Origin of the sequence: Pseudomonas sp. UC 17F4, from assembly GCF_900101695.1 — a bacterium.
GTDB lineage: Bacteria > Pseudomonadota > Gammaproteobacteria > Pseudomonadales > Pseudomonadaceae > Aquipseudomonas.
In genome coordinates this window covers 4618234-5536666 of sequence record NZ_FNKV01000001.1, presented here as the reverse complement: position 1 = coordinate 5536666, position 918433 = coordinate 4618234, and the positions used below count along the sequence as shown (strand labels likewise).

The 918433-nt window shown below is 62.5% G+C and carries 827 protein-coding genes, 14 tRNA genes, 1 other RNA gene, 8 pseudogenes and 2 riboswitches (2 of these 852 running past the window's edge); of the genes and pseudogenes, 505 read left to right on the top strand and 345 right to left on the bottom strand.

Going from position 1 to position 918433, the window contains the following annotated elements:
• Window positions 1–642, bottom strand: the start of a protein-coding gene (locus tag BLR26_RS25225) for a leucyl aminopeptidase (protein WP_045196387.1). The gene continues 852 nt to the left of window position 1, outside the view; 642 of the gene's 1494 nt are visible here — the first part of the coding sequence; the start codon lies at window positions 640–642; its stop codon lies beyond the left edge, outside the window.
• A 280-nt stretch (window positions 643–922) separates the two neighbouring features.
• Between BLR26_RS25225 and lptF the strand changes: the two genes are divergently transcribed.
• Both lptF and lptG read left to right on the top strand, forming a co-directional pair.
• Complete coding sequence (lptF, locus tag BLR26_RS25220) at window positions 923–2038, top strand: LPS export ABC transporter permease LptF (protein ID WP_045196390.1); 1116 nt, start codon at window positions 923–925, stop codon at window positions 2036–2038.
• Window positions 2031–3092 (top strand): LPS export ABC transporter permease LptG, encoded by a 1062-nt coding sequence (lptG, locus tag BLR26_RS25215; protein WP_045196392.1) that lies wholly within the window; start codon window positions 2031–2033, stop codon window positions 3090–3092. Before lptF ends, lptG begins: the two co-directional genes overlap by 8 nt.
• Before the next feature lie 52 nt (window positions 3093–3144).
• Here lptG and BLR26_RS25210 read toward each other — a convergent pair whose 3' ends face one another.
• From BLR26_RS25210 to arcD (BLR26_RS25155), 12 genes are all read right to left on the bottom strand, one after another.
• The gene (locus tag BLR26_RS25210; protein ID WP_093387135.1) at window positions 3145–3633 is read right to left on the bottom strand and encodes an RDD family protein; all 489 of its coding nucleotides are present in this window, start codon (window positions 3631–3633) and stop codon (window positions 3145–3147) included.
• Between the two features lie 97 nt (window positions 3634–3730).
• Window positions 3731–3943 carry a cold-shock protein gene (locus BLR26_RS25205; RefSeq protein ID WP_007931076.1) on the bottom strand — a complete coding sequence of 71 codons (213 nt, stop codon included), beginning with the start codon at window positions 3941–3943 and terminating at the stop codon, window positions 3731–3733.
• A 348-nt stretch (window positions 3944–4291) separates the two neighbouring features.
• Window positions 4292–5416, bottom strand: coding sequence for a glycine cleavage system aminomethyltransferase GcvT (gcvT, locus tag BLR26_RS25200; RefSeq protein ID WP_093387130.1), 1125 nt, complete (start codon window positions 5414–5416; stop codon window positions 4292–4294).
• A 28-nt stretch (window positions 5417–5444) separates the two neighbouring features.
• Entirely contained in the window at window positions 5445–6821 is a 1377-nt protein-coding gene (locus BLR26_RS25195; protein WP_093387125.1) for an L-serine ammonia-lyase, read from the bottom strand.
• Window positions 6822–6921: 100 nt separating this feature from the next.
• Window positions 6922–9777: an aminomethyl-transferring glycine dehydrogenase gene (gene gcvP, locus BLR26_RS25190; RefSeq protein ID WP_093387121.1), complete on the bottom strand. Its 2856-nt coding sequence runs from the start codon at window positions 9775–9777 to the stop codon at window positions 6922–6924.
• 9 nt (window positions 9778–9786) lie between these two features.
• Window positions 9787–10170: a glycine cleavage system protein GcvH gene (gcvH, locus tag BLR26_RS25185; RefSeq protein ID WP_045196405.1), complete on the bottom strand. Its 384-nt coding sequence runs from the start codon at window positions 10168–10170 to the stop codon at window positions 9787–9789.
• A 274-nt stretch (window positions 10171–10444) separates the two neighbouring features.
• Complete coding sequence (locus BLR26_RS25180) at window positions 10445–11953, bottom strand: sigma-54-dependent transcriptional regulator (RefSeq protein WP_093387118.1); 1509 nt, start codon at window positions 11951–11953, stop codon at window positions 10445–10447.
• Between the two features lie 145 nt (window positions 11954–12098).
• On the bottom strand, window positions 12099–12464 hold the full coding sequence (locus tag BLR26_RS25175; protein WP_093387698.1) for a DUF5064 family protein: 366 nt from the start codon (window positions 12462–12464) through the stop codon (window positions 12099–12101).
• A 54-nt stretch (window positions 12465–12518) separates the two neighbouring features.
• On the bottom strand, window positions 12519–13448 hold the full coding sequence (arcC, locus tag BLR26_RS25170) for a carbamate kinase (protein WP_093387115.1): 930 nt from the start codon (window positions 13446–13448) through the stop codon (window positions 12519–12521).
• A 131-nt stretch (window positions 13449–13579) separates the two neighbouring features.
• Entirely contained in the window at window positions 13580–14590 is a 1011-nt protein-coding gene (locus BLR26_RS25165; protein ID WP_045196413.1) for an ornithine carbamoyltransferase, read from the bottom strand.
• 78 nt (window positions 14591–14668) lie between these two features.
• Window positions 14669–15925, bottom strand: coding sequence for an arginine deiminase (gene arcA, locus BLR26_RS25160; protein WP_045196415.1), 1257 nt, complete (start codon window positions 15923–15925; stop codon window positions 14669–14671).
• Window positions 15926–15958: 33 nt separating this feature from the next.
• Window positions 15959–17386: an arginine-ornithine antiporter gene (arcD, locus tag BLR26_RS25155; protein WP_045196417.1), complete on the bottom strand. Its 1428-nt coding sequence runs from the start codon at window positions 17384–17386 to the stop codon at window positions 15959–15961.
• Window positions 17387–17828: 442 nt separating this feature from the next.
• Between arcD (BLR26_RS25155) and arcD (BLR26_RS25150) the strand changes: the two genes are divergently transcribed.
• Entirely contained in the window at window positions 17829–19256 is a 1428-nt protein-coding gene (gene arcD / locus BLR26_RS25150) for an arginine-ornithine antiporter (RefSeq protein ID WP_045196419.1), read from the top strand.
• Window positions 19257–19271: 15 nt separating this feature from the next.
• Here arcD (BLR26_RS25150) and BLR26_RS25145 read toward each other — a convergent pair whose 3' ends face one another.
• The 9 genes and pseudogenes from BLR26_RS25145 to gap form a co-directional block, all read right to left on the bottom strand.
• Window positions 19272–20630: a CoA transferase gene (locus tag BLR26_RS25145; RefSeq protein ID WP_093387112.1), complete on the bottom strand. Its 1359-nt coding sequence runs from the start codon at window positions 20628–20630 to the stop codon at window positions 19272–19274.
• A 49-nt stretch (window positions 20631–20679) separates the two neighbouring features.
• Window positions 20680–21435, bottom strand: coding sequence for a methyl-accepting chemotaxis protein (locus BLR26_RS27820; RefSeq protein WP_371128687.1), 756 nt, complete (start codon window positions 21433–21435; stop codon window positions 20680–20682).
• 102 nt (window positions 21436–21537) lie between these two features.
• Window positions 21538–22608, bottom strand: a pseudogene (locus tag BLR26_RS27815) (HAMP domain-containing protein); the annotation flags it as partial.
• Between the two features lie 298 nt (window positions 22609–22906).
• Window positions 22907–23332 (bottom strand): YbaN family protein, encoded by a 426-nt coding sequence (locus BLR26_RS25135; RefSeq protein ID WP_045196600.1) that lies wholly within the window; start codon window positions 23330–23332, stop codon window positions 22907–22909.
• 60 nt (window positions 23333–23392) lie between these two features.
• On the bottom strand, window positions 23393–24007 hold the full coding sequence (locus BLR26_RS25130) for a biliverdin-producing heme oxygenase (RefSeq protein WP_093387105.1): 615 nt from the start codon (window positions 24005–24007) through the stop codon (window positions 23393–23395).
• Window positions 24008–24141: 134 nt separating this feature from the next.
• The gene (locus tag BLR26_RS25125; protein ID WP_093387100.1) at window positions 24142–26736 is read right to left on the bottom strand and encodes a TonB-dependent receptor; all 2595 of its coding nucleotides are present in this window, start codon (window positions 26734–26736) and stop codon (window positions 24142–24144) included.
• A gap of 119 nt (window positions 26737–26855) precedes the next feature.
• On the bottom strand, window positions 26856–27818 hold the full coding sequence (locus BLR26_RS25120; protein ID WP_093387096.1) for a FecR family protein: 963 nt from the start codon (window positions 27816–27818) through the stop codon (window positions 26856–26858).
• Between the two features lie 93 nt (window positions 27819–27911).
• Window positions 27912–28424, bottom strand: a complete 513-nt coding sequence (locus tag BLR26_RS25115) for an RNA polymerase sigma factor (protein WP_093387092.1) — start codon at window positions 28422–28424, stop codon at window positions 27912–27914.
• Between the two features lie 84 nt (window positions 28425–28508).
• Window positions 28509–29510 carry a type I glyceraldehyde-3-phosphate dehydrogenase gene (gap, locus tag BLR26_RS25110; RefSeq protein WP_093387086.1) on the bottom strand — a complete coding sequence of 334 codons (1002 nt, stop codon included), beginning with the start codon at window positions 29508–29510 and terminating at the stop codon, window positions 28509–28511.
• 269 nt (window positions 29511–29779) lie between these two features.
• Between gap and edd the strand changes: the two genes are divergently transcribed.
• The 10 genes from edd (at window position 29780) to BLR26_RS25060 (ending at window position 41533) form a co-directional block, all read left to right on the top strand.
• Complete coding sequence (gene edd, locus BLR26_RS25105) at window positions 29780–31606, top strand: phosphogluconate dehydratase (protein ID WP_093387081.1); 1827 nt, start codon at window positions 29780–29782, stop codon at window positions 31604–31606.
• The gene (locus BLR26_RS25100) at window positions 31603–32556 is read left to right on the top strand and encodes a glucokinase (RefSeq protein ID WP_093387076.1); all 954 of its coding nucleotides are present in this window, start codon (window positions 31603–31605) and stop codon (window positions 32554–32556) included. Before edd ends, BLR26_RS25100 begins: the two co-directional genes overlap by 4 nt.
• 40 nt (window positions 32557–32596) lie before the next feature.
• Window positions 32597–33295, top strand: a complete 699-nt coding sequence (locus tag BLR26_RS25095) for a response regulator (RefSeq protein WP_093387695.1) — start codon at window positions 32597–32599, stop codon at window positions 33293–33295.
• A gap of 43 nt (window positions 33296–33338) precedes the next feature.
• A complete protein-coding gene (locus tag BLR26_RS25090; protein ID WP_305367324.1) occupies window positions 33339–34733 on the top strand; it encodes an ATP-binding protein in 1395 nt (464 codons plus the stop codon).
• Window positions 34734–34878: 145 nt separating this feature from the next.
• The gene (locus BLR26_RS25085) at window positions 34879–36138 is read left to right on the top strand and encodes an ABC transporter substrate-binding protein (RefSeq protein WP_093387067.1); all 1260 of its coding nucleotides are present in this window, start codon (window positions 34879–34881) and stop codon (window positions 36136–36138) included.
• Window positions 36139–36227: 89 nt separating this feature from the next.
• Window positions 36228–37136 carry a carbohydrate ABC transporter permease gene (locus BLR26_RS25080; RefSeq protein ID WP_045196443.1) on the top strand — a complete coding sequence of 303 codons (909 nt, stop codon included), beginning with the start codon at window positions 36228–36230 and terminating at the stop codon, window positions 37134–37136.
• Window positions 37129–37974: a carbohydrate ABC transporter permease gene (locus tag BLR26_RS25075; protein ID WP_093387062.1), complete on the top strand. Its 846-nt coding sequence runs from the start codon at window positions 37129–37131 to the stop codon at window positions 37972–37974. The genes BLR26_RS25080 and BLR26_RS25075 overlap by 8 nt, the downstream gene beginning before the upstream one ends.
• A 5-nt stretch (window positions 37975–37979) precedes the next feature.
• Complete coding sequence (locus tag BLR26_RS25070; RefSeq protein WP_093387058.1) at window positions 37980–39134, top strand: ABC transporter ATP-binding protein; 1155 nt, start codon at window positions 37980–37982, stop codon at window positions 39132–39134.
• A gap of 54 nt (window positions 39135–39188) precedes the next feature.
• Window positions 39189–40535 (top strand): carbohydrate porin, encoded by a 1347-nt coding sequence (locus BLR26_RS25065; RefSeq protein WP_093387055.1) that lies wholly within the window; start codon window positions 39189–39191, stop codon window positions 40533–40535.
• 143 nt (window positions 40536–40678) lie between these two features.
• On the top strand, window positions 40679–41533 hold the full coding sequence (locus BLR26_RS25060) for a D-hexose-6-phosphate mutarotase (RefSeq protein ID WP_045196451.1): 855 nt from the start codon (window positions 40679–40681) through the stop codon (window positions 41531–41533).
• Here BLR26_RS25060 and hexR read toward each other — a convergent pair.
• Window positions 41526–42386, bottom strand: a complete 861-nt coding sequence (gene hexR, locus BLR26_RS25055) for a DNA-binding transcriptional regulator HexR (protein ID WP_176794343.1) — start codon at window positions 42384–42386, stop codon at window positions 41526–41528. The two genes, BLR26_RS25060 and hexR, sit on opposite strands and share 8 nt — an antisense overlap.
• A gap of 213 nt (window positions 42387–42599) precedes the next feature.
• Here hexR and zwf point away from each other — a divergent pair, with 213 nt between their 5' ends.
• From zwf to BLR26_RS25030, 5 genes are all read left to right on the top strand, one after another.
• Complete coding sequence (zwf, locus tag BLR26_RS25050; protein WP_093387051.1) at window positions 42600–44069, top strand: glucose-6-phosphate dehydrogenase; 1470 nt, start codon at window positions 42600–42602, stop codon at window positions 44067–44069.
• A complete protein-coding gene (pgl, locus tag BLR26_RS25045) occupies window positions 44056–44769 on the top strand; it encodes a 6-phosphogluconolactonase (RefSeq protein ID WP_093387046.1) in 714 nt (237 codons plus the stop codon). The genes zwf and pgl overlap by 14 nt, the downstream gene beginning before the upstream one ends.
• Before the next feature lie 17 nt (window positions 44770–44786).
• On the top strand, window positions 44787–45461 hold the full coding sequence (locus tag BLR26_RS25040; RefSeq protein ID WP_093387041.1) for a bifunctional 4-hydroxy-2-oxoglutarate aldolase/2-dehydro-3-deoxy-phosphogluconate aldolase: 675 nt from the start codon (window positions 44787–44789) through the stop codon (window positions 45459–45461).
• A 173-nt stretch (window positions 45462–45634) separates the two neighbouring features.
• On the top strand, window positions 45635–46366 hold the full coding sequence (locus BLR26_RS25035; RefSeq protein ID WP_093387036.1) for a monalysin family beta-barrel pore-forming toxin: 732 nt from the start codon (window positions 45635–45637) through the stop codon (window positions 46364–46366).
• A gap of 56 nt (window positions 46367–46422) precedes the next feature.
• Window positions 46423–47133 carry a monalysin family beta-barrel pore-forming toxin gene (locus BLR26_RS25030; RefSeq protein WP_093387031.1) on the top strand — a complete coding sequence of 237 codons (711 nt, stop codon included), beginning with the start codon at window positions 46423–46425 and terminating at the stop codon, window positions 47131–47133.
• Window positions 47134–47199: 66 nt separating this feature from the next.
• On the opposite strand, the gene BLR26_RS25025 is transcribed toward BLR26_RS25030, so the two are convergent.
• The 7 genes and pseudogenes from BLR26_RS25025 to BLR26_RS24995 all read right to left on the bottom strand — a co-directional run bounded on the left by BLR26_RS25025 (window position 47200) and on the right by BLR26_RS24995 (window position 56482).
• On the bottom strand, window positions 47200–48558 hold the full coding sequence (locus BLR26_RS25025; protein WP_093387026.1) for a coiled-coil domain-containing protein: 1359 nt from the start codon (window positions 48556–48558) through the stop codon (window positions 47200–47202).
• Between the two features lie 4 nt (window positions 48559–48562).
• Complete coding sequence (locus BLR26_RS25020; RefSeq protein WP_093387021.1) at window positions 48563–50002, bottom strand: DUF6384 family protein; 1440 nt, start codon at window positions 50000–50002, stop codon at window positions 48563–48565.
• On the bottom strand, window positions 50002–51141 hold the full coding sequence (locus tag BLR26_RS25015; protein ID WP_045196463.1) for a hypothetical protein: 1140 nt from the start codon (window positions 51139–51141) through the stop codon (window positions 50002–50004). Before BLR26_RS25015 ends, BLR26_RS25020 begins: the two co-directional genes overlap by 1 nt.
• A 158-nt stretch (window positions 51142–51299) precedes the next feature.
• Window positions 51300–52973, bottom strand: a complete 1674-nt coding sequence (gene leuA, locus BLR26_RS25010; protein WP_093387016.1) for a 2-isopropylmalate synthase — start codon at window positions 52971–52973, stop codon at window positions 51300–51302.
• A 311-nt stretch (window positions 52974–53284) separates the two neighbouring features.
• The gene (locus tag BLR26_RS25005) at window positions 53285–54109 is read right to left on the bottom strand and encodes a M23 family metallopeptidase (RefSeq protein WP_093387011.1); all 825 of its coding nucleotides are present in this window, start codon (window positions 54107–54109) and stop codon (window positions 53285–53287) included.
• Window positions 54110–54112: 3 nt separating this feature from the next.
• Complete coding sequence (gene xseA, locus BLR26_RS25000; RefSeq protein ID WP_093387692.1) at window positions 54113–55492, bottom strand: exodeoxyribonuclease VII large subunit; 1380 nt, start codon at window positions 55490–55492, stop codon at window positions 54113–54115.
• A 105-nt stretch (window positions 55493–55597) separates the two neighbouring features.
• A pseudogene (locus tag BLR26_RS24995) lies at window positions 55598–56482 on the bottom strand (LysR family transcriptional regulator).
• 101 nt (window positions 56483–56583) lie between these two features.
• On the opposite strand from BLR26_RS24995, the gene BLR26_RS24990 reads away from it, so the two are divergent.
• The 4 genes from BLR26_RS24990 to guaA all read left to right on the top strand — a co-directional run bounded on the left by BLR26_RS24990 (window position 56584) and on the right by guaA (window position 61201).
• The gene (locus tag BLR26_RS24990) at window positions 56584–57366 is read left to right on the top strand and encodes a sulfite exporter TauE/SafE family protein (protein WP_371128659.1); all 783 of its coding nucleotides are present in this window, start codon (window positions 56584–56586) and stop codon (window positions 57364–57366) included.
• A gap of 18 nt (window positions 57367–57384) precedes the next feature.
• A complete protein-coding gene (locus BLR26_RS24985) occupies window positions 57385–57942 on the top strand; it encodes a sugar ABC transporter ATPase (RefSeq protein WP_093387006.1) in 558 nt (185 codons plus the stop codon).
• Between the two features lie 85 nt (window positions 57943–58027).
• Window positions 58028–59497 (top strand): IMP dehydrogenase, encoded by a 1470-nt coding sequence (gene guaB, locus BLR26_RS24980; RefSeq protein WP_045196472.1) that lies wholly within the window; start codon window positions 58028–58030, stop codon window positions 59495–59497.
• Between the two features lie 126 nt (window positions 59498–59623).
• Window positions 59624–61201, top strand: a complete 1578-nt coding sequence (guaA, locus tag BLR26_RS24975) for a glutamine-hydrolyzing GMP synthase (RefSeq protein ID WP_045196475.1) — start codon at window positions 59624–59626, stop codon at window positions 61199–61201.
• A 65-nt stretch (window positions 61202–61266) separates the two neighbouring features.
• Here guaA and BLR26_RS24970 read toward each other — a convergent pair whose 3' ends face one another.
• Window positions 61267–64194, bottom strand: coding sequence for a membrane-targeted effector domain-containing toxin (locus tag BLR26_RS24970; RefSeq protein WP_176794298.1), 2928 nt, complete (start codon window positions 64192–64194; stop codon window positions 61267–61269).
• Window positions 64195–64404: 210 nt separating this feature from the next.
• Here BLR26_RS24970 and BLR26_RS24965 point away from each other — a divergent pair, with 210 nt between their 5' ends.
• The 4 genes from BLR26_RS24965 (at window position 64405) to tadA (ending at window position 69010) form a co-directional block, all read left to right on the top strand.
• On the top strand, window positions 64405–66063 hold the full coding sequence (locus tag BLR26_RS24965) for a dermonecrotic toxin domain-containing protein (protein ID WP_093386996.1): 1659 nt from the start codon (window positions 64405–64407) through the stop codon (window positions 66061–66063).
• A gap of 97 nt (window positions 66064–66160) precedes the next feature.
• Window positions 66161–67021, top strand: coding sequence for a membrane-targeted effector domain-containing toxin (locus tag BLR26_RS24960; protein WP_143013310.1), 861 nt, complete (start codon window positions 66161–66163; stop codon window positions 67019–67021).
• Between the two features lie 130 nt (window positions 67022–67151).
• Window positions 67152–68528: a multicopper oxidase family protein gene (locus tag BLR26_RS24955; protein ID WP_093386984.1), complete on the top strand. Its 1377-nt coding sequence runs from the start codon at window positions 67152–67154 to the stop codon at window positions 68526–68528.
• Window positions 68528–69010, top strand: coding sequence for a tRNA adenosine(34) deaminase TadA (gene tadA, locus BLR26_RS24950; RefSeq protein WP_093386979.1), 483 nt, complete (start codon window positions 68528–68530; stop codon window positions 69008–69010). Before BLR26_RS24955 ends, tadA begins: the two co-directional genes overlap by 1 nt.
• 24 nt (window positions 69011–69034) lie before the next feature.
• Here tadA and mltF read toward each other — a convergent pair whose 3' ends face one another.
• The gene (gene mltF, locus BLR26_RS24945) at window positions 69035–70495 is read right to left on the bottom strand and encodes a membrane-bound lytic murein transglycosylase MltF (RefSeq protein ID WP_045196482.1); all 1461 of its coding nucleotides are present in this window, start codon (window positions 70493–70495) and stop codon (window positions 69035–69037) included.
• A 246-nt stretch (window positions 70496–70741) separates the two neighbouring features.
• On the opposite strand from mltF, the gene purL reads away from it, so the two are divergent.
• Window positions 70742–74641 (top strand): phosphoribosylformylglycinamidine synthase, encoded by a 3900-nt coding sequence (gene purL, locus BLR26_RS24940; protein ID WP_093386975.1) that lies wholly within the window; start codon window positions 70742–70744, stop codon window positions 74639–74641.
• A 3-nt stretch (window positions 74642–74644) separates the two neighbouring features.
• Window positions 74645–74956 (top strand): YqfO family protein, encoded by a 312-nt coding sequence (locus tag BLR26_RS24935; RefSeq protein ID WP_093386966.1) that lies wholly within the window; start codon window positions 74645–74647, stop codon window positions 74954–74956.
• Window positions 74957–75047: 91 nt separating this feature from the next.
• Here the strand turns inward: BLR26_RS24935 and nagE are convergent, their stop codons facing one another.
• From nagE to tatA, 9 genes are all read right to left on the bottom strand, one after another.
• Window positions 75048–76715, bottom strand: a complete 1668-nt coding sequence (gene nagE / locus BLR26_RS24930) for an N-acetylglucosamine-specific PTS transporter subunit IIBC (RefSeq protein ID WP_093386962.1) — start codon at window positions 76713–76715, stop codon at window positions 75048–75050.
• 12 nt (window positions 76716–76727) lie between these two features.
• A complete protein-coding gene (gene ptsP, locus BLR26_RS24925; RefSeq protein WP_093386957.1) occupies window positions 76728–79268 on the bottom strand; it encodes a phosphoenolpyruvate--protein phosphotransferase in 2541 nt (846 codons plus the stop codon).
• A gap of 19 nt (window positions 79269–79287) precedes the next feature.
• Window positions 79288–80310: an SIS domain-containing protein gene (locus BLR26_RS24920; RefSeq protein ID WP_093386953.1), complete on the bottom strand. Its 1023-nt coding sequence runs from the start codon at window positions 80308–80310 to the stop codon at window positions 79288–79290.
• Window positions 80300–81397: an N-acetylglucosamine-6-phosphate deacetylase gene (nagA, locus tag BLR26_RS24915; protein ID WP_093386948.1), complete on the bottom strand. Its 1098-nt coding sequence runs from the start codon at window positions 81395–81397 to the stop codon at window positions 80300–80302. The genes BLR26_RS24920 and nagA overlap by 11 nt, the downstream gene beginning before the upstream one ends.
• A 10-nt stretch (window positions 81398–81407) precedes the next feature.
• Entirely contained in the window at window positions 81408–82139 is a 732-nt protein-coding gene (locus tag BLR26_RS24910) for a GntR family transcriptional regulator (protein WP_093386943.1), read from the bottom strand.
• A gap of 80 nt (window positions 82140–82219) precedes the next feature.
• The gene (locus BLR26_RS24905; protein WP_093386939.1) at window positions 82220–83731 is read right to left on the bottom strand and encodes a Fic family protein; all 1512 of its coding nucleotides are present in this window, start codon (window positions 83729–83731) and stop codon (window positions 82220–82222) included.
• A 92-nt stretch (window positions 83732–83823) separates the two neighbouring features.
• The gene (gene tatC / locus BLR26_RS24900; protein WP_093386934.1) at window positions 83824–84603 is read right to left on the bottom strand and encodes a twin-arginine translocase subunit TatC; all 780 of its coding nucleotides are present in this window, start codon (window positions 84601–84603) and stop codon (window positions 83824–83826) included.
• Window positions 84603–84881, bottom strand: a complete 279-nt coding sequence (gene tatB, locus BLR26_RS24895) for a Sec-independent protein translocase protein TatB (RefSeq protein ID WP_045196499.1) — start codon at window positions 84879–84881, stop codon at window positions 84603–84605. The genes tatC and tatB overlap by 1 nt, the downstream gene beginning before the upstream one ends.
• The gene (gene tatA / locus BLR26_RS24890; protein WP_093386930.1) at window positions 84881–85105 is read right to left on the bottom strand and encodes a twin-arginine translocase TatA/TatE family subunit; all 225 of its coding nucleotides are present in this window, start codon (window positions 85103–85105) and stop codon (window positions 84881–84883) included. The genes tatB and tatA overlap by 1 nt, the downstream gene beginning before the upstream one ends.
• 143 nt (window positions 85106–85248) lie before the next feature.
• On the opposite strand from tatA, the gene gspK reads away from it, so the two are divergent.
• A complete protein-coding gene (gene gspK, locus BLR26_RS24885; protein WP_045196503.1) occupies window positions 85249–86214 on the top strand; it encodes a type II secretion system minor pseudopilin GspK in 966 nt (321 codons plus the stop codon).
• Window positions 86215–86238: 24 nt separating this feature from the next.
• Here the strand turns inward: gspK and BLR26_RS24880 are convergent, their stop codons facing one another.
• The gene (locus tag BLR26_RS24880; protein ID WP_093386927.1) at window positions 86239–88287 is read right to left on the bottom strand and encodes a PhoX family protein; all 2049 of its coding nucleotides are present in this window, start codon (window positions 88285–88287) and stop codon (window positions 86239–86241) included.
• 237 nt (window positions 88288–88524) lie between these two features.
• On the opposite strand from BLR26_RS24880, the gene BLR26_RS24875 reads away from it, so the two are divergent.
• From BLR26_RS24875 to gspN, 12 genes are read left to right on the top strand one after another with little or no spacing between them, the layout of a single operon-like run.
• Complete coding sequence (locus BLR26_RS24875) at window positions 88525–90156, top strand: bifunctional UDP-sugar hydrolase/5'-nucleotidase (RefSeq protein ID WP_093386922.1); 1632 nt, start codon at window positions 88525–88527, stop codon at window positions 90154–90156.
• Window positions 90153–90578 carry a pilus assembly protein PilZ gene (locus BLR26_RS24870; RefSeq protein ID WP_093386916.1) on the top strand — a complete coding sequence of 142 codons (426 nt, stop codon included), beginning with the start codon at window positions 90153–90155 and terminating at the stop codon, window positions 90576–90578. Before BLR26_RS24875 ends, BLR26_RS24870 begins: the two co-directional genes overlap by 4 nt.
• A gap of 3 nt (window positions 90579–90581) precedes the next feature.
• Window positions 90582–92534 (top strand): type II secretion system secretin GspD, encoded by a 1953-nt coding sequence (gspD, locus tag BLR26_RS24865; protein WP_093387682.1) that lies wholly within the window; start codon window positions 90582–90584, stop codon window positions 92532–92534.
• A gap of 5 nt (window positions 92535–92539) precedes the next feature.
• Window positions 92540–93988, top strand: coding sequence for a GspE/PulE family protein (locus BLR26_RS24860; protein ID WP_093387686.1), 1449 nt, complete (start codon window positions 92540–92542; stop codon window positions 93986–93988).
• A gap of 3 nt (window positions 93989–93991) precedes the next feature.
• The gene (gene gspF, locus BLR26_RS24855) at window positions 93992–95194 is read left to right on the top strand and encodes a type II secretion system inner membrane protein GspF (RefSeq protein ID WP_093386911.1); all 1203 of its coding nucleotides are present in this window, start codon (window positions 93992–93994) and stop codon (window positions 95192–95194) included.
• Between the two features lie 14 nt (window positions 95195–95208).
• Window positions 95209–95643 carry a type II secretion system major pseudopilin GspG gene (gspG, locus tag BLR26_RS24850; protein ID WP_093386906.1) on the top strand — a complete coding sequence of 145 codons (435 nt, stop codon included), beginning with the start codon at window positions 95209–95211 and terminating at the stop codon, window positions 95641–95643.
• 2 nt (window positions 95644–95645) lie between these two features.
• Window positions 95646–96080, top strand: coding sequence for a prepilin-type N-terminal cleavage/methylation domain-containing protein (locus BLR26_RS24845; protein WP_093386901.1), 435 nt, complete (start codon window positions 95646–95648; stop codon window positions 96078–96080).
• The gene (locus BLR26_RS24840; RefSeq protein ID WP_045196520.1) at window positions 96077–96445 is read left to right on the top strand and encodes a type II secretion system protein GspI; all 369 of its coding nucleotides are present in this window, start codon (window positions 96077–96079) and stop codon (window positions 96443–96445) included. The genes BLR26_RS24845 and BLR26_RS24840 overlap by 4 nt, the downstream gene beginning before the upstream one ends.
• On the top strand, window positions 96442–97029 hold the full coding sequence (locus BLR26_RS24835; protein ID WP_093386896.1) for a prepilin-type N-terminal cleavage/methylation domain-containing protein: 588 nt from the start codon (window positions 96442–96444) through the stop codon (window positions 97027–97029). Before BLR26_RS24840 ends, BLR26_RS24835 begins: the two co-directional genes overlap by 4 nt.
• Window positions 97029–98138 (top strand): type II secretion system protein GspL, encoded by a 1110-nt coding sequence (locus tag BLR26_RS24830; RefSeq protein ID WP_093386891.1) that lies wholly within the window; start codon window positions 97029–97031, stop codon window positions 98136–98138. Before BLR26_RS24835 ends, BLR26_RS24830 begins: the two co-directional genes overlap by 1 nt.
• Window positions 98135–98521 carry a type II secretion system protein GspM gene (gene gspM, locus BLR26_RS24825; protein ID WP_093386886.1) on the top strand — a complete coding sequence of 129 codons (387 nt, stop codon included), beginning with the start codon at window positions 98135–98137 and terminating at the stop codon, window positions 98519–98521. Before BLR26_RS24830 ends, gspM begins: the two co-directional genes overlap by 4 nt.
• Window positions 98518–99165, top strand: a complete 648-nt coding sequence (gspN, locus tag BLR26_RS24820) for a type II secretion system protein N (protein WP_093386881.1) — start codon at window positions 98518–98520, stop codon at window positions 99163–99165. The genes gspM and gspN overlap by 4 nt, the downstream gene beginning before the upstream one ends.
• Window positions 99166–99178: 13 nt before the next feature.
• Here the strand turns inward: gspN and BLR26_RS24815 are convergent, their stop codons facing one another.
• The 4 genes from BLR26_RS24815 to BLR26_RS24800 all read right to left on the bottom strand — a co-directional run bounded on the left by BLR26_RS24815 (window position 99179) and on the right by BLR26_RS24800 (window position 106662).
• Window positions 99179–103651: a hemagglutinin repeat-containing protein gene (locus tag BLR26_RS24815; protein WP_093386876.1), complete on the bottom strand. Its 4473-nt coding sequence runs from the start codon at window positions 103649–103651 to the stop codon at window positions 99179–99181.
• A gap of 28 nt (window positions 103652–103679) precedes the next feature.
• Window positions 103680–105377, bottom strand: a complete 1698-nt coding sequence (locus BLR26_RS24810) for a ShlB/FhaC/HecB family hemolysin secretion/activation protein (protein WP_093386871.1) — start codon at window positions 105375–105377, stop codon at window positions 103680–103682.
• 151 nt (window positions 105378–105528) lie between these two features.
• A complete protein-coding gene (locus BLR26_RS24805) occupies window positions 105529–106086 on the bottom strand; it encodes a L,D-transpeptidase family protein (RefSeq protein WP_045196533.1) in 558 nt (185 codons plus the stop codon).
• A gap of 21 nt (window positions 106087–106107) precedes the next feature.
• Window positions 106108–106662 (bottom strand): NUDIX hydrolase, encoded by a 555-nt coding sequence (locus tag BLR26_RS24800; RefSeq protein WP_093386867.1) that lies wholly within the window; start codon window positions 106660–106662, stop codon window positions 106108–106110.
• 134 nt (window positions 106663–106796) lie between these two features.
• On the opposite strand from BLR26_RS24800, the gene BLR26_RS24795 reads away from it, so the two are divergent.
• The 5 genes from BLR26_RS24795 to purT all read left to right on the top strand — a co-directional run bounded on the left by BLR26_RS24795 (window position 106797) and on the right by purT (window position 109968).
• A complete protein-coding gene (locus BLR26_RS24795) occupies window positions 106797–107396 on the top strand; it encodes a CoA pyrophosphatase (RefSeq protein ID WP_010220257.1) in 600 nt (199 codons plus the stop codon).
• Window positions 107397–107439: 43 nt separating this feature from the next.
• Window positions 107440–107964 (top strand): gamma carbonic anhydrase family protein, encoded by a 525-nt coding sequence (locus BLR26_RS24790; RefSeq protein ID WP_045196537.1) that lies wholly within the window; start codon window positions 107440–107442, stop codon window positions 107962–107964.
• Entirely contained in the window at window positions 107964–108167 is a 204-nt protein-coding gene (locus tag BLR26_RS24785; protein ID WP_045196539.1) for a DUF1289 domain-containing protein, read from the top strand. The genes BLR26_RS24790 and BLR26_RS24785 overlap by 1 nt, the downstream gene beginning before the upstream one ends.
• 63 nt (window positions 108168–108230) lie before the next feature.
• The gene (locus BLR26_RS24780) at window positions 108231–108698 is read left to right on the top strand and encodes a 7-cyano-7-deazaguanine/7-aminomethyl-7-deazaguanine transporter (protein ID WP_093386864.1); all 468 of its coding nucleotides are present in this window, start codon (window positions 108231–108233) and stop codon (window positions 108696–108698) included.
• 88 nt (window positions 108699–108786) lie between these two features.
• Complete coding sequence (gene purT, locus BLR26_RS24775; RefSeq protein ID WP_093386859.1) at window positions 108787–109968, top strand: formate-dependent phosphoribosylglycinamide formyltransferase; 1182 nt, start codon at window positions 108787–108789, stop codon at window positions 109966–109968.
• 59 nt (window positions 109969–110027) lie between these two features.
• Here the strand turns inward: purT and BLR26_RS24770 are convergent, their stop codons facing one another.
• From BLR26_RS24770 to BLR26_RS24760, 3 genes are all read right to left on the bottom strand, one after another.
• Window positions 110028–111332 (bottom strand): MFS transporter, encoded by a 1305-nt coding sequence (locus tag BLR26_RS24770; protein WP_093386854.1) that lies wholly within the window; start codon window positions 111330–111332, stop codon window positions 110028–110030.
• A gap of 267 nt (window positions 111333–111599) precedes the next feature.
• Complete coding sequence (locus BLR26_RS24765; RefSeq protein WP_093386849.1) at window positions 111600–112814, bottom strand: transporter associated domain-containing protein; 1215 nt, start codon at window positions 112812–112814, stop codon at window positions 111600–111602.
• Window positions 112815–112827: 13 nt separating this feature from the next.
• Window positions 112828–113640 (bottom strand): cytochrome C assembly family protein, encoded by an 813-nt coding sequence (locus BLR26_RS24760; RefSeq protein WP_045196549.1) that lies wholly within the window; start codon window positions 113638–113640, stop codon window positions 112828–112830.
• A gap of 196 nt (window positions 113641–113836) precedes the next feature.
• Between BLR26_RS24760 and ffh the strand changes: the two genes are divergently transcribed.
• The 6 genes from ffh (at window position 113837) to BLR26_RS24730 (ending at window position 117898) form a co-directional block, all read left to right on the top strand.
• The gene (gene ffh / locus BLR26_RS24755) at window positions 113837–115213 is read left to right on the top strand and encodes a signal recognition particle protein (protein WP_038996825.1); all 1377 of its coding nucleotides are present in this window, start codon (window positions 113837–113839) and stop codon (window positions 115211–115213) included.
• 238 nt (window positions 115214–115451) lie between these two features.
• Complete coding sequence (rpsP, locus tag BLR26_RS24750) at window positions 115452–115703, top strand: 30S ribosomal protein S16 (RefSeq protein WP_028942918.1); 252 nt, start codon at window positions 115452–115454, stop codon at window positions 115701–115703.
• A 5-nt stretch (window positions 115704–115708) separates the two neighbouring features.
• Window positions 115709–116245, top strand: a complete 537-nt coding sequence (gene rimM, locus BLR26_RS24745; RefSeq protein WP_093386845.1) for a ribosome maturation factor RimM — start codon at window positions 115709–115711, stop codon at window positions 116243–116245.
• A 3-nt stretch (window positions 116246–116248) separates the two neighbouring features.
• Window positions 116249–117001: a tRNA (guanosine(37)-N1)-methyltransferase TrmD gene (trmD, locus tag BLR26_RS24740; protein ID WP_045196554.1), complete on the top strand. Its 753-nt coding sequence runs from the start codon at window positions 116249–116251 to the stop codon at window positions 116999–117001.
• A 43-nt stretch (window positions 117002–117044) separates the two neighbouring features.
• Complete coding sequence (gene rplS, locus BLR26_RS24735) at window positions 117045–117395, top strand: 50S ribosomal protein L19 (RefSeq protein WP_038996821.1); 351 nt, start codon at window positions 117045–117047, stop codon at window positions 117393–117395.
• A gap of 95 nt (window positions 117396–117490) precedes the next feature.
• The gene (locus tag BLR26_RS24730) at window positions 117491–117898 is read left to right on the top strand and encodes an acyl-CoA thioesterase (RefSeq protein WP_045196557.1); all 408 of its coding nucleotides are present in this window, start codon (window positions 117491–117493) and stop codon (window positions 117896–117898) included.
• 74 nt (window positions 117899–117972) lie between these two features.
• Here the strand turns inward: BLR26_RS24730 and BLR26_RS24725 are convergent, their stop codons facing one another.
• Window positions 117973–119769 carry a cation:proton antiporter gene (locus BLR26_RS24725; protein WP_093386840.1) on the bottom strand — a complete coding sequence of 599 codons (1797 nt, stop codon included), beginning with the start codon at window positions 119767–119769 and terminating at the stop codon, window positions 117973–117975.
• A 76-nt stretch (window positions 119770–119845) separates the two neighbouring features.
• Between BLR26_RS24725 and xerD the strand changes: the two genes are divergently transcribed.
• The 6 genes from xerD to BLR26_RS24695 all read left to right on the top strand — a co-directional run bounded on the left by xerD (window position 119846) and on the right by BLR26_RS24695 (window position 129511).
• Window positions 119846–120742: a site-specific tyrosine recombinase XerD gene (gene xerD / locus BLR26_RS24720; RefSeq protein WP_093386835.1), complete on the top strand. Its 897-nt coding sequence runs from the start codon at window positions 119846–119848 to the stop codon at window positions 120740–120742.
• Between the two features lie 150 nt (window positions 120743–120892).
• A complete protein-coding gene (dsbC, locus tag BLR26_RS24715) occupies window positions 120893–121621 on the top strand; it encodes a bifunctional protein-disulfide isomerase/oxidoreductase DsbC (protein WP_045193700.1) in 729 nt (242 codons plus the stop codon).
• A 79-nt stretch (window positions 121622–121700) separates the two neighbouring features.
• Window positions 121701–123005 (top strand): homoserine dehydrogenase, encoded by a 1305-nt coding sequence (locus tag BLR26_RS24710; RefSeq protein WP_093386830.1) that lies wholly within the window; start codon window positions 121701–121703, stop codon window positions 123003–123005.
• 105 nt (window positions 123006–123110) lie between these two features.
• Window positions 123111–124520 carry a threonine synthase gene (gene thrC, locus BLR26_RS24705; RefSeq protein ID WP_093386825.1) on the top strand — a complete coding sequence of 470 codons (1410 nt, stop codon included), beginning with the start codon at window positions 123111–123113 and terminating at the stop codon, window positions 124518–124520.
• A gap of 89 nt (window positions 124521–124609) precedes the next feature.
• A complete protein-coding gene (locus tag BLR26_RS24700) occupies window positions 124610–128206 on the top strand; it encodes a transporter substrate-binding domain-containing protein (RefSeq protein WP_371128658.1) in 3597 nt (1198 codons plus the stop codon).
• An 84-nt stretch (window positions 128207–128290) separates the two neighbouring features.
• Window positions 128291–129511, top strand: coding sequence for an EAL domain-containing response regulator (locus BLR26_RS24695; protein WP_093386814.1), 1221 nt, complete (start codon window positions 128291–128293; stop codon window positions 129509–129511).
• Window positions 129512–129518: 7 nt separating this feature from the next.
• On the opposite strand, the gene BLR26_RS24690 is transcribed toward BLR26_RS24695, so the two are convergent.
• Complete coding sequence (locus tag BLR26_RS24690; protein WP_045193697.1) at window positions 129519–130181, bottom strand: response regulator; 663 nt, start codon at window positions 130179–130181, stop codon at window positions 129519–129521.
• Between the two features lie 138 nt (window positions 130182–130319).
• On the opposite strand from BLR26_RS24690, the gene BLR26_RS24685 reads away from it, so the two are divergent.
• Window positions 130320–130616 carry a DUF3509 domain-containing protein gene (locus tag BLR26_RS24685; protein WP_093386810.1) on the top strand — a complete coding sequence of 99 codons (297 nt, stop codon included), beginning with the start codon at window positions 130320–130322 and terminating at the stop codon, window positions 130614–130616.
• A 159-nt stretch (window positions 130617–130775) separates the two neighbouring features.
• On the opposite strand, the gene BLR26_RS24680 is transcribed toward BLR26_RS24685, so the two are convergent.
• Both BLR26_RS24680 and BLR26_RS24675 read right to left on the bottom strand, forming a co-directional pair.
• Window positions 130776–131663: a TIGR02285 family protein gene (locus tag BLR26_RS24680; protein WP_093386805.1), complete on the bottom strand. Its 888-nt coding sequence runs from the start codon at window positions 131661–131663 to the stop codon at window positions 130776–130778.
• A 44-nt stretch (window positions 131664–131707) separates the two neighbouring features.
• The gene (locus BLR26_RS24675; protein WP_093386800.1) at window positions 131708–132907 is read right to left on the bottom strand and encodes a CaiB/BaiF CoA transferase family protein; all 1200 of its coding nucleotides are present in this window, start codon (window positions 132905–132907) and stop codon (window positions 131708–131710) included.
• Between the two features lie 130 nt (window positions 132908–133037).
• Here BLR26_RS24675 and BLR26_RS24670 point away from each other — a divergent pair, with 130 nt between their 5' ends.
• The 3 genes from BLR26_RS24670 (at window position 133038) to BLR26_RS24660 (ending at window position 136565) form a co-directional block, all read left to right on the top strand.
• Window positions 133038–133577, top strand: a complete 540-nt coding sequence (locus tag BLR26_RS24670) for a YaeQ family protein (RefSeq protein WP_045193694.1) — start codon at window positions 133038–133040, stop codon at window positions 133575–133577.
• 54 nt (window positions 133578–133631) lie between these two features.
• Complete coding sequence (gene recJ, locus BLR26_RS24665; protein ID WP_093386795.1) at window positions 133632–135341, top strand: single-stranded-DNA-specific exonuclease RecJ; 1710 nt, start codon at window positions 133632–133634, stop codon at window positions 135339–135341.
• Window positions 135342–135458: 117 nt separating this feature from the next.
• Complete coding sequence (locus BLR26_RS24660; protein WP_045193692.1) at window positions 135459–136565, top strand: NADH:flavin oxidoreductase/NADH oxidase; 1107 nt, start codon at window positions 135459–135461, stop codon at window positions 136563–136565.
• A gap of 85 nt (window positions 136566–136650) precedes the next feature.
• On the opposite strand, the gene BLR26_RS24655 is transcribed toward BLR26_RS24660, so the two are convergent.
• The 8 genes from BLR26_RS24655 to ydcS all read right to left on the bottom strand — a co-directional run bounded on the left by BLR26_RS24655 (window position 136651) and on the right by ydcS (window position 144639).
• On the bottom strand, window positions 136651–136983 hold the full coding sequence (locus BLR26_RS24655) for a type II toxin-antitoxin system HicB family antitoxin (protein ID WP_093386790.1): 333 nt from the start codon (window positions 136981–136983) through the stop codon (window positions 136651–136653).
• Window positions 136980–137234 carry a type II toxin-antitoxin system HicA family toxin gene (locus BLR26_RS24650; protein ID WP_093386785.1) on the bottom strand — a complete coding sequence of 85 codons (255 nt, stop codon included), beginning with the start codon at window positions 137232–137234 and terminating at the stop codon, window positions 136980–136982. Before BLR26_RS24650 ends, BLR26_RS24655 begins: the two co-directional genes overlap by 4 nt.
• 85 nt (window positions 137235–137319) lie before the next feature.
• Entirely contained in the window at window positions 137320–139182 is a 1863-nt protein-coding gene (locus BLR26_RS24645) for an NAD(P)-binding protein (protein WP_093386780.1), read from the bottom strand.
• A gap of 13 nt (window positions 139183–139195) precedes the next feature.
• Window positions 139196–140620, bottom strand: a complete 1425-nt coding sequence (locus BLR26_RS24640) for a gamma-aminobutyraldehyde dehydrogenase (protein WP_045193689.1) — start codon at window positions 140618–140620, stop codon at window positions 139196–139198.
• 18 nt (window positions 140621–140638) lie between these two features.
• Window positions 140639–141445 carry an ABC transporter permease gene (locus BLR26_RS24635; RefSeq protein WP_093386775.1) on the bottom strand — a complete coding sequence of 269 codons (807 nt, stop codon included), beginning with the start codon at window positions 141443–141445 and terminating at the stop codon, window positions 140639–140641.
• Window positions 141435–142373 (bottom strand): ABC transporter permease, encoded by a 939-nt coding sequence (locus BLR26_RS24630; RefSeq protein WP_093386770.1) that lies wholly within the window; start codon window positions 142371–142373, stop codon window positions 141435–141437. Before BLR26_RS24630 ends, BLR26_RS24635 begins: the two co-directional genes overlap by 11 nt.
• 1 nt (window position 142374) lies before the next feature.
• Complete coding sequence (locus tag BLR26_RS24625) at window positions 142375–143415, bottom strand: ABC transporter ATP-binding protein (RefSeq protein WP_093386765.1); 1041 nt, start codon at window positions 143413–143415, stop codon at window positions 142375–142377.
• A gap of 72 nt (window positions 143416–143487) precedes the next feature.
• Window positions 143488–144639, bottom strand: a complete 1152-nt coding sequence (ydcS, locus tag BLR26_RS24620) for a putative ABC transporter substrate-binding protein YdcS (protein ID WP_045193682.1) — start codon at window positions 144637–144639, stop codon at window positions 143488–143490.
• A gap of 152 nt (window positions 144640–144791) precedes the next feature.
• On the opposite strand from ydcS, the gene BLR26_RS24615 reads away from it, so the two are divergent.
• The 15 genes from BLR26_RS24615 to BLR26_RS24550 all read left to right on the top strand — a co-directional run bounded on the left by BLR26_RS24615 (window position 144792) and on the right by BLR26_RS24550 (window position 160830).
• Complete coding sequence (locus tag BLR26_RS24615; RefSeq protein WP_093386762.1) at window positions 144792–145511, top strand: tellurite resistance TerB family protein; 720 nt, start codon at window positions 144792–144794, stop codon at window positions 145509–145511.
• A 130-nt stretch (window positions 145512–145641) separates the two neighbouring features.
• A complete protein-coding gene (locus tag BLR26_RS24610) occupies window positions 145642–147264 on the top strand; it encodes a methyl-accepting chemotaxis protein (RefSeq protein WP_093386756.1) in 1623 nt (540 codons plus the stop codon).
• Between the two features lie 7 nt (window positions 147265–147271).
• Window positions 147272–147802, top strand: coding sequence for a chemotaxis protein CheW (locus BLR26_RS24605; protein WP_045193678.1), 531 nt, complete (start codon window positions 147272–147274; stop codon window positions 147800–147802).
• On the top strand, window positions 147799–149073 hold the full coding sequence (locus BLR26_RS24600; RefSeq protein ID WP_093386751.1) for a CheR family methyltransferase: 1275 nt from the start codon (window positions 147799–147801) through the stop codon (window positions 149071–149073). The genes BLR26_RS24605 and BLR26_RS24600 overlap by 4 nt, the downstream gene beginning before the upstream one ends.
• The gene (locus BLR26_RS24595) at window positions 149070–149735 is read left to right on the top strand and encodes a chemotaxis protein CheW (RefSeq protein ID WP_045193675.1); all 666 of its coding nucleotides are present in this window, start codon (window positions 149070–149072) and stop codon (window positions 149733–149735) included. The genes BLR26_RS24600 and BLR26_RS24595 overlap by 4 nt, the downstream gene beginning before the upstream one ends.
• The gene (locus tag BLR26_RS24590; protein WP_093386745.1) at window positions 149732–152017 is read left to right on the top strand and encodes a hybrid sensor histidine kinase/response regulator; all 2286 of its coding nucleotides are present in this window, start codon (window positions 149732–149734) and stop codon (window positions 152015–152017) included. Before BLR26_RS24595 ends, BLR26_RS24590 begins: the two co-directional genes overlap by 4 nt.
• Complete coding sequence (locus BLR26_RS24585) at window positions 152014–153027, top strand: chemotaxis response regulator protein-glutamate methylesterase (RefSeq protein ID WP_045193672.1); 1014 nt, start codon at window positions 152014–152016, stop codon at window positions 153025–153027. The genes BLR26_RS24590 and BLR26_RS24585 overlap by 4 nt, the downstream gene beginning before the upstream one ends.
• A gap of 51 nt (window positions 153028–153078) precedes the next feature.
• Complete coding sequence (locus tag BLR26_RS24580) at window positions 153079–154083, top strand: response regulator (protein WP_045193671.1); 1005 nt, start codon at window positions 153079–153081, stop codon at window positions 154081–154083.
• A gap of 153 nt (window positions 154084–154236) precedes the next feature.
• Window positions 154237–155332 (top strand): peptide chain release factor 2 gene (prfB, locus tag BLR26_RS27250; RefSeq protein ID WP_143013309.1). Its coding sequence is split into 2 segments (ribosomal slippage): window positions 154237–154308 and window positions 154310–155332, totalling 1095 coding nucleotides; the frame shifts between segments, so codons are not numbered across the junction.
• A 93-nt stretch (window positions 155333–155425) separates the two neighbouring features.
• Window positions 155426–156928, top strand: a complete 1503-nt coding sequence (gene lysS, locus BLR26_RS24575) for a lysine--tRNA ligase (RefSeq protein WP_093386740.1) — start codon at window positions 155426–155428, stop codon at window positions 156926–156928.
• Between the two features lie 100 nt (window positions 156929–157028).
• The gene (locus BLR26_RS24570; RefSeq protein ID WP_093386736.1) at window positions 157029–157733 is read left to right on the top strand and encodes a TetR/AcrR family transcriptional regulator; all 705 of its coding nucleotides are present in this window, start codon (window positions 157029–157031) and stop codon (window positions 157731–157733) included.
• A gap of 28 nt (window positions 157734–157761) precedes the next feature.
• The gene (locus BLR26_RS24565; RefSeq protein ID WP_045193668.1) at window positions 157762–158307 is read left to right on the top strand and encodes a hypothetical protein; all 546 of its coding nucleotides are present in this window, start codon (window positions 157762–157764) and stop codon (window positions 158305–158307) included.
• A gap of 24 nt (window positions 158308–158331) precedes the next feature.
• Window positions 158332–159609: a flavohemoglobin expression-modulating QEGLA motif protein gene (locus tag BLR26_RS24560; protein ID WP_045193667.1), complete on the top strand. Its 1278-nt coding sequence runs from the start codon at window positions 158332–158334 to the stop codon at window positions 159607–159609.
• On the top strand, window positions 159581–160504 hold the full coding sequence (locus tag BLR26_RS24555; RefSeq protein WP_093386731.1) for an alpha/beta hydrolase: 924 nt from the start codon (window positions 159581–159583) through the stop codon (window positions 160502–160504). Before BLR26_RS24560 ends, BLR26_RS24555 begins: the two co-directional genes overlap by 29 nt.
• Window positions 160501–160830 (top strand): PA3694 family proteiin, encoded by a 330-nt coding sequence (locus BLR26_RS24550; RefSeq protein ID WP_093386728.1) that lies wholly within the window; start codon window positions 160501–160503, stop codon window positions 160828–160830. Before BLR26_RS24555 ends, BLR26_RS24550 begins: the two co-directional genes overlap by 4 nt.
• 107 nt (window positions 160831–160937) lie before the next feature.
• On the opposite strand, the gene BLR26_RS24545 is transcribed toward BLR26_RS24550, so the two are convergent.
• The 3 genes from BLR26_RS24545 to BLR26_RS24535 all read right to left on the bottom strand — a co-directional run bounded on the left by BLR26_RS24545 (window position 160938) and on the right by BLR26_RS24535 (window position 162809).
• Entirely contained in the window at window positions 160938–161726 is a 789-nt protein-coding gene (locus tag BLR26_RS24545; protein ID WP_045193663.1) for a lipotoxin F family OmpA-related lipoprotein LptF, read from the bottom strand.
• A gap of 50 nt (window positions 161727–161776) precedes the next feature.
• Window positions 161777–162190 (bottom strand): DUF4398 domain-containing protein, encoded by a 414-nt coding sequence (locus BLR26_RS24540; RefSeq protein ID WP_045193662.1) that lies wholly within the window; start codon window positions 162188–162190, stop codon window positions 161777–161779.
• Window positions 162191–162464: 274 nt separating this feature from the next.
• Window positions 162465–162809 (bottom strand): pilin assembly protein, encoded by a 345-nt coding sequence (locus BLR26_RS24535; RefSeq protein WP_093386725.1) that lies wholly within the window; start codon window positions 162807–162809, stop codon window positions 162465–162467.
• 157 nt (window positions 162810–162966) lie between these two features.
• On the opposite strand from BLR26_RS24535, the gene ppc reads away from it, so the two are divergent.
• From ppc to BLR26_RS24495, 8 genes are all read left to right on the top strand, one after another.
• Window positions 162967–165594, top strand: a complete 2628-nt coding sequence (ppc, locus tag BLR26_RS24530; RefSeq protein WP_093386722.1) for a phosphoenolpyruvate carboxylase — start codon at window positions 162967–162969, stop codon at window positions 165592–165594.
• Between the two features lie 43 nt (window positions 165595–165637).
• Entirely contained in the window at window positions 165638–165841 is a 204-nt protein-coding gene (locus BLR26_RS24525) for a hypothetical protein (protein ID WP_093386719.1), read from the top strand.
• Window positions 165842–165851: 10 nt separating this feature from the next.
• Complete coding sequence (gene adk, locus BLR26_RS24520; RefSeq protein WP_045193658.1) at window positions 165852–166502, top strand: adenylate kinase; 651 nt, start codon at window positions 165852–165854, stop codon at window positions 166500–166502.
• 87 nt (window positions 166503–166589) lie between these two features.
• Window positions 166590–167264 (top strand): tRNA (adenosine(37)-N6)-threonylcarbamoyltransferase complex dimerization subunit type 1 TsaB, encoded by a 675-nt coding sequence (gene tsaB, locus BLR26_RS24515; protein ID WP_045193657.1) that lies wholly within the window; start codon window positions 166590–166592, stop codon window positions 167262–167264.
• Window positions 167265–167393: 129 nt separating this feature from the next.
• Window positions 167394–167690 (top strand): hypothetical protein, encoded by a 297-nt coding sequence (locus BLR26_RS24510; RefSeq protein ID WP_045193656.1) that lies wholly within the window; start codon window positions 167394–167396, stop codon window positions 167688–167690.
• Window positions 167691–167693: 3 nt separating this feature from the next.
• Window positions 167694–168563 carry a DUF72 domain-containing protein gene (locus tag BLR26_RS24505; protein WP_045193655.1) on the top strand — a complete coding sequence of 290 codons (870 nt, stop codon included), beginning with the start codon at window positions 167694–167696 and terminating at the stop codon, window positions 168561–168563.
• 33 nt (window positions 168564–168596) lie between these two features.
• The gene (locus BLR26_RS24500) at window positions 168597–169427 is read left to right on the top strand and encodes an isocitrate lyase/PEP mutase family protein (protein ID WP_093386716.1); all 831 of its coding nucleotides are present in this window, start codon (window positions 168597–168599) and stop codon (window positions 169425–169427) included.
• 6 nt (window positions 169428–169433) lie between these two features.
• Entirely contained in the window at window positions 169434–170129 is a 696-nt protein-coding gene (locus BLR26_RS24495) for an extensin-like domain-containing protein (RefSeq protein ID WP_093386713.1), read from the top strand.
• Between the two features lie 3 nt (window positions 170130–170132).
• On the opposite strand, the gene BLR26_RS24490 is transcribed toward BLR26_RS24495, so the two are convergent.
• Window positions 170133–170753: an energy transducer TonB gene (locus tag BLR26_RS24490; RefSeq protein ID WP_093386710.1), complete on the bottom strand. Its 621-nt coding sequence runs from the start codon at window positions 170751–170753 to the stop codon at window positions 170133–170135.
• 95 nt (window positions 170754–170848) lie between these two features.
• Between BLR26_RS24490 and BLR26_RS24485 the strand changes: the two genes are divergently transcribed.
• Window positions 170849–171631, top strand: coding sequence for a class I SAM-dependent methyltransferase (locus BLR26_RS24485; RefSeq protein WP_045193652.1), 783 nt, complete (start codon window positions 170849–170851; stop codon window positions 171629–171631).
• Here the strand turns inward: BLR26_RS24485 and BLR26_RS24480 are convergent.
• The gene (locus BLR26_RS24480) at window positions 171628–172260 is read right to left on the bottom strand and encodes a TetR/AcrR family transcriptional regulator (RefSeq protein WP_045193651.1); all 633 of its coding nucleotides are present in this window, start codon (window positions 172258–172260) and stop codon (window positions 171628–171630) included. The two genes, BLR26_RS24485 and BLR26_RS24480, sit on opposite strands and share 4 nt — an antisense overlap.
• 195 nt (window positions 172261–172455) lie before the next feature.
• Here BLR26_RS24480 and BLR26_RS24475 point away from each other — a divergent pair, with 195 nt between their 5' ends.
• A complete protein-coding gene (locus BLR26_RS24475; RefSeq protein WP_045193650.1) occupies window positions 172456–173556 on the top strand; it encodes an efflux RND transporter periplasmic adaptor subunit in 1101 nt (366 codons plus the stop codon).
• A 6-nt stretch (window positions 173557–173562) separates the two neighbouring features.
• Entirely contained in the window at window positions 173563–176631 is a 3069-nt protein-coding gene (locus tag BLR26_RS24470; RefSeq protein WP_093386707.1) for an efflux RND transporter permease subunit, read from the top strand.
• 76 nt (window positions 176632–176707) lie between these two features.
• Here BLR26_RS24470 and BLR26_RS24465 read toward each other — a convergent pair whose 3' ends face one another.
• The 3 genes from BLR26_RS24465 to plsB all read right to left on the bottom strand — a co-directional run bounded on the left by BLR26_RS24465 (window position 176708) and on the right by plsB (window position 180400).
• Window positions 176708–177397 carry a DUF4197 domain-containing protein gene (locus BLR26_RS24465; protein WP_045193648.1) on the bottom strand — a complete coding sequence of 230 codons (690 nt, stop codon included), beginning with the start codon at window positions 177395–177397 and terminating at the stop codon, window positions 176708–176710.
• Window positions 177398–177430: 33 nt separating this feature from the next.
• Entirely contained in the window at window positions 177431–177829 is a 399-nt protein-coding gene (locus BLR26_RS24460; protein ID WP_038996762.1) for a YbaY family lipoprotein, read from the bottom strand.
• Window positions 177830–177913: 84 nt separating this feature from the next.
• On the bottom strand, window positions 177914–180400 hold the full coding sequence (gene plsB / locus BLR26_RS24455; RefSeq protein WP_045193647.1) for a glycerol-3-phosphate 1-O-acyltransferase PlsB: 2487 nt from the start codon (window positions 180398–180400) through the stop codon (window positions 177914–177916).
• Window positions 180401–180622: 222 nt separating this feature from the next.
• On the opposite strand from plsB, the gene BLR26_RS24450 reads away from it, so the two are divergent.
• Window positions 180623–180832, top strand: a complete 210-nt coding sequence (locus BLR26_RS24450; protein WP_038996759.1) for a cold-shock protein — start codon at window positions 180623–180625, stop codon at window positions 180830–180832.
• A gap of 87 nt (window positions 180833–180919) precedes the next feature.
• Here the strand turns inward: BLR26_RS24450 and BLR26_RS24445 are convergent, their stop codons facing one another.
• The 4 genes from BLR26_RS24445 to BLR26_RS24430 form a co-directional block, all read right to left on the bottom strand.
• The gene (locus tag BLR26_RS24445) at window positions 180920–181297 is read right to left on the bottom strand and encodes a hypothetical protein (protein WP_093386702.1); all 378 of its coding nucleotides are present in this window, start codon (window positions 181295–181297) and stop codon (window positions 180920–180922) included.
• 17 nt (window positions 181298–181314) lie between these two features.
• Window positions 181315–182127 carry a putative RNA methyltransferase gene (locus BLR26_RS24440; protein ID WP_093386699.1) on the bottom strand — a complete coding sequence of 271 codons (813 nt, stop codon included), beginning with the start codon at window positions 182125–182127 and terminating at the stop codon, window positions 181315–181317.
• On the bottom strand, window positions 182127–183278 hold the full coding sequence (dapE, locus tag BLR26_RS24435) for a succinyl-diaminopimelate desuccinylase (RefSeq protein WP_010224867.1): 1152 nt from the start codon (window positions 183276–183278) through the stop codon (window positions 182127–182129). The genes BLR26_RS24440 and dapE overlap by 1 nt, the downstream gene beginning before the upstream one ends.
• Before the next feature lie 108 nt (window positions 183279–183386).
• A complete protein-coding gene (locus BLR26_RS24430; protein ID WP_093386695.1) occupies window positions 183387–185978 on the bottom strand; it encodes a glycosyltransferase in 2592 nt (863 codons plus the stop codon).
• Window positions 185979–186267: 289 nt separating this feature from the next.
• Between BLR26_RS24430 and tcdA the strand changes: the two genes are divergently transcribed.
• On the top strand, window positions 186268–187089 hold the full coding sequence (gene tcdA, locus BLR26_RS24425; protein ID WP_045193641.1) for a tRNA cyclic N6-threonylcarbamoyladenosine(37) synthase TcdA: 822 nt from the start codon (window positions 186268–186270) through the stop codon (window positions 187087–187089).
• Here the strand turns inward: tcdA and BLR26_RS24420 are convergent.
• From BLR26_RS24420 to BLR26_RS24405, 4 genes are read right to left on the bottom strand one after another with little or no spacing between them, the layout of a single operon-like run.
• Entirely contained in the window at window positions 187068–187478 is a 411-nt protein-coding gene (locus BLR26_RS24420) for a SufE family protein (RefSeq protein ID WP_093386692.1), read from the bottom strand. The two genes, tcdA and BLR26_RS24420, sit on opposite strands and share 22 nt — an antisense overlap.
• Window positions 187475–188686: a cysteine desulfurase gene (locus BLR26_RS24415; RefSeq protein WP_093386689.1), complete on the bottom strand. Its 1212-nt coding sequence runs from the start codon at window positions 188684–188686 to the stop codon at window positions 187475–187477. The genes BLR26_RS24420 and BLR26_RS24415 overlap by 4 nt, the downstream gene beginning before the upstream one ends.
• Window positions 188687–188740: 54 nt before the next feature.
• The gene (gene dapD / locus BLR26_RS24410) at window positions 188741–189775 is read right to left on the bottom strand and encodes a 2,3,4,5-tetrahydropyridine-2,6-dicarboxylate N-succinyltransferase (protein WP_045193637.1); all 1035 of its coding nucleotides are present in this window, start codon (window positions 189773–189775) and stop codon (window positions 188741–188743) included.
• Window positions 189776–189817: 42 nt separating this feature from the next.
• Window positions 189818–190180 carry an ArsC family reductase gene (locus BLR26_RS24405; protein ID WP_093386686.1) on the bottom strand — a complete coding sequence of 121 codons (363 nt, stop codon included), beginning with the start codon at window positions 190178–190180 and terminating at the stop codon, window positions 189818–189820.
• Between the two features lie 230 nt (window positions 190181–190410).
• Here BLR26_RS24405 and BLR26_RS24400 point away from each other — a divergent pair, with 230 nt between their 5' ends.
• Window positions 190411–192057, top strand: coding sequence for a Na+/H+ antiporter (locus BLR26_RS24400; protein WP_093386683.1), 1647 nt, complete (start codon window positions 190411–190413; stop codon window positions 192055–192057).
• On the opposite strand, the gene BLR26_RS24395 is transcribed toward BLR26_RS24400, so the two are convergent.
• The 4 genes from BLR26_RS24395 to map all read right to left on the bottom strand — a co-directional run bounded on the left by BLR26_RS24395 (window position 192050) and on the right by map (window position 197650).
• The gene (locus tag BLR26_RS24395) at window positions 192050–192802 is read right to left on the bottom strand and encodes a M12 family metallopeptidase (protein WP_045193633.1); all 753 of its coding nucleotides are present in this window, start codon (window positions 192800–192802) and stop codon (window positions 192050–192052) included. The genes BLR26_RS24400 and BLR26_RS24395 overlap by 8 nt on opposite strands.
• 127 nt (window positions 192803–192929) lie before the next feature.
• Window positions 192930–194123, bottom strand: coding sequence for a succinyldiaminopimelate transaminase (dapC, locus tag BLR26_RS24390; protein ID WP_093386680.1), 1194 nt, complete (start codon window positions 194121–194123; stop codon window positions 192930–192932).
• Between the two features lie 23 nt (window positions 194124–194146).
• Window positions 194147–196846 (bottom strand): [protein-PII] uridylyltransferase, encoded by a 2700-nt coding sequence (locus BLR26_RS24385; protein WP_093386677.1) that lies wholly within the window; start codon window positions 196844–196846, stop codon window positions 194147–194149.
• A gap of 21 nt (window positions 196847–196867) precedes the next feature.
• On the bottom strand, window positions 196868–197650 hold the full coding sequence (gene map, locus BLR26_RS24380; RefSeq protein WP_093386675.1) for a type I methionyl aminopeptidase: 783 nt from the start codon (window positions 197648–197650) through the stop codon (window positions 196868–196870).
• 344 nt (window positions 197651–197994) lie between these two features.
• On the opposite strand from map, the gene rpsB reads away from it, so the two are divergent.
• From rpsB to ispD, 23 genes are all read left to right on the top strand, one after another.
• Window positions 197995–198735, top strand: coding sequence for a 30S ribosomal protein S2 (gene rpsB / locus BLR26_RS24375; RefSeq protein ID WP_045193628.1), 741 nt, complete (start codon window positions 197995–197997; stop codon window positions 198733–198735).
• 192 nt (window positions 198736–198927) lie between these two features.
• Complete coding sequence (tsf, locus tag BLR26_RS24370; RefSeq protein WP_045193627.1) at window positions 198928–199791, top strand: translation elongation factor Ts; 864 nt, start codon at window positions 198928–198930, stop codon at window positions 199789–199791.
• Between the two features lie 182 nt (window positions 199792–199973).
• Window positions 199974–200717 (top strand): UMP kinase, encoded by a 744-nt coding sequence (gene pyrH / locus BLR26_RS24365; RefSeq protein WP_010224848.1) that lies wholly within the window; start codon window positions 199974–199976, stop codon window positions 200715–200717.
• The gene (frr, locus tag BLR26_RS24360) at window positions 200714–201271 is read left to right on the top strand and encodes a ribosome recycling factor (protein ID WP_045193626.1); all 558 of its coding nucleotides are present in this window, start codon (window positions 200714–200716) and stop codon (window positions 201269–201271) included. The genes pyrH and frr overlap by 4 nt, the downstream gene beginning before the upstream one ends.
• Before the next feature lie 18 nt (window positions 201272–201289).
• A complete protein-coding gene (gene uppS, locus BLR26_RS24355) occupies window positions 201290–202045 on the top strand; it encodes a polyprenyl diphosphate synthase (protein WP_010224846.1) in 756 nt (251 codons plus the stop codon).
• On the top strand, window positions 202045–202860 hold the full coding sequence (locus tag BLR26_RS24350) for a phosphatidate cytidylyltransferase (RefSeq protein WP_045193625.1): 816 nt from the start codon (window positions 202045–202047) through the stop codon (window positions 202858–202860). The genes uppS and BLR26_RS24350 overlap by 1 nt, the downstream gene beginning before the upstream one ends.
• Entirely contained in the window at window positions 202857–204047 is a 1191-nt protein-coding gene (gene ispC, locus BLR26_RS24345) for a 1-deoxy-D-xylulose-5-phosphate reductoisomerase (RefSeq protein ID WP_093386673.1), read from the top strand. The genes BLR26_RS24350 and ispC overlap by 4 nt, the downstream gene beginning before the upstream one ends.
• 57 nt (window positions 204048–204104) lie before the next feature.
• Window positions 204105–205457 carry an RIP metalloprotease RseP gene (rseP, locus tag BLR26_RS24340; protein WP_045193622.1) on the top strand — a complete coding sequence of 451 codons (1353 nt, stop codon included), beginning with the start codon at window positions 204105–204107 and terminating at the stop codon, window positions 205455–205457.
• Window positions 205458–205531: 74 nt separating this feature from the next.
• The gene (gene bamA / locus BLR26_RS24335) at window positions 205532–207892 is read left to right on the top strand and encodes an outer membrane protein assembly factor BamA (protein ID WP_045193621.1); all 2361 of its coding nucleotides are present in this window, start codon (window positions 205532–205534) and stop codon (window positions 207890–207892) included.
• 44 nt (window positions 207893–207936) lie between these two features.
• The gene (locus tag BLR26_RS24330; RefSeq protein WP_038996736.1) at window positions 207937–208440 is read left to right on the top strand and encodes an OmpH/Skp family outer membrane protein; all 504 of its coding nucleotides are present in this window, start codon (window positions 207937–207939) and stop codon (window positions 208438–208440) included.
• Window positions 208441–208442: 2 nt separating this feature from the next.
• Window positions 208443–209498 carry a UDP-3-O-(3-hydroxymyristoyl)glucosamine N-acyltransferase gene (gene lpxD, locus BLR26_RS24325; RefSeq protein ID WP_045193620.1) on the top strand — a complete coding sequence of 352 codons (1056 nt, stop codon included), beginning with the start codon at window positions 208443–208445 and terminating at the stop codon, window positions 209496–209498.
• 110 nt (window positions 209499–209608) lie between these two features.
• Window positions 209609–210049, top strand: coding sequence for a 3-hydroxyacyl-ACP dehydratase FabZ (gene fabZ, locus BLR26_RS24320; RefSeq protein WP_010224833.1), 441 nt, complete (start codon window positions 209609–209611; stop codon window positions 210047–210049).
• The gene (lpxA, locus tag BLR26_RS24315) at window positions 210046–210822 is read left to right on the top strand and encodes an acyl-ACP--UDP-N-acetylglucosamine O-acyltransferase (protein WP_045193619.1); all 777 of its coding nucleotides are present in this window, start codon (window positions 210046–210048) and stop codon (window positions 210820–210822) included. Before fabZ ends, lpxA begins: the two co-directional genes overlap by 4 nt.
• Before the next feature lies 1 nt (window position 210823).
• A complete protein-coding gene (lpxB, locus tag BLR26_RS24310; protein WP_093386671.1) occupies window positions 210824–211951 on the top strand; it encodes a lipid-A-disaccharide synthase in 1128 nt (375 codons plus the stop codon).
• Window positions 211952–212581: a ribonuclease HII gene (gene rnhB, locus BLR26_RS24305; RefSeq protein ID WP_093386668.1), complete on the top strand. Its 630-nt coding sequence runs from the start codon at window positions 211952–211954 to the stop codon at window positions 212579–212581.
• 108 nt (window positions 212582–212689) lie between these two features.
• Entirely contained in the window at window positions 212690–216211 is a 3522-nt protein-coding gene (gene dnaE, locus BLR26_RS24300; protein ID WP_045193616.1) for a DNA polymerase III subunit alpha, read from the top strand.
• Window positions 216212–216309: 98 nt separating this feature from the next.
• Complete coding sequence (locus BLR26_RS24295) at window positions 216310–217257, top strand: acetyl-CoA carboxylase carboxyltransferase subunit alpha (RefSeq protein ID WP_045193615.1); 948 nt, start codon at window positions 216310–216312, stop codon at window positions 217255–217257.
• Between the two features lie 106 nt (window positions 217258–217363).
• Window positions 217364–218659: a tRNA lysidine(34) synthetase TilS gene (gene tilS / locus BLR26_RS24290; RefSeq protein ID WP_093386665.1), complete on the top strand. Its 1296-nt coding sequence runs from the start codon at window positions 217364–217366 to the stop codon at window positions 218657–218659.
• A gap of 271 nt (window positions 218660–218930) precedes the next feature.
• Window positions 218931–220559, top strand: coding sequence for a CTP synthase (locus BLR26_RS24285; RefSeq protein WP_038996727.1), 1629 nt, complete (start codon window positions 218931–218933; stop codon window positions 220557–220559).
• Window positions 220560–220562: 3 nt separating this feature from the next.
• Complete coding sequence (kdsA, locus tag BLR26_RS24280) at window positions 220563–221408, top strand: 3-deoxy-8-phosphooctulonate synthase (protein WP_045193613.1); 846 nt, start codon at window positions 220563–220565, stop codon at window positions 221406–221408.
• A 153-nt stretch (window positions 221409–221561) separates the two neighbouring features.
• Window positions 221562–222851 carry a phosphopyruvate hydratase gene (gene eno, locus BLR26_RS24275; protein WP_045193612.1) on the top strand — a complete coding sequence of 430 codons (1290 nt, stop codon included), beginning with the start codon at window positions 221562–221564 and terminating at the stop codon, window positions 222849–222851.
• 161 nt (window positions 222852–223012) lie between these two features.
• Entirely contained in the window at window positions 223013–223291 is a 279-nt protein-coding gene (ftsB, locus tag BLR26_RS24270; RefSeq protein WP_038996723.1) for a cell division protein FtsB, read from the top strand.
• Window positions 223288–223995 (top strand): 2-C-methyl-D-erythritol 4-phosphate cytidylyltransferase, encoded by a 708-nt coding sequence (gene ispD / locus BLR26_RS24265; protein WP_093386661.1) that lies wholly within the window; start codon window positions 223288–223290, stop codon window positions 223993–223995. Before ftsB ends, ispD begins: the two co-directional genes overlap by 4 nt.
• Before the next feature lie 60 nt (window positions 223996–224055).
• Here ispD and BLR26_RS24260 read toward each other — a convergent pair whose 3' ends face one another.
• Window positions 224056–224952, bottom strand: a complete 897-nt coding sequence (locus BLR26_RS24260; protein WP_093386657.1) for a LysR substrate-binding domain-containing protein — start codon at window positions 224950–224952, stop codon at window positions 224056–224058.
• Window positions 224953–225058: 106 nt separating this feature from the next.
• Here BLR26_RS24260 and BLR26_RS24255 point away from each other — a divergent pair, with 106 nt between their 5' ends.
• The 8 genes from BLR26_RS24255 (at window position 225059) to rpoS (ending at window position 232241) form a co-directional block, all read left to right on the top strand.
• On the top strand, window positions 225059–226171 hold the full coding sequence (locus BLR26_RS24255; RefSeq protein WP_045193608.1) for an S-(hydroxymethyl)glutathione dehydrogenase/class III alcohol dehydrogenase: 1113 nt from the start codon (window positions 225059–225061) through the stop codon (window positions 226169–226171).
• A gap of 8 nt (window positions 226172–226179) precedes the next feature.
• Complete coding sequence (fghA, locus tag BLR26_RS24250) at window positions 226180–227034, top strand: S-formylglutathione hydrolase (protein ID WP_093386654.1); 855 nt, start codon at window positions 226180–226182, stop codon at window positions 227032–227034.
• A 71-nt stretch (window positions 227035–227105) separates the two neighbouring features.
• Window positions 227106–227579, top strand: a complete 474-nt coding sequence (gene ispF, locus BLR26_RS24245; protein ID WP_045193605.1) for a 2-C-methyl-D-erythritol 2,4-cyclodiphosphate synthase — start codon at window positions 227106–227108, stop codon at window positions 227577–227579.
• On the top strand, window positions 227579–228637 hold the full coding sequence (gene truD, locus BLR26_RS24240; RefSeq protein WP_093387676.1) for a tRNA pseudouridine(13) synthase TruD: 1059 nt from the start codon (window positions 227579–227581) through the stop codon (window positions 228635–228637). The genes ispF and truD overlap by 1 nt, the downstream gene beginning before the upstream one ends.
• A complete protein-coding gene (surE, locus tag BLR26_RS24235) occupies window positions 228625–229374 on the top strand; it encodes a 5'/3'-nucleotidase SurE (RefSeq protein ID WP_093386651.1) in 750 nt (249 codons plus the stop codon). Before truD ends, surE begins: the two co-directional genes overlap by 13 nt.
• Window positions 229374–230051 carry a protein-L-isoaspartate(D-aspartate) O-methyltransferase gene (locus BLR26_RS24230; protein WP_045193603.1) on the top strand — a complete coding sequence of 226 codons (678 nt, stop codon included), beginning with the start codon at window positions 229374–229376 and terminating at the stop codon, window positions 230049–230051. The genes surE and BLR26_RS24230 overlap by 1 nt, the downstream gene beginning before the upstream one ends.
• A gap of 179 nt (window positions 230052–230230) precedes the next feature.
• A complete protein-coding gene (locus tag BLR26_RS24225; protein WP_093386648.1) occupies window positions 230231–231130 on the top strand; it encodes a peptidoglycan DD-metalloendopeptidase family protein in 900 nt (299 codons plus the stop codon).
• A 106-nt stretch (window positions 231131–231236) separates the two neighbouring features.
• Window positions 231237–232241 (top strand): RNA polymerase sigma factor RpoS, encoded by a 1005-nt coding sequence (gene rpoS / locus BLR26_RS24220; RefSeq protein WP_093386643.1) that lies wholly within the window; start codon window positions 231237–231239, stop codon window positions 232239–232241.
• Window positions 232242–232774: 533 nt separating this feature from the next.
• On the opposite strand, the gene fdxA is transcribed toward rpoS, so the two are convergent.
• Together fdxA and mutS are read right to left on the bottom strand one after the other, a co-directional pair.
• A complete protein-coding gene (gene fdxA / locus BLR26_RS24215; RefSeq protein ID WP_010224804.1) occupies window positions 232775–233098 on the bottom strand; it encodes a ferredoxin FdxA in 324 nt (107 codons plus the stop codon).
• A gap of 140 nt (window positions 233099–233238) precedes the next feature.
• On the bottom strand, window positions 233239–235806 hold the full coding sequence (gene mutS / locus BLR26_RS24210) for a DNA mismatch repair protein MutS (protein WP_176794341.1): 2568 nt from the start codon (window positions 235804–235806) through the stop codon (window positions 233239–233241).
• A 257-nt stretch (window positions 235807–236063) separates the two neighbouring features.
• Here mutS and BLR26_RS27245 point away from each other — a divergent pair, with 257 nt between their 5' ends.
• From BLR26_RS27245 to recX, 32 genes are all read left to right on the top strand, one after another.
• Entirely contained in the window at window positions 236064–236819 is a 756-nt protein-coding gene (locus tag BLR26_RS27245; protein ID WP_143013308.1) for a hypothetical protein, read from the top strand.
• Window positions 236816–237487 carry a hypothetical protein gene (locus BLR26_RS24205; RefSeq protein ID WP_143013307.1) on the top strand — a complete coding sequence of 224 codons (672 nt, stop codon included), beginning with the start codon at window positions 236816–236818 and terminating at the stop codon, window positions 237485–237487. Before BLR26_RS27245 ends, BLR26_RS24205 begins: the two co-directional genes overlap by 4 nt.
• 93 nt (window positions 237488–237580) lie before the next feature.
• The gene (locus tag BLR26_RS24200) at window positions 237581–238324 is read left to right on the top strand and encodes a LexA family transcriptional regulator (protein WP_093386635.1); all 744 of its coding nucleotides are present in this window, start codon (window positions 237581–237583) and stop codon (window positions 238322–238324) included.
• A 468-nt stretch (window positions 238325–238792) separates the two neighbouring features.
• A complete protein-coding gene (locus tag BLR26_RS24195; RefSeq protein ID WP_093386630.1) occupies window positions 238793–239146 on the top strand; it encodes a phage holin family protein in 354 nt (117 codons plus the stop codon).
• A 4-nt stretch (window positions 239147–239150) separates the two neighbouring features.
• A complete protein-coding gene (locus BLR26_RS27385; RefSeq protein ID WP_176794294.1) occupies window positions 239151–239729 on the top strand; it encodes a 2OG-Fe(II) oxygenase in 579 nt (192 codons plus the stop codon).
• Window positions 239730–239741: 12 nt separating this feature from the next.
• Window positions 239742–240578, top strand: a complete 837-nt coding sequence (locus BLR26_RS24185) for a hypothetical protein (RefSeq protein ID WP_176794293.1) — start codon at window positions 239742–239744, stop codon at window positions 240576–240578.
• Between the two features lie 55 nt (window positions 240579–240633).
• Window positions 240634–241188 carry a hypothetical protein gene (locus BLR26_RS24180; protein ID WP_093386625.1) on the top strand — a complete coding sequence of 185 codons (555 nt, stop codon included), beginning with the start codon at window positions 240634–240636 and terminating at the stop codon, window positions 241186–241188.
• 129 nt (window positions 241189–241317) lie between these two features.
• The gene (locus tag BLR26_RS24175; protein WP_093386620.1) at window positions 241318–241836 is read left to right on the top strand and encodes a hypothetical protein; all 519 of its coding nucleotides are present in this window, start codon (window positions 241318–241320) and stop codon (window positions 241834–241836) included.
• Entirely contained in the window at window positions 241833–242393 is a 561-nt protein-coding gene (locus tag BLR26_RS24170) for a phage baseplate assembly protein V (protein WP_093386615.1), read from the top strand. Before BLR26_RS24175 ends, BLR26_RS24170 begins: the two co-directional genes overlap by 4 nt.
• A 47-nt stretch (window positions 242394–242440) precedes the next feature.
• Complete coding sequence (locus tag BLR26_RS24165) at window positions 242441–242767, top strand: GPW/gp25 family protein (protein WP_093386612.1); 327 nt, start codon at window positions 242441–242443, stop codon at window positions 242765–242767.
• The gene (locus BLR26_RS24160) at window positions 242764–243744 is read left to right on the top strand and encodes a baseplate assembly protein (RefSeq protein WP_093386607.1); all 981 of its coding nucleotides are present in this window, start codon (window positions 242764–242766) and stop codon (window positions 243742–243744) included. The genes BLR26_RS24165 and BLR26_RS24160 overlap by 4 nt, the downstream gene beginning before the upstream one ends.
• Window positions 243741–244373: a phage tail protein I gene (locus BLR26_RS24155; protein WP_093386602.1), complete on the top strand. Its 633-nt coding sequence runs from the start codon at window positions 243741–243743 to the stop codon at window positions 244371–244373. Before BLR26_RS24160 ends, BLR26_RS24155 begins: the two co-directional genes overlap by 4 nt.
• A complete protein-coding gene (locus tag BLR26_RS24150) occupies window positions 244370–245056 on the top strand; it encodes a phage tail-collar fiber domain-containing protein (protein WP_045193590.1) in 687 nt (228 codons plus the stop codon). The genes BLR26_RS24155 and BLR26_RS24150 overlap by 4 nt, the downstream gene beginning before the upstream one ends.
• A 5-nt stretch (window positions 245057–245061) precedes the next feature.
• Window positions 245062–245796 carry a hypothetical protein gene (locus BLR26_RS24145; RefSeq protein WP_045193589.1) on the top strand — a complete coding sequence of 245 codons (735 nt, stop codon included), beginning with the start codon at window positions 245062–245064 and terminating at the stop codon, window positions 245794–245796.
• A 7-nt stretch (window positions 245797–245803) separates the two neighbouring features.
• Window positions 245804–246265, top strand: a complete 462-nt coding sequence (locus BLR26_RS24140; RefSeq protein ID WP_093386597.1) for a hypothetical protein — start codon at window positions 245804–245806, stop codon at window positions 246263–246265.
• A 73-nt stretch (window positions 246266–246338) separates the two neighbouring features.
• The gene (locus tag BLR26_RS24135; RefSeq protein WP_045193587.1) at window positions 246339–247220 is read left to right on the top strand and encodes a baseplate assembly protein; all 882 of its coding nucleotides are present in this window, start codon (window positions 246339–246341) and stop codon (window positions 247218–247220) included.
• Between the two features lies 1 nt (window position 247221).
• Complete coding sequence (locus BLR26_RS24130) at window positions 247222–247827, top strand: phage tail protein I (RefSeq protein WP_093386592.1); 606 nt, start codon at window positions 247222–247224, stop codon at window positions 247825–247827.
• A complete protein-coding gene (locus BLR26_RS27580) occupies window positions 247824–249527 on the top strand; it encodes a phage tail-collar fiber domain-containing protein (RefSeq protein WP_256326762.1) in 1704 nt (567 codons plus the stop codon). Before BLR26_RS24130 ends, BLR26_RS27580 begins: the two co-directional genes overlap by 4 nt.
• A 160-nt stretch (window positions 249528–249687) precedes the next feature.
• Window positions 249688–250854 (top strand): phage tail sheath subtilisin-like domain-containing protein, encoded by a 1167-nt coding sequence (locus BLR26_RS24120; RefSeq protein ID WP_093386587.1) that lies wholly within the window; start codon window positions 249688–249690, stop codon window positions 250852–250854.
• Window positions 250855–250866: 12 nt separating this feature from the next.
• Window positions 250867–251376: a phage major tail tube protein gene (locus tag BLR26_RS24115; protein ID WP_045193582.1), complete on the top strand. Its 510-nt coding sequence runs from the start codon at window positions 250867–250869 to the stop codon at window positions 251374–251376.
• A gap of 9 nt (window positions 251377–251385) precedes the next feature.
• Entirely contained in the window at window positions 251386–251688 is a 303-nt protein-coding gene (locus BLR26_RS24110; protein WP_045193580.1) for a phage tail assembly protein, read from the top strand.
• A 140-nt stretch (window positions 251689–251828) separates the two neighbouring features.
• Entirely contained in the window at window positions 251829–254399 is a 2571-nt protein-coding gene (locus tag BLR26_RS24105) for a phage tail tape measure protein (protein WP_093386581.1), read from the top strand.
• Window positions 254400–254408: 9 nt separating this feature from the next.
• The gene (locus BLR26_RS24100) at window positions 254409–255254 is read left to right on the top strand and encodes a phage tail protein (RefSeq protein ID WP_093386576.1); all 846 of its coding nucleotides are present in this window, start codon (window positions 254409–254411) and stop codon (window positions 255252–255254) included.
• The gene (locus BLR26_RS24095; protein WP_093386571.1) at window positions 255229–255435 is read left to right on the top strand and encodes a tail protein X; all 207 of its coding nucleotides are present in this window, start codon (window positions 255229–255231) and stop codon (window positions 255433–255435) included. Before BLR26_RS24100 ends, BLR26_RS24095 begins: the two co-directional genes overlap by 26 nt.
• A gap of 68 nt (window positions 255436–255503) precedes the next feature.
• The gene (locus tag BLR26_RS24090) at window positions 255504–256556 is read left to right on the top strand and encodes a phage late control D family protein (RefSeq protein ID WP_093386566.1); all 1053 of its coding nucleotides are present in this window, start codon (window positions 255504–255506) and stop codon (window positions 256554–256556) included.
• Between the two features lie 23 nt (window positions 256557–256579).
• Complete coding sequence (locus tag BLR26_RS24085; protein ID WP_045193573.1) at window positions 256580–257125, top strand: glycoside hydrolase family 19 protein; 546 nt, start codon at window positions 256580–256582, stop codon at window positions 257123–257125.
• Window positions 257122–257622 carry a lysis system i-spanin subunit Rz gene (locus BLR26_RS24080; protein ID WP_093386562.1) on the top strand — a complete coding sequence of 167 codons (501 nt, stop codon included), beginning with the start codon at window positions 257122–257124 and terminating at the stop codon, window positions 257620–257622. The genes BLR26_RS24085 and BLR26_RS24080 overlap by 4 nt, the downstream gene beginning before the upstream one ends.
• 43 nt (window positions 257623–257665) lie before the next feature.
• Window positions 257666–258967, top strand: coding sequence for a colicin-like pore-forming protein (locus tag BLR26_RS24075; RefSeq protein WP_045193571.1), 1302 nt, complete (start codon window positions 257666–257668; stop codon window positions 258965–258967).
• 27 nt (window positions 258968–258994) lie between these two features.
• On the top strand, window positions 258995–259567 hold the full coding sequence (locus BLR26_RS24070; protein ID WP_093386557.1) for a hypothetical protein: 573 nt from the start codon (window positions 258995–258997) through the stop codon (window positions 259565–259567).
• Between the two features lie 14 nt (window positions 259568–259581).
• A complete protein-coding gene (locus BLR26_RS24065) occupies window positions 259582–260064 on the top strand; it encodes a CinA family protein (RefSeq protein ID WP_093386552.1) in 483 nt (160 codons plus the stop codon).
• A 103-nt stretch (window positions 260065–260167) separates the two neighbouring features.
• Window positions 260168–261235 carry a recombinase RecA gene (gene recA, locus BLR26_RS24060; protein ID WP_093386547.1) on the top strand — a complete coding sequence of 356 codons (1068 nt, stop codon included), beginning with the start codon at window positions 260168–260170 and terminating at the stop codon, window positions 261233–261235.
• An 8-nt stretch (window positions 261236–261243) separates the two neighbouring features.
• A complete protein-coding gene (gene recX / locus BLR26_RS24055; RefSeq protein ID WP_093386543.1) occupies window positions 261244–261711 on the top strand; it encodes a recombination regulator RecX in 468 nt (155 codons plus the stop codon).
• Between the two features lie 4 nt (window positions 261712–261715).
• Here recX and BLR26_RS24050 read toward each other — a convergent pair whose 3' ends face one another.
• On the bottom strand, window positions 261716–262834 hold the full coding sequence (locus tag BLR26_RS24050; protein ID WP_045193566.1) for an LOG family protein: 1119 nt from the start codon (window positions 262832–262834) through the stop codon (window positions 261716–261718).
• 394 nt (window positions 262835–263228) lie between these two features.
• Between BLR26_RS24050 and BLR26_RS24045 the strand changes: the two genes are divergently transcribed.
• Entirely contained in the window at window positions 263229–263429 is a 201-nt protein-coding gene (locus BLR26_RS24045) for a hypothetical protein (protein WP_093386538.1), read from the top strand.
• A gap of 5 nt (window positions 263430–263434) precedes the next feature.
• Here the strand turns inward: BLR26_RS24045 and BLR26_RS24040 are convergent, their stop codons facing one another.
• A complete protein-coding gene (locus BLR26_RS24040; protein WP_045193564.1) occupies window positions 263435–263851 on the bottom strand; it encodes a quorum-sensing-regulated virulence factor family protein in 417 nt (138 codons plus the stop codon).
• 235 nt (window positions 263852–264086) lie between these two features.
• On the opposite strand from BLR26_RS24040, the gene BLR26_RS24035 reads away from it, so the two are divergent.
• From BLR26_RS24035 to BLR26_RS24025, 3 genes are all read left to right on the top strand, one after another.
• Window positions 264087–264797 carry a tRNA-uridine aminocarboxypropyltransferase gene (locus tag BLR26_RS24035; protein ID WP_045193563.1) on the top strand — a complete coding sequence of 237 codons (711 nt, stop codon included), beginning with the start codon at window positions 264087–264089 and terminating at the stop codon, window positions 264795–264797.
• A gap of 261 nt (window positions 264798–265058) precedes the next feature.
• On the top strand, window positions 265059–265709 hold the full coding sequence (gene erdR / locus BLR26_RS24030; protein ID WP_093386534.1) for a response regulator transcription factor ErdR: 651 nt from the start codon (window positions 265059–265061) through the stop codon (window positions 265707–265709).
• Between the two features lie 75 nt (window positions 265710–265784).
• Window positions 265785–266150, top strand: a complete 366-nt coding sequence (locus BLR26_RS24025; protein WP_038996675.1) for a diacylglycerol kinase — start codon at window positions 265785–265787, stop codon at window positions 266148–266150.
• Here BLR26_RS24025 and BLR26_RS24020 read toward each other — a convergent pair.
• The gene (locus BLR26_RS24020) at window positions 266147–267073 is read right to left on the bottom strand and encodes a LysR family transcriptional regulator (RefSeq protein ID WP_045193561.1); all 927 of its coding nucleotides are present in this window, start codon (window positions 267071–267073) and stop codon (window positions 266147–266149) included. The two genes, BLR26_RS24025 and BLR26_RS24020, sit on opposite strands and share 4 nt — an antisense overlap.
• Before the next feature lie 119 nt (window positions 267074–267192).
• On the opposite strand from BLR26_RS24020, the gene fpr reads away from it, so the two are divergent.
• Entirely contained in the window at window positions 267193–267972 is a 780-nt protein-coding gene (gene fpr, locus BLR26_RS24015) for a ferredoxin-NADP reductase (RefSeq protein WP_003222277.1), read from the top strand.
• A 222-nt stretch (window positions 267973–268194) separates the two neighbouring features.
• Here fpr and tsaA read toward each other — a convergent pair whose 3' ends face one another.
• The 5 genes from tsaA to rimO form a co-directional block, all read right to left on the bottom strand.
• A complete protein-coding gene (tsaA, locus tag BLR26_RS24010; protein ID WP_093386529.1) occupies window positions 268195–268890 on the bottom strand; it encodes a tRNA (N6-threonylcarbamoyladenosine(37)-N6)-methyltransferase TrmO in 696 nt (231 codons plus the stop codon).
• A gap of 7 nt (window positions 268891–268897) precedes the next feature.
• Window positions 268898–269359 carry a YehS family protein gene (locus BLR26_RS24005; RefSeq protein WP_045193558.1) on the bottom strand — a complete coding sequence of 154 codons (462 nt, stop codon included), beginning with the start codon at window positions 269357–269359 and terminating at the stop codon, window positions 268898–268900.
• A 49-nt stretch (window positions 269360–269408) separates the two neighbouring features.
• Window positions 269409–270119 carry an rRNA pseudouridine synthase gene (locus BLR26_RS24000; RefSeq protein ID WP_093386526.1) on the bottom strand — a complete coding sequence of 237 codons (711 nt, stop codon included), beginning with the start codon at window positions 270117–270119 and terminating at the stop codon, window positions 269409–269411.
• Window positions 270120–270249: 130 nt separating this feature from the next.
• On the bottom strand, window positions 270250–270720 hold the full coding sequence (locus BLR26_RS23995) for a GNAT family N-acetyltransferase (protein ID WP_093386521.1): 471 nt from the start codon (window positions 270718–270720) through the stop codon (window positions 270250–270252).
• Between the two features lie 91 nt (window positions 270721–270811).
• Window positions 270812–272149 carry a 30S ribosomal protein S12 methylthiotransferase RimO gene (rimO, locus tag BLR26_RS23990; protein ID WP_045193555.1) on the bottom strand — a complete coding sequence of 446 codons (1338 nt, stop codon included), beginning with the start codon at window positions 272147–272149 and terminating at the stop codon, window positions 270812–270814.
• 201 nt (window positions 272150–272350) lie between these two features.
• On the opposite strand from rimO, the gene BLR26_RS23985 reads away from it, so the two are divergent.
• Complete coding sequence (locus tag BLR26_RS23985) at window positions 272351–274249, top strand: potassium transporter Kup (RefSeq protein ID WP_045193554.1); 1899 nt, start codon at window positions 272351–272353, stop codon at window positions 274247–274249.
• Window positions 274250–274446: 197 nt separating this feature from the next.
• On the opposite strand, the gene BLR26_RS23980 is transcribed toward BLR26_RS23985, so the two are convergent.
• From BLR26_RS23980 to BLR26_RS23965, 4 genes are all read right to left on the bottom strand, one after another.
• Window positions 274447–275742, bottom strand: coding sequence for a virulence factor family protein (locus BLR26_RS23980; protein ID WP_093386516.1), 1296 nt, complete (start codon window positions 275740–275742; stop codon window positions 274447–274449).
• Entirely contained in the window at window positions 275742–278384 is a 2643-nt protein-coding gene (gene mprF / locus BLR26_RS23975) for a bifunctional lysylphosphatidylglycerol flippase/synthetase MprF (protein ID WP_093386512.1), read from the bottom strand. The genes BLR26_RS23980 and mprF overlap by 1 nt, the downstream gene beginning before the upstream one ends.
• A 224-nt stretch (window positions 278385–278608) precedes the next feature.
• A tRNA-Met gene (locus tag BLR26_RS23970) sits at window positions 278609–278685 on the bottom strand.
• A gap of 131 nt (window positions 278686–278816) precedes the next feature.
• Window positions 278817–278893 (bottom strand) — tRNA-Met (locus BLR26_RS23965).
• Window positions 278894–279111: 218 nt separating this feature from the next.
• Between BLR26_RS23965 and dinB the strand changes: the two genes are divergently transcribed.
• On the top strand, window positions 279112–280176 hold the full coding sequence (gene dinB / locus BLR26_RS23960; RefSeq protein WP_093386508.1) for a DNA polymerase IV: 1065 nt from the start codon (window positions 279112–279114) through the stop codon (window positions 280174–280176).
• 45 nt (window positions 280177–280221) lie between these two features.
• On the opposite strand, the gene BLR26_RS23955 is transcribed toward dinB, so the two are convergent.
• The 3 genes from BLR26_RS23955 to BLR26_RS23945 all read right to left on the bottom strand — a co-directional run bounded on the left by BLR26_RS23955 (window position 280222) and on the right by BLR26_RS23945 (window position 284384).
• Window positions 280222–281175 (bottom strand): lipoprotein, encoded by a 954-nt coding sequence (locus BLR26_RS23955; RefSeq protein WP_045193550.1) that lies wholly within the window; start codon window positions 281173–281175, stop codon window positions 280222–280224.
• Window positions 281176–281193: 18 nt separating this feature from the next.
• On the bottom strand, window positions 281194–282909 hold the full coding sequence (locus tag BLR26_RS23950) for a proline--tRNA ligase (RefSeq protein WP_093386503.1): 1716 nt from the start codon (window positions 282907–282909) through the stop codon (window positions 281194–281196).
• A 170-nt stretch (window positions 282910–283079) separates the two neighbouring features.
• Window positions 283080–284384, bottom strand: coding sequence for an OprD family porin (locus tag BLR26_RS23945; RefSeq protein ID WP_045193547.1), 1305 nt, complete (start codon window positions 284382–284384; stop codon window positions 283080–283082).
• 809 nt (window positions 284385–285193) lie between these two features.
• Between BLR26_RS23945 and BLR26_RS23940 the strand changes: the two genes are divergently transcribed.
• Together BLR26_RS23940 and BLR26_RS23935 are read left to right on the top strand one after the other, a co-directional pair.
• On the top strand, window positions 285194–285619 hold the full coding sequence (locus BLR26_RS23940; protein ID WP_093386498.1) for an HIT domain-containing protein: 426 nt from the start codon (window positions 285194–285196) through the stop codon (window positions 285617–285619).
• A 3-nt stretch (window positions 285620–285622) separates the two neighbouring features.
• Window positions 285623–285829: a SlyX family protein gene (locus BLR26_RS23935; protein ID WP_093386494.1), complete on the top strand. Its 207-nt coding sequence runs from the start codon at window positions 285623–285625 to the stop codon at window positions 285827–285829.
• A 63-nt stretch (window positions 285830–285892) separates the two neighbouring features.
• Here BLR26_RS23935 and BLR26_RS27595 read toward each other — a convergent pair whose 3' ends face one another.
• Entirely contained in the window at window positions 285893–286480 is a 588-nt protein-coding gene (locus BLR26_RS27595; RefSeq protein WP_045193545.1) for a cold-shock protein, read from the bottom strand.
• 297 nt (window positions 286481–286777) lie between these two features.
• On the opposite strand from BLR26_RS27595, the gene BLR26_RS23925 reads away from it, so the two are divergent.
• From BLR26_RS23925 to BLR26_RS23840, 18 genes are all read left to right on the top strand, one after another.
• Window positions 286778–287251 (top strand): Dps family protein, encoded by a 474-nt coding sequence (locus BLR26_RS23925; protein WP_045193544.1) that lies wholly within the window; start codon window positions 286778–286780, stop codon window positions 287249–287251.
• 242 nt (window positions 287252–287493) lie between these two features.
• Window positions 287494–287823, top strand: coding sequence for a ribbon-helix-helix domain-containing protein (locus tag BLR26_RS23920; protein WP_045193543.1), 330 nt, complete (start codon window positions 287494–287496; stop codon window positions 287821–287823).
• 93 nt (window positions 287824–287916) lie between these two features.
• A complete protein-coding gene (locus BLR26_RS23915; protein WP_045193542.1) occupies window positions 287917–288138 on the top strand; it encodes an FmdB family zinc ribbon protein in 222 nt (73 codons plus the stop codon).
• Between the two features lie 93 nt (window positions 288139–288231).
• A complete protein-coding gene (gene aspS / locus BLR26_RS23910; RefSeq protein WP_045193709.1) occupies window positions 288232–290007 on the top strand; it encodes an aspartate--tRNA ligase in 1776 nt (591 codons plus the stop codon).
• 121 nt (window positions 290008–290128) lie between these two features.
• Complete coding sequence (locus BLR26_RS23905) at window positions 290129–290875, top strand: YebC/PmpR family DNA-binding transcriptional regulator (RefSeq protein WP_093386489.1); 747 nt, start codon at window positions 290129–290131, stop codon at window positions 290873–290875.
• 170 nt (window positions 290876–291045) lie between these two features.
• Window positions 291046–291570 carry a crossover junction endodeoxyribonuclease RuvC gene (gene ruvC, locus BLR26_RS23900; RefSeq protein ID WP_093386484.1) on the top strand — a complete coding sequence of 175 codons (525 nt, stop codon included), beginning with the start codon at window positions 291046–291048 and terminating at the stop codon, window positions 291568–291570.
• 108 nt (window positions 291571–291678) lie between these two features.
• The gene (gene ruvA, locus BLR26_RS23895) at window positions 291679–292287 is read left to right on the top strand and encodes a Holliday junction branch migration protein RuvA (protein ID WP_010223195.1); all 609 of its coding nucleotides are present in this window, start codon (window positions 291679–291681) and stop codon (window positions 292285–292287) included.
• Window positions 292288–293343, top strand: coding sequence for a Holliday junction branch migration DNA helicase RuvB (gene ruvB / locus BLR26_RS23890; RefSeq protein ID WP_045193539.1), 1056 nt, complete (start codon window positions 292288–292290; stop codon window positions 293341–293343).
• Between the two features lie 125 nt (window positions 293344–293468).
• Window positions 293469–293924, top strand: coding sequence for a tol-pal system-associated acyl-CoA thioesterase (gene ybgC, locus BLR26_RS23885; RefSeq protein ID WP_045193538.1), 456 nt, complete (start codon window positions 293469–293471; stop codon window positions 293922–293924).
• Between the two features lie 2 nt (window positions 293925–293926).
• On the top strand, window positions 293927–294622 hold the full coding sequence (gene tolQ, locus BLR26_RS23880; protein WP_010223192.1) for a protein TolQ: 696 nt from the start codon (window positions 293927–293929) through the stop codon (window positions 294620–294622).
• Window positions 294623–294636: 14 nt separating this feature from the next.
• A complete protein-coding gene (tolR, locus tag BLR26_RS23875) occupies window positions 294637–295089 on the top strand; it encodes a protein TolR (protein WP_045193537.1) in 453 nt (150 codons plus the stop codon).
• Entirely contained in the window at window positions 295089–296165 is a 1077-nt protein-coding gene (tolA, locus tag BLR26_RS23870) for a cell envelope integrity protein TolA (protein WP_093386479.1), read from the top strand. The genes tolR and tolA overlap by 1 nt, the downstream gene beginning before the upstream one ends.
• Window positions 296162–297463 (top strand): Tol-Pal system beta propeller repeat protein TolB, encoded by a 1302-nt coding sequence (tolB, locus tag BLR26_RS23865; protein ID WP_045193535.1) that lies wholly within the window; start codon window positions 296162–296164, stop codon window positions 297461–297463. The genes tolA and tolB overlap by 4 nt, the downstream gene beginning before the upstream one ends.
• A 52-nt stretch (window positions 297464–297515) precedes the next feature.
• Entirely contained in the window at window positions 297516–298013 is a 498-nt protein-coding gene (gene pal, locus BLR26_RS23860; protein WP_010223188.1) for a peptidoglycan-associated lipoprotein Pal, read from the top strand.
• A gap of 6 nt (window positions 298014–298019) precedes the next feature.
• Complete coding sequence (gene ybgF / locus BLR26_RS23855; protein ID WP_093386475.1) at window positions 298020–298847, top strand: tol-pal system protein YbgF; 828 nt, start codon at window positions 298020–298022, stop codon at window positions 298845–298847.
• Between the two features lie 158 nt (window positions 298848–299005).
• Window positions 299006–299653, top strand: coding sequence for a 7-carboxy-7-deazaguanine synthase QueE (gene queE, locus BLR26_RS23850; RefSeq protein ID WP_093386470.1), 648 nt, complete (start codon window positions 299006–299008; stop codon window positions 299651–299653).
• A 13-nt stretch (window positions 299654–299666) separates the two neighbouring features.
• Entirely contained in the window at window positions 299667–300341 is a 675-nt protein-coding gene (queC, locus tag BLR26_RS23845; protein ID WP_045193531.1) for a 7-cyano-7-deazaguanine synthase QueC, read from the top strand.
• A 61-nt stretch (window positions 300342–300402) separates the two neighbouring features.
• Window positions 300403–300478, top strand: a tRNA-Lys gene (locus tag BLR26_RS23840).
• Window positions 300479–300538: 60 nt separating this feature from the next.
• On the opposite strand, the gene BLR26_RS23835 is transcribed toward BLR26_RS23840, so the two are convergent.
• Complete coding sequence (locus tag BLR26_RS23835) at window positions 300539–302710, bottom strand: TonB-dependent receptor (protein ID WP_371128657.1); 2172 nt, start codon at window positions 302708–302710, stop codon at window positions 300539–300541.
• Window positions 302711–302979: 269 nt separating this feature from the next.
• Here BLR26_RS23835 and BLR26_RS23830 point away from each other — a divergent pair, with 269 nt between their 5' ends.
• Complete coding sequence (locus BLR26_RS23830) at window positions 302980–303864, top strand: glycosyltransferase family 2 protein (protein ID WP_093386460.1); 885 nt, start codon at window positions 302980–302982, stop codon at window positions 303862–303864.
• 17 nt (window positions 303865–303881) lie between these two features.
• A complete protein-coding gene (locus BLR26_RS23825; RefSeq protein ID WP_045193528.1) occupies window positions 303882–304502 on the top strand; it encodes a CatB-related O-acetyltransferase in 621 nt (206 codons plus the stop codon).
• A gap of 3 nt (window positions 304503–304505) precedes the next feature.
• Here the strand turns inward: BLR26_RS23825 and BLR26_RS23820 are convergent, their stop codons facing one another.
• Window positions 304506–305759: an ankyrin repeat domain-containing protein gene (locus tag BLR26_RS23820; protein ID WP_093386455.1), complete on the bottom strand. Its 1254-nt coding sequence runs from the start codon at window positions 305757–305759 to the stop codon at window positions 304506–304508.
• Window positions 305760–305907: 148 nt separating this feature from the next.
• Here BLR26_RS23820 and BLR26_RS23815 point away from each other — a divergent pair, with 148 nt between their 5' ends.
• Window positions 305908–306366 (top strand): hypothetical protein, encoded by a 459-nt coding sequence (locus BLR26_RS23815; RefSeq protein ID WP_093386449.1) that lies wholly within the window; start codon window positions 305908–305910, stop codon window positions 306364–306366.
• On the opposite strand, the gene BLR26_RS23810 is transcribed toward BLR26_RS23815, so the two are convergent.
• Window positions 306308–307258 carry a DMT family transporter gene (locus BLR26_RS23810; protein WP_093386444.1) on the bottom strand — a complete coding sequence of 317 codons (951 nt, stop codon included), beginning with the start codon at window positions 307256–307258 and terminating at the stop codon, window positions 306308–306310. The two genes, BLR26_RS23815 and BLR26_RS23810, sit on opposite strands and share 59 nt — an antisense overlap.
• Before the next feature lie 91 nt (window positions 307259–307349).
• Here BLR26_RS23810 and BLR26_RS23805 point away from each other — a divergent pair, with 91 nt between their 5' ends.
• Together BLR26_RS23805 and BLR26_RS23800 are read left to right on the top strand one after the other, a co-directional pair.
• A complete protein-coding gene (locus BLR26_RS23805) occupies window positions 307350–308231 on the top strand; it encodes a LysR family transcriptional regulator (RefSeq protein WP_093386439.1) in 882 nt (293 codons plus the stop codon).
• A gap of 48 nt (window positions 308232–308279) precedes the next feature.
• Window positions 308280–308969: a peptidoglycan DD-metalloendopeptidase family protein gene (locus BLR26_RS23800; RefSeq protein WP_093386435.1), complete on the top strand. Its 690-nt coding sequence runs from the start codon at window positions 308280–308282 to the stop codon at window positions 308967–308969.
• Between the two features lie 6 nt (window positions 308970–308975).
• On the opposite strand, the gene BLR26_RS23795 is transcribed toward BLR26_RS23800, so the two are convergent.
• Window positions 308976–309623: a TetR/AcrR family transcriptional regulator gene (locus tag BLR26_RS23795; RefSeq protein ID WP_093386431.1), complete on the bottom strand. Its 648-nt coding sequence runs from the start codon at window positions 309621–309623 to the stop codon at window positions 308976–308978.
• Window positions 309624–309724: 101 nt separating this feature from the next.
• Here BLR26_RS23795 and BLR26_RS23790 point away from each other — a divergent pair, with 101 nt between their 5' ends.
• Window positions 309725–310150 carry a hypothetical protein gene (locus BLR26_RS23790; RefSeq protein ID WP_176794292.1) on the top strand — a complete coding sequence of 142 codons (426 nt, stop codon included), beginning with the start codon at window positions 309725–309727 and terminating at the stop codon, window positions 310148–310150.
• Here BLR26_RS23790 and BLR26_RS23785 read toward each other — a convergent pair whose 3' ends face one another.
• The 16 genes from BLR26_RS23785 to BLR26_RS23710 all read right to left on the bottom strand — a co-directional run bounded on the left by BLR26_RS23785 (window position 310151) and on the right by BLR26_RS23710 (window position 330387).
• Window positions 310151–312487 carry a tetratricopeptide repeat protein gene (locus tag BLR26_RS23785; protein WP_093386421.1) on the bottom strand — a complete coding sequence of 779 codons (2337 nt, stop codon included), beginning with the start codon at window positions 312485–312487 and terminating at the stop codon, window positions 310151–310153. It abuts the gene before it with no gap.
• 47 nt (window positions 312488–312534) lie between these two features.
• Entirely contained in the window at window positions 312535–315057 is a 2523-nt protein-coding gene (locus BLR26_RS23780; RefSeq protein WP_093386416.1) for a fused MFS/spermidine synthase, read from the bottom strand.
• A 155-nt stretch (window positions 315058–315212) separates the two neighbouring features.
• Window positions 315213–316802, bottom strand: a complete 1590-nt coding sequence (locus tag BLR26_RS23775) for an arylsulfatase (RefSeq protein ID WP_093386412.1) — start codon at window positions 316800–316802, stop codon at window positions 315213–315215.
• Between the two features lie 91 nt (window positions 316803–316893).
• Window positions 316894–317898 carry an HAD family hydrolase gene (locus tag BLR26_RS23770; protein WP_093386407.1) on the bottom strand — a complete coding sequence of 335 codons (1005 nt, stop codon included), beginning with the start codon at window positions 317896–317898 and terminating at the stop codon, window positions 316894–316896.
• On the bottom strand, window positions 317895–319190 hold the full coding sequence (locus tag BLR26_RS23765; protein WP_093386401.1) for a BatD family protein: 1296 nt from the start codon (window positions 319188–319190) through the stop codon (window positions 317895–317897). Before BLR26_RS23765 ends, BLR26_RS23770 begins: the two co-directional genes overlap by 4 nt.
• The gene (locus BLR26_RS23760) at window positions 319187–320764 is read right to left on the bottom strand and encodes a VWA domain-containing protein (RefSeq protein ID WP_093386396.1); all 1578 of its coding nucleotides are present in this window, start codon (window positions 320762–320764) and stop codon (window positions 319187–319189) included. The genes BLR26_RS23765 and BLR26_RS23760 overlap by 4 nt, the downstream gene beginning before the upstream one ends.
• Entirely contained in the window at window positions 320754–321758 is a 1005-nt protein-coding gene (locus BLR26_RS23755; protein WP_093386391.1) for a vWA domain-containing protein, read from the bottom strand. Before BLR26_RS23755 ends, BLR26_RS23760 begins: the two co-directional genes overlap by 11 nt.
• The gene (locus BLR26_RS23750; RefSeq protein WP_093386386.1) at window positions 321745–322236 is read right to left on the bottom strand and encodes a DUF4381 domain-containing protein; all 492 of its coding nucleotides are present in this window, start codon (window positions 322234–322236) and stop codon (window positions 321745–321747) included. Before BLR26_RS23750 ends, BLR26_RS23755 begins: the two co-directional genes overlap by 14 nt.
• Window positions 322233–323183 (bottom strand): DUF58 domain-containing protein, encoded by a 951-nt coding sequence (locus tag BLR26_RS23745; RefSeq protein WP_093386381.1) that lies wholly within the window; start codon window positions 323181–323183, stop codon window positions 322233–322235. The genes BLR26_RS23750 and BLR26_RS23745 overlap by 4 nt, the downstream gene beginning before the upstream one ends.
• Before the next feature lie 10 nt (window positions 323184–323193).
• On the bottom strand, window positions 323194–324171 hold the full coding sequence (locus tag BLR26_RS23740) for an AAA family ATPase (protein ID WP_093386377.1): 978 nt from the start codon (window positions 324169–324171) through the stop codon (window positions 323194–323196).
• Between the two features lie 22 nt (window positions 324172–324193).
• The gene (locus BLR26_RS23735) at window positions 324194–325099 is read right to left on the bottom strand and encodes a transporter (RefSeq protein WP_093386372.1); all 906 of its coding nucleotides are present in this window, start codon (window positions 325097–325099) and stop codon (window positions 324194–324196) included.
• 123 nt (window positions 325100–325222) lie between these two features.
• Window positions 325223–326011, bottom strand: a complete 789-nt coding sequence (locus BLR26_RS23730; protein ID WP_256326761.1) for a hypothetical protein — start codon at window positions 326009–326011, stop codon at window positions 325223–325225.
• A 58-nt stretch (window positions 326012–326069) separates the two neighbouring features.
• Window positions 326070–326480, bottom strand: coding sequence for a hypothetical protein (locus BLR26_RS23725; RefSeq protein WP_093386367.1), 411 nt, complete (start codon window positions 326478–326480; stop codon window positions 326070–326072).
• 114 nt (window positions 326481–326594) lie between these two features.
• Entirely contained in the window at window positions 326595–327893 is a 1299-nt protein-coding gene (locus BLR26_RS23720; RefSeq protein ID WP_093386362.1) for an NAD(P)/FAD-dependent oxidoreductase, read from the bottom strand.
• Window positions 327890–328978, bottom strand: coding sequence for a polyamine ABC transporter substrate-binding protein (locus BLR26_RS23715; protein WP_045193519.1), 1089 nt, complete (start codon window positions 328976–328978; stop codon window positions 327890–327892). The genes BLR26_RS23720 and BLR26_RS23715 overlap by 4 nt, the downstream gene beginning before the upstream one ends.
• A gap of 50 nt (window positions 328979–329028) precedes the next feature.
• Entirely contained in the window at window positions 329029–330387 is a 1359-nt protein-coding gene (locus tag BLR26_RS23710; protein WP_045193707.1) for a glutamine synthetase family protein, read from the bottom strand.
• A gap of 174 nt (window positions 330388–330561) precedes the next feature.
• Here BLR26_RS23710 and BLR26_RS23705 point away from each other — a divergent pair, with 174 nt between their 5' ends.
• From BLR26_RS23705 to nadA, 4 genes are all read left to right on the top strand, one after another.
• The gene (locus BLR26_RS23705; protein ID WP_045193518.1) at window positions 330562–331476 is read left to right on the top strand and encodes a helix-turn-helix domain-containing protein; all 915 of its coding nucleotides are present in this window, start codon (window positions 330562–330564) and stop codon (window positions 331474–331476) included.
• A gap of 53 nt (window positions 331477–331529) precedes the next feature.
• Window positions 331530–332399 carry an isocitrate lyase/PEP mutase family protein gene (locus tag BLR26_RS23700; RefSeq protein ID WP_093386357.1) on the top strand — a complete coding sequence of 290 codons (870 nt, stop codon included), beginning with the start codon at window positions 331530–331532 and terminating at the stop codon, window positions 332397–332399.
• 54 nt (window positions 332400–332453) lie between these two features.
• The gene (locus BLR26_RS23695) at window positions 332454–333950 is read left to right on the top strand and encodes a YdgA family protein (RefSeq protein ID WP_176794291.1); all 1497 of its coding nucleotides are present in this window, start codon (window positions 332454–332456) and stop codon (window positions 333948–333950) included.
• Window positions 333951–334176: 226 nt separating this feature from the next.
• Window positions 334177–335235, top strand: a complete 1059-nt coding sequence (gene nadA, locus BLR26_RS23690; protein ID WP_093386347.1) for a quinolinate synthase NadA — start codon at window positions 334177–334179, stop codon at window positions 335233–335235.
• Between the two features lie 58 nt (window positions 335236–335293).
• On the opposite strand, the gene BLR26_RS23685 is transcribed toward nadA, so the two are convergent.
• Window positions 335294–336727 (bottom strand): M48 family metalloprotease, encoded by a 1434-nt coding sequence (locus BLR26_RS23685; protein WP_093386343.1) that lies wholly within the window; start codon window positions 336725–336727, stop codon window positions 335294–335296.
• A 124-nt stretch (window positions 336728–336851) separates the two neighbouring features.
• On the opposite strand from BLR26_RS23685, the gene BLR26_RS23680 reads away from it, so the two are divergent.
• Window positions 336852–337091, top strand: a complete 240-nt coding sequence (locus BLR26_RS23680; RefSeq protein ID WP_045193512.1) for a sulfurtransferase TusA family protein — start codon at window positions 336852–336854, stop codon at window positions 337089–337091.
• Window positions 337092–337115: 24 nt separating this feature from the next.
• The gene (locus tag BLR26_RS23675; RefSeq protein WP_093386339.1) at window positions 337116–338186 is read left to right on the top strand and encodes an AI-2E family transporter; all 1071 of its coding nucleotides are present in this window, start codon (window positions 337116–337118) and stop codon (window positions 338184–338186) included.
• Window positions 338187–338222: 36 nt separating this feature from the next.
• Here the strand turns inward: BLR26_RS23675 and BLR26_RS23670 are convergent, their stop codons facing one another.
• Both BLR26_RS23670 and BLR26_RS23665 read right to left on the bottom strand, forming a co-directional pair.
• Window positions 338223–338696, bottom strand: coding sequence for a peroxiredoxin (locus tag BLR26_RS23670; RefSeq protein WP_093386334.1), 474 nt, complete (start codon window positions 338694–338696; stop codon window positions 338223–338225).
• Window positions 338697–338707: 11 nt separating this feature from the next.
• The gene (locus tag BLR26_RS23665) at window positions 338708–339268 is read right to left on the bottom strand and encodes a glycine cleavage system transcriptional repressor (protein ID WP_038996628.1); all 561 of its coding nucleotides are present in this window, start codon (window positions 339266–339268) and stop codon (window positions 338708–338710) included.
• A 260-nt stretch (window positions 339269–339528) separates the two neighbouring features.
• Between BLR26_RS23665 and dapA the strand changes: the two genes are divergently transcribed.
• The 6 genes from dapA (at window position 339529) to BLR26_RS23635 (ending at window position 343919) form a co-directional block, all read left to right on the top strand.
• A complete protein-coding gene (gene dapA / locus BLR26_RS23660; RefSeq protein WP_093386329.1) occupies window positions 339529–340407 on the top strand; it encodes a 4-hydroxy-tetrahydrodipicolinate synthase in 879 nt (292 codons plus the stop codon).
• A 17-nt stretch (window positions 340408–340424) separates the two neighbouring features.
• Window positions 340425–341537 (top strand): outer membrane protein assembly factor BamC, encoded by a 1113-nt coding sequence (bamC, locus tag BLR26_RS23655; RefSeq protein WP_093386324.1) that lies wholly within the window; start codon window positions 340425–340427, stop codon window positions 341535–341537.
• Complete coding sequence (locus BLR26_RS23650; protein ID WP_093386320.1) at window positions 341538–342296, top strand: MBL fold metallo-hydrolase; 759 nt, start codon at window positions 341538–341540, stop codon at window positions 342294–342296. It abuts the gene before it with no gap.
• Window positions 342297–342323: 27 nt separating this feature from the next.
• The gene (gene purC, locus BLR26_RS23645) at window positions 342324–343034 is read left to right on the top strand and encodes a phosphoribosylaminoimidazolesuccinocarboxamide synthase (protein ID WP_093386315.1); all 711 of its coding nucleotides are present in this window, start codon (window positions 342324–342326) and stop codon (window positions 343032–343034) included.
• A gap of 93 nt (window positions 343035–343127) precedes the next feature.
• Window positions 343128–343217 (top strand) — tRNA-Ser (locus BLR26_RS23640).
• 132 nt (window positions 343218–343349) lie between these two features.
• A complete protein-coding gene (locus BLR26_RS23635) occupies window positions 343350–343919 on the top strand; it encodes a DJ-1/PfpI family protein (RefSeq protein ID WP_093386310.1) in 570 nt (189 codons plus the stop codon).
• A gap of 18 nt (window positions 343920–343937) precedes the next feature.
• Here BLR26_RS23635 and BLR26_RS23630 read toward each other — a convergent pair whose 3' ends face one another.
• From BLR26_RS23630 to BLR26_RS23600, 7 genes are all read right to left on the bottom strand, one after another.
• Window positions 343938–346502, bottom strand: coding sequence for a fimbria/pilus outer membrane usher protein (locus tag BLR26_RS23630; RefSeq protein ID WP_371128656.1), 2565 nt, complete (start codon window positions 346500–346502; stop codon window positions 343938–343940).
• A gap of 84 nt (window positions 346503–346586) precedes the next feature.
• A complete protein-coding gene (locus tag BLR26_RS23625) occupies window positions 346587–347330 on the bottom strand; it encodes a fimbrial biogenesis chaperone (RefSeq protein WP_093386305.1) in 744 nt (247 codons plus the stop codon).
• 87 nt (window positions 347331–347417) lie between these two features.
• Window positions 347418–348014: a fimbrial protein gene (locus BLR26_RS23620; protein WP_093387664.1), complete on the bottom strand. Its 597-nt coding sequence runs from the start codon at window positions 348012–348014 to the stop codon at window positions 347418–347420.
• A 170-nt stretch (window positions 348015–348184) separates the two neighbouring features.
• Entirely contained in the window at window positions 348185–348832 is a 648-nt protein-coding gene (locus BLR26_RS23615) for a response regulator (RefSeq protein ID WP_093386301.1), read from the bottom strand.
• A 71-nt stretch (window positions 348833–348903) separates the two neighbouring features.
• Window positions 348904–352134: a hybrid sensor histidine kinase/response regulator gene (locus tag BLR26_RS23610; protein WP_093386296.1), complete on the bottom strand. Its 3231-nt coding sequence runs from the start codon at window positions 352132–352134 to the stop codon at window positions 348904–348906.
• An 80-nt stretch (window positions 352135–352214) separates the two neighbouring features.
• Window positions 352215–353408: a response regulator cyclic di-GMP phosphodiesterase PvrR gene (locus BLR26_RS23605; RefSeq protein WP_045193498.1), complete on the bottom strand. Its 1194-nt coding sequence runs from the start codon at window positions 353406–353408 to the stop codon at window positions 352215–352217.
• Window positions 353395–356223 carry an ATP-binding protein gene (locus BLR26_RS23600; RefSeq protein ID WP_093386291.1) on the bottom strand — a complete coding sequence of 943 codons (2829 nt, stop codon included), beginning with the start codon at window positions 356221–356223 and terminating at the stop codon, window positions 353395–353397. The genes BLR26_RS23605 and BLR26_RS23600 overlap by 14 nt, the downstream gene beginning before the upstream one ends.
• Window positions 356224–356433: 210 nt before the next feature.
• On the opposite strand from BLR26_RS23600, the gene BLR26_RS23595 reads away from it, so the two are divergent.
• From BLR26_RS23595 to BLR26_RS23570, 6 genes are all read left to right on the top strand, one after another.
• Window positions 356434–356811 (top strand): type 2 periplasmic-binding domain-containing protein, encoded by a 378-nt coding sequence (locus tag BLR26_RS23595; protein WP_093386285.1) that lies wholly within the window; start codon window positions 356434–356436, stop codon window positions 356809–356811.
• Between the two features lie 198 nt (window positions 356812–357009).
• Window positions 357010–357333: a chemotaxis protein CheY gene (locus BLR26_RS23590; RefSeq protein WP_230090928.1), complete on the top strand. Its 324-nt coding sequence runs from the start codon at window positions 357010–357012 to the stop codon at window positions 357331–357333.
• A 198-nt stretch (window positions 357334–357531) separates the two neighbouring features.
• Window positions 357532–359859, top strand: coding sequence for a hypothetical protein (locus BLR26_RS23585; protein ID WP_093386280.1), 2328 nt, complete (start codon window positions 357532–357534; stop codon window positions 359857–359859).
• A complete protein-coding gene (locus BLR26_RS23580; RefSeq protein ID WP_093386275.1) occupies window positions 359850–361064 on the top strand; it encodes a hypothetical protein in 1215 nt (404 codons plus the stop codon). The genes BLR26_RS23585 and BLR26_RS23580 overlap by 10 nt, the downstream gene beginning before the upstream one ends.
• A gap of 10 nt (window positions 361065–361074) precedes the next feature.
• Window positions 361075–361728, top strand: coding sequence for a DUF1266 domain-containing protein (locus tag BLR26_RS23575; protein WP_093386271.1), 654 nt, complete (start codon window positions 361075–361077; stop codon window positions 361726–361728).
• Between the two features lie 41 nt (window positions 361729–361769).
• Window positions 361770–362666: a LysR substrate-binding domain-containing protein gene (locus BLR26_RS23570; RefSeq protein ID WP_093386266.1), complete on the top strand. Its 897-nt coding sequence runs from the start codon at window positions 361770–361772 to the stop codon at window positions 362664–362666.
• Here the strand turns inward: BLR26_RS23570 and BLR26_RS23565 are convergent, their stop codons facing one another.
• Window positions 362667–364064 carry an amino acid permease gene (locus tag BLR26_RS23565; RefSeq protein ID WP_093386261.1) on the bottom strand — a complete coding sequence of 466 codons (1398 nt, stop codon included), beginning with the start codon at window positions 364062–364064 and terminating at the stop codon, window positions 362667–362669.
• A 203-nt stretch (window positions 364065–364267) separates the two neighbouring features.
• On the opposite strand from BLR26_RS23565, the gene BLR26_RS23560 reads away from it, so the two are divergent.
• The gene (locus BLR26_RS23560) at window positions 364268–365071 is read left to right on the top strand and encodes a phytanoyl-CoA dioxygenase family protein (RefSeq protein ID WP_093386256.1); all 804 of its coding nucleotides are present in this window, start codon (window positions 364268–364270) and stop codon (window positions 365069–365071) included.
• Window positions 365072–365163: 92 nt separating this feature from the next.
• Here the strand turns inward: BLR26_RS23560 and BLR26_RS23555 are convergent, their stop codons facing one another.
• Window positions 365164–365388, bottom strand: a complete 225-nt coding sequence (locus BLR26_RS23555) for an HP1242/YdcH family protein (RefSeq protein WP_093386251.1) — start codon at window positions 365386–365388, stop codon at window positions 365164–365166.
• 120 nt (window positions 365389–365508) lie between these two features.
• Here BLR26_RS23555 and BLR26_RS23550 point away from each other — a divergent pair, with 120 nt between their 5' ends.
• From BLR26_RS23550 to BLR26_RS23530, 5 genes are all read left to right on the top strand, one after another.
• Complete coding sequence (locus BLR26_RS23550; protein ID WP_093386246.1) at window positions 365509–365874, top strand: 5-carboxymethyl-2-hydroxymuconate Delta-isomerase; 366 nt, start codon at window positions 365509–365511, stop codon at window positions 365872–365874.
• A 169-nt stretch (window positions 365875–366043) separates the two neighbouring features.
• Entirely contained in the window at window positions 366044–367678 is a 1635-nt protein-coding gene (locus BLR26_RS23545) for a phosphoethanolamine transferase (RefSeq protein ID WP_093386241.1), read from the top strand.
• 99 nt (window positions 367679–367777) lie between these two features.
• On the top strand, window positions 367778–368911 hold the full coding sequence (rnd, locus tag BLR26_RS23540) for a ribonuclease D (protein WP_093386236.1): 1134 nt from the start codon (window positions 367778–367780) through the stop codon (window positions 368909–368911).
• Window positions 368908–369201 carry a YcgL domain-containing protein gene (locus BLR26_RS23535; RefSeq protein ID WP_045193483.1) on the top strand — a complete coding sequence of 98 codons (294 nt, stop codon included), beginning with the start codon at window positions 368908–368910 and terminating at the stop codon, window positions 369199–369201. Before rnd ends, BLR26_RS23535 begins: the two co-directional genes overlap by 4 nt.
• A 64-nt stretch (window positions 369202–369265) precedes the next feature.
• Entirely contained in the window at window positions 369266–370198 is a 933-nt protein-coding gene (locus tag BLR26_RS23530) for a D-2-hydroxyacid dehydrogenase (RefSeq protein ID WP_045193705.1), read from the top strand.
• 27 nt (window positions 370199–370225) lie between these two features.
• Here the strand turns inward: BLR26_RS23530 and BLR26_RS23525 are convergent, their stop codons facing one another.
• The gene (locus BLR26_RS23525; RefSeq protein WP_093386230.1) at window positions 370226–370819 is read right to left on the bottom strand and encodes a nitroreductase family protein; all 594 of its coding nucleotides are present in this window, start codon (window positions 370817–370819) and stop codon (window positions 370226–370228) included.
• Window positions 370820–370966: 147 nt separating this feature from the next.
• On the opposite strand from BLR26_RS23525, the gene BLR26_RS23520 reads away from it, so the two are divergent.
• Both BLR26_RS23520 and BLR26_RS23515 read left to right on the top strand, forming a co-directional pair.
• Complete coding sequence (locus tag BLR26_RS23520) at window positions 370967–371416, top strand: YcgN family cysteine cluster protein (RefSeq protein WP_045193480.1); 450 nt, start codon at window positions 370967–370969, stop codon at window positions 371414–371416.
• A 58-nt stretch (window positions 371417–371474) separates the two neighbouring features.
• Window positions 371475–372689, top strand: coding sequence for a hypothetical protein (locus BLR26_RS23515; protein ID WP_093387661.1), 1215 nt, complete (start codon window positions 371475–371477; stop codon window positions 372687–372689).
• Here the strand turns inward: BLR26_RS23515 and BLR26_RS23510 are convergent.
• The 3 genes from BLR26_RS23510 to BLR26_RS23500 all read right to left on the bottom strand — a co-directional run bounded on the left by BLR26_RS23510 (window position 372686) and on the right by BLR26_RS23500 (window position 374021).
• The gene (locus BLR26_RS23510) at window positions 372686–373051 is read right to left on the bottom strand and encodes a YgaP family membrane protein (RefSeq protein ID WP_093386224.1); all 366 of its coding nucleotides are present in this window, start codon (window positions 373049–373051) and stop codon (window positions 372686–372688) included. The two genes, BLR26_RS23515 and BLR26_RS23510, sit on opposite strands and share 4 nt — an antisense overlap.
• Before the next feature lie 66 nt (window positions 373052–373117).
• Window positions 373118–373588 carry an RNA methyltransferase gene (locus BLR26_RS23505; RefSeq protein WP_093386219.1) on the bottom strand — a complete coding sequence of 157 codons (471 nt, stop codon included), beginning with the start codon at window positions 373586–373588 and terminating at the stop codon, window positions 373118–373120.
• Window positions 373589–373649: 61 nt separating this feature from the next.
• On the bottom strand, window positions 373650–374021 hold the full coding sequence (locus tag BLR26_RS23500) for a YajD family HNH nuclease (RefSeq protein WP_038996595.1): 372 nt from the start codon (window positions 374019–374021) through the stop codon (window positions 373650–373652).
• A 126-nt stretch (window positions 374022–374147) separates the two neighbouring features.
• On the opposite strand from BLR26_RS23500, the gene BLR26_RS23495 reads away from it, so the two are divergent.
• Window positions 374148–374420, top strand: a complete 273-nt coding sequence (locus BLR26_RS23495; RefSeq protein ID WP_093386214.1) for a hypothetical protein — start codon at window positions 374148–374150, stop codon at window positions 374418–374420.
• On the opposite strand, the gene BLR26_RS23490 is transcribed toward BLR26_RS23495, so the two are convergent.
• Together BLR26_RS23490 and BLR26_RS23485 are read right to left on the bottom strand one after the other, a co-directional pair.
• On the bottom strand, window positions 374417–374890 hold the full coding sequence (locus BLR26_RS23490) for a cyclic nucleotide-binding domain-containing protein (RefSeq protein WP_093386209.1): 474 nt from the start codon (window positions 374888–374890) through the stop codon (window positions 374417–374419). The two genes, BLR26_RS23495 and BLR26_RS23490, sit on opposite strands and share 4 nt — an antisense overlap.
• 95 nt (window positions 374891–374985) lie before the next feature.
• Window positions 374986–377037, bottom strand: coding sequence for a S9 family peptidase (locus BLR26_RS23485; protein WP_093386205.1), 2052 nt, complete (start codon window positions 377035–377037; stop codon window positions 374986–374988).
• Between the two features lie 84 nt (window positions 377038–377121).
• On the opposite strand from BLR26_RS23485, the gene BLR26_RS23480 reads away from it, so the two are divergent.
• The 3 genes from BLR26_RS23480 to BLR26_RS23470 are packed head-to-tail and all read left to right on the top strand — an operon-like array spanning window position 377122 to window position 378945.
• Window positions 377122–377613: an MFS transporter gene (locus BLR26_RS23480; protein WP_093386201.1), complete on the top strand. Its 492-nt coding sequence runs from the start codon at window positions 377122–377124 to the stop codon at window positions 377611–377613.
• Between the two features lie 22 nt (window positions 377614–377635).
• On the top strand, window positions 377636–378412 hold the full coding sequence (locus tag BLR26_RS23475; RefSeq protein WP_045193474.1) for a class II glutamine amidotransferase: 777 nt from the start codon (window positions 377636–377638) through the stop codon (window positions 378410–378412).
• A gap of 11 nt (window positions 378413–378423) precedes the next feature.
• Window positions 378424–378945, top strand: a complete 522-nt coding sequence (locus BLR26_RS23470) for a DUF2937 family protein (protein ID WP_093386196.1) — start codon at window positions 378424–378426, stop codon at window positions 378943–378945.
• On the opposite strand, the gene BLR26_RS23465 is transcribed toward BLR26_RS23470, so the two are convergent.
• The gene (locus BLR26_RS23465; RefSeq protein ID WP_045193472.1) at window positions 378942–379853 is read right to left on the bottom strand and encodes a LysR family transcriptional regulator; all 912 of its coding nucleotides are present in this window, start codon (window positions 379851–379853) and stop codon (window positions 378942–378944) included. The two genes, BLR26_RS23470 and BLR26_RS23465, sit on opposite strands and share 4 nt — an antisense overlap.
• Window positions 379854–379995: 142 nt before the next feature.
• Between BLR26_RS23465 and BLR26_RS23460 the strand changes: the two genes are divergently transcribed.
• Genes BLR26_RS23460 through BLR26_RS23445 form a run of 4 tightly spaced genes read left to right on the top strand, consistent with a single transcriptional unit; the run spans window position 379996 to window position 383678 of the window.
• Window positions 379996–381282, top strand: a complete 1287-nt coding sequence (locus BLR26_RS23460) for an MFS transporter (protein WP_045193471.1) — start codon at window positions 379996–379998, stop codon at window positions 381280–381282.
• 25 nt (window positions 381283–381307) lie between these two features.
• Window positions 381308–382060: a 5-oxoprolinase subunit PxpA gene (locus tag BLR26_RS23455; protein WP_093386191.1), complete on the top strand. Its 753-nt coding sequence runs from the start codon at window positions 381308–381310 to the stop codon at window positions 382058–382060.
• Entirely contained in the window at window positions 382057–382761 is a 705-nt protein-coding gene (gene pxpB / locus BLR26_RS23450) for a 5-oxoprolinase subunit PxpB (RefSeq protein WP_093386187.1), read from the top strand. The genes BLR26_RS23455 and pxpB overlap by 4 nt, the downstream gene beginning before the upstream one ends.
• On the top strand, window positions 382758–383678 hold the full coding sequence (locus BLR26_RS23445) for a 5-oxoprolinase subunit C family protein (protein ID WP_093386183.1): 921 nt from the start codon (window positions 382758–382760) through the stop codon (window positions 383676–383678). Before pxpB ends, BLR26_RS23445 begins: the two co-directional genes overlap by 4 nt.
• Window positions 383679–383743: 65 nt before the next feature.
• Here the strand turns inward: BLR26_RS23445 and BLR26_RS23440 are convergent, their stop codons facing one another.
• The 3 genes from BLR26_RS23440 to BLR26_RS23430 form a co-directional block, all read right to left on the bottom strand.
• Window positions 383744–384922: a vWA domain-containing protein gene (locus BLR26_RS23440; protein WP_045193466.1), complete on the bottom strand. Its 1179-nt coding sequence runs from the start codon at window positions 384920–384922 to the stop codon at window positions 383744–383746.
• Window positions 384923–384938: 16 nt separating this feature from the next.
• Complete coding sequence (locus tag BLR26_RS23435) at window positions 384939–385784, bottom strand: AAA family ATPase (RefSeq protein ID WP_093386178.1); 846 nt, start codon at window positions 385782–385784, stop codon at window positions 384939–384941.
• A 138-nt stretch (window positions 385785–385922) separates the two neighbouring features.
• Window positions 385923–386996 carry a DUF748 domain-containing protein gene (locus BLR26_RS23430; protein WP_093386173.1) on the bottom strand — a complete coding sequence of 358 codons (1074 nt, stop codon included), beginning with the start codon at window positions 386994–386996 and terminating at the stop codon, window positions 385923–385925.
• A 131-nt stretch (window positions 386997–387127) separates the two neighbouring features.
• Between BLR26_RS23430 and cysK the strand changes: the two genes are divergently transcribed.
• The 4 genes from cysK (at window position 387128) to BLR26_RS23415 (ending at window position 390487) form a co-directional block, all read left to right on the top strand.
• The gene (gene cysK / locus BLR26_RS23425; RefSeq protein ID WP_045193464.1) at window positions 387128–388102 is read left to right on the top strand and encodes a cysteine synthase A; all 975 of its coding nucleotides are present in this window, start codon (window positions 387128–387130) and stop codon (window positions 388100–388102) included.
• A gap of 161 nt (window positions 388103–388263) precedes the next feature.
• Complete coding sequence (locus BLR26_RS23420; protein ID WP_093386168.1) at window positions 388264–389199, top strand: aspartyl/asparaginyl beta-hydroxylase domain-containing protein; 936 nt, start codon at window positions 388264–388266, stop codon at window positions 389197–389199.
• A gap of 128 nt (window positions 389200–389327) precedes the next feature.
• Window positions 389328–389489 (top strand): hypothetical protein, encoded by a 162-nt coding sequence (locus BLR26_RS27375; RefSeq protein ID WP_176794290.1) that lies wholly within the window; start codon window positions 389328–389330, stop codon window positions 389487–389489.
• Window positions 389490–389596: 107 nt separating this feature from the next.
• Window positions 389597–390487, top strand: a complete 891-nt coding sequence (locus BLR26_RS23415; protein WP_093386164.1) for a DMT family transporter — start codon at window positions 389597–389599, stop codon at window positions 390485–390487.
• 39 nt (window positions 390488–390526) lie between these two features.
• On the opposite strand, the gene BLR26_RS23410 is transcribed toward BLR26_RS23415, so the two are convergent.
• The 20 genes from BLR26_RS23410 to BLR26_RS23315 all read right to left on the bottom strand — a co-directional run bounded on the left by BLR26_RS23410 (window position 390527) and on the right by BLR26_RS23315 (window position 409035).
• Window positions 390527–391756 (bottom strand): primase/helicase family protein, encoded by a 1230-nt coding sequence (locus BLR26_RS23410; protein WP_093386159.1) that lies wholly within the window; start codon window positions 391754–391756, stop codon window positions 390527–390529.
• A 445-nt stretch (window positions 391757–392201) separates the two neighbouring features.
• A complete protein-coding gene (locus BLR26_RS23405) occupies window positions 392202–393161 on the bottom strand; it encodes a PDR/VanB family oxidoreductase (protein ID WP_093386155.1) in 960 nt (319 codons plus the stop codon).
• 3 nt (window positions 393162–393164) lie between these two features.
• Window positions 393165–393602: a Rid family hydrolase gene (locus BLR26_RS23400; protein WP_045193459.1), complete on the bottom strand. Its 438-nt coding sequence runs from the start codon at window positions 393600–393602 to the stop codon at window positions 393165–393167.
• On the bottom strand, window positions 393602–394633 hold the full coding sequence (locus BLR26_RS23395; protein WP_093386150.1) for an aromatic ring-hydroxylating oxygenase subunit alpha: 1032 nt from the start codon (window positions 394631–394633) through the stop codon (window positions 393602–393604). The genes BLR26_RS23400 and BLR26_RS23395 overlap by 1 nt, the downstream gene beginning before the upstream one ends.
• Before the next feature lie 20 nt (window positions 394634–394653).
• Window positions 394654–394881 carry a recombinase-like helix-turn-helix domain-containing protein gene (locus BLR26_RS23390; protein WP_045193456.1) on the bottom strand — a complete coding sequence of 76 codons (228 nt, stop codon included), beginning with the start codon at window positions 394879–394881 and terminating at the stop codon, window positions 394654–394656.
• Between the two features lies 1 nt (window position 394882).
• Window positions 394883–395200 carry a hypothetical protein gene (locus BLR26_RS23385; RefSeq protein ID WP_093386146.1) on the bottom strand — a complete coding sequence of 106 codons (318 nt, stop codon included), beginning with the start codon at window positions 395198–395200 and terminating at the stop codon, window positions 394883–394885.
• A 9-nt stretch (window positions 395201–395209) separates the two neighbouring features.
• The gene (locus BLR26_RS23380) at window positions 395210–396352 is read right to left on the bottom strand and encodes an FAD-dependent monooxygenase (protein ID WP_093386142.1); all 1143 of its coding nucleotides are present in this window, start codon (window positions 396350–396352) and stop codon (window positions 395210–395212) included.
• Between the two features lie 13 nt (window positions 396353–396365).
• The gene (locus tag BLR26_RS23375; RefSeq protein WP_045193452.1) at window positions 396366–397331 is read right to left on the bottom strand and encodes a VOC family protein; all 966 of its coding nucleotides are present in this window, start codon (window positions 397329–397331) and stop codon (window positions 396366–396368) included.
• Window positions 397328–398818: an aldehyde dehydrogenase gene (locus BLR26_RS23370; RefSeq protein WP_093386136.1), complete on the bottom strand. Its 1491-nt coding sequence runs from the start codon at window positions 398816–398818 to the stop codon at window positions 397328–397330. The genes BLR26_RS23375 and BLR26_RS23370 overlap by 4 nt, the downstream gene beginning before the upstream one ends.
• A gap of 10 nt (window positions 398819–398828) precedes the next feature.
• Window positions 398829–399632, bottom strand: coding sequence for an aspartate dehydrogenase (locus tag BLR26_RS23365; RefSeq protein WP_045193450.1), 804 nt, complete (start codon window positions 399630–399632; stop codon window positions 398829–398831).
• A 10-nt stretch (window positions 399633–399642) separates the two neighbouring features.
• Entirely contained in the window at window positions 399643–401325 is a 1683-nt protein-coding gene (locus BLR26_RS23360) for a thiamine pyrophosphate-binding protein (RefSeq protein ID WP_093386131.1), read from the bottom strand.
• Window positions 401318–402118 carry an SDR family oxidoreductase gene (locus BLR26_RS23355; protein WP_093386124.1) on the bottom strand — a complete coding sequence of 267 codons (801 nt, stop codon included), beginning with the start codon at window positions 402116–402118 and terminating at the stop codon, window positions 401318–401320. The genes BLR26_RS23360 and BLR26_RS23355 overlap by 8 nt, the downstream gene beginning before the upstream one ends.
• 1 nt (window position 402119) lies before the next feature.
• The gene (locus BLR26_RS23350) at window positions 402120–402947 is read right to left on the bottom strand and encodes an IclR family transcriptional regulator (RefSeq protein ID WP_045193445.1); all 828 of its coding nucleotides are present in this window, start codon (window positions 402945–402947) and stop codon (window positions 402120–402122) included.
• Window positions 402944–403813: an alpha/beta fold hydrolase gene (locus tag BLR26_RS23345; RefSeq protein ID WP_045193444.1), complete on the bottom strand. Its 870-nt coding sequence runs from the start codon at window positions 403811–403813 to the stop codon at window positions 402944–402946. The genes BLR26_RS23350 and BLR26_RS23345 overlap by 4 nt, the downstream gene beginning before the upstream one ends.
• A 4-nt stretch (window positions 403814–403817) precedes the next feature.
• Window positions 403818–404357: a cupin domain-containing protein gene (locus BLR26_RS23340; protein WP_093386119.1), complete on the bottom strand. Its 540-nt coding sequence runs from the start codon at window positions 404355–404357 to the stop codon at window positions 403818–403820.
• Between the two features lie 14 nt (window positions 404358–404371).
• Window positions 404372–405136 (bottom strand): SDR family oxidoreductase, encoded by a 765-nt coding sequence (locus BLR26_RS23335; protein WP_093387658.1) that lies wholly within the window; start codon window positions 405134–405136, stop codon window positions 404372–404374.
• Window positions 405136–405912: an ABC transporter permease gene (locus tag BLR26_RS23330; protein WP_045193442.1), complete on the bottom strand. Its 777-nt coding sequence runs from the start codon at window positions 405910–405912 to the stop codon at window positions 405136–405138. Before BLR26_RS23330 ends, BLR26_RS23335 begins: the two co-directional genes overlap by 1 nt.
• A gap of 29 nt (window positions 405913–405941) precedes the next feature.
• On the bottom strand, window positions 405942–406940 hold the full coding sequence (locus BLR26_RS23325; protein ID WP_093386114.1) for an ABC transporter substrate-binding protein: 999 nt from the start codon (window positions 406938–406940) through the stop codon (window positions 405942–405944).
• 39 nt (window positions 406941–406979) lie between these two features.
• A complete protein-coding gene (locus BLR26_RS23320) occupies window positions 406980–407816 on the bottom strand; it encodes an ABC transporter ATP-binding protein (protein ID WP_045193440.1) in 837 nt (278 codons plus the stop codon).
• 334 nt (window positions 407817–408150) lie between these two features.
• Entirely contained in the window at window positions 408151–409035 is an 885-nt protein-coding gene (locus BLR26_RS23315; RefSeq protein ID WP_093386111.1) for a DMT family transporter, read from the bottom strand.
• A gap of 186 nt (window positions 409036–409221) precedes the next feature.
• On the opposite strand from BLR26_RS23315, the gene aceK reads away from it, so the two are divergent.
• Window positions 409222–410943, top strand: a complete 1722-nt coding sequence (gene aceK / locus BLR26_RS23310) for a bifunctional isocitrate dehydrogenase kinase/phosphatase (protein WP_093386107.1) — start codon at window positions 409222–409224, stop codon at window positions 410941–410943.
• A 167-nt stretch (window positions 410944–411110) separates the two neighbouring features.
• On the opposite strand, the gene BLR26_RS23305 is transcribed toward aceK, so the two are convergent.
• A complete protein-coding gene (locus tag BLR26_RS23305) occupies window positions 411111–411980 on the bottom strand; it encodes a DUF6279 family lipoprotein (RefSeq protein ID WP_093386102.1) in 870 nt (289 codons plus the stop codon).
• Between the two features lie 145 nt (window positions 411981–412125).
• Here BLR26_RS23305 and BLR26_RS23300 point away from each other — a divergent pair, with 145 nt between their 5' ends.
• Entirely contained in the window at window positions 412126–412962 is an 837-nt protein-coding gene (locus tag BLR26_RS23300; RefSeq protein WP_045193436.1) for a CvfB family protein, read from the top strand.
• Here BLR26_RS23300 and BLR26_RS23295 read toward each other — a convergent pair whose 3' ends face one another.
• Window positions 412963–413343 (bottom strand): hypothetical protein, encoded by a 381-nt coding sequence (locus BLR26_RS23295; RefSeq protein WP_038996550.1) that lies wholly within the window; start codon window positions 413341–413343, stop codon window positions 412963–412965. It abuts the gene before it with no gap.
• A gap of 206 nt (window positions 413344–413549) precedes the next feature.
• Between BLR26_RS23295 and BLR26_RS23290 the strand changes: the two genes are divergently transcribed.
• The 3 genes from BLR26_RS23290 (at window position 413550) to def (ending at window position 415411) form a co-directional block, all read left to right on the top strand.
• A complete protein-coding gene (locus tag BLR26_RS23290) occupies window positions 413550–413729 on the top strand; it encodes a CsbD family protein (protein WP_045193435.1) in 180 nt (59 codons plus the stop codon).
• Between the two features lie 166 nt (window positions 413730–413895).
• Window positions 413896–414882: a YihY/virulence factor BrkB family protein gene (locus BLR26_RS23285; protein WP_093386097.1), complete on the top strand. Its 987-nt coding sequence runs from the start codon at window positions 413896–413898 to the stop codon at window positions 414880–414882.
• Window positions 414872–415411, top strand: coding sequence for a peptide deformylase (def, locus tag BLR26_RS23280; protein WP_093386093.1), 540 nt, complete (start codon window positions 414872–414874; stop codon window positions 415409–415411). Before BLR26_RS23285 ends, def begins: the two co-directional genes overlap by 11 nt.
• Here def and BLR26_RS23275 read toward each other — a convergent pair.
• Entirely contained in the window at window positions 415363–415734 is a 372-nt protein-coding gene (locus tag BLR26_RS23275; RefSeq protein WP_093386089.1) for a GNAT family N-acetyltransferase, read from the bottom strand. The two genes, def and BLR26_RS23275, sit on opposite strands and share 49 nt — an antisense overlap.
• 366 nt (window positions 415735–416100) lie before the next feature.
• On the opposite strand from BLR26_RS23275, the gene BLR26_RS23270 reads away from it, so the two are divergent.
• Both BLR26_RS23270 and BLR26_RS23265 read left to right on the top strand, forming a co-directional pair.
• Window positions 416101–416358: a DUF2790 domain-containing protein gene (locus BLR26_RS23270; protein ID WP_045193430.1), complete on the top strand. Its 258-nt coding sequence runs from the start codon at window positions 416101–416103 to the stop codon at window positions 416356–416358.
• A gap of 99 nt (window positions 416359–416457) precedes the next feature.
• The gene (locus BLR26_RS23265; RefSeq protein WP_093386084.1) at window positions 416458–417087 is read left to right on the top strand and encodes a lytic polysaccharide monooxygenase auxiliary activity family 9 protein; all 630 of its coding nucleotides are present in this window, start codon (window positions 416458–416460) and stop codon (window positions 417085–417087) included.
• Between the two features lie 6 nt (window positions 417088–417093).
• On the opposite strand, the gene ada is transcribed toward BLR26_RS23265, so the two are convergent.
• From ada to BLR26_RS23250, 3 genes are all read right to left on the bottom strand, one after another.
• Window positions 417094–418155, bottom strand: coding sequence for a bifunctional DNA-binding transcriptional regulator/O6-methylguanine-DNA methyltransferase Ada (gene ada, locus BLR26_RS23260; RefSeq protein WP_093386079.1), 1062 nt, complete (start codon window positions 418153–418155; stop codon window positions 417094–417096).
• A gap of 76 nt (window positions 418156–418231) precedes the next feature.
• Window positions 418232–418861: a DNA-3-methyladenine glycosylase family protein gene (locus tag BLR26_RS23255; protein ID WP_093386074.1), complete on the bottom strand. Its 630-nt coding sequence runs from the start codon at window positions 418859–418861 to the stop codon at window positions 418232–418234.
• A complete protein-coding gene (locus tag BLR26_RS23250) occupies window positions 418861–420204 on the bottom strand; it encodes an aminotransferase-like domain-containing protein (protein WP_093386069.1) in 1344 nt (447 codons plus the stop codon). Before BLR26_RS23250 ends, BLR26_RS23255 begins: the two co-directional genes overlap by 1 nt.
• A gap of 87 nt (window positions 420205–420291) precedes the next feature.
• On the opposite strand from BLR26_RS23250, the gene BLR26_RS23245 reads away from it, so the two are divergent.
• From BLR26_RS23245 to BLR26_RS23220, 6 genes are all read left to right on the top strand, one after another.
• Window positions 420292–421248: a threonine dehydratase gene (locus tag BLR26_RS23245; protein WP_093386064.1), complete on the top strand. Its 957-nt coding sequence runs from the start codon at window positions 420292–420294 to the stop codon at window positions 421246–421248.
• A 122-nt stretch (window positions 421249–421370) separates the two neighbouring features.
• Entirely contained in the window at window positions 421371–422030 is a 660-nt protein-coding gene (locus BLR26_RS23240) for a LysE family translocator (protein WP_045193424.1), read from the top strand.
• Between the two features lie 314 nt (window positions 422031–422344).
• Window positions 422345–422779 carry a YybH family protein gene (locus BLR26_RS23235; RefSeq protein WP_093386060.1) on the top strand — a complete coding sequence of 145 codons (435 nt, stop codon included), beginning with the start codon at window positions 422345–422347 and terminating at the stop codon, window positions 422777–422779.
• Window positions 422780–422865: 86 nt separating this feature from the next.
• Window positions 422866–423210, top strand: a complete 345-nt coding sequence (locus BLR26_RS23230) for a YciI family protein (protein WP_093386056.1) — start codon at window positions 422866–422868, stop codon at window positions 423208–423210.
• Window positions 423211–423229: 19 nt separating this feature from the next.
• Window positions 423230–423721, top strand: coding sequence for an SRPBCC family protein (locus BLR26_RS23225; protein ID WP_045193421.1), 492 nt, complete (start codon window positions 423230–423232; stop codon window positions 423719–423721).
• On the top strand, window positions 423721–424956 hold the full coding sequence (locus BLR26_RS23220) for an RNA polymerase sigma factor (RefSeq protein ID WP_093386051.1): 1236 nt from the start codon (window positions 423721–423723) through the stop codon (window positions 424954–424956). Before BLR26_RS23225 ends, BLR26_RS23220 begins: the two co-directional genes overlap by 1 nt.
• Before the next feature lie 3 nt (window positions 424957–424959).
• Here BLR26_RS23220 and BLR26_RS23215 read toward each other — a convergent pair whose 3' ends face one another.
• Both BLR26_RS23215 and BLR26_RS23210 read right to left on the bottom strand, forming a co-directional pair.
• The gene (locus BLR26_RS23215; RefSeq protein ID WP_045187560.1) at window positions 424960–425430 is read right to left on the bottom strand and encodes a MaoC family dehydratase; all 471 of its coding nucleotides are present in this window, start codon (window positions 425428–425430) and stop codon (window positions 424960–424962) included.
• A 34-nt stretch (window positions 425431–425464) separates the two neighbouring features.
• Complete coding sequence (locus BLR26_RS23210; RefSeq protein ID WP_093386047.1) at window positions 425465–426409, bottom strand: alpha/beta hydrolase; 945 nt, start codon at window positions 426407–426409, stop codon at window positions 425465–425467.
• 209 nt (window positions 426410–426618) lie between these two features.
• Between BLR26_RS23210 and fadD2 the strand changes: the two genes are divergently transcribed.
• Both fadD2 and fadD1 read left to right on the top strand, forming a co-directional pair.
• Window positions 426619–428307 (top strand): long-chain-fatty-acid--CoA ligase FadD2, encoded by a 1689-nt coding sequence (gene fadD2 / locus BLR26_RS23205; RefSeq protein WP_045193417.1) that lies wholly within the window; start codon window positions 426619–426621, stop codon window positions 428305–428307.
• A 324-nt stretch (window positions 428308–428631) separates the two neighbouring features.
• Window positions 428632–430329, top strand: a complete 1698-nt coding sequence (gene fadD1, locus BLR26_RS23200; protein ID WP_093386044.1) for a long-chain-fatty-acid--CoA ligase FadD1 — start codon at window positions 428632–428634, stop codon at window positions 430327–430329.
• Window positions 430330–430413: 84 nt separating this feature from the next.
• On the opposite strand, the gene BLR26_RS23195 is transcribed toward fadD1, so the two are convergent.
• On the bottom strand, window positions 430414–431721 hold the full coding sequence (locus BLR26_RS23195; protein ID WP_045193415.1) for an NAD(P)/FAD-dependent oxidoreductase: 1308 nt from the start codon (window positions 431719–431721) through the stop codon (window positions 430414–430416).
• A gap of 29 nt (window positions 431722–431750) precedes the next feature.
• Window positions 431751–433115, bottom strand: a complete 1365-nt coding sequence (locus BLR26_RS23190; RefSeq protein ID WP_093386039.1) for a glutamine synthetase family protein — start codon at window positions 433113–433115, stop codon at window positions 431751–431753.
• Window positions 433116–433562: 447 nt separating this feature from the next.
• Here BLR26_RS23190 and hrpA point away from each other — a divergent pair, with 447 nt between their 5' ends.
• The 6 genes from hrpA (at window position 433563) to BLR26_RS23160 (ending at window position 442463) form a co-directional block, all read left to right on the top strand.
• Entirely contained in the window at window positions 433563–437468 is a 3906-nt protein-coding gene (gene hrpA / locus BLR26_RS23185) for an ATP-dependent RNA helicase HrpA (protein WP_093386034.1), read from the top strand.
• 205 nt (window positions 437469–437673) lie between these two features.
• Entirely contained in the window at window positions 437674–438795 is a 1122-nt protein-coding gene (locus BLR26_RS23180; RefSeq protein ID WP_093386029.1) for a beta-ketoacyl-ACP synthase III, read from the top strand.
• A gap of 111 nt (window positions 438796–438906) precedes the next feature.
• Window positions 438907–439518 (top strand): RNA polymerase sigma factor, encoded by a 612-nt coding sequence (locus tag BLR26_RS23175; protein WP_045193411.1) that lies wholly within the window; start codon window positions 438907–438909, stop codon window positions 439516–439518.
• Complete coding sequence (locus BLR26_RS23170) at window positions 439512–439742, top strand: anti-sigma factor family protein (RefSeq protein WP_093386024.1); 231 nt, start codon at window positions 439512–439514, stop codon at window positions 439740–439742. The genes BLR26_RS23175 and BLR26_RS23170 overlap by 7 nt, the downstream gene beginning before the upstream one ends.
• A gap of 198 nt (window positions 439743–439940) precedes the next feature.
• Window positions 439941–441254 carry an OprO/OprP family phosphate-selective porin gene (locus BLR26_RS23165; protein ID WP_045193409.1) on the top strand — a complete coding sequence of 438 codons (1314 nt, stop codon included), beginning with the start codon at window positions 439941–439943 and terminating at the stop codon, window positions 441252–441254.
• A gap of 84 nt (window positions 441255–441338) precedes the next feature.
• Window positions 441339–442463: a GNAT family N-acetyltransferase gene (locus BLR26_RS23160; protein ID WP_093386020.1), complete on the top strand. Its 1125-nt coding sequence runs from the start codon at window positions 441339–441341 to the stop codon at window positions 442461–442463.
• Between the two features lie 32 nt (window positions 442464–442495).
• Here BLR26_RS23160 and BLR26_RS23155 read toward each other — a convergent pair whose 3' ends face one another.
• The 4 genes from BLR26_RS23155 to BLR26_RS23140 all read right to left on the bottom strand — a co-directional run bounded on the left by BLR26_RS23155 (window position 442496) and on the right by BLR26_RS23140 (window position 446694).
• Window positions 442496–444328 (bottom strand): ABC transporter ATP-binding protein, encoded by a 1833-nt coding sequence (locus BLR26_RS23155; RefSeq protein ID WP_093386015.1) that lies wholly within the window; start codon window positions 444326–444328, stop codon window positions 442496–442498.
• 64 nt (window positions 444329–444392) lie between these two features.
• Window positions 444393–444950: a peptidylprolyl isomerase gene (locus tag BLR26_RS23150; protein WP_093386010.1), complete on the bottom strand. Its 558-nt coding sequence runs from the start codon at window positions 444948–444950 to the stop codon at window positions 444393–444395.
• Window positions 444944–445756 (bottom strand): alpha/beta fold hydrolase, encoded by an 813-nt coding sequence (locus BLR26_RS23145; protein WP_093386004.1) that lies wholly within the window; start codon window positions 445754–445756, stop codon window positions 444944–444946. Before BLR26_RS23145 ends, BLR26_RS23150 begins: the two co-directional genes overlap by 7 nt.
• Window positions 445757–445770: 14 nt before the next feature.
• Entirely contained in the window at window positions 445771–446694 is a 924-nt protein-coding gene (locus tag BLR26_RS23140; protein ID WP_045193404.1) for a PA3225 family LysR-type transcriptional regulator, read from the bottom strand.
• A gap of 49 nt (window positions 446695–446743) precedes the next feature.
• Here BLR26_RS23140 and BLR26_RS23135 point away from each other — a divergent pair, with 49 nt between their 5' ends.
• From BLR26_RS23135 to BLR26_RS23125, 3 genes are all read left to right on the top strand, one after another.
• A complete protein-coding gene (locus BLR26_RS23135) occupies window positions 446744–447058 on the top strand; it encodes a 3-phosphoglycerate kinase (protein WP_093385999.1) in 315 nt (104 codons plus the stop codon).
• A 109-nt stretch (window positions 447059–447167) separates the two neighbouring features.
• Window positions 447168–447767 (top strand): FMN-dependent NADH-azoreductase, encoded by a 600-nt coding sequence (locus tag BLR26_RS23130; protein ID WP_093385994.1) that lies wholly within the window; start codon window positions 447168–447170, stop codon window positions 447765–447767.
• A 178-nt stretch (window positions 447768–447945) separates the two neighbouring features.
• Entirely contained in the window at window positions 447946–448824 is an 879-nt protein-coding gene (locus BLR26_RS23125) for a carboxylate/amino acid/amine transporter (protein ID WP_045193401.1), read from the top strand.
• On the opposite strand, the pseudogene BLR26_RS23120 reads toward BLR26_RS23125, so the two are convergent.
• The 3 genes and pseudogenes from BLR26_RS23120 to BLR26_RS23110 all read right to left on the bottom strand — a co-directional run.
• Window positions 448765–449373, bottom strand: a pseudogene (locus BLR26_RS23120) (mechanosensitive ion channel family protein); the annotation flags it as partial. The gene BLR26_RS23125 and the pseudogene BLR26_RS23120 overlap by 60 nt on opposite strands.
• A gap of 211 nt (window positions 449374–449584) precedes the next feature.
• Complete coding sequence (locus tag BLR26_RS23115; protein WP_093385986.1) at window positions 449585–450877, bottom strand: restriction endonuclease; 1293 nt, start codon at window positions 450875–450877, stop codon at window positions 449585–449587.
• 168 nt (window positions 450878–451045) lie between these two features.
• Window positions 451046–451504: a helix-turn-helix domain-containing protein gene (locus BLR26_RS23110; protein WP_093385981.1), complete on the bottom strand. Its 459-nt coding sequence runs from the start codon at window positions 451502–451504 to the stop codon at window positions 451046–451048.
• Between the two features lie 324 nt (window positions 451505–451828).
• Here BLR26_RS23110 and BLR26_RS23105 point away from each other — a divergent pair, with 324 nt between their 5' ends.
• The 5 genes from BLR26_RS23105 to BLR26_RS23080 all read left to right on the top strand — a co-directional run bounded on the left by BLR26_RS23105 (window position 451829) and on the right by BLR26_RS23080 (window position 455749).
• Complete coding sequence (locus BLR26_RS23105; RefSeq protein WP_093385977.1) at window positions 451829–452320, top strand: hypothetical protein; 492 nt, start codon at window positions 451829–451831, stop codon at window positions 452318–452320.
• A gap of 118 nt (window positions 452321–452438) precedes the next feature.
• Entirely contained in the window at window positions 452439–453167 is a 729-nt protein-coding gene (locus tag BLR26_RS23100; RefSeq protein WP_093385974.1) for a metallophosphoesterase, read from the top strand.
• Between the two features lie 26 nt (window positions 453168–453193).
• On the top strand, window positions 453194–453571 hold the full coding sequence (locus BLR26_RS23095) for a hypothetical protein (RefSeq protein WP_256326760.1): 378 nt from the start codon (window positions 453194–453196) through the stop codon (window positions 453569–453571).
• Between the two features lie 364 nt (window positions 453572–453935).
• A complete protein-coding gene (locus BLR26_RS27575; RefSeq protein WP_256326759.1) occupies window positions 453936–454376 on the top strand; it encodes a hypothetical protein in 441 nt (146 codons plus the stop codon).
• A gap of 341 nt (window positions 454377–454717) precedes the next feature.
• Complete coding sequence (locus BLR26_RS23080; protein ID WP_093385962.1) at window positions 454718–455749, top strand: hypothetical protein; 1032 nt, start codon at window positions 454718–454720, stop codon at window positions 455747–455749.
• Window positions 455750–455892: 143 nt separating this feature from the next.
• Here BLR26_RS23080 and BLR26_RS27570 read toward each other — a convergent pair whose 3' ends face one another.
• Entirely contained in the window at window positions 455893–456933 is a 1041-nt protein-coding gene (locus BLR26_RS27570; RefSeq protein WP_017133138.1) for a hypothetical protein, read from the bottom strand.
• A gap of 615 nt (window positions 456934–457548) precedes the next feature.
• Here BLR26_RS27570 and istA point away from each other — a divergent pair.
• Window positions 457549–459099, top strand: coding sequence for an IS21 family transposase (istA, locus tag BLR26_RS23065; RefSeq protein ID WP_017133136.1), 1551 nt, complete (start codon window positions 457549–457551; stop codon window positions 459097–459099).
• Complete coding sequence (gene istB, locus BLR26_RS23060) at window positions 459096–459842, top strand: IS21-like element helper ATPase IstB (RefSeq protein ID WP_093385958.1); 747 nt, start codon at window positions 459096–459098, stop codon at window positions 459840–459842. Before istA ends, istB begins: the two co-directional genes overlap by 4 nt.
• Window positions 459843–460013: 171 nt before the next feature.
• Here the strand turns inward: istB and BLR26_RS27230 are convergent, their stop codons facing one another.
• The 6 genes from BLR26_RS27230 to BLR26_RS23035 form a co-directional block, all read right to left on the bottom strand.
• Window positions 460014–460223 (bottom strand): hypothetical protein, encoded by a 210-nt coding sequence (locus tag BLR26_RS27230; RefSeq protein ID WP_143013305.1) that lies wholly within the window; start codon window positions 460221–460223, stop codon window positions 460014–460016.
• 200 nt (window positions 460224–460423) lie between these two features.
• Window positions 460424–460933, bottom strand: a complete 510-nt coding sequence (locus BLR26_RS23055; RefSeq protein WP_093385953.1) for a flavin reductase family protein — start codon at window positions 460931–460933, stop codon at window positions 460424–460426.
• Between the two features lie 3 nt (window positions 460934–460936).
• On the bottom strand, window positions 460937–461971 hold the full coding sequence (locus BLR26_RS23050; protein WP_093385948.1) for a methionine synthase: 1035 nt from the start codon (window positions 461969–461971) through the stop codon (window positions 460937–460939).
• A 27-nt stretch (window positions 461972–461998) separates the two neighbouring features.
• Window positions 461999–462982, bottom strand: coding sequence for a DUF1852 domain-containing protein (locus tag BLR26_RS23045; RefSeq protein WP_017133129.1), 984 nt, complete (start codon window positions 462980–462982; stop codon window positions 461999–462001).
• Window positions 462983–463471: 489 nt separating this feature from the next.
• Complete coding sequence (locus BLR26_RS23040; RefSeq protein WP_093385943.1) at window positions 463472–464935, bottom strand: methylenetetrahydrofolate reductase C-terminal domain-containing protein; 1464 nt, start codon at window positions 464933–464935, stop codon at window positions 463472–463474.
• A 112-nt stretch (window positions 464936–465047) separates the two neighbouring features.
• Window positions 465048–465722 carry an epoxyqueuosine reductase QueH gene (locus BLR26_RS23035; RefSeq protein WP_026013301.1) on the bottom strand — a complete coding sequence of 225 codons (675 nt, stop codon included), beginning with the start codon at window positions 465720–465722 and terminating at the stop codon, window positions 465048–465050.
• A gap of 182 nt (window positions 465723–465904) precedes the next feature.
• Between BLR26_RS23035 and BLR26_RS23030 the strand changes: the two genes are divergently transcribed.
• Window positions 465905–466825, top strand: a complete 921-nt coding sequence (locus BLR26_RS23030; protein ID WP_026013300.1) for a LysR substrate-binding domain-containing protein — start codon at window positions 465905–465907, stop codon at window positions 466823–466825.
• Window positions 466826–467054: 229 nt separating this feature from the next.
• Here BLR26_RS23030 and BLR26_RS27565 read toward each other — a convergent pair.
• Window positions 467055–467242, bottom strand: a pseudogene (locus tag BLR26_RS27565) (hypothetical protein).
• A gap of 311 nt (window positions 467243–467553) precedes the next feature.
• Between BLR26_RS27565 and BLR26_RS23020 the strand changes: the two are divergent.
• The 6 genes from BLR26_RS23020 to BLR26_RS22995 all read left to right on the top strand — a co-directional run bounded on the left by BLR26_RS23020 (window position 467554) and on the right by BLR26_RS22995 (window position 475901).
• On the top strand, window positions 467554–468777 hold the full coding sequence (locus tag BLR26_RS23020; protein ID WP_256326758.1) for a hypothetical protein: 1224 nt from the start codon (window positions 467554–467556) through the stop codon (window positions 468775–468777).
• The gene (locus BLR26_RS23015; RefSeq protein WP_093385933.1) at window positions 468774–469235 is read left to right on the top strand and encodes a three component ABC system middle component; all 462 of its coding nucleotides are present in this window, start codon (window positions 468774–468776) and stop codon (window positions 469233–469235) included. The genes BLR26_RS23020 and BLR26_RS23015 overlap by 4 nt, the downstream gene beginning before the upstream one ends.
• Window positions 469232–471238, top strand: a complete 2007-nt coding sequence (locus BLR26_RS23010; protein ID WP_093385928.1) for a DUF3732 domain-containing protein — start codon at window positions 469232–469234, stop codon at window positions 471236–471238. Before BLR26_RS23015 ends, BLR26_RS23010 begins: the two co-directional genes overlap by 4 nt.
• Window positions 471239–471452: 214 nt before the next feature.
• The gene (locus BLR26_RS23005) at window positions 471453–473315 is read left to right on the top strand and encodes a serine/threonine protein kinase (protein ID WP_093385924.1); all 1863 of its coding nucleotides are present in this window, start codon (window positions 471453–471455) and stop codon (window positions 473313–473315) included.
• Between the two features lie 404 nt (window positions 473316–473719).
• Window positions 473720–474598 (top strand): DNA-processing protein DprA, encoded by an 879-nt coding sequence (locus BLR26_RS23000; protein ID WP_093385920.1) that lies wholly within the window; start codon window positions 473720–473722, stop codon window positions 474596–474598.
• On the top strand, window positions 474579–475901 hold the full coding sequence (locus tag BLR26_RS22995) for an HAD family hydrolase (RefSeq protein WP_143013304.1): 1323 nt from the start codon (window positions 474579–474581) through the stop codon (window positions 475899–475901). The genes BLR26_RS23000 and BLR26_RS22995 overlap by 20 nt, the downstream gene beginning before the upstream one ends.
• Window positions 475902–476013: 112 nt before the next feature.
• Here BLR26_RS22995 and BLR26_RS22990 read toward each other — a convergent pair whose 3' ends face one another.
• Together BLR26_RS22990 and BLR26_RS22985 are read right to left on the bottom strand one after the other, a co-directional pair.
• Complete coding sequence (locus BLR26_RS22990) at window positions 476014–476883, bottom strand: ImmA/IrrE family metallo-endopeptidase (protein ID WP_093385911.1); 870 nt, start codon at window positions 476881–476883, stop codon at window positions 476014–476016.
• Between the two features lie 11 nt (window positions 476884–476894).
• The gene (locus tag BLR26_RS22985) at window positions 476895–477269 is read right to left on the bottom strand and encodes a helix-turn-helix domain-containing protein (RefSeq protein ID WP_093385908.1); all 375 of its coding nucleotides are present in this window, start codon (window positions 477267–477269) and stop codon (window positions 476895–476897) included.
• A 212-nt stretch (window positions 477270–477481) separates the two neighbouring features.
• Here BLR26_RS22985 and BLR26_RS22980 point away from each other — a divergent pair, with 212 nt between their 5' ends.
• From BLR26_RS22980 to BLR26_RS22965, 5 genes are all read left to right on the top strand, one after another.
• Entirely contained in the window at window positions 477482–478231 is a 750-nt protein-coding gene (locus tag BLR26_RS22980) for a multiubiquitin domain-containing protein (protein ID WP_093385905.1), read from the top strand.
• Window positions 478167–479393: a ThiF family adenylyltransferase gene (locus tag BLR26_RS22975; RefSeq protein ID WP_371128655.1), complete on the top strand. Its 1227-nt coding sequence runs from the start codon at window positions 478167–478169 to the stop codon at window positions 479391–479393. Before BLR26_RS22980 ends, BLR26_RS22975 begins: the two co-directional genes overlap by 65 nt.
• Window positions 479390–479830 (top strand): ubiquitination-like system serine protease family protein, encoded by a 441-nt coding sequence (locus BLR26_RS22970; protein WP_256326757.1) that lies wholly within the window; start codon window positions 479390–479392, stop codon window positions 479828–479830. Before BLR26_RS22975 ends, BLR26_RS22970 begins: the two co-directional genes overlap by 4 nt.
• A 576-nt stretch (window positions 479831–480406) precedes the next feature.
• Entirely contained in the window at window positions 480407–480574 is a 168-nt protein-coding gene (locus BLR26_RS27370; RefSeq protein ID WP_176794289.1) for a hypothetical protein, read from the top strand.
• A gap of 55 nt (window positions 480575–480629) precedes the next feature.
• The gene (locus tag BLR26_RS22965) at window positions 480630–482771 is read left to right on the top strand and encodes a cysteine peptidase family C39 domain-containing protein (RefSeq protein WP_093385897.1); all 2142 of its coding nucleotides are present in this window, start codon (window positions 480630–480632) and stop codon (window positions 482769–482771) included.
• Between the two features lie 196 nt (window positions 482772–482967).
• Here the strand turns inward: BLR26_RS22965 and BLR26_RS22960 are convergent, their stop codons facing one another.
• Window positions 482968–483222, bottom strand: a complete 255-nt coding sequence (locus tag BLR26_RS22960) for a hypothetical protein (protein ID WP_143013303.1) — start codon at window positions 483220–483222, stop codon at window positions 482968–482970.
• A 425-nt stretch (window positions 483223–483647) separates the two neighbouring features.
• Between BLR26_RS22960 and BLR26_RS22955 the strand changes: the two genes are divergently transcribed.
• Window positions 483648–484712 (top strand): hypothetical protein, encoded by a 1065-nt coding sequence (locus BLR26_RS22955; RefSeq protein WP_256326756.1) that lies wholly within the window; start codon window positions 483648–483650, stop codon window positions 484710–484712.
• A gap of 386 nt (window positions 484713–485098) precedes the next feature.
• Here BLR26_RS22955 and BLR26_RS22950 read toward each other — a convergent pair.
• Together BLR26_RS22950 and BLR26_RS22945 are read right to left on the bottom strand one after the other, a co-directional pair.
• A protein-coding gene (locus tag BLR26_RS22950) for an IS3 family transposase (RefSeq protein ID WP_093385890.1) occupies window positions 485099–486261 on the bottom strand; the annotation gives its coding sequence in 2 pieces (ribosomal slippage) (window positions 485099–486009 and window positions 486009–486261; 1164 coding nt in all).
• 228 nt (window positions 486262–486489) lie between these two features.
• Window positions 486490–487194, bottom strand: a pseudogene (locus BLR26_RS22945) (mechanosensitive ion channel domain-containing protein); the annotation flags it as partial.
• Window positions 487195–487338: 144 nt separating this feature from the next.
• On the opposite strand from BLR26_RS22945, the gene BLR26_RS22940 reads away from it, so the two are divergent.
• Window positions 487339–488664 carry a DEAD/DEAH box helicase gene (locus BLR26_RS22940; protein ID WP_045193399.1) on the top strand — a complete coding sequence of 442 codons (1326 nt, stop codon included), beginning with the start codon at window positions 487339–487341 and terminating at the stop codon, window positions 488662–488664.
• 96 nt (window positions 488665–488760) lie between these two features.
• On the opposite strand, the gene BLR26_RS22935 is transcribed toward BLR26_RS22940, so the two are convergent.
• Window positions 488761–489030: a hypothetical protein gene (locus BLR26_RS22935; protein ID WP_093385885.1), complete on the bottom strand. Its 270-nt coding sequence runs from the start codon at window positions 489028–489030 to the stop codon at window positions 488761–488763.
• 126 nt (window positions 489031–489156) lie between these two features.
• Between BLR26_RS22935 and BLR26_RS22930 the strand changes: the two genes are divergently transcribed.
• Window positions 489157–489549, top strand: coding sequence for a transcriptional regulator (locus BLR26_RS22930; RefSeq protein WP_093385881.1), 393 nt, complete (start codon window positions 489157–489159; stop codon window positions 489547–489549).
• A gap of 109 nt (window positions 489550–489658) precedes the next feature.
• Entirely contained in the window at window positions 489659–490585 is a 927-nt protein-coding gene (locus tag BLR26_RS22925) for a DMT family transporter (protein WP_045193396.1), read from the top strand.
• On the opposite strand, the gene BLR26_RS22920 is transcribed toward BLR26_RS22925, so the two are convergent.
• On the bottom strand, window positions 490536–491717 hold the full coding sequence (locus BLR26_RS22920; protein ID WP_093385876.1) for a YbfB/YjiJ family MFS transporter: 1182 nt from the start codon (window positions 491715–491717) through the stop codon (window positions 490536–490538). The genes BLR26_RS22925 and BLR26_RS22920 overlap by 50 nt on opposite strands.
• 106 nt (window positions 491718–491823) lie before the next feature.
• Here BLR26_RS22920 and BLR26_RS22915 point away from each other — a divergent pair, with 106 nt between their 5' ends.
• Together BLR26_RS22915 and BLR26_RS27560 are read left to right on the top strand one after the other, a co-directional pair.
• Entirely contained in the window at window positions 491824–492717 is an 894-nt protein-coding gene (locus BLR26_RS22915) for a putrescine utilization regulator PtrR (protein WP_045193394.1), read from the top strand.
• 124 nt (window positions 492718–492841) lie between these two features.
• Entirely contained in the window at window positions 492842–492967 is a 126-nt protein-coding gene (locus BLR26_RS27560; protein WP_010223057.1) for a PA1414 family protein, read from the top strand.
• 54 nt (window positions 492968–493021) lie between these two features.
• On the opposite strand, the gene BLR26_RS22910 is transcribed toward BLR26_RS27560, so the two are convergent.
• Together BLR26_RS22910 and speB are read right to left on the bottom strand one after the other, a co-directional pair.
• Window positions 493022–494401, bottom strand: a complete 1380-nt coding sequence (locus BLR26_RS22910; protein ID WP_093385872.1) for a sodium:solute symporter family protein — start codon at window positions 494399–494401, stop codon at window positions 493022–493024.
• Window positions 494402–494546: 145 nt separating this feature from the next.
• A complete protein-coding gene (speB, locus tag BLR26_RS22905; protein WP_045193392.1) occupies window positions 494547–495497 on the bottom strand; it encodes an agmatinase in 951 nt (316 codons plus the stop codon).
• A gap of 222 nt (window positions 495498–495719) precedes the next feature.
• Here speB and BLR26_RS22900 point away from each other — a divergent pair, with 222 nt between their 5' ends.
• The 4 genes and pseudogenes from BLR26_RS22900 to BLR26_RS22890 all read left to right on the top strand — a co-directional run bounded on the left by BLR26_RS22900 (window position 495720) and on the right by BLR26_RS22890 (window position 498992).
• A complete protein-coding gene (locus BLR26_RS22900; RefSeq protein ID WP_045193391.1) occupies window positions 495720–496613 on the top strand; it encodes a LysR family transcriptional regulator in 894 nt (297 codons plus the stop codon).
• A 135-nt stretch (window positions 496614–496748) separates the two neighbouring features.
• A pseudogene (locus tag BLR26_RS27810) lies at window positions 496749–497060 on the top strand (PAS domain-containing protein); the annotation flags it as partial.
• 279 nt (window positions 497061–497339) lie between these two features.
• Window positions 497340–498314 (top strand): annotated as a pseudogene (locus tag BLR26_RS27805) (methyl-accepting chemotaxis protein); the annotation flags it as partial.
• A gap of 78 nt (window positions 498315–498392) precedes the next feature.
• Window positions 498393–498992 (top strand): tRNA-uridine aminocarboxypropyltransferase, encoded by a 600-nt coding sequence (locus BLR26_RS22890; protein ID WP_093385868.1) that lies wholly within the window; start codon window positions 498393–498395, stop codon window positions 498990–498992.
• 15 nt (window positions 498993–499007) lie between these two features.
• On the opposite strand, the gene BLR26_RS22885 is transcribed toward BLR26_RS22890, so the two are convergent.
• From BLR26_RS22885 to BLR26_RS22875, 3 genes are read right to left on the bottom strand one after another with little or no spacing between them, the layout of a single operon-like run.
• The gene (locus BLR26_RS22885) at window positions 499008–500363 is read right to left on the bottom strand and encodes an HlyD family type I secretion periplasmic adaptor subunit (protein WP_093385864.1); all 1356 of its coding nucleotides are present in this window, start codon (window positions 500361–500363) and stop codon (window positions 499008–499010) included.
• Window positions 500364–500373: 10 nt separating this feature from the next.
• Window positions 500374–502521 carry a type I secretion system permease/ATPase gene (locus BLR26_RS22880; protein ID WP_371128686.1) on the bottom strand — a complete coding sequence of 716 codons (2148 nt, stop codon included), beginning with the start codon at window positions 502519–502521 and terminating at the stop codon, window positions 500374–500376.
• 40 nt (window positions 502522–502561) lie between these two features.
• Window positions 502562–503935: a TolC family outer membrane protein gene (locus BLR26_RS22875; protein WP_045193386.1), complete on the bottom strand. Its 1374-nt coding sequence runs from the start codon at window positions 503933–503935 to the stop codon at window positions 502562–502564.
• A 520-nt stretch (window positions 503936–504455) separates the two neighbouring features.
• On the opposite strand from BLR26_RS22875, the gene BLR26_RS22870 reads away from it, so the two are divergent.
• Window positions 504456–513797: a retention module-containing protein gene (locus tag BLR26_RS22870; RefSeq protein ID WP_093385859.1), complete on the top strand. Its 9342-nt coding sequence runs from the start codon at window positions 504456–504458 to the stop codon at window positions 513795–513797.
• Between the two features lie 16 nt (window positions 513798–513813).
• On the opposite strand, the gene BLR26_RS22865 is transcribed toward BLR26_RS22870, so the two are convergent.
• Window positions 513814–514179 carry a YbaN family protein gene (locus BLR26_RS22865; RefSeq protein ID WP_045200076.1) on the bottom strand — a complete coding sequence of 122 codons (366 nt, stop codon included), beginning with the start codon at window positions 514177–514179 and terminating at the stop codon, window positions 513814–513816.
• A 10-nt stretch (window positions 514180–514189) separates the two neighbouring features.
• Window positions 514190–514777 carry a UPF0149 family protein gene (locus BLR26_RS22860; protein ID WP_045200079.1) on the bottom strand — a complete coding sequence of 196 codons (588 nt, stop codon included), beginning with the start codon at window positions 514775–514777 and terminating at the stop codon, window positions 514190–514192.
• A 245-nt stretch (window positions 514778–515022) separates the two neighbouring features.
• Here BLR26_RS22860 and recQ point away from each other — a divergent pair, with 245 nt between their 5' ends.
• Both recQ and BLR26_RS22850 read left to right on the top strand, forming a co-directional pair.
• Window positions 515023–517161, top strand: a complete 2139-nt coding sequence (gene recQ / locus BLR26_RS22855) for a DNA helicase RecQ (RefSeq protein ID WP_045200081.1) — start codon at window positions 515023–515025, stop codon at window positions 517159–517161.
• 118 nt (window positions 517162–517279) lie between these two features.
• Window positions 517280–517714 carry a MarR family transcriptional regulator gene (locus tag BLR26_RS22850; RefSeq protein ID WP_045200083.1) on the top strand — a complete coding sequence of 145 codons (435 nt, stop codon included), beginning with the start codon at window positions 517280–517282 and terminating at the stop codon, window positions 517712–517714.
• 6 nt (window positions 517715–517720) lie between these two features.
• Here the strand turns inward: BLR26_RS22850 and BLR26_RS22845 are convergent, their stop codons facing one another.
• Window positions 517721–519910 (bottom strand): patatin-like phospholipase family protein, encoded by a 2190-nt coding sequence (locus BLR26_RS22845; RefSeq protein ID WP_093385855.1) that lies wholly within the window; start codon window positions 519908–519910, stop codon window positions 517721–517723.
• Window positions 519911–519980: 70 nt separating this feature from the next.
• Between BLR26_RS22845 and BLR26_RS22840 the strand changes: the two genes are divergently transcribed.
• Window positions 519981–520265, top strand: coding sequence for an Rdx family protein (locus BLR26_RS22840; protein WP_045200087.1), 285 nt, complete (start codon window positions 519981–519983; stop codon window positions 520263–520265).
• A 3-nt stretch (window positions 520266–520268) separates the two neighbouring features.
• Here BLR26_RS22840 and BLR26_RS22835 read toward each other — a convergent pair whose 3' ends face one another.
• Together BLR26_RS22835 and BLR26_RS22830 are read right to left on the bottom strand one after the other, a co-directional pair.
• The gene (locus tag BLR26_RS22835) at window positions 520269–521153 is read right to left on the bottom strand and encodes a DMT family transporter (RefSeq protein ID WP_093385851.1); all 885 of its coding nucleotides are present in this window, start codon (window positions 521151–521153) and stop codon (window positions 520269–520271) included.
• A 78-nt stretch (window positions 521154–521231) separates the two neighbouring features.
• Entirely contained in the window at window positions 521232–521996 is a 765-nt protein-coding gene (locus BLR26_RS22830) for an AraC family transcriptional regulator (RefSeq protein ID WP_093385847.1), read from the bottom strand.
• Window positions 521997–522131: 135 nt separating this feature from the next.
• Between BLR26_RS22830 and BLR26_RS22825 the strand changes: the two genes are divergently transcribed.
• Window positions 522132–522971 (top strand): UDP-2,3-diacylglucosamine diphosphatase, encoded by an 840-nt coding sequence (locus BLR26_RS22825; protein ID WP_093385843.1) that lies wholly within the window; start codon window positions 522132–522134, stop codon window positions 522969–522971.
• On the opposite strand, the gene BLR26_RS22820 is transcribed toward BLR26_RS22825, so the two are convergent.
• On the bottom strand, window positions 522945–523538 hold the full coding sequence (locus BLR26_RS22820; RefSeq protein WP_093385838.1) for an HD domain-containing protein: 594 nt from the start codon (window positions 523536–523538) through the stop codon (window positions 522945–522947). The genes BLR26_RS22825 and BLR26_RS22820 overlap by 27 nt on opposite strands.
• A 96-nt stretch (window positions 523539–523634) precedes the next feature.
• The gene (locus tag BLR26_RS22815) at window positions 523635–523946 is read right to left on the bottom strand and encodes an Mpo1-like protein (RefSeq protein ID WP_093385834.1); all 312 of its coding nucleotides are present in this window, start codon (window positions 523944–523946) and stop codon (window positions 523635–523637) included.
• 161 nt (window positions 523947–524107) lie between these two features.
• Here BLR26_RS22815 and BLR26_RS22810 point away from each other — a divergent pair, with 161 nt between their 5' ends.
• Window positions 524108–525187 carry an AraC family transcriptional regulator gene (locus BLR26_RS22810; RefSeq protein ID WP_045200099.1) on the top strand — a complete coding sequence of 360 codons (1080 nt, stop codon included), beginning with the start codon at window positions 524108–524110 and terminating at the stop codon, window positions 525185–525187.
• On the opposite strand, the gene BLR26_RS22805 is transcribed toward BLR26_RS22810, so the two are convergent.
• Window positions 525144–526598: a TrkH family potassium uptake protein gene (locus BLR26_RS22805; RefSeq protein WP_093385829.1), complete on the bottom strand. Its 1455-nt coding sequence runs from the start codon at window positions 526596–526598 to the stop codon at window positions 525144–525146. The genes BLR26_RS22810 and BLR26_RS22805 overlap by 44 nt on opposite strands.
• A 100-nt stretch (window positions 526599–526698) precedes the next feature.
• Between BLR26_RS22805 and BLR26_RS22800 the strand changes: the two genes are divergently transcribed.
• Window positions 526699–527253 (top strand): nitroreductase family protein, encoded by a 555-nt coding sequence (locus BLR26_RS22800; protein WP_093385824.1) that lies wholly within the window; start codon window positions 526699–526701, stop codon window positions 527251–527253.
• 86 nt (window positions 527254–527339) lie between these two features.
• Here BLR26_RS22800 and BLR26_RS22795 read toward each other — a convergent pair whose 3' ends face one another.
• From BLR26_RS22795 to BLR26_RS22770, 6 genes are all read right to left on the bottom strand, one after another.
• On the bottom strand, window positions 527340–528674 hold the full coding sequence (locus tag BLR26_RS22795; protein ID WP_045200105.1) for a sensor histidine kinase: 1335 nt from the start codon (window positions 528672–528674) through the stop codon (window positions 527340–527342).
• 63 nt (window positions 528675–528737) lie between these two features.
• Complete coding sequence (locus BLR26_RS22790; protein WP_045200107.1) at window positions 528738–529154, bottom strand: Spy/CpxP family protein refolding chaperone; 417 nt, start codon at window positions 529152–529154, stop codon at window positions 528738–528740.
• A 119-nt stretch (window positions 529155–529273) separates the two neighbouring features.
• Window positions 529274–529951 (bottom strand): response regulator transcription factor, encoded by a 678-nt coding sequence (locus BLR26_RS22785; protein WP_045200109.1) that lies wholly within the window; start codon window positions 529949–529951, stop codon window positions 529274–529276.
• Window positions 529952–529958: 7 nt separating this feature from the next.
• A complete protein-coding gene (locus BLR26_RS22780; protein WP_045200111.1) occupies window positions 529959–530363 on the bottom strand; it encodes an SH3 domain-containing protein in 405 nt (134 codons plus the stop codon).
• Between the two features lie 121 nt (window positions 530364–530484).
• Window positions 530485–530784, bottom strand: coding sequence for a YciI family protein (locus tag BLR26_RS22775; RefSeq protein WP_093385819.1), 300 nt, complete (start codon window positions 530782–530784; stop codon window positions 530485–530487).
• Window position 530785: 1 nt separating this feature from the next.
• Window positions 530786–531394 carry a septation protein A gene (locus BLR26_RS22770; RefSeq protein ID WP_218124492.1) on the bottom strand — a complete coding sequence of 203 codons (609 nt, stop codon included), beginning with the start codon at window positions 531392–531394 and terminating at the stop codon, window positions 530786–530788.
• A gap of 66 nt (window positions 531395–531460) precedes the next feature.
• Here BLR26_RS22770 and BLR26_RS22765 point away from each other — a divergent pair, with 66 nt between their 5' ends.
• The 6 genes and pseudogenes from BLR26_RS22765 (at window position 531461) to BLR26_RS22740 (ending at window position 537919) form a co-directional block, all read left to right on the top strand.
• On the top strand, window positions 531461–532324 hold the full coding sequence (locus BLR26_RS22765) for a PHP domain-containing protein (RefSeq protein WP_045200118.1): 864 nt from the start codon (window positions 531461–531463) through the stop codon (window positions 532322–532324).
• Between the two features lie 13 nt (window positions 532325–532337).
• Window positions 532338–532967 (top strand): L-threonylcarbamoyladenylate synthase, encoded by a 630-nt coding sequence (locus BLR26_RS22760; protein ID WP_045200120.1) that lies wholly within the window; start codon window positions 532338–532340, stop codon window positions 532965–532967.
• A gap of 128 nt (window positions 532968–533095) precedes the next feature.
• The gene (locus tag BLR26_RS22755) at window positions 533096–533794 is read left to right on the top strand and encodes a segregation and condensation protein A (protein WP_176794340.1); all 699 of its coding nucleotides are present in this window, start codon (window positions 533096–533098) and stop codon (window positions 533792–533794) included.
• Window positions 533795–533809: 15 nt separating this feature from the next.
• Window positions 533810–534568 (top strand): annotated as a pseudogene (gene scpB / locus BLR26_RS22750) (SMC-Scp complex subunit ScpB); the annotation flags it as partial.
• Between the two features lie 171 nt (window positions 534569–534739).
• Entirely contained in the window at window positions 534740–535870 is a 1131-nt protein-coding gene (gene rluB, locus BLR26_RS22745) for a 23S rRNA pseudouridine(2605) synthase RluB (protein ID WP_093385800.1), read from the top strand.
• A 627-nt stretch (window positions 535871–536497) separates the two neighbouring features.
• Complete coding sequence (locus BLR26_RS22740; RefSeq protein WP_045200547.1) at window positions 536498–537919, top strand: amino acid permease; 1422 nt, start codon at window positions 536498–536500, stop codon at window positions 537917–537919.
• A gap of 45 nt (window positions 537920–537964) precedes the next feature.
• On the opposite strand, the gene BLR26_RS22735 is transcribed toward BLR26_RS22740, so the two are convergent.
• The 6 genes from BLR26_RS22735 to BLR26_RS22710 all read right to left on the bottom strand — a co-directional run bounded on the left by BLR26_RS22735 (window position 537965) and on the right by BLR26_RS22710 (window position 544636).
• Window positions 537965–539092, bottom strand: coding sequence for a DUF1120 domain-containing protein (locus BLR26_RS22735; RefSeq protein WP_176794288.1), 1128 nt, complete (start codon window positions 539090–539092; stop codon window positions 537965–537967).
• An 87-nt stretch (window positions 539093–539179) separates the two neighbouring features.
• A complete protein-coding gene (locus BLR26_RS22730; RefSeq protein WP_093385790.1) occupies window positions 539180–541642 on the bottom strand; it encodes a fimbria/pilus outer membrane usher protein in 2463 nt (820 codons plus the stop codon).
• Window positions 541639–542355, bottom strand: a complete 717-nt coding sequence (locus BLR26_RS22725) for a fimbria/pilus chaperone family protein (protein ID WP_093385785.1) — start codon at window positions 542353–542355, stop codon at window positions 541639–541641. The genes BLR26_RS22730 and BLR26_RS22725 overlap by 4 nt, the downstream gene beginning before the upstream one ends.
• A gap of 138 nt (window positions 542356–542493) precedes the next feature.
• Entirely contained in the window at window positions 542494–543135 is a 642-nt protein-coding gene (locus BLR26_RS22720; protein WP_256326755.1) for a DUF1120 domain-containing protein, read from the bottom strand.
• Window positions 543136–543179: 44 nt separating this feature from the next.
• A complete protein-coding gene (locus BLR26_RS22715; RefSeq protein ID WP_093385780.1) occupies window positions 543180–543818 on the bottom strand; it encodes a DUF1120 domain-containing protein in 639 nt (212 codons plus the stop codon).
• A gap of 164 nt (window positions 543819–543982) precedes the next feature.
• The gene (locus BLR26_RS22710) at window positions 543983–544636 is read right to left on the bottom strand and encodes a DUF1120 domain-containing protein (RefSeq protein ID WP_093385776.1); all 654 of its coding nucleotides are present in this window, start codon (window positions 544634–544636) and stop codon (window positions 543983–543985) included.
• 313 nt (window positions 544637–544949) lie between these two features.
• On the opposite strand from BLR26_RS22710, the gene BLR26_RS22705 reads away from it, so the two are divergent.
• The 3 genes from BLR26_RS22705 (at window position 544950) to arfB (ending at window position 546062) form a co-directional block, all read left to right on the top strand.
• Window positions 544950–545315, top strand: coding sequence for a helix-turn-helix domain-containing protein (locus BLR26_RS22705; RefSeq protein ID WP_249744369.1), 366 nt, complete (start codon window positions 544950–544952; stop codon window positions 545313–545315).
• Between the two features lie 104 nt (window positions 545316–545419).
• Entirely contained in the window at window positions 545420–545626 is a 207-nt protein-coding gene (locus BLR26_RS22700) for a hypothetical protein (protein WP_093385766.1), read from the top strand.
• Window positions 545627–545648: 22 nt separating this feature from the next.
• Entirely contained in the window at window positions 545649–546062 is a 414-nt protein-coding gene (gene arfB, locus BLR26_RS22695; protein WP_093385761.1) for an alternative ribosome rescue aminoacyl-tRNA hydrolase ArfB, read from the top strand.
• Window positions 546063–546064: 2 nt separating this feature from the next.
• On the opposite strand, the gene BLR26_RS22690 is transcribed toward arfB, so the two are convergent.
• The 5 genes from BLR26_RS22690 to phhA all read right to left on the bottom strand — a co-directional run bounded on the left by BLR26_RS22690 (window position 546065) and on the right by phhA (window position 550071).
• On the bottom strand, window positions 546065–547255 hold the full coding sequence (locus BLR26_RS22690; protein ID WP_093385756.1) for an MFS transporter: 1191 nt from the start codon (window positions 547253–547255) through the stop codon (window positions 546065–546067).
• Between the two features lie 101 nt (window positions 547256–547356).
• Entirely contained in the window at window positions 547357–547485 is a 129-nt protein-coding gene (locus tag BLR26_RS27555) for a hypothetical protein (RefSeq protein WP_256326754.1), read from the bottom strand.
• A gap of 205 nt (window positions 547486–547690) precedes the next feature.
• Window positions 547691–548884, bottom strand: a complete 1194-nt coding sequence (locus BLR26_RS22685) for an amino acid aminotransferase (protein ID WP_093385751.1) — start codon at window positions 548882–548884, stop codon at window positions 547691–547693.
• A complete protein-coding gene (locus BLR26_RS22680) occupies window positions 548884–549240 on the bottom strand; it encodes a 4a-hydroxytetrahydrobiopterin dehydratase (RefSeq protein ID WP_036994257.1) in 357 nt (118 codons plus the stop codon). The genes BLR26_RS22685 and BLR26_RS22680 overlap by 1 nt, the downstream gene beginning before the upstream one ends.
• A gap of 42 nt (window positions 549241–549282) precedes the next feature.
• The gene (gene phhA / locus BLR26_RS22675; protein WP_045200144.1) at window positions 549283–550071 is read right to left on the bottom strand and encodes a phenylalanine 4-monooxygenase; all 789 of its coding nucleotides are present in this window, start codon (window positions 550069–550071) and stop codon (window positions 549283–549285) included.
• Window positions 550072–550351: 280 nt separating this feature from the next.
• Between phhA and BLR26_RS22670 the strand changes: the two genes are divergently transcribed.
• The gene (locus tag BLR26_RS22670; protein WP_093385747.1) at window positions 550352–551908 is read left to right on the top strand and encodes a sigma-54-dependent transcriptional regulator; all 1557 of its coding nucleotides are present in this window, start codon (window positions 550352–550354) and stop codon (window positions 551906–551908) included.
• A 125-nt stretch (window positions 551909–552033) separates the two neighbouring features.
• Here BLR26_RS22670 and BLR26_RS22665 read toward each other — a convergent pair whose 3' ends face one another.
• Window positions 552034–552294 carry a DUF2790 domain-containing protein gene (locus BLR26_RS22665; protein ID WP_045200148.1) on the bottom strand — a complete coding sequence of 87 codons (261 nt, stop codon included), beginning with the start codon at window positions 552292–552294 and terminating at the stop codon, window positions 552034–552036.
• A gap of 404 nt (window positions 552295–552698) precedes the next feature.
• Here BLR26_RS22665 and acs point away from each other — a divergent pair, with 404 nt between their 5' ends.
• The 13 genes from acs to astE all read left to right on the top strand — a co-directional run bounded on the left by acs (window position 552699) and on the right by astE (window position 567227).
• Complete coding sequence (acs, locus tag BLR26_RS22660; RefSeq protein ID WP_045200150.1) at window positions 552699–554660, top strand: acetate--CoA ligase; 1962 nt, start codon at window positions 552699–552701, stop codon at window positions 554658–554660.
• Between the two features lie 515 nt (window positions 554661–555175).
• Window positions 555176–555961: an ABC transporter substrate-binding protein gene (locus tag BLR26_RS22655; RefSeq protein ID WP_045200152.1), complete on the top strand. Its 786-nt coding sequence runs from the start codon at window positions 555176–555178 to the stop codon at window positions 555959–555961.
• A 90-nt stretch (window positions 555962–556051) separates the two neighbouring features.
• Window positions 556052–556741, top strand: a complete 690-nt coding sequence (locus BLR26_RS22650; protein ID WP_045200553.1) for an ABC transporter permease — start codon at window positions 556052–556054, stop codon at window positions 556739–556741.
• Window positions 556738–557436 carry an ABC transporter permease gene (locus BLR26_RS22645; RefSeq protein WP_045200154.1) on the top strand — a complete coding sequence of 233 codons (699 nt, stop codon included), beginning with the start codon at window positions 556738–556740 and terminating at the stop codon, window positions 557434–557436. The genes BLR26_RS22650 and BLR26_RS22645 overlap by 4 nt, the downstream gene beginning before the upstream one ends.
• A 67-nt stretch (window positions 557437–557503) precedes the next feature.
• Complete coding sequence (locus BLR26_RS22640; RefSeq protein ID WP_045200156.1) at window positions 557504–558268, top strand: ABC transporter ATP-binding protein; 765 nt, start codon at window positions 557504–557506, stop codon at window positions 558266–558268.
• Between the two features lie 98 nt (window positions 558269–558366).
• Window positions 558367–559347 (top strand): transcriptional regulator ArgR, encoded by a 981-nt coding sequence (gene argR, locus BLR26_RS22635; protein ID WP_010226652.1) that lies wholly within the window; start codon window positions 558367–558369, stop codon window positions 559345–559347.
• Between the two features lie 247 nt (window positions 559348–559594).
• The gene (locus BLR26_RS22630) at window positions 559595–560815 is read left to right on the top strand and encodes an aspartate aminotransferase family protein (RefSeq protein WP_093385742.1); all 1221 of its coding nucleotides are present in this window, start codon (window positions 559595–559597) and stop codon (window positions 560813–560815) included.
• Window positions 560816–560947: 132 nt separating this feature from the next.
• Complete coding sequence (aruF, locus tag BLR26_RS22625; RefSeq protein WP_045200162.1) at window positions 560948–561967, top strand: arginine/ornithine succinyltransferase subunit alpha; 1020 nt, start codon at window positions 560948–560950, stop codon at window positions 561965–561967.
• Between the two features lie 74 nt (window positions 561968–562041).
• Entirely contained in the window at window positions 562042–563067 is a 1026-nt protein-coding gene (astA, locus tag BLR26_RS22620) for an arginine N-succinyltransferase (protein ID WP_093385737.1), read from the top strand.
• On the top strand, window positions 563064–564530 hold the full coding sequence (gene astD, locus BLR26_RS22615; protein ID WP_176794339.1) for a succinylglutamate-semialdehyde dehydrogenase: 1467 nt from the start codon (window positions 563064–563066) through the stop codon (window positions 564528–564530). Before astA ends, astD begins: the two co-directional genes overlap by 4 nt.
• A gap of 24 nt (window positions 564531–564554) precedes the next feature.
• Complete coding sequence (gene astB, locus BLR26_RS22610) at window positions 564555–565904, top strand: N-succinylarginine dihydrolase (RefSeq protein WP_093385733.1); 1350 nt, start codon at window positions 564555–564557, stop codon at window positions 565902–565904.
• A 14-nt stretch (window positions 565905–565918) separates the two neighbouring features.
• On the top strand, window positions 565919–566209 hold the full coding sequence (locus BLR26_RS22605; RefSeq protein WP_093385728.1) for a topoisomerase II: 291 nt from the start codon (window positions 565919–565921) through the stop codon (window positions 566207–566209).
• Window positions 566210–566219: 10 nt separating this feature from the next.
• A complete protein-coding gene (gene astE / locus BLR26_RS22600; protein ID WP_045200172.1) occupies window positions 566220–567227 on the top strand; it encodes a succinylglutamate desuccinylase in 1008 nt (335 codons plus the stop codon).
• A gap of 17 nt (window positions 567228–567244) precedes the next feature.
• Here astE and BLR26_RS22595 read toward each other — a convergent pair whose 3' ends face one another.
• Both BLR26_RS22595 and BLR26_RS22590 read right to left on the bottom strand, forming a co-directional pair.
• Window positions 567245–568435, bottom strand: a complete 1191-nt coding sequence (locus BLR26_RS22595; RefSeq protein WP_093385723.1) for a M91 family zinc metallopeptidase — start codon at window positions 568433–568435, stop codon at window positions 567245–567247.
• A 174-nt stretch (window positions 568436–568609) separates the two neighbouring features.
• Window positions 568610–569116: a 6,7-dimethyl-8-ribityllumazine synthase gene (locus BLR26_RS22590; protein WP_045200175.1), complete on the bottom strand. Its 507-nt coding sequence runs from the start codon at window positions 569114–569116 to the stop codon at window positions 568610–568612.
• Window positions 569117–569208: 92 nt separating this feature from the next.
• A riboswitch (FMN riboswitch) is annotated at window positions 569209–569360 on the bottom strand.
• A 351-nt stretch (window positions 569361–569711) separates the two neighbouring features.
• Between BLR26_RS22590 and alaS the strand changes: the two genes are divergently transcribed.
• The 8 genes from alaS to mgtE all read left to right on the top strand — a co-directional run bounded on the left by alaS (window position 569712) and on the right by mgtE (window position 576510).
• Complete coding sequence (alaS, locus tag BLR26_RS22585) at window positions 569712–572327, top strand: alanine--tRNA ligase (protein ID WP_093385718.1); 2616 nt, start codon at window positions 569712–569714, stop codon at window positions 572325–572327.
• Window positions 572328–572415: 88 nt separating this feature from the next.
• A complete protein-coding gene (locus tag BLR26_RS22580) occupies window positions 572416–573651 on the top strand; it encodes an aspartate kinase (protein WP_010226665.1) in 1236 nt (411 codons plus the stop codon).
• Window positions 573652–573836: 185 nt separating this feature from the next.
• Entirely contained in the window at window positions 573837–574025 is a 189-nt protein-coding gene (csrA, locus tag BLR26_RS22575) for a carbon storage regulator CsrA (RefSeq protein ID WP_010226667.1), read from the top strand.
• Window positions 574026–574097: 72 nt separating this feature from the next.
• Window positions 574098–574188: transfer RNA gene (locus BLR26_RS22570), tRNA-Ser, on the top strand.
• A 108-nt stretch (window positions 574189–574296) separates the two neighbouring features.
• Window positions 574297–574373, top strand: a tRNA-Arg gene (locus BLR26_RS22565).
• Between the two features lie 77 nt (window positions 574374–574450).
• Window positions 574451–574527 (top strand) — tRNA-Arg (locus tag BLR26_RS22560).
• 76 nt (window positions 574528–574603) lie between these two features.
• Window positions 574604–574680, top strand: a tRNA-Arg gene (locus BLR26_RS22555).
• 387 nt (window positions 574681–575067) lie between these two features.
• Window positions 575068–576510 carry a magnesium transporter gene (gene mgtE, locus BLR26_RS22550; protein ID WP_045200179.1) on the top strand — a complete coding sequence of 481 codons (1443 nt, stop codon included), beginning with the start codon at window positions 575068–575070 and terminating at the stop codon, window positions 576508–576510.
• A 53-nt stretch (window positions 576511–576563) separates the two neighbouring features.
• Here the strand turns inward: mgtE and BLR26_RS22545 are convergent, their stop codons facing one another.
• On the bottom strand, window positions 576564–577871 hold the full coding sequence (locus BLR26_RS22545; RefSeq protein ID WP_093385713.1) for an NtaA/DmoA family FMN-dependent monooxygenase: 1308 nt from the start codon (window positions 577869–577871) through the stop codon (window positions 576564–576566).
• Window positions 577872–577904: 33 nt separating this feature from the next.
• A complete protein-coding gene (locus tag BLR26_RS22540; protein WP_093385709.1) occupies window positions 577905–579992 on the bottom strand; it encodes a TonB-dependent receptor in 2088 nt (695 codons plus the stop codon).
• Window positions 579993–580174: 182 nt separating this feature from the next.
• Here BLR26_RS22540 and BLR26_RS22535 point away from each other — a divergent pair, with 182 nt between their 5' ends.
• On the top strand, window positions 580175–580966 hold the full coding sequence (locus BLR26_RS22535; protein ID WP_093387648.1) for an IclR family transcriptional regulator: 792 nt from the start codon (window positions 580175–580177) through the stop codon (window positions 580964–580966).
• On the opposite strand, the gene BLR26_RS22530 is transcribed toward BLR26_RS22535, so the two are convergent.
• Complete coding sequence (locus BLR26_RS22530) at window positions 580954–581748, bottom strand: ABC transporter ATP-binding protein (RefSeq protein WP_045200183.1); 795 nt, start codon at window positions 581746–581748, stop codon at window positions 580954–580956. The genes BLR26_RS22535 and BLR26_RS22530 overlap by 13 nt on opposite strands.
• A gap of 157 nt (window positions 581749–581905) precedes the next feature.
• On the opposite strand from BLR26_RS22530, the gene fepB reads away from it, so the two are divergent.
• Genes fepB through BLR26_RS22515 form a run of 3 tightly spaced genes read left to right on the top strand, consistent with a single transcriptional unit; the run spans window position 581906 to window position 584901 of the window.
• Window positions 581906–582832, top strand: a complete 927-nt coding sequence (fepB, locus tag BLR26_RS22525; protein ID WP_045200185.1) for a Fe2+-enterobactin ABC transporter substrate-binding protein — start codon at window positions 581906–581908, stop codon at window positions 582830–582832.
• 3 nt (window positions 582833–582835) lie between these two features.
• Entirely contained in the window at window positions 582836–583876 is a 1041-nt protein-coding gene (locus tag BLR26_RS22520) for a FecCD family ABC transporter permease (RefSeq protein WP_249744367.1), read from the top strand.
• Complete coding sequence (locus tag BLR26_RS22515) at window positions 583873–584901, top strand: FecCD family ABC transporter permease (RefSeq protein WP_093385704.1); 1029 nt, start codon at window positions 583873–583875, stop codon at window positions 584899–584901. Before BLR26_RS22520 ends, BLR26_RS22515 begins: the two co-directional genes overlap by 4 nt.
• A gap of 59 nt (window positions 584902–584960) precedes the next feature.
• Here the strand turns inward: BLR26_RS22515 and BLR26_RS22510 are convergent, their stop codons facing one another.
• A complete protein-coding gene (locus BLR26_RS22510; protein WP_010226671.1) occupies window positions 584961–585287 on the bottom strand; it encodes an Arc family DNA-binding protein in 327 nt (108 codons plus the stop codon).
• 114 nt (window positions 585288–585401) lie between these two features.
• Between BLR26_RS22510 and BLR26_RS22505 the strand changes: the two genes are divergently transcribed.
• Window positions 585402–585593, top strand: a complete 192-nt coding sequence (locus tag BLR26_RS22505) for a hypothetical protein (protein WP_082075482.1) — start codon at window positions 585402–585404, stop codon at window positions 585591–585593.
• A 36-nt stretch (window positions 585594–585629) separates the two neighbouring features.
• Window positions 585630–586226, top strand: coding sequence for a phosphonate metabolism protein/1,5-bisphosphokinase (PRPP-forming) PhnN (gene phnN / locus BLR26_RS22500; RefSeq protein WP_093385699.1), 597 nt, complete (start codon window positions 585630–585632; stop codon window positions 586224–586226).
• Between the two features lie 3 nt (window positions 586227–586229).
• Here phnN and BLR26_RS22495 read toward each other — a convergent pair whose 3' ends face one another.
• Entirely contained in the window at window positions 586230–586427 is a 198-nt protein-coding gene (locus BLR26_RS22495; protein ID WP_093385694.1) for a hypothetical protein, read from the bottom strand.
• A gap of 293 nt (window positions 586428–586720) precedes the next feature.
• Between BLR26_RS22495 and BLR26_RS22490 the strand changes: the two genes are divergently transcribed.
• Window positions 586721–586797 (top strand) — tRNA-Arg (locus tag BLR26_RS22490).
• A gap of 91 nt (window positions 586798–586888) precedes the next feature.
• Window positions 586889–587266 (top strand): cytochrome c, encoded by a 378-nt coding sequence (locus BLR26_RS22485; protein WP_093385689.1) that lies wholly within the window; start codon window positions 586889–586891, stop codon window positions 587264–587266.
• Window positions 587267–587306: 40 nt separating this feature from the next.
• On the opposite strand, the gene BLR26_RS22480 is transcribed toward BLR26_RS22485, so the two are convergent.
• Window positions 587307–588329, bottom strand: a complete 1023-nt coding sequence (locus BLR26_RS22480) for an LLM class oxidoreductase (RefSeq protein ID WP_093385685.1) — start codon at window positions 588327–588329, stop codon at window positions 587307–587309.
• A 21-nt stretch (window positions 588330–588350) separates the two neighbouring features.
• On the bottom strand, window positions 588351–588977 hold the full coding sequence (locus tag BLR26_RS22475) for a glutathione S-transferase family protein (protein ID WP_093385680.1): 627 nt from the start codon (window positions 588975–588977) through the stop codon (window positions 588351–588353).
• A 117-nt stretch (window positions 588978–589094) separates the two neighbouring features.
• On the opposite strand from BLR26_RS22475, the gene BLR26_RS22470 reads away from it, so the two are divergent.
• Window positions 589095–589985, top strand: coding sequence for a LysR substrate-binding domain-containing protein (locus BLR26_RS22470; protein ID WP_093385675.1), 891 nt, complete (start codon window positions 589095–589097; stop codon window positions 589983–589985).
• On the opposite strand, the gene BLR26_RS22465 is transcribed toward BLR26_RS22470, so the two are convergent.
• Window positions 589937–590530 carry a hypothetical protein gene (locus BLR26_RS22465; protein WP_176794287.1) on the bottom strand — a complete coding sequence of 198 codons (594 nt, stop codon included), beginning with the start codon at window positions 590528–590530 and terminating at the stop codon, window positions 589937–589939. The two genes, BLR26_RS22470 and BLR26_RS22465, sit on opposite strands and share 49 nt — an antisense overlap.
• A gap of 237 nt (window positions 590531–590767) precedes the next feature.
• Here BLR26_RS22465 and BLR26_RS22460 point away from each other — a divergent pair, with 237 nt between their 5' ends.
• On the top strand, window positions 590768–591781 hold the full coding sequence (locus BLR26_RS22460; RefSeq protein ID WP_045200204.1) for a sensor domain-containing diguanylate cyclase: 1014 nt from the start codon (window positions 590768–590770) through the stop codon (window positions 591779–591781).
• A gap of 55 nt (window positions 591782–591836) precedes the next feature.
• Here the strand turns inward: BLR26_RS22460 and lpdA (BLR26_RS22455) are convergent, their stop codons facing one another.
• Genes lpdA (BLR26_RS22455) through BLR26_RS22440 form a run of 4 tightly spaced genes read right to left on the bottom strand, consistent with a single transcriptional unit; the run spans window position 591837 to window position 596789 of the window.
• On the bottom strand, window positions 591837–593222 hold the full coding sequence (lpdA, locus tag BLR26_RS22455; protein ID WP_093385671.1) for a dihydrolipoyl dehydrogenase: 1386 nt from the start codon (window positions 593220–593222) through the stop codon (window positions 591837–591839).
• Window positions 593223–593224: 2 nt separating this feature from the next.
• On the bottom strand, window positions 593225–594496 hold the full coding sequence (locus BLR26_RS22450) for a dihydrolipoamide acetyltransferase family protein (protein ID WP_093385667.1): 1272 nt from the start codon (window positions 594494–594496) through the stop codon (window positions 593225–593227).
• Window positions 594497–595555 (bottom strand): alpha-ketoacid dehydrogenase subunit beta, encoded by a 1059-nt coding sequence (locus tag BLR26_RS22445; protein WP_045200208.1) that lies wholly within the window; start codon window positions 595553–595555, stop codon window positions 594497–594499.
• A gap of 1 nt (window position 595556) precedes the next feature.
• Complete coding sequence (locus tag BLR26_RS22440) at window positions 595557–596789, bottom strand: 3-methyl-2-oxobutanoate dehydrogenase (2-methylpropanoyl-transferring) subunit alpha (RefSeq protein WP_045200210.1); 1233 nt, start codon at window positions 596787–596789, stop codon at window positions 595557–595559.
• A gap of 201 nt (window positions 596790–596990) precedes the next feature.
• Between BLR26_RS22440 and bkdR the strand changes: the two genes are divergently transcribed.
• The 3 genes from bkdR to BLR26_RS22425 all read left to right on the top strand — a co-directional run bounded on the left by bkdR (window position 596991) and on the right by BLR26_RS22425 (window position 600443).
• The gene (gene bkdR, locus BLR26_RS22435; RefSeq protein ID WP_045189126.1) at window positions 596991–597476 is read left to right on the top strand and encodes a Bkd operon transcriptional regulator BkdR; all 486 of its coding nucleotides are present in this window, start codon (window positions 596991–596993) and stop codon (window positions 597474–597476) included.
• Between the two features lie 217 nt (window positions 597477–597693).
• On the top strand, window positions 597694–598935 hold the full coding sequence (locus BLR26_RS22430; RefSeq protein WP_176794338.1) for a glutamine synthetase family protein: 1242 nt from the start codon (window positions 597694–597696) through the stop codon (window positions 598933–598935).
• Window positions 598936–599105: 170 nt separating this feature from the next.
• Complete coding sequence (locus BLR26_RS22425; RefSeq protein ID WP_093387644.1) at window positions 599106–600443, top strand: MFS transporter; 1338 nt, start codon at window positions 599106–599108, stop codon at window positions 600441–600443.
• A 45-nt stretch (window positions 600444–600488) separates the two neighbouring features.
• Here BLR26_RS22425 and BLR26_RS22420 read toward each other — a convergent pair whose 3' ends face one another.
• The 4 genes from BLR26_RS22420 to flgA all read right to left on the bottom strand — a co-directional run bounded on the left by BLR26_RS22420 (window position 600489) and on the right by flgA (window position 603063).
• Window positions 600489–601232 carry a flagellar brake protein gene (locus BLR26_RS22420; RefSeq protein WP_093385662.1) on the bottom strand — a complete coding sequence of 248 codons (744 nt, stop codon included), beginning with the start codon at window positions 601230–601232 and terminating at the stop codon, window positions 600489–600491.
• An 80-nt stretch (window positions 601233–601312) separates the two neighbouring features.
• Window positions 601313–601780, bottom strand: coding sequence for a flagella synthesis protein FlgN (locus tag BLR26_RS22415; protein ID WP_045200219.1), 468 nt, complete (start codon window positions 601778–601780; stop codon window positions 601313–601315).
• A 45-nt stretch (window positions 601781–601825) separates the two neighbouring features.
• Window positions 601826–602143, bottom strand: coding sequence for a flagellar biosynthesis anti-sigma factor FlgM (gene flgM / locus BLR26_RS22410; protein ID WP_045200221.1), 318 nt, complete (start codon window positions 602141–602143; stop codon window positions 601826–601828).
• A 167-nt stretch (window positions 602144–602310) separates the two neighbouring features.
• Entirely contained in the window at window positions 602311–603063 is a 753-nt protein-coding gene (flgA, locus tag BLR26_RS22405) for a flagellar basal body P-ring formation chaperone FlgA (protein ID WP_045200223.1), read from the bottom strand.
• A 69-nt stretch (window positions 603064–603132) separates the two neighbouring features.
• On the opposite strand from flgA, the gene BLR26_RS22400 reads away from it, so the two are divergent.
• The 58 genes from BLR26_RS22400 to BLR26_RS22115 all read left to right on the top strand — a co-directional run bounded on the left by BLR26_RS22400 (window position 603133) and on the right by BLR26_RS22115 (window position 666240).
• Window positions 603133–604062, top strand: coding sequence for a chemotaxis protein CheV (locus BLR26_RS22400; RefSeq protein ID WP_010224956.1), 930 nt, complete (start codon window positions 603133–603135; stop codon window positions 604060–604062).
• 52 nt (window positions 604063–604114) lie between these two features.
• On the top strand, window positions 604115–604942 hold the full coding sequence (gene cheR, locus BLR26_RS22395) for a protein-glutamate O-methyltransferase CheR (RefSeq protein WP_093385658.1): 828 nt from the start codon (window positions 604115–604117) through the stop codon (window positions 604940–604942).
• A gap of 220 nt (window positions 604943–605162) precedes the next feature.
• Complete coding sequence (flgB, locus tag BLR26_RS22390) at window positions 605163–605570, top strand: flagellar basal body rod protein FlgB (protein WP_038996408.1); 408 nt, start codon at window positions 605163–605165, stop codon at window positions 605568–605570.
• A 3-nt stretch (window positions 605571–605573) separates the two neighbouring features.
• Window positions 605574–606017 (top strand): flagellar basal body rod protein FlgC, encoded by a 444-nt coding sequence (gene flgC, locus BLR26_RS22385; protein ID WP_093385653.1) that lies wholly within the window; start codon window positions 605574–605576, stop codon window positions 606015–606017.
• A gap of 15 nt (window positions 606018–606032) precedes the next feature.
• Window positions 606033–606776 carry a flagellar hook assembly protein FlgD gene (gene flgD / locus BLR26_RS22380; RefSeq protein ID WP_045200232.1) on the top strand — a complete coding sequence of 248 codons (744 nt, stop codon included), beginning with the start codon at window positions 606033–606035 and terminating at the stop codon, window positions 606774–606776.
• A 30-nt stretch (window positions 606777–606806) separates the two neighbouring features.
• Window positions 606807–608132, top strand: coding sequence for a flagellar hook protein FlgE (gene flgE / locus BLR26_RS22375; RefSeq protein WP_093385648.1), 1326 nt, complete (start codon window positions 606807–606809; stop codon window positions 608130–608132).
• Between the two features lie 72 nt (window positions 608133–608204).
• Window positions 608205–608393 carry a hypothetical protein gene (locus BLR26_RS22370; protein ID WP_093385643.1) on the top strand — a complete coding sequence of 63 codons (189 nt, stop codon included), beginning with the start codon at window positions 608205–608207 and terminating at the stop codon, window positions 608391–608393.
• A 189-nt stretch (window positions 608394–608582) separates the two neighbouring features.
• The gene (locus tag BLR26_RS22365) at window positions 608583–609323 is read left to right on the top strand and encodes a flagellar basal body rod protein FlgF (protein WP_045200237.1); all 741 of its coding nucleotides are present in this window, start codon (window positions 608583–608585) and stop codon (window positions 609321–609323) included.
• A gap of 45 nt (window positions 609324–609368) precedes the next feature.
• Complete coding sequence (gene flgG, locus BLR26_RS22360) at window positions 609369–610154, top strand: flagellar basal-body rod protein FlgG (RefSeq protein WP_045200246.1); 786 nt, start codon at window positions 609369–609371, stop codon at window positions 610152–610154.
• Between the two features lie 54 nt (window positions 610155–610208).
• Window positions 610209–610904: a flagellar basal body L-ring protein FlgH gene (flgH, locus tag BLR26_RS22355; RefSeq protein WP_045200248.1), complete on the top strand. Its 696-nt coding sequence runs from the start codon at window positions 610209–610211 to the stop codon at window positions 610902–610904.
• Between the two features lie 12 nt (window positions 610905–610916).
• Complete coding sequence (locus BLR26_RS22350) at window positions 610917–612026, top strand: flagellar basal body P-ring protein FlgI (protein ID WP_010224970.1); 1110 nt, start codon at window positions 610917–610919, stop codon at window positions 612024–612026.
• Window positions 612027–612037: 11 nt separating this feature from the next.
• Window positions 612038–613237, top strand: a complete 1200-nt coding sequence (gene flgJ / locus BLR26_RS22345) for a flagellar assembly peptidoglycan hydrolase FlgJ (RefSeq protein ID WP_045200250.1) — start codon at window positions 612038–612040, stop codon at window positions 613235–613237.
• Between the two features lie 10 nt (window positions 613238–613247).
• Window positions 613248–615296 (top strand): flagellar hook-associated protein FlgK, encoded by a 2049-nt coding sequence (gene flgK, locus BLR26_RS22340; protein ID WP_045200252.1) that lies wholly within the window; start codon window positions 613248–613250, stop codon window positions 615294–615296.
• Between the two features lie 13 nt (window positions 615297–615309).
• Complete coding sequence (locus BLR26_RS22335; protein WP_093385639.1) at window positions 615310–616884, top strand: flagellar hook-associated protein 3; 1575 nt, start codon at window positions 615310–615312, stop codon at window positions 616882–616884.
• A 72-nt stretch (window positions 616885–616956) separates the two neighbouring features.
• A complete protein-coding gene (locus BLR26_RS22330) occupies window positions 616957–620523 on the top strand; it encodes a glycosyltransferase (protein ID WP_093385636.1) in 3567 nt (1188 codons plus the stop codon).
• A 57-nt stretch (window positions 620524–620580) separates the two neighbouring features.
• A complete protein-coding gene (locus BLR26_RS22325; protein WP_093385632.1) occupies window positions 620581–623376 on the top strand; it encodes a glycosyltransferase in 2796 nt (931 codons plus the stop codon).
• Window positions 623377–623587: 211 nt separating this feature from the next.
• On the top strand, window positions 623588–627172 hold the full coding sequence (locus BLR26_RS22320; RefSeq protein WP_093385628.1) for a glycosyltransferase: 3585 nt from the start codon (window positions 623588–623590) through the stop codon (window positions 627170–627172).
• A 329-nt stretch (window positions 627173–627501) separates the two neighbouring features.
• The gene (locus BLR26_RS22315) at window positions 627502–628431 is read left to right on the top strand and encodes a ketoacyl-ACP synthase III (RefSeq protein WP_093385623.1); all 930 of its coding nucleotides are present in this window, start codon (window positions 627502–627504) and stop codon (window positions 628429–628431) included.
• A gap of 256 nt (window positions 628432–628687) precedes the next feature.
• The gene (locus tag BLR26_RS22310) at window positions 628688–629536 is read left to right on the top strand and encodes a flagellin domain-containing protein (RefSeq protein ID WP_045200267.1); all 849 of its coding nucleotides are present in this window, start codon (window positions 628688–628690) and stop codon (window positions 629534–629536) included.
• A 71-nt stretch (window positions 629537–629607) separates the two neighbouring features.
• On the top strand, window positions 629608–629973 hold the full coding sequence (locus BLR26_RS22305; RefSeq protein ID WP_093385619.1) for a flagellar protein FlaG: 366 nt from the start codon (window positions 629608–629610) through the stop codon (window positions 629971–629973).
• Between the two features lie 71 nt (window positions 629974–630044).
• Window positions 630045–631445, top strand: coding sequence for a flagellar filament capping protein FliD (gene fliD, locus BLR26_RS22300; protein WP_093385614.1), 1401 nt, complete (start codon window positions 630045–630047; stop codon window positions 631443–631445).
• Window positions 631446–631578: 133 nt separating this feature from the next.
• The gene (gene fliS, locus BLR26_RS22295; RefSeq protein WP_045200275.1) at window positions 631579–631974 is read left to right on the top strand and encodes a flagellar export chaperone FliS; all 396 of its coding nucleotides are present in this window, start codon (window positions 631579–631581) and stop codon (window positions 631972–631974) included.
• A gap of 9 nt (window positions 631975–631983) precedes the next feature.
• Complete coding sequence (locus tag BLR26_RS22290; RefSeq protein ID WP_045200277.1) at window positions 631984–632280, top strand: flagellar protein FliT; 297 nt, start codon at window positions 631984–631986, stop codon at window positions 632278–632280.
• Window positions 632281–632450: 170 nt separating this feature from the next.
• Complete coding sequence (gene fleQ, locus BLR26_RS22285) at window positions 632451–633926, top strand: transcriptional regulator FleQ (RefSeq protein WP_038996385.1); 1476 nt, start codon at window positions 632451–632453, stop codon at window positions 633924–633926.
• 204 nt (window positions 633927–634130) lie between these two features.
• Window positions 634131–635342, top strand: a complete 1212-nt coding sequence (locus BLR26_RS22280) for a sensor histidine kinase (RefSeq protein WP_045200279.1) — start codon at window positions 634131–634133, stop codon at window positions 635340–635342.
• Window positions 635342–636721 (top strand): sigma-54-dependent transcriptional regulator, encoded by a 1380-nt coding sequence (locus BLR26_RS22275; RefSeq protein ID WP_045200281.1) that lies wholly within the window; start codon window positions 635342–635344, stop codon window positions 636719–636721. Before BLR26_RS22280 ends, BLR26_RS22275 begins: the two co-directional genes overlap by 1 nt.
• Window positions 636722–636841: 120 nt before the next feature.
• Complete coding sequence (fliE, locus tag BLR26_RS22270; protein ID WP_045200283.1) at window positions 636842–637168, top strand: flagellar hook-basal body complex protein FliE; 327 nt, start codon at window positions 636842–636844, stop codon at window positions 637166–637168.
• A 15-nt stretch (window positions 637169–637183) separates the two neighbouring features.
• Window positions 637184–638965, top strand: coding sequence for a flagellar basal-body MS-ring/collar protein FliF (fliF, locus tag BLR26_RS22265; RefSeq protein ID WP_045200285.1), 1782 nt, complete (start codon window positions 637184–637186; stop codon window positions 638963–638965).
• Window positions 638958–639977 carry a flagellar motor switch protein FliG gene (gene fliG, locus BLR26_RS22260; protein WP_045189054.1) on the top strand — a complete coding sequence of 340 codons (1020 nt, stop codon included), beginning with the start codon at window positions 638958–638960 and terminating at the stop codon, window positions 639975–639977. Before fliF ends, fliG begins: the two co-directional genes overlap by 8 nt.
• A gap of 84 nt (window positions 639978–640061) precedes the next feature.
• Window positions 640062–640823: a flagellar assembly protein FliH gene (gene fliH, locus BLR26_RS22255; RefSeq protein ID WP_093385609.1), complete on the top strand. Its 762-nt coding sequence runs from the start codon at window positions 640062–640064 to the stop codon at window positions 640821–640823.
• Entirely contained in the window at window positions 640813–642177 is a 1365-nt protein-coding gene (gene fliI / locus BLR26_RS22250) for a flagellar protein export ATPase FliI (protein ID WP_093385605.1), read from the top strand. Before fliH ends, fliI begins: the two co-directional genes overlap by 11 nt.
• 6 nt (window positions 642178–642183) lie before the next feature.
• On the top strand, window positions 642184–642636 hold the full coding sequence (gene fliJ, locus BLR26_RS22245; protein ID WP_045200290.1) for a flagellar export protein FliJ: 453 nt from the start codon (window positions 642184–642186) through the stop codon (window positions 642634–642636).
• A 93-nt stretch (window positions 642637–642729) separates the two neighbouring features.
• Entirely contained in the window at window positions 642730–643035 is a 306-nt protein-coding gene (locus BLR26_RS22240) for an STAS domain-containing protein (RefSeq protein WP_045200292.1), read from the top strand.
• Complete coding sequence (locus BLR26_RS22235; RefSeq protein ID WP_093385602.1) at window positions 643032–644747, top strand: ATP-binding SpoIIE family protein phosphatase; 1716 nt, start codon at window positions 643032–643034, stop codon at window positions 644745–644747. The genes BLR26_RS22240 and BLR26_RS22235 overlap by 4 nt, the downstream gene beginning before the upstream one ends.
• A gap of 25 nt (window positions 644748–644772) precedes the next feature.
• Window positions 644773–645120: an Hpt domain-containing protein gene (locus BLR26_RS22230; RefSeq protein ID WP_045200296.1), complete on the top strand. Its 348-nt coding sequence runs from the start codon at window positions 644773–644775 to the stop codon at window positions 645118–645120.
• Between the two features lie 79 nt (window positions 645121–645199).
• Window positions 645200–646495, top strand: a complete 1296-nt coding sequence (locus BLR26_RS22225; protein ID WP_093385598.1) for a flagellar hook-length control protein FliK — start codon at window positions 645200–645202, stop codon at window positions 646493–646495.
• A gap of 107 nt (window positions 646496–646602) precedes the next feature.
• Complete coding sequence (gene fliL / locus BLR26_RS22220) at window positions 646603–647097, top strand: flagellar basal body-associated protein FliL (RefSeq protein ID WP_045200300.1); 495 nt, start codon at window positions 646603–646605, stop codon at window positions 647095–647097.
• A 9-nt stretch (window positions 647098–647106) separates the two neighbouring features.
• Window positions 647107–648075, top strand: coding sequence for a flagellar motor switch protein FliM (gene fliM / locus BLR26_RS22215; protein WP_045200301.1), 969 nt, complete (start codon window positions 647107–647109; stop codon window positions 648073–648075).
• A gap of 46 nt (window positions 648076–648121) precedes the next feature.
• Window positions 648122–648592, top strand: coding sequence for a flagellar motor switch protein FliN (gene fliN / locus BLR26_RS22210; RefSeq protein ID WP_093385593.1), 471 nt, complete (start codon window positions 648122–648124; stop codon window positions 648590–648592).
• On the top strand, window positions 648593–649045 hold the full coding sequence (gene fliO, locus BLR26_RS22205) for a flagellar biosynthetic protein FliO (RefSeq protein ID WP_082075484.1): 453 nt from the start codon (window positions 648593–648595) through the stop codon (window positions 649043–649045).
• Window positions 649045–649797, top strand: coding sequence for a flagellar type III secretion system pore protein FliP (fliP, locus tag BLR26_RS22200; protein ID WP_038996372.1), 753 nt, complete (start codon window positions 649045–649047; stop codon window positions 649795–649797). The genes fliO and fliP overlap by 1 nt, the downstream gene beginning before the upstream one ends.
• Before the next feature lie 21 nt (window positions 649798–649818).
• Complete coding sequence (gene fliQ / locus BLR26_RS22195) at window positions 649819–650088, top strand: flagellar biosynthesis protein FliQ (protein WP_038996371.1); 270 nt, start codon at window positions 649819–649821, stop codon at window positions 650086–650088.
• Between the two features lie 7 nt (window positions 650089–650095).
• Window positions 650096–650872 (top strand): flagellar biosynthetic protein FliR, encoded by a 777-nt coding sequence (gene fliR / locus BLR26_RS22190; RefSeq protein ID WP_045200306.1) that lies wholly within the window; start codon window positions 650096–650098, stop codon window positions 650870–650872.
• 2 nt (window positions 650873–650874) lie between these two features.
• On the top strand, window positions 650875–652011 hold the full coding sequence (flhB, locus tag BLR26_RS22185) for a flagellar biosynthesis protein FlhB (RefSeq protein ID WP_093385588.1): 1137 nt from the start codon (window positions 650875–650877) through the stop codon (window positions 652009–652011).
• A gap of 132 nt (window positions 652012–652143) precedes the next feature.
• A complete protein-coding gene (gene flhA / locus BLR26_RS22180; RefSeq protein WP_045200310.1) occupies window positions 652144–654273 on the top strand; it encodes a flagellar biosynthesis protein FlhA in 2130 nt (709 codons plus the stop codon).
• Between the two features lie 11 nt (window positions 654274–654284).
• A complete protein-coding gene (flhF, locus tag BLR26_RS22175) occupies window positions 654285–655595 on the top strand; it encodes a flagellar biosynthesis GTPase FlhF (protein ID WP_093385583.1) in 1311 nt (436 codons plus the stop codon).
• Between the two features lie 120 nt (window positions 655596–655715).
• Window positions 655716–656549: a flagellar synthesis regulator FleN gene (gene fleN, locus BLR26_RS22170; protein ID WP_016393812.1), complete on the top strand. Its 834-nt coding sequence runs from the start codon at window positions 655716–655718 to the stop codon at window positions 656547–656549.
• Window positions 656546–657286, top strand: a complete 741-nt coding sequence (fliA, locus tag BLR26_RS22165) for an RNA polymerase sigma factor FliA (RefSeq protein ID WP_010225024.1) — start codon at window positions 656546–656548, stop codon at window positions 657284–657286. Before fleN ends, fliA begins: the two co-directional genes overlap by 4 nt.
• Window positions 657287–657389: 103 nt before the next feature.
• The gene (locus BLR26_RS22160) at window positions 657390–657764 is read left to right on the top strand and encodes a chemotaxis response regulator CheY (RefSeq protein ID WP_036990294.1); all 375 of its coding nucleotides are present in this window, start codon (window positions 657390–657392) and stop codon (window positions 657762–657764) included.
• A gap of 19 nt (window positions 657765–657783) precedes the next feature.
• Window positions 657784–658572, top strand: coding sequence for a protein phosphatase CheZ (locus BLR26_RS22155; RefSeq protein ID WP_045200319.1), 789 nt, complete (start codon window positions 657784–657786; stop codon window positions 658570–658572).
• A 12-nt stretch (window positions 658573–658584) separates the two neighbouring features.
• Window positions 658585–660816, top strand: coding sequence for a chemotaxis protein CheA (locus BLR26_RS22150; RefSeq protein ID WP_093385579.1), 2232 nt, complete (start codon window positions 658585–658587; stop codon window positions 660814–660816).
• Between the two features lie 45 nt (window positions 660817–660861).
• Window positions 660862–661980 (top strand): protein-glutamate methylesterase/protein-glutamine glutaminase, encoded by a 1119-nt coding sequence (locus BLR26_RS22145; RefSeq protein ID WP_045200324.1) that lies wholly within the window; start codon window positions 660862–660864, stop codon window positions 661978–661980.
• Window positions 661980–662720 carry a flagellar motor protein gene (locus tag BLR26_RS22140; RefSeq protein WP_045200326.1) on the top strand — a complete coding sequence of 247 codons (741 nt, stop codon included), beginning with the start codon at window positions 661980–661982 and terminating at the stop codon, window positions 662718–662720. Before BLR26_RS22145 ends, BLR26_RS22140 begins: the two co-directional genes overlap by 1 nt.
• A 3-nt stretch (window positions 662721–662723) precedes the next feature.
• Window positions 662724–663611: a flagellar motor protein MotD gene (motD, locus tag BLR26_RS22135; protein ID WP_045200328.1), complete on the top strand. Its 888-nt coding sequence runs from the start codon at window positions 662724–662726 to the stop codon at window positions 663609–663611.
• Window positions 663612–663656: 45 nt separating this feature from the next.
• Entirely contained in the window at window positions 663657–664445 is a 789-nt protein-coding gene (locus BLR26_RS22130; protein ID WP_045200330.1) for a ParA family protein, read from the top strand.
• Entirely contained in the window at window positions 664445–665302 is an 858-nt protein-coding gene (locus tag BLR26_RS22125) for a CheW domain-containing protein (protein WP_045200332.1), read from the top strand. Before BLR26_RS22130 ends, BLR26_RS22125 begins: the two co-directional genes overlap by 1 nt.
• A gap of 64 nt (window positions 665303–665366) precedes the next feature.
• Window positions 665367–665846 carry a chemotaxis protein CheW gene (locus BLR26_RS22120; RefSeq protein ID WP_010225041.1) on the top strand — a complete coding sequence of 160 codons (480 nt, stop codon included), beginning with the start codon at window positions 665367–665369 and terminating at the stop codon, window positions 665844–665846.
• 1 nt (window position 665847) lies between these two features.
• On the top strand, window positions 665848–666240 hold the full coding sequence (locus BLR26_RS22115) for a DUF2802 domain-containing protein (protein ID WP_038996358.1): 393 nt from the start codon (window positions 665848–665850) through the stop codon (window positions 666238–666240).
• Between the two features lie 75 nt (window positions 666241–666315).
• Here the strand turns inward: BLR26_RS22115 and BLR26_RS22110 are convergent, their stop codons facing one another.
• Together BLR26_RS22110 and BLR26_RS22105 are read right to left on the bottom strand one after the other, a co-directional pair.
• Complete coding sequence (locus tag BLR26_RS22110; RefSeq protein ID WP_045200334.1) at window positions 666316–666648, bottom strand: EscU/YscU/HrcU family type III secretion system export apparatus switch protein; 333 nt, start codon at window positions 666646–666648, stop codon at window positions 666316–666318.
• Window positions 666645–668213: a flagellar hook-length control protein FliK gene (locus tag BLR26_RS22105; protein WP_045200336.1), complete on the bottom strand. Its 1569-nt coding sequence runs from the start codon at window positions 668211–668213 to the stop codon at window positions 666645–666647. The genes BLR26_RS22110 and BLR26_RS22105 overlap by 4 nt, the downstream gene beginning before the upstream one ends.
• Before the next feature lie 163 nt (window positions 668214–668376).
• Between BLR26_RS22105 and ccmA the strand changes: the two genes are divergently transcribed.
• The 12 genes from ccmA to BLR26_RS22045 are packed head-to-tail and all read left to right on the top strand — an operon-like array spanning window position 668377 to window position 677166.
• The gene (ccmA, locus tag BLR26_RS22100; RefSeq protein ID WP_045200338.1) at window positions 668377–669009 is read left to right on the top strand and encodes a cytochrome c biogenesis heme-transporting ATPase CcmA; all 633 of its coding nucleotides are present in this window, start codon (window positions 668377–668379) and stop codon (window positions 669007–669009) included.
• On the top strand, window positions 669006–669674 hold the full coding sequence (gene ccmB / locus BLR26_RS22095) for a heme exporter protein CcmB (RefSeq protein ID WP_026001415.1): 669 nt from the start codon (window positions 669006–669008) through the stop codon (window positions 669672–669674). Before ccmA ends, ccmB begins: the two co-directional genes overlap by 4 nt.
• Window positions 669675–669717: 43 nt before the next feature.
• Window positions 669718–670494, top strand: coding sequence for a heme ABC transporter permease (locus tag BLR26_RS22090; protein WP_093385574.1), 777 nt, complete (start codon window positions 669718–669720; stop codon window positions 670492–670494).
• Complete coding sequence (gene ccmD, locus BLR26_RS22085) at window positions 670491–670667, top strand: heme exporter protein CcmD (RefSeq protein WP_038996352.1); 177 nt, start codon at window positions 670491–670493, stop codon at window positions 670665–670667. The genes BLR26_RS22090 and ccmD overlap by 4 nt, the downstream gene beginning before the upstream one ends.
• Window positions 670664–671119 (top strand): cytochrome c maturation protein CcmE, encoded by a 456-nt coding sequence (ccmE, locus tag BLR26_RS22080; RefSeq protein WP_045200340.1) that lies wholly within the window; start codon window positions 670664–670666, stop codon window positions 671117–671119. The genes ccmD and ccmE overlap by 4 nt, the downstream gene beginning before the upstream one ends.
• An 11-nt stretch (window positions 671120–671130) precedes the next feature.
• Window positions 671131–673104: a heme lyase CcmF/NrfE family subunit gene (locus BLR26_RS22075; RefSeq protein ID WP_176794336.1), complete on the top strand. Its 1974-nt coding sequence runs from the start codon at window positions 671131–671133 to the stop codon at window positions 673102–673104.
• Window positions 673101–673634, top strand: a complete 534-nt coding sequence (locus BLR26_RS22070) for a DsbE family thiol:disulfide interchange protein (RefSeq protein ID WP_045200344.1) — start codon at window positions 673101–673103, stop codon at window positions 673632–673634. The genes BLR26_RS22075 and BLR26_RS22070 overlap by 4 nt, the downstream gene beginning before the upstream one ends.
• Window positions 673631–674107 carry a cytochrome c-type biogenesis protein gene (locus BLR26_RS22065; protein ID WP_045200346.1) on the top strand — a complete coding sequence of 159 codons (477 nt, stop codon included), beginning with the start codon at window positions 673631–673633 and terminating at the stop codon, window positions 674105–674107. Before BLR26_RS22070 ends, BLR26_RS22065 begins: the two co-directional genes overlap by 4 nt.
• The gene (gene ccmI / locus BLR26_RS22060; RefSeq protein WP_045200348.1) at window positions 674100–675302 is read left to right on the top strand and encodes a c-type cytochrome biogenesis protein CcmI; all 1203 of its coding nucleotides are present in this window, start codon (window positions 674100–674102) and stop codon (window positions 675300–675302) included. The genes BLR26_RS22065 and ccmI overlap by 8 nt, the downstream gene beginning before the upstream one ends.
• A 10-nt stretch (window positions 675303–675312) precedes the next feature.
• Window positions 675313–675726 carry a lipoprotein gene (locus tag BLR26_RS22055; RefSeq protein WP_045200350.1) on the top strand — a complete coding sequence of 138 codons (414 nt, stop codon included), beginning with the start codon at window positions 675313–675315 and terminating at the stop codon, window positions 675724–675726.
• A 47-nt stretch (window positions 675727–675773) separates the two neighbouring features.
• Window positions 675774–676712, top strand: a complete 939-nt coding sequence (locus tag BLR26_RS22050) for a 2-hydroxyacid dehydrogenase (RefSeq protein WP_045200352.1) — start codon at window positions 675774–675776, stop codon at window positions 676710–676712.
• 46 nt (window positions 676713–676758) lie between these two features.
• Window positions 676759–677166, top strand: a complete 408-nt coding sequence (locus BLR26_RS22045) for a GFA family protein (RefSeq protein WP_093385570.1) — start codon at window positions 676759–676761, stop codon at window positions 677164–677166.
• Here the strand turns inward: BLR26_RS22045 and BLR26_RS22040 are convergent.
• On the bottom strand, window positions 677159–678052 hold the full coding sequence (locus BLR26_RS22040; protein ID WP_093385566.1) for a LysR substrate-binding domain-containing protein: 894 nt from the start codon (window positions 678050–678052) through the stop codon (window positions 677159–677161). The genes BLR26_RS22045 and BLR26_RS22040 overlap by 8 nt on opposite strands.
• 153 nt (window positions 678053–678205) lie before the next feature.
• On the opposite strand from BLR26_RS22040, the gene BLR26_RS22035 reads away from it, so the two are divergent.
• The 3 genes from BLR26_RS22035 to BLR26_RS22025 all read left to right on the top strand — a co-directional run bounded on the left by BLR26_RS22035 (window position 678206) and on the right by BLR26_RS22025 (window position 680433).
• A complete protein-coding gene (locus BLR26_RS22035) occupies window positions 678206–679144 on the top strand; it encodes a DMT family transporter (protein WP_093385562.1) in 939 nt (312 codons plus the stop codon).
• A 79-nt stretch (window positions 679145–679223) separates the two neighbouring features.
• On the top strand, window positions 679224–679562 hold the full coding sequence (locus tag BLR26_RS22030; protein WP_045200360.1) for an FKBP-type peptidyl-prolyl cis-trans isomerase: 339 nt from the start codon (window positions 679224–679226) through the stop codon (window positions 679560–679562).
• Between the two features lie 208 nt (window positions 679563–679770).
• Entirely contained in the window at window positions 679771–680433 is a 663-nt protein-coding gene (locus tag BLR26_RS22025) for a hypothetical protein (protein WP_045200362.1), read from the top strand.
• Window positions 680434–680436: 3 nt separating this feature from the next.
• Here BLR26_RS22025 and BLR26_RS22020 read toward each other — a convergent pair whose 3' ends face one another.
• From BLR26_RS22020 to BLR26_RS22010, 3 genes are read right to left on the bottom strand one after another with little or no spacing between them, the layout of a single operon-like run.
• The gene (locus tag BLR26_RS22020) at window positions 680437–681123 is read right to left on the bottom strand and encodes a hypothetical protein (RefSeq protein WP_093385558.1); all 687 of its coding nucleotides are present in this window, start codon (window positions 681121–681123) and stop codon (window positions 680437–680439) included.
• Entirely contained in the window at window positions 681120–681869 is a 750-nt protein-coding gene (locus tag BLR26_RS22015; protein ID WP_093385553.1) for a hypothetical protein, read from the bottom strand. Before BLR26_RS22015 ends, BLR26_RS22020 begins: the two co-directional genes overlap by 4 nt.
• Before the next feature lie 44 nt (window positions 681870–681913).
• Window positions 681914–682837 carry a LysR family transcriptional regulator gene (locus BLR26_RS22010; protein WP_093387641.1) on the bottom strand — a complete coding sequence of 308 codons (924 nt, stop codon included), beginning with the start codon at window positions 682835–682837 and terminating at the stop codon, window positions 681914–681916.
• A 105-nt stretch (window positions 682838–682942) separates the two neighbouring features.
• Here BLR26_RS22010 and BLR26_RS22005 point away from each other — a divergent pair, with 105 nt between their 5' ends.
• Together BLR26_RS22005 and BLR26_RS22000 are read left to right on the top strand one after the other, a co-directional pair.
• On the top strand, window positions 682943–684184 hold the full coding sequence (locus BLR26_RS22005; protein ID WP_093385550.1) for a D-amino acid dehydrogenase: 1242 nt from the start codon (window positions 682943–682945) through the stop codon (window positions 684182–684184).
• Window positions 684185–684219: 35 nt separating this feature from the next.
• Window positions 684220–685131, top strand: a complete 912-nt coding sequence (locus BLR26_RS22000; RefSeq protein WP_176794286.1) for a transporter substrate-binding domain-containing protein — start codon at window positions 684220–684222, stop codon at window positions 685129–685131.
• A 14-nt stretch (window positions 685132–685145) separates the two neighbouring features.
• Here the strand turns inward: BLR26_RS22000 and BLR26_RS21995 are convergent, their stop codons facing one another.
• The gene (locus BLR26_RS21995; protein WP_045200368.1) at window positions 685146–685583 is read right to left on the bottom strand and encodes an Lrp/AsnC family transcriptional regulator; all 438 of its coding nucleotides are present in this window, start codon (window positions 685581–685583) and stop codon (window positions 685146–685148) included.
• Window positions 685584–685714: 131 nt separating this feature from the next.
• Between BLR26_RS21995 and BLR26_RS21990 the strand changes: the two genes are divergently transcribed.
• Window positions 685715–686620, top strand: coding sequence for a DMT family transporter (locus tag BLR26_RS21990; protein ID WP_093385546.1), 906 nt, complete (start codon window positions 685715–685717; stop codon window positions 686618–686620).
• On the opposite strand, the gene BLR26_RS21985 is transcribed toward BLR26_RS21990, so the two are convergent.
• Window positions 686607–687299, bottom strand: coding sequence for an alpha/beta hydrolase (locus tag BLR26_RS21985; protein WP_093385540.1), 693 nt, complete (start codon window positions 687297–687299; stop codon window positions 686607–686609). The genes BLR26_RS21990 and BLR26_RS21985 overlap by 14 nt on opposite strands.
• Window positions 687300–687368: 69 nt before the next feature.
• Here BLR26_RS21985 and BLR26_RS21980 point away from each other — a divergent pair, with 69 nt between their 5' ends.
• Both BLR26_RS21980 and BLR26_RS21975 read left to right on the top strand, forming a co-directional pair.
• The gene (locus tag BLR26_RS21980) at window positions 687369–688097 is read left to right on the top strand and encodes a class I SAM-dependent methyltransferase (RefSeq protein ID WP_093385535.1); all 729 of its coding nucleotides are present in this window, start codon (window positions 687369–687371) and stop codon (window positions 688095–688097) included.
• A gap of 64 nt (window positions 688098–688161) precedes the next feature.
• On the top strand, window positions 688162–689091 hold the full coding sequence (locus BLR26_RS21975; RefSeq protein WP_045200376.1) for a class I SAM-dependent methyltransferase: 930 nt from the start codon (window positions 688162–688164) through the stop codon (window positions 689089–689091).
• Between the two features lie 61 nt (window positions 689092–689152).
• On the opposite strand, the gene BLR26_RS21970 is transcribed toward BLR26_RS21975, so the two are convergent.
• The 12 genes from BLR26_RS21970 to gcl form a co-directional block, all read right to left on the bottom strand.
• Entirely contained in the window at window positions 689153–690616 is a 1464-nt protein-coding gene (locus BLR26_RS21970; RefSeq protein WP_093385530.1) for a PepSY domain-containing protein, read from the bottom strand.
• Between the two features lie 10 nt (window positions 690617–690626).
• Window positions 690627–692795, bottom strand: a complete 2169-nt coding sequence (locus tag BLR26_RS21965) for a TonB-dependent receptor (protein WP_093385525.1) — start codon at window positions 692793–692795, stop codon at window positions 690627–690629.
• Window positions 692796–692896: 101 nt separating this feature from the next.
• The gene (locus BLR26_RS21960) at window positions 692897–693283 is read right to left on the bottom strand and encodes a DUF2946 domain-containing protein (RefSeq protein ID WP_093385520.1); all 387 of its coding nucleotides are present in this window, start codon (window positions 693281–693283) and stop codon (window positions 692897–692899) included.
• A gap of 41 nt (window positions 693284–693324) precedes the next feature.
• Window positions 693325–695352: a mechanosensitive ion channel family protein gene (locus BLR26_RS21955; protein WP_093385517.1), complete on the bottom strand. Its 2028-nt coding sequence runs from the start codon at window positions 695350–695352 to the stop codon at window positions 693325–693327.
• A 137-nt stretch (window positions 695353–695489) separates the two neighbouring features.
• Window positions 695490–696491 (bottom strand): sulfate ABC transporter substrate-binding protein, encoded by a 1002-nt coding sequence (locus BLR26_RS21950; RefSeq protein ID WP_093385514.1) that lies wholly within the window; start codon window positions 696489–696491, stop codon window positions 695490–695492.
• 93 nt (window positions 696492–696584) lie between these two features.
• Window positions 696585–697409, bottom strand: a complete 825-nt coding sequence (locus tag BLR26_RS21945) for an ion transporter (RefSeq protein WP_045200389.1) — start codon at window positions 697407–697409, stop codon at window positions 696585–696587.
• 44 nt (window positions 697410–697453) lie between these two features.
• Window positions 697454–698338: an urea transporter gene (locus BLR26_RS21940; RefSeq protein ID WP_093385510.1), complete on the bottom strand. Its 885-nt coding sequence runs from the start codon at window positions 698336–698338 to the stop codon at window positions 697454–697456.
• Between the two features lie 122 nt (window positions 698339–698460).
• Window positions 698461–699876 carry a pyruvate kinase gene (gene pyk, locus BLR26_RS21935; protein ID WP_045200392.1) on the bottom strand — a complete coding sequence of 472 codons (1416 nt, stop codon included), beginning with the start codon at window positions 699874–699876 and terminating at the stop codon, window positions 698461–698463.
• Between the two features lies 1 nt (window position 699877).
• The gene (locus BLR26_RS21930) at window positions 699878–701146 is read right to left on the bottom strand and encodes a glycerate kinase type-2 family protein (RefSeq protein ID WP_093385506.1); all 1269 of its coding nucleotides are present in this window, start codon (window positions 701144–701146) and stop codon (window positions 699878–699880) included.
• A gap of 172 nt (window positions 701147–701318) precedes the next feature.
• Window positions 701319–702212, bottom strand: coding sequence for a 2-hydroxy-3-oxopropionate reductase (locus tag BLR26_RS21925; protein ID WP_045200397.1), 894 nt, complete (start codon window positions 702210–702212; stop codon window positions 701319–701321).
• A 117-nt stretch (window positions 702213–702329) separates the two neighbouring features.
• A complete protein-coding gene (gene hyi, locus BLR26_RS21920) occupies window positions 702330–703112 on the bottom strand; it encodes a hydroxypyruvate isomerase (RefSeq protein WP_093385501.1) in 783 nt (260 codons plus the stop codon).
• A gap of 57 nt (window positions 703113–703169) precedes the next feature.
• Window positions 703170–704945 (bottom strand): glyoxylate carboligase, encoded by a 1776-nt coding sequence (gcl, locus tag BLR26_RS21915; RefSeq protein WP_045200404.1) that lies wholly within the window; start codon window positions 704943–704945, stop codon window positions 703170–703172.
• 256 nt (window positions 704946–705201) lie between these two features.
• On the opposite strand from gcl, the gene BLR26_RS21910 reads away from it, so the two are divergent.
• The gene (locus tag BLR26_RS21910; protein ID WP_045200407.1) at window positions 705202–705642 is read left to right on the top strand and encodes a GlcG/HbpS family heme-binding protein; all 441 of its coding nucleotides are present in this window, start codon (window positions 705202–705204) and stop codon (window positions 705640–705642) included.
• Between the two features lie 96 nt (window positions 705643–705738).
• Here BLR26_RS21910 and BLR26_RS21905 read toward each other — a convergent pair whose 3' ends face one another.
• Window positions 705739–706347: a TetR/AcrR family transcriptional regulator gene (locus BLR26_RS21905; RefSeq protein ID WP_010225109.1), complete on the bottom strand. Its 609-nt coding sequence runs from the start codon at window positions 706345–706347 to the stop codon at window positions 705739–705741.
• 147 nt (window positions 706348–706494) lie between these two features.
• Here BLR26_RS21905 and BLR26_RS21900 point away from each other — a divergent pair, with 147 nt between their 5' ends.
• Window positions 706495–707403 (top strand): DUF808 domain-containing protein, encoded by a 909-nt coding sequence (locus BLR26_RS21900; protein ID WP_045200409.1) that lies wholly within the window; start codon window positions 706495–706497, stop codon window positions 707401–707403.
• 15 nt (window positions 707404–707418) lie between these two features.
• Here the strand turns inward: BLR26_RS21900 and BLR26_RS21895 are convergent, their stop codons facing one another.
• Entirely contained in the window at window positions 707419–709365 is a 1947-nt protein-coding gene (locus BLR26_RS21895) for an LTA synthase family protein (protein WP_093385496.1), read from the bottom strand.
• Window positions 709366–709551: 186 nt separating this feature from the next.
• Here BLR26_RS21895 and BLR26_RS21890 point away from each other — a divergent pair, with 186 nt between their 5' ends.
• Complete coding sequence (locus BLR26_RS21890; RefSeq protein WP_093385491.1) at window positions 709552–709869, top strand: hypothetical protein; 318 nt, start codon at window positions 709552–709554, stop codon at window positions 709867–709869.
• A 104-nt stretch (window positions 709870–709973) separates the two neighbouring features.
• On the opposite strand, the gene BLR26_RS21885 is transcribed toward BLR26_RS21890, so the two are convergent.
• From BLR26_RS21885 to puuE, 7 genes are all read right to left on the bottom strand, one after another.
• A complete protein-coding gene (locus tag BLR26_RS21885; RefSeq protein ID WP_045200414.1) occupies window positions 709974–710762 on the bottom strand; it encodes an outer membrane protein OmpK in 789 nt (262 codons plus the stop codon).
• Between the two features lie 361 nt (window positions 710763–711123).
• Window positions 711124–711909, bottom strand: a complete 786-nt coding sequence (locus tag BLR26_RS21880) for an outer membrane protein OmpK (protein ID WP_045200416.1) — start codon at window positions 711907–711909, stop codon at window positions 711124–711126.
• 133 nt (window positions 711910–712042) lie between these two features.
• On the bottom strand, window positions 712043–713398 hold the full coding sequence (locus tag BLR26_RS21875) for a nucleobase:cation symporter-2 family protein (RefSeq protein ID WP_045200418.1): 1356 nt from the start codon (window positions 713396–713398) through the stop codon (window positions 712043–712045).
• 133 nt (window positions 713399–713531) lie between these two features.
• The gene (locus tag BLR26_RS21870; RefSeq protein WP_045200420.1) at window positions 713532–714857 is read right to left on the bottom strand and encodes a urate hydroxylase PuuD; all 1326 of its coding nucleotides are present in this window, start codon (window positions 714855–714857) and stop codon (window positions 713532–713534) included.
• Between the two features lie 50 nt (window positions 714858–714907).
• Window positions 714908–715411 carry an ureidoglycolate lyase gene (locus tag BLR26_RS21865; protein ID WP_045200421.1) on the bottom strand — a complete coding sequence of 168 codons (504 nt, stop codon included), beginning with the start codon at window positions 715409–715411 and terminating at the stop codon, window positions 714908–714910.
• Between the two features lie 104 nt (window positions 715412–715515).
• Complete coding sequence (gene uraD, locus BLR26_RS21860) at window positions 715516–716031, bottom strand: 2-oxo-4-hydroxy-4-carboxy-5-ureidoimidazoline decarboxylase (protein WP_045200422.1); 516 nt, start codon at window positions 716029–716031, stop codon at window positions 715516–715518.
• Window positions 716031–716957, bottom strand: coding sequence for an allantoinase PuuE (puuE, locus tag BLR26_RS21855; RefSeq protein WP_045200424.1), 927 nt, complete (start codon window positions 716955–716957; stop codon window positions 716031–716033). Before puuE ends, uraD begins: the two co-directional genes overlap by 1 nt.
• A 398-nt stretch (window positions 716958–717355) precedes the next feature.
• On the opposite strand from puuE, the gene uraH reads away from it, so the two are divergent.
• Window positions 717356–717709 (top strand): hydroxyisourate hydrolase, encoded by a 354-nt coding sequence (gene uraH / locus BLR26_RS21850; protein WP_010225132.1) that lies wholly within the window; start codon window positions 717356–717358, stop codon window positions 717707–717709.
• A 180-nt stretch (window positions 717710–717889) separates the two neighbouring features.
• On the opposite strand, the gene BLR26_RS21845 is transcribed toward uraH, so the two are convergent.
• On the bottom strand, window positions 717890–719239 hold the full coding sequence (locus BLR26_RS21845) for an NCS2 family permease (protein ID WP_045200426.1): 1350 nt from the start codon (window positions 719237–719239) through the stop codon (window positions 717890–717892).
• 359 nt (window positions 719240–719598) lie between these two features.
• Here BLR26_RS21845 and BLR26_RS21840 point away from each other — a divergent pair, with 359 nt between their 5' ends.
• Together BLR26_RS21840 and aqpZ are read left to right on the top strand one after the other, a co-directional pair.
• A complete protein-coding gene (locus tag BLR26_RS21840; RefSeq protein ID WP_036994364.1) occupies window positions 719599–720366 on the top strand; it encodes a GntR family transcriptional regulator in 768 nt (255 codons plus the stop codon).
• 169 nt (window positions 720367–720535) lie between these two features.
• Complete coding sequence (aqpZ, locus tag BLR26_RS21835; protein ID WP_371128685.1) at window positions 720536–721228, top strand: aquaporin Z; 693 nt, start codon at window positions 720536–720538, stop codon at window positions 721226–721228.
• On the opposite strand, the gene guaD is transcribed toward aqpZ, so the two are convergent.
• The 4 genes from guaD to xdhA all read right to left on the bottom strand — a co-directional run bounded on the left by guaD (window position 721225) and on the right by xdhA (window position 727329).
• The gene (guaD, locus tag BLR26_RS21830) at window positions 721225–722529 is read right to left on the bottom strand and encodes a guanine deaminase (RefSeq protein WP_045200430.1); all 1305 of its coding nucleotides are present in this window, start codon (window positions 722527–722529) and stop codon (window positions 721225–721227) included. The two genes, aqpZ and guaD, sit on opposite strands and share 4 nt — an antisense overlap.
• Before the next feature lie 10 nt (window positions 722530–722539).
• On the bottom strand, window positions 722540–723385 hold the full coding sequence (gene xdhC, locus BLR26_RS21825; RefSeq protein WP_045200432.1) for a xanthine dehydrogenase accessory protein XdhC: 846 nt from the start codon (window positions 723383–723385) through the stop codon (window positions 722540–722542).
• Window positions 723386–723485: 100 nt separating this feature from the next.
• Complete coding sequence (gene xdhB, locus BLR26_RS21820; RefSeq protein ID WP_093385481.1) at window positions 723486–725882, bottom strand: xanthine dehydrogenase molybdopterin binding subunit; 2397 nt, start codon at window positions 725880–725882, stop codon at window positions 723486–723488.
• Window positions 725875–727329 carry a xanthine dehydrogenase small subunit gene (xdhA, locus tag BLR26_RS21815; protein ID WP_093385476.1) on the bottom strand — a complete coding sequence of 485 codons (1455 nt, stop codon included), beginning with the start codon at window positions 727327–727329 and terminating at the stop codon, window positions 725875–725877. The genes xdhB and xdhA overlap by 8 nt, the downstream gene beginning before the upstream one ends.
• Window positions 727330–727601: 272 nt before the next feature.
• Between xdhA and BLR26_RS21810 the strand changes: the two genes are divergently transcribed.
• The 7 genes from BLR26_RS21810 (at window position 727602) to BLR26_RS21780 (ending at window position 741356) form a co-directional block, all read left to right on the top strand.
• Window positions 727602–728261, top strand: a complete 660-nt coding sequence (locus tag BLR26_RS21810; protein ID WP_045200438.1) for a GntR family transcriptional regulator — start codon at window positions 727602–727604, stop codon at window positions 728259–728261.
• Window positions 728262–728263: 2 nt separating this feature from the next.
• Window positions 728264–731752, top strand: coding sequence for a chromosome segregation protein SMC (gene smc, locus BLR26_RS21805; RefSeq protein ID WP_093385473.1), 3489 nt, complete (start codon window positions 728264–728266; stop codon window positions 731750–731752).
• 204 nt (window positions 731753–731956) lie between these two features.
• Window positions 731957–732826, top strand: coding sequence for a cell division protein ZipA (gene zipA, locus BLR26_RS21800; RefSeq protein WP_093385470.1), 870 nt, complete (start codon window positions 731957–731959; stop codon window positions 732824–732826).
• Between the two features lie 80 nt (window positions 732827–732906).
• Window positions 732907–735261, top strand: a complete 2355-nt coding sequence (gene ligA, locus BLR26_RS21795) for an NAD-dependent DNA ligase LigA (RefSeq protein ID WP_093385466.1) — start codon at window positions 732907–732909, stop codon at window positions 735259–735261.
• Between the two features lie 60 nt (window positions 735262–735321).
• Window positions 735322–736494: a zinc-binding metallopeptidase family protein gene (locus tag BLR26_RS21790; RefSeq protein WP_093385461.1), complete on the top strand. Its 1173-nt coding sequence runs from the start codon at window positions 735322–735324 to the stop codon at window positions 736492–736494.
• A 116-nt stretch (window positions 736495–736610) separates the two neighbouring features.
• An RNA gene (ffs, locus tag BLR26_RS21785) (signal recognition particle sRNA small type) lies at window positions 736611–736707 on the top strand.
• A gap of 362 nt (window positions 736708–737069) precedes the next feature.
• Window positions 737070–741356 carry a dermonecrotic toxin domain-containing protein gene (locus tag BLR26_RS21780; RefSeq protein WP_176794285.1) on the top strand — a complete coding sequence of 1429 codons (4287 nt, stop codon included), beginning with the start codon at window positions 737070–737072 and terminating at the stop codon, window positions 741354–741356.
• A gap of 4 nt (window positions 741357–741360) precedes the next feature.
• Here BLR26_RS21780 and BLR26_RS21775 read toward each other — a convergent pair whose 3' ends face one another.
• Window positions 741361–742134 (bottom strand): substrate-binding periplasmic protein, encoded by a 774-nt coding sequence (locus tag BLR26_RS21775; protein ID WP_093385454.1) that lies wholly within the window; start codon window positions 742132–742134, stop codon window positions 741361–741363.
• A 117-nt stretch (window positions 742135–742251) separates the two neighbouring features.
• Here BLR26_RS21775 and dnaX point away from each other — a divergent pair, with 117 nt between their 5' ends.
• On the top strand, window positions 742252–744249 hold the full coding sequence (dnaX, locus tag BLR26_RS21770) for a DNA polymerase III subunit gamma/tau (RefSeq protein ID WP_093385450.1): 1998 nt from the start codon (window positions 742252–742254) through the stop codon (window positions 744247–744249).
• 69 nt (window positions 744250–744318) lie between these two features.
• A complete protein-coding gene (locus tag BLR26_RS21765; protein WP_010226011.1) occupies window positions 744319–744645 on the top strand; it encodes a YbaB/EbfC family nucleoid-associated protein in 327 nt (108 codons plus the stop codon).
• Window positions 744646–744695: 50 nt separating this feature from the next.
• Here the strand turns inward: BLR26_RS21765 and BLR26_RS21760 are convergent, their stop codons facing one another.
• The 4 genes from BLR26_RS21760 to BLR26_RS21745 form a co-directional block, all read right to left on the bottom strand.
• The gene (locus BLR26_RS21760) at window positions 744696–745547 is read right to left on the bottom strand and encodes a fimbrial protein (RefSeq protein WP_176794284.1); all 852 of its coding nucleotides are present in this window, start codon (window positions 745545–745547) and stop codon (window positions 744696–744698) included.
• Between the two features lie 158 nt (window positions 745548–745705).
• Window positions 745706–748174, bottom strand: a complete 2469-nt coding sequence (locus BLR26_RS21755; protein ID WP_093385443.1) for a fimbria/pilus outer membrane usher protein — start codon at window positions 748172–748174, stop codon at window positions 745706–745708.
• A 185-nt stretch (window positions 748175–748359) separates the two neighbouring features.
• Window positions 748360–749106 carry a fimbria/pilus periplasmic chaperone gene (locus BLR26_RS21750; protein ID WP_176794283.1) on the bottom strand — a complete coding sequence of 249 codons (747 nt, stop codon included), beginning with the start codon at window positions 749104–749106 and terminating at the stop codon, window positions 748360–748362.
• 59 nt (window positions 749107–749165) lie between these two features.
• On the bottom strand, window positions 749166–749711 hold the full coding sequence (locus tag BLR26_RS21745; RefSeq protein WP_045200457.1) for a fimbrial protein: 546 nt from the start codon (window positions 749709–749711) through the stop codon (window positions 749166–749168).
• Window positions 749712–750076: 365 nt separating this feature from the next.
• Here BLR26_RS21745 and recR point away from each other — a divergent pair, with 365 nt between their 5' ends.
• Window positions 750077–750679 (top strand): recombination mediator RecR, encoded by a 603-nt coding sequence (gene recR, locus BLR26_RS21740; protein ID WP_045200459.1) that lies wholly within the window; start codon window positions 750077–750079, stop codon window positions 750677–750679.
• Window positions 750680–750757: 78 nt separating this feature from the next.
• Here the strand turns inward: recR and BLR26_RS21735 are convergent, their stop codons facing one another.
• The 16 genes from BLR26_RS21735 to ccoN (BLR26_RS21660) form a co-directional block, all read right to left on the bottom strand.
• Window positions 750758–751306, bottom strand: coding sequence for an adenine phosphoribosyltransferase (locus BLR26_RS21735; protein ID WP_045200461.1), 549 nt, complete (start codon window positions 751304–751306; stop codon window positions 750758–750760).
• A 53-nt stretch (window positions 751307–751359) separates the two neighbouring features.
• The gene (gene fnrA / locus BLR26_RS21730) at window positions 751360–752094 is read right to left on the bottom strand and encodes a Crp/Fnr family transcriptional regulator FnrA (RefSeq protein ID WP_093385435.1); all 735 of its coding nucleotides are present in this window, start codon (window positions 752092–752094) and stop codon (window positions 751360–751362) included.
• 118 nt (window positions 752095–752212) lie between these two features.
• Complete coding sequence (gene hemN, locus BLR26_RS21725; protein WP_093385431.1) at window positions 752213–753595, bottom strand: oxygen-independent coproporphyrinogen III oxidase; 1383 nt, start codon at window positions 753593–753595, stop codon at window positions 752213–752215.
• A gap of 83 nt (window positions 753596–753678) precedes the next feature.
• The gene (locus BLR26_RS21720; RefSeq protein ID WP_093385427.1) at window positions 753679–754362 is read right to left on the bottom strand and encodes a sulfite exporter TauE/SafE family protein; all 684 of its coding nucleotides are present in this window, start codon (window positions 754360–754362) and stop codon (window positions 753679–753681) included.
• Complete coding sequence (ccoS, locus tag BLR26_RS21715) at window positions 754355–754567, bottom strand: cbb3-type cytochrome oxidase assembly protein CcoS (RefSeq protein WP_093385423.1); 213 nt, start codon at window positions 754565–754567, stop codon at window positions 754355–754357. The genes BLR26_RS21720 and ccoS overlap by 8 nt, the downstream gene beginning before the upstream one ends.
• 12 nt (window positions 754568–754579) lie before the next feature.
• Window positions 754580–757033 carry a heavy metal translocating P-type ATPase gene (locus tag BLR26_RS21710; protein WP_093385420.1) on the bottom strand — a complete coding sequence of 818 codons (2454 nt, stop codon included), beginning with the start codon at window positions 757031–757033 and terminating at the stop codon, window positions 754580–754582.
• A 106-nt stretch (window positions 757034–757139) separates the two neighbouring features.
• Window positions 757140–757679, bottom strand: coding sequence for a FixH family protein (locus BLR26_RS21705; RefSeq protein WP_045200468.1), 540 nt, complete (start codon window positions 757677–757679; stop codon window positions 757140–757142).
• Between the two features lie 12 nt (window positions 757680–757691).
• On the bottom strand, window positions 757692–759107 hold the full coding sequence (gene ccoG / locus BLR26_RS21700; RefSeq protein ID WP_045200470.1) for a cytochrome c oxidase accessory protein CcoG: 1416 nt from the start codon (window positions 759105–759107) through the stop codon (window positions 757692–757694).
• Between the two features lie 251 nt (window positions 759108–759358).
• Complete coding sequence (ccoP, locus tag BLR26_RS21695; RefSeq protein WP_045200473.1) at window positions 759359–760339, bottom strand: cytochrome-c oxidase, cbb3-type subunit III; 981 nt, start codon at window positions 760337–760339, stop codon at window positions 759359–759361.
• Window positions 760336–760533 (bottom strand): CcoQ/FixQ family Cbb3-type cytochrome c oxidase assembly chaperone, encoded by a 198-nt coding sequence (locus tag BLR26_RS21690; protein ID WP_010225992.1) that lies wholly within the window; start codon window positions 760531–760533, stop codon window positions 760336–760338. Before BLR26_RS21690 ends, ccoP (BLR26_RS21695) begins: the two co-directional genes overlap by 4 nt.
• A gap of 5 nt (window positions 760534–760538) precedes the next feature.
• Window positions 760539–761147, bottom strand: a complete 609-nt coding sequence (ccoO, locus tag BLR26_RS21685; RefSeq protein ID WP_036994387.1) for a cytochrome-c oxidase, cbb3-type subunit II — start codon at window positions 761145–761147, stop codon at window positions 760539–760541.
• On the bottom strand, window positions 761147–762589 hold the full coding sequence (gene ccoN / locus BLR26_RS21680; protein WP_038993873.1) for a cytochrome-c oxidase, cbb3-type subunit I: 1443 nt from the start codon (window positions 762587–762589) through the stop codon (window positions 761147–761149). The genes ccoO (BLR26_RS21685) and ccoN (BLR26_RS21680) overlap by 1 nt, the downstream gene beginning before the upstream one ends.
• 487 nt (window positions 762590–763076) lie before the next feature.
• On the bottom strand, window positions 763077–764024 hold the full coding sequence (gene ccoP / locus BLR26_RS21675; protein ID WP_093385416.1) for a cytochrome-c oxidase, cbb3-type subunit III: 948 nt from the start codon (window positions 764022–764024) through the stop codon (window positions 763077–763079).
• Window positions 764021–764218 (bottom strand): cbb3-type cytochrome oxidase subunit 3, encoded by a 198-nt coding sequence (locus BLR26_RS21670; protein ID WP_010225988.1) that lies wholly within the window; start codon window positions 764216–764218, stop codon window positions 764021–764023. The genes ccoP (BLR26_RS21675) and BLR26_RS21670 overlap by 4 nt, the downstream gene beginning before the upstream one ends.
• A gap of 5 nt (window positions 764219–764223) precedes the next feature.
• A complete protein-coding gene (gene ccoO / locus BLR26_RS21665) occupies window positions 764224–764832 on the bottom strand; it encodes a cytochrome-c oxidase, cbb3-type subunit II (protein ID WP_038996265.1) in 609 nt (202 codons plus the stop codon).
• A 10-nt stretch (window positions 764833–764842) separates the two neighbouring features.
• Window positions 764843–766267, bottom strand: a complete 1425-nt coding sequence (ccoN, locus tag BLR26_RS21660) for a cytochrome-c oxidase, cbb3-type subunit I (protein WP_038996264.1) — start codon at window positions 766265–766267, stop codon at window positions 764843–764845.
• 49 nt (window positions 766268–766316) lie between these two features.
• On the opposite strand from ccoN (BLR26_RS21660), the gene BLR26_RS21655 reads away from it, so the two are divergent.
• On the top strand, window positions 766317–767006 hold the full coding sequence (locus BLR26_RS21655) for an alpha/beta family hydrolase (protein ID WP_093385412.1): 690 nt from the start codon (window positions 766317–766319) through the stop codon (window positions 767004–767006).
• A 78-nt stretch (window positions 767007–767084) separates the two neighbouring features.
• Here BLR26_RS21655 and BLR26_RS21650 read toward each other — a convergent pair whose 3' ends face one another.
• The gene (locus BLR26_RS21650) at window positions 767085–767369 is read right to left on the bottom strand and encodes a pyrimidine/purine nucleoside phosphorylase (protein ID WP_010225980.1); all 285 of its coding nucleotides are present in this window, start codon (window positions 767367–767369) and stop codon (window positions 767085–767087) included.
• Between the two features lie 70 nt (window positions 767370–767439).
• On the bottom strand, window positions 767440–767991 hold the full coding sequence (locus tag BLR26_RS21645) for a 3'-5' exonuclease (protein WP_045200482.1): 552 nt from the start codon (window positions 767989–767991) through the stop codon (window positions 767440–767442).
• 207 nt (window positions 767992–768198) lie between these two features.
• Here BLR26_RS21645 and BLR26_RS21640 point away from each other — a divergent pair, with 207 nt between their 5' ends.
• Entirely contained in the window at window positions 768199–768960 is a 762-nt protein-coding gene (locus BLR26_RS21640; RefSeq protein WP_045200574.1) for a substrate-binding periplasmic protein, read from the top strand.
• Between the two features lie 62 nt (window positions 768961–769022).
• Window positions 769023–770036, top strand: coding sequence for a GNAT family N-acetyltransferase (locus BLR26_RS21635; RefSeq protein ID WP_045200484.1), 1014 nt, complete (start codon window positions 769023–769025; stop codon window positions 770034–770036).
• Window positions 770037–770099: 63 nt separating this feature from the next.
• Here BLR26_RS21635 and BLR26_RS21630 read toward each other — a convergent pair whose 3' ends face one another.
• Window positions 770100–770630, bottom strand: a complete 531-nt coding sequence (locus BLR26_RS21630) for an RNA polymerase factor sigma-70 (RefSeq protein WP_093385407.1) — start codon at window positions 770628–770630, stop codon at window positions 770100–770102.
• 335 nt (window positions 770631–770965) lie between these two features.
• Here BLR26_RS21630 and BLR26_RS21625 point away from each other — a divergent pair, with 335 nt between their 5' ends.
• Window positions 770966–783928 carry a non-ribosomal peptide synthetase gene (locus BLR26_RS21625; protein ID WP_093385402.1) on the top strand — a complete coding sequence of 4321 codons (12963 nt, stop codon included), beginning with the start codon at window positions 770966–770968 and terminating at the stop codon, window positions 783926–783928.
• Between the two features lie 4 nt (window positions 783929–783932).
• On the opposite strand, the gene BLR26_RS21620 is transcribed toward BLR26_RS21625, so the two are convergent.
• The 4 genes from BLR26_RS21620 to dsbD all read right to left on the bottom strand — a co-directional run bounded on the left by BLR26_RS21620 (window position 783933) and on the right by dsbD (window position 787798).
• Complete coding sequence (locus BLR26_RS21620) at window positions 783933–784412, bottom strand: YkgB family protein (RefSeq protein WP_045200489.1); 480 nt, start codon at window positions 784410–784412, stop codon at window positions 783933–783935.
• A 76-nt stretch (window positions 784413–784488) separates the two neighbouring features.
• Window positions 784489–785253, bottom strand: coding sequence for a thiol:disulfide interchange protein DsbG (dsbG, locus tag BLR26_RS21615; RefSeq protein WP_045200491.1), 765 nt, complete (start codon window positions 785251–785253; stop codon window positions 784489–784491).
• Window positions 785238–786095, bottom strand: a complete 858-nt coding sequence (locus tag BLR26_RS21610) for a TlpA family protein disulfide reductase (protein ID WP_045200576.1) — start codon at window positions 786093–786095, stop codon at window positions 785238–785240. The genes dsbG and BLR26_RS21610 overlap by 16 nt, the downstream gene beginning before the upstream one ends.
• Window positions 786095–787798 carry a protein-disulfide reductase DsbD gene (gene dsbD / locus BLR26_RS21605; protein ID WP_093385397.1) on the bottom strand — a complete coding sequence of 568 codons (1704 nt, stop codon included), beginning with the start codon at window positions 787796–787798 and terminating at the stop codon, window positions 786095–786097. Before dsbD ends, BLR26_RS21610 begins: the two co-directional genes overlap by 1 nt.
• Window positions 787799–787972: 174 nt before the next feature.
• Here dsbD and BLR26_RS21600 point away from each other — a divergent pair, with 174 nt between their 5' ends.
• From BLR26_RS21600 to BLR26_RS21590, 3 genes are all read left to right on the top strand, one after another.
• Window positions 787973–788656 (top strand): response regulator, encoded by a 684-nt coding sequence (locus BLR26_RS21600; RefSeq protein ID WP_045200496.1) that lies wholly within the window; start codon window positions 787973–787975, stop codon window positions 788654–788656.
• Window positions 788653–789978 carry an ATP-binding protein gene (locus tag BLR26_RS21595; protein WP_093385393.1) on the top strand — a complete coding sequence of 442 codons (1326 nt, stop codon included), beginning with the start codon at window positions 788653–788655 and terminating at the stop codon, window positions 789976–789978. Before BLR26_RS21600 ends, BLR26_RS21595 begins: the two co-directional genes overlap by 4 nt.
• Before the next feature lie 158 nt (window positions 789979–790136).
• The gene (locus BLR26_RS21590; RefSeq protein ID WP_093385389.1) at window positions 790137–791549 is read left to right on the top strand and encodes an aspartate aminotransferase family protein; all 1413 of its coding nucleotides are present in this window, start codon (window positions 790137–790139) and stop codon (window positions 791547–791549) included.
• Between the two features lie 371 nt (window positions 791550–791920).
• Here the strand turns inward: BLR26_RS21590 and BLR26_RS27365 are convergent, their stop codons facing one another.
• Together BLR26_RS27365 and BLR26_RS21585 are read right to left on the bottom strand one after the other, a co-directional pair.
• Window positions 791921–792064, bottom strand: a complete 144-nt coding sequence (locus BLR26_RS27365; RefSeq protein WP_176794282.1) for a hypothetical protein — start codon at window positions 792062–792064, stop codon at window positions 791921–791923.
• A 332-nt stretch (window positions 792065–792396) separates the two neighbouring features.
• On the bottom strand, window positions 792397–793368 hold the full coding sequence (locus tag BLR26_RS21585) for a siderophore-interacting protein (RefSeq protein ID WP_093387635.1): 972 nt from the start codon (window positions 793366–793368) through the stop codon (window positions 792397–792399).
• A 145-nt stretch (window positions 793369–793513) separates the two neighbouring features.
• Here BLR26_RS21585 and BLR26_RS21580 point away from each other — a divergent pair, with 145 nt between their 5' ends.
• Window positions 793514–795136, top strand: a complete 1623-nt coding sequence (locus tag BLR26_RS21580) for a pyoverdine maturation tyrosinase PvdP (RefSeq protein ID WP_093385385.1) — start codon at window positions 793514–793516, stop codon at window positions 795134–795136.
• Between the two features lie 79 nt (window positions 795137–795215).
• Here BLR26_RS21580 and BLR26_RS21575 read toward each other — a convergent pair whose 3' ends face one another.
• From BLR26_RS21575 to BLR26_RS21565, 3 genes are read right to left on the bottom strand one after another with little or no spacing between them, the layout of a single operon-like run.
• Window positions 795216–796616: an efflux transporter outer membrane subunit gene (locus BLR26_RS21575; protein ID WP_093385380.1), complete on the bottom strand. Its 1401-nt coding sequence runs from the start codon at window positions 796614–796616 to the stop codon at window positions 795216–795218.
• Window positions 796617–796619: 3 nt separating this feature from the next.
• Window positions 796620–798587, bottom strand: coding sequence for a MacB family efflux pump subunit (locus BLR26_RS21570; protein WP_093385375.1), 1968 nt, complete (start codon window positions 798585–798587; stop codon window positions 796620–796622).
• The gene (locus tag BLR26_RS21565) at window positions 798588–799766 is read right to left on the bottom strand and encodes an efflux RND transporter periplasmic adaptor subunit (RefSeq protein ID WP_093385371.1); all 1179 of its coding nucleotides are present in this window, start codon (window positions 799764–799766) and stop codon (window positions 798588–798590) included.
• Between the two features lie 227 nt (window positions 799767–799993).
• On the opposite strand from BLR26_RS21565, the gene BLR26_RS21560 reads away from it, so the two are divergent.
• From BLR26_RS21560 to BLR26_RS21545, 4 genes are all read left to right on the top strand, one after another.
• A complete protein-coding gene (locus BLR26_RS21560) occupies window positions 799994–800473 on the top strand; it encodes a sigma-70 family RNA polymerase sigma factor (RefSeq protein WP_093387632.1) in 480 nt (159 codons plus the stop codon).
• Between the two features lie 181 nt (window positions 800474–800654).
• On the top strand, window positions 800655–801140 hold the full coding sequence (locus BLR26_RS21555) for a hypothetical protein (RefSeq protein WP_045200513.1): 486 nt from the start codon (window positions 800655–800657) through the stop codon (window positions 801138–801140).
• A gap of 96 nt (window positions 801141–801236) precedes the next feature.
• Window positions 801237–802547: an MFS transporter gene (locus BLR26_RS21550; protein WP_093385367.1), complete on the top strand. Its 1311-nt coding sequence runs from the start codon at window positions 801237–801239 to the stop codon at window positions 802545–802547.
• Between the two features lie 229 nt (window positions 802548–802776).
• On the top strand, window positions 802777–803178 hold the full coding sequence (locus tag BLR26_RS21545; protein WP_045200518.1) for a type II TA system antitoxin MqsA family protein: 402 nt from the start codon (window positions 802777–802779) through the stop codon (window positions 803176–803178).
• 61 nt (window positions 803179–803239) lie between these two features.
• Here the strand turns inward: BLR26_RS21545 and BLR26_RS21540 are convergent, their stop codons facing one another.
• A complete protein-coding gene (locus BLR26_RS21540; RefSeq protein ID WP_045200520.1) occupies window positions 803240–804904 on the bottom strand; it encodes an electron transfer flavoprotein-ubiquinone oxidoreductase in 1665 nt (554 codons plus the stop codon).
• 544 nt (window positions 804905–805448) lie between these two features.
• Between BLR26_RS21540 and BLR26_RS21535 the strand changes: the two genes are divergently transcribed.
• From BLR26_RS21535 to BLR26_RS21490, 11 genes are all read left to right on the top strand, one after another.
• Entirely contained in the window at window positions 805449–806198 is a 750-nt protein-coding gene (locus tag BLR26_RS21535) for an electron transfer flavoprotein subunit beta/FixA family protein (RefSeq protein ID WP_010224703.1), read from the top strand.
• On the top strand, window positions 806199–807128 hold the full coding sequence (locus tag BLR26_RS21530; protein ID WP_045200521.1) for an electron transfer flavoprotein subunit alpha/FixB family protein: 930 nt from the start codon (window positions 806199–806201) through the stop codon (window positions 807126–807128). It begins immediately after the preceding gene.
• Window positions 807129–807241: 113 nt separating this feature from the next.
• Window positions 807242–808066: a substrate-binding periplasmic protein gene (locus tag BLR26_RS21525; protein WP_093385362.1), complete on the top strand. Its 825-nt coding sequence runs from the start codon at window positions 807242–807244 to the stop codon at window positions 808064–808066.
• Between the two features lie 9 nt (window positions 808067–808075).
• Window positions 808076–808429, top strand: a complete 354-nt coding sequence (locus BLR26_RS21520; RefSeq protein ID WP_045200525.1) for a DUF4398 domain-containing protein — start codon at window positions 808076–808078, stop codon at window positions 808427–808429.
• A complete protein-coding gene (locus BLR26_RS21515; RefSeq protein ID WP_045200527.1) occupies window positions 808426–809235 on the top strand; it encodes an OmpA family protein in 810 nt (269 codons plus the stop codon). The genes BLR26_RS21520 and BLR26_RS21515 overlap by 4 nt, the downstream gene beginning before the upstream one ends.
• A gap of 381 nt (window positions 809236–809616) precedes the next feature.
• Window positions 809617–809784 (top strand): hypothetical protein, encoded by a 168-nt coding sequence (locus tag BLR26_RS27360; RefSeq protein ID WP_176794281.1) that lies wholly within the window; start codon window positions 809617–809619, stop codon window positions 809782–809784.
• 267 nt (window positions 809785–810051) lie between these two features.
• A complete protein-coding gene (locus BLR26_RS21510; protein ID WP_093385358.1) occupies window positions 810052–811176 on the top strand; it encodes an IS481 family transposase in 1125 nt (374 codons plus the stop codon).
• A gap of 299 nt (window positions 811177–811475) precedes the next feature.
• On the top strand, window positions 811476–812921 hold the full coding sequence (locus tag BLR26_RS21505; RefSeq protein WP_045200530.1) for an aminotransferase-like domain-containing protein: 1446 nt from the start codon (window positions 811476–811478) through the stop codon (window positions 812919–812921).
• Between the two features lie 217 nt (window positions 812922–813138).
• Window positions 813139–813456, top strand: coding sequence for a translation initiation factor 2 (locus BLR26_RS21500; protein ID WP_309475569.1), 318 nt, complete (start codon window positions 813139–813141; stop codon window positions 813454–813456).
• A gap of 127 nt (window positions 813457–813583) precedes the next feature.
• The gene (locus BLR26_RS21495) at window positions 813584–813838 is read left to right on the top strand and encodes a YkgJ family cysteine cluster protein (protein ID WP_045200534.1); all 255 of its coding nucleotides are present in this window, start codon (window positions 813584–813586) and stop codon (window positions 813836–813838) included.
• Window positions 813839–813870: 32 nt separating this feature from the next.
• Complete coding sequence (locus BLR26_RS21490; protein ID WP_093385349.1) at window positions 813871–814476, top strand: START domain-containing protein; 606 nt, start codon at window positions 813871–813873, stop codon at window positions 814474–814476.
• Between the two features lie 142 nt (window positions 814477–814618).
• On the opposite strand, the gene gltA is transcribed toward BLR26_RS21490, so the two are convergent.
• Window positions 814619–815908 (bottom strand): citrate synthase, encoded by a 1290-nt coding sequence (gene gltA, locus BLR26_RS21485; RefSeq protein ID WP_010224685.1) that lies wholly within the window; start codon window positions 815906–815908, stop codon window positions 814619–814621.
• Window positions 815909–816258: 350 nt separating this feature from the next.
• Between gltA and sdhC the strand changes: the two genes are divergently transcribed.
• The 11 genes from sdhC (at window position 816259) to BLR26_RS21430 (ending at window position 830206) form a co-directional block, all read left to right on the top strand.
• Window positions 816259–816645, top strand: coding sequence for a succinate dehydrogenase, cytochrome b556 subunit (gene sdhC, locus BLR26_RS21480; RefSeq protein WP_174242293.1), 387 nt, complete (start codon window positions 816259–816261; stop codon window positions 816643–816645).
• On the top strand, window positions 816639–817007 hold the full coding sequence (gene sdhD / locus BLR26_RS21475; RefSeq protein WP_028945358.1) for a succinate dehydrogenase, hydrophobic membrane anchor protein: 369 nt from the start codon (window positions 816639–816641) through the stop codon (window positions 817005–817007). Before sdhC ends, sdhD begins: the two co-directional genes overlap by 7 nt.
• Window positions 817008–817010: 3 nt before the next feature.
• Entirely contained in the window at window positions 817011–818783 is a 1773-nt protein-coding gene (gene sdhA, locus BLR26_RS21470; RefSeq protein ID WP_045200538.1) for a succinate dehydrogenase flavoprotein subunit, read from the top strand.
• Window positions 818784–818794: 11 nt separating this feature from the next.
• Window positions 818795–819499 (top strand): succinate dehydrogenase iron-sulfur subunit, encoded by a 705-nt coding sequence (locus tag BLR26_RS21465; RefSeq protein ID WP_010224678.1) that lies wholly within the window; start codon window positions 818795–818797, stop codon window positions 819497–819499.
• A 246-nt stretch (window positions 819500–819745) separates the two neighbouring features.
• Window positions 819746–822577: a 2-oxoglutarate dehydrogenase E1 component gene (locus tag BLR26_RS21460; protein ID WP_045200540.1), complete on the top strand. Its 2832-nt coding sequence runs from the start codon at window positions 819746–819748 to the stop codon at window positions 822575–822577.
• A gap of 42 nt (window positions 822578–822619) precedes the next feature.
• On the top strand, window positions 822620–823840 hold the full coding sequence (gene odhB, locus BLR26_RS21455) for a 2-oxoglutarate dehydrogenase complex dihydrolipoyllysine-residue succinyltransferase (protein WP_045200542.1): 1221 nt from the start codon (window positions 822620–822622) through the stop codon (window positions 823838–823840).
• Window positions 823841–823945: 105 nt separating this feature from the next.
• Window positions 823946–825382 (top strand): dihydrolipoyl dehydrogenase, encoded by a 1437-nt coding sequence (gene lpdA / locus BLR26_RS21450; RefSeq protein WP_038996215.1) that lies wholly within the window; start codon window positions 823946–823948, stop codon window positions 825380–825382.
• 175 nt (window positions 825383–825557) lie between these two features.
• Window positions 825558–826724 carry an ADP-forming succinate--CoA ligase subunit beta gene (gene sucC, locus BLR26_RS21445; RefSeq protein ID WP_010224674.1) on the top strand — a complete coding sequence of 389 codons (1167 nt, stop codon included), beginning with the start codon at window positions 825558–825560 and terminating at the stop codon, window positions 826722–826724.
• Window positions 826724–827608: a succinate--CoA ligase subunit alpha gene (sucD, locus tag BLR26_RS21440; protein ID WP_045200545.1), complete on the top strand. Its 885-nt coding sequence runs from the start codon at window positions 826724–826726 to the stop codon at window positions 827606–827608. The genes sucC and sucD overlap by 1 nt, the downstream gene beginning before the upstream one ends.
• A gap of 354 nt (window positions 827609–827962) precedes the next feature.
• Window positions 827963–829276, top strand: coding sequence for a branched-chain amino acid transport system II carrier protein (gene brnQ, locus BLR26_RS21435; RefSeq protein ID WP_045202210.1), 1314 nt, complete (start codon window positions 827963–827965; stop codon window positions 829274–829276).
• Between the two features lie 189 nt (window positions 829277–829465).
• A complete protein-coding gene (locus tag BLR26_RS21430) occupies window positions 829466–830206 on the top strand; it encodes a DUF599 domain-containing protein (RefSeq protein WP_045202208.1) in 741 nt (246 codons plus the stop codon).
• Window positions 830207–830292: 86 nt separating this feature from the next.
• Here BLR26_RS21430 and BLR26_RS21425 read toward each other — a convergent pair whose 3' ends face one another.
• Entirely contained in the window at window positions 830293–830568 is a 276-nt protein-coding gene (locus BLR26_RS21425) for a hypothetical protein (protein WP_045202206.1), read from the bottom strand.
• 152 nt (window positions 830569–830720) lie between these two features.
• Here BLR26_RS21425 and BLR26_RS21420 point away from each other — a divergent pair, with 152 nt between their 5' ends.
• From BLR26_RS21420 to BLR26_RS21405, 4 genes are all read left to right on the top strand, one after another.
• Window positions 830721–831197 carry a PaaI family thioesterase gene (locus BLR26_RS21420; protein WP_093385345.1) on the top strand — a complete coding sequence of 159 codons (477 nt, stop codon included), beginning with the start codon at window positions 830721–830723 and terminating at the stop codon, window positions 831195–831197.
• The gene (locus tag BLR26_RS21415; protein WP_045202202.1) at window positions 831194–831655 is read left to right on the top strand and encodes a PaaI family thioesterase; all 462 of its coding nucleotides are present in this window, start codon (window positions 831194–831196) and stop codon (window positions 831653–831655) included. Before BLR26_RS21420 ends, BLR26_RS21415 begins: the two co-directional genes overlap by 4 nt.
• A 94-nt stretch (window positions 831656–831749) precedes the next feature.
• Entirely contained in the window at window positions 831750–833654 is a 1905-nt protein-coding gene (gene htpG, locus BLR26_RS21410) for a molecular chaperone HtpG (RefSeq protein ID WP_093385340.1), read from the top strand.
• Window positions 833655–833710: 56 nt separating this feature from the next.
• The gene (locus BLR26_RS21405; protein WP_093385337.1) at window positions 833711–834436 is read left to right on the top strand and encodes a dienelactone hydrolase family protein; all 726 of its coding nucleotides are present in this window, start codon (window positions 833711–833713) and stop codon (window positions 834434–834436) included.
• An 84-nt stretch (window positions 834437–834520) separates the two neighbouring features.
• Here BLR26_RS21405 and BLR26_RS21400 read toward each other — a convergent pair whose 3' ends face one another.
• Window positions 834521–835381 carry a pirin family protein gene (locus tag BLR26_RS21400; protein WP_093385334.1) on the bottom strand — a complete coding sequence of 287 codons (861 nt, stop codon included), beginning with the start codon at window positions 835379–835381 and terminating at the stop codon, window positions 834521–834523.
• 104 nt (window positions 835382–835485) lie between these two features.
• Between BLR26_RS21400 and BLR26_RS21395 the strand changes: the two genes are divergently transcribed.
• The 3 genes from BLR26_RS21395 to BLR26_RS21385 all read left to right on the top strand — a co-directional run bounded on the left by BLR26_RS21395 (window position 835486) and on the right by BLR26_RS21385 (window position 838789).
• Window positions 835486–836493 (top strand): amidohydrolase family protein, encoded by a 1008-nt coding sequence (locus BLR26_RS21395; RefSeq protein WP_093385329.1) that lies wholly within the window; start codon window positions 835486–835488, stop codon window positions 836491–836493.
• Between the two features lie 66 nt (window positions 836494–836559).
• Window positions 836560–837024, top strand: a complete 465-nt coding sequence (locus tag BLR26_RS21390) for a DUF3859 domain-containing protein (RefSeq protein WP_045202191.1) — start codon at window positions 836560–836562, stop codon at window positions 837022–837024.
• Between the two features lie 139 nt (window positions 837025–837163).
• Window positions 837164–838789, top strand: coding sequence for a methyl-accepting chemotaxis protein (locus BLR26_RS21385; RefSeq protein WP_045202189.1), 1626 nt, complete (start codon window positions 837164–837166; stop codon window positions 838787–838789).
• Window positions 838790–838846: 57 nt separating this feature from the next.
• Here the strand turns inward: BLR26_RS21385 and fabB are convergent, their stop codons facing one another.
• From fabB to BLR26_RS21360, 5 genes are all read right to left on the bottom strand, one after another.
• Complete coding sequence (gene fabB, locus BLR26_RS21380; protein WP_045202187.1) at window positions 838847–840067, bottom strand: beta-ketoacyl-ACP synthase I; 1221 nt, start codon at window positions 840065–840067, stop codon at window positions 838847–838849.
• An 11-nt stretch (window positions 840068–840078) separates the two neighbouring features.
• A complete protein-coding gene (gene fabA, locus BLR26_RS21375; RefSeq protein ID WP_045202185.1) occupies window positions 840079–840594 on the bottom strand; it encodes a 3-hydroxyacyl-[acyl-carrier-protein] dehydratase FabA in 516 nt (171 codons plus the stop codon).
• A gap of 205 nt (window positions 840595–840799) precedes the next feature.
• Window positions 840800–842728 (bottom strand): ATP-binding protein, encoded by a 1929-nt coding sequence (locus BLR26_RS21370; protein ID WP_045202183.1) that lies wholly within the window; start codon window positions 842726–842728, stop codon window positions 840800–840802.
• On the bottom strand, window positions 842725–843618 hold the full coding sequence (locus BLR26_RS21365; RefSeq protein WP_093385325.1) for an ABC transporter substrate-binding protein: 894 nt from the start codon (window positions 843616–843618) through the stop codon (window positions 842725–842727). The genes BLR26_RS21370 and BLR26_RS21365 overlap by 4 nt, the downstream gene beginning before the upstream one ends.
• Window positions 843618–845729 (bottom strand): TonB-dependent receptor plug domain-containing protein, encoded by a 2112-nt coding sequence (locus tag BLR26_RS21360; RefSeq protein WP_093385320.1) that lies wholly within the window; start codon window positions 845727–845729, stop codon window positions 843618–843620. Before BLR26_RS21360 ends, BLR26_RS21365 begins: the two co-directional genes overlap by 1 nt.
• A gap of 171 nt (window positions 845730–845900) precedes the next feature.
• Between BLR26_RS21360 and BLR26_RS21355 the strand changes: the two genes are divergently transcribed.
• The 8 genes from BLR26_RS21355 (at window position 845901) to BLR26_RS21320 (ending at window position 851903) form a co-directional block, all read left to right on the top strand.
• A complete protein-coding gene (locus tag BLR26_RS21355; RefSeq protein ID WP_045202177.1) occupies window positions 845901–846926 on the top strand; it encodes an NAD(P)H-dependent glycerol-3-phosphate dehydrogenase in 1026 nt (341 codons plus the stop codon).
• 13 nt (window positions 846927–846939) lie between these two features.
• The gene (locus BLR26_RS21350; protein WP_045202175.1) at window positions 846940–847287 is read left to right on the top strand and encodes a DUF4389 domain-containing protein; all 348 of its coding nucleotides are present in this window, start codon (window positions 846940–846942) and stop codon (window positions 847285–847287) included.
• Entirely contained in the window at window positions 847284–847739 is a 456-nt protein-coding gene (sixA, locus tag BLR26_RS21345; RefSeq protein ID WP_045202173.1) for a phosphohistidine phosphatase SixA, read from the top strand. Before BLR26_RS21350 ends, sixA begins: the two co-directional genes overlap by 4 nt.
• Before the next feature lie 100 nt (window positions 847740–847839).
• A complete protein-coding gene (locus BLR26_RS21340) occupies window positions 847840–848187 on the top strand; it encodes a hypothetical protein (protein WP_045202171.1) in 348 nt (115 codons plus the stop codon).
• A gap of 92 nt (window positions 848188–848279) precedes the next feature.
• The gene (locus BLR26_RS21335) at window positions 848280–849074 is read left to right on the top strand and encodes an alpha/beta hydrolase (RefSeq protein ID WP_093385316.1); all 795 of its coding nucleotides are present in this window, start codon (window positions 848280–848282) and stop codon (window positions 849072–849074) included.
• Window positions 849071–849925, top strand: coding sequence for an alpha/beta hydrolase (locus tag BLR26_RS21330; protein WP_093385311.1), 855 nt, complete (start codon window positions 849071–849073; stop codon window positions 849923–849925). Before BLR26_RS21335 ends, BLR26_RS21330 begins: the two co-directional genes overlap by 4 nt.
• Window positions 849926–850070: 145 nt before the next feature.
• Window positions 850071–850838 (top strand): DUF4892 domain-containing protein, encoded by a 768-nt coding sequence (locus BLR26_RS21325; RefSeq protein ID WP_249744445.1) that lies wholly within the window; start codon window positions 850071–850073, stop codon window positions 850836–850838.
• Window positions 850839–850850: 12 nt separating this feature from the next.
• Window positions 850851–851903: an AI-2E family transporter gene (locus BLR26_RS21320; RefSeq protein ID WP_045202231.1), complete on the top strand. Its 1053-nt coding sequence runs from the start codon at window positions 850851–850853 to the stop codon at window positions 851901–851903.
• Between the two features lie 9 nt (window positions 851904–851912).
• Here BLR26_RS21320 and BLR26_RS21315 read toward each other — a convergent pair whose 3' ends face one another.
• The 10 genes from BLR26_RS21315 to BLR26_RS21270 all read right to left on the bottom strand — a co-directional run bounded on the left by BLR26_RS21315 (window position 851913) and on the right by BLR26_RS21270 (window position 861371).
• Window positions 851913–852407, bottom strand: a complete 495-nt coding sequence (locus BLR26_RS21315; protein ID WP_010224632.1) for an Lrp/AsnC family transcriptional regulator — start codon at window positions 852405–852407, stop codon at window positions 851913–851915.
• Window positions 852408–852419: 12 nt separating this feature from the next.
• Window positions 852420–853271 (bottom strand): ABC transporter ATP-binding protein, encoded by an 852-nt coding sequence (locus tag BLR26_RS21310; RefSeq protein WP_256326752.1) that lies wholly within the window; start codon window positions 853269–853271, stop codon window positions 852420–852422.
• Between the two features lie 3 nt (window positions 853272–853274).
• Window positions 853275–853988 (bottom strand): ABC transporter permease, encoded by a 714-nt coding sequence (locus BLR26_RS21305; protein ID WP_093385307.1) that lies wholly within the window; start codon window positions 853986–853988, stop codon window positions 853275–853277.
• Window positions 853985–854710: an ABC transporter permease gene (locus BLR26_RS21300; RefSeq protein ID WP_038996184.1), complete on the bottom strand. Its 726-nt coding sequence runs from the start codon at window positions 854708–854710 to the stop codon at window positions 853985–853987. The genes BLR26_RS21305 and BLR26_RS21300 overlap by 4 nt, the downstream gene beginning before the upstream one ends.
• A 75-nt stretch (window positions 854711–854785) precedes the next feature.
• Entirely contained in the window at window positions 854786–855565 is a 780-nt protein-coding gene (locus BLR26_RS21295; RefSeq protein WP_045202161.1) for an ABC transporter substrate-binding protein, read from the bottom strand.
• 248 nt (window positions 855566–855813) lie between these two features.
• The gene (locus tag BLR26_RS21290; protein ID WP_093385303.1) at window positions 855814–856860 is read right to left on the bottom strand and encodes an ornithine cyclodeaminase; all 1047 of its coding nucleotides are present in this window, start codon (window positions 856858–856860) and stop codon (window positions 855814–855816) included.
• 20 nt (window positions 856861–856880) lie between these two features.
• Window positions 856881–857798, bottom strand: coding sequence for a citrulline utilization hydrolase CtlX (gene ctlX, locus BLR26_RS21285; protein ID WP_093387627.1), 918 nt, complete (start codon window positions 857796–857798; stop codon window positions 856881–856883).
• 133 nt (window positions 857799–857931) lie between these two features.
• Entirely contained in the window at window positions 857932–858864 is a 933-nt protein-coding gene (locus tag BLR26_RS21280) for an ABC transporter substrate-binding protein (RefSeq protein WP_093385298.1), read from the bottom strand.
• Window positions 858861–859247 (bottom strand): (2Fe-2S) ferredoxin domain-containing protein, encoded by a 387-nt coding sequence (locus BLR26_RS21275; RefSeq protein ID WP_045202155.1) that lies wholly within the window; start codon window positions 859245–859247, stop codon window positions 858861–858863. The genes BLR26_RS21280 and BLR26_RS21275 overlap by 4 nt, the downstream gene beginning before the upstream one ends.
• A gap of 105 nt (window positions 859248–859352) precedes the next feature.
• A riboswitch (cobalamin riboswitch) is annotated at window positions 859353–859557 on the bottom strand.
• 5 nt (window positions 859558–859562) lie between these two features.
• A complete protein-coding gene (locus BLR26_RS21270; RefSeq protein WP_093385293.1) occupies window positions 859563–861371 on the bottom strand; it encodes a sigma-54-dependent Fis family transcriptional regulator in 1809 nt (602 codons plus the stop codon).
• A 244-nt stretch (window positions 861372–861615) separates the two neighbouring features.
• Here BLR26_RS21270 and BLR26_RS21265 point away from each other — a divergent pair, with 244 nt between their 5' ends.
• The 6 genes from BLR26_RS21265 to BLR26_RS21240 are packed head-to-tail and all read left to right on the top strand — an operon-like array spanning window position 861616 to window position 867550.
• Entirely contained in the window at window positions 861616–862710 is a 1095-nt protein-coding gene (locus BLR26_RS21265) for an ABC transporter ATP-binding protein (RefSeq protein ID WP_093385290.1), read from the top strand.
• A complete protein-coding gene (locus BLR26_RS21260) occupies window positions 862710–863807 on the top strand; it encodes an ABC transporter ATP-binding protein (RefSeq protein ID WP_093385287.1) in 1098 nt (365 codons plus the stop codon). The genes BLR26_RS21265 and BLR26_RS21260 overlap by 1 nt, the downstream gene beginning before the upstream one ends.
• Window positions 863804–864667, top strand: coding sequence for a carbohydrate ABC transporter permease (locus tag BLR26_RS21255; protein ID WP_045202147.1), 864 nt, complete (start codon window positions 863804–863806; stop codon window positions 864665–864667). Before BLR26_RS21260 ends, BLR26_RS21255 begins: the two co-directional genes overlap by 4 nt.
• Before the next feature lie 9 nt (window positions 864668–864676).
• The gene (locus BLR26_RS21250; protein ID WP_045202146.1) at window positions 864677–865477 is read left to right on the top strand and encodes a carbohydrate ABC transporter permease; all 801 of its coding nucleotides are present in this window, start codon (window positions 864677–864679) and stop codon (window positions 865475–865477) included.
• Window positions 865478–865487: 10 nt separating this feature from the next.
• Entirely contained in the window at window positions 865488–865760 is a 273-nt protein-coding gene (locus BLR26_RS21245) for a DUF2160 domain-containing protein (protein WP_045202145.1), read from the top strand.
• Window positions 865761–865810: 50 nt separating this feature from the next.
• A complete protein-coding gene (locus tag BLR26_RS21240) occupies window positions 865811–867550 on the top strand; it encodes an ABC transporter substrate-binding protein (RefSeq protein WP_093385284.1) in 1740 nt (579 codons plus the stop codon).
• A gap of 60 nt (window positions 867551–867610) precedes the next feature.
• Here the strand turns inward: BLR26_RS21240 and folD are convergent, their stop codons facing one another.
• Complete coding sequence (gene folD, locus BLR26_RS21235) at window positions 867611–868465, bottom strand: bifunctional methylenetetrahydrofolate dehydrogenase/methenyltetrahydrofolate cyclohydrolase FolD (protein WP_093385281.1); 855 nt, start codon at window positions 868463–868465, stop codon at window positions 867611–867613.
• 285 nt (window positions 868466–868750) lie between these two features.
• On the opposite strand from folD, the gene BLR26_RS21230 reads away from it, so the two are divergent.
• From BLR26_RS21230 to BLR26_RS21180, 11 genes are all read left to right on the top strand, one after another.
• A tRNA-Arg gene (locus tag BLR26_RS21230) sits at window positions 868751–868827 on the top strand.
• Window positions 868828–868868: 41 nt separating this feature from the next.
• Window positions 868869–868944: transfer RNA gene (locus tag BLR26_RS21225), tRNA-His, on the top strand.
• 53 nt (window positions 868945–868997) lie between these two features.
• Window positions 868998–869082, top strand: a tRNA-Leu gene (locus BLR26_RS21220).
• Window positions 869083–869165: 83 nt separating this feature from the next.
• Window positions 869166–869241 (top strand) — tRNA-His (locus BLR26_RS21215).
• A 53-nt stretch (window positions 869242–869294) separates the two neighbouring features.
• Window positions 869295–869379: transfer RNA gene (locus BLR26_RS21210), tRNA-Leu, on the top strand.
• 210 nt (window positions 869380–869589) lie between these two features.
• A complete protein-coding gene (locus BLR26_RS21205; RefSeq protein ID WP_093385278.1) occupies window positions 869590–872001 on the top strand; it encodes a TonB-dependent receptor in 2412 nt (803 codons plus the stop codon).
• A gap of 11 nt (window positions 872002–872012) precedes the next feature.
• Window positions 872013–872933 (top strand): ChaN family lipoprotein, encoded by a 921-nt coding sequence (locus BLR26_RS21200; protein WP_093385275.1) that lies wholly within the window; start codon window positions 872013–872015, stop codon window positions 872931–872933.
• 24 nt (window positions 872934–872957) lie between these two features.
• Window positions 872958–873875 (top strand): ChuX/HutX family heme-like substrate-binding protein, encoded by a 918-nt coding sequence (locus BLR26_RS21195; RefSeq protein ID WP_093385272.1) that lies wholly within the window; start codon window positions 872958–872960, stop codon window positions 873873–873875.
• Window positions 873872–874702: a heme/hemin ABC transporter substrate-binding protein gene (locus BLR26_RS21190; RefSeq protein WP_093385269.1), complete on the top strand. Its 831-nt coding sequence runs from the start codon at window positions 873872–873874 to the stop codon at window positions 874700–874702. The genes BLR26_RS21195 and BLR26_RS21190 overlap by 4 nt, the downstream gene beginning before the upstream one ends.
• Window positions 874699–875709 carry a FecCD family ABC transporter permease gene (locus BLR26_RS21185; RefSeq protein WP_093385266.1) on the top strand — a complete coding sequence of 337 codons (1011 nt, stop codon included), beginning with the start codon at window positions 874699–874701 and terminating at the stop codon, window positions 875707–875709. The genes BLR26_RS21190 and BLR26_RS21185 overlap by 4 nt, the downstream gene beginning before the upstream one ends.
• Before the next feature lies 1 nt (window position 875710).
• Window positions 875711–876478, top strand: a complete 768-nt coding sequence (locus tag BLR26_RS21180; protein WP_093385261.1) for an ATP-binding cassette domain-containing protein — start codon at window positions 875711–875713, stop codon at window positions 876476–876478.
• A gap of 7 nt (window positions 876479–876485) precedes the next feature.
• On the opposite strand, the gene BLR26_RS21175 is transcribed toward BLR26_RS21180, so the two are convergent.
• The 3 genes from BLR26_RS21175 to BLR26_RS21165 all read right to left on the bottom strand — a co-directional run bounded on the left by BLR26_RS21175 (window position 876486) and on the right by BLR26_RS21165 (window position 878443).
• A complete protein-coding gene (locus BLR26_RS21175; RefSeq protein ID WP_093385255.1) occupies window positions 876486–877445 on the bottom strand; it encodes a FecR domain-containing protein in 960 nt (319 codons plus the stop codon).
• Complete coding sequence (locus tag BLR26_RS21170) at window positions 877442–877957, bottom strand: sigma-70 family RNA polymerase sigma factor (RefSeq protein WP_093385250.1); 516 nt, start codon at window positions 877955–877957, stop codon at window positions 877442–877444. Before BLR26_RS21170 ends, BLR26_RS21175 begins: the two co-directional genes overlap by 4 nt.
• A 72-nt stretch (window positions 877958–878029) precedes the next feature.
• Window positions 878030–878443 carry a hypothetical protein gene (locus BLR26_RS21165; RefSeq protein WP_093385245.1) on the bottom strand — a complete coding sequence of 138 codons (414 nt, stop codon included), beginning with the start codon at window positions 878441–878443 and terminating at the stop codon, window positions 878030–878032.
• Window positions 878444–878705: 262 nt separating this feature from the next.
• Here BLR26_RS21165 and BLR26_RS21160 point away from each other — a divergent pair, with 262 nt between their 5' ends.
• From BLR26_RS21160 to BLR26_RS21130, 7 genes are all read left to right on the top strand, one after another.
• Window positions 878706–879005 carry a DUF6388 family protein gene (locus BLR26_RS21160; protein WP_093385240.1) on the top strand — a complete coding sequence of 100 codons (300 nt, stop codon included), beginning with the start codon at window positions 878706–878708 and terminating at the stop codon, window positions 879003–879005.
• A 271-nt stretch (window positions 879006–879276) separates the two neighbouring features.
• Entirely contained in the window at window positions 879277–880590 is a 1314-nt protein-coding gene (gene tig, locus BLR26_RS21155; protein ID WP_045202127.1) for a trigger factor, read from the top strand.
• A gap of 91 nt (window positions 880591–880681) precedes the next feature.
• Window positions 880682–881323 (top strand): ATP-dependent Clp endopeptidase proteolytic subunit ClpP, encoded by a 642-nt coding sequence (gene clpP / locus BLR26_RS21150; protein WP_010224369.1) that lies wholly within the window; start codon window positions 880682–880684, stop codon window positions 881321–881323.
• Between the two features lie 108 nt (window positions 881324–881431).
• Window positions 881432–882715, top strand: a complete 1284-nt coding sequence (gene clpX, locus BLR26_RS21145) for an ATP-dependent Clp protease ATP-binding subunit ClpX (RefSeq protein ID WP_010224368.1) — start codon at window positions 881432–881434, stop codon at window positions 882713–882715.
• A gap of 151 nt (window positions 882716–882866) precedes the next feature.
• Entirely contained in the window at window positions 882867–885263 is a 2397-nt protein-coding gene (gene lon, locus BLR26_RS21140; protein WP_045202125.1) for an endopeptidase La, read from the top strand.
• 148 nt (window positions 885264–885411) lie between these two features.
• The gene (locus BLR26_RS21135) at window positions 885412–885684 is read left to right on the top strand and encodes an HU family DNA-binding protein (protein WP_045202124.1); all 273 of its coding nucleotides are present in this window, start codon (window positions 885412–885414) and stop codon (window positions 885682–885684) included.
• 198 nt (window positions 885685–885882) lie between these two features.
• On the top strand, window positions 885883–887754 hold the full coding sequence (locus BLR26_RS21130) for a SurA N-terminal domain-containing protein (protein ID WP_045202122.1): 1872 nt from the start codon (window positions 885883–885885) through the stop codon (window positions 887752–887754).
• A 125-nt stretch (window positions 887755–887879) separates the two neighbouring features.
• On the opposite strand, the gene BLR26_RS21125 is transcribed toward BLR26_RS21130, so the two are convergent.
• From BLR26_RS21125 to gloB, 7 genes are all read right to left on the bottom strand, one after another.
• Window positions 887880–889490 carry an ABC transporter ATP-binding protein gene (locus BLR26_RS21125; RefSeq protein ID WP_093385235.1) on the bottom strand — a complete coding sequence of 537 codons (1611 nt, stop codon included), beginning with the start codon at window positions 889488–889490 and terminating at the stop codon, window positions 887880–887882.
• Window position 889491: 1 nt separating this feature from the next.
• Window positions 889492–890511 carry an ABC transporter permease gene (locus tag BLR26_RS21120; RefSeq protein WP_045202118.1) on the bottom strand — a complete coding sequence of 340 codons (1020 nt, stop codon included), beginning with the start codon at window positions 890509–890511 and terminating at the stop codon, window positions 889492–889494.
• Between the two features lies 1 nt (window position 890512).
• Window positions 890513–891586 carry a microcin C ABC transporter permease YejB gene (locus BLR26_RS21115; protein WP_045202116.1) on the bottom strand — a complete coding sequence of 358 codons (1074 nt, stop codon included), beginning with the start codon at window positions 891584–891586 and terminating at the stop codon, window positions 890513–890515.
• A gap of 1 nt (window position 891587) precedes the next feature.
• The gene (locus BLR26_RS21110; RefSeq protein WP_093385230.1) at window positions 891588–893441 is read right to left on the bottom strand and encodes an extracellular solute-binding protein; all 1854 of its coding nucleotides are present in this window, start codon (window positions 893439–893441) and stop codon (window positions 891588–891590) included.
• Window positions 893438–895267 carry an extracellular solute-binding protein gene (locus tag BLR26_RS21105; protein ID WP_093387624.1) on the bottom strand — a complete coding sequence of 610 codons (1830 nt, stop codon included), beginning with the start codon at window positions 895265–895267 and terminating at the stop codon, window positions 893438–893440. Before BLR26_RS21105 ends, BLR26_RS21110 begins: the two co-directional genes overlap by 4 nt.
• A gap of 126 nt (window positions 895268–895393) precedes the next feature.
• Complete coding sequence (locus tag BLR26_RS21100; RefSeq protein WP_093385225.1) at window positions 895394–896818, bottom strand: LysM peptidoglycan-binding domain-containing protein; 1425 nt, start codon at window positions 896816–896818, stop codon at window positions 895394–895396.
• A 99-nt stretch (window positions 896819–896917) separates the two neighbouring features.
• Window positions 896918–897697, bottom strand: coding sequence for a hydroxyacylglutathione hydrolase (gene gloB / locus BLR26_RS21095; protein ID WP_093385220.1), 780 nt, complete (start codon window positions 897695–897697; stop codon window positions 896918–896920).
• A gap of 79 nt (window positions 897698–897776) precedes the next feature.
• On the opposite strand from gloB, the gene BLR26_RS21090 reads away from it, so the two are divergent.
• The 4 genes from BLR26_RS21090 (at window position 897777) to BLR26_RS21075 (ending at window position 902202) form a co-directional block, all read left to right on the top strand.
• Window positions 897777–898535, top strand: coding sequence for a class I SAM-dependent methyltransferase (locus BLR26_RS21090; protein WP_093385215.1), 759 nt, complete (start codon window positions 897777–897779; stop codon window positions 898533–898535).
• Window positions 898536–898586: 51 nt separating this feature from the next.
• Window positions 898587–899033, top strand: a complete 447-nt coding sequence (rnhA, locus tag BLR26_RS21085) for a ribonuclease HI (RefSeq protein ID WP_045202106.1) — start codon at window positions 898587–898589, stop codon at window positions 899031–899033.
• 88 nt (window positions 899034–899121) lie between these two features.
• The gene (gene dnaQ / locus BLR26_RS21080; protein WP_256326779.1) at window positions 899122–899868 is read left to right on the top strand and encodes a DNA polymerase III subunit epsilon; all 747 of its coding nucleotides are present in this window, start codon (window positions 899122–899124) and stop codon (window positions 899866–899868) included.
• A 78-nt stretch (window positions 899869–899946) separates the two neighbouring features.
• Window positions 899947–902202, top strand: a complete 2256-nt coding sequence (locus tag BLR26_RS21075) for an Orn/Lys/Arg family decarboxylase (protein WP_093385210.1) — start codon at window positions 899947–899949, stop codon at window positions 902200–902202.
• 6 nt (window positions 902203–902208) lie between these two features.
• On the opposite strand, the gene BLR26_RS21070 is transcribed toward BLR26_RS21075, so the two are convergent.
• Entirely contained in the window at window positions 902209–902427 is a 219-nt protein-coding gene (locus tag BLR26_RS21070) for a hypothetical protein (RefSeq protein ID WP_038996154.1), read from the bottom strand.
• Between the two features lie 150 nt (window positions 902428–902577).
• Here BLR26_RS21070 and BLR26_RS21065 point away from each other — a divergent pair, with 150 nt between their 5' ends.
• On the top strand, window positions 902578–903132 hold the full coding sequence (locus BLR26_RS21065) for an NADPH-dependent FMN reductase (RefSeq protein WP_093385206.1): 555 nt from the start codon (window positions 902578–902580) through the stop codon (window positions 903130–903132).
• Between the two features lie 49 nt (window positions 903133–903181).
• On the opposite strand, the gene BLR26_RS21060 is transcribed toward BLR26_RS21065, so the two are convergent.
• The 4 genes from BLR26_RS21060 to BLR26_RS21040 all read right to left on the bottom strand — a co-directional run bounded on the left by BLR26_RS21060 (window position 903182) and on the right by BLR26_RS21040 (window position 911278).
• On the bottom strand, window positions 903182–908245 hold the full coding sequence (locus BLR26_RS21060) for an NEL-type E3 ubiquitin ligase domain-containing protein (RefSeq protein ID WP_093385202.1): 5064 nt from the start codon (window positions 908243–908245) through the stop codon (window positions 903182–903184).
• Window positions 908188–909051, bottom strand: a complete 864-nt coding sequence (locus BLR26_RS27220) for a dermonecrotic toxin domain-containing protein (RefSeq protein WP_143013301.1) — start codon at window positions 909049–909051, stop codon at window positions 908188–908190. Before BLR26_RS27220 ends, BLR26_RS21060 begins: the two co-directional genes overlap by 58 nt.
• Before the next feature lie 236 nt (window positions 909052–909287).
• The gene (phnX, locus tag BLR26_RS21045; protein WP_093385190.1) at window positions 909288–910115 is read right to left on the bottom strand and encodes a phosphonoacetaldehyde hydrolase; all 828 of its coding nucleotides are present in this window, start codon (window positions 910113–910115) and stop codon (window positions 909288–909290) included.
• Window positions 910116–910171: 56 nt separating this feature from the next.
• Complete coding sequence (locus BLR26_RS21040; RefSeq protein ID WP_093385185.1) at window positions 910172–911278, bottom strand: 2-aminoethylphosphonate--pyruvate transaminase; 1107 nt, start codon at window positions 911276–911278, stop codon at window positions 910172–910174.
• A gap of 112 nt (window positions 911279–911390) precedes the next feature.
• Between BLR26_RS21040 and BLR26_RS21035 the strand changes: the two genes are divergently transcribed.
• The 4 genes from BLR26_RS21035 to BLR26_RS21020 form a co-directional block, all read left to right on the top strand.
• Window positions 911391–912254, top strand: a complete 864-nt coding sequence (locus tag BLR26_RS21035; RefSeq protein WP_045202095.1) for a LysR substrate-binding domain-containing protein — start codon at window positions 911391–911393, stop codon at window positions 912252–912254.
• Between the two features lie 73 nt (window positions 912255–912327).
• Window positions 912328–913365, top strand: a complete 1038-nt coding sequence (locus BLR26_RS21030) for an AraC family transcriptional regulator (protein WP_093387621.1) — start codon at window positions 912328–912330, stop codon at window positions 913363–913365.
• 44 nt (window positions 913366–913409) lie between these two features.
• Window positions 913410–917789 carry an NEL-type E3 ubiquitin ligase domain-containing protein gene (locus tag BLR26_RS21025; RefSeq protein ID WP_143013300.1) on the top strand — a complete coding sequence of 1460 codons (4380 nt, stop codon included), beginning with the start codon at window positions 913410–913412 and terminating at the stop codon, window positions 917787–917789.
• A gap of 130 nt (window positions 917790–917919) precedes the next feature.
• Window positions 917920–918433: the 5' end (the start) of an AMP-binding protein gene (locus tag BLR26_RS21020; RefSeq protein WP_093385175.1), read on the top strand. 1139 nt of this gene lie beyond the right edge of the window; the window shows 514 of its 1653 coding nt (coding positions 1–514); it begins with the start codon at window positions 917920–917922; its stop codon lies beyond the right edge, outside the window.

Below are 918433 nucleotides of genomic sequence, written 5' to 3'. Positions count from 1 at the left end.
CTTGAATTCCTTGCCCAGGGCCTTGGCCTGTTCGGCCAGGTAGCTTGGGTGGCAGACGTTCGGTGGCAGGTTGCCCAGGTCGCGGGTGAAGCCCATGCCGTTGGCGATGGCAACGGCATGCTTGACCGCGCGCTCGACATCGCTGGCACCGGCCTTGGCGCTGAGCAGGGTGATTTTTTTCAGGGCGCGAGGTTCGGCTTTCTTGCTCTTGAACTGGTCGAACACGTACTGGCCATCGAGCAGGCTCTCGGCCAACAGGCGGGTCTTGCCATAGAAAGCATCGCGGCCGGCAACCTTGACGTCGTCCAGGGCCAGAGCTGCGTCGCTGCCGTTCAGCCCCTTGAGCACTGCCAGCACGGCGGCAACGACCTTGCGCCAGCTGCGATCACCCAGCTCGGCATCCTTGCCGGTACCCACCAGCAATACGCGCTCGGCCTTGAGGTTTGGCAGGCTGTGCAGCAGCAGGGTCTGGCCGACCTTGCCGGCCAGGTCGCCGCGCTTGAGCACGCTGGCCAGGGCACCGCCGGTGGCTTCGTCGATGGTTTTGGCGATGGCGCCGAGTTTGCCGCCTTCAGCCACTGGCAGGACCAGGGTGGCGGTTTTCAAGGATGCTGCGGCTACGCTTTTTACAACCAGTTCCATGTCAGGTTCCCCGAATGATCTGTCGATGCGCGTTGTCTATGCAGGCGCGGTCGTGGCCGCGTGGTCGCGTACCAGTGCTAAAGCCCCCAGTTTGAGCCTGCTTCGCCCGCCCTGACAACCCCGAGATGAAGCATTGTGCGGCGCCAAGTGACAGGCACGGCCAATCACAGGATAATGCGCCAACTTTTACCCGGGTTCGCTCTGGCGAGCGGGCTACTATCTTGGCTGTTATGGATTTCTTGTTCGGCTGTCCGAGCCTGACAACCCAGGAGTGTCTGGTTTGATCGTCTTTCGTTATCTGTCCCGCGAGGTCCTGGTGACCTTGAGTGCCGTCAGCGCTGTGCTGCTGGTCATCATCATGAGTGGGCGCTTCATCAAATACCTGGCCCAGGCGGCCCAGGGCGTGCTCGACCCGAGCGTGCTGTTCCTGATCATGGGCTACCGCCTGCCGGGCTTCCTGCAGTTGATCCTGCCTCTGGGGCTGTTCCTCGGTATCCTCCTGGCCTATGGCCGTTTGTACCTGGAAAGCGAGATGACCGTGCTTTCGGCCACCGGTATGAGCCAGCAGCGGTTGCTGGGCATGACCATGGCGCCGGCGGCACTGGTGGCCTTGCTGGTAGCCTGGCTGAGCCTGAGCCTGGCGCCCCAGGGCGTTACCCAGGTCGCACAGATCATCAACCAGCAGGACGCCCTGACCGAGTTCGACACCCTGGTGCCGGGCCGCTTCCAGACCCTGCGCGATGGTTCACGGGTTACCTATACCGAGCAACTGTCGGAAGATCGGGTCAACCTTGGCGGCGTGTTCATTTCCGAGAAGCGCTTCAACCAGGACAAGACCAAGGACCGCGGTCCGTCGGTACTGGTGGCGGAAAAAGGCCACCAGCAGGTCAACCCCGATGGCAACCGCTACCTGATCCTGGAAAACGGCTACCGCTATGACGGTAACCCTGGCCAGGCTGATTACCGCGCAATCAAGTACGACACCTACGGCGTGCTGTTGCCCAAGCCTGAAGTCAGTGAAGAGATCACCGAGCGTGAAGCCATCCCGACCTCGCAACTGATTGGCAGCAAGGGCCTGCGCGAGCGTGCCGAGCTGCAGTGGCGCCTGTCGCTGCCGTTGCTGGTGTTCATCGTCACCCTGCTGGCGGTGCCACTGTCGCGGGTCAACCCGCGCCAGGGCCGTTTCCTCAAACTGCTGCCGGCGATTCTTCTGTATATGGCGTACCTGACAATGCTGATTGCCGTGCGTGGCGCCCTGGAGAAAGGCAAGCTGCCGATCGGCCTGGGTATCTGGTGGGTCCATGGCCTGTTTCTGTTGATCGGCCTGGGGCTGATGTACTGGGAGCCGTTGCGCCTCAAGCGCGCCGCTCGCCGTGCGGAGGTGGCCCATGGTTAAGCTCGACAGTTACATCGGCAAAAGCGTGCTGATGGCGATCCTCGCCGTACTGGGCATCATTCTGGGCCTGGCTTCGCTGTTCGCCTTCATCGATGAAATGGGCGATATCACCGACACCTACACGCTGATGGACGCCGGCAATTTCGTCTTGCTCACCGCACCGCGGCGGCTCTACGACATGCTGCCGATGGCTGCCCTGATCGGCTGCCTGATCGGCCTGGGGAGCCTGGCCAGCAGCAGCGAGCTGACCATCATGCGCGCCGCCGGCGTGTCGATCGGGCGGATCGTCTGGGCGGTGATGAAGCCGATGCTGGTGCTGATGCTGGCCGGTATCCTGATTGGCGAGTACCTGGCCCCGGTCACCGAGAACAAGGCCCAGGCCGACCGTTCCCTGGCCCAGGGCGGTGGTGAGGCGCAGAGCTCCAAGCGCGGCATGTGGCACCGCCAGGGTGACGAGTTCGTGCACATCAACTCGGTGCAGCCCAATGGCTTGCTCTACGGCGTGACCCGCTATCGCTTCGACAACGAGCGGCACATGCAGACCTCGAGCTTTGCCCGCCGTGCCCAGTACAAGGAAGATCACTGGCTGCTCAGCGACGTGACCACCACCTATTTCCGCGGCGATCACACCGAAGTCATCAAAACGCCTGAAGAACGCTGGGACGTGTCGGTCACCCCGCAGTTGCTCAATACCGTAGTGGTCGCACCAGAATCACTGTCGATCACCGGTCTTTGGGATTACATCCACTACCTGTCCGACCAGGGCCTGAACAACGCCCGGTACTGGCTGGCATTCTGGACCAAGGTGCTGCAGCCGATGGTCACCGCGGCGCTGGTGCTGATGGCCATCTCCTTCATCTTCGGTCCGCTGCGCTCGGTGACCCTTGGTCAGCGGGTGTTCACCGGGGTGCTGGTGGGTTTTGTGTTCCGCATCGCCCAGGACCTGCTCGGGCCTTCCAGCCAGGTGTTCGGCTTCCCGCCGTTGCTGGCGGTGGTGCTGCCGGCGGCGATCTGTGCGGTGGCCGGGTTGTGGATGTTGCGGCGCGCCGGATAAATTGCCGCAGACAAGAAAAAGCCGACCTCAGGGTCGGCTTTTTTGTGCGCGGTTATTTTTTGCGCTTGGGAATTCGCACCAGTTGAGTGTCGGAGTAGATGTCGTGCCAGCTGCGCTTGCGCTTGTCGAACAACGCCCAGATAAAACCCAGGCCCAGGCACAACCACGAGCCGATCGATACGACAAAACGCAGCAGTGCCTGCCACAGGCTGATGGCGCTGCCGTCGGCATTTTGCACACGGATGCCCCATACCTGCATACCCAGGGTCTGGCCGCCGTGGGTCCAGAACTTGGCGAAAAAGCCGAACAGGGCGAACAGCAGGATGGTCGACAGCAACGGGTCGCCATCCAGGGCGCCGGCCTCGGTCAACTCGCGCATGCGCGCTTCCCCGATGAAAGCCATCTGGATCATCTTGTAGGCACCGGCGGTGACGATCAGCAACGCGGTGCACAGCAAAAAGTCATAGAACATGGCGGCCAGGCGGCGGCCAAGGTCGACAGGGGGAAATTCACCTTCGGGCTGTAACAGCTGCTTGGGCACTGGCGAGGCCCTCCTTGCGCAAAACGCCCATTCTACGGAATTGCGCGCACAAAAAAGCCCCTGCTGTTGCCAGCAGAGGCTTCTTTGTTGATGAAGATCAGCCTTCGGCTTGAACTTCGTCAGCCTGCATGCCTTTCTGGCCCTGCACGGCGATGAAGGTGACTTTCTGACCTTCTTTCAGGCTCTTGAAGCCGTTACCCTGAATAGCGCGGAAGTGTACGAACAGATCCGGACCGCTTTCTGGAGTGATGAAACCAAAACCTTTCTCGTCGTTAAACCACTTGACGGTACCGCTCTGACGTTGGGACATTGTCTTATTTCCTTTGAAACTTAGAATTAGTAACAGCTTCTTCCAAATGAAAGAGTACTGGGCTGGGTTGCAGGAAAGTAAGAGACGTCGAACGGGTGTAGCAAACATCAGAGCTACTGCCCAGGTCACGAACCATAGCGACCCATGCAAACACAGTGCACAGACAATACGCTAACTTTGAAGACAAAAACAAGCCCTGCAGACCGCCGCCGCTGTGCCTTTTAGCCGCCGTTCGGTCGATTTTTTCCGGCTCATTCCAAGCATTGTCGCAACGCTTTTCGAAAGTTATAAAAAGCGTTCGAATTCGAAAATCCGAACGCTTCATGACACGTTGTTTCAAGTATCGATTCAGCCGCGATAATAGCGTTGGGCAACGAAGGGCATCTTGCTCACTTTCATCGCCACGCGCTTGCCGCGCACGATCGCCCACACTGGGGTTTCCAGTGCGCTGTACGCGGCATCGAGGTACCCCATCGCCACCGGCGCATTCAATGTCGGGCCAAAGCCGCCACTGCAGATGCTGCCGATAACCGTGCCTGACTCGTCAACGATCTCGGCGCCTTCGCGCACCGGTGTGCGCTCCTGCGGCAACAGGCCCACGCGCTTGCGCGCAACCCCGCTTTGCTGCTGGGCGAAGATCGCCTCGGCACCGGGGAAGCCGCCGGCGCGCTGGCCATCGGCACGGCGCACCTTGGAGATGGCCCAGAGCAGGCTGGCTTCGATGGGCGTGGTCTGGGTGTTCATGTCGTGGCCATACAGGCACAGGCCGGCCTCCAGGCGCAGCGAGTCGCGTGCGCCCAGGCCGATAGCCTGGACTTCGGGTTCGGCCAGCAGGCGGCGCGCCAGCTCTTCGGCTTTCCCGGCCGGCACCGAAATCTCGAAACCGTCCTCACCGGTGTAGCCCGAGCGGCTGACAAAACAGTCTGCGCCCAGCAGTTGTACCGGCTGGAACTGCATGAAAGTCATCTTCGTCACGACGGGTGCCAGGCGCTCGAGCACCTTCACCGCCGCCGGCCCCTGCAGGGCCAGCAGGGCGCGCTCCTCGAACAGTGGCTGGATCTGGCACTGATCGCCGATATGTTTGCGCAAATGGGCCAGGTCTTGCTCTTTGCAGGCCGCGTTGACCACCAGGAACAGTTCGTCGTTGCCCAGGTTGGCGACCATCAGGTCATCGAGGATGCCGCCGTGTTCGTTGGTGAACATGGCATAGCGCTGCATGCCCACCGGCAGGTCGATGATGTCGACCGGCACCAGGGTTTCCAGGGCCTTGGCTGCAGCGGCGCCGCTCAGGCGGATCTGGCCCATGTGCGAAACGTCGAACAGGCCGGCCTGCTCGCGGCTGTGCAGGTGTTCTTTCATCACTCCCAGCGGGTACTGGACCGGCATGTCGTATCCGGCGAACGGCACCATGCGGGCGCCCAGTTCCAGGTGCAGGGCGTGCAGCGGGGTCTTGAGCAGTGTTTCGGTGGACATTGATGACTCCTTGGGGCTTGAGAGGGTGTCAGCATTCGATGATGTTGACGGCCAGACCGCCGCGGGCGGTCTCCTTGTATTTGCTTTTCATGTCGGCGCCGGTCTGGCGCATGGTGCGGATGACCTTATCCAGCGAGACGAAGTGCTGCCCGTCACCGCGCAGGGCCATGCGCACCGCGTTGATGGCCTTGACCGAACCCATGGCGTTACGCTCGATGCAGGGCACCTGGACTAGCCCGCCGATCGGGTCGCAGGTCAGGCCCAGGTTGTGTTCCATGCCGATTTCGGCGGCGTTCTCGACCTGCTGCACCGTGCCGCCCATCACCTCGCACAGGGCTCCGGCGGCCATCGAGCAGGCAACGCCGACTTCGCCCTGGCAGCCGACTTCGGCACCGGAGATCGAGGCGTTCTCTTTATAGAGGATGCCGATGGCGGCGGCGGTGAGCAGAAAACGCACCACGCCGTCGTCATTGGCGCCCGGGATAAAACGCATGTAGTAGTGCAACACTGCCGGGACGATGCCGGCGGCGCCATTGGTCGGCGCGGTGACCACGCGCCCGCCAAAGGCGTTTTCTTCGTTGACGGCCAGGGCGTAGAGGTTGACCCAGTCGAGCACCGACAGCGCGTCGCGCAGGCTCGCCTCCGGGTTGCTGCACAGCTGGCGGTACAGTGCGGCGGCGCGGCGTTTGACCTTGAGCCCGCCAGGCAAGATACCTTCGTTGCGACAACCGGCAGACACGCAGTCCTGCATGACCTGCCAGATGTGCAACAGGCCGCTGCGGGTGTCGCTTTCCGGGCGCCAGGCGGCTTCGTTGGCCAGCATGACCTGGCTGATCGACAGGTGCTGCGCGGTACAGTGGCCAAGCAGCTCCTTGGCGGTCTTGAGCGGGTAGGGCAGCACGGTGCTGTCTTCGACGATGCGATCGGCGCCGGCGGCGTCCTCGTCGACCACGAAACCACCGCCCACCGAGTAGTACTCGCGGCTGCGAATCTGCAAGCCGGCGGCGTCAAAGGCACGGAAGATCATGCCGTTGGGATGGAAGGCCAGGGGTTTGCGGATCATCGCCAGGTGCTGCTTTTCAACGAAGTCGATTGCATGCTCGCCGAGCAGGTTGAGCCGGCCGCTGCTGCGGATGGCCTGCAGGCGTGCGGGGATGCTTTCGGTGTCGACGCTGTCCGGGTGTTCGCCTTCAAGGCCGAGCAGCACGGCCTTGTCGCTGCCGTGGCCTTTGCCGGTGGCGCCGAGCGAGCCATAGAGCTCGGCCTTGACGCTGACTGTAGCGGCCAGCAGGCCGTCGCGACGCAGGCCTTCAGCAAAACGCGCAGCGGCGCGCATAGGGCCTACGGTATGGGAACTGGAGGGGCCGATGCCGATCTTGAACAGGTCGAAGACGCTTAGTGACATGGTCGTACCCTCGTTGTGATGAAGGCTATCGCGGGGCAAGCTCGCTCCCACAGGGAATGAGGTTCTCACTGTGGGAGCGGGCTTGCCCCGCGAAGAGGCCTCAGACGTCCTGATAGCTCTCGATCGACGGGCAGGCACACACCAGGTTGCGGTCGCCGAACACGTTGTCAACGCGGCCGACCGGTGGCCAGTACTTGCCTTCGACCAGCGAGGCCAGCGGATACACCGCCTGCTCGCGGCTGTACGGGTGGCTCCACTCACCGGCGATTTCGGCGGCAGTGTGCGGGGCGTTCTTCAGCGGGTTGTCGTCCTTGTCCAGGCTGCCGCTTTCGACCGCGCGAATCTCTTCGCGGATGCGGATCATCGCCTCGCAGAAGCGGTCCAGTTCTTCTTTAGACTCGCTTTCGGTCGGTTCGATCATCAGCGTGCCGGCCACCGGGAACGACATGGTCGGGGCGTGGAAGCCGAAGTCGATCAGGCGTTTTGCCACGTCATCGACGCTGATGCCGCTGCTGTCCTTGATCGGGCGCAGGTCGAGGATGCACTCGTGCGCCACCAGGCCATTGCTGCCGGTGTACAACACAGGATAGTGCTCTTCCAGGCGGCGGGCGATGTAGTTGGCGTTGAGGATGGCCATTTGCGAGGCACGCTTGAGCCCGGCGCCACCCATCATGCGGATGTACATCCAGGTGATCGGCAGGATGCTGGCGCTGCCGAACGGTGCGGCGCAAACCGCGCCCTGCTTGTTGTCCATGTGCGCATGGCCCGGCAGGAACGGCGCCAGGTGCGATTTGACGCCGATCGGGCCGACGCCCGGGCCGCCACCGCCGTGGGGGATGCAGAAGGTCTTGTGCAGGTTCAGGTGCGAAACGTCGCCGCCGAACTTGCCCGGGGCGCAGAGGCCGACCATGGCGTTCATGTTGGCGCCGTCGATGTACACCTGGCCGCCGTTGTCATGGATGATCGCGCAGATCTCGCCAATGGCTTCTTCGAACACGCCATGGGTCGAGGGGTAGGTGATCATCAGCGCGGCAAGGTGCTCGCGGTGTTCGATGGCCTTGGCGCGCAGGTCGTCGATGTCGACGTTGCCGCGGGCGTCACAGGCGGTGACCACCACGCGCATGCCGGCCATGTGCGCGGTAGCGGGGTTGGTGCCGTGGGCCGAGGACGGGATCAGGCAGATGTCGCGACGCGCTTCGCCGCGGCTCTGGTGATAGGCGCGAATCGCCAGCAGGCCGGCGTATTCGCCCTGGGAGCCGGCGTTGGGCTGCAGCGACACGGCGTCGTAGCCGGTGGCGGCGCAGAGCATGGCTTCCAGCTCGCTGGTCAGTTGCTGGTAACCCTGGCTCTGCGCGGCCGGGGCGAACGGGTGCAGGCTGCCGAACTCGGTCCAGGTCACCGGGATCATTTCGCTGGCGGCGTTGAGCTTCATGGTGCACGAGCCCAGCGGGATCATGGTGCGGTCCAGCGCCAGGTCCTTGTCAGCCAGGCGGCGCAAGTAGCGCATCAGCTCGGTTTCGCTGTGGTAACGGTTGAACACCGGGTGCTCGAGAATCGCCGACTGGCGCAGCAGCGTGCGTGGCAGTTGTGCCTGAACGCTGGCGGCGAGAGCGGCGAAGTCCGGGCTGGCCTTGCCAGCGGCGAACAGCTGCCACAGGGCTTCGACGTCGGCCTGGGTGCTGGTTTCATCCAGCGACAGGCCCAGGCGCTGGGCGTCGATCTGGCGCAGGTTCAGGCGTTGGCCGCGGGCCTGGTCGTGCAGAGCGGCGGTGCTGCTGCCGGTGGCCAGGGTCAGGGTGTCGAAGAAGTGTTCCACTTCGACCTGTACACCCAACTGTTGCAGGCCGGCCTTGAGGATCGCGGTCAGCGCGTGGGTACGCTCGGCGATCTGCTTCAGGCCCTGAGGGCCGTGGTACACGGCGTACATGCTGGCGATGTTGGCCAGCAGTACCTGGGCAGTGCAGATGTTGCTGGTGGCTTTCTCGCGGCGGATATGTTGCTCGCGGGTCTGCATGGCCAGGCGCAGTGCGGTCTTGCCGAAGCGGTCGATCGACACGCCGACCAGGCGGCCGGGCATGTCGCGCTTGAATGCATCGCGGGTCGAGAAGAAGGCGGCATGCGGGCCACCGAAGCCCAGCGGTACACCAAAGCGCTGGGCGCTGCCGATGGCCACGTCGGCGCCGAATTCGCCCGGCGGGGTCAGCAGGGTCAGGGCCAGCAGGTCGGCCGCCACGGCGACCAGGGCATTGGCCGCGTGGAAGCGCTCGACCAGCTCGCGGTAGTCGAAGACTTCACCACTGCTGGCCGGGTATTGCAGCAGGGCGCCGAAGAAGGCGCTGACATCGCTCAGCTCACGCTCGTCGCCGACGACAACCTCGATACCCAGCGGCTCGGCACGGGTGCGCAGCACGTCCAGGGTTTGCGGGTGGCAATGCACCGAGGCGAAGAAGGCGTGGCTGCCCTTGTTCTTGCTCAGGCGTTTGCAGAAGGTCATGGCTTCGGCAGCGGCAGTGGCTTCGTCGAGCAGGGAGGCGTTGGCGATCGGCAGGCCGGTGAGGTCGCTGATCAGGGTCTGGAAGTTCAGCAGCGCTTCCAGGCGGCCCTGGGAAATCTCTGGCTGGTAAGGGGTGTAGGCGGTGTACCAGGCCGGGTTTTCCAGCAGGTTGCGCAGGATCGGCGCCGGCGTGTGGCAGTTGTAGTAACCCTGGCCGATGAAACTCTTGAACAGCTGGTTGTTGCCGGCGATGGCCTTGAGCGAGGCCAGCGCCTGGGCTTCGCTTTGCCCGGCGCCCAGCTCAAGGACGCTGGTGCCCTTGATGCTGTCGGGGATGACCGCGGCGCTCATGGCCTCCAGCGAGTCAAAACCGAGGGTGGCGAGCATGTGCTGCTCGTCGTGCTGGCGCGGGCCGATGTGGCGGGCGATGAATTCGTTGGCAGTGCCGAGGTTGATGGTCATGGCGGTTCCTCAGGCGTCAGCGTTGGCTTTGATCAGGCGGTCGTAGGCGTCCTGGTCGAGCAGTTGCGCGACGGCGCCGGCGTCGGCCGGGATGAAACGGAAGAACCAGCCTTCACCCAGCGGGTCTTCGTTGACCCGTTCGGGGTTGCCTTCGAGCTGGTCGTTGACCGCTACCACTTCGCCGGTCAGCGGCATGTACACGCCGCTGGCAGCCTTGACCGATTCGACGGTCGAGGCTTCGGCGCCTTGCTCGTAGCGTTGCAGCTCTGGCAGTTGCACGTAGACCACATCGCCCAGGGCGTTCTGGGCGAAGGCGGTGATCCCGACGGTGACGCTGCCGTCAGCTTCGCTACGCAGCCATTCGTGATCTTCGGTAAAACGCAACTCGCTCATGGAAACTCCTCAAGGGCCGCAGGGGACGGCTGTGGGCATGGCTCAGGTGAGCCCAGGGATGGGTAATGCCATAGCAATATTGCGGCCATATCTAAAATATCGTTTTAAAACAAATAGTTAGATAATTTACGGGAAGAGAATACATAACCGGTGTAGCGAAATCGCTACACCTAGGGGTGAGAAAAAAAGCTCAAGTGGATCAGAACCTTGCACTGTGGCCCTGAAATTGTGCTGTATCGATATCGTTACGATGTAGTGATTTCGCTACAGTTGTTCAGGGCTTGGCCGGGATGCCGTACTTGCGCAGGCGATGGGCGATGGCGGTGTGCGAGGTTTGCAGGCGGCTGGCTAGCTGGCGGGTCGAGGGGTAGCTGCTGTAGAGCTTTTCCAGCAGGTTGCGCTCGAAGTCTTCCACGGCCTGTTCAAGGCTGTCGACTTCAGCGTCATGGCCGCGAGCCACCGAGGTGCCGGCAATGTCCAGGTCGCCGATGTCCACCAGGCTGCTTTCGCTGATGGCCGCGGCGCGGAAGATCACGTTCTGCAGCTGGCGCACGTTGCCCGGCCAGCGGTTGCCCAGTAGCGCCGGGTAAGTGGCCGGGGCCAGGCGGCACAGCGGGCGCTGGATCTGGGTGCAGGCCTGCTGCATGAAGTAGCGCGCCAGCAGGAGGATGTCCTGGCCACGTTCGCGCAACGGTGGCACCTGCAGGTTGAGCACGTTCAGGCGGTAGAACAGGTCTTCGCGAAAGGTGCCCTCGGCGACCATTTTTTCCAGGTCGCGGTGGGTGGCGCTGAGGATCCGTACATTGACCTTGACCTCGCGATCACCGCCGACCCGGCGAAAGCTGCCATCGTTGAGAAAACGCAGCAGCTTGGCCTGCAGGTACGGTGACATCTCGCCGATCTCGTCGAGGAATACCGTGCCCTGGTTGGCCAGTTCCATCAGCCCCGGCTTGCCGCCACGTTGCGCGCCGGTAAAGGCGCCGGGGGCGTAACCGAACAGCTCGCTTTCGGCCAGGTTCTCCGGCAGCGCCGCACAGTTGAGGGCCAGGAAGGGCGCACTGTGACGGCTGCTGATAGCGTGACAGGCGCGGGCCACCAGCTCCTTGCCGGTGCCGGTTTCACCGTTGATCAGCAGCGGCGCGTCCAGAGCTGCAACGCGTAGGGCGCGGGCCTTGAGGGTGCGGATCGGCGGGGAGTCGCCGAGCAGCGCATCGAAGCCCTCGGCGTGATCATGGTGCAGTGCCGACAGCCGTTCGCCAATGCGGTTGGGCTGGTACAGGGTCAGCAGGGCGCCGGCGTTGGTGATCGGCGTGGCGTCGAGCAGCAGGGTCTGGCCGTTGAGGGTCACTTCGCGCAGGGGCAGGTGAAAGCCCTGTTCGATCAGCGCTTCGAGCAAGCCCGGGTCGCCAAACAGGTCGGCCACCGAACGGTCGGACGGTTCCTGCCCGCACAACGCCACCAGCGCCGGGTTGGCCAGCAGCACGTGGCCGGCGCTGTCCAGGGCCAGCACCGGGTCGCTCATGGCCGCGAGCAGGGCATCGAGCTGCAGGTGACGGCGCTGGCCGGGGAGGATGTCGACCACTTGTACGGTTTGCACGCCCTGCACGTTGAACAGCGCGTCGTGCAGCTCTTCGAGCACGTGGGGGCTGAGGGTCGGGGCGTCGATGTAGACGTTCGGCGGCACCATCTCCACGGCGTCCAGGTTGAGGTTGCGGGCGCCGAGCAGGGCCAGCACTTCCTGGGTGATACCGACACGGTCGATGAAACTGACGTGGATGCGCATGGGGGAGGGGGTCAAGGCTGCCGAAGGCGGCCAGTATGCTGTTCAGCGCAATCGCGGGGCAAGTCGGTTCGCCGCACCGCCGCTCCTACCTGGGTGAGAGCGGCGGTGCGGCGAACCGACTTGCCCGGCGATGAGGACGGTAGGGCTATTCGAAGTGCTCGGGATTGACCGGGTCGCCCGACTTCACCTCCAGCTTCTCGCGAATGTCCTCGAACATCTGGTCGTAGATCTTGTGCCCTGAGCCCAGGCTCTCGAATTTCTTCGGCGACGGCATGTAGCTCTGCGCCTTGCGCGTGGCAACACTCAGGAAGCTTGGCAGTACCTCTTCCTTGCTCAGGAAGAACTTTTCCTCCACGGTCTTGCCTTCGATGCTCCCATGCATGTGGAAATCAATGCCGTGTTTGTTGGCTTCCCGGACTACTGCGTACTCGATATTCAGGTCGTAGCTGTGATCAGCCTTGTTCAGCGCAGTGCGCTCGATATGCACGTGACCGGGTTTGAACTGGGCCATGATGGAATCCTCCGCAAAGGTGAAAACGGCGGGCCCTGGGCCCGCCAACTGCATTCAACGGTAGCTGATTCCCGGCTTGGCGGTGGAAACCCGAGTACCGGCCGTACCCTTGACGATATCCTCGATGTCGGCCAGAGAACCGATGACCGCCACTTTGCCGGTGTGGCGGGCAAAGTCGCAAGCGGCCTGGACTTTCGGGCCCATGGAGCCTGCGGCAAAGCCGAGGCGTTCGAGCTCGTCAGGGTGCGCCTGGGCAATTGCCTTCTGGCTTGGCTTGCCATAGTCGATGAACGCCGCGTTGACGTCGGTGGCGATCACCAGCAGGTCGGCTTCGAGCTGTTCGGCCAGCAGCGCCGAGCACAGGTCTTTGTCGATCACCGCCTCGATGCCCTTGAGCTTGCGGTCGGCGTCATACATGGTCGGGATACCGCCACCGCCGGCGCAGATGACGATGCTGCTCTTTTCCAGCAGCCATTTGATCGGGCGGATCTCGAAGATGCGCTTGGGTTTCGGGCTGGCGACCACACGGCGGTATTTGTCGCCGTCGGCCTTGACCACCCAGCCTTTCTCTTTGGCCAGGCGCTCGGCGTCTTCTTTGCTGTAGACCGGGCCGATGAACTTGGTCGGGTCCTTGAAGGCCGGGTCGTTGGCGTCCACTTCGACCTGGGTCAGGAGGGTGGCGAACGGTACTTCGAAGTCCAGCAGGTTGCCCAGCTCCTGCTCGATGATGTAGCCGATCATGCCTTCGGTTTCGGCACCGAGCACGTCCAGCGGGTAGGCTTCATCAGGTTTGTAGGATTGCGCCTGCAACGACAGCAGGCCGACTTGCGGGCCATTGCCGTGGGCGATGACCAGCTCGTTGCCCGGATGGATCTTGGCGATCTGCTCGGCGGCAATGCGGATATTGGCGCGCTGATTGTCTGCAGTCATGGGTTCGCCACGGCGCAGCAGGGCGTTGCCGCCCAATGCAACAACGATACGCATGATGATGTCCTTCTAGGAAAGGGAGATGCCACCCTGTAGGAGCGGGCTTGCCCCGCGATGGCGGTGCATCTGCTGCACCGCGGTGACGCTGTCGCGGGGCAAGCCCGCTCCCACAGAGACTGGCAGCTGGATTACAGGTCAGCCAGGGTCGACACCAGGATCGCCTTGATGGTGTGCATGCGGTTTTCCGCTTGCTCGAAGGCGATGCAGGCTGGCGACTCGAACACGTCGTCGGTCACTTCAATGCCGTTGGCCAGGTTCGGGTACTGCTCGGCGATCTGTTTGCCGACCTTGGTGTCGGAGTTGTGGAACGCCGGCAGGCAGTGCATGAACTTGGTGCGCGGGTTGCCGGTGGCTTTCATCAGCTCGGCGTTGACCTGGTACGGCAGCAGTTGCTGGATGCGTTCGCCCCAGGCTTCAACCGGCTCGCCCATCGATACCCAGACGTCGGTGTGAATGAAGTCGACGCCCTTGACCGCAGCTTTCGGGTCTTCGGTCAGGGTGATGCGCGCGCCGCTTTCTTCCGCGTATTTCTTGCACCGGGCGACCAGGTCATCGTGCGGCCACAGGGCTTTCGGCGCGCAGATGCGCACGTCCATGCCAAGCTTGGAGCCGACCAGCAGCAGCGAGTTGCCCATGTTGTTGCGCGCATCGCCCAGGTAGGCGTAGCTGATCTCGTGGATCGGCTTGTCGGCGTGCTCACGCATGGTCAGCACGTCGGCGATCATCTGGGTCGGGTGGTATTCGTCGGTCAGGCCGTTGAACACCGGTACGCCGGCGAACTTCGCCAGTTCTTCGACGATTTCCTGCTTGAAGCCACGGTATTCGATGGCGTCATACATGCGCCCGAGTACCCGGGCGGTGTCCTTCATGCTTTCCTTGTGGCCGATCTGCGAGGAGTTCGGGTCGATGTAGGTGACGTTGGCGCCCTGGTCATAGGCAGCTACTTCGAATGCACAACGGGTGCGGGTCGAGGTCTTCTCGAAGATCAGCGCAATGTTGTTGCCTTTGAGGTGCTGCTGCTCGGTGCCGGTGTACTTGGCACGTTTAAGGTCGCGGGACAGGTCCAGCAGGTAGCGCAACTCGCGAGGGGTGTGGTGTTCCAGGCTCAGCAGGTTACGGTTGTGGATGTTGAACGCCATGATGTTTCTCCTGTTCTTGTGAACGGAAAGCGGTAATCGGCCCGCCTGCACCGGCAGGTGCAGGCGGTTGATGGTCGTCTAGTAGTCGATAGGGTCGCGCACGATCGGGCAGGTCATGCAGTGACCGCCGCCGCGGCCACGGCCCAGTTCGCCGGCGCTGATGGTGATGACTTCGACGCCTGCCTTGCGCAGCAGGGTGTTGGTGTAGGTGTTGCGGTCGTAGCCGATGACCACACCTGGTTCAACCGCCACCACGTTGTTGCCGTCGTCCCACTGCTCGCGTTCGGCGGCGAAGCTGTTGCCACCGGTCTCGACCACGCGCAGTTTCTTCAGGTTCAGCGATTCGGCGACCACGTCGAGGAACGTCTTGTTCTCGCGGCGCACGTCCAGGCCGTATGGCTTGCTGCTGTCCGGGCGAATGACGAACGGCACGATTTCCTTGACCACTTCCGGGAAGACCGTGACCAGGTCGCGGTCGCAGAAGCTGAACACGGTGTCCAGGTGCATCGCGGCACGGGATTTCGGCAGGCCGGCGACCACCACTTTTTCCACCGCGCCTTTGGCAAACAGCGATTGCGCCAGTTGGCCGATGGCCTGGCGCGAGGTGCGCTCGCCCATGCCGATCAGGACCACGCCATTGCCGATCGGCATGACGTCGCCGCCTTCGAGGGTGGCCTTGCCGTGGTCCTGGTCCGGATCGCCGTACCAGATTTCAAAGTCGGCCGCGGTGAACTCAGGGTGGAACTTGTAGATGGCGGTGGTCAGCAGGGTTTCCTGACGTCGCGCCGGCCAGTACATCGGGTTGAGGGTCACGCCGCCGTAGATCCAGCAGGTGGTGTCGCGGGTGAACTGGGTGTTGGGCAGTGGGTCGAGCAGGAAGCTTGAGTGGCCCAGGTAGTCGCGGTACATCTTGATCACGCCGGCGCCTTCACTTTCCGGCAGGTCTTCACCGGCCACGCCGCCGATCAGGAATTCAGCCAGTTTGCGCGGCTCCAGGCCTTCGAGCCAGCTGCGCACTTCGTTGGTCAGGCCGACACCGACGGTGTCCGGGGTGATCTTGCGGTCGAGGATCCATTTCAGCGCTTCGGGGTTCTGGATGGTCTCGGTCAGCAGGTTGTGCATTTCCAGCACTTCGATGCCGCGCTCACGCATTTTGGTGACGAAGTCGAAGTGGTCGCGTTTGGCCTGGTTGACCCAGATAACGTCATCGAACAGCAGTTCGTCGCAGTTGCTCGGGGTCAGGCGCTGGTGCGCCAGGCCAGGGGAGCAGACCATCACTTTGCGCAGTTTGCCGGCTTCGGAATGTACGCCGTACTTAACTTTATCCGTGGACATGGTTCATTTCCTCCAAGTTGCGAAAACGGGTGGTTACAGAGTCAGGAAGCCGTCGTACAGGCCATAGGCAGCCACCAGGGCACCAATGACTACGGCGGCGAAGATCAGCTTCTCCACGTTGGTAAAAATCGGTTGGCCGACCTCGCGCTTGGCCTTGGCGAACAGGATCACGCCAGGGGCATACAGCAGGGCCGAGAGCAGCAGGTATTTGACGCCGCCGGCATACAGCAGCCAGACCGCGTAGAGCAGGGCGATGGCGCCGATGACCAGGTCTTTCTTGCGTTCGGCCAGGGCCTGTTCGTAGGTTTCGCTGCGTACCGCGAGCAGGAAGGCATAGGCCGCCGACCACAGGTAAGGCACCAGGATCATCGAGGTGGCGAGGTAGATCAGCGACAGGTAGGTACTGGCCGAGAACAGGGTGATGACCAGGAAGATCTGCACCATGGCGTTGGTCAGCCACAGGGCGTTGGCCGGCACGTGGTTGGCGTTCTCGCGGCGCAGGAACTCCGGCATGGTGTGGTCTTTGGCGGCGGCGAACATGATCTCGGCGCACAGCAGTACCCACGACAGCAGAGCCCCGAGCAGCGAGATGATCAGGCCGACGCTGATCAGCACCGCACCCCAGTGGCCAACCACGTGCTCAAGCACGGCGGCCATCGACGGGTTCTGCAGCTTGGCCAGCTCCGGTTGGGTCATGATGCCCAGCGACAGCACGTTGACCAGCACCAGGAACAGCAGCACGGTGATGAAGCCGATGACCGTGGCCTTGCCGACGTCCGAGCGTTTTTCTGCCCGGGCCGAGAAGATGCTCGCGCCCTCGATGCCGATGAACACCCAGACGGTGACCAGCATCATGTTGCGCACCTGGTTCATCACGCTGCCCAGGTCCGGGTTCATCGAGCCCCAGATGTCAGCGGTGAAGATATCCAGCTTGAAGGCGAACAGGGCGATCAGCACGAACAGCGCCAGCGGCACGACCTTGGCTACGGTGGTGACCAGGTTGATGAAGGCCGCTTCCTTGATCCCGCGCAATACCAGAAAGTGCACGGCCCAGAGCAGCACCGAGGCGCCAATGACGGCTGCCGGAGTGTTGCCCTCGCCAAAGATCGGGAAGAAATAGCCGAGGGTGCTGAACAGCAACACGAAGTAACCGACGTTGCCCAGCCAGGCACTGATCCAGTAGCCCCAGGCTGAAGAAAAGCCCATGTAATCGCCGAAACCGGCCTTGGCGTAGGCGTATACCCCGCCGTCCAGGTCAGGCTTGCGATTGGCCAGGGTCTGGAACACGAAAGCCAGGGTCAGCATGCCGATGGCGGTGATGCCCCAACCGATCAGAACAGCGCCTACATCAGCACTTGCGGCCATGTTTTGCGGCAGCGAAAAGATCCCGCCGCCGATCATCGAGCCGACAACAAGTGCAACCAGCGCACCAAGTCGTAGTTTTCCGGGAGCGTCTGACATTGAATAACTCCGTACCAGGAGAAGAGATGACGCTAGAATAAATCCAGCGGCGAAGTCATTAGCTGATTCAGGTCAGTTCATGAGGACATTCCATTGCAGATCAATGACTGAAACAGCCTCCCGGAGTCTGCCGATCGCAGTACTGCAAGCCTTGTCAACTGGCACCTCCATGGCGTTTTAGAGCAATCGCTCTTGCGGGGCTGCGAGAATTGAAGCTAGTCCGTTTTGGGCGAATCGCAAATTTTCCCTGAGAATTTTTCTTATTAGCTTGAAGAAGCGCGAATTGTGCACAAAACTCACCATTTAGTTCGTCAGGCATAGACGCGCTAGTTATGAGCAGAAAGCGCTTAGTGGTTTAATATATATAGACGCTTAGAGTCAGATTATATTTAACTCAGGGTGTACCACTGGCGTTACAAACACGAGACAGAAGGGGATCTGCATGTCCGAACCTGGACAGAAATTACGCCTGGGGGCGTTGATCGCCTTGGTGGTCGGCTCGATGATCGGCGGCGGGATCTTTTCGCTGCCGCAAAACATGGCTGCGCGCGCCGACGTCGGCGCCGTACTGATCGGCTGGGGCATCACCGCGGTGGGCATGCTGGCCCTCGCCTTTGTGTTCCAGACCCTGGCCAACCGCAAGCCGGAACTCGACTCCGGCGTGTATGCCTATGCCAAGGCCGGGTTTGGCGAGTACATGGGCTTTTCTTCGGCTTGGGGCTACTGGATCAGCGCCTGGCTGGGCAACGTCGGCTACTTCGTGCTGTTGTTCAGCACCCTGGGCTTCTACTTCCCGGTGTTTGGCGAGGGCAACACGCCGATCGCCATCGCCTGTGCCTCGCTGCTGTTGTGGGCCGTACACTTTTTGGTGCTGCGCGGCATCAAGGAGGCGGCGTTCATCAACCAGGTGACCACCGTGGCCAAGATCGTGCCGTTGGTGATGTTCATCGTCATCGCCGCGGTGGCCTTTCGCGCCGACATTTTTACCCGGGACATCTGGGGCCTGAGCAACCCGAAATTCGGCGGCGTGCTCGACCAGGTGCGCAACATGATGCTGGTGACCGTGTTCGTGTTCATCGGCATTGAGGGCGCCAGCGTCTACTCCGGGCGGGCGGCGAAGCGCTCGGACGTCGGCAAGGCCACGGTGATCGGCTTTATCGGCGTACTGGCCTTGCTGGTGCTGGTCAACGTGCTGTCGCTGGGGGTGATGACCCAGCCAGAGCTGGCGGCCTTGCAGAACCCGTCGCTGGCGTCGGTGCTTGAGCATATCGTCGGGCCCTGGGGCGCCTTGCTGATCAGTATCGGCCTGGCGGTATCGCTGCTGGGGGCGCTGCTGTCATGGGCCTTGCTGTGCGCCGAGATCCTCTTCGCCACCGCCCGCGACCAGACCATGCCGCGCTTTCTGGCCAGGGAAAACGCCAACCACGTGCCGGCCAATGCGCTGTGGCTGACCAACGTGATGATTCAGCTGTTCCTGCTGATCACCCTGTTTTCCGCCGGGACCTACACCAGCCTGATCTACCTGGCCTCGTCGATGATCCTCGTGCCGTACCTGTGGTCGGCGGCCTACGCGGTGTTGCTGGCGGTGCGAGGCGAGTCGTATGAAGGCCACCCCGGCGCACGGCGCAAGGACCTGCTGATTGCCGGTATCGCGCTGATCTACGCGATCTGGCTGCTGTATGCCGGTGGGCTGAAGTACCTGCTGCTCTCGGCGCTGCTGTACGCGCCAGGGGTGATCCTGTTTGCCCGGGCCAAGCACGAGCAGGGCCAGGCGCTGTTTACCACCTGGGAGAAGCTGATCTTCGCCGCCGTGCTGGTGGGCGCGGGGTTGGCGGCCTATGGCTTGTACAGCGGGATGTTGAGCCTTTAATCAGTGCCGGCACATTCACCAACAGGCAGCAGCAGAACCCAGCTCACAAGCCCCCTGCTGCCAATCCAACGGTGCCCCTTCGACCAGCAGCGGCGCCTTCAGCCGCTGCGCCAGCCCCCAGGGCGTCTGCTCCAGCTGCGGGTTCAGATCCGCTGCCGTCTCAGCCTGTAACGGCAAATCCGCTGCCAGCGTCCCCTGATCGATCAACAGCTTTGCCGTGCGCGCCAGCGACAGGCGCAGGGTTGCCCCGCAACCGCTGCCCAGGCGTTCGCTGTAGGCCTTGATCGCCGCAGCCGCCATCAGGTACCCGGTGCCATGGTCCAATGCCTGCACCGGCAACGGCACGGGCTTGTCGGCCTGTTGCCAGCGCATGCCTTCACAAGCGATGCCGCAGCTCATCTGTACCAGGCTGTCGAAGCCCCGTCGCTGTTGCCAGGGGCCGCTCCAGCCGTAGGCGTTGAGGCTCACATCGATCAGCCCGGGGTTGAGCTGGCGGCGCTGTTCGCTGGCATACCCCAGTCGTTCGAGGGCATCGGCGCGGTAACCATGCAGGAGAATATCGGCTTCACTGAGCAGGCGTTCAAACACCCGTCGATCATCCCCATCGTGCAAGTCCAGGCGCGCACAACGTTTACCCAGGGTCACCTCGGCAACCACCGCCGGTTCCTCCCAGCCTGGCGGGTCGATCCGCAGCACCTGCGCGCCGAAGCCTGCCAGCAGGCGACTGGCTGTGGGGCCGGCGAGGATGCGGGTCAGGTCCAGTACCTTGACCCCGGCCAGAGGTCGGACGGCGTTACCGGTCCAGCGTCTTTTTGTAAAGGCCGGAGCCCGTTGGTGATGAATCAACGGCTCGGCATTCACTGCCAGGCCCTGAGGATGGGCCGACCATTCGGACCAGTTGCGCATTTGCGCGGCGCAACCGCCAGCGGTGACTATCGCGCTTTCCAGCTCACGTGCGCGCCAGCGCGCAACCAGCCCAGCCATGTGCGCGCGGTCAGCCGCACGGCCCACTACCTGCTGGGCGGCGGCGCGATGATGAGCTGCGTTGGTGTGCAGGCGAATCCAGCCATCCTCGGCGCGGTAGTCACCGGCAATCGGGTCCCACAAGGGCGGTGTGCTCCAGCCTTGCGGGCGCAGGCTGGTGGCGAACCAGAACGAGCTCAGGCGGCGGTCAACTTCAACGCCAGGCGGTTGCTCAAGCTGGCGCTGCAGCAGTTCGGCGATTGCCAGGCCACAGGCGGCAATGCTGCTGCTGGCAAGCTCGGTGACGGCGAAAGTCGAAGGCAGGGCGCCGTTGCCGCGAAAGCGCAGGCTATTGCGCAGTGCCGTTGGCAGCTGCAGTTCGGCGACAAGGGTGTCGAGTAGCGCGGTCATCAATGGCCCTCCAGCAGAAGGGCCATTGCAGACCATCAGCGGCGCCAGGTCAAACCCGGAACTGATCCATCAAGGCCATCTGCTGCGACGACAGGGTGTTGAGCTGGCTGCTCACCTGCGCAGATTCCGCGGCCTGGCCGGTCAGGGTTTCGGTTACCCCGCGGATCGCCGAGACGTTGCGGTTGACCTCTTCGGCCACCGCGCTCTGTTGCTCGGCGGCACTGGCGATCTGCAGGTTCATGTCGCTGATCACCGTGACCGCCTCGCTGATCTTGTCCAGCGCCTGCACCGCCTGGTGGATCTGCCCGGCGTTTTCCTGGGCCTTGCCGTGGCTTGAATGCATGGTCGCCACCACCTCGCGGGTGTTGCTCTGGATGCGCTCGATCACCTGGCGGATTTCTTCGACCGAGTCCTGGGTACGGCGCGCCAGGTTGCGTACTTCGTCGGCAACCACGGCAAAACCACGGCCGCTCTCACCGGCGCGGGCGGCTTCGATCGCGGCGTTGAGCGCCAGCAGGTTGGTCTGCTCGGCAATGCTGCGGATCACCTCCAATACCGAGCCGATCTGTTCGCTGTTCTGCGCCAGGGTTTCCACTTCGCCAACGGCTTTGCTGACCTGTTCGGCGAGCACGGTGATGTCGCGGGTGCTGCGCTCGATGATCGCCATGCCGTCCTTGGCCGAGCGGTCGGCACCGCGGGCGGCGTCGGCGGCACTGGCGGCGCTGTTGGCGACGTCGTGGGCGGTGGCGCTCATCTCATTGGAGGCGGTGGCCACCTGGTCGATCTCGCGAAACTGCACCTGCATGCCTTCGCTGGTGCGCTGGGCAATTGCCGAAGACTGGTCGGCAGTGGCCCGGGCCTGGGTGATGCTCTGTTTGATCTGGGCGATGGTCGGCTGCAGCTTGTCGAGAAAGCGGTTGAAGCCGCCGGTCAGCCGCCCCAGCTCGTCCTTGCGCGCATAGCGCAGGCGCTGGGTGAGGTCGCCGTCGCCGCTGGCGATGTCTTCGAGCATGCTCGCTACGCTGTTGAGCGGGCGGGTCACGCCGGTGGCGGTCAGCCACATCAGCAGCAGGCCGCCGAGGCCGGCCAGGGTGGCGAACAGCACCACTTTGAGGGTACCGCTGGTGCGGGCCTCTTCAAGGGTCGCCTGCAGGCTGATGGCATCGGCCAGCAGTACCTGCTTGGGCAGGTCGATAAGGATGCCCCAGGGTTTGCTGTCGGCAATCGGCTGCACCGGGTTGACGGCGCGAATGGTATCGCCTTGTTCAAGGATCAGTGGCTGGTTGCCGGCGAGCTTCTGCAGCGCCTGCTGGCCGTCCTGGTCGATGGCCTTGCCGACCTTGCCGGCATCATTGCTGTTGGCCGCCAGCAAGCCGCTGGGGGCGACGATCATCAGGTGGCCGGCGCCGTTGAACAGCTCCTGCTGGGCCTTGGCGGCAGCCGCCTGCAGGGCATCGAGAGAAATATCCACACCGGCCACGGCGATCACCTTGCCGTTGTGCAGCAGCGGCATAGTGATGCTGGTCATCAGCATCTGCTTGCCGCCGACGGTGTCGGAGTAGGGCTCGAGCAGGCAGGAGCGCGCGCTGTTGCGTGAGCAGGTGTACCAGACGTTGTAGGGCGTGCCGCTGAGATTGATCTCGGTCTTGTTCAGGTCGACATCGCTGATCACCGTGTTCAGCGCCTGACCCTGGGCGCGGCTCCAGTAGCTGGCAAAGCGCCCGCTCTCGTTGCTCAGGCGTTTGGCGTCGTTGGCAAAGGCACTGTCGCCGCCGTCCAGGCCGTCGGCCTCGAAGGCCAGCCACACGCCCAGCACGTCGGGGTTGCGCTTGAAGCTGGTGGCCAGGCTCTGGTTGATCGCTTCACGCAGGTCGCCAGCGCTCAGGCCGCGCTCGCGAGCCAGTTGCTGTAAGTCCTGGACCTGGTCGGCGAGGGCGGTGATGACGGTCTGGCTGTCGCTGAAAGTACGCCGCAGCATCTCGGCCTTTTCGCCGGCCCGGGCCTGCAGCAGGGCCTGGACATTGCGGGTGAGCATGGTGGTGCTGGCGTCGCCGACCAGCTCATCGCTCTGGTGCGATTGATACAGGTTGATACCGACGACGAGTGCGACCACGCCAAGCAGGCAGAGGCCGGAGAGCAGGACGATTTTCAGGCGGATCGAGAGCGTGTCGAACATGGACGTACTCGCTAAAAGGCAGGCCGGTAGAGGACCGAGCCACGGGCGGGCTCGATTCGCTACATCCTTTTAGCGATAACAGTTCATCGGCCTTATAGCCTTAGCCATGAGTGCTCGCCGATGAACGGTCGGCAAGGCTCAAGGGCGCGGTTTCTGGCCGCGACCAGATCCACAGGTTACCCAGGCTCATGCCGGCGATGGCGAGAAACACCGGCCAGCGGTGCTCGAGAAACACCAGCATCAGGCCAGCGCACAGCAGCATGCTGACAGTGGCGCTGACCTTGGCCCGGCGCTGGATTACCTTGCCGTTGCGCCAGTTGCTGAGGATCGGCCCGAACAGCCGGTGGTTTTCCAGCCAGGCGCTCAGGCGCGGCGAGCTGCGGGTGGCGGCCCAGGCGGCGAGGAGGATGAACTCGGTGGTGGGCAGGCCGGGAATCACGATCGCTACCAGGCCGATGCCCAGGCTTACGTAAGCCAGCAGGCCGAAGAGCAGGCGCGAGAGTTTTGAAGCGGCTGGGCGGGTCATGGGCTTGTCGGTGTGCACGGGCAAGGCCCGGTTACCACGAGGGTAACCGGGTACGGCGCATCAGGCCAGTTCGGCTTTAGGCGCAGTTGCGTAAGCGTGTTTTAGCAGCTCGGTGAAACGCTCAAAGGCGGCCACGGCGCCTTGCTCGGCCTTGGCTTCTTCTTCGGCGCTCAGTTCCAGGCCGTCGAGGATGCGTGTGAACTGCTTCCAGCCTTCAGCGCGGCCGCCGGCCGGCTCGCCCAGGTGACGGGCACCGAAGCTGTCCGACAGGCCCAGGCCGACGGCACGCTTGATCAGGAAGGCGGCGCCGAGCTTGGAGCCTTCGGAGACGAAGATCCAGCCCATGGCTTCACCCAGGCTGGGGTTTTGCAGGGCGCCGGCGAAGTCGGCGGGGATCTCGGTGTTCAGGTCAGCCAGGTCCAGGCCGGCCTGTTCGGCGCGGCAGCGTGCGGCGAGGTCAGGGACGATGGCGATCAGCGCCGGGTCGGTGTACAGCGCCTTGAGCTCGGACTGGAACAGGTACTGGGCAACCACGAAGCGGGCGAAGCTCTCGCGGGTTTCGAACGGCGCGTGGGATTTGACCAGGGCGTCCAGCTCGGTGTGCGGGGCGTGGGTCAGCTGGTTCAAGCGTTGCGAACGCAGGCTGGCGCGTTCGGCGGTGGTAGCGGCGGTCATGGTGATTCCTTGCGAAATGGGCGTGCCTGATGACTAGACGAATGAGAAGACGCGGGACAGTAAAAAAACCTCACCTGTGGGGGGGCTGCATTTGCAGCCCATCGCGGGTCTAGCCCGCTCCCACAGGTTCGCGGTCAGATGTCCCAGACCAGGTTGATGGCGAAATTACGGCCTGGCATGGTCAGGCGGTCGAGGTTGGCGGGGGCGGTCACCGCCGCTTCACCGAGGCCGTCGTAGCCGCGCACGTCATCCCACTGCCAGTACTTCTTGTCGGTCAGGTTGTAGAGGCCGGCGTTGACGGTGATGTCATCGCTGACCTTGTAGAACCCGGTCAAGTCGAGTACGCCGTAACCCGGGGTGCGGAACTGCTTGCTGGTGCCGTCGGGGGCGAAGAAGGTGGTGTCGTCGACGCGATCCTTGCGCTTGACCAGGGTCCAGCTCAGCAGCGCGCCGTATTGCTCTTGCTCGTAACCCAGGCCCATCACCGCGGTCAGCGGGTTGACGCTGTTGAGCGGCTGGCCGGTGTCGTCGTTGCGGCCATGGGCGTAGGCCAGCGAGCCCTGGGTGTAGAGGCCGTGCGGCGCACCGAAGGCGTCGAGGTTCAGGCGGCCCTTGAACTCGGCACCCTTGATGGTGGCGTGCTTGATGTTGTTGGCTTCGAAGGTCTGGCCGAGGTTGCTGCCCTGCACGGCGTCTTCGTTGATGAAGTCGCGGTACTTGTTGTAGAACACCGCGACATCGAAGTTACCCGCTTCGAAGTTACCGCGCAGGCCGGTCTCGTAGCTCTTGCTCTTTTCCGGTTCGAGGTTGGAGTTGCCGCGCACGCTGTAGCCCAGGCCCGGGTTTTCGAAGCGGCCATACAGCGCCTTGGCGGTCGGCGTGCGGAAGCCTTCGGCGTACTGGCCATACCAGGTGTAGTTGTCGTTGAAGGCGTAGGTCAGGCCGAACTTGGGCGAAACCCGATGCCATTTCTTCGCATCGTCATCAACCGGGTCGGTAGGGCTGGCGCCAACCCCACGCAGGAACTCGTCGGTCATGTGCGGCTTGAGTTCGGTGTAGTCGTAGCGCGCGCCCGGCAGGAAGGTCCACTGGTTCCAGCGGATTTCATCCTGGGCGAACAGGCTGTAGGTGTTGACGGTCGGGTCAGGGAAGTCGCTCACCAGTGCCTGGCTGTCACTGGCGCTGATCTGGCCGATGAAGCGGCAGGCGCCGCCGACGTTCAGGCAGGTGCCAGTGCCGCTGCGCGAGCCGGTGACCTTCTGGTGCTTGAGGGTGGTGCCGTAGGTCAGCAGGTGCTCGGTGGCGCCGATGCTGAAGGCCTTGTCCAGCTGGGCGTCGAACACCCACTGGCGGTCCTTGTAGGTGGTCTGGCGGTCACGGAACACCTGGCGGCCAGAGGCGAAGTAGAGCTCTTCGGTACGCTGGTCGGTCTTGCCGATCTGGTAGTTCAGGCTCCACTTCATGTTATCGGCCAGCACGCTACCGAGGGCGAATTCGTGGTTGATACCGAAGCGCTCGCGGGTCACGGTGTCGTTGCCGGTGCGGTCGCGGTACGAGTTCATCGCGCCGAAGCCAGGAATGAACGGCCCGCCCACGGCGCTTTTCTGTTTGAGGTCGCGGTCGTCCTTGTAGTTTTCATAGGTGAAGGCCAGGCGTGCGTCGTCGGCGTAGTTCCAGCCGGCCTTGGCGAGGATGTTGGTGGTGCGCACATCTTCCGGGTTGGCGGCGGTGCGCGCCAGGCCGGTGCCGCCGTGGCTGCTGTAGGACTCGGTTTCATGGCCGTTGCGCTGGCTCAGGTGCAGCAGGCCGTCGAACTCGCCCTGGCGGCCGGCAACGGTGGCTGAGTTCAGCCAGCTCTCATCTGCCGAGCTGTAGCCAGTCTTCAGGCGTGCGCCGACGTCCTGGCCGGGCTTGATGATGTCGTCGGGGTCGAGGGTGAAGTAGCTGACCGCGCCGCCAATGGCGTTGCTGCCGTACAGCACCGAGGCCGGGCCACGGAGGATCTCCACGCGCTTGACGATTTCAGGGTCGACGTAGTTGCGCTGGGTCTGGGCGTAGGGGCCGAAGAAGAAGCTGTCGGGGATCGACACGCCGTCGATCTGGGTCAGCACCCGCTCGCCGTCGATACCGCGGATGTTGTAGCCGTTCAGGCCGCTGCGCTGGCCGGTGCCGCTGACCGAAACGCCAGGCTCGTAACGCACCAGTTCCTTGATGTTGTTGACGTTCTGGCGGTCGAGTTGTTCGCGGGTCTGCACGCTGACGGTGCTCGGCACCTGGCTGACGTCCTGGGCGCTGCGGGTGGCGCTGACGGTGATCTGCTGCAGGGCGATGGCCTTGCCGGCGCTGCGTTCGATCACCACGTTGGCGCTGCTCAAGGTGCGGTAGCTCAGGCCGGTGCCGGCCAGCAGGCGCTGCAGGGCGGCCTCAGGCTTCAGTGAGCCATGCACGCCCGGCGAGGCGACGCCATCGGCCAGTTCGGCAGAGAAGCCCACTTGCCAGCCGGTGACCGAGGTAAAGGCATTGAGCGCTGACACCAGCGGCTGCTGGCCGATGGCGAAGCGGTAGTCGCCCATGCGCGGGGCACTGGCCTGGGCCGGCTCTGCGGCCAGCGCCGGCAGGCTGCAGGCGCCGCTGGCGAGCATGGCCAGGGTCAACAGGGAGAGCGTGCAACGCTGCAGGCCGGGGGTACGTGAAGTGGCTGAAGATCGACGAGTGAAACCAGTGGACATCGAAAGCGCTCCCTGTCGCGCAAATGTTATAGGTGCTGGCTGATTCAAAAATAAGAATCAGTTGCATTAGCTATAACGAGACGTAACAGCGTCAGGGATCGCGTAAAAAAACTTTTGCCTCAGTTGAGAATCACCAGCGCCGGGTACTCATGCAACTGCGCCGAGGTGATGTGGGCCAGGGCGCGCAGGGTTTCCAGCGGCTGGTCGAGGCGGTAGTTGCCGGTGACCGCGACGTTCGCCAGCTGTTCGTTGCCGTTGATGATCCACCCCGGGTAGTAGCGGCGCAATTCGGCCAGTACCTGGTTCAGCGGGCAGTTTTCGAACACCAGCCGGCCCTGGACCCAGGCCAGGTCTTTTTGCGCATCCAGACGCCCGCGCTGGCCAAAGCCATTGGGGCCGACGCTGATGCTGTCGCCCGCCGACAGGCGAATGCGCTGGTCGCTGCTGGCCTGCAGGTCGACATCGCCGCGTTGCACCCGCACCTGGGCTTCGCCGTTGAGGTAGCGCACGGCAAAGTCGGTGTCGCGCACACTGGCGCGCAACGGGCCGGCTTGCAGCTCCAGGGGCGGTTGGGCGCCAGCGGGAATCTCGAAATAGGCCTCGCCCTGCAGCAGCCGGGCAACCTGGCGGTTGTCGCGCAGGTCGCTGGCAAAGGCCGAATTGGTGTTGAGCAACACCTTGGAGCCGTCGTCCAGTTGCAAGCGCTGGCGTTCACCGACCACGGTCAGGTGATCGGCCTGCAGGCGCACCGGCAGGTTGCCGACGGTGAAAATCCCCACCAGCAGCACAGCGGCTGCGGCCAGGGGCTTGTAGTGCGGGCGGATGCGTGAGCGCAGGCTGCGACGCTGCACCTGGTGCAGTTGCCCGGCTGCCTGGCGCAAGGGCGCGCCGTTCCAGATGGCCTCGGCCTCGACATAGGCGCGGGCATTGGCCGGGTCAGCCTCGAGCCAGGCTTCGAAGGCCTGGGTGTCTTCGGCGCTGGCACATTGCAGGCGGATCAGCCAGTCCAGGGCCTGGTCCATGGCCTGGTCACTGGCAGCTTGGCCAGGCGGCGCGGGGCGAGGAGGGGGACTGTCGGTCACGGGTGGGTCCTTGGCGGGGCTGGCGCTTTTTGCGAATGATCCGGGGTATCCATGGGGATGGCAAGGTTTTAGCTGCGATCCACGACGGGCTGTTTACTTCAGCCGGTCCGCTACCCCTACACAGATGGCCATGATCAGTTTCAGTTCCTTCTGAACCGTGCTTGCCGACACTTTCAACTGTTCGGCGATTTCCAGGTAACTGGCGCCGTGCAGGCGGCTGAGGATGAAGATGCGTTGCTGGCGCTCGGTCAACTGGGCGAGGCTGACGCTCAGGCGCTTGAGCAGTTGTTCGGCGTGGGCGGCGTCTTCGGCGCTGCTGCTGGGCGCGGCGACGTTGTGCAGAATTTGCTCGGGCACGTCCTCGACCAGGTTGCGCGACTGCGCCCGGCGCGCGCGCAAGTGATCAAGGGCGAGGTTGCGCGCAGTCTGGAAAACGAAGGGTTCCAGGTGCTCGATGGGGCGTTCGCCAAGGGCACGGGTAACCCGCAGGTAAGTCTCCTGCAACAGGTCTTCGGCAGTGCTGGGGTTATCCACCATGCGCTGCAGGGTGCGCAGCAGGCTGACCCGCTGGGCGAGGAAAACGACGTTGAACTGGGACTGACTCACAGCGGTACCCGACCATGGCGTAGCGAATGATAATGCTTATCATCAACGCTTTGGTCAAGTACTGCCTCCTGCGAGGTTGTGATCCTAGCGGGCGTTGCACAGTGCCAGGCAGTTATCCAGCATGCGGTTGGAGAAGCCCCATTCGTTGTCGTACCAGGCCAGTACCTTGAGCATGCGCCCGTTGGCGCGGGTGTGGTTGGCGTCGAAAATCGACGACAGCGGGTTGTGGTTGAAGTCGCAGGACACCAGCGGCAGGCTGTTGTAGCCCAGTACCTTGGAGTGCCGGCTGGCCTCCTTGAACAGCGCGTTGACGGCCTCGGCCGTGGCCTCGTGCTCAAGATTGACGGTAAGGTCGACCAGCGACACGTTGATCACCGGCACCCGCACGGCCATGCCGGTGAGCTTGCCGGCCAGTTCCGGCAGCACCAGGCCCACGGCTTCGGCGGCGCCGGTCTTGCTCGGGATCATCGACTGGGTTGCCGCACGGGCGCGGTACGGGTCGCTGTGGTAAACGTCAGTGAGGCTCTGGTCGTTGGTATAGGCGTGGATGGTGGTCATCAGCCCCTGCTCGATGCCGAACTCGCGGTGCAGCACCTGGGCCAGCGGCGCCAGGCAGTTGGTGGTGCACGAAGCGCTGGAGATGATCTGGTGCGAAGGGCGCAGGATGTCATGGTTGACCCCGTACACCACGGTGGCATCCGCGCCCTTGGCCGGCGCCGAGATAATGACTTTGCCGGCCCCGGCAGTAAGATGGGCGGCGGCCTTGGCGCGTTCGGTGAATAACCCGGTGCATTCGAACACCACATCGATGGCCTCGGCTTTCCACGGCAGTTCCGCTGGGTTGCGGATGGCGCTGACGGCAATGCGGTCGCCGTTGACGGTAATACTCTCGTGATCGGATTCAACCGTGGCAGCAAAGCTGCCGTGGACGCTGTCGTATTTGAGCAGATGGGCATTGATCGCGCTGTCGCCCAGGTCGTTGATGGCGACGACCTGCAGGTCCTGACGGTAGCCTTGGGTATAGAGTGCGCGAAGGATGTTGCGGCCGATGCGGCCAAAGCCATTGATTGCGATACGAAGGGTCATGGAGCTACCTCTGGCAGACCGGGTGAAGCCCGTGGCAATTGAAGTTTTGCTTCACTGCATCTGATTTTGTTGTTGGAATTACAAGATTATTCGTAAAAAAATAGAAAACAAGCCTTTTTGCTGGCAATATTTTATTCAATCTACAACGAGCGATCGGCCAAGCCGTCCCTCCCGCAACGCATCGCCCCTGCCCTTGAGCCTAGGTCGCGATCGTTGATAAGGGAAACCGCCGCAGAGGTCGCAACCACCGATAGCCTGGAGTCCAGTACATGCATCCGCGCATTCTTGAGGTCACCCAACGGCTGATCGCCCGCAGTCGCCCCACCCGTGAACGCTACCTTGAGCTGATTCGCGGGGCCGCCAGCGACGGGCCGATGCGCGCCAAGCTGCAATGCGCCAACTTCGCTCACGGTGTCGCCGGTTGTGGCAGCCAGGACAAAGACAGCCTGCGGATGATGAACGCGGCCAACGTCGCCATCGTCTCCGCCTACAACGACATGCTCTCGGCGCACCAGCCCTACGAGCATTACCCCGAACAGATCAAGCAGGCGCTGCGCGAAATCGGCTCGGTCGGCCAGTTCGCCGGCGGCGTGCCGGCCATGTGCGACGGCGTCACCCAGGGTGAGCCGGGCATGGAGCTGGGCATCGCCAGCCGCGAAGTGATCGCCATGTCCACCGCCATCGCCCTGTCGCACAACATGTTCGACGCGGCGCTGATGCTCGGCATCTGCGACAAGATCGTCCCCGGCCTGCTGATGGGCGCGCTGCGCTTTGGCCACCTGCCGACCGTTTTCGTCCCCGGCGGGCCGATGCCGTCGGGCATCTCCAACAAGGAGAAAGCCGATGTGCGCCAGCGCTACGCCGAAGGCAAGGCCAGTCGCGAAGAGCTGCTGGAATCGGAGATGAAGTCCTACCACAGCCCCGGCACCTGCACCTTCTACGGCACCGCCAACACCAACCAGCTGTTGATGGAAGTGATGGGCCTGCACCTGCCGGGCGCCTCCTTCGTTAACCCCTACACGCCGCTGCGCGATGCCCTCACTGTCGAGGCTGCGCAGCAAGTCACGCGCATGACCAAGGCCAGTGGCAGCTTCATGCCGCTGGGCGAGATCGTCGACGAGCAATCCCTGGTCAACTCCATCGTGGCCCTGCACGCCACCGGCGGCTCGACCAACCACACCCTGCACATGCCGGCGATTGCCCAGGCCGCCGGCATCCAGTTGACCTGGCAGGACATGGCGCAGCTTTCGGAAGTGGTGCCGACCCTGTCCCACGTCTATCCGAACGGCAAGGCCGATATCAACCACTTCCAGGCTGCCGGTGGCATGGCCTTCCTGATTCGCGAACTGCTCGATGCCGGTTTGCTCCACGAAGACGTCAACACCGTCGCTGGCCACGGCCTGCGCCGCTACACCCGGGAGCCGTTCCTTGAGGCCGGCAAACTGGTCTGGCGCGAAGGCCCGCAGGCCAGCCTCGACGAGGCGATCCTGCGCCCCGTGGCGCGGGCGTTCTCGCCCGAAGGCGGTCTGCGGGTGATGGAAGGCAACCTCGGTCGCGGGGTGATGAAGGTGTCCGCCGTCGCCGCCGAGCACCAGGTGGTCGAAGCCCCGGCACTGGTGTTCCATGACCAGCAAGCACTGGCCGATGCCTTCCAGGCCGGCCAGCTTGAGCGTGACTTCGTCGCCGTGATGCGCTTCCAGGGCCCGCGCTGCAACGGCATGCCCGAGCTGCACAAGATGACCCCGTTCCTCGGCGTGCTGCAGGATCGTGGTTTCAAGGTCGCGCTGGTAACTGACGGGCGCATGTCCGGTGCTTCGGGGAAAATCCCCGCAGCCATTCACGTCTGCCCCGAAGCCTTCGACGGCGGCCCGCTGGCGCGCTTGCGTGACGGCGATATCGTCCGCGTCGATGGCGTCGCCGGCACCCTGACGGTGAAACTCAGTGCCGCAGAGCTGGCCGATCGTCAACTGCCCGCCGCGCCGACCGGCAACGACCTGGGTTGCGGCCGCGAGCTGTTCGGCTTCCTGCGTACCGCCCTGAGCCCGGCCGAGAAGGGCGCCAGCGCCTTCACCTCGGCGCTGGAGACACTCAAATGAAGCGTGCACTGGTCGGCGATATCGGCGGCACCAATGCACGCTTTGCTCTTTGGGAAGACAACCGCATGCATGCGGTGCAGGTCTTTGCCACGGCCGACTACACCAGCCCGGAACAGGCCATCGGCGCTTATCTGGCCGCCCAGGGCCTGGCCCGCGGCGAGCTGGGCGCAGTGTGCCTGGCGGTGGCCGGGCCGGTCGATGGCGACGAGTTTCGCTTTACCAACAACCACTGGCGCCTCAGCCGCGAGGCGTTCTGCAACACCTTGCAGGTCGAGCGCTTGCTGTTGATCAACGATTTCACTGCCATGGCCCTGGGCATGACCCGCCTGCAGGCGGGCGAGTACCGCAGTGTCTGCCAAGGCGCGCCGGATCCAGGCCGCCCGGCGCTGGTGATCGGCCCGGGCACCGGCCTTGGCGTCGGCACTTTGCTGAGCCTGGGTGACGAGCGCTGGATGGCGCTGCCGGGCGAGGGCGGGCATGTCGACCTGCCGGTGGGCAATGCCCGCGAAGCGCAGATACATCAGCAGATCGCCAACGAAATCGGCCATGTCAGCGCCGAGACCGTGCTCAGCGGCGGCGGCCTGTTGCGCTTGTACCAGGCCATCTGCGCCCTCGATGGCCAGCCTGCGCCATTGCAGAGCCCGGCGGCGATCACCGACGCGGCGCTGGCCGGCGAGCCGGTTGCCCTGGCGGTGATCGAGCAGTTCTGCCGGTTCCTTGGCCGGGTGGCGGGCAACAACGTGCTGACCCTTGGCGCGCGAGGCGGGGTGTTTATCGTCGGCGGCATCATTCCGCGCTTTGCCGAGCTGTTCCTGGCCAGCGGCTTTGCCGCCAGTTTTGCCGACAAGGGCTGCATGAGTGGCTACTTCAAGGATGTCCCGGTATGGTTGGTGACCGCCGAATTCTCCGGCTTGCTCGGGGCCGGCGTGGCGTTGCAACAAGCCGGTTGAGCTGTGGAGCAAGGAGTGATTCGTGAGCAAGTCGATACTGATGGTCGACGACGACCAGGACATCCGTGAACTGCTGCAGGCCTACCTGAGCCGCGCCGGTTTCAGCGTCCAGGCGGTGGCCGACGGCCGTGGCTTTCGCCAGGCCCTGGACGCCAGCGACTGTGACCTGGTGATCCTCGACGTGATGCTGCCCGACGAAGATGGCTTCAGCCTGTGTCGCTGGGTGCGCCAGCATCCGCGCCTGGCGCAGGTGCCGATCATCATGCTCACTGCCAGCTCCGACGAAGCCGACCGGGTTATCGGCCTGGAACTGGGCGCCGACGATTACCTGGGCAAACCCTTCAGCCCGCGTGAACTGCAGGCGCGGATCAAGGCGCTGCTGCGCCGTGCCGGCTTTGGCCAGGAGCGCTATGGCGGCGACGTGCTGGCCTTCGATGACTGGCGCCTGGATACCATCAGCCACCGGCTGTTCCACCGCGACGGTGAAGAGGTGATTCTGTCCGGCGCCGATTTTGCCTTGCTCAAGCTGTTCCTCGATCGCCCGCAACAGATCCTCGACCGCGACACCATTGGCAACGCCACCCGTGGCCGCGAGCCGATGCCGCTGGACCGCATCGTCGACATGGCGGTCAGCCGCCTGCGCCAGCGCCTGCGTGACACCGAAAAGCCGCCACGCTTGATTCGTACCGTGCGCGGCAGTGGTTACCTGCTGGCAGCCAGTGTTGCGCCTGCGCACTGACGGGCGCTGGCGCCTGCCGCTGCCGCGCTCGCTGCTGGGGCGCATGCTGCTGTTGACCTTGCTGGTAGTGCTGCTGGCGCAAGCGCTCTCGAGCCTGATCTGGTTGTCGCAACTGCGCGCCAGCCAGATGCAAGGCCTGGTTGCCAGCGCCCGTAGCCTGGCCCATTCGATGAGTGCCAGCGTCAGTTATTTTCGTTCGCTGCCGGTCGCGTACCGGCCGATGGTGCTCGACCAGTTGCGCAGCATGGGCGGCACCCGTTTCGTCGTGTCCCTCAACGATAAACCCCTGGACATGCAGGTACTGCCCGCCACGCCGCGCAAGGCCGCGGTGATCGATGCCGTCGGCGAGGTGCTGCACCAGCGCCTCGGCGCGCAGCTGGAAATTTCCATCCAGTTCGTCAGCCCGCAAGACCTGCGGATTTTCAACAGCGGCCTGAAACTCGATGAGCTGCCGCGTTCCTGGGCCCACTATGCGCTGACCCTGGAGCCGATCAACCCGCCGGTGCTGGTGACCCAGATCCACCTCGCCGAAGACGAATGGCTGTACATTGCCTCGCTGCTGCCCGAGCCCTATACCAGCCTCGAAGAGCAGGGTCTGCCCAGCCAGCAGCTGTGGTTCATCGTCCTCACCAGTTCGTTCCTGCTGCTGTTCATCGGCCTGCTGGTGCACTGGCAGAGTCGCCCGCTCAAGCGCCTGGCCCTGGCTGCGCGGGAGATGTCGCTGGGCGCTGATGTCGAGCCGGTAACCGAAGGTGGCGGCAGCGAAGTGGAGGAGGTGGGCCGCGCCTTCAACGCCATGCGCGAACGCATCAGCCGCTACCTGACCGAGCGCAGCCAGTTGTTCAGCGCCATCTCCCACGACCTGCGCACACCGATCACCCGTTTGCGCTTGCGGGTCGAGCTGCTCGATGACGAGCCGTTGCAGGCCAAGTTCGGCCGCGACCTCGATGAGCTGGAGATGCTGGTCAAGGGCGCGCTGCAGTGCGTGAAGGACACCGACATCCACGAGAACATCGAGCGAATCGACCTCAATCAGGTGCTCGAATGCCTGGTCGAGCCGTACCTGGGCAGTGGCCAGATCACCCTCGAAGGCCGGGCCCTGGCGCCGTATCCGGGCAAGCCGCTGGCGCTCAAACGCTGCATCGGCAACCTGATCGACAACGCCTTGAAGTACGGCGAGCGCGCCCACCTGCGCATCATCGACAGCGACAGCGGCTTCGTCCTGCAGGTCGATGACGAAGGCCCGGGCGTGCCCGAGCAGCGTCAGGAGCAGGTGTTCGAGCCGCACTTTCGCCTGGCCGGGCAGCAGCAGGGCTATGGCCTGGGCCTGGGTATTGCGCGCAACATCGCCCACAGCCACGGCGGCGAGGTGAGCCTGCGCAACCTGCGTGAAGGGGGCCTGCGGGTGACCTTGAGCCTGCCGCGCAGCAATGACTGACACCCTCATTCAGGCGAATGTCACCAACTGGTGACATTCGCGCATCCCTTCGTTACCTGCAGCCCCCGTGCCGCTGGTTAGACTCCGATGCAAGCGCAAGCACCACGACTTGCACCTGCATAACAACAAGAAAAGGTTTCTCTCGATGAATGCGATCAATCGCCTCGCCGCTGTCATTTCCCTCGCCTCCTTGTTGCCCCTCAGTGCAATTGCCGCCAACGGTACCGTTGAAGTCACTCACTGGTGGACTTCCGGTGGTGAAGCCGCAGCGGTGAAAACCCTCAAGGAACAAGTCGAGAAAGACGGCTTCACCTGGAAGGACAACGCCGTCGCCGGTGGCGGTGGCGCCGCGGCTATGACCGTATTGAAAAGCCGCGCCGTGGCCGGCAACCCGCCGGGCGCCGCCCAGATCAAGGGGCCGGACATCCAGGAATGGGGTGCGCTGGGCCTGCTCACAGAACTCGACGATGTCGCCAAGGCCAACAACTGGGATGCCCTGCTGCCGAAGAAAGTCGCGCAGATCATGCAGTACGACGGCCACTATGTGGCGGTGCCGGTGAACATTCACCGGGTCAACTGGCTGTGGATCAACCCGCAGGTGTTCGACAAGGCCGGGGCCAAGGTGCCGACTACCCTCGATGAGCTGTTCGTTGCCGCCGACAAGCTCAAGGCGGCCGGTTTCATCCCGCTGGCCCATGGCGGCCAGCCGTGGCAGGACAGCACGGTCTTCGAAGACCTGGTGCTGAGCATTCTCGGGCCCCAGGGTTATCACCAAGCCTTTGTCGAACTGGATGAAAGCACCCTGACCGGCGAGAAGATGGTCGAGGTATTCAAGACCCTGCAACGCCTGGGCACCTACATGGACCCCAACCGCGCCGGGCGTGACTGGAACATTGCCGCCGCCGAGGTCATCAACGGCAAGGCCGGCATGCAGATCATGGGCGACTGGGCCAAGAGCGAGTGGACCGCCGCCGGCAAGGTGGCGGGCAAGGACTACCAGTGCGTGGCCTTCCCCGGTACCCAGGGCAGCTTTGCCTACAACATCGACTCACTGGCGATGTTCAAGCTCAAGAACGAGGACGACATCAAGGCTCAGAACGACCTGGCCAAGGTCGCCCTGGAGCCGCAGTTCCAGACCGTGTTCAACCAGAACAAGGGCTCCCTGCCGGTACGCCAGGACATGGACATGAGCCAGTTCGACGCCTGTACGCAAAAGTCGGCGGTGGACTTCAAGGAAGCGGAAAAAGGCGACGGCCTGCAACCGAGCATGGCCCACAACATGGCGACTTCGCTGGCGGTGCAGGGGGCGATCTTCGATGTCGTCACCAACTTCTTCAACGACCCCAAAGCCGACCCGGCGACAGCGGTCAAGCAGCTGAGTTCGGCGATCAAGTCGGCCAAGTGATGGGCTGATGTGGGGGCGGCCTTTCGGGCCCTTCGCGGGGCAAGCCCGCTCCCACAATACCCGCGATTGCCTCCACACGAGATATCCTGATGAGCACTGTTGCCACACTCAACAAGGCCTCACCCCTGGACGCCCTGCAGCGCTGGTTACCGAAACTGGTGCTGGCGCCAAGCATGCTGATCGTCCTGGTGGGCTTTTACGGCTACATCCTCTGGACCTTCGTCCTGTCCTTCACCAACTCAAGCTTCATGCCCAGCTACAAATGGGTGGGCCTTGCGCAGTACGCACGGCTGATGGAGAACGACCGCTGGTGGGTGGCGAGCAAGAACCTGCTGCTGTTCGGCGGCATGTTCATCGCCATCAGCCTGGTGATCGGCGTGCTGCTGGCGGTGCTGCTCGACCAGCGCATCCGCCGCGAAGGCTTCATTCGCACCATTTACCTGTACCCCATGGCGCTGTCGATGATCGTCACCGGCACCGCCTGGAAGTGGCTGCTCAACCCCGGCCTGGGCCTGGACAAGATGCTTCGCGACTGGGGCTGGGAAGGCTTTCGCCTGGACTGGCTGGTGGACCCCGACCGGGTCGTCTACTGCCTGGTGATCGCCGCCGTGTGGCAGGCCTCGGGCTTTGTCATGGCGCTGTTCCTGGCCGGCCTGCGCGGCGTCGATCAGTCGATCATCCGCGCCGCGCAGGTCGATGGCGCCAGCCTGCCGAGCATCTACCTGCGTATCGTTTTACCGAGTTTGCGCCCGGTGTTTTTCAGCGCGCTGATGATCCTTGCGCACATCGCCATCAAGAGCTTCGACCTGGTCGCGGCGATGACCGCAGGCGGCCCGGGCTATGCCTCGGACCTGCCGGCGATGTTCATGTACTCCTTCACCTTCAGCCGCGGGCAGATGGGCATGGGCTCGGCCAGCGCGATCCTGATGCTCGGCGCGATCCTGTCGATCCTGGTGCCTTACCTGTATTCGGAACTGAGGAACAAGCGCCATGACTAGGTCCCTCGCTCCCCGCACGTTGAGCTTCAGCCGCCTGGCGATTTACTCGACCCTGATCCTGGCCTGCGCGCTGTACCTGATCCCGCTGGTCGTGATGCTGCTGACCAGCTTCAAGTCGCCGGAGGACATCCGTACCGGCAACCTGCTGAGCTGGCCCGAGGTAATCACCGGCATCGGCTGGATCAAGGCCTGGGACACGGTCGGCGGCTACTTCTGGAACTCGGTGAAGATCACCGTGCCGGCGGTGGTGATCTCGACCCTGCTCGGTGCGTTGAACGGTTACGTGCTGTCGATGTGGCGCTTCCGGGGCTCGCAGCTGTTCTTCGGATTGCTGTTGTTCGGCTGCTTCCTGCCGTTCCAGACCGTGCTGCTGCCGGCCTCGTTCACCCTCGGCAAGCTGGGCCTGGCCAGCACCACCAGCGGCCTGGTGCTGGTGCATATCGTCTACGGGCTGGCCTTTACCACGCTGTTTTTCCGCAACTACTACTGCAGCGTGCCGGAGGCGCTGGTGCGCGCGGCGCGGCTCGATGGCGCGGGGTTCTTCACCATCTTCGGGCGCATCCTGCTGCCGATGTCGGTGCCGATCATCATGGTCTGCCTGATCTGGCAGTTCACCCAGATCTGGAACGACTTTCTCTTCGGCGTGGTGTTCGCCAGTGGCGATGCGCAACCGATCACCGTGGCCCTGAACAACCTGGTCAACACCAGTACCGGGGTCAAGGAATACAACGTCGACATGGCGGCGGCGATGATCGCCGGGTTACCGACCCTGTTGGTCTATGTGCTGGCTGGCAAGTATTTCCTGCGCGGGCTCACGGCCGGCGCGGTCAAGGGGTAAACACAATGGCAACGCTTGAACTGCGCAACGTCAACAAGAGCTACGGCAGCGGCATGCCGGACACCCTGAAGAACATCGAGCTGTCGATCGACTCCGGCGAGTTCCTGATCCTGGTCGGGCCGTCCGGCTGCGGCAAGTCGACCCTGATGAACTGCATCGCCGGCCTTGAACAGATCAGCGGCGGGGCGATCCTGGTGGATGATGCCGACATCAGTGGCATGAGCCCCAAGGACCGCGACATCGCCATGGTGTTTCAGTCTTACGCGCTGTACCCGACCATGAACGTGCGCGACAACATCGCCTTCGGCCTGAAGATGCGCAAGATGCCCGCCGCCGCCATCGATGAAGAAGTGGCGCGGGTGGCTAAGCTGCTGCAGATCGAGCACCTGCTGACGCGCAAGCCTGGCCAGCTGTCCGGTGGCCAGCAGCAACGCGTGGCCATGGGCCGGGCGCTGGCGCGGCGGCCGAAGATCTACCTGTTCGACGAGCCGCTGTCCAACCTCGACGCCAAGCTGCGGGTGGAGATGCGCACCGAGATCAAGCTGATGCACCAGCGCCTGAAGACCACCACGGTGTACGTCACCCACGACCAGATCGAGGCCATGACCCTGGGCGACAAGGTGGCGGTGATGAAAGACGGGCTGATCCAGCAGTTCGGCACCCCACAGCAGATCTACAACGACCCGGCCAACCTGTTCGTCGCAAGCTTCATCGGCTCGCCACCGATGAATTTCATTCCCCTGCGCCTGCAGCGCAAGGACGGGCGCCTGCTGGCCCTGCTCGACAGTGGCCAGGCGCGTTGCGAGCTACCCTTGGGGTTCAATGTCGCGGGCCTGGAGGAGCGTGAAGTGATTCTCGGCATTCGTCCCGAACAGATCGCCCTCGCCCCGGCCCAGGCCAACGGCTTGCCGAGCATTCGTGCCGAAGTGCAGATCACCGAGCCCACCGGGCCGGACCTGCTGGTGTTCGTCACCCTCAACCAGACCAAAGTCTGCTGCCGCCTGGCCCCGGATGTGCCAACCCAGGTCGGCGACACCCTCAACCTGCAGTTCGACCCGGCGCGGGTGCTGCTGTTCGATGCCGCCACGGGTGAGCGCCTGGGTGTTGCCGCACCCGCGCAGACAAGTCAGGACAATGTCGCCCAATTCAAGGGCCGCTGAATTCGTTATAGAACGTAGAACCCCATCGAGAACAATAAAACGAGGAAACAAGGGATGGATCACTTCAAGCGTATCAAGCCGCTGGCGCCGCTGACCCTGCTGGCGGCCCTTGGCGTCAGTTGCGGGGCGCAGGCGGCCGGCGCCTTTGCCCCGGAGTCGAAATGGATGAGCGGCGACTGGGGCGGTACCCGCACCGAATTGCTGGAGAAGGGTTACGACTTCACCCTCGATTACGTCGGCGAGGTGGCCGGTAACCTCAATGGTGGCTACAACGACGACAAGACTGCCCGTTACAGCGACCAGTTCGCGCTCGGTGCGCATCTGGATCTGGAGAAGATCTTCGGCTGGCACGATGCCGAGTTCAAGCTGGCGATCACCGAGCGTAGCGGGCGCAACCTGTCCAACGACCGCATCAGCGACCCGCGCGCCGGCCAGTTCAGTTCGGTGCAGGAAGTCTGGGGCCGTGGCCAGACCTGGCGCCTGACGCAGATGTGGGTCAAACAGAAATATTTCGATGGCGCCCTGGATATCAAGGTCGGCCGTTTCGGTGAAGGCGAGGATTTCAACAGCTTCCCCTGCGACTTCCAGAACCTGGCGTTCTGCGGCTCGCAGGTGGGTAACTGGGTTGGCGGCATCTGGTACAACTGGCCGGTCAGCCAGTGGGCCATGCGGGTCAAGTACAACATCACCCCGGAGTTCTTCGCCCAGGTCGGCGTGTATGAGCAGAACCCCTCCAACCTTGAGACCGGCAATGGCTTCAAGCTCAGCGGCAGCGGCACCAAGGGCATGATCCTGCCGGTGGAGCTGGTCTGGTCGCCGCAGGTCAACGGCCTGCCGGGTGAGTACCGTCTGGGTTACTACTACAGCACGGCCAAGGCCGATGACGTCTATGAAGACCTCAATGGCCAGCCCCAGGCATTGACCGGCGCCGCCTTCAAGTCGCATTCGAGCAAGCATGGCTGGTGGGTGGTGGCCCAACAGCAGGTCACTACGCACAACGGTGATGCCAACCGCGGCCTGAGCCTGTTCGCCAACTTCACCGTGCACGACAAGGCCACCAACGTGGTCGACAACTATCAGCAGGTGGGCATGGTCTACAAGGGCGCCTTCGATGGCCGGCCCAAGGATGACATTGGCTTTGGCGTAGCGCGCATCCACGTCAACGATGACGTGCAGGACAGGGCAAAACTGCTCAACCAGCAGAGCGGTATCGCGGATTACAACGACGCCGATTTCGTGCCGATCCAGAAGACTGAGTACAACGCCGAACTGTACTACGGCTTCCACGTTACCAACTGGCTGACCGTGCGGCCGAACCTGCAGTACATCAAGAGCCCGGGCGGGGTGGATGAGGTGGATAACGCGCTGGTCGCCGGGTTGAAGATTCAGTCGTCGTTCTGAGGTGATATGTTGTAAATTTACGCATATTGCGACCGCTGTGCGGTCGATCGCTGGCAAGCCCGCTCCCACATGGATTGCGCAGAACCTGTGGGAGCGGGCTTGACCCGCGATGAGGCCCTCACTAACAACAAGAGTTCCCCGCCATGCCAGAGCACCCGCTACAACGCTTTTTCACCTCACAGAGGCCCAGGCCGACCTTTGAGTGGGAGCGTTACCAGCAGCGCGACGTGCTGATCATCGATCACCCGCAATGCCAGGCAGTATTCAGCCGTCAGGGCGCGCAGTTATTGCACTTCCAGCCCCAGGGCGAGCGCCCCTGGCTGTGGTGTGCGGCGCAGTGGCCGCAAGTCGGCGCCATCCGCGGCGGCGTGCCGGTGTGCTGGCCCTGGTACGGTCGCCATCCCAGCGAAGACATGTGGCCGGCCCACGGTTGGGCGCGCCTGCTCGACTGGAAGCTGATCGACAGCAGTGAAGACGCAGACGGCGTGACCCTCAAATGGCGCCTGCAGCTGTGCGACTGGCAGGTTGACCTGCTGGCCAAACTGGGCAAGCGCATGGAGCTGCAGCTCAGTACCGAACACCAGGACAGCCAGCCTTGTCAGTTGAGCCATGCTCTGCTGGCCTACTGGCGTATTAGTGACGTTTCCGAGATAGCGCTGTCTGGGCTAGAAAACATTGAGGGTTACGACCGTTTGAACCGTCAGGCCTGTCGGCAGAAGGGCGCCTTGAAGGTCCATGGCGGTTGCCAGCGGGTATTCCCCAATGCGGCGACCCTGCAGTTGCACGACCCAGCCTGGCAGCGCCAGTTGTGCATCGATACCGGTGACAGCGAGGACACCGTGGTCTGGCACCCCGGCAGCCGGCCGTTGATGGGCGTCAGTGGCAGCGAAACCCTGGGCTTCGTCTGTGTCGAGGCGGCCAGCGGCAGCAGTGACAGCCTGAGTCTGGCGCCGGGTGAGCAAGCACACCTGCGGCTGCAGGCGCACTTGCTCAGTTGAGTTCGTCGTCGATCGGGTAGCGGCTGGCGTTGAGACTTTCCTTGATCTTGCGCAGGTGCGGCTGGAAGTCGACGCCGCGGCGCAGGGTCATGCCGGTGGCCAGCACGTCGAGCACGGTCAGCTGGATGATCCGCGAAGTCATCGGCATATAGATGTCGGTGTCTTCGGGCAGCGGGATGTTCAGGCTCAGGCTGCTGGCCTTGGCCAGTGGCGAGTCGGCGGCGGTCAGGCCAAGTACCGAGGCGCCGTTTTCCCGGGCCAGGCGCGCGACTTCGACCAGCTCGCGGGTGCGTCCGGTGTAGGAGATGATCACGAACAGCTCGCCGGTGTGGGCCACCGAGGCCAGCATGCGTTGCATCAGCACATCGGCATGGGCTGACACTGCCAGGTTGAAACGGAAGAACTTGTGCTGGGCATCGAGTGCCACCGGCGCCGAGGCGCCAAGGCCGAAGAAGTGGATCTGCCGGGCCTGGATCAGCATGTCGACGGCGCGGCTGACCAGCTGTGGATCAAGTTGCTGGCAGGCACTGTCCAACGAGGCGATGGCGCTGCCGAAGATCTTTTGGGTGTAGGAGGCCGGATCATCATCGGCCTCTACCGCCCGGCTGACATAGGCGGCGCCACTGGCCAGGCTCTGCGCCAGTTGCAGCTTGAGCTCGGGGTAGCCGCTGACGCCGAACGAGCGGCAGAAGCGGTTGACCGTCGGCTCGCTGACCTTGGCGGCCTGGGCCAGGGCGGCAATGCTGAAGCGGGTGGCTTGCTGGGGGTTGAGCAGGATGACTTCGGCGACTTTGCGCTCAGCCTTGTTCAGCTCTTCGAGGCGGCCCTGGATCTGCTCCAGGAGGTTTCGCACGCGGTCCATGGGTGTTTTCCTTGGGTCGTTGAGACAGCCGGCTGGCGACAGCAGCGGGCTTTTGACACGGTGGCCTATCGTACTGATGGCATGGATGGCACACCACTTGAATCTGTCCATTGAGTAAAATGTTGTGGTTTTTACTACATTATTCCTTGAAAACTGCGATTGAAAACGGTATTTCTACGTCAACTTGATAAAAGAACCAACATCATGGCTTCGATCAGCGTTGAACCCTGCACCTTTGCCCTGTTTGGCGCCCTCGGCGACCTGGCCTTGCGTAAGCTGTTCCCGGCGCTCTACCAGCTCGACCGGGCCGGCCTGCTGCACGCCGATACCCGGGTGCTGGCCCTGGCTCGCGAGCCGGGCAGTGTCGCTGAGCACCTGGCGTCGATCGAGGCGCACCTGCAGGAGTTCGTGCCTGCCGGGCAGGTCGAGGGGCCGGTACTCCAGCGCTTTCTCGCCCGCCTTAGCTACCTGCACGTGGACTTTCTCAAAGCCGAGGACTACCAGGCGCTGGCTGAGCAGGTTGGCAGCGATAGCCAGCTGATTGCCTATTTCGCCACCCCGGCGGCGGTGTATGGCGGCATCTGCGAGAACCTCGATAAAGCCGGCCTCAGCGCCCGTACCCGGGTGGTGCTGGAAAAACCCATCGGCCATGACCTGGAGTCTTCACGGCGGGTCAACGACGCCGTGGCCCAGTACTTCCCGGAAAACCGCGTTTACCGCATCGACCATTACCTGGGCAAGGAGACGGTGCAGAACCTGATTGCCCTGCGTTTTGCCAACAGCCTGTTCGAAACCCAGTGGAACCAGAACTCGATCTCCCACGTGGAGATCACCGTTGCCGAAAAGGTCGGCATCGAAGGGCGCTGGGGCTATTTCGACAAGGCCGGGCAATTGCGCGACATGATCCAGAATCACCTGCTGCAGCTGCTTTGCCTGATTGCCATGGACCCGCCCAGTGACCTCTCTGCCGACAGCATCCGCGACGAGAAGGTCAAGGTGCTCAAAGCCCTGGCGCCGATCAAGGGCGAGGGCCTGAGCACCCAGGTGGTGCGTGGCCAGTACATTGCCGGCTACAGCGAAGGCAAGCCGGTGCCCGGCTACCTGGAAGAAGACAACGCCAACGCCCAGAGCGACACCGAAACCTTCGTCGCCCTGCGTGCCGATATCCGCAACTGGCGCTGGGCGGGGGTGCCCTTCTACTTGCGCACCGGCAAGCGCATGCCGCAAAAGCTGTCGCAGATCGTCATCCACTTCAAGGAAACCCCGCACTACATCTTCGCCCCGGAACAGCGTTTGCAGATCGGCAACAAGCTGATCATCCGCCTGCAGCCGGATGAAGGCATCTCGCTGCGGGTGATGACCAAGGAGCAGGGCCTGGACAAAGGCATGCAGCTGCGTAGCGGGCCCTTGCAGCTGAATTTTTCCGACACCTGGCGTAGCGCGCGGATCCCCGATGCCTACGAGCGGTTGTTGCTGGAAGTGATGCGCGGCAATCAGAACCTGTTTGTGCGCAAAGACGAAATCGAATACGCGTGGAAGTGGTGCGATCAGCTGATCGCCGGCTGGAAGCAGTCGGGCGACGCGCCCAAGCCCTATGCCGCCGGTTCCTGGGGGCCGATGAGCTCGATTGCACTGATTACCCGCGATGGGAGGTCCTGGTATGGCGATATCTGAACTGCAACTGCCGGCAAACGTCGCGGCACATGAATTCACTGCCCCTGCGCTGTTGGCCGAAGGCTTGGCCAAGGATGTGGCTGCTCGCCTGAATGCGACGATTGCCGACAAGGGCCAGGCTACCTTGGTCGTCTCCGGCGGCCGCAGCCCGGTGGCGTTCTTCGCCGCACTGCTCAAGCAGCCGCTGGACTGGTCGAAGGTACTGGTGACACTTGCCGATGAACGCTGGGTGCCAGTGGAGCATGCCGACAGCAATGCTGGCCTGCTCAAGCGCCACCTGTTGACCGGCCCTGCTGCCAAGGCGCATTTCCTCAATCTCTACAATGCTGCTGCGAACCTTGAAGCGGCCGCATTGGAAGCCGACCAGGCCCTGGCCGAGCTTGCGGGTATCGACGTATTGGTGCTGGGTATGGGCGACGATGGCCATACCGCCTCGCTGTTCCCCAACAGCCCGAACCTTGCCGAAGGTCTTGATCCGAACAGCGCCCGCCGTTGTCTGCCGATGCTGGCGCCGAGCGTGCCGCATCAACGCCTGAGCATGACCCGCGCGCTGCTGGCAAGCGCCGGTTTTACCGCCTTGTCGGTGCAAGGCCCGGGCAAACTCGCTACCCTGCGCGCCGCACTGACGGGCAGTGACCTGGCCGAGATGCCGATTCGTGCCTTCTTACAAGACCCTCTGGATATTTACTGGTGCCCATGAGCCAAGGATCCGCCGTTATGACCACGCATGAACTGAAACAGCCGGGAGCTTCCATGGCCGACAAGATTGCCCGGATCGATCAGATCTGCACCCAGGCGCGCATTCTGCCGGTGATCACCATCGCCCGCGAAGAAGACATCCTGCCCCTGGCCGACGCCCTGGCGGCCGGTGGTATCAAGACCCTGGAAGTGACCCTGCGCTCCTCCCATGGCCTCAAGGCCATCCAGGTCCTGCGCGAGCAGCGCCCGGAGTTGTGCATCGGTGCCGGCACAGTCCTGGACCGCACCATGTTTGCCGCCGTGCAAGCGGCCGGCGCGCAGTTCGTGGTCACCCCGGGCATCACCCAGGATTTGCTCGAGGCCGGCGTCGACAGCGACATCCCGCTGCTGCCAGGTATCAGCACGCCGTCGGAAATCATGATGGGCTACGCCCTCGGCTACCGGCGTTTCAAGCTGTTCCCGGCCGAAATCAGCGGCGGCGTGGCAGCGATCAAAGCCTATGGCGGCCCGTTCGGCGACGTGCGCTTCTGCCCCACCGGCGGGGTCAACCTGGGTAATGTGAAACAGTACATGGCCCTGGCCAATGTGATGTGCGTGGGTGGTACCTGGATGCTCGACAGCAGCTGGATCAACAACCGCGACTGGGCCCGTATTCAAGCCTGCAGCGCCGAGGCCCTGGCACTGCTGGACTGAAACCGAATTCGTTGTGTGCTACACGGCTTTGAGGTGCGCTTGGTCGGCGCACCTTTTTTTTTGCCGGTGATTTTTCGATGTTGCTGGCGTTGTAGGGAAGGGCGTCCGGCTGTCGTGATTGTCGACCGCGCCGTACGGTTAAGAGGCTACACGACTTTTAACTGAGGTGCGTTATGCAAGAAGAAGTACATGAAGCCATCGGCTTCCCGCTCAAGAGCGGGTCGTACGAAATTGAACGCTATCTGATTGGCGATCGAAATTTCAATCGAGGCTGCTGGGTGAGCGGGCAGTCAATCTACGGCGAAGTCAGCTTCAAAGGGCGTAAATGGCCGACCATCAGCCGGCCGGTTTTTGCCTATCTGAACTATGTTGATACGCGAGTGATACAGGCTACTGGCGATCAGAACATAGAAGTCAGCGCTGCTCAGGGGCATCACCTTTGGTTCTTCAAGGGCACGGCAAAAGACTGTTCTGTGGCGCCGGCGATTGATCAAGTCAATGCGTTTTCCAATCTTCAAACCGGGATGGATTCCGAGCAGGCCTGGGCACCTGCACGGCCGCAAAAACAATCGTTACTCGTCCCGGGTAGTGCGACCTACTTGGTTTATCAGGTAGCACTGGTCTATGCCCATCGCGTATTCGCTGCTGCTGACACTATCGGTGGCCTGTTCAGCTCCAATCATGCGTGCGTTGTGAGCACGGGTGGGAAAAACGACTTGATACTGCTTTCTTCGGTGGCAACCAGTCGGCTTTGTGCTCGCGAGCAGGTCCACGAGCCGGACCAGCCTCTATCCAGAGATGACCTATTCAAATTGATACTGCTCGACAAGTACTCCGCGGCTGTCAATGCCGGCGCCTGGAGTTTTGATATGGACGCCATTGACGATCCGCGAAAACGCTACTGAGCGTCAAGTGTGCTCGGACATTGCAGACACTACCCGTTACGACAAGGAATGCACCTATGACTCAGCAACCAGAAATACGCAACTTGCCCTTTAAAGAAGGCGCCTACGAAATTGATCGTTATTTATTTGCAAAAGGCGCACCCAGTTATGGCTGCTGGGTGAATGGCCTGACGGTGGAAGGTAATGTCAGTTACCTGGGGTCCACGTGGGTAGTTTTAACACGTCCTATCTTTGCTTATATGGATTACCTCAAGGCGCTGTCGAACCTAATCGATAAAGATCAGATCGTCAAAGAGACAATCAACCAGGGGTTGAGCAAAAGTTATGCGACCGCAGTCTCGAAAACCTATGGCGCCGGGGTAAAGCTGGGGGCGATCAAGTTGGGGGCTGAGATCACTGAGTCCAGCGTCTATGGTGAGACATTCTCAGAGTCCAGTTCTGTCGAGTGTTCATTGACTCTTCCCGCTCATTCGACGAACTACATGTATCAAGTCAATATGGTGTATGCACACAAGATGCTGGCTGGCGGTAAACTTAAACAGGCTGCGGACAATAATCTCGTCGATCTGGTCGTTGACGAGTTTCATCGCGTGACACGCGAGGACCTGATCTTTCTCACCTCGTTTGCCACCCAGAAAATTGTCCTGTTGCCCGACGACACTTCGATCAACCCCTACAGTTGGGAGCAGATCAAAAGGTCGGTTCTGTTTGAAGGCTACCAGCACTATAACGAAGAGCAGGGTGAAATCGGTTTCTGGGGCTTCTGACTACCTCAAAGATTGATGGCCAGCATGCCGGTCACGCCTGAAATACGGGCAAGACCGGCATAGCATTTAGAAGCTGTCGCTGGTGCTGAAGCTGCCACCACCGCTGCTGCTGGAGGTGGAGAAGTCACTGGCGCTTGAGCTCGAACTCGAACTCGAACTGCTGGAGCCGGAGCTCGACCAACTGAATGACGAAGAGCTGCTCGACGAAGAACTGCGCGGCACCAGGCGCCGACCACTTTGCAGCACGGTTTCCAGGGCGTGCAGGCTGAGGTCGCGGGTCATGTAATCGGTCAGCAGGCGCTCGATGCTCAAGGTCGTGTTGTAGGTGTAGTCGCTGTCCCGGTAATAGTCGGTGCGCAGCGCCCGCTCCAGTTCCTTGGCTCGCTCATAATTGTGCAGGGCGCGGTCATGCTGCTCGCGCAGCTTCGGCAAACGGTCCTGGACGTCACGCAGGCGCGGGTACAGTTCCTTGAGCTGGGCGGCGATCTTGTCGTCGTTGCTGTCCGGGGTCTTCTGTACTTCGACCAGCAGTTGCTCGATGGTTTGCGCCTGCAGGCGCTCGGTGATGTTCTGGCGGATGCGCAGGTAATGCGGGTCCTGCTTGCCGGCAAAATTGGCCAGTTTCAGGTGCTGCTCGTTGGCCCGGGCCTTGGCGGCGGCGATGTGCTTGTTCAGGGTGACGTCTTCGCGGCTCAGCGGGTCCATGCCAGCGGCTGTGCGCGCCAGGGCCAGGTGCTGGTCGACTGCCTCCTGCAACCCGGCTATCAGGCTCAGGCGCTCACCTTGCAGCTCTTCGTTGCGGGTCTGCATGGCCCGCAGGATCAGCTCGTTGTTGCGGTTGCCGACAAAGTTGACGCGCTTGGCCAGCGTGTTGTCGAGCCAGCGGTGCAGAAAATTGTAGCGGTACTGCTCAGCGCCGTAGTCGCGCTTGAGCAGGTGGTAGTAGATCGGGTTGGCGCTGTACGAAGGCAGCTTGTCGACGCACTCCTGGCGGATTTCCTGGTAGCCGGTATTGGCTTCAGTGTTGGCCTCTTGCGCGGCCAGCAACTGCTCGCCCAGCTCACACCAGGCAGGTTCGAGCGCCAGTTGCTGCTTGACCTGGCGGTCGATGCTTTCAATCTGGCTGCGCACCGCGTGCTGGGCGGCCAGCGACTCGGCGATATCGGTTTCGAGCCGGGCAAGTTCGGCGCGCAGTTGCGCTTCGGCGTCCTGGCGGGCTTGCAGTTGTTGCAGGGTGTCCTGATCGAGGGCCGGGCGATGTTCAAGCTTGAGCGTGGCGATGTTACTTAGACGGGTGAGGATGTCCTGCTCCAGGCGCGCTTCCTGGTCGCTCAGGGCCGACAGCAGTTGCTCGGCGCTGCGCAGCAAGGCCTCGCAACTGCGAGCGTTCTGCGCCACGTTGCCGGTGAGGGTAGAAGGGGTCATGTGTTCACCAGTCCATGATCATGTCAGGGTTGCCCGTGGTGCGCTGGTTGAAGCGCAGGGTCAGCGAGTTGGCAGCCTTGCTGCCCATCATGCGGTTATCGACATGGCCATCGTCGAGCTTGTCCGCTTTGACCTTGAGGTATTCGGCCTGGCTGACGCGCACGGCGAACAAACGAGTCCAGCGCTGCTTGCCGGTTTCGGCGCTGGTAACCGGCACCTCGACGCTGATGCCACCTGCGTCGGTAGCCTCGACCACCAGGAACCAGCTCTTGCCCTTGTCGGTGTCTTCGCCGCGGTTGCAGCCGGCGGGGTCGTAGCAACGTTCGACCCCGGACTTGATCCCGGTGCGGTCGACGATCTGCACAGTCAATGGCACGGCGGCAAAGTCGAGCATCTGCTTGAGGTGCTCGAGCTGATAACGGGCCTGGGGGACGTTCTGCTCATGCAGGGCATTGTTGGCTTGTGCCAGCAGCGCTTGCAGTTGCGCGCGGTCACCGGCGGCCAGCGGCATCGCTTGCAGGCGCTGCTGCAACTGATCGCGCAGGGTGCTCTGTTCGAGCCAGTAGGCGATGCGCTCGATCTCAAGATCCAGTTTGGCCACTTGCTGGCTGGCCGCTTTGAGCGTATCGCCATCGTTAACCTGCAGCAGTTGCCGGTCAGCCGATTCGGCAAGCGCCTTGAGCGTGGGGAACGGCTTCAGGCCTTCGAGGTAGGCTGGCATCGCCAGCAGCCTGGCGAGGTTATCGCGCTGCGGGTAGATACCCTCTACCGTGGTAAAGGCTGCGCGGGCCGAGGAAACGGCCTTGCGGGCCTGCTCGATCTGCGCCTCGTGCATCGTGACCAGGTTTTTGACATTGTCGCGGTTGGTCTTGTTGACGAACTGCGGCACATCGCTGGCAAAACTCTGGTCCAGCGGCGGCAAGGTTTGCCGGACCTGATCGAGGATGCGGCTGACAGCGGCATCGGGCTGGGCCTGCGCCTTTTGCTGCCACTGCCTGAGCTGCTCGTGCTTGAGCTGGATGTCAGCGCGCACGTCTTCATCATGGCGGCGCAGGTCGCGGGCGCTGTTTTCGATTTCGACGGTAATGCCGCTGTCGTGGGCAATGCGCGTGCACTGGGTGATCAGTGCCGCGGCGATGATCGCCAGGACCACCTTGAACAGTTGGCTGCGCGCCATCGACGCCTTGCTCAGCAGCTTTTGCCGCCAGCTCAGCGGTGGTGCCTCGAACATCAGGCGGCGGGCGAAGAAGTCACGCACGCCTTGTTCGATCAAGGCCTCATCGAAAGCGATGTTGTGGCTTTGGTAATAGGTCCGGATGCGCGCCGCAACTTCCGCGCGGCGCTTGGGCAGGTCCAGGTGTTCCTGGACCTGCATCTGCTGGTGGCGCAATTCGTCGACGAACGCCATCGCTCCGAGCTGTTCGGAGAGTGGAATACTGCTCATCAGGCCGCCTTGCTGAGCAGTGCGGCGAACTTACGCTTGGAGTCCTCGACCGCAGCGGCGATGTCGCGCGATGCGTTGCTCGACTCGGCCCGGTAGGTTTCGGTCAGGCTGTGCATGTCGTTCTGGAACGACAGCGTGGCATCGGCCAGGGCGCGAACCGAATCGACCTTGATGGTCGAGCCGTAGCTGGCCTTGACCGCAGCTTCAAGTTGCTGGTTGCCGGTAGTGCCCAGGGCTTCGAGGCCCTTGCTGATGCCATCGGTGGTGGCATTGAGGGTATGAGTGGCTTCGGCCAGGCCGCTGTTGGCGGTGAACGAGACCGCAAGGCCGGTGAGTACCACCTCGTTGGTCGAGAAGAACGAGACCATGCGTTGGTACTGGCGCTCCTTGATCACGTGCACCTGGTTGATGCGGGCGAAGACCATCTCGGCGGTGTTGTAGCCGACCTTGAGGTCGTCGGCGATGTCCTTGACGATCTGGTAGCGCTTGTCTTCATCCTGCAGGGCGCGCACGGCTTCATCGCGGCGCAGCTCAAGGGCGGAGCGCTGGGCAGGCTCGGCCGACTCGGCTGCGGCGACTTGCTGGTTGGCTTCGTTAAGCTCGACCGTGCGCTGCTCCAGGGCCTGGCCGGCAATCGCCAGCACTTGCTGGGCCTCGACCTCGGCGGCTTTCATGGCCATGCGAAAATCCAGGTAGGACTCGAGGATCACCGTCTCGCGGCTGATCTGGTCGTTGGCCGACTTGCACACTTGCAGGTAGTTGTCGCGAATGTCGTTGAAGCGGCTGGGGATCGAGCCACGGCGTACATTCATCCACGCCAGCTTGAGTTTTTCCATGCTGTCCAGGCGCCCGTCGTCCATCCAGCCGGCCATGGCGGCGGCGTCTTCGCGGATCGAGGTAAAACTCTGGGTGATGTCCATGAAGCGGGTGGAAATGTCCATGCCCTCGATCTGCTCGCGGACCATGCTGTTGAAGGCGGTGGCTTGCTGCAGCACGGCGGCGATCGAGGTGACCTTGCTGCTGTCGTATTGCGCCACACGGTCGAGCAGTACCAGTACCGGAGCGTCCTGGACCGGACGAACGAGGTTGATGCCGATGGTGCGCAGGCCGCTCAGTGCCCGCTCGAGGTAGTTGCTCATCGAGTGTCCTTTCATGATGTGCGCGCAGCGCAAGGTAAAGCGAGGAGGGGAGTATACCGGGGGTTGCCGGCAAGCTGACCGACGATTTTTATTGCACGCAAACGAAAGTGCCCGCCTCCGGAGGGAGGCGGGCACTCGGTTGCAGCTCAGTTCAGGGCTCAGGCCGCCTTGGCTGCCTGCTGGCTCAGCGAACGGTTCAGTGCACTGAACAGCGCCTTGAAGCTCGCGGTGGTGATGTTTTCATCGATACCCACGCCGTGCACCGGACGACCACCGGCCACGCGCAGTTCGATGTAGGCCGCGGCCTTGGCGTTGGTGCCGGCGCCGATGGCGTGCTCGTTGTAGTCCATGATCTCGACGGCGACCGGCAAGCCGGCCACCAGGGCTTCAAGGGCGCCGTTGCCCTTGCCGCGCCAGTGCAGGGTGGTTTCGCCTTCACCGGCAACTTCCACTTCCACCGCGCTGTGGCCGTTCTCTTCCTGCAGGCGATGGCTGACCAGCGCGTACGGCGCGTTGGCCTGCAGGTACTCGCGGTGCAACAGCGAGTGGATCTGCTGGGCGGTCATCTCCAGGCCCAGGCGGTCGGTTTCACCCTGAACCACCTGGCTGAACTCGATCTGCATGCGCCGTGGCAGGCTGATGCCGTATTCCTGTTCGAGCAGGTAGGTGATACCGCCTTTGCCCGACTGGCTGTTGACGCGAATTACTGCCTCGTAGCTGCGGCCGATGTCGGCCGGGTCGATCGGCAGGTACGGCACTTCCCACTTGGCATCGTCTTTCTGCTGGGTGAAGCCTTTGCGGATGGCGTCCTGGTGCGAGCCGGAGAATGCGGTGTGAACCAGGTCGCCGACATACGGATGACGCGGGTGCACCGGAATCTGGTTGCACTCCTCGACCACCTTGCGCACGCCGTCGATGTCGGAGAAATCCAGCTCGGGGTCGATGCCCTGGGTGTAGAGGTTCAATGCCAGGGTCACCAGGTCGACGTTGCCGGTACGCTCGCCGTTACCGAACAGGCAGCCCTCGACACGGTCGGCGCCGGCCATCAGGCCCAGCTCGGTGGCGGCCACGCCAGTACCACGGTCGTTGTGGGTGTGCAGGCTGATGATCACGCTGTCACGACGGTTGACGTTGCGGCCGAACCACTCGATCTGGTCGGCATAGATGTTCGGCGTCGAGACTTCGACGGTGGCCGGCAGGTTGAGGATGATCTTGTGTTCAGGCGTTGGGTTCCACACCTCGATCACTGCATCGCAGACTTCCTTGGCGAACTCGAGCTCGGTGGCGCTGAAGGTCTCCGGCGAGTACTGGAAGGTCCACTGGGTTTGTGGCTGCTGGGCGGCATATTTGACGAACAGCTTGGCCGCGTTCACGGCGATGTCCTTGACGCCTTGCTTGTCCTGGTTGAAGACGATGCGGCGGAACGACGGGCTGGTGGCGTTGTACAGGTGGACGATGGCCTTTTTCGCCCCGCGCAGCGATTCGAAGGTGCGCGCGATCAGGTCTTCACGGGCCTGGGTCAGCACCTGGATGGTGGTGTCGTCCGGGATGTGGCCATCTTCGATCAGGGTGCGAACGAAGTCGAAGTCGGTTTGCGAAGCGGACGGGAACGAGGCCTCGATTTCTTTTACGCCAACGCTGACCAGGGTCTTCCAGAAGCGCAGTTTCTTCGCCGCATCCATGGGCTCGATCAACGACTGGTTGCCATCGCGCAGGTCCGAGCTGCACCAGATCGGCGCCTGGGTGATGGTCTTCGAAGGCCAGGTGCGGTCCGCCAGGTTGACGGTCGCAAAGGCGCTGTATTTTTTCGAAGGGTCTTTGAGCATGGTCATGAAAGCAATCCTTGAATGTGCGGCCTTGAAAGGGGCCCGCCGAACGAAAACGAGATGAAAAGGCGAGGCGACGCGATTCAGCTTGGTAGTCGTGCACTGACCAGGCAGAGGCTGCGGTGTTGACGAAGCAGGATGAGGGTCTGAAAGGTTTTCATGGCTTCAACCCTAACCAGTGGGGTTAAAGATGGCAAGCCTTGCGAGAAAATTGAGAGAAATGCTTAAAAAACCAGTTTTGTCGAGATTTTATGGCGATTTACAAATAAAAAGACCGCGCCAGTTGCGCGGTCTTTTTGAATGGCGCAAGCCAGGCCTCAGGGCTGGAAGGCGCCGATGAAGATCGCCGGATCGACCCGCGCATCATTGAGGCTGACGTTCCAGTGCATATGCGGGCCGGTGGCGCGGCCGGTCGCGCCGACGCGGCCAACCACGGCGCCGCGGCTCAGTTGCTGGCCGGGTTTCACGTCGATCTTCGACATATGGCAGAACATGCTGATAAAGCCCTGGCCGTGGTCGACAAACACCGTGTTGCCGTTGAAGAAGTAATTGCCGATGAGGATTACCTTGCCGTTGGCCGGGGTCTTGATCGGCGTGCCGGCGGGTACGGCGAAATCCAGGCCGGCGTGCGGGTTGCGTTCTTCGCCATTGAAGAAGCGGCGCACGCCGAACTTGCTCGACAGCGGGCCGTTGACCGGCTTGTCGAGGATCAGGTTGCTCGGCAGGGTGGGGCTGAAGCTGCGGTAGGCCTTGATCTGCTCGGCCAGCTCGGCGTCGATGCGCTTGAGGTCGGCAGGGTCGGGGTTGACCTGGCGTTTGTTCTTCAAGGTGATGCGCTGTTCCGGGTACTTCTTGCTGCCCACGTTGAAGCTAAGGGTACGGCTGCCCTGGGTGAGCTGCGCGGTGCCGGGCTTTTGCGTCAGTGGCAGGCCGACGATAGCCAGCCAGGTGTCCTGTTCCCTGACCACCAGCACTGGCTTGCCATCAAAGCGCGCGCTGGGTGGCGTGGCGGCCGGGCCCAGGTCGACGACGGCGACGCCGCCGGGTACCGGCTTGTTCAGTTGGCGGGTGATGTAGCTGGCCTGGGCGCTGCTGGCGAACACCAGGCACAGCAGCAACAGCGGGGCAAATAGACGCGGCATGGTTCAGTCCAGTAAAGAGAGCGTGACCGGGGTCAGGTGGTTGTCTTCGACCCGCACCTGCAACTCGCCCTCGCCCAGGCGGGCGGTCAGGCGCTGGCCGTTGTGGGTCTGGGCGGCGTTGCGGATGGCCTGGCCGCGCTCGTCGAGCAAGATACTGTAGCCACGGCCCAGGGTCGCCAGCGGGCTGACCACGTGCAGGGTCTGGACCTGCGCCTGCAGACGCTGGCGACGGTCCTTGAGGGTCTCGCGCATGGCGCGCGGCAGGCGTTCGGCGAGGCTGTCCAGGCGCTGCTTGAGCAGGGTCAGGGTGCGCCCGGGATGTTGCGCGGCCAGGCGCGTGTCCAGGCGGGCGAGGCGCTCGCGGCGCTGGTTCAGGCGCTGCTCGAAGGCGCGGCGCAGGCGCATGTCCAGGTCGTCGAGGCGCTGGGCCTGCTGGCGCAGGCGCTCGCCCGGGTGGCGCAGGCGCCGGGTCAGGCTGTCCAGGCGCAGGCGGTCGTGCATCAAACGGCTCTGGATGCGTAGCAGCAGGCGGCGCTTGAGGCTGTCGATGCGCCGTTGCAGGTCGCTGCTGTCCGGGGCCAGCAGTTCGGCGGCGGCAGACGGCGTCGGGGCGCGCACGTCAGCGACGAAGTCACTGATCGAGACGTCGGTTTCATGGCCGACGGCGCTGACGATCGGCGTCTGGCAGGCGGCGATGGCGCGGGCCACGGCTTCTTCGTTGAAGCACCAGAGGTCTTCCAGCGAGCCGCCACCGCGGGCCAGGATCAGCGCGTCGAAGCCGCGACTGTCGGCCAGTTGCAGGGCGCGGACAATCTGGTTGATGGCTTCGCGGCCTTGCACGGCAGTGGGGATCAGGGTCAGCTCGACCTGCGGCGCACGGCGGCGGAACACGCTGATGATGTCGCGGATCACCGCGCCGGTGGGCGAGCTGACGATGCCAATGCGCTGCGGGTGAGCGGGCAGGGCGCGTTTGTTTTCGGCACTGAACAGGCCTTCGGCGCCGAGCTTTTCCTTCAGCGCTTCGAAGGCCAGGCGCAGGGCGCCGTCACCGGCCGGCTCGACAGTATCGAGGATCAGTTGATAGTCGCCACGGCCTTCGAACAGCGAGACCTTGCCGCGCACCTTGACCGCCAGACCATCGCGCAGGGCCTGGCGCACCCGCGCGGCGTTCTGGCGGAACAATGCGCAGCGCACCTGGGCACCGCTGTCCTTGAGGGTGAAGTAGACATGACCGGAGGCCGGGCGGGCGAGGTTGGAGATCTCGCCTTCGACCCAGATATTGCGGAACACGTCTTCCAGCAGCACCCGGGCGCGGCCGTTGAGTTGGCTGACGGTCAGGACTTCGCGGTCCAGGCCGAGTCTTTCGAAGGGGTCTTTGATCATGGGCTGCATCATAAAGGAATGTTGCACAGGTGTCGGCATGTAGGAGCGGGCTTGCCCCGCGATGCGATCTGGCTGACCGTACCTGATCGCGGGGCAAGCCCGCTCCTACCGGTCCTGCATGCAGTTCAAGAATCCTTGCACCAGCGCTCCGGCATCGCGCCGATACGCCAGCGCCACGGTGCTGTTGCAGTCTTCATCAGCCAGTGTCACGAACTTCACCGTCGCCGGCGCAAGGTCCTGCATGCAGCGCGGTAGCAACGCCACCCCGAACCCGGCCTGGATCAGCTGCAGTTATGTGGTTTTGCGCGACACCACCCGCGCAGCCCGGGGGAAGAAGCCTTCACGCGAACACAGCTGAGCAGACAGGTAGCTCAAGCCGCCACGCTGACGGTGAGGGATGGAGATAAAGGCTTCTTCATGCAACTGCGCCAGGTGCACGCTGCTTTCCCCGGCCAGCCGATGATCCTGAGCCACTGCCAGTAGCAAGGGTTCCTCGAACAGCGCCTGCACACATACGTCCTCGTGCTGACGCAGCACCGGCAGGCGCAGCAGGCCCACTTCCAGGCGACCTTCGGCCAGTTCCTCAAGCTGCGCCTCGGAGGACTGCTGGGCGATTTCCATGGACACCCCGGGGTTGTCATGCAGATAGCCACTGAGCCGCGCCAGCAACTGCCCGCTCAGCGGCACGGTGCTCGAGTGACTCAGGCGCAGGCTGCCGCGCACGCCCTGGCCGACCTCACGGGCCAGGCGCTGGGCTTTTTCCAGGTCCACCAGCAAGGTCCGCGCCCGCGGCAAAAAGGCCTGGCCCGCAGCGGTGAGGCGCGGCTGGCGGGCGGTGCGCTCGAACAGCAGGGTCTCGAGTTGCGACTCCAGCTCCTTCACTTGCCGGCTCAGCGCCGACTGGGCGATGAACAGCCGCTCGGCCGCAGCACTGAAGCTGCCGCTCTCGGCAATTTCGACGAAGTAACGCAACTGACGGGTAGAGATCATGCTGCTATGCCGTTTCAAGATGGCTTGTAAGGTAATTGCATATTAGTCGGCATGGCTTGCAGCTGGCTAAAGTTTCTACACCTCCACTGGTGAAGACCGTCATGCTTTCCACCCTGTTTGCCCAATTACCGTTTACCCCGCTCGACTGGTTGCCGATCCTGTTGGGTATTGGCGCCGCCTATGTCGTCTTCGGCATCGCCGGCTTCGGTACCGCGCTGGTGGCCGGCCCGGTGCTGATCAACTTCATGCCGCTGTCGCGGATCATTCCGTTGCTGGTGCTGCTGGATTTCGTCGCCGCCTTCGGCAACTGGTTGCCGGCGCGCAAAGACGTGGCGCGCCCGGAGCTGATGCGCCTGCTGCCATGCATGGCGCTGGGCTGCACCTTTGGCGTGGTGTTTCTGCTCAAGCTCAAGTCCGACGTGTTGCTGTTATTGATGGGGCTGTTTATCAGCGCTTATGCCCTCTACAGCTTGGCGGTGAAGGTCAGGCCGGCGCAGCTGTCGGCGGCCTGGTCGGTGCCGATGGGGACGGCGGGCGGCCTGTTCGGTGCCTTGTTCGGCAGCGGCGGCTTTCTCTATGCGCTCTACCTCAACGCCCGGTTGCCCTCCAAGGAGCAGGCGCGGGCCACCCAGAGCGCGCTGATCAGTTGCAGCACTGTGGTGCGTCTGAGCCTGTTCCTGATCGCTGGCGTATATGCCGACCTGCCGCTGTTGCTGCTGGCCTTGTGCCTGGCGCCGATGATGCTGGGCGGTGTGTACCTGGGCCGGCGCCTGACCCTGAACATGTCGCGTGAGACCTTCGTGCGCCTGGTCACCTGGCTGGTGCTGGCCAGCGGCATTGCCCTGATCGGCCGCTACCTGAGTGAGGTAAACTGGCATCTTTGAACCTGTTTGGCCGCTGTGATGACAAACCAGAGCATTATTGTCCCGAAGATTTCCACCGTCCCCGTCCATGAGGCCCGCGCCCGGGCGATCCTGCGCTGGCTGGTGCGCGAGAAAGTCATTGAGGAGCAACTGAGCACCTGCGGCAGCACCGGTAGCCGTATGGCCTACGCCATCGCCGAGGGCGCACGCAAAGTCGTCGAGCGGCCCGAACTGCTGCCGTTCGGCCAGCCGGTCAACGGCCTCGAGGTGATCACCAAACGCTGCATCTATACCCCCACCGATGGCTTTCTCGAAGAAGCCGGCTGCGCCGAGTGCCGCAAGGAAGTCGGCGTGGCGCTGTTCGAGAGCCTGGAAGACTGGATGCCCGGGCGCACGGAAAACTTCGTTTGCCCGCTGTGCGGCCATGAAGACGACATCAACGGCTTTCTGTTCCTGCAACCCTGTGCGTTTTCCAACCTCGGTTTCATCTTCAATAACTGGACTGCGGCGGGGTTCAGGCAGGATTTTCTGGATAACTTCGCCGATTGGCTGGACCAGCCGGTGGCCGTGGTGCAGGTAAGCCGCGAAGGTAACTGACCGAAGGCCCATCTTTGCATTGAGCGAAGGGCACTGGATGAGTATAATGGCGCGCTTCCATTTTTCCCGCCCGGGAGCCCCCGCGATGCTGCGTATCAGCCAAGAAGCCCTGACCTTCGACGACATTCTCCTAGTGCCTGGTTATTCAGAGGTGCTACCCAATGAAGTCAGTCTCAAGACCCGTTTGACCCGTGGCATCGAGCTGAATATTCCGTTGGTTTCCGCCGCCATGGATACCGTGACCGAAGCCCGCCTGGCCATTGCCATGGCCCAGGAAGGCGGCATCGGCATCATCCACAAGAACATGACCATCGAGCAGCAGGCTGCCGAAGTGCGCAAGGTCAAGAAGTTCGAGGCTGGCGTGGTCAAGGACCCGATCACCATCGAGGCTGACGCCACGGTCCGTGACCTGTTCGAACTGACCCGGCTGAACAACATCTCCGGCGTTCCGGTGCTGCACAATGGCGACCTGGTCGGCATCGTCACCTCCCGCGACGTGCGCTTCGAAAACCGCCTGGACGCCACCGTCCGTGAAGTGATGACGCCTAAAGAGCGCCTGGTCACGGTCAAGGAAGGCGCCGACAAGAACGAAGCCCGCGAGCTGCTGCACAAGCACCGCATCGAGCGCGTACTGATCGTCGACGACAAGTTCGCCCTCAAAGGCATGATGACCGTCAACGACATCGAAAAAGCCAAGGCCTACCCGCTGGCCAGCAAGGACGACCAGGGTCGTCTGCGTGTTGGTGCTGCGGTCGGTACCGGTAAAGACACCGGTGATCGCGTTTCCGCACTGGTTGCCGCCGGCGTTGACGTGGTGGTGGTCGACACCGCTCACGGTCACTCCAAGGGCGTGATCGATCGCGTTCGCTGGGTAAAAGAGAACTTCCCGCAGGTTCAGGTTATCGGTGGCAACATCGCCACCGGCGCTGCGGCCAAGGCCCTGGCCGAAGCCGGCGCTGACGCCGTCAAGGTCGGTATCGGCCCGGGCTCGATCTGCACCACCCGTATCGTCGCCGGTGTCGGCGTGCCGCAGATCAGCGCCATCGCCAATGTTGCCGCGGCCCTCGAAGGCACTGGCATCCCGCTGATCGCCGATGGCGGTATCCGCTTCTCCGGTGACCTGTCCAAGGCCATCGTAGCCGGTGCCTCGGCAGTGATGATGGGTTCGATGTTCGCCGGTACCGAAGAGGCTCCGGGCGAGATCGAGCTGTTCCAGGGCCGTTCCTACAAGGCTTACCGCGGCATGGGCTCGCTGGGCGCCATGTCCCAGGCCCAGGGTTCTTCCGACCGTTACTTCCAGGACTCCTCGGCCGGTGCCGAGAAGCTGGTTCCGGAAGGTATCGAAGGCCGTGTGCCCTACAAGGGCACCCTGACCGCGATCATCCACCAGCTGATGGGCGGCCTGCGTTCCTCGATGGGTTACACCGGCAGCGCCAACATCGAAGAAATGCGCACCAAGCCCGAATTCGTGCGCATCACCGGTGCCGGCATGGCCGAGTCCCACGTGCATGACGTACAGATCACCAAAGAAGCGCCAAACTATCGGGTCGGCTAACGCCTCCAGCGGCAAGTGACAAGCTTCTAGCTCCAAGCGGTAGTTGCTCTGCAGCGGCTACCGCGTAATTCCCGAACAACTTGCGGCTTGCAGCGTGAAGCTTGCAGCTGCATCAGAGATTGAGTCATGGCCCTCGACATTCACGCTCACCGCATCCTGATCCTCGACTTCGGTTCCCAGTACACCCAGCTGATCGCTCGCCGCGTGCGCGAAATCGGCGTGTACTGCGAACTGCACCCGTTCGACATGGACGATGAAGCGATTCGCGAATTCGCCCCGCGCGGCATCATCCTCGCCGGCGGCCCCGAGTCCGTGCACGAAGCCAACAGCCCACGCGCGCCACAGGCGGTCTGGGACCTGGGCGTACCGGTATTCGGTATCTGCTACGGCATGCAGACCATGGCCGAACAGCTGGGCGGCAAGGTTGAAGGTTCCGAGCTGCGTGAGTTCGGTTATGCCCGCGTCGACGTAGTCGGCAAGAGCCGCCTGCTCGACGGCATCGAAGACCACGTTGACGCCGATGGCGTGTTCGGTCTGGATGTGTGGATGAGCCACGGTGACAAGGTCACCCGCATCCCGGAAGAATTCCACATCCTGGCCAGCACCCCGAGCTGCCCGATCGCCGGCATGGCCGACGACACCCGTGGCTACTACGGCGTGCAGTTCCACCCGGAAGTGACCCATACCAAGCAGGGCGGTCGCATTCTCTCGCGCTTCATCCTCGACATCTGCGGTTGCGAAGCGCTGTGGACCCCGTCGCACATTGCTGAAGACGCCATTGCCCAGATCCGCGCCCAGGTCGGCAGCGACAACGTCCTGCTCGGCCTGTCCGGCGGCGTTGACTCCTCTGTGGTTGCAGCGCTGCTGCACAAGGCCATCGGCGACCAGCTGACCTGCGTATTCGTCGACAACGGCCTGCTGCGCCTGCACGAAGGCGAGCAAGTGATGGCCATGTTCGCCGAGAACATGGGCGTCAAGGTAATCCGCGCCAACGCCGAAGAGCAGTTCCTCGGCAATCTGGCCGGCGAAGCCGACCCCGAGAAGAAGCGCAAGATCATCGGCCGCACCTTCATCGACGTGTTCGATGCCGAGTCGAGCAAGCTGCACAACATCAAGTACCTGGCCCAGGGCACCATCTACCCGGACGTGATCGAGTCGGCTGGCGCCAAGAGCGGCAAGGCCCACGTGATCAAGTCGCACCACAACGTCGGTGGCCTGCCGGAAGAGATGAACCTCAAGCTGGTCGAACCGCTGCGCGAGCTGTTCAAGGACGAGGTTCGTCGCCTTGGCCTGGAGCTGGGCCTGCCGTACGACATGGTCTACCGTCACCCGTTCCCGGGCCCGGGCCTGGGTGTGCGCATCCTCGGTGAAGTGAAGAAGGAATACGCCGACCTGCTGCGTCGCGCCGACCATATCTTCATCGAAGAACTGCGCAAGGCCGACTGGTACCACAAGGTCAGCCAGGCCTTCGTGGTGTTCCAGCCGGTGAAATCGGTCGGTGTGGTTGGTGACGGCCGCCGTTACGCCTGGGTCGTGGCCCTGCGTGCGGTCGAGACCATCGACTTCATGACCGCGCGTTGGGCACACCTGCCTTACGAGTTGCTGGAAACTGTCAGCGGCCGGATCATCAACGAGATCGAAGGCATCTCCCGCGTCACCTACGACGTGTCGAGCAAGCCGCCAGCGACCATCGAGTGGGAATGATCCCGCTGCGTGAACCGCTGTAGCGCTTGAAGCAAACGCCCCGACTTGTCGGGGCGTTTGTTTTTTCAGGCTTGAGTCAGGCCCGTGAGTTTGAGCGCCGAGACCAGTTCGCGCAGGTCTTTGAAGCGATGGTTGTGGACGCGGGGCCAGGGCCGGTCGATTGAGACCTGGTCCTCGGTGATGTGGATGACGGTGCGCACGATTGAGCGGTCGTTGCTGCGATGAAACAGTAGAGTCTGATCACCCTGCTGCTCGATCAAGAACATGCCGACCCGCGGCAGGCGGGTTTCGTGCAGGGTTGTCAGATCGGCTGCCCACGACCCCGGAGTTACGATGCGCAGCACCAGGTCATTCTTGACGAAGCGTGGCGCCTGGCCTTTGGACAGGTCGCCAAACCTGCCTTCATCGACAAACAGGCCGACGGTGGTCCCTGCTTCGGCATCGGCTACCCGCAGGCCAATTGCCTGGTTCAACTCGCTGAGCCCTGGCACCTGCTCGAAGGTGTTGGCGTGGGACTCTCCTACCAGCGCAATCCAGCGCCCCGGGCTTTGCTGTTCTACAGCACTGATGATTGAAGTGGCATAGCGATTCATCATTTCGATGCGCAGGGTGCCCTCCGGGTCTGCCAGGCCCGTCTGACGGTAGCTGGCCATGCAGTCGATGGCCTGGATGCGCAGGTGGTTGCGCTGGGCGGCCTTGACCAGGTTGAGGAAAGTGAACTGGCCTGACGGGTCGGTTCCGAACCCGCTATCGAGGCTTTTCAAGTACTTGGTCAAGCCCGGGGGCATCTTCCCGGTGCGCATGAAAATGTCCAGGTCGGCCTGATGGAAGTCGGTCAGCAGATGTTCCATGTACAGCGTGCGGACTTTCTGCTTGGCTAGCACCTCCATGTTCTCGATCAGGAACTTCTTGCTCGCAATCGAGCTGTGACGCTCGCCAATCACCAAACCTTCGGCGCGCTGAAACACCTCCTGGAAAATCGATTTGGGCGTGGCGCTGGCCGCCAGCGTGGGAATCTCTACTCGGGGCTGCACCTGCACTGTACGAAAATACGAGCGGCTTTCCTCCGCTAATTGCGTGCGTATCCGGGTGAATGATTCGGCGGCAGCGTTGAGTTCGGGATCGTTCATGACGATATAGCCTTTGAGTAACTGATCGCCCGGGTTGTTGGCGGCGCTCTCCAGCTTCGCGCGTAACTCGACCGGTACTTCATAGGGCGATAGGGAAAGTACGACGGGTGTTTGCGCTGCCGCGCTGGACCCCCAGGGATGTTTGCTCCAGAACTTGCCACCCCCTTGCAGGCCGGGCTTGGGCAGCAGTTCCCACTGGCCATTGGCGTTGAGCCTCACGGGCTGGCTGCGGTAGAACGCGTACGGGTTCTGTTCATCGATGATCACCCAGGTTTTCATTTCGCCAACGTAGCGCACCGCATAAGGATCACCGTTGAGGGTGATGTAGGTCTGGCCATCGAGCAGATAGGTGCCGCGCAGGTTGCCTTCCAGTTGTGGGCGTTGCCCATCGACAATCACGTTGGCAATCGGCTGCTCCAGGGGCAGATCGATTATCTCTGGCAGGGGACGGGCTTCACTGGCGAAGGGCGGTCGAGGTGTGCGTATGCCGCTGGCGCTGCGTTCGGCTTCAAGTGGATCAACTACTTCAGCGACTTCGGCGGCTGCGCCGACGCCAAATACCAGGGTGGCGTCGAAGGCGGCACTGACAGCGCTGACGATGGCGCCAGTGACACCGGCCTTGCGTTCTGCGGTGGTGTCGCCGTTCACCGCCTGGTCGATGTTCAGTCCCAGGCTGGCCAGGTCCGCACCGACCACCGCCAATGCCACGGGCCAACACACTGCACCGATGACACCAAAGGTGTTGGTAAAGGCATTGAGGTAACCGATCCACATCTGTTTGCGCAGTTCGCTGTTCGAGCGCAGCGCCGTGTCGGCGTCGGCATACATGCGTTCGCGGGCCTGGTCGCGCAGGTAGCTGAACAGATCTCCGGCGATTGGCCGGTCGAGCTGATTGATCAACGAATGGTCAGCATGACCGTAACTGGATACCAGTAGCTCGATAAGGCTGTTCAGGCCGACGCCCGAGCCCCGTGGCGGGTGGACCGACAACGGGAAGTGCGATTCGAAGCGCGCCCGGCTGGCCAGGTCGGTACAGGCCTGTTGCAGCACCCAGATGTGCAGGTCGTTGTTGGTTTCGAAGCTGTGCAGGGCGGTTGTTTCTCCGGGCATATAGACAAACTGATGACCTTCAGGGGAGACAATGCGCACGATGTCGCTGGCCAGGTAGCCGCCTATGTCGAAGGTCCGAACACTCCAGCCCTGCGCCGCCTGCACCTGATCTGCCAGTTGCTTGCGGCTGATCGGGGCACGCAAGTCGCCTGCCACTGCCTTGAAGATCGCCTGGCAGTGCTGCGGGTACAGCACGCCGCTTTGATAGTCCTCATACGCCTTGGCGAGGAAGTTGACCTTGGCCATCAGGCGAAAATCTTCGGCATGGGCTTGCCAGAAGGCATCGAGCCGGTGGTTGAACAGCGTGCTGAAGTCGATCTGCCAGAACTCATTGAGCACATCCTGGCCCAGCATGCGAATTTCATTGGTTTCGTTGAAAACCGGGCTGTGTGGCCCGGCTTGGTAAAAGCCACCGTTCTGTCGCAGCAGATCGCTGTTGTCCTGGTCGTGACTGTTGAAACGGCGCATGACCAACTGTGGCAAGGTCATCGATTCAAGCGGTGGGCCGTAATGCTCCCAGCCGGTGAAGCTTCGTGTACTGCTTACCGCGCCAGCGAAGCGGTGCCAGTAAATGGTGTCTGGCTCTGGAGTCTGTCCGGTGTGCTTGAGCAGCAAGTTGCGGGCAACTTCACGGGCCATTTCCCACATGTCGGGGCATTGAGTCACCAGCGTGGAGGCGATGGTGTCGAGCGCTTGCTTCTGGCCTTGGCTGGAGGCCAGCGAATCGGAATGGACATTTAATTGATAGGGCATGTGCATCTCCTTGCAGATGAATGCCCATTGAGAAAGCCTGCGTCATACCTGCTGCCATAGGTATTTGTTGTTACAACGAAATGGATTTTTCTGACGTTACATCGAGCCGTTTCCCTGTCTAGCTGATGGCCGCCGGGAATACTTATGTAGTACCGCTGGCATCGACGCACGACCCAGGCTGAGGGTTTCTTGTGCAACGGAACTCATGTCATGGAACATTCGCAACCTGATGATCAGTCCACCCTGCAACTGGCGGCGGTTCGTGCGTCGCTGCGCCGGCTTGCCGAAACGGTGGTCAATGCCTTCCCGGACCTGCATGCCAGCGCCGGCGACGCAGCGGCGCAGCTGCTGGCCACACAAGCCAACCTGCACGCTGATCCGGACAGGATCTACTGGAACCGTTTCTCTCACGCTGCCAGCAACAGCCGCAGCTTTACAGGCTGGGAGCACTATGGAACACCTGATCAGTCCTTGACCTTGACCGAACTGGTCATGCGCCGCTTTCGCGTCAGTGACCAGGACAATGCCGACCTGCTGCTGTTGTACGGCGGTTTCTACACCGAGGGAGCAGAGGCGAGGCGCTTCGATGAAAGCAATGAAGTGCGACTGGACCCGCAAAAGGTCCTCAACGCCTTGTGGGAGATGGACTTTGGCGCCAGGTTCCAGCGCCAGCGAACGGCGTTCTGGGTCGAGCACGGTGCTGATGTGCGCGCGCTCAGTAAGCTCACTTACCTCGCGCAAGCGTTGCAGGCAGGCCTCGGCGGACAACTGAACGAGCAGCAGTTGCAACTGGTGTTCGACGCTGTCGGCTTTGACAGCAGCGTTGCTGCCCATCTGCAGCATTTTGAACACGTACAGCAACCTGCTGCCGGCATTCAGCTTGCGACCTTGAGCCTGGCCGGGCAGGCGTCGTCGGCGCTGGTGTGGTTGCAGGGGCCGGGGGCGCAGCATGTGCTCTATATGCCCGGTGCGGTGCCGTCGTTCCAGGCTTTCAGTAGCCAGCAGGAGTTGGCCGAATGGCTGTTTGGCTGGCTGCAGGTGGCCGTCAGCCGCGAGCAATTGTTGGCTTATTTCGCCAGTGATGCGCAGCAGGTGCAGAGGTTGCGTGAGCAACTCGCCTCTTGGGCGCAAGGCTCGGTCGAGGCTTTTGCCGCTCAGGTGCAGCGTGCGCCGATCAACGGCGAGGTCTTCACCTGGATGCGCGACAACGCCCGGCAGCACATGGAACTTGAAACCGATGCGGCCCTGCGTACCAATGCCGAACTGCGTGCGCAATTGTGGGTGGGTTACCTGGGCGTGGCCTCGCGCCTGCTGGGCGCCGTAGCGCCGGCGGGTTGGCCGTTGGCATTGCTGGCGGTGGCAACGGGCACTGCCAGTCTTGCCTTGAACGTCGAGCAGGCGGTCGATGGCGACAATCCCGAGGAGCGGCGGGCGGGTGTGCTTGGGGCGATTCTTGCCGGTGTCGAGGTCTTGCTCAACCTGCCATTCCTGCTGCCGCTGGGGCGTGGCGCGGCGCAAGCGCTGGGCCAGCTTGAAAGCAACCAGATCATTGACGTACCCGAGGCTTTCAGCGGCATCAAACAAGGTGTCAGTACCCTGGCTGATGGCGCCCAGTACATCGAGCTTGAGGGCGTGCCCTATCGGGTTCGATATGACCAGGCCTTGCGTACCTGGCTGATTGTTCCTGATGACAATCCCTTTGCGTTCAATGGGGTAGTGCCCGTGCGTCTGGACGAGCAGGGGCAGTGGGGCGTGCTCGAGGCTGCCTGCCTGCGCGCAGGTGGCCAGTGCCTGGGGGGGGCTGACGCCCGAGGCGCCGGCGGTGCCGGTAGATTACTCGCCCTTCGACGCTGCGCCTGGCAGCTATGAAGTCCCGGAACCGTCCCGGCCCGCTGTGCGGGAGCTCATCAGTGCAAACAATCGGCGGGCGATCGGCGGTGATTACTACGACCCCGCGTCGCCACTGATGGAGGTACGTGACAGCCTGCAGCAGATCCGGCAGCAATTGCGCACGGATGCCGAGCGGTTTTTCACCCGGCTGACCCTGCCCAGCTTCAAGATTCACCCGCCAGCGGCCTCTATCAGCCCGCAGCGGGCATTCATCGAGCTGTTCGACGAGCATGCCGGCGTGGTCATAGGCGAATCCCACGCTTCGATCGCCAGCAAACGCTGGCTGCTGGAAAACCTCACTCCGCTGTATGCCAAGGGCGTGCGCACGCTCTATCTTGAGCACCTGATCACCGACCTGCACCAGGCGGATCTCGACCTGTTCCATCGCAGCGGGCGCATGACTACGCAATTGCGGCGCTACCTGGACCGTCTGGATCTTGGCCATCGCACCGACAGCGCCGGCCGCTATAACTTCCTGGAGCTGGTGCGCAAAGCCCGGGGCAACCGAATCAGGGTGCGGGCCTTGGATTGCGTCGCCAGTTATCACCTGGAAGGCCTCGACCTGGAGCAGCCGGGCAATCCGCTGCGCCAGAAAGTCATGAACTACTATGCCAACCGGGTTATTGGCGCCACGCAAGGCGAGGCTGACGCCGGCAAATGGATCGCGCTGGTCGGCAACACCCATAGCAACCTGTACAAACGCGTGCCAGGCCTGGCCGAGCTGCAAGGGGTGCCGGGTTTGCGCCTGGTCGATGCCGGGCCGGGGCAGGCCAGCGGCATTACCCTGGATGCGGGAGAGTACTATCTGCCGAGCATGGGCAGGCCCGACGGTATCGTCCAGGGCGATCTACGCCTGGCACTGCAAACCCAGGATCAGCCCGTTGCCTTTCGCGACGCCATCACTGCGCCGCCAGGGGTTATAAGGCCGGGAACCTAGGCCCTGCGGCAACTCTTCACTTAATATTTCTCAATTGCAGGTGTATCGTATTCGCCCTTCATCGCCGGTACCTTGGCACTTTGCCACCAGGTGCCGGCATGTTGTTCCTGCGATGTGAGGTACCTGCTGCATGTCCTTTACCCGGCGACAAATTCTCGGTGGCCTGAGCGGCCTGGTGGCGATTGGCCTTGGCGCCGGTGGCGCATCGCGGTACTGGCTAGGAAGGACCGATCCGGATGCCGGGCATGACTACGAGCTGATTGCCGCGCCGCTGGATGTCGAGCTGGTCTCCGGCTTCAAGACCGAGGCCTGGGCCTTCGGCCCGTCGGCGCCGGGCACCGAGTTGCGGGTGCGCCAGGGCGAATGGCTGCGGGTGCGTTTCATCAACCACCTGCCAGTGGCCACCACCATCCACTGGCACGGCATCCGCCTGCCGCTGGAGATGGACGGGGTGCCTTACGTCTCGCAGTTGCCGGTATTGCCGGGCGAGTATTTCGATTACAAGTTCCGCGTGCCGGATGCTGGCAGCTTCTGGTATCACCCGCATGTGAACAGTTCCGAAGAGCTCGGCAAAGGCCTGGTCGGGCCGCTGATCGTCGAGGAGCGCGAGCCCACCGGCTTCCAGCACGAACGCACCCTGAGCCTGAAGAACTGGCACGTCGACGAGCAGGGCGCTTATCTGCCCTTCAGCATCCCCCGTGAAGCTGCCCGTGGCGGCACCGCCGGCCGGTTGATTACCATCAACGGCCAGGCCAACGCCGTGGTCGAGATGCCTGCCGGGCAGATCGTGCGGGTGCGTCTGCTCAACCTCGACAACACCCTGACGTATCGCATTAACCTCAAAGGCAACTTTGAGGCGCGGGTCTACGCCCTGGACGGCAACCCCATCGTTCCGCGCCCGCTGGGCAAAGACTACTGGCTGGGCCCGGGCATGCGTATCTGCCTGGCGATCAAGATGCCGCCAGCCGGTGAAGAACTGTCATTGCGCGATGGCCCGGTGCGCCTGGGCACCCTGCGTTCGGTAGCCAGCAGCGAAGCCCCGGGCGACTGGCCGCCGGCGCTGCCGGCCAACCCGATCGCCGAGCCGGACCTGGCCAACGCCGAAAAGCTCAACTTCAATTTCGAGTGGGTCGGCTCGGTTTCGGTAAATACCGACAACGGTAAGCCGCCGAGCCTCTGGCAGATCAACGGCAAGGCCTGGGACATCACCGACAAGACCTGCGCCGACCGGCCGATTGCTACGCTGCAAAAGGGCAAGAGCTACATCCTCGAGCTGAAGAACATGACCCAGTACCAGCACCCGATCCACCTGCACGGCATGAGTTTCAAGGTGATCAGCTCGAACAAGCGCAAGATCGAGCCGTATTTCACCGACACTTACCTGCTGGGCAAGAACGAGCGCGCGCGGGTGGCGCTGGTGGCGGATAACCCGGGTACCTGGATGTTTCACTGCCACGTGATCGATCATATGGAAACCGGCCTGATGGCCGCGATCGAGGTGGCCTGATGCGTCAGCCGCAGATCATCGATCGCAGCCGCGACCAGCAATTCATGCGCCTGGCGCTGGAGCTGGCGGCGCAAGGCGCGGCCATGGGCGAAGTGCCGGTGGGCGCGGTGCTGGTCCAGCACGGCCAGGTGATCGGCCGGGGCTTCAACTGCCCGATCAGCGGCAGCGACCCCAGTGCCCATGCCGAGATGGTCGCCATCCGCGCCGCCGCCCAGGCCGCGAGCAACTACCGGCTGCCCGGCAGCACCCTGTACGTGACCCTGGAGCCGTGCAGCATGTGCGCCGGGCTGATCGTGCATTCGCGGATCAACCGGGTGGTGTACGGTGCGCTGGAGCCCAAGGCCGGCGTGGTGCAGAGCCAGGGGCAGTTCTTTACCCAGGGCTTTCTCAACCACCGGGTGCTATTTGAGGGTGGGGTGCTGGCAGAGGAGTGCGGAGCGATTCTGTCCGAGTTCTTCAAGGCGCGACGGGCCAAGGCCTGAGGTGGCCTTGCCCCGCGAAACAGTTCAGAGTGGCGGGGTCTGCTCGGTCGGCTTGGTCTTGTTCACGCCGGGCACGTGCAGGTTGCTCTCGGCCACCTGGCTGCCTTCAAGCTGCGGCTGGGTCACCCAGGTGAGGATGTCGTAGTAGCGGCGGATGTTGGCGACGAAGTGCACCGGCTCGCCACCGCGGGCATAGCCGTAGCGGGTCTTGCTGTACCACTGCTTCTGCGACAGGCGCGGCAGCATCTTCTTCACGTCCAGCCACTTGTTGGGGTTCAGGCCTTCGCGCTTGGCCAGCTTGCGCGCATCGTCCAGGTGGCCGCTGCCGACGTTGTAGGCGGCCAGGGCGAACCAGGTGCGGTCCGGCTCCTCGATACTGTCGTCGAGCTCGGATTTGACGTACATGAAGTACTTGGCGCCGCCGCGGATGCTCTGCACCGGGTCCAGGCGGTTGGACACGCCCATGGCCTGGGCGGTGCGCTGGGTCAGCATCATCAGGCCGCGCACGCCGGTCTTGGAGGTGACCTCGGCCTGCCACATCGACTCCTGGTAGCCGATTGCGGCCAGCAGGCGCCAGTCGACCTGTTCCTTCTTGGCCGAGGCCTGGAAGGCCTTCTCGTAGCGCGGCAGGCGTTGCTGCAGGTGCTGGGCAAAGGTATAAGCGCCTACATAACCCAGTACATCGACGTGGCCGTAGTAGCGATCTTTCAGACGCTGCAAGGTGCCATTCTTCTGCACCTTGTCGAGAAATTCGTTGATCTCGTTGAGCAGGCTGTTGTCTTCGCCGGCTGCCACCGCCCAGCGCTGGTCACGGGCATCGCCGAGGTCGAAAGCCACCCGTACCTTGGGGAAGTAGACCTGGTTCATTGCCAGTTCATTGGAGTCGACCAGGGTCAGGTCGATCTGCCCCTCATCGACCATGCGCAGCAGGTCGACCACCTCAACTGCATCAGATTCTTCGTATTCGAGCGCCGGATACTGCTTTTTCAGCTCGGCCATCTGCTCGGCGTGGGTGCTGCCCTTGAGCACCATGATCTTCTTGCCGACCAGGTCCTTGGCGTCGGTGGGCCGTGGACGGCCGTTGCGGTAGATGATCTGCGGGGTGACTTCCAGATACGGGTGTGAAAAGCGCACCTGCGACTTGCGCTGTTCGCTGCTGACCAGGCCGGCCGCTGCGAGCACCGGGCCGGACGGCTGGCCGAGCTGGTTGAACAGGTCGTCGAGATTGTCGGCGGTCTCGATCTTCAGCTCTACGCCCAGATCGTCGGCGAAACGCTTGACCAGCTCGTACTCGAAGCCGGTTTCGCCGTTGCGGTCCTGGAAGTAGGTGGCCGGGCTGTTGCGGGTAATTACGCGCAGCACGCCGTCTTCCTTGACACGCTCGAGGGTGCTGGGTTTTTCAACACAGGCACCGAGCATCAGGAAGAGTCCGGTTGCGATGAGCCATCTGGCGCACCGCTGGCGCAAAGCGGTTTGGGCGAACATAGGTTGCAGTATACGCAAAGGACCGGCCGCGCCATATCTCGACAACGGTTTGCTTGTCTGCTAGCGATCTTTGCGTTAAAGGCAAAATGCAGGGCAAAGCCGGCGGTTTTTTTTGACCCCCGAGTCCGCTTTGCCGGGCCGACATGCGGAGGTGCTGCAATGCTGTGTTTCGGGTGCCGGAAGCGCCGGAATTAGGCTAGAATGCACGGCCTCTAAGCACACCCCCTTCCTGAGGCTGTCCCGACGATGTTGATCCTGCGCGGCGCTCCTGCCCTTTCTGCCTTTCGCCACGGTAAGTTAATCGAGCAACTGAGCCAGAAAGTCCCCGCTGTTAGTGGTTTGTATGCTGAATTCACGCATTTCGCCGAGGTTGACGGCGATCTGAGTGCCGACCAACAGCAAGTGCTCGCGCGCCTGCTCAAGTACGGCCCGAGCGTACCGGTCCAGGAGCCAAGCGGGCGCCTGTTCCTGGTGGTTCCGCGTTTCGGCACCATCTCGCCCTGGTCGAGCAAGGCCAGCGACATCGCTCACAACTGCGGCCTGGAAAACATCCAGCGCCTGGAACGGGGCATTGCCTACTACGTCAGCGGTGAGCTGAGCGACGCCGACGCCGCCATCGTTGCCGACATCCTCCACGACCGCATGACCCAGCTGGTGCTGGCCAAGCTTGAAGAGGCCGCCAGCCTGTTCAGCCACGCCCAGCCCAAGCCGCTGACTGCCGTCGACATTCTCGGCGGTGGCCGCGCCGCGCTGGAGAAAGCCAACGTCGAGCTGGGCCTGGCCCTGGCCGAAGACGAGATCGACTACCTGGTCACCAGCTTCCAGGGCCTCAAGCGCAACCCGCACGACATCGAGCTGATGATGTTCGCCCAGGCCAACTCCGAGCACTGCCGCCACAAGATCTTCAACGCCAGTTGGGATATCGACGGCCAGAGCCAGGAAAAAAGCCTGTTCGGCATGATCAAGAACACCTACCAGATGCACAACGAAGGCGTGCTGTCGGCTTACAAGGACAACGCCTCGGTGATCGTCGGTTCCGTCGCCGGGCGCTTCTTCCCGAACCCTGAGACCCGCCAGTACGGTGCGGTGCAGGAGCCGGTGCACATCCTGATGAAGGTCGAGACCCACAACCACCCGACCGCCATCTCGCCGTTCTCCGGCGCCTCCACCGGTTCCGGCGGCGAAATCCGTGACGAAGGCGCTACCGGCCGCGGTGCCAAGCCCAAGGCCGGCCTGACCGGTTTCACCGTTTCCAACCTGCGCATCCCGGGCTTTGAACAGCCATGGGAGCAGGCCTACGGCAAGCCGGACCGCATCGTCACCGCCCTCGACATCATGGTCGAAGGCCCGCTGGGTGGCGCCGCGTTCAACAACGAATTCGGCCGTCCGGCGCTGACTGGCTACTTCCGCACCTTCGAGCAGTCGATCAACACCCCGCACGGTGAAGAAGTACGCGGTTACCACAAGCCGATCATGCTGGCCGGTGGCCTTGGCAACATCCGCGAAGACCACGTGCAAAAGGGCGAGATCACCGTCGGCGCCAAGCTGATCGTGCTCGGCGGCCCGGCCATGCTCATCGGCCTGGGTGGCGGCGCGGCTTCGTCGGTCGATACCGGCGCCAGCTCCGCTGACCTCGATTTCGCCTCGGTGCAGCGCGAGAACCCGGAAATGGAACGCCGCTGCCAGGAGGTCATCGACCGTTGCTGGCAGCTGGGTGACAACAACCCGATCGCCTTCATCCACGACGTCGGCGCCGGCGGTATTTCCAACGCCTTCCCGGAACTGGTCAACGACGGTGGCCGCGGTGGCCGCTTCGAATTGCGCAACGTGCCCAACGACGAGCCGGGCATGGCCCCGCACGAGATCTGGAGCAACGAATCCCAGGAACGCTACGTGCTGGCGGTCAGCGCTGGCGACTTCGAGCGCTTCCAGGCCATCTGCGAGCGCGAGCGTTGCCCGTTCGCGGTGGTCGGCGAGGCCACTGCCGAGCCGCACCTGACCGTGACCGACAGCCACTTCGGCAACACCCCGGTCGACATGCCGCTCGACGTGCTGCTGGGCAAGCCGCCGCGCATGCACCGTTCGGTGACCCGCGAAGCGGAGCTGGGCGATGATTTCGACCCAAGCACCCTGGAACTGAACGACTCGGTCGAGCGCGTCCTGCGCCACCCGGCCGTGGCCAGCAAGAGCTTCCTGATCACCATCGGCGACCGCACCATCACCGGCCTGGTTGCCCGCGACCAGATGGTCGGCCCTTGGCAGGTACCGGTGGCCGACTGCGCCGTCACCGCCACCAGCTTCGACGTCTACAGCGGTGAAGCCATGGCCATGGGCGAGCGTACCCCGCTGGCCCTGCTCGACGCCCCGGCGTCCGGGCGCATGGCCATTGGCGAGACCCTGACCAACCTGGCTGCCGCGCACATCGGCAAGCTGTCCGACATCAAGCTGTCGGCCAACTGGATGTCGGCTGCCGGCCACCCGGGTGAAGATGCCCGCCTGTACGACACCGTCAAGGCTGTCGGCATGGAGCTGTGCCCGGAGCTGGGCCTGACCATTCCGGTGGGCAAGGACTCGATGTCGATGAAGACCAAGTGGAGCGAAGAGGGCGTTGACAAGAGCGTCACCTCGCCGATGTCGCTGATCGTCAGCGGCTTCGCCCCGGTGCTCGACGTACGCAAGACCCTGACCCCGCAACTGCGTATGGACAAGGGCGAGACCGACCTGATCCTGATCGACCTGGGCCGCGGCAAGAACCGCATGGGCGCCTCGATCCTGGCCCAGACCCACGGCAAGCTGGCCGCCGTAGCGCCGGACGTCGACGACGCCGAAGACCTCAAGGCCTTCTTCGCCGTGATCCAGGGCCTGAACGCCGACGGCCACCTGCTGGCCTACCACGACCGTTCCGACGGTGGCCTGCTGACTACCGTGCTGGAAATGGCCTTCGCCGGCCACTGCGGCCTGGACCTGGAACTGGACACCCTGACCAGCAAGCGCGAAAAAGTCGCCGCCATCCTCTTCAACGAAGAGCTGGGCGCGGTGATTCAGGTGCGTCAGGACGCTACTCCGGACGTGCTGGCGCAGTTCAGCGCAGCCGGCCTGGGTGAAGACTGCGTCGCGGTGATCGGCCAGCCGATCAACAACGGCGAAGTGCTGATCAAGCTGGCCGGTGAAGAACTGTTCAAGGGCGACCGCCGCCTGCTGCAGCGCCAGTGGGCCGAGACCAGCTATCAGATCCAGCGTCTGCGCGACAACGCCGACTGCGCCGACCAAGAGTTCGACGTGCTGCTGGAAGAAGACAATCCCGGCCTGAGCGTCAAGCTCGGCTTCGACGTCAACCAGGACATCGCCGCGCCGTACATCAAGAAGGGCGTGCGTCCGCAAGTGGCAGTGCTGCGCGAGCAGGGCGTCAACGGCCAGGTCGAAATGGCCGCAGCCTTCGACCGCGCCGGCTTCAACGCCATCGACGTGCACATGAGCGATATCCTTGCCGGTCGCGTCGACCTCAACGACTTCAAGGGCCTGGTGGCCTGCGGCGGTTTCTCCTACGGTGACGTGCTCGGCGCCGGTGAAGGCTGGGCCAAGTCGGCGCTGTTCAACGCCCGTGCCCGTGATGCCTTCCAGGGCTTCTTCGAGCGCAGCGACAGCTTCACCCTGGGCGTGTGCAACGGTTGCCAGATGATGTCCAACCTGCACGAGCTGATTCCGGGCAGCGAGTTCTGGCCGCACTTCGTGCGTAACCGCTCCGAGCAGTTCGAAGCCCGTGTGGCCATGGTCGAAGTGCAGAAGTCGAACTCGATCTTCCTCCAGGGCATGGCCGGTTCGCGCATGCCGATTGCCATCGCCCACGGTGAAGGCCATGCCGAGTTCGCCAGCGAAGAAGCCTTGCTCGAAGCCGACCTGTCCGGTTGCGTGGCCCTGCGCTTCGTCGACAACCACGGCAAGGTCACCGAAAGCTACCCGGCCAACCCGAACGGCTCGCCGCGCGGGATTACCGGCCTGACCAGCCGCGACGGTCGCGTCACCATCATGATGCCGCACCCTGAGCGGGTCTTCCGTGCCGTGCAGAACTCCTGGCGTCCGGATGACTGGAACGAAGACGCGGCGTGGATGCGCATGTTCCGCAACGCCCGGGCGTGGGTGAACTAAGGGGTGTACAAGCTCGCCTTCTTCGTCCCGCCAAGCCACGTGGAGGTGGTCAAGGCCGCTGTGTTCGCTGCCGGTGGCGGGCGCATCGGCAACTACGACTGCTGCGCCTGGCAGGTGTTGGGCCAGGGCCAGTTCCGTCCGCTGGACGGCAGTCAGCCGTTCCTCGGGCAGGCGGGCGTGGTCGAGCAGGTCGAAGAGTGGCGGGTTGAGCTGGTGGTGGCCGACGAGCTGATCGGCTCGGTGGTCGCTGCCCTCAAGCTCAGCCACCCTTATGAAACCCCGGCTTATGAGGTCTGGCAGCTAGCGGACTTCTAAGGATCTCATCGCGGGTCAAGTCGGGTCGCCGCACCGCCGCTCCCACAGTGGGAGCGGCGGTGCGACGCCTCGACTTGCCCCGCGATGCTTTTCAGCCCTGCAACGCCTGGCTCAAGGCAGCAGCACGCTTGCCCAGCAACAAATGCCAGGTCCCGTCCGCCAGCGGACTGACCCCTTGGCACCCCAGCGCCAACAGGCGCTCGCGCGTCACTTTGCGCGCATCCTTGAGCTCGACCCGCACTCGGGTCAGGGCCACGCAATCGACCTTCAACAAGTTGTCCTTGCCACCCAATGCACTGAGCCAGTCTTCAGCGGCCATGCTTTCGCTCGCCTCGGCTTTCACTTGCGGCTGTTCGACGACATTCGCCAGGGCATGGGGCAGCTGGTTGCGAATCTCGTCGGCAATGGTGTCGGCCAGCGGCCCGACCACCACCTGCAGGCTACCGCCGGAACCCGGACGTACCACGGCCATGGCCCCGAGGGTTTTCAGCATGCCATCGTGGGCCAGGCCGCGGTCATTGAGCAACAGGCGCAGGCGTGTGGTGCAGGCGTCTACCGAGAGCAGGTTGGCGGCACCGCCGAGAGCATCGATGTAGCGCTTGCCGCGTGGTGCGCTAGCGTCCTGGACTGGAGCTTCTTCGCTGGGCTGGTCTTCGCGGCCCGGGGTTTTCAGGTTGAAGCGGCGGATACAGAAGTCGAAAACGAAGTAGTACACCAGCGCATACAAAAGCCCGACCGGGAACACCATCCAGCCATTGGTCGAGCGGCCCCAGCCCAGGGCCATGTCGATGGCGCCACCGGAGAAGGTAAAGCCCAGGCGGATATTGAGCAGGTCGCACAGGGCCATGGCCAGTCCGGTGAGCACGGCATGGATCAGGAACAGCAGCGGCGCGAGGAACATGAAGGCGAACTCGATCGGCTCGGTAACGCCGGTCAGCGCCGAGGTCAGGGCCATCGACAGGAGGATACCGCCAATCAGTTTGCGCCGCCCCGGCAGGGCATGGCGGTACATGGCCAGGCAGGCGGCGGGCAGGCCGAAGATCATCATCGGGAACATCCCGGCGAGGAATTGGCCGGCCCGGGGATCGCCGGCGAAATAGCGGCTGATGTCGCCGGTTACCGTCAGGCCATTGGCACCTTCGAAACTGCCAAAGACGAACCACACCAGATTGTTGAGGATATGGTGCAGGCCGGTGACGATCAGCAGGCGGTTGAACACGCCGAAGAAGAACGCGCCGATGCTGCCGCTGTCGAGCAGCAGTTGGCCGAGGCTGTTGATGCCGTTCTGCAGGGGCGGCCAGATCAGGCCGAACAGCAAGCCCAGGCCCACCGCCGATAAACCGGTGGCAATCGGCACGAAACGCCGGCCACCGAAGAAGGCCAGGTACTCGGGTAGCTTGATGTCCTTGAAACGGTTGTACAGCGCACCGCCGAGCAGGCCGCACAGAATCCCGGCGAGCATGCCCATGTCGATGTGCGGGTCGATGACCTTGAGGGTCGAGACCAGCACCAGGTAACCAATGGCCCCGGCCAGGCCCGCGGTGCCGTTGTTGTCGCGGGCAAAGCCGACGGCAATGCCGATGGCGAAGATTAGCGCCAGGTTGGCGAAAATCGCGTTGCCGGCATCGTGGATCAGGGCGATGTCCAACAGGTCGGTGTCGCCCAGGCGCAGCAGCAGGCCGGCAATCGGCAGGATGGCGATGGGCAGCATGAGGGCGCGGCCGAGCCGTTGCAGGCCCTGGATGAAGTGCTGGTACATGGTGCGCTCCGGTTATTGTTCTGTGCTGAGTGGGGAGTGGCGGTGGTGTAGCGGGCGTGCGGCGAAATCGCGGCAGGCCTGGCGCACCGCGCGGGCGCTGGACAGGCCCAGCAGCTGCTGGCTGAAGGTGCGGCATTCACTGCTGTCGAGCTGGCGCACGCGCTCCTTGATCTCGCCGACCTGCGGGGCGCTGACCGACAGCTCGCTGACCCCGAGGCCGACCAGCACCGCGGTGGCCAGCGGCTCCGAGGCCAGCGCGCCGCACACCCCGACCCAGCGGCCATGGCGGGCAGCGCCCTGGCAGGTCAGGTCGATCAGGCGCAGCAGCGCCGGGTGCAGGGCGTCGACGCGGGCGGCCAGACCCGCGTGGTCACGGTCCATGGCCAGGGTGTACTGGGACAGGTCGTTGGTACCGATCGAGAAAAAATCGGCGTGTTCGGCCAGGCGCTCTGCGAGCAGGGCGGCGGCCGGAACTTCGATCATCACCCCGAGTTCGGCGCGCTGGTTGATGCCCAGTTCGCTGGCCAGGTGGTCCAGGCGCTGGCGGATTTCCAGCAGCTCATCGACCTCGCTGACCATCGGCAGCATGACCCGGCAGCGGCGCTGCGGGCTGACCTGCAGCAGGGCACGCAATTGCAGGTCGAGCAGCTCGGGGCGCACTTGGCCCAGGCGAATGCCGCGCAGGCCGAGTACCGGGTTGGCCTCGTGGGGCAGGGGCAGGTAGTCCAGTTGCTTGTCGCCGCCGACATCGATGGTACGGATGATCACCGGGCGATCGCCCATGGCGTCGACTACCGCCTGGTAGGCGCTGAGTTGCTCTTGTTCATCCGGGGCGGTGTGGCGGTCGACGAAGAGGAATTCGGTGCGCAACAGGCCGACGCCGTCGGCGCCAAGAGTCAGGGCCTGGGCAGCTTCGGCCGCCGAGGCGACATTGGCGGCAACTTCGATCAGGCGCCCGTCACGGGTCTGGGCGCTGCCCTGGGCGGCGGCTTGTTGCTGTTGGCGGCGTTGCTGCTGTTGCTGGCGAAGCTGCGCGACTTCGGCCAGGCGTTCGGCGTCTGGCGCGGTTTCCAGCCGGGCCTGCTCGCCGTCCACCACCAGCACCTGGCCGGCCTGCAGGTTCAACAGCTCCGGGCCCAGGGCAACCAGGCACGGCAGGCCGCGGGCGCGGGCGAGGATGGCAACGTGCGAAGTGGCGCCCCCGGCGACCATGCACAGCCCGGCTACCGCGTGCTTGTCGAGCAGCAGCAGGTCCGAGGGCGTCAGTTCATGGGCGGCGACAATCGCCGAGGGTGGCAACTCGAGTTCGCGGCTTTCGCCGAGCAGGGCGCGTAATACCCGTTGCTGCAAATCCTGCAGGTCGTTGGCGCGCTCGGCCAGCAGCGGCTTGTCGAGGGCGTTGAGGATCGCGCACTGGGCGTCGATGGCCTGGCTCCAGGCGTGGCTGGCGGCAATGCCCTGGTCGATGCGCTGACGTGCAGCGTCGATCAGTGACGGATCGTCGAGCAGTGCCAGGTGCGCTTCGAAAATGGCTGCAGCATCACCTTGTTGCAGCTGTTTCAAGTCGCCTTCAATGGCGGCTTTGACGCTGACCAGTGCGGCGTCCAGGGCCTGGTGCTGCGCAGCGGGCGTATGGCCGCCCGGGTCTGGCGGCAGGCGTATCCCGTCCAGACGCGCCAGCGGGCCACAGGCCAGGCCCGGCGATGCGCAGACACCGTTGAGGATGCCGGGCTGCAGGTTGGCGACGGGTGTGGCCTGAGCACTGATGGCAGGGGCGGCATGCTGTTCGCCGACGCTCGCGGTGGTGACTGCTGCCAATAGTGCCTGCAGCGCCTGCGCACTGTCGGCACCGCTGCAAACAATTTCAACTTCATCCTGCTCGCCGACACCCAGGCCCATGATCGCCACCAGGCTGTTGAGCGCGGCGACCTGGCCGTTGAAGTGCAGCTCGGCGCGGCTGCCAAAGCCCTGGGCAGTCTGGCGCAGCAGCGCCGCAGGGCGCGCGTGCAAGCCGCCGTGATGAGCGACTCTGGCGCTGCCGCGCACGGTTTCGCCGCTGCTGGCTGCTTTGCCTGCAGCGATGCTGGCATTGGGGATGACATCCAGCAGCGGCGCACCCAATGCCACCGAGCGAGTGGTGCGCGGCAGCAAGCGGTAGTCGCTGCTGTTGCTGAGGATCATCACCGTGATCAGGCTGGTGCAGTGTTGCGCCACCAGGTCGAGGTCAAAGCGGATCAGCGGCTGGCCACGTTCGACCCGTTCGCCGTTGGCCACCAGTGCTTCGAAGCCGCGGCCCTGCAGCTGCACGGTATCCAGGCCGATGTGCATGAGGACCTCGGCGCCGTTGTCGGCGCGCAGGGTCAGGGCGTGCAGGGTTTTCGCCAGGTGGATGACGGTGCCGGCGCAAGGCGCCTGCAGGCAGTCGTTGAGCGGGTCGATGGCGATGCCGTTGCCCAGGGTGCCGCCAGCGAACACCGGGTCGGGCACCTGGTCGAGCGGCAATAGCGGGCCTTCGAGAGGGGCATGGAGGGTGATGTTCTTGTTGTTGGGCATGCGCAAGGTCCTCGGTGCCTCAGTGAGTTCGGGTCACTTTGCTCAAGTGACGGGGCTGATCCGGGTCCATGCCACGCGCCTCGGCCAGGCCTGCGGCCATGACATAGAAGCTCTGGATCGCCAGCAGCGGATCGAGGCCCGGGTGGGCGGCGCAGCTTAAGGTCAGGTTGCGCTGGGGGATGTCCGCCGGCGCCGCCAGCAGCACTTTGGCGCCGCGCTGGCGCATGTCTTCGGCCAACTGCAACAGGCCGGCCTGCTCGACGCCACGAGGCGCCAATACCAGCAACGGGTAATGGGCATCGATCAGCGCCATCGGGCCATGACGCACCTCGGCGCTGCTGAAGGCTTCGGCCTGGATCGCCGAGGTTTCCTTGAACTTGAGCGCCGCTTCCTGGGCGATGGCAAAGCCGGCTCCACGGCCGATGACCATCAGCCGCTGGCAGTCGCGCAGTTGCTCGATGGCCAGGCTCCAGTCTTGTTCGGCGGCTTCACGCAGTTGCCCGGGTAGAGCCAGGCCGGCGTCGAGCAGCGCCGGGTCCTGCTGCCACTGGGCGACCAGGCGGGCGCTGGCGCTGAGGGTGGCGATAAAGCTCTTGGTCGCGGCAACGCTCAGCTCGGGGCCGGCGCACAGCGGCAGGTGGTACTGGCAGGCCTGCTCCAGTGGCGAGTCTTCGGCATTGACCAGCGCCAGGGTGGTGGCGCCGCGTTCGCGCAGGGTGCGCAGGCTGTCGACCAGGTCCGGGCTCTGGCCCGACTGGGAAAAGCCCAGGGCCACCTGGCCGCGCACCTGCAGGGGCGAGTTCTGCAGGGTCACCACCGACATCGGCAGCGAGGCCACCGGCAGGCCAAGCTGCTGCATGGCCAGGTAGGCAAAGTAGCTGGCGGCGTGGTCCGAGCTGCCGCGGGCGACCGTCAGGGCAACCTGCGGCGCGAGGCTGCGCAGCTGTTCGGCGACGCTGGCAATACGCGCGTCGCAGCGCTGCAACTGGGTCTGCACAACGTTGGCCGCGGCCAGGGCCTCGGCAAGCATCTTAGAGCTCAAGGTGTTCTCCTTCGACCATTACGCCGATCAGGTTGAGGTTGCGATCCAGGCTCACGGCGTCGGCCCAACTACCGGGCTGCAGGCGCCCGCGCTCTTGCAGGCCGAGGTAGTCGGCGGGGAACTGCGACAGGCGCTGGGAGGCTTCGGCCAGGGGCAGGCCGATCTTCACCAGGTTGCGCAGGGCCTGGTCCATGGTCAGGGTGCTGCCGGCGAGAGTGCCGTCGGCCAGGCGCACGCCGCCCAGGCATTTGGTCACGGTGTGGCTGCCAAGTTTGTACTCGCCATCGGGCATGCCCGCGGCGGCAGTGGAATCGGTCACGCAGTACAGGCAAGGAATCGAGCGCAGGGCCACGCGGATGGCGCCGGGGTGCACGTGCAGCAGGTCGGGAATCAGCTCGGCAAAGCGCGCATGGGCCAGGGCCGCGCCGACGATGCCCGGCTCGCGGTGGTGCAGCGGGCTCATGGCGTTGTACAGGTGGGTAAAGCTGGTGGCGCCGGCTTCCAGGGCTGCCACGCCTTCTTCGTAGCTGCCCAGGGTATGGCCGATCTGCAGGCGCACGCCGCGCTCGCTCAAGGTGCGGATCAACGGCAGGTGGCCGGCGACTTCCGGGGCGATGGTGATCACCTTGATCGGTGCCAGGGCCAGGTAGGCGTCGACCTCTTCGAGCAGCCCCAGGTGGGCGAAGTTCGGCTGCGCGCCGAGCTTGCCGGGGTTGATGTACGGGCCTTCCAGATGCACACCGAGCACCCGCGCGCCGCCGTTGCACGGTTGGCGAACGTACTCGCCGAGGGCGCCGAGCACCTGGGTCAGTTCTTCCTTCGGCGCGGTCATGGTGGTGGCCAGCAACGAGGTGGTGCCGAAGCGCACGTGGGTACGGGCAATGGTGGCGAACGCCTGGGCACCTTCCATGATGTCGCTGCCACCGCCGCCGTGTACATGCAGGTCGATGAAACCGGGCAGCAGGTAGGGCAGATCGTTGCCCTGCGGGTCGCAGGGCTGGCCGTCGATGGCGGCGACGCGGCCGTCACGCAGCAACAGGCGTCCGCGTACCCAGCCCGTCGGGGTGAGTATGTTGTGTTCGCTCATGGGGGCTCCGCTAGCGTCGCAGCTCGGCGACAAAGTCGTAGTAGTCGTCGCGACAGTAGGTGTCGGTCAGTTCGATGGGGGTGTTGTCGTCGAGGTAGCCGACCCGGGTCATCAGCAGCATGGCGGTGCCGGGCTCGATGCCGACCCGCGCCGCCAGTTCGGCGCTGGCATTGATCGCGCGAATATGTTGCAGGGCGCGCACCACCGGCTTGCCGATCTGGTCGAGGTACTGGTACAGCGAATCGCCGATAGCCTCGGGGTTGACCAGCAAGCGCGCGGGCAGGGTGCTGTACTCGACGGCCATGACGATGTCATCGGCCTTGCGCAGGCGCTTGAGGTGCACCACCTGTTCGTTGGGCGACAGGCCCAGGCGCACCAGCTCATCGGCAGACGGCGCATCGACGCTACGCTCCAGCCACTGCGAACTGGGCGTGAAGCCCTTCATACGGAGCATTTCGCTGAAGCTCGACAGCCGCGAGAGTGGTTGTTCCAGGCGCGGGGTAATGAAGGTGCCGGAGCCCTGGATACGGCGGATCAGGCCTTGTTCGAGCAGTACTTCCAGAGCCTTGCGTGCAGTCACCCGGGAGATATCCAGGGCTTCGCTGAGGCTGCGTTCCGACGGCAATGCCTGTTCGGCTTTCCATTGCCCGGCATGAATGGCCTGTTCCAGGTTGCGCGCCAACTGAAGGTACAAGGGAGTGGCCAGGGTGTCGTCGGGGCGCAGAGCGGTCAACGGAGGCATGGCGGTAGCTTCAGGTGGCGAGTGGTATTAAAAATTTAATACCACTTACATACCACGTCAATACCACTTGTCAGCCTGTTTCATTTTGCGTCGTCATCAATCGACTCAACCTCAGACTGTTGGTCAGCCAGGGCTTGTCGTGCCGCTTGTTCGATAAAATCGAATACGTGGGCGGGAACCGTGTATTGAAACTGCTTACGCCGGTGCCTGGACACGACACCACCATTGGTCAGGCACATCATGACCAGATTCGAAAGCTCGCTGCCGCGCACGTCAAATTGCTCGTCGACGGCTTTGTAAACGCTATCGAAACAGGCCAGGAAGGTCGTTTCTTCGCGCAGTTCCACTTCAAGCGCATGCTTGGCCATTTCCAGGGTGAAGGCCACGCAAGGCGTTGCATCCCAGTAACGGTAGACGGCCGCATCACCACGGAACTGGAAGTTCAACTGCCCGAAGTCAATCCACTGGACATCCCAAAAATCCCTCACGGGTCGGGAGAAGCTCTGCAGTGCTTGCAGGTATCCTCGCTCGTTCCGTTTCATGGCAACCGACACGGGAAGCAACAGGCCGTTGTCCAGCGCGCCGGCCCGGCACAATGTTTGATGGATCAGGAAGCGAGAAAGCCGACCGTTACCATCCATGAAGGGATGGAGCAGGACAAAGCCGAAGGAGATGATCCCGGCTGCCACCAGTGGATCGGTGCGGGCTGCATCTTCATTGGCAAAGTGCATCAATGATTCCATCAGCTCCCGGCAGAGCTCCGCTGGGGGAGGAACGTAGGTCACACCCGCAGCGCCTTGCAGGGCACCGGCAAGATGGTTCTGTTCATGCCTGAAGGCGCCAGCCATGTCATACGGGTTGCTGATCGTGGCGTTCTGCAAGGCGACCAGATAGTCCTCGGTTAGCGGCTGGCGTTCGTGGGCCTGGCGCAGCAACTGTATGAACTTGCGGGATTTGTCTTCACTGGGCGCTTCCCGTTCGATGGCGAAAGAGTCCTTGGTTTCGTGCAAGTACGCCCAGTTGATTGCGCGGTCCATCATGATGGGCGGCAGAGACTGCATGAATGCCCTGGCTCGTCCGGGAATGTCGTAGTCGAGCAGGGCTTTGATGTGCGGCGTACGTTCGACTGTGGCGCAGTAAGCCAGTGAACCGAGGCCATTGAACTCGACCCGCCACCTGGAGCTTCGCTCCCCAGGCTTGGTGATGTAGTGTTCAGGATCGAAAATGTCCACGAAAGGGCCACGGACCGGAGCTTGCTGCTTCAGCAACTCGCCAGAGAACGCCTCGCGTAAATAGCAGGCCTTACGGATGTATATCCCGTTGGGTGTTGAGCGCAGGGCATCTTCGAATGCTTCGGCGGGGATCTTCGGCAGCGCCTGGGCCAATAGCGCAAGGTTGATCCCTTCGTGCTTCAGGGCAAACAGCGCATGACCCAGCAAGTCGTTGGCCGCAGGCGCAATGGCGGCGGGTACGGCCAAGGTGGTACCGATTTGCTGGATACGCGTAACCGGCTGAACGACAGCCGGTAGCTGCAGCGGTACTACCGTCAGTTGAAGCTGCTGATGAAGATGGGCGTAGCCAACCGCTTGCATGCTGGAAATCCTGTTTTTCGGTTTCAAAGGCCAGGATTTTCTTCACTGGCCCATGAAAATCTTCAGATTTCTCGAGTATGCCGATTTTTTCTTTAGTTGCCAGGCTCATTTGAGGCCTGAAGGCTGACTGGCATTGTGCGCTGTTCTTTGCGCTCGACCGCAGCACAGGCCAGCAAACCGACCTCAAACAAGATCCACATCGGCACCGCCAGCAGGGTTTGCGAGAACACATCCGGCGGAGTCAGCAGCATGCCGACGACGAAGCAGCCGACGATCACGTAAGGGCGACTTTTGCGCAGGGTACCGACGTCGGTGACCCCGGCCCAGACGATGATGAAGGTCGCCACCGGGATTTCGAACGCCAGGCCGAAGGCCAGGAACAGGGCGAGGATGAAGTCCAGGTACAGGCCAATGTCGGTCATCATCGCCACGCCATCCGGGGTGACGCTGGCAAAGAAGCCGAACATCATCGGAAAGACCACGAAGAAGGCGAAGGCCATGCCCGAGTAGAACAGCACGATGCTCGACACCAGCAGCGGCAGGGCGATGCGCCGTTCCTGGCGGTACATCGCCGGGGCGATGAAGCTCCAGGCCTGGTGCAGCAGCACCGGCATGGCGACGAACAGTGCCGCCATCAGGGTCAGCTTGAACGGCGCGAGGAACGGCGAGGTGACGCTGGTGGCGATCATGCTCGCGCCTTCGGGCAGATAGCGGCGCAGCGGTTCCGAGACCTGGGTGTACAGGGTCTGGGCAAACGGCAACAGGCCGAGGAATACCACGGCGATGGCCAGCAGGCAGCGCACCAGGCGCCTGCGCAGTTCGCGCAGGTGAGCGGTGAGCGGCATGCCGGGGTCTTGGCTTGCTGTGTTCATCAGGGGTTTCCGCTGGTTGGGCTGTGGTCCGGCTGCAGGCTGACGCCGCGGCGCAGGTCCTGTTCAAGGCGCTGCAAGGGCAGGGCATCGAGTTCCTGGCTCAGGGCCTGGGTGTCCAGTTCGCGCTCGACCTGGGCCTTGATCGAGGCCATGGCGCGCTTGGCCTGGCCCAGGCCGCGGCCCAGGGTGCGCGCCGCCGCCGGCAGGCGCTCGGGGCCAAGCACCAGCAGGGCGACGATGGCCACCAGCAGCAGTTCGGTAAAACCGACTTCGAACATCAGCGCTGGTGTTCCGCTTGGTGCACGCTGTCGGCCTGCAGCGGCGCCTGGGGTTTGACCGGGCTTACGGCTTCGTCCGTGGCCGGGCCGTTGCCCATGGATTTGCGAAAGCCCTGGATCGCATCGCCGACATCCGCACCCAGGCCCTTGAGGCGCTTGGTGCCGAACAGCATGAACACGATCACCAAGACGATAAGCAACTGCCAGATCCCGATACCACCCATGAAAAATGCTCCAAGCTCATGAAAAAGAAGGCCTTATCCTGCCTGCGCTTTGTGACGCAAAAGTGACGTGCAGCTGTATTTGCCATGTACCTGCAACATCCGTTGTGTTGACTGACGGCTCATTGGCTAGGGATGTGCAGTTCATGGGTGCGAAGCGGCAACAAGGAGCGGCGCTGTTGATGGTGCTGGTGGTGCTGGCGATGCTCGCAGGCGGCCTGACCTGGCTGGTGCAGGACGGTCGCCAGCAGATCGACAGCGTGCGCCTGGTGCAGCAACGGGTGCAGGCCAGGGCCATGGAAACCGCCGGCCTGGCGTTTGCCGAGCAGGCCCTGAAAGACCCGGCCTGGCGCGCCAGCCCGCTGTTCTGGCAGGCGCTGCGCGGGCAGCCGCTGTCTTATGCCTTTGCCGGCGGCTCGGCGGCCTTGCGCATCCGCGACCTGCACAGCTGTTTCAACGTCAACGCGCTGATTGGCGAAGAGAGCGAACGGGCCGCACGGCAATTGCGCTACCTGCTGGGCGATGACATGGCCGCGCAACGCTTGACCGATGCCCTGGCCGACTGGATCGACAGCGACGGCCAGGCCCGGCTCAGCGGCGCCGACAGCGACCAGTACCTGCGCCAGTCACCTGCGCGCCTGGCGGCCAACCAGATGATGGTCGACATGAGTGAGCTGAACCTGCTGCTTGAGCCCGATGCCAGCCGCCAGCAACGCTATCCACAGTTGTGCGCGCTGCCGCAGACCAGCGGCTGGCGGCTGAATGCCAATGCCTTGAGCCTGGAGCAGTTGCCATTGCTTGAAGCGCTGTACGAAGGGGAGGTGTCACGTTCGCTGCTGACCCGGATCATCACCGGCCGGCCTGCTGGCGGTTATCACGATGCGGGTGCGTTGCGCCAGGCACTGGGGGCGATGGACGACGCAACATTCGCACGGTTGAGCGAAGGCTTGCTGCTCAACAGCGGTGACTTTGCCTTGCAGCTGGAATTCGAACAGGACGGGCAGAAGATGCGCAGCGAGTTTCAACTGCGCGCACGCGGGATCGTGCAGTGGCACGCGCTGGTGCCGGTCCAGCAGGTGCAGGTGATCAGCCGCTCGCCGCAACCCTGGTAAGGGCTGCGCCGAGCGAGGCTTGGGTTACACGCCGATTTCACCGCCATCGGCACGCTGGATCACCACGGTCGAGGCCCGTGGCCGCACCTTGGTGCCGGCCGCGGTAACGGCAGTGGCGACGTCGGTAGACGGCCAGTTGTCCGGGTGCTGGATGTTGACGAAGATCGACTTGTTGTCGGGGGTGAAGGCAATGCCGGTGACTTCGCAGCCGTTGGGGCCGACGAAGAAGCGGCGCAGGTCGACCTGGTTCTTGGCGTTGACCGGCACCTGCTTGCCCGCGGCATCGACCAGGTCGGTGGGGATCACCGCCAGCATCTGGTCGTTGGTGTAGTCGGTCAGGGTTTTTTCACCGTTGTCGGTCTGGAACCAGAGGATGCCGCGGCTATCGAAGCTCATGCCGTCGGGGCTGGCGAACTGGTTGAGTTCGGTCAGGCCCGAGCGGTTGATGTCGGCAGTGCCGGCGGCGTTGGCGCCAAACACGAAAATATCCCAGCTGAAGCTCAACTGATCGTCGCTGTCGTGCCAGCGGATGATATGGCCGTGGCGGTTCGGCCCGCGCGGGTTGGCGGCATCGACCTTGGCCGCGGTGCGTGCGCTGTTGTTGGTCAGGGTCAGGTACACGTCGCCATTGAGCGGGTTGACCGTGGTCCATTCCGGGCGGTCCATCGGTGTTGCGCCGAGGGCGTCGGCAGCGCCGCGGGTGTTGAGGATGATCCCCGGCAGGTCGCCGTAGATCGAGCCCAGGGTCTTGCCGCTGCTGGTCGGGGTGTTGACGTCGAGCAGCAGCCACACGCCCGAGCCGTCGGCATTGAAGCGGGCGACGTACAGCTTGCCCTGGTCCATGTACTTGTTGCCGGTGGCCAGGCGGTCGGCCGGGTTGGCATCGGCGGCTTCCCACAGCGCGCTGGAGACGAATTTGTACAGGTACTCGTTGTTGGAGTCGTCGCCCATGTACCAGACCAGCGGCTTGCCCACCACCGGCAGCCCCGGGCAGCAGCCCTCGTGGCGGAAGCGCCCGAGCGCGGTGCGTTTTACCGCAAGGGTATTGGCCGTGTACGGATCGATCTCGACGATGTAGCCGTAGGTGCTGGCTTCGTTGCGGAAGTCCTCGGTGGCGCTGGCGCCGCTCGGGGTGACGTTGAAGCGGCTGAATTCACCGTCCACTTCGCTTGGGTCACCGGCGACGCTTTCCCACTTGTAGTTACCGGCCTTGGTGCCGACGCCAATGCGCTTCTGGTCGGCCGGCAGGGTGGCGCTGGTGTTGACGAAAATCCCCGGCCAGTTCTCTTCGCAGGTCAGGTAGGTGCCCCACGGGGTGTAGCCGTTGCCGCAGTTGTTGTTGGTGCCGCGGGCCTGGGTGCCGTTTTTCGAGAAGCGCGTCTTGACGTGCTCGCTGCCGCGCAGGGGGCCTGCGATGTTCATCACCGTGGCGGTGGTGAAGCGGCGGTTGAGCGGGTCGTTGTCGACCACCTGCCAGCGGCCGCTGACTTTCTTCAGGCGGATCACCCCGGCGCCATGGGCGTTGATTTCCTTGCGCACTTCCTCGACCGGGCGCTTGCCGCTGCTGTCGCTGGTCGGGCCGTTGGGGTGCAGGGCGTCGGCGTCGATGTATTCGTGGTTGATCGCCAGCAGACCGTCTTCGGAGCTGCCGTTGATGGGGAAGAAGTGCATGCCGTCATGGTGCATGCCCACCGAGTTGGCCTGGTCGGCGGCGGTGTTGCTACCGTCGGCTTTCCACGGGTTGGCGCTGCTGTTCAGCGGCGTGCCCCAGGGCGCCAGGACGTAAGCAGTGTAGCCGGCGGCGACCACGCAGGCGTCGGTGCGCGAGCCTGGGATTGAAGTGAAGCCGAGCTTCAGTTTCGGCGGGGTTGGCGGCTCGACTACGGGTTCATCGTCATCCGAGTCGCTGCTGTCGAAGCAGCCCGTCAGGCCAGTCCCGGCAATCATCGCGATCGCGGCGCCCAGGCCACCGCGTACCACGCTGCGGCGGCTCAGGTAAGACTCCAGAACGCTGTCCATGGGCAGGTTGCCACTCTGGTTGCGGTTCAGGTTGTCGCCGGTGTCTCGACTCATCAGTTCAGTTCCTTTTGTTCAATGATGCGGCGTGAAAGAAACCGGGACTTTAGTGAGCAAGTGTGATGATTGATTGGCAGTTTTGTTAAAAGGCGTTGAAGGAAATAAATCGTTACCACCTGATTTGCCTGAGGTTTTGCCCTGGCTGTCGATTAACTGCCATCAAACTGTAATCCAGGCGCCCCAATATCCCGGCCCGACAACCAACAAGCGCGAAGGCGACGGGACAGGCTGAACATGCACAGACGGGAAGTGTTGAACTGGATCGGCGTTGGCGCTGCGGCGCCGCTGCTCACGGCCTGCGCGGGCCTGGGCGGGACGTCGGCCGGCAACGACGCGGCGCTCGATGTGCTGTATTTCGCTGACACCCTCGATGCCCGCCAGGCCGGTAAACCGGTGGTCCCGGCCACGCGCCTGGGGCCGGTCACCCACCTCGGCCAGGCGCCCTGGATGACCGGCGCCAGCGCCCGCCAGGCCCGCGCCGAACTCAACCCGCTGCTCGACGCCAGCCTCGCCGATGGTGTGCGCACCGGCGGCTACGCGGTGCTGGCGGCCTTGCTCGAGCAACTGCGCCAAGGCGCCGGGGCTGACAACTGCCTGACTCTGGAGAACGGTCAGGGCTGGAATGGCAGCGGCCTGGCCTACCTGACCCAGGGGGGTAGCGGTGTTGAAGGCAGCCAGTTGCTGGCCAGCGACGTGCGGGTCAGCAGCGATGAGCGGGTGCTGTGGCCGCAGCGTTGCACCGGCCTTTATCGGCAATATGGCAAGCCCGTGCTGGGCGCTGGCTTGGCTGCGGAGCAGGCCACCGCGCTGGGTGTTGCAGCCTTTACAGTGTTTCGTCGTGGTGGTGTGCGGGTCGCCGTGGTCGGCATCACCGACCCCTATGCCCAGGACCAGAAAGCCTCGCTCAAGCAGTGGTACCAGTCGCTGCTGCCGGCCTTCGAACAAGCCCGCGGGCAGGCAGACCTGGTGATCGCCCTGGCCGATGTCGGCACCGGCCCCGGCCTGTGGCTGGCCGAACGCCTGAGCGATGCCGACTTGCTGCTGTGCGCCCGTGGCCAGGACTTCTGGCCTGAGCCGGTGACCGTGCTGCAAGCCAGCGGCAAGCGCGTGCCGGTGCTGTTCGCTGGCAATCGTGCCAGTGGCGCCTTCCAGGTGCGCTGCCAGCGAAGCGCTGGGCAATGGCAATTCAGCGCGCATTTTCATCCGGCCTTCGAAAGCAGCCTTACCCCTGGCGCCCAGGCCCGCGCCGCGCAGATCCGTGGTGCGCTGGCGCAGCAACGCGCCGGTCACGCCGCCTGGCTCGATCAACCCCTGGCGCGCGCACCGCAGGCACTGTGGCGCCGTGATACCCGCGGTGGTAGTTGGGACCGCCTGCTGCACCTGGCCCTGGCCGCCGACAGCGGCTACCCGGTGTTGCTCCCGGGCCTGCGCTACGACAGCCCCCTGGCTGCCGGCCGGGCCATCACCCGCGAACACCTGATCAGCCTGACCGGCAGCTACCCGGCGCCGGTGGTCGAGGCGCCTGCGCGGCAAGTCGAGCAGGTGCTGGAAAACGCCGCCGAGCAGTTGTTCGGTGACCCGCTATTGCTCGACAACAGCCAGGACCTGCCGCGCTGGCTGGGCCAGCCCTGGCAGTTGAGCTACAGCCCGAGCGGCAAGCGCGTCTCGGGCTTCAGCGAAACCCAGGGGCAGTGCCGCACCTTCGGCCTGCAGTACGCCTCCAGCAGTGGCGAGCCGCTGTGGCAACGGGTCGAGGCCTGGCTGGCGCAGCAGCCAACCGACTGGCAATTGCCAGCGTTGCAATTGCCGCAGCTGCGCTATGTCCAGGGCCATCCCGGTTGGCATCCCCGTGAGTTGAGCGCGTGATCCGCGCCTCGCGCCTGTTCAGCGGCGCGCTGCTGACCCTGGCCGCCTGGCTTGCCGCCCAGTGTGTTTTGCAGCTCAGCCGCACGCCGCTGCCGGCGGTGGCCGATGTGCCGCAAGCAACGCCTTTACCGGGCCTGATGGTCGGCCATTGGCAGGCCCAGGCCGACAGCGGTGAGGTGCCGCTGACCCGTTTACCGCTGGAGTACCTGGGCGGCCTGCGGGCCGTGCCGCTCAGCGCCACGGTGGTGGTGCTGCGTTACGGCCAGGCTACGCGCAGCATGCGCCGTGGCCAGCGCCTGGCGCCGGGCATCGTGCTGGAGAGCATCGATGACCAGGGCCTGATTTTCGACAACCAGGGGCGGCGCGAACGCCTGCCCTGGCCGCCACGGCCTGCCGTGACCGGCTTTAAGCGCCAAGGATGAATGATGATCGCAAGACTCTGCCTGGCCAGCGTGCTGAGCCTGGGCCTCAACCTGGCCTGGGCCGAAGAGCCGGTGGCGCTGGATGACAACGAGACGCCGTTATACGAAGTCAATTTCGTCGACACCGAGCTCAGCGAGTTCATCGACAGCGTCTCGCAAATTACCGGCACCACCTTCATCGTCGATCCACGGGTCAAGGGCAAGGTCACCGTGCGCACGGTCGATCGCCATGACAGCGACGCGATCTACGACATCTTCCTGGCCCAGTTGCGCGCCCAGGGTTTCGCCGCCGTCGACCTACCCAACGGCAGCGTCAAGATCGTCCCCGACCAGGCCGCGCGGCTTGAGCCGGTACCGGTGGAGACGGCGGACAAACCGGCGCAAGGCAGCGACGGGGTCGCCACCCGTGTGTTCAATGTACGCAACGCCGCCAGCGAGCAATTGCTGGGCATCCTCAAGCCGCTGATCGATCCCCGGGTCGGGGTGATCACCCCGTACCCTGCGGCCAACCTGCTGGTGATCACCGACTGGCGCAGCAACCTGGAACGCATCGACAGCCTGCTGCTGCAGCTCGACCAGGTCAGTGACGAGCCGATGCAGGTGATGCCGCTGCAGCATGCCAGCGCCAACGACACCAGCAAGTTGATCAGCCAGTTGCTGGCCCGCGAGCAGGGCGCCGACAGCGCCCAGGTGGTGGCCGACCCGCGCAGCAATGCGTTGCTGGTGCGCGGCAGTGCCGACAGTCGTGAGCGGGTGCGCGCCTTGTTGGCGCAACTGGACCGCCCCGGCGATAACCTGCGCAGCTCCAACACCCAGGTGATCTACCTGCGCCACGCCAATGCCAGCGAAGTGGTCAAGGTGCTGCGCAGCCTCAGCCAGGACACCCTGCCAGCCGCCAACGGCGAGGGCGGCAAGGACGACAAGGCGCCGATGCCGGTAAGCAGCTCGGGGATTCGCCTGGAATATGAAGAAGGCACCAACGCCGTGGTCATGGTCGGCCCCGACAGCGAACTGGCGGCTTATCGCAACATCGTCGAGCAACTGGACGTGCGCCGCGCGCAGGTGGTGGTCGAGGCGATCATTGCCGAGGTCTCGGATTCACGCGCCGAAGAGCTGGGGGTGCAGTGGCTGTTCGCCGATGAGAAGTTCGGCGCCGGCACGGTCAACTTCGGCAGCAGCGGCCCGAGCATCGCCGCCATCGCCGGGGCTGCAGCGGGCAAGGACAACGCCGCGCTGGCCAAGCTGCTGTCAGGCACCAACGGCCTGACCGCAGGCTTTGGCAACTTCGGCGGCGGTTTCAACTTCGCCGTGCTGGTCAATGCGCTGAAGAGCAAAAGCGGCTTCAACCTGTTGTCGACGCCAACCCTGCTGACCCTGGACAACGCCGAAGCGTCGATCCTGGTCGGCCAGGAAGTGCCCTTCGTCACCGGCTCCGTGACCCAGGACAACACCAACCCGTACCAGACCATCGAGCGCAAGGAAGTCGGGGTCAAGCTGCGCATCAAGCCGCAGATCAACATCGACAACACCGTGCGCCTGGACATCGTCCAGGAGGTCTCCTCGATTGCCGACAACGCTTCGGCCAGCGATGTGATCACCAACAAGCGCGAGATCAAGACCAAGGTCATGGTCGAGGATAACGGCCTGGTGATCCTTGGCGGGCTGATCAGCGACGAGGTCACCTCGAGTAATCAGAAAGTGCCGTTGCTCGGTGATATTCCCTGGCTGGGGCGGCTGTTCAGTTCCTCCGGCCACCAGGGCGTGAAGCAGAACCTGATGGTGTTCATTCGCCCACGCATCCTGCGCGACGGCCCGAGCCTGGCCAGCCTGAGCACCGAGAAATACCGCAACCTGCAGCAGGACACTGCCCTGAAGCTGCCGGCCATCAGCGATGACGGCAAGCTGCTGCAAGCCTTTCCGGCCAGCCGTCAGCGCCTCGACGAGGGGGTCTGGTGATGGAGCTGTTGCCCTATCGCCTGGCCCGCCAGGCCGGCCTTGCCGTGGCGCCTTTGGCGACGGGCTGGAGCCTGTGGCTGCGCAGCGATGCCGACAGCGACCAGTTGCAGGAACTGCTGCGCGTGCAGGGTCAGCCGGATGAAGTCTGCCACCTCGACAGCGCCAGTTTCGACAGCCGCCTGGGGCAGTTGTACCAGGCCGGTGAAGGCGCCACCGCCGCGCTGATCGAGGGCATCGGTGAACAGGTCGACCTCGACGGCCTGATGAGCGAAATGCCGCGCATCGAAGACCTGCTCGAAAGCGACGACGAAGCGCCGGTGATTCGCCTGATCAACGGCCTGTTTGCCCAGGCCTTGCGCCTGCAGGCCTCGGACATTCATATCGAGACCTTCGAGCAGAGCCTGGTGGTACGTTTGCGCATCGACGGCCACTTGCGCGAAGTGCTGCGCCCGCCGCGCGCACTGTCGGCGATGCTGGTGTCGCGGATCAAGGTCATGGCCCGCCTGGACATCGCCGAGAAACGCCAGCCTCAGGATGGGCGCATCACCCTGCGCGCAGCCGGGCGCGAGGTGGACGTGCGGGTCTCGACCTTGCCCGGCATCCACGGCGAGCGGGTAGTGATGCGTGTGCTCGACAAGCAGGCCAGCCTGCTGGCGCTGGCCAACCTCGGCATGCCTACAGCGGTGGAACAGGGCCTGCGCGGCTGCCTGGCGCGGCCCAACGGTATCGTCCTGAGCACCGGGCCGACCGGTTCGGGCAAGACCACCACGCTGTACGCCAGCCTCAACAGCCTCAACGATGGCAGCCGCAACATCCTCACCGTCGAAGACCCGGTCGAATACGCCATCGCCGGCATCGGCCAGACCGCCATCAACCCCCGCGCCGGGCTGACCTTCGCCACCGGCCTGCGGGCGATCCTGCGCCAGGACCCGGACGTGATCATGCTCGGCGAAATCCGCGACCGCGAGACCGCGCAGATCGCCGTGCAGGCCAGTCTCACCGGCCACCTGGTGCTCTCGACCCTGCACACCAACAGCGCCGTGGGGGCGGTGACGCGCCTGCGTGACATGGGTATCGAGCCGTTCCTGATCGCCTCGTGCCTGCGTGGGGTCATGGCCCAGCGCTTGGTGCGGCGCCTGTGCAGCTGTGCGCGGCCGCAACCCTTGCAGGCGGCTGAGCGGCAGCTGTGGCCGGAGCTGGCGGAGCTGAGCGAGACCTTCCATGCCGTCGGTTGCGAGCAGTGCCAGGGCAGCGGCTATCGTGGCCGCCTCGGTCTGTACGAATTCATCGAGCTGGACGCCGGGCTGATCGCCCTGCTGTACGACGGCGCCAGTGAAGTGGCCATGCACGAGCATCAGGCCGGGCGCCGCCAGAGCCTTGCCGGCATGGCCAGCGAGTGCCTGCGCCGCGGCGATACCAGCCTCGCCGAAGTGCTGCGCGCGGTGCAGGGCTAACCCATGCCGACCTTTCGTTACCAAGCGGTCGACCTCAGCGGCCGGGCACGCAAGGCCAGCATCCAGGCCGACAGCGAGCGCCATGCCCGCCAGCTGTTGCGTGAGCAAGGGCTGTTCACCCGGCAGTTGCAACGCCACGATGCGGCCACTCAACAGCCGCGCCGCCAGCGGGTCAACCGCGCCCAGTTGTGCGAGCTGACCCGGCAACTGGCGACCCTCACCGGCGCCGGCATTCCCTTGGTGGATGCCCTGGCGACCCTGGAGCGGCAACTGGTGGAACCGGCCCTGCGCAACCTGCTGGTGGCGGTGCGCGGATCGCTCGCCGAAGGCCTGAGCCTGGCCCGCAGCCTGGCGCGCCAGGGCGGCCTGTTCTCCGGGTTGTACTGCGCACTGGTCGAGGCCGGCGAGCGTTCCGGGCGCCTGGCGCAAGTGCTGGAGCGTCTGGCCGAGCACCTCGAACAGGTTCAACGCCAGCAGCACAAGGCACGTACGGCGCTGATCTATCCCTGTGTGTTAATGGGGGTGTCGCTGGCGGTGGTGGTTGGCCTGATGACCTTCGTGGTGCCCAAGCTTACCGAGCAGTTCGCTCACTCCGGGCAGAGCCTGCCGTGGATCACTTCGCTGCTGATCGGTATCAGCGACCTGCTGGTGTTGCTCGGGCCCTGGTTGCTGCTCGGCGCTGTGTGGGCCTCGCTGCTCGGCGCCTGGCTGTTGCGCCGCCCGCACTGGCGTTTGCGCCGCGACGACCTGCTGCTGCGCCTGCCGCGGATCGGCAACTTGCTGGCGGTGCTGGAGAGCGCGCGGCTGTCGCGCAGCCTGGCGATTCTATGCGGCAGCGGCGTACCGCTGCTCGAAGCCCTGCAAGTGGCCACCGCCACGGTCAACAACCGGCGCATCCACCTGGCCCTGCAACGGGTCAGCAGCGATGTGCAGGGCGGGGTCAGCCTGCACCGGGCGCTGGATGCCAGTGGGCACTTCCCGCCGTTGCTGCTGAACATGGTCGCCAGTGGCGAAGCCAGCGGCACCTTGCCAGACATGCTCGAACGGGTCGCCGACAACCAGGAGCGTGGCTTCGCCCGCCAGGTCGACAGCGCCATGGCCTTGTTCGAGCCGCTGATGATCCTGGTGATGGGCGCGGTGGTGCTGTTCATCGTCCTCGCCGTGCTGTTGCCGATCATGCAGCTCAACCAGGGCCTGACACTTTGAAAAGGAGCAAGACCATGCACAGCCCACGCACGCGTCAACGCGGTTTTACCCTGATGGAAATCATGGTGGTGATCTTCATCATCGGCCTGTTGATTGCCGTGGTCGCTCCGAGCGTGCTCGGCAGCCAGGACAAGGCCATGAAGCAGAAGGTCATGGCCGACCTGTCGACCCTGGAGCAGGCGCTGGACATGTACCGTCTCGACAACCTGCGTTTCCCTTCGGCCGAGCAGGGCCTGGCGGCGCTGGTCAGCAAACCGACGGCAGAGCCGCTGCCGCGCGCCTGGCGCGCCGACGGTTACATCCGCCGCCTGCCGCAGGACCCCTGGGGCACTGCCTATCAGTACCGCGCCCCCGGCCAGCACGGGCGCATCGACATCTACTCGTTGGGCGCCGACGGCGTCGAGGGCGGCGAAGGTATCGATGCCGACCTGGGTAACTGGAACCTTTAAGGATGCGCAACGAGCGTGGTTTTACCCTGCTGGAGATGCTTGTGGTGCTGCTGATCGCCGGGCTGATGAGCACCTTGAGCATTGCCTGGCTCGACAGCGGCAAGGCGCCGGTGCAGCAGGCCCTTGAGCGCCTGGCCGGAGCCAGCCGCCAGCAGGCTGAGCTGGCGCTGCATGGGGGGGAGATTCGCGGCTTGCGCTGGAATGGCAGCCGCCCCGAATTTGTTCGCCGGGTCGCCGAGCGCTGGCAGGTCGAGCCCGTCGATTTCGCTGACTGGCCGGCAACGCTGCACGCCGACTGGCCTGCCAGCCGCGAGCCACGCCTGGTGTTCACGCCCTCCGGGCTTGCCCGCAGCGCCACCTTGAACTGGCATTGGCCCGAAGGCACCCAGCGTTGGCAATGGAGCAGCGCCGGCCAGTTGCACAGGGCGCCGCTGTGAAGCGCGCACAACGCGGCTTCACCCTGCTTGAGGTGACGGTGGCCCTGGGGATTGCCGCCGCCCTGGCAATCATGACCAGCCAGGTGTTGCGCCAGCGTCTGGCGGTGCAGCAGAGCGTGCAGCACCACCGCCTGGGGGTGTTCTGTGCGCGCGAGCTGCAGGCGCGGTTTGCCGTCGAGCGGTTCTGGCCGCTGCAAAGCAGCGCCGCCGGGCAATTGCAGCAAGGCGATGGCCAGTGTCACTGGCAACTGCAGTTGACCTCGACCGGCGTGCGCAACCTGCGCCGAGGGCAATTGCACCTGTTTGCCGACCGAGACGGGCGCGATCCGCTCGGCCAGTACCGTATCTTTCTGGTGCGCCCATGAAGCGCCGCCAGCAGGGCCTGACCTTGCTTGAACTGCTGGTGGCCCTGGCCCTGACCGCGGTGCTGGGGATCTTGCTGGCGGCGCTGGTCAATGCCTGGGCCGGTATGCGCGAGCGCTTGCAGCAACCTGCCCCGGGCTCGCCGGTGCTGGATTTCTGCCTGGCCCTGGAGCGGCGTTTCGACTCCACGGTGTTGCGCCAGCTCTATGAGCAACGTCTGCCCCTGGCGATCAACTGGCTCGACTGGCAACCCGCCACCCTGCAGTTGCAATGGGTGGCGCGCAGTGCCTGGCCGCAAGCCGAGGGCGGCTCGCGCCTGCAGCGTCAGCGCCTGAGCTACGACACTCGCGGGCAACGCCTGCTGCTGGAAACCTCGTCCGACCTGTATGCGGTGGGTAAGCCTCAATGGCGTCAACGTGAACAGCTCGATCAGGTCACGGCGCCAAGCTTTGCGTTTTTTCAATCGGGCCGCTGGCTGGCCTTTCCTTCTGCCGAGCGGTCCGCCCCGGATCGCGGTGTGCGCCTTGAGTTCAAGCGTGATGGAGCACCTTATGTCTGTACCTTCGCCCTGCCGGAGGCACCCTGATGAAATGGCTTGAACGCTGGCAAACGCCACGCGAAAGCAACTGGTTGCTACTGCGCCCTGGTGTGGGGCAAGCGCCCTGGAGCTGGTTACGCCTGGCCGACGGCAGGCGCGAAGCCGGCGAGGGAGAACCGCCCAGCCCGGACGGCGCGCGTGTGGCGCTGATTCTGCCCGGTAACCACTGCAGCCATAGCCAGCTTGCGGCGCCGCCGGGGCTCAAGCGTGATGAGTGGCCTTTGCTGCTTGAAGAGCGTTTGCTGCAACCGGCCGAATCGATCCGTTGTGGCTGTGTTTCACGTCAGGGCAATCAACTGGAGCTGGTCAGCGTCGATCAGGCTTTGCTCGAACAATGGTTGGGCCAGTGCGCCGACTGGGGCTTGAGCGTCGAGCGCTGCTGGGCCGAGTTTCAGTTGCTGGCAGACACTCCAGCGGGTACCGCCCTGTGCTGGCAGCGCAGCCCGGACCTGCTGTTGCTCAAGGGGGTAACCGAACTCTCACGCCAGCATTGGCTGGCCTGGCCGACGCTGCTTGGATCGAACTTGCCGGCTCCCTGGCCAAGCCTGCAACCCGAAATGTTTGAAGGGGCCTGGCCAGCGCGGTTGGCCGCGTTGGAGCCTTTGCCCAGCCTGTTTGCTCTGCACCCGGCGCGGCAGATGCGGCTGCGCGTTGCCATGGCCCCCGGGCAATGGCGCCTGATGGCCGCCTGCGCGCTGTTGGGGCTGGTCTGCAGCGGCCTGTGGCTGGTCCAGCAATGGCGCCAGAACGAGGTCTACAAGGCGCAAGTGGTGGCGGTCACCGGGCCGGTCACTTCATCTCGCCAGGCAGCCCAGCTCCTCAAGCGTCAGCGCCAGGCCGAGGCGGATCGCCACTTGCGCCTGCGTCAGATCGAGCAGTTGCAGATGGCGGTGCAGCAATGGTTGCAGGCACAACCCGGTTGGCATGTCAGCGCCAGTGGCTTTGACGGACAACGCTGGACCCTGCGCCTGCGTGGCGACCAGGCACCCGAGGCGGCAACCTGGCAGGCCATCGCCCGGCAGGTTGGCGTGGCGGTTGCAGCAAGCACGGGCGAAGGCCAACTGCAACTGGTGTTCGACCTGGGAGCTGTCTCATGAGTGCATGGCTGCAGCGCCGCTGGTTGATGCCGGCAGCCTGGGTGATGGTAGGCGTATTGCTTGTCACCTTGATCGTTCGTGAAGGCACGGCGCGCTTGCAGGACGCACGGCAGTGGCAAGCCCTGGCCCGCTCGGCGGCCAGCCTGCAAGTGCAGACGCGCTTCAGTGCCGAGCAACTGCAGCAATCGGCGCAGGCACACAGTATTGCCCTCAATGAAGTGCTGGGAGAAAACCACAGTTGGCAGATCAAGGGCCATGCCGCCGATGAGCAAGGTGTGCAGCGCTGGCTACTGGCTGTACAGCGCGAAGGCGTGCGCCCGCTGCGCTGGTCGCTGGAGCAGGGCGAGGCTGGAATGAGCTTCGAGCTGGAGTTGCAACAATGAAGCGCGCGGGCGGGTTCGCCCTGGTGTTCGTGTTGAGCCTGTTGGCTGCTTTGCCGGCGAACTGGCTGCTCGCGCCCGTTGCCGCCGAAGGCGTCTCCGGCAGCCTCTGGCAAGGCCAGGCGCAACGGCTGGGGCAGGTGGGGCCGGTCGCTTGGCACTGGCAGCCCTGGCGTCTGCAGGCCCAGGTCGAGCTTGGGTTCCAGGGGCAAAGCTGGCAGGTCCAGGTCGCTGGCTGGCCGTGGAACTGGCGGGCGGCAGTAGAGCCAATGCAGCCTACACTCACGACGCCTTCGTCCTATCGGCTGACGGGTGAGTGGAGCGGGCGGATCGACGTGCAGGGCAGCGGTCGACAGTGTCGAGGCAGCCAGGGCGAGATCAGTGTCGACGGTCTGGCCATGGACGCGCCCTGGTCGGTGCCCCTTGGGGCGGGCCAGGTGCGCATTGATTGCTCGGCAGGCATGCATCTGCTGGCGCGGTTGCAGTTGCAGGGGCAGCATCAGGCCGAGCTGGATGCCGACCTGCTCGCCCGGCGCGCGAAGCTGCAGGGCGAGATGACACCGGGTACCGCCCTGTACCCGGTGTTGCTGGCGGCCGGCTGGCTCAAGGCGGATGCAACCGGCATCAGCCGCACCCTCAAGTGGTGACCGGCAGGCGGCCTCAGCGCGGCTTGCTGCCCTCCGTTATGCTCGAGGCCAGAGTGGTGCTGCGATCATGCCCGCTGGTACGCAGGAAACCGAGGTCCAACGGCTTTTCTCCTGCGTTGCTGTTGGCGCCGGAGCCGTAGACATCAATCAGGCCGCTGACCAGGTCGACCGGTGCGTTCGAGGCGTTGATGCCCACCTGGCGATAGTAATCGCGCCCCTGCACGTTCTGCTCGGTGACGGCGGCACCGCCCAATTGCACCTTGCCCTTGTTCGCTTGCAGGCTGGCGCCGGAGAGGCGCACGGCGCCGCCGACCTCAAGGTCGATGCCGTCGCGGCCGTTGAGCACGCTCTGGCTGGCGACGGTGTCGCGCTGGGTGTGCTCGACCTTGAGGGTGAAGGTGGGTGAGGTCTTCGGGTCGACTTTCTGCAACGCGCCGCCGACCGGTTTACCGACCTTGTCAGCCAGCGGGCCGGCCACCGCGTTGGCGGCGTTGATATAGCCCTGTGGGTTCTTTTCCTGGCTCAAGCGCGCATCCACCTGCACGTTCAGCTGGTTGACCCGGTCCTGGCGGCTGGCGATGTGCAGGTCGCCGCCGACCTGGCCGTCGATGCGCCCGGCATCCAGGCGCACGCCTTCAAGGCGCGTGTCGCTCAGGCTGGTCAGGCTGATCTGGCCGGCGCGCCATTGGCTGTTGGCGAAGGTGATATTGTCTGCGTTGTCGATGTTCACCTGCCCGCGGGCATACAGCCCGCGTTTGGCCTCTTTCGCGGTCGCCCCTGGAGCGGCGTTAAGGCCGGCACCGGCGGTGATGTCGAGGTTGTTGCGCCGTTCGCTGCTGCCTGCGGCCTCGATCAGCACGCCGCCTTCGCTGGCGCTGATGGCGACCCGGTTTGCCGAGGCCTTGACGCCTTGCAGCGTCAGCGCATCGTCCTGACTGGCGGTGCTGCTCAACAGCAGTTGCTCCCTGGCAAACCAGTTGGCCCCGCTGGCCGTGGTACTGGCTTCATCGACCCGGCCCGTGCCGAAGTGGCCACCCAGGCCACCGCCTTTGCCATTGCTGGTGCTTTTACCGAGCAATTCCAGGCCGCCGCCGATGTTGCTGCCTTGAGCCTTGTGGGTATCAGTGGCAGCGCTGACTTTCAGCGCACCTGCGCTTTGCAGCTCGATATCGGCGACCTTGGCCGCGCTGCTGCCGATGCGCCCACCCACAAGCTCGAGGGCACCACCGGCCTGCAGTTGCACTTTGCCTTTGGCGTCTATCTCTACCACGCGGGCCTGGGTATCGAGACTGTCCAGTTTGCTCTGGTCAAGGTAGCCGCGAAACTCCAGGGCACTGCCCGCCGGTGCGTTGCCTGCCTTGAACCAGCCGTTGCCGTCGAGTTTGTTCAACTGTTGGCGCTGTTGATCGTTGGCCTGGGCAAGGCTCAGGTCACCCTTGGCCGTTATTTCAAGCGAGCCGTCGCCGGCATTGAAGCGCGTGCCTTCGTACAGGCCATCACTGCCCAGTTGCACCTGGATGCCGGTTTGCCCATAGAGGCTGCCAGGGCGTGCGGTTTGCGTGCTGTTGTCGGTCAGCAGCGAGCCACCCTTGCCGGAAAGACGCAGGTTGATATCGCTGCCGGTGCTGGTTTCGACGCGCACCGCAGCGTCCACATCCAGGCGCTCGACACCTGTGCTGGTGCTGTCCTGGGCGGCGACGAAGCGGTGGTTTTGCGCCTGGATCGACAAAGGCCCCTGGCTGGCCCGGTACTGGGTGCCGGCATCGTCGAGGCTGCCGGCCTTGAGGTTGATACGCTGGCCCGTGAGTTCGGTGACCTGCGCGGTGCTGCTGCGCGTGGTTTGCTCGCGATTGAGGTGTTTGAACTCAAGATCAGCGCCCAGCGTTGGCGGGGCCAGGGCGTCTTCGATTGATGCCTGCTGGAAGCGACTGGCTTCTTTACCGGTGACCAGGTTCTCCACCGGGCGGGTCAGGTCCTTGTACACCAGGCTGGCGCCGAGGCTGGCTTGCCAGTGGGTCTGGGTCTGTTTTGATTCGCGGGTATCGTCGACGGCGCGATTGTCCACGCTGCCGGCCTGCAGCTCCAGCGACCGGCCAGCTGTCAGGCGGGCAGCCTCGTTGACCAGCGTGTCGGCAGTCACGCGCAGATCGCCAGTGGCGCTCAGGCTGCTGCGTTGCGCCTGGCTTGCGCGTTCATCGACCTCCTGGCGCCTGTAGTAGCCTTCGAAGGCGCTGCCAACAGCATCGATGCCGCCACTGACCCGCAGGCCGCCGCCACTTTCGCCGGTGGTGGTCTGCTGCGACTGTAGCTCGCGAGCTACGCTTACGGTGACAGTGCGACCATCCAACTGAAGGTCACCGGCGAGCGCCTCAATGCTGGAGCCCGTGATGTCGATGGCTTTAGCACTTTCGAGTGCAACGCCTGCGCCCTTGAGCTCGCTGGCAACCTGCTTGAGGTGGGATGCCTGCGTGTCGGTGTTGACCACGGCGTAACCCACCGAAGCCGTGTACTGGTGCGAGTCGGGCTTGCCGTCGATGGCGTCCTGGGTCTGGCTGGCATTGGCAGTGAAGCCCTGTTGCCGGTTTTGTTCGCTGACGGTCTGCAGTTGTTCGGCACTGCGCACATCGATGGCGTTTTGCGCCTGCAGGTGCAATTGCTTGCCGGCCTGAAGCCTTGACCCGATCACCTGCAGGTCATCGGCGCTGGCCAGGCGCAGGTTGCTGGCAGAGGCCAGGTCGCTGCTCAGCACTTGCTGGCGGTGTTCCTGGCGCTGGCTTTTCTCGGCGATCAGGCCGAACAGTTTGCTGTCGCTCTCGCGTTGCTCGACGCTGGACGCATTGTGTGTCGCTTCGACCGACAGCCGGGCTTTTTCACTGAGCAACAGTGCATCGCCTTTGGCTTGCACCTTTGAGCCTTTGATTTGCACCTGGTCAGCCACCACGGTCAATGCACCTTCAGCCTGAAGGTTACTGGCACTACCCTGTTGGCCCTTGGCTTCGGTCTGGCCGTTCTTGCCGAAGAAGCTGCCGGAGACCAGGTCGCCACTGTAGTTGCGGGTGTTTTCGTCGTTGCTCAGTGCGATGCTGGCGACCTCCAGCTTGCCGGCCTTGAGGTTCATGTCGCCGGCGCTGCTCAGGGCGCTGCCCAGTATCTGCGTGTTGCCTTTGGACGCCAGGGAAACCTGCTGGCCGGACAGAACACTGGCCTTGACGCTTTCCTGGTAGCTGTTGCTGTCCTTGTCACCGCGCCACAGGTGTTTGCGGTGGCGGATTTTTTCATCGACCTGCAGGCTGTCGACGCCGGCGCTGATGGTCAGGTTCTGGCCCGCCTTGACCGACAGGTCGCCACCGGCCTCGACGCTGGCGGCGACCATGCGCAGGTCGCCGCCCGCCTGCAGGTTGATGTCCTGGCTGGCCTTGATCTGGCTGCCGACCTGTTGGCGCTCGGTGCGGGTGCTTTCGCGCTCGTAGGTTTCGGTGGTGATGAGACCCCACTTTTCTTTGCGGTTCTGCTGTTCGCGGCTGATGTTTTCCCGAGCCTGGGCATTGAGGGTGAGGTTCTTGCCGGCCTTGATGTTTACCTGTTGCGCCTGGGCGCGTACGGCGCTGATCTCCAGGGTGCCGGCAGCGTCTATGGCGATCCCGTCGCGGGCTTGCAACTGGCTGCTGGCCATGCGCACACCGGCGCCCGCCGCGGTGCTGAGGATACGGATGCGCCCGGCTTGCATGGCGCCAAACAGGCTGGCATCGATACTGCCAGCCGGCGCCGCCAGGTGCTCGATGACCTGGCCGTCGGTGGCGTCGATGCGGTTGCGCCCGACCACCAGGCTCAAGTCGTCGCGCGCCGCGAGCGCGCCGCGGCTGTCGATGCGTGGGGCGATCAGTTCGAGAGCTCCGTAGTGGTTGCTCTGGCCGACGCCGAGGACCTCCAGGGTGCCGCTGGCGGTACGGGTATCGAGGTACTTGAGGCGCTGGTCTTGCAGCTCGACCGTACCGACCAGAAAGCCTGCACGGGTGGTGTTGATGAAGCTGCCACCGTTGAGGGTGATGCCATTGGGGTTGGCCAGGATGTAGTCGGCCGGGCGACCGAAGATTTCCTGTGGGCCGGCAATGCGCGAGGCGTTGCGGCTGATCACTTCATTGAGAATGGTCGAGGCGGCCTGGCCCTGGAACTGCGGGTTGGCGGCCAGGGCGCCGGCCAGTTGCGATTGCCCGGCCTGCAGGGCGTTGTTCAACACCAACCCGGATTTGTTGACGTTGTAATCGAGAAACTGGTTGTGCGACAGGCCACTGGCGTTGGGCGCGACGATATCGATCACCGGCACGCCATGCCGATCGGTGATCAGCGGCGTACCGGCAACCCCGGCTGCCGCTTGCAGGCCGTTGGCGGCAAGGCCAATGCCCGGGCTCATCAGACTCAAGGCGATTATCCAGCGCAGGCGATTGAGCCTGCGCCGTTGTACAGCGGGGGAGGGCGTCTTGGGCATCACGGTCTTCTCTTTTTTGTTGTGGACTTCAGATGTTCAGTACCCACTCCAGCAGCCAGTAGCCGGGCTCCAGGTCCTGGCGGCGGGTGTTGCTGGCGTGCAGCGCGCGTTGGTAGTCAAGCTTGAGCAGGCTGTCGGGCAGGCTAAGTTCAAGGCCGGCATGGGCGCCGGCCAGGCGCTGTGCGGCGCGGCCGTGGTCGAATTTGCTCCAGCCCAGGTCCAGGCCCAGTTGCGGGCGAATCACTAGCCCGGCGGGCAGGTTCAGGGCCAACGGCTGGCTCAGGGTGTTGCGCCACGCGGCGCCGCTAGCACCAGCCGCCACCTGTTGGCGAAAGCCGCGCACGGCACTGTTGTCGCTGAGCAGCAATTGCTCGACTGCCGGCAGAGCGTCGGCGCTGTACTGCAGGTTCAGTTCGCTCTGCCAACGCCAGGGCCAGGCCGGGTCACGGCCCTGGCGCAGGTGCAGGGCGCTTGCGCGGTACTTGCGAAACTGCGGCTGCGGCGCGTTGCTGGCCAGCGGCGCAGTATCGGCGCCAAACCAGTCCAGGCCCTGGGCAATGCCCAGGTAGGCACTCCACAGGTTGGCGTCGAGCCACAGCAGGTTCAGGCCTGCTTCCAGGCTGGTAAGGGTCGGGCTTTGCACGTGCAGGCGTTGCCCGGCCAGGCGGTTGTCCAGGCGCTTCTGGTCCAGGCGCAGGCTGGCGCTGAGCAGCCCGTGCTGGTTGCGCCACAGGTTGCGTTCAAGGCTCAGGCCGTAGAACCCGCTCTGGCCACTGCTGCGCTCGCGCCGGCCCGGCAGTTGCGCCTGGTACTGCAGCTGGTTGAGGTTGAGCGCGTAGGTCCAGGGGCCGTAGGGAATGCTGTAGTACAGGCCGTAGCCGCGGCTGTAACTGGCGCCGGAACCGAGCGTCGAGGTAAGCGACAGCTGGCTGTAGTCATTGAGTTGCAACGGGCTGTCCAGGGTCAGGCTGGCGCCGACCCGCTCGCGCCCGGTCAGTTCGCTGCCGCGGTTGTCGAAGCTGCTGCCCAGGCGCCAGCGCGGGTTGATCTGCCGCGGCGTGATGAGGATGCGGGTGCCGCCTTGCAGCTCGCCGGGCAGCAGGTCGGCGCCCAGGTCGAAGGCCCGCAGCCGGTTCAGCTGGTCCATGCCCTGTTCCAGTTCGCTCAGGCGCAAGGGCTGGCCGAGCAGGGACGGGAATGCGCTGTGCAGTGACAGCGGCAAGTCGGGGTCGGCCAGCTCGATCGACTCGACAAAGCCCTCGACGACCTCGATGTCCAGAGTCGCGCCTGCTTGCGGCGGCTGGCTCAGGTAGGGGCGGCTGGTCAGGTAGCCGGCTTGCACATACTGCTCGGTGATGGTTTTGAGGATCAGGTTGATCCGTGCCACGTCCATGCATGGCGTCATCAGCGGTCGCACGCTGGCTGCCAGTTCTGCCGAGCCGATTTGCCGGTTGCCAGCCAGGCGCACGCCGTTCAGCGGCCAGCAGGGCGAGGCCTCGGTGGCGGCTGGTGCTTGGCTGGCCGGTTCGGCCAATTCATCGCTACGTTGCAGCTTGCGCAGGCGTTGACGTTGCTCGAGTTGTTCCAGTTGCAGACGCTGGTCGCGTAGCGGCTGAATGCCCAGGTGTTCATGAGCACTGGCGGGATGCACCATCAACAGCATTACAAAGAGGGCCGAAGGCCGGATGACAAGGCGTGCAGCGACAATGCTGAGTGAACTGGGCATGCAGTAGCGTCCAGGAGATATCCAGATGCGTGGATTTTATGGACGCTACTATTCGAATAGATGCGCTACCGAGCCGGTAGACGAGTAGGGCCGAAGCCTGAGTTGCGAGGGAAGCTTCCGACGTGCTTGTCGGAAGCGCCTTAAGGGGCGATCAGGGGCGGATCTCGATCATGGTGCCGTCCGGGACCATGTTCCACACTTCACGCATGTCGCGGTTGGTCATGGCGATGCAGCCTTCGGTCCAGTCGAGGGTGTGGAAGACTTCTTCCGGGTATTCCTCGCTCAGCGGCGTGCCGTGGATCATGATCATCCCGCCCGGCGGAACGCCTTCACGACGGGCGCGGGCGGCGTCGGTGATATTCGGGTAGGACACGTGCATGGCCAGGTTGTAGCGGTCGCTCTGCTTGCGCCAGTCGATCCAGTAGAAGCCTTCGGGGGTGCGCTTGTCGCCTTCGCGCAGCTTGGCGCCCTTGGGTTGCTTGCCCAGGGAGATGCGGTAGGTTTTCAGCGGCGTGCCGGCGCTGATCAGCTGTAAACGACGTTCGGACTTGATCACCAGGATCTTGTCGATCAGCGCAGGCTTGGGCGCTTGCGGTTGCAGTGGCGAAGGCGCGGTCTGGTCGACCGGCCGGGTGATGATGGTTTCGGTGAAACCCGCCTGGGACATCGAAGCCACACTGAGGCAGAAAAGGGCAAGCAACCAGCGCATGAAACGATATCCCTGAAAAAGCTAGGTGTTGGGTGACGAGACGAGCATGGGTGACAGGCATTCATTGCCGATCGGGAAGCGCTGCTCGATGCGGTCACGATAATAGCATTCTAGGGTACGACTGACGGTGCGGAAAGCCAGCTCGTCCCACGGGATTTCACTTTCGTCGAAAAGCCGCACTTCCAGGCTCTCGACGCCGACGGCAAAGTCCAGGTCGGCAAGCTCGGCGCGAAAGAACACGTGCACCTGGTTGATGTGCGGCAGGTCGAACAGTTGGTAGAGGCTCATGCCGCCTACGCGGGCGCAGGCTTCTTCATCGGTTTCCCGGCGCGCGGCCTGTTCGATGGTTTCGCCGTTCTCCATGAACCCGGCGGGCAAGGTCCAGTAGCCCCGGCGCGGTTCGATGGCGCGGCGGCACAACAGCACCCGGCTGCCCCAGGTCGGCAGCACCCCGGCGACAATGTTGGGGTTCTGGTAATGAATGGTCTGGCACTGATCGCAGACATAGCGCAGGCGGGTATCGCCCTCGGGAATACGCTGAATCACCTGATTGCCGCACGCACTGCAGAATTTCATGCTTTTATTCCTGTTAGGTGCGCCTATCTTGGCGCCACTGTCCCTGCGGCCGCAAGCCGGATCGTCGCCGGGACTTGGGCGGCCCGCGGCTTTGGTGCATCATGCACGACAGGCTTTGGAATCGAGAGAGAGCAATGCTGGACGAGCTACTTCGCCGCGTGAGCAGTCATACGCCGAGTACCCTGGAGACGGACCGACGTTTTCCCGAGGCCGCTGTGTTATTGCCCATCACCCGCAGCGAAGAGCCGGAGCTGGTGTTGACCCTGCGCGCCAAGGGCTTGTCGACCCACGGCGGCGAGGTGGCCTTCCCCGGTGGTCGCCGCGATCCGGAAGACCCCGACCTGATCTTCACCGCCCTGCGTGAAGCCGAAGAAGAAATCGGCCTGCCGCCGGGCCTGGTGGAGATCATCGGCCCGTTGAGCCCGCTGATCTCGCTGCATGGGCTGAAAGTGACGCCTTTCGTCGGCCTGATTCCGGATTTTGTCGAATACCAGGCCAACGACGCCGAGATCGCTGCGGTGTTCACCGTGCCGCTGGAGTTCTTTCGCCAGGACCCGCGTGACCATACCCACCGTATCGATTATCAGGGCCGCAGTTGGTACGTGCCCAGCTACCGCTATGGCGAGTACAAGATCTGGGGGCTGTCGGCGATCATGATCGTCGAGCTGGTCAACTTGCTTTACGATGCCAACATCAGCCTGCATCAGCCGCCTGAACGCTTTACCCCCATTTGAGCGGGACCACCCGCCAGCCACGCCGCACCGTGAGGATCCACGCATGAAATACCGTCTGGGCGACCTGCGGGTCGAAACCCATCCGCGCAGCTGGGTTGCGCCGACTGCCACGCTGATCGGCAAGGTACGCCTGCAGGCCGGCGCCAACGTCTGGTTCGGCGCGGTGTTGCGCGGCGATAACGAGCTGATCGACATTGGCGAGAACAGCAACGTCCAGGACGGCACGGTGATGCACACCGACATGGGCTCGCCGCTGACCCTGGGCAAGGGCGTGACCGTCGGCCACAACGCCATGCTTCACGGCTGCACGGTCGGCGACCACAGCCTGGTCGGCATCAACGCGGTGATCCTCAACGGTGCGCGGATCGGCAAGTACTGCATCATCGGCGCCAACGCGCTGATCCCCGAAGGCAAGGAAATACCTGACGGCTCGCTGGTGATGGGCTCGCCGGGCAAGGTGGTGCGCGAACTGACCGAGGCGCAAAAGAAGATGCTTGAAGCCAGTGCCGCCCACTACGTGCACAACGCCGAGCGTTATGCCCGCGACCTGGCCCCGCAGGAGGATTGATGAGCACGCCTGAACGCCCGGTGGCCTCGCCCTGTGTGCAGATCTGCGCGCTGGATGACGCCGATATCTGCACCGGCTGCCAACGCAGCGCCGCTGAAATCACCCGCTGGGGGCGGATGGACAACAGCGAGCGGCGCCAGGTGCTCAAGCTGTGCCACGAGCGCGCGGTCGCGGCCGGGCTGATCTTCAGCGTCGGCGCATGATCCGCCGCTTGGCCGCCGGCAAGCGCTGCAGTACCCTGTAGCGCTTACCCAGCGGTCGATCCCATGTTCTTTCTGATTGCCTATATCAGCAGCGTAGTGCTGATCAACTACGCCTTCTCCAGTGCCCCGCACCTGGACGTCATCTGGTCCGCCTGGGGCGGGCTGGTGTTCATCCTGCGCGACATGGTCCAGACCCGCTTCGGCCACGGCGCGCTGCTGGCCATGCTGGCGGCCCTGGTGCTGTCCTACATCACCTCGGAGCCGGCCATCGCCCTGGCCAGCGCCACTGCCTTCGCGGTGTCCGAGCTGATCGACTGGCTGGTGTTCACCATCACCAAGCGGCCGCTGCACGATCGCCTGTGGCTGAGTTCGGCGCTGAGCATCCCGATCGACACCTTTATCTTCTTCGGCATGATCGGCGCCCTGACCCCGGCCGTGGTCGGCACCGCCATGGCCTCGAAATTCGCCGGGGTTACCGTGGTCTGGCTGGCCATGGCCTGGCGCGCGCGCAAGCGGGTGGTCACCGGCTGAGCACGGTTCATGTAAAATGGCGCTCCTTTTCACCGGGTTGCACCGAGTACGGGGCGGCCCAGGATGTTCTTCCCTCTGAGGACCTGAAATGACCCGTATCGGAACCCCATTGTCGCCGACCGCGACCCGCGTACTGCTCTGTGGCTGCGGCGAGCTGGGCAAGGAAGTGGTGATCGAGCTGCAACGCCTGGGTGTTGAAGTGATTGCCGTGGACCGTTACGCCAATGCCCCGGCCATGCAGGTGGCCCATCGCAGCCACGTGATCAACATGCTCGACGGCGCCGCCCTGCGGGCAGTGATCGAGGCCGAGAAGCCGCACTACATCGTCCCGGAAATCGAAGCCATTGCCACCGCGACCCTGGTCGAGCTGGAAAACGAAGGTTTCACCGTGGTGCCGACCGCCCGCGCCGCGCAATTGACCATGAACCGCGAAGGCATCCGTCGCCTGGCCGCCGAAGAGCTCGACCTGCCGACCTCGCCGTACCATTTCGCCGACACCTTCGAGGAATACGCCAAGGCCGTCGACGACCTCGGCTTCCCGTGCGTGGTCAAGCCGGTGATGAGTTCGTCGGGCAAGGGCCAGAGCCTGCTGCGCAGCACTGACGACGTGCAAAAGGCCTGGGACTATGCCCAGGAAGGCGGGCGTGCCGGCAAGGGCCGGGTGATCATCGAAGGCTTTATTGATTTCGACTACGAAATCACCCTGCTGACCGTTCGTCATGTCGGCGGCACCACCTTCTGCGCGCCGGTCGGCCACCGTCAGGAGAAGGGCGATTACCAGGAGTCCTGGCAGCCGCAGGCGATGAGCCCGGTGGCCCTGGCTGAATCCGAGCGGGTGGCCAAAGCGGTGACCGAGGCGCTGGGCGGCCGCGGCCTGTTCGGTGTCGAGCTGTTCGTCAAAGGCGACCAGGTGTGGTTCAGCGAAGTCTCGCCACGCCCGCATGACACCGGCCTGGTGACCCTGATCTCCCAGGACCTGTCGCAGTTCGCCCTGCATGCGCGGGCGATCCTGGGCTTGCCGATCCCGCTGATCCGTCAGTTCGGCCCGTCGGCGTCGGCGGTGATCCTGGTGGAAGGCCAGTCGCAGCAGACCGCCTTCGCCAACCTCGGCGCTGCCCTGAGCGAGCCGGATACCGCCATTCGCCTGTTCGGCAAGCCTGAGGTCAACGGCCAGCGGCGTATGGGCGTATGCCTGGCTCGCGACGAGTCGATCGAAGCCGCCCGGGCCAAGGCCACCCGTGCTTCGCAGGCGGTCAAGGTAGAGTTCTAAGCAATCGCGGGGCAAGCCCGCTCCTACACCGGTAGGAGCGGGCTTGCCCCGCGATGATTCTACAGCTCCGAGTGGCGCGTCTCTTTCAGGCACAACACCGCAATCAGGCTCAGCACAGCTGCCGCCGAGACATAGCCGCCGACCCAGCTCAAACCGCCCATGGCCACCAGCTTCTGGGCAAAGAACGGTGCAGCCGAGGCGCCGACGATCCCGCCCAGGTTGTAGGCTGCCGACGCCCCGGTGTAACGCACGTGAGTGGGGAACAGCTCAGGCAGCAAGGCGCCCATCGGCGCAAAGGTCACGCCCATCAAAAACAGCTCGATGGCCAGGAACAATGCCACCCCCGTGGTCGAACCCGAGGTCAGCAGCGGCTCCATGGTAAAGCCCGAGGCAATGGCCAGCACAGCGCCGACAATCAGCACCGGCTTGCGCCCGTAACGGTCGCTGAGCCAGGCCGACAGTGGCGTGGCCAGGGCCATGAACAGCACCGCGAAGCACAGCAGGCCGAGGAAGGTCTCGCGACTGTAACCCAAGGTCGAGACGCCATAGCTGAGCGAGAACACCGTCGAGATGTAAAACAGCGCATAGCACACCACCATGGCCGCCGCGCCCAGCAGGGTGGGGGCCCAGTACTGGGCGAAGAGCTCGACCACCGGCATCTTCACCCGCTCGTGGCGAGCCACGGCCTTGGCGAAGACCGGGGTTTCTTCGAGCTTCAGGCGCACATACAGGCCGACCATCACCAGTACGGCGCTGAGCAGGAACGGAATGCGCCAGCCCCAACTGCGGAATTGCTCATCGGTCAGCAGCATGGCCAGGGTCAGGAACAGGCCGTTGGCCGCCAGAAAACCGATCGAAGGGCCTAGCTGCGGGAACATGCCGAACCAGGCGCGCTTGCCCTTGGGCGCGTTCTCGGTGGCCAGCAACGCCGCGCCGCCCCATTCACCGCCAAGTCCAAGACCCTGGCCGAAGCGCAACACGCAAAGCAGGATCGGCGCCCAGGCGCCAATGCTGTCGTAGCCAGGCAGCACGCCAATCAAGGTGGTACACACACCCATCAGCAGCAAGGATGCGACCAGGGTCGATTTACGGCCGATACGGTCGCCAAAGTGACCGAACAGCGCCGAACCCAGGGGCCGGGCCAGGAAGGCGATGCCGAAAGTAAGGAACGCCGAGAGCATCTGCGCGGTGCCGGAGGTCTGCGGGAAGAATACCGGGCCGATCACCAGCGCCGCCGCAGTGGCGTACACGTAGAAGTCGTAGAACTCGATGGCGGTGCCGATGAAGCTGGCGGTGGCAACCCGTGCCGGCGAGTTGCCGGGGCTGGCCTGGGCGGTTTCGGGGTAGGTGCTGCTGGTGGTCATGCGATTATCCCTGTCAGTCGAGAGCTCCATGGGCATCGCCGCCGGCCGGGTACGAACAGGCAGGCACGGGCGTGCGCCGAAGCGAATTGTTATGGTCGCGTGACGAAACATACGCCCGTTGGGGATGGGGGCGGGCGCGGGCAAGGCTCGGGGTGTGAACCAGTACCGCTGGTGCGCGCAATGTTCAGTCAGGCTGACTGGCCGTGTGACGCCGGTGCGGGTAGCGGGCGAGACGGCTGGGGCTGGGTAAGCGTGTGGCCAGTATAGCTAGCGCTTGAGCGTCCAGACCAGTATGCGGCTGGCACAATTGTCCTCGGTTTCGAGGATTTCCAGGCGATAACGGCCGATTTTCAGGCACACGGCGCTTGCCGGGATGCTTTCCAGGGCTTCGGTGACCAGGCCGTTGAGGGTCTTCGGCCCGTCGCTGGGCAGGTGCCAGCCCAGGGTGCGGTTGAGCTCGCGGATCGACACGTTGCCTTCGATGACAAAGCGCCCGTCGGCCTGGGGGTGGATATGCGGGTTGTCGAGGCTGTGTTCGTCTTCGAACTCGCCGACGATTTCTTCGAGGATGTCTTCCAGGGTAACGATGCCCAGTACTTCACCGTATTCGTCGACCACCACGCCCAGGCGCCGCTGCTGTTTGTGGAAATTCAGCAATTGCAGCTGCAACGGGGTGCTTTCCGGCACGAAATAGGGTTCGTAGCAGGCCGCCTGCAGGGTTTCGCGGGTCAGTTCGGCCTTGGGCAGCAGGTGGCTGATCAGCTTGGTATTGAGGATCGCCTCCACCTGGTTGATATCGCTGTGGTAGACCGGCAGGCGGGTGTGGCGGCTGATGATCAACTGCTCGATGATTGCCTCGATCGGCTCGTCGAGGTTGATGCCGTCGACATCGTTGCGCGGCACGAGGATGTCGTTGACGGTGATTTTGTCCAGCGCCAGCAGGCTTTCCGGCAGGTTCAGGCGCTGGTCGGCATCCGGCTCGTCGGCGGCGTAGCTGTCGCTGTCGTCGTTGTCGTGCAGCGCTACCGCATGGCTTTGCACCCGGAACGGGCGCAGCAGCACCCGCGCACAGCCATCGAGCAGCCAGGCTACCGGCTGCAGCAGTTTGAGCGGCACTTTGAGCAAGCTGTTGCCCAGGCCGATGAAAGCCTGCGGGTTGCGCCTGGCCAGCTGTCGCGGCAGGTATTCGGCAACGATCAAAAGCACGGCGGCGGCGCCCAGGCCGGCCAGCCAGAAACCGTGCTCGCCGCTGTAGCGCTGGCCCATCAGGCAGGCCAGGGCCAATACCAGCAGCTTGCCCAGGGTCGAGCACAGCACCAGGGCCTGAGGGGTTACGGCAAGTTCGGGGTGCTCGCCGGTCTGCGGGTTGCGCCGGCCACCGTTGAGTTGCTGCTGGGCGGCGTCCACCGCAGTGAACAGCGCCGACCACAGCAGTGCCAGTGCCAATACGCCGAGTAGCGGTCCTAACGGCAGAGCGTCCATTTACCTGTGCCCGTCAGATATGCAGGATGAATTCGCGTACCAGCTTGCTGCCGAAATAGGCCAGCATCAGCAGGCAGAAGCCGGCCAGGGTCCAGCGGATCGCCTTGTGCCCGCGCCAGCCGAGGCGGGTGCGGCCCCACAGCAATACGCTGAAGACGATCCAGGCCAGGCACGCCAGCAGGGTTTTATGCACCAGGTGCTGGGCGAACAGGTTGTCGAGGAACAGCCAGCCGGACAGCAGTGACAGCGACAGCAGGCCCCAGCCGGCCCAGAGGAAGCCGAACAGCAGGCTTTCCATAGTTTGCAGCGGCGGGAAGTTCTTGATCAGCCCGGAGGGGTGCTTGTGCTTGAGCTGGTGATCCTGCAACAGCAGCAGCAGGGACTGCACCACGGCGATGGTGAACATGCCATAGGCCAGGATCGACAGCAGGATATGCGCGAGGATGCCCGGCTCTTCGTTGATCAGCGGCACCGTGCCCGACGGCGCGAACTGGGCGATCAGCGCCGTGGCCATGCCCAGCGGGAACAGCAACAGCAGCAGGTTCTCCACCGGGATGCGCAGGCAGGCCAGCAGGGTCAGGGCGATCACCGCGGTGGCGATCAGGCTGGCGGCGCTAAAGAAGTCCAGGCTCAGGCCCAGGGGCGTGAGCAGTTGCCAGAACAGCGCAGTGCCCTGGGCAATGACCGCCAGCGCGCCAAGCAGGCCGAGCAGGCGTTTGTCGGCCTTGGTGCCCTGGGCCAGGCGTGAGCCTTGATAGAAGGTCGCGGCGGCATACAGGCAGGCGGCGATGAGATTGGGTAGCAAGCTGGGTGACAAGGGGAGCATAAGTCCTGTTAGGCAAGCCCGAAAGGGACTGAGTTTGGCATAGATCGCGCCCGCCTAGGAAGACTGCCAGCCGACGGCATGGTGTGCGCTGGGCCAAGTCTTCGTTATAATCGCCGGCCTGCCCCTGCCCAAGGCCGGCCGAATACGCCAGAGGCAGCTGATAAACCTCGGTTCTACAGAGCCCGAAAGGATCACCATGTTTGAAAACCTGACCGACCGTCTGTCACAGACGCTGCGCCATGTCACCGGCAAGGCCAAGCTGACCGAAGACAACATCAAAGACACCCTGCGTGAAGTGCGCATGGCGTTGCTCGAGGCTGACGTCGCCCTGCCGGTGGTCAAGGATTTCGTCAACAAGGTCAAGGAACGTGCGGTCGGCACCGAGGTGTCGCGCAGTCTGACCCCGGGCCAGGCGTTCGTGAAGATCGTCCAGGCCGAGCTTGAAGGCCTGATGGGCGCCGCCAACGAAGACCTGGCGCTCAACGCCGCACCGCCTGCGGTAGTGCTGATGGCCGGTCTGCAGGGCGCGGGCAAGACTACCACCGCCGGCAAGCTGGCGCGCTTCCTCAAAGAGCGCAAGAAAAAGACCGTGATGGTGGTCTCGGCCGACGTCTACCGTCCGGCGGCGATCAAGCAGCTGGAAACCCTGGCGGGCGACATCGGCGTGACCTTCTTCCCGTCGGATATCAGCCAGAAGCCGGTGGCCATCGCTGAGGCGGCGATCCGCGAAGCCAAGCTCAAGTTCATCGACGTGGTCATCGTCGACACCGCCGGCCGTCTGCACATCGACGCCGAAATGATGACCGAGATCAAGGATCTGCACGCTGCGGTCAAGCCGATCGAGACGCTGTTCGTGGTCGACGCCATGACCGGCCAGGACGCCGCCAATACGGCCAAGGCGTTCGGCGATGCGCTGCCGCTGACCGGGGTGATCCTCACCAAGGTCGACGGTGACGCCCGTGGCGGTGCCGCGCTGTCGGTGCGCGCCATTACCGGCAAGCCGATCAAGTTCATCGGTATGGGCGAGAAAAGCGACGCGCTCGAGCCGTTCCACCCCGACCGTATCGCTTCGCGCATCCTGGGCATGGGCGACGTGCTCAGCCTGATCGAGCAGGCCGAACAGACCCTCGACAAGGACAAGGCCGACAAACTGGCCAAGAAGCTGAAGAAGGGCAAGGGCTTCGACCTCGAAGACTTCCGCGACCAGCTGCAACAAATGAAGAACATGGGTGGCCTGGGCGGCCTGATGGACAAGCTGCCGAGCATCGGCGGCGTCAACCTGGCCCAGATGGGCAGCGCCCAGGGCGCCGCCGAGAAGCAGTTCAAGCAGATGGAAGCGATCATCAACTCGATGACCCCGGCCGAGCGCCGCGACCCTGAGCTGATCAGCGGTTCGCGCAAACGCCGTATCGCCCTTGGTTCCGGCACCCAGGTGCAGGACATCGGCCGTCTGATCAAGCAGCACAAGCAGATGCAGAAGATGATGAAGAAGTTTTCTGCCAAAGGCGGCATGGCCAAGATGATGCGCGGCCTGGGTGGCATGATGCCCGGCGGCGGCATGCCCAAACTGTAACCCTATTCGCATCGGCGGCCTGGAAACGGGCCGACGATCGGACTCCCGCCCCGGCGGGAACAACGCAGCCTTTATATAGAGGCTGTACGAAGCGCAGATCTGCAGGCTGTCCTTTTTACCTGGCGTAAAAAGGCATTTGCAAAAGTCCGTGTATTCCTTGAGAATATGCGGCCTTTCGGGCACCCGTGTGCCCGCTGTGCATTATGATTTGCAGCACCGACTACAGGAACGATGTTCAATGCTAACCATCCGTCTTGCCCGTGGTGGCTCTAAAAAGCGCCCATTCTACACCCTGACCGTGACCGACTCGCGTAACCCGGTTACCGGTTCGCACATCGAGCAGGTTGGTTTCTTCAACCCTATCGCTCGTGGCCAGGAAGTTCGCCTGTCCGTTAAACAAGACCGCGTTGCTCACTGGCTGAGCGTTGGCGCACAGCCATCCGAGCGCGTTGCAAAACTGCTGAAAGATGCTGCTAAGGCTGCTGCCTGAATAGTATGAGCGCGACGCCAGAAAAAGCTGATGACCTGATCGTCGTTGGCAAGATTTTTTCGGTTCACGGCGTTCGCGGCGAGGTAAAGGTCTTTTCCTTTACCGATCCGATTGAAAACCTGTTGGATTACCGTAACTGGACGCTTCGGCACGAAGGGAAGGTAAAACAGGTCGAGCTGGTCAGTGGCCGTTCCACTCAAAAGGACCTGGTCGCCAAGCTCAAAGGCCTCGACGATCGTGATGAAGCCCGTCTTCTGAGCGGTTATGAGATTTGTATCTCGCGTAGCCTTTTGCCCAACCTGTCTGCCGACGAGTACTACTGGTACCAGTTGGTGGGTCTGAAAGTCATCAATCAGGACGAACAGCTGTTCGGCACGATTGATCACCTGTTGGAGACCGGCGCGAACGATGTAATGGTGGTCAAGCCCTGCGCGGGCAGCCTGGATGATCGAGAACGCCTGTTGCCCTATACCGAGCAATGCGTGTTGAAGATCGACCTGGTTGCAGGCGAAATGAGGGTCGAATGGGACGCGGACTTCTAAGCAATGGCCAGCCTGCGCGTAGACGTCATCACGCTGTTCCCCGAGATGTTCTCGGCCATCAGTGAGTACGGCATTACCAGCCGCGCGGTGAAACAGGGGTTGTTGCAACTGACCTGCTGGAACCCGCGGGACTACACCACAGATCGTCACCATACGGTAGATGATCGGCCGTTTGGCGGTGGTCCGGGCATGGTGATGAAGATCAAGCCTCTGGAAGACGCCCTGGTGAATGCCAGGCAGGCAACCGGAGAGGCGGCAAAGGTGATTTACCTGAGCCCACAAGGCCGCAAGCTGACTCAGTCGGCGGTCAAAGACCTGGCGAAGCACGAATCGTTGATTCTGATAGCCGGTCGATATGAAGGCATCGACGAGCGCTTTATTGAAGCTCATGTCGATGAAGAGTGGTCGATTGGAGACTATGTCCTGTCTGGCGGCGAGCTGCCGGCGATGGTCCTGATCGATGCGGTTACACGACTGCTGCCTGGAGCTTTAGGGCATGCGGACTCGGCGCAGGAAGATTCCTTCACCGATGGTCTGCTTGATTGCCCGCACTACACCCGACCTGAGGTGTATGCGGATCAGCGTGTTCCCGACGTGTTGCTTAGTGGCAACCATGCACACATCCGGCGATGGCGTTTACAGCAGTCCCTTGGGCGGACCTATGAACGACGCGTCGATCTTCTGGAAAGTCGCTCACTTTCTGGAGAAGAGAAGAAGCTGCTGGCGGAATACCTCCGTGAGCGGGACGATAGTTAACGTATCGATGGTAAATCCAGCTGATTTACCTTAGGAGCACAGCATGACCAACAAAATCATTCTTGCACTCGAAGCAGAGCAGATGACCAAAGAGATCCCGACCTTTGCCCCGGGCGACACCATCGTCGTTCAGGTGAAAGTGAAGGAAGGCGATCGTTCGCGTCTGCAGGCTTTCGAAGGCGTTGTCATCGCCAAGCGTAACCGTGGTGTGAACAGTGCTTTCACTGTTCGCAAGATCTCCAACGGTGTTGGCGTTGAGCGTACTTTCCAGACCTACAGCCCGCAAATCGACAGCCTGGCCGTGAAACGTCGTGGTGACGTGCGTAAAGCCAAGCTGTACTACCTGCGCGACCTGTCCGGTAAAGCCGCTCGCATCAAGGAAAAACTGTCCTGAGGACAGCTTGACCGGTGGCTACGGCCACCATGCGAAAAAAGCAGCCTTCGGGCTGCTTTTTTGTTGTCTGAAATTTGTCGTCCAATGTGAAGCCCATGACCTCCAGAGAGCAGGAAATCGAGCGCCGCACCGAACTGTCGGTGACCCGCGTGACCAAGGCGGTATTCCCGTCCACCACCAACCACCACAACACCCTGTTCGGCGGCACCGCGCTGGCCTGGATGGACGAAGTCTCGTTCATTGCTGCCACGCGTTTCTGCCGCTTGCCGCTGGTAACGGTGTCGACCGACCGTATCGACTTCAAGCACCCGATTGCCGCCGGCTCCATCGTCGAGCTGGTCGGGCGGGTGGCGACAGTGGGTAACACCAGCCTCAAGGTCGAGGTTGAAGTGTTTGTCGAAAGCATGAGCTGCGACAGTCGCGAAAAGGCCATCCATGGCCTGTTCAGCTTTGTCGCCATCGATGAAGACAAGCGCCCGGTGCCGGTATTGCCCGGGTTCTGACCATCCTGTAGGAGCGGGCTTGCCCCGCGATAATGTGTAGACTTCACCGGCCTTATCGCGGGGCAAGCCCGCTCCTACTGCGGCTGAATCAACGCCACCAGTGTCCACCCAGGCCCGGGCTTGAGCAGGCTGTCGGGCCCGAACACATGCACCCAGCCACTGCCATCGCGGGCAAACAACGGGTTGGCCCGCTCGCCATGCAGCGCCTGGTAGTCCGCCCAGCCGAATGCCTCGGTCAGGTGCGTGCTGTACAGCTCGGCGCCATTGTTCAGTAATCCGGCCAACTGCCCGTAGGTCAGCGGCTGGCTTCCCAGTGTCTGCCCGCGGTGCTCATCGCTGGCGCGGTGCTTGTCGCTGCGCTTGGCCTCAAGGCCACTGGCCAGGACAAACAGCCGCTGCGGGCCAAAGTCGTGGCGAAAGCGCGTGCAGGCCAGGGTGTTGAGCTCACCTGCCGGTGACAACCCGAGCAAATGCCCCAGGCCTACCAGGTCCAGGTGGGCATCGGCATGCTGCGAGGCGGGGTGGCCGAAGTAGGTTGGCAAGCCATCCATGCGTGCCGCGCGGATGTTCTCCCAGCTGGAATCGGCCAGCAGCACCCGGCAATCGAGCTGTTGCAAAGCCTTGGCCACAGCGCGGGCCGGCGGGTTGGCGCCGACGATCAAAAAACCGCTGGGGGCAGGTTCGGCAACCTTGAGCAGGCGTGCCAAGGGCCGCGAAGTGGCGCTCTGCAGCACCACGGTGCCGATGATCACCGCGAAGGTCAATGGCACCAGCAGCAGTGCGCCTTCATGCCCGGCTTCATCCAGGCGGATGGCAAAGATCGCCGACACCGCGGCGGCAACGATGCCGCGCGGGGCGATCCAGGCCAGCAGGGCGCGTTCGCGCCAGTTCAATTGCGAGCCGAAGGTCGACAGCGCGACGTTAAGCGGCCGGGCCACGAACTGAATGATCAGCAGCAGGGCCAGCACCGCCGGGCCCAGGCCGATCAGGGCATTGAGGTCCAGGCGCGCGGCCAGGAGGATGAACAGCCCGGAGATCAGCAGCACGCTGAGGTTCTCCTTGAAGTGCAAAATCTGCCGGACATCCACGCCCTTCATGTTGGCCAGCCACATGCCCATGAGGGTGACCGCCAGCAGGCCCGACTCATGCATCACCTGGTTGGCACCAATGAAAATCCCCAGCACCGCCGCCAGCGACGCCAGGTTGTGCAAATACTCCGGCAGCCATTGGTGACGCATCACCTGGCCGAGCAGCCAGCCGCCGGCCACGCCGAACGCGCTGCCGCAGACAATCACCCCGGCAAAGGTCACCAGGCTGTGGCTCAGGCCGTCGCCGGCGGCGCTGGCGATGATGAAGCTGTAGACCACCACCGCCAGCAGCGCGCCGATCGGGTCGATAACGATGCCTTCCCAGCGCAGGATGTTGGCGATCGTTGCCTTGGGCCGTACCACCCGCAGCATCGGCACGATCACCGTCGGCCCGGTCACCAGGGTCAGGGTGCCGAACAAGGTTGCCAGCAGCCAGTCGAAGCCCAGCAGCCAGTGGGTGGCCAGGGTGATTACCAGCCAGGTCGACAGCGCGCCGAGGGTGACCATGCGCTGCACCACGCTGCCGATGTCTTTCCATTGCGACAGGTGCAGGGTCAGGCTGCCTTCGAACAGGATCAGCGCCACCGCCAGCGACACCAGCGGCATCAGCAATGGGCCGAACAGTTCCTGCGGGTCGAGCCAGCCGAGCAACGGGCCGGCGAGGATGCCGCTGAGCAGCAGGAAAAGGATCGCCGGCAGCTTCAGGCGCCAGGCCAGCCATTGGCAGCACAGCGCTGCCAGACCTATCCCGCCAAATGCCAGCAATATCTGTTGTTCGTTCATTCGGGCTCCCTATGCCGGCAGTGTTATGGAAGACTAGCGGCAATTCGTCGTTTTCGTCGCTTGCCGCAGAGTTGTCATGCCCGCTATTGAACATCCGCTTATCGATCAGTTCCTGGACGCCCTGTGGCTGGAGAAGGGCCTGGCCGACAACACCCGCGATTCCTACCGCAGCGACCTGGCGCTGTTCAACGGCTGGCTCACGGAGCAGGGCGTCGAGCTGCCCGATGCCGGGCGCGAACTGATCCTCGATCACCTGGCCTGGCGCCTGGAGCAGGGCTACAAGCCACGCTCGACCGCGCGTTTTCTCTCCGGGGTGCGAGGCTTCTATCGCTACCTGTTGCGGGAAAAACTGATCGGCATTGACCCGACCCTGCAGGTGGAAATGCCGCAACTGGGGCGGCCATTGCCCAAATCCCTGTCGGAAGCTGACGTCGAAGCCTTGCTGCAGGCACCGGACCTGAGCGAGCCGATCGGCCAGCGCGACCGCGCCATGCTTGAAGTGCTGTATGCCTGTGGCTTGCGTGTCACCGAACTGGTCAGCCTGACCCTCGATCAGGTCAACCTGCGCCAGGGCGTGCTGCGGGTGATGGGCAAGGGCAGTAAGGAGCGCCTGGTGCCCATGGGTGAAGAGGCGGTGGTGTGGATTGAGCGCTACCTGCGTGACGGCCGTAACGAACTGCTCGGCGGGCGTCCCAGCGATGTATTGTTCCCCAGCCTGCGCGGCGAGCAGATGACCCGTCAGACCTTCTGGCACCGCATCAAGCACCAGGCGCTGGTGGCCGGTATCGACAAGAGCCTGTCGCCGCACACCCTGCGCCATGCCTTCGCCACTCACCTGCTTAACCACGGCGCCGACTTGCGCGTGGTGCAGATGCTGCTCGGCCACAGCGACCTGTCGACCACCCAGATCTACACCCATGTGGCCCGCGCGCGGCTGCAGGAACTGCATGCCCGGCATCACCCGCGCGGCTGAGCGCTGATCGAACATTGCGTGCATCGCCCGCAGTCGGTCTGTGCTGGCATCTGTGGTAGGCTTGTGCGGTTTGCATCAAGGGCCGTGTAATCGCCGTGGTTTAAGCACGTGCGTCCAGCTTCCGGCCCCCGTCCGCCCTCAGGAGTTCCCATGCGCGTGACCCAGATTTTCGCCGCCGCCGCCCTGGCGCTGGTCAGCACCTTTGCCGCTGCCGCCGACAACGCCGAGCAGGCGATCCGCAAGACCCTGCAGTCCCTGGAACTGGGCGTGCCGGTCGATAGCGTTGCCAGCAGCCCGCTCAACGGCCTGTATGAAGTCAAGCTTGAAGGCGGCCGCGTGCTGTACGCCAGCGCGGATGGCCAGTTCGTCATGCAGGGCTACCTGTTCCAGATCCAGGACGGCAAGCCGGTCAACCTGACCGAGAAGACCGAACGGCAGGCCATCGCCAAGACCATCAATGCCATTCCAGCGGCCGAGATGGTGGTTTATCCTGCCAAGGGCGAAACCAAGTCGCACATCACCGTGTTTACCGACACCACCTGCCCGTACTGCCACAAGCTGCACGCCGAAGTGCCTGAGCTCAACCGTCGCGGTATCGAAGTGCGCTACGTCGCCTTCCCGCGTCAGGGCCTGGGTTCGCCGGGTGACGAGCAGTTGCAGGCGGTCTGGTGCTCGAGCGACCGCAAGGCGGCGCTGGACAAGATGATCGACGGCAAGGAAATCAAGGCCGCCAAGTGCGCCAACCCGGTCGGCAAGCAGTTCGCCCTGGGCCAGTCGATCGGCGTCAACGGCACGCCGGCCATCGTCCTGGAAAACGGCCAGGTGATTCCGGGCTACCAGCCGGCGCCGCAAGTGGCCAAGCTGGCCCTGGCCAAGTAATTCAATCGCAAGCCGTTGCCTTGGGGTGACGGCAGTTTCACGATCGGCTGCCAGCCGGTCGTTTCATGGGGAGTTCACAGTGAAACCGGTCAAAGTAGGCATCTGTGGGTTGGGGACCGTCGGTGGCGGTACCTTCAATGTACTTCAGCGTAACGCCGAGGAGATCGCCCGCCGTGCCGGGCGTGGTATTGAAGTGGCACAGATTGCCATGCGTTCGCCAAACCCGAATTGCCAGATTACCGGTACCCCCATTACCGCTGATGTGTTCGAGGTCGCAACGAACCCGGAAATCGACATTGTCATCGAGCTGATCGGCGGCTACACCATTGCCCGCGAGCTGGTGCTCAAGGCCATCGACAACGGCAAGCACGTGGTCACCGCCAACAAGGCGCTGATTGCCGTGCACGGCAACGAGATCTTCGCCAAGGCCCGTGAGAAGGGCGTTATCGTCGCCTTCGAAGCGGCTGTGGCCGGTGGCATCCCGGTGATCAAGGCGATCCGTGAAGGCCTGTCGGCCAACCGTATCAACTGGGTGGCCGGGATCATCAACGGTACCGGCAACTTCATCCTCACCGAAATGCGTGAAAAAGGCCGTGCGTTCCCCGACGTGCTGGCCGAAGCCCAGGCCCTGGGTTACGCCGAAGCCGACCCGACCTTCGACGTCGAAGGCATCGATGCCGCGCACAAGCTGACCATCCTGGCGTCCATCGCCTTTGGTATCCCGCTGCAGTTCGACAAGGCCTACACCGAAGGCATCACTCAGCTGACCACCGCTGACGTCAACTACGCCGAAGCGCTGGGTTATCGCATCAAGCACCTGGGCGTGGCCCGCAGCACTGCCAACGGTATCGAGCTGCGTGTGCACCCGACGCTGATCCCGGCCGACCGCCTGATCGCCAACGTCAACGGCGTGATGAACGCCGTGATGGTCAACGGTGATGCTGCCGGTTCGACCCTGTTCTACGGGGCTGGCGCCGGCATGGAGCCTACCGCTTCGTCGGTGATTGCCGACCTGGTCGATGTGGTTCGCGCCATGACTTCTGATCCGGAGAACCGCGTACCGCACCTGGCCTTCCAGCCTGACTCGCTGTCGGCCCACCCGATCCTGCCGATCGAAGCCTGCGAAAGCGCCTACTACCTGCGCATCCAGGCCAAGGATCACCCGGGCGTGCTGGCCCAGGTGGCGAGCATCCTTTCCGAGCGCGGCATCAATATCGAATCGATCATGCAGAAGGAAGTCGAGGAACAGGACGGCCTGGTGCCCATGATCCTGCTCACTCACCGAGTGATCGAGCAACGCATGAACGACGCCATCACCGCCCTGGAAGCCTTGCAGGATGTGGTCGGCAACGTCGTGCGTATCCGCGTCGAACAACTCAACTGACAACTGCGGCAAGCGGCAAGCGGCAGGCGGCAAGATCACAGCGGGACTGCGGTGACTTGCAGCTTGAAGCTTGAAGCTTGAAGCTCAAACCGAAGGTTTGCAAAAATGCGCTACATCAGTACCCGCGGCCAGGCACCGGCCCTGAACTTTGAAGACGTGCTGCTGGCCGGTCTTGCCAGCGACGGCGGCCTGTACGTGCCGGAAAACCTGCCGCGTTTCACCCAGGAAGAAATCGCTTCCTGGGCCGGCCTGCCCTACCACGAGCTGGCCTTCCGGGTGATGCGCCCGTTCGTCACCGGCAGCATCGCCGATGCCGATTTCAAGAAGATTCTCGAAGAAACCTACGGCGAGTTCGCCCATGCCGCGGTTGCACCGCTGCGTCAGCTGAACAGCAACGAATGGGTGCTGGAGCTGTTCCATGGCCCAACCCTGGCGTTCAAGGACTTCGCCCTGCAACTGCTCGGCCGCCTGCTTGATCATGTGCTGGCCAAGCGTGGCGAGCGCGTGGTGATCATCGGCGCCACCAGTGGTGATACCGGTTCCGCCGCCATCGAAGGCTGCCGCCGTTGCGACAACGTCGATATCTTCATCCTCCACCCGCACCAGCGCGTGTCGGAAGTTCAGCGCCGGCAGATGACCACCATCTTCGGCGAGAACATCCACAACATCGCCATCGAAGGCAACTTCGACGACTGCCAGGAAATGGTCAAGGCCAGTTTCGCTGACCAGGGCTTCCTCAAGGGCACCCGCCTGGTGGCAGTGAACTCGATCAACTGGGCGCGGATCATGGCCCAGATCGTTTACTACTTCCATTCAGCCCTGCAGTTGGGCGGCCCGGCGCGTTCAGTGGCGTTCTCGGTTCCGACCGGCAACTTCGGCGACATCTTCGCCGGCTACCTGGCGCGCAACATGGGCCTGCCGATCAGCCAGCTGATCGTCGCCACCAACCGCAACGACATCCTGCACCGCTTCATGAGTGGCAACCAGTACGTCAAGGAAACCTTGCACGCAACCCTGTCGCCGTCCATGGACATCATGGTTTCGTCGAACTTCGAACGCCTGCTGTTCGACCTGCACGGTCGCAATGGCGCGGCTATCGCCGGGCTGATGGACAACTTCAAGCAGGGCGGCGGTTTCAGCGTCGAACAGGATCGCTGGACCGAAGCGCGCAAGCTGTTCGATTCGTTGGCGGTCGATGATGCGCAAACCTGCGAAACCATCGCCGACGTCTTTGCCCAGACCGGTGAGGTGCTCGACCCGCACACCGCGATCGGCGTCAAGGCCGCACGCGAGTGCCGCCGCAGCCTGGACACGCCGATGGTGGTGCTGGGCACTGCGCACCCGGTCAAGTTCCCGGAAGCGGTGGAGAAGGCCGGTGTCGGCAAGGCTCTGGAACTGCCGGCGCACCTGACTGACCTGTTCGCCCGCGAAGAGAAGTGCACGGTACTGGCCAATGACCTGAAAGCCGTTCAGGCTTTCGTCAGCCAGCACGGTAATCGCGGCAAACCGCTCTGATCGACTGATCGGCACAACAAAGCCCGTCTCTGACGGGCTTTTTTATTTCTACACTGGCAATGGTTTGCAGCAACGGATCAAGGGTATCAATGAGCACCGGACATCGACGCACAACAGGGCTGTTGCTGGCCTGCCTGTTCTGGCTGGGTATCGGGCCCTGGGCCCAGGCCGCCCAGAGCCTGCCCTTTACCCTGGTACCGCCGTTCACCGAGCTTGGGCCGATGCCATTGACCGCGGCCCAGCAACAATGGCTGGGCCCGGCGCGGGTGTTGCGGGTCGGTATCTCGTTTGCCGACTACGAGCCGGTGGACATCACCATCGACCGCAACCGCTACCAGGGCATCAGCGCCGACTACCTGAGCCTGGTTGCCGAACGCCTGGGGGTGAAAACCCAGGTGCTGGCCTTCGCCAAGCGCGAGGAGGCGATCGAGGCCTTGCGCCATGGCGACATCGATGTCCTGACCAGCGCCAACGGCTTTGAACGCAGCGTGGCGGGCCTGGCGTTCTCCGACGATTACATTCCGGACCGCTCCATGGTCGTGGTGCGTGGCGGCGCGCCGGTGCCGCCAAAGTCGCTGGCGGGGAAGAAAGTGGTCCTGCTCGACGGTTATGCCGACACCCGGGTCATGCACCAGGTTTATCCCGACAGCCAGGTGCTGCTGGCGCCCAACCTCAGCAGTGCCCTGGAGGCGCTCAATCAGGGTGAAGTGGATGCGTTTGTCGGCAACGAGATCATCATCCGCGCCTTCAACGCGCTGCGTCCGTACCTGGGCCTGCAGGTGGTCGGCCCCAGCGCCTTGCCGCCGATTGGCTTCGCCTTTGCCGTGCGTGCCGAAGACCGGCTACTGCAGGAGATGTTCAACCAGGCGCTGGCCAGTATCGAGGAGTCGGTGCGCCGCGAAATTCTTGGCCGCTGGACCTCCGGCCTGGGCTCGGACGTGGCTCATCACCGGGTCGAGCTGAGCGTCGCCGAGCGCCGCTGGATCGCCAGCCATCCGCGGGTGACCGTGGTTGGTAGCCAGTATCCGCCTTACCTGTTCCGCACTCGCCAGGGCGCCTGGGTGGGGCTTAACAGCGATGTGCTGGCGACCATTGCGCAGATGACGGGCCTGCAGTTTGACTATGCGCCGTCCGAATCGATTGCCCAGAGCCTGGAGCTGCTCAGGAGCGGGCAGGCCGACTTGAGCACAACCCTCAGTGAAACCGCGGAGCGCCGCGAGTTTCTCGGGTTCACTCATTCCATTGGCGGGCAGAGCTGGGTGTTCATCGTTCGTGCGCCGCAACTGGGCCTGGCGTCGCTGGACGAACTGGCCGGGCAGACCCTGGCACTGCCGGCGCAGCATGCGCTGGAGAGCACCCTTCGCGAGGATCACCCGGGTATTCGCCTGTTGTTGGTGGACTCGCTGGAGCAAGCCCGGGAAAAGGTCCGCAACGGCGAAGCCCTGGCCACCATCGACAGCGAAATCGGCGCCTACAGCGTGATCGGCAACGACCCGGTGCTCAAGGTCGGGCGTGGAGTCGAGGGCAAGTGGGCACCGGACCGGTTCTCGGTACGGCGCAGCGCTCCGGAGCTGGAAAGCATCCTCAACAAGGCCCTGGAAGCCTTCCCGGTCGCCGAGTTGCGTGCCGTGCGCATGAAGTGGCTGGGCGCGCTGGCGCCGCCAGCGCCGGCCTGGCAGCGGATTGCGCCGTGGATCTACTGGACCGTGGCGGCGGCGGTACTGTTCGGGCTGGTGTCGCTGGTCTGGAGCAGTCGCTTGCGCGCGCAGATCAACCAGCGGCAGAAGGCCGAGCAAGCCCTCAACGACCAGTTGGCGTTCAAGCGCGCACTGCTCGACGGAATCCCCAACCCGATCTACGTGCGCGACCTGGAAGGGCGGCTGATCACCTGCAACAAAAGCTACGAACAGGCCTTCTCGATGCGCCTGGAAGATGTCAAGGGCCGGCGGCTGACAGACATCGATGTCATTCCCGAGGCGCTGGCCAGGCAACTGCATGCCGATTACCTGAGCCTGCTCGAAGATCCGCAACCGGTGTTCGCGGACCGCTGTATCGAGTTTGAGGGCCAGCGCACCGATGCCTACCAGTGGACCGTGCCGTTCTACAGTGCCGACGGGCAGCTGCAAGGCCTGCTGGGGGGCTGGATCGACATCACCGAGCGCAAGCAACTGGAGGTGGCGCTGGTCGAAGCCCGGCAGCAGGCCGAGCAGGCCAACCAGGCCAAAAGTACCTTTCTGGCGACCATGAGCCACGAGATTCGCACGCCCATGGCGGTGATCATCGGCCTGCTCGAACTTGAGCGGGAAACCACCCTGGGCCGCGGCGAGCAACCGTCCCGGCGGCTGGAAACCGCCCATCAATCAGCCCGTGAGCTGATTGCGCTGATCGGTGACAGCCTCGACCTTGCCCGGATCGAGGCCGGCAGCCTGCAGCTCGAACCCCAGGCCCGGGCACTGGCGCCGTTTCTCAAGGCTATCGTCGAGCAGTTCCAGGCCCAGGCCCTGGCTCAGGGCCTGGACTTGCGCCTGCAACTGGCCAGCGAAGCAGAAGGGGTGTACTGGTTCGACCCGCTGCGCTTGCGCCAGGTGCTGACCAACCTGCTGGGCAACGCCCTGAAATTCACTCACCTGGGCCTGGTAGAGCTGCAGGTCAGCCGCACTGGCTGCGACAGTTTGCAGGGCATTGGCTTGCGCCTGTGTGTGCGTGACACCGGCATCGGTATCAGCAAGCAACAGCAGAGCGCGCTGTTCCAGCCCTTCGCTCAGGCAGGCGCGGGTGCCGAATATGGCGGCTCGGGCCTGGGCCTGAGCATTTGCCGGCAGTTGGTCGAGTTGATGGGCGGCAACATTGCCCTGCGTAGCGTGCCGGGCAAAGGTACCGAGGTCAGTGTCGAGCTGACCCTCGAAGCGCTGGCTGCCGAGCCTGTAGCGCCAGCGCCGACGCGTGGGCTGGCGGGCGGGCCGGCGCGGCGGATTCTGGTGGTTGATGACCTTTCGGCCAGCCGCTTGGTGCTCAGCCAGCAACTGGAATTCCTTGGCCATGAGGTGCTGGCTGTGGAGAACGGCCAGAGTGCTTTGCAGGCCTGGCAGGACGGCGATTTCGACCTGGTGCTCAGCGATTGCAACATGCCGGTGATGAACGGTTATGCGCTGGCCCGTGGCATCCGCCGCCTGGAACGCGACAGCCAGCGCCCAGCGATCGCCATCGTTGGCTGCACCGCCAACGCTATGAAAGAGGAGCGCGCCCGCTGCCTGGAGGCCGGCATGGATGAATGTCTGGTCAAGCCGGTTGCGCTGGCCCAGCTTGTCGCGGTGATCGACAGGCTGGCCGCGCGGCCCAGCTTCAGGATGGATACCCTGCAGAAGATGACCCAGGCCAACAATGCGGTACTGCGGCGCATGCTTGAGGAGTTGCGCAAAAACCTGCGGGAAGAGTCCGCTTTGCTCGCCTCTGCCGTCCAGACCCAAGGCTGGGAAGCCATTGGCGTGGCATTGCACCGCCTCAAGGGCGTCGCCTGCCTGATTGATGCGCTGCCCCTGGCGCAGGCGTGCGCGCAACTGGAAAAGGCCAGCCAGGTGCGCTCGACGCAGGCTGCCGACCCGGGATGGGCAGCATTGCAGGCGGCAATCGACCAGTTGAATCAGGACATTGAACAAGAGCTGTGGAAAATGTCACCTCAACTTTAGGACATGTCCTATGGGCGTCCTAGGTCAATTTTCCTAGAGTTGCACAGTGCTGTCGTTCAGATCGGCTACTGCGGGGAAATTTTCATGCACTCACTTAAGGTTCTGATTCTCGAGGATCATCCTTTCCAACTGATGGCCTTGCATCAGATGCTCAATGCCAATGGCGTCTTCGATGTGCTGACGGCAGAGTCGGTCGACGGCGCACGGCAGACGCTGTCCCTGCGCGGGCGGGTCGATATCGCCATCTGCGACCTGCACATGGACGGCCAGGACGGCCTGGAGCTGATCCGTCACCTGGCTGACAGCGGCCTGGCGGCGGCCTTGATTATCCTCAGCAGCGCCGAACGTGGTGTGCTCGATAGCGTTGCCGACCTGGCGCGACAGTTGGGCTTGCGGGTGCTCGGCAGTCTGCAGAAGCCGGCTTGCAGCGTGTCGCTGCACAAGTTGCTGCGCCGCTACCTCGACGAGCCCGGCGATTCGCCCCAGGCGCTCGCCGCACCGGCCCATGCCGAGCTGTTGGCCATGTCGCCCGCCGAGTTGGCGCAGAGCCAGGCGCAGTGGCAGGCCCATTACCAGCCCAAGGTGGGTTTCGACGGTGCCCTGGTCGGGGTGGAGGCGCTGGTACGCTGGCAACACCCAAGCCTTGGCTTGCTTAGCCCGGCGCAGTTCTTCCCCTTGATTGAAGGCGCCGGGTTGCTGGAGGCACTCAGCTGGCACGTACTCGACCAGGCCCTGGCATTCAGTGCCCAGGCCAGGCTCGCCAGTGGCCAGCCATTACCCGTGGCGGTCAACATCGCCCCGCTGATGCTCACCCGCGATGATTTCGCCGCGCAGGTCGTCGCGGCCCTCAAGCGCCATGACGTGCCGGCCAGCGCCCTGACCCTGGAGGTCATCGAAACCCACAGCTGCCAGCTCGACAGCAACCAGCTCGAAGGGCTGTTGCACCTGCGCATCCAGGGCTGCCAACTGTCGATCGATGATTTCGGCATGGGCGTGTCCAATCTGCAGCGCCTGCTCGAACTGCCATTCAGCGAGTTGAAACTGCCCAGCGAGTTTGTCCGGGGCATGGCCGATGATGGCCGTAAGGCGGCGGTGGTGGCGGGGGCGCTGATCATGGCCCGGCGCATGGACCTGAACGTGGTGGTCGAGGGCGTCGAGACGGTAGATGACCTGATGGCGATCAAGGCCCTGGGCAGCCCGATCATGCAGGGCTATTTCATTGCCCGGCCGATGGCGGGGCCGGACCTGCGCCGGTGGATGCTCGAGCGTGAGCCGGCCGAGGCCAGGCTGCGGCGCAGGGCGTGAACAGCCTTCAGCCCAGGCCGTGCTCCTGCAAATAGAGGTACAGCGCGGCGTCATTGGCCAGGCCCAGCTTGCGCATGGCACTGACCTTCTGGCTGCTTACTGTCTGCTTGCTGCGGTTGAGCAGGGTGGCGATCTGGCCGACCGTGTGGCCGCCGGCGAGCAGGCGGGCGACTTCCAGCTCGCGCGGCGACAACGCCGTCTGGTCGCGGGCCAGGTCTTCACGCACGGCGCCGTCCTGTAACAGCAACTGCTGCACCGAATCGGCCAGGTAAATCTTGCCGCTGCGCAGGCGGGCGATGGCCTGGGGCAATTCGTCGGCCAGGCTGGCCTTGCTCAGCAGGCCATTGACGCCCAGGGCCAGCATGGCCCGGAACAGCCCGGCATTGTTGAGCATGGTCACCACCAGCAGCGGCAACTGCGGATGGTGCCGGCGCAGTTGTTCGAGCAGCTTCAAGCCATCGTTCTGCTGCTCCAGCGGCATCATGAAGTCGGTCACCAGCACGTCGCATTCCAGGCTTTGCAGCAGGGTCGTGAGCTCCAGCGGGCCGCCGGCTTCGCCCACTACGCGAATGCCCGGAAGCTGCTCGAGCACGGCGCGCAGGCCGATACGAAAGATCGGGTGGTCATCGGCCAGGATGATGCGCAGTTCACTGGGGGCAGGGGCTGTCACAGGCAGGCTCCGCTCAACGTGCTGGATTTCAATCTGTCATTTTTGCCGGGCATGCTGGGTAAAGGAAATCGCACTGAGAGAACTTTTCCGGCTGCCTCAGGGTCAGTGAAAGACCCCTTCTCGACAGGTAGGTGAACAATGAATGAGATGGAATGTATCAGATTGTTGCTTGGTCAAGCATTGGCACCGTACCGGGTCAGGCTGGTGCGCCTGAGCACCGGCTGTGATTTCGACCTGCGCCTGACCGACGAAACCAACCGCAGCGTGCTGCAGCGCACGGTCAAGCCCAGCCAGTTGCAGGACCAGCGCCTGCTGGTCGACCTGGTCGATGGCCTGCAGCGTGACCTGCTGATTGTAGAGGGCCGCCTGCAGCCTTGCGTCATCGCGGCGCAGCGCCATCTGCAGCAAGGCCGCTCGATCAGCGCCGGGGTGTGACGGAACCTTTGCCGGGCAAGGCAATCAGACCTAACAAGGACAGCTGATCGGGATTTTGCTCCGATGTCGTGAAGCTGTCGTGCGAAGCCCTATGGGCTTTTGTTTAGCCCCGGGCGGCCTCCCCACCGTTCGGGGTTTCTTTTTACCTGCGATCGGGCCTCAGGGGTGCTCGCCAAACAGGTGCAGGCTGTCGTGCAGGTACTGTTCGCGCATTTGCGGCGCCAGCCACTGGGCGTACAGGTCGGGCAAGGTGTCGTTGCGCAGCGGCAGTAGCAATTTGTTGATATGGCTGATGGCTTCGCGCCCCAGCGGCGTGTCGGAGCAGCCGACCCGCAGCAACTGGTACTGCTCGACTCCCTGGATCGGGTAGAAGGCATAGTCGTCGCTGGGCCAGCCTTGCTGTTGCAGCAGGTAGCGCACTTCCGGCCAGTAGCCGAGCACCAGTTGCAGGCGGTCATGCTGCTGCATTTGCAGCAGGCTGGTCACTGCGTCATTGCCGTAGTGGCGGCTGAGGGTAGTGTCGGGCAGGGTCTTGAGCAGTTCATCAACCGCCGGGCTGTAGCTGCGCTGGGCCACCACACCCAGCTTGAGCGCGGTACTGCCGAGCAGCGTCTGCAGGTCGACCTGCTGGTTGTGCAGGTAGGGGTCAAGCAGGTGCTGGTCCTTGCGCCGGACCACCAGGCCGCTGCTGAGCACGCCCAGGCTGGGGATCGAGAAATGCACATAGCGCGCTCGCTCCGGGGTCCACAGCAGGGTCGGGTCGCAGGTGAAGGTGGGCGCCTGGAGCATCTGGATGCCGCGGGCGCGGTTGACCCGGACGATGCTGTGATCGTATTCGGGCATCTGTTCGATCAGCAGCGGCAGCAAGCGGTCGATCACCCCCTGGCCCTTGCCGGTACCTTCGAAAATGGTCAGCGGCGGCAAGTCGCGCAACAACCAGAACAAACGCTCCTTGGCCGAGGCCGGAGCGGGCAGGCCCAGGCAAAGCAACAGACCTAGCAACAGCGGCAATCCACGACGCATGCTCGCTTGCCAGTGATGGGTCATGTCCAGGTCTCCACCGTTGCCACGCAACTTGAGTAGTGCCGTGTTCAGACTGCGCCTTGCGTGCGTAGCCGGGCAATCGCAGCTGTGTCATAACCCAGCCCGGCCAGTACCTGCTCGGTGTGGGCTCCAAGCTCCGGCCCGACCCATTCGCTGGAGCCGGGGGTGTCCGAGAGCTTGGGGACGATTCCCGGCATCTTGAACGGCGTGCCGTCGGGCAGCTTGGCTTGCAGGAACATCTCGCGGGCGAGAAACTGCGGGTCGCTGAACATATCTTCGGCACTGTAGATGCGGCTGGCCGGTACCTGGGCCTCATTGAGCACCTGCATCAGCGCATCCAGTGGCAAAGTCCGCGCCCAGCGGTCGATCACCCCGTACAACTCATCGCGGCGCAGGTCGCGGCCGTCATTGCTGGCGAGCGCCGGATCGTCGGCCAGGTCATTGCGGCCGATGGCCTGCATGAAGCGCTTGAAGATCGCATCGCCATTGGCGCCGATCTGCACGTGCTTGCCATCGGCGCTGGTGTGGATGGAGGAGGGGGTGATGCCGGGCATGATGTTGCCGGTACGCTCGCGGATAAAGCCGAACACGTCGAACTCCGGCACCATGCTTTCCATCATGGCGAAGATCGCTTCGTACAAGGCGACATCCACCACCTGGCCCTGGCCGCCGTTGACTTCGCGATGACGCAGGGCCATCAACGCCCCGATCACGCCCCACAAGGCCGCAATCGAGTCACCGATGGAGATGCCGGTACGCACCGGCGGGCGGTCCTCGAAACCGGTGATGTAGCGCAGCCCGCCCATGGATTCGCCGACGGCGCCGAACCCCGGCTGGTCTTTCATCGGCCCGGTCTGGCCGAAGCCGGACAGGCGCACCATCACCAGCTTCGGGTTGAGGGCGTGCAGCACGTCCCAGCCCAGGCCGAGTTTTTCCAGCACCCCGGGGCGGAAGTTCTCGATCAGGATGTCGGCTTCGGCCAGCAGCTTCTTGAGAATATCCAGCCCTTCGGCATGCTTGAGGTTGAGCGTGAGCGACTGCTTGTTGCGGGCCTGGACGAACCACCACAGCGACGTGCCTTCGTACAGCTTGCGCCACTTGCGCAGCGGGTCGCCGCCATCGGGCGACTCGACCTTGATTACCTCGGCGCCGAATTCGGCGCAGATGCGCGAAGCGAACGGGCCGGCAATCAGGGTGCCGAGTTCGATGACTTTGAGGCCGGCGAGAGGTTTGCTGGGCGTAGGCATGAGGCGTCCGTGGCAGCGGGTCAGGGCCCCCGTTTTTATCATAGCTGGGCGCGCCCAGATACTGCTGCGGCGCAAGGAACATGCGGATCGGTTAGACTGGGCGACTTTCCTTGCCGCAAGAAGCCCGTCCATGGCCCAGCCATCCACCACCTACAAGTTTGAACTGAACCTCACCGACCTTGACCGCGGTGTGTACGAAAGCGTCAAGCAGACCATCGCCCGTCACCCGTCGGAAACCGAAGAGCGCATGGCCGTGCGTCTGCTGGCCTACGCCCTGTGGTACAACGAGCAACTGTCTTTTGGCCGAGGTCTGTCGGACGTGGACGAAGCGGCGGTGTGGGAAAAAAGCCTGGACGACCGCATCCTGCACTGGATCGAAGTCGGCCAGCCCGATGCCGATCGTCTGACCTGGTGCTCGCGTCGCACCGAGCGCACCAGCCTGCTGGCCTATGGCAGCTTGCGCGTGTGGGAAACCAAGGTGCTGCCGGCGGTCAAGAACCTGAAAAACCTCAACATCGCCGCCGTGCCCCAGGAAGTACTGGAAACCCTGGCCAAGGACATGCCGCGGGCGATCAAGTGGGACGTGATGATCAGCGAAGGCACGGTGTTCGTCACCGACGATCGCGGCCAGCACGAAGTCCAGCTGCAATGGCTGATGGGCGAGCGCTGATCGCGCGTCCTTTCAAGCCGAACATCCCTGATTGACGAGAAGCCCCAACGCCCCATGCGTATCGATCCCCGCCCGTTGCCGTCCACGTTGCCCTTTCTCGGCGACCTGCCACCCTTGCTGACCCGCCTGTATGCCGCCCGTGGCGTGCAATCGGCAGCCGAGCTGGATAAGAGCCTGGCGCGCCTGCTGCCTTACCAGCAGCTCAAGGGCATCGAGGCGGCAGTCGACCTGCTGGTGACGGCACTGGCAGAACGCCAGCGCATCCTTATCGTCGGCGACTTCGATGCCGACGGCGCCACCGCCAGCACCGTCGGCCTGCTCGGCCTGCGTCTGCTGGGTGCTGCCCATGTTGATTACCTGGTGCCCAACCGCTTCGAGTACGGCTATGGCCTGACTCCGGAGATTGTCGAAGTGGCCTTGCAGCGCCAGCCGCAATTGCTGATCACCGTCGACAACGGCATTTCCAGCGTCGAAGGCGTGGCCGCCGCCAAAGCTGCGGGATTGAAGGTCCTGGTGACCGATCACCACCTGCCTGGCCATGAGCTGCCGGCGGCCGACGCCATCGTCAATCCCAACCAGCCGGGCTGCGAGTTCCCCAGCAAGGCGCTGGCCGGGGTCGGGGTGATTTTCTATGTGCTGATGGCCTTGCGCGCGCGGTTGCGCAGCCTCGGTCACTACGACAACGCGCCGCAACCGAACATTGGCGAGCTGCTTGATCTGGTGGCCCTGGGCAGCGTCGCTGACGTGGTGCCGCTGGATGCCAACAACCGCATCCTGGTGCACCAGGGCCTGGAACGCATCCGTGCCGGACGGGCGCGGCCGGGGCTCAAGGCCATTCTTGAAGTGGCCCGCCGCGATCATGCGCGTATCACCTCCACCGACCTTGGCTTTATTCTTGGCCCACGGCTCAATGCGGCCGGGCGCCTGGACGACATGAGCCTGGGCATCGAGTGCCTGCTCAGTGACGATGCCAACCTGGCCCGGGAAATGGCCGGCCAGCTCGACGAACTGAACCAGGACCGCAAATCCATCGAGCAGGGCATGCAGCGCGAAGCCCTGGCCCAGCTCAAGGACCTGCCGCTGGAATCGATGCCGTTCGGCCTGTGCCTGTTCGAGCCGGACTGGCACCAGGGCGTGATCGGCATCCTTGCCTCGCGCCTGAAAGAGCGTTACCACCGCCCGACCATCGCCTTTGCCGATGCCGGCGACGGCATGCTCAAGGGCTCGGCGCGCTCGGTGCCGGGCTTTCATATTCGCGATGCACTGGATGCCGTGGCGGCGCGCCATCCGCAGTTGATCAGCAAGTTCGGCGGCCACGCCATGGCCGCCGGCCTGTCGCTGCCGGCTGATAACTTTCCGGCCTTTGCCCAGGCCTTCGACGAAGAAACCCGTCGCCAGCTGCGTGAAGAAGACCTCACCGGCCGCTTGCTGTCGGACGGCACCCTGGCGGTCGAGGAGTTCCACCTGGAGCTGGCCCGGGCTTTGCGCAATGCCGGGCCGTGGGGCCAGCACTTCCCCGAGCCGCTGTTCCACGGGGTGTTCCAGCTGGTCGAGCAACGGATCGTCGGTGAGCGGCACCTGAAGGTGGTGCTCAAGAGCGAATGCGGTTCGCTCAAGCTCGATGGCATCGCCTTTGGCGTCGACCGGGAAGTCTGGCCCAACCCCACCGTGCGCTGGGTCGAGCTGGCCTACAAGCTCGACGTCAACGAGTTTCGCGGCCAGGAAAGCGTGCAACTGATGATTGCGCATATCGAGCCGCGCTGATCTCACGGGGCAAAGTGGTCTAGGCTTCGAATGATGGGTCGAAGAACCTGCGGGGAAGATTCTGTAGTCGGCCGGTCAACTACCTGGAGCCTTACCACTTGATTTGAGAGGTGCCCCATGAGCCTGCTGCTTGAGCCGTATACCCTGCGCCAGCTGATCCTGCCCAACCGCATTGCCGTCTCACCCATGTGCCAGTATTCCAGTGTCGACGGCCTGGCCAATGACTGGCACCTGGTGCACCTGGGCAGCCGCGCGGTGGGTGGTGCCGGGCTGATTTTCACCGAAGCCACTGCCGTGACTGCCGACGGGCGCATTACCGCGCAAGACCTGGGCTTGTGGGACGACGCGCAGATCCCAGGGCTGCAACGCATCACCCGTTTCATCACCGCCCAGGGCGCGGTGCCCGGCATTCAGCTGGCCCATGCCGGGCGCAAGGCCAGCACCCATCGGCCGTGGCTGGGCAAGCATGGCAGCGTCAAGGTCGACGATGGCGGCTGGGTGCCAGTGGGGCCCTCGAAAATTGCCTTCGACCCGGAGCACACCGCACCCAGCGAACTGAACGAAGCGCAGATCGGCGAGATCATCCAGGCCTTTGTCGCCGCTGCCCGGCGCGCCCTTGAGGCCGGTTTCAAGGTGGTCGAAGTGCATGCCGCCCATGGCTACCTGTTGCACCAGTTCCTGTCGCCATTGAGCAACCAGCGCCGCGACCAGTACGGCAGCTGCTTTGAAAACCGCATTCGCCTGACCCTGCAAGTGACCGAAGCGGTGCGCGAGGTGTGGCCGGCCGAGTTGCCGGTGTTCGTGCGGCTATCGGCCACTGATTGGGTCGAGGATGGCTGGAACCCGGATGAGACCGTGGAGCTGGCCAAGCGCCTGCGCAAACTGGGCGTGGACCTGATCGACGTGTCCTCTGGCGGCACCTCGGTAAAAGCCGAGATCCCGACCGGGCCGGGCTATCAGACTCAGTTCGCGGCCAAAGTGCGGGAAGAGGCGGGGATCGCCACCGGGACGGTGGGCATGATCACCGACCCGATGCAGGCTGAAACCATCTTGCGTACCGCGCAGGCCGATATCATCTTCCTCGCCCGCGAATTGCTGCGCGACCCGTACTGGCCGCTGCATGCCGACGACGACCTGGGCGGCAACAAGGCGGTGTGGCCGGCGCAGTATCAACGGGCTACCAGTCGCGACCAGCCGATACATGAGTCTGATTTACGCGATTGACTGAATGGCGAGCGCTTCGCGCTCGATCGCAGGCAAGCCAGCTCCCACAGGTTCGGCGTACATAAACCCTCTGTGGGAGCGGGCCTTAGGCATGTGCGGCCTGGCTCAACACATCGCTGACCCACTGGTTGATGCTCTTGTCTGCCAACTCAGCTTTTTGCGCGACGCTGGCATGCAGCGTCGGCTCAAGGCGCAAGCTCAATTTCCCCGAGTAAGCTTTCTGTGGTTCACGTCCCAGGCGCGCGCAGGTATCAAGGTAGTCATCCACGGCTTCTTCGAAGGCGCTGCGCAACTGCGGGACCGATTGCGCGTGAAAGCCGATCACATCGCGTATACCGGCGACATGGCCGATCAGCAATTGGTCTTCATCGCTGTATTCAATACGGGCGGCGTAGCCCTTGTAGTTCATGACATTCATGGGGTCACTCCTGCCTGTTCCAGAAAGTACCGCGCATCGCGGATCTGATAAGGCTTGGCATCTTTATCCGGATGAGGGCGATGGAACGTCGCGATCACACCATTGAGTTCAAAGCGCACGCGTGAACCTCTGCCTTCGATTACCCGGGCTCCCGCACCGACCAACAAAGATTCGATGCGAGCCCATTCCAGATTGCCGGGTATCGGTTTGCTGAAGATTGACTTCAGCGTACTGCGCTGATGATTATTCATGGTATCAGATTATGATACCGTCTGCGATGCAGCAATGGGATGTCCGTAGGGCGAAGCCTTTATGGATGAAGGAGGTTTCCTGGATTTAGCCCAGTTCCCCCACCGCACGCCACGCCTCATCAATCGCCGCATGGGCATAGGCGCTCCAGGCCGCGTCCGAGTTGGCGATGCTGACCTTGCCCACGGGCTGGCGCGCCAGCTCCATCCACTGCTCGATCTGCGCCGGGTCGTCGTAGAGGGTATTGGTGGAGCAGGCATAACCATGGGGCCAGCGGTTGACCGTGATCGCCAGGATGTCCTTGTTGTGGTCAAAGCCACCAGGACCCAGCATGCGTTGCAATTGCTCGCGCAGCTGGCTTTCCAGTACCTCGAATGAGGTGCCGTACAGGCGCCCGCGTCCGGCACGGGCCTGGTCGCGGCTGTTCATGCCGCTGTCGGGGCTGGTCGGGACAAACACCATGTGCAGGCCGATGGGCTGCGCCGGATCGCGTGGATGCTCGTAGCCGCCGAGGCTCACCGGGTAGTCGAGCTTGATCCGGCTGTAGGGCTGGGTGGCGGCGTAGATCTCGTGCACGCCAAGCTTCTGGAACGCTTGCCAGTTGCGCACGATGACCTTGGTGTACACCAGCGGGAACTTGACGTTCTGGCTCAGGGCGTGGGCCTGTTCGGCCGACAGGTCGCGCAGCAGGTAGGGGATCATCATGTTGTAGCAGGCCAGGACGCAGTGCTTGGCGCGCACCTTGGCCAGTTGCCCGGCGCGGCTGTAGCCGACATCGACCCCACCCACGACGTTGCGCACGCTCACCGCCGTGCTGTTCAGGCGCAGGCGCAGCGGTTGCCCGGCGCGGTCGAGCTGGCTGTAGTCGAAATTGGCGAGGACGATGTCTTCCATGCTCTGGCCCGGCGCCACCGATGGCACCAGGCTGCGGACCAGCAGGCGTGCCACTGACGCATTACCGTCGGGGAAGTGGTAGATGTAGGGCTCTTCCATCTCCGCCTTGGCTTCCTCGCTGAGCGGCGCCAGGTTCATCGCGGCAAAGCCCGGGAAGCCGACAGAGTAGGCGTCGGCAGCGGCGACGGCATCGATGCCCACGGCCATGAAGTCGTTGGTGCGGCCCTGGAAGTACTTGACCGCCCTGGCCGACAGGCCGACGTCCTTGAGCAGGAAGTCGCGGTAGCTGGTGCGCTCCAGATAGGCCGTCTTGTCCTCCAGCGACTTGCCGGCCAGGTAGTCGCGCGGCGCCTGGTGCAGGTCGATCAGCGCCTTGCGGTCGCTTGCGGGCAGGGGGAAGTCATTGATGAAATCGGCAATCGGGCGGGCGTTGAGCTGGCTCGGGGCGATGTCGTCGGCGACCATCGGCGTCGGGTCGCCAGTGACCAGCTTGTCTTCGCCGAAGGTTTCCTGGTCGAAGAACACCGCGCGCGACAGGCCCAGGTCGGGGTAGAAGCTGCGGTCAAAGGCGGTCTCGAAACGCTTGATATCGACGCCAAGCTTTTGCAGCAGGCCGTTGACCTCCTTGCTGTACAGATGGTTGGGCGACTGCAAGGCTTCACTGCCGCCATAACCGAGGATCATCCGCCCACCGGCGCTGAACTCGTTGCGCTTGGCGTGGCCGCCGAAATCGTCGTGGTTCTCGAGGATCAGGATCTTCGCGGCGGGATGTTTCTCGCGATAGAAGAACGCCGCCGCCAGGCCGCTGATGCCGCCGCCGACCACCACCAGGTCGTATTCCTCGCTGATCGGCAGGGCGTCGGTGGCGAAGGTCTTTTTCTCCCAGCCCATCTGGTGCGCAACTTCGAAGGCGCCGACATGGCTGCCACGCAAACCGGTCAAGGCCGGTGGGTAATAGCGCCCGCTGGGGGCCGCCTGAAGCAGTTGCAGCGGGGTCAGGCCCGCTGCGACGCCGATGGCGACTCCGTTGATGAAGTCGCGTCGGGTGATTTCCATGGGTGTCCTTACCTTAATGTTTGAACATCACATGCCGGACGCAGGTGTAGTCCTCCAGCCCGTACATGGACATATCCTTGCCATAGCCAGACAGTTTCTGACCGCCATGGGGCATTTCGCTGACCAGCATAAAGTGCGTGTTGACCCAGGTACAGCCGTACTGCAGGCGCGCCGAAACGCGATGGGCACGGCCGACGTCGGCGGTCCACAGCGACGACGCCAGGCCGTAGTCGGAATCGTTGGCCCAGGCCAGGGCCTGCGCTTCATCGTCGAAACGGGTTACCGAGACCACCGGCCCGAACACCTCGCGGCGGACGATCTCGTCATCCTGCTGGGCATCGGCCAGCACCGTAGGTTCGAAAAAGAAACCGTCACCGGCCACCGCCTTGCCACCGGTGACCAGGCGAATATGCGGCTGGGCAATCGCCCGTTCGACCATGGCCGCCACCCGGTCGCGGTGCTGGGCGGTGATCAGCGGGCCGAGCTCGGTGTCCGGGTCGTTCTGCAGGCCATGCTTGATGCTGGCCACGGCCTTGCCGAGCTTTTCGACGAATTGCTCGTAGATGCCGCTTTGGGCATAGATGCGGCAGGCGGCGGTGCAGTCCTGGCCGGCATTGTAGAAGCCGAAGGTGCGGATGCCGTCGACCGCGGCGTCGATATCGGCATCATCAAAAATGATCACCGGGGCCTTGCCGCCCAGTTCCATGTGCATGCGCTTCACGCTGTCGGCGGTGCTGGCGATGATGTTGGCGCCGGTTGGGATCGAGCCGGTCAGCGACACCATGCGCACTTTCGGGTGGGTCACCAGCGGCGTGCCGACGCTCGGCCCGCGACCGAAAAGAATGTTCAGCACGCCGGCCGGCAACAGCTCGCTGGCAAGTTCTGCCAGGCGCAGCGCAGTCAGCGGCGTTTGCTCCGACGGCTTGAGCACCACGGTGTTGCCGGCGGCCAGCGCCGGGGCGATCTTCCAGGCAACCATCATCAGCGGGTAGTTCCACGGCGCGATCGAGGCGACCACGCCCAGCGGGTCACGACGGGTCATCGAGGTATGCCCCGGCAGGTATTCACCGGCAGCCGAGCCGCCCAGACAGCGGCTGGCACCGGCAAAAAAGCGGAACACATCGGCGATCGCCGGGATCTCGTCATTGAGCGCAGCGGCATAGGGCTTGCCGCAGTTGTCCGACTCCAGGCGGGCCAGCTCTTCGCCGTGGGCCTCGATGGCGTCGGCAAGTTTGAGCAGCAACAGCGAACGCTCTTTGGGCGTGGTCTGCGACCAGCTGTCGAAGGCACGGTCGGCGGCGCGCACGGCAGCATCGACCTGGGCCTCGCTGGCCTCGTTGACTTCCACCAGCACGCTGCCCAGCGCCGGGTTGAGCACCGCGTAGCCTGCGCCTTCGCCGTCCACCAGTTGGCCGTTGATTAACAGTCGGGTTTGCATGGTCCAGTCCTCCAGGAGTTATTTGCCGCTGCCGGCTACGCTTTCGCCGCCGCGGGTCAGGTAATAGGCGCCGAGGATCGGCAGCATGGTCACCAGCATCACCAGCATGGCCACTACGTTGGTGACCGGCACATCGCGCGGCCGGCTTAACTGGTTGAGCAGCCAGATTGGCAGGGTGCGCTCGTGGCCTGCGGTGAAGGTGGTGACGATGATTTCATCGAACGACAAGGCAAAGGCCAGCATGCCGCCGGCCAGCAGTGCCGAGCCGAGGTTGGGCAAAACGATGTAGCGAAAGGTCTGCCAGCCGTCGGCGCCCAGGTCCATCGACGCCTCGATCAGGCTCTGCGAGGTGCGCCGCAGGCGGGCGATGACGTTGTTGTAGACGATCACCACGCAAAAGGTGGCGTGGCCGACGACGATGGTGAAAATGCCCGGCTCGATCCCCAGGGTCTTGAATGCCGAGAGCAGGGCGATGCCGGTGATGATCCCGGGCAGGGCGATGGGCAAAATCAGCATCAGCGAGATGCTCTCCTTGCCGAAAAAGCTGCGCCGGTACAGCGCCGCCGAGGCCAGGGTGCCGAGCACCAGGGCGATCAGCGTCGCCAGGCAGGCGACCTGCAGCGACAGTTTGATCGACTCCAGCACGTCCGGGCGCGCAAACGCCACGCTGAACCACTTCAGGGTCAAGCCCTGGGGCGGAAAGCTGAAGGCGGCGTCCTCGGTGTTGAAGGCATAGAGGACGATGATCAGGATCGGGAAGTGCAGGAACACCAGCCCGCCCCAGGCCGCCAGGCGCAGGCCGATCGAGGCGCGTTCAGAGTGCATCGAAGGCCCCCAGGCGTTTGACTATGGTCAGGTACACGGCAATCAGCACGATCGGCACCAGGGTAAAGGCGGCGGCCATGGGCATGTTGCCGATGGCGCCCTGCTGGGCATAGACCATGCTGCCAATGAAGTAGCCGGGCGGGCCGACCAGTTGCGGGACGATAAAGTCGCCCAGGGTCAGCGAGAAGGTGAAGATCGAGCCTGCGGCTATGCCAGGTACCGACAGCGGCAGGATTACCTGCATGAAGGTCTGCCGCGGCCGCGCGCCAAGGTCTGCCGAGGCTTGCAGCAGTGATGGCGGCAGGCGTTCCAGCGAAGCCTGGATCGGCAGGATCATGAACGGCAGCCAGATGTACACGAACACCAGGAAGCGCCCCAGGTGCGAGGTCGACAGGGTGCTGCCGCCGACCCCGGGAATACCGAGGATGAACTGCAGCACCGGCCCCAGGTTGAGTTGCTGGACGAACCACTGGGCCACGCCGCCCTTGGCCAGCAGCAGGGTCCAGGCGTAGGCCTTGACGATGTAGCTGGCCCACATCGGCATCATCACCGCGATATAAAAGAACGCTTTGGTCTTGCCGCTGGTGTAGCGGGCCATGTAGTAGGCGATGGGGAAGGCCAGCACGGCGCTAGCCAGCGACACGGCGATGGCCATGCCCAGGGTGCGCAGGATGATGTCGAAGTTCGATGGGTTGAACAGCGCAGCGAAGTTGCCCAGGGTCAGGTCAGGGGTGACCGCCATGGTGAAGTCGTCGAAGGTGTAGAAACCCTGCCACAGCAGGCTCAGCAGCGACCCCAGGTAGATCGCGCCAAACCACAGCAGCGGCGGCACCAGCAGCAGCGCCAGGTACAGGTTGGGGCGCCGATAGAGCAGGGTAGAGAAGCGCCGCATGACGCCCGGCGCGCTGTTTGCCAGAGCCTGGGTCATTTCAGTGGCCCTCGCCGGGCACGGTTTCCTGCAACGCCGTCATCGCCTCGCGGGCCCAGCGTGCCTGCAGGCGCTGGCCGGGCTGCCAGGGCGCGGCGTGTTCCTGCCACTGGTTGTTGGCCTGGCTGATGCTCAGCAACTGGCCGTTGTCCAGCTGCAGCTCGTAGCGGGTGGCGCTGCCCTGGTACTGGATATCGTGGAGCAGGCCGCTGACCTGGATTTCGTTGCTGGCCGCTGGCTGGTCGCCAAGGCGGATGTGTTCCGGGCGGATCGAGAACGGCAGCTGGCTGCCATTGAGCTGCTGCGCCAATGCGCCGCGCAGCACATTCGAGGTGCCGACGAACTCGGCGACGAAAGTGGTCGCCGGCTTCATGTACAGGTTGCGTGGAGTGTCGACCTGCTCGATGCGGCCGCGGTTGAACACCGCGACGCGGTCCGACATCGACAGCGCCTCGGTCTGGTCATGGGTGACAAAGATGAAGGTGATGCCCAATTGGCGCTGCAGCTTTTTCAGCTCGCCCTGCATTTGCTCGCGCAGTTTCAGGTCCAGCGCTCCCAGCGGTTCATCGAGCAGCAGCACCCGCGGGCGATTGACCAGCGCCCGCGCCAGGGCCACGCGCTGGCGCTGGCCGCCAGACAGTTGCACCGGCTTGCGCTGGCCATAGCCGCCCAGGGCAACCATGACCAGGGCCTCTTCGGCGCGGGCATGGCGTTCGGCCTTGGCCACGCCCTTGACCTTGAGGCCATAGGCGACGTTGTCGCGCACGTTCATGTGCGGGAACAGCGCGTAGTCCTGGAACACCGTGTTGACGTCGCGCTGGTAGGGCGGCAACCCCGCCGCCTCTTCACCGTGGATGCGGATCGACCCGGCACTGGGTTGCTCGAAGCCTGCAATCAGGCGCAGGCAGGTGGTCTTGCCCGACCCCGAGGGGCCGAGCATCGAGAAGAACTCACCGTCGTGGATGTCGATCGACACCTGGTCAACCGCCCTGACCTCGCCAAAGGTGCGCGAGACATTGGTGAACTGCACTGCAAGGGTCATGGTGCGAAGCTCCAGCAAGAGGGAGCAAGCCCGCGTCTTCAGGTGGGAACGGGCTTGCCCCGCGACAGGGCCCTAACGGCCGCCCATGATCGCAATATAGTCCTGGGTCCAGCGGCTATAGGGCACGAACTTGCCCCCTTCGGCCTGCGGGGTCTTCCAGAAGGCGATCTTGTCGAACTGGTCGAAACCATTGGTCTTGCAGCCCTCGGCGCCGAGCAGTTCGCTGCCGCTGCAGGCCGCCGGCACCGCGGGCAGCGAGCCGAACCAGGCCGCTACGTCGCCCTGGACCTTGGGCTGCAGCGACCAGTCCATCCACTTGTAGGCGCAGTTGGGGTGCTTGGCCTCGCTGTGCAGCATGGTGGTGTCGGCCCAGCCGGTGGCGCCTTCCTTGGGAATGGTCGAGGCCACCGGCTGTTTGTCGGCTTGCAGGCCGTTGACCATGTAGCCCCAGGAACTGGAGGCGACCACGCCCTCGTTCTTGACGTCACTCATCTGCACCGTGGCATCGTGCCAGTAACGGTGGATCAGCGGATGTTGCTGGCGCAGCAGGTCGAGCACCGCTTGGTACTGGGTTTCGTTCAGTTCATAGGGGTTGTGGATGCCCAGTTCAGGTTTGGCCGACTTCAGGTACAGCGCCGCATCGGCGATGTAGATCGGCCCGTCGTAGGCCTGCACCCGGCCCTTGTTGGGCTTGCCGTCGGGCAGCTCCTGCGGCTCGAAAACCACGCTCCAGCTGGTCGGCGCCTGCTTGAACACCTCGGTGTTGTACAGCAGCACGTTCGGACCCCATTGGTAGGGCGTGCCGTACACCTGTTGGTTGACCACGTACCAGGCGCCGTCCTTGAGCCGCGGGTCGAGGTTCTTCCAGTTGGGGATCAGCGCGGTGTTGATCGGCTGCACGCGCTTGCCGGCGATCAGGCGCAGCGAGGCGTCACCGGAGGCGGTGACCAGGTCGTAACCGCCCTTGGTCATCAGGCTGACCATCTCGTCGGAGGTGGCGGCGGTCTTGACGCTGACCTTGCAGCCGGTGTCCTTCTCGAAGCCGGTCACCCAGTCGTAGGCCTTGTCGCTTTCACCGCGCTCGATGTAACCCGGCCAGGCGACGATATCCAGCTGGCCTTCGCCGGCGCCCACGGCTTTCAGGGGTTCGGCGGCCTGCAGGCTGGCGCTGGCCAGCAGGGCGGTGCTCAGGGCGCAGAGCGTGGCGGTCTTGTGCACGAACATGGTGTTCCCTCTTGTTGGAATTATCTCGGGGCGGTGAAAGTGCAGGTATAGCTGGTTTAAGCGTAGGCAACATCTGGAAGCAAATGCATTCAGCTTCGCTTCAGCCTGCGGCAGTACTCTTTGGGCTTCTTTCCTCCCCATGGAGATGCCCCATGAACACCCGCGGCTTGCTTGATCAACTGCTCAAATCCGGCCAGGACCTGCTGCAGAACCAGGGCGGCAAAAGCCCTGCCGGCAAATCCGGCGGCCTTGGCGACCTGCTCGGCGGCAAGGGCGGTGGTGGCCTGGGCAGCCTGCTCTCCGGTGCCGGCGGCGGTGCTCTGGCGGCAGGGGCGATGGGCTTGCTGATGGGCAACAAAAAGGCTCGCAAGTACGGCGGCAAGGCCCTGACCTACGGCGGCCTGGCGGCCCTCGGGGTGATCGCCTACAAGGCCTACGGCAACTGGCAGGCCAAGCAGGGCACTGCGGTGCAGGGTGAGCCGCAAACCCTCGACCGCCTGCCGCCGGCCCAGGTCGAGCAGCACAGCCAGGCGATCCTCAAGGCGCTGGTGGCAGCGGCCAAGTCCGATGGCCATGTCGATGACCGCGAGCGGGCGCTGATCGAGGGCGAATTCGTCAAGCTGTCCAGCGACCAGGAACTGCAACACTGGCTGCACGCCGAGCTGAACAAACCGCTGGACCCGGCCGACGTCGCCCGCGCCGCCAGCACCCCGGAAATGGCCGCCGAAATGTACATCGCCAGTGTCATGCTGGTGGACGAGGAGCATTTCATGGAGCGTGCCTACCTGGACGAACTGGCGCGCCAGCTCAAGCTTGACCCGGCGCTCAAGAGCGAGCTGGAAAACCAGGTAAAACTTGCTGCCAGTCAATGAAACCGGGCTAATGGCCAGTATCTAGCCCGTTTGGCCCGATCCAGCCGTTAAGTCAGCCGCAAAAGCGCGCAGCCGCTGGGCTATACTCTGCCCATTTTTCCTGCTCGCGTAGAACACTTGAGGGCTGACTGTGAAAAACTGGACCTTGCGCCAACGGATCCTGGCGAGCTTCGCCGTGATTATCGCCATCATGTCGCTGATGGTGGTCGCTGCCTATTCGCGACTGGTGGCCATAGAGTCCGGCGAGGAAGCGGTGCGAACCGACAGCATCCCCGGGGTCTACTACAGCTCCATGATCCGCAGTGCCTGGGTCGACAGCTATGTACTGACCCAGCAGCTGGTGGGCCTGAGTGACCATCGCGAGCTCACCTCGGCCGACATGGAGCTGTACAAGGGCTTTGAAGAACGCCTCAAACAGCACATGGCCAGCTACCAGGCGACCATTCGCGAGAAGGACGACCAGGCCAGCTTCGACCAGTTCGGCCAGCTCGAAGCGGGCTACCTGAAAGCGGTGGATAGCGTCCTGGAGGCCTACCGCAAGAAGGATTACCCCGAAGCCCGGCGCCTGCTCGCCGAGGTGCTGACCCCGGCCTGGGTCGATGGCCGCAAGCACCTGAACGGGGTGATCGAGCGCAACCGTCATTCGGCCGAATCCGCCACCGACTCCATCGTCAGCGCCGTGGCCACGGCCAAGTTCAGCATGATCGTCTCGCTGTTGCTGGCGATTGTCGCGGCAACCATCTGCGGCCTGGTGCTGATGCGCGCCATCACCGCACCGATGCAGCGTATCGTCCATGCCCTGGACAAGCTCAGCGGCGGCGACCTCAGCGTGCGCCTGAACCTGGATCGCAAGGATGAGTTCGGCGCGGTGGAAACCGGCTTCAACGAAATGATGGGCGAACTGACCAACCTGGTGTCCCAGGCCCAGCGCTCCTCGGTGCAGGTCACCACTTCGGTGACCGAGATTGCCGCCACCTCCAAGCAGCAACAGGCCACCGCCACCGAGACCGCCGCCACCACCACCGAAATCGGCGCCACTTCGCGGGAAATCGCCGCGACTTCCCGCGACCTGGTGCGGACCATGACCGAAGTGACCTCGGCCGCCGACCAGGCCTCGATCCTGGCCGGCTCCGGCCAGCAGGGCCTGGCGCGCATGGAAGAGACCATGCACCAGGTGATGGGCGCGGCCGATCTGGTCAACAACAAGCTGGCGATCCTCAACGAGAAGGCCGGCAACATCAACCAGGTGGTGGTGACCATCGTCAAGGTCGCCGACCAGACCAACCTGCTGTCGCTCAACGCCGCCATCGAGGCGGAAAAAGCCGGTGAGTACGGCCGTGGTTTCGCCGTGGTCGCCACTGAAGTGCGGCGCCTGGCCGACCAGACTGCCGTGGCTACCTACGACATCGAGCAGATGGTTCGCGAGATCCAGTCGGCGGTGTCGGCCGGGGTCATGGGCATGGACAAGTTCTCCGAAGAAGTACGCCGCGGCATGTTCGAGGTGCAGCAGGTCGGCGAGCAACTGACCCAGATCATTCACCAGGTCCAGGCCCTGGCGCCGCGGGTGTTGATGGTCAACGAAGGCATGCAGGCCCAGGCCACCGGCGCCGAACAGATCAACCACGCCCTGGCGCAGTTGGGCGATGCCAGCAGCCAGACGGTCGAATCGTTGCGCCAGGCCAGCTTTGCCATTGACGAACTGAGCCAGGTGGCCACCGGCCTGCGTGGCGGCGTGTCGCGGTTCAAAGTCTGACCTGCCGATGAACGACCTTCAGCCTCGCCGCAACCAGGATGCGGCCTCCCACGGCACCCTGTACCTGGTGTTTCGCATCGGCGACCAGCGCTTTGCCCTGGACGCCCATGAGGTCGCCGAAGTGCTGCCGCGCCTGCCGCTCAAGCCCATTGCCCAGACCCCGGCCTGGGTGGCCGGGGTGCTGGCGCATCGTGGCGCGCTGGTACCGGTGATCGACGTCGGCGCCTTGAGCTTCGGTTTGCCGGCGCCGGTGCGCACCAGCACGCGCCTGGTCCTGGTGCACTACCGTGCCGACCCGTTGCGCCCGCACTTGCGGCTGGGGCTGATCCTCGAACAGGCCACCGATACCCTGCGTTGCGACCCCGCCGAGTTCCAGCCCTATGGCCTGGACAACCAGCAGGCGCCTTACCTGGGGCCGGTGCGCGAGGATGCCCACGGTTTGCTGCAGTGCATCGGTGTACAGGACCTGCTCAGCGCCGAGGTGCGCCAGCTGTTGTTCCCGCCTGAGCTGGCGGCGAGCGACGAGGGCCTGGCATGAGTGGCGAACAGCGCTTCTTTCGCTTTTTGCAGGATCGGATCGGCCTGGATGTCGCCTCGGTCGGCGCAGCGATGGTCGAGCGCGCCTTGCGTCAGCGCTGCGCCACCCTCGAAGCCCGCGACCTGGATGACTACTGGCTGCGCCTGCAGCAGTCGAGCCAGGAGCAGCAGGCGCTGATCGAGGCGGTGATCGTCCCGGAAACCTGGTTCTTCCGTTATCCGGAGTCGTTCAACGCCCTGGTGACCCTGGCGCGCAAGCGCCTGGCCGAGCTCGGTGGCATGCGCCCGCTGCGCATCCTCAGCCTGCCGTGCTCGACCGGCGAAGAGCCGTATTCGATTGCCATGGCCCTGCTCGACGGCGGCTTTGCCGGGCACAGCTTTCGCGTCGACGCTATGGACATCAGCCCTAATTCGATTGATCGCGCCGAACAGGCGCTGTACGGGCGCAACTCGTTCCGTGGCTCGCACCTAGACTTTCGCGAGCGGCACTTCAGCGACAGCGACGAAGGCCAGCGCCTCGACGAGCGGGTTCGCCAGCAGGTCAAGCTGCAGGTCGGCAATGTCCTGGATCCGGCGCTCAAGGCCCGGGAGGGCAGTTACGATTTCGTGTTCTGCCGCAACCTGCTGATCTACTTCGACGTCCCCACCCAGCAGCGGGTGTTCGAGGTGCTCAAAAGCCTGATCCATGAGCAAGGTGTGCTGTTCATCGGCCCGGCCGAAGGCAGCCTGCTGGCGCGCATGGGCATGCGCCCGGTGGGCATTGCCCAATCCTTTGCCTACGTACGCCAGGCTGAAATGCAGCCGGCGCCGCCGAGCAAGCCGTTGGCGATCCCTTTGCCGTTGACAGTGCCGGTGACGGCGGCCAGCGTGCCGCGCCCGGCGTCGGCGCCGCTGACAGTCCGCAAGCTCAAGCCGATTGCGCCGCCGCCGGCGAAGCCCGCCGCGCAGGATGCGGCCAGCCAATTGCTGGCGCAGATCGCCCAACTGGCCAATGCCGGCAGCAGCACCGAGGCCCAGGCCGCGTGTACCCGCTACTTGCAGCAGTATCCGCCCACTGCCCAGGTGTTCTACTGGCTGGGCTTGCTCAGTGATACCGCCGGCGACAGCGGCGAAGCCCTGAGCCATTACCGCAAGGCGCTGTACCTTGACCCCCAGCATCCGGAGGCACTGGTGCACCTGGCCGCGCTGCTGGCTTCGCAAGGTGATGTCGCAGGCGCCCGGCGCCTGCAGGAACGGGCCGCACGGCGCGCTGACCGGGAGTCTGAGCAATGATGGGTGACAACGACGTGCAACTGGTCGCCAGTGACGCCGCCAGCATCGACGATTGCTGGAACCGTATCGGCGTACACGGCGACAAGAGCTGCCCGCTGCTTGATGAACATATTCACTGCCGCAACTGCGACGTCTATGCCGCTGCAGCGACGCGCCTGCTGGACCGCTATTCGTTGTCTCAGGAAGCCCACGAGCAGAGCGAGGCGCCTGAGCAAGCCAGCAGTGGCCGCTCATTGCTGCTGTTTCGCCTGGGCGAGGAGTGGCTGGCGCTGGCCACCCGCTGCCTGGTCGAGGTTGCGCCGCTGCAGCAGGTGCATTCCCTGCCACACCAGCGCTCGCGGGTGCTGCATGGCGTGGCCAATGTACGTGGCGCGCTGGTGCCCTGCCTGTCGCTGGGCGACCTGCTCGGCCTTGAAACCCAGGGTTCGGCGCCAACCTCGGCGCGGATCATGCCGCGCATGCTGATCATCGCCGCTGCCGGCGGCTCGGTGGTGGTCCAGGTCGATGAAGTGGACGGCATCCATGCTCTGGACCCCGTCCGTCTGGGGGCCGAGCAGGGCGAAACGCGTTTTACCGCAGCGGTGCTGCAATGGCGCGGACGCAGTGTTCGCGTGCTGGATGAAGACCAAGTGCTGTCTGCCGTGAACCGGAGCCTGTCATGACCCCAGAGCAAATGCGCGACGCCTCGTTGCTCGAGCTGTTCAGCCTGGAGGCCGAAGCCCAGACCCAGGTGCTCAGTGCCGGGTTGCTGGCGCTGGAGCGCAACCCGACCCAGGCCGACCAGCTTGAAGCGTGCATGCGCGCAGCCCATTCGCTCAAGGGCGCGGCGCGGATTGTCGGCGTCGATGCCGGGGTCAGCGTCGCCCATGTCATGGAAGACTGCCTGGTCGGCGCCCAGGAAGGCCGCTTGCTGCTGCGCCCGGAGCATATCGATGCGCTGTTGCAGGGCACCGACCTGCTGATGCGCATCGCCACGCCGGGCGATGCCAGTATCGATGCCGCGGTGCAGACCTTTCTGGTGCAGATGGCCGCGTTGCTCGACCCTGGTGCACCAGCAGCGCCTGCGATCGCAGCGCCGCCATTGCCGGAACCCGAGCCCGAACCCGAACCACTGGCGGTCGAGCTGCCAAGCGTTGACCCCGAGCCCGAGGTTGAAGCCGCGCCGGTGCGCAGCGGCAAACGCACGACCGAGGGCGGTGAGCGGGTCTTGCGGGTCACGGCCGAGCGCCTGAACAGCCTGCTCGACCTGTCGAGCAAATCGCTGGTCGAAACCCAGCGGCTCAAGCCTTACCTGGCCACCCTGCAGCGCCTCAAGCGCATGCACGGGCAAAGCATCCGTGCCCTCGACGGCCTCAAGCAGCAACTGGAAAGCAGCGGCCAGAGCGCCGAAGTCCAGGACGCTTTGGCCCAGGCCCAGCGTCTGCTCGGTGAGACCCAGCAAATTCTGTTGCAGCAAGCCTCTGATCTCGATGAGTTCGGCTGGCAGGCCAGCCAGCGCGCGCAGCTGCTTTACGACACCGCACTGGCCTGTCGCATGCGTCCGTTTGCCGATGTGCTGACCGGGCAAAGCCGCATGGTCCGTGACCTTGGTCGTTCGCTGGGCAAGCAGGTGCGCCTGGACATCGACGGCGAGAAAACTCAGGTCGACCGCGACGTACTGGAAAAGCTCGAAGCGCCCTTGACCCACCTGCTGCGCAATGCCGTCGATCACGGTATCGAATCGCCCGAGCGGCGCCTGGTGGGCGGCAAGCCCCTGGAAGGGCAGATCCGCCTGCGTGCCTCGCACCAGGCCGGCCTGCTGGTGCTTGAGATCAGCGACGATGGCGGCGGCGTCGACTTGGCACACTTGCGCCAGAGCATCGTCGAGCGCCAGTTGTCACCGGCCGAAACCGTGGCGCAGATGAGCGAGGCCGAGCTGCTGACCTTCCTGTTTTTGCCCGGTTTCAGCCTGCGTGACCGGGTTACCGAGGTGTCCGGGCGCGGTGTCGGCCTGGACGCCGTGCAGCACATGGTTCGCCAGTTGCGCGGCTCGATCGAGCTGACCCAGACCAGCGGCCAGGGCAGTTGCTTTCACCTCGAAGTGCCGCTGACCCTGTCGGTGGTGCGCAGCCTGGTGGTCGAGGTTGGCGCCGAAGCCTATGCCTTCCCGCTGGCACATATCGAACGCACCCTGGAGCTGCCGGCCGAGGCCATCGTGCAGATCGAGGGCCGCCAGCATTTCTGGCATGAGGGCCGGCATATCGGCCTGGTCGCGGCCAGCCAGTTGCTCAACCGTCCGCCAAGCCAGGGCGAAGGGCAGAGCATCAAGGTGGTGGTGATTCGCGAGCGCGACATGCTCTACGGCGTGGCAGTCGAGCGCCTGATCGGCGAACGGGTGCTGGTGGTGATGCCGCTGGACGCGCGCCTGGGCAAGGTCCAGGATATTTCCGCCGGGGCTTTGCTCGACGACGGCGCGGTGGTGCTGATCATCGATGTCGAAGACCTGCTGCGTTCGGTGGAAAAACTCCTCAGCACCGGCCGCCTGGAGCGTATCGAGCGCGGCCAGCGCAGCGTGCGCGAGGCGGCGCGCAAGCGCGTGCTGGTGGTCGACGACTCGCTGACCGTGCGCGAACTGCAGCGCAAGCTGCTGAGCAACAAGGGCTATGAAGTGGCCGTTGCGGTCGACGGCATGGACGGCTGGAACGCCTTGCGCAGCGAAGACTTCGACCTGCTGATCACCGACATCGACATGCCGCGCATGGACGGTATCGAACTGGTCACGCTGCTGCGGCGCGACAGCCGCCTGCAATCGCTGCCGGTGATGGTGGTGTCGTACAAAGACCGCGAAGAAGATCGTCGCCGTGGACTGGACGCCGGGGCCGACTACTATTTGGCAAAGGCCAGTTTTCACGATGATGCCTTGCTCGACGCCGTCGTCGAGCTGATCGGGGGAGCGCAGGGATGAAAATCGCCATCGTCAACGACATGCCCATGGCCGTGGAGGCCTTGCGCCGGGCGTTGGCATTCGAACCGGCCCATCAGGTGATCTGGGTCGCCAGCAATGGCGCCGATGCGGTCAAGCTGTGTGCCGAGCAGTTACCGGACCTGATCCTCATGGATTTGATCATGCCGGTCATGGATGGCGTCGAGGCCACCCGGCGGATCATGGCCGAGACGCCGTGCGCCATCGTGATCGTCACCGTCGACCGCCAGCAGAACGTCCACCGGGTGTTCGAGGCCATGGGCCATGGCGCCCTCGACGTAGTCGATACTCCGGCCCTTGGCGCCGGCGATCCGCGTGAGGCGGCAGCGCCGCTGCTGCGCAAGATCCTCAATATCGGCTGGCTGATCGGCCAGCAGCGCAGCACCCCGACCCGGGCCATGGCCGCGCCGGTGCGAGAAGCCGCGCAGCGCCAGGGCCTGGTTGCCATTGGCTCTTCGGCGGGCGGTCCGGCGGCCCTGGAAGTGCTGCTCAAGGGCTTGCCGCGCAGTTTTCCGGCGGCCATCGTGCTGGTCCAGCACGTTGACCAGGTGTTCGCCGCCGGCATGGCCGAATGGCTCAGCAGCGCCTCGGGCCTGGCGGTGCGCCTGGCCAGCGAAGGCGAGCCGCCGCAACCGGGGCAGGTGCTGCTGGCCGGCACCAACCACCACATTCGCCTGCTCAAGAACGGCAACCTGGCCTATACCGCTGAGCCGGTAAACGAAATCTACCGGCCCTCGATCGACGTATTTTTTGAAAGCGTGGCCCGCTACTGGCGCGGCGACGCGGTCGGCGTACTGCTCACCGGCATGGGGCGCGATGGCGCCCAGGGCCTGAAGCTGATGCGCCAACAGGGCTTTCTGACCATCGCCCAGGATCAGCAGAGCAGCGCGGTGTACGGCATGCCCAAGGCAGCCGCCGCGATAGACGCCGCCGTCGAAATTCGCCCTCTGGAGCGAATCGCCGCGCGATTGATGGAAATTTTTCCAAAATGACGATATGTATTGAGCCACGCCGGCTGGCCGGCAGTGACCAGGTGACAGCGCATGAATGATTTACCGCTCGACGGTTTTCCGACCATGAATGAAAATTCGGCAATGGTCCTCTTGGTCGACGATCAGGCAATGATCGGCGAAGCGGTGCGGCGTGGCCTGGCTCACGAAGAGAACATCGATTTCCACTTCTGCGCCGACCCGCACCAGGCGGTGGCCCAGGCTGTGCGCATCAAGCCCACGGTGATTCTCCAGGACCTGATCATGCCCGGCCTCGACGGCCTGACCCTGGTGCGCGAATACCGCAACAACCCGGCCACCCAGGACATCCCGATCATCGTCCTGTCGACCAAGGAGGACCCGCTGGTCAAGAGCGCCGCCTTTGCCGCCGGGGCCAACGACTACCTGGTGAAGCTGCCGGACAACATCGAGCTGGTGGCGCGTATCCGCTACCACTCGCGCTCCTACCTGACCCTGCTGCAGCGCGACGAGGCCTACCGCGCCCTGCGCGTCAGCCAGCAGCAGTTGCTCGACACCAACCTGGTGCTGCAGCGGCTGATGAACTCCGACGGCCTCACGGGGCTTTCCAACCGTCGCCACTTCGACGAGTACCTGGAGCTGGAATGGCGCCGGGCCATGCGCGAACAGGCGCAGCTGTCGTTGCTGATGATCGATGTCGACTATTTCAAGTCGTTCAACGACACCTTCGGCCACTTGGCCGGTGACGAAGCGCTGCGCAAGGTCGCCGAAGCCATTCGCGCCTCCTGCGCCCGCCCCAGCGACCTGCCGGCCCGTTACGGTGGCGAGGAATTCGCCCTGGTGCTGCCCAACACCTCGCCGGGTGGCGCCCGCCTGGTGGCGGAAAAACTGCGCCAGACCGTGGCGGCGATGAACATCGCCCATACCATGCCCAATGCCGACTCGGTGCTCACCGTGAGTATCGGCCTGGCGACCCTTACCCCGGGCATCGGCAGCCATTGCCGGCAACTGATTTCGGCAGCGGACAAAGGCCTGTACCTGGCCAAGAACAACGGCCGTAACCAGGTCGGGGTGGATTGACGGTAGCTACAAGCGGCAAGCTTCAAGCGGCAAGAAAAAACCTGGCGCCGGGTTTTTCTCCGGCCTCTTGTCGCTTGTAGCTTGCCGCTTGAAGCTGTAACTCCGCTATACTCTCCGGCTTTTCTACAGAATACGCACGAGAGCTGCCCGCCCATGGAAATTCAACCGATCCTGAACACCATCAAGGACCTCACCGAGCGCTCCGAGTCCATTCGGGGGTATCTTTGACTACGATCAAAAGCATGACCGCCTGATCGAAGTCAACCGCGAGCTCGAAGACCCGAACGTCTGGAACAAGCCCGAGTACGCTCAGGCCCTGGGCCGCGAACGTGCCATGCTGGCGCAGGTCGTCGAGACCCTGGACAAGATGTCCGGTGGCCTGGCCGACTGCCAGGACCTGCTCGACATGGCCGTCGAGGAAAATGACGAAGGCGCCGCAAGCGACGTCGTGACCGAGCTGCAAGGTCTGGAAGAAAGCCTGGCACAGCTTGAGTTCCGTCGCATGTTCAGCGGCGAGATGGACATGAACAACGCCTACCTGGACATCCAGGCCGGCTCCGGTGGTACCGAAGCGCAGGACTGGGCCAACATCCTCCTGCGCATGTACCTGCGCTGGGCCGACAAGCGCGGTTTCGACGCCACCATCATCGAGCTTTCCGAGGGTGAAGTCGCCGGCATCAAGGGTGCCACCGTGCACATCAAGGGCGAGTACGCCTTCGGCTGGCTGCGTACCGAGATCGGCGTGCACCGCCTGGTGCGCAAGAGCCCGTTCGACTCCGGCGCCCGTCGCCACACCTCGTTCTCGGCGGTGTTCGTGTCGCCCGAGATCGACGACAAGGTCGAAATCGACATCAACCCGTCCGACCTGCGCGTCGACACCTACCGCTCCTCGGGCGCCGGTGGCCAGCACGTAAACACCACCGACTCGGCAGTACGTATCACCCACGTGCCGACCAACACCGTGGTGGCCTGCCAGAACGAACGCTCCCAGCACGCCAACAAGGACACCGCCATGAAAATGCTGCGGGCCAAGTTGTACGAGCTGGAAATGCAGAAGCGCAACGCCGCCTCGCAGGCATTGGAAGACAGCAAGTCGGACATCGGCTGGGGCCACCAGATCCGTTCGTACGTGCTGGATGACTCGCGTATCAAGGACCTGCGTACCGGCGTCGAGCGCAGCGACTGCCAGAAGGTGCTGGACGGCGACCTCGACCAGTACCTGGAAGCGAGCCTCAAGCAGGGGCTGTAAGCCGCACACCACCGCCGCGATGCCCGGCCGCCCGCCGGCATCGCGTGCCCTGCCCGAAAAGGGCAACGAATACCTGATGGAAAGAATGACGACATGAGCGACCTGAAGACCGAATCGCAAGACCTGCAACAGGATGAAAACAACCTGATCGCGCTGCGCAAGGAAAAACTTGCTGCCGAGCGCGCCAAGGGTAACGCCTTCCCCAACGACTTCCGCCGTGACAGCTACTGCAACGACCTGCAGAAACAGTATGTCGACAAGACCAAGGAAGAGCTGGAAGCTGCAGCGATTCCGGTCAAGGTTGCCGGGCGCATCATGCTCAACCGTGGCTCGTTCATGGTGATCCAGGACATGACCGGGCGCATCCAGGTCTACGTCAACCGCAAGACCCTGCCGGAAGAAACCCTGGCCGCGGTCAAGACCTGGGACCTGGGCGACATCATCGCCGCCGAAGGTACCCTGGCGCGCTCCGGCAAGGGCGACCTGTACGTCGAAATGACCAGCGTGCGACTGCTGACCAAGTCGCTGCGCCCGCTGCCGGACAAGCACCACGGCCTGACCGACACCGAGCAGCGCTACCGCCAGCGCTACGTCGACCTGATGGTCAACGATGAAACCCGCCACACCTTCCGCGTTCGCTCGCAGGTCATCGCCCACATCCGCAACTTCCTGATGGCCCGCGACTTCCTCGAAGTCGAGACGCCAATGCTGCAGACCATTCCTGGTGGCGCCGCAGCCAAGCCGTTCGAAACCCACCACAATGCCCTGGACATGCAGATGTTCCTGCGCATCGCCCCGGAGCTGTACCTCAAGCGCCTGGTGGTCGGTGGTTTCGAGAAGGTCTTCGAGATCAACCGCAACTTCCGTAACGAAGGCGTTTCGACCCGGCACAACCCCGAGTTCACCATGCTCGAGTTCTACCAGGCCCACGCCGACTACGAAGACAACATGGACCTCACCGAGGAGCTGTTCCGCGAACTGGCCCAGCTGGTTCTGGGCAGCACCGACGTGCCGTATGGCGACAAGGTGTTCCACTTCGGCGAGCCGTTCGTGCGCCTGTCGGTGTTCGACTCGATCCTCAAGTACAACCCCGAGATCAGCGCCGCCGACCTGCAGGACATCGACAAGGCCCGTGAGATCGCCAAGAAAGCCGGCGCCAAGGTGCTCGGCTTCGAAGGCCTGGGCAAGCTGCAGGTGATGATTTTCGAAGAGCTGGTCGAGCACAAGCTCGAGCAGCCGCACTTCATCACCCAGTACCCGTTCGAAGTCTCGCCGCTGGCCCGTCGCAACGACGACAACCCGAACGTCACCGACCGCTTCGAGCTGTTCATCGGTGGCCGTGAAATCGCCAACGCCTACTCCGAGCTCAACGATGCCGAAGACCAGGCCGAGCGTTTCATGGCCCAGGTGGCCGAGAAAGACGCCGGTGACGACGAAGCCATGCACTACGATGCCGACTTCGTCCGTGCCTTGGAATACGGCATGCCGCCAACCGCCGGTGAAGGCATCGGCATCGACCGTCTGGTGATGCTGCTGACCAACTCGCCATCGATTCGCGACGTCATCCTGTTCCCGCACATGCGCCCACAGGCCTGAGCGAACTGAACAAGCCGCCTTCCGGGGCGGCTTTTTCATGCCTGGAAGAAATTCATCGATCGGATCCAACGTTTGGGGTAGACCAGCAGTGACTCCTGCAATGACTCAACAAGGCGCCGCCTGCGTGGCTACAGCGGTGGCCGAAAGCGTGCAGTACCAGGGCCGCAAGGCCAGCCGCGAAGGCAGCGAGCAGCGCCGCCAGCAGATCCTCGACGCGGCCATGCGCATCGTCGTGCGTGACGGCGTGCGCGGCGTGCGCCACCGCGCGGTGGCAGCCGAGGCCGGCGTGCCGCTGTCGGCGACCACCTATTACTTCAAGGACATCGAAGACCTGCTCACCGACACCTTCGCCCAGTATGTCGAACGCAGCGCGGCCTACATGGCCAAGCTCTGGGAGAACACCGAGGTGGTGCTGCGCCAGTTGCTCTCCCAGGGCGATGGCAGCCCGCAGTGGCGGGCGCGCCTGGCCGATGAAGTAGCGAAGATGACCACCGACTATGTGCAGCGCCAATTGCATAACCGCCGCGACTTTCTGATGGCCGAGCAGGCCTTTCGCCAGGAGGCGCTGCTGTGCCCGCGCCTGGCCGAGCTGGTCAAGCTGCACGAGCAGATTCTGCTGCGCGGCGCCGTGCAGATGCTGCAGGTGGTAGGCTCACGTCAGCCACAACAGGATGCCCTGGTGTTGACGGCGATTATCGAGCAGATGGAATATCAGGGCCTGCTCGACGCTGAACAAGCCCAGGCTGAAGCGCCGATGCTCGCTATTCTTACCCGGTACCTGCATCTGGTCTTGGCGTCGGTGTAAGGCGCGAACCTATTTCAAGGAGAGGTTGATGAAAGCCAGAACCCTGCTGTTGGCATTGTCGTTCTTGCTGCTTGGCGGTTGTCTGGTCACCTTCAACGAGCCGATTCCGGGCAACAAACCTGCACCCAAGGCTCTGCTCGGCACCTGGACCAGCAAGGACGCCTGGGGCGAGCCGCTGACCCTGCAGATCAGCCGCAGCGGTGGCAACGCCTACAAGGCAGTGGCCATCGGCAAGAACAAGAAGCGCGACGAGTACGCCTTCACCGTGTCCCAGCACGGCAACCGCTGGTACCTCTCGGCCGGCGTGCCCAAGCGTCTGGGCGGCAACTTCCTGATTGGCGGTTTTGAAGTGCTCGATAACAAGGAACTGGTGGTCTACAACCTTGATGTCGAGCAGGTCAACCAGGCTGTGCAGAAGAAAGAACTCAGCGGCCGCAGCATCGAGGTGCCCGAAGAAAACGGCGAAGGGGTTCTAATCGACAGCCCGGCCGAGCGCGTCCTGGCTTACCTGGACGACCCGGCCAACTCCGACCTGTTCATCGAAGTGGCGCGCTTCAAGCGGGCAGGCAAGTAATCAGCGCAATTCAAGGAGTGTAGGGTGGACGAGTACCAGCAGACGATACGTGCCCTGTCTGATCGCATTGTCCTGGCGCAAACGCCCATTCGCGTGCTTGATGCGGTGAAGTGGGACGACAATATCCGCCAGGGTTTCCTCAAGGCCAAGGGCAAGGAGCTGCCAGCGGTAGACCGCGCCTACTACCAGGGCCGGCCGCTGTCGTTCGACTCGGCGGCAGTCAAGCTCGAGTTCCAGAACATCGAGCGCGACATCACCCGCCAGCTTGGCCAGTTCAACCCGGTCGGGCAGATCATGCGGCGCATGTGCAAGGAATACCGCATGGTGGTGCGCATGCTCGAAGCGCGCGGCACCGAGGATTTCGGCCTGATCTCCCAGGAACTGTACGGCGCCGCCTCCGATGCCTTCCATGCCGGTGACCCGACCCTGGCCGACCTCGGCCTGATGCTCTCGGACTACCTGAACAACATCGACGGCCGTGGCGACCTCAAGGACGAGCCGAAGAACCTCACCGCCAAGCAGGCTGTGGAGATGCTCCAGGGCCGCCTGAACAAGGTGTTCAACGAGGCCGAAGACACCATCCGCGTGTTCGAGTCCGACGGTATCGTCGCCGACGCCGCCGCTGGCGCCGACTACATCAAGATCCGCGCCGACGCCATGTTCAACAGCCGCGATGTGCGCGCGCTGGAGGTTCACGAAGGCCTGGTGCACGTCGGCACCACCCTCAACGGTCTCAACCAGCCGATCTGCACCTTCCTGGCCAAGGGCCCGCCCTCGTCGACCGTGACCCAGGAAGGCCTGGCGATCCTCATGGAAGTGATCGCCTTCGCCTCCTACCCCAGCCGTCTGCGCAAGCTGACCAACCGCACCCGCGCAATCCATATGGTCGAGGAGGGCGCCGACTTCATGCAGGTGTATGAGTTTTTCCGCGCCCAGGGTTTCGAGATGGCCGAAAGCTACGGCAACGCCAGCCGGGTGTTCCGCGGCTCGGTGCCCAATGGTTTGCCGTTTACCAAGGACTTGTCCTATCTCAAGGGCTTTATCATGGTTTACAACTATATTCAGTTGGCCGTGCGCAAGGGCAAGCTCGAACAGATCCCCTTGTTGTTCTGCGGCAAGACCACCCTTGAAGACATGCGCACCTTGCGCCAACTGGTCGATGAAGGCCTGGTGGAACCGCCCAAGTACCTGCCTGAGCAGTTTCGCGACCTCAACGCGCTGTCGGCCTGGATGTGTTTCTCCAACTTCCTCAACCACCTGAGCCTGGACCGGATTGAAGCCGATTACTCGAACATTCTCTGAAGCATGGCGCAGGCATCTGAGCCTGCTGCTGGTGCTGCTGAGTCTGGGCGGCTGCAGTTCGCTGTTGTTCTATCCCGAGCCTGGCCAGCCGTTCACCCCCGAGAAAGCCAAACTCGCGTACCGCGACGTGACCCTGACCGCCGCTGACGGCACCCGCCTGCATGGCTGGTGGCTGCCGGCCAAGGCCGGTGTCGAGGTCAAGGGCACGGTGCTGCACCTGCATGGCAATGGCGGCAACCTGGCCTGGCATCTGGGCGGCAGCTGGTGGTTGCCGGAGCAGGGTTATCAGGTGCTGTTGCTCGACTACCGCGGCTACGGCCTGTCGGAGGGCAAGCCCGGGCTGCCGGAGGTCTACCAGGACATCGCCGCGGCGCTGGCCTGGCTGGACCGGGCCCCCGAGGTGCAGGGCAAACCGCAGATCCTGCTGGGCCAGAGCCTGGGCGGCTCAATGGCTATCCATTACCTGGCCGAGCATCCGCGCCAGGCCGAGCGCTTCAAGGCCATGGTCTTCGATGGCGTACCGGCCAGCTACCGTCAGGTCGGGCGCTTTGCCCTGAGCAATTCGTGGTTGACCTGGCCGCTGCAGGTGCCTTTGTCGTGGCTGGTGCCCGATGGCGACAGTGCGATCCATTCGATCGCGCAGATCAAGACCCCGCCCAAGCTGTTCTTCCACAGCATCGACGACCCCATCGTGCCGCTGGTCAACGGCCTGCAGTTGTATCAGGCTGCGCCGCCCCCGAGGGTGTTGCAGCTGACCCGTGGCGGGCATGTGCAGACCTTTGCCGACAAGACCTGGCGCCAGGTCATGTTGCGCTTTCTGGACGACCCGAAGCATTTCAACGGGCTGCGGCGCCTGGCCGAAGTCCCCAACTACCCTGACGAGAAGTCGCAATGAGTGAAGAACGCAACGCCATCCCGCTGATCATTACCGGAGTCTGCAGCATCATCGGTACCGTCGCGGCCCTGTGGTACTACGGTTACCTGCATTTCGCCAAGCCCGAGGATGCCTTGCTGCTGTCCGACTTCACCATGCTCAAGACCATCCCTGGCGAGGACTACAAGATCTCCCTGCAGCCGGCCAGCCAGGTGGCGCAGTGCGTCGATGGCGTGCTGGTGTTGTTCGATACCGCGCAAAAAGGCCTGACGGGTGTGCTGGTCAACAACAAGAAGCAGGCGGTGCGTTGCCTGGGTCAGGAAACCCCGCAAGAAGTGAAAGAGTAATTGCGGGAGCGGCGGTGCGGCGATCCGACTTGACCCGCGATGAAGGCCCGCAAGCCAAACAAAAATCCCGCCAGACTCGGCGGGATTTTTTTACTGCACAGCTAGCTTCAGTTCAGCTGGCTGACCGAACGCGGCGCCACCGGCTGGTTGTCGTTGGAAATGGTCACTTCCACCCGACGGTTCTGCGCGCGACCCGAGTTGCTGGTGTTGTCGGCCACCGGATACTCCTTGCCGTAGCCCTGGGCGACGATGCGCGCCGGATCTACACCGGCACGTACCAGCGCCATGCGCACGGCCGCGGCGCGGCGCTCGGACAGCGACTGGTTGTAGTTGGCGCTGCCCTTGCTGTCGGTGTAGCCCTCGACGATCACCTTGCGGTCAGGGTTCTCCTGGAGGAACTGCGCCAGCTTGGTGATGTTCGGGTAGGCGCTGCTCTTGAGCGTGGCCTTGTCGAAGTCGAACAGCACGTCGCCGAAGGTCACCAGGGTGCCGCGGTCGGTCTGCTTGGCGTTGAGGCTGTCCTGCAGCTTCTTGATCTGCGCATCGCGGGCATCCAGGCGCGCCTGGGCACGCTGGGCGGCAGCGTTTTTCAGGTTGCCTTCGGCAGTGCGCAGGGCAATGGTCTGCTTGGCCACTTCAACCCGCTGGTTGGTCAGGTAGGCAAGCTGGTCGACTTTTTTCGAGTCTTCCTTGTCCATGTAGGCTTTGTCGGCCTTGTTCAGCCAGTCCTGGGCGTCCTTGGTTTCAAGGGCCGCGACCTTGGCGGCCTGCGGGTTGCTCTGCAGGGCCGAGAAGTTGGTCCGGGCCGATTCCAGGTTGGCGTTCGGCTGCGTCGAGCAGGCGGCCAGGCCAACGCTCAGGGCCAGAAGGGCGGGGATCATCACGTGTTTACGCATAATGGTTCATCCTTTGATCGATTACGAATGCACGGGTCGGTGGGCGGGCGTCATTCGACGCTGCGCATGCCTTCCTCACGCAGGTCCTGAACGCCCTGGCGGGCATCCTGTACGGCTTTCTCGGCCTTGGCGGCCTGGGCCTTGCGCTCGGCGACGCGGGCGTCCCACTCGGCCTGCTCGGCCAGGCGCTTGGCGTCGTCGTACTTCTTGTCGTGCATGGCGATTTCCGCCTGTTTGAGCTTGTCCTGCGCAGCCTTCATCTCGACGGCGGCAAACTCGGTACCGCCGGCGCTGACAGCGGAATTGACCGCCGATTGCGTGACAGCGTACTGCTCGGTAGGTGGGTTGCCGGCACAGCCGGCCAGGACCAGGCTGCTGCCCAGTGCCAGCGCGGCCAGCTTGAGCCCGCGCAGGTGAGTGGACGGGGTGTTTGCGGTGCGGGTCTTCATGGTGGTCAACTCCATTGGATCACTCCTGATGAACAACGAATTCCGTAACAGTCCATCGGCGCGACCCGTCAGCTACGGGACTGCTCTGACCCGGTTCTGAAAGGGTTTTGCCGTGATGGCTATTGGCTGTGACCGAAGCGTTTTTTGAATAGTTCAGAAAAAAGTGCCGCTTGTTCGCGGTTTTTTCTGACTGATCGGTCAGTGGGTTTTTCGTTGAACTTTCAGGCGTGCCGGCGGTACGCGAGCGCCTGCGCGGGCGCTCGCAGCGCGGATCAGGAGGCGGGGTGGATCAAGGCTTGCCGGCCTCTTTGGGGTTGCTCATCTCGTGCAGGTAGCGGCGTGAAAGGGCAAGAAACCGCGGGGTCGGACCGATGTCCTGGTACAGCGGGTCACCCTCTTCGTCGGTGGCAATCACCTGCGCGCCCTGAACATACGGAAAGCTCGCTTCCAGCTCTTCAAGCGCAGCCCCGAGCAGTTCGCCGAGCAGTTCTTCGGGTTGGCGCTTGGGGTACATCTCGGCCAGGGCCGCCAGGCGCGCCGCCGCTTCCATGTCCAGGTGCAGGACATGGCCGGTGGGGCTCAGCGAGCCTTTGGCGTGCTGTTCCCAATGCTGGGCAAGATCACGGATTTTCATGATGGTCTCCTGTATGCCTGTGTTGAGCGTAGTTCACCCAGTAGCTCAACCCTGTAGCTCAGCCATGTAGCCCAGCCGTGGCCCTGCCTTGAAGCCCGGGCGCTACTGGGGCACTCTGGACCCAGAGCGGTTTTCCCGAATGCCGGAGACATGGCTGATGACTGATATCGATGTGCGCTTGCGTGAAGATGTTCATTTGTTGGGCGAGTTGTTGGGCGATACCGTGCGCGAGCAGCACGGCGAAGCGTTTTTGCAGACCATCGAGGACATACGCCGCAGTGCCAAGGCCGACCGCAGCGGTAGCGCCGAGCAACTGAGCTCGACCCTCAATGACCTCGCCGAAGACCAGCTGTTGCCGGTGGCGCGGGCCTTCAACCAGTTTCTCAACCTGGCCAACATCGCCGAGCAGTATCAGCTGATCCGCCGCCGCGACGCCGGCCAGGCCGAACCTTTCGAAGCGCGGGTGCTGCCCGAACTGCTGGCGCGGCTCAAGGCCGCCGGCCACAGCGACGATGCCCTGGCCCGGCAACTGGGCAAGCTCAGCATCGAGCTGGTGCTTACCGCCCACCCGACCGAGGTGGCGCGGCGCACCTTGATCCAGAAGTACGACGCGATTGCCGCGCAACTGGCTGCCCAGGATCACCGCGACCTGACCCCCGCCGAACGCGAGCAGATCCGCGAACGCCTGCAACGGCTGATCGCCGAAGCCTGGCACACCGAAGAAATCCGCCGCACCCGGCCAACCCCGGTAGACGAAGCCAAATGGGGCTTTGCGGTGATCGAGCATTCGCTATGGCAAGCGGTGCCACACCACTTGCGCAAGGTCGACAAGGCCCTGCACCAGGCCACCGGCCTGCGCCTGCCGCTGGAGGCGGCGCCGATCCGCTTTGCCTCGTGGATGGGCGGCGACCGTGACGGCAACCCCAATGTCACTGCGCCGGTGACCCGTGAAGTGCTGTTGCTGGCGCGCTGGATGGCCGCTGACCTGTTTTTACGCGATATCGATGCCCTGGCCGCAGAGCTGTCGATGCAGCAGGCCAGCGAAGCGCTGAGGGCCAAGGTGGGCGAGTCGGCCGAGCCTTATCGCGCCGTGCTCAAGCAATTGCGTGAGCGCCTGCGGGTCACCCGCGCCTGGGCCCATGCCGCGCTGACCACGGCGCAAGCGCCGGCCGCTGAAGTGCTGCAGGACAACCGTGAACTGTTCGAGCCGCTGCAGCTGTGCTTCGAATCACTGCATGCTTGCGGCATGGGCGTGATTGCCGATGGCCCACTGCTCGACTGCCTGCGTCGGGCGGTGACCTTCGGCCTGTTTCTGGTGCGTCTGGACGTGCGCCAGGACGCCGCCCGGCACACCTCGGCGCTGAGTGAAATCACCGAATACCTGGGCCTTGGCCGCTACGCCGAGTGGGATGAAGACGCGCGTGTGGCCTTCCTGCAGCAGGAACTCAACAGCCGGCGGCCACTGCTGCCCAGCTACTTCAGGCCCCAGGCCGACACCGCCGAAGTGCTCGCCACCTGCCGCGAGATTGCCGCTGCACCGGCAGCTTCGCTGGGCTCCTATGTGATCTCCATGGCCGGCGCCGCTTCCGATGTGCTGGCGGTGCAGTTGCTGCTTAAAGAGGCCGGCGTGCTGCGGCCGATGCGCGTGGTGCCGTTGTTTGAAACCCTCGCTGACCTGGACAACGCCGGGCCGGTGATGGAGCGCCTGCTGGGCTTGCCGGGGTATCGCGCCGGCCTGCACGGCCCGCAGGAGGTGATGATCGGCTATTCCGATTCGGCCAAGGATGCCGGCACCACGGCCGCGGCCTGGGCCCAGTACCGCGCCCAGGAAACCCTGGTGCGCATCTGCCGCGAGCAGCAGGTCGAACTGCTGTTGTTCCACGGCCGTGGCGGTACCGTCGGGCGTGGCGGCGGCCCGGCCCACGCGGCGATCCTGTCGCAGCCGCCGGGTTCGGTGGCCGGGCGCTTCCGCACTACCGAGCAGGGCGAGATGATCCGCTTCAAATTCGGCTTGCCGGACATCGCCGAGCAGAACCTGAACCTCTACCTGGCGGCGGTGCTCGAAGCGACCCTGCTGCCACCGCCGCCGCCACAACCGGCCTGGCGCGCGCTGATGGACCAGTTAGCTGCCGACGGCGTCAAGGCCTATCGCGGCGTGGTGCGCGACAACCCCGAGTTCGTCGAGTACTTCCGCCAGTCCACCCCCGAACAGGAACTCGGCCGCCTGCCGCTGGGCAGCCGCCCGGCCAAGCGCCGCGCCGGTGGCATCGAAAGCCTGCGGGCGATCCCGTGGATTTTCGGCTGGACCCAGACCCGCCTGATGCTGCCGGCCTGGCTCGGCTGGGAAGCGGCATTGAACAACGCCCTGGCTCGCGGCCAGGGGCCGTTGCTGGCCGAGATGCGCGAGCAGTGGCCGTTTTTCCGCACACGTATCGACATGCTGGAGATGGTTCTGGCCAAGGCCGATGCCGATATCGCCCGCTCCTACGACGAACGTCTGGTGCAACCAGAACTGCGACCTTTGGGTGCACATTTGCGCGACCTATTGTCGCAGGCGTGCGAGGTGGTGTTGGGGCTGACCGGGCAGCCGGTGCTACTGGCGCACAGCCCCGAAACCCTGGAATTCATCCGCTTGCGCAACACCTATCTGGACCCGCTGCATCTATTGCAGGCTGAGCTGCTGGCGCGCTCGCGTGGGCGTGAAGCCGCTCTGGACAGCCCGTTGGAGCAGGCCTTGCTGGTCACCGTGGCCGGCATCGCGGCAGGTTTGCGCAATACCGGCTGAGTTGGCAAAACGCTTTGCCGAGGGTTTGCCCAGGAAGGGCAGAATGCTTGTAAAGCAACAGGTTGCGCTCGGCGCAACCTGTGCTGCAAGTGGCCACAGTGCGTGGGTTTTTCCGACTTTCGAGCGCTTGTGTGGCTTGCGGGCGCTGTGTATCTTGAGCAGCCTTTTGATCGAAATTACGATCATCACCCAAATTCCGGGATTGGCCCTGCGTGGCAAACCCACTGATTTGCTTACAAAAAAATGAGGAGCACAAGATGCGCGTAATTCTGCTGGGAGCTCCCGGGGCCGGTAAAGGTACTCAGGCAAAGTTCATCACCGAAAAGTTCGGCATTCCACAGATTTCCACTGGCGACATGCTGCGCGCCGCGGTCAAGGCCGGCACCCCGCTGGGCCTGGAAGCCAAGGCGATCATGGACGCTGGCAAGCTGGTCTCCGACGAGCTGATCATCAACCTGGTCAAGGACCGTATTGCCCAGCCTGACTGCGCCAACGGCTTCCTGTTCGACGGCTTCCCGCGCACCATTCCTCAGGCTGAAGCCCTGGTGACTGCTGGCGTCGAGCTGGATGCCGTGGTCGAAATCGCTGTCGAAGACGAAGAAATCGTTCAGCGTATCGCTGGCCGCCGTGTGCACGAAGGTTCGGGCCGCGTTTACCACGTTGTCTACAACCCGCCAAAGGTTGAAGGCAAGGACGACGAAACCGGCGAAGCGCTGGTGCAGCGCAAAGACGACACCGAAGAAACCGTGCGTCATCGCCTGTCGGTCTACCACGACCAGACCAAGCCGCTGGTAGACTTCTACCAGAAGCTGTCGGCTGCCAACGCTGGCAAGCCGAAGTACGCGCATATCGAAGGCGTGGGCTCGGTTGACGCGATCACCGCCAAGGTCCTGGCCGCACTGAGCTGATCGACGCTCGGTAGTGCAGACAACGGCCCGCTTGCGGGCCGTTGTTGTTTATAATGCTGCTCTTTTTTCTTGCCCCTGGAACCCCCGATGACCACCTTGCTGGCCCTCGACACCGCCACCGAAGCCTGCTCCGTTGCCTTGCTGCATGATGGCAAGGTTTCCAGCCACTATGAGGTGATCCCGCGCCTGCACGCGCAGAAGCTGCTGCCGATGATCCAGCAACTGCTGGCCGATGCCGGCGTCACCCTGCAACAGCTCGATGCCATCGCCTTCGGTCGTGGCCCGGGCGCCTTCACTGGCGTGCGCATTGCCATTGGCGTGGTCCAGGGCCTGGCCTTCGCCCTGGAGCGGCCGGTACTGCCGGTGTCCAACCTGGCCGTGCTGGCCCAGCGCGCGATGCGTGAGCAGGGCGTGCAGCAAGTGGCGGCGGCAATCGATGCGCGCATGGACGAGGTCTACTGGGGCTGCTATCGCAACGTTGACGGCGAAATGCGCCTGCAGGGCAAGGAGGCGGTGCTGCCACCGGAGCAGGTGGCCTTGCCCGAGGGTGCCAGCGGCGACTGGTTTGGCGCGGGCACTGGCTGGGGCTATGCCGAGCGCCTGGCGGTCAAGGCCTGCGGCCAGGACGCCAGCCTGCTGCCCCATGCCCAGGACCTGCTGAGCCTGGCGACCTTCGCCTGGCAGCGCGGCGAGGCGATTGCCGCCGACCTCGCGCAACCTGTGTACCTGCGCGACAAGGTGGCCACGCCGAAAGCGCGCTGAGTGCAGTTCGTCGGTTATTCCCAGGCAAAATAAAACCTTTTGCCCGATCTGTGGTCCAGTTATCAATCGGGCATTAGCGAAGGATCAGCGATGCTGCTAAATTGCCATCACTGCTCCTGAGTAATCGCCATGCGCATAGACGGTTTTTCTTCTCAGTCCTACCCCATCAAGCGAGCCCCGCGCAAAGCGCCGGTACGTACCGATGACGTGGACGACGAAGATCTGCCGGGCGAGTTCGAAGTACAGGCGCAAGCCAGCGCCAGCCACGGCCAGGCGCGCACTGGCGGCCTGCCTGCGCGGCCTCAGGACATGATCTTCCCGCGGGCGCGCAACAAGCGCACCGCCCATGCCCTGGCCAGCTACCTGACCACTGCCGGTTTCGTTGACTGGGAGATGGAAGTACTGGGGCTGGACCTGTACATTTGATGGATGAGTCTGTCCACGCTGCCCTATTTTGTCGGTTGTCCGTCCTGGAGTGAAAACGCCTGGCGCGAGTACCTGTACCCGGCCGAGGCTAAAACCAGCGACTTCCTCGGCCTGTATAGCCAGGTCTTCAATGCCGTAGAAGGCAACACCACCTTTTATGCCCGCCCGGCACCGGCGACCATCGAACGCTGGGCGCAGCTGATGCCGGCGCACTTTCGCTTCACCGCCAAGTTCCCCGGCGACATCAGCCACAGCGGTGACCTGCACGCTCAACTGGCCGCCGCCCAGTCCTTCATCGAGTTGCTCAAGCCCCTTGGCGCACGGGTTGCGCCGTACTGGCTGCAGTTGCCGGCAACCTTCGGCCCGGCGCGCCTGAGCGAGCTAGTGAGCTTTATCGACGAAGCTGGCGTACCCATCGCCGTGGAGGTGCGCAATGCGGCATTCTTCAGCAAGGGCGAGGAAGAGCGCCTGCTCAACCGCCTGCTGCTTGAGCGTGGTGTGGAGCGCATCTGTCTCGACCCTCGCGCGTTGTTCAGTTGTACTTCACAGACGCCCGAGGTGCTCCACGCCCAGTCGAAAAAGCCGCGCGTGCCGCCTCGCCCGACCGCCTTTACCCAGCACCCGCAGATCCGCTTCATCGGCCACCCGGAGCTGGCCGCCAACGAGCCGTTTCTGCTGCCGTGGCTGGACAAGGTCGCGGCCTGGATCGAGGAGGGGCGCAGCCCCTATGTTTTCCTGCATACTGCCGACAACCGCCTGGCCGCCGCCCTGGCCCGGCGTTTTCATCAAGGCCTGATGGAGCGCCTGCCGGGGCTTGCGGCCTTGCCTGAACTGGACCGCACGCCAGAAGCCGAACAACTCGGCCTGCTCTGAGCGCGTCCTGCCGCCTGCCCGGGAGCCGAGATCATGGATGTGCAAACCCTGCGTGCCGAAGCCTTCAAAGCCCTGCATGAGCGCGATGGCGCCTTTGTCATTCCCAACCCCTGGGATGCCGGCTCGGCCAAGCTGCTGGCCAGCCTCGGCTTCGAGGCGTTGGCCACCACCAGCGCCGGCCTGGCGTTCTCCCTGGGGCGGCCAGATGCCGAAGGGGCGATGAGCCTGGATGAAACCCTGGTCAATGCCCGCGCCATTGTCGATGCCACGGCGTTGCCGGTGGCCGCCGACCTTGAGAACGGTTTCAGCGACGACCCCAAGGGTTGCGCCGAGGCGATCCTGCAGGGCGCCGCCATTGGCCTGGTGGGCGGCTCGATCGAGGATGCCAGCGGCAATGGCGAAGAGCCAATCTACAGCTTCTATCACGCCGTGGAGCGGGTCGAGGCGGCCGTCACCGCCGCGCGCAGCCTGGACTTTCCGTTCATGCTCTGTGCCCGCGCGGAAAACCTGCTGCACGGGCGCATGGACCTGGACGACACCATTGCCCGCCTGCAGGCCTTCGCCGAAGCCGGCGCCGATGTGCTGTATGCGCCGGGCTTGCGTACGGCCGAGGAGATCCGCCGGGTGGTCCAGGCGGTGGCGCCGAAGCCGGTCAATGTGCTGATGGGCCTGAGCGGTGTGCGCTTGAGTTTTGCCGACGTTCAAGCGCTGGGGGTCAAGCGTATTAGCGTCGGCTCATCGCTGGCGCGGGCCGCCTATGGGGCGTTTTTCAACGCTGCGCAGCAGATTCATGATCAAGGCTGTTTTGACTACGCCGACCAGGCGCTGTCGTTCGACCAGCTCAATGCATTGTTCAGGCGCTGATCGACCATGCGCAAAGGATTGCTCGCGGTACTGTGTCTGATTCTGCTCGTTGCACTGGGCGCTGCCTGGCGCCTGGGCTGGCATCTGCCGGATGCCTGGAACCCCTGGGCGGTGCTGGATGTGCGCCAGCCGCCGAACCTGCTTACGCCGTATAAATTGGGCCGCCTTGAGGATGATCCGCAGCTGTGCGAGCAGGCCCTGGCCACCTCCAGCCTGCGCTACCGCAAGCAGGCCGACAGCCCCGCCAATGCGCCGTGCCCCCTGGAAAACGTGGTGCGCGTCGAAGGCTCGTCGGTGCGCCTGAGCAGCAGCTTTCTCGCCAGTTGCCCCTTGGCGGTGGCTTATGCGCTGTTCGAGCGCCACGCTCTGCAACCGGCGGCACAGCGCGCCTTTGCCCAGCCGGTGGTGCAGGTCGATCACCTGGGCAGCTTTGCCTGTCGCAACATGTACAACCGCAAGAATGGCCGCCTGAGCCAGCACGCCACGGCCAATGCCCTGGATATCGCCGGCTTTCGCCTGGCGGACGGGCAGCGTATCCAGTTGCTCAAGGACTGGCCGGGGGAGGGCGTCAAAGCGAAGTTTTTAAGGGATGTGCACGCCAGTGCCTGCGACAGTTTCAACACGGTGCTGGGGCCTGAGTACAACGCCGCACACCGCAATCACTTTCACCTGGACATGGGCTTCTGGCAGATCTGCCGCTAAGGCTCAGGCGGCGATGCGCACGTTGTTCAGCACCACCGGGCGAGCCCAGCGGTTGTCGAAGTCCAGCTGCGATTGCTGCACGGCCATGGTGGCGTCGTCGAAGGGCTCCGGCGCCTTGTCCAGCAGGTCCATCTCGAACTCGGCGATCGGCAGGTACAACGGTTTGGCCTGTGGTGCCGGGCCGGGTGCGGGCAGCGGGTGGCCCTGGCTCATGACTACCGGGCGTACCCAGGTGTTGCTGATATCCAGCTGGCGCTGTTGCTCGATGAGTTCGGCGGCGCTGAACGGCGGCGCGAGTTTTTCCAGCAGCTCCGGCTCAAGCTCGGCGATCGGCAGGAACAGCGGCTCTGGCGGGGCCAGTTCGGTGTCGTGCACATCGCACAGGCGCTGGTTGTGGATCTGCGCCAGCACCTGGCTGCCGCCCAGCGGCTCGCCGGTGACTTTGTCGAACTGCTCGGTGGCCACGGCCTTGGCCGCGTCCTCTTGGCCTTGCTGCTCAGCCAGGGCGCGGGCAAAAAAATCCTGCCACAGGTGGCTGACGCCGCCCAGTGCCTGGGTATTGTGCCGGCCATAGTCGCCGACGGGCGAGATATAACCTGAGTTGAGCTGAAGAATGTCGGTCATGGCAGTCGCAGAGGGTGCTGGTCTGGCAAAATAGCGAATACTTCGTATATCGGCCGCGGCCGACGATCATTTAATTTTTTTGAGTACAGGATTTGATGGTGGAGCAACTGGCTGACGGCGGCATCCGGGTCGAGGCATTGACGGCCGATTATCAGGCCCAGGCTGGCGAGTGGGCGCGGCGTCTGGGATTGCCGCTGAGCGATGACAATGCAGGCTTTGCCGTGCAGATCGGCGCCGATGGCCTGCAGATCCAGCAGCTCGGTGCGCAGGCGCCGGGGCCGGTGCGGGTGGATTTTGTCGAAGGCGCGGCGGCGCACCGGCGGGTGTTCGGCGGCGGCAGCGGGCAGATGATCGCCAAGGCCGTGGGCGTCGCCCAGGGCGTGCGCCCGCAGGTGCTCGATGCCACGGCGGGGCTGGGCAAGGACGCTTTCGTGCTGGCGAGCCTCGGTTGCCAGATGACCCTGATCGAGCGCCAGCCGCTGGTCGCGGCCTTGCTCGAAGACGGCCTGGCCCGCGCCCGCAGCGATGCCGAGGTGGGCCCGATCGTTGCGCGCATGCAACTGCTCACCGGCAATGCCATCGAGCGTATGCGCACCTGGCAGGGTGAGCCGCCGCAGGTGATCTACCTCGACCCGATGTTCCCTCATCGCGACAAGAGCGCCCTGGTAAAAAAGGAAATGCGCGTGTTCCGCCCGCTGGTTGGTGACGACCTCGACGCCCCGGCGCTGCTCGAAGCCGCCCTGGCCCTGGCCAGCCACCGGGTGGTGGTCAAGCGCCCGCGCAAGGCGCCGATCATCGACGGGCCCAAGCCCAGCCACTGCCTGGAAGGCAAATCCAGCCGCTACGACATCTATCCAAAAAAAGCCCTCAAGGCTTAAGGTCGGTAAGCGCGCATGAACAGCGCCACCACTTCTTGCACATGGGCCTCGGAGGCCTCGGCATCCAGCGCCGGGGCATAGCCGAGCAACAGGCGGAAGTTGGCCGCGCCCTTGAGCAGGCAGAAGAAGTGCTCGGCGGCGTTGGCCGGCAATTCAATGCGCAGCAGCCCGCGGGCATCCACCTGGCGCAGCAGCGCCTCCATCTCGTGCAGCACCCGCAACGGGCCGGCCTCGAAGAAGATCTGGCTGAGTTTCGGGTCCTGATTGCCCAGGGCCATGATCAGCCGGTGCAGCTTGACCGACAGGTCGCTGCTGATCAGCGCCTGAAAGCCGCGGCCGATCTTCAGCAGCACCTGTTCCAGCGGAACCCCTTCAGGAAGCTCGAAAATCAGCTCGGGCAACTGCGCCGTGCAGGTGGCGACCACTGCCGAAGAGAACAGCGTCTCCTTGTCGGTAAAGTGGCTGTAGACCGTGAGTTTTGACACACCTGCCGCTGTCGCGACCGCATCCATGCTGGTGTTGGCATAGCCAAGGGTTAGAAACAGCGCCTTGGCTGCCTCGAGAATGGCCTGGCGTTTTGCCAGGTCCTTGGGCCGGCCGGGGCCGGTAGCAGCGGTGACTTTGGGCATGAGTGAAAAGTTACATATTCCAGTAAGTGCACATGGTACATCGCGACCGGCATTTCGGCGGGCAAAAATCGACGCGCTGCTCCCGGCGTAAATATGGGATTTCTCGCGCAGGCCTGCTTCCCCGCTCCGGTTCCCTGATTTAATATACCCGCCAGTATAAATATTCAAAGCGCCATTCGCGAAAGGTCATCCATCATGTTGCGCCATGCCTTGCCCCTCGCTTTGCCCGTTGGTCTCGTGCTGTTGCTTGCTGCCTGCGGGCAGGAAAGCGCACCGCAGACTTCCCTTCGTCCGGCCATGGTGGTGCAGCCGCAGCCGGCCAGCGCCGCCGCCGACAGCTACCCCGGCGAGGTGCGTGCGCGCTTCGAGCCGGAGCTGGCGTTCCGCATCGGTGGCAAGGTCAGCAAGCGCCTGGTCGAGGAGGGGCAGCGGGTCAAGGCCGAACAGCCACTGGCCGAACTCGACCCCCAGGATGTGCGCCTGCAACTGGAAGCCAGCCGTGCCCAATTGGCCGCTGCCGAAGCCAACCTGAACCTGGTCAAGGCCGAGCGCGACCGCTACAAGACCCTGCTCGACCGGCAGATGGTCAGCCATTCGCAATACGACAACGCCGAAAACCTCTACCGTGCTGGCCTGGCCCGGCTCAAGCAAGTGCGCGCCGAGTTCGACGTCGCCGGCAACCAGGCAGAATATGCCGTACTGCGCGCGTCCCAGGACGGCGTGATCGCCAAGCGCCAGGTTGAGGTGGGCCAGGTGGTGGCTGCGGGGCAGACGGTGTTCACCCTGGCCGCCGATGGCGAGCGCGAAGTGCTGATCGGCCTGCCTGAGCAGAATTTTGGCCGCTTCAAGGTCGGCCAGACGGTGGCGGTGGAGCTCTGGTCGCAACCGGATCAACGCTTCAATGGCCGGATTCGCGAACTGTCGCCTTCGGCCGACCCGCGCTCGCGAACCTTCGCTGCGCGCATCGCCTTTACCGCCGGCAAGGTGCCGGCCGAGCTTGGGCAAAGCGCCCGGGTGTACATCCAGCACGCCGAGAACATTCCCCTGGCGGTGCCGCTCTCGGCGCTGACCGCAGAAAACGGCCAGACCTACGTCTGGCGTGTCGATGCCAACAACACCCTCAAGCGCGTACCGGTGCGGGTGGGTGCCTACGGTGAAAACAGCGTGCCAGTGCTCGAAGGCCTGAATGCCTCGGACTGGGTGGTGGCGGCCGGCGTGCATGTGCTCCAGGAAGGGCAGCAGGTTCGTCCGGTGGACCGGTCCAATCGTGTGGTGAATCTGGCGGCCAAGGAGTAAGTCCCGATGGGTTTCAACCTTTCCGCCTGGGCCCTGCGCAATCGGCAGATCGTGCTGTTCCTGATGATTTTGCTGGCTGTGGTCGGCGCGCTGTCCTACACCAAGCTGGGGCAGAGCGAAGACCCTCCGTTTACCTTCAAGGCCATGGTCATTCGCACCAACTGGCCAGGGGCCAGCGCCGAGGAAGTCTCACGCCAGGTCACCGAGCGTATCGAAAAGAAGCTGATGGAAACCGGCGAGTACGAGAAGATCGTCTCGTTCTCGCGGCCCGGTGAATCGCAGGTCACCTTTATGGCCCGCGACTCGATGCATTCGGCCGATATCCCCGAGCTTTGGTACCAGATCCGCAAGAAGGTTGCCGATATCCGCCACACCTTGCCGCAGGGTATCCAGGGGCCGTTCTTCAACGATGAGTTCGGCACCACCTTCGGCAATATCTACGCGCTGACCGGTGACGGCTTCGATTACGCCGTGCTCAAGGACTACGCCGACCGCGTGCAGATCCAGTTGCAGCGGGTCAAGGATGTCGGCAAGGTCGAGCTGCTTGGCCTGCAGGACGAGAAGATCTGGATCGAGCTGTCCAACCTCAAGCTGGCCACCCTCGGCCTGCCCCTGGCAGCGGTGCAACAGGCGCTGGAAGAACAGAACGCGGTGAGCACCGCAGGCTTCTTCGAGACGCCGAGCGAGCGCCTGCAACTGCGGGTCAGCGGGCGCTTTACCACGGTCGAGCAGATCCAGCAGTTCCCGATCCGGGTCGGTGACCGCACTTTCCGTATCGGCGATGTTGCCGAGGTGCGCCGGGGCTTCAACGATCCGCCCGCGCCGCGCATGCGCTTCATGGGCGAGGACGCCATCGGCCTGGCGGTGTCGATGAAGGCTGGCGGTGACATTCTGGTGCTGGGCAAGGCGCTGGAAACCGAGTTCGCCCGCATTGCCCACAACCTGCCGGCCGGCATGGAGCTGCGCAAGGTCTCCGACCAGCCAGCGGCGGTGAAGACCGGCGTCGGCGAGTTCGTTCAGGTGCTGGTTGAAGCGCTGGCCATTGTCTTGCTGGTGAGCTTCTTCTCGCTGGGCATGCGCACCGGCCTGGTGGTGGCCCTGGCCATTCCGCTGGTGCTGGCGATGACCTTTGCCGCCATGTACTACTTCGGCATCGGTTTGCACAAGATCTCCCTCGGCGCGTTGGTGCTGGCCCTGGGCTTGCTGGTGGATGATGCGATCATTGCCGTGGAGATGATGGCGATCAAGATGGAGCAGGGTTTCGACCGGTTCAAGGCCGCCAGCTACGCCTGGACCAGCACCGCCTTCCCGATGCTCACCGGCACCCTGATCACCGCCGCAGGCTTCTTGCCGATTGCCACCGCGCAATCCGGCACTGGTGAATACACCCGTTCGATCTTCCAGGTGGTGACCATCGCCTTGCTCGCCTCCTGGGTTGCCGCGGTGGTGTTCGTGCCGTACCTGGGTGAGCGCCTGTTGCCTGACCTGGCCAAGCTGCATGCGGCCAAGCACGGCACCGCCGAAGGCGGCCCTGACCCTTACGGCACGCCGTTCTACCAGCGCGTGCGGCGCCTGGTGGGCTGGTGCGTGGAGCGGCGCAAGACGGTGATCGTGGCGACCATCGCGCTGTTTGTCGGCAGCATCTTGCTGTTCCGTTTCGTGCCCCAGCAGTTCTTCCCGGCTTCCGGGCGCCTGGAACTGATGGTCGATCTGAAGCTGGCCGAAGGCGCCTCGCTGAGCAACACCGCCGATCAGGTCAAGCGCCTGGAAGCGCTGCTCAAGGAACGCGCCGGCATCGACAACTATGTGGCCTATGTCGGCACCGGCTCGCCGCGGTTCTACTTGCCACTCGACCAGCAACTGCCGGCGCCGAGTTTCGCCCAGTTCGTGGTGCTGGCGAAAACCATCGAGGAGCGCGAACAGCTGCGTAGCTGGCTGATCGCAACCCTCGACGAGCAGTTCCCCGACCTGCGTTCGCGGGTCACGCGCCTGGAAAACGGCCCGCCCGTGGGTTACCCGGTACAGTTCCGGGTCACTGGTGAGCACATCGAGCAGGTGCGTGCCCTGGCCCGCAAAGTGGCCGCCAAGGTGCGCGAGAACCCCCACGTGGTCAACGTTCACCTGGACTGGGAAGAGCCGAGCAAGGTGGTCTACCTGAACATCGACCAGGACCGCGCCCGCGCCCTGGGGGTGAGCACGGCGAACCTGGCGAAGTTCCTGCAAAGCTCGCTGACTGGTTCGGCTGTCAGCCAGTTCCGCGAGGACAACGAGCTGATCGAGATCCTCCTGCGCGGTACCCAGCAGGAGCGCAGCGAGCTTGCCAACCTGCCGAGCCTGGCGGTGCCTACCGACAATGGCCGCAGTGTGGCGCTGTCGCAGGTGGCAACCCTGGAATACGGCTTTGAAGAAGGTGTGATCTGGCACCGCAACCGCCTGCCCAACGTCACCGTGCGCGCCGACATCTATGGCAAGGAACAGCCGGTCACCCTGGTCAAGCAGATCCTGCCGACCCTGGACCCGATATGTGCCGAGCTGCCCGATGGCTACCTGCTGGACGTGGGTGGCACAGTGGAGGACTCCACTCGCGGGCAGAAATCGGTGAACGCCGGGGTGCCGTTGTTCATCGTCGTGGTCCTGACCCTGCTGATGCTGCAACTGCGCAGTTTCTCGCGCACGGTGATGGTGTTCCTCACCGCGCCCCTGGGGTTGATCGGCGTGACCCTGTTCTTGCTGGTGTTCCGCCAGCCGTTCGGTTTTGTCGCGATGCTCGGGACCATCGCCCTGTCGGGGATGATCATGCGCAACTCGGTGATCCTGGTCGATCAGATCGAGCAGGACATCGCTGCCGGGCTGGACCGCTGGCAGGCGATTATCGAGGCGACAGTAAGGCGCTTCCGGCCAATCGTACTGACCGCCCTGGCGGCGGTGCTGGCGATGATCCCGCTGTCACGCAGCGTGTTCTTCGGGCCGATGGCGGTGGCGATCATGGGTGGCTTGATCGTGGCGACGGCGTTGACGCTGTTGTTCCTGCCGGCGCTGTATGCGGCGTGGTTCAGGGTCAGAAAGAGCAGTTGAGAGCTACAAGCGGCAAGCTGCAAGAGGTGCTGTTCACACTGCTTGTGGCTTACCGCTTGAAGCTTGTAGCTGGCGCTTACAGCGCGCCAAACACCTTCTTGGCAATGCTGGTAGCTGCCGCCGCCGGGTTCTGGCGGATGGTTTCTTCCTGCTTGGCAATCATCTCGAACAGGCCGTTGAGCGCCTGCTCGGTCACGTAGCCTTCGACGTTGGCGTTCTTGGCATCGAGCACGCCCAGGGTCGCTGCTTGCCCGGCGAAGGTGTTGTACTGCTGGGCCAGGCCGACCTGGTCGGTGGCTTTCTTGACGATCGGCAGGAACTTGGCGCGGATCTGCTCGCGGCTGGTTTTGCTCAGGTATTGGGTAGCCGAGTCGTTGCCGCCGCTGAGGATGCCCTTGGCATCGTCCACGGTCATCTTCTTCACGGCATCCACCAGCAGCGCCTGGGCTTGCGGCACGGCGGCCTCGGCGGCCTTGTTCATGCTGGTTTCCAGCTGATCGACCTGGGCGCCCATGCCGAAGGCTTTCATCTTCTTGGCGACTTTGCCCAGGTTGCCGGGCAGTTCGATGCGCACATCCGGGTTATTGCTGAAGCCACCCGGGGTACCCAGTTGTTTCACCGCTACCTGGGCACCCTGGGTCAGGGCGTCTTTGAGGCCGGTGGAGGCATCTTTTTGCGAGAGGTCGCCGAGCGACAGCGCCAGGGCGCTGGCCGACAGCAACAGGCCGGCGCACAGGCCGGTGAAGGTTAGAGCGGGGCGGAACATGGCAGCATCCTTATACGAAGGAAAAACAATCAATCAACGAACGGCATCGACCTTGATGCGTACCGGCTGCGGGTCGTTGCCATCAAGTTGCACGCCATGGTGCTCGGTGTTGATGAACAGCAGCTTGCCGTCCAGTTCGATCCGCGCGCTCACTGCATAGCGGTGGCCGGGCTTGACCTGGGCCGGGTCGTAGCTCAGGTGAAAGGGCAGCGGCACATTGCCTTTGACCGGGCCGCTCTGGCTGGCCAGGGTAACGGCGGGGGCGTCCATCAGCGACACGTCCTGCAGGGCCACGCTCAGGGTGGCGGCGGGCGGCAGGGCGATGCGTTGCAGGTAGAAGACCTCGCCGTCGAGGCTGGCCTTGGGGGCTTCAGGGGTGCTGCTGCACGCGGCCAGCAGGCTGCCAAGAAGGATCAGGGACAGTTTTTTCATCAGTAGCTCCTTAGCGCCGGCGCCGCGGTTGCGGTCGCCAGGCGGTTCGATTCGTGTTGCTCCAAAGGCACTGGCCAGTATGGCCTATACCGCAGTTTCGGTGGCTTCTTCGCTGCGCTGCAGGGCGACCTGGCGAATCGACAGGCGCACCTCTGCCGACAGCACGCGCTTGGCCGCGCCCTCGGCCAGTTCGCTGAGTTTTTCGTGGTAGCCAAGTTTGCCGTTGCTGTCCGGGCGCAATACGCCTTGCTCGATCTGGGTCTGGATGAAGTGGCGGAACAGGGTTTTGTCGAAGAACTCCGGGGCGTTCAGGCCATGCAGAATCGACAGGCGCTGGGCCATGATCACGCACAGGTCTTCCAGCTCTTCGGCGCTCAGGGTGTGCTGGCCGCTGTTGAGCAGCAACGCGGTAGCCATGTAGAAGCGCTGCAGGGTCTGGGTGATGGCCCGGGCCAGTAACGTCAGCAGCACGAACTGCCGCGAACTCGGTGCCGGGCGCAGGTACACGCCGTTCTCGAAGCGCAGCAGGCCCTGTTCGACGAAGGCCTCCAGCCACTGGTCGACCACCGCGTCCAGCTCATCGAGCTCCCAGCGAATGAACAGCTCCGATTGCAGGTACGGGTACAAGGCCCGGGTGTACTGCAGGATCAGTTCGCGGCTCATCCGCGAGCTGCTCTGGAAGAAGCTCGCCAGCAAGGCTGGCAGGGCGAAGATGTGCAGCACGTTGTTGCGGTAGTAAGTCATCAGGACGGCGTTCTGCTCGTCCAGGTAGAGGATTTTGCCCAGCGCATCGCTTTGCTCGGCCAGCAGGTCCATGCCCTTGACGTGGCTGATCAGCGCCAGGCCATCGCCTTCGGGCAGGGTGGTGTGCGGCGAGTAGGGCACCTTGCGCAGCAGCGCCAGGTACAGGTCCAGCACCCGCGCCAGGGCGCGCTCGTCCAGGGCCAGGCGGCTGGTGGAGAGCAGCGCCAGGGCCACCAGGTTGACCGGGTTGATCGCCGCCGCCTCGTTCAGGTGCTGGGCGACTTTCTCGCCCAGGCGCGAGGTGGTTTCGTTGAGCCAGGCCGGGCGGAACTGCGGGCCGTGCTCCTGTTCGCGCCAGCCGGGTTGCTGCTGGTCGAGGAAGGCGCCGAGGCGGATCGGCTCGCCGAAGTTGACCGCCACCTGGCCGAAGCGCTGCTTGAGCGCGCCGATGACCTTGAAGATGTCGAAGATAGATTCTTTTTTCTTGCTCGCCCCGCGCAGCTCGCCCAGGTAGGTGCGGCCTTCGAGCACCCGTTCATAACCGATGTACACCGGCACGAAGACGATTGGCGTGCGCGAGGAGCGCAGGTAGCTGCGCAGGGTAATGGCGAGCATGCCGGTTTTCGGCTGGAGCATGCGCCCGGTGCGCGAGCGGCCGCCTTCGACGAAGTACTCGACCGGGAAGCCCTTGGTGAACAGGGTGTGCAGGTATTCGTTGAACACCGCGGTGTACAGCGGGTTGCCCTTGAACGTGCGGCGCATGAAGAACGCCCCGCCACGGCGCAGCAGGCCGCCGATCACCGGCATGTTGAGGTTGATGCCGGCGGCGATGTGCGGCGGGGTCAGGCCGTTGCGAAACAGCAGGTAGGACAGCAGCAGGTAGTCGATATGGCTGCGGTGGCACGGCACATAGATGACTTCGTGGCCCGGGGCGATGCCCTGCACCTGCTCGATGTGGTTGACCTTGATGCCGTCGTAGATCTTGTTCCAGAACCAGCTCAGCACCACTTCAAGGAAGCGGATGGCGGTGTAGGTGTAGTCCGAGGCGATCTCGTTGCCGTAGCGCAGGGCCTGGGCTTCGGCTTTGGCCAGCGGGATCTTCTCGCGTTCGGCTTCATCGGCGATAGCCTGGCGCACCAGCGGGTCGTGGACCAGGCCCTTGACCAGGTTGCGGCGGTGGGAGATGTCCGGGCCGATGACGGCGGTCTTGAGGTTGCGAAAGTGCACCCGCAGCAGGCGCTGGGCCATGCGCACGGTGCGCTCGTGGCCCTTGTTGTGCTGCACCAGCTCGCGCAGGTGGATCGGCGCCGAGAACTGCACGCGGGTCTTGCGCCCCAGGATCAGCACGGTGAGCAAGCGCCGCAGGCGCCCGGTAACCGCCCAGCTGTCGGCAAACAGCAGCTTCCACGGGCTGGATTCGCTGGCCGGCGACTGGCCCCAGAACACGCTGACCGGGATGATCTGCGCGTCTTCTTCGGCATGCTGGCTGATGGCGTTGACCAGCCGTGCCAGGGTCGGCGGGGCGCCGCGCTTGTCCTGGCGGCCGAGCCAGTCGGGCTCCGGGGTCAGGTAGAAGAACGCTGCCGGCTCGTGCAGGGTGCCGACGGCGACCGGCAGCACCGGGCGTGGCAGCCCGGCTTTGGTGCATTCGCGGTCGAGCACCGCAAGGTCGGTGAGCGACGGCGACTGCAGGGCGTAAAACACCGGCCGGCTGCGATCCAGGTTCAGGGTAAAGGATGACTGGTTGATGGTCTCGGAGCGAACCCACAGGTACAACAGGCGACGCAGGGCGCCGAAGATCAGGCGGCGCAAGGGGGAACGGGTCATACGGTGTGTGCTCTGGATGAGATTTTTGAGTATTTGCTCAGTCGACTAGTGTGCCGTATCTGCGCAAGTTCAGCAAAAAGCGCCCCGGTCATGAAAATTAATTTAAGTGTGTCATATACTCGGTCCGCCGCTTGCAAGAGATTTGTGCAAGCTGCGTCGGCAGGGGGCCGTGACCCCTCTGCATGCAAGGCGATTCCAAAATAAAAATCCGGAGTAGTGCAGATGTCGTCTCGTGAGACTGGAAGTGTAAAGTGGTTCAATGACGCAAAAGGTTACGGTTTCATTCAGCGTGAAGGTGGCGCGGACGTGTTCGTTCACTACCGTGCCATCCGCGGGGAGGGGCATCGCACCCTGCTCGAGGGGCAGCAGGTCGAATACAATCTGACTCAGGGCCAGAAAGGCTTGCAGGCAGAAGACGTAGTCGGTCTGTAAGCGCCGGGCCACAAGCCTCGAGCCTGGGCCCACCAGCGAAAAGGCCCGCCGCCGGACGACCGGGGCGGGCCTTTTCGAAGACAGTTTTCAGCTGGTCCGCCAGGTGATTTCCTCTTCACCGTCGGCACTGATGCGGATCCAGCGATCGGCATCTTCTTCACCTTCTTCCTCGACCCAACTGCCCGGTGCACAGCGCACTTCGACGTTCAGCGCGGCAAAGGCTGCGCGTGCGCAGGCAATGTCATCATCCCACGGGGTCTGGTCGCTCTCCAGGTAAAGACTGTTCCATTTGCCCACAGCCTTCGGTAACCAGGTAACTGGAATGTTACCGGCCCTGCACTTGTAGGTCTGGCCTTTCTGCTGCCAGTCGCTGCACGGGCCAAGCGCTTCGCTGAGCCAGGCAGCGATCTGCTTGTGGTCGACCTCGGCGTCTTTCAGGTAGATCTCGATATCGGGTTGGCGCATAGGGGCTCCGGGTGCGCTCAGTCTTGGCGCACAAAATAATCGTAACGCATCGATACCGTGACCTCGAAAGGCTCGGCCTGGTCGATGACGCGCGCGCGTTTCTCGGCGCTGGCACGCCAGCCATGAGGGGTCATGGCCAGCAGGTCGGCGCGGGCCTTGCCGTCGGCAAGGCTCAGGCGCAATTTCAGGGTTTCGCTATGGGCGTGATGCATGCCCTCGGGGACCAGCGCCAGGTGCTTGTCGTCGCTGTAGTCGCGTACTTCATCGTAGAGCTTGTGGCGCAGTTCGATCAGGTGCTCGTTGGTCGGGCCGACGCGCATCAGGCCGCCGCCGGGGCTCAGCAGGCGCAGGGCCTCTTGCCAGTCCAGCGGGCTGAAGACACTGGCGAGGAACTGGCAACTGCCATCGGCCAGCGGTACCCGGGCCATGCTTGCCACCAGCCAGGTCAGCGCCGGGTTGCGCTTGCAGGCGCGCTTGACCGCCTCGCGGGAGATGTCCAGGGCATAACCGTCCGCCTCGGGCAACGCCTGGGCGATTTGCGCGGTGTAGTAACCCTCGCCACAGCCGATGTCCAGCCAGCGCGCGGGTGCGCGTTCGGCGGCAAGCTCAGCCAGGCGGCGGGCCACCGGGGCGTAATGGCCGGCGTTGAGAAAGTCGCGGCGGGCCTCGACCATGGCCTGGTTGTCGCCCGGGTCACGGCTGTTCTTGTGCTGCACCGGCAACAGGTTCAGGTAACCCTGGCGGGCACGGTCGAAACGGTGGCCGGCCGGGCAGGCCACGCCATTGTCGAGGGTGCTCAGCGCGGCGCTGCAGATCGGGCAGGTGAGCATCAGGCAAGCAACCGGGTCAGGGTCTGGTAGTAGATCTCGGTCAGCACATCGAGGTCGCTGGCCAGGATCCGCTCGTTGACCTGGTGAATGGTGGCGTTGACCGGGCCCAGCTCGACCACCTGGGTGCCGAGGGTGGCGATGAAGCGCCCGTCGGAGGTGCCGCCGCTGGTCGATGCCTTGGTCTCACGGCCGGTGACCGCCTTGATGCTGGCCGACACTGCGTCGAGCAAATCGCCCGGCTCGGTCAGGAACGGCAGGCCCGACAGCGCCCAGTCCACGTGCCAGTCGAGCTGGTGCTTGTCGAGGATGGCGGCAACCCGCTGCTGCAGGCCTTCGACCGTCGACTCGGTAGAGAAGCGGAAGTTGAACAGCGCGGTCAGCTCGCCCGGTACCACGTTGGTGGCGCCGGTGCCGGAATTGAGGTTGGAGATCTGGAAGCTGGTCGGCGGGAAGAACGCATTGCCTTCGTCCCAGTGTTCGGCAGCCAGCTCTGCAAGTGCCGGAGCGGCCAGGTGGATCGGGTTCTTGGCCAGGTGCGGATAGGCCACGTGGCCCTGTACGCCGCGCACCGTGAGCTTGGCGCCGAGCGAGCCGCGACGGCCGTTCTTGACCACGTCACCGACCAGGCTGGTGCTCGACGGCTCGCCGACGATGCACCAGTCCAGGCGCTCGTTGCGCGCGGCCAGGCGCTCGACCACGGCCTTGGTGCCGTGGTGGGCCGGGCCTTCTTCATCACTGGTGATCAGGAAGGCGACCTTGCCGCGATGGTTGGGGTAGTCGGCGACGAAGCGCTCGGTGGCCACTACCATGGCGGCCAGGCTGCCTTTCATGTCAGCCGCGCCACGCCCGCAGAGCATGCCGTCGGCATCGATCAGGGCATCGAACGGATCGTTCTGCCAGGCCTGCACCGGGCCGGTCGGGACCACGTCGGTATGGCCGGCGAAGCACAGCACTGGGCCTTCCTGGGTGCCATGGGTGGCCCAGAAATTGTCGACGTCTTCGATGCGCATCGGCTCAAGCATGAAACCAGCATCGCCCAGGCGTTGCATCATCTGTTTCTGGCAGTCGAAGTCCAGCGGGGTAACCGACGGACGGCGAATCAGGTCGCAGGCCAGTTCAAGGGTAGGCGAGAGGTCGGCTGGGGCCGTCATGGGGAGCTCCGGGGCAAGGCAGGGCACGAATTCGAGGGGGGTTATCTTATAGCAATTCAGAGTCCTGTAGGAGCGGCGCACCGCCGCTCCTACAGGTTATCTCAAGGCTCAGGAAGCCTGGGCCGGCTGCGCGGCATCCACAGGCTTTGGCAGTGACGACAGCATGGCCATGATCAGCGCCGCCAGGTAGGGCAGCGACTGCACCAGCAGCATGGTCACCCAGAAGCGCATGTCGTTGCTCGGCAGGCCCTGGACCAGGTAGATCCCGGCCGCTGCGCCCCACAGCAGCAACATGATGAACAGCTCTTCACGGGCCTCTGACAGCGCCACCAGCAAGCCATGGCTGTCGGCGTTCTTCGGCGTGCGGAAGAACGGGATGCTGCTGGTGAAGAAGCCGTACAGCACTGCCTTGGCGATGGTGTGCGACAGCGCCAGGCCGGCCAGGGCCGCGGCGAAGGCGTCCTTGAGGTTCACGCCCACCGCGCGGCGGTAGAGGAACACGATCTTGCCGACCTTGAACACGAACAACGCCAGCGGCGGAATCGCGAAGATCAGCAGCGGCGGGTCGACCCGCTGCGGCACGATGATCATCGCCGCCGACCACAGCAGGGCGCCGACGGTGAAGAAGATGTTCATGCCATCGGCGATCCACGGCAGCCAGCCGGCGAGGAAGTGGTAGCGCTGGCCACGGGTCAGTTCCGAGTCCTTGCCGCGCAACAGGCTTGCGGCATGGCGCTTGATGATCTGGATGGCGCCATAGGCCCAGCGAAAGCGCTGCTTCTTGAAGTCGATGAAGGTGTCGGGCATCAGGCCTTTGCCATAGCTCTCGTGGGAATACGCCGCCGAGTAGCCTTTCTCGAACACCCGCAGGCCCAGTTCGGCGTCTTCGCAAATGCACCAGTCGGCCCAGCCCAGCTCTTCGAGTACCGAACGGCGGGTCATGGTCATGGTGCCGTGCTGGATGATTGCGTCACGGTCGTTGCGGGTGACCATGCCGATATGGAAGAAGCCTTTGTATTCGCTGTAGCAGAGCTTCTTGAAGGTGCTTTCGTTCTGGTCGCGGTAGTCCTGGGGCGATTGCACCACGGCGATCTTCGGATCGGCGAAGTGCGGCACCATGTGCTTGAGCCAGTTGCGGTCGACACAGTAGTCCGAGTCGATCACCGCGATCACTTCGGCGTCCTTGGCGGTATGCGGAATCAGGTAGTTCAGCGCGCCGCCCTTGAAGCCGGCCAGGGGCGCGACGTGGAAGAACTTGAAGCGCTCGCCGAGCATCTCGCAGTGCGCCTTGATCGGCTCCCAGACCGCCGGGTCCTTGGTGTTGTTGTCGATGATCAGGACTTCGTAGTCCGGGTAGTCCAGCGCGGCCAGGGCGTTGAGGGTCTGTTTGACCATCTCTGGCGGCTCGTTGTAGCACGGCACATGCACCGAGACTTTCGGTCGGTACGCGGCGTCGGCCTGCACCGGCAGGAACTCCCGGCGGCGCTTGTGAATCCACACCGCTTCGGCCAGTTCATGGGCCTCGGTGAGCAGCACGATAAACACGCCAAGGGCGCCGAGGGCGAGCAAAAAGCCCACGGTGAGGCTGAACCAGGTGCTGTATTGCTGGCTGTAATCGTAGCCGATCCACACCAGCACCGAACCGCAGAGGAAGGCGATGAAGGTCAGGAAGGTGCGCCCGCGCTGGCGCAGGGCCGAGCCGTCGATCAGCAGCAGGGTCAGCGAGAGCATCGCCAGCACCACCGAGCCGACCGCCAGCACACGCCATTGCGGAATGGCCACCACCGGGCCTTCGAAGTTGAATTTCTGCTGGCGGGCAGCGTTGAACACGCCCCAGTAGGCACCCACCGAGCCTTCGTCGCTGGCCTTCCACGGCTGGTCGTAGGCTTCGATGACAAAGTAGTTGTAGCCCTGGCGGTTGAGTTTGTTGACCAGGGTGCGCAGGTAGATGGCCTGGTCTGCCGGGGTGGCATCGGCACCGCCGCGCATGCGGCCGTTGCTCGGCCAACCGACTTCAGACAACAGCAGCGGTTTGCGTGGGAATTGCTGCTTCAGATCGCGGGCACGATCCAGTACGAACTGGCCGGCATCCTTCATCGGGATGAACTCCCAGTACGGCAGGATGTGCGCAGCTACCAGGTCGGCATGCTTGGCCAGCTCCGGGTGTTCTTTCCAGATGTGCCACTGTTCACTGGTGGTCACCGGGACTTTTACTGCCGCGCGCACGCGGTCCATGTACTGGATCAGTGCTTCGGGGGTGATTTCCTTGCGAAACAGCGCTTCGTTGCCGACCATCACCCGCACCACGCTGCGCGAGCTGTTGGCCAGTTCGATGGCTTTGTCGATTTCCCGTTCGTTGCGCTCAAGGTCCGGGCTGATCCACACCCCCAGGGTCACGCGCAGGCCGAACTCTTCGGCCAGGCGCGGAATCTCGGCCTGGGTACCTTCCACCGTATAGATGCGGATGCTGTCGGTCAGCTTGCTGAGCTGCTCGAGGTCCTGGCGCAGTTCGTCCTCGCTGGGGTACTGGCCCTTTTGCGGGCTTTCGCCCTGGCGGAACGGCGAATAGGAGAAACCGGAAATCTGCTCCGGCCAGTTGGGGGCGGAAACCGGGCGGTTGATCAGCGCCCAGAACCCGGTGAATAGCGCGGCGATAGCCATGACTATTACCAGGTTGATACCAAATTTACGCGATGACATAGATAGTTCGGGTTCCGAAAGGTGGAACGGGCGGGCGCCATGAGGCGCGAATCCTGCGTGCTTCCTGCTCAGATTGTGTAAGAACAGGTCGGTGGCAGAAGATTGGATTGGCTTCAGGAGCTGAAGTTCTTAGCCCGTACTTTTGTCGTCCAAGTCTTTGGATTGCATAGGGCATTAAAGCAGGATTACAACTGCCTTGACCAATGCATGACTCGGGTGGCGGCCACGGCAGGGTGTCATCGCACCCCAAGAGGCCTATAATACGCGCCGGTTTTTTCGGGGTTGGGCCATGAGTACAGAAGATCCACGCTTTGCCGGTGTCGCCCGGTTATACGGTGACAACGGCCTGCAGCGCCTGCGCGAGGCCCATGTGGCTATCGTCGGTATCGGCGGGGTCGGCTCCTGGGCGGCCGAAGCCATGGCCCGCAGCGGCGTGGGCGAAATATCGCTGTTCGACCTCGATGATGTCTGCGTCAGTAATACCAACCGCCAGCTGCATGCCCAGGAAGGCAATATCGGCCGGGCCAAGGCCGAGGTCATGGCCGAGCGCCTGCGGGCCATCAACCCGGCGTGCAAGGTGCATGCGGTGGTGGATTTCGTCACCAAGGAAACCCTGCCCGAGTACATCGGCGAACACATCGACTGTGTGATTGACTGCATCGACAGCGTCATGGCCAAGGCCGCGCTGATCGGCTGGTGCAAGCGCCACAAAGTCACCATCATCAGCACCGGAGGCGCCGGCGGGCAGATCGATCCAACCCAGATCCGCGTCGCCGACCTGAACAAGACCTTCAACGATCCGCTGGCCTCGCGGGTGCGTTCGACCTTGCGCCGCGACTATGGCTTTTCCCGCACGGTAACCCGCAACTACAGCGTGCCCTGTGTGTTTTCCACCGAACAGCTGCGCTACCCCAAGGGTGACGGCAGCGTCTGTCTGCAGAAGAGTTTTGTTGGCGAAGGGGTTAAGCTGGACTGCTCAGGCGGCTTCGGCGCGGTGATGATGGTCACCGCGACCTTCGGCATGGTCGCCGCCAGCAAAGCGGTGGAAAAGCTTGTGGCCGGCGCTCGGCGCCCGTCCGAGCGCCAGGCTCAGACACCTGCGGCAAGCTGAGCCATGCGTTGCAGCACGGCGTTCAGGCCGTTGCTGCGCGAGGGTGAGAGCTGGCGGCCCAGGCCTAGCTGGTTGAACCAGGCGGGCAGGTCCAGTTGCGCAAGCTCAGCGCTGGACAGGCCCTCGACCCGCACCAGCAGCAGCGCCAGCAAACCGCGGATGATCCGTGCATCGCTGGCGCCTTTGAAGCGCCACTGACCATCTTGCTGTGCCGCCACCAGCCAGACCTGGCTTTCGCAGCCATGGACTCGGTTCGCTTCGGACTTTTCTTCTTCGCTCAAGGGCACCAGGTGCTCGCCCCATTGCATCAGCAGGCGCGCGCGTTGTTCCCAGCCGGCTGCTTGTGAGAACGAGTCGAGGGCTTGCTGCGCAGCGACAGGCAGGCTCATCGCAGCAGCTCCAGGGCCTGATCCAGGGCGTCGAAGAAGCGTTGCAGGTCGTCGGAGTCGTTGTACAAGCCCAGCGATACGCGGATGGCACCGTCCAGGCCGAGGCTTTTCAGCAACGGCATGGCGCAGTGATGGCCGGCGCGTACGGCGATGCCCTGTTCGGTGAGCATGTGGGCCAGGTCAGCGTTGTGCACGCCCTCGACCACGAAACTGGCCAGGGCCACTTGCGGCTGACCGAGCAGGCGGATGCCTTCGCGGTCGTTGAGGCCACGCAGCAGGTGGCGGTGCAGGCCGGCTTCATGCTCGGCAACAGCATTGGCATCCAGGCCGGCCAGGTAATCGAGGCTGGCCCCGAGGCCGATGACGCTGGCAATCGGCGGCGTACCGGCTTCAAAACCCAGGGGCGCCGGGCGAAAGCTGGCGCTGTGGTAGTCGGCGACCTGGACCATCTCGCCGCCGAACTGCCAGTGTCGCAGGCGCGTCAGGGCTTCACTGCGGCCGTAGAGCACACCGACACCGTCCGGGCCATAGAGCTTGTGGCTGGAGAACACGTAGAAATCGCAGCCCAGCTGGCGAACGTCGTGACGGCCGTGGACCACGCCCTGGGCACCGTCGACCACGGTTAGCGCACCTTGGGCCTGGGCCTGGGCATGGGCCAGCAGGGGCTCCAGCGGCTGCCAGGCGCCGAGGACATTGGACAGCTGGCTGACCGCCAGCACCCGGGTACGCGGGCCAATCAGTTGCAGGGCAATGTTCAGATCGATCAGGCCGCGGTTGTCCAGTGGCAACACCACCAGCTTGAGCCCACGACGCTGGGCCAGCTGTTGCCAGGGCAGCAGGTTGGCATGGTGTTCGAGGGCGCTGATGGCAATTTCGTCACCGGCCTCGAACAGCGGCTCAAGCCCGTAGGCGAGCAGGTTCAGGGCCGAGGTGGCGCCGTGGGTGAAGACAATCTGCTGGCTGTCGGCGGCGTTCAGCCAGCCGGCGACCTTGTCGCGGCTGCGTTCGAAGGCCTGGGTAGCCAGGGCGCCGGGCAGGTGTTGGGCACGGTGCACATTGGCAGCACCATGGCCGTAATAGTGGCTCAGGGCATCGAGCAGGAGTTGCGGTTTTTGCGTGGTAGCGGCGCTGTCCAGGTAGGTCTGGTGCTGGCGTTGCAGGGCGTCGATGGCTGGGAAGTCAGCGCGCCAGGGGGAGGGCTGGAACATGATGATCGGACCTGAAAATCGGGCCTGGCGTTAGGCCAGACCCGATGGTACCACTTAGTTGTGGGCGTGCAGCGCTTCGTTCAGCTCGATGGCCGACTTGTGGGTCTTGCACTCCACTGCGCCGTTGAGCGAGTTGCGGCGGAACAGCAGGTCGGTTTGCCCAGCCAGGTCGCGAGCTTTGACCACCTTGACCAGCTGGTTGTTCTCGTCCAGCAGGTTCACCTTGGTGCCAGCGGTGATGTACAGGCCGGCTTCGACGGTGTTGCGATCGCCCAGTGGAATGCCGATACCGGCGTTGGCGCCGATCAGGCAGCCTTCGCCAACCTTGATGACGATGTTGCCGCCACCGGACAGGGTGCCCATGGTCGAGCAGCCGCCGCCCAGGTCCGAACCCTTGCCGACGAAGACGCCCGCGGAAACACGGCCTTCGATCATGCCCGGGCCTTCGGTGCCGGCGTTAAAGTTGACGAAGCCTTCGTGCATGATGGTGGTGCCTTCGCCGATGTAGGCACCCAGGCGCACACGGGCGCTGTCGGCGATACGCACGCCGGCAGGGACGACGTAGTCGGTCATTTTCGGGAACTTGTCTACCGAGAATACTTCCAGCAGCTCGCCCTTCAGGCGCGCTTCCAGTTGCTGCTCGGCAAGCTCGGCCAGGTCGACGGCGCCCTGGCTGGTCCAGGCAACGTTTGGCAGCAGCGGGAAGATCCCGGCCAGGTTCAGGCCATGTGGCTTGACCAGGCGGTGAGAGAGCAGGTGCAGCTTCAGGTAGGCTTCCGGGGTGGAAGTCAATGCGGCGTCTTCGGCCAGCAGGGTGACCACCAGCGGCTTGTTGCTTTCGGCCAGGCGGGTCAGCAGTGCGGCCTGGGCAGCATCGACACCCTTGAGGGCTTCGGCCAGCTGCGCGGCCTGGCTGGTGCTGAAGGCGATCGCCTGGTTGCCGCCTTCATAGCCCAGGACCGGGGCGATGGCCGCGACCAGCTCGGCAGCCGGGTTGATCAGCGGTTGGGCGTAGAAGACTTCCAGCCAGGCGCCTTGACGGTTCTGGGTGCCGACACCGAAGGCCAGGCTGAACAGGGTAGTGGACATGCAGTTACCTCTTGCGAAATTGAATGAAAGCTCGGCGCCGGGTTACTGAAGGGCGGCCGCGTACAAATCAGGCTTGAAGCCGACCAGGGTCCGCTTGCCGAGGTCGAGCACAGGGCGCTTGATCATCGACGGCTGGGCCAGCATCAGTTCGATGGCCTTGGCCTGGTCGAGATCGGCCTTCTGGGCGTCGTCGAGCTTGCGGAAGGTGGTGCCGGCGCGGTTGAGTACCGTTTGCCAGCCATGTTCATCGCACCAGCGCTCAAGGCTTGCACGGTCGATGCCCTGGGCCTTGTAGTCGTGGAAATCGTAGCCCAGGCCCTGCTCTTCGAGCCAGGTGCGGGCTTTCTTCATGGTGTCACAGGCCTTGATTCCATAAAGGTGCAATGGCGTGTCGCGTTTGGTCATGTCTTGCCCCCCTGGGAAAAAATGGTGAAGGATTATGCCATGGTCGGCGGCGTTGGGTTGGCGTTGCCATGGCTCTTTGTAGCATTGTGTTACAGGTTCTGGGCAGTTCTGCGACTTTTGTGCAGCGGTGCGCCGGCAGCCTAAGCGGCTAATATGTCGTTTCAATGGCAAAACCGTGCCCAGGCCCGCATAAGTTATTGAATGCGTTTGAATTGAACAGGACTTGCCGAATGCAATCAGCCTACACCGTTCTCATCCTGCTGATGCTGGTGAGTGTTTCCAAACTGGTCGGGCGGGTTATCCCGCTGCCGTTGCCACTGGTGCAGATCGGCGCTGGCGCCTTGCTGGCGTGGCCTACCCTGGGCCTGCACGTGGCCCTGGACCCAGAATTGTTTCTGTTCTTGTTTTTGCCGCCGCTGCTGTTTTCCGATGGCTGGCGGATGCCCAAGCGCGATCTGTGGAAGTTGCGCGGGCCAATCCTGACCCTGGCCGTTGGCCTGGTGCTGTTTACCGTGGTGGGTGCCGGTTATTTCATTCACTGGATTTTGCCGAGCATTCCCTTGCCGGTGGCCTTCGCCCTGGCTGCGGTTCTGTCGCCCACCGACGCCGTGGCGGTGTCGGCCATTTCCCAGGACCGGCTGCCGACGCCGTTGATGCACATGCTCCAGGGCGAGGCGCTGATGAACGACGCCTCGGGCCTGGTGACCTTCAAATTCGCCCTGGCCGCGGCAATCACCGGCGTGTTCTCGCTGGCCGAGGCCAGCCTGACCTTCGTGCTGGTGGCTGTCGGCGGCCTGGCCATCGGTGTGGCCCTGAGCTGGCTGGTCGGGCGCCTGCGTGCCTGGATGATCGCCCGTGGCTGGGATGACCCGGCCACCCACGTGGTGTTTATGTTGCTGCTGCCGTTTGCCGCCTACGTGCTGGCCGAGCGCCTGGGCGCCTCCGGCATTCTCTCGGCGGTAGCGGCTGGGATGATGCAAAGCTGGCTTGACCTGCTGCCCCGGCAGACCAGCACGCGCCTGCTCAACCGCAGCGTCTGGTCGCTGCTGGAGTTTGCCTTCAACGGTTTGATCTTCCTGTTGTTGGGCCTGCAGTTGCCCGACATCATCAAGGCGGTGACCAGCCACGAAGCCTCGCTGTGGCCGACCTTGCTGTGGCGCTGCCTGGATGTGGTGGCGATCTTCGCGGTACTGCTGGCCTTGCGCTTTATCTGGGTGCAGAGCATCTGGCGCCTGATCGGGGTGATCCGCCGCTGGCGTGGTAAAGAGGACCTGGTGCTGATGCCCAACGCGCGTTCCTGCTGGCTATTGACGGTCGGCGGTGTGCGCGGGGCGGTGACCCTGGCCGGTGTCATGTCGGTGCCGCTGCTGATCAGCGCCGGCAAGGACTTCCCCGAGCGCGACTTGCTGATTTTCATCGCCGCCGGGGTGATTCTGCTGTCGCTGGTGTCGGCCTGTATTGCCCTGCCGCTGTTGTTGCGCGGGGTGACCAAAAGCCCGGATGACGCCCTGCGTCAGGAAGCCCAGGAGGCCTGGCGCCGCACGGCCGAAGCGGCGATTCATGCCCTTGAGGCAGAGGACCTGAGTGAGGCCGGCAGCCCGCTGGACGCTTCGCAGGCGGCGCTGGCGGCCGAGCTCAAAGCGCGCTTGATGGCTGAATACCGGCATCAGCTTGATACCTTCAACGACAGCGCCGAAGCCCAGGCCCTGGCCGAACAGATGGACCAGCTGGAGCGGCGCTTGCGATTGCGGGCGCTGCGGGCCCAGCGCCTGGAGCTGTACAACCTGCACCGCCAGCACCAGATAGGTGATGATGTGGTGCGTCAGGTGCTGGGGGAGCTGGATATGAGTGAGGCGAATCTGGGGCAGGTCAGGTAGGTGTGTTGGCTAGGGGGTAGGCTCGGCGCATGAATGCCAGATCATATTCGCTCAACGTCTTGTTTGCCCCCACTTCCCAGTCACCCAGGGTCATCCACTGCGCAATTGGATAATGCATGATCGACTCGCGGTCGTAGGTTGTGAACAAGGTATTTGCTTCAGTTTGCTTCTCCAGAAACTGGCTGCGTACATCGGCCTCGCTCCATCCCCGCTGCTGGGTCATGACCTTCATGAGCTCGTCTTCATTCCAGGGAATGTCAGCTAACGGGTTTTGATGTTCGTGGGTGGCGCCAAAGACATGGCCGAACTCATGCAGGACGGTCGGCTCGAAGTATTCGCTGTCCGGCAGGACGTTCAGGGTCATTGTTTCGTTTGTTTTGATCAGCAGTGCATCAGTTCCCAGGGCAGACTCATTGTGCAGGGCCTTGGGGTCGAGCTTGATCCTGATATCGGCCTGCAGGTAGTTGTCGTGGTACAGGGCTATGCCGAGGTTGGCGCCTGACTGCGACACCCATTGGCTCCCTGTATTGAGAATTTTCAACTTCAGTTCGGTGCTGGGTGAGCCCAGAAACGAAAATTTCAGGGTGCGCCCTGGCTGCCAGAGACGGGTGGAACCATAAATCGCGCGTTTTTTGCGCGACCCTGAATGGCTGGGAGCATTGGCAGGGTTTTCCGCGATGGCTGCTTCGTAGGAAAGCTGCGGGTCGACGTTGTGGCGGTAACGGCAAAAGATCAAATCGCTCATGAGGGAGTCCTTCTCGTTCGTGAGCGTGAAGTGTCTCCAGTCAGGCGCCGGATCTAGTGGTAGATAAAGCTTTAGTTGTGGCTTTTTCAGGGCAGGCGGCACCGGCTGTTCCGATGCCGCCGATCCATCAGCGGGTGAGGAAGTCTCGAATCCGCCCGGCCGCCTCGACGCACTCGGCCAATGGCGCTACCAGCGCCATGCGCACGCGCCCGGCACCTGGGTTGACGCCATCCACTTCGCGCGACAGGTACGAACCCGGCACTACGGTCACGTGCTGGGCTTCGAACAGGTCACGGGTGAACGCTGCGTCGTCGCCTGGCACCTTGGCCCACAGGTAGAAGCCGCCGTCCGGGCGCTGCACATCCAGCACCGGGGCGAGGATTTCGAGCACTGCGTCGAACTTCTCGCGGTACAGGTCGCGGTTGGCCAGTACGTGTTGTTCGTCGTTCCAGGCGGCGATGCTCGCCAGTTGGGTTTGCACCGGCATGGCGCAGCCGTGGTAGGTGCGGTAGAGCAGGAACGGCTTGATGATCTCGGCATCACCTGCGACGAAGCCCGAACGCAGGCCCGGCAGGTTGGAGCGCTTGGACAGGCTGTGGAACACCACGCAACGCTTGAAGTCGCTGCGGTCAAGCTCGACGCAGGCGCTGAGCAGGCCTGGCGGCGGGCTTTGTTCGTCGAAGTACAGCTCGCTGTAGCACTCGTCGGCGGCAATCACGAAATCGTACTGGTCGGCCAGGGCGATCAGTTTTTTCAGGGTGTCCATCGGCACCAGGGCGCCGGTGGGGTTGCCCGGGGAGCAGAGGAAGAGGATCTGGCAGCGCTGCCAGGTCTCGGCCGACACCGCATCGAAGTCCGGGTTGAAACCGTTGCTGTCCAGGCATGGCAGGTAGTGCGGGGTGGCGCCGGCCAGCAAGGCTGCGCCTTCGTAGATCTGGTAGAACGGGTTGGGGCTGATCACCAGGCCGTCATCGGCGCGATTGACCACCGCCTGGGTGAAGGCGAACAGCGCTTCCCGGGTGCCATTGACCGGCAATACGTGTTTGTCGGCATCCAGCCAGCCGGCCGGTACGCCAAAGCGCTGTTCGCACCAGCGCACGATGGCCTGGCGCAGGGCGGGCAGGCCGGCGGTGGTGGGGTACACGGCCATTTGCTTGAGGCTGTCGGCCAGGGCCTGGGCGACGAACGCCGGCGACTCATGCTTCGGTTCACCGATCGACAGGGCAATGGCGCGTTTGTCCGCCGCAGGCGTCACGCTGCCGAGCAGCGCACGGAGTTTCTCGAACGGGTAGGGCTGAAGCTGGTTCAAAGCGTTGTTCATCGGCGCAAGGTCTCGTCAAACGGTCAAATGGTCAGGCGGGTCAAAGGCACCCCGGTCGCCTGGTCGACGCGCAGTTGCTCGACGATCGCATCCTGCAGGCGGCTGCACAGTTGCGGGTCGGACAGGGGCTGGTTGTCGGCGTCGGTAATGAAGAACACGTCTTCGACCCGTTCGCCGAGGGTGGCAATCTTGGCATTTTGCAGCGACAGGTCGAACTCCAGGAAGATCTTGCCGATCCGCGCCAGCAGGCCGGGGCGGTCGGGGGCGCTGAGTTCGAGGATGGTCACCGGGCGCTGGGCATCGTTGTGGATGGTCACCTGCGGGGCAAAGGTGAAGTGCTTGAGCTGGCGAGGTACCCGGCGCTGGATGATGGTCGGGTAGTCGTCGGGGTTACGCAGGGCGTCGGTCAGACCGTCGCGAATCTGTTTGACCCGTACGGGATTGTCGCCGATCGAGCCGCCATCGTTGTCGAGCACGATATAGGTGTCGAGGGTGAACTGGCTGCTCGAGGTAATGATGCGGGCGTCATGGATGTTCAGGTTGAGTTGGTCCATGGCCGCCACGGTCACGGCGAAAAAGTCGTGCTGGTCGGGGGCATAGATGAAGATCTGGGTACCGCCCTCGAACTCACGCTGGGTGGTTTCCTTGATCAGCACCAGCGGCCCGCCGTCGGCCGGCTGCTGGAGGATGGCATCGCTGTGCCAGGCGACGTCAGCGGCGGTATGGCGCAGGAAGTAGTCATCGCCCAGTTGCGACCACAGTTGCTCGACGTCGTCCGGGTCGGTGCCTTCGCGAATGAGGATGTCCAGCGCCGCGCTCTGGGTCTGGCGGATCTGCTCTTCGCGGTCCAGCGGGTTCTCCAGGCCGCGGCGCAGGGCGCGCTTGGTCTCGGTGTAGAGCTGGCGCAGCAGGCTGGCGCGCCAGGAGTTCCACAGGCTGGGGTTGGTGGCGTTGATGTCGGCCACGGTCAGCACGTAGAGGTAGTCCAGGCGGGTTTCATCGCCCACCAGCAGGGCAAAATCGTAGATCACCTGCGGGTCGGAGAGGTCCTTGCGCTGGGCGGTGGTGGACATCACCAGGTGATGCTGTACCAGCCAGACGATCAGGCGGCTGTCCCAGCTTGGCAACTGATGACGCGCGCAGAAGGCCTGGGCGTCTACCGCGCCGAGCTCGGAATGATCGCCCTGGCGGCCCTTGCCGATGTCGTGATAGAGCCCGGCGAGGTAAATCAGCTCCGGCTTGGGCAGGCGGCCCATGAGCTTGCTGGCCAGCGGGAATTTCTCCGAAACCGGGGTGTACTGCAGTTTGCGCAGGTGCTTGATCAGGTTCAGGGTGTGCGCATCGACCGTGTAGATGTGGAACAGGTCGTGCTGCATCTGCCCGACGATCAGACCGAACTCCGGCAAGTAACGCCCGAGAATGCCGTAGCGGTTCATCCGCCGCAGGTTGCGGTGGATGCCGATCTCGCACTTGAACAGCTCGATGAACAGGCTGGTATTGCGGATATCGTTACGAAACTCGTCGTCGATCAGGTGTCGGTGTTCGCGCAGCAGGCGGATGGTGTCGGCGCGCACGCCCTTGATTTCCGGGTGCTGGGCCATCAGCACGAAGATTTCCAGCATGGCGAACGGCGTGCGCTTGAACACGTTGGTGCGCACGGCCTCGATATAGCCGTCATGCAGCTGGAAGCGGGCATTGAGTGGCTGGGCGTTGCCACTGTCGTCGTCGAGGATGACCTCTTCGAAGTGCTGGATGATCAGGTCGCTGAGCTCGGCGATGCTCATCACCACCCGGTAATACTGCTGCATGAACTGCTCGATGGCACGCTTGGGGTTCTCGTCGCCAAACCCCAGCAGCGCGGCGATGCTGCGCTGGTGGTCGAACAGCAGGCGGTCTTCAGCGCGCCCGGCCAGCATGTGCAGGGCGTAACGCACTTTCCAGAGAAACTCCTGGGACGAGGCCAGCAGGTTGTTCTCGCTTTCCAGCAGGAAACCTTCGCCGGCCAGGGCGTGCAGGTTGAGGGTGCCGTACCGGCGGCGGGCGATCCACAGCACCGTCTGGATGTCGCGCAGCCCGCCCGGCGAGCCCTTGACGTTGGGCTCGAGGTTGTACTCGGTGTCGTTGTACTTGTGGTGCCGGGCCTTTTGCTCGGCCCGCTTGGCCAGGAAGAATTCCTTGCTTGGCCACATGTGCGCGGTGCTGGTCACTTCGAGCATGCGCTGGCGCAGGTGCTCGGGCCCAGCAATGGTGCGGCTTTCCATGAGGTTGGTGACAACCGTCAGGTCGGCACGGGCCTGTTCTGCGCATTCATCGACCGAGCGCACGCTCTGGCCCACTTCCAGGCCGATGTCCCATAGCAGGGTCAGAAAGCGTTCGATCGAGTCGCGAAAGACTTCATGATCGGCGCTGTCGAGCAGAATCAACAGGTCGATGTCGGAATAGGGGTGCAGCTCGCCGCGCCCATAACCGCCGGTGGCGATCAGGGCGATATCGGCATCTTCGCTCCAGGTAAACTGGTTCCACGCCTGTTGCAGGATATTGTCGACGAACCAGGCGCGGTCTTCGATCAGCCGGCGGATCTCGCGACCGCTGCGAAAACGGTTGTCGAGCACCTCGCCGGCCTGGCGGATGGCTTTCTTGAAGGCAGCGATGGGGCTTGCCTTGAGGGCCAGTTCCGCCTGGAACTGGCCGCGATCGAACAGCTCGGGATCCACCTGGGGCATCGAGAGGCTTTCCTGTAAGAATCAGGCCGATGTGCGAGGAATGGTGTCGTCTTTGCGCAGGGTGAAGATCTCGTAACCGGTCGCGGTCACCACCAGGGTGTGTTCCCATTGTGCCGAGAGCTTGCGGTCCTTGGTGATGGCGGTCCAGCCGTCGCCCAGCACCTTGGTGTCGGCCTTGCCCTGGTTGATCATCGGCTCGATGGTGAAAGTCATGCCTTCTTTCAGTTCCATGCCGGTGCCGGCGCGGCCGTAGTGCAGGATCTGCGGCTCTTCGTGGAACACCTTGCCGATGCCGTGGCCGCAGAATTCGCGGACCACCGAGAAACCGTTCTTTTCAGCGTGCTTCTGGATTACTTCGCCGATGTCGCCCAGGCGGCAGCCCGGCTTGACCAGCTCGATGGCCTTGTACATGCATTCCTGGGTGATCTGCGACAGGCGTTCGGCCCAGACGGGCACGTTGCCGACGTGGAACATGCGGCTGGTGTCGCCGTGGTAGCCGTCCTTGATCACCGTGACGTCGATGTTCAGGGTGTCGCCATCCTTGAGCGGCTTGTCACCGGGGATGCCGTGGCAGACCACGTGGTTGACCGAGGTGCAGATCGACTTGGGGAAGCCTTTGTAGTTGAGCGGCGCCGGGATAGCCTGCTGGACGTTGACGATGTAGTCGTGGCACAGGCGGTCGAGCTCCTCGGTGGTGACACCGGGCTTGACGTGCTCTTCGATCATCTCCAGGACTTCGGCGGCCAGGCGGCCGGCGATGCGCATCTTTTCGATGTCTTCGGCGGTTTTGATGGTAACGGTCATTACAGGCTCTCTACGGCGCAGCAAGGCGCGAATAATCTGGGGAAAGGCCGGATTCTAACAGAGCGAAGCCCGATTCAGGCGGCTATGGCGCTGATACAGCCTTTATATAGGGGCCATTCTGGCGCTAATGGGCGGTGTGTGCAAAAGCCGGTGACGTTCTATGGTAATTCGGGTTTCGCTCGGCGAGCTTGTGTGGTATAAAATGCGCCGCTTTCCGGAGATAGCTCCGGTAGCACTAAACCCACACACGTGTCGACACGATGACCTGGGTGCCTTTGATCTGCGGATCACGGGTTGGTCATTGGGATACGTGGAGGCCCAACCCGACTTATCAAGGAACTATCATGTCCCAAGTCAACATGCGCGATATGCTGAAGGCCGGTGTGCACTTCGGTCACCAAACCCGTTACTGGAACCCGAAAATGGGCAAGTACATTTTCGGCGCGCGCAACAAGATCCACATCATCAACCTTGAAAAAACCCTGCCAATGTTCAACGACGCACTGACTTTCGTCGAGCGTCTGGCCCAGGGCAAAAACAAGATTCTGTTCGTCGGCACCAAGCGTTCCGCTGGCAAGATCGTTGCTGAAGAAGCAGCACGTTGCGGTTCGCCGTACGTCGATCACCGCTGGTTGGGCGGCATGCTGACCAACTACAAGACCATCCGCGCTTCGATCAAGCGTCTGCGCGACCTGGAAACCCAGGCCGAAGACGGCACTTTCGCCAAGCTGACCAAGAAAGAAGCCCTGATGCGCTCCCGTGATCTGGAAAAACTGGATCGCAGCCTGGGCGGTATCAAGGATATGGGCGGCCTGCCTGATGCCCTGTTCGTGATCGACGTTGACCACGAGCGCATCGCTATCACCGAAGCCAACAAGCTGGGCATCCCGGTCATCGGCGTTGTCGATACCAACTCCAGCCCAGAAGGCGTTGACTACATCATCCCAGGTAACGATGACGCCATCCGCGCTATCCAGCTGTACATGGGTTCGATGGCTGACGCCGTGATCCGTGGCCGCAACAACGTTGCTGGCGGTACCGAAGTGTACGCCGAAGAAGCAGCAGCACCGGCTGCCGAAGCCTGAGTAACTGACGCTTAGCGTCTACTCGGCACGCGAAAAGGGGGCTTTGCCCCCTTTTTGCCACCTTGAAATCCTCCTGTCAGCATCGCCGTTGCAACCTTGTTACTGCATGAGTGCTGGCAAGTGGATTTACAGAATTGAACGCCCGTCAGTATCGGGTGGAATGGTTGAAAACCTATCCAAGAGGATTTTGAAATGGCAGAGATTACTGCAGCGCTGGTCAAAGAACTGCGCGAGCGTACCGGCGAAGGCATGATGGACTGCAAGAAGGCCCTGACCAAGGCCGGCGGCGACATCGAAAAAGCCATCGACGACATGCGTGCTTCGGGCGCCATCAAGGCCGCCAAAAAGGCTGGCAACGTTGCTGCTGAAGGCGCTATCGCCATCAAGGCCGACGACAAGTCCGCCGTCCTGCTGGAAGTGAACTCGCAGACCGACTTCCTGGCCCTGCAAGACGACTTCAAAAACTTCGTCGCTGAAAGCGTTGAACAGGCTTTCGCTGAAAAACTGACCGACGCCGCTCCGCTGATCGCTTCGCGTGAAGCCGCTCGTGAAGCGCTGGTTGCCAAGGTTGGTGAGAACGTCAACATCCGTCGCCTGGTGCGCGTTGAAGGTGACGTTGTCGGTACCTACCTGCACGGTAACAAGATCGGTGTTGCTGTTGTCCTGAAGGGCGGCGACGTCCAGCTGGCCAAAGAAATCGCCATGCACGTGGCTGCCAGCAACCCAGAGTTCCTCAACCCTTCGGAAGTCTCCGCTGAAGCAATCGAGCGCGAGAAGGCTGTATTCATGCAGCTGAACGAAGAGAAGATGAAGGGCAAGCCTGAGAACATCGTCGCCAACATGATCGACGGTCGCATCAAGAAGTTCCTGGCCGAAGCTTCGCTGGTCGAGCAAGCCTTCGTCATGAACCCGGAAGTCAAGGTCGGCGAGCTGGCCAAGAAAGCCGGTGCTGAAATCGTTTCGTTCACCTACTTCAAAGTAGGCGAAGGCATCGAGAAGCCGGTCGACAACTTCGCTGAAGAAGTTGCTGCCCAGCTGGCTGCTGCCAAGCAATAAGACAGATTCACCTCTGTCGCCCCGAAGAGGCTGCCCGCTCACGCGCGCAGCCTCTTTGTCAAAGCGGGAGCGGTTTACGAGACCGCCTTTCGCTGGCGCAGTAGCTGCGCCACGCTAGAGTTACGCGCAGGCTGAAAACAGCCCGCCAGATTTTTTTACAAACGCCGCAGGAGAGATTCGCAATGGCTCAGCAGGGCAGTGGTTATCAAGCTCGCTATAAACGCATTCTACTCAAGCTTAGCGGCGAGGCCCTGATGGGCTCGGAAGAGTTCGGGATCGACCCCAAGGTCCTGGATCGCATGGCGCTGGAAGTCGGCCAGCTGGTCGGCATCGGTGTTCAGGTAGGTTTGGTGATCGGTGGTGGCAACCTGTTCCGTGGTGCGGCGCTCAGTGCAGCCGGCATGGACCGCGTCACTGGCGACCACATGGGCATGCTGGCGACCGTGATGAATGGCCTGGCCATGCGCGATGCGCTTGAGCGCGCCAACATTACCGCGATTGTCATGTCGGCCATCTCCATGGTTGGCGTTACCGATCACTATGATCGTCGCAAAGCCATGCGCCACTTGAACTCCAAAGAAGTGGTCATCTTCGCTGCCGGTACCGGCAACCCGTTCTTCACCACCGACTCCGCCGCTTGCCTGCGCGCCATCGAAATCGATGCCGACGTGGTATTGAAGGCAACCAAGGTCGATGGTGTATACACTGCAGATCCATTCAAAGACCCGCATGCCGAGAAGTTCGATCATCTGACCTACGATGAAGTGCTGGATCGCAAGCTGGGCGTGATGGACCTGACGGCAATCTGCCTTTGCCGCGATCACAAGATGCCGCTGCGCGTCTTCAACATGAACAAGCCCGGCGCCCTGCTGAACATCGTGCATGGCGGCGCTGAAGGAACTCTGATCGAGGAAGTTCAAAAATGATCAACGAAATCAAGAAAGACGCTCAAGCGCGTATGCAGAAATCCCTGGAGTCTCTGGCTTATGCGTTTGGCCAGATTCGCACCGGCAAGGCACACCCAAGCATCCTGGCAAGCGTGATGGTGCCTTACTACGGTACCGACACCCCGATCAGCGGCGTCGCCAACGTCACAGTTAAAGATTCGCGCACCCTGCAGGTCGTGGCTTTCGAGCGCAACATGCTCGCTGCCGTTGACAAGGCCATCCAGAGCGCCGGTTTGAACCTCAACCCGACCAACCTGGGTGAGTTGCTGCTTATCACCATGCCAGCCCTGACTGAAGAAACCCGCAAGGGCTTCACCAAGCAGGCGCGCAGTGCGGCCGAAGACGCTCGCGTGGCTGTGCGCAACATTCGCCGCGATGCTCTGGGTGAACTGAAGAAGCTGGTCAAAGACAAGGAAATCAGCGAAGACGAAGAACGTCGCGCCATCGCTGATATCGACAAGCTGACGAAAGATACCGAGGCCCAGATCACCAAGGCCACCGAAGAGAAAGAAAAGGACCTGATGGCCGTTTAAGGGTCGGGACTTTTTTTAATGGAAAAGACCAAGCAAGGTGTGTCCCCATCGGTGCCGCGCCATGTCGCGATCATCATGGATGGGAATAATCGCTGGGCGAAGAAGCGCCTGTTGCCCGGTGTCGCCGGGCACAAGGCCGGTGTCGATGCGGTGCGCGCGGTCATCGAGGTGTGCGCCGAGGCCAAGGTCGAGGTGCTGACCCTGTTCGCCTTTTCCAGCGAGAACTGGCAGCGCCCGGCCGAAGAGGTCGGAGCGTTGATGGAGTTGTTCTTCTCGGCCTTGCGCCGGGAAGCCAAGCGCCTCAACGACAACAATATCAGCCTGCGCATCATCGGTGACCGCTCGCGCTTTCACCCTGAGCTGCAGGCTGCCATGCGTGAGGCCGAAGCGGCGACCGCCGGCGCCAATCGATTCATCCTGCAGATCGCCGCCAACTACGGTGGTCAGTGGGATATCGCCCAGGCCGCCCAGCGCCTGGCGCGGGAAGTCCAGGCCGGTCACCTGCGCCCGGACGACATCACCCCCGAGCTGCTGCAGACCTGCCTGGCGACAGGCGACCTGCCGCTGCCCGACCTGTGCATCCGTACCGGTGGTGAGCACCGCATCAGCAATTTCTTGCTGTGGCAGCTGGCCTACGCCGAGTTGTACTTTTCCGACCTGTTCTGGCCGGACTTCAAACACGAGGCCATGCGTACTGCGCTGGCCGATTTCGCTTCGCGCCAGCGCCGCTTCGGGAAAACCAGCGAGCAGGTCGAAGCTGGAGCCCGTGCTTAATGCTTAAACAACGCATCATTACTGCGCTGATCCTGTTGCCGATCGCCCTGTGTGGCTTCTTCCTGCTGAACGGCGGCGACTTTGCCCTGTTCATCGGCGTGGTGGTGACCCTTGGCGCCTGGGAATGGGCGCGCCTGGCCGGCCTGGTCGGCCAGGCCCTGCGGGTGGCGTACGCGGCTGTAGTTGCAGGGCTGCTGATGCTGCTCTACCTGATGCCGGAACTGGCGCCCTGGGTATTGGGCGCGTCGGTGTTGTGGTGGGGCCTGGCGACCTGGCTGGTATTGACCTACCCGCGCAGCAGCGAGCTGTGGGCCAGCGTGGCCTGCCGCCTGCTGATCGGTTTGCTTATCCTGCTGCCGGCCTGGCAAGGCCTGGTGTTGCTCAAGCAATGGCCGCTGGGCAACTGGCTGATCATGGCGGTCATGGTGCTGGTCTGGGGGGCGGATATCGGTGCGTATTTCTCCGGCCGTGCCTTCGGCAAGCGCAAGCTGGCTCCGCAGGTCAGCCCGGGCAAGAGCTGGGAAGGCGTCTATGGCGGCCTGGCCCTGAGCCTGGTGATTACCGCGGCGGTGGGTATCTACCGTGACTGGAGTATCGGCGAGCTGTTGCTGGGCTTGTTGGGCGCAGGCGTGGTGGTGCTGGTATCGGTGGTGGGTGACCTGACCGAAAGCATGTTCAAGCGCCGCTCCGGGATCAAGGACAGCAGCAACCTGCTGCCCGGTCACGGCGGCGTGCTGGACCGTATCGACAGCCTCACTGCGGCGATCCCGGTGTTTGCGGTGCTGCTCTGGGCAGCCAATTGGGGCGTGATGTGAGCGGCGTGCAGCGTATTACCGTACTGGGTGCGACCGGTTCCATTGGTCTTAGCACCCTCGATGTAATTGCCCGTCACCCGGATCGTTACCAGGTGTTTGCCCTGAGCGGCTATTCGCGCTTGCAGGAGTTGCTGGCACTGTGCCTGCGTCACACCCCGGTATTTGCCGTGGTGCCTTCGGCCGAGGCTGCACAGCAACTGCGTGAAGGTCTGGCAACTGCAGGTTCGAGCACCGAGGTGCTGGTCGGCGAGCAGGGCTTGTGCCAGGTGGCTGCGGCTGCCGAGGTCGATGCCGTGATGGCGGCGATTGTCGGCGCCGCCGGCCTGCGTCCGACCCTGGCGGCGGTCGAGGCGGGCAAGAAGGTGCTGCTGGCCAACAAGGAAGCGCTGGTGATGTCCGGCGCCTTGTTCATGCAGGCAGTGCGGCGCAGTGGCGCTGTACTGCTGCCGATCGACAGTGAGCACAACGCGATCTTCCAGTGCCTGCCGGGTGATTACTCCCGCGGCCTGGCCCAGGTAGGCGTACGCCGCATCCTGTTGACCGCCTCCGGCGGGCCGTTTCGTGAAACGCCGATGGCCGAGCTCATGGATGTCAGCCCCGAGCAGGCCTGTGCCCACCCGAACTGGTCGATGGGCCGCAAGATTTCCGTCGACTCGGCAAGCATGATGAACAAGGGCCTGGAGTTGATCGAGGCCTGCTGGCTGTTCGATGCCCGGCCCGGTCAGGTCGAGGTGGTGGTGCACCCGCAAAGTGTGATCCACTCGCTGGTCGATTATGTCGATGGGTCGGTGCTGGCCCAGCTGGGCAATCCGGACATGCGCACGCCGATCGCCAATGCCCTGGCCTGGCCGGAGCGGATCGATTCGGGGGTGGCGCCACTGGACCTGTTCGCGGTTGCCCGCCTGGACTTCAAGGCCCCGGACGAGCAGCGTTTCCCGTGCTTGCGCCTGGCCCGCGAGGCGGCGGAGGCAGGCAACAGTGCGCCGGCGATGCTCAACGCGGCCAATGAAGTGGCGGTGGAGGCATTTCTCCAGCGGCGCATCCGCTTCCCCGAGATCGCGAGTATGATCGAACAAGTGCTCGATCAGGAGCCGGTGGTTGCGGTCGAGTCGCTCGATGCGGTGTTTGCCGCCGATCAGCGCGCGCGGCAACTGGCCGGACAATGGTTGGCTCATCACGGCCGCTGAGGTCTGGCGCAGTAATGCGTCAGGCCCGGTGCCGCTGAACGTCATTCGGAGAGAGACATGAGTGCGCTCTACATGATTATCGGCACCCTGGTGGCATTGGGTGTGCTGGTCACCTTTCACGAATTTGGTCACTTCTGGGTGGCCCGGCGTTGCGGCGTCAAGGTTTTGCGTTTCTCCGTGGGTTTTGGCATGCCGCTGTTGCGCTGGCACGACCGTCATGGCACCGAGTTCGTGGTCGCGGCGATCCCGCTGGGCGGCTACGTGAAAATGCTCGATGAGCGCGAAGGCGAAGTGCCACGCGACCAGGTCGAGCAGTCGTTCAACCGCAAATCGGTGCGCCAGCGTATCGCAATTGTGGCGGCGGGCCCGGTGGCCAACTTTCTGTTGGCGATTTTCTTCTTCTGGATTCTGGCCATGGTCGGCACCCAGCAGGAGCGCCCGGTCATTGGTGCGGTCGAGGCCGGGAGTATTGCCGAGGTGGCCGGGCTCAAGGCAGGCCAGGAAATTGTTTCCATTGATGGCAAACCGACCAGTGGCTGGGCTGCGGTCAACCTGCAACTGATCCGTCGCCTGGGCGAGAGCGGCCAGTTGCACATCAGCGTGCGGGAAGAGGGTGCGAGCGTCGACAGCCCCCACGTGCTGACCCTGAACAACTGGCTCAAGGGCGCCGACGAGCCCGACCCGATCCGCTCCCTGGGCCTGCGCCTGTGGCGCCCGGCGTTGCCGCCGGTGCTGGCTGAACTCGACCCCAAGGGCCCGGCGCAGGCCGCCGGGCTTAAGACCGGCGACCGTCTGTTGGCCCTCGACGGCCAGGCGCTGAACGACTGGCAACAAGTGGTTGATACCGTGCGTGGCCGCGCTGGCAGCAAGATTGTCCTGCGTATCGAGCGTGACGGCGCGCCGCTTGAGCTGCCGGTAACCCTGGCCAGCCGTGGCGAAGGCCAATCGGCCACGGGGTACCTCGGGGCCGGGGTCAAGGCGGTGAAATGGCCGGATGCCATGCTTCGCGAGGTCAGCTATGGGCCGCTCGAGGCTGTGGGGGAGGGGCTTTCACGCACCTGGAACATGAGCGTACTGACCCTCGAATCGCTGAAGAAAATGCTGTTCGGCGAGCTCTCGGTAAAAAACTTGAGCGGACCGATAACCATTGCTAAAGTGGCGGGCGCTTCGGCCCAGTCCGGCGTTGGAGATTTCCTGAATTTCCTCGCCTACCTGAGCATTAGCCTGGGGGTTCTTAATTTGCTGCCCATTCCTGTACTGGATGGGGGGCATTTGCTGTTCTACCTGATCGAGTGGGCGCGTGGTCGTCCGCTCTCGGATCGGGTGCAAGGTTGGGGGATCCAGATCGGTATCAGTTTGGTAGTCGGGGTGATGTTGCTTGCCCTGATCAACGATTTGGGTCGACTGTAAAGCTTCGCTCAATTGCGAACCTGCCGCGTCCCGCGGCGGGTCGTTTATTGCCAGTTGGAATAAGAAAGGACTTCATGAAACGTCTGCTGCTAACTGCGGTTCTCGCCGTACTGATGATCGCTGAAGTTCACGCCGAGTCCTTCACCATCTCCGATATTCGTGTCAATGGTCTGCAGCGGGTTTCCGCGGGCAGCGTTTTTGGTGCCTTGCCATTGAACGTCGGCGATGAGGCCGATGACCGGCGCCTGGTGGAATCCACCCGGTCCCTGTTCAAGACCGGATTCTTCCAGGATATCCAACTGAGCCGGGACGGCAACGTCCTGATCATTACCGTGGTCGAGCGTCCTTCGGTGTCGAGCATCGAGATCGAAGGCAACAAGGCGATCAGCACTGAAGACCTGATGAAGGGTCTGAAGCAGTCCGGTCTGTCCGAAGGCGAGATCTTCCAGCGTGCCACCCTTGAAGGCGTGCGCAACGAACTGCAGCGCCAATACGTTGCCCAGGGCCGCTACTCGGCCGAGGTCGACACCGAAGTGGTGCCGCAGCCGCGTAACCGCGTGGGCCTGAAGATCAAGATCAACGAAGGCACCGTTGCTGCCATCCAGCACATCAACGTGGTCGGCAACACCGTCTTCGCTGATGAAGACCTGATCGGCCTGTTCGAGCTCAAGACCACCAACTGGCTGTCGTTCTTCAAGAACGATGACAAGTACGCCCGCGAAAAACTCTCCGGTGACCTGGAACGCCTGCGTTCCTACTACCTGGACCGCGGCTACATCAACATGGACATCGCTTCCACCCAGGTGTCGATCACCCCGGACAAGAAGCACGTCTACATCACCGTCAACGTCAACGAAGGCGAGAAGTACACCGTTCGTGACGTCAAGCTTTCCGGCGACCTCAAGGTGCCTGAAGACCAGGTCAAGTCGCTGCTGCTGGTACAGCCTGGCCAGGTATTCTCGCGCAAGGTGATGACCACCACCTCCGAGCTGATCACCCGTCGCCTGGGTAACGAGGGCTACACCTTCGCCAACGTCAACGGCGTGCCGCAGCCGCACGACGAAGACCACACCGTCGACATCATGTTTGTGGTCGACCCGGGCAAGCGTGCCTACGTCAACCGCATCAACTTCCGTGGCAACACCAAGTCCGAGGACGAAGTGCTGCGCCGTGAGATGCGCCAGATGGAAGGCGGCTGGGCGTCGACCTACCTGATCGACCAGTCCAAGACCCGTCTGGAGCGCCTGGGCTTCTTCAAGGAAGTCAACGTCGAGACCCCGGCCGTTCCGGGCACCGACGACCAGGTCGACGTCAACTACAGCGTTGAAGAGCAAGCCTCCGGTTCGATCACCGCCAGCGTCGGTTTCGCCCAGAGCGCAGGTCTGATCCTCGGTGGTTCGATCAGCCAGAACAACTTCCTCGGTACCGGTAACAAGGTTTCCCTGGGCCTGACCCGCAGTGAATACCAGAGCCGTTACAACTTCGGCTATGTCGACCCCTACTGGACTGCCGACGGCGTCAGCCTGGGCTACAACGCCTTCTATCGTACCACCGACTACGATGACCTCGACGTCGACGTGGCCAGCTATGCGGTCGACAGCCTGGGTGCCGGTGTCAGCGTCGGTTACCCGATCAGCGAAACCTCGCGCCTGACCTTCGGCCTGACCGTACAGCAGGACGAGATCAAGACCGGTAAGTACACTGTTGACGAGATCTTCAAGTTCGTTAACGAAGAAGGCGACAAGTACCTGAACTTCAAGGCCTCGGCCGGTTGGTCCGAGTCGACCCTGAACAAGGGCGTACTGGCTACTCGCGGTCACTCGCAAAGCCTGGTGCTGGAAGCCACTACCCCGGGTAGCGACCTGTCGTTCTTCAAGCTGGATTACCGTGGCCAGCTGTTCAAGCCGATCAATAATGACTACACCCTGCGCCTGCACACCGAACTGGGCTATGGTGACGGTTTCGGCGGTACCTCGGGCCTGCCGTTCTACGAGAACTACTACGCCGGTGGTTTCAACTCGGTTCGTGGCTTCAAGGACAGCAGTCTCGGTCCGCGCAGTACCCCGAGCCGTGGCGCGGATGTCACCGGTAACCAGGGCACCATCGCCGACCCGGATCAGGACCCGCTGCCATTTGGTGGTAACGTTCTCGTCCAGGGTGGTGTAGAGCTGCTGTTCCCGCTGCCGTTCGTCAAGGACCAACGCTCGCTGCGCACCTCGGTCTTCTGGGATGTGGGTAACGTTTTCGACACCAACTGCGGTTCCAAGCCGGACTGCGAAAAGGTCGGCCTGTCGGGCCTGGCCAGCTCCGTCGGCCTGGGCGTGACCTGGATTACCGCGCTCGGTCCGTTGAGCTTCAGCCTGGCAATGCCGGTGAAGAAGCCGGACGAAGCCGATACCCAGGTGTTCCAATTCTCTCTGGGCCAGACCTTCTAAGGTCTGCCCCTTGCTAACGACAACGGATTCTGTAGGAGTGCATCGTGCGTAAGTTGACTCAACTGGCAGTACTGGCTGCGACCCTGATCGCAACCCCGGCTTTCGCCGAAATGAAGGTTGCTGTGCTGAACTATCAAATGGCCCTGCTCGAATCGGACGCGGCGAAGAAGTACGCCGTCGATGCCGAGAAGAAATTCGGCCCGCAGCTGACCAAGCTGAAGAACCTGGAAAGCAGCGCCAAGGGCATTGCCGACCGCATCCGTGCCGGTGGCGACAAGATGGCCCAGCCAGAGCGCGAGCGCCTGGAGCTTGAATACAAGCAAAAGGCCCGTGACTTCCAGTTCCAGTCCAAGGAGCTGAACGAGTCCAAGGCCGTGGCCGACCGCGAAATGCTCAAGCAACTGAAGCCCAAGCTGGATGGTGCAGTTGAAGAAGTGATCAAGAAAGGCGGTTTCGACCTGGTTCTCGAGCGTGGCGCGGTCATTGATGTCAAACCTCAGTACGACATCACCCGCCAGGTCATCGAGCGCATGAACCAGTCCCGTTGATCATGACCGTGACCATGAAACTCGGTCAGCTGGCCGAGTTCCTCGGAGCCACCCTGAGTGGCCCCGAGGAGCTGGAAATCACTGGCCTGGCAACCCTTCAGGAAGCCGGGCCTGGGCAGTTGAGCTTCCTCGCCAACCCACAGTACCGCAAGTACCTGGGTGAAACCCAGGCGGCGGCGATCCTGCTCAAGCCGGCCGACGCCGAAGGTTTTGCCGGCAACGCCCTGATTGTTCCCGACCCGTACCTCGCCTACGCGCGCATCTCCCACCTGTTCGATCCAAAGCCCAGGGCTGTAGCGGGAATTCATCCCAGCGCCGTGGTTGCCGCCGATGCCCAGGTCGATGCCAGCGCCAGCATTGGTGCCTGCGCGGTGATCGAGAGCGGTGCGCAGATCGGCCCGGGTGTGACTATCGGTGCCCAGTGCTTCATCGGCGCGCGCTGCGTGATCGGTGAGGGCGGCTGGCTGGCCCCGCGGGTGACCCTGTACCACGACGTGCGTATCGGCAAGCGTGTGGTCATTCAGTCGGGCGCAGTGATCGGCGGCGAAGGCTTCGGCTTTGCCAACGAGAAAGGCGTGTGGCAGAAGATCGCCCAGATCGGCGGCGTGAGCATCGGCGATGATGTCGAGATCGGCGTCAACACTGCGGTCGACCGCGGCGCACTGGCCGACACCCGCATCGGTGACGGGGTCAAGCTCGACAACCAGATCCAGATCGCCCATAACGTGCAGATCGGCGATCATACGGCGATGGCGGCGTGTGTCGGGATTTCCGGCAGCACCAAGATCGGCAAGCATTGCACCATTGCCGGCGGTGTCGGCATGGTTGGTCACATCGATGTCTGCGACAACGTTTTCGTATCCGGGATGACCATGGTGACGCGCTCGATTACCGAGCCAGGCGCTTATTCTTCCGGTACGGCGATGCAGCCGCTGGCCGAGTGGCGCAAAAGCGCCGCGCGAATTCGCCAGCTGGATGAGATGTCAAAACGCCTTCAACAACTGGAAAAGCGTCTCGCCGCCGTGACCTCTGGCGATAAAGCTTCATCAGAAGGCTGATACCATTTCCTGATCAAGAGCGAACAGCCCTAGACTGACTCTTTGATTTGCTAAAGGAGCGCCGTGTGAAAACCGGCGCTCCCTATCTTTACTACAGGCTTCCCCCCGAAATGATGGACATCAACGAGATTCGCGAATACCTGCCTCACCGTTACCCGTTCCTGCTGGTGGACCGGGTGGTGGAACTGGACGTCGAGGCCCAGCGCATTCGTGCCTACAAGAATGTCAGCATCAACGAACCTTTCTTCAATGGTCACTTCCCGGCGCACCCGATCATGCCGGGCGTGCTGATCATCGAAGCCATGGCCCAGGCGGCCGGTATCCTCGGCTTCAAGATGCTCGACGTCAAACCTGCGGACGGTACCCTGTACTACTTCGTCGGTTCCGACAAGCTGCGCTTCCGTCAGCCGGTGCTGCCGGGTGATCAGCTGATCCTCGAGGCCAAGTTCATCAGCTGCAAGCGCCAGATCTGGAAGTTCGAGTGCCAGGCGTCGGTTGACGGCAAGCCGGTATGCTCGGCCGAGATCATCTGCGCGGAACGCAAACTATGAGTTTGATTGACCCTCGGGCAATCATCGATCCATCGGCGAAGCTCGCCGACGGTGTCGAGGTAGGCCCTTGGTCGATCATCGGTGCCGGGGTCGAGATCGGCGAGGGGACCGTGATCGGTCCGCACGTGATTCTCAAAGGGCCGACCCGCATCGGTCGGCACAACCGCATCTACCAGTTTTCTTCGGTAGGCGAAGATACCCCTGACCTCAAGTACAAGGGTGAAGCCACGCGCCTGGTGATCGGTGATCACAATGTGATCCGCGAAGGCGTGACCATCCACCGTGGCACCGTGCAAGACCGCTCGGAAACCACCCTGGGTGATCACAACCTGATCATGGCCTATGCCCACATCGGTCACGACAGCGTTATCGGCAACCACTGCATCCTGGTCAACAACACCGCGCTGGCTGGCCATGTGCACGTCGACGACTGGGCGATCCTTTCCGGGTTCACCCTGGTCCATCAGTTCTGCCACATCGGCGCCCATAGCTTTTCCGGCATGGGCACGGCGATTGGCAAGGACGTGCCGGCCTACGTCACGGTGTTCGGCAACCCGGCCGAAGCGCGCAGCATGAACTTCGAGGGCATGCGCCGTCGTGGTTTCAGCGAAGACGCCATTCACGCCCTGCGCCGCGCCTACAAGGTGGTCTACCGCCAGGGCCTGACCGTCGAGCAGGCGATTGCCGAGCTGGCCGAGCCGGCTACCCAGTTCCCTGAAGTCGACGTGTTCCTCAAGTCGATCCAGAACTCCACCCGCGGCATCACCCGCTGACATGGCCGAGCTTTGTGTAGCGCTGGTGGCAGGTGAGGCCAGCGGCGATATTCTCGGCGCCGGGTTGATGCGCGCGCTCAAGGCGCGTCATCCGCAGGTACGCTTCATTGGCGTGGGTGGGCCGTTGATGCAGGCTGAAGGCCTGACTTCGTACTTCCCCATGGAACGCCTGGCGGTGATGGGCCTGGTCGAGGTGCTAGGGCGCCTGCGCGAGCTGCTCAAGCGCCGCAAGGAGCTGATCCAGACCCTGATCGCCGAGCGCCCGGATGTGTTCATCGGCATCGATGCCCCGGATTTTACCCTCAACATCGAACTGAACCTGCGCAAGGCCGGGATCAAGACCGTGCATTACGTCAGCCCGTCGGTCTGGGCCTGGCGGCAGAAGCGCGTGCTGAAGATTCGCGAAGGTTGCGACCTGATGCTCACGCTGTTTCCGTTCGAAGCCAAATTCTATGAAGAGAAGGGCGTGCCGGTGCGCTTCGTCGGCCACCCGTTGGCCGACAGCATTCCGCTGGACGCCGATCGGGCTGGTGCCCGTGAACAGCTGGGCCTGGCCGACGGGCCGCTGGTTGCCCTGATGCCCGGCAGCCGTGGCGGTGAAGTAGGGCGCCTGGGGGCGCTGTTCCTTGATACCGCCCAGCGTTTGCGCGAGCTGGTGCCGGGGGTACGTTTTATATCCCCGTGTGCCAATGCCGAGCGCCGTGCCCAGCTTGAGCAGATGCTCCAGGGCCGCGACTTGCCGGTGACCCTGCTCGACGGTCGCTCGCACCAGGCCCTGGCCGCCTGCGACGCGGTGCTGATCGCCTCTGGCACCGCCACCCTTGAAGCGCTGCTGTTCAAGCGGCCGATGGTGGTTGCCTACCGCTTGGCGCCGCTGACCTACTGGATTTTGAAACGCCTGGTAAAAAGCCCCTACGTGTCGCTGCCCAACCTGCTGGCCCAGCGCATGCTGGTGCCCGAGTTGCTGCAGGAAGCTGCCACTGCTGAGGCCCTGGCCCAGACCCTGGCGCCACTGGTGCACGGCGGTGTGCAGCAGACCGAAGGCTTTGACCAGATTCACCGTACCCTGCGCCGCGATGCCTCGAACCAGGCAGCTGACGCGGTGCTGGCCCTGCTGGAAAACCGATAGATGCAAATGGGATTGGACTTCAACCTGGTCGAGGACCTGGTCGCCGGTGTCGACGAAGTGGGCCGTGGCCCGCTGTGCGGCGCAGTGGTGACGGCGGCGGTGATTCTCGACCCGCAGCGGCCGATTCTGGGGCTCAACGACTCGAAGAAGCTCACCGAAGCCAAGCGTGAAAAGCTTTTTGACGAAATTTGTGAGAAGGCCCTGAGCTTCTGCATCGCCCGCGCCGAGGTCGAGGAAATCGACCAACTCAACATCCTTCACGCCACCATGCTGGCCATGCAACGTGCCGTCGAAGGCCTGAGCGTCACCCCGAAACTGGCGCTGATCGACGGTAACCGCTGCCCGCAGCTGTCGGTACCGGCGGCGCCGGTGGTCAAGGGCGATAGCCAGGTGCCGGCGATTGCCGCGGCATCGATCCTGGCCAAGGTCACCCGTGACCGCGAGATGGCGGCGTTCGAGCTGATCTACCCCGGCTACGGCATTGGCGGGCACAAGGGCTACCCGACGCCGGTGCACCTCGAAGCCCTGGCGCGCCTGGGGCCGACGCCGATTCACCGGCGCTCGTTCGCACCGGTACGCGCCGCCTACGAAGCCCGCGACGCCATCAGCAGCGGATTTGCCGAGGTCTGACCGGGCGCGGCAGGCGTCAGTAGTCAGGATCGCCCCGCACTGGCTGTTGTTTTGATCAAGGCCCGGTACAATCCGGGCCTTGTTGTTTTGTGCTGCTATAGGATCATCATGTCGGCTTCTTTCGTTCATCTTCGCCTGCACACCGAATACTCGCTGGTCGATGGCCTGGTGCGGATCAAGCCGCTGGCCAAGGCATTGGCGGCGATGAACATGCCGGCGGTCGCGGTTACCGACCAGAGCAACATGTGCTCGTTGGTCAAGTTCTACAAGAACGCCATGGGCGCCGGGATCAAGCCGATCTGCGGCGCCGACCTGTGGCTGGCCAACAGCGACCCGGATGCGCCGCTGTCGCGCATCTGCCTGCTGGCCATGGATGCCAAGGGCTACCGCAACCTCACCGAGTTGATTTCCCGTGGCTGGGTCGATGGCCAGCGCAACGGCCTAGTGATCATTGAGCGCCAGTGGATCGCCGAAGCCAGCGAGGGCGTGATCGCCCTGTCCGCGGCCAAGGAAGGCGACATCGGCATGGCCTTGCTCAATGGCAACCCGGACGAAGCCGAAGCCTTGCTGCGCGACTGGATGCAGATGTTCCCGGAGCGCTTCTACGTCGAAGTGCAGCGCACCAACCGCGCCGGTGACGAAGAATACCTGCACGCCGCCGTGGCCCTGGCCGACAAGCTGGATGCGCCGCTGGTAGCCACCAACGATGTGCGCTTTATCAAGCAGTCCGACTACGACGCTCACGAAACCCGCGTGTGCATCGGTGAAGGCCGGGCGCTGGATGACCCGCGCCGTTCGCGCAATTACAGCGACCAGCAGTACCTGAAAAGCCCGGAAGAAATGGCCGAGCTGTTCAGCGACCTGCCCGAAGCGATTGCCAACACCGTCGAGATCGCCAAGCGCTGCAACATCCAGGTGCAGTTGGGTAAGCACTTTCTGCCGGACTTTCCGACGCCCAACGGCATGGGTATCGACGACTACCTGCGCCACGTTTCCCACGAGGGCCTGGAAGAGCGTCTGGCGGTGTTGTGGCCGAAAGAGACCACGCCGAATTACCAGGAAAAGCGCCAGGTCTATCTGGACCGGCTGAAGTTCGAGCTGGATATCATCATCCAGATGGGCTTCCCCGGTTACTTCCTGATCGTTATGGACTTCATCAAGTGGGCCAAGAACAACGGCGTGCCGGTTGGCCCGGGCCGGGGTTCGGGTGCCGGTTCGCTGGTTGCCTACGTACTGAAGATTACCGACCTCGACCCGCTGGCCTATGACCTGCTGTTCGAACGTTTCCTCAACCCGGAACGGGTATCGATGCCCGACTTCGACGTCGACTTCTGCATGGATGGCCGCGACCGGGTAATCGAATACGTGGCTGACGCCTACGGGCGCAATGCCGTGAGCCAGATCATCACCTTCGGCACCATGGCGGCCAAGGCGGTGGTGCGCGACGTGGCGCGGGTCCAGGGCAAGTCCTACGGCCTGGCTGACCGCCTGTCGAAGATGATCCCCTTCGAAGTCGGCATGACCCTGGAAAAAGCCTACGAGCAGGAAGAGATCCTGCGCGATTTCCTCAAGAGCGATGAAGACGCCAAGGAAATCTGGGACATGGCCCTCAAGCTCGAGGGCGTCTGCCGGGGTACCGGTAAACACGCCGGTGGCGTGGTTATCGCGCCGACCAAGCTTACCGATTTCTCGCCGATTGCCTGTGATGAAGAGGGCGGAGGCCTGGTCACCCAGTTCGACAAGGATGACGTCGAGGCCGCAGGCCTGGTGAAGTTCGACTTCCTCGGCCTGCGTACCCTGACGATCATCAAGTGGGCGATGGAAACCATCAACCGCGAACAGGCCAAGAAAGGCCTGGATGACCTGAACATCGACTTCATCCCGCTGGATGACAAGAAGACCTACGACCTGCTGCAAAAGGCCGAAACCACGGCGGTGTTCCAGCTTGAATCGCGGGGCATGAAGGAGCTGATCAAGAAGCTCAAGCCCGACTGCCTGGAAGACCTCATCGCACTGGTGGCGCTGTTCCGTCCCGGCCCGCTGCAATCGGGCATGGTTGACGACTTCATCAACCGCAAGCACGGTCGCGCGGAACTTGCCTACCCGCACTCCGATTACCAGTACGAAGGCCTGAAACCCGTTCTGGCACCGACCTACGGCATCATCCTGTACCAGGAACAGGTGATGCAGATTGCCCAGGTCATGGCCGGTTACACCCTCGGTGGTGCGGACATGCTGCGCCGGGCCATGGGTAAGAAAAAGCCCGAGGAAATGGCCAAGCAGCGCGGCGGTTTCATTGAAGGTTGCGCCAGCAACAACATTGATCCGGACCTCGCCGGCAACATCTTCGACCTGGTAGAGAAATTCGCCGGCTACGGCTTCAACAAATCCCACTCCGCCGCCTACGGCCTGGTCTCGTACCAGACTGCCTGGCTCAAGACCCACTACCCGGCGCCGTTCATGGCCGCGGTGCTGTCGGCGGATATGCACAACACCGACAAGGTCGTGACCTTGATCGAGGAAGTGCGCAGCATGAAGCTGCGCCTCGATGCGCCGGACGTGAACACCTCCGACTTCAAGTTCACGGTCAACGACGATGGCCGCATCGTCTATGGCCTGGGGGCGATCAAGGGCGTGGGCGAGGGGCCGGTCGAGGCCATCGTCGAAGCCCGCGCCGGCGGCCCGTTCAAGGACCTGTTCGACTTCTGCGAGCGGGTCGACCTCAAGCGCATCAACAAGCGCACCCTCGATGCCTTGATCCGCAGTGGCGCGCTGGACCGCCTGGGCCCGTACTTCCATGACGAGCTCAAGGCCTACCAGGCCAACATCGACCGCAACCGCGCAGTGCTGCTGGCGGCGATGGAAGAGGCGATCAAGGCGGCCGAGCAAACCGCGCGCACCGCCGACAGTGGCCACGCCGACCTGTTCGGCGGGCTGTTTGTCGAAGAGGATGCCGACGTTTATGCCAACCACCGCAAGGCCCGCGAGCTGACCCTCAAGGAGCGCCTGCGTGGTGAAAAAGACACCCTGGGTCTGTACCTGACCGGTCACCCGATCGACGAGTACGAAGGCGAGATCCGCCGTTTTGCCCGCCAGCGCATCATTGACCTCAAGCCTGCGCGCGACACCCAGACCGTCGCCGGGATGATCATTGCCCTGCGCGTGATGAAGAACAAGAAGGGTGACAAGATGGGCTTTGTCACCCTCGACGACCGCTCCGGGCGCATCGAGGCCTCGCTGTTTGCCGATGCCTTCATGGCCAACCAGGCGCTGCTGCAGACCGATGCTATGGTGGTGGTTGAAGGCGAGGTCAGCAACGATGACTTCTCCGGCGGCCTGCGCCTGCGGGTCAAGCGCGTGATGAGCATGGAAGATGCCCGCACCAACCTGGCCGAAAGCCTGCGCCTTAAAGTGCACGCCGATGCCCTCAAGGGCGACCGGCTGAACTGGCTGGGCGAGCTGTTCAAGCGCCATCGCGGCGCCTGCCCGATCACCATGGAATACACCGGCAGCGATGCCAAGGCCATGCTGCAGTTCGGCGAAAGCTGGCGCATCGACCCGGCCGATGGCTTGATTCAGGCCCTGCGTGACCAGTTCGGACGTGAGAACGTCTTTTTGCAATATCGATGAATTTTTAATCTCGACCTGAATGCGCCTGATCCCTTAAGGTAGGGCGCCAAACGGATCAACCGGCCGGCCGCCTGGCCGTAGACCCAAGACGGATGCCTATGAACCCGAATTTTCTGGATTTCGAACAGCCGATTGCTGACCTGCAAGCCAAGATCGAAGAGCTGCGCCTGGTTGGCAATGACAACTCGCTGAACATCGGCGATGAGATCGCCCGTCTGCAAGACAAGAGCAGCACCCTGACCGAAAGCATTTTCGGCAACCTGACCAGCTGGCAGATCGCCCGCCTGGCCCGTCACCCGCGCCGTCCGTACACCCTGGACTACATCGAGCACATCTTCACCGAGTTCGACGAGCTGCACGGTGACCGTCACTTCTCCGACGACGCCGCGATTGTCGGTGGTATCGCCCGCCTGGACGACAAGCCGGTGATGGTCATCGGTCATCAGAAAGGCCGTGAAGTGCGCGAAAAGGTTCGCCGCAACTTCGGCATGCCGCGCCCGGAAGGCTACCGCAAGGCTTGCCGCCTGATGGAAATGGCCGAGCGTTTCAAGATGCCGATCCTGACCTTCATCGACACCCCGGGCGCTTACCCTGGCATCGACGCCGAAGAGCGCAACCAGAGCGAAGCCATTGCCTGGAACCTGCGGGTCATGGCCCGCCTGAAAACCCCGATCATCGCCACTGTAATTGGTGAAGGTGGTTCCGGCGGTGCACTGGCCATCGGTGTCTGCGACCAGCTGAACATGCTGCAGTATTCTACCTACTCGGTGATCTCGCCGGAAGGTTGCGCCTCGATCCTGTGGAAGACCGCCGAAAAGGCCTCCGACGCAGCCGAAGCCATGGGCATCACCGCCGAGCGCCTGAAAGGCCTGGGCATCGTCGACAAGGTTATCGCCGAGCCCCTGGGCGGCGCGCACCGTGATCCGGCAAAAATGTCCGCCACCGTTCGCGGCGAGCTGATCGAGCAACTGGACATGCTCAAGAAGTTCGACAACGACGCGCTGCTCAAGCGCCGCTATGACCGTCTGATGAGCTACGGGCTCTGATCTGATAATCGCGGGTCAAGCCCGCTCCCACAGGGCTCTAGGCAAACTGTGGGAGCGGGCTTGACCCGCGATCGAGCGCAAAGCGCTCGCAACCGGGTCGACGCTGATGATTGATCTTCACACCAAGCTGTCCCCCTGGCTCACCGCCCCCTCCTGGTGCATCGCCCTCTCCGGCGGCCTGGATTCCAGTGTCCTCCTGCACCTGCTGGCAAGCCTGTCCCGCCAGCAGCCAATACCGCCCATCCGCGCGATTCACATCCACCACGGCCTGCAGGCTGCGGCCGACGCCTGGCCGGCGCATTGTCAGCGCCTGTGCGACGCCCTGGGCGTTGAACTGCATATCATTCGGGTCAAGGTCGCCCCTGGCGCCAGCATTGAGCAGGGCGCCCGTGACGCGCGTTACGCCGCCTTTACCGCTGCCTTGCATCCCGGCGAAATCCTGTTGACCGGCCAGCACCGCGAAGACCAGGCCGAAACCTTGCTGTTTCGCCTGTTGCGCGGCGCCGGCCTGCGCGGCCTGGGCGCCATGCCCGGGCAGCGGCCGCTAGGGCAGGGCATGTTGCTGCGGCCGTTGCTGGGTGTTTCGCGTAACGACCTGCAGGCGTACGCCAAGGCTCAGCAGTTGAGCTGGATCGAAGACCCGTCCAACACCGATACGCAATTCTCGCGCAACTACCTGCGCCACCAGGTGTTCCCGGCACTGCTGCAGCGCTGGCCGCAGGCCGCGCAAAACCTCGCGCGCAGCGCCGAGCACTTGAGTGAAGCCCAGGGCCTGCTCGATGAACTGGCGCAGGACGACCTGGTCCGGGCCGCGACCCCGGCAGCGTTCGACTGGCTTGGCCTGGACTCGCTCGACCTCGAGGTGCTGCGCGAGCTATCCCCGGCGCGCCAGCGCAACGCCCTGCAATATTGGCTGGCGCCGCGCACGCGCTTGCCCGACAGCCGCCACTGGGCAGGCTGGGAGGCCCTGCGCGATGCGGCATCCGACGGACGGCCACTGTGGCAACTGACCGACGGCCAATTGCACCGCGCCTCTGGCCGTATCTGGTGGCTGGCCGGTGACTGGTTGATGCCTGCAGGTGGCCGGCAGGTCTGGGCTGACCCGCACAAAGCGCTGACCTTGAGCCACAACGGCAGTGTCAGCCTCAGCGGCACGTTGCCGCAGGGCCCCTTGCACATTGCCTACCGCCAGGGCGGCGAAACCCTGGCAATTGCCGGCCGCGGCCAGCGCGACTTGAAGCGCCTGCTCAACGAGGCGCAACTGCCGTCATTCGCCCGTTCGCGCCTGCCGTTGCTGTATTGCGCCGGGCAATTGCTGGCGGTCGCCAACCTGCCGGGGCTGAGCCAGGGCGACTGGCAATTGCATTGGCATGCGCCGACGAGCGAGCAAGGTTTGAGATGAAAGGCACATTCGGGTAGACTACGCTCCCTTCTTGATACAGCTTCTGTGGCTTCCCCGAAATCACAGCAGTTGCCGATTACCAAGCAGTTTTTTGCTGGGCGATTCTAAAAATGTTTAGCGAGCTCCTAACCGGGTATCCAACCCCCGGTGTGACCAGACGCGGCAGTTTTTTAAGATGCACTGTGATTGACGCAGGTGATCGGGGGCTTCGGCCTTCCTTCGCTTTCCCCGGCGGCACTGACCGCTTTAACGCAGACTTCTAGGGTTTTTCATGACGCGCTACATATTCGTCACGGGCGGTGTTGTTTCTTCATTGGGGAAAGGCATTGCCTCGGCTTCATTGGCGGCCATCCTGGAGGCGCGGGGGCTCAAGGTCACCATGCTCAAGCTGGACCCGTACATCAACGTCGACCCGGGCACCATGAGCCCGTTCCAGCACGGTGAAGTGTTCGTCACCCATGACGGCGCCGAGACCGACCTGGACCTGGGCCACTACGAGCGGTTCATCCGCACGACCATGACCCAGAACAACAACTTCACCACCGGCCGTATCTACGAGCACGTGCTGCGCAAAGAGCGCCGTGGTGATTACCTGGGCGCGACCATCCAGGTCATTCCGCACATCACCGACGAGATCAAGCGCCGCATCATCAAGGGTGCCGGCGACGCCGACGTGGCCCTGGTGGAAATCGGCGGTACCGTGGGTGACATCGAGTCGCAACCGTTCCTCGAGGCTATCCGTCAGCTGCGCGTCGAAGTGGGCTCCAAGCGCGCCATGCTGATGCACCTGACCCTGGTGCCGTACATCGCCACCGCTGGCGAGACCAAGACCAAGCCAACCCAGCACTCGGTCAAGGAGCTGCGCTCCATCGGCCTGCAGCCAGACGTGCTGATCTGCCGCTCCGACCATCCGGTGGATGTCTCCTCGCGCCGCAAGATCGCCCTGTTCACCAACGTCGAAGAGCGTGCGGTGATTTCCCTGGAAGACGTCGACACCATCTACAAGATCCCGGCCGTACTGCACGCCCAGGGCCTGGATGACTTCGTCGTCGAGCGTTTCGGCCTGCAATGCAACGGTGCCGACCTGTCCGAGTGGGAAAAGGTCGTCGACGCCAAGCTCAACCCTGAGCACGAAGTCACCATCGCCATGGTCGGCAAGTACATGGAACTGCTGGACGCCTACAAGTCGCTGATCGAAGCGATGAGCCATGCCGGCATCCAGAACCGCACCAAGGTCAACCTGCGCTACATCGACTCCGAAGACATCGAGAACCAGGGCACCAGCCTGCTCGAAGGCGCCGATGCGATCCTGGTTCCAGGCGGTTTCGGCCTGCGTGGCGTCGAAGGCAAGATCACTGCCGTGCAATATGCTCGCGAGAATAAGGTCCCGTACCTGGGTATCTGCCTGGGCATGCAGGTGGCGGTCATCGAATTCGCCCGTAACGTCATGGGCTGGAAAGACGCCAACTCCACCGAGTTCGATCGCAACAGCGGTCACCCGGTCGTCGGCCTGATCACCGAGTGGGAAGATGCCACCGGCGCAGTCGAAACCCGTACCGAAGCCTCGGACCTGGGCGGCACCATGCGTCTGGGCGCCCAGGAATGCCAGCTGGCAAGCGGCTCCAAGGTTCACGACTGCTACGCCAAGGACGTGATCGTCGAGCGTCATCGTCATCGCTACGAAGTGAACAACAACCTGCTGCCACAACTGGTCGAAGCCGGCCTGAAAGTCTCCGGTCGTTCCGGTGACGGCGCGCTGGTCGAAGTGGTCGAGTCCCAGGATCATCCATGGTTCGTCGCTTGCCAGTTCCACCCGGAGTTCACCTCGACCCCGCGTGACGGCCATCCGCTGTTCAGCGGCTTCGTCAAGGCGGCACTGGCTCAAAAGAACAAGGCCTGATTCATGACCCAGAAGATCATTCGCGTCGGTAACATCGAGATCGCCAACGACAAGCCGTTCGTCCTGTTCGGCGGCATGAACGTGCTGGAATCCCGTGACCTGGCCATGAAGGTCTGTGAAGAGTACGTGCGGGTTACCGAGAAACTCGGTATCCCTTACGTGTTCAAGGCCAGCTTCGACAAGGCCAACCGTTCGTCGATCAACTCCTACCGTGGCCCTGGCCTGGAAGAGGGGATGAAGATCTTCGAAGAGATCAAGAAGACCTTCAACGTGCCGGTCATCACCGACGTGCACGAGCCAGAACAGGCTGCTGCGGTGGCCAAGGTCTGCGACATCATCCAGTTGCCGGCCTTCCTCTCGCGCCAGACCGACCTGGTGGTGGCCATGGCCAAGACCGGCGCGGTGATCAACATCAAGAAAGCCCAGTTCCTCGCACCCCAGGAAATGAAACACATCCTGACCAAGTGCGAAGAGGCCGGTAACGATCAGTTGATCCTCTGCGAGCGTGGTTCAAGCTTCGGTTACAACAACCTGGTGGTGGACATGCTCGGCTTCGGCATCATGAAGCAGTTCGAGTACCCGGTGTTCTTCGACGTCACCCACTCCCTGCAGATGCCGGGTGGTCGCGCCGATTCCGCCGGTGGTCGCCGCGCCCAGGTCACCGACCTGGCCAAGGCAGGCCTGAGCCAGGGCCTGGCTGGCCTGTTCCTCGAGGCGCATCCGGATCCGGACAACGCCAAGTGTGACGGTCCTTGCGCCCTGCGCCTGGACAAACTGGAGCCTTTCCTGGCCCAGCTCAAGCAACTTGATGACCTGGTGAAGAGTTTTCCGACGGTAGAAACCGCGTAATCCTCGATTCTCCGGTAAAGTACCCCCCGTTCAACCTCTGACCCTCGGGTCAGGGGTCTGCTTTCGCCGGGCCTGCCTGTTTCAAATTGCCCGGCGAGCGGCAAGATTTTTCTCAGCTGCGTTGTTTTCGTCAATTCTGGAGTGCTTACAACAATGGCAAAAATCGTCGACATCAAAGGTCGTGAAGTTCTCGATTCGCGTGGTAACCCTACCGTAGAAGCGGACGTGCTGCTCGACAACGGCATCATCGGCAGCGCCTGCGCGCCGTCCGGTGCTTCCACTGGCTCGCGCGAAGCGCTGGAGCTGCGTGATGGCGACAAGAGCCGTTACATGGGCAAGGGCGTACTCAAGGCAGTTGCCAACATCAACGGCCCGATCCGCGACCTGCTGCTGGGCAAGGACCCGGTTGACCAGAAAGCCCTCGACCGCGCCATGATCGAACTGGACGGTACCGAGAACAAGGCCAAGCTGGGCGCCAACGCCATCCTCGCCGTGTCCCTGGCTGCCGCCAAGGCCGCCGCCCAGGACCAGGACCTGCCGCTGTACGCGCACATCGCCAACCTCAACGGCACCCCAGGCCAGTACTCGATGCCGGTTCCGATGATGAACATCATCAACGGCGGCGAGCACGCCGACAACAACGTCGACATCCAGGAGTTCATGGTTCAGCCGGTTGGCGCCAAGACCTTCTCCGACGCGCTGCGCATGGGCACCGAGATTTTCCATCACCTCAAGGCTGTGCTGAAGGCCCGTGGCCTGAACACCGCTGTCGGTGACGAAGGTGGTTTCGCGCCTAACCTGGCATCCAACGAAGACGCGCTGTCGGCCATCGCCGAAGCCATCGCCAACGCCGGTTACAAGCTGGGCACCGACGTCACCCTGGCCCTGGACTGCGCGGCCAGCGAGTTCTACGAAGATGGCAAGTACAACCTGTCCGGCGAAGGCAAGTCGTTCGACGCCGAAGGTTTTGCCGACTACCTCAAAGGCTTGACCGAGCGCTTCCCGATCATCTCGATCGAAGACGGCCTGGACGAGTCCGACTGGGCTGGCTGGAAGATCCTCACCGACAAGATCGGCGCCAAGGTGCAACTGGTCGGTGACGACCTGTTCGTGACCAACACCAAGATCTTGAAAGAAGGCATCGACAAGAGCATCGCCAACTCGATCCTGATCAAGTTCAACCAGATCGGCTCGCTGACCGAAACCCTGGAAGCCATCCAGATGGCCAAGGCTGCCGGTTACACCGCGGTAATCTCGCACCGTTCGGGCGAAACCGAAGACTCGACCATTGCCGACCTGGCCGTGGGTACCGCTGCCGGCCAGATCAAGACCGGTTCGCTGTGCCGTTCCGACCGCGTCTCCAAGTACAACCAATTGCTGCGTATCGAAGAGCAACTGGGCAGCAAGGCTGTGTACCGTGGCCGTGCCGAGTTTCGCGGCTAAGCAAGAGATGGTAAAAAGACCGCAGCAAAGCGGCGCTGAACGGTCATACTGATCGTTCAGAAGCCCTTGCTGCAGGTGTCTGAACACAAAGCCTGGCTTCGGCCAGGCTTCGTGCCATCAGCGACCTGCAGATGTGGCGGTCTTTTCCACTGGATACCCTGATGCGCAGTCCTTATTGGTTGTTCCTCGTCTTGCTCCTGCTGCTCGGTGGCCTGCAGTATCGTCTGTGGGTGGGCAATGGCAGCCTGGCCCAGGTCACCGAACTCAAGCAACAGATCGCTGACCAGCACGCTGAAAACGAGCGTTTGCTGGAGCGTAACCGTGTGCTTGATGCCGAGGTACTGGAGTTGAAGAAAGGTATGGAAACCGTCGAAGAACGGGCTCGCCACGAACTGGGTATGGTCAAGGAGGGCGAAACCCTCTACCAGCTTGCCCAATGAACCCGACCTTGCCGGCCTTCTGGGCCGTGATTCCCGCCGCGGGTGTTGGTGCCCGCATGGCTGCCGACCGTCCCAAGCAGTACCTGCAGTTGGGCGGGCAGACCATTCTCGAGCATAGCCTCGACTGTTTTCTTGACCATCCCTGCGTCAAAGGGGTGGTGGTCAGCGTTGCCGCTGACGATCCCTACTGGCCCGGTTTGCGCTGCGCCAGCGATCCCCGTATCCAGCGTGCCGAAGGCGGTCAGGAACGTGCCGATTCGGTGCTCAACGCCTTGTTGCTGCTGCACGCCCAGGGTGCGGCGGACAGCGACTGGGTGCTGGTGCACGACGCCGCGCGGCCGAACCTGGCCCGCAGCGACCTCGACCGCTTGCTCGCAGAGCTTGCCGATGACCCGGTGGGTGGACTGCTGGCGGTACCGGCGCGCGATACCCTCAAGCGCGCCGATGCCCACGGCCGGGTCAGCAGCACAATCGACCGCAGTACCGTGTGGCAGGCCTACACGCCACAGATGTTCCGCCTCGGTGCCTTGCACCGGGCCCTGGCCGACAGCCTGGTGGCCGACGTGGCGATTACCGACGAGTCATCGGCCATCGAATGGGCCGGGCAGGCGCCGCGCCTGATCGAAGGGCGCAGCGACAACATCAAGGTCACCCGCCCCGAAGACCTCGAGTGGCTGCGCCAGCGCTGGGCCAAGCGCGGTTGAGCACTCTTCGCGGGGCAAGCCCGCTCCTACAGTAGGAGCGGCCTTGCCCCGCGATGCTTTTCAGGCACCTCGATACTCAGGCAACCCCGCCAACCCCTCACGCAAATAGTCCACCAGCTTGCGCACTTTCGGCGACAGATGCCGCTGATGCGGATACAGCGCCCACACCGCGGTATTGGGCGGTTGATGCGCTTCCAGCAGTGACACCAGCGCGCCGGTTTTGAGGTGTTCAAGCACGTAGTAGTCCGGCAACTGGCACAAGCCCATCCCTTGCAGCGCCGCGTCCAGCACTGCCTGGCCGCTGTTGCAGCGCCAGTTGCCCTGAACCCGCTGGCCGATCTCCCGCCCGTCCAGTTGCAGCGCCCAGTTGTCGGAGCTGCCGATCAGGCAGTTGTGCCGCGCCAGCTCCGACAGGCTGTGCGGGCGGCCGTAGCGTTCCAGATACGCAGGTGACGCGCACAGGTACATGCGCCGCGGCGCCAGGCGCGTGGCCACCAGCCGCGAGTCCTGCAAACGGCCCAGGCGAATGGCCAGGTCCATGCCCTCATGCACCAGGTCCAGCGGGCGGTTGCTCAGTTCGATGTCCACCCGTAGTTGCGGATAGGCGGCCATGAAGCGCGTCACCAGCGGCACGATGAAGCGCTCACCGTAGGCCACGGCGCAAGTCATGCGCAGCAGCCCTTTGGGCTCGCTGGTCAGGTCGCCCATGGCGCGCAGGGCTTCTTCGCGGCCGTCCTGCAGGCGTTGGCAATGCTGCAGGAAGGTCTGCCCGGCTTCGCTCAGGGTCACCCGCCGGGTGCTGCGGTACAGCAAGCGGGTTTGCAGGCGTTCTTCCAGGCGGGCGATCTGCCGGCTGACGTGGGACGACGACACCCCGAGGCGTTCGGCGGCGGCGGTGAACTGCCCGGCTTCGGCGACGGCCACGAATTCGTCGATACCCTCCCACAGATTGCTCATTTATTATCCCTGTACAGCAATAATGTTTTGTCTTTGCCTGGATTATTCATCAAATATCGATGAATTACACTGCAAGCCTGAACTGACCCCTTGCTGGAGAAGATTGATGATCAAGTCCCGTGCCGCCGTTGCCTTCGAGGCCAAGAAACCGCTGGAGATCGTCGAAGTCGACGTGGCCATGCCCAAGGCCGGCGAGGTGCTGCTGCGCGTGGTCGCCAGCGGCGTCTGCCATACCGATGCCTACACCCTGTCGGGCGCCGACCCGGAAGGCATCTTCCCGTCGATCCTCGGCCACGAGGGCGGCGCCATCGTCGAAGCCATCGGTGAGGGCGTGACCTCGGTTGCCGTTGGCGATCATGTGATCCCGCTGTACACCCCCGAGTGCGGCCAGTGCAAATTCTGCCGCTCCGGCAAGACCAACCTGTGCCAGGCCATCCGCGCCACCCAGGGCAAGGGCCTGATGCCCGACGGCAGCACGCGCTTCTCCTACAAGGGCCAGCAGTTGTTCCACTACATGGGCACCTCGACTTTTTCCGAGTACACCGTGCTGCCGGAAATCTCCGTGGCCAAGATCCAGAAAGAAGCCCCGCTGGAGAAGGTCTGCCTGCTCGGTTGCGGCGTAACCACCGGTATCGGCGCGGTGCTCAACACCGCCAAGGTCAAGCCGGGCGATACCGTGGCCATCTTCGGCCTGGGCGGCATTGGCCTGTCGGCGATCATCGGTGCGGTGAAGGCCAAGGCTTCGCGGATCATTGCCGTGGACATCAACCCGAGCAAGTTCGAGATCGCCAAACAGCTGGGTGCCACCGACTGCGTCAACCCGAAAGACTACGACCGTCCGATCCAGGAAGTGATCGTCGATCTCACCGATGGTGGCGTCGACTTCTCGTTCGAGTGCGTGGGTAACGTGCAACTGATGCGTGCGGCGCTGGAATGCTGTCACAAGGGCTGGGGCGAGTCGGTGATCATCGGCGTTGCCGGTGCCGGCCAGGAAATTTCCACCCGTCCGTTCCAGCTGGTGACTGGCCGGGTCTGGCGCGGTTCGGCCTTCGGTGGCGTGCGTGGCCGCAGCGAGCTGCCAAGCTACGTGGAAATGTCGGAAAAAGGCGAAATCCCGTTGGATACCTTCATCACCCACACCATGGGCCTGGAAGACATCAACAAGGCATTCGACCTGATGCACGAAGGCAAGAGCATTCGCAGCGTCATCCACTTCTGAGGTCTGCCATGAGCCTGGAAAACATCTCTTGCCAGAAGAGCTTCGGCGGCTGGCATAAACGCTACCGCCATCGCTCCCAGGTGCTCGGCTGCGACATGGTGTTTGCCGTGTACCTGCCGCCGCAGGCCGAGCAGGGCGGCAAGCTGCCGGTCCTGTACTGGTTGAGCGGCCTGACCTGCACCGACGAGAATTTCATGCAAAAGGCCGGTGCGCACAAGCTGGCTGCCGAGCTTGGCTTGATCATCGTCGCCCCCGACACCAGCCCGCGCGGGCCGCAGGTGCCGGCTGATCCTGATGGCGCCTGGGATTTTGGCCTGGGGGCCGGGTTCTACCTCAACGCCACCGAGCAGCCGTGGGCCCAGCACTACCGCATGCACGACTATGTGGTGGAGGAATTGCCGGCATTGGTCGAGGCGCATTTCCCGGCCTCAAGTCAGCGCGGTATCAGCGGTCATTCCATGGGCGGCCATGGCGCGCTGGTGTGCGCTTTGCGCAACCCGGGGCGTTACCGTTCGGTGTCGGCGTTCGCGCCGATCAGCAACCCGATGGATTGCCCGTGGGGGCAGAAGGCCTTCAGTCGCTACCTGGGTGAGGACCGGGCGCGCTGGCGCGAGTGGGATGCCAGCGTGTTGCTCGCCGAGGCTGGCGAGCGCTTGCCGCTGCTGGTCGACCAGGGCGATCGCGATGATTTTCTCGACAACCAGCTCAAGCCGCAGGTGCTCGAGCAGGCGGCCAGGGCGGCGGGTCATCCGCTGACCTTGCGCCTGCAACCGGGCTATGACCACAGCTACTACTTCATTGCCAGCTTCATCGATGACCACTTGCGGCATCATGCCGCAGCGCTGATAGGCCCGGGTAACTGATCCTACAAATCAAGCCCAAGCGCCGGCAAAGCAGGTAGAATCACGCCCTGACTCAATCAGGGCGTTTTTTTATGCGTATTGGCCACGGCTACGATGTGCACCGCTTCGCGGAAGGCGATTTCATCACCTTGGGTGGGGTGCGCATTGCGCACAAGTTCGGGCTGCTGGCCCATTCCGATGGCGACGTCGTCTTGCATGCCCTGAGCGATGCCCTGCTTGGCGCTGCGGCGCTGGGCGATATCGGCAAGCATTTCCCCGATACCGATCCGCAGTTCAAGGGCGCCGACAGTCGCGTGCTGCTGCGCCATGTGGTGCAGATCGTTCAGGCCAAGGGCTGGAAGGTCGGTAACATCGACGCCACCATCGTTGCCCAGGCACCGAAGATGGCCCCGCATATCGACACCATGCGCCAGTTGATCGCCCAGGACCTGCAGGTCGAGCTGGATCAGGTCAACGTCAAGGCCACCACCACCGAAAAGCTTGGTTTTACCGGGCGTGAGGAAGGCATCGCGGTTCACGCCGTTGCCCTGTTGCTGCCGGCATGATGAGCGAACTCGAACTGCTCGGCCCGCGTGCTGCGGGCCAAGCGCTGGGCAGCGCAATTCTCAAGGCCAGCGCCGAAGACTTCCAGGTCGATGAAGTACTCGACATTCCCCTCAGCGGCAGCGGTGAACACCTGTGGCTGTGGGTCGAAAAACGTGACCTCAACACCGAAGAGGCTGCCCGTCGCCTGGCCCGCGCCGCCGGCGTGCCGCTGCGCAGCATCAGCTACGCCGGCCTCAAGGACCGCCAGGCGCTGACCCGCCAGTGGTTCAGCCTGCACCTGCCGGGCAAGGCCGACCCGGACCTGAGCGCCGCCGAAAACCACACCTTGAGCATCCTCAAGCAGACCCGCCACTCACGCAAGCTGCAGCGCGGCGCGCATTCAGCCAACGGCTTCACCTTGCGCCTCACTGGCCTCAAGGCTGAACGTGCGGCGCTGGATGCACGGCTTGAGCAAATCCGTAGCCAGGGCGTGCCTAACTACTTTGGCACCCAGCGCTTTGGTCACGACGGCGGCAATGTCCACGACGCCCGTGAGTGGGCCAACCGCCAGGCCTTGCCTGAGCAGCGCAACGTTCGTTCGCGGCTGCTCTCCAGCGCCCGTAGCTACCTGTTCAACCAGGTGCTGGCCGCGCGTGTCGCCGACGGCAGTTGGCTGCAGGCACAGGTCGGTGACCTGCTGGCGTTTACCGACAGCCGCAGCTTTTTTCCGGCAGGCGAGGCGGAATGTTCCGACCCGCGCCTGGCAATTCTCGACCTGCACCCCACCGGCCCGCTATGGGGCGAGGGGCAGTCCGGCGCCAGCGGCGCGGCTGGTGAACTCGAGCAACGTATCGGTGAACAGCATGGCGCCTTGTGCCAATGGCTGGCGCGGGCGGGCATGAGTCACGAACGACGCATTCTGCGACTGCCCATTAGCGGGCTGACGTGGCATTATCCCGAGCCTGATATCCTGCAACTGGAATTCGTCCTTCCGGCCGGATGCTTCGCCACCGTGGTGGTGCGCGAGCTTGTTGATCTGGTGCCGGCAGGGCAGACGGACAGCCCATGCGTATTCTGATTTCGAACGACGACGGGGTTACCGCACCCGGTCTCGCCGCGCTGCATGCTGCGCTGGCGGATTATGCCGAATGTGTGGTGATCGCCCCGGACCAGGACAAAAGCGGCGCCAGCAGTTCGCTGACGCTCGACCGGCCGCTGTGCCCGCAAACCCTGGCCAATGGTTTTATCAGCCTCAACGGCACGCCGACCGATTGCGTCCACCTGGGCCTCAACGGCCTGCTGCCGACCCCTCCGGACATGGTGGTGTCGGGGATCAACCTGGGCGCCAACCTTGGCGATGATGTGCTGTATTCGGGCACCGTGGCTGCTGCGCTTGAGGGCCGTTTTCTCGGCGGTACCTCGTTTGCCTTCTCGTTGCTCTCGCGCCTGCCCGACAACCTGCCGACGGCTGCCTACTTCGCCCGCAAGCTGGTCGAGGCTCATGCCAGCCTCGAGCTGCCACCTCGTACGGTGCTCAACGTCAATATCCCCAACCTGCCGCTGGAACACATCCGCGGCATCCAGTTGACCCGCCTGGGCCATCGCGCCCGCGCTGCGGCACCGACCAAGGTGGTCAATCCGCGGGGCAAGGAAGGCTACTGGATCGCCGTGGCCGGCGATGCCGAGGATGGCGGCCCGGGGACCGATTTCCACGCGGTGATGCAGGGCTATGTCTCGATCACTCCGCTGCAGCTCGACCGGACCTTCAATGATGCCTTCGAGCGCCTCGACGGCTGGCTGGAGGGCTTACTCTGATGCGCGAACAGGATGATCTGATGCGCCACGGTATCGGTTTTACCTCTGAGCGAACCCGCGAACGGCTGATCAAGCGCCTGATCGAGGAAGGGGTCTCGAACCCCAAGGTGATCGAGGTACTGCGCCGCACGCCTCGACACCTGTTCGTCGATGAAGCCCTGGCCCACCGTGCCTACGAAGACACGGCGTTGCCAATCGGCAACAACCAGACCATCTCCCAGCCGTTCATGGTCGCGCACATGAGCGAGCTGTTGCTCGAAGCCGGCCCCCTGGACAAGGTGCTGGAGATCGGCACCGGTTCCGGCTACCAGACCGCAATTCTTGCGCAACTGGTCGAACGGGTGTTTTCCGTCGAGCGTATCAAGGTCCTGCAGGATCGCGCCAAGGAACGCCTGATCGAGCTGAACCTGCGCAACGTGGTGTTCCGTTGGGGCGATGGTTGCGAAGGCTGGCCGGCACTTGCGCCTTACAACGGCATCATCGTCACCGCGGTCGCGCCCGAGGTGCCTCAGGCCCTGCTCGACCAGCTCGCCCCGGGCGGGCGCATGGTCATACCGGTGGGGCCGGCCGGTGAAACCCAGCAGTTGATGCTGATCGTGCGCGAAGAACACGGCTTCTCGCGACGGGTGCTGGGCGCCGTGCGTTTTGTGCCGTTGCTCACCGGGCCACTGGCCTGACCGGGCTTTTTTTTCGCCCGGGCGAATTTCGGCGGCATTGCCCTGTCTATCTGGCGGGCTACCATAGTCTGTTACAGATCACGTTTAGCAATGGCCAGACGTCCGCATGGCGGCGCGCTCGGGTATAATTGCAACAATATTGCATTTTTTACATCGGTCACCATTAGAGGGAGCGGCGGGTGGGTCACACAAACATTCGGCAGCGCAAGGATCCATCGAGCTTCAAGCTTCTGCTGATTGCACTGGCCGTGGGTACGCTGGTGACGGGGTGCTCGAGCACGTCTTCCAACAGCGTCCGGGTGGTCGATCGCAACAACGCCGCGCCCAAACGCCCTGTGGTCACCACCGGTCAATACCTGGTGCGCCCCGGCGACACGCTGTTCTCCATCGCCTTTCGCTATGGCTGGGACTACAAGGCCCTGGCCGCGCGCAACGGTATCGCTGCGCCGTATACCATTCGTCCGGGCCAGGCGATCCGTTTCGATGGTCGCTCCAGTGGCCCGGCGCCAGTTGTCGGCACCACCGTGGTCACCAGCTCGCCATCTTCTTCAAGCAAGACCACCATCATCAAGCGTCCCCTGGACAGCTCCGGCAAACCAATAACGCCGCCGCCCACCACCACGCCTGCAAGCACGCCAAACACCGTGCCGGTTGCCCCGGTGGCGACTACCACAGCACCCGTGCAAGTGCCCCCCGCAGGGCGCTCCACGGCCGGCTGGGCCTGGCCGGCCAACGGCGTGCTGATTGGAAAATTTGCTTCAAACGGTAGTTTGAATAAAGGCATTGATATCGCCGGTGATTTGGGACAGCCTGTTTTTGCTGCATCTGATGGTTCAGTTGTCTACGCCGGGAGTGGCTTGCGGGGCTACGGCGAGTTGGTAATCATCAAGCACAACGATACCTACGTCAGTGCCTACGGCCACAACCGCAGGCTTTTGGTTCGGGAGGGACAGCAGGTCAAGGTAGGGCAGACAATTGCCGAAATGGGGTCCACGGGCACAGACCGGGTGAAGCTTCATTTTGAAATTCGCCGCCAGGGCAAACCTGTCGATCCGCTGCAATTCCTGCCACGTCGTTGATTGCTAGGCCCGGCCTGTTCCTCGCGTAGAGGGGACAGGCTCCAGCGCTGCCAGGGATAAAGGCGCCGCTCGAGTCTGAGTTCGAACTCAGCAAAGGACTATAACAATGGCTCTCAGTAAAGAAGTGCCGGAGTTTGACATCGACGATGAGGTTCTCCTGATGGAGACCGGCATTGTTTTGGAAACGGATGTGATGTCAGACGAACCTGCTGTACCTACGGTTCGGACCAAGGCTAAACAGAGCGCTACGCTCAAACAGCACAAGTACATCGACTACACTCGGGCACTTGATGCAACCCAGCTTTACCTCAATGAAATCGGCTTCTCGCCATTGCTCTCTCCGGAAGAAGTGCACTTTGCGCGCCTGTCGCAACGTGGTGATCCGGCCGGGCGCAAGCGCATGATCGAAAGCAACCTGCGCCTGGTGGTTAAAATCGCCCGGCGTTATGTCAACCGGGGGCTTTCGCTGCTCGACCTGATCGAAGAAGGCAACCTCGGCCTGATTCGGGCGGTCGAGAAATTCGACCCGGAACGCGGCTTCCGTTTTTCTACCTACGCCACCTGGTGGATTCGGCAGACCATCGAACGGGCGATCATGAACCAGACCCGTACCATCCGCTTGCCCATTCACGTGGTCAAGGAACTCAACGTCTACCTGCGCGCCGCCCGCGAACTGACCCAGAAGCTCGATCACGAACCGTCCCCGGAAGAGATCGCCACCCTGCTGGAAAAACCGGTCGGCGAGGTCAAGCGCATGCTTGGGCTCAACGAGCGGGTATCGTCGGTGGATGTGTCCCTGGGGCCGGATTCGGATAAAACCCTGCTCGATACCCTGACCGACGACCGTCCTACTGATCCGTGCGAGCTGCTTCAGGATGACGATCTGTCCCAGAGCATCGACCAGTGGCTCAGCGAGCTGACCGACAAGCAGCGCGAGGTAGTGATTCGCCGCTTCGGCCTGCGCGGTCATGAAAGCAGTACGCTGGAAGATGTCGGCCTGGAAATCGGCCTGACCCGGGAACGGGTGCGGCAGATCCAGGTAGAGGGCCTCAAGCGCCTGCGTGAGATCCTCGAAAAGAATGGCCTGTCCAGCGAGTCGCTGTTTCAGTAACGCCAGCGAAATCGTTGTGAAGAACGCCCCGACATGTCGGGGCGTTTTTGCATCTGCAGAACAGCGGTTTACCCGTGAACGGCTTCCCGATGGCGTTCTGGAAACATTCGGGTTTGGGCGCGATCCGACGGCGATGTTGGTACTGTTCTAGTTCATGTAAGCCATCGCTTACTCGTTGTGTAAGCCTTGACTGTACGCTGTAGTAAATCGTTGTCGTTTTCAGTGTGCGCTTTTGTTTAAGCTATTGATATATATAGATATTTTTGTTTGTGACAGTACGGTTACCGCAGCTTTTTGAGAGCTTTGTGCTGTTGTGGTAAATCTTGGAACCGCTAATATTTGTCCTGTGTCTACGGACTGACACAGGCTCTCAAGGATGAAGGCCAAGGACATCGCAGGATGCGATTCATCAGGATGATGAAAGGGAACAAAGGGACTACGGAAAAAATGTGGGCGGGTCAAACCGCCCCTTTTTTTTGCCCGCAACAAACATGAAAAAAGGCCCTCGAAGGGCCTTTTTTGTTGATCCGCGCTTAGCGCTCGAGATCGGCGATCTTGCCTGGCTTGCCATCCCACTCGGCGGCATCTGGCAACGAATCTTTCTTTTCGGTGATGTTCGGCCAGATTTCCGCCAGCTCGGCATTGAGCTCGATGAAGTTCTCCATGCCGGCAGGCACTTCGTCTTCCGAGAAAATGGCGACGGCGGGGCATTCAGGCTCGCACAGTGCACAGTCGATGCACTCGTCCGGGTGAATGACCAGGAAGTTCGGGCCTTCGTAGAAGCAGTCCACCGGACAGACTTCTACGCAGTCGGTGTACTTGCACTTGATGCAGTTGTCGGTGACGACGAAGGTCATTTCTAATTCTCTCCTCAGGCGACGGCAGCGGTGCCCCTCCAGACAGGGCCGCTCGGTTTGGTTGTTCGGCTGCAGGCCAGGCTAGTAACCTGCAGCGCCGCCAAACCGCGCGGGATTCTATCAGCTTGTGCGGGCGCGCGTTATAACAGAGTCTTCAGTGTATAGAGCATTTCGATAGCTTGACGCGGCGTCATATTGTCCAGGTCCAGCTTTCCGAGCTTCTCGATGGCCGGATGCGGCAGGCTGGCAAACAGGTCGCTCTGGTGCGGTACCGCAGGTGCACCTTGCTGCAAGACAGGTGTTTCGTGGGGCAGGCTGGCGGTTTCCAGTCGGCCCAGGTGTTCGCGAGCACGCTGAATCACCGGCGACGGCACGCCGGCCAGCTGCGCCACTGCCAGGCCGTAGCTCTGGCTGGCGGGGCCGGGCAGCACGTGGTGCAGGAACACGATGCGTTCGTTGTGCTCGGTAGCGTTCAGGTGCACGTTGGCCACCAGCGGTTCGCTCTCCGGCAGCACCGTCAGCTCGAAGTAGTGGGTGGCGAACAGCGTGTAGGCGCGCAGCTGCGCCAGGCGCTCGGCGGCGGCCCAGGCCAGCGACAGGCCGTCGAAGGTACTGGTGCCGCGGCCGACTTCGTCCATCAGCACCAGGCTGCGCTCGGTGGCGTTGTGCAGGATGTTGGCGGTTTCGCTCATCTCGACCATGAAGGTCGAACGGCCACCGGCCAGGTCGTCGCTGGAGCCGATACGGGTGAAGATGCGATCCACCAGTGAAAGCTCGCAGGCCGCAGCCGGGACGAAGCTACCAATGTGCGCCATCAGCACGATCAATGCGGTCTGGCGCATGTAGGTGGATTTACCGCCCATGTTCGGACCGGTGATCACCAGCATCCGGGTGTTGTCATCCAGGGCCAGGTCGTTGGCCACGAACGGCGTGGTCAGCACTTGCTCGACCACCGGGTGACGACCCTGGGTGATGCGCATGCACGGTTCGTCGACGAACTGCGGGCAGTTCAGGTCCAGGTTCAGTGCGCGCTCGGCCAGGTTGCTCAGCACATCCAGCTCGGCCAGGGCCGCAGCGGTGTCCTGCAACGGCGCCAGGTGGCCGATCAGGTTCTCCAGCAGGGCATCGTAGAGCATCTTCTCGCGCGCCAGGGCGCGGCTCTTGGCCGACAACGCCTTGTCTTCGAAGGTTTTCAGCTCCGGGGTGATGAAGCGCTCGGCGCCCTTGAGGGTCTGGCGGCGGATGTAGTCAGCCGGTGCCTGCTCAGCCTGCTTGCTTGGCAGCTCGATGAAGTAGCCATGCACACGGTTGTAGCCGACCTTGAGGTTGGCCAGGCCCGTGCGGGCTTTCTCGCGGGCTTCCAGATCAATAAGGAACTGCCCGGCGTTCTCGCTCATCGCCAGCAGCTCGTCCAGCTCGCTGTCGTAGCCGGTCTTGAGCACGCCGCCGTCGCGGATCACCGCTGGCGGGTTGTCGATGATGGCTTTTGCCAGCAGGTCGGCAAGCTCCGGGTAGGTCCCGGCAATGGCAGCCAGGCGCGCCAGGTGCGGCGCCTCAAGCTCGGCCATGGCGTTCTGCAGTTCCGGCAGGGCACCGAGGGCATCGCGCAGGCGTGCGAGGTCGCGTGGACGGGCGTTGCGCAGGCCGATACGGGCGAGGATACGCTCGATGTCGCCGATTTCCTTCAACTGCGGTTGCAGCTTCTCGAAGCGGTAACCGTCGAGCAGGCAGCGAATCGAGCCCTGACGTGCCTGCAGTACTTTCAGGTCGCGCAGCGGGCGGTTCAGCCAGCGGGTCAGCAGGCGGCTGCCCATGGCGGTCTGGCAGCGGTCGATCACCGATTGCAGGGTATTGTCGCGGCCACCGGCCAGGTTCACATCCAGCTCAAGGTTGCGCCGGCTGGCGCCGTCGAGCACCACGGTGTCGTCCAGGCGTTCATGCTTGAGGCTGCGCAGGTGCGGCAGGGCGGTGCGCTGGGTTTCCTTGGCGTAGCCGAGCAGGCAGCCGGCGGCGCCGATGGCCAGGGTCAGCTTCTCGCAGCCAAAGCCCTTGAGGTCCTGGGTCGCGAACTGCTGGCAAAGGCTTTTGCGTGCCGAATCGCGGTCAAAATCCCACGGCGCACGGCGACGTGAGCCACGGCGTTTTTCCGCCGGCAGGCCTTGGGGCCAGTCGTCGGGGATCAGCAGCTCGACCGGGTTGATGCGCTCAAGCTCGGCCAGCAGGTTTTCCCAGCCCTTGATCTCGAGCACGCTGAAGTTGCCGCTGGTGATGTCCAGCACAGCCAGGCCGAACAGGCGCTCGTCGCCCAGCACAGCGGCGATCAGGTTGTCGCGGCGCTCGTCGAGCAGCGCTTCGTCACTGACCGTGCCCGGGGTAATGATGCGCACCACCTGGCGCTCGACCGGGCCCTTGCTGGTGGCCGGATCGCCGATCTGTTCGCAGATCACCACCGACTCGCCCAGCTTGACCAGCTTGGCCAGGTAGCCCTCGGCCGCATGGAAGGGGATACCGCACATGGGGATTGACTGGCCCGCCGACTGCCCGCGGGCGGTCAGGGTGATGTCCAGGAGTTTGGCAGCCTTCTTCGCGTCTTCGTAGAAGATCTCGTAAAAGTCGCCCATGCGGTAGAACATCAGCTGGTCCGGGTGCTGGTTTTTCAGCTTCCAGTACTGCTGCATCATCGGGGTGTGTGCGGACAAATCAGAAATTGCTTTATTCATCAATTAGTTAGGGCTTTTTTAAGCTGGCGCTGGGGCAAAATTCGGGCATAGCTTCCAGTGCAATGCTTGGGGTGATCTCGATGACGGGTAGGGTACCACAGTCCAAGTGACCTCTAGGGGGGGCGGCTTGAAGGAGGGGCAGTCAGTGCAGCATCTGCTCGTTGCGCTACCAATCGGCCTTGCGCTGACTTTACGCTCTGAAGTTGATGGTATATTCCAGACCTTTTTCCAGGGGAGGGAATGTTGTGAAGCGTCGTCAGTTGTTGAGAATTTCGGCTTTTGGAGCTGCTGCCGCAGCGATTTCTGGACCTCTGATGACGTCAGCCGCAATCGCATCAGCCAAAGACCAGCACATGGTCTCGGTGGCGGAGTTTGGTATAGTTCCAGATGGGAAAACAAACTGGGAGAATACAAAAAACTGGTTACCCATGCTCCTCGCCTCTGTCGAGACAGGTGTCTACTGGCCTCCGGGGTACTATGCCACAGGTATAAATTTCAACCGTTCATTGAGCGGAGCAAGAATGCACTTCCAGCCTGGGGCTGTTCTGGGAGGCGTTGTTCACATGATAAGTGGACCTCAGCCTAGATCTTTTGAAATTACCAAGATACAACGCTCCGCTGGCGTAGTGACGGTAAATGTCAAGTCGGCACATAGCTTTCAGGTTGGCGATTCTATTCAGGTTCGGAACGTGTCGGGTGAGCGATCTGAGTTCAATGGCGATAGGTATCGAGTAACAGCGGCTGATGGTGTCGCTTTGCAGTATATCGAGTCTAAGCCAGATGATGTTGGAGCATTGCTGAGAGCCTCTGCAATCAATGAAACTCCACTGATGAATGTTCGTATTACCGGTGTATTAACGACCACCGATCGGCTGGGCACTATCAATTGCAAAAATTGCTATATCGAAAGTTGCTGGATCTTGAATGATCAGAGCGACACAGTGCTGTCCCAGGGGGGGGGAGCCGGGGCGCGCATATCTACGCAGGTACAGACGGCTTGAGGATTGATCGGCTTGTAATCGACTATGCCGGCGGACCCAATACTGCAGCGGCTTTTGCGATCGATGGTCATGGGTGGAATCCATCAAACTGCACGTTTGGATTTGTGCATATAAAGAATAGCGCTTTTCATGGGGCTTATATCACCGGTTTTGGCCACAGGATAGACAATTTGGTCATCGATGCTTTTGCGGCAGAAAACACGGTATGCCCGACGCTTCAAGACTCCAATGGGATTGAGCAGTCAAACGAGATCAAGGGGCTCTGGGTAAACAGGTGCTGGGACACCCACATCCGGCGCTTATCCATGAATCAGAAAAATGACGGAAAAACTCAGGCTCAGTGGCTGCATGCTTTAATCGAGGATACCGGAAACACGCTGTACGGGGTATCTGCTGGAGAAGTTGAGATCACCGAGTGGGTCGCTGATTCGGTCGGCAGTGGCGGAGTCCGGTTTGGTGATGCTGAGAAGTTTAAGTCGCTGTGGTGCAACTTTAAATCGAAGGTCATGCGGGTCAATACATCAAGTGCTTTCTCGGGAGGCGCGCCTGTCTTGGTAAATGCCACCTTGCAAGGGTCTCGTGTGGATGTTGAACAATTTGTTCTTAATGGTCGCGTTGTGCCGTCGACCAGTGGTGGGTTCACGACGGGGCCCCGGAAAACGTCGTAGCGCAACCGTCCGCGTAAGAAGCTTTCGTGGCTCAGGACGTTTATGCCCTCTCATGCATCAAGGCAATTGCATTCTTTGTTTAGCCCCGGCATTATGCATTTTATGCAAAAACGCAACGTAGCATCCGTCCTCAGAGCACTGCTCGATCGTCACGGTCTCTCCCCCACGGAGCTGCACCGTCGTACCGGCGTGCCGCAATCCACCCTGTCGCGCATTCTCAGCGAGAAGATCGTCGATCCCTCTGACAAACACGTGTCGAAGATCGCCGAGTACTTCGGCGTGAGCACCGACCAGTTGCGCGGCCGCGTCGAGCTCGGTGAAAGCCGCGAAGCCGTGCCTGGGCGCAGCCACGCTGAGTTGAACGACATCAGCCTGTGGGATGACGACACCCCCGTCGAGGACGACGAGGTGTCCATTCCATTTCTTCGCGAGGTCGAATTGGCAGCAGGATCAGGAAGATTCGTCATCGAAGAAAGCGAGAAGGCCAGCCTGCGCTTCGGCAAGCGCAGCCTGCGCCACAACGGTGTGCAGTTTGACCAGGCCAAGTGCGTGACGGTACGCGGCAACAGCATGTTGCCGGTCTTGCGTGACGGCGCCACCGTGGGCGTCAACGCCGGTAAAAGCGGCATCGGCGACATCGTCGACGGCGACCTGTATGCCATCAATCACAACGGCCAGCTGCGGGTCAAGCAGCTCTATCGCCTGCCTACCGGTATTCGCCTGCGTAGCTTCAACCGTGACGAACACCCGGATGAAGACTACAGCTTCCAGCAGATGCAGGAAGAGCAGATCAGTATCCTTGGACATGTGTTCTGGTGGGGCATGTACGCCCGCTGAGTAGTCCGTGTCCTCAGAAAACCCGCTTCGGCGGGTTTTTTTTCGCCGGCAGAAAAGTGGTCCAGCCCAGGTAGGGCAAGGCCTACATGCACAGGTGCATTTTCTCATGCATAAATATTTCCACAAATGCATTGACTGCATATGCATCAATGCATAATCTTTGTCTCAAGCCGGTCGACACCGGTAGTGACAAAGGCAGCGATGAACAGGCCTGAACTGTTCAGAGGGTTGGCAACTGGCCCGGGTGTGCAGCGTAAAGCACCACAAGCAGTTATCCGGCGGGCAGGTGGCCGCGGCCGGAGGAACAATTTGAAGCGGAGTCGCCCAGCGCACCAGTCGTGGCGGGCGGTTCGACAACGCATTACTGAAAAGCCTGGGGAGGCCGGGCTTTTTGGAATGCCGAGCGATCGGTTCTACAACAAACGCCGCCGGCAAGCTGCCGAGCGGAATTACCAAGGAGATAGGACAGTGACAAGCGAGCAACAGACGTTACTGGAAATGCCGATCTGGCTGGTGATCGTCCTGGCCTTGCTGGGCGGCCTTTCCGGAGAGATGTGGCGCGCGGACAAGGCCGGCGCCCGGGGCTGGGCGCTTTTTCGGCGCCTTTTATTGCGCTCGGGGGCCTGCATGGTCTGCGGTGTGTCCACCGTAATGCTGCTGTACGCCAGCGGCATGTCGATCTGGAGCGCCAGCGCTTTTGGTTGCCTTACCGCCATGGCCGGCGCCGATGTCGCCATCGGCCTTTATGAACGCTGGGCTGCTAAGCGTCTGGGGGTTGAGGCGCAATCGCCGAACATGGATAGCCCTGGCAACAAGGAGTGAGGTGATGAAGCAGGTTTTTACTGCTGCGGACATCTGCGTCATTGACGACGCTGTAACGATTGATGAGCAGCGCCAGATCAGCAACCAGCTAAATAGCGCGATCTGGCGATACGGCTGGCCAATCAACGATGCGCCGTTCGCCCGGCCATGCTGGCATGCCTTTATTGCAGGCCGACAGCGGGTCGAGCGGCATGACTCGGAACATGAGCTGGCCAGTCATCCGCAATGGGGCTTTCTTTCGGCATTCTGGAAGAAGGTGAAACACGCACATATGCCAGAAGCCACACTGCTTGGTGTGTATGCCAATGGCCAGACCTTTGGTCAGGACTCACCGATCCATCGCGACAACAAGGCCAGTGAAAAGGGCCTGACCGTAGTGATGTTCTGCAACGAGCATTGGGCGACGTCCTGGGGGGGCGAGTTGGTGTTCTACGACCACCAGAAGGAAAACGTCATCAAGGCAGTCTTACCCAAGCCTGGAAGGATTGTCATTTTCAACGGCCATGTGCCCCACAGCGCAAGATCGCCTTCGGTCAATTGTGATCGCTTACGGATGACATTGGCGTTCAAGACAATCGTGTAAGGAGTAACAATAATGACAGGAAAAGTTGAAATCATCGTCGGCCTGGTCGACAAGGCGGATAGAGGCGTCGCAGGCGTAAACGCCACCACGTCGCTGATCGATCAATACAACACCGATAAAAGCGGCTTTGCCCTGGTCAACCAGAACGCCCAGACCGGTGTCGCTGCGGTTGCTGCGGTAACATCCATTGTGCAACTGACAAAAGGCCTGGTGCCGTTCGTCAACCTTTCAACCAATGCACTTGCCGGGACGATGGTGTTCCTCAAGATTACTGCGCAGTACAAAGACAATCAGACCTTTGACACAGGTGATGTCGTAAGCCTTGTCGGTAATGTTGCGGGCGTCGCAGCAGGCTTTACCTTGCTGGTGGCGGGGCCTGCAGCAGCGGGCGTATTCGCGGCAGTGGGCGTAGTGGCAACCGTGTACGGAATTGCGTCTTCGAATACACTGAACAACCTGTTCAACTCCACGGTTCTGCCAATCTGGAACCAGTACTTCAAAGCCACCCCAGATGCGCTTTATCCGGAGCGCTGGATTGCACCTAACCTGACGTTGGTGTCGCTCGCAGACATTATTGCCCTGCATGGTAATCGTATTGCGGTAAGCCATTGGGACCCCGCCACCAATGCCGTAACAATCTCCAGTGTTTTGCGCGATGATGCTGAGACAGCGGGTGCCGGCCACGGAGGAGGTATTATTTATGGAGGTGGCGCTGTATCGCCTCCTGTGACTATTCCGATACCAGATTATCCGATTGGCACGATCGATATCTCCATCGAGTCCATAAACGGTGTGTCGACCCAGGATAACTACGGTTGTTGTTCGGGTAGCCAGGACGGCTACTACTGACTTGTGGTGTGCTAGTGTTGCCCCAAAAACGGCCCATTGTCCGCAAAGGAATCGCATGCCTTCGGTGTTCTCTCAGATCAGATCGTTGCCACCCAAGTCACAGATCAAGATTTACTGCGTGCTGGTAGTCGTCACGTCGTTGTTTGCAGTTTTATCCATGCGCAGCATTCAGGGCTATACCCAGCCAAATCCTCTTCAAATGCATGGCCTCGAAGGCCGGCTGACGGGGTGGTCCGAGGCGTGGAGCTATGATCAATCGCTGATGCGCATGGGGGTACGGTTCAGACTGCCGGGTGAACGCGAAGACCAGCGGCGAACTGTGTATGTGCCTAAAGATGTTTTGCAATCCTCGCAACTGTCTGAAAAGGCGAATGTATCGTTGCTGGTCGAGCGCATGCCCGAGGACGTGATTGTTCGTGAAATGCACTCGCTCGACGGTCAGTTGCTGTTTGATGACGGCCTGCTCAAGCATGTTGTCTTGGTTAGCGATGAGCGCGCGCAACGCGGGCTGGTAGTTTCTGTGCTGATGGCTGTGTTGAGTCTGCTGGCGGCTGGGGTGACCTGGTGGCGACACTTGAAAACCCCGTCGGATCACGCGACTACCCACTAGTCCCTTATCCAATGCACCTGCTTTCAACAGGTGCCTCGTGCCGCAGATAAAGGCACAACTCCCTCAAACCGACCCAGCGATGGCGCACGGATTTCGTGTGCCCGACGATATTGTTGTCGAGGAGCGCAGGTGAACGAACTAACAACGTTGCACGAGGCGATTACCGCGACTATCAAGGTCGCTATGCCTCAACTTGAAACCGTTGCAGCCTATACCGTAGCGGACCAGAACACGGCGCTTCCTGCGCTGTATCACGCGATAACCAGCTTTAAGCCCGCAGCAGATCCAGGTGATGGTCGCTGTTGCATCCAGGCAAGTTTCGAAGCACACATACTGGTTGAAGCCAGTGCTGCGTCGGCACCGCTGTTGGTGACTGCCTTGGCAACGCAATTGACCATTTTGTTGCGCCAGCAGTTCTGGCAGGTGGACTTTGTCGAAGCCGCCAAAAATGTCCAGGCTTCGGTGGTCCAACCGGCAGCGGGCTCCAATTCATCAATCAGTTGGCGAGTGCAATGGGAGCAGGCCCTGTACCTGGGCGCCGAGCAATGGCCATGGCCCGTTGAACCAGGCCCGCTGGCGTTTGCCTTCAGCCCCGACACCGGGCCGGGCTTCGAGGGCGATTACCAGTCGCCGGAGGACCTGCAATGAGCTATGCCAGCGCCATGCATGACCGCATGCTCGCCGGCCTGGTGATTCCTTGCCGGGTGGTCGCCGTTGACCTTGCCGCTGCCCGGGTTCGGGTGTCCGACGGCGCTGGCTGGACCAGCGCCTGGTTGCGCTGGCACAGCCAGGCCGCGGGCAAGGCCCGCCACTGGCGTGCGCCGAGCCTTAACGAGCAAGGGGTGCTGATCAGCCCGAGCGGAGAGCCGGCGCAAGGTACTTTTGTGCCTGGCCTGTATGGCAACGCCGGGGCACCAGCGGACAACCGCGAGCATGTCGAGGTCTGGCGTTTCGACGATGGTGGCTCACTGGTCTATGACTGGCAGGCCCGCAGCTACAGCATCGAACTGCCCAGCGGAACCGTCAGCATCAAGGTCGGCGGCAGCTCGGCTGTGGTCACCGACCAGGCCATCACCGCCAATGCCGCGAGCATCACCCTGACCGGCGAGGTGCAGATCAACGGACCCCTGCGGGTAACCGGCGACATCCTCGGCGGTGGCAAGATCATCGACACCGGCGGCAACACCGCCAATCACAAACACTAAAAAACCAGCCCGCCCACTGCGGGCTTTTTTACGTCTGGAGAACATCAATGATCGGCATGGATCGCCGGAGCGGCCAACCGTTGTCCGGCATTGCACATTTACGCCAGTCCATCGAAGACATCCTCACCACGCCACTGGGCAGCCGGCGCATGCGCCCGGAGTACGGCAGCAAGCTACGCCGCTTCGTCGATTTGCCGGTCAACGAAGGCTGGAAGAGCGCGGTGCAGGCGGAGGTGGCGCGGGCGCTAGGCCGTTGGGAGCCACGCCTGAAGCTTGAGCGGGTCAGGGTCACGGCGGTGGTGGGCGGGCAGATCACGCTGCAGTTGACCGGGGTCTACCTGGCGCAACCGACCAGCCTGGAGGTGGTCGCATGATCGACCTTTCCTTGCTGCCGGCACCGGATGTACTGGAAACCCTAGAATTCGAAACGCTGTATCAGCAGGTGCTGGAGGATTTTCGCCTGCAGATGGGCGATCAATGGAGTGCGCTGCTGGAGTCCGATCCGGTGGTCAAGCTGCTGGAAGTGGCGGCTTATCACAAGCTGCTCGGCCGGGCCCGGATCAATGATGCGGCCAAGGCCAGCCTGCTGGCCTATGCCAAGGGCGCGGACCTGGACCATCGCGCGGCCGACTATGGCGTGCAGCGCCTGGTGATTACCCCTGCCGATCCCGATGCCGTGCCCCCCGTGGTGGCGGTGCTGGAGGGCGATAGCGAGTTGCGCTACCGCACCCGCTTGTCGCTTGAGGCTTTGTCGGTAGCCGGCAGTCGCGGCGCCTATGAATTTCACGGGCTTAGCGCCTCAGCCAATGTCGCCAGCGTGTCGGTGGATTCGCCAACCTTCACGGGGCTGTCGATCAGTGCCGCGTTGCAAGCGCAACTGCCGGCCGGCGCCATTGTCCTGGTGTGTGACTACAACGCCGGGCTGGACAAGCCCTTGCCGGGCGATGTTTCGCTGGCTGTGCTACCTCGCATTGACAGCCCGGTGCCGGGTAACGAACTGGTTGGCGCCGTGGAGGCTGCGCTTTCAGCTGAGGACGTGCGCCCGCTAACCGACCGGCCGCGCGTGCAGCTTGGCCAGCCGACCGAGTTCAGCGTGGTCGCGGCTCTGGAGCTGGAAGCCGGGCCGGATCCGCTGGTGGTCCAAGCCCAGGTTCGGGCCGCGCTGGAAGGCACCATCGCCCAGGCCCGGCAACTGCAAGGGCTGTTGCCGATTTCAGCCATCTACGCCGCACTGCATACCGCAGGCGTTCGGCGAGTGCGAATTACCCAGCCGACTGCGGATGTCATCAGCGACAAACGTCACTATCCAAGTTGTCGCAGCATCACCTTGAGCACCGAGGTGGTCGCATGAGCCTGCTGCCACAGAACTCCACAGCGCTTGAGCAAGCCTTATCGGTAGCCTGCGACCTGAACATCGATGCGCAGATCATCCACGGTGTGGCCGACTCGGCCCGCTGCCCGCCGAACTTTCTACCCTGGCTTGCCTGGGCGCTGAAGGTCGACGGTTGGGAGGCGGCAGAATCCGAAACGCAGCAACGTGAGCTGATTCACGAGGCGATTCCGGTGCACAAGACCAAGGGCACGGTGGGCGCGGTGCGTCGGGTGCTCAAGGCGGTGCGGGTCAATTCGCAATTCAGGGAGTGGCAGCAGATTCCCGGCGCCGCGCCTTACACCTTCGAGCTGACCGCCTGGGCCAACGACAACCGCCCGGGCGAGGGCTCGATTCTTTCGCCACAGCTCTACGCCCGGCTGCGTGCCCTGGTCGATGCGGCGAAAAACGAGCGCAGCCATTACCAGTTTCGCCTGGGCGCCGGCTTTGACGGCGGCCTGCGCCTGGCCAACGCCGCCAACCTCTATGCCCTGGTTCGGCGATCAGCCGAGGCCACGGGCGTTCCGATCAATGCGCAACAGGGCCTGCAGGTCGCCAACGCGGCGCGGGCCCGCATCGTCGTGCGCGGCACGATGGAGGCAGTACTATGAGTACACCCTTGCAACCTGTCATTACCAAGGCCGGCCTGGCCGCGATCTGGCGGGCCGACAACAGCGGCCTGGCGGCCGAAATCAGCCATGTGGTGCTGGGCACGTCGGGCTACACACCGAATGCCGAGCAAAAAAGCCTAAAAGCGCAAACCGCCAAGTATCCAATTTCCGGTGGCGAGCGCCTGGGCAATAGCCAGCTGCACCTCACCGCGGTGGCGGATGGAGATCGCGCTTTCTGGGTGCGTGAAGTCGGCTTTCTGCTCAGCGACGGCACCTTGCTGGCGGTGTGGTCACACCCGACTGAAGCCCTGGCCTACAAGCCTGCAGGAACTGACCTGCTGCTCGCCTACGACCTGTCACTGGCGGCCTTGCCGGCCAACAGCGTGACCATCGTCAGCGGTGCGACCGGGCTCAACCTGACCTTGGCGGCGCCGCTGGCGGCCCAGGCCTCGGCGTTGATTGCTGAGCAACTGCGCGGCTTGCAACAGCAGGACCGGCTGGATGATCAGGCCACGCGCCAGCGGATCGCAGGTGAGCAGATTGCCAACCTGATTGAACGTATGAAAGCGGCGGAGCAACGCCAGAGCACAGACCGCGATGGCCTGTTGAGCGCCACAGTGAGCAATGCAGCGGCGGTCATCGCACTGCAAAAACTCGTTATTGAAAACATGCACGGAGCATAAGACCGATGAGTCTTGAGACTGATGTTGCCAATCTGGTGACGAAAACCACTGATTTGATCAGTTACTTTAATGGCAAGAAGGCGGGGATTGATGCGGCGGTGGCGGCGGCTGTTGCGGCGGTGCCGGCTATTGCAAGAACGTTCTATGTTGACGGCACAGCAGGCGATGACCTGGCCTTGGGTACTCAAGCTGCACCGATGAAGACTATCTCAGCAGCTCTTTCAGCAACGCCGGAAGGCGGTGGCTGCGTAATCATTCTACTTAAGGATTACGTACTGTCCTCTCCGTTGGTAGTTCGCAATCGTAGGGTCACTATTCGTGGAGATGTTGATAGTGAATTAAGCCGTAAGCTTATTCTAAATGAATACATAACCTCTAATGGCCAACGCTCAATGGGCGGGTTTCAGCAAGTGGGCTCGGTATCGCTTGAGTTGGCCTACCTCACAGTAAGCTTGCCTGCGGGCGAGTCCTCCAGTACTCCGATCAATGCGTACTACTCGCTTACCTATGCTGGGAGCTTGGGGCCGGCGACGCTGGCAATTCGTTTGTTCAACATTGCTTTTGAGCTGCGTGGCACATTCGTGGGGAAAATAGTGGGGCCAAATGCCAGTACGGTAGTGTTTTCGGTAGCCAACACAGTTATCCCTACGGCGCTTGAGGGCTCTATTCTCCCGGGCGTACCAGCGGGTACCCCGCCTGGAAACCTGAGTTACTTGCTTACCAATTTACTCAAACTCTGAGGCTGACATGCAAGATCATAATCTTAACATCACATTCAATAACAGTAACTATGTGGGATATTCATTTGCGAGTTTGCCTATTGGGGCTGCCCGTCTTGTCGCTGCGCAGCAGATCGATGAAGCTGCTGACAACGCACGTACAGCCGCAGTTGGCAGTTCGTTGCGTGTAATTGAATATCAACTGGCTGAGGTTGAGGCAAAAGTCTTTTCTACTGCGTCTTTTAAAGGTGATGTGCCGCCTGCCGTTCTGGCTTGGAGCGACGCTGCCAATCTGACTCCACAAGCTGCGGCCGAAAGCATCCTCGCCGAAGCCCATGCCTGGAAAACCGCCCTCTACGCCATCCGCGCCGCCCGCCTGAAGGGCAAACAGTCCGCGCTCAAGGCCGGCAGCCATGAAGAAGCCGAAGCCATTGCCGATCAGGCCATTGCTGCCATTCGCGCAAGTGTGGTCGACGTCGGTAACGTCTGACACTTTGCCGCATGCTTTGAGCGCCCCGAACTTCGGGGCGTTTTCGTTTCTGCAGCACGCCGGAGGTGACGGCATGAGTAGTGTGGATCTTTCGGCGCTGCCCGCGCCGCAGGTTCTGGAAGACCTCGATTTCGAGGCGCTGTTCCAGGCTGACCTGGCGACCTTCCGGTTGCACATGGGCGACAACTGGGACGCTACAGTCGAAAGCGACCCGGTGAACAAACTGCTGGAAGTCGGCGCCTATCGCAAGCTGCTCAACCGCGCACGGGTCAACGATGCCGCCAAGGCGCTGATGCTGGCCTATGCGCAGGGCGCCGACCTTGATCAACTGGCGGCCAATGTACAGCTGCAGCGCCTGGTGGTGCAGGCACCCGACGCCAGCAGCGTGCCGCCAACGCCGCAAGTGCTTGAAGAAGACGACGCCCTGCGCGAGCGGGTGCAGCTGGTCTATGAGGGGCTGACCACTGCGGGCCCGCGCAACAGTTACATCCTGCATGCCCGCAACGCTTCCGGGCTGGTGGTCGATGCCACTGCCCAAAGCCCGTTGCCGGCCCAGGTGGTGGTGACGGTGCTGGCGCTCGAAGGCGATGGCAGTGCCCCGGCTGCGCTGTTGGACACCGTGCGGCTCAAGCTCAATGACGATGACGTGCGCCCGGTGGGTGACCGCCTGACGGTTCAGGGCGCACAAATTCTGCGTTACCGCATCGATGCCGTGGTGCACATGAGCGGCAACGGCCCGGAGATCGAAGCAACGCTTGCCGAGTGCAAACGCCGCCTGCAAGCCTGGATCAACCCGCGTCGGCGTCTGGGTGTCGAAGTGGCCCGCTCGGGCGTGGACGCCCAGTTGCACATCAACGGCGTCAGCCGGGTCGACCTGAACGACTGGACCGACATCCGCCCGACCCAGGCGCAAGCGGCCTGGTGCGAAGGGATCACCGTGACGCGGGGGAGCTGACATGGACAGTCTGCTGCCGCTCAACAGCACCGATCTCGAACAGGCCATCGAGGCTGCCGGGTTTGAAACCACCGACGTCCCCCTGCGCACGCTGTACAACCCCGACACCTGCCCGGCGCACCTGCTGCATCAGCTGGCTTGGGCCTGGTCGGTGGACCGCTGGGATGAAACCTGGCCGGAGGCAATCAAGCGCTCGGTGATCCGCTCGGCGTTCTACGTGCATGCCCATAAAGGCACCATTGGTGCGTTGCGCCGGGTAGTGGAGCCGCTGGGTTACCTGATCGAAGTGCAGGAGTGGTGGCAGACGGTACCGCAAGGTGTGCCGGGCACTTTTGCGCTGCAGGTCGGGGTATTGGAGAACGGAATCTCCGAAGCAATGTACCTGGAACTGACCCGCCTGATCGATGACGCCAAGCCGGTCAGTCGCCATCTGACGGGGCTGGCAATCACGCTCGCCAGCAGTGGCTATCTGCGCCTGGGAATAAGCCTTTCTGAAGGCGATGAAATCGACATTTATCCGCCGACCTCTCACGACATTGAAGTCAGCGGCAGCTATGGCCTTGTGGGCCGTGAACAGCAAATTGAAACCCTGGACGTGTACTCATGACTGACCAGACAAGCCAGTTCTTCGCCATCCTCACGGCGGTGGGCGAGGCCAAGCAGGCCAACGCCAACGCCTTGGGCGTGCCGTGGAGCTTTTCCCAAATGGGCGTTGGCGATGCCAACCTGACCGACCCGATCCCGTCGAGGGATCAGAAAAAACTCATCAACGAACGCCGAAGGGCGCCGCTCAACCAGGTCAAGGTTGACCCGGACAACAACAGCATCATCATCGCCGAGCAAGTGATACCGCCGGATGTGGGGGGCTGGTGGATTCGGGAAATCGGCCTGTATGACGCCGATGGTGACCTGGTTGCGGTGGCCAACTGTGCACCAAGCTTCAAGCCATTGCTCAGTCAAGGAACTGGCAAGACGCAGGTTGTGCGGCTCAACATCGTTATCACTAGTGCGGCAAACGTCGAACTGAAGATCGATCCTTCAGTAGTGTTGGCAACTCGTGAGTATGTTGATGCATCCCTACTCAACGTATTGCCTCGAAATCGTCCGGCAGGTACCTATACCAAGGTACAGATCAATGAACGCGGAGTTGTAGTGGCGGGTTCGAATCCGAGTAATCTGGCAGGATTCGGTATCACCGACGCGATGGCCAAGGATGCCGGTGGCTTGATGGCTTACGCTCCAGTCGTCGACGGCAAGATTCATCTCCTGCCTGGCAGTCAGTTCTTTTCTGCTGTGCCCCAAACGGCTGACCGCCCCTCTGGCATTGATTACGGTACAGGGGTACATATCAAGTTTCCGGACGGATTGACCGGGTTCGATCTGCTTTCCGGTACCAGTACGGAATGGTACGGCGTTCGTCAGTTTTCGGGGGCGGGAGCAGGCGCCTGGCGTGTGCTCTGGCACAGCGCAAACTTTGACCCGAGCAGCAAAGCTGACAAGTCTGCGTTGGTCGTTCCTGTCGTATCGGTGAATGTTTCCAAATCGCTCACTGCAGCAGAGTTGGGCTTGGTGCTGGTGGATGCAACAGCGTCATCGGTGACCCTGACTTTGCCGGCCGCCAATGCAACGCTCGGGGTTCGGGATGTAATGGTTCGCCGCATGGATGGGGCGCAAACCACGCTGATGATCAGGGCTGCGGGCGCTGACAAGATCAAGTTTCACACCCATTTGCGTTCTGAGGGGTATCAGTTCTTCCCGTTATTGGGGGCTGGCGATTTCTGGCATCTACGCAGCGATGGTTCGGGCAATTGGTACCCCATCAGCCGACTCGACGACTCACCTCTTGGCCGAGTTTTTATCGAGACTACGATAGTGCAGGCTCCAGGGGGCTATGGTGCCCCGGATGGAACTCTCTACAGTCGAGGAAGCTGGCCTTGGTTATGGGACTTCGCGCAGCAATCCGGAATGTTGGTAGCCGATAGTGCTCGGGCCGGGATGGAAGGATGCTGGACCACTGGCGACGGTAGCACGACCTTCCGTTGCCCTGACGTACGTGGTGAGCATCCCCGCTTCCTCGACTCTGGCCGGGGCATTGATGAGGGGCGGATACCGGGGAGTTGGGTGTCCGACCAGGTCAAGGCGCATAGCCATTCCTACAATGTTGCCTCGGCTAACACCGGCAGTGGGGGCACGCAGAATCCGATTCCTACCGATACTCCTGGGACCACCAAGCAGACAAATATGGTTGGTGGCGAGGAGAACCGCGTACGCACCATTGCGTTCCCTGCACGTATGAAACTGATTTAAGGCAATCCAGCCATCACCTTCCGTATGAAGGATCGTGCTCACCTGGCTGGTCAGCTTAACTCACCCCAAAAGCCCCGCACCGCCGGGGTTTTTTCCTACCCGCAACAAACCCTCTGAAGGCCCCGCACCGCGGGGCCTTCGCATTTCTGGAGACTTACCCATGAGTGGATTCTTCCACGGCGTTACCGTAACCAACGTCGACACCGGCGCACGTTCCATCGCGCTGCCTTCTTCCTCGATCATCGGCCTGGTCGATACCTTCACCGAAGGCCCGACTGCAACCGCCAAGGCCAACGACCTGGTACTGATCACCAGCGAGCGTGAAGCCATTGCCGCCTTCGGCGCCGACTCGGCTATCACCCGCGCCTGCCAGGCGATCTACAGCCGCGCCAAGGCGGTGATCGTCGCCTGCGGTGTGGCCAAGCTCGAAGAAGAGGCTGCGCAGACTTCGGCGATCATCGGCGGCGTGCTGGCCGACGGCAAACGCACCGGCCTGCAAGCACTGCTGGACGGCAAGAGCCGGTTCAACGCCCAGCCCCGCCTGCTGGTGACGCCAAAGCACAGCTCGACCCTGGCGGTCGGTACCGCGCTGGTGGCCCTGGCCGACAAGCTGCGCGGCCTGGCCATTATCGATGGCCCGAACACCACCGATGAAGCAGCCATCGCCTACGCCGAGAACTTCGGCGCCAAGCGTGCCTACCTGGTCGACCCGGGCGTGCAGTACTGGGACACCGGCAAAAGCGCCACCCTCGATGCGCCGGCGTCGGCCTGGGTTGCTGGCCTGTTTGCCTGGACCGACAGCGAGTATGGCTTCTGGGCCTCGCCATCGAACAAGGAGTTCGTTGGCATCACCGGCACCAGCCGCTCGATCGAGTACCTGGATGGCGACGCCACCTGCCGCGCCAACCTGCTCAACAACGCCAACATCACCACCGTGATCCGCGATGACGGCTTCCGCCTGTGGGGCAACCGTACCTTGAGCAGCGACCCGAAGTGGGCCTTTGTCACCCGCGTGCGGACCATGGACATCGTCATGGACGCGATCCTCTATGGCCACAAGTGGGCGGTCGATCGCTCGATCACCGCGACCTACGTCAAGGACGTGACCGAAGGCCTGCAGGCGTTCATGCGTGATCTGAAAGCCCAGGGCGCAATCATCAATTTCGAAGTGTTCGCCGATCCCGAGCTGAACACTGCCAGCCAGCTGGAGCAGGGCAAGGTCTACTGGAACATCCGTTTCACCGATGTGCCGCCCGCCGAGAACCCGAATTTCCGTGTCGAGGTCACCAACCAGTGGTTGACCGAAGTCCTCGACCAAGCCGTTTAAGGAGCAATAACCATGGCAATGATTCCCGAAACCCTGGCAAACCTGAACCTGTTCGTCGATGGCGTCAGCTTTCAAGGCGACGTGCCCAGCCTGACCCTGCCCAAGCTCACCCTGAAGATGGAGGAGCACCGTGCCGGCGGCATGGACATGGCGATCGAAATCGACCAGGGCATGGAAAAACAGGAGGCCGGCTTCGTCACCACCGGCGTGCGCCGTGAGTCGCTGAAGTTCTTCGGCCTGGCCGACGGCTCGGCTTTCAACGGCACCTTCCGCGGTGCCTTCAAGGGCCTCAAGGGCAAGGTCACCCCGGTCATCGTCACCCTGCGCGGCGCGCTCAAAGAAGTCGACATGGGCGACTGGAAGCCGGGCGACAAGGCCGAGATCAAGCACAACGTGGCCGTGACCTACTACAAGCTCGAAGTCGACGGCCGCCTGGTCTACGAAATCGATCCGCTGGGCATGAAGCGCGTCATCAACGGCGTCGACCAGCTCGCCGCCCAACGTTCGGCCCTGGGCCTGTAAGGAGGCGACATGACCCAAACCGCGAAAATGCCGAGCTGGCTGAATGTCAGTGCCGAACGCGTCGTCGTTCAACTGAGCAAAGCCAGTGAGGCCAATGGCATGCAGGTCGACAGCCTGTCACTGCGTGCACCGACCGTGCGCGACATCCGCACCGCCCAGTCGGCGGCCAGTGGCGATGACGAGCAGCGCGAGCTGAACCTCTTTGCCTCGCTGGCCGAGGTCGGGGTCAAGGACCTCGAGGGCCTGTCGCTCAAGGACTATGGCCGCCTGCAGGCGGGCTATTTTCGTCTGGTGCAAGACGACGAGCTTTGATCCCGGGCTGCAGAAAGCGGCGGCAAAACGGCTCGCCAAAGAGCTGAATTTTAGCGCCGGCGAAATCATGACCATGTCGTTCAACGACATGGTCTGGTGGCTCACGGATTGAGCAGATAGCCCATGCAAAGGGGGATCAGATGGCGAGCAAACTGGCGTTTGAGCTGGTAATCGGTGCCGCCGTCAACCCGACGGTAGGTACCGTTTTAAACGCGGTCGAAGACCGTATCAAAGACCTTGAGCAACGCGGCCGCAACGCTTCGCTGCTCAAGGACTCTGTTGGCGAGGCCATAAAGCTGCGTCAGCAATGGAAGCAGGCCCACGACAGCGGTTCGGCGTCAGCTGCAGGATTGCTGCGCAAGCTGGAGCGAAACCTCGACAGCTTGCGCGCCCAGGGCGTACAAGTCGGCAAACTGGGCAAGGAGTACCAGCGGCTGGGGCGCACGGCCAAGAGCGCCGAGTTGCAAGCCAGGGGGCACCAACAATTGGCCGAGGGCAAGGAAAGCCTGAAGTCAAATGTTGACCGCGCCACCACTGTCGTTCGCGCGGTGGCGATACCGACCAAGATCAGCGCGGATTTTCAATCGATCGTGCGCGATATCGCGATCAAGGCCGGGGTGGCTGGCAAACCGCAGGAAGCGCAGTTGGCCCGCACCTTCATCCAGACTTCGCAAACCACTGGCATGGCCCGCAACGACGTTGCCAACCTGGTCAAAAGCCTGGTGGACAATGGCATGCAAGCGGACAAGGCGCAGGCCTATGCACCACTGGCGGCCAAGTTCGCTGTCGGTCAGGGCGTGAGTGGCGCGGATACGGCAGCGATTATCACTGCATTGCAAAACAACGCTCGGATCACCGACCCCAAGATTATGGAGCAGGCGCTGCAGGTCCTTGCGGTGCAAAGCAAGGCCGGCGGCTTTGAAGCCGCCGACATGGCCAAGTCCTTTGCACCTTTGCTGGGGCAAATGGGCACCTTGGGGAGTACCGGTCTGGCTGCCGTCAGCCAGGTGGGGGCGATGTTGCAGGTTCAACGCAGCGCGACCGGTAATTCGGATGACGCTGCAGGAAATCTCAATAGCTGGATGTCAGGCATCTACTCCCAGGACACGGTATCGGCCTACGCCGACGCCGGCATTGATTATCAGGGATCGATGAACACCAGGCTGCAGAAGGGCATGTCGGCGCTGGAGTCGAGCTTTGACCTGGCCCGGCGGTACCTCGAAAGGACCAACCCGGAAAAGGCCAGAAAGATGGCTGCGGCCACTGAACAGATCAGCAAGGAGGCTGATCCGCAGGCTGCCAGGACCCTGCTCAACGCCCTGGAGCAAAGTTTGCGTACCGGCGATTCCTTTGCCGATGCACAAACCAGTGCTGCGTTGATGGCCTTTACCCAGAACCAGGCATTGTACAAGCAGATACGTGATGCCAAGCCCAAGGAAGGCGAAGGGCTTGACCATGATCTGCAAATGCGTCGGCAAACCTCGACGGTGATCTGGAACGAAGCATTCGGCGCACTCGATGATTCGCTGCGCAGCATCGGCGATGCCATCCGGCCGCTCACCGATACGACGGCCAAGGTCATCACTTCCGTTGCCCAGGCCTTCACCACGCTGACAGACAAGTCGCAATCGCTGGTGCTGGGTATCGCCCTTGTCGGTGGCGCCGTGTCGGTACTGCTCACGGCCTTGAGCGCGGTCAAGATTGGCCGGGGCGCGCTGAACATCGGTCGTGGTGTACTCAACGCAGGTGGGGCAGGAGGCCGTCCGCTCGAGGGTGGCCAAGGCAAGGCATCGGGATTGATGAAGATCGGTCTCAAGGTGCTGGGCGTAGAGACGCCGAACAATGCCCAAGGCGTTTTGGTTGTCAACGAGCCGCTGAACGTGTTCGTGGTCAATGCCGGTGACTTTCTCGGTGGTTCAGGAGGGCAGGGAGGCCGTCGCGGTCGCCGTGCGCCGCGTGACCAGAAGCGATCTGGGAGGAGGACCGGAAACAGGGTCAGCCTTGCAGGGTATTCGGGGCCACCCGCGCCGATACCCCTCAAGGGTTTCACTTCTCGGGGCGGTACTGCGAGCATGCTCGGGGCGGTGAGCAAGGCCGCTCCCCTGGCCAGGCGCTTGCCGGGCGGGTCTGTTATCGACGCTGGCTTGAGGATTGTTGACACGTATCGCAATGCGCGCACGACTGCACAGAAGGCCAGGGGTTATGGCAGCGCTGCCGGCGGCTTTGGCGGTGCACTGGCCGGCGCCGCTGCGGGTGCAGCCCTGGGCTCGGTGGTACCTGTACTGGGGACTGCCGTGGGTGGGGCAATTGGCGCAATGCTCGGAGGTATGGGCGGCGAAGACCTCGGTGGCTGGCTGGGCAAGCGCCTGTTCGGCGCTGGCGAAAAGCCTGTTCAGGTAGCTGGGAGCGATGCCAAAGAGGCATCGGCTGTCACTGTACCGGGTGAGGTCGTGCGTTCGCTGGCGGAGCCGTCATCTGCTGCACAAACGCTGTCCAGCCTCGCCAGTTCTACTGTGCAGATTCCGGCGCCGGCACCGCAGATCAATCAGCAGTTCACCTTCTCGCCGAACATGCCGATCACCGTCCAGGGCGGATTGAGCGATCCCGCGCAGCTCGCCATGAACGTCGAGGCCATTGTCCGGCGGCAGTTTGATGAACTGATCCGTCAATCCACCAGTCGTCAGCTGTACGACGTTCCTCATGTTGCTTAAGGAGGTGCCATGACCTACATGGACCAGTTGCAATCCGGGCTCGGCGCCCTGGTGGCAGCGGGCGAAGCAGGGCGGCGCAGCGCGGACGGAATGCTGGCGCCGGTCAAGGAGGCCGCCGCCGAGTTCGTCGGTGCCGCCGCCGAGCTCGAGGCGCTGCCCTTTGTCGGGCCCACCATTGGTGCCAAGCTGCAGCGCAGCTTGCGCGCGATCAACAAGGCCCAGGCCACTGTCGACCAGGCGCTGGCAAAATACGACCGGGCCGTGGCGGTGGTGGCGCAGGTGCGTGACGGCGTCGCCACGGTGAAGACCCAGATTGGCCGGGTCAGCGCCGCGATCAACCGGGTGGCGGGCAAGATCAGCCCGTCACTGGCCAATATCCTGCCGACCAGCAGCTTCGCCCCCGAAGCGACGCCGGCGGCAGAGGCGGTCAAGCCGTTCCCGCATTTGCTGATTGTGCAACCACTCAAGCCCGAATCACCCGCTTACTACTTCAACCTCGACACCGCCGCGTTCGATGAACTGCGCAGGCAGACGAGCTTCCGTTGGGCCGGGCAGGAGCGTCTGACGCGCAGCACCGCCCAGCAGGCAGTGGGCCTGGGTGACGAGAAAATCAGCATCAAAGGGGCGATCTTCCCAGGCTTCAAGGGCGGGCTTGGCCAGTTGCAGGCGCTGCGCAGTATCGGCCGGCAATTGCAGCCGCTAACCCTCACCAGCGGTTACGGCGAGGTCCTGGGCACCTGGTGCCTGACCGGCGTCGATGAAGACCAGAGCAATCTGCTTGCTGGCGGCATTCCGCGAAAACAAGGTTTCTCACTGGAGTTTGTGAGCTATGGCGACGACCTGCAGAACCGCTGAAGGCGATGTGCTCGACACCTTGTGCCAGCACTACTACGGCCACCTGAACGGCACAGTCGAGGCCGTGCTGGGCGCCAACCAGGGCCTGGCCGAACAGCCCCAGCCATTTCGTGCCGGGGTACAGATCCTGCTGCCGGCGTTACCCGCGGCGAGCGACGCTACGGTGCAGCTGTGGGATTGACGCTCGTCGACAACCGTTCTCACCAGACCCCGCCGCGTGCGGGGTCATTCATTTCTGGAGCCTGAACCATGCAGCCAGTGTTTCGTCTTGTTGCCGATGGCAAGGACATCACCGAACTGATCAACGACCGCTTGCTGTCCTTGCGCACCTCGGACAAGCCCGGAATGGAATCCGACGAGTTCGAGCTGCGCATCGACGACCGCGATGGTGCGGTGACGTTGCCGGCACGGGGGGCGATGATCGAGGTGCACCTGGGTTATGCCGGCCAGGTATTGACGCGCCTGGGGCGCTACACCGTGGATGAAATCGAGCTGTCCGGCCCCCCTGACAGCATCATCATCCGCGGCAAGGCCAGCGACATGCGCGGTACCGGCAAAAGCATTCGCAGCGGTAGCTGGGAGGACGTGCCGCTGCAGCAGATCGTGCGTGACATTGCCGCGCGCAATGGCTGGCAGCCGGTTTGCCCGGTGAGCACGCGGCTGCCCAGGGTTGACCAGCTCAACGAGTCGGATTTCAACTTCATCACCCGCCTGGCCAGGCAATACGACTGCACGGCCAAGATCGGCGACGGCAAGTTGCTGGTGCTGTCGCGTCAGGCCGGCCACAGCGCCAGCGGGCAGGCCCTGGGCGTGGTGACCATCAACCGTCGCGATGTCAGTCGCTGGCAGATTCGCCTGGCGGACAAGGGCACGCACAAGGCTGTGCAAACCCGTCACCAGGATCCCAAAAGCGGCGAGCTGAAGACTGTCGAGCTGGCTAACGATGCCTCGCCCGCTGGGCTGCAGCCGGTGCACAGCGACCGTCATGTTTACCCCAACAAGGCTGCTGCCGAGCAGGCTGCCAAGGCACGCCTGGCAGCGTTCAACCGCAGCACTGCCAGTGTGCGCCTGGAAATGGCCGGGCGCACCGACCTGTTTGCCGAGCGCCTGATCCTCACCCAGGGTTTCAAGGACGGGCTGGATGGTGAGTACCTGATCGAGTCGGTCGAACACACCTTCAGCTCCAGTGGCTGGGCGACGTCGGTCGACTGCAACGGCGGCAACAAAGGCAAAGCCAAGGCCAGGGGCAAGCAGGCCAAAAGCCGGCCAGGGCTGCGCACGGTCCAGTTGCAGCCCCTTTGAACCCCAAGGATGAGGAACCCCATATGACCCTGGAGCAACTTGCTGCCGTGTTCCCCAACGCCCGCCTGAATGCGGGCGTTTTTCTACCTGCACTGAACCTGGCCATGGCCCGCTGGGACATCGACACCCCACGGCGCCAGGCGGCTTTTCTCGCCCAGGTCGGCCATGAGTCCGGCCAGTTGCGCTACGTCAAAGAGCTGGGCAACGACCGTTACCTGGCGCGCTACGACACCGGCACCCTGGCCCTGCGCCTGGGCAATAGTCCCGAGGCCGATGGCGACGGCCAGCTGTACTGCGGCCGCGGCCTGATCCAGGTCACCGGGCGCAACAATTACCGGGCCTGCAGCATGGCCCTGTTTGGCGATGAGCGTTTGCTCAAGCAACCGCAACTGCTCGAACAGCCACAATGGGCAGCCGAGTCGGCGGCCTGGTTCTGGCACTCGCGCGGCCTCAACCAGCTGGCTGACCGCGGCGAGTTCAACCGTATCACCCGGCATATCAATGGCGGGCTCAACGGCCTGGAAGATCGCCTGCGGCTCTGGGCGCGGGCCCGAGAGGTGCTGTGTTGAGCCGCCTGCAGCTTGGGGCGTGGCTGCTATTGACGCTGCTGGCCTGTGCGCTGAGTTGGCAAGTCCAGAGTTGGCGCATGGGCCGGCAGTTGGCGGAGCAAGCGGCGCAGCACGAGCGCGAGTGGCAAGCCCAGGCTGAATCCGCTGCCGCGCAACTGGTCGCCGAGCGCCTGCAACGCCAGGGGCTGGCGCAGCGCCTGGCGGTCAGCGAACAACACCATTATCAGGAGCTACTCGATGCTCAACAGACTCAGGCACGCCTGCGTGATCGCCTGGCTACTGCTGATGTGCGGCTGTCGGTCCTGGTCGAGCGCGACGCCTCCGGTTGCGCCGGCCTGCCTGCCGCCCCCGGCACCGGCAGCGTGGATCATGACCCCGTACGCGCCCGACTTGAGCCGGCGCATGCGCAACGAATTATCGCCATCACCGACGACGGTGACCGCGGACTGATCGCCTTGCGCGCGTGCCAGGCGTACGTGCGCGGGCTGGTGCGCTGAGCGCACATTTATTTAATTACGTTTTAACGAAAAGGACTTTGTAATGGGTGAAAAAAATATTGTTGTCGATCGTGGGATCCCACCCGGCAACAGCGATAGCGGTGCCGGTAGTGGTGGGATGCTCGGCGGCTTCTGGGGCAGTGGCAACATCAGCTCGGTGGTCGGTTCGGTGTCGGTATCGATCGATGGCGTCACCAGAACCGGCGGTCCGGCGTTCAGTGGCGCGATGGTGTTCAACTCCACCGTCGTCGAATCGGTGTTGTCCGGGAATGGCTGGCCCAGTATCGATGCCTACTACGATGTTGGCGTCGGGGTCTGGGGCATTCTTCCCTATCAGATCCTCGAGGTGCGCGACGAGATTCGCGGCAGCTTCGTGGTCAAGGAGAGGAACCTGCCGGCTACGCTCGACGCCGAGCAAAAAGCCGCTGAAGCCGCTGCTGGCAGTGACGCTGCCCTGAGCCAGGCGCAAAAACTCGAACGCTCCATCGGGGTGGTGAAGGCGATGATGGCCAAGCGCGATGAGCTGATCAAGTTCAACCGCCTGCGCCTGTCCACCTCGCCGGGCAGCGAGCTGCTCGAGCGCAACATCGACAGGATGGTCGCCGAGCTGAAAACCCTCGACGACGACCACATTCCGCCGGCCATCGACCAGGTAATGGACGTGCTCAGCGCAGGTCTGAGCCTGCATGTCGACCTCAGTGCCAATGCCATGCTGCAGGAAAAGCTCGACAAGCTGCAGGCGCAAGCGCGCGAGGCGGCGGAGCAGGAGGCTTACAAAAGTGCGTTGGCCTTTGCCAGTGATGTCGGCAAGGAGGTCTCCAGCCGCTTCGGCACACAGATGGGCAAGGCTGCGGAACAACTGAAGGAAGGCATTTCTGGCAAGACGGTGAAAAGTTACGACCAAGCCATGCAGGCGTTTGAAAAGCTCACGCGCAACCCGGGCTTCAAAATGAACCAGAAGGACACTGCTGCCATTGCCCAGGCCCTCAACGCCCTGGATGTGGCAACCTACGCCGACAACTTCCAGCGCCTGGGCAAAGCCTTTGGGGTTACCGGCAAGATGGTCCAGGCGACGACCCTGGCGCAGAAGGCGGCGAGCGGCTTCAGCAGCGGTGAATGGAAGCCGTTTTTGCTCGAGCTTGAAAGCATCGCCGTGGGCACACTGGTGGGCGCTGGCGCCGGTGCCCTGCTGGGGGCAGGCCTGGCACTGGTGCTGGCACCCGGTTTGGCCGCCGGTGCAGGTATCATTGCCACCGGAGTGATTCTGGCTGCGGTTTCGTCTTACATCGATGCGCAGGCCATGGAGTCGTTCAACCAGCTGGTGCTCGATACCGTAGCACCCTGACGAGCAAAACAGAGGGCGGGTGAAAGGATGAACGTGGCGAAAGGACGCGAGCAGCAGGGGGCTTACCTGCATATTCCCTACGTGCTCATTGCTGTCAGCCTGCTGCCGATCGTCCTGCTCGCCTGGCAGGTTCCTGCCCAGGCCCAGGAGGGGGGCTACTTTGAGCTCGAACGCTTTCTCGACGGTTGCCTGCTGGGCCGGGTGGGGGGCTGGTCGTCGCTGTTCCCGCTGACGGCCAAGGCCATCGGCAACTACATTGCCGTGGCTGCGCCGGTTTTCTCCGTGTGGATCACGGTCTGCATCATGAGACGATCGCGGCTGCAGCCCGAGGCCCCGCCCCGGGTTTCAATCGCAAAATATGCCTTGATCGCTTTGGGCTGTGTGCTGCTGGATGCTTTTCTGGTCTACCAGAACTATTTTACCTACACCGATTTTGCCACCCACTCGCGCAAATTTCGCTTTTTCGGGCAGAGCGTGGTGTTGTTTCCGTTTGTCGCGATGTTGTCACTGCTGGCGTTCTACGTGATGACATTTTTCAGTTACAACCTGCTGTTTCGCTTCCCCCGTGAAGTATTGGCGCGGCGCAAGCAACTGCACTGAACAAGGAGCTTGGCATGGACCCGATCACAGCACTGTCTGCCCGCCTGGGCGAGCACCTGCGCCGTTTCAACGCCCAGGTAAGCACTGCCGAGTCTTGCACCGGCGGCGGCATCGCCGAGGCCATAACGCGCATTCCCGGCAGCTCGGCCTGGTTCGAGGCCGGGTACGTGACCTACTCCAACTGCCAGAAGAGCCGCCAGCTGGCGGTGCCCGAGGGGTTGTTCGCGCAAGTCGGGGCGGTCAGCCAGGAAGTGGTCGAGGCCATGGTCCGTGGCGCCCAGGCGGCCAGCGGCGCGCGGTTTGCCGTGGCGGTCAGCGGCGTGGCCGGGCCCGACGGTGGCTCGCCGGCAAAACCGGTGGGTACCGTATGGCTAGCCTGGGCCGATGGCAGCCATGTCAGCAGCGAGCGCCGGCACTTCGATGGCGACCGGGATGCGGTGCGCCGACAAACGGTAATCGCCGCGCTAGAGGGCTTGTTACACCTTGGTGCAGAGTAAATCGCACATCGGGGGTAGGCGGGAACAAAACCCTGTGGAATAATACTGGCTACTTATACAGGTGTTCTGGCCGTCAGGCCCTATCGATTACGTGAGGACTTCAATGGACGACAACAAGAAGCGCGCCTTGGCTGCGGCCCTGGGGCAAATCGAGCGTCAATTCGGTAAAGGCGCGGTCATGCGCATGGGCGACCACGAGCGCCAGGCGATTCCGGCCATTTCCACCGGCTCCCTGGGCCTGGACATTGCCCTGGGCATTGGCGGTCTGCCAAAAGGTCGTATCGTCGAAATCTACGGCCCTGAGTCGTCGGGTAAAACCACCCTGACCCTGTCGGTGATTGCCCAGGCACAGAAAGCCGGCGCTACCTGTGCCTTCGTCGACGCCGAGCACGCCTTGGACCCGGAATACGCCGGCAAGCTGGGCGTCAATGTCGACGACCTGCTGGTCTCGCAGCCGGATACCGGTGAACAGGCCTTGGAAATCACCGACATGCTGGTGCGCTCCAACGCCGTTGACGTGATCATCGTCGACTCCGTGGCGGCGCTGGTACCCAAGGCCGAGATCGAAGGCGAAATGGGTGACATGCACGTGGGCCTGCAGGCTCGCCTGATGTCCCAGGCGCTGCGTAAAATCACCGGTAACATCAAGAACGCCAACTGCCTGGTGATCTTCATCAACCAGATCCGCATGAAGATCGGCGTGATGTTCGGCAGCCCGGAAACCACCACCGGTGGTAACGCGCTGAAGTTCTACGCTTCGGTCCGTCTCGACATCCGCCGTACCGGCGCGGTGAAGGAAGGCGACGAAGTCGTTGGTAGCGAAACCCGGGTCAAAATCGTCAAGAACAAGGTGGCGCCGCCATTCCGTCAGGCTGAATTCCAGATCCTCTACGGCAAGGGCATCTACCGCAACGGCGAGATCATAGACCTCGGCGTGCTGCACGGCTTCCTGGAAAAATCCGGTGCCTGGTACAGCTACCAGGGCAGCAAGATCGGTCAGGGCAAGGCCAACTCGGCCAAGTTCCTCCAGGAGAACCCGGAAATCGCCGCGACGCTCGAGAAGCAGATCCGCGACAAGCTGCTCAATGCCGGCGCCGTTGAAGCGGCTGGCAAGGCTGCAGCGGTTAACGCCGAGCCTGAAGACGAAACCGAAGCTGAAGCCGGCTACTGATCGCACCCATGTCCGCCGTACTCGATACCCCCGTCGCCGTAAGGCGGACAGCCATGGACCTGCTCGCACGTCGCGAGCACGGTCGAGTCGAGCTGACGCGCAAGTTGCGTCAGCGCGGCGCCCCCGCCGAATTGATTGACCAGGAACTCGACCGTTTGACGGAAGAGGGCCTGCTCAGCGAAGCCCGTTACCTGGAAAGTTTCATTAGCTACCGTTCACGCTCGGGCTACGGCCCTGCGCGTATTCGTGAGGAGCTGGGCCAGCGCGGGCTGCACCGCGGTGACATCGACCAGGCACTGCGTGAATGCGGGGTGGACTGGTCGGCGCTGTTGCAGGATGTCTGGCAGCGCAAGTTTGCCGGTCATTTGCCTATCGATCCGCGCAGCCGCGCCCAGCAAACCCGTTTTCTGGTTTACCGTGGTTTTTCCATGGAATCGGTCGGCCGCCTGTTGAGCGGCCGAGGGCTGGACGACTGACGGCTCAGGTGACTTTCAATGCTTCCCGTGCCCGCTGGGTAGTGTGCATGGGCTCTGGCTTGGCCCAGTTCTCCGACAGGTTGATGAAGTCGACCAACTCGCGCAGGCGCCCCTGATCGCGCCCGTTGAAGGCGAAGGCCAGGCGGGTCAAATGACTGAAGCGCGCCTCGTCATGCTGTTCGCCGCCATAGGCGTGCTGATGGAAATTGCCGCTCAGGCGCAAGTCCGCAAATCCCTCCTGCAAGTCAAACAGCGCGGCTTCACTAAGCGGATGCTGCATGCGAATCACAAACTGGTTCTTCAGCCAGCGGCTGGAGTGGTAGTTGCTATAGAACTGGTTGATTTCTTCCACTGCCTCGTCGGCGCTGTACACCAGGCGCAGCAGTTTCATGTCGCTGGGCAGGATGTAGCGGTTCTCTTCCAGTTGGCGAGTAATAAAGTTCAGCGCCTCCTGCCAGAAGCTGCCGCCGGGCGAGTCCAGTAGCACCACTGGCACCAGCGGGCTTTTGCCGGTCTGGATCAGGGTCAGTACTTCCAGTGCTTCATCCAGGGTGCCGAAGCCGCCCGGGCACAGCACCAGGGCATCGGCTTCCTTGACGAAGAACAGCTTGCGAATGAAGAAGAAGTGGAACGGCAGCAACTTGTCGGTGCCGTCCACCGTGGGGTTTGCGTGTTGCTCGAACGGCAGAGTGATGTTGAAGCCCAGGCTGTGTTCCACCCCGGCGCCTTCATGGGCGGCAGCCATGATCCCGCCACCGGCGCCGGTGATGACCATCAGGTCGGAACGGGCCAGAGTCGCCCCCAGTTCCCGGGCCAGGGCATACATCGGGTGTTCGATCGGCGTGCGGGCCGAGCCAAACACCGTAACCTTGCGTCGGCCTTTGTACTGTTCGAGGGTACGAAAGGCGTGATCGAGTTCGCGCAGGGCCTGCAGGGTAATCTTGGCGTTCCAGCGGTTGCGGTCGTCATGGGCCATGCGCAGGACGGTCAGCATCATGTCGCGGTACAGCGGCAGGTTGGGGCTGTTGGGCGCAACCAGGTTCAGTTGTTCTTCGATCTTGCTCAGGTCGATTCCATTGTTGCTGAAGTGACTCGATAGCAGTTCATTCGGTTGGTAAGGCATTCAAGCGTCTCCTTCTGCAGCAAAACCTCTGACCGGGCGGCAATGGGCTGCCCGGCCGCGACACTGCATGTGTCGCTGGCTGCCGTGGCTCGAGTGTGACCCCCGAGCATTGCAGTAGACCTGCAAGGTCTCAGTGCAGTGGTAATGGGTCCATACAACTTATTGTTCTTCATGGCTTCGGGTGCAGCGCAAGGCATCCATGGGCAACCCCCTTTGCTTGCCCAAAAATTACAGGGTGGTTGCTATCAATCTAGACCCTGGCGCGTGTTTATGCCGAATGATCCGCGCAGTATCGCGCCGCAGTGGAACCGCTCGTCAGCTGGGATCCAATCATTGTGAGGGTCTGGTTAACTGAAGCTCAGAGCGAGTCAGCGCGATGCAGGGAGGCTGCAGCATGCAACGGCTTAACCTTGAGCTCGACGAGCAGCTATTCCAGTTGCTTCAGAGCGCGGCGCAGGCCAACAACCTGAGCCTTGAACAGGAGTGCCTGCGACGGCTGGGGGGAGGGGAGCGGCACTCGCGGTACATCCAGGCCCTGGTGGCCGAACTGCGCGCCGATGAAAAACAGCGGCGCGACAGGGAGCGGGTTGCCTAAGGCCGTTACTTCTTGAGCTTCAGGCCGCAGCTGGCGGCGTTGAAGGCCTGTTCGCTGACCGGGCGGTTGGTCTTGTACTCGGTGAAGCGATAGGTCAGCACCGCGCCTTTTTCCATCAGCAGGCGATAACCGGTGTTCTTGCACACGCTGTCACCCAGTTGGCTGCGTACCCGGTTGGGGTCGGCCTGCATCTTTTGCGCATGGCTTGGCAGCACGCTCAGGTGGTTGATCAGTTGCTTGCCTTCGACGGTGTAGCCCTGGTCGAGGATGTCTTCGTTGATCGCCCGCGGCGTGCCGACGCTGCTTTGCGTGGCAACTTTTTGCAGCATCCGGCTCAGCTCGTACTCCTGCTTGGACGCGGCATTGGCCGCCAGGGGCAGGGCGAGCAACAGGCTCAGGGACGGGACGATGAAACGCAGCATGAATCTCTCCTGGTTCGGTAACTGGCAATTGGACCAACAACGGCGCACGGTGTTCCGTCACGGCGCAACGGCAAGGCCAGCGGGTAGCGACAGGTGGAAGATTATAAGGAGTCGCTGCTTTAGCTGCACGGCAAATCCAGTCTACCCGTAGGCAGGCTCTGATAAACTGCCCGGGATTTCCGTCTTGCCGAGTCCGTGCAGTGCCATCCCTTTATTGCCCACGTTGTGCCCAGTCATGAGCCATGCCGTATCGCGCCTGCGCGCCGAGCGCCTGGCGCGCAGTGTCAAACCCTTCGTTGCCCGTGGTTCGCGGGCGCCGCGCTGCCCGCAGTGCCGGGTGATCCCCAGTTATTGCCTGTGCGCCTGGCGCCCGCAAGTACCGGCTGATTCGGGCATCTGCCTGCTGATGCATGACACCGAGCCACTCAAGCCGACCAACACCGGCTGGCTGATCGCCGACCTGATCGCCGACACCTCGGCCTTTGGCTGGCAGCGTACGGCGGTCGACGAGACTTTGCTGGCCTTGCTCGAGCAGCCGCACTGGCAGCCGTATATTGTTTTCCCTGGCGAGTTCGTCGAGCCAGGGCGGGTGGTCAACGAGGTGCAGCGGGTACCGGGCAAGCGCCCGCTGTTCATCCTGCTGGACGCCACCTGGACCGAAGCGCGCAAGATGTTTCGCAAAAGCCCGTACTTGAACCGCTTCCCGGTCCTGAGCCTGCAGCCCGAGCAGATTTCGCGCTACCGCCTGCGTCGCTCCAAGCGCGACGATCACTTCTGCACCGCCGAAGTGGCCGCCATGTGCCTGGAGCTGGCCGGTGATCAACGTGCAGCCGAGGCACTGGATGCCTACCTGGACGTGTTCACCACCCATTACCTGAGTGCCAAGCATCAACTGCCACTGGATGAGCAGGACACCGTGCACCAGCGTTTGCATACCTTCCTATAGTACAAGGGGCAGGCGCGGCACTTTGCGGCATAATGGGCAGATTGGTGGCCAGGGTGGGCGAGCAGGGCGGGTATTGAGCTTGACCACCCGGTCCTGGCTCGGCATCCTTGGCGCCGATTCGAGCACGACGATGGCTTGAAACGCTGTTTTTCCTGGCCTCGATGTGCCGTTTGGGCAGACGGCGTTGCCGTCGCCTCGAGTTGCCCGCCAGGCGCCTATTCTTCCTTTCCTGCGCCTGCACAGAACAGGATCATTAGATCGATGGCCACATACGAAATCCTGATTGCCGATGACCACCCGCTATTTCGCAGCGCACTGCGCCAGGCCGTTACCCTGGGCCTGGGCCCGGATGTACGCCTGGTCGAGGTGGCAAGCATCGCCGAACTGGAAACCCGCCTGACCGAAAAAGCCGACTGGGACCTGGTGCTGCTGGACCTGAACATGCCGGGCGCCTACGGCTTCTCCGGGCTGGTGTTGCTGCGCGGGCAGTACCCGCAGATTCCGGTGGTGATGGTCTCGGCTCAGGAAGAAGCCGCGGTCGTGGTCAAGTCCCGCGAATTCGGCGCCAGTGGCTTCATTCCCAAATCAAGCCCGTTGGAAGTGATTCAGGACGCAGTGCAGAAGGTTCTCGATGGCGAGGTCTGGTGGCCGCCGCAGGCGTTCGAAAAAGTCGATGTGTCCGCTGAGGCCAAGGCCGCCAGTGAAGGGCTTGCCAGCCTGACGCCGCAACAGTTCCGGGTTTTGACCATGGTCTGCGAAGGGCTGCTGAACAAGCAGATTGCCTACGAACTGAGCGTGTCGGAAGCGACCATCAAGGCCCATGTGACGGCGATTTTCCGTAAGCTGGGCGTGCGGACCCGGACCCAGGCCGCTTTGTTGCTGCAACAACTGGAATCGGTTTCGGCCACTTAAGGCCATTGGCCTTCACGCTTTTTTGACTGTACCTACACTAGGCTGCAGCGTTTTCAGTGGATGAAGTGACCTTCTATGTCGTCGCCTTTCAAGGGCCAGACCGGCCTTAAACGTATTTTCAACGCCGCCGGCTATTCGTTCGATGGCCTGCGTGCTGCGTTCACCGGTGAGGCAGCGTTCCGTCAGCTGGTGCTGCTCAACGTTGTGTTGATTCCGGTGGCCTTCTGGCTGGATGTCAGCCGTGCCGAGCGGGCGATCCTGATCGCCGTGTGCTTGCTGGGGCTGATCGTCGAATTGCTCAATTCGGCGGTGGAGGCAGCGATCGACCGCATTTCCCTCGATCGCCACCCGCTGTCGAAGAACGCCAAGGACATGGGCAGTGCCGCCCAGTTCGTGGCCTTGAGCATGGTTGGCCTGACTTGGGCGGTGATTCTGCTTTAAGCGATGGTCGGCAGGACGATCTCGTCGCTGCGGCTGACGCCTGCGGTAAAGCTGCGGCACAGTTCGAGAAACTCGCGCATGGCAGAGGTCTGGTACTTCTGCTTGTGCCAGATGAAGAAGAACTGCCGGGCCAGGTCCAGTTCGGGGGTTTCCACCGGTACCAGGCTGCCGCGACGGAATGCGTCGCGCAGGGCCAGGCGCGAGATGCAGCCAATGCCCAGGCCCGACTCGACCGCGCGCTTGATCGCCTCGGTGTGTTCCAGCTCCAGGCGTATGTTGAGGCTGGAGCGGTGGTGACGCATGGCCTGATCGAAGGTCAGGCGGGTGCCCGAGCCCTGTTCACGCAGGATCCAGGCCTCATGGGTGAGTTCTTCCATGCTCGCCTGGCCGCGTTTGGCCAAGGGGTGCTGCGGCGCACAGAACACCACCAGCTCGTCCTCGACCCACGGCTGCACTTCCAGGTCCGGGTGGTTGCAGTCGCCTTCAATTAGACCCAGATCAATTTCGTAATGGGCAACCTGTTGCACGATATGCGCAGTGTTCTGTACATGCAGCTTCACCTGGCTCTCCGGGTGGATCTGCATGAAGCTGCCGATCAGCAGGGTGGCCAGGTAGTTGCCGATGGTCAGGGTCGCGCCCACCGCCAGCGAGCCGAAACCGGACTTGCCGTTGAGCAGGTCCTCGATTTCCTTGGCCTGGTCGAGCAGGGCCACCGCCTGGGGCAGCAGTTGATGGCCCAGGGCGTTGAGGCTCAGGCGTTTACCGGCGCGGTCGAACAGCTGGCAGCTGGACTGGCGCTCAAGTTCGGTGATCGATGTACTGGCGGCCGATTGCGATAACGCCAGTATTCCGGCGGCCCGCGAGACGCTTTGGTACTGGGCCACGGCAACGAACACCTGGAGCTGACGAAGGGTAAATCGCATATCTATATAACCGATAAGACATATCTTGATAATTCATTTAACAGATATTGTCGCTGGCACTAAACTATTGCGCAATCGCGCTCTCGCTTAGCGCCGCGTTTTTCTTCAGGAGCCCGTACATGAGCAACATGAACCACGAACGTGTCCTCAGTGTTCACCACTGGAACGACACCCTGTTCAGCTTCAAGTGCACCCGCGATCCGGGCCTGCGCTTCGAGAACGGTCAGTTCGTGATGATCGGCCTGCAACAGCCAAACGGCCGCCCGCTCATGCGCGCCTATTCGATTGCCAGCCCGAACTGGGAAGAGCATCTGGAGTTCTTCAGCATCAAGGTGCCGGACGGCCCGCTGACCTCCCAGTTGCAGCACCTGAAGGAAGGCGATGAAATCATCATCAGCAAGAAGCCTACCGGCACCCTGGTACTCGACGACCTGAACCCGGGCAAGCACCTGTACCTGCTCAGCACCGGCACTGGCCTGGCGCCGTTCATGAGCGTCATCCAGGACCCGGAAACCTACGAGCGCTTCGAAAAAGTCATCCTGGTCCACGGCGTGCGCTACGTCAACGAAGTCGCCTACCGCGAATTCATCACCGAGCACCTGCCGCAGAACGAGTTCTTCGGTGAAGCGCTGCGTGACAAGCTGATCTACTACCCGACCGTGACCCGCGAGCCATTCGAGAACCAGGGCCGCCTGACCGACCTGATGCGCAGCGGCAAGCTGTTCAGCGACATCGGCCTGCCGCCGATCAACCCGCAGGACGACCGCGCGATGATCTGCGGTAGCCCGAGCATGCTCGACGAGACCAGCGAAGTGCTCGACAGCTTCGGCCTGAAGATCTCGGCGCGTATGCGTGAGCCGGGTGATTACCTGATCGAGCGTGCATTCGTCGAGAAGTAAGACACTGAAAACAAAAAAGCAGGCTTCGGCCTGCTTTTTTTTGTGCCTGAAGTAGCGGGTCTGCATGCCGCGGATTTGTGGGAGCGGGCCTTGCCCCGCGATCGAGCGCGAAGCGGTCGCAATCCAGGCAATACCTGATGTGCTGGCTGTACTGGCCTCATCGCGGGTCAAGCCCGCTCCCACTGGCTCGCCAGCCAGGCCCATTGAAGAGCAGGACGGTACCTACAGGTCCATCACCACTTCCAGCACCCGGATCTGATCCGGTTGCGGGTAGTGCCAGCGCACCTGCACATCCCAGAACCTAACCCCGTACACGCGCTCGGGTGGTGGTACCTGGTAGGCCGGGCGCGGGTCCTGGGCCAGGCATTGTTCGATCAGCTCCACCAGCGGCTCGGCCAGGCGCAAGGCGTGCTCGCGGGCCTGGGGCAGGGCAGTATCGCTCCAGCTCACGGCAATCGGCGCAGGTGGCGCGTCAGCCATCTGGTTGGTCGCGTCGGCCACGGCATCGGCGTAGGGCACGTAAGGCTTGATATCCAATACCGGGGTGCCATCAAGCAGGTCGATGCCCGACAGCCACAAGCGGCCGGCTTCGACCTTCTCCAGCCTGACCACCGACTGACCGATGCCATTGGGCCGGTGGGTGGCACGGGTGGCAAACACCCCCATGGACTTGTTGCCCCCCAGCCGAGGCGGGCGCACCTTCAACCGCGGTTTGTCTTCCAGCGCCTGGTGGAACAGGAACAGCAGCCAGACATGGCTGACCTGCTCAAGGCCGGCAACGGCCTCGCCGTTGTCGTAGGGTGGCAGCAGCTCCAGCACGCCATGGGCGGCCGGCGCCAGTTGCGGCTGACGCGGAATGGCGAACTTTTCCTTGAAGCAGGAGCGCACGTGGCCGATGGGAGCAACGCTGTAGTTCATCGTCGGCTCAGCCACGAACCCGCAGGGTCAGGCCCTTGAGGAAGTTGCGCAGCAACTGGTCGCCGCACGGGCGGTAGTTGTTGTGCCCGACCTTGCGGAACAGGGCGCTGAGCTCTGGCTTGGACACCGGGAAGTCGGCGGCCTTGAGAATCGCGTGCAGGTCGTCCTCTTTAAGCTCGAAGGCCACGCGCAGCTTCTTCATGACGATGTTGTTGGTCACCGGCAGTTCGACCGGCAGCGGCGCACGGCTGTCGTCCTTGCCGCGCTTGAAGATCACCAGGCCATCGAGGAAATGGGCGATGACTTCATCGGGGCAGCGCACGAAGCCTTCCTCTTCTTCCTTCTTGAGGTAGGTGGCGATATCGGCGGTGGATACTTCGAAGCCGCTCAGCTTGATGATATCGGTGAGCTTGGCGTCGTTGACGTCCAGCAGGTAGCGCAGGCTGCGCAGTACATCGTTGTGAATCATGGGGACAATCCTGTTCAGGGGCGCCGCCTGGGTGGCGGCGCCGTGTTGCTTAGAATTTTTCGCTGGCTGCCAGGTAGCGCCACTGGCCCAGCGGCAGCTTGCTCATGGCGACGCCACCGAGGCGGATGCGGCGCATGCTCACCGGGGTGACGCCGACGCTGCGGCAGAGCAGGTCGATGAGCCCGGCAGGCGGGTTTTTCAGGACCATGCGCAGGCGCGTCTCGTTCTGCCAGCTGGCCTTGATCTTCGGCAGCTCGTTGCCTTTCCAGGTGAAGCCGCGGTTCAGCCGCTCCAGGCCGTGGGCGATCATTTCGCCAGTGACTTCGACGATGTATTCCTGCTCGAGCTTGGTCAGGTCGGCATCGAGCTTGCGGGTCACGCGCCAGTCCTGGGTGAACACTTGCAGGCCGCTGGCGCCTTCTTGCAGCGGCGCGGCGCAGCTCAGGCGGGCGAAGTGGCCCTTGAGCGGGCGACGGCTGTAGCTGTGCTCCGGCGAGAGGCTGTCGGCGCTGATGCTGGCGCAGGCGGCATCGACGTCGAGCCCGGCGGGCTGGTTGAGCAGCAGGGTGACCGGCTCCAGGGCTTCGGCCTTGGCGCCCTGGCGCAGTTCGACCTTGTGATCGGTGACTTTGAATTGCGGCTCGTCGATCACGGTGCCGTTCACCGTGACCCAGCCGCCCTCGATGTACAGCTCGGCCTCGCGCCGGGAGCAACCGACCAGTTCGATAAGGCGTTTGGAAAGGCGAATGGGTTCAGACATGACGACAGCCGTAGACACAGGGAAAGGTGCCTATTGTAACTGCCTGGACGGGCTTGGGGCCGGTAACATTCGTCGATCCGGCCATTAATCTGCGCTTTCGCGGCATTTCAGAGGGGGATTACACAAGCCTTCAGTCGGTGCGGACAGACTGCGTACGAATTAGCCTCATGTGAAGTAGGGGGTAGGGCTGGCCCATGCCGTCCGTTTCTGAGCGGCCGACCACTTCAAAGCCCTGGCGCAGGTAGAAGCCCAGGGCCTGGGCATTCTGTTCGTTGACGTCCAGTTGCTCGGCGTGCAGCTCGTCGATGGCCACCCGCAGCAGCCTTGCGCCCAGGCCCTGGCCGCGCGCCTCGGGGTCGATGAAGAGCATCTCCACCCGTCCGCCAGCGACCCCGGCAAAGCCGCGGATGCGCTGGCTGGCGTCCTTGCAGCAAATCAGCATTACCGCGTCCAGGTACTGGCTCAGTAGCAGCTCACGCAGCAGGCAGATGTAGCTGTCGGGGAGAAAGTCGTGGGTGGCGCGCACGGACGTTTCCCACACCCGCGCCAGCTCCGGGTAGTCGCGCAGGCTGGGTGTCTGCACGGTCATGTGCCTGCGCATTACGATGGTCTCCTCGTGGCGATTGAGGAAACGATAGTTGCAAAAAAAAGCCCCGCCATCGATGGCAGGGCATTTTTTTATTGGCGCCGGATCAGATCGGTTCGGCCCACATATCGTACTCGTCGGCGTCGGTCACCCGGCAGCGAACGGTGTCGCCCGGCTTGAAGCCGTGGTTGCCATCGATGAACACGTTGCCGTCGATTTCCGGAGCATCGAAGAAGCTGCGGCCGACCGAGCCTTCGTCTTCGACTTCATCGATCAGCACGTCGATTTCCTTGCCGATGCGCAGTTGCAGGCGGGCGGTGCTGATCGCCTGCTGGTGGGCCATGAAGCGATCCCAGCGCTCCTGCTTGATGTCGTCCGGCACTTCGTCCAGGCCCAGGTCGTTGGCCGGGGCGCCTTCGACCGGCGAATACTGGAAGCAGCCGACGCGATCGAGCTGGGCTTCGGTCAGCCAGTCGAGCAGGTACTGGAAGTCTTCTTCGGTTTCACCTGGGAAGCCGACGATGAAGGTCGAACGGATCACCAGTTGCGGGCACTGCTCGCGCCAGTTCTTGATGCGCGCCAGGGTGCGGTCTTCGAACGCCGGGCGTTTCATCGACTTGAGCACTTTCGGGCTGGCGTGCTGGAACGGGATGTCCAGGTACGGCAGGATCTTGCCGGCCGCCATCAGCGGGATCACGTCGTCGACGTTCGGGTACGGGTACACATAGTGCAGGCGCACCCAGGCGCCGAGGCTGCTCAGCGCTTCGCACAGCTCGAGCATGCGCGTCTTGACCGGGCGGCCGTTCCAGAAGTCAGTCTTGTACTTGACGTCGACGCCGTAGGCGCTGGTGTCCTGGGAGATCACCAGGATTTCCTTGACCCCGGCCTTGACCAGGCGCTCGGCCTCGCTCAGCACTTCGCCGACCGGGCGGCTGACCAGCTTGCCGCGCATCGACGGGATGATGCAGAAGCTGCAGCTGTGGTTGCAGCCTTCGGAAATCTTCAGGTAGGCGTAGTGGCGCGGGGTCAGCTTGACGCCCTGTGGCGGCACCAGGTCGATCAGCGGGTTATGGTCCTGGCGCGGCGGCACGACTTCGTGCACGGCATTGACCACCTGCTCGTACTGCTGCGGGCCGGTTACCGAGAGCACGCTGGGGTGCACGTCACGGATGCTGCCTTCCTCGACACCCATGCAGCCGGTGACGATGACCTTGCCGTTTTCCTTGATGGCTTCGCCAATCACTTCCAGGGACTCGGCCTTGGCGCTGTCGATGAAGCCGCAGGTGTTGACCACCACTACGTCGGCGTCCTCGTAGGTGGGCACGACTTCATAACCTTCCATGCGCAGCTGGGTCAGGATGCGCTCGGAATCGACCAGGGCCTTGGGGCAACCCAGGGAAACGAAGCCGACCTTGGGCGTGGTGGGCGTAGGAGTGGTGGACATGGCTAACCTCGGTATTGAAGGGCTTGCCTGGCCGGGCCGGCGGGCAAACCTGATGGGCGCTTTGGGCGCCTCTGATCAAAAAGTGCGCAATTCTAGCGAGCGCAAAGTCACTTGACCAGCAGAAATACGACGAACGCTCAGCTATGCTTCGCGGCAGTGTGCCTGTGTCTGGTGCAAGGGGCCTGGTGGCGGGAGTGATGGATGGTTCAGGCAAGTAGTCAGGCCGATTCCGGGCATTCGGTGGCAAAGCCGTTGAGCCTGCTGGTGGCAGCGGTCGGAGTGGTTTACGGCGATATTGGCACCAGCCCCTTGTATACCCTCAAGGAGGTGTTTTCGGGCGGTTACGGCGTACCGGTCAATCATGATGGGGTGCTGGGCATCCTCGGCCTGATTTTCTGGTCGCTGATCTGGGTGGTGACGATCAAGTACGTGGTGTTCATCCTGCGCGCCGACAACCAGGGCGAGGGCGGCATCATGGCTTTGACTGCGTTGGCCCGGCGCGCCTCGGCGCCGTACCCCAAGCTCAAGGCGCTGATGGTCGGCTGCGGCCTGATCGGCGCGGCGCTGTTCTACGGCGACAGCATGATCACCCCGGCGATTTCGGTATTGTCGGCGGTAGAGGGCCTGGAGCTGGCCTTCGACGGCATCGACCACTGGGTGATACCGGTGGCGTTGATCGTGCTGGTGGCGCTGTTCCTGATCCAGAAGCATGGCACGGCGCGCATTGGCATCCTCTTTGGTCCGGTGATGGTCACCTGGTTCGTGGTGCTCGGCGCTCTGGGCGTGCATGGCATCGCCCAGAGCCCGGAGGTGCTCAAGGCTTTCAACCCGGTGTGGGCCGTGCGCTTCTTTATTGTTCACCCGGGCATGGGCGTAGCGATTCTTGGCGCCGTGGTGCTGGCCCTGACCGGCGCTGAAGCACTGTATGCCGACATGGGCCACTTTGGCCGCAAACCCATTGCCCGCGCCTGGTTTGCCCTGGTGCTGCCGGCGCTGGTGCTCAACTATTTCGGCCAGGGCGCGCTGTTGCTGCAAAACCCGGAGGCAGCGCGCAACCCGTTCTATTTGCTGGCGCCGAACTGGGCGTTGATACCGTTGGTCGGTTTATCCACCCTGGCCACGGTGATTGCCTCCCAGGCGGTGATTTCCGGGGCCTTCTCCCTGACCCGCCAGGCCATCCAGCTTGGCTATGTGCCGCGTATGCAAATCCAGCACACCTCCAGTGACGAACAGGGGCAGATCTATATAGGTGCGGTGAACTGGTCGCTGATGGTCGGGGTGATCCTGCTGGTGCTGGGCTTCGAGTCTTCCGGGGCGCTGGCCTCGGCCTATGGCGTGGCAGTGACTGGCACCATGTTGATGACCACGCTGCTGGTGTCGACGGTGATGTTGTTGCTGTGGAAATGGCCGCCGCTGCTGGCGGTGCCGATTTTGCTGGGATTTCTCTTTGTCGATGGCCTGTTCTTTGCCGCCAACGTGCCGAAAATCGTTCAGGGCGGGGCTTTTCCGGTGCTGGCGGGGATTGTCCTGTTTGTCTTGATGACCACCTGGAAGCGCGGCAAGCAGATTCTGGTCGAGCGCCTGGACGAAGGCAGCCTGCCGTTGCCGCTGTTCATCAGCAGCATTCGCGTGCAGCCGCCGCATCGGGTCGAAGGCACGGCGGTGTTTCTCACCGCACGGGCGGATGCCGTGCCTCACGCGTTGTTGCATAACATGCTGCACAACCAGGTGCTGCACTCGCAGGTGGTGCTGTTGACCGTGGTCAGCGAGGACACCCCGCGGGTGCCGGCGCAGCAGCGCTTCGAGGTCGAGGCGTATGGCGAGGGTTTCTACCGGGTGCTGTTGCACTTTGGCTTCATGGATGAGCCGGATGTGCCGGCGGCATTGAAGCTCTGTCACCTGGAAGGGCTGGATTTCAGTCCGATGCGCACGACCTATTTCCTCAGCCGCGAAACGGTGATCCCGTCGCGGCTGGTGGGCATGTCGCGCTGGCGGGGGCTGCTGTTTGCCTTTTTGCTGAAGAATGCCAACGGCAACCTGAGGTTTTTCAACTTGCCGTTGAACCGGGTGATCGAACTTGGCACTCAGGTAGAGATATAGGGAGCTGCAAGCTACAAGCCTCAAGCTGCAAGCTAGAGCCGTGCGCGCTTGGCTCTAGCTTGCAGCTTGAGGCTTGCAGCTTGCAGCTTGCAGCTTGAGGCTTGCAGCTTGCAGCTTGCAGCTTGCAGCTTGCAGCTTGCAGCTTGCAGCTTGAGGCTTGAGGCTTGTAGCTTGCAGCTGCGCGCCGGAGGCGCGCTTCAATCCTGCTCGGCGACGCTGGTCTTGCCCTGGCGGTTCTCGATATCGCCGATCAGGCGCTTGGCCAGCGCCGGGTAGTTCTCGTCGAAGTGATGTCCGCCAGGCAGCTTCAGGCGCTCGCCGACTGCAGTATGGTCGGTACAGCCGCTCTCGTCGGCCTCTTCCTCGCCATACACGCAGACCACTTTGGACGCTGGCAGCCTGGCCATCTCCGGCCCGGTCGGTGCCTCTTTGCCAGCATTGCCCAACCAGCCCTCGACTTCGATCTCGAAGCTGCCGCTGCGGGCAAAGGCCAGCAGTATCACCGCATCGATGCGCTTCTGGTCTTCGGCCGGCAAGCGGTTGTAGATCGCCGGCAAGACGTCGGCGCCGAACGAGTAGCCGGTCAGCACGAAACGCTTGGTGCCCCATTTCTGCCGGTAGTGCTGCATCAGCTCGGAGAGGTCGATGGCGCTTTGTTCCGGGGTCTTGTGCTGCCAGTAGTAGCGCAGGGTGTCGATGCCCACCACCGGATAGCCGAGCTTGGCCATCTCGCCGGCGACGTCGCGGTCCAGGTCGCGCCAACCGCCATCGCCCGAGAGAAACAGGGTGACGGTGTCGGTGGTTTGCCCGGCAGGTACTTCGACCACCGGGATGCTCATGGCGTTGCCGTCCTCACCCACCAGTGCCTGGGTCAGTTGCGCCTTGAGTACCTGCGGCAGGTGGATGTCGTAGTCGCTGATGCTGGTTTCGGCATTGGCCTGGTCGCGCACGAAGGCGGCGCTGGCGTCATCCGGGTTGTCATTCCAGGCCACGCTCCAGTGGCCGTGGGCGGCGGACTTGGGCAGCGGCGTGGCGCAGCCGGGTTGTTCGAGGTTGAAGTCCACCGAGATGGCCAGGGCCTTGTCATCGCTCTGGCTGGCCAGCCAGCTCCAGGCCTGGGCTGCGCCCGGGCCGATACCGGCTACCAGGGTCGGCGCGCCCTTGAGTTGCTGCATGGCTTGCTGCAGCGCCTGTTGCTGCTTGTTGCAATCGGCTGGCGGCAGGACCACCTGGACCATCTGCGCCTCGCCGCTCTGGCTCAGGTCGAGCAGTTGCTTGTCGCTCAGGGCCTGGTCCGGGGGCACGGCGATGACCACGCGGGCCTTGGCCCGGGTGCCGGGGTTGACCCGGACCAGGCTGCTGCCATCGGCCAGGCTCAGGTGCTCAAGGGAGGCTTCGGGGGCCGGCCGGGTCCACAGCCAGAAGCCAAGGGCGGCAGCCAGCAAGGCCAGCAGCAGGGGAACCAGCAGGTACAGCCAGTAGCGTCGAATCATCAGCGTTTCACCAATCCAGTCAGGCCGCCCGCGATCAGGGCGGCGGTGTCGGCCAGTGCCACCAGCGGATCGAGTCCGGCCGGCACGGCCATGTAGCGAGGTTCCCAGTCCGGTTGGAACTTGTCCTTGAAGCGGCGCAGGCCCTGGAAGTTGTAGAGCTGCTCGCCGCGCTGGAACACCATCGAGCCCAGGCGCTGGGTCAGCGGTGCGCCGCGCCGTGGTTGCAGCCCGGAGAGTGGCACCATGCCCAGGCTGAAGCGCCCATAGCCGTGCTGCTTATAGTGTTGGATCAGGCCGATCATCATGAATTCCATGGTCAGCTTGGGCGCCTGCGGGTGGGCGCGCATCAGGTCGAGGCTGGCCAGCTCCAGGCTGCGGGTTTCCAGGAGGTTGGCAAAGGCGACCGGGCGCCCTTCGAAACGGATCAGGGCAATCCGGAAGTGCTGCAGGTACTCCGGGCTGAAACGGCCGAGGGAGAAGCCTTTCTCGCGCACGTTCTTGCCAGTGAGCCAGGCGTCGGAGATGGTCTTGAGTTCTTCCAGCGGAGCCTGCCCCGGCTCGTGCACTTCCAGGCTCAGGCCGTCGCGGCCGCCGCGGTTCCAGGTGTAGCGCAGGTCTTTCATCTCCTTGCCCTTGGCTTCTAGGTCAAAGCGCTTGAGGTCGACCCGGGCTTCTTCGCCCAGTTTGATCGCGGTCAGGCCGATGTCCATATAGAAGGGCAGGTTCTCGGCCCGAACCTGGTAGAACACCGGGCGGGCATGGTGTACATCGCACAGGTCGCGGAACTGCCAGATCATTTCGGCGCGCTCGTGGGCCGGGCCGATCGGGTCGTACAGCGCCACCAGGCTGCGGCCGCGACGTGCATACATAAGGAAGGCATCGTCGTTGGGGTGGAACAGCAAGGCTTTGTCGCCAGTCAGGGCCAGGCCGCCGTCGGGTTGGTCGGAGGCTTGCAGGATGGCGTTGGCGCGTTGCAGCTCGTCGGCGCTGGGCAGGTGAATAACCGGGCGCGCGGTGCGCAGCAGCCAGGTCAGGGCGACGATCACCAGCAGTACCGCGCTGCCCAGGGCCGAGCGCAAGCCGCGTGGGGCATCGGCGTCGAGGGTGAATTGCCACCACAGCTGATGGCTGTAGGGCACATCCTGATAGGCAAACAGCAGCAGCCACACCGAAGCGCCCAGTACACAGGCGCTGGCCGCCAGGTAAACCGGCGAGAACGGCAGTTCGAGCAAGCGGCTGGGGCGATAGAAGGAACGGCGGAACACCGCCAGCAGGCAGGCGGTGAAGGTCAGGATGCTGGCTTCTTCCCAGTCGAAACCTTTGAGCAGCGAGAGCAGGGCGCCGACCAGCAGCAGGACGGTGGTCAGGATCCAGGCAGCCGACAGGCGCCGGCGCAGGCCCTGGGCCAGCAGCAGGCAGAGGACGCCAATCAGGCTGGCGCCGAAGTGCGACGCGTCGATCAGCCGGTGCGGTACGAGGAAGCCCAGATGCTCCAAGCGCTCGTCGATTTCCGGGGTGGCGCCGGAAAACAGCAGCACCACGCCGGAGAGAAACACCAGCACCGCCAGCACCGGGGCTGCGAGCCCGGAAGCGGCCCTGATCGCTTGCTGGGCAAACAGCAGGCGCTTGGCTTCGCTGGCCAGCAGCAGGACGCAGGCCAGCAGCAGTGGCAGCACCACATAGATCAGGCGATAAAGCAGCAACGCGGCGGCCAGTGGCGCGGCGCCGAGCTTGTCGGCAAAGGCCGCCAGCAGGATCGCCTCGAACACCCCGACGCCACCAGGCACATGGCTGAGCACCCCGGCCGCCAGCGCCAGCAGGTAGACCAGCAAGAAGGCACCAAACGGCGGCGCCTCGGGCAGCAGCAGGTACAGCACGGTGGCGGCAGCGGCTACGTCCAGGGCAGTAATGAGCAGTTGCAGCAGGGTCAGGCGTGCGCCCGGCAAGCGCAGAGTACGCCGGCCTACTTGTACCAGCAGGTTGTCAGCCTGGGGTTGTTCGGGCAGGCGACGACGATAAAGGCCATAGACCAGTGCGCCGCTCAAGCTAAGTACCGCCAGGGCGACCGCTGCCAGCAACGCAGGCGCCAGGTGCAAGGCTGAAGCTGCAGCCGGCAAGTTGCTCAAGGTCGCCAGGGCGGCGAGCGGCGGCAACGCGCAGCCGAGGGAAAGGCTGGCAAACAGGGTCATGCGCGCCACTTCGGCGGCGCCGATGCCATGGCGCGCATACAGGCGATAGCGTACCGAGCCACCGGACAGCAGCGACAGGCCAATGGCATTGCCGATGGCAAAGGCGCTGAAGCCGCCCATTACCAGGGTGCGAGCCGGTAGCTGGACGCCGGCATAGCGGCTGGCCGACCACTCGTACCCCAGCAGGATGACGAAGCCGGCCACCGTCGCCAGCAGTGCGCCGGCCAATGCTGGCGGCGGCACGCTGAGCAGCGAATCATGCAGGGCATAGATGTCCAGCTCGCTGAGCAGGTGACGGCAGGCGATCAGGGCGACAGCGAACAGCAGCAAGGTCACGCCCAGGCCGATGGGCTGGCGGTACTTGCTCAGGCGTTCGAGCCAGCGCAGGCGTTGCTCGGCATTGGGTAATGCGGCGGTCACAGGGGCTTGTGTTTCAGGCGTCTGGGTGCGCATCAGCCACCTCGTGGCTTGCGCAGGGGAAGCAGGGTGTATCCGGTCAAAGTACCAATCCCTTTGGAAGCGTAATGTCCGATATGATCGGGCCGCTGAGCACCTTGAGGATAGTTAAAGAAGTTTCATATTGCCTGAGCGGCGAAGGGCGTTCAGGGGGCGGGCTGATTAGCTGGAAGGCAGACGCAAAAAAGGCCACTTTTTTCAAAGTGGCCTTTTCTGTTGTTTGGTTGCGGGAGCCGGATTTGAACCGACGACCTTCGGGTTATGAGCCCGACGAGCTACCAGACTGCTCCATCCCGCGTCTGTGGGGCGGATTCTACAGCGTTGAGCTTGGCTGTCAACGCTTAATTGTTGATTTACAATAAAAAATTACCCGGAGCTTTATTTCGGGCAAAGAAAAAGGCCACTCGTGAGAGTGGCCTTTCCTGAATCTGGTTGCGGGAGCCGGATTTGAACCGACGACCTTCGGGTTATGAGCCCGACGAGCTACCAGGCTGCTCCATCCCGCGCCTGTGAGATGAGATTCTACAGTTTTGCCCGGGGCTGTCAATAGCCTGTTTGCAGAAATCCTTTCTCCTTCAATCGCTTAGCGCCGCTGAAAAGGGCTGCAAGGCAGCAAGGGCGGGCCTTGCAGAGGTTCCGGGGGGGAATGAATTAGTTGTGATGCATGGGCCGCTAGCGGGTGAGATACTGCTTACATCACTTTAAACCTGTTCTTACGCTCCCTATGTCTCAACGCAAGATCATCCATATCGACTGCGATTGCTTCTACGCCGCCATCGAAATGCGCGACGACCCGCGTCTGGTCGGGCGGCCGCTGGCGGTGGGCGGTTCGGCGGAGCGGCGCGGGGTGATCGCTACCTGCAACTATGAGGCGCGGGCGTTCGGCGTGCGTTCGGCGATGTCCTCGCACCATGCCCTCAAGCTGTGCCCGGACCTGCTGATCGTCAAGCCGCGCATGGATGCCTATAAAGAAGCCTCGCGGGAAATTCACGGCATCTTTCGCGAATACACTGACCTGATCGAGCCCTTGTCGCTGGACGAGGCTTACCTGGATGTGTCGGACAGTTCCTGGTTTGCGGGCAGCGCTACACGGATTGCCGCCGATATTCGCCGCCGGGTTGCCCAACAGTTGCATATCACTGTGTCGGCTGGCGTGGCGCCGAACAAATTCCTGGCCAAGATCGCCAGCGACTGGCGCAAGCCCAATGGCCTGTTTGTGGTCACTCCGAATGAAGTCGAAGACTTCGTGGCTGCCTTGCCGGTGAGCAAGCTGCATGGCGTAGGCAAGGTCACCGCCGACAAGATGGGCCGCCTGGGCATCATCACCTGCCTGGAGTTGCGCGACTGGAGTCGCCTGGCCCTGGCCCGTGAATTCGGCAGTTTTGGTGAGCGGTTGTGGGGGCTGGCGCGGGGTATCGATGACCGTCCGGTGCAAAATGACAGCCGGCGTCAGTCGGTCAGTGTCGAAAACACCTACGACACCGATCTGCCTGACCTCGCCAGTTGCCTGGAAAAACTCCCGGAGCTGATGGAAACCCTGGCCGGGCGCATGGCCCGCATCGACGACAGTTATCGCCCGGGCAAGCCGTTCGTCAAAGTGAAGTTCCATGATTTCAGCCAGACCACCCTTGAGCAGTCAGGGGCGGGGCGTGACCTGGGCAGCTATCAACACTTGCTCAGCCAGGCCTTTGCCCGTGGCGGCAAGCCGGTGAGGCTGTTGGGGATTGGTGTGCGCTTGCAGGATTTGCGCGGTGCGCATGAACAGCTGGAGCTGTTCTCTCGGGAGTGAGGAGGGCAGCGCCAGCAGGCTGGCGCTCTCCGGGTACAGCGAAGGTCAGTGCGCGCCAGGGTCGGCAACCAGGCGGCCGGCGTCCTTGGTCAGTGACTTGAGGAATTCCTGTTGCAGCTCCGGATCGTTGCGGGTCAGCTCGATCAGGCTTTGCTCCAGTTCACTGGCTTCTTCTTCCAGGCCCAGCTCCGACAGGCGCTTGACCCGATGCACCCACTGGCTGACTTCGTCGTCTTCCAGGTCATCGAAAATCAGTTCGTGGGCTTCCACCAGTTTGCCGCGCAGGCCGGCGCTGATCAGCAGGCTGGCATCGCCACGCACGTTGTTGTCTTCATCGACCACCTGCAGGTGCAGGGTGCCGATGTGGGTCAGGTTCTGCTCGCTGAACGGGCTGTCGAGCAGGTTCAGGTGCAACACGCCATTGCGGTCGGTGGTCAGCTCATGGTCGATCTTGCCGGCCTTGACCGACACCGGCCGCTCGCTCCAGGGGACGCTGGTGTATTCCTGGCGCTTGTCCTTTTGCACTTCGGTGATGCCCGCCAGGTTCTGCTGGGCACGACCGTTGGACTGGGCGTTCATGAACGGGTTGAGGCCGTCGAAGCCATAGCTCAACCAGTCATGGGTCACGCTGTCGGGCAGGTTGCCCAGGGCAAAGACATTGACCACGTTGGCGCCGACACCGGCCACCACCGCCACCGCGCCCAGCGGAATCTCATAGACTTCGCGCCAGGGTTGGTAAGGCGTGTAGCGATCGTAGCGACGGGTAACCTCGAACTCGGTGACTTCGAAGTTCTTCTGTTCGTGGATGCGCACACGCCGTTGCGGCAGCTCGAGTACCTTGGGGTCTCCGACATCGATCTGCAGGCTGTGTTCGAGCAGCTTGCGCTCGATGCGCTCCTCGTGCTCGCTGCGCTGGGACATCTGGTTGGCGCAACCGCTGAGGAGCAGGGCGCCGCACAGTGCGGCGCCCCCCAGGTTGATGGTACTTCGCTTGAACATGATTACTCTTGCGTTGGCTTAGCGACGAATGCGGGCTTGCAGGAACGACAGCACCTCGGCCACTGGCAGCGGCTGTGCGTCACGCTCGGTGCGGTGCTTGTATTCCAGGTTGCCGTCGGCCAGGCCGCGGTCGCTGATGACGATGCGGTGCGGGATGCCGATCAGTTCCATGTCGGCGAACTTGATCCCCGGGCTGGTCTTCTTGTCGCGGTCGTCCAGCAGCACTTCGAAACCGGCAGCGGTCAGCTCGGCATACAGCTTGTCGGTGGCTTCGCGAACCTGTTCGGTCTCGTAGCGCAGCGGCACCAGGGCGATCTGGAAGGGTGCCAGGGTATCGCTCCAGATGATGCCGTTTTCGTCGTAGTTCTGCTCGATGGCCGCAGCCACCACACGCGATACGCCGATACCGTAGCAACCCATGCTCAGGGTTACCGGCTTGCCGTTCTCGCCCAGTACCTGGCACTTGAGTGCCTCGCTGTACTTGGTGCCGAGCTGGAAGATGTGCCCGACTTCGATGCCGCGCTTGATCACCAGGGTGCCCTTGCCATCCGGGCTTGGGTCGCCCTCGACGACGTTGCGCAGGTCGGCCACTTGCGGAACTGGCAGGTCGCGCTCCCAGTTGACGCCGAAGTAGTGTTTGTCGTCGATGTTGGCACCGATGCCGAAGTCGCTCATCAGCGCGACCGAGCGGTCGATGATGCATGGCAGCGGCAGGTTCAGCGGGCCGAGGGAACCGGCGCCGGCGCCAATGGCGTCGCGCAGCTCTTCGTCGCTGGCCATGACCAGCGGGCTGGCAACTTCTGCCAGGTTGGCAGCTTTGATTTCATTGAGGTCGTGGTCGCCACGGACGATCAGGGCAATCAGCTTGCCTTCTTCGGCGGCGTGGACGATCAGGGTCTTGACGGTCTTTTCGATCGCCAGGCCATAGTTGTCGACCAGCTGGGTGATGGTCTTGGCGTCCGGGGTGTCGACCAGGCGCAGCTCTTCGGTCGGCGCCGGGCGCACGGTTTCCCGTGGGATGGCTTCGGCCTTCTCGATGTTGGCGGCGTAGTCGGAGCTGTCGCTGAAGATCACATCGTCTTCACCGGACTCGGCCAGCACGTGGAATTCGTGGGAGTAGCTGCCACCGATCGAGCCGGTGTCAGCCTGCACTGGGCGGAAATCCAGGCCCAGGCGGGTAAAGATGTTGCTGTACGCCAGGTGCATGCGATCGTAGGTTTGCTGCAGGGAAGCCGGATCGGCATGGAAGGAGTAGGCGTCCTTCATGATGAACTCGCGACCACGCATCAGGCCGAAGCGCGGACGGATCTCGTCACGGAACTTGGTCTGGATCTGGTACATGTTCAGCGGCAGCTGTTTATAGCTGTTGAGCTCGTTGCGGGCGAGGTCGGTGATGACCTCTTCGTGGGTCGGGCCCACGCAGAACTCGCGACCGTGACGGTCTTTGAGGCGCAGCAGCTCCGGGCCGTACTGTTCCCAGCGGCCGGATTCCTGCCACAGCTCGGCAGGCTGGATGGCCGGCATCAGCACTTCAAGGGCGCCAGCGGCGTTCATTTCCTCGCGGACCACGGCTTCGACCTTGCGCATTACCCGCAGGCCCATCGGCAGCCAGGTATAAAGGCCGGATGCGAGCTTGCGGATCATGCCGGCACGCAGCATCAGCTGGTGGCTGATGACGACCGCGTCGGAAGGGGTTTCTTTTTGAGTAGCGAGCAAATATTGACTGGTGCGCATGGTAGGCCGTTGTCGGTTGCTTAAGACTTTAAATGACCCCGCATTGTACGGGGGCGATTCGGTGGCGTACAGGATGCCGGAGCACGAAGGCGTTGTCAGCCCGAATTCAGACAAGAAAAAGCCCGGCAGTGCCGGGCTCTTTCGTACTGGGGATACTGAAAGCCCGGGGCTTACAGGATGCTCAGCGGGTACTCGACGATCAGGCGCAGTTCGTCGATCGATGGCGAACCGTAGTAAACGCCGTCACCCGAACGGTAGGTGGCTTGACGTACACGCAGGCTCAGGTCTTTGGCCGGACCTTCCTGCAGAACGTACTTGGCCTCGATGTCGCGTTCCCATTCCTTGCCGTTGTCGGTGCCAGTGACGTTGGCACCGGTACCCTTGACATAACGGGTCATGAAGCTCAGGCCTGGAACGCCGTATTCGGCGAAGTTCAGGTCGTAACGTGCCTGGTAGGATTTCTCGTCTTCGGCGTTGAAGTCGGAACGAGCGATGGAGTTGGCCAGGAAAATGGTGCCGCCGCCGTCGATGCCGTAGGCATAGTCGCCGTCACCGGTAACCTTCTGGTAGGCCAGGGTGAAGGTGTGCGCGCCAATGTTGTAGGCGCCCGACAGGCTGAACGCACGGTTATCAAGTTTGTCACCATCGAAGGCGGTAACGTTGGCCTTGCCGTCGCTCTTGGTGTCATAGATGTTGAAGTCGAACACCAGGCCTTGGTTGTCGTTGATCGGCAGTGCCCAGTTGACGTTGGCGTAGTATTTACGCCAGTAGTCTTCGACCTTGGAGTAGTAGAGGCTGGTGCTCAGGGTGTCGGTGAAGGCATAGGTGCCGCCGAACACGTCAGCCTGGGTCAGACCAGGGTTCTTGATCCCGGTAGTGCGGTTCTTGCCACCGATGCTGTCGTGGTAGGACTGCGATTGAGCATTCAGGGCGGTGAAGTGGCCGGCATTCAGCTCAAGGCCTTTGATTTCCTTGCTGGTCACCAGGAAACCTTCGACGGTTTCGGGCAGCAGGCGGCTGTCGTCGGTTGCCAGAACCGGCAGGGCGGTGAACTGGGTGCCGTACTTCAGCACGGTGTCGGAGATGCGGAACTTGACCGCCGCGCCACCTTCGGAGAACGAGTCCTGCGAACGGCCATCTGCGCCCAGCGGGAACTGGCCGGTGCCGGCGCGACCTTTGCCGCTGTCCAGTTTCAGGCCGAGCATGCCGATGGCGTCGACACCGAAACCTACGGTGCCTTGGGTAAAGCCCGACTGGTAGGTGCCGAGGAAGCCCAGGCCGGTTTCTTCAACGCGGCTTTGGTCGCCGTTAGGCACGTTACGGAAGTCACGGCTAAAGTACAGCATGCGGGTTTTGACATTGAGTTTGCTGTCTTCAACAAAACCCTTGGACTCATCCTGAGAAGAGGCCACTGCCAATTGCGAGGTGCCGGCTGCAACAGCCAGGGCGATTATGCTCCACTTCATCACGCGCATCGTGATTTGCTCCTTTGGTTTTTAGGAAGAGTACTGCCGTCGCTGTTTGGTTTTTTTATACAGCGCGGCTCTTTCTTTTTGTGTCGGCGGAAATGTATATCACGCTGACCGGCGTTGGCGATATGCCTGTCGAGAACCTTTCGGTAACTTTACGGTCATGTCGCTAACAGTTATGTCCTTGTCGCAAACCACGCCCCGGGTTTCGCGGGCCGTACAACTCCAGCGCTGTTTCAAGCGGATTAAGGATAGGTAAAAACAATCTAGCCCCTGCCCCCCCGAAACTCCCTGGTTAACCCATGCAGCTGTTGTTATTTGTCGCCGCTCGCTGCATCAGTGCAGAGGGCGTGCCGACCGTGGCGGATGACAATGCAACAAGCGTGCACAAAATCGAACGGCTTCACGAAATTTTCACGCTTTCGCCCTCCTAAGGCCCTCAGGTGCCGGTAAACCGGGGGTCAAAGAACCTTTGGTTCGCGGCTGTCGATCGCAATGGAATAAGGGAAAAAGTTGCCCGTAAAGTCAAAGCGTTACCGTTGAAGGCTAAAGCTGAGTAGTTTGTGGATGTTCACTGGGCGAAACGCCGACGGACGGCTTCATTTTGGTGCGAAAAGTAGCGTTTCCTTGCCCGGGCAGCGTAACACCGACGTACGCCTAGGCCTTTTGGGTGAGGGGAAGGGGCTAAATCGGTGCATTGCTTCATTAATAAGGCAGCAGGCAATGCCCCGACGAGCGATCAGGAGTATCCTGCTGGCAGTGGCTCACGGAGGGTTGTGTGAGCAAGGTATTAAGCTGTTGTAGGAGATTTCGTAGTGTTTGTTCTGGATCAACGTCTTCAACAAGACACCTTTTGCCTGGGGGACTTTCCTCTTTGTCGTCTGTTGCTGAGTAGGGATGGCAACTATCCCTGGTTTATCCTGGTGCCGCGTCGGGCCGAAATCAGCGAATTGTTTCAACTTGATGACAGCGATCAGCAGCAACTCTGGAAAGAAACTAACGCCCTGGCCCAGATCCTCAAGGACGTCTTTGCCGCCGACAAAATGAACGTGGCAACCCTCGGCAATGTAGTTAGCCAGCTACATATGCATGTGATTGTTCGTCATCGTTCTGATCCGGCCTGGCCGGCACCTGTGTGGGGCAATAAACCTGCAATTGAATATGCGCCACAACAGATGGCTGAGATCCGTTTGCGTCTGGCCGAGGTATTGGTTGACGATTTTCAGTTCGCGGAGGCTTGAATCATGACCCTTGACGCGCGCGTGACCGAGTTGGAAAGCCGGCTGGCCTTTCAGGACGATACCCTGCTGGCCTTGAATGATGTGCTGGTCGAACAGCAGCGCGTCGTTGAGCGCCTGCAGTTGCAGATGGCAGCACTGCTCAAGCGCTATGAAGAGATGGTCGGCCAGTACGAGGCCAGTGAAGAAGAGGCACCGCCGCCGCATTACTGATTCGGGGGCGAAAAAAAACCGCGATGGGCAGTGATGCCGTCGCGGTTTTTTTGTTGCTGCTGATCAGCGCCGTGGGGCGGCGATCACGTCTTCGGCCTGCAGGCCCTTGTCGCGGTTCATCACCGAGAACTCCACGCGCTGGCCTTCGACCAGCACCCGGTGGCCTTCGCCGCGAATGGCGCGGAAGTGGACGAAGATGTCATCGCCCGAATCGCGGGAGATAAAGCCGAAACCCTTGGACGTGTTGAACCACTTCACCGTGCCGGTATCGCGATTGGACATGTCGTACTGGGTGTTCTGGCTACGGGCCACAGCGCTTTTGGCAAAACCGGCAATCAAGTGCAGGATGGTGGCCAGCAGGGCGCAAGCCAGGGCCGGCAGGTTGCCAAGCTCCGGACGGGCCAGCAAGGTCACGGTCTGCAGGATCACGGTAAGCACCAGCAAAGCACTGGCAGCGCGCTGCAGTTGCTGGCGCACGCCCCGGTAGTGCTGCGCGAGCACAGGAGCGATGAGCAGGTTAAGCAGGCCGAAAAGCGCCAGGTAAACCGCCTCCGGTTGCTGCAGGAAGGGTATGGCTTCGGTTCTGAGGCTGGGTATGAAGGACAGCAGCAAAGCTGCAACGCCCGTCAACAGGTGGACGATCTTGAACATGTTGGTTGGCTCACATTGATAAGGCGGATCACAGGAAGAGCTGGCTTCACGGCGCGCACGGGTAAAAAAGCGCAAAAACGTGAGAAGGCCAGCCTATGCGCCCGGGCAATGACAATCGGCGCGGGCGGCACGCTGCCTATTTAACAGCAAAGCCCCGGGCTTCTCAAATCAGCGGCCAACCGTGTGTCGCGCGGCCTGCAGCCTTGTGTCGCAGGCATGAGGCTGCAGGGGTGGAAAACTCTTGGTACAGTGGTTTGTACCCGCTTGATCAGCAAGCACTAAGGAAAGGGGAACTACATGGCAATCGATATCGGTATCAGCGAAGAAGATCGCAAGTCCATCGTCGATGGTTTGTCGCGCCTGTTGTCGGATACCTACGTACTTTATCTGAAGACCCACAACTTTCACTGGAACGTCACCGGTCCGGCGTTTCGTACCTTGCACCTGATGTTCGAAGAGCAGTACAACGAACTGGCCCTGGCGGTCGACTCGATCGCCGAGCGTATTCGCGCGCTGGGCTTCCCGGCACCCGGGGCGTACTCGATTTACGCGCGGCTTTCTTCTATTAAGGAAGAAGAGGGGGTGCCACCTGCTGACGAAATGATCAAACAACTGGTCGAAGGCCAGGAGGCGGTAACCCGCACGGCACGCAGCATTTTCCCGCTGCTCGACAAGGTCAGCGACGAGCCGACGGCCGACCTGCTGACCCAGCGCATGCAGGTGCATGAAAAAACCGCCTGGATGCTGCGCTCGCTACTTGAAGGCAAGTAACCGGCAGATTTAACGCTGTTATTCGAATGCCCGAACTTTTGTGCGAAGTTCGGGCATTTCAGTTAGTACGGAAGCACTTTCCGGTGTTTTAAAGTACCGGCTCCAGTGCCGAGTATTCCTACATTCAGAGTTAGGGTGTCTGCTGGCACCGCCACGTTACACAGCGCTTTATTAAGGGCATGTTCCCGCGTGCATAACGCACGCGGGTTTGTTTCCCGGTTAAACAGTGGCGTGGTACGACTATGTCGGCATGGATGAATCGCACGGGGCGCGTAGCCTGCGTGCCGCACAAGGATGGCGTCGACCCTTTCGAGGCCAATTTCAACATGGGCCTGGCCCAGCCGCTGTCGCGGTCGGTGCGCCTCAACGGCTTTGCCACCTGTCTGCGCCTGGAAGAGATCTACTGGACTATTCTTGAACGCATCGCCAAGGCCAATCAGTGCTCGGTCAATGCCGTGTTGTCTTACATCGACCGTGAGGTACACCTGCGTCATGGCGGGGTAAAAAATTTCAGCGGGCTGATCCGCGTGGTCTGCGTGGTCTATTTGCTCGGCTTGCCAGTGGCACGCTAGTCGGTTGCCGGGCTGCACAGCACTCCTTAACCATATATAATCCCGCGCTTTACTGCCCGAACCAGCCTGCGCTGTGGTTAACGAGACACGCCTATGCCCATGTACGACTATCAATGTGCTTCCTGCAACCACCAGTTGGAAGTCCTCCAGAAGCTCAGCGCCGCGCCGCTGACCGATTGCCCGGCGTGTGAGCAGCCAGCGCTGAAGAAGCTGATTTCGGCCCCGGGCTTCCGCCTGGGTGGTACCGGCTGGTACGAAACCGACTTCAAGACCGGTGCGAAAAAGAACCTGGCAGGCGGCGACAAGGCCGACTGAGTTGATTGCACCGGCAGGGTCTTGCACTATTAGCCCTTTGGGGCTGCAAGGCCTCCACTGAACATACGAATGACGAGAAGCGAAACCACCATCATGATGCGCAGCCATTATTGCGGCCAACTGAACGAGAGCCTGGAAGGTCAGGAAATTACCCTTTGCGGATGGGTCCATCGTCGCCGCGACCACGGCGGGGTGATTTTCCTCGATATCCGTGATCGCGAAGGCATGGCCCAGGTCGTTTTCGACCCGGATCGCGCAGAAAGCTTCGCCGCCGCCGACCGCGTGCGCAGCGAATACGTGGTGCAGATTACCGGCAAGGTGCGTCCGCGTCCGGCTGGCGCAGTCAACGCCAACATGGCCTCGGGTGCCATCGAAGTGTTGGGTTATGAGCTGACCGTGCTGAACGAAGCGGAAACCCCGCCGTTCCCGCTCAACGAATACTCCGACGTTGGCGAAGAAACCCGCTTGCGCTATCGCTTCATCGACCTGCGTCGTCCAGAGATGGCCGAGAAGCTGCGTCTGCGTTCGCGCATCACCACCAGCATCCGTCGCTTCCTCGACGAAAACGGCTTCCTCGACGTCGAAACGCCGATTCTCACCCGTGCCACCCCTGAGGGCGCGCGTGACTACCTGGTGCCGAGCCGTACCCACGCCGGCAGCTTCTTCGCCCTGCCGCAATCGCCCCAGCTGTTCAAGCAGCTGCTGATGGTTGCCGGTTTCGACCGCTACTACCAGATCGCCAAGTGCTTCCGCGACGAAGACCTGCGCGCCGACCGTCAGCCGGAATTCACCCAGATCGACATCGAGACCAGCTTCCTCGATGAGTCCGAGATCATGGGCCTGACCGAAAGCATGATCCGCAAGCTGTTCAAGGAAGTCCTGGACCTGGAATTCGGTGAATTCCCGCACATGACCTTCGAAGAAGCCATGCGCCGCTACGGTTCCGACAAGCCTGACCTGCGTAACCCGCTGGAACTGGTCGACGTTGCCGACCAGCTCAAGGACGTTGAATTCAAGGTGTTCAGCGGCCCGGCCAACGATCCGAAGAGCCGTGTTGCCGCCCTGCGCGTGCCAGGTGGCGCGAGCATGCCGCGCAGCCGCATCGACGAGTACACCAAGTTCGTCGGCATCTACGGTGCCAAGGGCCTGGCCTACATCAAGGTCAACGAGCGCGCCAAGGGCGTTGAAGGCCTGCAGTCGCCGATCGTCAAGAACATCCCTGAGGCCAACCTCAACGTGATCCTCGATCGCGTTGGTGCGGTCGATGGCGACATCGTGTTCTTCGGCGCCGACAAGGCCAAGATCGTCAGCGAGGCGCTGGGCGCCCTGCGTATCAAGGTCGGTAACGATTTCAACCTGCTCACCTGCGAGTGGGCCCCGATGTGGGTGGTTGACTTCCCGATGTTCGAAGAGAACGACGACGGCAGCTTCACCGCGCTGCACCACCCGTTCACCGCGCCAAAATGCAGCCCCGAAGAGCTCGAGGCCAACCCGGCCACCGCGCTGTCGCGTGCTTACGACATGGTCCTCAACGGTACCGAGCTGGGTGGCGGTTCGATCCGTATCCACCGCAAAGAGATGCAACAGGCGGTCTTCCGTCTGCTGGGTATCGAAGCGGCTGAGCAGGAAGAGAAGTTCGGTTTCCTGCTCGACGCCCTGAAGTTCGGCGCACCGCCGCACGGCGGCCTGGCCTTCGGCCTTGACCGTCTGGTGATGCTGATGACCGGCGCCCAGTCGATTCGCGAAGTCATTGCCTTCCCGAAAACCCAGAGCGCCGCGTGCGTCATGACCCAGGCCCCTGGCCTGGTCGATGCCAAGGCCCTGCGTGAGTTGCATATCCGTCTGCGCGAACAGCCCAAGGCTGAGTAAGCGGGCCCCGGGCGCATCCAGATGGATGCGCCTTTGCGTTAAGGCGCATGAATTTAAAGGTCTCGGCCGGGCGTGAGCGCGGCCGCGGCGTGGCATTGTTACAAAGGATTCGGAGTGCGTTATGGCAGGTCATTCCAAGTGGGCAAACATCAAGCACCGCAAAGAGCGCCAGGATGCCAAGCGAGGCAAGATCTTCACCAAGTGGATTCGTGAGCTGACCGTTGCCGCCAAGCAGGGCGGAGGCGATCCTGCCTCCAACCCGCGCTTGCGCCTGGCCCTGGACAAGGCGTTGGGGGCGAACATGAGCCGCGACATCATCGACCGGGCGGTTGCCCGCGGTGCTGGCACGGCCGAAGCCGACAACGTCGAAGAGCTCAGCTACGAAGGTTACGGCCCGGGCGGCGTGGCGATCATGGTCGAGGCCATGACCGACAACCGCAACCGTACCGCCGCCGCTGTGCGTCATGCCTTCAGCAAATGCGGCGGCAACCTGGGGACTGACGGCTCGGTGGCTTACCTGTTCGAGCGCAAGGGCCAGATCAGCTTCGCCGCCGGCGTCGACGAAGACGCGCTGATGGAAGCGGCGATGGAGGCCGATGCCGACGACGTGGTCAGCAACGAAGATGGCTCGTTCGAGGTCTTCACCTCGTTCAACAGCTTCTATGCCGTGCGCAACGCCCTGGAAGAGGCCGGTTTCAAGGCCGCTGACGCGGAAATCGTGATGCAGCCGACCACCAGCGCCGAACTCGACCTGGACGGCGCACAGAAGGTGCTCAAGCTGATCGACATGCTTGAAGACCTGGACGACGTACAGAACGTCTACTCCAATGCCGAAATTCCTGACGAAGTCATGGAACAGCTCGGCTAGTCTCAAGTTGTTCATTTAGGTGGGAGCGAGCTTGCCTCGCGATGCGATTGGGTGGTAGTGCGCAATCGCGGGGCAAGCCCGCTCCTACCGGCCCGAGGCCGGATCTGCCTGCAGTTGCATTGCACCTGCGAGCCGGTCCGGCTTCTGTTTTTACTATGGCGCAAAGACGTATGACTCTGATTCTTGGCATCGACCCCGGCTCGCGCATTACCGGCTATGGCGTGGTGCACCACAGCGGGCGGGGTTGCGAGTACGTGGCTTCGGGCTGCATTCGTACCGGCGCCGGCGAGCTGCCCGAGCGCCTGCAGATCGTCTTTCGCGGCGTGCGCGAAATCATCCGCCAGCACGGCCCGGTGACCATGGGCATCGAGCGGGTGTTCATGGCGCGTAACGCCGACTCGGCGCTCAAGCTCGGCCAGGCCCGCGGCGCGGCGATCGTCGCGGCTATCGAAGAAGGCCTGGAAATCGCCGAGTACAGCGCCACCCAGGTCAAGCAGGCGGTGGCCGGCACCGGTGGGGCCAACAAGGAGCAGGTGCAGATGATGGTCATGCACCTGCTGAAACTGACGCAAAAGCCGCAGATCGATGCCTCCGACGCCCTGGCCATCGCCTTGTGCCATGCCCATACCCGCTCAAGCCTGGTGCCCCACGGCCTGGGTACGGCGCGCAGTCGAAGCGGGCGCTTGCGGCTCTGATAGCATCATCTGCTGAAACAAATTTTGCCTGGGCAATGCCATCGGCCATTGCATTTGCTGTTAGGGTTGACCGGTCGCTTGCCGGTACCCATGAGGAAGGATCGGAACGTGATTGGACGTTTGCGCGGCACCCTGGCTGAAAAACAGCCGCCGCACCTGATTGTCGACGTCAACGGCCTGGGCTATGAGCTCGAAGTGCCGATGACCACCCTGTACCGCCTGCCCAAGGTTGGCGAAGTGGTGACCTTGCACACCCACCTGGTGGTGCGCGAAGACGCCCACCTGCTGTATGGCTTCCATGAAAAGCGCGAGCGCGAGCTGTTTCGCGAGCTGATCCGCCTTAATGGCGTGGGGCCCAAGCTGGCCCTGGCATTGATGTCGGGCCTGGAGGTCGACGAACTGGTACGCTGTGTCCAGGCCCAGGATGCTTCGGCCCTGGTCAAGGTGCCGGGGGTTGGTAAAAAGACCGCCGAACGCCTGCTGGTCGAACTCAAGGACCGCTTCAAGGCCTGGGAAACCTCCCCGGCCATGTTTGCCCTTGTGCCCAATGGTCCACTGCCGATTGCCAGCGTTTCCAGCGCCGAGGCCGATGCCGTCAGCGCGCTGATTTCCCTGGGCTACAAGCCCCAGGAAGCGAGCAAGGCGGTCGCCGCCGTGGATGCCAAGGGCCTGAGCAGCGAAGAGCTGATCCGTCGCAGCCTGAAGGGAATGATCTAAGTGATTGAAGCCGATCGACTGATAGCCGCCACCGGGCGCGACCGTGAAGAGGTCCAGGACCGGGCGATCCGCCCATTGCGCCTGGCCGAATACATCGGCCAGCCGGTGGTGCGTGAACAGATGGCGCTGTTCATCCAGGCCGCCCGCGGGCGCAACGAATCCCTCGACCACACCCTGATCTTCGGCCCGCCGGGCCTGGGCAAGACCACCCTGGCCAATATCATTGCCCAGGAAATGGGCGTGTCGATCAAAAGCACTTCCGGGCCGATCCTCGAGCGCCCGGGTGACCTGGCCGCGTTGCTGACCAACCTAGAGCCGCACGATGTGCTGTTCATCGACGAAATCCATCGCCTGTCGCCCATCGTCGAAGAAGTGCTGTACCCGGCCATGGAAGACTTCCAGCTCGACATCATGATCGGCGAGGGGCCGGCGGCGCGTTCGATCAAGCTCGACTTGCCGCCGTTCACCCTGGTCGGCGCCACCACCCGTGCCGGCATGCTGACCAACCCGCTGCGTGACCGCTTCGGCATCGTCCAGCGCCTTGAGTTCTACAACACCGAGGACCTGGCGACCATCGTCAGCCGTTCCGGTGGCATTCTCGGCCTGCCCATTGAAGACGAAGGTGCCTTCGAGATCGCCCGCCGCGCCCGTGGCACGCCACGGATTGCCAACCGCTTGCTGCGGCGGGTGCGCGACTACGCCGAAGTGCGCGGCAAGGGCCACATCACCAAGCCGGTGGCCGACATGGCGCTGAACCTGCTGGACGTCGACGAGCGCGGTTTCGATCATCAGGACCGGCGCTTGCTGCTGACCATGATCGAGAAGTTCGACGGCGGCCCGGTGGGGGTCGACAGCCTGGCCGCGGCCATCAGCGAAGAGCGTCACACCATCGAGGACGTGCTCGAGCCCTACCTGATCCAGCAGGGCTACATCATGCGCACGCCACGGGGCAGGGTGGTGACCCGGCATGCCTACCTGCATTTCGGCCTGAACATTCCCAACCGCCTGGGCGAATCGATCAGCGGCGAGGGTTTTTCCGCCCAGACCGATGAATGACAGATTTATCCAGCGTTTCTGTGGTCCTATCCGCGGGCATGCCTCAGTCGCGCTGGCAATACGACATAATCGATGAAAAACAGTTGCCGGGGCGGATTGGCAAGCTGAGGAGTTAGCACTAGAGTATGCGCGCGCAAAACGAGCTAGAGCCGTTCGCACATCGTTGTCGTGTCTATTACGAAGATACCGATGCCGGCGGCGTGGTGTATTACGTCAATTACCTGAAATTCATGGAACGTGCCCGCACCGAGCGGTTGCGTGACCTGGGCTTTGCCCAGTCGGCACTGGCGCAGGACAACCTGCTGTTCGTGGTCCATTCCAGCGAGGCGCGCTATCACGCGCCAGCGCGGCTGGACGACGAGTTGCGGGTTACCGCGCAAGTGCTTGAATTGAACCGCGCCAGCCTGCGCTTCGTGCAGCAGGTGTGGCGCGAAAAAGATGCAACGCTGCTCTGTGAGGGGCAGTTCCTGGTGGCCTGTGTGCGCGCCGATACTTTCAAACCCCGGGCCATCCCCCAAGCGCTGCGCGCGGCCTTTGCCGAGGCGGGCGATCCGGGTACTCATTCAAATGCAGGAGATTAAGCGTGGAAGCTAACGTCGTCGACCATACCTCCATGTGGAGCCTGGTCAGCAATGCCAGCATCGTGGTGCAGCTGGTCATGCTGATTCTGGTGGCCGCATCGGTAACGTCATGGATCATGATTTTCCAGCGCAGTACCATGCTGCGCGCCGGTCGTCGTGCGCTGGACAGCTTTGAAGAGCGCTTCTGGTCGGGTATCGACCTGTCCAAGCTGTATCGTCAGGCTGGCAGCAACCCGGACCCGGATTCGGGTGTAGAGCAGGTGTTCCGCGCCGGCTTCAAAGAGTTCTCGCGTCTGCGCCAACAGCCAGGCGTCGACCCGGACGCGGTCATGGAAGGCGTTGGCCGGGCCATGCGCGTAGCCATCTCCCGTGAGGAAGAGAAGCTCGAGCAGAGCCTGCCGTTCCTCGCCACCGTCGGTTCCACCAGCCCGTACATCGGCCTGTTCGGTACCGTCTGGGGCATCATGAACTCCTTCCGTGGCCTGGCCTCGGCGCAGCAAGCGACCCTGGCCACCGTGGCCCCGGGTATCGCCGAAGCCCTGATCGCCACCGCGATCGGCCTGTTCGCCGCGATCCCTGCGGTTATTGCCTACAACCGTTTCGCTGCCCGCAGTGAAGTCTTGATCGGCCGTTACTACACGTTCGCCGACGAGTTCCAGGCCATCCTGCACCGTAAAGTGCACACCAGCGAAGAGTGATCAGGTAAAAGCCCATGGCCCGAGTTCGCCACAAACGCAAGCCGGTCGCCGAAATGAACGTGGTGCCATACATCGACGTGATGCTGGTACTGCTGGTGATTTTCATGGTGACCGCACCGATGCTCAACCAGGGCGTGAAGGTCGACCTGCCCAAGGTTTCCAGTGAAGCCTTGCCGCAGGACAACAACACCCAGGTCCTGACCATTTCGATCAAGGCTGACAAGACCTACTACTGGAACCTTGGCAGCGAAGTCGACACCGACAAGCAGATGGACAAGGCCATGACCTTGCCGCAAATGACCGACGCCGTGACCAAGATCATCAGCGCCGGCCGTGACCAGGGCAAGCAGACCCAGGTCTTCATCCGTGGCGACAAGTCCGTCGACTACGGCGCGGTCATGGGTGCCATGGGCGGGTTGCAGAAGGCAGGTGTCGGTAACGTTGGCCTGATTACCGAGGCGCCCTGATGCAACAGCGAGAGCCATCCGCCTCGGAAAGCTATTTCTGGCCCAGTGTCTGGGCCATTGCGCTGCACGTTCTGGTGTTCGGCATGCTGTTCGTCAGCTTTGCCATGACCCCGGAGCTGCCGCCGGCCAAGCCTATTGTCCAGGCAACCCTGTACCAGCTCAAATCCAAGAGCCAGGCCACCACCCAGACCAATCAGAAGATTGCCGGTGAGGCCAAGAAGACTGCTTCGCGTCAAACCGAAGAAGAACAGATGGAACAGAAGAAGGTCGAGCAGCAGGCAGTGAAGGCTGCGGAACAAAAGAAAGAAGAAGCGGCTCAAAAGGCCGAAGAGGCGCGAGCCGAAGCTGAAGCGAAGAAAGCCGAACAGGCCGAGAAGGCCGAGGAAGCGAAGAAAACCGCCGAAGCCAAGAAAGCCGAAGAGGCGAAGAAGGCTGCCGAGAAGCAACAGGCTGACATCGCCAAGAAGAAGGCCGAAGAGGAAGCCAAGAAAAAGGCTGACGAAGAGGCCAAGAAGCAGGCGGCTGAAGAAGCCAAGAAAAAAGCAGCCGAGGACGCCAAGAAGAAGGCGGCCGAGGACGCCAAGAAAAAAGCAACGGCTGAAGAGGCGAAGAAGAAAGCCGCCGAAGACGCCAAGAAGAAAGCCGCAGCTGATGCGGCCAAGAAGAAGGCACAGGATGCAGCCCGCAAGGCGGCGGAAGACAAGAAAGCCCAGGCCCTGGCCGAGCTTCTGTCCGATACCACCGAACGGCAGCAGGCCCTGGCTGACGAGCAGGGTGACCAGGTAGCCGGCGATTTCGACGACCTGATCCGTGCACGTGCGGCCGAGGGCTGGGCACGTCCGCCTTCTGCGCGCAAGAACATGACGGTGGTCCTGCAGATCGGCATGTTGCCGGACGGCACCATTACCTCGGTGAGCGTAGCCCGCTCCAGTGGTGACGGTCCGTTTGACAGCTCGGCTGTGGCAGCGGTCAAGAACATTGGTCGTTTAACCGAAATGCAGGGCTTGAAACCGAGCGAATTCAATCCCTATCGTTCATTCAAGATGACATTCACACCTGAGGATCTAGCCTTGTGATTAACCTTCTTCGAGGACTGCTGGTCGTTCTCTGCTGTGCAGCAGGGTTGGCCGTAGCAGATGAAAAGAACATTCTGGTCACCAGCGGCAGCGATCGCGCCACGCCGATCGCGGTCGTGCCGTTCGGGCTGCAGGGCGGCAGCGTGCTGCCTGAAGACATGGCTGACATCATCGGCAATGACCTGCGCAACTCCGGTTATTACTCGCCGATCCCGCGCCAGAACATGATCAGCCAGCCGAGCCAGGCCAGCGAAGTGATCTTCCGTGATTGGAAAGCCCTGGGCGCCCAGTACGTGATGGTCGGCAGCATCGTTCCGTCCGGCGGCCGCCTGCAGGTGCAGTACGCGCTGTTCAACGTCGCCACCGAGCAGCAAGTGCTGACCGGCAGCGTCTCGGGCAGCGTCGATCAACTGCGCGACATGTCGCACTACATCGCCGACCAGTCGTTCGAAAAGCTCACCGGCATCAAGGGTGCATTCTCTACCCGCATGCTTTACGTGACCGCCGAGCGCTTCTCGACCAACAATACCCGTTACACCCTGCAGCGTTCGGACTACGACGGTGCGCGGGCGGTAACCCTGCTGCAGTCGCGTGAGCCGATCCTGTCGCCGCGCTTTGCACCAGACGGCAAGCGCATTGCCTACGTGTCGTTCGAGCAGAAGCGTCCGCGCATCTTCGTCCAGCATATCGATACCGGTCGCCGTGAGCAGATCACCAACTTCGAAGGCCTCAACGGTGCGCCAGCCTGGTCGCCGGATGGTTCGCGCCTGGCGTTCGTGCTGTCCAAGGACGGCAACCCGGACATCTACGTGATGAACATGGGTTCGCGCCAGCTGTCGCGCGTGACCGCAGGCCCGGGTATCAACACCGAACCGTTCTGGGGTAAAGATGGCTCGACCATCTACTTCACCTCCGACCGCGGTGGTAAACCACAGATCTACAAAACCAATGTTTCCGGTGGTGGTGCAGAGCGGGTAACTTTCGTGGGTAACTACAACGCCAACCCTAAACTGTCGGCGGATGAAAAGACCCTGGTGATGATTCATCGCCAACAAGGTTTCACCAACTTCAAAGTGGCTGCACAAGATTTGCAACGCGGCAGTGTAAAGATTCTCTCGGAAACAAGTCTTGATGAGTCACCCACTGTTGCGCCCAACGGCACCATGCTAATCTACGCCACCCGCCAGCAGGGCCGGGGAGTCTTGATGCTCGTCTCTCTCAACGGACGCGTGAGGCTCCCGCTTCCTACCGCTCAAGGCGAAGTCAGAGAACCGTCCTGGTCCCCTTACCTGAACTGACGCGGCGCTTTACGTTTTACTTAACACACTGGGGTTCATTAGGAGTTTCACGATGGAAATGCTGAAGTTTGGTAAGTTTGCTGCGCTGGCTCTGGCCATGGCCGTAGCTGTAGGTTGCTCCTCGAAAGGCGGCGACGATGCTGGTCAAGGCCAGGTTGATCCTAACGCTGGCTACGGTGCCAACACTGGCGCTGTTGACGGCAGCCTGAGCGAAGAAGCTGCTCTGCGCGCAATCACCACCTTCTACTTCGAATACGACAGCTCGGACCTGAAGCCAGAAGCCATGCGCGCTCTGGACGTTCATGCCAAGGACCTGAAAGGCAACGGCGCTCGCGTCGTTCTGGAAGGTAACACCGACGAGCGTGGTACTCGCGAATACAACATGGCTCTGGGCGAGCGTCGTGCGAAAGCCGTTCAACGCTACCTGGTACTGCAAGGCGTTTCTCCTGCCCAGCTGGAACTGGTTTCCTACGGCGAAGAGCGTCCAGTTGCTACCGGTAACGACGAGCAGTCCTGGGCTCAGAACCGTCGCGTCGAACTGCGTAAGTAATTCGATATGCGAACGTGCCGTCGTGCTGTAACCGTCCTGGCTCTCACCCTGCCTCTCATGGCCTGGGCTGAGGTTCCTGTTGTTGATGACAACGCAGGCTATAGCGGCGCAAGCAGCTATCCGCCTGCGGGTTATGGTACGAACGGCGCCTATGCCGGGGGAGGGGTTACGGCCCCTGCCTCGGCACAGGGCCAGCTGTTCATGCAACTGCAGCAAATGCAGGAGCAGATAGCGCGTCAACAAGGCGTCATTGAAGAGCTGCAAAATGACGTGTCACGCATGAAACAGGAGAGCCTGGAGCGTTACCAGGACCTGGATCGGCGTATCGGAAGCGGTGTTGCACCTGCCGCCACTCCACCCAATTCCCCAGCCGGTGGCGAAGCCGCCGGTGCTGCTGCAGGCGCTGTCGCCGGTGCTGCCACCGGCCAGCAGCCTGCCGCCAGCAGCGAACCTGGCGATCCGGCGAAAGAGAAGCTCTATTACGACGCTGCTTTCGACCTGATCAAAGCCAAGGATTTCGACAAGGCCAGCCAGGCGTTCAACGCCTTCCTGCGCAAGTACCCGAACAGCCAGTATGCCGGCAACGCCCAGTACTGGCTCGGTGAAGTAAACCTGGCCAAAGGTGACCTGCAAGCGGCAGGGCAAGCCTTTGCCAAAGTGAGCCAGCTGTATCCCAAGCACAACAAGGTGCCGGATTCGCTGTACAAGCTCGCCGACGTGGAACGCCGCCTGGGTCACACCGACCGGGTCAAGGGCATTCTCCAGCAGGTGGTTACCCAGTACCCGGGTACCTCGGCTGCACAACTGGCCCAGCGCGATTTGCAAAAGCTCTGAACCAGCCGTTTTAAAAGAAACCCGCGCTAGTCGCGGGTTTTTTCGTTAGAATCACTGCCCTTTTATGAAACACGCTGCTGCGAACTACGCGATGACGGGTTCTCAGCAGTGCCTGACGGAGGCGGACAGCCTGTTTAGCTGTTACGCCCGTGGCGACTATGCAAGACACATTACGCATTACCGAAGTTTTTTACTCTTTGCAGGGTGAAACGCGTACCGCTGGGCTGCCCACGGTATTCGTCCGCCTCACCGGCTGCCCGCTGCGTTGCCAGTATTGCGACAGCGAGTACGCATTCAGTGGCGGCAGCATCCGCACCCTCGACTCGATCCTCGACCAGGTCGCCGGCTTCAAGCCGCGCTATGTCTGCGTCACCGGCGGCGAGCCGCTGGCCCAGCCCAATGCCATCCCTTTGCTCAAGCAACTGTGCGACGCCGGTTACGAGGTTTCGCTGGAGACCAGTGGCGCCCTGGATATTTCCAGGGTCGACACCCGGGTCAGTCGCGTGGTCGACCTGAAAACCCCAGGCTCCGAGGAAGTTCACCGCAACCGTTACGAGAATATCGAGCTGCTGACCCCGAATGACCAGGTCAAGTTCGTTATCTGTTCCCGTGAAGACTACGATTGGGCGGTGTCCAAGCTCATTCAATATGGCCTGGAAAAACGCGCTGGCGACGTACTCTTCTCGCCCAGCCACCACCAGGTGAGTGCCACCGACCTGGCCGACTGGATCGTGGCCGATAATTTGCCGGTTCGTTTCCAGATGCAGCTGCACAAACTGCTGTGGAACGACGAACCGGGACGCTGACAGGAGTGATGCAATGACTGAGAAACGTGCGGTAATTCTGCTTTCCGGCGGCCTCGACTCGGCCACTGTTGTTGCCATGGCCAAGGCCGAGGGCTACAGCTGCTACACCATGAGCTTCGACTACGGCCAGCGCCACCGCGCCGAGCTCAACGCCGCAGCGCGGGTTGCCCGCGACCTGGGCGTGGTCGAACACAAGGTCATCGGCCTGAGCCTGGACGGTATTGGCGGCTCGGCCCTGACCGACAGCAGCATCGATGTACCTGAAGCGCCGAGCGAAGGCATCCCGGTCACTTACGTGCCGGCACGCAATACGGTGTTCCTGTCCCTGGCCCTGGGCTGGGCAGAGGTACTGGAAGCCCGCGATATCTTCATCGGCGTCAACGCCGTGGATTACTCCGGTTACCCGGATTGCCGTCCGGAGTTCGTCGAGGCGTTCGAGCGCATGGCCAATCTGGCTACCAAAGCCGGTGTCGAAGGCAACGGCTTTCGCATCCAGGCACCGCTGCAGAACCTCAGCAAGGCGCAGATCGTCCAGGCCGGCATGGCCCGCGGGGTGGATTACAGCCTGACCGTTTCCTGCTATCAGGCCGACGATCAAGGCCGTGCGTGCGGCAAATGTGACAGCTGCCGCCTGCGCGCCGACGGCTTTAAAGCCGCCGGTGTAGAGGACCCGACCAGATATTTTTAAATTATTTTGCGATGGGGTGTTGATTTCCTGTTAGAAATCAGTATTATACGCGCCATCCAACGGGTCGTTAGCTCAGTTGGTAGAGCAGTTGGCTTTTAACCAATTGGTCGTAGGTTCGAATCCTACACGACCCACCATACGCTGTAAGAGAAAGCCCGCGTCCTGCAAAGGTCGCGGGCTTTTTCGTTTCCTACCTATCAGAACGCGTAGGTCGCCGACAGAATCGCCGAACGCGCATCGCCGTACTCTATGGCCGAAGAACGCGCATCGGTGCCGTTCTGCTGGCGCACACGCTCAACGTAATCCTTGTCGAACAGGTTGTTGACGTTCAGCTGCAGGTCGAGGTCTTCGTTGACCCGGTACGCCACCATGGCGTTGTGCAGCCAGTAGGCGTCAAGCTTGGCGCTGGTGCTGGAGGTGACGTTGCGTTCGCTGACATAACGCGCGCCATAGCCCAGGGTCCAGCCGGCCGGCAGCTGGTAAGTGGTCCACAGGTTCAGCGAGCGCGGCGGGGTGTTGCCCAGGGCCTGGCCTTCACGGGCGATACCGGCTGCAGTGTTGGCGGCCTTGAGGGTTTCACTGTCGAGGAAGGTGTAGTTGGCGAACACATCCCACTGCTCGGTGATATGCCCGGTGACCCCGACTTCGACGCCCTGTACACGCTGCTTGCCGGCCAGTTGGGTGGAGCCGTCGGCCATGGTTTCGCGGGCGTTGGTCTTTTCTACCCGAAACAGCGCCGCGTCCAGTTCCAGGCGCTTGTCGAGCAGCTCCCATTTGGTCCCCAGTTCCCAGGTTTCGTTCTTTTCCGGGGCGAGGTTTTCGGTGGCCGCGCTCAGGCCGCCGCCGGTGGAGGCCAGGCTCTCTGCCGAAGGGTTGAAGGAGTTGCCCCAGGCCAGGTAGATACGCCCGTTCTCAGTCGGTTTGTAGACCAGCCCGGCACGGCCACTGAGTTTCTCGTCGGTGGAGTCGAAGTCGGAGGTGCGTACATGCCCGGCGTCGTAGCCTTGGGCCTGACCTTTGAACTTGTCGTAGCGCAGGCCCAGGTTCAGGTCCCATTGCTCATGCAGGGCAATGGTGTCGAAGATGTACAGCGCCTGGTTGGTCAGCTCGGTGTCGGTGTAGCTGCTGGTGGCCTTGTTGGCCGGCCCCGACCAGTGCCCCGGCGGGTTGCTCAGATCATAACCATTAGCGGGATACAGGGCGTTGCTCAAGCCGTAGCCGTAGGTCTTCAGGTCCATGGTTTCGCGTGACACTTCCATGCCGGTGACCAGGTCATGGCGCATGCCCAGCAGCTTGAAGTTGCTGATCAGATTGGTCTGGTTGATCCACATTTCGGTGGTCGCATCGCGCCCGTAGCCCTGGGGGCCGGCGGGGCGATAGCGGCCAGGCGGCAGGCCGGTGGTGTTGACGTGCGAAGCCGAAACCGTGGTATCGCGGGCAATGTGGCTGTAGCGCGTAAGGTTTTGCAGGCGCAGGTTGTCGTTGAAGTCGTGTTCGAAGTTGGCGGTGAACGAGCTTTGCTCGATCTCTTCCTTGTCGAGGTTCTTCCAGCCGAAGTAGTCTTCGCGGCTGACGCCGGCCAGGCGTTTGCCGTCCAGGGCCGGTACGCCGTAGTCGGGCAGGTTGTCATCGACCTGGTGGAAGGCGCTCAGGGTCAGGCGCGTGGATTCGCTCAGGCCCAGGCGCAGCGATGGGGCGAGCCCCCAGCGTTCACGGTCGATCTGTTCGCGGCCGGCCACATCGTTCTGGTGGCCCATGAGGTTGATGCGAAACGCGCTGTCATGCCCTACGCCCTCCAGCGGCTGGTTGCTGTCCAGGGTCATGCGGTAGTAGCTGTCGGTGCCGACACTGCCGCCCAGGCGGGTGAAGGCCTGGTCCTGGGGCTGCTTGCTGATGATGTTGATGCTGCCGCCGGTGGTGCCGGCACCACCGAACACAGAGTTGGGGCCTTTGATGACTTCGACCTGCTCGACATTGAAGGTGTCGGTGCGGTTGGTCTGGGCGCTGTCGCGCAAGCCGTCGATCTGGATATTGCTGTTGGCCGAGAAGCCGCGGATGTTGATGCTGTCGCCCGAGCCGCCACCGCCTTCGCCGGCGTTGAAGGTGATGCCGGAGACGTTGGACAGTACCTGGCGCAGGCTCAGGGCCTGCTGCTCCTTGATTACCTGGGAGGGCACCACGGTGATGGTCTGCGGGGTGTCGAGCAGGGTGGTGGTGTACTTGCCCGACGCCGAGCGTTCAGTCTTGTAGTCGCTGCTGGCCTTGGCATCGATGTTGATATTGCCCAGCTCCATAGGCGGGCTGGACGCCTTCTCGGCGAGCGAATAGCTTGATGTTGAAGCGACGGCAAGGCCCAGCGCTGAAGCCATGAAGGAATGCGATGAACGACCACGAGCAAGTTGGCAAGACATGTAAAGTTTCACCCCAGTGAAAATTAAATGTAAGTGTTTATGAGAATTATTAGCAGTTACGCTGCCGATGATAATCTCGCCGCTTACCTTTCTTGCAGCTGTAGGTGTTTCGACATGTTTCTGGAGCGAACCATGACAACCAGGCAGAGTTCCAGCATCATGGTGCCACTTCGAACTCAAAGATGACCCGCCTCCGTCGTGAGGCCGGCATAAGGCTTTTACCCGTAATGACCCAAGAACACGCCCAGCAGCCTTCCCAGTCGCCGCCACTGATCTCGGTCGTCGCTCCTTGCTACAACGCCGAGAAGTACCTTGAGGCCGCGCTGCAGAGCATCTTTGCCCAGGATTACCCCAACTTCGAGGTGATCATTGTCGACGATGGCTCGACGGACAACAGCCTTGCCATGCTCCGGGCGCTGCAGGACACCTACGCTTTCACCCTGCTGACCCAGCACAATCAGGGCGTCAGTGCCACGCTGAACAATGGCCTCAAGCATGCCCGGGGCGTGTATGTGTCCACTCCGGACCTGGACGACATCATGCTCCCGCATTCGCTCAGCGTCAGGGCCAGGTACCTGGACGAGCACCCCGAGGTCGGCTGCGTCGGCGCCCTGATCGCCTACATGGACAGCGATGGCGCCGAAACCAAGACCCAGCAGCGCACCGAGGTAAAGACCTTCAGCTTCGACCAGATCGTCCGCGAGGCAGTGGTCATCGGTGCGCCGGGCGCGTTGTACCGCATGCAGGCGATGCGCGCGGCGCAGTTCTACGACCCGGCGATCAAGGTCCAGGATTTCCAGATCACCCTCAGGATCGCCAGCAAGGGCTACCAGATTCACGAGTTGCCGGTGTGCGTGACGCGCTATCGCCGCCACCCCAACAACCTGTCGAGAAAGTTCAAGGTCCTGCTGGATGCCGATATGCTGGCGATGGCGCCCTTCAAAACGCATCCCGGGTATCAGCAGGGCAGGACGGTGCTGATCAACAAGGCATTGAAGTATGCGGTGGTCGCCGACAAGAAATTTGCCTGGCAACTGTTGCGCTCGATCCCGCTACGCCATTACAACCGCACCACATTCAAACGCCTGAAGCGCCTCGTACTGCACCGTTGATCAGCAAGGACCCCTTTGTGAAGTTATTCGACCTCTTGAAACAGCGGCGTGAGCGCAAACGACTGCGCTCGATGGACAAGCTTGAGCGTGCGGCAGAAAAGATCAGGCTGCGTTACCCACGTTATAGCGTCGGGGTGGGCACCTACGGGATTCCGGAAGTTGTCGAGTTCGGTGACGATACAGTGCTGAAGATCGGTTCCTACACCTCGATCGCAGCGGGCGTACAGATACTGCTCGGCGGTGAGCACCGTACCGACTGGCTGACCACTTACCCGTTCCCGGCCATGGTCGATGCCGTCAAGGACATCAAGGACTATGCGCCGAGCAAGGGCGATGTGGTGATCGGCAGCGACTGCTGGATCTGCACCAACGCGGTGATCCTCTCGGGCGTGACCATCGGCCATGGCGCGATTGTCGCCGCCGGTGCGCTGGTGACCCGCGATGTGCCGCCGTTTGCGGTGGTCGGCGGCAACCCGTGCAAGCAGATCAGGTGGCGGTTTGACGAAGAAGTGCGCAACACCTTGCTCGAAGCGGCCTGGTGGGACTGGCCCATGGATGAAGTCAAAGCTGTCTCGCGGATGCTCAGCAGCTCGGACCTTGATAGCTTTCTTGCCTACATCAAGGCCCGTAACGGCTGACAGTCAGTTGAACAGGCGCTGGCGCAGCGCGTCGATGCGTTCGGCCTCGGCCAGATAGTCGGCGGCACTGAGGTTGCTGTACAACGTGCCGGCCTTGATCCGCTTGGCATCGCGCCGCTGCTGCTCGGCGCGTTCGAGCAACGCCTTTTGCAAGGCACTTGCACTGTCCGGCGAGGCTTCAAGCAGTGGCCGGGCGATGATCTCGGCGCTGTCCAGGTGGTCCTGGGCGATGGCGCTGAGCACCGCACTGGGTTCACTTATCGCCCCCAGGCCCAGCAAGCGCTTGGCCAGCGCCGGCGTTACCTGCGCAGCGCCTACCAGCAGCGTGTCGGCTTGCACCGGCATGCCCTGGTCGAGCAACCAGCTGGCAGCTTCCAGGTGTCCATGCTGCAGGCAGCATTCCAGGCTGGCGCCGTGTCCACGCAACGTTTCGCTCAGGTCGCAGCCGGCCCTGCGCAGGGCTGCCAGGCGCTCGATATCGCCATGGCTGGCCGCATCGAGCAGCGCCAGTTGGCGCAGGCGTGGTTGTCCGGCGAGGCTGCCGTCAGCCAGTGCCGGGCGCCAGTCCAGTACTTGTTCGCGTAGCAAGGTCTCAAGCCGCGCCTTGAGCGTCACGCCCGACTCACCGGCTGCTTCCAGTTCATCCAGCGCTTCGAGCAGTTCGCTGGCGCTGCTGTACTCGGCCTGCGGGTCGAACGGGTCTTGTTCATAGGCCAGCAGGTGGAACAGCCCGGCGATGTCGTCGGCGATGCGTGCCAGGCTGTCCTGGTGCAGGCTGCCGGCCCAGGCTGGCGGCAGCCCGCGGCTCCAGGCGATCACCGCGCCATGGTTGGGGCCCGGGGTGACGCACACGTACAAGCGCTCCAGATATTCGAATCCGCCGAACGGCAGGTAGTCGAGCTTGCCGTTCCAGGGGCGGCCGTGTTCCCGGGCGGCTTCTTCGGCTTGCTCCTGTTCGTGCTCGATCCAGCCCCAGAGGTCGCGGTAGCCGTCACTATCCGGGTAGAACAGCTCGCTGAAGGAGAACGGGTGGCGGTGGCCGTCGTAAACCACTTCCAGGTCATAGCCGACGCGACCGCCCAGGCAGGTCTGCCACAGCTGCAACAGCCCTGCGGGTAGCGGGCCGCTCAGTTGGGCTTCGATCCGCGCCAGGGTGGCGGCGTCGATTGCAGGTTGAGTATCGAAGATCACGCAGCCTTCGAACAGGGCCAGGTGGTGGTCCTGCAACAGCTGATGTTCGGCGGGGGAGAGTTCCATTCGTGGTCCACCTTCGGATTGGGCCGCAGACTCTAGCACGCGGCGAAACCCTCATTGTATTGCCCGCAAGCCTCACGCCGAATTGATCTAAACGCCAGGAGTGAGAGGGGTAAAATGGTATCGACGCTGTAGCGCAGGAGTCATGGCAATGAAATCCTTCAGCACACTTGCGTTCACCACGGCACTGGCTGCGTTGCTGGTGGCCTGGCCGGCCCAGCACGCTCAAGCTGCGCAGTACCAGGAGCCGATCGACATGTCCGGGGTCAAGTTGCAACCCCAGGAGCAGAATGGCGTGAGCTATGTCAGCGGCGGAATCGGCATCGATGAGTCGCGGGCCATTCAGCAAGTCCAGGGCTATAACTTGCATCTGACCTTCTCGACCGGCCCCGAGAACAAGTATGTGCCGGATGTCGACCTGGCGATCCAGGGCGGGCAGGGGCAAACCTTGCTGCAACTGAGCCAGGTCGGGCCGATGGTCTACGTCAAGCTGCCGCCGGGTCATTACAACCTGGTCGCCTCGCGCAATGGCGTGCAGCAACTGGGCGCCGTCAACCTGGTTCCCGGCCAGACCGGCACGGTGAACCTGCACTGGCCGCAGGACAACTGAGCCGTGCCGGCACGCGGTTGACCAGCAGTATGCCGCTGATCAGCAGCGTGCCACCGGCCAGCATGGCGCCGCTCAGTTGCTCGCCCAGCAAAAGGGCGCCCGCGACCACGGCGGTCAGCGGGTTGAGGGCAATGAAACTGCCGGCCCGGGTGGCGCCGATCCTGGCGATGGCGTCGTAATACAGCACGTACGCCAGCGCCGAACCCAGTGCCCCCAGGTACCCCAGGCTGAGCAACTCGGGCGCCGACAGTGCGTGCAATGCGCTGATGCTCAGGCTGCCATTGAGCAGGGCGTGGACGCTGAGCATCGCTGCCCCGGCGAACACCGCATAGGTCACCGTGTGCAGCGCGCCGAGCTGTTTCACCAGGCCGCTGCAGCAGACACTGAAGATCACCCAGCTCAGCACGCAGCCGAAGATCAAGCCATCGCCGAGCCAGCTGCCCTGGCCAATCGCTGCGGGCGCCCGGGCCAGCACCACCCAGCCCGCGCCCAGCAGGCACAGGGCGACGCCGAGCAACTGTGTGCGGCCCAGGCGCTGCCTGAAACACAGGTAGGCCATGATCGCCATGACCGCAGGGTTGCTCGCCACGATCAGCGAAGCCCGGGAGGCATCGGTGTATTGCAGGCCATGGAAGAAGAACAGCGTATAGGCATAGATGCCGGCAAAACCCAGGCCGGCGACTTGCACGGCCTGGGTCTTGCTCACCCGGACAAAACCCTTTTTTGACACCCGCAGGATGATCGCCAGCACCAGGCTGGCCAGGGCAAAGCGCAGGCTGCCGAGCAGCAGCGGATCGACAGCGCTGGCCACGGCGCGACCGGCAACGAAGGTGCCGCCCCAGATCATCGCGACCAGCGCAAGTTTCAGGTAGGTGCAAAACTGAGACGGCATGGCGGGCCCCGGCTGACGGCGTACAGGTGATGCGCCATACTTGTCCGAATGCCGACTCATAGGGAAATGAGCAATTGCTCATGGGCTTTCGATGACTTTGACCCAGCTGGAAATCTTCGCCGTGGTCGCTGCGCGCAAAGGCTTCACCCTTGCCGCGGCGCAACTGAAAATCTCCCAATCAGGGGTGTCTCACGCCATCCGCGCCCTGGAGCAAGAGCTTGGCGTGGCCCTGTTCGAGCGCCAGCAGGGGCAGATCGAGCTGAGCGATATTGGCAGCCGCCTGCTGCCGCGGGCCCAGGCCATGCTCGGCCTGGCTGAAACCCTGCGCCAGGAAGCCCACGATGCCCGAGGCATGAAGCAGGGTACGCTGCGCATCGGCTCGTTCGGGCCGACAGCGTCGGTGCGTTTGCTGCCGGCGATTCTCGCTGCCTACCGCCAGGCGTACCCCGGTATCGAGGTGCATGTCGACGAAGGTCCGGACCGCCAGATGCTGCACTGGCTGCAGGAGCGGCGCATCGATGTCGGTTTCGTGGTGCTGCCTGAAGAGCAGTTCGACAGCTACCCGCTGCTGGAGGACCAGATGGTTGCGCTGCTGCCCGCCGACCATGCGCTGGCGCAGCTCGCTTCAGTGACGCTCAAGCAACTGTGCCTGGACCCGTTCGTGCTCACCGAGGCCGGTTCAGCCGAGATCGTCTCGCGGCTGTTTCTTGCCGCCAGGCTGCAACCCCGGATTCGCTACCGCACCTCGCAACTGCTCAGCACCCTGGAGATGGTTGCCCGTGGTGACGGTGTGAGCATCGTCGCGCAATCGTCCTTGCCGTTGCCCACGAGCCTGGCTTATGTGCAGCGCCCGCTCGATCCGCCGGTCAAGCGGATGGTGGGGCTGGCGGTGGTCGATGAGCGCATCATCTCGCCCGCGACCCGGGCTTTTATCGAACTTGCACGGAGTTTGCCGCGTAACGCTGCTGACTGATTTATAGTAGCGCCCTCGTCAACGGCGTCTCCGGGAAAAGGAAGTGGTGTGTTTTTCAGGTTTGTTCTGATCGCCGTAATGCTGGCGATGTCTGCATGCAGTTCGCATTCCCCAAGCCCCGGTAGCTCCGCCAACAAAGTCGTGGCCGGCACCTATAAGGTCAAGCGCGGCGATACCCTGTACTCGATTGCCTCGCGCCATGGCTGGAACTTCAAGGAACTGGCGCGCTACAACGGCATCAGTGCCCCCTATGCGGTGAATGTCGGCCAGACCATCCGCTTCGGTGGCTCGAAAACCACCACACGCACCACGCGCACCACCAGCAGTGCCAGCAAGGCCCGGCCCGTGGCGCCGGCCACCAAGGTCACCCTGCGCGGCTGGGCGTGGCCGCTGCAGGGCACGCTGATCCGCCGCTATTCCTCCGCCGACAAGCTCAACAAGGGCATTCGCATCGCCGCCACCCCGGGCCAGCCGGTGTACGCCAGCCTGGGTGGCAAGGTCGCGTTCGCGACCAACATCCGCGGCTATGGCAACCTGATCATCCTCCAGCATGGCACTGCCCATGCCAGCGTCTACGGCCACAACAGCAAGTTGCTGGTCAAGGAAGGCCAGACCGTCAGCAAGGGCCAGAAGATTGCCGAAGCCGGCGACCTGGATACCGACCGCGTGCAGCTGTACTTCGAAATCCGCCAGAACGGCAAGCCGATCGATCCGCTGAGCGTGTTGCCGGCCAGCTGAGGATGCTCAAGGCGTCGCTTGCAGGTAGTGGGCGATGATCTTCACGCTCAGTTGCAGACGTTGCTCGATGTCCTCGCTGGCCGGGGTATAGGCCGGCATGCTGACCGCCTTGAGAAACAGGTCGGCCTTGAGCATCTCCAGAAACTGGCAAGCAACCAGGCTGAGGGTTTGCCGGTCGGCCTGGATACCGTGCAGTTGCCCCAGGCGCTCGGCCAGCAACTGGTAGCTGCGCTCGGGGCCCAGGGTGTAGAAGTGCTCGCCGATCTGCGGAAAACGCGGCGCTTCGGCCACGATCAAGCGATACAGGCCGATGCTTCTGGGCGCCAGCAGGCCGTGCAGAAAGCGGCGCCCGTAGTGTTCGAGTACGCGTTCAAGCGAGTCGTGTGCGGCGCTGCCGGGGTCTGGGGCAACGAAGATCTCTTCGATCATTCGTTCAATCACTGCGGCAAACAAACCTTCCTTGCCGCCGAAGCTGCTGTACAGCGTCCCGCGTGAGCCGCCGGCCAGGTCGATGATCATGTCCAGGGTGGCGCCTTCAAAACCGTGCTCGATAAACGTCCGGGTGGCCGCCTCGATCAATGCGTGGCGGCGCTGAAGCCCGCGAGCGGTGAGGCGCGGGCTGGCCTTCCTGGGGTTTTCGCAGTCAGTACTCATGGTTGCTTGTCCGTCACTTAACGAGAACAAATCTCGTTTGGGTTGATCTTTGCTGAAAGAAGTGTATCGTACAGTACAGTATTAAATCGAGGTGTACGATGATGCTCAACCAATGGGTTCTGTTCGATGCCGGTGAGTTTCCGCTGGTTCACGTCAAGTCCATGCCTGCCAATCTTGACGAGGTAGAGCGCTGGATTGTCGAGGTCGAAGCGCTGCTGACGCGCAACCGTGAGTTTGTCCTGGTCTATCCGCCCATGCCGCCAGCGGCCGAGGACGACTTGCAGGCGCGCAAGCGTCTGGTGCTGTGGCTCAAGGGCCAGCGCCAGTGGCTGGCGTCGTGGTGCCGGGGCATGGTCCTGACGGCAACCGGGCAGCCGGGCAACCTTGCCGAACTGACCGGCCTGGCACCGGTATTGGCAGCAGTTTATGGCGTGCCGGTGCACGCCGTCCCCGGGGCGGCGCTGGCCCATAACCTGGCCTTGAGCCTGTTGACCACAGGGCGGGCATCGCAGCAGCCGGTGGCCTGATCAGCCATTGGGCCTGGCCTGCAGCAGCGGGTCGTGGGGGTTGATCTGGCGCAGGGCATCGAGCAGTTGCGCGGCTTCTGCGGGTTTGTGTTCTTGTTGCAGGTAGTGCATCAGCGCCAGGCGCAGGTCTCGGTTGTAGGGGTGCTGTTGCAGGCTGCGCCACAGTTGCTCGCGGGCCTTGGCTGGCTGCCCCTGGTCATGCAGGGCCACCGCCAGCACATAGCCGAAGCCAGCATTCTCGGGCTCCAGCTGGACGGCTTGGCGAAAGGCCTTGAGCGCCGCCTCGCGTTGGCCCTGACGAATCAGCGCCAGGCCGCTGGCCTGGTGCAGCAGGGCGGCTTGCGGATGCCGGGCCAGGGCCTGGTCAAGCTCGGCCCGTGCCTCTGTGCTGCGGCCCTGGCTGTCGAGCCATTGCGCCAGCGCTACCTGTGCCGGGAGGAAATCGGCATCGCGCCGGATCGCGCTGCGCAGGTAACCTTCGACCTCGGCGCCACGACCACTGGCCTGATAGAGCTGGGCCAGGTTGAGATTGGCTTCGGCGCGCTCCAGCAGGCTCAACTGCACCTGCTCGTACTCGCCGATGGCCTTGTCGAAGGCCGCTTCATGCACGCCAAGGCCCGCAGCCCGGGCCGCCAGCAAGGCATGGGCGGCGGCGATGCGCACCGCCCGTGTCGGGTCTCGCAGCAGCGGTGCCAGTAGGTCGGCGCGCTGCTCGGCAGGCATAAGCGCCGCCACTGCTTCAAGGGCGCTCAGGCGCACTTGCGCCGCGGGGTTCTTCAGCTCGCGGGCGGCAGCCTTGAAGCTCTGCTCGCTGGGGTAGTTGGCCAGTTCGGCGAGCAAGGTGGCGCGGCGGATGGCCGGCAGTTGCCGGTCCTGCAACTGCTCCAGCAGCGCCTGGGCGGCGCCGGGTTTGCCGCTGCGCAAGCGCTCCAGGCTGATGGCGTAAGTGCTGCCGCCGTCCTTGCCGTACCACAGGCGGAACTGTTCGGCGATGCGCTGGCCGGGGCTGGATTTATGACAGCCCAGGCAGGCGTCGGGGGTGCCCAGTTGCAATGCCTGGGCCGGTGCCGGAATGCTGAAACCATGGTCATGGCGCCAGTCGTTGACCATGTAGAATTTGCCCGGCATGTGGCAATCCACGCATTGTGAACCCGGCTGGCCGGGACTGTGCCGATGGTGTTCGATGGACTGGTAGTCCTTGGCCTGCAAACCGCTGCCATCGATGCCGGCCACTGCGCTCTTGCCGGCAGGGTTGTGGCATTGCAGGCAGACACCATCGCCCGCTACCTTGAGCTGGGTGCTGTGCGGGTCGTGGCAGTTGCTGCAGCGTACGCCCTTGGCGAACATCTTGCTCTGGCTGAAGGCGCCGTACTCGAACACCTCATCCTTGATCTTGCCGTCCAGGGCATACAGCTCGCGGGTCAGGCGGCTGGGCAGGTAGTCGTCCATCAGCGTGCGGTCGCTGTGAAAGCCATCCCCCAGCGGTGCACGGCGGGCGTGGCAGCGGGCGCAGGTTTGCACTTCGCTGATTTTGTCGCTATGGGCCAGGCTGCGGCTGAAACCGGCATTGGCTTGCTTGGCGGGCTTTTGCCCCGCCCATTGCACATGGTTGGAGGCCGGGCCGTGGCACGCCTGGCAGCCGACCCCCAGGCTGTTCCACTGGCTGTCGAAGGCGCCGCTGGCGGCGTTGAAGTTGCGCTTGAAGCCGGTGGTGTGACACTCCACGCACATGAAGTTGGCGTTCTGTTGCGGCTTGCTCCAGTGCAGCGGGTTCTTGAAGTCCACGCCCTGGCCCGGATAAAGGTGGAACCAGCGGTTGTTCTGTGTATCCCATGCCACGCCAAGGGCTTGCAGGTGGCCTTCGCCGGTGTCGATCAAGTACTGCTGCAGCGGCTCGATGCCGAAGGCATAAGCGACGCGATAATCCTGGTTACGCCCGTCTGCACCGGGAGTGTTGACCCAGAAATCCCCGCCCTTGCGAAAGAAGCGGGTGACCTCGTTTTCGGCCTTGAAGCTGCGTTCGGCGAAATCACCTAGCACCGTCTCGGCACTGGCGACCTGCATCGCCAACTGGTGATGCGAGCCCTGCCACTGCTTGCTCTGGGCCTGGTGGCAGCCCTGGCACTGGGCCTCGTCAACCAGGCTCGCCGGGGCCACTGGCGCAACGATCGGGGCTGGCGCGGTGCTGGCGGCGGTGAGCGGCGCGCTCTGCTCGACCAGCACCCAGGCAATCACCGTCAGTAACAGCGCCAACGCTGCCAGCAGCGGCCAGAACAGTCGACGCGCCGGCGCAGTGGCCGGCGGGGTATCGGTACGCTTGCGACGATCTTTCGACATGCAGACTTCCGTGATCCGATGAAAGAGGGGCGTGCTGTCCGCACGCCTCAGGGCAAGCCGAGGAACCAGCGAAAATAAGGGTTCTGGCCATCTTCGCGGGCCACCTCGCGCACTTGCCGGGCCCAGGCTTCGCGCTGGCCGCGGTAAGCCGTGAGGCCGACCTGGTAAAAGCGCTGCAGACGCTGGCGCTGTTCGCCCAGTTGCAGGCGGAACAAGCTATCGGCGCCCTGGATCGGTACCGGGCTGCTCAATGCCATCAGCGCCGGCAGTACCCGGGTGATCTCGTCGCTGCGCACCCAGGGCGCGTACTCGATGCGCGGCTGGTCGTCGGTTACCGCTGCGACATCACCGGCATAACGCTCCAGGCCGTCGCGGTCGGTGACCCAGGTAGCGAGCAGGCTGGCAGCGGAATCGATGCCGACCTGGGCCAGGCTGCTCTGTACTTCGGGTTGGCGCAGGCGTTCGCTGATGCTCGCCAGGTCAAGCTGCACCGGTTGCTGCGAGCCGACCAGAAGCATCTCGTGAAACTCGGTGGTCCACAGCGAGGCATAGGGGAACACATCGAGAAAACTGCGCACCAGGGCGCGGCTGTCTTCGTCGTTCTGGGTCGGCAACGGCAGCCATTGGGCCAGCAGGCCTTGCGTATTCAGGCGGCTGGCGGCCAGCCGGTAGAAGTCGCGCGAGTACAGATTGACCACGCCGGCCGCCGACGGCGGCGGTGGCTCGAGGGTGATCAGGTCGTAGCGTTGCGCATTGCCCAGCAACTCGCGGCGCCCGTCACGCAGGCGCACCTGCAGGCGCGGGTCGCTGGCGGCGTTGTAGTTGCCCTGAAACAGCGCCGAAGCGCTGACCACGCCGGGCAGCAGTTCGGCCACCACCCGTTGCTCAAGGCCCGGATAGCGCAGCAGGGCGCCGGCGGTAATGCCGGTGCCCAGGCCGATGACCAGCGCCGAACGTGGTTCGCCGTTGTGGATCAGCAACGGCAGCAAGGCTTGCAGGCGCATGTAGCGCAGCGACGGCATGGCATCGCCAGTGTTGGACACGCCCTGGATGTACAGACGGCGAAAACTGCCCTGGGGCTTTTGCTGCTCGACCACCGCCACCGTACCGCCGCGGCCCTCTTGATAGAACACCAGTTCGCTGTTGCGCGCCCCGGGCAGCAGCTGCGCCAGGCGCTCGGCAGGGGTCAGCCAGGCCATCGCCAGGCTGGCAATGCCCAGCACGAACACCGTGCGGCGCTTGGTGTTGGCGACCCGTTCACCGCGCAGTACCACCAGCAAGGCCACCAGCGCCGCCAGCACCGCGAGCAGGCCAAGGGGGCGCACCAGGCCCAGTTGCGGCACCAGCACAAAGCCGCAAAGCATGACCCCGACAATCCCGCCGAGGGTGTTGAAGGCCACCACCGAACCGACATCGCGGCCGACATGGCCTTGCTCACTGACCAGGCGCAAGGCCAGCGGAAAGGCTGCGCCGAGCAGGGTGGTGGGCAAGAACACGATGCTCACCGCGACCACGGCGAAGCGTGCGCACATGCCGGCCAGGGCGCTGCCACCGAGGGCCAGCACCGTTGCTTCGGCCTGGCTTTGCAGGGCGATCAGCCAGCGCCCGAGGCCGGCGATTTCCAGCAGTGCCAGCAGCCCGGCCGCAGCGATCAGCACGGCGAAGGCGCCCCACGGGTCGCCGATGCGGTCGGCACGCCGGGCATACAGCGCGCTGCCCAGCACCAGCCCGCCCAGGTAGGTGGCCAGGACCACGGCAAAGGCAAAGGTGCGGGTGCTCATGAACTGGACAATGGCTTGCGACCAGACCACTTCGTAACCCAGGGCGATGCCGCCGGCCACGGCGTACAGCGTCAACGCCAGATAACTTGAGCCCGTGCGTGGCTGCCTGACGCAGGCTGCAGGGGCGCAGGGTGTGCTGCCACGGGCCAGCCACAAGGCGCCGGCTGCGGCCAGCAGGTTGAGCACGGCGGCGGCGCAGGCACTGCCACGGATGCCGAGGGCCGGGATCAACACGAAGGCGGCAAGCAGGGTGCCGATGATGGCGCCCGCCGTATTGGCGGCATACAGCTGGCCACCCGCGCGGCCAACGGCCTCGACATCAGCGGTGACGGCGCGTACCAGCACCGGCAGGGTGCCGCCCATCAATAGGGCCGGGATGCCGACCAGGGCGAAGGGCAGGCTCCAGGCGAGCAGGCCGATGCTGTTTTCCAGGCGCGCGAAAGGCCCGGCGGCCCAACTCAGGCCGAACGTGGCCGCGATGCCGAGTACGGCCACCGCCACTTCGAGCACGGCGTAAAAAGCCAGTGGCCGCGCCAGGCCATCAGCGCGCCGCCCCAGCCACAAACCACCGAGGGCCAGGCCTGCGAAAAACGCACTGATGCCTGCGGTAATGGCATACACCTCGACACCGACCACCAACGACAGCTGCTTGATCCACAGCACCTGGTAGATCAGCGCTGCGGCGCCGGAAGCCAGCAGCAACAGGGCTGCCAGGGACACGCGAGGCAGGGTCTGGGCGGCGGATACGGAAATGGCTTTGCGGCGTCGGGAGGTGCTGGCAACCGGCATCGGGCGAAGGCCTTGTAGTGATCGGCAGAGAGTGCGGTATAGCGCACTGGCAGTGCTTGAGCCTAGCAGCGCAAATGCCAGTCAGCAGGCCGAAATGTTCTGGCTGCAAACAGCGCGCCCGCCAGCGGCCCGAAGCCGCTGGCGGGCGAGCAGGGTTATTGCTTGTTCTGCTTCATTTTCTCTTCGATCTTGGCGTCAACCTGCTTGCGCACCTGGTCGATGCTGAAGCTCGCCGGGTGCTGGCTTGGCGGGTAGTCGACGAAGGTTTCAAGGAACATCGTCGCCTTCATGGTTGCGATGCCGGTCAGGTAGACGTTCTTCGCCAGCCAGTCGTTGTACTGGTCAGAGACCACGTCGGCGCGCTCATACGGGTCCATGCGCAGGTTGAAGATCTTCGGCACCCGCAGGCACACGAACGGGTCCTGCCAGACTTCGAAACCACCCGGCCGGCGCTGTTCGCAGAATACCGCCTTCCAGTCGCCCCAGCGCATGGCCACCAGGTCGCCGTCATCGTTGAAGTAGAAGAACTCGTCGCGCGCCCCTTTAGGCTGTTGCCCGGTCAGGTACGGCAGCTGGTTGAAGCCGTCCAGGTGCACCTTGAAGTTCTTGCCACCCGTGCTCGGTGCCCAACCCTTGAGCAGTTTGTCTTTCACATCCGGCGCACCGGCGGCGGCCAGCAGCGTCGGGAACCAGTCCAGGCCCGAGAACATCTCGTTGGACACCGTGCCTTCCTTGATCTTGCCGGGCCAGCGGATGATCGCCGGGACGCGGAAGGCGCCTTCCCAGTTGGAGTCTTTTTCACTGCGAAATGGCGTGGTCGCGGCGTCTGGCCAGGAGAACTGGTTGGGGCCGTTGTCGGTGGTGTAGACGACGATGGTGTTGTCGGCGACCTTCAGCTCATCGAGGGTCTGCAACAGCTTGCCGACGTCACCGTCGTGTTCGAGCATGCCGTCGGCGTACTCGTTGCCAGGCATGCCGCTTTGCCCTTTCATCGAGTCCCGCACATGGGTGTAGACGTGCATGCGCGTGGTGTTCATCCAGACGAAGAACGGCTTGTCGGCCTCGACCTGTTTCTTGATGAACGCCTGGGCACCGGCGGTGGTTTCATCGTCGATGGTTTCCATGCGCTTGGTGGTCAGCGCGCCGGTGTCTTCGATCTTGCCGTCGGCAAAGGCGTGAATCACCCCGCGCGGGCTGAAGTTCTTCACGTAAGGGTCGTTGGGATCCTTGGGCCAGTACGGGCGCTCGGGTTCTTCTTCGGCGTTGAGGTGATAGAGGTTGCCGAAAAACTCGTCGAAGCCGTGCTTGGTCGGCAGGTATTCGTCTTTGTCGCCCAGGTGGTTCTTGCCAAACTGGCCAGTGCTGTAACCCAGCGACTTGAGCGCCTGGGCAATGGTGATGTCGCGGTCCTGCAGGCCCACGGGCGCCCCCGGTGCGCCGACCTTGGAAAGGCCGGTACGCAATGGCGTCTGCCCGGTGATGAAGCTGGAGCGGCCGGCGGTGCAGCTGTTCTCAGCGTAGTAATCGGTGAACAGCATGCCCTCCTTGGCGATCCGGTCGATGTTCGGGGTCTTGTAGCCGACCACGCCCATCGAATAGGCACTGATGTTGGTCTGGCCGATATCGTCACCGAATATCACCAGGATGTTGGGTTTGTCCGCCGCATTGGCGGCCCCCGCGCTTATGCCCAGCACCGAGGCCGCGATCAATGCGAGCGTCGGTATCCATCTGCGTTTGCCAGTCATTCGACTTGCCTCCCTTTCGCGATCCAGACCACCAGCCGGCGGCCAATGAGTTGCTCACTGCGTTGTTCGTTGACAGCGTCACTGCACATGCTCATTTCGAGGTGGCCTCGAAAGGGAATACCCGTGCCCAGTCGGCAGCCATATCCACGATAGTCCAGTCCTGGCGTTTGGCTTCATCCAGCGCCTTGTCCAGGCGCCCGACCTTTGAGTCGCGGTCGTACGCCCATTCCCGCGCAGCGTCAGTGTGATGCACCAGGCCCATGAACCGTGGGCCGTCGCCGGCGGCGGTCCACTGCAGCATCTGCAGGTCGCCGTCGGAGTTGCCAAAGGCCAAAATCGGCCGTCGGCCTATGATCGCGTCGATGCTTTCCGGCTTGCCGGGGCCATCGTCGTTGTGGGCGATCTTGGCGGTGCGCAGCACTTGCGGTTTGCCGTCGACCACCTGGTAGGCGGTGATGAAGCTGGAGCCGATCACCTGTTCCGGCGGGATGCCATAGACCTCTTCGGCGAAGGCGCGCATGAAGGCGGTGTCGCCGCCGGAAACGATGTAGGTCTTGAAGTCCTGGCTGCGCAAGTAATCGAGCAGCTCGTGCATCGGCTGGTAGATCATCTCGCTGTACGGCTTGCCGCTTTTCGGGTGCCGGGCCTTGGCCAGCCAGGCCTTGGCGCGGCCGATGAAGGTCTCGGTGCTGATCCCGGTATGGGTCGCCCCGACGATCTTCAGCAGGCTGTCCATGCCGCCGGCGGCCAGGGTTTTCTGGTCGTTCTCGAGCACCGCCTTGAACGGTTGCTGGTCTTTCCATTCAGGGTGCTCGGGGGCCATGCGCTTGATCTCGTCGAAGGCGAACAGCAGCTGGAAGTACGCCGGCTGCTCGCTCCACAAGGTGCCGTCGTTGTCGAACACGGCGATGCGCTGTTCGGCGGGCACGAACTGCTTCGAGCCCTGGCTTGTGACCTGTTCGACAAAGCTCAGTATCGCGCTGCGCGCGGCGCCATCGCGCCAACTGGGCAAGGGCTCGGCGGCCTGCAGCAGCGCGGGCCAGTGCAGCAACAGCAAGAGCATCAGCCAGAGTGGCTGGCGAGGCTTGAGGTTCATGGCAACTCCTTGTCGTGTATGGGGTTGAGCGGGCGCAAGGCCTGTGCGCCAGCGCTGGTGCGGGTGTGCCGGGCGGTGGGCCGGTGAGTTTGTTGCAGGTGCGGGATGAATGCTTCCGGTGCTGCCTGGCTGGTGCTGCCATAGCACTGGCGCAGCAAAGCCTGATCGGCATCGGCCAGGCGCAGCCGGCCCTGGCTGCGCCGCCACCACAGGTACAGGGCGCTCAGTTGCGCCGGGCGCTGGCGCAGTTGCCCGGGTACCTGTTGCCAGGCATAGGCGGCAGAGGCTTCGCGACGCGCCTTGCGGGCAGCTTGCCAGCGCTGCCAGGCAGTCCGGCCCTGGTCGCCATAGCGACGGACGAGCAGTGCGAGCAGGCCTAACAATGCGCCAATGATCGCCGCTGTCAGCCAATGCCGGGACAGGTGCAGGCGTGATTGCTGGCCGAGCCGTTGCAGGTCTTCGGTGACCGAGAACGGCGGCTGGTATTGCGGGTTGGCGCTGGCGGTGAAGCGCATGGCCGGCAGTTCGGCGCTGTGCAGGGTCTGGTCCTGGGTGCTCCACCATTGCACGCGCAGCGCGGGCAGCTGGAACGTGCCGGGCTTTTCGATGCGGTAGCTGGCGCTGTCGATGCGCTGGCCACCCAGTGCATGCCCGCGGCCATCATCGAGCGCGGTGACCTGCGGGGTCTTGAGGTAGCGGCTCAGGCCCGCGACGTGGTCAAGCGGGGTGACCGGCAGCATCAGGCTCAGGGCGCCGTCGGCCTGCAGGGTGATACTGCGGGTCAGGCTGTCGCCGACCTTCAGATCACCGCTGGCCGGGGCTATCTGCTGACTCAAGCGCACCTGGCTGGCCACCAGCAACTGCTGCCCGGCATCAACCCCGGCCGGTAGATGCACGTGCAGCAGCAGCGGCTGGCTACTGGCGTTCAACGGTGCCTGGGCATTGCCCGGGGTGGCGGTGACGGTCAAGGCCGGCAGTTGCAGGTCACCGGCCTGTTGCAGGGTAAGCTGGTACAGGTAGCGCATGCCGAACCAGGGAATGTCGCCCTGGCGCTCGGTCAGGTGTTCGGCCTGGCCTGCCGGCGGTGTCACCAGGGCCCCCGGCAGGTTCAGCTCGGGCAGTTGCGGGGCGCTGGTGAACCAGGTGTCGGTGAGCACGTCCAGTTGCAGTTGCACGGTTTCACCGACCACTGCCGAGTCGTCGGGCAACAGTTGCGCCTGCACGCGCAACTGCGCCTCGGCGGCCAGCAGGCCGTTGCTGAACAGGGCCAGAAGCAACACCAGGTGCTTCATTGCGTGCCCCCTGGCGCCTGGTCCTGGAGCCTGAACTTGCGCCGCAGGAAATCTGCCGGCGAGGTGGTCAGGTTCTGTAGCCACAGTTCATCGGACCCGGCCTGTGGAGTTTCGACCTGTTTGCTCGGGCCTTTGCCGGCCGGCTTGTCGTAGGCCACCTGATCAGGCTTTACCTCAGGGGCGTTCTCTTGCGCCGAGTCGTAGTCTTTTGCCAGCGCCTGGGCCAGGGCCAGGTTGGCTTTTGCTTCGGCAAACTCCGGTTGCAGGCGCAGGGCTTCAGTGTAGGCGGCGATGGCCTGGTCGAACTTGAAGCGCCGGGTGTAGATGTTGCCCAGGTAGAAATAGGCGGGAGCGCTCTGCAAGCGGGCGAAGCTGGCCAGGGCCAGGTCGTAGTCGGCGGCATTGTAGGCGGCGATGCCTTTCCAGTAAGGGTCGCTGAAGTGCGCGGCAGCGGCCGGGTAGTGATGATGCTCGAAGGCCCAGCGGCCCTGCTGGTCGGGGGTGAGGAAGGCATCGACCAGGGCGTTGGCACGGGCGCCGTCGACTGGCAGCAACAGCCCCAGCAGCAGGCAGGCGCTCCAGTTCAGGCTCCAGCCGCGACGAATGCACAGGAACCCCAGCACCAGCAGCGGCCAGCACAGCCAGTAGCCGGCGTCTTTCCAGTGCAGGGCCTGCGGGTCGGCGCTGGCGTCGTCGAAATGTGCCTGGGCATGAGCTTCGATCCAGTCCAGGTCATCGTCATCAAGGGTCAGGCTGCCCAGCGGCGCGTCCAGTGCCGAGGCCAGTTGCTTGAGCCCGTCCTTGTCGAAGCGGCCCAGTTGCGGACGGCCCTGGCTGTCGCTCAGGGGCTGGCCGTCGGGGCCTTTGATCAGGCCGTCGTCGCTGTTGCCCACGGCCAGCACCAGCACCTGCAGGCGGGTGCCCTGCAGGGCCTTGGCCAGTCGCGGCAACTGGCTGCGGTCGGCGCCATCGCTGAGCAGCACCAGGGTGGCCGGGCCATCCTCGGCGGCAACCAACGCCCTGGCTTGCTCGATCACCGCCAGCACGTTCTTGCCCGGCTGCTCGATCAGGTTGCTGGCCAAGGCCTGGAGAAAGCTGTCGAGCAAGGCCGGGTCGCGGGTCGCCGGCAGCACCAGGTGCGCGCTGCCGGCATAGGCGATCAGCCCGGTGGCGGCACCCTGGCGGCGCTCGATCAGGCTGTGCAGCTTGTGCTTGGCCGCTTCCAGGCGGCTGGGGGCGATGTCGCTGGCGTCCATCGAGCCGGACAGGTCCAGGGCCAGAATCAACGGCGCGCGGTTGTCGAGAAACTCCGGGCGGTCCTGTTCCCAGCTCGGCCCGGCCATGGCCACGGCGCCGAGGATCAGCAAGGCGCTGGCCAGGTGCACCGGGCGCAGCAAATGGCGGTCATGGCCGTCCAGGCGCAAATGCTTGAGCAGGTGCGCGGCTATGTTGCTGTGGCCGGCTGCGAGGGTTTGCCGGCGGTAGTACCAGGCCAGCGGTAGCAGCACCCCAGGCAGCAGCAGCCACAGCCACAGCGGGCGCAGAAAATGCAGGTTGTGCAGGTCAATGTCCATGCCTGGCAGCCTTTGCAGGGTTAATGCGCGGGCGCAGCGAAAACAGCAGGGCCAACAGGTGATAGGCGCTGAACATCAGCAGCGCCGCCGCCAGCGGCAGCCAGAACAGGTCGCGCTTGGGCTGGTGGGTCAAGGTCTTGACCTGGTGCGGGGTGAGTTGGTCGAGGGTGGTGTAGACCTGCTGCAGGGCATCGCGGTCGGCGGCGCGAAAGAACCGCCCGCCGGTGGCCGTGGCGATCTGTTCGAGGCTCTGCAGGTCGACCTTGGCTTCGGCCTCGGCCTGAGGGTCACCGATGCCGATGGTGTGGATCACCACCCCACGCGCGGCAGCCATGGCGGCGGCATGGGCGGGGGTGATGGCACTGCTGGTGTCGTTGCCGTCGGTGAGCAAAATCAGCACCTTTTCCGGCTCCTTGGCCTGCTCCAGCAGTTTCAGGCTCAGGCCGATGGCGTCACCGATGGCGGTGTTGGGGCCGGCCATGCCGACATCGGTCTGCGCCAGCAGCAGGGCCAGGCTGGCGTGATCGAGGGTCAGCGGCGCCTGCGGGTAAGCGCCGCTGCCGAACACCACCAGGCCGAGGCGGTCCTTGGGGCGCTGACGGATGAAGTCCTGAACCACCGCCTTGACTGCGCTCATGCGCGACACCGGCTGGCCGTTGGCGTCCTTGAGGTCGACGGTCTGCATCGACTGGGAGATATCGATCGCCAGCATCAAGTCGCGTACCGGCTGTTCATGCTGCTGCGGCGGTTCGACCAGCACCGGGCGTGCCAGTGCCACAGTCAGCAAGGCCCAGAGCAGCCAGTGCAGAATTAGTTGCCAGGTGTTGTGGCGGGTACCGGGCACACCGGGTGCCTGGCCGCTGGCCCGGCTGATGGCTGCGAAGAACGGCACGCGGATAGCGCTGCGGGCCTCTTCGTAGGGCGGCAGCCAGCGGTAGCCGAGCAGCGGCAGCGGCAGCAGGAGCAGCAACCAGGGGTAGTCAAACTGCCACATGATGGTGTTCCACCCAGGTTCTGCACTGATGCAGCAGCGTCTGCGCATCGCTGCCTTGCAAGCGGCTGTCCGGCGCGTAGGCCAGGTGCGCCAGTTGTTCGGCGAAATCCGCAGGCAGCGCTGTGGGGCTGTGGGCACTGAGAAAAGCTTGCCAGTCGCTACCGCGCAAACTGGCGACAGCCGGGCTGGCCGGCATCGACAATGCCACGCGCTTGAGCAGCTCGGGCAGTTCGCGCAGGGCCGCCAGATGCTGCTGCGGGTCTACCAGGCGCGACTCGATCAGCGCCAGTTGCGCCAGTGCCTCGCGCCGGTAGCGGTTCAGCCGCCAGCGCCGATAACGCCAGGCGCCGTAGCTCAGCAGTGCAGCCAGCAGTAGCACCGCAAGGGCTGCCCAGCCCCAGGTTTGCGGCAGGTAGCTGGGGGCTGGCGGCAGGGCCAGTTCCTTGAGCTGGTCGATGCTTGGCCGCACGCTGCTCATGACCAATGCCCCTGGCGCTTGCCCAGTTCCAGGCGCAGTTGCTCGCTGGCGGGCAGGGCGGTGCTGAACATCAGCAACGGTACCTGACTGCGCCGCAGCAGTGCGGCCACCTCCTGCAGGCGTGCGCGCAGAAATTCGCTCAATGGCTTGTGCACCTGGCGGCGCTCGACGGCAAGCTCGACCTGCAACTGGCCCTGGCTGACCAGCATGCGCCCGGCGCGCGGCAGGTCGAGGGCCAGCGGGTCATAGACCTGCAAGGCGATGACGTCGTTGTGCGCGCGCAACTGGCGTAGCTGCTGCAGGGTGCGTTCACTGGCACCGGCAAAATCGCTGATGATGCAGATCAGGTGATCGTGGGCGGCCAGGCTCAGGCAGCGTTGCAGGACTGTGTCCAGGCTCTGCGCCGAGTCGCTTTCCGGAGCCTGGGCTTCCAACGCCTGGTTGAAGCGCGCGGTGGCCGCGCAGATGGCCTGGACCCGGCTGCGGCTGCGCAACGGCGACAGGCTTTCGATCTTCTGGTCGTTGAACAGCAAGGCGCCGACGCGGTCGCCGGCTTTGAGCGCCATCCACGCCGCCAGCGCTGCCAGTTGCGCGGCGATGGCCGATTTGAAGCTGCGCTGGCTGCCGAAGAACATCGACATGCGCTGGTCGATCAGCAGCAACGCCGGGCGGTCACGCTCTTCGGTGAAGGTGCGCACGATCGGCGTGCCGCTGCGCAGCGAAGCCTTGCAGTCGAGGTGGCGCAGGTCGTCGCCGGGCTGGTAGCGGCGCAGCTCATCGAAGTTAAGGCCGCGCCCGCGCAGGCGCGAGGCATGGCTGCCGGCCAGCACGCTGGCCCGTGGCTGGCGGGCGAGAAAGCTCAAGCCCCGGGCATCGGCCTCCAGGGCCATCAACTGGGCCAGCGACACATACACCAGCCCGTCGGCTGCTTGCGCCTTGAGCGCCATGGCCTGCTCCTTATGCCGGAATGGCGACCTTGTCCAGCAGGCGGTCGAGAATCTGCTGGCTGCCAACGCCATCTGCCACCGCGTCGTAACTTGGTTGCAGGCGATGGCGCAGCACCGGGTGGACCATCGCCCGGACGTTGTCCGGCGAGACGAAGTCCTGGCCTTGCAGCCAGGCATCGGCCCGCGCGCAGCGATCCAGGCTGATCCCGCCGCGCGGGCTGGCGCCTAGTTGCAGCCAGCGGGCCAGCTCCGGGTCGTAGTCGGCGGGGTGGCGGGTGGCGTTGATCAGGTCGATCAGGTAGCGGTCGATGGCCGGCGCGACATGGATCGCGGCGATCTCCTGGCGCGCCTGGAAGATCACGTCCTGGGCCAGGCTGAAGGTATTGGCCGCAGTCTGCGCCGCCGCTTGCTGCTCTTCCTGACGCAGCAGTTGCAGCACCTGGGTTTCGTTGTCGGGTGCCGGGTAGTCGAGCAGCACCTTCATCAGAAAACGGTCCATCTGCGCCTCAGGCAGAGGGTAGGTGCCTTCCTGCTCGATGGGGTTCTGGGTGGCGATGACCATGAACAGCGCCGGCAGCTTGTGGCTGTTGCCGGCGACGGTGATCTGCCGCTCTTCCATGGCTTCGAGCAGGGCGGCCTGGACCTTGGCCGGGGCGCGGTTGATCTCGTCGGCGAGGATCAGGTTGCCGAACAGCGGCCCGGGCTGGAAGTGCACCTGATGCTGGCCGCCGACCTGCTGCAGCACCTCGGCGCCGGTGATGTCCGAGGGCAGCAGGTCGGGGGTGAACTGGATGCGGCTCATCTGTGCGTCCAGGTGCCGGGCCAGGGCTTTGACCGTGCGGGTCTTGGCCAGGCCCGGCAGGCTTTCGAGCAATACGTGGCCGTTGGCCAACAGACCGATCAGGATCTGCCGGATCACCTGGTCCTGGCCAAGTACCGTTTCGGCGATGGCGGCGTGCAGGGCGTTGATGTCAGTCAGGGCGCTCATGGTCCAGTCCTTGTCATGGCAGTTACCAGGCGTAGTTCAGACGCAAGGTCCAGGTGTTCACATCAGGCGACTTGTTGCGCTCCGAGACCGTGTCGGTGTAAGCGATCAGGCCGCCGAACTGCGGCGAGAGCATGAAGCCCATGCTGGCGCCGAGCAGGACGTTTTCCTGCTGGTTGTCCTGGCCGACGCCATCGACCCTGGTCTCGCCGCCAGCGCTGTAGGTGGCGTCCAGCGAGGCCCACAAGGCGCGGTTGATGGTGTAGCTGTAGTGGCCCTCAACGGCGTACAGCGGCTTTTGCTCAAGCTTGCTGTTGCCCAGGTAATCGTCGTTGTCGCCGAACAGCGAGACCCAGGTGTTGATCTCCAGCCAGGTCGGGCCGAAGGGCGTGCCAAAGCCGATTTCCGGTTTGAGCACCCAGCGGTTGGCGCCGATGTTGATCACCCGGTCCTTGTCGTAATCGCCGTTGGGCACGGTCAGCCACAGCGCACCGGTCATAAAGGTTTCCGGAGTCCAGTTGGCAAACTCCTCGGCAGTCAGCGCCGGGCCGCCAAAGAAGTTGTGGGCGAAAACGATCTGGGTATCGCCCATGCCGCCGTTGTGCTTGGTGCCGTCGAAAAAGCGAGCGTTGTCGAACGAGGCAGACACGTCGGCATAGGGCTGCACCAGCTGGATCGCACTGTTGCGCCCGGCAATGTCGAACGAGCGCGCCAGGCGCAGGATGTACAGGTCGGCATCCAGCGACAGGCCGTCGATCGGCAGCGCGGTGTCGATGGGGGTGTTGGCATCGATGCGGTTGTAGTAGCCAAAGACCATGTTGAGGTCGATGGGGATGTTCTGCCAGTCGCGGGCGTTGTCTGCCTGGGCCAGCAGCGGGGCGGTGGTGAGCACGAGCAACGCCGTTTGACGTGCAGTAAGGCGGGTACCCATGGCTTGGCTCCTTCAGTCGATTAGTGCTTGTTTGCCGTCCACAGCGGCAGTTTCCCGTTGCCCGGGTTGGCGCTGGCGTTGAATGGGGCGTGGGCGCGGCTGGCGCAGGTTCATCAATCCTCCTTACTTGCCAAGGGTCAGGTTGAGGCCGGCAAACACGGTGAACTGTGGCAGGCCATCGCCTTTTTTCTCCACCGTCCACTGCGGCTCGACGAAGGCATTGAGGATGTTGCTACCGGACTTCCATACCTTGCCCAGGCCCAGGCCGAGGGGGATGTAGTGGCTGTCGTTCTTCAGGTCGAAGGTCCAGGTGGCGGTGGAGCGCAGGTACCAGCCTTTGGGCAGGTTGTGGATGATGAACGGCTGCAGGGTGGCCGATTCCACATGCGCCCGGTCATGGTCGCCGGCAAACGAGCTCTGGTACTGCACCAGCGCACCGAGCAGGCCGCGCGGCGAGGAATCGATAGCGACCGCTGCCAGGCCCGCCTGCCATTTGCCGGTGCCCAGTTCGTCGTGTTCGGCGGTGGGGGCGGTGATTTGCGGGCCGATGCCCAGCTGTACGCCTTCGGTCTTGAGCAGAAAGATATCGAACAGGTTCAGGTCACCGATGCCAGTGCTGTAGCCACCGTGCGGATCGGGGCGGGTGCTGACCGGCAGGGTCGCACGCAGCAGTTGCGGCACCGGCAGGAAGTCGCCAGCGGCCAGCGGCAGGGTGCCGCGCACCAGCAGTTCGTTGCTATGGGCATTGCTGTCGTACAGTGACGGCGTGTAATAATCCTGAAGGTTCAGGCCCGGCGCCAGGTTGAGCGGGTTGTTGCTCTTGTTCGCGGTCTCGGCGTTATTGGCCAGTGGTGCCTGGGCAAACAGCAGGGCGCAGGGCAGCGCGAAGCAAACGGCATGAATCCTTTGCATAGCGTGAACGCCTGATCAGTGACGCAGTTAAACGCTGTTACGGGTTAACCCGCATGGATTACTGGTACTTGATGACGATGCCTTTGAGCTTGCGCCCTTCGATGGCGCGGATATCGCGGTCCCACAGCGGGCCGCTGACGTAAGCGGACACCGGCTGGATACGGTCGTAGACCACCACCACGGCATCGCCGCCGATGCTGGCGGCCTGCTCGCGCAGCTTTTGCTCGACCTCGGTGATCGGCGGAGGTGGTTCGACGCTGGCATCGACGACGATTTCACCGAGCCGGGTATGCGGCCGGGTCGGTTCGCTGCGCAGCACCTGGACATTGGCGGCACTGGTGGGGGCGGCGTGGGGCGCACCGACATACTCGGTGGTGCGCGCGTCGATGTTGCTGCAGCCGGCCAGGGCCAGCAGCAGCGCGCCGAGCAACCAGTGCTGGCGCGGGTAGAGCTTGAGACCTGCAATCATCCTTCGATTCCCTCCGAAGCCTGTCATGCGCTGAAACAAAGACTTAACTGAAAGTAGCTGCAATTGGGTCAGTCGCAAGGAAAAGAAGGATGTTTGTCGGACGGCTAACCGTCCTTAGCCCAGCACCTCGCGCAGCCGGTACCAGAACATCCCCAACGCCAGCAACGGCGAGCGCAGGGCCTTGCCGCCGGGGAAGGTCAGGTGCGGCACCGCGCTGAACACATCCAGGCCCTGGCTGTGCCCGGCGTGAATGGCTTCGGCCAGCAGCCGCGCGGTCCAGTGGGTGACGTTCAGGCCATGGCCGCTGTAGCCCTGGGCATAGAACACGTTCGGGTGCTGTTGCAGGCGGCCGACCTGGGGGAAGCGATTGGCGGTGATGCCGATCTTGCCGCCCCACTGGAAGTCGATGCGGGTATTGGCCAGTTGCGGGAACACCTTGAGCATCTTCGGTTTCATGTAGGCAGCGATATCCGCAGGGTCGCGCCCGGAGTAGTGGCAGGCGCCACCGAACAGCAGGCGGCGGTCGGCCGACAGCCGGTAATAGTCGAGGCCGACCTTCTGGTCGCACAGCGACAGGTTCTGTGGAATCAGCTGCTCGGCCTGTGCCTGGGACAGCGGCTCGGTGGCGATGATGTAGCTGCCGGCGGGCAATACCTTGCCGCTCAGGCGCGGCTCCAGTTCATCCAGGTGCGCGTTGCAGGCCAGCACCAGGCTGCCGGCGCGCACCGTACCGTGCCGGGTGCGTACCTGCGCAGTGGCGCCATGGCTGATTTCCAGCACCGGGCTCTGTTCGAAGATGCGCACGCCGAGGGATTCGGCCACGCGTGCCTCGCCCAGCACCAGGTTGAGCGGATGCAGGTGGCCCGAGCCGCGGTCGATCAGGCCGCCGGCATACAGGTCGGAGGCGACCACCTGATGCATCTGCTCAGGCCCGATCAATTGCGTTTCATGCCGATAATTCTGCTCGGCCAGGCTTTGCTGCTCGGCACGCAAGGCGGCGAACTGCGCCGGGGTGTTGGCCAGTTCGCAAAAGCCCCAGCGCAGGTCGCAATCGATGCCGTGGGTGCGGACGCGCTCGGCCACCACCTCGACCGATTCGATGCCGGCGCGTTGCAGGTACTTCACCCCCTCCTGGCCGACGTAGCGGGCGAAGCCCTCGACCTCATGGCCGATACCGCGGATCAGCTGGCCGCCGTTGCGCCCGCTGGCGCCCCAGCCGATGCGCCGGGCTTCGAGGAGGATCACCGAGAGCCCGCGCTGGGCCAGTTCGATGGCGCAGTTGACCCCGGTAAAACCGCCGCCGATCACGCAGACATCGGCCTGCAGATCGGCGCCCAGGGCAGGGTAGGGCGCCAGGTCATGGGCCGTGGCGCTGTAGTAGGAGCGGGCGTGTTCAGGGCTGTACTGGTTCATTTGTTCGACTTCACTTTGCTCCAGGAGCGGGTCATCAGGCGCATGATCGCCGGCGTCGGGGTGCTGGACACGTACAGCTTGTCGAGCACTGCTTGCGGTGGGTACACCTCGGGGTTGTTGACCAGCTCCGCGTCCATGTACTGCTTGGCCGGCGGGTTGGCGTTGGCGTAGCCGACCACGCCGCTGACCTTGGCGATCACTTTCGGGTCGAGCAGGTAGTTGATGAAGGCGTAGGCCTCTTTCGGGTTGCTGGCGTCGGAAGGAATCGCCAGCAGGTCGAACCACAGGTTGCTGCCTTCCTTGGGAATGGCGTAGGCGATGTTCACGCCGTTGTTGGCTTCCTTGGCGCGGTTGGCGGCCTGGAACACGTCGCCCGAATAGCCGAAGGCCACGCAGATATCGCCGTTGGCCAGGTCCGAGACATATTTGGACGAGTGGAAATAGGTGATGTAGGGGCGCAGGGTCAGTAGTTTGGCCTCGGCCGCCTTGTAGTCTTCAGGCTTTTCGCTGCGCGGATCCTTGCCCATGTAGTTGAGGATGGCGGGGAACAGTTCGTCGGCCGAGTCCATGAACGACACGCCACACTGGCTGAGCTTTTTCAGGTTCTCGGGCTCGAACATTACTGCCCAGGAATCGATGTGGTCGACGCCCAGCACCTGCTTGACCTTGTCGACGTTGTAGCCGATGCCGTTGGTGCCCCACAGGTAGGGCACCGAGTGCAGGTTGTCGGCGTCGTTCTCCTGGAGGAACTTGAGCAGCACCGGGTCGAGGTTCTTCCAGTTCGGCAACTGCTCGCGGTCCAGTTTCAGAAAGGCCCCGGCTTTGACCTGACGGGCCAGGAAGTGGTTGGAAGGTACGACCACGTCGTAGCCGGTGCGACCGGCGAGCAACTTGCCTTCCAGGGTTTCGTTGGAGTCGAACACGTCGTAGATGACCTTGATACCGGTGCTGCCCTGAAAATCCGCCAGGGTGGTTTCACCGATGTAGTCGGTCCAGTTGTACACGCTGACACTGGGCTGGGCCTGGGCCACGGCGCTGACCAGCAGCGCCAGGGTTGCAGTTACGACTGTTTTCATGGGACGCATATCGACACCTTTTCGAATTGTTGTTTTCGATACTTGTTACAAGCTCGGGCTCAGACGCTGAGCAGCAGGAATTCGCGCTCCCAGGAACTGATCACCCGTTTGAAGTTCTCGTGCTCGGCACGTTTGACCGCCACGTAACCGCGGACGAACTTGCTGCCCAGGTACTGCTCGATGGTCGGGCAGTCTTCCATGTGCGCCAGGGCGTCTTCGATGGTGATCGGCAGGCGCAGGTTGCGCCGCTCGTAGGCGCGGCCCTGGACCGGAGCGCTGGGGTTGATCTTCTCGACCATACCCAGGTAGCCGCACAGCAGGCTGGCGGCAATCGCCAGGTAGGGGTTGGCATCGGCGCCGGGCAGGCGGTTTTCCACGCGCATCGCCTCGGGGCTCGAGGTCGGTACGCGCAGGCCCACGGTGCGGTTCTCTTCACCCCATTCGACGTTCACCGGCGCCGAGGTGTCGGGCAGGAAACGGCGGAACGAGTTGACGTTGGGGGCGAACATCGGCAGCACTTTGGGGATGTACTTTTGCAAGCCGCCGATGTGATGCAGAAACAGCTCGCTCATTTGCCCGTTGTCGTCGACGAAGATCGGCTTGCCGGTGGCGATGTCGACCACGCTCTGGTGCAGGTGCATGGCGCTGCCCGGCTCGTCGCCCACCGGCTTGGCCATGAAGGTGGCGGTGACGTTGTGCTTGAGCGCCGCCTCGCGCATGGTGCGCTTGAACACGGTGATCTGGTCGGCAAGGTCGAGGGCGTCGCCGTGACGGAAGTTGATTTCCATCTGCGCCGGGCCGTCTTCGTGGATCAGCGTGTCGAGGTCCAGGCCCTGGGCTTCGCACCAGTCATAGACGTCTTCGAACAGCGGGTCGAATTCGTTGGCGGCATCGATCGAGAACGACTGGCGGCCGCTTTCGGCCCGGCCCGAACGGCCCAGTGGTGCCTGCAGCGGCAAGTCCGGGTCTTCGCAGCGCTGGGTCAGGTAGAACTCCATCTCCGGGGCGACGATGGGCTGCCAGCCCTTGTCGGTGTAGAGCTTGAGGACTTTCTTGAGCACGTTGCGCGGCGACAGCTCGATCGGGTTACCTTGCTTGTCGAAGGTGTCGTGGATCACCACGGCGGTCGGCTCGATGGCCCATGGCACCACGTACACCGCCGCCGAATCCGGGCGGCAGACCATGTCGATATCGGCCGGATCGAGCAGGTCGTAGTAGATGTCGTCGTCGACAAAGTCCCCGGTTACCGTTTGCAGAAGCACACTTTCCGGCAGGCGCATGCCTCGTTCATGCAGGAACTTGTTGGTCGGTGCGATCTTGCCGCGGGCGATACCGGTCAGATCACTGACCACGCACTCGACTTCGGTAATCTTGTGTTCTTTCAGCCACGCAGACAGCTGATCGAAAGGGGCATTCATAAAGACCTCGTTGTTGGTTTTATCCACGCCAGGACCGGCAGTTGCGACCGGCTTGCCACCCAAGCGGCTTCCCCTGTAGCGCGTTGAGGTCTATCTTGGGTGACGCTTGCGCATTCGATCTATCCACTTTCAGCAAGACTAAAATGCACCAAAAGAGTGCATAAAGAGCAGCTCATGACAGCGTCAACGCCTTTGCGGGTTCAAGCTTTCAATACCGCCGATGTCACCGAACAGGTCCGTGCCACCCCGGGCTGGACCCAGCATTACCAACAGATGTCTCCCGGGCATTTCGCCGGCCAGCTGCGCTGCCTCGACCTGCAGGGCGTGGAGATCTACGAGGAGTGCATGAACACCCGGGTCGAACAGAATTTCAGTGCGCCGGCCGGCTCCCTGGCGTTCTGTTTCGACCGCAACGATCACAGCCTTTACGTGCTCAATGGCGAAAGCCGCAACATCTGGATCACCCCGGAGAACTACCAGGAAGTGGCCGTGGTGTTCGGCCCGGAATTCGTCCAGCGCCACAGCCTGGACATCGCCCGCCTCGACGGGCTGTTCATGGCGCCGTTGAACTCGATGCAGAACGAGCTGTTCAGCCGGTGGCTGAGCGGCACCCTCACGCGCATCTCGCAGACCATCGACCCGCCAAGCCAGGACGCATTGGCCGCGCAGTTGCTGGAAGACTGCCTGTTCATCCTCGATAACGCGTGCATCTGCCTCGATCGCGGGGCGTTGTGGCGGCGTACCGAAGAGCGCGCAATCATGCGCAAGGTTGGCGAATGGGCGGCAGATTGCCCGGAAGAAACCCTCAATCTGCTTGAGCTTTCGCAGGTTGCCGGGGTGTCCCTGCGCCAGCTGCAGCACGCCTTCAAGACCTTCACCGGCATGGCCCCGGCGCAGTGGCTGCGCTTGCGCCGGCTCAACAGTGCACGGCGTGAATTGCTCAGTTGCACGCCCAGCGATACCACCGTCGCCGAAGTGGCCATGCATTGGTCGTTCTGGCACCTGGGACGGTTTTCCGACAGCTACCGCAAGCTGTTCAAGGAGCTGCCCAGCGAGACCCTGAAGCGCGTGGCGCTGTCAGTCAGATAGCCAGCAGTGGTAATGTTCGACCTACTAAATGAAGTCGATAGCCTGGAAAGACCATGCCAAGAGCCTCCCACCAAGACCTGCGTCGCGCGTTCCGCCAACTGCTTGCCTCACCTGCCTGCTACCACACCGCCTCTGTTTTCGACCCGATGTCGGCGCGCATTGCCGCTGACCTGGGCTTCGAGGTGGGGATCCTCGGCGGTTCGGTGGCCTCCCTGCAGGTGCTGGCCGCCCCTGACTTTGCCCTGATCAGCCTGAGCGAATTCGCCGAGCAGGCGACGCGGATCGGCCGGGTGGCGCAACTGCCGGTAATTGCTGACGCCGACCACGGCTATGGCAACGCGCTCAACGTGATGCGGACGGTGACCGAGCTTGAGCGTGCCGGGATTGCCGCGCTGACCATCGAGGACACCCTGCTGCCGGCCCAGTTCGGGCGCAAGTCCACCGACCTGATCAGCATCGCCGAAGGGGTCGGCAAGATCCGCGCGGCGCTGGAGGCGCGAGTTGACCCGGAGCTGTCGATCATTGCCCGCACCAACGCGGCGCTGATTGCCACCGAAGAAGTCATCGCCCGCACCGTGGCCTACCAGAACGCCGGCGCAGACGCCTTGTGCATTGTCGGTATCCGCGACTTCGAACACCTGGAACAGATTGCCGCACACCTGAGCGTGCCGCTGATGCTGGTCACCTACGGCAACCCGCAACTGCATGATGATGCGCGCCTGGCCGAACTGGGTGTGCGCATTGCCGTCGATGGACATGGTGCCTACTTTGCCGCGATCAAGGCCACCTACGACTGCCTGCGCGAGCAGCGCGGCATCACCTGCAGCACCTCGGACCTGAGCGCCACCGAACTCACCCATACCTACACGCAACCGGACGACTACATCGTCTGGGCCCGCGAGTACATGGACGTCAACGAATAGGCCGCAAGGCTTAGTCAACGCAACAACTCTCTACAAATGGAAGCGAAACAATTCATGAAGAAATCTACAGGCGTACTCGGCCTCGCAGTGGCAGTGGCAGCGGTGTGCACCGCGGGTGCCTGGTACACCGGCAAGCAACTGCCAGGCGTGCTGGCAACCACCATCGCCGAATCCAACGCCCAGACCAAGCAGGCGCTGGTGGGTATGGACACCCTCGTGGAGCTTGAGCTGGTATCGCTGGACAGCCATCTGTTCAGCAGTACCGCCAAATACCGCCTCAAGGTAAAAAACCTGCAGGTTGGCGAAGACAGCAAAAGCTTCGAGCTGAATTTTGTCGACCAGATCGAACACGGGCCGTTGCCGCTGTCGCGGGTCAAGGCGCTGAAGCTGATGCCGGTCATGGCAGCCAGTCATTACAGCCTGGAAAAAGACGCGGCCACCGCCGACTGGTTCGCCCTGACCAAAGACGTTTCGCCGCTGCAAGGCCAGGTTGCCTACGGCTACGATCGCTCGATGGACAGCGCTTTCCAGGTGGCGCCGATCGAGTGGAGCAAGGACGGCTCATCGCTGAAGTTCTCCGGCTTTGAAGTCACTGGCCACGGCAACGAAGGCGCCGAACACGTGCAGCTCACCGGCCAGTCGGGCGGCCTGAGCCTGAACCTGGTCGACCCTGACAGCAAAGTGCTGAAAGTCGAGATCAAGGGCCTGAGCCTGACCGGCGACATGACCAAGACGCCGTTCGGCTTCTATGTCGGCAAGATGGACATGGCCGTGGCTGATACGGTCGCCACCTTCGGCGACGAGCAAAAGGTCCTGAAGCTCAAGGGCCTGGCGCAGAACAACGAGTACAAGAACGACGGCGACAAGCTCTCGGCACGCATGGAATACAAGGTTGGCGACATCAACTTTGACGGCAAGGCCATCGGTGCCGGCGAGATGGTCTGGAGCCTCAAGCGTCTCGACATCCCGGCCATGCAGGCACTGATCGGCTGGTACCAGAGCCGCCTGCCTGAGTTCCAGCAGGCCGCTGCCGAAGGTGCAGGCATGCCGGACCTGGCGATGACCGAGGCTGAAACGGCCCAGGTGCGCAGCGATGTGCAGCGCCTGCTGGCAGCCAAGCCGCAGATCGCCCTGGAGAACCTGTCGTTCAAGACTGCCAATGGCGAAAGCCGTTTCAGCTTCAGCGTCGACCTGGCCAACCCGACCTCCCTGGAGCTGCCACCCGAGGAGCTGTCCAAGCAGCTGATCACCCAGCTGCAGAGCAAGCTGTCGCTGTCCAAGCCGATGATCGGTGACCTGGCGACCCTGCAGGCGCAGTTCGAAGGCCAGACCGATGCTGCCATTGTTTCCCAGCAAGCGGCCCAGGCCGGGGAAATGGTCAGCATGATGGCGGTGCAGAGCCAGATGGCCAAGGTCGAGGGCAATGACATTGTTACCTCGCTGCACTATGCCGATGGCATGGTCGACTTCAACGGCCAGAAGATGACCGTTGAGCAGTTCGCCAGCGTGATCATGGCCAACGCCAGCGCAATGCAGGCGACCGGCGGTTGATGTTCAGGCCCGGGGCGCCCGCCCCGGGCTTGTTTCACTAAAAAAACCTTTTGAATTCATTCGATTATCTGTAGCCTTCGGCATCCTATAAAAACCCGAGGCCGCAGCTGGTCCGTGGTTCTGTGCGCAAGGCTGTTTTGCCCTGCCTGTGGAGCCTGTAGCCGATTTGCCAGGGCTCGGTGATACACTCGACTTACGCGCTCAAGCGCCTGCAGGTCCAGCGATCATGACCCAGATTTCCGAACGCCTTCTCGTCCAGGCTCACCTCGATGCCAAGCAGCCCACGCCGCTGACGCCCGAGCAAGAGGCCGACTACCGCGCCGCCATTGCCGCCGAACTCAAGGCGCAAAATGCGGTGCTGGTTGCCCACTACTATTGCGACCCGGTGATCCAGGCCCTGGCCGAGGAAACCGGTGGCTGCGTGTCCGACTCGCTGGAAATGGCCCGCTTTGGCAAGAACCACGCGGCCTCGACCGTGGTGGTCGCCGGGGTGCGCTTCATGGGCGAGACGGCCAAGATCCTCACTCCGGAAAAGCGCGTGCTGATGCCGACCCTCGAGGCGACCTGCTCGCTCGATCTCGGCTGCCCGGTGGATGAGTTCTCGGCGTTCTGCGACAAGCACCCCGAGCGCACCGTGGTGGTGTATGCCAACACCTCGGCAGCGGTCAAGGCCCGCGCCGACTGGGTAGTGACCTCAAGTTGCGCGCTGGAAATCGTCGAAAGCCTGATGGACAACGGCGAGACCATCATCTGGGGCCCGGACCAGCACCTGGGCCGCTATATCCAGAAACAGACTGGCGCCGACATGCTGCTGTGGGACGGTGCCTGCATCGTCCACGAAGAGTTCAAGTCGCGCCAACTGGCCGACATGAAGGCGCTGTACCCGGATGCGGCAATCCTGGTGCATCCGGAGTCGCCCGAGGCGGTGATCGAGCTGGCCGACGCAGTGGGCTCCACCAGCCAGCTGATTGCGGCGGCGCAGACCCTGCCGAACAAGACCTTCATCGTCGCCACCGACCGCGGCATCTTCTACAAGATGCAGCAGCTGTGCCCCGACAAGATCTTCATCGAAGCGCCTACCGCCGGTAACGGCGCGGCCTGCCGCAGCTGCGCGCATTGCCCGTGGATGGCGATGAATACCCTGGAGCGCACCTTGCAGTGCCTGCGGGAAGGCACTAACGAGATTTTCGTTGAACCGGCGTTGATCCCCCAGGCGATAAAGCCGCTCAAGCGCATGCTCGACTTCACCCAGGCAGCGCGGATGAAGTTGTCCGGTAACGCCTGACGACGCCTTCGCGGGGCAAGCCCGCTCCTACCGTAGGAGCGGACTTGCCCCGCGATGCTTAGCGCATCATGTCCTTGACCATCCGCTGCTGCTCCATCAGCTCGCGCTGACGCGCATCGATCTTCGACGCCAGGACGAAGTTGTTGCCGGCGCGCTGCTTGGCGTAGTCGAGCTGCTGCAGGGCCTGGTCGAAGTCGCCCACCAGGGCAAAGTATTCGGCGCGGGCCTGGTGCAGGCCGATGGTGTTGCCCGACAAGCCCCGCACTTCCGCCACGTCATACCAGACGTCCGGGTCTTCAGGACGGTTCTTGAGTAGCGCATCCAGCGCCTTCTCTGCCTCGGCAGGGCGGTTCTGCTTGAGCAGCAGGTCGATGCGCGCCTGTTGCAGCGGGTAGTTGGCCGGGTACAGGCTGCGCATCCGCTCGACCCGTTGCTGGGCATCGGGCAGGCGGTTGTTGGTGATGTCCAGGTCGATCTGCGCCAGGTTGTAGGTGATGTCGTTGGGCGCCTTGGCCAGCAGCGGCTTGAGGTTCTCGCGCGCCTCGTTCAGGCGCCCGCCCTTGATCTGCGCCAGCGCCAGGCCGTAGCGGGCGGCGTCCATCTGCGGGCTTTCGTCGAGCTGGGCCTGGAAGCGCTTGGCGGCAAGGCCGGGGGTGCCTTCGTAGATCAGCGCCACCCGGGCACGAATCAGCTGGTAGCGCATGCTGTCTTCGGTGCCACCCTTGGGCGCCTGTTCGGCGCGGTTGCGGGTGTCGGCGATGCGCGATTCGGTAACCGGGTGAGTCAGAAGGAATTCCGGCGGCTTGGCGTCATAGCGGTACTGACGCATCAGGCGCTCGAACATGGTCGGCATGTTGCGCGGATCATAGCCGGCCTTCTCAAGGTTGAGGATACCGATGCGGTCGGCTTCCTGTTCGTTCTGCCGCGAGAAGCGCCGCTGCTCCTGGATGGCGGCCGCCTGGGTGCCGGCAATTGCGGCAATACCGGCATCACCGGCACCTGCCGCGGCGGCGACGATGCCGATCAGCAGCGCGCCCATCATCGGCAACTGCATGCGCTGCTGGGCCTCGACGCCGCGGGCGAAGTGGCGTTGCGACAAGTGCGCCAGTTCGTGGGCCAGTACCGAGGCGTATTCGCCTTCGGTCTGGGCATTGAGGAACAGCCCGCCGTTGACCCCGACGATCCCGCCGGGGGCGGCAAAGGCGTTGAGTTCGCGGCTGTCGATGAGGATGAACTCCAGGCGCCGGTCCTGCAACTGGCTGGTTTCGGCCAGGCGGTAGACGCTGGTTTCGACGTAGTCCTTGAGCTGGGGATCGTTCAGTTGGTTGACATTGCCCCGCAGCAGGCTGAGCCAGGCGCGGCCCAGCTGGTGTTCCTGTTGCGGGGAGACAATGGCAGAACTGGCGTCGCCGAGTGACGGCAGGTCGTCGGCATGGCTGGGGAGCGCCATCAAACAGGCCAGCGTCAGCAGGGTAGGGCGCAGAAAATTCATGCACGAAGCTCTGGTCGACAAAGAACCTTACTGTAGCCCGCTCGCACGTTGGCGACCAGTGGCGGTATCCTACCGGGCTTGTTCAAAATGCTACCTGTGCCCGCATTCCTGCCTGGAGACCCCCATGAGCGAGACCCCGACCCATGACGCCGAACTCGACGCCAGCGGGCTGAACTGCCCGCTGCCGCTGCTCAAGGCGAAGATGGAGCTCAATCGCCTGGCCACTGGCGCGGTGCTCAAGGTGATTGCCACCGACGCCGGATCCCAGCGCGACTTTCGCACTTTTGCCCGATTGGCCGGTCATACACTGCTGCTCGAAGAGGCCGAGGCTGGTGTTTACACCTACTGGCTGAAGAAGGCCTGAGTTTTTTCTGTTAAAGGATCGTCAATGTTCAAGGTGCTTCGCGACTGGATGCAGCGCTACTTCTCCGATGAAGAAGCGGTGGTGCTGGCGGTCTTGCTGTTTCTGGCGTTCACCGCCGTCCTGACCCTCGGTGGCATGCTCGCGCCGGTGCTGGCGGGGATGGTTCTGGCGTTCCTGATGCAAGGCCTGGTCAACGCCCTGGAGCGCCTGCGGGTGCCCACGCGCTATGCGGTCGGGCTGGTGTTCATGCTGTTCATGGGCGCCCTGGCGGTGTTCCTGCTGGTGCTGGTGCCGCTGCTCTGGCACCAGTTGATCACCCTGTTCAATGAACTGCCGGGCATGCTCGGCAAGTGGCAGTCGCTGTTGTTGCTGTTGCCCGAGCGCTACCCGCACCTGGTCTCCGACGAGCAGGTGCTGCAGGCCATCGAGGTGATGCGCGGCGAGATCGGCAAGTTCGGCCAGTGGGCGCTGACCTTCTCGCTGTCGAGCCTGCCGCTGCTGGTCAACATCATGATCTACCTGGTGCTGGTGCCGATCCTGGTGTTCTTCTTTCTCAAGGACCGCGAGCAGATCGCCGATTGGGTCAGTGGCTACCTGCCCAAGGAGCGGGCGCTGATGACCCGGGTGGCCGAAGAAATGAACCGGCAGATCGCCAACTACATTCGCGGCAAGGGCATCGAGATTCTGATCTGTGGCGTGGCCACCTACATCGCCTTCATCAGCCTGGGGCTCAACTATGCGGCGTTGCTGGCCCTGCTGGTCGGCCTGTCGGTGGTAGTGCCCTATGTCGGCGCGGTGGTGGTGACCGTACCGGTAACCCTGATTGCGCTGTTCCAGTGGGGCTGGGGTGATCAGTTCATTTACCTGATGGCGGTGTACGCGATCATCCAGGCCCTGGACGGCAACGTGCTGGTGCCGCTGCTGTTCTCCGAGGCGGTGAGCCTGCACCCGGTGGCGATCATCTGCGCGGTGCTGCTGTTTGGCGGGCTGTGGGGGTTCTGGGGGATCTTCTTTGCCATCCCCCTGGCGACCCTGTTCAAGGCCGTGCTGGATGCCTGGCCGCGGCGAGAGTCGGTGGTGGCGCCGCTGCTCTAAAAGCATCGCGGGGCAAGTCGGATCGCCGCGATTGGCTTATCTTGCGTTCAGCGCCTGCGCTTCAGCCAGCACGGCGTCCACGTGCCCTGGCACCTTCACCCCACGCCAGGCCTTGCGCAGCACGCCGTCCTTGTCGATCAGGAAGGTGCTGCGGTCCACGCCCAGGTATTCCTTGCCGTAGAGTTTCTTCAGCTTGATCACGTCGAACAGCTGGCACAGGGCTTCGTCCTTGTCGCTGATCAGCTCGAAGGGGAAGGCCTGCTTGGCCTTGAAGTTCTCGTGGGACTTGATGCCATCACGCGATACGCCGAACACCTGGGTGTTGGCCGCCGCGAAGGCTGCATGCTGGTCACGGAAACCCTGGCCTTCGGTGGTGCACCCCGGGGTGCTGTCCTTGGGGTAGAAGTACAGCACCACCTGCTGGCCTTTAAGCCCAGCCAGGCTGACGGTCTGGCCGTTGGTGGCCTGGGCCTCAAAATCGGCGACGGGTTGGTCGAGTTCAACGGCCATGAAAAGCTTCCTTACATCGGGTTCTGTGGGCGCCACGGTTCGATCAGCGCATCCAGGTTCAGCGCATCGGAGAAGTCCAGGAACTGGTCACGCAGCCAGCTGATCTGGGTACCTGCCGGCAGGGTCACGGTAAAGGTGGCGTTGAGCATGGTGCCGCCGGTCTGCGGGGCCTGGTAGGTGTCGCAGGTGAGGTTCTCCAGCTCCACATGGTGGTCGATGAAGAACTGGCACAGCTCGTTGATGATGTCCGGGCGGTAGGCGGCGCTGACATAGGCCACGTACGGCAGCGACAGCGGGCGAACTTCGAGCTCGGCGCTGCGCACCACGTTGACGGTGAAGGTGTGCTTCTTGGCCAGGCCCGGCAGGGCGCCTTCGAAGCGCGCCAGGGCGTCCCAGCTGCCGGCGACCTGCAGGACCAGGGCACTGCACTCGCCGTGGCGGGTCAGGCGCGAGGTGACGACCGAGCAACGATTGTCGTTGCTGGCCCGGCACAGGATGTTGGTCAGTTCCATGGGATTGGCACCCAGGGCGCTGATGACAAGGAATTGTTCGCGAACGGTGGGGGTGGACATGCAGCATTCCTAAAGCGATGAGCGGTCGGTACCTGACGTGGCAAAAAGGCCGGTAGGCAGGCGCCCGGGGCTCAGGATCGAGCCTTGCGGCGCTGGCTACGCGCATTGTCGGCAGCCCGGCGGGCCACTATGTACCGATCAAAGACAGAAGGGTAGCGAAAATGGCCGCCGAGGGGAATGCTCCGCCCGCCTGCTTCGCTTGTGCAAGGCCGATGGCGCCAGTACCATTACCGCTCTCTTTTTCCGGCAGGAGCAGTTTCATGATTGCGGGCAGTATGGTGGCATTGGTCACACCCATGGATGCACAAGGGCGTCTTGATTGGGACAGCCTCAGCAAACTCGTGGACTTCCACCTGGAAAACGGCACCCACGCCATCGTTGCCGTCGGTACTACCGGCGAGTCGGCGACCCTGGATGTCAATGAGCACATTGAAGTCATCAAGGCGGTGGTCAAGCAGGTCAATGGCCGTATCCCGGTGATCGCCGGCACCGGCGCCAACTCCACCAGCGAAGCCGTGCACCTGACCCGCAACGCCAAGGAAGCCGGCGCCGATGCCTGCCTGCTGGTGGTGCCGTACTACAACAAGCCGACCCAGGAAGGCCTGTACCAGCACTTCAAGCACATTGCCGAAGCCGTCGACATCCCGCAGATTCTCTACAACGTCCCTGGCCGCACCTCCTGCGACATGCAGGCCGAGACTGTGATCCGTTTGTCGACTGTGCCGAACATCATCGGCATCAAAGAGGCCACCGGCGACCTCAAGCGCGCCAAGGCCATCCTTGACGGCGTCAGCAAGGACTTCATCGTCCTGTCCGGCGATGACCCGACCGCTGTCGAGCTGATCCTGCTGGGCGGCAAGGGCAACATCTCGGTTACCGCCAACGTCGCCCCGCGAGAAATGGCCGATCTGTGCGAAGCCGCCCTTGAGGGCAATGCCCAGAAGGCTCGCGCAATCAACGAACAACTGATGCCGCTGCACAAGGACCTGTTCATCGAAGCCAACCCGATTCCGGTGAAGTGGGCTTTGGTTGAAATGGGCCTGATGCACAAGGGCATCCGCCTGCCACTGACCTGGCTGAGCGAATCCTGTCACGATACGGTACGCCAGGCGATGCGCCAGTGCGGCCTGAAGTTTTAATTGAGGACGTACACCGCATGAAGCGATTGGCTGGTCTTTCCGCCCTTGCCTTGATCATCTCCAGTACCAGCGGTTGCGGCTGGCTCTGGGGCGAAGAGGGTTACTTCCGTGACCGTGGCAGCGATTATCTGGAGGCCACCCAGAAGCCGCCAATGCAGCTGCCACCGGACGTCAGCAGCGCCAAGCGGCTCGACCCGCTGCTGCCGATCCCGCGCAACGTCGCCGACGACAACGTCAAGGGCGAATTCGAAGTGCCGCGTCCGCTGCCGTTGAACGCCGCAGCCGACATCAGCGATTTCAGCCTGCAGAAGAGCGGCAGCTCGCGTTGGGTGCTGGCCCAGCGCTCGCCGGCCGAAGTCTGGCCGGTGGCCCGTCAGTTCTTTGAAGACAACGGCTTCCGGATTGCCGAAGAGCGTCCGCAAACCGGTGAGTTCAACACCACCTGGCAGCGGTTCGACGAACTCTCGGCGTCCATGGCCAAGCGCCTGGGCAGTGCCTCGAGCAGCAGCGACAACGAAGTCCGTGCGCGCATCCGCATCGAGCCGGGCGTGCAGCGCAACACCAGTGAAGTCTACGTCGTGACCGTCGAACGCCCGGCCGGCAGCACTGCCGAGCAGGAATTCCCGGCACGTTCGGCCAACACCGGTGTTGACGCCATCCTGGTCGACGAAATGCTCGCCAGCATGACCCGCAGCGCCGAGAAGGGCGGTTCGGTGTCGTTGCTTGCCGCCCGCGACTTCGATACCCCGAGCCGCGTCAGCCTCAGCGAAGACGGCAGCGGCAACCCGGTACTGAACCTGGGCGCCGACCTCGATCGCGCCTGGTCTAGCGTTGGCCGTGCCCTGGAGCAGGGCGAATGGCGCGTTGAAGACATCAACCGCAGCCTGGGCCTGTACTACATCAACCTTGCCGAGAAAGCCGAGACCAAAGAGCAGCCAGGCTTCTTCAGCCGCCTGTTCGGCAGTGCGCCGAGCAAGGAAGAGCGTGAAGCCCGTGCCGAGCGCTACCAGGTTCGCCTGAGCAAGGTGGGCGAAAGCGTCCAGGTCACCGTCGAGAAGAACATCAACACCGTGGCCCCGGCAGACGTTGCCCGCCGCGTGCTGAGCGTGATTCAGGACAACCTGGGTTAAGTGCGCTTCGCCGTACTTGGAAGTGGAAGCCAGGGAAATGGCACGCTGATCGCCAGTGGCAATACCTTGCTGCTGGTCGATTGCGGCTTTTCCCTGCGTGAAACCGAGCGGCGCCTGGCGCTGCTCGGCGTTTCTGCGGCGCAATTGAGCGCGGTGCTGGTCACCCACGAACATGCCGACCACGTGCATGGGGTCGGGTTGCTGTCGCGGCGCTACAATGTACCGGTCTACCTCAGCCGCGGCACCTTGCGCGGCATGCGCAAGCCGGTCGAGGCCGCAGGCTTCCTGGCCGCCAACGACACCTTGCAGCTGGGCGACCTGAGCGTTACCGCCGTCGGCGTCACTCACGACGCGCTGGAGCCGCTGCAGTACGTGTTTGGCGATGGCAGCCGGCGTTTTGGCGTGCTGACCGACCTGGGCTCGTATGATGCGGCCCTGCTCAGCAGCTACCAGGGCCTGGACGCCCTGCTGATCGAGGCCAACCACTGTCGCGACTTGCTCGGACGCGGGCCGTACCCGATGTTTTTGAAGCAGCGGGTGGGTGGCGACTACGGACATTTGAACAACCATCAGGCCGCGCGCCTGGTGTCGGAGCTGGACTGGCAGAACCTGCAACACCTGGTGCTGGCCCATCTCAGCAGCAAGAACAACCAGCCACAGCTGGCCCGGCAATGCTTCGTCGATACCCTCGGCTGCGACCCGGACTGGCTGCAAGTGGCCAATCAGGATTCCGGGCTCGACTGGCGTGAAATCGCCTAGCCCATCATTTAGCAAGCGGAGCCCATCATGGAAAAACGTGAAGAACTCTACCGCGGCAAAGCCAAGTCGGTTTACAAGACCGACGACGCTGACCGCTTGATCCTGCTGTTTCGCAACGACACCTCGGCGTTCGACGGCAAGCGCATCGAACAGCTCGACCGCAAGGGCATGGTGAACAACAAGTTCAACGCCTTCATCATGCAAAAGCTTGAAGAAGCCGGCATTGCGACCCAGTTCGACAAGCTGCTGGGCGACAACGAATGCCTGGTCAAGAAGCTCGACATGATCCCGGTCGAATGCGTCGTGCGTAACTACGCCGCCGGCAGCCTGGTCAAGCGCCTGGGCGTCGAAGAAGGCATGAAGCTCACCCCGCACACCTTCGAGCTGTTCCTCAAGGACGACGCCAAGGGCGACCCGTTCATCAACGAATCCCACGTCGTGGCCTTCGGTTGGGGCACCGCCGAGCAACTGGCGAAGATGAAAGAGCTGTCGCTCAAGGTCAACGACGTGCTGAACAAACTGTTCGACGACGCTGGCCTGCTGCTGGTCGACTTCAAGCTTGAGTTCGGCGTATTCCACGGCGAGATCGTCCTGGGTGACGAATTCAGCCCGGACGGCTGCCGCCTGTGGGACAAAGAAACCCGCAAGAAAATGGACAAGGACCGCTTCCGCCAGGGTCTGGGCGACGTTATCGAAGCCTACGAAGAAGTTGCCAAACGCCTGGGCGTGCCGCTGTAACTGGCAAGTTCACGCAAGCGCCTGATACCACGCGAATTTTTTTCGCAAACAGGCTTTGCCTTTCGGCAAACTGCTGGTATCATGCGCGCCACTGGAGAGATGCCGGAGTGGCCGAACGGGACGGATTCGAAATCCGTTGTACTGGCAACAGTACCTAGGGTTCAAATCCCTATCTCTCCGCCATATGCAGTAAAGAAAAGCCCCCGCAAACATTTATGTTTGTGGGGGCTTTTTCGTTTCTGCGCGTAATAGCCGCCGGAGACAAGGGGTTGTTCGCCGCATCATGGTCTCGGAATTCAAGGAGGATTCGAACAAATGGCACGCATAGCTTTGGTTCTGACACCTGGTTTTGCTGATTGGGAATATGCCTTTATTGCAGGAACCGCATCACCGTTTTACGGTATCGACCTTGGTTTTTTCACCCCTGTTCCAGGGCAATTCCTCTCGCAGGGAGGATTGGCGGTCACGCTCGATAGCAGTCTGGAACAATGCCTGGACTGGAAACCAGATGTTGCCGTCATCGTCGGGGGACAGCTCTGGGAACACGCAGATGCTCCAGATATTGGGGACTTTCTTCGTGCCAGCCGAGACGCTGGGGCAACGATCGCCGGAATATGTGGAGGAACGCTGGCGCTGGCGAGGGCTGACCTTCTCAATACGATGCCTCACACCTCGAACAGCGTGGATTTCCTCAAACAACATGCCGCAAGTTATAAAGGCGAGGCTCTTTATCAAGACTGTTCAGGCACCATGGTTGCAGACCGGATCATAACTGCGCCAGGCCCTGCACCTGTCAGCTTCACCTGTGCAGTATTTGAAGCTGCGGGTTTATCTGCCGAGGCGGTTTCTCAGTTCAGATCAATGTTGGCCGCTGAACATGAGTAAACCACTTGGCCCTGGTGATTACGGCCTGCACACCAAGCGCTGACGCTCATAGTTCAGCGCCTTGTCCCGCTCCGGCAGGCTATACGGCGCTGTGCACTGGCGCTCGCCCCACTTGATGGTCAGGCTGCCCTGGTCTTCTTCCAGCAACACCAGCGCCTTGCCGTTGGGGTCGGAAATTGCCAGTTGTTTGCCGCTGGCGTCTTCCAGCGAGGCGCCGAACGGGATCATCGCGCCCTGTTCGTCGAACAGCTCGAACTGCACCCGCCGCCCGCTCTTGCCGGTGTAGCGGGCCACTACCACGGCGCCGCGGCGCGGTACCAGTTGCTGGGTGGCGTTGTCGATTTCGATGTCGCCGCCCAGTTCGCGGGTGTCCAGGCTGATCCAGTTGACCCGGTATGGTTGCGCGTTGGGGATCACCGCGTAGCCGTTGCGCCCGGTTTCGACGCCGCTGTAGCTGCTGATCTTGGCGCCCTTGACGCCCGGCACCTGGGCCAGGGCGAAGGTTTCGCCGACGGTCTGGCCGAGGTTGATACCACCTTGGTGAGCAACCACCGAGCCCGATACGTTGAGGTTCTGCGAGTCGTAGCCGCGGCCCTGGCTGTAGCCCAGGGTGATGTCGGCCACCGAGGTGCGGGTGTTGAGGTTGGCCGAGGCGGAGTTGCCGCCGGAGCTGCTGTTGCCGCCCTGGACCGAATAGAAGGTGTCGCTGGTTTCGGACAGGTAGCCGTTGACGCCAACCTGGGTGCTGTCGCCGCCTTTTTGTGTGCTGGTGGTGATGAACGCACGCGGCGCCCGGGCGCGGCTGCCCAGCGGGAAGGACACCGAGAGGTTGAACTGAGTATCGCTGCTTGAGCCGCCGTAGCCGTCGCCCAAATCCTTGGTGCGGGTGACGCCGAGGTTGTAGCTGGCTTCGCCCCAGTTGTTGCTGTAGCCGGCCGAAAAGCTCTGCGAACCGCCGCGGTTCCAGTAGCGCTGGTCGCTGGCGTTGACGTACAGGCTGCCCAGTTCGCGGTTGCGGCCCATGCTCTGGTTGATGGTCAGGTCGGTGCGGGTCTTGGAGTTGCCTGGGCGCCGCTCCAGGTCGCTGCTCAAATCCTGGACATGGTCGGTCAGGGTGCGGAAACCTTCGGTGGAGTAGCGGTACGCGGCCAGGGTGAAGTTGGTGTCGGTGCCGGTGAAGGTCTTGGCGTAGAGGGCACGCACACTGTTGCCCTGGGTGGTTTGCCCCAGTGCGCGGCTGCTCGAATGGGTGACGTCGAACGACACCGCGCCCAGCGAAGTGTTCTTGCCGGCGCCCAGCGACAGCGCCTTGTAGTTGTCGCTGGCCTGTACACCGATGATCCCGGTGAGGCTGCTGCTGATACCGTAGGCCAGGGTGCTGCTGAGGATGTTCGGGGTGGCCATGCCGTCGGTGTTGCTGTTGAACTGGCCGGCCGAGACGCTGTATTTGACCTGGCCTTCACGGACCATGATCGGCAGGCTGGAGAACGCCTGGGTGGTCACCCGACGGCGGCCGTCAGCCTCGACGATAGTGATTTGCAGGTCGCCGTTGGAGCCGGACGGGTAGATGTCGCTGATCTCGAACGGCCCTGGCGGCACGCTGGCGGTGTACAGGATGTAGTTGTTCTGGCGGATCTCGACGGTGGCGTTGGTTTGCGCCACGCCACGGATGATCGGCGCGTAGCCGCGTTCGCTGTCGGCGCGCATGCCTTCGTCGGAGGCAAGCTTCACACCGCGATAGCGCACGCTGTCGAACAGGTCGGTGTCACTGAAGATATCCCCGGCGCTGAACTGGCCCTTGATGGCCGTGACGTCATGCTGCAGGTAGCTGCGGTTGCTCTTGAAGGTGCTCGGGCGACCGGTGCTGCTGGTGAAGTTCGACTCGTTACGCAAGCGCCAGGCACCGAGGTTGATGCCGTTGCGCAGGCCGAGGTTATTGGCGATGCGCGTGTCGGCATCGCCGGCGCTGCGGCTGCTGTTGTACTGGTAGTTGATGAACGCCGCCGGCACACCGTCATCCCACAGCGCCGGGTCGACGTAGCCACGGATACCGCGCTGCATTGCCACTTGCGGCACGCTGGCCGCCAGTTGCAGGCGCGCGGCGTCATAGCGCAGGCTGGCCTGGTCGATCAGGCTGGGCAGGTCGTAGCAGCTTTGCGGGGTGTCCGGGTCGAACTTGCCCTGGGCCTGCAGTTTGTTCAGGTCGATGCCTAGCTGTTGCAGCAACTCCAGGGTCAGGCACGGTTCGACGCGGCCGGTGGCCGGGTTGCGGTTGAAATCGATGTCACGCCGGCCCACCAGCACTTCGTTGCTGTACAGGTCGACCCGGTAGTTGCCCGGCAACACGCTGTTGGCCGACAGCAGCAGTTGCAGGTCGACCGACGAAGGTGCGCCTTGCAGGAAGGTGGTGTTGAAGGCTTCCAGTTGTTGCGCATCGCCGGTGTCCTGCGCGGCCAGCACCGGCATCGCGCCAAGCACGGCCAGCGACAGGGCACTCAACTTCCACAGACGGGCAGTTGCAGACGGAGCGCACGCACGTTGGCCGGCGCAATGAGTTGGCCTGTTACCGGAAGATAAAGACATGCGAAGGAACCTTGTATCCCGAATAACGACTGGGCGCGGCGAGGGGCGCAGTTACGCGCAGGCTTAACGCCTGGGCATTAACCGTTATTGTTTGCCCGGCGCTTGGGCAGCGGTACTTGCCTGGCCGCTGGACAGTGTCGTGGTGTATTGGTTTTGCGCACCGTAATCGTTGATGCTGGAAAAACTCAGGCGCACGTTGTTATCGCTACCCAGGGTTTTAACCGGAAATGTCTTTACTTCACCCGGCGCGACCATGGTTGAGTCCGCTGCCAGTTCGCTAAGTTTGCCCGCCTCAAGTTTTATATCCGCCATCGAGACGTGATAAAGGCTCGGGTTATTGACCTGCAGCAGGGTCTTGCCGCTGTGGCGCAGCAGTTGCCATTGCAGTTCGGTCGGCGCCATAAGGGCATTGCCAGGCAAGCCTGCGGGGCGGAAGAAAATCTTGATGCGCTGGCGCACGGCCAGTTGCAGGGTGTTGGCGGCGGCGGCGGCCTGAGGGATTTCCTGGACGTTGAGCCAGACCACCGACTCTTTGTCCGCAGGCATCCCGTCACCTTCGTACAGCACCCGCAGCAACTGCTGTTCACGGGCGAACACCCGTGCCAGTGGCGGGGTTACGGCAAAGGGCACGCTGCGCTGGGCATCGCTGTCGTCGACCCAGGATTGAATCAGCACGTCCTGGTTGCCATTGCGCACGTTGACGTTGGCTTCCTTGTGGTTGCCATCAAAGACAATCCGCGTGGCACTCAGCGAAATACTGGCCATGGCCTGGCCGGCCATGAGCATGCCGAGCAGCCCCAGGCATGCGGGAATAGAACGACGCAACATGGTCTGTACCGTTTGATTCAGGGGTTTTGCTTCAGGGCCAATGGCGAGGCCGGGCGGCCTCGCACAAAGCAGTTCAGGCGCTACGACTTATTCGTATTGCAGGATGAACGGCAGGGTGGCGTCACCGCGACCGGCGGTGGCAGTGCCCGCTGCGCCAGTGGTGACGTAGGCGGCGGAGAAGTTGAGGATCGCGTCGCCACCGGCAGCGCCGGTACCGTGCATGTCGCTCTGGATCATGGCGGTGGTTTTCGAGCTCAGGTCGATCAGCGCGCCGTTGCTGTCGAGCAGGGCGATACCGACGTTGGCTGCAGTGCCGGTGCCTTTGGTCAGGGCCAGGACTTTCTTGCCGGTGACCAGGCCCGAACCGCCGCTGGCGGCGTCAAAGATCATCGAGACTTTGGTGCCCAGGTTGCAGTTGACGTTGAGGTTGAAGTCTTTACCGGTGACACGGCCCGAGGACGGGCTTTCAGCGGTGCCCATGTCCTTGATCGATACAGTGCCCATGTCCACGGAGATCACGCGATCAGCGTTGGCGCCGTCAACCGAGCAGGCGTCGTTGTTGATCACGCCGGTGAAGGTGATCTTGCCGCTGCCACCTTGAACAGGCGTCGTTTCTGCTGCCAGGGCAGCGCCGGACGCTGCAAGTACGGACAGAGTGATAAGGGCCAGGGAGAACTTCTTCATGGTGATGTCCATTTGTATTGGTTGGAAAGTGCTGCATGAAAATGCCAATACACAATAGAACGGGGGGTGTTTGCCGAACATCAGACGATTCTTATAAGGTCTGAGCCCAGGTGGGGCGGGCGTTCTGGCAACAAAGTCTTTATCGGTTCCTGACCTTGTTGCCCGGAAACTTAGTTAAAGATACTGCGCTCCAGGCAATAAGCCAGTAAGTCCTGGTCGCTATTAACATCAAGTTTGCGCATGGCCGAAATCTTTTGCGCGCTGATGGTCTTGGCACTTCGGTTCTGGCTGCGGGCAATATCACTGACACTTTTACCAGCGACAAACAGTCGCAGTATTTCAAACTCTTTGGGTGACAGTGTGGCAAACCGGTCCTCGATCGCCGCGGTGGTTTCGATGACCGAGGTTTTTGCAGGTTCCAGGCTGCGGTACTGGCTTTGCTGGGCCACGGCCTTGAGCGCCAACTGGATTTCGGTGTGCAACTGGCTCTTCTGGATCACCCCGACCACGCCCAGCTCATGCAGGCGGGTGAGAATCAGGTGGTTGGAGATCATCGTCAGGATCAACACCTGCAAATGCGGAAAGTGCCGCTTCAGGTAATCGACCAGTTTCAGGCCGTCGCCATAGGGCGAATCGGCCGGCATGTTGTAGTCGGTGATCACCAGGTCCACCGGTTGCTGTTCGAGCAGATCGATCAGGCCTTTTGAGCACACGGCTTCGCCGACCACGCAAAAACGTTCGTCACGTTCTACCAGTTCGCGCACACCGAGCAGCACGATCGGGTGATCGTCCGCGATGATGACTTTGAGTTTGTCCATAGTGGCTGTCCGTAGTACCGGTATAGAAGGTTAGGGGGTGTCCATACGGCCGCAGGTAAGCCTGATTGTTGTTACTCGAGCGCATCCACAACAGCGGCAAGCCGGCTCAGTATCTGCTGCACTTCAAGGCGCAGGGAAGCATCGATTGTCCCGCCTGCCAGGCGGCACTCAAGCGCCGTACAGTGCTCGGCCAGGTCGCTGGCCTGTACCGCGCCCAGGGCGCCGGCGATGCTGTGCAGCCTTTGGGCGACGATTCTAGCGTCACTTTGCTCCAGCGCGCAGCGGATCAGTTGCAGGTCATCGCGCATGGTGGTGATGAACAGCGGGCGCATCCGCTCTGAAAGCTGCAGGCTATCGGTGGCCGGGACGGCGGCGGGGGCGGTGAGGGTGTCTGGCTCGACCCGCGTTGCTGCATTCTGCAAGGCCGGGCGGCAGAGCTTGAGCAGGTGGCCGCGCAGGGTCTGCAGGCTCAGCGGCTTGACGATCCAGGCGTTCATGCCGACGGCGATGCAGCGCATGCCCTCTTCGCGCATGGCGTTGGCAGTGACGCCGATGATCGGCAGCTGCGGGTCATGCTCGCGCAGGGTGCGGGCCAGCTCATAGCCGTTCATGACCGGCATGTTGACGTCGGTCAGCACCAGGTCAAAGACCTCGGGCTGCCACAGGTGCAGGGCCTGTTCGCCGTTGCTGGCGACCACCGCGGTGCAGCCCAGGGCCTCGAGCTGTTCCTTGATGATCGCCTGGTTGATCGGGTTGTCTTCGGCCACCAGGATGCGCAGTTGCAGGTTGTCGGCCTGCTGTTGCGCGGCCTGCTGCGATGCCTGCGGCGCGCCCAGGCGGGCCATGCCCACCGCGTCGGCGATGGCGCGCAGGTTGTGAAGGTCGACATTCCAGCCCTGCCCGGTGTATTCCGGCGGGTTGCGCCCACCGGCCGTGCACAGCACCCGTGGCCCCGGCCAGGCTGGGGCGTTGGTCGCCGGCAAGGCATCGACCAGTACCGCCGGCGCATGCTTGGCTTCCAGTGGCTGGGGGGCCAGGGCGGCGTGTACGCCGAGGCGGACAAGCCAGTCGACCAGCGATTGCGCCAGCTCCTGTACCGGGGCGCGCACGTAAACCGGAATCGACGCGGCTGCAACTGGTGCGCTGCTTAGGGTTTGGCCTGCCAGCACCGGCAAGCTCATGCGCAGGGCAAAACTGCTGCCCAGCCCCGGTTCGCTGACCACTTTCAGTTGCCCACCCATCATTTCGCTAAGCCACCAGCAGATCGGCAGGCCCAGGCCTGCGCCACCTTCGCTGCAGGCGTCCTGCACCTGGTAGAACAGCTCGAACAGCTTGGCCTGCTGCGCCGTGGAGATGCCGATGCCGGTGTCGGTGACCTGCCACTCCAGGTTGACCTTGTCATCTTCTCGCGCCAGCACCCGGGTGCGCAGGACCACGCGCCCGGTGTCGGTGAATTTGATGGCATTGCTCAACAGGTTGTTGAGGATCTGCCGAATGCGCATCGGGTCGCCGAGCAGGCGCTCGGGCAGCGCGGCGTCGGTGCAGGCATAGAGCTGCAGGCCCTTGCGCTGGGCGAAGGCGGCATAGGTGTGCAGGGTGTCTTCGATCAGGTCCAAGGGGCAGAACTCGATGGACTCGATCGCCATCTGCCCGGACTCGATCTTCGACACGTCGAGCACGTCGCTGATCAGCTGGAACAAAGTAGCCGACGAGCGCTGGATGGTCTGCAGGTATTCCTGCTGGCGCGGCTCCAGGCGAGTCAGGCCGAGCAGTTCGAGGGTGCCGAGCACGCCGTACAGCGGGGTGCGGATTTCATGGCTCATGGTCGCCAGGAACAGGGTCTTGGCTTCGTTGGCGGCATCGGCGGCGCGCCGCGCTTCTTCCAGGGCCGTGGCATCTTCAATATGCCGGGTGACGTCGTTGAAGGCATACAGGCGCACATCCTGGCCCTGGTAGCGGGTCGAGACAAACCCCACCTGCAGGTGCCGGCCGTCGATTTCCAGGTAAGTTTCACCCGTCTCGCCCTGGTCGGTGCGCCGCTCCAGGGCGCTGATCAGCTTGGCGCTGCCCGGCGACTGCTGGGCCCGCTGGTTTTCCACCAGCACCTGGTTGTCGGCGCGGCGCACCACGCACAGGCCGGTGGGCGCGGTATCGATTACCACGCGGCTGAAGGCTTCGCTTTCGGCGATGCTGGCATGCGCCTGGCGCGCCGGCAGGATCACCTGGCGGCGGTACCAGCGGTTGGCACCCCAGCCCATGGCGACCAGCGCGAGCAGCGCGGCGCCAAGGCTGCTCAGCGGCCACAGGGCATAGCGAAAGAAGCTGCGGTAGTTGAGGGCATAGACTGCCGTCCACGCCGGTCCATTGTGGTTGACCAGCTTGAACACCAGGCCTTCGGGCTTGAAGTTGATCCCCTCATGCAGCGGCGATTCTGGCCACAACGCGCCAATCAGCACCTGGCCGGAAGGCGCCACCAGGGTGAAGTGGTCATAGATCGACCATTCCATGGTGCGTTCGTAGTCATTGGCCTGGGACAAATCGAGGATGCTGGCGATCATCACCCGGGTGTCGGCGCCCTTGATGTGGATTTCGTCCGCGGCCAGCTGGATGCCGATGTACGCCAGCATGCGCGCCGGGCCCGGGCTGGCGGCGCTTGGGCCATAGTGCTGCCAGCAGACTTCACCTTCGCGCAGCAACTGATGGTCGCGCGGCAGGCGATCGATCACGCTACGGATCATGTCGATGAAGCTTTCGTTGTGCGGTACGGTCTTGGCCCCTGCATGGCCTGCGGCCGGCACGGTGATGTCGAAGTTGCCGTGCTGGTTGAACAGGAACACATGCGGCGACTGGTAGTGCGAGGTCGACCAGAACGTGCTGTAAAAGGTCGCCAGGTGCACGCCAAGGGAGAAAATCTTGGCGTGTTCGCTGGCGGCGATTTTCTCTGGGTCGATTTTGGCGCTGAAGGGCATGGAGTAGGAAAACTCCTGGCCCTGGTAAATATTCGGGCCTTCTTCCGGCAAGGCTTTGAGCAAGCGCACCTGGGCATTCTCGTCCTTGAGCAACTCGCCCTGATGGCTGCGCTGGGCCAGGCTGCGCAAGAACACTTCCTGCTCGCGGATGTTTTCCATCAGCCGGGCAAAGTGAAAGCGCACGGTGTCGTGCTGCTCCTCGATCAGGCGCTGAAACGACCAGTAGCTGGTGCCGACCAACAGTAAAGCCAGGCCAAGCAACACCATCATCCCTTTGTTCAGACGCAACGAACTGCGGGTGAGATTTTCCAGCAGGGCGTTGTCGTGCTTCATCAGGAGCTTCCGCAGTATCAGTAAGGGTGGTGGCTGGATGGAGTGTACCTCTGCTGGCAATTCAAGGGCGCTGCGGCCACTCAATAGAAGGTGGCCGGCCCGTCATTGGTGAGCAATTGCTGAAACTGCTCGGACGATACCGCGTGGGAAATCAGAAAACCCTGGGCCTGGTTGCAATCGATCTTGCGCAACAGGGCAAGCTCCTGGGGCGTCTCGACCCCTTCGGCGACCACCGTCAACCCTAGCTTGCGGCCCAGGGCGACGATGCTGGTCAGCGCCGAGGTCATGCTTTCGTTTTCATGGCAGCCCTGGACCAGGGCACGGTCGATCTTGAGCTCGGTGAACGGCGTCGAGACCAGGTTCATGTACGAGCTGTAGCCCTTGCCGAAGTCATCCTGGGACAGGCCGAAGCCTTTGATGCGCAGGCGGCAGGCGCCGGCGTAAAAGTTACTGATGTCCTGGGGCACCGAGCACTCCATCAGCTCGAAGCAGATCTTGCCGGGGATGCCCTGGTGGTGCAGGACGAACTCCAGCAGGCGGTCGGCCAGGTCATGGCTGTTGAGCAGGTGGGTCGGCAGGTTGATCGATACCGGAATGTCATACCCCTGCTGGCGCCAGCGCGCCTGGGCATGGATCGCCTGCTTGAGCATCAGCCACAGCAGGCGCTCTTCCAGCTCGAAGGTCTTGAACGCCGGCAGGAACGCGCCGGGCAGCAGCACGCCTTGCTCCGGGTGCATCCAGCGCACCAGGGCTTCAGCGGCAACGATGCGGCCATTACTGAGGGATTTTTTCGGCTGGAACCAGGCCTGGAACTGGCCGTTGCTCAGCCCATGGATAAGCGCCTGGTAGTCGAACTGCGCCACCGCCGGCGGCACCGGCGGTGCGCTGCGGTTCTTGCCGTTGAGCTGATCGGTGAGGTTGCGCAGGGCATCGGGCTTGACTGGCTTGGAGAGCAGGCCGATCACTTCGACGCCAAGGTTTTTGGCCACCAGGCTTGCAGCCATGAGCATGCGCTTGGAGGCGGCGCTCATGATTGCCAGGTCCGGTTTGCTGCGCAGCCTGGCCAGGCCCTGGATGAACTGCACGCCGTCCATGCCGGGCATCAGCAGGTCGGTCAGCACCAGGTCGAAGTCACGCCGCTGCAGGTGTTCCAGCGCTTCCTTGCCGTCCTGGGCCGCTTCGAAATGGAAATCGCCCAATTCGCTGAACAGGTGCTGCAAGTACATGTGCTGGAACGGGTGGTCCTCGACGATCAAGATGTTATAGGGCTTCATTAGAGGTCTCTTGATAAGGCGCCAGATAGTTGAACAAGGCCCGCAGCGCGAAAGGCTTGACCAGGCAATGATTCATTCCGGCTGCAAGGCATAGTTCGGCTTCGCCGCGCATGGCATTGGCCGTCGCTCCGATGATCGGGATCGAGCAGCCTTGGCGGCGCAGTTCTCTGGCCAGTTCGTAGCCATTGAGTTTGGGCATGTTCACATCGGTCAAGACCACGTCGAAGTGCCCGCTTTTCCACAATTGCAGGGCCTCGATACCGTCCCCCGCCAACTCGACGGTGCAGCCGAGCTCTTCGAGCTGATCACGCAGGATCAACTGGTTGATGATGTTGTCTTCGGCCACCAGGATGTGCAGCTCGAGTTTCTGCATTTCGCGCTTTTGCGGGTCATCGGTACGGGCGATCCACAGCCCCTGGGCCTGGCGGACGGCCTGGTAAAGAGCACTGAGGTGGTTGAGGTTGACCTGCCAGCGGCCGTCTTCGAGTTGCGGCTCGCAGCAGCCATGGGCGCTGGCCAGGATCAGTGGCCCGCTCCAGTCGGCCACCAGCGCTTGCTCGGCGCTGCCGGGGTGCAGCTCGAGCAGCAGGTGGCCGCTGGCGGCATCCGCCGGCGTTGGCCGCCCGACCTGGGCCCGGGCGCCCCAGCGGCGCAGCCAGCCGCTGATCGACTGCGCCAGCTCGCGAATCGGCGAGACTACGTAGATGGTCTCGGGCAACAGGTTGCCCTGGGCCGGCAGGTCGCTGCTGGCCGAGGCTTCTTCCAGTGGCAGGGTCAGGGTAAAACTGCTGCCCAGGCCCAGTTCGCTGACCATGCGCAACTGGCCGTTCATCAACTGGGTCAGGCGCTGGCAGATCGGCAGCCCCAGGCCGGTGCCGGCCACTACGTTGGTGTTGCCTTCAGTCTGGTAGAACGGCTCGAAAATGTACGGGTGGTCTTCCTCGGCGATGCCCTTGCCGGTATCCGACACCTGCCACATCAGGCTTGAACGCTCGCCATCGCGGTTGATCAGCTTGACCCGCAACACCACCCGGCCGCTGTCGGTGAACTTGACCGCATTGCTCAGCAGGTTGTTGAGGATCTGGCGGATCCGCGTCACGTCGCCAATCAGCCGCTCCGGCAGTTGCGGATCGAAGCAGGCGTACAACTGCAGGTTCTTGCCCTGGGCCGCGGCGCTGTAGCCCTGGATGACCTCGTGGACCAGCTCCGCGGGCGAGAACTCGCTCAGCTCCAGGGCCAGTTGCCCGGCTTCGATCTTCGACACATCCAGCACGTCGCAGATCAACTGCAACAGGGTTGCTGACGAGCCTTCGATCGCGTGCAGGTAATCGCGCTGCTGGGCATCGAGCTGGGTGCGCGCCAGCAGTTCCAGGGTACCCAGCACACCGTACAGCGGGGTGCGGATCTCGTGGCTCATGGTCGCCAGAAACAGCGTCTTGGCCTCGTTGGCGGCATCGGCCGATTGCCGCGCTTCTTCCAGCGCCGCTTCAACCTGCTTGCGCGCACTGATGTCGCTGAAGGCGCAGAACAGCACGTCTTCGCCGTTGTAGCGGGTCGGCGCGCTGCTCAGGTACAGGTGGCGGCCATCGGCGGTGGCGAAGTAGTCGCTGCGCTCGGCTTGCTGGCTGGCGAAGGCCTGGTTGATCCAGCCGGCGCACAGCACATCGCGCTCCAGGCCGTCGCCCAGCCATTGTTGCGCCAGGGTGTTTTCCAGCACCACCTTGCCGTCGGTGCGGCGCAGTACGCACAAGGCCACCGGTGCGGTCTGGATCACATCGCGGCTGAACGCCTCGCTTTCGATCAGGGCCTGGATGCGGTTGATCGCCGGTGCTATGAAGCGATGCTCGATGCGGCGCATCAGCAGCAAGATCAGGGTCACGGTGAACAGGCAGAACAGCAGCGAGCCGACCAACTGCTTCCACAACCCGGCCAGCACCGCCAGCAGGTCGATCGAGTACACCAGTTGCCAGTCCGAGGACTTCAGGTGCTTGCGGATCACCAGGTGGTCGGGGATCCAGCCGTCGCCGACAAAACCGAAGAAGTTTTCCCCCTGGGAGTTGAGCAGCATCTGCCCAAGGTGCGCATCGTGGCTGTTGGTGAACACCAGCATGCCTTCGGAGTTGAGCATCATGAACTCGCCGGCGCTCTGGTCGTTGAGCGCCGCCGACACCTCGCGGCTGTCCATTTCCAGGCCCAGCCAGCCCGACTCGGCGTCGCGCTCATCCAGGCGAATGAAGATGTACAGGTACGAGCGCTGCTCGGTCTGGTCGGTCAGCCACAGTTCGGCGGCGGGGTAGGGGCTGTTGTCCTTGAGCGCCTGTAGCTGCTCAAGCATGCGCGGCGAAAACCCCGGCACCCCGGGGGCGGAGTTGTACAGGCGCCTGACCTGCGCGTTCGGCCCGGTGTCGACATACAGCAGGCTGACCTGCTTGTCCTTCATGTAATCGCGCATGCGCTGGGTCAGCCAGATGCTCCAGCGGTTGTCGCTGGTGCTGCCCAGTTGCAGGTGCACTTCTTCGCTCGATGGCAGGTAGACCAGGGACCTTGCCTGTTTCGACTTGCGCACCGCCGACAGGCTCAGGCTCTCGAGCAAGGCCTCGCGGTTGGTGAAGAAGGTGTGCGCCTCGGCGATCGCGCTGCTCATGTAGCCGCGACGCTGGGAGATGTCGTTGTTGAAGGTGAACAACAGGAAGTTGTACACGCCGCTGAAGATGCCGATCAGCAAAACCACGGCGAACAACCGCAGCAAGCGGCGGGCGGCTTCGGGGCTGGAAAGAAGCGGGCTGATTTGCAGCAGGTAGCTTTTTAATCTCATTCGCCGACTCTAGTGAGTCGCGAATGCTGCAGACATCAGACAATCCTTAAACATAGGCCCTGGCGCAGGCGTTGACCAGCCAGCGGGCGCTTATTTATCCGGTTCTGCGACCTGCTTGGCAAAGCGCAACAATGCCTATCAGACAATCCTTAAACATTGCGCCGTCTGGCCGACACTCAAGGTATCAACCGTTTTCGCAGGAGTGTCGGCATGAAGAGTAAATATGTTGCTATCGCTGCAGGGTTGCTGTTGGGTCTGAACGGGGCCTGCATGGCCGCCACGCCGGTTGCCCAGGGCGTGATCAATTTCACCGGCAGCATCGTCGAGTCGCCGTGCACGCCTTCGGCCCGGGCCGGTGCCTTGAACCTCAGCGATTGCCCGGCCCAGGCCCGGGGTACCCGCATCGAGCTGCAGCAGGTCGTCCCGCAGGCTTCGGTCACTACGCCCGACCATGCGCCGGTCAACGTCAGGCTGGTGGCCGACAGCGGCACGGCCGGGCGTTACTACAACCAGCAGTACGCGCTGCTGGATGCTTCCGGCAAGGCCCTGAGTTCCGGCGCCTACCTGATTACCCTGACCACGCCTTAAGGCTTGGGCGTAAGGGCGTTTGAGAATTGTCTTAGAGTCTCTGCACACGACCAACGGTAACCTTGCCAGTACTTCAGCGAGTCGCAGCGTTTATAAAGACTCGCGGAGCCCATCTGTCAGGTTTACCGAATGTCAAACATAGCATTGCGCATAGTGATCGCTGATCGGCAGCAGGATCAGCGAAGCAAGATAGAAAACATGCTCAACCGCCTGGGGTACAGCCGCGTTGCCCACTTGAGTAGCTTTCAAGCGTTGCAAGCCGCGACCCGGGCGCAGGGCACACCCTTCGACCTGTTGATCGTCAACACGGTGCTGGTGCCTTCCCGGCAGTTCAACCTGTTGAAGTTCTGCCACGACAACCCGCGCATCCGCCATGCGCTGATCTATGAAGGGCAACGTGCCGATTGTTCGCGGGTATCGGTGCCGGTCAATGCCAGGATTCAACTGTGCCTGTCGCCGGCACCGGACCTCGACTCGATCAAGCGCTGCCTGCACAGTGTCGATCCGCTGTTTGCGCATTAATCAGCGCGCCCACCCCCTGCACCCGCTTGGATTTTCAAACGCCAACTGGTAGCGTGCAGCACCTCGCTGTATTGCCCGATCCCTTTCGTCATCGTTGCCTGTCCAGGGCCGACGTATACGAGTACCCGTTGGCCCGTTCAAGGGCGCCGGCGCAGGGCGCATCGGGCGATGCACAGTCATTCGCAAATGGAGTTCACAATGACGCAGAACAGCACCGTGCTGTCCGGAATCCAGCTGGATCAATTCATCGACCGTCTTGAGGTCGAACATCAGGAACACGGTGACGACCACGTGCTGGGCCTGCTGCGCGCCCAGCCGCTCAAGGCAGCCTCGCTGGAATCGATTGACCGTCTGCACGTGCTGTGGGTCAACGCCGGAGACGCCGACGCCTCCAGGGCGGTGCTGGCCGACGACGGCCAGGCGCTGATCGAGGCGACGCCAGAAGAGGCGCGCAACGAACTCAAGGTCAACCTGCTGATCTACCAGCTGCGCCTTTGCAACTACCTCAAAGACGAGCAAGGCCTGCTGCAGGCCCTCGACGCCCTGCAGCAATTGAGCAACGAGTCGCTGGCGTTCGATATCGAACAGTACCGGCGCTACCGCATTTTTGACGATCTGCAGCACACCACCCTCGACGTCGCCCTCAAGGCCATCGAGGTGCGTCACACCCTGGCGTTGATCAACCCCGGCCGCCATGCCTTGCGGGCCTGGGACGATGCCGACCAGCACCGGCGCCGGGCGCGGGTGCTGGCTGCCCACGAACGTGACGAAGAGGCTCGCGAAGCGGCGCTGGCGGCAATTACCGCGTTGCGCACCGCCGCTGCTGACCAGGACGTCGACGGCAACGACTGGCTGTGGCTGGGCGATGCACTGATCGAAATCGTGCCGCTGCGCCTGGCGATGTTCGAGCAACCTGTGGTGCAGTTGATCGCTGAGCTGTCGCTGCCCCAGCGCCGCGAGTGGGAAGTGCGCCTGGCGCGCCTGGCGGCGCGCTCATTGAAGGCCCAGGGCGACCTGCCCGGCGCCTTGAAAATCTGTGAAGTGGCGACCCTGGAACTGGACTCCAGCGGCAGTGACAACTTTGTCGAATTCCACTTGCCCTGGTTGCTTGAAAACGGTCAGATCGACGACGCCGGGCAGCGTGCATTCATGGAGATCTATGGCGTTCGCAGCCAGATGTGGCCGGGCACTGCCTACTGGGTACACGATCGCCTGCTCGATGCCGAGGACCAGTCGCCATGGTGGCCGCTGTGCGTGATGCGTGCCTGTGATGATCAAAAGGTCTTGGAGCGGTTTGTTTCCGGGCTGCCATGGCGCGACGAGTCGACGCCGTCCATGGGCCCGCTGCTCGATGCGCTGCATGCTGCCCGCGATGACCTTGAGCAGCTCGACAACGTTTTCGCCCAGGCCCTGGAAGAAGCCCGCCGCCGCGCGCCGAACCACCCCTGGATCAACCGCCTGCTGGCAGTGCGTGAACGCCAGGCCGGGCGCATTGACGCCAACACTGAACTTACGATGCTGCGCGAGGCCGTTTCGGCCGGCAATATGCAAGACCACCGCAGCGCCTACAGCCTGTTCAGCGCCCATGCCAGTGTGTTCGGCATTGTCGGTGCCTTGCGCCAACCGCTGCTGACAATGGCTGGTGGCATGAACTATTACAGTTTCGCTTGCAACATCGACGACCTGGTCGAGGTGGAAGTCGAGAAGCTCTCGAGCGAGGAAGCAGATCAGGCCTGGTCGTTGTTGCGCGAAGTACAAAAGCTGGCCTACGAACGCGGCCAGGCTCGCATGGAGCAATGCTTCGCCACCGGTCGCGGGCATCGTTACGATGCCTGTGTGCACATGTACTCGATGCTCTGCAACAACCTGGCGATCAACTACCGCTGCTACAACGACCTGCGCATGTATGAGCAGGCCCTGGAGCTGCATGCCCGTGGCATTGCCGCCAGTCCGTTCGCAGAACACTATCATGGCACCCTGCAAAACCGCATTGAGCTGGGGGATGACGCGGGCATCGCCGAAGCCGCCGAACAGCTCTGGCACTTCGCTGCCGACTATGGCTACAGCCGCCACGACCCCGAAGAGTACCTGTTCGAAGTCAGCCGGGCCCTGTACCGCCTGGACCGCGAACGCGAAATCCTGATCTGGCTTGAGCGCGTGCTCAACTGGCAGCAAGAGCAAGGAGTCGCCGACAAGGACCTGGAAATCTCGCAACTGTTCGCGCGGATAAAAGTGGCCACGTACCTGTCGTACAACCTGCCGGAGGCCGCCACCAGCCTGTGGCTGCGCTACGCGCCCTATGTCAACGAAGGTGACATCGCCAGCCTGCTGGGCTGCTCCGGCGATGTGCTCAAGGGCCTGGGGCGCAAGGAAGAGGCCATCGCCTACTACCAGCGCTCGATCCTGCGCAGTGATCCAGACAACGCTATCGACCAGAGCAACAATGAAATCTTCAGCCAGAGCATCGCCGAGCTGCAGGCCGTTGAAAAACCGGCTGGCAAGGCCTGGTGGCAGATATGGAAGTGACACCGGAGCTGCGACAGTCCGGTTACGCCCCGCGCAACGCACTCAATGCCGATCAACTCAAGCGCGCAATTGCCGAGCGCAGCAAGGCCCGTGGTGATGCGCCAGAGGTGGGCAAATGGTTGCTCAACCATTTCTACCGGCACCTGGTCGGCAACTTCGAGCCGGCGCGGCCGATCCTGACCCTGGAGCAGGCGGTCGAGGCGCTGGGGGCCGAACCGCCGGCGTGGGTGGCCAGGCACTTGGGCGACGCCGGCAAACAGTCGCAGCAGGCGCCGCTGGTCTGGATCGATCCGCAGCAGGCGCCACTGCTGGCCGAGGAGGCCTTGCTGGTGGAGTTCCTGACCTCGCGCCAGGGCACCGCGCTGGCTGGCAAGCTCGATCGCATCAACTGCCCGCAGGCGCTGGCGCTGTGGCACAAGGAGCATGCGCAGATGGCCGCGCGGGTCGAGCAGGGCTGGCGCCAGAGCCAGCCCGAGGCCTTGCTCACGCGGGTGACCACTGCTGAGCACGTATTGCAGGAGCTGCGCCCCGAGAGCCCTTTGCTGCGCGCCGAGATGGCCTTTGAAAGCTACGTGATGCGCCACTGCCTGGGCCAGTTCGCCGATCGCCGCGCCCTCACCGGCGGCTACGGCGAGCGCTATGCCGAAGCGGTGGAGCAGCGGCGCATGCGCGTGTTGAGTTTTCGCGACGGCCAGGGCCAGCCACACATCACCATCAGCCTGATCGTTCAGGCCGACGGCACCTTGACCGTCGAGCAGGTCAAGGGCAAGCAGAACCGGCCGCCGGTCGAGCGCTATTACCAGGACTTGCTGCAGTGCCTGAATGCCCTGGGCACCGACCAGCAGACGCCCGCCGACTGCATCGCCATCGGCATCGTACGCACTGAAGCTGGGTGGCTGCGCATCGAAGAGGTCAGCGACCCGACCGCGCAGACCCGCCTGGTGGCGCGCTATCCGCAGCTGTACGAGCGCCTCGAAGCGCCTTCGGCCATGGTCGAGTGGCTGGTGGCCGGGCGTCAGCCGCAGCAGTTCTTGCAGGCTGGCCCGCAAGCGGTGTCGGTCAAGTACGCCACCCGGCATATCGTCAGCAAGCGCGCTGAGCGTCAGCTCAATGATCCGCTGTACCAGACCGAAGGCGTGCCATGGCCGGACATGACGCCCGCCGAGGGTGAGGAAATCCAGGCCTGGCAGGCCCGGGCAAGGTAAGGAGAAACGCATGTTTTTACTGATCGCGGCGGTTGTATCAGCCTGGTTGTTATGGCGGGCATTGCGACCGCGCGCCGCGCCGTTGTTCAGCCAGCGCAAGCACTGGTCGCTGTTGCTGGCCAGGCCCATGGCCGATGCGATGGGCGTCGAGGGCTTCTACTCGCCGGCCTGCGATCACTTCAACGAGCAAGCGCAGAAGATCGTGCGGGCAGCGTTGCTGCACCAGGCCGGGGTTCGCAGCAACTGCGATGACGAGGCCGTGCGTGCGCACTTGCGCGCGAGCCTCGAACAGCAATGGTACAGCCTCGACCTGCAGGCGCTGACGGCCAGCGATGAGCCGCGTGCGGCCATGGCCTTTGCCTGTGCGCGGGTGGCGTTTGTGGCCCGTTGTGCGCTGCTGATGCGCTGGCTCGAGCCTGACCTTGCCTGGCGTGTGCTGCTGCTCAATGCGCAGCGGGCGCAGGACTGTTTCGACAGTTGGGAAGATTTCGGCAAAGCCTATAAGCTGGGGCGCGAGCAGTGGGTTGCGGCGTTTCGCGTCGACTCGCTGGGCGAAGCGTTCCACGAGCAGCATCTGCGCCAGTTGCTGGCCCCCGGCAGCGGTGCCTGGGCTGATATCCCCTGGCATACGCCCGCGGCGTTGAGCCCGGCGCTGGCGAGGTAACTGCGCGACTGTTGGTTCCAGCATCCCAGAGGGGCATTGCGATGATCGGCTTCACCTTTCGCCAGTTGGAGTATTTCGTCGCCGCCGCCGAGCAGGGCAGTGTCAGTGCTGCGGCGCGCACCAAGCATATTTCCCAGCCGTCGGTGTCGCTGGCGCTGTCGCAGCTGGAGGCGAGCCTGGGCGAGAAGCTCTTTCATCGCCAGGTCAGCCGTGGCCTGGAGCTGACCCCGGCCGGGCGCAAGCTGCTCGAACAGGCGCGCGACATGCTCAACCTGGCCTCGGCCATCAGCGGCAAGGGCGAGCAGCAACAGGTGGTGCGCGGGAGCCTGAGCCTGATCTGCTTCCAGGACCTGGGGCCCTATTACGCGCCGCGCTTGCTGAGCGGCTTTCGCCGGCGCCATCCGGAAGTCACCATCACCTTGTTCGAGGCCGATCTTGCCGAGGTCAACCGGCGCCTTGCCGATGGCAAGGCGGAGCTGGCGCTGACCTATGACGTGGGGCTCGATGCGCCGATCGAAAAGCGCGTGCTGGCGCAGCTGACGCCTTATGCCCTGCTGCCGGCCGACCACCCGCTGGCGTTGCAGGAGCGGGTATCGCTGGTGGACCTGGCCACGGAGTGTTTGATTCTCGAAGACATCGCCCGGACCCGCGAATACTTTCTTTCGCTGTTCTGGGCCCATGACCTGCAACCGGCCAGCCTGCAACTGACCCAGACTTTCGAGATGCAGCGCGGGCTGGTCGCCCATGGCTATGGCGTGGCGCTGTCTTGCACCCGGCCGGTGGCCGATTGCAGCTACGACGGCCAGCCGCTGGCCTGCCGGCCCCTGCTGGAAACGGTCAGCCCGCAGCCGGTGGTGCTGGCCCAGTCCAGTGCCATGCGCCCGTCACCGGCGGCGCAGGCCTTCCTCGACTGGGCCAGCGAGCAGCTGGCGACCTGATCAGTTACCCGGCGAACCGGCCAACCTGACCTGCGGTTGGCGGGCGACGAACAGCCAGTAGCCCAGTGACAGCAGGGCCAGCCAGCCGATGCCCACGTACAGGGCCATGCGCGTGTCGGGGAACCAGGCCAGCACGCCGAAGATGAACAGCATGAACACCACCGCGCAGGCCGGGCCGACCGGCCAGAACGGCACCGGGAAGTGCAGCCTTGCCACCTCGTCGGCGCTCATGCCGCGGCGCATGACGATCTGCGACAGCAGGATCATCAGCCACACCCAGACGATCGAAAAGGTCACCACCGCCGCGAGGATCAGGAACAGGTTGTCCGGCGCCAGGTAGTTGAGCACCACCCCCAGCAGCAGGGCCACGGCCATCACCACCACGGTCATCCACGGCACACCGAAGCGCGACAGCTGGGCGAAGCTGGCCGGTGCCTGGCCGTTGTGGGCCATGCCGTACATCATCCGCCCGGCGCTGAAGATGTCGCTGTTGATCGCCGACACCGCCGCCGAAATCACCACGATGTTCAGCAGCGTCGCCGCCGAGCCAATGCCCAGGCCGCTGAAAATCTGCACGAAGGGGCTACCTTCGCTGCCGATCTTCGACCAGGGGTAGATCGACATCAGCACCAACAGGGTGAACACGTAGAACAGCAGGATGCGCAGCGGTACCGAGTTGATCGCCCGGGGAATCACCCGCTGCGGGTCCTTGGCTTCGCCGGCGGTGATGCCGATCATCTCGACGCCGCCGAAGGCGAACATCACCACGGTGAACGAGGCGATCATGCCGCCTACGCCGTTGGGGAAGAAGCCGCCATGGCTCCACAGGTTGCTCACCGCCGCCAGGGGCTCGCCGGCGCCGCCCAGCTGGATGCCGAACATCAGCACGGCGGCGCCGGCAAGGATCATCGAGACGATGGCGGTGACTTTCAGCAGCGACAGCCAGAACTCCAGTTCGCCAAACACCCGCACGCTGCACAGGTTCAGCGCGCCGATGAAGAAGACGATGCCCAGCACCCAGATCCAGCGCGGCGTGTCGGGGAACCAGAAGCTCATGTAAACGCCGAAGGCGGTGACATCCGCCAGGCACACCACCAGCATCGAGAAGGCGTAGCTCCAGCCGGTGAGAAAACCGGCAAAGCGCCCCAGGTACTGGCTGGCGTATTGCCCGAAGGAGCCGGGCACCGGGTTGCGCACGGCCATCTCGCCGAGGGCGCGCATCATCATGTAGATCGCCGCGCCACCGATCAGGTAGGCGAGCAACACCGAAGGGCCGGCCAGTTTGATGGCCGCTGCAGAGCCATAGAAAAGCCCGGTGCCGATGGCAGAACCGAGCGCCATGAAGCGAATGTGGCGGGTACTCAGACCGCGCCGCAAGGCGGTGCTGTTTTCGTTCATCCCAGGTAACTCCTCGTTGTTCTTATTCTTGGATAGCAAGGCGCCGTAGGACACAGGCAGGGCCATTAACCGGCCAAAGGCGGCGGGCTGACAACCGTCGCGCCATACAGATTGCCTATAGTGGCGCATAGGTAATCTGTGGTTTACCGGCTGCGCGCGGGCGCCCAATACTTTTGTCATTACAACAAGAGAGGTGGTCTGCGATGAATGCCGATATCGAACAGTTCCAGCGTGACGGTGCAGTGGTCTTGCGTGGCGTGTTCCGCGACTGGATCGAACCGCTGCGCGAAGGTTTTGAACAGAACCTGGCCGCGCCCAGCGCCTTTGCCATCGAGAACGTCGGCAGTGGCGAAGGCGGGCGCTTCTTCGAGGATTACTGCAACTGGCAACGCATCCCGGCATTCAAGGACTTCGTGCTCAACTCGCCCGCTGCGGCGCTTGCCGGGGCGCTGATGCAGTCGCGGCAAGTGCAGGTGTTCCATGAACACATCCTGGTCAAGGAGCCGGGTACCTCCAAGCCCACGCCCTGGCACCAGGACCTGCCGTACTACTGCGTCGACGGCCTGCAAACCGCCAGCTACTGGATACCGCTGGACCCGGTCACCCGCCACAACACCCTGAGCGTGGTCCTCGGCTCCCATCGCTGGCCCAAGCCGGTTCGGCCCAAGAGCTGGGCCAGCAACAAGGATTTCTATGGCGCCACCGATGCCGGCTCCGGTGAAAGCCTGTTCATGGACATGCCGGACGTGGAGAACGGCGAGTATCAGATTCTTTCGCCGGAGCTTGAGCCAGGTGATGCGGTGGTGTTCGATTTTCGTACCGTGCATGGCGCCGCCGGCAACAACGGCAGCAACCGCCGCCGAGCCTTCTCGACGCGCTTCATGGGTGATGACGTGCGCTATATCCAGCGGCCCGGCCGGACCTCACCGCCGTTTCCGGGGATTGATCTGAAGAGCGGCGATCGCATGCGCGAGGACTGGTTTCCGGTGGTGTGGGCGCGGTCTTAAGGGGGGGCTGGCAGGAGCGAGCTTGCCTGGCGATGCGATGTGGCAGGTAGATCGCTATCGCGGGTCAAGCCCGCTCCCACAGGTATTGCGGGTTACTTAAGATGGGCGACGATCTCGTCCTTGATCTTCAGGCGTTCCTTGCGTAGCCGGGTGACGGTGTCATCGGCGGCGCTACTGTTCTCGGCAGCGACGACTTCGGCGTCTTTGCGGTTGTACGCTTCATGCAACTGACTCAGCCGTGGATTGCTCTGTTGCTTCTCGAGGAACTGCTCAGGGGTCAGACCCACGTCTGCGTACAAATCGTGCTTGACCGACATCTTTTCACCTCTCCGGGGTTTGTGGGGTGGAAGTCATGAACTTAGAGGATAGTCGGCTTTGCCGGGTTTCGCGGCTGGGGTAGTCTGTTGCAACATTTGCCCTGCCCAGGACTCCGTGCAATGCCTCATCTTCATGTGGAATACAGCGACAACCTGAAAAACCTCGAGGTCGACCGCCTGTTGCTGCGCCTTAACCACGCCCTGGTCGGTAGTGGCCAGTTTGCCGAAGAGCTAGACATCAAGAGCCGCGCCGTGGCCCTGGGCAGTTTTCGCGTGGGCGTGGCGCCGGTAGAGCGTGCGTTCGCCCACATCAAGCTGGCGATCCTCAGCGGCCGTTCGGCCGAGATCAAACGCCAGCTGTCGGCGAGCCTGCTGGAGGTGCTCAAGGAGGCCGTGCCAGGCACGCCGGAGCTGGACATCCAGCTGTGCGTCGAGGTAATTGATATTGATCGCGATTCCTATTCAAAAGTGCACCTGCCGGGGTAAACAGGCTGGTGCCTGAACACACGCTGAACGTAATACTTAAATAGACGCCAAGCGACTATTTGTTGGCGTCTTTTTCACAAAAAATTGATGACTGGCTACTTAAAGTTCGGGCTGTTTCCAGGTAGTGCCGCAACGGCACTGTTCCCGACGTTTAAATAAGCGAACCATCATGTTCAAGGTCAAACCCCTGCGGGCCGAATGGGTCACGTTGATTGCCAGCCTGTACCTGTTGATCGGCTTCAACTCGTTATTGTGGCAACACCTGGCCTCGGTGCTTGCCACCGATGCCCACGGCCTGCTGCTGCGCGCGGCCTTTGGGGTGATGATCCTCTGTGCGTTCAACCTGGTATTGACCCTGCTGGCCTTCAGGCCGCTGCTCAAACCGCTGCTGATTACCTTGTTCATGGTCAGTGCCGCAGTGGCGTACTTCATGAGCCAGTACGGGGTAATGATCGATGTCGGCATGCTGCGCAATGCCATGGAGACGAATGCCACGGAAGTGCGTGACCTGCTCTCGATTAAACTTTTTTTATATATAACGTTTTTAGGTGTCTTGCCTTCTTTGTTGTTGTACAAGACGCCGGTTTTATACCGTAACTGGGTCCGTGAATTGTTCGGCAAGTTACTCGCCAGTGTCGCCTGTGTTGTGGTGCTGGGCGCCGTCGCGCTGATCAACTACCAGGGCCTGGCTTCGCTGTTTCGCAATCACCATGAAATCCGCCTGCTGCTGGTGCCGAGCAATTTTGTCGGCGCCTCCCTGGGCTATGTCGGCGAGCGCGTTGGCAGCGCCGCCAAGCCGTTTCGCGCCATCGGCGAGGACGCCAGGCTCGACGTCGCCTGGCAGCAACGTACGCGCAAGTCGCTGACTGTGCTGGTGGTCGGCGAGAGCGCGCGGGCGCCGAACTTCGGGGTGCTCGGCTATGGCCGTGACACCACACCGCAACTGAGCCAGGAAAAGGGCCTGATCGCCTTCACCGACGTGCACTCCTGCGGCACCGAAACCGCCGTGTCGGTGCCGTGCATGTTCTCCGGCTTCACCCGCAAGGATTACGACGCCAGCACCGCAAAAAACCAGGAAGGCCTGCTCGATGTGCTGCAGCGGGCAGGGCTGGCGGTGCGCTGGCGTGATAACCAGTCTGGCTGCAAGGGCACTTGCGACCGGGTGGTGTTCGAGGATGTCAGCAACCTCAAGGACCCGGCGCTGTGCGCCGATGACGAGTGCCGCGACGAGATCCTGCTCAAGGGCCTGGACAGCTTCATCGACAACCTGCAACAGGACACCGTGCTGATCCTGCACCAGATGGGCAGCCACGGGCCGGACTACTACAAGCGTTACCCCAAAGCGTACGAGCGCTTCACTCCGGTGTGCCGCAGCAACGCCCTCAACCAGTGCAGCCAGGAGAGCATCGTCAACGCCTATGACAACACCCTGGTGTACACCGACCATGTCCTCGCTTCGCTGATCGACCTCTTGCGCAGCAAGCAGGACAAGGTCGACACCGCCATGCTGTACCTCTCCGACCACGGCGAATCGCTCGGTGAGTACAACCTGTACCTGCATGGCACGCCGTACATGCTGGCGCCGGAGCAGCAAAAACACGTGCCGCTGCTGGCGTGGTTCTCCGACAGTTACAAGGCCAGATTCGGCGTCGACAGCGACTGCCTGCAGAAGGCCCGTAATCAACCGCTGAGCCAGGACAATCTGTTCCATTCCATGCTCGGCCTGCTGCAGGTGCACACCGCCCTGTACAAGCCGCAGCTGGACCTGTTCGCCAGTTGCCGGCCGATGTTGGCCCGGCACTGATCACAGGCGCGGTAGCGGCGGCAGGGATAGCGGTCGAGTGGTTTCCCGACGATGGCCTGCGCCGTATATACTGCGCGCCATTGTTTGTGGGAGAGCCTTGTGGCCATTGATATTCACTGGATTTGCGATGACCGCAGCCTGGCAGAGCATTGCCAGCAGTGGCGCACGCTGCCCTTCGTGGCACTCGACACCGAGTTCATGCGGGTCGATACCTTTTATCCGAAAGCCGGTTTGATCCAGGTCGGCGACGGGGCACGGGCCTACCTGATCGATCCACTGCGCATCGGCGACTGGCAGCCACTGGCCGGCCTGCTCGAAGATGCGCAGGTGATCAAGGTCCTGCATGCCTGCAGCGAAGACCTCGAAGTGCTGTCGCGCCTGACCGGCAGCCTGCCGGCGCCGTTGTTCGACACCCAGCTGGCCGCCGGTTACCTCAACCTGGGTTTCTCCATGGGCTATTCGCGCCTGGTCCAGGAAGTGCTGGGCATTGACCTGCCCAAGGGTGAAACCCGCTCCGACTGGCTGCAACGCCCGCTGTCGGACACCCAGGTCAGCTACGCCGCCGAAGACGCCGTGCACCTGGCCGAACTGTACGAGCGCCTGCGCCCGCAATTGTCGGATGACAAGAACGCCTGGGTGCTTGAAGACGGCGCCGAACTGGTTGCCCAGCTGCGCCGCGAAACCGATCCCCTTGAGCTATACCGCGAAGCCAAGCTGGCCTGGAAGCTGTCGCGTGCGCAACTGGCGGTACTGCGCGAGCTGTGCGCCTGGCGCGAGCGCGAGGCCCGTGCGCGCGACCTGCCGCGCAACCGCATCGTGCGTGAAAACGCCTTGTGGCCGATGGCCCGCACCCAGCCCGACTCGCTGTCGGCGCTGGCCAAGATCGAAGACATGCACCCGCGCACCATTCGTCAGGATGGCGAGTTTTTGCTCGGCCTGATCAAGCAGGCCGCCAGCCTGCCGCCGGAGCAATGGCCGCCGGCGGTGCCCGAGCCGCTGCCGATCGAAGCCTCGGCGCTGCTCAAGCAACTGCGCGCCATCGGCCAGGCCGAGGCCGAGCGCCTGAACATCGCCCCCGAGCTGATGCTGCGCAAGAAAACCCTGGAACTGCTGCTCAAGAGCGGCTACCCCAACGGACCCTATCAACTCCCCGAGTCGCTGCGCGGCTGGCGCCGTGAGCGCATGGGGCAGGCGCTGCTTGATTGCCTGGCGGGCGCCGGAGACCAACCATGAAACGTATCTGCTCGATCTACAAGAGCCCGCGCAAGAACGAAATGTACCTGTACGTGCTCAAGGCCGACGGCCTGGAGCGCGTGCCCGAAGGCCTGCTGCCGTTCTTTGGAAAGCCCGTGCATGCCTTCGACCTGGTCCTGAGCCCGGAGCGCCAGCTGGCCCGCGAAGATATTGCCAAGGTCCTGGAAAACCTCGAACAGCAGGGTTACCACCTGCAAATGCCACCGGCCGAGGACGAGTACATCGAGCACCTGCCAGAAGAGCTGCTGCGTCGCAACGACCCGGTCTGATCCCCTTCTTTGTCGCGCCGCCAGCCCCTGGCGGCTTGCGCCGTTACCCAAGGTTGCAATGAACATGCGTGTTTTGATCGCTGAACAGGATCATGCCCTCTACGCTCGGCTGTTGCGCGAGATGGCACCGGACCTGGAGGTCCTGAACAGTGGCGATTCGGCCGAGCTTGCGCGGATGGCCGCCGCCAGCCCGGTGTGGCTGGGCCAGCCGGACCTGCTGGCGACCTTGCTGCGCCAGGGCCACCAGCCGCAGTGGCTGCAGTCGACCTGGGCCGGCATCACGCCGCTGCTGGCTGACGGCCTGCAGCGCGACTACCGCCTGACCCGGGCGGTGGGCATCTTTGGCCAGGTCATGGCCGAGTATGTGCTCACCTACATGCTCGGCCACGAGCGCGAGGTACTGGCGCGCCTGGTCAGCCAGGTCGAGCGCAAGTGGGATGACCGCCCCGGACGCAGCCTGCAAGGGCGCCGGGCGCTGATCGTCGGCACCGGTGATATCGGCCAGCAGGTGGCGCAGTTTCTGGTTCCGTTTGGCGTGCAGTTGTACGGCATCGCCAGCCAGCCGCGTGAGCAGGCGCCGTTTATCGAAGTGGCCGGCCTTGACGACCTGGGCCGTCTGGTCGGCGAGGTCGATTATGTCATCAACCTGCTGCCCGATACCCCGGCAACCCATGACCTGTACGACGCCGCGTTGTTTCAGCGCTTCAACCCCGAGGCGCTGTTCATCAATGCCGGGCGCGGTGTGGCGGTGGTCGATGGCGACCTCGTCGAGGCTTTGAAGAAAGGCCATCTGGCCGGTGCGGTGATCGATGTCTGTCGGCAGGAGCCGCTGCCCCAGCGCCATCCGTTCTGGACCGCCTGGGGCTTGCTGCTGACCGGGCACAGCTCGGCACCGACATCGCCTTCGGCGATGGTGCGCTTGTTTGTCGAGAACTTGCGGGCGTATCAGGCGGGTCAAGGGCTGCGCGGGGAAGTGGACTTTCAGCGCGGCTATTAAACGTCTCGACTTGACCCGCGAAACCCATCAAAGGCTGAAATCACCCTCAGCCGCCAACTCGCTCAACGGCCGCCGCGAGCTCGGCACTTCCCGCGCCTGCAAGCCTTCGGCCAGGGTCGACTTGTCGCCCAGCTTGCCGATCGCCACTGCCGCGTGCAGGGCGTAGCCTTCGGGGATCTTCAGCTCCTTGCGGGTCAGTTCCTGGTCGAAACCGGCCATGCCATGGGTGTGCCAGCCGCTCAGGCTCGCTTGCAGCGCCAGGTGTCCCCAGGCCGAGCCGGTGTCGAAGGTGTGCCACAGGGCCGGGGTTTCTTCGCTGGCGCCCGGCGCGGTGAAGCTGGTTTTGGAAATGATGATCACCAGCGCCGAGGCGTGCTGGGCCCAGCTGCGGTTGAACTCGTTGAGCAAGCCAAGGAAGCGTTCCCAGTTCGGCGTATCGCGGCGGGCATAGAGGAAGCGCCAGGGCTGCGAGTTGTAGGCCGAAGGTGCCCAGCGTGCGGCTTCAAGGAAGCTCAGCAGGGTGGCCTGGTCGATCGGCTCGGCGGTGAAGGCGCGCGGCGACCAGCGCTGGATGAACTGTTCGTTGATGGCATGATCGGCAACGCGAGGATTTGCACTCATCAATAGTTCCTGAAGTTGGGTAGGTGACCGCTGGTCAAACTACTGTGTCATATGAGCGCTGACAAGCGGTCTGGCAATGGCCGGTGACAGGCCCTAGACTGGCGCCGCCGCGCCGCCGCATACGAATTGAAACAGGACACCCGCGACATGACTGCCAACGCCAATCCATTCTGGATGCGTAAAACCCTCGAGCAACTCGACCCGCAAGAGTGGGAGTCGCTGTGTGACGGCTGTGGCCTGTGCTGCCTGCAAAAGCTTGAAGATGAAGACGACAACAGCGTCTATTACACGCGTATCGCCTGCAAGTTGCTGGACCTCAAGACCTGCCAGTGCAGCGATTACCCGCAGCGGATGCAGATCGTACCCGACTGCATCCAGCTCACGCCGGGCAAGGCCGACCAGTTCAAATGGCTGCCGACCACCTGCGGTTATCGCCTGGTCAGCGAGGGCAAGGATCTGCCCGACTGGCATCACCTGGTGTGTGGCGACCGCGAGCAGGTGCACAAGCAACGGATTTCACAATCCGGGCGCATGCTCAGCGAAGACAGCGTCGATGAAGACGACTGGGAAGACTATCTGATTTTCCGCGCCGGCTGAGCCTCGCAGAGGGTTGTCGGACAGCGCGTTTGGCGGAACAAGGAGTTTCTGTATGCGTGTGCGTTGCCATGGGTGGCTGGTGCTGGGCCTGCTGGCCAGTTCGCCGGCCTGGGCGAAAAAAGTCGATCTGGATTACCACGTGCGCTTGCTGCCACAAAGCGAGCAGGCCGAAGTGCGCCTGACCCTGGCCGATGGCGCCAGCGTGCGCAGCCTGGACTTCGACCTGGGCAAGGACGGCGCCTACAGCGAGTTCAAGGCCGACGGCCAGTGGCAGCTGCAGGGCGACGATCAGCGTGGCCACTGGCAACCGGCACCGGGCAAAAGCCAGCTCACCTACAAGGTACGCCTGAGCCAGCGGCTCAGGGGCGGCGCTTATGAAACCCGCATGACCCCGGACTGGGCGCTGTTTCGCGGCGATGACCTGGTGCCGCCGGCACGCCTGGACCAGCACGACGGCACCGAACTGGTGGCACGCCTGAGCTTCGAGCTGCCCAAGGGCTGGAAAAGCGTCGAGACGCCGTGGCCGCGCATCGGCAAGCAGCGTTTTCGCATCGACAACGTTTCGCGCCTGTTCGACCGCCCGACCGGCTGGATGCTCGCCGGCACCGTCGGCACCCGCCGCGCGCGCCTGGGCGAAACCGAAGTCAGTGTCGCCGCACCCCAAGGCCAGGGCATGCGCCGGCTGGACAACCTGACCCTGCTGACCTTCGTCTGGCCACAGCTGCAGGCAGTGTTCCCGCGCAACCCGCCCAAGCTGTTGCTGGTGGGGGCCCGCGATGAACTGTGGCGCGGCGCTCGCGCCGGGCACAACTCCATCTACCTGCACAGCAGCCGTCCGTTGGTCGCTGAGAACGGCTCAAGCCCGGTGCTGCGCGAGCTGGTGCATGTGTTTGCGCAAATCAATGATCGCGAGGCCAGCGACTGGATCAGCGAAAGCCTGGCCGAGTACTACGCCAGCGAACTGCTGCGCCGCGCTGGCGGCATGACCGACGAGCGTTACCAGGCCCTGCAGGCGAGCCTTGAACGCAGTGGCAAGAAGGTCAGCAGCTTGCGCGGCGAGCAGGTCGACAGCGCGGTGATCGCCCGTGGCGTGCTGCTGTTGCGCGCACTTGACCAGGAAATCCGCCTGCACACCCACAACCAGCGCTCACTGGACGATGTCACCCGGGCGATGATGCGCCTGAACAGCGTCAGCACCGCCGAGTTCATCCAGCTCAGCGAAAGCGTGCTGGGCAAGTCGTCCGAGGTGCTGCAGAGCAAGCTGCTGCGTTAAGGCTTGGGGTCATTGAGCGCGTCGTTGCCGGTCACCGTGGTGCCACGGGTAGCGGCTTCGGCGTTGGCCTTGAGCGCTTGCAGCTCGGCGCCGCTGCGTTCGATCTTGCTGCGGATGTTGTCCAGGTCGCTGCGGCCGCGTTCGATCAGGCTTTTCACCGAGCTGTGGCCGGTGATGCCACGGGCCAGGGCAACCCCGCCGATGGCCACCTGAATCAAGCCGAACAGGCCGCCACGGCGCAGGCCCTTGCCGACCATGATCACCCCGGTGGCAACCGAACCTGCGCGCTCCCAGCCGTGGACATTCTGATCGCTGGCCATATGCGCTGAATTGGCCGGGATAAGCGTCTGTTTCTCGGTCATGGTCATTCTCCAGTAGGGACGATGGTCTACAGCAGACCGCCGGGCGGGGCGGGCTGTTCAGTCGGCTTACTTGAATTTCGGCCCGGAGCGGGTGTTCAGGCCCTTGGCCAGGCGGTCATAGAGCACCACGTTGACGGTGGCGGCAAGGTTCATGCAACCGTTGGTCGGGATGTAGATGGTCTCTTCACACCAGGCCCGCACGCTCGGGTCGAGGGAGCCGTCTTCGGGGCCGAAGATATAGATCGCGCGGTCCGGGTGGGTGTACTCGGGCAGCGCCCGGGCGCCGTCGACCAGCTCTACCGCCACCGGCGTGCAGCCCAGGGGGATAATCTTCTGCAGGTCGTCGATACCGATCAGCGGAATGTCGTAGTGCACCCGCTTGGTGTCGGTGACGAAGTCGCGGGCGCGCTCATAGCGCTTGCCGGTGTAGAACACCGAGTTGACGCCGTAGCAACCCGCGGCGCGCATCACCGAACCGACGTTCTCTGCTGACTTGGGGTTGAACAGACCAATGCAGCTGTACCGTTTGTTCGCCACGTGCCGGGGCCCTTCGCAAAAAAGACGCGATTATACGGGCTTGCCGGCGACTGTGGGCGCTTCAGTCCTTCTTCAGCATCCCGGCCAGGGCCGCAAACGGATTGTGGGTGGCCTTGGCGATGCTCGGGCTGCTGGTCGAGCCTTCGCTGAAGTACTGCTGGTCGGTATAGCGCGAGTGCTCGTTGTCGTGGCAGTACAGGCACAGCAGCTCCCAGTTGGAACCGTCCTGGGGGTTGTTGTCGTGGTTGTGGTCACGGTGGTGCACGGTCAGCTCGCTCAGGCGCTTGCCGGCGAACTCGCGGGCGCAGCGGCCACACACGTGCGGGTACATGCGCAGGGCCTTGTCACGGTAGCCCATTTCCTTGTCGCGCTTGGCGTCGGCGAGGATGCGGTCTAGCCGTGCGGTGGCGGCGGCAGAGGATGACGAACTCATGGGATTACCTTTTCTCGGGCTTGTTACGGTTATGCCTTGAAGTTTAGCCCGATGGCGGGCAATTCGGACAGGCAAACCGTGCGCGGTGGGAGTAGCCTGTAGCCAGGACCCTCAAGGAGCCTGCGCATGCGTTACGCGATCATTGCCGTACTGATCTGTGCCAGCCTGCAAAGCACCGTGGCCGCCGAGTTGCAACCGCGGCTGGCCACGCCGGTGCCGGGGGCGCCGGGCACCGCCACGCCAACACCCTATCCGCAGGTGACGCCAAGTACGCCGCCGCGGGCCGGTGATGCGCGACCGGGCTCGCCATTGCTGCCGCCGATGCCGCTGCCCGCTCCACCCAAGGACCAGCCGTTGCCCGGCCTGAATCCGGACAACAACAAGGGCAAGGGCGACTAGACCTGCTGCGCCAGACGCTGGCCGTCCTGCATGCGCAGGCGCCGCGACAAGGCCACGGCCAGGGCGCGGATGATCTTGGCGGCGATCTTCGGGGCGTCGTTGAGCATCTTTTCCAGCGAGTCCTTGCCCAGGTTGAGCAGTTGGCAGTCGCTGGCGGCAATGCAACTGGCCGAGCGCCGTTCACCGTCGAGCACGGCCATTTCGCCGAAGGCACGGCCCTTGCGCAGGGTGGCGATTTCGACCTGGCGCTGCTCGGCGTCGGTCTTGCGTACCGACACCACGCCGTGGTGGATGATGCACATGAAGGTGCCGGCACCGCCTTCGCGGAAAATTTCTTCACCTTCGCTCATGCTGCTGATGCTGAAATAGCCGGCGGCGGCCTGGAAGTCGACAGGCAGCAACTGGTCGAACAGGCCGCAGTCCATGAGCATGTCGCGGATTTCGTTGTTGAGGTGGGTGGGTTCAGGCATTTGCGTCGTTCTTTTAGTTTTGTGGTGTCTGATAATCGCGGGTCAAGCCCGCTCCTACAGGGGCGGGCGGTGACTCAGACAACAAATTTTCCGATTTACACCACGCCCAGCACGTTAAATACGAACGCATACTCCAGCGCCACATCGCGCAGCCCCTGGTAGCGCCCGCTCATGCCGCCGTGGCCGGCGCCCATTTCGGTCTTGAGCAGCAGCAGGTTGTCGTCGGTCTTGGTCACCCGCAGCCGCGCCACCCACTTGGCCGCTTCCCAGTACTGCACGCGGCTGTCGTTGTAACCGGCGATCACCAGCAGGGCAGGGTAGGCCTGGGCGCGGACGTTTTCATAGGGTGCGTAGGCCTTGATCCGCTCGTACACCTCGGGTTCTTCGGGGTTGCCCCACTCGTCGTATTCGGTGACGGTCAGCGGCAGTTCCGGGTCGAGCATGGTATTGAGCACGTCGACGAACGGCACTTCGGCAATCGCCGCCTTGAACAGCTCCGGGCGCTGGTTGAGTACTGCGCCGATCAGCAGGCCACCGGCGCTGCCGCCGCTGATCGCCAGTTGCCCGGCGCAGGTAACGCCCTGGGCGATCAGGTGTTCGGCGCAGGCAATGAAGTCGCCGAAGGTGTTGTGCTTGTGCTCCTGCTTGCCGGCGCGGTACCAGGCTTCACCCAGCTCGCCGCCACCACGCACGTGGGCGATGGCAAAGGCCACGCCGCGTTCGAGCAGGCTCAGGCGGGCGTGGGAGAACCACGGGTCGAGGCTTTCGCCATAGGCGCCATAACCGTACAGGTACAGCGGCACCGGCTTGCCGACGTCGGCGCGGCGCTGCACCAGGCTGATCGGTACCTGGGTGCCGTCGGCGGCAGTGGCCCACAGGCGCTGGCTGACGTAGGCATCCGGGTCGAACGGGCCGAGCACCGGGGTTTGCTTGAGCACTTGCTGGGCGCCGCTGGCCAGCTCCAGTTGGCGTACCTGGGCCGGGCGGTTGAGCGACTGGTAACGCAGGCGGATGCGCGGGCTGACGAACTCCAGGCTGTCCTGCACGTACAAGCTGTAGGCAGCGTCTGGCAGCTCGACGCGGTAGGCCGGCAGGCCTTGTGGGCGCACCTCGATGATTGGCAGGCCGCCTTCGCGCAGGCTCAGGGTCAGGGCGCTGGCGTTGAGGGTCAGGCCTTCGAGCATCACCGTGTCGCGGTGGGCCACCAGCAGTTGCCATTGCTCGCGGCTCGGCACGCTATCGGCTTGGGCCTGGTACAGGGCGAAGTTGATGCCGTCCTGGTTGCTGCGGATGAACCAGCGCCACTGGCCTTCGAGCTGGCCGTGGTCAGGGTAGTACTCGTGGCCCTCGACCCGCGGCGCCAGGCAGGTGAAGGCCTGCTCGGGATGTTCGGCGTCGAGCACCCAGGCTTCGCTGGTGGTCTTGCTGTTGAGCAGCAGGATCAGCTGGCGCTCGGAGCTGGCGCGGTAGCAGTGCAGAAAGAAACGACCGTCGGTTTCTTCATATACTGGTGCAACGCTGCCGCTGCCCAGGCGATGGCGCAACAGCTTGTGCGGGCGATGGGTGTCGTCCAGCTCGGCGAAGAACAGCGTCTGGTTGTCGTTGGCCCAGGTCATGCTGCCGTCGCAGTCCTCGAACGGCAGTTGCTCGATGGCGCCGCTGGCCAGTTCCTTGACGTACAGGGTGTAGATTTCGTCGCCCGTGGTGTCCAGGCTGTAGGCCAGGCGCTGGTGGTCGGGGCTGATGCTGAAGGCACCGAGGGACAGAAAGCCGCCCTGGGCCAGTTCATTGGGGTCGAGCAGCAGCTCTTCGCGGCTTTCATCGACCGTGTTGGAATCGTCGGCCGGGCGCGGGCAGCGGTAGTGGCGGGCGTATTCGTCACCGGCGGTGGTGCGCGTGTAGTACAGGTACGGGCCCCAGGGCGAAGGCAGCGACAGGTCGGTTTCGAGGATGCGCGCCTTGATCTCTTCGAACAGTTGCTCGCGCAGCGGCGCCTGAGCGGCCAGCTGCGCCTCTTGATAGGCGTTCTCGGCGTTCAGGTACGCCAGCACCTCGGGGGTGTCGCGCTGCTGCAGCCAGGCATAGGGATCGGCACCTTCGGCCTTGCGGGCAATCGGGGCACGGGGAGCGGTGGCGTCTGCGGACATGCGGGGTTCTCTTGGCTGGGGGGCGCCTGCGCGCGGAAAAGTGTTTATCATAAGCGTCTATTTGCCTAGCTTGCCACGGACACCATGACCGAGAACGACTATCTGCTCGCCTGGGGCCTCTACGCCCTTGCCGCCTTGGGATGCCTGCTGGTGGGCTTTCGCCTGACCTCATGGATGTGGCGCTGGTTGCGCGAACCGCTGCGGGTGCTGATGGCGGTGCTGCTGCTGACCCCGACCATTGTCGACCCGGTGAAAGAAAAGTTCGCCCCGGCCATCGCCATTGCCGCCCTCGACACCCTGTTCAAGGTCGGCAACAACGCCCTGCGCGCCGCAGCCGACCTGGCCATGTACGGCATGATTGCCTTTGCCCTGTTTGCGCTGTTCGTGCTCATCCGCTGGCCGCTCGAGCGCCGTGCCAGGGCCCGCCGCGAGCAGGCGCAAGCCGCCGCGCAACGTGAAGCGGACGAGCCTGTGAGCGATGAGCCGTTCGCCGCCGAGCGCAGCGACCGCTACCGTAACCCGCCACCTGCAGCGCCGCTGGGCGGCAGTGGCACGCGGGTCGAGCCGCGCCTGTAGCCTTTGCCCGGAGCAGCCAAGCATGTGTGAATTACTGGGCATGAGCGCCAATGTGCCGACCGACATCGTTTTCAGCTTCACCGGGCTGATGCAGCGCGGCGGGCGCACCGGCCCGCACCGTGACGGCTGGGGCATCGCCTTCTACGAAGGCCGTGGCCTGCGCCTGTTCCAGGACCCGGCGGCGAGCTGCGAGTCGGAAGTCGCCAACCTGGTGCAACGCTACCCGATCAAGAGCGAGGTGGTGATCGGCCACATTCGCCAGGCCAACGTCGGCAAGGTCTGCCTGTCCAATACCCATCCGTTCGTGCGCGAGCTGTGGGGGCGCAACTGGTGCTTTGCGCACAACGGCCAGCTCGGCGAGTTCAAGGGCCAGGCGACCTTCTATCGGCCGGTTGGCGACACCGACAGCGAAGCGGCGTTTTGCGACCTGCTCAACCGCGTGCGCGAAGCCTTCCCCGAACCGGTCGAGGTCGAGCAATTGCTGCCGGTGCTGGTCGAGGCCTGCGCCGAATACCGTGGCAAGGGCGTGTTCAACTGCCTGTTCAGCGATGGCGACTGGCTGTTCTGCTTCTGTTCGACCAAGCTGGTGCACATCACCCGCCGAGCGCCGTTTGGCCCGGCACGGCTGAAGGACGTCGACATGATCGTCGACTTCCAGGCCGAAACCACCCCTAACGATGTGGTCACGGTGATCGCCACCGAGGCCCTCACCGAGAACGAAACCTGGCACCGCTACGCACCTGGCCAGTGGGCCCTGTGGCGCCGTGGCGAATGCATCGCCGAAGGCCAGGCCAGCTAAGGATCAGCCCCATGTTCAGAAGTTACCTGCGCTTGCTGTTGTTTACCTGCGGTTTGCTGGTCGGGCTGCAGGTGCCGGGCTATATCGTCGATTACAGCCAGCGGGTCGAGGCGCACCTGCTTGAATCGCGCGAAGGCCTTAAGGGTTTTGAAGACACCGCCAAGCGCTTCTTCAACGGCGACCTGCAGGCCTTGGTGCGCCATTACCGCAGCAGCGACGACCCGGTGTTCACCAGCGATGCCAACAGCATCGAGAGCCTGTTGATCCGCAATCGCCAGTTCGAGCAGGAATGGCAGATCGTGCAGGGCCCGTGGCTGGCGAAAACCTGGCATGTGCTGGTTACCGCCAACCCGCAACTGCGCGAAGAAACCCTCAACGCTTACCGCTACCAGATTCTGCTTAACCCCGAGGCCCTGGCCTGGGGCCTGAGCTGCGCGCTGCTGCTGGCGCTGGTGGTCGAAAGCCTGCTGCTGTTGCTCGGCTGGGTGGCCCTCGGCGGGCGGCGCAAGGCGGTGCAGGAGAGCTGGCGCTAAACCAGCACGATGCGCTGCGGCCCGGCATCGCGGGCGTAGCGCTCCAGCACGTTGCGGCACAGTTGCACCACCTCGTCGACCAGCTCGACGCCGGTCTGCCAGGCCACCACCAGCTCCAGGCTCGGTGGCTGCCGGGCCAGCGGCAGCAGGATCAGCTCGCCACGGGCCAGTTCCTCGCTGACCAGCGCCGGTGGCAGGGCGCCAATACCAAAACCATCACGCAACAGCCGGGTGATCGCCGCCACCGAGTTCACGCAGTTCAGCCGTGGCGCGCCGACCCCTTCGGCCTGCAGCAGGCTGAGCACTTCCTGGTGCGGGCGGGAATTTTTCGAAAAGGTCACGATGCGCTCGCGGGCCAGGTCCGCCAGCGAGGCGTAGTCGCGGTTGTAGATTGACTGGCTGGCGACGATCCAGCCCATGGGGTAGCGCGCCAGGTCCAGGCTGCGGATGCTTTCCTGGCGCAACAGGTCGGTTTGCAGGATTACATCGAGAAAGCCTTTTTGCAGTTGTTCGCGCAAGTTAAGCGCCGTATCGGCGATCAACTCGATTTCCACCTGCGGGTAGCGCTCCATCAACTCCGCCACCAGCGGGCTCATCCAGGTGTGGATTACCGTGTCCATCACGCCGATGCGAATGCGCCCGACCTTGGCCCGGTCGCTGTCCAGCGATTGCTTGAGGGCCTTGGCGGTGTCGAGCATCTGTTCGGCGTACTCGAGCACCTTGCTGCCTTCCGGGGTCAGGCTCACGCCGCGTGAGTCGCGCAGCAGCAACCTGACCCCGAGATCGGCCTCAAGCGCGGCGATGCGGCTGGAGATCGAGGCCTGGGTGGTGAAGAGTTTTTCGGCGGTCAGGCGAAAACTCTTGAGGCGGGCGACCCAGACGAAGGTTTCGAGGAATTTGAGGTTCATGGCGCGCTCACTGATCAAGTTTTTCTTATGCCAGACAGCTGGTTTTTCTCGTTGGACGACAACCTGCGGGCGTCGAAAAATGATCCTCAAGCCGCGACACATGTTGTCGTCGTTAAAACAATACCAACAAGCTGAGGCAACCATGAACCCATCGGGCGTGCAGCAACAGGTCAAAGCCAGGTCAGTGGCGGGGCCATTCGACTGGTACCGCAACATCAACAAGCAGGAACGCCGGACCTTCTGGAGCTGCAAGATCGGCTACGGCCTCGATGGCATGGACACGCAGATGCTCAGCTTCGTCATCCCCACCCTGATCGCCCTGTGGGGCATCAGCACCGCCGAAGCCGGGTTGATTCACACCAGCACCCTGATCGCCTCGGCCTTGGGCGGCTGGATCGCCGGTATCCTTTCCGACCGCATCGGCCGCGTGCGCACCCTGCAATTGACGGTGCTGTGGTTCGCCTTCTTCACCTTTCTTTGCGGCTTTGCCCAGAACTACGAACAGTTGTTGATCGCCCGCACCCTGATGGGCTTCGGCTTTGGTGGCGAATGGACCGCCGGCGCCGTGCTGATCGGCGAAGTGATCCGCGCCCAGGACCGTGGCAAGGCAGTGGGCATGGTGCAGTCTGGCTGGGCCATCGGCTGGGGCCTGACGGCGATCCTGTATGCCGTGCTGTTTTCGCTGTTGCCGCCGGAAGATGCCTGGCGCGCACTGTTTTTGCTGGGCATTGTGCCAGCGGTGTTCGTGATTTTCGTTCGCCGCCTGGTCAAGGACCCGGAGATCTACCAGCAGGCCAAGGCCGCGGAAAAGACCGCAGCGCCGTCGCATTTTTATGAAATCTTCGCCCCGGGCATGCTCTTCACCACGATCCGCGCCTCGCTGCTGACCACCGGCGCCCTGGGCGGCTACTACGCCATCACCTCGTGGCTGCCGACCTTCCTCAAGAACGAGCGCGGCTTGAGCGTACTGGGTACCGGCGGCTACCTGGCGATGGTGATCTTCGGCTCCTACATCGGCTATGTGATCAGCGCCTACCTCACCGACCTGCTGGGCCGGAAAAAGAACTTCATCCTCTTCGCCGTCGGTTCGTTCATCATTGTCCTGCTCTACACCCAGATGCCGGTCAGCGACGGCGTCATGCTCTGGCTGGGCTTCCCCCTGGGCTTCTTCGCCTCGGGGATCTTCAGCGGCATGGGCGCGTTTCTCACCGAACTCTTCCCCACCCGCATCCGCGGCTCGGGCCAGGGCTTTTGCTACAACATCGGCCGCGCGCTGGCGGCGTTCTTCCCGCTGCTGATCGGCTTGCTGAGCCAGAAGATTCCCCTGGGCCTGGGCATCGGCGGATTTGCCGCAGTGTCCTACGGAGTGGTAATTCTGGCAGCCTTGAGCCTGCCGGAAACCCGCGGCAAACAATTAGAAGCCCATTAAGGCCGAGCCTGAAGGAGTGTCACACGTGAGCCGCCTGTTATTGAATTGCGATATGGGTGAAAGTTTTGGCAGCTGGACCATGGGCCTGGATGCCCAGGTCATGCCTTATGTTGATTGCGCCAACATTGCCTGCGGTTTTCATGCCGGCGACCCCGGGATCATGCGCAAGACCGTGGCCCTGGCCGTGGCCAGCCAGGTGCGCATCGGCGCCCATCCGGCCTACCCGGACCTGGCCGGCTTCGGCCGCCGCTCCATGGCCTGTAGCGCCGAAGAGATTCGCGACCTGCTGCATTACCAGATCGGCGCCCTGGACGGCATTTGCCGTACCCAGGGTACCCGGGTTGCCTACGTCAAACCCCACGGCGCGCTGTACAACGACATGATGGCCGAGCCGCTCAAGCTGCGTGCCGTCCTCGAAGCCGTGGCCGCCTATGACCGGCAGTTGCCGCTGATGCTGATGGCCACCGCCGACAACAGCGCGGCCCAGGCCTTGGGCGATGAGTACGGTGTAACCCTGTGGTTCGAAGCCTTTGCCGACCGCGCCTACGACGCCGGCGGCCACTTGCTGTCGCGGCGCTTGCCGGGGGCGGTGCACCATGATCCGGCGATGATTGTCGAGCAGGCCCTGCGCCTGGCCCGCGGCGAGGCGCTGAGCGCCAGCGATGGCAGCGCGTTGCTGCTGCAGGCCGATACCCTGTGCGTGCATGGCGACAACGACAGCTCGATCGCCGCCGTGCGGCAGATTCGCCAGGCCCTCGATGCCCAGGCGGTGCCATGAACTACCGTATTGAAGTAGTGGCCATCGATAGCCTGATGGTGCGCCTGTTCGACCAGATCGATGAAGGCAACATGCCCTGGCTGCTTGCCGCCAGCCAGCGCCTGCGCAGCGCCTTTGCCGGGCGCCTGGTCGACCTGGTGCCGTCCTATACCACGCTGATGGTGCAGTTCGACCTGCTCCAGTTGTCGCCGGCCGAGGCCCAGGCCTGTATTCGGCAAGCGCTCACCGACTTGCAGCCGGACCCTGGCAGCGCAGGCCGCCAGCACGAGATTCCGGTGTGGTATGACCCAAGTGTCGGCCCGGAGCTGCAACTGCTGGCCGAGCGTTGCAACACATCGGTGGCCGACATCATTCGCCGCCACAGCGAGCGTGAGTACCAGGTGTTCGCCCTGGGCTTTGCCCCCGGCTTCGCCTTCATGGGCCTGGTCGAACAAGCCCTGGCCGCGCCGCGCCTGGCCACCCCGCGCAAACGCGTGGCGGCCGGCAGCGTGGGCATTGCCGAGCGCCAGACCGCCGCTTATCCAGCGGTTTCTCCCGGCGGCTGGAACCTGATCGGGCGCACCCCGAGCAAGCTTTTTGACCGTCAACGCGAGGGCTACAGCCTGTTGCAGCCGGGTGACCGGGTGCGCTTCGTGGCGGTTGAGCGCGCCACCTTCATCAACCTGGGCGGCGACGATACCCCGCTGGAGGCACAGGCATGAGCCGCTTGTCGATCGAGGCCAGCACGCCGCTGTGCCTGCTGCAGGATGCCGGGCGCTTTGGTGTGCGCCACCTGGGCGTGACCCAGGGCGGGGCGCTGGACTGGGTGTCGATGCGCTGGGCCAACTGGCTGCTGGGCAACGCGCCCGAGGCCGCGGTGGTCGAGGTCACCCTCGGTGGTTTCAGCCTGATTGCCGAGCAGGACTGTTGCCTGGCCCTGGCCGGCGCCGACCTCGACGCACGCCTCGATGGCCAGCCGCTCAAGCCCTGGCGCAGCTTCAGCATGGGCAAGGGCCAGCGCTTGCGCCTGAATGCGCCGCTGCATGGCGCCCGTGCCTACATCGCCGCGCCGGGCGGCTTCAAGGCGCCGCAGGTACTGGGCAGTTGTGCCAGCGTGGTACGTGAAGCGCTCGGCGGGCTGGATGGTTTGGGCTCGCCGCTGGCCAAGGGGCAAGCGCTGGAATACGCCGGTGTGGCAGCGGCGCTCAAAGAAGTGCCGGAAGCGTTATGGCCGGACTTTACCGACAGGTTGCCGCTTGATCTGTTGCTCGGCGCGCAGATCGGCGATTTTAGCGGCACAAGCCTGTTTGAAGCGTTCAACCGCGACTGGACCCTCGACAGCCGCGCTGATCGCATGGGCATGCGCTTGCTCGGGCCGGTGTTGCACTACCAGGGGCCGGCGATGATTTCCGAGGGGATTGCGTTGGGCGCGGTGCAGGTGCCGCCGGATGGCCAGCCGATCGTGCTGCTCAATGATCGTCAGACCATTGGTGGTTATCCACGCTTGGGCGCGTTGACGCCGTTGGCCCTGGCGAGGATGGCGCAGATGCTGCCGGGGAGGGTGGTGCGCTTTCGGCCGGTGGTGCAGGAGATGGCGTGGCTTGAGCAGCGGGCGTTTCTTGAAAGGTTTGTTGGCTGAGCGGGCCTCATCGCGGGTCAAGCCCGCTCCTACAGGGGGTAGGAGCGGGCTTGACCCGCGATGCTCTACTTGGACAAAAACCGCATGCCTTCTTCCAGCCCGCGCAAAGTCAGCGGGAACATCCGGTCTTCGACCAGCTCGCGCACGATGTTGGTCGAGGCGGTGTAGCCCCAGGTGTCCTTCGGGTAGGGGTTGATCCAGATGAGCTTCTTGTACTTCTCCATGAAGCGCTGCATCCACACGTAGCCGGCTTCCTCGTTCCAGTGCTCGACGCTGCCACCGGGCTGGGTGATCTCGTAGGGCGCCATGGCCGCGTCACCGACGAACACCACCTTGTAGTCGGCGCCGTACTTGTGCAGCAAATCCAGGGTCGAGGTGCGCTCGGAGGTACGGCGCAGGTTGTTCTTCCACACCGACTCGTAGACGAAGTTGTGGAAGTAGTAGTACTCCAGGTGCTTGAACTCGGTCTTGCAGGCCGAGAACAGTTCTTCGCAGATCTTCACGTGGGCGTCCATTGAGCCGCCGATGTCGAACAGCAGCAGCAACTTGACGCTGTTGCGCCGCTCCGGGCGCATCTGGATGTTGAGCAGGCCGGCATCGCGGGCGGTGTGGTCGATGGTGCCGTCGATGTCCAGCTCTTCGGCCGCGCCCTGGCGGGCGAACTTGCGCAGCCGGCGCAGGGCCAGCTTGATGTTGCGCGTGCCCAGTTCGACCTGGTCGTCGAGGTTCTTGTACTCGCGCTGGTCCCAGACCTTGACCGCCTTGCCCTGGCGCTTGCCGGCATCGCCGACGCGGATGCCCTCGGGGTTGAAACCGCCCGAGCCGAACGGGCTGGTGCCGCCGGTGCCGATCCATTTGTTGCCGCCGGCATGGCGTTCCTTTTGCTCTTCGAGGCGCTTCTTGAACTCTTCGATGAGCTTGTCGAGGCCGCCCAGGGACTGGATCTGCGCGCGTTCCTCGTCGCTCAGCGAGCGTTCGAACTCCTTGCGCAGCCAGTCTTCGGGAATCAAGGCTTCCAGGTGCTGGTTGAGGTTCTCAAGGCCCTTGAAATAGGCCGAGAACGCCCGGTCGAACTTGTCGAAATGACGCTCGTCCTTGACCAGGATGGCCCGCGACAAGTAGTAGAACTCGTCCATGTCGGCAAAGGTCACGCGCTGCTTGAGGGCATTGAGCAAATCAAGCAGCTCGCGCACCGACACCGGCACCTTGGCCGCGCGCATTTCATTGAACAGATTGAGCAGCATGGCTATTGCTCCCGGCTCAGCGGTTACCGCGACGGCTCATGAAGGCCAGGCGTTCGAGCAACTGCACGTCCTGTTCGTTCTTGACCAGGGCCCCGGCCAGCGGCGGGATGGCCTTGGTCGGATCACGTTCGCGCAGCACCGCTTCGCCGATGTTGTCGGCCATCAGCAGCTTGAGCCAGTCGACCAGCTCGGAGGTCGACGGTTTTTTCTTCAGGCCCGGCACTTTGCGCACGTCGAAGAACACGTCCAGCGCTTCGCTGACCAGGTCCTTCTTGATGTTCGGGTAGTGCACATCGACGATCTGCTGCAGGGTGCTGCGGTCAGGGAAGGCAATGTAGTGGAAGAAGCAGCGGCGCAAGAAGGCGTCGGGCAGTTCCTTTTCGTTGTTCGAGGTAATGATGATGATCGGGCGCTGCTTGGCCTTGATCGTCTCGTCGGTCTCGTAAACGTAGAACTCCATTTTGTCGAGTTCCTGCAACAGGTCGTTGGGGAACTCGATGTCGGCCTTGTCGATTTCGTCGATCAGCAGAATGACCCGCTCTTCGGACTCGAAGGCCTCCCAGAGCTTGCCTTTCTTCAGGTAGTTGCGCACGTCGTGGACCTTGTCGACGCCCAGTTGCGAGTCACGCAGGCGGCTGACCGCGTCGTACTCGTAGAGGCCCTGGTGGGCCTTGGTGGTCGACTTGATGTGCCAGGTGATCAGCTTGGCGCCAAAGGATTCGGCCAGCTGTTCGGCGAGCATGGTCTTGCCGGTGCCCGGCTCGCCCTTGACCAGCAGCGGTCGCTCCAGGGTGATCGCCGCGTTGACCGCCAGTTTCAGGTCGTCTGTAGCGACATAAGCGCTGGTGCCTTCGAACTTCATGAACCGATCCTCTAACGTAGCGCCGGGGGTACTTGGCCCCTGGCGGAAAAATTGTCATGCACGACTATAACGCGGGCTCCGGGCGAGTGGGAACGCAGACGGCCCATTCAGTCTCTGAATGGACCGTCACTCGGTGACTCAGTCAGCCTTGGGCGGCGTTTGCTCATAACGGGCGTTGAAGGCCTTGACAAAGCCGTTGCGCAATATCTGCAAAAACGCCTCGAAGGCACTGATATCGCTTTTATGCACGCTGCCGCTGAGTTCCACGCGGGTGGCGAACTGGTTCTTGCCCTGGTTCTTCAGCACGGTTTCGCTGCCGCCGACCAGTGCTTCCCAGATCGAGCGGAAAAAGCCCTTGTCCTGGTTCTGAACGTCCTGCTGCCAGTTGAACACATCGACATCACGCAGCAGCGGTTTGATGTAGCCGGTGAGCCGGCCGTTTTGCGCTTGCGCCTCGATCACCAGGTCGCCGTGGCCGGCATTGAAGTCGAACTTGCCATAGGCGCTGGCGAAGTCATTGAGCCGGCGCAGCTCGATGCCGGTGGCGCGCAGGCGGAACTTGAAGTCGTCGAAGTCGCTGAACGGGTCGAAGGTGGCGCTGCTTTCGACACTGGCATCGCCCAGCAGCCGGGCCTTGGCGTCGAACGTGGCATCGCGGCGGCCCTTGCGGTCCTCGACGTTGGTCAGGTTGCGGATGCTGGCATCGAGTTGGGTGGCCTTGAGGTTGACCGGCGGCCTGGAGTTGAAGTTGCGAAAACTCAAGGTGCCGTCTTCGATGCGCACTTCGTTGAGGGTGATCGGCAGCAGTTTTTCCAGCTGTTGGCGCCAGTCGGTGCCCTGGCCGGTCTGTGAACTCTGCTTGCTGGCGCCGTCGACGAAGTTCAGCTGCGGCTTGAGGAAGGTCACCTCGGCGACCACCGCCTGGTCGTGCCACAGCGAATGCCAGCTGACCGAGAGGTCGATCAATGGCGCTTCAAGCAGGGGCACCGGCACCTTGCCACTGGTCTTGACGATGTTCAGGCCGTTGATCTTGTAGGCGCCGCGCCACAACGCCAGGTCGACATCGGTGACCTGGCCGCGGTAGTCGCCCATGTCGGCCAGCTTGTCGTTGAGGTAGTTGCGCACCAGCAGCGGCAGGGTCAGGTGCAAGGCCAATAGTAACAATGTGATACCCAGCAGCCCCCACAAGGGCCAGCGATAGCGGCGTTTCATCGGCGGCGGTTCCCGGCAAGGTAGTGATCGGTTGACCCCTGTCAGCCTCAGGGGTTCGCCGGTTGTGGACGCACTGGCGCTGCAGGCTTACCCTTGAAGTTTTCCGCCCGGTGCATAAAAGGACCCCCGCCATGAGCCGTATCTTTGCTGACAACGCGCATTCCATCGGCAATACGCCGCTGGTGCAGATCAACCGCATCGCCCCCCGCGGCGTCACCGTGCTGGCCAAGATCGAGGGGCGCAACCCCGGTTATTCGGTCAAGTGCCGGATCGGCGCGAACATGATCTGGGACGCCGAAAGCAGCGGCAAACTCAAGCCGGGCATGACCATCGTCGAGCCGACCTCGGGCAACACCGGCATCGGCCTGGCCTTTGTCGCTGCCGCCCGTGGCTACAAGTTGCTGCTGACCATGCCGGCGTCGATGAGCATCGAACGGCGCAAGGTGCTCAAGGCCCTGGGCGCCGAGCTTGTGCTCACCGAGCCTGCCAAGGGCATGAAAGGCGCGATCGAAAAGGCCAGCGAAATTGTCGCCAGCGACCCGTCGGCGTACTTTTTGCCCGGCCAGTTCGAGAACCCGGCCAACCCGGCGATCCATGAAAAGACCACCGGCCCGGAGATCTGGAACGACACCGATGGCGCGGTCGATGTGCTGGTGGCGGGCGTCGGCACCGGCGGCACCATTACCGGGGTGTCGCGCTACATCAAGCAGACCCAGGGCAAGGCCATTCTGTCGGTGGCGGTCGAGCCGCTCGGCTCGCCGGTGATCACCCAGGCCCGTGCCGGTGAAGAGATCAAGCCCAGCCCGCACAAGATCCAGGGCATTGGCGCCGGTTTCGTGCCGAAGAACCTTGACCTGTCGATGGTCGACCAGGTCGAGCTGGTCAGCGACGAGGAGTCCAAGGCCATGGCCCTGCGCCTGATGCAGGAGGAGGGCATCCTCTGCGGGATTTCCTCCGGGGCGGCCATGGCCGCAGCGGTGCGCCTGGCGGAAAAACCGGAAATGCAGGGCAAGACCATCGTCGTGATCCTGCCGGACTCGGGCGAGCGCTACCTGTCGAGCATGCTGTTTGCCGACCTGTTCACCGAGCAGGAAAACCAGCAGTAAGTCGCCGCGGCGCTGATCCCGGGCAATAACCGGCGCCGCTGTTTGTTGCACAATCCTTAACACTGAATCCCGGCCCTGCAGGTTTTCAGCAGGGCTGGATCGGTTAATATGTTCGATTAATCCGGCAGCGATGGCCTGATCGAAATTCCAAGGAGTGTTGCATGACCTTTTCCTTTGTCGCCAAGGCAGGTGTACTGCTGCTGTTCTTCGGCAGCACACTGTATGTGCACCTGCGCGGCAAGGCGCGTTTGCCAATGTTGCGCCAGTTCGTCAACCATTCGGCGCTGTTCGCCCCTTATAACGCCCTGATGTACCTGTTTTCCGGTGTGCCGTCCAAGCCGTACCTGGACCGCAGCCGTTTCCCCGAGCTCGACGTGCTCAAGGACAACTGGGAAGTGATCCGCGAAGAGGCCATGCACCTGTTCGACGAGGGTTACATCCGCGCCGCCGAGAAAGACAATGACGCCGGCTTCGGTTCGTTCTTCAAGAAGGGCTGGAAGCGTTTTTACCTGAAGTGGTACGACAAGCCGCTGCCTTCGGCCGAGACGTTGTGCCCGAAGACCGTCGCGCTGGTCAACAGCATCCCCAACGTCAAAGGTGCGATGTTCGCCCTGCTGCCTGGTGGCAGCCACCTGAACCCGCACCGCGACCCGTTCGCCGGTTCCCTGCGCTATCACCTGGGCCTGTCGACGCCCAACTCCGACGACTGCCGGATCTACGTCGATGGCCAGGTGTACGCCTGGCGCGACGGTGAAGACGTGATGTTCGACGAGACCTACGTGCACTGGGTCAAGAACGAAACCGAGACCACCCGGGTGATCCTCTTCTGCGACGTCGAGCGCCCGCTCAACAGCCCGCTGATGACCCGCATCAACCGCAAGGTCAGTGCCTTCCTCGGCCGCGCCACCGCGCCGCAGAACACCGACGACGAGCGCGTGGGCGGGATCAACCAGGCCTATGCCTGGAGCAAGCGCTTCAGCAATGTCATCAGCAGCCGCGTGAAGCAGTTCAAGCGTGCCAATCCCAAGGCCTACCGGGTGTTGCGTCCGGTGCTGGCGGTGGTGGTTGCCTACTTGCTGTATCGCTGGTTGTTCTGAAACAGCATCGCGGGGCAAGTCGAGGCGTCGCACCGCCGCTCCCACCGGTGGGAGCGGCGACCCGACTTGCCCCGCGATAAACTCACCGCTATAGTCAGACCCACTTCACCCTCACCGAAGACCTGCTCATGCCAGCTTCCTGCCCAGCCACCGTATTCGCTACCGCGCCTGACGCGGTTGTCGTTGTGCGCGCGAGCCAGCAGCCGGCCATGATCAGTCACTACCCACCACCTGTCAGTAGCGTGGTCGTGTGCATCGTTGCACCGCCAGCGGTGGTAGTGCTGGGCTAAGCGGCCAATCGCTGCGCTCCCACACACCTGCACCCTACTGAATACGGTTGGCTGCCCCTCGCGGGTAGCGCCGTTCGGCTTATCTGCCCGAATTACAGGTGGCATTCATGTCTGTTCTATCGAAACAATCTATGGTCTCGGCGGCCACTACCAGCCTGTTCGTCCTGCTCTGGAGTAGCGGGGCGATCGTCTCCAAGCTCGGCCTGGCCCACGCCAGCCCGTTTGCCTTCCTGCTGCTGCGTTCGGCCCTGGCCCTGGCCGGCCTGCTGTTGCTCAGCCCGTTGCTCAAACTGCGCTGGCCGCGCAGCCGCCCGGCGCTGCTGCAAGCCCTGGCCACCGGTTGCGTGCTGCTCGGCGCCTACCAGATCTTCTACCTGCTGGCGCTCAACACCCACGTTACCCCCGGGGTCATGGCCACGGTCATGGGCGTGCAACCGATCCTCACCGTGGTGCTGATGGAGCGCCAGCGCTCCTGGAGCCGGTTGTTCGGCCTGGGCCTGGGCCTGAGCGGGTTGATCATGGTGGTTTACCAGGGCATCAACCTCGGTGGCGTGTCGCTGGCCGGGATGCTGTTTGCCTTGCTGGCGCTGATGAGCATGACCTGCGGTTCGATCATGCAAAAGCGCATCACCAGCAACCCCATGGGCACCCTGCCGTTGCAGTACATTGCCGGGCTGATGATGTGCGCGGTGTTTGCGCCGTTCCAGCCGCTGCACGTGGAACTGACCGACAGTTTCATCGGCGCGTTATTGTGGATGGGCCTGGTGGTGTCGCTGCTGGCGACCTTGCTGCTGTACCGGCTGATCGCCAAGGGCAACCTGGTCAATGTCACCAGCCTGTTCTACCTGGTGCCCGCAGTGACGGCGGTAATGGACTACCTGATCTTCGGCAACCGTCTGGCGGCGCTCAGCCTGTTGGGCATGGGGCTGATCGTCATCGGCCTGCTGTTCGTGTTCCGCAAGCCCGCAGCCACGCAGGCGCAACTGCAGGCTGACTGACCGTACGGACCGCCCGGCAGCGCGCCGGGCGGTTTGCTGTCAGAAGTAGTAGCCGATGTTGATGTTGGTGCGGTAGTACCAGTCGTTGCTGCCGACCGAGTTGGTGCTGGTCCAGCCCGTGCCGTTCTCGGCGCCGCCAAAGGGGTTGGCGTTCTTCGCCCAGGTGAAGTCGACCCAGGCCATGATCGGCATGGCCAAAAACTGCGCGCCGACGGTAAACATCTGCGAGTCATCCCAGCCGCTTTTGTCTTTCATCATGCGGCTGTAGTCGTTGTAGACCTTGATCTTCTTCAACTGGCCAAGGCCCGGGGTGAAGATGTCGTAGCCGACGTTGATCGAGCCGATGGTGGCCTTGGAGGCGATCAGGTAGGCCGGGGTCAGGCCGTTGCCGCCCATCAGCACCGAGTCGTTGCTGACGCCGTTGGGGTTCTTCGGATCGTATTCGTAGCGAATCGCCTGGCTGGTAACCGTCCAGTTGCCGGCGTTGACGATCGCATGCACGCCGCCGGCCCAGTAGTCGCCATCGTCACGGGTGGTGGCGTTGTACAGCTCGGCTGCGGCCAGCGAGGCGCCGATTTCGGTTTTCCAGCCGTCACCGCTGAAGGTCCGGGCCACCCGGGCGTTGACCTGGTTGCGCTTCTCGTTGTCCTGGCGTGACTGGGTGAAGGCCACGGCGTTGTCGTCAAGATCGCTGTAACGGCCGACTTCTGGCGAGTAGCGGATGCCGCTGGGCAGCATGCGCGGGAAGTACCCCAGTTGCAGGTCCCAGTCCTTGTCCTTGTAGCTGTACTTCAGGCCGCTGCCGGCGCTGACGCCATAGCCCATGAAAAACGGGATGTGGTAACTCCAGCCGAACTGCGGGTAGGGCTCAAGGCCAAAGGGTTTGAACGGTGCGCCCAGTTGCACGTTGGAATTGGCATTGAAGCGATAACCGACGTAGCCGCGGTCGATCGAGCGCTTGCCGTCGTCCTGGAACCAGTAGCCGATGTCGCTGAACAGTTGCTTGTGGGTGGCCTGGACATCCAGGCGAAAGGTGTCGAAGAGAAAGCGCCCGTTGTTTTCGGTGGTGTCCCAGTGCTCATCGCGGTAGTTGACCCGCAGCGCGCCGCCGATATCCAGCGAACTCTGGCCGTCGTCACTGCGCCAGGCAATGTGCGGGAAGGGTTTTTTCAGCGCTGGCGGCTGGTCCGGCGCCGCCGGGCCGGGCTCGGAAGCGAAACTGGTGGCGCTGCCAAGGATCAGGCCCAGGCTTATCACGTACTTGTTCATATCAATGCCCCGCAAGGTTGAGCAGTTTCTCTGGGCAACAGCTGTCCGCCGCCTGGAATCAGGCGTTAAGCGAAAGTCAGCGGTGGCGCATCGGTAGGTTTGTTATTGTTTTATAGGTGGCACGTTGTTTTTATTTGAACTCGAGAGGTAAAGAGCAGGAACTGTGCCAGTGCTGATGAGTGACTGGTGTTTTAATAAATATGATGTAAAACAATTATTTATATCTGAAACGCCTTAATTCGTGCCGTGGGTGAAACAGCGTGGCGTTTAAGTAACAGGGGTGGGCAATGGCAGTGCGGTTTAATTGCACAGCGCGCGTTGACAGTGCGTTGGTTGTTTTATCAATGAATAAGTAATTGACTGTTTTGGGGCCGCCGGACCTGCGAAAGCGGAGCAAAAAAAAGCCGGCACACCCGGTGCCGGCCAATTGCGCGTGTTGCAACAGTTACAGATCAAGCACCATGCGCCGGCTCTTGCAGCCCGAGACACAGACCATCATCGATGTGTTCGCCGCCCGTTCGGCCTTGGTCAGCACGCCATCGCGGTGGTCGATGTCACCTTCCAGCACCCGGGTTTCGCACGAGCCGCACACCCCTTCGCGGCAGCTGTACTCGATATCGCAGCCGGCTTCGAGCAGCACGTCGAGCAGGTTCAGCCCAGGCTCGACGCTCAGGGTCTTGCCGGACTTTTTCAGTTCGACGCTGTAGCTGTCCTGGGCATCTTCCGAGGGCGGCAGTTCGGCGGCGGTGAAGCGTTCGATATGCGCATGAGGGTAACCGAGGCTTTCGCAGGTGCTCTCGAAGGCATCGAGCATCGGCGTCGGGCCGCAGCAGTAGAAGTGCGTATCTCCGGGCTGCCCGGCCAGGTAATGGGTCAGGTCGGGTGCCGCGTTCTTCTCGTCGTTGAAATGGTAGAGCACCTTGGCATCGACCCCGCTGAGCTCTTCCAGCAGCGCCGCTTCCTTGCGCGAGCGGGCGCAGTAGATCAGCTCGGCGGATTTGCCCAGCGCCAGCAGCTGGCGAAACATGCAGTAGATCGGCGTGATGCCGATGCCGCCGGCCACCAGCACGTTGTGGCTGGCGTGCGGGTCGAGGGCGAAGTTGTTGCGCGGTTGCGAGATGTGCAGTTGCGTGCCAACCCGCAGATGCTCATGGACGAACGCCGAGCCGCCGCGGCTGTTGCGATCACGCAGAATGCCGACTACATAACGGCCCTGGTCGCTCGGCGAGTTGAGCAGTGAGTAGCTGCGCACCAGGCCATTGGGCAGGTGCAGGTCGATGTGCGAGCCGGCTTCGAACGGCGCGAACACGGTGTCGCCCCAGGGGCGCAGTTCGACGCTGATGATGCCTTCGGCTTCGTGGCGCAGGGTGTGCACCAGCGCGGTGATGGTAGAGGAGTTGGACATCGGTCACCTCAAGGGCGCAGTGCGCAAGTCAATGTCGAGCCGGGCGCTGGCTTCGATTTCCACCACCAGTTCGGGGAACACCAGGGCGCTCACCTGAACCAGGGTGGAGGTGGGGTAGCAGGCAAAGCCTTGGAAGAAGTCGCGGCGGGCGCGAGCGACTTCGTCCTTGTCGGCAATGTCGGTGAGGTACAGCGTCAAACGGTAGAGATTGCCGATGTGCCCGCCTGCCGCTTCCACCAGGGCGCGGATCTTGTTCAGTACCACCAGGGTCTGCGCGTAGGCATCCAGCGGCGCGCCGCCCTCGGTGGCCTGGCGGGTGGCGGGATGGCCGGTCATGCCGGACATCACCAGCTCGTTGCCCAGCAGCAGGGCGTTGGACCAGCTGGCAGTGGCCAGCTCGGTCACCGCCTGTGCCTGGATACGGTGCACGGGCAGGTTCATCACAGTTGCTTCGCTTCGATCAGCGCCAGTTGCTCCTTGGCCTTGCCCTTGAGGTAGCGGCGCAGGCGCACCACACCGAGGTCATGCTGATAGAGGTTCTCGCGCTGGTTGGCGTCGAACTCCATGAACTCCAGCAGCACCCGGTCCTGCTCCAGCACTGCCCAGTGGCGGGCTTCCAGGCGGTTCTTGTAGAGGAAGCGCCAGGTGTCGCGCTGCCAGCCGGTCAGTGGCCGCGCGCGCCAGTGGAACACTGCCGAGAGGCTGCGGCTGCTCGGGGTGTAGCTGCCGATGATGGTGAAGTTGCCGCCCGGGCCGCCGGTCTTCGGGTAAGGGATTTCCAGGCGCAGCCAGTGGCAGCCGTTGTCGAGGAATTCGGTCCAGTCGAAGTTGACCCCGCGCTGGCCTTCCTTCTCGAAGAAGAAACCCTGCTCGGTATCGCGGGTGACGAACTTGGCGGTGGCTTCGCCTTCGCTCATCGAGTGCGACATCTTGTGCAGGTAGGTGCCGTGCATCGGGTCCATGACGTTGTCGAGCACGTAGCGGTAGTCACCTTGCCACTCGGTGTAGCAGAGGAAGCTGCTCCACTCGGGCGAGGTCAGTTGCTCGGGCAGCACCAGCTCTGGCGGGGTGTCCAGGTGCGGGTCGGTGGCGTTGAACAAAAAGATCGCCCCGGCCGCCTCGCGGGTGTGGAACATGCGCGTCGGGCGGCTGCCTTCGAGCTTGCAGCCAGGGCTGCCGGGGACCTTGGTCACGGTGCCGTCGCAGCGCACTTCGACGCCGTGGTACGGGCACTGCAGGCGGTCGCCCAGCACCGGGCCCTGGGACAGCGGCGCGCCGCGGTGCGGGCAGTGGTCTTCGAGGGCATGCACGCTGCCATCGTTGTCGCGCCACAGGGCGATCTTGTAGCCCAGGCGGCGCACCGACAGCGGCTTGTCGCCAAGCAGCCCGGAGGGCAATACGGGAAACCAGAGGTCTTTGAGGCCGTTGGCCAGGTGGTTCTCAACAGGATCGACGGTGAATTGCATATTCATCTTGTTTTACCTCCGGCGGGTCATGCGCCCAGCCGCGCCATCAGGGTTTTATAGGAGTCTTCGGTCCACTCGCCGCGGGTCAAGGGGCAAGGCGGCCCGGCCAGGTTCAGGTGCGCCAGCAGCTCGGGCAGCTGGGTGATGCCGTTGCCGTAGGCGCGCTCGATGGAATCGCCGAGCAGTTCTTCGAACGGGGTGTTGGGCCGTTTGCGCGCCTGATGGGGCTCCAGGTAGCGTGGGGTGTTGCTCATGTCATTGACCTCCATTGCGAACCCGTTCGCGGATCATTTCGCGGACCGGGACAAAGTCGTACGTCGGGTAGCATTCGGTGCGGAACACGCCCCAGGCGGCGCGCTCCAGTTCCACATTGACCTTGCCGAGCAGGCTCGGCGGCAGGCGCAGGGTGACGATCTGGCCCAGGCCCATGGCCACGGTCCAGGACACCAGCTCGACGCCGGCCGGCGGGAAGCTGTCCCACCAGCCCATCTGCTTCATGTGCGCCTGAATCTGTTCCAGGTTCTTCGACTGGTCGTGCCTGAGCACCAGCGTCAGTTGCATCGTCTCGCTCATGCTTGGGCCTCAGGCAGCGCTGGCGGTAGGCACGGTCCAGGCGTCGTAGCCATAGACCCAGTCGGCATTGCCGCCGGCCTTGAGCCACTGGTTGCCGCGTGAACCGATCTGGATCTGGCTGGTGCGCTCCAGGCGCGACCGTTGGTAACCCTGCAGGGCGCTGGCGATCTGCGCCGGGCTGGTGACACCGTGTAGATGACGGGCCAGCACCACCGCGTCTTCGATGGCCTGGCCGGCGCCCTGGGCCATGAACGGCATCATCGGGTGGCAGGCGTCACCGAGCAGGGTGATCGCGCCTTCGGACCAGTACGGCAGCGGGTCACGCTCGTACAGTGCGGTCTTGAGGACTTCGTCGCAGGCGTCGAGCAGCGCCCGGGCGTCGGCGTGAAAGTCCTGGTAATGGCTGCGCAGTTCGGCGGCGTCGCCAGCAGTGGTCCAGGACTCCAGGTGCCAGCTGTCCTGGGCGGTGGTGGCGAAGATGAAGATGTCGCGGCCCTGGTTCAGCGGGAAGGTGACGATCTGGCTCTGCGGGTTGGGGCCCCACCATTTGGTGAAGGCCTGGATGTTCGGTACATGCGCTACACGCTCGGCCGGGACCACGGCGCGGTAGGCGACCACGCCGGTAAAGCGCGGCTGCTCTTCACCGAACAGGGCATTGCGCACTACCGAGTGAATGCCGTCGGCGCCGATCAGCAGGTCGGCGCGATGGCGGCTGCCATCCTTGAAGCGCAGCTCGACGCCGTCGGCATCCTGCAGCACCTGCTCGGCGCGCTTGGCGAACTGCACGTTGTGCAGCGGGAACACATCGGCCAGGGCCGCCAGCAGGTCGGCGCGGTGAATGGTCAATTGCGGTGCGCCGTACTGGCTTTGCGCGGCGTCGGCCATTTCCAGGCGCGAGGTTTCTTCGCCTGTGTCCCACATACGGCTGATGCGGTGGCTCGGGCGCGCGGCCGGAATGCGCACCGCCGGGCCGACGCCGAGGCCATCGAGGGCGCGCACGGCGTTGGGGGTGAGGTTGATGTCGGCACCGACCCGCAAAAACGCCTTGGACTGTTCGAAAACCGTGACCTGGTGACCGGCCTGGCGCAGGGCGATGGCGGCGGTAAGGCCGCCGATGCCGGCACCGTTGATGGCGATGTTCAACGAAGACATGGACAACTCCTGCTCAGGGTTTGGGTTTGTCGGTAAGGAACTTGCCTTGCGGCGCCTCGACATGCTGCTGGCGCCGGGTATTGCCATCGATGCCGCCGGCAATCGCCCATTCGGCAAACACCGTCGGGCCCGGCTCGAACTCGCGCGGCTGCCATTCGCCGGTCAGCTGGTCTTCGTCGGCGTAGTACTCGACCAGGGCGCCGGCCGGGTTCTTGAAGTACCAGAAGAACGCCGACGACACCGGGTGGCGGCCCGGGCCGATCTCGGTGGCCCAGCCACTGCGCGAGATGTGCATGCCGCCGCCGAACACTTCGTGCAGGTCGCGCACGGTGAAGGCGACGTGGTTCAGACCGGCGCGGGGGGCCGGCAGCTGGAGCATGAACAAATCGTGGTGGCCGCCTTCCTCGGCGGTGCGCAGGAACGCGCCGCGGTTGGGGTAGCGGTCCGAGGCCTGGAAGCCGAAGCGCTCGTGGTAGAAGGCTTCGCAGGCATTCACATCCTTGACGAAGAACACCACGTGGCCGACTTCGATCGGCGTGGCGCGCTCATACACCGGCGCCGGCTTGTTGATCCGGCCCTTGGTCTGCCAGGTGTTGTGGCCGCTGCACTCGATGTCCAGTGCGCGCTTGCGGGTCACCTGCAGGCGGATCGCCAGGCCGTTGGGGTCGGTGCAGCCGATGCGCCCGTTGCCTTCGACAAAGCCCGGGTCGTTGGCGATGCGCTGGCTGTACAGGGCGAGGTCCGCTTCGCTTTCCACGCCCCAGACCACTTCACGCACGGTCGAGCCCGGCTCGATCGCCGCTGGCAGGCCGGGCTTGTTGATGTCGGCCAGTACCACCCGGCAGCCGTTGAGGGTTTCGAAGACCACCTCGTCGGCCTGTTCGCTGACCTTGTCCAGGCCCCAGTCGCTGAAGAAGCGCACGCAGGTGTCGAGGTCTTCGACGCCGTAGGTGACTTCATCGATGCCCAATACGCTCATGGCCTTGCCTCCACACCGGCCCAGGCCAGTGGTTGTTCGTTCATGCCCCAGTAGAGGCTTTTCTGTTCCATGTACTGCAGGATCCCCAGGCGGCCTTTTTCACGACCCAGGCCGCTGTCACGCCAGCCGCCGAACGGGGTGGCGATGGAGAACTGCTTGTAGGTGTTGATCCACACCGTGCCGGCCTGGATCTTGCGGCCCAGGGCCCAGGCGCGCTTGTATTCGCGGCTCCAGATGCCGGCGGCGAGGGCGTAGAGGCTGTCGTTGGCCTGCTCGATCAGCTCTGCCTCGCTGTCGAACGGCAGCGCCACCAGCACCGGGCCGAAGATTTCTTCCTGGCAGGTCTGCTGGCTGTTGCGCAGGCCTTCGAGGATGGTTGGCGGGTAGAAGTAGCCCTGATCAAACAGGCCGCCAGTCGGGCGTTGGCCGCCGAGCAGCAGGCGGCCACCTTCGGCCAGGCCCAGGGCCACGTAGCGCTCCACCGACTCGCGGTGCGCGGCGCTGATCAGCGGGCCCATTTGCGTGGTTTCGTCCGCCGGGTCGCCCAGGCGCAAACGCGCAGCGCCTGCGACCAGGCGCTGCATGAACGGCTCGTACAGGGCGCGGGCAACGAACAGCCGCGAACCGGCAATGCAGGCCTCCCCCGAGGAGCTGAAAATGCCATACAGCACCCCGGCCACGGCGTGATCGAGGTCGGCGTCATCGAGGACGATGGTCGGCGACTTGCCGCCCAGTTCCAGCGACACCGGCATCATCTTGTCGGCGGCGATGTGGGCGATGTGCTTCCCGGTCTTGGTCCCGCCGGTGAACGACACACGCTTGATCAGCGGGTGCTGCGTCAGCGCATCACCGAGCAATGAGCCCTTGCCCGGCAACACGCTGACCAGGCCCTTGGGCAAGCCTGCGTCCTCGCAGATCTGCGCCAGTTGCAGGGCCAGCAGCGGGGTGATTTCTGCCGGCTTGATTACCACCGCATTGCCGGCGGCCAGGGCCGGGGCGACCTTTTGCGCTTCGCTGGCAATCGGCGAGTTCCACGGGGTGATAGCCGCGACCACGCCCATGGGTTCGTAGACGCTCATGCTGACGAAGTCGCCGCGCGACGGGGTGATGGTCTCTTCCAGGGTTTCGCAGGCGGCGGCGAAAAACTGGAAAGTACCGGCGGCGCTGGCCACCAGGGCGCGGGTTTCGTTGATCGGCTTGCCGTTGTCCTGGCGTTGCAATTGCGCCAGTTCTTCGCTGCGCTGGCGGATCAGTTCGCCGATGCGGTACAGCACGGCGGCGCGTTCGTGCGGCTTGCGCTGGGCCCAGCCGCTGTTGAGGAAGGCCTGGTGGGCGCCTTGCACGGCGTCTTCGACATCCTCGAGGCTGGCGGCGTTGAGCCAGGCCACCGGCTCGCCGGTGGCCGGGTAGCGCGTGGCGTAGCGCTCACCGCCGCCCAGGCGCCAGGTGCCGGCAATGCAGATAGGTAGAGTCTGTTCCAGCGTCATCGACGTTCCCCTAGATGGAAATGGCATGGGCGTGGTTGCCCAGGGCACGGACCACGCTGTAGACGGTCAGCGCCGAGGTTTTCGGGTTGGCCTGCAGCGGCTTGCCGCGCAGGCTCATCTCGAAACCGCCGAAGGCACCACGGGCTTCGAAGTGGTGGACGTTCTCTTCGCTGAGCGGGTCGGCAATCAGTGTCACTCGCGTGCGGTCCAGGCCCAGCCCTGCCAGCGACAAGGTGGCGGCGACGTTGGCGTTCTTCGGGTACAGGCGCGCAGCTTCGCGGGCGCTGCCTTCGAAGATCACCGTGGCCTGGTCGATGGCGTCCAGGTTGCAAACCTCTTCGGCCGGGGTGTTCTTCCAGGCCCTGGCCGGTTTGCGCCCGGTGTAGTCGACCGAATCCAGGCCGCCGACCTTGGCCGCCGACAGCGCATCGATGCCGCCGATGGCGCCGGGCAGCAGCTCGATGCGGGTGTTGCCACGGGCGGCGGCGGCCTCCAGGCGCTCGACCAGGCCCAGCTCCGACAGCGCACCGACCGAGACGATCAGGCAGGCGATGCCGCGCTCCAGTGCCGGCAGCACGTGCTCCTCGATTGCCTTGTGCCCGGCGCATTCCACCAGCAAATCCGGGCGGGCGTCGGCGGGCAGGGCGGTGAGCACCTGCGGCGGGCGCTTGAAGCTGGCCAGGCGCTGTTGCACCAGGGCTTCGGAGCCGGCCGAGGCGATCACATGCTCGACGCGCAGCTGCGCATCGTTCTCCAGCAGTTCCAGCACCGCGACGCCAATGGCGCCGCAGCCGATCATGGTGATATTGAGCATGCGCAAGTCCTCAGGCCGTGGCTTTCTGGGCTTTGGTTTCGCTGTTGGGCGGCCCTGCGAACTGGGTGGCAAAGCCGCCAACGCTGAGCATGTCGACTTCCAGCAAAAACGGCCCGCCCTGGCTCAGGGCGTTGTTCAGCACCGCGCCGAAGTCCTTCAGGTCGCTGACCAGGCCATGGCGCAGGCCGATCGATTCGGCCAGCTTGGTGTAGTCCGGGGTGTGCAGTTCGACATAGGCGTGGCGGGCGCCGTAGATGGCGTCCTGGATGTTGCGGATCACCCCGTAGCGCTGGTCGTTCATCAGCAGGATCACCACATTGGCTTTCTCCTGCACCAGGGTCGCCAGCTCACCGAGGTTGAGGATGAAGCCGCCGTCGCCAGCCAGGGCGAAGACCTTGCGCTGCGGGTCGGTTTCCGCCGCTGCCACCGCCGCGCCAATGCCCATGGCCAACCCTTGGCCGATGCCGCCACCGAGGGCATGCACGCCGGCCAGCGGGTGGTAGAGGTTGAGCAGGCGGTTGCCCCAGATGCTGTTGGACAGGGTCACGTCGCGCACCCAGGAGAAATTGCGCCCGGTCAGCCCCTGCAGTTGTTCGACCATCGCCGAGTACGGGCCGAGGTCGGCCACCAGCTGCGCGCGCGATTGCGTGCGGACGGCCTTGAGCTCGCCGATGAAGTTCGGGTCGATGTTCAGGCGGCCTTCAAGGCGGTCGGCCAGGCCATCGAGGGCCAGGGCCGAGTCGCCGCAGATGAACAGCTCGCTGGAGTAGCTGCGCCCTTCGATGGCCGGGTTGGCATCGATGCGCAGGGTGGTGCGCGGCAGCTTCAGGGCGTACTTGAAGGTCTCGTTGCTGCGCAGGCGCGAACCGGCCACCACCAGCGCATCGCAGCTTTGCAGGAAACCTTCGACCAGCTTGTTCTGCGAGAAGGCGCCGAGGCAACGCTCGTCGTCTTCGTTGACTACGCCGCGACCCTGGGTCGAGGTGATCACGCCAACGCCCATGTCCAGTAGACGCTTGACCTGCGCCCCGGCGTGGCGGGCACCGCCGCCGAGCCACAGTAGCGGGCGGGTGGCGCTGGCCAGGCGTTCGGCGACCAGGTCGAGGGCTTCCGGCGCCGGCACGGCAACCGGGATCGGCAGCGGCGACAGGTCGCTCGGCATGGGGATGAAGGTCGACTGGATATCGATCGGGATCTCGACGCTGACCGGGCCGGTGGGCGCGGTCAGGGCGGTCTGCACGGCGAGCTTGAGGGTGCTCAGCGCGGTCTCGACACTGCGCACGCGAAAGGCCGCCTTGGACACCGCCTTGAGCATGGTCAACTGGTCGCGGGCTTCGTGGATGTAGGCGAAGTCCTGATCCAGGTACGGCGTTTCGATCTGCCCGGTGATGTGCAGCAGCGGCGTGCCGGCGGTCAGTGCTTCGACCAGCGCCCCGGCGGCGTTGCCGGCAGCGGTGCCGGTGGACGTCAGGCACACGCCCAGGCCACCGGTGGTGCGGGCGTAGGCATCGGCCATGTTGGTCGCGCCGGCTTCGCCACGGGCCATGACGAAGCGGATGTTGCCACGTACGGCGAAAGCATCGAGGATCGGCATGTTGTGGATCGAGATCACGCCGAAGGCGGCCTTGACCTCGCATTGTTCGAGGAACGCGGTGATGGCAGCGCCAACGGTGACAGTGTTTTCATTACGCATGGCGGGACAGGCCTCCAGAAACATCGATATGGCTGCCAGTGGTGTAGGCCGACAGGGGCGAAGCCAGGAACAGGATCGCTTGGGCTGCTTCTTTGGGCAGGCCCAGGCGCCCCAGGGGAATGTGTTTGCGTTGCGCCAGTTGCGCGGTCCATTGCGACCAGTCCAGATCGCGCTCTTCGCGGGCCTCGAAGCGCCGGCGCCACTGGCCGGATTCGACCAGGCCGATAAGGATGCCGTTGACCCGGATGCCCTGTTCGGCGAACTCGGTGGCCATCGAGCGCACCAGGTTCTTAAGGCCCGCACGTGCTGCCGAGGTGGCGACCATGTGCGGCTCCGGCTGGCTGGCCAGCAGCGAGTTGACGCAGACGATCGAAGCGCCGGCCTGGCCTTGCAGTTGGGGGAGGAAGGCGCGCACCGGGTAGATCACCGAGAAGAATTTCAGCTGCAGCTCTTCGCTCCAGGCTTCATCAGTGGTGTCGGCGAAGGTCGAGACCCGGCCTTGACCGGCGTTGTTGATCAGCACCTGGGCCGGGCCGAGGGCGGCCAGGCTGGCGGCAGCGAATGCGTTGACTGACGCGGCATCCAGCACATCACAGGCTTGAGCCAACAGACGCGCATCGGGGAAACGTTCGCGCAGGCGGGCTTCGGCGCTGTTCAAGCGGTCCTGATCGCGACCACAAAAGGCCACTGCCGCACCGGCTTCAAGCAGTTGCTCGACACAGGCCAGGCCAATCCCGGAAGAGCCGCCAGTGACGATGGCGGTGCGCCCGTGCAGTTGATAGAGGTTGCTCATGTCAGTCCCTCATCAGCGCGGTGACGCGGCCGGAGCCAGCGTTTGGCGTGTAGTTGAGCAGGCGCGACAGCTCATCGGCGCTGCCCCGCACATGGCCAAGCAGGCCGTCGAAATTGATGTGCGCAACCTGCACGGTAGGGATGGTCACGCCCATGGCGGCAACCACCCGGCCACTGTGATCGCGCACCGGCGCAGCGATGGTCGAGATCGATGATTCGAAAAAACCTTCGCCGCTGACATAGCCGCGCTGACGGTCGCTCTGCACCAGGTCGAACAGCTCCAGTACGGTTTTCGGTGTGCACGGCGAGTGCTGTTCCAGGTGCTCCTCCGGGTACAGCTCACGCAGCTCGGCCAGGCTCAGGTCTTCAAGGAGGATGCGCCCCAGCACCGTGGCGTGGGCCGGCAGGCGGGTGCCGACGTTGACCGCGCTGGAGAACACCGACGGCGGCGAAACCTTGGCCACGTAGACGATCGAGCGACCGTCACGCACCACCAGGTTGCTCGGGTAATTAAGGTGATCGCACAGCCGCGCCAGCAGCGGTTGACCGAGCTCGGTCAGCTCCAGCGATGCCAGGTACTCGAAGCCCAGGCGCAGTACTGACATGCCCAGGCGGTACTCGTTGCCGCTGCGGGTGACGAAGCCCATGGTTTCCAGGGTGGTCAACAGGCGGAAGATGGTCGAGCGCGGCAGCTCCAGGCGCCGCGCCAGTTCCGGCGCGGTGAGGGTGCGGTTTTGCCGGCTGAATTCACAGAGCAGCAACAGGCCGCGCTCAAGGCCGGGGACGATGTACTTGTCCTGGTTGTCTTTCAACAGATCCGAATCATTCATAGCGCAGTACCTGTCAGGGATTCTTCGAGGGCCCGGGCAAGCAGCGTTGCCACGGCCTCGGGTTGTTCGATCGGGCTGGCGTGGCCGGCCTCGGCAATCAACGCGAACGCTGCCCCCAGGGCCTTGGCCAGGGCCTGGCAGTCCTCGGGGCGGGTGATGCTGTCAGCGGCGCCGCAATGCACTTCGCACGGCACGGCCAGGGCGGCGTAGCGCAGCAGGTCATCGCCACACAGCAACTCGATGGCCTGGCGATAGCCCTGGGGCAGCAGCCGCGCCATGTTCCATTGCACCCAGGCGCGGGCTTCGCTGCTGGCCGCTGGCGAGAGCATGTGTGCGCTGCGCTGGTTGGCCATCTGGGCGATGCCCAGTTGCTCAAGGTTGTGCAGGCGCTGGTTGCGCACCTGTTGCGCCTGCTCGGCACGGGCCGGGTCGCCATAGCCGCGAGCCGGGCTGATCAGCACCAGGCGCCGCACCCGTTGCGGCTGCTGCTGGGCCAGGGCCGCGGCGCTGAGGGCACCGAGGGAATGGCCGACCAGCAGGCAGTCGTCAATCTGCAGCGCATCGAGCAAATGCCGCAGGCGCCGGGCATAGTCCACCGCCTGCGGCGCAGGCTTGGCCAGCGGGCTTGAGTCGCCGTAGCCCGGTGCATCCCAGGCAATCACCCGGGCGTGCTGGCTCAGTTGCAGCGCCACCTGCAGCCAGGACGCGGCGCCCGAGCCAATGCCATGCAACAGCACGATGGCCGGCCCGTGCCCGGCTTCGCGGATCGCCTGGGCGCCGCTTGCCAGTTGCACCAGGCGCTGGGGGAAGCGCTGCTGCAACTGGGCCGCAAGGCCGGCGAGCGAGTGGTCGGTGGCGTGCAACATCGGCTTAACCGCGCTTGATCGAGGCCAGCGGGTGCGCTGGCGGGTAGGTCGGGGTCACCGGCTTTTTCGCGCCGAGCATCACGCACATCAGCGCGTCTTCATCGCCGATGTTGATCTCTTCGCGGTACACGCCCGGCGGTACCGAAATCAGGTCGCGGTCGGTGAGCACAGTTTCGAAGCGCTCGCCGTCTTTCTCGATGATCACCTTGAGCTTGCCGCGCAACACGAAGAACACTTCCTCGACGTCGGTATGGATATGCGGCGGGCCTTCATGACCGGCGGGGATGACCATGGTCGAGAAGGTGAAGTGCTCCGAGGGGATGGTGTTCATGTCGCTGTTGACCCCGGTGCCGCCGGTGCCGACGTAGCGCATTTGCGCGCGGCGGAACTTGGGGTCAAAGTCGGCCTGGAACTTCAGCGCGTCCCAGTCGTACTTGCGGGTTTGGTAGCGGGCGATGCGGGTCTGCATCCAGCCAGCGAGGTCCGAGCCTGCGGGTTGTTCCCAGGTTTTCGCGGTGGCGTTTTGTACGGATAGGTCGGTCATGGGTTTCTCCTTGCTCAAGGCATGACGAACCCGCCGTTGACCGGCAGGGTTTGTCCAGTGATGAAACGCGACAGGTCGGACAGGGCAAACAGCACGGCGCCACTGACGTCTTCTGGCAGTTGCGGGCGCTGAAGCGCCCGTTGTTCGGTGTACAGGCGGTGGCGCGCCTCGGGCACATAGGCGGTGGCCTCGACCAGCACCAGGCCGGGGGCGATGGCATTGACGGTGATGTTGTCAGTGCCAAGTTCACGGGCCAGGCTGCGGGTCATGGCGATGATCGCGCCCTTGCTGGCGACATACGCCAGCAGGTTCGGTGCGCCCCACAGCGGGGTGTCGGAGGCCAGGTTGATCACCGCGCCCTTGGCGCTGGCGCGCAGGGCCGGCAGGCAGGCGCGGGTCATTAGCCAGGTGCCGCGCACGTTTACCTGCATGACCTGGTCCCAGGTGTCGATGTCCAGTTGCTCGCAGGTCTTGCCGCCGGAGTTGGTGATCGAGGCGTTGTTGACCAGGCCGTCGAGGCCGCCGAGCTCGGCAACTGTCTCGGCGACGCAGGCAGTGATCGACTCCGGGTTGCCCAGGTCGAGGGTCACGCCGGTCACCTGCAAGCCTTGCTCGCGCAGCTCGCAGGCGGCCTGCAGCACGCGCTCCTGGAGAATATCGGCGATCACCACGCGGGCACCGGCCTGGCCGATGGCCTGGGCGAAGGCATAGCCCAGGCCACGGGCGCCACCGGTGACCAGCACGCGGCGGCCTTCAAGCATGGTTTTGAATGGGTTCATCATTGGGTACTCAGCATGGCTTTGGGCAGGTAGTGCAGGACGCGTTTCTCGGCCCAGACCACCGCGCCGTAGGCCAGCACGCCGATCAGGGTGAGCATGACGATGGCGACGAAGACCCCGGCGGTGTTGCCCTGGCCTTCAGCGTCGACCAACAGGAAGCCCAGGCCCTGGTTGCCGCCGACCAGTTCGCCGACGGTGACGCCGATCACCGCCAGGGTCGAGGCGATGCGCAGGCCCGAGAACAGCGCGGCCATGGCCGAGGGGAACTCCACCAGGCGGAAGATCTGCCAGCGGCTGGCGTTCATGGTGCGCACCAGGTTGATCATGTCCGGGTCAACGGTACGGATTGCCGAGAGCACGTTGATCATCACCGGGAAGAACACGATGAGGATGGCGATGAGGATCTTCGGGTAGATGGTGTAGCCCAGCCACATCACGAACAGCGGCGCGAAGGCGACTTTCGGGGCGATCTGCAGGGCCAGGATGTACGGCGAGAGCATGGCCTCGGCCGACGGCGACAGGCCCAGCGACACGCCGATGGCCACGCCCAGCAGGGCGCCGAGGCCAAAGCCGACGATGATCTCGAAGGCGGTGATCAGGGTGTGCTGCAGCAGGCCGCTGGACTGCCACATCACCAGGCTTTCCTGGGCCACGCGGCTCAGTTGCGGCATGACGAACTCGGGCATGCCGAGCAGGCCGGGGCCCCACTGCCAGAGCAGCAGGAACAGGATCAGCAGGGCGACGCTGCCGAGCACGGAGGTGTTGAGGTTTCTCATCGGGCTAATACCTTGTTATGCATCCAGGCTTATTGCGCGGCCGTGGTGGTTTCGATGAACTGGTTGCTGTAGAGCTCGTCGAGCTTGGGTTCCTTGGCGACGATGCCTTCGCTGACGTAGAACTTGCGCACTGCGTCCAGGCGCGCCGGGTCGATGCGCCCGAGCACGGTCTGGTTGGCGTAGACGTGCTCGACATACAGGCGCAAGGTTTTCTCCAGCGCCGCTTCCTTGCCGGCGTAGGCCGGCACGGCCTTGGCGAAGGTGGCGGCGGCGGCTTTCGGGTCCTGGATGATGTCGCGCATGCCCTGCAGGGTGGCCTGGACCACGCCGCCGACCACCTGCGGCTGGTTGTTGATGGCGTCGTCCGAGGCGAGGATCGCCTGGGCCATGCTCTCGAAGATTTCGCTCTGCGGAATCAGGCTGATCTTCAGCCCGGCCTCTTCGGCATTCACCACCCAGTCCGGCACCCCGGCCATGGCCTGGGCCTTGTTGGCTGAAAACAGCTGCCACACCCCCGAGGGGCCGGCGGCCTGGATATCGACGTCGGTCTTGTTCAGGCCGGCCTTGCGCAGCGAGGCGAGCAGGGCATAGTAGGTGGTGTCGGAGTAGGACATCACGGTCAGGGTCTTGCCCTTGAGGTCCTTGATCGACTGGATGTTCTCGCCGGCGTTGGTGGCGATCATGGTCACCCCGCCGGCACCGAGCACCGCCACCGCACGCACTGGAATGCCGTTGGCGCGGACCACGATCGGGGTGTCACCGATGGCGCCGCCGAGCATGGCGTTGCCGGCACCGATCTGCTTGGCGACATCGACTCCGCCCTTGGCGGCGATGAAGGTCAGGTCCAGGTCCCTGGCACGGTAGTAGCCCTTTTCCTTGGCGATGATCCACGGCGCAAAAGCCGGCGAGTTGGGCGGCGCGGGCAGCAGGTAGGTGACCTTGGTCGGCTCTGCCTGGGCGCTGAGCGCCAGGCCAAGGCCCAGGGCGATGACTGAAGTCTGTGCCAGGCGTTGCAGGGACTTGAACATGCGTACTCCTGAATCGGTTGATGGGCCGGTGGCCGTTGATCAATGCAGTTCGGTGTCTTCGCCGACTTTCAGCAGTTCCATCAGGCGCCCGGCCAGCGGGCCGATTTCCGGCAGCTTGCGGCGCTCCAGCGGGTTGTCGCGAAACGGCAGGTCGACAGTGATTTCTTCGATGATGGTGCCGGGGCGGGCGCTCATCACCAGCAGACGGTCGGACATGGCAATCGCCTCGACCAGGTCATGGGTGATGAACAGCGCGGTTTTCTTTTCTTCGAACAGCATCCGCGCCAGGTCCTGTTGCAGGATCATCTTGGTCTGCGCATCGAGGGCCGAGAACGGCTCGTCGAGGAACAGCACCTGCGGGTCGATGGCCAGGGTCCGGGCCAGGGCGGCGCGCTGGCGCATGCCGCCCGACAGCTGGAACGGGTAGTGGTCGGCAAAGCCTTGCAGGTGGCAGCGATTGAGCAGATCTTCGGCAATCGGCTGGCGCTTGGCGGCGGGCATGCCCTGGATTTCCAGGCCCAGCTCGACGTTGCGGCGGATGCTGCGCCAGGGCATCAAAAGATCCTTCTGCAGCATGAAGGCGACCTTGCGCACCGGCCCGACCACCGCTTCGCCACCGACGAAAACTTCGCCTTCGCTGGGGCGGTAGAGGCCCGAGCCCATGTTGAGGATGGTGCTTTTGCCGCAACCGGACGGGCCGATGATCGACACCACCTCGCCGCGGCGGATCTTGAAGTTCACCTCGCGAATGGCAAAGGGCGCCTCGGCCTTGCCCTTGGCCGGGAAGCATTTACCGACATTGCGAAATTCGATTTCGGTCGGCTCCAGGTCTTCCTTGGAGTGCGGCGTATTCCATTGAGAGGGGATTGCGTACATCTCTTTCACAGCCATTGGGGAAGCTCTCTGGTCTGTTTTATAGGTGATACGCGGTTTAGTGCATGAACAATGCCAAATGTGTATTGGCCCTGTTTTATTTGAAAAGTGCTTATTTATTAGTGACTTATTGAATTAGCAGGAAAACTTGTTTGTTTTATATATGAAACAAGGTTTTCTATATGGCACGAAATTGCACAACAACTGCGCGTGGCAATGGCGGGTGCAATGAAAAGAGGCTTTTTTCGGTAACGCGAGTGAAGGGCTGGTTTCAGGGGTGAAACCAGAAACTGTGGAAGCTGGCTTGGCAGCTCCCACAGGAACAAGCATTAACCTGTCAGGCGCGAGCTGGCTTGAGCACCAGCCACAACGCCACGGCAATCAACAACCCGCCGTACAGGTGCGCCATCGACAGCGGCTCGTCCAGCAGCCAGGCGCCCCACAGCACACCGAAGGCCGGGATCATGAAGGTCACGGTGCTGGATTTGACCGGGCCGATCTCGCTGATCAGGCGGAAATACAGGATGTAGGCAAAGGCGGTGCACACCAGCCCCAGGCCCAGCAACGACGCCCACACCTGCCAGCCACCCCAGCTTGCCGGCGGCTGGGTGAGCACGCTGTAGCCGAACAACGGTAACAGCAGCAAGGTTGCGCCCATCATACTGCCCAGCGCCGACAGGCGGCTGTCGAGGCCGCCTTGCTGGTCGAGCCAGCGCCGGGCGAGAAAGCCGGCCAGGCCGTAGCACGCGGTCGCCGCCAGGCACGAGAGGGCGCCTTGCAACAGCTTGGCGTCGAACGCCACCGGCCCCGCGCCACTGAGAATGCCAACCCCGAACAGGCCGAGGAAGATGCCGCTGAGCTTGGCCAGGGTCAGCGGTTCACGGAACAACAACGCGCCAATCAGCACGCCCATCAGCGGCGTGGTGGCATTGAAGATCGCCGAGTAGCCGGCCGGCAGCACCTGGGCGGCCACTGAATAAAGGGTGGCGGGTATCCCCGAGTTGATCATGCCCAGCACCAGGCAGGCCTTGAGCTTGCCATTGAAGTCCCAGCGCACCCGCAGCAGGGCGAGAATCACCAGCAGGCCGAGGCAGGCGATGGAGACGCGGAAAAACGCCGTCGGCAGGGTGCCGAGCACCGGCGCGATGATGCGCATGAACAGAAAGCTCGCCCCCCAGACAGCAGCAAGAATCAACAGGCGGGATATGGCGATGGGGCTCATGAGGCTCTCCGGGTCCTTTGGGGCAGGGCGCGAGTTTACGTTACATCGCAGCCTGCGCTCTCTCCCTTTCTTGCGCTTGAATTCAGCACCCGGCGAGTTTGGCCGATACAGCCGCGCCAACAGGCTTTCCCTGCTCGTGGCGACTGGCTAAGCTCAGGCTTTGACATTCCCGCAGAGGTCTGACGTATGCCCCAGCAATGGCCGGCCGCCGATATCGCCCGGATGATCCTCGATGGCTTCGACGATTACCGCGAGCATTTCCGCCAGATCACCGACGGCGCCCGCGAGCGATTCGAGCAGGCCCAGTGGCAACAGACCCAGAGCGCCTCGGCGGCGCGCATCAATCTGTATGAGGAAAAAGTCAGCGAGGTCAGCGGCTGGCTGCGCCAGGGCTTCGAGGGCGAGGTGCTGCTCGACGTCGCGCTGTGGCCGCTGGTCAAAAGTGCTTATATAGGCCTGATCGACCCGCGCCTGGACGATGAACTGTCCGAGACCTGGTACAACTCGATCTTCTGCAGCCTGTTCAGCCATGACCTGATCAGCGATGGCTGCATGTTCATCCACACCACCCGGCCCTCGCTGCGCAGCCACGAGCGGGCAGCGCAAACCCGCACCTATCGGCCACAAAGCGGCTTGAGCGCATTGCTGGCGCAGGTGTTTGCCGACTACCGCTTCGATGTGCCCTACGCGGACCTTGCCGGCGACTTGGCACGCCTGGAAGGGCAACTGCGCGAGAACCTGCCGGACTGGGTCTGCAAAGACCCGGCCCTGGCCGTCGAGCTGTTTTCCTCGGTGTTGTACCGTAACAAGGGCGCCTACCTGGTCGGGCGCCTGTACACCCAGGACGAGCAATGGCCGCTGGTGATCCCGCTGCTGCACCGTGAGGGCCACGGCATTGAGGTCGACGCGCTGATCACCGACGAAGCCGAGGTGTCGATCATCTTCTCCTTCACCCGCTCCTACTTCATGGTCGATGTACCGGTGCCGGCCGAGTTCGTCGGCTTTCTCAAGCGCATCCTGCCGGGCAAGCACATCGCCGAGCTGTACACCTCGATCGGCTTCTACAAACACGGCAAGTCGGAGTTCTACCGGGCGCTGATCAACCACCTGGCCGGCACCGATGACCGCTTCATCATGGCCCCGGGCGTGCGTGGCATGGTCATGAGCGTGTTTACCCTGCCGGGCTTCAACACCGTATTCAAGATCATCAAGGACCGCTTCTCGCCGTCGAAGAACGTCGACCGCGCCACGGTGATCGAAAAGTACCGGCTGGTAAAAAGCGTCGACCGCGTCGGGCGCATGGCCGATACCCAGGAGTTCTCCGATTTTCGTTTCCCCTTGAGCAAGTTCGAGCCCGAGTGCCTGGCCGAACTGCTGGAAGTGGCGCCGTCTACCGTTGAAGTGCACGGCGACACCGTGCTGATCCGCCACTGCTGGACCGAGCGGCGCATGACCCCGCTCAACCTCTACCTGGAAAACGCCAACGACGCCCAGGTACGCGAGGCCCTGGAAGACTACGGCCTGGCCATCAAGCAACTGGCGGCGGCGAACATCTTCCCCGGTGACATGCTGCTGAAGAACTTTGGCGTTACCCGGCACGGGCGGGTGGTGTTCTACGACTACGACGAAATCTGCTTTCTGACCGAGGTCAACTTCCGCTATATCCCGCCGCCGCGCACGCCGGAGGATGAAATGGCCTCAGAGCCCTGGTACTCGATCGGCCCGCTGGACGTGTTCCCCGAGGAGTTTCCACCGTTTCTGTTCGCCGATAGCGGCCAGCGCCGGTTGTTCAACCAGCTGCACGGCGAGTTGTACGACGCCGTTTACTGGAAGAGCCTGCAGGCGGCGATCCGCGGCGGCAAAGTGATCGATGTGTTCCCGTACCGGCGCAAGTGCCGGGAAGGCTGAACAACATCGCGGGTCAAGCCCGCTCCCACAGGAATGAGGGTGAATCTGTGGGAGCGGGCTTGCCCCGCGATCGAGCGCGTAGCGGTCGTATGCCAGGCAACTCCTGGTTTGCTGGCTGTACTGGCCTCATCGCGGGTCAAGCCCGCTCCTACCGTTGAATGCGGCCGCTACCCCTTCAAGCACTTCAACTCACTGAAACTCTGGCGCACCTGCGCAAGCTTCTGCTCCAGGTGCTGGCGCTGTTGTTCGCTGCTCTGCGCCATCACATCCACCAACAAGCGCCGCGCCTCCTGCTCGGTGCGCTGGAAGGCGATCCGGTACTCCGGGGTCCACAGGCTTTCGCGCTTTTTCAGGAGGATCTCCAGGCGTGGCTCGAAGCTGTCGCTGTGGCGCTGGTCCATGGCTGCGCTGAACTGTGCCTGCCAATGGGCGCGGTTGGCGATCCACTGGCGGTTCTGCTCGCCCAGGCCCTGGGACCAGGTCATGACTCGAAGTTTTTGCTGCGGGCTGAGCTCGCCCAGCCAGGTGCTCAAGCGTTTTTCCATACGCTCGGCACGGCGTTCGATCTGCCGCGCCAGTGGGGTATTGACGTATTTGGCCTGGCGTTCGCGAATGTCGTCGGCAAAGGCTTCGCGCATTTCCCGCACTTGCTCGTCATCCATGCTGCGCAACAGTTCGGCGGCCGACGGAGTGATCTGGTCGGCGACCTTGGCAATCGCCTGCCGGGCTTCTTCAGTGCGTACCTGCAACTGCTGGTCGGTTATCGCATTGCGGGCGACCATCGCCTGAATTTCGTCGATCCAGGTCAGGTAGCCGGGCAGTTGCGTGCGGCAATGCCAGGCCAGTTGCTGTTTGAGCCGTTCGTTGAGCCAGGTTTTTTGCTGGCGATTCATGCTCAGGTAGTCGTTGAGCGACCAGGGCACCAGCATGTCGAGGTTGCGGTAGGCCAGGTCGATGCGGTTGCAGGCGACCACCAGCAAGGCCGATATCACCAGCAACAGAACGGTGCGCAGGTACTTGGACAGGCAGGCGTACATGAGCGAATCCTTGCGAAGGCTTGCTTGTCTTTATAGAACAGGGCTGGCCTGTGCGGTTCATTTTGCTGACAGGCCGTCATCGGCGACCGGGCGCAATCGCCGCGTGAGGTGTAGAATGCCCCGCTCGCAACGAGGATTTCCGGAAATGGCTTTAGTTGGGCGTTACAACACTTTGCAAGTGGTCAAGCACACAGACTTCGGTCTGTACCTGGACGGCGGGGCGGACGGCGAAATCCTGCTGCCCAACCGTTACATCCCCAAGGATACGCCCACCGAGGTCGAAGACTGGCTGAACGTCTTCATCTACCTCGACAGCGAAGACAAGCTGATCGCCACCACGGAAAAGACCAAGTTGCAGGTCGGCGACTTCGCCAGCCTCAAGGTCAAGGAAATCAACAGCATCGGCATCTTCCTCGATTGGGGCCTGCCCAAAGACTTGCTGATGCCGTACTCCGAAGAAAAGCGCCAGATGAAGGCCGGCGAGTACTGCGTGGTGCATGCCTACCTCGACAAGCGCACCCGCCGTATCACCGCCACCGCGCGCCTGGACCGCTACCTGGACAAGGTGCCGGCCAACTATAAGGTCGGCCAGGAGGTTGATTTGCTGGTGGTCGAAGAAACCCCAATGGGCTTCAAGGCGATCATCAACAACAAGCACTGGGGCCTGATTCACAAGAACGAGGTGTTCAAGTTCCTGCGTTCGGGCAAGCAGGAGAAGGGCTACATCAAAGAGCTGCGCAGCGACGGCAAGATTGCCCTGAGCCTGCAGCCTATCGGCCAGGACCTGGCCAACAGCCTGCACGACAAGATCCTCGCCAAGCTCAAGGACGCCAACGGCGTGCTGCCGGTCAGCGACAAGAGCGACCCGCAGTTGATCAGCGATCTGTTCGGGGTCAGCAAGGGCAACTTCAAGAAGGCCATCGGTGCCTTGTACAAGGATGGCCGCATCGTCATCCACGCCGACCGCATCGAACTGGCTTGATCAGACCTGCTTGAAGCCTGCAAAGCTCAGGTTCTCACCGCCTGGGCGCAGGTCTTTGAGCAGCGAGTCGCGATCGGCGCTCAGCGCCAGGCTGATGGTCGAGCGACGCTTGCCCGGGTGGCGCACTTCCATTTTTTCCTGATGGGCCTGCAGGTAGTTCACCGGCACCTTCAAATGCTGCAGCTCGTCGGTTTCGGGGGTGTGCAGCAGCAGGTTGACCCAGTCGGGCTGGCCCTTGCGCAGCAGTTTCACCGGCACATCGAACCACCACAGGCTGCGCTTGGTGTCGAGCACGGCAAACAGGGTGTTGTCGCTGTTGAGCACGGGGCGTTCCAGTTCCTGGTTGCGGCGGGCGATGGCGGTGGGTTTGTCGAGTTTCATGCAGGTTCCTACGGGTGACGCTTGAAAGGTCGCTTATTGTGCTGGCAACGCGATGAAACATAAAGCGACGTTGCTCGCTGGCCTCTCTATTGCCCCTGCGCGCTCGACAGGCGGCCGCCGAAAATAATTGAAACTCTCGCAAGCGGCCACGGGTCCACAGACTGTCGACTCTGACAGCGTGTTATTTCCCCTTCAGGAGAACTCCCATGAGTGGCACTAAAGATAAAGTCAAAGGCATGGCCAATGAGGCTGTTGGCAACATCAAGCAAGGTGTCGGCAAAGTGACCGACAATGATCGTCTGCGCGCCGAAGGCGAACTGCAGGAGCGCAAAGGCGAAGCCCAGCAAGTGGTCGGCAAGGTCAAGGATGCCGTGAAGAAGCCTTGAACCCTGTGAGCAGGGCGGGACGACGGCCATCCTCGGGTGGCCGTTGTGCTATCTGCAGCAATCAATCGCAACTTTGAGGCGATCGTCGATTAGACTTCAGGACGTACCTGTCAGATGAGTGTGTGAGGAGCCCGCCCATGAACCTCGAGCGGCGAAAGGAGACGCTATGATTTTTCCCGACCTGCGCGGCTTGCCGTTGCACCGTGTGCTGGTGCGCACGGTCAAGGAATTTCTTGATGACGAGATGTCCACCTATGCCTCGGCGCTGGCCTACCAGATGCTGTTCTCGCTGTTCCCCTTCCTGCTGTTTTTGATCGCCCTGATCGGTTTCCTGCATTTGCCCGACTTCTTCTCCTGGCTGCGCCTGCAGTCGGAACTGGTGTTGCCGCCCCAGGCGCTGGAGCAGGTCAACCCGGTGATCGACCAATTGCAGCAGTCCAAGGGCGGCTTGCTCTCGGTGGGTATCGTCATTGCCCTGTGGACCGCTTCAGCCGGCGTGCGGCTGATGATGAGCGCCATGAACGCCGCATATGATGTGGTCGAAGGGCGCCCAGTGTGGAAGCGCATTCCGCTGTCGGTGATCTACACCGTCGGTATCGCCGGCATGCTTCTGGCGGCCGCCGCGCTGATGGTGCTGGGGCCGCAGGTGATGGAATGGATTGCCGCGCAGATCGGCATGCAGGAGTTCATCGTCACCTTGTGGACGGTGCTGCGCTGGCCGGCGATCATCATTCTGATGATGGTCGCGGTGGCGCTGATCTATTACGTGATGCCCGATGTGAAGCAGAAGTTTCGCTTCATTACCCCGGGTTCGGTGCTGGCGGTGGTGGTGTGGATCATCGCCTCGTTGGGCTTTGGTTATTACGTCAAGACCTTCGCCGACTACAACGCCATGTACGGCAGTATCGGTGCGATCATTGTCCTGCTGTTGTACTTCTACATTTCTGCTGCCGTACTGCTACTGGGCGCGGAGATGAACGCGGTGATCGAGCATATGTCCGAGGAAGGCAAGGACCCTGGCGAAAAAGACTTTGATGGCGTGGCCCCTGAGCATGATAAAAAGCATGTATCCGGGCTGGGCCGTGATCACTCCCTCGATCATGAAACCACGCCTGCCAGCGAACCCCTGAGTCGAAGCCAGCATGATTCATGACATCCTGAAAATGGGCGATGAGCGCTTGTTGCGCATCGCCCCGCCGGTGCCGGCGCACATGATCGGCAGCGCCGAGCTTGAGCGGCTGATCGCCGACATGTTCGAAACCATGGAGCATGTCGGCGGCGTTGGCCTGGCCGCGCCGCAGATCGGCATCGACCTGCAACTGGTGATCTTCGGCTTCGAGCGCAGCGAGCGCTACCCGGATGCCGAGGCGGTGCCGCGAACCATTTTGCTCAACCCGCTGATCACGCCCTTGGGCACCGAGGTCGAGGATGGCTGGGAAGGCTGCCTGTCGGTGCCGGGCCTGCGTGGCGTGGTGCCACGCTACCAGCGGATTCGCTACGAAGGCGTCGACCCCCAGGGCCAGCCCATCGTGCGCAACGCCGAAGGCTTTCATGCGCGGGTGGTGCAGCATGAGTGCGATCACCTGATCGGCCGCCTGTACCCCTCGCGCATTCACGACTTCAGCCGCTTCGGCTATACCGAGGTGCTGTTCCCCGGGCTGGACCCGGCCAGCGACGACTGAACCCGCACCATCGCCAGCAGCGGCTTGCTTTGCTGGTAGCGCTGCAGGCGCTCGGCCAGTGGCGCAGGCAGGGCGTCGGTGCTGGTGAAGGCCTGGTGGGCGTAGAAGCTTGCCAGGTCCGGGTGACAGAACAGCCAGATATTGCCTTGCAACTCAGCCAGCGCCGCGTCGATCAAGCGCCCGGCGAGCTGTTGGCCGCGCCAGGCGGGGGCAACGAACAAGCCGGTCAGCCAATGGCCGCCGGGCACTTCACTCAGGCACAAGGCGGCGACGATTTCCTCGGCTCGGGCCACCCAAAGTCGACCCTGGGCCGCTGCGCGCATGGGCGAGCCGTGGTTTCGATAGAATTTATTCAGCAAGGGCCGCTCGGGCGCAAGCAATGGGCAGTAGCGTAAACGGGTCACAGGTTTGATCTGGCAATGGCTCTACCCCGGGCTTTTACACCGCAAGTCAATCAATGTCGAGGGGCGTGCCTCGGGGTTATTGTTGCACAAGTGGTAACAGTGATTGTCCGGCTTCGTGATTTAACGGCCTGAAGTACCTTGTAAACTAACCACATCCCACAGAATAAGTTGTAGTGGGGTCGGGTCTTCGTGTTATGTCCCATCGCTTGATATAACAACTTCTCCGCGCCCTTATTGGCAAATGAAGTCAATCGATTAGTTTGATTGCTTTGCAGGCCTATTATCATGAAACGTTTAATTGCAGTTGCCCTGGTTGCTGTTTCTTCGTTCGCCCTGGCGGATGAAATCAATACCGCCGCGGCGCAACCGGTTGTCGAGCAGTACGACTACAGCACCAACCTGGATATCGCCAAGGTCATCAGCCTGTCGACCATTCCCAATGTCTGTGAAGTGGTACCGGCAACCATGACCTACGAAGACCACCAAGGTCAGCGCCACATCATCGAATACCGCGCCATGGGCGACGGCTGCAGCAACGGCTGATACCGTTCGGCGCCTCTGGGTTGCGCATTGCAGGGCTTGAGCTAGGGTCAAACGGGTCCAGGGTGGACAGGTTTTCTTATCTCACATGGAGTGATTGCAATGAACAGCCCTGAAAAGATTCTGCGTCACGGTCGAGTGATTACCCCTGCCAGTCGCGGTTCCACGGCGATTGAGCTGAAGTTGTTGGGGGTGTCCGAGGTCAATGAAATGGAAGGCGGCAAGAACTTTCCAGACACGGTCGCCGGCCCCGTACCTGCGCCTTATCAAGACGATGTACAAAGTACAGTACCCCCGGCAGACGGCTATATCCTCAGTGGCGGTCGGCAGGATAAGCGTGATTGTGTCAACTTTACCAATGCTGAAATGAGCGCCAAGCTCGGCCATGAATTTAAATGGCCATTGCTGAACGTGACACCAGGGCAAAACTTCAAGGTCGAGTGGACTTACACGGCGCCACACCTCACCCGCGGTTATCGCTGGTTTATTACCAAGGATGGCTGGGACGAGAGTAAACGCATCACCCGCGCGCAACTTGAAACCACGCCCTTTGCCGATGACATTTATCCCTATGTGCCGCGCTGGGCCCATACGGACAAACTCGTGGCCAAGGTCGAGCACGAGGTCAAGCTACCGGCCAACAAAAAAGGCCATCACGTAATCGTGCTGCTGTGGCTGGTCGCTGACACCGGCAACGCCTTTTACCAGGCTTTCGACGTCAACTTCCAGTAACCCGCCTCACTGGCTCTCGCGCGCCAGCAGCTCACGCTTGCGCTCCACGCCCCAGCGGTAACCCGAGAGGTTGCCGTCGCTGCGCACCACCCGGTGACACGGGATGGCCACAGCCAGGGCATTGGCCGCGCAAGCCTGGGCCACCGCGCGCACCGCCCTGGGAGAGCCGATGCGCTGAGCGATCTCGGCATAACTGGCTGTACTGCCAGCCGGGATCGCCCGCAGCGCCTGCCAGACTCGCTCCTGGAACGCCGTGCCGCGCAGGTCCAGCGGCAGGTCCAGGCCGATGCCCGGCGCTTCGATAAAGCCCACGACCCTCGCCACCAGGGTTTCGAACCCGGCGTCGCCGCCGATCAGGTTGGCCTTGGGGAATTTGTCCTGCAGGTCATTGAGCAGCGCCTGCGGATCGTCACCGAGCAGTATTGCGCAAATCCCCCGTTCACTCTGCGCCACCAGAATTGCCCCCAAGGAGCACTGGCCGATGGCAAAGCGGATTTTAGTGTTGGCACCGCCGTCGCGATAGGCCCCCGGGGTCATGCCCAGGCGCGCGTTGCTCGATTCGTAGAAGCGGCTGTTGGAATTGAACCCGGCCTCGTACAGGGCATCGGTCACCGTTGCCGCCCGCTGCAACTGCGTGCGTACCTTGTGCGCGCGGTGGGCCGAGGCATAGGCCTTGGGCGTCAGCCCGGTCACGGCCTTGAACACCCGGTGAAAGTGGAAAGGACTCAGGTTCAATTGCTCGGCCAGCTGGTTCAGGCTCGGCGCCGGGTCGGCGTTTTCGATCAAAGCGCAGGCGCGGGTGACCTGGGCCCGGTGCTGTTCGGCAACGTGGGTCTGGTCGGCGCCGCGGCGCTTGCTTGGCCGGTACCCGGCGGCTTCAGCCTGTTCGGCGCTGTCGAAAAATTCGACGTTGTCGATGCGCGGCAGGCGCGAGCTACTGCTCGCCCGGCAGTACACGCCGGTGGTGCGCACGGCATAGACGAAGGCCTGGTCAGCGGCCGGGTCGCGGGCCAGAATGGCCTGCCAGCGTGGGTCGGATTCGCTGATCCGTGGTTTGCCTGTACTCATGACGGGGTGCTCCTGGCGTTGATCGATGGGTTCAGGCTACGGCTTTGGCGCTGCGGAAAAACTCCGGGTCTTGCGTTCAAACTCGAGTGGCCGGCACTCGCCACAGGTACCAGGCGGCCACGGTCCGGTAGGGGCTCCAGTGCTTGCCCAGGTCGATCATCTGCCGGCGTGTCGGTTGCCCTTGTAGGCCCTGCAAGCGGCGGTAGCCCTCGCGCACGCCGAAGTCGTCGGCCGGCAGGATGTCCATGCGCTCCAGGGTGTAGATCAGCAACATCTCGACGGTCCAGCGGCCCACGCCACGCAGGCTCACCAGGCGTTCGATCAGTGCCTCGTCTTCAAGCATCAGAGCCTGCTGATAGTCCGGCACCAGGCCGTCGAGGCGCGCCCGGGCGATGCCCTGGATGGTTGCCAGTTTGCTCGCTGAGAAGCCGCAGGCGCGCAACTGCTCCGGGGTGGTCGCCAGCACCTGCTCGGGGCTTGGAAAGGCGCTGCCCGGGTAGAGCGCCAGAAAGCGCGCGAGGATCGCATCGCCGGCCTTGGCATGCAGTTGCTGGTAGGCGATAGCCCGCACCAGTGCCTGATACGGGTCACGGGTGGGTTTGGGCTGGTGCAGGCACGGGCCAATCGCCTCGATGTGCGCAGCCCACTGTGGGTCGAGTGCGGCGAGGCAGGTTTGTGCCTCGGTATAGAATGCGTGCGTGCTCATCAGGCCTCCAGTGCCTTGGCCACTTGTTCCAGTGCCTGCTTGAGTTCGGCGCGGCTGCCTGCGGCCGACAGGCTGATACGGATTGCCGCCAGCTCATGCTGTTTTACCGCGAACACCTCGCCTGGCACCACCGCCACGCCATGGGCCCGGCAGGCCTCGGCCAAGCGCGCGGCGCTGAGCCCGGCCTTGACCCAGATGTGCGGCGACGGCTGGCGGGTGTTAAGCAGGTGGCCACCGAGCACCTTGCACGCCAGGCGCCAGCGCTGGGTGATTTCCTCGCGCTGCCAGGCCAGGCGCCTTTGTGCGGTGCCATCGGCGATCCAGCGGCAGGCGATCTGCAGGTTCAGCGGCGACACCTGCCAGTGAGTGGCCTGGGCATGCGGGTCGATCTGTTCCAACACTTGCGGCTCAGCCACAATCCAGCCCAGGCGCAGGCCGGCGCCCACAGTTTTCGACAGGCTGCTGATCAACAGGCCGCGCTCACCGAGCATTCGCCATAGCGGTGGTTGGTCGGTGAGTGCGCCGTAGACATCATCTTCGATCACCAGCAGGTCATGGCGCTCGACCACCTCGGCAATCGCCTGCTGGCGGGCGCTGCTCATGCACGCACCCGTTGGGTTGTGCAGGCTCGGGGTCAGGACCATGACCCGTGCACCGGTGGCCCTGGCGACCCGGTCGAGGTCGTCGGCAACAATGCCCTGATCGTCCAGGGCGATGCCATGCAACGGCAGGCGCAATTGCCGGCAGGCGGCCTTGATCCCGGGGGCGGTAAGGGCCTCGACCAGCACTGTTTCACCCGGCTGGCACAGCGACAGCAACACCGTGAACAAACCCTGCTGGGCGCCGCCGCACAGCAGCAATTGCCGCTCGTTCAGTTGCAAACCGCGGTTGGCCAGCCAGGCGGCGCCGTGCACGCGAGCGCGCAGCAACTCTTCGGCGCTCAGGTAGTGATCCAGGCAAGCCGCCAGCCCCTGCTCAAGCAGCGCCTGCAAAGTGTTTTCGCTGTCGCGGTTGGCCGGCTCGATCACCGGCACGTTGGTCGACAGGTCGATCAGGCTCGATTGCACGTCGCGCTGCTTGAGGCGAAACAGCGTGGCCTCCTTGCTGCCAGCCAGCACATAGGTGCCACGGCCGACTTCACCCGAAACCAAATGGCGTGCCGCCGCCTCACGGTAGGCCTGCTGGGTGGTGCTCGGGTTGAGCCCCAGGTTCCAGGCCAGGCGCCGTTGTGGCGGCAGGCGTTCGCCGACTTTCAGCTCGCCGCGTTCGATGGCAATGGCTATTGCATCGACCAGGGCCAGGTAGCGCGGTTGGGCATCGTCGCAGAGGGTAGGGGTCCACATTTATTGTTGGCCATGCAATATAGGAATTTACCCATACAATGCGCGGCGACTAGGATCAGGTCAAATCCGATCCTGCCGAGGTGTTCCATGTTCGACCTGCCAGCCCTGCGCGAAGCTGCCCGCCTGGTTCATGCCAGCGTACCCGCCACCCCTCAGTACGCCTGGCCGCGCCTGGCCGAGCGGCTGGGCTGCGAAGTCTGGGTCAAGCATGAAAACCATGCCCCGACCGGCGCCTTCAAGGTGCGCGGCGGGTTGATGTATGTGCAGTGGCTGCGGGCACAAAAGCCGGCGGTGCGCGGCCTGGTCACCGCCACCCGTGGCAACCACGGCCAGAGCATGGCCCTGGCTGCGGGCAATGCCGGGCTGCCGATCATCATCGTTGTGCCCGAGGGCAACTCGCTGGAAAAGAACGCGGCGATGCGCGCTTTGGGCGCCCAATTGATCGAGCACGGCGCCGACTTTGACCAGGCCCGCGAAGAGGCCGCACGCCTGGCCCAGTTGCATGGTTACGAAAGCGTTCCACCGTTTCACCCCGAGTTGATCCGTGGCGTCGCCACCTACGCGCTGGAGCTGCTGGAAGCCGTGCGCGAGCTGGATTGCATCTACGTGCCGATCGGCATGGGCTCGGGCATCTGCGGGTTGATCCAGGCGCGCAACCTGCTGGGCCTGCGCACCGAGATCGTCGGCGTGGTGTCCAGCGCCGCCGACGCCTTCGCCCAGAGCCTGGAGCAGGGCCGCATCGTCACCACCGCCACGGCCAACACCTTCGCCGATGGCATGGCCTGCCGCATGCCGTTGCCCGAAGCCTTTGAAATCATCCGCCAGCACGCCGCGCGCATTGTGCGCGTCAGCGACGAAGAAGTGGCCCGGGCCATGCGCATCTACCACGAAGACACTCACAACACCGCCGAAGGCGCAGGCGCCGCCGGCCTTGCCGCACTGATCCAGGAGCGCGAGCGCCAGCAGGGGCGCAGGGTGGCGGTGATCCTCAGCGGGGCGAACATTGACCGGCAGCGGTATGCGCAGGTGCTGGCGGGCGATTGAAAAATCCTGAGTTGATCGGTTGATAAAAATGACAAGCCTGAATAAAGGCAATCTCTTCTAATACAGCCCAGCAGAAAACCGTTTTAATAGCGCCTGCCATCAACCGCGGTTACGGAACGTCGATGCCTTTTTCAAACGGATTTCTGCTGAGTTTGTCGCTGTGCCTGGATATCGGCATTGCCAATATCGCCATGATCACCCTGGCCATGCAGCGGGGTTTTTTGCAGGGTTTCTGGCTGGGGCTGGGTACCTGTGTCGGTGACCTGTTGTATGCCATTGCGGCGCTGGCCGGGATGACCGTGCTGCTGCAATTTGAAACGGTGCGCTGGGTGCTGTGGCTGGGCGGCTCGGTGTTGCTGGTATGGTTTGCCATCAAGATGCTGCTGGCGGCGCTGCGCGGCAACACCCATCTGCAGACCCCCGGCGCAATGGTGATCGAATCGGGCTGGCGCGAGTTCCTGCGCGGGATCTTCCTGGCCATGTCCTCGCCCAGCGCCATCCTCTGGTTTGCTGCGGTCGGCGGGGTGCTGATTTCCCGTTCAGGGGGCGGCAGCCTGCTTGAGGCCGGGCTGTTTCTTAGCGGTTTTTTTGCCGCCGGGCTGATCTGGTGCCTGTCGTTGTGCGGTATTGCCAGTCATGGCGGACGCCTGCTGGGTGACCGCCTGCTGACCTGGTCGTACCTGCTGTCGGCGGGCATCTTCTGTTACTTTGCTGGCTACGTGATCCTTTCCGGTTACCGCGAGTTCATCCTTGCCGTGCCTGCGGCTACCCCGGGTCTATAATGATTCGGGACACCGGTGCGCAGGTGCCGTCAGGCAGGAGGATCTTCGATGAAAGGTCTGGATGCAAAAAAGATGACGAAGAAAAAGCCACTGAAAACCGCCAAGGAAAAACACGCCGCCAAACGCGCCAAGCGCTCTGGCGACAGTTTTCTTGCACAGTAACGCCAAGAGCTCCGCAAGGGGCTCTTTTTTTAGTCCCGCAATTGAGGTTGCTGGGTTATCCATTTCCCTAGCCTGTCGATTTCAACCACTGCCATTCGACCATCTGTGAACGCGCCGAGCATCCGGCGCCCCTTCGCGCAGAGGACACGACCATGAACAGTGCCGCCGAGAACGAAATCCGCCAACTCATCGAGCAGTGGCTTCCCGCCGTACGCGCGCGCGATGTCGAGGCCATTACCGCGTCTTACGCCGAGAACATTCGCGCCTTCGATGCCATCCAGCAATTGCAGTTCCAGGGCAAGGCCGCCTATCGCGCCCACTGGCAGGCCTGCATGGATCACTGCCCCGGCGAGATGATCTTCGAAATCGAGCAACTGCAGATCCACGCCACGCCGGAACTGGCCCTGGCCCATTGGCTCAACCGCTGTGGTCCGGCCAGCAGCGAAGGCGGTGAGGATCAAGGCTGCTATATGCGCGCGACCGTTGGCTACCAGCGCATCGACGGGCAGTGGAAGGTGATTCATGAGCATTGGTCGGCACCGTTCGACATGGAATCCGGTGCCGCGCTGTTCTCGCTCAAGCCTTGAGCTGAAAACCCCGAAAGTTATGCCGAATCGCGCTTTTCAAGGCGGTGCGAACTGCCGCCATAGTATCCCCAGCGGTGGAGACGACGATGAAATACCTGTGCCTGGTCTACTGTGATGAAAGTCTGCTGCACAGCCTGCCTGAAAGCCCGGCCGACGCCGAGTGCATGGCCTATGCCGAGTCGGTCCAGGGCAGCGGCCGGATGCTCGCCGCCGAGGCGCTCAAGCCGGTGCAGACCGCGACCACCGTGCGTATGCGCGGCGGGCAGATGAGCCTGACCGACGGCCCGTTCGCCGAAACCAAGGAGCAACTGGCCGGCTTCTATCTGGTCGATGCCCGCGACCTCAATGAGGCGTTGAACATTGCCAAGGGCATTCCCGCAGCGCGAGTCGGCAGTGTCGAGGTGCGGCCGGTGCGCGACTTGCAACCCTGAACCCGAGGAGCACAACACGATGAGCCTTTTACACCCCGAGCCGCCCAAGGCGCAGCATGAGTTGTCGTTGACGCGCCTGATCGATGCGCCGCGGCGCAAGGTGTTTCGCGCCTGGACCGAGCCACAACTGCTGGCCCAGTGGTGGGGGCCCAACGGCATGACCACGCCGGAATGCGAAATGCAGCTGTGGGTGGGCGGCTTGTTTCGTACGGTGATGCGTGCCCCGGACGGCAGCGAATACCCGAACCAGGGCGTGTTTCTGGAGATCGTGCCGCCGGCGCGGATCGTCTTCACCGATGCCTTCGGCCCAGGCTGGGTGCCGTCGAACAAGGCGTTCATGACCGCCGTGGTGACCTTTGACGATGTCCACGGCAAGACCCAGTACACCGCCCGCGCCTGGCACTGGAGTGCCGCCGATTGCCAGGCCCATGAAGAGATGGGCTTTCACCGGGGCTGGGGTGAGAGCCTGGATCGCCTGGTGGCGCTGGTGACCACGCAGATGCCCGACTGATGGCAGCGCTGGCACAGGTACGGGCGCAACTGGAGGCCGTCTACCGTCAGGAGTCGCGGCGCATCCTGGCGACGCTGATTCGCTTGTTGGGCGACTTCGATCTGGCCGAAGAGGCCATGCACGAGGCGTTTTTCATTGCCGTCGAGCGCTGGCAACGCGACGGCATTCCGGCAAGCCCGCGGGCCTGGCTGGTGTCTACCGGGCGCTTCAAGGCTATCGACAGCCTGCGCCGGCGTGCGCGCTTCGACCGTTCCCAGGTGCAGTTGATGCAGGCGCTGGAGGCGCAAGAGGAGGTTCAGGTGAATGACGAAGAACTGGAGGACGACCGCCTGCGCCTGATCTTCACCTGTTGTCACCCGGCGCTGGCCGCCGATGCCCAGGTGCCGCTGACCTTGCGCGAAGTCTGTGACCTGACCACCGAAGAAATCGCCCGCGCCTTTTTGCAGAGCCCGGCGACCATCGCCCAGCGCATCGTGCGGGCCAAGGCCAAGATCCGCGATGCGCGCATACCGTACCAGGTGCCGTCGCTGGCCGAGCTGCCGGAGCGCCTTGATAGCGTATTGCGGGTGATCTACCTGGTGTTCAACGAGGGCTACTCGGCGTCGTCGGGTGAGAGCCTGATGCGCCACGACCTGAGCGATGAAGCGATCCGCCTGGGGCGTTTGCTCCAGCAGCTGCTGCCTGACCCGGAGGTGCTCGGGCTGTTGGCCTTGATGCTTTTGCAGGCCTCGCGGCAACAGGCGCGCAGCGACGCCGAGGGGGAGTTGGTACTGCTTGATGAGCAAGACCGCAGCCTGTGGAACCGTGCATTTATAGCTGAAGGTTGCCAGTTGGTGCAGCAAGCTCTGCGCAGTCAGCAGTTTGGTGTGTATAGCCTGCAGGCAGCGATAGCGGCCGTGCACGCTGAAGCTGCCAGTGCCGAGGCAACGGACTGGGATGAAATCGTCGGTTTGTACAATGTGCTGCTGCAGCGCTGGCCGTCACCGGTGATCGAGCTCAACCGCGCAGCGGCTCTGGCCCGGCGCGATGGCGCCGAGGCGGGGCTGGCGGCAGTGGAGGCAATTCTGGCCCGTGGCCAGTTGCAGGATTATCACCTGGCCCATTCGGCCCGCGCCGAACTGTGCCGCCAGTTGGGCCGCCTGGATCACGCCCGCGAGGCCTATCGCAGTGCCCTCGAGCTGACCCGTCAGGGCCCCGAGCGGCGCTTTATCGAGCGCCGCCTGGCCGAGTTGTAGGCATCAGCCGATGGTGATAGGCGGCGGGCTGACCAGCTCGACGGTCTGCTGTTTGCGCGGGGCGAGGATCTCGGCCTCGCCATCGACCACCAGTTCGTCGTTCTGGTTGAACACACGGGTGGCGATGCGCACCTTGAACTTCGGCAGTTTCTCGAGGATTTCCAGGCGCACGGTCAGGGTGTCACCGAACTTGACCGGCTTCTGGAAGCTCATGGTCTGGCCCAGGTAGATGGTGCCCGGGCCGGGCAGCTCGCAGGCCACTGCGGCGCTGATCAGCGCACCGCTGAACATGCCGTGGGCGATGCGCTCCTTGAACATGCTCTTGGCGGCGAACTCGGCATCCAGGTGCACCGGGTTGTGGTCACCGGACATCGCCGCGAACAGCTGGATGTCACGTTCTTCGACGGTTTTGCTGAAGCTGGCGGTCTGGCCGACTTCAAGGGCTTCGTACGGGGTGTTGGTGACCTGGGTCATGCTTGGCTTTCCTTCTGACGTGCGGGTCGGCCGATCATTCGCTGCGGGCGGGGCGGCCAATGGCCAGGGCCTGCTCCAGCCAGTCGATGATCGCGGCCGTGACCTCGTCACGGTTGGTTTCGTTGAGCAGCTCATGCCGCGCCTGGGGGTAGAGCTGCAACTGCACATGCTGATTGCCGGCCAGGCGCAAGGCACCGGCCAGATCCTTGAGACGCTTGCCGGCACTGACCGGATCACATTCGCCGCCCATCACCAGGATCGGCAGGTTCGGATCGATCTGCGTCAGGTTGCGTGGCTGGCTGATTTGCTCAAGGCCCATCAGCAAGTCGATCCACAAACGGTTGCTGCAGCGAAAGCCGCACAACGGGTCGGCAGCATACTTGTCGACTTCGTCGTTGTCGCGGCTGAGCCAGTCGAACGCCGTGCGGTTGGGCTTGAAAGCCTTGTTGAACGAGCCGAACGACAGCCACTCGATCAGCGCGCTATGGCCCAGCGGGCCCTGGCGCCAGGCTTCGAAGCGGGCGATCAGGCAGGCGGTGCGGTACAGCGCGGGCGGTTGGAAGTTCGAGCCGCTGAGAATCGCGCCCTGCAGGCTGGCGCCGTGGTGCATCAGGTAGGCCTGGGCAATGTAGCTGCCCATGCTGTGGCCAAACAGGAACACCGGCGTGCCCGGAAACTGCTGGCCGATGTGCTGGCTGAGCAGGGCCAGGTCGTTGACCACGCTGTTCCAGCCATTGTGTCGGGCGAACAGGCCTAAAGTGCCAAGTTCGGCGGTGCGTCCATGGCCGCGCTGGTCGTGGGCGAGCAGGGCATAGCCGGCAGTGCTCAGGGCCTCGCCCAGGCGTTGGTAGCGCCCGGCGTGCTCGGCCATGCCGTGGGCCAGCAGCACCACCGCCTTGATCGGCGAGGCCGGCAGCCATTGATAAACGTAGAGGCTGCAGTGATCGCTGGCCGGGAGCCAGAACGCGTCGTGGTGCATGGCGGGTCCTTGTGCGCGCAACTCGGTAAGTCAGCACAGTGTATAACCCAGGGACAGGATCGCAGGGTCATCAGCAATAAGATTCACAATGTTAATGACAGCGCTTGGCGTATTTGCCACCTGCGACATACCTGCTAACGTCGGCAGAGCACCTTCTTCGCCAAGCAGGCAAGGGGGCCGGATCGGCTCAGGTATGAGGACAATAATAGATGCAAGCTGATTTCTGGAATGACAAGCGCCCGGCAGGGGTTCCTTCGCAAATTGACATAAATGCTTACAAGTCAGTGGTCGAAGTATTCGAACGCTCCTGCAAGAAGTTTGCTGACCGCCCGGCGTTCAGCAACCTCGGGGTCACCCTGAGCTACGCCGAACTCGAACGCTATTCTGCGGCCTTTGCCGCTTACCTGCAGCAGCACACCGACCTGGTGCCGGGCGACCGCATCGCGGTACAGATGCCCAACGTGCTGCAGTACCCCATCGCGGTGTTCGGCGCCTTGCGCGCCGGCCTGATCGTGGTCAACACCAACCCGCTGTACACCGCCCGCGAAATGCGCCACCAGTTCAAGGACTCCGGCGCCCGGGCGCTGGTGTACCTGAACATGTTCGGCAAGCTGGTGCAGGAGGTGCTGCCCGACACCGGCATCGAGTTCCTCATCGAGGCGAAGATGGGCGACATGCTGCCGACGGCCAAGGGCTGGCTGGTCAACACCATCGTCAGCAAGGTCAAGAAGATGGTCCCGGACTACCGCCTGCCGCAGGCGGTGCCATTCAAGAGCGCCCTGGCCCAGGGCCGCGGCCAGGCGCTCAAGCCGGTTGCGCTGGGCCTCGATGACATCGCCGTGCTGCAATACACCGGCGGCACCACGGGCCTGGCCAAGGGCGCGATGCTGACCCACGGCAACCTGGTGGCGAACATGCTCCAGGTGCTGGCGTGTTTCTCCCAGCACGGTGCCGATGGCCAGCGCCTGATCAAGGACGGGCAGGAGGTGATGATCGCGCCGCTGCCGCTCTACCATATCTATGCCTTTACCGCGAACTGCATGTGCATGATGGTTACCGGCAACCACAACGTGCTGATCACCAACCCGCGCGACATCGCCGGCTTTGTCAAAGAGCTGAAGAAGTGGAAGTTCTCCGGGCTGCTCGGGCTCAACACCCTGTTCGTCGCGCTGATGAACCACCCAGAGTTCAAGAACCTCGACTTCTCGGCGCTGAAGGTCACCAACTCTGGCGGTACCGCATTGGTCAGCGCCACCGCCGAGCGCTGGGAGAGCATCACCGGTTGCCGCATTGTCGAAGGCTACGGCCTGACCGAGACCTCGCCGGTAGCCAGCACCAACCCTTACGGCCAGCTGGCACGCCTGGGCACCGTGGGCATTCCGGTGCCGGGCACGGCGTTCAAGGTGATTGACGATGCGGGTGTCGAGCAGCCCTTCGGCGAGCGCGGCGAGTTGTGCATCAAGGGCCCGCAAGTGATGAAGGGTTACTGGCAGCACCCCGAGGCGACGGCCGAGGCGCTGGACAGCGAAGGCTGGTTCAAGACCGGCGACATTGCCGTGATCGACCCGGACGGCTTTACCCGCATCGTCGACCGCAAGAAGGACATGATCATCGTCTCGGGCTTCAACGTGTACCCCAACGAGATCGAAGAAGTGGTGATGAGCCATCCGCAAGTGGCCAGTTGCGCGGTGATCGGCATCCCCGACGAGCGTTCGGGCGAGGCGGTGAAGCTGTTCGTGGTGCCGCGCGAGGGCGGGGTAAGCCTTGAAGAGCTGAAGGCTTACTGCAAGGCCAACTTCACCGGCTACAAGGTGCCCAAGCATATTGTCTTGCGCGAGTCGCTGCCGATGACGGCAGTGGGCAAGATTCTGCGCAGGGAGCTTCGGGATATAGCCTGAGGGAACTGGAAGCTGGAAGCTGCAAGCTGCAAGCTGCAAGCTGCAAGCTACAAGCTACAAGCTACAAGCTACAAGCCCGGCCAGCTTGTAGCTTGTGGCTTGAAACTTGAATCTTTAGAATTTTTACTCTAAAAATGACTACGTGATTATCAAGAGTCATTTCCGTGACTGTCTGGGCTACTTTAGCTCTAGGCGGCCCTTGGCAAAGCTGCTACTCTCGGCCCGCTTCTGATTATCAGGTTTGCAATAAACCGTAATCTTATATCAATAATAATCGCATCGACTGCGGTGAAGAATTCGCTGTTGCTGGAGGAGTGGGCTTCCATGATCGAAAACTTTTGGAAGGATAAGTACCCAGCCGGGATTGCCTCGCAAATCAATCCTGATGAGTATCCGAATATTCAGGCGGTATTGAAGCAGTCTTGCCAGCGCTTTGCCGATAAACCGGCCTTTAGCAACCTGGGCAAAACCATTACATACGGCGAGTTGTATGAGTTGTCGGGGGCGTTTGCCGCTTACCTGCAACAGCATACCGACCTGCAGCCGGGTGATCGTATTGCCGTGCAGCTGCCCAACGTTCTGCAATACCCCGTTGCCGTGTTCGGTGCCCTGCGTGCGGGCCTGATCGTGGTCAACACCAACCCGTTGTATACCGCGCGGGAATTGGAACACCAATTCAATGATTCCGGCGCCAAGGCGCTGGTCTGCCTGGCAAACATGGCGCACCTGGCCGAAAAGGTAGTGCCCAAGACCCAGGTCAAACACGTTATTGTCACCGAAGTGGCCGACCTCTTGCCACCGGTTAAACGCCTGTTGATCAACAGCGTGATCAAGTACGTGAAGAAAATGGTCCCGGCGTACAACCTGCCCAAGGCGGTCAAGTTCAACGACGCCTTGAGCAAAGGCCGTGGCCAAACCTTTCAGGAAGCCAATCCAGACCGCCATGACGTCGCCGTATTGCAGTACACCGGTGGCACTACCGGGGTGGCCAAGGGCGCGATGCTGACCCACCGCAACCTGGTGGCCAACATGCTGCAATGCCGGGCGCTGATGGGCTCGGACCTCAATGAAGGTTGCGAGATCCTGATCACGCCGTTGCCGCTGTATCACATCTATGCCTTCACCTTTCATTGCATGGCAATGATGCTGATCGGCAGCCACAACATCCTGATCAGCAACCCGCGCGACTTGCCGGCGATGGTCAAGGAACTGGGCAAGTGGAAGTTCAGCGGCTTTGTCGGCCTCAATACCTTGTTCGTGGCCCTGTGCAACAACGAGAATTTCCGCAAGCTGGACTTCTCTGGCCTGAAGATCACCCTGTCGGGCGGCATGGCCCTGCAGATGAGCGTCGCCGAGCGCTGGAAGGCAATCACCGGCTGCGCCATCTGCGAAGGTTACGGCATGACCGAGACCAGCCCGGTGGCGGCGGTCAACCCGGCCGAGCAGAACCAGATCGGCACCATCGGCATTCCGGTGCCCTCGACCCTGTGCAAGATCATCGACGACGCCGGTGTTGAACTGGCCCTGGGCGAAGTCGGCGAGCTGTGCGTGAAAGGGCCGCAGGTAATGAAGGGCTACTGGCAGCGCGAAGACGCCACCAACGAGATCCTCGACAGTGACGGCTGGCTGAAGACCGGTGACATCGCCCTGATCCAGACCGACGGCTACATGCGCATTGTCGATCGCAAGAAAGACATGATCCTGGTCTCCGGTTTCAACGTCTATCCGAATGAGCTTGAGGACGTGCTGGCGGCGTTGCCAGGCGTGCTGCAGTGCGCGGCCATCGGTGTGCCGGATGAAAAATCCGGTGAAGTGATCAAGATCTTCATCGTGGTCAAGCCGGGCATGACCGTGACCAAGGAGCAGGTGATGGAGCACATGCGTGCAAACGTCACCGGCTACAAGGTGCCGCGTTTCATCGAGTTCCGCGATGCGCTGCCGACCACCAACGTCGGCAAGATCCTGCGCCGTGAACTGCGTGATGAAGAACTGAAGAAGCTGGGCCTGAAGAAGATCGCCTGAGTCAAGGCGAGCGCTTCGCGCTCGATCGCTGGCAAGCCAGCTCCCACCATCGATCCTGTGGGAGCTGGCTTGCCAGCGATGCTTTCAGCGCAGTTTTTCAAGCATCTGGTAATACCACATCCCCGCCGCCAGCAACGGATTGCCCAGCACATCGCCCATCGGCACCTTGATGTGTTTGCAGCCGGCAAAGGTATCGAATTTCTCCAGCGTCCCGGTCAGTGCTTCGGCCATGATCTCGCCCATGATATGGCTGGTGGCGATGCCGTGCCCGGAATAGCCCTGGCAGTACCAGACGTTGTCCGAAAGCTTGCCCAGCTGCGGAATGCGGTTGACCACGATACCCATCGCGCAACTCCACTGGAACTCGATCGGCACGCCCTTGAGCGCCGGAAAGGTGCGCTCGATGCACGGCCGCAGTTCGCCGGCGATATCCCGTGAATCGCGCCCGGAATAGTTGGCGCCACCGCCGAACAGCAGGCGGCCATCGGCGGTCAGCCGGTAGTAGTCGAGGACGAAGCGGCAGTCGTACACCGCAAGATCCTGCGGGTTGATCTGCGCGGCCAGTTCACCCAGCGGCGCAGTAGTGACGATGCCGCCCATGGCCGGGAAGATCTTGCCCTTGAGCTGGCGTTTTTCCAGTTTGTGATAGACGTCGCCGGCCAACAGAATCTGCTTGGCCTCGACCCGGCCGTGGGCCGTCACCACTGCCGGCTGCTCGCCATGGATGATGTCCAGCACTTCGGAGTTCTCGAAGATCAGTGCGCCCAGGCTGTGTGCGGCGCGGGCTTCGCCCAGGCACAGGTTGAGCGGGTGCAGGTGCAGGTTGCGCCGGTTCTTCAAGGCGCCGAGGTACAGCGGGCTTTGCAGGTGTTCGCGCATGGCGTTCTGGCCCAGCAGCTCGACCTGGTCGCCCATGCCGCGGCGCTCGGCCTCGGCGGCGAAGGCGCGCAGTTCGCCCATGTGCGAGTCTTTCATCGCCGCGTGCAGGTGGCCGCGCTTGAGGTCGCAGTCGATGCCGTAGCGCTCGACCCTTTGCTCGATGATCTGGTGGCCGCGCCAGCGCAGGTGCCAGATAAAATCATCGACGTCATCGCCGAGCTTGTCGCGCATCTGTTTGCGCATCGCTTCATCGCCCGAGAGGCTGCCGGTGACCTGGCCGCCGTTACGCCCGCTGGCGCCCCAGCCGATGCGGTTGGTTTCAACGATGGCGACTTTCAGGCCGCGCTCGGCCAGTTCCACGGCGCTGGCGACACCGGTAAAGCCGCCGCCAATGATTGCCACGTCGACTTTCACCGTGCCCTTGAGGGTCGGGTACTGGGTGGTGTCGTTGAGGCTGGCGGTGTAGTACGAGGCGCTGCGTTGGGCAGGGCCGGCGTTTACGGCTGCATTCATAACAAAATCCTTGGTGCAAAAATAAAGGGTCAGGCCTGGCTCAGGTACCAGCGCCAGTCCTGTTCGCCGACTTCGGCCATGAACTGGCGGTACTCGGCGCGCTTGACCGCCAGGTACACGCCGAGGAACTCGGCGCCCAGGGCTTCGCGAGCCCAGTTCGAGCGCTCAAGCGCAGTCAGCGAGGTCAGCCAGTCGGTGGGCAGCAGTTCGCTGGCCTGGGCGTAGCCATTGCCCTCGACCGGCGCGCCCGGGTCGAGTTGCTGGCGGATGCCGTGATGCAGGCTGGCGAGAATCGCTGCTGCGGCCAGGTAAGGGTTGGCATCGGCGCCGCAGATGCGGTGCTCGATGTGCCGGCTGTTGGCCGGGCCGCCGGGCACGCGCAGGCTGACGGTACGGTTGTCGACGCCCCAGGTCGGCGCCAGCGGCGCATAGCTGTTGGCCTGGAAGCGGCGGTAGGAGTTGGCGTTGGGGCAGAACAGCAGCAGCGAATCGAGCAGCAGCGTGAGCATGCCGGCCACCGACTGGCGCAGCAGCGGCGTACCGGCTTTGTCTTCGCTGGCGTAGAGGTTGTTGCCCTGGGCATCGGCCAGGCTCACGTGCATGTGCATGCCAGTGCCGGCCAGGTGATCGAACGGCTTGGCCATGAAGCAGGCCTGCATCCCGTGCTTGTGCGCCACGCCCTTGACCAGGCGCTTGTAGCGCACCGCCTGGTCCATGGCCAGCAGCGCATAGCCATGCTCGAGGGTGATTTCCACCTGGCCCGGGGCGTATTCGGAAATCGCCGTGCGCGCTGGAATGCCCTGGGTCTTGCAGGCCGCGTAGAGGTCGGCGAGAAACGGCTCGATCTGCTCCAGCTCACGCAGGCCGTAGACCTGAGTGCCACGCGGGCGCCCGCCGTCGCGGTCCAGGGCCGGTTGCGGGCGGCCGTGGCTGTCACGTTGCTGGTCGAGCAGATAGAACTCCAGCTCGCAGGCCATCACCGGGTAGTAACCGTCGGCCTTGAGCGCATCGATGACCTTGACCAGCAGGTGGCGCGGGTCGGCGACAGTCGCCGGCAGGCCTTCGCTGGGGTGCATGCTGACTTGTACTGCAGCGGTGGGAATCTGCCGCCACGGCAGGCGCACCAGGCTGTTTTCCAGCGGGTAGGCGCGGCAATCGATATCGCCGACATCCCAGACCAGGCCTGAGTTTTCCACATCGTCGCCGTTGAGGGTCAAACCGAGGATGGTGCTGGGCAATGGCCGCCCGCTTTCGTACACCGCCAGCAGCTCTTCGCGGTGCAGCAGCTTGCCGCGTGGTACGCCGTTGGCGTCGAGGATGAACAGCTCGATCATCTCGATATCGGGGTTGGCGGCCAGGAACGTTCGGGCCTGCTCGATAGGGGCAAAGTGCATGGTGTGCTCGCTCGCGCCCTCAGGCGCACAGGACTGTCTAGCCGGTCAGGCGGCAGTCTTCGACAAGGAAGGTCGGCCAGAAGCTGGCCGCACGGTTCACTGCAGAGCGAGGCGGGCGTCCGGTGGGCGGGCATGGCGGCAGTGCCACAAAGCCCAGAAGGCGAGAATGATGTGTACCAGCGGATTTTCCCCGCAGCGCGCCCGCACCTTCGGGAAAGAAGGGCGCAGCAGCAGGCGGGGCAAACCGGTAGACGAAGTCATGCCTGGATACTCCCATGCCGGGGAAGGTTCATTAAATCAGCCTTTGGGTAACTTCAGATAAGCCGCGGCTAAACAATCGTCCGCCCGCCCGCAACCGTGCCGAGCGTCGGCAAATCTGCGACAATCGCAGCCCTTGAAAAGCCGATCATGCAAAAGCAGGCTCACCTGCACGACTAAAAAGCCCCCATGACTGACCACGCGATTGATCAACTGCTGAAAAACCTCGACCACGCCATGATTGCCGAGCGCCACCGTCTGCGCCGGCAGTTGCACGAGCTGCGCAAGCGCCCGGATGAGGCCAGGCTTGCGCAATGGGTCGACAAGGTCCAGGCCTCCTGCGCCCAGGTCACCGCGCGCAAGGCCAGTGTGCCGAGCATCCGTTACGACGACAGCCTGCCGATTGCGGCCAAGCGTGACGAGATCAAGAAGGTTCTGGCCGAGCATCAGGTGCTGATCATCGCCGGCGAAACCGGCTCGGGCAAAACCACCCAGCTGCCGAAGATCTGCCTGGAACTGGGCCGCGGCCAGCACGGCCTGATCGCCCATACCCAGCCCCGGCGGATTGCCGCGCGCAGCGTTGCCACCCGGGTCGCCGAAGAACTCGGTACGCCGCTGGGGGCGCTGGTCGGCTACCAGGTGCGCTTCGAAGACCAGAGCGACGCCAATACCCTGGTCAAGCTGATGACCGACGGTATCCTGCTGGCCGAAACCCAGCACGACCGCTTTCTCGAGCGCTACGACACCATCATTGTCGACGAAGCCCACGAGCGCAGCCTTAACATCGATTTTCTGCTCGGTTACCTCAAGACCCTGCTGCCGCGTCGCCCCGATCTCAAGGTCATCATCACCTCGGCGACCATTGACCTTGAGCGCTTCTCCAAGCATTTCAACGATGCGCCGATCATCGAGGTGTCGGGCCGCACCTACCCGGTGGAAACCTGGTACCGGCCGGTAACCCGCGAGCAGGACGAGGAGGGCAACCGCGTCGAGGACGACCTCACCGTCGACCAGGCGATCCTCGCCACCCTCGACGAGATTGCCGCCTTTGAGCGCAGCCAGGGCAAGGGCCCGGGCGATGTGCTGGTGTTTCTGCCCGGCGAGCGCGAGATTCGCGACGCTGCCGAGATGCTGCGCAAGGCGCAGTTGCGTCACACCGAAATCCTGCCGCTGTACGCACGCCTGTCGCCGGCCGAGCAGCAGAAGATTTTCCAGTCCCATCCGGGGCGGCGCGTGGTGCTGGCCACCAACGTTGCCGAAACCTCGCTGACGGTGCCGGGCATCCGCTATGTGATCGATAGCGGCACCGCGCGCATCAGCCGCTACAGCTACCGGGCCAAAGTTCAGCGCCTGCCGATCGAAGCGGTGTCCCAGGCCAGCGCCAACCAGCGCAAGGGCCGCTGCGGGCGGGTCGAGCCGGGCATCTGCGTGCGCCTGTACAGCGAAGAAGACTTCAATGCGCGGCCGGCCTTTACCGACCCTGAGATCCTGCGTACCAACCTGGCGGCAGTCATCCTGCAGATGCTGCACCTGCGCCTGGGCGATATTGACGCCTTCCCGTTCATCGAGCCGCCGGACGGCAAGGCCATCAGCGACGGCTTCAACCTGTTGCAGGAGCTCTCGGCGGTCAACCGCGAGAACCAGCTCACGCCCCTGGGCCGCCAGTTGGCGCGCCTGCCGGTGGACCCGCGGCTGGGCCGCATGCTGCTCGAAGGCGCCAAGCAGGGCAGCCTCAATGAGCTGTTGATCGTCGCCAGTGCGCTGTCGGTGCAAGACCCGCGCGAGCGGCCGCCGGAGCGCCAGCAAGCGGCGGACCAGGCCCATGCGCAATGGAAAGACGCCGACTCCGACTTCGCCGCGCTGGTCAACCTGTGGCGTGGCTTTGAAGAGCAACGCCAGGCCCTGACCGCCAGCCCGCTGCGCAACTGGTGCCGGAAGAATTTCCTCAACTACCTGCGCCTGCGCGAATGGCGCGATGCTCACCGTCAGCTCAGCCTGATCTGCCGCGACCTGCAGTTGAGCATCAATAAAGAGCCTGCCGACTACCCGCGCCTGCACAAGGCGATCCTCTGCGGTCTGCTCAGCCAGATCGGCCAGAAGAGCGAAGACGGTGACTACCTCGGCGCCCGCCAACGGCGCTTCTGGGTGCACCCCTCGTCCGGCCTGGGCAAGAAGCGTCCGCAATGGTTGATGACCGCCGAGCTGGTGGAAACCACCAAGCTCTATGCGCGCATGGTGGCCAAGATCGATTCGGACTGGATCGAGCCGCTGGCCGGGCACCTGATCAAGAAAAACCACTTCGAACCGCACTGGGAGAAGAAGCGCGGCCAGGTGGTGGCCTTCGAGCAGGTCACCCTCTATGGCCTGATCGTGGTTGGCCGGCGGCCGGTGCATTACGGCCCGGTCGACCCGGTAATGTCGCGCGAGCTGTTTATCCGCGAGGCCCTGGTCGGCGGCGAGATCCAGTCCAAGGCCAGGTGCCTGATCGCCAACCGGCGCTTGCTTGAGCAACTCGACGAGCTGGAAGCCAAGGCCCGCCGGCGCGACATCCTCGCCGATGAAGAAACCCTGTACGGCTTCTATGAGGCGCGGCTGCCGGCCGAGATCCACCAGACCGCAACCTTCGACAGCTGGTACCGGGTCAACAGCCAGAAAGACCCGCAGTTGCTGATCATGCGCGAGGAAGACGTGCTGGCCCGCGAGGCCAGTGAAGTCACCGCCGCGCAGTACCCGGACACCCTGCGCCTGGGCGACCTGAGCCTGGCCCTGAGTTACCACTTCGAGCCAAACCATCCGCGCGACGGCGTTACCGTGCGGGTGCCGGCGCCGCTGTTGCCGAGCCTGCCGGGCGAACGCCTGGAGTGGCTGGTGCCGGGCCTGCTGGAAGCCAAATGCATCGCCCTGGTGCGCAACCTGCCCAAGGCCTTGCGCAAGAATTTCGTGCCGGTGCCGGACTTCGTCAAGGCCGCCCTGCAGCGCATGAGCTTCGCTGAAGGTTCGTTGCCCCAGGCGCTTGGCCGCGAGTTGCTGCGCATGACCGGTGCGCGGGTCAGCGACGAAGCCTGGGCCGAAGCTGCGGCCCAGGTCGACAGCCACCTGAAGATGAACCTGGAAGTGGTCGATGGCCAGGGCAAGTTCCTCGGTGAAGGCCGTGACCTGGCCGAGCTGACCGCGCGCTTTGCCGCGGCCAGCCAGGCCGCGCTGGCGGTCCCGCAAACCGCGCAAAGCCAGCAGCCGGTGCAGGCCAAGGCCTTCACCCAGGTGGCCGAGACTGCGCAACAAAAGTTTGCCGGGCTGTCGATGACGGTCTATCCGGCGCTGGTGGAAGAAAACGGCACGGTCAAGGAAGGGCGCTTCTCGACCCAGGCTGAAGCCGAGTTCCAGCACCGCCGAGCCTTGCAGCGCCTGCTGCTGCAACAACTGGCGGAGCCGGCCAAGTTTTTGCGCGGCAAGCTGCCGGGGCTGACCGAGCTGGGCTTGCTGTACCGCGAGCTGGGTCGGGTCGAGGCGCTGGTCGAGGACATTCTGCTGGCCAGCCTAGACAGTTGCATCCTTGAAGGCGAGGCTACCCTGCCACGCGATGGCGCCGGCCTGGCCTCGCTGGCCGAGCGCAAGCGCGGCAGCTGGGCCGAGCACGCCGAGCGTCTGGCTCGCCTGACCCTGGAAGTCCTCAAGCTCTGGCATGGCCTGCAAAAGCGCTTCAAGGGCAAGATCGACCTGGCCCAGGCCGTGGCCCTCAACGACATCAAGCAGCAACTGGGCAACCTGGTCTACCCCGGCTTTGTCCGCGAAACCCCGGGGCTGTGGCTCAAGGAGCTGCCGCGCTACCTCAAGGCGATCGAGTTGCGTCTTGAGAAGCTTGGCGCCCAGGTGCAGAAGGACCGGGTCTGGAGCGGCGAGCTGGGCAACCTCTGGAGCCAGTACCAGACCCGCCTGGACAAGCACCTGCAGGAAGGCAAGCGCGACGAGCAGCTGCAGCTGTACCGCTGGTGGCTGGAGGAATACCGGGTGTCGTTGTTCGCCCAGCAGTTGGGCACCAAGGTCCCGGTTTCCGACAAACGACTGAGCAAGCAGTGGAGTCAGGTGGAAGCCTAAACCCCTGCAGTTGTGGCACACTTGACCGATATACGCCGCGCATCCCGGAATAACCTGCCGGGCCTGCGCGGCTCACGCATGCAGCACTGCGCAGTGGCCCGCAAGCTGGGGGCATTGCCAGTCAAAGTTGGTACTTTGGTGCCAACTCAAACCGACCGAACAGGCCGTTGCCGGGCTGGCAATGGCCCCGAACAGAGGAACGACCGTGCATAACGTCGTCATCAGCGGCACCGGCCTGTACACCCCGGCCAACAGCATTTCCAACGAAGAGCTGGTGGAGTCCTTCAATACCTACGTGCAGCAGTTCAACCGTGACAACGCCGCCGCCATCGAGCGCGGTGAAGTCCAGGCCCTGGCCGAGTCCAGCGCCGCCTTCATCGAAAAAGCCTCGGGCATCAAGAGCCGCTTCGTCATGGACAAGGACGGCATTCTCGATCCGCAGCGCATGAAGCCGCGCCTGCCCGAGCGCTCCAACGACGAGCCGTCGATCCTCTGCCAGATGGCCGTGGCCGCCGCCGAGCAGGCCCTGCAACGCGCCGGGCGTACTGCCGCCGACGTCGATGCGGTGATCGTTGCCTGTTCCAACCTGCAGCGCCCGTACCCGGCGATTGCCATCGAAGTGCAGCAGGCGCTGGGCATCAACGGCTTTGGTTTCGACATGAACGTAGCCTGCTCGTCGGCCACCTTCGGCATTCAGACTGCCTGCAACAGCGTACAGTTGGGCCAGGCCCGCGCAGTGCTGGTGATCAGCCCGGAAATCTGCACCGGCCACCTGAACTTCCGTGACCGCGACAGCCATTTCATCTTTGGTGATGCCGCCACTGCCGTGTTGGTGGAGCGCGCCGACCTGGCCACCTCCACGCACCAGTTCGACATCGTCAGCACCAAACTGCTGACCCAGTTCTCGAACAACATCCGCAACAACTTCGGCTTCCTCAACCGCGCGGCCGAAGAGGGCATTGGCGCCCCCGACAAGCTGTTCGTCCAGGAAGGCCGCAAGGTGTTCCGCGAGGTCTGCCCGATGGTCGCCGAGCTGATCGGCCAGCACCTGACCGAGAACAACCTCAATGTCAGCGACGTCAAGCGCTTCTGGCTGCACCAGGCCAACCTGAGCATGAACCACCTGATCGTGAAGAAACTGCTTGGTCGTGACGCCCTCGAAGAAGAGGCACCGGTAATCCTCGACAGCTACGCCAACACCAGCTCGGCAGGCTCGGTAATCGCCCTGCACAAGCATCAGGACGACCTGCCACAGGGCGCCCTGGGCGTGCTCAGCTCGTTCGGGGCCGGCTATTCGATCGGTAGCGTGATCCTGCGCAAGCGTTGAGTTGCAACTACCGGTGAAGTGTCCCACGTTGTTGCGACACTTCACTGATAGCGTTGGCTGTAACAAATCCGCCTAATCGGACTCTACCCGCAGAACGATGGATGGATGGCGATGACTGCTGAACAACAAACCCGCTTGCTGGAGCGGCTGCTCAAGGGTGAGCAACAGGCGTTCAAGGAACTGGTCGACAGCTATCAGGGCGCCATGCGCGCAGTGGCCTATGCGATTGTCGGCAGCCGGCATGCCGACGAAGCGGTACAGGACGCCTGGCTGGCGGTGGTGCGCAACCTCAAGGGGTTCGAGCAGCGCTCGAGCCTGAAAACCTGGCTGCTGACCATTACCGCCAACGCGGCCAAGACCCGCTACAAGCAAAATCGCCGCGAAGTGCTTCTCGATGACCTGCCAGGCCCGCATGGCACCATTGGCGATGAGCGCTTTGCTACCGACGGCCACTGGCTGCAAGGGCCTTCGGCCTGGCATGAGGACACCCCTGAAGCCCTGCTCAGCCGCGAGCAGATGCGTGAGTGCCTGGAGCACACCTTGCTCAGCCTGTCGGAACTGCAATGCAGTGTGCTGGTGCTACGCGAGCGTCAGGGCCTGGAGCTCGAGCAGATCTGTAATCTTCTCGAGATTTCCCTCTCCAATGTCCGCGTATTGCTGCACCGCGCGCGCCTGAAGGTCTTCGCCACCCTGGAACATTTCGAGGAAACCGGTCAATGCTGAGCTGCAAGGAACTCGTCGCCCGCTCCAGCGACTACCTGGATGGACAACTGACCCTGGGCGAGCGCCTGATGGTCCGTCAGCACCTGTTGTTCTGTCGCCATTGTCGGCGCTTTCTCAAGCAGATGCGCGTGGCCCAGGCCACGGTACGGGCTTTGCCGGAACAACCGGCGGGCGACAGCGAGGCACTGGCCGAGCGTCTGGCGCGGGAGCTGAAAAACTCCTGAATCCGGCTCGGGAGGCTCTGCAACGGAGCTTTCCGGCTTATTTCATTTCGAAGTAAAAAAGTTCCCCTGTCACAAAACATTTATCTAAAAGCCACTGATCTGACATACACCCCCGCCAAGATTCCTCCCCAGCACAAGTGGCCTGAGCCGCGTGTTTTTCCAACATTATCAAGACCATAAAGTAGGGGAGCTTCTTCGATGATCCGTAAGCACTTCGCAGGTTTCGTAGCCAGCGCCTTGGCCATGGCCGTTACCGCCCAGGCTTTCGCGGGTACCGTGACCACCGACGGCGCCGATATCGTAGTCAAGACCAAGGGTGGCCTCGAGGTCGCTACCACCGACAAGGAATTCAGCTTCAAGCTGGGCGGTCGGATCCAGGCTGACTACAGCCGTTTCGACGGTTTCTACACCAACAACGGCAATACCGCCGACGCCGGTTACTTCCGCCGCGCCTACCTGGAACTGGGCGGCGTGATGTACAAGGACTGGGCCTACCAGATCGCCTACGACTTCTCGCACAACTCCGGCGGTGACAACCGTTCCGAAGACGGCTACTTCGATGAAGCGTCCCTGGCCTACAACGGCTTCAGCCCGGTATCGATCAAGGTTGGTCGTTTCGACCCCGAGTTCGGCCTGGAAAAAGCCACCAGCTCCAAGTGGGTGACCGCGCAGGAACGTACTGCCGCCTATGACCTGGTCGACTGGACCAACGCCCACAACGGCGGCCTGGGTATCCAGGCTTCGGGTACCGTCGGTGACTCGCTGTACGGCTCGGTCGGTGCCTTCGCCAAGGACGCCACCAACCAGGACAAGGACGGCGACAGCACCAAGCAGTTCAACCTGCGCGGCGTCTTCGCGCCGATGCACGAAGCCGGCAATGTCCTGCACTTCGGTATCAACTACGCCCAGCGTGACCTCTCCGACACCGCCTTCGATGGTCGTATCCGCAGCCGCCTGGGCATGCGCGGCGTCAGCACCGACGGTGGCCAGGATGCCGGCAGCAACGGCAACCGCCTGACCCTGGGCGGCGCCAACAACACCCCGGCCGGTGCCTACGACACCGACAAGGCCTGGGGCCTGGAAGCGGCATGGGCCATGGGCCCGTTTTCGGTACAGGGCGAATACGTCAAGCGTGACGTCCAGGCCGACAGCGCCTCGTTCTCCGACATCAAGGCAGACGGCTACTACGGCCAGCTGGCCTACACCATCACCGGTGAAGCCCGTGGCTACAAGCTCGGCAAGTTCGACAGCATCAAGCCTTCGAACAAGCAGATCGGTGCCTGGGAAGTGTTCTACCGCTATGACCACCTGAGCGTCGATGACGACAACGGCGCCTTTGCCAACATCGATGATGTCGAAGGCAAGGTCCACAACGTCGGCCTGAACTGGTACGCCAACGAGTCGATCAAGCTCAGTGGCGTATACGTCAAAGCCAAGGTCGACAACGCCCAGAACGCTGCCGGCGACGACAGCGGCGACGGTTTCGTAATGCGCGCGCAGTACGTGTTCTAAGCAACACCGCTCCTCATCCGTTAGATCTTCAGCCCCGCTTGCGCGGGGCTTTTTTTCGTCTGCGCGACGAGGCAGACTGCGCCAATGCCCAAGCTCATCCTGCAACACCTAGCCGAACTCACGCCTGCCACCTGGGACGCTCTGGTGCCGGGGGACCAGCCGTTCCTGCGCCATGCATTCCTGTCCAGCCTGGAAGACAGCGGCAGTGTCAGCCGCCACACCGGCTGGAGCCCCGTGCACCAGTTGCTGACCGACAGCGCCGGGCAACTGCGAGCGGCCTTGCCGGCCTACGTGAAAACCCATTCATTCGGCGAGTACGTGTTCGACCACGGCTGGGCCGATGCCTGTGAGCGGGCGGGTATTGCCTACTACCCCAAGCTGCTGTGTGCCGTGCCGTTCTCGCCGGTGACCGGCCCACGGCTGCTGGGCGACCCGCAGGCGGCGGCCGAGTTGGTGGATCAACTGACCGATGAACTGTTCGAGCAGGGGATGTCCGGCGCCCATATCAACTTCACCGATGCGCAGGCGGATGCGCTGATGCGCGAGCGTGACGGCTGGATGGAGCGCCTGGGATGCCAGTTTCACTGGCGCAACCAGGGCTACCGCGACTTCCAGGATTTTCTCGATACCTTGAGTTCACGCAAGCGCAAGCAAATGCGCAAGGAGCGCGAGCAGGTGGCGGGGCAGGGTATCGAGTTTCGCTGGTTTCGCGGCGAAGCGCTGAGTGAGGCGCAGTGGGATTTCGTCTTCGCCTGTTATGCCAATACCTATGCCGTACGCCGCCGTGCGCCGTATCTGACCCGGGAATTCTTCAGCCTGCTGGCCGAGCGCATGCCTGAAGCGATTCGAGTGGTGATGGCGCGCCAAGGCGGGCGTGATGTGGCCATGGCCTTCAGCCTGGTCGGTGGCGACAGCCTGTATGGCCGTTATTGGGGCTGCCTGGACGAATTCGACCGGCTGCACTTCGAGACTTGTTTCTACCAGGGCATGGATTGGGCGATTGCCGAGGGTTTGCAGCGCTTTGATGCCGGTGCGCAGGGCGAGCACAAGTTGATTCGCGGCTTTGAGCCGGTGATCACCCGCTCCTGGCACTATCTGCTGCACCCGGGCTTGCGCCGGGCAGTGGAGGAGTTCCTCGAGCAGGAGCGGGCAGGGGTGTTGGCTTATGCCCAGGAAGCGCGTTTGGCGTTGCCTTATCGGCAAGGTTGAGGGCCTCATCGCGGGGCAAGTCGAGGTTACTGTCAGTCGATCCCGACAAACCCCCCGGTCTGGTGATGCCACAACCGCGCATACAGGCCCTGATGCGCCAGCAACTCCGAGTGGCTGCCCATCTCGGCAATCCGGCCTTTTTCCAGCACCACCAGGCGGTCCATGCGGGCAATGGTCGACAGTCGGTGGGCAATGGCAATCACGGTCTTGCCTTGCATCAGGGTTTCCAGGCTTTCCTGGATTGCCGCTTCGACTTCCGAGTCCAGCGCTGAGGTGGCTTCGTCCATGATCAGGATCGGCGCATTCTTGAGCAGCACCCGGGCTATGGCGATGCGCTGGCGCTGGCCGCCGGAAAGCTTGACCCCGCGCTCACCGACATGGGCATCGAAGCCGGTCCGGCCCTGAGCGTCGGAAAGCTGCGGGATGAACTCGTCAGCCCGTGCCCGGCGCACCGCTTCCCATAGCTCATCTTCAGTGGCATCGGGCCGGCCATAGAGCAGGTTTTCGCGGATCGAGCGGTGCAGCAGTGAGGTGTCCTGGGTGATCATGCCGATTTGTGCGCGCAGGCTGGCCTGGGTCACCTGGGCGATGTCCTGGCCATCGATGAGGATGCGCCCGCTTTCCAGGTCGTAAAGGCGCAGCAGCAGGTTGACCAGGGTCGACTTGCCGGCGCCGGACGGGCCGATCAGGCCGATCTTCTCGCCGGGGCGGATGTCCAGGTTGAGGCCATCGATGATGCGGCTGCCCTTGCCATAGTGAAAGCTGACGTTGTCGAACTTGACCCCGCCGCGTTCGACCTTGAGCCTGGGCGCGCTAGGCGAGTCGTTGACGCTGACCGGCTGGGCGATGGTCTGCAGGCCGTCCTGGACCATGCCGATGTTCTCGAAGATGCCGTTGACCACCCACATGATCCAGCCCGACATGTTGACGATGCGGATCACCAGGCCGGTGGCCAGGGCGATGGCGCCGACGGTGATCAGCGACTGGGTCCACAGCCACAGGGCCAGGCCCGTGGTGCTGACGATCAGCAGGCCGTTGAGGCTGGTGATGACCACGTCCATGCTGGTGACCACGCGGGCGGCCAGCTGGGTTTTTTCGGTTTGTTCGCTGATCGCTTCGCGGGCGTACTGCTGCTCGAAGTCGGTATGGGCGAAGAGTTTCAGGGTGGCGATGTTGGTGTAGCCATCGACGATGCGGCCCATGAGCTTGGAGCGGGCATCGGAGGAGATCACCGCACGGGCCTTGACCCGTGGCACGAAGTAGTAGAGCGCGCCGATGTAGCAGGCGATCCAGGTGATCAGCGGCAACATCAGCCGCCAGTCGGCCTCGGCAAACAGCACCAGCGAGCTGATCGCGTAGATCAGCACGTGCCATAGCGCATCCACCGCCTGCACCGCCGAGTCGCGCAACGAGTTGCCGGTCTGCATGATGCGCTGGGCGATGCGCCCGGCAAAATCGCTCTGGAAGAAGTTCAGGCTCTGCTTGAGCACGTAGGTGTGGTTTTGCCAGCGGATCATGCTGGTCATGCCCGGGCTGATGGTCTGGTGCACCAGCAGGTCGTGCAGGCCGACGAACACCGGGCGCAGCAACAGCGCCACCACCAGCATCCAGATCAGCTCGCCGCCGTGCTCGCTGAAAAAGTTGACGTTCGGCGTGCCCTGGGCCAGGTCGATGATCCGGCTCAGGTAGCTGAACAGCGCCACTTCGATCAGCGCACCGATCAGGCCGACCACCAGCAGGGCGGCAAAACTCGGCCAGACCTGGCGCAGGTAGTACACGTAGAACGGCCATACCGTGGTCGGCGGCGCCGCGGTGGGCGCCTCACGGAAGATGTCGATCAGCTTTTCGAAGCGGCGAAACAGCATGAAAACGGTAACTCCTGTTCAGTTCGACCCGCGGGCCCGGTTCACGTCCCTGTGAAGCCCAAGGTCAGTCGATGCGTTTGGCCGACTTGATGAATACCGGGTCGACCGGCACATCGCGCATGCCTTTTTTCACTGTGGTGGGCGAGTTGACGATCTGGTCGACCACTTCCATGCCTTTGACGACCTTGCCGAACACCGCGTAACCGCGGTCGCGGCCCGGGTCGAGGAAGGCATTGTCGGCGACGTTGATGAAGAACTGGCTGGTGGCCGAGTTCGGGTCGGAGGTGCGCGCCATCGACAGCGTGCCACGGACGTTCTGCAGGCCATTGCTGGCTTCGTTGCGGATCGGGTCCTTGGTGGGCTTTTGCACCATCTGCTCAGTGAAACCACCACCCTGGACCATGAAGCCCGGGATCACCCGGTGGAAGATGGTGTTGTTGTAGAAGCCGCTGTCCACGTACTGCAGGAAATTCTTGGTGCTGATCGGCGCCTTCTCCGCGTTCAGTTCCACTTCGACCTGGCCGAAGCTGGTGTCGAGTAATACGTGGGGCGTCTTGTCGGAAGCCATCAGGCTGGTGGCGAAAACGACCGAGCAGGTGGCGAGCAGGAGTTTTTTCAGCATGGGCTCAATGATCCTTGAGAGGTGGTGGACGCCGCCAGGAACTGCAGCAGCGTCTGATTGAAGACGTGAGGTTGATCCAGGGGTGTAGCGTGCCGGGAATCTTCGATAACCGCCAGCCGTGCCTGTGGAATCAGCGCAACGTAGCGCTCTTTAAGTTGTACCGGGGTGTAATCCTGGTCGGCGCTGATGACCAGGGTAGGACAGCGAATCTGCCCCAGGCGTTGCGCCACGCCCCAGCCGACTATGGCGTCGAAACTGGCCAGGTAGGCGCGTTTGTCGTTCTTTGCCCAGCGCTCGGCCATCTTGCGGCGTAAATCGGCCTGCTGCGGCTTGGGGAACAACCGCTCGGCCAGGCCCTTGCCGATGGTTTCAAGGCTCAGCACGCGGGCCAGGGCCCAGCGCTTGGCCCACCAGATCCAGTCGCTGCGGCTGCGGCGCTTGACCTCCGGGGCGCTGTTGACGATGCACAGGCTGCGCAGCCACTGGGGATGATCGACGGCAAACTGAAAGCCGACCATGCCGCCCATGGACAGCCCGACCAGGTGTACGGGGCCGGTCTGCAACCGCTCGAGCAGGGCCAGCAGGTCGGCGCTGAAGCTGGCGATGCTATAGCGCTCGCGTGGCTTGTCGGAGCGGCCATGGCCACGGATGTCCATGAGGATCACGCGGTAGTGGCGAGCCAGCTCCGGCACCTGCATTTCCCAGTCCTGGCAACTGGAGCCCAGGCCATGCAACAGCACCAGCGGCTCGCCTTGGCCGTATTCCTCGTAGTGTAGCGAGCAACCTTCATGTTCGAAGTAGGCCATCGGCGTGATTCCTGTCAGGCTTGGGCGGGCGCGGCGAAGGGCACATCCAGCGGTGCGGTGTCGAAATTGCGCAGCAATTCGACGAGGATCTGCGTTGCCGGGCCCAGAGGTTTGTCCTTGTTCGAGTAAAGGTAGAACAGTGGGTGGCGACTGCCACCCTGATCCAGTGGTAAAGGCTTGAGCAGGCCTTCACGCAGCTCGCGTTCGATCAGGTGCCGCGGCAGCCAGGCAAAGCCCAGGCCGCTGCTGACGAAAGTGGCGGCGGTGGCCAGGCTGCCGACCGTCCAGCGCTGTTCGGCGCCCAGCCAGCCGACATCGCGTGGCTGGGCGCGGCCTGAATCGCGAATCACCACCTGCAGCTGGCTTTCCAGGTCCTGGAAGCTCAGTTCCCGGTTCAAGCGGTGCAGGCTGTGTTCGGGGTGGGCGACGGCGACGAATTCGACCGAACTCAGTTCGGTGCCCAGGTAGCCGGAAATGTTGAAGCCGCTGATGGCAAGGTCCGCAATGCCTTCATGCAGCACCTCTTCGACCCCGGACAGCACCTCTTCGCGCAGGCGCACCCGGCAGCCACGGCTTTGCGGCATGAACGCGCTCAAGGCGCGGACCAGGCGGGCATTGGGGTAGGCGGCATCGACCACCAGGCGCACTTCGGCTTCCCAGCCCTGTTCCATGTGATGGGCCAGGTCTTCAAGCTGGCTGGCCTGCTTGACCAGTTGCCGCGAGCGGCGCAGCAGCACGTTGCCGGCCTCGGTCAGCACCGCCTTGCGCCCGTCGATACGCAGCAGCGGTACGCCGAGCTGGTCCTGCATGCGCGCCACGGTATAGCTCACCGAGGATTGCGAACGGTGCAGGGCCTCGGCGGCCTGGGCAAAACCGCCGTGATCGACCACCGCCTGCAGGGTCCGCCACTGATCCAGGGTTACGCGCGGCGCTTTCATCTTCGGCTCCTGTTGTCCTAAGCTGGCGCTCTTTCATGGAGAGCGTCGTATGAAGAAATGTTGTGCTGTATTGCTGGCCCTGCTTCCGCTCACGGCCCTGGCCTATCCCATCGACGTGAAAAAAGACATCGACGGCGTCAAGGTCGACTACACCACCTACGACACCGACCGTGACATCGGTTCGATCAGCGTCAACAACTATGGCGACGTCGATGCCCAGTGCAAGGTGACTTTCCGCAATGGCCCGGAAGCGCCACGGGTACGCCGGGTGAATGTGCCGGCGAAAAAAAGCGTCGATGCCACTGCCAAGTTCAACCGGGAAATCATCAAGCTGCGCATCGCCTTGGAATGTAAGCCGAAATAAAACAATTTAACTGATAGGTTGGACCCAGTTTTTACGCTTTTTTATCGATAGGTCAATCATTAATCTTGCCTCCATCGACTTACCGAACTCGCCGATGGAGGCAAGCCCCATGTCCCGTGTACTCGTCATCGAAAGCAGCGCCCGCCAGCAGGACTCGATCTCCCGGCAACTGACCCGCGACTTCGTCAGCCAGTGGCAAGCCGCCCACCCGGCCGACCAGGTGACCCTGCGCGACCTGGCCGCCAACCCGGTGCCGCACCTGGATGGCAACCTGCTCGGCGGCTGGATGAAGCCCGAAACCCAGCGCAATGCCGAAGAGCTAAAGGCCCTGGCTCGCTCCAACGAGCTGACCAATGAAGTGCTGGCCGCCGATGTACTGGTGCTGGCCGCGCCGATGTACAACTTCACCATCCCCAGCACCCTCAAGGCCTGGCTGGACCACGTACTGCGCGCCGGCATCACCTTCAAGTACACCGAAACCGGGCCCCAGGGCCTGCTGACCGGCAAGCGCGCCTACATCCTTACCGCTCGCGGCGGCATTCATGCCGGCGCCAGCAGCGATCACCAGGAACCTTACCTGCGCCAGGTCATGGCCTTCATCGGTATCCATGACGTGACCTTCATCCACGCCGAAGGCCTGAACATGGGCGGCGATTTCCACGAGAAGGGCCTGAACCAGGCCAAGGCGCAGCTTGCCGCCGTGGCATAAGCCGGCAATGATTTTTCCCGCCTGACACCTGTTGCTCCTTTGGGTGTACCTGCCCGGTCTGCCTTGCGCGTGACCGGGCTTTTTTATGCTGCTTGGCGTGCTAGCCGGCCTTGCCAGCGACTATTGCCGGGCTAGCCGCTAACCGTTAAGGTCGCCGCCTCCACAGCAAGGGGCCAACATGGGCTATTTATTGATCGTCGCGCTGATCCAGGCGTTTTCCTTCAGCCTGATCGGCGAGTACCTGGCCGGGCATGTCGACAGCTATTTCGCCGTGCTGGCGCGGGTGTTGCTGGCCGGCCTGGTGTTCCTGCCGCTGACCCGCTGGCGCCAGGTCGAAGCGCGCTTCATGCGTTCGATGCTGCTGATCGGTGCGCTGCAGTACGGCATCACCTATGTCTGCCTGTACCTGAGCTTCCGCGTGCTGACGGTGCCGGAGGTGCTGCTGTTCACCATTCTCACGCCCTTGCACGTGACCCTGATCGAAGATGCCCTGAACCGGCGCTTCAACCCCTGGGCGTTGGTGGCGGCGCTGGTGGCGGTTGCCGGCGCGGCGGTGATTCGCTTCGACAGCATCAGCCCGGACTTTTTCATCGGCTTCTTGCTGCTGCAACTGGCCAACTTCACCTATGCCGCCGGGCAGGTGCTGTACCGTCACCTGATCGCACGCAACCCCAGCGACCTGCCGCATTACCGGCGTTTCGGTTACTTCTACCTGGGCGCCTTGCTGGTGGTGCTACCGGCCTTTTTGCTATTCGGCAACAGCCAGCACCTGCCGAGCACCGAGGTGCAATGGCTGGTGCTGCTGTTTTTGGGGCTGTGCCCGACGGCACTGGGCTTGTACTGGTGGAACAAGGGTGCCTGCCTGGTTTCCGGCGGCACCCTGGCGGTGATGAACAACCTGCACGTGCCGGTCGGTTTGCTGCTCAATTTGCTGATCTGGAACCAGCACGAGCCGCTGGGCCGGTTGTTCATCGGCGGGGCGGTGATCCTCGCGTCGCTATGGCTCAGTCGTCTCGGCACTCAGCGCCCGCTGCTGGCTGGGCAGGGTCGAGGGTAACAGGCCGGCGCGCAGGTCATTGCCGCTGGGTTGCTGGTACAGGCTCAGGCCGAACTCCGGCATCACCGCCAGCAGGTAGTCGAAGATGTCGCCCTGGATCCGCTCGTAGTCGGCCCACGCCGTGGTGCGCGTGAAGCAGTAGATTTCCAGCGGCACGCCCTGGGCGGTGGTCTGCATCTGGCGGACCATGCAGGTCATGTTCGGCTGGATCTCCGGGTGGCTCTTCAGGTAGGCCAGGGCATAGGCACGGAAGGTGCCGATGTTGGTCATCCGGCGACGGTTGGCGGACAGTTCGGCGACATTGCCCTGGGCCTCGTTCCAGGCTCTGAGCTCACTGCGCTTGCGGGCAATGTAGTCGGTCAGCAGGCGTACTTCGCTCAGGCGCTGCTCCTCATCGGAGCGCAGGAAGCGCACGCCGCCGGCATCGATGAACAGGCTGCGCTTGATCCGTCGCCCGCCCGACTGCTGCATGCCGCGCCAGTTCTTGAACGACTCGGACATCAAGCGCCAGGTGGGGATGGAGACGATGGTCTTGTCGAATCTACTTAATAGTGAGCTTCTAAGAATCCGGACAGCATTCCAGCCAATGAAACCGGGCTAAGGCTCAAAAATCACATGTCATTATTTTTTGAGACCAAAATGGACAGCTCATCCACGTAGCATTACACGTTGGTTCAGCCACCGCATGCAGAAGAGGAGGCAGCGAAGAGGTCAGGCCGTCTCCGCTCGCCGGTCACCTCTCTCGAAGCTGCTACTGGACTCAATCCGAGCGGACGTTCGCGTCTGCTTTTTCAGCCTGACTTTTCTGCCAGCAGTCCATGCGGTAGCTGAAAATTTGCTTGGCAATTTGAAGGAAACTTTCCAGGCTCTTGAGGGAAATGTCGGACTCCAAAAGTGGGCAGCGGTCATCAGGCAGCTTGCACAATCCAACCACGCATGCCTTCGTTGTCTGCTCAAACCAGAGGATCCTGTCATCCTCAACGCGTGGGTAGCCTTCCTGTTCGAAGCGGTACCAATAGGTGGCGAGATCGTGATCGTCACCCATCCGATCATCCCGAGTCTTGCGAGAAACGCGGGTACATGTAGGGACACAAATGCTCGTGATCTCTTGATCTACGTATCGAAGAACGGGCTCTAGCACCACCTCTAGCACACCTTCTGGCATAGGCTTGTTGGCCCATTCTGAAACAAATGCCTTCAGCATCTCGCTGACCAACTCTGCCGAATACTCCCTGAGAGTGATGAGGATCAAATGGCTCAAAGCCTTGAAGATTGGGGAATCGTTGACGCCATTGCGAAGGACTTTGAGGAATAGGTAGTAGAGGTTGGCGAGGGCAATATCGAGGGTGTGTAAGGCTTGCTCCGGGGTAGTTGCTGTTGCCCATGGGCGCAGCTCAAGGCTTCGGTTTGAGCATTCGTTCGCTATCAAGGCGAAGCGCTGGAACGGAGTTATCTCTAACTCGTTACGTGCATTCCAGAGTTCTTCTAGGAGTTTGACAGGCGTGTATTCAAACCGCTCCCAAAAGCGGGTGGTGAGAGCCTGTAAGCGCCCATCCAGGCTCAAGGAACGATCAAACAGTCTCAAGGCAACGCTGGGGTGGCGACACAGCATTTGCTCAAGCTTTGTGCGATCCCAAAGCTGGACTTTGGCCCGTGGACGCGGATCTTTGTTCCACTCTTTCACCCAGTCGGTTGTCGGATTGGAGAACGTAGAGTTGGTTACCACTACCAGGGTGTCTACGTGGCTGTAAGCTGAGGCATGGGTGGCTGCGTTCCTGACAACCTCGGGCGGTACAGTATTTTTCCTGCCCTTGCACTCGAACCAAAATGTCCTCGAGGACAGATCACCGTCTGGGGAGGTCACGAGGATCTGTGCCTCCAAATCTCTACCACCATCAGGCGCGCCGCCTCCTGCGCCGCCAATGCGCCACTCTATGTTCTGGGCCCCCATAGCATCGAGGAGCCAGAAGAGACATTCCTCCAAGTCCTTTGCCTTCAGGTGCTCGAATGGAATTGCGGAAGGGATGATCCAGTCCGGGGTGATGGTCGTCATGGTTCTGCTCGGTAGAGAATCTCTGGCAATTTTCCGCTAATTTTATGTTTTTGCCAGTGGCTCCTCGGCTTCGCCAAAACGCCGCACCGTGCTCAGTGGCGAGTGTCTCGTATAGCACTCGCGTTTCATCGGCTGCTGTTGGAGTGGTGTAGGAACTGGGCGTCGAGCCTACGAGCTTTGCTTATGCCAAAGCCGCCCGACTGTTGATTTCGGTAGCCCCAAAATCTGTGCAACCTCAGCTTGGCTACTCCCTGCTTTCTTCAGTTCCTGGACAGCTTCCCATTTTCTCTCTGCTGCCATCGTCTGAGGATGAGGCAGCTTTTCGGGCTGGGTAGGGAGCGTCGCATCGAGTAACTCAATATCGTCCAGTTCTTTCATGGCCAACTGCAGAATATCCCTCGCCGTGCTTTGGTCGTGGGCGGCGTAAACGAGAGCTAGCAAAGAGACGGGATGCAAATTCAGAGCTTCGGCTAGCTCTTGGCTTACTTCCAGGCTCGCAGACGTTTTGACCGCTTCGAGCTGGCTCACATGCGATTGCGTCACGGTTTGAGCGATGTCGTGCTGTGAGACATCCAGTCGAGCCCTTAGCAGCTGTAGTACTGCTGCGTACGCCTTCCGAAGCAACATCCTGACTCCCCTCCTAAAGTAGGAAGGTATGCCGCGTTTGCGCAATCCCATTCAAATCTATATATTTATGCTGATGGGATTTTCTGAAGTGACCTACGATCTCAGAAGCATCACAACGCCACTTCAGCGCTAGTCGAACTCCTAGGCTGCGGAGGCGCCGGCAAAGGACTGCCTAGCTGAAGACCAGAGAATCAGTATCAAAGAGAACGCTACCTACTGAACAATAGCCATAAATTGGCAGTGCGTGGCGGGAGTAGACTTGCGCAAAATTTCTGCTGCTTAGCTCATGAAGCATCGAGCAGGGGAGTGTGAGTCAATCATCAAATGATCATGTTTAACCAGTCGCCGTATCAGATGGCAGCACTGTCGAACGAGGAAATCCGCGTCATGTTTATTTCAGATGAGTCTTGTTTGGTTGGCTTTCCCGGATTCCCGGGGCCGGGCCGAACAGCTTGGCGAATGGTCGAGCGCGACTCGGAAGAGCTTTGGTACCACGTTCGCTTGCGTATTCGCGAAGGCGAAGGATCGCGTTCTAAAAAGTGTATGCCGGCAGACAGCGCTGTTCTGGCCCACCTGCTTTCGCAGCAAAGCCCAGATAACACCATCGAGGAGGTTCAGGTCGTGACCGCGCCTTGCATGAATGGAAGCAACTCAGACCGTATGGAGAAACTAGTTAGCTTGGTTATTGGCTATGACCAAAGCGGCGAGTGTGTCTTGATTCACAAAGTCGCGGGTGGAGCTGTTTACAGTAGTGCCCATAACAGTCTAGACGCAGGCTCCCTCATAGATGCTAGAACAATTTACGAAGATGCATAGAGCTGTGCTTTTGCTGCCGTTCAAACGATATGTAATTAAACACATCATAACTTTATCTCCCCTCCGCTGGAGGCGTTGGAAAGTCGATCAGCTGTAACAGATGGAGCTATATTATCCAATGAAGATGTTGATTTACTCCGACCTGCACTTGGAGTTCGCCGAATTCCAGCCTCCAGCAATAGATGTTGACGTGGTCGTTCTTGCTGGCGACATCTCCGTGCGCAGTCGTGGAGTGACATGGGCCAATGAAACATTCAAATTTCCAGTTATTTACGCTTGTGGAAACCACGAATTTTACAAAGGCCACATCGATCGAACGCTGACGAAGATGCGCGATGCAGCCGCAGAGCATGTGCACATCCTGGACAACCAGCCCCTGATCATCGGCGACATCAGGTTTTTGGTAGCAACAGCTTGGACAGACTTCACCGCGACCGGGGACTACAGGGCTGCGATGAGGGTGTGTGCGGAGGGGATGAGCGACTTCAAGCGCATTCGCATCGGGGAGGGCTACAGCAAGCTTCGTCCTGCCGACCTTATCGCTCGAAACATCACCACTCGTGAGTTCCTGGTTACGGAGCTTGCCAAAGGTTTTGAGGGCAAGACTGTGGTGATCACTCATCACTGCCCAATCCAAGAGGTCGCGGGTGATGGCCATGAAGGTCACCTGGGTGCTGCCTATTTCAATGAATGGCATGACCTGGTTGCTCTGGCTGACGTTTGGATTTTCGGTCACACGCATCATGCAGTCGACACAATCGTCTCGGGCTGCCGGGTCATTTCAAACCCTCGGGGCTATCCAGGAGAGTGCACTGGTTTTTCGTCGGACTTTACCATTGAGGTTTGACACGGTTACGCCAGCAGGTGCGGGCAATGTCAGTTTTGAAAAAGGAAGAGCTGATGTCAGCTGAGATCAACATTGAGTACCACTGCAAGAGCCCTTCGGATTTCCAGCTCAAGCGGATCATACGAGCGATGGCTTACAAGTACTCGCCTCCTGTCACTGCTTACTTGAGTGATGTCTTTATCTCGTCGGAGTGCGCTGCCGGCATCGTTTTCGGTCACACGAATCCGGGGCAGTTTGAGCAACGGGCCGATGGACACATTTTGCGGACTTCCCAGATCCAGTATCTGAAGAAGGCTGGGCGCTGCTGGGTGATCACGACGGCTGAGGGACGGTTCGTGTTGACATCGTTCAAGAGGGGATTGGGAAGGGCGAGTTTACGAGCACTCATTGCAAAGGATGATTGAAGATCGTAGCTAGGCGCCTCCGTGCGCTGGATGAACGATGCTGCGATCAAGCGCCCGAGAGGAATGTTCGACGTCGGTGAATGCTGCTCAGGATTTTGTAATCCCGAATCCGGTCGTTGGATAGGTGACCAGCATCTACCAGTCCTCGAATGTAGCCTTCAGCTTTGCCCCGAGCTTCACGCAGATCATCTATAGAAGTGCTGTGGTGGATGTCATCAACTATCAGTTGCCAGCGCTGACTCTGCTGGAGACCAATGGGGTCGACGGAGAAGACGGGGGCATTCAGAAGAGTTTTGTAATAGCTAGAATCGGGTGGATTGCTCAAGTAGGGCGCTCCTCGGGTTAAACATGGCTCGAGGTTATCATGCGCACACTCATTCGCCTGTTACTGGCCGGCTTATGCAGTGACCTTTTTCTCGCAGCGAAGCTTGCGAGAGGTGGTCACCAACACATGAGGTTTTACATGGTCAGACGCGGCACACCGCTTTCCTCATCCAAGATCGTCGACACACCTTTAGCTGCTATGCCCAGTAGCGTTAAAAAGGCAATGCAAATCGATTTTGGTTGGGAGATCACAGCTTTTCTCTCATCAGTTGAGTACGGCACCGGAGAGCTCTTTCTGGAGGGCATCGTTTTCTGTGATCGTGAGAAGCGGTTCGATGATGGTGATCCAATTCGAACCTCCTTCATCATGGGCTCTAAAGAGGTTCAGGGGTATCTGGTTGTTCAGACGCTGAGTAGCCGTTACGTGATTTGCGACTGGGCAGGTGATGGTGCTAGAGGGAACTCTAAAATTCAGCACTGAATGGGATGTTTAAGAGTTAGCATTCTATTAAACGCACCGCGTACTATGCCAGAGAAGGCCTCGGCTCGGGCAATGTAGAGACTATGGTTGCAACTACTCGTGATGCTGGCATTGAGCTTGTGACTGGCGGGTGGTAATGCTCGTTCGCAATGGACGATGCTGTATGGATGAGCAAATTTCCTGGCGGAGGCTGCAGGTCAAGAACCGTTGGACACGCTCGAGGCATTTTATAGCGCGCACAGCGTTGCCACTGGCTGATGATCGGTGCCTGATTAACCCGCTATTGCGTTGTGAACGACAGCTAGGTTTACTCTAGCTGTCATTCTTTTTGGATCAGCTCCATGGCCCATCCATCTCCAGCAGTGCTTGATGCCACCAAGCTCTTCGACAACGCGCTGACCTCTATACGGCTGGGCATCGAAGACTTCGAGCTAAGCCAGAAAGTGCGGGAGAATGGTGGGGATCCAGCGCGTGCGCTTTCGGCGGTACGGAATCTCTTCGCGGGTGTTCTCCTGCTTTTCAAGTTCAAGTTGGCTACTTGTGCCACTGATCCTGCCGCCGCAGCTCAGCTTGTATTCATGCCGCCTGAAATTCTTCCCCGGGGTGATGGTGTAGGAGGCGTGATATGGCTGCCAGCGGGAAAGTTCAAGCCTACAACGATTGATGTGGCGACGATAGAAAAGCGCTTCAAGGCGTTTGCCATTGAAGTTGATTGGGGTGTTATCCGAAAGCTTCAGGCGTGTCGGAATGACCTTGAGCACCTGCACCCGGCAAACACCCTGGGTGAGGTGGCAGACTTCGTGTCGGAGCTATTTCCTGTTCTTCGAGACTTTGTTCAGACTCAACTGCAGCTGTCGCCCGCATTGCTCTTGGGTGAAGCGTGGGAGTCAATGCTCAACCACCACAGGTTCGTTGAGTCGATGGCCGAGCAGTGTCGAGTGGGGTGGGCTCAGTCGGGTGTTCCTGAAAGGATGCAGGCCTGGTTGGAGGAGAGTTGCTGTGAGGAGTGCGGCTCAACTCTGGTAGCCCCTCATCCAGATTCATTGAAGGCGGGGCTGCAGGTAGAGAACGATACGGAAGATTTTGAATACCTCTGCCTGGCGTGCTCGCATTCTGGGCAGATCGCTGAGCGCATGCTTGAGGCACTCTCGGATGCCCATTTTTACGATCCAAGTGATGGAGAGGATCCTCCACTGGAGGAGTGCGATGTGTGTGGCATATCTGCTTACCTCACACATGACCAATCTTGCCAATGGTGCGGGGCAGAGCTGACCTACTCTCAGTGCGTGATTTGTTATGAAGGCCTGGGGCAGGACGATCAGCGCAATCGTGGATTGTGTTCCTACCATGCTAACTTGGCAGCCAAAGACTAAGCCCCAATTCGCGTCTTTTCCCAAATGGGAAATTGCACCTCACTTGACCAAGCGTTTGCATTCCACTTGACCACCTGTTTGCATCGGATTTGACCAGCCGTTTGCATTGGATTTGACCACCCAAAGCACGCAGTGGTGGAAAGCTAAAAAAGCGATGTGGGTGGCACCTTTTGAGGCTCGCCGTCAACGATGCACATCCATCCCCAGGTTCTGAGTGCTGACGTTTTGTGGAACTCTTTCACTAAGTCCCCCGCGATCTCGCCGACGTCGTCTCGCAAGGCAAACTGCGGACGCATCGCGTACATGACGTCCAATCCCATATCGCCGGCTAGAAGCTTGCACATCAATCTGGTGCGTAGCTTCCAAGGAAGGCTCTTTCCACGTCGTTCCGGATGATGGAAGACCATGGCGTTCAGATGAGCTGACGCGTGAATGTAGTCAGTGCTACTCATCCAAACCTCTAAGTGGGCAGGTACACCAAGGGGCAACACATTGAAGACTAGCCAGTCGATCAAGACCACTGCGACCCCGCGTGCTTGTAGCTCCATGGCGAGCATCAAAAGCACTTTGTGCAACGAATCTGCTGCTTTGATAGCCAAGGCACGACGGCCCATCTGATCTGCTTCCATCACTATGGCTACCAGCGCCGCTAGGCTATCTAAACTCGCCCTGCGCTCAAGCTTTTCTAGCAGGTTTTGAGTGACCAATTCGCGCTGTAAATTGCCCCACGCCGTGTCGCTGGCGGTTCGGAACAACACCCCCTGTACTTCGGCATTCAACGTTCCAAAAAAATGGTCGAAATCGATTTCCTCTTGCTTGATGCTTAGCTTGAGCAGTGTCCATAACGGATGATTCAGATCGCGAGAAGATCCCGGTGCCTGAAGCTCTACCTTGGCCAAGGTCTTGGCCTTGGGCGATACCGTTTTTTGCTCGTACCTTGACCACTTGCTTCGGTAATGCCGAATCGTGCCATTGCTATTCCTTCGAAACGAATCCGCTTCGAAATGCAGCTCAAGCGCGTAGGCCGTTTTGAGACCTGTCCGCTGCCTCAGCCCCTCGAACCAATAGCCCACGGCGAGCATTTCCACAGTGTTACTGCGGGGGTTGGTATTTTCCGGTACTTGTTCGCGCACATTATCTGCGAAATCCGAATAAATTTTCGCAATTCGTTTGAAGTCAGTCACTTACAAATTTCCAGCTAATGTTTGTACCGTAAAAAATGTAGAAGCCTTACGGCTGGAGTGCAAGAACGTCGTTTATTACTATTAACTGTGACCAAACCGGACATTAAGTGCGATGCGCGAGCCTCTTGAAATCCACAACCTGGCATCCGAATTAGAGCTTGATCTCAAAGATCGATATGGCCTGATGGTGGGAGGCAGTGCGTTGTGGAGAGAGCTGGGATACGCCTCGTATGACGCGTTCCGAAAAGCCAAGCAGCGTGGAACTATCGAAGTGCCACTTTTTGAAGTGCCTAATCGTCGAGGCTTTTTCGCCCTGTCCAAAGAAGTCGCCTGCTGGATAGCCACGCATCGCTGCGCTAGACAGCAAGCCGTATAAATCAAACAAATAGGAGTTTCACAATGAGCCCAGGCTAGGAGTTAGCCGGTGGAATTGGGACACAAAAAAGCCCAGGGGTGGAGCCCTAGGCTTTTTTGATGGTGTTAGGTTTTGAGCCCTACGCACCACCATTCTGTGTTCCCTCCCGTTCGACGTCAAGTCGGCCACCTTCCGTTTGTCTGCAATATTCACACGGCGCGATTTGTGAGGCTTCGACACGCCTATCGCGAGGAGGACACATGAGGCTGCCAGTACAATCGCAGCGCGAGGTGCTGCGTCTCGCATGCGACGCCAGCTTGTCAAACAGATCAATCGGTCGCTTGGCCAAAGTTTCCCATAATACAGTTCGCACTATGCGCGATCAGTTGAAGTTGTGCGGACAAACCTGGGAACAGCTGCGACACCTGGACGATAAAGCGCTTGCGGAATGCCTACACACTCAGCGCAGGCCCACAGCGCAGAGAAAAGTGTACCCATCTTGGGTCGCCATTCACGAACAACTGAAACTGCCAGACATCACCCTTGAATTGCTTTGGCAAGAGTTTCGGGAAACGGAGCCAGATGGCCCCTCATACGCCCAATTTACAAGGGTTTATCGTGAGTGGCTGAATAAGCAAAAGCTAAGCATGAGGCAGATCCACCTTCCCGGCGACAAGTGCTTCGTGGACTTCTGCGGACGGACTATGCCTGTGACAAACCCGGACACAGGAGAAATTGCCCAGGCTCAGGTATTCGTGGCTACGCTAGGAGCTTCCGGCTACATATTCGCCACGGCAGTGGACAATCAGACGACGCCGAATTGGCTCAGGTGCAATGTTCTGGCGCTTGAGTATTTCGACGGGGTTCCACGCTTCATTGTCCCCGACAACTTGAAATCGGCGATCACAAAAAACACTCGGGATCAGGTCGTTCTGAACCGTGCATACTCCGAGCTTTCCGAGCACTACGGATTCAAGATATTTCCGGCCAGGCCTCGCAAACCGAAAGACAAATCGCTAGGTGAAATTGCTGTGCAAATCGTACAGCGGTTTGTGCTGGCAAGGCTGAGAACCAGGACATTCTTCTCGCTGGAAGAGCTAAACGAACAGATTGGATACTGGGTCGATCAGCTCAACAACCGGGTGACTCGAACGTACCCTAAGAGCAGGGCCACTCGGTATCTTGAACTCGACTACCCCGCGCTCGGCTCTCTCCCAGAACAGCGGTACAGCTACAGTCAGTGGGTCTACCAGATTCGCGTGGGCACTGACTACCACGTCGCATTTGAAGATCACAGCTACTCAGTCCCCTATCACTTTGCGAACCTGCTAGTTGATTTGCGCGTGCGCGACGATTGGCTGGACATCGTGTACCAGCGCCGCGTCATAGCCTCGCATAAGGTCAACAGACAACGAGGATTCAGCACTTTGAGCGAGCACTTGGCACCCAACCATAGTCGGTACCAAGACTCGCAACCAGACGCACTGATGGCCTGGGCTGAATCTATAGGCCAGGAGACGTTGCGGTACGTGAAAGACAATCTCGCTCTGCGCCGAGACTTTGCGACTGGCATGAAGGCAGTCATAGGCTTGAAGCAAGATGTACGCAAAGGGGACATCTCCGCCTCCCGGCTGGAATCAGCCTGTGCGTATGCTAATAACCTGAACATCCTCAGTTCAGAGCGCCTGCGGGCAATCATTCGTAACGAGTCCGATCTGCGGCCCAGCCCCCAACGATCCGCCCCTTTGGTCGAACACGCCAACATTCGTGGCGCCGAATATTACGCAACACAAGGAGATGAGCCGCTATGAAACCGGTATTCAACACTGTTCAGAATTTGGTGAGCCTTGGGCTGCACGGCATGGCCGTGGCTTACGAGCGTCAACTGGAAACCCCGGCATTATTGAAAGAGGCGTTCGACACAAGGCTCGGATTGATGGTTGACGCCGAAAACAGCGAACGAGAAAGCAGGAAGATTGCGCGTCTGTTGAAAGCTGCAAGGCTTCGTGAGAGCGAGGCCACGATGGACACGATTGAATTCAAATCATCCCGTGGCCTAGACCGGAATACCGTAATGGCTCTCGGGGAGTGCGACTGGTTGATACGGCGGCAGAACGTAATCATAACGGGGGCAACTGGCACCGGAAAGACTTGGCTGGCTTGTGCCCTGGCGAACCAAGCCTGCCGCCTTGGACGACCAACGCTGTATCGCACAGCAACCAAACTCTTTGAAGAAATCTCCCTGTCTTACGCGGATCACACCATGCCGAAACTACGACGGCAATTGATTCGCGCAGAGCTGCTGGTCATCGACGACTTGGGCATAGGCGGCATCGATGCTCAGCTCGGCCCGTTTCTGCTAGACGTAATTGATCAGCAGTCACAAAATGGTTCATTGCTGATCACTAGCCAGTATCCGAAAGAAAAATGGTATGACTTATTTTCCGACCCCACAATCGCGGACGCGATTCTCGACAGAATCGTTCACAAATCCCACTTCATCGAGTTGAAAGGTGACTCAATGCGTAGGGTGAAAAGCCGCCGACGCGCTTGAAGGACACTGTTCGCGCCTGGGCTGGTCAGGTCGAATGCAATTGGTCACGTCGAATGCAAACGGGTGGTCAAGTGCAATGCAATCTTCTGAATTCAGAGCACTTTTGGCGTGTTCCGTAAAGGCTCAATCATTTTGGGGTGCTTACGAGCCAACGCCACTGAAGCGACGCTGTCAGAAGGGATCGGGGCCACCCTCGACGCCGGTAAACGTGATCTCAGGAGGTACGCCTGTTCGCTGCCACCCGAATTGATAATGCAGCCACTGATACGCACCTTCTTGGCGGTCAGCTACGAGCAACAGCGTCCATCCGACCCGGAGCAGCAGATTGGCATTTTCTTCATTGCGGGTGCTGATCAGTTGAGTTGTCTTGTCGATGCTCATCAGATGGCCTTCAAGCTGGGATGATCTCGATACGATAGCTCAAGCAGCCACTCATCTCGACCATAGGGCGTTGGGGGTATCCACGCCCATGAAGAACCGGCAGCTCTCGTCTCAAAGTTGACAGCGGTCACAGACAGAAATCGGCGAATAGCGGGCATCCTTTGTAACATCCAAGTTCCTGAACCTGCGCACGTAACGGCTCAAACCGTGCTATGTGTGGCGAGGTTGCGGTATTGCCCTTTGAAGTACAGCAACGGCTGTCCCGCAGTAGCTTGTTGCAGGTTCATCGCTTTCACTTCACCAATCACGATCACGTGATCACCTGCCACGTGCTCTGCGTGAATTTCGCAATCCAGCCAGTGCAAACTGCCAGCGATGATCGGATTACCCAGAGGCGATTCCTGCCAGTCCACCCCGAGCCATTTGTCCGTACCCCGCCGAGCGAACTGGTTGGAAATATCCACCTGCTCGCCCGACAGGATATTGACTGCGAATCGTCCTGCCCGGCGAATCCTGGGATAGCTCGCCGAACTGGACATGACGCTGAATGACACCAGTGGCGGACTCATCGACACGCTGTAGAACGACTGACAAGTAAAGCCAATCGGCTCGCCATCAACGTGCGATGAAATAACCGTAATACCCGATGCGTAGTGCCCGAGCGCTTCGCGAAAGCTCAAGGGCTCGATTGATTGACCAGGAAGTGACATCGCTCAACGCCCGTTCGAAAGTTCTCTGCGCACGATCTCTGCGCCGGCACTCAACGCGTTCAACTTGCCACTGGCCACTCGACGAGGCAACGGCGCCATGCCGCAGTTGGTGCAGGGATAGAGTTTGTCCGCATCGACGAACTGGAGTGCCTTGCGCAGGGTATTGGCAACTTCTTCAGGCGTTTCAATAGCATGGTTAGCCACGTCGATTGCACCGACCATTACTTTCTTGCCGCGAATGAGTTCGATCAGATCCATCGGCACATGGGAGTTGTGACACTCCAGAGAGACGATATCGATGCTGGACTTTTGCAGCTTCGGAAACGCTTCTTCGTATTGTCGCCACTCCGAGCCCAGCGTCTTCTTCCAGTCGGTATTCGCCTTGATGCCGTAGCCGTAGCAGATGTGCACGGCGGTTTCGCATTTAAGTCCTTCAATGGCCCTTTCAAGGGTGGCAACACCCCAGTCATTGACCTCATCGAAAAACACGTTAAATGCAGGTTCATCGAACTGAATGATGTCGACTCCGGCAGCCTCCAGCTCTTTGGCCTCCTGGTTGAGGATCTTGGCGAATTCCCAAGCCAGTTTTTCACGGCTCTTGTAATGAGCGTCGTAAAGGGTGTCGATCATCGTCATCGGCCCTGGCAGAGCCCACTTGATAGGCTGCCCAGTTTGCTGACGCAGGAATTTTGCGTCTTCAACGAACACAGGCTTTTTCCGAGCAACGGCGCCCACCACTGTCGGCACGCTCGCGTCGTAACGATCACGAATCCTGACCGTTTCGCGCTTCTCGAAATCAACGCCGTCGAGGTGCTCAATGAAAGTCGTCACGAAATGCTGGCGAGTCTGCTCACCGTCACTGACGATATCGATGCCGGCCAGCTGTTGTTCATGCAGAGAAAGGCGCAACGCGTCTTGCTTACCCTCGACCAGCTCATCGTCCTGCAGTTTCCAGGGTGACCAAAGTGTCTCGGGTTGGGCCAGCCAGGAAGGTTTGGGCAAGCTACCAGCCGTCGACGTGGGCAACAGTTTTTTCATGGGGGATAACCTTAATGTTCTAAATAATCAGAAAGCGCAGCTAACGGACCATTGCTCAAGCACGGCTTGATAGGGCTTGATGAATTGTTCTTCGGCAAACTTGCCTTGCTCGACTGCCAGCCGACTACGCTCTTCTCGGTCATACACGATGCGAGTCAGCGAGTAATCCTGGTTCTTCAGACTAGGCTGATAGGATTTTCCAGCCGCCGAATTCGCGTTGTAGATCTCAGGCCGGTAGATTTTCTGGAAGGTGTCCATGGTGCTGATGGTGCCAATCAGTTCCAGATTGGTGTAGTCACCCAGCAGATCACCCGAGAAGTAAAAGGCCAATGGTGCGGCGCTGTTGGGCGGCATGAAGTAACGAACCTGCAAGCCCATCTTCTTGAAATACTCGTCGGTCAACGAGTACGCGTCCTGCTCGTACTCAAAGCCCAGCACAGGATGCTGGTTCTCGGTTCGATGGTAGGTTCTGGTGCTCGACACACTGAGGCAGATCACAGGCGGCTTGGCAAAATGCTCTTTGTAGGCACTTGAATTGACGAACGACTTGAACAGCTTGCCGTGCAAATCGCCAAAATCTTCTGGCGTGCTGAAACCGGCCTGGTTCTTGTTGTGCTCCAGCAAGCGCACGCTGAAATCGTAGTCCCGCACGTAGGACGAGAAGTTGTTGCCCACGATGCCGTTGATACGCTCGCCGGTTTTTTGATCAACAATCGTCGTTTTCAGCACCTCAATCAGCGGTATGGTGTGGTCTCGACTTTCAGCATCGATATTCATTTCAGCGGAAATGATATCCAACTTGACCGTGTAACGATCCCCCTTAGGGTTATCCCAATGCGCCAGAGCGTTGAAGCGGTTATCAATCATCTTGAGCGTGTTGCGCAAATTCTCCTCACGGCTCGCACCTCTGGCCAGATTGGCGAAGTTGGTCGTGATCCGAGTATTGTCGGAAGGAGTGTAATGCTCATCAAAGCTGATGCTGTTGATGGAAAAAGTGAATTCTTTGTTCATCGTGCCTGACACCCTGTTCGTCGCGCCAGACCTGAATTTGCTGATTGCCTTTCAGATGTGGCCATCGTTCCGTTTTCTCACGCCACAGCCTTTAGATCGCCGGTCGTGAAGAGCTGGGCGCATTTTATGCGGGGTGCCTGTATGAATAAAAACGAATTAATTTCAATAAAATATTAGGAACGTTCATGATTGCTCAGCGGAGCGGCGCCAAGGGGATTGTGGAATCTCAGTCTGGGGTTACCGCTGCGTTTGCCGAGAGGAATCGCTGTAATCCCTCTTTTCGATAACCTTGAAAAATATCGCTGCGTACCAGAATGTCCTGGGCTCGTACGTAAAAGTATTCGTGCTCGGCAATGGTGACCCGGCCATACCTGCGTGCAACCTTGTAGCGGGTTCGCCTGACTGATTCGATGACCGGAGGCGCTATCGACTGCTTCTGCGGCGTCGAGCCGTTACTTTCCTGGCTCAGTGCCTGCCGTGAGTTCGACGTCAATCGGATGTCCCTCTGGTCTGGCTAGCGTCAGCTTCAAACCACCGTGGCCAGGAGCTGCTGTGACGGCTGCCCTGTTCAACGCAAGGAATCAGTCGATCCGTGAGAATCTGAATTTGGCGAACCGATTTGGCAGTCCGGTACTTCACGCTGTGGATGCACTCGCGATCCCCAAACTCGCACCTGTTGAGGTGAGTGCCGCCGCAGGGGCCATTGGACAACCCTTTCGGGCATGTCTCAGGGCAGATATACAGCGTGTCCTCTAGTCGACACTGCCCACAAGTGTCGCAGCCTACCAACGGGCGTTTTAGGCTCCGCTCCAACTGGCGCAGTAAAGATGCCCCTCTGTATGACGACCATACCGGGCGGCGGACGGCCCACCCCAAAGCCTTGCCGAGCAATGTGGTGCGGCTGAACAGACTCGAATGAAAGCCCGCCAACACGTGATAGCGCAGCGTTTCTTTCGACGTCGCCTTTACGCTGGACTCACCCAGATACCAGCTTGCTCCAGGCGGATTGAATGTGACTGCCAACTGGCCTGGCGGCTGCCAGCTGTCCGCCCAGGCTGCTGACCAGTGTTCCAGCGAGCCGATGTTCTTCACCCAAACGGCAATTCTCTGCTCCAGAGCCTCAAGCTCTTGCGCGGTATGGATGCCAGACAGATGAATTCCCGCATACCCCATCAATCGCAAGCCAACGATCTGGAGGGCCAGCCGATCCGTGCAGCGTGACCGAGCATGCTCCTTGGAAACAGCTGCTTCAGCCGCAAGTACACCAAGCATTGAGGGGCTGACCACGATGCCTGGCACACTTTTCAGCAAGGATGCGCGCTTCTCGGTTAGCCCCATCACGCAAGCCAGCAGAGGCTTGGCCGTTTTCTGCCTGGTCATCCAAGTAATCGCCTCGATATGCTTCTTGGCATCGAAACCCAACTGGAGTGTGAGAAAATCTGCACCGGCAGCAAGCTTCTTATGCGCTTTGAGATACTGGGCGCAGCCTTCCTCTTCTCGATATTTAAATGGATTGAGTGCAGCCCCCAACAGCCAGTCCGGGCGAGCCGCGCGTGCGATTTGCAAGGCAGGCACCGACTCCAGATAACGCACCGGGTGCTGGCCGGGCTGATGACCTGGCAACCGGTCGCCACTGATGAGCAAGAGCTGATTTACACCCAGGCGATCCATTCTGTCCAACTCAGACAACAGGTCGGAACGCTCACGGTCTTTGCCAGAAAAGTGGATGAGTGCTGGAGTTGGCCCCTTGAGGGCAGCGCATGCATCTACGGGAGCAATATCGAATTTGCCACCGACGCGATCTGCGACAGCAGGAACGAGCGGCCATTCGTGAAGGCGCGATTGCTCCATCAGCGCTTCAAAAGCGGTAAAGCGCTCCGACGAAGGTTTGGGCACATACTCAACGACGCACGTAAACACGCCATCTAGCAGCGCCTTTTTCAACACACTCATTTTTTATCCGTATCGACGGGATCTGAACACTCAGCCGGGCATCCTCATCGCTTCCAACCACAAAATAAAGTGAGGAGTTTTCCTCATGCCTATGAGTACGGTTTCTCGAAGATCACGACTGAGCTGAACTGTCTTCGTCCTCATCCCCGTAATACTTCACGCCGATCCGGATGATGTCTCGCCCCTGATCCTTGCGATGGTGATTTGTGTCTCGCAACGAGTAGATGCAGCCGCAGTACTCTTGCTGATAGAAACGCTCGCGCTTGCTGATCTCGATCATTCGTGTCGAGCCACCACCCTTGCGCCAGTTGTAGTCCCAGTAGGTGACACCGGGGTATTTCTGCGCGCTGCGAATGCCGCTGTCCGTGATCTGCTTCATGTCTTTCCAGCGGGAAATACCCAGCGAGCTGCTGATCGTGCTGAAGCCGTGCTCGAAAGCATAAAGCGCCGTCCGTTCGAAGCGCATATCGAAGCACATGGTGCAGCGCACACCGCGTTCCGGTTCATGCTCCATGCCCTTGGCACGCGCAAACCAGTTATCGGTGTCGTAGTCGGCATCGACAAACGGCACGTTATGGTCTTCGGCAAAACGGATGTTTTCATCCTTGCGCAGCAGGTATTCGCGCTCAGGGTGAATGTTCGGGTTGTAGAAAAAGATCGTGTAGTCGATCCCCGACGCCGTGATCGCCTCCATCACCTCTCCCGAGCATGGCGCGCAGCAGGAGTGCAGGAGCAGTTTGTCGGCGCCGTTGGGCAGGGTGAGCAGGGGGCGCTTTACTGCTGTCATCGCGAACGTCCCTCGCTTATCTCCGCGCCAGCTATGCGTCCAATGTGGGGAAATTCGAAGGTTTGGGCCAAAGCCATCAGTGTGTTTCCAATCCGTTTATCTAGTAGACCAATTGTCGGCGCTTGATCTATGGTGAGACAAACTAATTTTATTACTCACAAACTCAAATTTTATTCATAGTCATGATCGATATTCGTCATCTTAAAACCGTACAAGCCATGCGGGACACCAGCAGTCTGGTGGAAACGGCTGAGCGTCTGAACCTGACCCAGTCAGCCATTTCCCACCAGCTCAAAGAGCTGGAAGAACGGATGGGGATGACGCTTTTTACTCGTAAATCAAAGCCGATGCGCTTCACCAGCGCAGGCCTGAGATTGCTGAGATTGGCCGACGAAGTGCTGCCATTGCTGCGCGAAGCCGAGCGTGATTTCAGCCGGTTAGCAGGTGGTTCGGCTGGGCGGTTGCATCTCGCGATCGAGTGCCACAGCTGCTTCCAGTGGCTGATGCCAGCCATTGACGCTTTCAGGACATCATGGCCGGAGGTCGAGATGGATCTGGCATCCGGATTCTCGTTCGCACCGCTACCTGCCTTGGCCCGTGGAGATCTGGATTTAGTCGTGACGTCCGATCCGATCAACCTGAACGGGATCACCTATGTGCCGCTGTTCACCTATGAAGCATTGCTGGCTGTGGACAATCACCATCCGTTGGTGGAGAAGAGCGTCATCGAGCCAAAAGACTTGAAGCCACTCACGCTGATCACCTATCCAATCGAACGAGACAGGCTCGATATCTTCACCCGTTTTCTTGATCCCGCCGATATAGAACCGCTCAACGTTCGAACTTCCGAGATGACGGTGATGATGATGCAATTGGTGGCTTCCGGCAGAGGCGTTTGCTGCCTGCCCAACTGGGCGCTTCACGAATACACCTCGCGCGGATATGTCACTGCCCGGCGCCTGGGTAACAAGGGGTTGTTTCCCACGCTTTTCGCGGCAGTGCGCTCAGACATGCTGGCTACGCCTTATATGAGCGATTTTCTGCTGACTGCGAAAGACACGTCCTTCTCAACGCTCGCGGGGATCAGTGCGGTTCGGGAATAGTGGGATACAACCAAGGCTGGAAACAAAAGGGTATCTGGGGCATGGCCTGGATACGCTGATGCATCGGGGTTTCTCATCATTCAGGTGTCAGCAATGGGTCGATTTCTGCGGGTCAAGGCATACGCGTGCGCTGGTCAAATAGGATGCAAACAACTGGTCAAGTCGAGTGCAAATGGGTGGTCAAATCCATGCAATTACGCACCAAAGCGGTGCCGCTTTGCGTGGTGGATCAGTCGTCCAGTTCCACGGCGATGTGTCGTATCAAGTATCGAGGACTCTTGCTCCGGAAATGTCGTACATGATGCTGCGTTTGCGGCGAGGGAGCTTCTTGGCCATGGCTGATTTCCGGATGGCAGCGTCTGTGCCATGGATTCGCTCTGCTAACAGCAGCACGAGTATCGCATCTGATAGGGTCATGATCGGGCTTTCTGAAAGGCGGCCGGCGTGAAGGGGGCCATTTTTCTCAGGTCTGCCCACGATAACTAGGTGTAGCGTAAGGCTAGCGCTGAGTCAGTGCGTAATGGCCATTGGCGACCATCGAGTGTCAAACTGCTACTATATACCCAATTATTAGACATAACTGTATTTATATACAGTATTCGTATAACAGTTCTCGACCTTATCTGCCCAAGGTGACTGGCGTGGATTTGCTAACCGCATTTCGGTTACTGGTGTAGCTGAGCACAGGGCAGGTCTCCGGTAGGGAAGGGAACCCAATTGGAATGTGTATGGATACGACGCAATCTCCAGATGCGACGCAACCCAGCGACGCGCCCTTCCCCTTCGATGCAACTCTTCTCTTCAAGGCGCTTCAATACCAGCTCTTGGTGGCTGTCGAGCATTGCTATGACCTTAAACCGGACGAAAGTCTATGGTTGGAGGTGTTCGGTGACGTTACGGTTCCCGGGAACTCCCAGACAGAGGTCAAGCTCTACAGCGACAATTTGACTGACAGCCACTCGAACTTCTGGAACACCCTGAAAAACTGGCTCCATGAGAAGTTCGTTCGTACGTCCTACAAGCGCCTAGTGCTATTGACGACGCAGGAGTTTGGCCCGCAGAGCAAGCTCAAGGGCTGGAACAAGCGTACGCCTGAGGAACGTCTGGCGATCATGGAGAAGATCTTCAACGCTAACCATGGAAAAGCGGCGAAGAAAGCTGCAAAGGAAGCCGAGGCAGGAGACGATCCCTCTGAGCCTTCTAAGTCCCAATCTCTGCAGCACTATGTGATGGACCCCAGGCGCCGTCAGGCGTTGATGGAGATCCTTGAGCGTATGGTCATTACGACAGGGGCGGATTCGCTGGAGCAGCGGATCGAGAAGTATCAGAACCGGCACCTCAAACCGATTCGTCCTTCTAAATACCAGCAGTTCATAGATGACCTACTCGGTTTCATTTCCAGTACCAAGCTTGTGAATGAGGGATGGCAGATCACCCATAAGGCGTTTACCGACAAGGTCTCTGAACTCAGTTCGCTGTACATGAAGCACCCCAAGACCTTCCCTCCAGTTGACATCGCTGGCCTCAAGAAAAACATCGACATCAATGAAATACGCCCGATGCCATTTGCGCAAAAAATCATTGAAATTGGAGCTGAGTCTGAGCTTAAGCTGGCAGCACTCCATCGGGTAGTCGCACAAACGACCATTTCAGAGCTCTACACCGATGGAGTACTGTTCAAGCCTGCAGTCGATCTCTATTTCAGTAACGAGCTGACCATGCACAAGTACGGTCGTAAGGCCGCAATGCTCGACTGTATCGGTGTGACGTGCACAACTAAATTGAAGACTGATTCGCAGAAGTTTTACTTCCAGCGTAACGGGGTAACTGTTGAGCCATTTTGTGGGTTGCAAAACACGATGCCAGAGTTCCGAAACGGTGTTTACCACCTGCTAGCCGAGGAAACCCCGGAGGATGAAGACGATGAGTTCCACTGGAGACTGTGGCTATGACTACGAAAGCCTCTGAGCACCTGTACACACTCCATCGTACGCCCTTCGCGTTAGCGCCCGTCATCCAGAATTTCTACCATGACTGGGAGCCTGTCGAGAAGGACATCCTTCTGAGTTACTTGATCCTGCCGCTCGTTACCTTCAAACCAATGCACCCGTTCCTGAAGCAGGCTCGAAATGATAGCTCAGTCCGCACGATGACTTCTGAGTCCAAGAGGTTGATCGGGTTGGCGCTGCGTGTTGAGGAGTTCAAGCCCATCACCAATGCTGCCCTACAGATCCTTGCTGCAGGGAAAAACATTACCGTTATGCCGGACTTGTCGATTCGATCTATAAAGCGACCTCAAAAGGCCAATGCTGATGCCACATTGCTGAGATACAGCCAGAAGCTCGCAATGGTGCTGTCAGGTGAGGACATTGTTGCGACTTATAAAATGCTAGGGCTCAAATCGCTATGAAGTGCTACGTACGTTACATCGGCGTTGTCGATAATGATCATGATGTTCACTCCGTCCCCTTTGAGCCAGGCCTTAATATCATCACTGGTAAGTCGTCGAAAGGTAAGAGCGCCATCCTGGACATCTTCGACTACTGCATGGGCAGTTCCGAGGACACAATCCCTGAGGGAATTATCACTGATCGAGCCAAGCTATTTTTTACGGCACTGCGCTTCCCGTCCACGATGGTGGTGGTAGGCCGTGTACTGGGCTCAAATCGGTGCTTTCTACGTGAAATCTACGGGGAGGCTGCAGACAATGCTCTGGTGCTTATCAAGGAGGTTGACGAATTTTTTGCTTCTCAGTATTTCCAGCATCGCACTGATTTTATCAAGAGCTTGGGGCGGCACTTCGGTGTGACGCTTGAAAATATTGACGAAGACGAGATGCGCAAGGAGGTCACGGGTGCGAAAGGCGCTACGCCTTCGGTGCGTAGCTTCTCGTCCTTCATGCTGCAACATCAGAACTTGGTGGCTAACCGTCATGCGATTTTTTATCGCTTCGAAGAGAAGCGGAAACGCGACCAAGCCATCGAGCACTTCAAAATCTTCATGGACATCGTCGGCGAGAAGTATTTTGACCTCGCTAAAGAACGCACAAATGCCATGTATGAGTGGAAGCGGGCGAAGGCGCAGATACCCCTGCAAGACAAAATCCAGGCCGCATTCGTAGCTGAGTTCTCCTGTTATCTGGCAGAGTATTTGGCATTCACGGGGGGGGCGCTGACGGATCTGACTCCTGAAATGATGTGGCTTAAGCCTGAGGATGCGTTGGCCCATCTGACTGGCCTCTACGTCCAAGTAAAAGGGTCATCCGAACAGTTCGAGTTGAGGCGGGCAGCTCTCCAGCAAGAAAAAGCGATTGTGATGTCTCACATCCAGAAGGCGCTAAATACTGGGTACCTCTTGGACGTATCTGCAAAAAAAGCTTCAGGCCTCGCCAGCTCCGTTGAGGCTTTGCACATACCTACCACTGCCAAACTAGAGCAGGGGGTATGTCCGGTATGCGACTCTCAATCGGACGTTGCTGAAGATGAGGCCAATAAGCTTTCGGAGGCCATTCATTGGCTCAACAGTCAGCTCAAGATTTCCAGTTATGCACGGGAAGGTTTCGGTGAAGAGCGTAGGAAGGTAGAAAAAGAACTAGAGATGCGTCGTGGCGAGCTTCGGATTGTACAGCAAGCGCTCAAGCCTCTGGACGAGGAAGCTGATCGCCTGGCGAGATCAAGATCTGTGGATGCGTCTGCGCTGAAGACGAAGCTCAAGCTTGAGCTGGCTCTTGAACGGTGCATCGACAATCCTCCATCCCAGGCGGCAGAGCTAGCGAAACACTGGGCTGCGGAGGTTGAGAGGATCCAGAAACTCATGGACGAGTACGACGTGGATGCCAAATTGTGGGCCTTGAAAAATGGCATAAATAAGAAGTTGGAGGAGTTCGGCAAGTATTTTGAGTTCGAGGAAACTTACAAAAAGGGTTCTCTGAAATTTGACCTGGACACGTTCGACCTTTGGCATGAGACGCCGCGTGCAGGTGGCCTCCCGAAAAAGGTTTACTTGCGCTCGATGGGAAGCGGAGCTAACTGGCTCTACTCTCATCTTACGCTGTTCATGGCGCTTCACTATCAGTTTGCTGCCTATGCGACGTGTAAGGTGCCAGCCATCCTGTTCTTGGATCAGCCAACACAGGTGTACTTCCCATCCACTGACGAAGACGCTGAAAAATTCAAGCCTGACGATCTGAGAAGGGGCAGGATTACTAACAAAACGGTCGATGAAGATCTGGATGCGGTTTCTAAGATGTTCACTGCCTTGGCTGAGTTTTGCGACGATACCTTCTTGGATACAGGCGTAAAGCCTCAGATCATCGTCTGTGATCATGCCGATCGTATTCCTATGGGGGAGGATTACGTGTTCGATGACTTCGTTCGTGCTCGATGGAGAACGCATGGGCTTATTGCTGACTAACGCCTCCTCACCATGAGCTCAGGTCATGGATCTAGGGTGGTCTGACCTTTAGATCGGGCCACCCGAGAATTTGATGGGCAAGTGGTCAGGCGATCGCCGTGCTCATAATTTCTGAGGACTACTTGTACCTAGCTAGTTTCCAAAGCAGGTAAAGACACTCATACGTCGATCGTATGTTGTTAGACTGCCGCTTTCGCTTTGTGAGCGCTGTGTTATGTCGAGTGACAAGGGGATGGGGCGGCGTGAGATTGGCGGATGGCGCCTCTCTAAGCGTCTCGGAAAAGGTGGGAATGGCACCGTGTGGCTTGCCCAAAAAGGTGGGCAAAAAGGTGCAATGAAAATTCTTCAGGCTACATCCCTCACGGCCAAAAAGCGTTTTCATGACGAAGTGAAGTCCATGAGGCTTTGTGCAGGCATAGCCGGCGTGCTTCCAGTTTTTGAAGCCCAGGTTGATCCTGATGAACCTGGAGAGAAGTGGTTCGTCATGGGCTTGGCCAAGGTGTTAACAGAAAAGCTGGGCAGCAGGTCAACCCTTCACACGGTTGTCGAGGCATTTGCAGCCTACGCTGAAACGCTGGCTAAGGTTCACGAGCTGAAGGTATCTCATCGCGATATCAAACCTGACAACCTTTTCCACTACGATGGAGGATGGGCTGTCGGTGATTTTGGATTAGCCACCTTCAAGGGCAAGAAAGCGGTGACTGGTGGTGGCAGGAAAATTGGCCCTATCTATTACCTAGCCCCTGAAATGCTCAACAACCCTGGACGTGCGGACGAGCGCTGTGCGGATGTGTTCTCATTAGCAAAGTCATTGTGGGTCGTAGCCACAGGTCAGCATTACCCATTACCTGGTAGCTACGATCTTGCTCACGCTGCTTTTGGGATAGGCTCCTACGTCTCGGGAGAGAGGGGTGTCGCAGAGCTCGATCGATTGATCGCTTCCGCGACTGCGTTTGAACCTTCAAGTAGGCCAACGATGAAGCTCGTTGGGGAAGAACTTCGAGCCTGGTTGGCTCCCAAGACAGAGATTTCTATGCCCATCAATATGGACTTTAGAGAGCATATTGCAGCCATTGAAAAATGGCAGGATTCTCGAGTACGTGCCGCCAAGTCGCAGGAGCTTCGTGGTGAGGCTATCAAGGTAGTTAAAAATCGCTTATATAACTCGCTAATCCCCTCGTTCTCGGGCTTGCAAGAGTCAATAGAGAAAGCGCTTAAAATTAATGTCGCTATAGATACAAATCCCCAGAATGGTTTTGTACAGCTTCGTGTGGAAGCCCCTGCGGAACAAAATAGCGAGGCCTTCTTGTTTTTGACCCTGGATCTGGATTGTGAATCCTTTCCAACGGTTAGTCTTCAAGGGTGCATAATGCTTGAGTGGCGCAGTAAAGCTGGGTTTTTCAATTTAATTTGGAATGATTCTTACGACTTCATCGAGGGTGGTGCGGATGAGGCCGTCAAGCTTGATAAGCTCAGGTCTGATATGACTGAGGCGATGGTTGATGCCTTATCTAAATCCTTAGCTCTGGTTGTTACTAGCGAGAATACTCCCGAGCTAGCCAAGTCGATGAGTGTCACGGTTCGTGATAGTCGTGGCGAAATGCTGGACGGAGCATCCGTACGGGTTGTCGACATGGAAGGCATTACCTTAGCGAATGTGACTGCAGTAAATGGGGTGGCAGAAGTAAATCTATCCATGGCCAACAAGGTTTTGATCTTTGTTGCCCACAGCTCATTCAAATCGACAGTGATCACTCAGCCTGGTGCGGACAACCATGTTGTACTGTTTGGAGGTGTCCGCTCAGGATCGATGGTGTGCGGAGATTCTTGGGTGGGAGTGAGGGGGCTTGAGGGAGATTTGGGATTTATGCACGATGAGATCAAGGGACGAATTCATCGCCTTTATGTAAACTTAAAGGGGCTTTCGGGTAATGGTGGTGAACAAGGTGCTGTTCATTTGTCAATCGGTAAGCCGGTTAGACTTAAGGATAGGGCCGGGCGAGTAGTTTTTATCACTCCTCGCGCAGTGGTGGGGAAGAACTTCCTGATAGATTTTGAACATGCTGATGATTATTAAAATTCCAATGGCTCCGCTTTCTCCAATTAACTTTCCGGGGACGGATTTAGTAGTCCTGATACATCGTTCTGGAGTTTTCTGAGTCGGCCAGCCGGCACGCTCAGCACCTGATAGATGGGCTGCTGGAGAGGCTGCTGCCGACCAAGCTTACGCGGCAAATGCGGGCTGCTCGGCTGTCCAATCAGCTAGGGATGTAAAAGGCAGGAAAAGCTCCTGGACAAGGGCGCTTATCCGAATTATTGCCTCGCTTTATTGCATTCCGTATTCGCTCGGGTAGCGTTCCTACCTTTCATGCTTCCCTTGCCGCCAGTGTAGTGGTAATTTGCCACTATCGATGGCAGGCACTCCGTTTCTGCGGAGGCAAGGGAATAGTCATTCAGCCTGCATTGGAGAGGATTCCACCTGTGCTTTTGGATCAACTGCCTCACAGTCACCAACGTCTTGCGTGGATGCACGCTGTACTGGTGCTGTCGAAAAAAATCGGGATTGGTAGCTCTAAAGCCAATGACGAGCTACGGAAGTCATTGGTAAAGGCAGGTTCTCTCGAGAACATCTATAGCGACCACTTCTCCATGATTCCTGTGGAGGAGGATGTTGCGCTCAAAGTCTTTGAAAAAATTCAGAAGTTCAAAGCTGATTATGACGTCGTAACCTGTCTGGATGACCGCTATCCAAAAGTATTACGAGATTATCCTGGCACCCCACCTATCTTGTATTTTCAAGGCGACTTAGCACTTGCGTCTGTGGAGAAAACGATAGGTTTTGTCGGCACTCGTGAGCTTTTTGATGAGTCTCACCGTGATCATGGGCGGCGGGTGATACGTCGATTAGCAAAGTCTGGTTTCGAGGTCGTGGTTAGTGGCCTTGCTGAGGGCTCAGATACTCTTGGCCATGAGGCAGCAATTGAAAATGGTGGACGAACGATTGCTGTCTTGGGCACACCATTGAACATGCATTATCCCAAGAGTAATGCTGCACTGCAGGATGAAATAGCCGCTAACCACTTAGTAGTCACAGAGTACCCTATAGGTATTGGCTCCTTCGGATCATTTTTTGCCAATCGAAATAGGACGACAGTTGCCTTGTCATCAGGGGGAATTGTTGTCGCGAGAGCAGGTGATAAGAGCGGCACTCAGCATGCAATTCGAATCTGTTTAGAACAGAACAAGCCTTTGTATGTCCTGGAGAATAATATTCGGGAGTCCGCCTATACATGGGTTGTTAAAAACAAGGATAGGATAAAAGTTATTAGGGAGAATTTCGATGTGGGTGCTTCTGTTTGATTTAGACTTTACACTTGCAAATACAGCGCAGTGCCTTCCTTATATGACAAGTGCCGTGGGGCGGGAGGCGGTGGTAGGCGCGCTTGAGCGGCGGACTATCACCGTTAATCCGTACTATGAGCGGCTTGTAGCAGGTTTTAATGACTCATGTCGGAATAATGTTGCAGCGGTAGTTTTGTCTGACTCTCCCAAAGCCTACTGCCTTAAGGTTCTTGAGGTTTGTGGTTACACGATTGACCAACGGCTGGTATTTGGTAATCAAAAGAAACCCATGGTCGACTTCGAAACACTGAAACTGGACTTGGTTGAAGTGCTTGGCGTACCAGCAGATCAGATGAAGTTTCTTGTGGTAGGTGACAGCCCTAAAGATATTTACTTTGCGCACCGAATCGCTGCTCCTTCGATCTATGCTAGATGGGGTTCCAGGCATGATTTCAATCTGGCCAGGAAATCTAGTCCGACAAGAGTGGCTCAGAATTACGAGCAATTACACGAGCATGTGGGAGCGTTCCTTGGGGATGTTCTTACGTATACGAGCCACGACTTCTATCAAAATTTTGATTTCCATGATCCTGCTGCCCTAAATTGTATTGAGCTGGATCAGGGCTCAATCGGTCATGGCCGAGAGTATGTGCCAAATCCTGAGCACTATAGAGGCGCGGAGGACAAAGGGGCCTCCCGTGATCTGCGCTGGGTGATCAAGCCTGCCAAGAATTATGATATCTGGCATCATCGGCGAAATCTTCCGATGCAAATGTACGGATCGGCTGGTGTGTTTGAAACACGGGCTCTTAAAAGTCTCGCGGGAATCTACAAGAGATCATTCATCGAATGGTTGGATGAGCATGATGTTCACGGCAAGGTTTTGCTTGTGCCCGTGCCTCCCTCGGTACCTGGTGAGTGCAACCTGAGCAACCCGGTAGCAATAATTTCAGAATTCTGGAGTGCCTGGGTAACAGCGGCACTTGATGATGTTGAGATGGTGAATTATGACGTGTTTCGTCGAATAGTTCCCAAGCAGCCGTCCCATGATACGACTGGGCGGCGACATATGGACGACCAATTCCCCACGCTAGGGGTTGAGCGGGGGGCTCGATATCAGGGCGGGGATGTGGATTATGTGATTATCCTCGATGACGTGGTCACGTCGGGGGCGCACATGAACGCAATTGCCTCGATCATCAACTCAGTAGACCTCATTCCTGGTGATCCTGTCATTTTAGGGTATGCGCTATTTAAAACCGTTCACCCTGAAAATGATGTCGCGATTGATGATGTCTTCGACTTTAGCTTTCTAAATTAATGTCCAGGCTTGGTCATTCTATGGCCTGCTCAATTCGCGGAGCAGGCCATTTGCAGGGAAGGCAAGATCCTAGTCAGTCTGCTGCTAAGCCGTCCTGATTGAACGCGAGTCACTACCGGTACTTCGACCACCCAGGCCGGCCATCGAGCTCTTCCAGAAGATCATCGTCATCATGTCTCGCTCGATGGCTGTTCGACATAGGGCGAGGATCCATTTCCTCGAAGTTCAGGATCGACTGGGTCTGCCTGGTGGGGGCATGGTACGTGGCTTGCTCGTAGCAGGCGAATCGCCGAGCATCGTCACTGGTGCTCCAGTCCGTTCCCTCAATGTCTACCTCATGAAGGCCACTGATGCCGGCTTTATGCGCTTTGGCTGCTGCGGAGTTTTGAGGAAGGGGAATCCCTTTGGTGATCCACACCCTGGCATCGCGCAGGGCCTTCGAGCAAATTGAATACTTCACTACACCGTCTTCAGCGACCACAAATGCCAAGTGGCCCTCAGAGGCCTGTGCGAACTTGGAAGCGACACACGAGCGGGATGCCTGGAAGTGTTCTGCCAGTTCGGAGAGGTGCTCCAGAGTGAAGTCCTTATCCCCTGCGAGCGGCTGGATCATTGCCCAAGGAACCAGGCACTCAGCCGCAAAGGTGTCGCATGCAATCTCCTCTTGAGGGCGCCCTGTGAAGCGTTCAAGCTCATCAGAGGGCACCTTCTCGCCGTGCAAGGAGGGCAGTTCTAGGACGTGGTGTGCGATCTCGTGAAGGATTGTGAAGCGCTGTCGAACGACGCTGTCCTTGTTGTTGACCCAGATGTGCTTCTGGCCGCGCCTCTCAAAGGTGCTACCTGCTTCACCCTCGGGTAGCTCCATTCGCGAAACCTTGAAGCCCAAATGGAGCGCAAGTGCTTCGACGTCGACGGGGGCTGTCTTGATGCCAGCGTCCTTCAGCAGCTTTCTCGCCTGTGAGACCACAACGTTTTCGTCCATGAAAATCCTCGCTAGTGCATTTGCTGAATGAGTTCGATCCGCTTGAGCCAGGCCTCTTGGGTGTTCGGACGCTCACCTCGGAAGCTCATGGTAGCTACGTCCTCAAAATCTTCCCATTGGATGTCCGGGCGGGAGACCATCAGGTGATAGAGGGAGTCCTCAACGACGACCGACTTGGCCAGCAGTTTGAAAACAGCTTCCTCCCGGTCATCAAGCTCAAGCGCATGACTCAGGCGCGCAATGACCTCCGTCGACGGGGAAGCTCGGTCTCCCTTCTCCAATCTCCAGATGTACGCGTGATCCAGGTCGCCGGCACGCCTCTCTAGGTCACGAAAGCTCAGCTCTTTTCGTTCACGCATTGTTGCGATGAACCCAGCCAAATCCATTTTTTTCTCCAACCTCTTGCATTGCCCTGATGGGCGGGAGTAGTCTGTTGCCTAGCCAGACAACAGCTCGCTATTCATGATCCATGATAAGCGGCTTTTTTTTGAAGTCCACTGTTGTCTGGCTGGACAACGACCCTTGGGTCGTTTTTTAAGGACGGTGGTGTTGTCTGCGCGGACAACAGCTCATTTGGTTCAGATACGAGGATTCACCCATGAGTCAATTGAACGATTTTGAGGTTGAGGACGTGGCTGCCGCCGTCTTGGCGGGCCGCGAGGTGCGTGACCACGGCCCGTACAAAATCCAGCTCGGCAACGATGCGCTGGAGTACCGGCCACTGGTGATCGCTGATCCTGTCCCAACCGGGCAGCAGGTATTGGAGGCTGCTGAACTCCGCCCGGTTGACGAGTACCTGCTGTTCCAGCTTCTCACCAACGGCCACTTGGAGCTGCTCAGCCCTAGTGAGACCACAGACCTGCGCCAGGCGGGCATCGAGAAGTTCCTGGCATTCAAAAGCGACCGCACCTTCCGGTTCTTCATCGATGGGCAGGCGCAGGACTGGGGGGCTCAACGCATCTCTGGTCGCACCCTGAAGAAACTGGCCTGCGTAGATGCTCAGAAGTACGACATCTTCTTGGTCATCCCGGGGGATGACGATGAGCTGATCGAAGATCGCGACCTGTTCGACTTGGCGCGCCCTGGTGTCGAGAAGTTCGCTGCGGTGGAGATCAACATCAAGGTCTTCGTAAACACGCAGCCGGTGTTCGTCCATTCGCGCAACCTCACCTACTGGGAAGTAGTACGGCTGGCCTACCCAGAAGCCGTGCCAGACCCGAACGCCCACTTCACCGTTACCTTTGCGAAGGGCCACGAAGGTAACTCGGCAACCAACCTGGTCGATGGCCAACACGTCCGTATCAAGAAGGGGATGCACTTCAATGTCACACCAACTGATAAGTCGTAGTCCTCACCTCCTGCGCTTGCGCAATGAAGGGTACAACCTGGACACCAAGGACGGTTATCTCTTGGTTCGGGACGTACCCTACGTAAATGCTCAGCGCCAGGTGTGCAAAGGCGTGCTGGTCATGGCGCTCAATCTGACCGCTGATGTGGCGGTCAGTCCGAGCGACCATACGGCACACTTCATCGGTGACCGCCCTTGCGATTCGCAAGGGCGTCCCCTCGAGCAAATCATCAACAACAGCAATCCGAATCAGCTGCTGTCTGATTTGCTCGTGAACCACTACTTTTCGGCCAAGCCCAAGGCAGGCCACTATGCCGATTACTACGAAAAGGTCTCGATCTACGTTTCGATCCTGAGTGGCCAGGCTCAGGCCATTGATAAGGATGTCACTGCCAAGACCTTTGCCCCCTTCCGTTCGGATGTAGAGGAAACGGTTTTCGCCTACACCGATACGGCATCAGCACGCGCTGGCATCGGAGCGCCTACCGAGAGGTTCAAGGGGTTGAAAGTAGCAGTGGTGGGGCTTGGCGGTACGGGTGCCTACATCCTGGATCAGGTTGCTAAGACGCCCGTCGCGGAGATCCATCTGTTCGATAGCGACGTACTTCAGCAGCACAACGCGTTTCGTTACCCTGGGGCTGTTTCCTTCACCGACCTGCAGCGGGGAATGAAGAAGGTCGACTACCTCAAAGAGAAGTACGGGGAGATGCACCGCAACATCACCGCCCATGCGTGCATGATCACAGCGGAGAATGTCGCTGAGTTGAGTGCCTTCGATTATGTGTTCCTCAGTGTCGATAACGCGACGGTGCGTGATCTGGTGGTTAAAGCGCTGCGTGGTACGAAAACCTCGCTGCTTGATGTCGGTATGGGGGTTCACCTCGTCGGCGATACGCAACAGGTGTGGGGGATGTGCCGTGTTACGACCCTCACACCAGAGCATTATGATCACGCCGATCGCACCATGCCGCTCACTGAGAACTCTGCCGAGGATGCCTATCGTTCGAACATTCAGATCGCTGACCTGAATGCACTTAACGCGGTACTGGCGGTCGGCACCTGGAAGCGGCTCTGTGGGTTTTATGTTGACCAAGTCCAGGCCGACCACTTCACTTACTCGACCAACATCAACGAGATGGGCAACAGCGAGGAGCGCCCATGACCATCAAGAGTCTCACACCTCAGTTCGTTGAGAGCTTCCCGCAGAAGCTGGAGCCCGGTGAGCTGTACATGGCAATGGAGTTCGCAACTGCAGCACACCTGTGTGCCTGTGGTTGCGGCAATAAGGTGATCACGCCGTTCTCGCCAACCGACTGGCAGATGTCTTTCGATGGCGAAACGGTGTCGCTCAAGCCTTCCATTGGTAACTGGACGTTCAAGTGTCGTTCCCATTACTGGGTGCGGTCTGGTCGCATCGAGTGGGCCGGCAACATGTCCCAGGAAGCGATCAACGCAGGACGCAAGCGCGATGCCGAAGCGAAAGCACGGCGGCAACCTTCCAGGCCAGTGGGCGATGTAGATCGTCATTCTGCACCAACCCAGCAGCCGGCTGAGCCTACGTCGCTGATCAGTAGGCTGAAGAGCTGGCTCGGCTTGTGATTCCCGAGCGACGGGCGTCTTATAAAGGAAGAGGGCCCAGGAGGAGAAATGGCCCTCAACCACCCCACACCTACCTCACACGCCCCGCCTAAATCATCAGTTCATCACTGGTACAGCTCGGTGAAATGACCTCCTGACTGCATCAAAATAGTGCGTAAAAAATCATAAATTACACTTTAAGTGTATGATCGCCATATGCCATACTCGGTTTATCCAATGATTCTCGCCCTGCTAGGGCACCTCTGTGACGGAGGTTTTGGCGTTTGCAGCGCCGGCTAGTAGGGGAGAACTGTCACGGTTTTTGTTGGGAAGCAAAACTGTGACGGCGCTACCGTTTGGCGGATCCTGAGGCTGGTGGTTCGTGAACCTTGGAGCTTTGGCTCGGTCTGAACTACAGTCGTGATGCCGTTTGTCGGCTGACGACAGGTACTGCTTGTGAAGCTTGGCGAGCGGATTCGATAATCCGCGCCGCCGCCGCAAGCGCGTCGGTACCACGTTGCCAACCAGTGGAGTTAGTGGTCGCGCATTTGGATTCGTTGATGCACCGTGGAACCAATATTCTTAGAGGATGGAGCTATGACTCTGGAGCGTCTGATCGAAGAAGCCCGCACCCGTAACGGTACTCATGCAGAGAGCCTGCGGATCGCTCAGGAACGTATGGCTGAGACCAACCGTCGCCTGGCGCGTGAATTTGCAGCCCAGGAAGTCACCCCGGCTCTGCTGGCTAAGACCTGCAGCCTCTAAGCATTCTGTCTTTGTAAAAGCAGCCTGATGGGCTGCTTTTTTTTGCGCGATCATAATGACTCCATATCTCATCACCAGCTTCGAGGAAGCGACGCTGGCAGCGTTGATTCATGAGCCATTTGGCTACGACCACGCTGACATCTTTGAAAAGCGTCAAATCAAGTACATCTATGGCTACCTGAAATCCTTCATGCCAGCCCTCATAGAGGGCAAGAAGACAGTCGGTAGCATCCTGCTTGAGCATGAATACATCGACCGGGACTTCCTGGAGGATTACTCGCGCTTCTATGTAGGGCGCTTTGGCAACGATGGCTCTCGATGCGCTCGTCTGCATTTCTTTGACTGTGATCTTACCCATAAGCAGATGGATGCTTTGCTAGCAGGCGACTCGGACGAAGTATTTGCGAGCCAGCCTCATCTCAAGCTCACCCTGGAGAGCCTGCAAGAGCACTACCTCGGCTTCATGGTGATTAAGCCACTTACCCGGACGTTCGTGGGTAAGACCTGCTTACGTGTCAGCGGTGACACAGGCCTTGGAAAGAAAAAAATAGCCAAGCGTTATGACGTCAACCTGTTTGGGCTCAAGCTTACAATCGATTCGATTGCCTTCCAAGAGCAGGACAAGGTCGTCGCAGCATGCGCTACCACCGCTATTTGGACTGCCTTGCATGGGTTTCCTGGGCGGGGCGTCAAGGAAATCAAGTCCTGCAGTGAGATCACCACGGCGGCTTTGAATTTTGTTGACGGCTCAAGCAATGGGTTCCCGAATAAAGAGCTAAGCAACAAGCAAATTCAACGAACTCTGGATGTAGAAGGGCTCCGTTATCACAACAGCGATTTTGAGAGAACAGACACCAAGCCTGAGTTCTTTCAAGAGTACCTGGCAGCCCATATCGATAGCGATCTGCCGGTCATTCTGACGGGTACGGTTTATGGCCTTCAGCCAGACGACTCTGAAGACAAGGTCAAGGCCGGCCATGCCATCACTGCGGTAGGTTACGATTTCCGTGATGGTAAGAAATGGGTCTATGTCCATGATGACCGACTCGGGCCCTATGCTCGTGCAGAAATGGTCATGCTTAGAGACTACTTGAAGGGTGAAACGCCTGAGGGGCAAGAAGATCGCTGGGGGCTCGCTATGTCCCTTGTTGAGCCGGACGCCACTAACCCCCACGAAATCATTGTCCCCGACATGGCGATAGTCCCGGCTGACAAGAAGACGCGTCTGCCCTTCAAGTATGCCTACGGCACTGCGGTGAGGATTGTGGAGCAGATTGAGGCGCTGATGCCGCTGGATCTTTGCCCTCTAATCGACATTCCGATGCCTAAGGTAAGCTTTAAGATCAAGCTCGTTTCCATTGCCCAGGCTCGAGACGAAGTTCGTGTGCATAAAACTCACCGCAAAGCTGGAGATACGCTAGGAAAGTGGAGCCTGGATGAATCTTTGTTGGTTCGCTGGAGAGAGGAGAAGCTTGGTTTCCTGACTGGGCATCTAGCGCGTTTGCAGTGGCAAATGGACTTTTTCTGGGAAAATGAGCTCGCCTTCAAGGTGTTCCTTGACGCTACAGATATTCCATCAGGAAACGCAATTTCAGGCGTTTACATGCATGATCCCATATATGCGGATGCCATGCTGGGGGCTTTCAAAGGTCAAGAATCCAAGGTTGGTGGCCTGAACGATCAGCATTTCTTCCCAGCATTTACGCGTGCTCTGAAGCGTCGCCGTGATGACTATGAAAATCACCTCAACGATAAATATGGGACGCTTCGAGCCCCGAACCATATCAAAGAGAACGAAGTTTCGCGGGACGGTAAGGGTACTAATAAAAGCCTCAACCGCTTTTGGGATCCCCAGCAAGTTTCTTTGGTAGAAATAGACAAGGCTTATAAAGAAGTTGCCGAGGATCCAACTTTAACAAGAAAGCTCATCTGGGCTATTGGCAAGGATGGCGTGCTTTTCATCGCTGAAGATGTTCCCCCACCTGAGGAGCTCGGTCATCCTAGTATGACCGGCATGCAGGCTGCGCGGATTGCTGGTGAGATACGCAACAAGGGCGATTTTTGGCAAGTCAACCATTTCTCTGGCCGGTACAGCAGTGATTATTCCCCGGCTGAAAGGGTTAAATACCTCAAAAATGCATTGTTGAAAATCCGATCGCTCTTCCCGCTTGACACTTTCGAAGTGTTCGACGCTTAAGAGTCTTTTGCTGCTTCCCAGTGCAACCTTTAGAATTTGAATTTATTGGTTGCCTGGGTAGTAGCGTCAAAGCAGACAAAATTTATTGCTGTTCCTTTTTAGCCTTCACAGGCTTCGTTCAGGGGCCAGAGCTTGCTCTGCGGCTCGCTCATAACACTGGATCATCGACGTCCAGGGTCAGGTCACATCTTTCGCATCATTCATTTTCAGTGGCGAAGAGCCGGCTGATCAAATCTCCTGTAGGTGTGCCCATGTACCGCGCCTTTAGCTCTTCCAATTTTGCTAAGCGGCGTTCCCCAGTCAGTAGGCTTAATCCATGCAGTGCGTTCACCAATTGCTGGGTGCCGACGATCTCATCCGCAATGTTCAGCCAAGCGGATCTGATCTGTTTTGCTTGGGCTTCCACCTCACGACTAGCGATCTGAGACTCGAGTAACTTGTTCCCGCTCACCAAGGTCTTCAGCGCAGTAAGCGATTGCTCAAGCTGGCCAACTGCTCACCGAGCCGGGAAGCTTGATCCAGACCCGCTGCCTTGCCGTCGACGTAGATGGTCTCCTCGTGTACACAGTATATCGCCAACGAACCATCACCATTCGCGAAGGTAGTTCAGTAACGAGCTTTTCAGGCCAGGGGTAGGGGAAGCAAGCTGAAGGGGCACGCCATCCTGATGATAGAGCTCGCCGATTGGCTGCTCGTGCTGTTGTTGAAGATCAGATACGGGGCGCTGTATGGCCAGGTTCGCGAGTCGAAAAAGGCAGGCGCCACTGTACTTTCACCGCTATTGGAAGGGTATCAAAGTGCTATCATTGCGTGCTTTGATGCCAGTGGATTCTCCGAAGATCCCAATGGCTTCGTAGGTGAACAGGGAGATGCAAGGTGGTGCAGGTCATTTCAGCGGGCGCCCGGCTTCGTAAGGGTATTCGCTCTTTTCAAAAAGCTCTGATCGACCAGGCAAAGTTACGTGGAACGGAAGATTGGGCATTTCCGAGTGGAGATCGAGCACCTTGCCGCACCTATGCTTTGGAGACCGATCTTGGGGAGATGCTATTTGCAATTCCTCCGCCTTGGGATGGACGACAGGCTCATTTGTTCAAGCTGGATTACAAGGGCGGTACGCTATCACCAGATGCTGAGATCAACATTCCTGATGGCCTGAACCGCAGTGTTTCGGGTCTGTTGGTAGCTGCTCCTCAGGGTGAAACCCTCATCTGTCATCGGGGCACCTTCACAGCGTTCCGTGGCCGGGTACCTCGCCAGTACGCCTTTGAGCACTTTCATGACTGGTTGATGGAAGTTGATGACGACGGTAGGGCGACAGATGTGATCGCCGTGTCATCAACAAACTCCCCCAGCATTGCGAATGACATCGCCGAGTTCCTATTCAAGGTAAAACGCCTCAAGGAACAGAGGAAGGCGGAGCTGGAGGAGGATGCCGAGGACTCAGATTCAGCTATCGACGACGAAGACGAATCGGGTGCGAAGTGGCGGGCACAGGAAGAATTTGAGGGCAGTAAGTCTTACACCCCAAGCCAAGATACCTGCGAGTACCAGTATCTTCACGGCCCGCTTTGCAATGCACTCCATCGCAGGTTGGATGAGCTTGTTGAGGGGCATCCCAAACTCAAGGTTGGCAAACATCGTGTTGATCTGGCGCTTGTTGACCAGGCATCTGAGAAGGCCAAGGCGATCTTCGAGGTCAAGACCAGCGCCTCAATGTCAGCACAGCTCTACACTGCTTTTGGGCAGCTTGCGTACTACAAGCATCGGTTCGGTAATGCCAACACCAAGCTCTTCTTGGTGCTTCCAGCGAGCACTGCATCTGACTTCGCTGCAGCCGAGTTCTTCGCCCAGGCCAACATCCAAGTGCTGTTCGGTGAGGCCGGCGTTTTTGAGAATAGCAAGGGCGAGAGACTGGAAGAGGTGCTGAGCAGCATCTTGTAGAAGCTCGCTAAGCCGCTGCTCAGTCTATGAATGTCAACTCGGTTTGCAACGAGGTTGGCATTACAGCTCCCCTGGCGGCTCGTGGTCTTCGTTGAGGCGCTGGAGCAAGGCAAGGCTTCCTGTGCGACACTCACCGTAAATTTCAGACCTGTTAGACCGCCATCTCGCTTCAGGTCTGCAAGCTCTAGCGGGGATTCATTTTGCCGTGTGACATCGTCACAAATTGAGGCGTGGTGTCGGCAGCAAGTATTGGGAGCGGCTTGGTCATAGCTATCGATCTTTCGGGCTCGAAGAGTCCGGCTCCATCACGGCAAGTCCTTATCAAGGCAGGGGGGCGGAGCAGATGCGCCGGAAATTCGTCGGGGGATGAGGTGGTACTGTAGTGGTCAACTAATCCCGGACACTGCGTTAAGTTTTTCCTCGGCCACAGCGGGCGCCAGCCCGCTGTTAAATTGATGTGGCCGTTGCCAGTTGTAGCGCTGCATCAAAAACCGGCCGATATCCTGCTGTGCTAACGAAGCGCTCATGTAGCCCACGGTCGGTATCCATTCCGTTTTCAGGCTGCGAAACAACCGTTCCATCGGTGCATTGTCGTGGCAGTTTCCACGTCGACTCATGCTCTGGTTGAAGCGATAGCGCCACAGTCGCTGACGGAAGCCTCGGCTGCCGTACTGGTTTCCTTGGTCGCTGTGAAACAGAACGTTTTGAGGCCGACCACGCTGCTCATAGGCCATATCCAAAGCCTTGATAACCAGGTCAGCGTCAGGCTTCGATGAAAACGCCCAGCCCACCACGCGACGGGCGAACAGATCGATCACAGCCGCCAAATAGTGCCAGCGACCTTGAGCCCAGACATACGTGATGTCACCGCACCAGACCTCATTCGGCGCCGACACGGTGAACTCTCGATCCAACACGTTCGGGATATCCGGCCGCTCCACCGTCGCCTTTTTATAGGCATGTGAGCCAGGTTGCTTGCTGATCAACTTCATTTCGCTCATCAGCTTGCGCACCTTGAATCGCCCAATCTCTATGCCGTCCGCGCGCATCATGAGCATGATGCTTCGGCTGCCCGCCGCGCTGCGGCTTTGAGTGAACAGCTCGTTCACTCGGCTGCGTAAAACCAATCGCTCAACGTCCGGAGATCGGCGCTTGCGGCAGTGCGCGTAATAGCAAGACCGGGTGACTTCAAATACCGAGCACAACAGATCAACAGGCTCTTCAGAACGAAGTTGATCAATTAACGCGAACGCTCGTGCTCCTCGGCCATCAAGAGCGCGGTGGCCTTTTTTAAGATCGATTTTTCCCGTTCCAGCCGATTGATTCGGGCTTCTAATTCCTGGATTTTTTGCTGCTCGGGCGTCAGCGCCTTGCTGGTCGGAGTGACACCGCCTCGCTCTTGCTGGAGCTGGTTGACCCATCGACGCAGGGCCGACTCCACCAGCCCAAGTGAACGGGCGGCATCGATATGGCTATAGCCTTGGTCGAGCACCAGGCTGGCAGCTTCGCGCTTGAATTCTGGGGTAAAGGTACGACGTTGCTTGGTCATCAGACACCTCTCTATGGCGAGCATTTTCGCCTAAATGGGTGTCCGGAATCATTAGACCACTACAGGACTTCAGCGAAGTCGGTTAGGAGGGGAGGGAGCGGTGCGCTGCAAGGCTTGAGAGAGGAGGGGAGGGCTCAGTTCGCTTTGCCTGCATTCCTTTTGAGCAGGCTTGTTGCTGTCAAGATTGCCGCGAGCTCACGATACGTCGAAGTAGGCTTCAACTCACGCGTAGTTCTGCACCTTGACCGTGTGCAGGGTGATGTCGACCACGTCGCCGTCGGCGCCGACCTGGGGCATCTCGATCCAGTCGCCGACCCGCAGCATGTCGTTGCTGGTCAACTGCACGCTGGCGACGAACGACAGCAGGGTGTCCTTGTAGACCAGCAAGATGACCGCCGACATGGCGCCCAGACCCGAGAGCAGCAATAGCGGCGAGCGGTCGATCAGGGTGGCGACGATAACGATGGCGCCGAACACGAACAGGACCATCTTCGCCAGTTGCACGTAACCCTTGATCGAGCGGGTGCGGGCGTGCTCGGTGCGCGCGTAGATGTCCAGCAGGGCGTCGAGCAGGGCGCTCAGGGCCAGGGTCAGGAACAGGATGGTGAAGGCCAGGGCGAGGTTGCCGAGAAAGTGCTGGCTGGTGGCGCTCAGCTCCGGCACCAGTTTGAGGCCAAATTGCACCACCAGTGACGGGGTGGTCTGGGCCAGGCGCTGGAACACCTTGTTCTCGCGCAGGTCATTGACCCAGTGCAGGGCTGGCTGGCGGCCAAGCAGACGGGCGGCGTGCAGCACCAGAAAGCGCGCCACGCGGCCGAGCAGCAGGGCGATCACCAGCAATACGCCCAGGCCGATACCGGCGTGCAGTAGCGGGTGTTGATCAAGGGTGCCCCAGAGGTCCAGGGTGTTTTGCCACAGCTGTTGAATGTCCATAACGGTGTCGTAAAGGGTCCGCAAGTCGAAAACAAGGCCATTAGAGCGCGGATCGGCAAGAAGTTGCCAAAAGAAATTCGGCTCCGACGCCGGAAAACGTTACCCTATGCAACTGAATTTTTTGCACATGCCCGAGGTACACCCGTGTTTTCCCAATTCGCCCTGCACGAACGCCTGCTCAAAGCCGTGGCCGAGCTGAAATTTGTCGAGCCGACGCCGGTGCAGGCAGCGGCCATCCCTTTGGCGTTGCAAGGGCGTGACCTGCGGGTGACGGCGCAAACCGGTAGCGGCAAGACCGCAGCCTTCGTCCTGCCGATGCTCAACCGCCTGGTTGACCTCAAGCAGAAGCGCGTCGAAATTCGCGCCCTGGTGCTGTTGCCGACCCGCGAGCTGGCGCAGCAGACCCTCAAGGAAGTCGAGCGCTTCTCCCAGTTCACTTTCATCAAGGCCGGGCTGATCACCGGTGGCGAAGACTTCAAGGAGCAGGCCGCGATGCTGCGCAAGGTGCCGGACGTGCTGATCGGCACCCCGGGCCGCTTGCTCGAGCAGCTCAATGCCGGCAACCTGCACCTGGAGCATGTCCAGGTGATCGTGCTCGATGAAGCCGACCGCATGCTCGACATGGGCTTTGCCGAAGACGTCGAGCGCCTGTGCAACGAGTGCCCGAATCGTGAACAGACCATGCTGTTCTCCGCCACCACTGGCGGTGCCGGCCTGCGCGACATGATCGGCAAGGTGCTGAAAACCCCTGAGCACCTGATGCTCAACAGCGTCAGCCAGCTGGCCGAAGGCACCCGCCAGCAGATCATCACCGCGGACCACAACCAGCACAAAGAACAGATCGTGCAGTGGTTGCTGGAGAACGAGACCTACGACAAGGCGATCATCTTTACCAATACCCGGGTGATGGCCGACCGCATCTACGGTCACCTGGTGGCCAAGGACTACAAGGCTTTCGTTCTGCACGGCGACAAGGACCAGAAAGACCGCAAGCTGGCCATCGAACGCTTGAAGCAGGGCGGCGCCAAGATTCTCGTCGCCACCGACGTCGCCGCCCGCGGCCTGGACGTCGACGGCCTGGACCTGGTGATCAACTTCGACATGCCACGCAGCGGCGACGAATACGTGCACCGCATCGGCCGTACCGGCCGTGCCGGTAACGAAGGCCTGGCGGTGTCGTTGATCTGCCACGGCGACTGGAACCTGATGTCGAGCATCGAGCGCTACCTGAAGCAGACCTTCGAGCGCCGGGTGATCAAGGAAGTCAAAGGCACCTACACCGGGCCGAAGAAGGTCAAGGCCTCGGGCAAGGCGGCCGGTGTGAAAAAGAAAAAGACCGATAAAAAAGGCGACAAGAAGGTCGTGGCCAAGCGCAAGCCAACAGCCAAGCCAAAGCCTAACGCGCCGCTGGCCAGCGCCGACGGCCTGGCACCGCTCAAGCGCCGCAAACCGGCGCCGGCTGCGGAGTAAGCGCCGGCTTCATAGCCCTCCCACAGGTTCTTTGCAGCCCTTGTGGGAGCGGCGGTGCGGCGACCCGACTTGACCCGCGATTGTTTCACCCCGATTTCAAGTCTTCTTCTCAGCGTTCTTCAATTCCTGCATCCGCTTGTCGATCAGTTGGCACTTGTCCGGCAAGTCCTTGCTGGCAGTGCCGAGCTCCATCTTCTGCAGCTCGTCGTTGATCTCCTTGGCCTTCTGCGGGTTCTGCTCGGTGAGCTTGCTCACTTCCTTGGCCAGTTCTTCGCGCTTGGCCGTCGCTTCTTCCAGCGTGCACGCCCAGCCGGGCAGGGCCAGCAGCAGGCTGGCGGCGGCTGCAATGTTCAACAGGGTTTTCATCGGCAGGCTCCCGGGCAATCAAGGTGAAGTCTTGCGGTTGAGCCTCGCCGGGCGGCGAAAGTTCAGTCGAACCGCAGCCGCGTACACCGGTCACAATCTTACCTACCCCTGATTGAGGCTATGCCGATGACCACCTACGACTGGGACCTGATCGAACGCCTGTTGCACGAAGCGCAGAACAGCGCCGGCCACAGTTTTACCCCCAGGCCTTACGCCGAGCAGCATGCAGCCCAGCTCGCGGCCGAGGGCGCGGCCCCTGGCGATCTCGATCATCTGAAAACCCTGGCATGTGAGTATGAAAAGCTGCTGTTCGAGCGCGGTTACTTTGCCTCACGCCCGGAAGACGAGGGCGGCAACGGCGAGAACTTCATCCTTACCGAGCGGGGCTCGCGGCTGCTGAGCCTGCTGGACAGCAGCATTCCGGGCAACGATCACCCACGCCAGGTGCTGGATGAACAGGAGGATGCACTGGACGAGGCTACTTTCGATCATTTGGCCTCCAAGGCGCAGATTGCCTGAAGCAGGTAACACAAGGCTGGCATTGAGCGGCCGCCGCCGCTGATAATCGGCGCTGGATCCACTTCTGCCGAGAGCCTGCCATGTTGCTGCCAGAAACCGGGGGCGCCCGATGAGCGCCAGCCGCCGCAATACCGATGCCTTTGCCCTGCAAGTGATGCTGGTGCTGTGCCTGATCTGGGGCATCCAGCAGGTGATGATCAAGTGGGCCGCACCGGATATTGCCCCGGTAATGCAGCAAGCCATGCGCTCGGGGATGGCGGCATTGCTGGTCGGCCTGCTGATGTGTTTTCGTGGCGGCTGGGACCAGGTCTCCAGCACCTGGCGCGGCGGGCTACTGGCCGGTTCCCTGTTTGGCCTGGAGTTTCTGTTCATCGCCGAAGGCCTGAAGCTGACCTCGGCGGCGCACATGTCGGTATTCCTCTACACCGCACCGGTGTTTACCGCCCTGGGCTTGCATTTCATGCTGCCCAGCGAGCGGCTGCGGCCCTTGCAGTGGCTGGGCATCCTGCTGGCCTTTGGCGGTATTGCCTTCGCCTTTGCCGGTGGCGTTTCCCTTGAGCATCTGGACGCACAAATGCTGCTCGGTGATGCCTTCGGGGTGCTGGCGGGCCTGGCCTGGGGCGCAACCACCGTGGTGGTGCGCGCTTCGCGGCTGTCGGAGGCGCCAGCGACCTTGACGCTGTTCTATCAACTGGCGGTCGGTTTTGTCGGCCTGCTGTTGATCGCTGTCGCCAGTGGCCAGGTTACCCAGGTGCAGTTCACCCCGCTGTCGATCGGCAGCCTGCTGTTTCAGGGCCTGATCGTGTCGTTTTTCAGCTACCTGACCTGGTTCTGGCTGCTGCGCCGCTATCTGGCCTCGAACCTGGCGGTGTTCTCGTTCATTACTCCGTTGTTCGGGGTGACTTTCGGCGTGCTGTTGCTGGGCGAGCCGTTGAGCCTGAATTTCGTCCTCGGCGCGATCATGGTGCTGCTCGGGGTGACCCTGGTCAGCGCTGAGCAGTGGGTGCGCCGGCGCCTGCGCAGCCTGCTCGGCTAGCCTGCGGGCGCAACAGCAGCAGGCCGGCGAGCACCAGGCCGCTGGCGGCGATCAGCAGCGCTGCCTGCAGGCTGCCGGCGAACTGATTGCTCAGCGCCGCCAGCAGCGGTCCACTGAGCTGGCCCAGGGCAAAACAGGCGGTCAAAAGCCCGGCATTGCGCTGGCTGGCGTGCGGTGCCAGCTCCCGCGAGCGTTGCATTACCAGTTGCATGCAGGCCAGGAACGGGCCGCCACAGAGGATTACCCCCAGCGCCAGGCCCGGGCCGTTGCCCAGCAGGCAGGCGAACACGCCGGCGGCCTGCAGCCACAGGGTCGCGATCAGCCAGCTTGAGGTGCTGCCCATGCCCGGGCGGCGCAGGCTGACCAGCACCACGCCCAGCGCCGCCGCCAGACCAAAACCGGGCCAGAACAGGTCGGCCAGCCACTGCCCGTGAAAGCGCGCACTGGCCATCTGCGACATGAAGGTCGCGGGGATGATATAGCCAATACCGTACAGGGCATACACCAGGCCGAGGCGGGCAATTCCTTGCCCGGCTGGCTGGACGCGCGCCCCGCTGACAGTAGGCGCTAGCGTCTGCGGGCGTGGCAGCGCTGGCAGCGCGATCAGCAGCATCAACAGGGCAACGGCGGCATAGATTAACCACAGCGGCGCCGAGCCCAGTCCGTTGAGGTTGGCGATCAGCGCCAGCATTCCGGTTAAAAAAATTCCCACCCCGGGCCCGGCAAACACCAGGGCGCCGAGCCGTGGCCGATTGCTGGCCGCTGCCACCTGCTGGCTGAGGCTGGTGAGCATCACCAGCACCCAGGCGCTGGCCACGCCGGTGCCAAAGCGCAGCAGCAGATGGGCCCAGAAACCGCTGGCCGAGAACGACGCCAGGGTCAGCACGACGCACAGCCACAGACCGCCGTGCAGGCGCGCGCTGACCTGGCCCGGGCGGCGGACGAACATGGCGTCCAGGGCGCCGAGCAGATAGCCCAGGTAGTTGGCGGCGGCGATCAGGCCGGCGGCGGTCAGGCTGACCTGCCCTTCGCTGATCAGGTGCGGCAGCTGTGGAGTGAGGGCGAAGCGGCCGATGCCCATGGCCATCATCAGGGCAACGACACAGGCGAGAAGGCGAACAACTGGCGACATGGCGGCAATTCCTGCACAAGCGTGAATGACCGTCAGGCTAAAGCCGGTTGACTTTCAATAAAATTGAATAATGATGAGCAACTTGTTCTGTTTTGGAGAATAGCTCGTGGAGCTCAGCCAATTGCGGATTTTCCAGGCGGTGGCCGAGGAGGGCTCGGTGACCCGCGCCGCCGAGCGCCTGCACCGGGTGCCGTCGAACCTGTCGACGCGCCTGCGCCAGCTCGAAGAGCAACTGGGCGTTGAGCTGTTTCGCCGCGAGCGCCAGCGCTTGCAGCTGTCGCCGGCGGGCAAGGTGCTGCTCGATTACGCCGGGCGCATGCTCGCCCTGCACGATGAGGCCTTTGCCGCCGTGCAGGGCGGGCAGCCGGCCGGGGAGTTCGTGCTGGGCTCGATGTACAGCACTGCGGCCATTCATTTGCCCGACTTGCTGGCCCGTTACCACAGCGCTTACCCGGCGGTGAACCTGCAGGTGCAGGCGGCGCCCAGCGGCGAGTTGCTCGAAGGCTTGCTCAGCGGCCGCCTAGATGCCGCCCTGGTCGACGGGCCGCTGGCCCTGGCCGGGCTCGACGGCGTGCCGCTGTGCGACGAAACCCTGGTGCTGATCACCGAACCCGGCCATGGGCCGGTGCGCAGTGCTCGCGATGTCGCCGGGCGGGCGGTGTTCACCTTTCGTCAAGGCTGTTCGTACCGGATGCGCCTGGAGGCCTGGTATGCCCACGATCACGCGGCCATGGGCCGGGTCATGGAAATCGAGTCGTACCCGAGCATGCTCGCCTGTGTGATAGCCGGGGCTGGGGTTGCGTTGATGGCGCAGTCGATGCTCGACAGCCTGCCGGGCCGCGAACGGGTGGCGGTGCATCGCCTGCAGGCGCCGTTCGATCAGGCCACCACCTGGCTGATGTGGCGCAAGGGCATGCGCGGGGCGAATTTGAGCGCCTGGATCGATTTGCAACAAGGGGAAACAGTTACCCAGGCAGCGCAGATGGCGCAGGAGGCTTGATTGAGATCAAACTTGCCCTCAAGTCATGTTGCACAGACATGCGCATTGCAATACTTGGGACTATGATCTGTATGAAGCATCGCAGGATTTATTCGCCGTGCAGGCTGACCCGTAAGGGGGAGTTATGAGAAACCATCTGTTCAACTGGCTCCACGACCTGGCCGCTGCCCTGGGCCTGATCCCGCCACCGCTGCAGCCGGTGCCGATCCCTACCGACGAAGAACAGCGCAAGCGCCAGCCACGTCGCTAGAACAAATCGGCCGCCGCATCATTGCTGATGCGACGGCCGTGGTGCACCTGTCTATCAGGCCAGGTTGACGGCGCCTACCGGGCGGCGCGACATCAGGCTGACTACCACAAAGCTCACCAGGCCGATCGCCAGGCTGTAGTAGATCGGCGTGTTGGCGTCCATCCCATCTATGATCATGAACGCCAGGGCGGTGACGAAGCCCAGGGTCATGCTGGTGATCGCCGCCGCAGTGGTGGCGCGTTTCCAGTAGATGGCGCCGATCAGCGGAATCAGCATGCCGCCCACCAGCAGGTTGTAGGCGAGGGTCAAGGCGCTGATCACATCGGTTACCACCAGGGCGATACCCAGTACGGCAATACCGGTCAGCAGGGTGAACAGGCGGTTGATGCCCAGGCTCGACTGCTTGCCGCCGCGCAGTTTCGGCAGCAGGTCTTCGGTCAGGACCGTGGAGGCGGCCAGCAGGCCGGCACTGGCGGTGGACATCATCGCTGCCAGCGCAGCGGCAATCACCAGGCCACGGATACCGTCAGGCAGGGTGGATTTGACGATCGCGGCAAAGGCGTTGTTGGCGTTGTCCAGGTCCGGCAGGAGGACATGCGCGGCCATGCCGATCAGTGCGCACACCAGGCCGTAGATCACGCAGTACACGCCAGCAGTGGTGCCTGCGTACTTGGCGACTTTCTCGTCACGGGCGGTGAACACCCGTTGCCAGATGTCCTGGCCGATCAGGATGCCGAAGAAGTAGATCAGGAAGTAGGTGATGATGGTGTCCCAGCCGATGGTGGTCAGGCTGAAGTTGCTGGCCGGCAGCTTGGCCACCAGTTGATCCCAGCCACCGACCTTGTACAGGCAGATGGGCAGCAGGACGAACATCAGGCCGACGGTCTTGATCACGAACTGGACGATGTCGGTCAGGGTCAGCGACCACATGCCGCCGATGGTCGAGTACACCACCACGACGCCACCACCGAGCAGGATCGCGCCCCAGAATGGCAGGTCGAACAGCACTTGCAAAACGGTGCCGATGGCCAGGGTCGAGGTCACCGCGATCATCAGCGCGTAGGCAAGCATGATCACCGCACTGGCCTGGCGGGCCATGGGGTTGTAGCGTTTTTCCAGCACCTGGGTAACGGTGAAGATCTTCAGGCGCAGCAGCGGCTTGGCCAGGAACAGGTTCAGGGCGATGATGCCCAGGCCCAGCGCGGCGCACAGCCAGAAGCCGGAAATCCCGTGGACATAGCCCAGGCGTACGGTGCCGACGGTCGACGCGCCGCCCAGTACCGTGGCGGCCATGGTGCCCATGTACAGGCTAGGGCCCAGGTTGCGCCCGGCCACCAGGTAATCTTCATGGGTTTTTGCCCGGCGCATGCCGAACCAGCCGAGCGCGAGCATGCCGGCGGCATAAATCAGAACAACGAATATGTCCAAGGCCATGGGTGTCTCCAATTATCTTTATTATGGTGAGATCGACCCCGGCGCCAGGCAAGCCTGGCGCCGGGTCATTCGTCTACTCAGTGGGCCGTCGTTGCGGCCCGACTGTCATGGCTCCTGCCCTGTTGCAACTCCTGGTGTACTACCGTTAGCGGCGAACCACGCCCGGCAGTGCACAGAGCATTTCGTACAGCAGGTTGGCACCGAGCAGCGAGGTGTTGCCGGTGGTGTCGTAAGGTGGCGAGACTTCAACCAGGTCGCAGCCGATCAGGTCCAGGCCCTGGCAACCACGGATGATTTCCATCGCCTGGATGGTGGTCAGGCCGCCGATTTCCGGGGTGCCGGTGCCCGGTGCCCAGGCCGGGTCGATACCGTCGATGTCGAAGCTCAGGTACACCGGGCCGCCACCGACTTTCTCGCGCACTTCGGCCATCAACGGCTCCAGCGACTTGTGCCAGCACTCTTCGGCCTGGACCACACGGAAGCCCTGCTTGCGGCTCCAGTTGAAGTCTTCGGCGGTATAGCCCTGGGCGCGCAGGCCGATCTGCACCACGCGGTCGCAGTCCAGCAGGCCTTCTTCGACGGCGCGGCGGAAGGTGGTGCCGTGGGCGATCTTCTCGCCGAACATGTGATCGTTGACGTCGGCGTGGGCATCGATGTGCACCAGCCCGACCTTGCCGTGCTTCTTGTGGATAGCGCGCAGGATCGGCAGGGTGATGGTGTGGTCGCCGCCCATGGTCATGGGGATGACGTTGTGTTCGAGGATCTCGTCGTAGGCTTCTTCAATGATCCGCACGGCGTCGAGCAGGTTGAAGGTGTTGATCGCCACGTCGCCGATATCGGCAACCGACAATGAATCGAAGGGCGCAGCGCCAGTGGCCATGTTGTACGGGCGGATCATCACCGATTCGGCGCGGATCTGCCGTGGGCCGAAGCGGGTGCCGGAGCGCAGCGAGGTGCCGATGTCCAGGGGGATGCCGATGAACGCGGCATCCAGGCCTTCGGCGCTTTGCAGGTGAGGGAGACGGAGCATGGTGGCGATGCCGCCGAAGCGCGGCATTTCGTTGCCGCCCAGTGGTTGGTGCAGAATCTTGTCCACGGTCGGGCCTCATCGATTCGATTGTTCTAGTTGTTGGAACCTGTCTGGCTGGCCTGGGGCAACCCCTGAAATGCCGGCAAGCAGGTGCATTGCGGCAGAGTCTGCAAAAGGTAGTGGATGAAAAGAATCGCTACAGGCAAATACTTAGTTCAGGTTTTTCTGAACTAATGCCGGTATTGCGGTTAGAATCCGGCCATCTGTAGCCCTGCGGACCGCGATTACATGGCCTCTGCCTTGCCCGACCTGAAACTCCTGCGCATCTTCGTCAGCATCGTGCGCCACCAGGGGTTTGCCAACGCCCAGCGCGAGCTGAACCTGTCGACCTCGGCCATCAGTACCTACATGAGCCAGCTCGAGGCGGCCCTTGGCATCGTCCTTTGCCATCGCGGCCGTGGCGGTTTCAGCCTGACCAGCAAGGGTGAACTGTTCCACCAGGAGACCTTGCGCCTGCTGGCAGAAATGGACGGTTTCGAGCAATACGCGGCGGCGCTCAAGGGGGAATTGCGCGGTACCCTCAACCTTGGGGTGATCGACTCCACCGTCGGTGATCGGGCCTTGCCTTTGGCTGAAGCTATCGGTGCCTACAGCCAGGAGCACCCCGCGGTGCACTTGCACCTGTCGGTGTCGAGCCCCTACGAGCTGCAACTGGGGGTGCAGGACAACCGCCTGGACCTGGCCATCGGCGCCTTTTCCACGCGCATGAGCGGGCTGGTGTATCAGCCGTTGTACCGCGAGCAACATTGGCTGTATTGCAGCAACCGCCACCCGCTGTTCAACGAGCGGCGCATTCCCGAGCAGGTGATTACCCAGCAGCGCATGGTCGGTCGCGGCTACTGGAGCCAGGCTGAACTTGCCCGCCACGGTTTCAAGCACAGCGCGGCAACGGTGGAGAGCATGGAGGCGCAACTGATCCTGGTGTTGTCCGGCGCCTATATCGGCTACCTGCCGGAACACTATGCCCAGGCCTGGGCTGACAAGGGCGATTTGCGGGTGTTATCACCGGCGACCTTCGGCTATCAGGCGCCGTTCTCCATGATCATTCGCCGTGGCCGCAGCCGCGAACCCTTGATCCAGACCTTTCGCGATCTGCTCAAGGCGCAACTCACTCCAGCCTGAACGAAACGGCCCCTGAAAAATTTAGTCGTGGCTGCAAAAATTCCTGAAAATATCGGCCGCAACCCCGTAATTGCTCTGCTAAACCTGTATTGGCTTGATGAAACTTCCCATCTCTCCTTTGCAGGGATCGCCCAGATGCGCATGAATTTGCCCGTCACTGAGCATGAAAGAACCTTTCCGAGCGAACAGCGGCTGATTTCCACTACCGACCTCAATAGCCGCATCACCTATTGCAACGACGCCTTTGTCGCCATCAGCGGTTTTACCTACGAGGAATTGCTCGATCAGCCGCACAACCTGGTGCGTCATCCGGACATGCCCCCCGCGGTGTTCGGGCATATGTGGGAAACCATCAAACAGGGCAAACCCTGGATGGGCGTGGTGAAGAACCGCGCCAAAAACGGCGACTTTTACTGGGTCAGCGCTTACGTTACGGCGATTTACGAAAACGGCCGGATCAGCGGCTACGAGTCGGTGCGCTCGGTACCGACCCGCGAGCAGATCCGCCGGGCCACGGCGTTGTATGCACGGTTGCGCCAGGGGCGCAGCCCGGTGCCGCTGGCGGCTCGACTGGGCGCGACAGTGGAACACGGCTGGCCCTTGGTCGGCGCTGGTATTTTGTCTGTGATCAGCTATTTGTGGCTGCCCCAGTACGCCGCCCTGGGTGTGCTGATGGCCAGCCTGCTCAGCGCCTGGTACCTGATCGAGGCGCGGCAGAACCGGGTAATCCGCCGCACCCTGGGCGAACACCCGAAAGCCTTTACCAGCCCTCTGGTTGCCCTGACCTACAGCGACAACAGCGGCCTGCAGGGCCAGCTGGACCTGGCGATCATCAGTGAAGAAGCCCGCTTGCAAACGGCCCTGACGCGCCTGGTGGATGCCGGTGTCGGGGTCAAGACGCGCGCCGCGCAATCCTCCGACCTGTCCGGGGCCCAGGCGCAGATGCTCGACAAGCAACGCAGCGAAACCGATCAGTCGGCCACGGCGATTGCGCAAATGGCAGCGACCATCCAGGAAGTGACGCACAACGTGCAGAACACCGCTACGGCCGCCTCCGATGCCGATCACCTGGCCCAGCAGGGCAGTGACCTGGCGCAGCAAAGCCTGCGCGCCATGGGCAGCATGGCCGAGGCGGTCAGCGACATCGGCCAGGCGGTCAATGCCCTGGCCGACCAGACCCAGTCGATCGGCAGCGTGGTCGATGTCATCACCTCGATTGCCGAGCAGACCAACCTGCTGGCGCTCAACGCGGCGATCGAGGCGGCGCGGGCCGGCGAGCAGGGCCGGGGCTTTGCCGTGGTCGCCGACGAGGTGCGCTCGCTGGCCCAGCGTACCCGTACCTCGACCGAGGAGATCCACCAGATTATCGCCTCGTTGCGCGCCGGCGCCGAGCGGGCGGTGTCCAGTGCCAGCAAGGGCGAGCAGATCTCCCGCGACAGCGTGCACAGCGTCGAGGCGGTGCAGTCGGCGCTGGTGGGCATCACCCAGGCGGTCAGCCGCATCACCGGCATGAGCCAGCAGATGGCCACAGCCTCGGAACAGCAGAGTCATGTCGCCGAGGACATCAACCAGCAGATCACCCGCATTGCCCAGCTCTGCGATCACAGCGCCGGGCAGGCCAAGCAGGGCGCCGAGATCAGCCAGGACCTGGAACGCATGGCCGATTACTTGTACAGCCTGGCCGAACGTTTCAACCGCTGAAGCTTTTCGTCTCTCCCACAGGGAAGTGGGCTTTTTTCGGGGCTGCTGTGGCACACTTTGCCCGCTCAGGAGAACCCGATGTCCAGAATCCACTGCGAGCGCTGCCTGCGCCCACAAGCCCATTGCCTTTGTCCGCTAATCCCTTCCCTCGACAGCCGTACCCGCGTGCTGTTGTTGCAGCATCCCAGTGAAGTGCGCCACGCCCTCAATACCGCCAAGCTGGCGGCGCTTGGCTTGCGCAATGCGCAATTGCACGTGGGCGAAGTGTTCGAGGATCTGCCTGAGCTGCTGCAAGCACGGGGGTACCGCAGTGCCCTGCTGTTTCCGGGCGATGCGGCGCAGCCGCTGGTGGCCTATGCCGACGGCGAGGATCAGCGACCGTGGCAACTGGTGGTGCCTGATGGTACCTGGCGCAAGGCGAGCAAGTTGCTGCATGTGAACCCGTTGCTTGGCACGTTGCCGCGGGTAACCCTGGCCCAGGTCCTGCCTTCGCGCTATCGCCTGCGCAAAGCGCCGCAGGCGGGGGCAGTATCGACTCTGGAGGCACTGGTGCAGGCGCTCAACGTGCTGGAGGCGCCGGTTAATTTTGACGCGCTGTTAAAACCGTTCGAGGCGCTGATCGAGGGGCAGATTGCGGCGATGGGGCGCGAGACCTACGAGCGCAATCATCTGCGTTGAGCCACTGCGAGCGCCTCAGCGTTCGCGCATGGCTTCGGTACGTGCCTTGAGCACCGGCTTGAGCAGGTAATCGAGCACGCTCTTGTGGCCGGTGATGATATCCACCGTGGCAGTCATGCCGGGGATGATCAAAAGCGGTTTGTTATCACCACCCAGGTGGTTCTTGTCGGTGCGCACCTGGATCAGGTAAAAGGCGTTGCCCTTGTCGTCGGTGACGGTGTCGGCGCTGATCAGTTCGAGCTTGGCCTTCAGGCCGCCGTAGATGGTGTAGTCGTAGGCGCTGAACTTGACCATCGCCGACTGCCCGGGGTGCAGGAAGGCGACATCTTGCGGGCGCACCTTGGCCTCGATCAGCAGGTTGTCTTCCAGCGGCACGATCTCCAGCAGGTCACTGCCGGGCTGGACCACGCCGCCGATGGTGTTGACCTTGAGCAGCTTGATGATCCCGTGCACCGGCGAAACCACGGTGGTGCGGGTTACCCGGTCATCGATGGCAATGCTTGAGGCGGTGATCTTCGACAGGTCGGTGCGTTTTTCGTTGAGCTCCTTGGCCGCCTCTGAGCGAAACCCGGCTTCGGACTCTTCGATCTTGCTCTTGATCTCGGCCACCGCCGCTTCGGCGCGCGGGATTGCCAGGCTGGTGGCGTTGAGCGAGCCGCGGGCCTCAACGGCGCTGCGCTTGAGGCGCAGAATCTCCACCGGTGAGATCGCCCCGGTGCCAACCAGCGGCGTCGACATGTTCAGTTCCTGCTGCAACAGCGCCAAGGCCGAGCGGTACTGCTCGACCTTGGAGCGAAATTCGGCCAGTTCCTGGGTTTTTTGCCGCAGTTGCTCGTTGAGGGTCTGCTTTTCGCTGCTTAGCCGGCGCTGGCGCGACTGGTACAGCGAGAGTTCGTCTTCGGCCACTTGTGGCGCCTTGCTGCGTACTTCTTCGGAGAGCTGGAACGGCCGGCCTTCGGCCTCGGCAGAAAGGCGCTCGACCTGGGCGGTGAGGGCAAAGCGGTCGGCTTCGCTCTCGCCCTTGTTGGAGAGAAAACGCGTGTCGTCCAGGCGCAGCAGGGTATCGCCCTTGTTCACCATCTGCCCTTCACGGACGAAGATCTCGGTGACGATGCCGCCTTCAAGGTTCTGGATCACCTGGACCTTGCTCGACGGAATGGCCTTGCCTTCGCCCATGGTCACTTCATCGAGCACGGCGAACTTGGCCCACAGCAGCGCCACCAGCAACAGCCCCGCGGCCAGCCACACGGTGATCCGCGACAGACGCGGCGAGTCCTGCAGGGTGGCGCCGGCCACATCGGGCATGAACTCGCGTTCGGCGGTCTTGCCGAAACTCTGGAAGTAGCTGCGCAGGCCTTGGCTTACGGACATGAATGACCCCCTAGAGTGCCGCGCCAACGCGGCCTTTGCGCAGTGCATCGATGACCGCTTCCTTCGGCCCGTCGGCAACGATCTTGCCGTTGTCCAGTACCAGCAGCCGGTCGACCAGGCTGAGCATCGAGGTGCGGTGGGTGACCAGCAGCAGGGTTTTGCCCTGCACCCAGCCATGCAGGCGCTGGCGCAGCTGGTCTTCGCTGCTGTTGTCCATGTGGCTGGTGGGTTCGTCGAGGATCATGATCGGCGGTTCGAGCAACATCGCCCGGGCCAGCAGCACGGCCTGGCGCTGGCCGCCGGAAAGCAGCTGGCCGCGCTCGCCGACCGGGCGGTCGAAGCCTTGCGGGTGCTGGCGGGCCAGCTCGCTGACGCCGGTCAGCTCGGCCACTTCAAGCATGCGCGCGTCACTCACATAGCGCGCGCCAAGGGTCAGGTTGTCGCGCAGGCTGCCGGCCAGCAGCGGCAGGTCATGAGCGACGTAGCCCAGTTGGTGGCGCAGGTCGGCGATGTCCAGTTGGCGCAGGTCGAGGTTGTCGAGCAGGATCTGCCCTTCGTCCGGGGCATAGAACCCCATCAACAGGCGCGCCAGGGTGCTCTTGCCCGAGCCGCTGCGGCCGATGATGCCGATGCGTTCGCCCGGCTTGACGCTGAAGCTGATGTCATTGAGGGCGGCAGCGTTCTGGCCGTGGTAGCGAAAGCTCACATGGCTGACGTCGAGGCCGCCGTGCAACTGGGTGCGCTCCAGCGGTTGCTGGCCGGCCTGGCGCTCCTGCGGCAGGGCCATCAGCGCGTCGGTGCTGCGCATGGTCAGCTGTGCCTGCTGGTAGCGGGTGATCAGCCCGGCGATTTGCCCGAGCGGTGCCAGCACCCGGCTGCCGAGCATGTAGCTGGCAACCAGGGCGCCGACACTGAGGTTGCCGGCAATGATGCTGTAGACCCCGGCAACGATGGTGGCCATGCCGCAGAACTGCTGGATGAACAGCGTGCCGTTGGTGGCCAGTGCCGACAGGTTGCGGGCGTGGGCGTCGAGGCGGGTGAGGGCGCCGTGGGTGCTTTCCCACTGGTACTGGCGCTCGCTTTCGGCGCTGCAGGCCTTGAGGGTTTCCAGGCCGCCGAGGGTTTCGATCAGCAGCGCCTGGCGCACCGCGCCCAGGGCCAGGCTTTTTTGCACGGTATCGCGCAGCCGCACCTGGATGAACAGGGCAAAGAAAATGGTCACCGGGAAGGCAATCAGCGGGATCACCACCAGCCAGCCACCGAGCAGGCCGATCACCGCCAGCATCAGCACCACGAAGGGCAGGTCGATAATGCTGGTCAGGGTCACGGCGGTAAGGAATTCACGCAGGCCCTGGAAGTCATGAATGCTCTGGGCAAAGCCGCCAACCGTGGCCGGCCGGGCTTTCATCGACATGCCGGTGATGCGTTCGAACAGGGTGGCGGAAAGAATCAGGTCGGTCTTTTTCCCGGCCTGGTCGAGCAGGTGGGCGCGGACCACGCGCAGGGTCAATTCGAACAGGGTGCCGATCAGCAGGCCGGCGCTCAGTACCCACAGCGTCGAGGTAGCCTGGTTGGGCACCACGCGGTCGTAGGTCTGCATGACGAACAGGGGCACCATCAGCCCCAGCAGGTTGATCAGCAGGCTGGCGAGAATGGCGTCGCTATAGAGCCAGCGTGAGAGTTTGAGGGTGTCGCGAAACCAGGCGTTGACCCGTGGCATCAACGGCGCACGCAGGTCTTCGAGTTCATGGCGGGGGCGGGCGAACAGCGCCTCGCCGGCGTAGGCTTGCAGCAGTTCTTCGCGGCTGACCCACTGCTCGCCGCCTTCGGCTTCACAGGGCAGGATCAGCGCCCGGCCGTCATCGCCCCAACGCCGCAGCACCGCGCAGCGGCCGTCCTTGAGCAGCAACAGCACCGGCAGGTTGAGCGCCGAGATCGCTCCCAGCTCACGCCGCAGGATCCGCGCCTGCAAACCGGCCCGTGCCGCTGCCCGGGGCAGCAGTTCAAGGCTCAGGCGTTGCTCGGGCAGCGGCAGGCCGGCACTCAGGCCGGCGCGACTGACAGTGCAACCATGCAGCTTGCAAAGGATCAGCAAGCCATCGAGTAGCGGGTCATCGAAACTCTGGCGCGGATCTATTGCCGAGCTCGCAGGTTGCATGCTGGTCACAGTCGCCTACTCCTGCCGCAGTTGGAGGGGTTTAGCGCATATCGGGCAGGCGCGCCTCGCTCTTCACTTCGCTCTTGGCGATCGCCTCGGGTGGCAGCGAGATGCGCTGCTTGTTCAGCAGTTCACCCATGTTGGCCAGTACCCGGTACATGGAGAACTCTTCGGTGTAGCGCACTTCGGTGTAGCGGCGGTTGGCGTTGTACAACTCGTTTTCACTGTCGAGCAAATCGAGCAGGGTGCGTTGGCCGAGGCCGAACTGGTCCTGATAAGCGGCGCGCACACGGGTGGTGGTCTCGGCGTACTCGCGGGCCGCCGGCAGTTGCACGCGGGCGTTGTTCATGGCGTTCCACGACAGCGACAGGTCTTCGGTCAGCTGGCGCAGGGCGTTGTTGCGGATGTCCATGGCCTGGTTGATCTTGTGCGCATCGGACTGCAGGCGGGCCTTGTCGCTGCCGCCGCGAAACAGGTTGTAGCTGAGCTCGACACCGGCCTGCCAGTCGTTGTTGTCGTGGCCGACCTGACCTGCAGTGTTGTTGTTGGCACCGGTTGCCAATACTGCGTCAATACGCGGGTAGAACGGCGACTTGGCCACTTCGTATTGCTGCTCGGCCGCATTGACGTCGGCCTGGGCGGATTTCAGGTAAGGGTTGTTTTCGAGCATGTCCTGGCGTGCAGCAGCCAGGTCAGCAGGCACTTCACCCTTGATGGTCACCGGGGTTTCCAGCTCATCGGGCTGGCGACCGACGACGCTATAGAACCTGGCCTCGGCATCGGCCAGGTCGACCTCGGCGGTGTACAGGTTGTTCTCGGCCAGGGCGCGACGGGCGGTGGACTGGTCGCGGTCGGCATTGCTGCCGACCCCGCGCTCACTGCGCAGGCCGATCTGGTCGTTGACCCGCAGGTGCGCCTGCAGGTTGTTCTTGGCCAGGGTTACCAGCTCGCGGCGTTTGAGCACTTCAAGGTACACCTCGACGGTACTCAGGGCGACGGACTGGGCGGTGGCCTGGGTGTAGTAGGCCCGCGAGTTCACCACTGCCTCGGTACGGCCGACTTCGTTGGCGGTGTTGAAGCCGTCGAAGAGCATCTGCCGCAGGCGCAGGTCGGACTGGGTGTAGGTCAGTGTCTCTTTATTATGATTACGCGTGCCGTCGGCATTGAAGCCACGGGTATTGGTGTTGTCGGAGCGTTGTCGACCGTAACCGGCCACCAGGTCGACGGTGGGGAAGTAACCGCCTCGGGCGAACTTCACGTCTTCATCGGCCGACAGCCGGCTGTTTTTGCTGGAGCCGATTTCCGGGTGGTAATCCACGGCGCTTTGCACAGCCTCATTAAGTGACATCGCCTGGGCATTGGCACATGCCATGGCCAACAGAATTGCGCTGGTGATGGGGGTCAAAACGCGCATGGGTTACTTCTCCCTGATTTCTAATAATGGTCCTGCGATTCGTCAAAAAAGTGACGAAAACCTGAGGTCAAACCGTATCAGGCTTGTAACAACAGAGCTAAGAACATTTACGCGCGAAGCTAAGAAGATTTTTTCATAAGAGTTATGCGAAAAAAAACTTATGCGGTCTAAGAAATCCGAGACATTGTTCATATCAGGCAGCCCGTGGAATCAGCGCTAGGGTGCATTTTTTCGGGCGTCAGAGAAAGTTCCCGTGTTTTTGCAGCAGAGGGCATGGATGTAGCGGAGGGGATGGAGGCGGGGCGAAGTTTGGCGACAAATTTTTGGCAGGTGTCACTAGGCCACTTCGCTCAATCACTTTCACCGCAGCTCTGGCAGGCGAAGTCATTGATTTCATTGAAATCATCTCGCACTCCAGGGCTGTTTTAGCGTTGGCCCGGGTTAATTCCGCCGGGCTGGCCACGCGATAGTTCAGCGCACGTTGCTGCAATCAACCGATTTGCAGTGGAGGAGTGCGCTCATGGCTAAGTTAATCGGTGTCGTCAGCAAGGTGGTGGGCGAAGTCTTCGCTGTAGGCAGCGATGGCAGCCGCCGGCCGCTGATCGAGGGCGACAAGGTATATGCCGGCGAGCAGCTGGACACAGGCCTTGCTGGCGCAGTCGCCGTCCACCTGCAAAACGGTGCCGAACTGACCCTCGGCCGTGACAGCAATCTGACCCTGACCCCTGAGCTGCTGGCGGATCGCGCGCCGCATGTTGATACACCGGAGTCGCAGACCCCCAGCCAGGCGCAACTGTCTGATGTCGAGAAACTCCAGCAAGCCATCGCTGCGGGTGCCGACCCGAGCCAGGACGCCGACCCCACTGCAGCCGGGCCAAGCACTGGCGGTGCAACGGGGGCACTGGGCGGCGGGCATACCTTCGTGATCCTCAACGAGGTGGCCGGGCGCGTTGATCCGCAGATCGGCTTTCCCACTGCAGGCTTCAACGGCTTTCCCGAGTTGCCGCAGCTGGACGTCGGCCTGATCAACAACAATGACGAAGCCCCGCCAGTGCCGGTGATCGACAACCCGGTCAGCCTCGAAGGGCTTGCCGTCGAGGGCGGCGAGCTGTCGTTGAACGAGGCCAATCTACCCCAGGGCTCGGCCAGCAATCCGGCGGCCCTGACCCAGGCGGGCAGTTTTACCGTGCAGGCACCCGATGGGGTGTTCAACCTTAACGTCGGCGGCATCAATGTGGTCACCGCCGGTGCGGTGACCGGCATCGGCCAGTCGATCACCACTGGCCTGGGCAATTTGCTGACCATTACCGGCTATGACCCTGCCACTGGCGTGGTCAGCTACAGCTACACCCTCAACGATGCCGAAACCCACCCCAGTGGCGCGGGTGCCAACGGGCTTGGTGAAAGCATCGCGGTACTGGTCAGTGATACCGACGGCGACGTAGCCACTGGCTCGCTGGATGTCACAGTGATTGACGACGTACCGCGGGCAGTGGCCGATAGCAATGCCGTCACCGCCACCGAGAACCAGCTGACCCTGACCGGCAACGTGCTGACCAATGACGTGCAAGGCGCAGACCGGGTACCAACCGGGCCGATTACCGCCGGCACCTTCGTCGGTACCTACGGCACTTTGGTGCTGGCCGCCGACGGTTCCTACACCTATACGCTGAATACTGCCGATCCGGATTTCATCAATCTGCATGGCGGTGGTAATGGCGTCGAGACCTTCACCTACACCCTCACCGATGCCGACGGTGATGTTTCCAGCGCCAATCTGGTGCTCAACGTCAGCAACCTCAATGACCCGGTGGAACTCAACGGGCTGAGCATCAATGGCGGCGAGCTGGTGCTGTTCGAGAAGAACCTGGCAGCTGGCAGCAGCCCTGATGCGGCGGCACTGACCCAGAGTGGAACCTTCACCGTGACCGCCGCCGACGGCCTGCAATCGCTGACGGTGGGCGGTATCAATGTGATCAGTGCCGGGGTGGTCAATGGCTTCCCGCAATCACTCACCACGGCCCTGGGCAACACCCTGACCATCAACGGTTTTAACCCGGCCACCGGGGAGGTCACCTACAGCTACACCCTCAATGGCAGCGAAGCGCATGCCGCCGGCAATGGCAGCAACTCACTGGGCGAGAGTTTCAACGTGGTTGCCACCGATACCGATGGCAGCAGCGCGAGCATGAGTATCGATGTTTCCATCGTCGACGACGTGCCGAACGCGGCGGCAGATACCAACGCCGTCACCGCCACCGAGAACCAGCTGACCCTGACCGGCAACGTGCTGACCAACGATGTGCAGGGCGCGGACCGTGTGCCAACCGGGCCGATCACCGCCGGCACCTTCGTCGGCACCTACGGCACCTTGGTACTGGCCGCTGACGGTTCCTACACCTACACGCTGAACACTGCCGATCCGGACTTCTTCAACCTGCATGGCGGCGGTAACGGGGTCGAGACCTTTACCTACACCCTGACCGATGCTGATGGCGATGTGTCCACCGCCAACCTGGTGCTCAACGTCACCAACCTCAACGATCCGGTGACCCTCAATGGCTTGAACGTTGAAGGCGGCGAGCTGACGGTTTTCGAGAAGAACCTTGGCGACGGCAGCAACCCGGATACGCCAGCGCTGACGCAAACTGGCAGCTTCACGGTGACCGCGCTGGACGGTGTGCAAACCCTGACCGTCGGTGGCATTACCGTGGTCAGTGGCGGCGTGGCCAGCGGCTTCCCGCAATCGGCCACCACGGCGCTGGGCAATACCTTGACCATCACCGGTTATGACGCCTCGACCGGCGTGGTGACCTACAGCTACACCCTGCTCGACAACGAGGCCCACCCGAACGCCAACGGCACCAACAGCCTGGGCGAGAGCTTCACGGTCAGTGTGACGGACACCGACGGCAGCACTGCCAGCGGGTCCATCGATGTGAATATCGTCGACGACGTGCCGACCGCGGCAGGCGATACCAACGCCGTTACCGCTACTGAGAACCAGCTGACCCTGACCGGTAACGTGCTGACCAACGACGTGCAGGGTGCGGACCGTGTACCCACGGGGCCAATTACTGCAGGCACCTTCGTCGGCACCTACGGCACCTTGGTGCTGGCAGCCGATGGTTCCTACACCTACACGCTGAACACTGCCGATCCGGACTTCTTCAACCTGCATGGCGGCGGTAACGGGGTCGAGACCTTTACTTACACCCTGACCGATGCTGATGGTGACGTATCCACCGCCAACCTGGTGCTCAATGTCACCAACCTCAACGATCCGGTGACCCTCAACGGCTTGAACGTTGAAGGCGGCGAGCTGACTGTTTTCGAGAAGAACCTTGGCGATGGCAGCAACCCGGATACGCCAGCGCTGACGCAAACTGGCAGCTTCACGGTGACCGCGCTGGACGGTGTGCAAACCCTGACCGTCGGTGGCATCACCGTGGTCAGCGGCGGCGTGGCCAACGGCTTCCCGCAATCGGCAACCACCGCCCTGGGCAATACCCTGACCATCACCGGTTATGACGCCTCGACCGGTGTGGTGACCTACAGCTACACCTTGCTCGACAACGAAGCCCACCCGAACGCCAACGGCACCAACAGCCTGGGCGAGAGCTTCACGGTCAGTGTGACGGACACCGACGGCAGCACTGCCAGCGGGTCCATCGATGTGAATATCGTCGACGACGTGCCGACCGCGGCAGGCGATACCAACGCCGTTACCGCTACCGAGAACCAGCTGATCCTGACCGGTAATGTGTTGACCAACGATGTGCAGGGTGCGGACCGTGTACCCACGGGGCCAATTACTGCAGGCACCTTCGTCGGCACCTACGGCACCTTGGTGCTGGCCGCTGACGGTTCCTACACCTACACGCTGAACACTGCCGATCCGGACTTCTTCAACCTGCATGGCGGCGGTAACGGGGTCGAGACCTTTACTTACACCCTGACCGATGCTGATGGCGATGTGTCCACCGCCAACCTGGTGCTCAACGTCACCAACCTCAACGATCCGGTGACCCTCAACGGCTTGAACGTTGAAGGCGGCGAGCTGACTGTTTTCGAGAAGAACCTTGGCGACGGCAGCAACCCGGATACGCCAGCGCTGGCGCAAACTGGCAGCTTCACGGTGACCGCGCTGGACGGTGTGCAAACCCTGACCGTCGGTGGCATTACCGTGGTCAGCGGCGGGGTGGCCAGCGGCTTCCCGCAATCGGCAACCTCCGCACTGGGCAACACCCTGACCATCACCGGTTATGACGCCTCGACCGGTGTGGTGACCTACAGCTACACCTTGCTCGACAACGAAGCCCACCCGAACGCCAACGGCACCAACAGCCTGGGCGAGAGCTTCACGGTCAGTGTGACGGACACCGACGGCAGCACTGCCAGCGGGTCCATCGATGTGAATATCGTCGACGACGTGCCGACCGCGGCAGGCGATACCAACGCCGTTACCGCTACCGAGAACCAGCTGACCCTGACCGGCAACGTGCTGACCAACGACGTGCAGGGTGCGGACCGTGTACCCACGGGGCCAATTACTGCAGGCACCTTCGTCGGCACCTACGGCACATTGGTGCTGGCCGCTGACGGTTCCTACACCTACACGCTGAACACTGCCGATCCGGACTTCTTCAACCTGCATGGCGGCGGTAACGGGGTCGAGACCTTTACCTACACCCTGACCGATGCTGATGGTGACGTATCCACCGCCAACCTGGTGCTCAATGTCACTAACCTCAACGATCCGGTGACCCTCAACGGCTTGAACGTTGAAGGCGGCGAGCTGACGGTTTTCGAGAAGAACCTCGGCGACGGCAGCAACCCGGATACGCCAGCACTGACGCAAACTGGCAGCTTCACGGTGACCGCGCTGGACGGTGTGCAAACCCTGACCGTCGGTGGCATTACCGTGGTCAGTGGCGGCGTGGCCAGCGGCTTCCCGCAATCGGCGACCACCGCCCTGGGCAACACCTTGACCATCACCGGTTATGACGCCTCGACCGGCGTGGTGACCTACAGCTACACCTTGCTCGATAACGAGAACCATCCGACAGCCAATGGCGCCAACAGCCTCAACGAAAGCTTTACCGTAACGGCTACGGACACCGATGGCAGCACTGCCAGCGGGTCCATCGATGTGAACATCGTCGACGACGTACCGACCGCGGCGGGCGATACCAATGCCGTCACCGCCACCGAGAACCAGCTGACCCTGACCGGCAACGTGCTGACCAACGATGTGCAGGGCGCGGACCGTGTGCCAACCGGGCCGATCACCCCCGGCACCTTCGTCGGCACCTACGGCACATTGGTACTGGCCGCTGACGGTTCCTACACCTACACCCTCGATCCTACCGACGCAGACTTCAAAAACCTGCACGGTGGCGGCAATGGCACCGAGACATTCACTTACACCCTGAAGGACGCCGACGGCGACATCAGCACCGCCAACTTGGTGCTCAACGTCACCAACCTCAACGACCCGGTGACCCTCAACGGCCTGAATGTCAACGGCGGCGAGCTGACCGTTTTCGAGAAGAATCTTGGCGACGGCAGCAACCCGAATATCCCGGCCCTGACCCAGAGCGCGAGCTTTACCGTCACCGCCCCGGACGGCCTGCAGACTCTGACCGTCGGTGGCATCACCGTGGTCAGTGGCGGGGTGGCCAACGGCTTCCCGCAATCGGCAACCACCGCCCTGGGCAATACCCTGACCATCACCGGCTACAACCCGGCCACCGGCGTGGTGACCTATAGCTACACCTTGCTCGATAACGAGAACCATCCGACGGCCAATGGTGCCAACAGCCTCAACGAAAGCTTTACCGTAACCGCTACCGACACCGATGGCAGCACTGCCAGCGGGTCCATCGATGTGAACATCGTCGACGACGTACCGACCGCGGCGGGCGATACCAATGCCGTCACCGCCACCGAGAACCAGCTGACCCTGACCGGCAACGTGCTGACCAACGATGTGCAGGGCGCGGACCGTGTGCCAACCGGGCCAATTACTGCCGGCACCTTCGTCGGCACCTACGGGACATTGGTACTGGCCGCTGACGGTTCCTACACCTACACCCTCGATCCTACCGACGCAGACTTCAAAAACCTGCACGGTGGCGGCAATGGCACCGAGACATTCACTTACACCCTGAAGGACGCCGACGGCGACATCAGCACCGCCAACTTGGTGCTCAACGTCACCAACCTCAACGACCCGGTGACCCTCAACGGCCTGAATGTCAACGGCGGCGAGCTGACCGTTTTCGAGAAGAATCTTGGCGACGGCAGCAACCCGAATATTCCGGCCCTGACCCAGAGCGCGAGCTTTACCGTCACCGCCCCGGACGGCCTGCAGACTCTGACCGTCGGTGGCATCACCGTGGTCAGCGGCGGCGTGGCCAGCGGCTTCCCGCAATCGGCAACCACCGCACTGGGCAACACCCTGACCATCACCGGCTACAACCCGGCCACCGGCGTGGTGACCTACAGCTACACCTTGCTCGATAACGAGAACCATCCGACGGCCAATGGTGCCAACAGCCTCAACGAAAGCTTTACGGTAACCGCCACCGACACCGACGGCAGCACCGCCAGCGGTTCGATCGACGTCAATATCGTCGATGACCTGCCGAGCGCTGTTAACGACACCAACGCAGTTACGGCCACTGAGGTACAGCTGACCCTCACCGGCAATGTGCTGACCAACGACGTACAGGGCGCCGACCGCGTAACCGGGCCGATCACCGCTGGCACCTTTGTCGGTACCTACGGCACCCTGGTGCTGGCCGCCGACGGTTCCTACACCTACACCCTGAACCCCAACGATACGGACTTCATCAACCTGCACGGCGGTGGCACAGGTGTCGATACTTTCACCTACACCTTGCGCGATGCCGATGGCGACACCAGCACAGCGACGCTCAAGCTCAATGTCAGCAACCTGGACAACCCGGTCACCATTGACGGCCTGAACGTCAACGGTGGCGAGCTGACCGTCTACGAGAAGAACCTCGGCGACGGCACCAGCCCGGACTCTCCGGCCCTGACCCAGAGCGGCACCTTCACCGTGACGGCCCCTGACGGGCTGCAAAGCCTGACCGTCGGTGGCATCAGCGTGGTCAGTGGCGGGGTGGTCAACGGCTTCCCACAGAGCGGGACTACGCCGCTGGGTAACTCGATCACCATCACCGGTTACAACCCGGCCACCGGGGTGGTCAGTTACACCTACACCTTGCTCGACAACGAAAACCACCCGAACGCCAATGGCATCAACAACCTCAACGAGAGTATCAATGTCGTCGCCACCGACACCGATGGCAGCTCCGCCAACGCGACGATCGATGTGAAGATTGTCGACGACGTACCGAATGCAGTCGGGGCAGAACGCTCGGTGACTCCGGGGCAGGTGGACTCCAACCTGCTGCTGGTGATCGATGTGTCCGGCAGTATGAATGAGGCGTCCGGCGTGCCGGGGCTGACGCGTATGCAACTGGCCAAGCAGGCGATCAATGCCTTGCTCGACAAGTACGATGAAATGGGCGATGTAAAGGTCCAACTGGTGACCTTCTCTACCGGGGCCAACCAGCCTTCAACTGTGTGGGTGACCGTCGACCAGGCCAAGGCTATCGTCAACGGCCTCAGCGCGGGTGGTTCGACCTATTACGATTCAGCGATTACCTCGGCGCAGTCGGCCTACACCACCGGAGGTAAAATCACCGGTGCGCAAAATATCGTGTACTTCTTCTCCGACGGCGCACCTACGTCGGGGCACGCGATTACCGCGCCGCGCGAAGTTGAATGGGAGGGTTTCCTCGACAGTAATGGGATCAAGTCCTACGCGATCGGTCTGGGCAGTGGCGTCAATGCCGGTAACCTCAACCCGTTGTCCTACGACGGTAGTACCCACACCGACACCAATGCCACGGTGGTCACCGACCTCAACCAGCTCAACTCGGTGCTGTCTGGCACCGTCCAGGGCGCACCGATCACTGGCAGTCTGATGAGTGGCGGCCAGTTCGGCGCTGATGGCGGCTTTATCAAGTCGCTGGTTATCGATGGCACTACCTACACCTACGATCCGAAGGGCAACGGCGGTGCGGGCTCTTATGCCACCAGCGGTGCGGCGGACCGGGGTACTTTCGATACCGGCACCAACAGCATTACCGTGAAGACGGCGATCGGCGGCAGCATCGTGGTCAACATGGATACCGGCGACTTTACCTACACGCCGCCCAAGGACACCGGCAGCGGCCAGGTCGAGCAGATCGGCTTCGTCGCCAGTGACAACGATGGCGATACCGCCAGTGCCAACCTGGTGATCAATGTCTACGCCAATACCGCGCCAGTGGCCGGGGCCGACCATGTCATCAGCAACATTCTGTCGAGCAGCATCACCGTGCCCGCCGAAGCCTTGCTGGCCAATGACAGCGATGCCAACCATGACCGCCTGAGCGTGCCTTCGACGACCACCTTCGATACCGGCTGGGCGGCAAAAGGGGCAGGCTTTACCGTGGGCAGCGGTACACCGCCGACGGTTGTCTTCAACGGTACCAACAACACCGGCGCCAACCAGCTGCGGGACCTGCCGCGCAGTGCCTTCAGAGGCCCGGCCGATGCCATGACGGCGGCACTGGTTGTCAGCGGCTACCTGGGGGCTGTAACCACGGCCAATGCCAACGATGAGGACCTGTTGACCGTTACCCTGAAAAAAGGCGAGACGCTGACCCTCGATCACAACCTGGCAGCGGGCAACATCCTGATGGAATGGAAAGACGAGAGCGGCAGCTATCAAACCATCGCCGACGGCGGCTCTTTCACCGCCAGCCATGCCGGCGTCTACAGCATCCACCTGGTCAACCTCACCAACTCGTCAGGCAGCAACACCAACGCGGCTGAAAACTACGCGCTGACCATGACTGTCGACTATTCCAACGCCCAGAACGAAACCGCCTACGGCACCTATACCGTCAGCGACGGGCATGGTGGCAGCAGCACCGGCAATGTCGACATCGTTTATCAGGAGGGCAATACCCTCACCGGTACCAGCGGTGACGATACCCTGCTGGCCGGCGCCGGCAACGATACCCTCAATGCAGGTGCGGGCAACGATGTGTTGATCGGCGGGGATGGCAACGACTTCCTCTACGGCGGTGATGGCAATGACCTGTTGATCGGTGGTGCCGGCAACGACCTGCTCGACGGTGGCGCGGGTATTGACACCGCCAGCTACGCCAGCGCCGGCAGCGCGGTGACGGTCAATCTGAGCACGGTCGGAGCGCAGAACACCGGGGGTGCCGGCACCGACACCCTGGTGGCGATCGAAAACCTGATCGGCTCGGACTACAACGACAACCTGACCGGTAACGACAACGCCAACGTGCTCAACGGCGGCCTGGGCAACGACACCCTGATCGGCGGTGGCGGTGATGATGTGCTGATCGGCGGCCCGGGCAACAACACCCTGACTGGCGGCACGGGTAGCGATACCTTCCTGTACCAGCAGGGCAACACCGGGCACGACGTGGTCACCGACTTCACCCCGGGCACCGATCGTCTGGACCTGTCGCAACTGTTGCAGGGTGAGAATGCAACGACAGCGTCGCTGGATGACTACCTGCACTTCAAGGTCACCGGCAGTGGCGCCAGCGTGGTGTCGACCATCGAGGTCAGCTCGGTGGCAGGTGCGGCGCCGACCCAGACCATCGACCTGGCAGGGGTGAACCTGGCCCAGCACTATGGTGTGACGGCAGGTGCGGGCGGGGTGATTGCGGCAGGGCAGGACACGGCGACGATCATCAACGGCATGCTCAACGATCATTCGTTGAAGGTGGATACCGTATAGGCCTGTTGCTGCAGTCTCAGGACGGGCGCCGCAGGGTTTTTTGCCGCAGGATGTAAATGCTCACCAGCACCGCGCTGGTGAGCATGAACCCCCGCGCCCAGATCAGCGGCACCAGGTAGCAGGACAAACCGATGCTCAGCCACATCAGGCCGATGGCGTAGACCTTGCCTTTGAGGGGAATGCCTTCGCCACTGAGGTAGTCACGAATCCACGGCCCGAGCTTGGGGTGGTTGACCAGCCAGTGGTGAAAGCGCGGCGAGCTGCGCGCAAAGCACGCAGCAGCCAGGAGCAGGAACGGGGTGGTCGGCAGTACCGGCAGGAAGATCCCGATCACCCCCAGCGCGACGCTGAGCCAGCCGATGGCCAGCAGCAGGTAGCGCATGGACGCCGACTCAGTGGTGGCGAGGCTTGAGCAGGGCTGGCTTCTCGTCCGGCGCGTGCAGCAGCAGGTACAGCGCGGTCAGGGCTTCAGGGATCTGCACGATCATGTCGTCCTGCAGGTTGGCGTCCTTGGCGATGTCTTCGAATTCTGGCTGTTCATCGAACAGGCCGGAACCGACCATGATCGGCAGGAGCATCTCGCTGACTTCGTCTTCAGCGGTCTCGAACCAGGCCTCTTCGCGCATGAACACGCCTTCCATGAAGCCGATGCACCAGCCGCGCAGGTCGGAGTCGTCCGGGTCTTCACCCAGGTCGAGGTCGCACGGCAGTTCGAATTCCTCGTCGCTGGCCAGCTGGCGGGCAACGTGGGCTTTGAGCTGGATCAGCGTGGCTTCGATCTCTTCACGCTGGGCGTCGTCCTTGTAATGCGGCTCTTCGGCGAACAGGGCGTCGATCCATTCGCGCTCGGGAACCTCTTCGGCACCGATCGACAGCGCGGTCAGGAAACCGTGGGCGGCCACGTAGTCGAGCGCCTCTTCATGCAGCTCGTCGGCGTCGAGGAAGGCTTGCAGGCGGGTCAGTTGCTCGGCGAAGGACATTACGGGGCTACCTTGGGAATAAACGATACTGAATTCTAGCACCTTGCAGCGCAAACGAGGCAAAGGAAGACGTCTATCGCAGAGCATCCTGCTAGGCCGCAGGCTCCGGTATAATGCCCGGCTTTTATCCCAGGGCCCTTGTAACTCGGGGGTCGGGTAAAAGCCGCTTACGCATTTTCGGGTGTCGCCAGCGGATTTTTCGTCCAGCCTGTGCCCAGGATGGTTCTGCGATTTTTGGAGTTTTTATGCTCGAACAGGCTCAGCGCGTCCTCAAGGACATCTTCGGTTACGACAGTTTTCGGGGTCGCCAGGGCGCGATCATCGAATGCGTGGCCAAGGGTGGCGATGCGCTGGTCCTGATGCCCACCGGCGGCGGCAAGTCGCTGTGCTTCCAGGTCCCGGCCCTGTTGCGCCCTGGCCTGGCGGTGGTGGTATCGCCGTTGATCGCGCTGATGGACGACCAGGTGGCGACCCTCGACGAATTGGGCGTGGCCGCCGCTTCGTTGAACTCGACCCTCAGCGCCGAGCAGCAACGCGAACTGGCCGGGCGTATCCGCCGCGGCGAAGTGAAGATGCTCTACCTGGCTCCCGAGCGCCTGGTGCAGCCGCGCATGCTCGATTTCCTGCGTACCCTCGACATCGCCCTGTTTGCCATCGACGAGGCCCACTGTGTGTCGCAGTGGGGCCATGACTTCCGTCCCGAGTACCTGCAACTGGGGCAACTGGCCGAGCTGTTCCCCAACGTGCCGCGCATTGCCCTGACCGCCACCGCGGACATGCGCACCCGTGAAGAGATCGTCACCCGCCTGCACCTGCAGAACGCCGAGCGCTTCCTGTCGAGCTTCGACCGGCCGAACATCTTCTACCGCATCGTGCCCAAGGAGCAGCCGCGCAAGCAGTTGCTGGCGTTCCTCGGCGAGCGGCGCGGCAACGCCGGTATCGTCTACTGCCTGTCGCGCAAGAAGGTCGACGACGTCGCCGCCTACCTGTGCGAGCAGGGCTTCCCGGCCTTGCCTTACCATGCCGGCCTGCCTGCCGAGACCCGCGCCTCCAACCAGCGGCGCTTTCTCAACGAGGAAGGCCTGATCATGGTCGCCACCATTGCCTTCGGCATGGGCATCGACAAGCCCAACGTACGCTTCGTTGCTCACCTCGACCTGCCCAAGTCGCTCGAGGCCTACTACCAGGAAACAGGCCGCGCCGGTCGTGACGGCCTGCCTGCCGATGCCTGGATGGCCTACGGCCTGCAGGACATGGTAATGCTCAAGCAGATGCTGCAAAACTCTGAAGGCGACGAGCGCCACAAGCGCATCGAGCAACACAAGCTCGATGCCATGCTCGCCTTGTGTGAAGAAACCCGCTGCCGCCGCCAGACCCTGCTCAACTACTTCGACGAAGAGTTGCCGCAGCCGTGCGGCCACTGCGACAACTGCATCGATGGCGTGCAGACCTGGGATGCCACCGAGCCTGCGCGCCAGGCGCTGTCGGCGGTGTACCGTACCGGTCAGCGTTATGGCGTCGGCCACCTGGTGGATGTGCTGCTGGGCCGCGATAACGAAAAGATCCGCAATTTCGGCCACGAGAAACTGGCCGTGTACGGCGTTGGCAAGGACCGCTCCGAGCACGACTGGCGTTCGCTGTTCCGCCAGTTGGTCGCCCGCGGCCTGGCCGACATCGACCTCGAAGGCTACGGCGGCCTGCGCCTGTCCGACACGTGCCGGCCGTTGCTGCGCGGTGAAGTCAGCCTCGAGCTGCGTAAAGATCTCAAGCCACAAACCAGCAGCAAGGGTGGCAGCAGCAGTGGCGGCAGCCCGGCCAGCCAGCTGGTGCGTGGCGAAGAGCGCGAACAATGGGAAGCCCTGCGTGCGTTGCGCCGCAAGCTGGCCGAAGAACATGGCGTGCCGCCGTATGTGATCTTCCCCGATTCGACCCTGCTGGAGATGCTGCGCAGCCAGCCCACCAGCCTCAGCGAGATGGGCCGGGTCAGCGGCGTCGGTGCGCGCAAGCTCGAGCGTTACGGCGAAGCCTTCCTCGAAGTGCTGGGTGGCGGCGTCGAAGCGCCAAAGATCGTCACCGACCTGCGCCACGAACTGGTCAGCCTGGCCCGCGCCGGCATGACTCCGATGCAGATCGCCGGGCAGCTGAACTGCAGCGAAAAGAACGTCTACAGCCTGCTTGCCGAGGCCATTGGCCGCCAGGAGCTGTCGCTGGACCAGGCCCTGGACCTGCCGGAAGACCTGCTGGGCGAAGTTCAGGATGCCTTCCTCGATGGTGAAGGCGAGTTGCCGCCGGTGTCGGCGATTGCCGAGCAGTTTGGCGGGCGAGTGCCCGAAGGTGTTTTGTATTGCGTACGGGCCGCGCTGGCTGCCGAATTCGAGATGTAAAACCGGCCTTGTCATCATTTATAACGATTATCGAAGCACCGCCAGCCGTATGAGCCTTGCCTGCGGCTCACGGTCATGGTTAGCTGACTAATAATTAGTTCTGATGATGAGTTTCTCTATGCCGTTGACCGACCAACACAAATTCGGGATGCAGCTGGCACACATGTCCCGCGGCTGGCGCGCCGAACTGGATCGCCGCCTGGCCGGGCTGAACCTGTCCCAGGCCCGCTGGCTGGTGCTGCTGCACCTGGCTCGTTTCGACGAGGCGCCGACCCAGCGCGAGCTGGCCCAGAGTGTCGGCGTCGAGGGGCCGACCCTGGCCCGCTTGCTCGATAGCCTGGAAACCCAGGGGCTGGTGCGCCGTCAGGCGGTGCTCGAAGACCGACGGGCGAAAAAAATCCTCCTCTGCCCACCGGCCAAGCCTTTGATCGACCAGATCGAAACCATTGCCAACGCCTTGCGCGCCGAGCTGTTCGTCGGTGTTGACGAAGAGGACATGCGCATTTGCATGCGCGTCCATGCGCGGATCCTGGCCAACCTGGAAAAGTCCTGATCCTGCTCAGAAGGTGTGACCCAGGTTCAGGTACATCGCCTTCTGATTCTCGCTGTTGGCCCCGTAGCTGAAGTTCAGCGGCCCCAGGGGCGTCTCGAAACCGACGAAGATGCTGGCTGCATTGATGTAGCCACTGTCGAACTCGTTGTCGTTGTTCCAGGCCCGGCCGCGCTCCAGCGAACCGCCCAGGTACAACGGGAAGTCCAGCGGCAGGTAGGCGCGTGGGGTCAGGCGGCGGTAGTAGACCACGCGCATCAGGCTGACGTTTTGCCCGGATACCGAATCCTGGCGAAAGCCCGACAGCTGCCGGGCGCCGCCGAGCACGAAGCTTGAGGTGACCACTTCGGCATCATCCAGGGTCCTGCCGTAGCGCCCGCCTACCACCCAGGTGTTGGGGCCGCTGCTCATGGCCTTGTCGATGTTCAAGTCCCACTGCCGGTAGCGCTGGTCCGAGCCCAGGTTCGGGTCGTACTGGCGCAAAGTCAGGTTGATGTCTTCGCCGCTGTGGGGGAAGTAGACGTTGTCGAGGCTGTCGAACGAGTACTTGAGTTCGTAGAAGCCTTCGTTGAAGTTGACCTTGGGCAGGTCCTGGTCGCCGATGCGCACCTCGGCCTGGCCCCAGGCCTGGCCGACGCCAAAGCGCACTTCGCCGTTGTTGCCGATCTGCCGACCGAGGTTGAGACCGAAGCCATAGCGCTCCAGACGGTATTCGGCAATCGGGTCGTCGTCCAGGGTCGCCTCGATGTTTTGCGAGCCGAGGTCAATGTATGGCGCGATGAAATAGCGCGAGCCGGCATCCAGCGGCTGGTAGAACTCGCTGTACAGCTCTTGCTGGTCGCCGATCTGCGCGCGGGTCAGCCATTCGGCGCCGAGGGAGTTGATGCCGTTGACCCGGTAGCTGGCACCGATGTTGAAGGCGCTGTCGCCGCGCATGTCGTCCGACAGGTTCAGGCCCAGGCGCAGGTAGTCGGTGCCGCCGCGACGGCCACGGGCGTTGATCACCAGGGTGTTGTCGTCACCCGTGTGCACTACCCGGTACTGGACCCGGTCGAAGTAGTCGAGGCCGTACAGGGTGCCCATGTCGGTCTGCAGGCGGCCCAGTTCCAGTGGCTCGCCGATGGGTTGGCGAATGTAGTAGCGGATCACGTCGTCGCTGACTTTCGAATCGTTCTCGATGCGGATCGCGGTGATCACCGGTGTGCGCTGGCTCGGCGAGCGTGCGGCCAGCAGCTCGCCGTCGCTGGCCTGCGGGCGCTTGAGCACCGCCAGGCGTGCGTCCAAAGCGCGGGCGGCGCGGTAGCCGGCGTCGATCATGTCCTGGGCTCGGCCGAAATCGGTGACGCCAAAACTCGACAGCGGTGGCTGGATGAGAATGTCGTCGCGGTGCAGCGCTGCCAGTTGCTCTTCGGAGTTGCGTCGGGTCATCAGGGTGATCGACTGGTTGAGCACATCGACCACGGTTGCCAGCTGCTTGCGGCTGCGCAGCGGGGTGCCGATGTCGACGACGATGGCCACGTCCACACCCATCTCGCGCGCGACGTCCAGGGGAATGTTGTCGACCATGCCGCCATCGACCAGTAGCCGGCCATCGATCTCGACCGGGGCGAACACCGCCGGGATCGACATGCTGGCGCGAATCACCTGGGGCAGGTGGCCACGACGGAATACCACCTTTTCGCCGCTGGCGATGTCGGTGGCCACGGCGCGGAAGGGAATCGGCAGCTTGTCGAAGTCGCGGGTGTCGCTGGTGTGGGCGAGCATGCTTTCCAGCAGCAGCGACAGGTTCTGGCCCTGGATCACCCCCAGCGGCAGGCCCAGGCTGCCGTCGTCGCGAAAGCTGAGCTTTTGTTTGACGAGAAAGTCGCGGTCATCCTGCTTGCGCCGAAACGGCACGTCCTTGCGCGGCGGCGCGTCGGACAGCGCCTGCTGCCAGTCGATGTTGAGGGCGAGCTTTTCCAGTTCGTCGATCTTGTAGCCGGAGGCGTACAGGCCGCCGACCACCGCGCCCATGCTGGTGCCGGCAATCGCATCGACCTTGATGCCCTGTTCTTCCAGGGCCTTGAGCACGCCGATATGGGCCAGGCCACGGGCAGCACCGCCGGAGAGCACCAGGCCGACTTTCGGTCGGGGCGCTTCGGCGGCCAGCAGCGGGAAGCAAACGAACATCAGCAGCAGGGATAACAGCAGGCGGTGCATCATGACTCTCGGAGCGAAGGCTAAAGACCGCTAGTATAAGCGCGCCCACCTGTCAGGAGACCTTCAGTGTATGTCCGCGCATAAACCGGAAATTGTCATTACCTACTGCACCCAGTGCCAATGGCTGCTGCGTGCCGCCTGGCTGGCCCAGGAACTGCTGAGCACCTTCAGTGACGATCTGGCGCGGGTGGCCCTTGAACCCGCCACCGGTGGCTCCTTCCGTATTACCTGCGACGGCGTGCAGATCTGGGAGCGCAAGGCCGATGGCGGCTTCCCTGAAGCCAAGGTGCTCAAGCAGCGCGTGCGCGACCAGATCGACCCGCAGCGTGATCTGGGTCACAACGACCGGCCCTGACCCTCAGCCCTCGGCGACCGCCGCCTTGCCTACTTGATTGCCGGCCGCCAGGCGGCTGGAAATGACGATGGCGAGAATGATCAGCACACCGCCCATAAGCATGCGCAAAGTCGGGGTTTCGGCGAAGATCAACCACGCCATGGCGATGCCGTAGACCGGCTCCAGAGCAAACACCACGGCAGCGGTGCGCGCCTTGATCACCGCCAGGCTGGCGACGAACAGGCTGTGGGCGACGCCGGTACAGAACACCCCGAGCAGGCCGATCCACAGCCAGTCCATGGCGCTGACGCTGCCCAGCGCCGGCGCGGCCACCGGCAACAGGCACAGGGCGACCACGGCGTTCTGGCACAGTGCCGCCTGCACCGCCGGGATGCGCCCGGAGCCTGCACGGTTGGTCAATGACAGCAGTGAAAACAGCAGGCCTGACAGCAGCGACCAAAGCAGGCCGCCGGTGGCCTGGCTGGCCAGGTCGAAGTCCGGGGTTACCAGCACCAGGCCGATGCTCACCAGCAGCACCAGGACGATCTCGTTGGTGCGGATGCGCTCGCGAAACAGCAGGCCTTCAAGGATCACGGTAAAGGCCGGGAAGCTGGCAAAGCCGAGGGTGGCGATGGCGACACCGGCGACTTTCACCGAAATGAAAAAGCTCACCCAGTGCCCGGCCAGCAGTACGCCGCCGAGCAGCAGGCGGCGCCAGTCCTGGGCCTGCAGGGGCTGCCAGGCCTTGCGCGCAAAGCCTGCGAACACGGCCAATGCCAGCACGGCAAAAGCGGCTCGGCCGAAGACGATGATCGCCGGCGCGGCGCTGGCCAGTTTGCCGAATACGCCGGTCAGGCCGAAAAACAGTGCGCCGATGTGCAGGGCGCCGAGGGCAGTGCGGTGATTCATGGTGGTCCTTGTCAGAGAGCAGGGCAGCGGCGCCAGTTTACGGGGGCGGCGCTGGCGCTGTCTGTCGCGGTCCTCGCGTCAATTGTCGGCACAATCGCGGCGCAAGGCACCAGGCGTGCGGCCAAACGCCTTGAGCATGGCGGCGGCAAAGGCGCTTTGCGAGCTGTAGCCGACCTGGCAGGCGATATCGCCGATCGGCAAGCGGGTATCGCGTAGTAGCTGCCGCGCGCGTAGCAGGCGACGCTGGCGTACATAGTCCATGGGCGTGACCCCGCATTCAGCCATGAACCGCGCATGCAGGCGCGCGCTGGATAGCCCGGCCAGGCGCGCCAGGTCGGCCACCTGCAGCGGGTAGGCGGCGTTCTGCTCGATATGCGCATCGAAGCGGGCATAGGGCAGTGAGGTTGTCGGCGCAACGGGCGCCGCGCCGCCGTTCAGGCTGGCCAGCAGCAACACTGCACCTTGCTGGGCGATTAGCGGATCGTTGATCGGGCTGGCCGCCAGCCAGTCGACCAGTTGCTGCTGACGATGGTCCAGGTTCAATGGCCCGGCCCGTTCGAGCAGGCGCTGGCTGGCGTCCAGGTGCGCACCCAGGCTCTGGCCCAGCCAGTTGTCGAGCGGGACGTCCAGCACCAGGCAATCGCTACCGACGGTACTGCCGCAGGTGTGATGGCGGCCAGCCGGGACCACCATCAGGTCCTGGCGGTCCAGCTGCGCGCCGCGGCCCTCGACCTCGAATTCCAGGCGCCCGCGCAGGCCGAACACCAGTTGCGGGTGGTCGTGGCTATGGGCGATCAGGTCGTGGCGATAATGGCGCAGGGAAAGTATCGGGGCGCGGCTCATCGAAGGCTCCTCCGGCAATCGCAGCAGTGTACAGGCAAGCAGGCGGGCCGGGCATGTCATCAGACCGACACCGGGCGGTCATGTTCGATTCACCGCTGCTTGGCAAGCTGGCGCAAACCTTCCCGGAGCCTGCCGATGACCCGTGCCGAGCTTGCCAGACCCTCGCGCAAACAGCGCGTGCGTACCTTGTGGATCTCGGACGTGCACCTGGGCACCCGGGATTGCCAGGCCGAACACCTGTCGCAGTTTCTCAAGGGTTACCAGGCCGATCGCATCTACCTGGTCGGCGACATCATCGACGGCTGGAAGCTGCGCGGCGGCATGTACTGGCCCCAGGCGCACACCAACGTGATCCGCCGCCTGCTGACCATGAGCAAGCGCGGCACCGAGGTGATCTACGTGACCGGCAACCATGACGAGTTCCTGCGTCGCTACTCCAAGCTGGTGCTGGGCAATATCCAGTTGGTCGACCAGGCCGAGCACCTGACCGCCGATGGCCGGCGCCTGCTGGTGATTCATGGCGACCAGTTCGACGTGATCACCCGTTATCACCGCTGGCTGGCGTTCCTCGGCGATTCGGCCTACGAATTCATCCTGACCCTCAACCGCTGGCTCAACCACTGGCGTGCGCGCTATGGCTACGGTTATTGGTCGCTGTCGGCGTACCTCAAGCACAAGGTCAAGAGTGCAGTCAGCTTCATCAGCGACTTTGAGGAGGCCATCGCCCATGAGTGCGTCAAACGCGGCTTTCATGGCGTGGTTTGCGGGCACATTCACCATGCCGAGATCCGCAAGGTCGGCGAGGTGGATTACCTCAACTGCGGTGATTGGGTCGAGTCGTGCACGGCACTGATCGAGCACTGGGACGGCAGCATCGAGCTTTATCGCCTGGCCGACGCCCAGGCCGAAGCCGCCCGGCGCCAGGCCGGGCTGGAGGAACTGGTGGATTCAGGCAGTGGCGGCGGGTTGCTCTAGCGCGGCCTTGTAGATCGACTGCCGGGGCTTGGCGAACAGGCGCTGCAGCATCGGCTCGAAGAAGCTCAGGGGCAGGCTGTCGTAGCCCGGATCGAAGGCGGCGGCATCGTAGCGGGCACAGAACTCGATGGTTTGCTGGAATTGCGGATGGCCCTGGAATTGCTCGCGCAGGTGCCGGTCCATGCCCAGGTGATGGAAAAAGTAGTAGCCCTGGAACACCCCGTGTTTTTCCACCATCCACAGGTTTTCCGGGCTGATGAACGGCTTGAGGATGGCGGCGGCGATGTCCGGGTGGTTATAGCTGCCGAGGGTGTCGCCGATGTCGTGCAGCAGCGCGCAGACCACGTACTCTTCATCGCGCCCGTCACGCCAGGCGCGGCTGGCGGTTTGCAGGGAGTGGCTCAGGCGGTCGATGGGAAAGCCGCCGAAGTCACCATCGAGCAGCCGCAGGTGCGCCAGGATGCGATCGGCCAGCTGGCTGGCGTAGGCCCTGAAATCCTCGGCGATGATTGCCCAGTCCTGCTCGGTACCGTCCTGCATGTGGTTAAAGCGGGCTTGCTGGTTCATCGGCGCTCCGAAACGCGGGGTTTCAGGGCACTCTACCTGTACCGTTGGTCGGGGCAGTGGCCGCATGGGACGGGTTTCTGACCTTGCGGGCCGAAATCAGAAGCTGACCTTGCCGCGCAGCATGTCGCGGTACATGGCGAAGTCGCCAATCAGGCTGTACAGCGGGTGCTTGAAGGTGGCGGGGCGGTTTTTCTCGAAGAAGAAGTGCCCGACCCAGGCAAAGCCGTAACCGGCAAAGGGCAGGGCCAGCAGCAGCAACCAGTTGCCGCTGCCCAGGGCAAAGGCGAGTACGGCGATGACCAGGCTGGTACCGACGAAATGCAGGCGCCGGCAGGTGGGATTACTGTGCTCACCCAGGTAATAAGGGTAGAACTCGGCAAAACTGCGAAATTGCTGAGGGCTGTTCACGACACTGCTCCAGAGTCTGGTCAATCTGACGAAGATACACGGCGTGGAGCCTGATCTGAGTCTAGAGTGAGTAACACTACAGAGCAGTGACAATAGGCGCCAATTGAGTATCCTTTGAGATCGCCGCAGGAGCGGCTTGTCGGTAACAAAAGAAGCCAGCCATGAGCGAAAGAACCACGTCAGCAAGCTGGGCATCAGGGATCGTCAAGGCACTTGAACTGGAAGGGCTCGATTGCCGTGCCATGTTCAAGCAACTTGGCCTGGATTTCACCGCGCTGGACGATCCCGACGCACGCTTCACCCAGGACTCCATGACCCGCCTGTGGCAGTTGGCGGTCGACCTTTCCGGCAACCAGGCGATTGGCCTGAACATGGCGCGGGTGGTACGCCCGGCGTCCTTTCATGTGGTCGGCTACGCGCTGATGTCGAGCCGCACCCTGGCCGAAGGTTTCGAGCGGCTGGTGCGCTATCAGCGGATCATCGCCGAAAGCTCCGACCTGAGTTTTCGCCTTGAGCCCGACGGCTATGCGTTGATTCTGACCGTGCATGGCGATCACCTGCCACCCACCCGGCACAGTGCCGAAGCCTCGCTGGCCTGCGCCCTGGCGCTATGCAGCTGGCTCAGCGGGCGGGTGATCCAGCCGCGTCGGGTGCTGGTCCAGGGGCCGCAGCCCAAGGACTTGGGCCCTTACAAGACCGCATTCCATGCCCCGCTGGTGTTCAGCGCACCCTACGATGCGCTGGTGTTCGAGCGCGCTGATATGGAGGCGCCGCTGCCGACGGCCAACGAGGCCATGGCCACCTTGCACGACCGCTTTGCTGGCGAATACCTGGCGCGCTTCTCGGAAAGCCGGGTTACCCATCGTGCGCGCCAGGTGTTGTGCCGGGTTTTGCCCCAGGGCGAGCCCAAGCGCGAAACCATCGCCCAGGCCCTGCACCTGTCGCAGCGCACCTTGCAGCGGCGCTTGCAGGAAGAGGGCACGAGCTTTCAGACGCTGCTGGACGATACCCGCCGCGAGCTTGCCGAGCAGTACCTGGCGCAAGCCAACATGACCCTGCTGGAGGCTGCCTATCTTCTGGGTTTCGCCGACCCGAGCAATTTTTTCAGGGCGTTTCGCCGCTGGTTCGATGTCACCCCTGGCGAGTACCGGGCGCGCTTGAACGGGGCCGTGGTGGCCCCGGTAGAGGATCCGCCGGTCAGTGACGCCAGAACGCCGGCATACATAGCACCAGCACCGTAATGATCTCCAGACGCCCGAGCAGCATGCCGAAGGCCAGAATCCACTTGGCCGCATCCGGTAGGGTGGCGAAGTTGCCGGCCGGGCCGATGGTTTCGCCCAGGCCCGGGCCGACGCCCGATACGGTGCTGGCGGCGCCGGTCAGGGCGGTCATCCAGTCGACACCCAGCAGCGACAGGGCCAGGGCGATGACGCAGATGGTGATGGCGAAGAAGAACGAGAAGGTCAGGATCGAACGCACGATCTCTTCATCGAGGCGGTGGCCGTTGTACTTCTGCTTGATCACCGCCCGGGGGTGAATCAGCTGGTTCAAGTTGGCCTTGAGCAGGATGTAGGCCACCTGGAAGCGGAAAATCTTGATGCCGCCAGCGGTCGAACCCGAGCAGCCGCCGACAAAACCCAGGTAGAAGAACAGCATCAGCGAGAAATTGCCCCACAGGCTGTAGTCGCCCAGGGCGAAGCCGGTGGTGGTGACCACCGAGGTGACGTTCAGGGCCACGTGGCGCAGGGCGTCGAGCCAGTGCAGGTTGGTGGTGGCCCAGTACCAGGTGCCAAGCACCAGCCAGGTCGCCACCAGCATCGCCAACAGGCCCTGGACCTGCTGGTCCTTGATCAGCGCCTTGCGGTTGCCGCGGATGGTCGCCACGTACAGGGCGAACGGCAAGCTGCCGAGGATCATCACCACCACCGCTACCCAATGCACCGCCGGTATGTCCCACTTGGCCAGGGACTGGTCGGAGGTAGAGAAACCGCCGGTGGAAATCGCCGACATGGCGTGGTTGATCGCGTCGAAGGCGTTCATACCCGCCAGCCAGAAGGCCAGGGCGCCGAGGGTGGTGATGCCGATGTACACCAGCACGATCGACTTGGCGACCATGTGCGAGCGTGGCATGACCTTCTCGGAACGGTCCGAGGACTCGGTCTGGAACAGGCGCATGCCGCCGATGCGCAGCAGCGGCAGGATCGCCACGGCCATGGCGATAAAGCCGATACCGCCGAGCCAGTGCAGCAGCGAGCGCCACATCAGGATACCCGGCGACATGCTGTCGAGGCCGCTGAGTACGGTGGCGCCGGTGGCGGTAATGCCGGACATGCTTTCGAAAAAGGCGTCGGTGTAGCTGATGTGCTGGGTCAGCAGGAACGGCAGGGCGGCGAAGATGCACACCACCAGCCAGCTGCTGACCGTCAGCAGGTACATGTCGCGCGGGCGCAGGTGCACGTGCTCGGGGCGGCCCTGGATGACCAGGGCCAGGCCTGCGATAAAGGTGATCATGCTGGCCCACAGGAACGACGGCAGGTCGCCCGTGCGGTCGAAGATCACCAGGGTGGCCATGGGCACGACCATGCTGATCGCCAGGGTGATCAGGAAGATGCCGATGATGAAACCAATGATCCTTAAGGTCGGCAACGCCATGTGATCTGCTCTGACTCAAAACGGAAGGGCGCCATTCTACCTATGGACCTTTTTAAGTAAACGCTAGAATAGCCCGACATTTATCTACAAGGGGTAGCCAATGGAGGCTCTCGACGCATTGCTCAACCGGGTTTCGGTTCCACGTCTGCTGGATCCGGCACCCAATACCGCACAACGCGAGGCGCTGTTTCAGGCCGCCCTGCGGGCACCGGACCACGGCCAGCTGCGGCCCTGGCGCTTCCTGACGGTCGAGGGCGAGGCGCGGGCCAAGCTCGGCGAACTGCTCGCCGAAGCGGTCAAACTCAATGGCGAGACCGGCCAGGCGGCGCTGGACAAGGCCCGGGCCATGCCGTTGCGGGCGCCGTTGCTGGTGGTTGTGGTTGCGCGGCTGCAGGATCACTTCAAGGTGCCGCAGTCCGAGCAACGCCTGGCGGCCGGTTGCGCGGCCCACGGAATTTTGCTCGCGGCTCATGCCCAGGGTATTGGTGCGGTATGGCGTACCGGTGAGCTTTCGTACAGCAAGCATGTGGCCAAGGAATTGGGGCTGGCGAGCAACGAAGAGATCATCGCCTTCCTGTACCTGGGTACTCCACAAAATGAACCGCGCACCGCACCGGTGCTGGCGACGGCTGATTTTGTCAGTGCCTGGGAGTAGCAGCGGGGGGTAGGGCCTCATCGCGGGGCAAGTCGAGGCGTCGCACCGCCGCTCCCACAATGTAGGAGCGGGCTTGCCCCCCGAAGCTATATTGAGTCAGGCCTTGCCAGTGGCAACTCTAGCGTGGCAACAAACCCGCCCTGGGGATGATTGCCCAGGCTCAAGCTGCCGCCATGGCGCTCCGCCGCCTTGCGCGCAATGGCCAACCCCAGGCCATGGCCAGCGGCACTTTGCCCGGGCGCCCGGTAGAACGGCTCGCCCAGCTGCGCCAGGTGCTCTGCGGCCACTCCCGGGCCATGGTCACGCACACTCAGCACAATCTTGTCGCTTTCGCGCACCCCGGTGATTTCAATCGGCTGCCCGGCCGGGTTGAAGCGCACGGCATTGCGCAGCAGGTTATCCAGCGCCCGTTCCAGCAGCGTCGGCCAGCCTTGCAGGTTGAGCCCGGGTTCATGCTGCAGCAGGATCTCCTGCTCCGGCGCGCCCAGTTGCGCGTCCTTGTGCACGGCGGCCAGCAGGGCATCAAGGTCCACCGGTTCGGCCCGTGCCTGTTCGGCATCGACCCGGGCCAGCACCAGGATCTCACTGATCAGCGCTTCGAGGCGGTCGCATTCGCGGGTCAGGCGCGGCCACAGGGCCTGGCGCTGCTCGGGTTCGGCGCGTTCGGCCAGGGCCAGGGCGATACGCAGGCGTGCCAGCGGCGAGCGCAGTTCATGGGAAACGTCACGCAATAGCTGGCGCTGGCTGCCGATCAGGCTCTGCAGCCGCGCACCCATGCGGTTGAAGTCGTTGGCCAGTACGCCGAACTCGTCACGGCGGTTGGCCAGGCGCGCCAGGCTGTTCTGCTGGTAGGTAGTTTGCCCCAGGTCATGCACGGCGCCGCGCAAGCGGCTCAGCGGGCGGGTGATCGACAGGGTCACCAGCAGGCTGAACAGGGTCAGCACCACCAGGGCGATGCCTAGGGCGCTCAACGGCCAGAGCAGGCTGTCGCGGTGCCAGGCATCCAGTTCCGGGTGCGGGATGCGATAGATCAGCAGGTAGGTCTCGCCGCTGTCGGGGCTGGTGTATTCCTCGGTCAGGCGGCGCCACGGCAGGCGCCGGTCGTCGTTGTGGCGGCGCGCCTCGAAGGCGGCGGCGCGGCGCGGGAAGGTGCCGGGCACGACGGCGTCGCCACTGTCGTTGAGCACTTGCACATCGATGTTGTAGCGGCGCTTGCGGTGTTCGAGGTAATGCTGGGCGTATTCCGGCCCTTGCTGTTCATAGCGCTGGGTCCAGTTCTTGGCCAGGGTATTGAGGCCCGGGTGGCGGCTGAGAATCCAGGCGTCCTGGTTCAGCATGTGCCCGAGCAGGATCGACAGCCCGGCAACCAGGGCGATGGCTAGCCAGAAACTGGCCAGGATGCGCCAGAACAATGAACGCAAAAGAGGCACCTCTAACGGAAAAAGCCCGGCCTGCTGGGGCAGGCCGGGCGGGTGGCTGACAGCTTACTGGGCCTTGTTGGCTTTTTCAGCTTTCCAGGCTTTGAACTCGGCCCATTCGGCGCGGCGTTCATCCTGCTTTTTCTTCATTTCGTCGAACTGTTTTTGCTGTTCGGGTTTGAGCAGGGCGCGAATCTCGGCCTGGGTCTTGTCCTTCTTGGCCTTGAGCTCGTCTTTCAGGGCCTTCTGGTCAGCGGCCGGGAGTTTTTCCAGGTAGCGCTGGGTGATTTCCTGACGGCTTTTCATCTGCTCGCCCATCAGCTTGCCGATCTGCTGGCGCTGTTCGCGGCTCAGGTCCAGCTGGGCGAAAGGCGCTCCACCGCGGTGGTGCTCGCCGTGGCGCGGGCCGCCGGCATCTGGCATGGCCATGGCAACGGTGGGCAGAGCAGCGGCGAACATCAGGGCGATAAGGGTCTTGCGCATGGTGACTCTCCTTTCTGAGGCCGGTCGTTACCGGATGTGCCCAGTCTAGGGAGATCAAGGTCAGCGGCGGTCAGGCAAGGGTAAAGCTTGGGTAAAGATGCCTGCGCGCCGTGCTGACATTACAGGCTGTAGTAGTAGCCGCGGCTGCGCAGGGCGACGATGCGCGGGCGGCCATCGGCGTGCGGGCCGATCTTCTTGCGCAGGTTGCTGACGTGCATGTCCAGGCTGCGGTCGTACAGGGTCAGCTTGCGGCCCAGGGCGATCTGCGCCAGTTCCTGCTTGTCCAGCGGCTCGCCGGGCTGGCGCAGCAGGGCTTCGAGGATGCGGCTCTCGGAGAGGGTCAGGGCCAGCTCTTGCTCGTCGATGCTGACCACGCCGCGGGCCGGGCTGAAGCACAGGTCGCCGATTTCCACCTGGCTCGGCGTCGCGTTGGGGTGGCTGCGGCGCAGCACGGCGCGCAGGCGGGCGGTGAGTTCACGCGGGTCGCAAGGTTTGGCCAGGTAGTCGTCGGCGCCCAGCTCCAGGCCGAGAATCCGGTCCAGCGGCTCACCACGGGCCGAGAGCATCAGCACCGGCAGTTCGGCGTGTTCGCTGCGCAGCTGCTTGAGCAGCTCAAGACCGCTGCCGTCGGGCAGCATCACGTCCAGCACGACGGCGGCCGGCGCCTGTTCGGCCAGCGCCTTGCGGGCGCTGTGGCCATCGTGGCAGGCACGTACCACGAAACCTTCCTGGGTCAGCCAGCTGCCGAGCAGCTCGCAGAGTTCCTGGTCATCATCAATCAGTAACAGCTCGCTCATGACTCACTCAATTCAACCATTGCCGACGCTTTCTGTGTCCGCCACTGGCAAAGATACCGCAGAGTGCTGCAAACAGGGCAACTGCGCCACCAATCAGGAACCATTGTTGCTGCTCGGTGATGAGTTTCGGCGCGGCGCTGGCCTGCAATTCCTTGAGTGCCAGCTTCAGTTTCTGGTTTTCCTGGCGCAGACGGGTGAGCTGGGCGCTTTCGCGTTCGCTGTCGGCGTTGTGCAGTTGCTGGACCAGGGTTTCGCGCAGGCGCTCGCTTTCTTTGAGGCGCTGTTGCAGCTCGGTGATCTGGCTGCCGGCACTGAGCGACAGCGGGGTGCTGGAGCCGCTGGGCTCTTCAGCCTGGGCCAATGGGGTCAGCAGCAACAGGCACAGCAGCAGGGACAACGGACCTTGACGCATCGGAACTCCTGATTCCATTGGATGGTTCAGGAGGTTGTCGGCCATCGGGCGAGAATAATGAGCATTTGCCAAGAGAAAGCTGCAAGGGGCGGTGTGCCGGCTTGGCCACCGCCCTGCGGCATTACGGCAGGACTTGCTTGAACGGCTTGACGATGACGTTGGCGTAGACGCCGGCGGCAATGTACGGATCGGCGTCGGCCCAGGCCTGGGCGGCGCTGAGCGAGTCGAATTCGGCGACGATCAGGCTGCCGGTGAACCCGGCGGCGCCTGGGTCGTTGCTGTCAACGGCCGGGTGCGGGCCGGCCAGTACCACGCGGCCTTGCTCCTTGAGCTGCTGCAGGCGTTCGATATGCGCCGGGCGCGCGGCCAGGCGTTGTTCCAGCGAATCGGCTACGTCTGTGGCAATGATGGCGTAAAGCATGTCATTCCTCGTGCTTGGGAGTGGAAGGCGGAGTGCTCGGGTCGCTGTCGTGCAGGTGGCGCGACAAGTAGATACCCTGGGCCACCAGGAACAGCACGGTCATGCCCAGGCTGCCGAACACCTTGAAGTCGACCCAGAAGCTCTGGAAGGTGAAGGCAACGAACAGATTGGCCGCGCCACAGAACAGGAAAAAGCCGATCCAGGCGATGTTCAGGCGCGTCCATACCGGCTCCGGCAGGGTCAGGGCGTGGCCCATGATGCGCTTGATCAGCACCCGGTCGCCGATGAAGTGGCTGCCGGTGAAGGCCAGGGCGAACAGCCAGTTGACCACCGGCGCCTTCCATTTGAGGAAGGTTTCGCTGTGGAAGGCCAGGGTCAGGCCGCCGAACACCAGGCAGGCCACCAGGGTCAGCCACTGGCCTTTCTCCAGCTTGCGTTGGCGAAGGAACAGGGCGCCGTAGACCACCAGCGAGCTGATGATCAGCATCGCCGTGGCGCTGTAGATGCCGCCCAGTTCGAAGGTGTGCCCGGCGAATTCGACGGCACGCGGTTCAAGCTTGTAGACGATGAAGAACAGGAGCAGCGGGATGAAATCGATGAATTGTTTCACAATGGCAGCCAGAAGCAGGATGTGACGGCATAATAACAAACATCAATGACAGCGAAAGCGCCACCTATGAATGTTGATCTGCACTGCCACAGTACGGCCTCCGACGGCGCCTTGTCGCCAACGGTTCTGGTCGCCCGGGCCCATGAGCACGGCGTGCGGATGCTCTCGCTGACCGACCATGACACCCTCGAAGGCCAGCTCGAAGCCCGCGCCGCCACCCAGGCCCTGGACATGCACTGGGTCAGCGGCATCGAGCTGTCGTGCACCTGGGGCGGGGCGACCATTCACGTGCTGGGCTACAACTTCCCCCTCGACGCCGCGCCGTTGCAGGCCGCCGTCGAGTCGCTGCACCGTGGTCGCTGGTTGCGTTCGGAAGAAATCGACCGACGGTTGGCACTCAAGGGCATGAAGGGCGCGCTCGACGGCGCGCGGGCCATCCAGCAGGAACTGGGCGACAGCGGCAATGCCCCGGCGCGCCCGCATTTTGCCGAGTACCTGGTGCGCGCAGGCTATGTAAAAGACCGCGCCGAGGCGTTTCGCAAGTGGCTGGGGGCCGGCAAGCTGGGCGACGTGAAGCTGCACTGGCCAACCCTGGAGGAGACCGTCGAGACGTTGCGCCAGTCCGATGCCTGGGTCAGCCTGGCCCACCCGATGCACTACGATTTAACCCGCAGCAAGCGCCGCCGGCTGATTGCCGACTATATTCAAGCAGGCGGGCAGGCGCTGGAAGTGGTCAACGGCATGATGCCGGCCGAACAGGTAGGCACTCTGTCGATCCTGGCCCGTGAATTCGGTCTGCTGGCCAGTGCCGGCAGTGATTTCCATGGCCCTGGCACCTGGGGCGAGATCGGTGTCTACCGGCCATTGCCAGAGGACCTGCCACCACTGTGGCGCCGATTCAAACATGAGCAGCCTATCGCGGCAGTCTGAACAGGAAGAGAACGTGAGTCAGTTTTTCCAGATTCATGCGGAAAACCCGCAACCGCGCCTGATCAAACAGGCCGTCGAAATCATCCGCAAGGGCGGCGTGGTGGTTTATCCCACCGACTCCTCCTACGCCATGGGTTGCCAGATCGGCGACAAGAATGCCGTTGAACGGGTTCGCCGCCTGCGTCAGCTGGACAAGAACCACAACTTCACCCTGATCTGCTGCGACCTGTCGCAAATGGGCCTGTTCGCCAAGATCGACACCGCCACCTTTCGCTTGCTCAAGGCCCATGTACCGGGGCCGTACACCTTCATCCTCAACGCCACCCGCGAAGTGCCGCGCCTGCTGCTGCACGAAAAGCGCCGCACCATCGGCCTGCGCGTGCCGTCCAACCCGATTGCCCTGGCCCTGCTCGAAGAGCTCGGCGAGCCGCTGATGAGCGTCAGCCTGATCATGCCCGGCGAAGACCAGCCGATGACCGATCCCTACGAGATTCGCCAGGCCCTGGAGCACCACGTCGACCTGATCGTCGATGGCGGCTTTGGTGACCTGAAGGCCTCGACCGTGATCAACCTGGCGGGCGATGAGCCGGAAGTGATCCGCGTCGGTTGCGGCGACCCTGCGCCGTTCATGGTCGAAGCGTGAGCCAGGCGACCACCCCCGAAGCCAGTATCGACCCGCAAGCAGGCGCCCAGCAGGAACTGCCGCTGGTGCTGGTGTATGGCGAAGCCATGACCGAGATGCCGGTGGACCTGTACATTCCGCCGGATGCCCTGGAAGTGTTTCTGGAGGCCTTCGAAGGGCCTCTGGATTTACTGCTGTACCTGATTCGCAAGCAGAACGTCGACATCCTCGACATCCCGGTGGCGGAAATCACCCGCCAGTACATGGGCTACGTCGAGCTGATGAAGACCGTGCGCCTTGAGCTGGCCGCCGAGTACCTGGTGATGGCGGCGATGCTCGCCGAGATCAAGTCACGGATGCTGCTGCCGCGTTCGGCCGAGGTCGAGGAAGAAGAGGCCGACCCGCGTGCCAAACTGATCCGCCGCCTGCAGGAGTACGAGCGCTTCAAGGCCGCCGCCGAAGGCATCGACGGCCTTAGCCGGGTCGGCCGCGAGGTCATCGTGCCGCGCCTGGACGCGCCGCAGGCCAAGGTGCGCAAGCTGTTGCCCGAGGTCAGCCTGGAAGAGCTGCTGGTGTCGATGGCCGAGGTGCTGCGCCGGGGTGATCTGTTCGAAAGCCACCAGGTCAGCCGTGAGGCGTTGTCGACCCGCGAGCGCATGAGCGAAGTGCTTGAGCGCCTCAGGGGCGGCGGCTTCGTGCCCTTCGTCGAGCTGTTCAGCGCCGAGGAAGGCAAGCTCGGGGTGGTGGTGACCTTCATGGCGATTCTCGAACTGGTCAAGGAATCCTTGATCGAACTGGTGCAAAATGAGCCCTTTGCGCCGATCCATGTCCGCGCCCGCGCCGAGTAACAACTGAGCAAGCCCATGAACCTGAACGAACCGCGCGACCTGGCGCCCCTGCTCGAGGCCTTTTTGCTGGCCTCGGGCAAACCGCAATCCCTTGAGCGCCTGTACGAATTGTTCGAGGAAGCCGAGCGCCCGGAACCTGCGGTGTTCAAGAAGGCCCTGGAGGTGCTGCGCAAGTCCTGCAATGGCCGCGCCTTCGAGCTCAAGGAGGTGGCCTCGGGTTACCGCCTGCAGATCCGCGAAGACTACGCACCCTGGGTCGGCCGGCTGTGGGAAGAGCGCCCGCAGCGCTACTCCCGGGCCCTGCTGGAGACCATGGCGCTGATCGCCTACCGCCAGCCCATCACCCGCGGCGAGATCGAGGACGTGCGCGGTGTGGCGGTCAACACCAACATCATCAAGACCCTGCTCGAGCGCGAGTGGATCCGCATCGTCGGCTACCGTGAAGTGCCGGGTAAACCGGCGATGTTCGCCACCACCAAGGCCTTTCTCGACCACTTCAACCTGAAGAACCTCGATGACCTGCCGCCGCTGGCCGAGTTGCGCGAGATGGAGCCTGAGCCCGAACCGGTACTGGAACTGGACGATGCCCCGGTACCGGCGCACCTGCAGGCCCTGGCCGATGCCAGTGCCGAGCCGCAAGAGCCCCAGGAAGAAACCAGCTTCCGCAGCCTGTTGACCGAACTGGACGCCATGGAAGAAGGGCTCAAGACCGATTTCGATGACCTGGTCGACGACACCCAGGTGGATCTGGACGACGAGCCGTTGGCAACCGAACCGCAGACGCCGCATCAGTAACCCTGGCCTTCGGGCGGATAGACCCGGCAACTTTTGCAATTTCGGCTAGTCTCAGGTGCGTTCACGTCGCGATCAGCGTATGATTCGCGACCCTTTTTGGCGCTTGTTCGCCATACCAGATTTTCGTAAATACACCGGGAGGTGCCCAGCATGAGTGAAAAAGACCTGCAAGAAACCCAGCCATTGCCGCCATCAGGCGAGAAACTGCAAAAAGTTCTCGCCCGTATCGGCGTGGGCTCGCGCCGCGACGTCGAGGCCTGGATCAGCCAGGGCCGGATCAAGGTCAATGGCGTCAATGCCACCCTTGGCCAGCGCGTCGACCTGCACGATGCGATCTCGGTCGACGGCCGCGTGATCAAGCGCGAAGAAGCTGCCGAAACCGTGCGCCGGGTGATCATGTACAACAAACCCGACGGTGAGATCTGCACCCGTGACGACCCGGAAGGCCGTCCGACCGTGTTCGACCGCCTGCCACGGCCGAAAGAAGGCCGCTGGATCAACATCGGTCGCCTCGACATCAACACCACCGGCCTGCTGATGTTCACCACCGACGGTGAGCTGGCCAACCGCCTGATGCACCCGTCCTACGAAATGGACCGTGAGTATGCCGTGCGTGTGCGTGGTGAAGTCGACGAAGACATGATTGCCCGCCTCAAGGCCGGTGTCGTGCTCGAAGACGGCCCGGCGCGTTTCACCGACATCCAGGAAGCCCCTGGCGGTGAAGGCTTCAACCACTGGTACCACTGCGTGGTGATGGAAGGTCGCAACCGTGAAGTACGCCGCCTGTGGGAATCCCAGGGCCTGGTGGTCAGCCGTCTGAAGCGCGTGCGTTTCGGCCCGGTGTTCCTCAACTCCGACCTGCCGATGGGCCGCTGGCGCGAAATGAGCCAGCAGGAAGTCGACATTCTTGCCGCCGAAGTGGGCCTGACCCCAGTGGCCATGCCGGCCCTGAACCACAAGAGCAAGGACAAGCTCGAGCGCCTGCAGCGCAAGTCCACCCGTCCGCTGGGCCGTGGCGAGCGCGTGCGCACCCTGCGTCCGGCCCAGGATGGCGCTGCAACCGGCGAGCGCCCTGCGCGCCAGCCTCGTGGTGAAGCCGAGCGTCCGGTTCGCCAGCCCCGTGGCGACGAGCGTCCAGCCCGTCAGCCGCGTGGTGAAGCGCCGCGCAAGGACAGCGGCCGTGGCAGCAGCACCGTGGCCGAGCGCCCAAGCGACATGAACAAGCGCGGCAAGCCGGCGCCCAGGCGTCCGGGCAGCACCCGCAACAAACCGCGCCCGTAAGTCGGGCCGGTTAAACAAGCCAACCTTCGGGTTGGCTTTTTTTTGCGCAAATTTCCTTGTCTTACAGGCACTTCCGTAAGCCGTGGAAAGTTTTTACACCATCATGTAAATAAATCGTTACAAATGTCGGCCGGTACACGGGCCCTGGCTGGAGATTTCTATGGGTGTAAACAGAACTTGCCGAAAGCCCCGGGCCAGGGCGCTTTACCTGCCCGTCAACGGCTTGTTCGCAGGCCCCGGGAGCGGTGAGATAGGCGCCATTGCCGTGTGCAAAGCCGGGCCGGAGAGCCGGGCATTCAATAAGAACAAATGGAGGCGCCATGTACGCCGATTACCTCCCCAGGCTAGAACCCTTCCTCAGGACCGGTGCGTTTTGTCGTCAGACAGTCACGCAACGTGTTGACCCCTGCGCGTCTGTAGGGGTATACAATGCGCCGCGTTTTAACTGTGACCCCAATGCGTACCGCGCACTCTTGCTGACACCCGGCTGATTCGCCCACGGCTTATGCCCTGGACGGGCAGCAGTTGGCCAAGATCCTCAAGGTAATCACCTTGTTAATTCCGCTGCGCCACGAGCGCGGTGGGTCCGATTCCGTCACAGATAAAAACAAGCAGGTGACTTCGTTCATGAGTGGACAAAACACGCATTCAGGCGAGCTGAAACGCGGCCTGAAAAATCGCCATATCCAGTTGATCGCCCTGGGCGGTGCAATCGGTACCGGGCTGTTCCTGGGTTCGGCCGGGGTGATGAAGTCGGCGGGCCCGTCGATGATCCTCGGCTATGCGATCTGTGGCTTCATTGCCTTCATGATCATGCGCCAGCTCGGCGAGATGATCGTCGAAGAGCCGGTGGCCGGCTCCTTCAGTCACTTCGCGCACAAATACTGGGGCGGTTTTGCCGGCTTCCTGTCGGGCTGGAACTGCTGGGTGCTGTACATCCTGGTGGGCATGTCGGAGCTCACCGCCGTCGGCAAGTACGTGCACTACTGGTGGCCGGAGATCCCGACCTGGGCCTCGGCGGCTGCTTTCTTCATCCTCATCAACGCGATCAACCTGGCCAACGTCAAGGTGTTCGGCGAGGCCGAGTTCTGGTTCGCGATCATCAAGGTCCTGGCCATTGTCGGCATGATCGCCCTGGGCAGCTGGATGCTGGCCAGCGGTAGCGGCGGCCCGCAAGCTTCGGTGAGCAACCTGTGGGAACACGGCGGCTTCTTCCCCAATGGCGTCAGCGGCCTGGTCATGGCCCTGGCGATCATCATGTTCTCCTTCGGCGGCCTGGAAATGCTCGGTTTCACCGCCGCTGAAGCCGACAAGCCGAAGACTGTGATCCCCAAAGCGATCAACCAGGTGATCTACCGCATCCTGATTTTCTACATCGGTGCCCTGGTCGTGCTGCTGTCGCTGACCCCATGGGACAGCCTGGTCACCAGCCTCGATGCCGCCGGTGGAACCTACGGCGCCAGCCCGTTCGTGCAAGTGTTCTCGCTGCTGGGCAGTGATGTTGCTGCGCACATCCTCAACTTCGTGGTGCTGACCGCGGCGCTGTCGGTGTACAACAGCGGTACCTACTGCAACGCCCGTATGCTCTACGGCATGGCCGAACAGGGCGATGCCCCGGCGGGCCTGGCGAAGATCGACAAGCGCGGTGTGCCGGTGCGTTCGATCCTGGCTTCGGCAGCGGTGACTCTGGTTGCAGTGCTGCTCAACTACTTCATCCCGCAGCACGCGCTGGAGCTGCTGATGTCGCTGGTAGTGGCCGCCCTGGTGATCAACTGGGCGATGATCAGCTACTCGCACCTGAAGTTCCGCCAGCACCTGAACAAGACCGGCCAGACTCCGCTGTTCAAGGCGCTGTGGTACCCCTATGGCAACTACATCTGCCTGGCCTTCGTGGTGCTGATCCTGGGCATCATGCTGCAGATCCCGGGCATCCAGATCTCCGTCTACGCGATCCCGGTCTGGCTGCTGGTGATGGTGGTCTGCTACAGCCTGAAAACCAACCGCAGCAAAGCGGCGGCAGCGGCTACCCCGGCCTCGCTCAAGCGCTGATTCACACGGTTGAAAAAACGCCCCGGTTATCCGGGGCGTTTTCGTTTACAGGTAAATGATCTCGATCGTCGCCGAGCCGTCGAGGTGGATGTCCTGGCGGTTGTCCAGCTCGCTGGTGGCGGCGATCACCGGCATGATGTTGATTGGCGTGCTCAGGTGGCGGATGGCGATCGGGCCGTTGCTGTTGTTCTCGACATCATTGAAGCCGAGCAGGGTGGTGGTGGTCAGCGCTTTGCTGGTGCTGCCTGCGGTGCTCCAGCCGGTGCCGCGGGTCGACTGGGTGAGGTACACCGCCGGCAACTGGTCGGCGCTGATGTGCAACGGGTCGATCTGCACCTCGTACAGGCCGATTTTGTTCTCGCTGGCATCGCGGCCCAAACCGTAGAAATTCAGCGAATCGACCACCGCCGTGCCGTCGCGGTTGTCCTGCATCAGCAGGGCATAGCGCGCCGGGCTGTCGCACTGGATCGACAGGTTCAGCTGGCGCGTGGGCAGGCGCGTGCGCTTGTCGCTGTTAAGGCTCTGCAGGCTGATCTTGCCGTAGTCCACCACCCCGCCCTGGGACAGCAATGGCGTGCAGGCCGCTGGCTGGATCTGCCATTGCAGAGCCAGTTCGGCAGTGCTGCCGGAGGCCGGGGCAGCGAACTGCCCGCTGCTGCGCAATGAGGTCGACTCGCGCACTTCGAAAGCCTTGGCAGACAGCTCGGCTTCGAACACCAGAGTCAGATTCAGGCTGCGGCCTTGCACGGCTTTGCCGGCCCGGACCGGGACCATGCCGCTACGCGGCTGCCAGCCCAGCGAGGCGCTGGCCGGGCCCGGCACGGCGCCGGTTTGTTCGATCCGGGCCAGGTCAACGCGTTCGCCGTCGACCACGGCATCGGCGGCACGTATTCGGTAGTGCCCGCCAGCGGCGAGTTCGAAGCGCTCGCCGTCCAGGGCATTGGCTGTATAGAACACACTCAGGTCGGTGCTTTCGCTGCAGCTCAGGGCCAACTGCGCGGATTTCTCCGGCAGTGCCAGGCCTGGGCTGCCGGGCTGCAGGCGGCTGCGGTCGAGGGTGCCATAGTCCAGCGGCGTCGGCGTGATCTGTAATCGGCATTCATTGGCGAAGGCTGTCAGCGGCAGGCCGAAGAGCAGGAGCATTGCAAGCTGGGGTTTGTACCGGGTGTTCATGATTTGACGCATCCTCACCAAAGCGGTGTATGGAAGGACGACACAAGGTGTAGCTGCCGTCTGGCGTCATGTCGTCGCGAAGGGGGGTCAACTGCAGGTGCGTTGGGCCTGGGTGTAGTAGCTGTCGCTGCTGGCGCCGGTATCCGGGTCGAGGGTGACGCGGCATTCGCGGGCCTGGTGGTCGCTGATGATCAGGTGGCCGATGTCGGCGCTGTTGTCGATGAACACCAGCCCGCCCGGTTGCACCAGGTTGATGAAGCGCCCACGGTCGTCGAACACCGACGCGCCGCTGGGCAATGGCTGGCCGCTGCTGTCGAGCAGGGTCAGCAGCAGCCGACGGACACTCCAGGCGCGGAAACTCAGGCGCGGCACCGCGCCGCGAGTGGCGCGCAGCACGCCGGCGCCCTGGTCGACGTTGATGTGGGTCGGCAGGCTCTGGGTGTCGACCTCGACCGGGCTTTTGCCATAGGCGGTGAGCGAGGCCACCACCGCGTTGCCGGCATGATCGGTCCACACTGGGCCGCTCGGGGTGCTGGCCTTGACTCCGGGGGTCTCGGTGACCGAGAGGATCGCGAAGGTATCGCGGATCGGATAGGGCGAGGGGGTGATCCCGGCACCATGCACGGCTATGCCGCCGCGCAGGCCGAGGTTGTAGTTGCTGTTGTCGCCGTCGCCGCTGTAGTTCAGGTCCAGTTGGGTGTAGCGCGGCAATGCCGAAAGGCCGGCGCTGGCCAGGGTGCTGGAATCGCCGGAACGATGTTCGGCACCCAGGCGATAGCCAAGGCTGTCACTGACCTGCTCGTTGTAAGCCACCGTGCTGGTGGTACTGCTGTCGTTGTGGCGCACGCTGCTGCGCAGACGCCGACGACCATCCAGGGGGATGCTGGCACTGAAATACACGGCGTCGTCGTTGTAGCCGTCGCTGCTGCCCAGGGCTTTTTCCACCGTCGCCGAGAATGTGACGCCGCCGTAGCTGTTGCCCCAGGACAAAAACAGCCGTTGCGTGCTGTCGTGCTCGTAGTAGGTGCTTTGCGTGTACCCCAGGTTGAGGCTGCCCAGGGCGCGACTGGCCCAGCGCAGGCTGGTGCTGAACTGGTCGCGGTAGCTGGAGGCGAACTGATCATTGTCGCGGTAGGTGCTGTCGAGCAGTTCGCGGTAGCCGCGGCTGCGGTGGTTGGCGGCCACCAGGCTGCTCCATTGCTCGTGCATTTGCCAGTTGAGCTGGCCGCCCAGTTGCGCGCCCTGCTGGTCGAGGCTACTGGCTTGCGCGCCGATGGCAAACACCTCGGCGCTGACCAGTGGCGTGAGCGCGGTGCCGAGGCTGGCGTCAAGGCTGCGATAGCCCTGGGCGAGGATCAGGCCGCTGCTGATGACCGAGGTATTGCCCAGCGCGCCGCTCTGGCCCAGGCTCACCACCGCCGGGTCGTCGCTGCCATGGCCATGGCTGCGCACCACGCCGGCGCCGATACTGTAGCCGCTTTGCGGGCGGGCGCTGGCGGCGAGGCTGGCCGGTACGCGAAAGCGCCGTTGCTCGCCATTGGTTTCGATCACTGTCACTTCCAGGTCCGAACGCGAGGTGATGCGCGGGATGTTGGTGAGGGTGAAGGGCCCGGGCTGTACCACAGTGCTGTACAGCAAGGCGCCGTTCTGGTGCACCTCGACCCGCGCCTGGCTGTTGGCGATACCCTGCACGCTGGCGTTGTCCAGCTGCGAGAGCAGGCCATACTCCGGCGTGAGCTGCGCGCCAATGATCTGCGCGCCGTTGAGCACCGGGTTGACCAGGCTGATCTCGCCGGCCTGGAACAGGCTGCGGTGCTGGGCGAAGCTGCGTTGCACATAGGTGTCGAGCATCTCGCTGCGCATCTTGCCATCGAAGCGGCTGTGCACCTGGCGGCTGCGCAGGATCCAGTTGTCCAGGTTCAGGCCCAGCTCGGTATTGGCTGCGGCATAACGGCTGGACTGGCCATCGTAGCGGTTGAACGAGCTGAAAATGTCGTAGTTCAACAGCCCGGCAATGCCGCCCTGGCTGTAGTCGTCGGACAATTGCCGCTCGTCCAGCAGCGCCTGGTCCGGTACGAACAGTCGCACCTGGTGCTGACCGGGCTGCAGTTCGACCTGAGCCTGGGGGAAAGCCGTGGCCAGGGCCAGGCAGTCCGGATCGGCAGGCTGCTCTTGGGCATCCAGGGTGGTGGACCACTCGGCGGGTTGGCGCAGCCCGGCGAAGGCCAGCAAGGGATTATCGACGCACAGGCTGCCATCCTCGCCGAAGCGCGCCTGGGTAGTGCCCCTGTCGCGGCCGTTGACGCTCAGGTTGATCTGCTGACGCCCTGGCGGGAAGCGGGTTTGCCGGCCAAACAGGGCAGCAAGCCTGGGGTCGATACCGCGCTGGCGCAGGACCTCCTGGTCGAACACGCTGTGCCCGGGCGCTGCGGCTTCATTGGCGGCTCGCGCCGGTTTGAAGGTCTCAAGTCCCAGCAGGGTCAGGCACAGGCCCAGTATCAATTGCTCGCGTGGTCGCGGTTTGCCAATGGCATTGACGATGACCTTCACAGGATGCGCGCCTCGTATGGATCGACCGCAAAGCCATAGACCGTGGCCGGCTGAAAGCGCACGGTGTTGGCCGCAGTGGCGGCATCAGGCAAGTCGAGGGTGATGGTTTGATTGGCCAGCAGGTAGGTGCGGCCAAGGTCCAGGGCGTGCTGGCCGGGCAACAGTTTCAGCTCCTGGGCCAGGCGCACCACGTAGGGGGTGTTGTTCTCCACCCGCAGTTGCTTGCCGTCGATACGCCAGCTCAGGCCTTTCCACGGTTCGCTGTTGCGCGCCAGGCCCTTGGGGTGAAGGATAACCGGCAGGTTCTGGCGCACGCCGAAGTTGACCCGCATGGCCCCGGGATCGCCCGGTGCGGTTTCGCGGATACCTTCGAAGATCACCCGGCGCAAGCGTTGGGTCTGCAGCGGTTCCTTGCCTACATAGTGGAAGATCACCTGTTGTTCTTTGCCGGCTTCGACCCGCGCCACGGTGGGCTGGACCACCAGCAGGTTGTCGGTGTCTTCGCTCGGGTTTTCGATGAACACCGCCAGCAGGGCGGCATGCGGGTCGGTATTGGTGACCACGAAGTCGCTGCCATTGGCGCGGGCTTCCTCAACGATCACCACCGAGGTTCTGGGCACCATACCGTCGGCGTGTGCCTGCATCAGGGGTAGGGTGCAGATGAAAATCGCAGGCAGCAGGCTGCCAGCAAAGGATTTGCACGCAATAGTCATGGTTGTAAGGTTCTTGTGCGGCGTCGGGCGCAGCTCCCCTCAAGCTGCATCCGGCAGGCTCATGGTGGGGGAGTGCGCTGGCCGTGGGTCATGGCCGGGGTGCGAGGGGTCCCTGTTCGCGCCCCTTGGGGGCAGCGGTCAGAGGTAGACGACTTCGATGGTCGCGCTGCCGTCGATGGGGATGCTGCCGTTTACTACCAGGCTCTTCTTGATGAAACCTCGGACGTCCATCATCACGTTGACGTTCCTGATAGGTTCAAGGCGATGACTTATTCTTGAGTTGAATCCGGTTCGACTCAACGGCACTCTACTGGCATTGAGCAGGTTTCCACGGTCGTCTCCCATGCCGTCCCAGGACTGGCCGCCATCGTTCGAATAGAAATTGAACCCTTGTTCACCATCGACTAGGGTGTTTTCAAACTCCCAGGTCATCATGTATGAGCCGATGCTTTGGTCCTGGTGCATGCCCAGTCCGAAGGTGTAGTCCCGTGGGTCTAGGGTGTCGAGGCGATTGTCGCGGGTCATCAGGGCAAAAGTGGTTGCGGCGTCGCAGTCGATTGCAAGGCTCAGGGTCTTGACAGGCAGCCTGTAATTGGTCGAATCGCCTTCCAGATCGGTCAGGGACACCGCGCCGTAGTCGATCACGCCGCCATTGCCCAGGGTTGGCGAACAGGCGGCTGGAGTGATGGTGCCGGTGACAGTCAAGTCGGTGGTGGCGGCGAAGGTGTTGGCGCTCACCACGCCTATGAATACAGCAAGGGTCAGTACGGAAGTTTTCACGGCAAATGCCTGTTGGATGTTGGCGCAGGCTAGCGGCCCGCTTGTCAGAGGTAGACGACTTCGATAGTCGCGCTGCCGTCGAGCTCCATGGCACCGTTCAGGGTCAGACCTTTGTTGATGCTGCCGCGGATGTCCATGATGACATTGACGCTGCTCGCCGGAGCTGGGCCCACGCTGCTACCGGTAGAGCTAAAGGCTGCGCGATAGTCAGGAGTTCTTCCGGCGTCTTGAAGTATGCCGTCCATGATGTTGGTCCAGGTGTTGCCGGCATCCTCGGAGGCCAGGTGGGTGCCCGGTGCGCCGTCGACAATGGTGTTTTCATGGTCCATGGTCATGCCGAAATAACCGATAGCCTGGTCCAGGTGATTGCCGAGCCCGAACAACCAGGCATTGGCAGGACTGCTGTCGCGGCGGTTGTCGTTGGTAATGAGCGCAAAGGTGGCCGGGGCGCTGCATTCGATCGAAAGATTCAGGGATTTGGCCGGCAGTTTGTAACCGATTGAGGTTTCTTCAAGCTCGGTCAAGGACAGCGAGCCATATTCGACCAGGCCGCCATTGCTCAAGGTTGGCGTGCAGGCGGCAGGGGTAATGGTGCCGGTTACGGTCAGGTCGGTCGTGGCGGCCATGGCATTGGCGGTGGCCAGGGTCATCAGCACAGCAAGGGACAGTACGGACTTTTTCACAGCGGTTTTCCTTTTAAGTGTTGGTGGTGGGTGTTGCGAATGACCCGTTTTTCGAGCGCAGCAGTCCGTTCCCTGTCGCTGGTGGCAGTGAAAGACCTGGGCATTCGCCGGGTTCTTTTTGGCGGTCGGTGAAGGACCGTTACGCGTGGGCGTTCTGTTACCCGCTAGAGGTACTGCAACTCGATGGTCATGTGCCCATCGAGTAGCGCCTCATCGACATGGGTCATGTCATTGCGCAGCCAGCCGGCCACGTCCAGGCGCAGGTTGAGGACTTCGGCTGCGCTAGGGCTGGTCTGCCCGCGCAGGGCAAAGCCCAGGCGCGACTCGGGCTTGTCGCCCAGGTGCTCGAAACCGCTGCCCGGGACTTTCACCCAGGTGCTGCCACTGTCTTCGGAGTACAGGGTGTCGGCCGGCAGGTTGTCGAGGGTCGCGCCGTTGTCGGGCCAGGTTGCGCTGTAGAAACCGATGGCCTGGCCGCTGGTGGTGGAACCCAGGCCGAAGGCTTTGGGCAGGGGGATCGAGCTGCTGTCGCGACGGTTGCCGGTGGCTACCAGGGCAAAGCGGGTGGCACGGTCACAGGTGACGCTGAAGGTCAGGCTGCGCGGCGCCAGGACCGAGTGGTCGGGGATGCCGGGCTGCGGAGTGAGATCGGGCATGCTGATGTTGCCGAAATCGACCTGGCCATTGCTGGAGAGCGACGGCGTACAAGCTGCAGGAGTGATGGTGCCGCTGATATTGACGTCGGTACTGCTGGCATGAGCGCCAGCACTGACAAAGGTCAGCAGTGCGGTCAGGGTGCACAAAGGCTTGGTGTTCATTATTCGGTCCTTTGAAAATGAATGAACCTCCGCGCCGTGATTGGTCTTATGGTGGGGCCGGCAGCGGATGGCTCGTCAGGCGCGCTAGGCATGCCTGCTGTACCAGTTACCAGGGCGAACCCTGATCCTGTGTCATCCGTGACGATTTTTCACACGTTTTGGCTAGACGATAGAACGTGCGAATGTTTGGTTTTATGTGCTTTGCTTGGCCTTGCCCAGGAGTAAACAGCGGGGGCATAGTGCTCGGCAAGGCTGTCTGTGTTGTTCGGATGCCGATTATGCCCAAAAAAATGTTCTTGTAAAGGGGTTTTGATTGAAAAATTGTGCAACAACTGCACCGAAATCGGCAGAAAGCGGTGAACGATTGCGTCAGGAGCGTACCCGCCTGGGCCTTCGCCAGGATGATTTCGCCCAGCTTGGCGGGGTCAACCGCAATACTCAGGGCAGCTATGAAAAAGGCGAGCGCAACCCGGACGCGGCGTATCTTGCGGCGGTCGCCGGGGTTGGTGTCGATGTGCGCTACGTGATCACTGGCGTGCGCACGATCGATGATGGCGCTTCGTTGAATGAACCGGAACAGCGATTGCTGGCTCAGTACCGATCATTGGCTATCGCTGACCAAGAAGTTGTGCATAGAATTGTCGGGGCCATGCACGACGCGAAGGGTAGTGGCGCATAGCTATTATCTCAATTTTCCTACGAAACGCTCGGAACGGTCCTGGTGGGTCCGCAGGGAATTGCTCGTAACGTCGATGCATTCAGTCTCGCTAGGGAAGGGTGATCATGTCGGAGCATAAAACCTGCGCATTCAACACGGAAAGTAACGCTTCGCCTGTGCAACGCTTGAGTGAAGTCGAAAACGAGCTGCTGATTTTGTTTCGCCAGTTGTCCCCGGTGGACCAGGGCTGCGTACAGCGTGTAGCCCAGGTGCTGTGCCTGGGGGCGCAAGAGGCCGAGCGGGGACGCTGCCGAATACCTGAGTCAGCCTGAATGTTTGATCAAAGGATGTGTGATGTTGCAGTTATCCAACGCGGTGCAGATCCCGGACGACGAGATCGAGTTGACTGCCATCCGCGCCCAGGGCGCCGGCGGGCAGAACGTCAACAAGGTCTCCAGCGCCGTGCACCTGCGTTTCGACACCCAGGCTTCGTCATTGCCAGCGTTTTACAAGGAGCGTCTGCTGGCGCTGAGCGACAGCCGCATTACCCGTGACGGGGTGATCATCATCAAGGCCCAGCAGTATCGAACCCAGGAGCAGAACCGCGCCGATGCCCTGGAGCGCCTGCGCGAACTGATTCTTTCGGCGACCAAGGTGGAAAAGGCGCGGCGCCCGACCCGGCCGACCCTGGGCTCGAAAACCCGGCGCCTGGACACCAAGAGCAAGCGCGGCGCCATCAAGGCCGGGCGCGGCAAGATCGATTACTGAGGCTAATGCCGCGGCGGTTGCAGGCGGGCCTGGCGGTACAGGTACAGGCTCAATAGCAGGCCGCAGAACGACGCGCCGGCGGCAAAGACAAAGATCGAAGCGAAGCCGAACCCGGCGGCAATTGCCCCGGCCAACGGGCCGGTGATGCCCAGCGACAGGTCGATGAACAGCGAATAGGCGCCCACGGCCGCGCCGCGATTGGAGGCGGACACCAGGTTCACCGCTTCGACGCCGAGGGCCGGAAACACCAGCGAGAAACCAAAGCCGCTCAACGCCGCACCGGCCAGGGCCAGCTCGGCGCTCGGTGCCTGCCAGAGCAACAGCAGGCCGAGGGTTTCTACCGACAGGCAGGCGATCGCCACCCGGTACCCGCCCATGCGATTGATCAAATTGCCAAACAGCAGTCGCGCGCCAATGAAGCAGGCGCCGAACAGGCTCAGGCACAGGGCCGCGTTGTCCCAGTTGTGGCTGGCATAGTACAGGGTGACGAAGGTGGCGATGGTGCCAAAGCCGATCGAGCCCAGGGCCAGCCCTGAACCATGGCCGAATATCCGCCCGAGCACGTGCAGGAACGGCAGGCGTTCACCCGCCACTATCGGGGCGGCGGTTTTCGGCCAGGCCAGCGCCAAACCCAGTACGCACAGCAGTAAAATGCTGGCGCCCATGCTCCACAGGCCGAAGCGTTGCACCAGTTCCACGCCCAGCGGCGCGCCGATGGCCAGCGCGCCGTAACTGGCGATGCCGTTCCAGGAGATTACCTTGGCGGTGTGTTGCGCACCGACCCGGCCAATGCCCCAGCCAATGGAGCCCGAACCCACCAGGCTTTCGGCACTACCCAGCACCAGGCGCCCGACTAGCAGGCTGGCCAGGCTCAGCCAGGGCGCATGTTGCAGCCACGCCGAAAGCAGCATGAACACGCCGCTCAAGCCGCAACCGGCCAGGCCATAGAGCACCGCGCGCTTGCTGCCCAGGTTATCGATGAGGCGGCTGGCGTAGGGGCGGCTGAGCAGAGTGGCCAGGTACTGCACGCTGATCACCAGGCCCGCGACCACGGCACCGAAGCCCAGGTCGTTGTGCACATAGCCAGGCAAGACGGCCAGGGGAATGCCGATGTTCAGGTAGCCGATAAAGGTAAACAGGACGATGGAGACGACTTGCAGGGTGACCGCAAGGGGGCGCGGTGAGTCGGGCATGTGCGGGCTTTCGTAGAGGGGGAATTCTTGACGGTGTGAAAACGTGTTGACGGGGTGGTCCCTGCATCAGCCGTTTTCACACAGTCTGATCGTTGCGCGAGTTATTCCTGGTCGGCGCTGGAAGTTTCGTCGCCGTCGTATTCAGCCTGGGCTGGTTCGGCGCTGTGAGTGGCAGGAGTCTGCTCTTCTGGGTTCAGGCTTGGGAAGGGAAGATTCGGGATTTCATGCATCTCGTCGTTCCTCGCAAGTGTGTGGAAAGGCTGCGCAAGGCGCGCATGGGCTTGTGAAAGCCTGTGCAGGATACAGGAGTCTGAATGACAGTATGAATTTTCCTGCTTAATGGCCATCGCGGGGCAAGTCGGATCGCCGCACCGCCGCTCCCACAACTGTCTGTGGGAGCGGCGGTGCGGCGATCCGACTTGCCCCGCGATGCTTTTAACGACAGACGTCAGCGATGGCTGCAGCCAGTGCTTCAAGGCGTGCCGCATCGGCGCCGGCGATGTTCGCCCGGCCAGTGCCAACCATGTACACGCTGTGGCGCTCACGCAGTTGCTTGACCTGCTCCGGTGACAAGCCGGTGTAGGAGAACATCCCGCGTTGCTCGGCGATGTGCGCGAAACGTTCGCTCAGGCCGTGGGGCGCCAGGGCCTCGACCAGACCGACCCGCAGCTCGGCAATGCGCTGGCGCATGGCCTCGACTTCTTCGACCCACAGGCGCTTGAGGTCGGTGTCGCCAAGAATCTGCGCCACTACCGCCGCGCCATGATCCGGTGGTGTCGACCACAGGTTGCGCGCCAGCAATGCCAGTTGACTACGCACATCCAGCAGCTTGTCGGCATCGTGGCTGCACACCAGCAGAGCGCCGGTGCGGTCGCGATAGAGGCCGAAGTTCTTCGAGCAGGAACTGGTAATCAGCAGCTCAGGCAGTTCGGCGGCGAACAGCCGTACCGCCCAGGCGTCTTCTTCCAGACCATCGCCAAAGCCCTGGTAGGCGAAGTCGATCAACGGCAGTAACTCACGGCGGCGCACCACCTCGAGCACGGCGCGCCAGTCGTCCTGGCTCAGGTCGAATCCGGTCGGGTTGTGGCAGCAGGCGTGCAGCAACACTACGTCGCCCTTGGGCGCAACTTCCAGGGCGGCCAGCATCCCGGCGACGTTCAGACGGTTGTCGGTGCCGACATAGGGATAGTGGCTGACCTTGAGGCCGGCGCCGGCGAAGATGGTTTCGTGGATGGGCCAGGTCGGATCGCTCAGCCAGATGCCGCGGCCCGGCAGACAGTGTTCGATGAACTCCGCCGCCAGGCGCAGGGCACCGGTGCCGCCCGGGGTCTGGGTAGCGCCGGCACGCTGCTGGCTGAGCAGCGACGAGTCACTGCCCAGTACCAGTTCGCTGATCAGTCGGCCAAAGGCCGCATCGCCATGACCGCCGACGTAGCTCTTGCTGGCCTGTTGCTCAAGCAGGCGCTGTTCAGCCTGTTTGACCGCGGCCGGAATCGGCGTCAGGCCCTGGGCGTCCTTGAACACGCCGACACCGAGGTCGAACTTGTTCGGGTTGCTGTCCTTGGCATACGCCTCCATCAGTCCGAGGATCGGATCGCCGGGTACGCGCCCGATGGCGCCGAAGTGCATTACTTGCGGCCTTCGGCGGTGCTGGCGACCTCGTCGGTGCGCGCGGCCATGATGAAGTCGTTACGGTGCAGGCCCTTGATCGAGTGGCTCCACCAGGTCACGGTGACTTTGCCCCACTCGGTCAGCAGGCCTGGGTGATGGCCTTCGGCTTCGGAGATTTCGCCAACGGCGTTGGTGAAGGCCAGGGCGTGCTTGAAATTCTTGAACAGGAAAACTTTTTCCAGCTGCATGATGCCGTCACGGACTTCGATGTTCCAATCCGGGATCTGCTTGATCAGTACCGGCAGTTCTTCGTCGCTGACCTGTGGAGCATCGGCACGGCAGGCTTCGCAGTGGGCTTGGTTCAAGGCGTTCATAAGGTTTTCCGCAAGTGGTTTGTTATTGGTTTGCAAGGTCGCTCAGGCGGCGACCTTGGGTGGAAATTTCGGTGCGTGCAGGCCCATCTTCATTGCCGTGTGGACCATGCCCATGATGTCTTCGTGGGCCAGGTCGAACAGGCGCTTGAGGTTGGGCAGGGCAAAGTACAGCGGCTGCAGGATATCAATGCGGTACGGCGTGCGCATGGCTTCCAGCGGGTCGAAGGCCTGGTGCTCGGGCTCGCCGGACAGGCTGTAGACGGTCTCTTTCGGTGAAGAAAGAATGCCGCCGCCGTAGATCTTGCGACCTTGCGGGGTGTCGACCAGGCCAAACTCGATGGTCATCCAGTAGAGGCGGGCGAGGTACACGCGCTCTTCCTTGGTGGCCTGCAGGCCGAGCTTGCCATAGGTGTGGGTGAATTCGGCGAACCAGGGGTTGGTCAGCAGCGGGCAGTGGCCGAAGATCTCGTGGAAAATGTCCGGCTCTTGCAGGTAGTCGAGTTCTTCTTCGGTACGAATGAAGGTGGCTACCGGAAAGCGCTTGCTGGCCAGCAGTTCGAAAAAAGTCTGGAAGGGGATCAGGGCAGGTACCCGGGCAACTTGCCAGCCGGTGGTGGCGCCCAGCACCTTGTTGATCTCACCCAGCTGCGGGATACGGTCGTGAGGCAGGCCCAGCTGTTCGATGCCGTCCAGGTATTCCTGGCACGCGCGGCCTTCGATCACCTTCAATTGACGGGTAATCAGGGTGTTCCACACCGCGTGTTCCTGCTGCGGGTAGTCGATAAAACCCTGCGCATCGGGCTCGCGAGCCACGTATTGCGTCTGTTTCATGCTGCTCTCCTGCTGAGGGCCATTCTTGTTATGTGTTCAAGCCATTGCCCTAGTGATAACCCGCATTGGTCCGGTTTGCAGCGTCCTGACGGCAGCTTCGCGCTCGAACTGCCTCGGATTTTGTAACGATAACTTTACGAAATACCCGGCATCCCGAAAAAACGGGTGCTTTAATCCTTGAAGCTGCGGCCATCTGTCACATAATCTTTACGACTATTCTTGGCTCGCTGCAAAAACTTGCTTGCCATGGCGCGTACCAGACCTTCTTGTAGGACATTTCATGCGTATTAAAGTGCATTGCCAGAACCGCATCGGCATCCTGCGCGACATTCTCAACCTGCTGGTGGAGTACGGCATCAACGTCGCCCGCGGTGAGGTCGGTGGCGAGCATGGCAATGCCATCTATCTGCACTGCCCGAACCTGATCAACCTGCAGTTCCAGGCCCTGCGGCCGAAATTCGAATCGATCGCCGGGGTGTTCGGGGTCAAGCGCGTCGGCCTGATGCCCAGCGAGCGTCGGCACATGGAGCTCAATGCCTTGCTCGGCGCACTGGATTTCCCGGTGCTGTCGATCGACATGGGCGGCTCCATTGTGGCTGCCAACCGCGCTGCGGCGCAGCTGCTCGGGGTGCGTGTCGACGAGGTGCCGGGCATTCCGCTGTCGCGTTATGCCGAGGATTTCGACCTGCCGGAGCTGGTGCGGGCGAACAAGTCGCGTATCAACGGCCTGCGGGTCAAGGTCAAGGGCGATGTGTTCCTCGCTGATATTGCGCCGCTGCAGTCCGAGCACGACGACAGCGAAGCCCTGGCCGGTGCGGTGTTGACTCTGCACCGCGCCGACCGCATAGGCGAGCGCATCTATAACGTGCGCAAGCAGGAGCTGCGTGGCTTCGACAGCATCTTCCAGAGTTCGCGGGTGATGGCTGCGGTGGTGCGCGAAGCGCGGCGCATGGCGCCGCTGGATGCACCACTGCTGATCGAAGGCGAGACCGGTACCGGCAAGGAGTTGCTGGCCCGTGCCTGTCACCTGGCCAGCCCCCGTGGCCAGGCGCCGTTGATGGCGCTCAACTGCGCCGGCTTGCCCGAGTCCATGGCCGAGACCGAACTGTTCGGTTACGGCCCGGGGGCGTTTGAAGGCGCGCGGGCCGAGGGCAAGCTGGGGCTACTGGAACTGACGGCAGGCGGCACGCTGTTCCTCGATGGCGTCGGTGAGATGAGTCCTCGCCTGCAGGTAAAACTGCTGCGTTTTCTGCAGGACGGCTGCTTTCGTCGGGTAGGCAGTGATGAAGAGGTGTACCTGGATGTGCGGGTCATCTGTGCCACCCAGGTCGATCTGTCCGAGTTGTGCGCCCGTGGCGAATTCCGCCAGGACCTTTACCACCGCCTCAACGTGCTGTCGCTGCATATTCCGCCGCTGCGCGAATGCCTGGATGGCTTGCCGCCGCTGGTCGAGCACTTTCTTGACCAGGCCAGCCGGCAGATCGGTTGCCCGCTGCCCAAGCTTGCGCCAGCGGCCATGGAGCGTTTGAGCCAGTACCACTGGCCGGGCAACGTGCGGCAACTGGAGAACGTGCTGTTTCAGGCCGTGTCGCTATGTGACGGCGGGGTGGTCAAGACTGAACATATTCGCCTGCCGGACTACGGCGGCCGGCAACCCTTGGGCGAGTTTTCCCTTGAGGGCGACCTGGGGCAAATAGTCGGGCGTTTCGAGAAGGCAGTACTGGAGCGCTTGATGAGCGAATTTCCCAGCAGTCGGGCGCTGGGTAAACGCTTGGGAGTTTCCCACACCACTATTGCCAACAAGTTGCGTGAACATGCAGTCGGCAAAACGGATTAATTAATCTGGCGTTAATAAAGTATGGGTAATACAGGCAGGTTATTAGTTGCAGGTGTACTGTCCAAATAATGCAGCGCGCCTCGTTGAATGCCAACCGAGGCGCTGCAGGCGGTCAACCCGTTGGATCAACCGTTCGAGCACCCGTTACCCATCACCCGGTACTCGAGAATGTGGCGCTTGCCCTGGGAATCTTCGTAGGTCATGCGCGCCGGGACCACTTCGCAGACATTCGGCACTTCGCTCATGGAAATGACCTTGGCGATGTCCAGATGTTGCGAGTAACTGTACTGTTCAACCGGAATCTGCTCGGCGCCGCCATTTGCAACTTCGTCGGCCATCGCCACGCTGCAAAGACTACCCAGTGCCAATACCAGTAAAGCTTTCATCTTCATTTTTACCTGTCTGAGGTCGTAAGGGGGCACGTAGCGCTTGTGGCGCCGCGTGTACAGCAGGATCAACTATCACGATTATTTGCCGATTAACTTCCCTTCGTGGGGGGCTACAAGAAAGTTAATCGTGGTGCCGTTGCTGGCGAGGTGAATTCTAGGAGTGCGGCCTGCGCTTAAACAGCCACGGTTTTGATAAACACTGTTGGCAGAAACTGTAACAATCGCCTGGCAGACTGCCGGGTAATTTTATTTTTTCGCCGTGCAGACCCGGCCTTGAGCCTTCGCGGTTTGTCGCAGGGAGAAAAGACGAGGGCGTTACTACCAACGTCGAATGGCCGGCGCAGTCTGGTACAGTTACAACGAGGTCATACAAAAACAACTATTACACCGAGGTAACAAAGATGAGTGCGGCTCCCCTGTATCCCGTTCGTCCCGAGGTTGCGGCCAAGACGTTGACCGACGAGGCGACCTACAAGGCCATGTACCAGCAGTCGGTGATCAACCCGGACGGCTTCTGGCGCGAGCAGGCTCAGCGCCTCGACTGGATCAAGCCTTTCACCAAGGTCAAGCAGACCTCCTTCGACGACCACCATGTCGATATCAAATGGTTTGCTGACGGCACTCTGAACGTTTCCTACAACTGCCTGGACCGCCATCTGGCCGAGCGCGGCGATCAAGTCGCGATCATCTGGGAAGGCGACGACCCTTCCGAACACCGCAACATCACCTACCGTGAACTGCACGAGCAAGTGTGCAAGTTCGCCAACGCCCTGCGTGGCCAGGATGTGCACCGCGGTGACGTGGTCACCATCTATATGCCGATGATCCCCGAGGCCGTGGTCGCCATGCTGGCGTGCGCCCGCATCGGTGCGATCCACTCGGTGGTGTTCGGCGGCTTCTCGCCCGAGGCACTGGCCGGGCGCATAATCGACTGCAAGTCGAAGATCGTCATCACCGCTGACGAAGGTCTGCGTGGCGGTCGTCGCACCGCACTCAAAGCCAACGTCGACCTGGCCCTGACCAACCCCGAAACCAGCAGCGTGCAGAAGATCATCGTCTGCAAGCGCACCGGTGGCGACATCGCCTGGCACCAGCACCGCGACATCTGGTACGAAGACCTGATGAAGGTTGCTTCCAGCCACTGTGCGCCGAAGGAAATGGGCGCCGAAGAAGCGCTGTTCATCCTCTACACCTCCGGTTCCACCGGCAAGCCCAAGGGCGTGCTGCACACCACCGGCGGCTACATGGTCTACGCCGCACTGACCCATGAACGGGTGTTCGACTACCGTCCGGGCGAAGTCTACTGGTGCACCGCCGACGTCGGCTGGGTCACCGGCCACAGCTACATCGTCTACGGCCCGCTGGCCAACGGCGCGACCACCGTGCTGTTCGAAGGCGTGCCGAACTATCCGGACATCACCCGCGTGTCGAAGATCATCGACAAGCACAAGGTCAACATCCTCTACACCGCGCCGACCGCCATCCGCGCGATGATGGCTGAAGGTCAGGCTGCCGTCGCCGGTGCCGATGGTTCCAGCCTGCGCCTGCTGGGCTCGGTGGGCGAGCCGATCAACCCGGAAGCCTGGAACTGGTACTACCACACCGTCGGCAAGGAGCGTTGCCCGATCGTCGACACCTGGTGGCAGACCGAAACCGGGGGCGTGCTGATCAGCCCGCTGCCAGGCGCTACCGCGCTCAAGCCGGGTTCGGCGACCCGTCCGTTCTTTGGTGTGGTGCCGGCCCTTGTGGATAACCTTGGCAACCTGATCGAAGGCGCCGCCGAAGGCAACCTGGTGATCCTCGATTCCTGGCCGGGCCAGTCGCGCTCGCTGTACGGTGACCACGACCGCTTCGTCGACACCTACTTCAAGACTTTCCGCGGCATGTACTTCACGGGTGACGGTGCCCGTCGCGACGAAGACGGCTACTACTGGATCACTGGCCGCGTCGATGACGTGCTCAACGTCTCCGGCCACCGCATGGGTACCGCCGAGATCGAAAGTGCCATGGTCGCCCACCCGAAAGTCGCCGAGGCCGCAGTGGTTGGCGTGCCGCACGACATCAAGGGGCAGGGCATCTATGTCTACGTCACCCTCAATGGTGGCGTCGAGCCAACCGAGCAACTGCGCCTGGAGCTGAAGAACTGGGTGCGCAAGGAAATCGGCCCGATTGCCTCGCCGGATGTCATCCAGTGGGCGCCCGGCCTGCCGAAAACCCGCTCGGGCAAGATCATGCGCCGCATCCTGCGCAAGATCGCCACGGCCGAGTACGACGGCCTGGGTGATATCTCGACCCTGGCCGATCCGGGTGTGGTGCAGCACCTGATCGATACCCACAAGGACATGAGCAAGGCTTCGGCCTAAAGGTATCGCGGGGCAAGCCCGCTCCTGCACAGCGATCGGGTCCACGCAAAGCCCTGCCGGGTTACTCCGGCGGGGCTTTGTGCTTTCTGTTACTTCGACAATCATCGGTAACCCTTCTGTCACCGCTTTCGCACAAAAGCGGGGCATTGCGAAACGCCACCGTACGTTTTCAGGGCATTTCAGCCACCCGTTTTCGCCTGCTGAAACGCTGCGCTTGCCGGATTAGAAGGCTTTGCCAATAATAGGCCCGCTTATTGCTTGATTGATTGGTTATTTGTCTTTTGCTTTTGCATATTCCGTGAAAGCTGTCAATATCTGCGCCCCCGCGTTCCTGCGCTTCTGTAACTAGTTGTCGCATTGAAGAAATATCGGCTTCGGAGCTGTCGTTAAAATGCCGATCACTCGCTCGTCGCGTCTGCTTCAATGCCGACCCTGCGCAGCTCGCGTTGTACCCATTCGCATATCGGGCAGTTCTCAACCCTGCCTCGTATTGCCCTTTACCGATGGAGTTCCAGATGAAGAAACTCGCACTGCTTGGCGCCCTGGCGCTGTCCGTGTTTTCCCTGGCAGCGCTGGCTGATGAGAAACCGTTGAAAATCGGGATCGAGGCCGCCTACCCACCGTTCGCTTTCAAGCAGCCTGATGGCAGCATCGCCGGCTTCGACTACGACATCGGTAATGCCCTGTGCGAAGAAATGAAGGCCAAGTGCACCTGGGTCGAGCAGGAGTTCGACGGCCTGATCCCGGCACTGAAAGTGCGCAAGATCGACGCCATCCTGTCGTCCATGTCGATCACCGACGATCGCAAGAAGTCCGTCGACTTCACCGGCAAGTACTACCTGACCCCGGCACGCCTGGTGATGAAGGAAGGTACTGCCGTCAGCGAAGGCCTGACTGAGCTCAAGGGCAAGAAGATCGGCGTGCAGCGCGGCTCGATCCACGATCGCTTCGCCAAGGAAGTGTTCGGTGCGCAAGGCGCCACCATCGTTCCTTACGGCACCCAGAACGAAATCTACCTGGACGTCGCCGCTGGCCGTCTGGATGGCACCGTCGCCGATGCTACGCTGTTGGAAGACGGTTTCCTGAAGACTGATGCCGGTAAAGGCTTCGCCTTCGTTGGCCCATCGTTCACCGACGCCAAGTACTTCGGTGACGGCATCGGCATTGCCGTGCGCAAAGGCGACAAGGCCAACCTGGATCGCATCAACGCTGCCATCGCGGCCATCCGTGCCAACGGCAAGTACAAGCAGATTCAGGACAAGTACTTCAACTTCGACATCTACGGCCCAGACGCCAAGTAAATCGTCGACGTTTCACCTGTTCAATGGTGCAAGCAGCAGAGACTCTGAGGTTTGCACCATTTTTTCATCCCTAAGGTCGAGGACCTCATCATGTTGAAAGGCTACGGGGCAGTCATCCTCGACGGAGCGTGGCTGACGCTACAGCTCGCCTTGTCGTCCATGGCCCTGGCCATCGTGCTCGGTCTGATCGGTGTGGCGCTGCGTTTGTCGCCAGTGCGCTGGCTGGCCTGGCTCGGCGATCTGTATTCCACCGTGATCCGCGGGATTCCCGATCTGGTTCTGATCCTGCTGATTTTCTACGGCGGCCAGGATCTGCTCAATCGCGTCGCGCCGCTACTGGGCTTTGACGACTACATCGACCTCAATCCGCTGATGGCGGGTATCGGCACCTTGGGCTTCATCTTTGGTGCCTATCTGTCGGAAACCTTCCGCGGGGCGTTCATGGCCATTCCCAAGGGGCAGGCCGAAGCCGGCATGGCCTATGGCATGAGCAGCCTGCAAGTGTTCTTCCGGGTGCTGGTGCCGCAGATGATTCGCCTGGCGATCCCCGGCTTCACCAACAACTGGCTGGTCCTGACCAAGGCAACCGCACTGATTTCGGTAGTGGGCCTGCAGGACATGATGTTCAAGGCCAAGCAGGCGGCCGATGCCACCCGCGAACCTTTCACCTTCTTCCTGGCGGTAGCGGCGCTGTACCTGGTGATCACCAGTGTTTCGCTGCTGGCCCTGCGTTACCTCGAGAAGCGCTACTCGGTTGGCGTAAAGGCGGCTGATCTATGATTTTCGACTACAACGTCATCTGGGAAGCGCTGCCGCTGTACCTGAGCGGCCTGCTGACCACCCTCAAGCTGCTGGCGCTGTCGCTGCTGTTCGGTTTGCTGGCGGCGATCCCGCTGGGCCTGATGCGGGTCTCCAAGCAGCCTTTGGTGAACATGAGCGCCTGGCTCTATACCTACGTGATCCGCGGCACGCCGATGCTGGTGCAGCTGTTTCTGATCTACTACGGCCTGGCCCAGTTCGAAGCGGTGCGTGAAAGCTTCCTCTGGCCGTGGCTGTCCAGTGCAACCTTCTGTGCCTGCCTGGCCTTTGCCATCAACACCAGCGCCTATACCGCCGAGATCATCGCCGGCAGCCTCAAGGCCACGCCCCATGGCGAGATCGAGGCGGCCAAGGCCATGGGCATGTCGCGGGTCAAGATGTACCGCCGCATCCTCCTGCCATCGGCCCTGCGCCGGGCGCTGCCGCAGTACAGCAACGAAGTGATCATGATGCTGCAGACCACCAGCCTGGCGTCGATCGTCACCCTGATCGACATCACCGGTGCGGCGCGCACGGTCAACGCCCAGTACTACCTGCCGTTCGAGGCCTACATCACGGCCGGAGTGTTCTACCTGTGCCTGACCTTCATTCTGGTGCGCCTGTTCAAGCTGGCTGAGCGCCGCTGGCTGGGCTACCTGGCGCCGCGCAAGCACTGACGGCCTGCGCCCACTTTTTCGCCCTGAGCGTTAGCTCAAGACTGACTGCTTTGTGAGAATCGACAGCATGTACAAACTCGAAATCCAAGACCTGCATAAACGCTACGGCAGTCACGAAGTGCTCAAGGGCGTGTCCCTGGCGGCCAAGGCAGGCGACGTGATCAGCATCATCGGCTCCAGCGGTTCGGGCAAAAGTACCTTCCTGCGCTGCATCAACCTGCTCGAGCAGCCGCACGCGGGCAAGATCCTGCTCAACAACGAAGAGTTGAAGCTGGTAGCCAACAAGGATGGCGCGCTCAAGGCCGCCGATCCCAAGCAGCTGCAGCGCATGCGTTCGCGCCTGTCGATGGTGTTCCAGCACTTCAACCTGTGGTCGCACATGACCGCGCTGGAAAACATCATCGAAGCGCCGGTGCACGTGCTCGGCATGTCGAAGAAAGACGCCCTGGAAAAAGCCGAGCACTACCTGGCCAAAGTCGGTGTCGCCCACCGCAAGGACGCCTATCCTGGGCATATGTCCGGTGGTGAGCAGCAGCGCGTGGCGATTGCCCGGGCGCTGGCCATGGAGCCGGAAGTGATGCTGTTCGACGAGCCGACCTCGGCGCTCGACCCGGAGCTGGTTGGCGACGTGCTCAAGGTCATGCAGTCGCTGGCACAGGAAGGCCGGACCATGGTCGTGGTCACCCACGAAATGGGCTTTGCCCGTGAGGTGTCGAACCAGCTGGTGTTCCTGCACAAGGGCCTGGTGGAAGAGAGCGGCAACCCGCGCGAAGTGCTGGTCAATCCGCAGTCGGAACGTCTGCAGCAGTTCCTCTCGGGCAGCTTGAAGTAAGATTGCCGCTTTGCACCAAAATGGGTCATGCTGCGTATCAAGCGCAGCCTGACCAGGCTCTAACTTCTTGACCTCTCTCAGGTTTCGGACCGCATCCCATGACCACCCAGCGAATCGGTTTTCTCATCTGGCCCAGCACCAAAGCCCTGACCCTGGCGCTGGCCGAGGAGGTGTTGCGGGTAGCACAGAAGGTTCATCCGGAAGTGGTCTACGAGTTGTCCTTCCTGCAGGCCGAAGCGCCTGGCGAGGGTGCCTGGCGCCTGCCGGGCGAGCCGTGGGCGGGCAAGCTCGAAGGCTGTCAGAAGCTGTTCCTGCTGGCGGACGAGCCGCCGCAGGCCGTGGCCTCGAGCCTGGCCAGCGCACTCAAGCAACTGGTGCGTGCCGGTTGCGTGGTCGGCGGCTTGTCGGCGGGGGTCTATCCGTTGGCGCAACTGGGCCTGCTCGATGGTTACCGGGCCGCAGTGCACTGGCGCTGGCAGGATGATTTCGCCGAGCGTTTCCCCAAGGTCATCGCCACCAGCCACCTGTTCGACTGGGACCGCGACCGCCTGACAGCGTGCGGCGGCATGTCGGTGATCGACCTGTTGCTGGCGGTGCTGGCCCGCGATCACGGTGCCGAGCTTGCCGGTGCGGTGTCGGAAGAACTGGTGGTCGAGCGGATTCGCGAGGGCGGCGAGCGCCAGCGCATTCCGCTGCAGAACCGCCTGGGCTCCAGCCACCCGAAGCTGACCCAGGCCGTGCTGCTGATGGAAGCCAATATCGAAGAGCCGCTGACCACCGACGAGATCGCCCAGCATGTATGCGTCTCGCGCCGCCAACTGGAGCGGATCTTCAAGCAGTACCTCAATCGCGTGCCGAGCCAGTATTACCTGGAGCTGCGGCTGAACAAGGCCCGGCAGATGCTGATGCAGACCAGCAAGTCGATCATCCAGATCGGCCTCTCTTGCGGGTTTTCTTCCGGGCCGCATTTCTCCAGCGCCTATCGCAACTTCTTCGGTGCCACGCCGCGCGAAGATCGTAACCAGCGACGAAGCAGCAGCCCGTTCGAACTGTCTTCGGTACCCGCCGAGCGCGGTTGATTTTTGATCGCGGGGCAAGTCGGGTCGCCGCGATCGAACCGCCCATACAGAATCTCCCGCATATTCCCTGCAGCGTTTAAACTGCGCCTTTGCGACCCTATTTGTCGCATTGCCGTAAGCCTTGGTAAAACAGGGTTTGGCGCTATAAGAAGTTGTCGCTTGGCGGCAAGGTCAGGCGCCGATCTGTCCTTACAATCCCCCCATCGCTCGCCAGTTCCAGGCAGGCGTTCCTCTTCAGGAGACTCCGATGTCCGCTCCGCAAGCTCCGGTGCACCGCGCCGATTTCGATCAAGTGATGGTCCCCAACTATGCACCGGCGGCTTTCATTCCCGTCCGTGGAGCGGGCTCCCGCGTGTGGGATCAGGCGGGCCGCGAGCTGATCGATTTCGCCGGCGGCATCGCCGTAAACGTGCTTGGCCATGCGCATCCGGCGCTGGTTGGCGCCCTGACCGAGCAGGCCAACAAACTGTGGCACGTGTCCAACGTGTTCACCAACGAGCCGGCCCTGCGCCTGGCGCACAAGCTGGTCGACGCGACCTTTGCCGACCGTGCGTTCTTCTGCAACTCCGGTGCCGAAGCCAACGAGGCCGCATTCAAGCTGGCCCGTCGTGTCGCCCACGACCGTTTCGGCCCTGAGAAGCACGAAATCATCGCCACCGTTAACAGCTTCCACGGTCGTACCCTGTTCACCGTCAGCGTCGGCGGCCAGCCGAAATACTCCGACGGTTTCGGGCCGAAAATCACCGGCATCAGCCACGTGCCGTACAACGACCTGGAAGCGCTCAAGGCACAGATCTCCGACAAGACCTGTGCTGTGGTCATCGAGCCGATCCAGGGTGAAAGCGGCGTGGTCCCGGCTGACGTTGCCTACCTGCAAGGCGCCCGCGAGCTGTGCGACAAGCACAACGCGCTGCTGATCTTCGACGAAGTGCAGACCGGCGTTGGCCGTACTGGCTCGCTGTTCGCCTACCAGCACTACGGCGTGACCCCGGACATCCTCTCCAGCGCCAAGAGCCTGGGCGGCGGTTTCCCGATCGGCGCCATGCTGACCACCGAAGACCTGGCCAAGCACCTGGCCGTCGGCACCCACGGCACCACCTACGGCGGCAACCCGCTGGCTTGTGCGGTGGCCAACGCCGTGCTGGATGTGGTCAACACCCCTGAAGTGCTGGCCGGCGTCAAGGCCAAGCACCAGAAGTTCAAGGCGCGCCTGGAGCAGATCGGCGAGAAGTACGGCCTGTTCACCCAGGTACGTGGCGTTGGCCTGCTGATCGGTTGCGTGTTGTCTGAAGCCTGGAAGGGCAAGGCCAAGGACGTCTTCAACGCCGCCGAGAAAGAAGGCCTGATGGTCCTGCAAGCCGGCCCGGATGTCGTGCGTTTCGCCCCGAGCCTGGTGGTCGAAGATGCCGACATCGACGAAGGCCTGGATCGTTTCGAGCGTGCCGCGGCAAAACTGACTCAGGCCTGATTCACGCCTGCAGTCCTGTCATCGGCCCTGCGGGGCCGGTGATACCGAATTCCAGAGCAGGTGCCTGCGGGCGCCTGCTGTTTTTATCTGAGCCGGCGGATGTCGGCCTGTATACCCGAAAGGAGTGACACCATGCTGGTGATGCGCCCCGCGCAAATGGCTGATCTGGGCGAAGTGCAGCGTCTTGCCGCAGACAGCCCCATTGGTGTCACGTCCTTGCCGGATGATGCCGGTCGCCTGAGCGACAAGATTGCCGCTTCGGAAACCTCCTTCGCCGCTGAAGTCAGCTTCAACGGTGAAGAGAGCTACTTCTTTGTTCTCGAAGACAGCAGCAGCGGCAAGCTGGTCGGCTGCTCGGCCATCGTTGCCTCGGCCGGCTATTCCGAGCCGTTCTACAGCTTTCGCAACGAGACCTTCGTGCATGCGTCGCGCGAGCTGAAGATCCACAACAAGATCCACGTCCTCTCGCAGTGCCACGACCTGACCGGCAACAGCCTGCTGACCAGCTTCTACGTACTGCCGGAACTGGTCGGCAGCGGCTGGGCCGAGCTCAACTCCCGTGGCCGCCTGCTGTTCATGGCCGCCCACCCGGAGCGCTTTGCCGAATCGGTGGTGACCGAGATTGTCGGCTACAGCGACGAGCATGGTGATTCGCCGTTCTGGGACGCCATCGGGCGCAACTTCTTCGACCTCAACTACGCCGAGGCCGAGCGCCTGTGCGGCCTCAAGAGCCGGACCTTCCTGGCCGAGCTGATGCCTCATTACCCGATCTACGTGCCTCTGCTGCCGGACGCCGCGCAGGAGGCCATGGGCCAGGTGCATCCGCGGGCGCAGATCACCTTCGACATCCTGATGCGCGAAGGCTTCGAGACCGATCACTACATCGACATTTTCGACGGCGGCCCGACCCTGCATGCGCGGGTTTCCGGGATACGGTCGATTGCCCAGAGCCGGGTGATGCCGGTCAAGCTGGACGACTCTGCCAGCAAGGGCGGGCGCCCGTACCTGGTCAGCAATGGCCAGTTGCAGGACTACCGCGCAGTGCTGCTGGAGCTCGACTGGGCCCCCGGTAAGCCGGTCAGCCTCAGTCTTGAAGCCGCCGAAGCCCTGGGCGTCGGCGAAGGCGCCAGCGTGCGTCTGGTCGCGGTTTGATCCCTGCGGTTCGATAATCGAGCACCCAGGTCGAGTTTTGCGGCAGGCCAAAGGCCGCCGCCCGAGGAGATAGCATGATCGTTCGTCCCGTACGCAGCAGCGATTTACCCGCGCTGATCGAGCTGGCGCGCAGCACCGGCACCGGCCTGACCACCTTGCCGGCCAATGAACAGCGCCTGTCGCACCGGGTCGGCTGGGCCGAGAAAACCTTCCGTGGCGAAGCCGAGCGCGGCGATGCCGACTACCTGTTCGTGCTGGAAAACGACGAAGGCGTGGTGGTGGGTATCTCTGCCATCGCCGGCGCGGTCGGCCTGCGTGAGCCCTGGTACAACTACCGGGTCGGCCTGACCGTCAGCGCTTCCCAGGAGCTGAACATCTACCGGGAAATTCCCACCCTGTTCCTGGCCAACGACCTGACCGGCAACTCCGAACTGTGCTCGCTGTTCCTGCGCGCCGATCACCGCAGTGGCCTCAATGGCCGCCTGCTGGCCAAGGCGCGGTTGCTGTTTATCGCCGAGTTCCCGGAGCTGTTCGGCAACAAGATCATTGCCGAAATGCGCGGTATGTCCGACGAGCAGGGTCGTTCGCCGTTCTGGGAAAGCCTGGGCCGGCACTTCTTCAAGATGGAATTCAGCCAGGCCGACTACCTGACCGGTGTCGGCAACAAGGCCTTCATTGCCGAGCTGATGCCCAAGTTTCCGTTGTACACCTGCTTCCTCTCGGAAGCGGCGCGCAACGTCATTGGCCGGGTGCACACCGACACAGAGCCTGCGCTGGCGATGCTCAAGAGCGAAGGTTTCAGCTACCAGGGCTATGTCGATATCTTTGACGCAGGCCCTGCGGTGGAGTGCGAGACCGCCAAGATTCGTGCGGTGCACGACAGCCAGGCACTGGTGCTGGCTGTTGGCACTCCAGGCGACGATGCCACCCCATTCATCATCCACAACCGCAAGCGTGAAGACTGCCGCATTACTGCCGCACCGGCGCGCCTTGCTGCCGGCACCCTGGTGGTCGATCCTCAGACCGCCAAACGCCTGCGCCTGAGCGCTGGTGACCAGGTGCGTGCGGTACCACTGTCTGCTGCCCGGGAGGCCAAATAATGACGACTCACTTTATCGCCGGCAGTTGGCAGGCAGGGCAGGGCGAAGCGCTGCAATCACTTAACCCGGTCAGCCAGCAGGTTGTCTGGCAAGGCCAGGGCGCCAACGCCGGGCAGGTCGACAGTGCGGTCAAGGCCGCGCGCCAGGCCTTTGCCGGCTGGGCGCTGCAGTCGCTGGAAGCGCGCATCAGCGTGCTTGAAGCCTTTGCCGCGGCGCTCAAGGCCAATGCCGACGAGCTGGCGCGCTGCATCGGTGAAGAAACCGGCAAGCCGCTGTGGGAAGCCGCCACCGAAGTGACCAGCATGGTCAACAAGGTAGCGATTTCGGTACAGAGCTACCGCGAACGCACCGGTGAAAAGAGCGGCCCGCTGGCCGATGCCACCGCCGTGCTGCGCCATAAGCCTCACGGTGTGGTTGCAGTGTTCGGCCCGTACAACTTCCCCGGCCACCTGCCCAACGGGCATATTGTCCCGGCGCTGCTGGCCGGTAATACCGTGGTGTTCAAGCCCAGCGAGCTGACTCCGAAAGTCGCCGAGCTGACGGTCAAGTGCTGGATCGACGCCGGCCTGCCGGCAGGCGTGCTCAACCTGGTCCAGGGCGCCCGCGAAACCGGCGTGGCCCTGGCTGCCAACCCGGGCATCGACGGTTTGTTCTTCACCGGCTCCAGCCGCACTGGCAACCTGCTGCACCAGCAGTTCGCCGGGCGCCCGGACAAGATCCTGGCCCTGGAGATGGGCGGCAACAACCCGCTGGTGGTCGACGAGGTCAAGGACCTTGACGCTGCGGTGTACACCATCATCCAGTCGGCGTTCATTTCCGCCGGCCAGCGCTGCACCTGCGCGCGCCGCCTGCTGGTGCCGCAAGGCGCCTGGGGCGATGCGCTGCTCAAACGCCTGGTCGAAGTGAGCAAGAACATTACGGTCGGTGCCTTCGACCAGCAGCCGGCGCCGTTCATGGGCTCGGTGATTTCCCTGGGCGCGGCCAAGGCACTGCTCGATGCTCAGGCGCACCTGCTCGGCAACGGCGGCGTGTCGCTGCTGCCAATGACCCAGCCGCAAGCCACCGCTGCCCTGTTGACCCCGGGCATCATCGATGTCAGCGCAGTCGCCGAGCGCCTGGACGAAGAGTTCTTCGGCCCGCTGCTGCAAGTGATTCGCTACAGTGATTTCGATGCGGCCATCGCCGAGGCCAACAACACCCAGTACGGCCTGGCCGCCGGCCTGTTGTCCGATTCCCACGCGCGCTATCAGTACTTCTGGCTGCAAAGCCGCGCCGGCATCGTCAACTGGAACAAGCAACTGACCGGCGCCGCCAGCAGCGCGCCATTCGGTGGCGTGGGCGCCAGCGGCAACCACCGCGCCAGTGCCTATTACGCGGCTGATTATTGCGCTTACCCGGTAGCCTCGCTGGAGACCGCCAGCCTGACCCTGCCTGCGACACTGACGCCCGGCGTCTCCCTATAACAAAAGGTCCACGGAGCCTTGCCGATGAAATCGTTTGAAGTGAATTTTGATGGTCTGGTCGGACCGACGCACAACTACGGCGGGCTGTCGTACGGTAACGTTGCTTCGCAAAGCAACAGCCAGCAGGCATCCAACCCGCGTGAAGCGGCGCGTCAGGGCCTGGCGAAGATGAAGGCGTTGATGGAGATGGGCTTCCAGCAAGGCGTACTGGCCCCGCAGGAGCGCCCGGACGTGGCAGCACTACGTCGCCTGGGTTTCACTGGAACCGACGCACAAGTGATCGAGCGTGCCGCCAAAGAGGCCATGCCGTTGCTGGTCGCCAGCTGCTCGGCCTCGAGCATGTGGGTGGCCAACGCCGCCACTGTCAGCCCCAGTGCCGACACTGCGGACGGTCGCGTGCACTTCACCGCCGCCAACCTCAACTGCAAGTACCACCGCAGCATCGAGCACCCAACCACCAGCCGCGTGCTCGGCGCCATGTTTGCCGATAACAAGCATTTTGCCCACCACGCCGCTTTGCCGGCGGTAGCGCAGTTTGGTGACGAAGGCGCGGCCAACCACACACGTTTCTGCCGCAGCTACGGCGAGGCCGGTGTCGAGTTCTTCGTCTACGGCCGCAGCGCCTTCGACACCCGCTACCCGGCGCCACAGAAGTACCCGGCACGCCAGACGCTTGAGGCGTCGCAAGCCGTCGCACGCCTGCACGGCCTGAGCGAGGAGGGCGTGGTGTTCGCCCAGCAGAACCCGGCGGTGATCGACCAGGGCGTGTTCCACAACGACGTGATCGCGGTAGGTAACGGCGAAGTGCTGTTCTACCACGAGGACGCCTTCCTCGAGACCGAGGCGATGCTTGGCCAACTGCAGGCTAAACTGGCTAAACGAGGCGGCAACTTCAAGGCAATCTGCGTACCGCGCTCGGCTGTAACGGTAGAGGACGCGGTGCGTTCGTACCTGTTCAACAGCCAGTTGCTGTCTCGCGCCGATGGTTCGATGCTGCTGATCGTGCCGGAAGAGTGTCGCAACAACGAGCGGGTCTGGGCCTATCTGTCGTCCTTGACCCGCTCGGGCGGGCCGGTCGGCGAGGTCAAGGTCTTCGACCTCAAGCAAAGCATGCAGAACGGTGGCGGGCCGGCGTGCCTGCGCTTGCGTGTGGCATTGAAAGAAACGGAACTGGCGGCGGTCAATCCAGGCGTTATCATGACCGCACCGCTGTACGACACCTTGACCCAATGGGTCGACAAGCACTACCGCGATCGCCTGAGCGAAACCGACCTGGCCGATCCGCAGCTGTTGCTGGAATGTCGTACGGCACTGGATGAACTGACCCAGATCCTCAAACTGGGTTCGGTCTATCCGTTCCAACTCCAACCTTGAGAGAGAATTCGACTATGTCCGACGCCCTGCAGCTGATCCTTGAAGATGAAGCTGGTACCCAGCTGGAAACTTCCTGCACCCGCTTTGCGGTGGTCTGGCAAGGCAAGGAGGTATGGATTCAGCAGGATGGCCGTGGTCAGCTGCTGATCGGCGTCGACGTTGAAGAAGACGACACCGAGTACGCCAACCTGCTGCTGCGCCCGCTGGCCACCAACCTGGTGAGCCTGCAGCTGGAAATGGAACCGGCTGATGCCGGCGACGACGATGATCACGTCCATGGTCCCGATTGCGGCCACCATCACTAAGGAATAGCCCATGCTCGCCCTCGGCAAACTGCTTGAACTGACCCTGGCCGGTCGTGAACCGGCAGAGAAGACCCAGCTGACTGTCGAAGGCGTACGCATGCGCTGGCTCGGCGAGGGCGCCCTCGAAGTGCGCCCGCCCGATGCCCTTGACAATGGCCTGGACCTGCTGCTGTCGGCGGGTATCCATGGCAACGAAACCGCACCGATCGAGCTGCTTGACCGGTTGCTGCACGACATTGCCCGCGGCGATCTCAAGCCGCGCGCGCGTATTCTGTTCCTGTTCGGTAACCCTGACGCAATCCGCCGCGGCGAGCGTTATATCGAGCAAGACGTCAACCGCCTTTTCAATGGTCGCCACGATCAGACCAGCGGCCCCGAGGCCCTGCGCGCCTGCGAGCTGGAGCGCCTGGCGGCGACTTTCTTCAGTGTGCCTGATCGCACCCGTCTGCATTACGACCTGCACACCGCCATTCGCGGTTCGAAGATCGAGCAGTTCGCGCTCTATCCGTACAAGGAAGGCCGCCAGCATTCGCGCCGCGAACTGGCGCGCCTGAGCGCGGCCGGCATGGAGGCGGTGCTGCTGCAGAGCAAGGTGTCGATCACCTTCACGGCCTACACCTATGAGCAACTGGGGGCCGAAGCCTTTACCCTGGAACTGGGCAAGGCGCGGCCGTTCGGAGAGAACGGCGCGGTCAACGTCGATCGCCTGGAAACCCGCCTCAAACAGATTATCGATGGCACCGAACCCGAGCCGCCTGAGGCCCTGGATGGATTGAAACTGTTCAGCGTGGCGCGCGAGATCATCAAGCACAGCGAGCATTTTCGCCTGAACCTGCCGGCCGATGTCGAGAACTTTTCGGAGCTCGAACCCGGCTATCTGCTGGCCGAGGATATCGCCGATACCCGCTGGATTGTCGAAGAGCAGGGCGCGCGCATCATCTTCCCCAACCCGAAAGTCAAGAACGGCCTTCGGGCGGGTATTTTGATCGTGCCCGCGTCAGATCAGGGCCTTGCTTGAGTTGGGCACGTTTTAACTTAAAAGTGAATTCGCGGAGCCAGGCCCAGCTCCAGGCGCAAGGCATTTTCCGTAAAGGGCGCTGGGTTGGTACGCAGGGCAGGGGTATCGGCGGACAAGCCGAAATCAAAAGGCCTATGGCTGGTGATAATGCCGATGGCCTGCAGTTGCGAATTAGCTACCTCCTGTTGCTTGCCGGCTCGTGTGGTGATCATTGAGGTGCCTGGGAAAACCGAGCCGGTGAGGGAGTTCCAGGCATTGCACAGGCAACGATAGAAATCCAGCAGGGGCAGGTCGTCGGAAGCTGGCCCTGCAGGGTTGAAGTGCAGTTTTCCGCCAGCGTCGCCAATGCCCGGATCGCCGTTAGGTGCAACGAAATGATCACCGAAACTGTCATCGAAATCCATGTCGGGCTCATAGCCCGAGGGTAAATGGTTCAGGATTTCGTCCACCGTGATCGAGGGTCTGTTGTCCAGTGCCGACAGCAGCTGTCTTCCCGTGCTGGTCTTGCGCAGCAGGTCAAGGTGGTCGGCGACCAGGCGTTGAAAGCGTGAGTCCCCTTGTGGGCGGATACTGTTATTGCCCAGGGCCGCATGTTCAGGGCTTACCGGTTGGCTGAAGCGGCTGTCGCCGGGCAGGTTGCGGGCGTAGAAGATCTCACTGCCTGCGCTGCCCAGCAGGATGTTGCCGTCGATACGGTTTTCTCCTGAGCCCGTTTCGATGTAGGTAAGCCCTGTGCCGAGGACAATACGATTGTTGCCGGCCCCGACGTAGATTTTGCTGTCGCCGCTGCCCGTTTCGATATGGTTGTTGCCATTACCCGCATTGATAATGACTTGGTGATGCACGTCTTCAGTGATCCAGATCCTGCTGCCAGCGTTTTGAGTGCGCAGGACCAGTATTTGATCGTCGTTCATCGCCAGGACAAATCTGGTCGTGCCGATGACAGCTTGCAGGTTGCAGTCCAGGGTTGAAATTTCAATATTTTCAGCAGGTGACCGGACCTGTATATCCACCTGACTTGTGTGAGGGGCGCTGGTTTTCGAGTGCTTGAAGTGTTCCGAGGTGACGGTGACATTGCTGTCCTCATGCAGCAGGATCACTTGACGGACCGCGCCAGGATCCGGGTCATCGTCATACTGGAAGTGGGCATAGCCCGAGCCGCGCCCGGTGAGGTAGTAAGTCGGATTGGGGTTGGTTAAGTTGTACATGTCCACTCCATTGGGCGTTGGGAAAACGTCAGGCTATGGAGGTTTGAACATGTCCGGGCACTACATATTTATGCATCTGTGCGCAAGGCGGGGAGGCTGCCAGGCCCATCGCTGAGCGGTGCCACGGGCCCAAGAACCGGCCGCAGCGGTGCGGCCGGCGCTGGTGATGCAGGACTAGATTGCGCGTTTTTGCGCTACTTCGTTACGGCGTAACGCACGCAACTTCTGCAAGGTATCGGCGCAAGTTTTCGCCGCTTCCACGCCCTTGACCAGGAAGTGTTCGAAGTAGAAGTTCTGGTGCTCGTCGCCGGCATGGAAGTGGTGCGGGGTCAGCACTACCGAGAACACCGGCACTTCGGTTTCCAGTTGCACCTGCATCAGGCCGCTGATCACCGACTGGGCGACGAACTCGTGGCGGTACAGGCCGCCATCGACCACCAGCCCGGCAGCAACGATGCCAGCGTAGCGGCCGCCACGGGCCAGCAGCTTGGCGTGCAGGGGGATCTCGAAAGCGCCGCCGACTTCGAAGAAGTCGATGTCGCTGGGCTGATAGCCTTGTTTACCCATTTCCTCGACGAATGCCTTGCGCGCCTGGTCGACAATGTCTTTGTGCCAGCAAGCCTGGATGAAGGCGATGCGCTCGTGGGAAGGGTTCTTGCTATCGATTGCGGTAGGTTGCATTGAAACGGACTCCTGTTTGTATGAGAAACAGGGCGCTGGATCGAAGGGGATTTCGCCGTGCAGGTGCAAAGCGACAGGCGCGGCTGCGCCTATCCCGTTCTCTCTTTATCCGGACTATGACCGTCGGCCCCGGAATCACACCGGGTCTGCTGACCTTACAGGCTGGCCTGCAAGCGCTCGCGGGCTATGCGCATTGCGCGCAATTACCGCCGGTGGGGAATTGCACCCCGCCCTGAGAACGTTGCCACCGGTATCGGCGGCGGGGAATTATTAGCACAGATGTCAGGTAAACGTATAGGCTGCTAACGGTTTTTTCCGGATGAACGACATTTCATCAGGGAAACCTTGCCAATTGTTTTATACGGCCCCAGTAATACCGTGTCACCAGATCACAACAGGCCCTGAGAGGCCGGGCAGGGTGCCAGCGAGCGGTTTTTCGCTGACGTTGTCGTTGCAGGCCGTCCAATTGACGGTTTCTATAGCATAAACACACTGCACCCGAGCCTAAGGCCCGATATAATGCGGCCCTTTGCCGTCGTTTCGTCAATTTGACGCAAGCATTTGCCTTAAGGCCGCCGTTTCCGTGGAAGAACCTATGAAAAGCGCAGAAATCCGTGAAGCCTTCCTTCGCTTCTTCGAAGAGCAGGGACACACCCGAGTTGCCTCCAGCTCCTTGATTCCGGGCAACGACCCGACCCTGCTGTTCACCAACGCGGGGATGAACCAGTTCAAGGACTGCTTCCTTGGCCAGGAAAAGCGCGCCTACACCCGCGCGACCAGCAGCCAGAAATGCGTGCGCGCCGGTGGCAAGAACAGCGACCTGGAAAACGTCGGCTACACCGCCCGTCACCACACCTTCTTCGAAATGCTGGGCAACTTCAGCTTCGGTGATTACTTCAAGAAGGACGCGATCACCTACGCCTGGACCTTCCTGACCAAGGTGCTGAGCCTGCCGGAAGAGAAACTCTGGGTCACCGTCTATGCCAGCGACGACGAGGCATACGACATCTGGACCAAAGAGATCGGCGTACCGGCCGAGCGCATGGTGCGCATTGGCGACAACAAGGGCGCGCCCTACGCCTCCGACAACTTCTGGACCATGGGCGATACCGGCCCGTGCGGCCCTTGCACCGAGATCTTCTATGATCACGGCGCCGACATCTGGGGCGGCCCGCCCGGCTCGCCGGAAGAAGATGGCGACCGTTACATCGAGATCTGGAACAACGTTTTCATGCAGTTCAACCGCACTGCCGATGGCGTGCTGCACCCGCTGCCTGCACCGTCGGTGGATACCGGCATGGGCCTGGAGCGCATCAGTGCGGTCATGCAGCATGTGCACTCGAACTACGAGATCGACCTGTTCCGCAACCTGCTCAGCGCTTCGGCCGCCGCCATCGGCTGCGCCAATGCCGAGCAGTCGTCGCTCAAGGTGGTCTCCGACCACATCCGTTCCTGCAGCTTCCTGATTGCCGACGGCGTACTGCCGTCCAACGAAGGCCGCGGCTACGTCCTGCGCCGCATCATCCGTCGCGCCTGCCGCCACGGTAACAAGCTGGGCGCCACCGGCAGCTTCTTCTACAAGATCGTCGCCGCCCTGGTCGCCGAGATGGGCGAAGCCTTCCCCGAGCTCAAGCAGCAGGCCAACATCGAGCGCGTGCTCAAGGCTGAAGAAGAGCAGTTCGCCAAGACCCTGGAGCAGGGCCTGAAGATCCTCGAGCAGGACCTGGCCGAGCTCAAGGGCAGCGTGGTGCCGGGTGACGTGGTGTTCAAACTGTACGACACCTATGGCTTCCCGATGGACCTGACCGCCGACATCGCCCGCGAACGTGAGCTGACCATCGACGAAGCAGGCTTCGAGCGCGAGATGGAAGCCCAGCGTGAGCGTGCCCGCTCCGCCAGCGCCTTCGGCCTGGACTACAACACCCTGGTCAAGGTCGACGTGGCCACCGAGTTCACCGGCTACAACGCCACCGAAGGCAGCGCCAGCATCGTTGCTCTTTATAAGGACGGCAAGGTTGTCGAGCAGCTGGGCGAAGGCGAGGAGGGCGTGGTCATCCTCGACCGCACGCCGTTCTACGCCGAGTCCGGTGGCCAGGTGGGCGACACCGGCTACCTGCAGGCCGACAACGTGCGCTTTGACGTGCGCGACACCACCAAGACCGGCGGCGCCTTCCTGCACCACGGTGTGGTGGCCAGCGGCACCCTGACTGTCGGCACCCAGGTGCAGACCCGGGTCGATGCCGACGTCCAGCACGCCACCTCGCTGAACCACTCCGCCACCCACCTGCTGCACGCTGCGCTGCGCCAGGTGCTGGGCGATCACGTACAACAGAAGGGCTCGCTGGTCGATAGCCAGCGCCTGCGCTTCGACTTCAGTCACTTCGAGGCGGTCAAGCCAGAGCAGCTCAAGGCCCTGGAAGACATCGTCAACCGCGAAGTGCGCAAGAACTCCGAGGTGAAAACCGAAGAGACCGATATCGAAACCGCCAAGCAGAAGGGCGCCATGGCGCTGTTCGGCGAGAAGTACGGCGACAGCGTGCGGGTGCTGAGCATGGGCGGCGATTTCTCCGTCGAGCTGTGCGGCGGTATCCACGCCAAGCGTACCGGTGATATCGGCCTGCTCAAGATCATCAGCGAAGGTGGCGTGGCCTCCGGCGTACGCCGGATCGAAGCGGTCACCGGCGCTGCCGCACTGGCTTACCTGAACGCTGCCGAAGAGCAGCTCAAGGAAGCCGCGCAACTGGTCAAGGGTAGCCGCGAAAACCTGATCGACAAGCTCTCGGCAGTGCTGGAGCGCAACCGCCAGCTGGAAAAACAGCTGGAGCAACTGCAGGCCAAGGCTGCCAGCGCTGCTGGCGACGACCTGTCCAGTGCAGCCGTCGAGGTCAAGGGCGTGAAAGTCCTGGCCGCGCGTCTGGATGGCCAGGATGGCAAGGCGCTGCTGGCGCTGGTCGATCAACTGAAGAACAAACTCGGCCGCGCAGTGATCCTGCTCGGCAGTGTCCATGAGGAAAAGGTCGTACTGGTTGCCGGTGTGACCAAAGACCTGACTGGCCAACTCAAAGCCGGTGATTTGATGAAGCAAGCCGCTGCCGCGGTGGGTGGCAAGGGCGGTGGTCGTCCGGACATGGCGCAAGGTGGTGGCGTAGACACCGCCGCGCTGGACAGCGCGCTGGCCCTGACCGTGCCATTCGTGGAGCAGGGCGTTTAAGGCGTACATCGGCCCGCCGTCCAGTGGCGGGCCATGGCGTCGTTTGAATGTTTATTGGGTGCCCTTCATGGGCTGAGGCGGCTTTGAAATGGCGTTGATCGTACAGAAATTTGGCGGTACCTCGGTCGGCACAGTCGAGCGAATCGAGCAGGTTGCCGACAAGGTCAAGAAGTTCCGCGAAGCCGGCGATGACCTGGTGGTAGTACTGTCGGCGATGAGCGGCGAAACCAATCGCCTGATCGACCTGGCCAAGAAGATCAGCGATCAGCCGGTTCCGCGTGAACTGGATGTGATCGTCTCCACTGGCGAGCAGGTGACTATCGCCTTGCTGGCCATGGCCCTGATCAAACGTGGTATTCCGGCGGTGTCCTACACCGGTAACCAGGTGCGGATCCTCACCGACAGCGCGCACAACAAGGCGCGCATCCTGCAGATTGACGACCAGAAGATTCGTGGCGACCTCAAGGCCGGCCGCGTGGTGGTGGTTGCAGGTTTCCAGGGGGTCGACGAGCACGGCAACATCACCACCCTCGGTCGCGGTGGCTCCGACACCACCGGCGTGGCCCTGGCGGCAGCGCTCAAGGCGGACGAGTGCCAGATCTACACCGATGTCGATGGTGTCTACACCACCGACCCGCGCGTGGTGGCCCAGGCCCAGCGCCTGGACAAGATCACCTTCGAAGAGATGCTGGAAATGGCCAGCCTCGGTTCCAAGGTGCTGCAGATCCGCGCCGTCGAGTTCGCCGGCAAGTACAACGTCCCGCTGCGCGTGCTGCACAGCTTCCAGGAGGGTCCGGGTACCCTCATTACCATTGATGAAGAGGAATCCATGGAACAGCCGATCATTTCCGGCATCGCCTTCAATCGCGATGAAGCCAAGCTGACCATCCGTGGCGTACCGGATACCCCGGGCGTTGCTTTCAAGATCCTCGGCCCTATCAGTGCCGCGAACATCGAAGTCGACATGATCGTGCAGAACGTTTCGCACGATAACACCACCGACTTCACCTTCACCGTGCATCGCAACGACTACGACAAGGCCCACAAGGTCCTGGACAAGACCGCCGCCGAGCTCAACGCTCGCGAAGTGGTAGGTGACACCAACATCGCCAAGGTCTCGATCGTCGGCGTCGGCATGCGTTCCCACGCCGGTGTTGCCAGCCGCATGTTCGAAGCGCTGGCCAAGGAGAGCATCAACATCCAGATGATCTCCACCTCCGAGATCAAGGTCTCGGTGGTAATAGAAGAGAAGTACCTGGAGCTGGCAGTGCGCGCCCTGCACACCGCCTTCGAGCTGGACGCCCCTGCCCGACAGGGCGAGTAAGGCGGCTGCCTCTGGGGGCGCGGCCATGCCGCGCCCTTCGTGTTTCTGGCTGGCGTGAGAAATCTGTGCTTTTGCTCGCGCTAGTCAATACTTAGGCGTAGGTCAGCAGCCGTCACGGGTTGTAGGCTGAAGCCCTTTTTTTTGCAGACTGTTATCCCTGAACTGAATTGCGTGAGGAGAAAGCTATGTTGATTCTGACTCGTCGGTGCGCCGAGAGCCTGATCATTGGCGACGGCGAAATCACCGTGACCGTGCTCGGCGTCAAAGGAAACCAAGTGCGGATAGGGGTCAACGCCCCTAAAGAAGTGGCCGTCCACCGTGAGGAAATCTACCTGCGGATCAAGAAAGAGAAGGACGAAGAACCAACCCATTAATTTTTATCGAGTTTTTTTCAAAAAAGAGTTTGCAAACGGGGAAGGGTCTGGTTATTATACGCCCCGTGTTGCGGAGAGGTGGCCGAGTGGCCGAAGGCGCTCCCCTGCTAAGGGAGTATACCTCACAAGGGTATCGGGGGTTCGAATCCCCCCTTCTCCGCCATTATTCATGTAGGACGCTGTAATCTGCCTGAATCGCCTAAGTCGTTGAAATTAAACGAAAAAGTGGTTGGCAAAATGATTTAGCGGCCTATAATGCGCGGTAACAAATGCACTCATAGCTCAGCTGGATAGAGTACTCGGCTACGAACCGAGCGGTCGGAGGTTCGAATCCTCCTGAGTGCACCATACGACGAAGCGGTTTTCAACTTGAATGCTGCTTCAGCTGCAACCAGAGGTGATCTGGTCCATCAAGCGCCAACCCTGCACTCATAGCTCAGCTGGATAGAGTACTCGGCTACGAACCGAGCGGTCGGAGGTTCGAATCCTCCTGAGTGCACCATACACCGAAGCAGTTTTCAGTTTGAAAGTTGCTTTAGCTGTAACCAGAGGTGATCTGGTCCATCAAGCGCCAATCTGCACTCATAGCTCAGCTGGATAGAGTACTCGGCTACGAACCGAGCGGTCGGAGGTTCGAATCCTCCTGAGTGCACCATACAACAGAAAGCCCGCCTATCAAGGCGGGCTTTTTGCTTTCCGGCATTCATCTTCCGGTAAGGCGTGATGAATAGACTGTCATCGTTGCCGTGCCAGCCCCGCGCTATTTTATGCCGATCCCGATGTGTTTTTTTTCGCGCTACCGCCGTCGCACTGTTGCCTGCATACGTTGTCACAAGTATGTCTCGCAAACGATTGTTCTAGCCGCGATTTTTTCAGCACCCTGACAGCTCAAGCGGTGTATGATTGCGCCCGTCAGCCCCGCCGGGGCTTGTGGAATACCACCATGGACTTACCCAGTAGTTACTCAATAGCAAGTTTTGCCAATCAAGAATTGACTGATTGATCTCCCGGCGTGCTCCGCTGCTGGGAGTGGAGTTCGCCTATGACTGAAGTAGAAGTAAAAAAGACGCAAGAAAGCCTGCAGGATCGCCTGGCCCAGGTGGTCGAACTGCTGCAGCGTCAACGCGTGGTCGAAGACCTGACCCACCGTCAGGAAGGTCATCACCATGACCTGGTAGAAAACCTCGTTCACCGCCAGAACCTGGTCGAGCTGCAACGCAAGCTCGACGACCTGCACTCCGCCGACGTTGCCTACATTCTCGAAGCCTTGCCGCTGGACGATCGTCTGACCGTCTGGCAACTGGTCAAGGCCGAGCGCGACGGTGACATCCTCCTCGAAGTGTCCGACTCGGTCCGCGAGACCCTGATCGCCGACATGGACGATCACGAGCTGCTCGCCGCTGCCAAGGAAATGGACGCCGACGAACTGGCTGACCTGGCGCCCGAGCTGCCCCGTGACGTTGTCCACGAGCTGATGGAAAGCCTCGATGCCCAGCAGCGCGAACGCGTGCGTTCGGCCCTGAGCTACGACGAGGACCAGGTCGGTGCATTGATGGACTTCGAGATGGTCACCATCCGCGAAGACGTCAGCCTCGAAGTGGTATTGCGCTACCTGCGCCGGCTCAAGGAGCTGCCAGGCCACACCGACAAACTGTTCGTGGTCGATTACGACGGCATCCTCAAGGGCGTGCTGCCGATCAAGCGCTTGCTGGTCAACGACCCGGAGAAGAAAGTCGCCGAGGTCATGGCCAGCGATCCGGTGAGCTTCCACCCGGATGAAGACGCCTACGATGCCGCTCAGGCGTTCGAGCGTTACGACTTGATTTCCGCGCCGGTGGTGGACAAGAGCGATCGCCTGATCGGCCGTCTGACCATCGATGAAATGGTCGACCTGATTCGTGAAGAAAGCGAAAGCGAAGTGCTGAGCATGGCCGGTCTGCGCGAAGAAGAAGACATCTTCGCCTCGGTCTGGCGCTCGCTGCGCAACCGCTGGGCGTGGCTGGCAATCAATCTGATCACTGCCTTCGTCGCCTCGCGGGTGATCGGCCTGTTCGAAGGCTCGATCGAAAAACTGGTGGCACTGGCGGCGCTGATGCCGATCGTTGCCGGTATCGGCGGCAACTCCGGCAACCAGACCATCACCATGATCGTGCGCGCCATGGCCCTCGACCAGGTCAGCCCCGGCAACACCTCGCGGTTGATGCGCAAGGAGCTGGCAGTGTCGCTGATCAACGGCCTGATCTGGGGCGGAGTGATTGGTGTGGTTGCCTACTTGCTGTATGACAGCTGGTCGCTCGGCGTGGTCATGACCGGCGCCATGACCCTCAACTTGTTGCTGGCGGCGCTGATGGGGGTGTTGATCCCGATGACCCTGGTGCGCCTGGGCCGCGATCCGGCGATGGGCTCCAGCGTGATGATCACGGCGGTGACCGACAGTGGTGGCTTCTTCATCTTCCTGGGCCTTGCCACCATCTTCCTGCTCTGATTGAGCATCCGACAAAAAACACCCCTCGCGAGGGGTGTTTTTTTGCCTGGCGTTTATTGCTCGGTGAGGTGCTCGATAAAGGTCGAGCCGCTGTAGCACTCGCGGAACAACCCGGCCTGCACCAGGCGTGGCATCACCTGTTCAAGGAACAGGTGCACCGATTCCAGCGAGCCACCGGGCGCCGCGATGAAGCCATCGATGGCACCGGATGCAGCCCATTCGACAATACTCTCGACGGCATCGTCCACCGTACCGATCACCTGCCAGTGTGCAGCCGAGATCACCTCTGGGCGCAACAGTAACTCACTGACCCGCAGCGATTCACGTTCGATCAGGCGTCGCAGCAGGTTGGTGTGGGTACGGCTGCCAGGATTGCTCACGGGCGCAGGCAGGTCAGCGGCGGTGATCGGGCGGTCTTCTGGCCATTGGTTGAGGTCGAGCCCGGTCATCTCCTTGATCGAGGCAAACTTGCGCGGCTTGTCGATGCGCGCGTGGGTGCACATGAACAGCTCGCGGGCCTGTTCGCGGGTCTCGGCCAGGTACAGGCTCAGGCCGGGCAGCAGGCGAATGTCGGCCGGATCGCGGCCGTGTTTTTCAGCGCGGCGGGACAGGTCGTGACGCAGCTCGAGCGCAGCGTCGATATCCGGCGTGGGGGCGAATACCAGGTCGGCCACCGACGCGGCAAAGTCACGGCCCGAATCGGATGCGCCGGCTTGCACCAGCGGGATTCGGGTGTTGGCGTACACCGGCAGGTTGAGTGGGCCCTTGACCTTCAGGTGAGCGCCGTCGTGGTCGATCGGGCGAACCTGTGAGGCGTCGGCGTAACGGCCCGTGCTGCGATCCAGTTTCAGGGCGTCGCTGGGGAAGCTGTCCCACAGCTGATGAACCACCCGGGTGAACTCCGCAGCCCGCTGGTAACGCTCATCGGCACTGGGCATTGCCGTCAGGCCGAAATTCTCGTGGCCTTGCAGCGCGGTGACGATGTTCCAGCCGACCCGGCCCTTGCTGATCCAGTTCAAAGACTGCAACTGGCGGGCGACTACATAGGGCGGCAGGAAGGTGGTCGATACGGTCGAAACCAGGCCGATCTTCGAGGTGTGCTGGGCAACTGCGGCGAGCAGGATGCTCGGGTCGAGGCTGGCGAAGCCCGAGCCGCTTTCGAGCATCTCCGGCACCAAAGCATGAACATCGGGGCGAAAGACAAAGTCCAGGTGTGCAGCTTCTGCGCGCTTGGCCAGATCAATCGCAAACTCGGCGGTGAAAATACCTTCTATGTTGCTGTTCTCGCGCCGCCAGCCATCGCCGCTCAACCAGGTCGGTGCCAGTGACAGGCCAATGTGCAGGCGCTTGGGGGTACTCATCCTTGCAATTCTCCTTGTGGTCTTTTGATGGGCTCAGAACGCGCCCTTGACGCCGACGCCGACCATGCGCGGCAGGGTCATGCTCGCCTCGGTCCCGCCGATGCCACGGTTCTGCTGCATATAGGTGGGCGAGCGGTCGTCGAACACGTTCTTGACGTAGCCATACAGCTGCACCTGCTTGTTGAACTGATAACTCATCCGCGCATCGGTGAGGGTGTAGGGCTTCACCGAGTAGGACGAGGTGTTGGCGGTGTCGGAGTAATAGCCATCCAGGTGACGGACCTGGACGTTGAGGTTGAGTTTGTCGGTGATGTCCCAGCTCGGGCCAACGCTCAGGGTGTAACCGGGGGAGCGGGCAAACTCGTTGGCCTGGTAGTCGGCGTTGCTGGAGATCTTGTCGATGCGTGTACGCAAGGCGCCGGCACTGGCCTTGAGGGTCAGGTTGTCGAGCACACGGTAGTCGGCGCTCAGCTCCAGGCCATAGGCGTGGGCCTTTTCGGCGTTGATGGTGTAGGACTGGGCGACACCCGGGGAAATCACCACTGGGATGTTGTACTGAGCGTCCTTGAAGTCCATATAGAACAGGTTGCTGCTGAGGATCAGGCGGTCGTCGAGCAGGTTGGCGCGGCTGAACAGCTCATAGTTCCAGATCGACTCTTCCTTGAAGTACGCCCATTGCCGGGTGGTCAGATTGAGCGACACGCCACCGGGATTGTAACCGCGGCTGACCAGGGCGCCGACGGTCCAGTCCGGCGTCGCTGCGTAAGCCAGCGAGACCTTGGGCAGCAGGGCGGAGAAGGTTTTCTCGTAGTCCAGTGCCGTCGGTGCCAGCACCGAATTGCCCTGACGCTCGATGTGATCCTGCTGAAAGCGCAGGCCGGTGCTCAGGGTCCAGCGCTCACTCAGGCGGTAGCTGAGTTCGCCGAAGATGCCGAGGTTCTCCTTGGTGTCATCGAAGGCCGAGAGCCCGCGCAGGTTCAGGGTTTCGTCGGTCTTGGTGTGGGCGTAGTAGATGCCACCCATGCCGCTTAGGGTATCCAGGGCGTCGCCGAAGGTGATGCGCGATTCGTTGGAGGCGTTTTTCTGCTTGATATCGGCGTCGCCTTCGCCGGCGATGCCGGTGAACCGCTGCACGTTGGACAGCGAGTATTGCGCCTGGTTGAACAGTTTGATGCCGTTGTCGAAGTCGTAGCTGACATCCACCACGCTGGTGTTGGTGTCCTGCTCCCAGCTGGGCATGGTGGTGGTGTCGTGGTCGAGCTTGTGCAAGGGCGCCGAGGCGGCCTCCTGGCTCGGACGGTTGCTGTCGTTGTGCGCGAAGGTGTACTTGGCCTCAAGGCCCGGCAGCGACTCGGGCACCCACAGCAGCTTGGCCCGGGCGGTGACGGCGCGGAAGTTCTGGTCGGCCTTGCCGCGCTGGAACTTCGGGTTGTCGTAATCGATGAAAGTGTCGCGAGCCGAGTAGTCCACCGCCAGGCGGCCGGCCAGTTCGTTGCCCATCAACGGGCCGGAAACAGCCACCGAGCTGCGCTTGGCGTCATAACTGCCGACCTCGGTCTGGTAGGCAGCTTCGGGAGTGAAGGTCGGATCCTTGGTGTTGACGATGATCGCACCGGCAATCGCGTTGGCCCCTTGCGAGGTGGTCTGCGGGCCGCGGAACACTTCGATGCTGTCGATATCCCAGACCGAGGTGGCGCCGAAGAACATCTCGTTGTAATTCAGGTAATGGCCGTCAAGGTTGATTGTCGCCCGTGGCACGGTGCCGCCCCAGAACACGTTCTGGCCGTTGTTCGGGCCCTGGGTGTCCTGGCCGCGGATGATCGGCGCGCCGACCGAGTCGGTGTAGATCACGTTGGGCACATCATTGAGTACTTCGGCCACCGAGGCGCTGCCGGTCTTTTCCTTGTCGATCTCCTTGGCGGTCTTGATCGACACGGAGGAGGCGGTGTCCTTGAGTTCGCGTTCGAGCTTTTCACCGGTGACGATGATCGGCTCGAAAACAATGCCTGGCTTGCCGCCATTAACCTCGGGTTGCCCGAATGCGTAGGGCGAAGCCAGCAATGTCGAGAGTGTGAACACACTAAAGCCTTGGCGCAGTGTGCGATGTGGATGTGCCTTCAAGATGCCCCCAAATGAGAATGATCCTCTTTCCCGTTCGAGGGTAGCACGGTGCTATTGCGTTCCTCAATAAAGAATTCATTCCACAAAATGGCAATAGGTGCGGGTTCAGGGAATCGGTATCATGGCCGCCAACAAGCGCGACCGTGCGCGCCGGCGAGGAGAGCGAAGAATTGAGCAACGAGATGACCGCCCTGGACGAAGAGGCGCAAGCAGCCCCGGAAAAGCGCTCCGGCACTATTCAGTCGGTGTCGATTGCGGTGCGTTTTCTCCAGGTACTGGCCAATGCCGAGAGTGAGTTGGCGCTGGGGGAGGTTGCCAGGCGCACCGCGACCGGTGGCTCGACCGCCCATCGATACCTGCAGAGCCTGGTCAAGGAAGGCCTGGCCAAGCAGGACCCGGCCAGCGGCCTCTACGACCTGGGGCCGGCAGCGCTGAACATCGGCATCAGCGCCTTGAAGCGCGTCGATGCGGTGGATATTGCCGCCCAGCACATGAAGACCCTGGCCCAACAGCATGCCGCCAGCGGCGGGGTGGCGATCTGGACCGACCGCGGCCCGACCCTGGTGCGCTGGTACCGCAGCGCCTACTTCTCGATCAACCCGCTGGCCCTGGGCGACATCCTGCCGATCGACAACACCGCGTGCGGCCTGGTGTTCCAGGCCTTCCTGCCCAAAGCTGTGATCGATGCCGCGCGCAAGCAGCAGCCCGCGCATTTTCGTGGCACGCCGCCTAACAAGGCGCTGCTCGATCAGGTGCGTAATGGCCGTTGGGCCGAGCTGACCAGCCATCTGCTCTCGAACGTCACCGGCCAGGCGGCGCCGGTGTTCGATGCGCAGCAGGAAATCGCCTGCGTAATGACCACGGTCACTGACCTTGGCCAGCTCAAGTCAGCAGAGGATCGCGACGCCCTGCACCGCGAAGCCGGCCTGGTCAACCAGGCCACCGGCGGGCGGATTTTCGATCAGCGCGGTTGAGCCTGGCGACCCTTGGGCACCACCAGCGGCGTGCCGCTGACGGGGTCAGCAATGATCACCGCCGGCAGGCCGAATACCTCTTGCACCAGCGCCTCGGTGAAAATCGCCCCGGGCGCGCCCTCGGCCAGCACCGCGCCATCGCGCATGGCGATCAGGTGCGTGGCATAGCGGCAGGCCTGGTTAAGATCGTGCAGCACCGCCACGATGGTTCGGCCCTGGCGATTGAGATCGCTGAGCAGTTCGAGCAATTCGATCTGGTGGGCGATGTCGAGAAAGGTGGTCGGTTCATCGAGCAGCAGGATCGGTGTTTCCTGCGCCAGCACCATGGCAATCCAGACCCGCTGGCGCTGGCCACCGGACAGCTCGTCCAGCGCCCGCTCGGCCAGCGCGCTGACCTGGGTGGCGGCCATGGCGGCGTTGACCGCCTGCTCATCGGCTGGCGACCATTGGCGCAAGAACGACTGATGGGGGAAGCGCCCGCGAGCCACCAGGTCGGCGACCGTGATGCCTTCCGGGGCCGTGGCGCTTTGCGGCAGCAGGCCGAGGCGCCGGGCAACCTCTTTGGCCGCAAGCGCGGTGATGCTTTTGCCGTCGAGCACCACACGACCATGGGCTGGGGCCAGCAGCCGCGACAAGGCTCGAAGCAGAGTGGATTTTCCGCAGGCATTGGGCCCGACGATCACCGTGAAAGAGCCGTCGGGAATGGCGATGGAGAGGTCGCTGGAGATGGTGCGCTGATCGTAACGCAGCGTCACGGCGTCAGCATGCAGGCGATGCGTCATGGGTAGCCTTTCCTTGCTGGCAGCTCGGCGGCGAGTATTGCATGTGCAGAATTAATTCTGCAATATGGAATGCGATTGCATCGCATCCACGTTTAGACGAGCCTGTGCCCGTTCTCGAACCCTTCCTGCCGCCCTTGTAGCAAAAGACCGATTGCCGATGAAAAAGCTCACCTTCGCGCCAATGCTTGCTGTTGCGGCGCTGATCCTGCTTGCCTGCAGCGCCGTTGGGCCGAGCCCGGCAAGCGCCGCCAGCGAGCCCGCCAAACCGCTGCGCATTGCTTCGACTTCGCCGAGTGTCACCGGCATCTTGCTGGCCATGGAGGCGCCACTGGTTGCCAGCGCGGCCACCACGCCGAGCCGGATGACCGACAGCAAGGGCTTTTTCAGCCAGTGGGCGGCGGTTGCGGATCAGCGCAAAGTCGAGGTGCTGTACCCCAACCTGGTGTTCGATATCGAGTCGGTGATCGGCGTCAATCCCGACCTGCTGGTACTGGTTGCCACTGGCGCCGATAGCGTCGTCCAGCACCAGGCCGAGCTTGAGGCCCAGGGCATCGCCACCGTCGTGGTCAATTATTCGAACCAGAGCTGGCAACAGATCGCTACCCGCCTTGGTCAGGCGGCGGGGCTGCAGGCGCAGGCAGCGGCGGCGATCAAGGATTTTGACGACTACACCGCACGCGCCGCTGCCACGATCAAAGCGCCCGTGGGCGGGGTGAGTATCGTCGGCTACAACATTGGTGGCAGTTATTCTGTTGGCCGTGCTTCCAGCCCGCAGGCCCGCTTGTTCACCGCGCTGGGGATCAAGGTCGCGAGCCTGCCGCCGGCCATGAGCGGTGAGGTCACTCGCGCCGTCGACTTCGAGTTCATTTCCCGCGAAAACCTTTCGGCTGCGATCACCGGTGAAAGCGTGTTCCTGCTGGGTGGCACCGATGCCGATGTACAGGCGTTTGTTGCCGACCCGCTGCTGGCCAACCTGCCGGCGGTGGTGCAGAAAAAGGTCTACGCGCTGGGCCCGACTTCGTTTCGTATCGACTACTACTCTGGCCGGCAGATGATCGATACCGTCGCCCGGCACCTGCGCTGAGTCATGGCGACTGCCGTGTTGCCCGCCATGGTTTTCAATCGCCAACGGCGCATGCGCTCATCGGGGCTGCTGTGCGGCCTGGGCGTGCTTGCGCTGGTCGCCGCCTGCAGCTTGCTGATCGGTTCGCGCAGCATCGCTCTTGGCGAAATCGCCGATGCCTTCTGGGCGTATGACCCACAGAACAATCAGCATCTGGTGATTCGCGAACTGCGTGTTCCGCGCACTCTGGTGGCGATTCTCGCAGGCCTGGCCCTGGGCGTGGCCGGGGCGCTGATGCAGGCGCTGACGCGTAACCCGCTGGCCGAACCCGGGCTGCTGGGCATCAACGCCGGTGCGGCGCTGGCAGTGATCATCGCTGTCACCCTGTTCAAGCTGGTGAGCATTGTCGAGTATGTCGGCTTTGCCTTTGCCGGCGCCGGGCTGGCCGGGGTTGCCGTGTTCGTCCTGGGCCAGGCCCACGAAACCGGGACCAATCCGGTGCGCCTGGTGCTGGCTGGGGCAGGCTTGTCGGTGATGCTGGTGTCGATCACTGGCATCATCCTGCTCAATGCTCCCCTTGAGGTATTCGACAGTTTTCGCAAATGGTCGGCAGGCTCGGTCGAAGGCAGCGGCTTGCAGACCCTTGGCGTGCTGGCGGTGGTCGTTGCAGTCGGGCTGGCGCTGGCCATCGCCATGGTCGGCAACCTCAATGCCATGGCCCTGGGCGCGGATCTTGGCCAGGCGCTCGGCGTCAATCTTCGCGCCACCTGGCTGCTCGCGTGCCTGGCAGTGATGTTGCTGGCCGGGGCAGCAACAGCGGCGGCCGGGCCGATTGGTTTCGTCGGCCTGCTCGCGCCGCACCTGGCCCGGCGGCTGGTGGGGCCTGATTACCGCTGGATCCTGCCGTATGCCGGGTTGTTGGCGGCGATCCTGCTGCTGGGCGCCGATGTGATCGGTAGGGTCGTGGCGGCGCCAGCGGAAGTCGCGGCCGGGATCATTGCCCTGTTGATCGGCGGGCCGTTCTTCATCGTCATCGTGCGCAGGTTCCGGATGAGTCGGTCATGACGGGTGCGGTGCTGCGCCTGGGCAATTACTCGTTGCGTTGGCGGCCTCGGGTTGCGGTGGTGTGTGCGCTGTTGGCGCTACTGGCAGCAGGGCTGGCGATCATGTTGCTGGGCGTAGGTTCGTTGTCGCTGACACCAGGTCAGGTGTTTGACAGCCTGTTCGCAGGTGGTGGCAACCCGACCGCCGAGCGGATCGTTCAACGGGTTCGCTTGCCGCGGGTACTGACGGCGCTGCTGGTCGGCGGCGCGCTGGGCATGGCCGGTTCAATTTTCCAGTCGATCTCGCGCAACGCCCTCGGCTCACCGGATATCATCGGCTTTACCACCGGCGCTGCCAGCGGTGCCATCGTGCAGATCATCCTGTTTGATGCCGGCCCCCTGGGTACCTCGCTGGCGGCGGTGCTGGCGGGGGTGGGCACCGCCTTGCTGGTGTTCGTGCTGTCGATGCGCGGGCGCAGCACTGGTGGCTATCGCCTGGTGCTGGTGGGGATTGGCGTGGGGGCGATGCTCTCGGGGCTCAACACCGTACTGCTGGTGATGGGCGACCTTGACCGGGCGATGTCGGCGCAAATCTGGCTGGCCGGCTCGCTCAACACCCGGACCTGGTCTCACGTGCTGCCAGCAGCACTGGGTTTCATCGCCATCGTGCCCGTGGTGATTGGCCATGCGCGACACATCGACCTGTTGGAAATGGGCGATGACAGCGCCAGTCAGCTCGGCATTGCCCCGCAGCGTACGCGGCTGATCATGGTATTGGCGGCTGTGGGCTTGACCGCGATTGCCACGGCGGCAGCGGGCCCCATCGCCTTTGTCGCCCTGGCTGCCCCGCAACTGGCCAGGCGTCTGACCGCTGCACCAGAAGTGCCGCTGTTGTCTGGCGCGTTGATGGGCGCGGTGTTGTTGCTGGTGGCCGACCTGATCAGTCAGCGCCTGGCCTTCAATCTCAACCTGCCCATTGGCCTGACCACGGGTTTGCTCGGTGGTTTCTATCTGCTGTGGTTGTTGTCGCGCAGCAGGCGGGTTTGAGCCAGGCAATAAAAAAGGCCAATGCACGGGCATTGGCCTTGAGTGATTGAGCCACGCAATCAGGAAGCGTCAGCTGCCATCTCGGCGTCATGGGCAATCAACGACACCAGCGCGTTTTGCTGGCGATGGGAAAGCTGGCGGAAACGTTGCAGCAGTTCGCGTTCGTGCAGGGACAGTTCCGGGCTGTCCAGACGCATGCTCAGTTCTTCACCCAGCGCACCTTCCTGAATAAGGCTCTGCTCCAGGCGAGCGATGATTTCCGAGTTCATGCTGCGGTGGTGGTTGCGCGCTACCTCGGCAATGCGCTCACGCATTCCGTCGGGGAGGCGGACGACGAATTTGTCAGCGGTGCGGCTTGAGTAAATAGCCTGTTTCATTGGGCGCATATAATTGACCGGTTTAGTTCAGGGGGAAGCGGTTCTCGAAATTGGCCGCACGATGTCACTACGACCATCCCGGCGTCAAAATGTTCAACCTGAATTGTGAATGAGGCGTGAATCATGCCTCATTATCGCCGGTTCCTTGGCGTCAATTCTGTGACAAATATTGAACCGGATAAAGGCGTTTTGCCAGTACCAATTATCAGAAATGAGTACTGGTTTGAAAAGTTTTCATTTTCTCTTTTTCCGCGCCTGCAGACCTTCGTCGACAACGCCATGCATCAGGCAGAAAAGGCCATGGAAAGCGTCTAGAATGCGCGTGCTTTCCTACCATTGAGCATAGTGGCTATGCAGCATGACGCAAGCGCGACGCGGCGTACAGCGAACCCGGGTCGCCTGGTGTACCTGATGGGACCCTCGGGGGCCGGAAAAGATTCCCTTATCGATGCAGCGCGCGCTGAATTGCAGCGCCTGAACGTGCACATCGCCCGGCGGGTGATCACCCGCTCGGCCGAGGCCAAGGGTGAAGACGCCGTCGGTGTTTCCCTCGAAGAGTTCCAGCGCCTGAGCGCCGAGGGCGCCTTTGCCCTGCAGTGGCAGGCCAATGGCCTGGCCTATGGCATACCGGTGCAAATCGATGACTGGCTGGCTGCAGGGCACGCGGTTTTGGTCAATGGCTCGCGCGCGCATCTGCAGCAGGCGCGTGAACGCTATCCCGACCTGTTGCCGGTGCTGCTGCGGGTCGACCATCACGTACTGCGCCAGCGCCTGCTGGATCGCGGCCGGGAAACTGCGCAAGACATCGAACAGCGCCTGGCGCGGGCGCAGCAGGTGAGGGTAGAAGAAGGCGAGGTGCAAGTGCTGGACAACTCCAGCTCGCTGGACGAGGCGGTGCAGCGCTTGCTTGGGCTGTTGCGCGAACAGGGTGTGCCTGGCCTGGGTTGAAGCCTAGAACGCCAGCCGTTCGCTGCTTGCAAGCGGTGCGCTTTGCACTTGCGCAGCCTGTGCGCCGAACACGGCCAGTTGCGCTTTCATCGCCGGTGCCGCATGGGCTTGTGCCGCAGTGGCGATGCTGTCGGGTTGCACGACCAGGCTAACCAGGGCGGCCAGGGCCAGGGCATTGAGCAGAAACAGGGTGCTGTTCATGGACATACTCCGCAAAGGCGGGGCTGGGCCCCGAGCCACGTGTCATGAACTAGACAATGCACACTGCATGCCAGCCTCTTTATCGTGATTTACCCTTTAAAATCAGATGGTTAAGCTGGTTTTTTGTGCGCTTTTGCGTGCAATCTGCAATGATGGCTGACTGCCTCATTGCAGATTGCACGATCCGTTGAAAAACCCACAGGCAAAAAGCCCCACGGATGACATGACAAATGCCGGCCTGCTGGTTAACATGCACGCCGTCCTTGCCGCGCGACGCCCGTTGCCGGCTCTGTGTCTCAGTAGCTCAATTGGATAGAGCATCCCCCTCCTAAGGGGAAGGTTGGCAGTTCGAACCTGCCCTGGGACACCATCTCACTTTCGCCTCTCTGGCCATTCTTCTGACTGCTGCGTTTCTTTGTGGCAACGGCGCAGCTGCATGAAGAGTCAATAAAGCCCTGAAAATGAAAAGACTAATCATCGCTGCGCTCGGGATTCTATCGTTGATTCAGGCATCCACGTCCTTGGCGGATAATGCCAATGGCAAACAGCTCTTTTTGCAACGATGCGCCATGTGCCATGGGGCAGACATCAAGGGGACCGGGCTCTTGGCGAACAAAAGCAACCCGCCCACCCCTGATCTGACCACCTCGGCATTCAAGAAACGCTTGAAAGACTACCCGGGCGTTATCGTCTCATCGGTAATACTTCGCCCCAACGGCGACTTGATCCCCAGGACATTACGAGAAAATGGTGTGAAGGTGGCGCCGTACGCTTGGCGAGTTCAGGATTTTCGCGATTTGAATCAATACATGAGTGCGGTGATTGGCAACACTCGATGATGCCTGGTGTCAGGCCGCAGCAACAGCTGCGGCCTGGGATCTACCAATCCTGGCGCAACGGCAACGGTCCTTCATGGGATGCAAATGACGGCAGCACTTCTTCTGCCAGCTCCTGAATCACCTCCGCCGCCGGGCGCTGGCAAAACTGAATGCCCAGTGCCGCATGATTGACCCCCGCATCCTGCCATTCCCCGAGCAGATCAATCAGCCCCTTGCGCCCGGTCCTCAGCACGTAGCCGCCCTGCATCGCCGTGCGCGGAAAATCGGGGTTGGCGTCCAGATCGATCCACTCGTTGGTCACGTGCGGGCGAAAGCCGCCGCCGGGAATGCAGTCGCGCCAGGCGCGGATTTTCTCGGCCAGGCGCCGGGGGCCAAGGATGTTTTCAGTCGCATCAGGAAAGGTCAGCCAGCCATCGGCCTGTTCGCCCAGCCACTGCATGGATTGGCGCGAGCTGCCGGTGACCAGCAGCGGGATGGCGCTGCCAACGGGCTTGGGCAGCAGTTGCGCGCCGCTCATTTGGCCGAGGGTTGATTCAATCGGGTGGTCGCCCTTGTGCAGCAGTTGGCGGAAATAGTTCACGGCCTCGGCAAAGCGTTCGCCGCGCTCGGCATGATCCAGACCGTAGGCGGGAAACTCCACCGGCCGATCCCCGGAAGCGATGCCCATCACCAGGCGCCCGCCTGACAGCTGGTCGATGGTGCAGGCGGCCTTGGCCAGGTCGATCGGGTGGCGCAAGGCGAAGATCGCGCTGCCCGTGGCCAGGGCGATGCGCCGGGTGTGCGCGGCCAGGTAGCTCAAGTAGGCAAAGGGGTCGAACAGCTGGCCGGCATCGCCGAAGTGCCGATCGTACAGTGGCACATCGCGCACCCAGACGCCGGCGAAGCCCAGGCGGTCGATGTCGCTGACCAGCGCGGCCTGGCCAGTGAGCACGGCCATGTCGCCGCGATAGAAGCGCAGCGGCAGGAAGATCCCCAGGGTCAGGCGGTCGGCGGCGAACATGCGTCGATAGCCAGGGTGGTGGGCGAAGGCGTGGGCGCTGGCGCCGTTCAGGGTTGGGTTCATCGATTAATTCCTTTTAGTCCTTCAGGGGCCGGTTGCGGGGGCGGGCAGGCGGATGCCGCGCTGCACGGCAGGGCGTTGACTGACGCGTTCATGCCAGGCGCTCAGGTGTCGGTAGTGGCTGAAATCAAAGTCGATGATCCGGGCGATATGGGTCCAGCCGAAGGTGGCAATGTCGGCGATTGAGTAACTGCTGCCCGCCAGCCAGGGCCGGCCGGTCAGGCGCTGGTCGAGGGTGCTGAACACCTCTTCGCTCAGGCGCCGGTAGCGGGCGATGGCTTCGGGGCAGGGCTGTTCGGCGAACCGTTCGAAATGCACGCGCTGGCCCAAAATCGGCCCCATGCTCGCCGCGTGAAACTGCAACCAGGTGATGGCCGCCCAGCGTTCACGGGGGGAATCGGGCAGCAGGCGTGCGCTCTTGTCGGCCAGGTACAAAAGGATCGACGCTGACTCAAACAGAGTGATATCGCGCTCGGGATCAACCAGCACCGGAATGCGGCCATGAGGGTTGAGTGCGAGAAACTCAGGCAGGCGATGCTCGCCATGGTCGATCTGTACATGCTTGAGGGTGTAGGGCAGCCCCAGCTCTTCGAGGGCGATGGTGATCTTGAAGCCATTAGGTGAGCTATCGCTATACAGAATTAGCGGCATGGGCTTTCTCTTCAGGAGTGATCAGAGACGGGCTATGCTAGGCGCGCCGGGGCTGCTTGAAAAACGATCAATCCTGCGCTTTGACGATAGTTTTTCTAAACCATGGAGAGGGTGAAAATGGGCGCAGTTCTACCGTTGTTGGCATTGCGGGCCTTCACTGAAGCGGCCCGGCTGGGCAGCCTCAAGGCCGCCGCGGCGCACATGGGGGTTACGCCTGGGGCGGTCAGCCAGCAGGTGCGCCTGCTCGAGGAGCGCATGGGCGTGGTGCTGTTCGTGCGCGGTCGCCATGGCGTGCACCTTAGCGAAGCCGGTGCGCGGGTGTACCCGGGGCTGCTCAGGGGATTCGATCAGATCGAGGCGTCGCTGGCGTTGCTGGAGCAACTGGCGCCAGGCAAGGCTCTGACCATCAGCACCGTACCGTCGTTTGCCGCCTCCTGGCTGGTGCCGCGTTTAGGGCGCTTCAACGCCTTGCACCCGCAGATCGAAGTGCGCGTCGAGGCCTCGGCCAAGCTGGTGGATTTTCACCGCGAGCGCATTGACGTCGCCCTGCGCCATGGCCTGGGGCAGTATCCGGGGCTTGAGTCCGTGCGCCTGATGGCGCCGGTTTTGCTGCCGGTGGCCAGCCCGCAGTTGCTGGCCCAAGGGCCGGCCGTAAAACGGCCCGCCGATTGCCTGAAGTACCCGTTGTTGCACGATGCCGATCGCGCCGACTGGATGCTCTGGCTGCAGGCCCATGGCGTTGCCGAGGACCCGCGGGCAGCACGCGGTGCGAGTTTCGAGGATGACCTGCTGTTACTGCGTGCCGCGGCTGCAGGCCAGGGCATCGCCCTGGTGCAGGACACCCACGCGGCTGAAGACCTGGCCAGCGGCAAGCTGCAGCTGGCCCTCGACAAACCCTGGCCAGCGCGTTTTGCCTACTACCTGGTGTGCCGTCAGGACGCCTTGCGGCGCCCCGAGGTTCAGGCCTTCGCCGATTGGGTCAGGGCCGAGGCTGACGCCAGGTCCTGATCCTTTGCGTCATCGCTGCCGCCCTGGGTGGCGGTCAGGTTGGCCACCAGCTTGGCTGACATCGCCGGGCCTTGCAGTTCGGAGTTCAGGCTGGCCAGCGACTCAAGCTCGGTCTGCTTTTTCATCTGCTCGGCAATCTTGCGCTCGATCTTGTCCTTTTCCGCCGGCGGCAGGGCTTCGAACTCTTCCTGGCTGATGCCCAGCTCATTGAGCAGCTTGAGCTTGATCTTCTCTGCCGGGCTCAGGGCCATGTACTCGCGAAATTGCTGGGCAGCGCTCTTGCCGGTTTCGCTGGCGCTGATTGTGGCTTGCTCGCGCATGTCCACGTCGGGGTTCTGCAGTTGCACCTTGAGCTTGGCGAAGGCTTCCTCGCGGGCGTCTTCGGCACTTTGCTGGGAGGTGTTGGCCTGGCTTTGCTGCTGGCGGTTGGCACTGCTGGTTGGCACCGGCGGGCGGAACTGGGCCTGTTCGGCGGCGGCTTCGGCCACGCCACGGGTCGGGTTGATGACTGGCGTGTGGACGCCGAGGGCATTGATGCTACTCACCTGATCACTCTCCTTGATGGATGCAAGTTGACCTTCGATCGATGGCAAGTCTTGTGCCAGCTCTGCTGACAGGCTTACGCGCTAGTATATTCAGGGGGTGGCGCTGTACGGCGGCTGGTGAATCGGCGCATGCTTTGCCCCGAAGAGGTAAACCCTTGCCGTCAGCGGCAAGTCATTTCAAACCGGCAGCACCAACATCCGGCTGGGGCGTAGTTGCCTGGACAAGGGAGATCGTCCATGACTCAAACGTCAGACACACCACCATTGAAGGCCCCGCTGGGCGACTTCAGGGAAGAACAGTTGCACACCCTGCTGGACCTGATCAGCGACGGTATCTGGGACTGGAATGCCAATACCGGCTACGTCTACCGCAACCCCGGCTGGTACCGGATGCTCGGCTACCCCAGCCACTCGCTGGACAACACCGTACTGACCTGGGAAGGCGTGATCCACCCCGAGGACTACCCGCGGGTGATGAGCCATTTCGAGGACTACATCAGCGACCGCTCCGACCAGTACCGCATCGAGTACCGTTGCCGTTGCCAGGACGGCAACTTCCTGTGGATCGAGGACAGCGGTCACATCATTGAGCGCAACCCGGATGGTTCGGTGGCGCGGATGCTCGGCGCTCATCGCAATATCGACGATGGCAAGCGCCTGGTCGAGCAACTGCAGCTGGAAAACCTGTCGCTGGAAGCGCAGATCGCCGAGCGCACCCGCGAGCTGTCGTGGGTCAACCAGCAACTGCAGCGCCAGCTCGACGAGAACCGCGACCTGGCCGAACGCGATGCGCTGACCTTGGTGGCCAACCGTTACCGCCTGGAAAAGGTCCTGCAGCAAGAGTGCGAGCGGGCACGGCGGTTTCGCCAGCCGCTGGCGTTGATTGTCATGGATATCGACGACTTCAAGCCGATCAACGATCAGTATGGCCATGCCCAGGGTGACCAGGCGCTGATCGCATCGGTTGAGCGGATCAAGGTTTGCCTGCGTGCCGGTGACTTGCTGGCACGCTGGGGCGGTGATGAGTTCGTGGCAGTGCTGCCGGGCACCCAGCGCGAAGAGGCATTGCAACTGGCGCGGCAGATTCGCCAGGCGCTGGAGCAGGCGCCGCCGGTGGGCGAGCGATTGCTGACCATGAGTTATGGCGTGGTCGAATGGCTGGAGGGTGAAGGGCAAGCGCAATTGCTGGGCCGCGCGGACCAGGCGCTGTACCGGGCCAAGGCGGCCGGCAAGGATGAGATCGGTGAATGAAAAAGGACCCGCTGCACGGGGCAGCGGGTCAAATCGGCCTCAGCCGCTTCAGTGTCTACAGATGCAGGGCGTGACCCAGGGCGCGTAGCGCCGCTTCCTGCACCGCCTCACCCAGGGTCGGGTGAGCGTGGATGGTACCGGCCACATCTTCCAGGCAAGCGCCCATCTCCAGTGACTGGGCAAAGGCTGTGGACAGTTCCGAGACGCCCACGCCAACCGCTTGCCAGCCAAGGATCAGGTGGTTGTCCCGACGGGCGACCACGCGCACGAAGCCGCTTTTCGATTCCAGGGTCATGGCCCGGCCGTTGGCGGCGAACGGGAACTGCGTGACGATGCAGTCCAGGCCCTCCTGCTCGACCTGTTCCGGGGTCTTGCCGACGACCACCAGTTCCGGGTCGGTGAAGCACACCGCGGCAATCGCGGCCGGCTCGAAGCGCCGCGATTTGCCGGCAATGAGTTCGGCAACCATCTCACCCTGGGCCATGGCCCGGTGGGCGAGCATCGGTTCACCGCTGATATCGCCGATGGCCCAGACGTTGAGCATGCTGGTCTGGCATTGCTCGTCGATGGCCACCGCCGAGCCGTTCATCTTCAGCGCCAGGCTTTCCAGGTTGAAGCCCTGGGTACGTGGCTTGCGGCCGACCGCGACCAGCACCTGGTCGGTGCTCAGTTGCAGCAGTTCGCCTTCGGGCGTGCGCACCTGCAAGGCCTGGTGGCCGGCATCGAAGCCTTCGACGCTGTGCTTGAGGTAGAGCTTGATCCCCAGCTTCTTGATCGACTCGGCCACCGGCGCGGTCAGTTCGCTGTCGTAGGTCGGCAGGATGCGCTCGCGGGCTTCGACCACGCTGACCTCGACGCCGAGCTTGCGGTAGGCGATGCCCAGCTCCAGGCCGATGTAACCACCGCCGACCACGGTCAGGTGCTTGGGCAGGGTTTTCGGGGCCAGAGCTTCAGTGGAGGAGATGATCGGGCCGCCCAATGGCAGCATCGGCAGTTCAACGCTGCTGGAACCGGTGGCCAGCAACAGGTGTTCGCACTGGATGCGCTGGCCGTCGACCTCGACGTGCTTGCCGTCGAGAATTTTTGCCCAGCCATGGATCACCTTGACCCCGTGCTTTTTCAGCAGGGCGGCGACGCCGCTGGTCAGGCGATCGACGATACCGTCTTTCCAGGCCACGCTCTGGGTGATGTCCAGGCTCGGTGGCGAGACCTTGATGCCCAGGTTCGACTGCTGGCTGTGCTGCTGGGTCTGGTGGAACTGCTCGGCGACGTGAATCAGCGCTTTGGACGGAATGCAGCCGATGTTCAGGCAGGTGCCACCCAAGGCCTGGCCTTCGACCAGTACCGTGGGAATGCCCAGCTGGCCGGCGCGAATGGCGGCGACGTAGCCGCCGGGGCCGCCGCCGATGATCAGCAGGGTAGTGTTGAGCGTCTGTTGCATGGTCACTCCACAAACAGGCTGGCAGGTTGTTCGAGCAGGCCGCGGATGGCCTGGATGAAGAGTGCCGCGTCCATGCCGTCGACCACCCGGTGATCGAACGAGCTGGAGAGGTTCATCATCTTGCGAATGACGATCTGGCCATTGATGACCATCGGCCGTTCAACCATGCGGTTGACCCCGACAATCGCCACTTCCGGGGTGTTGACCACCGGCGTCGAGACGATGCCGCCAAGGGCGCCGAGGCTGGTCAGGGTGATGGTCGAGCCTGACAGTTCTTCACGGCTGGCCTTGTTGCCGCGGGCGGCATTGGCCAGGCGCACGATCTCGCCGGCGTTGCTCCACAGGCTGCCGGCTTCGGCGTGGCGCAGCACCGGCACCATCAGGCCGTTGTCGCCCTGGGTGGCGATGCCGACATGCACTGCGCCGTGGCGGGTGATGACCTGGCCTTCATCGTCGTAGGTGGCGTTGATCTGCGGGAACTCGCGCAGGGCAACGACCATGGCGCGCACCAGGAATGGCAGCAGGGTCAGCTTGCCACGGCTGTCACCCCACTTCTTGTTCAAGTGCAGGCGCAGCTCTTCAAGGGCGGTGACGTCGATTTCCTCGACGTAGCTGAAGTGGGCGACGCGGCGCTTGGCATCCTGCATGCGTTGGGCGATCTTGCGGCGCAGGCCGATCACCGGGATCTGCTCGCTGTCGCTGCGTTTGGCATAACCGCCAGGGGCACTCTGGGTGCGGGTGGCCGGTTGCGTCAGGAAGGCGTCGAGGTCGTCGTGCAGGATGCGCCCGGCCGGGCCGCTGCCGTGTACGTAGCGCAACTCGATACCAGCGTCCAGCGCGCGCTTGCGCACGGCAGGCGAGGCCAGTGGGCGGTCGTGAGCTTGGCGCGGGACGATGGCGGCGGGCTGGTGGGCCGAGGCTGCGGGGGCAGCAACGGGTGCTGGTGCAGCAGGTTTCGGCTCGGGTTCAGGGGCCTTGGCGGTGACTGCGGGGGCCTCTTCGCGGGGCAAGCCCGCTCCTACGTTGCCGGCGCCTTCTACTTCGATGCGGATCAGCTCGCTGCCGACCGCCATGACTTCACCGGGCTGGCCGCCCAGGGCCAGGACCTTGCCGCTGACCGGCGAAGGGATTTCGACGGTGGCCTTGTCGGTCATGACATCGGCCACGACCTGATCTTCTGTGACGGTGTCGCCAACTTTGACGAACCATTCCACCAGTTCAACTTGTGCGATACCTTCACCGATATCCGGCATCTTGATGACGTGCGTGCCCATTCAGACCTCCATGACCCGTTTCAATGCCGCGCCCACTCGTGAAGGGCCGGGGAAATACGCCCACTCCTGCGCGTGCGGGTAGGGGGTATCCCAGCCGGTGACGCGTTCGATCGGGGCTTCGAGGTGATGGAAGCAGTGTTCCTGGACCAGCGCGATCAGCTCGGCGCCAAAACCGCAGGTGCGCGTGGCTTCATGCACCACCACACAGCGGCCGGTCTTTTTCACCGAGGCGACGATGGTTTCCAGGTCCAGCGGCCACAGGCTGCGCAGGTCGATGACTTCGGCGTCGACGCCGGTTTCTTCAGCGGCCACCTGCGAGACATAGACGGTGGTGCCGTAGGTCAGCACGGTGACGTCCTTGCCCGGGCGGGTGATCGCCGCCTTGTCCAGCGGTACGGTGTAGTAGCCATCCGGCACGGCGCTGGCCGGGTGTTTCGACCACGGCGTTACCGGGCGGTCGTGGTGGCCGTCGAACGGGCCGTTGTACAGGCGCTTGGGCTCGAGGAAAATCACCGGGTCGTCGTTCTCGATCGAGGCGATCAGCAGGCCCTTGGCGTCATAGGGGTTGGACGGCATCACGGTGCGCAGGCCGCAGACCTGGGTGAACATCGCCTCGGGGCTCTGGCTGTGCGTCTGGCCGCCGTAGATACCACCACCGCAAGGCATGCGCAGGGTCAGCGGGGCGACGAACTCGCCGGCCGAGCGATAGCGCAGGCGGGCCATTTCCGAAACGATCTGGTCGGAGGCCGGGTAGAAGTAGTCGGCGAACTGGATTTCCACCACCGGGCGCAGGCCGTAGGCACCCATGCCCACGGCGGTGCCGACGATGCCGCTTTCGGAGATCGGTGCATCGAACACCCGCGACTTGCCGTACTTGGTCTGCAGGCCTTCGGTGCAACGGAACACGCCACCGAAGTAGCCGACGTCCTGGCCATAGACGACTACGTCTTCATCGCGCTCTAGCATGATGTCCATGGCCGAGCGCAGGGCCTGGATCATGGTCATGGTGGTGGTCGCCATGGCGGTTTCCAACTGGATTGAAGTGTTGTGATCGTTCATGTCAGATCCCCAGTTCCTGGCGCTGCCGGCGCAGGTGCTCCGGCATCTCCTTGTAGACATCCTCGAACATCGACGCCGGGCTTGGCATCTGGCCACCGGCCAGGGTGCCGTACTGTTCGGCTTCTTTCTGCGCCTTGATGATCTCGGCTTCGAGCTCGGCGCTGACCGCCTGGTGCTCTTCCTCGGACCAGTGACCGATGGCGATCAGGTGCTGTTTGAGGCGGGCGATCGGGTCGCCCAGGGGGAAGTGACTCCAGTCGTCGGCCGGGCGGTACTTGGATGGATCGTCCGAGGTCGAGTGCGGGCCGGCGCGGTAGGTGACCCATTCGATCAGCGTCGGACCCAGGCCGCGGCGGGCGCGTTCGGCGGCCCAGCGTGAAGCGGCGTAGACAGCGATGAAGTCGTTGCCGTCGACACGCAAGGAGGCAATGCCACAACCTACGCCACGTCCGGCGAAGGTGGTCGACTCACCGCCGGCAATGGCCTGGAAGGTCGAGATCGCCCACTGGTTGTTGACCACGTTGAGGATCACCGGCGCGCGGTAGACGTGGGCGAAGGTCAGGGCGGTGTGGAAATCAGATTCGGCGGTGGCGCCGTCACCGATCCAGGCCGAGGCGATCTTGGTATCGCCCTTGATGGCCGAAGCCATGGCCCAGCCGACCGCCTGGACGAACTGGGTCGCCAGGTTGCCGCTGATGGTGAAGAAGCCGGCTTCGCGCACCGAGTACATGATCGGCAACTGGCGCCCCTTGAGCGGATCGCGCTCGTTGGACAGCAGCTGGCAGATCATCTCTACCAGCGACACGTCGCGGGCCATGAGGATGCTTTGCTGGCGGTAGGTGGGAAAGCACATGTCGCTGCGGTTCAGGGCCATGGCCTGGCCGCTGCCGATGGCTTCTTCACCCAGGCTCTGCATGTAGAACGACATCTTCTTCTGCCGCTGGGCTACCACCATGCGGCTGTCGAACAGCCGGGTCTTGAGCATGGTGCGCATGCCCTGGCGCAGGACTTCGGGGCTGACGTCCTCGGCCCAGGGGCCCAGGGCATTGCCCTTGTCATCCAGCACCCGGATCAGGCTAGAGGAGATGTCCGCGGTATCGGCGGCTTCTACATCGACGGGAGGTTTACGAACCTGACCGGCATCGGTCAGACGCAGGTAGGAGAAATCAGTCTGGCAGCCTGGCCGGCCTGTAGGCTCGGGCACATGCAAACGCAGGGGGGCGTACTCGTTCATGCTTTTTTACGCTCGCTCTGTCTTGTGTTTTTGTTGAGCTTTGAAGCGGTCGCTGCTGACACCCGGCTTGTGACCAGGGAGTCAGTCTTGTCCTACATGATATTCCGGCGCCTGAAGAATATTTTTCTCAACTTCGTTGCCTTTGCCTCGGCTAGCGGATAAACATTCCTTATAAAGACAAAAAACAGGTGATTTTCTCTCATGCGCAAACTGGATCGTACGGATATCGGCATTCTCAACAGCCTCCAGGAAAATGCCCGTATCACCAACGCCGAGCTGGCGCGCTCGGTGAATCTCTCGCCAACCCCCTGCTTCAACCGGGTCAAGGCCATGGAGGAACTCGGGGTAATTCGCCAGCAGGTGACCTTGCTGGCGCCGGAGGTGCTGGGCCTGGATGTCAACGTGTTCATCCACGTCAGCCTGGAGAAACAGGTCGAGCAATCGCTGCATCGCTTCGAAGAAGAAATCGCCGAGCGCCCGGAGGTCATGGAGTGCTACCTGATGACCGGTGACCCGGATTACCTGCTGCGCGTGCTGCTGCCCAGCATCCAGGCCCTGGAGCGTTTTCTCGACTACCTGACCCGCCTGCCGGGGGTGGCCAACATCCGTTCGAGTTTTGCCTTGAAGCAGGTGCGCTACAAGACCGCGCTGCCGCTGCCAGCCAATGGCCTGACCCTGCCAGGTTAAGCCGTGTAGATAATTACGATCACATCGTCCGTTTGGCGCTTGAAATTTCGAACGGCCGGTGCCTATGTTGTAGCTGTCGCCGTTCCCGGCATGCGAAAACAACAAGGATAGAGTCATGACGACCAATGGCCAAAACTCTCTCGCCGAGCGATTGACGGGCATTGATGAGATCGAGTGCATTACCCCGGATCTCAATGGTGTACCGCGCGGCAAGGTTATGACCGCTGAAGGCTTTGTTGAAGGCCGGCGCCTGCAGATGGCCCGCGGTGTGCTGCTGCAATGCATCATGGGCGGGTACCCGGCGGCGCGTTTCTACGGCAGCGACGACGGCGACCTGGCGCTGGTCGCCGACCCGCAGCATATCTATCGCCTGCCCTGGAGCGACGAGCCACGGGCCCTGGCGATTTGCGATGCGCTCGAGCTTAGCGGTGAAAGCTCCGGGCTCTCCAGTCGTGGCCTGCTCAAGGCGGTGATTGCCCGTTACGCCGCTCGTGGCCTGGCGCCGGTGGTGGCGACGGAACTCGAGTTTTTTGTCTTCGCCCCCAACAGCGATCCCGACCAGCCGTTTTTGCCGCCGCTGGGCAAGGATGGTCGGCGCGAAGAAGGTCATTCGGCGTTCAGCGTCAGTTCCAACAACGGCCTGCGCCCGTTCTTCAGCGAGGTCTATCGCTGCATGGCGGCACTGGGCCTGCCGCGCGATACCTTCATGCACGAAATGGGCGTCAGCCAGTTCGAGATCAACCTGCTGCACGGCGATCCGCTGTTGCTGGCCGACCAGACCCTGTTGTTCAAGCACCTGCTCAAGGAAGTCGCGCTCAAGCATGGCCTGACCGTGGTGTGCATGGCCAAGCCACTGGCGCATACGCCGGGCAGTTCCATGCACATTCACCAGAGCGTGGTGGCGGTGGAGGGCGGGGGCAATGTCTTCAGTGATGCCGAGGGCAAGCCGACCCCGGCGTTCTATCACTTCATTGGCGGCCAGCAGGCGTGCATGGCCGACTTCACCGCCTTGTTCGCGCCGAACGTGAACTCCTACCAGCGCCTTTGCCACCCCTACGCATCACCGAACAATGCTTGCTGGTCCGAAGACAACCGCGCCGCCGGCCTGCGCATTCCGGCCAGCTCGCCAGTGGCGCGACGGGTCGAAAACCGCTTACCAGGCGCCGATACCAACCCTTACCTGGCAATTGCCGCCAGCCTCGCCGCAGGGCTTTATGGCATCGAGCAGCAGCTCGAACCGACGCCGGCGATCCAGGGCGAATTCGAGGTGCCGGATCATTTGAGCCTGCCATGTACCTTGCATGCGGCCCTGGAGCGTCTGAAGCGTAGCGAGCTTGCGCGGGAACTGTTCGGCAAGGAGTTCATCGAAGGCTACATCGCCACCAAGACCCTGGAGCTGACCAGCTTCTTCGATGAGATCACCCCGTGGGAGCGCCGCGTGCTGGCCGCGCAGGCATAACCGGCGAGGCGTTTTTGCCGGGGCAATCGCTCAGTTTCAAGGCAGGTGGCAGCGGTGTTGGTAAACACCCTGGCACCTGTTTTTTTATCTGCATCAACTGCAAGGCGGTTATTTTCACTTATGCTTTCAAGCAGTTTTTCCACCAGCTCAAGGAGCCGTTCGGGACGCTGATGCGACAGATCTGGAAGTCTTTTCGCGCGCTGTATTTCGCTGCGCTGATGATGTTGATCGGCTCCGGCTTGTTGAGTACCTACCTGGCCTTGCGCCTGGCTGCCGATCATGTCGACAGCCTCTGGGTCGGTGCGCTGATGGCCGCCAACTATTTCGGCCTGGCCCTGGGCGGCAAGATCGGCCACCGGCTGATTGCCCGGGTCGGGCATATCCGTGCCTATGCCACCTGCGCCGGCATTGTCGGCGCGGCGGTGCTCGGCCATGGCCTGGTCAGCTGGTTGCCGGCCTGGGTGCTGCTGCGGGTCATCGTCGGCCTGGGGATGATGTGCCAGTACATGGTCATCGAAAGCTGGCTCAACGAGCAGGCCGACGCCAAGCAGCGAGGTGCGGTGTTCAGTGGCTACATGATTGCCTCGTACCTGGGCCTGGTGCTCGGCCAGTTGATCCTGGTGGCGCACCCGCAGCTGGGCCTTGAACTGCTGATGCTGGTCGCCATGTGCTTCGCCCTGTGCCTGGTGCCGGTGGCACTCACCCGACGGATTCACCCGGCGCCATTGCGGCCGGCGCCGATGGAGCCGCGCTTCTTCATCAAACGGGTGCCGCAGTCGCTGAGTACCGTGCTGGGGGCCGGCCTGATCGTCGGCTCGTTCTACGGCCTGGCGCCGCTGTATGCGTCCAAGCAGGGGCTGAGCACCGAGCAGGTCGGTCTGTTCATGGGCTGCTGCATCTTCGCCGGTCTGCTGGTGCAGTGGCCGCTGGGCTGGTTGTCCGATCGCTATGACCGGGCCTTGCTGATTCGTAGCGTTGCCGTGGGCCTGGCGATTGTTGCCCTGCCGCTGGCGATCATGCCATCAGTGCCGCTGGAGGTATTGTTTGTCGCAGGCTTTGCCGTGTCGCTGCTGCAGTTCTGCCTGTATCCGCTGGCGGTGGCGTTTTCCAACGACCACGTCGAGGGCGAACGGCGGGTGTCGCTGACGGCGATGCTGCTGGTGACCTATGGCGTGGGTGCGAGTATCGGGCCGCTGGTGGCCGGGGTGTTGATGAAGGTGCTGGGCAACCAGATGCTCTATGCCTTCTTCGTTTTCTTTGCCCTGGTGCTGGTCTGGCGGATCCGCCCGAAAGCGGTGACCGGTTTGCACCAGGTCGACGATGCGCCGCTGCATCACGTGGCCATGCCGGCGGCAGGTTCACCGTTGTCGGCAGCGCTGGACCCACGGGTTGACGAGCAGGTGGTGCAGGATCAGATGCAGACGCCGGTGGCGGCTGAAGATACCGAGGCGCAGGAGGGGGATGACGCTGAGGTTGTGACTGAAGAGGTCAAGCCGACACAGGTGTGATGCCATCGCGGGGCCCGTGGGGGCGGGCCCCGCGATGGGGTCGACTCAGTAGTCGTCTTTATCGAAGCGCCGTGCTTCACGCTGCAGCTGGTAAACGAAGGTTTCCACCTTGCGCTGCATCTGCCCGTTGAGGTTGTGAAAGCGCACGCCGGCGAAGGTGGCGTTGATGCGCTCTTCGAAATGCAGATGACGCAACTCGACCTCGACCTGGGACAAACCCAGCGGTGCACCGCTGGCGAACTTCTCGTAAACCTGGCCCAGTTGCAGGCGCTCTTCGACATTGCCTTCAAAGCGCAGCTTGCAGCCGGTTGCGGAAATATCCAGCAACTTGCCGCGCAGCGCGCCGTTGCCCTTGAGTTTTTCGCCGTCGAGCACGACGTCCACCAGCTGGGTCAGCTTCAGCGCTGCACGAAAGGCATTGCGGCGCTGGTGGTAGGCGACTTCGGTAGGCAGGGTGCCGCGGTAGCAGCGATGGCCATCTTCCTCGACAATGCTCAACGGTGTGTTGCATTCCCAGGCGATACGCACGCCATCATGAAAGCCTTCAACGCGAAACGGTTCGCCATTTTGCAGGAAGCGTTCGCCGTCACGAGGGATCATTTCATCAAGGGCCAGGCGATTGCCTTCGCGGTCGACCTCGACCACATAGCTTTGAAAACGCTGGCTGCGTTCGTGGAAAGTGATGATCAGCGGGTCATGGCTCTCTTGCAGCGACCGCAAGTTGGCGGCGATTTCCAAAGGGGTAGTGAGCACCTTTGGAGGCTGCGGAGCTTCTGCTTCATTGAACACGGTTAATCATTCTCCAGGCAAAAACGTCACACGCAAGTTACGGCATTTTGCCAGTATGTTCCGTGCCTTGATACAGGGAATCAAGCCTGGCTCAACGCCCGCGGCTTGGCGAGGGGGGAGGTGGCCCCGCGGCTGTCATAGAGCGACGGTGCTTCGCCGCCCATGAGGATTCTGATCTGGTTGGCGGTAGTGCTCTGCTGGATCTGGATCGAGCGGCCGTTGCGCTCGTTGACCGCCTGGCAGTCAGCCAGCAGTTGGCCAAGCACATCCAGTTGTTGCAGCAGCAGGTCACCGAAAGAGGAGTTGCTGGCCAGTTGGGCGACACCTTCGCGGTCCTGGGACAGGCCCAGGCCGGCAAGCAGTTCACTGCGCTGGCGGCCATGCTGATCGAGCAGGATCACCAGCGACTGCTTGCGCGCCAGGATGTTTTCCAGCAGCGGCATGTCGCGGCCGTGCAGGGCAACGTTCTCGGTCTGCAGCAATTCGAGCAGTTCTTGCGCTGGAGCAATATCGTTTTCGATCAGTTGCAGCAGAGTAGTGTCGTGCATGGCTGGCTCTTTGGTTCAAGCGTCCTGAAGTCAGCGCGCCAGGGGCTAGCGCTGGGCTTCGAAATTAAGCAGTTTGCTGGCGACGCGGTTGCTGTCGACCTGGTAGCTGCCGTCGGCGATAGCCTGTTTCAACTCGGCCACCCGGGCGCTGTTGACAATCGGCTGGTCGCGCAGCTTGTCGCTGACCTTTTGCAACTGCTGGGCCTCGTGGCTGAGGTGTACGGTTTCCCCGCTGGCGCTGCTTTCAGCAACGCTGCCGGCCTTGGCCGAAGCTGCGCTGGCGGTGCTTTCCTGGCTGCTGCCAGTGCGCACGCCGCCGGCAACCGACGGGGAATTATTCAAACGACTGAAGTCGATGACCATGATCAGAAAACCTCTGGGTGTTTGGACGCTTGCCTTGTTTTCGGCCAACCCGAAAGAAACTTTAGGCGCAAATGCTCAAAGGCGTGCGCGGCCGGTTCGGGGCATCCAATGGACACAGTTTAGGAAAAGCAGTTCCTGATCGCCAGCATTGATATTGATTCAGCGCTCTACATGGCCACTTCCACCTGACCCGGCCCGGTCACCCTGGCCTTGACCACCCGCTTGGAGTTGAGGTTGCGCACGCGGATCTGTTCGCTCAGGCCGCCCTTGCTCAGCGCTTCGCCTGGCATGCGCACAGCCAGGCTGCCGCTGCGAGCGGTGATCACCACCTGGTCGCCTTTGCGCACCACTTCGGCCTGCTCCAGGTGCTGGGGGGTGAGGACCTGATCCATGACCGTTGGTCGGATAACCTTGAGCCCCACCGCCTGGTCGAGGCTGGCGAGAAAACCCTGGTTGAGCATGCCTACGTCGCGTTCGCGCAGGGCGACGTCCTGTTCGCCGACGACGCTGTCGCGCTTGAGCGGACGGACCACGGTCACCACGTTGCGAAAAAGACGTACCTGGGCGGGCACGAACACCGTCCACGGTGAGCTGCCGTCGCAGCGAACCCGCACGGTCACGCGGCCCAGCGGCTGCGCCGGGCTCTCCAGCGAAGCGCCCAGTTGCTGGTCGCACAGTGGCATGCGCAGACGCGGGTCGAGGTTGTTGACCTGGATCTCGTAGCGGCCTTCGGTCTGGCTGGTGGCCAGGTAGTCTTCTACGGTGAATTCAAGAAACCCTTGGGTGACACCGATAAGCTGTTCAGGCAAGGTGAAAGCGTCAGCCAGAGTTCGAACGCCAGGGGCCGCGAGGCACAGCGCAGCAAGGAAGCCGGGCAGGTGGCGGGTCAGGCGTCGGAAAAATGTCGTTTTCATGTTCATACGATTAAAAAAAGCAAAGCGCGTGCCGACTGGGTACGAAGCTCGAAGCGTTTGGTGAAGGAGTCTGGCATGGCTGGTGTAATGGATTCGGTGAACCAGCGCACGCAACTGGTAGGGCAAAACCGCCTGGAGCTGCTGTTGTTCCGTCTCAATGGCGAGCAGCTCTACGGCATCAACGTGTTCAAGGTAAGGGAAGTGCTGCAGTGTCCGAACCTGACCGTTATGCCCAAATCCAGCCCCGTCGTGCGCGGTGTCGCGAATATTCGTGGGGCAACCATCCCGATCCTCGATCTGGCGATGGCGACCGGGATGCCCGGTCTGAGTGAAGAAACCAGCAAGAGTTTCGTCATCATCACCGAGTACAACACCAAGACCCAGGGGTTTCTGGTGCATTCGGTGGAGCGCATCGTCAACATGAACTGGGAGGAGATCCATCCACCACCCAAGGGCACTGGGCGTGATCACTACCTGACGGCGGTGACCCGGGTTGACAACAAGATGGTCGAGATCATCGACGTGGAGAAGATCCTCGCCGAAGTGGCGCCGACCTCCGAGGCGATCTCCGCCGGTGTGGTCGATGCCGAAGTGCAGGACAAGGCAGTGATGCTGCGAGTGCTGACGGTCGATGACTCGTCGGTGGCACGCAAGCAGGTCAGCCGTTGCCTGCAGACCGTTGGCGTCGAAGTGGTGGCGCTCAACGACGGTCGCCAGGCGCTCGACTACCTGCGCAAGCTGGTCGACGAGGGCAAGCGGCCGGAGGAAGAATTCCTGATGATGATCTCCGACATCGAGATGCCGGAGATGGACGGCTACACCCTGACCGCCGAGATTCGCAGCGACCCGCGCATGCAAAAGTTGCACATCATCCTGCATACTTCGCTTTCCGGGGTGTTCAATCAGGCGATGGTCAAGAAGGTCGGTGCTGATGACTTCCTGGCCAAATTCCGCCCGGACGACCTCGCCCAGCGCGTTGTTGATCGGATCAAGGCCACGCACTAACGGCCGGGGGCCTTTGCCCCTGGCGGTACATACGATTTAAGAGGCGGCATCATTGTCTACGGGTAATTTGGATTTCGAACAGTTCCGGGTCTTCCTGGAAAAAGCCTGTGGCATCCTGCTGGGCGAAAATAAGCAATACCTGGTCTCCAGCCGTCTCAACAAGCTGATGGAACAGCAGGGCATCAAGTCCCTGGGCGAACTGGTGCAGCGTATCCAGAGCCAGCCGCGCAGCGGTTTGCGCGAGCAGGTGGTCGATGCCATGACCACCAACGAAACCCTCTGGTTTCGCGACACCTATCCGTTCGAAGTGCTGAAGAACAAGGTTTTGCCCGAGCAGATCAAGGCCAACCCTGGCCAGCGCCTGCGCATCTGGTCGGCTGCCTGTTCGTCGGGTCAGGAGCCGTACTCGATCTCCATGGCCATCGACGAGTTCGAGCGCAGCAACATCGGCCAGTTGAAGATGGGTGCGCAGATCGTCGCCACCGACCTCTCCGGCTCGATGCTGACCAATTGCAAGGCCGGCGAGTACGACAGCCTGGCGATTGCCCGCGGCCTGTCCCAGGAGCGCCTGCAGCGCTACTTTGATGTCAAGGGGCCGGGGCGCTGGGCGGTCAAGGCGCCGATCCGCAGCCGTGTCGAGTTCCGCTCGTTCAACCTGCTGGACAGTTATGCGAGCCTGGGCAAGTTCGACATCGTGTTCTGTCGCAACGTGCTGATCTACTTCTCGGCCCAGGTCAAGAAGGACATCCTGCTGCGCATTCACGGCACGCTCAAGCCGGGAGGCTACCTGTTCCTGGGTGCTTCTGAAGCGCTCAACGGTTTGCCGGATCACTACCAGATGGTCCAGTGCAGCCCGGGGATCATCTACCAGGCCAAGTAGGCTTTAGCGGCAAGCTTCAAGCGGCAAGAAAGAGAGCCGCTCGCGCGCCGCCTGGCTTTTTCTTGCCGCTTGAAGCTTGCCGCTTGCCGCTCTTTTGCCACTTTTCTGGCATTGCCGCTGGCGGCAAACTCCTCAAAGCCCCGTATTTACGGGGTTTTGTTTTTTGGCATGGCTCTTGCTCTGACACAGTCAACGAAAAACCTTCGAAGGTTTCCACGACATGAGCATCAGCTTCGACAAAGCGCTCGGCATCCACGAAAAGGCATTGGGCTTTCGCGCCCAGCGTGCCGAGGTGCTGGCCAACAACATCGCCAACGCCGACACGCCAAACTACAAGGCGCGCGACATGGACTTCGCTTCGGTGCTGGCGGCGCAGGCCGAGCAGACCAGCAAGGGCCATTTCGCACTGGATCGTACCAACGCCCGGCACATCGAGGCCGAAGGCCTGAGCATGGGCGACGAGACCTTGCAGTACCGCACGCCGATGCAGCCGTCGATCGACCAGAACACCGTCGATGCCCAGCTCGAGCAATCGAGCTATGCGGAAAACGCTGTGGGTTTCCAGGCCAGCTTCACGCTGCTCAACAGTAAATTCAAAGGGCTGGTATCGGCCCTGCGCGGAGAGTAAGTCATGTCCCTCGCCAGTGTCTTCAACATTGCCGGTAGCGGCATGAGCGCCCAGACCACGCGTCTGAATACCGTCGCTTCGAACATCGCCAACGCCGAGACCGTCTCGTCGAGCATCGACCAGACCTACCGCGCCCGTCACCCGGTATTCGCCACCACCTTCCAGCAGGCCCAGGCCGGCGTCAGCCAGTCGCTGTTTCAGGACCAGGACGCTGCCGGCCAGGGTGTGCAGGTGCTCGGCGTGGTCGAGGACCAGAGCAACCTTGAGGCGCGCTACGAGCCGAGCCATCCGGCGGCGAACAAGGACGGCTACGTCTACTACCCGAACGTCAACGTGGTGGAAGAGATGGCTGACATGATCTCCGCCAGCCGCTCGTTCCAGACCAACGCCGAGCTGATGAACACGGCCAAATCCATGATGCAGAAGGTCCTGACCCTGGGTCAGTGATAAAGGACTAAGCCAATGGCAAGTGTTAATGACCCAACAGCCGGCGTAAGCCTGAACGACGTCATCAAGGCGTCGGGCAAGAAAAACAGCGAAACCAGCGCCAACAGCGCCGCCGGTATCGCCTCGGCCACCAACAGCAAGACCGGCGCCAACAAGCAGGCACTGGGCAAGGACGCGTTCCTGCAGTTGCTGGTGACCCAGATGCAGCACCAGAACCCGCTCGATCCGCAGGATAACAGCGAATTCGTGGCCCAGCTGGCGCAGTTCAGCAGCCTGGAAGGCATCACCTCGCTGAACGAGTCGGTGACCGCGATTTCCGGCAACTACAAGTCCTCGCAGGCACTGCAGGCCTCGTCGCTGGTCGGTCGCTCGGTGATCGCCCAGACCGACAAGGCCGTGGTCGACACCACCAAGAGCTTCAACGGTTCGGTGGTGGTCCCGCAGGCGCTCAGCAATGCCACCGTCACCATTACCGACAAGGATGGCAAGCTGGTCAAGACCATCGACATGGGGGCGCAGAAGGCTGGCAATGCCGCTTTCGTCTGGGACGGTACCAACGACAAGGGCGAGAAAGTCGACCCGGGTACCTACACCTTTGCCGCCAAGACCACCGTCGAAGGCAAGCAGCTGGACATGTACACCATGCTGCCGGCCACCGTCAGCAGCGTCACCATCAGTCAGACTGGCGGCGAGATGATGCTCAATCTCGCCGGCCTGGGCAGTATCGCCCTGTCCAAAGTCCAAACCATCGGTATATAGAGCCGGCTAACGCGGCACAAGGAGTGAAAGATGTCATTCAATATCGGCCTTAGCGGTCTCTATGCAGCCAACAAGCAACTGGACGTGACCGGCAACAACATCGCCAACGTCGCCACCACCGGTTTCAAATCGTCGCGCGCAGAATTCGCCGACGTCTACTCGGCCAACAAGCTCGGCGTCGGTACCAACAACATCGGTAACGGTGTGCGCCTGGCCGCGGTATCGCAGCAGTTCACCAACGGCGATATCACCAACACCGGCAACGTGCTGGACATGGGTATCCAGGGTCAGGGCTTCTTCGTGCTGAGCGACAACGGTGCGCTCAGCTACACCCGTGCCGGTGCCTTCCAGACCAACAAGGACAACTATGTCGTCACTGCTGACGGCCTGCGCCTGCGCGGCTACGGCGTTGATGAAAACGGCAAGATCATCAATGGCGTGCTGACCGACCTTAAGATCGATACCTCGGCGCTGGCGCCAAAGAGCACCACCGCGATCGATCAGGGCCTGAACCTGAACTCGTCGGACAAGGTCATTCCGGCGACCACCACCTTCAGCCCGACCGACGAAAACAGCTGGAACAAGACCTTCGCCACCAAGATCTACGACAGCCAGGGTAACGAGCACGTCATGGATCAGTACTACGTCAAGACCGGGACCAATACCTGGAAGTCGTACACCCTGATCGATGGCCGCAACCCGCTGAGCCCTGCCGAAGAGCCGCCAAAGGCGCTGGAAGGCACCATCGTGTTCAACTCCGACGGTAGCGTCAAGAGCATGACTGCCGGCGCTGCGGGCTCGGGCTACGAAGTGGTCAACAAGGTCTTCAAGCTGACCGGCTGGATTCCTGCCGAGGTGACCAACGCCAGTGCCAAGCCACCGGTCTGGGGTTCCAACGGTTCGGCTGCCAATGCTGGCGGTATCGCCATCGACATGACCGACACCACCTCGTACAACACCCCGACCACGCGCCTGTCGCAAAGCCAGGACGGTTACGCTACCGGTATCCTGTCGAGCCTGAGCATCGACTCCAGCGGCGTGATGTTCGCAAGCTTCAGCAACCAGCAGTCGCGCGCCATCGGCCAGGTCGCGATTGCCAGCTTCGCCAACGAGCAAGGCCTGCAGCCTATGGGTGGTACTCGCTGGACCGAAACCTACTCCTCGGGTATCCCGGGTATCGATGCACCGAAAACCGGTACCCTGGGCGCCATCGCTTCCAACTCGCTGGAGGCGTCCAACGTCAACCTGACCAACGAGCTGGTCGAGCTGATCAAGGCGCAGAGCAACTACCAGGCTAACGCCAAGACCATCTCGACCCAGAGCACCATCATGCAGACCATCATCCAGATGGCCTGATGCGGGTGTAAGGTAGTTGGTATAAACAGACCCCTTTCTCGGAAGGGGTCTTGTATTTCGGGGGTATCGATCATGTTGCAGCGATGGCTGCTGGCGCTGTTTGCCGTGCTGTTGATGAGCCAGGTCTGGGCCGATGCCGCGCCCTGGTATCGCTGGGAAAGCCAGGTCACCGGGCGCCTGGTGTGCGCGCAGTTTTCCCCGGGCGAGGGCTGGAAGCGTTTTGCCGGTCCTTTCAATAACGCGGCCTGCCGCGACTACTAAGCTTGCCGCTAGCGGCAAACCGGCGCCGTAATTTCGACGGCGCTTTCTCCATGCGAGTCTTCGCGCAGCGCTGAAACCCTTGTTCTATTGGGCTTTTGGGTCTTTTGCAAAAGTTGGTTTGAAACTTGCTACAGGCACTGCAGAGCAGCGGCGGACGGCAAGTGTTCGCCAGCGCAGCGGAGGATGACTGTGGACAAGATGCTATACGTGGCCATGACCGGCGCCAGCCAGAATGCGCTGGCGCAAAAGGCCCATGCCAACAACCTGGCGAACATTTCCACCAGCGGTTTTCAGCGCGACCTGGAGCAGGCGCGTTCGATGCCGGTGTTTGGTGACAGCTTTCCGGCGCGGGCCTACGCCATGACCGAGCGCCCGGCCACCGATTTCAGCCCGGGCTCGATGCAAGAGACCGGCCGTGACCTGGATATCGCCATCGGCGGCGACGGCTTCATCGCCGTGCAGGCCCCGGATGGCAGTGAAGCCTATGTGCGTACCGCCAGCCTCAACATTGACGGCCTGGGTGTGCTGCGCGCCGGCAACGGCATGCCGGTGATGGGCAATGGCGGGCCGATTGCCGTGCCGCCAGAGCAGAAGGTCGAGATCGGCCAGGATGGCACCATCAGCATCCGCGCCATGGGCGAAGGCCCGCGGGTCATGGCCGAGGTCGACCGCATCAAGCTGGTCAATCCGGACCTCAAGACCATGACCAAGGGCCTGGACGGCATGATCCACACCAAGAGCGGCCAGCCCGCACCTGCCGACGCCAACGTCCAGGTGGTTTCCGGTTTCCTGGAGTCGAGCAACGTCAATGCGGTCGAGGAAATGACCTCGGTGCTGGCGCTGTCCCGTCAATTCGAACTGCACATCAAGATGATGACCACGGCCAAAGAAGGCGACGAAGCCATGGCTCGGGTTTTGCAGATCGGCTAATTACACAGACGTAGCGCCGTAAAACAGGCGCGCGAGGAGAACAGCATGCTTCCGGCTCTTTGGGTCAGTAAAACCGGTTTGTCCGCCCAGGACACCAACCTGACGACCATTTCCAACAACCTGGCCAACGTCTCGACCACCGGCTTCAAACGTGATCGCGCCGAGTTTCAGGACCTGCTCTACCAGATCAAGCGTCAGCCAGGCGCCCAGTCGACCCAGGACAGCGAGCTGCCGTCGGGTCTGCAAGTGGGTACCGGTGTGCGCATTGTCGGCACCCAGAAAAACTTCAGCACCGGCAGCCTGCAGACCACCGAGAACCCGCTGGACATGGCGGTCAACGGTCGTGGCTTCTTCCAGATCCTGCAGCCGGACGGCACGGTTTCGTACACCCGCGACGGTACCTTCCACCTGAACTCCGACGGCCAGATCGTCACCGCCAACGGCTTTGCCCTGGAGCCTGCGATTGTCGTGCCGCCAGAGGCGCAGACCTTCACCGTTGGCCAGGATGGCACCGTGTCGATCACCACTGCTGGCAACCCGGCGGCGCAGATCATCGGCAACATCCAGACCGCCGACTTCATCAACCCGGCCGGCCTGCAGGCCATGGGCGGCAACCTGTTCCTGGAAACCGCCGCCAGCGGCGCGCCGCAGATCGGTACCCCGGGCCTCAACGGTTTTGGCGTGATGCAGCAGCAAACCCTGGAAAACTCCAACGTCAGCACCGTTGAAGAGCTGGTCAACATGATCACCACCCAGCGGGCCTACGAAATGAACTCCAAGGTCATTTCCACCGCCGACCAGATGCTCTCGTACGTTACCCAGAACCTGTAAGTGAAGTCTTCGAGGTCGCTTGAACGGCGCCTGTTACACCGTGAGGTCAGAGTCATGAGTCGTTTGTTATCCGTGCTTGCTTTGAGTGGGATCGCCTTGCTGGCCGGCTGCGTCGCGCCGACGCCCAAGCCCAACGATCCTTACTACGCGCCGGTATTGCCGCGCACGCCATTGCCGGCGGCGGCCAACAACGGCTCGATCTACCAGGCCGGTTTCGACCAGAACCTGTACAGCGACCGCAAGGCTTTCAGGGTGGGTGACATCATCACCATTACCCTCAACGAGCGCACCCAGGCGAGCAAGAACGCCAACTCGCAGATTGCCAAGAACAGCAAGGCCGATATCGGCCTGACCTCGTTGTTTGGCGGTGGCTTGACCACCAATAATCCATTTGGTGATGGCGATCTGAGCCTCAGTGCCGGCTACAGCGGCGACCGTGCAACCAAGGGCGACAGCAAGGCGGCTCAGGGCAATACCCTGACCGGCTCGATCACTGTCACCGTGGCCGACGTGTTGCCCAACGGCATCATTGCCGTGCGCGGCGAGAAGTGGCTGACCCTCAACACCGGTGATGAGCTGGTACGTATCGCCGGGATGATCCGTGCCGATGACATCGCCACCGACAACACCGTGCCTTCTACCCGTGTTGCCGATGCGCGCATCACCTATTCGGGTACCGGCTCGTTTGCCGACGCCAGCCAGCCTGGTTGGTTTGACCGGTTCTTCATCAGCCCGCTTTGGCCTTTCTAGGTTCGGATGACCATGTTCAACTTCAAGCAGCTGATTGCCGCTACGATTCTGCTGTCCACTGCGTTCGCCGTGCAGGCCGAGCGTCTGAAGGACATCGCCAGCATTTCCGGCGTGCGCACCAACCAGCTGATCGGCTACGGCCTGGTGGTGGGGCTCAACGGCACGGGTGACCAGACCACCCAGACGCCGTTCACCCTGCAGACCTTCAACAACATGCTCTCGCAGTTCGGCATCAAGGTGCCGCCAGGCTCGGGCAACGTGCAGCTGAAAAACGTTGCCGCGGTGTCGGTGCATGCCGACCTGCCGGCGTTCGCCAAGCCGGGGCAGGTGGTGGATATCACCGTCTCCTCGATCGGCAACTCCAAGAGCCTGCGCGGCGGCAGCCTGCTGATGACTCCGCTCAAGGGTATCGATGGCAACGTCTACGCCATTGCCCAGGGCAACCTGGTGGTCGGCGGTTTCGATGCCGAGGGCCGCGACGGCTCGAAGATTACCGTCAACGTGCCGTCGGCCGGTCGCATCCCCGGTGGTGCTTCGGTCGAGCGCGCCGTGCCCAGTGGTTTCAACCAGGGCAACAGCCTGACCCTGAACCTTAATCGCCCGGACTTCACCACCGCCAAGCGCATCGTCGACAAGGTCAACGAGCTGCTCGGCCCGGGTGTGGCCCAGGCCCTGGACGGTGGTTCGGTACGGGTTACCGCGCCGCTCGATCCAAGCCAGCGGGTCGACTACCTGTCGATTCTCGAGAACCTTGAGATCGATCCGGGCCAGGCTGTGGCCAAGGTCATCATCAATTCGCGTACCGGTACCATCGTCATTGGCCAGAACGTCAAGGTGTCGCCGGCGGCGGTCACCCACGGCAGCCTGACCGTGACCATTACCGAAGACCCGATCGTCAGCCAGCCGGGGCCGTTCTCCAATGGCGAGACTGCCGTGGTGCCGCGCTCACGGGTCAATGCCGAGCAGGAAGCCAAGCCGATGTTCAAGTTCGGCCCCGGTACCACCCTGGATGAAATCGTCCGTGCGGTGAACCAGGTGGGCGCTGCGCCCGGTGACCTGATGGCGATCCTCGAAGCCCTGAAACAGGCCGGCGCCCTGCAAGCCGACCTGATCGTGATCTGAGGGGGCTGGCCATGGATATGCCTAAAAGTGCTTTCAATGCCGCCGACAGTGGTGCCTACACCGACCTCAATCGCCTGAACTCGCTGAAGGTTGGTGATCGCGACAGCGATGCCAACCTGCGCAAGGTGGCCCAGGAATTCGAGTCGCTGTTTCTCAACGAGATGCTCAAGTCGATGCGCTCGGCCAGCGATGTGCTGGCCAAGGACAACCCGCTCAACACCGAGACCACCAAGCAGTACCAGCAGATGTACGACCAGCAGCTGGCGGTGAGCATGTCCCGCGAGGGCGGCGGTATCGGCCTGCAGGAAGTGCTGATGCGCCAGCTGTCCAAGCAGAAGGCCAGCGCTGCGAGCAACAACAGCCCGTTCCCGCGCGTGGATATCCAGCAGCGGCCGTTGTGGGCAAGCAAGGTTGCCGAGCCTGCGCGCAGCGAAGAAACCGCCGTCACCCGCAACGACATGGCGGCGCTCAACTCGCGGCGCCTGGCGCTGCCGGGCAAACTCACCGATCGCCTGCTGGCCGGCATCGTGCCGTCCGCCGGTGCCGTCGCTGCCACCACCAACACCGCAGCCTTGCCGCAACGCACCACGGCCATGACCGATGCCGTGGTCAAGGGTGACTGGCAGTCGGCACAGAGCTTTGCCGCGCCGGGTTCGATGCGCATTTATGGCCGCGCCGTGGCCCAGCCGCCGCTGGCGCCGGCCAAGCGCGCATTCGGCTCGTCGGATGAATTCGTTGCCACCATGCTGCCAATGGCCGAGCAGGCTGCCAAGCGCATCGGTATCGATCCGCGCTACCTGGTGGCCCAGGCGGCGCTGGAAACCGGTTGGGGCAAATCGGTCATGCGCCAGGCCGATGGCAGCAGCAGTCACAACCTGTTTGGCATCAAGGCTACCGGCAACTGGCAGGGCGGCCAGGCGCGGGCGATCACCAGCGAGTTTCGTGACGGTCAGTTCGTCAAGGAGACCGCGGCGTTCCGTTCCTACGACTCCTACCAGGACAGCTTCCATGACCTGGTCAGCCTGCTACAGAACAACGCCCGCTATAAAGAAGCGGTCAAGGCTGCCGATAAACCGGAACAGTTTGTACGCGAGCTGCAGAAAGCCGGATACGCAACCGACCCGGATTACGCGAGCAAGATTTCGCAGATCGCCAAACAGATGAAATCGTACGAAAGCTACGCAGCGATTGGCACTACAACGAAACTATAAGGTTTGAACCATGGCGAGTTTGATCAACATCGGGATGTCGGGGCTCAACGCCAACCAGGCGGGCCTGCACACCACGGGTAACAACATTGCCAATGCCGATGTTGCCGGTTATTCGCGCCAGCAGAATGTGCAGCGGTCCAACGGCGCGCAGCAGGTTGGCGGTGTGTTCATCGGCACCGGCACGACCCTCTCCGATGTGCGTCGGGTGTACAACGCCTACCTTGAAAACCAGTTGCGTACCACCACCTCGCTGAGCAGCGATGCCGCCTCGTACCTGAAGCAGGTCGGGCCGATCGACCAGATGCTGTCGGGCGCCGACACGGGTATCACGGGTGCCTTGAAGAGCTTCTTCAGTGCCTTGCAGAGCGCTGCTGCCAAGCCCAATGAAGATGCCTCGCGTCAGCTGCTGCTGACCAGCGCGCAATCGCTGAGCAAGCGCTTCAATACCATCGCCAGCCAGCTCAACGAGCAGAACAGCAACATCAATGGCAACCTCGCTTCAATGGCCGACCAGGTCAACAAGCTGACGGCAACCATTGCCCAGTACAACGATCAGATCTCCAAGGTGGCGGTGGTGCAGGGCACCCCCAACGACCTGCTCGATCAACGCAACGAGGCGGTACGTCAGCTCTCCGAGCTGGTCGGTACCCAGGTGGTCGAGCGCGAAGGCAACCTCGATATCTATCTGGAAAACGGCCAGCCGCTGGTGTTGGGTAAAACCACCAACAACCTCGAGACCGCGCCGAGCAAGACCGACCCGACCCGATTTGTCGTGCAGCTCAACCGTGGCAGCACCACCATGGACGTTACCTCGAGCCTTCGCGGTGGCGAGATCGGCGGCCTGCTGCGCTATCGCAGCGAAGTGCTCGACCCGTCGCTGAACGAGCTGGGGCGCGTGGCCCTGGTCATGGCCGACCGGATCAACAGCCAGCTGGCCCAGGGTATCGACAAGAACGGCGAGTTCGGCGCGGCCCTGTTCAACAACATCAACAGCCCCGAACTGATCAGCCAGCGCAGCATTGCCCAGGCGGGCAACAGCGCAGGCTCCGGCAACCTCGATGTGACCATCAAGGACACCGGCAAGCTGAGCACCAGCGACTATCAGGTGACCTTCACCAGCGCCACGGGTTACAGCGTCAAGAAGCTGCCGGAGGGCAGCGTGGTCGGTTCCTATGATCTCAATGACGATCCGGCACCGGTCATCGACGGTTTCAGCCTCAACCTCAATGGCGGCGCGCTGCAGGCCGGTGACACCTTCAAGATCACCCCGACACGTAATGCCGCGACCAACCTGGACACCGTCCTTACCGACCCCAAGCGCCTGGCGCTGGCATCGCCGCTGACGTCTACCAGTGGTGCCGGCAACCAGGGCACCGGGATCATCGGACAGCCCAACCTGACCTCGACCCTGGACATCTACGACCCGGCCCAGCGCCTGGATCTGCAGAATGGCCTGAAGTACTCGACCCCGGTCAAGCTGGTGTTCGGTGACGAAAAGGCCAACCCGCAGACCTACAAGCTGCTCGATGCCAAGGGCGGTACCCTGGGTAGCGGCACCATTATTCCCGGTCAGGAAAACAAACTGCAGTTCTCGGTGCCGATGGTCGATTCCACCGGCGCGCCGATCAAGGATGCCAGCGGCAACCAGAAGTCCTTCACCTTCGAGATGAGCGTCTCGGGTGCACCCAAGCAGGGTGATAACTACACCATCGGCATGACCGGCTCGGGTTCGGACAACAACCGCAACGGCCAGGCGCTGATCGACCTGCAGACCAAAGGTACGGTTGAAGTCGGCGCCAACGGCAAGGGCATCAGCCTCACCGACGCCTATGGCAAGCTGGTGGAAAACGTCGGCGGCAAGACCGCCCAGGCGCAGATGGACGTCGACTCTACCGGCGCCCTGCATGAGTCGGCCCGGGGCGCACGCGATTCGCTGTCGGGCGTACAGCTCGACGAAGAAGCCGGCAACCTGATCAAGTACCAGCAGTACTACACGGCCTCGTCGCAAATCATCAAAGCGGCGCAGGAAATTTTCTCCACGCTGATCAACGCCCTTTAAGGAGTGGTAGACCGTGCGTATTTCTACTTCCCAGTTTTACGAAACCAGCTCCGCGAACTATCAGCGCAACTTTTCCAACGTGGTCAAGACCGGCCAGCAGGCCAGCGACAACATTCGTGTGCGTACCGCTGCCGATGATCCGGTAGGGGCTGCGCGCCTGCTGCAACTGCAACAGCAGAGCAACCTGATCGACCAGTACGATGGCAACATCACCAACGTGCGCAACAGCCTGGGCACCTCCGAGTCGACCCTCAACGGCATTACCAACATCCTGGCGCGGGTCAAGGAACTGGCCATCAGCGCCGGCAGCGGTGGCTACACCGACGCCGACCGCAAGGCCGATGCCCAGGAACTGACCCAGCTCGAAGAGCAGCTCTACAGCCTGATGAACAGCCGTGACGAGAACGGCAAATACCTGTTCTCCGGCTCCCGTGGCGACACGCCGCCCTACGTGCGTAATGCCGATGGTACCTACACCTACCAGGGCGACCAGAGCACCCTGAGCCTGCAGGTCGGTGACATGCTCACCATGGCTACCAACGAGAGTGGCTACAGTGTGTTCGAACAGGCGCTGAACACCAGCCGCAGCCAGACCAAGCTGACCTCGCCGGCCGTGGATGACGGCCGTGTCAGTCTGTCCAATGGCCAGGTCTCCGGCAGCACCCAGTACAACGATCGTTTCCGTGGTGGCGAGCCGTACACCATCACCTTCACCAGCAGCACGCAGTTCAAGATCACTGACGCAGCCAACAACGACGTGACCCTGGAAGCCACCGGTGAAGGCGCCTTCGACCCGAAAAAGCCGGCCAACATCACCTTCCGTGGTGTCGAGATGCGCCTGGACATCAACCTGACGGATGCCGACAAGGCCAACCCGGACGCGGTCATCGCCGGTCACAGCTTCTCGCTAAGCTCCAAACCCGACGAAGTCAGTGGCTCGCGCAGCGCCGGCAATACCTCGTCATCGCAGATCACCGGAGCCAAGATTACCGACCAGACGGCGTACCACAATGCCTTTCCTGGCGGTGGCGCGATCATCAAGTTCACCAGTGCCTCGGCCTATGAAGTGTATGCCCAGCCAATGGGGCCGGATGCGCGCCCGGTGGCCACTGGCAACCTGACCGGTACCCCGGCGACCAAGGCCAATATTGCCGGTGTCGACTTCGACTTCTCGGCAGTGCCGGCTAGCGGCGACCAGTTCTCGGTCAAGGTCGATACCCATCAGACCCAGAATATCCTCGACACCATCTCGGAGTTTCGCAAGGCGCTTGAATTGCCGGTCGACAACAACCTGGCGGCGCGGCAGAAATACCAGGGGGCTTTGCAGTCGGCCATCGGTAACCTGGAAAGCGGCGCCAACAAGGTTGCCGAGGCGATCAGCTCAATCGGTGCCCGGGGTGCCGCCCTGGACGTCCAGGCCGATACCAACGAAAGCCTGAAGATGGCCAATACCAAGACCCAGAGTTCGATCCGCGACGCCGATCCGGCCGATGTGCTGATCCGCCTGAACCTGCAGCAGACAATGCTGCAGGCGTCGCAATTGGCGTTCACCAAGATCTCCTCGCTGAGCCTGTTCAACCGGCTCTGATACATCTTTGCGCAACATCACCGGGTGATGCCCCTGCCGGCATCACCCGGAACCCTCTCCAGGCCTACCACTATGATCGAACAACCCCTCGTCAGCATCGCCATTCCTGCCTTCAACCCCGAGTTCTTCAGTCGCGCGCTGCTCAGTGCCATCTCCCAGAGCTACACCAACCTCGAGGTCATCGTTTGCGACGACAGTCAGGGGGACGAGATCAAGGCCATTTTCGATGAGAGGGTTGCGCAGGCAAGCTGCGAACTGCGCTATTCGCGCAACCCCGCGACCCTGGGCTTTGCCGGTAACCTGCTGCAATGCCTGGAGCACTCCCGGGGCGAGTTCGTCAAGTTTCTTTGTGACGACGACTGGTTGATCGAAAACTGCATCGAGCAACAGGCGCGGATCATGGCCGATTGCCCCGAGGTCAACATGGTGGTCAACCACCGGCTGATCTGCGCGGCGGACGAGACGCTGTTGCCGCCGCGGCCGGCCAACTGCGTGATTGCCCCTTGCAGCGCGATCCTCAACGGCGGTGACATGCTCGATGCGGTCACCAGCAAGGTTCCCAACCTGTTTGGCGGCATCAGTCACATGCTCATGCGCCGGGCTGCGGTAGAGCAGTACCTGCCGCAGTTGGTGCAGCAGGGCGCAGGGTTCGTTGCGCGCCTGGACATGGCGCTGTACATGTGCCTGTTGCGCCGTGGGCACCTGGCCTACCTGTCTAACATGCTCAGTATCGAGCGGGTCCATGCCGGACGTCTGAGCCATCAGGCCGGCATCACCCTTGCACACAAGACCGAGAGCGAATGGTTGCAGCAGATGCTCGCCGCCAACACCGGCGAAGCGCCGCCGGCCACCGGCTGGATTCGCTACGTGGCGCTTGAGGATTTTCGCCCAGGCGAGACGCTGGAGTGGGACGAATATGAACTGACCCGGTTGTACGCCGGGCAGATGGGCCACTATCAGCAGCAAGTCGGTACCCACAGCCTGAGCTTTGCCGAGCTCTATGCCGAGTGGCTTGAGTGCCGCACTTTGTCGCCCGCGCAGATCAGCCTGCTGCCCAAACGGATCGAGCAATGGCCACGACAACCGCGCATCGTTGCTGTGGTGTTCGATCCACAGGGCGAGGCGATGCCGTTGAAGTCGACACTCGACAGCCTGGCCGCCCAGTCTTATGCGCCGCATCAGGTCTGGGTGCTTGGCACTCAAGAGCCGCCTGCGAGTGATGCGGGTGTCGAGTACAGCGCTTTGCGTGGCAATGGTTTTGAACAGCTCAATGCGCGGATCGCCAGGGCCGAATCGGCAGACTGGGTGTTGCTGCTACGCGCCGGTGATCGCCTGCATCCTCATGCCCTGGTGATCATGGCCGAGCGCCTGGCCTTGCACACGGACCGGTTGTGCCTGTACACCGATGAGGGCAGTGACGATAACCTGCAGGTTGGCCAGCCGATCTTCAAACCCGACTTCAACCTCGATCTGATGCGCAGCTTCCCCTACGTCGGACGAATGCTGGCCTTCGAGCGGACCCGGCTGTTGGAGCTGGGCGGCTTCACGGCTGATTATGACGTCCTGGCGCCGCAAGATCTGCTCTGGCGGATGGTTGAAAGCCATGGTTTGCAGGTGGTCGAGCACGTCGCCGAACTGCTGGTGCAAAGTCAGTACAGCTATTCCAGCTGGCAGTCCGAGCCGGCCTGCCTGGCCCAGGCACCACGCGTATTGCAGGCGCACCTGCAGCGCCTGGGTATCGAGGCCGAGCTGGTATCGGCCGAAAACAGCATGTTGACCCGAGTGCTGTACCAGCACGCTGATACGCCCGCGGTGTCGATCATCATCGTGGCCGGGCAAGACCTGCAGGCGCTTCGGCGTTGTGTCGAATCGATTTTCGAACACACCGCCTACCGCAACTATGAAGTACTGATCGCCACCAAGGGTGACGAGCCTCAGGATCTGCAGTCCTGGCTTGCTGCGATGCGGCAACTGGGCAGCGATCAGTTGCACATTGTCCAGTCCGAGGACAGCGCCGGGCAGCAACTGATCAACCAGGCCGCCGAGCAGGCGCGAGGCAGCTATCTGTTGCTGGTCGACCCTGGCTGCCTGATGTTCGATGGCCAGTGGCTGAGCGAATTGATGCGCCAGGGCCAGCGTCCGGAAGTCGGCATTGTCGGTCCGAAGATTTGTAGCAGCGCCGGCATGGTGGTCAATGCCGGGCTGCTGCTGGGTGTGCATGGCCTGGCGGGAAGCCCGTTCTACGGTCAGCCGGTCGATGCCGGTGGTTACATGAACCGCTTGCTTGCGGTACAGAACCTCAGCGCTGTCAGCGCCCATTGCCTGCTGGTGCGGCGCGACCTGTTCGATGCGCTGGGTGGTCTGGATGTCCAGGCATTCAGCGTTGAGTTGCTCGACGCCGATTTCTGCCTGCGTGCGCGTGAGCAGGGTTACCTGGTGGTCTGGACACCGTTTTCGATGGTGGCGCGCCTGCCAGTCGAGCAGGTTGTCGACACCAAGGCGATAGAACGGGACCAACGCGCCTTCTACCAGCGCTGGCTGCCCCTGGTGGCCAACGATCCGGCCTACAACCGCAACCTTAGCCTGAAGCTGTCCAGCTACAATCTGGAACCGGGTTTGCGTAGTGGTTGGGACCCGTTCATCAGCCGGCCATTGCCCTATGTGCTGGCGTTGCCGGTCAACACCACGGCGGTTGGGCATTACCGGGTGGTGCAGCCATTTACCGAGCTGGAGCGGGCCGGCTGGATCCAGGGTCAGCTGGATTACGCCACGCCCAACACTATCGAAATGGAGCGTTGCAAGCCGGACTCGATCATCCTGCAGTGCCGTTACATGGCCAGTACCATTCGGGATATCGAGCGGGTCAAAACCTTTTCCAGTGCGCGGCGAATCTACGAGATCGACGACTACATCATCGACGTGCCGAAAAAGAATGCGCACAGCCGCAACATGCCGCAGAACATGCGCGAACTGGTGAGCCGCGGCATTTCCCTGTGCGACCGTGTGGTGGTGTCGACCCAGCCGCTGGCTGATGCGCTGTCGAGCATGCACCATGATATCCGGGTGGTGCCGAACATGCTGGCGATGCACATGTGGAGCGACCTCAAGAGTCATCGACAAACCACCCTCAAGCCGCGTGTCGGCTGGGCTGGGGGCACCAGCCATCAAGGTGACCTGGAGCTGCTGGCCGAGGTGGTCCGGGAGCTTGCCGACGAGGTCGACTGGGTGTTCTTTGGTATGTGCCCGGAGGTGCTCAGGCCCTACGTCAAGGAGTACCACACCGGCATTGCCATGTCGCTCTATCCGCAGAAGCTGGCGAGCCTGAACCTGGATCTGGCGCTGGCACCGCTGGAAACCAACCTGTTTAACGACTGCAAGAGCAACCTGCGCTTGCTCGAGTATGGCGCCTGCGGCTTCCCCGTGGTGTGTTCCGATACCAAGGCTTATCAGGGCTACCTGCCTTGTACGCGGGTGGCCGGCAACTCGACGCAGGCCTGGCTGGAAGCGATCCGCATGCATCTGGACGATCCCCAGGCCAGTTATCGCCTGGGCGATGCCCTGCGCGAAGTGGTGCTGCGCGACTTCATGCTGACACCCGACAAGCTTCAGCACTGGGCTAACGCCTGGTTGGCCGATTAACGACAGTGGCCGGCCTTGATGCTGGCCATGACAGATAACATGAGAACTAGGTGCACTATGGGCGAACAAGCAATCGGTTGTGCAGCGCTGCTGGATGACGTCACCGTCGTCTTGCTGGGTCAGGACGAGCCTGGCTATTCAGGGCGCGCCGCTCACTATTACCAGGCGCGCTTTGCACACCTGCAGACACTCGCAGCGCCGGCGTCGCAAACGTCGGTCGGTGACTGGTCCGAGCAGGTGCTGCAGACCCTGGAGCAGGTCGATACCGCGTTTGCGGTGCTGACCCTGGAGTGTGATTTCCTCCTGACCGATGGCATCGCTGCAGCGGTGGAAGCCTTGCAAGGCGACGCCGATTACGTAATGGCTCAAGGTTACTCGCTGGGTTACCAGCCTGGTAATGGCGACGTGGACTACTACAAGATCGGCTCTGCGCCCAAGGCTCAGTTGCATGCCAGCAACGCCCTGGGGCGTATTGCCGTGCATGCCGAGTACGGTTTGCAGGCGTGGCGGGCAGTGATCAGGACCGAGGTGTTGAAAACCGCGGTGCGCAGCGTGCCGGCGAACCTGTCGTTCGATAGCTGGTGTGTGGCGGTTTCCTATGGGCTGCTGGCCCAGGGCGCATCGCGGCTGCTGGCGCACACCAGTGCGATGGTCGAATACCGTCCCTGGAGTCTTTCCGAGCAGGCTCGCGAAGAGTTTCTGAGCCAGGCTGTGCGCCAGCTCCAGCACTGGGATGGCGAGCAGGCAGCGGTATTTGCCAGTGCCAGGGGCTTCGAAGTCCTCAATGCCTTCGTGCGCAATACCCACTCGCGCTGTGAGGCGCCATTGCTGTTCACTTCGCGCTGGGACAGCCTGTCGTCCGAACCACAAGTGACGTTCGAGCCAACCCAGTTTGTCGATATGCCGTACTACAACGGCAGCGTGTTCGGTCAGTTGCGCTCGAGCGAGTTCATGGTCCATGCCTGGCCCGCCGGACAGCTTCACAGCCGGGCGCTGGAAGGTACCTGGGTACGGCAGCAAGCATTGCTTGCCGAGCATCCCAACGATACCGCCGAGAGCCTCATGGCCCGCTACTGGCAGGCCTTTGCACTGGGTGTGTTCAACCCGCAGGTTTGCCAGCGCCTGCTGGCAGGCCTGGGCGAGCAGGACCAGGGGCTGCGCCGCGACCTTGGCACCTGGCTGGAGCAGCTCCAATTGCTGCCGGCTACCGCTGTGCAGACGCAGCTGGCGAGCACGCCTTCGGGCAAGGTGCTGGCGGCAATCGCTGCGGCCACCCCGGACAGCGCCGCCCGCGAGCGCATTTTTGCCCACCTGGGGAAAAACCCGGCGCCGCAGACAGCCTTTGTGGTGATCGATCTTGCGGACGATAACGCAGGTTTGCAGGATACCTTCGACAGCCTGGTCGCCAGCGGTTTGCGCAACTTCAAGATTGTCGTGCTCAAGGCCGGCGAACTGCCGGCCATCACCACGGCCCGGGATGCCCTGCACTTTATCAAGGTTACGCCGGCCAACATGGTTGCGCACCTGAACCAGGTGGTACGCCAGCTTTCCAGCGAATGGCTGCTGATGTTGCAGGCGGGCGATGTACTGGCTACCGGCGGCTTGTTGCGTTTGCAGGTCGAGCTGCCTGGCGCCCAGGCGTGCCATGCGATCTGTGCCAACGAAGTTCAGCGCGACAGCGACGGGCGCCTGCTCAGCGTCGTACGTCCTGGTTGCGACCTGGACCTGCTGCGCAGTCGTCCTGACCTGATGGCCCGGCATTGGCTGGTGCGTCGCCAGGCCGTTGTCGACCTGGGCGGTTACAGTGAAGACTGTGCGCAAGCGCTGGAATTCGATCTGCTCCTGCGTCTGGTCGAAGCCAGCGGTATCAGCGGCATGGCCCACCTGGACGAGTACCTGGTGATCGGCCAGCAAGCGCCGGAGTCGATGGCTGGTCAAGCCCTGACCACCCTCAAGCGTCATTTGAACGTGCTGGGTTACCGTGGCCAGGTCAACGAAAGTACCGACGGTACCTTCCAGGTTGACTTCCGTCATCCGCAGACCCCGCAAGTGAGCATTGTGCTGGTTGCCGATTCCGATCTCGAGCAGCTCAAAGTAAGCCTGGCAAGCGTGGTCCAGCGTACTCGCTATGCCCGTTACGAGGTGATCGTCACCTGCGAGGCGGCCAATGCCGAGGCGGTAGCCGCAGGCCTTGCCACGGTGCAGGGGCTGGGATCGCGGGTGCGCTTGTTTGCCTGTGAGTCGTCGGTGCGGGTACAGATGGTCAACCAGGCTGCGGCCCAGGCCCAGGGGCAGTACCTGGTGCTGATGTCGAGCCGCAGCGAGGTGGTGTCGCCGGCCTGGATCGAATCCCTGCTCAACCAGGCTCAGCGCCCTGAGGTGGGTGTTGTCGGTTGCCAGATGTTCGATCGCGATGGCGTCATCAGTCATGCCGGTTACGAGCTGCTCGGCAGTGGCCTGGTACGCAATGCCCGGCAGGGTGCTTCGCGTGTGCGAGTGACATTGCCCGGGCTGGAAGCGGTAAGAGGTTGCCAGGCGGTGTCGGCCGACTGCCTGATGGTGGGCAAGGCGTTGTTCGAGCAGTGTGCCGGGCTGGATGAACAGCTTGCGGGTGGTACCGATGTCGACCTGTGCCTGAAGGCTGCACAAGCCGGTTTGCTGGCGATCTGCGTACCCCAGGCGCAAGTGCTTAACGTCGCAGTGCCATTGCCTGCGCGGGAACAGTGCCAAGCGCTGGTCCAGCGCTGGCCGGCAGCCTTCAGCACCCGTGTTGTAGTCGATGTCGAGCATGGCGTTGACGTTTCGCGTGTAGTAGTGGCCGGTGGCAACGGCGTGCTGGAGTGGTTGCCTTAACAGGTCTCTGGCGCGAAATATGCAAAGCCGGGCGCAATGCCCGGCTTTTTCATGCCTGCGATTCGCTAAGCCCCCGTGTCTACAGCCTTGTGCTCCTGCACTGGCAGGGGGGCGATGGCAGATTATTGACAGTTCGCCTCGCAGGCCACCGCCGTTGCCTGGGCAACCTGTCCTTGGCTGTCGGGTTTCCAACCAATTCTGGAGTTTGAAGATGTCGAATACCCTGGGCGTTGATGGGTATAGGCTTGAGCAGGCGATGGCTCGCTTGCAGCTGATCTATACCAAGCCGGCGCATCCCTACTATATTGCGGCGCCGGATTACCGGGAGACGTCTTCAGGAGTCTGCACGCTTCATTACCTGTGCCACGCGTTGAACCTGAGCGGCCGCGAGGCCTATATTTGCGGCGGCAAGGTGGTCAACCCCGAGCTGAAAACGCCACTGCTCGACCAGGCGACCGCCGATCGCCATATCGCCAGCGGCAAGGTGCCCATTACGGTCTATCCGGAAGTCACCAGCGGCAACCCGCTCAGCGGCAAAGTAGTCGCACGCTACCTGTTGAACGTCGAGGGCTTCCTGACGGGCAGGGCGATGGAGGAAGAGCCGGACGATCTGCTGTTCTATTACGATGCGCGGATCGCCGCCAAGAAGGGGGTCAGTGTCGCCGACCTGTTGTGCTTCCCGATTATCGATATCTCGCTGTTCAATGCACCTGATCCTAGCGTGCCTCGCCAGGGGCATTACCTGTATCAGAACCGGCATCCTCTGGATCAGGTGGACTATGCCTCGCTGCCGGCAGGCATTCGCCTGCTCAGTGTTGCCAACCCGCTGTCGCTGGTTGAACTGGCCAAGGTCCTGCGCAGTGCCGAAGTGCTGTACAGCTATGAATGGTCGATGACCTGTGCCATTGCTGTGCTATGCGGTTGCCCGGTGATCTTCATGGCCGGGCACAGCGTCGATCAGGTGTTTCTCGACGGTATCTTCTTCGGCAGGCAAGGTTTTGCCTTGTCGGATGAAACCGATGCGCTGGAGGTTGCCCGTGCCGGGGTGCAGGGGGCCTTGCAGCGTTACGTCGCGGTCACCGAGCCGTTCTGGCAGCAGCTGGATGTCTTCATTGAAAAAACCCAGGCGGCAGCGCAACAGCAGGCACTGGCGGACAAGCAAGGCATGCTGGCCTGGCTCGAGCAGCGCTGCCCCGAAGAACCGCAACGCGCGGCATTGATGCAGCGCCTGGCCAGCGGCCGCGCGCCGATGCTGGGCGTGCTGGTGCTGGGTAGTGACGACGCTGATCAGGCGTTGATGCGTACCCTTGAGAGCCTTGCTCCCGATCAGTGCCTTTATCGCCACCTGCAGGTGGTGACCCTCGGGGCTGCGACGCCAGCGTCAGACGTGCCGGGTTTATCGGTGCACCACCGGCCGTGCCAGGCAGCGCAGCGTAGCGAGGTCATCAACAGGGTCGTGGCCGACAGCGGCTGCGACTGGTTCATGGTGGTCGAGGCGGGGGTCGAGTTCACCCCTGGCGGTTTGTTGCTGGTGGCCCTGGAGCTTGTCAATGCAGCCGATGCCTGTGTTGCCGCCTACGCTGACGAAGCCATGCGCATGGGCAACGGCTCGTTGGGTATTTCGCTTCGGCCAGACCTGAACCTTGATCTGCTTTTGAGCCTGCCGGCCAGTGTCTCGCCGCACTGGCTGTTGCGAAGTAGCGAGTTCCTGGCGCAAGGCGGCTTCGATACCGGCTGTGGCCAGGCGTTCGAGCTGGAGTACCAGCTGCGCCTGGTCGAGCAGCGCGGCTTGAGTGGTATCGAGCATATCAGTGAGCCGCTGTTGGTCAGCGAAGCGTTGCGCTTCGCTGACTGTGCCAGCGAGCGGGAGGTGGTAGGGCGTCATCTCAAGGCCCGGGGCTATGCTCAGGCGCACGTCGATTCGCACCTGCCTGGCCACTATCGACTGGACTATGGGCATGCCGATCAGCCCATGGTGAGCATTGTGATTTTGCTCGATGGTGCCCTCGAACAGTTCCAGCGCTGCATTGAGGCGCTGTTGCAGCACACCGACTACCCCTGCTACGAGGTCCTGTTGCTCGATCCGGGAAGTGACGAACCGCAAGTGCGCCAATGGTTGCAGGGGATCGAGCAAATCGGTGGCGATCAGTTGCGGGTGCTGTCTTTTGCCCAGGGCCAGTGCCCGGCACTGTTGCGCAATGACGCAGGGCGACTGGCACGCGGTGAGTACCTGCTGTGGCTGGATGCGACAGCGGCGCCGATTGCCAAGGGCTGGTTGCAGCAGTTGCTCAATCACGCCCAGCGTCCGGAGGTCGCAGCCGTGGGCGCCAAGCTGCTGTCGATGAACGGCAGGATTCACCACGCTGGGCTGGTTCTGGGCTTGCGCGGGCCGGTGGGACGGGTATTTGCCGGCTACGCTCACAGCGACTCCGGCTACATGCAGCGGCTCACGGTCGATCAGAATTACTCGGCGCTCAGCGGTGAATGCCTGATGGTACGCCGCGACCTGTTTGTCGAGGCCGGCGGGTTTGACGAGGCGCCTGCACTGGCGCGCTGGATGGACGTCGATCTGTGCTTGCGCCTGCGCCAGGCCGGTTACCTCAACGTCTGGACGCCTCATGCACAACTGTTGATCGACAGGCCGGCAATGGCCGATGCCAGTGTGGAAGAAGAGGACGCCCTGTATGCGCGCTGGTTGCCGGTGCTGGCCCATGATCCGGCTTACAACCGCCATCTGTCGCTGGCCCATGCCGGTGGCTTCAAGGTCGCCAGCCTGCAGTCGACCTGGCAGCCGCCACAGGGGCAGCGAGAGATGCCGGTGCTGGTGGTCCATCCGCTTGATCAGGGTGAACTGGGCTATTCGCGGGTAGTGCGTCCATTCAATGGCTTGAAGGCTGCCGGTTACATCGATGGCCGGGTGTCGCCGGGGTTGACGCCCCTGGTCGAGCTGGAGCGCCTGGCAGCGGATGTAGTGGTGTTCCAGGGTGGGCTGGATGCACCGCGCCTTGAAGTCATGCGGCGGATTCAGGCGTTCTCGCGTGCCTTTACGGTTCTGGAGCTGAGCGACTACCTGCCAGATCTGCCGGTGGGCAGTGCCCGCCGTGAGGGCCTGGGCGAGGATGTGTTCCACAGCCTGCAGCAAGCCCTGGGGTGCGTCGACCGCCTGGTGGTGCCGACGGCGGCGCTGGCACAGGCGTTTGCCGGCCTGCATGGCGATATCCGGGTGGTCGAGACGCGCTTGTCGATCGACGCCTGGCGCCATATAAGGGGGCAGCGCCGAACGGCTGGCCGGCCTCGCCTGGGGTGGGTCGGCAGCAGCGAGCAGGCAAGTGACCTGGAGGTTATCGCGCCCGTTATCAAGGCCTTGACTGCGGATGTCGAGTGGGTTTTCTTCGGCTTCTGCCCCAATAGCCTGCGGCCCTATGTACACGAGTACCACGAGGGTGTCGAAGTTCAGCAGTACCCACAAAAGCTGGCAGGCTTGAACCTGGACCTCGCTCTGGTGCCGCTGCAGCAGACCCTGTTCAATGTTTGCAGAGGTAACCAGCGTCAACTGGAGTTCGGCGCATGCGCCGTGCCGGTGATCTGTAGCGACATCGGCCAGGAGCAGGACGACTTGCCCGTGTCCCGTGTGCACAACAGCTACGAGCACTGGATCGAGGCTATTGGCCTGCACCTGGCCAATCTTGATGCTGCCCAGCGCCGCGGTGATGAGCTCAGGGATGCCGTTCATCGGTGCTGGATGCTCGACGAGGATCATCTGCAGCGTTGGCGCAGCGCCTGGTTGCCCGCCTGATCCCCAGCTGACCCCGCGTCCACCGCGTTGCCCGAGTCGATCGGCAGCCCGGTGGATGGCGTGCTCGTCCCGTGTCGCCAGCCTCCCGGGGTGCCTTTCGCAGCGTCGACACCCGCCAAACTAGCAATCTTTGATAGTCACAAAGTGCCAATGGCTGACATTTGTGATGGGTAATCTTTGTGCAACAGTGACTTGGCAGTCGAAACGGGCATCTTTAATCTATTGAGTCGTCGGGCGGTACTGGCGGGCGGGGTGCGCGCAGGCTCGCAAGCCCTTGGTTACCAGGTTCCAGTGCCCGTGAAAATCCGCATATCTATCGGGAAGCCACAATGATTGGCATCAAAAGCATTGCGAGTTACGTACCTGTCGAGGGTGTGGACAACTACGCCCAGGGTGCGAAATTCGCCAAGGACCAGGAATTCATTCTCGGCAAGATCGGTTCGACCTTCCTGCCGCGCAAAGACGCAGGCCAGGAAACCTCCGACCTGTGTGTGGAGGCGGTAAAGGCCCTGTTCGCTGCCAATCCGAGCCTGGTGCCTGAGTCCATCGACGCCCTGATTGTCGTTACCCAGAACGGCGACGAAGAAGGTTTGCCGCACACTGCAGCCATCGTCCAGGACAAACTGGGCCTGCCGACCCACGTGGCGGCCTTCGATATTTCCCTGGGCTGCTCGGGCTATGTCTACGGCTTGTATGCCATGAAAGGCTTCATGGAGGCGGCGGGGCTGAAAAACGGTCTGCTGATCACCGCTGACCCTTACTCGAAGATCGTCGACCCTGAAGACCGCAACACCACCATGCTGTTTGGTGATGCCGCGACTGTTACCTGGATGGGCGAGGGCGCCCAGTGGCAGCTGGGCAAGGCCAAGTTCGGTACTGACGGCGGCGGCGCTGCGCACCTGAAGGTCAGTGACGGGGTGTTCTTCATGAACGGTCGCCAGGTGTTCAACTTTGCCTTGCTCAAGGTGCCGGCGCACCTGCATGAGCTGTTGGGCGAAAGCCAGTTGGCACCGGCTGACATCGACCTGTTCTGTATCCACCAGGGCAGTGCGGCGATTGTCGACGCCGTCGCCCGGCGCTTCGAAGATGACCCGGACAAATTCGTCAAGGACATGGTCGAGACGGGTAACACCGTGTCGTCGAGCATTCCCTTGCTGCTTGAGAAGCACGTGCTCGGTTCGCGCCACCAGCGCGTTGCCTTGAGCGGTTTCGGTGTAGGTCTTTCGTGGGGCTCGGCGATTATCGAGCGCAACGACTGATTTCTGCACCAGCCTGAAAATAGAGCGCTGCCGGTTGCCCGGTGGCGCTTTTTTTTATCTCCAGCATTTATGGGTAAGTGTTTTTTTGGCGTCAAACCCTTGATTTCATTGGGGTGGCAGGGTGCCATTAAAAAATTTGCAAAAACCCCTAAAGCAACCGCGCCAGACGACGATAACTATTACGAAGGTTCTCTAGGCCACACCCGGCGGATGCCAGGGCCGGAAGCCGCAGTATCCCAAACACGAGGAATTCGTCATGGCATTAACCGTTAACACCAACACTACCTCCCTGGGCGTTCAGAAGAACCTGAACCGCGCTTCCGACGCTCTGAGCACCTCGATGAGCCGTCTGTCCTCCGGCCTGAAAATCAACAGCGCCAAAGACGACGCCGCCGGCCTGCAGATCTCTACCCGTATGACCTCGCAGATCCGCGGTCAGACCATGGCAATCAAAAACGCCAACGACGGTATCTCGATCGCCCAGACCGCTGAAGGCGCGATGCAAGAGCAGGTCAACATCCTGCAGCGTATGCGTGAACTGGCTCTGCAATCGCGAAACGACTCGAACGATTCGACTAACCGTACCTCGCTGGACAACGAGTTCAAGCAGATGTCTGCGGAACTGACTCGTATCGCCCAGTCCACCCAGCTGAACGGCAAAAACCTGCTGGACGGTTCGGCTAGCACCATGACCTTCCAGGTTGGTTCCAACACTGGCGGCGAAAACCAGATCAGCATCGACCTGAGCGCCAAGTTCCTGGCCAGCGACCTGGGTATCACCAGCGCCATCACCATCGCCGGTAGCGACAGCACCACTGCCCAGACCAACTTCTCGGCTGCCATGGGCGCTATCGACTCCGCTCTGGCGAAGATCGGTACCGCTCGTGCTGACCTGGGTGCGGTGCAGAACCGTATGACCAGCACCATCAACAACCTGCAAAACATCAACGAGAACGCTGAAGCTGCTCGTGGTCGCGTACAAGATACCGACTTCGCCGCTGAAACTGCTCAGATGACCAAGCAGCAAACTCTGCAACAAGCTTCGACTTCGGTTCTGGCCCAGGCCAACCAACTGCCGTCGGCTGTACTGAAGCTGCTGGGCTAATCACTCGGTAGTTGTCGGCGGGGGAGTGCATCTACGGCACTCCTCCGCCTTTTGCATTGAGAGGTGGTGACATGGATATGAGCGTCAAGCTGAACCTGTCTTACCCGACGGTGAAGCCGGTCGAGCCGACCACCGAACGCCCTGCGGCCAAGCCTGTAGCGGCAGTTGAAGCCATCACGCCAGTCAAGGAAGCTACCGACAAGGGGCTGTCCGAAGCTGAGAAGGTCAAGAACGCGGTCAAGGATATCGAGAAATTCCTTGCTTCATCGCGACGTAACCTTGAATTTTCCACGGATGAAGAATCCGGCCGAATTATAGTTAAAGTCATCGCCAGCGAGACCGGAGAGCTGATCCGCCAACTTCCTTCGGAAGAGGCGTTGAAGATCGCTCACAGTCTGAGCGATGTAAACAGCCTGCTGTTCAACGCCAAGGCCTGATGCTGGCGGCTGAGCGGCAAGTTCGCTAGTCTGGCAAGGCTAGGGCGGCGCGCAACCATGAGGGAGTAGCAATGGCGAGTACAATTTTACCGAGTGTCGGTCTGGGTTCCGGGGTAGACATCAACAAGATCGTTGATGTGCTTGTCAAGGCGGACACCGGTCCCAAGGCGAACCAGATCAAACGCCAGACCGCCAACAACACGGCCATGCTTTCCGGGGTAGCGTCGCTCAAGAGTGCGCTTTCTGTTTACCAGGAAGCGATGAAAAAGCTCAACGATCCGAAGGCGCCAGCCTTCAGTGCCTACACCGCGACCTCCAGCAGTGACACCACGGTCAAGGCCACGTCGAACAACAAGGCGGTGCCCGGTACCTACACCGTTCTGGTCGACAAGCTGGCGACCGCGTCCAAGGTGGCCAGCCAGAACTTTACCGGCGGGGCCAGCACTTCGATCCCTGAAGGCGACCTGACCATTACCCAGGATGGCGTGATCCACACTGTGAAGGTGGGGGCAGGTGCGACCTTGCAATCGGTTCGCGACTCGATCAACTCGTCGCTGGCCGAGCAGGGCATCACTGCCAACATCGTCAATGGCAAGGACGGCTCGCGCCTGGTCTTCAGCTCGACCAAGACCGGTGAGGGTACCGATATTTCAGTCGACGGTATCGCCGAGCTGAAGATCAACGGTACTACCAAAATGAACGGTGATGGTGCCGGCTACATCGACGGCCTCGCCCAGGACGCCGAGCTGAGCATCGACGGCCTGAAGGTTACCAGCAAGTCCAATACCGTCGACGGCGCAATCAGTGGCATGAGCCTGGAGCTGCTGCAGATTACTGCCACTGACAAGCCTATCAAGGTAACGGTCGGTGAAAACACTGCCGGCCTGAAGGCCTCGGTGCAGAACTTTGTCGATGCCTACAACACCCTGGTCAAGGCGGCCAACAGCCTGACGGCGGTGTCCAAGGACGCTGATGGCAAGACTGTGCTCGGGCCGCTGACCAACGATCCGACCACGCGCTCGATGCTGTCGGACTTGCGCAAGCAACTGGCGACCGAGTCGGGCAGTGGTCGTCTGACCACCCTCAGCCAGCTGGGCATTAACACGGCAAAGGACGGTACCCTGGAGTTTAACTCCACCAAGTACGATGCCGCGATGAAGGACAAGAAGCTCGGCCCGGACGTGCAGGAGCTGTTCACCGGCACTGAAGGCGTGTTCGCGCACATGACCAAGGCGGTCGAGCCGTACCTGCAGACAGGTGGCATCCTCGACACCCGCAAGGCTGGCCTGGACAAGCTGCAAAAGGACCTCGACAACCAGCAGCTGGCCCTGGACCGGCGCATCACTTCGCTGACCGAATCCCTGACCAAGCGCTACGTGGCCATGGATACCCTGGTGGGCAAGCTCGAAGCCCAGCGCAAGAACATCGCCTCGATGTTCGCCTCGATCGAGGCGCAGCAGAAAAACTCCTGATTCGGCGTTGTGCCAGAAGCCCGGCAGTACCCCTAGGGGGACTCCGGGCTTTTTGCCGTACGCGCTAAAGTTTTTTGACGCGCAGGCGATACAAGCGGTATATGAAACCTTTTTTGCGGTGACGAGGTAGAACATGAATCCGATGTTGGCCCTTCGGCAGTACCAGAAAGTCAACGGCGTGGCCCAGACCTCCGTGGCCAGCCCGCATCGTCTGGTGCAGATGTTGATGCAGGGCGGTCTTGATCGCATTGCCCAGGCCAAGGGTGCCATGGCGCGTAACGACGTGGCCCAGCGCGGCATCCTGATCGGCAAGGCAATCGGTATTGTCGGCGGTTTGCGTGAAGGCCTGGACCTGGAAAACCACGCCGATTCGCTGACCGACCTGGATAACCTGTATTCGTACATGAGCAAGCGCCTGGTCGAGGCGAACGTGCAGAACGATCCGGAAATCCTCAACGAAGTGGCGCGCCTGCTGATTACCGTCAAGGAAGGCTGGGACGCGATCGGCGATCAACTCGCCGACGCCTAGGAGATTGCAATGAGTGTCGTGCTCGAACGTATCGAACAAACCCGCGAGGCATTGCTGGGTGCCCTGGCCAGTCGTGACTGGGAGGCGATCAGCGAGCTCGACGTCAGTTGCCGTCTGTGCGTGGACGATGTGCTGGCCGAAGCGTCGGTGGATGAGCTGACGCTGCGCAGCAAGCTCGAGGAGTTGCTGGGCGTCTACAAGGAATTAATTGAAGTTGCAAGTGGGGAGCGTCAATCAATAGTCGATGAGATGACGCAGATCCGACAAGCCAAAAACGCGGCAAAGGTATACCATTTGTTCAGCTGAAACTGGGCAAAACAAAAAGCAGTGCGCCATAAATTTGACTATGTACGGTTTTTTGACTTAACTAGTGGCTGTTTTCTAATTTCAGACGTCCGAACACTGACCGTTCAGTCGGAATGATGTCGAGCTTGCCCTTACAAGGGCGCCGAGATGACTAGGGAAGTTGTTATTGCATGTGGCGTGAAACCAAAATTCTCCTGATCGATGACGATAGCGCTCGCCGCCGTGATCTGGCGGTAGTGTTGAATTTTCTTGGCGAAGAAAATCTGCCCTGCTCGAGCCATGACTGGCAGCAGGTTGTCGAGTCGTTGTCATCCAGTCGTGAAGTGCTCTGTGTCCTGATCGGGACCGTGAATGCTCCGGCAAGTCTGATGGGCTTGCTTAAGACAGTGGCTGGATGGGATGAGTTCCTTCCGGTTCTGCTTCTGGGCGAAATTTCTTCTGCCGAGCTGCCGGACGACCTGCGCCGTCGCGTACTCTCCAACCTCGAAATGCCGCCGAGCTACAGCAAATTGCTCGATTCGCTGCACCGTGCCCAGGTTTATCGCGAGATGTACGACCAGGCCCGCGAGCGCGGCCGCCAGCGCGAACCCAATCTGTTCCGCAGCCTGGTCGGCACCAGTCGGGCGATCCAGCACGTGCGCCAGATGATGCAGCAAGTGGCCGATACCGACGCCAGCGTGCTGATCCTCGGTGAGTCGGGCACCGGCAAGGAGGTGGTTGCGCGTAACCTGCACTACCACTCCAAGCGCCGCGAAGCGCCGTTCGTGCCGGTCAACTGCGGGGCGATTCCGGCCGAGCTGCTGGAAAGCGAACTGTTCGGCCACGAGAAGGGTGCCTTTACCGGGGCGATTACCAGCCGTGCCGGGCGTTTCGAGCTGGCCAACGGCGGCACCCTGTTCCTCGACGAGATCGGCGACATGCCGTTGCCGATGCAGGTCAAGCTGCTGCGCGTGCTGCAGGAACGCACCTTCGAGCGCGTGGGTAGCAACAAGACCCAGAGCATCGATGTACGCATCATCGCCGCGACCCACAAGAACCTCGAAAGCATGATCGAGGTGGGGACCTTTCGCGAAGACCTGTACTACCGCCTCAACGTCTTCCCCATCGAGATGGCCCCGCTGCGCGAGCGCGTCGAGGACATCCCGCTGCTGATGAACGAGCTGATCTCGCGCATGGAGCACGAGAAGCGCGGTTCGATCCGCTTCAACTCGGCCGCGATCATGTCGCTGTGCCGGCACGGCTGGCCGGGCAACGTCCGCGAGCTGGCCAACCTGGTCGAGCGCATGGCGATCATGCACCCGTACGGGGTGATCGGCGTGTCGGAGCTGCCGAAGAAATTCCGCTACGTCGACGACGAAGACGAGCAACTGGTCGACAGCCTGCGCTCGGACCTCGAAGAGCGCGTGGCCATCAACGGCCATACGCCGAACTTCGCCAGCCACGCGATGCTGCCGCCTGAAGGCCTGGACCTCAAGGACTACCTCGGTGGCCTGGAGCAGGGCCTGATCCAGCAGGCGCTGGATGATGCCAACGGTATCGTCGCCCGCGCTGCCGAGCGCCTGCGCATTCGTCGCACCACCCTGGTGGAGAAGATGCGCAAGTACGGCATGAGCCGCCGCGAAGGGGATGAGCAGGCGGAGGATTGACGCCTGGGTGGCCATGGTGAGTCGCGCAATGCGCTCATCATGGCTAATAACCCTATCTTTCAAGGGGCTGTAACGCCCGTCCCATCGGCCTTTGCTGCCACCTCGCTGGTTTCCTCGCCGCCACACCCAAACTATCCGGCACGGCTATTGCTATATCGCAGGCAACACACCGTTTTATGACGGTCAGCCACGCGAGAGAGCATGATGCCCCAGGTCGCCACCATCTCCTGTGTCCCTGAACCGAAGGGGCCGAACGCCGCCGAACAGGAAAGCCGCCTTGGTCTTGAGCAGGCCTTTGCCATGTTCGACCAGGTTTCCAGCCAGCTTAGTGAGTCCTATAGCCTGCTCGAAGCCCGGGTTACCGAGCTCAAGGGCGAGCTGGCGGTGGTCAGCGCCCAGCGCATGGCCGAGCTTGCCGAGAAGGAGCGCCTGGCCAACCGCCTGCAGAACCTGCTGGCCCTGCTGCCGGGCGGGGTGATCGTTATCGATGGCCTGGGCCGGGTGCGTGAGGCCAACCCCGCCGCCAGCGACCTGTTGGGCGAACCGCTGGTGGGTGAGTTGTGGCGTGAAGTGATCGCTCGCAGCTTTGCTCCGCGCGAGGATGACGGTCATGAAGTGTCGCTGCGTGATGGCCGGCGCCTGTCGATTGCCACCCGCTCGCTGGATGCCGAGCCCGGGCAGTTGGTACTGCTCAATGACCTGACCGAAACCCGTCACCTGCAGGACCAACTGGCCCGCCACCAGCGCTTGTCGTCGCTGGGGCGCATGGTTGCGTCGCTGGCCCACCAGATCCGCACGCCTTTGTCGGCGGCCATGCTCTACGCCAGCCACCTGGCCGAGCAGAACTTGCCGGTGGAAACCCAGCAACGCTTTGCCGGCAACCTCAAGGAGCGCCTGCACGAGCTCGAGCACCAGGTGCGCGACATGCTGGTGTTCGCCCGCGGCGAGTTGCCGCTGACCGATCGGCTGACACCCAAGGCATTGTTCCAGGCCCTGCAGCAGGCGGCGCAGACCCATGTTCAGGGTCATGCGGTGCGCTGGCAGTGCGACAGTCACCTGGGCGAGTTGCTGTGCAACCGCGACACCCTGGTCGGCGCCATGCTCAACCTGATCGAAAACGCCCTGCAGGCCAGTGGCGAGCCTGCGCGGCTCAAGGTTCACCTATACCGGCGCGAGCAGGTCTTGCACCTGTGTATCAGTGATGCCGGCGCCGGTATCGACAGTGCCTTGCTGGCGCGCCTGGGCGAGCCATTCCTGACCACCAAGGCTACCGGCACCGGGCTCGGTCTGGCGGTAGTCAAGGCGGTGGCAAGGGCCCACCAGGGCAGTTTGCAATTACGTTCGCGACCCGGTCGCGGCACCTGCGCCCGGATCAGCCTGCCGCTGATCGGCGCGCAGTCGGTGGAGGCAGAGTAATGAAAGCAATCAAGGTGCTGCTGGTCGAAGATGACCGCGCCCTGAGGCAGGCACTGGCCGATACCCTGGAGCTGGGCGGCTTTGCCTACCAGGCCGTAGGTTCGGCCGAAGAAGCACTGGAAGTGGTCGCTGGCGAGGCGTTCAGCCTGGTGGTCAGTGACGTGAACATGCCCGGCATGGACGGCCATCAGTTACTGGCCCTGCTGCGCGCGCGCCAGCCGCAGTTGCCGGTGTTGCTGATGACCGCGCATGCCGCCGTCGAGCGCGCGGTCGAGGCCATGCGCCAGGGCGCGGCCGATTACCTGGTCAAGCCATTTGAGCCCAAGGCATTGCTTGAGCTGGTGGCACGCCATGCTCTGGGGGTGGCTGCGGCGGGCGAAGGCGACGGACCGGTGGCGCGCGAGCCTGCCAGTGCGCAGTTGCTGGAGCTGGCGGCGCGGGTTGCGCGCAGCGATTCGACTGTGCTGATCTCCGGCGAGTCAGGCACTGGCAAAGAGGTGCTGGCGCGCTACATACATCAGCAGTCCCTGCGCGCCGAGCAGCCGTTCGTGGCGATCAACTGTGCGGCGATCCCCGACAACATGCTCGAAGCCACCCTGTTCGGTCATGAGAAAGGCTCGTTCACCGGCGCCATCGCCGCCCAGGCCGGCAAATTTGAACAGGCCGATGGCGGCACCTTGCTGCTCGACGAGATTTCCGAAATGCCCCTGGGCTTGCAGGCCAAGCTGCTGCGGGTGTTGCAGGAGCGTGAGGTGGAGCGGGTTGGCGGGCGCAAGCCGATTGCCCTGGACATTCGCGTGGTCGCCACCACCAACCGTGACCTGGCCGGCGAGGTGGCGGCGGGGCGTTTTCGTGAAGACTTGTTCTATCGCCTGTCGGTGTTCCCGCTGGCGTGGAAGCCGCTGCGCGAACGTAGCGCCGATATTCTGCCGCTGGCCGAGCGATTGCTGGCGCGCCACGTCAATAAAATGAAGCATGCCCCGGTTCGACTCTCGCCTGATGCTCAGGCGTGTCTGCAAGGTTATGCCTGGCCGGGCAACGTACGCGAACTGGACAACGCCATTCAGCGTGCCTTGATCCTGCAGCAGGGTGGGGTGATCGAAGCGGCGGATTTCTGTCTCGCCGGGGTCCTGCCGATGTTCGCTGCAGCGCCGGTCGCCGCAGTCGTGCCGAATATTGAAACCGAGGCGGCGGGCGGTCTGGGTGATGACATGCGTCGCCATGAGTTCCAGATGATCATCGACACCTTGCGCGCCGAGCGCGGTCGTCGCAAGGAGGCCGCCGAGCGCCTGGGCATCAGCCCGCGCACCCTGCGCTACAAGCTGGCGCAGATGCGTGATGCCGGCATGGATGTCGAGGCCAGCCTGTACGCCAGCTGAGCCATTAATGAATTAGAGTTTTTGTTCGGGCCGCGGGCAGAGCTGGCACTCTTGTTGCTATGTCCTGCCTATCCGCTGCGTGAGTGTCAAAAAAATGCGGGCCGTCGGAGAGAGAAGTCCATGAGCCAAGGTGTTGAATTTAATCGATTGATGTTGGACATGCGGGCCATGCAAATGGACGCCATGTCGATGCCGAAGGCTGCCGCTGCGCCTGAGGTCGGCTCCAGCAGTTTTGCCGACATGCTCGGCCAGGCCGTCAACAAGGTCAACGACACCCAGCAGGCTTCCTCGCAGCTGGCCAGCGCCTTCGAAATCGGCAAGAGCGGGGTTGACCTGACCGACGTGATGATCGCTTCGCAAAAAGCCACTGTGTCGTTCCAGGCCTTGACCCAGGTGCGTAACAAGCTGGTGCAGGCCTATCAAGACATCATGCAGATGCCGGTATAAGGGCGAGATTGAGTCATGGCCGAAGCAGTCGTCGATAACGTGCCCGCGAAAAGCAGCGCAGCAGCGCCCAAGCCGCCGTTGTTCGGCATGTCGTTCCTGGAAAACATCTCGCAGATGCCCATGCTGCGTCAGGTCGGCCTGCTGGTCGGTCTGGCCGCCAGCGTGGCGATCGGCTTTGCCGTGGTGCTGTGGTCGCAGCAACCGGACTACCGGCCGCTGTACGGCAGCCTGGCCGGCATGGACACCAAGCAGGTCATGGAGACCCTGGCCGCTGCCGATATCCCCTACAACGTCGAACCCAATTCCGGCGCCTTGCTGGTCAAGGCCGACGATATTTCCCGTGCCCGCCTGAAGCTGGCAGCCGCCGGCGTGGCGCCGAGCGATGGCAATGTCGGTTTCGAGATCCTCGACAAGGAGCAGGGCCTGGGCACCAGCCAGTTCATGGAAGCCACCCGTTACCGTCGTGGCCTGGAAGGCGAACTGGCGCGGACCATTTCCAGCCTCAACAACGTCAAGGGTGCACGCGTGCACCTGGCGATCCCGAAGAGCTCGGTGTTCGTCCGTGACGAGCGCAAGCCAAGTGCTTCGGTACTGGTCGAGCTGTACCCGGGCCGCGCCCTGGAAGCCGGTCAGGTGATGGCCATCGTCAACCTGGTGGCGACCAGCGTGCCGGAACTGAACAAGTCCCAGGTCACCGTGGTCGACCAGAAGGGCAACCTGCTCTCCGATCAGGTCGAGAATTCCGAGCTGACCATGGCCGGCAAGCAGTTCGACTACAGCCGCCGCATGGAAGGCCTGCTCACCCAGCGTGTGCACAACATTCTCCAGCCGGTGCTGGGCAACGACCGCTACAAGGCCGAAGTATCGGCGGACGTTGACTTCAGCGCGGTCGAATCCACCTCCGAGCAGTTCAACCCTGACCAGCCGGCGCTGCGCAGCGAGCAGTCGGTCAACGAACAGCGCTCCAGCAGCATGGGCCCGCAGGGCGTGCCTGGTGCCCTCAGCAACCAGCCGCCCGGCCCGGCCTCGGCTCCGCAAACCACCGGTGGCACGCAAACCGCCGCCAGCGCCATCCAGCCTGGCCAGCCGCTGCTCGATGCCAACGGCCAGCAGATCATGGACCCGGCCACCGGCCAGCCGATGCTTGCACCGTACCCGGCCGACAAGCGTCAGCAGTCGACCAAGAACTTCGAGCTTGACCGTTCCATCAGCCACACCCGCCAGCAGCAGGGCCGCTTGACCCGCCTGTCGGTGGCGGTGGTGGTCGATGACCAGCTCAAGGTCGACCCGGCCACCGGCGATGCCGCGCGCACCCCGTGGGCTGCCGAAGACCTGGCACGCTTTACCCGCCTGGTGCAGGACGCGGTGGGCTTCGATGCCAGCCGTGGTGACAGTGTCAGCGTGATCAACGTGCCGTTCGCCGCCGACCGTGGCGAGGTAATTGCCGAGATTCCGTTCTATTCGCAGCCGTGGTTCTGGGACATCATCAAGCAGGTCATGGGCGTACTGTTCATCCTCGTCCTGGTGTTCGGCGTGCTGCGTCCGGTACTTAACAACATCACCGGCAATGGCAAGCAAGGCGCCGGTGCCGATGGCGACATGGAACTGGGCGGCATGCTCGGTCTGGATGGCGAGCTGGCCAACGACCGCGTCAGCCTGGGTGGTCCGCAAAGCATTCTGCTGCCAAGCCCGAGCGAGGGTTATGACGCACAGCTCAATGCAATCAAGAGCCTGGTGGCCGAAGACCCGGGTCGCGTGGCCCAGGTCGTGAAAGAGTGGATCAACGCCGATGAGTGATAACCGAGCCCTTACCGCCAAACTGACCCGTGTCGACAAGGCTGCGATCCTGCTGCTGTCGCTGGGTGAAACCGATGCCGCGCAGGTGCTGCGGCACATGGGCCCCAAGGAAGTGCAGCGGGTCGGCGTGGCCATGGCGCAGATGGGCAACGTCCATCGCGAGCAGGTCGAGCAGGTGATGAGCGAGTTTGTCGAGATCGTCGGCGACCAGACCAGCCTTGGCGTCGGTTCCGACGGCTATATCCGCAAGATGCTCACCCAGGCCCTGGGCGAGGACAAGGCCAACGGCCTGATCGACCGCATCCTGCTCGGTGGCAACACCAGCGGCCTGGACAGCCTCAAGTGGATGGAGCCGCGCGCGGTTGCCGATGTCATTCGCTACGAGCACCCGCAGATCCAGGCCATCGTCGTGGCTTACCTGGACCCGGACCAGGCCGGTGAAGTGCTGGGCAACTTCGACCACAAGGTGCGTCTGGACATCATCCTGCGCGTCTCGTCGCTCAATACCGTCCAGCCGGCGGCGCTCAAGGAGCTGAACCAGATCCTCGAGAAGCAGTTCTCGGGCAACTCCAATGCCGCGCGCACCACCCTGGGTGGTATCAAGCGTGCCGCGGACATCATGAACTTCCTCGACAGCTCCGTCGAAGGCCAGCTGATGGACGCGATCCGCGACATCGACGGCGACCTCTCCGAGCAGATCGAAGACTTGATGTTCGTCTTCAACAACCTGGCCGATGTCGACGACCGCGGTATCCAGGCGCTGCTGCGCGAAGTGTCTTCCGACGTGCTGGTGGTGTCGCTCAAGGGCGCCGACGAGAAGGTCAAGGAGAAGATCTTCAAGAACATGTCCAAACGTGCCTCCGAGCTGCTGCGCGACGACCTCGAGGCCAAGGGCCCGGTGCGCGTCAGCGACGTCGAGACGGCGCAAAAGGAAATCCTCACCATCGCCCGCCGTATGGCCGAAGCCGGAGAAATCGTGCTCGGTGGCAAGGGCGGCGAAGAGATGATCTAAGACCTTATCGCGGGTCAAGCCCGCTCCCACAGCGCTCCTGTGGGAGCGGGCTTGACCCGCGATGCTTTACGAGTGCGTGCAATCATGTCAACCAACGAGCACCTGAGTGAACTGATTCGCGCTAACGACGTCGAGGGCTTCGACCGCTGGGCGCTGCCCAGTTTCGACCCGGAACCAGAGCCTGAGCCTGAACCGGAGCCCGAAGCGGTTCAGGACGAAATCGAAGAAGTGCCGCTGGAAGAAGTCCAGCCACTGACCCTCGAAGAGCTTGAAAGCATTCGCCAGGAAGCCTACAACGAAGGCTTTGCCACCGGCGAGCGCGAGGGTTTTCACAGCACTCAGCTCAAGGTTCGCCAGGAAGCCGAAGAGGCCCTGAGCGCCAAGCTGGCCAGCCTCGAACAGGTGATGACCCACCTGCTCGAACCCATCGCCGAACAAGACAGCCAGATCGAAAAGGCCGTGGTCCACCTGGTCGGGCACATCGCCCGCGAGGTCATCGGCCGCGAGCTGCGCAGCGATTCCAGCCAGATCGGCCAGGTACTGCGTGAAGCCCTGAAGTTGCTGCCGATGGGTGCCGAGAACATCCGCATCCATATCAATCCGCAGGACTTCGAGCAGGTCAAAGCCCTGCGCGAGCGTCACGAGGAGCGCTGGAAGCTGCTCGAAGACGAAGCCCTGCTGCCAGGAGGCTGTCGCATCGAGACTGATCACAGCCGTATCGATGCCAGCATGGAAACCCGTATCGAAAAGGCCATGGCGCAATTGTTCGATCAGCTCCATGACCAAAGCCTGCACCCGGCAGCGGCGGATGTGCAGGTTGAGCTGGATGCCCCTGATGCGCCTTGAACGAACCAGTTTCGGCAAGCGCCTGGGGGCGTATGCCGACGCCGTCAATTTGCCGTCTCAGCCGGTGGTCGAGGGCCGCCTGCTACGCATGGTCGGCCTGACCCTCGAGGCCGAAGGCCTGCGCGCGGCGGTTGGTAGCCGCTGCGTGGTGATCAATGACGACAGCTATCACCCGGTGCGGGTCGAGGCCGAGGTCATGGGTTTTGCCGGCGGCAAGGTGTTCCTCATGCCGGTCGGCAGCGTTGCCGGCATCGCCCCTGGGGCGCGCGTGGTGCCATTGGCTGACAGTGGACGCCTGCCCATGGGCATGAGCATGCTTGGCCGGGTGCTTGACGGCGCCGGTCGTGCCCTGGACGGCAAGGGCGGGATGAAAGCCGAAGACTGGGTGCCCATGGACGGCCCGACCATCAACCCGCTCAACCGCGACCCGATCAGCCAGCCGCTGGACGTCGGCATCCGCAGCATCAACGGTTTGTTGACGGTTGGCCGCGGTCAGCGCCTGGGCCTGTTCGCCGGTACGGGCGTGGGCAAGAGTGTGCTGCTGGGCATGATGACCCGCTTTACCGAGGCGGACATTATCGTCGTCGGCTTGATCGGTGAGCGCGGCCGCGAGGTCAAGGAATTCATCGAGCATATTCTTGGCGAAGAAGGCCTCAAGCGCTCGGTGGTGGTGGCCTCGCCCGCCGACGATGCGCCGCTGATGCGCTTGCGCGCGGCCATGTACTGCACGCGCATTGCCGAGTACTTTCGCGACAAGGGCAAGAATGTCCTGTTGCTGATGGATTCGCTGACCCGTTTCGCCCAGGCCCAGCGGGAAATCGCCTTGGCTATTGGTGAGCCGCCAGCGACCAAGGGCTATCCACCGTCGGTGTTCGCCAAGCTGCCCAAGCTGGTTGAGCGTGCGGGTAATGGCGAAGCCGGTGGTGGCTCGATCACCGCGTTCTATACCGTATTGTCCGAGGGCGACGATCAGCAGGATCCGATTGCCGACTCGGCGCGGGGCGTGCTCGACGGCCACATCGTGCTGTCCCGGCGCCTGGCCGAGGAGGGGCATTACCCGGCCATCGATATCGAAGCTTCGATTAGCCGGGTCATGCCACAGGTGGTCAGCCCCGAGCAGATGACCGAAGCGCAGCAGTTCAAACAGCTGTGGTCGCGCCTCTCGCAAAGCCGCGACTTGATCAGCGTCGGCGCTTATGTCGCCGGTGGAGACGCCGAGACCGACCTTGCCATTACCCTGCAGCCGCGCCTGGTGCACTTCCTGCGCCAGGGCCTGAACGACAACGTCGGCATGCAGCAAAGCCGCGAGCACCTGGCTGGCGTGTTTGCCCCCTTGCCTGCGGCAGGCGGCTGATAGGCCATGGCCCAGCCAAGCCGTGCCGCGCGTCTGGCGCCGGTGGTGGAGATGGCGGAAAACGCCGAGCGCCAGGCCGCCCAGCGCCTGGGGCAATTCCAGCAGCAAGTGAACATGGCCCAGGCCAAGCTCAGCGAACTTGACCGTTTTCGCGAAGACTACCAGTTGCAGTGGATCAACCGCGGTGGGCAGGGCGTGTCCGGTAGCTGGTTGGTCAACTACCAGAGCTTTCTCGGCCAGCTGGAAACTGCCATGACCCAGCAGCGCCAAAGCCTGGCCTGGCACCAGAACAATCTGAAGAACGCCCGCGGCACCTGGCAGCAGGCCTATGCCCGGGTCGAGGGCTTGCGCAAGCTGGTGCAGCGCTACATCGACGAGGCGCGCATGGTGGAAGACAAGCGCGAACAAAAACTGCTCGATGAACTGTCCCAGCGCCTGCCGCGCCACGATCGCTACTGAAGCGTGCTTTGGTCGGCAGTGCTTGCTGCCGGGGGGTGGGGCTGCTAAACCTTCTAGATGTCTGCAATCGTCGCAATGGAAGGAATCATCGACATGGCAGTTGTATCTGAAGTATCCCCGGATGGGAAAAAACTGACGATCAAGGTCAGGGGGCGTTTTGACTTTGGCAAGCACCTGGAATTTCGCCAGGCTTACGAGCTCAAGCAGAACATGCCGGACTCAGTGGTCGTCGACCTCAAGGAGGCCACCTATCTGGACAGTTCGGCCCTGGGCATGCTGTTGCTGCTGCGTGACCACGTCGGCGGCGACGACTCGGAAATCCGTGTGGTCAACACCAGCTCCGATGTGCGAAAGATCCTCGCCATTTCCAACTTCGACAAGCTGTTCGACATCAGTTGAACCAGCCAGCCCATGTTTTCGAGGCGCTCACCATCCTGATCGCCGAGGATGGTGCTGCTGATCGTTTGTTGCTGGCCACCCTTGTGCGCAAGCAGGGGCATCAGGTGCTCACCGCCGATAATGGCGAGCAGGCGCTGGCGCTGTTCGCCGCGCAGCGCCCGCACATGGTCCTGCTCGATGCGCTGATGCCGGTCATGGATGGTTTCGAGGCGGCGCGCCAGATCAAGGCGCTGGCCGGTGAAGCGCTGGTGCCGATCATCTTTCTCACTTCGCTTAGCGAAGAACAGGCGCTGGTCCGTTGCCTGGAGGCAGGTGGCGACGATTTTCTGGCAAAACCCTACAGCCCGGTGATCCTGGCCGCCAAAATCAAGGCGATGGAGCGTATGCGCCGGCTGCAGGCCACGGTGCTGGAGCAGCGTGACCAGCTTGCCCGCCATCACACTCATCTGCTCAACGAGCAGCGGGTCGCCAAGGCGGTGTTCGACCAGGTGGCCCATGCCGGTTGCCTGAGTGCGCCGAACATCCGTTACCTGCAGTCACCTTATGCCCTGTTCAATGGCGACTTGCTGTTGGCCGCCTTCACGCCGGCAGGTGACATGCATGTGCTGCTCGGCGACTTCACCGGCCACGGCTTGCCGGCGGCGGTGGGGGCGATGCCCCTGGCCGAGGTGTTCTATGGCATGACAGCCAAGGGTTACGGCCTGGCCGAAACCCTGCGCGAGATGAACGCCAAGCTCAAGCGCATCCTGCCGGTGGACATGTTCTGTTGTGCATTGTTGCTCAACCTGAGTTTTCAGCGGCGGGTGGTCGAGGTCTGGAATGGTGGCATGCCCGACGGCTATCTGTTGCCCGCCGGTGGGGGTGAGCCTGTGGCGTTGGTGTCGCGCCATTTGCCCTTGGGTATCCTGGCGCCGGAGCGCTTTGATGATGCCACCCAGGTGCTGCCGTTGGCCCTGGGCGAGCGCCTGTTTCTGTTGTCTGACGGCGTGGTCGATACCAGTGATGACAATGACCAGCTGTTCGGTGTCGAGCGCCTGCGTCGGGTGCTGAGTGCCAATCGACAGCCGGCACTGTTGTTCGAGGAGGTGCTGCAGGCGCTGGAAGCGTTTCGTGGTCGCTCGCGCGATGATGTCAGCCTGCTGGATATCGAGGTGGTCGAACCGCAACTGTTGTCGCCGCTGCCGGTGATCTATTCTGACAGTGGGCAGTCCAGTCCGCTGGACTGGTCGCTGCAGTTCGAGTTTCGCGCCGACACGCTAAAACGTTTCAATCCATTACCTTATTTGCTACAGCTGTTGCAGGAAATACACGGTTTGCGGGCTCAGAGCGGGGCGTTGCACAGTGTCCTCACCGAGCTGTATTCCAATGCCCTGGAACACGGCGTGCTGGGGCTGGACTCGGCGTTAAAGCGCGATGCGCAGGGCTTTGCCGCCTACTATCAGATGCGCGACGAGCGCCTGCAGGCGTTGAGCGAGGGCTTCATCCGCGTGTTCCTTCGGGTCGAGCCGGATCGCCAAGGCGGGCGTCTGAAGATTGAAGTCGAAGATAGCGGCAAGGGCTTCAATGTGAGTAAAGTGCTGGCCAGGCCTGTGTCCGAACAAGGGTTGTGCGGACGCGGTCTGACCCTCATACGCCGGTTGAGCCGGCGTGCCGAATGGGCCGACGAGGGGCGCCGCGCATGCGTGGAGTTCGCCTGGGAGGCTCTGGCATAATCCAACTTGATCAAGGAGTGAGCAAGTGTCCGACATTCACATCGATCGCAAGGTGCTCAGCGACTTGCAGGAGGTCATGGAAGATGGCTACCTGTACTTGCTGGAAACCTTTCTTGAAGATTCCGAAAAACGCCTCAGTCAATTGCATGAGGCGAAGAACGCCGACGAGCTGGCGCATGCCGCGCACAGTTTCAAGGGCAGTAGCAGCAATATGGGGGCGGTAGCGTTGGCCGAGTTGTGCAGGCAGCTCGAAGACCGCGTCAATCACGGCCCGCTGCAAGGCATCGAAGACCTGATCAACCAGATCGATCGCGAGTATGCGGCCGTTCGTGACCTTTACCACGACGAACGCCAGCGAGTATCGATTGGTTGAGCGCGAGGGCAAACCTGGCGCGAGTTTTGCGTAGTCTTCGCTAATTCACGATTACGACTTCTGTAGCGGAGACTCCTGCATGCCTGTCGCCTCCAACCCCCTGTTGCAAGCCAGTGCCGTGGCGAAGCCGTCGCGCGCCACTGCCGGTGCGCCGGATAAATCGCTGCAGGCCTCTAACGACAAGGCGTCTGGCTTTTCCGATGTGTATGCCAAGCAGTCTCGCGAGACGACTGCAGGCACCAAGGACGCGCCTGTGCCTGAGAAGGTCGTCACCGCCCCGGGCAGCGGCAATAAAACGGCCGCTGATTCGTCGAAGGTTGCCGACAGCGGCAATAGTTTGCCTGAGGAGCAGGACAGCACCGAGGTCGATCCGGCGCTGGTGGCTGATCCCACCCTGCTTGACCCCAGCCTGGTGGCGGGTCAAGTGACCGACGCCCAGCCCGGCGCGCAATTGATCCAGGCCCAGGCTGAAGCCGTGGCGCCGGTGCTTCAGGCGGCAGCACAATTGCAGGTGGCTGCGGCGCCAGCCCAGCCGGTAGCCGAAGCGCCTGAATTCGATCCTGAGGCCGATCCGCTGTCTGACCTGCCAGCCTTGCGCCTGGCCCTTGAGCAAAGTGCCCAGGCCCAGGGCACTACGTCTGCCCATGCCGCTGGCAAGGCCGGCAATGCCCAGCCTGAAGCGCCGACGGCGCAGCCTGCCGTCAATACACTGGCGGCCCTGCTGGACAAGCCAGGTGCCGATGCCGAATCAGGCGAGCCGGGTGAAAAAGCCTTCAGTGGCCTGCTCGATGATGGCCTCAAGGACCTCAAGAGCGCCTCCAGCGATACGCGCGTCGACAACTTTGCCGAGCGCCTGAGCAACCTGACCCTGGCCGCCACGGCCAAGACCGCCAATGCCGTGCCGGTGGCCACGCCGCTGCAGCAGCCGTTGGCGATGAACCAGGGCGGCTGGACCGAAGGCCTGGTCAACCGGGTCATGTACCTGTCCAGCCAGAACCTGAAATCGGCCGATATCAAGCTTGAGCCGGCCGAGCTCGGGCGCCTGGACATCCGCGTCAACCTGGCGCCGGAACAGCAGGCCCAGGTGACCTTTGTCAGTGGTCACGCCGGGGTGCGCGAGGCGCTGGAAAACCAGGTGCACCGGCTCAAGGAAATGTTTGCCCAGCAGGGGCTCGGCCAGCCGGACGTCAACGTCGCTGACCAGTCCCGTGGTGGCCAGCAGCAGGGCGCCCAGGACACGCCGAAACTCAGTGGCGTGGCCGCACGGCGTAATGAAGCTGGTGAATCCGCTGAGTCCGCTGAAATCGCTCCAGGTGCAATGCCGGTCGAGCAGCAGTCGGTTGTGGGTTCCAGCGCGGTGGATTACTACGCCTGATTGGCTGTGCTCTTTGTGCTGGCCGACCTTGCTTTTCCAGGTTGGCATAACACTTGCTCAACCCTCGCCATGTGACTGAAATCTCCGATGAATGACGGATTATTGGCATGGCGAAGAGCGAAGCAGAGAAAGACCCCGCCGCTACAGGCAAACTCAAGCTGATCCTGCTGTTGGTGCTGGCATTGCTGCTTGCCATCGGCCTGTCGGTCGGCGCCACCTGGTTCTTCCTGCACAAGTCCGAGGATAAGCCTGCGGTCGATCCGGCCCTGGCCAACCTCAAGCCGGCAGCGATCTACGAGCCGCTGGCACCGGCCTTCGTGGTCAACTTCAACCAGAACGGCCGCCAGCGCTACATGCAGGTGAGCATCACCATGCAGGGGCGTGACCAGGCAGCGCTGGATGCCCTCAAGGTGCATATGCCGGTGATTCGCAACAACCTGGTCATGATGTTCTCGGGCCAGGGCTTCGACACCCTGTCCAGCCCGGTCGGCCAGGAAATGCTGCGCCAGAAGGCCACTGCCAGTGTCCAGGAAGTGGCGCAGAAGGAAGTCGGCAAGCCGGTCATCGACCAGTTGCTGTTCACCAATTTCGTATTGCAGTAGGAGCCCCAGATGGCCGTGCAGGACCTGCTGTCCCAGGATGAAATCGATGCTTTGCTGCATGGCGTCGACGATGGTCTGGTACAAACCGAAAGCAATGCCGAGCCCGGCAGTGTCAAAAGTTATGACCTGACCAGCCAGGATCGGATCGTCCGCGGTCGCATGCCGACCCTGGAAATGATCAACGAGCGGTTTGCCCGCTATACCCGCATCAGTATGTTCAACCTGCTGCGCCGCTCTGCGGACGTGGCGGTCGGCGGCGTGCAGGTGATGAAGTTCGGCGAGTACGTGCATTCGCTGTACGTGCCCACCAGCCTCAACCTGGTGAAGATCAAGCCGTTGCGCGGTACCTCGCTGTTCATCCTCGACGCCAAGCTGGTGTTCAAGCTGGTGGATAACTTCTTTGGTGGCGACGGTCGTCACGCCAAGATCGAAGGTCGCGAGTTCACCCCGACCGAGTTGCGCGTGGTGCGCATGGTCCTCGACCAGGCCTTCGTTGACCTCAAGGAGGCCTGGCAGGCGATCATGCCGGTCAACTTCGAGTACATCAACTCCGAGGTCAACCCGGCCATGGCCAACATCGTCGGGCCGAGCGAGGCGGTGGTGGTTTCGACCTTTCACATCGAGCTCGATGGCGGTGGCGGCGACCTGCACGTGACCATGCCGTACTCGATGATCGAGCCGGTGCGCGAGATGCTCGATGCCGGTTTCCAGTCCGATCTGGACGACCAGGACGAGCGCTGGATCAAGGCCCTGCGCGAAGACGTGCTGGACGTCAGCGTGCCGCTCAGCGCCACGGTTGCCCGTCGCCAGCTGAAGCTGCGCGACATCCTGCACATGCAGCCGGGCGATGTGATTCCGGTCGAGCTGCCGGATGAGCTGATCCTGCGGGCCAACGGCGTGCCGTCGTTCAAGGCCAAGCTGGGTTCGCACAAGGGCACCCTGGCCCTGCAGATTATCGATCCGATCGAGCGCCGCTGAGGCGCTCGTGGTTCCAACTCCGAATTGATTGCCCGTCGAGGACAAAATGGCTAACGAAAACGACATCACCTCCCCGGAGGACCAGGCCCTGGCCGATGAATGGGCTGCGGCCCTGGAAGAAACCGGCGATGCCGGCCAGTCCGACATCGACGCCTTGCTCGCTGCCGATAGCGCCGCCAGCGCACCGGCGTCCAGCCGCCTGGCCATGGAAGAGTTCGGCAGTTCGCCGCGCAGCAACGAACAGGTCACCCTCGATGGTCCGAACCTGGATGTGATCCTGGATATTCCGGTGAGCATTTCCATGGAGGTCGGCAGTACCGAGATCAACATCCGCAACCTGCTGCAACTCAACCAGGGTTCGGTGATCGAGCTCGACCGCCTGGCCGGCGAGCCGCTGGACGTGCTGGTCAACGGCACTCTGATTGCGCACGGCGAAGTGGTGGTGGTCAACGAAAAGTTCGGCATCCGCCTGACGGACGTGATCAGCCCGAGCGAACGCATCAAGAAGCTGCGCTGAGTGAGCAAGCTCCTGCGCAACGGCCTGGGCCTGGCCTGCGGCCTGTACGTGGATGTCGCCCTGGCTGCCACGCAGCCGGCGGCTGCGGTAGTGGCACCGGCAAGCAGTGGCAGCGCGGCAGGGCAGTTGACCCAGCTGGTGCTGGGGCTGCTGCTGGTGCTGGGGTTGATCTTCGTCCTCGCCTGGCTGCTGCGCCGGGTGCAGAACGCCGCGCCCGGCAGTGGCCAGGTGATCGAGATCCTCGGTAGCCGTTCGCTGGGGCCGCGTGATCGGCTGTTGCTGATCCAGGTCGGCAAGGAGCAGATCCTCATCGGCCATTCGCCAGGCACCATCGAGGCCTTGCATGTCATGGCCGAGCCGGTTGAAGTGCCCGCCAGTGCGCGCCAGGCAACACCAGAATTCGCCCAGCGGCTGATGGAGCTGATGGGCAAGGATCAGAAGGGAAGGTCGTGATGGGCGCGTTGCGCATGATGTTGACGCTGCTGCTGATGCTGGCGGCGCCGCTGGCCCTGGCGGCTGATCCACTGTCGATCCCGGCGATCACCCTGTCCAGCGGGGCCGACGGCCAGCAGGAGTATTCGGTCAGCCTGCAGATCCTGCTGATCATGACCGCGCTGAGTTTCATCCCGGCGTTCGTCGTGCTGATGACCAGCTTTACCCGCATCATCATCGTCTTTTCCATTCTGCGCCAGGCCCTGGGCCTGCAACAGACGCCGTCAAACCAGATCCTCAACGGCATGGCACTGTTCCTGACCCTGTTCATCATGGCGCCGGTGTTCGACCGCATCAACCAGGAGGCCGTGCAGCCGTACCTGGCAGAGAAACTCAGCGCCCAGGATGCGATCAGCAAGGCCCAGGCACCGCTGAAGAACTTCATGCTGGCGCAGACCCGCGAGAGCGATCTGGACCTGTTCATGCGCCTGTCCAAGCGCACCGACATCGCCAGCCCCGATCAGGCGCCATTGACCATCCTGGTGCCGGCATTCGTCACCTCGGAGCTCAAGACCGCGTTCCAGATCGGCTTCATGATCTTCATCCCGTTCCTGATCATCGACCTGGTGGTCGCCAGTGTGCTGATGGCCATGGGTATGATGATGTTGTCGCCGCTGATCATCTCGTTGCCGTTCAAGATCATGCTGTTCGTCCTGGTCGATGGCTGGGCGCTGATCATGGGTACCCTGGCCGGCAGTTTCGGCGGCGTCTGACGCCGCGAGGAGAAGAAGTCCATGACCCCTGAAGTGGCTGTCGACCTGTTTCGCGATGCGTTGTGGCTGACCACCTTGATGGTTGCCATCCTGGTGGTGCCGAGCCTGCTGGTGGGGCTGATCGTGGCGATGTTCCAGGCTGCCACGCAGATCAACGAGCAGACCCTGAGCTTCCTGCCGCGCCTGCTGGTGATGCTGGTGACGCTGATCGTGGTCGGCCCGTGGCTGGTGCAGAAATTCATGGAATACATCCTGTCGTTGTACGGCAGCATTCCGCAGCTGATCGGCTGACCCGGCGATGCTTGAGCTGACCGACGCGCAGATCGGCGCCTGGGTGGCCAGTTTCATTCTGCCGTTGATTCGCGTCACGGCGGTGCTGATGACCATGCCTATTTTCGGTACCACCCTGGTGCCGACACGTATCCGCATGTACTTCGCTCTGGCAATCACCGTGGTCATCGTTCCCGGCCTGCCGCCGATGCCGGTGGTCGAATCGCTGGATCTCAGGGCAATGTTGCTGGTGGCCGAGCAGATCATCATTGGCGCCGTGTTTGGTATGGCGCTGCAGCTGTTCTTCCAGATTTTCGTGATCGCCGGGCAGATCGTCGCAATCCAGATGGGCATGGCCTTCGCCTCCATGGTCGATCCGGCCAACGGTGTCAACGTGGCGGTGGTCAGCCAGTTCCTGACCATGCTGGTGACCTTGCTGTTCCTTGCCATCAACGGCCATCTGGTGGTCTTCGAAGTGCTGACCGAGAGCTTTACCACCTTGCCGGTGGGCGGCGGTGTGCTGGTCAATCATTTCTGGGACCTGGCCGGGCGCCTGGGTTGGGTGCTGGGTGCAGCCATGCTGTTGGTATTGCCGGCGGTGACCGCGTTGCTGGTGGTCAACATTGCCTTTGGCGTGATGACCCGGGCGGCGCCGCAGTTGAACATCTTTTCCATCGGTTTTCCGCTGACCCTGGTGCTGGGGATGGTGATCTTCTGGATCACCCTGGCCGATATTCTTCCTCACTATCAGTCACTGGCTTCCGAAGCCTTGCAGTGGCTGCGTGAACTGGCACGGGCGCGCTGAGCATGGCAGAAAGCGAAAGCGGTCAGGACAAAACAGAAGACCCCACCGACAAGCGCAAGAAGGACGCGCGCGAGAAGGGCGAGATTGCCCGTTCCAAGGAGCTCAACACGGTCGCGGTGACCCTGGCGGGCGCTGGAGCGCTGCTGGCGTTTGGCGGTGGCCTGGCGCAAACCCTGATGGAGCTGATGCGCATCAATTTCAGCTTGTCCCGCGAGGTGCTCATCGATGAGCGGTCCATGGGCATTTTCCTCATGGCCTCCGGCAAGATGGCCTTGCTCGCGACTCAGCCGGTATTGCTGGTGCTGCTGATTGCGGCAATCATCGGTCCGGTGTCGCTGGGGGGGTTCCTGTTTTCCAGCAGCTCCCTGGCACCGAAGTTCAGCCGCATGAACCCGCTATCGGGGATCAAGCGGGTGTTCTCGGTCAACGCCTTGTCCGAGCTGCTCAAGGCGCTGGCCAAGTTTTTCATGATTCTGATCGTCGCCCTGACGGTGTTGTCGGCTGATCGCGATGACCTGCTGGCGATTGCCAACGAGCCGCTGGAGCAGGCGATCATCCATAGCGTCCAGGTAGTTGGCTGGAGTGCGCTGTGGATGGCAGCGGGGCTGTTGATCATTGCCGCGGTGGACGTGCCGATCCAGCTCTGGCAGGCGCACAAGAAGCTGCTGATGACCAAGCAAGAGGTGCGCGACGAGTACAAGGACTCCGAAGGCAAGCCCGAGGTCAAGCAGCGCATTCGCCAACTGCAGCGCGAGGCTTCGCAGCGGCGGATGATGGCGGCGATTCCCGAGGCTGACGTGATCATCACCAACCCGACCCACTATGCCGTGGCGCTCAAGTACGACCCGGAGAAGGGCGCGGCGCCGCTGCTGCTGGCCAAGGGTGCCGACTTCATAGCCCTGAAAATTCGCGAGATCGCCAACGAGCACAAGATCCAGGTGCTCGAATCGCCGGCGCTGGCGCGTTCGATCTACTACTCCACCGAGCTTGAAGAAGAGATTCCTGCCGGTTTGTACCTGGCAGTGGCCCAGGTGCTGGCCTACGTCTACCAGATCCGCCAGTATCGCGCCGGCAAGGGCAAGCCGCCGGAGCCGCTCAAGGATCTGCCGATCCCGCCGGATTTGCGTCGCGATTCCTGATCGGCGCTGCCTGCGCGGCAGCCCTGAGCCACTCAAACCACCTCGTTTGGCAAAGTTGGAAAGCTTCTTGCAAAGGCAGCGCTGCGCGCCTCAAACGCGTCAAAGTTTTGCTTGAGCTAACGAGGAATACCGGTGGATCGCTCTCAGTTAATCAACAGTGCCCGTAGCAACCTGGTCGGTCTAGGCCGGGGTAACCTGGGTGTGCCGCTGTTGCTGCTGGTGATGCTGGCAATGATGATGTTGCCGATCCCGCCGTTTTTGCTCGACGTGTTCTTCACCTTCAACATCGCCTTGTCGATCGTGGTCCTGCTGGTCTGCGTCTACGCCCTGCGCCCGCTGGACTTCGCCGCGTTCCCGACCATCCTGCTGGTGGCGACGCTGTTGCGCCTGGCGCTCAACGTGGCGTCCACGCGGGTGGTGATGCTCCACGGCCATGACGGCCACGAGGCCGCCGGTAAGGTGATCCAGGCCTTCGGCGAGGTGGTGATCGGCGGTAACTACGTGGTCGGTATCGTGGTCTTCGCGATCCTGATGATCATCAACTTCGTGGTGGTCACCAAAGGTGCCGGGCGTATTTCCGAGGTGAGTGCGCGCTTCACCCTCGACGCCATGCCCGGCAAGCAGATGGCCATCGACGCCGACCTCAACGCCGGTCTGATCGACCAGGCCCAGGCCAAGGCGCGGCGCGCCGAAGTGGCCGGCGAGGCCGAGTTCTATGGTTCGATGGACGGTGCCAGCAAGTTTGTTCGCGGTGACGCCATCGCCGGCCTGTTGATCCTGTTCATCAACCTGATCGGCGGCATGGCCGTCGGTATGTTCCAGCACAACATGACCTTTGCCGACGCCGGCAAGGTCTATGCACTGTTGACCATCGGTGACGGTTTGGTGGCGCAGTTGCCCTCGCTGTTGCTGTCCACCGCGGCGGCGATCATGGTTACCCGCGCCTCGGGCTCCGAGGACATGGGCAAGCAGATCAACCGGCAGATGTTCGATTCGCCCAAGGCCCTGGCGGTGTCGGCTGGCCTGATGATCGTCATGGGCCTGGTGCCGGGCATGCCGCACATCGCCTTCCTGAGCCTCGGCCTGCTGGCCGCCGGCGGCGCCTACCTGGTGTGGCGCAAGCAGAACCAGGCCAAGCTCAAGGCCCTGGAAGAGGTGCAGCGCCAGCAGGACCTGCTGCCATCGCCACAGCGCGCGATGGAAACCAAGGAGCTGGGCTGGGATGACGTCACCCCGATCGACATGATCGGCCTAGAGGTCGGCTACCGGCTGATTCCGCTGGTCGATCGCAATCAGGGCGGCCAGTTGCTGGCGCGGATCAAGGGCGTGCGCAAGAAGCTGTCCCAGGACCTGGGTTTTCTCATGCCCACGGTGCACATTCGCGACAACCTCGACCTGGCGCCCAGTGCCTACCGCCTGACCCTGATGGGGGTGATCCTGGCCGAGGCCGAGATCTACCCGGACCGCGAGCTTGCGATCAACCCCGGGCAGGTGTTCGGTACCCTCAATGGTATTGCCGCCCGCGATCCGGCCTTTGGCCTGGAAGCGGTGTGGATCGACGTCAACCAGCGCAGCCAGGCGCAGTCGCTGGGCTACACGGTGGTGGACGCCAGTACAGTGGTCGCCACCCACCTCAACCAGATTCTGCACAAGCACTGCCATGAGCTGATCGGCCACGAAGAAGTGCAGCAACTGCTGCAGGTGCTGGCCAAGGCTTCGCCCAAGCTTGCCGAAGAGCTGGTGCCGGGCGTCATTTCCTTGTCGGGCCTGCTCAAGGTACTGCAGGCGTTGCTCGCCGAGCAGGTTCCGGTGCGTGACATTCGCAGCATTGCCGAAGCCATCGCCAACAACCCGGGCAAGAGTCAAGATACCGCCGCGCTGGTGGCGGTGGTGCGCGTCGGATTGTGTCGCGCTATCGTGCAAAGCATTGTCGGCGTTGAGTCCGAGCTGCCTGTGATCACCCTTGAGCCAAGATTGGAACAGATTTTGCTCAATAGTTTGCAAAGGGCTGGGCAAGGCCAGGAAGACGGTGTTCTTCTGGAGCCGAGCATGGCCGAAAAGCTTCAGCGTTCGTTGATCGAAGCCGCCCAGCGTCAGGAGATGCAAGGGCAGCCGGCGATCCTCCTGGTCGCAGGACCGGTACGAGCCATGCTGTCGCGCTTCGGTCGCCTGGCTGTACCGAATTTGCATGTTTTGGCGTATCAGGAAATACCTGACAACAAGCAAGTTACCATCGTCGCCACAGTGGGCCCGAACGGCTGAGGTAGTGGGTTATGCAAGTTAAGCGTTTTTTCGCCGCCGATATGCGTCAGGCCATGAAGCTGGTTCGCGATGAGCTGGGGGCCGATGCCGCCATCATTGGCAACCGACGGATTGCTGGCGGTGTCGAGCTGACGGCTGCGCTGGACTACAAGCTGTCCGCCCTGGCGCCACGGGTGCCGAATGTCGAGCTCGAAGACGAGCTGCGCAAGACCCAGTCGCGCATCGTCACCGCCCAGGCCGAGCTGAGCAGCCGTAGCGAGAGCGAAGATGGCAATCGCCAGCTGTTTGCCGGCTTGCCGCTGACCGCTTCCGAGCCGCTGGTCGTCCCGCAGGTCGAAGCGCCGGCCGTGCCTGCTGCACCGGCCGCGGCACCCATCGACCCGCGCCTGTTCGACTCGATGCGCTCGGAGCTGTCGGGCCTGCGCGAACTGCTTGAAGTACAGCTCGGCTCGCTGGCCTGGAGCCAGTTGCAGGGCAACAAGCCGCAGCAGGCCAACCTCTGGCGCCGCCTGCAGCGCATCGGCCTGTCCGGGCCGATTGCCCGCGAACTGCTCGAGCTGACCACCGAAATCGAAGAGCCGCGTCACGCCTGGCGCATGCTCCTGGCGCACCTGGCGCGGATGATCCAGGTGCCGGAAATCGAACCGATCGAAGAAGGCGGTGTCATTGCCATGGTCGGTCCGGCCGGCATGGGCAAGACCACCACCCTGGCCAAGCTCGCCGCGCGCTACGTGCTCAAGTACGGCGCGCAGAACCTGGCCCTGGTGAGCATGGACAGCTTCCGTATCGGCGCCCAGGAGCAGCTCAAGACCCTGGGGCGGATCCTCAACGTTTCGGTTACTCACGTCGACCCGGGCCAGTCGCTGGCCCAGGCCCTCGACCCGCTGCTGCGCAAGCGCGTGGTACTGATCGATACCGCCGGCCTGCAAGCCAGCGACCCGGCGCTGCGCATGCAGCTGGAAACCCTTGCCGGGCGCGGGATTCAGGCCAAGAATTACCTGGTACTGGCAACCACCAGCCAGAAACAGGTGCTGACCGCCGCCTACCACAGCTACAAGCGCTGCGGCCTGGCCGGTTGCATCCTGACCAAGCTAGATGAAACCGCCAGCCTCGGCGAAGTATTGAGCCTGGCAATCAGTCACGAACTGCCGGTGGCCTATCTTACCGATGGCCCGCGCATTCCTGACGACCTGCACCTGCCGCGCCGGCACCAGTTGGTCAGCCGCGCAGTGAGCGTGCAGATGCAGGACGAGCCCAGCGAAGAGGCCATGGCCGACATGTTCGCTGATCTCTACCACAGCTCCGGCAAACGCGTGGGCTGAGGGGAATATGAATACGTTGCAAAGTACCTACATCAATGGTCTGCCAGGCATTTTTCAGGTGTTGAAAGCGCAGCCCAGTCATGTGGCCTCGGTCTAAGTAAGACAAGGTAAAGAACAAACATGGGTAGCATGCATCCCGTACAGGTGATCGCCGTGACCGGCGGCAAAGGTGGCGTTGGCAAGACTAACGTGTCAGTGAACCTGTCATTGGCGCTGGCTGAGCTTGGCCGTCGGGTCATGCTGCTGGACGCCGACCTGGGCCTGGCCAACGTTGATGTGCTGCTGGGCCTGACGCCCAAGCGCACCCTGGCCGATGTCATTGAAGGCCGTTGCGAACTGCGCGACGTGCTGCTGCAAGGCCCCGGCGGTGTGCGCATCGTGCCGGCGGCCTCGGGCACGCAGAGCATGGTGCACCTGGCTCCGGCCCAGCACGCCGGCCTGATCCAGGCCTTCAGCGAGATCGGCGACAACCTCGACGTGCTGGTGATCGACACCGCTGCAGGTATCGGTGACTCGGTAGTCAGTTTTGTCCGCGCCGCCCAGGAAGTGCTGCTGGTGGTGTGCGACGAGCCCACTTCGATCACTGACGCCTACGCGCTGATCAAGCTGCTCAACCGCGATTACGGCATGAACCGCTTCCGCGTCCTCGCCAACATGGCCCAGAGCCCCCAGGAAGGGCGCAACCTGTTCGCCAAGTTGACCAAGGTCACTGATCGCTTCCTCGATGTCGCCCTACAATACGTCGGTGCGGTGCCTTACGACGAATGTGTGCGCAAGGCGGTGCAGAAGCAGCGAGCGGTCTATGAAGCCTTCCCGCGTTCCAAGTGCGCGCTGGCATTCAAGGCCATTGCCCAGAAGGTCGATAGCTGGCCGCTGCCTGCCAACCCACGGGGGCACCTGGAGTTCTTCGTCGAGCGCCTGGTGCAACCGACGAGTGCGGGTCCGGTGCTATGAACGCCAGTGGTTATCGGATGTACAGCAAGGCTTCGCGTGACGCCCAGTACGAACTGATCGAGCGTTACGCGCCGCTGGTCAAGCGCATCGCCTACCACTTGTTGGCACGTCTGCCGGCCAGTGTGCAGGTGGAGGACCTGATCCAGGCCGGGATGATCGGCCTGCTCGAAGTCGCCAACAAGTATGACGCCAGCAAGGGGGCCAGTTTCGAGACCTACGCCGGCATCCGCATCCGTGGCGCCATGCTCGATGAAGTGCGCAAGGGCGACTGGGCGCCGCGTTCGGTACACCGCAATACCCGCATGGTCAGTGACGCGATTCGTGCAATTGAAGCAAAAACCGGCCGTGACGCTAAAGATCACGAGGTTGCTGCCGAACTTCAATTGAGTCTCGATGATTATTACGGGATTTTGAATGACACCCTGGGCAGCCGCCTGTTCAGTTTCGACGACCTGTTGCAGGACGGCGAACATGAAGGCCTGCACGAGGACGGTGCCAGTGCCCAGCTCGAGCCTTCGCGCGATCTGGAAGACGAGCGTTTTCAGGCAGCCCTGGCCGATGCCATCGCCAACCTGCCGGAACGCGAGCGTCTGGTCCTGGCGCTGTACTACGACGAAGAGCTCAACCTCAAGGAGATCGGTGAGGTCCTGGGGGTGAGCGAGTCGCGTGTCAGCCAGTTGCACAGCCAGTGCGCGGCACGTTTGCGTGGTCGCCTGGGGGAATGGCGGGCGCGTTGAACGCAGGTTCGATGCAGTCGTGAAATGTAGTGCCGAATTGATTGAATGCGCGTTCCGCGCTGAACGCGTTAAAGACTGCTTGGAGGTCTAATTGAACAAAGACATGAAAATCCTCATCGTGGACGACTTTTCGACGATGCGGCGGATCATCAAGAACCTGTTGCGTGATCTGGGCTTTACCAACACCCAGGAAGCCGACGACGGCAACACCGCACTGCCGATGCTCGAAAGCGGTCATTTCGACTTTCTGGTGACCGACTGGAACATGCCTGGCATGTCCGGTATCGACCTGCTGCGCAAAGTGCGTGCCGATGAGCGCCTCAAGCACCTGCCGGTGCTGATGGTGACTGCCGAAGCCAAGCGCGAGCAGATCATCGAAGCCGCCCAGGCCGGGGTCAACGGCTACGTGGTCAAGCCGTTCACCGCCCAGGTGCTGAAAGAAAAGATCGAAAAGATCTTCGAGCGCGTCAATAGCTGAGGTACGCCACGGGGGCGCTATGGAGCAAACACAATCATCCTTGGGCGAGTTTGAGTCGACACTCAAGAAACACGCCCGGGAACTGGTCGACAGCCTTGAACGAGGCAAGTTCGGCGACGCGGTGCAACTGATCCATCAGCTGAACCAGACCCGTGACCTTGGCCTGTATCAGGAAGTCGGCAAACTCACCCGCGAGCTGCACAGCGCGATCGTCAGTTTCCAGATCGACCCGCACATGCCGCAAGCCGAGGAAGTGTCGCAGATCACCGATGCGACCGAACGCCTTTCCTACGTGGTCAAGCTGACCGAGGGCGCGGCCAACCGCACCATGGACCTGGTCGAAGCCAGCACGCCGGTACTCAACGAACTGAGCGACGAGGCCAAGGCGCTGAGCGTCGACTGGCAGCGCTTCATGCGCCGCGAAGTGGCGGCACCGGAGTTCCGTGAGCTGGCCAAGCGTGTCGACAGTTTCCTGACGCGCAGCGAGGAGGGCAACCGCAAGGTCGCCAGCCACCTCAATGACATTCTTCTGGCTCAGGACTACCAAGACCTGACCGGCCAGGTGATCAAACGCGTCACGGCGCTGGTCACCGAAGTAGAAAGCAATCTGCTCAAGCTCGTGCTGATGGCAAGTCAAGTTGACCGTTTTGCCGGTATCGAACATGACCACCAGCAGCTGCGCGCTGAAAAAGATCAAGAAAAACATCCGACTCGGGGTGAAGGTCCGCAGATTCATGCCGATAAGCGTGAAGACGTTGTGTCCGGTCAGGACGATGTCGACGATCTGCTGTCCAGTCTGGGTTTTTAGGGAGCACGTTTAATGAGCTTCGGCGCCGATGAAGAAATCCTTCAGGATTTCCTGGTAGAAGCCGGCGAAATTCTTGAGCAACTGTCCGAGCAATTGGTCGAGCTGGAAAGCCGACCGGATGATGCCGACCTGCTCAATGCGATCTTTCGCGGTTTTCACACTGTAAAAGGGGGCGCCGGCTTCCTCCAGCTCAACGAGCTGGTGGAGTGCTGCCATATCGCCGAAAACGTGTTCGACATCCTGCGCAAGGGTGCCCGACGCGTCGACTCCGAACTGATGGACGTGGTCCTGGAAGCCCTGGACACGGTCAACAGCATGTTCGGCCAGGTTCGCGAGCGCAGCGACATCACCCCGGCGACCCCAGAGCTGCTGGCGGCGCTGTCGCGCCTGGCCGAGCCTGCCGGGGAAGACGAAGCACCAGCCCCTGCCGCTGAGCCCGAGGTGCTTGAAGCGCCGGCGGCCGAGGCCGAGGCGGACATCACCGACACCGAATTCGAGCAACTGCTCGACTCGCTCAATGCAGTCAAGGCCGAGGCACAAGCCCAGGACGCCGAGCCTGCCGGTGACGAAATCACCGACGCCGAGTTCGAGTCGCTGCTTGACCAGTTGCACGGCAAGGGCCAGTTCGCCGCCGACAACCTCGGCGGCGCGGCTGAAGCACCGGCTGCTGCAGCTGCCGCTGGCGATGTCAGTGGCGACATCACCGACGATGAATTCGAAGCGCTGCTCGACCAGTTGCACGGCAAGGGTACTTTTGCCGTCGATGCACTGCCGGGCGCTGCTGCCGCGCCTGTGGAAGCCTGCGCGCCTGCCGCGGCTGGCGATCACATCTCCGAGCACGAGTTCGAAGCGCTGCTCGACGAACTGCACGGCAAGGGCAAGTTTGCGCCGGACGCAGTAGCCACGGCTGCACCAGCTGCCACCGCAGCACCTGCGAAAGCGGCGGCCAAGCCTGCGCCAGCACCTGCCGCCAAGCCAGCTGCTGCGCCAGCCCCTGCGGCCAAAGCAGCGGCTGCGGCGCCTGCACCTGCACGCCAGGCCGCTCCGGCTGCCGAAAAGCACCCTGCCAGCGAAACCGAAACCACCGTACGGGTCGACACCGCGCGGCTCGACGAGATCATGAACATGGTCGGCGAGCTGGTGCTGGTGCGTAACCGCCTGGTGCGTCTGGGCCTGAACAGTGGCGACGAGGCCATGTCCAAGGCCGTGTCGAACCTCGACGTGGTGACCGCCGACCTGCAGACCGCGGTGATGAAAACCCGCATGCAGCCGATCAAGAAGGTCTTCGGGCGCTTCCCGCGCCTGGTTCGCGACCTGGCCCGGCAGTTGAAGAAAGAAATCAACCTGGAGCTGGTCGGCGAAGAGACCGACCTCGACAAGAACCTCGTCGAGGCCCTGGCCGACCCGCTGGTGCACTTGGTGCGCAACGCCGTCGACCATGGCGTCGAAACCCCGGAAGAGCGCGAAGCCTCGGGCAAGTCCCGCGGCGGCAAGGTAGTGCTCTCGGCCGAACAGGAAGGCGACCACATCCTGCTGTCGATCTCCGATGACGGCAAGGGCATGGACGCCGACGTGCTGCGCGCCATTGCGGTCAAGCGCGGAGTGATGGACAAAGACGCCGCCGATCGCCTGAGCGAGACCGAGTGCTACAACCTGATCTTCGCCCCGGGTTTCTCGACCAAGACCGAGATTTCCGACGTGTCCGGGCGTGGCGTGGGCATGGACGTGGTGAAAACCAAGATTTCCCAGCTCAACGGCTCGATCAACATCTACTCGACCAAGGGCCTGGGCTCGAAGATCGTCATCAAGGTGCCGCTGACCCTGGCGATCATGCCGACGCTGATGGTCATGCTCGGCAACCAGGCGTTCGCCTTCCCGCTGGTCAACGTCAACGAGATCTTCCACCTCGACCTGTCGCGCACCAACGTGGTCGACGGCCAGGAAGTGGTGATCGTGCGTGACAAGGCCTTGCCGCTGTTCTACCTCAAGCGCTGGCTGGTCAGCTCGGCCGCTCATGAAGAGCAGCGCGAGGGCCATGTGGTGATCCTTTCGGTGGGTACCCAGCGGATCGGCTTCGTCGTCGATCAACTGGTGGGCCAGGAAGAAGTGGTCATCAAGCCGCTGGGCAAGATGCTCCAGGGCACCCCGGGCATGTCGGGCGCCACCATTACCGGTGACGGGCGCATTGCGCTAATCCTCGACGTACCGAGCATGCTCAAGCGTTACGCCGCCCGGCGTATTTGATTCTGGTGGCGCGGCTCACATGCCGCGCCCCCTAATGGAGTGTTTATGGCAGTCAAGGTCCTGGTGGTGGATGATTCCGGTTTCTTCCGCCGCCGCGTCTCGGAAATTCTTTCAGCGGACCCGACTATCCAGGTCGTCGGTACCGCGACCAATGGCAAGGAAGCGATCGACCAGGCGCTGTCGCTCAAGCCCGATGTCATCACCATGGACTACGAAATGCCCATGATGGATGGCATCACCGCCGTGCGTCACATCATGCAGCGTTGCCCGACCCCGGTGCTGATGTTCTCCTCGCTGACCCACGAAGGCGCCCGCGTCACCCTCGATGCGCTGGATGCCGGTGCGGTCGACTACCTGCCGAAGAACTTCGAAGACATCTCGCGCAACCCGGAGAAGGTCAAGCAACTGCTGTGTGAAAAGGTTCATACCATTTCCCGCAGCAACCGTCGTTTCAGTGCCTACGCAAGCCCGGCGCCCGCGCCGCAGCCAGCCGCCCAACCTGCCGTCAGCAGCCTGGGCAGCACGCCTGCACCACGCGCCGCAGCACCTGTGCGCGCAGCGGCTGCGCCAGCATCGAGTGCTTCGCCGGCACCCAAGCGCAAACCCTACAAGCTGGTTGCCATCGGTACTTCCACCGGCGGCCCGGTTGCCCTGCAGCGGGTTCTGACCCAGTTGCCGGCCAACTTCCCGGCGCCGATCGTGCTGATCCAGCACATGCCGGCGGCCTTTACCAAGGCGTTTGCCGAGCGCCTCGACAAGCTGTGCAAGATCAGCGTCAAGGAAGCCGAGGACGGCGACATGCTGCGCCCGGGCCTGGCCCTGCTGGCCCCTGGCGGCAAGCAGATGATGGTCGACGGCCGCGGCACGGTGAAGATCCTGCCGGGCGACGAGCGCCTGAATTACAAACCGTGCGTGGACATCACCTTTGGTTCGGCGGCCAAGTCCTATGGCGACAAGGTGCTGTCGGTGGTGCTCACCGGCATGGGCGCCGACGGCCGCGAAGGTGCGCGCCTGCTCAAGCAGGGCGGTAGCACCGTGTGGGCCCAGGATGAAGCCAGCTGCGTGATCTACGGCATGCCCATGGCCATCGTCAAAGCCAACCTGGCAGACGCCGTGTATGGCCTGGACGAGATCGGCAAGCACCTGGTCGAGGCCTGCGTCTGATGGATGTCTTGAGCCTTATCGGGATCATCCTGGCCTTTGTCGCCATCGTTGGCGGCAACTACCTCGAAGGCGGCCACCTGTCGGCACTGCTCAATGGCCCGGCGGCCTTGATCGTGCTCGGCGGCACCCTGGCGGCGGCCTTGCTGCAATCGCCGATGAGCGCCTTCAAGCGCGCGCTGCAGATCGTGCGCTGGATCCTGTTCCCGCCACGGGTCGACCTGGCTGGCGGTATCGACCGGGTCGTCAACTGGTCGCTGACCGCACGCAAGGAAGGCCTGCTGGGCCTGGAAGGCGTCGCCGATGCCGAGCCGGACCCGTACGCACGCAAAGGTCTGCAGTTGCTGGTCGACGGCGCCGAGCCGGAAGCCATTCGCAGCATTCTCGAGGTGGATTTCTACACCCAGGAAAGCCGCGACGTGCAGGCCGCCAAGGTGTTCGAGAGCATGGGCGGCTATGCGCCGACCATCGGTATCATCGGTGCGGTGATGGGCCTGATTCACGTCATGGGCAATCTTGCTGACCCGTCGCAGTTGGGCAACGGCATTGCCGTGGCCTTCGTCGCCACCATTTACGGTGTTGCCAGTGCCAACCTGATCCTGCTGCCGATCGCCAACAAGCTCAAGGCCCTGGCCCTGCGTCAGTCGCGCTACCGGGAAATGCTTCTGGAAGGCTTGCTGTCGATCGCCGAAGGCGAAAACCCGCGCTCGATCGAGCTGAAGCTTCAGGGCTTCATGGAGTAACACATGGCGCGCCGTCGACAACCCGAAGAGCATGAAAACCACGAACGCTGGCTGGTGTCCTACGCCGACTTCATCACCTTGCTGTTTGCCTTCTTCGTGGTCATGTATTCGATCTCGTCGATCAACGAGGGCAAGTACAAGGTCATTTCCCAGGCGCTGATCGGCGTGTTCAACGACCCCGAGCGGAGCATGAAGCCGATCCCCATTGGCGACGAGCGCCCGCTCAGCGTCAAGCCGGCCGAGCCGTTGATCAAGGACAGCGAGCAGGTCGATGCGGGCCTGGCGCAAACCAGCAGCGACCCGCTCAAGACCATCACCGATGACGTGCGCGACGCCTTCGGCGACCTGATCAAGTCCGACCAGATGACCGTGCGCGGCAACGAGCTGTGGGTCGAGATCGAACTCAATTCGTCGCTGCTGTTCGGCAGCGGCGACGCCATGCCCAGCGACGTGGCGTTCAACATCATCGAGAAGGTGGCGAAGATCCTCAAGCCGTTCGCCAACCCGGTGCACGTCGAAGGCTTTACCGACGACCTGCCGATTCGCACCGCGCAGTACCCGACCAACTGGGAGCTGTCATCGGCACGGGCGGCGAGTATCGTCCGCCTGCTGGCGATGGAAGGGGTGAACCCGGCGCGCATGGCATCGGTCGGTTACGGCGAGTTCCAGCCGATCGCCGCCAACGACAGCGCTGAAGGCCGGGCGCGCAACCGACGGGTGGTGCTGGTGATCTCGCGCAACCTCGAAGTACGCCGCAGCCTGACTGGCACTGGCAGCGCCAATGCCACCCCGGACGCGGCGATGAAGCGGGCTGGCACACAAACTGCACCGCCAGCGGTAGCACCGACGGTGGGCGACAATCGCGTCAATTCCCCGTCACCGACCCTATAACCGATCCCGGCAGGGCAGGCTGCCGTACCGGGAGGAAGCAACGCAATGAGAGTCTGGGCAGTAGCCAATCAAAAAGGTGGAGTCGGCAAGACCACCACGTCCATCGCCCTGGCCGGCCTGCTGGCCGAGGCGGGCAAGCGTGTGGTTGTCGTCGACCTCGACCCGCACGGGTCGATGACCAGCTACTTCGGGCACAACCCCGATGCGCTGGAGCACAGTTGCTACGACCTGTTCCTGCACAAGGGCACCGTGCCCGAGGGCTTGCCCGGGCAATTGCTGTTGCCCACCAGCGACGAGAAAATCTCGCTGCTGCCCTCGAGCACCGCCCTGGCCGTGCTTGAGCGCCAGTCGCCGGGCCAGAGTGGCCTGGGCCTGGTGATCGCCAAGTCTCTGGCGCAGCTTTGGCAGGATTTCGACTACGCCATCATCGACAGCCCGCCGTTGCTCGGCGTGCTGATGGTCAACGCCCTGGCGGCCAGCCAGCAGTTGGTGATCCCGGTGCAAACCGAGTACCTGGCGGTCAAGGGCCTGGAGCGCATGGTCAGCACCCTGGCGATGGTCAACCGCTCGCGCAAGCAGGCCTTGCCTTACCACATCGTGCCGACCCTGTTCGACCGCCGTACCCAGGCCTCGATGGGTACCTTGCGGGTGCTGCGCGACGCTTACCCCGAGCATATCTGGCAAGGCTACATCCCGGTCGACACGCGCCTGCGTGACGCCAGCCGGGCTGGCCTGACACCCTCGCAGTTCGACGGCAAAAGCCGCGGCGTGGTGGCTTACCGCGCCTTGCTCAAGCACCTGCTGACGCAGAACCTTGCCTTGCAGGTGGCCTGATGAATCGTCCTCAACAGCTTGCCAGCCGGCCGCAGATGGCCCTGCAGAGCTACCTCGATGGCTTGCTGCAGGAGGCCACCGAAGAACTCGACGAAGTGCTGCCAGTTTCGGTTGAGCCCGACGAATTCCAGGCGGCTGTGCGCGAAGAGCAGGCCCGTGATGCCCAGGTGGCGGCCCAGGCCGCGGTAAAACCCGAACCACGGCCGTTTGCCGAGCCATCTCGGCCGGTATTGCCGCTGACCTTGCCAGCGGTTGTCGAGCCTGTGCTGGAGCCTGTGGTCGAAGTGCCTGAGGTTGCCCAGGTTGCACCGGTCGAGCCGCTGGTGGACGTGCACCTGCCGCCGGCGCCCAATCAACCGGTACCGCCGGCCACCATCGATGGCCGTCCGGCCTGGGCCGCCGAGCCGTTCGAATGCCTGCTGTTCGATGTTGCCGGCCTGACCCTGGCGGTACCGCTGGTGTGCCTGGGCTCGATCTACTCGCTGGCCGGCCATGAACTGACACCACTGTTCGGCCAGCCTGACTGGTTCCTTGGCATCCTGCCGAGCCAGAGCGGCAACCTCAAGGTATTGGACACCGCCCGCTGGGTCATGCCCGACCGCTACCGGGACGACTTTCGCCAGGGCCTGCAGTACGTGATTTCGGTCCAGGGCTACGAATGGGGCCTGGCGGTGCATCAGGTCAGCCGTTCGCTGCGCCTGGATCCCAACGAGATCAAGTGGCGCAGCCAGCGTGGCCAGCGGCCATGGCTGGCCGGCACCGTGATTGAACACATGTGCGCGTTGCTCGACGTCGCCGAGCTGGCCGAGTTGATCGCCAGTGGCGCAGTCAAGCAACTGCACAACACCCATAAATAATCGGCCGCATCTGCCGCGACCGCACTGAGCACACCGCCGATGGCGGTATTTGAGGGATAGGGGAATGAAAAAATCGTCTGCACAAGGTTCCGAAGATCCGATCCTGCAGTGGGTGACCTTCAAGCTGGACAACGAGTCCTACGGCATCAATGTGATGCAGGTGCAGGAAGTCCTGCGCTACACCGAGATCGCCCCGGTCCCGGGTGCCCCGAGCTACGTGCTGGGCATCATCAACCTGCGCGGTAACGTGGTCACCGTGATCGACACCCGCCAGCGCTTCGGCCTGCTGTCCAGCGAGATCACCGACAACACCCGTATCGTCATCATCGAAGCCGACAAGCAAGTGGTCGGCATTCTGGTCGACAGCGTTGCCGAAGTGGTTTACCTGCGTCAGTCGGAAATCGAGACCGCGCCGAATGTCGGCAACGAAGAATCGGCCAAGTTCATCCAGGGCGTGTGCAACAAGAACAACGAACTGCTGATTCTGGTCGAGCTGGACAAAATGATGACCGAGGAAGAGTGGTCCGAGCTGGAGAACATCTGAGTTGATCCTCGAGGTTGCAGTCATATTTCTGGCGCTGCTCTGGGCGGTCAGCCTGTGGTTCTTCCTGAACTACAGCAAGCGCCAGCGCGAGCTGGCCGCGCAACAGGCCCAGGGCGATGCCGTGCGTGACCAGCGCATCAAGGACCTGGCCAAAAGCCTGGACGACTACCAGAACGGCAGCGTGCGTATGGGCGAAGCCCTGCACGAGCTGCGCGCGGTGGTTGCGCCCTTGCCGGACAAGCTCCTGCAACTGGAGCAGCGTGACCCCAACAGCCTGTCGTTTGCGCAAGCGGCGCGGCTGGTGGGCATGGGTGCCAGCGTCGATGAGCTGACCCAGTCCTGTGGTTTGACCCAGGCTGAGGCGGAGTTGATGAGCAAGTTGCACCGCAGCTGAGGGTTGCAGTGAATCAATCGCGGGGCAAGCCCGCTCCTACACCTTGTGTGGGAGCGGGCTTGCCCCGCGATGCTTTCAGGTACCCGGCAATCTCAGGTCGGTAGGGGTGATATCGCGCTCCTGCGGCCCCTCGTCGACAAACCCCACCGGCACCTTGCCCTTGAGCTGCCAGGCAAAAGCGATGATTTCGGCGATGGTCAGGTACAGGGCCTCGGGGATCTGATCGCCCAATTCCATGCGCGCCAACAGGCGCACCAGTTCGGCGTTCTCGTAGATCGGCACTTCATGCTCGCGGGCAATCTTCAGGATTGCCTCGGCCAGCTCGTCGTCGCCCTTGGCGCTGAGGGTCGGGGCCTGCTGACCGTCGTAAGTCAGGGCGATGGCCTGGCGTGGGTTCTTGTCGCTCATGCCTGTTCATCCACCCATCGTTGTTCCAGGTGCGTACGCGGCCCCTGGGGCGGTGTGCCGTGATGGCAGTGCAGTTCGGTAACGTTCAGGCCACGGGCCAGCAAGCGTTCGCGCAAGTTGCCAAGCTGGCTTTCGATCAATTGCGCAGTGCTCGGCCGTTCGGCCCATAGCTGGCTCGACAGGCTGCCCTGGGTGATTTGCGCCTGCACCTGCAGTGGCCCCAGTGGATCGAGATCGAAGGCCAGCTCAATGCGCCAGAGCATTTCCAGTGGATCGCGACGCTCGCGTTCCGGGTCGCTTTGCTGCTCCGGGGTTTCTTCGCGCTGCAGCTTCATTTGCAGCGGCATGAAGTCCTGACCGTTGCGCAGGGGGATTTCCAGTTGCCAGGTGGTCTGCAGGTTGCCATCGGCGGTGGTGCCGGTCTGCTCAAGGCTTGCCAGCTGATGGCTTTGCAGGCGTGAGATGGCTGAGGCGGCCAGGCGCAACAGGTGCTCGAGGTCGCCTTCCCCGTCCTGGCTTGGCAATGACCGTGAGGGCAGGGGGAAACCGCCGGGCTGTGGCCGCGGGCTGACCTGGCCGAGCATGCCCAGGGCGCTGCGGACCATGCCGGGCATGACCTGGGCCAGGGTACTGGCGGCCGCGGCGGGGTTGAAGGTGGCGTTGCCCGGCAGCCCCGGCAGCAGTTGCGCCACCAGGCGCGTCACCTGCGCCTTGAGGTCAGGTGCGAGTGTCGCGGGCAGCCCGGCCAGCAGCTTGGCCTCAAGAAACACGCCGCTGTTGCTCAGGGCCTGGGCCAGGCCTTTAGGGTCGCTGAGCTGACGCACATCCGGCAGGCTGGCCAGCAACTTGTCGACGTTGACGCGTACCTCGGCGGGCTGATTGTTATCGCTGCGCACCTGCTGCAGGGCGCTGAGCAAACCCTGCAGTGAGGCTTGGCGGCTCTGCTGGCTGCTCAATTGCTGGCTGATTGCCAGTTGTTCCTGGCGGCCGCTGAGCGGCACGAAGCTCAGCGACTGATCGCCCTGCACCCGGGCACTGAGCAAGCTGCCCACCGTTAGCGGACGCGGGCTGTCGATGGCCAGGGTGGCGCCGGCCTGCGGGCCGCCGAGCAAAGTGACCAGCGAGCGAAACTGCGCCAATTGGCCGGCGTTTGCCGGCAATGCCTGGCTGGTAACGACCTTGCCTTGCAGCAGGGTGCCCACCGGCAGCTCGCGGGTGTCGATGCGGGTCAGGGTGGCGACGCTGCTGGCGATGGCTTGCTGCACTGTAATGCTCAGGTTGGCATTGCTGCTCTGGGTGACCGCCAGCTGGCTGCCCTGGGCCAGGGGCAGGGTGCTGCTGGCCTGGACATTGGTTTGCTTGCCGTTGTCCTGGGTCAGCTTGAGCAGCATCTGGAAGTCCTGGCCGACCTGGCGCAGGGCCAAGACCTCGGCCTTGGCGGTTTCGCCCGGGGCCAGCAGGGCCTGCTGCGGTTGCAGCAGGCGCAGCAGTTCGCCGGTCATCGCCGAGCGCAGCTGCGGGCTGGCCGGAATCTGTGTGCCGAGGTTGTTGATTTCGCCTGTCATCCGCTCGCAACCTGTTGAAATAGCCCTCTTTGCAGTAGGACATCACATGTATAATGCCGCCCGATCTTTGGCGATCAGCGCGGCCGGGCCACATCGTCGTTGCCAGTATAACGGCAAGGCCGGGACCGACTTGAGACAGGCATCCCAAGCATAAGGCGAAACCGTGACCCCTCATCTCCAAGCCGTGGGCCTGGCCTGCGAGCGCGACTGGCGAATGCTCTTCGAAAACCTCGAATTGCACCTGGGCGCAGGCGACATGCTGCAGATCAGCGGCCCCAACGGCAGCGGCAAAACCAGCCTGTTGCGCCTAATGGCCGGGCTCATGAGCCCGACCGCCGGGCAGATTCTAGTCAGCGGCAAGCCGTTGGCCGAACAGCGCAACGAACTGGCGCGGATCCTCCTGTGGATCGGCCACGCCGCCGGCATCAAGGATGTCCTCAGCCCCGAAGAGAACCTCGCCTGGCTCTGCGCCCTGCATCGCCCGGCAGCGCCGGCGGCGATCCGCACGGCCCTTGAAGCGGTCGGCCTGCGCGGCTTCGAAGACGTCCCCTGCCACACCCTGTCGGCCGGCCAGCAACGCCGCGTGGCCCTGGCCCGGCTGTACCTGGACAGCCCGCCGCTGTGGATTCTCGACGAACCGTTCACTGCCCTCGACAAACAGGGCGTGGCCCAGCTCGAAGCGCACCTGGCCGCCCATTGCGAGCAGGGCGGCATGGTCGTGCTGACCACCCACCACACGCTGGAGCGCAAGCCGTCCGGTTACCGTGAACTGAACCTGGGGCAGTGGGCCGCATGAGTGTCTTTGTGCTGTTGTTGCGCCGTGAAGCGCGCCTGTTGTGCCGACGTCCCGCCGAGCTTGCCAACCCGCTGGTGTTCTTCGCCATCGTCGTTGCGCTGTTCCCGTTGGCGGTCGGACCCGAGACTCAATTGTTGCAAACCTTGTCTCCGGGGCTGGTCTGGGTGGCAGCGCTTTTATCGGTTCTGCTCTCGCTGGACGGGCTTTTCCGCAGTGATTTCGAGGATGGCTCGCTCGAACAGTGGGTCCTTTCGTCGCACCCCCTGCCTCTTCTGGTGCTGGCGAAAGTGCTGGCACACTGGGCCTTTTCCGGCCTGGCACTGGTATTGTTGGCACCCTTGCTGGCACTGATGCTAGGTTTGCCTGCGGCGTGCCTGCCGGTACTGCTGGCATCGCTCTTGCTCGGTACCCCGGTACTGAGCCTGTTGGGCGCCGTGGGTGCGGCCCTGACAGTCGGCTTGAAACGTGGCGGCCTGCTGCTGGCGCTACTTATTTTGCCGTTATATATCCCGGTATTGATCCTGGGCAGTGGCGCCTTGCAGGCGGCACTGCAAGCTATGCCGGCGACCGGTTATCTGCTCTGGCTTGGCAGCCTGACCGCCCTGGCAGTAACTCTGGCACCCTTTGCAATAGCGGCTGGCCTGAAGATCAGCGTCGGCGAATAATGAGGTCTGGGCCCAGCCCAGCAAAGACCCTGGATGTACCGTGATGAAAAGCAGCGCAATCAGCTGGACGTGGTTTCACAAACTGGGTTCACCCAAATGGTTCTATTCCATCAGCGGGCGGATGCTGCCGTGGCTGGCGATTGCCGCCATCCTGCTGATCGGCATCGGCGTGGTCTGGGGCCTGGCCTTCGCGCCCCAGGATTACCAGCAAGGTAATAGCTTCCGGATCATCTACATCCACGTGCCGGCGGCGATGCTTGCCCAGTCCTGCTACGTGATGCTGGCGGTGGCCGGGGTGGTGGGCCTGGTGTGGAAGATGAAGATCGCCGACGTCGCCCTGCAATGCGCGGCGCCCATCGGCGCCTGGATGACCGCCGTGGCGCTGGTCACCGGCGCCATCTGGGGCAAGCCGACCTGGGGCAGCTGGTGGGTCTGGGATGCGCGACTGACGTCGATGCTGATCCTGCTTTTTCTGTACTTCGGTCTCATTGCCCTGAGCCATGCCATCAGCAATCGTGAGAGCGCGGCCAAGGCCTGCGCGGTGCTGGCCATTGTCGGGGTGATCAACATCCCGATCATCAAGTACTCGGTGGAGTGGTGGAACACCCTGCACCAGGGCGCCACCTTCACCCTCACCGAAAAGCCGGCGATGCCCGTCGAGATGTGGCTGCCGCTGCTGCTGACGGTGCTGGGTTTCTACTGCTTCTTCGGCGCCGTGCTGTTGCTGCGCATGCGCCTTGAAGTGCTCAAGCGCGAGGCGCGCGCCAGCTGGGTCAAGGAGGAGGTATTGAACAGCCTGGGTCGGGAGATGGCGCGATGAGCTTTGCCTCCTTCAGTGATTTTCTCGCCATGGGCCATCACGGCCTGTACGTCTGGTCGGCCTACGGCATCTGCCTGCTGGTGCTGGCCCTCAACGTCGCCGCGCCGGTGCGCGCCAAGCGCCGTTATTTGCAAGAACAGGCGCGCCGTCTGCGCCGGGAGAACAAACCGTGAATCCGCAGCGTAAAAAGCGTCTGTTCATCATCCTCGGCCTGCTGGCCGGGATTGGCATTGCCGTGGGCCTGGCCCTGAGTGCCCTGCAACAGAACATCAACCTGTTCTACACCCCGACCCAGATCGCCAACGGCGAAGCGCCGCTGGACACCCGCATCCGCGCTGGCGGCATGGTCGAGAAAGGCTCGCTGCAACGCTCCGGCGACTCGCTGGACGTGCGCTTCGTGGTCACCGACTTCAACAAGTCGGTGCCGATCACCTACCGCGGCATCCTCCCCGACCTGTTCCGCGAAGGGCAGGGCATCGTCGCCCTGGGCAAGCTCAACGCCGAAGGCGTGGTAGTGGCCGATGAAGTGCTGGCCAAGCACGACGAGAAATACATGCCGCCAGAGGTCACCAAGGCCCTCAAGGAAAGCGGCCAGGTCGCCACCGATGCCGGAGCCAAGCCATGAATGCGGCACTGATCATTCCTGAACTGGGCCAGCTGGCGATGATCCTGGCGATCTGCTTCGCCTGCGTCCAGGCCACCATCCCGCTGCTCGGCGCCTGGCGCGGCGACAGCCTGTGGATGAGCCTGGCGCGCCCGGCCGCCTGGGGCCAGTTCGCCTTTCTGGCGTTCGCCTTCGCCTGCCTGACCCACGCCTTCATGACCGACAACTTCTCGGTCGCCTATGTGGCCAACAACTCCAACAGCGCCTTGCCCTGGTACTTCAAGTTCAGCGCCGTGTGGGGCGCCCACGAGGGCTCGCTGCTGCTGTGGGCGATGATCCTCGGCGGCTGGACCTTTGCCGTGTCGATCTTCTCCCGGCAATTGCCGCAGGTGATGCTGGCGCGGGTGCTGGCGGTGATGGGCATGATCAGCGTCGGCTTCCTGTCGTTCCTGATCATCACCTCCAACCCGTTCAAGCGCCTGCTGCCGCAGATGCCGAGTGACGGCGCCGACCTCAACCCGCTGCTGCAGGACATCGGCCTGATCGTTCACCCGCCGATGCTGTACATGGGCTACGTGGGCTTCTCGGTGGCCTTCGCCTTCGCCATCGCCGCCTTGCTTGGCGGGCGCCTGGACGCCGCCTGGGCGCGCTGGTCGCGGCCGTGGACCATCGTCGCCTGGGCCTTCCTCGGTATCGGCATCACCCTCGGTTCCTGGTGGGCCTATTACGAGCTGGGCTGGGGCGGCTGGTGGTTCTGGGACCCGGTCGAGAACGCCTCGTTCATGCCCTGGCTGGTCGGCACCGCGCTGATTCACTCGCTGGCGGTCACCGAGAAGCGCGGCGTGTTCAAGAGCTGGACGGTGCTGTTGGCCATTGCCGCGTTCTCCCTGAGCCTGCTGGGTACCTTCCTGGTGCGTTCCGGGGTACTGACCTCGGTGCATGCCTTCGCCTCCGACCCTGAGCGCGGCATCTTCATCCTGATCTTCCTGCTGTTCGTGGTCGGCGGTTCGCTGACCCTGTTCGCCCTGCGCGCGCCAGTGGTCAAGAGCCAGGTCGGCTTTGCCCTGTGGTCGCGGGAAACCCTGCTGCTGGCCAATAATCTGATACTGGTGGTGGCGGCGTCGATGATCCTGCTCGGCACCCTTTACCCGCTGATTCTCGATGCCCTGACCGGGGCCAAGCTGTCGGTCGGCCCGCCGTACTTCGATGCGCTGTTCATCCCGTTGATGGCGCTGTTGATGGTGGTCATGGCGGTGGGCGTGCTGGTGCGCTGGAAAGACACCCCGAGCAAATGGCTGCTGGGCATGCTCACCCCGGTGCTGATCGCCAGCGCCGTGCTGGCGCCGATCGGCGGCCTGCTGGTGGATGACTTTGACTGGCAGGTGCTGACCACCTTTGCCCTGGCTGCGTGGATTGTCCTGGCCGGGGCCCGCGACATCCTCGACAAGACCCGCCACAAAGGCTTGTTCAAGGGCCTGCGCGGCCTCAACCGCAGCTACTGGGGCATGCACGTCGCCCACCTGGGCCTGGCGGTGTGCGCCCTGGGCGTGGTGCTGTCGAGCAACAACAGCGCCGAACGCGACCTGCGCCTGGCGCCGGGCGAGTCGGTGGAGCTGGCCGGTTACCAGTTCATCTTCGAGGGCGCCAAGCATTTTGAGGGGCCGAACTTCACCTCCGACAAGGGCACCGTGCGGGTGGTCGAAAACGGTCGTGAGATCAGCGTGCTGCACCCGGAAAAACGCCTGTACACCGTGCAGCAGTCGATGATGACCGAAGCCGGCATCGATGCCGGTTTCACCCGTGATCTCTACGTCGCCCTCGGCGAGCCGCTGGATAACGGCGCCTGGGCGGTGCGGGTGCACGTCAAACCGTTTGTGCGCTGGATCTGGCTGGGCGGCCTGCTGACCGGCCTGGGCGGTTTGCTGGCGGCACTGGATGGTCGCTATCGCGTCAAGGTCAAAACCCGTGTGCGTGAGGCACTGGGCATGTCTGGAGCTACTGCATGAAGCGTTGGATCATGGTGCTGCCGCTGGCGGTGTTTCTGCTGGTGGCGGTGTTTCTCTACCGCGGGCTGTTCCTCGACCCGAGCGAACTGCCCTCGGCGATGATCGGCAAGCCGTTCCCGGCCTTTGCCCTGCAATCGGTCGACGGCAAGCCGCTGACCGAGGCCGACCTGCTCGGCAAGCCGGCGCTGGTCAACGTCTGGGCCACCTGGTGCCCGTCGTGCAAGGTCGAGCACCCGTACCTGAACAAGCTGGCCGAGCAGGGCGTGGTGATCCACGGCGTCAACTACAAGGACGACAACGCCGCCGCACTGAAGTGGCTGGCCGAGTTCCACAACCCCTACCAGCTCGACATCCGTGACGAGCAGGGCAGCCTGGGCCTGGACCTGGGTGTTTATGGTGCGCCGGAAACCTTCCTGATCGATGCCAAGGGCGTCATCCGCTACAAGCACGTCGGGGTGGTTGACGCCACCGTTTGGCGCGAGCAACTGGCGCCGCAGTACCAGAGCCTGGTCGATGAGGCCAAGCCATGAAGCGCTGGCTGGCGGCCGCCGTGCTCGGCCTGAGCCTGGCCGGGGTAACCCAGGCGGCGATCGATACCTACCAGTTTGCCGATGAGGCGGAACGCGCGCGTTATCACGAGCTGACCAAGGAACTGCGCTGCCCCAAGTGCCAGAACCAGGACATCGCCGACTCCAACGCACCGATTGCCGCCGACCTGCGTCGGGAGATCTTCCGCATGCTCGGCGAGGGCCAGAGCAATCAGCAGATCATCGACTTCATGGTCGATCGCTACGGTGATTTCGTCCGCTACAAACCGGCCCTGAGCGCCCGCACCTGGCTGCTCTGGTTTGGCCCTGGCGTGTTGCTGCTGGGCGGCTTCACCGTGCTCGCGCTGATCGTGCGCAAGCGCCGTGGCCAGGCGGCAGCAGGCAACGCCGACCTTTCGTCCGAGGAGCGTGAGCGCCTCGCCAAATTGCTGGACAAAGAACAGACCCATGACTGATTTCTGGCTTGCTGCAGGCCTGCTGTTGCTGGTGGCCCTGAGCTTTTTGCTGATCCCGGTGTTGCGCGGCCGTCGTGCGCAACAGGAAGAAGACCGTACCGCCCTCAACGTCGCCCTGTATCAGGAGCGCGTCGCCGAACTGGCAAGCCAGCAGGCCGCCGGGGTGCTCGATGCCGAGCAGTTCGGCAAGGGCCGCGACGAGGCCGCGCGCGAGCTGCTGGCCGACACCGAGGGCGCTGAACCGCAGCGCCTGGGCCGCCTGGGCAAACCCTTGCCGCTGCTGGCGGCGGTGCTGGTGCCGCTGATGGGCCTGGGCCTGTACCTGCACTTTGGTGCCAGCGAGCAGGTCGAGCTGACCCAGCAGTTCGCCAAGGCGCCGCAGTCCATGGAAGAAATGACCCGCCGCCTGGAGCTGGCCGTCAAGGCCCAGCCGGATTCGGCCGAAGGCTTGTACTTCCTTGGCCGTGCCTACATGGCCCAGGAGCGTCCGGCCGACGCCGCCAACGTCTTCGAGCGTGCCGCCGCGGTTGCCGGGCGCCAGCCGGAGCTGCTCGGGCAGTGGGCGCAGGCGCTGTACTTTGCCAACAACAAGCAATGGAGCGGGCAATTGCAGGCCCTCACCGACGAAGCGCTCAAGGCCGACCCCAACGAAGTCACCAGCCTTGGCCTGCTGGGCATCGCTGCATTCGAGGCTGAGCACTACCAGCAAGCCATTGATTACTGGAACCGCCTGCTGGCGCAACTGCCCGAGGGCGACGCCTCGCGGGCAGCGTTGCAGGGCGGTATCGAGCGCGCCAGCGACAAGCTCAAGGCCGGCGAGGGCAAGGCCGCACCGGCAGTTGCCGAGCAGGGCACGGCACGCCTGAAGGTTCGGGTCGAGCTTGCGGCGGCGCTCAAGGACAAGGTCAAGGCCGATGACACTGTATTCATCTTTGCCCGTGCAAGTTCCGGCCCGCCGATGCCGCTGGCGGCCAAGCGGGTAACCGTGGCGCAGCTGCCGATCGAGGTCGAGCTGAGCGACAGCGACGCGATGATGCCGAACATGAAACTGTCGAGCTTCCCTGAAGTCCAACTGGTTGCGCGCATCTCTCGCGCTGGCCAGCCGACCCAGGGCGAATGGGTTGGCAAGGGTGCTCCGCTGGCCAGCAGCACGACCGCTGCGCAGCACCTGACCATCGACAGCCCGGACCAGTAAGAGACCGACTATGAACAGCATCGCACGCCTGACCCTTCTTTCCCTGGTTGTGGGCTTGAGTGCATGTACCGTTCACCAGCCCTCCGAACCCACCGCGCCGCCAATCGAAACCCTGCCGCCGGGCCCGGGCAGCAAGCCTGCGCCCAAGCCGGGCGCGGTGCCGAGCAAGCCGGCCGTGACCCCGGTGCCCAAGCCAGTGCAGCGTACCTCACCGAGCTTTGCGCCTCCGCCCGGTGGCGCCAGCCACTGGGACCCGCGCCTGGGCGTGTATGTGCTCGACGGCAAGACCAACACCTTCTATCGCCAGCGCACCTACTACCGCTGGAACAACGGCTGGAGCTGGTCGACCAACCTCAACGGCCCCTGGCAGGAAACCGACAGCAGCGGCGTGCCGGGCGGTCTGGGCCGGGCTTTCGCCCAGTAACCTGAGCTGCGCATAATGCCCCCTCGCCAATAGCCCGGGAGCAAGGCATGACACAAACGGTACTGGTGCTGGTAGAAACGGTCGACGACTACCTTCCCCTGTTGGAACACAACGGCTTTCGCCTGATCCGCGCGCAGACCCCGGCCTTGCGCGCCGAGGCCATTGCCCGCCATGGCAGCCAGATCGATGCAGTGCTGACCCGGGGTCCGCTGGGCCTGTACGCCGATGAAATGGCCGCGTTGCCCGCCTTGAAAATCATCTGTGTGATCGGTGCCGGTTACGAGCAGGTCGACCTTGCGGCCGCTGCTGCCCGGGGTATTACCGTGACCAACGGTGCTGGCGCCAATGCCACGGCGGTCGCCGACCATGCCATGGCCTTGCTGCTGGCGGTGGTGCGCGATATTCCCCGCGCCGATGCCTCGACCCGCCGTGGCGAGTGGAACCGGGTGATCAGCCCGTCGGTCAGCGGCAAGCGCCTGGGCATTCTCGGCCTCGGCGCGGTCGGCCTGGCGATCGCCAAGCGGGCGGCGCAGGGCTTCGACATGCCGGTGAATTACCACAACCGCACGCCGCGTAGCGACGTCGCTTATCACTATTGCGACAGCCCCCTGGCCTTGGCCCGGGAATCGGACTTTCTGATTGTCGCCACCCCGGGCGGCGCCGCTACTCGCCAGTTGATCGACAAGCCGGTGCTTGAAGCGCTGGGGGCAGAGGGCTTTCTGGTCAACATCGCCCGGGCCAGCGTCGTCAGCACGGCGGACCTGGTCGATGCCTTGGAAAACGGCGTGATCGCCGGTGCCGGGCTGGATGTGTTCGATGACGAACCGGCAGTGCCCGAAGCCCTGAAGGCCTTGCCCACGGTAGTGCTGACCCCGCACGTCGCCGGCCAGTCGCCGGAAGCGGCGCGCGACACCGTGGAACTGGTGCTACGCAACCTGCAGGCGTTTTTTGCCGGCGAGCCGGTGCTGACCCCGGTCACGGCCTGACAGCTGCTAGACTTGCCGGCTCTTCTCCCAGCAAGGAGCCTTGATCATGTCCCTGGAAAAACACGGTAGCTGCCTGTGCGGCGCCGTCAAACTCAGCGTCAGCCTTGAGAAAGCCAGCGTCAACGCCTGCCATTGCGGCATGTGCCGGCAGTGGGGCGGCGGGCCGTTTTTGTCGGTGCACTGCGCGCAGCCGGTGAAGTTCACCCGCGGCCAGCCGGTGTTCCATGACTCCTCCGACTGGGCCCAGCGCGGGTTCTGCGGCGCCTGTGGCACGCACCTGTTGTACCGGCTGAAATCCGGCAATTTCGACGCGGTGTCGGTGGGTGTACTTGAGGGTGACACCGACTGGGTGTTCGACCTACAGGTGTATGTCGACAAAAAGCCGGGCTACTACTGCTTCGCCAACCAGACTGAAGAAATGACCGCGGCGCAAGTTGAGGCCATGTTCAGCTAAGCGCCAGCAACCAGTCCTCGAACACCTGCGCCGCCGGCGAGCGCAGGGCCTGTTTGTCGTGCACCAGGTAGTCGGCTTGCCCGGTGTGCACGACAAACTCCGAGACCTGGCGGATCAGGCCGTTGTCGATCCGCTCGCGGGCCATGAACTCCCAGCCAAGGCCCACGCCCATCCCCTGCATCACCGCATCGAACACCAGGTTGACCTGGTTGAAGGTCACCGCATTGGCCGGCGCCTGGTAACGCAAGCCCTGATGGCCGAACCAGTCCTGCCAGTCCAGGCAGTTCCAGGCCGAGGCATCCAGCTGGATCAACGGCAAGGCTTGCAACTCACTCAGTGACTGCACAGCGGGCAGGGCACGTTTGACGCTGGCGATCGGGTAGATGGCCTCATCGAACAACTTGCTGGCCTTGAGCGAGCTCCAGTGGCCATGGCCATAGAGAATGCCGAAGTCGTAATTGCCAATATCGCTTTCGCTGATTTCGTTGCTGGCATGAATGTTCACCGTCAGCTCCGGGTGCTGTTCGTTGAAGCGCAGCAGGCGCGGAAACAACCAGTACTGGGCCACCGCATGGGTGCAGATGACGCTGACGTTGCGGCTGCCGTGGCCGCTTTTAAGACGCAGCACATTGGCCAGCAGGCTTTCCAGCATGGGCTCGACGATGGCATTGAAGCCGTCGCCGGCCGCCGTCAGCGCGATGCCCCGGGCGCGCCGCTCGAACAGCAGCGCGCCGAGGTGTTCTTCCAGCAGCTTGATCTGTTTGCTCACCGCGCTCTGGGTCAGGTACAGCTCGCTGGCCGCGCGGGTAAAGCTGCCGGTACGCACCACTGCCTCGAACGCGATCAGGGTGTCCAGGGGCGGCAGGTGACGGCTGAAGCGGCTCATGTGACGGTCCGGTCTGGGGAATGTCTGAATCATAAGGTCGATGCTTTCAGCGTGAAAGGTATTCCTGCAGGGAATGCCTGCATGCCGAATGATCTTTTGTCCAGGCGCTGTCCAGGCGTTAGCCTGCGCTCTTCTTAGATCAGGAGCAGGCACGTGAAACGGGGTGTGGCGTATGCCGGGGTAGCCGGTGCGATGTGGGGGCTGGTATTGATGGTGCCGCAGCTGTTGTCGGAGTTCAGCCCGGTGCTGCTCAGCTGCGCGCGTTTCGTGCTGTTCGGCCTGGTGACCCTGGTGCTGGCGATCCCCATGCGCAAGGCCCTCGGACGCCTGACCCTGGGCGACCTGTGGATGATCGGGCGCCTGGCGCTGATCGGCAACCTGCTGTACTTCATCTGCCTGGTGGCGGCGATCCAGCGCCTGGGTGTAGCGCCGGCGTCGTTGATTGTCGGCGTCCTGCCGCTGACCATCACCCTGTATGGCCGTCACGACAGCGGCGGGGTGGCGCTGCGTCAGTTGTTGCTGCCGCTGGGCCTGATCCTGGCCGGCATGCTGTGCATCAACCTGCAGACCTTTGCCCTCGAGCCGGGAGCGGTGGCCGACAAACTGGCCGGGGTACTTTATGCCCTCGGCGCGCTGGCCTGCTGGACCTGGTACGCGGTGCACAACAGCCGTTACCTCAAGCAGTGCGGGCATTTCGACAGCCATCAATGGTCGGTGCTCAACGGGGTGATGACCGGCGTGTTGAGCCTGGTGCTGGTGGCGCTGCTGGCGCTGTGGCAGCCGGCGCAGTTGCAGGTCGAGGCGGCGCCTGAGCGCTGGACGCTGTTCTGGCTGTACAGCCTGGGTTGCGCGGTGTTCGGCTCGTGGCTGGCGGCGCTGCTGTGGAATGCCGCGTCCAAGCGCATGCCAGTGACGTTGAGCGGCCAGTTGATCGTCTTCGAGACCCTGTTCGCTTTGCTCTACGCCTTCATCTGGCGTCAGAGCGGCCCGAGCCTGCTGGAGGGCCTGGCGATTGTCCTGGTGATCGGCGGCGTCTGCTGGTCGATGCGTCAGCACGAGCCGGGCAGGGTGGTGGTGACTGCCCAGGCTTGATCGCTGGCCTTGCAAAACCTCGCCAACCCTGCGAAAACGCTGGCCACCAAAGGCATATCCCGCTTCAACGAGGTCAAGCATGAGCAGCGAACTGCAAATCATCGATATCCAGCCAGGCGACGGCAAGGCCGTGGTCAAGGGCGCGCTGATCACCACCCAGTACACCGGCTGGCTCGCCGACGGCACGGAGTTCGATTCCTCCCACAGCCGTGGCAAGCCGTTCCAGTGCGTGATCGGCACCGGCCGGGTGATCAAGGGTTGGGACCAGGGCCTGATGGGCATGCAGGTCGGCGGCAAACGCAAACTGCTGGTGCCGGCGCACCTGGGCTATGGCGAGCGCAGCCTGGGCAAGATCCCGCCCAACTCCGACCTGACCTTCGAGATCGAGCTGCTCGAAGTCCTTACCCGCGACGATTGAGCGCCGTCGGTCTTAATTCAGCAACATCAAGGCGCTACAGTAGCTCTGGCTCAGGGCCGAGCGCTCAGGGATCGAACCAAATGGCATTCTTGCACTCTGAAGCATGCCCGATTCCACGGATGGAGCATCAGACAGGGATCCCCCGCGGCTTCGGCCGCGGGGTGGCACAGGCGGGTCAGCCTCAACCCTTTTTGCTGTGAAGAGCCCTATGAAGTTGCCCTCCCTGTTCAAGCGTCACCGTCACGCTGCGTTGTCCCTTGCCCTGCTTGCCGGTGTCGGCCTGCTGGCCGTCGAGGCGCTGGAAAGCCGCGCAGCACCTGTGGACGGTGTGCAGACCCTGGTGTTCCTGCGTCATGCCGAAAAGCCCGGCGAGGGCCTGGGGCAGCTCAACTGCCAGGGCCTGAACCGCGCCCTGGACCTGGCCACCTTGCTGCCGGAGAAGTTCGGCAAGGCCGACTATGTGTTCGCGGCCAACCCGTCCCGGCACGTCGAAGAGGGCAGCAACGACGACGCCTACAGCTATATCCGCCCGCTGATGACCATCAGCCCCAGTGCCATCAAGCTCGGCCTGCCGGTGAACATCGACTTCGGCGCCAACGATACCGGCGATCTGGCCGACGAACTGCTGCAGGACAAGTACCGCAACGCCACCGTCTATACCGCCTGGTCCCACGGCTACCTGCCGGAACTGATCAACACCGTGGCCGGCAAGGCCCTCGGTGAAAAACGGGTGATCACCGACGACTGGGACGGCGAGGACTTCGACTCGATGTACGTACTGACCCTGACCTGGCACGACGGCAAGGCCAGCCTGCTCAGCCGCAACTACAAGCAGGGCCTGAACAACGGCGAGCACAGCTGCCCGAGCTGATACTCAGTTCAGCGCTTCGAACTGCCCCTTGGCCTCGCGCCATTCAAACACCTTGCCCAGGCAATAGCTGTTGGCTTCTAGCAGCACCTGGGTACTGCCGCCTTCAAGACGCACCTTGACGCTGTCGATACCCTGGCTGTAGCAACCGGGCAGGCCTACGTCGAGGGTTTGCACGCGCTTGCCGCTGGCCTTGTCGATGACCTCGATGGTCTTCACCCGGTCGTGGTCATCGGCCAGCGGAATCTGGAAATAGAAACGCTCGGTAGAGGCCGCCTGGGGCAGTGACGCAGTGCCGGCAGGCCAGACCTGTTGATGACCGAAGTCCGCTACCAGGCGCAACTCCAGGGGAAGTTGCCGGGCATTGGCGTAGGCCGTCCAGGTGCCGAGTATCGGCTTGGTGGCGGCGTTGTCATCGGGGTTGTAGAACTTCAGCCGAGCGGTGGGCAGACCGGCGCTGTCCAGTTCGTCCATGAACAACTGGCGGCCGGCGTTGACCGAGCGCTTGAGGCGGATCGGCGTGCGGTAGCGGTCGTAAAAGTAGAAACCGTGCTTGTAGTCATTGGTTTTCTCGATCACCAGGGTGATCGCCTGCTTGCCCAGGGTGCCCTGGTAAACGGACTGGTAAGCCTGGGCGCCCAGGCTCAGGCCGAGCAACCCGGCGCCCAGCAGGCATTTGCCCAAGGTGTTCATTGGTTGCGCTCCCTGGCTTGTTGCTCGGTCTTGAGCTCATAGCGATTGCTGTCGGCTTGATACACGTAGTACTGCGGGTCTTGCCCTGCAGCACCGCCGCTGGCCAATTGCCCGACCGGGATGGCCTTGAAATCGGTCACACCGTCAGCGTTGAAGTCGGCAAAACTCAGGCTCGCAGTGCCCTGGAAAAACAGCGCCAGGTTATCGATGACCTGCACCGGCTGGCCGCTGGTGCGATCGAGGACAGTGATGCGATCGATGGTGCCGACATACTCGCCGGCGGCCTTGTGTGCATGCACGCGAAATAGCCGGCGGCCGTCCAGCGGCAGTTGCAGCAGTTCGCCCTGCCAGGACGAATCCTGACGGTCGCTGAAGCGGGTCACGCGCTTGAGCGCCAGCGCCTGTCGTTCGCGGTTGCGCAGATCAACCCGGGTGCCGGTCAGCTCGCGGTCGTGGCTGAAGGCAAACGGCTGAATCAGCAGTGCAGCGGACGGCAGCTCCGGGTTGTTGAAGATGTTGATCAACAGCGGCAAGCGATAGTCATGGGGCGTGCGCTCAAGGGGGATCAGCCACTGGCGCTGTTCATCAAGCCAGTAACCCTCGAGGGTCTTGTGCTGGGCGTCGTAGGTCAGGGCGACTTCAATGGCGGTGTCGCCCTGGGTGCCGCGATAGACGTGCACGGGCGGCACGGCCAGGACGGTGGCACTGGCGAACAGCGCGGCAAACGCAATGAAAAGTCGAACCATGCTGCGATCCTTGCAAAGGTGGGGGCGCAAGGATGGGCTGCTTGTCAGCGCTTTTCAAGGCGAGACGCGCGGCTAACGTGGGCGATCTGTTCTTCGGCCCGTTCGCTGAACAGTTGCAAGAGGTCGTCGAGCGTGTGCGGCTGGCTTTCGTTGGCGCGGGTCAGGGCGTACAGGGTAATCGGCAAGGCCGGGTCCAACGGCCGCACCAGCGTTTGCGCCGACCCTTGGGCGGTGAACGGATCGATCAAGGCCAGCCCGGCTCCGGATTCGACCATGGCCCGGGCCAGGGAGTAGGTCTGCACCCGGATGCTGGTGCGCGGCGCCGGCTCAAGGTTCTTCAGGTACTGGCCGACCTGGGCGGCCAGCGGGTCGCTGCTGCTCAGGCCGATCAAGGGCGCATCGGCCAGTTCTTCAACTGCCAGCGCCAAGCCCTGGCTGTCTGCGCTCCAGTAGCCTTTGGGGGCCAGTGCCACCAGCTTGCCGTGGGCCAGGGGCTGGACATTCAGGCCGGGGTGTTCGGGGTGGCGCAAGGTCAGGGCGACATCGATTTCGCGCATCAGCAACTGCTGCACCAGCTCGCGGCTGTGCAGGCTCGACAGTTCGCATTCGGACTGCGGGTGGCGCTCGGCCCATTGGCGGATCACCGGCGCAAACAACGCCAGGGCCAGCGCCGGCGTCGCCCCGATGCGCAGGCGCATGCCCGGTTGCCGGCGCAGGCTGGCGGCCAGGCGCCGCACCCCTTCAACGCTGTCGCTGACCTTGTCGACTTCGCGTTCCAGGGCCAGGGCTTCGGGGGTGATCTGCAACTTGCCGCGCACCCGCAGGAACAGCGGGAAACCCAGCTGCGCTTCGGCGTGCTGGAGTATTTTCGACACCGCCGGCTGGGTGACGTGCAGCAACTGCGCGGCGCCGCTGATGGAGCCGGTCTGGCGGATGGCCTGGAACACTTCGATATGACGCAAGCGCATGGGGTCGCCCATAACCTTTGTTTATGGTCTGCCCATTTTTATTCATTATCGTCAGGCTGTCACCGGGCCTAGTCTGAAGGCCTTCAGATTGGCGGATGAAAGCACATGGCACAGCGGGTAACGGTGATCGGCGGCGGCGTGATTGGTCTGGCAACGGCCTACGCGCTGGTGCGCGAAGGCTTTGCCGTCGATCTGGTCGAGGCACGCGAGGGCCTGGCGGGCGGCACCAGCTTTGCCAATGGCGGGCAGTTGTCCTATCGCTATGTCGCGCCGCTGGCCGATGCCGGGGTGCCGTTGCAGGCGCTGGGCTGGCTGCTGCGCAGCGAGTCACCGCTCAAGTTACGCCCGCGCCTGGACCTGGCGCAGTGGCGCTGGATGGGCGCGTTCATGGCGGCGTGTCGCAGTTCGGTCAATCGCACCAATGCCGCACACCTGCTGCGCCTGGCCTTGCACAGCCAGGGTACGCTCAAGCAATGGCGCGAGGACGATGGCCTGGACGGCTTTGCCTGGCGGCGCAATGGCAAGCTGGTGACCTTTCGTAATCGCGCAACCTTTGCCCATGCCCGCCAGCACCTGCTCGACCCGCAGGGCCAGCAGGTGCTGGATGCGCAGGAGATCCGCGCGCTGGAACCGGCCCTGGCCGATGCGCCGTTCATTGGCGGGGTGTTCACCGCGGATGAAGAGGTCGCCGATTGTCATCGTTTCTGCCTGGCCCTGGTCGAGCGCCTGCAGGCGTCGGGGCAATGCCGCCTGATGCTCGGGCAGGCAGTGACGCGCATCCGCCACAGTGGTGGGGTAGTGCAGGCGCTGGAGCTGAGCGAGCAGGTCGTGCCGGTGGAGCGCCTGGTGCTGTGCGCCGGGCACCGCAGCGCCAGCCTCGGCCTGCCGGGGCTGCAGTTGCCGATCTATCCGCTCAAGGGCTACAGCCTGACCGCACCGATCAAGGCCGGGCAGCGGGCACCGCAGGTAAGCATCACCGACTACGACCGCAAAATCGTCTATGCCCGCCTCGAAGACCAACTGCGCGTCGCCGCCATGGTCGACATCGTCGGCTTTGATGAATCGCTCGATCCGGCACGGCTGGCCAGCATGCGCCAGTTGGCCGGGGCGACCTTGCCCGATGCCGCCGACTACGCCCAGGCCCGCGAATGGGCCGGCATGCGCCCGGCCACCCCCAGCGGCGTACCGTTGCTCGGGGCCACGGCGTACCGCAACCTGTGGCTCAATCTTGGCCATGGCGCCCTGGGTTTCACCCTGGCCTGCGCCAGTGGCCAGCTGTTGGCCGAACTGATCGCGGGTCGCGCGCCGTCAATCGACCTGCACGGCCTGACCCCACGGGCGGCCTGAACCGAACAAGAACAACAACCGCAAGGAGTGTCCCGATGTCGATTCCCCGTTTGCACCGTCCTGCTCTGCTTGCCCTGTCATTGTGTTTTGCCCAGCCGCTGCTGGCGCAAACGCCGACGCTCAGCGGCAGCCTGAAGAAGATCGCCGAATCCGGCAGCATCACCCTCGGCTATCGCGACTCGTCCATTCCGTTTTCTTATGTGGGCGACCACAGCGGCAAGCCCATGGGCTATTCGGTCGATCTTGCGGCTGAGATCGTCAAGCACCTGCAGGCCAAGCTGGCGGTGCCGCCGCTCAAGGTGCGCTACAACCTGGTGACTTCGCAGACGCGCATCCCGCTGGTGCAGAACGGCACGGTCGATCTGGAGTGCGGCACCACCGGGGTCACCGCCGAGCGGCAGAAGCAGGTGGATTTCTCCTATGGCTTTATTTTCGTCAAAGGCCAGTTGCTGACCAAAAAAGACAGCGGCATCCAGGGCCTGGATGACCTCAAGGGCAAGAATGTGGTCAGCACCGCCGGCACCACCAACGAGAAGTACCTGAAGAACTACAACCTGGAGCACCAGTTGGGGGCTTCGGTGATCAGTGCCAAGGACCACGGCGAGGCGTTCATGATGCTGCAGTCCGGGCGCGCGGCGGCGTTCTACATGGATGATGCGCTGCTGTACGGCGAGCGGGCCAAGGCGCGCAATCCGCACGACTGGGTGGTGGTGGGCGAGGCGCAATCGAAGGAGATCTACAGCTGCATGGTGCGCAAGGGCGATGATGGCTTGCTGGCGCTGGTCAATGAAGCGTTGGCGGATGTCTATCGCAGCGGGCGCATCGAGTCGATCTACAACCGCTGGTTCCAGCAGCCGATTCCACCCAATGGCCTGAATCTGGAGTTTGCGATGACCAGTGAACTGAAGGGCCTGATTGCCAGGCCGTCGAGCGAGCCGGTGCAGTAGTTTCTGCGCTGTTATCAGGCCATCGGCGGCAAGCGCCGTTTCACCGGGGTCTTCTTGACGATCGCGGTGTTGGTCTCGGCGTGGCTGTTGAGCTTGTCCAGCACGGTATCGAGCTCTTCCATCGAGCGCACGTGCAGGCGCGCGATAAAGCAGTCATCGCCGGTGACCTTGTCGCACTCGGTGAACTCGGGGATGGCCATGATCTGCCGCTCCACTTCCTGCAGTTGCCCGGGCAGCGGCCGCACGCGGACGATGGCCTGTAGCTGGTAGCCGAAGCAGCGCGGGTCGATCTCTACCGTGTAGCCCTTGAGCACGCCACGCTCTTCAAGGCGGCGCAGGCGTTCGCTGACGCTCGGTGCTGACAGCCCGCTGAGCTGCGCCAGGGCCTTGAGCGAGCGCCGCGAGTCTTCCATCAGTGCCTTGATCAACAGTTGGTCGATATCGTCGGTCATACAGGCCTCGTTAGGCAAAATGCGAAAACTGCCTTGATAGTAAAGGTACAAGGTCAGTCTAGCCTGTTTTATCCACTGGAACGGTCGCCGCTGCCCTTGCCATAATTTACCCATCGTCAAGGAGGTGAGTGATGGACAGTTCAATCCGCCGTGGGTCGTTCGAGATGGTCGCCGCGATGTTGATATCCGGGACCATTGGCTGGTTCGTGCTGGTGTCCGGGCAACCGGTACTGGATGTGGTGTTCTGGCGCTGTGTGTTCGGTGCTGGCACCTTGCTGCTGATCTGCCTGGCCATGGGCTTTCTCAAGCCCGGTATCCTGACCCTGGCCACCTTCGCCCTGGCGGTACTCAGCGGCGTGGCCATCGTCGGCAACTGGGTGCTGCTGTTTGCCTCCTACTCACGCGCCTCGATTGCAATCGGCACTGCGGTATACAACGTCCAGCCGTTCATGCTGGTGGGCCTGGCGGCGCTGTTTCTCGGTGAGAAAATCACCGCGCCCAAGCTGTTCTGGCTAGCGGTCTCCTTTGCCGGCATGCTGGCGATCGTCAGTGCCCATGGCAGCCAGGATGGCACTGGCAACGACTACCTGCTGGGCATCGCCCTGGCCCTGGGCGCGGCGTTTCTGTACGCCGTGGCGGCGCTGATCATCAAGCGCCTGAGCGGCACGCCGCCGCACCTGATCGCGCTGATCCAGGTGTGCACCGGCATCCTCCTGCTGGCGCCCTGGGCCAATACCAGTGGCCTGCCGGGCGACGTCGGTGCGCTGGCCAGCCTGGTGACCCTGGGCATCGTCCACACCGGGGTGATGTATGTACTGCTGTACGGCGCGATCCAGAAGCTGCCGACCGCCTTGACCGGGGCGCTGTCGTTCATCTACCCGATCGCAGCGATTTTCGTCGACTGGTTCGCCTTTGGCCATCGCCTGGCGCCGCTGCAATGGCTGGGTGTGGCCGCGATCCTGCTGGCCGCGGCCGGCATGCAGCAAGGCTGGTGGTTCAAGCCTGCGCTCAAGGCCCCGGCGGTCAAGCCAGACTGACGGCTGCGCGATCGATCAGGGCGGCCACTTCGGCGGCCCTGGACACCAGCGAGGCATGGCTGGCCTCCAGGGTCAGCAGCTCCTTGGGCTGCAGGCGTTCTGCCATGAGTTTCTGGTTGTCCGGGTGGATCATCCGGTCCTGGGTCGAGAGCTGGTACCAGCTGGGTTTGTGCTTCCATGCGGGCTCACCGATGGTGTCACCGAAGGTGCTGGCCAGTGGCGCCTTCTGGGTCACGCTCATCACCAACCCTTCATCCTTGCTCAGGTCCTGGCAAAAGCTTTCGTGCAGTTTGTCGGGTTTGATCCACAGGTAGCCATCGCCATCCGGTTGCAGGTTGGCTGCCGCTTGCGGCGGGTTCTTGGCGGTGATGGCGCCGGGGCTTTCGCCGCTGTCGGGGGCGAAGGCGGCGATGTACACAAGGCCGGCGACATTGGCCTGGTTGCCCATCTGGGTAATCACCGCACCGCCGTAGGAATGCCCGACCAGCAGCACCTTGCCGGGTATCGAGGCGACCATTATGCGCGTGCGTTCAGCGTCATCGGCAAGCGAGGTCAAGGGCATCTCCACCGCATGCAGGTTGCGGTGGCCCAGGCGTGACAGTTCGAGGATGACCCGGCTCCAGTGGGCGGCGCCGCCCCAGAAACCATGGACCAGGACTATGGACGGAGTGTCGCTCATGATCGTTCTCCAGCACAGGGGTGGAATGCTAGTGTAGATGCTTGTACCTGTTTATGAAGGACCGCGCCGATGGCCCAGAACATCTACGACAATCCGGATTTTTTCCACGGTTACAGCCAGCTCGGGCGCTCGCGCGAAGGCCTGGCCGGTGCTGCCGAATGGCCGGCACTGCAAGCACTGTTGCCGCCAGTGGAGGGCCTTGATGTGGTCGACCTCGGTTGCGGTTACGGCTGGTTCTGCCGCTGGGCGGCGGAGCAGGGCGCAGCCTCGGTGCTGGGCCTGGACGTCTCGTCGCTGATGCTCGACAAGGCGCGGTCGAGCACGCTCGAGGCGCGCATCCGCTACGCCCGCGAAGACCTCGACACTCTGGAATTGCCCAAGGCCGCCTTCGATCTTGCCTACAGTTCCCTGACCCTGCATTACATTGACGATCTGCCGCGCCTGTTCGCCAGCGTGCACGCGGCCTTGCGCCCGGGTGCACGGCTGGTGTTCTCGATCGAGCATCCGATCTACATGGCTTCGCGCAATCCTGGCTGGATCGTCGCTGCGGACGGCGGCAAGACCTGGCCGGTGGACAGCTATCAGCACGAGGGCCAGCGCGTGACCAACTGGCTGGCCGATGGCGTGATCAAGTACCACCGCACCCTGGGCACCTTGCTCAATCAGCTGATTGGCGCCGGTTTTACTCTGGCCCATGTACAGGAGTGGGGGCCGAGCGCTGAACAGATCCAGGCCTGCCCGGCATTGGCCGAAGAGCAGGAACGGCCCATGCTGTGTCTGGTGGCTGCGCACCGTTGAATCGCGCGGGTCGAACCTGATCTGGCAGGGTAGAATAGCCGGCTTTACCCGATTGAATCTGCCCATGACCTCTGTGATCGACACCCTCCAGCAGCACCTGCTCGCCGCCCTCGACCCGGCGCCGAGCGAAACCCGGCGCCTGTTCCATGGCCGCGGGCGCTGCTGGCCGGGGCTTGAGCAGATCACCGTGGACTGGCTGCAGGGGGTGTTGCTGGTGTCGCTGTTTCGCCAGCCGCCCGAGGGCCAGTTGCCGGCCCTGGAGCAGATGCTCCTGACGCTTGCCCAGGCGCCAGGCTGGCGCGGCCAGGCCATTCTGATTCAGCACCGCTACCTGCCGGACAGCCCCGGGCAGTGGCTGCTGGGTACCCCCAGCGAGCACTGGTTGATCGATGAGGACGGCTTGCGCTATCAGCTGGACCTGGGCCTCAAGCAGAACACCGGTCTGTTCCTCGACATGCGCTATGGTCGGCGCTGGGTGCGTGAGCAGGCGGCGGGCAAGCGCGTGCTCAACCTGTTCGCCTACACCTGCGGTTTTTCGCTGGCGGCGATTGCCGGTGGCGCCGAGCAGGTGGTCAACCTGGACATGGCGCGCTCGGCATTGAGCCGCGGGCGCGATAACCATCGGCTCAACGGCCATGACCTGGGCAAGGTGAGTTTTCTTGGCCATGAGCTGTTCAAGTCGTGGGGCAAGGTGCGCAAGTCCGGGCCCTATGACTTGATCATCATCGACCCGCCAAGCTTCCAGAAGGGCAGCTTTGTCCTGACCCAGGACTACCGCAAGATCCTGCGGCGCCTGCCGGAGTTGTTGAACGCCGGCGGCACGGTGCTGGCCTGCGTCAACGACCCGGCCGTTGGCCCGGACTTTCTCATCGAAGGCATGGCTGAGCAAGCACCGGAGCTGAGCTTTGTCGAACGCCTGGCCAACCCGCCGGAGTTTCCCGACAGCGATCCGGCGGGTGGCTTGAAGGCGCTGGTGTTCAGGGCCCTTGTGTAGGAGCGGGCTTGCCCGCGATGCGATGTGGCGGACAGAATGCTATCGCGGGGCAAGCCCGCTCCTACTTGGCTAAGCGCCGCCAGCCCAGCACCACACCGCTGACACTGAGCACCAGCCCGCCCAGGCTGAAGGCGATCATCCAGGCATCCCACAATGGCCGCCGTTGCAACAGCGGTAGCCAGTCCCAACTGTGCAGCAACGAGAACAACCAGCGCGACACGCGCCGCGGCTGGTCCAGTACACCCAGCACCTCGCCGGTGTACAGGTCCAGGTGCAGCCAGGTCTGTTGCGGGTCTGCAAAGCGTACGCGCAACACTGGCAAGCGCTTTTCCAGGTGGCCGAGCATGCTTTGCTCGGCCCGGGCGTAGTAGTAGAAGTCGTAGGCTTCAAGCTGCTCGCTGTACATCTGGCCCTGGGGCAGGATCGCTTGTGCGGCGCGCTCCAGCACCTCCCGCGGCAGGCGTTCGAGCACCTGGCCGTCGGCCATCGACAGCACCCGCGTGCGCCCGGCGCCATCATGACCGACCAGGTACCCCGCACCCGCAATCAAGCGCCACTCCATCTCACGGGCCTTGAAACCTTGCGGGTCGAACCGCGCCAGCGCCTCAGAGGCCGACAGCGGAAAAGCCGCCGCGGTCAACGGCCCGCCTTGATAGGCCGCAACACTCAACGGCATTGAGCTGCTGAACAGCCGCCACGGGTTCATCGACATCAAGCCACTGAAAATCCAGGTAATCGCCAGCACGCCAAACAGCAAGCCGCCAATATGGTGCCAGCGGGCAAAGCCCCGGTAGGGCGAGCGCGAGCCACTGCGGTAGGGCTTGCGCAGGCGCCAGCGCAGGATCCCGATCACCGCGCCAAGCAACGCCATCAGCGTGCCGGCCAGCGACAGGCTGATCACCAGGTTGCTCCACAGGCCGTCGACGCCAATGCCGCGTAATGGATACAGCCAGTGCAGCCAGGCGCCGACCAGGTTCCAGCCGCGCTCCAGGGCGCTGGCATCGCGCACCACTTCGCCGGTATGGCCGGAGATGTACAGCAGGGTGCGTGCGCCATCGTCGAGCTGCACCCGCTGCAGCGGGCGCTCGGCGTCGAGGGCGCGCGAGTGGCTCCACAGGTCTTCGGTCACCACCCCGGCATAACGGGCTGTTGCCTGCGGATCGTATTGATGCGCACTGGCCAGGGCCTGTTCGCGATCGATCGCCTGCAGGCGCTGGCCCGTGCGGGCGTCCACCGCCACGCTGGCCCGGCCTGGATAACTGAACAGGTAGCGCGGCGTGCCGGCCACCGTGCTCAGGCGGATGCTGGCCGGGGTGCGCTCGGCATCGGCACTGCGCAGGGCAGTGCCGAGGTCGACGCAGCAATCCTGAACGCGCAACTGCGGCAGGTGAGCGTAGTGCTCGCGCGGGGTCAGCTTGGGGTAGCCGACATACAGCATGACCATCCCCGAGAAGAACCACAGGGCCATGAACAGGCATAAGCCGATGCCCAGCCAGCGGTGCCACAGGTACAGGTAACGTTTCATCGGCGGCGTCCTAGAAGCGCGTCTGCACGGCCAGCTCCAGGGTGCGCGGGGCACCGAGGTAGAGCATGCTCGAGGAGGTCCAGCGGGCATACACCTCGTCGGTCAGGTTGCGCACCCGGGCCGTGATGCGCGTGTCGTCATCGACCTTGAAACCGACGAAGGCACCGAAGACCGTGTAGGCCGGCGCGTAGCGGGTGTTGGCTGCGTCGGCATACACCGAAGACACGTAGCGGCTGTCGGCACCGATTTGCCAGCTCGGGTCGATGTCGTAGGTCAGCCACAGGTTGGCGACCCGCTCGGGGATGTTGGTCGGGGTATTGCCCTTGCGCGAGATCGAGCGACCGCCGACGTTCTCGTTGAACTCGTCGTACTGGGCGTCGACGTAGGCAAAGTTGCCCTCGGCCAACAGCTTCGGTGTGACGTGCAGCGAGGCGGCCACTTCTACCCCGCGCGAGGTCTGCTTGCCCACCGGCTGGGTGACGCTGGGGTTGGCGGCATCGGCGGTGGCGAGGTTCTTGCGCTCGATCTGGTAGGCGGCAACGGTGGCGGCGCCGCGGCCATCGAGGAAGCTGAACTTGCTGCCCACTTCCAGCTGCTTGCCGGTGCTCAGGTCGAAGTCGCGTACGGTGGCAAAACTGGCTGTGCTGAGCATGCCCGAGGGCGGGTCGGCGGCGGTGCTGTACTGCACATAGACGTTGGCCGCCGGGGTCAGCTCGTAGACCAGGCCGATGCGCCCGGTGGTGGGCTCGTAGCTGCGCTGGAAGTCCAGCGGGTTGTTGGCATCGACCGTGCGGTAGTTGTGCACATCGAGGTCGATATGGTCATAGCGTAAACCGGTGAGCAGCGACAGGCGCTCGGTCAGTTGCAGGCGGTTCTCGACGAACGCCGCCCAGGTGTCGACGGTGTTCTCGCGGTTCTTCTGAAAGCCCGGGACCATGCCCTTCAGGTCATAGAAATGCCCGGGTTCGAAGCTGGCCGGATCGACACTGTCGAAAATACCGGTGATCGAGCGCGGGTAGGTCATCTGCACGTTGTGGCTGTAGTCCAGGCCCGCCGACCACTGGCTGTTGAGGCCGAACAACTGGCCCTCGTGCAGCAATTCGAAGCGGTTGCCGTTGAGCTCCTGGTCATGGCGTTGCAGCAGCGCGTTGGAGCGGTTGACCCGGCTGTTGTCGGCATTGTAGGCGTAGGTTTCGAGGTTACGAAAATCACGCTCGGTGTTGTAGTGGTAGAGGGTGTTGCGCAGCGAGGTGTTGTCGTTGAAGCGGTACTCGGTGATTGAGCGCAGCCAGCGAACGCGCTGCTCGTAGCGGCCGTCCTCGACGTTGTAGTTTTCGAAGCGGCGGCTCTCGTCGACCTTCATTTCGCCGCCCAGCGGGTTGAGCACCGGGCTGCCCCAATAGGGGCTGTCGACCGTTTCGTTCTGGTACTCCACGGCCAGGGTGTGGGACAGCTGGTCGTTGATGTCGGTGAGCAGCGAGAACGCCACGGTCCAGGCATCGCGCTCTTCGCGATCGACATAGCCGTTGCTCTTGCTGTGGCTGAAATCCAGGCGTGCGTAGTTGCGGATGCCATCGCCGTCGTTGAGCGCATGGTTGAAGCCGAACGAGGTCTCGCTGCTGTCGTAGGAGCCGTACTTGATTCTGCCTTCGTTGAAGTTCTCGTCGCGGCTGGCCAGTTTGCTGATGTAGTTGATCGAGCCGCCGACGGCGCCAGCGCCAAACAGGAAGCTCGACGGCCCGCCGACGGCTTCGACGCGGTCATAGATCCAGCTGTCGACCGGGCGCGCGGCAACCGAGTCGTACTGCACGCTGATGCCGTTGAACAGCTGGGTGATCTGCCCCCCGGAAAACCCCCGGTAAGCCACCGAGCCTGCCGAACCCGGTGGTGAGGCGGCGGTCATGCCGGGCACGCCGTTAAGCGCGTCCTGGGTGCTCTGCGCGCCGCGTTGCTCGATCTGCTGGCGGTTGACGATGCTCACCGAGGCCGGGGTTTCCCGCGGGGTGAGGCCAAGGCGCGAAGCGGTTTGCGACGGGGTGTCGAGCAGCACGCCGTCTTCGGCGTCGGCGCGGCTGTTGATACGCAGGTCGGGCAGGGTCAGCGGCGCCTCGGCCACAGCGTGGAAGGGCAACGCGCACAGCAGCGCCGCGCAACCGTAAAGGCGATAGGAGTAGGGCATGAATCACACTCTGGAAATTGAGCCAGCGGCCGCCTGCACCTGTCAGGCAGGCACAGCAAAAAACGGCCGGTTTCGGGCAGCCCAAGCGGCTGCCAGGAGGTTCAAGCCAGAAGCGGGGAGGCGCGGGGGTTGGCGGCCGGCCAGCAATATCGCGGCGGCGCCTTGCTGCGCAGTTCACGGTGATAGCGACGTACCCGGGTAACCGCCAGCAGCCAGCCGATGACCAGCACCAGGCCCAGGCAGACCACGGCGGCAGCGCACACCGGGCAGGTCTGCATGCTGTCCCAGCCGGCCACCGTCTGATCGCCGAAATCGCTTTTCAGCGTCGGCCCGGCGCTGCCCATGGCCGAGCAATAGGCGCCGCCGATACCGTTGAGTTGCAGGCCCATCATCTGCCCGTGACCGATACCGCAGGCGAACAGATTGAACAGGACACAGAAGTACAAGGTCCAGGCAATCAGCGGGCGGTCGGCGGGGGCGCGGTTCATGGCCGCGACTTTAGCACCGATGGCCGCCGGGGTTAAAGCAATCAGGCCGGTTCTTCAGCGACTTTTTGCGGTGGCGGATTGTATTGCGCAAAGCTCACGTCGTCGGTCTGGTCGACGCGCTTTTTCAGCCGTTCGTTGAAGGCGCGATTGACCGCATATTGCCCGCCGGAGCTGGTGCGAAACTGCGCGGTCAAAGTGATGCCGTTGAGGTTCATGCTGTCGACCCCGAACACCTGCAGCGGCCCTTGCAGGCTGTGGCGCAGCAGCGGGTCTTCGCTGATCGACTGGCCGACTTCGCGGATCAGTTTCAGCGCGCTGTCGACGTCGGTCTGGTAGCTGAACTGAACCGAGAAGAACGCATAGGCGAACTGCCGTGACTGGTTGGTGACCGCCTTGATCTGGCCGAACGGTACCGAGTGCACGAAGCCCTTGCCATCACGCAGGCGCAAGGTGCGGATGGTCAGGCTCTCGACCGTGCCGGCATGCCCGGAATCGAGCACCACCCAGTCGCCGATGGCGATGGTGTCTTCGATGAGGATGAACAGCCCGGTGATCACGTCCTGCACCAGTTGCTGGGAGCCGAAACCGATCGCCAGGCCGACCACCCCGGCGCCGGCCAGCAAGGGCGCGACGTTGATGCCCAGATTGGCCATGGTGGTGATGGTGCAGATCACCACCAGGATGATCTTGATGGCATTGCGCAGCATCGGCAGGATGGTCCGCACCCGGGTGCTCGGCTGGCGCGACGAGCGCCGCCCGACCGTGGGCTTGAGGGCTTCCTGGATCGCCGTGTCGATCACCACCCACAGCAGCCAGGTGACCAGCAGGATCAGGCCGATGCTGCTCAGTGAATCACTGATCGCCCGGCCCAGGCTATTGCGCAAGGCAAAGTCGAGCACCGAAAAGCCCCAGATGCGCCCCAGCAGCTCGATGAAGGCCACTGCCATGGCGATGCGCAGCAGCGCGTGGGCAAGGTTGCGCAGCAGTTCCTTGTACGGACGCAGGCGTTGCCCGGGTTCGATGTCGTGGGCCTTGAACAGGTGCTGCAAGGTGGTGCTGAGAAACAGCGTGGCGATCAGCAAAATGGTGGTCAGCAAAGCGTTTTGCAGGGCCTTCTGGCTCTCTTCGCCGGCGCCGATCAGGGTGATGGCCGAGACCAGGATCATCATCAGGATCGGCAGGTACCAGAGCCAGGAAAAGATCCGCAGGGTTTCCTGCACGGCGCGGTGCTGCAAGCGCTCCTTGAGCGCGCGGTTGCGGATCAGGTGCGCCACCGGGCGGCGCAGGCGAATCACCAGGACGGCGAACGCCAGGGTCGCCAGCAGGCCGGTGATTACCGCCACGCTGCTGGTGATGTTGCCGCCCAGTTGGCGGGCGATCTGCGGGCTGGTCAGGGCATCGCTCCAGGCCGCCAGAAAGCCGATCATGAACAGCGGCCGAGGCGCCAGCTGGCGAATGATGCGCACCGCCGCGCGCTTGTGGCCGGTGTCGAACAGGGTGATCAGGCACAGGATGATCGATGTCGAGAAGATACCGCTGCTGGTGGCATAGGCCAGGCTCAGGCCCAGGGCGCGGCCTACCGACGGCTCCAGATAGTGGCTGACGTACAGCGTGGTCGGCAGGCTGGCCAGGGCCGGCAGGGTATAGGGCAGCAGGTAGCCGAGCAGTTTCTGCAGGCGCGGGCGTTGGCGCAGCGGGCGGCTGTTGTTGCTGCGATGGGCCAGCAGGCGGCCGAGGTTGGTGAGCACCGCGAAGGCGACCAGCCAGGTGATGCTCAGCAGGGCGAAATCGCCGAGCAGGTCGAGGCCATCGCGACCGGCGTGGCGGTTGACCAGTTGATCGACTTCATTGACGGCGCGGTCGGCGCGCAGGCGCCAGCTGTCGAACAGGTGGCTGTTGATATCCAGTTCCTGGCTGACATCGTCCAGGCCATCGGCAATGGCGCCGAGCAGGCCGCCCTGGACCACGGGTTCAGGTTCAGGTGTTGGTGCGGCGGGCGAAGGTTCGGCGGCGAACAGCTGGCTGCTCAACAGACAACTGAACAGCAAGGTGAGTAAAGATCGGGTCACTGGGCACTCCTTGAGCCGTGGATGACGGAAAGGGTAGTCAATGAACTGATCAGCAAATGGGAGGGTAAGTTCGATAGGGGGTGAAGCAATCGCGGGTCAAGTCGAGGCGTCACCTCGACTGACCCGCGATGAGGCCATTACTGCCCGGTGTAGATCTGGTCGAAAATCCCGCCATCGTTGAAGTGGGTTTTCTGCACGGTGCGCCAGTCACCGAAGGTCTTCTCGACCGAGAGGAAGTCGACTTTCGGGAAGCGGTCGGTGTACTTGGCCAGCACCGCTGGATCACGCGGACGCAGGTAGTTGTTGGCGGCGATTTCCTGGGCCTCAGGCGACCACAGGTATTTCAGGTATGCCTCGGCGGTGGCGCGGCTGCCTTTCTTCTCGACCACCTTGTCGACCACACTCACCGGTGGCTCGGCTTCGGCGGAGACGCTTGGGTAGATGACTTCGAACTGGTCACGACCGAACTCGCGGGCGATCATTTCGGCTTCGTTCTCGAAGGTCACCAGCACCTCGCCGATCTGGTTGGTCATGAAGGTGGTGGTGGCGGCGCGGCCACCGGTATCGAGCACTGGCGCCTGCTTGAACAGCTTGCCGACAAAGTCCTTGGCCTTGTTCTCGTCACCGCCGTTCTTCAGCACATAGCCCCAGGCCGAGAGGTAGGTGTAGCGGCCGTTACCGGAGGTTTTCGGGTTTGGCACAATGACCTGGACGCCGTCTTTGAGCAGGTCGGGCCAGTCTTTCAGGGCCTTGGGGTTGCCCTTGCGCACGATGAACACAGTGGCCGAGGTGAACGGCGCGCTGTTGTTCGGCAGGCGCGTGACCCAGTTGTCCGGCACCAGCTTGCCGTTGTCGGCCAGGGCATTGATGTCGGTGGCCATGTTCATGGTGATGACGTCAGCCGGCAGGCCGTCGATTACCGAACGGGCCTGCTTGCTCGAGCCACCGAACGACATCTGCACGGTGATCTTCTCTTTGTGCTCGGCTTCCCAGTGCTTCTGGAACGCGGCGTTGTAATCCTTGTAGAAGTCGCGCATCACGTCGTACGAGACGTTCAGCAGCGGCGCCGGAGCAGCCTGGGCCACGGAGCCGAAGGCGAGGCTTGCGGCCAGAAGCGAGGCACTGAAGAGTTTTTTCACTGCGCATTCCTTGTTCGAGTTAGCGTTAAAGGCATTATGCCAGCGACTATAACGGTTGGGCTTTAGGCGCTAAAAGATTAAAAAGTGCTTTGCTTATTCCATTTTTTTAAACAGCGCATTGCCGCAGCGCGAGCAGAACGCCGCGCCGTGCTCGTGGCTGTTTTTCCGGCACACCGGGCAGTCGTGCTGTAGCTGTTCGCCGCGCATGGCGTTGGCAAGCTCGGCGGTGAAAATCCCGGTGGGCACGGCGATGATCGAGTAACCGGTGATCATCACCATCGACGACAACACCTGGCCCAGCGGGGTTTTGGGCACGATGTCGCCAAAGCCGACCGTGGTCAGGGTGACGATCGCCCAGTAGATGCCCTTGGGGATGCTGGTAAAGCCATGCTCGGGACCTTCGACCACATACATCAGGGTGCCGAACACGGTGACCAGGGTCGAGACGCTGAGCAGGAACACGATGATCTTCTGCTTGCTGCCGCGCAGCGCCGCGAGCAGGTAATGGGCCTGCTTGAGGTAGGGGCTGAGCTTGAGCACGCGAAAGATCCGCAGCATACGTACGACGCGGATGATCAGCAGGTATTGGGCGTCGCTGTAGTACAGGGCGATGATCCCCGGGACGATCGCCAGCAGGTCGACCAGGCCATAAAAACTGAAGGCGTAGCGCAAGGGCTTGGGCGAGCAATACAAGCGGATCAGGTACTCGACCAGAAAGATCGCGGTAAAGCCCCACTCGACGGCCGCCAGCAACCCGGCATAACCCTGGTGCACCTCGTCGATGCTGTCGAGGATCACCGTTACCAGGCTGGCGAGAATGATCAGCAGGAGGATCTTGTCGAAGCGCCGGCCGGCCGTGGTGTCGGTTTGAAAGACGATGACGTAGAGCCGCTCGCGCCAGCTCGAAGGGGTGTCCATAGGCTCGTTCCAAAGGCAGATGGGCAGAGCCTAGGGGCTGCACCTCAGCTGTGCAAGCGACGCCGGCTGTGGGATAGCGGCAGGCGCAGCAGGCGGCCGCCGGCATGCAGCAGCCAGCAGGCGAGAATGAACGGCGCAGTCAGGCCGGCGACCGGCAGCAGGCTCACCGCTGGTTGCAGGGCAATTGCCAGGACGATGGCCAGCAGCGGCAGCCAGGGCCGCTGGCGTTCCTGGCTGAAGGCCAGGGCGGCGAGGGCGGCATTGAAACCGAACAGGCCGTTGTAGGCCGCCGTGGCCTCGCCACCGAGCAACGCCACGCTGCCGCCGATGGCCGAGCCGAGCAGGGCCCAGACGGCGGCGTAGCGATTGGAGATCAGCAGGCCGAGGGCGATCAGCACGCCGGCCAGCGGCTGGTCGAGCAAGAAGATCTGCCCAAGGCCGCGGGCCAGGGCGAACAGCGGGTTGGCCTCGACACTGGTGCTGGTGGCGCTGGCGGGTTCGGCCATGGCCAGGGCGGCCCAGCCGAGCAACACGAACGGCGCGGTATAGGCAGGCAGCAGTTGCCTGGGGCCGCGCTTGAGCCACTGGTGCACGAGCATGCTGCTCAGGCCGCCAGCGGCGATGATCAGTGGCGGCAGAATCGCCGACCAGGGCAGGGCATAGCTGATCAGCAGACCAATCAGCACGCCGTTGTAGCTGTACAGGCCGGCCTGGCGGTCAGTGCGGTTGTAGCCACGGCGCTGGGCAGTCAGCAGCCCGGCGAGGGCCCCGAGCAGCGCGCCGCCGACCAGGTCGGGCGCGGTCAGGGTGATAGCCAGCAGGCAGCACAGGCCACACAGCGGATTGCGCTGCAGCAGCACCTGGCTGAAGCCGTTGAGCAAGGCAGTGGCCCAGTCGGGGCACGGGTTGACGAAATTCTTGGTGTACATGGGGGCAGTCTGGGTTGATGTGGAGTGGGGAGCCTCTTTGGGCCGGGTTGTCCCACCTGGGGTTTGTGTTGCATTCATCGCGGGTCAAGCCCGCTCCCACAAACCTGTGGGAGCGGTCTACCTCAGATCAAGGTCTCGATCCGCAGCGTGTTAGTCGACCCCGGCTTGCCAAAAGGCACACCGGCAGTGATCAACAGCGTGTCGCCGCGGCTGGCCATGCCCTGGGCCTGGGCGATCTCCAGGGCGGTGGAGCAGATCTCGTCGACCTGGCGCAGGCGATCGTTGACCACCGAATGCACACCCCAGGCCACGCTCAGGCGCCGGGCGGTGGACAGGTTGGGCGTCAGGTTGAGGATCGGCGCCCGTGGCCGCTCGCGTGCAGCGCGCAGGGTCGAAGCCCCCGATTCGCTGTAGTTGACCAGCACCGCCACCGGCAGGATGCCGCTGATGCGGCGGATCGCGCAGCTGATGGCATCCGACACGGTGGCCTCGGCTTTCGGCCGGCCGACGTCGAGTTGCGCCTGGTAGTCCGGGCCGTTCTCCACCTGGCGGATGATCTTGCTCATCATCTGTACCGCTTCCAGCGGGTAGTCGCCCGAAGCGGTCTCGGCCGAGAGCATCACCGCATCGGCGCCTTCGGCCACGGCGTTGGCGACGTCGGTGACTTCGGCGCGGGTCGGGGCCGGGGAGAAGCGCATCGATTCGAGCATCTGTGTGGCCACCACCACCGGTTTACCCAGTTCGCGGCAGGTGTTGATGATGCTCTTCTGGATCTGCGGCACGCTTTCAGCCGGCACTTCCACGCCCAGGTCGCCACGGGCAACCATGATCGCGTCGCTGAGCTCGGCAATGGCGCGCAGTTGGGTCACCGCCGAGGGCTTCTCGATCTTGGCCATCAGGTAGGCACGGTCACCGATCAGCTGGCGCGCTTCGACGATGTCTTCCGGGCGCTGCACGAACGACAGTGCCACCCAGTCCACGCCCAGCTCCAGGCCGAAGCTCAGGTCGCGGCGGTCCTTGGCGGTCAGCGGGCTGAGGTCGAGTACCGCTTGCGGCACGTTGACGCCCTTGCGGTCGGACAGCTCGCCGCCGTTGAGCACTTCGGTCTCGATTGCGTCGCTGTGCTTGGCGGTCACCCGCAGGCGCAGCTTGCCGTCGTCGAGCAGCAGGTCCATGCCCGGCTCCAGCGCAGCGATGATTTCCGGGTGCGGCAGGTTGACCCGCTCAAGCGTACCCGGGGTGCTGTCCAGGTCCAGGCGCAGGGCCTGGCCGCGTTGCAGCTGGACCTTGCCCTCGGCAAAACGGCCGACGCGTAGTTTAGGCCCCTGCAGGTCCATGAGGATGCCCAGCGGGTAGTTGAGCTGGCTCTCCACCTCGCGGATCCACTGGTAGCGCAGGGCGTGGTCTTCGTGCTCGCCGTGGCTGAAGTTCAGGCGAAAGATGTTCACCCCGGCCTCGACCAGTTGGCGGATGTCATCGATGCCCTTGATCGCAGGACCGAGGGTGGCAAGGATTTTGACTTTTTTATCAGGCGTCATGTCAGGCACTCTCGAGAATCAGGATGGCGCGAAAATCGTTGACGTTGGTCCGCGTCGGCTCGGTAACGATCAAGTCATCGAGCGCGGCGAAGTAGCCGTAGCCATTGTTGTTGTCCAGCTCGTCACTGGCCGACAGGCCCAGGGCCGCGGCGCGGGCGTAGCTGTCCGGGGTCATCAGTGCGCCGGCGTTGTCTTCGGAGCCGTCGATGCCATCGGTGTCACCGGCCAGGGCATAGACCCCGCGCAGGCCCTTGAGGCTTTCGGTCAGGCTCAGCAAAAACTCGGCGTTGCGCCCGCCACGGCCATTGCCGCGCACGGTCACGGTGGTTTCGCCACCGGAGAGGATCACGCAGGGTGGCGACAGCGGCTGGCCGTGCTGGACGATCTGCCGGGCGATGCCGGCATGGACCTTGGCCACCTCGCGCGACTCGCCTTCGAGGTCGCCAAGGATCAGCGGGCTGAAGCCGGCCTGGCGGGCTTTGACCGCTGCCGCTTCCAGCGACTGCTGGGGCCGGGCGATCAGCTGGAAGTGGCTGCGGGCCAGGGCCGGGTCGTCAGCCTTGACGGTCTCGGAGGCCGGGTTGTTGAGCCAGGCGGTGACCGCAGCAAGCGCTTCGATGTTGTAGCGCTTGAGGATCGCCAGGGCTTCGGCCGAGGTGCTCGGGTCGGCCACGGTGGGGCCGGAGGCAATGACCGTGGCCAGATCCCCGGGTACATCGGAAATCGCATAGGTATAGACGGTGGCCGGCCAGCAAGCCTTGGCCAGGCGCCCGCCCTTGATCGCCGAGAGGTGCTTGCGCACGCAGTTCATCTCGCCGATGGTGGCGCCGGATTTGAGCAGGGCCTTGTTGATCTGTTGCTTGTCGGCCAGGGTCAGGCCTTCGGCAGGCAGCGCCAGCAGCGCCGAACCACCGCCGGAGAGCAGGAAAATCACCCGGTCGTCAGCCGTGAGGTTGCTGACCATTTCCAGTACCCGCTTGGCCACGGCCAGGCCGGCGGCATCCGGGACCGGGTGGGCGGCTTCGACCACTTCGATTTTCGAGCAGCTGGCGCCATGGCCGTAGCGGGTAACCACCAGGCCGGAAACCGGGCCCTTCCAGGCGCGCTCGACGACTTCAGCCATGGCCGCGGCAGCCTTGCCGGCGCCGATGACGATGACGCGACCGCTGCGGTCGCTGGGCAGGTGGGCTTCAAGGACCTGGCGGGGATGCGCGGCATCGATGGCCGTGGCGAACAGCTCGCGCAGAAAGTGTTGCGGATCGACCGACATGGCAGGCTCCAATCTTATTGTTTTTCAGAATCAAAAACGCCCCTGGGCCCGCCTCCGTGCAGGCCGACCCAGGGGCGCTGAAAGCGGCAAGCTTCAAGCTCCAAGCCGCAAGAGAAAGCGGATCGACGCGCGGCCTGCTTTTACTTGCAGCTTGAAGCTTGCAACTGGCCTCTTACTCTTCACCGCGGATCGAGAAGTTGGCCATGTGCTCAAGGCCCTTGATCAGCGCCGAGTGGTCCCAGTTGGCGCCGCCGATGGCCGCGCAGGTGCTGAACACTTGCTGGGCGTTGGCGGTGTTGGGCAGGTTGATGTTCAGTTCCTTGGCACCTTGCAGGGCCAGGTTCAGGTCTTTCTGGTGCAGGCTGATACGGAAGCCCGGGTCGAAGGTGCCCTTGATCATGCGCTCGCCATGCACTTCGAGGATTTTCGACGAAGCGAAGCCGCCCATCAGTGCTTCACGCACCTTGGCAGGATCGGCGCCGTTCTTGGCGGCGAACAGCAGCGCTTCGGCCACCGCCTGGATGTTCAGGGCGACGATGATCTGGTTGGCGACCTTGGCAGTCTGGCCGTCGCCGCTGCCGCCGACGCGGGTGATGTTCTTGCCCATGACCTGGAACAGCGGCAGGGCGCGTTCGAAGGCGTTCGGGCAGCCGCCGACCATGATGCTCAGGGTCGCGGCCTTGGCACCGACTTCACCGCCGGACACCGGCGCGTCGAGGTAGGTGGCGCCGGTGGCCTTGATCTTCTCGGCGAAGGCTTTGGTGGCGGTTGGCGAGATCGAGCTCATGTCGATCACCACCTTGTTCGGGCCGACGCCCTGGGCCACGCCGTTGTCGCCGAACAGCACCGCTTCAACCTGCGGGGTATCGGGGACCATGACGATGATGAATTCAGCTTCCTGGGCCACTTCTTTCGGGTTGGCCAGGGCTACGGCGCCGGCGGCGACCAGGTCGGCAGGCGCGGCGTCGTGGTGGGTCGAGAGGAACAGGCTGTGACCGGCTTTTTGCAGGTTCTGCGCCATTGGGCGGCCCATGATGCCGGTGCCGATAAATCCGATTTTAGCCATGAGAAATGCCTCTTGTAATTGTTGGATGCAGGGCACTGTAGGAGCGGGCTTGCCCCGCGATTCGATAGTGGCCGTACCGCCGCTATCGCGGGGCAAGCCCGCTCCTACAGGGAATCCTTAAATCGCGTTATGGGTCTTCAGCCAGCCAAGGCCCGCTTCGGTAGTGGTCAGCGGCTTGTATTCACAGCCCACCCAGCCCTGGTAGCCGATGCGGTCCAGGTGTTCGAAGAGGAAGCGATAGTTGATCTCGCCAGTACCCGGCTCGTTGCGGCCGGGGTTGTCGGCCAGCTGGATGTGGTTGATCTTGGCCAGGTTGCTCTGCACGGTACGGGCAAGATCGCCCTCCATGATCTGCATGTGGTAGATGTCGTATTGCAGGTACAGGTTGCTGCTCGCCACCTCGGCCTGGATCTCCAGCGCCTGTTTGGTGGTGTTCAGGTAGAAGCCCGGGATGTCGCGGGTGTTGATCATTTCCATGACCAGCTTGATCCCGGCGGCCTGCAGCTTGTCGGCGGCAAACTTGAGGTTGTCGACGAAGGTCTTGCGCACCGTGGCGCAGTCCGGGCCTTGTGGACGGATGCCGGCCAGGCAGTTGACCTGGGTGTTGCCCAGCACCTGGGCGTAGGCGATGGCCAGATCGACACCGGCGCGGAATTCCTCGACACGGGCCGGGTCGCAGGCGATGCCGCGATCACCCTTGGCCCAGTCGCCGGCCGGCAGGTTGAACAGCACCTGGGTCAGGCCGTGGGCATCGAGCTGCTGCTTGATTTCAGCCGAGCTGAAGTCGTACGGGAACAGGTACTCGACACCGCTGAAGCCGGCGTCGGCAGCAGCCTTGAAACGGGCGAGGAAGTCCTGCTCGGTAAACAGCATGGACAGGTTGGCGGCGAAACGTGGCATGGTTGTCTCCTTGCAAAAAGGGGCCCTGTGCACCCGGCAGCAGGGCCTTCGCAGCGATCAGTCGAGCAGGGAAATCGCGGTTGGCGCGTCGTTGCCGACCAGGGCCAGGTCTTCGAATTCGTTGACCGCGTTGATTTCGGTGCCCATGGAAATGTTGGTCACGCGCTCGAGGATAACCTCGACCACCACCGGTACCCGGAACTCTTCAGCCAGCTTTTGCGCCTTGAGCAGGGCCGGGGCGATCTCGCCAGGCTCGGTCACGCGCAGGGCCTTGCAGCCCAGGCCTTCGACCACGGCGACGTGATCGACGCCATAACCGTTGAGTTCCGGCGCGTTGACGTTCTCGAACGCCAGCTGCACACAGTAATCCATCTCGAAGCCGCGCTGGGCCTGGCGGATCAGGCCCAGGTAGGAGTTGTTCACCAGCACGTGGACGTAGGGCAGGTTGAACTGCGCGCCCACTGCCAGCTCTTCGATCATGAACTGGAAGTCATAGTCGCCCGACAGTGCCACGACCTTGCGAGTCGGGTCGGCCTTGACCACGCCCAGCGCCGCAGGAATGGTCCAGCCCAGCGGGCCGGCCTGGCCGCAGTTGATCCAGTGGCGTGGCTTGTAGACGTGGAGGAACTGCGCGCCGGCGATCTGCGACAGACCGATGGTGCTGACGTAGCAGGTGTCCTTGCCGAACACCTGGTTCATTTCCTGGTAAACGCGCTGCGGCTTGACCGGCACGTTGTCGAAGTGGGTCTTGCGCTGCAGGCTCGACTTGCGCTGCTGGCAGTCTTCGAGCCAGGCGCTGCGGTCCTTGAGCTTGCCGGCGGCTTTCCACTCGCGGGCCACTTCCAGGAACACGTCCAGGGCGGCGCCAGCGTCGGAAACGATACCCAGGTCCGGGGTGAACACGCGGCCAATCTGGGTCGGCTCGATGTCGACGTGAATGAAGCGGCGGCCTTCGGTGTAGACGTCAACGGAGCCGGTGTGACGGTTGGCCCAACGGTTGCCGATACCCAGCACCACGTCGGACTTGAGCATAGTGGCGTTGCCGTAGCGGTGCGAGGTCTGCAGGCCGACCATGCCGACCATCAGCGGGTGATCGTCAGGGATGATGCCCCAGCCCATCAGGGTCGGGATCACCGGGATACCGGTCAGCTCAGCGAATTCCACCAGCTTGTCGCAGGCATCGGCGTTGATGATGCCGCCACCGGCAACCAGCAATGGACGCTCGGCAGTGTCGAGCATGGCCAGGGCTTTCTCGACCTGGACACGGTTGGCCGCAGGCTTTTGCACCGGCAGCGGCTGGTAGGCATCGATGTCGAATTCGATCTCGGCCATCTGCACGTCGAACGGCAGGTCGATCAGCACCGGGCCTGGGCGGCCGGAGCGCATTTCATAGAAGGCTTTCTGGAACGCATATGGCACCTGGCCGGGTTCCAGAACGGTGGTCGCCCACTTGGTCACCGGCTTGACGATGCTGGTGATGTCGACGGCCTGGAAATCTTCCTTGTGCATGCGGGCACGCGGCGCTTGGCCGGTGATGCACAGGATCGGGATGGAGTCGGCCGAGGCACTGTACAGGCCGGTGACCATGTCGGTGCCGGCAGGGCCGGAGGTGCCGATGCACACGCCGATGTTGCCGGCCTTGGTGCGGGTGTAACCCTCGGCCATGTGCGAGGCGCCTTCAACGTGACGAGCGAGGACGTGATCGATACCGCCGACTTTCTTCAGGGCCGAGTACAGGGGGTTGATGGCTGCACCCGGAATGCCAAACGCGGTTTCCACACCTTCGCGGCGCATCACCAGAACGGCTGCATCAATTGCTCTCATTTTGCTCATGGTTTTGTGCCTCTTTGATTTTGTAATTGTATACAAATGGCTTTTCACCAGAGTGTATTCACGCCAGGCGACTCTGGTCAATCCATTTTCATCGGCGATCGGCGCTTTCGTCGGGAAGCCTTTAAAAATGGCGTTTCGTCAGAATTGGTTCATCGCGTCGAAATTATTGTATACAAAAATATTCGCCATTGTGTTCTATTTGTTCTATTGATTTTTACACCTGCCCTCGGGCTTCTAACAACAAGAGGACCTTTCCATGAACGCTTTGACCCTGAAAGTCGCTGTCAGCCTGGTGAACGCTGCGCTGGTGGCCGGGCGCAAGATCTCCTCCGCGCCGCTGACCGTGGCGGTGCTGGACAGCGGCGGTCACCTGCTGGCCCTGCAGCGTGAAGACGGCGCCAGCCTGCTGCGCCCGCAAGTGGCGATGGGCAAGGCCTGGGGCGCAATTGCCCTGGGCAAGGGCTCGCGCCTGCTGGCGCTGGACGCGCAACAGCGCCCGGCGTTCTTCGCCGCGCTCAATGGCCTGGGTCAAAGCCCGGTGGTGCCGGCGCCTGGTGGGGTGCTGATTCGTAATCAGCAGGGCGTGGTGCTGGGGGCGATCGGTATCAGTGGCGATACGTCGGATATCGACGAGCAGTGCGCGATCAGTGCGATCGAAGAGGCGGGGTTGACGGCGGATGCCGGTGTAGCGGCTTAAAATGTATCGCGGGTCAAGTCGAGTCGTCGCACCGCCGCTCCCACAATCACCTGACTCTGTGGGAGCGGGCTTGACCCGCGATGGATGCACTACCGATCAAGCGTCCGGCTCACAGCCCTTGAGCACCAAACGAATGATGGTCTGCGCCGCCGCTTCATAATCGCTGTCATCGAGCTTGGCCTTGCCGGTGACCACCGAGATCTGCCAGTCGAAGTCGGCGTAGGTCTGGGTCGCGGCCCAGATGCTGAACATCAGGTGGTGCGGGTCGAGCGGGGCGATCTGGCCGCGGTCGATCCACGCCTGGATGCACTCGATGTTGTGCCGGGCCTGGTCGTTGAGCTGCTCGACCTGGCTCGGGCTCAGGTGCGGCGCGCCGTGCATGATCTCGCTGGCGAACACCTTGGAGGCGAACGGCAGATCGCGGGAGATGCGCACCTTGGAGCGGATGTAGGCGCTCAGCACTTCTTTGGGATCGCCGTCGGCATTGAACGGTGTCGACGCCTGCATGATCGGTTCGATGATGCTTTCCAGGACCTCGCGGTAGAGGTTTTCCTTGGACTTGAAGTAGTAATAGACGTTGGGCTTGGGCAGGCCGGCCTTGGCCGCGATGTCGCTGGTCTTGGTGGCAGCGAAGCCCTTGTCGGCAAACTCTTCACTGGCCGCGCGCAGGATCAGTTCTTTGTTGCGCTCGCGAATGCTGCTCATGGTTGACGCTGTTCCTCGTGTCTGGCCGCTGGCGGCACCCGGGCCTGGGAGGGCGGTTGCGCATGGTAGCACCGGGTTCGCAAGCGGCTCAAGGTGGCGACTTTGAGCTAGACTGTGGCCCTCTCAACCCGCTGGAATCAGGCAAACATGGCAGGAAGCAGTCTTCTGGTATTGATCGACGATATCGCCACGGTACTCGACGATGTCTCGGTAATGACCAAGGTCGCGGCAAAAAAGACCGCAGGGGTGCTGGGCGACGACCTGGCGCTCAATGCCCAGCAGGTTACAGGCGTGCGCGCCGAGCGGGAAATCCCGGTGGTCTGGGCGGTGGCCAAGGGCTCGTTCCTCAACAAACTGATCCTGGTGCCGGCGGCGCTGTTGATCAGCGCCTTCATCCCCTGGGCGGTGACGCCGCTGCTGATGGTCGGCGGTGCGTTCCTGTGCTTTGAAGGCTTCGAAAAGCTCGCGCACAAGTTCCTCCACAGCAAGGAGCAAGACCAGGCCGAGCATGCGGCGCTGACCGAGGCGGTGGCGGACCCAGCAGTCGACCTGGTGGCCTTCGAGCAAGGCAAGATCAAGGGCGCGGTGCGCACCGACTTCATCCTTTCGGCCGAGATCATCGCCATCACCCTGGGCGCGGTCGCCCATGCGCCGCTGACCCAGCAGATCATCGTGCTCTCGGGCATCGCCATTGTCATGACCATCGGTGTTTATGGCCTGGTGGCCGGCATCGTCAAGCTCGATGACCTGGGCCTGTGGCTGACCCAGAAGGCTTCCAGCGCCGCCAAGGCGATCGGCAACGGCATCCTGCGCGCGGCGCCGTACATGATGAAAAGCCTGTCGGTGATCGGCACGGCGGCGATGTTTCTGGTCGGTGGCGGGATTCTGGTGCACGGCGTGGCGCCGCTGCACCATGCCATTGAAGCCTTCAGCGCAGGCCGCGGCGGCGCCTTGACCGGCGCCTTGCTCAACGCCGGCGTCGGTATCGTTGCCGGCGCCGCGGTACTGGCGGTGGTGGCGGTCATCGGCAAGCTCTGGCGTGCTGCCAGAGCCTGATGCCGCGAGGTTCGATCAGTTCTTCAGTGCTGTGCGCTCGTTGGCTGCGGGCAGCCAGTCGAGCAGGTGGTGGGTGAAGCCGTAGCTGGCGACCTGGTAGTAGGCGATTGCGCGCTGGATCAACGGGTCACTGGTGCTGCTGTTCACTTCCTGGCTTTCACCCAGCGCCTGGTTGTGGCGGCGCAAGCCGTCACGCGGGCTGAGGATGGCCAGGTCCTGGCCGTTGAACAGGCCCAGGTGCTGGTAGTTGCCGATCAGCACCCGCGGTGGCAGGCGGTCATCGAGCATCAGGTCGCGACCGAAGAAGGTCGAGGTGTAGCTCATGTTCAACAGGCCCAGCAGGGTCGGTGCGAGGTCGATCTGGCTGGCCAGTTTTGACTCCTCGCGCGCTTCGATCAGCTTCGGGGCGTTGATGAACAGCGGGATCTGATAGTTGCTGACCGGCAGGTCCTCCTTGCCGGCGCTGCCCGCCGTGTGATCGGCGACAAAGATGAACAGGGTGTTGTCGAACCAGGGTTTGCTGCGGGCCTGTTGCAAAAAGCGCCCGATGGCATGGTCGGTGTACTTCACCGCGCCGTCGCGGCCATTGCCTGATGGAATATCGATACGGCCATCGGGGTAGGTGTAGGGACGATGGTTGGAGGTGGTCATCAGTTGCAGGAAGAACGGCACCTGGTTGTCGTGGTCGGCGTCCGCCAGTTTTAGCGCTTGGGTGTACAGGTCTTCATCGGACATGCCCCAGGCATTCTTGAAGCTGATGTCGGCTTCGGCAACGCTGCTCTGGTCGACGACCCGGTAGCCGTTGCCGCTGAAAAACGCGTTCATGTTGTCGAAATAGCCGCGCCCGCCGTAGACGAACACGCTGTCATAGCCGACTTCGGCCAGTTGCTGGCCAAGGCTGGCGAAGCCGCTTTCACGGCCGATGCGCTTGACAATCGAACGCCCGGGCGTTGGCGGCATCGACAGGGTGATCGCCTCCAGGCCGCGGTCGGTGCGCGTGCCGGTGGCATAGAAGTTGTTGAAGTACAGGCTCTGCTTGCGCAGTGCGTCGAGGTTGGGGGTAAGGTTGCGGGTATCGCCGTTGCTGCCCAGGTACTTGGCGCTCAGGCTCTCGATGGTAACCAGGACGATATTCGGCGTGCGCGGGCTGCCCGAGGCAGTAATTTCCCGGCGAATGCCCATGGGTTCCTGATCGACGAAGCGTGCATTGGGTTCTTGCAGTTCGGCGCGGATCAACTGGGTGGATTCGCTTTCGCTGAGGCTGCCGTAGAACTGTGAATAGTCCAGTTCGTTGTTGCGAAACGCGGCAAAGAACTGGTATGGCCCGTTGCTTGCCAGTTCGCGGGCGTAAGCATTGCCACCCTGGCCGCGAGGCATGTCCTGGTTGATCAACAGCGCGCAACAGCCAACCAGCAGTGCCAGGCCAGCAAGGTTGGCAAGGCGTTTACGCCAACTGGGCAAAGGTGCATCCAGGGCCTGGCGCAACGGTTTGGCAATTGCCAGGGTCACTACCAGCGCGACCAGTGCCAGTACGCTGAGAATCAGGCCGATGGGGTAGGACTCGAGGATGTTGTTCAGTACCTCATCGGAGTACACCAGGTAGTCCACGGCGATAAAGTTGAAGCGCACGCCGAACTCGTCCCAGAACAGCCATTCGGCAACGGCGACGAACAACATGATGAATACGCTGGCGAACATCACCACTCGCAGCAACCCGCGATGCGCCCGCAACCGCCATAGCGGCGCCGGGCACAGCAGCAGGTAGACGGCCAGGGGCAGGGCGGCATAAATCAGAAAGCCCAGGTCATAGACCAGGCCGGTGGTAAAGATCGAGAAAAAATGCCCCCCGGCTTCACTCAGGTGAGTGAAGTACAGGGCGCTTCTTGTCAGTAAGAAAATAACCAACCACAACGACGTTAATAGCAGTAGATAGCGCACCGGCGCTGAGCGTGTAGCGTGCATGGCGTTTGCCTTGTTATTGCAGGGGAGGTGGGGCGGCAAACTAACGCTTGAAATGAGAAAAAATTGTCAAATAAATGCAGTGAAGAAGTTTGTCTGTAGTTTATAGTGATAGTTCTTTCATGCCGCAAGGATGCGCACGAGGCGCTAATGATAATCGCCCCTGATAACTAAATAAGGAGCCCATGAATGCCCTTCAGAACATTGACCTACGATGTCTTTCACCTGGGCTTGTACATGGCCACTGCATTGGCCTGGACCAGCCTGTGCGTCATGGTTTTGCTTTGCGCGCGCAGGCGTCGCTTTGCTGCTGTGCCGGGCAGTTGCCTGGGCGTGGCTGGGCTGGGCGTGCTGGTCTGCCTGGGAATCCTGTTGGCAGATGTACTGCGCCTGATCGATCACCGGGCGGTGTTATTCAGTCTGTTGGTTTTTGGGGTTATTGCACCGGGGCTTGCGGCTGCTGGTTTGTATCTGCGTCTGAATCTGCGGCGCGCGAGTATCGGTTGAATTCGTTTGTAGGAAAACACCTTAGTTGATGTAAGAGATTTCCGAAGTTTGACTTGCTTATAAAAGTTGCGCCCATGCAGGGCGCAACTTTGTATTCGTGCAGATCAGAAGTGCGCTTTGACCAGGAAGCTGGCCGTGTTCTGATCGGTATCAAAGGCATCGCTGTCCTTGATGCCGTATTTGTTCTTCCAGTAGTCGTATTCGAAACCGACATACAACTGCTTCTCGCCCCAGTTCAGCGCCTTGCCCAGGTCGTATTTGACCTGCGGGTTGAAGTGCAGGTTGGCGTGGTAGGTACCACGGCGGCTGGTGGCATCGTTGTCGACGACCCAGTCCATGAAACCATCGATGAGGATGTCGGACTTGCCCACGGGAATGGTGTAGGACCATACCGGGGTGATCTGCCAGACGTTGTCACCGGCGCGGCTGCCTTCGGTGTGGCGCTGGTAGAAGTTCAGCTGGAAGTAATCAAAGCCCGGGATGTCCAGGTCGAAACCCGGGCCGATCAGGTAGGACTCGGTGTCACCTTCGCCAAACTCGTAGGTCATGGCCAGCAGCACGTCCTTGACCGGGCCGAAGGCCAGCTTCTGGTCGAAGATCTTGCCGAACGACAGGCGCGGGCTGATCTCGCCGTAGTAGGTGTTGGGGCCGTTGTTGAAGTCCTTGTCGCCGTTGTAGAAGATCTTGTCGACGAAGATGAAGTTGTCGCCGTACTTCCAGGCATCGGCGTGCTCGAAGGTCACGGTCTGCTGGATCGACGGGTTGACGGCGAAGTTCTTGCCCCACAGGTAGGTCAGGCTGTTGTTCTGCCATTGCAGCAGGTCACCGGCGCTGGCGCCGGTGCTGGCCGCCAGCAGGCCGCTGGCGAGGATCAGGCTGTTGGTAATACGCATCGCGTAGTTGCTCCCTTGATTGATTCTGTGTCGGTGCTCTGGTGTGGCACCTTTTGGGTAATTACTTGTCTTCTGAGTCAGTTTTTTTCGATTGGCCACAGCTGTTTGGCAAGAGCTGGGCCAACTTTTTGGGGCTGGCTCAACAATCCTGCTCGACGTCAGACTGAACAGATGAAAAGGGTATTGCTGGATGGCGTGACGCTTGCCAACCGCCCGAATTCATTGACTGAGCGGTCAGCAAACGCAGACAGGATCCGTCCTGCCCTGAGCGAGGGGGCGCGCAGATTACTGGCTTGCGCGCCGGTCCTCAAGTGCTCCGTCCTGGAGCAGGTGTGGCAAAAACTGTGCGTTTGGTCAGCTTTTAGAAGTGAACCTTAACCAGGGCGCTGGTAACGCTCTGGTTGGTGTCGAGCTTCCCACTGTTCTCGATACCGTATTTGTCTTTCCAGTAGCTGTATTCGATACCTACGTACAACTGCTTGGCGCCCAGGTTCAGGGCCTTGCCCAGGTCGTATTTGACCTGCGGGTTGAACTGCAGGTTGGCGTGGTAGGTGCCGCGCCGGGTTTGATCGTTGTCCACCACCCAGTCCATGTAGCCATCGATCAGCACGTCGGACTTGCCCACGGGGATGGTGTAGGAAAAGGTTGGGGTAATCTGCCAGACACGATCACCTGGGCGGCTGCCTTCGGTGTTGCGCTGCATGATGTTGAGGGTGAAGTAGTTGAAGCCGGGAATCGCCAGGTCAAAGCCGGGGCCGATCAGGTAGGCCTCGTTGTCGCCTTCGCCCGACTCGTAGGTCATGGCGATCAGTACGTCCTTGATCGGACCGAACTCGAATTTGCGATCGAAGATCTTGCCTAGCGACAGCCGCGGGCTGAACTCACCGTAGTAGGTGTTGCTGCCTTTGTTGCGGTCGGTACCGCCGTTGTAGAAGATCTTGTCGATGAACAGGAAAGTGTCGCCGTACTTCCACTTGTTGGCGTGTTCGAAGGTCAGCGTCTGCTGGATCGCCGGGTTGACCTGGAAGTCCTTGCCGTAGAGGTAGGTGAGGCTGTTGGTGTGCCAGAGCAGCAAGTCCCCTGCGGCGGCTGGCAAGGTGGCCAGCAGACTGCTACCCAGCAGGAGGGAAGTGGTGATGCCTTTCATGTTGTGATTCCCGGCTTTGTTATTGTTGGTTTTCGGTTTTTTGGCGCGAAGCGCCCCGGCCGACCCGCTCCCACGGGTCGACGGCCTTGCATGTTGCTCGGGTGACGCCGGGCGGCAAGCGCCGCCCAAAGGCTCAGTGCTGGTGGGCGGTATCGTTGTGGGCGGCGCGCTCGGCGCCACCGAGGATGTTGAACAGCAGGTTGAGGATCAACGCGCTGACGGTGGCCATGGCAATGCCGCTATGGGTGATCGGTTCCATCCACTGCGGCATCTGTGCAAAGAATTCGGGGCGCACCACCGGGATCAGGCCCATGCCGACGCTGACGGCCACCAGCAACTGGTTACGACGGTCGGCGATGTCGGCTTCCTGGAGGATCTTGATGCCGGTGGCGGCGACCATGCCGAACATGGCAATCGAGGCGCCGCCGAGTACTGCTGGCGGAATCGAGGCAATCAGGAACGCCGCTTTTGGCAGCAGGCTGAGCAGGATCAGAAAACCTCCGGCAACTACCGTAACGTAGCGGCAACGCACGCCGGTCATCTGCACCAGGCCGATGTTCTGGGCGAACGAGGAGTGGGTAAAGGTGTTGAAAAAGCCGGCCACGAACGATGCGCCGGCATCGCACATCAGGCCGCGGCGCAGCATGCCCGGGGTGACTTCACGGTCGGTGACCTTGCCCAGGGCGAGGAACATGCCGGTGGACTCGACAAAGATGATCACCACCACCAGGCACATCGACAGGATCGGCGCCAGGCTGAAGGTCGGCATGCCGAAGTGCAGCGGGGTGACGACCTGGACCCAGGGCGCTTCGCTCAGGCCGGTGAGGTCGACCATGCCGATGGAGCCGGCGATGATGTAGCCCAGGCCCATGCCGATCAGCACCGAGACATTGACCCAGAAGCCACGCATGAAGCGGTTGATCAGCAGGATGGTGGCCAGCACCAGGCCGGCGACGATCAGGTACACGGGGGAGCCGAAGGGTGCGGCATCGGCGCCGCCGCCGGCCCAGTTGACGGCAACCGGGAACAGCGACAGGCCGATCGAGGTGATGACCGTGCCGGTCACCAGGGGCGGGAAGAAGCGCACCACCTTGGACATGAACGGCGCGATGATCATGCCGAAGAAGCCGGCGGCGATGGTCGCGCCGAAAATCCCCTGCAGGCCGACGCCGGGCATGCCGGCCATGGCCACCATGCTGCCGACCGCGGCAAAGCTTGCGCCCATCATCACCGGCATGCGGATGCCGACAGCACCAATGCCGAACGACTGGACGATGGTGGCGACACCAGCGACCAGCAGGTCGGCATTGATCAGGAAAGCGACTTCTTCACGAGAAAGTCCGGCGGCTTGACCGATGATCAGCGGCACGGCAATCGCGCCTCCGTACATCAGCAACACATGCTGCAGACCCACCAGGAACAGTTGGAACAGGGGCAGTGGCTGTCGTGGGGGCGCAACAGGGATGTACGCCTTGCGTGACTCGGACATGCAACACCTCGGTTTTGTTTTTATTCTTGGAGCTGCAAGCTTCAAGCGCCAAGCTTCAAGAAGAAGCAGGAGGTCACGCTTGGCTTGCAGCTTTTTTTTGCTTGCCGCTTACAGCTGGCAGCTTGCGGCTGCCTTAGTTGGTCGGTGCTCCCTTGGCGACCCAGGCGCCAATCAGTTCACGTTCCTGCTGGGTCATCTGCGTGATGTTGCCCAGGGGCATGATCTGCGTGGCTACCGCTTGCGCCTGGATGCGCGCGGCCTGTTGCTGGATCTGCTGCGGGGTATCGAGCATCACCCCGGCAGGGGCGGCGCTGAACAGCGGGCTGGTCGGCTTGGCCGAATGGCACACCGCGCAGCGTTCCTGGATGACGCTGTGGATCTTGTCGAAACCGGCATCGTCGAGCTTGGCGGTGGCCTCGGCCGGGGCAGCAGCAGGGGCGGCTGGCTGGGCAGGGGCGGCAGCTTGTTCGGCGGCTTTCTCGGCAGCGGTCTTGCCACCCAGGGCGGTTTCCGGCAGCGGCTGGTACTCAACCTTGGCGGCGGCCTGCTGTGGCGCAGTCGGCATCGGCGCAGGGCCGGTAACGTAAGCCAGGCAGATCATCGCCAGGGCGCCGACCGGCAGGGTCCAGGCGTACTTGTTGCTGTCATGACGGGTGTTGAAGTAGTGACGCACCAACACCGCAGCCACCGCGATACCGCCCAGGATCAACCAGTTGTACTGGCTGCCATAGGTGCTCGGGAAGTGGTTGCTGATCATGATGAACAGCACCGGCAGGGTGAAGTAGTTGTTGTGTCGCGAACGCAGCAGGCCCTTGGCTGGCAGCAGCGGGTCGGGGGTCTGGTTGGCTTCGATGGCGGCCACCAGCTGGCGCTGGGCCGGCATGATGATGCGGAACACGTTGCCGACCATGATGGTGCCGATGATCGCGCCGGTGTGCAGGTACGCGCCGCGGCCGCTGAACACCTGGCTGAAGCCGTAGCAGGCGGCAATGACCAGCACGAACAGGACCAGGCCGAGCAGGCCAGGGCGCTTGCCCAGTGGCGAGTCGCAGAGGAAGTCGTAGATGAACCAGCCGGCGATCAGCGAACCGACACCGATGGCAATCCCTTCACCACCGCTCAGGGTGCTGCCAGGGGCCAGCAGGTAGAGGGTCGGGTTCCAGTAGAACACCAGGCACAGCAGGGCGATACCCGACATCCAGGTGAAGTAGGCTTCCCATTTGAACCAGTGCAGGTTCTCCGGCATTTTTGGCGGAGCCAACTTGTACTTCTCCAGGTGGTAGATCCCGCCACCGTGAATCGCCCAGAGATCGCCGGACAGACCGTCGCGCGGGTTAGCCCGGTTGAGGTTGTTTTCCAGCCAGACAAAGTAGAACGACGCGCCAATCCATGCCACGCCAGTGATCATGTGAACCCAACGCACGCTCAGGTTCAGCCATTCCAACAGATGTGCTTCCACAGTCTTTACCTCTACCCTGGCACCCTGTAGCCGGGCGCTCAGGTCTTCTCTTATTGGTGGGGGGCGAGGATCAATTGCTCATCCTCATTGAAAAAATGCTCATCGCAGTTGTTGCCAGTGCCACTGCGATCAACCACCAGGAAGTCATCCCGCTTTTCGATCGTCAGCACCGGGTGGTGCCAGACGCCGCGATGGTAATTGATGCCCTGCCTTCCATTACTGATGAAGGCACGGACCAGGCCTGATACAGGTGCATCGCCAACGGGCGCGACCACGATCAGAAAGGGGTTGCCGAGCAGCGGAATGAAAGCCTGGCTGCCCTGCGGATGGCGCTCCAGCATGCGTACGGTCAGGGGCATGTCCTGCGCATCGGCGCGGAAGATGCTGATGATCGCCTTGTCGTCGGGTTGTGCGGTTTCGACCGTGGCCAGACGATGGAAGCGCATGGTCGAGCCGTTGTTGATCATGAAGTGGTCGCTGCCGTCGGTTTCGATCACGTCACCGAAAGGGGCGAAGGCTTCTTTGCTCAGGGGCTCAATCACTAAAGTGCGCATGCGGATTCTCTTTATTCTGTGTTGTGGAGGGTGCCGTTGTGGCGCCGGTCAGGCCCTGGGTACGCTCGCGTCGCGCACTCGGGCCAGCCCTGCGGTCGACGCCCTTAAAGCTGCAGCAGGCGGAACAGGGCAATCAGGTTGATCTGCGCCAGCGCTTCCTTGAACTCGGCCTCGACCGAGTTGTGGATGCGCTTTTCAAAGGCGGCGAGGATCTGGTGCCGGTTACTGCCTTTGACCGCCATGATGAACGGGAACTTGAACTTTTCTTTGTAGGCATCGTTGAGTTCGGTGAAACGCTCGAACTCTTCGGCGGTGCACTGGTGGATACCGGCGCCGGCCTGTTCATTGGTGCTCGATTCGGTCAGCTCACCCTGGATCGCGGCCTTGCCGGCGAGGTCCGGGTGAGCATTGATCAGCGCCAGCTGGGCGGCGTGGTCGGCGCTCAGGAGGATGTCGCTCATGCGCTGGTGCAGGGCTTCGATCTGGTCGGCTTCGTGCAACTGGCCGAGGTCGTAGGCCTTTTCGGCAACCCATGGCGAGTGTTCGTAGATGTCGGCGAAGGCTTCGACAAACGCTGTGCGGTCCAGGGTCGAAGGCTTCAGGGTCTTGAATGCGGTCATTAGGCGTTCTCGGCTTGGAAAGGGTGGGTGGCATGCCAGTGACGGGCGATGTCCACGCGCCGGGCGAACCAGACCTGGTCATGGCTCTTGGCGTACTCGACGAAGCGCTTGAGCGCAGCCAGGCGCGCCGGGCGACCGATCAGGCGGCAGTGCAGGCCGATCGAGAGCATTTTCGGCGCCTCGGCGCCTTCTTCGTAGAGCACATCGAAGGCGTCCTTGAGGTACTGGAAGAACTGCTCGCCGCAATTGAAACCCTGTACCTGGGTGAAGCGCATGTCATTGGTGTCCAGGGTGTAGGGGATCACCAGGTGCGGCTTGTCGGTGGGGTTGTTGCGTTCCCAGTAAGGCAGGTCGTCGTCGTAGGTGTCGCTGTCGTAGAGGAAGCCGCCTTCCTCCATCACCAGGCGCCGGGTGTTCGGCCCGGTACGGCCGGTGTACCAGCCCAGCGGCCGTTCACCGGTGAGTTCGGTGAGGATGCGGATGGCTTCGAGCATGTGCTCGCGTTCCTGGGCCTCGTCCATGTTCTGGTAGTCGATCCAGCGGTAGCCGTGGCTGCAGATCTCGTGGCCGGCTTCGACCATGGCGCGGATCACGTCCGGATGGCGCTGGGCGGCCATGGCCACGGCGAAGATGGTCAGCGGCACGCCGGTGTCCTTGAACAGCTTGAGCAGGCGCCAGACGCCGGCACGGCTGCCGTACTCGTACAGCGATTCCATGCTCATGTTGCGCGCGCCCTGCAGCGGCTGGGCGGCGACCATTTCCGAGAGGAAGGCTTCGGACTCTTTGTCACCGTGAAGGATGTTGCGTTCGCCACCTTCTTCGTAGTTGAGCACGAAAGACAAAGCAATGCGGGCATTCCCCGGCCAGCGCGGATGAGGTGGGGTGTTGCCGTAACCGATCAGGTCGCGAGGGTAATCAGCGCTCACTGCAGTCTTCCTTCTTGTACGTGAATACGGAGGGCGTGGGCACCCGGGTAGGGTATCGGCCACGACGATGGAATGATTGTATACAACTTTGTTTGCGATTTGTAAGCCTGTTTTTTCGCTTTTCTTTGCCTTTTTGGCCACTCCCACCTCTATAAGGAGCCCTGCAAGAAACCTGCCTGATCGGTCAGCTAATGACGGATGCGTCGGCTATTGGCGTGGTTTTGCGACTGATGGCCTATTTACAGGGGATGAGCGGCGTGCCAGGAAAGAATACCGAATTATTGTGTACAATTTCATAGAAAAATGTCTTAATAATCCGACAGCCGCACGTTGTCGGGCTTCCTGACGCTGGCGTGCGGGTATTTTTTGCCCACAGATAGAACAGAGGCGAGCAAGCAATGGGACGTTTGACCACGCATGTACTGGATGCCGCTCATGGCTGCCCTGGCAGCTCGATCAAGGTCGAGCTGTACCGGGTCGAAGGCCAGCAGTTGGAACTGGTGAACACTACCCTGACCAACAGCGATGGCCGTTGCGACGCACCGCTGCTGCAAGGCGATGATTACCGCAGCGGCGTTTACCAGCTGCAGTTCAGCGCCGGCGACTACTACCGTGCCCGCGGCGTACAACTGCCCGAGCCTGCTTTTCTTGACGTGGTGGTACTGCGTTTCGGCATCAGCGCCGAACAGGATCACTACCACGTGCCGCTGTTGATCTCGCCGTACAGTTACTCGACCTATCGTGGAAGCTAGTTGGTCGCTAGAAGAATCTTCGTAGGTCCCTTGCCCGCTCACACTGCGGGCTTTTTTTTGCCTGTGATTTTTCTGCGGCCTCATCGCGGGTGTAGGAGCGGGCTTGACCCGCGATAGGTCCCTCACACACAACAAAAAGCCCCACCCGAAGGTGAGGCCCTGTTGTCGCAGTGTGCCGTGTTAGAGGAACACGAACTTGGCAATGAAGATCGCCGTCAGCACCCACAGGCTGGCCGAGATCTCCTTGTAGCGTCCGGTCCCGGCCTTGAGCACCACATAGGTGATAAAGCCCAGGGCGATGCCGTCGGCGACCGAGAAGGTCAGCGGCATCATGATCGCGGTGACGATCGCCGGGATGCTGTCAGTGGCTTCATCCCAGTTGATGTGGGCCATGCTGCCCATCATCAGCATCGCCACATAGATCAGCGCGCCAGCCGTGGCGTAGGCAGGAATCATCCCGGCCAGCGGGGCGAAGAACATGGCGGCGATAAAGAACAGGCCGACTACCACCGCGGTCAGTCCGGTACGGCCGCCGGCGGCGACACCTGCCGCGCTCTCTACATAGCTGGTCACCGGCGGTACACCAACCACCGCGCCGAACACGCTCGAGGCGCTGTCTGCTTTAAGCGCCCGTGACAGGTTCTCGATGCGCCCGTCGGCATTCACCAGGCCGGCCCGCTGGGCCACGCCCATCAGGGTGCCGGCGGTGTCGAACATGTGCACGAAGAGGAAGGCAAACACCACCGCGATCATGCTGACGTTGAACACCCCGGCAACATCCATGGCCATCCAGGTCGGTGCCAGGCTCGGCGGCAGCGAGAACAAGCCGCCGTACTCGACCAGGCCCAGGCCCCAGCCGGCGAGGGTGACGCTGATGATGCTGATCAGGATCGCGCCGAACACCCGGTGGTAGCTGAGCACCGCGATCATCAGAAAGCAGATGGCTGCCAGCAGCGGGCCGGGCTCGTGCAGCGAGCCGAGCTTGATCAGGGTCGCCGGGCTGTCGACGACAATCCCTGCGGTTTTAAGACCGATCAGTCCGAGGAACAATCCGACGCCGGCACCCATGGCATGGCGCAGGCTGACCGGAATGCTGTTGAGCAGCCATTCGCGCACCCGCGACAAAGTCAGCAGCATGAACAGCACCCCGGAGACAAATACCGCGCCCAGCGCGGCTTCCCAGGTGTAGCCCATGGTCCCGACCACGGTGTAGGTAAAGAAGGCGTTCAGGCCCATGCCCGGTGCCAGGCCGACCGGCCAGTTGGCGTACAGGCCCATCAACAGGCAGCCGAGGGCGGCAGCGATGCAGGTGGCGACAAACGCCGCACCGTGATCGATGCCGGCATCGGCCATGATGTTGGGGTTGACGAAAATGATGTAGGCCATGGTGATGAAGGTGGTCAACCCGGCGATCATCTCGGTTTTGACGGTGGTGCCATGTAGCTTGAGTTTGAAAATCCGCTCCAGCCAGCTCGTTTCGAGCGGTGGGGCAAGATCCAGCGTAGGGGCGTCGGATTTGCGGCTTTCCACAGCGTGTACTCCTCAAGTCTTTTCTTGTTTTCCAGAACCAGTCCTGCGCACGCACTGGGGGGCTCTGTGAGGCGGATGGGATGGCAGGCCACCGGACCGTTTGTTGACTTCTGGGTCAGGAAGTTGCACGGATGGATTATGCGTTTGTATACAAAGAATGCAAATAATGTTTTCGTTGTTGTGGCCAGATAATTTGCAGGCGTAGCTATAAAGGCCATCGGCACCTGCAGAAATCCCTGCGGCTGTGTACAATGTGCCAATACCTTAATCGTTTAATTTTCTTACCAGGACTTGCCATCGCCCCTCTGGCTGGTATTACAGTCAGGGTCCGACTGGCGGATCTCCGTGCTCGAGTGCCCATGAACGAACAGCTGCAACCTCTCAAGAAACCAGTGCGTACCGGCAAGGCCGGTCGTAGCGGAACCCAGGACGATATCGTCTACGCGCACATTTTCGAGGCCATCCTCGAGCAGCGTCTGGCGCCGGGTACCAAGTTGAGCGAGGAAGCCCTGGGCGAGATCTTCGGCGTCAGCCGCACCATCATCCGTCGCGCGCTGTCGCGCCTGGCCCACGAAAGCGTGGTGCTGCTGCGGCCCAACCGCGGCGCGGTAGTGGCCAGCCCGACGGTCGAAGAGGCCCGCCAGGTGTTCTTCTCGCGGCGCATGGTAGAGCGCGCGATCACCGAGCTTGCGGTCGAGCACGCCACCGCCGAGCAACTCAACGAACTGCGCCAGATGGTCCGCGAAGAGCGCGACAGCTTCTCCCGTGGCGATCGCGGTGCCGGCATTCGCCTGTCTGGCGAGTTCCACCTGAAACTGGCGGAAGCGGCGGGCAACGCCCCGTTGATCAGCTTCCAGCGCAGCCTGGTGTCGCAAACCTCGCTGATCATCGCCCAGTACGAAAGCGGCAACCGCTCGCACTGCTCCTACGACGAGCACATGCAGCTGATCGACGCCATCGAGGCCCGTGACGTCAACCAGGCGGTGAGCCTGATGATGCACCACATGGACCACATCGACAGCAAGCTCAACCTCGACGAAGACAGCGCTTCGGATGACCTGCACGCGGTGTTCTCGCACCTGCTGCAAACCAAGAAGCGGGGTGGGGTTGCACCGCTCAAGGGTTGAAGGCCAGTAACATCAAATCGCGGGGCTTGCCCCGCGATGCGTTTCAGGCCACTGGCAGGTTATCCAGCCTCTGCTAGATTCTCACCTGATCCACCGCAAACCTTCATCAAGCAGTTGGGCTTGCGCGCTTTGCGTAGAACTTCAACTACTTGAGGACTGGTATATGTCGATGCCCCTGAGCAAACGCATGGGTGCTGAACTGATCGGGACGTTCTGGCTGGTGGTGGGTGGCTGCGGCAGTGCGGTGATCGCCGCCTCGTTCCCCATTGGTATCGGCCTGGTCGGAGTGGCCATGGCCTTCGGCCTGACCGTGCTGACCATGGCTTTCGCCATTGGCCATATTTCCGGATGCCACCTCAACCCCGCAGTGTCGGTCGGGCTGGTGGTGGGTGGGCGGTTTCCACTCAAAGACCTGCTGCCCTACGTCATCGCCCAGGTGGTCGGGGCAATTCTCGGTGCGGCGGTGATCTACTTCATTGCCAGCGGCAAGGCCGGTTTCGAGTTGTCGGCGGGGCTGGCGTCCAACGGCTATGCCGAGCATTCCCCCGGCGGCTACTCATTGGCGGCAGGCTTTGCCAGTGAAGTGGTGATGACCGCGATGTTCATCCTGATCATCATGGGCGCCACCGACAGCCGTGCCCCGGCAGGCTTTGCGCCGATTGCCATCGGCCTTGCGCTGACCTTGATCCACCTGATCTCGATACCGGTCACCAATACCTCGGTGAACCCGGCGCGCAGCACCGGCCCGGCGATTTTCGTCGGTGGCTGGGCGTTGCAGCAGCTGTGGCTGTTCTGGGTCGCGCCGCTGATCGGGGCGGTGATCGGCGGCGCGCTGTACAAGGGGCTGTTCCGCGAGCCTTAGCGCTGATGCACGCAGCGCCCGGCAGCGAAGGTCTGCTTGACGGTGCGGTCATCGCCCAGGGTCATCAGCACGAACAGCGTCTCGTCGATGCTGTTCGACTGCTGGATGCGGTAGTCCATCAACGCTGTGGCCTTGTAGTCGAGGACCACGAAGTCGGCATCGTTGCCCGGCTGCAGACTGCCGATACGGTCATCCAGGCTCAGCGCCCGGGCGCCGCCCAGGGTTGCCAGGTACAGTGACTTGAACGGGCTCAGGCGCGCGCCCTGCAACTGCATGACCTTGTAGGCTTCGTTCAGGGTATTGAGCAGCGAGAAGCTGGTGCCGGCGCCGACGTCGGTGCCCAGGCCGACCTTTACTTTGAACTTCTCGGCCTGCGGCAGGTTGAACAGGCCGCTGCCGAGGAACAGGTTGGAAGTCGGGCAGAAGGCCACGGCCGAGCCGGTTTCGGCCAGGCGCTGACATTCGTCGTCGCACAGGTGTACGCCGTGGGCGAACACCGAGCGCTGGCCGAGCAGCTTGTAGTGATCGTAGACGTCGAGGTAGCCCTTGCGCTCCGGGAACAGCGCCTTGACCCAGTCGATCTCCTTGAGGTTCTCGCTCAGGTGGGTGTGCATGTACAGGTCGGGGTATTCGCCCAGCAGCTGGCCGGCCAGGGCCAGTTGCTCCGGAGTGCTGGTCGGCGCAAAACGCGGGGTCACTGCGTAGTGCAGGCGGCCCTTGCCATGCCAGCGCTCGATCAGCGCCTTGCTTTCTACATAACCGGATTCGGCGGTGTCGGTCAGGTAGTCCGGGGCGTTGCGGTCCATCATCACCTTGCCGGCGATCATCCGCAGGTCCAGGCGCTCGGCTTCTTCGAAGAAGGCATTGACCGATTCCGGGTGCACGCTGCCGAACACCAGGGCGGTGGTGGTGCCGTTGCGCAGCAATTCCTCGACGAAGATTTTCGCGACTTTGTCGGCATGCGCCTTGTCGGCGAACTGCTTTTCGCAGGGGAAGGTGTAGGTGTTGAGCCAGTCCAGCAACTGCTCGCCGTAGGAACCGATCATGCCGGTCTGCGGGAAATGGATATGGGTGTCGATAAAGCCCGGGGTGATCAAGGCGTCCTGATGGTGCTCGACCTCGATGTCGGCGGCCAGGCTCGGCAGCAGGTCGCGGGCATGACCGACAGCGCTGATCTTGCCGTTGTCGATCACCAGCAGGCCGTCTTCGAAATACTGATAGGAGGCTTCGACGCCTACTTCAGCAGGGTCGGCGATGCTGTGCAGGATGGCGGCACGGTAGGCTTTGCGGGTTGCGCTCATAGGGCTCTCGTCATATGGCTTGGCTGCGCCGTGATGGCGGCAGCAATTGGGCAATGGGGCCGGCGTTGGCAGCGTTGTTGTGCTGGCCAAAGCTTGCGTTGTAGGTGGCAATGATTTCTGCGGCAATCGACACGGCAATCTCGATCGGCAGCTTGCCCTTGACCTCGGCGATGCCCATCGGGCAACGCATGCGCTGCAGGCGCTCCTCGGCAAAGCCGCGCTCGCGCAGGCGATGCTCGAACTTGACGCGTTTGGTCTTCGAGCCGATCAGGCCGAACCAGGTGAAATCATTGCGCTTGAGGATCGCCGCGGTCAGTTCCAGATCCAGTTGATGGTTATGGGTCATGACGATGCAGTAGCTGCCAGCGGGCAGCTCATCGACTTCATCCACCGGCTCTTCACTGACGATCTTGCTGACCCCGGCGGGAATGCTCTCGGGGAATTCCTGCTCGCGCGAATCGATCCAGCGCACCTTGCAGGGCAGGGCGGCGAGCAAGGGTACCAGAGCGCGGCCGACATGGCCTGCGCCGAAGACGGCAATCTGCGCCTGAACCTGGCCCATCGGCTCAAACAGCAGCACGGTGGCACCGCCGCAGCACTGGCCGAGGCTGGCGCCGAGGCTGAAGCGCTCCAGATGCGGCGCTTCGCGGCGCTCGGCGAGCATTTGCCGGGCGATATGCATGGCCTTGTATTCCAGGTGGCCACCGCCGATGGTGTCAAACAACTGCTCGGCGCTGACGACCATCTTCGAGCCGGCGTTGCGCGGCGTCGAGCCGCGCTCTTCGATGATGGTCACCAGAACGCAGGGCTCGCCGCGGGACTGCAGGTCGGACAGGGCGTTGATCCAGGTGTGCATGTTCAGTTACCTATGTGGTGCCTGTTCTGGCCTCATCGCGGGTCAAGCCCGCTCCCACAGTAGTCCACTGTGGGAGCGGGCTTGACCCGCGATTGGCGCCCTACGGAGCGACTGTCTCAACCTCGGCAGCAGGCTGCTGCGCCGCCAGCGCCTTGCGCATTTGCTCGCAGCCCCAGAGCACCCGCTCCGGCGTCGCTGGCGCATCGATCAGCGGATGCACGCGGTAATCGCCAAGGCTGGCCACGGCGTCCTTGATCGCGCACCAGGCGGCAATGCCGAGCATAAACGGCGGCTCGCCCACGGCCTTGGAATGGAACACCGTGTCTTCCGGGTTCTTGCGGTTTTCCACCAGTTTCACCCGCAAATCCACCGGCATATCCGCTACCGCCGGGATCTTGTAGCTGGCCGGGCCGTTGGTCATCAGCTTGCCCTTGGCGTTCCACACCAGCTCTTCGGTGGTCAGCCAGCCCATGCCCTGGATGAAACCACCCTCGACCTGGCCGATGTCGATGGCCGGGTTCAGCGAGGCGCCGACGTCGTGCAGGATGTCGGTGCGCAGCATCTTGTACTCGCCGGTCAGGGTGTCGACGATCACCTCGGCGCAGGCTGCGCCGAAGGCGAAGTAGTAGAACGGCCGGCCGCGGGCCTGGCTGCGGTCGTAATAGATCTTCGGGGTCTTGTAGAAACCGGTGCTCGACAGCGACACCTGGGCGAAATAGGCCTGTTGTACCAGCGCTTCGAAACTGAGGATTTCATCGCGCACGCGCACATGGCCGTTACGGAATTCGACGTCCTCTTCACTGACCTTGTACTGGCGTGCGGCAAATTCGGTCAGGCGCTGCTTGAGGATCTCGGCGGCATTCTGCGCCGCCTTGCCGTTCAGGTCGGCGCCGCTGGAAGCCGCGGTCGGCGAGGTGTTGGGCACCTTGTCGGTGTTGGTCGCGGTGATCTGGATACGCTGGAAATCCACCTGGAACACTTCGGCTACCACCTGCGCGACCTTGGTGTTCAGGCCCTGGCCCATCTCGGTGCCACCGTGGTTCAGGTGAATGCTGCCATCGGTGTAAATATGCACCAGGGCGCCGGCCTGGTTGAGGAAGCTGGCGGTGAACGAGATGCCGAATTTTACCGGGGTCAGCGCCAGGCCTTTTTTCAGGATCGGGCTGTTGGCGTTGAAGCGGCGGATCGATTCGCGGCGCTCGGCGTAGTCACTGCTGGCTTCGAGCTCGGCAGTGATCTCTTCGAGCATGTTGTGCTCGACGGTCTGGTAGTAGTGGGTGACGTTGCGCTCGGTCTTGCCGTAGTAGTTGGCCTTGCGCACCGCCAGCGGGTCGAGGGCGAGGTGGCGGGCGATATGGTCCATCACCTCCTCGATGGCGACCATGCCTTGCGGGCCGCCGAAGCCACGGTAGGCAGTGTTGGAGGCGGTGTTGGTCTTGCAGCGGTGGCCGTGGATGGTGGCATCGCCGAGGTAATAGGCGTTGTCGGCGTGGAACATCGCACGGTCGACGATCGAGGCCGAGAGGTCCGGCGAGCAACCGCAGTTGCCGGCCAGGTCGAAATTGATGCCATGCAGGCGGCCGTTGTCATCGAAGCCGACGTCGTACTCGATGTAGAACGGGTGGCGCTTGCCGGTCATCAGCATGTCCTCGACCCGCGGCAGGCGCATCTTGGTCGGCTGGCCGGTGAGGTGGGCGATGACCGCGCACAGGCAGGCGGGGCTTGCCGCCTGGGTCTCCTTGCCGCCGAAACCGCCGCCCATGCGGCGCATGTCGACGACGATGTTGTTCATCGGCACGTCGAGCACTTCGGCCACCAGCTTCTGCACTTCGGTGGGGTTCTGGGTCGAGCAGTAGACGATCATCCCGCCGTCTTCGGTAGGCATTACCGAGGAGATCTGGGTTTCCAGGTAGAAGTGCTCCTGGCCGCCGATGTGCAGGCTGCCCTGCAGGCGGTGCGGGGCGCTGGCCCGGGCGCTGACCGAATCGCCGCGCTGGTGGGTGTGGCTGTCGAGCACGAAGTGCTTCTTGCGCAGTGCCTCGACCACATCCAGCACCGGCTCCAGGTCTTCGTACTCGATGATCGCGGCCATCGCCGCGCGGCGCGCGGTATCCAGGTCACGGGCAGCGACGGCAACCACTGGCTGGCCGACGAACTCGACGGTGTCGATCGCCAGCAGCGGGTCGCCGGGCAGCAGCGGGCCGATGTCCTTGAGGCCCGGCACATCTTCATGGGTGATGGCGATGCGCACGCCCTCGAAGGCGTAGCAGGGGCTGGTGTCGATGCTCAGCACCCGGGCGTGGGCGCGGTCGGACAGGCGCGCATACACATGCAACTGGTTGGGAAACTCCAGACGGTCATCGATGTACACCGCTTCGCCCGACACATGTTTGTCGGCACTGTCGTGCTTGAGGCTGCGGCCGACCCCGGTGGTCAGGTCCTGGCTGAACAGTTCTGCCATTTCGGCCTGGCTTTTGGCGACGTGATGGTTAGACATAAGCGGTCACCCGAGTTTCGATGTGCGGCGTTTGCAGTTCGATGAAGTACTTGCGCAACAGGTTCTGCGCGCTGAGCAGGCGGTATTCCTTGCTCGCCCGGAAATCCGAGAGCGGCGTGAAATCTTCGGCCAGGGCCTGGCAGGCGCGCTCGACGCTGGCCTGGTTCCAGGCCTTGCCGACCAGCGCCGCTTCGCAGGCGCGGGCGCGCTTGGGAATCGCCGCCATGCCGCCGAAGGCGATGCGCGCGGCGCCGACAACACCGTTCTCGATACGCAGGTTGAATGCCGCGCAGACTGCCGAGATGTCATCGTCCAGGCGCTTGGACACCTTGTAGGCGCGGAACGCCCAGTCGGCGCGGGCCCGTGGCACGATGATCTTCTCGATGAACTCGCTTTCCTGACGCGCGGTGATCCGGTAGTCGATGAAGTAGTCTTCCAGGGCCAGGGTGCGGGTGTTGTCACCTTTGCGCAGGACGATCTGCGCATCCAGGGCAATCAGCAGGGGCGGCGAGTCGCCGATCGGCGAGGCGTTGCCGATGTTGCCGCCCAGGGTGCCCTGGTTGCGGATCTGCAGCGAGGCGAAGCGGTGCAGCAGTTCGCCAAAATCCGGGTATTCGCGGCTCAGGGCGTCGTAGCAGTCGGTCAATGGCGTGGCCGCGCCGATTTCCAGGTGTTCGGCTTGAGTGTCGATGCGCTTGAGTTCGGCGACGTTGCCGACATAGATCATCACCGGCAGGGTCTTGTGGAACTGGGTGACTTCCAGCGCCAGGTCGGTGCCGCCGGCCAGCAAGCGGGCTTCGGGGTGCGAACCGTACAGCTCGGCCAGGTCGGCCACGGTCAGCGGCACCAGGCAGCGCTTGTCGCCGCTGTTGAGCTCGCCGGTTTCGCTTGGGGCGATGGCTTTGAGGCGGGCGATGGTCTGCGCTTGGCCGCTGTCGAACTGATCCGGCTGGGCCTGGCAGCACGACTGCTCGGCGGCGGCGAGGATCGGCCGGTAGCCGGTGCAGCGGCAGAGGTTGCCGGCCAGGGCTTCCTGGGCCTTGTGCAGATCGGGTGCGTCGCTGTTCTTTTGCAGGGCGAACAACGACATGACAAAGCCCGGAGTACAGAAGCCGCATTGCGAGCCGTGGCAATCGGCCATGGCCTGTTGCACGCTGTGCAGCTTGCCCTGGTGCTTGAGCCCTTCGACGCTGATCAGCTGTTTGCCGTGCAGCGAGGAGACAAAAGTCAGGCACGAGTTGAGGCTGCGGTAGCGAATGTGCTCGCCGCCGTCCTCGCCCTCGGCCAGCTCGCCGACCACCACGGTGCAGGCGCCACAATCGCCGCTGGCGCAGCCTTCCTTGGTACCGGACTTGCCCAGGTGTTCACGAAGATACTCGAGCACGGTCAGGTTGGGGTCCAGGGCATGCTCACTGCGCAGCTCCTGGTTAAGTAGAAACTGGATCACGGGAAGGCCTCACAAGCGACTTATTGTTGTTGAGCGGACTGTAAGCAGACTTGATTTTCAGGTCAACAATTTTCTGACCTTTGGGTCAGGAAATTTCTCGTGGCGCTTCCGCCCTTTCACAGGTGCTCTGTTATGAGCATAGTTGGCCCTGCGTGATCCGAATCTTTTGCGCCAATCGTGCCAACTTCTGCTGCATGGCCACTGCGCGGCGCGGGGGCAAGTGCGCTACAATTCGGCGCTTGTGCACAGTTCAATGATTTTGAAGGAAAACCATGACGTTCAAGGCGCCGGACAGCCTCTCCGAGCAAATTGCCCATTATCTGGCCGAGCGGATCATCCGCGGCGAGCTCAAGCCCGCCGAGCGGATCCAGGAGCAGAAGGTCACCCAGGCATTGAATGTCAGCCGTGGCTCGGTGCGCGAGGCGCTGTTGATCCTCGAACGCCGCCACCTGGTGACCATCCTGCCGCGCCGTGGCGCCCATGTGACCGAGCTCAATGAGCACAATGTGCGCAGCCTGTGCACGCTGATGGGCGAGCTGTACAACCTGCTCGGCAACGCCGTGGCCCTTAACTGGCGCAACGATGGCGATTTGCATCCGTTCCTCAAGATCCAGCAGCGCCTGACCGGCGCGTTCGAGCGCCAGGACATCCGCGCCTTCGTCGATGAAAGCTTCGCGGTGATGCGCGCCGCCTATCCGTTTGCCAACAATCCGTACCTGCAGGAAACCGTCGAGAACCTGCAGCCGGCCATGAGTCGTACCTATTACCTGGCGCTGGACCAGCGCAAGGCCAACATGAACGACTTCCTGGTGTTGTTCGCCAACCTGCTCGAAGCCGTGGTGGCCCGAGACCAGGTGCGTATCCGCACGGTATTGGCCGAGTACTGCCAGCGCAGCTGCGAGCTGGTGCTGGCGGCGCTGGCGACTGCCTGAGCATGCGCTTAAAGTGCATTCGCCTGGCCGGGTTCAAGTCGTTCGTCGACCCGACCACGGTCAACTTCCCCAGCAACATGGCAGCGGTGGTCGGGCCCAATGGCTGCGGCAAGTCCAACATCATCGACGCGGTGCGCTGGGTGATGGGCGAAAGCTCGGCGAAAAACCTGCGCGGCGAGTCGATGACCGACGTCATCTTCAATGGCTCGACCAGCCGCAAGCCAGTGAGCCAGGCCAGTATCGAACTGGTCTTCGACAACTCCGACAGTACCCTGGTCGGTGAGTACGCGGCGTATGCGGAAATCTCCATTCGCCGCAAGGTGACCCGCGACGGGCAGAACACCTACTACCTCAATGGCGCCAAATGCCGGCGCCGGGACATTACCGATATCTTCCTCGGCACCGGCCTGGGCCCGCGCAGCTATTCGATCATCGAGCAGGGGATGATCTCCAAGCTGATCGAAGCCAAGCCCGAGGACCTGCGCAATTTCATCGAAGAAGCGGCGGGCATCTCCAAGTACAAGGAGCGCCGGCGCGAGACCGAGAACCGCATCCGCCGTACCCACGAGAACCTCGAACGCCTGACCGACCTGCGCGAAGAGCTCGAGCGCCAGCTCGAACGTCTGCATCGCCAGGCCCAGGCGGCCGAAAAGTACAAGGAATACAAGGCCGAGGAACGCCAGCTCAAGGCGCAACTGGCAGCCCTGCGCTGGCAGGCCCTGAACGATCAGGTCGGCCAGCGCGAAGCGGTGATTGGCGATCAGGAAGTGGCCTTCGAAGCGCTGGTGGCCGAGCAGCGCAATGCCGATGCCAGCATCGAGCGCCTGCGTGATGGCCATCACGAGCTGTCCGAGCGCTTCAACCTGGTGCAGGGGCGTTTCTATTCGGTTGGCGGCGATATCGCCCGGGTCGAGCAGAGCATCCAGCACGGCCAGCAGCGCTTGCGCCAGTTGCAGGATGACTTCAAGGAAGCCGAGCGCGCGCGCCTCGAAACCGAGTCGCACCTGGGCCACGACCGCACGATGCTCGCCACCCTGGGCGAAGAGCTGCAGATGCTCGAACCCGAGCAGGAGCTGACCCTGGCCGCCGCCGAAGAGGCCGCCGCCACCCTGGAAGACGCCGAAACCACCATGCACGGCTGGCAGGAGCAGTGGGACAGCTTCAACACCCGCTCGGCCGAACCGCGGCGCCAGGCCGAAGTGCAGCAGGCGCGTATCCAGCAGCTGGAAACCAGCCTCGAGCGCTTGGCCGAGCGCCAGCGCAAGCTTGGCGAAGAGCGCGACCAGCTCAGCGCCGACCCGGAAGACGCGGCAATCCTCGAACTGGGCGAGCAGGTGGCCAGCAGTGAATTGCTGCTCGAAGAACTACAGCTAGAAGAGCTGCAGGTCGTCGAGCAGCTAGAAACCCTGCGCGAACAACTGCAGCAGGCGGTGCAGGCCCAGCAGCAAGCCCAGGGCGAATTGCAGCGCCTGGGCGGCCGCCTGGCTTCGCTCGAAGCCTTGCAGCAGGCGGCGCTCGACCCCGGCAGCGGTACCGCGCAATGGCTGCGCGAGCAGGGCCTGGAGCAGCGTCCGCGCCTGGCTGAAGGCCTGCGCGTCGAGCCGGGTTGGGAGCTGGCGGTGGAAACCGTGCTCGGCGCCGACCTGCAGGCGGTAGTGGTCGAAGACTTCAATGGCCTGGACCTCAGTGCCTTCGATCAGGGCGAGTTGCGCCTGCTCGCCAGCCGCGGCGAAGGCGTGCGTATTCCCGGCAGCCTGCTCGACAAGGTCGAGGGGCGCATCGATCTGGCGCCCTGGCTCGGCCAGGTCAAACCGGTGGAGAGCCTCGATCAGGCCCTGGCCTTGCGCGCTCAGCTGGCAGACGGGCAAAGCCTGATCAGCCGTGACGGCTACTGGGTTGGCCGGCACTTTTTGCGTGTCAGCCGCGCCAGCGACGCCCAGGGTGGCGTACTCGCCCGTGGGCAGGAACTGGAGCGCCTGGGCCAAGAACTGCAAGAGCATGAAGCGGCGCTGGAGCTACTGGAAACCAGATTGCAGGAACTGCGCGAGCAGCAGCAAGAACTGGAAGAGCGCCGCGAGCAGTTGCGTCGCAGCGCCCAGGACCAAGCGCGCCAGCAAAGCGAGCTCAACGCCAGGCTCTCGGCCGGCAAGGCCCGCGCCGAGCAGTTGAGCCTGCGCCGCCGGCGTCTGGAAGAAGAGCTCGCCGAGCTGCTTGAACAACGCAGCATCGAGCACGAAAACCTCGGTGAGTCGCGCCTGCAGCTGCAGGAAGCCCTCGACCTGATGGCCCAGGACACCGAACAGCGCGAACTGTTGCTGGCCCAACGCGACAGCCTGCGCGAGCGCCTCGACCGGGTGCGCCAGGAAGCCCGCCAGCACAAGGACCACGGCCACCAGCTGGCCGTGCGCCTGGGGTCGCTGCGCGCCCAGCACGATTCCACCCGCCAGGCCCTGGAGCGGCTGGAGCTGCAGTCCGAGCGCCTGAGCGAAAAACGCGAACAGCTGACCCTGAACCTGGAGGAGGGCGAGGCACCGCTCGAAGAGCTGCGCCTCAAGCTTGAAGAGCTGCTGGAAAAACGCATGAGCGTCGACGACGAGATGCGTCAGGCGCGCCTGCACATGGACGAAGCCGACCGCGAGCTGCGTGATGCCGAAAAACGCCGCACCCAGGCCGAACAGCAATCGCAGTTGCTGCGTGGCCAGCTCGAGCAGCACCGCCTGGAGTGGCAAGGGCTGAGCGTGCGGCGCAAGACCTTGCAGGAGCAACTGCTCGCCGACGGTTACGACCTCGACGGGGTGCTGGCGACCCTGGGCGAGCAGGCCAGCGAGCAGGAAGCCGAACAGGAGCTCGAACGCATCGATGCGCGTATCCAGCGCCTGGGTGCGATCAACCTGGCGGCCATCGACGAGTACCAGCAGCAGTCCGAACGCAAGCGCTACCTGGATGCCCAGGACGCCGATCTGGTCGAAGCCCTGGACACCCTCGAGAACGTCATTCGCAAGATCGACAAGGAAACCCGCAACCGCTTCAAAGATACCTTTGATCAGATAAATGCCGGATTACAGGCACTTTTCCCAAAAGTTTTCGGTGGTGGCAGCGCTTACCTGGAACTGACGGGCGAAGATCTACTCGATACAGGGGTGACGATCATGGCGCGGCCACCGGGCAAGAAGAACAGCACCATCCACCTGCTCTCGGGCGGTGAGAAAGCGCTGACCGCCCTGGCCCTGGTATTTGCCATTTTCAAGTTGAACCCGGCACCGTTCTGCATGCTCGATGAAGTCGATGCGCCACTGGACGATGCCAACGTCGGGCGTTACGCCCGGCTGGTGAAAGAGATGAGCCAGACGGTGCAGTTCATCTACATCACCCACAACAAGATTGCCATGGAGATGGCCGATCAACTGATGGGCGTGACCATGCATGAACCGGGGTGTTCACGGCTGGTGGCGGTGGATGTGGAGGAGGCGATGGCCATGGTCGACGCCTGATTTGAAGCAATAACGCGTGAACCTGCGGTAAATGGCCCTGTCAGTTGCGACAGACGGTGTAAAGTTATCTTTGGTCGTGCTAGCTTAATGTCACTTATTTTTTTGCGTGGGTAAAACGCCTGTCAGAACATAGAGTTGGCGCCACGTTTTAAAGGGGTTTAAACCCTTTATTTTTCAGCATTTTTTACAGAGGCACGGGATTACATGGAAATCGGTCTGCGCGAGTGGCTGATCGTCATCGGCATTATTGTCATTGCCGGTATTCTTTTCGACGGCTGGCGCCGCATGCGCGGCGGCAAGGGCAAGTTGAAATTCCGTCTGGACCGCAGCTTTTCCAACCTGCCGGACGATGACAGCTCCCCTGAAGTGATCGGTGAGCCGCGTGTGCTCGACAACCACAAAGAGCCAGCGCTGGACGAACACGATCTGCCGTCGATGAGTGCCGGGCGTGAGCGTGAGCGTGAACCCAAGGTCGGCAAGAGCAAGCGCAACAAGCGCGGCAGCGAGCCTCAGCAGGGCGACCTGAACCTGGCCGCCGAACCGCGTGAGCCGGACCTGTTTGGCAATGCCAACGACGACTTCCCGGATGAAAGCCCGAAAACCAGCGGCTACGGTTCCGCGCCGGACAAAGACCTGCCGCCGGTTGAAGAAGTACTGGTGATCAGTGTGATTTCCCGCGATGAAGGCGGCTTCAAGGGCCCGGCATTGCTGCAGAACATTCTTGAAAGCGGCCTGCGCTTTGGTGAAATGGATATCTTCCACCGTCACGAAAGCATGGCCGGTAATGGCGAAGTACTCTTCTCGATGGCCAACGCGGTCAAGCCCGGTGTGTTCGACCTCGACGACATCGATCACTTCAGCACTCGCGCGGTGAGCTTCTTCCTCGGCCTGCCAGGCCCGCGTCACCCCAAGCAGGCCTTCGACGTGATGGTGGCGGCAGCGCGCAAGCTGGCCCACGAACTCAATGGCGAGCTCAAGGATGACCAGCGCAGCGTGATGACCGCGCAGACCATCGAGCACTACCGCCAGCGCATTGTCGAGTTCGAGCGCCGCGCGCTGACCCAGAAGCGCTAGTAGGAGCGGGCTTGCCCCGCGATAAGAAACACGCAAGAGCAGCCAAGGCTGCTCTTTTGCTTTGCAAGAGACGACACACCATGACCGCCGAATTCCGAATCCTTGAACTGCGCGCCGAGCTCGACCAGCACAACTATCGCTACTATGTGCTGGATGAGCCGAGCGTGCCAGACGCCGAATACGATCGCCTGTTCAATGAACTCAAGGCCCTGGAAGCTGAACACCCGGAGCTGGTGACCGCTGACTCGCCGACCCAGCGTGTCGGTGGCTCGGCGCTTTCGGCGTTCAGCCAAGTGCGTCACGAAGTGCCGATGCTCAGCCTGGGCAACGCCTTTGAAGAAACCGACCTGCGCGAATTCGACCGCCGCGTGGTCGAGGGCCTGGACCTGCCGGCCGGTGACCTGCTGGGTGATGGCGCCGCCGTCGATTACAGCTGCGAACCCAAGCTCGACGGCCTGGCGGTCAGCCTGCTGTACCGCGACGGGCAACTGGTGCAGGGCGCCACCCGTGGCGATGGCACCACCGGCGAAGACATCAGCGTTAACGTGCGCACCGTGCGCAACATTCCGCTCAAGCTGCAGGGTGAGGGCTGGCCGACGGTGCTGGAAGTGCGCGGCGAGGTGTTCATGTCCAAGGCCGGTTTCGAGCGCTTGAACCAGGCGCAGATCGACGCCGGCGGCAAGACCTTCGCCAACCCGCGCAACGCTGCCGCCGGCAGCCTGCGCCAGCTTGATTCGAAAATCACCGCCAGCCGCCCGCTGGAGTTCTGCTGCTACGGCGTCGGACAGGTCTCGGCGCCGATTGCCGACACCCATATCGGCACCCTGGAGCAGCTCAAGGCCTGGGGCATGCCGATCAGCCGCGAGCTGCGCCATGCCGCTGGCGTTGCCGAGTGCCTGGAGTACTACCGCGATATCGGCGCCCGGCGCAACGAGCTGCCTTACGAGATCGACGGCGTGGTGTTCAAGGTCAACAGCCTGGCTTCCCAGCGCGAGCTGGGCTTCCGTGCCCGTGAACCACGCTGGGCGATTGCCCACAAGTTCCCGGCCATGGAAGAGCTGACCGAAGTGCTGGATGTCGAGTTCCAGGTCGGCCGTACTGGCGCGGTAACTCCCGTGGCCCGGCTCAAGCCGGTCAAGGTGGCGGGTGTGACGGTGTCCAATGCCACCTTGCACAACATGGACGAAGTGGCGCGCCTGGGGTTGATGATCGGCGACACGGTGATCATCCGCCGCGCCGGCGATGTGATCCCGCAGGTCATGCAGGTGGTCACCGAGCGTCGCCCTGAAGACGCCCGTCCGGTGCACATTCCTACCGCGTGCCCGGTGTGCGGCTCGCAAGTCGAGCGCACCCAGCTGGTCAAGCGCAGCAAGGGCAAGGAGACCGTCAGCGAGGGCGCCGTGTACCGTTGCGTCGGCCGCCTGGCCTGCGCTGCGCAGCTCAAGCAGGCGATCATCCACTATGTATCGCGGCGGGCCATGGACATCGAAGGCCTGGGCGAGAAGAGCGTCGAGCAACTGGTGGATGAAGGCCTGATCCGTTCGCCAGCCGACCTCTACCAGCTGACGTTCGAGCAGATTGTCGACCTCGAGGGCTTTGCCGAACTGTCGAGCAAGAACTTGCTGGCGGCGATCGAGGCGAGCAAGCAGCCGGGCCTCGCGCGTTTCATCTATGCACTGGGCATCCCGGACGTGGGCGAGGAGACCGCCAAGGTCCTGGCGCGCTCGCTGGGTTCGTTGCAGCGGGTCATGGCGGCGTTGCCGCAAGTGCTGACCTACCTGCCGGATATCGGCCTGGAAGTCGCCCACGAGATCCACAGCTTTTTCGAAGACCAACACAACCGCACAGTGATCGCCCAGTTGCTTGAGCGCGGCCTGCAATTGCAGGATGAAGGCGAGCTGGGCGCCGAATTCGCTGCGAGTACCACCTTGGCCGGGCTGATTGCCAAACTGGATATTCCCTCGGTCGGGCCCACCGGTGCCGAGAAGCTGGTGGCCAAGCTCGACAGCCTGGAGAAGATCATCGCCGCCGATGGCATCGACCTGCGCCAGGCCCTGGCGGCCAAGCCGGCTGAAGCGGTGCGCGCGTTCTTCCAGGTGCCTGAGAATGCCGCCCTGGCCCTGGCTATCGAAGCGCAACTGCGCGACTTCGGCATGCACTGGTCGAGCGAGAAGAAAGTCGCCGAAGGCTTGCCTCTGGCCGGCCAGACCTGGGTGCTGACCGGTTCGCTGGAGCGCATGAGCCGCGACGTGGCCAAGGACAAGCTGGAAAGCCTGGGGGCCAAGGTTGCGGGCTCGGTCTCGGCCAAGACCCACTGCGTGGTCGCCGGCCCCGGCGCCGGCTCGAAGCTGGCCAAGGCCAATGAGCTGGGCCTGAAGGTGCTGGATGAAGATGCTTTTGTCAGCTTCCTGGCCGGGCAGGGTATCGAGGTCTAAAGGCGGCACTGGTGGCGTTCGCCATGGTCTAGTCTTGGCAGGCAGCCAGGAGGGATCGCCATGTACCGTTTTTTCGAACAGCTGGGCGCCAGGATCGCGGCGCCCTTCGTCAGCCAGCAGCAGCGTCCGGATCGGGTCTGGCAATGCCGGTGTGGGCAGTCGGTGTTCTTTCGCAACAGCCAGTGCCTGGCCTGCCAGTCGGCACTGGGCTACTGGCCGCTCAGTAACCGTGTCGCCAGCCTGTCGCCCGGCCCTGCAGAGGGGCTCTGGCTGCTCGATGGCGAGCCTGAAGCCGGGCCGCTGCGTCGCTGTGCCAACCTTGACACCCCGGCGGCCTGCAACTGGCTGCTGGCCGAGCATGAGCCCGACAACCTGTGCCTGGCCTGTCGCCTGAACCGCACCATCCCCGACCTTGGCATTGCTGAAAATCACCCGCGCTGGCGCAAGCTGGAAACCGCCAAGCGCCGGCTGACCGCGCAGCTGTTGCACCTGGGCTTGCCGGTGGAGCCGAAAAGCGCGCAGGACGGCCCGGGCCTGGCCTTTGATTTCATCGGCGTCGATCTTGAGGGCAACGCGCCCATCACCGGCCATGCCAATGGCCTGATTACTCTCGACGTGCGCGAGGCCGATGATGACTGGCGCGAGCGGGTGCGCGTGCAACTGCACGAACCCTATCGCACCCTGCTGGGCCACCTGCGTCATGAAGTCGGTCACTACTATTGGGATCGTCTGATTGCCGACAGCCATTGGCTCGACGGCTTTCGTGACCTGTTCGGTGACGAGCGCGAAAGCTACAGCGAGGCGCTGGAACGTCACTATCAGCAAGGGGCGCCAAGTGATTGGGCGGCTGCTCACGTCAGTGCCTATGCGACCATGCACCCCTGGGAAGACTGGGCTGAAACCTGGGCACACTACCTGCACATGACCGATGCGCTCGACACCGCGCTGGCACTGGGCATGAATGCCAGCAGCCTGGAGCTGGACTTCCCGCCGTTCACGCGTGAGGACCTCTATCGCCCGGACGACCCCGGGGCAAAGGAGTTTCTCGCCTTTATCAATGCCTGGGTCGAGCTGTCAGCAATGCTCAATGAGCTGTCGCGCAGCATGGGCCAGGTGGATCTCTATCCGTTCGTGCTGGGCAAAGCGGTGGTTGCCAAGCTGCACTTTATCCACCTGCGGGTCACCCAGCCAACGTCACCGATAGCCGACCAAGCGGGTGCTGCGCTCCCGTGAAGCAATGCCAAGTCATTGAGTGGTGATGGTTTTTTTAAATTTAGTGGTTGTATCTTGAGTTGATGCCGGTACAATGGCGCGGCTCGTAGCCAGATGAGCATGCGTTATGGTGACCCCATCGGTCCCCCCGCAACGATTACCCGTGAACCTGGTCAGATCCGGAAGGAAGCAGCCACAGCGGGAACATTGTGTGCCGGGGTGTGGCTGGTGGGGTCGCCACCCATCTTGCCTGTTGGCGCTCTGCATCACCTCCTCTCTAAGATTTTTCCAAAACGCTGGCGCAACAACCTACGTTGCCGTTTTTCGCGCGCGTGCGATAACCCTGTAGTGCCGTGGCTGCTCGACAGCCCCGTAGTGTCTGTGGTTTTGGACCTACAGGGAGAGTATTCATGTCAGCCCCCGAGCAAGTACCTTCAGCGGCCACATCACCTGCGGATTTTTCCGCCGCCAGTCTCAATCTCGAATTCCTTCGCCAACAGCTACCTGCCTGGTTGCGTTCTGCTGCGCCAGCACTGTTGGCAAAGCTGAGTGTCTGCATGCGTGCCTGCGAGGCCAGTCGGGCGGCGCGGGCCCGCTTGCTGGCGCCGCTGCAGTCGGTTCAGGTGTTTGCCCAGGCGCGATTCGACGAGGCGTTGCGTCGACGCTTCGGTTCGAGACTAAAGCCCACGGGTGATCGTTTGATTCGCGTCAATCGGCTCCTTGGCGCCTGGCAACCCCCTGGCCTGGATTGGCTATGGAAGCGTAACTATAGCGAGCAGGGATTGCTGCAAGCGGCCTTGCACAATTTCACTGCCGCTGAGCAGCAGAGTGATAGCGCCCTGGTCAGGATGTCATCCTTTCGCCATGCCGGTAGGCGAGTGCAGGGCGTCAGTGTTTTGGATTTCGTCAGGTTCTGCCGCGAACTGGATCTGGGTGGGCAGTATCAAAAACACATTGACTCGGTGTTCGATCCCGATGGCGTTGTCGGCATTCCCCAGTCGACCCGTGAGCTGTTCCGGGAGTGTGACCGTTACGCCTTGCAGGTCGATGCTCATGTGGCGCTGATGCGCGGGGCAATCAGCGCGCCAATGTACAAGCAAGTGCTTGAAATCAGTGAACTCAAGACCGGGATCCGGGAGCAGGGCGTGCCGCTACGGCTCAAACGGCTGAAGCTGGCGGGGATCGAACTGCGTGGGGTCAGTGTTTTCGAGTTCAGTTTTCAGCCGCTGGGGCATCTGGCCGCGATTCAGCGGTCCTGGGTCCGCTTGCTGGTGCACATCCCCCAGGACCCGTTTTCACCCCTCAAGGAGTACGCCGGTTGGGATGAGTTCGAGCAGGACCTGGCCGGCAAGCTGTCCCGGGACAGCTACCGGCAGTTCTTTATGCGTTTGGCATTGCGTCGTCAATGGCCGGCGCTTCATACGCAGCTGCAAAACCGGCTGTTTGAACAGCGCAATGGCCAGCGAGTGGTGCTGTCCAGTCCGTCCTTGGCGCTGGATGCCATCCTGCGGCCGGAGCCGCTGTTCGAGGACTTGTTCAATCAGTGCCTGGAGCAGCTTCAGGATGATGCCCGTTTCATCGCGGTGCCCACCGCAACGCTGGATGCCAGCGAACGCCAGGCCGCGCTGGACAATGCGTTGGAAATTGGCCTGGATGTGCTGGGTCTGGCGGCCTTTGTGGTGCCAGGTGTAGGTGAGGTGCTGTTCGGGGTGGTGGCCAGCCAATTGATGAAAGAGGTGTTCACCGGGCTGGATGATTGGGCTGAAGGTGATCGTCATGAGGCGTTCAATTGCCTTACCCATGTTGTTGGCGAAGTGGCCGGGCTGGCGGCCGGGGCAGTCGTTGTCGGCACGGCGGCAACGCTGGTACGCAACTCGGCACTGTTCAAGGCGCTGGCCCTGGTGAGAAAGGATAATGGCGCGCTACGTCTTTGCTTGCCTGACCTGAAGCCCTATGCCCTTGACCTGGACTCGACGATTGCCGGGACGGCGTCCGAGCAAGGTATTTACCAGATCGGTGAACAACAGGTTGTGCGCATCGAGGACAGTTTCTATCGCGTCGAGCAAGACGCCGAGACGGGGAGCTGGCGCATTCGCCATCCCGTGCGCAGTGGCGCTTGGGCGCCGGTGCTGGAACACAATGGCAAGGGCGCCTGGCGCAGCCGCTTTGACAGTCCACACCGCTGGCAAGGCAGTCAGTACCTGTTTCGTCGACTGGGCCCCAGTGTTGAAGATCTCGGCGATGAGGAGGTAACTTCGGTACTCGCCGTCAGTGGTGCCGATGAAGCACAGTTGCGTCAATTGCATCTGCATCGGCGTCCACCCAGCGGGGCTCTTGTGGATGCCTGCGAGCGGGCGCGGCTGCAGCGGCGCTTGCAGCGTTTTAGCCAGCAGTTGCAAAACCCGGCAGCCGTAGCCGATGAAAGTTTGCTGATGCGCGCGTTGCAACTGATGTCTTCTTCGGCGGATGAGCCGGCGCCGCAAGGGCAAGTGCAGGAGTGGCTCAAGGCAAACTGGCGGCGATTTTTCGAGCACTGCCTGGCCGCCGAGCGGCCACCTGTATCGTCCCTGGTGGCGCGTGATTTCCCTGGCCTGGAGCCGGCCATGGTCGAGGAAATCGAAGCCAGTGCCACCAGCGCTGAGCGCTTGCGCATGGCTGACAGCCGTCGTGTGCCCCTGCGGCTGGCCAGGCAGGCGCGGCAAGCCTTGGGTGAGACACGGCTGGCGCATGCGCTGGAGGGGTTTTTCTGGCCGCAAATGGCCAACACTGATTGTGACCGGCTGCTGCTGCATATGCTGATGCAGGACCCGCGCTGGCCTGCGGCGCTGGAACTCGGTATCGAAGGGGTCTGTCCTGCGGTGCAAGGCCCGACCCTGATCCGCCGAGGCGACCTGTACATCGACGGTCAACGGCCTGAAGCTGCGCCTCGCGACCTGCTTGAGCTGGCGTGGGAACTGGCCGGGCTGGACGTTGCAGAAGATCTGCCGGCCTTGCGCCGTCAGCTTGGCGTACAGGCCGGTGCACAGCGGGCCATGGTTGGACGCGTATTTGGGGGCGTACATGAGCGGTGGTGGACGCCGCTTCAGCGTTTTGCCGATGGTCGCCTGGGCTATGCCCTGAGTGGGGGCGGGGCACGGCTCCCGGTGTCACCCCGTTCCATTGAAGAAGAAATCCTTGAGCTTTACCCTGACTATTCAGCTGAAGAGATCGCCGCTTACCTTGAGCCCTATCGTGCTCGACCCGCCGAGGCCCGCGCGCTGTTGCAGCGCCGTCGCGAAGAGTTGCAAGGGCTGCAATCCGGGCTGCGGCGCTGGCAAGGTGCTTCAGTGGACAGTGAGCAGGCGCTCGGTCGCCAGCAATTCAGCGAGCGCCTGGTCCAGGCCTGGCGTCACCAGTCGTTGAGCATACGCACGCCATTAGGGCGAACCCTGGGTTATCGCCTGGATCTGGGAGGCCTGATGGTTGGCGAATTGCCCGAGTTGCAGGCGGTGGACCTGCATCATGTGCTGGAGCTGGATATGGCAGGCATGAACCTGGCGGCCGTGTCGGCGGATTTTCTCGCCCACTTTGGCCGTCTTCGTTATCTGGATCTTTCCGGTAATGAGCTGGCCCTGATTCCGCCAGCAATCGAAAATCGCCTGAGCTTGCAAAACCTGCGCCTGAGCAACAACCGGATTGTGCTTGATGCCCGCGATGCCGCGAGAATAGGTGATCTTTTGAATCTGGACAGCCTCCACCTGGAGGGCAACCCTCTGGGCATCCCGCCCGATGTGAGCAGGCTGCCCCAGCTACGTATCCTGACCTTGAACAATACCGAGATCACCCGCGTGCCGGAAAGCCTGCACGATCGCTCAAGGCTGGAGTGGGTCGACCTGAGCGACAACCAGATCAGCCAGTTGCCCGAACACTTCCTTGAAGAACCACGCAGTTTTTTGCGCATGATCGAGCTGGAAGGTAATGCATTGACCGACGAGCAGTATCGACGGCTACGTCGGCTACAGGCGCCGCCGACGCCTGTGCGGTTGCCGGGCGGTGATGCCGCACAACAATTCTGGACTGCTCCGGCGTCTGCCAACCGCCAGCTTGTCGAGTATTGGCAGCGACTGCGCAACGAGCCCCAGGCCGGCGATTTGATGACAGTCCTGGAGCGCTTGGCCCAGACCGTCGAAGCGCAGGAGCAGTCAGAGTCGATGCGCACACGGGTCGCGGGGATCTTGCATTACGCCGTCGAAGGGCCGATGGCCGAAGACCTGTTGCGCTTTGCCGGTGATCCGCAACAGAGCATAGGTCATCCGTTGCTGGCGTTTGAGAATCTGGAAAGCAGGGTTCAAGGGCATCGCGCCTTGCTGTATGCCTTGCAGGAGCACGGGCCGCGACAACTGCTGGATTTCGCCCGGGCCTCCTTCAATCGTGAGGAGTTGCGGCGCTTTGTGATCGATCAGGTGCTGCTGGAGCCCGAACTGTTTGCGCGCAGAGACGAGTTGCAGTTGCTTTACCAACAAGAGCTGTACGGGCGGCTTGCGTTGCCGGGCGATGCCCGGGATCTGATCCTCACCGATCTTGCCCTTTCAACCGCGCAGCTCGACGCGGCGCTGGCCCATGTGCAAGGGGCGCAGGTACAGGCGCGCTTGCCGCGCTTCATGACCAGGCAACCGAACTGGGTCGAGTACCTGCATCAGCGGCATGCCTCGGCGTGGCTTGAACTGGATACCCGCTTCAATCAGCTCAGCGCTGCGCAACGGTTACGCGAGGCCAGCCTGCCCGAGGCCGAACGTTTGCAGCTTGAACGCGGCCGGCAGTTGCAACAGGCGATGGATGAGGCCGCGCTGTTGCTGCGGTTGACCCGCGAAGCGCTGGGCATACCGGCTGCCCCCGGTGGCTGACCGGTCATGAGGGCGGCGGGGAGCTTGATTGGGGCGGTTGTCCACGGATGTGTGTATAGCGCTCGATCATTCGTTCAATCTCCCCGGACGCTTTCAATCGCAGCAAGGCCTGCAGGATGCCTTGTACCGGCAAGGCCGGATCGTTACGCACCAGGCAGGCCAGGGTCTGCTCCTCGACCACAGTCAGCGGGCGCAGTTGCTGCTCAGAAGGGAGTTGCCGGTTGAACCAGTCAAGCGACAGCTGGTTGCTGATGGCATAGTGGTAACGGCGGGCGTGCAACTTGTTCAGCACCAGCAGTTGATTGCGGCTGTCCTCGCGATGCAAATGGCCGCTGGCAAACAGCGGTTCGATGGTCGAGTAGGTGTAGCCGAGCACGGTGCCAATGGCCTGGGGCGCCAATTGCGTGGGCGTCAGCGGCGGTGTCTGGTCGGGTTGACCGACCAGCCAGTCGCGTTGCTGAAAAAGCGGCAGGCTCCACAAATAGGCATCCGAGGTAGTGTTCAGCCAGGACTGGGCAACATAACAGCGCACATCGACATCGCCGTTGTCCATGGCTTGCTGCAGGCGCAGGCGCGGGAGGACGTGAAATTCGGGGTGATGCCCGACGTCGCGGGCAACAGCGAGCATCAGGTCATGCAAAATACCTTCGACCGGCTGCTCCTGCTCCACCCGAATCAGCGGCATGGTCCAGCTCTCGGCCACCGAAAAGCGCAGCACCGGTTGCTGCGCGAAGCTGGCAGAACTGATCAGCAGCAGTGCACCCACGATTCGCCACATGCTGCATCCTCCCTGATGCCGGCCCGCCTGACAGCTTAGCCGAGATCGGCAGGGTGCAATTTTGCCCCCGCTCCGCTACGATTAGCGGTCTTCAGCTTGCAGTCGCGACGGTTTTCGATGAGTTATCAGGTTCTTGCACGTAAATGGCGTCCGCGCTCGTTCCGCGAAATGGTCGGCCAGACCCATGTGCTCAAGGCCTTGATCAACGCGCTGGACAACCAGCGCCTGCACCATGCCTACCTGTTCACCGGTACCCGCGGTGTGGGCAAGACCACCATTGCGCGGATCATCGCCAAGTGCCTTAACTGCGAAACCGGCATCACCTCGACGCCTTGCGGTACCTGCTCGGTGTGCCGGGAGATCGATGAGGGGCGCTTTGTCGACCTGATCGAAATCGACGCCGCCAGTCGCACCAAGGTCGAAGACACCCGCGAGCTGCTCGACAACGTGCAGTACGCACCGAGCCGCGGGCGCTTCAAGGTCTACCTGATCGACGAAGTGCACATGCTCTCCAGCCACTCGTTCAACGCCTTGCTGAAGACGCTGGAAGAGCCGCCGCCCTACGTCAAGTTCATCCTCGCCACCACCGACCCGCAGAAGCTGCCGGCGACCATCCTCTCGCGCTGCCTGCAGTTCTCGCTGAAGAACATGACCCCCGAACGGGTCGTCGAGCACCTGAGCCATGTGCTCGGGGCCGAAAACGTCCCCTTCGAAGACGACGCCCTGTGGCTGCTCGGCCGCGCCGCGGACGGCTCGATGCGCGACGCCATGAGCCTGACCGACCAGGCCATCGCCTTCGGTGAAGGCAAGGTGTTGGCCGCAGATGTGCGGGCGATGCTCGGCACTCTGGATCATGGCCAGGTGTATGGCGTGCTGCAGGCGTTGCTCGAAGGTGATGCCCGGGCCTTGCTCGAAGCCGTTCGCCATTTGGCCGAGCAGGGGCCGGACTGGAACGGCGTGCTCGCCGAAATGCTCAATGTGCTGCACCGCGTGGCCATTGCCCAGGCGCTGCCTGAGGCAGTTGACAACGGCCAGGGCGATCGTGACCGGGTGCTGGCTTTGGCCCAGGCATTGCCGGCCGAAGATGTGCAGTTTTATTACCAGATGGGCCTGATCGGCCGTCGCGACCTGCCATTGGCACCAGATCCGCGTGGCGGCTTTGAAATGGTCCTGCTGCGCATGCTGGCGTTCCGCCCCGCAGACAGCGACGATGCACCGAAACCGGTGCTAAAGCCGGTGGGGATCAGCCAGGCCACAGCTGATTCTGCAAACGCGGTGGCAGTAGCCCCTCAGGCTGCGCCAGTTGCGGTGCCCGTGCCTGTGGTTGCTGAACCGGAACCTGAACCCGTTGCAGAGCCAGAGCCCACCCCTGTCGAGGTCCCAGCGCCTGAGCCGGTGGTCGATCTGCCCTGGAACGATCCTGTCGCCGTCGAGGTCGAGGTCGAGGTCGAGCCTGAACCGCTTGTCGTTGAAGTGCCGCCGGCGCCGGTTCAGCAGGCAACCGCAGTGGATATGCCGATGTCCGACGACGGTATCGGCTACAGCCCGGCCGGCATGGACCGCGACGATGAACCGCCGCTGGACGAAGATTATTACGAGCCGGAAATGGACCCGGCCAGCTACAGTTATCTGGACGAGCTGGCCATCGAGCATGCCCACGAAGTCGACGCGCCACCGGCCGAGCCCTTGCCGGCCGCGCAACCGGCCACGGGGCTGGCGCTGAAATGGCTGGAATTGTTCCCGCAGTTGCCGATTTCCGGGATGACCGGCAATATCGCCGCCAACTGTACGCTGATCAGCGCCGAAGGCGACGACTGGCTGCTGCACCTGGACCCGGCCCACAGCGCCCTGTTTAACAGCACGCAACAGCGGCGCCTGAACGATGCGTTGAACCAGCACCTGGGCCGTACGCTCAAATTGACCATCGAGCTGATTCGCCCGGAGCAGGAAACCCCCGCCCAGGCCGCAGCCCGCAAACGCGCCGAGCGCCAAGGCCTGGCCGAGGCCTCGATCGAGGATGATCCGCTGATCCAGCAGATGATCCAGCAGTTCGGCGCCATGGTCCGCCACGATACGATTGAACCTGTCGACGCCCCGGTTGCCCAGGGCGAGTAACGGAAAAACAGCAGCGGCCCGGGCCCGACCCTCGCCGCACCCCGTAAGCTAATAGTTGAGGTGAACCCCATGATGAAAGGTGGCATGGCCGGCCTGATGAAGCAGGCCCAGCAGATGCAGGAAAAAATGGCCAAGATGCAGGAAGAACTGGCCAACGCCGAAGTGACTGGCCAATCCGGTGCCGGTCTGGTCAGCGTGGTGATGACCGGTCGTCACGACGTCAAGCGCATCAGCCTGGACGACAGCCTGATGCAGGAAGACAAGGAAGTGCTCGAAGACCTGATCGCCGCCGCCGTCAACGACGCGGTGCGCAAGGTCGAAGCCAACAGCCAGGAAAAAATGGGCGGCATGACCGCCGGCATGCAGTTGCCGCCGGGCTTCAAGATGCCGTTCTGAGGCGGTCGCAGCGTAAATAAAAGCCAGGCTATTGCCTGGCTTTTTTCTGCTCAGTCATAACTCATCAGAAATGTCGCCCGGCCTGGCGCGGAGCCTGGGGTTACCCGGGATGCGGTCTGCACATACTGCGCGAGCAGGGGGATGCGATGCGTTACCGGGCCTGCTCCGACCGTACCGCCCGGTTGCCGGGTGCCCAGCACGATCGGGGTGTTGTCGCTACGCAACAAGCGAATGCCGATGCCACGTGCAGTAGCGTGACTGGCCAGGCTGATGATGGAGGTCTGGTTGCCCGGGTTGCTGGCGTCGCTGACGGTATAGCTGACGTTGAGGCGGCTGCCGCTACTGCCGCCGGCACAGTTGAGGCGGATTTCAAGTGGCTGGGGTGCGGTAGCCTTGCCAACAGCGTCGAAGAACCCTGCTGGATGATCCCGCAGGTTAACGGGGATGGTTTTCGAACCGGGGTCGACGGCGCAGGTGGGATCGGCCGAAACAACCTCTACTCGGGTTTGCACCATCGTCAGCCTGGCGGTATTGGCCGGGATATGATGCGGCTCAAAGGTGTGGCTAATGATTGTCTGAGGGAAAAACAGCACCCCACTGGTTACCGGTCCGGTCTTGATCAACTGCAGTCTGTACCAAGGGGTTACGTCGGTAGTGCCGGCAGGATGTCTGGTAGTAGGAACCGGCCAGCGGTAAAAACGACTGGCGCCGGCTTCGGAACCGGTGATCTTGATACCGATACCCTCCAGGTTGGTTTGATGAATGCCCTCACCGATGTGAGTGAAGCCCTGGGTAAAGCCGGCGCGCTGCTCATGGGCGGCTGAGCAACGGTAGGCCATGCGTGTCGCGAACCGGGTGTTGCTGTCATAAATCACCGTGCCGACCGGGTCTGCGGCAGACACCGTCAATCTCGAGTCTACGGTGATGTAAGCCTGGGACGGGCCTGCGCCGATATGCTGGCAGCTGGCGGTACTGATTGCGCAGTGGGCCAGCAGCAACAATCCTGTAGCGCCGGCGAGGCGCGCGGGTAGAGAACAAAACATGGGCAGGTCTCGGCGGGTCAAGGGTGGGCTGGGGGTGCGAGGCAAACGGAGTGAATGTTCTGTGGTGCAGCGTTCGCGGCTTTTTTCGCGGCGGCGGGCAGGGCATAGGTAATTCGGCAGTTGCCTGCCAGGCCGCTGTCCCAGCGCACGATCAACTCACCTGCATCCTGCAGGCCGCGGGCAAACAATTGGCTACCCTGGCCCACCGCGCCCAGCTCGTTACCTTGGCTATCCAGCACTGCGGCGCCAAACGGCAGCGGCTGGCCATCGGCCTGGCGGGCATGGATGACGGCCGAACGTCCGGAGCGGGTCTGGAACACCAGCAACGCAATGGCGCCGGCGCGCGGCACGGTCTGCTGGCTGCTCGATTGCAGCTCGACATCGGTCGACAAGCCCTTGGGGTCAATGGCAACCGTATTGCGTTGGTAAGGCGTAAGGTTCGGGACGACCGCGTAGCCGCTGCTGTCGACTTTCAGCGCGGACGCCGAAATCACCCGAGCGCCATCGGCATCTTTGGCCTGAATCAACCCGAAGGTCTCACTCAAGGGTTGCGACAAGGTCATGCCATCGGCGTGGGCGACAATGGCGCCGCGCAGGCCGAGCGAGGCTTGTGAGGTATGCCGGCCCTGACTGATCGATGCACTGAGTTCGGCGGCAGAGCCGCGGTACAGTACGTTGCTGCTCAGCGTATGGTTGTTCAGGCCATCGGAGCGATCCTGGCTGGCGGTGATGCCATAGTTGACCTGCTGATCGGCACTGAGGGCGTCGGTGAGCGTGGCCTGGGCCCGGCTGTTGCCTCTGCCGTCCCTGGAAATACTGCTGCTGAGGCTACGCGCGCGTTCGCCGCCCAGGGGCAGGGACAAGCTCAGGAAATAGGTGTTGTCGGCGCGCCCGAAGCGGTCACGTTCCCTGGTGCTGCTGAGGGTATAGCCCAGCGTCTTGTAGTGATTGCTGTAGCCGATCGAATAGTTGACGTCGCTGCCGGCATGGTCCCAATAGCTGGATGCCGAGGCACTCAAGTGCAACTGTCCATAGTGCTCGGCCAGCGGTTGCGCCAGCGACAGGGTAGTGCGATTGCGATGACGCTGGTGGCGCTGATCGCCTGCATCGCGCAGGAACTGGCGGCTCAACTGGGCGTCTTCCAGGCCATAAAAGCCGCGGGTCGAGTAGCGATAGGTCGCCAGAGCGATTTGTGTGTCGGTTTCACTCAGGGTCTTGGCATAGCTCAGGCGCAGGCTCTGGCCTTGCTGGCTGCCGAGCCCGGGCAGATGGGTGCGGGCCTGGGTGAGGTCGGCGCCGAACGCACCAAGCTCGGTGTTCAGGCTGCCACCGAACAAGGCCGAGCCATACCCTGATGCCAGGGTCATGCCGCTGTAGGTGCTGACCAGGTTGTTCAGGCCATATTGCCAGGTACCTTCGACAAATACCGGGTCACTGTCCAGTGCCTGGTTACGCAGGGTACCCAGGGTTGCACTGAAGCGGCTGGAGCCGGCACGCAAGGATAACGGAACAGCAGCGTAAGGCACGGAGAAGCTATGTTCGCGGCCGTCGGCCTCGGTTACCGTGACCTCCAGATCGCCACCGTAGCCGGTTGCATACAAATCATCGATTTCGAAGGCGCCTGGCGCCACAGTGGTTTCATGCAGGGTCACGCCGCGTTGGCGGACCACTACCCGGGCATTACTGCTGGCAATCCCGCGGACTACGGGGGCATAGCCGCGCTGCGAGGCGGGGAGCATACGATTGTCGCTGGCCAGGCGTATGCCGGTGAAACTCAATGAGTCGAACAGCTCGCCCGAGGTGTAGCTTTCGCCCAGGGTCAGTTGCGAGCGCCAGGGCGTGATATCGCGTTGGGCATAGCTGGCAATGCTCTGATAGCGGTGCTGGCCCTGGTCGCTCCAGTTCAGTGAACCGTCATGACGCAGGCGCCATGGCCCGATGTTGAGCCCGGCCCCCAAGCCCAGGTAGGTCTGGCGCGAATTATCCTGATTGCGGTGCCGGGTGCTGTAGTTGTTGAGATTGTAATTGAGAAAACCCGCCGTTATGCCCTCATCCCATTGCGCCGGGTCGACTGTTTCACGCGCACTGCGCTTGACCGCGATTTGCGGTACCGACAGGTACAGGCGTTGGCTGGCAAAATCCAGGCGGCTGCTGGCATCGTCAAGTGCGCCGTCCAGGGGGATGCAAGTATCGACGGCAAGCAGCTGCTGTTGCGCCTGCGGGCTGAACTTGCTGGTATCCAGGCCCAGACGCTCCAGCAAAGCGTTGTCGAAACAGGCCAGGGCTTCTTCTTTACCGGGCCAGGCCTTGAAGCTGAGGTTCATGCGCCCGTGCCAGTTATCGTTGACCAGCACATCCACGCTGTAGGTTCCGGGGCTTGTGATGTTGCGCCGCTGATAGCGCGAGAGGTCCACGGGGGAGGTACTACCGTTGCCCAAAAACGCCGGTTCAAACTCGACAAGTGCGGACGAAGGTGTGTCGGCCATGACCGGTACTTGCCAAAGCAACAGGCTGGCCAGGCCAACGGGTAATCGGCTTACTAACGAAGCTGAGCTTTTTCGATGCGAGCGAAAGTGCAATAACATTATCGTCATTTTCAGAAGTGCCAATAGTAAACCTGGGCACGCACGAAAACTTCGAGACCGCCCGGAGTGTCAGATAAGGAGTAAGGCTATGGGCTGGGTGTAGTAGCCGTCACTGCACTTAGGGGCGCGCTATTGTTATGGTCTGCGCCATAATCATTAATGCTGGTAAAGTTGATGGTTGCGCTTGGATTAATAGGTGCCGAAGGGCTGAAGTGTGCGAGCGAATAAGGTGCAATATAGCCGGTGCCCAAGGACGTCGACTGGCCGTTAAATTCGACTTTTATTCCCCCGAGATTGACAAAGTAGGCCGTTGGGTTGCGGCCAACCAGCGTGTGCGGCTTGCCGTCCTGGCCAGGCGCTCGGTGCCAGGTTACCAGGGCGGGTGCGTCCTCGGGCTTGCCTGGCAGGCCTTGTGGGCGGTACAGCAGCTTGATGCGGGTACGAAAGGCCAGTTGCAGGACGTTGCTGTCTTTGGCTTTTGGGGGGACTTCTAACATGTTGAACCAGAAGATTGACTCTCGATCACTGGCCATCGGGCTGCCGGTGTGCAACAGGCGAATACTCTGCCCTTGAGCAGGTTCGATGCGGGCCAGCGCCGGCGTTACGGTAAAGGGGACCTGTAGAGTCTCGGGTGCTGCTCGGGAATCGCCATCGTCTACCCAGACCTGAACCAGGCTGGGGTCTTTGCCATTGTTGAGGAGGTTGACGGTAGCCTCGCGCTCTTGTGCCGCAAAGATGATACGGGTGCCGGTAATTACAACGCTGGCATGCGCGGGTGCGCTGGCCGCCAGTAGCGCGAGGGCAGCCAGCAGGAAGGAAGAAAAGCGAGTCATGAAAGCGATATCCGACCTGATTGGGGGTAGCAGACGCGCAAGGCGCGCCTGCTGGTTCATTACGGCAGATTGATCACGTACTGAACGCGGGAGTTGGCGGCACCCGGGGTGACCGCTGCGGCGGAAGCGTAGTACTGGCTGGTGTAGCGCAGGGTCGCAGCGCCATCTACCAGTTCTACGGGGACAGTGTTTTGGCCACCGCTTACCCCGCCGATAATGATCGGAATGCCCGCCTGGTTGAGCAGTTGGTACTGCACGCCAGTTGCGCTGGTAGGACCGGCATCCATGTTCAGTCGGCCGTTCTGCACATTGGCGCCGCCCAGGAACTCGATGTCCACTTGGCCGCTGGTGCCAGCGACACAGTTGGTCAGGGAGATCTCGAAGGGGCGAGGTTGGGCGATACTGCCGACAGTAGTGAATTCGGTGGTATGCGCCGGGCTCATGGCAACAGTGAAGTTCTGGCCGCCAGGGCCGCCGTTGATGGTGCAAGTGGTGCCCGAGATGCTGCCGGTGAAATCGATCAGGCCATCAGTTGCCTGGGCATTGAGGGTGACGCCAGCCAATAGAGGTAAGGACAGGGCAAGAGCGAAAATGCGTGTGTTCATTTTTTTTCCAAGTGGATTAATTAAGATTGCGCGTTGATAAGTAAAATGAGGTGTTGCATAGACATATTTACTTGCTTTTGAGCGCCAGGAAATTATGCGGATTATTTGTTTGGCTGGATGTAGGAAGAAGGGTGGTGATGGCGGAGGGAACTTAGCCGGGTATTGTAAGATTGGGTGTTTATAGAAAGGAGTGAGGCAGGAAGTGTTAGAAAGGGGGTGGTATGCTTTATGTGATGTAGGCAATATTACTGTTAGCGTGAAAGAAACATTAGCTTCTTACGCGGCTAGTCTTAATGTCTGTAAGATTTGACGTTGCCCAGTCGGGCAGGTATAAACCGCCTTCACTTGCATCAAGGCCTTTTCCCATGAGTTTCAGTCCTCTTATCCGACAGCTGATCGACGCGTTGCGCATCTTGCCTGGCGTCGGACAGAAAACCGCCCAGCGCATGGCCTTGCAGTTACTTGAGCGCGATCGCAGTGGCGGTACCCGGCTGGCCCAGGCCTTGAACCAGGCCATGGAAGGGGTGGGGCATTGCCGCCAGTGCCGGACCCTGACCGAGCAGGAGCTGTGCCCGCAGTGTTCCGACACGCGCCGGGACGACACGTTATTGTGCGTGGTAGAAGGGCCGATGGATGTCTATGCCGTCGAGCAGACCGGCTACCGTGGCCGTTACTTCGTGCTCAAAGGGCATTTGTCGCCGCTTGATGGCCTGGGCCCGGAAGCCATCGGCATTCCGCAACTGATGGCGCGGATCGAGGAGCAGGGCAGCTTCACCGAAGTAATCCTGGCCACCAACCCGACGGTGGAAGGTGAAGCGACCGCCCATTACATCGCCCAGTTGCTGGCCGACAAAGGTCTGGTCGCGTCTCGTATCGCCCACGGTGTGCCATTGGGCGGTGAGCTGGAGCTGGTCGACGGCGGCACCCTGGCGCATTCGTTCGCCGGGCGCAAACCGATCTCGCTGTAACCCTGGGTCTTTAATCGCGGGGCAAGCCCGCTCCCACAGAACCTTAGCCTGTGGGAGCGGGCTTGCCCCGCGATGCTGTCAATACTCGCTCAGCGAGAACTCGGTCAGGCAGAAGGTCGGCACACCCACGTCGTTCAGGCGCTGCGAGCCACCCAGCTCCGGCAGATCGATGATCGCCGCCGCCTCATATACCTGCGCGCCCATGCGCCGTACCAGTTTGGTGGCGGCCAGCAGGGTGCCGCCGGTGGCGATCAGGTCATCAAAAATCAGTACCGAGTCGCCTTCGCAGAGGCTGTCGGCGTGCACTTCGAGGAAGGCTTCGCCGTACTCGGTCTGGTAGCCCTCGGCGAGCACGTCGGCCGGCAGCTTGCCTTGCTTGCGAAACAGGATCAGGGGTTTGTTCAACTGGTGGGCGATGATCGAGCCGATCAGAAAGCCGCGCGCATCCATCGCGCCGATATGGCTGAACTCGGTTTCAACATAGCGTTCGATAAAGGCATCGGCGACATGGCGCAGGCCCCGCGGCGACTGGAACAGCGGGGTGATGTCGCGAAAGATCACGCCCGGCTTGGGGAAGTCCGGTACGGGGCGGATCAGGGCTTTGAGGTCGAAAGTGGCGCTGGGCATGGGCGGGTATCCTGAGAAACGAATGCCCGCCAGTATACCTGTTATCCGCGGGGTCAGCTTTCCAGCGAACCACCGGCCAGGGCGCACAGCTGAATCGGGTCAAGGATATGGATTTCCTTGCCCTCGGCCTGGATCAGGCCGTTCTGCTGAAAGCGCGTGAACACCCGTGAGACGGTCTCGACCGCCAGGCCCAGGTAATTGCCGATTTCGTTGCGTGACATGCTCAGGCGGAACTGGTTGGCCGAGTAACCACGGGCGCGGAAGCGCGCCGAAAGGTTGACCAGGAAGGTGGCGATGCGCTCGTCAGCGGTCTTTTTCGACAGCAGCAGCATCATTTGCTGATCGTCGCGGATTTCCCGGCTCATCACCCGCATCAGCTGGCGACGCAGCTGTGGCAGTTGCACCGACAGCTCATCCAGGCGCTCGAAAGGAATCTCGCACACCGAGGTGGTTTCCTGGGCCTGGGCCGGCACCGGGTAGGCTTCGGTGTCCATGCCGGACAGGCCAACCAGTTCGCTGGGCAGGTGGAAGCCGGTGATCTGCTCTTCGCCGCTGTCGCTCAGGCTGAAGGTTTTCAGGGCGCCGGAGCGCACCGCATAGACCGAGCCAAAATTGTCGCCCTGGCGGAACAGAAACTCGCCTTTTTTCAGCGGACGCCCGCGTTTGACGATTTCATCCAGTGCATCCATGTCTTCCAAGTTCAATGACAAGGGCAGGCACAGAGGCGCCAGGCTGCAATCCTTGCAATGGGCCTGGTTATGGGGGCGCAGTTTAACTGGCTCGGACATTTCTTCAATCCTTGTGGGAAAGCACACATAAGCCGTAAGGGTAACCCAGGCTAGGGTGTTTCGGCCAGCTTGGACGATTGTGCCGAGGCCAGACGGGACAAGACTGCGACAAAAAACCTCAGATAACCCGGGAGAAACGTTGGCGATTGTGCAGGTCCAGGTAGGCATCGAACACCATGCACACCGAGCGCACCAGCAGTCGTCCGGCGGGCAGCACCTTGATGCTGTCGTTGCCTAGTTCGATCAGGCCATCCTTGTGCATGGCCTGCAGGGCGGGCCACTGGTCGTTGAAATAGCCGCGAAAGTCAATGGTGAAATCCCGCTCGATGGTTGCGAAGTCCAGTTCGAAATGGCAGATCAATTGCTGGATCACCGCCCGGCGCAGGCGGTCATCCTCGCTGCAGATCAAGCCGCGGCTGGTCGCCAGTTGAGCGGTGGACAAGGTGTCCTGGTAGGTGTTGAGGTCGCTGCTGTTCTGGCAATAGAGGTCGCCGATCTGGCTGATGGCCGAGACCCCCAGGCCAATCAGGTCGCAATGCCCGTGGGTGGTGTAGCCCTGGAAGTTGCGCTGCAGGGTCGACTCTTCCTGGGCAATCGCCAGCTCGTCATCGGGCAGGGCGAAGTGGTCCATGCCGATGTACACGTAGCCAGCGGCGGTCAGTTGCTCGATGGTGTTGTGGAGCATTTCCAGTTTTGCCGCCGGGGCCGGCAGCTCGTTGCTGTCGATGCGCCGCTGGGGCATGAAGCGTTCCGGCAGGTGCGCATAGTTGAACACCGAGAGGCGATCGGGCTGCAGCTTGATCACTTCCTCGACGGTGCGGGCAAAACCTTCCGGGGTCTGCTTGGGCAGGCCGTAGATCAGGTCGAGGTTGATCGAGCGAAATTGCAGGGTGCGCGCCGCTTCGATGATCGCCCGGGTCTGCTCCAGGCTCTGCAGGCGGTTGATCGCCCGCTGCACAACCGGGTCGAGGTCCTGCACGCCGAGGCTGACGCGGTTGAAGCCGAGCTCACGGAGCAGGCCCATGGTCGACCAGTCGGCCTCGCGCGGGTCGATTTCAATGCCGTAGTCGCCGGAGTCGTCATCCAGCAGGTTGAAATGCTGGCGCAAGTGGGCCATCAGCTGGCGCAGCTCGACGTGGCTGAGGAAGGTCGGGGTGCCGCCGCCAAAGTGCAACTGCTCGACGGTCTGCTTGGGGTCCAGGTGGCAGGCGATCAGCTGGATTTCCTGCTCCAGGCGCTGCAGGTAGGGCGCGGCGCGGCCACGGTCCTTGGTGATGACCTTGTTGCAGGCGCAGTAGTAGCAGATGTTGGCGCAGAACGGCACGTGCACATAGATCGACAGTGGGCGAACGGCACGACGGCTGTCACGCAGGGCGTGCAGCAGGTCGAAGGAGCCGACTTCGCTGTGCAGTTGCACCGCGGTCGGGTAGGAGGTGTAGCGTGGGCCGGCCAGGTCGTAGCGGCGAATCAGGTCGGAGTCCCAACGAAGAACGTCGAGCATGCGGGCAGTCCCCAGAAAGAGCAGCAGTGTCCGGAGTCTAGGGAGTGCCGGGCAAACCCGTGTTGATTTGTATCAACGCCGCTTCAGTGGCCCATCAGCCAGTGCTGGTGTGGCCCTGGCAGGGTCCACAGGCCAAACAGCATCACCAGCACGCCGCCGGCAATACGCACGCCCCGCTGGCGCAGCAGGGCGCTGGTGCGTTCGGCGGCAAGGCCGGTGGCCAGCAGTACCGGCCAGGTGCCCAGGCCGAAGGCCAGCATCAACAGCGCGCTGTCGGCGGCATTGCCCTGGCTCGCGGCCCAGAGCAGGGTGCTGTACACCAGCCCGCACGGCAGCCAGCCCCACAGGGCGCCCAGCAGCAGGGCGCGCGGCAGGCTGGAGACCGGCAGCAGGCGGTTGGCCAGCGGCTGTATATGCCGCCACAGGCCCCGGCCCAGGCCCTCGATACGGGTCAGGCCGCTCCACCAGCCGGCCAGGTACAGGCCCATGCTGATCAGCAGCAGCGCCGCCAGTACGCGCATGGCGGTCGCCACCGGGCTGTTGGCCACCGCCCAGCCGGCCAGGCCGAGCAGCAGGCCGGCCAGGGCATAACTGAGGATGCGCCCCAGGTTGTAGGCCAGTAGCAGGCGAAAGCGGCGGCTGCGTTGCTCCTTGGGAATGGCCAGGGTCAGCGCGCCCATGAGGCCGCCGCACATGCCCAGGCAATGGCCACCACCGAGCAGGCCGAGAATCAACGCCGAGCTGAGCAGGGGCAGAAGTTCAGTCACGGCGCGGGGTACCGTCGTCGGGTTTCTTGCCGTCGGCCTCGTCCATGGCCGCCTGGTGCTGCGGGTCCTGGTCGTCGAAGAGGATGCTGTGGGCCGGGCCGTCGAGGTCGTCGTACTGGCCGCTGTCCACCGCCCAGAAGAAGATGTAGATAGCGATGGCGACGATCAGCAGGGCCGCCGGGATCATGATGTAAAGCGCGGGCATGGGGGCTCCTGGTCAGGCCGTCGCGGGATGCGTGGCAGTGGCTGGCGCATGGCTGGCCGGCAGGCCGCTGACGCGGGTCAGGCGCAGGGCATTGAGGACCACGATCAGCGAACTGACCGACATGCCGACCGCCGCCCAGATTGGCGTGATCCAGCCCAGTGCGGCAAACGGCAGCATGACGCCATTATACGCCGAGGCCCACAGCAGGTTCTCGATAATGATCCGCCGGGTGCGCCGGGCCAGGCTGAAGGCCTGGACCAGGGCGTCCAGGCGGTTGGACAGCAGCACCGCGTCGGCGCTGGTCTTGGCCAGGTCGGTGGCCGAGCCCATGGCGATGCTGATGTCGGCCGCCGCCAGGATTGGCACATCGTTGACCCCGTCGCCGAGCATCAACACCTTGCGCCCTTGCTGCTGCAGGGCCTTGAGTTGCTCCAGCTTGTCGTCCGGGCGCAGGCTGCCAATGGCCTGGTCGATCTGCAGTTCGGCGGCCACGCTGTGGACCATCGGCGAGCTGTCGCCAGACAGCAGCAGGGTCTGCCAGCCACGGGCGCGGCAGGCCGCCAGCAGGTCGGCGGCATCGCTGCGCAGGCGGTCGTCGAGGACGAACCAGGCCAGCGGGCCTTGCTGGTCACCGAGCAACAGCCATTGCCCGGCTTCGTCTGGCATCGCCGGTGTGGGGGCGCCGCTGAGGGCGCAGACAAAGCCGGCTTCGCCGATGCGCAGCACGTGCTCGCCTACCTTGCCTTCAAGACCCAGCCCGGGCATTGCCTGAACTTCGTCGGCAGCCTGGCTGGCGCGGCCAAAGGCGCGGGCGATGGGGTGCTCGGAGCGGTTTTCGAGGGCGGCGGCGAGCATCAGGCAACGATCGGCGTCGGTGTCGCGCAAGGGGCGGATTGCGCGCAAGGTCAGGCGGCCTTCGGTGAGGGTGCCGGTCTTGTCGAAGATTACCGTGTCGATCTGGTTCAGGCCTTCCAGCACGTGGCCGCGGGTCAGCAGCAGGCCGAGCTTGTGCAGGGTGCCGGTGGCGGCAGTCAGCGCGGTCGGGGTGGCCAGCGACAGGGCGCAGGGGCAGGTAGCGACCAGCATGGCCAGGACGATCCAGAACGCCCGCGACGGGTCGATCTGCCACCACAGCAGGCCGATGGCGGCCGAGGCGATCAGGGTAAACAACAAGAACCACTGCGAGGCGCGGTCGGCGATTTCCGCCAGGCGCGGTTTTTCCGACTGTGCCCGCTCCAGCAGGCGCACGATCGCCGACAGGCGAGTGTCCTGGCCCAGAGCCTGGACCTCGACGGTCAGCGCGCTCTCGACGTTGAGGGTGCCGGCGGTGACTGCGTCGCCAGCGCTGCGTGGTTGCGGCAGGTACTCGCCGGTAAGCAGCGACTCGTCGATGCTCGACTGGCCACTGACGATGCGCCCGTCGGCGGGGATCACGTGGCCTGGCTGGATCAACACGCAGTCTTTGAGGCGCAGTTCGCTGAGCAGGATCCGCTCGCTCTGCCCGGCCGCGCCCAGGCGCAGGCACGAGGCCGGCAGCAGGTTGACCAGTTGCGCGGTAGCGGCGGCAGTGCGCTCGCGGGCGCGGCGCTCAAGGTAGCGTCCGGCGAGCAGGAACAGGGCGAACATGCCCACGGCGTCGAAGTACAGCTCGCCGCTGCCGGTGATTGCGGTCCAGATCCCGGCACCGTAGGCCAGGCCGATGGCCAGCGATACCGAGACGTCCATGGTCAGGTGGCGGGTACGCAGGTCGCGGGCGGCGCCGCGAAAAAACGGTGCGCAGCTGTAGAACACGATCGGCGTGGTAAGGAACATCGCCACCCAGCGCAGGATGGTGTGCAGCTCCGGGCTCAGGTCGATGTTGAACTCCGGCCAGGTGGCCATGGTTGCCATCATCGCCTGGAACCACAGCAGCCCGGCCACGCCCAGTTGGCGCAGGGCGGTGCGGTTCTCGCTGGCCAGTTGTTCGGCGGCGCGGTCGGCCTGGTAGGGGTGGGCGGCGTAGCCGATGTGGCGCAGCTCGGCGAGCAGCTTGGACAGCGGCAACGCACTGTCGGCCCAGCTCACCTGCAGGCGGTGGTTGGACAGGTTCAAACGCGCCTCGGCCACCGCCGGCAGGTTGCGCAGGTGCTTTTCGATCAGCCAGCCGCAAGCGGCGCAACTGATGCCTTCGATCAGCAGGGTGGTTTCGGCCAGCTCGCCGCTGTGGCGCACGAAGGGCTTTTGCACATCGGCGCGGTCGTACAGGGCCAGTTCGTCGACCAGTTGCTGGGGCAGGGCATCGGGGTTGGCGCTGGCTTCACTGCGGTGCTGGTAATAGCTTTCCAGGTTGCCGGCGACGATGGCTTCGGCCACCGCCTGGCAGCCCGGACAGCAAAACGCCCGCGGCTGGCCAAGCACCACGGCGGTGAAGTGGCTGCCGGCGGGCACGGGCAGGGCGCAGTGGTAGCAGGGCGTGGGGCTGGTCATGGTGTCAGTCGCAAGGTGTGGTGTTGGGCTGATCGCGGGTCAAGCCCGCTCCCACAGGGATTCATTGCACCTGTGGGAGCGGGCTTGCCCCGCGATCAGCAACGACTTATTTCTCGAGGTGTTCAGCCCCTTGCAGCGCCTCGTCACCGAGTACCAGGGTCTTGTCGTGAGCGACTTCTTCTTCCTCGAACAGGCGCCAGACATGCGCGTCCTGGCTGCCCAGCAGCTCGACGAAACGCCGGCCCTCGACCTTGTCGCCAAGCTGGCCGAGGTAGCGGCCGGCTTCGCTGTCGCTGCGGGTCAGCATGATCTTGCGGTCCTTCTCCGGCTGGGTCGGCGAAATGAGGTTCAGCTCCAGGGTTTGCGGCTGGCTGTTGCCGGTCAGGCGCAGGTCGACTTCACCGGTCAGCGCGTCCAGGTGCACGCTGGCCTTGAGGTTGAGGGTCTGGGCCAGCAGCTCGCGGTCCAGCGAGCGGTTGATGCCTTTGCCGGCCTCGTAGTAGTTGTCGTTGACCAGGTTATCAGGGTTGTTCACCGCGATGGTCACCATGGTCAGGCTGAGGGTCACCGAGGTGGCCAATACACCGATGATGATCCACGGCCAGAGGTGCTTGTACCAGGGGCTTGCGGCAGTTGCAGAAGGCATGGGCTCAGTCTCTTATCGAATTTGCGGGCCGATGAAGCGGCTCTTGGCTTCAACCTGGGTGGCGCTGTCGTCAGCGTCCTTGAGGGTGAAGATGACTTCGTTGGTGGTCGACGGCAGTTGCTCCGGCGCCATCGACAGTTGTACCGGCAGGCTGACGATATCGCCGGCCGCGACGCGGATTTCCCGTGCGCCCTCAAGCTTGAGGTCAGGCAGGCCGCCGGCTTCGAGCACGTAGACGTGGTCGCGCTGGTCCTTGTTCATGACCTTCAGGCTGTAGACGTTCTCGATCCGCCCCTGGGCGTTCTCGCGGTACAGCACGCGGTCCTTGCTGACGTCGAAACCGACCAGCGGACGCATGACGAACGCGGTAGTGAGCAGGCCGATCATGGTCAACAGCACCACGGCATAACCGATCAGGCGCGGGCGCACCATGTGGGTCTTTTGCCCCGACAGGTTGTGCTCGGTGGTGTAGCTGATCAGGCCTTTGGGGTAGTTCATCTTGTCCATGATGGTGTCGCAGGCGTCGATGCAGGCGGCGCAGCCGATGCACTCGATCTGCAGGCCGTCACGGATGTCGATGCCGGTCGGGCACACCTGTACACACATGGTGCAGTCGATGCAGTCGCCCAGGCCCTTGGCCTTGTAGTCCAGGTCTTTTTTACGCGGGCCACGGGTTTCGCCGCGGCGCGGGTCGTAGGAAACGATCAGGGTGTCTTTGTCGAACATCACGCTCTGGAAGCGTGCATACGGGCACATGTACACGCACACTTGCTCGCGCAGCCAGCCGGCGTTGCCGTAGGTGGCCAGGGTGAAGAAGCCGACCCAGAAATAGGCCCAGCCGTCGGCCTGGCCGGTAAAGAACTCAATCACCAGCTCGCGGATCGGCGAGAAGTAGCCGACGAAAGTCATGCCGGTGACAAAGCCGATGCTCAGCCACAGGCTGTGCTTGGCCAGCTTGCGCAGGAATTTGTTGCCGCTCATTGGCGCCTTGTCGAGCTTCATGCGCTGGTTGCGGTCACCTTCGGTGACTTTCTCGCACCACATGAAGATCCAGGTCCACACGCTTTGCGGGCAGGTGTAGCCGCACCAGACGCGGCCGGCGTAAACGGTGATGAAGAACAGGCCGAAGGCGGCGACGATCAGCAGGCCCGAGAGCAGGATGAAGTCCTGAGGCCAGATGGTGGTGCCGAAAATGTAGAACTTGCGCTCCGGCAGGTTCCACCAGACGGCCTGGTGGCCACCCCAGTTCAGCCATACCGTACCAAAGTACAGCAGGAACAGGACGGCGCCGCCGACCATGCGCAAGTTGCGGAACACGCCGGTGAAGGCGCGGGTGTAGATTTTTTCTCGGGAGGCGTAGAGATCGACGCTGCTGGTGTCTTTACTGGCAGGCGGGGTGACGTCATGTACCGGAATCTGCTTGCTCATCATTGAGTCCCACGGCAGTGGAGAAGTGCCGCGGCCAGTACCTGCCGGCCGCAGTCGAAAGCTTGCTGCTCTAGGGCGCATGATACGCCTGTCCTGCCGCCAGGGGGGAGGGGTGCGACCTTTGGCCGCGTTGGGGAATCGCGGTTAATAGTGTATTGGCCCGTGTCAATTGACACAGGTCATGGGTCGGGACAGGGTCTATAAAAAAGCCCCGGCAGTTTCACTGACGGGGCTTTTGCCAGCTGGGCGAATTACTGCGCTTCAGCGGTTTTCTCAGGCTGGTGCGACAGGCTGTAGACATAGGCGGCCAGCAGGTGGACCTTGTCGTTGCCCTGGATTGCTTCCTGAGCAGGCATCTGGCCCTGGCGGCCGTAACGGATGGTCTGCTGCAGTTGGGCGAAGCTCGAACCGTAGATGAACGCGGTCGGGTGGGTCAGGTTGGGCGCGCCCATGGCCGGGGTGCCCTTGCCTTCAGGGCCGTGGCAGGCCACGCAGTTGGCGGCAAACAGCTTCTGGCCGTTGGCCGGATCCGCCTTGGCATCCTTGGGCAGGGTGCGGCCATCGAGGTTGGTCAGCACGTAGGCAGCAACGTCGGCAACACCTTGTTCGCCGATGACTTCGGCCCAGGCCGGCATCACCCCGTGACGACCGCCCATGATGGTGGCCTTGATGGTTTCCGGTTCGCCGCCCCAACGCCAGTCGTTGTCGGTGAGGTTAGGGAAGCCGTAGGAGCCCTTGGCGTCGGAGCCATGGCACACCGCGCAGTTGGAGGCGAACAGGCGCCCGCCCATCTTCAGCGCTTGTGGGTCCTTGGCCACTTCTTCAATAGGCATCGACGCGAATTTGGCGAAGATCGGCCCGAACTTGGCGTCCGAGCGGGCCATTTCCTTTTCCCACTCGTGCACGCCGGTCCAGCCGGCCTGGCCGTTGGCAAACTCGGTTTTCTTGTCGTTGTCCAGGTACTGGTAGCCCGGCAGGATGCCTTTCCAGTTACCCAGGCCCGGGTACAGCACCAGGTAGCCAAGGGCGAAAACGATGGTGCCGACGAACAGCATGAACCACCATTTTGGCAGCGGGTTGTCGTACTCCTCGATGCCGTCGTAGGCGTGGCCCACGGTTTCTTCAGTGGTTTCGCTGCGCTGGCCCTTGCGGGTGGACAGCAGCAGCCAGGTCAGGGCGAAGATGGTGCCCAGACTCAAAACGGTGACGTACAGACTCCAGAAGGTAGTCATTCGTTGTTACTCCTAGACGCTTTCGCTTGCGCTTGCTCGACGTGCTTGCTGGCTTCGGGATCATCCGCGAAGGGCAGCATGGTCGCTTCGTCGAACTCGGACTTGCGCCGAGAACTGAACACCCACAACGCCAGGCCGATAAAGGCCACCATCACCACGACGGTGCCCAGGCCACGAATCATCCCGATATCCATCAATGTCACCGTTTGCTTTTGATGATGGTGCCCAGGCCTTGCAGGTAGGCAACCAGGGCGTCCATTTCAGTCTTGCCCTTGACCGCGTCGCGGGCACCGGCGATGTCTTCATCGGTGTACGGCGTGCCGAGGGTGCGCAGGACTTCCATCTTCTTCACCGTGTCCTTGCCATCGAGCTTGTTCTCCACCAACCATGGGTAGGCCGGCATCTTCGACTCGGGCACGACGTTGCGCGGGTTGTACAGGTGAGCACGGTGCCAGTCGTCGGAGTAACGACCGCCGACGCGGGCCAGGTCCGGGCCGGTACGCTTGGAACCCCAGAGGAATGGGTGGTCCCAGACGCTTTCACCGGCGACCGAGTAGTGGCCATAGCGTTCGGTTTCGGCACGGAACGGCCGGATCATCTGCGAGTGGCACTGCACGCAGCCTTCGCGGATATAGATGTCGCGGCCTTCGAGCTCAAGCGCGGTACGCGGCTTCATACCCTCGACCGGCTTGTTGGTGACGTCCTGGAAGAACAGCGGGACGATCTGGGTCAGGCCGCCGATGCTCACGGCGATGACCATGAAGAAGGCCAGCAGGCCGATATTCTTCTCGACTACTTCATGCTTCATCAGTGAGCTCCAACTACAGCGATCTGAGCGGCGGCTTCAGCTTCGGCCGGCTTCGAGGCGCGCACGGTACGGAAAACGTTGTACGCCATCAGCAGCATGCCGGAGGCGAAGAACGCACCGCCCAGGGCACGGACGATAAAGCCCGGGTGGCTGGCCTGCAGGGCTTCGACGAAGGAGTAGGTGAGGGTGCCGTCGTCGTTGATTGCACGCCACATCAGGCCCTGGGTGATGCCGTTGACCCACATCGAGGAGATGTATAGCACGGTACCGATGGTCGCCAGCCAGAAGTGCGCGTTGATCAGGCCGGTGCTGTGCATCTGCTCGCGGCCGTAAACCTTCGGAATCATGTGGTACAGGGCGCCGATCGAAATCATCGCTACCCAGCCAAGGGCACCGGCGTGTACGTGGCCGACGGTCCAGTCGGTGTAGTGCGACAGCGAGTTGACGGTCTTGATCGCCATCATCGGACCTTCGAAGGTCGACATGCCGTAGAACGCCAGCGAAACCACGAGGAAGCGCAGGATCGGGTCGGTACGCAGCTTATGCCAGGCGCCCGAGAGGGTCATCATGCCGTTGATCATGCCGCCCCAGCTTGGCGCCAGGAGGATGATCGACATGGCCATGCCCAGCGACTGCGCCCAGTCCGGCAGGGCGGTGTAGTGCAGGTGGTGGGGACCTGCCCAGATGTACAGGGTGATCAGCGCCCAGAAATGCACGATCGACAGGCGATAGGAGTAGATCGGGCGCTCGGCCTGTTTCGGCACGAAGTAGTACATCATGCCGAGAAAGCCCGTGGTCAGGAAGAAACCTACGGCGTTGTGGCCGTACCACCACTGGATCATCGCATCGGTGGCACCCGAATACGCGGAGTAGGACTTGAACAGGCTGACCGGCAACGAGGCGTGGTTGACGATGTGCAGCATCGCGGTAACCACGATGAAGGCGCCGTAGAACCAGTTACCGACATAGATGTGCTTGGTCTTGCGCTTGACGATGGTGCCGAAGAACACCACGCCGTAGGTAACCCAGACAATGGCCAGCAAAATGGCGATCGGCCATTCCAGCTCGGCGTATTCCTTGGTCGTGGTGTAGCCCAGCGGCAAGGTAATGAGCGCACCGACGATGACCGCTTGCCAACCCCAGAAGGTGAAGGCCGCGAGGCTGTCGGAAATCAGTCGCGTCTGGCAGGTTCGCTGCACGACATAGTAGGAAGTGGCAAACAGTGCACAACCACCGAAGGCGAAGATCACCAGGTTGGTGTGCAATGGGCGAAGGCGTCCGAAGCTCGTCCACGGCAGGTCCAGGTTCAGCTGGGGCCAGACCAGTTGCGAGGCGATGAAGACACCAAGCCCCATGCCAAGGATCCCCCAGACCACCGTCATGATGGCGAACTGGCGGACGACCTTATAGTTATAAGCAGTCGGACTGATTGCTGTGCTCATTCTAAGGTTCCACGGTTTGGGTGTTTTTATAGGGTAAAAATCGGCGCAAGTATGTATAAACCGTGTGGTTATTGCAACGCGATGGCGCCCGCGCCGATCCTTGCCAAAGCCTGTTCCACGGCGGTTTCGAGCCTTTGTGGCGGGCAAATTGTACACAATTAATTATCTGATATGTGTACCAAAATTTGATTTTTCGTCTATGGCAAAGGCTTTCGATGAGCGCGTGCGCAGTACCGTTCATCACTCGCCGATCGGCGCTTGAGTCGGCCCCATCAGCCTTTGCGCAGAACCGCTGGCGAAAAATGCCCCAAAAAGGTGCAAACACACCGGCTGTTTCAGTCGCTGTGGCAACAAGCTTAGTTGTGATCGAGGGGGGTGCAAGGCGGGGGTAGGGCGGGGTGCGACACTTGGTCGCAAGGGGCGAAGGGAACCGCCGCATCGGGTGCCGATGCGGCGGTTTGAGTCAAGGCTCAGTTACTCAATCGTTTTACTTGGCAGACAGGCTTTCGCCTTGTGCAGGTTGCTCCTGGGACAGGCTGTAGACATAGGCGGCCAGCAAGTGGACCTTGTCGTTGCCCTGGATCGCTTCCTGGGCAGGCATCTGGCCCTGGCGGCCGTAGCGGATGGTCTGCTGCAGTTGGGCGAAGCTTGAGCCGTAGATGAACGCGGTCGGGTGGGTCAGGTCCGGTGCGCCCATGGCCGGGGTGCCTTTGCCTTCAGGGCCGTGGCAGGCCACGCAGTTGGCGGCAAACAGCTTCTCGCCGTTGGCCGGATCCGCCTTGGCTTCCTGCGGCAGGCTGCGGCCATCGAGGTTGGTCAGCACGAAGGCGGCAACGTCGGCAACGCCTTGTTCGCCAATCACGTCGGCCCAGGCCGGCATTACCCCGTGACGGCCGCCCATGATGGAGGCCTTGATGGTTTCCGGCTCGCCACCCCAGCGCCAGTCCTTGTCGGTGAGGTTAGGGAAGCCGTAGGCACCCTTGGCGTCAGAACCGTGGCAAACAGCGCAGTTGGAGGCGAACAGACGGCCGCCCATTTTCAGCGCCTGCGGATCCTTGGCCACTTCTTCCACCGGCATGGCGGCGAACTTGGCGAAGATCGGTCCGAACTTGGCGTCGGCCTTGTTCATTTCCTTTTGCCATTCGTTGGTCTGCGTCCAGCCGTCCTCATAGCCCGGCAGGATGCCTTTCCAGTTGCCCAGGCCTGGATAGAGGATCAGGTAGCCGACCGAAAACACCAGGGTGGCGACGAACAGCCAGAACCACCACTTGGGCAGCGGGTTGTCGTACTCCTCGATGCCGTCGAAGCTGTGGCCCATGGTCTGGTCGGTGGTGCCTTTGGTTTCGCCCTTGCGGGTGCCCAGCAGCAGCCAGGTCAGGCCGATCAGGCTACCGATGGTCAGTACGCAGATGTACGTACTCCAGAAGGTGGTCATTGCCCGTTACTCCTCGGTTCGGGTTCGTTGGCGGCAGGTGCCAGGCGGTCGTCGGCAAACGGCAGCAGGCTGGCTTCGGCGAATTCACGGTCACGCCGGCCGTTGAACACCCACAGCGACAGGCCAATGAAGGCGATGGCCACCAGCAGGGTGCCCAGGCCGCGCAATTGGCCGATATCCAGTGTGAAGTCCATGGCCCTTACCTCTTGTTCTTGATCGCGGTGCCGAGCACCTGCAGGTAGGCAACCAGCGCGTCCATTTCGGTCTTGCCCTTGAGCGATTCCACCGCGCCGCTGATGTCGGCATCGGTGTACGGCACGCCGAGGGTGCGCATGGTGCTCAACTTGGTCTCGGTGTGGCTGCTGTCGACCGGGTTGGCGACCAGCCATGGGTAGGCCGGCATCTTCGACTCGGGCACGACGTTGCGCGGGTTGTACAGGTGCGCACGGTGCCAGTCGTCGGAGTAGCGGCCACCGACGCGGGCCAGGTCCGGGCCGGTGCGCTTGGAACCCCAGAGGAACGGGTGGTCCCAGACGCTTTCACCGGCGACCGAGTAGTGGCCGTAGCGTTCGGTTTCGGCGCGGAACGGACGGATCATCTGCGAGTGGCACTGCACGCAGCCTTCACGGATGTAGATGTCGCGGCCTTCCAGTTGCAGCGCGGTATAGGGCTTCATGCCTTCCACCGGCTTGTTGGTGACGTCCTGGAAGAACAGCGGAACGATCTGGGTCAGGCCGCCGATGCTGACGGCAAACACCATCAACAGCACCAGCAGGAAGACGTTCTTCTCGATTACTTCGTGTTTCATCAGGGTCTCCTCAGGCCAGCTGCGCAGCGGCAGGGGCGGTCGCGGCCACCGGGGCACGTACGGTGCGCCAGGTGTTGTAGGCCATCAGCAACATGCCGGTGAGGAAGATCGCCCCGCCGACGAAGCGCACGATGAAGCCTGGGTGGCTGGCCACCAGGGTTTCGACGAAGGAGTAGGTCAGCGTGCCGTCTTCGTTGACTGCGCGCCACATCAGGCCCTGGGCGATGCCGTTGACCCACATCGAGGCGATGTAGAGCACGGTGCCGATGGTCGCCAGCCAGAAGTGCGCGTTGATCAGGCCGAGGCTGTACATCTGCTCGCGGCCAAACACTTTCGGGATCATGTGGTACAGGGCGCCGATCGAGATCATCGCAACCCAGCCAAGGGCGCCGGCGTGTACGTGGCCGATGGTCCAGTCGGTGTAGTGCGACAGGGCGTTGACGGTCTTGATCGCCATCATCGGGCCTTCGAAGGTCGACATGCCGTAGAACGCCAGCGATACCACGAGGAAACGCAGGATCGGGTCGCTGCGCAGCTTATGCCAGGCACCCGAGAGGGTCATCATGCCGTTGATCATGCCGCCCCAGCTTGGCGCCAGGAGGATCAGCGACATGATCATGCCCAGCGACTGCGCCCAGTCGGGCAGGGCGGTGTAGTGCAGGTGGTGGGGACCTGCCCAGATGTACAGGGTGATCAGCGCCCAGAAGTGCACGATCGACAGGCGATAGGAATACACCGGACGCTCGGCCTGTTTCGGCACGAAGTAATACATCATGCCCAGGAAGCCTGCGGTCAGGAAGAAGCCTACGGCGTTGTGGCCGTACCACCACTGGACCATGGCGTCGGTGGCGCCACCGTACAGCGAGTAGGACTTGGTCAGGCTGACCGGAATTTCCAGGTTGTTGACGATGTGCAGAATTGCCACGGTGATGATGAACGCACCGAAGAACCAGTTACCCACATAAATGTGCTTGGTGGTGCGCTTCATCAGGGTGCCGAAGAACACCACGGCGTAGGCCACCCAGACAATGGTGATCAGGATGTCGATCGGCCATTCCAGTTCGGCGTACTCCTTGGAGCTGGTATAACCCAGCGGCAGGCTGATGGCAGCCAGCAGGATCACCAATTGCCAGGCCCAGAAGGTGAAAGCCGCCAGGCGTGGCGAGAACAGGGTGGTCTGGCAGGTACGCTGGACCGAGTAGTAGGAAGCGGCGAACAGTGCGCAACCACCGAAGGCGAAGATCACCGCGTTGGTGTGCAAGGGTCGCAGGCGGCCGAAGCTGGTCCAGGGGAGGTCGAAGTTGAGCGAAGGCCAGACGAGTTGCGCGGCGAGAAAAACGCCGAGCCCCATCCCGACGATTCCCCACACCACCGTCATAATGGCGAATTGGCGGACCACCTTGTAGTTGTAGGCGGTACTGCTGGTTGTGTTCATGTATGGGTTCCCATCCACGGTTATAGGCAGACTAAACAGCGAGGCAAGCATGAGTAATGGGCAACTGGCCGGTATTGACGGGGATCAATGGGCGCGGCTGGTCAAAAGCCGCGGCTGGCTGTGGAATGCCCCGCAAAATCAGGGGGATGGCCAGCATTCGGGGTGCCTGATCCTGGCCCATGGCGCGGGTGCGCCGATGGACAGCGGGTTCATGGAGGAAATCGCGCAAAGGCTGGCGGAGCAAGGGCTGGGGGTGCTGCGCTTCGAGTTTCCCTACATGGCCCAGCGACGCATCGATGGTGGCAAAAGGCCGCCAAATCCCCAGGCCAAACTGCTCGAATGCTGGCGTGAGGTGTACAGCCAGGTGCGACCATTGGTCACTGGGACGCTGGCGATCGGTGGCAAGTCCATGGGCGGGCGCATGGCCAGTCTCGTGGCCGATGAGTTGGGCGCTGATGCGCTGGTGTGCCTGGGCTATCCGTTCTATGCCGCGGGCAAGCCAGAAAAACCACGGGTGGCGCATTTGGCCGGATTGCAGACACCGACCCTGATTGTTCAGGGCGAGCGCGATGCCCTGGGCAACCGGCAGACGGTGGAAGGTTATGCGCTGTCGTCAGCGATCGAGCTGTGCTGGCTGCAGGCGGGGGATCATGACCTGAAGCCGCTGAAGGCTTCGGGGTTCAGCCATGCCGATCATCTGGCGACGGCGGCGCAGAGGATCACAGGTTTTTTGCACTGATGGTAGGAGCGGGCTTGTCCGCGATTACGGCGGTGTGGCCACTCGCTGATCGCGGGGCAAGCCCGCTCCTACAGCGGCTTAACCGCGATACTCGCACAGGTAAGCCGTATCAACCGCCACCTTGAGCTGGAACTTGCTGTTGGCCGGGACATTGAACTGGCTGCCCGCGCTGAAAGTTTCCCAGTTGTCGCTGTCTGGCAGTTTGACCGTCAACGCGCCCGAGACCACGTGCATGATTTCGCGCTGGGCAGTGCCGAACTCGTATTCGCCCGGGGCCATTACGCCAACCGTGGCCGGACCTTCAGCGGTGCCGAAGGCGATCGACTTGACCGTGCCATCAAAGTACTCGTTGACTTTAAACATGGGCGACTCCTGAACAGGGGCTAAAAAGGCAGGCCAGTATGCCCAAGGCCCGCAGCGTCGTCATCCGCTTTCAGGTGCCATTGGCCGGCAGGGTCAGGGGCAGCAGGCGGGCAGTGTTGCGCGCGTCTTCCAGGGCGCGGTGCTGCTGTCCGCTGAACTGCAGGCCGGCCAGTTGCAACGCGCCATTGAGGCCCAGCGGGCGCTGCAACTGGCGGGCCTTGGCGAAGCGTTGCTTGAGGTTGATGTGCGGCAGGGTCTGCAGCAGGCTGGCGAGCTGGTACTGCTGCCACTCCTGCAGCAGTTGCTTGCGGTCGTAATCGCCCCAGCTGACCCAGCCCTCCAGGTGCTTGGCATGATGGCCGAGCCAGCGCTCGAACTGCGCCCAGACCTCGGTGAAGGTGGCCGCAGTGTCGACGTTGGCCTGGCTGATGTGCGTCAGTTCACGGCAGAACGGCGTCAGTTGCGGACGCCGGCGCGGGCGCACGAAACGCTGGAAATGCCCGACTTCACGGCCCTGGCGATCCACCAGGGTCGCGCCGATTTCGATGATTTCCATATCCGTGACCGGCCAGCCGCCATCGTCTGTGGTTGCTTCAAGGTCGATCACCAGCCAATGGCCCATAGTAGGCTCCCATACAAGACTCGATAGAGCGTAGCCAAACTCGGGCGCGGCGGGTATCCCCTGGCGTTTTGCCTGCTGCGCTTGGCATAACCGACAGTTGTGCAACGCCCGGAAAACGCCTAGCTTAGGCGGATTCCGGTTCAAATCCGCAAAGAGTGTGTTGCTTTGAGTTCGACGCCCATGCCACAGGCCGTGCCCTTGCTGTTCATGCTTGCCGCGACCTGGCTGTCGCCCTCAGCCTGGGCAGCAGAGGAAATCGAGGTCAAGGTCGGCGCAGCGCATTTTCCACCCTATACCGTACGGCCCGAGCAGGGCGCCGATACCGGCCTGTTGCCGCAATTGATCGAGGCGCTCAACAACACCCAGCAACGTTATCGCTTCGTCCTTGTGCCGACCTCGATCCCGCGTCGTTTTGGCGACTTCCAGCAGGGGCGCACCGACATGGCGATCTTCGAGAACCCTGAATGGGGCTGGCAGCAGATCCCCCATGAAAGTGTCGACATGGGCCTGGAAGACGCCGAAGTCTTCGTCACCCATCGCCAGTCCGGCCGCGATCAGCACTACTTCAACGACCTCAAGGGCAAGCGCCTGGCGTTGTACAGCGGCTATCACTACGCCTTCGCCAGTTTCAATCCCGACCCCAAGTACCTGGCCGACACCTACAACGCGACCCTGACCTATTCCCATGACAGCAACCTGCTGATGGTTCAGCGTGGCCGCGCCGATATCGCCCTGGTGACCCGTTCTTACCTGAGCGATTTTCTCGTACGTAACCCGCAAAGCGCCGACCAGCTATTGGCCTCCGACCGGGTCGACCAGGTCTACCATCACTACGCACTGCTGCGTCCGGGTGCGCCGATCAGCGCTCCGGCGTTTGCCAGGTTGTTGCAGTCGCTGCGCGACAACGGCGCGATGCTGAAAATCTTCCAGCCCTATCGCATCAGCGTCAGCACGCCCAAGGGCGACTAAATTTGCCTGCACAGGCTACGTTCACAAGGGTGAGCCGATCATTCCTTCCGTGAGCCTCGATCATGCCATTCGATTCCGCTTCGCCGACTTTGTCCTTGCCGCGCTGGCGCAGCCTCAGCGCCGATGAAGGTGATTGCCACCTGAGCCTGGTACTTGAAGGCAGCCCGTTGGTGCGGGTGCGCCTGCAGCGGGGCGAGACCTTGCAGGTGCAGCTTGAAGACTACGCGCGCGACCGCGCGCAGCAAGCCCTGTGGGCTGTCTGTTACTGGTTGTTTGCACGCGACCCTGGTTGTCAGCGCCTGACCTGGCAGCTGCATGAAGCGCCGCAGGACGCCCTGAACAGCGGCTTGCTGGTCAGCACACCGAGCCCGGGCCAGTACCTGTGCGAACGCAGCCTGTTCTGGCAATTGCCACAACCCTGGCTCGGCCAGCCCTTCGCAGGCGTGTACCCGCAGCAGATGCAGCTCAGTGACGGCAAGCGCCATCCCCGCCGCGCACCAAAACCGCGTGGCGAAGTGTATCGGCGCTTCGATGCCCGGCTCGGCGCTTGGATCTCGTTACGTACCCTGGAAATCGATCAGGACCTGGAGCGTTTCAACCGCTGGCAGAACAACCCGCGGGTGCTCAACTTCTGGCAGGAGGGGGGCAGCCTCGAACAGCACCGTGACTACCTGAGCAAGCTCGAAGCCGATCCGCACAGCCTGACCCTGATCGGTAGCTTCGACGACCAGCCGTTCGCCTACTTCGAAGCCTACTGGGCCAAGGAAGACCGCATCGCGCCATTCTATGCGGTGGACGACTACGATCGCGGCATCCACATGCTGGTGGGGGAGGAGCAGCATCGTGGCCCGCACAAGGTCGCCAGCTGGTTGTCAGCGCTGGTCCATTACCTGTTCCTGGACGATCCGCGCACCCAGCGAGTAGTGGCCGAGCCACGTGCCGACAACGGCAAGATGATCGGCTACATGCACGAGCAGTGTTTTCATTGCGAGAAGGAGTTCGACTTTCCGCACAAGCGTGCGGCATTGATGATTCTGGGGCGGGAGCGGTTCTTCGAAGGTTGCAGGTTGCTTTGACCCTCAAGCGCGGCAAGCGGCATCACTACCCACTTGCCGCCTGAAGCTTGCAGCTTGTCGCTCTCAAGCCCTCTGGCTTGAGACTTTCCGACAATGTACCAGGGCATCGCGAATCATGAAGTTGACCAAGGTCGGCGAGACGCCCAGTTCCTTAGCGATGTCTTTTTGTGGCACGCCGTGCAGGCGGTACATTTCGAAGGCGTAGCGGGTGCGCTGGGGCAGGTCGTTGAGCGCCTCGGCAATGTGTTCCAGGGTGGCGAAGTTGATATGCGTGGCTTCTGGCGAAGCCCCCTGGATAACGACGTTCAGGCCTTCCTCTTCGCTGCCGGAGTATTTGAGCTCCATGGCCTGCTTGCGGTAGTGGTCGATGGCCAGGTTGCGCACTATCTGGAACAGGTAGCTGAGCTGGGCCTTGAACGAGGAGGTGATCTGCGGCGCTGCGCTGAGCCGGAAGAAGGCATCCTGGACCACGTCTTCGGCCCGGGAGCGACAGCCGGTAATGCGCGCGGCAATCTTCACGAGGATGCTGCGGTTGTCGACAAACGCCTGGAGTAACGGTGAATCGCACTTACTTGTGGATAGTTGTTCCGCCATGGAAATCACCTTATCTCTAAGAGGGAAGTGGAGCGCTCCAGTTTCGGAGGCTTCCTACGACGTGCGACAAACTATTCGTAATGATAATTATTGTCAAATGCGAAAGTTAATAAGTCTCTATGCTTTTTGGTTCTAAGCTTTTACTTTGTGACCGGCTTCAAACTCCAGATTTTTTCACCCGGCCCGACCGGCTGCGCACGTCTTAATTATTTCCTCCGGCCATCCGTTCCTCTCTGTACATCCTCGGCTCCAGCAAGGCGCAACGCGGTGCCAGTGTGCCCGCCCTGCGCTGGCCGAGACCTGATTTCACGTACAGACTCTGGCAGGAACCCCTCATGACGGACGCCTTCGAACTCCCGGTTACGCTGGTCCAGGCGCTGGTTCAACGTGCTGCGCGCACACCCGACCGGGTTGCCTTGCGCTTTCTGGCCGAAGACCCGCGTGATCAAGCCGTGCTTTCCTATCACGACCTCGATCAGCGGGCGCGGACCATCGCCGCGGCTTTGCAGGCACGCACCGAGGTGGGGGACCGCGCCATCCTGCTGTTCCCCAGTGGCCCGGATTACGTCGCAGCGTTCTTTGCTTGCCTGTATGCCGGGGTGATCGCCGTACCGGCCTATCCGCCAGAGTCATCGCGTCGTCACCACCAGGAGCGCCTGCTGTCGATCATCGACGATGCCGAGCCGCGCCTGCTGCTGACCACCAGCGCCCTGCACGACAGCCTGCAGGCTCTCGAAGTGTTGGCCGGGCCCGGCGCGCCACAACTGCTGGCAGTCGACAGCCTGGCCGCTGAACTGGCCGCAGGCTGGCAGGCGCCGCCCCTGCAGGGCGACGACATCGCCTTTTTGCAGTACACCTCCGGCTCCACCGCATTGCCCAAGGGCGTGCAGGTCAGCCATGGCAACCTGGTAGCCAACGAAGTGCTGATCCGCGAGGGCTTCGGCATCGATGTGAACCCTGATGACGTGATCGTCAGCTGGCTGCCGCTGTACCACGACATGGGCCTGATCGGCGGCCTGCTGCAACCGATCTTCAGTGGCGTGCCCTGCGTATTGATGGCCCCGGCGTATTTTCTTGCCCGGCCGCAGCGCTGGCTGCAGGCGATCAGCGATCACGGCGGCACCATCAGCGGCGGGCCGGACTTTGCCTATCGCTTGTGCAGCGAACGGGTCAGCGCCGCGGCAATGGCCAGCCTCGACCTGAGTAAATGGCGGGTGGCCTATTCCGGCTCCGAGCCGATCCGCCAGGACAGCCTGCAGGCCTTCGCCGACAAGTTCGCCGCTTGCGGCTTTGTGCCGGAGAATTTTTTTGCCAGCTACGGCCTGGCCGAAGCCACGCTGTTCGTCAGCGGCAGCACCCGCGGCCAAGGTATTGGCGCACTGGAGCTTGATCGCCAGGCGCTGGCGCGCAACAGCGCCGAAGCGGGCCGGGGCACGGTGCAGATGAGTTGCGGGCGCAGCCAGCCGCTGCATGCGGTGCAGATCGTCGAGCCACACGCGCTGGCACCGCTGGCCGACAACCAGGTCGGTGAAATCTGGGCCACCGGCCCGAGCATCGCCAAGGGCTACTGGCGCAACCCCGAAGCCTCGGCGCGCACCTTTGTCGAGCAGGGCGGGCGGACCTGGTTGCGCACCGGTGACCTGGGCTTCTTGCGCGATGGCGAGCTGTTCGTCACCGGTCGGCTCAAGGACTTGCTGATCGTACGCGGCCACAACCTCTACCCGCAGGACCTGGAAAAGACCCTGGAGCGTGAAGTCGAGGTGCTGCGCAAAGGCCGGGTGGCGGTGTTCGCGGTCGATGACTGCGGCGAGGAGGGCATCGGCGTGGCCGTCGAGGTCAGCCGCAACGTACAGAAAATCATCACCCCTGCGAGCCTGATCAAGACCCTGCGCCAGGTGATCGCCGATGCCTGCCAGCAGGCGCCGGCGGTGGTCCTGCTGCTCAACCCTGGCGCCTTGCCGAAGACCTCCAGCGGCAAGCTGCAGCGCTCGGCCTGCCGCTTGCGCATGGACGATGGCAGTCTCGATTGCTACGCGCGTTTCCCCGACCCGCAAGCAGCAGCGGTGGCTGATCAGGCGGTTGCGGCGACCAGTATGCAAGCCCGGGTTGCCCGCCTGTGGGGCCAATTGTTGGGCCTTGAGCAGATCGCCGCAGACGATCACTTCTTCCTGCTTGGCGGCAACTCCATCGCCGCTACCCAGGCCTGCGCGCACCTGGCCGATGAGTTGGGCATTGAACTGGGTGTGCGGGTGCTGTTCGAAGCGCCGACCCTGGCCGGCTTCAGCGCGGCAGTGGCGGCGTTGCAACACGATGGCGGTGTCGCCCGTGGCGCCATCAGCCGTCTCGACCGCGCCCAGGCGCTGCCGCAGTCGCTGGCACAAAACCGCCTGTGGCTGACCTGGCAACTGCAGCCGCACAGTGCGGCGTACAACATTCCCGGCGCTCTGCGCCTGCGCGGCGAGCTGGACGAAGCGGCGCTGCAGGCCAGCTTCCAGGCCCTGGTCGCGCGGCACGAAGCCTTGCGCACGGTGTTTGCCGAGGAAGACGGCCAGGCCTTGCAGCGCATCCTGCCGAGCCAGGTGTTCAACCTGCAGCGCCTGGACCTGTCTGCCGCCAGCAGCCAGGACGTATTGGCGCAGCGCGAAGCCGAAGCCATGCAGCCCTTCAACCTGCAACAGGGCCCGCTGCTGCGCGTGACCCTGGTGCGGCTGGACAGCGAAGACCATCAGCTGTGGGTGACCCTGCACCACATCATCGCCGATGGTTGGTCGATGAATATCCTCATTGATGAGTTCTCGCGCCTGTACGCCGCCCATTGCCAGGGCCAGCAGGCCCGGCTGCCGGCCTTGAGCCTGGGCTACGCCGACTACGGCAGTTGGCAGCGCCAGTGGCTTGCCGAGGGTGAAAGTGCCCGGCAACTGGCGTACTGGAAGGAACGGCTTGGTGAGCAGCACGCGGTGCTGGACCTGGCCACCGACCACCCGCGCGCCAATCGCCAAAGCAACGCCGCCGCGCGCCTGAGCGTGCGCCTGCAGCCGACCCTGGCCGAAGCCTTGCGCAGCCTGGCCCGTGATCATGACGCAACGCTGTTCATGGTGTTGCTGGCCGGCTTTCAGAGCCTGCTGCACCGCTACAGCGGGCAGACCGACATCCGTGTCGGGGTGCCCAACGCCAACCGCCCGCGCCTGGAAACCCAGGGCCTGGTGGGCTTTTTCATCAACACCCAGGTGCTGCGCGCCGAGCTTGACTCACGCCTGCCGTTCAACCAGCTGTTGGCCCAGGTGCGCGAGCGCAGCCTGGAGGCCCAGGCGCATCAGGACCTGCCGTTCGAGCAACTGCTCGAAGCCTTCCCGCAAACGCGCGAGCAGGGCCTGTTCCAGGTCATGTTCAACCACCAGCAGCGTGACCTCAGCGCCCTGCGTCGGCTTCCCGGGCTGCTGGCCGATGAGCTGCCGTGGCACAGCCGCGAGGCCAAGTTCGACCTGCAACTGCACAGTGAAGAAGACCATCAGGGCCGCCTGAGCCTGTCGTTCGACTATGCCGACGAGCTGTTCGATGCCGCGACCGTGGCGCGCATCAGCGCCCAACTGGTCGGCTTGCTGGAGCAAGTCTGCGCGCAACCGCAGGTCGCCATCGGTGCGCTGCAACTGCTGGACGCCGATGGCCGTGCGCAATTGCTCGCCTGGGGCCAGGCGCCGGCGGCACCGGCACAACAGTGGTTAGTTGAGCAGCTCAACGAACAAGCCCGCCAGACTCCGGAACGCACCGCCCTGGTGTGGCAAGGCGGCAGCCTCGATTACGCCAGCCTGCATCAGCAGGCCAACCGCCTGGCCCATTACCTGCGCGACAAGGGCGTTGGCCCGGATGTGTGCGTGGCTATCGCCGCCGAGCGTTCGCCGCAACTGCTGATCGGCCTGCTGGCCATCCTCAAGGCCGGGGGGGGCTATGTGCCGCTGGATGTCGATTACCCTGCAGAACGCCTGGCCTACATGCTCGCCGACAGTGGTGCCAGCCTGCTGCTGAGCCACAGCGACGTGCTCGAGCGCCTGAGCCTGCCCGCAGATGTCAGCGCCATCGCCATGGACCGCCTCAAGCTCGACAGCTGGCCGTGCCAGCCACCGGGCCTGCACCTGCACGGCGACAACCTTGCCTATGTGATCTACACCTCCGGCTCCACCGGCCAGCCCAAGGGCGTCGGCAATACCCACGCGGCACTTGCCGAGCGCCTGCAGTGGATGCAGGACAGCTATCAACTCAATGACAGCGACGTGCTGATGCAGAAGGCGCCGATCAGCTTCGACGTGTCGGTGTGGGAATGCTTCTGGCCGCTGGTCAACGGTTGCCAACTGGTGCTGGCCGGCCCCGGCGAGCACCGTGACCCGCAGCGTATCGCCGAGCTGGTGCGCGAGCATGGCGTGACCACCTTGCACTTCGTCCCGGCCTTGCTCCAGGTGTTTGTCCAGGAGCCGTTGGCGGCACAGTGCAGCAGCCTGCGCCGGTTGTTCTCTGGCGGTGAGGCGCTGTCGGCCAGCCTGCGTGAGCGGGTGCTGCAGGTATTGCCGCAGGTGGCCCTGCACAACCGTTACGGCCCGACCGAAACCGCCATCAACGTTACCCACTGGCCGTGCAGCGCTGCCGACGGTACGCGTTCGCCGATCGGCCGGCCGCTGGCTAACGTACTGTGTAGGGTGCTCGACGATGAACTCGAACTTACCTCGCCCGGCGTGCCGGGTGAACTGTACCTGGGCGGCGTCGGTCTGGCCCGGGGTTACCTGGGACGCGCGGGACTGACCGCCGAACGTTTCGTGCCGCAGCCCGATGGCGACGGCCAGCGCCTGTACCGCAGTGGTGACCGGGCGCGCTGGCTGGCTGACCTGGGGGCGCTGGAGTACCTGGGCCGCCTTGATCAGCAGGTCAAGCTGCGCGGTTTTCGGGTCGAGCCCGAAGAGGTCGAGGCTTGCCTGCTTAAGCAGCCCGGCGTCGAGCAGGCGCTGGTGATGATTCGCGACACCCCTGCCGGCCCGCAACTGGTCGGCTACTACAGCGGTATCGACGCGAGCGGGCAGATGCTGGCCGCCCTGGCCGAGCAATTGCCTGCCTATATGGTCCCGGCGCAACTGGTTCACCTGGCGCAGATGCCGCTGGGCCCGAGCGGCAAGATCGAGCGCAAGGCCTTGCCCGAGCCGCAATGGCAATCGCGTGAACACATCGAGCCGGGCAGTGCCCTGCAGCAGCAGATCGCCGCGATCTGGCGCGAGGTGCTGGGCATCCCGCGGGTTGGCCTGCAGGATGACTTCTTCGCCCTCGGTGGCCACTCGTTGCTGGCCACCCAGATCATTTCCCGTACCCGCCAGGCCTGCAACGTCGAGTTGCCGCTGCGCACGCTGTTCGAGGCCAGCGAACTGGGGGCCTTTGCCGCTGCGGTTGAGGCGATCCAGCACAGTGGCGCGCGCAACCTGCAGGGCGAAATCCAGCGCATCGACCGTCGCCAGGCGGTGCCGCTGTCCTACTCCCAGCAGCGTATGTGGTTCCTCTGGCAGATGGAACCCGACAGCCCGGCCTATAACGTCGGCGGCATGGCGCGCCTGAGCGGGGTGCTGGATGTCAGCCGCTTCGAGCAGGCGTTGCAGGCACTGATCGTGCGCCACGAAACCCTGCGCACCACCTTCCCGAGCATCGACGGCGTGCCGTACCAGTGCGTGGCCGAAGACAGCAACCTGCAGATGAGCTGGCTGGATTTTTCCAGTTATGGCGTGGTGGATCGCCAGCAACGCCTGCAGGCCTTTGCCGATGAGCAGGCGCACCAGCCGTTTGACCTGGAGCGCGGGCCGCTGCTGCGCGCCTGCCTGGTCAAGGCCGGCGAGCGTGAGCACTACTTCGTCCTGACGTTGCACCACATCGTCACCGAAGGCTGGGCCATGGACATCTTTGCCCGCGAGCTGGGCGAGCTGTACGAGGCCTTTGTCGACGAGCGCGAATCGCCGCTGCAGCCCTTGCCGGTGCAGTACCTGGACTACAGCGTATGGCAGCGCCAGTGGCTGGAGAGCGGCGAGCGTCAGCGCCAGCTCGACTACTGGCAGGCCAAGCTGGGCGATGAGCACCCGGTGCTGGAACTGCCTGCCGACCGCCCGCGTCCGGCGGTGCAAAGCCACCGTGGCGAGCTCTATCGTTTCGACCTGAGCCCGGAGCTGGCGGCGCGGGTGCGTGCCTTCAATGCCGAGCGCGGTCTGACCCTGTTCATGACCATGACCGCCACCCTGGCGGCGCTGCTGTACCGCTACAGCGGCCAGCGCGACCTGCGCATCGGCGCGCCGGTGGCCAACCGCATTCGTCCGGAAAGCGAAGGCCTGATCGGCGCCTTCCTCAACACCCAGGTGCTGCGTTGCCAGCTCGACGGGCAGATGCGCGTTAGCGAGCTGATCGAGCAGGTACGCCAGACCGTGATCGATGGCCAGTCCCATCAGGACCTGCCTTTCGATCAATTGGTCGAGGCCCTGCAGCCGCCCCGCAGCAGTGCCTACAACCCGCTGTTCCAGGTGATGTGCAACGTCCAGCGCTGGGAGTTCCAGCAAAGCCGCGAGCTTGCCGGCATGCAGGTCGAGTACCTGGTCAACGACGCCCGTGCGACCAAGTTCGACCTCAACCTGGAAGTCACCGACCTCGACCGCCGCCTGGGTTGCTGCCTGACTTACAGCCGCGACCTGTTCGACGAACCACGCATCGCACAAATGGCCGGCCACTGGCAGAACCTGCTGGTGGCGCTGCTGGGTGATCCCGAGCAGCGCCTGGGCGAGTTGCCGTTGCTGGCGGCGGTCGAGCAACAGGCGTTGTGCGACTCGCTCAAGGGTGACAACAGCCTGGCGCTGGATCAGACCCTTGAGCAGCTGTTCAGCGAACAAGCTGCGCGCCAGCCCGAGGCCCTGGCCCTGACCTTTGCCGGTCAGCACCTGAGCTATGCCGAGCTCGATGCTCGCGCTAACCAGTTGGCCCGGGTGCTGCGCGAGCGCGGCGTCGGCCCGCAGGTGCGTGTCGGCCTGGCCCTGGAGCGTTCGCTGGAACTGGTGGTGGGCTTGCTGGCAATCCTCAAGGCCGGCGGCGCCTATGTGCCGCTCGACCCTGAGTACCCGCTGGAGCGCCTGCACTACATGATCGAGGACAGCGGCATCGCCCTGTTGCTGGGCCAGCGGGTACTGTTCGAAGCCCTCGGCGAGTTGCCGGCCAAGGTCGGCCGCTGGTGCCTGGAAGACGACCGTGACGGCCTTGCCGCGTATAGCCGCGAAGCCTTGCCGTCGCTGACCCTGCCGGCCCATCAGGCCTACCTGATCTACACCTCCGGCTCCACCGGCAAGCCCAAAGGCGTGGTGGTCAGCCATGGTGAAATCGCCATGCACTGCCAGGCGGTGATCGAGCGCTTCGGCATGCGCAGCGACGATTGTGAGCTGCATTTTTATTCGATCAATTTCGACGCGGCCAGTGAGCGCCTGCTGGTGCCGCTGCTCTGTGGCGCGCGGGTAGTGCTGCGTGCCCAGGGGCAGTGGGGCGCGGAAGAAATCTGTAAGCTGATCCGCGAGCAGCAGGTATCGATCCTTGGCTTTACCCCAAGTTACGGCAGCCAGCTGGCGCAATGGCTGGCCAGCCGCAACGAAGCGCTGCCGGTGCGCCTGGTGATCACCGGCGGTGAAGCACTGACCGGCGAGCACCTGCAGCGCATTCGCCAGGCCTTTACCCCGCAGCAGTTTTTCAACGCCTATGGCCCGACCGAAACCGTGGTCATGCCCCTGGCGTGCCTGGCCCCCGCGCAACTGGAAGCCGGCGCCGCTAGCGTGCCGATCGGCAGCGTGGTCGGTGCGCGCACCGCGTACATCCTCGATGCCGACCTGGCCCTGTTGCCGCAAGGCGGCATTGGCGAGCTGTACGTCGGTGGCGCCGGCCTGGCCCAGGGTTACCACGAGCGCCCGGGCTTGAGCGCCGAGCGTTTTGTTGCCGATCCGTTCAGCGCCAATGGCGGGCGCCTGTACCGTACCGGCGACCTGGTGCGCCAGGGTGCTGACGGGCTGGTGGAGTATGTCGGTCGAATCGACCATCAGGTGAAGATTCGCGGCTTTCGTATCGAGCTGGGTGAGATCGAAACCCGCCTGCTTGAACACCCGGCGGTGCGCGAGGCTGTGGTGCTGGCCCTGGACATGCCCGGGGGCAAACAACTGGCGGGCTATCTTGTCTGCGACCAGGCCCTGGCGGATGCCACCGAACAGGCCGCGCTGCGTGATGCACTGAAGGCGCAGCTGCGCCTGCAGCTGCCGGACTACATGGTGCCGACTCACCTGGTACTGCTTGAACAGCTGCCGCTGATGGGCAATGGCAAGCTCGACCGCCGCGCCTTGCCGGCGCCGGACCTGGAGCAGGGCCGCCAACGTTATGAAGCGCCGCGCAGCGAGCTGGAGCAGCAACTGGCGACGATCTGGCGCGAGGTACTGAACGTTCAGCAGGTCGGCCTGCAGGACAACTTCTTCGAACTGGGCGGTGACTCGATCCTGTCGATCCAGGTGGTCAGCCGTGGGCGTCAGGCGGGGCTGCATTTCACCCCGCGCGATCTGTTCCAGCACCAGACCATCCAGACCCTGGCGACCGTGGTCAGCCGCAGCGAAACCAGCCAGATTGATCAGGGCCCGCTGAGCGGCCGCGCGGCGTTGACGCCGATCCAGCACTGGTTCTTCGACAGCGATGTGCCGCACCCTCAGCACTGGAACCAGGCGGTATTGCTGGCACCCGCCGAGCGTTTGCACGGCAAGCCCCTGGAGCAGGCCTTGCAGCAGTTGCTGCAGCAGCATGATGCCTTGCGCCTGCGCTTCACCCAGGCAGGCGGCCAGTGGCACGGCGAGTACGCCCAGGCCGACCAGCGCGAGTTGCTCTGGCAGGCCTCGGTAGCCGACCTGGGCGACTGCCAGGCGCTGTACAGCGATGTCCAGCGCAGCCTCGACCTGGCAGACGGGCCGCTGCTGCGCGCCTTGCTGGTCGAAGACGGCGAGGGCCGCCAGCGGCTGTTGCTGGCGATCCATCATCTGGTGGTCGATGGTGTGTCGTGGCGGGTGTTGCTGGAAGACCTGCAAGCGCTGTACCGCGGTCAGCCGCTGGCGGCCAAGACCCGCGCCATGAGCGACTGGGCGGCGCGCCTGCTGGCTTATGCCGGCAGCGACTCGCTGCGTGACGAGCAAAGCTGGTGGCAAGCGCAACTGAGCCGCGCCAGCCGCGAACTGCCCTGCGATCACCCGCAGGGGGCGAACCTGCACCAGCAGGCGCAGACCCTCAGCGTACAGTTGGACGCGACCCATACCCGGCAATTGCTGCAGGAAGCGCCCGCTGCTTATCACACCCAGGTCAACGACCTGCTGCTGACCGCCCTGGCTCGCGTGCTGTGCCGCTGGAGCGGCGACAGCTCGGTGTTGGTGCAACTGGAAGGCCATGGTCGGGAGAACCTGTTCGAAGACATGGACCTGACCCGCAGCGTCGGCTGGTTCACCAGTGCCTATCCGCTGAGCCTGAGCCCGCATAACGTCGAAGAGGCGGCTGGGCAGGGCGCTTCGATCAAGGCCATCAAGGAGCAATTGCGCACGGTGCCGCACAAGGGCCTGGGCTACGGTGTGCTGCGCTACCTGGCCGATGCGCCGGTGCGCGAAGCCATGGCCGCGTTGCCCCAGGCGCGGATCACCTTCAATTACCTGGGCCAGTTCGACCAGCAGTTCCAGGCCGGCGCGCTGTACCAGCCGGTGGATGAAAGCGTCGGGCTTGCCCATGCGCTGGAGGCGCCGCTGCCCAACTGGCTGAGCGTCGATGGCCAGGTGTACGGTGGTGAGTTGCAGTTGCGCTGGACCTTCAGCCGTGAGCGCTATGACCAGGAAACCATCGAAACCCTGGTCGAAGCCTACCGGCTCGAACTGATTGCCCTGATCGAGCATTGCCTGGCGCCGGGCACTGGCAGCTTCACGCCATCGGACTTCCCGCTGGCGCAATTGAGCCAGGAGCAGATCGATGCCTTGCCGGTCGCCGCTGCACAAATCGACGACGTCTATCCGCTGACGCCGATGCAGGAGGGCCTGCTGCTGCATACTCTGCTGGAGCCGGGCACCGGCATCTACTACATGCAGGACCGCTACCGGATCAACAGCGCGCTGGACCCGCAGCGCTTTGCCCAGGCCTGGCAAGCGGTGGTTGGCCGTCACGAAGCCTTGCGCGCCTCGTTCTGCTGGAACGCCGGCGAGGCCATGCTACAGATCATTCACAAACCGGGGGCGACGGCGGTCGACTATCAAGACTGGTCGGGTATCCCTGAAGCTGAACAGGAAGCGCGCCTGCAGGCATTGCACAAGCACGAGCGCGAGGCCGGTTTCGACCTGCTTCAGCAGGCGCCGTTCCACCTGCGCCTGGTGCGGGTGGGCGAGGACCGCTACTGGTTCATGATGAGCAACCACCACATCCTCATCGATGCCTGGTGCCGTTCGCTGCTGATGAATGACTTCTTCGAGATCTACCTGGCCCTGGGCGAGGGCCGTCAGGCGCAACTGCCGGTGCCGCCGCGCTACCGCGACTACATCAGCTGGCTGCAGCACCAGAACCTGGACGAGGCGCGCCAGTGGTGGCGCAACAACCTCGAAGGTTTCGAGCGCAGCACCGCGGTGCCCAGCGACCGGCCATTGCTGCGTGACCATGCGGTGGAAAATGCCGGAATGGTAGTCGGCGATTGCTACACGCGCCTCGATGCCACCGATGGCGCCCGCTTGCGCGAGCTGGCCCAGGCTCATCAGCTGACCATCAACACCTTTGCCCAAGCCGCCTGGGCGCTGGTGCTGAGCCGCTACAGCGGCGAGCGCGACGTGGTTTTCGGCGTCACCGTGGCGGGCCGGCCGGTGAGCATGCCGCAGATGCAGCGTACGGTCGGGCTGTTCATCAACAGTATCGCCCTGCGGGTAAAACTGCCGGCCGCGGGCGAGCGCTGCAGCGTGCGCCAGTGGCTGCAAGGCCTGCTGGAACGCAACATGGAACTGCGCGAGTACGAGTACCTGCCGCTGGTGAGCATCCAGGAATGCAGCGAACTGCCCAAGGGCCAGCCGCTGTTTGACAGCCTGTTCGTGTTCGAGAACGCGCCGGTGGAGGTTGCCGTACTCGATCGCGCGCAAAGCCTCAACGCCAGCTCCGATTCCGGGCGCACCCACACCAACTTCCCGTTGACCGCGGTCTGCTACCCGGGCGATGACCTGGGCCTGCATTTGTCGTTCGACCAGCGCTACTTCGACACTGCCACGGTCGAGCGCTTGCTGGCCGAATTCAAGCGCCTGCTGCTGGCCCTGGCCGACGGCTTCCAGGGCGAGGTCAGCGAGTTGCCATTACTCGGTGAAGCCGAGCGCAGCTTCTTGCTCGACGACTGCAACCGCAGCGAGCAGGCCTACAGCCTTGAGCAAAGCTACGTCGAACTGTTTGAGGCGCGGGTTGCCGCGCATCCACAACGCACTGCTGCGCGCTGCCTGGAACACTCGCTGAGTTACCTCGAGCTCAACCGCCAGGCCAACCGCCTGGGCCATGCGCTGGTGGCCGCCGGCGTGGCAATCGATCAGCCAGTGGCGCTGCTGGCTGAACGCGACCTGCCGCTGCTGGGCATGATCGTCGGCAGCTTCAAGGCCGGCGCCGGTTACCTGCCGCTGGACCCTGGCCTGCCGGGTGCACGCCTGCAGCGGATCATCGAACTCAGTCGTACCCCGGTGCTGGTGTGCAGCGCAGCCTGTGCCGAGCAGGGCCGTGCTCTGCTTGATGAGCTCAGCTGTGCCGGGCGGCCGAAGTTGCTGGTCTGGGAGCAGGTCCAGGCAGTCGTCGGGCCGGATGCTAATCCAGGTATCTACAGCGGGCCGGACAACCTTGCCTATGTGATCTATACCTCAGGCTCCACCGGCCTGCCCAAGGGGGTGATGGTCGAGCAGCGCGGCATGCTCAACAACCAGTTGAGCAAGGTGCCGTACCTGCAACTGGACGAGCAGGATGTGATTGCCCAGACCGCCTCGCAAAGTTTCGATATCTCGGTCTGGCAGTTCCTCGCCGCACCGCTGTTCGGGGCCCAGGTAGCCATCGTGCCGAACGCCATTGCCCACGACCCGCAAGGGTTGCTGGAACACGTGCAGGCTACCGGCATTACCGTACTGGAAAGCGTGCCGTCGCTGATCCAGGGCATGCTCGCCAGCGAGCAGCAACAGCTCGATGGCTTGCGCTGGATGCTGCCGACGGGCGAAGCGATGCCGCCGGAGCTGGCTTGGCAGTGGCTGCAGCGCTACCCGCACATCGGCCTGGTCAATGCCTATGGCCCGGCCGAGTGTTCCGATGACGTGGCGTTCTTCCGCGTCGATGCTGCCTCGACCCGTGGCAGTTACCTGCCAATCGGTACGCCGACCGACAACAACCGCCTGTACCTGATAGGCGACGATCAGCAACTGGTGCCGCTGGGCGCCGTCGGTGAGTTGTGTGTGGCCGGTACCGGTGTCGGCCGTGGTTATGTCGGCGACCCGCTGCGCACTGCGCAAGCCTTCATCCCGCACCCGTTCGGCGCACCGGGCGAGCGCCTGTATCGCAGCGGCGACCTGGCGCGCCGGCGGCCTGACGGCGTGCTCGAATACGTCGGCCGTATCGACCATCAGGTGAAGATCCGCGGCTACCGCATCGAGCTGGGCGAGATCGAAGCGCGCCTGCATGAGCAAAGCGCGATTCGCGATGCGGCGGTCGGCGTGCAGGACGGGGTCAATGGCAAGCACCTGGTCGGCTATCTGGTGGCCAGCACTGCGGGTGTCGATACCAGCGTGCTGCTGGAGCAAGTCAAGCAGCGCCTGCGTGCCGAGTTGCCGGAGTACATGGTGCCGCTGCACTGGGCCTGGCTCCAGCAACTGCCGCTCAATGCCAACGGCAAGCTCGACCGCAAGGCCTTGCCGGCCATCGACATCGGCGCCCAGCACAGCCAGGCCTACCTGGCGCCGCGCAGCGAACTGGAGAGCACCCTGGCCGGGATCTGGGCCGAGGTGCTCAAGGCCGAGCGGGTCGGGGTGCGCGACAACTTCTTCGAGTTGGGCGGGCATTCGCTGCTGGCCACCCAGATCGCCTCGCGGGTGCAAAAGGTGCTGCAACTGAACGTGCCGCTGCGGGCGATGTTCGAGTGCAGCACGGTCGAGGAGCTGGCAACCTATGTCCAGAGCCTGAAGGCCAGTGAGCTGAGCGATGACAAGGTCGACCGTCTCAGTGACCTGATGGCTGAACTGGAAGCGCTGTAGGGCTTCAGGCCGGGGTGGGGCTGTTGCGCTGCAGGTCGTGCTTGAGCAAGGCGACTGAAGCGGCCAGCAGCACGGCGTCCTTGATCAGGAAGGACGTCGCCCCGCCCATGGCCGGGAACCCGCCAGCACTGTTCTCCCAGCCGCCCGGAGTGGTAACGATCAGGGTCAGGGTGGTGGCGTAGGTGAGCACCGAGCCCAGGGCGCCGATCACCGCCAGCCGTGGTTGCCAGATGCCGGCCAGCAACGCCGCGCCAATCGCCCATTCCGCCACGCCCAGCGCATAGCTGGCGCCGTGGATGCCAAAGGCCAGGTGCAGCCAGGACAGCAACGGGCTGTTGTCGATCAGCGGGATCAGGGCCTGGGCTTCGTAATCGAACCACTTGGCATAGCCAAAGCCGAAGAAAATCAGGATCAGGCTCCAGCGCAGCAGCTGGATGTCCAGGGAGGAGCGGATGAAGCGGTCAAGGTAGGCAGGGCGGGTCATGGCGAGGTCCTGTGGTGGGATGAGGCAGGTATCCTCAAGACGCCGTGACCGCCCTGTTGTTACATCAATCGCGTGCTCAACGCTTGCCGAGGATCTTGCCCAGCAGCTCCGGACGCGGAGCGCCCTGTTGGGTTTGCAGTTGCTGCTGGTCGTCGAGGTAGAAGATCGCCGGGGTTGCTGACAAACCGAGTTCTTCCATGACCGCGAGGTTGGCGTCGAGCTTGGCTTGTACCGCTTCGGGAACCTTGTCCAAGGCCTTGAGGGTACTGGCCTTGCCGGCCTTTTCATGTTGCGCCAGGGCCTTGGCCGGGTCCTTGCTGGCCAGCAGGGCGGCCGATTTGCCCGGGCTGTCTTCGCGGATGATACCGACCATGATGTGCCGCAACTGCACCTTGCCCGATTCGACCCAGGGCCGCGCCTGCTGCCAGAACATGTTGCAGTACGGGCAATTGGGGTCGCTGAACAGGTAGACGATGCGTGGTGCATCGGCCTTGCCGTCGGCGATCCAGGCGGTTTTTTCCATCTTTGCCCAGACCTCCTTGGCCATGGGGGCGTACACCAGTTTTTCCAGCGGCGCCTGGCTCAGGTCCTTGCCTTGCTCGTCGAACAGGCTGCCCACCAGCACATGCTTGCCATCGGCGGTCAGGTACAGTGCCAGGCCGCGGTTCTGGTATTCGGCCGCGTAGCCACGCAGGCCATCGGGGGCGTCGAAGCTGCCTTTGATTTTTGCGCCTTTGGCCTCCAGTTGCTGGATGGCCTTGGGGAGTGTTTCAGCCAGCGCCAGCTGGCTGGTCATCAGGCCCACGGCCAGGGTGAGGGGCAGTTTCAGCAGAGATCGCATGCGACGTTCCTTGTGGGGGATGGGGCGGCAGGCGCGGGCGCGTGCTCGAAAGATTGCAGGGCATGGCTGAGGCTGGCCCGCGACAGCTCGCCAAGATGGCTGCCGACCAGGCGACCCTCGGCGTTATAGAACAAGGTGGTGGGCAAGGCCATGGAGCCGACCTTCTGCGCCAGCTGGCCGCCGCTGTCGAACAGCACGTGGGACAGATTAAGGCCGGTGGTGGCGAGGAAGGTGACCACGGTCTGTGGCGCCTCGCCCTGGTTGACGAACAGGAAGGTGATGTCCGGGTAATCACCCTGGGCCTGTTGCAGCACCGGCATCTCGCGCCGGCACGGCGGGCACCAGGTAGCCCAGAGGTTGATCACCAGTGGCTTGCCGCGGTAGTCGGTGAGCTCGACGGACTGGCCACTGGCCTTGCGCAAGCTCATTTCCGGCAGTTGAGTGCCCTGGTCATACAGGTGGCTGGCCAGGCTGCCGAGCAGCCAGAACAGGCCACCGCTGAGCAGGCCCCAGCCCAGCGGCCGGCGCAGGGCCGGGCGGCGATAGCCGAGGCAGAAGGCGCCGATGGCTACCGCCAGCAGGCCTGGCCAGAGCAGAAAGCCGCCATCGCGCAGGTCGATGACCTGCAGCAGGTCTTCGCGGTACATCGCCCAGTACTGGATGACAAAGCCCAGGCGCGCACTGAGCAGGCCGAGCAGGAACAGGCCGAACAGCACCGACTCGGGGTTGTCGCCGCCGCGCTTGGCGACGCGCCAGCCAACAAGGCTGGCCAGGGCCAGGGCGCAGATCAGCAGCAGGTGGTTCAGGGCCATGGTCAGTGGCCCGAGTGCGACGGTCAGCATCATCCTTGGCTCCGGGTAGCGGCCCAGTGTTGGAGGAAGTTCGCCGCATCGATTTCACCGGTGATGCGCCGGGCCCGGCGCTCGTTGCCCTCCGGGCCGATCCAGATCAGGCTGGGCGGGCCCGGGACCTGGTAGCGCTGCAGCAACTCGCGACTGGACGGTGCGTCGGCGGTCACATCCAGGCGCAGCAGGCGCACGCCGCCAAGCGCCGCCAGTACGTCGGCGCGGGCGAACACCTGTTTCTCCATGACCTTGCACGACACGCACCAGTCAGCATAGTAGTCGAGCATCACCCACTGGCCCTGGGCCTTGGCCGCCTCCAGCTCGCGCTGCAGTTCGGCCGGCTGGCTGACGGTGGTGAAGGCATCATGCGGCACGGCAAGGCCCATTGGCGCGCTGGCGGCGGTGAACGGCTGCAGCGGCTGCCAGGGGTCGTTGCCACCGGCTGCCGCGCCGACGACCAACAGGCTGCCCCACAAGCCCAGCAGCAGCGACAGTGCCCGAAGCGCCCGCATAGCTTGCAAGGCCGGCCACGCAGCCCAGGCCAGGGCGATTAGCCAGGCACCGGCCAGGCCCAGCCACAGCGAAGGCTCCAGCACCGCACGCAGGGTATACAGGGCCATGGCCAGGAAGACGAAGCCGAACAGGCCCTTGACCCGGTTCATCCAGGCGCCCGGGCGCGGCAGGTAGCGGTTGCCGAGGGTGACCAGCAACAGCAACGGCAGGCCCATGCCCAGGCCGAGGGTGAACAGTACCAGGCCGCCATGCACGGCATTGCCGCTCTGGGCGATGTACAGCAGGGCGCCGGCCAGCGGTGCGGTCATGCACGGGCCCATCAGCAGGCCCGACAAGGCCCCGAGCAAGGCCGCGCCGTACAGGTTGCCGCCGCGGGTGCCATTCCCGGCACGCTCCAGGCGGTCGCGGATCCATACAGGTAGCTGCAGCTCGAAGGCGCCGAACATCGGCAGGGCCAGTAGCACGAACAGCCCGGCCAGGGTGCCCAGCAGCCAGGGTTGCTGCAGCCAGGCCTGAAAGCTTGCGCCCAGCAATGCGGCAACCACGCCCAGGGCGGCGTAGACCAGGGCCATGCTCAGCACATAGACGCTGGCCAGCAACCAGCCGCGGCGGGCACTGGCACCACTGCCCAGTACCAGACCTGCGAGAATCGGCAGCATCGGCAACGAGCACGGGGTGAAGGCCAGCAGCAGGCCCAGACCGAGGAAGGCCAGCAGGTTCCAGGCCAGGGTCGACTGTTGCAGGCCGCCGGCCAGGGCCTGGTCGCTGGCCTGCGCGGCGGCGCTTGTACCACCCAGGCTGACCACACTGGTTTGTGGCGGGTAGCACAGCCCGGCGTCGGCGCAGCCCTGCCAGCCCATGCGCAGTTCGCCGCTGGCGCTGGCGGGCAGGATCAGCTCGAGCTCGCCACGGTAGACCTGGGTTTCACCAAAGTACTCATCGCTGTGGGGCAGGGCGGGTGGCAGTTGCGGTTGCTGCTCGGAGGCCAGGCCGTCGAATTTCAGGCGTTTCTGGTACAGGTAGTAACCATCGGTGATCTGCCAGTGCAGGCGCATTTGCCCCGACTCCAGGCGTTCGCTGCTGAACACGAAGGCCTTGTTGACCGGCAGGAAATCGCTCTGGGCAAAGGGGTTGGCCTGGCTCAGGCCGCTTAGCAGGAACATCAGGGCAAACAGAAAAACGCGCATGTCGACGCCTTGGCAATGCGATGAAGGGCTCAGCTTGGCCCAGTCCGATTAACCGAAAGTTAACCCGTTGGCTGACGGCTGTCGCCAAGGCCGCGACGGCTGTGGCCTGGCGCGGCATAATCCTGGGTTAATCCGCCTGGGCTTGAATAAGCCTTTTAAGATCGAGACCCGACCATGCACGTACTGCTCTGCGAGGATGATGACCTGATCGCCAGCGGCATCAGCGCCGGCCTGGGCGCCCAGGGCATGACCGTCGACCGGGTGGCCAGCGCCGGCGCGGCCCAGGCCATGCTCCAGGCCGCGGCGTTCGACGTCATGGTGCTCGACCTCGGCCTGCCCGACGAAGACGGCCTCAAGCTGCTGCAGCGCCTGCGCCAGCAGGGCCATGAGCTGCCGGTGCTGATCCTCACCGCCCGCGATGCGGTCACTGACCGGGTCGAGGGCCTGCAGGCCGGTGGCGACGATTACCTGCTCAAGCCGTTCGACCTGCGTGAACTGGCCGCACGTCTGCACACCTTGCTGCGCCGCGCCGCCGGGCGAGCGGTGAACATCATCGAGCATGGCCCGCTAAGCTACGACCCCAGCAGCCGCGAAACCTGCCTGGGTGGCCGCCCGGTCGACCTGTCGCGGCGCGAGCAGGCGCTATTGCAGGCGCTGCTGCACAACCGTGGCCGGGTGCTCTCCAGCGAACAGCTCAAGGACAGCGTCTATGGCTTTGGCGACGAGGTCGAGAGCAACGCCCTGAACGTGCATATCCATCACCTGCGGCGCAAACTGGGCAACGGTATCGTCGAAACCGTGCGCGGCCTGGGTTATCGCCTGGGCCCGGCGCAACTGCCGGAGGAGCCGCAAGCATGACCCTGCGTTTGCGCCTGACCCTGATCCTGGGCACTGCCTTCATCGTCATCTGGGTGCTGGCCGCGGCGTGGATGCTGCGCGACCTGCGCATGCAGATGATGTTCTCCCTCGACCAGCGCCTGGTGGCATCGGCACGCATGGTTGCCGGCCTGGTCGACCAGTTGCCGCAACCGCTGTCGAGCAAGGGCGAGGGCACGCGCCTGAGCGCCGACCAGTTGAGCGTCGACGGCATGGCCTGCCAGGTCAGCTCGCTGCGCGGCGAGATTCTTGCCCGCAGCCACAATAATGAGCAGCCCCTCGACGACCAGCGCAGCGGGTTTCGCGACCAGACCATCGACGGCGCTCGCTGGCGCAGTTTCACCTATGCCCATGGCGATGTGCGCATTACCACCGCCGACCGCCATCAGGAGCGCGAGGCCCTCAACCGTTCGATCCTGCTGGCGGCCTCGGCACCGGTGCTGATGGCCTTGCTCGGCAGCCTCGGCTTGCTGTGGATGGGTGTTGGCAAGGGGCTGGCGCCGCTCAACCGGATGCGCGATGCCTTGCGCCGGCGCAGCCCGGACTCCCTTGAGCCCTTGCAGGTGCGCGGCTTGCCCAGTGAGCTGCAACCCTTGCTGGAAACCCAGAACCAGCTGTTTTTGCGCATTGGCCAGACCATCGAGCGCGAACGGCGCCTGACCGATGATGCCGCCCATGAGCTGCGCAGCCCGCTGACCGCGATCAAAACCCACCTGCAGGTGGCACGGATGACCGACGGCGAGGTGCGCGAGCAGGCCCTTGAACACGCCGAGCAGGGCGCCGATCGTCTGCACCGGACTCTTGAACAACTGTTGCTGCTGGCCCGGGTGGAAGGCCGACTGTCGTTTGAAGACGGCCTGCAGTGCAACGCCGAGCAGATCGCCCGCCAGGCAATCCTGGACACCGGGGTCGACAACACCGGGCGCATCGATCTGCAGTTGGCGCCCGGCGCCGCCCAGCTCTACCTCGGGATGCCCACGCCACTGGCGGTCACGGCCCTACGCAACCTGCTCGACAACGCCCTGCGTCATACCCGTGGCAGCGAACCGGTGGAGCTGGCAGTGCAGATGGAACAGGACCGGGTGGCATTTTTGGTGCGCGATCACGGCCCCGGTATTCCCGAACAGGACATCGAGCACCTGACCGAGCGCTTCTGGCGCCATAGCCAGAGCGGCGGATGCGGGTTGGGCCTGGCGATTGTCCAGGCGATCGTCCAGCGCTGTGCCGGCAGCTTGCGCTTTGACAGCCGCAGCGATGGCTTGCGGGTGTTGTTGCACATTCCGTTGCGTGCAAACCCGTCGTAACCGGTAAGTGCAAAGCAGCAGTTGAAAAAATCCGCAGCGTTGATGGGCATCGGCTAAATCCGCAGGGCGCTGAAGCGTTTTTCAAGCGATAACAACCCGCACTCCTCTGGCAACAGGCGCGTGACGGGCACATCCGCTTGCTTGCGAGGGTTTCCCAGATGTCAGTCGCTATCAGCCTTGCCCAGGCGCTGCCGGTGTCTTCCACCGCAGACGCTGCTGAAACACTTTATGCATTCAATGAGTCGCCGTTGCTGGCCCGCCAGAGCCTGCAGGAATCCAATGCCCGCAGTTACCCGCGGCGCATTCCGCTGGCGCTCAAGCGCGCCCGTGGCATCTATGTCGAAGACGTAGAAGGGCGTCAGTTCATCGACTGTCTGGCCGGCGCCGGGACCCTGGCGCTGGGGCATAACCATCCGCTGGTGATCGAAGCGATCCAGCAGGTGCTGGCCGATGAACTGCCGCTGCACACCCTGGACCTGACCACGCCGGTCAAGGACCAGTTCGTCCAGGACCTGTTCAGCCTGCTGCCCGAGCAACTGCGCGGCGAAGCGAAGATCCAGTTTTGCGGGCCGACCGGCACCGACGCGGTGGAAGCGGCGTTGAAACTGGTGCGCACCGCTACCGGGCGTAACACCGTGCTGTCGTTCCAGGGCGGCTACCACGGCATGTCCCAGGGCGCCCTGAGCCTGATGGGCAGCCTGGGGCCGAAGAAGCCGCTGGCCGCCTTGCTGGCCAATGGCGTGCAGTTCCTGCCGTACCCTTATGACTATCGCTGCCCTTTCGGGCTGGGCGGCGAAGAGGGCGTGAAGGTCAACCTGCACTACCTGGAAAACCTGCTCAGCGACCCGGAGAGCGGCGTGCAACTGCCGGCGGCGGTGATCGTCGAAGTGGTCCAGGGTGAAGGTGGGGTGATCCCGGCGGACATCGAATGGCTGCGCGGTGTGCGGCGCATTACCGAGAAGGCCGGTGTGGCGCTGATCGTCGACGAGATCCAGAGTGGCTTTGCCCGCACCGGCAAAATGTTTGCCTTCGAGCATGCAGGCATCACTCCGGATGTGGTGGTGCTGTCCAAGGCCATTGGCGGCAGCCTGCCGTTGGCGGTGGTGGTCTATCGCCAGTGGCTGGACACCTGGCAGCCGGGGGCGCACGCCGGTACTTTCCGTGGCAACCAGATGGCCATGGCCGCAGGCTCGGCGGTGATCAACTACCTCAAGTCACACGACCTGTGCAGCCATGCCCAGGCCATGGGCGAACGCCTGGCCGGTCATCTGCGCCGCTTGCAGGCGGACTTCGCGCAGTTGGGGGATATTCGTGGCCGTGGCCTGATGCTGGGGGTCGAGCTGGTTGATCCGCAAGGGCAGCTCGATGCCCAGGGGCATCCGCCGGTCTGCCCGCGTCTAGCACCGCTGGTGCAGCGTGAATGCCTGAAGCGTGGGCTGATTCTGGAACTGGGCGGGCGTCAGGGCGCCGTGGTGCGTTTCCTGCCGCCGCTGATCATTACTGCCGAGCAGGTTGATGAGGTGGCGGCGCGCTTTGCTCGGGCGGTTGCTGCGGCGGTGGCCAGACTGTAAACGGCCCAGGCATGTAAAAGCCCGGGGCAGTGCACCGGGCTTTTTTATGGATCTTGACGCTATCCTGGGGACTATGATTCTTGGGTTGGGTTGGGTTGGGTTGGGTTGGGATGTTGAGGCTGCGAGCTTATCCATTCACTGTGGCGCCGCTGCCGGCCCCTTCCGCCCTTACGGCGGCCTACTTTTCTCTTGGGAAAAGGTAGGCAAAACCGCTCGCTCCAGCATACGGCCCTACGCTGCGCTCCGGGTTCCTTCGCTACGGTGCCTTCCAGGGGCATCGCGGCCTACGACTTGCTTCGCCAAGTCTACGTCTCGCGACTTCGGCCTGGGCCGAAGGGTGCTACGCACCAGCCCCCTCCAGACACCTACGCTCAGCCTCCTGAAGTCGCGAAGTTACGGGCGGCGCCTGCACTGACGTATCTGCGAAAGCAGATGCTGGCAAAGCCATGCTGACGCAGGAGCGGGACAAGCCCGCTGGCAAAACGAGTACCAACTTGCTTCATCTTGATGTTCATGCGCGTACTTCCAGGCGCCACGAAATGCGACTTCAGGAGGCCGAGCGTAGGTGCCTGCAGGGGCGGTGCGCAGCACCTTCGGCGTCAGCCGAAGACGCGAGACGTAGACTTGGCGTAGCAAGTCGTAGGCCGCGATGCCCCGGAAGGTGCCGTAGCGAGGGGACCCGAAGCGCAGCGTAGGGCCGTATGCAGGAGCAAGCGGTTTTGCCTACTTTTCCCAAGAGAAAAGTAGGCCGCCGTAAAGGCGGAAGGGGTCGGCAGCAGCGCCACAGCGAATGGATAAGCTCGCGCCCCCCAACCCAGGATTCAGTGAAGAGCCCTTTTTATGGCCCTCAGTCGAACGTGCGACCCGCGCGCCAGTAGCCCATCAGCGTCAGGGCGCTGCGATCCAGCCCGCGCTCGGTGATCAGGTAGCGACGGATATTCATCACCGCTGCCGACTCGCCGGCGATCCAGGCATAGAAGTCGCCGTTGCCGGGTTGAGCCAGTTCCCAGAGGATCTGCCGGTCGATATCGACCTCCTCCAGGGCGACCTTCGCACCTGTACGCGCTGCGGCTGCCGGCAGGCGCGCCAGCTCGCGGATGGCATGGATCATCGCTTCGCCGTGGGTGCAGTGCAGCACTTCGCGCGGCAGCCAGTTCAGTTCGGTGGCGCGGCTGCAGGTCAGGTCGAGGCAATCGGCTTCGCAGGGGACTTCGATGAACGCCTGTACCGGGACTTCGGGCAGGTCTGCGGCCACCTGCTCGAGGATGCCGGCAATTGCCGGCAGGGCGGTTTCATCGCCGATCAGCAGCAGGTTGCGCAGGTTCTTCGGGGGGCGCCATTCGTAGCCGCCGGGGTCGGCGTCGAAGGCCAGGTTCGGGGCGACCATCTGCAGGCGATCGCCGATGCGTGCCTGGGTCGCCCAGGTCGATGCCGGGCCGTTGACGCCGTGCAGGACGAAGTCGACATCCACTTCCAGTGCCTCGCGGCGCAGGTCGCGGATGGTGTAGGTACGCATCGGCGGGCTCTGCTCGGCGCTCAGGCCGCGACGCGCTTGCTGCCAGGAACCTTGCTTGGGCAGGTTCGGGTATTGGCCATCGGCAGAGGGAAAGAAGATCTTGATGCGCTGGTCGGCAGCCAGGGTACGCATCTGCCCGACATCCTCACCGCTGAACACGAAGCGGCTGAGGGACGGGCTGAGGGCAATGATGGCTTTGAGCTGCACATCGAACACTCCGTAGGCACTGGTTCTGGCAGGTTTGCCGACCAGCTTGCGCAGACCGTTGCCCAGGGCGTTGGTCAGGGAGGTGGAGGCTGACATGGGCGGTACCTTTTCCAAGGGAGGTTCCTTGAAAACGAAATAGCCGCCGATCGAATTAGCACAGGGCGGCAGTGGTTAAATTTCCCCCTCCAGGAAACGTCCTAGCTTGGATAAAGCCTGCTTCATGGCTGATACGGGTAGGACGATGACGATTTCGCGACGAGGATTCATAGCGGGCCTGGCGGTGGCGGGCGCGACCGTGCCAGCCGCCTATTACGCGCACAAGCAACTGACCCACGATCCACAGGACGACATCGTCACCCCCGGCGAGGCCAGCGTTGAGCTCGCGGATGCCGTTGGCCAGCACCTGGCCGATCAATTGCGCGGCGTCTGGGATTTGCGTTTGAGCGGTGCCGATGGCGAGCTCGCCGGGCTGCCTGTGGAAGGCTTGCAGATGTACCTCGACGTCGCCGCCAAAGGCCGTGGCCTGCGTGGTTTTGTCGATACCGAACTGGTTCTGCGCAGCGACGCCCCGGCCGCCTACCGAGTGCTTGGCGACCTGGTCGGGGCGTCCACCGCCACGGTGCGCTGGCGGCTGATGAGCACCCAGGGCGGGCCGGGTTATGAATGTACCGCGAGCCTGGATGAAGTCTGGGGCAGTTTTGGCAACGCTGGCAGCGCTACCCTCAGTGGCCGCTTGCAACCGCTGGATCGCTCGATGGTCTTGCCCTTGGCCGACAGTCACTTCGTTGCCGTCAAGCGCCTGTTTCCTGAAGCCCGTGAGCGGCTGCCCTATACTCCGCAGTTGCAAGCCTGGCTGATCAGCGCCGAGCACCGCTTGTTCCATCAGCTCTGGCACGCGACCCGTGACAAATGGCATCGGCTGTCTGAAGAAAAACACGGTGCCTTGCGTGGCCTGGGCTGGCAGCCCGGCCCGCGTGACAAGGAGCGTGATGCCCGCGGCCCGCGCAAGCATCGCAATGGCTCGGGGGTGGACTTTCTGTTCATGCACCGGCATATGCTCGGTACGGCGCGGTCGATGCAGGACCTGCCGTCATGGCCGCATTTCCCCTTGCCGCAACCCAGCGTCGAACACGACCGCCAGGGTTTTGCCCGCTATTACGACAACCATAACGGTTACTGTGTACCGCCCGGTTGGCGGGCACCGGGCGACGAGGCTTATGGCGTATGGGTCTCGGCGATCAAGGCCGGCGAGACCTTCTGCAGTAATTTCCAGGTCTGGGAATCGCAGTACCAGGACCCGCTGTACCTGTCGAAGCTGACCCTCGGTGCATTCGGTTCGGAGCTGGAAATGAACCTGCACGATTGGCTGCACATGTGCTGGGCCTCGGTGCCACGTGATCCGGTCAACGGTGCACCAGTGCCGTTTGCCCGGGACCCGGCTGATTTTGCCGGGCGCTGGTACGAGGCGGAAAACGACTTTCTCGGCGATCCGTTCTCGTCTCACGTCAACCCGGTGTTCTGGGGTTTCCATGGCTGGATCGATGATCGCATCGAGGATTGGTACCGCGCCCATGAGCGCTACAACCCGGGGCAGGTTCGGCGTCTTGAGGTCAATGGCGTGCAGTGGTTCGCCCCGGGGCGCTGGGTCGAGGTCGACGACCCGTGGCTGGGGCCGGTGACCCATGGCTGCAGCACCACGCCGGGGATGTTCCCGGGCAAATCGGTGGAAATGGATGTCGAGATCATGAAGCTGGCTCTGCGCATTACCTTTGGTGAAGACGACAAGATCGGCGACCTGGTGCGCCGGGTGCCGCAGCGGCCCTGGTATGCGCGGCATTTGTCGTTGCGCGGGATTGTGAGCTGATTGGCTGTATTGGGCCTGCTGTGCAGGCCATCGCCGGCAAGGCCGGCCCCCACAGGTTTTGTGCAGGCAGGTCAATGATTTAGCGAACCACCTGCCATCCGCCGCCCAATGCCTTGTACAGCGCCACGCTGCCTTGCAGGCGGGCCAGGCGCAGTTGCACCTGCTGGTCTTGCGCCTGGTACAGGGTGCGCTGGGTTTCCAGTACGGTCAGCAGGGTCTCGGCGCCGGCCTGGTAGCGGCGCTCGGAGAGGGTGAAAGCGATCTGCGCCTGCTGCACTTCCTCATCCTGCGACTGGCGCTGCTGGTCAACACCGCTGATGCCATTGAGCGCCTTCTCGACATCGGCAAAGCCGTTGATGATGCTGCTGCGGTAATTCTCCAGTAGTTCGTCCTGCTTGGCGCGGGCCTTGTCGCGCTCGGCGCGCAGGCGGCCGTTGTTGAAGATCGGCGCAGCCAGCCCGGCACTCAGGGTGTAGTAGGGGCTGCGCAGCACCTGGGCAAAGGTGTCGGCACCCGAGCCCAGGTCGGCGCCCAGGGTCAGGCTCGGCAGCATTGCTGCGCGGGCAACCTGCACGTCTGCCTGGGCGGCGGCCAGGCTGGCTTCGGCGGTGGCAATGTCGGGACGGCGGCTGAGCAGCTCGCTGGGCACGCCGCTGCCGATCTGCGGCCAGTTCAGGCGGGTAATTGATTCTTCAAGGGCGGGCAGCGCCTGCACCGGCTCGCCGAGCAAGGTTGCCAGGGTGATGCGCGCCTCTTGCAACTGCTGCTCGAACAACGGCACCTGGCGTTGCTGGCCGGCGACCAGGCTGCGTTGCTGGGCCAGTTCCAGAGCGGTGGCCGAGCCAGACTGATAGCGGGTTTCGACCAGGTGCAGGACATCCTCGGCGTTGCTCAGGTTGAGGCGGGCAATACGCACCTGCTCACGCAGGGCCAGGCTCTGCAGGTAGCTGTTGGCAACGCCGCTGAGCAAGGTCAGCTCGACGGTCTGGCGATCGAAACGGCTGGCATCGAGGTTGAACAGGGCGCTGTCGCGTGCGGCCGTTTTACCGCCCCAGAAATCCACTTCGTAGCTGGCGCTCAAGCGGGTGCCGAACGAGGTGCTGGTGCGTTCGCGGCTGCTGGCATCGAGTTGGTCGAAGCCGTTGCCATGCAGCAGGCGTTGGCGTCTGGCATCCAGGCCGAACTTGAGTTCAGGCAGCAACGGCGCGCCGGCAATGACCGCCGAGGCCTGAGCCTGGCGAATACGCGCGGCGGCAGCGGCCAGATCGAAGCTGTTGCGCCGGGCGTGTTCGATCAGTTGATCGAGCGCGGGGCTGGAGAACTGCTGCCACCAGTTCTCGTGGGGCAGCGGGGTGCTGGCTGCCTGGCCCTGCCACTGCGCTGGCGCCTGCAGGCCACTCGAAGGTGCAGGGGTGGTTGAGGTACAGGCGGCAAGCACCAAACTGATCGACAGGACACTGAGACGGCTGGGCAGGTTCATGGATTATTCGCTGGTAAGGGCTTTGACCGGGTCGAGGCGGGCGGCTTTGCGCGCGGGCATGAAGCCGAACACCACGCCGGTGACCACCGCGCAGGCAAAGGCGCCAAGCACGGCAGGCAAGGAGAAGGCCACGGCAATATCGGCCAGCAGCAACACGCCGCCAATCAACAGGGCCAGGGCAATGCCGGTGACCCCGCCGACCATCGACAGCAGCACCGCTTCGCTGAGAAACTGGCGCAGGATGTCGCGCTGGCGGGCGCCAGTGGCCATGCGGATGCCGATCTCGCGGGTACGCTCGCGCACCGTCATCAGCATGATGTTCATCACCCCGATACCGCCGACCAGCAGCGAGATCGCGGCGATCGAGCCGAGCATCAGCGACAGGGTATTCTGCGTGCGCGCTTCGGCCTGGATCAGCGCCGCGTCGTTGGTCAGTTCATAGTCGTGCTTGCCGTTGTGAAGCTTGCGCATCAGGTGGTCGATGGCCGCTTCCGTGTCGGCCACGCGCCGTGAGTCGGCGGCGGCGATGGTCACGTACTCCGGGTTGCGGCTGCCGAACAGGCGGATGGCGGCGGCCGAGTAGGGCACCACGATGCGCTCGTCGCTGTCCTGGTCGCCCGAGCTTGCGCCTTTGCCGGCGAGAATGCCGACCACCTGGAAGGGCACGTTTTCGACCAGGATGTACTGGCCGATGGGGTCGTTACCGGCTCCAAATAGTTTCTCCCGCACCTTCTGGCCGATGACCGCCACGGCTGCCGCGCTCTGTTCATCGGCCTCGGTGAAGAAGCTGCCTTCGACCACCGGCCAATTGAAGATTTCGCTGAAGTGGGTGTTGTTGCCACCCACATAGAACTGCTGGTTATTGTTGCCGTAGCGCACCATCAGCGAGTTGCCGATCACCGGCATGATCATCTTCACCTGCGGCAGGCTGGATACTGCGGCGACATCGTCGAGGGTGATGACCCCGGCCGGTTCACGCAGTGTCGGGGCGCTGCCGCTCAGGTACAGGATGTTCGAGCCGAAGGCTGCCATCTGCGCCATGACCTGGCGCTTGCTGCCTTCGCCGACGGCCAGCATGACCACTACCGAAGCCACGCCGATGACGATCCCGAGCAGGGTCAGGGCGGTGCGGAAACGGTTGATCCACATGATCCGCCAGGCCGCCTGCAGGGCTTCGACCAGCTCGCCTTTCCAGGCGCCGCTGGCAGTGGCGCCGAGGTTCAGGCGCTGGCGCAGGTCTTCGGCTTGCAGGCCGGGAGCGCTGGCGGCGGGAGCAGCAGATTGCTCTGCCGAATCACTGAGCACCAGGCCGTCACGAATCTCGATGACCCGCTTGGCCCGCGCCGCGACTTCGCGGTCGTGGGTAATCAGGATCACCACGTGGCCCTGGCTGGCCAGTTCGTCGAGCAGGGCCATGACTTCGGCGCCGCTCTGGCTGTCCAGTGCCCCGGTCGGTTCGTCGGCGAGGATGATGTGTCCGCCGTTCATCAAGGCGCGGGCGATCGACACCCGCTGTTGCTGGCCGCCAGACAACTGGTGCGGGCGGTTGCCGGTGCGGCTGGCCAGGCCCAGGCGTTCGAGCAAGGCGGCGGCGCGGGCATGGCGTTCGGCGGCGGGGGTGCCAGCATAGATGGCCGGCATCTCGACGTTTTCCTGGGCCGAGCCCGAAGCGATCAGGTGATAGCCCTGGAACACGAAGCCGAAGGCTTCACGGCGCAACCAGGCCAGCTCGTCGCTGTCGAGGTCGGCGACGTCCTTGCCGGCGAAGTAGTAGTTGCCTGAGGTCGGACGATCAAGGCAGCCGAGGATGTTCATCAGCGTCGACTTGCCGGAGCCGGAGGCGCCGACAATGGCGACGAACTCGCCGGGATGGATGGCCAGGCTGATGCCGCGGACCACCTCGACCTTGGGCGTATCGACACCACCGTAGGATTTGCGGATGTCGCGCAGTTCGATCAGGGGCGTGGACATTCAACCCCCGCTTGCGGCAGGTGCGCCGATCAGCAGGCGCTCGCCCTCGGCAAGGCCGTCGAGCACCTGCACCCGCAAGCGGTCGCTGAGGCCGGTGCGGACCTGGCGCTGGTTGACCTTGCCCTTGCTGTCGAGCACCTGGGCAATGCGCAGGTCATTGCCGTCGGCATGATCATCCAGGGCTGCCACCGGTACGGTGAGCACCTTGCTGGCACGCCCGGCAACGAAGAACACCTGGGTGGTCATCTCTGCCATCAGGGCGTTGTCCGGGTTATCGACATCCAGCAGTACGGTATAGAGCACCACTTTGCTGCTGGCGCCGCTACCACTGGCGCTGGCCGGGCTGCCACCGCCCTGGCTGGATTGATCGAGGGGTTTGGGTGGCACCGGCAGAATTTGCCGCACACTGCTGGTCCAGCGGCGCTTGCCGCCGGCCAGGGTGGTGAAGTAGGCGCTCATGCCCGGTTTGACATGGCCGATATCGGCCTCGGACACCTGGGCCCAGACGGTCATTGGCGACAACTTGGCGATGCGCAGGATCAGCGGGGTTTGCTGTTGGGCGTTAAGGGTCTGGCCTTCGCGGGCATCGACGGCGACCACGGTGCCGGCCATCGGTGCATAAATGCGCGTGTAACCCAGCTCAGCCTCGTCGCTGCGCAGGCTCGCCTGGGCCTGGCGAATCTGTGCGCGGTACATGTCGATGCGCGCCTGGGTGACCTTCAACTGGGCCTGGGCGCTTTGCACGTCTTCCTCGCGGGTGGCGCCGCCGGCGGCCAGGTTGCGCTGGCGCTTGAACTGTTGCTCGGCCAGTTGGTACTGAGCCTTCTGTTCATCCAGCTGGGCCTTGAGGTTGTCGATAGAGAAACGCCCGGCATCAAGCTTTGCCTGCTGCGTGGAGGGGTCGATCTCAACCAGCAACTGACCTTCCTTGACCTGATCTCCCACCTCGACGTGCAGTTTGCGGATCTGCCCGGAGGCCTGGGCACCCACGTCCACATAACGCCGCGGCTGCAAGGTACCCAGGGCCGTGACGCTGCTTTCGATGTCGGTACGGGTCACGGTAACGGTGCTCAACGGGTCGCCACCGGCGGGCAGGGTTTTCCAGGCGAGCAGGGCGCCCAGGCTGAGCAGGCCGAGACTGCACAACAGCAGGCGACGAGTATTCGATGAGCGTTTCATGCAGGGTTCCAGCCGGATGGAATGGCCCGTGACATCTCACTGCCGAAGCGGCACGGCAGACACGGGAGGCTCCCAGGTAAACGAGGTGGGGGCCGTGGAATTTACCGGGATCAAGGTCTGATCTTGCTGAGAATAATTATAATTTGTATTATTGCATACTGCCATCATTCAGATCCGCTCAACCACGAGTCAGGGAACCCCCGCAGATGTCGCGGCCAGGTGTTGTGTTGGAAAACTACTATCGCGAACTGGTGAGTTTTCTCTGTGCCCGCCTGGGTAACCGGCAGGCGGCTGAAGACGTTGCCCACGATGCCTATATCCGCGTGCTCGAGCGCAACGGTGAAGACGATATCGAGCATCCCCGGGCGTTTCTCTATCGCACCGCTCTGAATCTTGTGATCGATGGGCATCGACGTGGTTTGCTGCGCCAGTCCGAGCCGCTTGAAGTGCTCGACAGCGATGAGCGTTTCTTTACCCCCGCGCCATCCCAAAGCATGGACCTCAATCAGCGCCTGGACCTGATGCAGCGCGCCCTGGCCGAACTCAGTCAGCCTTGTCGCGAGAGTTTTCTGCTGCGCAAGCTCGACGGCCTTTCTCACCCGCAGATCGCCGAGCGCCTGGGCATCTCGCGCAGTGTGGTGGAGAAACATATTGTTAACGCCATGAAACACTGCCGGCTGCGCATGCGTCAGTGGGAATCGCAGTAACCGGCCAACGTCGAAAAAATGTGAAAATTCCGTCATGGCCTTGCTTGATTTATGGCGATTTCCCGACAACTATCAGTAAAGACCCTCTCTCTGGCGAAGTGCCCGCCAATAGCCTGCAATTGATGATCTGGCGCAGTATGGTCAAGGAACGTCTCTAACGCTCTCTGCCTTGGTCATGACGATGCCGAACAAATCGCTGCGGATCCTGATTGCCGACGAACACCCGATGCAGTTGCTGCAACTGGAACGGATGCTCAATGGCATGGGCTATTACCGCATAGCCCCGGTCGAGAGCTTCGAGGATCTGCAACGCCTGGTGCAGAGCGCACTGCAACCGTTCAACCTGCTGCTGGGCAACATCGACCTGGCCAGCCATGCCGGCGTTGATCTGGAACGGTTCTGCCGGGTCAATCCGCTGATCCAGCACGCCTTGCTGTACGAATCGCAACACTTGAAGATCCCCTCGATTCCCGACAACCAGCGCCGCGCGGTGAATGTCAGCCTGTCCAAGGTTCCGGACAACGAGACCATCCAGTCCTTCATGCATATCATTGACTCGCCGCAGGTGATCGGCCATTTGCCGGGCATCCCCGAGCGCACCGCCAGGCCGGCGTACAACCCACGGCGAATGGACCTGGCCCAAACCGCGTTTTGCCGCCAGTCCTGAAGCCGCGCTGGGTGTGGCCGGGTAGCTTTTGCTATCCTCTTGCGTTTGCCTTGGTGCGCCTGTCGTACCGGCACTCGATCACTTGCGGATACCCCTATGACGGCCACTGACCCTGCGCGCCCGCTGCAGCTATCGCGCAGCGACCACAAGACCCTGAGCCTGGCGGCCCTGGGCGGGGCGCTGGAGATCTACGACTTCATCATATTCGTGTTCTTCGCCCTGACCCTTAGCCAGTTGTTCTTCCCACCGCAGATGCCCGAATGGCTGCGTTTGCTGCAGAGCTTCGGGATTTTTGTAACCGGTTATCTGGCGCGGCCGCTGGGCGGCATCCTGATGGCCCATTTCGCCGACCACCTGGGGCGCAAACGGGTGTTCAGCCTGAGCATCCTGATGATGGCCTTGCCGTGCCTGCTGATCGGGGTGATGCCCACCTATGCCGATATTGGCTACGCAGCGCCGCTGATCCTGCTGGCCTTGCGCATCCTTCAGGGTGCCGCGGTAGGGGGCGAGGTGCCGAGCGCCTGGACCTTCGTCGCCGAGCACGCCCCGCCCGGGCGCCGCGGCTACGCCCTGGGTTTTTTGCAGGCAGGGCTGACCTTCGGTTACCTGCTCGGCGCCCTGACCGCCACGGCGCTGGCACAGCTGTTCAGCCCCCAGGAAATCCTCGATTACGCCTGGCGCTACCCGTTCCTGCTCGGCGGCGTATTCGGCGTGATCGGCGTCTGGCTGCGCCGCTGGTTGAGCGAGACACCAGTGTTCCTGGCCTTGCGCGAGCGCCGTGAGCAGCCGCCGGCTTTCCCCTTGCGCACCGTGTTGCGTGAGCATCGCCGGGCGCTGATACCGGCAGCGCTGCTCACCTGCGTGCTGACCTCGGCGGTGGTGGTGCTGGTGGTGATCACCCCGACGGTGATGCAGCAGCGCTTCGGCATGAGTGCCGGGCACACCTTCGCCTTGAGCAGCATGGGCATTGTTTTTCTCAATATCGGTTGTGTGCTGGCCGGCTTGCTGGTGGACCGTATCGGCGCCTGGCGGGCCTTGATGATCTACAGCCTGCTGCTGCCCTTGGGCATCGCCGGCCTTTACGCCAGCCTGGTGGCTGGCTGGGGCTGGACCGGGCTGGCCTATGCCATTGCTGGCCTGTCTTGTGGCGTGGTGGGGGTGGTGCCATCGGTGATGGTCGGCTTGTTCCCGGCGCAGATTCGCGTCTCGGGCATTTCCTTTACCTACAACATTGCCTACGCCCTGTGGGCGAGCACCACGCCATTGCTGCTGATCGCCCTGATGCCGTGGAGCCCATGGGTGTGCGTGGGCTTTTGCCTGGTCATGGGTGTGGTTGGCTTGCTTACGGCACTGTACTTTGGCGCACGTGAAGCGGTGCCCTTCGAAGATGAGGCGGTGCGCTGCTGAGTTCATCTGCTGTGACAATGGTTCCCTGCTGCCTGGGCGCTGATCGGGCAGACTCTAGAGCGGGGCAAATGGATTAACCTATTTGCCAAATTGAACCTATTAGGTTAATTTGCTCATGGAGAAAGGCACGCCTCATTGCAGGCTTTCGACGGTCAGGGCGCTGGCGGGTCTACCTGAAACTGACGGTCATCGATGATGTGCTCATCGTGTCCTTCAAGGAGTTGTGAAAATGAAATGTCCAGCCTGTGGCGCGGCTGAGCTGGTCAGTGCCAGGCGCGATCTGCCGTACACCTACAAAGGTGAGACAACCCGGGTGACTGATGTTGCCGGGGATTACTGCCCTGCCTGCGCTGAGAGGGTGCTCAGTGATACAGAGTCGCGGCGTGTCAGTGCGGCGATGCTCGCTTTCAATCGGCAGGTCAATGCTGCGGCTGTCGACCCGCAATTTATTGCTGCCGTACGCAAGAAGCTGGCACTTGATCAGCGTGAAGCAGCGGAAATATTCGGCGGCGGGGTCAATGCATTCTCCCGTTACGAAAACGGCAAGACCAAGCCTCCCTTGGCCCTGGTCAAATTGCTCAAGCTACTTGATCGCCACCCTGAGTTGTTCGAAGAAGTCAGAACGGCCTGACACAAGCGATAAAAAAGCCCCCTGGCCACAACGGCGAGGGGGCTTTTTTAGGCCGGCTGACTTACATGTTCGGGTAAGTCGGGCCGCCGGCGCCTTCCGGGGTGACCCAGGTAATGTTCTGCGAAGGGTCCTTGATGTCACAGGTCTTGCAGTGCACGCAGTTCTGGGCGTTGATCTGGAAGCGCTTGCTGCCGTCTTCCTGGCTGACTACTTCGTACACGCCAGCCGGGCAGTAGCGCTGGGCCGGTTCGTCGTACAGCGGCAGGTTGGTGCCGATCGGGATGCTCGCGTCAGCCAGTTTCAGGTGGCACGGCTGCTCTTCTTCATGGTTGGTGCTGGAGAGGAATACCGAGCTCAGCTTGTCGAAGCTCAGCTTGCCATCCGGTTTTGGATAGTCGATTTTTTTCGAGTCGGCCGCCAGCTTCAGGCAGGCGTAGTCCGGCTTGGTGTCGTGCAGGGTGAACGGCAGTTTGCCACCGAACCAGTTCTGGTCGAGGTAGTTGAACGCCGCGCCGAGCATCGGGCCGAACTTGTGCATGGCCGGGCCGAAGTTACGGCTGGAGAACAGCTCGTCATACAGCCAGCTGGCTTTGAACGCTGTAACGTAGCTGTTGAGTTGATCGCCGCCTTCACCACCTGCCAGCAGGGCTTCGGCCACCGCATCGGCGGCGAGCATGCCGGATTTCATGGCGGTGTGGCTGCCCTTGATTTTGGCCACGTTCATGGTGCCCAGATCGCAACCGATCAGGGCGCCGCCGGCGAAGACCATTTTCGGCAGCGAGTTCAAACCACCTTTGGCCAGGGCGCGGGCGCCGTAGCTGATGCGCTTGCCGCCTTCGAGGTACTGGCTGATCACCGGGTGGTGTTTCAGGCGCTGGAATTCGTCAAACGGCGACAGGTAGGCGTTGGAGTAGGACAGGTCGACGATCAAACCTACGACTACCTGGTTGTTTTCCAGGTGATAGAGGAACGATCCACCGGTGTTTTCCTTGGCCATGACATCCAGCGGCCAGCCTGCGGTGTGCACAACCAGGCCTTGTTCGTGCTTGGCCGGATCGATTTCCCAGATTTCTTTCAAGCCGATGCCGTAATGCTGGACGTCGGACTCGCTGTCGAGGTTGAAACGCTTGATCAGCTGTTTGCCGATGTGGCCACGGCAGCCTTCGGCGAACAGCGTGTACTTGCCGCGCAGCTCCATGCCTGGGGTATACAGGCCTTCTTTCGGGTTGCCTTCACGGTCGACGCCGAGGTCGCCGGTGATAATCCCGCGGACCACGCCGTTTTCGTCGAACAGGGCTTCCTGGGCGGCGAAGCCCGGGTAGATCTCGACGCCCAGGTTCTCCGCCTGCTGGGCCAGCCAGCGGCACAGGTTACCCAGAGAGATGATGTAGTTGCCTTCGTTGTGCATGGTCTTGGGCACGAACAGGTCAGGGACCTTGATCGAGCTGCCGGCATCCTTGAGCACATAGATGTCGTCGCGTTTGACTTCGGTGTTGAGCGGGGCGCCGAGCTCTTTCCAGTCCGGGAACAGTTCGTTCAGGGCGCGAGGTTCGAACACCGCACCGGAGAGGATGTGGGCGCCGACTTCCGAGCCTTTCTCGACCACGCAGACGCTGATTTCGTTACCGGCTTCGGCGGCCTTCTGCTTCAGTCGGCAGGCGGCGGACAGGCCAGCCGGGCCAGCGCCGACAATGACCACGTCGAATTCCATGTATTCGCGTTCCACAGGTTCTCTCCTACTCAAGGCTCATCGGTTTTTCTTTGTTGGCGGGTGTCAGGCGGTCATTTTTCAGACGCTCGGGCTGTAGCTCGAGCGATGACGGACTACACCGCTTTCTCTTGGCCGCGCATTATATCTACACCACTCGCGGGGTCCAATACAAACGTTTGTTTGAATTTGCCGCAGGCCAGTAAAATCAAAGAAGCGCGGCTTGAAGCTGACCGGTTTGCCGTATTGACCGGATTGGGCGTTACGGTCAAGATACGAGCGGTTTTGCGCTCGCCGTAGGCTGACCGCAGGATGCAGGAGCACCCCTAAAAACCAGGCGAAAAGCAGGGCAGTTACGCCACAACCCGCTTTGTAGTGGAGTTTACACGCCACGACAAATAATGACCCACGGGTTTTGCAACTGACAGGCCGAAACGAGACCGCTGGGTCAGGGTTAAATTCGTCCACCTGTGATCGTTTTTAGAGGTGCCCTTGTGCCCACGCGCAATCGCCGGGTTTGCCCCAGGCGACATTCTTTTCACCGGAGAGTAACGAGGAATCCATGAAGGTTCTTGTAGCTGTCAAACGAGTGGTCGACTATAACGTCAAGGTTCGCGTCAAGGCGGACAACTCCGGCGTCGACCTTGCTAACGTCAAGATGTCCATGAACCCCTTCTGCGAAATTGCCGTAGAAGAAGCCGTGCGCCTGAAAGAGAAGGGCGTTGCGAGCGAGATCGTCGTCGTTACCGTCGGCCCGGCCACTGCCCAGGAGCAACTGCGTACTGCCCTGGCACTGGGTGCCGACCGTGCCATCCTGGTCGAATCGGCTGAAGAGCTGACTTCGCTGGCTGTGGCCAAGCTGCTCAAGGCAGTGGTCGACAAAGAACAACCGCAGCTGGTGATCCTTGGCAAGCAAGCCATCGACAGCGACAACAACCAGACCGGCCAGATGCTGGCTGCACTGAGCGGTTACGCCCAGGGCACCTTCGCCTCCAAGGTCGAGGTTGCTGGCGACAAGGTCAACGTTACCCGCGAAATCGACGGCGGCCTGCAGACCGTTGCGCTGAACCTGCCAGCCATCGTCACCACCGACCTGCGCCTGAACGAGCCGCGCTACGCGTCGCTGCCGAACATCATGAAGGCCAAGAAGAAGCCGCTGGAGACCGTTACTCCAGACGCGCTGGGCGTTTCCACCGCCTCTACCAACAAGACCCTGAAAGTCGAAGCGCCGGCTGCCCGCAGCGCCGGTATCAAGGTCAAGTCGGTTGCTGAACTGGTCGAGAAACTGAAGAACGAGGCGAAGGTAATCTAAATGACTATCCTGGTTATCGCTGAACACGAAAACGGTGCCGTTGCCCCGGCCACCCTGAACACTGTTGCTGCTGCCGCCAAGATCGGTGGCGACATCCATGTGCTGGTCGCAGGCCAGAACGTCGGTGGCGTCGCTGAAGCCGCGGCCAAGATCGCTGGCGTTGCCAAGGTCCTGGTTGCCGACAACGCCGCCTACGCTCACCAGCTGCCAGAAAACGTCGCGCCGCTGGTAGCCGAGCTGGGCAAGGGCTACAGCCACGTGCTGGCTCCTGCCACCTCCAACGGCAAGAACATCCTGCCGCGCGTTGCCGCGCTGCTGGACGTCGACCAGATTTCCGAGATCATCTCGGTTGAATCGGCTGACACCTTCAAGCGTCCGATCTACGCCGGTAACGCCATTGCCACCGTGCAATCGAACGCTGCCGTCAAAGTCATCACCGTCCGTGCCACCGGCTTTGACGCCGTTGCCGCTGAAGGTGGTTCGGCTGCCGTTGAAGCTGTCGCTGCTGCCCACGACGCAGGCAAATCGGCCTTCGTTGGCGAAGAGCTGGCCAAGTCCGACCGCCCTGAGCTGACCGCTGCCAAGATTGTCGTTTCCGGCGGTCGTGGCATGCAGAACGGTGACAACTTCAAGCACCTGTACGCCCTGGCCGACAAGCTCGGCGCTGCCGTCGGTGCTTCGCGCGCTGCGGTCGACGCAGGTTTCGTACCCAACGACATGCAGGTCGGTCAGACCGGCAAGATCGTTGCACCACAGCTGTACATCGCCGTCGGTATTTCCGGCGCGATCCAGCATCTGGCCGGCATGAAAGACTCCAAAGTGATCGTTGCGATCAACAAGGACGAAGAAGCGCCGATCTTCCAGGTGGCCGACTACGGCCTGGTGGCTGACCTGTTCGAAGCCATCCCTGAGCTGGAGAAGCTGGTTTAATCCAGTCGCTTCACTTATAAAAGAGCCCGGTCCGTTCGGGCTGTGCAGGCCTGCCTTGCACAGCCCGGCAGATCGGGCTTTTTCATTCTGGCTAGAAAGTAGGGAGTGGTTGCATGGGATGGCGTGGCCAGATAAATACGGCGCTGGTGTTCGCTGCGGTGCTGATGCCGTTGCAAGCGTGGGCGGTGGGCAAGTGCGAGCGGCTGGTGGCCACCGGCAGCCCCGATGCGCCGCCGTACTCGTGGCGCGATCCGCAAGACCCCAAGCACCTGATGGGCGCCAACGTCGACCTGTTCAGGCAGGTAGCCAGCGAGCTGGGCCTGAAGGTTGAAGTCCTCGACAGCGGCAGCCGCAGCCAGGCCCTGGAAGAGGTGCGCAGCGGTCGTGTCGATTTGCTGATCGATTCACCCTTCGCGGTGGCCGAGCTGACTACGGTCGACTTCGTCCATCCCTCGCTGCTGAGCAACGAATACGTGGTGTGGACTCGCCACGATTCGCCGCTGGTCTATAACACCCTGGCCGATTTGCACGAGCATCGCGGCAGCGTCTCGGAAAAAGCGCGCATGACCCCGGAATTTACTGCCTACGCCAAGAGCCAGTTGCAGCTGGCACCTTCGCAGAATCTGACCCAGGCCTTCCAGAAGTTGCTGCTCGGTCAGGTCGACTATGTGCTGGCCGGGCGCTACGCCGGGATGGCCATGGCTCAGGCCCTGGGCATGAACAACGAGCTGATTGCCCGCGGCTTGCCTCTGGATCGCCCGGGCCTGTACCTGGCGCTGTCGCATAATTCGGCATGCAATGACGCCTGGTTGCGCGGACAACTGGCAAAAAAGCTGACAGAATTGCCGGCCTCCGGCGTGTCCCAGGCGGTGCTGCAACGTAATGTCGAACGCTGGAAAGCGCAGATGCAGGCGCCGCTGGATGCCCCTAAACAGTAGGAAGATTGCGTGAGAACTCATCCATTATTCGCCGCTCTGGCACTGCTGGCCCTGGCCGGATGTGCCAATGACCCGGCCCCGAATGAACAGTTGCGCCTGTCCGAGCAGGCACTGGAGCAGGCCAAGGCGGTGGGTGCCACCGACGAAGTGGCAGAGCTGAAGCAGGCCGAAGAAAAACTGGCTCGGGCCCGAGTCAACATGACCAGCGAATCCTACCGTGACGCGCGCATGCGCGCCGAGCAGGCCGAGCTGGACGCGCGCCTGGCCGAGGCGCGGGTGCTGACGGTCAAGAGCAAGGAGCAGCTGGACTTGCTGCAATCGCGGGTCAATCGCCTGCGTAAACAGTTGGGGGAGCAGCGGTGAGTTCGATCAAACCATTGGCAGCACTGTTATTGGTCGGTGTGGTCGGCCTGCAGGGCTGCGCCAGCCAGCGCAGCGAGACGGCGCTGGACGAGGCCACGGCCAAGTTCCAGACGGTCAAGGACGATTCCAACGTTTTGCGCAGCGCGCCGCGTGACGTGATTCGTGCCGGTGAATCGCTGGCCCGTGCCGAGCGCCTGTCCAGTTATCTGGGGACCGGCGCCGATGTGCGCCATTACGCCTACCTGAGCCAGCGCTACAGCGATATTGCCCGCGAGCACAGCAATCTGGTGCTCAACCAGGAACGCCTGGCCAAGCTTGAGCTTGAGCGTCAGCGCCTGCAGCTGGCGTTGCGTGAGGCCAAGCTTGCCAGCGTGCAGCAGCAGGGCAAATGGCTGGAAGCGCAGATCGTCAGCCTGGCCACCGAGCAGAGCGACCGTGGCTTGGTGATGACCCTGGGCGACGTGCTGTTCGACACCGGGCATGCGGAGCTTAAAAACTCGGCCAGCCGCACGGTGCTCAAGCTGGTGCAGTTCCTCCAGCTCAACCCCAAGCGCATTATCCGTATCGAGGGTTATACCGACAGCACGGGCGCGCCTGAGGATAACCTCAAATTGTCCCGGGATCGGGCTCAGGCGGTAGCCGATATGCTGATCGACCTGGGTGTCGATGAAAAGCGCATCGAGGTCGAGGGCTATGGCGACCAGTATCCGGTCGAGGCCAATGCCTCGGAGCGGGGCAGGGCGCAGAACCGTCGGGTCGAGATCGTCTTTTCCGACGACAAGGGCAAGCTTGGCGCGGCGCGCTGAGTGATGGATGAAGAAACCCGGTGAGTGTTCCTCTCCGGGTTTTTTATGGCTCTTCAGGGGCTTGGGTTGGGTTTTTGAAGCTGCGGGCTTATCCATTCGGTGCGGTGCGGTGCGGTGCGGCTGCCGGCCCCTTCCGCCTTTACGGCGGCCTACTTTTCTCTTGGGAAAAGTTGGCAAAACCGCTTGCTCCTGCATACGGCCCTACGCTGCGCTTCGGGTCCCCTCGCTACGGCACCTTCCGGGGCATCGCGGCCTACGACTTGCTACGCCAAGTCTACGTCTCGCGTCTTCGGCTGACGCCGAAGGTGCTGCGCACCGCCCCTACAGGCACCTACGCTCGGCCTCCTGAAGTCGCTTTTCGCGGCGCCTGGAAATGCGTGCATGAACATCAAGATCAAGATCAAGATCAAGATCAAGATCAAGCAAGTTGGTACTCGTTTTGCCAGCGGGCTTGTCCCGCTCCTGGGTCAGCCTGGCTGCGCCAACATCTGCTTTCGCAGATACGCCAGTGCAGGCGCCGCCCGTAACTTCGCGACTTCAGGAGGCTGAGCGTAGGTGTCTGGAGGAGGCTGGTGCGTAGCACCCTTCGGCCGAGGCCGAAGTCGCAAGACGTAGACTTGGCGAAGCAAGTCGTAGGCCGCGATGCCCCTGGAGGGCACCGTAGCGAAGGAACCCGTAGCGCAGCGTAGGGCCGTATGCTGGAGCGAGCGGTTTTGGTTCCTTTTGCCAAGAATGTAGAGACCGGACACATGGTTGACGGGTGTGCGGAGACATGGTGGACACTTTTCGGCGAGCTCACTTCGCCGGAAAACCATCATGCCTTGGAAAACGAGAGATGCCATGAGCCTGAAAGAAGAGTTCGTTGCCTTGGCCCTGCAACCCGGCAGTAACAAGCGCCAACTATGCCGACGATTCGGTATCAGTCCCCAGACGGCCTACAAGTGGCTTGAGCGCTACCAGGTGCAGGGCCGTGCGGGCCTGCAAGAAAAGTCTCGTCGCCCCATCACTAGCCCCAGATTGACTGATGCAGCCCTGGAAGCTGAGGTCGTAGCCCTTCGGCAGGAGCATCCTGCTTGGGGAGGACGCACAATCAGCAGCTTGCTGGAAAAACGTGTTGCTCCCAGCACAGTCACAAACGTATTACACCGCCACAAGCTGATTCTGCCCAAGCCGCCGACGCGAGCGGGCATGCTGCGGTTTGAGCACGATGCGCCTAATGATCTTTGGCAGATGGACTTCAAGGGCCACTTCGCTATGCAGCAAGGCCGGTGCCACCCCCTGACGGTGCTGGACGACCATTCTCGATTCAATCTGGCCATTCAGGCCTGCGATAACGAGCGTAGCGGGACGGTCAAGGAGAGGTTGGTCGAGATCTTTCAGCGCTACGGCTTGCCGGCGCGCATCAACGTTGATAACGGCGCGCCTTGGGGCTCTCCGCGTAGTCCTGGGGAACACAGTGATCTGAGCATCTGGATAATTCGACTTGGAATCAGAATAAGCTTTAGTCGCCCATATCACCCGCAAACCAACGGAAAAGTCGAACGCTTTCACCGCTCTCTCAAGGAAGAAGTGCTTGATGGGCGGCAGTTTTCAACGCTTGTGGAAGCTCAGTCAGCATTTGATAGATGGCGTGAGTTCTACAACCACCAGCGCCCACATCAGGCTTTGGACTACCAGGTTCCGATGGCCAGATATCGTGCCAGCCCCTGGGCTTACCCACAGCAACTGACCGAGTTCGAATATGGGCCTGACGACATATTAGCCAAGGTCTATCACGGTCGCTTTCGCTTCAAAAAACGCTACTTCAGGGCCGCGAAAGGCTTGGGCGGGCAACACATTGCGATACGTCCCAGCCCCGATGGCGAGGACCTATTTGAAATCTATTTCTGCAATCAGCACCTGCGGACTATCGACGTGAACAAGCCTGACTACGGTCCATAATGTGTCAACCATGTCCCCGCACATGTGTCCACCATGTGTCCGGTCTCTACACCAAGAACAAAAGGGACCCGCCGTAAGGGCGGAAGGGGCCAGCAGCGGCGCCACACCGAATGGATAAGCTCGCAGCCTCAACATCCCCACCCTGGTTGTGACAAATGGCGCATCCCCGCCTCTGTCACACAACTGTATTGTCGACTATTCTGCAATCTGTCCCAGTACACTTCGCAACTGTTCCGGTATTCTTGGCCGAAAACAGCCGTACAAAAACAACTACATTGCCTGCGTGTCGAGAACTGATCATGACCAACCTGTTGCTCTACCAGCGCATCGCCCAGCAACTGGCCGAAGATATTCGCCGCGGTGTGTACCAGCCAGGTGAGCGGGTGCCGTCGGTGCGCAAGATGAGCTCGCAGCTCAATGTCAGCCATGCCACGGTGCTGCAGGCCTATGCCAATCTCGAAGACCAGGGCTTGATTCGCGCGCGGCCGCAGTCCGGCTATTACGTGCACCAGACCCCTGCGTTGACCGCACAGACGCCGGATATCGCCCGGGTCGAGCGCCCGGGGCTGGTCACGCGCAGCAGTATCATTCAGCAGGTATTGACCGAAGCCCGGCGCGACGGGGTGTTTCCCTTTGGCGCGGCGGTGCCGCATGTCGACTATTTGCCGGTGCGCGCGTTGCACCAGCAATTGGCCAAGGTCACCCGCTTTCATAGCCCGCGGGCGTTCAGCTACATGTTCAGCCCGGGTTTCGAGCCGTTGCGCCGGCAGATCGCCATTCGCATGCGCGATGCCGGCGTGGTGGTCGACCCCAGCGAAGTGGTGGTCACCCATGGCTGCGTCGATGCCCTGCAGATGTCGTTGCGGGTGCTGACCCGGCCGGGCGACCTGATCGCCGCCGAATCACCGACCTACTACGGTTTGCTGCAACTGGCCGACCTGCTTGGCCTGAAAGTCATCGAGATCCCCAGCGATCCATCCACCGGCATCAGCCTCGAAGCGTTGCAGTTGGCGGCCAACCAGTGGTCGATCAAGGCCCTGGTGCTGACCGCGCGCCTGAGCAATCCGCTGGGCGGCACCATTCCGGAAGATCGCCAGAAGCAGCTGTTGCGCCTGGCGTCGGATTTCGACATCCAGATCATCGAAGACGATATCTATGGCGAGTTGATGTTCGAGCAGGGCAAGACCAAGGCGCTCAAGGCCTTCGACCGGCTCGGGCGGGTGATCTATTGCTCAAGCTTTTCCAAGACCTTGTCTCCCGGTGTGCGTATCGGCTGGATGGTTGCCGGCAAGTACCAGGCGGAAATCCAGCGCTTGCAGACCTTTACCACCCACTCGGCCTGCAGCGTGACGCAGATGGGGGTGGCGTCCTACTTGGAGAACGGTGGTTACGACCGGCATCTGCGTTTCATCCGCCAGGAATATCGGAAAAATCTCAGCGCCTACCAGCTGGCGGTGCAACAGCATTTCCCGGAAGGTACGCAGATGACCCGGCCCACCGGCGGTTTCATTCTCTGGGTGAGCCTGCCGGGCCGGGTCAATACCCAGGAATTGCACGTGCGTGCGCTGCAGCAGGGCATCAGTATCGCCCCAGGGTTGATCTTCAGTAACACCGAGCAATTCAACCACTGCATTCGTCTGAACTGCGGCATCCCGTGGAATCGTGAGGCGGAGCGGGCGGTGATGACCCTGGGCATGCTCGCCAGCCAGTTGTGCCAGGAATCGGCCTCGGGCGCTTTTTTCTAGACTTGCCAGTCGTGTCAGGAACGGGGAGCATAAGCATTTTTAGGGATAATCGTCGGTGCCTATGAAAGCGTTGCGTTGTATCGGGCTGTCCCTGTGTTTGCTCGGTGGCTTGGCTTGCACCTGGGCAGCAGTGGCCGAAACCGCACCGGCCGGCAAAACCTCCACTAGCAAAAGCGCCAAGCCTGCAGCCAAGCCAAAGCAGGCAAAAGCGCCGCCGGTGCGTAAAAAGGCAAGCACCAAAGCCACCCAGCGCAGCGTACGCAAAAATGCCAAGGCGGCGCCCGCGCCATTGTCCAAGACCAAGCTCGACCTGAGCCTGCCCTCGGGCATGGTCAAGGAGCTCAAGCCCGATACCCAGGAGCAGGCACCTTTGCCCAAGCCATTGCTGCCCTACCTGTTTGGTGAGAAACCGCCTTCCGACAGCCCGTTTCAGCTCAATGGCCGGCTGATCAGCAACGAAATGCAGCTGCAACTGCGTAACGACAGTCGCAAGGATGTCGAAGGCGCGGCGATTGAGTTCGAGTTCAAGCAGTAGGGCGAAACTGACTGTCCAGTCACCCCTTTGGGGTTGATATTTCATCCTGCGAGCAATTTCAAACGCCTGTTTAAGCGGTTACTATCCGGGTTCATTCATCATTTGTTACTCCGAGGATCCTGTTGTCATGAATTGCCGTGAAGGTTGTGGCGCCTGCTGCATTGCGCCCTCCATCAGCTCGCCGATACCGGGGATGCCCAAGGGCAAGCCCGCCGGTGAGCGCTGCCTGCACTTGTCGGTTGCCAACCTCTGCGGCTTGTTCGGCAAGCCCGAGCGCCCGCCGGTGTGTGGTGGTTTCAAGGCAGAGGCCGAGATCTGCGGCAACGACCGCGACGAGGCGATCAGGATCCTGGGGTGGCTGGAGCAAATGACGGCAGCTTGAAACGCGGATCTTCGACAATAAGGAACAAAAGCATGGGATCGTTTAAGCACATGGCACTGGTGTTGGGTCTGGGAGCGGCGCTGGTGCCCCTGGCGCATGCCGAGGGCTGGAAGCAGGCCAAGAAAGAAGACGGAATCAAGATCGATCTCAGTGAGGTTGCCGGTTCCGACTACAAGGCCTATCGCGGCGTTACCTTTATCAAGGCGCCACTGGCCAAGGTCAGGGCCCTGCAGGAAGACGTTGCCGGGGCCTGCGCCTGGATTCATGAGTGCAAGACGCAAAAGCTGCTGAAAACCGAAGGTGACCAGAGCTGGACCTACACTCAATTTAATACCCCGTGGCCGGTCACTGCGCGTGATTCGGTCATGCATGTCACCACTACCGTAGCGGCTGATGGCAGCCTGATCCGCAAGCTTCAAGGCGTGCCCACGTACCTGCCGGAAGAGAAGGGCTTCGTGCGGGTGGCCAAGGTTGATGGGTTCTGGAAGCTGCAGCCAAAAGACGGCGGCACCGAAGTGACTTACCAGGTGCACACCGAGCCGGGCGGCAGCGTGCCGTCGATGGTGGCGAACAAGTTTGTGGTCGATGCGCCGTTCAATACCTTGAAGGCGTTGAAAGAGCTGGCCGAGAAGCCGTAAGTACAGTTGCATCAGTTGGCGGGCTTGAGGCAACTGTTGGGCAATCGCGGGGCAAGCCCGCTCCCACAGAACTGCAGCCCGCGATGAGCGCAATAAAAAAGGCTGCCCGAGGGCAGCCTTTTTTCGTGTTCGGCCCAAAGGCTTACTTGCGGTCTTCCAGTTTGACGATGTCGCGCGACTCGTAGCCGGTGTACAGCTGGCGAGGGCGGCCGATCTTGTACGGGCTGGAGAGCATTTCTTTCCAGTGCGAGATCCAGCCGACGGTCCGCGCCAGGGCGAAGATCACGGTGAACATGCTGGTTGGAATGCCGATCGCCTTGAGGATGATCCCCGAGTAGAAGTCGACGTTCGGGTACAGCGAGCGCTCGATGAAGTAAGGATCGGTGAGGGCGATCTCTTCCAGGCGCATGGCCAGTTCCAGCTGCGGGTCGTTCTTGATGCCCAGCTCGCGCAGGACTTCGTCGCAGGTCTGTTTCATCACGGTGGCGCGCGGGTCGCGGTTTTTGTAAACGCGGTGACCGAAGCCCATCAGCTTGAACGGATCGTTCTTGTCCTTGGCCTTGGCGATGAATTTGTCGATGTTCGAGACATCGCCGATTTCATCGAGCATGGTCAGTACCGCTTCGTTGGCGCCGCCGTGGGCAGGGCCCCACAGTGCAGCGATGCCGGCAGCGATACAGGCGAACGGGTTGGCACCCGAAGAGCCGGCCAGGCGGACGGTGGAGGTCGATGCGTTCTGCTCGTGGTCGGCGTGGAGGATGAAGATCCGGTCCATTGCCTTGGCCAGCACCGGGCTGATCGGTTTGATCTCGCACGGGGTGTTGAACATCATGTGCAGGAAGTTTTCCGCGTACGACAGGTCATTGCGCGGATACATCATGGGCTGGCCCATGGAGTACTTGTACACCATCGCTGCCAGGGTCGGCATCTTGGCGACCAGGCGGACCGCGGAGATTTCGCGGTGCTGCGGGTTATTGATGTCCAGCGAGTCATGGTAGAACGCCGACAGGGCGCCAACCACGCCGCACATGACAGCCATCGGGTGGGCGTCGCGGCGGAAGCCGTTGAAGAAGGACTTCAACTGCTCGTGAACCATGGTGTGGTTCTTCACGGTGCTGACGAACTGAGCCTTCTGCTCGGCATTCGGCAGTTCGCCGTTGAGCAGCAGGTAGCAAGTCTCGAGGTAGTCGGATTTTTCGGCCAGCTGCTCGATCGGATAGCCGCGGTGCAGCAGGATACCCTTGTCGCCGTCGATATAAGTGATCTTCGACTCGCAGGATGCGGTCGCCATGAAACCAGGGTCGAAAGTGAAGTGACCCGTGGCCCCCAACCCTCTAACGTCGATAACATCGGGACCAACGGTGCCGGTTAAAATGGGCAGCTCGACGGGGGCTGCGCCCTCGATGACCAACTGCGCTTTTTTGTCAGCCATGTGGCCTCCTATTAATGCTTGAAATCATCAGACAGACCCCCCACGCAGGGCCCGCACCACTATAGTGAGATAAATTCGAATGTCAATTTGCCTAAAGCACGGTTGTAAAGGGCTTTGGGCGCTGTTTTTCCTCGAAATTACCGCCCGTTTACGCCTTTTGTTCGCTAAAGGCAATGCGCTATTTGGGCTAGGTGTCTGCGTTGTCATTAGTAGCCTAACTGTCTATAATCGGCCCCCGACCGCCAGGGGCTTGCAAGCCCGTGTTGCTGGGGTCGTCACTCCCTGGGTGGTGGGTACCTGACCAGTACACTTACCAACAACTTTGCCCTGCTTGCTAGGGGCTCTTCAGTGTGAAAAAAGCCGTGAAAAGCCAACGACCTGTAAACCTAGACCTAAGGACCATCAAACTCCCCATTACCGGCGTTACGTCATTTCTTCACCGTGTTTCCGGCATCATCCTCTTCCTCGGCCTTGGCTTCATGCTTTATGCATTGGGCAAATCCCTGGGTTCGGAGGAAGGTTTCGCCGAGGTGAAGGCATGCTTGACCAGTCCGCTGGCCAAGTTCGTGGCATGGGGCCTCCTGTCCGCCTTGCTGTATCACTTGGTAGCCGGTGTGCGCCACTTGATCATGGACATGGGCATCGGTGAAACGCTGGAAGGCGGCCGACTGGGCTCGAAAATTATCATCGCCGTTTCCGTGGTGGTGATTGTGCTGGCAGGAGTTTGGATATGGTAACCAACGTCACGAACCTCTCGCGTTCGGGCCTCTATGACTGGATGGCGCAGCGCGTTTCTGCGGTCGTTCTCGCGGCTTATTTCATTTTCCTGATCGGATACCTGGTCGCGCACCCGGGCATCGAGTTTGCCCAGTGGCACGCTCTGTTCTCCAACAACGCGATGCGTATTTTCAGTCTGCTGGCCCTTGTGGCCCTGGGCGCTCACGCCTGGGTCGGCATGTGGACCATTGCCACCGACTACCTGACGCCGATGGCGCTGGGCAAGTCGGCGACTGCCGTACGTTTCCTGTTCCAGGCGGTATGTGGTGTCGCGATGTTCGCGTACTTCGTCTGGGGTGTGCAGATTCTCTGGGGTATCTGATTCATGGCTAACATTCCTACGATTTCATTCGACGCCATCATCATTGGTGGCGGCGGTGCCGGCATGCGCGCAGCGCTGCAGCTGGCTCAGGGCGGTCACAAGACTGCCGTGATCACCAAGGTCTTCCCGACCCGTTCGCACACTGTATCGGCCCAGGGTGGCATCACCTGCGCCATCGCTTCGGCCGACCCGAACGATGACTGGCGCTGGCACATGTACGATACTGTCAAGGGTTCCGACTATATCGGTGACCAGGACGCTATCGAATACATGTGTCAGGAAGGTCCTGCTGCCGTGTTCGAGCTGGACCACATGGGTCTGCCGTTCTCGCGTACCGAGCAAGGCCGTATCTACCAGCGCCCGTTCGGCGGTCAGTCCAAGGACTTTGGTAAAGGTGGCCAGGCCGCCCGTACCTGCGCCGCTTCCGACCGTACCGGTCACGCGCTGCTGCACACCCTGTACCAGGGCAACCTGAAAGCAGGCACCACCTTCCTCAACGAGTACTACGCCGTTGACCTGGTGAAGAACCAGGAAGGTGCGTTCGTCGGTGTGATCGCCATCTGCATCGAAACCGGCGAAACCCTGTACATCAAAGCCAAGGCCACCGTTCTGGCCACCGGCGGTGCAGGCCGTATCTACTCCTCCACCACCAACGCCCTGATCAATACCGGTGACGGTATCGGCATGGCCCTGCGTGCAGGCGTTCCGGTGCAGGACATCGAGATGTGGCAGTTCCACCCGACCGGCATCGCCGGCGCTGGTGTACTGGTCACCGAAGGTTGCCGCGGTGAAGGCGGTTACCTGATCAACAAGCATGGCGAGCGTTTCATGGAACGTTATGCGCCTAACGCCAAAGACCTCGCCGGTCGTGACGTTGTGGCCCGTTCCATGGTTAAAGAGATCATCGCCGGCAACGGCTGTGGCCCTAACGGCGACCACGTGATGCTCAAGCTTGACCACCTGGGTGAAGAAGTACTGCACAGCCGCCTGCCAGGCATCTGTGAGCTGTCCAAGACCTTCGCCCACGTTGACCCTGTGGTCGCGCCGGTTCCTGTTGTGCCAACCTGCCACTACATGATGGGCGGCGTTGCCACCAACATCCATGGCCAGGCCATGACCCAGGACGCCGATGGCGTCGACCACATCATCCCGGGCCTGTTCGCGGTCGGTGAAGTGGCGTGCGTATCGGTTCACGGTGCCAACCGCCTGGGCGGCAACTCGCTGCTCGACCTGGTGGTCTTCGGTCGCGCCGCCGGCCTGCACCTGGAAAAAGCACTGAGCGACGGTATCGAATACCTCGACGCCAGCGACACCGACATCGATGTTGCCCTGAGCCGTCTGAACAAGCTCAACGAGCGCAACACCGGCGAAGACGTGGCTACCCTGCGTCGCGAACTGCAAAGCTGCATGCAGAACTACTTCGGTGTATTCCGTACCGGCGAATACATGCAGAAGGGTATCGAGCAACTGGCTGGCCTGCGCGAGCGTATTGCCAACGTCAAGATCAACGACAAGTCCCAGGCCTTCAACACCGCGCGTATCGAAGCGCTGGAGCTGCAGAACCTGCTGGAAGTCGCTGAAGCCACTGCCATCGCTGCAGAAGTCCGTAAAGAGTCCCGCGGCGCTCACGCCCGTGAAGACTTCGAAGACCGTGACGACGAAAACTGGCTGTGCCACACCCTGTACTTCCCGGGTGAGAAGCGCGTCGCCAAGCGCGCCGTCAACTTCGCGCCGAAAACCGTTCCGGCGTTCGAGCCTAAAGTCCGGACTTACTAAGGGTGGCCACAATGTTGCAAGTCGAAGTTTATCGTTACAACCCCGATACCGACTCGGCACCCAAGATGCAGGTGTTCCAGGTCGATACCGGCGGCAAGGACCTGATGGTTCTCGATGTCTTGGCACTGATCAAGGAACAGGACGAAGGTTTCTCGTATCGTCGTTCCTGCCGTGAAGGTGTTTGCGGTTCCGATGGCATGAACATCAACGGCAAGAACGGCCTGGCCTGCATCACGCCGCTGTCGGCCGTGGTCAAGCGCAACAAGCTGATCGTTCGCCCGTTGCCTGGATTGCCGGTCATTCGTGACCTGGTCGTCGATATGAGCATCTTCTACAAACAGTACGAGAAGGTGAAGCCATTCCTGCAGAACGATACGCCGGCTCCGGCCATCGAGCGTCTGCAGTCGCCGGAAGAACGCGAAAAGCTGGACGGCCTGTACGAGTGCATCCTGTGCGCTTGCTGCTCGACTTCCTGCCCGTCGTTCTGGTGGAACCCGGACAAGTTCCTCGGTCCAGCTGCACTGCTGCAGGCCTATCGTTTCCTGGCCGACAGCCGTGACACCAAGACCCAGGAGCGTCTGGCTTCGCTGGATGACCCGTTCAGCGTGTTCCGTTGCCGCGGCATCATGAACTGCGTAAACGTTTGCCCTAAAGGTCTGAACCCGACCAAGGCCATCGGTCACGTACGTAACATGCTGCTGCAAAGCGGTACCTGATTTTAAAAGTGTTGTACCCGTAGTACGCCAAGGTGCGGGCCCTTGCCCGCACCAAGGTGAAACCCGAGCTAGGGCCCACAAAGCCCAAGCTTTTACCTATGAAGATATGAGACCAGCAGGGGCTTCCGGGCTGGTACCCGGAAAATCTGTAGGATCCTTGGTGGCTTGGTTGGGTCGCTGCATTAGGACTTTTCCAGGCGTGCTGTGGCTCTTGCCGATCCGTCCCCTAACCGAGGGTGACCAAGCATGCAAGAAAGCGTGATGCAGCGCATGTGGGATAGCGCCCACCTTTCAGGTGGTAACGCTGCATATGTGGAAGAGCTCTACGAGCTTTACCTGCACGACCCTAACGCTGTGCCAGAAGAGTGGCGCACTTACTTCCAGAAGTTGCCCGCCGAAGGCAGCACCGCTACCGATGTATCGCACTCTACAATCCGCGACCATTTCGTACTGCTGGCAAAGAACCAGCGCCGCGCCCAACCGGTTTCCGCCGGGAGCGTGAGCAGTGAACACGAGAAGAAGCAGGTTGAAGTTCTGCGACTGATCCAGGCCTACCGTATGCGCGGCCACCAAGCCGCTAAGCTCGACCCCCTGGGGTTGTGGCAGCGCCCTGCGCCAGTAGACCTGTCGATCAATCATTACGGCTTGACCAATGCCGATCTTGATACGACCTTCCGTGCCGGCGACCTGTTCATCGGCAAAGAGGAAGCGAGCCTACGCGAAATCTTCGACGCTTTGCAGCAGACATATTGCCGCACCATTGGCGCCGAATTCACCCACATCGTCGACTCCGAGCAGCGCAGCTGGTTCCAGCAGCGTCTGGAGAGCGTGCGTGGGCGTCCAGTCTTCTCCGCGGATATTCAGAGCCACCTGCTCGAGCGCGTCACCGCCGCCGAGGGTCTGGAAAAATACCTGGGTACCAAATACCCGGGCACCAAGCGTTTCGGCCTGGAAGGCGGCGAAAGCCTGATTCCGATGCTGGACGAGCTGATTCAACGCTCCGGTTCCTACGGCACCAAGGAAGTTGTCATCGGCATGGCTCACCGTGGCCGTCTGAACGTCCTGGTCAACACCTTCGGCAAGAACCCGCGCGACCTGTTCGACGAGTTCGAAGGCAAGAAGAAGGTCGAGCTGGGCTCCGGTGACGTCAAATACCACCAGGGCTTCTCGTCCAACGTGATGACCGCCGGTGGCGAAGTTCACCTGGCCATGGCGTTCAACCCTTCGCACCTGGAGATCGTCTCGCCAGTGGTTGAAGGTTCGGTACGTGCCCGTCAGGACCGTCGCAACGACACCGTTGGCGACAAGGTACTGCCGATTTCCATCCACGGTGACGCGGCATTCGCCGGTCAAGGCGTGGTCATGGAAACCTTCCAGATGTCGCAGACCCGCGGTTTCAAGACCGGCGGTACCGTGCACATCGTGATCAACAACCAGGTTGGTTTCACCATCAGCAACCCGCTGGACTCGCGTTCCACCGAGTACGCCACCGACGTCGCCAAGATGATTCAGGCGCCGATCCTGCACGTCAACGGTGATGATCCGGAAGCGGTGCTGTTCGTGACCCAGCTGGCGGTCGATTACCGCATGCAGTTCAAGCGTGACGTGGTCATCGACCTGGTCTGCTACCGTCGTCGCGGCCACAACGAGGCCGACGAGCCGAACGGCACACAGCCGCTGATGTACCAGCAGATCGCCAAGCAGCGCACCACCCGCGAACTCTACGCCGAAGCCCTGACCCAGTCGGGCCGTCTTGACGCCGAGCGCGTCCAGGCCAAGGTCGACGAGTACCGCAACGCGCTGGATAACGGCCTGCACGTAGTAAAAAGCCTGGTTAAAGAGCCGAACAAAGAGCTGTTCGTCGACTGGCGTCCGTACCTGGGTCACACCTGGACCGCGCGTCACGACACCCGCTTCGATCTGAAGACCCTGCAGGAACTGTCGGCCAAGCTGCTGGAGCTGCCGGAAGGTTTCGTGGTTCAGCGTCAGGTTTCGAAGATCTACGAAGATCGCCAGAAGATGCAGGCCGGTGGCTTGCCGATCAACTGGGGCTACGCCGAAACCATGGCCTACGCGACCCTGCTGTTTGAAGGTCATCCGATCCGCATGACGGGTCAGGATATCGGTCGCGGCACTTTCTCGCACCGCCACGCGGTACTGCACAACCAGAAAGACGCCAGCACCTACCTGCCACTGCAGAACCTGTACGCCGGTCAGCCTAAGTTCGACCTGTACGACTCCTTCCTCTCGGAAGAAGCGGTACTGGCCTTCGAATACGGCTACTCCACCACCACGCCGAACGCGCTGGTGATCTGGGAAGCCCAGTTCGGCGACTTCGCCAACGGTGCCCAGGTGGTTGTCGACCAGTTCATCACCAGCGGCGAGCACAAGTGGGGCCGTCTGTGCGGTCTGACCATGCTGCTGCCACACGGTTATGAAGGGCAGGGGCCTGAGCACTCCTCGGCACGTCTGGAGCGTTACCTGCAGCTGTGCGCCGAGCACAACGTCCAGGTTTGCGTACCGACCACGCCGGCTCAGATCTACCACCTGCTGCGTCGTCAGGTCATCCGTCCGCTGCGCAAGCCGCTGATCGTGCTGACGCCAAAGTCGCTGCTGCGCCACAAACTGGCCATCTCGACCCTGGAAGAACTGGCCGAAGGCTCGTTCCAGACCGTGATCCCGGAAATCGATACCCTCGATCCGAAGAACGTCACGCGCCTGGTTCTGTGCAGCGGCAAGGTCTACTACGATCTGCTGGAAAAACGCCGTGCCGAAGGCCGCGAAGATATCGCCATCGTGCGTATCGAGCAGCTGTATCCGTTCCCTGAAGACGACCTGGTCGAAATCCTCGCGCCGTACACCAATCTCAAAGATGTGGTGTGGTGCCAGGAAGAGCCAATGAACCAGGGCGCCTGGTACAGCAGCCAACACCACATGCGTCGCATTCTGACCCGTCACAACAAGGACCTGGTCCTCGAGTACGCCGGTCGCGATGCTTCGGCAGCACCTGCTTGTGGTTACGCTTCGATGCACGCCGAGCAGCAGGAAAAACTGCTGCAAGATGCCTTCACCGTTTAATGCCATCGCGCACCAGAAACCGAATTTAAGGAACCACTGATAATGGCTATCGAGATCAAAGCCCCTACTTTCCCGGAATCGGTTGCCGATGGCACCGTTGCCACCTGGCACAAGCAACCGGGCGAAGCGGTCAAGCGTGACGAGCTGATCGTCGACATCGAAACCGACAAGGTTGTCCTGGAAGTACTGGCTACCGCTGACGGCGTGCTGGGCGCTATCGTCAAGGGCGAGGGCGAAACCGTCCTGTCCGACGAAGTCCTGGGTTCGATCGAAGCAGGTGGTGTTGCTGCCGCGGCGCCTGCCGCTGCTGCCGCGCCTGCCGCCGCTGCTCCTGCTGCCGCTGCTGCTGGCGACGAAGACGCCATCGGCGCTCCGGCTGCCCGCAAGCTGGCCGAAGAAAACGGCATCGCCCTGAACAGCATCAAGGGCACCGGCAAAGACGGTCGCATCACCAAGGAAGACGTGGTTGCTGCCATCGAAGCGAAGAAATCCGCTCCGGCTGCCGCACCTGCCGCCAAGCCAGCCGCTGCTGCCGCTGCCCCGGTCGTCGCCACTGGCGATCGCACCGAGAAGCGTGTACCGATGACTCGCGTACGTGCAACCGTTGCCAAGCGCCTGGTCGAAGCTCAGTCGAACATGGCCATGCTGACCACCTTCAACGAAGTCGACATGACCGAAGTCATGGCCCTGCGTTCGAAGTACAAGGACCTGTTCGAGAAGACCCACAACGGCGTACGCCTGGGCTTCATGTCGTTCTTCGTCAAGGCTGCCACCGAAGCGCTGAAACGCTTCCCGGCCGTCAACGCCTCGATCGACGGTTCCGACATCGTCTACCACGGTTATGCGGACATCGGCGTTGCCGTTTCCAGCGACCGCGGCCTGGTGGTACCGGTACTGCGTAACGCCGAGCAGATGAGCCTGGCTGAAATCGAGAACGGCATCGCCACCTTCGGCAAGAAAGCCCGTGACGGCAAACTGTCGATCGACGAAATGACCGGCGGTACCTTCACCATCACCAACGGTGGTACCTTTGGTTCGATGATGTCGACCCCGATCGTCAACCCGCCGCAGGCTGCGATCCTGGGCATGCACAACATCATCCAGCGTCCTATGGCCGTTAACGGTCAGGTCGTGATCCGCCCGATGATGTACCTGGCACTGTCCTACGACCACCGTCTGATCGACGGTAAAGAAGCCGTGACCTTCCTGGTGACCATCAAGAACCTGCTGGAAGACCCGGCTCGTCTGCTGCTGGATATCTGATTGAGCAGCTGCAAGCTGCAAGCTTCAAGCGGCAAGCCTGAACGGTTTGCGCTTGAGCTTGTGGCTTGCAGCTTATCGCTTGCAGCTTTAAAGAGGATTTTCTGAATGTCGCAAAAATTTGATGTGGTAGTGATTGGCGCAGGTCCTGGCGGCTACGTAGCTGCCATCAAGGCTGCGCAACTCGGTCTGAGCACTGCCTGTATCGAGAAGTACACTGACGGCGAAGGCAAGCTGGCCCTCGGCGGTACCTGCCTGAACGTGGGTTGCATTCCTTCCAAGGCGCTGCTGGACAGCTCCTGGAAATACAAGGAAGCCAAAGAGAGCTTCAACGTCCACGGTATCTCCACTGGCGAAGTGAAGATGGACGTCGCCGCGATGGTTGGCCGCAAGGCTGGCATCGTCAAAAACCTGACCGGCGGTGTTGCCACCCTGTTCAAGGCCAACGGCGTCACCTCGATCCAGGGCCACGGTAAACTGCTGGCTGGCAAGAAAGTCGAAGTCACCAAGGCTGACGGCACCACCGAAATCATCGAAGCCGAGAACGTCATCCTGGCTTCCGGTTCGCGTCCGATCGACATTCCACCGGCTCCGGTCGACCAGAACGTCATCGTCGATTCCACCGGCGCCCTGGAATTCCAAACCGTACCTAAGCGCCTGGGCGTGATCGGTGCTGGCGTGATCGGCCTGGAGCTGGGTTCGGTCTGGGCTCGCCTGGGCGCAGAAGTCACCGTCCTCGAAGCCCTGGACACCTTCCTGATGGCCGCTGACGCCGCTGTCTCCAAGGAAGCGCTGAAAACCCTGACCAAGCAAGGCCTGGACATCAAGCTGGGCGCTCGCGTGACCGGCTCGAAGGTCAACGGCGCTGAAGTCGAAGTGACCTACACCGACGCCAACGGCGAGCAGAAGATCACCTTCGACAAGTTGATCGTTGCGGTCGGCCGTCGTCCGGTGACCACCGATCTGCTGGCTGCCGACAGCGGCGTGACCATCGACGAGCGTGGTTTCATCTTCGTCGACGATCACTGCGCGACCAGCGTACCGGGCGTTTACGCCATCGGTGACGTGGTTCGTGGCATGATGCTGGCGCACAAGGCCTCGGAAGAGGGCATCATGGTCGTCGAGCGCATCAAGGGCCACAAAGCCCAGATGAACTACGACCTGATCCCGTCGGTTATCTACACCCACCCGGAAATCGCATGGGTCGGTAAAACCGAACAGACCTTGAAGGCCGAAGGCGTTGAGGTTAACGTGGGCACCTTCCCGTTCGCGGCCAGCGGCCGTGCGATGGCTGCCAACGACACCGGTGGTTTCGTCAAGGTCATCGCCGATGCCAAGACCGACCGCGTCCTGGGTGTACACGTGATTGGCCCATCGGCTGCCGAACTGGTGCAGCAGGGTGCAATCGCAATGGAATTCGGCACCAGCGCCGAAGACCTGGGCATGATGGTTTTCTCCCATCCGACCCTGTCCGAAGCGCTGCATGAAGCCGCGCTGGCTGTGAATGGCGGTGCCATTCACGTTGCCAACCGTAAGAAGCGTTAAACAATAAGAAACCACGGCGGGTGGCCCGTCGTGAGTCTTGCGTGCATGACTCACCGCGGAAAGTCCGCCGGACTCGAACTCCCGGAGCATACCGGGGGCAAGTGGTCACAGGTGGCGCGGCACTCCCATGGAGCGCAGCGCCGAAGCGCAGTACCTAACGAAGACGGTAAAAAGCATGAATCTTCACGAGTATCAGGGTAAGCAGCTGTTCGCTGAATACGGCCTGCCAGTTTCCAAGGGTTTCGCAGTCGACACCCCTGAAGCTGCCGCAGAAGCCTGCGACAAGATCGGTGGCACCGAGTGGGTTGTCAAAGCCCAGGTCCACGCCGGTGGTCGCGGTAAAGCGGGCGGCGTCAAGCTGGTTCGCAGCAAGGAAGACGCCAAGGCGTTCGCTGCGCAATGGTTGGGCAAGCGTCTGGTAACCTACCAGACCGACGCCAACGGTCAGCCAGTGACCAAGATCCTGGTCGAATCCTGCACTGACATCGCCAAAGAGCTGTACCTGGGCGCTGTAGTCGACCGTTCGAGCCGCCGTATCGTGTTCATGGCTTCCACCGAAGGTGGCGTGGACATCGAGAAAGTCGCTCACGAGACTCCTGAGAAGATCATCAAGGCTACTATCGATCCACTGGTTGGCGCTCAGCCATTCCAGGGTCGTGAACTGGCGTTCCAGCTGGGTCTGGAAGGCAAGCAAGTTGCTCAGTTCGCCAAGATTTTCGTAGGCCTGGCCAAGCTGTTCAAAGAACACGACCTGGCCCTGCTGGAAGTAAACCCGCTGGTCATCAAGGCCGACGGCGACCTGCACTGCCTCGATGCCAAGATCAACATCGACGCTAACGCCATGTACCGTCAGCCTAAGCTGAAAACCTTCCACGACCCGTCGCAAGACGATCCTCGTGAAGCCCACGCTGCCAGCTTCGAGCTGAACTACGTGGCCCTGGAAGGCAACATCGGCTGCATGGTCAACGGTGCCGGCCTGGCCATGGGTACCATGGACATCGTCAACCTGCACGGCGGCAAGCCAGCCAACTTCCTCGACGTAGGTGGTGGTGCTACCAAAGAGCGCGTTACCGAAGCCTTCAAGATCATTCTGTCCGACAGCAATGTCGCGGCCGTTCTGGTCAACATCTTCGGCGGCATCGTTCGTTGCGACATGATTGCCGAAGGCATCATCGGCGCTGTGAAAGAAGTCGGCGTCAAGGTACCGGTTGTTGTTCGCCTGGAAGGCAACAACGCTGAACTGGGTGCTAAAGTACTGGCAGAAAGCGGTTTGAACATCATTGCGGCAACCAGCCTGACCGACGCTGCTCAACAAGTTGTCAAAGCTGCGGAGGGCAAGTAATGAGCGTCCTGATCAATAAAGACACCAAAGTCATCTGCCAGGGCTTCACCGGCTCGCAAGGTACTTTCCACTCCGAGCAAGCCATCGCCTACGGCACCAAGATGGTCGGCGGCGTGACGCCAGGCAAGGGTGGCTCCACCCACCTGGGCCTGCCAGTGTTCAACACTGTGAAAGAAGCAGTAGAAGCTACCGGCGCTGATGCGTCGGTCATCTACGTTCCAGCTCCTTTCTGTAAGGACTCGATCCTGGAAGCTGCCTTCGGCGGCATCAAGCTGATCGTCTGCATCACCGAAGGCATTCCTACCCTGGACATGCTCGATGCCAAGGTCAAGTGCGACGAGCTGGGTGTTACCCTGATCGGCCCTAACTGCCCAGGCGTCATCACTCCGGGCGAGTGCAAGATCGGCATCATGCCAGGTCACATCCACTTGCCAGGCAAGGTCGGTATCGTTTCGCGTTCCGGCACCCTGACCTACGAAGCGGTCAAGCAGACCACTGACGCCGGTTTCGGTCAGTCCACCTGCGTCGGTATCGGTGGCGACCCGATCCCGGGCTCCAACTTCATCGACATCCTGAAGCTGTTCCAGGAAGACCCGAAGACCGAAGCGATCGTCATGATCGGCGAGATCGGCGGTTCGGCTGAAGAAGAAGCAGCTGCCTACATCAAGGCCAACGTCACCAAGCCTGTGGTTTCCTACATCGCTGGTGTTACCGCTCCTGCGGGCAAGCGTATGGGCCACGCTGGCGCCATCATCTCCGGCGGCAAAGGCACTGCAGACGAGAAATTCGCTGCGCTGCAGGACGCTGGTGTGAAAACCGTGCGTTCGCTGGCAGACATCGGCAAGGCCCTGGCCGAGCTGACTGGCTGGGAAGTGAAGAAGTAAGCACTGCCCGGTAAACAAGAAAGGCCACCTTCGGGTGGCCTTTTTTGTTTACCGGGCAGCAGCGGCAAGGGGCAAGCTTCAAGCTGCAAGAGGGTATTGCGGCAAGCATGCGGCTTCTAACTTGCCGCTTGAGGCTGTCGCGCAAGCGACACGCATATTCACACATCGGACAAGCAGCCCTGCAGCAGTGCGTTTCTGTGACAAATTCGTTAACCTATGCACTCATTTTGTGCCCGCTCCCCAAAAGGGAACGACACGCTAAACGGGTCTGGCTCATCCAGCCAGGCAGCATTTCCCTCACCCAAGGGGAAATCCCTCTCTAAATCCCGATTTCAGCAGTGTGGTATTTCCTTAATGAAAGTTTTAAAAGGCCAGGACATCCTGGCACTTGGTTTTATGACGTTCGCTTTGTTCGTCGGCGCGGGCAATATCATTTTCCCACCTATCGTCGGTCTGCAATCCGGTCCACACGTGTGGATGGCGGCGCTGGGTTTCCTGATCACTGCTGTGGGCCTGCCGGTTATCACTGTTGTCGCCCTGGCCAAGGTCGGCGGCGGCATGGATGCCCTGAGCAGCCCGATCGGCAAGGTCGCCGGCGGCCTGCTGGCGGCGGTGTGCTACCTGTCGGTAGGCCCGCTGTTCGCCACTCCGCGTACCGCCACCGTATCCTTCGAGGTGGGTGTTGCGCCGCTGACCGGTGAAAGCCCGCTGGCCCTGTTTATCTACAGCCTGGTGTACTTCCTGGTGGTGCTGGCGGTGTCCATGTACCCGGGCAAGTTGCTCGACACCGTCGGTCGCTTCCTCGCGCCGCTGAAGATCATCGCCCTGGCCGCACTCGGCATCGCCGCGTTCATGCTGCCCGCCGGTGGTATCGGTGAAGCGCAGCCGGCCTACGTTGCCGCACCGTTCTCCCAGGGCTTCATCAATGGTTACCTGACCATGGATACCCTCGGCGCCCTGGTGTTCGGTATCGTCATCGTCAACGCCATCCGTTCGCGCGGTGTCGAATCGCCGCGGCTGATCACCCGCTACGCGATCATCGCCGGCCTGATCGCCGGGGTCGGCCTGGCCCTGGTGTACATCAGCCTGTTCCGCCTGGGTGCCGGCAGCCATGAAATCGCCGCCGGTGCCAGCAACGGCGCAGCGGTACTGCATGCCTATGTACAGCACACCTTCGGCTCGCTGGGCAGCGGCTTCCTGGCCGTGCTGATCGCCCTGGCCTGTCTGGTGACCGCCGTTGGCCTGACCTGCGCCTGTGCCGAGTATTTCAGCCAGGTACTGCCGCTGTCGTACCGCACCCTGGTGGTGATCCTTGCCGGCTTCTCGCTGCTGATCTCCAACCTCGGCCTGACCAAGCTGATCATGTTCTCGATTCCGGTGCTGACGGCTATCTACCCGCCGTGCATCGTGGTCGTAGGCCTGAGCTTCTGCAAAGAACTGTGGAATTCCGAGGTACGCATCCTCGCGCCGGTGATGCTGGTTTCGCTGCTGTTCGGCATGATCGATGCCATCAAGGGCACCGCCCTGGCCAGCGAACTGCCGGAAATCCTCGCCCACCTGCCGCTGAGCGAGCAGGGCCTGGCCTGGCTGGTACCGTCGGTAGTGGCCCTGGGCGTTGCGGTGGTGTGTGACCGCATGCTTGGCAAGCCACGCGAAGTGCTGGCCTGAGAATTGGCCCTATGACGGACACCGGCCACAAGCCAACAGGGTGACCGTCACGGCAAATTCCGAGCCCCGTGTCCGCAAGGACGCGGGGCTTTTTCGTTTCTGCACCGCAGACGTGTCTTTTTCTGCGCTAAAGCGTCGAAAGCCGGTCAATGGGCTTTATTGTGCTCGAAACTTCAATCAGGACCTTGCATGAGCTTCATTCAAAGCAATCTGATCCACTTGCTGGCCGCCTGCTGGTTCGTTGTCTGCTGGGGCGGATACACCCGTTATGCCACCTGGAAGGGCCGCGATACCGCTTGCCTGGCCAGCGTGCTGCACCTGTACCGCGAAGACTGGATGCGCCGCATGCTGCTGCGTGACAACCGCATCGCCGATGCCAGCGTGATCGGTAACCTGGAGCGCAACGCCTCGTTCTTTGCCTCCAGCACCTTGATCATCCTGGCCGGTATTCTCACCGTGCTCGGCGCATCAGACCGTGCGGTATCGTTGCTGGCAGACCTGCCGCTGGTGCAGCAGGCGTCCCAGGGCATGTCGGAAATCAAGTTGCTGTGCCTGGCGATGGTATTTGTGTACGCCTTCTTCACTTTCAGCTGGTGCATGCGTCAATACAACTTCGCCGCCGTATTGGTGGGTTCGGCGCCGATGATCGGCGAGCGTCAGGTCAGCGAACTTGAGCGCAAGGCCTTTGCCCTTAGAGCGGCCAAGGTTATTTCCCTGGCCGCCAACCAGTTCAACTTTGGCCTGCGTTCCTATTACTTCGGCATGGCCATGCTCTGCTGGTTTATCAGCCCCTGGTTGTTTATGTTGATGAGTACCGGGGTAGTACTGGTGCTGTATCGCCGTGAATTCCACTCCGATGTGCTCGATGTGATGGTCTATACCCCGACCGAAGCGCCGGTGGCGGAACCCGGCAAAGAGAACCTCGCCTGAAGGTTATTGACTGAATCGTTTAACCCTATTGCAACAGGAATAAAAAAACCCGACAGCGTCGGGTTTTTTTATTCCGGCGGGCTTGCTTACTTGGCAGGCTCGGCAGGAGTAGCTGGAGCAGCAGGTGCAGCTTCTTTTGCAGCTTCTTCAGCGGCTTTCTGTTGCGCTTCGGCCTGATCTTTGGCGGCTTCGGCGTTTTCTTTCGCGGCCTCGTTCACTTTATCCTGAGCTTCACCCATCTTCTCTTGGGCTTGCTCGGCGTGTTGTTGAGCATCTTGGGCTTTGTTCTCGCTGGCTTTATCGCAAGCGGCCAGGCCCAGAGCAGCGGCGAGCATAACGGCAAAAGCAAAAGGTTTACGCATGGGGTGTTTCTCCTTGTGGAATAAGTTACTTGTTCCTTCGAGCTCAAGTAACCGGTAGAAGTTCCGCGCACAATACAGATATATAACAAATGGTTCTATATGGACATTTGCCAGACTGTGTGCATGTTCTCAATGGCCCGGGAGTTTTTCAAATGACCGACACTTCTTTGCTGGCAATGGCCGAACGTTTTCTCTCGGCATTGCGACATTGCCAGGTGCTGCAGATGCGCGTGCATCACGCTGATGCCCAAGGCATGACCCTGGTGTTGCCGTACTCGACGAAGATCGTCGGCAACCCACAGACCGGCGCCGTGCATGGCGGGGCGGTGACTACCCTGATGGACACCACCTGCGGCATGGCTACCCTTTGTGCGCTGCCTGAGTTCGAGGTATGCCCGACGCTAGACCTGCGCATCGACTACATGCAGCCGGCCGAGGCCGGCAAGGACATCTTCGGCCATGCCTACTGCTACCGCGTTTCTCGCGATGTGATCTTCACCCGTGGGCTGGCCTACCAGGACGACCCGGAGCAGCCGATCGCCCAGGTGGTTGGCACTTTCATGCGCCTGGGCAAGGGCATCAAGGGCGGCCTGAATTTCGCCAGCAAGCTCAAGGGGAGCGGCCAATGATTCCGCCAGAGGTACACCAGCAACTGCGCCAGGCCCATGCCGAAGGCAATTATGAGCCGCTGCTGCAGTTGATCCCTTATGCCGGATTGATTGGTATCCAGTGCAGCCGCCAGGGCGATGACCTGTTGTTTTGCCTGCCGGCCAGCCAGGACAACATTGGCAATCCGTTGCTGCCGGCGATCCACGGCGGGGTGATCGCAGGCTTCATGGAGCTGTCGGCGGCGCTGTACCTGCTGATTTTCAGCGAAAGCGCGGCGATCCCGAAGATCATCGACTTTTCCATCGACTACCTGCGCGCCGGCCACTACCGCGACACCTACGCCCGCTGCCAGCTATGGCGCCAGGGCCGGCGGGTAACCAACGTGGCCATAACCGCCTGGCAGGGCGACGCGGACGAACCGATTGCCACGGCGCGCGCGCATTTCAAGATCGAAGAAATGACTTCGCCCTTGAAATAGCCCCAGCCACCCCCATCTGTTGTGCATCCCGCCGTGAAAGCAGGCCGCCGGCCTGCCCAACGACAACTGCCATCAGATCGGAGTGTTGAAGACCATGAGTGTGGAAACTCAAAAAGAAACCCTGGGCTTCCAGACCGAGGTGAAGCAACTGCTGCACCTCATGATCCATTCCCTGTATTCGAACAAGGAAATCTTCCTTCGCGAACTGATTTCCAACGCCTCCGACGCCGTCGATAAACTGCGCTTCGAAGCCCTGGCCAAGCCAGAGCTGCTCGAAGGCGGCGCCGAGCTTAAAATCCGCCTGAGCTTCGACAAGGACGGCAACACCGTCACCCTCGAAGACAACGGCATCGGCATGAGCCGCGAAGAGGTCATCGCGCACCTGGGCACCATCGCCAAGTCCGGCACCGCCGACTTCATGAAAAACCTCACCGGCGACCAGAAGAAGGACTCGCACCTGATCGGTCAGTTCGGCGTGGGCTTCTATTCGGCCTTTATCGTCGCCGACAAGGTCGACGTATTCAGCCGCCGCGCCGGCCTGCCAGCTGCCGAGGGCGTGCACTGGTCGTCCAAGGGCGAGGGTGACTTTGAAGTTGCCACTGTCGACAAGGCCGAGCGCGGTACGCGCATCGTCCTGCACCTGAAAAAAGGTGAAGAAGAGTTCGCCGACGGCTGGCGCCTGCGCAACATCGTCAAGAAGTACTCCGATCACATCGCCTTGCCGATCGAGCTGCCAAAACAGGTCGAAGCCGGCGAAGGTGAAGAAAAGCCGGCCGAAGAATGGGAAACCGTCAACCGCGCCAGCGCCCTGTGGACCCGTCCGCGTACCGAGATCAAGGACGAGGAATACCAGGAGTTCTACAAGCACATCGGTCACGACTTCGAGAACCCGTTGGCCTGGAGCCACAACAAGGTCGAAGGCAAGCTTGAGTACAACTCGCTGCTCTACGTACCGGCCCGCGCCCCGTTCGACCTGTACCAGCGTGAAGCGCCACGCGGCCTGAAGCTGTACGTGCAGCGTGTGTTCATCATGGACCAGGCAGAATCCTTCCTGCCGCTGTACCTGCGTTTCATCAAGGGCGTGGTCGATTCCAACGACCTGTCGCTGAACGTTTCGCGCGAAATCCTGCAGAAAGACCCGATCATCGATTCGATGAAGTCGGCGCTGACCAAGCGCGTGCTGGACATGCTCGAGAAGCTGGCCAAGAACGAGCCTGAGCAGTACAAGGGCTTCTGGAAGAACTTTGGCCAGGTGATGAAAGAAGGCCCGGCTGAAGACTTCGCCAACAAGGAAAAGATCGCCGGCCTGCTGCGTTTCGCCTCCACCCATGACGAAAGCGGCGAGCAGAGCGTTGCCCTGGCCGACTACCTGGCCCGCGCCAAGGAAGGTCAGGACAAGATCTACTTCCTCACCGGCGAATCCTACGCGCAGGTCAAGAACAGCCCGCACCTGGAAGTCTTCCGCAAGAAAGGCATCGAAGTGCTGCTGCTGACCGACCGTATCGACGAGTGGCTGATGAGCTACCTGAGCGAATTCGACGGCAAGAGCTTCGTCGACGTCGCCCGCGGTGACCTGGACCTGGGCAAGCTGGACTCTGAAGAGGACAAGAAAGCCCAGGAAGAAGTCGCCAAGGAGAAAGAAGGCCTGGTCGAGCGCCTCAAGGCGGCGCTGGGCGAGAGCGTCAGCGAAGTGCGCGTGTCGCACCGCCTGACCGATTCGCCGGCGATCCTGGCTATCGGTGAACAGGACCTGGGCCTGCAGATGCGCCAGATCCTCGAAGCCAGCGGACAGAAGGTGCCGGACTCCAAGCCGATCTTCGAATTCAACCCGGGCCACCCGCTGATCGAGAAGCTGGACAACGAGCAGAGCGAAGACCGTTTCGCCGACTTCTCGCACATCCTCTTCGATCAGGCCGCGCTGGCGGCGGGCGATAGCCTCAAGGACCCGGCGGCGTACGTTCGTCGCCTGAACAAGCTGCTGGTCGAATTGTCGGCTTAAGTAGTTGCAGGAAAGCCCGCTTCGGCGGGCTTTTTTCATTGTGCAAGGAGGAGTGCATGAGCAAGGTTACCGTCGAATCGCTGGTCTATCATGTTGCCGGCAAAGCCTATGAGAGCCGCTTGTTCTTTACCCAGGGCGCCCGCGAGCAGCCTGGGCTTTTGATGGCACCAAACTGGATGGGGGTGGGCGAGGGCGCCGAGCGTATCGCCCGCGAAGTCGCCGCCCAGGGCTATGTGGTGTTGCTGGCCGACATCTACGGCCAGACCCTGCGACCGTCGAACATGGATGAAGCAGGGGCGGCGATGATGCCGCTGAAGAACGACCGCGTCGAGCTGCGCAAGCGCCTGAAGGCGGCGCTGGACCAGTTGCTGGGGCAATCGAAGGCGGTACTGGAGCCTGGCAAGCTGGCCACCTTCGGCTTCTGCTTCGGCGGTTGCTGCGCCCTGGAGCTGGCCCGCGAAGATGCCCGCCTGCTGGCTGCGGTGTCGTTCCACGGCACCCTCGATACGCCGCTGCCGGCGGTAGAAGGCAAGGTCAAGGCTTCGATGCTGGTGCTGCATGGCGCCGCCGACCCGTTCGTAGCCAAAGAGCAGTTGCCGGCCTTCGAAGTCGAGATGGATGCGGCCAAGGTCGATTGGCAACTGATCAGCTATGGCGGCGCGGTGCATTCGTTCACCGATATCGCGGCGAACATTCCCGGCAAGATGAAGTACGACGCCCGCACATCCAAGCGCGCGTTCCGGGCAATGTTCAATTTGCTCGATGAAGTGTTCCAGCGCTGAGTGAAGGGGCAAGGCTGGCTCCCACACTTGACCTTGTGGGCGCCAGCCTTGCCGGCGATCGACCGCGTAGCGCTCGCGATAACCTCAAGGCAGCTCGATCCTTTCAGTTTCCCCCGGCACCGTCGGCCACTCCCCGGCCGCCCAGCGTGCCCGCGCCTGCTCGATCAGCGCCGGATCGCTGGCAACAAAATTCCAGTTCATCCGCCGCGGCCCGTCCAGCGGCGCCCCGCCAAACAGCACCAACTGGCTTTCGCTGTCGGCATACAGGCTCATCTCTGCACCGTGCGGCAAGATCACCAGGCTGCACGGCTCGAGCGCTTCATTGTCGAGGCTGACTTCGCCATCCAGTACATACAGCGCACGCTCGGCATGCTCGGTGGGCACCGTCAGGGTAGTGGCCGCCTGCATCTGCACCAGCGCATACAGGGTCGGTGACAACACCGGCACTGGCGATTGCAGGCAAAAGCCGCTGCCGGCAATCATGCGAATGCGCACCCCCAGGCTGTCACTGACCGGCAGGCTCGCCGCCGGATGATGGCTGTAGTGCCCCGGGCCTTGCTCATGCGCTTTGGGCGATGCCAGCCACACCTGCAAACCGTGCAATCGCGAGCTGCCAGGCAGCAGTTCGGCCGGCGTGCGCTCGACATGGGCGATGGCGCTGCCGGCAGTCATCCAGCTGACTTCACCGGCCTTGACCCGTTGATCCGAGCCCAGGCTGTCCTTGTGCTGGATTTCGCCCTCGAACAGGTAGGTGAGGGTCGACAGGCCGATATGCGGGTGCTGGCGGATGTTCATGCCGCGCCCGGCCGGGTAGTCGGTTTCGAGCATGTGGTCGAAGAACACGAACGGCCCGACGCTGCGGCACTGGGCCGAGGGCAGGGGGCGCAGGATAGGTTGGCCTTCGACCGATTCGGCGCGAGGGCGGATGACCAGGGGAAGGCTCACGGTGTGCTCCAGGCCAGCAGGGAAAGTTCTTGTAGCATAACCTGCTGAACTGGCGTGTGTTCGCTCCGGTCTACCCTCTCTGAATCGGCCAGAAGGAATGCGAAATGATTGCCAGGTGTCTGGGCTGGGCGCTGTTGCTGGGGCTACCGCTGCAGGCGGCGCAGGCGCGCGAGTATCACTACAGTGATGCGCACCTGCATTACGTCGATTTTTTCCAGGAAACCGCCGGCATGGACGCCTTGCTCAAGGCCATGGACCAGGCGCGCATCGACCAGTCGATGATTTCCGGCACCCCGGTGGCCAAGAAGTGGCACGAAGACGAGCCCAAGCGCCCGCGTTACTACGCGGGCGATGATGCCGATGCCTATTGGTACAGCGCCACCGACATCTACGTTGCTGCGGCGCTGGAGAAGCTTTCGCCTGAGCAGCGCCAGCGCTTTCATCCGTTTCTCACCGGCTTCAACCCGGTAGACAAGAACGCCGTGGCCCACATCGAACGCATGCTCGCGCTGCACCCGGGCCTGTGGCAGGGGATCGGCGAGGTGTTCACCCGCCACGACGACCTGACCGCGTTGACCAGCGGCGACACGCCGAGGGCCAACAACGAGGCCATGACCCGCATCTATCACCTGGCCGCCGAGCAGGACCTGCCGGTGCTGATCCATTCCAACATCACCTCCAAGCGCGAACGCAACCCGCTGTACCTGGCGGAAATCGAAGAACCGTTGCGCAATCACCCGCACACCCGCTTCATCTGGGCCCATGCCGGCACCAGTATGGAGATTCATCGGCACCAGACGCAGCTGGATTTTCTGCTGCCGACCCTGACACGGATGCTCGAGGATTACCCGAACCTGTACATAGACCTGTCCTGGAGCGTGCTGCAGCCTTATCTGCTGGATGAGAAGGGCAAGCCCAGGGCTGAGTGGCTGGCGCTGGTCAAACGCTTCCCTGAGCGCTTCATGCTTGGCTCCGACGTGGTCGGGCGCTTCAACAGCCTGGGCGAACAGTTGCATGGTTTCGATCCGTTTCTGGATGCCTTGCCTGCCGAGGTGGCGCAAAAGGTCGCCCGCGACAACTTCCTCGCGGTGCTGCCCAAGGCACGCAAGTGACAGCACTGTCATCAGCTTGTCATGCCCGCGTCATAGCCTGCCGCCATCAACCTGATGGAGTGCACTATGTTTCCACGTCGTTTCAGCGCCCTGTGCGGGCTGTTGCTGGTCAGTGGCCTGGCCGCTGCCGAGGTTCGCGTCGAAGGCCCGGTCGAGTACGGTCTGTTCGAAACCCGCCACCAGAACTTCCAGCCCGGTGAACGGGTGCTGAGCCAGAGCAACCAGACCATCCAGCCCACCGATGAAATCCCGGCGCGCCTGGGTAGCAAGTTCGGTATGCGCTACCGGCTGGAAGGCAAGGTCGCCGAGGACACGCCGCTGACCCTGCTGTACCTCACCCCTGGCGTGCGCACACCCGACGGCAAGCGCCACGACAAGTTCGAAGTAGTACAAAAGCTGGTGCCCGGTGCGGTCCAGGATGTCATGGCCTACGAGTTCACCGAGAACCACGAAGTGGTGCCGGGGCAATGGCATTTCATGGTCTTTCAGGGCGATCGCCTGCTGGCTGAGCAGCGCTTTACCGTGCGCTGAGGCAGGGCGACCCTGGCGTCGCGATCATAAGGCCTTTTGATATCACGTTTTCGTCTTACGCAAATTTTCCACAGGCCGATACCGTCTAGAAGCAAGGACTGCTGCCCTATTGAGCAGCGCTTTTGGAGGGAGCCAGAAGATGAGCTTGAGAAGCATGAATATCGCGCCCAGGGCCGGCCTGGGCTTCGGCCTGGTGGCGGCGCTGGTGTTTGCCTTGGGTGCGTTTGCCTTGATGCAGATGACCAGCATGCGCCAGCAGTCCGAGCAGGTCGACAGCAACTGGTTGCCCAGCGTGATCTCGGTCGGGCAGATGACCCAGGACATGTTGCGCATCCGCGCCTTGACCCTGCGCCTTTTGGTCAATCGCGATGCGGCGGCGCTGGAGCAGAACAAGTCGCGCATCGAAGAGATCAAGTCCGGCCTGGACAAGGCCCAGCAGAAGTACCAGGCGCTGATCGTCCTGCCTGAAGAACAGACCCTGTTCGACCGCTACCTGGACCTGGAGCGGCGCTACCTCAAGCTGCAGGCCCAGGTGGTGCAGTTGTCCACCGAGCACCGGGTGGAAGAGGCGGTGGCCATGGTCAATGGCGAGATGAACCAGCTCGCCGACCAGATGACCGCCAGCCTCAACGAGCTGATCGCGCTCAATAATCAGCATGCCAACAGCGCCACCGACCTTGCCGAAGTCGTCTATACGCAGGCGCGGATCTGGGTGATCGGCTTGCTGATCGCCGCTGTGGTGCTCACCGTGGTCCTGGCCCTGACTCTGACCCGCAGTATCGTCCGGCCACTGGCGCAGTCGCTGCAGGTCGCCGAAGTGGTCGCTACCGGTGACCTGACCCCGCAGATCTCGGTGCAGGGCAAGGATGAGCCGGCGCGCTTGCTGGCGGCCTTGAAACAGATGCAGCAAAGCCTGCGCGATACCATCGGGCGCATCTCCGATTCTTCCAGCCAGCTGGCCTCGGCCTCCGAAGAGCTCAGCGCGGTAACCGAAGATGCCACCCGCGGGTTGATGCAGCAAAGCCAGGAAATCGAACAGGCGGCCACCGCGGTCAACCAGATGACCACGGCAGTGGAGGAGGTGGCGAGCAATGCCGTGGCCACCTCCGAAGCCTCGCGCGAGTCCGACCGCATCGCCCGTCAAGGGCGCGAGCAGGTGCGCCTGACCGTGACCTCGATCGAAGACCTGGCCGCTGGCGTCACCGCCAACGCCGAAGAGGTCGGGCAACTGGCGCAACAGGTGCATGGCATTACCAAGGTGCTGGATGTGATCGGCGCGATTGCCGAGCAAACCAACCTGTTGGCCCTGAACGCGGCGATTGAGGCGGCGCGCGCCGGTGATGCCGGGCGCGGTTTTGCCGTGGTGGCTGACGAGGTGCGGGCACTGGCCCATCGCACCCAGCAGTCGACCCGGGAAATCGAGCAGATGATCGACGGCATCCAGCAGGGCACCAATCGTGCGGTCGAGGGTATGCAGCAGACCAACGAGCGGGCGCGCGGCACCCTGGAAGGCGCACATGCCGCCGGGGCGGCGCTGGAGGAGATTGCCGCGGCCATCAGCCTGATCAACGAGCGCAACCTGGTGATCGCCAGTGCCTCGGAGCAGCAGGCGCAGGTGGCGCGGGAGGTGGATCGCAACCTGACCAATATTCGCGACCTGGCGATGCAGACGTCGGCGGGGGCGAATCAGACCAATGCGGCGAGCCAGGCGTTGTCACAGCTGGCGATTGAGCTCAATGGGCTGGTGGGGCGCTTTTCGGTGTAAGGCACAAACAAAAACGCCCCGACGAGTCGGGGCGTTTTGAGTGCAAGGGGCCAGCCCTTACTTGCCAGCCCAGCGCTTGAGTACCAGGGTAGCGTTGGTGCCGCCGAAACCGAAGCTGTTGCTCATCACGGTATCGATCTTGGCGTTTTCCTGGGTCTTGGTCAGTACCGGCAGGTCGGCCACTTCCGGGTCCAGCTCGTCGATGTTGGCGGAACCGGCAATGAAGTTGCCTTCCATCATCAGCATGCAGTAGATCGCTTCGTGAACGCCGGCGGCGCCCAGGGAGTGACCGGACAGGCTCTTGGTCGAGCTGATGGCCGGAGCCTTGTCGCCGAACACTTCGCGAACGCCCTTCATCTCGGCAACGTCGCCCACCGGGGTCGAGGTGCCGTGGGTGTTCAGGTAGTCGATCGGGGTGTCGACGGTGGACATGGCCATCTGCATGCAGCGGATGGCGCCTTCGCCGCTTGGCGCGACCATGTCGTAGCCATCGGACGTCGCGCCGTAGCCGACGATTTCGGCGTAGATCTTGGCGCCACGGGCCAGGGCGTGTTCCAGCTCTTCAACCACGACCATGCCGCCACCGCCGGCGATGACGAAACCGTCACGGTCAGCGTCGTAGGCGCGGGAGGCTTTTTCCGGGGTGTCGTTGCGCTTGCTGGACAGGGCGCCCATGGCGTCGAACAGGAACGACTGGCTCCAGTGCTCTTCTTCACCGCCACCGGCGAAGACGATGTCCTGCTTGCCCATCTGGATCTGTTCCATCGCGGTACCGATGCAGTGAGCACTGGTGGCGCAGGCCGAGGCGATGGAGTAGTTCAGGCCCTTGATCTTGAACGGGGTGGCCAGGCACGCCGAGACGGTGCTGCTCATGGTCCGGGTGACGCGGTACGGGCCAACGCGCTTGACGCCTTTCTCGCGCAGGATGTCCAGCGCTTCCATCTGGTTCAGGGTCGAGGCGCCGCCGGAGCCTGCGATCAGGCCGGTACGCGGGTTGGAAACCTGCTCTTCGGTCAGGCCCGAGTCCTTGATCGCGTCGGCCATTGCCAGGTAGGCATAGGCAGCGGCGTGACCAACGAAGCGGTAGATTTTACGGTCGATCAGTTCTTCGAGGTTGAGGTCGATGGAGCCGGAAACCTGGCTACGCAGACCCATTTCGGCATATTCCGGGTTGAATCGGATGCCAGGGCGGCTTGCACGCAGGTTGGCGGAGACGGTCTCTTTGTCATTGCCCAGGCACGAAACGATGCCCAGACCAGTGATAACGACGCGGCGCATGCGGATAACCCTTAGAAGTTGTCAGTGGAGGTGAAGACGCCGACCCGGAGGCCTTCGGCGGTGTAGATCTCGCGACCGTCGACGCTGACCGAACCATCGGCGATGGCCATGTTCAGCTTGCCTTTGAGGACGCGCTTGATATGAATGTTGTAGGTGACTTTCTTGGCGGTCGGCAGGACCTGGCCAAAGAATTTCACTTCGCCCGAACCCAGGGCGCGGCCACGGCCCGGCAAACCTTGCCAGCCGAGGTAGAAACCGACCAGCTGCCACATGGCATCCAGGCCCAGGCAGCCCGGCATCACCGGATCACCTTCGAAGTGGCAGGCGAAGAACCACAGGTCCGGGGTGATATCCAGCTCGGCGACCAATTCACCTTTGCCGTACTTGCCACCCTCGGCGCTGATATGGGTGATGCGATCAACCATCAGCATGTTCGGGGCGGGCAGTTGCGCGTTACCTGGGCCGAACAGCTCACCGCGACTGCAGCGCAGCAGGTCTTCCCGAGTAAAGGCGTTTTGTTTGGTCATGCGAGCTCCTCAATAGTCCCCGTGCGGCAGGGGGCAAATCTTCCCGGCCGTCCCAAAACGCTAGCGTTTGAGCCGGCAGCCTACACATAGACTATTGCGTTGTAGTGAAAGTCACAGCGCACGGGGCAAAGAAGTACACTTGTGCACTGAAATTTTATTTTCAAGCCCTTCGCGGCGCTTGTCCAGTCTCTTAGACTGCCGCAATTTAGCATTTATCGCCAGTCACAGCTGTCTGACCGGGCAGCCAGCGTTGCAGAATTTGCTGCAGATCAGTGCGTTTGAACGGCTTGGCCAGGTAGTCGTTCATGCCGGCGTTCAGGCAACGCTCGCGATCGCCCTGCAAGGCATTGGCGGTCAGGGCGATGATCGGCATGGCCGCCGCCTGTGGCAGCAGGCGAATGCGCCGGGTGGCCTCGTAGCCATCGATGATCGGCAGGCGGCAATCCATCAGTGCGGCGGCAAAACGCTGACGTCCGGCCTGGGCCACGGCTTGGGCGCCATCAACTGCAACGCAGACTTCAAAGCCCAGGCTGCGCAGCATCGCTTCGATCACCGTCTGGTTCACCGGATTGTCCTCGACCAGCAGGATCCGTCGGCCCTGGCCGTCGTCTTCGGGGCGGGTCAGGCCACTGGGCAGGCGCGGCGTTTGCGCGGTCGACAGGGCCAGGGGCATTTCCAGGGTAAAAGTCGAGCCCAGGCCTTCACGGCTTTCGCCGCGCAGGGTTCCGCCCATCCGCTCGGCCAGGGTGCGGGCGATCGACAGGCCCAGGCCGGTGCCGCCATAACGGCGTGAGATCGAGCTGTCGGCTTGCTGGAAGGCAACGAACATCATCTCCAGGCGGGTGCTGTCGATGCCGATGCCGGTGTCGCGCACCGCGCAGGTGAACCAGATCAGCTGGCGGTCGAGCACCTGCCAGCGCGGTTCGATGTGCACGCTGCCGCGCTCGGTGAACTTCAGGGCGTTGCCGATCAGGTTGAGCAGCACCTGGCGGATGCGCGTCGGGTCGCCCACCACTTGCAGTTGTTCCATGCCCGGCGGCAGGCGCAGTTGCAGCTCCAGCTGGCGCTGCTGGGCCAGGTGCTGGAACGACTGCACACTGCTGCCGATCAGCTCGCCGAGGTTGAAGTCGATATGCTCAAGCTCGAGGTTGGTGCGCTCGATGCGCGAGAAATCGAGGATATCGTTGATGACCTTGAGCAGGTGCCCGGTCGACTCGCTGGCCACCGCGGTGTATTCGGCCTGCTCCTCGTTGAGCGGGGTTGTTTCCAGAAGTTGCAGCATGCCCATGACGCCGTTCATGGGCGTGCGCAGTTCGTGGCTCATCATCGCCAGGAAGTCGGATTTGGCCTTGTTCGCCTGTTCGGCTTCTTCGCGGGCCTGGATCAGTTGCGACATGGCTTGCTGTTGTTCATGGCTAGCTGTGCCCAGGGCGCTGGCAAGGTTGTTGATGTGCCGCGCCAGATGGCCCAGTTCGCTGTCGTCGACCACCGGCAGCGGCGCATTGAACTGCCCTTGCTGGATGGCCTTGACCGCATGGCCCATGTCGCTGATCGGCTTGGCCAGGCTCAGGGCCAGGCGCCGGGCGAGGATAAAGGTGAACAGCAGGGCAAACAGCGCGAGGATCCCGGCCTTGACCACGATTTCCTGCTGGCGCTCGCTGAAGGCATCGTCCGACATGCCGACGATTACCCGGCCCAGATAGTCGTCACCGATGCTCCTGGCCGGTGCGTTGCTGTGCAAAAAGTCGTTGTCCAGGCGGATCTGCTGCAGGCGAATGGGGGCCTGGAACACTTCGACCTGCTGTGCGCGGTTGTTGCTTTCGTCCGGCTGCTCGACATACACGAGGATATGGTTGCTGCTGTCCTGGACCTCGAGAAAGCGCACGTGGGGGATGCTCAAGGTCGCGCGCATGAGGCTTTCGAGCACTTCGTTATTACCGGCGATTACCCCGTATTCGGAGGCCGGGGCCAACTGGTTGGCGATCAACTGACCGGTGTGGTTGAGCTCCTGGCGCAAATCCTGGATACGCACGAAGGTAAAGAAGCTGATCAGCAGCAGGGTCAGCAACAGGGCCGGGCCGAGGCTGATGATCTGCGTGCGGGTGTGGATGTCCCAGCTCAGGCGCCGTCTCATGGTGTGCTTTCTCCTTCGGCCAGGGCCAGGGCGGCGGCGGACGGGTCAATCGCTTCGATGCCCAGGGCGCGGGCCACCTGCTGGTTGCCGAGCACGTTGAAGTGATCCGGATAGAGCGTGCGTGGCCAGCGACTGGGGGCCTGGTCGAGCAGCCGCTCGAGCACCGCCAGCCAGTCGTCCTGATCGCTCAGGGTACTGGCCAGGGCGCCGGCCTTGACGAAGCCGGCATTAGGCCCGATCAGCGCCATTTGCCGGCCATAGCTGCTGAGCAGAACGTTTTTCGCCGTTTTCGAGTTGTACAACTGTGGATCGTCGATGCCCAGCAGTACATCGCTGTTTTGCAGAAGACTTTGCAGTGGGCGGCTGTCGCGCAGGTCTGGCCAGGCTTCGGCGATGATCTCCAGGCCCAACGGGCTGGCCGCCTTGCGCAACTCGTCGAGCAGAAACTGGCTGTGCTCGGCATACAGCACGCCCACGCGCTTGGCCTGCGGCAACAGGTAGCGGGTCAGGCGCAGCTGGCGGGCCAGCGGCGGGTCGCTCCATAGCAGGCTCAGGTAAGGCGGGCGCAGGCTGCCCAGACGCTGTTGGGCCTGGACGCGGCTGACGCGCAAGGCCAGCGCAGGTGGACCGGCGCTTTCGCTCAGGCGCCATTCGAGGCTGGCGCCATCGAGCAGGATCAAGCGGGTGGCGGCTTTAATCTGGCTCGGTCGTGGCAGCTCGGCCACCGGCACGAAGCGCACCTGGTCGGCCGGGCGGCGCTCGCGCAAGGCGTCGACGAAGCTGCGTACGCCGGGGTTGTCCTGGCTGGCAGTGAGCAGGATCTCACTGGCCGACAGGCTGCCCAGGGGCCACAGGCAGACCAGCAGCAGCCAGCGCCGCAGGCGGCGCATCAGAACGCCAGCTCCGCACTGAAAGACAGCACGTGACGGCTGTCGTAGCGGTTGTCGTAGATGGTCGTCGGCTCGTCATCCAGGCGCTGCTGGAGCATGCCGGCCAGCTCCAGGCTGGTACGATTCCAGCGCAGGTGCTTGGCCACGCGTAAATCGACGCGTTCGAAGCGGTACTGGTTGAGGGCATCGTCGCCGTAGTAGAACAGCGCACTGGACCAGCCGCCGCCCCAGTTCCGCAGCCAGCCGGCCGAACCGCTGTTGTGGGCGCTCAGGCGCCGGTCGGCTGGGTTGCTGGCCCAGGCATCGACGTAGGCGTAGGTCAGGCGCAGGCGATCGGCCGGGCTCAGGCGCCAGTCCAGCTGCGCTTCGCTGCCGCTGAAGCGGGCCTTGTTGCTGTTGCTGGCAATGTACTGGTTGTTGCGCAGCGGTTCGCTGATCATGCCGGTGATTTCGTCGTAGAACAGCTTGAGGTCGACGCTCAGGTCGGCATCGGCGAAGTAACCGTTATAGCCCAGTTCCCGCGAGCGCATGCGCTCTTGCTCGAGATCGCCCGGGCCGCGGGTCTTGACGAAGTAATCGGCGTCGCGCTGGCCGAAGGCGCCAGGTTCCAGGTTATTGACCCGGTAGCTCCAGTTGACGTTGTTCTCGAACATGTCCGGCGAGCGCACCGCCTCCGAGTACACCGCGCGCAGGCCATGGCGCGGGGTGATCAGGTAGTTGACCGCCACCCGCGGGGTCAGCGAGCTGCCGGACAGCCGGGCATCTTCGTACATGGCCCCGCCCTGGAGGATCCAGTGCTCGTCGGCGCGCCATTCCAGGTGGCCGAACAGGCGCCAGGTGCTGTCGTCGAGGCTGCCATTGAAGTAAGTCTGCGAGTCGGCGCGGTCGTAGCGGTAATTGGCGCCACTGACCAGGCGCAGGCTGTCGGACAGGCTCAGGGTGTCCTGCACTTCAAGGTCGTTGCGGGTTTCCCGGGTGCTCTGGTCGATGTCGCCGCACACCTGCTGCGCGCCGCCGTTGCGCCATTGCTGCTGGACTTGCGTTGCCAGCGCGGTCTCCTCGCTGCTGCCGGCGGGCAGGGGTGAGGTGATGTTGCGCGCCACCTGCTCGGCGTAGTTCGGGTTCAGGCGCCAGAGCTGGGTCAGTTGCGGGCTGAACGACAGCGCCGCATCGCAGGCGCGCCACACCTGTTCACGTTCCCAGTGCTGGGCCGAGCCCTGGATGTACAGGCTATGGTTCGGGTTGAAGTCGATGTTCCAGCGCAGCGAGCCGGCGTAATCCTTGGCGTTGAGGTCGGCGTTGTTGCCGGCGGCAGTAACGTAGGGAAACACTGGTTTATAGGTATAAGGACGCTGGTCACTGCCTTCTTTGGCCGCGAACTGCCACTCCAGGCTCTGGTTGCTGGCCAGGGTGTGGCTGGCGCTGAGGTTCAGGCGGTTCAGGCGGCGGCTGTCGCGGTAGTCCTGGCCCAGGTGGTTCTCGTCGAAGCCGTCGTCCTGCATGCCCGACAATGACAGACGCAGGTCGCCACCGTCCCAGCCCAGGCCCTGGCTTGCGTACCAGTCATTGATGCCGCGCTGGCCACGGGTGACTTTCAAGCGCGTGCCGTGGCTGTCGGCCGGGCTGCGGGTGAGGATATTGACCACCGCCATCAGCGCATTGGCGCCGTAACTGACGGTGTTGGGGCCGCGGAACACCTCGATGCGCTCGATGTCTTCCATGGCCAGCGGGATATCGCTCCAGTCCACCGTGGCCAGGCCTGCGCGGTACACCGAGCGGCCGTCGATCAGCACCTGCATGCGCCGGGCATCGTTGACGTTGCTGCCGTGGTAGTTGACCGTCGGCTGGTTGCCGGCGCCGTAGCCGATCATCATCCCCGGCACCAGGCGCAGCAGTTCGGGTATGTCGCGGGCGCCGCTGGCGCGGATCAGCTCGTTGTCGAGCACGGTCATGCTGCCCGGCACCGCCGCTGGCGATTGCTTGAGGCGGGTGGCGGTGAGCACTTGCGGCAAAGCCTGGCTGTCGACGAACAGGTCGTCAGCCACACTGGGGCCGCTGAGCAGGGCAGTCAGCAGTAATAAAGGGCGTTTGCAGGTCGGGCCAAAAGACACAGTGCGGCCTTGGTAACAGGTTCAAGTCGGGCATGTTAACCGAGTGGTGGGCATTTTCCAGTCATGGCGCGACGCATCCCAACGGCGATTCGGTCATCTGCCACTGGCTCTGGCACCGGCGCTCCGTATAATGCGCAGGTCGCCACTTAAATTGGTTTTAACGGATTGGATATGACTGAACAGCAGCCTGTTGCAGTTCTGGGAGGCGGGAGTTTCGGCACCGCCGTGGCGAATCTGCTGGCAGAAAACGGTGTTCGGGTGCGCCAATGGATGCGCGACCCCGAGCAGGCCGAGGCCATGCGCAGCAACCGCGAGAACCCGCGCTACCTCAAGGGCATCAAGTTGCATGCCGGGGTCGAGCCGGTCAATGATCTGCTGGCGACCCTGCAGGCCTGCGAGCTGATCTTCGTCGCCTTACCTTCCAGCGCCCTGCGCAGCGTGCTGGCGCCCCACGCCCAGTTGCTGGGCGGCAAGATGCTGGTCAGCCTGACCAAGGGCATCGAGGCGCAAAGCTTCAAGCTGATGAGTCAGATCCTCGAAGAAATCGCCCCCCAGGCGCGCATCGGCGTGCTGTCCGGGCCGAACCTGGCCCGCGAAGTGGCCGAGCACGCGCTGACCGCCACCGTGGTCGCCAGTGAAGACGAGGCCCTCTGCCAGCAGGTCCAGGCTGTGCTGCACGGGCGCACCTTCCGTGTTTATGCCAGCGGCGACCGCTTTGGTGTCGAGCTGGGCGGGGCGTTGAAGAACGTCTACGCAATCATTGCCGGGATGGCCGTGGCCTTGGGTATGGGCGAGAACACCAAGAGTATGCTGATTACCCGCGCCCTGGCCGAGATGACCCGCTTTGCCGTCAGCCAGGGCGCCAACCCGATGACCTTCCTGGGCCTGGCCGGGGTCGGTGACCTGATCGTCACCTGCTCCTCGCCCAAGAGCCGCAACTACCAGGTCGGTCATGCCCTGGGCCAGGGCCTGAGCCTGGACGAGGCGGTCAGCCGCCTGGGCGAAGTGGCCGAAGGGGTGAACACCCTCAAGGTGCTCAAGGTCAAAGCCCAGGAGGTCCAGGTGTACATGCCCCTGGTCGCCGGCTTGCATGCGATCCTGTTCGAAGGCCGGACCCTGACCCAGGTGATCGAGCTGCTGATGCGTGGCGAGCCGAAAACCGATGTCGACTTTATCTCCACCAGCGGTTTCAACTAAGCAGGAGCAGGACATGAACGATTCTTCAAACCAGACCCAGCGCGAGTCGATCATCTTGCGCGTGCTGTGGATGCTGGTGTTCCTGGTGGTCTGGCAATTGGCCGAGCTGCTGCTCGGTGGCCTGGTGCTGGTGCAACTGATCTACCGGCTTATCTACGGCGCACCGAGTGCCAGCCTGATGAATTTCGGCGACAGCCTCAGCCAGTTCCTGGCCCAGATCGGCCGCTTCGGCAGCTTCCACAGTGACCAGAAGCCCTGGCCATTCGCCGACTGGCCAACCCCGCGCGCGCCTGAAGGCGAGGCTGCCCACAGCGTGCCGCCGGCAGCGCACCCGGTGCGCGACGAAGAGCCGAAGCTGTGAAGTTGTGGGTGCTGCGTCACGGCGAAGCCGAGCAGCGGGCCAACACCGATGCCGAGCGCCGTCTCACCGCCCATGGCCGCGAGCAGGTGCTGCGTAGCGCGGCGCAGTTGCTCGGGCAGCCGCTGCAGGTGATTCTCGCCAGCCCCTATGTGCGCGCCCAGCAGACTGCGGCGCTGGTCCACGAAGCCCTCGGCTTCGGCAAACCGGTGCAGACTGTGCCGTGGCTGACCCCCGATAGTGACCCGCACGCGGTAATCAGCGAGCTGGAGAACCTGGGCGTGAACGAAGTGTTGCTGGTCAGTCACCAGCCGCTGGTGGGCAACCTGGTCAGCCTGCTGGCGCATGGCAGCCGCCAACCTCCGGCGCCGATGAGCACCGCCAGCCTGGCCGAACTCGAGGGTGAGTGGCCGCTGGCGGGGCTGATGACCTTGCGTGGCCTGAATCATCCATAAATCCGCTGATCGACCTAGCATTTTTACCAGTTGTCCTGCCCGGTACACCTTGTTAGCGTGCAATCAAGTTGCGGGGCAGGGTGTCCCAGGGAATTGGACTATGAGCAGTAGACATCTGGATCTGGTGTACTCGGCCGACGTGCAGCCGGCGCTCGACAAGGTGCAAAAGCACCAGGCGCTGGACTTTGCCGAGTACCGCATGTTGCAGGACAGCGCCGACGCCAAGCTCGACTACCTGCTGCGCAAGTTCGAAGGCCAGTACGAGCTGGAGCAACTGCGCCAGGCCAGCATTCGCATGTCACACCTGCTGCAGACCAGTTGCCTGGCCCTGCGCCGGCTCGAGCTCGATGTCGAAGACAAGCGCCGCGCCCGCGAAGCCCTCGAGCAGCAACTGGCCTATATGCAGGCCTGCCTGCGCCGCTCGATGGCCAGTTTCGGCGAGTATTGACCTGATTGCCGTCGCCGATGGCTTTTCCGGACATTGCCGCCACGGGTGCGGTTGCCGACAATGAGCCATCACTTCCTTCTGGATTGGCGGCCATGTCGCAGCAGATCTTCTTCGCCCATGCCAATGGCTTTCCCTCGGCCACCTACGGCAAGCTCTTTGCGGCGCTGGCGCCGGACTATCAGGTCAGCCACCTGGCCCAGCATGCCCACGATCCGCGCTTTCCGGTCAACGACAACTGGCAGAACCTGGTCGACGAGCTGATCCATCACCTGGAGCAACAGCCGGGCCCGGTCTGGGGCGTCGGGCATTCTTTGGGGGGTGTGTTGCATCTGCATGCGGCGCTGCGCTGCCCGCAGTACTACCGCGGCGTGGTGATGCTCGATTCGCCGGTGTTGACCCGGGTCGACCAGTGGCTGATCCAGGCCGCCAAGCGCATGGGCTTCATCGATCGCATCACCCCGGCCGGGCGCACCCTGGGCCGCCGCGAAGCCTTTGCCGACCGTGACAGCGCACGGGCCTATTTCGCTGGCAAAACGCTGTTCCGCCATTTCGATCCCGAATGCCTGGACGCCTACCTTGAGCATGGCTTGCAGCCCGGCGCAGACGGCTTGCGCCTGCGCTTTGACCCGGCTACCGAGATCAGCATCTACCGCAGCCTGCCGCACACCAGCCCGAGCCCGGCCAAACAGCTGCAGCTGCCCCTGGCCATGGTCCGTGGCAGCCACAGCCGGGTGGTCAAGCGCCATCACGCCCTGGCCGTGCGTGGCATGCCCAGGGGCGAATACCACAGCCTGCCGGGCGGTCATATGTTTCCGCTGGAGCACCCGAGCGATACCGCCAGCCTGATCAAGGGCCTGTTCGAGCGCTGGCAGGACACCCCGACATGAGCACTGAAATGGAAGAAGTACGCCTGAACCTGGGCCATATCGAGCTGGCCGCGCACCTGTTCGGCCCGGCCGACGGCTTGCCGGTGATTGCCCTGCACGGCTGGCTGGACAACGCCAACAGCTTTGCCCGCCTGGCGCCCCGGCTCAAGGGCCTGCGCATCCTCGCCCTGGACCTGGCCGGCCATGGCCATTCCGAGCATCGCCCGGCCGGCGCCGGCTACGCCCTGGCCGACTACGCCCACGATGTACTGCGGGTGGCCGAGCAGATGGGCTGGGAGCGCTTTGCCCTGCTCGGGCACTCGCTGGGGGCGATCATTTCGGTGCTGCTGGCCGGCGCCTTGCCCGAACGCATCACCCGCCTGGCCTTGATCGACGGGGTCATCCCGCCCACCAGCGGCCCGCAGGATGCCGCCGAACGCATGGGCATGGCCCTGCAGGCGCAACTGCGCCTGGACAGCAAGCGCAAGGCCGTGCACTCGACCCTCGAGCAGGCCATCGAGGCACGCATGAAGGGCCTGGTGGCGGTCAGCCGCGAGGCGGCCGAGCTACTTGCCCAGCGTGGGCTGATGCCGGTACCCGGTGGCTACACTTGGCGCAGCGACAGCCGCCTGACCCTGCCATCGCCCACGCGACTGAACCAGGCCCAGGCCATGAGCTTCGTGCAACGCATCGCCTGCCCGGCGAAACTGGTGGTGGCCGCCGACGGCATGCTGGCGCGCCACAGCGAGTTGCTCGAGCAGCTACCCTTTGAGCGAGAACAACTGCCGGGCGGTCATCATCTGCACCTGAATGACGAGGCCGGCGCAACCCTTGTTGCAGACTGTTTCAATCGCTTCTTTGGCATTTCTTGACTTGTGACCGGCAACTGTCGAGGCTTGGCGGGTTGAACAGGGAGACAACCATGAACGAGCAAGACAACGCCACATCATTTGACCACCTTGACGCCCCGCGCTCGGTGACGAGCCTATGAGGCTCAAATTGCTTACCCGGGCGGCCATGGCCGGGCTCGGCGTTCTCGCCAGCCTGCCGTTGCTGGCCGACGGCCTGCCGGTTCCGCTGGACGCCAAGGTGGTCGATCAGCGCGCGGCGGTACCGCAGGAGCGCATCTACCCCTTGGGCGGCCTGCGCAAGATCAGCAATCAGCTGCGGGTCGAGGGCAAGATCGAAAGCCGCGGCCAGGTCAGCTCCACCACCTATGAGCTGCCCCGCGAGCGCAGTGCCAACGAAGCCTTCACCGCCGCCCGCGAAGCCCTGCAGAACGATGGCGGTTATCCGTTGTTCTGGTGCCAGGCGCGTGATTGTGGCGAGAACAGCCTGTGGGCCAACGAGGTGTTCAAGAACCGCACGTTGTCGGGTGCCGACGAGCAACAGGCGTTCATTCTGCTGCGCCGCTCCGCCGAGCAGAGCAACACCCTGGTCGCCCTGTACAGCATCACCCGTGGCAACAAGCGTGCTTACCTGCACGTCGAAGAGTTCGTCGCCGATGCGCCCCTGGGCGAGTTGCTGCCCACGCCAGCCACCTTGATGCGCGAACTGCTCGACACCGGCAAGCTCGACTACCCTGACTTGAACGGCGAGCCGCCTGCGGCCTGGGTCAACCTGATCGGGCGCAGCCTGAACAACAACACCACCTTGCGCGTGAGCCTGAGCGGGGCCAAGGCGCAAGACTGGCGTGAGCAACTGGTAAAGGCCGGGGTGCGTCCAGCGCGACTGGAAGTGGGTAGCGCCGAGACTGATGGTTTCCACGTCGAACTGATTCGTTGATCGAGAAACATGATGCCCAATAATGACCGCCTGCTGGTGCAGATCATCCTGCTGGCGCTGCTTGGCGCAGGCCTCTGGGTGATGGCACCGTTCATTTCGGCGCTGCTCTGGGGGGCCATCCTGGCCTACGCCAGCTGGCCGCTGATGCGTCTGTTGACGCGCCTGCTCGGCGGTCGCGAAACCCTCGCCGCAGGGTTGTTGACCACCTTGTGGATATTGCTGGTGGCGTTGCCGCTGGTGTGGCTGGGCTTCAACCTGGCCGACCATATTCGCGATGCCACCGCCTTCGTGCGCGACGTGCAGGTCGATGGCCTGCCCGATGCGCCGGGCTGGCTGGGCAGCGTGCCTTTTGTCGGCGAGCGCCTGGTGGGCATGTGGAACACCATTGACCAGCAAGGCGCTGCGTTGTTGGTCACCATCAAGCCGTACCTGGGCCAGGTCGGCAACTGGCTGCTGGCGCGCAGCGCGCAGATCGGCAGCGGCATTCTCGAGCTGACCCTGAGCCTGGTCTTCGTGTTCTTCTTCTACCGTGACGGGCCGCGCCTGGCGGCGTTTGTCCTGCGCCTGCTGGACCGCCTGATCGGCGAGCGCGCCGAGTACTACCTCGAACTGGTGGCAGGTACCGTGCAACGGGTGGTCAACGGCGTGATCGGCACCGCTGCGGCGCAAGCGGTACTGGCGCTGATCGGCTTCCTGATTGCCGGTGTGCCAGGGGCGCTGGTGCTGGGGATCGTCACCTTCATGCTCAGCCTGATTCCCATGGGCCCACCGCTGGCCTGGGTGCCGGCTACCGCCTGGCTGGCCTGGCAGGGCGAGTACGGCATGGCGGTGTTCCTCGGCCTCTGGGGTACCTTCATCATCAGCGGCGTCGACAACGTGCTCAAACCCTACCTGATCAGCCGTGGCGGTAACCTGCCGCTGGTGATCGTCTTGCTCGGGGTGTTTGGCGGCTTGCTGGCCTTCGGCTTTATCGGCCTGTTCATCGGCCCGACCTTGCTGGCGGTGGCCTACAGCCTGTTGCTCGATTGGTCGCGCAGCGGGCCGGTGGCGCCGCCGCGTACCTGAGTTGGTGGCCTAGAGCTGGGGGGCGGTGTTCTTCACCACCGCCAGCTCCGGGTGGGCGACCAGCTTGTCGATGTGCAGCTCGTCGTTGTTCATCCAGGTTTCGGTCAGCACCCGGTAGTGCTCCATGTCACGGCAGCGCATGCGCAAGCTGTAGTCGAAGTGGCCACTGATCAGCTGGCAGTCGAACACCTGCGGGCAGGCGCGCACGCAGGCCTCGAAGGCCTTTTGCGCGGCGCGCCCGCTCTGGTTGGAGAGGGCCACCAGCACCAGCAGCGACAGCCCCGGCGAAACCATCTGCACATCGATGATCGCGCCATAGCCGCGAATCACTCCGCGCCGTTCCAGCTTGCGCACCCGTTCCAGGCATGGGCGAGGGGTGAGGTGCACCAGCGATGAGAGCTTTTCATAGGTGATGCGCCCGTTGTGGCGCAACACATCGATGATCGCTTCGTCGATCCGGTCCAGGGGCGGCGTGGTCTGTGGGCTGTTGACCTTGGTATCCATGCAGGTTCGGCTTCACTTCAAACGGTTGGAAAGAAATTGCTGCAGGCGTTCGCTCTGCGGCTGGTCAAGTATCTCGGCGCTTCCTTGTTCCTCGACCCGGCCCTGATGCAGAAACAGCACCTGGCTCGACACTTGGCGGGCAAAGCCCATCTCGTGGGTGACCATGAGCATGGTACGGCCTTCCTCGGCCAGCGTCTGTATGACTTTCAGCACTTCACCGACCAGTTCCGGGTCGAGGGCCGAGGTCGGTTCATCGAAGAGGATGATTTCCGGCTCCATGGCCAGGGCCCGGGCAATCGCCACCCGCTGTTGCTGGCCACCGGAAAGAAACGCCGGGTACTGGTCAGCGGCGCGGGCCGGCAGGCCGACCTTGTCCAGGTACTTGCGTGCCCGCGCTTCGGCTTCCTGGCTGCTGACCCCGAGCACCCGCCGCGGCGCCATGCAGATGTTCTCAAGCACCGTCATGTGGCTCCACAGGTTGAAGTGCTGGAACACCATGGCCAGGCGCGTGCGCAGGTTCTGCAACTGCGCCGGGTGCGGCGCCCGGCTGCCGGCGCGGCCCTGGCGCATTTCGATGGTCTGCTGATCGAGGGTGATGACCCCGGCATCGGGTTGCTCAAGGAAGTTGATGCAGCGCAGCATGGTGCTCTTGCCTGAGCCGCTGGCACCGATCAGGCTGATCACGTCGCCTTTGCGCGCCTGCAGCGAGACACCCTTGAGCACTTCATGATCGCCGTAGCGTTTGTGCAGGTCGGCAACGCTCAGTTTTACCGTGGCGTCGGCGGCGACGTTGGCAATGCGCGGGCTTGGACGTGTGCTGTGAGTGTGTTCGCCGGTCGACAAGGCGTGTGCGGTAGTGGTCATGAGTTAGCCTCGGGCAGGAACAAGAAAACCCATCCAGCGCCGCTCGGCCAGGCGAAACAGCCCGACCAGCGCGAAGGACAGCAACATGTACAGCAGTGCCGCGGTTCCGAAGGCCTGGAAGGTCAGGAAGGTGGCGGCATTGGCATCGCGGGCGACTTTGAGGATGTCGGCGATGGTGGCGGTAAAAGCCAGCGAGGTAGCGTGCAGCATCAGGATCAGCTCGTTGCTGTAAGCCGGTAATGAGCGGCGCAGAGCCGCCGGCAGCACCACGAACAGGTTCAGCTTCCAGCCGTGCAGGCCGTAGGCCTGGGCCGCTTCGATCTCGCCATGGGGGATATTGCGAATCGCCCCGGCGAAAATCTCCACGGTGTAGGCGCAGGTATTGAGCACGAAAGCCAGCAGGGTGCAGTTCAGCGCATTGCGAAAGAACTGGTCGAGCAGGGCGTGATCGCGCACCACCTCCAGCCCGTACAGGCCGGTGTAGCAGATCAACAGCTGGATATACAGCGGCGTGCCGCGGAACACGAAGGTGTAGAACTCCACCGGCCAGCGCAACCACAGGCTGCGCGAGACCCGCGCCAGGGCCAGCGGCAGCGACAGGAAAAAGCCCAGGACCATGGTGATGACGAACAGCCACAGGGTCATGGCCAGCCCGGAAAGCCCGGCGCCGTCACTGTAGAGGTAGGCCTGGCCGTATTGCTCAAAGAGTTCGATCATCGTGCCAGCCCCTTGATACCGGTGTTGTAACGCCGCTCCAGGTGCTTGAACAGACGGTTGGAGAGGGTGGTGATCAGCAGGTACACAAGCCCGGCGATGATCAGGAAGTACAGGGTGTTGTTGGTGGTCTTGCCGGCGTTTTGTGCGGCCTTGACCAGGTCGGCCAGGCCGATGATCGACACCAGCGCAGTGGACTTGAGCAGCACCAGCCAGTTGTTGCCAAGGCCCGGCAGGGCGAAGCGCATCAGTTGCGGGAACAGCACCAGGCGAAAGCGTTGCGCGCGGCTCAGACCGTAGGCCGTGGCGGCTTCCAGTTGCCCGGCCGGGACGCTGAGGATCGCCCCGCGAAAGTTCTCGGTGAAATAAGCGCCGTAGATAAAGCCCAGGGTGATGACCCCGGCGGTGAACGGGTCGATCTCGAAGTAGTCCCAGCCGAGCAGCTCGGTCAGGTCGTTGAGCCACAATTGCAAGGTGTAGAAAATCAGCAGGATCAGCACCAGGTCCGGCACACTGCGAATCAGCGTGGTGTACAGAGTGGCCGGTACCCGCAGCAGTTTCAGCCGCGAGAGCTTGGCGCTGGCACCGAACAGGCCCAGTGCCAGGCTCAGGGCCAGCGACAACAGCGCCAGTTTCAGGGTCATCCAGGTCCCTTGCAGCAACAGCGGGCCGAAGCCCTGCAGGCTCAAGGCCTGCCAGCCATGGGAGTGAAGGAAGTCGTTCACGGGAAAAATCTCGGTAGGACGCAGGGCAAATGCGGGCGCGATCAGCTCAGGGCGAGCCGATCGCGACTACACGGCTTACTCGTTGTAGATATCCAGGTCGCCGACGTATTTTTTCTGGATTTCGGCGAAGGTACCGTCGGCGTGCACCGCGGCAATGCCTTTGTCGAGCAGGGCCTTGAGCTCGCTGTCGTTCTTGCGCAGGCCCATGGCGATATCCAGGGGCAGGGTCGGGTCCTTGATCGCCGGGCCGCTCTTGAAGTCGGCGCCTTCGGGTTTGGAAAGGAAGTTGAGCTGGGCTTCGAGCTTGTCGGTCAAGGTGGCGTCGAGACGGCCGTTGAGCAGGTCGGCGTAGTTCTGGTCCTGAGCCTGATAAGCCTTGACCTGGGCCCCCAGCGGCGCCAGTTTGGCGCGGGCGTAGGCTTCCTGCAGCGAGCCTTGCAGCACGCCGACCTGCTTGCCTTTGAGCGATTCCGGGGTATCGCCGAAGTCGGCGCTCTTGCGCACGATAACCGAGGTCGGGCTGAGGAACAGTTTGGCGCTGAAATCGATCTGTTTCTGCCGCGCCGGGGTCACCGCCATCGACGACATGATCGCGTCGAACTTGCGTGCCCGCAGGGCCGGGATCATGCCGTCGAATTCGTTGTGCACCCAGGTGCATTTGACCTGCAGCTTGGCGCAGATGGCGTTGCCCAGCTCGATGTCGAAGCCTTGCAGGCTGCCATCGGCAGCAACCGATTCAAAAGGGGGGTATTCGGGGTAGACGCCGAAACGGATCTCGGTCCATTCCTTGGCCTGCACCGCACTTGCGCACAGTGGCAGGAGCAGCACGCTGAGGAGCTTTCGCAGCGAAGTCATATGAGTATCCCTGAGTTTTATAGTTGATGTAGGGCAGTGGTGCGCTTCTGGTCTTTTAGTGACTCTCTGGTCGGGCTCAGAATGCGCGATGACGACGTTTTTTTTGTGTCGTTTGCGCCGGCGTCGGCTGCCGGATTTTGCTGTTAACGCGTGAATGGCAGCCGAATCGGCTGGAGCACCTCCTGTTTGAGCTTCGTGTGCAGCGGTTTCCGATCTGCCGCACCGCGGCGCGGCAGAATCGGTCGGCCTCAGGCGCGTTTTTTCTGCAGGTCTGCAACCGGGGCGCGCAGCAGCGCGAACAGGTCTTTCGGGTCCTTGAGCTCCGGCACCAGGGCAATCTCGCTGCCGATGTCCAGGGCCTTGGCGACGTCCAGCACATAGCGCAGGGCCGAATAGTCCTCTAGAGCAAAGCCGACCGAATCGAACAGGGTCACTTGCTCGGCGTTTTCGCGCCCGGCGGCCTGGCCGTTGACCACTTGCCAGAATTCGGTGGTGGGCGAGTCGGCAGGCATTTGCTGGATTTCGCCTTCGATGCGGCTTTGCGGTTCGTACTCGACGATCACCCGGGCGCGCTCGACGATCTCGCGGTGCAGTTCGGTCTTGCCCGGGCAGTCGCCGCCGACGGCATTCAGGTGCATGCCAGGTTCGATCATTTGCGGAGTGAGGATGGTGGCGTAGGCCTTGTCGGCAGTCACCGTGGTGACAATATCGGCGCCGCGCACCGCGTCGGCGACAGAGCCGGCAACGCTTACCTTGATGGCCGGGAAGGCGGCGAGGTTGGCCACCAGCTTGGCGCTGGCCGCAGGGTCCAGGTCATACAGGCGGATGTCGTCGATGCCCAGCAGGGCATGGAAGGCCAGGGCCTGGAACTCGCTCTGTGAGCCGTTGCCGATCAGCGCCATGCTGCGGCTGTTTTTGCGCGCCAGGTAGCGCGCGGCCAGGGCCGAGGTGGCGGCGGTGCGGATGGCGGTGGTCAGGGTCATCTCGCTAAGCAGCACCGGCGCGCCGCTATCAACGTCGCCCAGGGCGCCGAAGGCCATCACTGTGAGCATGCCGCGCTGGGTGTTTTTCGGGTGGCCGTTGACGTACTTGAAGGCGTACAGGTTGGCATCGGACACCGGCATCAGCTCGATCACCCCGTCGGCCGAGTGGTTGGCCAGGCGCGCGCATTTTTCGAAGTCGTGCCAGCGCAGGTAGTCCTCACGAATGTACTCGGCCATCTCGCTGATGCAGGTGCTCAGGCCTTTGCGTGCCACCAGGCGGCTGAGGTCGGTAACGTCGATATAGCGGGTCATGGTGAACTCCTTTGTTGTAATCAGTGACGGACAGGCAGGTGCACTTCGGCGAGCATGCAGCGCGCGCTGCCGCCGCCGATGCGCTCGATATGGTCGATGTTCACCACCACCGGGTGGCTGTGCTGCTCGACCTGCCGGCGTTGTTCTGGGGTGAGCGAGCGCCAGGCGCTGCGCGACATCACCAGCAGTGGCTGGCCTTGCTTGTCGTGGACTTCGAGCATGTTGCCGGCAAAACCTTCGAGCTGGTCGAAGTCCAGGGCCAGGATGTCCTTGCCGGTGTCGCGCAGCGAATGCTCCAGGGCGCGACGCTCATCGGCCTCGGGCAGCGCCTGCAGGCAGACCACCGAGAGCCCGCGGCCGACGCTCATCATCACGTTGCTGTGATAGATCGGTGCCTGGTGGCGGTCGACGGCGTGGAACAGGCACAGGCGATAATCGAGCTGTTCGGCGAACAGGCGCAGGGCCTGGGTGTGGGTGCGCCCGGAGTGGCAGGCGTAGCTGATCCGGTGTTCGCGATCGAGGACCATGCTGCCGGTCCCTTCCAGATACATACTCTGCTGTTCCAAGGGGCTCAGATCGATGGTCTGACGGACGGCGAAGCGCTCTTCAAGCACCTTGAGCACGCCCTTGCTGCGCTCCAGGCGGCGGTTCTGGCCCTCCATCGGGTAGAGCACCAGGCTGCCGTCGGCGTGGCTGCTCCACCAGTTGTTGGGGAAGATCGAATCAGGGGTGTGCGGCGCCGGGGTGTCCTGCACCACCAGCACTTCGACACCGTGCTGGCGCAGGGTATCGACGTAGCCATCGAACTCTTCCAGCGCTTTCTGCTGTGCCTGCTGCGGGTCGAGCAGGGCTTGCTGGAAACGGTTGTTGAGGGCGGTGTCCGGGTTGAAGGCGAACCGCGCCGGGCGGATCATCAAGACTGTATTTGTTGTTTGCATCGAGGCACGCATCCGGGGTTGGCTGTGTGCTTATTGTCGACGTGATCAAGGATAAATCCCGGCTGAAGCGCATTGGGTGCTCAGCCGGTAAAGCTGAAATAGTGGGTTTGGCAGCGGATTCTGCTGCGACGGGTCAAGGCCGCTGTTGCTTCAAGGCGAGCAGTTGGCGCGCCAGGGTCAGGGCGGTACGGGCGCTGTGTTCGCCGGGCACGATATGGCTGAAGGGCAGGTCGATCAGGCGGTCGTCGCGCACCGCGCGCAGGTGCGAAAGCGCCGGGTGCTGGCGCAGGTAGGCGCGCTTGCCGGCGGCCGGTGACCACACCGCATCGGCAAGGATGATCACGTCAGGATCGGCGCGCAGCAGGCGCTCGGCATCGACCGTAACCCGGTTCAGCTCCACCTCGGCGTACAGGTTGCGCCCGCCTGCTGCGTCTATCAACTGGGTGATGAAACCGCGCTTGCCTTCGCTTTGCAGGCCGTTGACCTCGCTGTCGAGGTAGAACACCGACAGCGGCGGGCTGTGCCCGGCGATGGTTTTGGCGGTGGCCAGGTCCTGGCGCTGGCGGGTGATCAACTGGCTGGCCCGGGCCTCGCGCTGCAACAGGTGGCCAAGGCTGCGCAGGTCTTGTTCAATGGCGGCAAAGCCGTTTCCCGGCGCTGGCGCGCAGGCGTTTTCCAGCAGGTAGCTGGCGATGCCGTTGGCCTGCAGGGTGGTGCGCGGCGCGACCCCGTCGCGGTCACGAAAGGCGCTGGCAAAGCCGCCGACCAGCAGGTCGTAACCTTGGGCATAGACCACCTCGGTTGCCGGGTAGCGACGCGACAGCAGGGGGACGCCGCGATAGCGTCCGCTGGTCAACGCCTGGGCGTCATCATCTATATAGCTGACGGCGGCCAGCGCCGGGCCGGCGTCCAGGGCCAGCAACAGGTCGGCGGCGTGCTGGTTGAGGGCCAGGATGCGTTGCGGGCGCTCCTGTGGCAGTTGCCAGGTGTGTCCGCAGTTCTGATAGTCCAGGGCCATGGCGCTGCTGCTCAACAGGGCCAGCACGCTGGCGCCCAACCCCCTCATGAGCCCTGGCCGTTGAGCAGCAACTCGGGCACCGGTTGGCCGTCGATCAGGTGCACACGCACCAGGCGCTGAGCGTCTTCGGCGTTGGCTACCCGGTACCAGCAGCGGTCCGGATATACCGTCAGCACCGGGCCGAGGTTGCACGGGAACTGGCAATGGCTGCGGGTCAGCAGCACGCCGTCAGTGGTTTCGATGCGGTTGGCCACCAGCAGCTCGCGGCGCAGGACTTTCCACAGTGGCAGGGCACCGCGTTGTACGCAGCGCGGGCCGGTGCAGAGCATCACATGGCGGGTATGCTCGGGGATCTGCGACCACTCCGGCTTGCTCTGGATTTGCTCTTCGGCGAGGCGGCCGCGGCGACGTTTGGGGGTTGTTGCTGTCATGGACTTCTCGAAAAATATTCGCGAAGCGCACAGGAGGGCCCCGGCCAACACGCGCCAGGCAGCCGGCTCGTGCCCGCCCTCCGCAGGTTTGCCTAATTGACTGCATGCAGTCGTGGGGCTTCAGGCCGGTCTCCGGGCTTGCGAGGCGTAAAGTCATTCGCCTTCCCGTGCCTGTGGGCACAGTGGCGTGTTGAATGCTTCACTCGCTTACCGTTGCGGGGGCAGCGCCGGACTGGTCGATAACGACGCACCGGCTTCCCGTTTCACCTGACGCACGGCGGCGGCAGGCACCTGAAACTGGCAGGCATCTGACCATCAGCCCAGGCGTTCGTCAACTGCGCCGGCATGGCCCTGGGTGTGCAGGCGCTTGTACAGGGTGGTGCGGCTGATGCCGAGGGCCCGGGCCAGGGCCGAGATATTGCCATTGAGGGCACGCAGGCGCTGGCCGAGATCGTCAGTGTTTGCCGGCGTGGCCAGCACTGGCGCGGCGGGCTTGGTCTCAGGCAGGTCGGCAAAGAAACTGTCGGGCAGGTGCTCCACGGCAATCGGCCGTTCGCCGGCCAACGCCAGGGCCACCTGCAGCACGCTGGCCAGTTGTCGCAGGTTGCCCGGCCAGGGATGCTGAAGCAGCAGTTCCAGCACTTTGCCGGGCAATTGCGTCGGTGCCCCCGGTTCGCGGTACTGCTGGTGGAGCTGTTCGATCAGGGCCAGGCGGTCGCTGCGTTCGCGCAGCGGTGGCAGCATCAGGCTCAGGCCGGCGATGCGGTAGTACAGGTCCTGGCGAAAATGACCCAGGCGCACCTGTTCGGCGAGGTTGTGGTTGGTCGCCGAGACCACGCGGATATCCACCGGCGTCGGTTCGCCGCTGCCCAGTGGCTGGATGCTGCGGGTTTGTAGAAAGCGCAGCAGGCGTGCCTGGGTGGGCAGCGGCATGTCGCCGATTTCGTCGAGAAACAAAATGCCATGGTCGGCTTTGCGGATCAGGCCGATGTTGCCCTTGTGGTGGGCGCCGGTGAACGCGCCTTTCTCGTAGCCGAACAGCTCCGACTCGACCAGCTCGGCCGGAATCGCCGCGCAGTTCACCGCAATCAATGGCTGCGTGGCGCGGCTACTGGCGCGGTGCAGGGCGGTGACAAAGACCTCCTTGCCGGCGCCGGTTTCGCCCTCGATCAACAGCGGGATGTCTTTTTCCAGCAGCAACCCGGCCTGGCGCAGGGCCTTGTCGATACGCGGATCGCAGCTTGGTTGCGGGCGGTTGAGCGCTGCTGTGGGTGATGCTGTGGGGGCATGCAGCAGGCAATGGAAGCGGTTGCGCCCGGCCACCTGCAGCGCAAATGGCTGGTCAGCCCGGTGGGCCAACAGTTGCGCCAGCGGCGTGCGGAACAACTGCTCCAGGTTCAGTTGCAGTGGGTTCTGCCCAAGCAGACTGTCGGCCCGACGGTTGGCCGCCAGCACCCGGCCCTGGTCATCGAACACCAACAGCCCGGCCCATTGGCTGTCGAGGTTGTTGGCCCCGGTGTTGAAGCTCAGCTGTTGGTAGTGCCCGGCAAAACGCGCCAGGATCAGGCGGTTCTCCAGGCTCTGGCTCATCATCCGTACCAGGCCCTGAGTTTGCGCCGTCGGCAGGTAGCTGTCGCTGGACACATCGAGCACGCCGATCAGCTGGCGCTCGGCATCGAACAGCGGCGCGGCGGCGCTGGCCATGAAGCGGTTGAGCTTGAGGAAGTGTTCGTCCTGGCTGACATGTACCGCTTCGCCGGTGGCCAGGGCTGTGCCGATGGCGTTGGTGCCCACCCCTTGCTCGCGCCAGCAGGCACCGGCGACAAAGCCGTGGCGCTGGCGCGGGTCGATAAAGCGCCGGGTGCCCCAGGCATCGAGCAACTGGCCGTGATCGTCGCTGAGCATGATCAGGTAGCTGGAGTTACCCAGCAGGTGCGCGTACTGCGGCAGCACCTCGTCGCGAGTGGTGCCCAGCAGCGAGTGCTGGCGTTCGAGCAGCTCGCTGACCTGCACAGTAGATGCGTCGCCGAACTGCGGTTGCGACTGGTGGTCCAGGCCGTAGGCGCGGCAGCGCTGCCAGGACGTCTGGATCAGTTGCGCATGGGCGCTGGTGGATGCGGCCATGGGCCCGTCCTCTGCCGGCGGCAGTGTTGTTGTTTTTGTGTGATCCAGTGTTGTTCAGTCCTGTTCATTGTCAATGCCGCGGCTGTTCAACCGTGCAGTGAAGGTTGTTCATTTGTGTTCAGGAGTGAACTTCGGCAAATCCACAATCTGCTGAAAGTCCTTTGCCGACAACGGCTTGGCCAGCGCTGGCATGAATCTCGCTCTATAGCAGGCGCCTGTCCGCTAACAACAAGAAGGCCGCGCCATGTCGCTCACCCTTGAGCATGTCAGCCGTACCGTGGATAACCAGCTGTGCATCGACGATGCCTGCCTGCGCTTCGAACCCGGCTCGTTCAATGTGCTGCTCGGCCGCACCCTGGCCGGCAAGACCAGCCTTATGCGCCTGATGGCCGGGCTTGATCGGCCGGACCGTGGCCGGGTGCTGATGAATGGCGAGGATGTCACCGGCCGGCCGGTGCGCCAGCGCAACGTGTCGATGGTCTATCAGCAGTTCATCAATTATCCGACCTTGAGTGTGTTCGAGAACATCGCCTCGCCCTTGCGCCAGGCGCGCATGGGCGAAGCGCTGATCCGCGAGAAGGTCCAGCAGACCGCGCAGATGCTGCGTATCGAACCGTATCTGCAGCGCTTGCCGCTGGAGCTTTCCGGTGGCCAGCAGCAACGCACGGCCATGGCCCGGGCACTGGTCAAGGATGCCGAGCTGATCCTCTTCGACGAACCGCTGGTGAACCTCGACTACAAGCTGCGCGAAGAGCTGCGCCAGGAGATGCGCGAGCTGTTCGCCGCGCGCCACTGCATTGCCGTGTACGCCACCACCGAACCCAACGAGGCCCTGGCCCTGGGCGGCACCACCACCATCCTCCATGAAGGGCGCATCGTCCAGAGCGGGCCCACTGCTCAGGTTTACCACCAGCCGCGCACGGTGCTGGCCGCCGAGCTGTTTTCCGAACCGCCGATCAACCTGATGCCCGGGCGTATCAACGGCAACGAAGTGAGTTTTGCCGGTGCTGTGCATTTCGCCATGAACGCCGACCTGCGCTGCATCGGCGATGGCGACTACCGCTTCGGCGTGCGTCCGAGCCATATCAGCCTGGTGCCGTCCAACGACGATGACCTGGAGCTGGCGGTGCTGGTGGAGCTGGCGGAAATCAGCGGCTCGGAAACCTTCCTGCATGTGCGCAACGAGCACTTTCGCCTGGTCCTGCACTTGCCAGGGGTGCACGAGTACCACGTCGATGCGCCGATCCGGGTGTTCATCCCCACCCACAAGCTGTTCGTCTTCGACCCCGCCGGGCAACTGGTGCAGGCCCCGGGCTTGCGTGAAACGAGGGTCGCCTGATGGCCGAGATTCGTCTGCAGCAGCTGGCCCATAGCTACAGCCGTGCCCCCCAGGGTGCGGACGACTATGCCTTGCGTGAGCTTGAACATGTCTGGGAGCAAGGCGGCGCCTACGCCTTGCTCGGCCCATCGGGGTGCGGCAAGTCGACCTTGCTCAATATCATTTCCGGGTTGCTCAGCCCGTCCCACGGCCAGGTACTGTTCGATGGCAAGGTGGTCAACGAACTGTCGCCACAGGCGCGCAACATCGCCCAGGTGTTTCAGTTTCCGGTGGTCTACGACACCATGACGGTGTTCGACAATCTGGCCTTCCCGCTGCGCAACCAGGGCCTGGATGAAGCGCGCATTGCCAGCAAGGTGGCCGAGATCGCCGAGGTGCTCGACCTCGGCAACCTGCTGAAGAAAAAAGCCCGCAACCTTAGCGCCGATGAAAAGCAGAAGGTCTCCATGGGCCGTGGGCTGGTGCGCGACGACGTCTCGGCGATCCTCTTTGACGAGCCGCTGACGGTGATCGACCCGCACCTTAAGTGGAAGCTGCGGCGCAAGCTCAAGCAGATCCACGAGCAGTTCAATATCACCATGATCTACGTCACCCACGATCAGCTCGAAGCCTCGACCTTCGCCGACAAGATCGCGGTGATGTATGGCGGCCAGATCGTCCAGTTCGGCACCCCGCGCGAGTTGTTCGAGCGTCCGCGCCATACCTTCGTCGGCTATTTCATCGGCAGCCCGGGGATGAACCTGATCCCGGTGCAGGTGCAGCCTGGTGGCGTCGGCTTCGCCGGCATTCACCTGGCGTTGCCGCTGGAGTTGCAGGCGCGCCTGGCTGCGACCAGTGCCGTGCGCCTGCAAGTGGGCATCCGCCCGGAATTCGTCCAGGTCTGGGACACCCCGTTCGACGAAGGCTTCAGCGCCCGGGTGGTGGATGTCGAAGACCTGGGTACCTACAAGATTCTCAGCCTCGACCTGCAAGGCGTGCCGCTCAAAGTGCGCCTGGGCGAGGACCGCACGCTGCCCGAGGGCCAGGCCTGGATCAGTTTTCCGGCGCAGTGGCTGATGCTCTATGCCGATGACGTACTGCTGGAGGCCCGGCCATGAACAAAGTGCCCAACAACAAGGCCTGGTGGCTGGTGCTGCCGGTGTTCCTGCTGGTGGCGTTCAGCGCTGTGGTGCCGATGATGACCGTGGTCAACTACTCGGTGCAGGACATTTTCGACCAGTCCAGTCGCTACTTCGTCGGCGCCGACTGGTACCGCCAGGTGCTGCAGGATCCGCGCCTGCACGACTCGCTGTTGCGCCAGTTCATCTATTCGGCCTGCGTGCTGCTGATCGAAATCCCCCTGGGCATCGCCATCGCCCTGACCATGCCGACCAAGGGCCGTTGGTCGTCGCTGTGCCTGATCGTCATGGCCATTCCGCTGCTGATCCCGTGGAACGTGGTCGGCACCATCTGGCAGATTTTCGGCCGCGCCGACATCGGCCTGCTGGGCGCTTCGCTCAACCAGCTGGGCATTAGCTACAACTACGCCGCCAACACCATGGACGCCTGGGTCACGGTGCTGGTGATGGACGTCTGGCACTGGACCTCGCTGGTGGCGCTGCTGTGTTACTCCGGCTTGCGCGCAATCCCCGATGTCTATTACCAGGCGGCGCGCATCGACCGCGCTTCGGCCTGGGCAGTATTCCGGCATATCCAGTTGCCGAAGATGAAGAACGTGCTGTTGATCGCGGTGATGCTGCGCTTCATGGACAGCTTCATGATCTACACCGAGCCGTTCGTGCTCACCGGTGGCGGGCCTGGCAATGCCACCACCTTCCTCAGCCAGACCCTGACGCAGATGGCCGTGGGGCAGTTCGACCTGGGTCCGGCGGCGGCGTTCTCGCTGGTGTACTTCCTGATCATCCTGCTGGTGTCGTGGCTGTTCTATACCGCCATGACCCACGCCGACAAACAGTAGGGGCCGCCCATGAACCTGCGCAAGACGCTGGCGCTGCTGCTGTACATTCTGTTCCTGCTGGTGCCGATCTACTGGCTGCTGAACATGTCGTTCAAGAGCAACACCGAGATCCTCGGCGGCCTGACCCTGTGGCCGCAGAACTTCACCTTCGACAACTACCGGGTGATCTTCACCGACCCCAGTTGGTACAGCGGCTACATCAACTCGCTGTACTACGTGTGCCTGAACACAGTGATCTCGCTGAGCGTGGCCTTGCCGGCCGCCTATGCCTTTTCGCGCTACCGGTTTCTGGGCGACAAGCACCTGTTCTTCTGGCTGCTGACCAACCGCATGGCGCCGCCGGCGGTGTTCCTGCTGCCATTCTTCCAGTTGTATTCCTCCATTGGCCTGTTCGATACGCACATTGCCGTGGCCCTGGCCCACTGTCTGTTCAACGTGCCGTTGGCGGTGTGGATCCTTGAGGGCTTCATGTCCGGGGTGCCCAAGGAGATTGACGAAACCGCCTACATCGATGGCTATAGCTTCCCGCGGTTCTTCGTGAAGATCTTCGTTCCGCTGATTGGCTCCGGCATCGGCGTCACGGCGTTTTTCTGCTTCATGTTTTCCTGGGTCGAATTGCTGCTGGCGCGCACCCTGACCTCGGTGAATGCCAAGCCGATTGCCGCGGTAATGACCCGCACGGTGTCGGCCTCGGGGATCGACTGGGGCGTGCTGGCCGCCGCCGGGGTATTGACCATTCTGCCGGGCATGCTGGTGATCTGGTTTGTCCGCAACCATGTGGCCAAGGGCTTTGCCCTGGGCCGGGTCTGAGGAGCGCGCTATGGACTGGATGGCCTGGACCCTGCCGACGGCGATCTTCTTCGCCGCGATCGGCCTGTTGCTGCTGGGCATGACGGTGTACGAGCTGCGCCGGCCATGCGTCGAGCGTCGCGGCTTTCTGCCGATTGCCACCACCCGTGGCGACCGGCTGTTCATTGCTTTGCTGGGCAGCGCTTACCTGCATTTGCTGGTAATCGGGCTCAGCGACTGGAACCTGTGGGTGGCCTCGCTGCTGTCCCTGGCCTGGCTGTTGGTGGTGATGCGCTGGGGGTAGCCGAGGGCAATCGGCGCGCCTGGGTGAAAATACTCAATCGGGAGATCACAATGTTCGACAACAACAAGAACCGGCGACATTTGACCCTGGCAGCCCTGCTGGTGCTGGGCAGCTTTCACGCCAGCGCCTGGGCCGATGCCTACGAAGATGCCGCGAAAAAATGGATCGGCAGCGAGTTCAAGCCTTCGACCCTGACTCCCGAGCAGCAGCTCGAAGAGTTGAAGTGGTTCATCAAGGCTTCCGAGCCGTTTCGCGGGATGAAGATCAACGTGGTGTCGGAAACCATCGCCACCCATGAATACGAGTCCAAGGTGCTGGCCAAGGCCTTCAGCGAGATCACCGGGATCAAGCTGACCCACGACCTGCTGCAAGAAGGTGACGTGGTAGAAAAACTGCAGACGCAGATGCAGTCGGACAAGAACATCTACGACGGCTGGGTCAATGATTCCGACCTGATCGGTACGCACTTTCGCTACGGCAAGACTGAGTCGATCACCGACCTGATGGCCAATGAAGGCAAGGACTACACCTCGCCAACCCTGGACCTCAAGGACTTTATCGGCATCTCCTTCACCACCGCGCCGGACGGCAAGGTTTACCAGCTGCCCGACCAGCAGTTCGCCAACCTCTACTGGTTCCGCGCCGACTGGTTCGACCGCCCCGACCTCAAGGCCAAGTTCAAGGAAAAGTACGGCTACGAACTGGGCGTGCCGGTGAACTGGTCGGCCTATGAAGACATCGCCAAGTTTTTCAGCGAGGACGTCAAGGAAATCGACGGCAAGCGTGTCTACGGACACATGGACTACGGCAAGAAAGACCCGTCACTGGGCTGGCGCTTCACCGACGCCTGGTTCTCCATGGCCGGCGGCGGCGACAAGGGCTTGCCCAATGGCCTGCCGGTGGACGAATGGGGGATTCGCGTCGAGGACTGCCACCCGGTCGGTTCCAGTGTCACCCGTGGCGGCGATACCAACGGCCCGGCGGCGGTGTATGCCACGCAAAAATATGTCGACTGGATGCGCGCCTATGCGCCGCCCGAGGCCCAGGGCATGACCTTCTCCGAGTCCGGGCCGGTGCCGTCCCAGGGCAATATCGCCCAGCAGATCTTCTGGTACACCGCCTTTACCGCCGACATGACCAAGCCGGGCCTGCCGGTGATGAACGCCGACGGCACGCCGAAGTGGCGCATGGCGCCGTCGCCCAAGGGGCCGTACTGGGAGGAGGGTATGAAGCTGGGTTATCAGGACGCCGGCTCCTGGACCTTCCTCAAGTCGACCCCGGAGAAGCAACGCCTGGCGGCCTGGCTGTACGCCCAGTTCGTCACCTCCAAGACCGTCTCGCTGAAAAAGACCATCGTCGGCCTGACGCCGATCCGCGAGTCTGATATCAACTCCCAGGCCATGACTGACCTTGCGCCCAAGCTCGGCGGCCTGGTGGAGTTTTACCGCAGCCCGGCGCGGGTGCAATGGACCCCGACCGGCACCAACGTGCCGGATTACCCGCGCCTGGCTCAGCTGTGGTGGAGCCATATTGCCGAGGCGGCCAGTGGCGAGAAAACCCCGCAACAGGCGCTCGACGGCCTGGCCAAGGATCAGGACGCGATCCTTGCTCGTCTGCAGCGTTCCAAGGCCCAGGCCACCTGTGCGCCGAAGCTCAATCCCGAGAAAGATGCCCAGTACTGGTTTGATCAGCCCGGTGCGCCGAAGCCGAAACTGGCCAACGAGAAGCCCCAGGGCGAGACCGTGAGCTACAGCGGGCTGCTCAAATCCTGGGAGGCTGCGCGCAAGTAACCACACAGGCACAAAAAAACGGCACCTTCACAGGTGCCGTTTTTATCCCGCCATCAGCACTTACTTATGCAGCTCTTCGGCCGCATACAGGGTGTTTTCCAGCAGGCAGGCGCGGGTCATCGGCCCGACGCCACCCGGTACCGGGGTGATCCAGCCGGCGCGGGGCAGGGCGGTCTCGTAGACCACATCGCCCACCAGCTTGCCATCTTCCTGGCGGTTGATGCCGACGTCGATGACGATCGCGCCTTCCTTGATCCACTCACCCTTGACCAGGCCCGGCTTGCCGGCAGCCACTACCACCAGGTCGGCGCGGCCGACGTGACCGGCCAGATCCTTGGTGAAGCGGTGGGTGACGGTCACGGTGCAACCGGCCAGCAGCAGTTCCATGGCCATCGGCCGGCCAACGATGTTGGAGGCGCCAACGACCACCGCGTTCATGCCGTACAGGTCCTGGCCGGTGCTTTCGAGCAGGGCCATGATGCCTTTTGGCGTGCACGGGCGCAGCAGCGGGATACGCTGGGCCAGGCGGCCGACGTTATACGGATGGAAACCATCGACGTCCTTGTCGGGGCGAATGCGCTCGAGCAGCAGCGAGGCATCCAGGTGCGCCGGCAATGGCAGTTGCAGGAGGATGCCGTCGATGTTCGGGTCGTCATTGAGGCGATCGATCAGCTCGGTCAGGGCTTGCTGCGTGGTATCGCTGGGCAGGTCGAAGGCCTGGGAGTTGAAGCCGACCTCTTCGCAATCCTTGCGCTTGTGCGAGACATAGACTTGAGAAGCGGGGTCGGTGCCGACCAGGATCACCGCCAGGCCAGGCGTACGCAGGCCTTGCTGGCGACGCTCCACGACACGTTGGGCGATCTGCTGGCGCAGGCTGGCGGCGATCGCCTTGCCGTCGATAAGGTGTGCAGTCATGACGCGTGATTAACCATCGAGAGGGAATAAAAAGAGCGCGCATTCTCGCATGAAGGGGCCCGAGGGCAAAGGCGCTTGGTCTGGCAATTGCCCTAAGCCCTTAAATAAAATGAATTTTTTTTAGAAAACTGTTGACGACCTTTCCACTCGTCTATAAGATTCGTCGCACTTGTCGGGCAGAGCCTAGCACTGGTTAGCAAGGTCAGGCAGAATGAGCAGATTTTTTAGCTTGTTCGGTACGGCTAAAAGTTAATTTGTAATCGTCACAGAAAGCAGATTAAATATGCGCCCGTAGCTCAGCTGGATAGAGCATCCGCCTTCTAAGCGGATGGTCGCAGGTTCGAGTCCTGCCGGGTGCGCCAATCGGCAGCTTTGGCACAAGTAAAGCGGTAACTGCAATATGGTGGACGTAGCTCAGTTGGTAGAGCGCAGGATTGTGATTCCTGTGGTCGTGGGTTCGATTCCCATCGTCCACCCCATATTCCAAAAGGCGCCTGATGAAAGTCTGGCGCCTTTGCTTTAAAAGCGTCATGCGGACGTGGTGAAATTGGTAGACACACTGGATTTAGGTTCCAGCGGCGCAAGCTGTAAGAGTTCGAGTCTCTTCGTCCGCACCATCCAACGTTTCACCGCCCTTCGCTGAAGCGCGTGAATGTTTCAAAAGCAGCTTTGACAGGTGCAAAGCGGCACATGCAATATGGTGGACGTAGCTCAGTTGGTAGAGCGCAGGATTGTGATTCCTGTGGTCGTGGGTTCGATTCCCATCGTCCACCCCATATTCCCAAAGGCGCCCGATGAAAATCCGGCGCCTTTGTTTTAAACGCTTCATGCGGACGTGGTGAAATTGGTAGACACACTGGATTTAGGTTCCAGCGGCGCAAGCTGTAAGAGTTCGAGTCTCTTCGTCCGCACCATCCAAGCTTTCACCGCCCTTCACTGAAGCGCGAGAAAGCCTCGAAAAAGCCGCCTTGTGCGGCTTTTTTCGTTTCCAGGGTTTGATTCCTGCCTGCTGGTTTTCGCCCAAATAGAAAATAGTTTCAGATGGAACTGATTTTCATTTCACTTTTTGCTTCCCTCGCGTGACCTCTCTTACAAGATCATTTCAATCTGCAAGGGAGCGCCTCGTGAAGAGCACACAGCCGGCCGCCGTTCAGCGGCTGCAGCCAAACAACAAAAACGCTGCACGCAAGATTGCCTGCAGTGCGCTGACCGCACTGGCTTTGGCGGGCGGCAGCAACGCCTGGTCGTTGGCCAATGCCGCTGAAAGAGGCGCGACCCAGCAGGCGCCGCTGCGCAAGCATTATGAAATTGCGCCAGGGCAACTGGCGCCGGCCTTGAACCAGTTGGCCACCGCTACCGGGGTGATCCTCACCTTCGATCCGCAACTCAGCGAGAACCGCAGCACCCAGGGCCTGAGCGGCGAGTACACCCTCAAGGAGGCTTTCGACCTGCTGCTGATGGGCACTGGCCTGTGGGTTGAGCGGCTCAAGGATCATACCTACGTGCTGCGCATGCACGAACGCAGCGACAGCGCGCTTGAAGTCGGCCCGACCATGGTCGGCGCCCTGGCCGAGCGGCCCGGGGCAATCCAGAGCAGCCGGGAAGTGCATGCCGAGCGCCAGGACCTCAACAGTGTGGTGCGCTCGATACCCGGTACTTACACCTTGCACTCGCGCAGCCAGCCGGGGGTGTCGGTGAACATTCGTGGCCTGGCCGGCCTGGGCCGGGTCAACACCATGATCGATGGCGTCACCCAGACCTTTCGCAATAATGCCGGCCACGGCTCGGGTGGGCCGATGGCCTTTGTCGACGCCAACCTGCTGGCCGGGGTCGATGTACAGCGTGGTTCGGTGGACGGCGCCGAAGGTGCCAACACCCTGGGCGGCTCGGCGAACTTTCGTACCTTCGATATCGATGACATCGTCAAACCAGACCACCGTGTAGGCCTGCGCACGACTTATCGCACCGGTAACAACGGCTACGGCAACACCCGCATGTTTGCCGCCGGTGCCCGCACCCGTCCGGAAGATGTCGAGGGTGTCTACGGTCTGGTCGCCGCGGTGAGCAGCACCCAGACCGGCGAGTACAAGACCACCAACGGCCAGTCCAACGAATACGACACCACCAAGCAGAACCCACGCTCCGGCTTGCTCAAGCTGCGCCTGCAGCCCAACGACATGCACCGCCTTGACCTGAGCGGGGTGAAGTACCGCAACGAGTTCTATCACAACTACCCCTGGCAACTGGACAACGAGACCTATCGCGCCAAGTACGCCTACACGCCCTACAGCGAATGGGTGAACCTCACGGTCAATGCCTACCAGAACAAGACTGAGCTTGAGTACCCGCCGGTAGAAGAGTCCCACTACATTGGCCGCAAAACCCGCGACGACGCCCACGGCTTTGACCTGACCAACGTCAGTCGTTTCAACCTCGGGCCGGTGGAGGCGAGCTGGAGCAATGGCGCGCGTTACTACACCGACGACTTCGTTGCCCAGACCCCGGAGAAACGCGGCGCCAACCCCGAAGGCAAGCAGGCTACCCATAGCCTGTTCAGCACCCTGGAATTCAACTACGACATCTATGCCCTGACCCTGGCCGGCCACTATGACGGCTACAAGGTCAGCGGCCATGTGCCCAAGTGCTCGATCATTGGCCAGTGCCGCGGCATCGATGGCGGTGACGTGGATATCACCCGTCGTGAACACAGCTTCAACCCGCGGGTGGGCTTCGCAGTCAAGCCTTATGACTGGATGCAGCTCTACAGCAGCTGGTCGCGCACCTCGCGGGCGCCGCGGGTGCAGGAAATGTTCTTCGAGAAAGTGCCGCTCGAGGCCGATGCCAGCGACGCCGATGGTGTCGGCGCCAACCCGTTCCTGCGTCAGGAACGTTCGACCAACTACGAGTTCGGGGTCAATTTCAGCCGCGCCGGGCTGTTCAGCAACGACGACTACGGGCAACTGAAGATCAACCGCTTTATCAGCAAGATCGATGGCTACATCACCCCGCAGTCGTTCGACATCCTTGATGACGACGGCGAAGAGTCGGCGAAGATGAACTGGGTCAACTGGCCGGAAGAAGTGCGCATGAGCGGCTATGAGCTGGAAGGGCGCTACGACGCCGGCTTCTTCTACGCCAATCTGTCGTGGACCAAGGCCACGACCAAGTCGCCGACCACCTCCGGCATCGAGCTGGAAGACATCAACAGTCAGCCGGACCGCTTCTGGACCCTCGACCTTGGCACCCGCTGGTTTGACGAACGCCTGGTGCTGGGCGCCCGTGGCGAGTACGCCGGCCCGTCGGAAACCAGCTGGGACTGGTACGAGACGAAAAAATCCAACTCCACCGGGGTGATCTGGGACCTGTACGGCAGCTACCGGGTGCAGGACAACCTGAGCCTGTTCTTCAACGTCGAGAACGTCGGCAACAAGGTCTACAACAACAGCGCCTCGGTGGACTACCTGATGTCGGCGGTGATGGACCAGGGCAACGGCCGTGGCCGCACCACCTCGTTCGGCTTCACCCTCGAATACTGACAGGACCCTTCATGTTCAAGTCTTCTTTTATAGGGGCAGGGCTGGCGCTGCTCGTCGGTTGCGCCAGCGTCAATGCGCCGGTGGCCGACAGCGCCTACACCCGGGTCGAAAGCCATATTCCCGAATGGGGCGCGATCATCGAGTTGGGCAGTGGCAAGCAGGTTTCGCCGACGCAACTGCTTGATGAGCTGGCGCCAGCGCACACGGTGATGGTCGGCGAAGTGCACGACAACTTCGCCCATCATCTGATCGAGCAATGGCTGGCGACCCACCTGGCCAAGCGCCGGCCCCAGGGGGCGGTGGTCCTGGAGATGCTCGACAGCGACCAGCAGCGCCCGGTCGCCGAAGTCCAGGCCTGGCTGGGCCAGGGCAATCAGGTGCGTAGCCAGCGCCTGCAACAGATCATCCATTGGGACCCGCGCTGGAGCTGGGAGCAATATGGCACGCTGATGGTAGCGCTGATGCCGGCGCCAGCGGCACTGCTGGCCGGCAACCTGTCGGGCGCCGAGCGCAAGCGTCTGATGGCAACAGCGCCAGCCAACCCCGACGGTCTGTTCCCGTCGCCCGCCATCGCCGCCCGCCAACGCCAGCAGATCAAGCAGATGCACTGCGGGCAGATCGATGCCGCGCGCATGAATGCAATGCTGGCGATCCAGCACGCCCGCGATCAGCGCATGGCGCAGGTGCTCGATAACGCCCAGGCGCCGCGACTGCTATTGGCGGGTGTGCTGCACACGCTCAAAAGCCTGGGCGCCCCGCCATACCTGGGGCAAGGGGCGAGCGACCCGGGGCTGAAAGTACTGGTGATCGCTGAGCAGGATCATCGCCTGAGCGCCAGCGACGCCGACTACGTCTGGATGCTGCCGAGCGCGGATGCCGAGGGCGCCGCCCTGGTTACCGACGCGGGTGGTTGCGACCAGCCCGCCCATTGAAACCTTCATTACAAGGAATTAGCCATGACTCAACTGACTGAAAGCGGATTCAACCCGCTGTGCCTGGACCTGCCCGCCGTGGAGGTAGCCGCACAGCTGCATAGCCTGGGCCTGGTGCGCACGTGTACGCCGGCTAACCATGCCGTGATCGAACAACTGGGGCGTTATCCGCAATCCGACGATATCAGCGAAGCGGGGCTGGTGATTGGCGAGGACGGCCTGGACCTGCGCTTGAATCTGCGTGCCTGGTACTGGATCGGCATGGCTCATGATGCCAGTGGCTACCGCCTGAGTGTCTTCGATCGCCACGGCAAAGTGCTGCTGCGCCTGGCCTCGACCGAGCAGTCGTCGATGGCCGGCTGGGCAGGACTGTATGAGCAGTGCATCGACAAGCCGGCAGTTTTCAGCGAGCCGCCTTCGTTCGGCAAGCGTGATCTGCAGGTGCCCGGCCTTGTTGAGGAATGGGCGGCGATGGCCAATGTCCATGAGCACTTTGCCCTGCTCAAGCGCCACGGCCTGACCCGTTACGAAGGTAACGCGCTGGTGGCCCCGGATTTTGCCCGGCAACTTTCGCAGACCAGCCCGGTGGCGATGTTCCGTGAGCTGGCCGCCAGCGCGCTGGAGCTGATGCTGTTCGTCTACAGCGCCGGTAGCGTGCAGATCTTTACCGGCCGGCTGACGGGTGTGAGCGAGTCGGGCGCCGAGCTGCTGTTCGACATGCCCGCCAGTGACCAGGCGGCTACCTGCTTCAGGATCGCCGATGCGCCGGATGCGCAGATCTGGCGGGTTTACAAACCGAACCAGGTCGGCGGCGTCACCAGCCTCGAGTTTTTTGATGCCGAGCAGCGTCTGATTGTCCAGGTCTTTGCTCGTCGTCCGGCGGGGCAGCCTGAACAACCGGCCTGGCGTGAGTGGCTGGATGCCCTGGAGGCGGCGCGATGAAGGCTTTGCTGCTTGGCGTGCTGGCGGCCTGTGCGGTCATGACCGTGCAGGCCGAAACCGCCGATACGCTGGTGATCGGCAACGATCTGGCGGAAATTGTCGAGCGCCTGGGCGGTACTTCGCGCCTGGTCGGGCGCGATGATTCCAGTCGCTTTCCGCAGGCCATCGCCAACCTGCCGTCGGTGGGGTACATGCGCCAGCTCTCGGCAGAAGGGGTGCTGGCGCTCAAGCCACAACGGCTGCTGATCAGCGATGCTGCCCGTCCGGCTATCGTGCTGCGCCAGTTGAGCGGCCTGGGGCTTGAAGTGCTGAGCATTGCCCGCGGCAAGGGTGTCGGCGATATCCCGGCAAAGATCGAGCAGGTGGCGGCGGCCATGAACCTACAGGCGCAGGCGCAACCGTTGCTTGATGAGCAGCGCCAGTTGGCTGGGCAGTTGGCCAAGACGCCGGCGCTCAAAGGACCGAAGGCGCTGTTCATTTTCAATCATGCCGGCATGACGCCGCTGATCATGGGGCAAGGCACCGAAGCTCAGGCGGCACTGGCGCAGGCGGGGATCGAAAACTGCGCGACCTTCAATGCCTACAAGCAAGTGGCGGCTGAAGCCATGGTGTCGCTGGCGCCGGATTTCGTCATCGTCAGCCGCGCCGGGCTGGCGGCACTTGGGGGTGAAGACAACCTGTGGAAACTGGGCGGCCTGGCCCATACCCCGGCCGGACAGCATCGGCGCTTGGTGCAGGTCGATGACCAGGCGCTGCTCAACCTCGGGCCGCGCACGGTGCAGGCCATGCTGCAGCTACGCCAGGACGCAGGAGCGCTGTTTCCATGAGGCGCGCAAGCAGCGTCTCGCTGCCGATACTGATGCTGATGCTGGCAGGGCTGTGCGCCCTGCTGGTGGTGTGTTCGCTGGTCGGTAGTATCGGCTTGTCGCCACGGATTGTGTTCGGTGATCTGCCCACCGCCCTGGAGTGGCAGGTCTGGAGCGAAGTGCGCCTGCCGCGTCTGCTGCTGGCAGTGCTGGTGGGCTCGACCCTGGCGGTGGGCGGCACGGCGATGCAAGGCCTGTTTCGCAACCCGCTGGCCGACCCGACCCTGCTCGGCCAGGCCAGCGGCGCCGGGCTGGCGGTGTCGATCTGGGTCGTACTGTTCAACGGCCGCTTTGCCGGGCTGGAGCTTTATGGGCAGTTTTTCGCAGGCTTTATTGGCGCGTTGCTGGTGACCCTGGTGATTTTTCGTATTGGCCGCGGCTACAAAGGGCGCGAGTCGACCATCACCTTGTTGCTGGCCGGCTTGGTCATCAACACCCTGACCGGTGCCCTGGGCGGCATCCTCACCTTTGTCGCCAGCGAAGAGCAGTTGCGCCAGCTGAGCTTGTGGGGCATGGGCAGCCTGAGCAGCGCCGAGTGGTCGAGCGTATCGGTGGCCGCCCTGGTCTTGCCCCTGAGCTTGTGGGTGCTGGCGCGTTGCGCGGGCGATCTGGACTTGTTTCAGCTGGGCGAGGTGTCTGCGCACGCCGCCGGGCTGGATGGCGACCGGCTGAAAAACCGCGTGGTGCTGGCTTCGTCGCTGGGTGTGGGGCTGTGCGTGGCGCTGAGCGGCATCATCGGCTTTATCGGCCTGCTGGTGCCGCATTGCCTGCGCCTGTATTTCGGCCCCGGCCACCGTTTGCTGGTTCCTGCGTCGATGCTCTGCGGCGCGATCCTGTTGCTGGTCGCCGATACCCTGGCACGCAGTCTTACCAGCCCGGCAGAAATTCCCGTCGGCCTGGTCACCAGCATTATTGGTGGGCCGTATTTTCTCTGGTTGTTACTCGGTCGCAAGGTGCGGGAGTTTTGACATGCTTGAACTGATCAATGTCAGCCTGGAGCGTCCTTTTGCCCTGGCGTCGTTCAGCGAGCGGGTACGGGCAGGTGAGCTTCTTGGGTTGATCGGCCCCAATGGCGCGGGCAAAAGCACGCTGTTGTCGTTGATATCCGGTTACCTGCAACCGGCGGGCGGGCAGGTCGAGTTGCTCGGTCGAGCGTTGCCCGCTTATTTGCCCGGGCAACTGGCGCGCCGGCGCGCGCTGGTGACGCAGCAGATGGACAGTGCTTTCGATTGGCGGGTCGAAGAATTCATTCGTCTCGGTCAGCAGCACCCTGGCGAGCCGTGCCCGGGCATTATCGATGCGCTGGATGTCCGTCACTTGCTTGGCCGGGGAGTGTTGTCGCTGTCTGGCGGCGAGCTGCAGCGGGTAACCATTGCCCGGGCCATGAACCAATTGGCAATCAGCCCGCTGACTGACGCCTGGGACGATGGTCGCGGCTGCCTGCTGTTGCTGGACGAACCCACCAGCGCCCTGGATATCGGCCAGCAGCAGAACCTCATGCGGGTGTTGCGCACGCTGACCCGTTCGCCGCGTATTGCCGTGGTCTGTGTGTTACACGACCTGAACCTGGCTGCGCGCTACTGCGACCGCCTTTGGCTGCTCGAAGGCGGCCGGCTTTGCGCCAGCGGCGCGCCGGCCCAGGTGCTCAGCGAGCAGCGCATTGCCCAGGTGTTTGGTGCGCAGGTACGGGTAACGGCGGGTAAACACCACCAGGTGAGCATTGAGCTGGCGCCGTAAGTGGCGTCTAGCGCTGACTCAACGTAACCCAGTAGCGTGAGCGCCGCAGCACCTGCACGGACAATGACAGGGGCAGGGCGTCGAGCACCGCATCGGTGTCGGCCAGCGGATAAACGCCGGAGATACGCAACGCAGCGATCTCGTCGCTGCAGCGCAACAGGCCAGGCCGGTAGCGGCTGAGTTGCTCGACAAAGGCATCCAGGCGCATGTTGTCGGCCACCAGCAAGCCCTTGCTCCAGGCCGGCTCGGCCGAGGTGCCGGTGGCCGGTTCGATGCGGGTCGGGGTGAAGCGCGCGCGCTGCCCGGGAGCCAGGCGCAGGGGGTTGGCGGGTGATTGCCGCGCCTGCACCTCGACTGCACCGTCGAACAGCTCGACCTGCGTGGCTGGCTCTTGCAGCTCGACACTAAAACGCGTCCCTAATGCCCGTACCTGGCCATGTACGGTGTAAACGCTTAACGGGCGTTGATCGGCGTTCGAGCGGTGGCCACTGCGGATCAACAGGCGCCCGGCGAGCAGTTGCACGCGGCGCTGGCGGCTGTCGAACAGCACGGTGATTTCGGTACTTGCGTCGAGGGTCAATTGGCTGCCGTCTTCCAGCTCGATGTGTTGTGGGGCGCTGGCACCATTGCGGTAGGTCAGTTCCGGGCCCGGCTGCCAGACGTTGCGATAGGCCAGTTGCCCGGCGCAGCCGAACAGGCCGAGCACCGCCAGTGCCTTGAGCGCTTGCCGGCGACTGCGGCCCTGGCTGCCCCGGGAAAGGCTCTGGTAGCCGGCATGTGGCTCCAGCCCGGCCATGCGTCGACGCAGGGCCTCGATGTGCAGCCAGGCACGTTCGTTGTCCGGATGGGCGGCGCGCCACTGCTCAAGCGCCCGCTGCTGCTCGGGGCTGAGTGCGCCTTCCATGGTTTCGGTGAGCCACTGTGCGGCTTCGCGAGTAGTACGCGGGTTAAAGGGGGAGGGGGTCATGGCTGGTCAGCAAAAAAGCAATGCTGGTTGGCCCGCACCAGGTACAGCTTTACCGAGCGGCTGCTGACCTGCAGGCGTTCGGCGATTTCGGCGATCTTCAGGCCCTGCAGGTGCGACAGTAAGAAGGCTTCGCGGACCTTGGCCGGCAGGGCGTCGAGCATGCGATCGAGCAGGGTCAGGGCTTCAAGTGCCAGCACGCGGACTTCGGGTGACGGTTCAACTGCTTCAGGCAGGCTGGCCAGTGTTTCCAGGTACGCCTGCTCGACCAGGCGGCGGCGATAGACATTGGCCATCAGTCGCCGCGCCACGGTCGAGAGAAACGAGCGGGGTTCGCGGATCCTGAACAGGTCTTTGGAGCCGAGGATGCTCAGGAAGGTATCGTGGGCAATGTCGGCGGCATGTTCCGGGCAGCCGATACGATTGCGTAGCCATCGGTGCAGCCAATTGTGATGGTCGTTGTACAGGGTGCTCAGGCACGTATTCAGTCCAGGTGTAGCGGGGCGGGTGTCCATCGGGTGCGTGGCCGGCGTAAAGCGGAACGGACGCCCATTATAGCGAGAATAATTATCAATTGATAATTGTTGTTATTGAGAAATGCTGGTCACCGGCTGGCCGTGAGCGGATTTGCCGGGCGGCCCAGCTGCCGCAGTGCCTGCTTGCACGCTTTCGTCGCAGACTACCTGGCTGATGGCTCTGGACAGTGAGCCTTTGAAGATCGGAGTGAGCTCGTTGTCGGCCTCGGCGTCCTGAAGGTCCTCCAGCGAAGCTCCCGGGCCCATGAAGCGTACTGTGCGTGCGCTGCAATCGAACTGGCGGGCACTGTAGCTGGTCCCGCTGATGCCGACACGCTGGGTGATTACAGTGCGCTGGGAAGGATCACCCGACACGCTCACGATCGAGTAGCGGGCGTCTTGATCGAAGGAGGTTTGCAGCACTGTAGCGCTGACGAGGGAACAGCAAAGTGCCAGGCAACAGCCAGAGATGAGTTTGATCAGCACGGGTACTTCCTTGCATTGGCGCTGTGATTTTGCAGGAGGTGCCAAGCGATAATGAATCGTATTAACGATGTGGCACGTTGCTAGCTTAGTGGGCAAGCTATTCCTAGACAACGGCCCACCCCCCATTGTTCATGAAATTTCCGACAATCGGGGTGGATTATTCATGCATGTTTTGACGGCCTGGTGACAATCGACGAAAAGCTGATAAATTTCAGCCGGTTGAAACAGTGGCCGGGTTTAGGGTCGCAAAAAGGAAACCACCATGATTTCACCAGAACGTCAGGCCATCGCCCTGCAGCGCTATGCCGAAGCCAACCCGCAGATGCGTGAAGAGATCGCCGGGCTCAGCGAGCACGAGCAGGCTCAGCAGGTCCTCTGGGCCTTCGAGGATGCCGCGCAGGAGCAGGGGGTCGAACCCTGGGAGCTGACCTTGCAACTGATTGCCGAGTCCGACGAGGAGCTTGCGGCCCTGCGCCTTGAGGTGCATCGCGAGGTTGCCGAGGCGCTGGGGATGGCGTGGGAAGAGTATTGCGAGTTCAACGAAATCGAACAGGATTCGTAACGCTGCAACTCGGATTTGTAGTGTTTTGACAAGATTTTATGCAGCCCAGGGGCTGGATCATCATGGCTTCAGCTGTGGCGTCCAGGCCAGGGGCTGCGTGTGTTGAGCGGCCTTGGGCAAGGTTTTTGCCAGGGTCTTTGAATTAAATGGACCGGCGTACTTTCCCGTCGTCCTGAACGGGGTGACTTCTGGTCTTTGAGCCACTAGAATGCTTGCCCTTGATTCTGGAGTCGGGTATCGCCGGCTAACGTCTGTGCAACGAGGAATATCCATGCAAGTTTCTGTTGAAAATACTTCTGCTCTCGAGCGCCGCATGACCATCGCCGTTCCGGCCGAGCGCGTCGAGACCGAAGTCAACAAGCGTCTGCAACAGACTGCCCGTCGCGCCAAGGTCCCAGGCTTCCGTCCTGGCAAAGTGCCGATGAGCGTGATCCGTCAGCGCTACGAAGACGCCGCCCGTCAGGAAGCCTTCGGCGACCTGGTCCAGGCTTCCTTCTACGAAGCCGTGGTCGAGCAGAAGCTGAACCCGGCTGGCGCCCCTGCCGTCGAGCCAAAATCGTTCGAAAAGGGCAAAGATCTCGAATACGTCGCCATTTTCGAAGTATTCCCTGAGTTCACCGTTGCCGGTTTCGACTCGATCGCCGTCGAGCGCCTGAGCGCCGAAGTGGCTGACGCCGACCTGGACAACATGCTCGAAGTGCTGCGCAAGCAAAACGTGCGTTTCGAAGCCGCTGACCGCGCTGCCCAGAACGAAGACCAGCTGAACATCGATTTCGTCGGCAAGGTCGACGGTGAAGTGTTCGCTGGCGGTTCGGCCAAGGGCACCCAGCTGGTACTGGGTTCCGGCCGCATGATCCCGGGCTTCGAAGAAGGCCTGGTCGGCGCCAAGGCCGGTGAAGAGCGCGTTCTGAACCTGACCTTCCCCGAGGACTATCAGAACCTGGACCTGGCTGGCAAAGCCGCCGAGTTCACCGTTACCGTCAACAGTGTTGCCGAGCCAAAGCTGCCTGAGCTGACCGAAGAGTTCTTCGCCCAGTTCGGTATCAAGGAAGCAACCCTGGAAGGTTTCCGCACCGAAGTTCGCAAGAACATGGAGCGTGAACTGCGTCAGGCGATCAAGACCAAGGTCAAGAACCAGGTAATGGACGGCCTGCTGGCTGCCAACCCGATCGAAGTCCCGAAAGCCCTGCTGGAAAACGAAGTGAACCGCCTGCGCGTTCAAGCCGTTCAGCAGTTCGGTGGCAACATCAAGCCTGAGCAACTGCCGGCCGAGCTGTTCGAAGAGCAAGCCAAGCGCCGCGTCGTGCTGGGCCTGATCGTCGCCGAAGTGGTCAAGCAGAACGAACTGAAGCCGGACGAAGACCGCGTTCGCGAAATGATCCAGGAAATGGCTTCGGCTTACCAGGAGCCTGAGCAGGTCGTGGCTTGGTACTACAAGAACGACCAGCAACTGAACGAAGTCCGTTCGGTTGTGCTGGAAGAACAAGTTGTGGATACTGTTCTGCAGAAAGCGACTGTGACCGACAAATCGGTCTCGTACGAAGAAGCCGTAAAACCAGCCCAGGCACCTGCCGCCGCTGAGTAATACGCCAGCTTCGTAGGAAAACACCACAAGCCAGCCTTCGAGCTGGCTTGTGCGTATTCAAGACATGACTATTTGGGAGTGAGTGCAGGACATGTCCCGCAATTCTTATTATCAGCAGAGCTCTGACATCCAGGCCGCAGGCGGCCTGGTCCCGATGGTTATCGAGCAATCCGCTCGTGGCGAACGCGCCTATGACATCTACTCGCGCCTTCTCAAGGAGCGGGTGATCTTCCTGGTCGGCCCGGTAGAGGACTACATGGCCAACCTGGTAGCGGCGCAGATGCTGTTCCTTGAAGCGGAAAACCCGGACAAGGATATCCATCTCTACATCAACTCGCCGGGCGGTTCGGTGACTGCCGGCATGTCGATCTACGACACCATGCAGTTCATCAAGCCGGACGTCTCGACCATCTGCATCGGCCAGGCCTGCAGCATGGGCGCCTTCCTGCTGGCCGCAGGTGCCAAGGGCAAGCGTCACTGCCTGCCGAACTCGCGGGTGATGATTCACCAGCCACTGGGCGGTTTCCAGGGCCAGGCCACGGATATCGAGATCCACGCCAAGGAAATCCTCTCCATCAAGTCGCGTCTGAACGAGCTGCTGGCCTACCACACAGGTCAGGACCTGGAGACCATCAAGCGCGATACTGAGCGCGACAATTTCATGAGCGCCGAGCGCGCAGCCGAATACGGCCTGATCGACTCGGTCTACGACAAGCGGCAACTGGCCTCCTGAATCCGGGTGCCAGAGCAGGCGGGCGCGCATTGCGCCTACCTGCGGACTTGAAAAAGCCCGCAATTGCCTTCATCTTGTGTTGCAAGCCTACCGGATTGGATCGATCGAATGACTGACACCCGTAACGGCGAGGACAACGGCAAATTGCTCTATTGCTCCTTCTGCGGCAAAAGCCAGCACGAAGTGCGCAAGTTGATTGCCGGCCCCTCGGTATTTATCTGCGACGAGTGCGTCGACCTGTGCAACGACATCATCCGTGAGGAGGTGCAGGAAGCCCAGGCCGAGAGCAGCGCGCATAAACTGCCTTCGCCGAAAGAAATCAGCACCATCCTGGACCAGTACGTCATTGGTCAGGAGCGTGCGAAAAAGGTACTGGCGGTAGCGGTGTACAACCACTACAAACGCCTGAATCAACGCGACAAGAAGAACGACGACGTCGAGCTCGGCAAGAGTAACATCCTGCTGATCGGTCCGACGGGCTCGGGTAAGACCCTGCTCGCCGAAACCCTCGCGCGTCTGTTGAATGTACCGTTCACCATCGCCGATGCTACCACCCTGACCGAAGCCGGTTACGTGGGTGAGGACGTCGAGAACATCATTCAAAAACTGCTGCAGAAGTGCGACTACGACGTGGAAAAGGCCCAGATGGGCATTGTCTACATCGACGAAATCGACAAGATCTCGCGCAAGTCGGACAACCCGTCCATCACCCGCGACGTTTCGGGCGAGGGCGTGCAGCAGGCGCTGCTCAAGCTGATCGAAGGCACGGTCGCTTCGGTACCGCCGCAAGGTGGCCGCAAGCACCCGCAGCAGGAATTCCTGCAGGTCGATACGCGTAACATCCTGTTTATCTGTGGCGGTGCGTTCTCGGGCCTCGAAAAGGTCATCCAGGCGCGTTCCACCCGCGGCGGCATCGGCTTTGGTGCCGAAGTACGCAGCAAGCAGGAAGGCAAGAAGGTTGGCGAGTCGCTGCGTGAAGTCGAGCCTGACGATCTGGTCAAGTTCGGTCTGATCCCGGAGTTCGTCGGTCGTCTGCCGGTTCTGGCGACCCTCGACGAGCTCGACGAAGCTGCCTTGATGCAGATTCTGACCGAGCCGAAGAACGCCCTGACCAAGCAGTATGCCAAGCTGTTCGAAATGGAAGGCGTGGACCTGGAGTTCCGCAGTGATGCGCTCAAGTCGGTGGCCCGCAAGGCCCTGGAGCGCAAGACCGGGGCCCGTGGCCTGCGTTCGATCCTCGAAGGCATCCTGCTCGACACCATGTACGAGATTCCTTCGCAGAAGGATGTCAGCAAGGTGGTGATCGACGAGAGCGTCATCGATGGTTCTTCGCAGCCGCTGTTGATCTACGAGAACAGCGAGCCGCAAGCCAAGGCTGCACCCGACGTCTGAGTCGCCACGCGGCTCGATTCAAGCAAGGGGCCTTCGGGCCCCTTTGCTTTTCCTGTCGCAGAGCTTGTTTTTTTGCGGGCCTGCCCCCACATTAACTCCACGCTCAAAATCCATCGGTTTCCGGCCATAAGGCCGCTGTAGAGGCGAAATCATGAAGACCACCCTCGACTTGCCTCTCTTGCCATTGCGCGATGTCGTCGTCTATCCGCACATGGTCATCCCACTGTTCGTGGGGCGCGAGAAGTCCATCGAGGCCCTTGAGGCCGCGATGACGGGCGAGAAGCAGATTCTCCTGCTGGCCCAGAAGAACCCCGCTGACGACGATCCAGGCGAAGACGCCCTGTACCGCGTCGGTACCATTGCCACCGTCCTGCAACTGCTGAAACTGCCCGATGGCACCGTCAAGGTGCTGGTCGAAGGCGAACAGCGCGGTGCGGTCGAGCGTTTCAACGAAGTCGACGGCCACATTCGTGCCGAAGTTTCGCTGATCGACGAATCCCAGGCTGCCGAGCGCGAGTCTGAAGTCTTCGTCCGCAGCTTGCTGTCACAATTTGAACAATATGTTCAGCTGGGCAAGAAAGTCCCGGCTGAAGTCCTGTCGTCGCTCAACAGCATCGATGAGCCCGGGCGCCTGGTCGACACCATGGCAGCGCACATGGCGCTGAAGATCGAGCAAAAGCAGGAAATCCTCGAGATCCTCGACCTGTCGGCCCGTGTCGAACACGTGCTGGCGCTGCTGGATGCCGAAATCGACCTGCTGCAGGTCGAGAAGCGTATCCGTGGCCGGGTCAAGAAACAGATGGAGCGCAGCCAGCGCGAGTACTACCTGAATGAGCAGATGAAGGCCATTCAGAAAGAGCTCGGCGACAGCGAAGAAGGTCACAACGAAGTCGAGGAGCTGAAAAAGCGTCTCGACGCTGCCGGCCTGCCGAAGGACGCCTACGCCAAGGCCCAGGCCGAGCTGAACAAGCTCAAGCAGATGTCGCCGATGTCGGCCGAAGCCACCGTGGTGCGCTCGTACCTCGACTGGCTGGTGCAGGTGCCGTGGAAGGCGCAGAGCAAGGTGCGTCTGGACCTGGCCAAGGCCGAGGAAATTCTCGACGCCGACCATTACGGCCTGGAGGAGGTCAAGGAGCGCATCCTTGAGTACCTCGCAGTGCAAAAACGGGTGAAAAAGATCCGTGGTCCGGTACTGTGCCTGGTCGGGCCGCCTGGCGTGGGTAAAACCTCGCTGGCCGAGTCGATCGCCAGTGCCACCAACCGCAAGTTCGTACGCATGGCCCTCGGTGGCGTGCGCGACGAGGCCGAGATTCGCGGTCACCGCCGTACCTATATCGGTTCGATGCCCGGTCGTCTGATTCAGAAAATGACCAAGGTTGGCGTACGCAACCCGCTGTTCCTGCTCGACGAAATCGACAAGATGGGCAGCGACATGCGCGGCGATCCGGCCTCGGCGTTGCTGGAAGTGCTCGACCCCGAGCAGAACCACAACTTCAACGATCACTACCTGGAAGTCGACTACGACCTCTCGGACGTGATGTTCCTCTGCACCTCGAACTCGATGAACATCCCGCCAGCCTTGCTGGACCGGATGGAAGTCATCCGCCTGCCGGGTTACACCGAGGACGAGAAGATCAACATCGCGGTCAAGTACCTGTCGCCCAAGCAGATCAAGGCCAACGGCCTGAAAAAGGGCGAGCTGGAGATCGACGTCTCGGCGATCCGCGACATCATCCGCTACTACACCCGCGAAGCCGGCGTGCGGGGCCTGGAGCGCCAGATCGCGAAAATCTGCCGCAAGGTGGTCAAGGAGCACGCCGGCCTCAAGCAGGTGGCGGTGAAGGTTACTGGCGAGCAGCTCGAGCACTACCTGGGCGTGCGCAAGTACCGCTACGGCCTGGCCGAGCAGCAGGATCAGGTTGGCCAGGTCACCGGCCTTGCCTGGACCCAGGTGGGCGGCGAACTGCTGACCATTGAAGCTGCAGTGATTCCGGGCAAGGGTCAGCTGATCAAGACCGGCTCGCTCGGTGACGTCATGGTCGAGTCCATCACTGCCGCGCAAACCGTGGTGCGCAGCCGCGCCCGCAGCCTGGGGATTCCTGCCGACTTCCACGAGAAGCGCGATACCCACATCCACATGCCCGAAGGCGCCACGCCCAAGGATGGTCCAAGTGCCGGTATCGGCATGTGCACCGCCCTGGTTTCGGCCCTGACCCAGATCCCAGTGCGTGCCGATGTGGCCATGACCGGCGAGATCACCTTGCGTGGTCAGGTGCTGGCAATCGGTGGTTTGAAGGAAAAACTGCTGGCCGCTCACCGGGGTGGAATCAAGACGGTGATCATTCCGGAAGAGAATGTGCGTGATCTGAAGGAAATTCCTGAGAATATTAAGCAGGATCTGCAGATTAAACCGGTCAAATGGATTGACGAAGTCCTCCAAATTGCGCTGCAATACGCCCCGGAGCCCTTGCCCGATGTGGCTCCGGAGATTGTCGCCAAGGATGAAAAGCGCGACAGCGATTCCAAGGAAAGAATCAGCACACATTAGTACGTATTTGGCTGGGGGGCTTTCTTGACAGTATTTTCAGGCCCTTGTTATAAAGCGGCACTTAAGTGTCAACAGGCCACCCAGCGCTCGTTTAGCTTTTCATTACATACTTAGAAACAAACTCAATAGAGATATAAGGGGACTTAGAGTGAACAAGTCGGAACTGATTGACGCTATCGCCGCATCTGCTGATATTTCGAAAGCTGCCGCTGGCAAAGCGCTGGACGCAGTAATCGAATCCGTCACCGGCGCCCTGAAGGCAGGTGATTCCGTGGTACTGGTAGGTTTCGGTACCTTCTCGGTCACCGACCGTCCAGCTCGCACCGGCCGCAACCCGCAAACCGGCAAGACTCTGGAAATCCCTGCCGCCAAGAAGCCTGGCTTCAAGGCTGGCAAGGCTCTGAAAGAAGCCGTCAACTAAGTCGCTTCCTTCAGGCTCACGCCTAACCGAGCCGGGCTCACGCCTGGTCCGGCTGCCGAGCGCCGGGAGGCCTGATACCAGGTTCCCGGCGCTCGGCCAGTTACGAGAAGGCGCATCCTCGGATGCGCCTTTCTTCTATCAGGACTCTACCCACGCTCCACGGTTGGTTCATTCAGTACAACCGTTTCTGGGGGACGCATGCTGCAGAATATCAGGGACAATTCACAAGGTTGGATTGCCAAGACCATCATCGGTGTCATCGTAGCCTTGATGGCACTGACCGGCTTCGATGCCATCTTCCAGGCCACCACCCACAGCCAGGACGCTGCCAAGGTCAATGGCGACAAGATCAGCCAGAACGAGCTGAGCCAGGCCGTCGACATGCAACGTCGACAGCTGATGCAACAGCTGGGCAAGGATTTCGATCCGGCCATGCTCAACGAGCAAATGCTGCGTGAAGCCGCGCTCAAGGGCTTGATCGATCGCAAGTTGCTGCTTCAAGGCGCCGAAGACGCCAAGTTCGCTTTCTCCGAAGCTGCCCTCGACCAACTGATCCTGCAAACCCCTGAGTTCCAGGTGGACGGCAAGTTCAGCCCCGAGCGCTTCGATCAGGTCATTCGCCAGATGGGCTACGGCCGTCTGCAGTTCCGCGAAATGCTGGCTCAGGAAATGCTCATCGGCCAACTGCGCACCGGCCTTGCCGGCAGCGGTTTTGTTACCGACGACCAGGTCGACGCTTTCGCCCGTCTGGAAAAACAGACCCGTGATTTCGCTTCGCTGACCTTCAAGGCCGACCCGGCCGCGGTCAAGGTTACCGACGAGCAGATCAAGGCGCACTACGACGAACACGCCAAGGAGTTCATGAGCCCCGACCAGGTCGTCATCGACTACATCGAGCTGAAGAAATCCGCGTTCTTCGACCAGGTTGAAGTCAACCAGGACGAGCTCAAGGCGCTGTACGAGAAAGAAATCGCCAACCTGGCCGAGCAGCGGCATGCCGCGCACATTCTTGTTGAAATCAATGACAAGGTGAACGAGGGGCAGGCCAAGGCCAAGATCGAAGAAATCCAGGCGCGCCTGGCCAAGGGCGAAGACTTTGCCACTCTGGCCAAGGAGTTCTCCCAGGACCCGGGCTCGGCCAGCAATGGCGGTGATCTCGGTTATGCCGGCCAGGGCGTTTATGATCCGGCCTTCGAAGACGCACTGTATGCGCTGAACAAGGACCAGGTCTCGGGCCCGGTGCGTACCGAATACGGTTTCCACCTGATCAAGCTACTCGATGTGCAGGCGCCTGAAGTGCCAAGCTTCGACAGCCTGAAAGACAAGCTGACCCGTGAGCTGAAAACCCAGCAGGTCGAACAGCGCTTTGTCGAAGTGACCAAGCAGCTGGAAGACTCGGCCTTCGAAGCCTCCGACCTGGCCCAGCCGGCGCAGGAACTGGGCCTGAAGGTGCATACCTCGCCAGCGTTCGGTCGTGAAGGCGGTGAAGGCATCACTGCCAACCGCGCGGTGATCCAGGCGGCATTCAGCACTGAAGTGCTGGAAGAAGGCTCCAACAGCACGGCGATCGAGCTGGATCCGGAAACCATCGTGGTGCTGCGCGTCAAGGAACACCGCAAGCCTGAGCAACTGGGCCTTGAAGTGGTCTCCGAGAGCATCCGCAAGCACCTGGCCAAAGAGCAGGCGACTGCTGCCCTGAAGACCAAGGCCGATGCCCTGATCGCCGGTCTGCGCGATGGCAAGATTGCCTTGGCGGCCAGCCAGGACGGTCAGGCCTGGAAGGTTCAGGAGGCGGTATCGCGTAGCCAGGACGGTATCGACCCGGTCGAGCTGCAGGCACTGTTCCGTATGAGCAAGCCTGAAGCCAAGGACAAGCCTGTGTACGCCAGCGTCACCCTTAACGATGGTAGCCTGGTGGTACTGCGTCTGAACGGCGTCAACGAAGGCACAGCGGCCACTGAAGAAGAGAAAGCGAGCTACCGCCGCTTCCTCGCTTCGCGCGCCGGCCAGCAGGACTTCGCGGCATACCGCAAGCAGCTGGAAGCCAAAGCGGATATCACTCGCTACTGAGTGCTGGATGCTTGAAACAGAAAAGGCCGCTTATGCGGCCTTTTCTGTTTTCATCGCGGGGCAAGTCGGGTCGCCGCACCGCCGCTCCCGCCGGTTTGTAGGAGCGGGCTTGCCCCGCGAAGAGGCTACTGAACGGCAGCTGGCACCAGAAACGCCGCCTCCAGCAACTGCCGGGTATACGCATGCTGCGGGTCGGCAAAGATGTCCGCCGCCACCCCTTGCTCCACCACCTGGCCTTGCTTGACCACCATCAACTGGTGGCTGAGCGCCTTGACCACCGCCAGGTCGTGGCTGATGAACAGGTAGGTGAGGTTGTACTTGCTCTGCAATGAGCGCAACAGCTCGACCACCTGGCGCTGCACGGTGCGGTCCAGGGCCGAGGTCGGCTCATCGAGCAGGATAAGTGCCGGTTTGAGCACCAGTGCCCGGGCAATGGCGATGCGCTGGCGTTGGCCGCCAGAGAACTCGTGCGGGTAACGGTGCCGCGCCTGCGGATCAAGGCCGACCTCTTGCAGGGCGGCAATGATTGCCTGCTCCTGCTCGGCGGCGCTGCCCATGCGGTGGATGCGCAGGCCTTCACCGACGATGTCGCTGACGCACATGCGCGGGCTGAGGCTGCCGAACGGGTCCTGGAAAACCACCTGCATCTGCCGGCGCAGCGGGCGTACCTGCTGCTGGGTCAGGTGCTCAAGGCTCGTGCCCTGAAAGCGGATGCTGCCCTGGCTGCCCAGCAGGCGCAGGATCGCCAGCCCCAGGGTCGACTTGCCCGAACCGCTTTCGCCGACAATGCCCAGGGTCTGGCCCTGGGGCAGGTCGAAGTTGATGCCGTCCACCGCCTTGACGTAATCGACGGTGCGTCGCAACAGACCCTTCTTGATCGGGAACCACACGCGCAGGTTCTCGACCTGCAGCATCGGCGCGCCGGGCGGGTTGCCGGCCGGGCCGCCGCTGGGCTCGGCACCGAGGAGCATCTGCGTGTAGGGATGCTTGGGGTGGCGGAACAGTGCATCACAGTCGGCTTGCTCGACGATCTGGCCCTTTTGCATCACGCAGACCCGGTGGGCAATGCGCTTGACCAGGTTGAGGTCGTGGCTGATCAGCAGCAGCGCCATGCCCAGGCGTGCCTGCAGGGACTTGAGCAACTCGAGGATCTTCAACTGCACGGTGACGTCCAGCGCCGTGGTCGGTTCGTCGGCGATCAGCAGGTCAGGCTCGTTGGCCAGGGCCATGGCAATCATCACACGCTGCCTCTGGCCGCCTGAGAGCTCGTGTGGCAGCGCTTTGAGGCGTTTGTGCGGCTCGGGTATGCCGACCATCGCCAACAGCTCCAGGGTGCGCTCGGTGGCCGCCTTGCCGCGCAGGCCCTTGTGCAGCAGGAGGATCTCGTTGATCTGCTTTTCGATGTTGTGCAGCGGGTTGAGCGAGGTCATCGGCTCCTGGAAGATCATCGCCACGCGGTTGCCGCGTATGCGCCGCATCTTTTTCTCGTCGAGGGTCAGCAGGTCTTGCCCTTCGAACAGGATGCTGCCGCTCGGGTGGCGGGCCAGCGGGTAGGGCAGCAGGCGCAGGATCGAGTGCGCCGTCACCGACTTGCCCGAACCGCTTTCACCGACCAGGGCCAGGGTTTCGCCGCGGCGGATGTCGAAGCTGACACCTTCGACCACCCGCTGGGATTGATCGCCGGTGACGAACTCGACGGCCAGGTCACGGACTTCGATCAAGGTTTGCTTGCTCATCTCATTTCCTCGGGTCGAAGGCATCGCGGGCGGACTCGCCGATGAACACCAGCAGGCTGAGCATCAAGGCCAGCACCGCGAAGGCGCTCATGCCCAGCCAGGGCGCTTGCAGATTGGACTTGCCCTGGGCCACCAGTTCGCCCAGCGACGGCGCGCCGGGCGGCAGGCCGAAGCCGAGGAAGTCCAGGGCGGTCAGGGTGCCGATGGCGCCGGTGAGAATGAACGGCATGAAGGTCATGGTCGAAATCATCGCGTTGGGCAGGATATGCCGGTACATGATCGCGCCGTTCTGCATGCCCAGCGCCCGTGCCGCGCGCACGTACTCAAGGTTGCGCCCGCGCAGGAACTCGGCGCGCACCACATCCACCAGGCTCATCCACGAGAACAGCAGCATGATCCCCAGCAGCCACCAGAAATTCGGTTGCACGAAGCTTGCGAGGATGATCAGCAGGTACAGCACCGGCAGCCCCGACCAGATTTCCAGGAAGCGTTGCCCGGCCAGGTCCACCCAGCCGCCGTAAAAACCCTGCAGGGCACCGGCGATCACGCCGATGATCGAGCTGAGGATGGTCAGGGTCAGGGCAAACAGCACCGAGATACGGAAACCATAGATGACCCGCGCCAGCACGTCGCGGCCCTGGTCGTCGGTGCCCAGCCAGTTCTGCGCCGACGGCGGGGCGGGGGCCGGGACCTTGAGGTCGTAGTTGATGCTCTGGTAGCTGAACGGGATCGGCGCCCACAGCACGAAGCTGTCCTTGGCGGCGAGCAGTTCGCGGATGTACGGGCTCTTGTAGTTGGCTTCCAGCGGGAACTCGCCGCCGAAGGTGGTTTCCGGGTAGCGCTTGAGCGCCGGGAAATACCATTGGCCGTCGTAGCGCACGGCCAGTGGCTTGTCATTGGCGATCAGCTCGGCGCCCAGGCTCAGGCCGAACAGGATCAGGAACAGCCACAGCGACCACCAGCCGCGGCGGTTGGCCTTGAAGCGCTCGAAGCGCCGGCGATTCAGAGGTGACAGGTTCATCTCAGTGCTCCCGGCTGTCGAAGTCGATACGTGGGTCGACCAGGGTGTAGGTCAGGTCGCCAATCAGCTTCACCACTAGCCCGAGTAGGGTGAAGATGAACAGGGTGCCGAAGACCACCGGGTAGTCGCGGTTGATCGCCGCCTCGAAACTCATCAGGCCCAGGCCATCGAGGGAGAAGATCACCTCGATCAGCAGGGAGCCGGTGAAGAAGATACCGATGAACGCCGACGGGAAACCGGCGATCACCAGCAGCATGGCGTTGCGAAACACATGGCCGTAGAGCACGCGGTTAGGGCTCAGGCCCTTGGCCTTGGCGGTGACCACGTACTGCTTGTTGATCTCGTCGAGGAAGCTGTTCTTGGTCAGCAGGGTCATGGTCGCGAAGTTGCCGATCACCAGGGCGGTGACCGGCAGCACCAGGTGCCAGAAGTAATCGAGCAGCTTGCCGGCGGTGCTCAGCTCGTCGAAATTGTTCGAAGTCAGGCCGCGCAGCGGGAACCAGTCCAGGTAGCTGCCGCCAGCAAAAAGCACGATCAGCAGGATGGCGAACAGGAACGCCGGAATGGCGTAGCCGATGATGATCGCCGAGCTGGTCCAGACGTCGAAGTGGCTGCCGTGGCGGGTGGCCTTGGCGATGCCCAGGGGGATCGACACCAGGTACATGATCAGCGTGCTCCACAGCCCCAGGGAGATCGACACCGGCATCTTCTCGACGATCAGGTCGATGACCTTGGCATCACGGAAGAAGCTGTCGCCAAAATCCAGGTGGGCGTAGTTCTTGATCATGATCCACAAGCGTTCCGGCGCCGATTTGTCGAAGCCGTACATCTGCTCGATTTCCTTGATCAGGGCCGGGTCCAGGCCTTGGGCGCCGCGGTAGTTGGAACCGGCCACCGAGACTTCGGCACCCCCTCCGGCAATCCGGCTGGTGGCGCCCTCGAAGCCTTCAAGCTTGGCGATCATCTGCTCGACCGGGCCGCCTGGGGCGGCCTGGATGATGATGAAGTTGATGATCAGGATGCCCAGCAGGGTCGGGATGATCAGCAGCAAACGGCGAAAGATATAGGCCAGCATGCTATTTCGCCCCTTCGGCCGCTTGCGCCTCGGGCGCCGGGTTCAGCGGTACCACCGGCTCGACATCCGGCTTGATCCACCAGGTGTTGATGCCGATGTCGTATTTGGGCGACACCTTGGGGTGGCCGATGTGGTTCCAGTAGGCCACGCGCCAGGTCTTGATGTGCCAGTTGGGGATCACGTAGAAGCCCCATTGCAGCACCCGGTCGAGGGCGCGCGAATGCTCGATCAGGCTTTGTCGCGAATCGGCGTTGATCAACTGCTCGACCAGGGTGTCGATGGCCGGGTCTTTCAGACCGATGAAGTTGCGGCTGCCGGGGTTGTCGGCAGCAGCACTCTGCCAGAACTCGCGTTGCTCGTTGCCCGGCGAGTTGGACTGCGGGTAGCCGCCGACGATCATGTCGAAGTCCCGTGAGCGCAGGCGGTTGATGTACTGCGAAACATCGACCCGGCGAATCACCAGGTCGATGCCCAGGTCGGCGAGGTTGCGCTTGAACGGCAGCAGGATGCGTTCGAACTCGGTCTGGGCCAGGAGAAACTCGATCGACACTGGCTTGCCCTGAGCGTCGACCATCTTGTCGTCGACGATGCGCCAGCCGGCGTCCTGCAGCAGCTTGTAGGCTTTGCGCTGCTGTTCGCGGATCATGCCGCTGCCATCGGTGACCGGGTTGGCGAAGGGCTGGGTGAACACCTGGTCGGGGATCTTGCCGCGCAGCGGTTCGAGAATTTTCAGTTCGGCGGCGTCGGGCAGGCCGGTGGCGGCCATGTCGGAGTTCTCGAAGTAGCTGCGGGTGCGGGTGTAGGCGCCGTTGAACAGCTGCTTGTTGGTCCATTCGAAGTCCAGCAGCAGGCTCAGCGCTTCACGTACCCGCACATCCTGGAACAGCGGGCGGCGGATGTTGTAGACGAAGCCCTGCATGCCGGTCGGGTTACCGTTGGGCAGCTCTTCGAGGATCAGGCGTTTCTGCCGTACGGCTGGCACGTCGTAGGCGGTGGCCCAGCTCTTGGCGGCGGTTTCCAGGCGGTAGTCGAACTGGCCGGCCTTGAGCGCTTCGAGGGTGACGGCGCTATCGCGGTAATAGTCGGTGGTCATCTCGTCGAAGTTGTAAAAGCCGCGATTGACCGCCAGGTCCTTGCCCCAGTAGTCCTTGACCCGCTCGTAGCGAATCGAACGCCCCGGCTTGACCTCGGCGACCTTGTACGGGCCGCTGCCCAGGGGAACTTCGAGGTTGCCCTTGGTGAACTCACGGTTTTCCCAGAAGTGCTTGGGCAACACCGGCAACTGGCCGAGGATCAGCGGCAGCTCGCGGTTGTTGCTGTGCTTGAACTTGAACAATACCCGCTGCGGATCTTCGGCGATCACTTCGGCGACGTCGGCGTAGTAACCGCGGTACAGCGGTGCGCCGTGCTTGATCAGGGTGTTGAAGGTGAACACCACGTCTTCAGCCTGCATCGGCTGGCCGTCATGAAAACGTGCTTCGGGGCGCAGGTAGAAGCGTACCCAGCTGTTGTCCGGAGCTTTCTCGATCTTGCCGGCGACCAGGCCGTACTCGGTGAAGGGCTCATCCAGGCTTTGGGTCATCAGAGTGTCGTAGATCAGGCCGATGTCGTCGGCGGAAACACCCTTGTTGATGAACGGGTTGAGGCTGTCGAAGCCGCCGAAGCCGGCCTGGCGGAAGGTGCCGCCCTTGGGCGCGTCGGGGTTGACGTAGTCGAAGTGCTTGAAGCCTGCCGGGTATTTCGGCGCTTCATCGTAAAGGGTCAGGGCGTGTTGCGGTGCAGCCAGTGCCTGGCCACCGAGGCAGGCCAGCAGCAGTGCGCAGGCCTTCAGGCGCAGGCGGGACATTGGCATCATTGGGCTTTCTCCGAAGGCTTGATCCACCAGCTGTTGAGCCCCAGGGTATAGGGCGGCGTGGCCACAAAGGCAAAGCGATTGCGGTAGGCCAGGCGGTGGTTGTCGAGATACCAGTTGGGAATCATGTAGTACTGCCACAGCAGCACCCGGTCCAGGGCGCGGGCGGCGGCCACTTGGTCTTCACGGCTCTGGGCGGCCAGCAGGGTGTCGAGCAGGTGATCGACCACCGGGTCTTTCACGCCAGCATAGTTCTTGCTGCCCTTGGTCGAGGCCTGGCTTGAGTGAAAGTACAGCCATTGTTCAAGGCCCGGGCTCAGGGTCTGGTTCAGGGTCATCAGAATCATGTCGAAGTCGAACTGGTCCAGGCGTTGTTTGTACTGGGCCCGGTCTACCGTGCGCAAGCGTGCTTCGATGCCAATGCTGGCGAGATTTTCGACATAAGGTTGCAGGATCCGTTCAAGGTTCGGATTGACCAGCAACAGTTCCAGCTTCAAGGGTTGCCCGGCGCTGTTGAGCAGGCGTTGGCCATTGAGCTTCCAGCCGGCCTGGCCGAGCAGCTCGAGGGCCTGGCGCAAGGTCTGGCGGTTGATGCCTTGGCCGTCGGTGTGGCTCACCGTGTAGGGGGCGGTGAACAGCGCTGCCGGCAGTTGTTTGCGGTAGGGCGCCAGCAGCAGCCACTCCTTGCCCACCGGCAGGCCGCTGGCGGCGAACTCGCTGTTGGGGTAGTAACTGGTGGCGCGCTGGTAGGCGCTGCTGAACAGGGCGCGGTTGGTCCACTCGAAGTCGAGCATCAGCCCCAGTGCCTGGCGAACCCGCGCATCGCTGAAGGTCGCCCGGCGACTGTTCATGAACAGGCCCTGGGTCTGGGTTGGAATCTTGTGCGGGATCTGTGCCTTGATCACATCGCCGCGGCGCACCGCCGGGAAGTTGTAGCCGTTGGCCCAGTTCTTCGCCTGGTGCTCGATGTAGATGTCGAACTCACCAGCCTTGAAGGCTTCGAAGGCCACTGCGCTGTCGCGATAGAACTCGTACTCGACGCGGTCGACGTTGTACTTGCCGCGGTTCACCGCCAGGTCCTTGCCCCAGTAGTTCTTCACCCGCTCGAACACCAGGCGTCGCCCGGGCTGCACCTGGGTGATGCGGTAGGGGCCACTGCCCAAAGGCGGCTCGAAGGTGGTGGCCTTGAAGTCGCGGCCTTTCCAGTAGTGTGCCGGCAGCACCGGCATCTCGCCCAGGCGCAGGATCAGCAGCGGGTTGCCGGCGCGCTTGAAGACAAAGCGGATGCGTCGCGGGTTGAGGATATCGACGCGTTTGACTTCCTGCAGGTTGGTCCGGTAGATCGGATGGCCTTCCTTGAGCAGGGTGCGATAGGAGAACGCCACGTCGCTGGCGGTAATCGGCTTGCCATCGTGAAAGCGCGCTTCGGGGCGCAGGTTGAACACCACCCAGCTGCGGTCTTCGCTGTACTCGACCGAGCCTGCGATCAGGCCATAGCTTGAAGTGGGCTCATCACCGGAGGGGTCGTACTGGCCGGTGCCGACCATCAGGGTTTCGTTCAGCTCGCTCACCCCGTACTGCAAGAAGTTCGGCGTGGTGACTGGGCTTGAGCCCTTGAAGGTGTAGGGGTTGAGGGTGTCGAAGGTGCCAAATGCCATGGCGCGCAAGGTGCCGCCCTTGGGCGCTTGCGGATTGACCCAGTCGAAGTGGGTGAATTTGGCTGGATACTTGAGCGTGCCGAACTGGGCGTAACCGTGGCTTTCGCTGATTGTTGCGCCCGCGGGAAAGCTCAAGGCCAGGCTGAGTGACAGCAACAGGAGGGGACGTATCAAGTCGAGATCCGATCCAGGCGGCTTGGGCTTTATTCCAGCTACAGTAACAGCTTGTATCGACTGGAAAAAGAGTGCCGCGTGGGGCGGGGCAGGTGGCTCCGGTCAGTGACCGGAGCACGAACCTCAATGGTTGAGGTAGACGGTCAGGGTCTGGCCTGGCTTGAGGGCGTGGCCGCTGCGTGGGTTCCAGCGCTTGAGATGCTGCATCTCGACGTTGAAGCGCTTGGCCACCAGGTACAGCGAGTCGCCTTTGCGCACCTTGTACTGGGTGGATTTCTTCTGGTTCTTGGCGCCAACCGGCTGGGCGTTCTGCATCACCAGGGTCTGGCCGGCCTTGAGGTTCTTGCCGGAAAGCTTGTTCCAGCGCTGCAAGTCCTTGACGCTGACCTTGTTGGCCTTGGCGATGCTGGCCAGGTTGTCGCCACGCTTGACCCGGTAACGGCTGTTACGGGTTGTGGTGGTGCGCGGCGCCGCTTCGGCCATGGCAGCTTCGAACACGGCCTTTTTCGGCTGCAGGGTCAGCAGCTCTTCAGGCTTCATGTTCGACAGCGAAGCGGTCAGCAGTTGCGCCTTGGCGGTCGGCACCAGCAGTTGCTGCGGGCCGTCGACGGTCATGCGCTTCTTGAAGGCCGGGTTGAGCTGGAACAGTTCGTCTTCGTCGATCTCGGCCAGGGCTGCGACCCGTGACAGGTCGAGGCGGTCCTTGATCGCCACGGCTTCGAAGTAGGGCTCGTTGGCAATCGGGTTGAGGTTGACGCCATAGGCTTGCGGCGTCATCACCACCTGCGACAGGGCCAGCAGTTTGGGCACGTAGTCGCGGGTTTCCTGCGGCAGCGGCAGGTTCCAGTAGTCGGTTGGCAGGCCGAGCTTCTCGTTGCGCTCGATGGCGCGGCTGACCGTGCCTTCACCGGCGTTGTAGGCGGCCAGGGCCAGCAGCCAGTCGCCGTTGAACATGTCGTGCAGGCGGGTCAGGTAGTCCAGCGCGGCGTTGGTCGAGGCGGTGATATCGCGACGGCCATCGTAGAAGCGGGTCTGGCGCAGGTTGAAGTAACGCCCGGTGGACGGAATGAACTGCCACAGCCCCACCGCATGGGCCCGGGAGTAGGCCATGGGGTTGTAGGCACTCTCGATTGCCGGCAGCAGCGCCAGCTCCAGCGGCATGTTGCGCTCTTCGAGGCGTTCGACGATGTAGTGGATGTACAGGCTGCCACGGTCGCCGGCGGTTTCGAGGAACGAAGGATTACTGGCGAACCACAGGCGTTGCTGTTCGATGCGCGGGTTGACCGCAACTCCGTCCTGCAGCACGAAGCCCTGGCGCATGCGCTCCCAGACGTCCTGGGGGGCCTGCTCGACGACCGGCTTGACCGGTACGATCAACGGCTTCTGCTTGGCCCGGGCCTGGTAGTTGTGCGCGCGAACGCTGTCGGATTCGTCGACTTGACGGGTGCTCTGGCAGCCCACGAGGGTGGCGGCCAGGGCCAGCGCACTGGCTTGGGCCAGGCGCGTCAGGGCGACGGAATTGAAGGTTCTGCGGCTAGTGGACGACATTGGCTGGGACGAAGTTCCGGGCAAAAATGTCGGGGGATTCTAGAAAGCGGCCCCCCAACGGTCAACCTTTCAGAACTTTCCGTCACCAGCAGCGGCTGTTTAGAACGTATCTTTCCAAGCACGCAACCCAGCAAAAACAGCACTTGGCGTAGGGTTTAAGTGGTCAATCCGTTCGTCTAGTTTTTCTTTAACGGATGTTTCGGTGGTCCGCAGAAAGGGGTTGGTGAGCTTTTCCAGGGCCAGGGTTGATGGCAACGTGATGCGATCTTGTGCCCTAAGCTGGGTAACGTCGGCGAAGCGTTGGGCAATGTGCGGGTTTTCAGGCTCCACCGCCTGGGCGAAGCGCAGGTTGCTCAGGGTGTATTCGTGGGTGCAATACACCAGGGTGGCGGCGGGCAGCGCGGCCAGGCGCTGCAGGGAGTGGTGCATCTGCTCCGGCGTGCCCTCGAACAGGCGCCCGCAACCGGCGGCGAACAGGGTGTCGCCGCAGAACAGCACCGGGGTGGTTGTTTGCGGGCAATAATAGGCAATGTGTCCCAGGGTGTGTCCAGGCACCGCGATAACCTGGAAATCCAGGCCCAGAACGCGCACGCTGGCGTTGTCCTCCAGGGCCTGGTCACGGCCAGGGATGCGCTCGTGGGCCGGGCCGTAGACGGTCGCGCCGGTGTGCGACTTGAGCTGCTCGACGCCACCGACATGATCGTGGTGGTGATGGGTAATGAGGATGTCGCTCAGTCGCCAGCCGGGATGGCGCTCAAGCCAGGCCAGGACGGGCGCGGCATCGCCTGGATCGACCACCGCGCAACGCTGGTTGGCAGCATCTTGCAACAACCAGATGTAGTTATCGTTGAAAGCGGGCAGGGCATCGATCTGTATCATGGTGCGATTCGCCAAACGGTGGACATGGGTGCATCTTAGTAGCTATGCGCGCTGTCGAGAACCTTCAAGGGAGACTGCAATGACCGATCAAGCCTTCGCCCAGGCCGATCCGCAGTGGCTGGAGCTGATCAGCCTGGCCCGCGACTGGTTCGCCGGCCCGTTGGGGCAAATGATGCTCAAAGAAGAGCAACGCCTGCTCGAAGAGGAACTGGGGCGTTACTTCGGCGGTTACCTGGTGCATTACGGCCCCTGCGCCGAAGCACCGCCCAAGGCCCCGCAGGTGCAGCGTAACGTGCGCCTCGGCGCGCCGCTGCCAGGGGTCGAGATCGTCTGTGAAGAACAGGCCTGGCCACTGAGCGAACATGCCGCCGACGTCGTGGTGCTGCAACATGGCCTGGACTTCAGCCTGTCGCCCCATGGCCTGCTGCGCGAGGCCGCCAGCAGTGTGCGCCCGGGTGGTCATTTGCTGATCGTCGGCATCAACCCCTGGAGCAGTTGGGGCGTACGCCGGGTGTTCGCCCATGATGCCTTGCGCAAGGCGCGCTGCATTTCCCCGTCGCGGGTTGGCGACTGGCTCAACCTGCTGGGTTTCGCGCTGGAGAAACGCCACTTCGGGTGCTATCGTCCGCCGCTCGCATCCCCCGCCTGGCAACAGCGCCTGGCCGGCTGGGAGCGGATCGCCGGTGGCTGGCAGAGTGCTGGTGGCGGTGTCTACCTGCTGGTGGCGCGCAAGATGGTGGTCGGCCTGCGGCCCCTGCGCCTGGAGCGCCGCGAGCCGATGGGCAAACTGCTGCCGCTGCCGATGGCCAAGGTCAACCGGCGCCATTCCGAACCCTGAGTTCCGGGCCCCCTGGGCGCGGGGCCAAATCATTGATGAAAAAGGCTGTAAATGAGCGATAGCGTCGAAATCTTCACCGATGGTGCCTGCAAGGGCAACCCCGGCCCGGGCGGCTGGGGTGTGCTGATGGTGTGCAAGGGCGTCGAAAAGGAGCTGTGGGGCGGCGAACGCGAGACCACCAACAACCGTATGGAACTGATGGCGGCGATCAAGGGCCTGGAAGCGCTCAAGCGCGAGTGCGAAGTGCTGCTGGTCACCGACTCCCAGTACGTGATGAAAGGCATCACCGAGTGGATGGTCAACTGGAAAAAACGCGGCTGGAAAACCGCCGCCAAAGAACCGGTAAAGAACGCCGACCTCTGGCAGTTGCTCGATGAACAGGTGGGCCGGCACAAAGTGACCTGGAAATGGGTCCGCGGGCATATTGGCCATCATGGCAACGAGCGTGCCGATCAACTGGCTAACCGCGGTGTTGACGAGGTCCGTGGTCTGCGTTGACTACACCGGCCGCCACTCGCCCTTGAGCTGAGGTAGAATGGCCGGCTTTTCACCAGACTGTACGCGGCAGGAGACCATCGGCGTGGAGATTCAGAACAACAGGTCGGTCGTCCTCGACACCGAAACCACCGGTATGCCGGTGACTGACGGCCACCGGGTCATCGAGATCGGTTGTGTCGAGCTGATGGGCCGGCGCCTGACCGGGCGCCATTTCCACGTCTACCTGCAGCCGGACCGCGAGAGTGACGAGGGCGCCATTGGCGTCCACGGCATCACCGACTCCTTCCTGCTCGACAAGCCGCGCTTTGCTGAAGTCGCCGATGAATTCTTCGAGTTCATTCAGGGCGCCCAGCTGATCATCCACAACGCGGCGTTCGACGTTGGCTTCATCAACAACGAATTCGCTTTGCTCGGCCAGCACGATCGCGCCGACATCTCCCAGCATTGCACTATCCTCGACACCCTGATGATGGCCCGCTCGCGTCATCCGGGGCAGCGCAACAGCCTCGATGCGTTGTGCAAACGCTATGGTGTCGACAACTCCGGCCGTGAGCTGCACGGCGCACTGCTCGACTCCGAGCTGCTGGCCGACGTCTACCTGAGCATGACCGGTGGCCAGACCAGCCTGTCGCTGGCCGGCCACGGTGCCGATGGCGAAGAGGAGGGCGACGACAACCGCGGCAGCGAAATTCGCCGCCTGCCTGCCAGTCGCCAGCCGGGGCGGATCATTCGCGCCAGCGAGCAGGAGCTCGAGCTGCACATGGCGCGTCTGGAAGCCATCGCCAAGTCCGCCGGTGGCCCGGCGCTGTGGCAGCAGTTGTCCGAAGCAAACTGAGGCAATTTGCCGCGCAGGGGCGCTGGCGACCTTCTACCCTGAGGTGACAGAGCTGTCACCCGGAGGAAGCGCCCGCCCATGTACAAGGACCTCAAGTTCCCCGTCCTCATCGTGCATCGCGACATCAAGGCCGATACGGTCGCTGGCGAGCGTGTTCGCGCAATTGCCCAGGAGCTGGCCCAGGACGGCTTCACCATCCTGCCGGCCGTCGATTACGCCGAAGGCCGCCTGGTCGCCGCCACCCATCACGGCCTGGCGTGCATGCTGATTGCTGCCGAAGGCGCTGGGGAAAACACTCACCTTTTACAGAACATGGTCGAACTGATTCGCCTGGCCCGGGTGCGTGCACCGCACCTGCCGATCTTCGCCCTGGGCGAGCAGGTGACCCTGGAGAATGCCCCTGCCGATGTCATGAGCGAGCTGAACCAGCTGCGCGGCATTCTCTACCTGTTCGAAGACACCGTGCCGTTTCTCGCCCGCCAGGTGGCGCGGGCCGCGCACAGTTATCTGGATGGCTTGCTGCCGCCCTTTTTCAAGGCGCTGGTACAGCACACCGCGCAATCGAACTACTCATGGCACACCCCCGGCCATGGCGGTGGCGTGGCCTATCGCAAAAGCCCGGTCGGCCAGGCCTTTCACCAGTTCTTCGGCGAGAACACCCTGCGTTCGGACCTGTCGGTGTCGGTCCCTGAGCTGGGCTCGCTGCTCGATCACACCGGGCCGCTGGCGGCCGCCGAGGCGCGGGCGGCAAAGAATTTCGGTGCCGACCATACCTTTTTTGTGATCAATGGCACTTCCACCGCCAACAAGATTGTCTGGCACTCGATGGTCGGTCGAGATGACCTGGTGCTGGTCGACCGCAACTGCCACAAGTCGGTGGTCCACGCGATCATCATGACCGGGGCCATCCCTTTGTACCTGTGCCCGGAGCGCAACGAGCTGGGGATCATCGGGCCAATCCCGCTGAGCGAATTCAGCCAGGCCTCGATTGCCGCCAAGATCAGCGCCAACCCCCTGGCCCGTGGCCTTCCGCCCAGGGTCAAGCTGGCGGTGGTGACCAACTCCACCTATGACGGCTTGTGCTACAACGCCGAGCTGATCAAGCAGGAACTGGGCAACAGTGTCGAGGTGTTGCATTTTGATGAGGCCTGGTATGCCTACGCGGCGTTTCACGAGTTCTTCCGCGGGCGTTACGCCATGGGCACTTCGCGCAGTGCCGACAGCCCGCTGGTGTTCAGCACTCACTCGACCCACAAGCTGCTGGCTGCCTTCAGCCAGGCGTCGATGATCCATGTGCAGGACGGAGGCGCCCGCCAGCTGGACCGCGACCGCTTCAACGAAGCCTTCATGATGCATATTTCCACCTCGCCGCAGTACAGCATCCTCGCCTCGCTGGATGTCTCTTCGGCGATGATGGAAGGCCCGGCCGGGCGCTCCTTGCTGCAGGAAATGTTCGATGAGGCGCTGAGCTTTCGCCGGGCCATGGCCAACCTGCGTGAGCACATGGCCGCTGATGACTGGTGGTTCAGCATCTGGCAGCCGCCGCTGGCGGACGGTGCACGGCGGCTCGCCACCGAAGACTGGCTGTTGCAGCCCCAGGCCGACTGGCACGGTTTCGCTGATGTCAGTGACGATTACGTGCTGCTCGACCCGATCAAGGTCACCCTGGTGATGCCCGGGCTCAGTGCCGGCGGCGCCTTGAGCGAGCATGGCATCCCGGCCGCGGTGGTCAGCAAGTTTCTCTGGGAGCGCGGCTTGGTGGTGGAAAAGACCGGGCTCTACACCTTCCTGGTGTTGTTCTCGATGGGCATCACCAAGGGCAAATGGAGCACGCTGCTGACCGAGTTGCTTGAGTTCAAGCGCAACTACGATGCCAACACCCGCCTGCTCGAATGCCTGCCCTGCGTCGCCCAGCTCGATCCAGTGCGTTACCAGGGCCTGGGCTTGCGCGACCTGTGTGACCAGTTGCACGCTTGCTACCGCAGCAATGCCACGGCCAAGCAACTCAAGCGCCTGTTCACGCGTTTGCCGGAAGTGGTGATGAAACCTGCCGATGCCTATGACCGGATGGTGCGCGGGGAGGTCGAGGCGGTGCCGATCGAGCAGTTACTCGGGCGCATCGCTGCGGTGATGCTGGTGCCCTATCCGCCGGGCATTGCGTTGATCATGCCGGGGGAGCGCTTTACCGAGGCGACCCGTTCGATCATCGACTACCTGGCCTTTGCTGCTGCCTTCGACAGCGGCTTTCCCGGTTTTGTCGCCGATGTCCATGGGTTGCAGCATGAAACCACAGCGCAGGGACGGGTCTATACCGTCGATTGCATCAAGGCCTGAGCGGGCTCAAGGAATGCGGATGATTTCCACGCCACTCTGGACCAGCTCAAAACGGTCTTCACCCAGGTGGTTGACCCGGTCACCGATTGCCAGCTTGTAGGTGGTAATGGGCAGGGATGCGGCGCTTCCGTCGGCCTGCAGGGTGGCTTCCTGGAACTCATGAACGGGATAGATGCGGCCCTCGGCGTCCCGTGCATGAAACTGTCCGACCAGTACTGCTGTCATTTACCGTACAACCTCTGAAGAAATAAGTATCTGTCAGGCATAGACCACTGTTTTGCCTGGTAAGTTTTGCCTGTATGGAAAAAAACTTCAGGGCCGTGCCGGATCATCTATACCTACAACTCCCTTTGTTCATCACATCAGGAATTTGCCATGAGCCAGGTGTATTCAGTCGCCGTCGTCGTCGGCAGCTTGCGCAAGGAATCCCTCAACCGCAAAGTCGCCCGCGCGCTGGCCGAGCTTGCGCCATCCAGCCTCAAGCTGCACATCGTCGAAATTGGCGAGCTGGCCTTGTACAACGAGGATATCGACGTCAATCCGCCGCAGGCCTACAAAACGTTTCGCGAGCAGATTCGCGGCAGTGATGCGCTGCTGTTTGTCACCCCCGAGTACAACCGCTCGGTGCCGGGAGTGTTGAAGAATGCCATCGATGTGGGCTCGCGGCCCTATGGCCAGAGCGCCTGGAGTGGCAAGCCCGGGGCGGTGATCAGTGTGTCGCCGGGGGCGGTGGGCGGCTTTGGTGCCAACCATCACCTGCGCCAGTCGCTGGTGTTCCTTGATGTGCCGTGCATGCAGCAGCCTGAAGCGTACATCGGTGGGGCGGGAACGCTGTTTGACGACAACGGCAAGCTGTCGGAGAAGACCCGGCCGTTCCTGCAGACCTTTATCGACAAGTTCGCCGTGTGGGTCGCGCGCCACCAGAACTGAGGCATTGCACCGGCCACCTTACTCAAGGCTGGCCGGTGCAAAGGCAGGTTCAACGTTGCTGTTGCCCTGCCAGGTTGGTCAGCGCCTCGATCAGGTTGCTTTCGTTGCGCTTGAACTGTTGCTCCAGCGCGGTGATGCGTGCGGCAATCTGGTCGGGGTTGTCATCCGGATAGAGGTCGTACAGCTCCAGTACCTCGGCCTCGTAGGCAGACTTGAGCGCCATGAAACGATCGGCGTGGCTCTCGCGCAGGTAATCCACCCAGAAGTCCCGCCCCCTGGCGAAGTCGAGGAAGGCCTGGCCGCCTTCGCCCTGGCGTACCTGGTTCAACGCAGCATCCAGTTCCCCGGGGCGAATGTTGGCGGCCGTTCGGTACAACATGTTGCTCGGCGGCACCGGCAGGTCCAGATCACGGGCCCATTGCAGGCGATAGGCCAGGCGCACTTCGGCTTCGTCGCGGCTACCGGCCTGTTCGCGGGCGGCATTGTCCAGAGCCTCCAGCCGGTACAGGCGGCGGGTGAGGGCGTACAGGGAACTGCCCCGCTGTTCGGCGGCAACGCCCTGCAGCGATTGACGAATGAATACCTGGATTTCCATCTGGTTGAAGGCCAGGCGTATGCCGTCAGGGCAGGTGTCGCGCTGCCTGATCTGCTGCAAGGGTTCGGCACCCATACCGTTGAGGACCAGGCGCAGCTCTGTGTCATTGGCGGCTACCTCGAGCACGCCCCAAACCCGTTCGGTAAGGCCATTGCGGCTACTAGCATCGCGATAGTCGGCGCTGTGTTCCAGATGGCTGATGACCCCCAGCAGGTCGCTGGCGTCTGCGCCGTCTTCGATCTGTTGCCAGATACCTCTGCGTATCGCACTGCGGTCCTCAGCACCGCTTAGCCAGACATCCGCACCGGATTCGGCTTCTTCAGGGGAAGAGGGGGAAGACTCGCTTGAATAGTGTGGTTCACGCTCCAGGGCACGGATATCGGGCGGCAAGTCCATATAGAAGTCGTAGGCGCGATTGAAACCTTCGGACAAGTGTGCGCGACGCATGCTCTCGTGGCTCAACGGGTTGCCGGTCAGGGAAATTTCAGTGTGATGCTCTTCAGTACGTGGGTTGGCGAGAATTCGCTCGGGCAATTCGCGCAACTGGTTGGCAACCAGCGACAGGCGTTGCATCGGACCGGGCAGCAGCGTGTCCAGCCATTGCGGCCAGGTTTGCAGGCCGACATTGTTGAGGCTCAACTGCTCGATGTTGCGCAATGCAGAGGCATCGGTAATCTCGCCGATAACATTTGCGTCAAGTTGCAGCTCAGTCAGCCCTGGCATGAGTTGCAGCGTCGCCAGCGCCGACTGATCGATGCTCAAGCCCAGGTCGATCAGGCTCAGGTGTGCCAGCATCCGCAGTTGCGGCAAAGCTGTATTCAAGCTGCCCAGCGGGGTGACATGCCCCTCGATGTGCAAACTGTCGAGGTAGGGAAAGTCACTGAGAAACCGATGCAATTCACTGGCGTTGGTGTCCACGCGCAGAAGCTGCAGCCTGCGCAGGCGATGATAGAAAAACGCCGGCAATCGCCTGGGGAAGTCGTTCAAGGCAATTGCCTCGACGCGCAAGGCGCCAACGTGGCCATGTGTTGGTTCGTGGCTCCACAAGTCGTGCACCAGGCGGCCCAGGCGGCGCCTGGAGGCAATCTGTTCATCGCGTAGCGGTGCGCCTGAGTGGGACGCTTCGGCCCACTGCACAAAGGCTTCATCCAGCTCCGCACGTTCCTGGGTCATGACATCCAGGATGGCGCGAAGATTCTCTGCAATGGTCAGTTCAAAGCTGAAGCGTCTGCCTTCACCTTCACTCAGACGCATGCGGATCAGGGTGTCCCGCGAAAGCTCGTTGTTCAGTAACGAAACCCGGGTGTGATGCCCGCTACCGATGGGGTTTTCCAGCACGGCGGCGGGTACCGTGGTGATCTGGTTGTCGGCCAGGGAGACTTCGGCAATTGCATTCAGGTTGGCGCTGTCGAGCCACTGTGGCCAGCTGCGAAGGCTGGTGCGGTTCAGCCCCAGGTACTGCAGGTTCAAGCCGCTGAGGTCGATGTTGCCGAGTATGTTGAGGGTGTTGCCGCTCAGGTCCAGGCGTTGAAGCTGGCTGAAACCCCGGTAGAGGTTGATTTCGGCCTGGCCGATGTACAACCGGGTATCGATCAGGCTCAGTTCGCGCAGTTGCGGGTAATGTTCCAGCACCGTCTGGCCGATGAAGGGATAGCTGGGTTGGCCAAAGCTCTGGCCGAAAAGCACTGACTTTACCTGGGGGAGGTGTTGGAAGAAGCGGCCCAGTATGTTGCGCTCGTTGTCCAGGTCGATCAGCGGATTGCCCGGCGCAACGTCAGGGTTCACGTTCCACAGTTGCAGCTCCTGCACGCGCTGCTGGATGAAATCGGGCAATTGCGCAGGGAAGTCGATCAGGTAAACGTCTGCGAGTTGCAACGCGGTGGTGGCTTGACTCAGTTCGGGCAGGTTGTTGGCGCGCCAGTGACGCCACAACGCCTCGGCGATGCGTGTGCGGCTGTTCATGCGCGCAGCGCTCAAGGGCGGCATTGAACTGGCGGCATCGGTCCAGTTGGAAAGGTGATCGCGCAGGCTCTGTTGCTCTGCAAGTAACTGATCCAGGCGCTGGTCGATGTCCGCACGGCTCCACTGCGCGTCGTAGAACATCTGCAGGATCTGCTCGGGAAAGGCGTGCTCGAATTCAAGCAGACGGATCTTGTCCAGCAGCGTCTCTTCAAGGATGAAGCCCGCCAGCCTGCCGCGTCCGCTCAACGGGAAACCAAGCCTGCCATCGGCCAGGCGCATCGGGGAGCGGGCGCCGGGCTTGAGCGCTTGCATCTTCAGCACGGCTCTCAAGCTGTGCCGGGCCAGTAGCGGTTGCGACTGTACGGCCTGTTTGAGCGCTGCGTGCTGGCTGACGTCGGCAAAGCCCAGGGCACTGCGTTGGGCGTCCGGCAGCGCGTGCAGGACTGTGGCATAAAGGTTGTCACGGCCATGCAATTGGCGTCCGTCGGCCTCGTAGGTGCGGTAGGTGGTGCCATCGCTGACCAGGATCTTGCGAATGGGCGCTTCGCTGCTGCCGATGCTGTCGAGTAGCGCCCCCTGGGTTGAACCCTCGCGGACCTCCAGGCGTACGTCGGTGGACCAGCCGTATAGAGTGCCCAGGGTATGCAGCGCCAGCCGCTCGCTGTCGGAACTGCTGCCAGCGTCCAGATACAGCCCTTCATACGCACGATTCAGACGCAGCTTATGCTGGTAGGCACGGGCTTCTTCGCCAATTCGTACAGGAATGCGCGCATTGACACGCAATTGTTCAAGTTCTGCCGGGCTGGCGTGGCGCAGCAGTTCCTCGACCACCACCGTGGGCAGGCCGCTGAAGGATTGCTGGACCTGCAGCACCGGGCCAGCGTCGGTTTTTTGCAGTGCCTGGTAGCGTTCATTGAACAGTCGGGTTTTGTGGGTTTTTGCCTGGGTCGCCAGTTGTTGCTGTAACTGGCGTTTCGCTGTGGTGAAGTTGGGCTCGCCTGAACCCAGCGGGTGTTGCAGCAGTCCTTCGAGCTCTGCCTTGGTCATTTGCCGCATCAGTGCATCGAGAACGTCATCACCACCGAGCCGCACCTGCAGGGGGCGGGGCAGCGCATTGCCACTTTGGCTGTGGTACTGCGCAAGCACCTTACCCTGCTCATCGAGCACGGTCAGCGCTTGGCCGTTCGGCCAGCCGTGCGCCTCGGCCAGTAGTTGCAGTTGCAGGGCCGGTTCGGCGTGCGGATCTCCTGCCTCCAGTAGCTGGGTGAAGCGGTCAAGCTCATGTTCCAGACGGAAGCGGTGTAGCGTGTCGCTGAACAGGGCGGGTGGGTGCAGGCCTTCGCTCAATGCGTGACGCAGTTGTGCCTGATGGGTTTCGCTGACGCGCATGATGGTGCTGGCGACTTCATCGGAGAACTCGGCGCCGGCATGTCCGAGCCGTCGAAACAGGCGGATGCCTTCCCACTCAAGCGGCTGGTCGGTAACCTGCAGCCAGGCGCCTGCCTGGTTATGGCGCAAAGGCGGCTCGTAGGCGCCCATGCGCCACGGATGTTCCAGCCGGTAGGGCGCGCTGGCAGCGGGCGGCTTGACCGCGTAGGTGCGGCCTTCGAGCACCAGCCATTGTCGGCCCTGGTAGTCGTAGAGCCCGGAGGCATTGGGTTGCAACTCGGCGGGTAGCCTGACGTCTTGGGCGAATGGCTGCAGGTCGGGTTTCCACAGGCGCGTGCTGCCATCGGCCAGTTGCACGCTCTGCATCTGCCTGACCAGCTCAGGGGCTGGTACCGCAGCGCCGCCCCCTGCCGCCGAGAGGCCTCCCAGGGCGGCGATCATCGCCAGGTTTTCGACCACATCCATCAGGTAGCCCCAGGCTTGCTGGCTCTCGCCCCTGGCCAGGCTCTCGATGCCTTCATAGACTTCGTTGCACAGTTGTACGGCGGTGACGGCCAGCATCACCTCGCCGAGCACCGGCACCACGAACGCGGCGATATTGAGCACGTTGAGCGTAGTCTGGACAAAGTACAGCAGCTTGTCTTGCAGCGACTTGTGGTCCTCGGCGGCCGTGGGCACGCCGTGAAACAGGGCATCGTCCTTGAGCTGGGTGATTTTTTGCTGGTACAGCGCGTTGAGCAGGTTGCCGAAAAAGGTACCTTCGCGCAGGTGCAGGCTGGCGTTGCGGTCGAGTTTTTCTTCGTAGTAGCCCGCGGCACTGTTCCAGACCTTGGGATAGAAAGCCTGGTGCAGGCGAGCAAACAACCGCGCGCGCTGGCGTGCAGGTACAAATCGGGCAAAGAACTGCTGGTAGTCCGGCTTCAGAAAGCTGTCACGCAGGGACGCGAAAAAGTGCGCAAGCGAGGGGTACTCCCTGAGCGGGTCGTAGGGGTCATCGGGAATGTAGACCACGACCTTTTCGCTGTGCTGGCTGGCACTGCGGTCTTTACCGAAGACAACGATGGCGCTGAGTTCGACATCCCAGAGTTTGAGAAAGTTACGGGTTATCGTTATCCCGTCCAGGGTTGCCGGTTTGTTTCGAGCGATATCCAGCAATACGCCATGCATCTGCGGGCTGATGGTTTTTTCAACCGCGCAATGTGCGTATGCAGGAGGAACGTCGATTGCTCGAGCTGTTTGAAGTCGGCGCGCACGTTGGCGCTGGCGGCGTCGGCAGCATCACCAGCAGCGGACTCCGGGTTGAGTACGCGGTGTATCAACTGTTGGTAGGTACCGCCCAGGTCAAGTTCGCGGCACAGGGCAGCAAACTGCTCGGGAACGATTTTCAGCGGCGACTCGTCGGGGTAGCGCCCGGGCCGGTTGAGTGCCGGGTCGGAGTAGTAGATGCGCGAGGCGATCGATGTCCGCCCGCGATCGTCAGTCATGGCGCCCGGCGCGGCTTCCCAGGCTTCGAAGTTCTGCAGGGCACAGGCCAGCAGCGACTGGGTGGCAGCTTTGATCGCGGCACCAGCCTTGACCGCTGGATCCTGCGACAACGTCAGGAAAGAGCCGTCGCTGACCACGCGCCGGGCATGGAACAGATAACTGTTGTGCACATCGACATCCAGGCCGAATCGCTCCTGCAGCTTGGCTTTCAACAAGGGTTCGGCATAGGACTCGATGGCCGGAAGTGCGGCAAGTATCTCGTGGACCCGCTGCTCGTGGCGGCGATGGCGGATATACACCCTTTGCAGCTGTTCCAGTGTCTGCGCATCGGTATGCCGTGCATCAGCCAGCCAGGGCAATGTCTGCACGTCGACCTTGCGTAGCGCAGCATGAGTGGCGGCAGGGGCGCTGATCAGCCACGCGGGTAGCTTGCTTGAGATGGGTGTGAAATCGGTTGGTCGGGTAGGGGAGCTGAGGTCAACAGACATGAATTAAAACCTTCTTCCTTGAGGTGTAGGCACTGAGCGTACGGTGGAAAGCTCAAGGGAAAAAGTTTGAATGTTGGTTGGGAAAGTCGGTGAAAAGATCGTGAATTTGCGGCAATAACGACTATATCTAACACCTTTTGTCACTTGCCCGGGGCGGCATGAGCAAACAGGCAGGTCAAGTTGGGTAACTTGTCCTGCCTGTTTAGATTGCTGGGTCAATCAGCTGTGCAACGTGCTTACACGGCCTGCGGCATTTCCCCACGAGCCAGGCGCTTGTTGATATCAGCGATCACCTCTGGCAGTTCGTTGATGGTGTCGATCAGGTAGTGCGGGCGCGAGCCTGCGAACAACGCATGAATGCGCTTGCGCTCGCTATCGAGGGTGTCCGAGGCCAGGGCGCGGTAGCCTTCGTAGGTCAGTCCCAGGGCGTTGCCCGAGCACACCAGCGCTACCGTCCACATGCCGGCGCGCCGGCCTTCGAGGATGCCTGGCACGGTGTCGTCGACCTTGACGCAGGCAGCGACATCATCGATGCCCAGGGCAATCACGTTGGCCAGGGCCTGGGCCGGCCAGGGGCGGCCGTTCGGGGTTTCGTCGGTGGCCACCACGTGATCGGCGACGTAGCCGTTCTGCGCGGCCAGTGCCACCACCTTGTCCATCACCACTTTCGGATAGCCCGAGCACGAGCCGATCTTCAGACCGTCTTGGCGCAGCCCGGTGAGGGTGTCTAGGGCGCCGGGGATCAGCGCCGAGTGCACGGCGATCTTCTCGATCTGCAGTGGCATGAAGCGCTCATAGATGGCAGTGACGTCCGCGTCGGTCGGCGTGCGGCCGAACACCTTGCGGTAGCGCTCGGCGATCAGCGGCTGGTCACACAGGGTGCGGATATGGTCCCACTTGCCCATGCCCATCGGCCCGCGGGCTTCCTCGATAGACACTTCGACGTCGAACTCGGCGAACGCCTCGACAAAGATCTGGGTTGGGGCAAAGGAGCCAAAATCGACCACGGTGCCGGCCCAGTCGAGGATCGCGGCTTGCAGTTGCGTCGGGGTGTTGTAGTTCATGTTCAGGGTTCCTTGAGCGGGTGGTTGCGCTGATCGGGTAAAAAGGCTTCGGGGTATCAGATGTCCAGCACTTCCATTTCCCGCAGCACCTGAGCCACGGCATCGACCGCGGCCTGCATGCCGTCCGGGCCGACGCAGCCGATGCAGCCGACGCGGAAGGTTTCGACCTGGGTCAACTTGCCCGGGTAGAGGATGAAACCCTTGGCCTTGACCCGCTCGTAGAAGTCCTTGAACTGGTAGCGCGGATCGTTCGGGGCATGGAAGGTGACGATGATCGGCGCCTGAATCTCGGCGGGCAGGAAGCTGCGCAAGCCAATGGCGGCCATGCCGTCGAGCAGGGTCTTGCAGTTGCTGGCATAGCGCTGGTGGCGGGCCGGCAGGCCGCCTTGTTCGTTGTACTGCAGCAAGGCCTCGTGCAGCGCCGCCACCACATGAGTTGGTGGGGTGAAGCGCCACTGGCCGGTCTTGGCCATGTAGGCGTGCTGGTCATGCAGGTCCATGGCCAGCGACGGCGAGTTGCCTTCGGCGGCGGCCAGCGACTGTTTGTTGGCAAAGACGAAGCCCATGCCAGGCACGCCTTCCAGGCATTTACCGGAGGCGGCGATGAGGGCATCGAATGGCACCTGGCGGGCATCGATCGGCAAGGCGCCGAACGAGCTCATGGCATCGATGATCAGGCGTTTGCCGTGGCCGGCGATAACCGCGGCAATCTCTGCCAGCGGGTTGAGAATACCGGTGCTGGTTTCGCAGTGAATCAGTGCCACGTGGGTAATGCTGCTGTCGGCGCTCAGCAGACGGTCGACGTCAGCGGCAGTGGTCGGCTGGTCTTCGGCGGTTTCGAAGGTGCTGCAGGCGCGACCCAGCACCTTGCAGATCTTTGCCAGGCGCTGGCCGTAGGCGCCGTTGATCAGTACCAGGACCTTGCCGTCGCGGGGCACCAGGGTGCCGATGGCCGCTTCCACGGCAAAGGTGCCGCTGCCTTGCAGGGGCACGCAATGGTGGCTGTCGGCACCGTTGACGATGGCCAGCAGTTGCTCGCAGAGGCTGGCGGTGAGCTGGTTGAAGTCGCGGTCCCATGAACCCCAGTCGACCATCATCGCTTGGCGGGTACGGGCCGAGGTGGTCAGGGGGCCAGGGGTCAGCAGGATAGGGGCGTTACTCATTCCGGTAGTCCTCGCAAGCGGTGGGCTGAATCTACGGGGCCTACGTTGCAATTCCGTGCCTTATCAATCAAATTGTTTGTTGTTATGCCAGTCATAAGTCAGGCCGATAGATATGAACCTGTTCCAGCTCCGCGCCTTCGATGCCGTGGCCCGTGAGGGCAGTTTTACCCGCGCCGCCGCCCGCCTGTTCATCAGCCAGCCGGCGGTGACCGGGCATGTCAAGGCGCTTGAGGAGCACTACCAGATCACCTTGCTGCGCCGCACGGCGCGACGTGTCGAGCTGACCGAGGAGGGCATTCGCCTGGCGGCGATCACCCGCGCGATGTTTGGCCTTGCCGAAGAAGCCCAGGCGATGCTCGAGGCCAACCGCCAGTTGCTCACCGGGCGCCTGGAAGTGGCCGCCGACGGCCCGCACCGGGTCATGCCGATGCTTGCGCAGCTGCGCGCGCGGTATCCGGGGATCACTGTCAACCTGCGTCTGGGCAACGCCCAGGAAACCCTGGCGGCGCTGCTCAGCGAGCATGCCGATGTCGCGGTGATGACCGAGGTCGAGTCGCGCAAGGGCCTGCACCTGCAAAGCCTGGGCGATTCACGGATCTGCGCCTTGCTGCCGGCCGGGCATGCCTGGGCGGCCAGCGCCGAGGAATTGCCCCTTGGCGAGCTGGACCGGCAGATCATGGTACTGCGCGAACCCAGTTCGATTACCCGCCGCACCTTCGATCAGGCCTGCCGCGATGCCCAGGTGCAGCCGCGCGTGCTGCTGGAGCTCGACAGCCGCGAGGCGGTGACTGAAGCGGTAGCGGCCGAGCTGGGCATCGGTATCGTTTCGTCGCTGGAGATCAGCCATGACCCGCGGGTGGTGGCGCGGCCCATCGGCGCAGCGGGGCTGATCAACCAGCACATGATCGGCTGCCTGGAGCGACGCCGCGAACTGCGCCTGATCCAGGCGTTTCTCAGCCTGGCGGCAGCGGTATGAGGCGGGGCTGGTTTTTTCCCGGCGGGCCCCTAAGATGGCGGGCAAACACTACAGGCAAGGCGAACGACTGCTGATGGCGGAGAAAGACACCATCTCCATGCAACTGGTGCGCGAGGCGCTGCTGCAAAGCTGCGCCCCCGGCGCCGCGAGCCAGGCCCTGCTCAGTCGTGTGGGGATCGACCCCGAACAGTTGCAGCAGGCCGATGCGCGGGTGCCCGCCGGGGCCTACGCGCAGCTCTGGCGGCTGCTGGCTCGTCGTTGCCACGATGAGTTCTTCTGCATGGACCCGCGTGGCCTGCGCACGGGCAGCCTGGCCTTTGTGTGCCGCTCGTCCATGGCCCAGCCCACGTTGGGCGCCGGGCTTGAAAGCGCCCTGGCGTTTCTCGGGCTGATGCTCGAGCACCTGCAGCCGGCGCTGGTGCGCCAGCAAAGCCTGGCGGAGATCGTCATCGGCGAGCCCCGGGATGAGCCGCGCCGGGCCTTCACCTACTTCACCTTCTGGATGATTGTGCATGGCGTCGCCTGCTGGCTGGCCGGGCGGCGCATCCCGATCCTGGCCATTGAGCTGCGTTGTGCCGAGCCGCCGTTTTGCGACGATTACCGGGTGATGTTCTCGGAGAACCTGCAGTTTGACCGGCCACGCACGCGGATGATCCTTGCCGCCGATTGCCTGGACCTGCCGCTCAAGCGCACGCCGGAAGAGCTGCAGCGCTTTCTGGCCGAGGCGCCGGCCAATATTCTGGTCAAGTACCGCGACCCGGCGAGCCTGGCGCGGCGGATCAAGGAATCGCTGCGCCAGCTTCCCGCCGGTGATTGGCCGGAAACCGAGGCCCAGGCCCAGCAACTGTGCATATCGGCCTCGACCCTGCGTCGACGCCTGGCCGAGGAGGGCGCCACCTACCAGGGCCTCAAGGACAGTGTACGCAAGGAGCTGGCAATCGCCTGGCTGGCCCAGGAACAGATAAGCTTCGCCGAAATCGCCGAGCGCCTGGGGTTTGCTGACAGCAGCTCGTTCTACAAGGCCTTTCGCAAGTGGTATGGCTGCAATCCGGGCCACTATCGGGCATTGATCGGCCAGGGTGAAACGCCTCTCGCTGCCAGTGATGGTTAAGCGTTTCTAGGCTGGAGGATTGCCATTCCCCCAGGACCTTGAACGTGCCTAACCCTGCCGCCCGATCCCCAGCCACACCGGCTGCGATCACCCAGCCCGGGGTGACCGATGAATTCATCGGTCATATCCTGCCTGACTGGCTTAGAACCGCCTCCGTCGAGCAGATCAATGATTTGCGCGATGATTTCGCAAGGCTTCGGCACAGCCAGCAAGCCGTCCACGCAACCCTCGATGAACTCCAGGCGATTGATGCTTTCGCCCAGCCGTTGCTGGCAGACGCACTGCACGACAAGCTCAACTACCAGGGCAATCTCGATAGCGACCAGTGGCGTGAAGTACTGCGCGACTTCAAGCCTAGCCAGGGTATCGGGCTGCCTAGTGATGATACGATTCTGCTCACCCAGCCCTTGATGCAACGCCTGCTGCAAGGTTTTGGCGCTCGCCAGACAGCCGCCAGCAGCTACTATGCCGGGACAGCGATCGTCACTGCGGGCGAACTCGAGACAGTTTTGCTCGATGCGCCCGAAAAAGTGGCCAGCGTCTGCCGTGAGCTGGATGTGGGCAGGCGTTTCCAGCAGCATCTGGAGGATGTCTTCGCGCCGGCTGAGCAGGACCTGGCCGAGGAAAAGCGCCTGGCCCTGCAAGTGGCTGCGCGCCTCGCTCATTTGCGCGGGCAGATCGATGCGCTGGCCTACCAGATGCTCGAGCAAGTCGTCTCGGGCGCATCCCAGGTCAGCCATGGCGGGTTGGAAGTACGTATTTATCAACTGAGTGCGCTGAACTGCCAGGTCAGCGGTGCGGTGGTTTTCGAAGTGCGCGGCGACCCGCCGCAAGGGGCGCTGCGCTGGACCGAGGCCAGCCTGATTCGCGGGTTGTTGGTGTATTTTCCGACCGACCGGCAGCAGCCTTTGCGCAGTTACCGCTCCTGGTTTGCCTTCAACGTGGCACTGGCTGAGTCGCTCAAGGGGTCCGAGTCGTATCGCGCCTACTTCAGTGCGCTGATCGGTTTGCAGCAACGTGCCGGTTTTGCCCTGTTGCTGGCAACCAGACTCACCGACTCAAGCGTTGACCTGGACCTGGCGGGCACGCTCCTGCGTGGTGATCTGTTCACCGGTCTCTGTCAATTGCAGCTGGCACGGATCAAGGCCGATGCCCGGGTACTGGCGGTGCCGACCGCCGATGTCGACAGTGCGGCGACCCGAGCGTGGCGTTCTGATCTGGCTGCGGCCGGTTGGACGGCACTCAACCTGGTCGGCCTGTTCGTTCCCGCTGTGGGTGGGTTGTTGCTCGGGCATCTTGCACTGCAGACCTTGAGCGAGGTGTTCGAAGGGGCCGAAGACTGGCTGCGCGGGCATCGCGGCGAAGCACTCGAGCATCTGCTCGGTGTTGCCCAGACTGTGGCGGTGACGGTAGCGCTGGGGGCGGGTATCCATAGTGTCGGCAGAGCGTTCAAGCGCAGCGATTTTGTCCAGTCACTGTTACCGGTCACCCTCGAAAGCAATCAGCCGCGCTTATGGCGCCGGGATCTGCGCCCTTACCAGCTGGGGCGCATTCCCGCCGGCTCGCGCTTGACCGATAGCGGCCTGCACCTGGCCGACGGGCGCAGTTACCTGCCGCTACGCGGCGAAGTTTACGAAGTCCGTCGGGTACCGCAGCAAGGTCCGTGGCGCCTGGTTCATCAGCAACGTGCCGGCGCGTACGGGCCGGTCGTCGAGTTCAACGGCGAACGCGCCTGGCGCTTGCGTGATGAGTGGCCGCTGGCCTGGCAGGGCCAGTCGCATCTGCTCGAACGCCTGTGGCCCGCTGCCGGGCTGATGAGCGTGAGCGAGGTGAGTGCGCTGTTGCAGGTGGCGGCTATCGATGAAGATGAACTGCGCGGGTTACTGGTGGAAAACCGCCGGATGCCGATAGGCCTGCGCGACACCCTTGAGCGCTTCGCCCAGAACCAGCACGGTGTGTCGCTTTCTACACGGTACTTGCCTGACGACCCGCTGCTGGCAACGCTCCAGCGGGACTTCCCCACCTTACCCGACGCCTATGGCCTGGCCTTGCTTGCACAGGCCAGCGATGAAGCGCGCGCACTGCTGGCAGCCCAGGCGCGCGTACCCCTTGAGCTGGCGGAACAGGCGCGGATGCTGGCTCGGGTGGCACAACTGACTCGCGCCCGTGAAGGTCTATACCTTGGCTACGGCGGTTCGCTGGACAGCGCTCACCTGGTGTTCTATGCACTCCGGCGTTTGCCGGGGTGGCCGCAAGAGGTGAACCTGGCGTTGCATGACCGCTTTCCCTACAGCCGTTTGCTCGACCGGCTGAAGCCCGAAGACAGCCCTGGGCTGCACAGGGTCATCGTCCACCAGCAAGGCGTTTACCAGCTCTACGGCGATCAGCCAGATGGCGCTGAGGACGTCGAGCTGAGCGGGGGATTGCTACAGGTGATTGCCGCTTCGTTGAATGATGCCCAGCGTGAAGGCCTGGGATGGCAGGGGCTGCATGCGCTTGGGCAAATGCGCGCGGACCTGATTGCCCAGCTGCCGGTCGCTACCAGCGAACTGGAAGGGGTTCTGGGCCTGGCGCCGGTCCGGCGCTGGTTCAACCCGGGACATCGCCTGGCAGATGGCCGCGTAGGGTATCTGCTGAGTGGCCGAGGGGCTGCTCAGGCGGTGGCGCAAAGCATCAGCAACCGCTTGTGTGCCTTGTTTCCCGGCCTTGATGCCGAGCAGCGCGAAACCTTTATCGCCCGTCTGCGCGAAAGTGGCTCTTCAGTGCTGCTGGAGTTGCAGCGGCTCGAGCAGGAGTATCAGTTGCTCGATCAGACGCTGAGCACCTGGGAGGCCGCAGCACCTGCGCAAGCAAGTGTTAGCGCTACGGTGCTGTTGTCGCCACGCAATCGCGTGGCCGAAGCGCTGCGCCACTGCTGGCGTCGTCAAAGCGAGCCGATCATTGACGCGAACGGGATTCTCCAGGGTTATCGCCTGAGCATTGTTGGCCGGCATATCCCGACCTTTCCCAATCTGCCGGGCGAGATCAGCTTTGCTCATGTGGTCGATGTGGTCATGGTCGGCATGCGTATGCGCAGGCTGCCGGCGTCGTTTTTTCGGGCGTTTTCGAACACTCGCTGGCTGAACCTGAGCAACAACTTTTTTGACCAGTTGCCGTCCGGTCTTGAGCACATGTCGGCGTTGCGCACCCTCAGGCTGGAACATAACCACATCGCCCTGCAGGCCATGGATGTCGATGCACTGGCCCGGTTGAACCAACTGCGCATGCTGGTGCTGGACAACAACCCGCTGCGGCGCAACCTCAACCTGCGGCCTTTGCACCGTTTGCGCGAACTGAGCTTGCGCAACACCGGCATGCAAGCCTTGCCGCGCGGGTTGCTCAGCCGACCGTTCCTGGAGCAGGCCGACTTGCGCAACAATCTGATCGCCACCTTGCCCGAGCGCTTTTTCCATACCCCTGGGGTGATCCGTGACGCCATCTACTTGCAGGGCAACCCCTTGGCGCAGGCGACCTGGCAACGCCTGGCCGAGCTCGATGGCATGCAACTGCCAGAAGAGGATGAGCACGAGCTGCCGGTCGATGCTCGTGCGCTTTGGCTGGCCACCCTGGATGAGCGGGTGTACGAAGTGCGTGCGGGGCAATGGGATGATCTCGCACGGTCAGAGGACAGCGCAGGTTTTCTGCGTCTGCTCGGCGAGCTGACCAGCACTGCGGACTACCGGATGAACCGCGAGGACCTGAGCTGGCGGGTCTGGGCTCTTGTCGAAGAGGCGGTAGACAGCCAGACGCTGCGTTCGACCCTGTTCAAGCTGGCCTCAGCACCGAGGACCTGCGTCGACAGCGTTTCGGATTGCTTCAGTAACCTCGAAGTGGGTTACTTCTTGTGGCAAGCCGAGCAGCAGCCTGGCTCGGAAAACCAGGCCAGCCGCTTGCTTGGGGTGGCCAGGCGCTTGTTTCGCCTTGAGCGTGTCGAGCAGGTTGCCCGGGAGGATATCCATGCGCGTCAGGCCAGCGGCCTGGGCGTCGACGAGGTGGAGGTCAGCCTGGCCTATCGGGTTGGTCTGGCCGAGACCCTGGACCTGCCCGGCCAGCCACGTTACATGCAGTTTGGCGGGGTGGCGGGGGTAACCTCGCGTCAGCTCGACGACGCGGCCAGGACAGTACGCACAGCTGAAGCCGGAGATGAACTGCTGGACTTCATCGCTTCCCGGGATTTCTGGGTCAATTACCTGCGTGACACTTATCCGCAATCGTTCGCGGAGGTTGAAGAGCCCTTCGTCGATCGGCTGCAGGAACTGACCGACATGGCAGGGGGCGACGAGGCTGCAGTGGATGTGCTGGCGGTCGAGCGTGCCGAGAAGGTAGGGGCGTTGATTGTGGCGCTGACCAAGCCTTTGCTTGTCACAAAAGCCGAGGGTCAGTAGTAGCGTCAGGGCCAGCGGCCAAACCAGTCATCCACTTTGACAGCTTTGGCCATTGTCCCGCGCCAGCTCTGGCGCGACTATCTTCAGACCAATCGTTTTATTCCAACAATAACAAACGAGGAGTCTGGCGATGCGTGATTACCGCGCCGCGGCGCAAGGGTTCGACTACCTGCACACCGCTGCGGCTGCCCTGCAAGGCAACCTTGAGGCACTCAATGCCTGCGTCGAGTGCTGCGACCGGCATGTCGGCGGCAATCGTATTGCCCTGAACTGGGAAGGCCGCGACGGCAGCAGCGCGCGCTACAGCTTCGAGCAACTGCAACAGTCTGCCGCGCGCCTGGCCAATGTGCTCAGGGCCCAGGGTGTGGGCGTCGGCGACCGGGTTGCCGGGTTGATGCCGCGTACGGCCGAGCTGCTGATCACGGTACTGGCCACCTGGCGCCTGGGGGCGGTGTATCAGCCGCTGTTTACCGCATTCGGGCCCAAGGCCATCGAGCACCGGCTGGAGCAGTCCGCAGCCAAGGTAGTCGTCACTGAACCGCATAATCGCAGCAAGCTCGACGACGTGCATGGCTGCCCGACGGTCATCTGCGTGGGTGCTGCGCCAGGCTCCGGCGATATCGACTTTCACAGCGCACTGGCGC

Coding starts and splice junctions, on each gene's coding strand:
- lptG (WP_045196392.1), top strand. CDS start 2,031: ATGGTTAAGCTCGACAGTTACATCGGCAAAAGCGTGCTGATGGCGATC.
- BLR26_RS25205 (WP_007931076.1), bottom strand. CDS start 3,943: ATGTCCCAACGTCAGAGCGGTACCGTCAAGTGGTTTAACGACGAGAAA.
- gcvT (WP_093387130.1), bottom strand. CDS start 5,416: ATGTCCACCGAAACACTGCTCAAGACCCCGCTGCACGCCCTGCACCTG.
- BLR26_RS25195 (WP_093387125.1), bottom strand. CDS start 6,821: ATGTCACTAAGCGTCTTCGACCTGTTCAAGATCGGCATCGGCCCCTCC.
- gcvP (WP_093387121.1), bottom strand. CDS start 9,777: ATGACCATCAACCTCGGCACTGCCAACGAATTCATCGCCCGCCACATC.
- gcvH (WP_045196405.1), bottom strand. CDS start 10,170: ATGAGCGAGTTGCGTTTTACCGAAGATCACGAATGGCTGCGTAGCGAA.
- BLR26_RS25180 (WP_093387118.1), bottom strand. CDS start 11,953: ATGCGCATCCACGTCAGTTTCATCGACCGTGTCGGTATCACCCAGGAA.
- BLR26_RS25175 (WP_093387698.1), bottom strand. CDS start 12,464: ATGGCCCAGTTCAAACCCGGTCACGTGCATATCGAGCGCACTGCGCTG.
- arcC (WP_093387115.1), bottom strand. CDS start 13,448: ATGCGTATCGTTGTTGCATTGGGCGGCAACGCCCTGCTGCGCCGTGGC.
- BLR26_RS25165 (WP_045196413.1), bottom strand. CDS start 14,590: ATGGCGTTCAACATCCACAACCGTAACCTGCTGAGCCTGGAACACCAC.
- arcA (WP_045196415.1), bottom strand. CDS start 15,925: ATGTCCACGGATAAAGTTAAGTACGGCGTACATTCCGAAGCCGGCAAA.
- arcD (WP_045196417.1), bottom strand. CDS start 17,386: ATGTCAGACGCTCCCGGAAAACTACGACTTGGTGCGCTGGTTGCACTT.
- arcD (WP_045196419.1), top strand. CDS start 17,829: ATGTCCGAACCTGGACAGAAATTACGCCTGGGGGCGTTGATCGCCTTG.
- BLR26_RS25145 (WP_093387112.1), bottom strand. CDS start 20,630: ATGACCGCGCTACTCGACACCCTTGTCGCCGAACTGCAGCTGCCAACG.
- BLR26_RS27820 (WP_371128687.1), bottom strand. CDS start 21,435: ATGCAGGTGCAGTTTCGCGAGATCGACCAGGTGGCCACCGCCTCCAAT.
- BLR26_RS25135 (WP_045196600.1), bottom strand. CDS start 23,332: ATGACCCGCCCAGCCGCTTCAAAACTCTCGCGCCTGCTCTTCGGCCTG.
- BLR26_RS25130 (WP_093387105.1), bottom strand. CDS start 24,007: ATGACCGCCGCTACCACCGCCGAACGCGCCAGCCTGCGTTCGCAACGC.
- BLR26_RS25125 (WP_093387100.1), bottom strand. CDS start 26,736: ATGTCCACTGGTTTCACTCGTCGATCTTCAGCCACTTCACGTACCCCC.
- gap (WP_093387086.1), bottom strand. CDS start 29,510: ATGACCCTTCGTATCGCAATCAATGGCTTTGGCCGCATCGGCCGCAAC.
- edd (WP_093387081.1), top strand. CDS start 29,780: ATGCATCCGCGCATTCTTGAGGTCACCCAACGGCTGATCGCCCGCAGT.
- BLR26_RS25100 (WP_093387076.1), top strand. CDS start 31,603: ATGAAGCGTGCACTGGTCGGCGATATCGGCGGCACCAATGCACGCTTT.
- BLR26_RS25095 (WP_093387695.1), top strand. CDS start 32,597: ATGGTCGACGACGACCAGGACATCCGTGAACTGCTGCAGGCCTACCTG.
- BLR26_RS25090 (WP_305367324.1), top strand. CDS start 33,339: ATGCTGCTGTTGACCTTGCTGGTAGTGCTGCTGGCGCAAGCGCTCTCG.
- BLR26_RS25085 (WP_093387067.1), top strand. CDS start 34,879: ATGAATGCGATCAATCGCCTCGCCGCTGTCATTTCCCTCGCCTCCTTG.
- BLR26_RS25080 (WP_045196443.1), top strand. CDS start 36,228: ATGAGCACTGTTGCCACACTCAACAAGGCCTCACCCCTGGACGCCCTG.
- BLR26_RS25075 (WP_093387062.1), top strand. CDS start 37,129: ATGACTAGGTCCCTCGCTCCCCGCACGTTGAGCTTCAGCCGCCTGGCG.
- BLR26_RS25070 (WP_093387058.1), top strand. CDS start 37,980: ATGGCAACGCTTGAACTGCGCAACGTCAACAAGAGCTACGGCAGCGGC.
- BLR26_RS25065 (WP_093387055.1), top strand. CDS start 39,189: ATGGATCACTTCAAGCGTATCAAGCCGCTGGCGCCGCTGACCCTGCTG.
- BLR26_RS25060 (WP_045196451.1), top strand. CDS start 40,679: ATGCCAGAGCACCCGCTACAACGCTTTTTCACCTCACAGAGGCCCAGG.
- zwf (WP_093387051.1), top strand. CDS start 42,600: ATGGCTTCGATCAGCGTTGAACCCTGCACCTTTGCCCTGTTTGGCGCC.
- pgl (WP_093387046.1), top strand. CDS start 44,056: ATGGCGATATCTGAACTGCAACTGCCGGCAAACGTCGCGGCACATGAA.
- BLR26_RS25040 (WP_093387041.1), top strand. CDS start 44,787: ATGACCACGCATGAACTGAAACAGCCGGGAGCTTCCATGGCCGACAAG.
- BLR26_RS25035 (WP_093387036.1), top strand. CDS start 45,635: ATGCAAGAAGAAGTACATGAAGCCATCGGCTTCCCGCTCAAGAGCGGG.
- BLR26_RS25030 (WP_093387031.1), top strand. CDS start 46,423: ATGACTCAGCAACCAGAAATACGCAACTTGCCCTTTAAAGAAGGCGCC.
- BLR26_RS25025 (WP_093387026.1), bottom strand. CDS start 48,558: ATGACCCCTTCTACCCTCACCGGCAACGTGGCGCAGAACGCTCGCAGT.
- BLR26_RS25020 (WP_093387021.1), bottom strand. CDS start 50,002: ATGAGCAGTATTCCACTCTCCGAACAGCTCGGAGCGATGGCGTTCGTC.
- BLR26_RS25015 (WP_045196463.1), bottom strand. CDS start 51,141: ATGAGCAACTACCTCGAGCGGGCACTGAGCGGCCTGCGCACCATCGGC.
- leuA (WP_093387016.1), bottom strand. CDS start 52,973: ATGACCATGCTCAAAGACCCTTCGAAAAAATACAGCGCCTTTGCGACC.
- BLR26_RS25005 (WP_093387011.1), bottom strand. CDS start 54,109: ATGCCGCGTCTATTTGCCCCGCTGTTGCTGCTGTGCCTGGTGTTCGCC.
- xseA (WP_093387692.1), bottom strand. CDS start 55,492: ATGATCAAAGACCCCTTCGAAAGACTCGGCCTGGACCGCGAAGTCCTG.
- BLR26_RS24990 (WP_371128659.1), top strand. CDS start 56,584: ATGCTTTCCACCCTGTTTGCCCAATTACCGTTTACCCCGCTCGACTGG.
- BLR26_RS24985 (WP_093387006.1), top strand. CDS start 57,385: ATGACAAACCAGAGCATTATTGTCCCGAAGATTTCCACCGTCCCCGTC.
- guaB (WP_045196472.1), top strand. CDS start 58,028: ATGCTGCGTATCAGCCAAGAAGCCCTGACCTTCGACGACATTCTCCTA.
- guaA (WP_045196475.1), top strand. CDS start 59,624: ATGGCCCTCGACATTCACGCTCACCGCATCCTGATCCTCGACTTCGGT.
- BLR26_RS24970 (WP_176794298.1), bottom strand. CDS start 64,194: ATGCCCTATCAATTAAATGTCCATTCCGATTCGCTGGCCTCCAGCCAA.
- BLR26_RS24965 (WP_093386996.1), top strand. CDS start 64,405: ATGGAACATTCGCAACCTGATGATCAGTCCACCCTGCAACTGGCGGCG.
- BLR26_RS24960 (WP_143013310.1), top strand. CDS start 66,161: ATGGAGGTACGTGACAGCCTGCAGCAGATCCGGCAGCAATTGCGCACG.
- BLR26_RS24955 (WP_093386984.1), top strand. CDS start 67,152: ATGTCCTTTACCCGGCGACAAATTCTCGGTGGCCTGAGCGGCCTGGTG.
- tadA (WP_093386979.1), top strand. CDS start 68,528: ATGCGTCAGCCGCAGATCATCGATCGCAGCCGCGACCAGCAATTCATG.
- mltF (WP_045196482.1), bottom strand. CDS start 70,495: ATGTTCGCCCAAACCGCTTTGCGCCAGCGGTGCGCCAGATGGCTCATC.
- purL (WP_093386975.1), top strand. CDS start 70,742: ATGTTGATCCTGCGCGGCGCTCCTGCCCTTTCTGCCTTTCGCCACGGT.
- nagE (WP_093386962.1), bottom strand. CDS start 76,715: ATGTACCAGCACTTCATCCAGGGCCTGCAACGGCTCGGCCGCGCCCTC.
- ptsP (WP_093386957.1), bottom strand. CDS start 79,268: ATGCCCAACAACAAGAACATCACCCTCCATGCCCCTCTCGAAGGCCCG.
- nagA (WP_093386948.1), bottom strand. CDS start 81,397: ATGAGCGAACACAACATACTCACCCCGACGGGCTGGGTACGCGGACGC.
- BLR26_RS24910 (WP_093386943.1), bottom strand. CDS start 82,139: ATGCCTCCGTTGACCGCTCTGCGCCCCGACGACACCCTGGCCACTCCC.
- BLR26_RS24905 (WP_093386939.1), bottom strand. CDS start 83,731: ATGCAAGCGGTTGGCTACGCCCATCTTCATCAGCAGCTTCAACTGACG.
- tatC (WP_093386934.1), bottom strand. CDS start 84,603: ATGAACACAGCAAGCCAAGACCCCGGCATGCCGCTCACCGCTCACCTG.
- tatB (WP_045196499.1), bottom strand. CDS start 84,881: ATGTTCGAAGTCGGTTTTACCGAACTGCTGCTGGTGGCCATCGTCGCC.
- tatA (WP_093386930.1), bottom strand. CDS start 85,105: ATGGGTGGTATCGGGATCTGGCAGTTGCTTATCGTCTTGGTGATCGTG.
- gspK (WP_045196503.1), top strand. CDS start 85,249: ATGGGTGCGAAGCGGCAACAAGGAGCGGCGCTGTTGATGGTGCTGGTG.
- BLR26_RS24880 (WP_093386927.1), bottom strand. CDS start 88,287: ATGAGTCGAGACACCGGCGACAACCTGAACCGCAACCAGAGTGGCAAC.
- BLR26_RS24875 (WP_093386922.1), top strand. CDS start 88,525: ATGCACAGACGGGAAGTGTTGAACTGGATCGGCGTTGGCGCTGCGGCG.
- gspD (WP_093387682.1), top strand. CDS start 90,582: ATGATCGCAAGACTCTGCCTGGCCAGCGTGCTGAGCCTGGGCCTCAAC.
- gspF (WP_093386911.1), top strand. CDS start 93,992: ATGCCGACCTTTCGTTACCAAGCGGTCGACCTCAGCGGCCGGGCACGC.
- gspG (WP_093386906.1), top strand. CDS start 95,209: ATGCACAGCCCACGCACGCGTCAACGCGGTTTTACCCTGATGGAAATC.
- BLR26_RS24845 (WP_093386901.1), top strand. CDS start 95,646: ATGCGCAACGAGCGTGGTTTTACCCTGCTGGAGATGCTTGTGGTGCTG.
- BLR26_RS24835 (WP_093386896.1), top strand. CDS start 96,442: ATGAAGCGCCGCCAGCAGGGCCTGACCTTGCTTGAACTGCTGGTGGCC.
- BLR26_RS24830 (WP_093386891.1), top strand. CDS start 97,029: ATGAAATGGCTTGAACGCTGGCAAACGCCACGCGAAAGCAACTGGTTG.
- gspM (WP_093386886.1), top strand. CDS start 98,135: ATGAGTGCATGGCTGCAGCGCCGCTGGTTGATGCCGGCAGCCTGGGTG.
- gspN (WP_093386881.1), top strand. CDS start 98,518: ATGAAGCGCGCGGGCGGGTTCGCCCTGGTGTTCGTGTTGAGCCTGTTG.
- BLR26_RS24815 (WP_093386876.1), bottom strand. CDS start 103,651: ATGCCCAAGACGCCCTCCCCCGCTGTACAACGGCGCAGGCTCAATCGC.
- BLR26_RS24810 (WP_093386871.1), bottom strand. CDS start 105,377: ATGCCCAGTTCACTCAGCATTGTCGCTGCACGCCTTGTCATCCGGCCT.
- BLR26_RS24805 (WP_045196533.1), bottom strand. CDS start 106,086: ATGCGCTGGTTGCTTGCCCTTTTCTGCCTCAGTGTGGCTTCGATGTCC.
- BLR26_RS24800 (WP_093386867.1), bottom strand. CDS start 106,662: ATGAAATTCTGCAGTGCGTGCGGCAATCAGGTGATTCAGCGTATTCCC.
- BLR26_RS24795 (WP_010220257.1), top strand. CDS start 106,797: ATGCTGGACGAGCTACTTCGCCGCGTGAGCAGTCATACGCCGAGTACC.
- BLR26_RS24790 (WP_045196537.1), top strand. CDS start 107,440: ATGAAATACCGTCTGGGCGACCTGCGGGTCGAAACCCATCCGCGCAGC.
- BLR26_RS24785 (WP_045196539.1), top strand. CDS start 107,964: ATGAGCACGCCTGAACGCCCGGTGGCCTCGCCCTGTGTGCAGATCTGC.
- BLR26_RS24780 (WP_093386864.1), top strand. CDS start 108,231: ATGTTCTTTCTGATTGCCTATATCAGCAGCGTAGTGCTGATCAACTAC.
- purT (WP_093386859.1), top strand. CDS start 108,787: ATGACCCGTATCGGAACCCCATTGTCGCCGACCGCGACCCGCGTACTG.
- BLR26_RS24770 (WP_093386854.1), bottom strand. CDS start 111,332: ATGACCACCAGCAGCACCTACCCCGAAACCGCCCAGGCCAGCCCCGGC.
- BLR26_RS24765 (WP_093386849.1), bottom strand. CDS start 112,814: ATGGACGCTCTGCCGTTAGGACCGCTACTCGGCGTATTGGCACTGGCA.
- BLR26_RS24760 (WP_045196549.1), bottom strand. CDS start 113,640: ATGCTCCCCTTGTCACCCAGCTTGCTACCCAATCTCATCGCCGCCTGC.
- ffh (WP_038996825.1), top strand. CDS start 113,837: ATGTTTGAAAACCTGACCGACCGTCTGTCACAGACGCTGCGCCATGTC.
- rpsP (WP_028942918.1), top strand. CDS start 115,452: ATGCTAACCATCCGTCTTGCCCGTGGTGGCTCTAAAAAGCGCCCATTC.
- rimM (WP_093386845.1), top strand. CDS start 115,709: ATGAGCGCGACGCCAGAAAAAGCTGATGACCTGATCGTCGTTGGCAAG.
- trmD (WP_045196554.1), top strand. CDS start 116,249: ATGGCCAGCCTGCGCGTAGACGTCATCACGCTGTTCCCCGAGATGTTC.
- rplS (WP_038996821.1), top strand. CDS start 117,045: ATGACCAACAAAATCATTCTTGCACTCGAAGCAGAGCAGATGACCAAA.
- BLR26_RS24730 (WP_045196557.1), top strand. CDS start 117,491: ATGACCTCCAGAGAGCAGGAAATCGAGCGCCGCACCGAACTGTCGGTG.
- BLR26_RS24725 (WP_093386840.1), bottom strand. CDS start 119,769: ATGAACGAACAACAGATATTGCTGGCATTTGGCGGGATAGGTCTGGCA.
- xerD (WP_093386835.1), top strand. CDS start 119,846: ATGCCCGCTATTGAACATCCGCTTATCGATCAGTTCCTGGACGCCCTG.
- dsbC (WP_045193700.1), top strand. CDS start 120,893: ATGCGCGTGACCCAGATTTTCGCCGCCGCCGCCCTGGCGCTGGTCAGC.
- thrC (WP_093386825.1), top strand. CDS start 123,111: ATGCGCTACATCAGTACCCGCGGCCAGGCACCGGCCCTGAACTTTGAA.
- BLR26_RS24700 (WP_371128658.1), top strand. CDS start 124,610: ATGAGCACCGGACATCGACGCACAACAGGGCTGTTGCTGGCCTGCCTG.
- BLR26_RS24695 (WP_093386814.1), top strand. CDS start 128,291: ATGCACTCACTTAAGGTTCTGATTCTCGAGGATCATCCTTTCCAACTG.
- BLR26_RS24685 (WP_093386810.1), top strand. CDS start 130,320: ATGAATGAGATGGAATGTATCAGATTGTTGCTTGGTCAAGCATTGGCA.
- BLR26_RS24680 (WP_093386805.1), bottom strand. CDS start 131,663: ATGACCCATCACTGGCAAGCGAGCATGCGTCGTGGATTGCCGCTGTTG.
- BLR26_RS24675 (WP_093386800.1), bottom strand. CDS start 132,907: ATGCCTACGCCCAGCAAACCTCTCGCCGGCCTCAAAGTCATCGAACTC.
- BLR26_RS24670 (WP_045193694.1), top strand. CDS start 133,038: ATGGCCCAGCCATCCACCACCTACAAGTTTGAACTGAACCTCACCGAC.
- recJ (WP_093386795.1), top strand. CDS start 133,632: ATGCGTATCGATCCCCGCCCGTTGCCGTCCACGTTGCCCTTTCTCGGC.
- BLR26_RS24660 (WP_045193692.1), top strand. CDS start 135,459: ATGAGCCTGCTGCTTGAGCCGTATACCCTGCGCCAGCTGATCCTGCCC.
- BLR26_RS24655 (WP_093386790.1), bottom strand. CDS start 136,983: ATGAATGTCATGAACTACAAGGGCTACGCCGCCCGTATTGAATACAGC.
- BLR26_RS24650 (WP_093386785.1), bottom strand. CDS start 137,234: ATGAATAATCATCAGCGCAGTACGCTGAAGTCAATCTTCAGCAAACCG.
- BLR26_RS24645 (WP_093386780.1), bottom strand. CDS start 139,182: ATGGAAATCACCCGACGCGACTTCATCAACGGAGTCGCCATCGGCGTC.
- BLR26_RS24640 (WP_045193689.1), bottom strand. CDS start 140,620: ATGCAAACCCGACTGTTAATCAACGGCCAACTGGTGGACGGCGAAGGC.
- BLR26_RS24635 (WP_093386775.1), bottom strand. CDS start 141,445: ATGCACTCTGAACGCGCCTCGATCGGCCTGCGCCTGGCGGCCTGGGGC.
- BLR26_RS24630 (WP_093386770.1), bottom strand. CDS start 142,373: ATGACCCAGGCTCTGGCAAACAGCGCGCCGGGCGTCATGCGGCGCTTC.
- BLR26_RS24625 (WP_093386765.1), bottom strand. CDS start 143,415: ATGACCCTTGCAGTGCAGTTCACCAATGTCTCGCGCACCTTTGGCGAG.
- ydcS (WP_045193682.1), bottom strand. CDS start 144,639: ATGTTCGTGCACAAGACCGCCACGCTCTGCGCCCTGAGCACCGCCCTG.
- BLR26_RS24615 (WP_093386762.1), top strand. CDS start 144,792: ATGAACACCCGCGGCTTGCTTGATCAACTGCTCAAATCCGGCCAGGAC.
- BLR26_RS24605 (WP_045193678.1), top strand. CDS start 147,272: ATGAACGACCTTCAGCCTCGCCGCAACCAGGATGCGGCCTCCCACGGC.
- BLR26_RS24600 (WP_093386751.1), top strand. CDS start 147,799: ATGAGTGGCGAACAGCGCTTCTTTCGCTTTTTGCAGGATCGGATCGGC.
- BLR26_RS24595 (WP_045193675.1), top strand. CDS start 149,070: ATGATGGGTGACAACGACGTGCAACTGGTCGCCAGTGACGCCGCCAGC.
- BLR26_RS24590 (WP_093386745.1), top strand. CDS start 149,732: ATGACCCCAGAGCAAATGCGCGACGCCTCGTTGCTCGAGCTGTTCAGC.
- BLR26_RS24585 (WP_045193672.1), top strand. CDS start 152,014: ATGAAAATCGCCATCGTCAACGACATGCCCATGGCCGTGGAGGCCTTG.
- BLR26_RS24580 (WP_045193671.1), top strand. CDS start 153,079: ATGAATGATTTACCGCTCGACGGTTTTCCGACCATGAATGAAAATTCG.
- lysS (WP_093386740.1), top strand. CDS start 155,426: ATGAGCGACCTGAAGACCGAATCGCAAGACCTGCAACAGGATGAAAAC.
- BLR26_RS24570 (WP_093386736.1), top strand. CDS start 157,029: ATGACTCAACAAGGCGCCGCCTGCGTGGCTACAGCGGTGGCCGAAAGC.
- BLR26_RS24565 (WP_045193668.1), top strand. CDS start 157,762: ATGAAAGCCAGAACCCTGCTGTTGGCATTGTCGTTCTTGCTGCTTGGC.
- BLR26_RS24550 (WP_093386728.1), top strand. CDS start 160,501: ATGAGTGAAGAACGCAACGCCATCCCGCTGATCATTACCGGAGTCTGC.
- BLR26_RS24545 (WP_045193663.1), bottom strand. CDS start 161,726: ATGCGTAAACACGTGATGATCCCCGCCCTTCTGGCCCTGAGCGTTGGC.
- BLR26_RS24540 (WP_045193662.1), bottom strand. CDS start 162,190: ATGGAGTTGACCACCATGAAGACCCGCACCGCAAACACCCCGTCCACT.
- BLR26_RS24535 (WP_093386725.1), bottom strand. CDS start 162,809: ATGAAAATCCGTGATCTTGCCCAGCATTGGGAACAGCACGCCAAAGGC.
- ppc (WP_093386722.1), top strand. CDS start 162,967: ATGACTGATATCGATGTGCGCTTGCGTGAAGATGTTCATTTGTTGGGC.
- BLR26_RS24525 (WP_093386719.1), top strand. CDS start 165,638: ATGCTTGTAAAGCAACAGGTTGCGCTCGGCGCAACCTGTGCTGCAAGT.
- adk (WP_045193658.1), top strand. CDS start 165,852: ATGCGCGTAATTCTGCTGGGAGCTCCCGGGGCCGGTAAAGGTACTCAG.
- tsaB (WP_045193657.1), top strand. CDS start 166,590: ATGACCACCTTGCTGGCCCTCGACACCGCCACCGAAGCCTGCTCCGTT.
- BLR26_RS24510 (WP_045193656.1), top strand. CDS start 167,394: ATGCGCATAGACGGTTTTTCTTCTCAGTCCTACCCCATCAAGCGAGCC.
- BLR26_RS24505 (WP_045193655.1), top strand. CDS start 167,694: ATGAGTCTGTCCACGCTGCCCTATTTTGTCGGTTGTCCGTCCTGGAGT.
- BLR26_RS24500 (WP_093386716.1), top strand. CDS start 168,597: ATGGATGTGCAAACCCTGCGTGCCGAAGCCTTCAAAGCCCTGCATGAG.
- BLR26_RS24495 (WP_093386713.1), top strand. CDS start 169,434: ATGCGCAAAGGATTGCTCGCGGTACTGTGTCTGATTCTGCTCGTTGCA.
- BLR26_RS24490 (WP_093386710.1), bottom strand. CDS start 170,753: ATGACCGACATTCTTCAGCTCAACTCAGGTTATATCTCGCCCGTCGGC.
- BLR26_RS24485 (WP_045193652.1), top strand. CDS start 170,849: ATGGTGGAGCAACTGGCTGACGGCGGCATCCGGGTCGAGGCATTGACG.
- BLR26_RS24480 (WP_045193651.1), bottom strand. CDS start 172,260: ATGCCCAAAGTCACCGCTGCTACCGGCCCCGGCCGGCCCAAGGACCTG.
- BLR26_RS24475 (WP_045193650.1), top strand. CDS start 172,456: ATGTTGCGCCATGCCTTGCCCCTCGCTTTGCCCGTTGGTCTCGTGCTG.
- BLR26_RS24470 (WP_093386707.1), top strand. CDS start 173,563: ATGGGTTTCAACCTTTCCGCCTGGGCCCTGCGCAATCGGCAGATCGTG.
- BLR26_RS24465 (WP_045193648.1), bottom strand. CDS start 177,397: ATGTTCCGCCCCGCTCTAACCTTCACCGGCCTGTGCGCCGGCCTGTTG.
- BLR26_RS24460 (WP_038996762.1), bottom strand. CDS start 177,829: ATGAAAAAACTGTCCCTGATCCTTCTTGGCAGCCTGCTGGCCGCGTGC.
- plsB (WP_045193647.1), bottom strand. CDS start 180,400: ATGACCCGTTCCCCCTTGCGCCGCCTGATCTTCGGCGCCCTGCGTCGC.
- BLR26_RS24450 (WP_038996759.1), top strand. CDS start 180,623: ATGTCGTCTCGTGAGACTGGAAGTGTAAAGTGGTTCAATGACGCAAAA.
- BLR26_RS24445 (WP_093386702.1), bottom strand. CDS start 181,297: ATGCGCCAACCCGATATCGAGATCTACCTGAAAGACGCCGAGGTCGAC.
- BLR26_RS24440 (WP_093386699.1), bottom strand. CDS start 182,127: ATGCTCACCTGCCCGATCTGCAGCGCCGCGCTGAGCACCCTCGACAAT.
- dapE (WP_010224867.1), bottom strand. CDS start 183,278: ATGACGGCCCCAGCCGACCTCTCGCCTACCCTTGAACTGGCCTGCGAC.
- BLR26_RS24430 (WP_093386695.1), bottom strand. CDS start 185,978: ATGTCATCGCGTAAATTTGGTATCAACCTGGTAATAGTCATGGCTATC.
- tcdA (WP_045193641.1), top strand. CDS start 186,268: ATGAGTACAGAAGATCCACGCTTTGCCGGTGTCGCCCGGTTATACGGT.
- BLR26_RS24420 (WP_093386692.1), bottom strand. CDS start 187,478: ATGAGCCTGCCTGTCGCTGCGCAGCAAGCCCTCGACTCGTTCTCACAA.
- BLR26_RS24415 (WP_093386689.1), bottom strand. CDS start 188,686: ATGTTCCAGCCCTCCCCCTGGCGCGCTGACTTCCCAGCCATCGACGCC.
- dapD (WP_045193637.1), bottom strand. CDS start 189,775: ATGTCCACTACCCTGTTCAGCCTGGCCTTCGGTGTCGGCACCCAGAAC.
- BLR26_RS24405 (WP_093386686.1), bottom strand. CDS start 190,180: ATGACCAAACGCGACACGCCATTGCACCTTTATGGAATCAAGGCCTGT.
- BLR26_RS24400 (WP_093386683.1), top strand. CDS start 190,411: ATGCAATCAGCCTACACCGTTCTCATCCTGCTGATGCTGGTGAGTGTT.
- BLR26_RS24395 (WP_045193633.1), bottom strand. CDS start 192,802: ATGAGCGATTTGATCTTTTGCCGTTACCGCCACAACGTCGACCCGCAG.
- dapC (WP_093386680.1), bottom strand. CDS start 194,123: ATGAACAACGCTTTGAACCAGCTTCAGCCCTACCCGTTCGAGAAACTC.
- BLR26_RS24385 (WP_093386677.1), bottom strand. CDS start 196,846: ATGCCCCAGGTGGATCCCGAGCTGTTCGATCGCGGCCAGTTCCAGGCG.
- map (WP_093386675.1), bottom strand. CDS start 197,650: ATGACCGTTACCATCAAAACCGCCGAAGACATCGAAAAGATGCGCATC.
- rpsB (WP_045193628.1), top strand. CDS start 197,995: ATGTCCCAAGTCAACATGCGCGATATGCTGAAGGCCGGTGTGCACTTC.
- tsf (WP_045193627.1), top strand. CDS start 198,928: ATGGCAGAGATTACTGCAGCGCTGGTCAAAGAACTGCGCGAGCGTACC.
- pyrH (WP_010224848.1), top strand. CDS start 199,974: ATGGCTCAGCAGGGCAGTGGTTATCAAGCTCGCTATAAACGCATTCTA.
- frr (WP_045193626.1), top strand. CDS start 200,714: ATGATCAACGAAATCAAGAAAGACGCTCAAGCGCGTATGCAGAAATCC.
- uppS (WP_010224846.1), top strand. CDS start 201,290: ATGGAAAAGACCAAGCAAGGTGTGTCCCCATCGGTGCCGCGCCATGTC.
- BLR26_RS24350 (WP_045193625.1), top strand. CDS start 202,045: ATGCTTAAACAACGCATCATTACTGCGCTGATCCTGTTGCCGATCGCC.
- rseP (WP_045193622.1), top strand. CDS start 204,105: ATGAGTGCGCTCTACATGATTATCGGCACCCTGGTGGCATTGGGTGTG.
- bamA (WP_045193621.1), top strand. CDS start 205,532: ATGAAACGTCTGCTGCTAACTGCGGTTCTCGCCGTACTGATGATCGCT.
- lpxD (WP_045193620.1), top strand. CDS start 208,443: ATGACCGTGACCATGAAACTCGGTCAGCTGGCCGAGTTCCTCGGAGCC.
- fabZ (WP_010224833.1), top strand. CDS start 209,609: ATGATGGACATCAACGAGATTCGCGAATACCTGCCTCACCGTTACCCG.
- lpxA (WP_045193619.1), top strand. CDS start 210,046: ATGAGTTTGATTGACCCTCGGGCAATCATCGATCCATCGGCGAAGCTC.
- lpxB (WP_093386671.1), top strand. CDS start 210,824: ATGGCCGAGCTTTGTGTAGCGCTGGTGGCAGGTGAGGCCAGCGGCGAT.
- rnhB (WP_093386668.1), top strand. CDS start 211,952: ATGCAAATGGGATTGGACTTCAACCTGGTCGAGGACCTGGTCGCCGGT.
- dnaE (WP_045193616.1), top strand. CDS start 212,690: ATGTCGGCTTCTTTCGTTCATCTTCGCCTGCACACCGAATACTCGCTG.
- BLR26_RS24295 (WP_045193615.1), top strand. CDS start 216,310: ATGAACCCGAATTTTCTGGATTTCGAACAGCCGATTGCTGACCTGCAA.
- tilS (WP_093386665.1), top strand. CDS start 217,364: ATGATTGATCTTCACACCAAGCTGTCCCCCTGGCTCACCGCCCCCTCC.
- BLR26_RS24285 (WP_038996727.1), top strand. CDS start 218,931: ATGACGCGCTACATATTCGTCACGGGCGGTGTTGTTTCTTCATTGGGG.
- kdsA (WP_045193613.1), top strand. CDS start 220,563: ATGACCCAGAAGATCATTCGCGTCGGTAACATCGAGATCGCCAACGAC.
- eno (WP_045193612.1), top strand. CDS start 221,562: ATGGCAAAAATCGTCGACATCAAAGGTCGTGAAGTTCTCGATTCGCGT.
- ftsB (WP_038996723.1), top strand. CDS start 223,013: ATGCGCAGTCCTTATTGGTTGTTCCTCGTCTTGCTCCTGCTGCTCGGT.
- ispD (WP_093386661.1), top strand. CDS start 223,288: ATGAACCCGACCTTGCCGGCCTTCTGGGCCGTGATTCCCGCCGCGGGT.
- BLR26_RS24260 (WP_093386657.1), bottom strand. CDS start 224,952: ATGAGCAATCTGTGGGAGGGTATCGACGAATTCGTGGCCGTCGCCGAA.
- BLR26_RS24255 (WP_045193608.1), top strand. CDS start 225,059: ATGATCAAGTCCCGTGCCGCCGTTGCCTTCGAGGCCAAGAAACCGCTG.
- fghA (WP_093386654.1), top strand. CDS start 226,180: ATGAGCCTGGAAAACATCTCTTGCCAGAAGAGCTTCGGCGGCTGGCAT.
- ispF (WP_045193605.1), top strand. CDS start 227,106: ATGCGTATTGGCCACGGCTACGATGTGCACCGCTTCGCGGAAGGCGAT.
- truD (WP_093387676.1), top strand. CDS start 227,579: ATGAGCGAACTCGAACTGCTCGGCCCGCGTGCTGCGGGCCAAGCGCTG.
- surE (WP_093386651.1), top strand. CDS start 228,625: ATGCGTATTCTGATTTCGAACGACGACGGGGTTACCGCACCCGGTCTC.
- BLR26_RS24230 (WP_045193603.1), top strand. CDS start 229,374: ATGCGCGAACAGGATGATCTGATGCGCCACGGTATCGGTTTTACCTCT.
- rpoS (WP_093386643.1), top strand. CDS start 231,237: ATGGCTCTCAGTAAAGAAGTGCCGGAGTTTGACATCGACGATGAGGTT.
- fdxA (WP_010224804.1), bottom strand. CDS start 233,098: ATGACCTTCGTCGTCACCGACAACTGCATCAAGTGCAAGTACACCGAC.
- BLR26_RS24200 (WP_093386635.1), top strand. CDS start 237,581: ATGCATTTTATGCAAAAACGCAACGTAGCATCCGTCCTCAGAGCACTG.
- BLR26_RS27385 (WP_176794294.1), top strand. CDS start 239,151: ATGAAGCAGGTTTTTACTGCTGCGGACATCTGCGTCATTGACGACGCT.
- BLR26_RS24185 (WP_176794293.1), top strand. CDS start 239,742: ATGACAGGAAAAGTTGAAATCATCGTCGGCCTGGTCGACAAGGCGGAT.
- BLR26_RS24180 (WP_093386625.1), top strand. CDS start 240,634: ATGCCTTCGGTGTTCTCTCAGATCAGATCGTTGCCACCCAAGTCACAG.
- BLR26_RS24170 (WP_093386615.1), top strand. CDS start 241,833: ATGAGCTATGCCAGCGCCATGCATGACCGCATGCTCGCCGGCCTGGTG.
- BLR26_RS24165 (WP_093386612.1), top strand. CDS start 242,441: ATGATCGGCATGGATCGCCGGAGCGGCCAACCGTTGTCCGGCATTGCA.
- BLR26_RS24160 (WP_093386607.1), top strand. CDS start 242,764: ATGATCGACCTTTCCTTGCTGCCGGCACCGGATGTACTGGAAACCCTA.
- BLR26_RS24155 (WP_093386602.1), top strand. CDS start 243,741: ATGAGCCTGCTGCCACAGAACTCCACAGCGCTTGAGCAAGCCTTATCG.
- BLR26_RS24150 (WP_045193590.1), top strand. CDS start 244,370: ATGAGTACACCCTTGCAACCTGTCATTACCAAGGCCGGCCTGGCCGCG.
- BLR26_RS24145 (WP_045193589.1), top strand. CDS start 245,062: ATGAGTCTTGAGACTGATGTTGCCAATCTGGTGACGAAAACCACTGAT.
- BLR26_RS24140 (WP_093386597.1), top strand. CDS start 245,804: ATGCAAGATCATAATCTTAACATCACATTCAATAACAGTAACTATGTG.
- BLR26_RS24135 (WP_045193587.1), top strand. CDS start 246,339: ATGAGTAGTGTGGATCTTTCGGCGCTGCCCGCGCCGCAGGTTCTGGAA.
- BLR26_RS24130 (WP_093386592.1), top strand. CDS start 247,222: ATGGACAGTCTGCTGCCGCTCAACAGCACCGATCTCGAACAGGCCATC.
- BLR26_RS27580 (WP_256326762.1), top strand. CDS start 247,824: ATGACTGACCAGACAAGCCAGTTCTTCGCCATCCTCACGGCGGTGGGC.
- BLR26_RS24120 (WP_093386587.1), top strand. CDS start 249,688: ATGAGTGGATTCTTCCACGGCGTTACCGTAACCAACGTCGACACCGGC.
- BLR26_RS24115 (WP_045193582.1), top strand. CDS start 250,867: ATGGCAATGATTCCCGAAACCCTGGCAAACCTGAACCTGTTCGTCGAT.
- BLR26_RS24110 (WP_045193580.1), top strand. CDS start 251,386: ATGACCCAAACCGCGAAAATGCCGAGCTGGCTGAATGTCAGTGCCGAA.
- BLR26_RS24105 (WP_093386581.1), top strand. CDS start 251,829: ATGGCGAGCAAACTGGCGTTTGAGCTGGTAATCGGTGCCGCCGTCAAC.
- BLR26_RS24100 (WP_093386576.1), top strand. CDS start 254,409: ATGACCTACATGGACCAGTTGCAATCCGGGCTCGGCGCCCTGGTGGCA.
- BLR26_RS24095 (WP_093386571.1), top strand. CDS start 255,229: ATGGCGACGACCTGCAGAACCGCTGAAGGCGATGTGCTCGACACCTTG.
- BLR26_RS24090 (WP_093386566.1), top strand. CDS start 255,504: ATGCAGCCAGTGTTTCGTCTTGTTGCCGATGGCAAGGACATCACCGAA.
- BLR26_RS24085 (WP_045193573.1), top strand. CDS start 256,580: ATGACCCTGGAGCAACTTGCTGCCGTGTTCCCCAACGCCCGCCTGAAT.
- BLR26_RS24075 (WP_045193571.1), top strand. CDS start 257,666: ATGGGTGAAAAAAATATTGTTGTCGATCGTGGGATCCCACCCGGCAAC.
- BLR26_RS24070 (WP_093386557.1), top strand. CDS start 258,995: ATGAACGTGGCGAAAGGACGCGAGCAGCAGGGGGCTTACCTGCATATT.
- BLR26_RS24065 (WP_093386552.1), top strand. CDS start 259,582: ATGGACCCGATCACAGCACTGTCTGCCCGCCTGGGCGAGCACCTGCGC.
- recA (WP_093386547.1), top strand. CDS start 260,168: ATGGACGACAACAAGAAGCGCGCCTTGGCTGCGGCCCTGGGGCAAATC.
- recX (WP_093386543.1), top strand. CDS start 261,244: ATGTCCGCCGTACTCGATACCCCCGTCGCCGTAAGGCGGACAGCCATG.
- BLR26_RS24050 (WP_045193566.1), bottom strand. CDS start 262,834: ATGCCTTACCAACCGAATGAACTGCTATCGAGTCACTTCAGCAACAAT.
- BLR26_RS24045 (WP_093386538.1), top strand. CDS start 263,229: ATGCAACGGCTTAACCTTGAGCTCGACGAGCAGCTATTCCAGTTGCTT.
- BLR26_RS24040 (WP_045193564.1), bottom strand. CDS start 263,851: ATGCTGCGTTTCATCGTCCCGTCCCTGAGCCTGTTGCTCGCCCTGCCC.
- BLR26_RS24035 (WP_045193563.1), top strand. CDS start 264,087: ATGAGCCATGCCGTATCGCGCCTGCGCGCCGAGCGCCTGGCGCGCAGT.
- erdR (WP_093386534.1), top strand. CDS start 265,059: ATGGCCACATACGAAATCCTGATTGCCGATGACCACCCGCTATTTCGC.
- BLR26_RS24025 (WP_038996675.1), top strand. CDS start 265,785: ATGTCGTCGCCTTTCAAGGGCCAGACCGGCCTTAAACGTATTTTCAAC.
- BLR26_RS24020 (WP_045193561.1), bottom strand. CDS start 267,073: ATGCGATTTACCCTTCGTCAGCTCCAGGTGTTCGTTGCCGTGGCCCAG.
- fpr (WP_003222277.1), top strand. CDS start 267,193: ATGAGCAACATGAACCACGAACGTGTCCTCAGTGTTCACCACTGGAAC.
- tsaA (WP_093386529.1), bottom strand. CDS start 268,890: ATGAACTACAGCGTTGCTCCCATCGGCCACGTGCGCTCCTGCTTCAAG.
- BLR26_RS24005 (WP_045193558.1), bottom strand. CDS start 269,359: ATGATTCACAACGATGTACTGCGCAGCCTGCGCTACCTGCTGGACGTC.
- BLR26_RS24000 (WP_093386526.1), bottom strand. CDS start 270,119: ATGTCTGAACCCATTCGCCTTTCCAAACGCCTTATCGAACTGGTCGGT.
- BLR26_RS23995 (WP_093386521.1), bottom strand. CDS start 270,720: ATGCGCAGGCACATGACCGTGCAGACACCCAGCCTGCGCGACTACCCG.
- rimO (WP_045193555.1), bottom strand. CDS start 272,149: ATGTCCACCACTCCTACGCCCACCACGCCCAAGGTCGGCTTCGTTTCC.
- BLR26_RS23985 (WP_045193554.1), top strand. CDS start 272,351: ATGGTTCAGGCAAGTAGTCAGGCCGATTCCGGGCATTCGGTGGCAAAG.
- BLR26_RS23980 (WP_093386516.1), bottom strand. CDS start 275,742: ATGATTCGACGCTACTGGCTGTACCTGCTGGTTCCCCTGCTGCTGGCC.
- mprF (WP_093386512.1), bottom strand. CDS start 278,384: ATGCGCACCCAGACGCCTGAAACACAAGCCCCTGTGACCGCCGCATTA.
- dinB (WP_093386508.1), top strand. CDS start 279,112: ATGTCTCAACGCAAGATCATCCATATCGACTGCGATTGCTTCTACGCC.
- BLR26_RS23955 (WP_045193550.1), bottom strand. CDS start 281,175: ATGTTCAAGCGAAGTACCATCAACCTGGGGGGCGCCGCACTGTGCGGC.
- BLR26_RS23950 (WP_093386503.1), bottom strand. CDS start 282,909: ATGCGCACCAGTCAATATTTGCTCGCTACTCAAAAAGAAACCCCTTCC.
- BLR26_RS23945 (WP_045193547.1), bottom strand. CDS start 284,384: ATGCGCGTGATGAAGTGGAGCATAATCGCCCTGGCTGTTGCAGCCGGC.
- BLR26_RS23935 (WP_093386494.1), top strand. CDS start 285,623: ATGACCCTTGACGCGCGCGTGACCGAGTTGGAAAGCCGGCTGGCCTTT.
- BLR26_RS27595 (WP_045193545.1), bottom strand. CDS start 286,480: ATGTTCAAGATCGTCCACCTGTTGACGGGCGTTGCAGCTTTGCTGCTG.
- BLR26_RS23925 (WP_045193544.1), top strand. CDS start 286,778: ATGGCAATCGATATCGGTATCAGCGAAGAAGATCGCAAGTCCATCGTC.
- BLR26_RS23920 (WP_045193543.1), top strand. CDS start 287,494: ATGTCGGCATGGATGAATCGCACGGGGCGCGTAGCCTGCGTGCCGCAC.
- BLR26_RS23915 (WP_045193542.1), top strand. CDS start 287,917: ATGCCCATGTACGACTATCAATGTGCTTCCTGCAACCACCAGTTGGAA.
- aspS (WP_045193709.1), top strand. CDS start 288,232: ATGATGCGCAGCCATTATTGCGGCCAACTGAACGAGAGCCTGGAAGGT.
- BLR26_RS23905 (WP_093386489.1), top strand. CDS start 290,129: ATGGCAGGTCATTCCAAGTGGGCAAACATCAAGCACCGCAAAGAGCGC.
- ruvC (WP_093386484.1), top strand. CDS start 291,046: ATGACTCTGATTCTTGGCATCGACCCCGGCTCGCGCATTACCGGCTAT.
- ybgC (WP_045193538.1), top strand. CDS start 293,469: ATGCGCGCGCAAAACGAGCTAGAGCCGTTCGCACATCGTTGTCGTGTC.
- tolR (WP_045193537.1), top strand. CDS start 294,637: ATGGCCCGAGTTCGCCACAAACGCAAGCCGGTCGCCGAAATGAACGTG.
- tolA (WP_093386479.1), top strand. CDS start 295,089: ATGCAACAGCGAGAGCCATCCGCCTCGGAAAGCTATTTCTGGCCCAGT.
- pal (WP_010223188.1), top strand. CDS start 297,516: ATGGAAATGCTGAAGTTTGGTAAGTTTGCTGCGCTGGCTCTGGCCATG.
- ybgF (WP_093386475.1), top strand. CDS start 298,020: ATGCGAACGTGCCGTCGTGCTGTAACCGTCCTGGCTCTCACCCTGCCT.
- queE (WP_093386470.1), top strand. CDS start 299,006: ATGCAAGACACATTACGCATTACCGAAGTTTTTTACTCTTTGCAGGGT.
- queC (WP_045193531.1), top strand. CDS start 299,667: ATGACTGAGAAACGTGCGGTAATTCTGCTTTCCGGCGGCCTCGACTCG.
- BLR26_RS23835 (WP_371128657.1), bottom strand. CDS start 302,710: ATGGCTTCAGCGCTGGGCCTTGCCGTCGCTTCAACATCAAGCTATTCG.
- BLR26_RS23830 (WP_093386460.1), top strand. CDS start 302,980: ATGACCCAAGAACACGCCCAGCAGCCTTCCCAGTCGCCGCCACTGATC.
- BLR26_RS23820 (WP_093386455.1), bottom strand. CDS start 305,759: ATGGAACTCTCCCCCGCCGAACATCAGCTGTTGCAGGACCACCACCTG.
- BLR26_RS23815 (WP_093386449.1), top strand. CDS start 305,908: ATGAAATCCTTCAGCACACTTGCGTTCACCACGGCACTGGCTGCGTTG.
- BLR26_RS23810 (WP_093386444.1), bottom strand. CDS start 307,258: ATGCCGTCTCAGTTTTGCACCTACCTGAAACTTGCGCTGGTCGCGATG.
- BLR26_RS23805 (WP_093386439.1), top strand. CDS start 307,350: ATGACTTTGACCCAGCTGGAAATCTTCGCCGTGGTCGCTGCGCGCAAA.
- BLR26_RS23795 (WP_093386431.1), bottom strand. CDS start 309,623: ATGAGTACTGACTGCGAAAACCCCAGGAAGGCCAGCCCGCGCCTCACC.
- BLR26_RS23790 (WP_176794292.1), top strand. CDS start 309,725: ATGCTCAACCAATGGGTTCTGTTCGATGCCGGTGAGTTTCCGCTGGTT.
- BLR26_RS23785 (WP_093386421.1), bottom strand. CDS start 312,487: ATGTCGAAAGATCGTCGCAAGCGTACCGATACCCCGCCGGCCACTGCG.
- BLR26_RS23780 (WP_093386416.1), bottom strand. CDS start 315,057: ATGCCGGTTGCCAGCACCTCCCGACGCCGCAAAGCCATTTCCGTATCC.
- BLR26_RS23775 (WP_093386412.1), bottom strand. CDS start 316,802: ATGACTGGCAAACGCAGATGGATACCGACGCTCGCATTGATCGCGGCC.
- BLR26_RS23770 (WP_093386407.1), bottom strand. CDS start 317,898: ATGAACCTCAAGCCTCGCCAGCCACTCTGGCTGATGCTCTTGCTGTTG.
- BLR26_RS23765 (WP_093386401.1), bottom strand. CDS start 319,190: ATGAAGCACCTGGTGTTGCTTCTGGCCCTGTTCAGCAACGGCCTGCTG.
- BLR26_RS23760 (WP_093386396.1), bottom strand. CDS start 320,764: ATGGACATTGACCTGCACAACCTGCATTTTCTGCGCCCGCTGTGGCTG.
- BLR26_RS23755 (WP_093386391.1), bottom strand. CDS start 321,758: ATGTGGCAGTTTGACTACCCCTGGTTGCTGCTCCTGCTGCCGCTGCCG.
- BLR26_RS23750 (WP_093386386.1), bottom strand. CDS start 322,236: ATGAGCAGCGTGCGGCCAAGCATCGACCAGCTCAAGGAACTGGCCCTG.
- BLR26_RS23745 (WP_093386381.1), bottom strand. CDS start 323,183: ATGGCGCTCAAGGCGCAAGCAGCCGACGGGCTGGTGTATGTGTCGCTG.
- BLR26_RS23740 (WP_093386377.1), bottom strand. CDS start 324,171: ATGAGCGCCCTGACTGACATCAACGCCCTGCACGCCGCCATCGCCGAA.
- BLR26_RS23735 (WP_093386372.1), bottom strand. CDS start 325,099: ATGGGTACCCGCCTTACTGCACGTCAAACGGCGTTGCTCGTGCTCACC.
- BLR26_RS23730 (WP_256326761.1), bottom strand. CDS start 326,011: ATGCAAAGGATTCATGCCGTTTGCTTCGCGCTGCCCTGCGCCCTGCTG.
- BLR26_RS23725 (WP_093386367.1), bottom strand. CDS start 326,480: ATGATTGCAGGTCTCAAGCTCTACCCGCGCCAGCACTGGTTGCTCGGC.
- BLR26_RS23720 (WP_093386362.1), bottom strand. CDS start 327,893: ATGAACCAGTACAGCCCTGAACACGCCCGCTCCTACTACAGCGCCACG.
- BLR26_RS23715 (WP_045193519.1), bottom strand. CDS start 328,978: ATGCGTCCCATGAAAACAGTCGTAACTGCAACCCTGGCGCTGCTGGTC.
- BLR26_RS23710 (WP_045193707.1), bottom strand. CDS start 330,387: ATGAATGCCCCTTTCGATCAGCTGTCTGCGTGGCTGAAAGAACACAAG.
- BLR26_RS23705 (WP_045193518.1), top strand. CDS start 330,562: ATGACAGCGTCAACGCCTTTGCGGGTTCAAGCTTTCAATACCGCCGAT.
- BLR26_RS23700 (WP_093386357.1), top strand. CDS start 331,530: ATGCCAAGAGCCTCCCACCAAGACCTGCGTCGCGCGTTCCGCCAACTG.
- BLR26_RS23695 (WP_176794291.1), top strand. CDS start 332,454: ATGAAGAAATCTACAGGCGTACTCGGCCTCGCAGTGGCAGTGGCAGCG.
- nadA (WP_093386347.1), top strand. CDS start 334,177: ATGACCCAGATTTCCGAACGCCTTCTCGTCCAGGCTCACCTCGATGCC.
- BLR26_RS23685 (WP_093386343.1), bottom strand. CDS start 336,727: ATGAATTTTCTGCGCCCTACCCTGCTGACGCTGGCCTGTTTGATGGCG.
- BLR26_RS23680 (WP_045193512.1), top strand. CDS start 336,852: ATGAGCGAGACCCCGACCCATGACGCCGAACTCGACGCCAGCGGGCTG.
- BLR26_RS23675 (WP_093386339.1), top strand. CDS start 337,116: ATGTTCAAGGTGCTTCGCGACTGGATGCAGCGCTACTTCTCCGATGAA.
- BLR26_RS23670 (WP_093386334.1), bottom strand. CDS start 338,696: ATGGCCGTTGAACTCGACCAACCCGTCGCCGATTTTGAGGCCCAGGCC.
- BLR26_RS23665 (WP_038996628.1), bottom strand. CDS start 339,268: ATGTCCACCCCCACCGTTCGCGAACAATTCCTTGTCATCAGCGCCCTG.
- dapA (WP_093386329.1), top strand. CDS start 339,529: ATGATTGCGGGCAGTATGGTGGCATTGGTCACACCCATGGATGCACAA.
- bamC (WP_093386324.1), top strand. CDS start 340,425: ATGAAGCGATTGGCTGGTCTTTCCGCCCTTGCCTTGATCATCTCCAGT.
- purC (WP_093386315.1), top strand. CDS start 342,324: ATGGAAAAACGTGAAGAACTCTACCGCGGCAAAGCCAAGTCGGTTTAC.
- BLR26_RS23635 (WP_093386310.1), top strand. CDS start 343,350: ATGGCACGCATAGCTTTGGTTCTGACACCTGGTTTTGCTGATTGGGAA.
- BLR26_RS23630 (WP_371128656.1), bottom strand. CDS start 346,502: ATGTCTTTATCTTCCGGTAACAGGCCAACTCATTGCGCCGGCCAACGT.
- BLR26_RS23625 (WP_093386305.1), bottom strand. CDS start 347,330: ATGTTGCGTCGTTCTATTCCCGCATGCCTGGGGCTGCTCGGCATGCTC.
- BLR26_RS23620 (WP_093387664.1), bottom strand. CDS start 348,014: ATGAAGAAGTTCTCCCTGGCCCTTATCACTCTGTCCGTACTTGCAGCG.
- BLR26_RS23615 (WP_093386301.1), bottom strand. CDS start 348,832: ATGGACAAACTCAAAGTCATCATCGCGGACGATCACCCGATCGTGCTG.
- BLR26_RS23610 (WP_093386296.1), bottom strand. CDS start 352,134: ATGAAGCACGACAACGCCCTGCTGGAAAATCTCACCCGCAGTTCGTTG.
- BLR26_RS23605 (WP_045193498.1), bottom strand. CDS start 353,408: ATGAAGCCCTATAACATCTTGATCGTCGAGGACCACCCGTTCCAGCAC.
- BLR26_RS23600 (WP_093386291.1), bottom strand. CDS start 356,223: ATGAGATTAAAAAGCTACCTGCTGCAAATCAGCCCGCTTCTTTCCAGC.
- BLR26_RS23595 (WP_093386285.1), top strand. CDS start 356,434: ATGAAGAGTAAATATGTTGCTATCGCTGCAGGGTTGCTGTTGGGTCTG.
- BLR26_RS23590 (WP_230090928.1), top strand. CDS start 357,010: ATGCTCAACCGCCTGGGGTACAGCCGCGTTGCCCACTTGAGTAGCTTT.
- BLR26_RS23585 (WP_093386280.1), top strand. CDS start 357,532: ATGACGCAGAACAGCACCGTGCTGTCCGGAATCCAGCTGGATCAATTC.
- BLR26_RS23580 (WP_093386275.1), top strand. CDS start 359,850: ATGGAAGTGACACCGGAGCTGCGACAGTCCGGTTACGCCCCGCGCAAC.
- BLR26_RS23575 (WP_093386271.1), top strand. CDS start 361,075: ATGTTTTTACTGATCGCGGCGGTTGTATCAGCCTGGTTGTTATGGCGG.
- BLR26_RS23570 (WP_093386266.1), top strand. CDS start 361,770: ATGATCGGCTTCACCTTTCGCCAGTTGGAGTATTTCGTCGCCGCCGCC.
- BLR26_RS23565 (WP_093386261.1), bottom strand. CDS start 364,064: ATGAACGAAAACAGCACCGCCTTGCGGCGCGGTCTGAGTACCCGCCAC.
- BLR26_RS23560 (WP_093386256.1), top strand. CDS start 364,268: ATGAATGCCGATATCGAACAGTTCCAGCGTGACGGTGCAGTGGTCTTG.
- BLR26_RS23555 (WP_093386251.1), bottom strand. CDS start 365,388: ATGTCGGTCAAGCACGATTTGTACGCAGACGTGGGTCTGACCCCTGAG.
- BLR26_RS23550 (WP_093386246.1), top strand. CDS start 365,509: ATGCCTCATCTTCATGTGGAATACAGCGACAACCTGAAAAACCTCGAG.
- BLR26_RS23545 (WP_093386241.1), top strand. CDS start 366,044: ATGTTCAAGGTCAAACCCCTGCGGGCCGAATGGGTCACGTTGATTGCC.
- BLR26_RS23535 (WP_045193483.1), top strand. CDS start 368,908: ATGAAACGTATCTGCTCGATCTACAAGAGCCCGCGCAAGAACGAAATG.
- BLR26_RS23530 (WP_045193705.1), top strand. CDS start 369,266: ATGCGTGTTTTGATCGCTGAACAGGATCATGCCCTCTACGCTCGGCTG.
- BLR26_RS23525 (WP_093386230.1), bottom strand. CDS start 370,819: ATGAGTGCAAATCCTCGCGTTGCCGATCATGCCATCAACGAACAGTTC.
- BLR26_RS23520 (WP_045193480.1), top strand. CDS start 370,967: ATGACTGCCAACGCCAATCCATTCTGGATGCGTAAAACCCTCGAGCAA.
- BLR26_RS23510 (WP_093386224.1), bottom strand. CDS start 373,051: ATGACCGAGAAACAGACGCTTATCCCGGCCAATTCAGCGCATATGGCC.
- BLR26_RS23500 (WP_038996595.1), bottom strand. CDS start 374,021: ATGAGTTCGTCATCCTCTGCCGCCGCCACCGCACGGCTAGACCGCATC.
- BLR26_RS23495 (WP_093386214.1), top strand. CDS start 374,148: ATGCGTTACGCGATCATTGCCGTACTGATCTGTGCCAGCCTGCAAAGC.
- BLR26_RS23490 (WP_093386209.1), bottom strand. CDS start 374,890: ATGCCTGAACCCACCCACCTCAACAACGAAATCCGCGACATGCTCATG.
- BLR26_RS23485 (WP_093386205.1), bottom strand. CDS start 377,037: ATGTCCGCAGACGCCACCGCTCCCCGTGCCCCGATTGCCCGCAAGGCC.
- BLR26_RS23480 (WP_093386201.1), top strand. CDS start 377,122: ATGACCGAGAACGACTATCTGCTCGCCTGGGGCCTCTACGCCCTTGCC.
- BLR26_RS23475 (WP_045193474.1), top strand. CDS start 377,636: ATGTGTGAATTACTGGGCATGAGCGCCAATGTGCCGACCGACATCGTT.
- BLR26_RS23470 (WP_093386196.1), top strand. CDS start 378,424: ATGTTCAGAAGTTACCTGCGCTTGCTGTTGTTTACCTGCGGTTTGCTG.
- BLR26_RS23465 (WP_045193472.1), bottom strand. CDS start 379,853: ATGAACCTCAAATTCCTCGAAACCTTCGTCTGGGTCGCCCGCCTCAAG.
- BLR26_RS23460 (WP_045193471.1), top strand. CDS start 379,996: ATGAACCCATCGGGCGTGCAGCAACAGGTCAAAGCCAGGTCAGTGGCG.
- pxpB (WP_093386187.1), top strand. CDS start 382,057: ATGAACTACCGTATTGAAGTAGTGGCCATCGATAGCCTGATGGTGCGC.
- BLR26_RS23445 (WP_093386183.1), top strand. CDS start 382,758: ATGAGCCGCTTGTCGATCGAGGCCAGCACGCCGCTGTGCCTGCTGCAG.
- BLR26_RS23440 (WP_045193466.1), bottom strand. CDS start 384,922: ATGCTGCTCAATCTGTTCAATGAAATGCGCGCGGCCAAGGTGCCGGTG.
- BLR26_RS23435 (WP_093386178.1), bottom strand. CDS start 385,784: ATGAAGTTCGAAGGCACCAGCGCTTATGTCGCTACAGACGACCTGAAA.
- BLR26_RS23430 (WP_093386173.1), bottom strand. CDS start 386,996: ATGAAACGCCGCTATCGCTGGCCCTTGTGGGGGCTGCTGGGTATCACA.
- cysK (WP_045193464.1), top strand. CDS start 387,128: ATGAGCCGTATCTTTGCTGACAACGCGCATTCCATCGGCAATACGCCG.
- BLR26_RS23420 (WP_093386168.1), top strand. CDS start 388,264: ATGACCTTTTCCTTTGTCGCCAAGGCAGGTGTACTGCTGCTGTTCTTC.
- BLR26_RS27375 (WP_176794290.1), top strand. CDS start 389,328: ATGCCAGCTTCCTGCCCAGCCACCGTATTCGCTACCGCGCCTGACGCG.
- BLR26_RS23415 (WP_093386164.1), top strand. CDS start 389,597: ATGTCTGTTCTATCGAAACAATCTATGGTCTCGGCGGCCACTACCAGC.
- BLR26_RS23410 (WP_093386159.1), bottom strand. CDS start 391,756: ATGAACAAGTACGTGATAAGCCTGGGCCTGATCCTTGGCAGCGCCACC.
- BLR26_RS23405 (WP_093386155.1), bottom strand. CDS start 393,161: ATGTCCAACTCCTCTACCATCACCGCGCTGGTGCACACCCTGCGCCAC.
- BLR26_RS23400 (WP_045193459.1), bottom strand. CDS start 393,602: ATGAACCTGCCCGTGCACCGTATCCAGGCACAGGCGGTGACCGAGCTG.
- BLR26_RS23395 (WP_093386150.1), bottom strand. CDS start 394,633: ATGAATATGCAATTCACCGTCGATCCTGTTGAGAACCACCTGGCCAAC.
- BLR26_RS23390 (WP_045193456.1), bottom strand. CDS start 394,881: ATGAGCAACACCCCACGCTACCTGGAGCCCCATCAGGCGCGCAAACGG.
- BLR26_RS23385 (WP_093386146.1), bottom strand. CDS start 395,200: ATGAGCGAGACGATGCAACTGACGCTGGTGCTCAGGCACGACCAGTCG.
- BLR26_RS23380 (WP_093386142.1), bottom strand. CDS start 396,352: ATGTCTTCGTTGAACATCGCCATCAACGGTGCCGGCATCGGCGGCCTT.
- BLR26_RS23375 (WP_045193452.1), bottom strand. CDS start 397,331: ATGAGCGTATTGGGCATCGATGAAGTCACCTACGGCGTCGAAGACCTC.
- BLR26_RS23370 (WP_093386136.1), bottom strand. CDS start 398,818: ATGACGCTGGAACAGACTCTACCTATCTGCATTGCCGGCACCTGGCGC.
- BLR26_RS23365 (WP_045193450.1), bottom strand. CDS start 399,632: ATGCTCAATATCACCATGATCGGCTGCGGCGCCATTGGCGTCGCGGTG.
- BLR26_RS23360 (WP_093386131.1), bottom strand. CDS start 401,325: ATGCGTAATGAAAACACTGTCACCGTTGGCGCTGCCATCACCGCGTTC.
- BLR26_RS23355 (WP_093386124.1), bottom strand. CDS start 402,118: ATGAGCAACCTCTATCAACTGCACGGGCGCACCGCCATCGTCACTGGC.
- BLR26_RS23350 (WP_045193445.1), bottom strand. CDS start 402,947: ATGAATGATTCGGATCTGTTGAAAGACAACCAGGACAAGTACATCGTC.
- BLR26_RS23345 (WP_045193444.1), bottom strand. CDS start 403,813: ATGTTGCACGCCACCGACCACTCGCTCGCCGGCCTTGCGGCCCAGTTG.
- BLR26_RS23340 (WP_093386119.1), bottom strand. CDS start 404,357: ATGACCGACCTATCCGTACAAAACGCCACCGCGAAAACCTGGGAACAA.
- BLR26_RS23335 (WP_093387658.1), bottom strand. CDS start 405,136: ATGAACCCATTCAAAACCATGCTTGAAGGCCGCCGCGTGCTGGTCACC.
- BLR26_RS23330 (WP_045193442.1), bottom strand. CDS start 405,912: ATGAGAAACCTCAACACCTCCGTGCTCGGCAGCGTCGCCCTGCTGATC.
- BLR26_RS23325 (WP_093386114.1), bottom strand. CDS start 406,940: ATGTTCAAGTCCCTGCAACGCCTGGCACAGACTTCAGTCATCGCCCTG.
- BLR26_RS23320 (WP_045193440.1), bottom strand. CDS start 407,816: ATGTACGCAATCCCCTCTCAATGGAATACGCCGCACTCCAAGGAAGAC.
- BLR26_RS23315 (WP_093386111.1), bottom strand. CDS start 409,035: ATGAGCCCCATCGCCATATCCCGCCTGTTGATTCTTGCTGCTGTCTGG.
- aceK (WP_093386107.1), top strand. CDS start 409,222: ATGCCCCAGCAATGGCCGGCCGCCGATATCGCCCGGATGATCCTCGAT.
- BLR26_RS23305 (WP_093386102.1), bottom strand. CDS start 411,980: ATGTACGCCTGCCTGTCCAAGTACCTGCGCACCGTTCTGTTGCTGGTG.
- BLR26_RS23300 (WP_045193436.1), top strand. CDS start 412,126: ATGGCTTTAGTTGGGCGTTACAACACTTTGCAAGTGGTCAAGCACACA.
- BLR26_RS23295 (WP_038996550.1), bottom strand. CDS start 413,343: ATGAAACTCGACAAACCCACCGCCATCGCCCGCCGCAACCAGGAACTG.
- BLR26_RS23290 (WP_045193435.1), top strand. CDS start 413,550: ATGAGTGGCACTAAAGATAAAGTCAAAGGCATGGCCAATGAGGCTGTT.
- BLR26_RS23285 (WP_093386097.1), top strand. CDS start 413,896: ATGATTTTTCCCGACCTGCGCGGCTTGCCGTTGCACCGTGTGCTGGTG.
- def (WP_093386093.1), top strand. CDS start 414,872: ATGATTCATGACATCCTGAAAATGGGCGATGAGCGCTTGTTGCGCATC.
- BLR26_RS23275 (WP_093386089.1), bottom strand. CDS start 415,734: ATGCGCGCAGCGGCCCAGGGTCGACTTTGGGTGGCCCGAGCCGAGGAA.
- BLR26_RS23270 (WP_045193430.1), top strand. CDS start 416,101: ATGAAACGTTTAATTGCAGTTGCCCTGGTTGCTGTTTCTTCGTTCGCC.
- BLR26_RS23265 (WP_093386084.1), top strand. CDS start 416,458: ATGAACAGCCCTGAAAAGATTCTGCGTCACGGTCGAGTGATTACCCCT.
- ada (WP_093386079.1), bottom strand. CDS start 418,155: ATGAGTACAGGCAAACCACGGATCAGCGAATCCGACCCACGCTGGCAG.
- BLR26_RS23255 (WP_093386074.1), bottom strand. CDS start 418,861: ATGAGCACGCACGCATTCTATACCGAGGCACAAACCTGCCTCGCCGCA.
- BLR26_RS23250 (WP_093386069.1), bottom strand. CDS start 420,204: ATGTGGACCCCTACCCTCTGCGACGATGCCCAACCGCGCTACCTGGCC.
- BLR26_RS23245 (WP_093386064.1), top strand. CDS start 420,292: ATGTTCGACCTGCCAGCCCTGCGCGAAGCTGCCCGCCTGGTTCATGCC.
- BLR26_RS23240 (WP_045193424.1), top strand. CDS start 421,371: ATGCCTTTTTCAAACGGATTTCTGCTGAGTTTGTCGCTGTGCCTGGAT.
- BLR26_RS23235 (WP_093386060.1), top strand. CDS start 422,345: ATGAACAGTGCCGCCGAGAACGAAATCCGCCAACTCATCGAGCAGTGG.
- BLR26_RS23230 (WP_093386056.1), top strand. CDS start 422,866: ATGAAATACCTGTGCCTGGTCTACTGTGATGAAAGTCTGCTGCACAGC.
- BLR26_RS23225 (WP_045193421.1), top strand. CDS start 423,230: ATGAGCCTTTTACACCCCGAGCCGCCCAAGGCGCAGCATGAGTTGTCG.
- BLR26_RS23220 (WP_093386051.1), top strand. CDS start 423,721: ATGGCAGCGCTGGCACAGGTACGGGCGCAACTGGAGGCCGTCTACCGT.
- BLR26_RS23215 (WP_045187560.1), bottom strand. CDS start 425,430: ATGACCCAGGTCACCAACACCCCGTACGAAGCCCTTGAAGTCGGCCAG.
- BLR26_RS23210 (WP_093386047.1), bottom strand. CDS start 426,409: ATGCACCACGACGCGTTCTGGCTCCCGGCCAGCGATCACTGCAGCCTC.
- fadD2 (WP_045193417.1), top strand. CDS start 426,619: ATGCAAGCTGATTTCTGGAATGACAAGCGCCCGGCAGGGGTTCCTTCG.
- fadD1 (WP_093386044.1), top strand. CDS start 428,632: ATGATCGAAAACTTTTGGAAGGATAAGTACCCAGCCGGGATTGCCTCG.
- BLR26_RS23195 (WP_045193415.1), bottom strand. CDS start 431,721: ATGAATGCAGCCGTAAACGCCGGCCCTGCCCAACGCAGCGCCTCGTAC.
- BLR26_RS23190 (WP_093386039.1), bottom strand. CDS start 433,115: ATGCACTTTGCCCCTATCGAGCAGGCCCGAACGTTCCTGGCCGCCAAC.
- hrpA (WP_093386034.1), top strand. CDS start 433,563: ATGACTGACCACGCGATTGATCAACTGCTGAAAAACCTCGACCACGCC.
- BLR26_RS23175 (WP_045193411.1), top strand. CDS start 438,907: ATGACTGCTGAACAACAAACCCGCTTGCTGGAGCGGCTGCTCAAGGGT.
- BLR26_RS23170 (WP_093386024.1), top strand. CDS start 439,512: ATGCTGAGCTGCAAGGAACTCGTCGCCCGCTCCAGCGACTACCTGGAT.
- BLR26_RS23165 (WP_045193409.1), top strand. CDS start 439,941: ATGATCCGTAAGCACTTCGCAGGTTTCGTAGCCAGCGCCTTGGCCATG.
- BLR26_RS23160 (WP_093386020.1), top strand. CDS start 441,339: ATGCCCAAGCTCATCCTGCAACACCTAGCCGAACTCACGCCTGCCACC.
- BLR26_RS23155 (WP_093386015.1), bottom strand. CDS start 444,328: ATGCTGTTTCGCCGCTTCGAAAAGCTGATCGACATCTTCCGTGAGGCG.
- BLR26_RS23150 (WP_093386010.1), bottom strand. CDS start 444,950: ATGCTGAAAAAACTCCTGCTCGCCACCTGCTCGGTCGTTTTCGCCACC.
- BLR26_RS23145 (WP_093386004.1), bottom strand. CDS start 445,756: ATGGCCTACTTCGAACATGAAGGTTGCTCGCTACACTACGAGGAATAC.
- BLR26_RS23140 (WP_045193404.1), bottom strand. CDS start 446,694: ATGAAAGCGCCGCGCGTAACCCTGGATCAGTGGCGGACCCTGCAGGCG.
- BLR26_RS23135 (WP_093385999.1), top strand. CDS start 446,744: ATGAAGAAATGTTGTGCTGTATTGCTGGCCCTGCTTCCGCTCACGGCC.
- BLR26_RS23130 (WP_093385994.1), top strand. CDS start 447,168: ATGTCCCGTGTACTCGTCATCGAAAGCAGCGCCCGCCAGCAGGACTCG.
- BLR26_RS23125 (WP_045193401.1), top strand. CDS start 447,946: ATGGGCTATTTATTGATCGTCGCGCTGATCCAGGCGTTTTCCTTCAGC.
- BLR26_RS23115 (WP_093385986.1), bottom strand. CDS start 450,877: ATGACGACCATCACCCCGGACTGGATCATCCCTTCCGCAATTCCATTC.
- BLR26_RS23110 (WP_093385981.1), bottom strand. CDS start 451,504: ATGTTGCTTCGGAAGGCGTACGCAGCAGTACTACAGCTGCTAAGGGCT.
- BLR26_RS23105 (WP_093385977.1), top strand. CDS start 451,829: ATGATCATGTTTAACCAGTCGCCGTATCAGATGGCAGCACTGTCGAAC.
- BLR26_RS23100 (WP_093385974.1), top strand. CDS start 452,439: ATGAAGATGTTGATTTACTCCGACCTGCACTTGGAGTTCGCCGAATTC.
- BLR26_RS23095 (WP_256326760.1), top strand. CDS start 453,194: ATGTCAGTTTTGAAAAAGGAAGAGCTGATGTCAGCTGAGATCAACATT.
- BLR26_RS27575 (WP_256326759.1), top strand. CDS start 453,936: ATGCGCACACTCATTCGCCTGTTACTGGCCGGCTTATGCAGTGACCTT.
- BLR26_RS23080 (WP_093385962.1), top strand. CDS start 454,718: ATGGCCCATCCATCTCCAGCAGTGCTTGATGCCACCAAGCTCTTCGAC.
- istA (WP_017133136.1), top strand. CDS start 457,549: ATGAGGCTGCCAGTACAATCGCAGCGCGAGGTGCTGCGTCTCGCATGC.
- istB (WP_093385958.1), top strand. CDS start 459,096: ATGAAACCGGTATTCAACACTGTTCAGAATTTGGTGAGCCTTGGGCTG.
- BLR26_RS27230 (WP_143013305.1), bottom strand. CDS start 460,223: ATGAGCATCGACAAGACAACTCAACTGATCAGCACCCGCAATGAAGAA.
- BLR26_RS23055 (WP_093385953.1), bottom strand. CDS start 460,933: ATGTCACTTCCTGGTCAATCAATCGAGCCCTTGAGCTTTCGCGAAGCG.
- BLR26_RS23050 (WP_093385948.1), bottom strand. CDS start 461,971: ATGAAAAAACTGTTGCCCACGTCGACGGCTGGTAGCTTGCCCAAACCT.
- BLR26_RS23045 (WP_017133129.1), bottom strand. CDS start 462,982: ATGAACAAAGAATTCACTTTTTCCATCAACAGCATCAGCTTTGATGAG.
- BLR26_RS23040 (WP_093385943.1), bottom strand. CDS start 464,935: ATGAGTGTGTTGAAAAAGGCGCTGCTAGATGGCGTGTTTACGTGCGTC.
- BLR26_RS23035 (WP_026013301.1), bottom strand. CDS start 465,722: ATGACAGCAGTAAAGCGCCCCCTGCTCACCCTGCCCAACGGCGCCGAC.
- BLR26_RS23030 (WP_026013300.1), top strand. CDS start 465,905: ATGATCGATATTCGTCATCTTAAAACCGTACAAGCCATGCGGGACACC.
- BLR26_RS23020 (WP_256326758.1), top strand. CDS start 467,554: ATGGATACGACGCAATCTCCAGATGCGACGCAACCCAGCGACGCGCCC.
- BLR26_RS23015 (WP_093385933.1), top strand. CDS start 468,774: ATGACTACGAAAGCCTCTGAGCACCTGTACACACTCCATCGTACGCCC.
- BLR26_RS23010 (WP_093385928.1), top strand. CDS start 469,232: ATGAAGTGCTACGTACGTTACATCGGCGTTGTCGATAATGATCATGAT.
- BLR26_RS23005 (WP_093385924.1), top strand. CDS start 471,453: ATGTCGAGTGACAAGGGGATGGGGCGGCGTGAGATTGGCGGATGGCGC.
- BLR26_RS22995 (WP_143013304.1), top strand. CDS start 474,579: ATGTGGGTGCTTCTGTTTGATTTAGACTTTACACTTGCAAATACAGCG.
- BLR26_RS22990 (WP_093385911.1), bottom strand. CDS start 476,883: ATGGACGAAAACGTTGTGGTCTCACAGGCGAGAAAGCTGCTGAAGGAC.
- BLR26_RS22985 (WP_093385908.1), bottom strand. CDS start 477,269: ATGGATTTGGCTGGGTTCATCGCAACAATGCGTGAACGAAAAGAGCTG.
- BLR26_RS22980 (WP_093385905.1), top strand. CDS start 477,482: ATGAGTCAATTGAACGATTTTGAGGTTGAGGACGTGGCTGCCGCCGTC.
- BLR26_RS22975 (WP_371128655.1), top strand. CDS start 478,167: ATGGCCAACACGTCCGTATCAAGAAGGGGATGCACTTCAATGTCACAC.
- BLR26_RS22970 (WP_256326757.1), top strand. CDS start 479,390: ATGACCATCAAGAGTCTCACACCTCAGTTCGTTGAGAGCTTCCCGCAG.
- BLR26_RS27370 (WP_176794289.1), top strand. CDS start 480,407: ATGACTCTGGAGCGTCTGATCGAAGAAGCCCGCACCCGTAACGGTACT.
- BLR26_RS22965 (WP_093385897.1), top strand. CDS start 480,630: ATGACTCCATATCTCATCACCAGCTTCGAGGAAGCGACGCTGGCAGCG.
- BLR26_RS22935 (WP_093385885.1), bottom strand. CDS start 489,030: ATGAAAACCCTGTTGAACATTGCAGCCGCCGCCAGCCTGCTGCTGGCC.
- BLR26_RS22930 (WP_093385881.1), top strand. CDS start 489,157: ATGACCACCTACGACTGGGACCTGATCGAACGCCTGTTGCACGAAGCG.
- BLR26_RS22925 (WP_045193396.1), top strand. CDS start 489,659: ATGAGCGCCAGCCGCCGCAATACCGATGCCTTTGCCCTGCAAGTGATG.
- BLR26_RS22920 (WP_093385876.1), bottom strand. CDS start 491,717: ATGTCGCCAGTTGTTCGCCTTCTCGCCTGTGTCGTTGCCCTGATGATG.
- BLR26_RS27560 (WP_010223057.1), top strand. CDS start 492,842: ATGAGAAACCATCTGTTCAACTGGCTCCACGACCTGGCCGCTGCCCTG.
- BLR26_RS22910 (WP_093385872.1), bottom strand. CDS start 494,401: ATGGCCTTGGACATATTCGTTGTTCTGATTTATGCCGCCGGCATGCTC.
- BLR26_RS22900 (WP_045193391.1), top strand. CDS start 495,720: ATGGCCTCTGCCTTGCCCGACCTGAAACTCCTGCGCATCTTCGTCAGC.
- BLR26_RS22890 (WP_093385868.1), top strand. CDS start 498,393: ATGTCCAGAATCCACTGCGAGCGCTGCCTGCGCCCACAAGCCCATTGC.
- BLR26_RS22885 (WP_093385864.1), bottom strand. CDS start 500,363: ATGTCCGTAAGCCAAGGCCTGCGCAGCTACTTCCAGAGTTTCGGCAAG.
- BLR26_RS22880 (WP_371128686.1), bottom strand. CDS start 502,521: ATGCAACCTGCGAGCTCGGCAATAGATCCGCGCCAGAGTTTCGATGAC.
- BLR26_RS22875 (WP_045193386.1), bottom strand. CDS start 503,935: ATGCGCGTTTTGACCCCCATCACCAGCGCAATTCTGTTGGCCATGGCA.
- BLR26_RS22870 (WP_093385859.1), top strand. CDS start 504,456: ATGGCTAAGTTAATCGGTGTCGTCAGCAAGGTGGTGGGCGAAGTCTTC.
- BLR26_RS22865 (WP_045200076.1), bottom strand. CDS start 514,179: ATGCGCTACCTGCTGCTGGCCATCGGCTGGCTCAGCGTCGCGCTGGGG.
- BLR26_RS22860 (WP_045200079.1), bottom strand. CDS start 514,777: ATGTCCTTCGCCGAGCAACTGACCCGCCTGCAAGCCTTCCTCGACGCC.
- recQ (WP_045200081.1), top strand. CDS start 515,023: ATGCTCGAACAGGCTCAGCGCGTCCTCAAGGACATCTTCGGTTACGAC.
- BLR26_RS22850 (WP_045200083.1), top strand. CDS start 517,280: ATGCCGTTGACCGACCAACACAAATTCGGGATGCAGCTGGCACACATG.
- BLR26_RS22845 (WP_093385855.1), bottom strand. CDS start 519,910: ATGCACCGCCTGCTGTTATCCCTGCTGCTGATGTTCGTTTGCTTCCCG.
- BLR26_RS22840 (WP_045200087.1), top strand. CDS start 519,981: ATGTCCGCGCATAAACCGGAAATTGTCATTACCTACTGCACCCAGTGC.
- BLR26_RS22835 (WP_093385851.1), bottom strand. CDS start 521,153: ATGAATCACCGCACTGCCCTCGGCGCCCTGCACATCGGCGCACTGTTT.
- BLR26_RS22830 (WP_093385847.1), bottom strand. CDS start 521,996: ATGAGCCGCGCCCCGATACTTTCCCTGCGCCATTATCGCCACGACCTG.
- BLR26_RS22825 (WP_093385843.1), top strand. CDS start 522,132: ATGACCCGTGCCGAGCTTGCCAGACCCTCGCGCAAACAGCGCGTGCGT.
- BLR26_RS22820 (WP_093385838.1), bottom strand. CDS start 523,538: ATGAACCAGCAAGCCCGCTTTAACCACATGCAGGACGGTACCGAGCAG.
- BLR26_RS22810 (WP_045200099.1), top strand. CDS start 524,108: ATGAGCGAAAGAACCACGTCAGCAAGCTGGGCATCAGGGATCGTCAAG.
- BLR26_RS22805 (WP_093385829.1), bottom strand. CDS start 526,598: ATGGCGTTGCCGACCTTAAGGATCATTGGTTTCATCATCGGCATCTTC.
- BLR26_RS22800 (WP_093385824.1), top strand. CDS start 526,699: ATGGAGGCTCTCGACGCATTGCTCAACCGGGTTTCGGTTCCACGTCTG.
- BLR26_RS22790 (WP_045200107.1), bottom strand. CDS start 529,154: ATGCGCAAGACCCTTATCGCCCTGATGTTCGCCGCTGCTCTGCCCACC.
- BLR26_RS22785 (WP_045200109.1), bottom strand. CDS start 529,951: ATGAGCGAGCTGTTACTGATTGATGATGACCAGGAACTCTGCGAGCTG.
- BLR26_RS22780 (WP_045200111.1), bottom strand. CDS start 530,363: ATGCGTCAAGGTCCGTTGTCCCTGCTGCTGTGCCTGTTGCTGCTGACC.
- BLR26_RS22775 (WP_093385819.1), bottom strand. CDS start 530,784: ATGCTTTACGCCATCATTGCCACAGACGTAGCCGATTCGCTGGAACAA.
- BLR26_RS22765 (WP_045200118.1), top strand. CDS start 531,461: ATGAATGTTGATCTGCACTGCCACAGTACGGCCTCCGACGGCGCCTTG.
- rluB (WP_093385800.1), top strand. CDS start 534,740: ATGAGTGAAAAAGACCTGCAAGAAACCCAGCCATTGCCGCCATCAGGC.
- BLR26_RS22740 (WP_045200547.1), top strand. CDS start 536,498: ATGAGTGGACAAAACACGCATTCAGGCGAGCTGAAACGCGGCCTGAAA.
- BLR26_RS22735 (WP_176794288.1), bottom strand. CDS start 539,092: ATGAACACCCGGTACAAACCCCAGCTTGCAATGCTCCTGCTCTTCGGC.
- BLR26_RS22725 (WP_093385785.1), bottom strand. CDS start 542,355: ATGACTATTGCGTGCAAATCCTTTGCTGGCAGCCTGCTGCCTGCGATT.
- BLR26_RS22710 (WP_093385776.1), bottom strand. CDS start 544,636: ATGAACACCAAGCCTTTGTGCACCCTGACCGCACTGCTGACCTTTGTC.
- BLR26_RS22700 (WP_093385766.1), top strand. CDS start 545,420: ATGTCGGAGCATAAAACCTGCGCATTCAACACGGAAAGTAACGCTTCG.
- arfB (WP_093385761.1), top strand. CDS start 545,649: ATGTTGCAGTTATCCAACGCGGTGCAGATCCCGGACGACGAGATCGAG.
- BLR26_RS22690 (WP_093385756.1), bottom strand. CDS start 547,255: ATGCCCGACTCACCGCGCCCCCTTGCGGTCACCCTGCAAGTCGTCTCC.
- BLR26_RS27555 (WP_256326754.1), bottom strand. CDS start 547,485: ATGCATGAAATCCCGAATCTTCCCTTCCCAAGCCTGAACCCAGAAGAG.
- BLR26_RS22685 (WP_093385751.1), bottom strand. CDS start 548,884: ATGCACTTCGGCGCCATCGGGCGCGTACCCGGCGATCCGATCCTCGGA.
- BLR26_RS22680 (WP_036994257.1), bottom strand. CDS start 549,240: ATGAACGCCTTGAACCAAGCCCACTGCGAAGCCTGCCGTGCCGATGCT.
- phhA (WP_045200144.1), bottom strand. CDS start 550,071: ATGAAACAGACGCAATACGTGGCTCGCGAGCCCGATGCGCAGGGTTTT.
- BLR26_RS22670 (WP_093385747.1), top strand. CDS start 550,352: ATGCGTATTAAAGTGCATTGCCAGAACCGCATCGGCATCCTGCGCGAC.
- BLR26_RS22665 (WP_045200148.1), bottom strand. CDS start 552,294: ATGAAAGCTTTACTGGTATTGGCACTGGGTAGTCTTTGCAGCGTGGCG.
- acs (WP_045200150.1), top strand. CDS start 552,699: ATGAGTGCGGCTCCCCTGTATCCCGTTCGTCCCGAGGTTGCGGCCAAG.
- BLR26_RS22655 (WP_045200152.1), top strand. CDS start 555,176: ATGAAGAAACTCGCACTGCTTGGCGCCCTGGCGCTGTCCGTGTTTTCC.
- BLR26_RS22650 (WP_045200553.1), top strand. CDS start 556,052: ATGTTGAAAGGCTACGGGGCAGTCATCCTCGACGGAGCGTGGCTGACG.
- BLR26_RS22645 (WP_045200154.1), top strand. CDS start 556,738: ATGATTTTCGACTACAACGTCATCTGGGAAGCGCTGCCGCTGTACCTG.
- BLR26_RS22640 (WP_045200156.1), top strand. CDS start 557,504: ATGTACAAACTCGAAATCCAAGACCTGCATAAACGCTACGGCAGTCAC.
- argR (WP_010226652.1), top strand. CDS start 558,367: ATGACCACCCAGCGAATCGGTTTTCTCATCTGGCCCAGCACCAAAGCC.
- BLR26_RS22630 (WP_093385742.1), top strand. CDS start 559,595: ATGTCCGCTCCGCAAGCTCCGGTGCACCGCGCCGATTTCGATCAAGTG.
- aruF (WP_045200162.1), top strand. CDS start 560,948: ATGCTGGTGATGCGCCCCGCGCAAATGGCTGATCTGGGCGAAGTGCAG.
- astA (WP_093385737.1), top strand. CDS start 562,042: ATGATCGTTCGTCCCGTACGCAGCAGCGATTTACCCGCGCTGATCGAG.
- astB (WP_093385733.1), top strand. CDS start 564,555: ATGAAATCGTTTGAAGTGAATTTTGATGGTCTGGTCGGACCGACGCAC.
- BLR26_RS22605 (WP_093385728.1), top strand. CDS start 565,919: ATGTCCGACGCCCTGCAGCTGATCCTTGAAGATGAAGCTGGTACCCAG.
- astE (WP_045200172.1), top strand. CDS start 566,220: ATGCTCGCCCTCGGCAAACTGCTTGAACTGACCCTGGCCGGTCGTGAA.
- BLR26_RS22595 (WP_093385723.1), bottom strand. CDS start 568,435: ATGTACAACTTAACCAACCCCAATCCGACTTACTACCTCACCGGGCGC.
- BLR26_RS22590 (WP_045200175.1), bottom strand. CDS start 569,116: ATGCAACCTACCGCAATCGATAGCAAGAACCCTTCCCACGAGCGCATC.
- alaS (WP_093385718.1), top strand. CDS start 569,712: ATGAAAAGCGCAGAAATCCGTGAAGCCTTCCTTCGCTTCTTCGAAGAG.
- BLR26_RS22580 (WP_010226665.1), top strand. CDS start 572,416: ATGGCGTTGATCGTACAGAAATTTGGCGGTACCTCGGTCGGCACAGTC.
- csrA (WP_010226667.1), top strand. CDS start 573,837: ATGTTGATTCTGACTCGTCGGTGCGCCGAGAGCCTGATCATTGGCGAC.
- mgtE (WP_045200179.1), top strand. CDS start 575,068: ATGACTGAAGTAGAAGTAAAAAAGACGCAAGAAAGCCTGCAGGATCGC.
- BLR26_RS22545 (WP_093385713.1), bottom strand. CDS start 577,871: ATGAGTACCCCCAAGCGCCTGCACATTGGCCTGTCACTGGCACCGACC.
- BLR26_RS22535 (WP_093387648.1), top strand. CDS start 580,175: ATGACCGCCCTGGACGAAGAGGCGCAAGCAGCCCCGGAAAAGCGCTCC.
- BLR26_RS22530 (WP_045200183.1), bottom strand. CDS start 581,748: ATGACGCATCGCCTGCATGCTGACGCCGTGACGCTGCGTTACGATCAG.
- fepB (WP_045200185.1), top strand. CDS start 581,906: ATGAAAAAGCTCACCTTCGCGCCAATGCTTGCTGTTGCGGCGCTGATC.
- BLR26_RS22520 (WP_249744367.1), top strand. CDS start 582,836: ATGGCGACTGCCGTGTTGCCCGCCATGGTTTTCAATCGCCAACGGCGC.
- BLR26_RS22515 (WP_093385704.1), top strand. CDS start 583,873: ATGACGGGTGCGGTGCTGCGCCTGGGCAATTACTCGTTGCGTTGGCGG.
- BLR26_RS22510 (WP_010226671.1), bottom strand. CDS start 585,287: ATGCGCCCAATGAAACAGGCTATTTACTCAAGCCGCACCGCTGACAAA.
- BLR26_RS22505 (WP_082075482.1), top strand. CDS start 585,402: ATGCCTCATTATCGCCGGTTCCTTGGCGTCAATTCTGTGACAAATATT.
- phnN (WP_093385699.1), top strand. CDS start 585,630: ATGCAGCATGACGCAAGCGCGACGCGGCGTACAGCGAACCCGGGTCGC.
- BLR26_RS22495 (WP_093385694.1), bottom strand. CDS start 586,427: ATGAACAGCACCCTGTTTCTGCTCAATGCCCTGGCCCTGGCCGCCCTG.
- BLR26_RS22485 (WP_093385689.1), top strand. CDS start 586,889: ATGAAAAGACTAATCATCGCTGCGCTCGGGATTCTATCGTTGATTCAG.
- BLR26_RS22480 (WP_093385685.1), bottom strand. CDS start 588,329: ATGAACCCAACCCTGAACGGCGCCAGCGCCCACGCCTTCGCCCACCAC.
- BLR26_RS22475 (WP_093385680.1), bottom strand. CDS start 588,977: ATGCCGCTAATTCTGTATAGCGATAGCTCACCTAATGGCTTCAAGATC.
- BLR26_RS22470 (WP_093385675.1), top strand. CDS start 589,095: ATGGGCGCAGTTCTACCGTTGTTGGCATTGCGGGCCTTCACTGAAGCG.
- BLR26_RS22460 (WP_045200204.1), top strand. CDS start 590,768: ATGACTCAAACGTCAGACACACCACCATTGAAGGCCCCGCTGGGCGAC.
- lpdA (WP_093385671.1), bottom strand. CDS start 593,222: ATGCAACAGACGCTCAACACTACCCTGCTGATCATCGGCGGCGGCCCC.
- BLR26_RS22450 (WP_093385667.1), bottom strand. CDS start 594,496: ATGGGCACGCACGTCATCAAGATGCCGGATATCGGTGAAGGTATCGCA.
- BLR26_RS22445 (WP_045200208.1), bottom strand. CDS start 595,555: ATGAACGATCACAACACTTCAATCCAGTTGGAAACCGCCATGGCGACC.
- BLR26_RS22440 (WP_045200210.1), bottom strand. CDS start 596,789: ATGAACGAGTACGCCCCCCTGCGTTTGCATGTGCCCGAGCCTACAGGC.
- bkdR (WP_045189126.1), top strand. CDS start 596,991: ATGCGCAAACTGGATCGTACGGATATCGGCATTCTCAACAGCCTCCAG.
- BLR26_RS22430 (WP_176794338.1), top strand. CDS start 597,694: ATGACCGCTGAAGGCTTTGTTGAAGGCCGGCGCCTGCAGATGGCCCGC.
- BLR26_RS22425 (WP_093387644.1), top strand. CDS start 599,106: ATGCGACAGATCTGGAAGTCTTTTCGCGCGCTGTATTTCGCTGCGCTG.
- BLR26_RS22415 (WP_045200219.1), bottom strand. CDS start 601,780: ATGCACGACACTACTCTGCTGCAACTGATCGAAAACGATATTGCTCCA.
- flgM (WP_045200221.1), bottom strand. CDS start 602,143: ATGGTCATCGACTTCAGTCGTTTGAATAATTCCCCGTCGGTTGCCGGC.
- flgA (WP_045200223.1), bottom strand. CDS start 603,063: ATGAACATGAAAACGACATTTTTCCGACGCCTGACCCGCCACCTGCCC.
- BLR26_RS22400 (WP_010224956.1), top strand. CDS start 603,133: ATGGCTGGTGTAATGGATTCGGTGAACCAGCGCACGCAACTGGTAGGG.
- flgB (WP_038996408.1), top strand. CDS start 605,163: ATGAGCATCAGCTTCGACAAAGCGCTCGGCATCCACGAAAAGGCATTG.
- flgC (WP_093385653.1), top strand. CDS start 605,574: ATGTCCCTCGCCAGTGTCTTCAACATTGCCGGTAGCGGCATGAGCGCC.
- flgD (WP_045200232.1), top strand. CDS start 606,033: ATGGCAAGTGTTAATGACCCAACAGCCGGCGTAAGCCTGAACGACGTC.
- flgE (WP_093385648.1), top strand. CDS start 606,807: ATGTCATTCAATATCGGCCTTAGCGGTCTCTATGCAGCCAACAAGCAA.
- BLR26_RS22370 (WP_093385643.1), top strand. CDS start 608,205: ATGTTGCAGCGATGGCTGCTGGCGCTGTTTGCCGTGCTGTTGATGAGC.
- flgG (WP_045200246.1), top strand. CDS start 609,369: ATGCTTCCGGCTCTTTGGGTCAGTAAAACCGGTTTGTCCGCCCAGGAC.
- flgH (WP_045200248.1), top strand. CDS start 610,209: ATGAGTCGTTTGTTATCCGTGCTTGCTTTGAGTGGGATCGCCTTGCTG.
- BLR26_RS22350 (WP_010224970.1), top strand. CDS start 610,917: ATGTTCAACTTCAAGCAGCTGATTGCCGCTACGATTCTGCTGTCCACT.
- flgJ (WP_045200250.1), top strand. CDS start 612,038: ATGGATATGCCTAAAAGTGCTTTCAATGCCGCCGACAGTGGTGCCTAC.
- flgK (WP_045200252.1), top strand. CDS start 613,248: ATGGCGAGTTTGATCAACATCGGGATGTCGGGGCTCAACGCCAACCAG.
- BLR26_RS22330 (WP_093385636.1), top strand. CDS start 616,957: ATGATCGAACAACCCCTCGTCAGCATCGCCATTCCTGCCTTCAACCCC.
- BLR26_RS22325 (WP_093385632.1), top strand. CDS start 620,581: ATGGGCGAACAAGCAATCGGTTGTGCAGCGCTGCTGGATGACGTCACC.
- BLR26_RS22320 (WP_093385628.1), top strand. CDS start 623,588: ATGTCGAATACCCTGGGCGTTGATGGGTATAGGCTTGAGCAGGCGATG.
- BLR26_RS22315 (WP_093385623.1), top strand. CDS start 627,502: ATGATTGGCATCAAAAGCATTGCGAGTTACGTACCTGTCGAGGGTGTG.
- BLR26_RS22310 (WP_045200267.1), top strand. CDS start 628,688: ATGGCATTAACCGTTAACACCAACACTACCTCCCTGGGCGTTCAGAAG.
- BLR26_RS22305 (WP_093385619.1), top strand. CDS start 629,608: ATGGATATGAGCGTCAAGCTGAACCTGTCTTACCCGACGGTGAAGCCG.
- fliD (WP_093385614.1), top strand. CDS start 630,045: ATGGCGAGTACAATTTTACCGAGTGTCGGTCTGGGTTCCGGGGTAGAC.
- fliS (WP_045200275.1), top strand. CDS start 631,579: ATGAATCCGATGTTGGCCCTTCGGCAGTACCAGAAAGTCAACGGCGTG.
- BLR26_RS22290 (WP_045200277.1), top strand. CDS start 631,984: ATGAGTGTCGTGCTCGAACGTATCGAACAAACCCGCGAGGCATTGCTG.
- fleQ (WP_038996385.1), top strand. CDS start 632,451: ATGTGGCGTGAAACCAAAATTCTCCTGATCGATGACGATAGCGCTCGC.
- BLR26_RS22280 (WP_045200279.1), top strand. CDS start 634,131: ATGCCCCAGGTCGCCACCATCTCCTGTGTCCCTGAACCGAAGGGGCCG.
- BLR26_RS22275 (WP_045200281.1), top strand. CDS start 635,342: ATGAAAGCAATCAAGGTGCTGCTGGTCGAAGATGACCGCGCCCTGAGG.
- fliE (WP_045200283.1), top strand. CDS start 636,842: ATGAGCCAAGGTGTTGAATTTAATCGATTGATGTTGGACATGCGGGCC.
- fliF (WP_045200285.1), top strand. CDS start 637,184: ATGGCCGAAGCAGTCGTCGATAACGTGCCCGCGAAAAGCAGCGCAGCA.
- fliG (WP_045189054.1), top strand. CDS start 638,958: ATGAGTGATAACCGAGCCCTTACCGCCAAACTGACCCGTGTCGACAAG.
- fliH (WP_093385609.1), top strand. CDS start 640,062: ATGTCAACCAACGAGCACCTGAGTGAACTGATTCGCGCTAACGACGTC.
- fliI (WP_093385605.1), top strand. CDS start 640,813: ATGCGCCTTGAACGAACCAGTTTCGGCAAGCGCCTGGGGGCGTATGCC.
- fliJ (WP_045200290.1), top strand. CDS start 642,184: ATGGCCCAGCCAAGCCGTGCCGCGCGTCTGGCGCCGGTGGTGGAGATG.
- BLR26_RS22240 (WP_045200292.1), top strand. CDS start 642,730: ATGGCAGTTGTATCTGAAGTATCCCCGGATGGGAAAAAACTGACGATC.
- BLR26_RS22225 (WP_093385598.1), top strand. CDS start 645,200: ATGCCTGTCGCCTCCAACCCCCTGTTGCAAGCCAGTGCCGTGGCGAAG.
- fliL (WP_045200300.1), top strand. CDS start 646,603: ATGGCGAAGAGCGAAGCAGAGAAAGACCCCGCCGCTACAGGCAAACTC.
- fliM (WP_045200301.1), top strand. CDS start 647,107: ATGGCCGTGCAGGACCTGCTGTCCCAGGATGAAATCGATGCTTTGCTG.
- fliN (WP_093385593.1), top strand. CDS start 648,122: ATGGCTAACGAAAACGACATCACCTCCCCGGAGGACCAGGCCCTGGCC.
- fliP (WP_038996372.1), top strand. CDS start 649,045: ATGGGCGCGTTGCGCATGATGTTGACGCTGCTGCTGATGCTGGCGGCG.
- fliQ (WP_038996371.1), top strand. CDS start 649,819: ATGACCCCTGAAGTGGCTGTCGACCTGTTTCGCGATGCGTTGTGGCTG.
- fliR (WP_045200306.1), top strand. CDS start 650,096: ATGCTTGAGCTGACCGACGCGCAGATCGGCGCCTGGGTGGCCAGTTTC.
- flhB (WP_093385588.1), top strand. CDS start 650,875: ATGGCAGAAAGCGAAAGCGGTCAGGACAAAACAGAAGACCCCACCGAC.
- flhF (WP_093385583.1), top strand. CDS start 654,285: ATGCAAGTTAAGCGTTTTTTCGCCGCCGATATGCGTCAGGCCATGAAG.
- fleN (WP_016393812.1), top strand. CDS start 655,716: ATGGGTAGCATGCATCCCGTACAGGTGATCGCCGTGACCGGCGGCAAA.
- fliA (WP_010225024.1), top strand. CDS start 656,546: ATGAACGCCAGTGGTTATCGGATGTACAGCAAGGCTTCGCGTGACGCC.
- BLR26_RS22160 (WP_036990294.1), top strand. CDS start 657,390: ATGAAAATCCTCATCGTGGACGACTTTTCGACGATGCGGCGGATCATC.
- BLR26_RS22155 (WP_045200319.1), top strand. CDS start 657,784: ATGGAGCAAACACAATCATCCTTGGGCGAGTTTGAGTCGACACTCAAG.
- BLR26_RS22150 (WP_093385579.1), top strand. CDS start 658,585: ATGAGCTTCGGCGCCGATGAAGAAATCCTTCAGGATTTCCTGGTAGAA.
- BLR26_RS22145 (WP_045200324.1), top strand. CDS start 660,862: ATGGCAGTCAAGGTCCTGGTGGTGGATGATTCCGGTTTCTTCCGCCGC.
- BLR26_RS22140 (WP_045200326.1), top strand. CDS start 661,980: ATGGATGTCTTGAGCCTTATCGGGATCATCCTGGCCTTTGTCGCCATC.
- motD (WP_045200328.1), top strand. CDS start 662,724: ATGGCGCGCCGTCGACAACCCGAAGAGCATGAAAACCACGAACGCTGG.
- BLR26_RS22130 (WP_045200330.1), top strand. CDS start 663,657: ATGAGAGTCTGGGCAGTAGCCAATCAAAAAGGTGGAGTCGGCAAGACC.
- BLR26_RS22125 (WP_045200332.1), top strand. CDS start 664,445: ATGAATCGTCCTCAACAGCTTGCCAGCCGGCCGCAGATGGCCCTGCAG.
- BLR26_RS22120 (WP_010225041.1), top strand. CDS start 665,367: ATGAAAAAATCGTCTGCACAAGGTTCCGAAGATCCGATCCTGCAGTGG.
- BLR26_RS22110 (WP_045200334.1), bottom strand. CDS start 666,648: ATGAGCGACAAGAACCCACGCCAGGCCATCGCCCTGACTTACGACGGT.
- BLR26_RS22105 (WP_045200336.1), bottom strand. CDS start 668,213: ATGACAGGCGAAATCAACAACCTCGGCACACAGATTCCGGCCAGCCCG.
- ccmB (WP_026001415.1), top strand. CDS start 669,006: ATGAGTGTCTTTGTGCTGTTGTTGCGCCGTGAAGCGCGCCTGTTGTGC.
- BLR26_RS22090 (WP_093385574.1), top strand. CDS start 669,718: ATGAAAAGCAGCGCAATCAGCTGGACGTGGTTTCACAAACTGGGTTCA.
- ccmD (WP_038996352.1), top strand. CDS start 670,491: ATGAGCTTTGCCTCCTTCAGTGATTTTCTCGCCATGGGCCATCACGGC.
- BLR26_RS22070 (WP_045200344.1), top strand. CDS start 673,101: ATGAAGCGTTGGATCATGGTGCTGCCGCTGGCGGTGTTTCTGCTGGTG.
- BLR26_RS22065 (WP_045200346.1), top strand. CDS start 673,631: ATGAAGCGCTGGCTGGCGGCCGCCGTGCTCGGCCTGAGCCTGGCCGGG.
- ccmI (WP_045200348.1), top strand. CDS start 674,100: ATGACTGATTTCTGGCTTGCTGCAGGCCTGCTGTTGCTGGTGGCCCTG.
- BLR26_RS22055 (WP_045200350.1), top strand. CDS start 675,313: ATGAACAGCATCGCACGCCTGACCCTTCTTTCCCTGGTTGTGGGCTTG.
- BLR26_RS22050 (WP_045200352.1), top strand. CDS start 675,774: ATGACACAAACGGTACTGGTGCTGGTAGAAACGGTCGACGACTACCTT.
- BLR26_RS22045 (WP_093385570.1), top strand. CDS start 676,759: ATGTCCCTGGAAAAACACGGTAGCTGCCTGTGCGGCGCCGTCAAACTC.
- BLR26_RS22040 (WP_093385566.1), bottom strand. CDS start 678,052: ATGAGCCGCTTCAGCCGTCACCTGCCGCCCCTGGACACCCTGATCGCG.
- BLR26_RS22030 (WP_045200360.1), top strand. CDS start 679,224: ATGAGCAGCGAACTGCAAATCATCGATATCCAGCCAGGCGACGGCAAG.
- BLR26_RS22025 (WP_045200362.1), top strand. CDS start 679,771: ATGAAGTTGCCCTCCCTGTTCAAGCGTCACCGTCACGCTGCGTTGTCC.
- BLR26_RS22020 (WP_093385558.1), bottom strand. CDS start 681,123: ATGAACACCTTGGGCAAATGCCTGCTGGGCGCCGGGTTGCTCGGCCTG.
- BLR26_RS22015 (WP_093385553.1), bottom strand. CDS start 681,869: ATGGTTCGACTTTTCATTGCGTTTGCCGCGCTGTTCGCCAGTGCCACC.
- BLR26_RS22010 (WP_093387641.1), bottom strand. CDS start 682,837: ATGCGCTTGCGTCATATCGAAGTGTTCCAGGCCATCCGCCAGACCGGC.
- BLR26_RS22005 (WP_093385550.1), top strand. CDS start 682,943: ATGGCACAGCGGGTAACGGTGATCGGCGGCGGCGTGATTGGTCTGGCA.
- BLR26_RS22000 (WP_176794286.1), top strand. CDS start 684,220: ATGTCGATTCCCCGTTTGCACCGTCCTGCTCTGCTTGCCCTGTCATTG.
- BLR26_RS21995 (WP_045200368.1), bottom strand. CDS start 685,583: ATGACCGACGATATCGACCAACTGTTGATCAAGGCACTGATGGAAGAC.
- BLR26_RS21990 (WP_093385546.1), top strand. CDS start 685,715: ATGGACAGTTCAATCCGCCGTGGGTCGTTCGAGATGGTCGCCGCGATG.
- BLR26_RS21985 (WP_093385540.1), bottom strand. CDS start 687,299: ATGAGCGACACTCCGTCCATAGTCCTGGTCCATGGTTTCTGGGGCGGC.
- BLR26_RS21980 (WP_093385535.1), top strand. CDS start 687,369: ATGGCCCAGAACATCTACGACAATCCGGATTTTTTCCACGGTTACAGC.
- BLR26_RS21975 (WP_045200376.1), top strand. CDS start 688,162: ATGACCTCTGTGATCGACACCCTCCAGCAGCACCTGCTCGCCGCCCTC.
- BLR26_RS21970 (WP_093385530.1), bottom strand. CDS start 690,616: ATGAAACGTTACCTGTACCTGTGGCACCGCTGGCTGGGCATCGGCTTA.
- BLR26_RS21965 (WP_093385525.1), bottom strand. CDS start 692,795: ATGCCCTACTCCTATCGCCTTTACGGTTGCGCGGCGCTGCTGTGCGCG.
- BLR26_RS21960 (WP_093385520.1), bottom strand. CDS start 693,283: ATGAACCGCGCCCCCGCCGACCGCCCGCTGATTGCCTGGACCTTGTAC.
- BLR26_RS21945 (WP_045200389.1), bottom strand. CDS start 697,409: ATGGACACCCCTTCGAGCTGGCGCGAGCGGCTCTACGTCATCGTCTTT.
- BLR26_RS21940 (WP_093385510.1), bottom strand. CDS start 698,338: ATGTACACCAAGAATTTCGTCAACCCGTGCCCCGACTGGGCCACTGCC.
- pyk (WP_045200392.1), bottom strand. CDS start 699,876: ATGACGCCTGATAAAAAAGTCAAAATCCTTGCCACCCTCGGTCCTGCG.
- BLR26_RS21930 (WP_093385506.1), bottom strand. CDS start 701,146: ATGTCGGTCGATCCGCAACACTTTCTGCGCGAGCTGTTCGCCACGGCC.
- BLR26_RS21925 (WP_045200397.1), bottom strand. CDS start 702,212: ATGGCTAAAATCGGATTTATCGGCACCGGCATCATGGGCCGCCCAATG.
- hyi (WP_093385501.1), bottom strand. CDS start 703,112: ATGCCACGTTTCGCCGCCAACCTGTCCATGCTGTTTACCGAGCAGGAC.
- gcl (WP_045200404.1), bottom strand. CDS start 704,945: ATGAGCAAAATGAGAGCAATTGATGCAGCCGTTCTGGTGATGCGCCGC.
- BLR26_RS21910 (WP_045200407.1), top strand. CDS start 705,202: ATGAACGCTTTGACCCTGAAAGTCGCTGTCAGCCTGGTGAACGCTGCG.
- BLR26_RS21905 (WP_010225109.1), bottom strand. CDS start 706,347: ATGAGCAGCATTCGCGAGCGCAACAAAGAACTGATCCTGCGCGCGGCC.
- BLR26_RS21900 (WP_045200409.1), top strand. CDS start 706,495: ATGGCAGGAAGCAGTCTTCTGGTATTGATCGACGATATCGCCACGGTA.
- BLR26_RS21895 (WP_093385496.1), bottom strand. CDS start 709,365: ATGCACGCTACACGCTCAGCGCCGGTGCGCTATCTACTGCTATTAACG.
- BLR26_RS21890 (WP_093385491.1), top strand. CDS start 709,552: ATGCCCTTCAGAACATTGACCTACGATGTCTTTCACCTGGGCTTGTAC.
- BLR26_RS21885 (WP_045200414.1), bottom strand. CDS start 710,762: ATGCGTATTACCAACAGCCTGATCCTCGCCAGCGGCCTGCTGGCGGCC.
- BLR26_RS21880 (WP_045200416.1), bottom strand. CDS start 711,909: ATGAAAGGCATCACCACTTCCCTCCTGCTGGGTAGCAGTCTGCTGGCC.
- BLR26_RS21875 (WP_045200418.1), bottom strand. CDS start 713,398: ATGTCCGAGTCACGCAAGGCGTACATCCCTGTTGCGCCCCCACGACAG.
- BLR26_RS21865 (WP_045200421.1), bottom strand. CDS start 715,411: ATGCGCACTTTAGTGATTGAGCCCCTGAGCAAAGAAGCCTTCGCCCCT.
- uraD (WP_045200422.1), bottom strand. CDS start 716,031: ATGACCGCATTCAAGACCCTGAAGCCTTCGACCCTGGACCGCACAGCG.
- uraH (WP_010225132.1), top strand. CDS start 717,356: ATGGGACGTTTGACCACGCATGTACTGGATGCCGCTCATGGCTGCCCT.
- BLR26_RS21840 (WP_036994364.1), top strand. CDS start 719,599: ATGAACGAACAGCTGCAACCTCTCAAGAAACCAGTGCGTACCGGCAAG.
- aqpZ (WP_371128685.1), top strand. CDS start 720,536: ATGCCCCTGAGCAAACGCATGGGTGCTGAACTGATCGGGACGTTCTGG.
- guaD (WP_045200430.1), bottom strand. CDS start 722,529: ATGAGCGCAACCCGCAAAGCCTACCGTGCCGCCATCCTGCACAGCATC.
- xdhC (WP_045200432.1), bottom strand. CDS start 723,385: ATGCACACCTGGATCAACGCCCTGTCCGACCTGCAGTCCCGCGGCGAG.
- xdhB (WP_093385481.1), bottom strand. CDS start 725,882: ATGTCTAACCATCACGTCGCCAAAAGCCAGGCCGAAATGGCAGAACTG.
- BLR26_RS21810 (WP_045200438.1), top strand. CDS start 727,602: ATGACGTTCAAGGCGCCGGACAGCCTCTCCGAGCAAATTGCCCATTAT.
- smc (WP_093385473.1), top strand. CDS start 728,264: ATGCGCTTAAAGTGCATTCGCCTGGCCGGGTTCAAGTCGTTCGTCGAC.
- zipA (WP_093385470.1), top strand. CDS start 731,957: ATGGAAATCGGTCTGCGCGAGTGGCTGATCGTCATCGGCATTATTGTC.
- ligA (WP_093385466.1), top strand. CDS start 732,907: ATGACCGCCGAATTCCGAATCCTTGAACTGCGCGCCGAGCTCGACCAG.
- BLR26_RS21790 (WP_093385461.1), top strand. CDS start 735,322: ATGTACCGTTTTTTCGAACAGCTGGGCGCCAGGATCGCGGCGCCCTTC.
- BLR26_RS21775 (WP_093385454.1), bottom strand. CDS start 742,134: ATGTGGCGAATCGTGGGTGCACTGCTGCTGATCAGTTCTGCCAGCTTC.
- dnaX (WP_093385450.1), top strand. CDS start 742,252: ATGAGTTATCAGGTTCTTGCACGTAAATGGCGTCCGCGCTCGTTCCGC.
- BLR26_RS21765 (WP_010226011.1), top strand. CDS start 744,319: ATGATGAAAGGTGGCATGGCCGGCCTGATGAAGCAGGCCCAGCAGATG.
- BLR26_RS21755 (WP_093385443.1), bottom strand. CDS start 748,174: ATGGCCGACACACCTTCGTCCGCACTTGTCGAGTTTGAACCGGCGTTT.
- BLR26_RS21750 (WP_176794283.1), bottom strand. CDS start 749,106: ATGACTCGCTTTTCTTCCTTCCTGCTGGCTGCCCTCGCGCTACTGGCG.
- BLR26_RS21745 (WP_045200457.1), bottom strand. CDS start 749,711: ATGAACACACGCATTTTCGCTCTTGCCCTGTCCTTACCTCTATTGGCT.
- recR (WP_045200459.1), top strand. CDS start 750,077: ATGAGTTTCAGTCCTCTTATCCGACAGCTGATCGACGCGTTGCGCATC.
- BLR26_RS21735 (WP_045200461.1), bottom strand. CDS start 751,306: ATGCCCAGCGCCACTTTCGACCTCAAAGCCCTGATCCGCCCCGTACCG.
- fnrA (WP_093385435.1), bottom strand. CDS start 752,094: ATGTCCGAGCCAGTTAAACTGCGCCCCCATAACCAGGCCCATTGCAAG.
- hemN (WP_093385431.1), bottom strand. CDS start 753,595: ATGCTCGACGTTCTTCGTTGGGACTCCGACCTGATTCGCCGCTACGAC.
- ccoS (WP_093385423.1), bottom strand. CDS start 754,567: ATGCCCGCGCTTTACATCATGATCCCGGCGGCCCTGCTGATCGTCGCC.
- BLR26_RS21710 (WP_093385420.1), bottom strand. CDS start 757,033: ATGACCAGCCCCACGCCCTGCTACCACTGCGCCCTGCCCGTGCCCGCC.
- BLR26_RS21705 (WP_045200468.1), bottom strand. CDS start 757,679: ATGCCTTCTGCAACTGCCGCAAGCCCCTGGTACAAGCACCTCTGGCCG.
- ccoG (WP_045200470.1), bottom strand. CDS start 759,107: ATGAGCAAGCAGATTCCGGTACATGACGTCACCCCGCCTGCCAGTAAA.
- ccoP (WP_045200473.1), bottom strand. CDS start 760,339: ATGACTACCTTCTGGAGTCTGTACGTCACCGTTTTGAGTCTGGGCACC.
- BLR26_RS21690 (WP_010225992.1), bottom strand. CDS start 760,533: ATGGATATCGGGATGATTCGTGGCCTGGGCACCGTCGTGGTGATGGTG.
- ccoO (WP_036994387.1), bottom strand. CDS start 761,147: ATGAAGCATGAAGTAGTCGAGAAGAATATCGGCCTGCTGGCCTTCTTC.
- ccoN (WP_038993873.1), bottom strand. CDS start 762,589: ATGAGCACAGCAATCAGTCCGACTGCTTATAACTATAAGGTCGTCCGC.
- ccoP (WP_093385416.1), bottom strand. CDS start 764,024: ATGACCACCTTCTGGAGTACGTACATCTGCGTACTGACCATCGGTAGC.
- BLR26_RS21670 (WP_010225988.1), bottom strand. CDS start 764,218: ATGGACTTCACACTGGATATCGGCCAATTGCGCGGCCTGGGCACCCTG.
- ccoO (WP_038996265.1), bottom strand. CDS start 764,832: ATGAAACACGAAGTAATCGAGAAGAACGTCTTCCTGCTGGTGCTGTTG.
- ccoN (WP_038996264.1), bottom strand. CDS start 766,267: ATGAACACAACCAGCAGTACCGCCTACAACTACAAGGTGGTCCGCCAA.
- BLR26_RS21655 (WP_093385412.1), top strand. CDS start 766,317: ATGAGTAATGGGCAACTGGCCGGTATTGACGGGGATCAATGGGCGCGG.
- BLR26_RS21650 (WP_010225980.1), bottom strand. CDS start 767,369: ATGTTTAAAGTCAACGAGTACTTTGATGGCACGGTCAAGTCGATCGCC.
- BLR26_RS21645 (WP_045200482.1), bottom strand. CDS start 767,991: ATGGGCCATTGGCTGGTGATCGACCTTGAAGCAACCACAGACGATGGC.
- BLR26_RS21640 (WP_045200574.1), top strand. CDS start 768,199: ATGCTTGCCGCGACCTGGCTGTCGCCCTCAGCCTGGGCAGCAGAGGAA.
- BLR26_RS21635 (WP_045200484.1), top strand. CDS start 769,023: ATGCCATTCGATTCCGCTTCGCCGACTTTGTCCTTGCCGCGCTGGCGC.
- BLR26_RS21630 (WP_093385407.1), bottom strand. CDS start 770,630: ATGGCGGAACAACTATCCACAAGTAAGTGCGATTCACCGTTACTCCAG.
- BLR26_RS21625 (WP_093385402.1), top strand. CDS start 770,966: ATGACGGACGCCTTCGAACTCCCGGTTACGCTGGTCCAGGCGCTGGTT.
- BLR26_RS21620 (WP_045200489.1), bottom strand. CDS start 784,412: ATGACCCGCCCTGCCTACCTTGACCGCTTCATCCGCTCCTCCCTGGAC.
- dsbG (WP_045200491.1), bottom strand. CDS start 785,253: ATGCGATCTCTGCTGAAACTGCCCCTCACCCTGGCCGTGGGCCTGATG.
- BLR26_RS21610 (WP_045200576.1), bottom strand. CDS start 786,095: ATGCTGACCGTCGCACTCGGGCCACTGACCATGGCCCTGAACCACCTG.
- dsbD (WP_093385397.1), bottom strand. CDS start 787,798: ATGCGCGTTTTTCTGTTTGCCCTGATGTTCCTGCTAAGCGGCCTGAGC.
- BLR26_RS21600 (WP_045200496.1), top strand. CDS start 787,973: ATGCACGTACTGCTCTGCGAGGATGATGACCTGATCGCCAGCGGCATC.
- BLR26_RS21595 (WP_093385393.1), top strand. CDS start 788,653: ATGACCCTGCGTTTGCGCCTGACCCTGATCCTGGGCACTGCCTTCATC.
- BLR26_RS21590 (WP_093385389.1), top strand. CDS start 790,137: ATGTCAGTCGCTATCAGCCTTGCCCAGGCGCTGCCGGTGTCTTCCACC.
- BLR26_RS27365 (WP_176794282.1), bottom strand. CDS start 792,064: ATGAACATCAAGATGAAGCAAGTTGGTACTCGTTTTGCCAGCGGGCTT.
- BLR26_RS21585 (WP_093387635.1), bottom strand. CDS start 793,368: ATGTCAGCCTCCACCTCCCTGACCAACGCCCTGGGCAACGGTCTGCGC.
- BLR26_RS21580 (WP_093385385.1), top strand. CDS start 793,514: ATGACGATTTCGCGACGAGGATTCATAGCGGGCCTGGCGGTGGCGGGC.
- BLR26_RS21575 (WP_093385380.1), bottom strand. CDS start 796,616: ATGAACCTGCCCAGCCGTCTCAGTGTCCTGTCGATCAGTTTGGTGCTT.
- BLR26_RS21570 (WP_093385375.1), bottom strand. CDS start 798,587: ATGTCCACGCCCCTGATCGAACTGCGCGACATCCGCAAATCCTACGGT.
- BLR26_RS21565 (WP_093385371.1), bottom strand. CDS start 799,766: ATGAAACGCTCATCGAATACTCGTCGCCTGCTGTTGTGCAGTCTCGGC.
- BLR26_RS21555 (WP_045200513.1), top strand. CDS start 800,655: ATGCCGAACAAATCGCTGCGGATCCTGATTGCCGACGAACACCCGATG.
- BLR26_RS21550 (WP_093385367.1), top strand. CDS start 801,237: ATGACGGCCACTGACCCTGCGCGCCCGCTGCAGCTATCGCGCAGCGAC.
- BLR26_RS21545 (WP_045200518.1), top strand. CDS start 802,777: ATGAAATGTCCAGCCTGTGGCGCGGCTGAGCTGGTCAGTGCCAGGCGC.
- BLR26_RS21535 (WP_010224703.1), top strand. CDS start 805,449: ATGAAGGTTCTTGTAGCTGTCAAACGAGTGGTCGACTATAACGTCAAG.
- BLR26_RS21530 (WP_045200521.1), top strand. CDS start 806,199: ATGACTATCCTGGTTATCGCTGAACACGAAAACGGTGCCGTTGCCCCG.
- BLR26_RS21525 (WP_093385362.1), top strand. CDS start 807,242: ATGGGATGGCGTGGCCAGATAAATACGGCGCTGGTGTTCGCTGCGGTG.
- BLR26_RS27360 (WP_176794281.1), top strand. CDS start 809,617: ATGAACATCAAGATCAAGATCAAGATCAAGATCAAGATCAAGCAAGTT.
- BLR26_RS21510 (WP_093385358.1), top strand. CDS start 810,052: ATGCCTTGGAAAACGAGAGATGCCATGAGCCTGAAAGAAGAGTTCGTT.
- BLR26_RS21505 (WP_045200530.1), top strand. CDS start 811,476: ATGACCAACCTGTTGCTCTACCAGCGCATCGCCCAGCAACTGGCCGAA.
- BLR26_RS21495 (WP_045200534.1), top strand. CDS start 813,584: ATGAATTGCCGTGAAGGTTGTGGCGCCTGCTGCATTGCGCCCTCCATC.
- BLR26_RS21490 (WP_093385349.1), top strand. CDS start 813,871: ATGGGATCGTTTAAGCACATGGCACTGGTGTTGGGTCTGGGAGCGGCG.
- gltA (WP_010224685.1), bottom strand. CDS start 815,908: ATGGCTGACAAAAAAGCGCAGTTGGTCATCGAGGGCGCAGCCCCCGTC.
- sdhD (WP_028945358.1), top strand. CDS start 816,639: ATGGTAACCAACGTCACGAACCTCTCGCGTTCGGGCCTCTATGACTGG.
- sdhA (WP_045200538.1), top strand. CDS start 817,011: ATGGCTAACATTCCTACGATTTCATTCGACGCCATCATCATTGGTGGC.
- BLR26_RS21465 (WP_010224678.1), top strand. CDS start 818,795: ATGTTGCAAGTCGAAGTTTATCGTTACAACCCCGATACCGACTCGGCA.
- BLR26_RS21460 (WP_045200540.1), top strand. CDS start 819,746: ATGCAAGAAAGCGTGATGCAGCGCATGTGGGATAGCGCCCACCTTTCA.
- odhB (WP_045200542.1), top strand. CDS start 822,620: ATGGCTATCGAGATCAAAGCCCCTACTTTCCCGGAATCGGTTGCCGAT.
- lpdA (WP_038996215.1), top strand. CDS start 823,946: ATGTCGCAAAAATTTGATGTGGTAGTGATTGGCGCAGGTCCTGGCGGC.
- sucC (WP_010224674.1), top strand. CDS start 825,558: ATGAATCTTCACGAGTATCAGGGTAAGCAGCTGTTCGCTGAATACGGC.
- sucD (WP_045200545.1), top strand. CDS start 826,724: ATGAGCGTCCTGATCAATAAAGACACCAAAGTCATCTGCCAGGGCTTC.
- brnQ (WP_045202210.1), top strand. CDS start 827,963: ATGAAAGTTTTAAAAGGCCAGGACATCCTGGCACTTGGTTTTATGACG.
- BLR26_RS21430 (WP_045202208.1), top strand. CDS start 829,466: ATGAGCTTCATTCAAAGCAATCTGATCCACTTGCTGGCCGCCTGCTGG.
- BLR26_RS21425 (WP_045202206.1), bottom strand. CDS start 830,568: ATGCGTAAACCTTTTGCTTTTGCCGTTATGCTCGCCGCTGCTCTGGGC.
- BLR26_RS21420 (WP_093385345.1), top strand. CDS start 830,721: ATGACCGACACTTCTTTGCTGGCAATGGCCGAACGTTTTCTCTCGGCA.
- BLR26_RS21415 (WP_045202202.1), top strand. CDS start 831,194: ATGATTCCGCCAGAGGTACACCAGCAACTGCGCCAGGCCCATGCCGAA.
- htpG (WP_093385340.1), top strand. CDS start 831,750: ATGAGTGTGGAAACTCAAAAAGAAACCCTGGGCTTCCAGACCGAGGTG.
- BLR26_RS21405 (WP_093385337.1), top strand. CDS start 833,711: ATGAGCAAGGTTACCGTCGAATCGCTGGTCTATCATGTTGCCGGCAAA.
- BLR26_RS21395 (WP_093385329.1), top strand. CDS start 835,486: ATGATTGCCAGGTGTCTGGGCTGGGCGCTGTTGCTGGGGCTACCGCTG.
- BLR26_RS21390 (WP_045202191.1), top strand. CDS start 836,560: ATGTTTCCACGTCGTTTCAGCGCCCTGTGCGGGCTGTTGCTGGTCAGT.
- BLR26_RS21385 (WP_045202189.1), top strand. CDS start 837,164: ATGAGCTTGAGAAGCATGAATATCGCGCCCAGGGCCGGCCTGGGCTTC.
- fabB (WP_045202187.1), bottom strand. CDS start 840,067: ATGCGCCGCGTCGTTATCACTGGTCTGGGCATCGTTTCGTGCCTGGGC.
- fabA (WP_045202185.1), bottom strand. CDS start 840,594: ATGACCAAACAAAACGCCTTTACTCGGGAAGACCTGCTGCGCTGCAGT.
- BLR26_RS21370 (WP_045202183.1), bottom strand. CDS start 842,728: ATGAGACGGCGCCTGAGCTGGGACATCCACACCCGCACGCAGATCATC.
- BLR26_RS21365 (WP_093385325.1), bottom strand. CDS start 843,618: ATGCGCCGCCTGCGGCGCTGGCTGCTGCTGGTCTGCCTGTGGCCCCTG.
- BLR26_RS21355 (WP_045202177.1), top strand. CDS start 845,901: ATGACTGAACAGCAGCCTGTTGCAGTTCTGGGAGGCGGGAGTTTCGGC.
- BLR26_RS21350 (WP_045202175.1), top strand. CDS start 846,940: ATGAACGATTCTTCAAACCAGACCCAGCGCGAGTCGATCATCTTGCGC.
- BLR26_RS21340 (WP_045202171.1), top strand. CDS start 847,840: ATGAGCAGTAGACATCTGGATCTGGTGTACTCGGCCGACGTGCAGCCG.
- BLR26_RS21335 (WP_093385316.1), top strand. CDS start 848,280: ATGTCGCAGCAGATCTTCTTCGCCCATGCCAATGGCTTTCCCTCGGCC.
- BLR26_RS21330 (WP_093385311.1), top strand. CDS start 849,071: ATGAGCACTGAAATGGAAGAAGTACGCCTGAACCTGGGCCATATCGAG.
- BLR26_RS21325 (WP_249744445.1), top strand. CDS start 850,071: ATGGCCGGGCTCGGCGTTCTCGCCAGCCTGCCGTTGCTGGCCGACGGC.
- BLR26_RS21320 (WP_045202231.1), top strand. CDS start 850,851: ATGCCCAATAATGACCGCCTGCTGGTGCAGATCATCCTGCTGGCGCTG.
- BLR26_RS21315 (WP_010224632.1), bottom strand. CDS start 852,407: ATGGATACCAAGGTCAACAGCCCACAGACCACGCCGCCCCTGGACCGG.
- BLR26_RS21310 (WP_256326752.1), bottom strand. CDS start 853,271: ATGACCACTACCGCACACGCCTTGTCGACCGGCGAACACACTCACAGC.
- BLR26_RS21305 (WP_093385307.1), bottom strand. CDS start 853,988: ATGATCGAACTCTTTGAGCAATACGGCCAGGCCTACCTCTACAGTGAC.
- BLR26_RS21295 (WP_045202161.1), bottom strand. CDS start 855,565: ATGACTTCGCTGCGAAAGCTCCTCAGCGTGCTGCTCCTGCCACTGTGC.
- BLR26_RS21290 (WP_093385303.1), bottom strand. CDS start 856,860: ATGACCCGCTATATCGACGTTACCGACCTCAGCCGCCTGGTGGCACGC.
- ctlX (WP_093387627.1), bottom strand. CDS start 857,798: ATGCAAACAACAAATACAGTCTTGATGATCCGCCCGGCGCGGTTCGCC.
- BLR26_RS21280 (WP_093385298.1), bottom strand. CDS start 858,864: ATGAGGGGGTTGGGCGCCAGCGTGCTGGCCCTGTTGAGCAGCAGCGCC.
- BLR26_RS21275 (WP_045202155.1), bottom strand. CDS start 859,247: ATGACAGCAACAACCCCCAAACGTCGCCGCGGCCGCCTCGCCGAAGAG.
- BLR26_RS21270 (WP_093385293.1), bottom strand. CDS start 861,371: ATGGCCGCATCCACCAGCGCCCATGCGCAACTGATCCAGACGTCCTGG.
- BLR26_RS21265 (WP_093385290.1), top strand. CDS start 861,616: ATGTCGCTCACCCTTGAGCATGTCAGCCGTACCGTGGATAACCAGCTG.
- BLR26_RS21260 (WP_093385287.1), top strand. CDS start 862,710: ATGGCCGAGATTCGTCTGCAGCAGCTGGCCCATAGCTACAGCCGTGCC.
- BLR26_RS21255 (WP_045202147.1), top strand. CDS start 863,804: ATGAACAAAGTGCCCAACAACAAGGCCTGGTGGCTGGTGCTGCCGGTG.
- BLR26_RS21250 (WP_045202146.1), top strand. CDS start 864,677: ATGAACCTGCGCAAGACGCTGGCGCTGCTGCTGTACATTCTGTTCCTG.
- BLR26_RS21245 (WP_045202145.1), top strand. CDS start 865,488: ATGGACTGGATGGCCTGGACCCTGCCGACGGCGATCTTCTTCGCCGCG.
- BLR26_RS21240 (WP_093385284.1), top strand. CDS start 865,811: ATGTTCGACAACAACAAGAACCGGCGACATTTGACCCTGGCAGCCCTG.
- folD (WP_093385281.1), bottom strand. CDS start 868,465: ATGACTGCACACCTTATCGACGGCAAGGCGATCGCCGCCAGCCTGCGC.
- BLR26_RS21200 (WP_093385275.1), top strand. CDS start 872,013: ATGTTCAAGTCTTCTTTTATAGGGGCAGGGCTGGCGCTGCTCGTCGGT.
- BLR26_RS21195 (WP_093385272.1), top strand. CDS start 872,958: ATGACTCAACTGACTGAAAGCGGATTCAACCCGCTGTGCCTGGACCTG.
- BLR26_RS21190 (WP_093385269.1), top strand. CDS start 873,872: ATGAAGGCTTTGCTGCTTGGCGTGCTGGCGGCCTGTGCGGTCATGACC.
- BLR26_RS21185 (WP_093385266.1), top strand. CDS start 874,699: ATGAGGCGCGCAAGCAGCGTCTCGCTGCCGATACTGATGCTGATGCTG.
- BLR26_RS21180 (WP_093385261.1), top strand. CDS start 875,711: ATGCTTGAACTGATCAATGTCAGCCTGGAGCGTCCTTTTGCCCTGGCG.
- BLR26_RS21175 (WP_093385255.1), bottom strand. CDS start 877,445: ATGACCCCCTCCCCCTTTAACCCGCGTACTACTCGCGAAGCCGCACAG.
- BLR26_RS21170 (WP_093385250.1), bottom strand. CDS start 877,957: ATGGACACCCGCCCCGCTACACCTGGACTGAATACGTGCCTGAGCACC.
- BLR26_RS21160 (WP_093385240.1), top strand. CDS start 878,706: ATGATTTCACCAGAACGTCAGGCCATCGCCCTGCAGCGCTATGCCGAA.
- tig (WP_045202127.1), top strand. CDS start 879,277: ATGCAAGTTTCTGTTGAAAATACTTCTGCTCTCGAGCGCCGCATGACC.
- clpP (WP_010224369.1), top strand. CDS start 880,682: ATGTCCCGCAATTCTTATTATCAGCAGAGCTCTGACATCCAGGCCGCA.
- clpX (WP_010224368.1), top strand. CDS start 881,432: ATGACTGACACCCGTAACGGCGAGGACAACGGCAAATTGCTCTATTGC.
- lon (WP_045202125.1), top strand. CDS start 882,867: ATGAAGACCACCCTCGACTTGCCTCTCTTGCCATTGCGCGATGTCGTC.
- BLR26_RS21130 (WP_045202122.1), top strand. CDS start 885,883: ATGCTGCAGAATATCAGGGACAATTCACAAGGTTGGATTGCCAAGACC.
- BLR26_RS21125 (WP_093385235.1), bottom strand. CDS start 889,490: ATGAGCAAGCAAACCTTGATCGAAGTCCGTGACCTGGCCGTCGAGTTC.
- BLR26_RS21120 (WP_045202118.1), bottom strand. CDS start 890,511: ATGAACCTGTCACCTCTGAATCGCCGGCGCTTCGAGCGCTTCAAGGCC.
- BLR26_RS21115 (WP_045202116.1), bottom strand. CDS start 891,586: ATGCTGGCCTATATCTTTCGCCGTTTGCTGCTGATCATCCCGACCCTG.
- BLR26_RS21110 (WP_093385230.1), bottom strand. CDS start 893,441: ATGATGCCAATGTCCCGCCTGCGCCTGAAGGCCTGCGCACTGCTGCTG.
- BLR26_RS21100 (WP_093385225.1), bottom strand. CDS start 896,818: ATGTCGTCCACTAGCCGCAGAACCTTCAATTCCGTCGCCCTGACGCGC.
- gloB (WP_093385220.1), bottom strand. CDS start 897,697: ATGATACAGATCGATGCCCTGCCCGCTTTCAACGATAACTACATCTGG.
- BLR26_RS21090 (WP_093385215.1), top strand. CDS start 897,777: ATGACCGATCAAGCCTTCGCCCAGGCCGATCCGCAGTGGCTGGAGCTG.
- rnhA (WP_045202106.1), top strand. CDS start 898,587: ATGAGCGATAGCGTCGAAATCTTCACCGATGGTGCCTGCAAGGGCAAC.
- BLR26_RS21075 (WP_093385210.1), top strand. CDS start 899,947: ATGTACAAGGACCTCAAGTTCCCCGTCCTCATCGTGCATCGCGACATC.
- BLR26_RS21070 (WP_038996154.1), bottom strand. CDS start 902,427: ATGACAGCAGTACTGGTCGGACAGTTTCATGCACGGGACGCCGAGGGC.
- BLR26_RS21065 (WP_093385206.1), top strand. CDS start 902,578: ATGAGCCAGGTGTATTCAGTCGCCGTCGTCGTCGGCAGCTTGCGCAAG.
- BLR26_RS21060 (WP_093385202.1), bottom strand. CDS start 908,245: ATGCATGGCGTATTGCTGGATATCGCTCGAAACAAACCGGCAACCCTG.
- BLR26_RS27220 (WP_143013301.1), bottom strand. CDS start 909,051: ATGTCTGTTGACCTCAGCTCCCCTACCCGACCAACCGATTTCACACCC.
- phnX (WP_093385190.1), bottom strand. CDS start 910,115: ATGAACTACAACACCCCGACGCAACTGCAAGCCGCGATCCTCGACTGG.
- BLR26_RS21040 (WP_093385185.1), bottom strand. CDS start 911,278: ATGAGTAACGCCCCTATCCTGCTGACCCCTGGCCCCCTGACCACCTCG.
- BLR26_RS21035 (WP_045202095.1), top strand. CDS start 911,391: ATGAACCTGTTCCAGCTCCGCGCCTTCGATGCCGTGGCCCGTGAGGGC.
- BLR26_RS21030 (WP_093387621.1), top strand. CDS start 912,328: ATGGCGGAGAAAGACACCATCTCCATGCAACTGGTGCGCGAGGCGCTG.